The organism is Pseudomonas sp. LB3P14 (assembly GCF_054898045.1).
The window spans coordinates 1,348,770-2,271,515 of the sequence record NZ_CM142714.1 but is presented as its reverse complement, the minus strand read 5'-3'; the positions used below and the strand labels follow the sequence as shown (position 1 = coordinate 2,271,515).

Sequence of the window (922,746 nt, the reverse complement as noted above, 5' to 3'; positions counted from 1 at the left end):
GCGTCGATCCAGCCGGCGATTTCATGGCCGAGGGTCATCGGCAGCTGCACATCCAGGTGCGGGGGCGAGCAGCACAAATCGTCCAGCGCATGCAGATCCGACTGACAGAGGCCATTGCCGCCGACCCGCAGGCGCACTTCACCGGGGCCGGGAACCGGCACAGGCACTTCGCACAGGCGGCCGCCGTCGTGCCAGTCGAACATGCGAAAAGCCTGCATGGTTCGTATTGGGATCGCCGTATTCATCGTCAATCACCTTTTGCCAGCACCATGGACATGAAGGCCGACATCAGCAGCCCACTGGCCTGGACCAAACAGCTGTTGGCATTGGCGACCTGGCGTTCGCCACATTCACCCCGTAGCTGGCGCACCGACTCGATCATCAATTGCATGCCGAACTGACCGGAGTGGTTGAAGGCCAGTCCACCGCCGGAGGTGTTCACCGGTAATGCGCCGCCGGGCGCGCCAACGCCACTGCGCAGGAACGCACCGGCCTGACCTGGCGGGCAAAATCCCATGGCCTCAAGGGCGACCAGCACGTTGATGGTGAAGGCGTCGTAGATCTGCACCATGCTCAATGCGCTGCGCGCGATACCCGACATGCGCAGGGCTTGCTCGGTGCAGTCGGCGATAACGCCAGGGTCGAGCCAGTCTGTAGAGCTGAGCGGTGTCACGTGATGCCGATAGGTATCGGCGAAACCACGGATGAAGACGGGAGGCTTTGCCAACGTGCGGGCGTGCTCGGCCTTGGTGAGGATCAACGCGCCGGCACCGTCGCTGACCAGGCAGATGTCGGCCTTGCGTAAAGGGTCCGAGATCAGCGGCGAAGCCAGATACTCCTCCATTGTCAGCGGTTTGCGCAGCGTGGCCTGTGGATTCAATTGCGCCCAGCGCCGCGCATTGATCGCCACTTCGCCGAGGTCCTCTGCGCTCGCCTGATAGCGGTGCAAATATTGTTGCGCGAGCATCGCATACCAACTGATCGGGCTGAGCACGCCATAGGGCGACACGAACTGGCCCGATGGGGAGCGCGGGTCGGTGATCGCTCCACCTCGGTTGCGGCTGTGATCCAGCCGCTGGGTACTGCCATAGGTCACCAGCGCCACCGAGCACAAGCCGGCGTCGATCGCGGCCATGGCGTGGATCAGATGGGTAAGCGGCGAGCCGCCGCCCACCACCGTGCTGTCGACATAGCGCGGCGTGATCCCCAGGTACTCGCTCACCAGCAGCGCATTGGCGCGGTCGTCCCAGTGCGCAAAAACGCCATCGACGTCGGCGAGCGTGAGCCCTGCATCGAGCAAGGCCTCGCGTGCCGATCGGCATTGCAGTGACAGCGCGGTGTCTCCCGGCTGAGCCTTGCCAAGACCGGCCTCGCCCACACCGACAATGGCGTAACGGCCGGCCAGGCGGGAAGCGTCGAGCGTCATGGTTGCGGCTCCTGGGCGATGAGCTGCGCACGCACGTCTTTCTTCAACACCTTGCCGACCGGGCTGCGTGGCAGGCTCTCCCAGAACAGCACGAGTTTTGGCGTCTTGAGGCTGCCGAGTTTTTCGCGGCAGACCGCGATGAACTCCTCGGCAGTTGCACTGGCGCCAGCCTTGAGTTCGATGACGGCGATGACTTTTTCGCCCCAGTCGGCATCGGGAATGCCGACCACCGCGCAATCCATGACCGCCGGATGCGCCCAGATCACCTGCTCGATTTCGCTCGGGTAGATGTTGAAACCGCCAGAGATGATCATGTCCTTGGTGCGGTCGACGATGTACAGGTAACCGCCTTCGTCGAACACACCGATGTCACCGGTGTGGTGCCAGCCGAAACGTCGTGCCTCGGCATTGGCTTGCGGGTTGTCGTAGTAACCCGGGGCAACCAGCTCGCCACGGGCAACAATCTCGCCGCGCTCGCCCGGCTCGACGAAGCGTCCTTCCTCATCCATCAGCGCCACTTCGCAAGCGCCGGTGGGGCGGCCGGCGGAACCCAGATGCTTACCGTCACGCATGTGATCTTCGCGGGTCAGTACCGTAATCACGCCCGGCACTTCGGATTGGCCATAACACTGCACGAACACCGGTCCCCACAGGGCGATGCCTTCGCGCAGCTTGTCCACGGACATGGGTGCGGCGCCGTAGATCACGTATTCGAGCGAGGAGCAGTCGCGGGTCCTCGCGTCCGGATGCGACAGCAGTCGGTAGATCAGGGTCGGCGGCAGGAAAAGGTGGGTGATGCGTTCCCGTTCAATGGTTTCCAGAACGGCGCCCGGATCGGCGGACGGTGCAATCACGTTACGCGTGCCGAAACTCGACAGTGCCATGGCGGTCGCGCCTGCAGCATGGGTCAGCGGCGCCACCACCAGATGCGCTGGGCTCTTGGCCGGTGGCATGAACTGGTTGCTGATGCGGTAGCAGGCCAGCAGGGCGCGGTGGCTTTGCATGATTGCCTTCGGCCGACCGGTCGTGCCACCCGAGGACTTGATCAGGGCGGTGTCGTCGAGGGACTGGCGCACGGTGCAGCGCTGGCCGGCGTGCTCTCGGCACCACTCGGCGATGCTCAGTCCGGCGATGGGTTCGTCCAGGCCGATCAGGGTTTTGAGTGTCGGCACGCCCGCGCGGATGCGCTCGGCATGCTCGGCGTATTGGGAGTGCAGCACCAGCACGGACAGTTGGGTGAAACTCATGAACCAGATCAGGCTGTCGATCGAGTCACGGGCATTCAGGGGAACGAAGGTCGCTCCCGCGCGCAAGGCGCCCAGCATGGCGACGAAGCTTAATGGATGATTGGGCGCGAGTACGCCGACATGGGGGGACCGGAGTCTCAGCAATGTCAGGGCATGGCCGATGGCATGGGAGTCGGCCTGAACCTCGGCATAGGTGAGGCTGAAACCTGTGCCTTGCAGGCAGACATTATCCGGGTGGCGATTGGCGCCGGCATCGAAGTGGTCGGTAATCATTTCCATGGTGACGGCTTATCCAAAAGAGTGAACTGGGGCAGCGTGCAGGATTCGCTGACGGACTCGAAACAGACGCTGACGCGGGCGCCGATGGCGACGCGCTCGAGGTCGGCGTCGAGGATGTTGGCCACCAGGCGAACGCCTTCATCGAGGTCGATCAGCGCAACCACATACGGCAACCGCGATTCGAACGCCGGCGAGGGGGCGATCCGGCAGACCGTGTAGGTGTAGATGCGCCCATGACCGCTGGCATTGATCCATTCGATACCGTCGGACAGGCATTCGATGCAGAACGCCCGCGGGTAAAATTGGCAGTGGCCGCAGCTACCGCAACGCTGGATCACCAGTCGGTGTTCCTGCGCGGCCGCCCAATAGGCGGCCGTTTCGGTAGTGGGTTGCGGCAGTGGCCGGGCAGAGAGAGGAGTCGACATGGCAACCTCAGCGAGTACGCAGTTCGAAACCGGCCATGGCGATGTGCACATGACGTTGTTCCGGGAGCTTGGCCAGGCCGGCGATCAGTTCGTGCAGCGGGCGGCGCACACTGAAGGTGTCGTCGACCACGGTCGGTACGAGCCCGGTGATCTTTTCGTCGCCGTACATGGCGCGCAGCAGCAGTTCATCATCCGACAGGCCGGGATAGCGGCGACGCAGCTCCGGAACCCTTGGCGCCAGCACTGGCGGCGTGATGGCAATTTCACGGGAACCGTTGGCGAGCACGCGGTCTTTTATGTCGGGGTCTACCGGCAGCGGCAGGGCGCCGAAATAGCCGCACACGTACTTTTTCACTTCGTCCGGCACCACCTTGTAACGCTCGCCGCTCAGCACGTTCATCACTGCCTGCGCGGCGATCATGGCGGGGAAGGGTGTAGCCATCACCGGCGAACCCAGTTCCACGCGGATGCGGCCGATCTCCTCGAGTACGACCGGCAGCTTGTCGGCGATTCCCGCCAGCTGAAGCTGCGATTGCAGATTAGACATGGCGCCCCCGGCGTACTGGGTGACGAAGTGAGCCGGGTCGTATTCCGCCGGGACTCCCACGGGGAAGCCGTTCTCCTCGGCAACCCCGGCAAGGTATTCACCGATTTCGTCTGCCGCGCGGTCATCGAAACTGACCTCGAAGCCGATCTCGCGCAGGTTGCGAGCCAGCATCTGCGCCGACGGTCCGGCATTGCCGTTGGCCAGCGGCCCGATCGAGCACAGCAGACGGTCGGCACCGTGCACGGCTGCTTCCAGCGCAACCAGCGAACCGGTCGCGTTCAGGCAATGGGTGATGATTTCCAGCGGTCGATCACCGATCACGGTCTTGATCGCCGGCACAATGCTGCGCACCTGCTCCACGGTCATGCTGCCGCCAGCGTCGCCGAAGGTAAAGGCGTCGATATCGAAGCGCTCGATGGCCTCGCGCGCCTTGGCGGCATAGAACGGCGCGTCGTAGCCGGGGGCCAGGTTGTAAATCATGGCGAGGGTCGTTGTCGCGCCGAGTCGCTTGGCGGTGGTGATCGCAGGCACCAGGTTATCCCAGCAGTGCAGGGAGTCGAGAAAACCGATATCGCGCGCACCGTTGGCGACCAGACGTTCGACGTACAGTTCACTCAAATCGTCCGGCTCGGGGTAGAAGCTACGCAACATGTTGCTGCGCACGACACCGCGCAGCGGCGTGTGGCGGATGCGTTCGGACAATAGGCGTAGCCGCTCCAGCGGACTCTGGTTGAGGAACAGCACGCTGGCGTCGAACTGCACCAACGCAACGCCTTCAATCGCATCAAAACCCAAGGCATCCAGGCGCTCGGCCATCGGCAGCATGTGCTCGGTGCGCATGCGAGTGGCCCACAAACACTGGTGTGCGTCACGCAGGGTGGCATCGACCAGCTGGATACGCCGACGTTTGCCGGTACGGGCGAATTCTGCGTTCACTTTTTCGCGTAGTTGATTCAGCACATGTCACCCCTTGCTGTGTTCGAGATGGATGGACAGACCGGGGCCTGTGACACTCAATACGGTGTAGTTGGGCCAGCGTTGCAGCAGGCCTTGCGTCAGGGCTTGCTCGGGTGTGCGAACTTCATAGTGAAGTTTTTGCAGCGGCGGCAGCGCAGGGCAGCCGCAGACCAGCGCCGCCAGCGCCTCTTCAGTGGCGGGCACATTGATCGGACGGCAAGGGTTCGCCACAGCGCCGATGCGTTGTTGCAGGCTGGACAACGACGTGTCGATCGGGCCGTAGCAGCCTTGCAACCAGCGGCGCAGTGCGGGCTGCAACGTGGCATAGCGGGGTCCGGCATCGAGATGCTCGAGTGCCTGTCGCGCGATGGCTTGTGCGAAAGGTTGCAGCATCGGCGGATTGCCCAACTCCTGGCGAATACGCGTGCATTCGCGGGAAAACTCGAACAGATCAGCCAAGCGCCCGCGCTCGCGCAACGCTTGAAGAGCTTCGGCGGCGATTTCACCTGGCAACTGATGCTCGTAAGGCGCCAGGTCGAAGGCCCAGGGCAGGCTTTCGGCAAATCCTTCCTGATCCGCCGCGGCAGCGAGCTGAGCCTGGGCTTCTTTTATACGATCCTGATCCGGTGATTGCAGTGGCAGTTCGAGCAAGGCTGCGGATCGGATCAGCAGCGACAGCGAAGGCGCCGATGCGCCGTTGGCAACAGCGGGCAGCGCAGCATCGAGGCGATCGATGCCGAGACGGATCGCTTCCAGCGCCACCTGCGGGCCGAGGCCGGTATGGCAGCGTGTGTGCAAATCCAGCGGTGTGCCATCAAGGCCGCTGCGCAGGGCCGAGAGCAGGCCGGGCAGGCGATCGACATGCAGCAGGCCGGCTTCGTCGCGCAGCATGATGCGCTGTGCACCGATCAGGACCAACCGTGCTGCACAAGCCGAATAATACGCATCGCAATGCTCGGGATCGTCCACGTAGGGCAGGGCGGCGATGACCGTCAAACCGTTGGCCTGCGCCTGCTGCACGGCGTTGCCCAGGCGCGAAAGGTCCAGCAGCGGATCAATCAACACGACCTCGCTGATGCCGGACTTCGCAAGCATTCGCAGCCAAATGTCCAGGGCTTCGCCGGCGAGCACATCGATGTGGCCATGGACGGGCAGCAGGTTCACGGTTGCGCGCAGGGGTGTGCCATTGGCGCGTTCGCGCAATGCGGCGACGCGCTGCAGAGGATTCTCATCACGGCTTACGCATTGTGCGATCACGGCCGGGCTCAATACCTCGATTGCGGCCAGTCGAGCGTGCCCAAGCGAGTTCATTGTCCCCAGCATCATCGCCGTGCTGACGGCACCGCTCCAGGCCGCGGTCTGACCGTCGCTCAGGCTGACATCGACCAATGTTGTCATGCTCATGCGCGCTCCTTGGCTTGTTTCAATGCCTGTTTGCGGGCGGGTACAAAGACGTCTTCAACCCAGCGTGTGGTGACGAGGCCCGCGACGAAGTCCGGATGGTCGAGCACGGCATGATGGAAGCTGGCCGTGGTCGACAAGCCCACGACTTTCATGTCCTTCAGCGCCTTGCGCATGAGTACGATCGCCTCGCTACGAGTCGGCGCATGCACGATCAGTTTCGCCAGCAGAGAGTCATAAAACGGTGGCACAGTCGCGCCGCTGTAGCAGTGGGTATCGACCCGTACGCCTTTACCTTTGGGTGGCAGCCATTCGCTCACCAGGCCAGGGCTCGGCAGGAAGTTGCGATCCGGGTCTTCGGCGTTGATCCGGCACTCGATCGCATGGCCGACCAGTTTCACGTCAGCCTGACTGAACGACAGCGGCAGGCCAGCCGCGATGCGAATCTGTTCGGCGACCAGGTCATAGCCAGTGATCATCTCCGTCACCGGGTGCTCGACCTGGATGCGGGTATTCATTTCCAGAAAATAGAACTTGCCGTCGCGGTCATCGACCACGAATTCGATCGTACCCGCGCCGAAGTAGCCGACATTTTTCGCCAGACGCACGGCGCATTCACCCATTTGCTCGCGGGTTTGTGGCGCGAGGCTGGGGGAGGGTGCTTCTTCGATCAGCTTCTGGTGACGGCGCTGCGTCGAGCACTCCCGCTCACCCAGATGCACCACGTTGCCATGACGGTCGCCCATGATCTGGATTTCGATATGGCGTGCCAGCTCGATGAATTTTTCGACATACAGGGTCGGATCGCCAAAGGCTGCTTGCGCTTCCGACGAGGCCGAACGGAAAGCCGCCTCGGCCTCTTCATCGCTGCGCACGATCCGCATGCCGCGCCCGCCGCCTCCGGCGGTTGCCTTGAACAGTACGGGGTAGCCAATCTCGCCGGCGATGGTGCGGGCGGTGTCGGCATCGGCCACGGCATCCGAGCCCGGTACACGCGGCACTTCGGCTTTTTCGGCCAGACCGACGGCGGTGATTTTGTCGCCCATCGAGTCAATGATTTCGGCCGACGGCCCGATGAACACCAGCCCTGCGTCTTCGCAGGCTTGAGCGAAATGCGAGCGCTCGGAAAGGAAACCATAACCCGGATGGATGGCGTCGCAGCGGTGTTCCAGTGCGGTGCGCACCAGCAGATCGGCGCACAGATAGCTTTGCGCAGCCGGCGGCGGGCCAATGATGACGTACTGGTCGGCGAGGCGGGCGGCCAGGCTGTGTCGGTCGGCTTCGGAGACGGCCGCGACCGATTCGATACCCAGCGTTTTGCAGGCGCGCACGATGCGTACAGCGATTTCGCCACGGTTGGCGATCAATACCCGACGAATGTCGCGGGTTGCCACAGGAATGCTGCTCATCAGCGTGCCTCCGGTTCAATAATCATTAATAGCTCGTCCCGCTGAACCATCTGCAGGTCCTGGGCGACGACGCGCACGACGCGGCCTTTCACCGGGGAGGCGAGGGTGTTGAAAAGTTTCATGGCCTCGACCAGACACAGGGGCGCCCCGGCCTCCACCATGGCGTTCTCTTCAACAAACGACGGTTGGTCGGGGCTGGGTTTGCGATAGAAGGTGCCCATCATGGTCGCGCGCACGGCCACCAGGCCCTCGGCGACTTCGGGTTCGCTCGCGGCCGCCACGGAGGGCGCTACCTGTGCGGCTTTTGCGGGTGTGGCGCCTGGGACAGGCTCCAGCGACCGCTGAATCGTGCCGGACTTGCTGGCCGTCAGCGTGGTGTCACCGATGCGGACTTCGAGGAAGTCCAAATGCGTCGTGTGATCCAGTATCTCAAGGATTCTTCGTGCTTCTTTATGTGTGAGCGACATGCCTCAGGGCCTCTTGTTGTTCGAATTGCCTTGACCGATAAAAACATCCATACGTAGGATTGTCAACAATCAGACAATAACGTAATGTGCTGATCATCACCCAGGGCGCTTGCGCAAATCGTGATAGCTAAATTTTAGCTTTGCGCCGGCCAAGGGCTCAGCGATTCAGAAAACAGTTGTGTTTTGGAGGGGGCGAGAATGAGTACAATCGCGGTTAAATCGGATGTCGCTGGAACGGTGTGGCAGATCCATGTCCGCGAAGGCGATGTCGTTGAAGAAGATCAGACGTTGATCATCATGGAGTCCATGAAAATGGAAATTCCCCTGATGGCCGCGGAGTCGGGTCGAGTGGTCAGCGTTCTCGTTGCCGAGGGCGAAGTGGTGAAAGATGGCCAGGATGTTTTGCTTATGGAGTGCGATTGAAGTCTATGTCAATGAATGCAGGTTCGGCGTCGGCCGCCAAGGGCGGTAGTGCAATAGGTATCATGCGGGCTGGTCGCCAGCGCGTGTTGACGATGCCGGAGCAGATTGCCGAGAGCATTACGCTTGCGATTTTGCGAGGTGAATACGGGCCGGGAGATTCGGTGCGTGAGCAGGAACTGGCCGACCACTTCCAGGTCAGTCGGGGGCCGATTCGCGAGGCCCTGCGCATTCTCGAGAAGGTAGGCGTCGTGACCATCGTGCCGCAGCGTGGCGCGCATGTAACGTCATTGAGCCGGCAGGAGATCGACAACCTGTTCGAGATCCGCGCCGTGTTGGCCGGGTTGTTGGCCAAGTACCTGGTGGATCTTGATGCATCTGTAGTGAATCAAATGGATGCCATCGTCACCCGGCTTGAGCTGATCGCTGCGCAATCGGATGCGCTGGATGAGTATGCACAGGGCAGTTACCGACTGAGCACGCTGTTGTTCCAGTCGTGCGGTAACAAGCAGCTGGCAGAACTCATGGGTGCGCTGGGTATCCAGACCGCTCGCTACACACGGTTGGGGTTGCGTTCGCCAGAGCGCCGGCAGGCTTCCGCCATTCATTGGCGTCAGCTGGTCGAGGCACTCAGACAAAACAGCAGCACGGTTGCCGCAAATATGATGGTTGAGTTGATCAACGCTTCCCATCAAGCAGCATCGAATCAGCTTGAGTAATTAACACGGGGGCACAACACTCCCAAGTGCTGTGTCAAATTGTCGACAATAAGACAAAATATCATGACAAAAAAACGTACCGCAGGACTCATGCTCAGTTGGGCAGCCCGGCAACACCGTGGCCGCACCGCTCTGATCTTCGGCGACAATTGCCTGACGTATGACGAGGTTGAGACTGGCAGCAACCGTCTTGCCCATGCCCTGGTTTCCCTTGGGTTGCAGGTCGGGGAGCGCGTCGCTGTTTTACTCAACAACTCGCCCGAGGCGATCGAAAGCGTTTTCGCCGTCGAGAAAGCGGGACTGGTTTACGTGGCGCTGAATGCCCGGCATACGCTGGCCGAGCAGATCGCGATACTCGACGACGCCGGCGCTAGTCTGCTGGTGGTGGGGCCGGAGTTCAGTGAAATCGGCGAAGGCGTTCGCGATCGCGTCGCAAGCTTGCGCAATGTAATGGGGCTCGATTGGCAGGCGCCGCAGGTAGTGGATTACCGACAAGTGCTCGCTTCAATGCCGGCACATGCGCCCAATATTCAGGTCGCCGCAGATGCGCTGCTGCGTATCGCCTATACCTCAGGCACCACCGGAAAACCCAAGGGCGTGACCTACACGGTCAAGCGTTGGTACGAACGCCTGACCAATCACTTCTACGCGATGGAATACAGCCTTGGCGTAGAGGATGCGATGTTGCACGTCGGACCCTTGACCCATGCCGCGGGCGTCCATTTGCTGCCGTGCTACTTGCGTGGTGCGCGCAATGTGATTCTTGAGAAATTCGAGCCACTGGAGACGCTGCAACACATCGAGCGCCAGCGGATCACGCAAATGATGTGCGTGCCGACCATGCTCACGCGCTTGCTTGACACGCTCGACAGCGGCGTCGAGGCCGATCTGTCGTCGCTCAAGTGCATTCATTACGGGACCGCTCCGACGTCCGTTGACCTGATCCGCCGAGCCATTGCGCGGTTCGGCCCGGTGATGCGTCAGCAGTACGGAATGACCGAGGCGGTACAGCCACTGGCGGTGTTGTATCCGCACGAACACGCTGAAGACGATGTGCTGCGCTCATGCGGCAAGCCGACCGCCAATGTGCAGATCACCGTGCGCGATGTCCACGGTCAAGAGCTGGCGACGGGGGAAATCGGCGAGATCGCCATCGCCACCGACGGTATCGGCGAAGTGGCTTTCTGGCGCCGTCCCGATCTGGAAGCCGAGGCCATCCGCGAGGGCTGGTACTACTCGGGCGATCTCGGTTACCTCGATGCGCAGGGCTTCCTTTATATCGTCGGGCGTAACAAGGACATGATCATTTCCGGTGGCTTCAACGTCTACGCGCGGGAAGTCGAGGATGCGCTGGAAAGCCATCCGCAAGTCGTCGAAGTGGCGGTACTCGGTTTACCCGACCCGGAGTGGGGCGAGCGTATCGCGGCTTTTGTGGTCAGGCGCGAAGGTGCCACGGTCGACAGCGAAGCACTCGGCAGTCATTGCGTTGCACTGATCGCTGGCTACAAGAAGCCTCGTCTCATTGAGTTCGTTGACGCTCTGCCGCGCAACAACGCCGGCAAGGTCGTAAAAAACATTCTACGCGATAGCTATCTCGCGCGCCTGGAGAGGAAATCATCATGAGCACGTCTACTGCCCCTGAATGGTCAATGGAACTCGCCGACATCCGCGCGCGTCGAGAAGTCGCCTATGCATTGGGTGGCCCGGAAGCGGTGGAAAAGCATCATGCCCAGGGCAAACTCACGGCGCGTGAGCGCATCGGGCACCTGCTTGATGGCGACAGCTTCGAGGAATTCGGCATCCTGGCCGGCGCCGTGAAATACACAGCGGAAGGCAAAATTTCCTCTGCCACACCGAGCACGGCAGTCGTTGGTGTGGGCACGATCGAACAGCGGCGTGCCGTCGTTGCGGCGGATGATTTCACTATTCGCGGTGGTTCGTCAGAGGCGGCGGTCGCTGAAAAGTGGATCTATGCCGATCGTTATGCCTGGGAATACAAGCTGCCGATCATTCGCATGATCGACAGCGCGGGCGGCAGTGTGAAGCTGCTCGACAAGCTCGGTCATACCAAGATTCCGGGTTATGCCCTGTTGCCGATCACCAATCTGTTGGGTGCCGTGCCGGTTGTTGGCATTGCCCACGGTGCCTGTGCGGGGTTGGGTGCGTTGCGGGTTGCCGCCTCGCACCTGTCGATCATGGTTCGTGGTCAGAGCCAGGTGTTCGCAGCTGGCCCGCCCGTGGTGAAGCAGGCGTTTGGTATCGACATCGACAAGAACGATCTCGGTGGTTACGACCAGGTGCATCGTCACAGCGGCATGATCAATCTGGCTGCCAACACCGACGCCGAGGCATTGGAGTTGGCCAAGCGCTTCTTGTCTTATCTGCCGGGCAATGTCTGGGAACAGCCAACCCGTGTGGCATCGACGGACGCTCCCGGTCGGCGCGACGCGTGGCTCAACGATGCCATTCCCCACGACCGGCGCAAGATCTTCAATCCGCACAAGATCCTCAAGTCGCTGGTCGACAAAGACAGTCTGTTCGAGATGTCCCCGGATTTCGGCGCGTCGACCATCACTGCGTTCGCCCGTCTTAACGGCTACTCGGTGGGGATCATCTGCAACAACCCGCGAGTCGGTGGTGGTGCGCTCACCCGCGCAGCAGCGCTCAAGCAGACCCGCTTCATCGACCTGTGCGACACCTTCCATCTGCCAATGATCTATCTGGTGGATCAGCCTGGCGTCATGACCGGGCAAGAAGCAGAAATGCAGGGCACCTTGAGTGCTGCGATGCAGGCCGTGCATGCGATCGAGCAGGCCAGCGTGCCTGTCATCACCATCGTGCTGCGCCGCTGTGTCGGACTCGCCGGTGCCATGGTCAGTCCCTGGCATGGCCCGACAGGCACGGCATTGCCACACCGGTTTGCCTGGCCGTCGGCACAGTGGGGCTCGATCCCGATCGAGGGTGGGGTCGCGGCCGCCTACAAGCAGGAAATCGCTGCGGCTGATGATCCGCTGGCACGGCGCAAAGAGCTGGAGGCCCATTACCAGGCCCTGGCTTCACCGCTGCGCACGGCCGAGCGTTTTGGTGTCATCGACATTATTGAGCCGGACAGTACGCGCCCGCTGTTGTGCAACTGGGTGGGTGACGCGTATCGCATCACCGCGCTTTCCCTTGGGCCGAAGCGGCGGACCATGCGCTAGTCCTGGCAGGACGAGCGGCATCCGGCCTTACCTTCATAAAAACAACTCAAAGGTACAGACGATGTTCTGGAAAAAGAGTCCTTGCGCCGTGTTGGCAACGCTGATGGTGATTCACCTGTTGGCTCAGGTGGACCGAAATATTCTGCTGGGCTTCGCACCGCAAATCACCGGCGAGCTGGCGATCAATAACGCGCAGTACGGTTTTCTCGTCGGCGCTGTCTGGGTGCTGAGTTATGGCGTCATGGCAGTAGTGCTCGGCGCGCTGGCTGATCGGCATAGCCGGCCACGAGTGATTGGTGCAGGTATGCTCGTCTGGAGCGCCTGCACGGTGGCCTCCGGATTCGTGCAGAACTTCGAACAAATGGTGGCGGCGCGTTTTCTGGTGGCAACCGGTGAAGCAGCTCTGATTCCGGCCGCCACAGCGCTATTGATGGAGTTGTTCTCAGAGAAGCGCCGGGGCACGGCGATGGGGCTGTTCTACCTCGGTATTCCGTTGGGCATCGGCTGCAGTTTTTTGCTGGCGGGTACGCTCGGCGCCACGCACGGCTGGCGCACCACGTTCTTTGTCCTGGGTGTGATCGGCGTTGTCATTGGCTTGCCATTGATGCTGCTGAGCGATAAGCGCAGCCACAACACACTGCAAGAACGCGGTGCCCCGCTCAAGTCCCAGTTGGCCGCGGTGTTTGGGGAACTGCGTAGCAACCGTGTCGTGCGCTACACCGTCACCGGTTTTGTCCTGGCTCATCTGGTCTATCCGGGCATTTCTTTCGCGCAACTCTGGATGACGCGCGAGAGGGCGATGGATCCGGCCACTATCGCCTTGACTCTGGGCGCCATGCAGATCGTTTTCGGCTCGTTGGGCGCCTTGGCCGGTGGCATGTTGAGCGACCGCCTGGCTCCGCGTTTCAAAGGTGGCCACGCCAGTGTGCTGGCCTTGCTGGTGCTGCTGTGCGCGCCCTGCATGATTGCTTACCGCCTGGTTCCGACTGATTCGCCGCTGTTCTATGTGGGCATGGCGGTCGGCATTTTCATGGTGATGTCGCTTTACGGATCGGCGACCACCGCCATTCAGGGCGCAGTGCCCGTGCGCATGCGTTCAACGGTGATGGGGTGCTCGATGCTCCTGCTGAATCTTTTCTCGGTGGCACTGGGGACCTTTGTCGTCGGCTGGATCAGCGATGTTCTGACGACTGCCGGGGTGGCCTCACCGCTGACTCATGTGTTGCTGGTCAGCGACATTCTTGGGCTGGTGTTGGGTGGGTTCTTCTTTTATCTGGCGGCTCGTATCAAGCGTGAAAGCTCGCGCGCGCTGCCGGCCATGGGAATCAAGGTTTAGCTTATGTCCAGGTCCGCCGTCATTCAGTTGCAGTCGGTTGTCAGCCAGCACCTGCCGGGTGTACTGGCCAGCATCGTCGTCGCCATTGCGGCACGGTTTCTGGCTGACCAGTACCAGGCGCCGGTGATGCTGTTGGCGCTCTTGCTCGGTATGGCCATGAATTTTCTGGCGGCGGGGCCGAGCAAACCGGGTATCGATTTCAGCGCTCGTGAAGTGCTGCGCGTCGGGGTTGCCTTGCTCGGGATGCGCATCTCCTTGGAGCAGATAGCCGCGCTCGGTTGGCATCCGGTGTTGATCGTTGTCGTGTCGGTGGTGGTGACCATTTTGGTGTCTATGCTGGCGGCGCGGGCGCTGGGCTTCAATGTGCTGTTCGGTTTGCTGTCCGGCGGCGCGACCGCAATCTGCGGTGCCTCCGCGGCGCTGGCGTTGGCGGCGGCGTTGCCTGCCCATCATGCCAAGGAGCGCGCAACGTTGTTCACGGTCATTGGCGTGTCCGCCCTGTCGACCCTGGCGATGATTCTGTATCCGGTGATTGCCCGGGCGCTCGGCCTGGATCCGCTGCAGGCCGGGGTGTTTCTCGGCGCCACCATCCATGACGTCGCCCAGGTGGTCGGTGCCGGGTACAGCATGTCGCATGACATCGGCGATACCGCCACGGTGGTGAAACTGATGCGCATCGCGATGCTGCTGCCGGTCATCGTCTGCGCTGTATTGATCACCCGTGCACAGGGCGGGCAGGGGACAGGTGAGAGGCCACCCTTGTTGCCGTGGTTTGCCGTGGCTTTCATCGCCCTCGCCACGGTGACCAGTTTCGGTTGGCTGCCTTCAGCGGTGCAGACCCTGGGCAACCAATTGTCGAGTTGGTGCCTGGTCGTCGCCATCAGTGCGCTCGGGATGAAAATCCAGTTGAAGGAGCTGGCCACTGTGGGCTTCAAACCCATTCTGTTAATGGTCGGTGAAACCGTGTTCTTGCTGGGACTGGTGTTGCTGTTGATACGACTCGGTAGTTGAGTCGGGTCGTTCAATGCCACGGGGTGTAGTGCCTGCGGCGGTATTGATTGGGTCACTTTGAATGAATCGAACGCTCCCCTGATGGGGATAAGAGTGGTGAGCACTGTCACGCCCGAATTGGGCGGCCAGATGTTTTTTCATAAACATAAAAACAAAAACAAAAAAAATCGGAGCCAACGTATGCGAATCAAAAAAATTACTGGTGTGAGTGTGTGGGAGCCAACCCTGCTGGCCTCGGCGCTGTTCGTCGCTGCGTTGCCAGCGGCTCATGCCTTCGAAGTCAATACCGGCAATGAAGACTGGGCGGTGCGTTTCGACAACACGTTCAAGTTCAACTATGCCCAGCGGGTTGAAAGTCCCAACAGCAAGTTGGCCCGTTCATGGAACAACAACGACGGCAACCGCAACTTCTCTTCGGGCAGTGCGGTGTCCCAGCGTCTGGATGTGCTGTCCGAACTGGACGTGACCTACCAACAGAAGATGGGTTTTCGCGTCAGCGCCAACAGTTGGTACGACCACGCCTATGACAATGTCGGCAGCGATAACGCGGCAACCAACCAGCTCAACCACGGGGTGCCGGACTCACGCCATATCAGCGGTTACGCCGATCGCTACTACAACGGCCCATCGGCCGAGATCCTGGATGCCTTTGTCTTTGGCAGTACTGAAGTCGGCGAAGAGTCGATCCTCAGCGCCAAGCTCGGCAAGCACACCCAGTACTGGGGCGAAAGTATCCTGGCCTTTGCCCATGGCAACAGCTACGGCCAGTCCGGCCTGGACATTACTAAGTTGGCGACGGTGCCAGGCACTGAGGCCAAGGAGTTGTTCATCCCGCGTAACCAACTGTCTGTCAGCTTCACCGTCAACCCGGAGCTGACCCTCGGTGCACAGTATTTCCTCGACTGGGACGCCGCGCGCCTGCCGGAGTCCGGTACGTACCTGGGCTTCAACGACGGCATCCAGAGCGGCGGGCATAACCTGTCGCTGATCGGCGGCGTCAACCCGTTCTTTGGTGCCCCTGGGCCGATCGGGGCCAATCAGTTTTTGCGCCTGAGCAATGGCCACACCTTCACCCCGGACGACCGCGGCGACTTCGGTTTGATGGCCAAGTGGAGTCCGGAATGGCTGGACGGCACCCTCGGTTTCTACTACCGCAATACCTCCGACATCCTGCCCAATCTGGCCCTGCAGCCGACCGCCGTCGGCCCGGCGCAACTGATCTCGGGAAACATCGGCAGCTACAACCAGTTCTACGTCGATGACATCGATATCTACGGCATCAGCCTGTCGAAAAGCATCGCCGGCGTCAGCGTCGGTTTCGACCTGAACTACCGCGAGAACATGCCCCTGGCCAGCGTGGCAGGCACTGTCAGTCCGGCTGCGGCCGCCGCCGGCTTGCCAGGTTTCATCGGCAGCTTCAACGGCGACGACGGCGTGGCCCGCGGCAACACCGTACATGCGGTGCTCAACGGCCTGACCACCTTTGGCGACACGCCACTTTGGGACAGCTCCTCGTTGCTGGTCGAGCTCGGCTACAGCCGCTGGTTGAAGGTGACCGACAACAAGCAACTGTTCAAGGGCGAGGACTGGTATCACGGGACCGACAAGGTCACCAAGGACAACTACATCCTCGGCGTTAACTTCAACCCGACCTGGTACCAGGTCTTCCCAGGCATCGATATATACCTGCCGATGACTTACAACGTCGGCCTCAATGGCAACTCCGCCGTGCAGTTGGGTGGTAACGAGGACGCCGGCAGCTATTCGATCGGTATCGGCATGGATGTGCGCAACCAGTACCGCTTCGACCTGAAATACGTGGACAACTTCGGTCCATTCGACACCTGCAGTTCGCCAGGCAGCGCTGGCAGTCAGGGAGACGGCGCTGCACCGGGTGCCAACGGCCAATACAACTGTGTACCGGGTCAAACCACCGCCTTCGGCGGGACCCCGGCCCAGCTCAAGGATCGCGGCATGGTCACGGCCACCTTCAAGACAACTTTCTGATTTTCGATTGCTTAAAAACAAGCAGGAGAACGACACCATGAAATGCATGCACACTTTATTGACCGCCTCCCTGGCGCTGACCTTCGCCGGTCTCGTGCAGGCCGCCGTGCCCGCCGCAGAAGCCGCCAAACTAGGGAGCAGCCTGACGGCCGTGGGCGCCGAAAAAGCCGGCAACGCCGATGGCTCAATTCCGGCCTACACCGGCGGGCTGACCAGTTCGCCGGCAGGTTTCAAGGCCGGTGACACCTTTCGCCCGGATCCTTACGCCAACGAGAAGCCGCTGCTGGTGATCGATGGCAAGAATGTCGCCCAGTACAAGGACAAGCTGACCGCCGTCACTGTCGAATTAGCCAAGCGTTTTGCGAGCTTTCGCATTGAGGTCTACCCGACTCACCGCAGTGTGGCCCTGCCTCAGGGCGTGCTGGACAATACGGTGAAGAACGCTACCGGTGCCAAGTCGCTGGAAGGTGGCAACGCGATCGAAAATGTATTACCAGGCGTGCCTTTCCCGATCCCGCAGTCAGGTGCCGAGGCCATGTGGAACCACCTGTTGCGCTATCAGGGCGTCGCCTATTCAACCAAGTATGACTCCTGGAACGTGGACTCCGCCGGTGCACAGATTCTGGCCACCAGTGGTGAGATCTCCAACTCGTTTCCGATCTTCGAAGACCTGAGCAAGGTCATCGACGGCAAGGACACCTATTTCCAGACCCGCTTGTTCTACACCGGCCCCGCGCGCCGTGCAGGGGAGGCGATGATGCTCAAGGATGCTGCCAACCCGCTGGTGCAGACGCGCCGTGCCTGGCAGTACTTGCCCGGGCAGCGCCGCGTGAAGCTGGCACCGACTCTGGCCTACGACACGCCGAACCCGGGCACAGCAGGTTCAAGCACCTATGATGATGCTTATGTCTTCAACGGTGCGCTGGATCGCTATGACTGGAAACTGGTCGGCAAGCAGGAAATGATCGTGCCGTACAACACCTACGCGCTGAGCTACATCAAGGATCCGAAAGCCCTGACCACACCGAACCACCTGGCGCCACAATTCGTGCGCTGGGAAAAGCATCGTGTGTGGGTGGTGGAAGGTACGCTCAAGCCGGGTGCCCGTCACGTCTACGCCAAGCGCCGTTTCTACCTGGATGAAGACAGCTGGGTCGCTCTGGCATCCGACCAGTACGATGCCCGTGGCCAACTGTACCGTGGTTCTTTCAGCTTCCTCTCGCAAAGCTACGATGTGACAACGCCCAACACCACGCCGCATGTGATCTATGACCTGGTGGGCGGGACGTACAACATCAACGGTTTGTCGGGCCCCTACGGCGGCATCAAATACATCGCACCGCTCTCCAAGGCGCAGTGGTCGCCGGACGCGCTGGCCGGTAATGGCGTTCGCTAAGTACCGCACAACAAGAGTCTGGGCCGGTTGCAGTCAAGCTTCGGCCCCAGCTTTTGCAAGAGGACGCACTATGTGTTTATTCAAAACGCTTGCGCCGCTGATGTTGGTGTTGTGGCAGACGCTTGCACAAGCCTCCGGGTACGTCGATGTGCTGGACCTGCCCGCCAAGCCCAGTGCCTTGGCCGTGCGCAGCCCCTTGCTCGATGTCGCGAATGCCGGGCAGCGCCTGGTTGCCGTCGGGCAGCGCGGCCATGTTCTTTATTCCGATGATGCCGGCCAGCAATGGCAGCAGGCCAATGTGCCGGTCAGCAGCGACCTGAACGCCGTGTATTTTCCCACCCATGAACAAGGCTGGGCCGTCGGCAACGATGGTGTGGTTCTGCACAGCAGCGACGCCGGCGTGACCTGGAAAAAGCAACTGGACGGTCGAGAGATCGGTGCATTGCTGGTCAAACATTATGCGGCGCTGGCGAATGCCGAGCCGGCCAACGAACAGTGGCCGCTGCTGGTCGCTGAAGGTCAGCGGCTGGTCGAGGAGGGCGCCGACAAACCCTTGCTCGACGTCTGGTTTGCCAACGACAAATTGGGTTATGCGGTCGGTGTGTTCAACCTGATCCTGCGCACCGAGGACGGTGGCCAGAGCTGGACGCCTTTTCAGGACCGTACCGACAACCCGCAGAACTTTCACTTGAACGCGATCACGTCGACTGGCGATGCGTTGTACATCGTCGGCGAGCAAGGCCTGGTGCTGAAATGGGACGACCCGCACCAGCGATTCGCCGCCCTGAACACCCCGTATCAGGGCAGTTTTTTCGGTGTCGTCGGCAAGCCTGGCGAAGTCGTTGTTTTCGGTCTGCGCGGCAATGTGTTGCGTAGCACCGATGGCGGGTTGAGCTGGAACCCGTTCGATACCCGCCTACAGGTCAGTGTTACCGCCGCCACCGTTGACGCCCAAGGTCACTATCGGCTGTTCACCCAGGCGGGGCACATGCTGGTTGCTCAGGACAATACCGCCCGGTTGCAACTGATGCCGCAACAGAACCCGTCACCGGTGGCCGGCGCCGCCCTGGCCACCGATGGTTCGCTGGTTGTGGTGGGCAGCCGTGGCGCGCGTGCGCTTCTCAAAGAATAAGAGCCAGAACAATAAAAGCGAGTACTCAGACATGGCCACTACCAAGCAAGACAACATGCCGGTGATCCGCGATCTGCGCGACTTCGATCGGCGCTCCGGCAACCTGCTGGAGCGGCTGGTGTTCAACTACCGCCCGCTGTTCATCGTGCTCATGACCCTGGCCACTCTGGTGCTGGGCTACATGGCGGCGACTCGCCTTGAGTTGCGCCCCAGCTTCGAAAAAATGATCCCGCAAAGCCAGCCGTACATTAAGAATTTTCTGGAAAACCGCACCTCGCTGCGCGGCCTGGGCAACTCGGTGCGGGTGGTGGTGGAAAACACCCAGGGCGACATCTTCGACCCCGACTACCTGAATGTGCTCAAACAGGTTAACGACGAACTGTTCCTCACCGAAGGGGTTGATCGCGCCTGGATGAAGTCGCTATGGTCGCCTGCCGTGCGCTGGACCGAAGTCACTGAAGAAGGTTTTCAGGGCGGCCCGGTCATGCCCGACAGTTATCAGGGTTCGCCATCGGACATCGAACAGCTGCGGCAGAACATCACCCGTGCCGGCATCGTCGGCAGCCTGGTCGCCAGCGATCTCAAGTCGAGCATGCTGATCGTGCCGCTGTTGGACAAAGCCTCGGCCACGGGCCAGAGCATTAACTACCATCAATTCTCGCGGATGCTCGAAGAGCAGTTGCGCGACAAGATCGAGTTCGCCGGTGACAGCGCGGCGCGCAAGGCCGGGGAGGAGGGCAAGGGTCACTACAAAGTTCGGGTGATCGGTTTTGCCAAGCTGATCGGCGACCTGATCGATGGTTTGATTCAGGTGATGATGTTCTTCGGCCTGGCCGTAGTCACCTCGCTGGTCATCATCTACCTCTACACCCGCTGTGTGCGCAGCACGTTGCTGGTGGTCGGCTGTTCGCTGATCGCGGTGGTCTGGCAATTGGGTATCGTCGCCTGGCTGGGTTATGCCATCGATCCGTATTCGGTGCTGGTGCCGTTCCTGATCTTCGCCATTGGCGTGTCCCACGCGGCGCAGAAGATGAACGGCATCATGCAGGACATCGCCCGTGGTACCCATAAACAGGTGGCCGCACGCTACACCTTCCGCCGTTTGTTTATCGCCGGGGTCACCGCGCTGCTGGCTGATGCGGTGGGCTTTGCCGTGCTGATGCTGATCGACATACCGGTGATCCAGGACCTGGCCATCACCGCCAGTATCGGTGTGGCGGTGTTGATCTTCACGTCGTTGCTGCTCATGCCGGTGGCGCTGTCCTTTGTCGGCGTCGGTGCTAAAGCTGCCGAGCGTGCGCTGAAAATCGACACGCGCGCGGCCGCGCATAACGGCTTCGGCAAACTGTGGGACAGACTGGATCGCTTCACGACACCGAAGTGGGCCACCGGCGCCGTATTGGTGGCAGTCTTGCTGGGGGTCGGTGGCTTTATGGTCAGCCTGCATCTGAAAATCGGTGACCTCGACAGCGGTGCCCCGGAGTTGCGTGCGGACTCGCGCTACAACCGCGACAACGCCTACATCACCCAGCATTACGCGCTGTCCAGCGACCTTTTCGCGGTGATGATCAAGACCCCGGCGGAAGGCTGTCTGAATTATCAGACGCTGATCCTCGCCGACCGCCTGGCCTGGGAGCTACAGCAATATCCCGGGGTTCAGGCCACGGCATCGCTGGTCAATGCGGTACGGCAGATCACCGCGGGGTCTTACGAGGGCAATCCCAAGCTCAACAGCATCCAGCGCAACCAGAACGTACTGAATTACGCCGCCCAACAAGCCTCGGTCAATTCCCCGGAATTGTTCAACACCGATTGCTCACTGATGCCGGTGATTGCTTTCCTCAAGGATCACAAAGCCGAGACCCTGGATGCAGTGGTGGCCATCGCCGACAGGTTCGCCCGGGAAAACAGTACCGAGGATCGCCAGTTTCTGCTGGCCGCCGGCACCGCCGGCATCGAGGCGGCGACCAACATCGTGGTGCGCGAGGCCAATCGCACCATGCTGCTTTACGTCTATGCAGCGGTGACGCTGTTTTGCCTGATTACCTTCCGCAGTTGGCGCGCCACGTTGGTGGCGTTGCTGCCGCTGGTGCTGACCTCAATTCTCTGCGAGGCCTTGATGGTGGCCATGGGGATTGGCGTGAAGGTGGCAACGCTGCCAGTGATCGCGCTGGGTGTCGGTATCGGCGTGGATTACGCGTTGTACTTGCTCAGTGTTCAGCTGCAATACCAGCGTCAGGGATTGTCGTTGATGCAAGCCTACCGAAAGGCCGTGTCGTTCACCGGTCGGGTGGTGGGGTTGGTGGGGATTACCCTGGCGGCCGGCGTGGTGTGCTGGGTCTGGTCGCCGATCAAGTTCCAGGCGGACATGGGCATCCTGCTGACCTTCATGTTCCTGTGGAACATGTTGGGTGCATTGATACTGATCCCGGCGTTGTCGCATTTTCTGTTGCGCACTCATCACGTGTTGGGCAAGAGAGCAGAGGAGGTGGCCCTTGACGTTTCTGCTACCGAGGGATCGCAGGGTATGGAGCAATGCGTTTCTGAACGGCGTGGCGAGGATAGGGCGCGAGTGTAGTTAGGGCAGCAACGTGCATGTTTAGCTGGATAAATATCTATTCGAGTGGCCGAGAATTGAGAACTGAGCCAAATCCCGAGGGCGTTCCGTCACGCGGAAAATTCAAATTTCTCATTGTGAGGCTCGGCTTCATACACTGTTTTGGTCAAATACTCGCGCTTTGGTGCGACTGGGAGGAAATACGTAATGACTGAAGACACCATCCTCATTACTGGCGCTGCCGGGCTGCTGGGCTCAAGCGTTGTACGTGAGTTGCTGCGTCAGGGCGCAAAGCGGGTTGTCGCGAGCGATGTCGTCGGCGACCCGAATAATGTGTATGACGGGCTTGCTCAGGTCGACGTCGAGCGCTGCGATGTTTCGAGCTTCGAATCCGTGTTGCGCGTTTTTGATAAGCATCGACCCAACGCGGTCTATCATCTCGGCGCGATGTTGGCTCCGGCATGCGACGCCTCACCACTGGCGGGCATCCAAGCCAACGCGATGGGAACCTATTACATACTGGAAGCAGCTCGTTTGTTTAGTGTGCGGCAGGTGCTCTTTGCCAGTTCGATCGGCGTGATGAACGCGTCGTCCCCCGAGCAAAAAATAATCGACGACAACTGTTGCACGCGTCCGACGACGGTCTACGGCGCGGCCAAGCTATTCTCCGAGAACTTGGGCCTGACCTACAAAAGGCTGCACGGCCTGGACTTTCGCTCACTGCGGCTACCCGCCCTCATTGGGCCGTATGCACGTTCACGAGGCTTCGCCGAATGGTTCAACAAGTCCATCGAGGAAAGCGTGAACGGCCGTCCATATTCGATCTTCGTTGCGCCTCGCACGCAGATGGACATTATTGATGTGCGGGATGCCGCACGAGCGTTCGTGCAATTGGCGCAGGCCCCCTTGGAGCAGATTCGTACGGTGAACTACACCGTTCTTGGCCAGTCACCTCCTCCCAGCGCTGGCGATCTGGCTCAAGCCCTCAATACCCGGATTTGCGGCGCCAATGTCGACTTTAAGGTAGACGACCAGATTCAACAGTTGTTCGACCACAGTCCGCTGCACGACGATCACATCGCTCGCCGGGAGTGGGGTTGGCAACACCAGATTGACTTCGAGCCGATGCTCGACGACTTCACGGCCCAATTGAGGGCTGGTTGAATTCGCAGCTGAACGCGACCGTTACGTCATTGCGCTTGAAGATTGACAAGCCAACCCTCCAACAACACTATCTGCCCATGACCTACACACCCCGCACGTACATGATGCATTCCTCCATGACCGCTTCCGGCGGGCCATGAGGTCATGCGTGCTTAGAACCTGACGTATTCACCAAGGCCCCGCCAGAAATGGACGGGGCTTTTTAGTTTTCGTCCGCCGATGGCTAACGGAGATTGAAATGTTAGAGATCAAACGAGCCCATCACGACGATTGCCGGGCGGCATTCGACATTCGCCGTCAAGCGATACGGCATCAATGCATCGGCGCCTATACCCCGCAGCAACTGGACGTCTGGACGGCAGGGGCCGCTGAGGACGGATATTGCGACCTGATGGAAAAACACTTTTATCTGGGGTGTATTCAGGGAGAACCTGTGGCGACAGGCATGCTTGATCTGGAGAGGCGCGAAATCGGCGCGATCTTTGTCCTGCCTGGCTTTATGCAGCGGGGCATTGGCAAGCGCATTCTGGATTACCTTGAGTGCCTGGCACGGGATCTGGGGCTGGAGGAAGTTAATCTGGACGCTACGTTGAACGCTGCTCACTTCTACCGGCGATGCGGTTTCGTCGGTGAGCAGACGGCTATTTACCATTCACCCTCCGGTCTGCAACTCGCTTGCATTCCGATGGTGAAAGGGCTGTTGCGTTCTTGAGCGGCTACTTCGCTTTCCAGTGACCACCGCCCGACTCGCAATCAATCTTCGCCTGACTCAAATGCTCAGCGTCGTAGTAATACGTAGTGACCTGAGCATTGTCGGGAATATTCAGCGATTTGCTGTTCTTGTCCTTGCTGGTGGAGTGAGGATTGGCCAGCGATTCTTGCGTCAACGTCGCGATGCAAGTGGCCTGAGAATGATCGGCGCACTGTTCGACTTTTTTCTTGGTGCTGGTCAGCATGTCCTTGCTTTCGTTGCTGCATGACCAATCGATGGCGTTCACCGGCATGCCTTCGTACTCATAGCAACTATGAGTTTCGACCGCCGGAACGGAAGGGCTTTGGGAGCGGGTCAGCACGTCACAGCCTTCAGCCATCACCAGGGTGGGACTCAGGCTGGCAAGCAGAAACAGCAGTCTACTGTTCATCGGGATTTCCTCTCCAATGGCGCTTTACTTGATCAAAGATCAGCGCTTATAGGGTTTCGAAAGCGCGATGAGGCGTGGGGTTCAATTCGTTTTTTTCATCCGTACAATGTAGACGCCGATTAGCCAGGGAGAACGACATGAGCCAGACACTGGAACGCGCCATTGCCATCGCCGCCGCCGCGCATGAGGGGCAGGTCGACAAGGGCGCAAACCCTTACATCCTGCATCCGCTGAAAGTCATGTTGAGGGTTACGACGCTGGAAGAACGCATCGTCGCCGTGCTGCATGACGTGGTCGAAGACTGCGGCATCAGCCTTGATGACCTGCGCAAGGAAGGGTTCAGCGAAGCCGTACTGACAGCCATCGAGTCGGTCACCAAGGTGCCGGGTGAGTCTTATGAAGCCTTCGTCGAACGCGCGGCGCAGAACCCGATTGGCCGGGTGGTGAAACTGGCGGACCTGGAAGAGAACAGCGATCTGTCACGGATTGCGCAGCCGTCGTGGGAAGACCTGGAGCGCATTGAAAAATATCGGCGAGCGATCGGCGTGTTGCGTTCCTGACGAGCCATTTCCATTGCGCCAGCTGCTACACGGTGCGAGATGCGGCTCAAGTCACCGAGATTACTGTGCAATGAAGTCGCGAATCGCTCGAATGGTCTGCGTTGGCGCTTCTTCCATCAGCCAATGTCCGGCCCCTGGAATCACCACTTGGGTAACCTTGTCCGCTGCATTGCGCATCACGATCGCTTCATTTTCGCCAAAGGATTTTTCCCCGCCGACGGCCAGCACCGGCATCGTCAGTCGCGTGGCCATCGACGCTTCGTTGTCCACCGCGTCCTGACGGATGCTGCGGAACTGGGCGAAGGCTGCGTGCATGGCACCGGGCCGGGCATAGAGTTTGGCGTAATGCTGACGGGTGGCTTCATCCACCTTGGTGGGGTCGCCCGCGAACTCGTTCCAGAAGCGGTCCAGGTAGATGCGCTCACGACCGGCGACCAGGCGTTCGGCATCCGGTCCGCCGAAGTCGAAGTGCCACAACATCGGTGAGCGAACGATGTCGTTCCAGGGAGGAATGCCTGGCACGGGCGCATCCATCACCACCAGGCGATCGGTCAGCTGCGGATAACGCGTCGCGTAGGCGAAGGCGACCATGGTGCCGATGTCATGACCGATGACCACCGAGTGTTCGATACCCAGCGCTGCTAATACCGCACGGATGTCGCCCGCCTGGGTCTTCTTGTCGTAACCGCTGTCCGGGATCGACGACAAACCCATGCCGCGAAGGTCCGGCACCACGACGGTGTGATCCTTGGCCAGGTCGGCGGCGAGTGGTGCCCACATGTCGCCGGTGTCGCCGAAGCCATGCAGCAGCACCACGGCGGGCCCCTTGCCGCCGACGCGGACATGAAGTGTGACGCCTTCGACCAGGATGTCCTGAACACGAAAGGAAGCAGGAAATGGCGTCACCCCGGCCTGTGCCGGGATGCTTAGCGCAAGCAGCATAAAAGCGCTTAACAGGATGCGGATCATGACGTTGCCCCCATCAGCGCGCGGGGAAGGAACCCCGAAGCCATTGGGATGAGCGTAGACCGTTTGATCGTCTCTGGAGTGCCCTCTCCCTTGCGGGAGAGGGTGGGTGCCAGCCTAGGTGTGATGAATTTCCCGATCCTTGGTTTCCGGCAGGAAGAACGTGCCAAGAATGGCCGTCATCACGGCGATGACGATGGGGTACCACAGCCCGTAGTAGATATCACCCGTGGCCGCGACCATGGCGAACGCCACCGTGGGCAGAAAGCCGCCGAACCATCCATTGCCGATGTGGTACGGCAGCGACATCGAGGTGTAGCGGATGCGCGCCGGGAAGAGCTCCACCAGCCAGGCAGCGATCGGGCCGTAGACCATGGTCACGTAGATCACCAGGATGGTCAGGAGCAGCAGCACCATCGGGTAGTTGGTCTTGGTCGGGTCGGCCTTCTCGGGGTAGCCGGCGTCCTTGAGCGCAGTACCGAGATTGGCGGCGAAGGCGTCGTTCTTGGCCTTGAAGTCGGCAGCCGGCATGCCGGTGCCCTCGAAGCTCTGGATCACTTTCTCGCCAATGCGCACTTGCGCAACGGTACCCGGCTCGGCCTTCACGTTCTCATAGGGTATGGCCCGCTTTGCCAAAACGGTCTTGGCGAGGTCGCAGGAGCTGGTGAATTTGGCCTTGCCCACCGGGTCGAACTGGAACGAGCACTGGTTGGGATCGGCGACCACAGTGACCGGGTTCTTCTCCTGCGCGGCAAACACATCGGGGTTACCGAATTCGGTCAAGGCATGGAAGATCGGGAAGTAGGTCACTGCCGCCAGGATGCAGCCCGCCATGATGATGCCCTTGCGGCCGATGCGGTCGGACAGGCTGCCGAATATGACGAAGAACGGCGTGCCGATCAGCAGCGAGCCGGCAATCAGCAAGTTGGCGGTCTGCGGGTCGATCTTCAGCGTCTGCAGCAGGAAGAACAGCGCATAGAACTGCCCGGTGTACCAGACGACGGCCTGGCCGGCAGTGCCGCCGAGCAGGGCCATGATCACGATCTTGAGGTTGTCCCAGCGGGCGAAGGATTCGGTCAGCGGCGCCTTGGAGGACTTGCCTTCGGCTTTCATCTTCAAGAACACCGGCGACTCGCTGAGTTGCAGACGGATGTACACCGAGACGATCAGCAGCAGGATCGACAGCAGGAACGGAATCCGCCAGCCCCAGGCCTCGAAGGCTTCGGTGCCGAGGATGGTGCGGCAGGCGAGAATCACCAGCAGCGAAAGGAACAGACCGAGGGTCGCCGTGGTTTGAATCCACGAAGTGAAATAGCCACGCTTGCCTTTCGGCGCATGTTCCGCCACGTAGGTCGCCGCGCCGCCGTACTCACCACCCAGGGCCAGGCCTTGTAACAGGCGCAGGGTGATCAGGATGATTGGTGCCGCCACGCCGATGGTCGCGTAGCCGGGCAAAAAGCCTACTACGGCGGTGGAGATACCCATGATCACAATGGTGATGAGGAAGGTGTGCTTGCGCCCGATCATGTCGCCCAGTCGGCCGAACACGATGGCGCCGAAGGGGCGTACGGCGAAGCCCGCGGCGAACGCGAGCAGCGCGAAGATGAAGGATGTTGTCTCATTGACGCCGGCGAAGAAGTGCTTCGCAATAATCGCGGCGAGAGAGCCGTAAAGGTAGAAGTCGTACCACTCGAACACGGTGCCCAGGGACGAGGCGAAAATGACCTTGCGCTCCTCCTTGGTTATCCCGTGGTGGGGCGCGCTGCCCGTGGATGTGTTGTCGATTGCGGCCATGAGTCTTCTCCGTCTTGCTCTTATTGTAGGCCGGAGTACCTCACTTTCATTGCCGCACCCAGGCCCTGGGGCTGATGTCGTCGGATGACGAATTGCGCGAAGCATGCGAACAGGCTGACGGCCTCGCATCGCTGCAAGGTTTCATGAAGCATAATCACGTTCTGCCAGATATCCACTCGCCATCACGCTCAACCCCAGGCTGACACGCTGTTGAAGGGCTAATCAGCGCTGTGAGATCTCACGCGAAGCGCTGAGTCGCGTACGCCTTATTCCCCAACGTGAGCCGAAAACCCGAATTCATCCGGCTTTTCTACCGGCTTTCCCCAAGGACCGCCGAGAGGCGCTCGACAACGTCTGCTTCGGCAACACCTTCGTTGGCGACTTCATGAAAAACAGCGCAACTCGCCGCGTCGTCGCCAAAAACGCAGCGATAGACCGCCACTACGCTGCCCGGACCGCCGCCGGTGTGTCCGCTCAAGATCAGGCCGCCTGCCACCGCGCCCTGCATCAGTCCGAGGCCGTAACCCGCAGACATCCAGGGGCGTCCGGGAATCGGGCCGCCGAGTGCGCGTGCTGTTTGCATCGCTTGCAGCAGCGCGTTTGGCAGAAGGTTTGCGGCCAGCAGACCGTCCAGGCAAAGGGCGGCTTCCTCAAGTGGGCCGACGAGCAAGCCGTGATAGACCCAGCCGGGGTCGTAGACTGGCGCGCTGCCCATGTTCACGCTCTCCAGATCGGCTCGCGTTTTGGCGAGGCGTACGCGGGATAAACCGAGGGGGGCGAACACACGCTCCGTCAGCGCTTCTTCAAGCGTGCGCCCCGTCATGCGTTCAATCAGTCGCACGACGAACAGGTAGCCGACGTTCGAATAGCGCCAACCGTTTCCCGGTGCGTAGCGCAGCCGGCTGGTATCAAGGCGTTGCAGCATTTCATCGGCCGACCAGGGCGTCTCATGGTGGGCAACGGCGTTGTGGTAGTCAGCGAGCTCGCCATAATCCGCCAGCCCAGCCTCGTGCCGCAGCAATTGACGCAGCGTGAAGGGGCCTTCAGCAACGGTGTCGTCAAGGTCGATCAAGCCGTCACGCACCAGCGACAGCGCGGTGGCGGCGAGCACGGTTTTGGTAAAGCTCCACCAGGGCACCGCTGTATCAGGCAGTTCAGGCGTGAGAAGTGAACCGTTCGATACCAGGGAAAAAAGCATCAGTCGACTCTGGATGGAGGAAGGTGCGCATTCGCTTGGTTTTCGCCGATCAGGCGTGCCCCAACGCAATCGCAAACGAGACCACGATCATGCACGCAAAGGCAAAGTTTAGATTCATGAAGTTTTCATCCAAAGCATTTGTGATGGCGCCATTTTGAACAGGTCATATAAAAATAAAAAATTCGGCTTCATGATTTGAATCATCGAAAGAATTGATGTCCAGTGGGTTTGTGTTTATCCCGCCTTTTGACTACTCTCGCACAAACACGCAATTTCGCGCAAAAACAGGCAAAATCATGCACGAGCAACACTCAACCGCCGAGCTCCCTCATCTGCGCCGGCAAAAAATTCTGCTGATCCTCGAACGTGACGGCAAGGTCATGGCCTCCGAGCTGAGCCAGCATTTCGCGGTGTCCGAAGACACCATTCGCCGTGATCTGGCGGAGCTGGACACTGCCGGGCTGGTGCAGCGGGTGCACGGCGGGGCACTGCCGCGGCCCAAAGACACCGGCAAGGATTTTTTCACCCGCGTCAGCGAAACCGATGAGGTGAAAACTCGCCTGGCGCAACTCGCCGCACGCCAGGTACAGGACGGCCAGATTGTGATTTTCGATTCGGGGAGCACGACGCTGCAGATCGCCCGATCGCTGCCTTCGGACATTTCCATTACGGCCGTTACCGCCTCGCCGATGATCGCGATCGCCCTGGCCGAATACAAAGGCATCACGGTGATTCTGGCCGGTGGGCAACTCAATCCCGCGACCCTGTCAGCCAGCGGGCATGAAACCCTGCGGCTGATCGAGGGCATCAAGGCTGATCTGCTGTTCACCGGGGTCTGCGCCATTCACCCGGAAGTCGGCATCAGCTCCCTGCATTTCGACGAGGTGCCGGTCAAACAGGCAATGCTCGCCAGCGCCTCCCATGTCGTTGCCGTCACCACCGCCGACAAACTGGGCGCGGTGGAGCCGTTCGTTGTCGCGCCGTGTCAGCGCATTCATACCTTGATCACCGAGCGTCATGTGGCGTCGGGCAATGTCGAGGACTATCAAAAGCTCGGGATCGAGGTGGTGCAGGCGCAGGCGTGAAACGCCATGCCATGAGCCTGCTGCGGGAGGAATGTAAGGAACGTATTGACTCAAACGCCGAACTCACCCCAACACATAGTCGACGGGTTCCAGAACCGGGGGAAGCTGCGTTGCACCCAGCGCCGCCAGGACATCACGTTCAATGTTGCGCACCATTGCATCGGTAGGCAGGTCGTTTTCATCGCGGCCGAACGGGTCCTCCAGCTCATCGCCAATCGCATCCAGGCCGAAAAAGGTATAGCTGACGATGGCCGTGAAAACCGGAGTCAGCCAGCCCAGTGGTTCGGCCATCGCGAAGGGCAGCAAAATGCAGAAGAGGTAGATGGTTCTGTGCAGCAACAGGGTGTAGGGGAAGGGCAGTGGCGTATGTTTGATTCGTTCACACACCGCCTGGGACCGAGTCAGGCTTGTCAGATGTCAGGTGTGTTGCCCTTCGGCATCGGCTCAAGCCAGTCGCAACCCGCCTCCAGTTCATTTTCCGCGCGCAGCTTGGCGTTCAGCGCATGGGCGAAACCGCAGAGGTTGCGCAGGATTTTCTGCCGCTCTTTCGCGTCCTTGATGATCTGGGTTTCACGAATCATCGAACGGATCGCGACCATCATTTCGCCCCAGGTTTTACGCGCTTCCAGGATGTTGATCAGGTTGGGTTTGGGTCTGACGATCATGGTGTTCTGCCTGCGGACGAGCCCATTTTTAATGGCTATTGCGCTGTTTACGGAGTGGGTTAGCGCAGGCTAAAAGCAACTTGGCGGGTCGTCCAATCACTATGGATGACCAAGTGATCGACACAATCTATGACGGGTTTTTACTGTCCGGAGCCCAACAGTGAACTCCGGGTTTGTGCCTGCAAAAAACCGGGCGTTTATGGCGTCCCGAACATCGCCGTCCAGTAAATCCCCGGATCACTCTTCGGATCAACCGCATACGCCGCGCCAAAGTCCTGGTACTGCGGGTTCATCAGGTTCGCGCAGTGACCGGCGCTGGACACCCAGCCATCGACCACCTTGCGCACAGAGTCTTGCCCGGCAGCGATGTTTTCGCCGATCTGCCCGCCGCTGTAACCCGCCAGTTCAGCCCGGTCGCCCGGCGTACGGCCATCGCGGTCCTTGTGATCGAAGTAATTGTTATTGGCCATTGACCGGGCGTGTTCCTCGGCCGCCGTCGCCAGCGTGGCGTTCCAGGCCAGTGGCGTGGTGGCGGCAAAGGATTGCGTACCGCACTGGCGAGCCTGGGAGCGTGCGATGTTGAGCTCGGCCAGCAGCTTCTGGCCTTCCGCCTGCCAGTCACCCAGGCGAGCGCTCAACAGCGGACGTGCCAGCACGATGCGCCACTCTCGGTCCTGGCGGCTCACGCCGACATCGACGAACTGTGGGTCCAGCACGATCTGGCAAAAACTTTCCTGAATGGCTTTCATCGCCGCCGCCGCATCGCGCGGCCCGGACAGGCTGATCGCTTGTACGTTCTTCATCGGATAACCCGCGGTCGCCATCGCCTGCTGCAAATTGCCGATGCTGGTGGCGGACAGCGCCAACCGTGGATCGCCTGCCAGCGGTGGCAGTTCCTGCGAGACCTGACCCGCGCACCGCTGCACCTGGCTGCGGTAGACGTTGATCGAATCAATCAGTTGTTTCTCGTCGGCCGCCAACGCATTCACGGCGAACAACAGACCCAGTGACAACGTGGCAAAACGCGTAACGGATGATTTGAAGCGCATGGAAATCCCCTTGAGCTGACTGCGCCCATGATGCGCGATTTCACCCCCGCCAGTGCAATGCCTTTTCGCGCCCCAATACAGTTTTTTTGTCCATCTGTAGGAATGAATTTTCGCAACTACAATCAAGCAAAGTCGCCAGTGTGGCGCGCTCCCGGTTCAGTCAGAAGGGTTGGTCATGCGAGTTATCTGGATAGCCATCTGCTTCGCAATAACCCTTCTATCCGGCCACGCTACTGCATCTGAGCAGGAGCAAAAAAAGGAAGTGGCTGAAGACAAGGCCGAGGTCCTCGAGCAGAAAGCTGCGGAGAAGGGCACCGATGTACCGGTGCCCAAATCCGAAACCATCACCACATCCGAAGTTCAGGCAGTCGATCCCGCAGGTGCGTCGCCGCTGGATGATGCAATCTCCTGTCTTGCTCGCTCCATCTATTGGGAAGCCAAAGGCAAATCGTCCGCCGACATGGAAGCCGTCGCCAGCGTCGTCATGAACCGCCTGGGCCATGAGGGATTTCCGGATAAGGTATGTGCCGTGGTCAAGCAGGGGTCTGAAAGCAAAAATTGTCAGTTTTCGTGGTGGTGTGATGGACGCTCGGATCAAGTCCAGGAAGAAACCCAATACGCGATTGCCAAGGAAATCGCGCGCAAGGCACTCAACAAGCAGCTGAATGACCGAACCCACGGCGCGATGTATTTCCACGACCGGAAGGTGAAACCCAATTGGACCAGGAAATACATCAAGACCACCGAGACCTCGATGTTCCTCTTCTATAAGCCGCGTGGTGGGTCGGCGAAGTAGGGACGTTCGATCCAAAACAGATGCGGTGTCGTCCCTTCGATTAGCCCAGCGACTTCGAGATGATGGTCAGGGCAGAGGTTGGAGGCTGGTTTTGATGGTAGTGACCACACGGTTACGGCCTTCGTGTTTTGCGTGATACAGGCGTTGATCGGCTGTACGCAGAATGGCCTCGATGGTGTCGCCGTCGCGGCCAGATTGCGATACGCCGATGCTCACTGTGACCACGGTTAACCGCTGCAGGCCATGAAAAGAATTATTGGCAACGGTGCTTCGCAGACGCTCAGCGATTTCGTGCGCGCCTTCAAGTGAAGTCTGAGGTAGCAGTATCATGAATTCTTCCCCGCCCACTCGGGCTACGCCGTCATACGGCCGGATCGAGTCGAGGCATTTCTCCACGAAACCCTTCAGGATGTCATCGCCAACCTGATGCCCGAAGCGATCGTTGATGGACTTGAAATTATCCAGATCGAGTGCCAGCACGGAGAACGGCGCACCACCGCGCTTGGTCCGGCCAATTTCGACTTCGACCCGCTCCATGAACCGACGCCGATTATCAGCGCCTGTCAGTGGATCGGTCGCCGCAAGGTGCCCCAGTTCTTGATTGGTGCGCTGGAGTTCCTGCAGGGCGCTCTCGGTATACGCCATCGCTTCGGCAAGACGCACCATCAACTCCTCTTGGCTGTAAATCTTCGAGAACGACCGCGTGGTGAGGAACGCTTGCACTACCCCATAGCTCAACATGAAGAATCCACCGGCGAAGATCGCATGAGCGAGCCACCACATGTGGTTCCACGGACGTGCAAGGATGAAGGCAAGAGATGACAGTGCGAACGCGGTGACCGAGATGACAAAAATCATCATCAGCGGCGAACGGATTCGGCGCAGCAGGAGCATTGCCACGGTCAATGTGGAAAGAACGAGGGCACCACCTTCCATCGAGAGGCGCACCGCGAGATTACCGGCGATCGGCGAATTCGCGACGTACGCCACTGCCACGTCAACCAGCAGGAACAGTCCTATCCAGGTCAACCACGGGCGGGCCTTCATTCGTTGGTCCGCGGCATCAGGTGGGCGGTGGTACGACAGCATTCCGATTAACAGCAGAATCGACATGACCAGTCGAGAGGCCGGTCCATAAAGCAGGAAGAGCCAGATATTGTGGTGTGCTTGCCCAGTGAACGCTCCATGCAACGCGTAGATCAGTACAAAACCGAGAAAGCCAAGGGTCATCCATCGTAGCAGCGGGTCTCCCGATGACTGATAGCAGCGCCACGTTACGTAAGTAACAAACAAGCCTGCCAGGGTGGCTGCCGTGATCGCAATTATATGGAACAGGTGGTCCTCGAAGATAAGGGTGGGGTCTTGAAAGACGTATAAGTAGCCAATCAGATAGGCCGGAACAAACGCAAATCCTGCGAGCAGCAAGTAGGCGTAAACCTTGACCACGAGGCGGACGGCTTCAGGTGGTTCGCCGCTGGCGATGAGATTGCTCATGGTTCCCTCCAATTTGAAATCTATTTAGCCAACACCGGTCCGGTGCTGGCTCCAAAGCCGCCTACATGCCAACGGTCCCTCGCATCATTACGCACCTATGTGATGGACTGATCTATGGCATTTCAATATTAGACTCCTTCCCGATTTCTGCTGCACAAGCAGGTAAAAATGTTCACGCGAATGCAGTTAACTAATAACGGATGTCTCATTATTCTCATCGGCGATTTCGGTCAGTCGTGAGCGGCAGGAATTGGCCGATGACTGCGACAGCGATAGTGTCGTGAGGGGATCGCCGGGGCGCGCTAATTGATCTGCACAATGACCGGACCTTCCGTGACGACCGGCGGGTTCGCGTGGATGTGCGAGGCGTTTTTCTGAATCCAGTCGCGAGCGACTTTCATGCTCTCATCGGTGCCGGCCTTGTCCGTGCAAACTGTCACCGACATACCGCCATCACCGAGAGGTAGCAGTGTGTAACTTGCGAGGCCAGCCACTTTCCGGAGGGCAGCTTCGACGTCGGCCTTTTGCTTTTCTAAAACATCGAAAAGCTGCTTTGCACCAGGACCTGAGTAGGTTCTTATAACCGCATACATAGTCGTCTCCTTTGTGATTTACCGTCTTGATACCCATCCAGATCCGCTGATGGCCGCTATCACTTGGGTTTCAGTTCGTACCGATTTGTTCAGCTTAGTCAAACGCCGGTGACAAGCGAAATGCAACGACCACCGGCAGCTCCTGGCTGAGGATTCAACCGGTCGATGCAACAGATTGGCTAAATCGTTCAGCGGGCGTTTCGTAGTTTAGTGTTTTCCGAGGACGGCTATTTAGCTGCCTTGCCACGTCATTGACCTTGGCCACGGAGTCGCGGTCGCTGGGTCGTTCGGCTGATGTACATGTAGTCAGGCTGTATGATGCCTGACTGGATGTTTCTGGCTGGCCTCAAAAACCTCTCGTTCACGGCGAATGGGCCCCTCAAATACCCAGCATTTCAATGAGATATGTTCCATTACGCTGTGTTGAGTGGTGTTACTCACATAACGTGGCTGCTTGGATTCTTTCATCGCTTGGCGTAGTTCGCGTGTGAACTTGACCTGAATGTTGTGTTTTTTGAATAGTTGTGCAAGGTGGGGAAGCTGCAAGTAGAGAAAACCCTTCGATGGGGTGCAGTGGTTGTAGCGCACACCCTTGCTGTCCAGGAGCTCTAGCGCACTCCAAAACTCGATCAAAATGTCGGCGGGTGCCGGTGTCCAAGTCCCGATGCTGGTTAGGTCGGGGACTGACAATCCTAACTGGTGGGAAGCGAGCGCAAGTTGCTCATGGATTGCAGTGCGGATGGCGTTGTCGCAGGTACGACTCAATTCTTTGAGCAGTGCAACCCGATGGCGTGAGAGGGCTATAAGTTGAGCAACATTTGGCGATTCAGAGCGAGAAGTGCTGCCCTTGGTCCAGTAGTCCCACAACACGTCGTCGCATTCTTCTTGGTAACGAAGGATCTTGGCGCGAAATTCGGGTTTTACGTTGTTCGGTCTGATTGAGTAGAGCCAGGCCGGAAGCTTGCGAAGGGGGAGACAGGTCATTCTGTATTGCTTGCCATCACCTCCAGTTGTGGTCATTTCAACCATAACCGAGTTAAATTTCTCCCCCAATTTTCGGAACTGCGTATTCCAGTCCAGTCCCATATTTGTGACGATCGGCTTCATAGCTACAAACGGATCAGTCCCCTGACCCACCAGAACTACCGTGTCCTCGTAGAACGAGACAGGCATCAGGCGCTCCTGCATGGCGGTGCTCCTTATTTGAGGCTCCATGCCCGAATGTTCGCCGAGCCAAAGCCGGTAAGAACCCGAATTACAAATGCCACCATCATGGCTTCAAATTGTAGTCGAAGATTTGTAAAGATCCGCTACTGGCCGTGAGTTGAAGTCAGCCAACCCTGTTCATTCGCGCGTAGATTCCGGTTCCTCCAGGTGATCGATGTGCTTGAAGCGCTCGACCAGGAAATCAATCAGGCTGCGTACCCGCGCCGACAGGTGCAACTGTTGCGGATACACGGCGTAGACATCGGCGCGGGTGGGGGTCTGATCCTCCAGCACCAGACGCAAGCGGCCACTGCGCACGTAACGGGCGATGTCCCATTCGGCCCGGAGCAGAATGCCGTAACCTTCCAGCGCCCAGTTCAGGGCCACTTCACCGTCGTTGCAGCCTAACGCTCCGCGCACTTTGATGTTTTGCGTACGCCCGCCGTTGGTGAAACTCCACACGCCGTAGGGCGTTTCGTTTTGCCGCAGGAAGATGCAGTTGTGTTGCTGTAAATCAGCCAGGCGCTGGGGCACGCCATGCTTTTCCAGGTACAGCGGCGAGGCGCATAACAGACGGCGATTGGACGCGATCTTTCGCGCATGGAAGGCGGCGTCCGGTAGCGTGCCGAAACGAATACCCAAGTCAAACCCATGAGTCGCAAGATCGAGCGGGTGGTCGCTGATTTCCAGCTGTATTTCCACCTCCGGTTACTGCGCGAAGAACGCTCCCAAGGCAGGGCCGATATAGCGTCGACCGAATCCCAGCGAGGCGTTGACCCGAATCAGGCCTTTAGGCGTCGCCCGACTGCTGCTGATCAGCTGCTCGACCTCATCGATCTGCGTCAGGATGCGCGCGGCATGGGAAAAATACAGCTCGCCTTCCGAGGTCAGGCTCATCGAGCGCGTGGTGCGGTTGACCAGGCGTATGCCGAGCCGTGCTTCCAGCGCGGTCAGGCGTTTGCTCACCGCCGGCGGTGTGACACCCAGCTCTCGAGCCGTCGCCGCCAGGCTGCCTTTATTGGCCAGCAGGTAGAAAAAAGACAAATCCAGGGTTTGGCTCATTGGTAACTCAAATTCATCTATGTAGTGATTTGGAGTAACTCACGCTCATTTGTTCACTACATATACTCCGCTCACACCCTGATTGAACACCCCCGTTCGACAGGCACAACAAGAACGTGACGAGAGTGGAGTTTATTGATGAGCGCATACAAAATTGCTGCGGTTCCAGGTGATGGTATCGGTGTTGAAGTGATCACCGCGGGCGTCGAGGTGCTGCAAGCCCTGTCGAAAAAATCCGGCTTCGAACTGGATTTCAAACACTTCGACTGGAACTCGGACAACTACCTGAAAAACGGCTACTACATTCCGGAAGGTGGCCTGGAAGAGCTGAAAACCTTCGACGCCATTTTCTTCGGCGCTGTCGGTGCGCTCAACGTACCGGATCACATTTCGCTGTGGGGCCTGCGTCTGCCGATCTGCCAGGGCTTCGACCAATACGCCAACGTGCGTCCGGCTCGCGTGCTGCCAGGGGTAAAAAGCCCTCTGCTTAATGGTGATCAAATCGATTGGGTCGTGGTGCGGGAAAACTCCGAGGGCGAGTACTCCGGCAACGGCGGTCGTGTCCACCGGGGTCTGCCCGAAGAAGTCGCCACTGAAGTGTCCGTGTTCACCCGTGCCGGGGTAGAGCGCATTCACCGCTTCGCCTTCGAACTGGCGCAAAGCCGTCCACGCAAGCACCTGACCATGGTCACCAAATCCAACGCCCAGCGTCATGGCATGGTGCTGTGGGACGAGATCTTCTACGAAGTCGCCAAAGACTTTCCGGACGTCAGGATCGACAAGGAACTGGTCGACGCCGTGACCACGCGCATGGTACTCAAACCGTCGACGCTGGACGTGATCGTCGCCACCAATCTGCACGCCGACATCCTGTCTGATCTGGCTGCGGCGTTGTCCGGCAGCCTGGGCATCGCGCCGACCGCCAACCTGAACCCCTCGCGCAAATTCCCCTCGATGTTCGAACCGATCCATGGCTCGGCTTTCGACATCACCGGCAAAGGCGTCGCCAACCCGATTGCGACGTTCTGGACGGCAGCGATGATGCTCGAACACCTGGGCGATGCGGCCGCGGCGAAACACCTGATGTCGGCCATCGAGGCAGTGACCGAGAGCGGTCTGCATACCCCGGATCTGGGCGGCACGGCCACCACCCGCCAGATCACTGATGCGGTCATCGAGTTGATCAAACGCTGATTCAAGCTGCGGCACAACGCCAAGGGGCTGATCACCGATCAGACCCCTTGGCATTTCCTGACAACAACAAAAAAATCAGGGCCCTGTCATGAAAAGAATATTTGGCAAACTCTACGTACAAGTGCTCATCGCCGTGATCCTCGGCGCCATCGTCGGCGTGCTTGTTCCCGAAACCGGAACAGCGCTCAAACCCTTGGGCGACGCGTTCATCAAACTGATCAAAATGCTCCTCGCCCCGGTGATCTTCCTGACGGTGGTCTCGGGCATTGCACGCATGGAGAACATGAAAGAGCTGGGCCGTGTCGGCTTTCGTGCGCTGATCTATTTCGAAGTGGTGTCCACCCTGGCACTGGTCGTCGGTCTGGTGGTTGTCGATGTGTTCAAACCCGGCGCCGGCATGAACATCGATGTCGCCACGCTGGACACGTCCAGCCTGGCCACCTACACCAGCGCAGTGAAGCACGCGTCGTTCATGGACTTTGTGATGAACATCATCCCCGACACCATCGTGGATGCCTTCGCCAAGGGCAACGTGCTGCAAATATTGCTGTTCTCCATTCTGCTGGGCATTGCTCTGGCGCATGTCGGACCTCGCGCCAAAGTGTTCGTCGACACGCTGGACAGCCTGATGCAGGGCATGTTTCGCATCGTCAACATGGTCATGCGCCTGGCACCCATCGGCGCCTTCGGGGCGATTGCCTTCACCATCGGCAAATACGGCTTTGGCTCGCTGTTCTCGCTCGGCAAGCTGATGGCCTGTGTCTACCTGACCTGTGCTGTGTTCGTGATCTTTGTACTGGGCCCGATCTGCCGCTACAGCGGATTCAGCCTGTGGAAGTTTCTGAAATTCATCAAGGAAGAACTGTTCACCGTCCTGGGCACCAGCTCTTCGGAATCGGTACTGCCGCAGATGATTTCCAAGATGGAAAAGGCCGGTGTTTCCAAACCCGTCGCCGGCCTGATCATTCCCTCGGGCTTGACCTTCAACCCGGATGGTCAGGCGATCTACTACACCATCGCCGCCATCTTCATCGCGCAGGCCACGAACACACCGCTGACCCTGACTGATCAGTTGATCGTCCTGGCCGTGCTGATGTTTACCTCCAAGGGCTCTGCCGGTGTCACCGGCTCGGGATTCATCATTCTGGCAGCGACGTTATCGTCCCTTGGCACCATTCCGGTGGCGGGCATGGTGCTGCTGTTGGGCGTCGACCGGTTCATGTCGGAAGCGCGCGCGATCACCAACACCATCGGCAATGGCGTCGGGACAATGGCCATTGCCAAATGGGTCGGGGCGCTGGACACCGTGAAGATGCACAAGGCGCTGAATGGCGAGGCCGAAGGGGAGAAGTCCGCGACGGCTCAGACAGAGGTTATCCCTGCTCATTCAGCGTTGGGAGCAAGTTCCGTGCTGCCAGGCCGCCAAAAAGCCTCTCAGGCGTAAGGTGTGAGGCGCTGAACGGCGTGACGTTCAGCGCCTGGTTAACGGAACGTGCTCAAAGTTTGTAGCCGATCTGCCGCAACAGGTTCTTGCGCCACAGGATGTCATCCTCGCCTTCAATGCCACTGGCACAGAAGCCATCCACGACGCCCAGTATCGCTCGCCCTTGATCCGTCTCGGCGAGAATCACTTCAGTCGGATTGGCCGTTGCACAAAAAATACGGCACACCTCTGGCACCATTTTGACGGTGTTCAACACGTTCAGCGGATAGAAACCATCGTCGAGGAAAATGATGAAGCTATGGCCTGCGCCGATGGCTTGGGCGTTCTTCTGGGCCAGTTCGATCATGGCGGTGTCGGTGCCAGACCAGCGCACCAGGCATTTTCCGGAGGCTTCGCAAAAGGCCACGCCAAAGCGGATACCTGGCACGGCATTGACCAACGCTTCGTGGATGTCCTCGACGGACTTGATGAAGTGCGTCTGACCCAAAATGAAGTTCGTCGCTTCCGGTTTATCGATTTTCAACGTGATGAGTTGCATGTCAAACGCCTCCTCTAGAACTTCGCATAGTTCAATGCATCGACAATGGCCGAGCCTCCGATACCGGTCAGCGACATCAGCAGCGCCCTGATCAGCGGGTCTTCGGCGTAGCGTGAGAACGACCCGGTATTAAACGTCGCGACCCGCTCGCGGATCATCTTGAACTTGGCGTAGCAAGGCGTCGTTTCGGGTGTTTGCAGCAGGTAGGCGTCGATTCGTTGCAAGGCAACCGTGCGGGCCTTTTCTGCGGCACGCCGCAGCGACAGCGCGGAGACGAGCAGCACCAGCGCCGTCAGCAGGTATGAAATCATCAGGCCGGGTGGTGTCGGCCAGTTATCGAACAGACTGCTGCGCGATGCCAACAGGATCAACATGACCGCCGTCGGTGCATAGATCAGACGGTTGACGGCCGAGGTGCGCTTGGCGATCAACTGCAAATCCACCCAGTCGTCGATACACGGATGCTTGAGCATGCCAAAGGTTTTCTTGTGCTCTATCTGCAAGGAGCCGGGCCAGATCGCATGATGTTCGCTGAGATGGTGGATGAATCGCGTCAGCAGCAGATTGGCATCCACCACCCAGAACACCAGCACCTGGAAAATCAGGGTGGGGATCAGCCAACTCATCATCCACCACATTGATGTGCCGCGAACGGGCATGCCCTCCATTGGCCAGATGACAAACAGCACGCTGGTGACGACGACAAAAACCCACGTGGCGAGAATGGCACGCAGCATTCGGGCGCCGAAGGAACCGCATACGCAGTGCTCACCCCAGAAGCGTGCAATGACGATCATCTTGCGCCCGTCCGTGCAAGCGGCCTGCGCGGGTGCGCAGGACTTTGACCATTCTTCGCTGGCGGTCAGCAACGGGAAGAAAATCTTCAGCAGGCAGTGCCCCAGTTCGTTGCACCACCGACGCAATTTCCAGCCTTTGCCCCGGCGAATCAAGCGTCGAACCTGTCCCCACAAGGTCATCTCATATTTGCGCATGTGCAGGCGCAAATGGAACGTGGCTTCGATCTCGGTCCGGTTGATGCGCAGGTTGCGCCAGCCCCATGCCAACGCCGAGAGGGAGATCAGCACGGCCAGCAACCGCAGTGCCACGGTTGGCCAGGCACTGATGCCTTCAAACAGGAACATCGGCTCACCCAGTCCATTGTCCGTCAATGTGCTGCGCATCTGGTATGCCAACATCAGCGCGAGGATGAACATGACGAGAGGGACCACGATGTACCACGTCCGGGAGTCGTATAAGCCGGTGCCCAGGCTGGCAGTCGAGTCTTTGGCAAACGCCAGTTGCCTCGCGGAGCGCCGGATCAGATTTGAAGAGACGATCCCCAGCAATATCAGCACGAACGTGAACCAGAGAAATTCCGCATGCCAGAACCGCGTGGCGATGAATGCGCAGGCCGCCGCCACCATAAACAGTGTCATCGGGACGCCGCGAACCCAGGCCAGCCGTGCGTCATGGTCATCTTTGGGGCCCTCGATCCGCCACCAGACGATGAACCCGGCGAGTATCAGCAGCGTGACCGTCAGTGGCCCGGCCCAGAAGAATGATTGGGCTTGCTTGAACCGCTCGCGAATTGACTTGGAGGGTTCAGGGTAGGGCGGAGGTGAGGGGTCTTGAAGGCAGCGCAGCGCCATGAGGTCGTGCGGACGTACGCCTCGATCAGACTGCGATTGGGTCGGTGCTTCGCAGTTTGCCGGGCGTGACGCGGTCAGCCGGCTCGCCAGAGGAATGAAGCCGCTGATCCCCACTTCATAGATGCCCGGCGAGAGCAGTTCCGATTTGGAATAGTCGAATTTCGCGCGCTTGGCGTCGAAGGATTGCGGCGCCAGCGCGGCCAGCACCGAGATGAACACTGCACTTTGCAGGCTGTCGCGAAACGGCGGCACATCTTGTTGCAGGGCCCGCGTCAGCGTGAGTCCGTAGGGTGCGGCGAGTATCAGGTTGCGCGTGGTTTGCGCCTGACCCCGTTGCAACATGCGGGCATCGAGGTCGGTGGAAAAGTACAGTTTGTACGGCATCCGACTCTTGAGCGCCTGCAGCACCAACAGCTTGTCGTAGGCATCGACGCCCAGCACGCCAATAGCACCGATGCCGCTTTCGCCGTTGCGTCGATAGGCCGCGTCCTCGCGGGCGATATGGTCGGCGAGGCGCCGCAGATAGTCGAGCTGGGAGTTGCCGTCGGATTTCTCCAGTGGGCTGAGATCAATGGGGCTGGCGTCTTTATTTTTCCCGGGATCGGCGCTGGCGCTTTTATCGTTGCTCGCGGATTCTTCCGGCAGGCGTCCGTCCAGACCGCGTAGATAGCTGAAGCGCAATATCCACTGATCGACCACATCCCTGTGGCTTTTTTCGTCGCTGCCCAGGCGGGCGTCCCTGGCCACCTGTGACTTAAAGCTTTCGATCAGTGCGCGGCTGTAGAAACTGTCCCACTCGGAAATCAAGGCGATGCGATTGCCGCTGCGGCGCAGATCGCGGGTGCACGGTGAGCCGATCCGTCGCAGCTTGCCTTCGCTGCAACGCACGCCAGCGGCCGGGTCCACGCGGCGCAACTTCAGCTCTTCCAGCATCAGTTGCGTCATGGTGCCGTCGTCGCTGACGGTGCGCAGCAACTTCATGGGTTGTCTGCTCGCAAGCGGTGGCGAAAGCTTCGGGTACCCGCGATCCAGCGTCTCGTTATCGGCAGTGGCCAGCGGTGAGTAGATTTCCACATTCGGTGTGGCCTTGCCGATGTCCTGGTCCTGGAACATGTCGAGCAGAACGGTTGAGGTAGAGGGACCGATGACCTTCAGGACGGCAGTATCGGGTCGCTCGGAACACGGTGCTGGCAAACACGCCGAAGCGACTTTTTGTTTCAGGCTCTCACGTAACGTTTCGAGCTGCTGCAGCGGCGTTGAGCCGAGCGCGTCCTGTTTGAACCAGAACACGATCGTTCGGTCAGGAGGCGGCGGCGCGCCTTCAAGTGTCGTCGGCGGATCGAAGGGGTTGGAGATGAATATTTCGTAGGGGGCGTCGACGAAAGCGGTTTTCTGCGGGGTATCAAGCGAGAGGTTGGCCGCGAGTCTCAAGCAATGGATGTACTGCTCCTGATCCGGCACCCGATGGGAATTCTTGAACCCTGCCAGCAGCGCATAACGAATGCGTCGCCGCCGTTCGACTTCGTCGGCGTAAGGACCGCCCTCGACCAACGCCACCATGATGTCGGGGGCCGCTTTTTCTCCGGACAGTGGAGAAATATCCGGGCTGCAAACATGCTCGGCATCCGGGTTCTTGCTGTCAGTGAGCTTCTTGCGATAACGCTCGACCGCATCGAAAGGGTCCTGCCATAGCCGTGCTTCGATGGGCAGTTGCGCCTGGAACTGTGCACCGATCGGCCGCGGTTCAAGGAACGGTTCGCGGTTGAGGGCGAACATCGATACCACCAGACTCAGGATGACCGCACTGCCTGGCAGCCAGAAGGCCAGATTAGTGCCTGAACCGTTGTTGTCCATGGCCTGTGCCTCTTGTTTTCGGCCAATTGATTACAGTTATGTATAGACCCAATAAAGGCATACAGTGCAAAGTCGGCGGCCGTAAAATCAGTCATGCCACCTTTAAGGTCAAAAGAGTTACCGCCATGCACAAAATCGGACTCATTGTTTACCCCGGGTTTCAGGTGTTGGGCCTGGCCATGTGCGCCACGTTCGAGTTGGCCAACACGACCACCGAGGAACCGGTGTACAGCATTGCCTTGCTGTCCGAGCGCGGCGGTACGGTGCAGACCTCCGCCGGGTTTGGCGTGGAAACCTCGGCGTTCGACCAGCGCTCGTTCGACACGCTGCTGGTGATGGGCGATAACCTGATCCGTGCGGTATCACCGGGCATGGTGGAGTTTTTGCGCAGCGCCAGTCGGACCACTCGGCGTCTGGGGTCGATCTGCACCGGCGCCATCGCACTGGCCGAGGCCGGTGTGCTCGATGGCCGGCGCGCGACCACGCACTGGTGCCATGCACCGGCACTGCAGCGGGCGTACCCGAAGGTGAAGGTCGAAGAAGACCGGATCTTCATCAACGATGGCAACATCTGGACTGCCGCGGGCATGAGCGCCTGCGTCGATCTGGCGCTGGCGCTGGTTGAAAGCGACCTGGGTGCGGAAGTGGCGCGACGGGTGGCCCGGCAATTGGTGGTGTACCACCGGCGCGCAGGAGGGCAGTCGCAGTTTTCGGTGATGCTCGAACTGGAGCCCAAGACCGATCGCATCCAGGCCGCACTGACCTACGCCAAGCACAACCTGAAGTCCGCGCTGTCGGTCGAGGAACTGGCCAGCGCCGCCAACCTCAGCCCTCGGCAGTTCAGCCGAGTGTTCCATGCCGAAACCGGGCAATCACCGGCTAAGGCCATCGAAAACCTGCGGGTGGAAGCGGCGCGTCTGATGATGGAAACCGGTCGGCACCCCATCGACGTGGTGGCGACCGATACCGGTTTTGGCGATCGGGAGCGGATGCGCCGGGCGTTTATCCGTGCTTTTGGGCAACCGCCGCAAGTGATTCAGCGCGCCAATCGAGGCTGACGCCACGCCCTGCTTTGTAGGAGCCAGGCTTGCCGGCGAAGGCGATTTCGAGGACGCCTTCGCCGGCAAGCCTGGCTCCCACAGGTCTGCGGTGTCCTAAAAGGTGGTGTATTCGACATTTCGGTCTAAATATTATTGGCGTAATTTTTATCTCGTTGAAGCCCACTTTCTCACTGAGATCACCGCCATGACCCTCGTAAAAGCTGCCGCCGTACAAATCAGCCCCGTTCTTTACAGCCGTGAAGGCACCGTCGACAAAGTGGTACAGAAGATTCTAGAACTGAGAGACCAGGGCGTGCAGTTCGCTGTGTTCCCGGAAACCATCGTGCCTTACTACCCGTATTTCTCGTACGTCCAGTCGCCTTTCGAAATGGGCGCCGAGCACCTCAAACTGCTGGATCAGGCCGTCACTGTCCCTTCGGATGCCATCGAGGCCATCGGCGCCGCTGCCAAACAGGCCGGCATGGTGGTCTCGATCGGCGTCAACGAACGTGACGGCGGTACGCTGTATAACGCGCAGTTGTTGTTCGATGCCGACGGCACCCTGATTCAGCATCGGCGCAAGATTTCTCCGACGTATCACGAACGCATGATCTGGGGCATGGGCGACGGCTCGGGCCTGCGCGCCACCGACAGCGCGGTAGGGCGCATCGGCCAACTGGCATGCTGGGAACATAACAACCCGCTGGCCCGTTACGCCTTGATGGCCGATGGCGAACAGATCCATGCGGCGATGTACCCAGGGTCGTTTGCCGGCCCGCTGTTCACCTCGCAAATGGAAGTCAACATTCGCCAGCACGCGCTGGAATCGGCGTGCTTCGTGGTTAACTCCACGGCTTGGCTGAACCCTGAACAACAGGCACAGATCATGGCCGACACCGGTTGCCCCATTGGCCCGATTTCGGGTGGTTGCTTCACCGCGATCATCAGCCCGGATGGCGTGGTGCTGGGCTCGCTGACCGAAGGTGAAGGCGAGGTGATCGTCGACCTCGACATGGGCCTGATCGACAAACGCAAACGCATGATGGATTCGCGTGGTCACTACAGCCGTCCGGAACTGCTGAGCCTGCTGATCGACCGCACACCGACAGCCCATGTGCATGAGCGCAGTGCTCATCCGAAGTTGATGGTGAACGAGGTGGTGGAAGAAACCAGTCGTTAAAGGCCATTACAGGCACTAAAAAAGGGGACTTCCATCGCAGCGATGGAAGTCCCCTTTTGCTCGCCAGGCCTTACAGTTCCTGACCCAAAAAGATCAATGTATTGCCATGGGCCTCAGCCGCCGCTCGCTGGTTGTAGCTGTCGCGGTGCGAGCAGTTGAAGCCATGTTCGGCTTCCGGATACACGACAATTTCCACGTTATCGTTGTTCTCGAAACGCTCGGCGATTTTCTCCACGGCGTCCAGCGGGATGTGGCTGTCCTGTTCACCGAAGTGCATCAGCAGCGGTACTTCGATGTCATCGGCGCGGTCCAGTTGGTTCTGAATCCCGCCGCCGTAATAGGCGATCGCCACGTCCACCAGCCCATTGGCGGCGGTGTGGTAGGACAGCAGGCCGCCAAAGCAGTAGCCGATGGAGGCGACCCCGCCGTCCAGACCCGGCTGCGCTTTCAATGCGTCGATGGCCAGTTCGATGTCAACCTGTGCCTTGCCGACATCGGTGGCGTTCATCAACTCGACGGCGCGTTTCCAGCCGGCCTCGTCGTAGGTCAGTTCTATGCGGTGGCCGCTGCGCCAGAACAGGTCCGGCGCAATCACCAGGTAGCCGTCGGCGGCGTATTGTTCGGCGACCGAGCGGATGTGTTCATTCACGCCGAAAATTTCCTGAATCAACACGATCCCCGGACCTTTAAGGGTATGCGGAATGGCCAGGTAAGCGCCGAATTTGCCTTCGTCGCTGTCGATCTCGATCCATTGGGTGGTCACGCTCATGGTGGCTCCTGTCTACGCAAGTGAGGTGGGGTGAAGCTTATTGCGGTGGAGTGGCCTGGAAGCTTGGCAGCGCCTGAACCCGTTTCCACCAGTCATCGAAACCGTTGACCGCAAACACCTGCGGCGCATCCGGGGTCATCGCCATGTAAGCACAGGCCGGTGCCAGGTGAAAGTCGCCGAAGCTCGGATCTTGCCCGGCGACAAACGGATCGTCGCCTTTGAGTGTTTAGCGATTATTACGACGCCAGAAAAATCGAGCCAGCAGCGCATCGAGGCTGAGCTTGCCGGCACCCGAGAGCAACAATGGCATAAAGGCCGCGAGGTAGATCAGCGGCAGTTTGAAGTTGCCGTGACCCTTGTTGCTGATGGCGTAACCCTGGGCAAGCTCACTCAATGTAGACCAATCGGCGGGCCAGTGAACGGCAGCGGTCGCGACGACCGTGACCACGATCAAAATGATTGCCGAGATCCGCGTTCCCAGGCCGACCAGTATGGCCAGGGCGCAGATCAGTTCGGCCCACATCGACAGTTCCCAGTTCAGCGTGGCCGGAACGTGGTTGAAGGGAAACGGGAAGCTGTCCTGGATATCGGCGAACCAGTTTTCGCCATTGAATTTTTCCAGGCCTGACTCGAAGAACTCCCAGGCGAGGAACACCCGCAGGGTCAGCGGCGCGATCCAGCTACCGGCACGGTCAAGGTTCAGGTGCAGGCCTTTCACGGCCGATGAGGGTGAGGTGGTCATGGGCTTGATCTCCGATCAGTCAGGGGAGTGGGGCAGCGGCGTGCACCACGCAGGGGGTTACTCGCCGGCGCCGCACTTGCCTTCGCCACATTTACCTTCCGCCGGTTTTTCTGCTGTGTCGGCCTGGACCTGGCTGTAGCCGTGGGCCAGTTGTTTCATGCTGAACGCTTCGGACTCGGAGGCCGAAGCCACGTTGGACAAGGCCAGGCCGCCAGCGATGATCAGGCCGAGGGTCAAGGAAGAAGTCGAGAGTTTGAACATGGTGATACTCCGTAGCATTGAGTGAGTTGAGCGCTTTGATCGGCGTGGCCAATCGACACGCACAGTTCATCAAGCAGGTGTATCTGCGATGTGTCTTTGGCGTGGGGTTTTATGGGCGGGGTGTGTCGGGGGCGGGGCTGTACACACTCTGATACGTAACCCAAACCGCAATCCTGTAGCTGCTACAGAGCCGAGCTGCTACGGGGTTTGGCCGATGGCACGGTACAAAACTGTGATCCGGCCCCGACCAGTGGCGTCTAGCGTCAGTGTCCCCGCAATCCCATGGGGCGAGACTTCGGAACCCGGCATGCAAGCGCTGTTGAACGAGATCCTTGACGCAGTTCGTCCCCTGATCGGCCAGGGTAAGGTGGCTGACTACATTCCCGCCCTCGGCACGGTGCCGGCCGATCAGCTGGGCATTGCGGTGTATGGCAATGACGGCGAACTGTATTGCGCCGGCGATGCCCACACACCGTTCTCGGTGCAGAGTATTTCCAAGGTGTTCAGCCTGGTGCAGGCCATCGAACACTCCGGCGAGGCCATTTGGAAACGCCTGGGTCACGAGCCTTCCGGCCAACCGTTCAATTCGCTGGTGCAACTGGAGTTTGAGCGCGGGCGTCCGCGCAACCCCTTCATCAATGCCGGTGCGCTGGTGATCTGCGACATCAACCAGTCGCGCTTTGCCGCGCCGGCGTTGTCCATGCGCGATTTTGTCCGGCGACTGTCCGGCAACCCGCAAGTCATGGTGGACGGCAAGGTCGCCGAGTCCGAATACCAGCATCGCGCGCGCAACGCCGCCATGGCTTATCTGATGCAATCGTTCGGCAATTTCCATAACGACGTCGAAGCGGTGCTGCGCAGTTACTTCAGCCATTGCGCGCTACGCATGACCTGCGTGGATCTGGCCCGGGCGTTCTGTTTCCTGGCCAACGACGGTTTCTGCAAACACAGCGGCGAACAGATCCTCAGCGCCCGCCAGACCCAGCAGGTCAACTCGATCATGGCCACCAGCGGCCTCTACGATGAAGCCGGCAACTTTGCGTATCGCGTCGGTTTGCCCGGCAAGAGCGGCGTGGGCGGGGGGATTGTCGCGGTGGTGCCGGGGCAATTCACGGTGTGCGTCTGGTCTCCGGAGTTGAACACCGCCGGCAACTCCCTCGCGGGCATGGCCGCGCTGGAATTGCTGAGTCAGCGGATTGGCTGGTCGGTGTTCTAGACGCAATGGATCGGATCACAGCGGCAAGGCGTCGATCCGGCTACGCAAGTGCTCCAGGGTTTCATCGTCAAGCACTGTGGTGATGGCCAGACCCTCTTTGGCCTGGAACAGATTCATCGCGTCCCGGGTCTGCTTGCCGACGATGCCGTCGATGGTGCCGGGATGCCAGCCCAGGTACGTCAGGTAGGTTTGCGCCATGCGAATCCTCAGGTCTGGCGTGCCTCCGAAGTTAAACTTCTGATACGCGGCGCTGAGCCGTGAGTCGTAATTGTTGATGGCGTAATTGGGGCCGTTGTAGCGGCGGGCGAAGTTGGCCCAGTCCTTGGCCCGTAATGCTGCGACGGACCCGCCTTCGATCAACGTGCCAACGGTGCACAGCAGTTGTTCGTTTTCGGACACGACCATCCGTTTGATCATCGTCTCGACATCCGCCGAGTGGGTCTGCGCAAAATTGAAACCCATGATCTGCCCCAGCCCCCAGGAGGTACTTTGCAAGGCTGCGTTCCTGTTCAGGCCGACGGCCAGGTTCAGACGGTCATATTGATGCTGCCCCGATGCGCCATAGTTGCCGGGGTTTTTGCTGCTGATATCAGGGTGTTGCGGGTCAAACTTCTGGTGGGTCAGCCGACTGAATACGTGGCGCTCGTAAAGGATTTTCGGACGGCGATCGGGAAAGAACCCGTTGCCGGAAGTTTCTACTGCCAAAACCGCCCAGAGTTGCGCGGCACTGACTTTGGCAAGATCCAGCGCATCCGCCAGACCTTCCTCGTCAAGGGCCGCTCCATGGCTGGTGAATTCATCGCTCATGACGGCCTCCTTGGAAAACAGGAAACGCTGATGTAACTCTTTTAGCGTAGGAGGGCCGGGTGACGGGCCTCCGGGTTTTCGATCACCGGTCAGGCGTGCGGTTGATGACGCTCCAGGGATTTTCCTATACATTTTCCGGCCGCCCATTGCATGGTGAAACCGCTTCATGTCTCTTGCGCTCGAACGTCTAGTCGCTGGCACGCCTATCCCTTTCGCCGGGAATCGTGTCTCTGTGGTCAGCCCCGAATTGGCCGCGCGCTTTCAGCCCGGGGACCATTTGCTGGTGGAGCAGGTCAGCGGCGAGTTGTTGCTGATCCCGGTGGCTGACCAGCAAGCGGCGGCCATTGCAATCGAGCGTGCCGAAGTGGCTTTCAGCGCAATGTCTGCGGTCTCGGACCAAGCCATCAGCGAGTTCTTTGATCGCTTTGCCCAACGCCTGGAAAACCCTGACTGCTGGGCCTTGATTGAAGCCGCAAACCTCGCCGACATCGAACGGGCCAAGGCCCGCGGACGTTCCACCACGCGGCTTGTGGCGGATGAACGTATGCGCCGCGACATGATCGCCGGCCTCAGGGCCTGGCGTGATGCGTCGGCCACGCGGGGCAAAGTGGTCAGTTGCGTCGAGCATGACGGCTGGAAAGTCGAACAAGTGGTCTCGCCCCTGGGCATCGTCGCTTTCGTCTTCGAAGGCCGACCGAACGTCTTCGCCGACGCCGCCGGTGTGTTGCGCACAGGTAACACGGCGGTGCTGCGCATCGGCAGCGATGCGTTGGGCACGGCGCAAGCCATCGTCACCCATGCGCTGAATCCGGCACTGAGCGACGCCGGGTTGCCGACCGGCGCGGTGTCGCTGGTGGAAAGCGTCAATCACGCGGCCGGCTGGGCGATGTTCGCCGACCGGCGCCTGTCGCTGGCGGTGGCCCGTGGTTCGGGTCGTGCCGTCAGTCAACTGGGTAGCATCGCCCAACAGGCCGGCACCGCCGTTAGCCTGCACGGCACCGGTGGCGCCTGGCTGATTGCCGACAAGGACGCTGAGGCCAAGCGCTTTGCCGCGGTGGTGCGCAACTCGCTGGATCGCAAAGTCTGCAACACCCTGAACGTCTGCCTGATCCACCGTGACCGTGTCACCGAATTGCTGCCGCTGTTCCTGGACGCGCTGCAACAGGCCGGCACCGCACGGGGACAGGGCTGCAAATTGCACATCGTCGAAGGCAGCGAACGGTACTTGCCGAGCGATTGGCAGACCGCAAGCGTTGAGGTGTACCGCGCCGAAGGCTATCAAACCGAAGCCTTGGCCGAACCGCTGCCCGAGGATCAGTTAGGCCGCGAGTGGGAATGGGAAGAAACCCCGGAAGTCAGCCTGAAGATCGTCGATGACCTGGACAGCGCCATCGCGTTGTTCAATCGCTACAGCCCGCAGTTCACCGTGTCATTGATCAGTGAAGATGCCGAGGTTCAGGAACGCTTCTACAACGCGGTCAACGCACCTTTTGTCGGCAACGGGATTACCCGCTGGGTCGACGGACAGTACGCGCTGAACAAGCCGGAACTGGGTCTTTCGAACTGGGAAAGCGGTCGACTGTTCGCTCGCAGCGCGATTCTCTCGGGCGATGGGGTGTTCACGATCCGTAGTCGCATGACCCAGACGGATCTGTCGGTCAAACGCTGAGCCGGCATCCCGCCCCCACGCGACGGGCGCACTATACTTAATGTGCGCCTGTGTGGGCGTGGCGAGCACTCCAAAACGAATCAGATGTCCCATAACGCTCGCCTGAGAGGCAGAGGGCTGCAAAGCCAATGGGACGGACAGCGCATCTGATTACGTGAAGAGGGTTGCACCATGAAACTTCATTCGTTTCAACATTACTCTCAGGATCTGGAAAGGGGCGTTCACGACACGTGGATTACCGCCAGGGTGAAGTCGGCCCTGGCAATGGCCGAACCAAGCCTTGGCCTGCAAATCCATGTCAAAACCCATGGGGGCACTGTGGCGTTGAGCGGTCGCGTCAACACCCATAAACAGTGTGAGCAGGCGGTTGCTCTGGCCCGTTCGGTTCAGGGAGTCGTCGAAGTCGATGCCAGAGACTTGCTGACTCACGTGTTCACGCCAGGCACTTTTCCAGAACCACCCAACGCCGAAGAGAGCAGTGAGATTCGGCCTCAATCGTCAACCAAGATGGACGATAAATAACCCCTGTCGATCGAGTCAGCGCAGCGCTCCCGTGAGCCGGGAGCGCTGCATCGATCGTCTCGCTGCCAGTGGATACAAACTTCAGGCTGCTGCATCTACGGATCGAGCTTGAAGGGCGCAGGTGTCCGGATACTCGGCGAGCGCGACGAAACTGCGGCTGTTGGCATCCAGGGCGTCGACCGAACCGGTCTCGATGTCATAGACCCAACCATGCAAACTCAACAGGCCTTTCTCCTGAGCCAGGCGCACGCTCGGGTGCGTCTGGATATTGGCCAGTTGCGCGATGACATTCTCCCGAACCATTGAACTCACCTTCGCCGCGTCACTGGCGTGAGGACGGGATTCGTTGATGACTTTCGCCGACTCGGCATGTTGCAACCAGCCGCTGACGGCGGGCAGGTGGTCCATGCAGGTGCACTTCGCGACGGCGGTCATGGCGCCGCAGTCCGAATGCCCGCAGATCACAATGTCAGTAACGCCCAGCACGGCGACCGCGTATTCGACCGTGGCCGACACACCGCCGGGGTGCGGGCTGTAAGAGGGCACGATGTTGCCGGCGTTGCGGATCACAAACAGTTCACCGGGTTCTTGTTGGGTCAGCAGTTCTGGCACGACACGGCTGTCGGAACAGGTGATGAACAACGTGCCCGGATGCTGGGTGGTGGCCAGGTGTTTGAACAGGTCGGTCCGTTGCGGAAAGGCTTCCTTCTGAAACTTTAAAAAACCTTCGATGAGCGCTTTCATGGCGATGTCCTCATGCGTGAGTCGGGTTTGGCCCGCACATCTGTGCGGGCCGGCATCCACTTAGAACGGACGCAGTGGCAGGAACTTGCCGTCGAGGGTAATCACTGCGCGGGAGCCGCCTTCCGGGTCTTCGACTTTCTTCATGTCGAGCTTGAAGTTGATCGCGCTGATGATGCCGTCGCCGAATTGTTCGTGAACCAGGGCTTTCAAGGTGGTGCCGTAAATCTGGATCATTTCGTAGAAGCGGTAGATGGTCGGGTCGGTCGGGACACCCGAGAGGCTGCCGCGCAACGGGATGATCTGCAGGCGGGCCACGGTGTCGGCGTCCAGGTCCAGTTTTTCGCCAATCACTTTGGCGGCGCTTCCCGGCAGTGGGTGCTGACCGAGCAGGGCGGCGGTGACGTAGGCCAAACCCAGGCCGGTGCCGTCGGTCAGGTCCTGCCAGGACAGGTTTTTGCGCGCTTTTGCATCGAGGATAGACGTGGTCAGGGCCAGACTTGGGTCGTTGTAAGCGTGGGACTGTTGCATGGGGTTTCTCCTGTCGGGGTGGTATTGCTTAGGTGTGGAGCAATCTTCTGCCGATCGATCCATAGCGTCCAAGACCGATATACAATGCAGCGCATAAGCACAGCCTATAGAGGGTAATCCCCCCATGCTGCTACGACATTTGCGCTATTTGCTGGCGGTTGCCGACCACGGCGGTTTCACCCGCGCTGCCGAGGCGCTCCACGTCTCACAACCGACCCTGTCCCAACAGATCCGGCAACTGGAAGAAACCCTGGGCGTGAGCCTGTTCGACCGGACCTCGCGCACGGTGAAACCCACTGATGCGGGACAGGCCTACATCGAATGCGCTCGTCGGGTGCTGGTAGAACTGGAGGCGGGCAAACGTGCGCTGCATGACGTGAAGGACTTGTCCCGCGGCACCTTGCGGCTGGCCATGACGCCAACGTTCATGGCGTACCTGGTGGGGCCGTTGGTGCGCGATTACGTGGCGCGCTTTCCGAACATCCATCTGCAGATTTTCGAGCTGTCGATGGATGATATCGAGGCCGGTCTGGTGGATGACTCACTGGACATCGCCATCGCGTTTACCCAGGTCAGAAATCTCGACATCGAGTCGATCCCGGCGTTTACCGAGACGTTGGGCGTCATGGTGGGGCGCGATCACCCGTTATACGAAAGCCAGGTCGCGTTGTCCGCTGAAGAGGTGGCGCAACTGCAATTTGCGCTGCTGGCTCCGGACTTCGTTACCCGCACCCGCATTGATGAGTACTTTGCCCAGGAGCAGATCACGCCGAAGGTGGTGATCGAGGTCAACTCGGTGAGCACCTTGCTGGAAGTCATTCGGCACACGGCCATCGCCACGATCCTTCCAGAGCCCATTGCCACCCAGGACCGTGCGTTGCGCAAAATCCCGTTGCTGGGGGAAGCACCGAAAAGAGGGGCCGCACTGCTTCGACGCAAAAACAACTATCACAGTGCGGCGTCGGTGGCGTTTATGGAGCTGGTGTTGGGTGCGGCTGCAGGTGAGTCGACGACGTCAGTCATCCATTGATTGACACACACCATTGGGCGCCTTGCCAGTGGAGGACACCGTTACCGAGTCGTCATTTTCGAGGATGATCGCGATGATGACACCCGAACCCTTGGCTTCGAAGCCGCCCTTGATGGCTCTGGTCTCGGCTTCCTTGTTGTTGATCAATACCGGTCCATCCTGATCCGCGTGGACGACGATGTTGCCGGGGCAGTCCACATCGAATGACGGAACGCCGGAGATGCTGTTTGCATGGGCAGCACAGGCCATAACCAGCAACAGCACGCCTGTCAGATGTTTTTTCATCACAAACCTCCAATGATCCAGTGCACACGGTTAACGATAGCGTTGTTTGGTGCGCACGAGACAAACAAAAAGGCCCCGCTCGGTGTGACGAGCGGGGCCTTTTTATGGAGGGGGTGTGGAATAAAACCCCTGGGAGGTATCAGGAGAACCGATCAATCACCCGAACTTCGTTCTGGTTCTGCATCGATGCCCAAGCCTGTTTCAGCGTTTGCAGAACATGACCGATGAAGTCCTTGTCGGCGGCGGCTTTCTTGCCGACATAGCCTTGGCCGCGACGGTACATTTTCAGTCGGGCAAGCAGGTTCTGGTTGTTCTTGTCGAACTCCGCTTCATGGGCGTGAGGCGACAGGCAGTCCATATGCACCTGGCCCGACTTGCTGATCCACAGAATATGGCTGTCATGGCTGTCTTTTTGCGCAGCGAACAGATGAGCCAGTTCATCGAGAGTGGGTTGATTGTTCAGATTCATAGTAAGCCCCTTGACCATTTGGTGATCTTTCAAAGTTGATTCGCTAATACAAGTAGCCCATCGGTTAGTTGATCCCTGGCACCGAAACCAGGACGTCAGCGGTCGGCCGCCAAATTGACGGGGTCACGCGTCTGTTGCATGTAGTCGTGTTGAATAACTGCTACGCAATAGCGTCACAACGAGGAGAAGCGGCGAAAACCTTCAGGCCACTGCCGACATTTTCAGGGTCGGCCACAAGCTTCATGAGGATTGATCGCCAGCGCTTCTCGTCCTTGTACTGGACGTTCAGGCCAGGTCAGCGTCTTCAATCTGCCTTGTGGGCAGCGTGTATCCGGGAAAAACAGCTCGGCGGTCAGACGAGCTTGCTCAAACGTGTTGCCTGTACTCCCGATCGGGGAGACGTCTGCATCATGCAAGGGCAAATCGGACGCGTCAACGATTTTGTAGTGATTATTTTTGGTCACTACATATTGTCGGACAAAGTCGTTTGGAATTAAAAAGCGCGACCGGAAGGCGCCCGTCAGGACGATGGCGGCGATGTCTGGAATCGGTAAAAGGTGCAGGGATAACCGTCTACCGATAGCTGGTGCAGGGTGAACTCGCCATGGGTGAGATCGGCGATGACCCTGGCCCAGAACAGCCGCGCAGGCTGGTTCGCGTCGAGATGGAAAATTTGCCATTGACCGGGGAACCGGTTCAAGAGGGTGGAAACGACAAACTTCGCGACGCCTTGGCCACGAAAGCGCCGACTGACAAAGAAGTAGCCAATGTTGTGCTCGGCGCCGAGAGTATGGGTTTCGTCATCCAAGGTCACGAAACCGGCCAATTCTCCATCGACCTTGATCAGAAACGGCCTGGTTGCGGGGTTGCGCCAGTAACCCGGTTTGGGTTGGGCGTTGAAGAAGCCATGCTCCCCGAGCTTCAGCGGCAGCCACTCGCTGAAGTCATACAGATAGAACTGCATCAGGTTTTCAATCGTTTCCAGTTCGTCGCGCTGGGCGGCGTGCAGTTCTATCAAGGGCATGTGGGCTGGCTCCTGATGCGCAGGTCCGTCGTGGCTCTGGTGCGCTGCACGATAATTATGGTCGATGTTTTTCCAGAAAGTGGCCCGCTCGAAGTGCCCTCATGCCTTGCTCGCCGGTTTTGCCGCGCGTTTGGTGCCCGTCGAGGGCTTGCGTTTGGCGGGCTTGCGTTTGTTTTTCCACGGCGTGGCACCGCGCCCGGCAGGGCTTGCCGGTCCGCTGATGGTCAAGCTCAGGCCGGCGCAACGGGCGACCTGTTTGCTCATCCACGCGGCCTGCTTGGTGACGAATTCTTCCAGGCTCATCTCGCCGCTCTGCACCATGTCCAGCGCCTGCTCCCAAATCGCCGTGGTCCCCGGGTCGGCGATGGCACGCGGCACGGCATCGATCAGGCTGAAAGCGGCCGGGGTGGCGGCCAGGGCCTTGCCGTTCTTGATCAGGTAACCACGGTCGAGCAGGCCCTGGATGATCGAGGCGCGGGTCGCTTCAGTGCCGATGCCGGTGGTGTCCTTGAGTTTCTGCTTGAGTAGCGGGTCTTCCACCAGTTTGGCGACGTTCTTCATCGCCTTGATCAGATCGCCTTCGGTGAACGGTTTGGGCGGTTGCGTCCAGAGGTCCTTGAGCTTCACGTCGGCCACCGCGCAGTCACGCCCTTCGGCCAATGCCGGCAGTGTTTGCGGCGCCGGTGCTTCGCGGCCCTTGGCCGGGGCGAGGGCCTCGGGCAGGGCGCGCTTCCAGCCGGGCTCGACGATCTGCTTGCCGACGGCACGCAAGGCTTCACCGGCGCAGTCGAAGTCGGCCTGGGTCCGGTCGTATTCATGGTTGGACAGAAACTGCGCCAGATAACGCGCGCGAATCAGGGTGTAGACCGCCCGCTGCTTGCCCGCCAGCCGCTCGAGGTTTTTCGCTGCAGCGGTGGGGATGATGCCGTGGTGAGCGCTGACCTTGGCATCGTTCCAGGCCCGAGAGCGTCGTTGAGGCTCCAGGAAATCGTTCAAGGCGTTCAGTGCCGGATCAGCCTGCCTCAGCGCGGCAAGAATGCCCGGTGCTTCGCTGTGCTGACTCACGGGCAGATAACCGCAGTCGCTGCGCGGATAGGTGATGACCTTGTGGGTTTCGTACAGGGCCTGGGCGATATCGAGGGTCTCCTGGGCGCCGAGCCCGAGTTTCTTCGAGCAGACTTCCTGCAAGGTGCCCAGATCGAAGGGCAGGGGGGCCACTTCGCGCATCCGCTCGGTGCGCAGTTTGATGACCCGGGCACTCGCCGCGCTGCCGATCGCCGCCGCTGCTTGCTGCGCCAACGCCTGATTCAGGCAGCGATCCTGATCGTCGCAAACCTCGGAGGCCGCGCGCCACTGGGCGGTGAACGCGGTACCGTCGTGCAGCAGTTGCACATCGATGGCCCAATAGGCGACCGGCACGAAATCGGCGATGCTGCGGTCGCGATCCACCACCAGGCGCAGGGTTGGCGTTTGCACCCGACCGACCGGCAATACGCCCTGATAACCGGACTGACGCCCCAACAGCGTGAACAGCCGACTCATGTTCATCCCGATCAGCCAGTCGGCCCGCGAGCGCCCGAGTGCCGAATGATAAAGACTAAAGGTCTCGGCCCCCGGCTTCAGGGCTGCCAACGCCTTGCGGATCGACGCATCGTCCAGCGCCGACAGCCATAACCGTTGGATCGGCCCACGATAACGGCAATGCTCTACCAGTTCCCGGGCGATCATCTCGCCTTCACGGTCGGCGTCGGTGGCGATCACCAGTTCGGTGGCCTCGCCGAGCAGCCGCTTGACCGCTTTGTACTGGCTGGCCGTGCGCGGTTTGACGGTCATCTTCCACTTCTCTGGAATGATCGGCAGATCCGCCAGCACCCAGCGCTTGTAACGCGCGTCATAGGCGTCCGGCGGCGCGGTTTCCAGCAGGTGGCCAATGCACCAGGTCACCGTGACGTCCGTTCCCAGCCAGCAGCCGTCGCCCCGACGCCTGGCGCCGAGGACGGCCGCAATGTCTTTGGCCTGGGAAGGTTTTTCACAGAGGTACAGCCGCATAACCACCATCGCTCATCAACTGTCGAGAGGCGGACAGAATGGCGGCTGATGAGCGATGGAGCAATCTTTATCTGTATGGATGTACAGTCTGTGCGTTGCGATTCATTGCGCAGGCTCCTCAGTAGTTCAGGTTAACCACCGGTTGGTCCAGCTTCGCGTCGGGCTCTCGTCTGAGAATGGTCAGCAAGGCTGCGGTAATGACGTTCACATCATTGTCGAACCCACCGTGGGAGGTGTCCGCTTTGATGCCCGCGCCGTAGTTCATTTTCGGATCGTTGAAGATATGCAGGGTTTTCGCGAACGCTTCGGGAAGGCCACGGCCTGTGACGGCAAAACCGGTCGGAATGGTTTTACCCCAGTAAAACTGGTTCCACTGCTCGGTCATGTTTTTGGCGGCAATGTTCCACTCCGCCAGATCGGGATCGCTGAAGTCCTGGAAGTTCTTGTCCAGGCTCTTGGCCATGCCCAGCAGCGGCATGCGTTGCAGTTCTTCATAGGCACGGGAGACAAGGTACAGCAGCGACTTGTGGTACACGTCGATGACGTTGTCATCTTGTTCGCGGTTGTCGGACATCATGTAGAGGTGGAAGTCCTTGCGCTTGAGTCCTCCACCTTCGATGACTCTGCGGTAGGTCTGGTTGGCGAAGTCGAGGGTGCAGGCCGGAGCCATCAGCGTCGATGTTTCGATGGCCAGGCCTCTGGCCCACAGCAGTTGAATCAAGTGGCCATTGATCAAGGACCCGGCGGAATGACCGATCAGATGAAGCTCGACGTTCTTCTTGCCCATGTCGGCGACCAGTTTTTTCAGGTTCTCCGCCATTTCCACCAGCCCGCGCGGGGTAAAGCCTGCCACTGAGGCGGCATCGGCGTTCTGCTTCATCTGGCTCCACTGATCGCCGCCGAGTTTTTTGGTCGCCAGTTCCACCGTGCGATCAAAGCCTTCCAGGGCCTTGTCCTTGATGGCCTTCAACACATCGCTGATGCCACCCGCCTCGGGAAACAGACCCGGGAGGGCGTCCTGGACGATGTCGGCAAACGTCTCCAACGCCCCGGTGCGCCAGGTGACAAACAGTGGATAGACGCCGTTTTCAAGAAAGTAGGGCGCCATCGCACAAATTCGATTGATGGAGTCCTGCTCGGAATTGAGCCCGCCGTGGGCAATGATGGCGATGCGCAGCACGGCGGGTTTGTTTGCCGCCGGCAGCTTGTCGTACCAGGCGCGAGGCGCCTCGTAGACGATTCGCTTGACGCCCGCGCGGACGTTTTCGACGTCGGTGAGTCGGGGGCCGATGCTGCCGTTGTTTTCCATCACGATGGTCAGGCCGTACGCCTGATCCATGGTCAACAGCGGAAGCCCTTTGCGATCGGTATCGCGGGCTCCGGCGGTGAACAGCGAGAAGCCTTCGCGCTTGGCGCTGGAGCTCGACAGCGCGCTACGAAACGCTGATTGAACATCGGCCCGGGAGCGTGAAGGGCGCGCGTTGTGCGATAACGCGCCGTGTTCGATCGGCACACCGAGGGCGACGGTCCAGGCGTCAGTGCCGTTGGCCAGCCAGTCCTCGAACGTCAGGATGGCGAAGCCCGAGTATCCCCAGTCGGTCGACCAGGAATTCTGCACGATGAACCCCTGACTGGTGTACCCAATCAAGGCAAAGGCGTGACCGCCCTGACTGGTTGCTGGCCATTTGATGACGGGCAGCTGAGACATGCTCTGAAACACCGCCGGCGGACGTTTTTTGACTTTGGGCTGCATCAGTGCCCAACCCTGATGCACATTGGCGGAAACGTACAGCGCACCCGCTTCGTACAGGGCCGCCATCATGGCGGTGATGTCGTCTTTCTCGACGCGGTAGTAAACCCCCAGCGGCCGGGTCACGGCGTCCATGGCCCAATCCTCGGCTGGCGCTTCAAACGCCGGAACCGATCCGTCGGACTTGACGGTGTAGGGCCACAGTTCCTCCGAGCAGACACCGTGCTTATGCCATCCCTTCAATGCGCCGCGACAACTGGAGCCGGTGTAGTCCTCTCCTGGCCATTCGTCATAGAGTTTGGCCAGGTGATAAAGCTGACGCGGGCTCGTCTTGATGGAGGCCCGGTCCCGCAGCCACAACAGGTAGTTGACCACCGCCGCCAGCCCGAACCCTGTGCAGGCGCCTTCGTTGCCCTGGTAGAGAATCATGCCTTTACCCAGGTACGCCGAGAGCTCGGTGGCAATGTCTTTGTCTGCGGGCCAGGAGGGCGGAAGTGACTTGACCCGTGGGGTGAAGATCCGATCACGCAGATCCAGGCGATCGGGACGGGCATCCAGGGTGATGATCTTTTGATCGAGCGTAAACTGTGTAGCGGGCATGGTGAGACCCTCAGGTTTCTGAGACTCAAATCCCCACGCCATGCCACGACTGCCTGTCTGGGCAGCAGGGATGTCAACGGTCCTATTGATCGTAGACGATGTTTCACCGACTTCGAATATTCAATTCGGTGGAAGGACGCATGGGCCCCGCCGTGCAGGGACTTGGCATTACTTATTCCTGCGAGGGGTTCGTCGGAACGCCGCATCGTCCCGTTCGGCTGCGAAGCCGTCGTGAGTGCAAAATCTGGGTTATACCTGAAAGTCGTGGTCTCAGGTTTTGGGGCTGCTGCACCGCCCACCGCGGACAAGCCTCGCTCTCACAGGTCCATCAGCGTCAGGAGAAACGTATTCCATGAAAACCTCCGGTCCTAGTCCTGTCATCACCATCGCAGAGCAGCCGGGCTGCCTGCTTGTGAAGTTTCACGGTATTCAGGTGGCCGCGTCCGCACGGGCGCTGGTGTTGCTCGAGGCCAACTATCCTCCGGTGTATTACGTACCGCGCGAGGATATCGATGAAAAGTACTTTGCCCGCACCGATCACACGAGTTATTGCCCCTACAAGGGCGATGCCAGCTATTTCAGCCTGCAAATCCCGGGACATGAAGGCGCTAACGCGGTGTGGAGCTATGAGGACCCCAAAGTGTCGGTAGAACAGATTCGCGGCTACATGGCGTTTTATCCCGATCAAGTGATCTTTGAAACTCTCAAAGACGTCGAGTGATGGCCGCTTTTCAGACATCAACGAAAACGCCGCGCATGGGCGTGGCGTTTTAAGGTCAGGCATTCAGCTTATCGGGCAGCATCCACCAGCGTGGATTCATCAATCTGACTAATCGAGGTCACCCCGGTCAAGGTCATGGCGACGCGCATTTCCTTGGCGAAGATATCCAGCATGTTCTCCACCCCGCGTTGACCATCGGCGGCCAGTGCATAGGCCATGGAACGCCCCAGCAATACGCCTTTTGCGCCCAGCGCCAACATCCGTACGACATCAAGCCCCGAGCGGATTCCCGAGTCGACCAGCACCGTCAGATCATCACCGATGGCTTGCATGATGGGCGGTAATGCCTTCGTTGTGGAGAGCACACCGTCCAACTGTCTGCCACCGTGGTTCGATACGACAATGCCATCCGCGCCAAAGCTGACCGCATCCCTGGCGTCCTGAGGATCGAGAATGCCTTTGATGATCATCGGGCCTTTCCAGAAATCACGAATCCACTCCAGATCACTCCAACTGATCGAAGGGTCGAAGTTGTTGGCCAACCAGCCCATGTAGTCTTCGAGGGTTACGGCTTTGCCAAGGTACTTCGAGATATTGCCCAAGTCGTGTGGGCGCCCCATGACGCCGACGTTGAATGCCCAGTCGGGTTTGGTCATGGCCTGAAGCATTCGCCGCGATGCCGCAAAAGGACCTGACATGCCCGAGTGTGCGTCCCTGTATCGGGCGCCGGGCGTGGGCATGTCCACGGTAAACACGAGGTTTTGCACCCCGGCGGCCTTCGCACGTTCCAGTGCATTTTTCATGAAGCCTCTGTCTTTCAACACGTACAGTTGAAACCAGATGGGTTGTCGGGTTTGAGCCGAGACTTCTTCGATCGAACACACCGATACCGTTGATAGGCAGAGCGGGATGCCTTTATTTTCCGCCGCTTTTACAGCCTGCACTTCACCACGACGGGCAAACATGCCCGTCAGTCCTACCGGGGCCAATATGATGGGCATTGAAAGTCGTTGGTCGAAGAGGGTGGTTTCAAGGCTCAAGGTTTCGACGTTTTTCAGAATGCGCTGACGAAGGCTGATGCCCGTCAGATCAGCGCTATTGGCCCTCAGGGTATGCTCTGCATAAGCCCCGCCATCAATGTAATCAAACAAAAAACGCGGAAGTTTTCGGCGTGCTGCCTCGCGATAGTCAGATGCGGATGAAATGATCATGATGCCTCGGTCTGGTGAGTGGCGGGGCGGTGGTTGCGTCGAGCGTCGGGTCAGGTTAACGAAAACCCCGCGCATTGCGGTAATGCTGTTCACTCAGCGCTCACCGACTGATCGTTCCCATGCTCTGCGTGGGAATGCCGCCGGGGACGCTCCGCGTTCCGCTGTCGACGCAAGGCTTGAGTCCTGCGCACTGGTGACGCGGAGCGTCACGGGATGCATTCCCACGCGGAGCGTGGGAACGATGAGTAAAACGCCCCGTGCTGTCAGTTTTTATCCAGGTCCACGTTCTTGGTCTCACGCAAACAGATCATCCCGACGACCAGGCTTACCCCGGTAATCACCACCGGGTACCACAGCCCGTAGAAGATGTCCCCGGTGTACACCACCAATGCAAACGACACGGTTGGCAGGAAACCGCCGAACCAGCCATTACCAATGTGGTACGGCAGGGACATCGAGGTGTAGCGGATGCGGGTCGGGAACAGTTCGACCATCAGCGCCGCCAGCGGGCCGTAGCACATGGCGGAGATGATGATCAGCGCGACGATCAGCGCCACGATCATCGGTTTGTTGATCTGCTGGGTGTCGGCTTGTGATGGATACCCAGCCAGGGTAACGGCGCCACGCAGAGCCGCTTCATCGTAACCCTCGAGTTTCACTTCACCGACGCTCACCTGCACGCTGCTGCCGGCCGGTGCGGCTTCGCTGTTGTAAGGAAGGCCCTGTTTCACCAGGAAGGTTTTGACCTTGTCGCAAGGGCTATCAAATTTCGCCTTGCCCACCGGGTCGAACTGGAAGGTGCAGGTGGCCGGGTCAGCCAGTACGGTGATCGGTGCCTGACGGCTGGCCTGGTCGATGGCCGGGTTGGCGTAGTGGGCCAGGGTCTTGAAGATCGGGAAGTACAGCGATGTGGCCAGCAGCAGGCCGATCATCAGCACTGGTTTGCGTCCGACTTTATCCGACAGCCAGCCGAAGAAAATAAAGAACGGCGCGCCGATGATCACGCTGACGATCAGCAGGCTGTTGGCCAGCGCCGGGTCCATTTTCAGGAACTGGGTGAGGAAGAACAGTACGTAGAACTGCGCCGCGTAGAAAGTCACGGCTTGCCCGGCGTTGATGCTGAACAGGGCGATCAGTACGACTTTGAGGTTTTCCCATTTGCCGAATGAGTCGCGCAGCGGCGACTTGCAGAGCTTGCCTTCCTCTTTCATTTTCACGAACGCAGGCGACTCGTGCAGGCTCATGCGAATCCAGGTCGAGATGCCCAGCAGAATGATCGAAAACAGAAACGGAATCCGCCAGCCCCAGACTTCGAATTGGTCACCGGTGAAGTAGCGGCAACCGAGCACCACCAGCAGCGACAGCAGCAAGCCTAGGGTCGCGGTGGACTGAATCCAGCTGGTGTGGAAACCGCGTTTACCCATCGGCGCATGTTCGGCCACGTAAGTGGCAGCGCCGCCGTATTCACCGCCCAGGGCCAGGCCCTGAAGCATGCGCAGCACCACAAGAATGATCGGCGCGGCGATGCCGATGCTCGCGTAGGTCGGTAGCAACCCGACGCAGAAAGTCGCCAGACCCATGAGGATGATGGTCGCAAGGAAGGTGTATTTACGCCCGATCATGTCCCCCAGCCGTCCGAACACCAGCGCGCCGAACGGCCGCACGATGAAGCCGGCGGCGAACGCCATGAGCGCAAAGATGAACGCCGTGGTGTCGTTGACCCCGGCGAAAAACTGTTTGCTGATCACCGCCGCGAGTGCGCCGTAGAGGAAAAAGTCGTACCACTCGAAGACTGTCCCAAGCGACGACGCGAAGATAACTTTCTGGGTCTCGCGGCTGGTGCCCGCGCTGCGTACGGCTTCCAGAGGCTGAACATGTTCTGACATATCGGTATCCCTCACAGTGATTGTTTTTTTTGTTCCACTGTCGGCGCCGGCCTTATGGGCTGGCGTCGCTATTCCTTTGTTCAAGAGACTGCGGTCAGTGCTTTTTCGTCGGGTGCAAAACTCCTTGTGGGTGTGTCCAGGATCAGTTGCGCGGCTTTCTCGGCAATCATCAGCGTAGGCGAACACGTGTTGCCCGAGGTGATGCGCGGCATGATCGAGGCGTCGGCGATGCGCAGGCCGGGGATGCCATGGACGCGTAGCTCGGCGTCGACTACCGCGTCCGCGTCGTTGCCCATGCGGCAGGTGCCGACGGGATGGAAAATCGTTGTGCCGATGCGGGCGGCGGCTTCGTGCAATTCTTCGTCGCTCTGCAAGCTGTCTCCGGGCAAGTACTCGATCGGTTTGAACGCTTGCAGGGCCGGGGCGGCGACGATGCGGCGGGTCAGGCGAATGGCATCGGCTGCCACCCGCAAGTCTTCCGGGTGGCTCAGATAATTGGGCTGAATCAGCGGCGCTTCCTGCGGATCGGTGGAGCGAATCTCGATGCGACCACGGCTTTGCGGGCGCAGATCGCACACCGACGCCGTGAAGGCCGGGAAGGCATGCAATGGCTCGCCGAAACGCTCCAGCGACAGTGGCTGAACGTGGTACTCGAGATTCGCCGACGTCTGCTCCGGTCCTGATCGAGCGAAGGCGCCGAGTTGACTCGGCGCCATGGACAACGGGCCGCTGCGGTCATACAGGTAACGCAGGCCCATGCCCATCTTGCCCCACAGACTGCCGGCAATTTGGTTCAGCGTGCGGGCGTTCTCCAGTTTGTAGATCAGGCGCAGTTGCAAGTGATCCTGCAGATTGCTACCCACGCCTGGCAGCTCATGGGCAACGCCGATCCCCAGTCGTTGCAGCAGCGGGCGAGGGCCGATCCCGGAACGTTGCAGGATGCTCGGTGAACCGACGGAGCCGGCGCACAGCACGATCTCTTTACGCGCCTTGAAGGTTTTTGCCTGACCCTGCCAACGCGCGCTGACCGCAGACGCACGGCCGTTTTCCAGCAGCACGCGATCCACTTCGACGTCGGTCAGCACGGTGAGATTGGCGCGGTTGCGGATCGGTTTGAGAAACGCCTTGGCCGCGTTCCAGCGAATACCGGCTTTCTGATTGACCTGAAAGTAGCCGCAACCTTCATTGTCGCCCTGGTTGAAGTCATCGATGCTGGCGATGCCGCTTTGTTCGGCGGCTCTTTGGAAGGCATCCAGAATCGGCCACGACAGCCGCTGGCGTTCGATCCGCCATTCCCCGGCGGCACCGTGAAATTCCGAGTCGCCGGCAAAGTGGTTTTCGCTTTTTTTGAACAACGGCAGCACGTCGCTCCAGCTCCAGCCGGGATTGCCTTGGGCGGCCCAGCCATCGTAGTCACCCGCTTGGCCGCGCATGTAGATCATGCCGTTGATCGATGAACAGCCGCCGAGCACCTTGCCACGCGGATAACTCAGGGCCCGACCTTGAAGGCCGGGTTGTGCTTCGGTCTTGAAGCACCAGTCGGTGCGCGGGTTGCCGATGCAGAACAGGTAACCCACGGGAATGTGAATCCATGCATAGTTATCGCGGCCGCCGGCTTCCAGCAGCAACACGCGATGTTGCGGGTTGGCCGACAACCGATTGGCCAGCAAACAACCGGCCGGCCCGGCCCCGACCACGATGTAGTCGTATTCATCCAGAGAAGTCTGCATGCGTGACCTTATGGTGTTGTTCTTGTTGTCGGTCATCCTAGTTGTTAGCTTTCGTCAAAAGAATGTTAGTTTTTGCGCAGCCGCTGTGCGTTTTTAAACACCTCGCCTCAAGGACGACTCATGTTCGACTGGAATGACTTGCGGTTTTTTCTCGAGTTGCAGCGTAGCGGGCGTCTGCTGACCGCTGCCCGCCGTTTGAACACGACCCACGCCACCGTGGCCCGGCACATCGAGGCCATCGAAAAGAGCCTCGGCACCGCGCTGTTTGTCCAGCATGCCCAGGGTTATGAACTGACCCCGGCCGGCGAAGCGCTGCTCAAACACGCCGAAGCCATGGAAAACGTCGCGTTGCTCGCTCAGGAGGAAATCACCCAATCAACGGCGCCACTCGGCAAAATCCGTGTCGGGGTGACTGAGGGATTGGGCATCATGTTCCTCGCCAGTCGCATGAACGGTCTGTTCGAACGTTATCCGGGGCTGGAAGTGGAACTGGTGGCGGTGCCGCGCTTCGTCAGCATCCTCAACCGCGAAGCGGAAATCAGCATCCACCTAGAGCGCCCGGCCGCCGACATGCTGGTCACCCGCAAACTGACTGACTATCGCCTGGCGCTGTATGCCAGCCAGGACTACCTCGACCGTTCGCCGCCGCTGCGCAGCCGCGAAGACCTCGGTCGCCACGCCTGGATCGGCTACGTCGATGACTTGCTGTTCAGCCAGGAACTGATGTTCCTCAACAGCTTCTGCCGCAACCCGCAAGTGGTCTTTCACAGCACCAGCGTCATCGCCCAGCAACAGGCCGCGCGCTCAGGGTTGGGCATCGCCGTATTGCCGTGCTACATGGCCAGTGCCGACCCCGGCCTGGTGCCGTTGCTGCCGGATGAAAGCATCCAGCGCAGCTACTGGATCAGCACCCGCCGCGAGCTGCATAAATCCGTGCGGTTGCGAGTGTTGTGGGATTACGTGGTGGAGTTGTGTGAGCGCGAGCAGGGGTTGTTGTTGGGGTCGAACCCCGTTACGGGGTGATTTCGAATGCGGTACTGGCCAGGCGCTCACCATTCACCAGAATGTGCACGGCGTGCTGACCTGCGTAATGCCGGCGCGTGGTGAGTTCCTTGATGTGCTGACCCCGCGCAACGGTCTCGGTAGCCTTGCCGGGAAGCGTCAGCGCCTTGAGCTTGAACACCTTCGCCGACGTGCTGCCGTTGGCTTTGACGTAATCGATGGCGTAGTCGATCACCAGTCGCTGACTGTCCTCGACCCTGGATTTGACGCCAAAGGACAGGGTGATTTTTTCACCCAGGCGAATCACCGCCGGTTCCACCTTCACATCGATGATCTCGACCTCAGGCTTGCCGCCCGCGCCAATGATCGCCAACGCTCGCGGGTTGCCCTGTTTGATCAGGCTGCGCAGGGCATGTTTGGCGATCCACGCGGTGTGTTTGTTGTCTAGCGACCAACCTTCGATCAGGCCCAGCACCCACTCGGGATGGTCCTTGGTGATGTCGTTGAGGTGGTTGGCCACGGACTTGCGCACGTAGAGGCTGTCGTCGGCCTTTAGGTTGTCCAGGATCACGGCGGCCAGTGTCGGGTCGGCTTGCACGTGTACCAGTCGAAACGACCATGGCAGGCGCGGCCGGCTACCTTCGCTGGCCAGGCGCCGGACGTGTTCGTTTTCGTCCAGTGACCAATCGTGCATGACCGCCAGTGAGCGTTCGATGTCACTGCGAAGGAAATAGCGGATCGCAAACTCCGAAGAGCCGAACGCGGTGAAGTACTTGAGGGCGTCCATGGACAACTCGAATGCATGTCCGCCATACGTCGCGACGTAATGCGGCAATGAGAGGCTGACGAAGCCGCTGTTCAGGCGCGGAGCGAGGGCGCGCAGCACCTCAAGCGTCTCTTCATAACTCAACGGCAGTACCGCGTGCAGGCACTCGCTGACCCGGGCCATGCGCTGCATGATCGACAATTGCGCAAGCCCGTCGTTGGCCATTTTCAGGAAGGCTTTGGCGTTGAACTCGGGGTAGACCGCGGTCATCTCGGTGGCGATGTGTTGGAGGCGGTCGGCGTTGAAGATTTCTTTTAGGGCAGGGGAGCTTTGGTCAGCAGCCATTGTGGGTTCCTTATGATCGTTCCCACGCTCTGCGTGGGAATGCCGCCATGGACGCTCTGCGTCCGCTCTTGGGATGTGACGCAGAGCGTCACGGGATGCATTTCCACGCGGGAGCGTGGGAACGATCAGTTACGCCTTACCTGATTCTTCTTCCAACTGATCCGCTTCAAACAATCTCGCCAGTTCCGCCCGGGCTTCCTGCGCCGTCTGCAATACCTTCGCCGCATCGTCATAAACCGCATGCTGGGCTTCCAGCACCTGCTCGTCGTGATGCTTGAAGCGCTTGATCCGCGCATCGGCCTGGGCTTGGGTCAAACCCAGTCCGACCAGCGTGCGCCGGCTCATTTCCAGGCTCGAATAATAGGTTTCCCGAATGGCCTCGGCGCCAAGGTCCACCAGCCGATGCACATGCTGACGGTTACGGGCCCGGGCGATGATTTTGAGGTGCGGATAGAGTTTGTGCACCAACTCTGCGGTCTTGATGTTGGTGTCCGGGTCGTCGGTGGCGATGACAAAGTATTCCGCCTGCTCGACCTTGGCCGCACTGAGGATCTCCGGGCGCATCGGGTCGCCGTAGAACACCGGCACGCCGCCGAAGCTGCGTGACAGTTCGATGGTTTCCACCGAGGTATCGAGGGCGACGAACTTGATGTTTTGCGCGCGCAAAATCCGCGCAACGATCTGCCCCATACGGCCCATGCCAGCGATTACCACGCGCGGCGTGTCGGTATCGATCTCGCGGAATTTCTCCGGCACCACCACGGGTTGAACCTTGGGGCTTACCAATCGCGCGCACAACAGCAACAGCAGCGGCGTCACCGCCATGGACAACGTGATGGTCAGCACCAGCAAGTCGTACAGGTGCGGCTCGAACAGCCCCTGGTCGCGGCCAATCTTGAACACCACAAAGGCAAACTCACCACCGGCGGCCAGCACGATGCCGAGGCGAATTGCACTGACCTTGCCTAAACCACCGGCCAGTCGGCCGACAATAAACAGCAGCGGCAATTTGATTGCGATCAGCAACAGGGTCAGGCCCAGCACCGTGATCGGTGCGCTCAGTAGCAGACTCAGATTGGCGCCCATGCCGACACTGATGAAAAACAGCCCCAGCAGCAATCCCTTGAACGGCTCGATTTGCGCTTCCAGTTCGTGACGGTATTCGGAGTCCGCCAGCAGCAACCCGGCGAGGAACGCCCCCAACGCCATGGACACGCCGACCAGGTCCATCAACCACGCCGTGCCGATCACCACCAGCAACGCGGTGGCGGTGGAGACTTCCGGCAAACCGGTCTTGGCCACCACCCGGAACACCGGTCGCAGCAGATACCGCCCACCGATCACCACCACCGCGATGCTGCCCAACACGCGCAAACCGTGATTGAGATCTTCGGCAGTGCTGGTGGTGTGATCGCCGCCCGCCAGCAATGGCACCATCGCGATCAACGGGATGGCGGCGATGTCCTGGAACAACAGAATCGCGAATGCCAACCGCCCGTGAGGGCTGGTCAGTTCCTTGCGTTCGGCCAGGCTTTGCAGACCGAACGCGGTGGACGACAGCGCCAGGCCCAAGCCCAATACGATCGCGCTGTTCAGCGGTTGGCCGAACACGAACAGCGCCAGCACACCAATCACCGACCCCGTCAGCAGTACCTGCGCCAGACCTACGCCAAACACCGATTTGCGCATCACCCACAAACGTCGCGGCGACAGTTCAAGACCAATGATGAACAGCAGCAACACCACCCCGAGTTCGGAAATGTGGCTGACGCTTTGCGGATTGCCAATCAAGCCCAGCACTGATGGTCCGATGATCACCCCTGCAAACAGATAACCCAGCACCGCCCCCAGTTGCAGGCGCTTGGCCAGGGGAACGGTGAGCACCGCCGCGAACAGAAACACGACAGCGGCTTGCAACAGGTTGCCTTCATGGGGCATAGCGAAACTCCAGGGACTCGGTGCGGCGGGACGGTAAGGATAAAGGTTGGCGCTGGGTGCGTCAGCCACGAACGTTCAGCATGAGGTTACATTTTGCATCAATTGGTTGCATTCATAGGATAAGCTGATCAATCTGTCTGTTCCCGAGTGCGCACCATGGCCATCAACTTTGACCTTAACGACTTGCAAGCCTTTCGCGCCGTGGTCGAGCAGGGCAGCTTTCGCAAGGCTGCCGACACGGTGCGGATCTCCCAGCCAGCCCTGAGCCGGCGCATCGAAAAACTCGAAGACGCCCTCGGTGTGAGGTTGTTCGAGCGCACCACACGCAAGGTCAGCCTGACCCAGGCCGGACGCGGTTTTATGCCGAGTGTCGAGCGCCTGCTGGACGACCTGGACGTGGCGCTATTGGGCATCAGCGAAGTGGCCTCGACCCGCCTCGGTCATGTCACCGTGGCCTGCGTACCGTCGGCGGCTTACTACTTCATGCCGCGAGTGATCGCTCACTACCACCGGCAGTTTCCGCGGATCAAGGTCAAGGTGCTCGACTCCAGCGCCCACGAAGTGCTGAGTGCGGTGGTCAATGGCGAGGCGGATTTCGGCCTGAGCTTCATGGGCACCCTGGAGGCGGAGGTGGATTTCGAGCCGCTGGTGCAGGAGGGTTATGTGGTGGCCTGTCGGCGCGATCATCCGCTGGCCGGACGCAGTAGCGTGACGTGGGATGAGTTTTATCAGCAGGACTACATCTCGCTGGACAAGACCTCGGGCAATCGCTTTCTGCTGGACCAGGCGCTGACGGGCATCGTGCCGCAGCGGCCGAGCATCTGCGAAACCCGGCATGTGACGACGATGATTGGTCTGGTTGAAGCAGGGTTGGGCGTGGCGGCCGTGCCGTTGATGGCGATGCCGGCGGCGGATCATCCGATTCTGACGCGGGTGCCGCTGACCGATCCGCAGGTGATGCGCAGTGTCGGTTTGATCAAGCGCCGGGGGCGCACATTGACCCCGGCGGCGTTGGAACTGGAACGGCTGGTGGTGGAGATGAAAGTCCAGCAGCCTGCAGTCAGCGGCTGACCGAATCCAGACCGGTGGCTTTCACATCCGTCTGAGCGGCGGAGGAGGCCAGGTAATCCAGCAGTGCCTTGGCTTCGGCCGGGTGTTGCGCACCGACCGGAATGCCAGCGGCGAAACGCGTCACCGACTGCACCGACTCCGGAATCTTCGCCACGAAACTCACCCCCGGTACCGGCAACAGTTCGCTGACCTGCTGGAAGCCCAGTTGATAGTCGCCGGTGGCAACCACCGAGCCCACCGGGATTTTCGGGATCATCGTCGACTTGGGTTTGAGCTGGTCTTCGATGCCCAGGCGCTTGAACAGCTGATCTTCGATGTACACGCCGCTGGCGCTGTCGGAATAGGCCACGGACTTCGCGTCGAGCAAAGTCTTTTTCAGGTCGTCGACAGAGCTGATGTCCGGCTTCGGCGCGCCTTCGCGCACCACCAGGCCGATCCGCGAGTCCGCCAGTTCGACCCGTGAGGCGGGGTCGACTTTGCCTTGCTTGATCAGGTCATCGAGGGCGTAGCCGACCATGATCACCACGTCGGCTTTTTCACCGCGAGCCAGGCGGTTGGGGATCGCTTCCGGCGCCTTGCCCATCGAGGGGCCGAGGGCGGTGTCCAGTGTGTTGCCGGTGGAGGCGGCGAATTTCGGGCCGAGGACTTTGTAGGCAGCGGTGAAACCGCCGGAGGTCATCACGCGGATCTCTTCGGCCTGGGCGACGCTGCTCAGACCGAGGCTGGCCAGCAAAGTCAGGGCAGCAAAATTGAATAGCTTCTGCATGTTCATGTGCTCTCAAAGGGTTCAGGACATCGCCGGTTGCAGGCGACCGGTTGAACGGCGATAGAGATACAGCGTCGCGCACAACGCACAGAGCGCCGCAAAACTCATCCAGTAACCGGGCGCAGCCTTGTCGCCGGTGTACTGGATCAGGAAGGTCGACATCGCCGGGGTGAAGCCACCGAACACCGCCGTGGCCAGGCTGTAGGCCAGCGAGAACCCGGCGACCCGCACTTCGACCGGCATGATTTCCGTCAGCGCGGCAATCATCGCGCCGTTGTACAAACCATAAATGAACGACAACCACAGCAGCACCCACAGCATGTTGATGAAGCTTGGCGCCTGCACCAGATACGTCAGCGCCGGATACGCCGTGGCCAATGTCAGCAGGGCCATGGCGATCAGCACCGGACGACGGCCGATACGGTCCGACAGTGCACCGCCAATCGGCAGCCAGAAGAAGTTTGAAACGCCCACCAGCAAAGTCACCAGCAGCGCATCAGAGGTGCTCAGGTGCAGCACGGTTTTGCCGAAGGTCGGTGCGTACACGGTGATCAGGTAGAAGGCAGTGGTGGTCAGGGCGACCATCATCATTCCGGCGAACACGATCACCCAGTTCTGCGCCAGGGTGCGGAACACATCGCCCATGCTCGGGCGGTGTTTGCGGGCGATGAACTCGTCGGTTTCCTCAAGGTTGCGGCGCAGGAAGAAAATGAACGGCACGATCATGCAGCCGACGAAAAACGGAATCCGCCAGCCCCAGTCAGCAATCATTGCCGGTGCCATCCATTGGTTCAGGCCATAGCCCAAGGCAGCGGCGACAATGATCGCCACTTGTTGGCTGGCGGACTGCCAACTGGTGAAAAAGCCTTTGTTGCCGGGCGTGGCGATCTCCGAGAGATACACCGAGACGCCGCCCATTTCCGCGCCGGCCGAGAAGCCTTGCAGCAAGCGACCGATCAGGACGATGGCCGGGGCGAACAGCCCGATGGTTTCGTAGCCGGGCACCAGCACAATCAAAATCGTGCCGCTGGCCATGATAGACAGGGTCACGATCAACCCTTTGCGCCGGCCCACATCATCGATGTAAGCACCCAACACCACCGCGCCCAACGGACGCATCAGGAAGCCTGCGCCGAATACCGCGAAGGTCATCATCAGTGAGGCGAATTCGCTGCTGGCCGGGAAGAATACGGCAGCGATCTGTGTGGCGTAAAAGCCGAAAAGGAAGAAGTCGAATTGTTCGAGGAAGTTGCCCGAGGTGACCCGGAAAATCGCACTGGCCCGGGAGCGACCGGAAGTCGCGGGCCGTTGGGTTGATGCTGTCATTGACGTGTACTCCACCGCTTTTATGACGTGCACCGCCTGGACGCGGCGCACGGTTCTTATTGGGGCGGATAGTGGAGCAGGGTGATCGATATGATAAGTGCATTGTTGGCATGCATTAATGCGTGAAACGGATCAATGCATTCGCGGGCTGCGCAGTTAAAGACTGGCCTCGATATGAGCAAACGCCCGGGCCACATACTCTTCTTTCTCGGCAACCGGCGCGAAATAGTGCAACACCTCCCGCGCCGTTTCAGTGCCCTTGAGCCGTGCCAGCAACCACGCCGAAAGGTACTGCGCCGACAAACAGCCGCCCGCCGTGGCGACATTGCCATTGGCGTAGAACGCCTGATTAACGATGTTGACCCCCGCCGCCTGCACCCACGGTTTGCTGGTGGTGTCGGTGCAGGCGGGTGCCTGGCCGAGCAAGCCGAGTTTGGCCAGCAGGAAGGTGCCGGAACATTGGGCCGCCAGCAGTTGCCGCGCTGGATCCAGACGCAACTGCGCCATGATCGCCGGATCGCTGGCCACTTCGCGCGTCTTCCTGCCGCTGCCTACCAGCACTGCATCCGCCTGACAGGCCTCAACCAGGTCGACGTGGGCATCGATGGTCAAACCGTTCATGGACGTGACTCGCGGCGTTGGCGAAGCAATGCTCACGCGCCACTCCTTGTCGCCTTGCAGTGAAACCCGGCTGAGCATGCCGAAGGCGATCAGGGAGTCCAGTTCGTTGAAACCGTCAAAGGTCAGAATGGCGATGTGCATGGCGAATCCCGATTGTTTTTTCACAGGCTACGCCGACGCTGCGCCAAGTTCCCGGTACAGTTCGGCACGGAATCATCGCAACAGTAATGAATGATTTAGCCCGAGCGCAGTCGGAGTTCGGGTACCCCGACATCACTGGAGGATCACCCCATGAACAGCAAAACCCTCATCGCCGCCCTGGCCCTGGCCGCAGGCGTTGCCGGTATCAGCCCGATCGTTCAAGCGGATGACCCACCGCAAAAAACCGTCCAGCCCGGGGTTAACAACGCCCGCCAACTGGTGGTCGGCGACCGCGCCCCGGACGTTTATCAACGCAGCGAAAAAGCCCTGGTCAACTGGAAGCAGAAAGGCCTGAAAGCGCCGAAGGGGCAGGCGCAGTGGGTGCAGATCAACGACAAGTACATGATGGTGATGATCACCAACGGAATGATTGTGGATATCACGCCGGTGGAGCGTTAGGCCGCCTGCAACAATTGGCCGTGGAAGGCTGATTGAAATTGCACACCGTTCAGGTAAAGCTCGGCGGCGATTTTGTTGACTGGATGTCAGGAGCGACTCGTTGGAAAAGAAACCCCTTTACCGCAAGGTCAATACCCGCACTTGGGGTGTCTGGCGTAATGAAATCACGGGACATTACCGGCATCAGCGCAATACCAAGACTGAAATCCAAAACGATGCGCCGCGGGGTTCAATGCATGGAACTCGTCGGCACGGGTTCGATTACACGCCGTTGTTCCGGTTTCTGCTGTCCCGCGTCGGTGGGCAATGGGATAAGGTTTTCAGTGAAGCAGTGGCTCGCCTCGATCGGCCTGAACCGGTGTTCTGGATGGTTGCCCTGCATGAAAACGAAAGGCAGGAGCGGGTGTGTCTGGGGGAGTCGAGCTATTTCAGTGGCTTGTATGTCGATGATCAAGGGCTTTTGCGGATCGTCAATCCTGAGCTGACAGCCGAGCGCATGACGCCTTACTGCCATTGCTGCACTCACACCTTTAACGGCATTCCTTTCGGCCGGCGCAAGGACTGAACGGGTCAATCGACCCGGCTGTGGCTCATTGTTTGTTCGCCCAACCGATACTGATTATTCCCACTGCGCTTCGCCTCATACATCGCCAGGTCCGCAATGTGAATCAGCCGGTCCATGCTCGGCGCATGGTCCGGGAACACCGCGACCCCCAGGCTGGTGCCGATGTGTCGTTGATCATTACCGATGGTCACCGGTGGAGACAGTTCGACGAAGATTTTCTGGCAGATGTTGCGGGCTTCGTCTTGCAGGCTGTTGCCCTGGGACAAGCCTTGAAGGATGACCACAAATTCGTCGCCACCGATCCGGGCGACAGTATCGGTTGAACGCAGGATTCGCTTCAGTCGGGTGGCGGTGGTGATCAATACCCGGTCGCCAGCCGCATGGCCGTAAACATCGTTGATCGCCTTGAAACCATTGAGGTCGACAAACACCAGCGCAACTCGCGTGGCGCTGATGCGGGCCTGTTCCAGCGCTTCGGACAGGCGCTCTTCGAGCACCAGTCGATTGGGCAGACCGGTCAGCGGGTCGAAGTGCGCCAAGTGTTGCAGGTAGCTGGCGGAGGCTTTTTCCTCAGTGATATCGCGTACCACGCCCATCATCTTGATCGTTGCATCGTGGTCGTTCTTGACCACATTGCCGGTTTCCCGAAGCCAGCGGATCGTGCCGTCGGGCCAGACGACCCGGTATTCCTCGTCATGGTTGTCGCCGGTTTCCAGGCAGCGCAACTCCCCGGCCCGGACCTTGGCCCGGTCGTCCGGGTGAACACATGAGCAAAATAGCGCGTAGGAGGGCGTTACTTCGTCAATCTTGAAGCCGAACATGCCGTAGATCGCGTCCGACCAATAGAGCTTGTCGGTATCGACGTCCCAGTCCCAAGTACCGATGCGGGCGAAGTATTGGCTGCGTTTGAAGCGTTCGGCGTCGCCGTCCTGACGGATATTCTGTCCGTCAGTCAGGCTGGTGATCAGCACGCGATACTCGGCCAGCTGCTTTTGCAGCGAGCGCTCGCGACAGATCAACGCGACGATCAGGGCAAGCATCAATGAGCCGATGGTTGCGCTGGTCCAAACTACATTCATTCAGGAATTGCCGTCATTGCGTGTTGATCCGTACGGGTAGGTGTTGCTTATCTTAGTTCACGGTCACTGCGGGAAACAGGTTTAAACCCTTCGCCAAGCGATCGGAATGGTTGCCAATCGACTGCAAATCTGGGAAAACGGCGCCCATTAAGCCTTTCGGGCAAACGAACACACGAGTGCATGCAATGAATGACGAGCTTCAGGTAATCGACCTTCAATCGGGCGACGGCAAGGCCGCCGTCAAAGGTGCGCTGATCACCACGCAGTACCGTGGCTGGCTGGAAGATGGCACCGAGTTCGATTCTTCCTACAGCCGTGGCAAGCCTTTTCAGTGCGTGATCGGTACTGGAAGGGTGATCAAGGGTTGGGACCAGGGGATTATGGGCATGCAGGTCGGTGGCAAGCGCAAGCTGTGGGTGCCTGCGCATTTGGCTTATGGCGAACGGACGATGGGGGCGATCACACCGAATTCGAACCTGATCTTTGAGATTGAATTGCTGGAAGTGCTGACGCGTGATGATTGATTTGTTGGGTGTGGGCTGAAATGGCGAACCCCGCCATCTCTGTTAGAAGAAATGGTGGGGTTTTTATGTGTTGGGAGGGTGATTTCTGGTTTTGATTTAGCGAGTCAGGTGAACATTTCAATATCGTCGAGCGTGTCAGCAACTGTGGCTTCAAGTGCAGGGAATTTTCCTTTTACGGAATCAAGGGCGGGCATCACGGCTTGCATTTCAAGCTCACCGAATCTGCGGGCTACATGGCCGAGTGCGGTGATTGCTGCCGCAGCCACCGACTGAGTACCACTCTCGAGATGTTTCAGGCAAATGGTCTGAGCCCAGGCACTGTCTTGCTCATTTAATCCGATGGAAATCAGCGCGGTGACAATGTTCTTTTCTAAGCCGCTATCAAAGAGACTGATTGCTTCGTCATGGCTAATCGACGGATCGTGGTAGATAAGACTCACTGTTTAGCTCCCAGGATGTTTCCCTTGGTGTCGGCTTTTTTTGCCTTGATCAATACATTTTTCATATCTTGATGGAGTTTATTCCATGCTCTGACATGTCCGTGGTAGTCGTCCCCTCCCGTATGATCAAAGACGACAAACTCGTTGGTTTTGGGATCAATACCAATCCTGCGTTCCGATGTAGGTTTTACCTGTACCGAATTATCCAAAGCTTCCTGGCCATTCTCGGGACCCTTACTTTTAACTGGTGTATCCGTCTTTCCATGGTACCTGGCAGCATCGAATCGCAGGGAAAAGACAATGTAAAGAGGCTTGATGCCGGAATCAGCCGGAAAAACAAGGATGAAGTCCTTGTACTCAGGCGGGTAGATCGGGTTCACAATGATGCTGTCAGCCGCTGGTGTAGGCGGATAAATCCAGATTTGCGGAGCTTGTGGAGCTCCTTCTAGCGGCGGTATTCCCGAAGCGCTCGACGGATCTACGGCTGGTGTCCATATCAGCGTTACCCCGTTACCAAAGTCAGCCACTTGCTCAGTGCCTTGAACTACGAACTGCACTACAGGAATCATTTCCCAGTCGCTGCGCTTCTGGGTGTTGTATCCGTATCCCTTCAAGGTGCCATCGGCCTGTTGTTCGACATGCAGTCGGACACGTGTACGGCCTTCCTTGATCGACTTGAGCTGTTCTTCGGTGTACAGGGAACTGTCCCCCAGATTCGACGGCCAGAGTAGTGCAACCATTCCCGCCAATGCGCCTGCAGCAACACCTCCCGTTACTACGCCTGCACCACCAACAGCACTTGTGCCAGTGCCAGCAGCACCAACCCCACCCAAGAGAAGCGTTCCCAACGCAGCAGGTAACGCGTTACCACTGATTTTTTTGAGAGGGATATTTCCCGCAGCATCCCTTTCGCGACCACCCAGCAGGGAGAATTTTCCGTAATCAGCCAGTTTCTCGATAGGGACAAACCCGGCTGGGTTGTCGTGATTGATTACGCCGTCGGGGAGGTTGCAGCTTTTGGCGAACACGCAACCCCTGGAGCCGGGAGGGTCCTGTTGTTGAGGTTGTCTGACGAAACGGTCTTCATATGCCTGTTGTCGGGCCAACATGTCGTCATATGTTTTTTGTCTGGCGTCCCGCTCTGCCAGTTCGGTGGCGTTCATGTAGCGGCTGGTGACGTGGTGCCCGTCGCCTGACGGTGGGTTTTGAATCCTAGGTATGCCTGTTTTGCGAGCCATGAGCGTCCTTGTTTCATCTTTTGAAAACGAGGCGGACGCTATATCAAAGGGCATTTGATAGATGTAGGACGGTTCTGAAACTCTTTGAGTTACTGGAAGTGCGGACGCGCGATGATTAACCGCTAGGGCCGAAACGTGTCCCGGTAGGCATAAAGGCCTGGTGTTCCACCGGTCATCACGAACAGCACGTTGTCCCCGGAGCGGTAGCGTCCTTGCCTGAGGTCGGCCAACAGTCCTGCGAACGCTTTGCCGGAGTACACCGGGTCGATCAACAGGCCTTCGGCGCGGGCCATCAGGCGCACCGCTTCCTGCATGGCTTGCGTCGGCAGACCGTAACCGTCGCCCAACTGACTGCCGTCAATGGCAATGTCTTCAGCCTGAACAATGGCGCTGCTGCCCAACAGCGCCAGTGTGTCCTGGGTCAATTGCCGGGTTCTGGCTGCTGACGTGTCTCGATCGGATAAAACCGAATAAGACTTGACGATCGAGGTGCCCCGGCCCAGCAACTGGAAGCCGGCCGCGAGCCCGGCGTGGGTACCGGCGCTGCCGTTGGGCACCATGACCTGATTGAAGGTGAGGCCCAGTTCCGTCTCTTGCTGCGCTATCTCCGCCGCGCAGCGCGCATAACCGAGACTGCCCAGGGGCGTTGACCCGCCCGTAGGAATTACCAGCACTTTGCGCCCTGAATCCCGAAGTTGCGTGGCCCGTGTCTCGGCCACGGCGAGTGAGTCGCTGCCCCCGGCAAGCACCTGTAGGTGTGCGCCGAACAGCTGGTCGAGCAGAACGTTGCCGTTGAGTTCGTAATCCACATCGGCTTTGGGTACCGAGCGGGTCAGGATCAGTTCGCAGGCAAGGCCCAGGCGGGCACATACCGCGGCAGTCAGGCGCGCATGGTTGGACTGAATACCGCCCACAGTAATCACGGTGTCGATCCCGGCCTGCTGCGCCGCGCCGATATGGAATTCGAGTTTGCGCAATTTGTTGCCGCCACCGCCAATCAGCATGTGATCGTCGCGCTTGAGAAACAGGCCGATTCCCTGCGACTTCAAGCCCAGCAGTTGTTCGAGACGTTCGGCGCGCTGAATGGGCGTGGGGCCTTGAAGAAGTTCTGCCCGCGCAAAAGAACTCAGTGACGTGTCCAGTAGGGTTTGCATCAATGGAGCCTCGTTGTTCGTTCTATTAAAGTGACTCTATGGAGAAAGTCCCTCGTAATAAACGCATCGCCGGTTATTACTCCTTTAACCTGATGTACTTAATAACGCTGTCAGTTTCCTCCCTTCACAAGGCATGGTCATGAGCAAACTCAGGCAAATGGAAGTTTTCGTCGCCGTGGTCGAGGCGGGCAGCTTCGCCGATGCGGCCAGTGAAGTCGGCATGTCGGCGGTCATGGTGGGTCGGCATATCCAGAGCCTGGAGAAAACCCTCAACACCACACTCATTCAACGCACCACCCGACGGCAATCCATTACCGGCGAGGGGCGATTGTTTTATGAAGAAGCCAAGCTGGCATTGGAGCAGGTGAAGTACGCGTTCAGCCGGGTGGAGGCGTCGAGCCCGGAGCCCAGCGGCCTGTTGCGAATCACCGCGCCGATGACCCTCGGCGTGTCATTGGTCGGTCCTCTGGTGTCCGAATTCATGCAGCGTTATCCGCACATCCAGGTCGAACTGATCCTGAGCAATGAAGTGGTGGACCTGTACGAGACGTCATTCGATCTGGCGTTCAGGATCTCCGAACTGATCGGCGTCAATCTGCTGGCTACGCCATTGCCACCGTATCGAATGGTGATCTGCGCATCGCCCCGGTATCTGGAGAAATGGCAGGAACCCCAGTCCCCTGAAGACTTGTACCGACACAGAATCCTCACCCACACGTCCTGGAACAACCGGTTTGCCTGGCCTTTGAAAAACGGCGCCAGCGAGGTTCCCTGGCCTGAAGGGGCAGTGTTGAAAAGCAATGACGGCCAAGTGCTGCTGCAGGCGGCCGTGGCCGGCGAAGGGATTTTGATGCAGCCCGATTTCCTGGTGTCGGCTGCCTTGGCCAAAGGCGAACTCGTGCGGATCCTGGACGCCTATGCACCGCCGCCCAAACCGGTGCAGATGGTTTATCCACGCTCGCGCAAATCACTGCCCAAGTTGAAAGCCTTTATCGAATTTGTCGCGGATCGGCTGGCGTGACCGATGTGGATGCGGATTTTTCAGGAGGGTTTCGATAGGCTACGTCGCATCGATAACCAATGCCTTTGCATGGGAGGGCGCGTGTCGCCAATCAACGAATATGCCGCTGCTGTTCAACTGCTGGACGAAGCTTACCGACGCTGGACCGGCCAAAGCTTGCCGGCCCCTGAGTCGCTGACCGGACCTGAGCGCTTGCACTGGTTACATGCGCACGCGCCATACAGCCTGCTGGCCCACGGCACTGAAACAGATCCTTGCTTCTTCTACGCCAATGAACAAACGCTGGCCTGTTTCAAATACGATCGCTCGCAGTTTATTGGCATGCCATCACGGTTCAGCGCCTCACCACTGGACCGAGCCATGCGTCAATCGTTGCTCGAGCAGGTCACGGCCAACGGGATTGCTCATGGCTACAGCGGTTATCGGGTGGATCGGGATGGCAATGCCTTCATGATTCACGAAGGCAAAGTCTGGACGCTGATCGATCAGCACGGCGAGCACCGGGGGCAGGCGGCGCTGTTCTGGCCGGATGCGGAGGGTGTTGGTCGGGTTGATTGATTTCGATGTTGATCGTTCCCACGCTCTGCGTGGGAATGCCTCACCGGACGCTCTGCGTCCGCTCTTGGGACGCGGAGCGTCCCTGGCTGCATTCCCACGCAGAGCGTGGGAACGATTAGATGACACGGTCTACGGCAAATCGCTAAAGAGCGGAATCCGCCCGTTCAGCGAAGACCGGTAATGCCAGGTCAGGCGATCCAAAGCAGGTTTCATCGCTAGAATTTCCTTCAACGTAGCGCTGGCAATGCTCAGGGCCAGAACTTGCCCTGGACATTGATGCCGCCCCGCACCGAAAGTGAAACTGCGACGCTCCGGCCGATTCAGCAGGAAAGCATCGGGATCATCGTTAAGCTGCGGATCACGATTAGCCGAAGCCAACAGCACCAGAATCACATCTCCAGTATTCAGGTTTACCCCGTCGATTTCACAAGGCGCAGCGACAAACCGCCGGGTGTTCTGCACCGACGGATCGAAGCGCTGAACTTCAGCGATCAAGTCTTCAACTCGGGTTGAATCATTCTGCAACGACGGGTTTCGAATCAACGCCAACAGCGCATTGCCGATCAGCCCGGCGGTGGCTTCATAGGTCTGGGAGAACAGGCCGATCAGGTTGGCGATCAACGTTTCTGAGTCCTCAGATATTGCCGCGAAGCGCTGGCGGATCCCGGCGAGCAGGGCGCTCTGATGGCTCGGGTCATCCAGCAGCTCAACGAAATAGCCGCTCAATTGTTCGGCGGCAGCCTGTGCAACGTCCAATTGCGCCTGATCGCTAAGGGGCGACAGGCACGCGACGAAGTCCCCCGTCAGCTCGCTGATAGCCCGGCCCTGAGCAGGGGAGAACCCGAGCAATGCAGCCACCACGCAAACCGGCCCCCGGAACATCGTTTTGTACAACCCATCGGCGCCCGGAGTAATCAGACGAGCGCCAACCAGCGAATTGACTTCATCGACATCAATCAACGCCAATCCTGGTTGAATCGCCGACCTCGGGCAACGCTGCCGTTCGCCCTCATTCATCCGCATCAACTGACCAAAGACCTTGCCGGCCATGCCGCCAATAATCGCCTTGGGCACCGGCTCCCGGGACGGCCGGACATGACAGTCTGGATGCGCCAGCACGGCCGCAACGGCTCGGGCGCTACTCGCCACCCACACGTTCAATCCTTCGTGAAAATCCAGCCCGCCCTTCGCGCGCAGTTGCGCGTAATAGGGATAAGGATCGGCATGAGTCGCAGCGATGATCGGGTCCATGGGTCGCAGCCTTGTTCGTGGTTGGAAAAGTGTTGCTACTATCTCCAGTCCGAAAGGGCCTTGATTCGTCCGGGAGCGAAATATGAACGTAGAACAGCACGACATCGGCGTTTCTCACGTGGCCGCAGCCATCGCGGAACCGGCCCGGACGAAAATCCTCTGTTCGCTGATGGACGGCCACGCCCGCACCAGCACCGAGTTGGCGGCGATTGCCGAAGTCAGCGCCTCCACCGCCAGCGCGCACCTGGCCAAACTCAAGGAACTGGCGCTGGTGCGTTTGCTTGTTCAGGGCCGCCATCGCTATTACAGCCTGGCGGACAGGCGCGTCGCCCAGGCACTGGAAGCGTTGATGGTGATCGGCCAGAACGCCGCGCCGACCTTCAACCCGCGCACCCCGGATCGCCTGCAATTTGCCCGCACCTGCTACGACCACATGGCCGGCACGTTGGCGGTGCTGCTGCATGACCGGATGATTGAGGCAGGGTGGTTGCTGGAAACCGATGAACAGGTTTATCAGCTGAGCGACAGCGGTGAGGCGCTGTTCGAAGCATTGGGTATTGAGGTCAAGGATCTGAACACGCTGCGCCGCCGCTTCGCCTGCCCATGCCTGGACTGGAGCATGCGCCGGCCGCATCTGGGCGGTTCGTTGGGGGCGGCGTTGTTGCAAGTGGCAATAAAGCGCAAATGGGTGACTCAGGACCTGGACAGCCGCGCGCTGGCGTTGACGGCGACGGGGCGCAAGGAACTCAGCAGCCGGTTCGCCGTTGAACTGCCGGTTCAGGTATCGACAGCACAACCCGCGTCCACCGAGACCAGGCGTCGCGCGATCGCCAGTTCTGCGCCTTAGCGACTGGCCGAGGCCATCAGCACGCCGAAACCGGCGAAGGTCACGCCCGAGACTTTCGCCGCCAGCCAGGAGCCCTTCGGACTCGACAACCAGCCTTTGGCGGCATTGGCGAGCAAGGCATAGCTGCCGTGCACCAGGATCACCAGTACGCCGTAGGAGGCGACCAGTTTGAAAAACTGAGTGGAGAAGTGCGCCGAGGTGTCGATGAATTGCGGGAACACCGCCAGAAAGAAAAACACCGCTTTGGGGTTTAAAAACTGGATCGAAGCCGCTTCAAGGAAGCGATAGCCCGGGCTTGAGGGGCGCATTTCAAGCAGCGTGCTGAAACGATCCGAGCGCCAGCTTTTGTAACCCAAGTACAGCAAATAGGCTGCCCCTGCGTATTTCAACGCGGTAAAGGCGTTGGCGGAAGTGCTGAGTATCAGGCCGACACTGGTGGCGCTAATGGAGGCGACAACAAACGCCCCCGACGCGATCCCCAGAATGCCCGGCACTGCGCCCGTCCAGCCGTGACGCACCGCGTTGGACAGGGTCAGGACCACGCCCGGCCCTGGACTCAAAATGGTCAGGGTGGCGAAAAGTAGAAAGAGTCCATAGCTGTTCATGTCTTGCTCCGTCAGGTGGCGCTGGCTGCGTGCTGGCAGATTGGCGTGATGGCGAGGGCGTGACAAACGCTTTAATTACAGGGCATATGTGACTAAATTAGACGCATGATGAATCAACTACCTCCGCTTAATGCTGTTCGCGCCTTTGCCGTTGCTGCTCGTCATCAGAGTTTCAGCCTGGCGGCCGAAGAGCTGCATGTCAGTCACAGTGCCGTCAGCCGGCACATCAAATTGCTTGAGGAGCACCTGGGCGTGCTGTTGTTCGAGCGGCGTATCCGTCAATCGGTGCTGACACCGGCCGGCCAGCGCTTTTATGAGCAAGTCAGTGCCGGGTTGTCGCAGATCGCCAATGCCGCCGCTGCACTGAAGCAATATGCCTCGCTGCCGACCGTGAAGATCAATGTCCGTCCGTCCTTTGCCATGCTTTGGCTAACGCCCAGGCTGGCGGATTTCATTGCGCAGCACCCGGACATCAATCCGCAGGTGATCACCCAAACCCAGGCACCCGATCATGCACGCGACGGGTTTGACATCGTCATTCGCCGTGGTCGTGACGATTGGGCGCCGGCGATTGAGGCGCGACCCTTCTTCGAAGACGAACTGTTGTTGGTCGCCGCGCCTTCACTGATCGAGCACCAGGCCCTTGAAGACCTCACGTCCCTGAGTAGGCACACGTTACTGACCGCCAAGGCGCGTCGCGAAGACTGGCACAATTGGGCCATGCACTTTGGTCAAACCCAATCAGCCACTCAGGTCACCCGGCAGTTTGATCACATGCACCGGGTGCTTGAGGCTGCCGTGGATGGAGAGGGCATTGCCTTGTGCCCGACCTCTTTGCTGGGCACCCACCTCTCGAGCGGACGCCTGATCTGCCCGTTGCCCGAGTTGCGCATGCCGCTGCCGCGTTATTACTACGGGGTTGCGCCGGACGTGACGACGCAGACACGGGTGTTTGTGGAATGGTTGTTTGCGCGGATCGAAGAGGATGCCGGCCAGGTGGGGCGGTTGATTGCAGGGTGATTCGCCTACAGGTGACCGGTGTTGAAATCGACCGGCCAATAAAAAACCCACCCGACGCATTCGCGAAGGGTGGGTTTTTTTAGTGCTTCAGGCGCTGGATCAAACCTTGACGATCCAGCCCGCTGGCGCTTCGATATCGCCAGTCTGTACACCGGTCAGCTCTTTGTAGAGTTTCTGGGTGACCGGGCCGACGTCGGTTTCGCTGTGGAACACGTGCAGTTTGTCGTTGTAGCTGATGCCGCCGATCGGTGTGATCACCGCGGCAGTACCGCAAGCGCCGGCTTCCTTGAAGTCGGACAGCTTGTCGATGAACACGTCACCTTCAACCACTTCCAGGCCCAGACGCGATTTTGCCAGCTCGATCAACGACAGACGGGTAATACCCGGCAGTACCGACGGCGAGTTCGGGGTGACGAACTTGTTGTCGTGGGTGATCCCGAAGAAGTTGGCCGAACCGACTTCTTCGATTTTCGTGTGGGTCATCGGGTCCAGATAGATGCAGTCGGCGAAGTGGGCTTTCTTGGCCTGGGAACCTGGCATCAGGCTGGCCGCGTAGTTGCCACCGACCTTGGCCGCACCGGTGCCTTGTGGGGCGGCGCGGTCGTAGCTGGAGATCAGGAAGTTGTGCGGAGTCAGGCCGCCCTTGAAGTAGGCGCCGACCGGGATGCAGAAGATCGAGAAGATGAACTCGGGCGCAGTGCGCACGCCGATGTTGTCACCCACGCCGATCACGAACGGACGCAGGTACAGCGCGCCGCCGGTGCCGTAAGGCGGGATGAAACGCTCGTTGGCGCGGACCACTTCCTTGCACGCTTCGATGAATTGCTCGGTGGACACCTGTGGCATCAGCAGGCGCGCGCAGCTGCGTTGCATGCGTGCGGCGTTCTGATCCGGGCGGAACAGGTTGATCGAACCGTCCTTGCAACGATAGGCCTTCAGGCCTTCGAAGCATTGCTGGCCATAGTGAAGGGCAGTGGAGCCTTCGCTGATGTGCAGCACATTGTCTTCGGTCAGGGTGCCTGTGTCCCACTCGCCATTACGCCAGTGCGACAGATAGCGCTTATCTGTCTTGATGTAGTCAAAACCCAACTTGTCCCAATTGATGCTTTCGTTACCCATGACACCCTCTATCACTTAACAACCGCCGAAACGGTTCAAGGCTTCTGACGTTTTTCTGGATGGGGACAACAATACTTCATTCCGCAGCTATTTCGCAGCCCGGAATGCGTTCCTTTGATCGTTCCCACGCTCTGCGTGGGAATGCCTCAATGGACGCTCTGCGTCCGCTTGGGACGCGGAGCGTCCCGGGCTGCATTCCCACGCAGAGCGTGGGAACGATCATGCGTCCGGTTTTACAAGTGCAACGCGTGACCGAGGGCACGCAACGCCGCTTCCTGCACCGCCTCACCCAGCGTCGGATGCGCGTGGATGGTGCCGGCAATGTCTTCCAGCCGGGCGCCCATTTCCAGGCTCTGACCGAACGCGGTCGACAATTCCGACACGCCCACACCGACTGCCTGCCAGCCGACAATCACATGATTGTCACGCCGCGCCACGACGCGCACGAAGCCGCTTTTGGATTCCAGCGTCATCGCCCGGCCATTGGCGGCGAACGGGAAACTCGACACGATGCAGTCCAGACCCGCAGCCTTGACGTCGTCCGGGGTCTTGCCGACCACCACCAGTTCCGGGTCGGTAAAGCACACGGCGGCAATGGCAGTCGGGTTGAACTCGCGGGATTTACCGCTGATCAGTTCTGCAACCATTTCGCCCTGAGCCATGGCTCGGTGGGCGAGCATCGGTTCGCCGCTCAGGTCGCCGATGGCATACACGTTGCGCATGCTGGTCTGGCAGCGGTTGTCGATCTTGATCGCCGAGCCGTTCATGTCCAGGTTCAGCGCTTCAAGGTTCCAGCCCTGAGTGTTCGGTTTGCGACCGACGGCCACCAGTACCTGATCGGTTTCCAGGTTTAGGGTGTCGCCATTCGGGTCAAGCACTTGCAGTGTATTGCTAGCTGAATCAAAGCCTTGCACGCTGCGCTTCAAGTAAAGCTTCACGCCGAGCTTTTTCAGTTCGTCGTGTACAGGCTGGGTCAGTTCGGCATCGTAGGCCGGCAGGATACGATCCTGAGCCTCGACCACGCTGACGTCGGCGCCGAGCTTGCGATAGGCAATCCCCAGCTCCAGACCGATGTAACCGCCACCGACCACGATCAGCCGTTTCGGCACGGAGGTCGGCGCCAGGGCTTCGGTGGAGGAGATGATCGGCCCGCCAATCGGCAACATCGGCAGGTTCACGCTTTTCGAACCGGTGGCCAGCACCAGGTGCTCGCACTGAATGCGTGTGTCGCCGACGTCGACGGTCTTGCCGTCGATGACTTTCGCCCAGCCTTTTATGACCTGGATCTTGTGCTTCTTCATCAGCGCCGAAACGCCGGTGGTCAGGCGATCAACGATGCCGTCCTTCCACTCGACGCTTTTGCCGATGTCCAGGGTCGGCGCCGACACGCTGATGCCCAGCGCCGAATGCTGGCTGTGGTGCTGCGTCTGGTGGAACTGTTCAGCAACGTGAATCAACGCCTTCGACGGAATGCAGCCGATGTTCAGGCACGTACCGCCCAGTGATTCGCCTTCCACCAGAATGGTCGAAATGCCCAACTGACCGGCACGGATCGCCGTCACATAACCGCCAGGGCCGCCGCCGATGATCAGCAGCGTGGTGTTCAGAGTTTGCATGCCTTGCTCCACAAATGCTTATTCCACAAACAGCGTGGCGGGTTGTTCGAGCAAGCCGCGAATGGCCTGGATGAATTGCGCCGCGTCCATGCCATCGACCACGCGGTGATCGAAGGAGCTGGAGAGGTTCATCATCTTGCGAATCACGATCTGGCCTTTGACCACCATCGGGCGTTCGACGATTTTGTTGACGCCGACGATCGCCACTTCCGGCAGGTTCAGCACCGGCGTGCTGACAATCCCGCCCAAGGCGCCGAGGCTGGTCAGGGTGATGCTCGAGCCGGACAATTCATCGCGGCTGGCCTTGCCATTTCGGGCAGCGCTGGCCAAACGGGAGATTTCGGTCGCGCTGTCCCACAAGCTGCGGGCTTCGGCGTGACGTACTACCGGCACCATCAAACCGATGTCGGCTTGCGTGGCGATGCCCACGTGTACCGCGCCGAGGCGGGTGACGACCTGGGCTTCGTCGTCGTAACGGGCGTTGATCTGCGGGAAATCGCGCAGGGCGACGACCAGCGCGCGGACCAGGAACGGCAGCAAAGTCAACTTGCCACGGGTCGCGCCGTGTTTTTCGTTCAGGTGCGCGCGCAGTTCTTCCACGGCGGTAACGTCGATTTCTTCGACATAGCTGAAGTGCGCGGCGCGCTGAGTGGCGTCCTGCATGCGCTGGGCGATCTTACGGCGCATGCCGATCACCGGGATTTGTTCTTCGTCGTTACGCTGGGCGTAAGCGGCGGCAACGGTCGATTGCGGTTGTTGACCCTGGGCCAGATAGACATCGAGGTCTTCGTGCAGCACCCGACCGGCAGGGCCGGTGCCACGCACCAGACGCAATTGAATACCGAGGTCCAGCGCATGTTTGCGCACGGCCGGGGAGGCCAGCGGGCGCTCATCGGCCTCGCGAGCGACCATCGGACCTTGGCAAACGGCAGCCGGACGAGGCGCGGCAACCGGTTTGCTGATTACAGCAGCTTCAACTTTCGGCGCAACAACCGGCGCTTCTTTAACGGCTGCCGGTTGAGCGGACTCTTTAACGTTGCCTGCGCCTTCGACTTCAATGCTGATCAGGATGCTGCCGACGGCCATGACTTCGCCCGGCACACCGCCCAGCGCGATCACCTTGCCGTGAACCGGTGACGGAATGTCGACCATCGCCTTGTCGGTCATCACATCGGCCAGCACCTGATCTTCGACGACCATGTCGCCGACTTTGACGTGCCATACCGACAATTCAACTTCTGCAATGCCTTCACCAATGTCCGGCATCTTAATAACGTGCGTGCCCATTCAGACCTCCATAACCCGATGCAAAGCCGCGCCCACTCGGGACGGACCAGGGAAATACGCCCACTCTTGTGCGTGCGGGTAGGGAGTGTCCCAACCGGTGACGCGCTCGATAGGCGCTTCCAGGTAGTGGAAGCAGTGCTCTTGCACCAGGGCGACCAGTTCGGCACCGAAACCGCAAGTACGGGTCGCTTCGTGAACGATCACGCAGCGGCCGGTTTTCTTCACCGACTTGACGATGGTCTCCAGGTCGAGCGGCCACAGGCTGCGCAGGTCGATGACTTCAGCGTCGATGCCGGTTTCTTCAGCCGCGACTTGCGACACATAAACGGTGGTGCCGTAAGTCAGGATGGTCACGTCCTTGCCGGGACGCGCGATGGCGGCCACGTCCAGCGGCACGGTGTAGTAACCGTCCGGCACTTGCGCGGCCGGGTGTTTCGACCACGGGGTTACCGGGCGATCGTGGTGACCGTCGAACGGACCGTTGTACAGGCGTTTTGGCTCGAGGAAGATCACCGGGTCATCGTTTTCGATGGAGGCGATCAGCAGGCCTTTGGCGTCGTAAGGATTGGACGGCATGACCGTGCGCAAACCGCAGACCTGGGTGAACATCGCCTCGATGCTCTGGCTGTGAGTCTGGCCGCCGTAGATGCCGCCGCCGCAAGGCATGCGCAAAGTCATTGGGGCGGTGAACTCGCCGGCCGAGCGATAACGCAGGCGCGCGGCTTCGGAAATGATCTGGTCCGACGCCGGGTAAACGTAATCGGCGAACTGGATCTCGGCCACTGGCCGCAGACCGTAAGCGCCCATGCCCACTGCGACGCCGACTATGCCGCTTTCCGAGATTGGTGCGTCGAACACCCGGGAGGTGCCGTACTTGTTCTGCAGACCTTCGGTGCAACGGAACACGCCGCCGAAGTAGCCGACGTCCTGGCCGAACACCACGACGTTGTCGTCACGCTCAAGCATCACATCCATGGCCGAGCGCAGGGCCTGGATCATGGTCATGGTGGTGGTGGTCATGGCGGTTTCCAGCTCGATATTATTGTTGTGGTCGTTCATGTCAGATCCCCAACTCTTGACGCTGGCGCTTCAAGTGCTCCGGCATCTCTTTGTAGACGTCTTCGAACATGGTCGCGGCGCTTGGAATCTGGCCGCCGGCGAGGGTGCCGTACTGTTCGGCTTCTTTCTGCGCGGCGATCACTTCGGCTTCCAGCTCGGCGCTGACGGCGACGTGTTCCTCTTCGGACCACTGACCGATTTTCACCAGGTGCTGCTTGAGGCGCGCAATCGGGTCGCCCAACGGGAAGTAGCTCCAGTCGTCGGCAGGACGGTATTTGGACGGATCATCGGAAGTCGAGTGCGGGCCGGCGCGGTAGGTGACCCATTCGATCATGGTCGGGCCGAGGTTGCGGCGTGCGCGTTCGGCGGCCCAGGCAGAGGCGGCGTAGACCGCGACGAAATCGTTGCCATCGACCCGCAGGGAGGCAATGCCGCAACCGACGCCACGTCCGGCAAACGTAGTGGCTTCACCACCGGCAATCGCCTGGAACGTGGAGATCGCCCACTGGTTGTTGACCACATTGAGGATCACCGGCGCACGGTAAACGTGGGCGAAGGTGAGGGCAGTGTGGAAGTCGGATTCAGCGGTGGCGCCGTCGCCGATCCAGGCCGAGGCGATTTTGGTGTCGCCCTTGATCGCCGAGGCCATGCCCCAGCCCACGCCTTGTACGAATTGGGTGGCGAGGTTGCCGGAAATGGTGAAGAAGCCGGCGTCTTTGACCGAGTACATGATCGGCAGCTGACGGCCCTTGAGCGGATCGCGCTCGTTGGACAGCAATTGGCAGATCAGGTCCACCAGCGGCACTTCGCGCGCCATCAGAATGCTTTGCTGACGGTAGGTTGGGAAGCACATGTCGTCGATGTTCAAGGCCAGGGCCTGAGCGCTGCCGATGGCTTCTTCGCCAAGGCTTTGCATGTAGAACGACATTTTTTTCTGACGCTGGGCAACCACCATGCGGTTGTCGAAAATCCGCGTCTTGAGCATGGCGCGCATGCCTTTACGCAGGATCTCGACCGGTACGCCTTCGCCCCACGGACCGAGGGCGTTGCCTTCGTCGTCGAGCACGCGAATCAGGCCCTTGGCCAGATCAGCGGTGTCGGCCGGTTCAACATCGATTGGGGGTTTGCGCACCGTGCCGGCGTCGGTCAGACGCAGGTAGGAGAAGTCGGTTTTGCAGCCGGGGCGGCCCGAAGGTTCGGGAACGTGCAGACGTAGCGGTTCGTACGCTTGGTTCATGGCTTCTACGCTCGATCTTGTGAATTTCTTGTAGTGAGCTGACCGTCATTCTTCGATAAAAGAATTCTTGTCCTACAACAATCATAGGCCGGGCCAAGAAGAATATTTCTCTCTGTTTCGTTGCGCTTCGAGTCATTTGAGGATAAAAAATCTGCATAAACATAAAAAACAGGTGGTTTTGTCTCATGCGCAAACTGGACCGTACCGATATCGGCATTTTGAACAGCCTTCAGGAGAACGCGCGCATCACCAACGCCGACCTCGCACGCTCGGTCAATCTGTCGCCGACGCCGTGTTTCAACCGGGTCAAGGCGATGGAAGAATTGGGGTTGATTCGCGAGCAAGTGACGCTGCTGGATGCCGACCTGTTGGGGCTGCACGTGAATGTGTTCATTCATGTGAGCCTGGAGAAACAGGTGGAGGAGGCGCTGCAGCATTTTGAAGAGGCGATCTCGGATCGCCCGGAAGTGATGGAGTGCTATTTGATGGCCGGCGACCCGGACTATTTGATCCGGGTGCTGGTGCCGACGATTCAGTCGCTTGAGCGCTTCATGATGGATTTTTTGACCAAAGTGCCCGGGGTCGCGAACATCCGTTCGAGCTTTGCGCTCAAGCAGGTGCGCTATAAGACCGCGCTGCCGCTGCCGGCGAATGGGTTGACCCTCGCCAACTAAACCCAAATCCCCCGTTGATCGTTCCCACGCTCCGCGCTCATCGTTCTACACAACTCTCGATGAGCGCACGCTGGGCGTCTAATGCGATAACAAACTCACGTATTCGTTGCATCCCTATCCACATGGCCTTGGGGCCGGGAGGTCCGTCATTTTTACGCCCCAAGTAGCCTCCCAGGCTCGTGACCAGTAAAACCATTTCTCCTAAAGAAGGGGGCGCAGTGGGCGGTTGGCACCGTTTGACCACGATATAGGCTGCTTTCCACTCCGAAGCCTCAAACACCATCTCGCAGCTTAGATCGGGACAAGCACGTCCCAGCATCAGGCTGTACAGCACACGCCAGGTCGTGATCAGGTACAAACCAATGCAGGGCAACAACCGTTCCTCGGTCTCCAGCTGCAATCGACTGACCTGACAACCATTCTTCAGCACATTGAAAAACACTTCGATAGACCAGCGTACCCCGTACCACTCAACCACGGTGCTCGCCTGCTCCAGGCTAGTGACCGGCAGACTGGTCAGCAGCAGCCACTCCAGAGGTTCAACACCGTCTATGGCGTTTTCTTCACGGGCCAACACAGCATTGATCGAGACGCTGGGCAATTTATAACCCGGCCTGTCGGGGGCACGCAGGGTCACGGTTGCCGCGCGCAAGGTGACATCAGCCAGTCGGGCGGGGCGCTGGGGACGAGCTTTGACTTCAACCTTGAGTGTTCCCAAGGACGGTGCCTGATCCAGTGCCGACCACAACTTCCCGTTGTCAGCCCCCAGCAAGCGCCTGTCTTGAGCCGCCCGCACGATCCATTGGGCCCGGGTGTCTGGACTGAACTCTTGATGATCAACAAACCATTCGTACAGATCGCCCTCAGCATCGGCGAGGTTGACCACCAGGGTCTGCGGTAGCTGCCCCTGAATCGCGCAACTGGTTTGATAACTGTCAATCCAGCGCTGACTCTCTTTCTCATCAATCCCTTTATCTCGGCGCTCATGGCGGGGGCTCGGTTTATCGCGGCTCCACCACTGAGCATCGACGACACCCAGACAAATACGTTCGGGGGTAAAGGCAATGGTTGGGTGCAGACGTCGAGAAAACTTCTTCTGCGCCTTGATCGTGCCCATCCCTTTGGGACCGAGATTGACCCATTTGTCCATCTCGGTCGTGTCTTGCGCCAACAGCACCACGGGACTGCTTTGCATCCGTTGCAGGGTCGCGTCCTGATGGGGCCGCAACACCTTCTGGAACGTGACTTTCTCATTATCAAGAAATCGATAGGCCGCCGTGGTTTCTGCCAGCCCTCGACAAGCGGTCGGGATGCTGTTGCCGGGATGATCGGCTAGGCGTCCTAAAAAGCTGGCGAGCCTGGCATTTAAACGGCCATCACCCAAGTCGGCGGTTTTCATTTCGTCCTGTGCCCAATTCAATCTTCGTTCTCCATTTCTTCGAGTTTCAAAAATACTTGAAAACAGAGTTATGTAGAACGATGAGCGCTCCGCGTGGGAATGCCGCCAGGGACGCTCCGCGTTCCGCTTCGGATGTGACGCAGAGCGTCACGGGATGCATTCCCACGCGGAGCGTGGGAACGATCAAACGTTAGAGTTTATTCAGGGGGATTTTCAGGTAGGTGACGCCATTGCCTTCGGCCGGCGGCAAATTCCCCGCCCGCACATTCACCTGAATCGCGGGCAGCAACAGCGTCGGCATGCCCAGCCCCGCATCACGCTGGGTGCGCATGGCGACGAACGCGGCTTCGTCGATACCGTCATGGATGTGAATGTTGCTTTTGCGCTGCTCGCCCACCGTGCTCATGCACTGAGGTTCGCGGCCCTCGGGCGGGTAATCGTGGCAGACGTAGAGCCGGACGCTGGCAGGGAAGGCCAGCAGTTTGCGAGTCGAGGCGAACATCTGATTGGCGTTGCCGCCGGGAAAATCGCAACGAGCAGTGCCCACGTCCGGCATGAACAGCGTATCGCCCACCAGAATCACATCGCTGTCGATCAGATAGGCCATGTCCGCTGGCGTGTGCCCGGGAACATGCAGGGCCGTGGCCTTGAGGTTGCCGATCATGAACGACTCGTCCGGCGCGAACAGATGATCGAATTGCGAACCGTCGATACGAAATTCCGGCTCTAGGTTGAACAGGCTTTTGAACACCCCTTGAACCTTGCTGATCGACTGACCAATCGCGATCTTTCCACCCAACTCCCGACGCAGGTAAATCGCAGCGGACAGGTGATCGGCATGGGCGTGGGTTTCCAGCAACCATTGCACCTGCAAGTGGTGTTCGCGCACGAAGGCGATCACCCGGTCAGCCTGGGTGGTAGCGGTTCGCCCGGCGGCGGCGTCGTAATCCAGCACCGGGTCGACGATCGCGCACTGACCCCCATCGTGCTCGTAAATCACATAACTGTAGGTTGACGAGGCAGGGTCGAGGAAGGCTTCAATCAAGGCAGGCATGGTGGCCGTTTCATTCTGAACAAGTGTTGAGGGTAGATTCATTTTCCCTACGCTGACCAGCCCCGAGTCAATTCAAAGTAAGAAAAAAATCCGTTCGGGCTCTATCCTGTCTGTCATCGGTACCGGGCGTTCCCGGCTTTTTTCCGCGGATCACGAGCGTTTTATGTTGTTGGCAAGTTTTTTTGGGGTGGTGATGGGGCTGGTCCTGGGATTGACCGGCGCCGGTGGTGGGATTCTTGCGGTGCCGGCCCTGGTGCTGGGGTTGGGTTTGACCATGACCCAGGCCGCGCCGGTCGCGCTGTTTGCGGTGGGCAGTGCAGCGGCGGTCGGGGCTATCGATGGTTTGCGTCATGGTCTGGTGCGCTATCGCGCCGCGATGCTGATCGCATTACTGGGGGCGATTTTTTCACCAGTCGGCATCTACTTTGCCCATCAGTTGCCGGAAAAAATCCTGATGATTCTGTTCAGTCTGCTGATGGTCATGGTGGCCTGGCGGATGCTGCGTCGTGAGCGCCAGAACGAAGGTCCAAACGACCACGGCCACGCCAACTGGGGCCAGAAAAACTGCATGCTCGATCAGCAGACCGGGCGCTTTTCCTGGACCGCCAAGTGCACCGCGACCCTCGCGGCACTGGGCGCGGTGACCGGGGTTGTCTCCGGGCTGCTTGGGGTGGGCGGTGGCTTCTTGATCGTTCCGGCGTTCAAGCAGCTGACCGATGTGCAGATGCGCGGAATCGTCGCCACCTCCTTGATGGTGATCAGCCTTATTTCCGCCATCGGCGTGATCGGCGCGTTTCAGGCCGGGGTGCGAATTGACGGTGTGGGCGTGGCATTTATCGTCGCGAGCATCGTTGGCATGATCATTGGCCGTAGGCTTTGCGCGCGAGTACCGGCCCGGGGATTGCAGATCGGCTTCGCCAGCATCTGTGTCGTGGTCGCCGCTTACATGCTGTTTAGAGCGGGCGTCTAGCAAGTACCGGTGCTTGTGGACGCCAGTCCGTTCTACAGGTGTACACCCTAAGTTCCGGGCCTGCCGACGCGCGGTCTTACACCGAACTTGCCGCGCTAAACCTGCCACTCCAAAGCACTTCAAAACCGCCTCCAAGGCAGCGTATGACGCCGCCGGTCAGCTTTCGATAATCGCCTCCGACATCCAGTCCCCCGCTGCGGAGCGCGTCATGCACAACAATAAGAACATCAAGCATCGTTTCTTGCCTGCCTTCATCGCCAGCCTGTCGACCCTCGGTTTGAGCTCGATGGCCGAAGCCGAGATCATGCTGTACGACAAGGACCAGACCACGTTTTCCACCGATGGCTACATCAACGCCTTCTATGTGAACAGCGATGTGGACCGTGCCGGCGACCAATTCGACCGGCGCCAGGCGCGGGTCAAAATGGGCTTTCTGCCCAACTACCTGGGCTTCAACATGAGCAAGCAGATCGATGACCTCAAGCTCGGTGCCCGGACCTCCTTCTGGGTGACCATCAACGACAGCGAAACCAACGGCACCGACACTGCCATCGACGTGCGGCAGTTCTACGGTACCGTGGCCAATCCTGAGTGGGGTGAGGTGTTGATCGGCAAGGACTTTGGCCTGTTTGCCCGCTCCAACATTCTGCTGGATGAAATGCTTGCCGGTTACGGCCAGGTCAGTGATTCCCTGGGGTTGGTGGACGGTGGCGGGGTGTCGTTCGGCAATATCGGCACGGGTTATCCGTACCCGTTTCCTACGTCGCAGATAACCTATCGCACGCCGGTGATGGAGGGCTTGCGGGTGGCGGTCGGGATCATGGACCCGGTGGACACCAACGACAGCAGTCCACTAGGCAAGGCCTATCAGGAGAACCCGCGCACCGAGAGCGAGATCACCTATCAGTTCGACGTGGCCGGGGCGAAGATTTACAGCTGGGTCAACGGCAGCTATCAGACTTCCGACAATACCGATTCCACTGTGCAGTCCGTCACCTCCAAAGGTGTCGGCTACGGTGTGCAAGCGAAGATGGGTGGGCTGTCGCTTACCGGCTCCGGCTTCCAGGCCAAGGGCATCAACCCGTTCTTCACCAACAATGCCGGTGAACCGACCCTGCGCAACGTCGACAGTGACGGATACCTGCTGCAGGGCTCCTACAAACTCGGCAAGAACCGACTGGCCTTGTCGTATGGCAAGACCAACGACGACGGCAATGGCGTGGTCGGCAGCGGCGCAGACTACGAGACGCGCGGCATTGCGCTGTTCCATGACGTCAACGACAACCTCAAACTGGTGGCCGAGTACAACCAGTTCGCAATCAACGGCCACGACACCAGCGACCAGAACGAAGACACCGACACCTTTGCGGTGGGGGCGGTGCTGACCTGGTAAGCCTTTGGTGGCGACCCTCGCTGCGCGCATCGCGGCGAGATTCGCCACCACGCAGATCCCCTGTAGGAGCAAGGCTTGCCCGCGAAAGCGGTGTATCAGTCGACATTAATGTTGAAAGTGACGGCCTCTTCGCGGGCAAGCCTTGCTCCTACAGGGGCCTGCGGTGTGTTGAAGATACCGTTCGACTCTCATCCCATCGAAGCGGCTACCCGCTACCCAAGTAGCATACGTCGCAGCTCACAGGCTTCGTACACTCGTGCCTCATACATGCGCACCTGCGGGAGGCGACGATGCAGCAGGTCCAGAACGAAGGTGTTGTCAGTGCAATGTCCCAGGCCACCGATGCCCAGGAGGTTGCCCAGGCGTTGGCGCGGCAGTTGTTGCACCCGCATCTGGGGTTCGTGCTGTTCTTCTGTTCCGCCGAGTACGACTTGCAGGCGCTGGGTCAGGCCTTGCAACAGAGCTTCGGTGGCATTCGCCTGGTGGGTTGCACCAGCGCCGGGGAAATCACGCCGTTGGGCTATGGTCGCAACTGCGTGACGGCGGTGGGCTTCGACCATCGGCATTTTTCCATCGACGCCGAACTGATCTCCGAGATGGAGCGTTTCAGCCTGATCGACGCCCAGCAAATGGTCGAGCGACTGGTCAGTGGCTGTCGCAGCAACACCCAGGCACCGATCAAGGGCAACAGCTTTGCGCTGACCCTGCTCGATGGTTTGTCCAGCCGTGAAGAAATGGTCCTCGCGGCCCTGAGTGCGGCGTTGGGTGACATCCCGCATTTTGGCGGTTCGGCGGGCGACGACAATTACCTGACCCACACCCACGTCTATTTTAATGGCGAGTTCCACAGCGGCGCGGCGGTGGTGGTGCTGGTCAACACCTGGCTGGATTTCGAGGTGTTCACCACTCACCACATCTTGCCGAGGGCGGAAAAACTGGTGGTCACCGGCGCCGACAGCGCCTCGCGCCGGGTCTTTGAACTCAATGCCGAGCCGGCCGCCGAGGAGTACGCCCGGCACATCGGTGTGCCGGTAGCGGAACTCGATCATCGGATCTTCGCCGCGCACCCCTTGGCCGTACGGATCAATGATCAGTATTACGTGCGGGCGATCCAGCAGGTTCATCCGGACCTGAGCCTGAGTTTCTACTGCGCGGTGGAAAACGGCATCGTCCTCACGGTCATGACGCCAGGCCCGATGCTGCCGAATCTGCAAACGCTGTTTGAAGGGTTGCAGGAGCGCCTCGGCGATCTGCTGCTGACCATCGGCTGCGACTGCTTTCTCAGGCGTCTGGAACTGGAAGACGGCGGCAGTCTGGAGCAGATAGGGGCTTTTTTGCGTGACCAACGGGTGATGGGTTTCAACACCTACGGAGAACAGTTCAATGGCATGCACATCAACCAGACCTTCACCGGGGTTGCCATTGCCCGAGGCCGGTCCCCTGGACACCGCTGAGCTTCAGGCACAGATCGCCAGCCTGCAGCGCGACAACCACAAACTGCAACGCATCAATGGCGCGCTGATCGAGCGGATCGAGTCCGGCATCACTCGCGGCAACGACCCGTACGCGGCGTTCCAGCATTCGGTGGTGCTGGCCGAACAGGTGCGTGAACGCACCGACGCCTTGAACCAGGCCATGGCTGAACTCAAGTCAGGCAATCACTTGCTCAGCGAAGCACGCCTGCGCGCGGAAACCGCGCATCAGCATTTGATCGATGCCATCGAGAGCATTTCCGACGCGTTCGTGCTGTTCGATGCGGACCAGCGGATCGTGCTGTTCAACAGTCGCTTCAAGGCTTTCTGGGGCAACAGCCGGGTGCGGATCAACGCCGGCATGCGCCTGGCCGAGGTCAAGCGGCTGATGTCCGCCACGGGGCTGTTCACCGAGGAACCGCGCGGGCATGCCGACGAAAATCTGCTTTATCGCCTACAGGACGGTCGCTGGTTGCAAGTCAGCGAACGACCCACCCAAGAGGGCGGACGGGTGATCCTGTTCACCGACATTACCGACGTCAAACTAAGCGAAACCGTGCGCCGCGAGCAGGCGGTGGCGCAGAAATCGCATCTGTTGCAACGGGCGGTCGACAACCTTTCCCAAGGGGTGGCCATGGTCAACGCCGAGGGCATTCTGGAACTGTGGAACCGGCGTTTCCTCGAACTGAGCGGCCTGGCGCCGGTGGCGGCCCATCGTCCGTTCGCCGAGGTGATCGCCGACAGCGAGTTGCACTTGCTGACGCCGGCCAGTCGTGATCTGAACGGGAGGCACGTGCAGGAATGCGAGCAGCGCCTTTACGATGGCCGGGTGTTGGAAATCCGCACCCATCCCTTGCCCACCGGCGGTTTCGTCAACACCTTCACCGACATCACCGAACGCTACCAACACGCCGAAGCGCTGAGCGAAAGCGAGCGCTGGATTCGCCTGATCACCGACCATGTGCCGGCGCTGATTGCCTACCTGAATGCCGACCTGGTCTACGAGTTCACCAACAAGGTGTATGAAGAATGGTACTGCTGGCCTCGGGGCGTGATGCTTGGGCAGAGCCTGCGCGAAGTCCACAGCGAACAGCATTACCAGCGTCTGGAAGCCTATGTGGCTCGGGCGTTGGCCGGTGAGAGCGTGACGTTCGAGTTCGCCGAAACCAACATCAACAACCAGGAGCGCTACATGCTGCGCTCCTACGTACCCAATCGCCTGGCCACCGGGGAAGTGGTGGGGATTTTCGTGTTGATCCGCGACATCACCGAGCGCCGCCGCACCGCCGAGGCGCTGCACCAGGCTTATCAGAATCTTGAGTTGCGGGTGCGCGAGCGGACGGCGGAACTGACGACGCTCAATGACCAATTGCTGCGCGAGATCGACGAGCGTCGGCGAGCGGAGTCTCGCCTGCGCGAAGCCAAACTCGAGGCCGAGCAGGCCAACCTGTCCAAGACCAAGTTTCTCGCCGCCGTCAGTCACGACCTGCTGCAGCCGCTGAACGCCGCGCGGCTGTTTACCAGCGCTTTGCTGGAACGACGCGAACCGGTGGCCAATGCGATTTTGGTGCGTAACGTCAGCAATTCCCTGGAAGACGTGGAAAACCTGTTGGGCACTCTGGTGGACATCTCCAAACTGGATGCCGGGGTGATCAAGGCCGACATTGCGCCGTTTGCCCTGAGCGAATTGCTGGAAAACCTCGCGGCCGAGTACACCCAGGTGGCTCGCAGTGAAGGCCTGGAACTGCATTTCATCCCCTGTTCCGCTCTGGTGCGCAGTGACATTCAGTTGCTGGCGCGAATCCTTCGAAATCTGTTGAGCAACGCCATTCGCTACACCTACAGCGGTCGTGTGGTGCTCGGTTGCCGGCGTCATCACCAGCGCCTGTCGATCGAGGTCTGGGACAGCGGCATGGGCATTGCCGAAAACCGTCTGGAAGAGATTTTTCAGGAGTTCAAGCGCGGTGATGTGCAGCGCCCTGATCAGGATCGCGGGTTAGGTCTGGGCCTGGCGATCGTCGAAAAAATCGCCGGGATTCTCGGTCATCGCATTCACGTGCGTTCGTGGCCGGGCAATGGCTCGATGTTCTCCGTCGAAGTGCCGTTGAGTGCTACGGCACCCAAGGCGCTGCCGAGCCTGCTGATGAGTGAACCGATGCTTGAACGTCTGCGTGGTGCGCGGGTGTGGGTGCTGGATAACGACGCGGCCATTTGCGCCGGCATGCGCACGCTGCTTGAAGGGTGGGGGTGTCTGGTGGTCACGGCGCTGTCCGAGGAGGACCTGGCGCGGCAAGTGGACAACTATCACGAAGAAGCAGACTTGCTGATCGCGGACTATCACCTGGATGACGATCAGAACGGCGTCGATGCCGTGGCCCGGATCAACGCCCGTCGCGGTTCGGCCATTCCGGCGATGATGATCACCGCCAATTACAGCAACGAACTCAAACAGCAGATTCGCGAACTGGGGCATACCCTGATGCACAAGCCGGTGCGGCCGATGAAGCTGAAGACGGCGATGAGTCACTTGCTCGGTAGGCCTTGAGCCCAGGATCGTTCCCACGCTCTGCGTGGGAATGCCTCACCGGACGCTCTGCGTCCGCTCTTGGGACGCAGAGCGTCCCTGGCTGCATTCCTTTGCTGCGCGTGGGAACGATCAGCCTTCAGCGCCGCAAATACGACCCGAAATCAATGTCGCCTGCACTCAAAATTGCCTGCACCCGATTGTGCACGTTGAGTTTGCGCAGGATCGCCGAGACGTGGGCCTTGACCGTGGTTTCGGCGATTTCCAGGGTGTAGGCGATCTGTTTGTTCGACTCGCCCTTGGTCATGCGTTCGAGCACCAGCAATTGCTTGCGGGTCAAGGCCTGGAGCAGTTCCGGCGGAAAACTCGGGGCATCGTTCATGCGCCTTGAGCCGCATTTTTGCGTGCGGATGATGTCCGGCGGCAAGTAGACATTGCCGTTGAGGATCTGCTGGATGGCCTCGGTCATCTGCACCCGTGGCGAGGATTTGGTGATGAAACCCACCGCGCCATAGGTGATGGCTTGCAGCACGACTTGTTTGTCCTGTTCGGCCGAGACGATCACCACCGGAATGGTCGGCGCCTCGTTGCGCAGGTTGATCAGGCCATTGAGGCCGTGCATGCCGGGCATGTTCAGGTCGAGCAGGATCAGGTCCAGGTCGTCGTGTTCCTGAGTCAGCAGCAGGGCGCTGTCCAGGTCAGCGGTTTCCATCACCTCGCTGCCGGGAAAACCATCGCTGATGACGTTATGAATGGCTTCGCGAAACAGCGGGTGATCGTCGGCAATCAGAATTTTGTACATAGCCTTTCACCTCATTATTTTGATTAGGGTGTGGCAACAACGCGCACGCGTAAAGATCAGGGAAAGGGCTCGGGCTGGGCCGGCGTTACGGGCAGGTTGGCTGCCTGCCAGGCGTCCAGGCCGTCGCGATACCAGTACAGCGTCTTATAGCCCATGGCGGCGGCGCGTTTCACGGCGTTCCAACTCAGCCAGCAATCGGAGCGGCAGTAGAAGACCAGCGGTTGCGCGAGATCGCCATCGGTCAATGTGTTCAGCTTACGCGCAAAATAGTCCTGCCAATCGGGCGTCAGGTCACCGTCGCCGGTATTGGCCAGCCAATGGCTGCCGGGCAGGTTTTCGTGGGGCTGGTCCTCAATGAACCGTCCTTGCAGCCATTGCCGGCGGTAGACGTCGATCAGCACCGGGCGCGGCGTCTGGGTCAGCAAGGTTTGCAGGGCCGCGGTATCGATGATGCCGGCGCCCTGTACTTGATTCGGGGGCGGGCTGCGGTAGAGGCCGATGCGATAGCCGTCGGCTGAGAACAGCGGTGTTTCGGCCTGCGCGACGCCCAGCAACAGGCTCAGCGATAGCGCAGCGAGAGAAGGGCGCAGCAGACGACGTCGGGCACGCGGCATGGGGTTCAATCCTTATAGTTATGAACCCATTACATGCCAGTCTCGGTGCATTGGGAATGCGACGATAGACAGGTAAAGCAGTACTAAAGTAGTAATTTCACCTGATTGCTGGTTGATCGTTCCCACGCTCTGCGTGGGAATGCCTCACCGGACGCTCTGCGTCCGCTCTGGGACGCGGAGCGTCCCGGGCTGCATTCCCACGCGGAGCGTGGGAACGATCATCATCAGCTGGATTTGCGCAAGGCGGCGTGCTGCGGGTTGAAGGTGAGTACGGCCAGCAGTGAAAACACCAGTGTCAGCCCTACGCATACCACCAACGCTAACGGATTGAAGCGTTCATACAAGGCAAACCGCACCAGCTCCACCGCATGGGTGAACGGGTTCAGCGCGCACAACCCGTACAGCCACTCGCTGGACTCGCGCATTTTCCACAGTGGGTACAGCGCCGACGACAGGAAAAACAGCGGGAAGATCACGAAATTCATCACCCCGGCAAAGTTCTCCAGCTGACGGATAGCGTTGGACAGCAACAAGCCCAGTGCGCTGAGCATCAACGCCACCAGCAACAACGCTGGCAAGGCAATCAACAAGCCCATGGCCGGTGGCTGCACGCCGTACACCCAGGCAATCGCCAGAAAGGCATACACCTGCAACAGCGAGATCAGCGAGGTGGCCAATAACTTGCTGCACAACAGGAAGGTTCGGGGCAGGGGGCTGGTCAGCAGCACGCGCATGCTGCCCATTTCCCGGTCGTAGACCATCGACAACGAACCTTGCATGCCGTTGAACAGCAGGATCATGCAGGCAAGGCCAGGGATGATGTACACCTCATACGGAATGTAGGTGTCATAGGGCTCGATGATCGCGATCCCGAGTGCGGCGCGAAAACCGGCGGCGAACACCAGCAGCCACAGCAACGGTCGGACCAGCGCACTGAGAAACCGCGTGCGCTGCAACACAAAGCGCAGCCATTCACGCAGCACGATGCCGCTGAAACATTGCCAGTAGGCATTCATTGGGCGGCTCCTGAAGTCGTCAGTCGAGTGAAGGCCGAACCCAGGTCACCACCGTGCTCCAGGCTCAGGACGTCGGCTTGTCCGCTGGCGACCAACCGGCCCTGATGAAGGATCAACAAGTCGTCGCTCGGCTGTACTTCATCGAGTAAGTGAGTGGTCCAAAGCACGCTGATGTTCTGCTCGCGGCACAAGCTGCGGATGTGTTGATTGAGCGCCAGCCGACTGGCCGGGTCGAGGCCGACGCTGGCCTCGTCGAGCAGCAGCAGGCGCGGTTCATGCAGCAAGGCGCGGGCGATTTCCACCCGACGACGGTGGCCGCCATTGAGTTCACGGACCCGCTCGCGACGGCGTTCGGTCAGCGCCTGGCGGGCCAGTTCGGCGTCGACCCGGGTTCCGGTCTGGCGCCGGGACATCCCATGCAGTGCGGCGTGATAACGCAGGTTCTGTTCGACGCTGAGGTCCAGGTCCAGGGTGCTTTGCTGAAACACCACACCCAGTTGCTTGAGCGCCGGACGCGCCGCGTTACGCAGCGAACAACCGCCGACGCGGATGTCACCGCGCTGCACATCGTAGAGCCGGGTGAGCAGGGCGATCAGCGTCGATTTACCCGCGCCGTTCGGCCCGAGCAGCGCCGCGAAACGCCCGGGTGCCAGGTTGAAACTCACCTGACGCAACGCCTCGCGCGCGCCATAGGCGAAGGTCAGGTCGCTGACTTCCAGTGCGTTCATGGGGTCACCACCACGCCCCACGGATAGCGCCCGACTTTGATCGATTTAGTGACCTTGAGGCTGTCGACATCAATCACCGACACATCGCCGCTGACACCGTTGGTGGCCAGCAATTGCCGTTGATCCGGGGTGAACGACATCTGCCAGACCCGTCGCCCGACCAACAGATAATCAAGAATCTCGAAGGTCTTGGCGTCGATCACCGCCACATGATTGGCCGGGCCGAGGGCGATGAAACCGTACTTGCCGTCGGCGCTGAGTTTGATGCCCACCGGTTGAACCTTATCCGGGTGCACGCCCTTGATCTGGAAGGTCAGGGTCTTGAGGATCTTGCGGGTCGCGACGTCGAGAATCGTCACCGTGCCGCCGATTTCCGCCGAGGCCCAGAGCTTCGAGCCATCGGGCGTGAACTCAACGAAGCGCGGTCGCTGATCCACCAGGGTGCTGTCGGCCAGCGTCTGGGTGCTGGTGTCGATCCAGTGCAGCATGTTGGTGGTTTCGCTGGTGTTCACCGCCCACTTGCCGTCGGGGCTGACGGCCATGCCTTCGGGTTCGACGCCGACGTTGATCTGGCTCAGCACCTTGGAGGTTTCGGTGTCGATCACCGTCACCAGCGCATCGTCTTCGTTGGAAACGTACAGCCAGCGATTGTTGGGGTGCAGGGCGAATTGCTCAGGATCTTTGCCCGAGGGCAGCTCCTTGATGATCTTGCGCGTGGCGACGTCCATCACCTGGACCCGGTCCGAGTCACTGGCGCAGATGTACAGCAGCTTATTGTCGTGGGACAGCAGCAGACCGCGTGGGCGCTGGCCGACGGGCAGGGTGTCGGTGACTTGCAGGGTCTGCAAGTCGATCAGGCTCAGGCTGTTGTCCTTTTCATTGGAGACCCAGGCGGTGCTGGCCGCGGCGTGCCCGGCGGCAAGCAGCAGTGCGCAAGAGAGCAGGGTGCGGCGCATGGCGGATTCCTTTTGCTGTCATTGTTGTGGAGGTGGGATCAGGGAAAGCTGCAGCTGACCTCGGGCTTGTCGTAGCCCAGGCTGTCCATTTCGTTAAAGGGGTGCAGGAAACCGTCCTGCGGCGAAGTGCTGACCAGCGCGCGGGGTTGGACGATGGGAATCGGTTGGCGCAACTGACCGTTCCATGGCCGATAACTGAGCTTGCGACCCTTGAAACCGTCCAGCGGCAATTGATCGCTGATTTCAAGCGTACGGATCGCCATCGGATCGGTCTGACGCAACTTGCTCACCGCACTGGCGATGCTGCGCACGGCGATCCAGGCGGCGAAATCCCGGTCGTTCATCCAGCGCCCGGCCATGGCTTCGAAGCGTTTCTGCAACTGGGCGGCGCCGTAGGTTTCCACGGTTTTGTGCCAGCCCGCCGGGGTCAGGCCCTGAGTGCCGGCGACCGGCCGTGGGTACCAGGTCTGATAGGGCACGTATTCGCCGAAATCACCGCGTTCATCCGCCACCAGCACCACGTCGTACTCGGCGGTCTGGGTGAACAGCGGCATGTCCGCCTGGGCGCTGCGACGCTGATCGTTGTCGAAACTCCAGGCTTTTTCCGCGACCAGTTTTAACCCGAAGCGTTTGGCGGCGCGGCGCAGGGCGGCGGCATAGGCTTGATCGTCCGGGGTCGGGCCGACGATCAGTAGCGCCCGTTGCCATTTGCGCACCACCAGAAACTGCGCCAGCGCATCGGCGAGCATCGCCCGACTCGGCAGGCTGTGCAGCACGTTCGGCAGGCAATCGGTGCTGCGCAGGCTGTCATCCGGGCTGCCGGCGTTGAACAGCAAGCTGTCGGGTAACACCGCGCTGAGCCGGCGTAGGCTCTCCACCGGTGCGTTCACCACAAACAGGCGCAGACCTTGTTCATGTTGGGCCTTGGCCGCTTCGACCAGGGCATCCGGATTGTCGACGTTGGCGCTGACCAGGCTGTAGCTCTGGTTCAGGAAGCGCCCGGTGCTGTTGCTGTCAGTGATCGCCAGTTCGGCGCCACGCAGCCCGGCATCGACTGGCTCGGGAATGATGTTCGACAGCAACGGGCCCGGGTCGGGGCGATAGCCCAGGTAGCCAATCTGCACCTGCAACGGCGCGTCGGCGGCCTGGCTCTGGGTCGCCACCCCGGCGGCGCAGGCAATCGCCAACAGGTAGATCAGGGCGTAAGGGGCAAGCTGGCGCATAGGGCACTCCATTACAGGTAGCGCCAGCATAGGAACGCTGCGAGGCAGAAGGAAATATGCAGAAAGTACCAGTGAGCCAGTACCAAGGTAGTAACTCGCCCGGGGCGGCGCGGTTTTAGCATGGACAATAACGGCCATCACTCTGGAGGAGATCCATCATGCGTGTTCTCAAAGCGCTGCTCCTGCCGTTGTTGCTGATCCTGACCCTGATCGGTGTCGACAAGCTCCACGGTCCGCGCCCCGCGCCGTTGGTGATCTTGCCCGCGCCTGCGGGGCGCTAGGCGTGCCATCCGCCACTCCAATCACCTGACTTTCGATGATCATTCCCACGCTCTGCGTGGGAATGCAGCTCGGGACGCTCCGCGTCCCTTCCAGAGCCGAACGCGGAGCGTCCGTTGAGGCATTCCCACGCAGAGCGTGGGAACGATCGGTGGTGGGGCAACAAGCTCACTTGTCCCAAGTCGTCGGGCAACCGCTGCAACCCTCCATGTTTGCTTCCTGAAAAATCGCATGGTGCCGGGAGTACTTCCCGTACGGCCACAAGCCCTACTACCAAGGAACTAGACGGCGGCCACCAAAGCAGCATGTGGCTTGCGCGAAGCCCTTCCTAAGATGGGTGCCATAGCCTCTTCAAAGAGGTTTTGCGTGCAATCAAGAGGGCATAACAATGACAACAAAACGCAACGCCTTACTCGTTGCCGGGCTGCTGGCCGGTTTTATCAGCGCAGGTTCCGTCTGGGCCCACGGCAACGTGGTACCTCAGGCTGTCGCCACCCCGGGACTGACCCCGATCAAAGACGCTGGCGTACAGGTTGATGGCGATGGGTGGGCGGCGGTGAACCCGTATCGCACCTCCCCGGAACACGATAAGGCCGTGGAAATCGGTTCTTCGGCCTACAACCAGAACTGCGCGGCCTGTCATGGCCTGGAAGCCAAATCCGGCGGCATCGCCCCCGATCTGCGCATGCTGGATGTCGCCGAAGCGGGTGATGAATGGTTCGTCGAACGCGTGCGCCACGGTGCCGTGCGTGACGGCCGGGTCTACATGCCGAAGATGGCCGACTACCTGAGCCAGGAAGCGTTGTGGGCGGTGCGCACTTACCTGGACAGCGTTCACGTCGAGGAGTAATCCATGCGCCTGCTTACTGTGTTGATCAGCGCTGTGTTGCTGTGCTGCCAGGCAGTGCAGGCGCAGGTTCGAACCTATGACGAAATGATCGCCGCCGGGGAGCTGAAAGTGGCGGTCTACAAGGACTTTGCCCCCTACAGTTTTGAAGACGCCGGCCAGGCGCGTGGCGTTGATGTTGAACTCGCCGAGGCGTTGGCGAGGGCCCTCGGCGTGCGCCTGACGTTGATGTGGGCGCCCGCCGGCGAGAAGCTCGATGACGACCTGCGCGATTACATCTGGCGTGCCAGTCAGTTGCACGATCTGCAACTGGCCGACCTGATGATGCGCGTGCCGTACGATCGCGATTACGCGCAGAAACGCAATGAACTGGGTGAGTTGGAAAACGGCCATGTGGTGATGTTCGGGCCGTACCAGAACGAACAATGGCAGGTTGCCTTCGACCGTCGCCGACTGGACAAGGTGGGCAGCGTTGCGGTGTTCGAGCACCACCCGATCGGCGTCGAAGTCGACAGTGTGCCGTCGTTCTACCTGACTTCGGTATTCAGCGGCATGCTCGCTGGCAAAACCCATCACTACCCTGGTGTGGCACAGGCTTTCGCTGCTATGAAGGCCGGTGAAGTCGACGCGGTGATGGCCATGCGTGGCGAGATTGACTGGCAAGTGCATGAAGCGGCGGACCCGCAAGTGGCGCTGGCGGAAAACGCCTACCCGAACATGGGCAAGCAGCTCTGGGAGATCGGCATGGCGGTGCATGAAAGTAATCGTCAGTTGGCCTATGCAGTGGAAGAGGCGCTGGAAACCTTGATTCGCGAGGGCGCAGTCAAAACCATTTATGGTCATTACGGCCTGCGCTATGACGTGCCCGAGATGTATCAATAGTGAGCTGGCGAGCGGGTTGTCTGTTGGCCTGCTGGTTACCCTTGGCCGCGCACGCCGTGGATATCGATCCGGGTAAAGACCCTGTGCCCTCGGTGATGTGGGCCTTCTATCACAAGCAGTTGCTCGGCGATGCGCCGTTCGTGTTTGACGAGCGGGTCAAGCTGCTGGCGCCGCCGTTCGCCGAAGATGCCCGGCAGGTACCGCTGGAAATCGACGCCCGGGCGTTCAAGGGCGAGGTGGTGAAAATCCTCGCCTGGGCCGAACTCAACCCCTTGCCAAAAATCGTCGATTTCCAGCCGCTGGACCGGGTGCTGCCCTGGCTGTCGATCCGCATCCGCATCGAGCAAGCCACGCCATTGCGCGCGGCCGTGCTGACCCGTGACGGGTTGTGGCATGTCGGCTCGACCCTGATCGATGCGGCGGGCGGCGGCTGCACGGCGCCGAGTGTGGTGCGTACTCAGCCGGGCTGGGAAGACCACATCGGCGAAGTGCTGGGCGGGCGTTATCCCCGTGGCGAATTCAGTCGCGTGCGCCTGCAGGTGGCGCATCCAATGGATAACGGCATGGTCAACGGCATCCCGGAGTTCTTCATCAACCATGCCGAACTGCGGGATCAAAACGATCAACTGCTGGCCCGTCTTGAGCTGTTTCCCGCCGTCAGCGAAAACCCCAACCTGGCCTTCGACATCGAAGGAGCAGGGCAGACGCGCCTGTTACTGCGGGACAACAGCGGCAATCAATTCGATGCGGCCATACCCTGACCTAAAGGAGCGCGTGATGCGCTGGATGCTGCTGTTGTTTGTAAGCCTGAGCCTGCCGGCCCTGGCCGATCTCGAGTATTCACTCAAGCCCCGGCAAATCGCCGAAGACACCTGGCTGCTGGAAGGCAGTACTGACAATTTTGCCAAGGCCAACGGCGGCAACATCGTCAATACCGCGTTCATCGTCACCGAGCGCGGCGTGGTGGTGATCGATACCGGGCCGTCGAAACGCTACGGCGAAGCGATGCGCAAGGCGATTGCCGCGACCACCGATAAACCGGTGATTGAGGTGTTGCTGACGCATCATCATCCTGATCATGTGCTTGGCAACCAGGCCTTCAGTGACGTGCCGATCGGCGCGCTGGCCGGCACCACCGAGCTGTTGCATCAGCAGGGCGATGCCATGGCCGAGAACCTGTATCGACTGGTGGGTGACTGGATGCGCGGCACCGAAGTGGTGTTGCCGACCCAGACCCTGACACCCAGCGTGCGAAGTTATGGGGATCACGATCTACGTCTGCTGGGCCTGGGTGGGCACACGGGCGCGGATCTGGCTATTCTCGACCAGAAAACCGGCGTGCTGTTTGCCGGGGATCTGGTGTTTTATCAACGGGCGCTGACCACGCCCAACAGTCCGGGGCTGTCGGTGTGGCTGGCGGACATTGCGACCCTGCAGGGTTTGCCGTGGACGCTGATCGTTCCCGGCCATGGGCCGGTGGCCACGGATCAACAGCCGTTCGAACAGATGCGCGACTACCTCACCTGGCTCGATCAGCTCATGCGCGACGGCGCCGCCAACGGCAGCGACATGGCCGAAATGATCCGCAGCCCCATCCCCGAGCGTTTCGCTGGCATCAGCCTAAGTCATTACGAGCTGATCCGCAGCATCAGTCATCTGTACCCACGCTACGAGCGCGCACAAATGACCCGTGTCGATTCCGCCGCAAGCAAGTGATGATCGTTCCCACGCTCCCGCGTGGGAATGCCTCAACGGACGCTCCGCGTTCGGCTCCGCAAGGGACGCGGAGCGTCCCGGGCTGCATTCCCAAGCAGAGCGTGGGAACGATCAAAATCAGAAGTTCATCTCCTCTGACCCGCTACTAAGGAACTAGCAATCTCAGCACTGCGGGCAATTGTTCCAAGGGCGGCGGCGTCCAAGAATCTGCACCAGACCGGGAAAATTTCCCGGGTATAACAAAAACCGCAGAGGTAGCCGTCATGACCCAACCCGCACGTCGCCAACCCTTCGTCTTGAGTGTGCTGCTCAGTGCCATGCTGTTGTCTGGCTCGGCATTGGCCGGCGTCACTGATAAAGACATCCTCCAGGACCCCAAGAACCCGGAGCAGATCGTCACCAACGGTCTGGGCGTCCAGGGTCAACGCTACAGCCCGCTGGACACCCTCAACGTCAACAACGTGAAGGACTTGCGGCCGGTCTGGGCGTTCTCCTTCGGCGGTGAAAAACAACGCGGTCAGCAAGCACAGCCGATGATCAAGGACGGCGTCATGTACATGACCGGTTCCTACTCGCGGGTGTTTGCGGTGGATGCGCGCACCGGCAAAAAACTCTGGCAATACGATGCGCGCCTGCCCGATGACATCCGTCCCTGCTGCGACGTGATCAACCGTGGTGTCGCGCTGTACGGCGACCTGGTGATTTTCGGCACCCTCGACGCCAAGCTCGTGGCCCTGAACAAAGACACCGGTAAGGTCGTCTGGAGCAAGAAAGTTGCCGACCACAAGGAAGGCTATTCGATCAGCGCCGCGCCATTGGTGATCAACGGCAAACTGATTACCGGCGTGGCCGGTGGCGAGTTCGGGGTGGTCGGCAAGATCGAAGCCTACGACCCGAAAAACGGCGACCTGCTGTGGACCCGGCCCACTGTCGAAGGCCACATGGGTTACGTCTACAAGGACGGTAAAGCGGTAGAAAACGGCATCTCCGGCGGTGAAGCCGGCAAGACCTGGCCTGGCGATCTGTGGAAAACGGGCGGCGCGGCACCTTGGCTCGGCGGTTACTACGACCCAGAAACCAATCTGCTGCTGTTCGGCACCGGCAACCCGGCGCCGTGGAACTCGCACCTGCGTCCTGGCGACAACCTCTACTCCTCGTCGCGCCTGGCGCTCAACCCGGATGACGGCACCATAAAATGGCACTTCCAGAGCACACCTCACGACGGCTGGGACTATGACGGCGTGAACGAGCTGGTTTCGTTCAACTACACCGAAGGCGGCAAAGAGATCAAAGCCGCCGCGACCGCTGACCGTAACGGCTTTTTCTACGTGCTGGACCGCACCAACGGCAAGTTCATTCGCGGCTTCCCGTTCGTGGACAAGATCACCTGGGCCACTGGCCTGGATAAAGACGGTCGACCGATCTACAACGAAGCCAGCCGACCAGGCGCGCCGGGCACCGAAGCCAAAGGCAGTTCGGTATTTGTAGCCCCGGCATTCCTCGGCGCGAAAAACTGGATGCCGATGGCCTACAACAAGGACACCGGACTGTTTTATGTGCCATCCAACGAGTGGGGCATGGACATCTGGAACGAAGGCATCGCCTACAAAAAAGGCGCGGCGTTCCTCGGTGCCGGTTTCACCATCAAACCGTTGAATGAAGACTACATCGGTGTGCTGCGCGCCATCGACCCGAAAACCGGCAAGGAAGTCTGGCGCCACAAGAACTTCGCGCCGCTGTGGGGCGGGGTGTTGACCACCAAAGGCAACCTGGTGTTCACCGGTACGCCGGAAGGTTTCCTGCAAGCATTCAACGCCAAGACCGGCGAGAAAGTCTGGGAATTCCAGACCGGCTCCGGCGTACTCGGCTCGCCTGTGACGTGGGAAATGGACGGCGAGCAGTACGTCTCGGTCCTCTCCGGTTGGGGTGGTGCGGTTCCGCTGTGGGGCGGCGAAGTGGCCAAGCGCGTCAAGGACTTCAACCAGGGCGGGATGCTCTGGACCTTCAAGCTGCCGAAAGACCTTGTTGCCAAGCACTGATCTAAACACCTCCGCACCTGATCGTTCCCACGCTCCGCGTGGGAATGCCTCACCGGACGCTCCGCGTCCGCTCTGGGACGCAGAGCGTCCCTGGCTGCATTCCCACGCAGAGCGTGGGAACGATCATCTACTACCAAATAACGAGAGTCCCCCTGCCAACGGCGCATTCGTCTGGCGCGCGGGGCTCTCTACTATCGGTTCATCGCCTGTTTGCCCGACAGGCATCGACCCAGACAGAGGCCCACCATGATCTACGCACAACCTGGTACACCTGGCGCCGTCGTTACGTTTAAACCGCGCTACGGCAATTTCATCGGTGGCGAGTTCGTCGCCCCGGTCAATGGTGAGTATTTCACCAACACCTCACCGGTCACTGGTGAAGTGATCGCCGAGTTCCCTCGGTCCAGCGCCGCCGACATCGAAAAAGCCCTCGATGCCGCCCATGCCGCCGCCGATGCCTGGGGCAAGACCTCGGCGCAGGACCGCTCCCTGGTGCTGCTGAAAATTGCCGACCGCATTGAGCAGAATCTGGAAATCCTCGCCGTCACCGAAACCTGGGACAACGGCAAAGCCGTGCGCGAAACCCTGAACGCCGACGTGCCGCTGGCCGCGGACCATTTCCGTTACTTCGCCGGGTGCATCCGCGCTCAAGAGGGCGGCGCCGCCGAGATCAACGAGTTGACCACGGCCTATCACTTCCACGAGCCATTGGGCGTGGTCGGGCAGATCATTCCGTGGAACTTCCCGCTGCTGATGGCCGCCTGGAAACTCGCCCCGGCCCTGGCCGCCGGCAACTGCGTGGTACTCAAACCCGCCGAGCAGACGCCGCTGTCGATCATGGTCTTCGCCGAACTGATCGCCGACTTGCTGCCGGCCGGTGTGCTGAACATCGTCCAGGGTTTCGGTCGCGAAGCGGGTGAGGCGCTGGCCACCAGCAAGCGCATCGCCAAGATCGCCTTCACCGGTTCCACCCCGATTGGCGCGCACATCATGAAATGCGCGGCCGAGAACATCATTCCGAGCACTGTCGAACTGGGCGGTAAGTCGCCGAATATCTTCTTCGAAGACATCATGCAAGCTGAGCCACAGTTCATCGAGAAGGCCGCCGAAGGTTTGGTGCTGGCGTTCTTCAACCAGGGTGAAGTCTGCACCTGTCCGTCCCGGGCCCTGGTTCAGGAATCGATCTACGACGACTTCATGAAAGTGGTGATGAAGAAAATCGTCAAGATCAAGCGCGGCGACCCGCTGGACACCGAAACCATGGTCGGCGCCCAAGCGTCCGAGCAGCAATACGACAAGATCCTCTCGTACCTGAAAATTGCCCAGGAGGAGGGCGCCGAATTGCTCACCGGTGGCGCGGCCGAGCGTCTTGAGGGCGACTTGTCGACGGGTTATTACATCCAGCCGACCCTGCTCAAGGGCCACAACAAAATGCGTGTGTTCCAGGAAGAAATCTTCGGCCCGGTGGTGGGTATCACCACCTTCAAGGACGAAGCCGAAGCCTTGGCGATTGCCAACGACAGCGAGTTCGGTCTCGGTGCCGGTCTGTGGACCCGCGACATCAACCGCGCCTACCGCATGGGTCGGGCGATCAAGGCCGGGCGCGTCTGGACCAACTGCTACCACCTGTACCCGGCCCACGCCGCGTTCGGCGGCTACAAGAAATCCGGTGTCGGCCGTGAAAACCACAAGATGATGCTCGACCACTATCAGCAGACCAAAAACCTGCTGGTGAGCTACGACATCAATCCGATGGGGTTCTTCTAACCCGATAAGCACGCCGCGATCCCCGGTGGGAGCGAGCCTGCTCGCGAAGAGGCCAGCACATTCAACATAGATGTTGTCTGTCAGACCGCCTTCGCGAGCAGGCTCGCTCCCACATTGGTTTTGTATGTACTTGAGGACCGCACAACACCCCCTACCAATGCACGCCGCCACCTCGTTCGAAAGTAGCATTCGGGCACTTGGCGCCCCGTGCATTAATGGCTTTACCGGAATCGTCCGGCACAAGAAGAGGATTGACCCATGTGGACTAAACCCGCGTTTACCGATCTGCGCATTGGCTTCGAAGTGACGATGTATTTCGCCAACCGCTGATTGTTCACCCGGCCAGCTGTTGCGTTGGCCGGGCCTGCCTTCTGGAGCATTGCCCATGCACATTCGCGTTCTCGGATCCGCCGCTGGCGGCGGTTTTCCGCAATGGAATTGCAACTGCCGCCAGTGCGCCGCGATGCGCAATGGCAGCCTGCGGGCGCAACGGCGCACACAGTCCTCGATTGCCCTGAGCGACAACGGTGTGGATTGGGTGCTGTGCAATGCTTCACCGGACATTCGCGCGCAACTCGAGAGTTTCGCGCCGCTGCAACCGGCGCGGCGGGTGCGTGATACCGCGATCGTCGGCGTCGTCCTGTTGGACAGTCAGATCGACCATTGCACCGGCCTGTTGAGTCTGCGCGAAGGCTGCCCACATTCGGTCTGGTGCACCGAACGCGTCCATGAAGACCTGAGCAGCGGCTTCCCCTTGTTCACCATGCTCAAGCATTGGAACGGCGGGTTGCAGTGGCAACCGGTCGGACTGGACCGCGAGCCGTTCAGCATCGCGGCCTGCGAACACCTGCAATTTTGTGCGATCCCCTTGGTGAGCAACGCACCGCCGTACTCGCCCAATCGCGGCAATCCGCAGCCGGGCGACACCATCGGGCTGTTTGTCGAAGACCGACGCACCGGCGCCTCACTGTTTTATGCGCCAGGCCTGGGTCAAATCGACGACGAAGTCCTGAGCTGGATGCAACGCGCCGATTGCCTGTTGCTGGACGGTACCTTGTGGCGCGACGACGAGATGCGAATCTGCGAAGTCGGCCAGCACCTGGGCAGTGAAATGGGTCACCTGTCGCAAAGCGGCCCTGGCGGCATGCTCGAAATCCTTGAAGGCTTCACCCGCCAGCGCAAGGTGCTGATCCACATCAACAACACCAACCCGATCCTCGATGAAGACTCGGCCGAGCGGGCGCTGCTGGAGCGACGCGGGATTGAAGTGGCGTTCGACGGCATGGACATTGTGGTGTAGCGACTGGCCTCTTCGCGGGCAAGTCGGATCGCCGCACCGCTCGCTCCTACAGATTCGACGTGAAACCTGTAGGAGCGAGGCTTGCCCGCGAAGGCGCCGGACCAGACACCGCAGAGCTAACAGGAGAACCGCAATGACTGACAACGCAATGTCCCCCACCGAATTCGAAGCAGCCCTGCGCGCCAAAGGCGCCTATTACCATATCCACCATCCCTTCCACAAAGCCATGTACGCCGGTCGCGCAACCCGCGAGCAGATTCAAGGCTGGGTCGCCAATCGCTTCTATTACCAGGTAAACATCCCCCTGAAGGACGCAGCGATTCTCGCCAACTGTCCAGACCGCGACGTGCGCCGGGAATGGCTGCAACGGATCCTCGATCACGACGGCGCACCCGGCAGTGAAGGCGGCATCGAAGCCTGGCTGCGGCTGGGCGAAGCGGTGGGGCTGGAGCGCGAGCAAATCCTCTCACAGGAATTGGTGCTGCCCGGTGTGCGTTTCGCCGTGGATGCCTACGTCAACTTCGCCCGCCGCGCCTGTTGGCAGGAAGCCGCCAGCAGTTCGCTGACCGAGCTGTTTGCGCCACAGATTCACCAATCCCGGCTCGATGCCTGGCCGACCCATTACCCGTGGATCGACGTCGGTGGTTACGATTATTTCCGTACTCGCCTGAGTCAGGCACGGCGCGACGTAGAGCATGGTTTGCGCATCACCTTGGCGCACTACGTCACGGTCGAAGGCCAGCAACGCATGCTGAACATTCTGCAGTTCAAGCTCGACGTGCTGTGGAGCATGCTCGACGCCATGAGCATGGCCTACGAGCTGGAACGCCCGCCGTATCACACCGTCACCCCCTCGAACGTCTGGCACCGAGGGATTGCCCTGTGAGCCTGATCAACCGCGAGCAATTACCGTCGCTGCGTCAGGGTTTTCGTCTGCAATGGGAGCCCCGTCAGGACTGCCACGTGCTGCTGTATCCCGAAGGCATGATCAAACTTAACGACAGCGCCGGGCAGATCCTCGATCTGGTGAATGGACAGCGCAGCGTCGCGGCGATCATTGATCTACTGTCCGCGAGTTTCCCCGGCGTACCGGGGATCGACGAGGATGTGCTGGCGTTTCTGGAGGTGGCCCATGCTCAATTCTGGATCGAGTGACTCGCGCCCGGGGCCGCCGCTGTGGCTGTTGGCGGAGCTGACCTATCGTTGCCCGCTGCAATGCCCGTATTGCTCCAACCCGCTGGACTTCGCCCAGCAGGGTGAGGAATTGAGCACCGAAGAATGGATTCGGGTGTTCCGCGAGGCCCGGGAGATGGGCGCCGCGCAATTGGGCTTTTCCGGCGGCGAGCCGTTGGTTCGCCAAGACCTGGCCGAGCTGATCAAGGCCGCGCGGGACATGGGTTACTACACCAACCTGATCACCTCGGGCATCGGCCTGACCGAGCAGAAAGTCCGCGATTTCAAGGTCGCGGGGCTGGACCACATTCAGATCAGCTTCCAGGCCGCCGACGAAGCGGTGAACAACATGCTCGCCGGTTCGCGCAAGGCCTTCGCCCAGAAGCTCGCCATGGCCCGCGCGGTAAAGGCCCAGGGCTATCCGATGGTGCTGAACTTCGTCACCCATCGGCACAACATCGACCAGATCGCGCAGATCATCGAATTGTGCCTGGAGCTGGAAGCGGATTTCGTCGAATTGGCGACGTGCCAGTTCTATGGCTGGGCCGAACTCAACCGCGTTGGCCTGTTACCCACGCGCGAACAATTGCAGCGTGCCGAGCGCATCACCCACTCATACCGTGAGCGTCTTGAAGCGCAGGGCCACCCGTGCAAGCTGATTTTCGTCACCCCGGATTACTACGAAGAGCGTCCCAAGACCTGCATGAACGGCTGGGCCAATCTGTTTCTCGATATCACCCCGGACGGCACGGCGTTGCCTTGCCACAGCGCCCGACAGTTACCGGTGCAGTTTCCCAATGTGCGCGAGCACAGTATCGAGCACATCTGGACTGATTCTTTCGGTTTCAATCGCTTTCGTGGCGATGACTGGATGAAAGAGCCGTGCCGCTCCTGCGATGAAAAGCACAAGGATCTGGGCGGCTGCCGCTGCCAGGCATTCTTGCTGACCGGCGACGCCGCCAACGCGGACCCGGTGTGCAGCAAGTCACCGCACCACGGCATGATTCTCAAGGCCCGCGAGGAAGCGGAGGCACCGGGGCTGGGCATGGAACACCTGACGTTGCGTAACGAGAAGGCTTCGCGGCTGATCTATCGCGGATGAATCGAACGACACAAATCCCCTGTGGGAGCTACCCATTGGTCTGATTGCATTCACAGCCGGATGCTTTAGTGTGGACGTTACCTTCCAAAACAATAAAAACAGGCTTTCCAATGAGCCAGAGTCTCAGCCAGCTGCGTAAATTCGTTTCACCTGAAATCATCTTTGGTGCCGGCTGCCGGCACAACGTCGGCAATTGCGCCAAAACCTTTGGTGCCCGCAAGGTGCTGCTGGTCAGCGATCCCGGTGTGATTGCCGCCGGTTGGGTGGCCGATGTCGAGGCCAGTCTGCAAGCCCAGGGCATCGAGTATTTCCTGTACAGCGCGGTCTCGCCCAACCCTCGGGTCGAAGAAGTGATGCTCGGCGCTGATCTGTACCGGGAAAATCATTGCGATGTGATCGTTGCCGTCGGTGGCGGTAGCCCGATGGATTGCGGCAAAGGCATCGGCATTGTCGTCGCCCATGGGCGCAGCATCCTCGAATTCGAAGGCGTGGACACGATCCGTGTCCCGAGCCCGCCGCTGATCCTGATTCCGACCACCGCCGGGACCTCGGCCGATGTCTCGCAATTCGTGATCATCTCCAACCAGCAAGAACGCATGAAGTTCTCCATCGTCAGTAAGGCGGTGGTCCCGGACGTGTCGCTGATCGACCCGGAAACCACCCTGAGCATGGACCCGTTCCTGTCGGCCTGTACCGGCATCGATGCATTGGTGCATGCCATCGAAGCGTTTGTTTCCACCGGTCACGGGCCGTTGACCGATCCCCATGCGCTGGAGGCGATGCGCCTGATCAACGGCAACCTGGTGCAGATGATCGCCAACCCGAACGACATCGCCCTGCGCGAGAAGATCATGCTCGGCAGCATGCAGGCCGGGCTGGCGTTCTCCAACGCGATCCTCGGCGCTGTGCACGCCATGTCCCACAGCCTGGGCGGTTTTCTCGATCTGCCGCACGGCTTGTGCAACGCCGTGCTGGTGGAACACGTGGTGGCGTTCAACTACAGCTCGGCACCTGAGCGCTTCAAGGTGATCGCCGAGACCTTTGGCATCGATTGCCGTGGCTTGAATCACCGGCAGATTTGCGGACGTCTGGTTGAACATTTGATCGCCCTGAAACATGCGATCGGCTTCCACGAAACCCTGGGACTGCACGGGGTCAGCACTGCGGACATTCCGTTCCTGTCGCAACACGCCATGCACGACCCGTGCATCCTGACCAATCCGCGCGAGTCCAGTCAGCGTGATGTCGAGGTCGTCTATGGCGAAGCCCTCTGACGAACAGCAACGGGCGCTGGCGGGGTTACTGGGATTAGGCAGCCACTCGGCGCGCAAGAGTCATTACCCGGAACTGGCCGCGCGCCTGGACGAGCTGGAAACCGAGCGCAATCGCTACAAATGGCTGTTCGAAAACGCCGTCCACGGGATCTTCCAGGCCAGCCTCTTGGAAGGCATGCGTGCCGCCAATCCGGCACTGGCGCGGATGCTTGGCTATCAGGACCCGCAAGAGGTGCTGTTTTCACTGGCCGACCTGGCGAGCAACCTGTTTGTCGGCGGTGCTCAAGAGCTGGAAAACATCGGTGAAATGCTCAAGCGCGAGCGCAGCCTGCTCGGTTACGAAACCCAATTACGGCGCAAGGATGGCAGCAGCCTCGATGTGCTGATGAACCTGTTGCTCAAGCCCGATCAGGAAGGGCTGGTGGAGGGGTTTGTCGCCGACATCACCGAGCGCAAACTCGCCCAGCAACGCCTGCAGCAACTCAACGACGAACTGGAGCAACGGGTCACCGCGCGCACCGACGAGCTGCTGGAAGCCAACCGCAACCTGCAACAGCAGATCACCCAGCGTAAACAGATTGCCCAAGCGTTGCGCGATGCCCGGGACGCCGCCGAGGCCGCCAATCGCAGCAAGGACAAATACCTCGCTGCCGCCAGCCATGACCTGCTGCAACCGCTCAACGCCGCGCGTTTGCTGATCTCCACCCTGCGCGAGCGCAAGCTGCCCGACGTCGAACAGGTGCTGGTGGAGCGTACGCACCAGGCGCTGGAAGGGGCGGAAGATTTGCTCACCGATTTGCTGGATATTTCCCGGCTCGATCAGGCGTCGGTCAAACCGGACATTGCGCTGTACCGTCTCGACGAATTGCTCGCGCCGTTGGTGTCGGAGTTTCAGTCAGTGGCCCAAGCTGCAGGGTTGAACCTGCGGGTGCACATGGGCGATTACGCCATTAGCACGGACTTGCGCCTGATGACGCGGATCCTGCGCAACTTCCTCAGCAACGCCTGCCGCTACACCGACGAGGGCTGCATCCTGCTGGGTGCCAGACGCCGGGGTGAAATGCTGCGCCTGGAAGTCTGGGACACCGGGCGCGGGATCGCGGCGGAGCGGCTGGATTCGATCTTCCTCGAGTTCAACCAACTGGACGTCGGACGCGCCGCCGACCGTAAGGGCGTGGGCCTGGGGCTGGCGATCGTTGAACGCATCGCCAAGATCCTCGGCTATAAAGTCGGGGTTCACTCGTTGCCGGGGCGCGGTTCGATGTTCAGCATCGACGTGCCAATTTCCCATGAGGTTCCGCTGCCGATCAGCCTGGCGGCACCACAACCTGGCACCGGCAATCCATTGCCGGGCCGACGTTTGCTGGTGCTGGACAACGAAGTGAGCATCCTCGAAAGCATGAGCGCGCTGCTCGGGCAGTGGGGCTGCGAGGTGGTGACGGCCACTGATGAATTCTCCGCACTGGCAGCCCTGCAGGGGCGACCACCGGAACTGATTCTGGCGGACTACCACCTCGATCACGGGGTGGTGGGCTGTGATGTGGTCAGGCATTTGCGCGAGCATTACCACCAGGTGATTCCGGCGGTCATCATCACTGCCGACCGCACGGATCAGTGTCGGCGCTCATTGCAGCGACTCGACGCACCGCTGCTGAACAAACCGGTCAAACCCGGCAAGTTGCGCGCGGTGCTGAGTCAGTTGCTGGGGTAGCGAAATTGCAGGCTAAAACCGAGCTCGGCTGACTCGCCTTGCTCCAGCAAACGCAGCCCCGGTCGACCGGGCAGGTGATGAGCGTTGACCGGGTGGCTCACCGGTTCGATGCAGAAAAAATCCAGACCCACCGGGCAGTAGAGCAGGTAGTAATCGCTGCCGGTGGCCTGGCATTCCAGCTCATAACCCAGGTCGGGTTGCTGGATCAGACAGTGGCCCTCCCATTCACAGAAGCCGTTGTCGACCAATGTGCTCGGCAACACCTTGAGTGCCTGGAAATCCCATTCGGCCGGCAACGCGCTGAGGTGTGTCGGCAGTTTTGTCCCCTCACACAACCAGACTTGCCGGGCCTGAGCCTGCAACCGGGTGCCTGCGGTGCGCGGAAAGTAAGGGTGCAAACCGAGCCCATGCCAGGCAGGGCTTTCGGCCAGATGGGTGACTTGCAAATCAATGCTCAGCTTGCCTTCGCTCAGATGGAATCGTTGCCGGGCGCGATAGGCGAAGGGCGTGCTGCTGTCGAGTTGCAGGACGACTTCATCGCACGTCTGCGAAACCACCTGCCACGGCTGTTGCCAGGCGCTGCCGTGAATCGGCAGGGGATCAGTGAGGCTGTTGGGTGTCAGTGCCAACCAGCCCTCGGGACATTCAAAGCCACCCTCGGCGATGCGGTTCGACCAGGGAACCAACGGAAAACAGCCGAGTTTGCCCGGCAGACCGGTGTTCAGCGCGTGAGCGTCACTGTGGCGTAACAGCGGCTGACCCGTGCGGCGCACGCTCCAGTTGACGATGCTGCCACCGAGTTCCGGGGCGAGGGTGAGGTGGGTGAGTTCGTCTTCGAGGTTCAGCAATGTTGGCGTCATATTACCTTTGGCTCCGGCAAACCTTTCACCCCGGGATTGAGGGCGAACACACCGCCGGCCAGTGACTGTTCGTCATGGTCGTCGCCGGGGCGGATCGAGGTCACGAACAGCGTGTCCAGTCGACTGCCACCGAAGGCGCACATGGTCGGTTTTTTCACCGGTACGGCGAGGGAACGGTCCAGTCGGCCGTCGGGGGTGAAGCGGTGAATCATCCCGGCGTCATTAGCGCATATCCAGTAGCAGCCTTCGGCATCGACCGCTGCGCCATCGGGACGACCGGGGAATTGATTCATGTCGACAAACGTCCGGCGGTTGGACGGCGTGCCGCTGTCGATGTCGTAATCAAAAGCCCAGATTTGCTGGACCAGGGGATGGGAATCAGACAAGTACATCGTCCGCCCATCCGGGCTGAAACCCAGGCCGTTGGGCACGATAAACCCGCTGAGTTGCGCCTCGAGTGGCCCGCGTTGACCGGCGCTGTAGCGGTAAAGCGTGCCGTCGGCAGCATTGGCGCCCATGTTCAGCACCATGCTGCTGGCCCAGAAGCGTCCCTGACGATCGCAACGCCCATCGTTCAGACGCATATCGGGGCGGGCGTGATCGACATGCGCCAGCAGTGCGCTGTCGAGGCTGCTGTCGTTATGCGGGTGCAGATGGAAGAACCCGCTTTCCATTCCGGCCACCCAGCCACCGTCGCGGTGACGCGCGATGCAGGCGAGCATTTCCGGCGCTGTCCAGGCGTGGACATGACCGGTTTCGGCGCTCCAGCGTTGCAGCCCCCCCGTAGGAATATCGACCCAGTACAGGGCGTTTTCCTCGGGGACCCAGACCGGGCTTTCACCCACTGCGTTACGGGCATCGACAATCAATTCGGCTTGCATGGCAACTCATTCCCTCGGGTTTTGTTTGGGGTGAGGAGGTTCAGTCGCCAAATGGGCCAGAGGCGACAAACGCGCCACCCTGGTAAACCATCGCAGGGTCATCAGCGGCCGGCATCGGTTGGCCTTCGACTTTTTCGCGGAACGCTTCGGAGTTGTCCTGTGGTTTATAACCCAGGCCGGTTGCGAAGCGGTTATCCCACCAAACATTCTTGTTATCGGACACGCCGTAGACCACGGTATGGCCGACGTTCGGAGCGTACAACGCGCATTCGAGCAGTTGGGTCAGGTCACCGAAGCTCAGCCAAGTGCTCATCATCCGGCGGTTTTGCGGTTCCGCAAACGAGGATCCGATACGCACGCTGACGGTCTCGATGCCGTAGCGATCGAAGTAGAAACTGGCGATGTCTTCGCCGTAGGACTTGGACAAGCCGTAGTAGCTGTCCGGGCGGCGAGGGGAGTGGGCGTCGATAACGTCGTCTTGCTTGTAGAAGCCGATCACGTGGTTGGAGCTGGCGAAAATCACCCGCTTCACGCCATGCCGGCGAGCGGCTTCGTAAATATGGAAAACGCCGCAGATGTTGGCGCCAAGGATGTCTTCGAACGAATGCTCCGTCGACACGCCGCCGAAGTGCAGGATTGCGTCCACGCCTTCGACCAGTTGATGGACCGCCTGCTTGTCCGCGAGGTCGCAGAGCACGACTTCTTCTCGATCATCAAGGGCAGGGGTGATGTCGGCGATGTCCGACAGGCGAATCACGTTGGCGTAAGGGCGCAGGCTTTCGCGCAAGACTTTGCCAAGGCCACCGGCGGCACCGGTCAGAAGCAGGCGATTAAAAGGGGCGCGGGCTGTAGGAGTGGTTGTCATGGTAGTCCCTGCACAAGCAGTTATTGTTATTGAGTTCGTTGTAGGTTGTCGTACGACTTGGCCGAAGTATCGTTAGGCTTTCCGGTCCTTGTCAACGAGTCATCGTTTGAAATTGACGGAGGGTCATTCCACCCCCCATCAACCACAGGGTCTTTGTCAGCCTGCAAAAGGTGGCGCGTTACAGCAGCGAGAGCGGGTAGTTGATGATGATTCGGTTTTCGTCGAATTCGTTGGTGCTGAAGTCCTTGCGGATGGACGCGTTACGCCATTTGACGTTGAGGTTTTTCAACGCACCGCTTTGTACGGTATAGGCCAGCTCCGATTCGCGGCCCCATTCCTTGCCGTCGGTAATGGTGCCGGTGTGCACGTTATCGCCGCTGATGTAGCGGTTCATCATCGTCAGGCCGGGAATGCCGAGCGCCACAAAATTGTAGTCGTGGCGCAGCTGCCAGGATCTTTCCTTGGCGTTGTCATAGCTGGAGTTGTAGCTGTCGTTGGCCAGGGTGCCGCCGCTGGTGCCGTTGACCCGCATCCAGACATCGTCTCCGGTGAGTTTTTGCAGGCCGACGAAGAAGGTGTTGCCGCCGTATTTGGCCGAGAGCATGGCGAACGCGGTTTTGTTGTCGAGGTCGCCGGCCAGGGCGCTGCCGTTTTCCTTGCCAATGAAGTAGCCAAGGTTGGCGCCGAGGGTCCAGTCGCCGATGGGCTGGCTGTGGCTCAGGTTGAAATACTGCTGCTGGTAAATGTCGCTGAGTTCCGCGTACCAGACGCCGACCTGGGTGCGCTTTTCATTGAACGCATATTCACCGCCGCCGAAGTTGAAACGGTCCGAGGTGAAGGCAGCTGATTTACCGTTCATGAACATGTCTTCCATGCTCGCATCGTTGCGCGGGCTGTTGGCGCGGAACTGACCGCCGTAGAGCGTCAGGCCACTGATCTCGGTGGACGTCACCTGACCACCGCGGAAGGTTTGCGGCAGCGAGCGGCCATCGTCGGAGCGCAGGATCGGCAACACCGGCATCCACTCGCCGACCTTCAGTTCGGTTTTCGAAATTTTGCCTTTTAGCGCCACACCCAGACGCCCGAAATTATCGGCAGGGCGGCCGTCGTCATGGATCGGCAGCAAACTCGTGCCGCCCGTGCCTTTGCCGCCATCGAGTTTTTGCGAGTACAGGCCCAGCACATCCATGCCGAAACCGACGGGGCCCTGGGTGAACCCGGATTTGGCGTCGAGAATGAAGCTTTGGGTCCACTCTTCAGCCTTGCCCTGCGGGTAGGCCGGGTTGGTGAAGTTGCGGTTGATGTAGAAGTTGCGCAGGTTCAGCGTGGCCTTGGCGTCATCGACAAAACCTTCGGCGTGGCCGGCCATGGGCACGGCGAATGCCAGGCCGCTGAAGCCGATCAGGCTCAGGGTATGACGGCGTGCGAAGGATGGGCGAGGAGTGCAGACGGAGGAATTACGGACGAGCTTGCTCAAAGTGACGCTCCCTTGTTTCTTGTTGTTTTTATTTTCGTCGTACGTCGTCGTACAACATGGAGGCGATTATTTGCGGGGGATTTAGGGATTGTCAATCATAAGTTGTACGATGACTTTGGTAGTTTGTCGAAGAACCCTGTGGGAGCGAGCCTGCTCGCGAATAGGCGCTGTCAGGCAACATTGATGTTGAATGACACACCGCTTTCGCGAGCAGGCTCGCTCCCACAGGGATTGGCGTTTTAGCCGGTGATCATCGGCGGCATCGTGCCGAGTAAAGAAACGGCAGCCACCGCGCCCATCCCCAGCAACCATTCGAGGATTACGCTGTTTTTCAGAGCGGTCTGCCGCTGCTCGCAGTGGTTGATTCGCAGCCGATTGAACAGTGCCAATCCCAGCATCGCAGCGACCAGCACCACCTTGATCAACAGAATCAACGCAAACCCGGACAACAACGGCGTCGGCCAGAACTGCCCGGTGAGTACCTTGACGTTGATCAGCCCGGTGATCAGCAGCCCCGCAACCAAGGCGAAACCGACACCACTGAAGCGCTGCAATATCGCTTTAACGCGATGTTCTGCCGGTTGCCGCAGGATCATCACCAACAGCATCAAGCCGCCGAGCCAGGCGCCGACGCAGGTCAGGTGAATGATTTGATTGAGGATCAGCAATTGGCCGTTGAGGCCGTCGAGCATGGCCCCGTGGCCGACCGGGGCGAGAGTCCCCAGCAGCAGGCCGGCGAGACCGATTCGCAGGGGCAGGTTCAACCGCAATGGCGTCATCAGCAGCGCTACCAACAAAGCATTGAGCAGCAGGTGCCAGCGCCAGACCTGACCGAAAAATGTATTGCCCAGCACCAGGCGCAGGGTCGACGGATCGAATGCCGCGTCCCAGGCCCCGGCCATGCTGGCGGTGATCAACAGTAACCAGACAACGCCGCTGACCAATGCCACCGCCGCCAACCAGCGGCTTGTTCTCGCCAGTCGCTGATCCAGATTTTCAGCGGCGCCATTGAGCAGCAGAGGCCTGAACACCCAGGCCCCGAACAGCATCAGCACCACGGTGAAATGCAGAAAGCGGCACAGCACCATCGCGCTCGTCATGAATTACTGGCCAACCTTGAAGCTGTATGCGCCTTCGCTTTTGTGGGTATCGACCGACACCGCGTGCCATTTGACTTTGTAGGCACCCGCTGCCAGCGGTGCAGCCGGGGTGACGATCAGGGTTTTCTTGTCGCTGCCTTCGGTGGCGAGGCTTTTCACCGGCACGTCGGCGCCGTCCTTGCTGATCGTGACCTTGGAAAACGTCGCTTCAACGCCTTCGGAAAACACCAGGCGCAGTTCTGACGGCGCGATCACGGTGCTATCGGCGGCCGGGGTCTGGTCTTTCAGATGGGCGTGGGCAAACACCGCTGAAGCAGCGAGCAGCGAGCCGAGCAGGGCGGCGGTGGTCAGGGCTTTCTTGAGCAGCATCGTGAATACCTCTGAGGCAGGTTCGAAGAGGCGCCAGTTTACCTGCGAGAAGCTGGGTGTACGAAGTTTCGTTTTCCCTTGTCGCCGCGACGTAGAGCGGATGCTAGTCTTGGCCAACGCTGTTGTCAGGGAGCCCTCATGGGCAATCACAAGATCGAGATTCGTCGCAGTAACGTCGAGAAAATTTTACTTGGGGCCGAAAAGGTTTTCGCCGAAAAAGGTTTCGGCGGCACCGCCATGGCCGATATCGCCGCCGAAGTGCAACTGCCGCGCTCCAACCTGCATTACTACTTCAGCACCAAGAGTGAGCTGTACAGCGCCGTGCTGTTGGGTTTGCTGGAAGTGTGGAAACAGGACGCTCTGTGCTTCGAGATGTTCGACGACCCGCGCGTAGTGCTCAGCAGCTACATCCGCGCCAAGATGAACCACTCCCGCAGCCGGCCTTACGGCTCCAAAGTCTGGGCCAATGAAATCATCCATGGTGCACCGACGCTGGGGGAGAAACTGGACGTCAGCCTGTACGACTGGGCGAAGATGAAAGAGGCGAAAATTCGTCAGTGGGTGGACGACAAACGCATCCTGCCGGTGGAGCCTTCAAGCCTGCTGTACATGATCTGGGCCTCGACCCAGCATTACGCCGACTTCGATCATCAAGTGAATATTCTTAATGACCACCAGCCGCTGTCGGACATGCAGTTTGAGCGGGCGGTGCAGACGGTGACGAGTGTGATCTTGCGGGGGATTGGTCTGGAGCCGTAACTCGATCGTTCCCACGTCGAGGCGTCGAACCGTCTGCGTGGGAACGCCTCAATGGACGCTCTGCGTCCGCTTTAGGGACGCGGAGCGTCCCGGGCTGCATTCCTTTGCTGCGCGTGGGAACGATCGGTTAGGGAGCTACGTGGTAAGGATTGCGGGGATCATGATTCCAATCCAAAAACGGCTTCCCGTTCTCCATCGGCACCATCTCAATACAATCCTGCACCGGACACGTGATCTGACACAGATTGCACCCCACACACTCATCATCGATCACTTCATATTTGTGCGTCCCGTCCGCCTGCTTCAGGCTGGCAACCGCCTGGTGCGAGGTGTCTTCGCAAGCAATGTGGCAGCGACCGCAACCAATGCACGCTTCCTGGTCAATCTTTGCAATCACCTGGTAGTTAATGTCCAGGTACTTCCAGTCCGTGGTGTTGCCCACCGCACGCCCGGAAAACTCTGACACGCTGGCGTAGCCCTGACTGTCCATCCAGCGCGACAAACCGTCCTTCATCTCCTCGACAATCCGGAAGCCATGCAGCATCGCCGCCGTGCACACCTGCACCGAACCGCTGCCCAACGCGATGAATTCCGCCGCGTCGCGCCAGCTGCCAATGCCGCCAATGCCGGAGATCGGCAGGCCTTGTGTCTGTGGATCGCGGGCGATTTCAGCGACCATGTTCAGCGCAATCGGCTTCACTGCCGAGCCGCAATAACCACCATGAGTGCTTTGGCTGCCCACGGCGGGATTGGCGACCATGCGCTCCAGGTTGACGCTGGTGATCGAGTTGATCGTGTTGATCAGCGACACCGCATCCGCGCCACCGCGATGGGCCGCGCGGGCGGCGACGCGAATGTCGGTGATGTTTGGTGTGAGCTTGACGATCACCGGCAGCGAGCAGTACGTCTTGCACCAACGGGTGACCTGCTCGACGTACTCCGGCACCTGGCCGACCGCCGCGCCCATGCCGCGCTCCGGCATCCCATGCGGGCAGCCGAAGTTCAGTTCGATGCCGTCGGCGCCTGTGGCTTCCACCAGCGGCAAGATGAATTTCCAGGATTCTTCGACGCAGGGCACCATCAGCGACACAATCAGTGCACGGTCCGGCCAGTCCTTTTTGACCTGGGTGATTTCCCGCAGGTTGATCTCCAGCGAACGATCGGTGATCAGCTCGATGTTGTTGAAGCCCACCACTTCACGGTTGGCACCGAAGTGCGCCGAGTAACGCGACGACACGTTGACCGCCGCCGGGTCTTCACCCAGGGTTTTCCAGACCACGCCACCCCAGCCGGCCTCGAAGGCGCGGACCACGTTGTAGGCCTTGTCGGTCGGTGGCGCGGAGGCCAGCCAGAACGGATTGGGGGCTTTGATGCCGGCGAAGACAATCGAGAGATCGGCCATTTACGCAGCCTCTACGTTGAGTATGAGTTGGACGTTGATGGCCTCGGCGGCCCGTTTGCCGTGCTGCACCGCCTGCACGGTGAGGTCCTGATCGAGACTGGTGCAGTCGCCGCCGGCGTACACGCCGGGGATGCTGGTGCGCAGGTTTTCGTCCACTTGTATCCGCTCACCCTGACGCTTTAGCTCGCGGGCCAGCGGATCGGCGAGGGCGCTGCCATCAAAGGCCTGACCGATGGCTTTGAAGATGGCGTCGGCGGCCAGTTCGAACGTTTCGCCAGTGGTTTGCAGGCGACCTTCGACTAACCAGGTCCGAGCGAAGCGCATGCCGCGTACTTGGCCTTGAGCATCGAGCAGGACTTCTTCGGGTTGTGCCCAGGTCAACAAACGCACTTGATTGGCTTTGGCGATGTCCTGTTCATGGCCGGTGGCGCCCATTTCCTCGACACCGCGGCGGTACACCAGGTTGACGTCGCGTGCCCCCAGACGTGCCATTTGCACGGCCATGTCGATGGCGGTGTTGCCGGCGCCCAAAACGATACAACGGTCAGCGAGGGGGAGTTGGGTCAGGTCATCGGCCTGGCGCAGTTCGCGGATGTAATCGGTGGCGGCCAGCAGACCGGGTGCATCTTCATGAGCAAGCCCCAGCTGTTTGCTGGCCGCCAGACCCAGCCCAAGGAACACCGCATCGAACTGCTGATGCAGATCGCTGAGGGTCAGGTTCTCTCCAAGTTTTTGCCCGTGGCGGATCTCGATTCCACCAATTTCCATTAGAAACTCAAGCTCCTTCTGCGCGTAATCGTCCACCAGTTTGTACTTGGCGATCCCGTATTCGTTGAGGCCGCCAGCCTTTTCCCGTGCCTCGAAAATCACCACATCATGACCGTGCATGGCACTGCGGTGAGCGCAGGACAAACCAGCCGGCCCGGCACCAACCACGGCGATGCGCTTGCCAGTAGAGGCAGCACGTGGGAAGGGGTGTTCGCTGAAGTGCGCGTTGTCTACGGCGTAACGCTGCAACAGGCCGATCAGCACCGGTGCGCACTCATGGTCGTTGTTGCGCACGCAAGCTTGCTGGCAAAGAACTTCCGTCGGGCACACCCGGGCGCAACTGCCGCCGAGGATGTTCGCCGAAAGGATTTTCTGCGCGGCGCCCTGAACGTTTTCCTGATGGATATTGCGGATGAACGACGGAATATCGATCTCGCTCGGACAGGCATTCACGCACGGCGCGTCGTAGCAGTACAGGCAACGCGAGGCTTCCAGATGGGCCTGACGGTCGTTGAGTGGTGGTGCCAGATCGGTGAAATGGCCGGCGAGGGCGGCCGCATTCTCATAGGGATGCGGGAGGTGGTTCAGGGTCTTGATCACGGTGTTGGCCTCACGGTTAATTGAGGTGATGCCTCTGATGGGCTGATCGTTCCCACGCTCTGCGTGGGAATGCCTCAAGGGACGCTCTGCGTTCCAATGGGACGCGGAGCGTCCCGGGCTGCATTCCTTTGCTGCGCGTGGGAACGATCGGGTGTACGGCGTTAGCGCTTGACGGCAACAGGCTTGTTCAACTCCGCCCGCTTACTCAGCAAATCAAACACCGCCGGATACGCCGGCCGTTCGACATACCGCCCGGCGCCACGCTCGGCCCGCAAATCACCATCGGCCCACACCACCCGGCCCTGGCTGACGGTGTGGCTCGGTACACCGCGCACGGTCTTGCCTTCGAAGATGTTGAAGTCGACCTGCTGGTGATGGGTCTTCGCTGAAATCGTCCGCGTACCTTCCGGATCCCACAGCACCAGGTCCGCATCCGCCCCGACGCGAATCGCGCCTTTGCGCGGGTAGAGGTTGAAGATTTTCGCGGTGTTGGTGGAGGTGAGCGCCACGAAGTGCTGCATCGACAAACGACCGGTGTTCACCCCTTCATCCCACAGCACCGCCATGCGGTCTTCGATACCTGCCGTGCCATTGGGGATCTTGCTGAAATCGTCACGGCCGGCGGCTTTTTGTTCGGCGCAGAAGCAGCAATGGTCGGTGGCGGTGGTGTGCAGGTTGCCCGATTGCAGGCCGTGCCAAAGTGCTTCTTGATGGCCGCGAGGACGGAAGGGCGGGCTCATCACGTAACCGGCGGCGGTCTGCCAGTCCGGGTGCTGATAGACGCTGTCGTCCAGCAGCAAATGCCCGGCCAGGACTTCTCCGTAGACTTGTTGGCCCTTGCTGCGGGCGTAGGTGATTTCGTCGAGGGCTTCCTTGGTCGAGACATGCACCAGGTACAGCGGCGTGCCCAGGGTTTCGGCGATGCGGATCGCCCGACTGGCCGCTTCACCTTCCACCTGCGAAGGGCGCGACAACGGATGCGCTTCAGGGCCGGTCATGCCCTGGGCCATCAATTTGCGTTGCAGGTGATAGACCAACTCACCGTTCTCCGCATGCACGGTCGGCACCGCGCCCAGTTCCAGGCAGCGCTCGAAACTCGCCACCAGGGTGTCGTCGGCGGCCATGATCGCGTTCTTGTAGGCCATGAAGTGCTTGAAGCTGTTGACGCCGTGATGATTGACCAGCTCGGCCATGTCCTCACGCACCTGTTCGCTCCACCAGGTGATCGCGACATGGAAACCGTAATCCGACGCTGACTTCTCGGCCCAGCCGCGCCACTGATGGAAAGCTTCCATCAAGGATTGCTGCGGATTGGGAATCACAAAGTCGATGATCGACGTGGTACCGCCGGCCAGACCTGCTGCCGTGCCGCTGAAAAAGTCCTCACTTGCCACCGTGCCCATGAAGGGCAGCTGCATGTGCGTGTGCGGGTCGATGCCGCCGGGCATCAGGTATTGGCCGCTGCCGTCGAGCACTTCGGCACCCGCCGGAACATCAAGATTTTCGCCGATGGCTTTGATCACGCCGTCGGCGCAATAGACGTCGGCGCGATAACTTTCATCGTGGGTAATAACGGTGGCGCCACGGATCAACAGAGACATTCCGAGTTCCTCGCAGGCAATGACCGACTTGTGCCGGTTCTAAATGTTTTGTATGAAGCCGACGCAAACAGGTGTATTCCTGTCAGCGCTGTCAGGAATAGAAGCTAGTCTGAGTTTAAGGATTGAGCAAGAATATTTTTTATAAGCTTATATCTGTTTTAAAGTATTGATATTTAACGTTTAAATATAAAAATCACCAAAATGGTGAGGCCTCTCACCACTTTGACGCACTTGACAGGTTCTAAAAATAGACGAGATTTCTTATGTGAAATCAGCCGGTTGAGGATGGTCTATGGTTGATGCGCGACTTTGAAAAAAAAGCGGTATGCACCAGATTGAGTCCTGACTGTTCGGACAACTTGCCTGGCATTCGGCCTGAGTGAACAAGCAAGTAACCGGTGACTCATCAAGTCTATAAATAAAACTGATAAATATCAGTTGGCTACAAGGTTTTTATGGAACTGCCCGATGCGCAAACGGGGTAACCGGCACGGTTATTGATGCCGCCAGCCCCTGATGAGCAACAATAATCAAAAGAACAGTGGAGCGGCCATGCAACAGATCAGATCGCAAGTGACCGAGCGCGACGGCTTGTTTGAGCTCGAAGCCGGCAGTGACGTCCTCGACAGCCCCCGTTACAACCACGACATGGCACCGACCAAGGTGCACGAACGAACCTGGAACAAATGGCACATCACCGCGTTATGGGTCGGCATGGCGATCTGCGTGCCGACCTACACCCTCGGCGGCGTGCTCACCGCCTATTTCGGCCTGACCGTCGGCGAAGCGCTGCTGGCGATTCTGTTCGCCAACATCATCGTACTGATCCCTCTGACCCTGAACGCCTTTCCCGGCACCAAGTACGGCATTCCGTTTCCAGTGTTACTGCGTTCGTCCTTCGGGATTCTCGGCTCCAACATTCCGTGCCTGATCCGTGCGCTGGTGGCGTGTGGCTGGTTCGGCATTCAGACGATGTTCGGCGGATTGGCCATTCACCTGTTTCTCGGCTCGGTGTTCGAGGGTTGGAAATCCCTCGGCGGTACCGGTGAAGTGATCGGCTTCATGGTGTTCTGGGCCTTGAACCTGTGGGTGGTGATTCGCGGTGCGGACTCGATCAAATGGCTCGAAACCCTCTCGGCGCCGTTGTTGGTGCTGGTGGGCGTAGGGCTGTTGGTGTGGGCCATGCCGAACGTGTCGATGACCGAGTTGCTGGCGATCCCGGCCAAACGTCCGGAAGGCGCCAGCGTGGTCAGTTACTTTGCCGCCGGGCTGACCGCCATGGTCGGGTTCTGGGCCACCTTGTCACTGAATATTCCGGATTTCAGCCGCTATGCGAAAAGCCAGAAGGATCAGATCGTCGGGCAGATTATCGGCTTGCCCCTGACCATGTTTCTGTTCGCCTCCCTCGGCGTGGTGATGACGGCCGCCTCGGTAAAACTGGTGGGCGTCACCGTCTCCGATCCGGTCACCCTGATCGGCCATATCCAGAGCCCGGTCTGGGTTGCGTTGGCCATGGCGCTGATCATCATCGCCACGCTGTCGACCAACACCGCGGCCAACATTGTTTCGCCGACCAACGATTTCCAGAACGTCGCGCCCAAGTTCATCAACCGCACCAAAGCGGTGTTGCTTACCGGCCTCGTCGGCTTGGCGCTGATGGCCCATGAGCTGTTGAAGAAGCTCGGATTGATCGTCTCGGATTTAAGCCTGGAGACGGTGTATTCCAACTGGCTGCTGGGCTATTCGAGCCTGTTGGGTCCGATCGCCGGGATCATGGTGGTGGACTATTTCCTGATCAAGAAACAGCAACTGGACCTGGCCGGACTCTATCGCGATGACGTTTACCCGGCGTGGAACTGGTTCGGGTTTATCGCGTTCGGTGTGCCGGTAGCGCTGACGCTGCTGTCGCTCGGCAGCAATGCATTCAGCTGGTTCTACGACTATGGCTGGTTTACCGGCTCGGCGCTGGGCGGGCTGATTTATTACGGGTTGTGCTCGATGCGCCCCAGCCCGTCTGTTGCGAAATCTGCGGCGTGATCGTTCCCACGCGCAGCAAAGGAATGCAGCCCGGGACGCTCCGCGTCCCAAGCCTGGACGCAGAGCGTCCACGGATGAATTCCCACGCGGAGCGTGGGAACTATCAGAAGAAGAACTGAGGAGATCATCATGAACGCTGCCGTAGACGTTCTGCAGTCCACCCATCAGCACATCAACCGCGACCGCTTGTGGCAGTCGCTCATGGACCTGGCCAAGCTCGGCGCCACGGTCAAGGGCGGCGTCTGTCGCCTGGCCCTGACCGACCTCGACCGCCAGGCCCGGGACATTTTCGTGAACTGGTGCGAGGAGGCCGGTTGCACCGTCAGCATCGACGCCGTCGGCAACATCTTCGCCCGTCGCCCCGGCCGTAACCCGAACCTGCCACCGGTGATGACCGGCAGCCACATCGACACCCAACCCACCGGTGGCAAGTTCGACGGCTGCTTCGGCGTCCTGGCCGGCGTCGAAGTGCTGCGCACCCTCAATGACCTGGGCGTGGAAACCGAAGCGCCGCTGGAAGTGGTGGTCTGGACCAACGAAGAAGGCTCACGCTTCGCCCCGTGCATGATGGGCTCCGGTGTATTCGCAGAAAAATTCACCCTCGAAGAAACCCTGGCCAAGGTCGATGCTGAAGGCGTCACCGTCGGTGAAGCCTTGAACGCCATTGGCTATGCCGGCGAGCGCAACGTCAGTGGTCATGCCGTCGGCGCCTATTTCGAGGCGCATATTGAACAAGGCCCGATCCTCGAAGACGAACACAAAACCATCGGCGTAGTGATGGGTGCCCTCGGCCAGAAATGGTTCGACTTGAAACTGCGCGGCGTAGAAGCCCACGCGGGCCCGACGCCGATGCACCTGCGCAAGGACGCCCTGGTCGGCGCCTCGGTGATCGTCGGTGCGGTCAATCGCGCGGCCCTCGGCCATCAGCCCCACGCCTGCGGCACCGTCGGTTGCCTGCAAGCCTATCCCGGCTCACGCAACGTCATTCCCGGCGAAGTGCGCATGACCCTGGACTTCCGTCATCTGGAACCGGCGCGCCTGGACTCGATGATTGCCGAAGTCCGCGAGGTGATCGAAACCACCTGCGAAGAACACGGCCTGACCTTCGAACTCACACCTACCGCCGACTTCCCGCCGCTGTACTTCGACAAAGGCTGTGTCGAAGCGGTCCGCGGCGCCGCCCAAGGGCTGGGCCTGTCGCACATGGACATCGTCAGCGGAGCAGGGCACGACGCAATCTTCCTCGCCGAACTCGGCCCGGCCGGGATGATCTTCGTGCCGTGCGAAGGCGGCATCAGCCACAACGAAATCGAAAACGCTGCGCCGGATGATCTGGCGGCCGGGTGTGCGGTGTTGTTGCGGGCGATGCTGGCGGCGTCGGCGGCGATTGCCAGTGGTCAATTGGCGGCCTGAAGATCAAAAAATCGTCCGAAGGCTCGGGCCGCGTTCGGACGATCTTTTTTTGATCTATTGGCATGCCTCACTTACCAAGGATTGTTTTGGTCAGTTCTCCTGACAATTCGAGCCGCAATCATCGAAAAATCTTGTTGCTATTGACGGTTCCTACACGGGGAATGCGAGGCTACGTCACCTTGCGCCATTGCCTACAACTACGCCAGAATCCGCCGGCTTGTGCGCCTCGTGCCTGGTCTTTATCGTCTCCGGGTCGCTGAATGTTCAGTGACCGGGTTTAGCGACTCCTATGTAGACGCACAAACGCTCCAAGCTGCATTGCATGCTTTTTATGTCTGCAATTTGCGTTATGGCGGCTGTGCGCGGGAGACCCTCGGGTCTGCCGGGTGCCTACAACCGGTTCGCTAACCTGCGTTCAGCCGCCACCCTTACTTGTTTAGCGACAGGTCATGGTGGCTCCACTTTATGTAGGAGATTCACCATGTTCAAAGCCACACCCAATCCCCCGGCACCCTGTTCATCGTCAACCCGGAACTCGATACCGAAACCTTGCTGGCCCACGCTTGCGAGTCGCTGGCCCCGGCCAATGTCATGACCATGGACCTGGCGGATCACATGGAGGGGCCGAGTCGCAATTCCCTGTTAGGTATTGCGCAGATCATCATGCTGGGCGAACTGGCGGTGAATCGGGCGCTGGACACTATTGATCCGCAGGGCTGACAGGCGCACTGATCGTTCCCACGCTCTGCGTGGGAATGCAGCCCGGGACGCTCTGCGTCCCTTTCGAAAGCTGGAACGCGGAGCGTCCCTTGAGGCATTCCCACGCAGAGCGTGGGAACGATCGAACGGGTGAAGACCCGTAGGAGCGCGTGGTGTAGGGATGTTTGCTGCACTATCCCAACCCCCTGCGGTCGTAATCTTCACAGGGCGGCGCGCGAACGCGTCGCCGCACGCGTGGAGATCCAATGAGCCAGGACGTCCTGACCACTGAAACCAATCGCCGTCAGTTGCAGCAGATTATCGCCGGCTTGTCCGATGGGGTGATTCTGGTGGAGCTCGACCAGACCCTCCTCTGGGCCAATGACGCCGCGTTGGTCATGCACGGGGTCGATCAGCTCAGCGAGCTGGGAGCGAATGCCAAGGAGTATGCCAAGCGCTTCGCCTTGCGTTATCGCAATAATCATCCGGTTCAGGCCGACAATTATCCGATCAGCCGCGTCGCCCGAGGCGAGACCTTCAGCGATGTGCTGGTTGAATTGACACCGGTCGAAGACGAAGAGCGCACCTGGGTCCACAGTGTGCGCAGCATGGTACTGGCCGACAGCGCGGGCGAGCCGGAGTTGCTGGTGCTGATCATGAACGATGTCACGGAGTGGGCCAGCGCCGAGCAGCGTTTCGAAAAAACCTTCAATGCCAACCCGGCCCCGGCGGTGATCTGTCGCCTCAGCGATTTGCGCTACATCAAAGTCAACCCGGGCTTCCTGGAGATGACCGGCTATGCCCGTGATCAGGTGATCGGCAGTTCCACCTATGAACTGGACATACTGGATGGGGCCGAAAACAAAGACTTGGCCAAACAGCGTTTGCGCGAAGGGGCGACTATTCCGCAAATGCAGGCCCAGCTGCAGTTGCCAGAAGGTGGCAGCAAACAAGTGATCGTCGCCGGCCAGCCCCTTGAGCTGAACGACGAAGCCTGCATGCTGTTTTCCTTCGTGGACATCGAGCCCCGGCATAAGGCCGAAGTCGCCCTGCGTCAGAGCGAGGAACGGTTCGCCAAGGCTTTTCGTCTGACTCCGGTGCCGATCCTGGTGTGTAACGCCGGCGATCAGGTGGTGATGGACGTCAATGAAGCTTTCCTCGATACGCTCGCGTATCCCAGTGAAGAAGTGCTCGGCAAGACTGTGGCGCAGATCGAATTTATCGATGACACAGGCGCTCGCACGCGACTTTTTGCGGCCCTGGAAAAAACCGGAAGTGTGGATCGTGTCGATGTCCGGGTACGCAAGAAAGGCGCCCAGCTGATCGATTGCGCGGTCTCGGCCGACACCGTGAACATTCAGGACAACCCCTGCTACCTGCTGGTGTTTATGGACATCACCGAGCGTAAACGTACGGAGCTGGAGTTGGTGTCGGCGATCGAAGAGGTGATGAAAGACGCCTCCTGGTTCAGCCGCACGCTCATCGAGAAGCTCGCCAACGTGAAGAACGTCAACTCGCCGCAGTTACCTAGCGTGTCTTTCACCGACCTGACTGCCCGTGAACGCGATGTGCTAGGGCTGATCTGCGAGGGCCTGGCCGACAAGGAAATCGCCGCGCGGCTGAAGCTCGCGCCCAACACAGTGCGCAACCATGTGTCGACGGTGTATTCCAAGCTTGATGTGCACAGTCGTAGCGAGGCGATTGTCTGGGCTCGCGAACGCGGTTTGTTCTCAAGCGAGTGGCGGCCCAAGGCCCAGCGTTAGGTGCAAATGCACTACTCGAAGGGGTGCAAATTGATGTTCTGGACGGGGGCGGCAGTTCTTAGGCTGTGAGGGTGCGATACAGGTCTTCGGGTATCGCGTCCCTTTCGAATACAGCTACAGGAACCGCAGGATGATTTATGTGGCGCAATTGCGTATGCAACTGGAGCGGAGTTTTTCGCCGTTGGCCTGTGACTGCAGTGTTACGGGTGATAATTCATTGACGGTGAAGCTCTATCATCCCGTGTCGGGGCAGGTGGATCTGGTGGTCAGTGGGTTGAGCGTGGGCAACCTTAGAACGCCGGAAGCGGTGGCGGCATTGATCGAAGAGCTGCGTTATGAGCTTGAGAGCAATACGATGCATCGTCCCGAGATTTCCTAGGAACTGTCGGGTTTTGCTGGCGGTCGAAGGAATACGAAAGTATTTTTTCTGTGACCGGTCCGCGTGTTCGCGGTGAGGGTGTTGGGTCGCGGAAATATGTCGATCACTTACCGCGGGTCAACCTATGAACAGTCTTGGGAAACGCGTTTTTGCTCCACTGTCGTTTGCACTCTGCGTCGCGATTCTGGGGGGGTGTGCCAGTCCTCCGCCGCCACCTCCCGCCGCGCCGCCTCCACCTCCTGTACGCACTTGCCAGACCACCGAAAACACCGATGTGCAAGGCGATATGAGGGCTGAGGGGCAGGTGACCCGGGAAACGACGCTCACTCGTTGCGTCACTCAGTAAGCCTTCTGCTCATGTTGTACCGCCAGCGGCGCTGTGCTGCTGGCGGGTTTCACCCGCGTTTCGCTCAGATTTCCTCGATCCTGACCCACCGCGACTCCCGCGCTGCCAACCGGATCGCCGTCGCCAGACGTTCGACTTCCCACGCCTGCTCGAAATCCGTTCCGCCCTGGCCGACCCCGGCCAACGCCATCACCAGATCATGGACCTCCAGTGTCTTGAGTTCGTTGTAGCCGAGCTGATGCCCAGCGGCCGGGCTGAACGCCGCATAACCCGGCAGGTTCGGCCCGGCCAGCAAGCGTTGGAAGCCATCCTGCCCGGCGCGATACAGACGCAGTTCATTCAAGCGTTCCTGGTCGAACGCCAGCGTCCCTTGGGTGCCGCTGATTTCAAAGCTCAGGTGATTCTTGTAGCCGTGCTTGAGCCAACTGCTGCTGAACGTACCCCGGGCGCCGTTAGCAAACCGCAGCAAGGCGTGAACCTGATCGTCGACGGCAATACTGCTTTGTTCCGGGCTGCCAGCCGTGGCGGGACGTTGCCGGTGCACGGTTTGAGTATCGGCACTCACTGCCTCGACATAGCCCAGCAGATAACGGGCCATGGCCAACAAGTGACTGCCCAGATCGGCCAGTGCGCCGCCGGCATGATCGGCATCGCAACGCCAGGACCAGGGTGATGCAGGATCGGCCATGAAGTCTTCGCTGAATTCACCCTGAAAACTGATGATCTGGCCCAAGTCGCCGTTTTCAATCAGCTCCCGGGCGAGCCCGATCATCGGGTTGTGCTGATAGTTGTAACCCACCCGCGTCACCACACCCGCCGCTTTGGCCGCCAGGCGCATGGCGTCGGCCTGTTCCAGATTCACCGCCAACGGTTTTTCGCAATACACCGGTTTGCCGGCGGCGAGGGCGGCCATGACCATGGGGTAGTGCAGGTGATTGGGCGTGGTGATAGCGATCAGATTGACCTTGGGGTCATCGATCAATTGCTGCCAGTCGCTATGAGCAGTGTCGAAACCCCAGGCATCGGCGCAGTGGCGGGCACGCTGCGGATCGGCGTCGGCCAGGGCGGCAAGTTTAAGCTTGAGGGGCAGTTCGAAAACCGCGCTGACGTTGCGAAACGCCAAGGCATGGGCGCGGCCCATGAAACCTGTGCCGATGAGTCCGATACCGAGTTCGCGCATAGCCGGGGTCCTTTTGGATTTTATTTTCAGGAGGGCTATTTATGGAATAAAAATTCACTTATTGCAAATAATAGAAAATAAGTTCTCGCGCGTGATCGTTCCCACGCTCTGCGTGGGAATGCAGCCAGGGACGCTCCGCGTCCCAAAAGCGGACGCAGAGCGTCCATTGAGGCATTCCCACGCAGAGCGTGGGAACGATCGATAACAAACAAAAAGGCAGCCCTAAGGCTAATGCCGATCAGTTAAGCCCTTTCGCTTGACCTTTGGCCGCAAGAAATCAAAATCCGATGCCTGTACTGGCATCGGATTTTTTTATGCGTCTCGCTCGGGCACTGGAACTGACCCACACCATCGTCTCCACTCCAAACTCAATCGAGGGATTGGACTCCTTGCTCGACCCTTCTTTGGTCGAGCAAGCACTTGAACAGGCAGGCGTAGCGACCCTGCGCAAGCGGCGCTTGCCGTTGGAAATGATGCTTTGGTGCGTGATCTCCATGGCGTTCTTTCGGCGCATGTCGGCGTGGGATGTGGTCAGCCGCATGAATATCATGCTGCCGGGCCAGCGCCCGCTGGTGGCACCCAGCGCCGTGGTTCAAGCCCGTCAGAGATTGGGCAGCGAGGCTGTACGACAAGTCTTCCATCTGACTCAGAAAAGTTGGCATGAAGCGGCCTCTCATCCAACTTGGGCCGGTTTGCGTTTACTGGGGGTCGATGGCGTTGTCTGGCGAACGCCCGATACGCTGGAAAACCGTGCGCGTTACGACTCCGCCAGCAACCAGCATGGCGACACCGGTTTTCCTCAGGTACGCATGGTCTGCCAAATGGAGTTGACCAGCCATTTGCTCATCGGCAGTGCGTTTGACGGCTATCGCAGCAACGAGATGAAACTGGCGGAGCAGTTGATCGAAACCACCCCTGATCACTCGCTGACGCTGTTTGATCGTGGTTTTTATTCGTTAGGTTTACTGCATCAATGGCAGCAGGCAGGGATCGAGCGTCACTGGCTGATGCCGCTGAAAAAAGGCTCGCAGTACGAAGTGCTTCAGCGTTTGGGGCGCCAGGATGCGGTTGTCTCATTAAGCACTTCGCCGCAGGCCCGCAAGCAATGGCCGGGGCTGCCGGAGCGCCTGACCGCGCGGCTCCTGAGCAAAACGGTCAAGGGCAAGGTGTGTCAGATCCTGACGTCGATGGCCGATCCGCTGCGCTTTCCGCCCGACGAAATCGTCGACCTGTACAGCCAGCGATGGGAGATCGAATTAGGATTTCGGGAGATGAAACAGACTTTGCTCAACAGCAGTTACACGCTGCGCAGCAAGACGCCGGAGATGATCGAGCAGGAGCTGTGGGGAGTACTGCTGGGCTACAACTTGTTGCGCTATCAGATGGTGGAAATGAGTCGTCACTGTCCAGGAATTTACCCATGCGAAATGAGCTTTAGCGCGTGCACCTGGGCGATTCTCGGGTTTATCAACAGCGTCTCCGCCGACCGTTCCGGGAACATCCCCAAGTACCTGGCCGAGCTTCATGCCTCAGCCATGCATTACGTCCTGCCTCATCGGCGGGAGGAACGCATTTATCCTCGGGCTATTAGGCTCAAATCCCCGAAGTATCCGATCAAAAATAAAAATGCCAGTCAGCTTAACTGACTGGCATTAGCCCTAAGGCTGCCTTTTGTTCATCCGGTAAATCGGATCAGGACAGGAACCCCCCATCCACATTCAACGAAACCCCAGTGGTGTAGCTCGAAGCATCACTCGCCAGGTACAACACCGCACCCGCCATTTCACTCGGATCCGCCACGCGCTTGAGCGGAATCTGCTGCAATGCGGTGTTCAAGATAGCCTCGTTCTTCACCAGCGCCGAAGCAAACTTGGTGTCGGTCAGGCCTGGCAGCAGGGCGTTGCAGCGGATACCGAACTGCGCACATTCCTTGGCGAAGACTTTGGTCATGTTGATGACCGCAGCCTTGGTCACCGAGTAGATACCCTGGAAAATCCCCGGCGAGATGCCGTTGATCGAAGCAACGTTGATGATGCTGCCGCCGCCGTTTTCGCGCATCAGCTTGCCGGCTTCCACCGACATGAAGAAGTAGCCGCGGATGTTCACGTCGACGGTTTTCTGGAAGGCGCTGAGGTCGGTGTCCAGTACGTTGCAGAACTGCGGGTTGGTCGCGGCGTTATTGACCAGGATGTCCAGGCGCCCGAACTGTTCCTTGATGCCGGCGAAGACCTGACTGATCTGCTCCATTTCACCGATGTGGCATGCGACGGCGGTGGCTTTGCCGCCGGCGGCGATGATTGCGTCGGCCACGTGTTGGCAGCCCTCGAGTTTGCGGCTCGAGACGATGACGTGGGCGCCTTGCTGGGCCAGGAGTTTGGCAATGGCTTCACCGATGCCGCGGCTGGCGCCGGAGACGAAAGCGATCTTGCCGTCGAGGTCGAACAACTGAGTCTTGGACATGGTTTTTCCTTGTTATGAGGCCAGAGGCGCTGATCAGAGGCTGGATTTCTGGATGACCTGCAGGCTCATCTGCTCCAGCAGTTTGTTCATGTGAATGAACTGCGCGAAGCGTTTGTCCTGGGTCTGACCATGGAAGAAGCGGTAGTAGATCTGCTGCACGATGCCGGCCAGGCGGAACAGGCCGTAGGTGTAGTAGAAGTCGAAGTTGTCGATCTGGATGCCTGAGCGCTCGGCGTAGTAATCGACGAACTCACGGCGGGTCAGCATGCCCGGCGCGTGGCTCGGCTGGCGGCGCATCAGTTGCACCGGCGCCAGGTCATCGGCTTCGATCCAGTAGGCGAGGGTGTTTCCCAGATCCATCAGCGGATCGCCGAGGGTCGTCAGCTCCCAGTCGAGCACGCCGATGATCTGCATCGGGTTGTTCGGGTCGAGGATCACGTTGTCGAAGCGGTAGTCGTTGTGAACGATGCTCGACGTCGGGTGATCGGCAGGCATCTTATCGTTGAGCCAGGCTTTGACCGCCTCCCACTTCGGCGCGTCCGGGGTCAGGGCTTTTTCATAGCGCTCGCTCCAGCCTTTAATCTGCCGCGCGACATAACCTTCGGGCTTGCCGAGGTCGCCCAGGCCATAGGCCTTGTAGTCGACCCGGTGCAGTTCAACGAACTTGTCGATGAAGCTTTTGCACAGCGCTTCAGTTTGCGCCGAATCCAGACCCAGTTCCGGTGGCAGTTCGGAGCGCAGGATGATCCCGTTGACCCGTTCCATCACATAGAACTCGGCGCCGATCACCGATTCGTCGGTGCAGTGCACGTAAGCTTTGGGGCAGTACGGAAAGCCGTCCCGGAGCTGATTGAGGATGCGAAATTCGCGGCCCATGTCATGAGCGGACTTGGCCTTGTGCCCGAACGGCGGCCGACGCAAGACGAACTCCTGCTCGGGGTATTCCAGCAAGTAGGTGAGGTTCGACGCACCGCCGGGAAACTGGCTGATTTTCGGTAAGCCACTGAGGCCCGGAATGTGGGCCTTGAGGTACGGATCGATCAGGCTGGCATCGAGTTCTTCGCCGGTGCGGATACGGGTGGACTGGTCAGTAAGCGCCATGCTTATCCCTTCTGCTTATTTTGGAGGCCAGACATCATTGGCTAATCTAATGGTGCGCCGGGGGAGCCACAAGCGCGGCACGGTCTTATAGGTTAGCGTGTTGCTGGATAATCAGCGTTCCTGATGTGCGAAACCAGGCCCGGCAGACTATGGTTCAGGGGATACGGTGCTTCCAGGAAGGAGGTTTGAAATGGGCTGTCCGCAAGTCTGTGCCACCGCAACCCTGCAATGCAGCTTCGGCGCGGCGCCGGCCGTGCTCAACGTGCTGCCGGTGAATCGCACGCTGACGGGAGGCATGCCGGCGGCCAACATCATGGATCACATCCCGCTGGTGAACGTCATGCCTTTCGGCATGTGCATGAGCATGGCCAACCCGATGGTCGCGGGCGCCACTGCCGCCGCCCTTGGCGTACTGACGCCGATGCCGTGCATTCCCGCCACCGCCGCCCCGTGGATCCCCGGCGGCGCGCCGACCCTGCTGCTGGGCGGCATGCCGGCCATCGACGCCAACAGCACCCTGATGTGCAACTGGGCCGGCGTCATCAAGATCGTGATGCCGGGGCAAATGCAGATGCTGATTCCCTGATCTGAAGAACTGCTACAGGAAATGCATCTTCAGTCACGCCTGAGCAGGATCCGTCCATCGCCTGAACCACCAACGCACTCTCGACATAGGCTTGCCGTCGGCGTCCAGCGGTCGTCCATCGGTGGCGAAGCCCTGTTCAGGTTCAAGCAATTGACCGTTGAGATACCGCGCCTCCACGGCCGGTTTGCCGTTGGGATGAAAGCGCTGATACCGCCCCTCGCGCACGCCATCACGGTAGAACTCGGCCTCGGCCAGTTGCCCATCGGGAAAGTAATTGAACGCCTCGCCATGCAGCAGCCCTCGGTGGTAAGTCGCCTTGCGCTGCAGCCCGCCTTGTGGCGCATAGAAACTGGCGATCCCGTGCAGCTTGTCACGGACAAACGGCAGCTGCGCCGAGACCTTGCCATTGGGGTGGAAGAGCAGGGTAGTGCCTTGTAGCTCGCCCTGGCTGTACTGCAATTCTGCCTGCGCGCGCCCGTCATCCTTGATGTGCAATGCACCGTCGAGCTGGCCGTCCAGCAAGCGACCTTTGAGCTGTTTATCGTTCTGCTGCAAGTCCAGCGGCGTGATGGCCATGGGTACTCCTTGTCAGTTGACCTGCACCAGACCACCCTTGATGGTCAGCATGCCGCCGCCATCCACGGTCTGCGAAGCGGCACCCTTGTTGGTCAGGCTGATCCCGGCATCGTTGGTCATTGTCGTGCCGGCCTTGTTCTCCAACGAGGTGCCGGCCTGATTGCTCAGGGACGTACCGGCCTTCTGGCTGATCGAGGTGCTGGCCTCGGCCGCCAGGTCCGCGCCGCTCTTGATCGAAAAACTGCCGCCGCTTTGCAGGGTCAGGGTGCCGGTCACCTTGATGGTCAGGTTGCCGTCCACGGTCAGGCTGTAATCACCGGTGACCTTGTGCGTGTAATTGCCCCCGGTGCTGTGGGTCTGGTCAGCGCCCACGGTCACCGTGCGACTGTCCTTCACATCGAGGTTGTCGCTGCCGGTCTGGATGGTCACGCTGCGCTTGCCTTTTTCCAGGGTCACGGTCTCGTCGCCTTCCTTCACCGTGCGGGTGCGGGCGTTCTGCACCGTCAGGGTTTCATCGTGGCCCACGGTGGCGGTGGTGTCGTTGAGCACGTTGATCTTGAAGTCCTTCTGCGCCTGGAGAAACACCTCTTCGGCGTCCTTCTTGTCCTCGAAGCGCAACTCGTTGAAACCGCCGCCGCCCTTGGACGATTGGGTCTTGATCCCGGACTGGGTCTGATTCGCCGGCAGCGCATAGGGCAGGGCGTTGTCACCGTTGTAGACGCAACCGGTCACCAGCGGCCGATCGGGGTCGCCATCGATAAACGTCACGATCACTTCCTGGCCGATGCGTGGCACGAATTGCATGCCAAAACCCTTGCCGCTCCAGGGCAGTACCACCCGCACCCAACAGGAACTGGCTTCGTCGTTTTTGCCGTCGCGGTCCCAGGGGAACTGCAACTTGATCCGGCCGTATTCGTCGGTCCAGATTTCTTCGCCGGATTTGCCGACGACGATGGCGGTCTGGGTGTGCATTCGCGGTTTTGGCGTTGTTCGCGCCGGGCGGAACGGCGTGGCTTTGGGTATCGCCTCGAAGCGGTTGCGATAATTGTCGTGGCTGGCCTCGTGGGTCACCGAGGTCACGATCCAATCGATATTCAGGGTCGTGTCATCGTGACCGGCCAGCGTGAACCAATGCCCCGGCACCAGCCAGCGGCAATCGCTTTCACCGACGAAGCGTTTCTCCTGACTGCGCAAGCCGTCTACCCGTTGCTTGGTCAGCGCATCGCCGCGGGCCTTGGCGTTGTAACCGCCGGGGTGCTCGTACATCGAGCGTGGCCCGGCCACTGCTTCGGCCTGGCTGTAGAGCGAAGTGGTCGGGGTAGTGAACTCGTAATCCGTCGCTCGATACACCCCGGCGACCGCTTGCATGCACACCTGGCCGGAGCGAATGCCATGCAGTTCGCGTTCACCCATTTGCTGACCGAGGTAGGTGACTTTTGGCCCGTTGGGAATCTGCGGGAAGGCGTCGTTGCTGTCCCCCAGCACCATCGTGTGCTTGCCGTCTTCATGGGTGAAAAACCAGAAAATCCCTTCCTCTTCCAACAGTCGCGAGACGAAGGCGAAATCGGTTTCGCCGTACTGCACGCAGTATTCGCGCGGGGTGTAACTGCCGGTGAGTTTCAACAGGAAATCCGTGAATCCGTGGGCCTTGAAAATCGAGGTGACGATGTCTGAGGTGGAGAGATTCTGGAATACGCGGTTGTTGCTGGCGAGGGTCAACCACCAGAGCCAGGGACGCAGTACAAGTTGATAGCGCTCGGCGGTGGCGTCGGCGGGAAGTTGGCGAATTTCGGCAACCAGTGCGTCCAGTGGGCGAACCATGGCGTCGTTATGCAAGGTGGTGGTGACATGAGTTGCGACGGCGCTAGTCAGGGTGAGAGAAGTGCCGTCATTCAGGCCGTTGAGAGTTTGCGAGCCGAGTGAGTTGAGCGCTTCTTCACCGGACAGCGACTCAGGGTAAAGCGCCGACAGAGACGATGCCGTGAGGGAGAGGCTTGTGTTGCTGTCTGTGGAGCGTGGCATCAAGCAACCTCACGTGATGGTCAACGGTTTTGCCGGCTGTTCAAAATAACTCTGCGTTTTTTGGATCCTCTTTTTCTGCTGTGACAGTTTAAATAAGCGCGGTCCTTCCTGCGCAAACCCCGCAGGTGCGCGTACCGTCATGCCAGCTACCTTTACCGGCAAGTGTTTTACCATGCGCATGGCACCACACTGTCCCGCAGGTTGTGCACTGATGCCAACTTCTGACAACGCTTGGGCGCCAATACCCATGAGTTGTATTGCATGTACGGCATTTGGCTTCCCATACGGGAGCGTTGGTGATTTGGTTTATCACATTCAGATGGGTTTGCAGCAAGCCATTCAGGCCGATGCTGGTGAGGGTCAGGTGTTCGTCCCACATCAGATTTGATGCATGGCAGATCGGGCCGTTGGGACCTTTCTGAATGTAGATTAGCCTGTCATCGGGCGGCAGCCGGATTCCGATACCCCAGTGATCCCAGCCATACCATTTAGACGTCCGCATATGCAGGGTGTATCTGAAGTTGTCGCCCACGCCCAACGGCGTCAATCCATTCTTGCGCGCAGCAATACTCATCATGGCGACTCTGATTTCCGTTTCCGCGGCGGCGATTCGATCTCCATACCAGACGTCTGCGTGATTATCTTCCAGGCTTGTGAATTCGTTATTGCAACCGGGAAACTGGGCGCGTGCGTCAATGATGCTACTCCCATGAACAATCTTGGCGCGCTCCGGGTCGGGGTCATCCGGGTCCAATATTGTGGTGTGCCCGATAATGGCGCGGTAGATGCTGTCCGCGCTATTGGCATGGCCGTTATCCATGTGCCCGCCGTTTAACGCCCAACTCCAGCAGGCAGCGGTATAGAGTTGGCCCTGGTTGGTTCCAGGGATAGCATAACCATCGCGGCTAGCTATATAGGCCGCCAGTTTTCGTCTTTCGTTATCGGTCAGAGTGGGCATTGTTTTTATCCTGAAAAAATTATTTGGTTAATTAATTGATTTGCCTCTAGTCATCCCTTTTCTAGTCGCCTCTGGCAGAGGTCTGTCAGCGCTGTACCGCTGAGGGAAAGCATCGCTTGCCTCCATTGGACTGAACCGCCGTCATTGCGGGTTCATGAAGAGCATGGCCTGGAGGTACATCTTGTCCGGGGCACAGGCCAGTACAGGTACCTCGAACTCCCTGGCCGCAGTCATAACGCCATACATGCGATGGATGGGGGTCGCCGTATGCGGGTAGATCTTGCACCAGTAGGCGAAGATGGCGTAGGCGAACGCCTGCAATTCCTGGACTGTGGCCTTCGCGTTTTTCGCCACCAGCAGCATGAGCTGCGTTGTGTAGGAAGGGGCCGCCCATATCGGTACGGCAGCCCAGCGTGCCTGTGACGTCCAGTAGAAGTCTTCATTGGGCGTACTGACATTGATCCGCATGTTGTCCTTAGTGATGCGGCCCAGATCCATCGGCTGCTCACTCCAGTCGAGCTTCTTCTTGAAAGACATCGTGATGTCGTAGAGGAAGGGGACCTGTTTCTCCGTGGACATGTCAGCGAAGCCACTGACCCAGGCGCTCCAGTCCAGGCTCGGATGCAGCGATGCATAAGCGCCTTTCAGGAGTTTATCGCGCTCACTTTCATCAAATAGTGCTTGCGCGTAGGTGCTTATTTTTTGGGAGACACTGGATACAAGTGCGCGGATCCTTTCTGAACTAAGCACCAGGCCCGCCACTTCGGTTTCCTGTGCGAGAGTTGGCTTGGACAGGTGCTCACCGAACAAGGCCAGCACCAAGTCAATGTAGTTGTTGTAATAGCGCCATTCGGCATTGATGCCGGCCTCCTTTCTCTTCTGCATGCCCTCTGGTGACATCCGTTTGTAGATATCCGCCTGTTGCCTGTCGTACTCGGTGAATCTGATCCACTGCGCAAGGATGTCCAGCATCGGCGCGTGAGCGGATGCATCGATATCGAGCAGATTGAACGTGAGCTGCGCGCGATCTCGCACTCCGGCCTGGTTGGAGCCGTCAATCAGCTCATAGGCTGCCTCATTGCCTTTGGGGTTCTCACCTGTGTACACAGCAAATTGAATGCAGTTTTCAGAACCTTTATGCATGAATAGCATTGAGCCTCCTGAGTTACTCCAACACCCACTCCGCCAACTTCCCCGTCACCTGCGTCATCAACACATTCTCAACATCCCGTGCACCCGCCGCACTGCACTTGGCCAACACCGCCTGCACAATCCCGGCATCAAACTCAAACTGCTTGCCGGTCGCGGCTTTATAGCGCCCGCGCAATTTCTCGAGTTTCGCCAACACAATCCCTTCCAGCGTCGCCTCATCCAACGGCCGATACGCGACCACCGTCATGCGTGCCAGAAACGCCGGGCGAAACGCTTTCAGCAGCACTTTATGCAACGCTTCGTTGAAGTCATCGCTGCCCAGTTGCGCCACCGGTGTATCGAGCAGCAACTCAGCGCCAACATTGCTGGTGGCCAGCATTACCGTGTTTTTGAAGTCCACCACCAACCCGGTTCCGTCCTCCATCACGCCTTTGTCGAAGACGTTGTAGAAGGCCTCAAGCACATCCGGGTGGGCCTTTTCGATTTCGTCGAGCAGCACCACCGAATAGGGTTTGCGCCGTACCGCTTCGGTGAGCACGCCGCCGCTGCCGTAGCCGACGTAGCCGGGCGGGGCGCCTTTGAGTTGGCTGACGGTGTGGGCTTCCTGGTATTCCGAGAGGTTGATGCTGATCAGGTTGCGCTCGCCGCCGTACAGCGCGTCGGCCAGGGCGTAGGCGGTTTCGGTTTTGCCGACGCCGGTGGGGCCGACCAGCAGGAACACGCCGACTGGTTTTTGTGGGTCGGTGAGGCCGGCGCGGTAGGCTTGCAGGCGTTGGGCGATGGTGTTCAGCGCGGTGCTCTGGCCCATGACCCGTTGGCCCATGCGCTGGCCGAGGGTGCGGACGGCGTGGGCTTCGTCGGCAAGCATCTTGCCCACCGGGATGCCGGTCCAGCCGGCGATGACAGCGGCCACGGTTTTCGCGTCAACCTGTTCCGGCACCAGCGGATCGTCCTGGCGAATGGCGTCCAGCCCGGCTTCCAGGCGCACCAGTTCGGCGGCCAGATGATCGATGCGGCTGTCGGTGGCTTCGTCCGATTTGTCGCTGTCGGCGCGTTCGCTCAAGGCCAGCAGCTCGCTTCGGGTTTCCAGCAGTTCGCGCACGGCGACCCGTTCTTCGTTCCAACGCACTTCCAGTTCGCGAATGGCCTGCACGTTACCGACGGATTCGGTTTCCAGCAGGGTGATGCGTTCACGGTGATCGAGCCCGGTGGCCTGTTCGCGCCGCAGGCGTTCGACTTCGTCTTTGAGGCTTTGCTGGCGATGGCGCAGGCTTTCCAGCGGTGGCGGCACGTCGTGCTGGCCGAGGGCGACCCGGGCACAAGCGGTGTCGAGCACGCTGATGGCCTTGTCCGGCAACTGGCGCCCGGAGATGTAGCGATGGGACAGTTTCACTGCCTCATGAATCGCCGCGTCCAGCACTTGCACGCCGTGATGCTGTTCGAGTTTGGCGGCAACCCCGCGAAGCATTTCAACAGCGGTGGTTTCGTCCGGTTCCTCCACTTGCACCAGCTGGAAGCGCCGGGCGAGCGCCGGGTCTTTCTCGAAGTATTTTTTGTACTCCAGCCAGGTCGTCGCGGCCAGGGTGCGCAACTCGCCACGGGCCAGGGCCGGTTTGAGCAGGTTGGCCGCGTCGCTGCCACCTTCCGCGCCGCCAGCGCCAATCAGGGTGTGGGCTTCGTCGATGAACAGAATGATCGGTTTGTCGGCGTTGCGTACCGCGTCGATCACACCTTTGAGGCGCTGCTCGAACTCGCCCTTGACCCCGGCGCCGGCCTGCAACAGACCGAGGTCGAGTACCCGAAGACTGACTTCCTGCAACGACGGCGGCACATCGCCGGCGGCAATGCGCAGGGCCAGGCCTTCGACCACCGCCGTCTTGCCCACCCCCGGTGCGCCGACCAGGATCGGGTTGTTCTGCCGGCGCCGCAGCAGGATATCGATGCACTGACGAATCTCGCCGTCACGGCCGACGATGGGGTCGATGCGCCCGGCATGGGCGTCCGCGGTCAGGTCCTGGGTGAACTGATCAAGGACCGAATCCGGTTTCGGCTGCGGGTTACCTGGATTGACTGGCCGCGTGCCGCCGACGTGTTCGCGAGAACTTTCGGTCCATTCCAGCAGATTGCTGCGCAAGGCATCGCGCGGAATTCGCAACAGCGACGAGGCACTGTTGAGCAACAAGCTGCGGCGCTCGTCGCGGTCAATCAAGGCCAGCAGCAGCAAGCCTGAGCGGATGCTGTCGAGGCCCAGCACACTGGCCTGGACCACCGCATCTTCGAGCAGACCGATGGTTTGCGCCGAGAGCGCCGGGGTGCGCGTGCTGCCGGACTTGAACAGGTCCAAAGCCTTGTTGATTTCCGCCGTGAGGGTATCGCGCTCCAGGCCGAAGCGCGGCAGCAGCCAGGCGAAGTCACCGCCCTCGATGTCCAGCAGTTCCAGCAGCAGGTGCTCGATTTCGACGTAATGATGACCCCGTTGCAGGCAACGTTGCGCGGCTCGTTCCAGGGCGCGGCGGTTGTCCGGGTTGAGGCGTCCGATCAGGCTGGCCAGTTCCATGTTCAGGTGATCTCCAGCTGACGAAGGCGGGTTTCGATTTGTTGCACAGCGAGGTTGGTCTGGCGTTGCAGACCGCCGTTCCAGCTGAGCAATGGCGGTGCCTGGCGACCGAGTTTGATCGGACTGGCACCGCGCACCAGCAACACCAGGGTGCAGTCCAGATCCGGGCCGAAATACAAGGCGCTGAGGCTGGCCAGGGCCGCGTGGGATTCACCGTCCGGCAGAAACCGCGCAGCCTGGGCAGAGGTCAGCGGGCCGAGGGTCAGGCGAATACCGGCATGTTCATCCCAGACCCGGGTGCCGGCCACGGCGCTGCGGCCCAGTTGCAGGTTGCGGCCACCTGGTTGCAAGCGGCTGCGGCTGGCCGGTGGAATCTCGCGCCAGGCACCTTCATAGGCACTCAGCTTCGCGGGCAGTTCGAACTGCTCACGCACGATGGCGGCGAAACCCGCGAGGGAGCGACGGCCATCGGCAAACAGCGCGCTGCACGCCAGTACCGCGGAATCGGGTACGGCCTGGCGTTCCTGCAAGGCCTTGGGCAGCAACCCGGTCAGCGCCCGCAGCTGCGCCTGCACCGGTGACGCGCCGGGCACAGTGAACCCGACGGCAATCCGGTGTTTGCGCATCACCTTGTACAGCAGGCTGAGCAAGCGATGCTGAAACAGGTCGAGGAACGCGGCCGGTGCATGATCCTTGGCGCGGGCCCGTTGCTGCAGCCATTCCTGATAGGCGTAAGGCAGGGGGCCGTCGGGGCCGCCGAGGCCGAACACCGGAGTGCTGAGGATCGGTGGCTGGCCGGGTGCTTGGCTCAGGCTTTCGATTTCACTGGCGGAAAAAAGTGGTGTCAATGGGCCGCGCAGACGCAAGGCTTCCGCTTGAGGGGCGGTGCCGCTGCCCAGGGATTCGGCTTGCGGATGCTCGCGCTCCAGCAGCAATAACGCCTGCAATAACTCGAACGCCTGCGGATCGCGACGCAGCTTCTGGCTCAGGCTCAGAGGGACAGCGGCATGCCGGCTTGGGGTTGCCATGTTTTCACCTCCTTGTCTGACTGAACCAGCACTGTGCGCACGAAGCGGTTGGCCGTGGCATAGAGTGAAAAGAATTGCGCCAGCACCGCTGAGAACAACACCGCGCTGCTGCCGACGAAATGCTGCGAATCCAGTTGCAGCTGAACTTCCAGCCCATTGCGCCAGCCGCGCCAGGCGTCTTCGCCAACATGGGCGATGACCCGCTCACAACCAAGGCCCAGCAAGCCTTCGATCTGCCGCAGGGCGCTGGCTTCATCCCGCAAGTTGTGCAGCTGCAGAATCTCCTTGAGTGCATCCAGCGCCTGCGGTCCCTCGACCAATGACAAATGATTGAGGGTCAATTGCGACACCAGCCGCCAACGCGATTCGCCGTCCAGCCGTGGCAGGCTTTGCGGACTGGGCGGGTTGCGCAAACGAGCCCAGGCCACCGGCCCCGGCCGTTCGAAACCCAGTGGCGTCCCGGCCGCCAGGCTCTGGGCCAGATGCCGATTGGTACAGAGCAGTTCGGCGGTGAGACTGTATTCGGTGGCCTCGGACAGCGGGTCGAGCCGGGTGTCCACCAGACTCACCATCATGTCGGTGCCCAGACGATTTGGGGTCATGCCGCTGATCCGTCGCGCGTGCCAGTAGCACTGCTTCTCACCGCCGATATGCTGGCTGCCGTAATAGGCCGGCACCCGTTGCACACCCTGGCTGGAGCTGGCGCGCACGGCCCGGATGCTGTGAATCTCGACGCTGTTTTCCCGATGACTGTCGGCGACCAGGCGGTATTCGCTGCGGGTGCCGTCGGGGCGCAGCGGTTCGGAGGTGCGGGGGAACAGGTTGATCACCGGCGCACAGCCCAGAGCGATGTCGCTGGCCTGCAGATGCATGCGGCTGGTCGGGGCGCGATCGAAGACGATGTACAAATAAGCCGTCTGGCTGTCGCTGGTGGCACCCGCCAACGGGATGTCGAAGAAATTGAATTTGTCCGGGAAGGCAAAGTACTCGGCGAGTAGACGCATGCCCGGATGCACGCCGTCTTCGTCCGGCAGCAGCACTTCATCGCTGGAAAAACCGACGATCTGCGGTAGCCCCGTCAGCACTTTGGGCACGCTGCCGACCGGTCCGGCCAATACCTTCACGGCATGCGCGCCGAGCAGGTCATAGAGGCAGGCGTTGATCACTGGTGAGGCGCAAAGATGCACGCGCAACTGTTTGATGCCAAGCGTCGACCATTGGCTTTCACCGAGGCAGCGCACGCTTAGACGCAGCGCCGAGCGCGCCTGAACAACACCGGTCAGGGCCTGGGCTTCGTCGCTGCCCAACAGTAGCGCTTCATTGATTTCCAACGGCCACAGCCGAACCGCAGCGCTGGTGCGAAAGTGAATGCTTTCGCCTTTGCCGGTGGTGACGAATAACGGTGTGTCGCGGGGCAACGGGTAGCCGCCGGCCAGGTTGCCTTTGCTCGGGTCCGGTTCGAACTGCACGATCGCGCAGGACGGCAGAGGGCGCATGGCCAAAGGATAAAGTTGTTCCAGCAGCGCATCGCTGAATTCGGCGTAGTCGTCATCAAGCCGACGTTGCAGGCGTGCCGCCAACAGCGCAAAGCCTTCCAGCAGCCGTTCGACATGCGGGTCGGGGCATTCGCCGGGGGACAATTCCAGACGTCTGGCGACCTTGGGATAACGCTCGGCGAAAATGCTCCCGGCGTGGCGCAGCCAGGTCAGCTCACGCTGGTAGTAGTCGAGCAGTTGCGGGTCAATCGAGTCGCTCATGACGTACCTCAAGGCCATCGCTGGCCCTCTCGATGACAAATGCCACGGGCCAGTGCTGCTGGCCACTGCGCAGTTCACCGATCAGGCGAATGCTCAGTTGCTGCGGATGTCCGGGCACCGGATCGACCTGAACTTCGCCCAGGCGCAGGCGCGGTTCGAAATGGGTAATGGCCTCGCGCACTTCCCGCGCCAACTGACGACGGTCATCGCTGCGCTGCTGTTGCAGGGCGGTCCAGTCAGCGATGCCGTAGTCGAGAATGCTCGGCGGAGAGGTCAGCGGGCGTTGGCCGCGTCGGGTATTGAACAGGCGTAGCAACTCCGTTTGCACCGAGTCGAGCAGGCCCTGGCGATCGAACACCTGCACAGTGTCGACCTCGCTTGAGGCGAGTCGCTCGAACAACGGAGGGAGGATGCCGGTGCCTGCCATGGCCGACGCGTCCGCTTACTTGACGAGCTTGTTGGCGGCCATGTCCCAGGTCGAGGCGGCCGTGCCTTCCTTGGTGCCGTCGTCTTTCTGGGCAGTGAGTTCCCATTTGATCTTGGTGAAATTCAGGGAAATGGTTTCCACCGGTTTGCCACCCGTACCGCCACTGACGCTGACGTTCGACAGCACGACATTAGTCAGGGTGTAGATGATGAACGGCATCAGCTGACCGCTGCCTTCGGCGGCGTTACGGCCGATGGTGATCTTGGCTTCCGGGATCGGTTTACCGGCGCAGCAATACTCGTTGAGGGACGGGGTGGAACTGTCGACGAATTTGGTCAGGGTGAACTCGCCGATGTGTGGCTTGCCGGAGGTACGCTCCGAGTTGCTGACATCGTTGGTCACCTGCATGGCCACGTTGTGGCTGTAGGACATGACTTCGATTTTGTCCGCGTAGCCCTCGAGCAGGCTGTCGCCTTTGATATCGCCGCCGAGGTCGAGAATGATTGCATCCATCGCATGAAACTCCTGAAGGTTATCGCGCTAGATAAACGGAGAACTCCCGCCGGGTTGGCCGGCGGGAGAGGCAGGTCAGGCAGCTACCGGTGGCGGCAGGGTCGCGACCAGGCGGATCGACGCGGTCAGCTCTTCGAGCTGGAAGTGTGGCCGCAGGAACACCGTGGCCTTGTAGGCGCCCGGCTTGCCGGCGACTTCGGTCACGTCCACGCGCGCTTCGCGCAACGGGTACTGCGCCTTGATCTCTTGCGGCGCGTTGTCGTTGATCAGCACGTAGTCGGCGATCCAGTTGTTGAGGTAGGTCTGCACGTTGTCGCGGGTCATGAAACTGCCGACCTTGTCGCGCATGATCACCTTCAGGTAGTGCGCGAAACGCGAGGCCGCGAGCACGTACGGCAGCATCGCCGAAATCCGCGCATTGGCGTTCGCTTCGTTGGTGTTGTAGAGCTTGGATTTGTTGGTGGTCTGGCCACCGAAGAACACCGCCACGTCGCTGTTTTTCTTGTGACACAGGGCGATGAAGCCGAGGTCGTTGAGCTCTTTTTCCCGGCGGTCGGTGATTGCCACTTCGGTCGGGCATTTGAGCGACAAGTCGCCCGAGCTGGTGCGGAAGGTATGGGCCGGCAGGCCTTCGACCGCGCCACCGCCTTCGGCACCGCGAATGGCCGCGCACCAGCCGTACTTGGCGAAGGCCTCGGTGATGCGTTGCGACAAGGCCCAGGCGGCGTTGCCCCACAGGTACTTGCCGTGGTCGCTGCCGTTGACGTCTTCGACGTAGTTGATGCCTTCCACCGGCGAGGTTTCCGGGCCGTAAGGCAGGCGCAGCAGGAAATGCGGCAGCACCAGCGACACGTAGCGCGAATCTTCGCTTTCGCGGAAGGAGCGCCATTTGATCAGCTCCTGGCTTTCGAAGACTTTCGACAGATCACGTGGCACGGCCAGTTCGGTGAAGCTGTTCATGTCGAACAGCCGTGGGCTGGCGGCGGCAATGAACGGTGCGTGAGCGGCCGCGGCAACGTTGGAGAGCTTCTCCAGCAGGCCGATGTCCTGAGGGTGCCGGCCGAAGGTGTAATCACCCACCAGCAGACTGAACGGGTGGCCGCCGAAGGTGCCGTATTCTTCTTCGTAGATCTTCTTGAACAAGGCGCTCTGGTCGAACTCGACGGCTTTTTCCAGGTCGTTCTGCAGCTCTTTCTGGGTCACGTTGAGCAGTCGCAGTTTCAGCCGGGAACTGGTTTCAGTGTTTTGCACCAGCAGGTGCAGGCCGCGCCAGGACGCTTCGAGTTTCTGCAGGTCCGGGTGGTGCAACACCTCGTTGAGCTGAGCGCTGATCAGCTCGTCGATCTGGCTGATACGGTCGTTGATCATCGCCACGGTGTCCTTGTCGATGGCCATGCCTTCGTCGAGTACCTGGGTGGCGAATTCCGCGAGCATGTCGCGGGCGTAATCCTGCTGACTGTCGTCATGGGCCATGCGGCCTTCGGCGATGATGCGGTCTAGCAGGGACAGGCTTTCTGTTGTGCTTTCACTGGTTTTGGCAGCGGCTGAAGCGGGCATGGCGACATCTCCCTAAGTGATTAAGTGATCAGGCTTGCGGTTCGGCCGGTGCTTCGCTGTCGCCAGCGGAGGCGGGAGCGGCGGTTTCCGGACGGGCAGACTTGATCTCTTGCAGGCCTTCGGTGTTGGCGATGACGTCGCGCAACAGCTTGTCCAGATCATCGTTGCCATCGAGCTTGGTCAGCAGATCGCGCAGACGCTGGCGGGCTTCGAACAGGCGTCGCAGCGGCGTGACCTGCTCGACCACTTTCACAGGATCGAAGTCGTCGATGTGTTTGAAGTTGAGCTCGATGTTGAGCTTGCTGTCGTCGCCGCTGAGGGTGTTGGTCACCTGCAAGGTGGCGCGGGGAGCGATCGAGGCGAGCACTTCGTTGAAGTTGTCGCGGTCGATTTCGGTGAAGCGCCGTTCATTCAGTTTCGCGAGTGGCTCGAGGGGCTTGCCGGAAAGGTCGGCGAGAATGCCGACGACCAACGGTAATTCTTTTTTCTCGATGGCGTTGCCGATTTCGACGTCGTAGGTGATTTGCACCCGGGGAGGGCGGACTCTGTCGAGCTTGTGCTGAGTACTTTCTGCCATGTTGGCTGACTCCGATGCATGAGCGGGCGCAATGCATCGGGAGGCCCGTTCATCGCTTTCCCTTGCTGGACCGTAGGTTAGAAAGGGTGGCAGATGGACCTGTCGTTCCTTTGACAAACCTTCCTCATTCGGCATGTGCGCCGAACTACCCAAGACGCTAGAACAGGTCTATAAAAAAGCAAGCGAAAAGCTTTTTTGGACTGTCTTGAGAAAAGGAAAATTCATTTTGTTTGCACGTTTTTTTGCTTTGGTCTTGTTCCTGACCCTCGCCGGGTGTTCGTTGTTCGGGCCACGCGTGGACCTCGACAACCTGACCCTGGACGTCGCTCCCCGAGCTAACGACGACACCCCGATTGCCGTGGATTTCATTGCGGTGAACGACCCGGACCTACTCAAGCAGCTGTCGGGCATTACCGCTCGGCAGTGGTTCGCCGAGCGCGAGCAATATCAACGCGACTACCGACAGCTGATGACGGTCTGGGGCCTGGAGCTGGTCCCCGGTCAATTCATCGATAAACAACCCTTCCCGCTGGGGGGCAAGCGGGCGGCTGGACTTTTGGTCTTCGCCAGCTATAACACTCCCGGAGCACACCGGTTGCGGCTGGATGACCAGAGCAACGCCTGGCTCAAGTTCGACAGTCGCGAGATGACGCTGGTGGGCGACGGCCCGAACTGAATGCATGGCAAGAACGCCCCTGTGCGCGGCGACACTTAGACGTCGAAAGGAATCGTATGAGCCTGTTACCTGACGCGGTTTGCTGGCACGAGGGCATGCAGTTGTTGCCCCAGCATTTTCAGTTACAAGGGCTGCGGGCCGAGGCGCTGGTGGCGCATTTTGCCCAGGCTTGTAATCCGTGGTTCTGGGGTGTGAACCGTGTCGAAGTCGACCCCGGTGCACTGAGTGCCGGGCTGGTGCGGTTAATCAATCTTCAAGCGACGATGCCCGACGGTTTGCCGGTCAACCTGCAAGCCGGCGTGGGGCCGACGCTGGAGCTCGACGTCGGTGAAGCCGTCAACGCCACCGACGACGCCACAGTCACGGTGTACCTGGCGGTCAGTCCGTTGTGGCGCGCCGGGCAGTTGCTGCCGCTCAAGGGCCGACTGCAATCGGTGGTCGGCGATGCGTTGCCGGATTTGACCAGCGGCGAGTATCCCGAATCCATCACCGTGTGGCGGCCGAACCCGCGTTTGTGCACGCAGCTCAACAAGGCCGATTCCATCTGCCTGCCGCTGCTGAAAATTCGCAAGGAGGGCGGCGGTTTTATCCCGTTGCCTTACACGCCGCCCACGCCAATTCTGTTGCCCGAATCTGTCATCGGCCGGCGGGTGGCCGGTTTGTGTGCCCGGGCGCGGGAGAAATGCATGTTCCTGGCCGGCCGTTTGCGTCAGGCCCAGCAGGCCGGCAATCAGGACGACGCAATGGAAATTCGTCGCCAGTTGACGGCGCTTTGGGCTCGGTTGCCGGAGGTCGAAGGCATGCTGAGCAGCCGCCAGGCCAACCCGCAGACCCTGTATGGCTTGTTGCTCGGACTGGCCGGCGCCTGGTCGGCGCTGGACCCGTTGGCCGGTGTACCGCCGTTTGCACCGTTGGATTTTCTGGAGCTGCAACGCGGCTATGAAGCGGTCCTCGACTGGCTGGAGAAAACCCTCGAATTGATTCGCGCCGGGTATCGCAGCCTGCCGTTTGCGCGCAGTGAACAGAGCTTCTCGATTCAACTGCCCGACGATCAGCCGAGCCAGCGTGTGGTCATCGGTTTGCGCATGCCCAACGGTGTCGGCGAGCAGGCCGCCAGCGAATGGCTGAGCGGCGCGATCATCGCGTCGCAGCCACACATTCCGTTGCTCAGTCGTCAGCGCATGAGCGGTTTGCCGCATCAGGCCATGAGCCGCAACGAGCAGGTGGCCTACAGCGTCGGCGACGATACACGCTTGTTTGTGGTGACGGCCGAGGGCCAATGGTTCGACGGGCAATTGCCGTTGTTGATTGTCGCGCCGGCCTCAAAACCGGCGAGCAGCCCATGGCAAGTGGTGTTGTTTGTGGCCCAGGCGAGTGAAAGTGCTTGATCAAGGAAGGGGCGTCATATGTCTGAGGGAAATGCCGGTGCGGGTACGCGGGGCCTCCACGAAGCACCGCTGAGCAGTGCGTTTCGCGAGGCCTGGCTGCAATGGTCCGAGCAATGGAGCGAGTTGCCCAAGGACAGTGACGACGAGGCGCTGGTGGAGGCGGTGGTCGACCTGTCGACGCAAATCTCCCAACGCCTGTGGCGCACGGCGTTCGCCCGGGTCGGCGACGCCGCGACCGAACAGGTCAAGGCGCTGGTCTATGCCTTTGTCGCGCTGATCGATGAAACCCTGGTATTTAGCCCGTGGCCGGGCCAGTCCGCCTGGCAGGAAACCCCCCTGGAATCGAGGATGTACGCCAGTCGTCAGGCCGGTGAAAGGCTGCCGTTGGCCATCAAGGCGCTGCTGGACGAGCAGATTCCCACCACCCGCGACCTGGCCAATGTCTATTTGCAGTGCCTGGTGTTGGGATTTGAGGGGCGGCTGCGGGGCGAGCAGAGTCAGGCCCAACATGAAAAATTACGCCTGGCGCTGTTCACTTTTGCCTGGCAGCACGAAGCGGATTATGCCGATGTCAGCGCCAGGCTTGCGCAGCCTTCGGCCGTGCCGCCGCTGCAGTTGCCCGTGCGTCTGTCGATGCCCGATGGTTTTCGCCTGGGCCTGGGGATTCTTGCCATGGTCCTGTTACTGACCGGGTTGGGGCAGTTGTTCTGGCGGGATATTCGCCAGGAGCTCGAGCCGGTCTTGCAGATGACCGATTCGGTTGCCGCCTCGGAGCAAGACTCATGAGCACCCTGGAGATTGTCGGCCTCGTCATCGCGGTGCTGTTGGTACTGATCATTATCGGGGTGGCAGTCTGGTGGTTGCGCACCCAGAGCGGGGCGGCGATCCGCAGTTTTTATGCCTCGGTGCGGCACATGGAGCAGGAGCAGGGTGCTCAGGACCGTTACCAGATTCCATGGTTGCTGATGCTCGGCAACGAAACCCAGGGCACGCAGTTGTGCACCCAGTGGCGCCTGCAACCGACGGACAAACCGGCCTGGTTCGGGCGCTGGTGGTCGGACCCCGAAGGCGCGGTGCTGGTGGTGCCTCAGGCGCTGTTTTTGCCGGATGAAGGCATGAACCTGCAACGGGGCGGCTGGTGGCGCTTGTTGGGATTGATTCTGCGCTTGCGCAGCAAACGACCACTGGACGGGGTGATCTGGACCGTGCCGGTCAGTCGCCTGGGCAATGTCGAACAGGCCGCGACCCTCGGCCTGGCGGCTCGCCGGCGCTTTATCGATCTGTTGCAAAGGTTCGGTCTGAGCCTGCCGGTATACGTGGTCATTACCGGCCTGGAAGAGCTGCCGGGTTTTCAGGAGTTGATCACTGCACTGCCGGTCGAGGCCCGCGAGCGGACGCTGGGCTGGTCCTCGCCCTTTGGTCCCGATGCGATCTGGCAAGCGCAATGGAGTGATCAGGCGCTGGACCAGGTTAATCGGGTCTTGTCGGAATCGATTATCGAGATCGGTGCCTTGTCCGGCCGTTTGAGTGGTGAGTTGTATGGTTTGCCGGAACGCCTTGAAGCCTTGAGGCGCAACCTGCAAACCCTGCTGGAACCGGTTTTTCAAGGCAATGCCCAAGGCGAGGCGCCGCGTTTTCGAGGCGTTTATTTCACGGCCAACCAGCCTGCACAGGACGCTCTCGAGGGGTTCTCGGCCTACGACACCGGGTTGCAGCAGAGCGCCTTCGCCCGGCAATTGTGGCAACGACGGGTGGTCGCCGAACGGGGGCTGGCCCAGGTCGTGCCACGCTTGTTGCGCCTGCGTCAGCGCTGGCAGCGACTGACCGGCGTGGTGGCGCTGGTGATCGGTGTGGTCTGGATCGCAGGCATGCTCTGGGTCTGGCAGGACTCGGTCAAGGAGGCCCATGAACTGTCGCGCCTGTTGCAAGGGGCGCAGAAGAATTACGTGGTGGTCACGGATGAATCTCATCGGGTGGAGGCGACCCGCCGCAACGTCCAGGGATTCTGGCGGGTAGTGGAGAAGGCCCCGCGCTGGAGCTTCACGTCTGTGGTGTTTCCCACTTCCTGGTTCTCGTCCCTGGACGTGCAATTGGAAAATCAACTGCGCTTGACCGCCCAGAGCCATTTGTTGCAGCCGTTGCACAACCTGCTGAACGCGGAGTTGGCGCAACTCAAGGCCATTCGCAACACCGAACGACGCGGTAACGTTGAGAGCGAAGACCCGGCCCAATGGCAAAACTACGTCAAGGCCAAGGATCTGGTAGAGCGGGCGGTACGTCTTGAGCAACAGAACCAGTGGTTCAATCAGGCGCTGAATAACCCCAAGGCGCCCCTCGAAGACCTGGTGTCGCTGAGCAACAACGCCTTGTCCCTGAACTTCAATGTCGGCACGTTGCGCCATGCCGGTTTTTACAACCGGGTGTTGTTCGATGCTGATGGCAGCGACTTGAAACCGCTGGACCTGGCCATGGAGCGCCCGGTGATAGAGGAAAACTTTTCCGGGCTCATGGAGCGCTGGCTTGACCAGTATTTTCTCGCTGACAACTTCGTACGCCAGGCCGGGTATCTCAGGTTGCACCTGGAGCGGCTGGAGGCCGGCAGTGGCAACTCCCTCACTGAGCTTGAGGACCTGCGGGCGCTGATCGACGACCTGCAAGCGCTGATCGGCCTGACCAATTCGGCGTGGAGTCGCGGCAAGGGTCAGGATCTGGTGCCTGGCTATCGCGAGCTGATGGACAAGGTGCGCCAGAGCACCTTGCTCGGCCCGCAGGTCGAGCAACAATTGGATCAGCAAGCGTCGAAGTTGCAACAAAGCTTTCGCGATCAGTGGATCGCCCAGGTCGGATCCAGAGGCAACTTGCTGGTACAGCAAGGTAGCGGGCAGCTGGCGTTACAAGAGCATGTCAGCCAGTTGAACAACGCGGTGCAGGCCTTGTTCAAACGCGATTTCGTGGCCATTGCCTTGCGTGCGGATCAGTCTGATACCAGCGACATGCAGGGGCAGAATGCCGATGACGATGACCTCAACGCTGCGCTGAACTATTTCGCCAGTTACAAGCGTTACGCCGCCGAAGAACTGCCGCGCATCCCGCCGGATTATCGCGGTGCGTTGCTGCAGGCTGCTGAAGGTGCAGCGGCCAAGGCCATGTGGTTGAGCCTCAAGGACCACAATGACCAGTCTCACGCCTACGGGGTGTTCAATGTGCAGGCGCCTCAGGCGGTGGCCTTGCAGAAAGCCTTTGTCGAGTTACGCCGCAGCGACCTGGCGACGCGTTTGCAAAGCGCCTTGAACCGCCGCGCCCTGAACCAGGTTGTCGACGGCATGGGTGAAATCGTCGCCCAGCCGCTCTTCAGCGAACGCACTGAAATCAGCCAGTGGGACGGCTCGAAGAACCTCGGTCTGCAACTGTATGGCGCCAGCGATGTGCAGGATTTGAAGCTGAGCCTCAAGCAGCAATTCAATACCATGCTGGGCATCACCGAACGGCGCACCTCGGCGCTGGAGTGGTTGAAAACCCAGCAGCAGAATCTCTCGGCGCTGGATTACGAGCGGGTGACACAATTCAGCGCGCTCAACGATGAACTGCTCAAGTACAGGGACCAGAATCCCGCCAGTTCACCGGCCCAGATCGAGCAGTTGGTGAGCCGCGACTTCATCGAAATGGATGCCACGTCCTGCGGCCAGATCCTGCAAACCGCCAGCCTGTCCGGCGGACGCGGGACGTTGGCCCTGCGCGCCCTGGATCTGCAGCAAAGCGCCATGCAACGCTGTCAGTACCTGCAACAGCAACAGGCGTCGGCGGCGTGGAACGACCTGGCCAACTATTTTAACCAATACTTGGCCGAGCGCTTTCCGTTTGCCAATGGTCTGCGGGCCGCCGACGCCGACCCTGCGCGGGTCCAGCATTTCCTGGAACTGATCGACAAACGTTTACCGGTCGCCCAGGCCGGGTTGCAGCTCAGTCAGACGCCGGAGCGCCTGGCCGCCGAGGATTTTCTCAACCGTTTGAAGCAGGCCAGTACCTGGCTGGGGCCGCTGTTTGTGCGGGACAAGAGCGGTATCCTCGGCGTTGAAATGGACGTGCGCTGGCGCACTGATCGAGAGGAGGAGCGCGGTGCTGACCAAGTGATCGCCTGGAGTTTGAATGCCGGCAATCAACAGATCAGCTACCCCGGCGAAACCCAGCCGAACCTGCGCTGGATGGTCGGTCAATCTGTCCGGCTGACGTTGCGCTGGGCCAGAAATGGCTCCCAGCGCCCGGCCAACGATCCGTTGCAGCCCAGCCTGGTTGTGCGCGATCTTGAAGCCGGTTGGGAGTACAGCGGTCCCTGGTCGTTGCTGCGTTTGATCCGTTCGCACCAGTCGGTGCAGCGCCAGCCGAATATGGACTACACAGACTTTCCGCTGACGTTGCGCCTGCCGGTGACGGCACAGACCAGTACAGCCGAGCAGACGTTGATGTTTGTTCGCCTGTCGTTGATGACCCAGGGTTCGAAGCTGCCGTTATCCATTCAACCGCTGCCCACCCGAGCCCCGCGCACACCGTTCATGGTGACAGGGGCAACGGCGGCTGCGGCGGTCATGACTCAGGAGGAGGGCCTGTGAACCTGCCTTCAAAACCGTTGCCGGATCTGATTGCCCGGTTGCTTGAGCCGATCAGCGAGGAGGCACCTTGCGGTCAGGATTTGCGCTATGAACATGAGTTCGACCAGGCGCGCGAATTACGCCGCGAAGACGACACAAGCCTGCCGACGGGCGTCTGGCAGTCGTCGATCAAGCGGGCGCAATGGCCTGCTCTGGAAAAGCTGACCACGACCTTGCTGCTGGAGCGCAGCAAGGACCTGATGCTTTGCGCCTGGCTCGGTGAGGCCTGGTTGCATCAGGACGGGCTGGAAGGGTTGCCGGGCAGCCTCGCGCTGGTTGCCGGGTTATGCGAGCGCTATCCCGAGCACCTTCATCCTCAAGCTGAGGGCGGTGATCAGTCATGGCGGGTGATACCGCTTGAATGGCTGGCTCGACGCTACAGTGAAGTGCTGCTGACCCGGGTGCCGTTGCTGGATCCGCGTAACGGCGAATTCGATGGCTTGTGTCTGGATGCCTGGCGACGGTTGCAGCTGCAACAGGTGCTGGTCAATGACAGTAAGGCGGCGAAAACCTCGGCGGAAACGGCGCGCAGCGAACAGAAAAAACTCACCGAGCAGATTCGCGCAACGCCCCTGTCATTCTGGTTGCACAGCCAGGGGAGTCTGCTGTTGAGCCTGCAGCATCTGCAACGGCTGGAAGACTGGAGCGACGCCTATCTCGGCACCCAGGCGCCGGGCTTCAAAGCCTTGCAAGACGTGATCGGGGCGTTATTGACGCTGGTTCAGGAGTTCATCGCCATGCACCCACGACAGTTAACCGAAGTCCCTGTCGAGGCACCGTCAGTGTCGGCGCCTGGCCCTGCCGATTTACCGCAAGCCACATCGGCGCCTCTGGTGTTTCGCGAGCCGGCGAGTCGCGAAGAGGCGTATCGGCAATTGCTGTTGATTGCCGAGTACCTGGCGCGCACCGAACCCCACAGCCCGGTCCCTTATTTGATCCGGCGCGGGGTGGAGTGGGGCAACAAGCCCCTGAGCGAACTGCTGGGTGAACTGATCTCGGCCGATGCCGAATCCCGTCGCCTCTGGACGCTGTTGGGCGTCCTTTAATCAATGACCTTACGAAGCTGTGATTGTTGGGGTAGGTCAACAGGTGTCAATACCGGATTCCCGGAGAAGAACGCCACCAGGTTGCGACCTACCAGTTCCACAGTGCCTTGAGTGGCTTCCGGGGACAGACCGGCGACATGCGGGGTGAGGATCACATTGGCCAACGCCTTGAGGGCATTCGGCACCTGGGGTTCTGCGTCGAAGACATCCAGCGCAGCGCCGGCGATTCTGCGCTGCTCAAGCGCGCTGATCAGGTCGGCGGTGACGATCACGCTGGCTCTGGCGATGTTGACGATGAACCCATTAGGCCCCAGGGCGTCGAGTACCTGTCGGTTGATCAGGTGTTTGGTGCCCAGGCCACCGGGGGCGGCAATGATCAAAAAGTCTGAGGTGCGTGCCAGCTCGGTGGGGGTCGAGCAGAAACTGTATGGCACGTCGCTGCGATGTTGGCGGTTGTGGTAACTGACGGTCATGTCGAAGCCGTTGGCGGCGCGTTTGGCGATGGCCATGCCGACCGCCCCGAGCCCCAGGATGCCCAGGCGCTTGCCGGCCAGGGAAGGGCGCATGATTTTTGGCCACTCACCTCGGCGCACGGCGGCGTCGCAACGTGGAATATCACGCACCAGCGAGAGCAGCATCGCCATGGCATGGTCGGCGACCGAAGAGGCATTGACTCCGGCGCCATTGGTGACGGTGATGTCCCGGTCGGCGGCGGCTTGCAGATCGACGTGCTCGTAACCGGCGCCGATCACGCAGATGATCTTGAGGTTGGGCAGGGCAGCGATTTCATCGGCATACAGGCCCAATGGGCCACGGGTCAGCACCGCATCGATCTGGGCCCCATGCCGTGTGATGGCATCGGCGCGCTCGGCAGGCGTGGGCGCCAGAATCAGGTGAAAGCCCTGATGTTCGAGAATCGGCAGGTAATCATTGATGGTTTCAACCAGTACCAGAACGGTTGCGGGCATGCTGGGCTCCTGTGGGCATCGGAAAGTTGGGGCTCGAACGTCGCTTCAGATTGCTGATTCCGGAACGGTTTGGCAATCACGAAAGGTCACAGACTCGTGGCCTGCGACCTCAGTGTAGGAGCGTTCGGCAGCTCTTACCTCCCCACAGTGTTCAACATTTTTGCGAACGCACCGTTCAACGTCGCTGCGCTGTGTTTATCTTTTAAACGGTCGTGTCCGAGGTGAGAAACGTGCGGGCCGCGTCGAGAATTTCATCGGACAAGGCGTCACCACGGGTAGCGCGGGCCAGGGTCAGGGCGCCGACCATCAGCGAATAGCCCACCAACGCTCTTTGCCGATTGACGTCGGGCTGACCTGCGCCCATCAGCGGTGCCAGCATCTGCAGCAATGCCTCCAGCCCTTGGGTATAGGTCTGGTGCAAACCACTTTCAGCGGTTTCATGACACATGTCACCGGCAAACGCGGTCACCGGGCAGCTTTCGCCCGGATTGTCGCGATTGGCCGCGGACAGGTAGGGCGCAATGATGCTCTCGCGGGCCGAGAGGCTGTCGTCGTTAGCCTCTATTTTCTGCTTCCAGCGTTCCATCGATTGAGTGAACGCTCGGCTGCACGCCTCTTGCGCCAGCGCTTCCTTGGATTCGAAGTGGCCGTAGAACCCGCCATGGGTGAGGCCGGCGGCCCCCATCACATCGACGACACTGATTCCATGCAGGCCGCGTTCGCGAAACAGACGTGTGGCGGCCTCGACGATGATCTCGCGGTTGAGTTCGGCTTGTTTGCGGGAGACTCGGGGCATTGGCGGCTCACAGGTTTTGAAACGTATAGATGACCGGCATCATAGGGAACTGCCGATGTTGTGTCTCCCTGACGGTTGGGTTCAGTGGCTCGGTTTCGTCGCGATCGTCGGCCCGGGCGTAGGGTTTTTCTTCCCGGATTGCAGGACATAGACCCCACCCAGAATCAGCAGCATCGCCAACAGGTCCAGGCTCTTGATCGGCTCGCCCACCAGCAGCGTGCCAATCAGCAGCGCAATGACAGGGGGGATGTAAGTGACGCCCGACGCGGCGAGCGCACCCAGACGCTGCACGATGAAGTAATAAAGGATGTAGGCGATGCCGGTCCCGGCCAGGCCCAAGCCCAAGCCCAGGATCACACCCACCAAGGCCACCGGATCAGCAGAGATCCGCGCCATGCCGTGCATGTCGGTGATCAGCGTGATCAGCAACAGCGCCAAACCGATCTGATAAGTCGACAGCGCCAGCGGCGACAAGCCTAATGGCGTGATGAAGCGCCGGGCATAGACAAAGGAACAGCCCACACTCAGCGAACCGGCGATCATGTACAGCACGCCGCTGACATCGACACCGGCCGCGAGGCTGTTCCACGGTCGGGCAATCAGAATCACTCCGACAAATCCCAGGAAAATGCCGAAGGCCGTGCGGGAATTCAACGGTTCTGCGCGCAGGAAAAGCCACGCAGTCACGAAGGAAAACAGCGGGATCGCGCCGCTGAGCATCCCGGCCACGCTGGATAAGAGCAGCGAGGTGCCTTTGGCGAATGCATAGTAGTAAATCACCGTCGCCAGCAGCGCCATGACCAGAAAATGATGGCTGTGACGCCAGTGCGACCAGCTCAGGCTACGGCGCAGGAGGGCGAAGATCAGAATTGGCAGGAACCCGAACAGCACCCGCAGAAAGACGATCTGTGTCGGTGAAATCCACGCAGCCGCCCACTTCATGAAGATGAAATTGGTGCCCCAGATCAGGCCGAGCAAAGCGAACGCGATATACGCGGCCTGTTTCATGGATGTTCTCCCGGGGCTGGTGCAAAGAGCAAAGGTGTATCGAACATCAGACTGCTCAAACGGCGTATTGAGCAATGCCGTTACCAAACGACCAGTTCTCTTTCTTTACTTCCACCAGATTAATGAAAACATCTTCCAGCCGCACCGCCAGTTCCGCGTGAAGGCTCTCGGCGATGGTTTTGTAGAGGAGTTTTTTCTGCTCGATGGTGCGGCCTTCGCTCAGGGTGATCTGAATCACCACCAGATTGTCGGTGCGATTGATGCCCAGGTAGCCGGGATCGAAGATGAAATGCTGTTCATCGTGCTCGGCAAGAATCTGGAAGTTATCGTTCTCCGGCACGCCAATGGCGCTGTGCATGGCGGCGTAGATCAATTGCCCGACACGTTTGGCGAAAGTCGGGTCCTGGTTCTTTTTGATGTCGACGCGAACGAGTGGCATGAGTGTCTCCGCAAGTGAGGGCTGCCGGTCAGCAGACAGGATTAAAAATACATGACGCCAATCCTTTATCGAATAGATTTTTTAAAACATCTATTTGATAAAGGGGGCAGTGTGTCTGATCCGCACAACCACTCCTCAGCTAAGTCTTTGCTTCTGCTCATTAATCCCGGACAATCGCGCCCCTGTTTCGGCCAGGGCGCTGCCTGTCGGATTTTTCCGACTCGTCCTGACCGGGTAGCAACTGACCGGAATGCGGAGATCCCACCGGATGAATGATCAGGCCAATAGCGTCGACGAACGCTATGTATCGGCGGCACCAGCGACGCTTGAGAGCTGGAATCGCCAAGACACCACCTGGATGCTGGGCCTGTTTGGCACGGCCATCGGGGCCGGCACGCTGTTTTTGCCGATCAACGCGGGTCTGGGCGGCTTCTGGCCGTTGCTGGTCCTGGCGGTGTTGGCGTTCCCCATGACTTTTTACGCACACCGTGGCCTGACACGCTTTGTGTTGTCCGGACGCGAAGGCGCGGACATCACTGAAGTGGTGGAAGAGCACTTCGGGATCAAGGCCGGCGCGCTGATCACCTTGCTGTACTTCTTCGCGATTTTTCCGATCCTGCTGATCTACAGTGTGGCCTTGACCAATACCGTGGGCAGCTTCCTCGAGCATCAACTGCACATCATGCCGCCACCGCGCGCCGTGCTGTCGTTCGTGCTGATCCTCGGCCTGTTGGCGGTGGTACGTTGTGGCGAGCAAGCGATCGTCAAGGCCATGAGCCTGATGGTTTATCCGTTCATTGTTGCGCTGCTGTTCCTCGCGGTGTTCCTGATTCCTCACTGGAACGGCGGCATCCTCGCCACCGCTTCGACGCTGCCAGAACCATCGGCACTGCTGCACACGCTGTGGCTGGCGATTCCGGTGATGGTGTTCTCGTTCAACCATTCGCCGATCATCTCGGCATTCGCGGTCGACCAGAAGCGCCGTTACGGCGAGCACGCCGAAGCGCGCAGCTCGCAGATCCTGTCTCGCGCCCACGCCTTGATGGTGGTGATGGTGCTGTTCTTCGTTTTCAGTTGTGTGCTGACCCTGTCGCCAGCGCAATTGGCGGATGCCAAGGCGCAGAACCTGTCGATCCTGTCGTACCTGGCCAACCACTTCAGCAACCCGACCATCGCGTTTGCGGCGCCGTTGATTGCGTTCGTGGCCATTTCCAAGTCGTTTCTCGGGCACTACATTGGTGCCAGTGAAGGCTTGAAAGGCCTGATCGTGAAGAGCGGCAAACGCCCGGCGCCGAAGACGCTGGACCGTATGACCGCGGCGTTCATGCTGGTGGTGTGCTGGATTGTGGCGACGCTGAACCCGAGCATTCTGGGGATGATCGAAACCCTCGGTGGCCCGATCATCGCCGCGATCCTGTTCCTGATGCCGATGTACGCGATCCGCAAGGTGCCGGCCATGGCGCGCTTTCGTGGCCAAGCGTCCAATGTGTTTGTGACGGCCGTTGGTTTGGTGGCTATTTCGGCGTTGATTTATTCGCTGAGTGCCTGATCGCTTCGGGCTCGCTTGATTGATGAAATGATTACGGCTGATCCGCATTGCGGGTTGGCCGTTTTTTTGATTGCTGGGTGTTGAGGTTGTACACGGGTCGATTGTGGGAGCTGGCTTGCCTGCGATGGCTGTGTATCTGGCGACTGGTTTTTTGATGGTGTACATATCCGTTTCTGCGGTAGCGGCGGCTGACGGTTTCGCTTTTACAGCGAGTCACTTGGAAGAGCGCCAAGTAACCAAGCGCTCTTGCCCCTGACGTCCGGTGCCTCGCTTAGGCTCGGCATGCCCTCGCTCCGGTCCTGCTCCGTGGGCCCGCCGCCATCGGCCATCCATGGCCGGGGGCGGCTACCGTGGCATCCCTGCCGCGGTGCCCACTGCGCAGAACCTCCGCTCGGCCTTCCGACGGGGCAGATCAAGATCAAAAGCCGAAGCCAAAGCAAGATCAACAGCCCCCCGCCGTTCACTCACTGATCGTTCCCATGCTCCGCGTGGGAATGCATCCCGTGACGCTCCGCGTCACCAGTGCGCAGGACTTAAGTCTTGCGTCGACAGCGGGACGCGGAGCGTCCCCGGCGGCATTCCCACGCGGAGCATCACTAGTGTCCGGTAAAACACGAGGGGGGAGCTTGCTCCCCCTTGCTGTTGGCGGCTGTGAGGCATAATCGGACTTTTCAGACTCGATTTTGACTTATGTTTTCCAGCACCCGTTTAACCCAACTACTCAGTGCGATCCCGCGCCAGTTTTTCCAGCAATCCATCGAAACACACCAAGCTGATCGCTACGTCAAACGCTGCACGACCTGGCAATTGCTGGTAACACTAATCAGCGGCCATTTGACCCAAGCCTCAAGCCTGCGGTCCTTGGCGACTATCTCCGAAAATTTCGGCCCGCATAGCTACCATCTCAAAGCCGGCCCTATTGCCCGCTCGACAATGTCCGATGCCTTGAACAAGCGTGACTACCGGCCATTACAGGACCTTTGCGGGTACCTGATGAGCGCCGTCAGCCGCCAGCAGCGCAAGGAGGTCGGGGCTATGGTTAGCCTGATTGACTCCACGTCGATCAGCTTGCGCGGACCTCACTTCGATGGCTGGACAGCCGCGACGAAAACCCGCATCACCCAAGGCCTCAAAGTGCATGTCGGGCTGGATCTGGCGCAACTGGCCCCGGTGTACGTGAACATTACGCCTGCCAACGTCAACGACCTGAGCGATGCACTGGAAATGCCGATCCAGGCCGGCATGACGTATGTTTTCGACAAGGGCTACTGCGATTACAACTGGTGGCACAAGTTGCAGACCAAAGGTGCTTTTTTCGTCACCCGCCTGAAGAAAAACGCCAATATCAAAGTGCTGCATGAGCACTCGACCGTGACTGAGCAAAGCTCGGTCATGACCGATGAAGTTGTCCAGTTTGGCAAAAAACATTTGGCCGGCAAACGCCTGAACGACTACTGGGAAAAGTCGGTAAGACGCGTCGTGGTTGAGCGCGAGGGGCATGCGACCCCATTAGTTCTGGTGACCAACGACTTCACGAGGACAGCTGAAGAAATCGCGTCCTTGTACAAAGATCGTTGGCAGATCGAGCTATTTTTCAAGTGGATCAAACAACATCTGAAGCTCAAACGCTTTTATGCCTACTCCGAAAATGCGGTGCGTTTGCAGATTTACAGTGCCTTGATCAGCTATCTGTTACTGCAAATATTCCATCGTCGCTCAGGATTTACCGGCTCGTTGTTCGAGCTGACGGTTCGCATAGTTCATGTCCTGTTTGAACGACCCGAAACCCCAGTATTGAGGGATCGACGAAGGCAGGAGCGAGAAAAGTTGAAGGCTGCCCAAGGCAGCCTTCCGCTATGAAGCATGTTTACCGGACACTAGTGACGCGGAGCATGGGAACGATCAGGTCAGAAGAACGCGTGCCCTTGAGCCCAGGCCGGCCGGTAGGCCGCCTCGCTTTTGCTTTTGCGGTGCACGCCCTCTCGAGAGGCCGAGTGGAGGTTCTGCGCAGTGGGCAACCCGGCATGGATGGCGGGCCCACGGAGCAGGACCGGAGCGAGGGCATCCCGAGCCTAGGCGAGGCACCGTACGTCAGGGGCAAGAGCGCTTGGTTACTTGGCGCTCTTCCAAGTGACTCGCTGTAAAAGCGAAACCGCCAGCCGCCGCTACCGCAGAAACGGATATGTACACAAAACCCCCGGTCATTCAGCCATAAAAAAACGCCGCACATCTCGCGATGGGCGGCGTTTTTTATGGCGTTGTAACGTTAGGCTTGAACGACCGGGATGTTGGCGTTCGCAGCAGCTTCACGGAACTCGGCGATCTGGTCGAAGGACAGGTAGCGGTAAACATCGGCCGCCATGCTGTCGATCTTGCCAGCGTATTCCATGTACTCCTCGACGGTCGGCAAGCGACCCAGGATGGACGCCACAGACGCCAGCTCGGCCGAAGCCAGGTAGACGTTCGCGCCGTCACCCAGACGGTTCGGGAAGTTACGGGTCGAAGTTGACACCACAGTGGAGTTCGGCTCTACACGTGCCTGGTTACCCATGCACAGCGAGCAGCCTGGCATTTCCATGCGAGCGCCGGCCTTGCCGTAGATGCCGTAGTAGCCTTCTTCGGTCAGCTGGTGAGCGTCCATTTTGGTCGGCGGCGACAGCCACAGACGGGTTGGAAGCTGACCCTTGACCTGATCCAGCAACTTACCGGCAGCGCGGAAGTGACCGATGTTGGTCATGCACGAACCGATGAACACTTCGTCGATCTTCTCGCCAGCAACGCTGGACAGCAGACGGGCGTCGTCCGGATCGTTTGGCGCGCAGAGCACAGGCTCTTTGATGTCGGCCAGGTCGATCTCGATGACTTCAGCGTATTCGGCGTCAGCATCGGCAACCATCAACTCAGGGTTGGCAATCCAGGCTTCCATCGCTTGAGCACGACGTTCCAGAGTACGCGCATCGCCGTAGCCTTCGCCGATCATCCAGCGCAGCAGGGTGACGTTGGAGCTCAGGTACTCGGTGATCGACTCTTTCGACAGCTTGATGGTGCAACCTGCAGCCGAACGTTCGGCCGAGGCGTCGGACAGCTCGAACGCTTGCTCGATGCTCAGGTTGTCCAGGCCTTCGATTTCCAGGATGCGGCCGGAGAAGGCGTTCTTCTTGCCTTTCTTCTCGACGGTCAGCAGGCCAGCCTGAATCGCGAAGTAAGGAATGGCGTGAACCAGGTCACGCAGGGTGACGCCCGGTTGCATTTTGCCTTTGAAGCGCACCAGGATCGATTCCGGCATGTCCAGCGGCATAACGCCAGTGGCTGCGGCGAACGCTACCAGGCCAGAACCGGCCGGGAACGAAATGCCCATTGGGAAACGGGTGTGCGAGTCACCACCGGTACCGACGGTGTCCGGCAGCAGCATACGGTTCAGCCAGCTGTGGATGATGCCGTCGCCCGGACGCAGGGAAACGCCGCCGCGGGTCATGATGAAGTCTGGCAGGGTGTGGTGGGTGGTCACGTCGATCGGCTTTGGATAGGCCGCGGTGTGGCAGAAGGACTGCATCACCAGATCGGTCGAGAAGCCCAGGCACGCCAGGTCTTTCAGTTCGTCACGGGTCATAGGACCGGTGGTGTCCTGAGAGCCGACGGTGGTCATTTTCGGTTCGCAGTAGGTGCCTGGACGAACGCCTTTGCCTTCTGGCAGGCCGCAAGCCTTGCCGACCATTTTCTGTGCCAGGGTGAAGCCCTTGCCGGTGTCGACAGGTGCTTCAGGCAGTTTGAACAGATCGGTAGGGCCCAGGCCCAGCTCTGCACGCGCCTTGTCGGTCAAGCCACGGCCGATGATCAGCGGGATACGGCCGCCGGCACGGACTTCGTCCAACAGCACCGGGGTTTTCATTTCGAAGGTGGTCAGGACTTCGTCGGTACCGTGTTTGCAGACTTTGCCAGCATGCGGATACAGGTCGATCACGTCGCCCATGTTCATGTTGGTCACGTCGAATTCGATCGGCAGTGCGCCAGCATCTTCCATGGTGTTGTAGAAGATCGGAGCGATTTTGCTGCCGAAGCAGAAACCGCCGGCACGCTTGTTCGGCACGTAAGGAACGTCGTCGCCGAAGAACCACAGCACCGAGTTGGTCGCCGATTTACGCGAAGAACCGGTACCGACCACGTCGCCGACGTAGGCGATCGGGAAGCCTTGACCGCGCATTTCTTCGATCTGCTTCATCGGGCCGGTAACGCCTTGGGCGTCAGGCACGATGCCTTCACGGGCCATTTTCAGCATGGCCAGGGCGTGCAGCGGGATGTCCGGGCGGGACCAGGCGTCTGGAGCAGGGGACAGGTCATCGGTGTTGGTTTCGCCGGTGACCTTGAACACGCGCAGGCTGATCTTGTCGGCCAGGGTAGGGCGGTTCTGGAACCACTCGCCGTCAGCCCAGGATTGCAGCACGCCTTTGGCGTGAACGTTACCGTTCTTGGCTTTTTCAGCGACGTCGTGGAAGGCGTCGAACATCAGCAGAGTGTGCTTGAGTTCTTCGGCAGCGACTGGCGCCAGTTCGGCGTCGTCCAGCAGATTCACCAGCGTCACGATGTTGTAGCCGCCCTGCATGGTGCCGAGCAGTTCAACAGCGCGTTTCTTGTCGATCAGAGGGGATTTTGCTTCGCCTTTGGCGAGGGCAGACAGGAAACCGGCCTTGACATAGGCTGCTTCGTCCACGCCAGGCGGAATGCGATTGGTGATCAGGTCAACGAGGAAAGCTTCTTCGCCAGCCGGGGGATTCTTCAGCAGCTCGACCAGGCCTGCAGTTTGTTCGGCGTTAAGCGGCTGGGGAACGATACCCAGTGCTGCACGCTCTTCGATATGTTTGCGGTAGGCTTCAAGCACAGTTATTACCCTCATCAGTGGTCCCAAATGGGTGTCCGGGACGCTCATCCCGAAATTGCCGTACTCATGCGCTGCATGGCGTTGTGAGCCACTTAGCCAGAATTACCGACAATTCCCTACAGAAGCTGCTTTCAAAGTTTTACGCCTGCAGAACGGGAGCTGATGAGGGTTGGCGTTGGGCTTTTCCCCGCTGGAAAAACCCGTCGCCAACACCGCTCTGAAGGAACGACTGTGCTCGTGACGCTTTGAAAACAGCTTCTAACGGACATTGGCGCCTTAAAAGGCTGGCTGATTCTACGGCAAAAAAAAATTAAAGGTAAGTCAGGGTCTATTGGACTTTGGTGGCGTCGCGGCCGTCACCAAAGTCCAATAGACCCTGAGCCCCTGAACTTTGAGGGGTGATGAATGTTAGACAAAGGGCTAACATGCCGACCTGTTCTGCTTTCCCGTGTTCTCCTGACCTATGCCCAATCAGACCATCAAGACCCCCTGCGTCGGCCTCTGCTCCACTGTTTACGGTGATCTGGTGTGCCGTGGCTGCAAGCGCTTCCACCATGAAGTGATCAACTGGAATGGTTACAACGAGGAAGAAAAGCGCGCGGTGTGGCTGCGTCTTGAGCAACTGCTGTCCCAGGTGATGGCCAGCAAGCTGGAGGTTTTCGACCCCCAGCGCCTGCGACTGCAGCTGGAGCAGCGCAAGATCCGCTTTGTGCCGCATCAGTCGGAATATTGCTGGGCCTATCAGTTGATCGCCCGGGGGGCGCGGGTCATCAATAATCTGGAAGCCTACGGAATGGTGCTGATGCCAGAGTTTCGCGACTGGAACCTGCCGGAACTGCGCGACGCCATTGATCGGGAGTTCTTTTTGCTGTCAGAGGCGCATTACCAGCGCTACATCGCGCCGGGTTTCCTCAGGGACGCGTTCAGCGGTTAAATCTTAAAAGCTTCGCGGGCAAGCCTCGCTCCTACGGGGTATGTGTCGATCACAAATGTTGTGTACGACATAAATCTGTAGGAGCGAGGCTTGCCCGCGAAGGCGATTTGCTCGGCGCTGCACATTTCAATGCTGCGTCACGATCTCCTCCAGATGATCCATGATCGTATCCGGTTTCAGCACCAGCACATCGCTCTCCACCGCATCCAGCACCACTTCCGCCGTATTACCGATCAGCGCCCCTGACAACCCGGACCGCGCGACCGTACCGATCACGGTCACCGACGCCTGCAGCTTGTGGGCCATGTACGGAATCAACACATCCGCCGGGCCTTCGGCGATATGCAGGTGTTCATCATCTATATCGAACTCGGCCTGAAACGATTTGCACTGTTCGCGATAGCGCGCCTCGATGGTTTCGCTGAGCTGCAACGTCGGGTCGGCTGACGACAGCATCGGCGATGGATGGGCGCTGATCACGTGCAGGTGAGCCTTGGCCAGGCTGGCGATGTCATAGCCGTGATCGATGATGGCGGCGTGCAGCGTACGGTGTTCGGCCTCGGTATTACCGACGTCGATCGCCGCGAGAATGACCCCGCCCGACCAGGGTTTCGAGGTTTTGACCAGCAGCACCGGCGTCGGGCAGTAACGCAGCAGTTTCCAGTCTGCCGGGGTGAGCAGGGCTTTTTTCAGCGAGCTGTCGGGGTAATGCTGTTTGACCACCAGCCCGCAACCTTCAGCCTGCTGCACATCGACGATGGTTTCGTGCAGGCTTTCGTTCCAGGCCTGCTCGGTGGTGACGCTGTAGCCGTCCTCCAGCAGCGCGGCCTTGAGCACGCCCAACATGGCGCTGTGGTCATGCTTGCGGTCGCAGACCAGCAGATGCAGATGAGCCTGGGTCACGCCGGCAATCAATTTGGCCCGTTTGAGCGCCAGGCTTTCCGAGTGTTCAGGTTCGAGGACCACCAGAATGCTGCGAATGGCTTGCATGATCGGGATCTCCAGGGTGTAAAAAATACTGCGTTGGACAACTATAGTTGCTGGCCGGGCATTCGGGACTTGATGCATATCAACGGTCGCGACTGGTGGTCTGCCGACAGGCCGGTATAATCGGCGCCCTTCGATTTGAACCTCTTATCCGTGAGCCCCATGATCCTTCCCGAAATTCACGAGTTCCTCGGCTGCCGTACCCCCGATGGCTGGGTTCAGGCCGCGCTGGCCGATCAGGAAACCCTGCTGATCGATCATAAAAACTGCGAATTCAAGGCGGCCAGCACGGCGTTGAGCCTGATTGCCAAGTATCACTCCCACGTCGATCTGATCAACCTGATGTCGCGCCTGGCCCGGGAAGAGCTGGTGCACCACGAACAGGTCATGCGCCTGATGAAAAAGCGCAAGATCGAGCTGCGTCAGCTGTCCGCCGGGCGTTACGCCTCGGGCCTGCGCAAAGTGGTGCGGAGCCACGAGCCGGTCAAACTGGTGGACACCCTGGTGGTCGGCGCTTTTATCGAAGCCCGCAGCTGCGAGCGTTTCGAGGCACTGGTACCGCATCTGGACGAAGAATTGGGCAAATTCTACTTCGGCCTGCTGAAAAGCGAGGCCCGGCATTTCCAGGGTTACCTGAAACTGGCCTACCAGTACGGTGACGCCAAGGACATCGCCCAGGTGATCGACAAGGTCCGCGCCGCCGAGCAGGAGCTGATCGAGTCGCCGGACGTGGAGTTTCGTTTCCACAGCGGTGTGCCAGCCGCGGCTTAGCGGCTCAAACCCAGGCGCTCATGCCACTCGGCGATGGACTCTGCGGGATAGACGTCGAACTGCTGATCCCCGGAGTGTACCTCGACTTCCACCCACGGCGCCTTGGAGCCGAGCATCAAATGCGTGTGTTCCGGCGGCACCGGCAGTGGTGTATCGATGGCAGAGGCAAACGGGTGAATCAGCTCCGGCCATTGCGGGCTGAACAGCCACAAACCTGAGCCACAGAGAGAACAGAAATGCCGCTCGGCGGTGCTGCTATGGGCACGTTTTTCGCCTTCGTCCTTGAGTCGCGCATGGTAAATCGCGATGTGCTTGCGGCCGCGCACCTTCAGGCTGCCGGCATCACCACCCAGGTTGATCGTATAACCGCCACCGCCCTGGGTCTTGCGGCAGATCGAGCAGTAGCAACGCTGATACGGGTAGGGGTGGGCGCTGGTCAAACTGAACGACACCGCGCCGCAATGGCAGGAACCTTCGAGCTGCATGGGAACCTCCGACAGGTCTGAAACTTACCCCAGACAGCCTAGACCTTCAGCGCCCCTCGACCGGTACCGGCTTTGTAAACACTGAAGATCAAATGTGGGAGCGAGCCTGCTCGCGATGAACGATAACGCGGTCCCGCTGGACGCCCACCTATGGCCGGGGCAGCATGGGCGCCTTCCTATTGGAGCCTTTGCCATGCGACGACTGCCTTCTCTGGCCGCACTCAGAACCTTCGAATGCGCCGCCCGCCACGCCCATTTCGGTCGGGCAGCGGCGGAGTTGTGCGTCACCGACAGCGCGGTCAGTCATCAGATTCGCCAGCTCGAAGAGCAATTGGGCGTGTCGCTGTTCGTCCGCGAAGGCCGGCAGATTCGCCCGACGATGGCCGCCGGGCGCCTGATGCAAAGCTTGCAGCAGGCCTTCGAACTGATCGGCGATGCTTGCGATGAGCTGCGTGACCCATCATCGCTGGCGGTGTTGCGCCTGGCGGTGACTGCCGAGTTGGCGCAAAAGTGGTTGATGAGTCGCCTGACTGATTTTTACGCGCGCTATCCGCACATCACCTTGCACCTATACGAACAACCGATCGACGCCACGGCGCCGGGCGAAGACATCGACTTGGCGATCACTTACGGCACCGGCCCGGTGGACAGCAGCGCGTACTTCGTCAGGCCCTTGCCGGCGTTGCAGTTCTTCCCGGTGTGCAGCCCCGGTCTGTTCAACCAGGGCACGTTGAAAACCCCGAAGGATCTGGCGCGTCATTGCCTGCTGCACGACGATCAGGACGGCAAGACCTGGACCGCCTGGCTCACCAGCCATGCCGGCGATCAGCGCCCCGAACGGCAGCTGTATTTCGCCCACGCGGGTTTGGCGCTGGAAGCAGCGGCTCAAGGCCAAGGTGTGGCCATGGGCGATAACTTGACCGCGCAGGAGGATTTGCTCAGCGGTCGCCTGGTCCGGCCGTTCACCTCAAGCATGACTGCACTCGGCCAATATGCGCTGGTGTGCGAGCGGGTGAGGCTGGAGCGCCCCGCGGTGGCGCAGATGCTGGAATGGTTCAACGATCAGCTGGTCGATTGATGAGTTTAATTCAAGTATTCCGAAATAATCATCGTTGGCGGGGAGGGCGCCGGCGACCTTAGCCTGTGGTCATTACAATCCCCGCTGATGAGGTTTGACCATGGCACGTTTGCTCGACTCCACCCCCAAACACGACGGTTTCCGCCTGCCCGGCGAATTCGAAACCAAGTCCGGTTGCTGGCTCGGTTGGCCGGAGCGTACCGACGTCTGGCGCAATGGTGCCAAGCCTGCGCAGAAAGTCTGGGTGCAGATCGTCACCGCCATTTCCCACAGCGAACCGGTCACCGTATGCGCGTCCGCCTCGCAGTTTGCCACTGCCCGCCGCCAGTTGCCGCCTCAGGTGCGCGTGGTGGAAATGACCTGCAACGACACTTGGTTCCGCGACAGTGGCCCCTGCTTTGTGGTCAACGACGACAGCGGTGAGGTGCGCGGCGTGGACTTTGAGTTCAACGCTTACGGCGGCCTCGATGGCGGCCTCTATTACCCGTGGGACAAGGACGATCAGATCGCCAGCAAAATCCTCGAAATCGAACGTTTCGACCGCTACCGCGCCCCCCTGATAGCCGAACTGGGCGGTATCCAGAGCGACGGCCAGGGCAGCATTCTGACCACCGAACAATGCCTGCTCAACCGCAACCGTAACCAGCACCTGGGCAAGGACGAAGTCACCCGGCGATTGACCGATTACCTCGGCGCCGAGCAAATCATCTGGCTGCCACGTGGCTGCAAGTTCGACGAAACCGATGGCCATGTCGATGACCTCGCGTGCTTCGTGCGCCCCGGTGAAGTGGTGCTGCAATGGACCGACAATCGCGATGACCCACAATGGGAAATCTACCAGGAGGCCTACGACATCCTGCGCAGCACCCGCGACAGCCGTGGCCGCGAGTTGATCGTGCACAAGCTGCCGCAACCGGACGTGCTGGAATGGACCGCTGAAGAAGCCGAAGGCCTCGATCAACTCGACAGCACCCACGTCCGTCAGGCCGGGACCAAAATCTGCGCGTCGTACATCAACTACTACGCCGGCAACACCTCGATCGTCGTGCCGCTGTTTGGCGATCGTCACGATCAGGCGGCACAGGCGACCCTGGCCGAATTGTTCCCGCAGCACACAATCGTCGGCATCGAAAACTCTCGGGAAATCCTCCTCGGCGGCGGTAACGTCGCGTGCGTCACCATGCCGCAGTACGCCGGCAGCGCCTGCAACAAAAAGGGAGTTTGATCATGGGCCTGCACAAACTGACTCAAGCATTGCTGCTGGTGCTCGCCCCCCTGTGTGTGCAGGCCGCCGACACCGTAAAACCGGTGGTCAATCTGTACATCTGGGGCGAGTACCTGGCCCCGGACACCCTGACCAATTTCGAAAAGAAAACCGGCATCCACGTGGTGGCTGATCACTTCGACTCCCTGGAAACCGTCGAGACCAAACTGCTCACGGGTCGCAGCGGCTATGACCTGGTGCTGACCGCGGGTCAGCATCTGTCCCGGGCGATTCAGAGCGGTGCGATTCAAACGCTAAACCCGCAACAGCTGCCACATTTTGCCGGCGTGGGTGACGAGTTCCGCCAGCACATGGCCGTGTTCGATCCGGGCAACCGCTACGCCGGGATCTACGCCTGGGGAACCACCGGCGTCGGCTATCAGGAGGAGGCGATCAAGCAGCGCCTGCCCGACGCACCACGGGACAGTTGGGCGATGCTGTTCGACCCGGCGGTGGTGTCGACATTTGCCGATTGCGGGGTCAGTCTGCTCAACGATCCCAATGAGGTTTTCGCCGCAGTCATGAAGTACATGGGGCTGGACATCAACCGCCAGAACCTCGATGACCTGAAACGGGCCGAGCAGCAACTGGCGAAGATTCGGCCCTACATCCGCTATTTCGACAATGACCTGAACATCAGCGACCTGGCCAATGGCAACACCTGCCTCGCCATGTCATGGAACGGCAACGTAGCCATCGCCGCCGGGCAGGCTGAGGCTGCAAACAAGCCGTTCACGCTGAGTTATCGGATACCGAAGGAGGGCACGTTGATCTGGTTCGACGCGATGGTCATTCCCAAGGATGCGCCTCATCCTCAGGCGGGGCTGGCGTTGATGGATTATCTGATGACGCCGGAGGTGATTGCGCCGATCACTGACACCATCCATTACGCCAATGCGATTACGGCGGCGGACGGCTTGATTGATCCGGCGATTCGCAATGATCCGGGGACCTATCCGTCGGCTGAGGTGAGGGCTTCGTTGTATAGCAAGAATGACAATGGGAAGGCGTTCAATCGGGCGTTGATTCGGGCGTTTAGTCGGTTGAAATCGGGGTTGTGATTTGGGTACGGTGTTCGGCATGACAAACACCCCTCACCCCAACCCTCTCCCCAGGGGGTAGAGGGGGCTGACCGAGTTGTTTTTCGGGATGCTGCGACCTGTTACTTCCGGGTGAATGTAGATTTCAAGAGCGATGGAGATCTGCTCCCTTACCCCTCTTCCCCTCTGGGGAGAGGGTTGGGGTGAGGGGTGGTTTCGGCACCCGCCACAAATACCACGCCGCCACCGTCCGATAAGGACACCACGCCAACCCGATCTCAATCATTTGCTTGCGCGTCGGCTGCACCTCCAACCCCTTGAGCCGTCGAAACCCCTCACGCACGCCAAAGTCATCGGCCGGCAAAATATCCGGCCGTTCCAGGCTGTAGATCAGCAACATCTCAACCGTCCAGCGCCCAACTCCGCGCAAGGTAATCAACCGCTCAATCAGCGCCTCATCATCCATTGCCAGCGCCGTAGCGTAATCCGGCACCACACCGTCCAGCGCCGCTTGGGCAATGCCCTGAATGGTCGCGATCTTGCTGGCGGAAAAGCCGCAACTGCGCAGTTGATCGAACTCAGTCGCGACAATCTGTTCAGGCCGCGGGAACCCGCCCGTTCCAAACAACGCCAGTAGCCGACCGACAATCGCATCCCCGGCCTTGGCATGCAGTTGCTGGTAGGCAATCGCCCGCACCAGCGACTCATAAGGGTCGCGGGCCGCATGGGGCTGATGCAGGCAAGGGCCGATGGCGGCGATGTGGCGACGCCAATCTTCGTCGATGGCCGCCAGGAACTCAGTAGCGGCCAGGTAGGTATCGGGCATGGAGGTCAAACTTTCCCGGTCGGCGCCAACAAGGCGTTAACTTCCCCGTAAGTGAGGGCCTTGAGGTGGCTACTGTCGAGCTTGCCGGTTTCCAGAAAGCTTTTGGCCAGGGATGCCATGGCACCATAAAGAAACTCGGCGATACCCGAACCTGCGCTCAAACGGCGTACGCCGAGCGCTTTCAGCTCGTCGGGCGACGGTAGGCCGGGGCGCCCGAGCACGTTCACCGGCAGCGAGATGCCTTGGCACAGCGCAGCGATTTCGTACTCTGCCGTGACGCCGGCCGCGAACAACCCATCGGCACCGGCCGCCTGATACAACGCGGCGCGCTTGAGCGTCTCTGCGACTCGATCTTCGGCAGGCACCAGACTTTTAAGGTACACATCGGTGCGGGCATTGATGAACAGCTTCACATGGCGGCGATCGGCAACCTTGCGAGCGATTTCAATCTTGCGCGCCAGCAGTTCGGGCGGGGAAGCGCCGTCCTCGATGTTGATTCCGACAGCCCCGGCGGCAATCACCGCATCAATGACGTCGGCAACCCGTGTCAGGTCATCGGAATAACCGGCCTCGATGTCCACGGTCAATGGCACCGAAATCACTCGAACGATGGACTCGACCGTTGATATCAGGCGCTCAAGGGGCAGGGCATTGCCATCCTGATAACCGTGAGCCCAGGCCACCGCCGCACTGCTGGTGGCAACGGCTTTGCTGCCCAGTTGCTCAACGATTCGCGCGCCGGTGGCATCGGCGACGTTGGTGAGAATCAGCAGGCCGTCCTGGTGCAACTGGTGAAATTGGTTGTCGAGCGTGTCCATCGAATGTCCTTCCTTATGACTTTTTGAGAAACCTGCGAGTAATCAGAACGCGAGTTGTTGCGTGATCTGCACCGCTGCTTTTTCCAGCCTTAACAAGAACGCCTTGCGCGGTTGTCCTCCACCATAGCCGGTCAGAGAGCCGTCCGCACCGATCACCCGGTGACAGGGCAACACAATCGCCAGACGGTTGTGCCCGTTGGCCAGGCCCACGGCACGACTGGCGCCGGGTTTGCCCAAACGCGCCGCGATGGCGCCGTAGGTGCTGGTCTGGCCGTACGGGATTTTCGCCAGTTCGGCCCAGACCTGCCGGGCGAAATCGCTGCCGGGCAGGTGCAGTGGAACGTGGAATTCGGTCAGTTTTCCGGCGAAATACTGCGCCAGCTCCTGTTCGATTTGCTGCAAGTGTCCGTTGTGCCCCGGCGCCACGGCATAGCCATAGCGATTCTGCAGCGCTTCGACTTCCTTGGTCAGCGCTGGCCGATCAAGAAACTCCAGCAGCACCAGCCCGCGTCGTTCGGCCATGGCGATCATCGGCCCCAGCGGTGTGGTCAGGCGAGTGAACAACAGCGGCTCACTGTTGGCGGCGCGGCCGGGTGTGATGTGGAAGGACTTTTGAAACGCATCGCGAAACCCGCTCAGGGACTCGTAGCCCGAGTCGAACGCCGCGTTGTCGATGGAGTCGCCCTGTTTGATCCCGCCCAACGCCATGCCGAGGCGTCGAGTGCGCAGCCAGGCATGAAAGGTCATGCCGAAATGCTGCTTGAACCAGCGTCGCAACTTCAGCGGCTCGATGCCTTCGGCCAGCAACTGGGCATCGGTCCAGCGCTGGTCGGGATCGGCGTCTACCGATTTCAGCAGCCGCTGCACCCAGTCCGGCGCAATGGCCGCAGCGTCCAGCGGCTTGCAGCGCAGACAGGCGCGGTAGCCGGCCGACATGCACTCATCGGCATGGGCGAAGAACTCGACGTTCGCAGGTTTCGGCTTGCGCGCCGTGCAGCTGGGGCGGCAAAAAATGCCGGTGGTTTTGACCGCGGTAAAGAACACCCCTTCGTAGGCGGTGTCTCGTTCGAGCATGGCGCGAACCATCTCGGCGTGGGGCGGAAGCAAAGCGTTTTGTAGGTTCATGGGCTGAGCATAAGACGCGTCGCCTATCGTCTCCACCGGAAAATCGACAGAGAATTCCACAGACCCCACACCTCAGGCCCGCCGCGCCATCAGCAACACCGAAGCCGCCGCCGACAACAATCCCGCGCAGCAACGATTGAATATCCGCTTGCCTCTGGGTTCGGCGAACCAGCGGCGCATGTGCAGGCCCATGTAGGCGTAGGCGCCGATGGCAATCCATTCGAGTACCAGGAACAACGCGCCCAACACGGCGAATTGCGGCGATACGGCTTGGGTCGAGTCGACGAACTGTGGCAGGAACGCGGTGAAGATCAGGATCGCTTTCGGATTCCCGGCCGCCACCAGGAACTCCTGCCGCGCCAACGCCAGCATCCCCACCGGCGCGCCCGCCACCACGTTTTCCGCCCCGGGATCTGCTCGCCACAATTGCCAGGCGAGGTAGAGCAGATACGCCGCCCCCAGAATCTTGATCCCGTAGAACAACAACTCCGACGTTTGCAGCACCACCGCCAGCCCCGCCGATGCGAGGGCGATCATGCCGGCGAACGCGAGCAACCGACCGATCCCGGCAACACAGGCGATGCGATAGCCGTAGCGGGTCGAGTTGCTGACTGACAACAAGTTGTTCGGGCCGGGCGCCATGTTCAGGGCGAAGCAGGCCGGAAGAAACAAGGTGAGGGTGGCGAGGTCCATGAACGGGGGCTCCGAGGAACGAGAGCAGTATTTTTATCACGAAAGGGCAGTGGCCTGGCCCGTACAGCGGGGGATGCAAATGGCCGTACACTTGCGCTGGCGAATGGGTGCTTTGTGCTCTTCCAAATCCCCCCTACGCAGGACGCGGTGCTTCAACAGGCGGGGTGCCGTCGTGAAACATCGTCTTCAGTTGAGCACGCAGTTCTGGTGAATCGGTGTGCTTGTGAACACTGACCGCATGCTGTGCGGCGGCCTCGAGCAGTTCGTTTTCAGAGTCTGCGGACAGCGCGACCGAGCATTTGGAATCGCTTGGAAACTCGCGGCAGTCGATGTATTTACGCGCCATGATCTTCTCCTCCTTACGATGAAAGCAGGCCGTGGCCTGCGTGAACGATCACCTCGACGCGCACGATTGCATGTCGCATCGAGCGTGCCGACTCTTGAAGTATAGGCCCGCCACAAGGCGCATCGTGACCGGCTTGCAACGGCTAAGTGTTCAGACCTACCGAATGTCGGGTTCGTGGCCGACCACTACAGTGGTGGGGCGAGGGGTGTTTTCTTCAATACATCGTTCAGGCGCCTCATTACCTTGAGGTCTGGTTCAACTGAATTGAAGAAGGTATGCAATGAGTCTGATTCTTTCCATGGCGGCGTTTGCCCTGGCGGCTTCCATTACACCCGGCCCGGTGAACATCGTGGCGTTGAGTTCGGGTGCACAGTTCGGCTTTCGCGCCAGTCAGCGGCATGTGGCGGGGGCGACTCTGGGGTTCGTGCTGTTGTTGGTGCTGATGGGGTTGGGGTTGCATGAAGTGCTGAAGCTGTGGCCATTCATGACTCGAGTGGTGCAACTGGCGGGGGTAGCGTTTCTGCTGTTCATGGCCTGGAAACTGGCCATCGATGACGGGCGTCTTGATGCGAAAGAGTCAGGCCGGGCGCCGTCGATGCTCTACGGCGCGGTGATGCAATGGCTCAACCCCAAAGCCTGGTTGGCCTGCGTGGCGGGGATGGGCGCGTTCGTCGCCGACGGCGAGGCCCGGCTGGTGTGGCAGTTTGCGGCGGTGTACCTGGTGATTTGCTACTTGTCGGTGGGTTGCTGGGCGTATGCCGGGACGTTTTTGCGCGGCTACCTGAGCAACCCGGCCGGGATGCAGCTGTTCAATCGGGTGATGGCGTTATTGTTGGCAGTGAGTGCAATTTACCTGCTGCTGCCTTGAGTGCCACCAAAATCCCTTTGTGGGAGCGAGCCTGCTCGCGATAGCGGAGTGTCAGCCAACAACCATGTTGAATGTTAAGCCGCTATCGCGAGCAGGCTCGCTCCCACAAGGGTTCTGCGTTGATTTGCAGGCCTGCTGTATTAGCCCACTAATGTCAGGCCAGCCCGCTCAAGGCATCTTCGGATGCTTTGCCGAGCGCGTTGAATCGCCCCTTGCGCAGTTCCGCGATGGCGTACACCGCGCGGGCGGTGCGCCCGTTGCCATCGACAAAACTGTGGTAACCGAGCATTGCCCCCAGCATTTGCTTGGCAAAATGCTCATTGGCCGGATCCAGTGCTGTCGCGTGTTTTTCCAGCAGTGCCGCTCCTGAAACGTTGGACGGGTAACGAGCCTCACCGGTAGGGCTACGCAAACCGCCAGCATCCCTTGGTGCGATTCGGCGATGAAGCTCAGCGTAGATCAACGGGTCATTCAGCCGCTTGCTGTTGGCGCTGTATTCGAGCAGCAGGTTTTTTACGCTATCCAGCTCGTTTCGAGAGCTCGAGGCGTTGAGGATCCAGGCGGTGGCGCGATCGGTGCTGTCTGTCAGGCCGCCAGGATTGAATTTCACCTCGTCCAGGACGCTGTCGAAGGGTGCCTTGCCCAGATCCTTTGCAATCAGTGTGTTCTGGTGGGCCTGCATGAACGTCAGGTTTTTGAATTCGATCTGCAAAGTGGTATCGAACAGCTCCGGCAATGTCGTGTGGTCGCCGAACTGATGCAGATTGGCCAGGTTGTACTTTTGCGCCTGTTGCTTCACGAGACTCTCGACCACCTGCGGATCCAGCACTTTCTTGAGCGACTGTACCGTGTCGGACTTGAGCGCAATATCGGCCAGAGTGTTTTCAAGTAAATGCGCCAGCTCCTGTTCAGGGATGTTGCCCAGCAGTTTTGCGTCATTGGCATGCAGACCCCGAAGTATCTGCTCCGCGTTTTCGATAAGGTCGCTTTTGAACAGCGCACGGCCATGGCCCACTGCGTCCAGCGACATACGGATCTGCGAAGCCGAGCCAGTGTGATCGATGGCCTTGAGCAGGTTGTAGCTGTTCGCGCCGGTCAAATAGCGCAGCTGCTGCCTTGCCTGGCGCGAGGTGGAGAGGGCATGGCCGCTCAGTTTCGAAACGCCTCGGCCCAGCAGTTTGCCGCCGCCCTTGAGCAACTGCGGCAACCCGCTTAGCGGGTTGAACAGGCTCAGGGTCGTGCCTGCCAATACCCGAGATGCAGAAAGCAGTCTGGTGGCCATGGTCGCGGCTTTGGTGCTGACGGCGACAATTTTGACAGGCGCGGCCGCAAAGGTGAGTGCCAGCACTGCAGCGTCCACGATGCAGTCGAAGATAGCGGCCCCCTGCTTTTTGGCGTCCCCTGAGGAAAGTCCTTCCACGCACCCCTTGAACGGAATGATCAGATTGAGAATGGTGTCGAAAATGGCTTCGGTCTTTTCAATCGCTTTTTCCCGTTTGGTCTGATGGAGACCCAACTGGCGAATCTCGTCTTCGGTGATGTATGGATTTTTTTCAGCAATAAGCTCGCTCAGGGCTTCCTTGCGTCGAGAGCGGAAGTGGGGTGTCGGATATTCCGCATCTGCGTCCCCGGTCGGTGCTCCCAGCTCACCGATCTTGCGGATGTACACCCTGGAATTGACGTTATCCCTAGGTGCAAGGTTTTGCAGGTAAGCCTGTATGTCGATGGAGACGTTTTCGAGTTTTTTCTTATCGACGAATTTGGTCTCGAGGCGAAAGTAGTCTCCGGATACAAGCGGGTCGAAGATGTCTTCGAGGTTCGGGTTGTATCGACACTCCATCCTCAATGGAAACAGTTCAAAGCATTTGATTGTGTTCGAATACTGCGCGCTGATGATAACGCCGTAACGACCCGTTTCCCCCGGCAAATACGTTGCCGGGCTGATGCCGTGGCGGCCGGTTGTTCTGGCGGGCCTGAAGTTCATCTTCTGAACGCAATAAATACCTAGAGCGCCGTATTCAATGAACGTGGCATCCTCCCGGTGCAGTTGTGAAAGTGCTGCCTGGATATTGCTGGCCAGTGCTGCAGTTATTACGCTGAAGTGGTTGTAAATGGCGGGCTCATAAAGCTCGGCAACGGGAAACAGTTCATTCAGTCCCGGAAACGATTTATAGATACTGATGCCTCTGATGCGATCCCAATCCTGAGTGTGAAGCTCATCACCCATATAAAGATCGAGCACCGACACTTTCCGACCACCTCCGCCGCCGCTGCCACGGTGTTTGACCAGTAGTTCATTGGGATCACAATCCGGGACTTCGGATTTCAGCTCGTTCAAAGCGAGCTGTTTTCGGTCGGGCAGAGGTCTGGAAAATGCTTCGGCGGCACTTAGCATCTTGTCGACGTATTGTTGGTATTCCTGCGTAGCGCGGGTGATCGCTTCCTGGCTCACGGTGCCTTCGGCATCGCGCATGATAAGTCCGTTCATCCATGCCCAAGTGACCACCGGATCAACCGAACTGGAGGCATGCAACGATGCCAGTGGCGACGTAACTTTCGCGGATTGCCCGAACCCCATCAGGTGTTGATACGTCATTTTGCGGGTTGCGCCTGGAATCAGCGCTTCGACGAAATGCACAGCTTGAGTGCCGACCACCCAGGCTGGCGTGCCCATTTGCAGTCCCGACGGCCAGTCGGCAAACAGGTATTCCGGTGCCATGCCGCCCAATACCCACTCTGCCACCAGCGGCGCGAACAGTTTATTGAGGTTCAGGCTATCGATCAGATGCTTTTCCAGTTGTGATCGTACATAGGATGGATGCCGCTTGAAGTGGCGTTTCGAGTAAAGGTCGAAACCGGCGAAGTGTGTGTTGGCAACGTCGAGGCTTGGGTCGAGGTCAAGCAATAGCGCGGCGATTAACAGTTGTTCCACAAGCTCTGGTGTCGGCTTTGCTTCATCCTCTTCGGCGAACCAGCCCAATGCATCGAGGTAGCCTTGTGCTTGCCCGGAGGCCCAGACTGCGATTTCGATCAATCTCTGTATGCGATAGTCCGTGCTCGTAGGGAAACCGTCCGCCGAGGCGCTTTCAAGTATTAAATGTACGCCGAAGATATCCACCAACGAGGTGTCTCCCCCGGTGAGATCAGCGGTCACTTGGCGAATGATTGCGCGATTTTTTTCATTGAGCTTGAACGGCGAATCGTCAGGGGCGTCCAGGAGTTCCCAGTAGTTCCCGTACTTGGGGCGCTCGGGCAATGTCGAAAAGTTGAGCAGGTCAAGCAGGCTTCTGGTGTCTTGTTCGTTGTCCGGTACTTGCAGTCCCTGGAAGCGCAACCATTGACCGACCACAATTTCGTCCCCCGAAGTAATCCACCCGCCGGCCAACTTGGCCATGTTGGCCAACAGCCTGAGGTCGTTGTCGAAATTTGCCAGGCCGGCGACATCGGCCGTGATATCCCTCGGAGAAATATAAGCCGTGGCCGGACGATCGTTGCTGCCGATCAAATTCCGATAGGAGAAATAGAGACGACCACGGTCATCAACCAGGAAAATCGCATTCGGCGGTATGGCGCGTCGATTGCGTACCGTCAGAAATCCGGAGTGCTGGATAAGTATGGCTAAGGACACTTTGGCGGTGCGATGAGTCTGGTCAAAAAGGGTGCCTTCCGCACAGGAAGTAAGGATTTGGTTCCATGCCCAGCCGAGATGTTCAATGGCATATTCATTGCCAATGAAGTCAGTGATTGTCTTTGCTGTTGCTTGCTTTTGAAGTTCGTTTGCGGAATGGGAAGATCGGTTGTCTTTCGAGTACATCGTTGAAAATCCATATTCTGATGGTTGAATAAAATTTCTTGTAGCAAACAGTCGTTAAATAAATAACTGTTGTGAGGCAGGTTTAAGTTGCGAGAGTAAAGGATGGCAGTGCGAAGAGTGGCTAAGCATTCATATACCAAGTGTTTCTCGAGTGATGCGAGGTGTAGTAGTTTCGCTTGTTTTGCGGGACTGGCCGTGCTGTTTGATATAGATATGTATTTCTGTCTGATTATGTATTTGCCTGACGTGTCCCGAATGAATACCAGGCGGCAGGCATTGGATAATCTGGAACTGGCGGCCGACGCGGCTACATTTATCGGTTTGCGTTGGTCACCCGCGATACTGCCCTGGTGTCGCCGCCAGATGCTGTTTGAACGCACGCTGAAAATGCGCCTGATCGGCAAACCCCGCTTCCAGCGCCACATCGGCGATCAGCTTGCCGCTGCGCAGTTGATCGCGGGCGAACTGGATGCGTCGGTTGACCAGAAAGGCGTGGGGCGTCATGCCGTAATGCTGCTTGAACGCGCGGATCAGGTAGGACGGCGATAGCTGAGCAGCCTCGCAAATAGCTTCGAGCTTGAGCATTTGCGTGCAGTGGTCGCGGATGTAATCGGCCGCCCGTTCCAGTTTGAAATTGGGCTCGCGCGGTGGTTGATCGATCGGATTGAGCCGCTGCTGCAGGTCGGTGAAAAACTCCACGGCCGCGCTTTGCTTGCGCAGCACGTCTTGCTGCGAATCGACCAGCACGTCGTACAAACCTTTCAGGCCGGCAAACAGGTCGCTGTCGTGAGTGTGGGTGATGGAAAACCGGCGAAACGCCAAGTCCTGGCTGAAGCCGAGCTGATGCTGCAAATCGGTCAACCAGGGTGTCTCGACGTACAGCATCAGGTACGACCACGGTTGGTCATCGATGGGATTGCAGGCGTGGACATCACCGGGATTCATCAGCACCACGGTGCCGGCATTGACCTGAAATTCCGATTGCTCGTGGAGATAGGTGCTGCGCCCGGCCGTGATCGCGCCGATGGAAAAGTGCTCGTGAGAATGCCGTGAATAGCAGACTTCGCGGCCGTCGGCGATGGAACGGGCTTCGATGAAGGGCAGGGCGTCGTCGCGCCAGAAGCGCGGGGCTTTGTCAGCGTCTTTGGCAACGGTGGGCTTCATTGTCAGCGTCCTTGGCGGGTCAGAGCCGGAGTGTATTAGCTCTCGCCGTTAAAGGCCCGCTGCAAGGCGGCGATGTTGAGTTTTTTCATCTGCATCATGGCTTGCATGGCGCGCTGGGATTTTGTGGTGTCAGGGTCTTTCAACATGTCCATCATTGCGACCGGCACGATCTGCCAGGACAAGCCGAATTTGTCCTTGAGCCAACCGCACTGCTCGTTCTGTGGATGGGCGGACAGCGCCCCCCAGAAATGGTCGACTTCGTCCTGGGTCTGGCAGTTGACCTGAAATGAAACTGCTTCACTGAACTTGAAAACAGGGCCGCCATTGAGGCCCGTCATAGGCTGTCCGTCGAGTTCGAAACTGACCGTCAACACCGAGCCTTCCGGCTGGCCATGAACCTCCTGACCGGCTTTGCCGTAGTGAGTGATGGCGGTGATTTTCGAGTGATCGAAGATCGAACAGTAAAACTTCGCCGCCTCTTCGGCCTGATTGTCGAACCAGAGGCAGGGCGTGAGTTTTTGAACGCGTTGCATGGCGTAGCTCCTCTACGGATTACTCAGGCTGGACTTTCAGCGTAGTCAGCTTCGGGTCGTCTGGCCGTACCGTAGATCGACAAGTTGAAAGAGTTTCCTTTGTCGACGGAATCAACGATGTCGGCTTGATCCGATAGCCGCTAGACTTGCCGGCCTGTTTTGCCGCAAGGACGCTTTGCATCATGGCCTCTCGTTTATTGGCTGTTTCCTGTCTACTGGCCGCGGCTGCCGTGAGTGCCGAGCCGTTGACGTATCACCTCACTGACCCTGCGCAGAAATACGTCATCGACGTGCTGTTTGCACAGCCGCCGATCCAGACTTTCGACGGCGCTCCTGCGCTGATTACGTTGCGCGAAAGGGCCGGCGGTCAGGTGCTGCAACGCATCGAGTCAGCCGAAGCGTTCGCCCTGTTCAAGCCAGGCATCAAAGCGTCGGAGTTCGACCGGAACCTGGCGTATGCCGATCAAAGTTTGCTGTTGTTCGGCGATTTCAATTTCGACGGGCAGCAAGATCTTGCCGTACGCAATGGCAATGAAGCGGGCTATGGCGGTCCTTCCTACGACATCTATCTGTTCGATCCCGAGAGCCCGGCGCTCGTTTTCAGCAAGTCCTTTTCTGCACTGACCCGTGACACAAATCTGGGCATGTTCGAGATCGACCCGGTCGCCAAAAGCCTGCACACCCAGTCCAAAAGCGGTTGCTGCTGGCACCAGAGTGCGACCTGGCAAATACAGGACAAACACCCTGTAAAGGTGGCCGAGAAAATAGAGGTGACGCAAAAGCCGTCGGAAGCCAACCCGTTCATGCCTTCTGGCTATGTGGACGTTACCCGTCGTGAACTGAAGTCCGGCCGGTGGACGGAGCGTCGTCGCCTCGAAGGGCCCGTCGGTGAAGCGCCCGTCATGTTGCGCGGCACGCTTGATAACAAGATCCCGGTTGAACTGTGGTGGCAACTTCAGGGTGATGTCTATGTCGGGGAAGTCCGCTACAGCAAAACCGGCAGTGGCCAACCCATCCGGCTGGTGGGCAATACTTACGAAGATGGCGGTATTGTTCTGCGTGAACTGGACGACGACGGACAGATGATCGGCAACTGGTTCGTAGAAGGCACGCCGAACGAGCAGGGCAGCCAGACTGGCACGTGGATCAACGGTTCTCGTCAATTAAGCATCAATGTGAGGCCGACCGCGTTCAAGGTTGCCGCGCAAAAACTTGAGCGGGTCGCTGACAGTCAGCGTGAAGGGCGCTACCTCGTGAACAATGTCCAGGATCAGCGTGTCGGGGAGTTGACCGTCAAAGTATTGCCGGGGATCGACAACGGCCCCGAGGTGGCTGATATCAGCCTGAGCGTCTTTCAGCTCAAGGAACCGCCAGTCGAAGTTCATCATCAGTATCCACTGCTCGCCGGCAACCTTGTCATCGCACTCGATCCCCAGGGCGACCCGCTATTTCGGCTGCAGTTGCTCAACGGCGCCGCAGAAGTCACCGGTTTCGGTGAGTATCAGAAGTACAGCGCGGCTTACGTGAAACAGCACTGATGTAGTCGTGGCGCAACATCGACTCGGTCAACGTCTGGTTGGTGCTGTGGCCTGAAGGCGACGGTTCACCGACGGCCCAGGCCTCCTTTTTCGGCGATCCAGCGGGTGGTCAAATCGATAAAGGCCCGCAGTTTCGGCTGTGTCTGGGTGCGACTGGGGAAGTATAAGTACAACGCCGAGCTGAGGGGCACAAAGGGTTGCAGCACCCGTTCCAGCCGTCCATCCGCCAGCTCGTCGGCAATCTCCAGATCACAGGCATACGCCAGGCCCGAACCGCTGCGAGCCGCCGCCACCAACAGCCGGCGGTCATTGACGATCACGCCGCCCTCGACGCCCACGGTGAAGTCCCGACCCTCGCGGCGAAACTCCCAGCGATGGGCGCTGCCGGAGGTCGAGAAGCGAAAGCCGATGCATTCATGCCGGGTCAAGTCTTCCGGGATGACCGGTTTGCCCACCTTGGCGAAGTATTCCGCGGAGCCCACCACCGACCATTGCAGGTCGGGTGTCAGGCGCACCGCGATCATGTCTTTTTCAATCGACTCTCCCAGACGAATCCCGGCATCGAAGCCACCGGCCATCAAGTCGACCGTGGCGTCGTCCAGGGAAATATCGAGGGTGACTTGCGGATAGGCCTGCCGGAACAGTGGAATCAGCGGCTCCATCAGCAAGGACCCGGACATTCGCGGTGCCGTGAGTCGCAGCGTGCCCATGGGCTGATCACGGAAACCGCTGAGTACCGCCAGGGCTTCATCGATTTCACTGGCCGCCGGACGCAAACGGGCAAACAGACTGGCACCGGCTTCGGTCAGCGCCACCCGGCGAGTGGTGCGCTGAAACAGCAGCACGCCGGTGCGCCGTTCCAGCAGTTTGATCGCATGGCTGACGGCGGTGGGCGTAACGGCTAACCGAGTCGCAGCCAGGGTGAAGCTTTTGTGCTCGGCGACCGCGAGAAACTCGGTCAAGCCGTCGAAAGGGTCGTGGTTCATGTCGGCGCCATTATGAAAGAGCGTTTCATAGTGCTTGTAACACGAGGGCATTTTTCCGACCAATGTTCCTGCGTACCTTGTGCTTACCCCCAACGGCCTACAAGGATTCGCGAACATGACCACTTCCCAAAACTTCAAACGTGTCTGGCTCATCACGGGCGCTTCTCGCGGTATCGGCGCAAAGATCGCTGCCGCCGCGCTGGCCAATGGCGACGCCGTGGTGGCCACCGCCCGTGACGCCAGCAGCATCACCCAGCGTTTTGGCGAGCAGCCAGGCCTGCTGGCAGCCACCCTTGATGTGACCAACGAGGCTCAGGGCGTTGCGGTGGCCAACGCCGCCATTGAACACTTCGGGCGCATCGACGTGCTGGTTAACAACGCCGGTTTCGGTTTGCTCGGCGCGGTGGAAGAAGCGAGCAGCGATGAAGTGCGGCGCGTGTACGAAACCAACGTCTTCGGCTTGCTGAATGTCACTCGCGCCGTCCTGCCGCACATGCGCGCCGCTCGCCGTGGGCATGTGATCAACATTTCTTCGGTGGGCGGTTATCAGTCGGCACCGGGTTACGGTGTGTACTGCTCGACCAAGTTTGCCGTCGAAGCATTGAGCGAAGCCTTGCACGGCGAGCTGGCGCCGCTGGGCGTCAAGGTCACCGTGGTCGAACCGGGTTACTTCCGCACCGACTTCCTCGACAGCAACTCTCTGGTCGAGTCCCCTGAAACAATTGCCGACTACGCGTCGACCTCCGGTGAAATGCGCAAACTGGCCAAAGTCGTCAATCAGCAACAGCCAGGCGATCCGGAAAAACTTGCTCAGGCAATGATCATCCTGGTCGAGGCCGAGCAACCACCGCTGCGCCTGCCGCTGGGCACGGACTCGGTGACTTACATCGAGGCCAAGAACGCCTTCGTCACCGGCGAACTGAACGCCTGGCGCGAGCTGTCGGTGTCCACCGACTTCTAAGCACCCACCGGCCTGCAGCTGCCTCGCAGGCTCGGCAGCTGCAAAGAGCTCGGCCTTTGTGTGACCGGTGGTCGATGAACCTGTCTCGCCCGGCAATTTGCGCTTAGCTGAAAGGATAACGCCGACCCAAAAAAATAAGGCGTCACCGTGAGTCTGAGGAAATCCGCCATGCTGACCCTCAACATCAATGGCAAGGACCAGGCGCTGGATGTCCCCGCAGACATGCCGCTACTGTGGGTCCTGCGCGATGTCGCGCACCTGACCGGCACCAAATTCGGTTGCGGCATGGCCCAATGCGGGGCCTGCACCGTGCACGTCGACGGCGCGCCGCTGCGCTCCTGTATTACCCCCGCCACAGCCGTGGCCCATGGGCAAAAAATTCTCACCATCGAAGGCCTGTCCACCGACGGTTCGCACCCGGTGCAACAAGCCTGGGCCGAACTCGATGTGGTCCAGTGCGGTTATTGCCAGTCCGGGCAAATCATGTCAGCGGCGGCCTTGCTGGCGAAGATTCCCAAACCCACCGACAGCGACATCGATCAGGCGCTGTCCGGCAACCTCTGCCGCTGCGGCACCTATCCACGGATCCGTGCAGCGGTCAAACGCGCCGCCGAGATAGGTTGATGCCACGTTGAACGGAGTCTGAGCAATGAACAGCCTCAATCCTCTGTCACGCCGAGGTTTTCTCAAGGGCAGCGCGTTGCTGGGCGGTGGTCTGGTGGTGGCATTTGTCATCCCCGGTGCCCATCGCTTTGCCATCGGCGCCGAGAACCAAGGCAATGTTTTCGCGCCGAATGCGTTTTTACGGATCGGCAATGACAACAGCGTCACCGTACTGCTCGGCCATTCGGAAATGGGCCAAGGCATCTGGACCGGCCTGACTATGTTGATCGCCGAAGAACTGGACGCCGACTGGTCGAAGATCCGTGTCGAACATGCACCTGCCTCGGCAGCTGAGTATGGCCTGGCCGGATTTGGCGGGATGCAGATCACCGGCGGTTCGACCTCGACCTGGATGGAGTTCGACCGCTACCGTCAGGCCGGGGCAGCGGCGCGTTTGATGTTGATCGACGCGGCCGCTAAACGCTTCAACGTCGCCCCTTCCCAGATTCGCACCGAATCGGGTGTGGTCATCGCTGGCGACAAACGCGCCACCTACGGCGAACTGGCCGATGACGCCGGCAAGCTACCGGTGCCGGATCCGGCGTCGATCAAGCTCAAGGCGTCCAAGGACTGGAAACTCATCGGCAAACCGACCAAGCGCCTGGACACGCCAGAGAAAATCACCGGCCGCGCCAAGTTCGGCATGGACGTGCAGTTCGACGGGCTGATGACCGCCATGGTCGCGCGTTCACCGGTGTTCGGTGGCAGCGTCAAATCCTTTGAAGGCGCCGAAGCGCTGGCGATACCGGGCGTGCACAAAGTCGTGCAGGTGCCCACTGGCGTGGCGGTGATTGCCGATCATTACTGGGCGGCGAAGCTTGGGCGTGATGCGTTGAAGATCGATTGGGATCTGGGGCCGAACACCGGTCTCGACAGTCAGACGTTGCTGGAAAGCTTCCGCAAACTCGCCGCCACCCCTGGCACTTCGGCCAGTCAGGCCGGCGATGTCGCGGCCAGCCTGGGTAAAGCAGCGAAGACCATCGATGTCGAGTACAGCGTGCCGTACCTGGCCCATGCGCCGATGGAACCGCTCAATTGCACGGTGAAAATCACCCAGGACAAATGCGAAATCTGGACCGGCACCCAATTCCAGACGCTGGATCAAATGGTCGCCGGGAAAATCACCGGGCTCAAACCTGAGCAGGTGGAGATTCATACCGAGTTTCTGGGCGGTGGTTTCGGTCGCCGGGCCAATCCGACCTCGGACTTTGTCGCTGAAGCCGTGGAAGTCGCCAAGGCAGCGGGCGCGCCGGTGAAAACCGTCTGGTCCCGGGAGGACGACATCCGCGGCGGGTACTACCGCTCGGCGTTCCTCCACCAGGCACGCATTGGCCTCGATGCCGGCGGCATGCCGATCGCCTGGAAGCATGTCATGGTCGGGCAATCGATCATGGCGGGTACGTCATTCGAGGCGACCATGGTCAAGAATGGCATCGACAAGACGTCTGTTGAAGGGGTCGCCGACAGTCCTTACCTTGAGGGGTTGGCAAATCACCAGGTTGAACTGCATTCTCCGCAAACCGGCATCCGCGTGCTCTGGTTACGTTCGGTAGGGCACACCCACACCGCGTTCGTGATGGAGTCGCTGATCGACGAACTGGCAGAGGCGGCCGGCAAGGATCCGGTCGAATATCGGCGAACCTTGCTCAAGGACCATCCACGGCATCTTGGCGTGCTGAACCTGGCAGTCGAGAAAGCCGATTGGAAGGCGTCGTTGCCGGACGGCCATGCGTTGGGTGTCGCGGTGCATGAGTCCTTCGGCAGTTACGTAGCCCAGGTGGCCGAGGTGTCCGAGGACAACCTGGCGATCCGTGTGCATCGGGTGGTGTGTGCGGTGGATTGCGGCATTGCGGTCAACCCGATGAGCATCGCGGCGCAAATGGAATCGGCCATCACCTTCGGCCTCGGATTTACCTTGCACAGCAAACTGACCTTCAAGAACGGGCAGGTGGTGCAGTCCAATTACCACGATTATCAGGTGCTGCGGCTGAACGAAATGCCGGTGGTCGAAGTGCATATCGTGCCCAGCAGCGACAAACCCGGCGGCATCGGCGAGGCCGGTGTGCCGCCCACGGCGCCGGCAGTGGCCAACGCGGTGTTCGCCCTGACCGGGCAGCGCTTGCGCGAACTGCCGCTGCAACTGTCGGGGGTGTGAGATGAGACGACATCTGATTCTTGGCGCGGTGGTGTTGATCGGCCTGATCGGTTACGCCGAGGACCTGTTCGCTGACGATAAGGAAGCCATCAAGGCGTTCGATACGGTGCAAAAGGTCTTTCAGAGCCCGCGTTGCCAGAACTGCCATATTCCCGGCGATTCGCCGTTGCAGTTCGACGCTGGGATACCCCACGCAATGAACGTCGTGCGGGGCATGGACGGCAAGGGCGCGGCGGGTTTGCCCTGCGCTACTTGCCACGCCGAGAGTAATCCGCCGGCCAGTTACGGCGCTCACGCACCGCCGGGGGCACCCCACTGGAGCCTGCCGCCAGCCGCGCACAAAATGGCCTGGATCGGGCTGCCGGCCGACAAGTTGTGCGCAATGATCAAAGACCGCTCCAGCAACGGCGACCGCGATTTCGCCGCGCTGATCAAGCACGTCAGCGACGACAAACTGGTGCTTTGGGGCTGGAATCCGGGTCAGGGAAGGGCGCCGGTACCGGTGCCGCACGATATTTTCGTCACCCAGTTCAAACTCTGGGCAGACGCGGGAGGGCCGTGTCCGGTGCTGGGTAGTTGACCGGCGGTCCGTTAACAGGGAGTCAAACCGGGTATGGACGACTCTAAGAAATATACCCGCCAATGGAGTGAGTAATGCTGATCCCAGGCAAACCGGTAAAACCAGGTGCGTGCGCTGACCCGTTGCGCACGCCACTGCAGGAGCGCGAACTGCTGCGTGACCTGGCCCGCAAGGCCGAGGAGGAGCTGATGGGCGTGCAGATGGCGAGCATGGACGAGTTGACGCTGCTCTCCAATCGACACGGTTTTACAGCGCTGGCCCAACAAGGGCTGGGTGCCTGCAAGCAGCTGCAAAAGCCAGCCACGCTTCTGCTCTTCAATATTGATGACTTCAAGCACATCAACTATCTCTATGGCCGTGCCGAGGGCGACAAAGCCCTGAAAACCTTCGCTGATGTGCTGCGAATTGCCTTTCGCGAGAGCGATGTGATCGGCCGACTGGGTAACGACAAATTCGTCGTGTTGCTGACCGGCTCAAGCTTTGTGGAGATACCCGCGATAAAGGCGCGGCTCGAAGAAATACTCGAAGAGCGCAATGCCACGGTGCATCGCGGTTATGACATCCGCTTCAGCATCGGACAAATCGAGTGCAACCCTCAGATTCCTGGGGCGATCGAGGAGCTGCTGGTACAGGCCGATACGTTTACTTGGCAAATAACTGACCCACATCCTTGAATGCCTTGAACTCAAGTGCATTGCCGCACGGATCGAAGAGAAACATCGTCGCTTGCTCGCCCACCAATCCCTGAAAGCGGATGCCCGGTTCGATCACGAATCGGGTATCGAGGGATTTCAACCGTTCGGCCAGCGCTTCCCATTCCGCCATTCCCAGCACCACACCAAAATGCGGCACCGGCACGTCATGACCGTCGACAGCATTAGTGTGCGCGGCTTCTTGAGACGCGTTTTTCGGCGCCAGGTGAATGACCAGTTGATGGCCGAAAAAATTGAAATCGACCCAATGATCGCTTGAGCGACCTTCTTCCAGGCCGAAGACTTCGCCATAGAAATTCCGCGCGGCGGTCAGGTCGTAGACTGGGATGGCCAAATGAAAAGGGGAGAGTTGCATCGCAAGTGCCTCAACTGTCTGGATTCAGACTGAGTTTAGCCCTGTGCTTTTTGATTAAAAGACGATAATTTTTACACCGAGCTCAAATTATTTCGATCAATCGAGAATGCCATGCTGCGGGAACTGAAAACCTTCATTGCCGTGACGCGCTACGGCACTTTTGCGGCAGCCGGAATGCACATCGGCCTTACCCAGTCGGCCGTCAGCGCGCAGATTCGCAATCTGGAACAGGCCCTGGGGATTCGTTTGTTCGACCGCACCGGACGACAAGCGCTGCTCAATGCGGCGGGCCAGCGGGCGTTGCCGCTGGCCAGGGAAATGTTGGAGACCTTCAGCCGCATGGCGGTCAGCGATGATGTCAGCGAGTATCGCGGCGAGTTGAAAATAGGCGCGGTGGCCACGGCCCAGACTGGACTGCTGCCCCAGGCGTTGCTGCGACTGAGGCAACAGGCGCCATTGCTGGAGCCGAAACTGGTGCCGGGCGTGTCGTTGAACCTGTTGAGCCAGGTGGACACCGGTGAGGTGGACCTGGCGATCCTGATCAAGCCGCCGTTCGAGTTGCCCAAGGAGTTGTCGGCGCAGGTGATTCGCCGGGAACCGTTCGTGCTGATTGTGCCGGTCGACCTTGAAGGCGATGATCCATTGCAAATACTCGCCGAGCATCCCCATGTGCGCTACGACCGCAACTCATTCGGTGGGCGCTTGGTGACGCGTTTTTTGCGCGAGCAGCAGATAGATGTGCGGGTGGCTTTGGAGCTGGATGAACTGGAAGCGATCGTGAAAATGGTCGAATGCGGATTGGGGGTGTCGCTGCTACCCGAGGCGGGGCTCTGGCTTGAGCATGGGGCGAAGGTCCGGATCATCCCGCTGGGTGAGCTGACGTTCTATCGCGAGATCGTGCTGTTGCAGCGTTATAGCCAGCGCACACAGCCGATCCAGCAGCTATTTGCCCGGTGCCTGACTTAAACCACGGTCCTCTGTAGGAGCCGAGCTTGCTCGCGATGACGGTGTGTCAGGCGACATCAATATTGGCTATTCGACCGTCATCGCGAGCAAGCTCGGCTCCTACATAACAGGCACAAAAAACCCGCCTGAAGAGGCGGGTTTTTTAGTTGGCTGACCGAAGATTACTCTTCGAGGCTGCCCATGGCCGTGGTGTTGAAACCACCGTCCACGTACATGATTTCGCCGCTGATGCCGGACGCCAGGTCCGAGCACAGGAAGGCGCCGGCGTTGCCGACTTCGTCGATGGTGACGTTGCGACGCAGCGGGGTTTGCGCTTCGTTGGCGGCCAGCATCTTGCGGAAGTTCTTGATGCCGGAAGCGGCGAGGGTGCGGATCGGGCCAGCCGATACGCAGTTGACGCGGGTGCCGTCCGGGCCCAGGGAACCGGCCAGGTAACGAACGCCAGCTTCCAGGGAAGCCTTGGCCATACCCATGACGTTGTAGTTCGGCATGGTGCGCTCGGCGCCCAGGTACGACAGAGTCAGCAGGCTGCCGTTGCGGCCTTTCATCATTTCGCGGCCAGCTTTGGCCAGGGCCACAAAGCTGTAGGCGCTGATGTCGTGAGCGATGCGGAAACCTTCACGGGTGGTGGCTTCGGTGAAGTCGCCGTCCAGTTGGTCGCCCGGGGCGAAGCCGACGGAGTGCACGATGCAGTCCAGGCCGTCCCACTTCTTGCCCAGCTCAACGAAGACCTTGGCGATTTCTTCATCGCTGGCCACGTCGCACGGGAAGCACAGGTCAGGGTTGGAACCCCAGCTTTGTGCGAACTCTTCGACACGACCCTTGAGTTTGTCGTTCTGATAAGTGAAGGCAAGCTCAGCGCCCTCGCGATGCATGGCGGCAGCGATGCCGGATGCGATGGACAGCTTGCTGGCGACACCGACGATCAGTACGCGCTTACCGGCGAGAAAACCCATGTGTTGCTCCTCTCTTTCAGGTTATTACGCAGTGGCTGGAACCAGGAAAGCGGCTTCCAGCAACTGCTGTGTATACGGATGTTTGGGGGCCGCAAAAATACTTTGCGCGTCTCCCTGTTCGACCACTTGGCCTTGCTTGACCACCATCAGCTGGTGGCTCAGCGCTTTGACGACAGCCAGGTCATGGCTGATAAACAGATACGTCAGGTTGTACTTGGTTTGCAGTGAACGCAAAAGCTCCACCACTTGGCGTTGCACGGTCCGGTCGAGGGCCGATGTCGGCTCGTCCAGCAGAATCAACGCCGGTTTTAGCACTAATGCCCGGGCAATGGCGATTCTCTGCCGTTGCCCACCGGAAAATTCGTGGGGGTAGCGGTTCCGGGTTTCCGGGTCCAGACCTACCTCCTTGAGTGCCGCAATAATCGCTTGTTCCTGTTCTGCCTCGGTGCCCATCTTGTGGATCCGCAGGCCTTCGCCGACGATTTGGCTCACGCACATCCGTGGGCTCAGGCTGCCGAACGGGTCTTGAAACACCACCTGCATCTCCCGACGCAGCGGCCGAACCTGTTGCTGCGTCAGGCAGTCTAGCTGCTTGCCTTCAAAACGGATGGCGCCTTTGCTACTGATCAGCCGCAAAATCGCCAAACCCAGTGTCGACTTGCCGGAACCGCTTTCTCCCACAATCCCCAAGGTCTGGCCTTGAGGCAGGCTGAAATTGATCCCATCCACCGCTTTGATGTGGTCGACGGTTTTTTTCAGAAAGCCTTTCTTGATCGGGAACCAGACTTTCAGGTCCTCGACTTGCAGCAATGGCGGGCCAATCACATTGGTCGCCGGTTTGCCGCTGGGCTCCGCTGCCAGCAGTTCCCGAGTGTACGGATGCTGCGGCGCGCGGAACAACTCTTCGCACGATGCCTGTTCGACGATGCAACCGCGCTGCATGACACATACGCGATGCGCAATTCTTCGCACAAGGTTCAAATCGTGACTGATCAGTAGCAGCGCCATGCCCAATCGGGCCTGTAATTCCTTGAGCAATTCGAGGATTTTCAGTTGGACGGTCACGTCCAGCGCGGTGGTCGGCTCGTCGGCGATCAGCAGTTCCGGCTCGTTGGCCAGGGCCATGGCAATCATCACCCGTTGTCGCTGGCCTCCAGACAATTCGTGGGGCAGGGCCTTGAGGCGCTTCTCGGGCTCCGGGATGCCGACCATTTCCAGCAACTCCAGCGTGCGCTTGGTCGCGACTTTGCCGATCAGGCCCTTGTGGGTGCTCAATACCTCGTTGATTTGTTTCTCGATCGAGTGCAGCGGATTGAGCGAGGTCATCGGCTCCTGGAAGATCATCGCGATCCGGTTGCCGCGGATGTGACGGATGGTTTTCTCTTTCAGACTCAGCAGGTTTTGCCCGGAATACTCGATGGTCCCGGACGGATGCCGGGCGAGCGGGTAGGGCAGCAATCGCAGGATCGAGTGAGCAGTGACCGATTTGCCGGAGCCACTTTCGCCCACCAGCGCCAGGGTTTCCCCGCGCTTGATATCGAAGCTCACGCCTTCGACGACGCGCTGAACGCGCTCGCCGACGACAAATTCGACGGCCAGGTCGCGCACTTCGATCAGATTGTCCTGATTCATTTCACTTCCTCGGGTCGAAGGCATCGCGAGCGGACTCGCCGATGAACACCAGCAAACTCAACATCAACGCCAACACCGCAAACGCGCTCATACCGAGCCACGGCGCTTGCAGGTTGGATTTGCCCTGGGCCACCAGTTCACCCAGGGACGGCGCGCCAGGCGGCAGACCGAAGCCCAGAAAGTCGAGAGCGGTCAGGGTGCCAATGGCGCCGGTCAGAATGAACGGCATAAAGGTCATGGTCGAGACCATGGCGTTGGGCAAGATGTGGCGGAACATGATCGCACCATTCTGCATCCCCAATGCCCGCGCGGCGCGCACGTATTCCAGATTACGCCCGCGCAGGAATTCGGCGCGGACCACGTCCACCAGGCTCATCCACGAAAACAGCAGCATGATCCCCAACAGCCACCAGAAGTTCGGCTGGACGAAACTGGCGAGGATGATCAGCAGATACAGCACTGGCAGCCCGGACCAGATCTCCAGGAAACGCTGTCCGGCCAGGTCGACCCAGCCGCCGTAGAACCCCTGCAAGGCCCCGGCAATGACGCCGATGATCGAGCTGAAAATGGTCAGCGTCAGCGCAAACAACACCGAAATCCGGAAGCCATAAATCACCCGCGCCAACACGTCGCGGCCCTGATCATCAGTGCCTAGCAGGTTGTCGGTCGAAGGTGGCGCAGGAGCCGGGACTTTCAGGTCGTAGTTGATGCTTTGGTAACTGTAGGGAATCGGCGCCCACAGGACCCAGGCGTCTTTTTCCTTGAGCAATTCGCGGATGTACGGGCTCTTGTAGTTGGCTTCCAGTGGGAATTCACCGCCGAAGGTGGTTTCCGGGTAACGCTTGAGCGCCGGGAAGTACCAGCCGTTGTCGTAGTGCACCACCAGCGGTTTGTCGTTGGCGATCAGCTCGGCACCGAGGCTCAGCCCAAACAGCAGCAGAAACAGCCACAGCGACCACCAGCCACGCTTGTTGGCCTTGAACAGTTCGAAACGTCGGCGATTGAGAGGGGAGAGATTCATCTCAATGCTCCCGGCTTTCGAAGTCGATGCGCGGATCGACAAAGGTGTACGTGAGGTCGCCGATGAGTTTCACCACCAATCCCAACAGGGTGAAGATGAACAGCGTGCCAAAGACCACCGGGTAATCGCGGTTGATCGCTGCCTCAAAACTCATCAGCCCGAGGCCGTCGAGGGAGAAGATCACTTCCACCAGCAACGAGCCAGTGAAGAAGATGCCGATAAACGCCGACGGGAACCCGGCGATCACCAGCAGCATGGCGTTGCGAAACACATGGCCGTAGAGGACGCGGTGATTGGTCAGGCCCTTGGCCTTGGCGGTGACCACGTACTGCTTGTTGATTTCGTCGAGGAAGCTGTTTTTGGTCAGCAGCGTCATGGTCGCGAAGTTGCCGATCACCAACGCCGTCACCGGCAATGCGAGGTGCCAGAAGTAATCGAGAATCTTGCCGCCCATGCTCAACTCGTTGAAGTTGTTGGAGGTCAGCCCTCTGAGCGGGAACCAGTCGAAATAGCTGCCGCCGGCGAACACCACGATCAGCAGGATGGCGAACAGGAACGCCGGGATCGCGTAGCCGACGATGATCGCCGAACTGGTCCAGACGTCGAAGTGGCTGCCGTGTCGCGTCGCCTTGGCGATCCCCAGCGGGATCGACACCAGGTACATGATCAGCGTGCTCCACAGCCCGAGGGAGATCGACACCGGCATCTTTTCCTTGATCAGGTCGATGACCTTGGCGTCGCGGAAGAAGCTGTCGCCGAAATCCAGGGTGGCGTAGTTCTTGATCATGATCCACAAGCGTTCCGGCGCCGATTTATCGAAGCCGTACATGTGTTCGATTTCCTTGACCAGCATCGGGTCCAGGCCCTGGGCACCGCGATAGGCGGAGCCGGCCACCGAAACTTCGGCACCGCCGCCGGCGATGCGGCTGGTGGCGCCTTCGAAGCCCTCGAGCTTGGCGATCATCTGTTCCACCGGCCCGCCGGGGGCGGCCTGGATGATCACAAAGTTGATCAGCAAAATGCCGAGCAAGGTCGGGATGATCAGCAGCAGTCGCCGAAAAATATACGCCAGCATCTGATTACTCCGTGCCCGCAGGGTCGGCTTGCAGTTTGGTTTCGACTTCTACCGCAGGTTTCGCATCGGGCTTGACCCACCAAGTGTTGATGCCGATGTCGTACTTGGGTGAGATTTTCGGGTGACCGATGTGGTTCCAGTAAGCCACGCGCCAAGTCTTGATGTGCCAGTTGGGGATCACGTAATAGCCCCATTGCAGCACGCGGTCCAGCGCGCGTGCATGGGCCACCAGGCTTTTGCGCGAATCGGCGTTGATCAGTTGCTCGACCAATTGGTCCACCACCGGGTCTTTCAGGCCCATGGAGTTGCGGCTGCCGGGTTTGTCGGCGGCAGCGGACATCCAGAATTCACGCTGTTCGTTGCCCGGTGAATTGGACTGCGGGAAGCTGCCGACGATCATGTCGAAGTCCCGGGAGCGTACGCGGTTGATGTACTGCGAGACGTCGACCCGGCGGATCACCAGGTCAATCCCCAGGTCGCTGAGGTTGCGCTTGAATGGCAGCAGCACCCGCTCGAATTCGGTTTGGGCCAGCAGGAATTCGATGGTCACCGGTTTGCCGGTGGCGTCGACCATCTTGTCATCGACGATCCGCCAGCCCGCCTCTTGCAGCAGCTGATAGGCTTTGCGCTGCTGGGTGCGGATCATGCCGCTGGCGTCGGTCACCGGGTTCTGGAACGCCTCGCTGAACACCTGCTCGGGAATCTTGCCGCGGAACGGGTCGAGGATCGCCAGTTGATCGGCGTCCGGCAGGCCGCTGGCAGCCATTTCCGAATTCTCGAAGTAACTGCGGGTGCGTGCGTAGGCGCCGTTGAACAGCTGCTTGTTAGTCCATTCGAAGTCCAGTAACAGCGTCAGGGCCTGGCGCACGCGCACGTCCTGGAACACCGGGCGGCGCAGGTTGAACACGAAGCCTTGCATGCCGGTCGGGTTGCTGTTCGGGATCTGTTCCTTGATCAACCGGCCTTCGGTCACGGCAGGAATGTTGTAGGCGTTCGCCCAGCTCTTCGCGGCCATTTCCAGCCAGTAATCGAACTGCCCGGCCTTGAGCGCTTCCAGGGCCACGGTGTTGTCGCGGTAATAGTCGGTGGTCATGACGTCGAAGTTGTAGAACCCGCGGTTGGCCGGCAGGTCCTTGCCCCAGTAATCCTTGACCCGCTCATAGCGCACCGAACGCCCGGCCTTGACTTCGCTGACCTTGTACGGGCCGCTGCCCAACGGCATTTCCAGGTTGCCCTTGTTGAAATCGCGAGTTGCCCACCAATGCTTGGGTAACACCGGCAACTGGCCAAGGATCAGCGGCAGCTCACGGTTGTTGTTGTGTTTGAACTTGAACAGCACCGTCAGCGGGTCTTCAGCGACCACTTCCTCGACATCGCTGTAGTAACCGCGGTACAGCGGCGCGCCGTCCTTGATCAGGGTCTGGAAGCTGAACACCACGTCCTCGGCGCGCATCGGATGCCCGTCGTGGAAGCGCGCTTCGGGGCGCAGGTAGAAACGCACCCAGCTGTTGTCCGGGGCTTTTTCGATCTTGCCGGCGACCAGGCCGTACTCGGTGAACGGTTCATCCAGGCCCTGTTTGGCCAGGGTGTCGTAGATCATGCTGATGTCGTCGGCCGCGACACCCTTGCTGATGAAGGGATTGAGGCTGTCAAAGCCGCCGAAACCGGCCTGACGGAAGATCCCGCCCTTGGGCGCGTCGGGGTTCACGTAATCGAAGTGTTTGAAGTCGGCCGGGTATTTCGGCGGCTCGTTGTACAGGGTCAGGGCATGTTGCGGGGCGGCGCAGGCCAGCCCGGCGAACAACAGGCCGCTGGCCTGCAAGAGCAGGGCGCGTACGGGTTTCATCGATCTTTCTCCGAAGATTTCAGCCACCACGCGCTCAGGCCCAACGTGTAGGGCGGCGCGGTGACGAAGGCGAACCGGTTGCGGTAGGCCAGGCGGTGATAATTGAGGTACCAGTTGGGAATGATGTAGTGCTGCCACAGCAACACCCGGTCCAGGGCCTTGCCGGCGGCGACCTGTTCGTCGCGGGTCTGGGCGGCGAGCAATTGTTCGAGTAAATGGTCCACCACCGGATTGGCGATGCCCGCGTAGTTTTTGCTGCCCTTAACCCCGACCTGGCTGGAATGGAAGTACTGCCATTGTTCCAGGCCCGGACTGAGCGTCTGGTTGAGGGTCATCAGGATCATGTCGAAATCGAACTGATCGAGGCGTTGCTTGTACTGGGCGCGATCGACCGTGCGCAGCCGAGCGTCGATGCCGATGCTGGCGAGGTTCTCGACGTAAGGCTGAAGGATGCGTTCCAGGTTCGGATTGACCAGCAGAATCTCCAATCGTAACGGTTGCCCAGCGGCATTCTGAACGTGCTGGCCGCTGAGCTTCCAGCCGGCCTCAGCGAGCAGGCCCAGGGCCTGGCGCATGGTTTCCCGGGGAATGCCGCGCCCTTGGGTCTGCGGCAGGCTGAACGGCTCGGTGAACAGCTTGGCGGGCAACTGCTCGCGATACGGCTTGAGCATCAGCCATTCATGGCCGACCGGAAGGCCGGTGGCGGAGAACTCGCTGTTGGGGTAGTAGCTCATGGCGCGTTTGTAAGCGCCGCTGAACAGGGTGCGATTGGTCCACTCGAAGTCGAACATCAGGCCCAGCGCTTCACGGACCTTGGTCTCGGAGAAGGCCGAGCGCCGGGTGTTCATGAACAGGCCCTGGCTTTGGGTCGGGATCTGATGCGCGATCTGCGCCTTGATAACGTCGCCGCGTCGCACCGCCGGGAAGTTGTAACCGTTGTCCCAGTTCTTTGCCTGGTGCTCGATATAGATGTCAAATTCGCCGGCCTTGAAGGCTTCGAAGGCGACGTCGCTGTCGCGGTAGAACTCGACTTCCATGCGGTCGACGTTGTATTTGCCGCGATTGACCGGCAGGTCCTTGCCCCAGTAGTCCTTGACCCGTTCGAAAACGATCTGACGCCCGGGCTCTACCGACGTGATGCGATACGGTCCACTGCCCAGTGGCGGTTCGAAGGTGGTGGCCTTGAAGTCACGACCTTTCCAGTAATGCTGGGGCAGCACCGGCAATTCGCCCAGGCGCAGGATCAGCAACGGATTGCCGGCGCGCTTGAAGACGAAACGAATGCGCTGCGGGTTGAGGATGTCGACCCGCGACACTTCCTGAAGATTGGTACGGTATTGCGGATGGCCTTCCTTGAGCAACAAACGGTAGGAGAACGCCACGTCGTAGGCGGTAATCGGCGTGCCATCGTGGAAACGCGCTTCGGGGCGCAGGTTAAACACCACCCAGCTGCGGTCCTCGCTGTATTCCACGGATTGGGCGATCAGGCCATAGCTGGAGGTCGGTTCATCGCCGGACGGCGCGTACTGCCCGGTGCCGACCATCAGTGTTTCGTTGAGCTCGTTGATGCCGTATTGCAGGAAATTCGGCGTGGAAACCGGACTTGAACCCTTGAAGGTGTAGGGATTGAGTGTATCGAAGGTGCCAAACGCCATCACCCGCAAGGTACCGCCCTTGGGCGCTTGCGGGTTGACCCAGTCGAAGTGGGTAAATCTGGCCGGGTACTTGAGCGTGCCGAACTGCGCATAACCATGGCTTTCGCTGATCGTCGCGCTTGCGGGGGAGCTCAAGGCCAGGCTGATCAGGAGCAGGAGGAGGGGACGCTTCAAGTCAGAGATCCGATCCAGGCGGCTTGGGCTTTGTGGCCCGTACAGTAACAGCTTGTATCGACAGGAAAAAGACGGGTGCTGAAAGCGGTGTCGGGGCATAAAAAAGATCGCAGCCTTCGGCAGCTCCTACATGTGCTTACATCCGTAGGAGCTGCCGAAGGCTGCGATCTTGTTCGGTTTCACGTCAATCAGTGTGGGGAAGCAACCGTCAGCATCTGACCCGGCTTCAGCGCCTGACCGACACGCGGGTTCCAGCGCTTGAGGTGCTGCATTTCAACGTTGAATCGCTTGGCGACCATGTACAGCGAGTCGCCTTGCTTGACCTTGTATTGAGTCTGCTGTTGCTGCTTCTTGCTGTCTGACTTGCTGTTCGCCGCCACGACGGTGTTGACCCGACCGCTGCTGCGTTTGGCGGTGTCCTGCATGACCAGCGTCTGGCCGACCTTGAGGTTCTTGCCGGTCAGCTTGTTCCAGCGTTGCAGGTCCTTGATATCGACTTTGTTGGCCTTGGCGATGGTGCCGAGGTTGTCGCCGCGTTTAACGCGGTAAGCGCGTTTGAGACTGGCAAGTTCGGAATCGTCTGCGCCTTCGAATACTGGCTTGAGCGGCTTCTTGCTGATCAGCTCCTCAGGCCGCATGGTCGAGAGACTGGTCGTCAACAGTTGCGCCTTGGACGTTGGCACCAGCAAATGCTGAGGGCCATCGATGGTGGTGCGCTGCTTGAAGGCCGGGTTGAGCTGAAACAATTCGTCTTCGTCGATGTTGGCCACCGCGGCGACCTTGGACAGGTCCATGCGCTGGTTGATTTCGACGACCTGGAAGTACGGTTCGTTGGCGATCGGGTTCAGGTTCACGCCGTAGGCTTCGGGCGCCAGCACCACTTGCGACAACGCCAGCAACTTCGGTACGTAGGCCTGGGTTTCGGCGGGGAGCGGCAGGTTCCAGTAATCGGTCGGCAAGCCGAGCTTTTCGTTACGCTCGATGGCCCGGCTGACCGTGCCTTCGCCGGCGTTGTAGGCCGCGAGGGCCAGCAGCCAGTCGCCGTTGAACATGTCGTGCAGGCGGGTCAGGTAATCCATGGCCGCGGTGGTCGAGGCGGTGATGTCGCGACGGCCATCATAGAAACGGGTTTGACGCAGATTGAAGTAACGCCCGGTGGAGGGGATGAATTGCCACAAGCCAACCGCGTCGGCCCGGGAATAGGCCATCGGGTTGTAGGCGCTTTCAATCACTGGCAGCAGCGCCAGTTCCAGCGGCATGTTGCGTTCTTCAAGGCGTTCGACGATGTAGTGAATGTAGAGGCTGCCGCGTTCGCCGGCATTTTCGAGAAAGGACGGGTTGCTGGCGAACCACAGGCGCTGTTGCTCGATGCGCGGGTTGACACCCAGGTTGTCCTGCAACTGGAAGCCTTGGCGCATGCGCTCCCAGACGTCTTGTGGAACTTGTGGAGTCGGTTTTTCGCTGAGCCAGATTGGTTTCTGCTTGGCTCGGGCGGCGATATTCGGAGTGTGTGCCGCGTCGGTTTGCGGCACATGGCTTGAACAGCCCGCCAATGTGGCGGACACAGCCACCGCGATGGCTTGAGCCAAGCGGGTCAATGCGTCTGAATTGATGGCTTTACGAATAGATGACGACATTGGCTGGAAGTAAGTTCCGGGCAAAAATGTCGGGCGATTCTAGAAAGCGCACCCCCTGCGGTCAACCATTCAGAATTTTTGTACCAACGGGATAGCTACTTAGAACTTATCTTTCCAAGACCGAAGAGCAGCAAAAACCGCACTCGGAGCCCGGATATGAGTTCCGCTCCGTTCGTCCACTTTTTCTTTAACGGATGTTTCGCCGGTACGTAAAAACGGATTTGTGAGCTTTTCAAGCGCCAGCGTAGAGGGCAGCGTCATGATTCCGGCTGCACGTTGCGCGGTGACTTTTTCCAGACGTGCGGCGGTGTCCGGATTGCCCGGTTCGACCGCTGCGGCAAACTTCAGGTTGCTCAGGGTGTATTCGTGGGTGCAATAGACCAGCGTATCCTCAGGCAATGACGCCAGGCGCGTCAGCGAGGTGTGCATCTGCTCCGGGGTGCCTTCGAACAAGCGACCGCAACCGGCGGCAAACAGCGTGTCACCGCAGAACAGCAAACCGTGATGGTAATAGGCGATATGCCCCAGGGTGTGGCCGGGGACGGCAAAGATATCGAAGTCCCAGCCCAGCACGCTGACGCGGTCGTTGTCCTTGAGCGCCACGTCCCGGCCCGGGATGGTTTCGCTGGCCGGACCGTAGACTTTCGCGTCTGTCGCTTTTTTAAGCTGCTCGACGCCGCCGACATGGTCATGATGATGGTGAGTGATCAGAATATCGCTGAGCACCCAGCCCGGATGCGCCGCCAGCCAGGCCTGCACTGGCGCGGCATCGCCCGGATCGACCACGGCGCAGCGCTGGGTACGGTGGTCTTGTAACAACCAGATGTAGTTGTCGGTGAAGGCGGGCAGGGCACTGATCTGTATCATCGTCGGATTCGCCAAGCGGAAAACAATGGCGCATCTTAGAACTTCCTGGCGCGTTGGAGAATGCAATGACCGATAAAGCGTTCGCTCAGGCTGATCCTGAGTGGCTGACATTGATCAGCGCGGCCCGTGAATGGCTGTCCGGCCCCATTGGGCAATTTCTGCTGGACGAAGAACGTCGCATGCTCGAAGACGAGTTGGGGCGCTTCTTTGGTGGCTACCTGGTGCATTACGGCCCGTCGGCCCAGCCCCCGCCGTCGGCGCCGCAAGTCCAGCGCAATGTACGTCTCGGTGCGCCGTTGCCGGGTGTCGAGATCGTCTGCGAAGAGCAGGCGTGGCCTTTGAGCGAGCATGCCGCCGACGTGGTGGTGTTGCAGCATGGGCTGGATTTCTGCCTGTCGCCCCACGGTTTGCTGCGTGAGGCGGCGAGTAGCGTGCGGCCCGGCGGGCATCTGCTAATCGTCGGGATCAATCCCTGGAGCAGCTGGGGCTTGCGCCATGTATTCGCCCACGACGCCTTGCGCAAGGCTCGCTGCATCTCCCCGTCGCGGGTCGGCGACTGGCTCAATCTGCTGGGCTTCGCGCTGGAGAAACGCCGCTTCGGGTGCTATCGTCCGCCGCTTGCGTCACCCGCCTGGCAGGCTCGTCTGGCTGGTTGGGAGCGCAAGGCCGGTGACTGGCAACTGTCGGGTGGCGGCTTCTATCTATTGGTGGCGCGCAAGATCGTGGTGGGCCTGCGGCCCGTCCGTCAGGAGCGTCGCGAACCGATGGGCAAGCTGATTCCATTGCCGATGGCCAAGGTCAATCGTCGCCGTATCGATCCGTAATACACTTTTTATTTTCCCGGCCGGGTTTCCCCGGCCTCGGGCATCGTCGATCACTGATCGGCGAGCCACCGCATTTTCTGGATAGATTGGCATGAGCGATAGCGTAGAACTCTTCACCGACGGCGCCTGTAAAGGCAATCCTGGCCCAGGCGGCTGGGGCGCTTTGCTGGTGTGCAAGGGCATTGAAAAAGAACTGTGGGGCGGCGAAGCCAACACCACCAACAACCGCATGGAGCTGATGGGCGCGATCCGCGGCCTGGAAGAACTCAAGCGCTCCTGCGACGTACTGCTCGTGACTGACTCGCAATATGTGATGAAAGGCATCAACGAGTGGATGGACAACTGGAAGAAGCGCGGCTGGAAAACGGCGGCGAAAGAACCGGTTAAAAATGCTGATTTGTGGAAGCTGCTCGATGAGCAGGTCAATCGCCACAACGTCACCTGGAAATGGGTGCGTGGCCACATCGGCCACCACGGCAATGAACGGGCCGACCAATTGGCCAACCGTGGCGTGGATGAAGTGCGCGGTTACAAACAGGCCTGACCCCTGTGGGAGCCGAGCTTGCTCGCGATGAACGATGACGCGGTGCACCTGAAAGACCCCGGCGAGCGTGTTAACATCGCCGCTTTTGCACGATTGACCCGTTGAGAGCTGAGCACTGATGGCCACCAGATCCGTTGTACTCGATACCGAAACCACCGGCATGCCGGTGACCGACGGCCACCGGATTATCGAAATCGGTTGTGTCGAGTTGATTGGTCGGCGCCTGACGGGCCGGCATTTCCACGTTTACCTGCAACCGGACCGCGAGAGTGATGAAGGCGCCATTGGCGTCCACGGCATCACCAACGAATTTTTGGTGGGCAAGCCGCGCTTCATTGAAGTGGCCGATGAGTTCTTCGAATTCATCAAGGGCGCGCAGCTGATCATTCATAACGCGGCGTTCGACGTTGGCTTCATCAACAACGAATTCGCCCTGATGGGCCATCACGATCGTGCAGACATCACGCAGCACTGCTCGATCCTCGACACCCTGATGATGGCCCGGGAACGTCACCCGGGGCAGCGCAACAGTCTCGACGCCTTGTGCAAACGTTATGGCGTCGACAACTCTGGCCGTGAACTGCACGGCGCCTTGCTCGACTCCGAGATCCTCGCCGACGTTTACCTGACCATGACGGGCGGCCAGACCAGCCTGTCCCTGGCCGGTAATGCCTCCGATGGCAATGGTTCCGGTGAAGGGGCGGACAACTCGGCCACCGAAATCCGCCGTCTGCCGGTCGATCGTCAACCGACGCGAATCATCCGCGCCAGCGAAGATGACCTGGCCCAACACGTGGCACGCTTGGAAGCCATCGCCAAATCCGCCGGCGCTCCGTCGCTCTGGCAGCAACTGGCCGAGGCCAAGGCTCAAGCCTGATTTTCTCGCCACACAATGGTGCGCCCGATGACCCGCTTCAGGGCACCGACGCTCGCCACAAGCGCTTGAACCCTCTACCCTGAGGTGATTGGCGGACTACGGTCTGCCGCCTCAGGACACTGAGCCTCATGTATAAAGATCTGAAATTCCCGGTCCTGATCGTCCATCGCGACATCAAGGCCGACACCGTCGCCGGTGACCGCGTGCGTGGCATCGCCCGGGAACTGGAGCAGGAAGGCTTCAGCATTGTCTCGGCGGTGGATTACACCGAAGGGCGCCTGGTCGCCTCGACCCATCACGGTCTTTCCTGCATGTTGATTGCGGCGGAAGACGCCAGCACCCACTCCCATCTATTACACAACATGGCCGAGCTGATCGGCCTGGCGCGGGTTCGTGCGCCCGACTTGCCGATCTTCGCACTGGGTGAGCAGGTGACCCTGGAGAACGCTCCCGCCGACGCCATGGCTGAACTCAATCAGCTGCGCGGCATCCTTTATCTGTTCGAAGACACCGTGCCCTTTCTGGCCAGGCAGGTCGCCCGAGCGGCACGCAAATACCTGGATAGTCTGCTGCCGCCTTTTTTCAAAGCGCTGGTGCAGCACACGGCCGATTCCAATTATTCCTGGCACACACCCGGCCATGGCGGCGGCGTGGCGTACCACAAAAGCCCGGTGGGGCAGGCGTTTCACCAGTTCTTCGGAGAAAATACCCTGCGTTCGGATTTGTCGGTGTCGGTGCCGGAACTCGGTTCTTTGCTCGATCACACCGGTCCGCTAGCCGAGGCGGAAGCAAGAGCAGCCCGCAATTTCGGCGCCGATCACACCTTCTTCGTGATCAATGGCACCTCGACCGCCAACAAAATCGTCTGGCATTCGATGGTCGCTCGGGATGACTTTGTGCTGGTGGACCGCAACTGCCACAAGTCGGTGCTGCACTCGATCATCATGACCGGCGCCATCCCGTTGTACCTGTGCCCGGAGCGCAATGAGCTGGGGATCATCGGCCCGATTCCGTTGAGCGAATTCAGCCGCGAATCGATTCAGGCCAAAATCGACGCCAGCCCGCTGACCAAGGGCCGGGCGCCCAAGGTCAAGTTGGCGGTGGTGACCAATTCGACGTACGACGGCCTCTGCTACAACGCTGAGCTGATCAAACAGCAGCTGGGCAACAGCGTCGAGGTCTTGCACTTCGATGAAGCCTGGTACGCCTACGCGGCGTTTCACGAGTTCTTCGCCGGACGTTATGGCATGGGCACTTCCCGCAGTGAAGACGGCCCGCTCGTGTTCACCACCCATTCCACCCACAAACTGCTGGCGGCGTTCAGCCAGGCGTCGATGATTCACGTTCAGGACGGCGGCGCGCGGCAACTGGATCGGGATCGCTTCAATGAAGCGTTCATGATGCACATCTCCACGTCGCCGCAGTACAGCATCATCGCTTCGCTGGACGTGGCTTCGGCCATGATGGAAGGGCCGGCGGGGCGTTCGCTGTTGCAGGAAATGTTCGACGAAGCGCTGAGTTTCCGCCGGGCGCTGGCCAATCTGCGCCAGCACATCGCCGCTGATGACTGGTGGTTTTCCATCTGGCAGCCGCCGTCGGTGGAAGGCATCGACCGCGTTGTCACGCAAGACTGGCTGCTGCAACCCGACGCCGACTGGCACGGCTTTGGCGGCGTGACCGACGACTACGTGCTGCTTGACCCGATCAAGGTAACTTTGGTGATGCCGGGCCTGACGGCAGGCGGCGCCCTCAGCCAGCGCGGGATTCCAGCGGCGGTGGTCAGCAAATTCCTTTGGGAGCGTGGGCTGGTCGTTGAAAAGACCGGGCTGTATTCGTTCCTTGTGCTGTTCTCCATGGGCATCACAAAGGGGAAGTGGAGCACGTTGCTGACCGAGTTGCTGGAGTTCAAGCGCAGCTACGATGCCAATGTCAGCCTCGCCACTTGCCTGCCGTGCGTGGCGCAAGAGAATGTCGCGCGTTATCGGGGCATGGGTTTGCGCGATCTGTGCGATCAATTGCACGCCTGCTACCGCAGCAATGCCACGGCCAAACACCTCAAACGCATGTACACGGTGCTGCCGGAAATCGCCATGAAGCCATCTGACGCCTATGATCAATTGGTGCGTGGCGAAGTTGAAGCGGTGTCGATCGATGCTCTGGATGGGCGGATCGCCGCGGTGATGCTGGTGCCGTACCCGCCGGGTATTCCGTTGATCATGCCCGGCGAGCGTTTTACCGAGTCGACCCGCTCGATCATCGATTACCTGGCATTTGCGCGCACGTTCGATAGCAGTTTCCCGGGTTTTGTCGCTGATGTGCACGGATTGCAACACGAAGACGAGGGCAATGGACGGCATTACACCGTTGATTGCATCAAGGAATGAGGACCTTTCCCAGTATGCAACCGATCATGAATCCGAAATACCCAGGGCTGTCGGTGCGCGTTGCCGACGATGGTTTTGCAGCCTACATCTGGGGCAGTGATTTCAGTTTTGAAGTCGCGGCCTACGGCGCAGCCGAAATCGGCAAACCGGTGGAGCAGTGGCCGGTGACACCGATTACGCCCTATCGCAAGTGCTACGGCATCGACCCGGAAGAGTTCAGCAGCTTCCGCGACGCCGCTGACAGCGCGATTTTCATGGCTTATCTCGATGATGAGCCGGTGGGGCACCTGGTGGTCAGCACCAACTGGAACGGCTTTGCCCATATCGACGAGTTGGCGGTGCATGCGCCGGCGCGTCGCCATGGCGTGGCCAAGGCATTGCTGGATGTGGCGCAGTTCTGGAGCCGCAAAAAGAAACTGCCGGGCATCATGCTCGAAACCCAGAACAACAATTTGGGCGCCTGTCGGCTTTATGAGCGCAGTGGTTACGTCATGGGCGGAATCGATCATCTGCGCTATCGCGGAATCGATCCGAACACCGCCGAAGTGGCGCTGTTCTGGTATCGATTGTTCGATAACCCGCTGGAAACGCCTAGCTCGCCAACATCGCCACGGCTTGTTCCGTGATGATGCCCAGTAAGGCCTGAACCGCCGGTGATGGCTCGCCGTTCTTGAGGGTCAAGGCATAAAGGCTGATCGGCACGGCAGGCGCCAGCGGGCAGGCATCCAGCCCGGCCGATTTGGCCCCGAGGGCGGTGAAAGGGTCAACGATGGCCAGGCCTTCACCGGCCTCGACCATGCTGCGCATCATCTGGTGAGTCTGTACGCGGGTCTGAATGACCGGGGCAGGGCGCAGGGCATGCAGCTTGTTTTCCAGCGCCGGACTCAGCGGATCATGACCCTCCAGGCCAACCATCGATTGGCCGGCCAGGTCCTGCAGTGAGATGTACTTTTGTTTGGGTTGCAACCAACCGTGAGGTGCCAGCAACTGAAGTTTGCCTTGGGCAATCACCTGGCAATGAATGTCGGCGTGATCGGGATCATGCAGGCTCAGGCCCAGATCGCTTTCGCGCAGCAGCAGGCTTCTGACGATTTCGCGGGTGGGTTGGCTCAGGAGGGTGCAAGGCGCGTCAGGGAGACGTCGGCGCAGGGCGGCAATGCTGTGTGGCAACAGCTGCTGTGCCAGGGGCGGCGTGCAAATGATCCGCAAGGGTGGAGCTTGATATTGCTTGAGACTGTTGGCCAGGCGCTGGACCGGCTCGAGCGCTTCATAAACGTGGGCGATCTGGACCTGCAACTCCCGCGCCTCGCGCGTGGCCTGCAGGCGTCCACGCACGCTGGAAAACAGCATGAAACCCAACTGATCTTCGGCGTCGCGAAGAATGCCTTCGACTTCGGCCACAGGCAGCTGCAGCCATTCGGCCGCGGTGCCCAGGTGACCGGTCTGCAGGAGCGCCTGGATCACTTCGATATGACGTAAACGCATGCGTGAAGTCCATGTTCAGCAGATGAGGGAGTCAGTGGCTGAATCCTAACTCAAGTGCGCGCATATGACTTCTGCTCATAACACGGGGTTATGAGGCGACGGTGGTTTCCGGCAAGCTTCCGACATAGGTATCGGGTTCGCGAACGATGGTGACGTCCGATTGCACCAGCAGAAATTGGTTGTCATCGAGCTTTTTGACGCGATCGCCAATGGCCAATTTGTAGGTGGTGACAGGCACCGAGCCAGTGAGGCCGTCTGCCGACGGGGTGGATTCCTGGAACTCATGCACGGAATAGACACGGCCTTCCGCGTCTCTTGCATGGAACTGACCGACGAGTACTGCTGCCATCTGCTTAGAACCTCTGGGGATAAATCACTCAATATGCGGCTGTGTAGACCGTGGTTGGGCGAGGTAAGTTTTCCTACAGGAAAAAAATAGTCAGGGGCGGCGTTTTCAGTCGCCCACTGGTTGAATCGTCATCTATAACTACAAGCTCTTTCCATCGGACAGTCGAGAATCTTCCATGAGCAACGTCTATACGATCGCCGTACTGGTCGGCAGCTTGAGAAAGGAATCGATCAATCGCAAGGTGGCGCTGGCCCTGGCCGACCTGGCGCCTGCCAATCTCAAACTTGTTATCATCGAAATCGGCGATCTGCCGCTCTACAACGAAGACATTGATGGTGCTTCACCGCCGGCAGCCTACAGCACTTTCCGACAACAAGTCAGTTCATCCGACGCAGTGCTGTTCGTGACCCCCGAATACAACCGTTCGGTGCCAGCGCCGATGAAGAATGCGATCGATGTGGGTTCGCGTCCCTATGGCAAGAGTGCCTGGAGCGGTAAGCCTGGAGCGGTGATCAGTGCTTCGCCGGGCGCTGTCGGCGGTTTTGGTGCCAACCATCACCTGCGCCAGTCCATGGTGTTTCTGGATGTGCCGTGCATGCAGCAACCGGAAGCCTATCTGAGCGGCGCCGGTTCAGCGTTCGACGAGGCAGGCAACTTGTCCGAGTCGGTCAGACCGTTTTTACAAAAATTTATCGATGCTTACGGCAAGTGGGTCGAGCAACACAAGAAGGCGTGACAAATCCCTGTAGGAGCAAAGCTTGCTCGCGATGGCGGTGATCAGGCGGTTGTTCCACGGCCAGGTCGCGCCAGTGGAGGGGCATGTGATCCGGCTATAGCACGCCGATCTGTCGTAGCAGCTGCCGATCCCGGTGCGTTTAGGTGTAGGGCAGCCAGTTTTGGCTTTACTCCGCTCGTGCGTTGCGGCTGAATCGCGGTTTATTTGCGCACAAGGCTGTTTTGCATGCTCATTGCGTCGCTGATTTTTCTGCTGACCATCACGCTGGTGATCTGGCAACCCAAAGGCTTGGGTGTTGGCTGGAGTGCGGTATTCGGTGCAGTGCTTGCCCTGATTTTCGGGGTCGTACACCTGAGCGACATCCCGCTGGTGTGGCAGATCATCTGGAATGCCACCGGCACCTTCGTTGCGTTGATCATCATCAGTCTGCTATTGGACGAGGCGGGGTTCTTTGCCTGGGCGGCGCTGCATGTGGCGCGTTGGGGGCGGGGCAGCGGACACAAGCTGTTTGCTTATATGGTGCTGCTCGGCGCCTTGGTGTCGGCGTTGTTCGCCAATGACGGGGCGGCGCTGATTCTCACGCCCATCGTTATTTCCATGCTGCTGGCATTGCGCTTTTCCCCGGCGGCGACCCTGGCGTTCGTCATGGGCGCCGGTTTCATCGCTGACACCGCGAGTCTTCCGTTGGTAGTGTCGAACCTGGTGAACATCGTTTCCGCGGACTTCTTTCACATCAGTTTCAACCGTTATGCGGCGGTGATGATCCCGGTCAACCTGGTGAGTGTCGCGGCGACCTTGGCGATGCTGATGTGGTTTTTCCGTCGTGACATTCCCAAGGGTTACGACCCCGAGCAACTGGCGCATCCGGCTTCAGCGATCCACGACAACGCCACGTTTTATGCCGGCTGGGCCGTGTTGGTGATTCTGCTGCTCGGCTGCTTTGCGCTGGAACCGCTGGGGATTCCGATCAGTGCCATCTCGGCGGTGTGTGCGGCGTTGCTGCTGGCCATCGCCGCCCGTGGTCACAAGATTTCCACGCGCAAAGTTATCAAGGAAGCGCCGTGGCATATCGTGATTTTCTCGCTGGGCATGTACCTGGTGGTCTATGGCCTGCGCAATGCCGGGCTCACGGGGTATGTGGCGGGATGGCTGGATGGTTTTGCCAGTTACGGCGTGTGGGGCGCGGCCATGGGCACGGGCGTGCTGACGGCGCTACTGTCGTCGATGATGAACAATCTGCCGACGGTGCTGATCGGTTTGCTGTCGATCGATGCCAGCCAGGCGACCGGTGTGGTGAAGGAGGCGATGATCTACGCCAACGTTATCGGCAGTGATCTGGGGCCGAAGATTACGCCGATCGGCAGTCTGGCGACGTTGCTGTGGCTCCATGTGCTGGAGCGCAAGAGCATTCGGATTGGCTGGGGATATTACTTCAAGGTCGGGATTGTGCTGACGGTGCCGGTATTGTTGGTGACGTTGGCGGCGCTGGCTGTGCGGTTGTCCATTTAAATTGAGTTGGCCTCATCGCGGGCAAGCCTTGCTCCTACAGGTTTTGTGTCGTTCGCAAAATTTGTGATCGACACCGATCCTGTAGGAGCAAGGCTTGCCCGCGAAGAGGCCAGCCCAGACGCTAAGAAACTCAGCCATTACCCGGCACATTCGGCCAAAGATCCGCCACCAGAAACAGCCGCTCGGCTTCTTCCCAATCGCCCTGGGCGTTTTCTGTGAGTCGCACCAGCAACTGCGCAGGCGCCAGTGGCTCCAGATCGCTAAGCCAGGCATTCAGTTGCTCAGTGTTCCAGGTCTGCTCCACTGGATAGTGCGCCGGTGCCAGCCAGGCATGGCGGGGCAGGGGTTGCCAGCGACCGAATGGACGCTGCACGACAAAGTCTGCCCAGTCCTTCTGATGCAGCCAGCTACCGCGTAAATGCTGTGGATGTGCGCCGTTCGGTGGCTCGGCCGGTCCCGGCCACGGATACAGCAAATAGCCCCCCAGCCACAAATGCGCACTGAACTGCTGGATATCCAGCGCCGCCAACACTTCGCGGCTCTCCGGGCGCGCCGAAATCGGCAATTGATGCTGAGTCAGGTGTGCCAGTTTGCGGTCCAGTCGATCGTGGCAGCCGGGACCGAGCCACTGCGCCGTGTCGTGTCCGTCGCCATTTTGCGGGCCAAGGTAAAGTTTGATCGCCAGTTCCAGATGATGCACGCCGTCGCGATCGCGCAGCAGCATGTCCAACTCGCCCAGCGTGTGGCCTTCGCGGCGGATCGGCATGTTGGCGGCGATCAGGTCGATGCCCGGCGCGTGCCGCACGGCGTACTGCCACAAACGTTCGTAATACAAACCCAGGCGCCGGGTTCGGGCCTGGGCCAGCCAGTGCAACAAGTCATAACTGTCGTGATCGAGTTGCCTGAGCCATTGCTCCAGTCGCTCCGGCGCCTCTACCCAGTCACTGCCGGCCAACGGATGGCGTTGCGGCCACGGGGTGACGTCGAGCATGGGCGGCGCGAGGATGACCCAGGCCAGGTCGCGCACTTCCGGGTGGCGCAACTGGTGGGGTAACTGCAGCAAATCGGGAAATAGGATCATCTTGCGAGCATAGCCCTAAACATGAGTACATCCTTGCCGCTGAAAGGATTTTGTCTATCCCGCGCTTTCGCCCATAATCGTGTTTTTCGCCGTCCTCGCAGGAACCCCATGGAGCAATTTCGCAATATCGGCATCATCGGTCGCCTGGGCAGTTCTCAGGTGCTGGATACCGTCCGCCGACTGAAACGGTTTCTGCTCGATCGTCACCTGCACGTGATCCTCGAAGACACCATCGCCGAAGTGCTGCCGGGCCATGGCTTGCAAACCTCGTCGCGCAAGATGCTCGGCGAAGTGTGTGACATGGTGATTGTGGTCGGTGGTGACGGCAGCCTGTTGGGCGCCGCCCGCGCGCTGGCCCGCCACAATATTCCGGTGCTCGGCATCAACCGTGGCAGCCTGGGCTTCCTGACCGATATTCGCCCCGATGAGCTGGAAGTCAAAGTCGCCGAAGTGCTCGACGGCCACTATCTGGTCGAGAACCGCTTTCTGCTGCAAGCCGAAGTCCGCCGCCACGCCGAGGCCATCGGTCAGGGCGATGCGCTGAACGATGTGGTGCTGCACCCCGGCAAATCGACGCGGATGATCGAGTTCGAGCTGTACATCGACGGCCAGTTCGTCTGCAGCCAGAAGGCCGACGGCCTGATCGTCGCCACGCCGACCGGTTCGACTGCCTACGCGCTGTCGGCGGGCGGGCCGATCATGCATCCCAAGCTCGACGCTATTGTGATTGTGCCGATGTACCCCCATACCTTGTCGGGTAGGCCGATTGTGGTCGATGGCAACAGTGAGCTGAAAATCGTCGTGTCCAAAGATATGCAGATTTACCCGCAAGTCTCCTGTGACGGGCAGAACCACTTCACCTGCGCGCCGGGTGACACCATCACTATCAGCAAGAAGGCCCAGAAGCTGCGGCTGATTCACCCGCTCGACCACAACTATTATGAAGTCTGCCGGACCAAACTCGGCTGGGGCAGTCGGTTGGGTGGTGGAGGCGATTGATGCTCGATCCCGCGCGTAGCTACGACCTGATCGGTGACGTGCACGGTTGCGCTCTAACCCTTGAGCACTTGCTCGACCGGCTCGGTTATCACAAACAAGATGGTGTCTGGCGGCATGCGTCGCGCATGGCGGTGTTCGTCGGCGACATCATCGACCGCGGCCCGCGTATTCGCGAAGCGCTGCACATCGTTCACGGCATGGTCGAAGCCGGCCAGGCGCTGTGCATCATGGGTAACCATGAATTCAACGCCCTCGGCTGGAGCACGCCGGCGCCTCCGGGCAGCGGCAAGCAGTTCGTGCGTGAACACACCCCGCGCCATGCCCGCTTGCTGAACGAAACCCTGACCCAGTTCGAAGACCATCCGGCTGACTGGCATGATTTCCTGCAATGGTTCTATGAGATGCCATTGTTCGTCGATGCCGGGCGTTTCCGGGTGGTGCATGCCTGCTGGGACTCGGGACTGATCGAACCGCTACGAGCACTGTTCCCCAACGGTTGCGTCGACGAGCACTTCCTCCAGGCCTCCGCGGTGCCGGGCAGTTTCGCCTGCACCGTGTTCGACCGCCTGTTGCGCGGTACCGACATGCGCTTGCCTCATGGGTTGACCATGACCAGCGGCGATGGCTTGACGCGTTCGTTCTTCCGCACCAAGTTCTGGGAAGACGACCCGCAAACCTACGGAGACATTGTGTTCCAGCCTGACGCCTTGCCCGAACCCGTGGCCCAGACGCCGCTGTCGTCCACCGAAAAAAACACCTTGTTGCGCTATGGCGTCGATGAGCCTTTGTTGTTCGTTGGCCATTACTGGCGCAGTGGCAAACCGGTGCCGATCCGGCCGAATCTGGCCTGTCTGGATTACAGCGCCGTGCTCTACGGCAAACTGGTCGCCTACCGTCTGGACCAGGAAACCCGTCTCGACCCGCGCAAATTCGTCTGGGTCGATGTCGAGCGGCCGGAGGTGCTGCGATGAGTGCCGTTGCCGTTTTACGTCTGCCGCTGGCGGTGGACTTGAGCGGGTTCGTCAAACTCTTGCAGCGCATGCAGGTGCCGCATCGGGTCAGCGAAGAGGCGGGTGAGCAGGTGCTGTGGGTGCCGGCCAACATCAGCGAAGACGTGCGCTCGTTGTACGAACGTTTCCCGGCCGGTGATCCCGATCAACAGCTGGACATTCCGGTGGCGCAAACCATAAAGCGTCCAGGTGTAGTCGAGCAACTGCGCCACGCCAAGGCGACAGCGTTCGTGTTGTTGCTGAGCCTGATTGTCGGCGTGGTGACGCTGCTGGGCGAAAACCTCGACACGATGCGCTGGCTGACCTTCCTCGATTTCCGCATTGTCGGCGAGTACATCCATTTCGTGCCATTGGCCGACAGCCTGGCGGCGGGGCAGTGGTGGCGTCTGGTGACGCCGATGCTGATCCACTTCGGTATCCTGCACCTGGCCATGAACGCCATGTGGTACTGGGAACTGGGACGACGCATCGAGTCGCGTCAGGGCAGCATCAACCTGATCGGCCTGACCTTGCTCTTCAGTCTGGTGTCGAACTACGCCCAGTATTATTTCAGTGGCCCGACCCTGTTTGGCGGGTTGTCCGGCGTGCTTTATGGCCTTTTAGGGCACTGCTGGATTTTCCAGACATTGTCGCCGAACCGGGCTTATCGCCTGCCGCGCGGTGTGCTGGTGATGATGCTGGTGTGGCTGCTGCTGTGTCTGTCCGGGCTGGTCTCGATGATCGGCTTCGGTGAAATTGCCAATGCGGCCCACGTCGGCGGGTTGCTCGTCGGATGCTTGACCGGTTTGTTGGGTGGTTTGTACAACCGCCGTAAACTGGCCGCCTAAATTAGTTATGTGAATAAAGAGCGCGGAGCCCTTGATGTCCTCTTTTAACGAAATGATCCAAAACATTACCCCCGATATCTACCAGAGCCTGAAACTGGCGGTGGAAATCGGTAAATGGTCCGACGGTGGCAAACTCACCGCCGAACAACGCGAACTGTCGCTGCAAGCGATGATCGCCTGGGAAATCCAGAACCTGCCCGAAGACCAGCGCACCGGTTACATGGGCGTACAGGAGTGCGGCTCCAAGTCGATCACCGTGCCGAACATCCTGTTCAAGTCGGATGCCGTCCATTGATTGAGATTGGCCGCGGTGCAATCAGCAAAATGTCGGCGCGCCTTGACGGGCCGAACGTGCAGTACGCGTTTCGTCTGGATGACGTCGAGGTCCCGGTCAATCCATTGATCGGCACCACGGTGCGCCTGGAATATCTGGGAGCGATTTTTTGCTCTCATTGCGGACGCAAGACCAAAACCAGTTTCAGCCAGGGTTATTGCTACCCGTGCATGACCAAACTGGCCCAGTGCGACCTCTGCATCATGAGCCCGGAGCGCTGCCACTATGACGCTGGCACGTGCCGAGAGCCTGAGTGGGGCGAGAAGTTCTGCATGACCGATCACATCGTGTATCTGTCCAACTCGTCGGGGGTGAAGGTCGGGATTACCCGCGCCACCCAGCTGCCGACTCGCTGGATCGATCAGGGCGCCCGTCAGGCGTTACCGATCATGCGCGTCTCGACCCGCCAGCAATCGGGGTTTGTCGAAGACCTGTTCCGCAGTCAGGTGGCGGACAAGACCAATTGGCGTGCTTTACTCAAGGGCGACGCGGTGTCGGTGAACCTGGCCGAGGTTCGCGATCAGTTGTTCGACAGTTGCGCCGAGGGCCTGCAAACGTTGCAGGAACGATTCGGCCTACAAGCAATCCAGACCATTGCCGATGTAGAAACGCTCGAGATCCGCTATCCGATCGAGCAATACCCGGCGAAGATTGTCAGCTTCAACCTGGACAAGAACCCGATTGCCGAAGGCACGCTGCTAGGGATCAAGGGCCAATACCTGATCTTCGACACCGGCGTGATCAATATTCGTAAATACACGGCCTATCAGCTCGCCGTGCATCAGTAAGGACTCCAGCATGCGCACCGAACAACCGAAGATGATCTACCTGAAAGACTATCAGGCGCCTGAGTACCTGATCGACGAGACGCACCTGACCTTCGAGTTGTACGAGGACCACAGCCTGGTCCATGCGCAACTGGTGATGCGCCGCAATCCTGAGCGTGGCCCGGGCCTGCCGCCGCTGGTGCTGGATGGCCAGCAGCTTGAATTGCTGTCGGTCACCCTGGCCGACAACGAGTTGAGCGCCGCTGACTACCAGTTGACTGAAAACCATCTGACCCTGCACCCGACCAGCACCACGTTCACGGTTGACACCAGCGTCAAGATCCACCCGGAAACCAACACCGCGCTGGAAGGCCTGTACAAATCCGGCACGATGTTCTGCACCCAGTGCGAGGCCGAAGGCTTCCGCAAGATCACCTATTACCTCGACCGTCCGGACGTGATGAGCACGTTCACCACCACGGTCGTCGCCGAGCAGCACAGCTATCCGGTGCTGCTGTCCAACGGCAACCCGATTGCCTCAGGTCCCGGCGAAGACGGCCGACACTGGGCGACCTGGGAAGACCCGTTCAAGAAACCTGCCTACCTGTTCGCGCTGGTGGCCGGTGATTTGTGGTGCGTCGAAGACACCTTCACCACCATGACTGACCGCTCCGTGGCGCTGCGCATTTATGTCGAGCCGGAAAACATCGACAAGTGCCAACACGCCATGAACAGCCTGAAGAAGTCCATGCGCTGGGACGAAGAGGTCTATGGCCGTGAGTACGACCTGGACATCTTCATGATTGTCGCGGTCAACGACTTCAACATGGGCGCCATGGAGAACAAGGGCCTCAACATCTTCAACTCCAGCGCCGTGCTGGCCCGCGCCGAAACCGCCACCGACGCCGCGCACCAGCGGGTCGAGGCGATCGTTGCGCACGAGTACTTCCACAACTGGTCGGGCAACCGCGTGACCTGCCGCGACTGGTTCCAGTTGTCGCTCAAGGAAGGCTTCACCGTGTTCCGTGATTCGGGTTTCTCCGCCGACATGAACTCGGCCACCGTCAAGCGCATCCAGGACGTCGCGTACCTGCGGACCCACCAGTTCGCTGAAGACGCAGGTCCCATGGCTCACGCCGTGCGCCCGGACAGCTTCATCGAGATTTCCAACTTCTACACCCTGACCGTGTACGAAAAGGGTTCGGAAGTGGTCGGCATGATCCATACCTTGCTCGGTGCCGAAGGCTTCCGTAAAGGCAGCGACCTGTACTTCGAACGCCATGACGGCCAAGCCGTGACCTGCGACGACTTCATCAAGGCCATGGAAGACGCCAACGGTGTCGACCTGAGCCAGTTCAAACGCTGGTACAGCCAGGCCGGCACACCGCGCTTGGCGGTCAGCGAGTCCTACGACGCTGCGGCGAAAACCTACAGCCTGACGTTCCGTCAAAGCTGCCCGGCAACCCCGGACAAGGTTGAGAAGTTGCCGTTCGTGATTCCGGTCGAATTGGGCCTGCTGGACGCCAAAGGTGCGGCCATTGCGTTGCGTCTTTCCGGTGAAGCCAGCGCTCAGGGCACCTCACGGGTTATTTCGGTGACTGAAGCCGAGCAGACGTTCACCTTCATCGACATCGCTGAACAGCCATTGCCTTCGTTGCTGCGTGGCTTCTCGGCGCCGGTGAAACTGAGCTTCCCGTACAACCGCGATCAGCTGATGTTCCTGATGCAGCACGACAGTGACGGCTTCAATCGTTGGGATGCCGGTCAGCAACTGTCGGTGCAGGTCCTGCAAGAGTTGATCGCCCAGCAACAGAAGGGCGAAAAACTGGTGCTGGATCAGCGTTTGATTTCTGCCTTGCGCACCGTGCTGTCTGACGAGACGCTGGACCAGGCAATGGTCGCGGAAATGCTCTCGCTGCCGGGCGAGGCGTATCTGACCGAAATCAGTGAAGTCGCTGACGTTGACGCCATTCATATCGCTCGCGAGTTTGCTCGTAAGCAATTGGCAGAAGGGTTGTTTGAGGCGTTGTGGCTGCGTTATCAGGCCAATCGCGATCTCTCGAAGAAAACCCCGTATGTGGCTGAGGCCGAACACTTCGCTCGTCGCGCGTTGCAGAACATCGCGCTGTCGTACCTGATGCTCAGCGGTAAGCCGGAAGTGTTGGCGGCGACACTGGAGCAATTCGAGACGAGCGACAACATGACCGAGCGCCTGACGGCGTTGGCGGTGGTGGTGAATTCGTCGTTCGAAGAAGAGAAGGCCACGGCACTGGCGAGTTTTGCCGAGCACTTCAAGGACAACCCGCTGGTCATGGATCAGTGGTTCAGCGTTCAGGCGGGCAGTGTGTTGCCCGGTGGTCTTGAGCGGGTCAAGGCGTTGATGCAGCATCCGGCGTTCAACATCAAGAACCCGAACAAGGTGCGGGCGCTGGTGGGGGCGTTTGCCGGGCAGAACCTGATCAACTTCCATGCGGCTGACGGGTCTGGGTATCGGTTCCTGGCGGATCTGGTGATCGAGTTGAACGGGTTTAATCCGCAGATCGCTTCTCGGCAGTTGGCGCCACTGACTCGCTGGCGCAAGTATGACGATGCGCGTCAGGCGTTGATGAAAGGCGAGTTGGAGCGGATTCGTGCTTCGGGTCAACTCTCGAGCGATGTGTTCGAGGTGGTCAGCAAAAGCCTGGCCTGATCTTGCCTACCTGATCGTTCCCACGCTCTGCGTGGGAATGCAGCCCGGGACGCTCCGCGTCCCAAAGCGGACGCAGAGCGTCCATTGAGGCATTCCCACGCGGAGCGTGGGAACGATCTTCTGCCACATCACCCCTCCGAATGCCTCCCCATTCACCCACGCCCGTTATCCCCCCAGTTAACAAAACATAACGTGGCGTCGATTGTCAGACCTTTCCAAACCCCGATAGGATAAGCCAGCTTCCGAAGGGGCTCTAGATTGCGTATTCCAGGACTATGCTCCAGAAAAGGCAATCCAAAAGAGCAGCCCTTGCGGCGCCCTGAAAGGTTGAACGACCTAACAATAATAATGGGGGAAGGTCTATGAGTGAGCCTGTCATGGGTGTGGGTATCTGCCGCCCGCCGGCACTACGCAAATTCGCGTTGCTGGCTACAGCGCTCTCGCTGTTGGGCTGTGCCGTGTTGTCGGCACCTGCACTGGCCGCTGCTGCGCCAGCATCCGACATTGTTTATTCCGTTGAGTCTGCCAAAGCCAGCAAGAGCCTGATGCTCGACGTCGTGCACGCCGGCTCTCGTCTGGTGGCGGTCGGGGATCGCGGGCACATTCTGTATTCCGATGACCAGGGCGCGACCTGGACCCAAGCCAAGGTGCCGACCCGACAACTCCTGACGTCGGTATTTTTCGTCGACGACAAACACGGTTGGGCCGTCGGCCATGACGCGCAAATCCTCGCCAGCGAGGACGGCGGCGTCACCTGGACCAAGCAATATGAAGATCTGAAACGCGAATCGCCGCTGCTCGACGTCTGGTTCAAGGACGTCAACAGCGGCTTTGCCGTGGGCGCTTATGGTGCGCTGCTGGAAACCACCGACGGCGGCAAGAACTGGGAAGACGCCAGCGATCGCCTGGACAACGAAGACCAGTACCACCTCAACGCCATTGCCGCGGTCAAGGATACCGGTCTGTTCATCGTCGGTGAGCAGGGCAGCATGTTTCGCTCCGCCGACTGGGGCCAGACCTGGGAGAAGCTTGAAGGCCCATACGAAGGCTCACTGTTTGGCGTGATCGGCACCGCTCAGGCCAATACGCTGCTGGCCTACGGGTTGCGGGGCAATCTGTTTCGCTCCACCGATTTCGGCACCACCTGGGAGCCAATCGAGTTGAAGGCGGCTCGCGGTGCGCTGGAATTCGGTCTGTCTGGCGCGACGCTGCTCGACGACGGTTCCATCGTGATCGTCGGCAACGGCGGCTCCGTGATCCGCAGCAGCGACAACGGCGAAACCTTCAGTGTGTTCAACCGTCCGGATCGCATTTCCGTTTCGGCAGTCACCGCAGCGGGCAACGGCAATCTGATTCTGGCAGGACAGGGTGGCATTCGCGTCACTTCGCCAACCGGCGCAGAGAATGGAAAAAATGGGTCGTCCAAATGAGCCGGGCAAATAATAAGAAGGCGGGTCTATGACATCCTTGAGCAGTCATCACCAAGACAAGGCGACGTTTCTTGAACGCCTGATTTTCAACAACCGCCCGGCAGTGATCGTGATCTGTCTGCTGGTGAGTATTTTTCTGTTCTGGCAGGCGACGCTGATCCGGCCGTCCACCAGTTTCGAAAAAATGATCCCGCTTGAGCATCCATTCATTCAAAAGATGATGGAGCACCGCAACGATCTGGCGAACCTGGGCAACACGGTGCGCATCTCGGTTGAGGCCACTGACGGCGACATCTTCTCCAAGGAGTACATGGAGACCCTGCGCCAGATCAACGACGAGGTGTTCTACATCTCCGGTGTTGACCGTTCCGGTCTCAAGTCGCTGTGGAGTCCGAGCGTACGCTGGACCGAAGTGACAGAGGAGGGCTTCGCCGGTGGTGAAGTGATTCCGCAGAGCTATAACGGTTCCCAGCAAAGCCTCGATCTGTTGCGCAACAACGTGCTCAAGTCCGGTCAGGTCGGGCGTCTGGTGGCCAACGACTTCAAGTCGAGCATTGTCGATATCCCGCTGCTGGAGTCCTACCCGGACCCACAAGACCAGGGCAAGTTGCTGGCGTTGGACTATCGGAAGTTCTCTCACGAACTCGAAGACAAGATCCGTAACAAGTTCGAAGCCCAGAATCCTAACGTGCAGATCCACATCGTCGGTTTCGCCAAGAAGGTCGGCGACCTGATCGATGGGCTGGTCATGGTGGTGATGTTCTTCGGCGTCGCCTTCATCATCACGTTGATTCTGCTGTACTGGTTCACCAACTGCATGCGCAGCACCGTGGCGGTGTTGAGTACAACGTTGGTGGCGGTGGTCTGGCAGCTCGGCTTGATGCACTTTTTCGGCTTCGGGCTTGATCCTTACTCGATGCTCGTGCCGTTTCTGATCTTCGCCATCGGTATTTCCCACGGCGTGCAGAAAATCAACGGTATTGCCTTGCAGTCCAGCGAGGCAGATAACGCTTTGACCGCGGCGCGGCGGACGTTCCGTCAGTTGTTCCTGCCGGGGATGATCGCGATCCTCGCGGATGCGGTGGGTTTCATCACGCTGCTGATCATCGACATCGGGGTGATTCGTGAACTGGCCATCGGCGCGTCCATCGGCGTGGCGGTGATCGTGTTCACCAACCTGATCCTGCTGCCAGTGGCGATTTCCTACGTCGGCATCAGCAAACGCGCCGTGGCTCGCAGTAAAAAGGATGCAACCCGCGAACACCCGTTCTGGCGCCTGTTGTCGAACTTTGCCAGCGCGAAAGTCGCACCGGTGTCGATTGTTTTGGCCTTGTTGGCCTTCAGCGGTGGCCTCTGGTACAGCCAGAACCTGAAAATCGGTGACCTCGACCAAGGCGCGCCTGAACTGCGTCCGGACTCGCGCTACAACAAAGACAACAACTTCATCATCAGCAACTACTCCACCAGTTCCGACGTGTTGGTCGTGATGGTCAAGACCAAGTCTGAAGGTTGCTCGCGCTACGAAGCCATGGCGCCGATCGACGAGCTGATGTGGAAGATGCAGAACACCGAGGGCGTGCAGTCAGCGATCTCGCTGGTGACCGTGTCCAAGCAGATGATCAAGGGTATGAACGAGGGCAACCTGAAATGGGAAACCCTGTCGCGTAACCCGGACGTGCTGAACAACTCCATCGCTCGGGCTGATGGTCTGTACAACAACAGTTGCTCATTGGCACCGGTGCTGGTGTTCCTCAACGATCACAAGGCCGCAACCCTGGATCGCGCGGTGCATGCAGTGCAAGACTTCGCCAAGGAGAACAACAAGGAAGGCCTGGAATTCATCCTCGCGGCGGGTAACGCTGGCATCGAGGCGGCCACCAACGAGGTGATCAAGGAATCCGAGCTGACCATCCTGATTCTCGTCTACATCTGCGTCGCGACCATGTGCATGATCACCTTCCGTTCCTGGGCGGCGACCTTGTGCATCGTGCTGCCGCTGGTACTCACCTCGGTACTCGGCAATGCCCTGATGGCCTTCATGGGGATCGGCGTGAAAGTCGCAACCTTGCCGGTGGTGGCGCTAGGTGTGGGGATTGGCGTGGACTACGGGATCTACATCTACAGCCGACTCGAAAGCTTCCTGCGTGCTGGCCTGCCGTTGCAAGAGGCGTACTACCAGACGCTGAAGTCCACCGGTAAAGCCGTGTTGTTCACCGGTCTGTGCCTGGCGATCGGTGTATGCACCTGGATCTTCTCGGCCATCAAGTTCCAGGCCGACATGGGCCTGATGCTGACCTTCATGTTGCTCTGGAACATGTTCGGCGCACTGTGGCTGCTGCCAGCACTGGCGCGGTTCCTGATAAAACCGGAGAAACTGGCGGGGCAGAAGGGCAATTCGTTGTTTGCTCACTGATCCCAGGCTGAAACAAAAAAGCCGCAACCATGGTTGCGGCTTTTTTGTGTGCGAGATCGAAAGATCGCATCCTGATCGTTCCCACGCTCCGCGTGGGAATGCATCCCGTGACGCTCCGCGTCACAGCCTCAACAGCGGACGCAGAGCGTCCATGGCGGCATTCCCACGCGGAGCGCTCATCGTTCTACATAACTCTGTTTTCAAGTATTTTTGAAACTCGAAGAAATGGAGAACGAAGATTGAATTGGGCACAGGACGAAATGAAAACCGCCGACTTGGGTGATGGCCGTTTAAATGCCAGGCTCGCCAGCTTTTTAGGACGCCTAGCCGATCATCCCGGCAACAGCATCCCGACCGCTTGTCGAGGGCTGGCAGAAACCACGGCGGCCTATCGATTTCTTGATAATGAGAAAGTCACGTTCCAGAAGGTGTTGCGGCCCCATCAGGACGCGACCCTGCAACGGATGCAAAGCAGTCCCGTGGTGCTGTTGGCGCAAGACACGACCGAGATGGACAAATGGGTCAATCTCGGTCCCAAAGGGATGGGCACGATCAAGGCGCAGAAGAAGTTTTCTCGACGTCTGCACCCAACCATTGCCTTTACCCCCGAACGTATTTGTCTGGGCGTCGTCGATGCTCAGTGGTGGAGCCGCGATAAACCGAGCCCCCGCCATGAGCGCCGAGATAAAGGGATTGATGAGAAAGAGAGTCAGCGCTGGATTGACAGTTATCAAACCAGTTGCGCGATTCAGGGGCAGCTACCGCAGACCCTGGTGGTCAACCTCGCCGATGCTGAGGGTGATCTGTACGAATGGTTTGTTGATTATCAGCAATTCGCTCCAGACACGCAGGCCCAATGGATCGTGCGGGCGGCTCAAGACAGGCGCTTGCTGGGGGCTGACAACGGGAAGTTGTGGTCGGCACTGGATCAGGCACCGTCCTTGGGAACACTCAAGGTTGAAGTCAAAGCTCGTCCCCAGCGCCCCGCCCGACTGGCTGATGTCACCTTGCGCGCGGCAACCGTGACCCTGCGTGCCCCCGACAGGCCGGGTTATAAATTGCCCAGCGTCTCGATCAATGCTGTGTTGGCCCGTGAAGAAAACGCCATAGACGGTGTTGAACCTCTGGAGTGGCTGCTGCTGACCAGTCTGCCGGTCACTAGCCTGGAGCAGGCGAGCACCGTGGTTGAGTGGTACGGGGTACGCTGGTCTATCGAAGTGTTTTTCAATGTGCTGAAGAATGGTTGTCAGGTCAGTCGATTGCAGCTGGAGACCGAGGAACGGTTGTTGCCCTGCATTGGTTTGTACCTGATCACGACCTGGCGTGTGCTGTACAGCCTGATGCTGGGACGTGCTTGTCCCGATCTAAGCTGCGAGATGGTGTTTGAGGCTTCGGAGTGGAAAGCAGCCTATATCGTGGTCAAACGGTGCCAACCGCCCACTGCGCCCCCTTCTTTAGGAGAAATGGTTTTACTGGTCACGAGCCTGGGAGGCTACTTGGGGCGTAAAAATGACGGACCTCCCGGCCCCAAGGCCATGTGGATAGGGATGCAACGAATACGTGAGTTTGTTATCGCATTAGACGCCCAGCGTGCGCTCATCGAGAGTTGTGTAGAACGATGAGCGCGGAGCGTGGGAACGATCAGGTACTGTGATCTTTTGACTTTGCTCTATGACAAATCGGTACCCAGCACCGCATTCAACGCACTACGCGCATCATCCAGTTGCACCAGCGTGGCATGCCGTGCACCGAGTGCATCGCGATTCTCGATCGCCGTCAGAATCGCCTTATGCCGTGGCAATGCCAGTTCATGCAGATTCGGCCGCTGGTTGGAATGCTTCAAGGCTTCGGCAATCGCCACCGACAGCATGTTGCACAGGTTCGCCAGCAAGTCGTTGTGAGTCGCATCGGCAATCCGGCTATGGAAATCCAGGTCCGGTTGCAAGAGCGCTTCGGGGGTCGGTGCGGCTTCCATGCGTTGGTAGGCTTCACCGATCGAAGCGATGTCATCGTCCGTGGCGAACTGCGCGGCGAGGGCAGCCGCAGCGGGTTCGATGATGCTGCGCACGCTGGTCAGCAAATCGAAAAATTCATTCTGCGGGCTGCTTTGCATCAGCCAATGCAAAACGTCCGGGTCAAGCATGTGCCACTCCTTGCGCTGCTTGACCACCGTGCCGACCCGCGGACGGGAATACACCAGTCCCTTGGCGACAAGTACGCGTGTGGCCTCGCGCAGCACCGGGCGGCTGACCGCGTACTCCTCGCACAGCAGGGCTTCAGGGGGCAGTTTGTCGCACGGTTTGAAGCGCCCGGAAACGATCTGCATGCCCAGTTCCTGGACGATGCGCGAATGCATGCTTTTGCGGTCGGAGAGTTTGCGGTAATCCATGGGAAGCTGCGCGATTCTGTGCGATGGGGTGCCGCGCATGATAACAGGCGCGCGGTAATCGTTCCCATGCTTCGCGTGGGAATGCATCAAGGGACGCTCTGCGTCCCCTCGCGGTAAGTGACGCGGAGCGTCACGGGCTGCATTCCCACTCGGAGCGTGGGAACGATCATCGGGGGTATGAGCTATCATTGCGTCTTTCCCATTCAAAGATTAACTGCCATGACTGCCGCTACCGACACCTTGCTCGCCACCCTCGAACACTGTGACATGGTGGAAATCGACGGGCTGCACGCCTTCGAATTCTCCCTCGATGAAGACGAAAATCTGCACATCGAATGCATAGACGGCCGTGAGTCCAAGCACTGGGAGTTCACCCCGGCCGAGGTCGAGGCGGCGACCTTCGATCCAACCCTGCAAAGCTGGCTGATCACCGGCGATTCCGGCGAGCACCGGCTGGTGTGCATGACCGCATTCCGCGGTGGTGACGATGAGGAAGAAGCGAATGAGGATGCGTAAGCTCTGGCCGCTGTTGATCGCCGGCAGCGTCGGCGCGATGGGCTTTCAGGCTGCGTCGGCCGAGGACTATCAGTTGCTGGTCGGTTCCTACACGGCCGGTCAGAGCCAAGGGATTTATCGGCTGAACTTCGACGCCGTCACCGGGCAGATCGACGCCAAACCGCTGCAAGTGGTCAAGAGTGAAAACCCGTCCTGGCTGACCCTGTCCAAGGATCAGCATCGCCTGTTCGTGGTTAACGAAAACGGCCCCGGACAGGCTGATCCGGTAGGGCGCGTCAGCAGCTATGCGATCGATCCCAAAACCCATGCGCTGAGCCTGATCAATCAGGTGCAGAGCCTGGGCAACGAGCCGACTCATTCGAGCCTCAGCGTTGACGACAGTCACCTGTTTGTCAGCAACTATTCGGTGGCTGAAGATCCGGGTGGCACCTTGGCGGTGTTGCCGGTGGGCGCCGATGGCCAGCTCAAACCGGTGGTGCAGATGAGCAGCCATCCGTCCAGCCGGGTGAATCCCGAGCGGCAGATGTCGGCGCACGTGCATTCGACGGTTTCGTCACCGGACGGCAAATATTTGTTCTCCAATGACTTGGGCGCCGACCAGATCTTTGTCTACCGCTTCGACCCCAAGGCCAACGCGGAACTGCCATTGACTGCCGCTACACCGGCGTCCGTCCAGTTGCCACCCGGTAGCGGGCCGCGTCATCTGCTGTTCAGCGCCGATGGCAAGCACGCGTGGCTGACCATGGAAATGAGCGCGCAGGTTGCGGTGTTCGATTACAAGGACGGCAAACTTGAGCAAACACAGACGGTCGAGTTGGCGACGGGGCAGCCCGTTTCGGACAAAGCAGCCGCTGCGCTTCACGCGTCGCGCGATGGCAAGTTCCTCTACGTCAGCAACCGTGGCACCGCCAATCAGCTGCTGGTGTTCGCCATCGATCCTGCGACCGGCCACCTCAAGGAGCTGCAACGCCGTTCCGTGGAAGGCGATCACCCGCGTGAGTTCAGCCTCGATCCGAGTGGCAAATTCTTGCTGATCGCCAACCAGAAAAGCAACCAGATTGTCGTCGTCGAGCGCGATACCAAGACCGGTCTGCTGGGCAAAACCGTGCAAAAACTGCCGATGGATGCCCCGAGCGACCTCAAGTTCCTGGTGCGTCAATAGGCCGCAGGCCCCGGTTGATGGGGCCTGCATCCTTCTATTAATGACGCTGATATCTGCTAATGCTACAAAGGATTTCAGGCGTGAACCCTCGGAGGTTAAGTTTGCTTCACGGCCCCACCGGGCATGCAAGCCAACTGAATCCGAGGAATACCGCCATGAACTTCAATCTCTTCTCCGTAATCGCTGCTTCCGCTATCTCGGCCACTGTTGCTCTGCCAGCCAGCGCCAACATTGAAATCAGCGACAAAAAATCCCACGCCCAAAGCTACACCCAGAAGTACCTGCAACAGAGCGCCAACTTTTACGCGGCTCTGGATCACAAGACCCAAGCCTGAAATTTGAACCCTGCACCTTTTATGCAGGAGCGAAGTCACTTGCGCCGATCGAGCTGAAAAGCTTCGAGAAACCCTGAGTGATGTCGCTCCTGCATAACGCGTTTACGACAGCATCATATTGCTATCAATGTATTGCTTGATATCACATGGCCATAGGTTTAACTTTGACGCTGATTTTTTGACTCCTTCTCATGATAAGGATCGACAGCATGGCAATGCGTCTGGCCGTGGTTCTTTTGTTTCTCTATTCCACCCCCATTCTTTCGGCTGCCCAGCCCGTTCCAGACGAGCCGGATGCGGCCCGCGAACGCTTGATGAGTTTTATCGAAGACTGAAATAGTCTGGCTTAATGATCAACGAAGCTGATGGTGACTATGGATAACCCTGAGTGGTTATCACCGCTTTTTTGATCGATTCTGTGGGCATCGAAACATGCCTGCGGAGAACATCATGGCCAGCGCAATCATCACTTCTGCCAAACACGGCGCCTACCTGGCTATCGGTCTTTACGTAGTTCTGGTGCTGGTTGTCAGCTTCTCGCCTCAATCGCGTCAACCTGTTGAAGCGCCGATTCAAGTCGCTCATCCCGGCATCCAGTTTGAACACCGGTCGCAAAACGCGATGGTCGATCAGGCTGAACTCGCAGGAGTGGCCGGGGCATGAAAGGGCACAGACTTTGGGTCATCGCCTTCCTGGCGTTCATGACCAATGGATCTTCCTTGTTGGGGATCGGACAGGGCTCGGCGGGGTCGGTGGCGCGGACTATCGAAGCCAATCACAACCTTGCTCGTAACATTGAAACCGCAAAGGCCCTGGGACTGCTGGCTGGTAACCCACCGATCAAACGCCAAGGCAGTTTTTTCGGGCCGTTCCAGGTGGATTGCTCGGCGTTGCAGATGTGTGAAGTGTTGGCGTGAGTCGGTGTTATTTCTGCATCACGCCAGTAAATAGCTCCGACTCCAGAAACCGCTGCAACCAGGCCTGCAAGCGCCGATAGGGCGTCTGCCCGAACCACTCGCGATCCACATGGGCGAATTGCCGCACGAATGGCATCAGCGCCACATCCGCCAGACTCGGATGCTCGGCCAGCAAGTAGTCGCGTCCCTCCAGCAACTCATCGAGCCTGCGCAAAAACACCTCGCCCTCGGCGCGATAGAACGTCATCGGCTGCTCGGGATACCGTTCGGCGTACTTGTAGCGATTCAGGTGCACCTTGAACACCTGATCGTTTTCTTCGATCAGCCCGGCGATGTGTTGCTGCCCGACAGGGTCATCCTTGAGCAACCAATCCTGCGGATCGTTCTGCGCCAAAGCCCAGTGCATGATCGCCAGGCTTTCATCGATCACCTGACCGTCGACGTTAAGCACCGGCACCGTGCCTTTGCTCGACAGCGCGAGCATTTCGGCAGGTTTGGCCTTCAGGCTAACCTCGACAATGTTCACCGCAACGCCTGAATAGCGCAGGGCCATGCGTGCCCGCATCGCGTAGGGGCAGCGGCGGAAGGAATACAGCGTATTCATTTCACCTCCAGGGTACTCAGGCCGTTGCCCTGACGGCGGACCTGGATCTGCACCGGAATCCGTTCATGCATTTCCTGGACATGGGAAATCACCGCGACCTTGCGGCCTTGGGCCTGCAAGCCATCGAGGGCGTCCATGGCCAGTTGCAGGGATTCCGGATCAAGGCTGCCGAAGCCTTCGTCGATGAACAGCGATTCAATTTTCAACGTGCTCGACGCCATCGATGCCAGGCCCAAGGCCAGGGCCAACGACACCAGGAAGGTCTCGCCGCCGGACAGCGAATGCACCGAACGCAGTTCATCACCCATCTCGGTGTCCATCACCAACAACCCGAGCATGCTGCCGCCACGTTTCAGGCGATAGCGCCGCACCAGTTGCCGCAACTGAACGTTGGCGTGATGCACCAGCAGGTCGAGGTTGTAGGCTTGAGCGATCTTGCGGAAGGTGTCGCCAGTGGCTGAGCCGATCAGTGCATTCAAACGTGCCCAGCGCTGGTACTCGGTGTAGGCGTCGGCGATCTGCTGCGCGAGGGCCTGATTGGCGTTTTGCCGGCGCTGATCCTCGGCCTGTTCGGCGCGCAGTTCGGCGCAACGGTGTTCGCTGGCGGCGGACAGGGTTTGCAGGTCGGTGAGCGCGGTCGCGAGTTGTTCGGCGTCGAGATTGCCATTTTGCTGGGCCTGATGGCTGAGCAAGCGTTGATCCCGCTCCTGCAATAGCACCTTGAACTGCTCAATAGCTTTTTCGCTTTGCTGCAACTGCTGGCGCAACTCGCTGACCTGTTGATCGTCGACGCTCAGCAGATCTTCCAGGCCGCCGTCATCCAGTTCCGGATGCAAGGCGCGCCAGTCGGCAATCTTGCCACTCAGCTCACGATCTTCGGTTTCCAGTGCCTGCGAGCGTTCTTGCTGGGCCTTGAGTTCGGCACCCAACCGCACCAGCCGCGTACGTACGGTTTGCAATTCCTGATTGGCCGTCGCCTCAGCATTGCGCGCCTGTTCGACGGCTTGATCCAGTTGCTGCTGCCACTGCTCGGCGCTGGCGTGTTCGCCGAGCAATTGCGTGAGTTTTTGCTGGCAGGCCTGTTGTTGGTCGGCGAGGGCGGTGAACTGCTGGCGGGCAGTTTCCAACTGCTGGAGGCGAGTGAGTTGGCGGTCCTGTTCTTTTTCCAGTGTCTGCTGCCGCTGTTGCTGTTCGCCGAGTTCATCGCGTTGCTGATCGAGTTGTTCCAGACGCTGGCTGATCTGCCGATCCAATTGCATGAAGGTCGCGGCCGGCTCGTTGCGTAGCGCTTGCAGCGTATCGGCCGGGAGCAGGGTGCTGAACGCCGTCAACTCCTCGTCCAGACGCTGGCGATCACTGCTCAATTCACGTTGCTGGTTGGCCAGGTGCTGGGCAGCTTGCTGGCTCGCCGCTTCAGCGCTACGCAGTTGCTGTTGAAGGCGCGCGGCGTCCTGTTGCAGGGTGAGCAGGGCGGTCTGCCGTTGTTCGTCCTGAGTGATGCTTTGGTTCAACTGGTTGTTTTGCTGCACCAGCCAGGCATCGCGTTTAGCCGCATCCTGCGTGAGCAACTGCGCAGATAACGGATGTGCTTCAAGGCTCGGTGCCAGGCTCTGCTGCTGGGTCGCGAGGTGTTCTTGTTGTTGCAGCAATTCCTTTTGCTGCGCAATCACGCCGCCCACTTCAGCGCGCAGGTCAGTGAGCTTTTCTTTCAACAGGTCGACGGCTTTTTGTGCGTTGGCCTGTTCGCTTTCATCATGCCGACCAAGGCTTTGCAGCAGGGCTTCGGGCTGATGATAGGGATGGTCGGGGCTGCCACAGACCGGGCACGGCTGATCGTCCTGCAACTGCTCGCGCAGTTCTTCGACGCTGGCGCTGCGGGCCAGGCGCTGGCGTTCCAGCAGTTCGCGGGTGACGGTCAGGGTCTGTTCGGCAACGACCAATTCATTCTTGGCTTTCACACCGTCCTGGGTCAGACGTTCTCGTTCTTGCTGAGCGGTCAGCTGACGCTGCTGGAGTTCGGCCGCGCGCTTGTCCAGTTCCTGCTGACTGGCCCACAATCGCGTCAGCTCTTCAAAGGCCCGCTGCTGCTTGCGGTTGTCTTGCAACAGACTACCGAGAATCTGGATCTGCTCGGCCACCGCTTCCGGTTCTGCGCCGGCCTCTTTGTACAGCACTTCAAGGCTCTGGCGCTGGGTGGACAGATCCTCGGCAGCGCGAGCGGCGCTGTGTTCCAGGGCGGCCAGTTCGGCCTGGCCCTTGTTCAGGCGATTGCCGATCAGCATCAGCTGTTGCAGGCGATCACGGTAGGCGTTCCAGGCATCGCTCAAGGGTGCCAGAGGGGTGCTTTGCTCAAGCTCCCCGGCAATCCGCTGCAAACGTTCGGCGACCTGTTTCTGTTGGTCCAGCAAGCCTTGGATCGTGTTTTGGCCCTGAGTGCAGGCCAGTTCCGCCTGCTGCTTGAGGTCGGCACTGAGGCCGGCATCCTTAACCAGACGGGCGAGGGTGCTTTGCTCTTCGAAGGCCTGACGCAGCAGTGGAGCGCTTGAGGTGTGTTGGCTTTGGGCCTCGACCAGTGCGGTCTGCGCGGCACTCAGGCTGTTTTCGAGTTGCGCCTGACGCTCATTCAATTCGGTTTGCTGTTGGGTGTGCTGCTGAATCTGCGCGGCCAGCGGTGTGAGCTGGGCAGTGAGTTCTGTCTTGCGGGCGAACTGGTGCCGTTGCGGGGCCAGTTGCTCCAGGCGAGTCAGCTTCAAACGTTCGCCGGCCAGACCTTCCCAACGCTGCTGGGCCGATTGCAACTGCTCGGTGGCGCTCTGCTGCTCGTCCTGCAACTGGCGCAAGTCCTTGAGCCAAGTGTGTTGCAGTTCCAATTGCTTGAGTTGCGCTTGTTGGGTCTTGAGTTGCTGTTGCGCTTCGTTGAAGCGCTCATCAAGTTCCGCGCGTGCTTGCGGCGACAGCGGCGTCACGCCGGTGGCCTGGTCCTGTAACAATTTGTGGGCTTCGCGAGCCTCTTTGGTCTTGTCGAACGCCCGGCGACCGAGGCGCGTATAGAGCGCGGTGTCGGTGAGTTTTTCCAGCAGTTCGCTACGTTCGTTGTCGTTAGCCTTGAGGAACGCACTGAATTCGCTCTGGGCCAGCAGCACCGCACGGGTGAATTGCTCGAAGTTCAGGCCTAGTACAGATTCGAGCTGAGTTTTGAATTCAACTTTCTGGCTGGCCAGCAGTTGATCCAGATCGATGTCGCGCAAACTCTGACGGCTGGCTTGCAGCTTGCCGCCGGCCTTCTCCCGGGCGCGATTAGCCTCCCAGCGAGCGCGGTAGCGACGGCCATCGATGCCAACGAAATCGACTTCGGCATAACCTTCACCCGTGCCGCGACGCAGCAGCGTGCGGGGGTCGCCCGTGCTGATCTCGCCATCGGCGTCCGGCGCTTTGGCAGACACCTGAGCAGTGCTCAGCCGAGGCACAGCGCCGAACAGCGCCAGGCACAAAGCGTCGAGCAAGGTGCTTTTACCGGCGCCGGTTGGTCCGGTGATCGCGAACAGCCCGGCGCTGGCCAACGGTTCAGCGGTAAAGTCGATTTCAAAAGGCCCGGCCAATGAGGCGAGGTTTTTCAGGCGGATCGCGAGGATCTTCATGGTTGTTCGCTCTCCATCTGCACGTCTTGCAACAGCTCGGCGAAGTCCTTGAGCGTTTGCTCATCGACCTCGCTGCCGTAGTTGTCCAGCCAGGCGCGACTGAACAGTTCCTGAGGTGTGAGCTGATCGAGTTCGATCAAGGTCGTGCCGTCATCGAGTCCGTCGCGGCTGCCGTTGCCGGCGTATTCAGCGGCGATCCGCACTAGGCGCACGGCTTTGCCTTGCAGGGCGGTTTCGACTTGATGGCGCAAGTCGGGTTGCGGCTCATCGAGACGCACCCGAACTTCCAGCCACGGCTGGCGCTGGATATCGTCCAGCAGGTCGATGTTCGGCAAGTCGGCCAGTTGCAGCAGGATTTCCGCCAATGGCGCGGGACCGATGCGTTGCAGATTCACTGCCCGGGGGATCAGTTTGGGTTCGACGCTGACCAGGGTTTCGCCCTCGAGTTTGATGTCGAGAATCTGGTGCTGATAGCCGATCTCAGAGAACGATAACGGAATCGGCGAGCCGCTGTAGCGGATGCGCTCTTCACCATTGACCTTTTGCGGCTTGTGCAAGTGACCTAGGGCGACGTAACTGATGCTCGGCCCGAACAGGCTGGCGGGCAGCGCTTCGGCATTGCCGATGATCAGGCTACGCTCGGAGTCTTCCGACACCGAACCGCCGGCCATGTGCGCGTGGCTGATGGCAATCAGCGCCTGGCCTCGTTTGCGCTTGGCATTGGCGGCTTCGATCAGCCACTCGTGAACCTGACCGATACCGCGCAGGTAGTTGTCGCCCAAGTGCGCGCCGGTCACTTCGGCGGGGCGCAGGAACGGCAGCGCCAGGCACCAGGCGACGGTTTTGCCCTTGGCATCCGGCAATGGCAGCAACAAGCGCTCGGCGTCGAGTTGACCGTCATCAAGCCACAGCACTCGGCCCAACGCGTGGGTGCGCAAACGTCGCATCAACGGCGCCGGCAGTTCGATGCGCGAACCGGAGTCATGGTTGCCGGCGATCATCACAATGGTCAGCAGCGGCTGCTGTTCATGGGCACTGACGATGAAATCGTAGAGACGTTCCTGGGCTTTGACGGGCGGGTTGACCGTGTCGAAGATATCGCCGGCGATCAGCAGCACATCAGGCTGGTCCAGCTTCAGCTGACGCAGCAGCCATTCAAGGAAACAGCCGTGTTCGAAATCGCGTTCCTGGCCGTGCAGGTTCTGCCCAAGGTGCCAGTCGGAGGTGTGAAACAGACGCAAGGTGAACTCCGTAGGAAATAAGGTAATGGCCGCGAGGAAAATGACAGCGGCGAAAGGGGAGAGAGTTTACTGGCAAACACGCTAGATGTGGCCAACACCACAACCTGTAGCAGCTGGCGAAGCCTGCGTCCGGCTGCGCAGCAGTCGTAGAACCAGCTTGCATGGCTTGTCTGATACACCGCATGTGTTGATTTTACGACTGCTGCGCAGCCGGACGCAGGCTTCGCCAGCTGCTATGTATGGACTCGCCCTCACTGTCTACCCGCTTTTGAAAAACCGCCGCCCCGTTGCATCTATGTATTAGGCCTATTCGAGGAAGCCGTCTTCGGCTTCTGGCCAAAATTGGAAGAGCTCGTGGTTTGCCGATTACAGTCAGGCCTCGAAGGCCAGTAGCAGCTAAGGCATCAATCCACGCCGGTCTTACCTGGGGTCAATTTTTTTTCAGCAAAGGGCCGGACAGTTAGTACCTCGGTGGCAGAACTCTGTCGCTCAGTGGCTCATCGTCGCTTGCTGGCCATCACCAGCCTGGCGACGATAAGTCTGGTCATTCTGTAGAAGCACCCAGACGATTCGCAGGTTGCGGTTGGCTAACCTGACCGCAGCCTCCTTACGGCCCAGTCGGCTCATCCAGCGCAACAAGCGGCGGTCATCGGGTTGCTGGGAATCAGGTCGTAGTTGTTGCAGTACCGCATGGGCTCCCTGGATCATCAGGCTGCGTAAATAAACATCGCCGCGCTTGGTCATGTCCCCCAGCCGGACCGTCTGCCCGCTGCTGTGCTGGTCAGGCACCATGCCAAAGTACGCGGCAAACTTGCGGGCATTGGGAAATCGCTCAGGCTTGGTTTCCTTGGCCACCAGTGCCGTGGCAGTGACTGGGCCGATGCCGCGCACAGTCATCAGTCGCTTCGCCGTCATGTCGGCGTTGGCGGCCACTTCCAGGCGCCCCGTCAGCACGCTGATGCGTTCGCCCAAATGGCGCCACTCGGCCAACAGTTCGTCGATCAGTTCACGCAGCAGGCCCGGCACCGGCTGGGTGGCATCTTCCAGTACCCGCGGAATTTTCTGGCTGATCGCAACATCGCCCTGCGCCAAGGCCACGCCATGCTCGAGCAGCAGGCCGCGCATCTGATTACTCACCGCCGTGCGTCGACGCACATAGCCTTGGCGGGCGCGATGCAACGCCTGCATTGCCAGCGCCGCAACGCTTTTGACCGGCACTGCGTAGATCTTTTCATCGCGACCAGCCCGCAGAATCGCCAGCGCATCGTTGCGATCATTTTTAGGCCCGCTGCGATGTGTGGCCACCAAACCGGCTGGAAGAATCCGCGCCAGATTGCCTTGGTCTTGCAGCTGCCGGGCCCAGGCTTGAGCACCCGGACCGGTCTCCATCAGAACCACGACATGAGGCGGCAACTGGCGTAGAAACTCATAAAACGCCTCGCGCGACTTGATCCGTTGCTCGTAGTGCACCTGGCCGAGGACGTCTTCACCGGCGACCTGAAAGACCTGCTTGGCCAGATCGACCGCCACGGTTGTGCAGGCCGACAAATCGGAAGAAGACAGGGATTGATCAATCGAAGTATGCTTTTTCATGGACTCGCCCTCGCTGTCGTTGGCTGTTTAGACTGCCATCGTGGCGCATTGACGCCTCGGCTTGGGCGAGTCCATCCAATTACAGGGAATGCGGCGACAGTGGTTATTTGGGATAAAGCGGCGGCAATCCACTGTCACCCACCGGGTCCTGAACCCGCTCGGCAATCGGGATCGTACGAATCGCGCGCCACAGGTCTTCACCTTGCCAATGCTGGCCGGTTTCGCTGTAGAGCGCGCCGTTCAAGCCATCGAGGGCGTCAGACAACGGCACAAAACGCGCCGCCATATCGGCCAGGGTTTCCGGTTGTTGCCGGGCCCAGGCGTCGAGGGCCTGGCGGGTGGCGTGGGAATCGTTGGCCTGACAGGCGCGCTTGAGATCGTCGAGCACGGTGCGCGGGCTCGGGCCGGTCTGCGCCGCGCGCAGGATCGCCGGTTGCCAGCGGGCGCGCCACCAGAGACCGAAGCCCAGGAGGGTGGTGCAGGCCAGGATCAGCGTGCTGAGTTTCCACCACCAGAGGGCTTCGTTGTCGGCAGCGGAAAGGACTTGAGGCATGCCGGCCGGGGTGTCGACCATCAGGCTCGGATTGTTCGCCACTGGCAGGGTTCGGGCCGGCAGGCTGCTGTGTTCCAGGTGGTCCTCGAAGGTGTTCCACCAGACTACTTCAACCGCTGGCAACTCGATTGCGCCGCTACGCGTCGGCACCAGGGCTTCACGGTCTTCGCGACTGCCGACCAGGCCTCGCTCGCTGTTCTGGTTGCCCAACACCGGTTGATCCGGGTAGCGCCGCACCCCGTTGACGTCGGTGGCGGGCAGCGGTGGCAATTGCGAACTGGCCAGGCCTTCAGCCTTCACTGTCAGGCTGCGGGTCAACGAATCACCCACCTGCGCATGATCCGGGTCCGGGTTCCAGCTTTCGCTCAGGCTGAGGCTACGGGCCGGCAGCCATGGCATGTCGGCCGGGTAGGTGATGGGTTTGGCCTTGACCGTCAGCAGAATCTCTGCGGAGCTGACCCGCATCAGTTTGCCGGATTTCGGTGCTTGGGTGGCGGCGTCCCGGGCGGGCTGTGCGTCCACGAGCGCGGCATTGAATATCTGCGCTGGAATGATCAATTCACCGCTGTGTTGCGGGTAGATCGCGTAGCGCATCTCGATCACGCCGTGGCGCAGCCCATTGATGTCTTTCTCGTAGGTGCGCGCCTCGCCCAGTTGTTCAATGCGCACATCGGGGATCTGCAAGGGGGGCAGGCTGCTATCGTCGTACAGCGACACCGAATGGTAGATGCGCAAGGTCAGGATCGCCTGGGCTTGCACGTACACGCTGTTTTGATCGAGGCTGGCGTCGATGAACACCGGGGCCCGTTTGTTCGGGCTGTCCTGGGTTTCCGTCTCGACCACTTGCACGGTGATCGGCTGGCTCTGTACGTCACCCAGTTGCAGTGCCGGAATCACCACGCTGCCGTTCTGCCGAGGCAGCAGGGTGATGATCCAGCGGGTGGTCGCACGGTTGTCGCCGTTCAGGGTGGTCAGCTGGTTGACCTGACGGGTGCCGCGCACTTCGAACAGCGGCTCCAGCGGTGTCAGATCAGGCTTGCCGAACTGCGTCACGTCGTTGGATTCCAGCGTCAGTTCAATCGTCTCGCCGCTGTTCAGGCGACTACGATCCACACTGGCGACCAGCCCGGCTGCCTGTGCCTGAACGGTGCAGAGCAACAGGGCGGGCAGCAGCAGTGCGAGCAAGAAGGCGGTGAAGCGGGTCATCGAGTTTTTCCCTGATCCTGATGTTGTTGCTGTTCGTACCAGAATTTGCGCCTGAGCAATTCACCCGGGTCATCCGGGATCTTGCGCAGCCATTGCTCCAGCGCCTGGCGCTGTTCACCATCGATGCTGTCGCTGGCCGGGCGCAACGGTGGTCTGGTGCTGTCTTCATCCCCCAGCTCGCTGCCCGGGACTTCATTGGTGCCGGGTTTCGGCGGCGTTGTGCGGGGTTGCTCGGCGTCCGTCTTGGTTTGTTGGCCGTCGGTTTTCGGTTCGCCCTTATCCGACGGTTGCGTGGCCGCGCCCGGCGGCGGTTCTTGTGTGGAGGGCTCGGTCTGGTTGCCAGCGTTTTTGTCCGGCTCAACCGGTGTGTTTTTCTGCTTGAGCAGATTTTCCACCAGCGCCTTGTTGGTCAGGGCCGGACGCAAATCCGGTTGACGTTCCAGCGCCTGTTCGTAGGCGTCCAGCGCGGCTTCCAGCTCACCGCTTTTGGCCAGGGCGTTGCCACGATTGTAGTGGGCGTGGGCGTCGTTGCCTTCGGCGAACCGCTGGGCGGCGCCGCTGTAGTCGCCGGCTTCGTAGAGCGCCACGCCTTGCCATTGTCGATCTTCAAAATGCTGCGCAGCCTCGGCGGGGCGTTTCTGCTTGAGCAAGTGCAAACCCTGTTGGTCGGGGCGCAGCCACAAATCGTTGAAGTCGAAGGCATAACTCGGTTGTGGCAGCAGCAAGAGCAATGGCAGACAGAACAACCAGCCCCGACGGCCGGCGCACGCCGCCAGCAGCAACAGAGGCAATAACAGCCAGTAACCCTGATCGGCCCACGTGTCGAGGCGCAGGGTCTGGCCGTCGTTGCGCTGCGTGCGTGGACCCTCGAGCAAGCCGAGGGCGCGCAAGTCGGCATCGTCCAGGCGCGCGTGGCGATAGCGTCCGTCCAGGTCGCTGGCAAAGGCTTTCAGGCTGGGTTCGTCCAGATGTGGCACCAGAATCGCGCCCTGCTCGTCCTTGAGAAAGCTGCCGTCTTCCCGGGTGATCGGCGCCCCTTCGGCAGTGCCAACACCGAGCATCAAAAATTGCGTCGATTTACCGTCCAGCACCTGCTGAATCCCTTGGCGTTCCTGTTCGGTCAAGGTTGAACCGATCAGCAGGATCCGGCCGTCGCCGAGGGCGCCCTGATCCAGCAGCGCAAGGGCCTTGGCCACCGCCAGATCGGCGCGATGACCCGCCTCGGGCATCAGCGAAGGCTTGAGGGCATCCAATAGATTGCGGCTGGTCGACAGATCATCCGACAGCGGCACCAGCGTGTGAGCGCTGCCGGCATAGACGACGATCGCGGTCTGGGCGTCGCTGCGGTTCTGCAGCAGGTCGAACAGCTTGCGCCGGGCCTGTTCCAGCCGGTTGGGTGGCACGTCAGTGGCGAGCATTTCCGGGGTCAGCTCAAGTACCACGACCAGCGGGTCGGCGGGTTTCTGGCTGGTTTGCTCGACACGTTCCCAGCTCGGCCCGAGCAGCGCCAGAACGGTCAACACCCAGGCACATCCAAGGATGACCCACGGCAATTTGCTGTCGCGACCACTGCCACCACTGAGTAACGCCGCATGGAAGGCCGGTGGCAGAATCATCTGCCAGCGCCCGGCGCGCTTCTGCCGATGCCAGAGTTGCCAGAGCAACCAGCCGAGCAGCGGCAACAACAGCAACCACCAAGGGCGGAACCAGTACGGCCAGAGCGCACTCATCGGCGCCTCCGCAGACGCAGGCGTTTAAGCCGCTGGCGCCAGTCGGGCAGTTGCGTTTGCAGAAGATCCTTGGTGAACAGTCGCCGCAACGGGTTATCCGGCCAGCGCTCGCGAACCACCAGCAGCATGCTCAACAGCAACGCCATCGCCAAAGGCCAGTGGTACAACGCCTGCGCCGGGCGAGCCTGAGTCGGTTGCTGGGTCACGGGTTCCAGTTTGTCGAGGGTGCCTTTGATCGCTAGCAGTTCCTTGTCATCGTGGGCGCGAAAATACTGGCCGCCCGTAGCTTCGGCGATCGCCTTCAAAGAGGCTTCATCGAGGTCGAGGCTCGGATTGACCCCCAGGAAACCCAGCGTCCCGCTTTGCTCCGGATCGGCGCCGATACCGATCGGGTAGATTTTCACGCCTTCATTAGCCGCCAGCCGCGCCGCCGTGAGCGGGTCGATTTCACCACCGTTGTTGGCGCCGTCAGTGACCAGAATCAGTACGCGGCTTTGTGCCGGGCGTTGGCGCAGGCGTTTGAGGGCCAGGCCGATAGCATCGCCGATGGCGGTGTTCTTGCCAGCGATGCCGATCCGCGCTTCGTCGAGCCACACGCGCACCGTATGCCGATCGAACGTCAGGGGTGCTTGCAGATACGCCCGGCTGCCGAACAGGATCAGCCCGACCCGATCGCCCTCACGACTTTCGAGGAAGTCACCGAGCAAGTGCTGAACCAGTGTGAGTCGACTGACGTCTTCGTCCTGCCACTGCATGTCGGGAAAATCCATGGAGCCGGACACGTCGACCGCCACCAGCAGATCGCGACCGCTGGCGGCAATCGGTAGCGGTTCGCCGAGCCATTGCGGGCGCGCCGCGGCGATCAGTAACAACAGCCACAGCAGAATGAACGGCGCTTGTTGACGCCAGGCCGGCAGGTTGGCCCGGGCGCGGCGGCGGGCGAGGCCTTCGAGGTCACTGAGGAAGCTGACTTTGAGCGCCGGCTCGCCACTGTCGGCGACAGGCAGTACGACGCGCATCAGCCAGGGCAGCGGCAGCAGGGCAAAGATCCACGGCCAGGCGAACTCAAACATGTTTACGAATCCAGGTGTCGACAGCTTGGGTCAGGCCGGCGATGGCCTTGTCGTCGAGTTTGCATTCGGGTTTGTAGGCGCCTTCGACCAGCACCATCCAGCGGGTCAGACCGGCGGCCGGGCAACGATTGTCGAGGAATGCCAGCCATTTGCGCCCATTGAGGGTGTGGCTCTGGCTGTAAGGGTAGTGGTTGCGGCACAGGCGTTTGAGCAAACCGTTGAGTTGCTGCAACCAGGCACCGGCCGGAGCGCCGTCGTAGGGCTTGGGCATCCGCGCCAGTTCGGCCAGTGCGGCGAGGCGCACCGGGTCCAGCGGTTGTTCGGCGCGCACGATAGGGCGTTTGTTCGCAAAGAAGCGCCTTGCCTTCCACAGACCGAAACCGATCAGCGGCAGTAACAACAGCAATAGCCACCAGCCCGGTGCCGGTGGCCAGAATTCGATCGGTGGCGGGGAGATCAGTGGTTGCAGTTGATCGAGGCTGCTCATCGACCTTTCCCCGGTTTCTGTGGGTTCAGGTACTCGCGCAATTGTTCGACCATCTCGCTCTGCGTGCTCAAGGGCATCAGCAATACCCGCAGCTTCTGCGCCAGCAATTCCCAGCGAGCGATACGCGCTTCGGCCTGGGCGCGATAGGTCTGGCGCAACTCGAAATTCAGGGTGTCGAGTTCCAGTTGCGCACCGCGTTCGGCGAAGCGTAAAAGCCCTGCGGCGGGCAGGGCGTGATCCAGTGGATCGGACACCGGCAGCAGCAACAGATCGCAATGCCGCGACAACAGACTCAGCTGTTGTTCGGCGCCCTCGGTCAGGGTGCGTTCGTCGCAGATCACGATCACCAGACTGCCGGGACGCAGTACTTCCCGGGCTCGGCGCAGGGCAATGTTGAAGGCGTCCCGGTCCGGCTCGCTTTCCGTGTGCAGAGACTGATTGACCCGCACCATACGGTTGAGAAACTGCAGCAGGCTCTGTTTGCTGCGTCGTGGCTTGATTTCATAGTGCTCATTGTTGCCGAACACCAGTCCGCCGACCCGATCGTTATGACCCAGTGCGGCCCAGCCGATCAGGCTCGCGGCCTGGGCGGCGAGCACTGATTTGAACATCAGCCCCGAGCCGAAAAACAGCCGGCGACTTTGCTCGACCATGATAAAAATCGGCCGCTCGCGCTCTTCATGGAACAGCTTGGTATGGGGTTCCTGGGTGCGGGCGGTGACGCGCCAATCGATGCTTCGCACGTCATCGCCAGCCTGATAGACCCGCACTTGATCGAAATCCACCCCGCGCCCGCGCAGTTTGGAGTGGTGCAGGCCGATCAGCGGGCTGCGCTGGCTCGGTGTGGAAAACAGTTGCACTTCACGCACGCGATGGCGCATCTCGATCAGCTCGGCGAGGCTGACACGGATGCCCGGCTCGGGCGGCAGGATGGCGTTCATCGGGGTCAAGCGACGGCTACGACGTCGAGAATCCGCTGGACCACCCGGTCCTGGTCGATGCCCGCGGCTTCGGCTTCGAAGGAAAGAATGATGCGGTGACGCAGCACATCGAACAGCACCGCTTGAATGTCTTCCGGGCTGACGAAGTCGCGACCGGCCAGCCAGGCGTGGGCCCGGGCGCAACGGTCCAAGGCAATCGAGCCGCGCGGGCTGGCGCCGTAGGCAATCCACTCGGCCATCTCTGGGTCGAACTTGGCCGGGGTGCGCGTGGCCATGACCAGTTGCACCAGGTATTCCTCCACGGCGTCGGCCATGTACAAGCCGAGGATTTCCTTGCGCGCGGCAAAGATCGCCTGCTGACTGACCCGACGCTCGGGTTTGGTTTCGCCGTGCAGGGCTTCGCCACGGGCCTGTTGCAGGATCCGACGTTCGACGGCGGCGTCAGGGAAGCCAATTTTCACGTGCATCAGGAAGCGGTCGAGTTGCGCTTCGGGCAGTGGATAGGTGCCTTCCTGCTCGATCGGGTTTTGCGTGGCCATTACCAGGAACAGCGGCGACAGCTCATACGTGCTGCGCCCGACGCTGACCTGGCGTTCGCCCATGGCTTCGAGCAGGGCGGACTGAACCTTGGCCGGGGCACGGTTGATTTCGTCCGCCAGCACCAGGTTGTGGAAGATCGGGCCTTGCTGGAACACGAAACTGCCGGTTTCCGGGCGATAGATTTCCGTACCGGTGATGTCGGCCGGCAACAGGTCGGGGGTGAACTGGATGCGATGGAACTGTGCTTCGATGCCTTCGGCAAGTTCTTTGATGGCCTTGGTCTTGGCCAGGCCCGGAGCGCCCTCGACCAGCATGTGGCCGTCGGCGAGCAAGGCGATGAGCAAGCGCTCGATGAGTTTTTCCTGGCCGAGAATCTGCGTTGAAAGAAAGGTTCGCAGCGCTAGCAGCGCTTCACGATGTTCCATCGATGACTGTTCCTGGAAAGGGTGACCGAAGACGTTCGAATAACGCCAGGGCTGGGGGCGTTACTTTAATCCATCGCGGGGGGCGGCGACTAACGGCATTTTGTGCAAAGTGCGGATTAACGCTCGTTCCCACGCCCCACGACTGATCGTTCCCACGCTCCGCGTGGGAATGCAGCCTGTGACGCTCTGCGTCACGATTTTAAAGCGGGACGCAGAGCGTCCGGTGATGCATTCCCACGCAGAGCGTGGGAACGATCAGTGTCAGGAAGAGAGGAATCAGCTTAATTGGCTGACATAGGTCCCGGTGCCCTTGAGGATGTTCTGCAACGTTTCTTCCACTTCCGCCAGATCGCTCGCATCAGTGCTGTGAATGATTTCCAGCGAATCATCACCATTGAGCGCATCAGCGTCAGCGGCGGCGATTTCGATCAGCAGGCGAGTAGGGGTCAGGGTGACTTTCACCCCGTCCAGCGTAGAAGGCTCGCCGTCGAGGGTGATTTCCAGCTCGTCCTCGTCCGGGTAGCGGGTCATCAGGAACATATCGCCCTGATCGCTGTGGCAGCAGAGCATGGCCATGTTGTCTTCTTCGTCGTCGCACGGGTTGACGATCAAGAGGGGGGTGGTCATTTGCATGGGAAATTCCTGGCTCGACGAGCATTGTGAAGACGAACAAAGGGCAATTCTGCCAGCAGACGGGAATTTCTGCTCGCCTGAGTGTCAGAGGATGTGTCGTGAACATCCGGGGTGTTGCTGGTCATTTCTGGTACGGATGTGCCGCAAAACCGGGCTTAAACCCCCCGTTTTGCCGTGCGGCTGCTAGTGTTGTTCGATGCACAAGGCGCAAGCTGCGTGCCGATGACCGAATATGTCGCAGCGCTGCAAGCACGGGCCTTGCCGCACTCGTTAAGCTGCGCAACGGATGAGCACCTGTTAAGACATTGCGCGATACATGGCGCAGTCGTTTTTGCAGATGCCCATCATGGAAGGTGAATGTGACCTGAGTGTCTCGTCCAGCTTCACCCACCTGTCATCCTGTTTCCTCTGCCCGAGAATCAGGAACAGGGTGACGGATGACCCCGAAAGGGGTTTGCACGCGACGCTTCCATCAATAACAAGCCCAAGCGGAGTACCACAGATGGCGTTCTTCACCGCAGCCAGCAAAGCCGACTTCCAGCACCAACTGCAAGCGGCACTGGCCCAGCACATCAGTGAACAGGCACTGCCACAAGTGGCGCTGTTCGCGGAACAATTTTTCGGCATTATTTCCCTGGACGAGCTGACCCAGCGTCGGTTGTCTGACCTCGCCGGCTGCACCCTTTCTGCGTGGCGCCTGCTTGAGCGCTTCGATCACGCGCAACCGCAAGTGCGCGTCTACAACCCTGACTACGAACGCCACGGCTGGCAGTCGACCCACACCGCGGTCGAAGTGCTGCACCACGACCTGCCATTTTTGGTGGACTCGGTGCGTACCGAGCTGAACCGTCGCGGCTACAGCATCCATACCCTGCAAACCACTGTGCTGAGCGTGCGTCGCGGCAGCAAGGGCGAGCTGCTGGAAATCCTGCCGAAAGGCACCCAGGGCGACGACGTTCTGCAAGAGTCGTTGATGTACCTGGAAATCGACCGTTGCGCCAACGCGGCCGAACTGAATGTCCTGAGCAAGGAATTGGAACAGGTTCTCGGTGAAGTCCGCGTCGCGGTCGCCGATTTCGAGCCGATGAAAGCCAAGGTCCAGGAAATCCTGACCGGCTTGGACAACAGCCAGTTCAACGTCGATCCGGAAGAAAAAGCCGAAATCAAAAGCTTTCTGGAATGGCTGGTGGGCAACCACTTCACCTTCCTCGGCTATGAAGAGTTCGTGGTTAGCGATGAAGCCGATGGTGGCCATATCGTCTACGACCAGGACTCTTTCCTCGGCCTGACCAAACTGCTGCGCACCGGCCTGACCTACGATGACCTGCGCATCGAAGACTACGCCGTGAACTACCTGCGCGAGCCGACCCTGCTGTCGTTCGCCAAGGCTGCGCACCCGAGCCGTGTACACCGTCCGGCTTACCCGGATTACGTGTCGATCCGTGAAATCGACGCCGACGGCAAGGTCACCAAGGAATGCCGTTTCATGGGCCTGTACACCTCGTCGGTGTATGGCGAGAGCGTGCGGGTCATCCCGTACATCCGTCGCAAGGTCGAAGAAATCGAACGCCGTTCCGGCTTCCAGGCCAAGGCTCACTTGGGCAAGGAACTGGCGCAGGTGGTTGAAGTGCTGCCGCGCGACGATCTGTTCCAGACCCCGGTGGACGAGCTGTTCAGCACCGTGATGTCGATCGTACAGATCCAGGAACGCAACAAAATCCGCGTGTTCCTGCGTAAAGACCCGTACGGCCGCTTCTGCTACTGCCTGGCCTACGTGCCGCGCGACATCTACTCCACCGAAGTGCGCCAGAAGATCCAGCAAGTGCTGATGGATCGTCTGAAAGCCTCGGACTGCGAGTTCTGGACCTTCTTCTCCGAATCCGTGCTGGCTCGTGTGCAACTGATTCTGCGCGTCGATCCGAAGAACCGTCTGGACATCGACCCGGTTCTGCTGGAAAAAGAAGTCGTGCAAGCCTGCCGCAGCTGGCAGGACGACTACGCGAGCCTGGTCGTCGAAAGCTTCGGCGAGGCCCACGGCACCAACGTGCTGGCGGACTTCCCGAAAGGCTTCCCGGCCGGTTACCGTGAGCGTTTCGCCGCCCACTCCGCTGTGGTCGACATGCAGCACCTGCTGAGCCTGAGCGAAAAAAATCCACTGGTCATGAGCTTCTATCAGCCGCTGGCTCAGGTCTCCGGCCAGCGCATGCTGCACTGCAAGCTGTATCACGCCGATACGCCGCTGGCGTTGTCCGACGTGTTGCCGATCCTGGAAAACCTCGGCCTGCGCGTGCTGGGTGAGTTCCCGTATCGCCTGCGTCACAACAATGGCCGCGAGTTCTGGATTCACGATTTCGCGTTCACCGCCGCTGAAGGCCTGGAACTCGACATCCAGCAACTCAACGACACCTTGCAGGACGCTTTCGTCCACATCGTGCGTGGCGATGCCGAGAACGATGCATTCAACCGTCTGGTGCTGACCGCCGGGCTGCCATGGCGCGATGTTGCGCTGCTGCGTGCCTATGCCCGTTACATGAAGCAGATTCGTCTGGGCTTCGACCTGGGTTACATCGCCAGCACCCTGAACAACCACACCGACATTGCTCGCGAGTTGACCCGGTTGTTCAAGACCCGTTTCTACCTGGCGCGCAAACTGACCAGTGACGATCTGGAAGACAAGCAACAACGCCTGGAACACGCGATTCTGACAGCACTGGACGACGTCCAGGTGTTGAACGAAGACCGCATCCTGCGTCGCTACCTGGACCTGATCAAGGCCACGCTGCGGACCAACTTCTATCAGACCGACGCTCACGGTCAGAACAAGTCCTACTTCAGCTTCAAGTTCAACCCGCACCAGATTCCAGAGCTGCCTAAGCCAGTACCGAAGTTCGAAATCTTCGTCTACTCGCCACGCGTCGAAGGCGTGCACCTGCGCTTCGGCAACGTTGCTCGTGGCGGTCTGCGCTGGTCCGACCGTGAAGAAGACTACCGCACCGAAGTCCTGGGACTGGTAAAAGCCCAGCAAGTGAAGAACTCGGTCATCGTGCCGGTTGGCGCGAAGGGCGGCTTCCTGCCGCGTCGCCTGCCACTGGGTGGCGGTCGAGACGAGATCGCGGCCGAGGGCATTGCCTGCTACCGCATCTTCATCTCGGGCCTGCTGGACATCACCGACAACCTGAAAGACGGCGCGCTGGTACCGCCGGCCAACGTCGTGCGTCATGACGACGATGACCCGTACCTGGTGGTGGCTGCGGACAAGGGCACTGCAACCTTCTCCGACATCGCCAACGGTATCGCCATCGACTACGGCTTCTGGCTTGGCGATGCATTCGCATCGGGTGGCTCGGCCGGTTACGACCACAAGAAAATGGGCATCACCGCCAAGGGCGCGTGGGTTGGCGTTCAACGTCACTTCCGCGAACGCGGCATCAATGTTCAGGAAGACAACATCACCGTGGTGGGCGTCGGCGACATGGCCGGTGACGTGTTCGGTAACGGCTTGTTGATGTCCGACAAGCTGCAACTGGTCGCAGCGTTCAACCACTTGCACATCTTCATCGACCCGAATCCTGCGCCTGCCAACAGCTTCGCCGAGCGTCAGCGCCTGTTCGACCTGCCGCGTTCGGCCTGGTCGGATTACGACACCAGCATCATGTCCGAAGGCGGCGGGATCTTCTCCCGTAGCGCGAAAAGCATCGCGATTTCCCCGCAGATGAAAGAGCGCTTCGACATTCAAGCGGACAAGCTGACCCCGACCGAACTGCTGAATGCCTTGCTCAAGGCACCGGTAGACCTGTTGTGGAACGGCGGTATCGGCACTTACGTCAAAGCCAGCAGCGAAAGCCACGCCGATGTTGGCGACAAGGCCAACGATGCACTGCGCGTAAACGGCAACGAGCTGCGCTGCAAAGTCGTGGGCGAGGGCGGTAACCTCGGCATGACCCAGCTGGGTCGTGTCGAATTCGGCCTCAATGGCGGCGGTTCCAACACCGACTTCATCGACAACGCCGGTGGTGTTGACTGCTCCGACCACGAAGTAAACATCAAGATCCTGCTGAACGAAGTGGTTCATGCCGGCGACATGACCGAGAAGCAACGTAACCAATTGCTCGGCAGCATGACCGACGAAGTCGGCAACCTGGTGCTCGGCAATAACTACAAACAGACTCAGGCCCTGTCCCTGGCGGCACGCCGTGCCTTCGTGCGGATTGCCGAATACAAGCGTCTGATGAACGATCTGGAAGGCCGCGGCAAGCTGGATCGCGCCATCGAGTTCCTGCCGGCTGAAGAGGCGATCAACGAGCGCCTCGCGGAAGGCCATGGCCTGACCCGTGCCGAGCTGTCGGTGCTGATCTCCTACAGCAAGATCGACCTCAAGGAAGCGCTGCTCAATTCCCAGGTGCCGGACGACGACTACCTGACACGCGACATGGAAACCGCTTTCCCGCCGACCCTGGTGAGCAAGTTCTCCGATGCCATGCGCCGTCACCGTCTGAAGCGCGAAATCGTCAGCACCCAGATCGCCAACGATCTGGTGAACCACATGGGCATCACCTTCGTTCAACGACTCAAAGAGTCGACCGGCATGAGCCCGGCGAACGTGGCCGGCGCTTATGTGATCGTGCGTGACATCTTCCATCTCCCGCACTGGTTCCGTCAGATCGAAGCCCTGGACTACCAGGTTTCCGCTGACGTCCAACTGGAGCTGATGGACGAGCTGATGCGTCTGGGCCGTCGCGCTACGCGCTGGTTCTTGCGTGCCCGTCGCAACGAGCAGAACGCTGCCCGTGACGTCGCGCACTTCGGTCCGCATCTGAAGGATCTGGGTCTCAAGCTCGACGAACTGCTGAGTGGCGAGATCCACGAGAACTGGCAGGCCCGCTATCAGGCGTACGTCGCAGCCGGTGTGCCGGAGTTGCTCGCGCGCATGGTGGCTGGCACCTCGCACCTGTACACACTGCTGCCGATCATCGAGGCCTCCGACGTGACCGGCCAGAATCCTGCGGACGTCGCGAAGGCTTACTTCGCCGTCGGCAGCGCGCTGGACATCACCTGGTACCTGCAACAGATCAGTGCTCTGCCGGTTGAAAACAACTGGCAGGCCCTGGCCCGTGAAGCGTTCCGCGATGACGTCGACTGGCAACAACGTGCGATCACCATCTCGGTCCTGCAACAGGGCGACGGCACCCAGGACGTGGAAACTCGTCTCGAGCTGTGGATGGAAGAGCACGAAGGCATGATCGAACGCTGGCGCGTCATGTTGGTAGAAATCCGTGCCGCCAGCGGCACTGATTACGCCATGTATGCGGTGGCCAACCGTGAGTTGCTGGATCTCGCGTTGAGCGGACAAGCGGTGGTGCCTGCCACTGCCGCTGCCGCTGCCAGTGTCGAGCTGGAGCCGGCTGCCTGATCAGGCGTTGAGTAAAAAAGCCCCGTCTCGAGAGAGGCGGGGCTTTTTTTTGGATGATCGTTCCCACGCTCTGCGTGGGAATGCCGCCATGGACGCTCTGCGTCCGCTGTTGAAGCTGTGACGCGGAGCGTCACGGGATGCATTCCTTTGCTGCGCGTGGGAACGATCTTTACTGCAACTTTATGCCAGTAGTGTTATCGATCATCGACACTTTATCTGTCGGCCTGGTCAATAAATTGCTGAGCGACTGGTCAAACTTCTGCAGAGCCCTGACTTGCACATTCTGTTGTTCGTTAATATCGGTAACTATCTCTTCGCTGCGTTTATAGTCCGCCCATAAAGGGCTAAGTTCTTTGGCGTCATGCCCTTGTGCAGTGCCGATGTAGTTGAAGTTCGTATCGTAGAACGCTGCGCTGACATACGCGCTGATATCCGAACTGCGCGAGGTCATCAATTGACTGCGCGTGTCGACAATAGCGACCACATCCGGTTTAGCGGCTCTGAGGCTTTGCATGTCCGGGTACACCGTCACCGAGCCAAACTGACGTTGCAAGGACGCCTTGACCCAGTCCACCGCCAAGTCGGGTTTGGAGGTGGCGACGTAGGCGTCATGAATGGGTTGCACCAGCAGGCTCTGGCCGAAACCGGTGCCGGCGTTGGCCTGATAGTCCTGAAGGTAGGCACGGTTGGTCTGGGTATTGCGGCTGTAGACGATGCCCAGCGACACATGACCTCCGCTGGTGACATGGGTGGCGCTGCTGCGGCCGACTGGCGCAGTGAAGAGGCCGTCGAGTGAAGAAACAGCCGTCGGCGCAGTCGGAATTGAACATCCGGTTAAAACAGCGGCTATCGTCAAGCTACTGACAAGTGCAAGTTTCATGGGTGTTTCTCCAGTGAAACAACTTGGGTCGGAAAGTTAAAGTTGCCGGGCGTCGGCAGTGATTCCAGACTAAACCGGTGCCGGCTGAATGAAATAGCCCATTCGTGCGCTTATCAGTTGGCCAATAGTTTTGTTTGGTTTAAAAGTTTGCGGTTAATTACGCCAGGAAATAAAAAGGCCCGAACAGGTGGTTCGGGCCTTTTTATTTATGGCTGTACGTTCAGCTATCAGTTTTCCAGCGGGATCAACACTTTCTCGTCCGGGGACAACACCATAAACACCAACAGTTTGGCTGGCTTGGTCGCACTGGCATTTTTCGAGACCAGATGTTCCGAGCCGGCCGGTTCATACCAATACTCGCCGGCCTTGTAGGTCTTCGGTTGCCCGCCTTTCACTTGAGAAACGATCGATCCAGAAATCACATAGGCCATTGCCGTGCCTTCGTGTTTGTGGGCGATGGAGGATTGGCCCGGCTTGTAGTCGACTTCGATCATCAACGCCTTTTTGCCCGGGACGTTCTTCAGGACTTCGTCCTGCAGGATCGTGACTTTTTCCGAAGGGTCGTGGGCGAATGCCGAGGCGGAAACGGTCAAGGCCAGGGCGGCGAGAGGGGCAGCCAACAATCGGAGTGCTTTCATGGTTCATCACCTGCGTGGGTTAGTCGTCAGGGATTACGGTAGTCCGCCCACCGGGGCAAGCAAACAGCCAATTTTCGTGAAGGCGAGGGGACCAATCATGCGCGTTTAAAAAACAAGGTCGCCGCCTCCAGCCACTCCTGCAGGGGTACCCATTGCCCTGTAGGAGTGGCCGAAGACGGCGACCTAATTTTTCTAAACGATAGGGAAGCTGTTGAAATCGACGGCGTTGGCCAGGCGGCTGTCGATCAGGCCGATAAAACCTTGTACTTCAGGGCAGTTGAAATGCATTTGCATGGCCGCTTCCGATTGCCAGCGGGCGCTGACAGTCCAGCGGTTGTCGTCCTCGGGGCAGCGGTCGACCATATAGGAATCACAGCCCGGTAGTTCGCGCAGGGTGTCGACAATCTTTTGCAGTTGCTTACCCAGTTCGTCCGAGCGGCCGGCGGCGGCCTGCACCTTTACGGTATTGATCACTTCGTTGGACATTGCTCACACTCCTGAATCAGGCCGGACGAATCCTGCTCATTGAGGGATAACACTTATGCAGGATAGGCCTGCACCCCCGGACCACCAATAGCCAATAGCCGGATAAAAACGCAGACCAATCTGTCAGGCGACCTGCTGCAAAATGTCCCGCAGGCGGTCCAGGGCGATGTCGATGTCCAGGGTTTCGATGGCACCAAAACCCAGGAAAAGCCCGGCCTGAGGCGCTTGCTGGTAGAAAAAACTATCGATGGGGTAGAGCCCGACTTCGACTTTTTTTGCCAGTGTGATCACTAATGGAATATCGATAGGCACTTTGCACATAACCACCATGTGGAACCCGGCGGTGGTCGGGACAGCTTCTAGCCACGGCGAAAGGTCGCCGGCCATGCGCGCGAGGATTCGTTCGCGGCGTCCGGCATAGATCGTATGGCAGCGCCGAATGTGCTTGAGCAGACAGCCTTCGGCGATGAACTTGGCCAGCGCCCATTGGGGCAGGGTGGAGGTGTGCAGGTCGGTGAGCTGCTTGGCCCGAATGACCGCTTCGAGAATCGCCGGCGGCAGGATCGCATAACCCAGCCGCAGCTCCGGCAGCAGGGTTTTCGAAAAGGTCCCGACGTAGGCGACGATGCCGCGTTCGTCCATGCTTTGCAGCGAGTCGGTGGGCCGGCCTTCATAGCGGAATTCGCTGTCGTAATCGTCCTCGATGATGATCGCGCCCAACTCATGGGCCCGCTCCAGCAGCGCAACCCGGCGCTCCTGGCTCATCGGCATGCCGAGGGGAAACTGGTGAGACGGGGTGACGTAAATCAACCGGGTGCCAAGGGGGATCTTGTCCACCTGAATGCCTTGCGCATCCACCGGGACGCCGATCACCGTGGCACCGTGGGTACCGAACAATAGACGTGCGGGCGGATAGCCGGGGTCTTCCATGGCAACAAGGCTGCCGGCGCGCGTGAGCACCCGGGAGATCAGGTCCAGCGCCTGTTGCGCGCCGTTGCACACCACCACGTCTTCGTCCTGGCAATTGACCCCGCGAGAGAACGCGATGTGCCGGGCGATCGCATTGCGCAGCGCCGGCAGGCCCTCGGGCAGGCTGTAGAAGCCCTTGGAAGCGGCGATCTGGCGCAAGGCGTGAGCGGTGCAGCGCCGCCAGTCATCCTGGGGAAACTGGCCCTTGCTGGTGGCGCCGCCGATGAAGTCGTAGCGCAACGAGCCTTCCAGCGTCGGATGGCGCAGAAACACCGGCAGGTTGCGCCAGGACTCGATGACCTCGGCACTGGCCAGTTCCGAATGGCTCTGTTTATGGGTGATTTTCGCCGTCCGGGCGTTGACGTAGGTGCCTTTGCCGATGACCCCGGTGAGGAAGTTTTCGTAGGTCAGTTGTGCATAGGTGTCGGAAATGGTCTTGCGGGAAATGCCCAGTTGTTCAGCCAGTAAACGACTGGGCGGGAGCTGCGTCCCGGCTGCCAGACGGCCGGATTCGATGGCGCTGCGCAGTTGGTTGTACAACTGGCCTGCCAGGTCCTTGCGGCCGTTGATGACAACGTGAAGTTCCATACCGGCGAGGCTCCTGGGGCGATGGGGGCGCATGTGCGTCGCGCCAGAGTACCCGCATGAGCGCCTGCGCAGAAGTTGCGTGGGCGAAAAACCTCCGATTGGTCTGGTGCCTCAGTGGTCAACGGGTATTTCGCAAAATTGGATCTGTAACGCCAGCGTATCAACGCCTACCTTGAGGGGCACACATCCGATCCACGAGGTCGCGCCATGAACTCCCGCCTGGATTACTACAGCGCATCGCCCAAAGCGATGAAAGCGATGATTGCGATGGAGGCCTTGACCAGCAACCTCAGCATCGAGCCGGCCTTGTTGCACTTGATCAAGATCCGCGCCTCGCAGCTCAATGGCTGCGCCTTCTGCACCGACATGCACTCGGTGGATGCCCGGCGACTCGGCGAGACCGACCGCCGTTTGTATTCGATCGTGGTCTGGCGCGACAGTGGCTTCTTCAACCCGCGTGAGTGCGCGGCGCTGGCCTGGACCGAAGCCGTCACCTTGCTCTCTGAAAGCCATGTGCCGGACGACGTCTACGTGCAGGCCCGGGAGCAGTTCAGCGAAGGCGAGATCGTCGACCTGACCATCGCCGTCACCACCATCAACAGCTGGAACCGCCTGGCGGTGAGTTTTCGGCAAACCCCTGGAGGCTGAATCGATTTTGTGACCCGAGTGTCACATCAGGTTCATAAACGCTGCGCAGGATTAGGCTTTCAAGAATAGATCGACAGGGAGTCAGCGATGCCATTTATGGAAGCCTCAGCCCGTCAGCGCGTTGCCCAGTACCGCTCGCCCGTAGAAAAAGCCTCATCCTGGCGCACACTGGCGGCAGGGATCGATCCGGTATTGGCGCGGTCTTTTCGGGTGAGTGCCCGTTGCGGCTGTTTCATGCAGGCGGCCCGCAGTCTCAACATCAAGGCAACCCAGCTGCGCAAAAATTTGGCGCAGCTTGAAGCTCAGTTGCAGTGTTCGTTGTTCAGCCATTTGGATAATGGCGTTGCCCTCAGTCGTGACGGGTTGCAGCTGCAATCGCAGTTGATTGCCCTGGCCCACGAGCGCGACTTCCCGGTGATCGAACAGCCGTTGATTCGCCTGGCCGTCGCCGAATCGATCCTGCATGACATTCTCGGTCGCGACCTGGTTGCCCTGTTGCGGCGCAACGCCAGCGTACGCCTGGACATCATTACCCTCGACAGCGAACTGTCTCTGCAAGCGGTCAGTGCCGATGTGGTGCTGTGGCTGGCCGGCACCGATTCTCCACTGCCAGGCCCGAGTTTTGCGGTTAGCGAGCCCCAACGCCTGGCACGGCTCGATTACCTGCCACACATCGCCAAACGTTATTCTCGGGTCGCGTCCCGCCCCGACAGCCTCGATGACCTCGCCGATTTCCTGCTGGTGCAATGGCAGCATGACCGTCAGGTCGACAGTTTTCGGCCGTGGAATACCCTCGTGGACCAGCGCCTGGCCGGGGTGGTGCAGTTGCATTCCTATGAGCTGATGCTGGAGATGATCCGTTGCAGCGCCTGCATTGGCCTGCTGCCCGGATACATCAGCCGCTTCGATCGCGGCCTTGTTGAACTGCCGGGGCTGTTCAGTCAACCGATGCAGCGCCAGGTGTGGATGGCGGTCAATGCTGAGTCCGGGGGGGCAGCGCAGGTGCAGATGATCGTTGAGCTGATCCGGAATACCTTCAGTGAACGGCGGGAGTGGTTCGAATAACCTTCGGCGGTATAGAGTAAACGGCCATGTCTGTATCAAGGATGAATCACCCATGCCCGCCACTGATGCTGTTATCTCCCTCGAACGTTTCAACGAATCGCATATCGACGGCATTACCGCGCTCTACAACGACCCGGCCATTACCCGGCAGGTGCTGCAAATGCCGTTTCAGTCCGCCGAGGTCTGGCGCAAACGCCTGGCGCCCGACAACGAGCGTGTGGTGCAACTGGTGGCGCTGCATCAAGGGATGGTTATCGGCAACATTGGCCTGGAGCAGTTTTCGCGGATCCGTCGCAGCCACGCCGGTAATCTTGGGATGGGGGTCGCGGCGACGTGGCAGGGTAAGGGCGTTGGCTCGAAACTGCTGACGGCGGCGCTGGACATCGCTGACAACTGGATGAACCTGCAACGGATCGAGCTTTCGGTTTACGCCGACAACGAAGCCGCCATCGGGCTCTACCGCAAGTTCGGCTTTGAAACCGAAGGGCTGTTTCGCGACTACGCCGTGCGTGACGGCGTGCTGGTGGATGCCTTGAGCATGGCGCGCCTGCGTCGCACACTCAAGGCCGGTTGAGTCACTCGCCCAACGCGAACGCCACCGCCGCTTGCGCATGCAGTTCGGTGGTGTCGAGCAAGGGCAGGGCGCTGTGCTCGGGTTTGATCAGCAGGCCGATTTCCGTGCAGCCGAGGATGATCGCCTGGGCGCCGCGCCGGGTCAGTGATTCGATAACCTGCTGATATACCTTGCGTGACGCCTCGCTGATCACCCCGACGCACAACTCGTCATAGATGATCCGGTGGACGGCCTGACGCTCATTGGCCTGCGGCACCAGCACGGTCAGCCCCATTGAAGTCAGGCGTTCCTTGAGGAAGTCCTGTTCCATGGTGAACGCTGTGCCGAGCAATCCAACCTTCAGCGCACCTGTATCGACGGCAGCCTGACCGGCCGGATCGGCGATGTGCAGGAATGGAATGTCGATCGCTGCCTGAATCTGCCCTGCCACCTTGTGCATAGTGTTGGTGCACAGCACCACGCAATCGGCACCACCGGCCTGCAACCGCTGCGCCGCGTCCACCAGAATCGCCGCTGCATCGTCCCAGCGCTCGGCATGCTGGGCTTGTTCGACAGGCCCGAAGTCGACGCTGTACATTAGCAATTTCGCCGAACGCAACGGCCCGAGCCGGTCGCGCACCTGCTGGTTGATGAGGCGGTAATACTCGGCGCTGGACTCCCAGCTCATGCCGCCGATAAGGCCGATGGTGCGCATGTCGTGCTCCTGTTGATGGCAACCCTTTGTTCGAGCATGCCCTTATTTGAGAGTATCCCGTGGGTCTTCATCGCGATCTATCAGGAAATTTCACATGCCAATCGTGCTGAGCCAAGCGCTGCTGGACGGCAGACTTTGCCTGCAGCTTTTGCCCCGTGCGGCTTACAGCGCGCGTGACCCTGTGCAGTGGCAAACCCTTGGGGTGACGCTGGAGCGTCAACAAGGCGTGCACGCCATCGATTCGGATCATCGGGTGGATTTCGACACGCTGCCCGGCGTGCTGGCTTACACGCCGGTCGGCGTGGAGGTGTTTTCCGAGTCGGCCAGCGGTGGCGAATACCTGCTGATGCGTCTGGACGAGCCGTTGGCCCATCAGTATTTACCCTCGGTTGACCACCGTGTGCAGTCTTCAGGCAATCGCCGCGCGCTGATGTTGGGCCGGGAACTGCGGCGTCTGTTGCTCGCTCCGCAACCGGACAGGCTGGCGCTTGAGCAAAGGGCGGTGGAGTTCGTGGGTTTGGTAAACCCGGAAGCCGATACCGTGCAACGTGCCACGCCCAGGGTTTTCGCCCACGTGCTGGATCAGATCGCCGAGCAGTTCCACGAGCCCCTGACGCTGGAACAATTGGCCGCCACCTACGGGCAAAACGAGCTGCGCTTTCTGCGCGATTTCACCCGGGCCATCGGCCTGACTCCCCACGCTTATCTCGTTGAAGTGCGGCTTCAGGCGGCACGCTGGATGATCGAACACACCGACCTGCCCCTGGCCGACATTGCCCTGGACGCCGGCTTCGCCCATCAGTCCCACATGGGCAGTGCCTTTCGCAAATACCTGGCCATGACCCCCAGCCAATACCGTTCACGCTTTTAGTCGTACGCCGGCAGCGCGCATCTGCCATGCTCAAAGTCCGCAGCACCGCTTCAACAAAGGAACACCGCAATGGACGACGTACAGCAACTGGGTGAGATGCTTCGCCATTACGCAGAAAGCGAAGCGCACAAGAAGCAACTGTTCGAGTCGCAATCGGCCGTGTGGGCGACGCGCATTGGTGAGCTGTTCGATCAGATCCAGCAATGGCTGGAACCGGTCCAGGTACCGAATCTGCTGGAGGTGAGCCGCGAAGTGTATGTCGCCTCGGGGCCGAGCGTTCCGGTCGAGACGTCGACCTTCAAGACCGAGAAGCTGACGATTGTGATAGCCGGTAAACCGGTGGAGTTTGTGCCGGATGTGATGGGTGCCGGTGGTCAGATTTCACTGGCCGTGATGGGCCTGACGGCCGCGCGCTACGGCAGCATTTCGTTGGTGTGCCTGCCGCCGTCCAGTAGCTGGCAATGGCGCAAGACCAATGGGTTGAAAGATCCGGATACGTTTGCCTTTGATGCGAACTTTTTGGCGCAGCAGTTGCAGAGCCTTATCCCCCGAGATCGCAACTGAACTCTCTGGGCATTACACATTCCCCTGTGGGAGCGAGCCTGCTCGCGATGGCGGTTTAGCAATCAACATGTATGTTGACTGACCCTCCGCTATCGCGAGCAGGCTCGCTCCCACATTGATCAGGGTGTATCAGATTTCGAGGTTGCCCCACCCAAGTTGGGCTTCTTCCGGCGACACCGCCTTCACAGCCTTCCCCGTCGCCAACTCCACCCGCCGCGCCACCTCAGGGTCATCGGCAAACGGAATCAAACTGGCTTCATCCAGACTCTCTGCCGTCTGGTGCTTCAGGCAGTATTCAACCGCCAGCCAAAGCCCCGTCACGCCCAGCACATTCAAAACGACCTCGAACATTTCAGGCTCCTTGTTTCAGGCAATCTGCGCTTCACGTTCGGCCATTTCGACGTCCGAAACCCGCACGGTGCGCCAAGTGTTGTACGCCATCAGCAACATGCCGCTGAGGAAGAACAACCCACCGGAAAACCGCACCACAAAACCCGGATGGCTGGCCTGCAAGGCTTCAACGAACGAATAGGTCAGCGTGCCGTCGTCGTTGATCGCGCGCCACATCAGGCCCTGGGTGATGCCGTTGACCCACAGTGAGGCGATGTACAACACCGTGCCGATGGTCGCCAGCCAGAAGTGCAGGTTGATCAACGGCGTGCTGTGCATCTGCTCGCGGCCGAAGACTTTCGGGATCATGTGGTACAGCGAGCCGAAGGTGATCATTGCCACCCAGCCGAGGGCGCCAGCGTGGACGTGGCCGATGGTCCAGTCGGTGTAGTGGGAGAGGGCGTTGACCGTCTTGATCGCCATCATCGGCCCTTCGAAGGTCGACATCCCGTAGAAGGCCAGGGACAACACCAAGAAGCGCAGGATCGGGTCGGTGCGCAATTTATGCCAGGCGCCTGACAGCGTCATCATGCCGTTGATCATTCCGCCCCAGCTCGGTGCCAGCAGGATCAGCGACATGGCCATGCCGAGCGACTGCGCCCAGTCCGGCAGCGCGGTGTAATGCAAGTGGTGCGGGCCGGCCCAGATGTAGAGGGTGATCAGCGCCCAGAAGTGCACGATCGACAACCGATACGAATACACCGGCCGCCCGGCCTGTTTTGGCACGAAGTAATACATCATCCCCAGAAACCCGGTGGTCAGGAAGAAGCCCACCGCGTTGTGCCCGTACCACCACTGCACCATGGCGTCGGTCGCCCCGGAATACACCGGATAGGACTTGAACCAGTCCACCGGAATCGCCAGGTGATTAACCACGTGGAGCATCGCGATGACCACAATGAACGCGCCAAAGAACCAGTTGCCGACGTAGATGTGCTTGGTCTTGCGTTGCACCACGGTGGTGAAGAACACGATGGCATAAGCGACCCAGACCACGGTCATCCACACCGCACCGGAGAATTCGATCTCGGCGTATTCCTTGGTGGTGGTGTAGCCCAGCGGCAGAGTGATTAGCATCACCACGATTACTGACTGCCAACCCCAAAAGGTGAAAGCCGCAAGTTTGTCCGAGAACAGCCGCACCTGGCAGGTGCGCTGCACCGCGTAATAACTGGCGGCGAATTGCGCGCTGCCGGCAAAGCCGAAAATCACCAGGCTGGTGTGCAGCGGGCGCAAGCGGCCGAAGGTGGTCCACGGCAGGTCGAGGTTCATCTGCGGCCATACCAGTTGCGAGGCGATCCACACTCCAATCGCCATCCCCACGACACCCCATACCACGGTTGCCACGACGAATTGGCGGACGACCTTGTAGTTATAGGCCTGTCCGATTGTTGCTGTGCTCATGGTCAATGCTTCCACGGTTGCAAAGTCTTGCCAGGCCACCCGGACTGGCATGTCGTCAACTTTAGAAACCCTGCCGGAAACAAAACAGACTCAGAAAAACCGAGTTTATGCGGATCAGATAAAACGCTTGTCTGCGGTGATCTGCCGCAGACTGATACGGTTCTTTAGCCTTCAGGTGAATCTGTAACGGGCTGCGCCGCAGGTCCATAGTCGTTACTCGTGAACGAGCCACAGAGCCCGATCAATCCTGATGAGGTAGCCACATGTATCAGTACGATGACTATGACCGGGCCCTGGTCTTTGAGCGGGTCGCGCAGTTTCGCGATCAGGTCGAACGCTTCATGGCGGATGAGTTGAGCGAAGAAGAATTCCTGCCGCTGCGTTTGCAGAACGGTCTGTACATGCAAAAACACGCCTACATGCTGCGCGTGGCGATTCCATACGGCACGTTAAGCGCGCCGCAAATGCGTACGCTGGCGAGCATCGCCCGGGATTACGATCGCGGCTACGGCCACTTCACCACGCGGCAGAACATGCAGTTCAACTGGATCGAACTGGCCCAGGTGCCAGACATCCTCGAGCGCCTGGCGCAAGTGGAAATGCACGCGATCCAGACGTCCGGCAACTGCGTGCGCAACATCACCACCGAAGCCTTTGCCGGGGTGGCGGCGGATGAAATGATCGACCCGCGACCGCTGGCGGAAATCCTGCGGCAGTGGTCGACCATCAACCCGGAATTCCTGTTCCTGCCGCGCAAGTTCAAGATCGCCATCTGCTCGGCGGAACAGGACCGGGCGGCGATCATGATGCATGACATCGGCCTCTATCTTTACCAGGGACCCGACGGGCAGAGGCTGCTGCGGGTCATCGTCGGTGGCGGGTTGGGGCGCACGCCGATCCTCGGCTTGCAGATCCGCGAAGGGTTGCCGTGGCAGCACCTGCTGTCCTACGTCGAGGCAGTGCTGCGGGTCTATAACCGACATGGCCGGCGGGACAACAAGTACAAGGCGCGGATCAAGATTCTGGTCAAGGCACTGGGCATCGAAGCCTTTGCCAGGGAAGTGGAGGAGGAGTGGCAGTACCTCAAGGACGGCCCGGCGCAGTTGACTGACGTCGAGTATGAGCGCGTGGCCAGCGCCTTTGTGCCGCCGGACTACCGCGCTCTGGCGGATACCGACCTCGATTTCGGCACACGCCTGTCCGAAAACCCGGCCTTCGCCCGTTGGGTGTCGCGCAACGTTCAGCCGCACAAAGTGCCGGGCTACGCCAGCGTCGTGCTGTCAACCAAACCGGGCATTACCTCACCGCCGGGTGATGTCACGGCCGAGCAAATGGAGGCCGTGGCCGACTGGTCCGAGCAGTTCGGTTTTGGTGAAATTCGCATCGCCCATGAACAGAACATTGTGTTGCCCGACGTACCCATGGCTGATCTCTACACGCTTTGGTACCTGGCCTGCGAACAGGGCCTGGGCTGCGCGAATATCGGTTTGCTGACCGACATCATCGCGTGCCCCGGCGGCGACTTCTGCGCGCTGGCCAACGCCAAGTCGATCCCCATTGCGCAAGCCATTCAGGCACGCTTCGAAGACCTCGATTATCTGCATGATCTGGGCGACATCAGCCTGAACATTTCCGGCTGCATGAACGCCTGCGGACACCACCACATCGGCAACATCGGCATTCTGGGGGTCGATAAGAACGGCAGCGAGTGGTACCAGATCACCCTCGGTGGTGCTCAGGGGAAGAACAGCGCATTGGGCAAAGTCATCGGCCCGTCCTTCAGCGCCGCCGAAGTGCCCGAGGTGATCGAGCGGATCATCGACACGTTCGTCAATTACCGCGAGAGCGAAGAACTGTTCGTCGACACCTTGCAGCGCATCGGTCTGGAACCGTTCAAAGAGCAGGTCTATCCGAAGATTCTGGAGGTGTCAGCATGAACAATTTGCTGCGACTGGAGGAGGGTGTGGCGCGGATTGTCGCTGACGATCCCTGGACCCTGGTCAGGGATGTCAACGATGAATGGCCGGCGGGTGCAGTGATTTTGCCGTTGGCCCGTTGGCTTGAAGGTCCACCGCAAAAGGGGGTGTGGTTGGGGCCGGACGATGAGGTGGAAAGCCTCAAACCGTGGTTTTCACACCTGCCGCTGATTGCCCTGGACTTTCCGAGTTTCCGTGATGGCCGCGGTTACAGCCAGGCGTACTTGCTGCGCACTCGATTGGGCTGGACGGGCGAGTTGCGTGCGGTCGGCGATGTACTGCGCGATCAACTCAGCCACATGCGCCAATGCGGGTTCAACAGCTTCGCGGTGCGTGAGGACAAATCGGCTGAAGATGCGCTCAAGGGACTGGCGGGGATGAGCGTGTTGTATGGGCGTTCGGTAATCGAACCTCGGCCGTTATTTCGCCGACGGTAAGGACTCAAGATCAAATGCAGGCTCTGTGCAGCGTTCAATGAACATTGCAATTTTTGAAAGCAAACTGCATTGCATTGGCTATACCTGTAACACCCTTACTCGTACTGATGTCGAGCTACTGACAGGAGTTACAGCATGAAGCTAACGTTAATGATGAGCACTCTGTGCATTGCGTCGATCGCAATGGTGGGCTGCTCCAGCAAAGTTGTTGAGCCGGATCAGTATTCGGGGTTTCTCAAGGACTACAGCCAACTCAAGGAAGCCAAATCGCCATCGGGCGCCACGGTGATGCGCTGGGTGGATCCCAAACTCGACATCAACAAGTTCACCAGTGTCTACATCGAACCGACCCAGCTCTATCCCAAACCTCAACCGACCGTGAAAATCCCGCAGGCCACCCTGAATGGAATCACCAGTTACTACGATCAAGCGCTCAAGCGTGAAGTGGGTAAATCCCTGCCGTTAGCCGCAGGCCCTGGCCCGGGTGTGATGGTAGTGCGCGCCGCCATCACTGCCGTGAGCAGCAAGACCCAAGGCCTGAAGCCTTATGAAGTGATCCCGATCGCCCTGGTGGCCGCGGCGGTGAGCACGGCCAGTGGTATTCGCGATCAGGACACCGACCTGGCCACTGAAGCGGTGTTCCTCGATGGCGGCAACAACAACGTCTTGGCCCAGGTTGTGCGCAAAGGCACTGGCAAACCCTTGGAAAACGAGTCTCAGGTGATGAAGGCCGACGACGTGAAAGGTGTGATCGATGGCTGGGCCTCCGATCTGCATCAGTCGTATTTGAAGCTCAAGTCCAAATGATGCGTTGAGGCTGAGGGCACCTATATCGCGAGCAGACTCGCTCCCACATCTGATCTGCGGTGCACACAGAATGTGTGAGCGACGCAGTTTCACTGTGGGAGCGAGCCTGCTCGCGAAGGCGGTTCCTCAGGCGATACATCACTCCCCGACAAATCACCGGAAATACGGATTCCCCCCATCCCCGCGCATGACCTCGCGAATGTCCTTGGCCCTCGCGTCGCCGTCATCGTCATAAGTATGCAGACTCGCCCGATAAAACTGCCTGGCGATCGATTCTTGGGTCGGCGAGTCGCCTGCCATCGCGATCTTGCCGATCCGCGTATCGAGGTCCTGAGCACCGACGCCGCAACTGACGAACATCGTCATCAGGCTGAAACCGGCTGCGCGAATTGCAACGTGCATATCAAAGTCCTCATTGGTCGAAGGTGACGTTGATCCCGGCGAACAGTGCGAATTGCGGTGGGCCATCGCCGGTGCTGTAGCCGCCGTTTGGCTCGGGGCGAGTGTTGATCGGCACGGTGGCGCGCAGCAACTGCGGCACACCATTAATATCGCCGGGAGCGAGGGGTAAGGTGCCACGCATCAGAACGTCTTTGGTGTGGGCATTGGTGTCGTGAGCCGCGGGCGTTTAGTCATCCTGGAGGGTGGGTGCCGGGCCTGTAGGACACTTCTGTTGAAACTAGCAGCTGACGCCGGGTTCGCCAGTCGAAGGGGGAATCCTTGGTTTTTTGTACACGTTTGCGTGAGTTTCCGTGTCCTAAAAAGTTTAAGGGGAACAGGAGGTTGAGATCGACGGGTCTGCTGATGTGGCGAGGGGGTAAGCCCCTTCGCCACAATGATTGGACTATTCAGCGCTTTTTCACCTGCGCACGCAGTCGTTCTTCCTGCTCTCGCAGCTCTGGTGTGAACTCGGCCCCGAAATCTTCAGCCTCGAACACCTGGCGAATCTCGATCTCGGCGTCGGTGCCTGGCATCGGGTTGGGGCAGCGCTTGACCCACTCGATCGCTTCCTGTTTCGACTTCACATTCCATAGCCAGTAGCCGGCGATCAGCTCCTTGGTTTCGGCGAACGGGCCGTCGATCACCGTGCGCTGGTCACCCGAGAAACGCACGCGGGCGCCTTTGCTGCTGGGTTGCAGGCCATCGCACTCGATGAGGATACCGGCTTTGACCAGCTCCTCGTTGTAGTTGCCCATCGCGGTCATCAGTTCTTTGCTGGGCATCACACCGGCCTCGGAATCCTGGCTGGCTTTCACAAAAATCATGAATCGCATGGTCTTATCTCCGCTGGATTTGAGTGACTCACTTCCTAGTCGAATGGCCGTCATCTGAATCGACAACGTTTCTTACGGAAAATCGCCGAAAAAACCAGATTTGTTTCTCGACAGTAAACTCGCTATACGGCTGTTGAGGCGGGTTGTATCCAATGTGTGCGACGAGACTTCACAATTTGTATCTGGGCATAGGTCGTCGGACCGTTTCGTGGTTAACTTCGGCCTCTTCACAATTCTCCACAACAACGTACAGAAGGACTCCGTTCATGGCTCAAGTCACTCTTAAAGGCTCCCCGGTTCAAGTCAACGGCCAACTGCCACAAGCCGGTTCCAAGGCGCCAGCCTTTTCCCTGGTTGCCGGCAATCTGTCCGACGTGACCCTGGCGAGCTTCGCCGGTAAGCGCAAAGTGCTGAACATCTTCCCTAGTGTTGATACCCCGACCTGCGCGACGTCGGTTCGCAAGTTCAACGCCCAGGCCAACGATGTCGCCAACACTGTCGTGCTGTGCATCTCCGCTGACCTGCCGTTCGCTCAAGCGCGTTTCTGCGGCGCCGAAGGCCTGGAAAACGTCCAGAACCTGTCGACCTTGCGCGGTGCCGAGTTCATCGAGAACTACGGCGTTGCCATTGCTGACGGTCCGCTCAAAGGCCTGACTGCCCGTGCCGTCGTGGTGCTGGACGAAAACGACAACGTTCTGCACAGCGAACTGGTTAAAGAAATTGCAGAAGAGCCTAACTACGAAGCGGCACTTGCTGTTCTGAAGTAAGCGCGCTTTACAATTGTTAACGGCCTGGCCCTGTCCAGGCCGTTTTTATTTGTGATTCAGTGTCTTGGCCAAACATCCTGTTACGTAAGCCGAAGGTAAATTGCCGGTAAAGCCGCTTTGCTTAATACCCGCCAGTGCTTATCGTTCAGCCTCCTGTAGAAGAAGCCCACGCGCCCAATGGTTGATCATTCCATGCAATCCTCCGTTTCCCGTAGTCCCCGTCGCTGGCTGTTTGGCCTGCTTGTCCTGTTGGTCATCGCTGGCCTGTGCTGGAAATTCTGGCCCACCGGCACTGCCCAAAAAGAGGGCGCAGGGCAAAAAGCCGTTGCCGGACACACCGGCAGGTCGGGAGGGATGCGTCCGGGTTTCGGTGGAGCGACCGGGCCCGTTCCGGTGCGTGTCGCGCCAGCGGTCAAGGGCGACTTCCCGCTGTACTACAAGGCGCTGGGCACCGTGACGGCGCTGAACACCATCAATGTGCGCAGCCGCGTCGGTGGTGAGCTGATGAAGATCTCCTTCGAGGAAGGGCAGATGGTCAAGGCTGGCGATCTGCTGGCTGAAATCGACCCGCGTCCTTACCAGAACGCCTTGCTTCAGGCCGAAGGCACGTTGCTGCAGAACCAGGCACAATTGAAAAACGCCCAGGTCGATGTGGAGCGCTATCGCGGCTTGTATCGCGAAGACAGCATCGCCAAGCAGACCCTGGACACCGCCGAAGCGCTGGTGGGCCAGTATCAGGGCACCGTCAAAACCAATCAGGCGGCGGTCAACGACGCCAGGCTCAATCTGGAATTCACCAAGATCCGCGCCCCGATTGCCGGGCGTGTCGGCTTGCGTCAGCTGGATGTCGGCAACCTGGTGGCAGCCAACGACACCACGGCGCTGGTGATCATCACCCAGACCCAACCGATCAGCGTTGCCTTCACCTTGCCGGAAAACAGCCTGGAAACCGTGCTGGCCCGTTATCGCACCGGCGCCAAACTGCCCGCCGAAGCCTGGGATCGTGGCGACACCAAGTTGCAGGCCACCGGTGTCTTGCAGAGTCTGGACAACCAGATCGACGTCACCACCGGCACCCTGAAATTCAAGGCTCGTTACGAGAACCGTGATCAGGCGCTGTTCCCGAATCAGTTCGTCAATGTCCATCTGCTGGCCGACACCCTCAAAGACGTGGTGCTCGCACCTTCAGCAGCGATTCAGTTCGGCACCAACGGCACGTTTGTCTACGCCCTGGACGGCGACAAGAAAGTCACGATACGTCAGTTGAAAGTCGGTGCCAGTGACGGTGAAAACACCGTGATTACCGACGGCCTGGCCCCTGGGGATCGCGTTGTCCTTGAAGGCACCGACCGCTTGAAGGAAGGCAGCGAAGTGGAAGTGGTCAATGACACCAAGGACGTGCCGACGACCCCGACCGGCCATCTGCAAGGCAAATCGGCGGCCAACGCGACTGAGCCGGCGACCACCGACAAGGCGAAAAAGGGCGGCGCATGAACATCTCGCGGCTGTTCATCCTTCGCCCGGTCGCCACGACCCTGAGCATGCTGGCCATTATCCTGGCCGGCGTGATCGCCTATCGGCTGCTGCCGGTGTCGGCATTGCCTCAGGTCGATTACCCGACCATCCGCGTCATGACGCTGTATCCCGGCGCCAGCCCGGATGTCATGACTAGCGCCGTGACCGCGCCTCTTGAGCGTCAATTCGGGCAGATGCCCGGCCTGACGCAGATGGCGTCGACCAGTTCCGGCGGCGCTTCGGTGCTGACCCTGCGTTTCAGCCTCGACATCAACATGGACGTCGCCGAGCAGCAGGTGCAGGCCGCGATCAATGCCGCGACCAATTTGCTGCCCAAGGACTTGCCGGCGCCGCCGGTGTACAACAAGGTCAACCCGGCGGACACCCCGGTGCTGACCCTGGCCATCACCTCCAAGACCATGTTGCTGCCCAAGCTCAATGACTTGGTCGATACGCGCATGGCGCAGAAAATCGCCCAGATCAGCGGTGTCGGCATGGTCAGCATTGCCGGCGGCCAGCGTCAGGCGGTGCGGATCAAGGTCAATCCTGAAGCCCTGGCGGCCAATGGTTTGAACCTCTCCGACGTGCGAACCCTGATCGGCGTATCCAACGTCAACCAGCCCAAGGGTAACTTCGACGGCCCGACCCGGGTGTCGATGCTCGACGCCAATGACCAACTGACGTCGCCCAAGGATTACGCCAACCTGATTCTCGCCTACGCCAACGGCGCGCCGTTGCGGCTGAAGGATGTCGCGGAAATCGTCGATGGCGCGGAAAACGAACGTCTGGCGGCGTGGGCCAATGAAAACCAGGCGGTGCTGTTGAACATCCAGCGTCAGCCCGGTGCCAACGTCATCGAAGTGGTCGACCGGATCAAAGCCCTGCTGCCGAGCATCACCGACAACCTGCCGGCCGGTCTCGAAGTCACCGTGCTGACCGACCGCACCCAGACCATCCGAGCCTCGGTCACCGACGTGCAACACGAATTGTTGATCGCCATTGCGCTGGTCGTGATGGTGACCTTCCTGTTCCTGCGTCGGGCCAGCGCCACGATCATTCCGTCGGTCGCGGTCCCACTGTCGCTGATCGGCACCTTCGGCGTGATGTACCTCGCGGGTTTCTCGGTCAATAACCTGACCCTGATGGCACTGACCATCGCCACCGGTTTCGTGGTGGACGATGCGATCGTCATGCTGGAGAACATCTCCCGATTTATCGAAGAGGGCGACAGCCCCCTGAATGCGGCGCTCAAGGGCGCCAAGCAGATCGGATTCACGCTGATCTCCCTGACCCTGTCGCTGATCGCGGTGTTGATTCCACTGCTGTTCATGGCCGACGTGGTGGGGCGGCTGTTCCGCGAATTTGCCATCACCCTGGCGGTGGCGATCCTGATTTCCCTTGTCGTCTCCCTGACCCTGACGCCAATGATGTGCGCGCGGCTGCTCAAACGTGAACCCAAGGAAGAAGAACAGGGCCGCTTCTACCGGGCCAGCGGCGCCACAATTGATTGGATGATCGCGGCTTACGGGCGCAAGTTAAAGTGGGTTCTCAAGCATCAACCGCTGACCCTGATGGTGGCCATCGGCACGCTGGCGTTGACCGTGTTCCTTTACATGGTGGTGCCCAAGGGCTTCTTCCCGGTGCAGGACACCGGGGTGATCCAGGGCATATCCGAGGCGCCGCAGTCGATTTCCTTCGCCGCCATGAGCGAGCGTCAGCAGGAATTGGCCAAAGTGATCCTGGCGGATCCGGCGGTGGAAAGCCTGTCGTCCTACATCGGTGTGGACGGTGACAACTCGACGCTCAATAGCGGTCGCCTGCTGATCAACCTCAAATCCCACAGTCATCGCGACTTGAGCGCCACCGAGGTGATCGCGCGTCTGCAACCGGAACTGGACAAGCTCACCGGCGTTCGGCTGTTCATGCAACCGGTGCAGGACCTGACCATTGAAGACCGCGTCAGCCGTACTCAATACCAGTTCAGCATGTCGTCGCCAGACTCGGAGTTGCTGAGTCTGTGGAGCGGTCGTTTGGTGGACGCACTGTCCCAACGGCCGGAGCTGACCGACGTTGCCAGCGATTTGCAGGACAAGGGCTTGCAGGTCTATCTGGTGATTGACCGCGATGCGGCGTCGCGGGTCGGGGTGTCGGTGTCGAACATCACTGATGCGCTGTACGACGCCTTTGGTCAGCGGCAGATTTCCACCATCTACACCCAGGCCAGCCAATACCGCGTGGTGCTGCAATCGCAGTCCGGCGAGAAGATCGGCCCGGATGCGCTGAACCAGATTCACGTGAAAACCACCGACGGCGGGCAAGTGCGCCTGTCCAGTCTGGCGCACATCGAGGAGCGTCAGGCGCAACTGGCAATTACTCACATCGGTCAGTTCCCGGCGGTGATGATGTCCTTCAACCTCGCGCCCGGCGTGGCGCTGGGGCATGCGGTGGAGATCATCGACCAGGTGCAGAAAGACATCGGCATGCCGATTGGTGTGCAGACCCAGTTCCAGGGTGCGGCCGAGGCTTTCCAGGCGTCGCTGTCGAGCACCTTGCTGTTGATTCTGGCGGCAGTAGTGACCATGTACATCGTGCTCGGCGTGCTCTACGAGAGTTACATCCACCCGATCACTATTCTCTCGACCTTGCCCTCGGCGGCGGTCGGCGCTTTGTTGGCGCTGCTGTTGAGCGGTAATGACCTGGGAATGATCGCGATCATCGGCATCATTTTGTTGATCGGTATCGTGAAAAAGAACGCGATCATGATGATCGACTTCGCCCTCGACGCTGAGCGCAATCAGGGCTTGGACCCGGAAACGGCGATCTATCAAGCGGCGCTGCTGCGTTTCCGACCGATTCTGATGACCACACTGGCCGCGTTGTTCGGCGCGGTGCCGCTGATGCTGGCGACCGGTTCCGGTGCGGAATTGCGTCAACCGTTGGGTCTGGTGATGGTGGGTGGCTTGTTGGTGAGTCAGGTGCTGACGCTGTTTACCACTCCGGTCATCTATCTGTACTTCGACCGCCTCGGCCGGCGCTGGGGGCGCAAGTCTGAATCTGTGGACGCGGTAGAACAGCCATGAACCTGTCCGGACCTTTCATCAAGCGCCCGGTCGCGACGATGTTGCTGAGCCTGGCGATCATGCTGCTGGGCGGCGTGAGCTTCGGCCTGTTGCCGGTGGCGCCGTTGCCGCAGATGGACTTCCCGGTGATCGTGGTTCAGGCGAGCCTGGCCGGCGCCAGCCCGGAGGTCATGGCCTCGACCGTGGCCACGCCGCTGGAGCGCTCCTTCGGCGCCATCGCCGGGGTCAACACCATGAGCAGCCGCTCCAGCCAGGGCTCGACCCGGGTGATTTTGCAGTTCGACCTCGACCGCGACATCAACGGCGCGGCGCGGGAAGTACAGGCAGCGATCAACGCTTCGCGCAACTTGTTGCCGAGCGGGATGCGTAGCATGCCGACCTACAAGAAGGTCAACCCGTCCCAGGCGCCGGTCATGGTGCTGTCGCTGACCTCCGACGTACTGGAAAAAGGCCAGCTCTATGATTTGGCCTCGACGATTCTGTCCCAGAGCGTGTCTCAGGTGCAGGGTGTCGGCGAAGTGCAGATCGGCGGCAGTTCCTTGCCGGCGGTGCGCATCGAACTCGAACCGCAAGCGCTCAACCAGTACGGCGTGGCGCTGGACGATGTGCGCAACACCATCGCCAACGCCAACGTGCGCCGGCCCAAGGGCTCGGTCGAGGACAGCCAGCGGTTGTGGCAGGTTCAGGCCAACGATCAACTGGAAAAGGCCAAGGATTACGAGTCGCTGATCATTCACTACGCGGACGGCGCGGCCCTGCGCCTGAAGGACGTTGCCAAGGTCAGCGACGGCGTCGAGGACCGTTACAACAGCGGTTTCTTCAACGACGACGCGGCGGTACTGCTGGTGATCAACCGCCAGGCCGGCGCCAACATCATCGAGACGGTCAACGAAATCAAGGCTCAGCTGCCGGCGTTGCAGGCCGTGTTGCCGGCCAGCGTCAAACTGAACGTGGCGATGGACCGGTCGCCGGTGATCAAGGCGACCTTGCACGAAGCGGAAATGACCCTGCTGATTGCCGTGGCGCTGGTGATTCTGGTGGTGTTCCTGTTCCTCGGTAACTGGCGCGCCTCCTTGATTCCGACCCTCGCTGTGCCCGTGTCGCTGGTCGGCACCTTTGCGGTGATGTACCTCTACGGATTCTCCCTGAACAATCTGTCGCTGATGGCGCTGATTCTGGCCACCGGCCTGGTGGTGGACGATGCCATCGTTGTGCTGGAGAACATTTCCCGGCACATCGACGAAGGCGTGCCACCGATGAAGGCCGCGTACCTCGGGGCGCAGGAAGTCGGCTTCACCTTGCTGTCGATGAACGTCTCGCTGGTGGCGGTGTTCCTGTCGATCCTGTTTATGGGCGGGATCGTCGAAAGCCTGTTTCGCGAGTTCTCCATCACGTTGGCGGCGTCCATCGTGGTGTCGCTAGTGGTCTCGTTGACGCTCACGCCGATGCTCTGCGCTCGCTGGCTCAAGCCGCATACGCCGGGTGAGGAAAACCGATTGCAGCGCTGGAGTCAGCGGGCTAACGAGTGGATGGTCGGCAAATACGCGACAAGCCTCGACTGGGTGCTGCGTCACCGCCGGTTGACCTTGCTCAGCCTGATCGTGACAGTTGGCGTTAACATCGCGCTGTATGTCGTTGTTCCTAAAACCTTTATGCCTCAGCAGGACACGGGCCAGCTAATCGGTTTCGTGCGTGGCGATGACGGATTGTCGTTCAACGTGATGCAGCCAAAAATGGAAACCTTCCGCCGTGCCGTGCTCAAGGATGACGCGGTGCAAAGCATCGCCGGCTTCATCGGCGGTACCAACGGCACCAACAACGCCTTCATGCTGGTGCGGCTGAAACCGATAAAGGAACGCAACATTTCTGCGCAAAAAGTCATCGAACGCCTGCGCAAGGAAATGCCCAAGGTCGCCGGTGCGCAGTTGATGCTGATGGCCGATCAGGACCTGCAGTTTGGTGGCGGTCGTGAACAAACCACGTCGCAGTATTCCTACATCCTGCAAAGCGCCGATCTTGGCGAGTTGCGCGAGTGGTATCCGAAAGTCGTTACCGCACTCAAGGCTTTGCCGGAACTGACCGCGATTGACGCCCGTGAAGGGCGCGGCGCCCAGCAGGTGACCCTGATCGTCGATCGGGATCAGGCCAAACGCCTGGGTGTCGACATGGACATGGTCACTGCGGTGCTGAACAACGCTTACAGCCAGCGGCAGATTTCGACGATTTACGACAGCCTTAACCAGTATCAGGTGGTCATGGAGGTCAATCCGAAATATGCCCAGGACCCGATCACCCTCAAACAGGTGCAGGTGATCACCGCTGACGGCGCGCGGATTCCGCTGTCGACCATCGCTCATTATGAAAACAGCCTGGAAGACGACCGCGTCAGCCACGAAGGCCAGTTCGCCTCCGAGAGCATTTCCTTCGACATGGCTGAAGGCGTGACGGTGGAGCAGGGCACGGCGGCCATCGAGCGGGCCATTGCCCGACTCGGCATGCCGGAAGACGTGATCGTGAAAATGGCCGGCACCGCCGACGCCTTCGCCGCGACCCAGAAGAGCCAGCCGTGGATGATTCTCGGGGCGCTGGTGGCGGTGTATCTGGTGCTCGGTGTGCTGTATGAAAGCTACATCCATCCGCTGACCATTCTCTCGACCTTGCCGTCGGCGGGGGTCGGCGCGTTGCTGTCGATCTATGCGCTGGGCGGTGAGTTCAGCCTGATTTCGTTGCTCGGGCTGTTCCTGCTGATCGGCGTGGTGAAGAAAAACGCCATTCTGATGATCGACCTGGCGCTGCAACTGGAACGGCATCAAGGCCTGGCGCCGCTGGAGTCGATTCGTAGTGCTTGCCTGCAACGTCTGCGACCGATTCTGATGACCACCCTGGCGGCCATCCTCGGCGCGTTGCCGTTGCTGCTGAGCCGGGCCGAAGGGGCGGAAATGCGTCAGCCGCTGGGCCTGACCATCATCGGCGGGCTGATCTTCAGCCAGGTGCTGACCCTATACACCACCCCGGTGGTTTACCTCTATCTCGACAAACTGCGCCATCGCTTCAACCACTGGCGTGGGGTGCGTACCGATGCTGCTCTGGAAACTCCGCTATGACTGACCGTTCGCTTATCCATCTGGCTGCACCGCTGGTTACCGCCCGAGGCTCGCGTTTGTTGAGCCTGGCGCTGTGCGTAGCGATGCTTAGCGCCTGCGCCATCGGCCCGGACTATCAGCGCCCGCAAGCCGCCTCGCCGGTGCAATACAAGGAAGCGGCAGGCTGGCGTCAGGCCAGTCCCAGCGATTCTCTGGCCCGTGGCGCCTGGTGGGAGTTGTATGGCGATCAGCAGCTCAATGGCCTGATCGAAAAACTCAACAGTGCCAACCAGACCGTCGCGCAGTCCGAAGCCCAGTACCGACAGGCCCAGGCTTTGGTGCGCAGTGCCCGTGGTGCGTTTTTCCCGACCGTGGACCTGACCGTCGGGAAAAACCGTTCCAGCCAGGGCACCGGCAGCAGCAGTTCGAGCCTGACCAGCTCTTCCAGCGGTATTCGCGACACCTACACCGCTCAGGCCGGGGTCAGTTGGGAAGCGGATATCTGGGGCAAATTGCGCCGTGGGCTTGAGGCCGACACCGCCAACGCCGAGGCCAGTTTTGCCGATTTGGCAGCGATGCGCTTGAGTCAGCAGTCGGAACTGGTGCAGAACTATCTGCAACTGCGGGTGATCGACGAGCAGAAACGCCTGTTGGAAGCGACGGTCGAGGCCTATCAGCGCTCGTTGAAAATGACCGAAAACCAGTACCGCGCCGGTGTCTCCGGCAAGGATGCGGTGGCGCAGGCACAGACTCAGCTCAAGAGTACCGAGGCTGACCTGGTCGATCTGATCTGGCAGCGCGCCCAGTTCGAGAACGCGATTGCCGTGCTGATCGGTCTGCCGCCGGCCGAGTTCAGCCTGGCTGAGACCAAAGACATTCCTGCGTTGCCCGAGGTACCGCTGAGCCTGCCTTCGCAGTTGCTCGAACGCCGCCCGGACATTGCTTCCGCCGAACGTTCGGTGATGGCGGCCAACGCCAACATCGGCGTGGCCAAGGCTGCGTATTACCCGGATTTGACCCTGAGCCTGAACGGCGGCTATAGCAGCAGCACCTATGCCAACTGGATCAGCGTGCCGAACCGCTTTTGGTCGGTCGGGCCACAATTGGCCATGACCTTGTTCGACGGCGGCCAGCGCTCCGCGGAAGTTGACCGCAGCGAAGCGGCCTACGACGAAACGGTGGCCAAGTACCGCCAGACCGTGCTCGACGGCTTCCGTGAAGTGGAAAACTACCTGGTGCAGCTCAAGGTCCTGGAAAACGAAGCGGGCGTGCGCCAGGAAGCACTGGACGCAGCGCGCGAGTCCTTGCGCCTGACCCAGAACCAGTACAAGGCCGGTTTGATCGCTTATCTGGATGTGGTGGTGGTTCAAGCCACGGCGTTGAGCAATGAACGCAACGTGCTGGATTTGTTGCAGAGCCGGTTGATTGCCAGCGTGCAGTTGATTGCGGCGTTGGGTGGCGGCTGGGATGGGGCATTGCAGGTGAGTGATAAAGAGTAGGGGCCAGCTCAACTGATCGTTCCCACGCTCTGCGTGGGAATGCCTCACCGGACGCTCCGCGTCCGATTCCTGCATGGGACGCGGAGCGTCCCGGGCTGCATTCCCACGCAGAGCGTGGGAACGATCATCGAGGGGTGCCACTTAATGTGAAACCTTAAAACAAGCGTTTCATCGACTTGATGGCCCTTTGCTAATTTTGTCAGTGCGTTCTTTTGCGCAATCAGTACAATCGCCCGATTTGCCCCCCCGAGAATGGAAGCAGTACGGAGGGGCTGTCGCGAGTAGTCTCATGCTTATCGGTAGCTATTCCCCCACGCTGGTTATCATCTCGCTTTTTGTGGCGATTCTCGCCTCCTATACCGCGCTCGACCTGACCGAACGCATCGCCACAGCCAAGGGCCGAGCCGTGCATCTATGGACGGCGGGTGGCGCCTTTGCCATGGGCGTTGGCGTGTGGTCGATGCATTTCATAGGCATGCTCGCGTTCAAACTGCCCATTGACCTCGGTTACGACGTCGACATCACGGTGCTGTCACTGCTGATTGGCATCCTGTCCTGCGGCTTTGCCCTGTGGCTGGTCAGCCAGCCACAATTACCGGCCTGGCAATTGGCGTTAGGCGCGCTGGTCATGGGCGCCGGGATCAGCGCCATGCACTACACCGGCATGGCCGCCATGCGCATGCAGCCGGGTATCGATTACGATCCGACGCTATTCGGCGCCTCGCTGCTGATCGCCGTCGTCGCCTCGGGCGCCGCGTTATGGATCGCTTTCCGCCTGCGCCAGCACACGCCTTATGTCGGCCTGATCCGTGGCGGTGCGGCGGTGATCATGGGCCTCGCGATTGTCGGCATGCACTACACCGGCATGGCGGCGGCACGTTTCCCGGACGGCAGCTTCTGTGGGTCGGCCGTCAACGGCTTGAACGGCAAGGGCCTGGACAATCTGGTGCTGATCACCACCCTGGCGGTGTTGAGCCTTGCCTTACTGACTTCGATCCTCGATGCGCGCCTTGAGGCCCGCACCGCAGGGCTCGCCCACTCATTGACCGAGGCCAACCGCGAACTGACCCAACTGGCCTTGCATGACACCCTGACCGGCCTGCCGAATCGCGTGTTGCTGGCTGACCGCATCGATCAGGCGATGTCGATGGTGCGCGAACAAGGCGGTTGTTTTGCGTTGATGTTCATCGATCTGGACGGTTTCAAACCGGTCAACGATGCCTTCGGTCACCATATGGGCGATCTGTTGTTGCGTGCAGTCGGCCTGCGCCTGCGCGAGGATTTGCGCAGCCAGGACACCCTGGCGCGGATCGGCGGTGATGAGTTCGTATTGCTGGTGCAACTCGGCGAGCAGAACGACGCATTGAACCTGGCGGCCCGTCAGGTCGGGCTGATCGGGCGTTCGTTCCGGGTCGCCGAACATGACTTGCAGATATCCGCCAGCGTTGGCATCGCGATTTTTCCGGGTAACGGTGAAACCGCCGAAGAGTTGCTGATGAATGCCGACGCGGCGATGTATCACGCCAAGGGCGCCGGGAAAAACGGCTATAGCTTCTTCGATGCTTCGATGAACAGCAACGCGCGCAAACAGCTGCAATTGCTGCAGGACTTGCGTATCGCCCTCGATCAGCAGCAATTCCGTCTCTATTACCAACCCAAGTTCGATGCCAGCAATGGCCGGCCGGTCGGCGCCGAGGCGTTGCTGCGCTGGGTGCATCCCACTCAGGGCATGCTGATGCCGGACAAGTTCATTGAACTGGCGGAAAAGACCGGGCTGATCATTCCGATTGGCGAGTGGGTGCTCAACGAAGCTTGCCGTCAGATGCGCGAGTGGTACGTGCTCGGGTACACCGACTGGCGCATCGCGGTGAACCTTTCAGCCTTGCAGTTCTGCCACGCGGGCCTGGTCCAGAGTGTCGCCAAGGCCTTGGCCACCCACCATTTGCCGGCCAACAGCCTGACTCTTGAGATCACTGAAACCACCGCCATGAGCGATGCCGATGCGAGCATGACGGTGCTTCAGGAGCTTTCGACAATGGGTGTCGACCTGTCGATCGATGATTTTGGCACCGGCTATTCGAGTTTGATGTACCTCAAGCGCTTGCCAGCCAACGAACTGAAAATCGACCGGGGGTTTGTCCGCGACCTTGAACGTGACAGCGATGACGCCGCCATCGTTTCCGCCATCGTCGCCCTCGGCCAGGCGCTAGGGTTGCGGATCGTCGCCGAAGGGGTGGAAACCGACTCGCAGCAGGACTTCCTGACGCAACTCGGTTGCGACTCGTTGCAGGGATACCTGCTTGGGCACCCGCTGCCGGCCGAACGCTTCATGGTGGATATTCACCGCGGGGAGCAATTGGCGGTGTGTTGAGAACCAGGTGATTGATGTGAGCCCATGCAAAAGCCTGCGATGACGGTTATTCTTGCCCCCCGACTGCTAACGCTTGGAAAGGGGGAAAGTTCGCATGGACAAAGTCATCGTCATCACCGGCGGCAGCCGCGGTATCGGCGCCGCCACAGCCCTGTTGGCCGCCGAACAAGGCTATCGGATCTGTATCAACTATCAGGCCGACGAATCGGCTGCGCAAACTGTGCTGGAGCAAGTCCGCGCCCTCGGCGCCCAAGCCATCTCGGTGCGCGCTGACGTCAGCAACGAAGACGAAGTGATCGCGCTGTTCCACCGCGTGGACATTGAACTGGGCCGGGTCACGGCACTGGTGAATAACGCCGGCACCGTCGGGCATAAGTCCCGGATCGATGAAATGTCCGAATTCCGTATCCTCAAAATCCTCAGAACCAACGTCCTGGCGCCGATCCTCTGCGCCAAGCACGCGATCCTGCGCATGTCGCCCAAACATGGCGGGCAGGGCGGCAGCATCGTTAACGTATCCTCGGTGGCTTCACGCTTGGGCGCCCCCAGCGAGTACGTCGACTACGCGGCGTCGAAAGGTGCGCTGGATACGTTCACCATCGGCCTGTCCAAGGAAGTGGCCGGCGAAGGCATTCGCGTCAACGCGGTGCGTCCCGGCTACATATATACCGACTTTCATGCATTGAGCGGTGATCCCGATCGGGTCAGCAAGCTGGAGTCGGCGATTCCGATGGCCCGGGGCGGGCGGCCGGATGAAGTGGCTGAGGCGATTGTGTGGTTGTTGTCGGATAAGGCTTCTTATGCGACCGGGACGTTTGTTGACCTCGGCGGCGGGCGTTAACCCTGATCGTTCCCACGCTCTGCGTGGGAATGCAGCCCGGGACGCTCCGCGTCCCTTTCGAGAGTTGGAACGCGGAGCGTCCCTAGAGGCATTCCCACGCAGAGCGTGGGAACGATTAGGTAGGTGAGGGTGAGTGGTTAGAACGACCGCACAATCCGCCCCAACGTCTCCATCGCTTTCTCGGCAGTCTCATCCCAGGGACTGCCGTAATTCAGCCGAATACAATTCCTGAACCGCTGGGTCGGTGAAAAGATCGGCCCCGGTGCGATGCTGATCCCTTGCGCCAACGCCATCTGAAACAACTTCAGCGAATCCATCTGTGGTGGCAATTCCAGCCACAGGAAGTAACCTCCGGCGGGTTGACTGACGCGAGTCTGCGCCGGGAAGTAGCGCGCGATGGCGGCGAGCATGGCGCTTTGCTGTTCTTCCAGGGCGTAACGCAGTTTTCGCAGGTGCCGGTCGTAGCCACCGTGTTGCAGGTAATCGGCGATGGCTGCCTGGGCCGGCATCGACGCGCACAGAGACGTCATGAGTTTCAGACGCTCGATCTTCTGCGCATAGCGCCCGGCAGCGACCCAGCCGATGCGGTAGCCGGGGGCCAGGCTTTTGGCGAACGAACCGCAGTGCATCACCAGCCCTTCGGTATCAAAAGCTTTCGCCGGTTTTGGCGCCTGTTGGCCGTAATAGAGTTCGGCGTAGACGTCATCTTCGATCAGCGGCACTTGATGGCTGCGCAATAACTCAACCAGTTCCTGTTTCTTCGCCTCGGGCATCGTCGCGCCCATTGGGTTCTGGAAGCTGGTCATGCACCAGCAGGCCTTGATCGGGTGCCGTTCCAGGGTTTGCGCGAGTACGCCAAGGTCGATGCCATCGCGCGGATGCACAGGGATTTCGACGGCTTTGAGCTTCAGCCGTTCCAGTATTTGCAGGCAGGCATAGAACGCCGGGGCTTCGATGGCCACCAGGTCGCCGGGCTCGGTGACCGCTTGCAGGCACAGGTTCAGCGCTTCCAACGCGCCGTTGGTGATCAGCAGTTCTTCCATGGGCAGCATCAGCCCGCCGACCATGTAGCGCAGGGCGATTTGTCGACGCAGCTGCGGGTTGCCCGGCGACATGTCAGTGACGACCATGCGCGGGTCCATCTCTCGGGCGGCGCTGGCCAGGGAGCGGGACAGGCGCTGCAGCGGAAACAGGGTCGGGCTGGGGAAGGCCGAGCCGAAGGGCACGGTGTTTGGGTCCTTGATCGAATCGAGGACCGAGAACACCAGTTCGCTGACGTCGACTTCGGTGGATTCGTTGACCTGGCTGCTGATCACCGGCTCCGAGAACGGGCTCGGCGCGTGCGCGTTGACGAAGTAGCCGGAACGCGGGCGAGCGCGGATCAGGCCTCGGCGTTCGAGCAGGTAATAGGCCTGGAACACTGTGGACGGGCTGACCCCGTAGGTCTGGCTCGCGTAGCGCACCGACGGCACGCGCTGGCCGGGGCCGAGGACGCCGGAGCGGATCAGTTCAGCGATGTCGTCGGCGAATTTTTCGTAGCGTTTCATTGAGTGCCTGGGTTGGTGTCATTCAGGTAAATCGAGGTGACTTCTTCGCGGGCAAGCCTCGCTCCTACGGTCCGGTGTTGACTGTAGGAGCGAAGCTTGCTCGCGAATGGCAGCACCGCAGTCTAAGGGCTCAACGATTCATCGGCGCAACAAACCGGCTCTTCGCCACGCTATAAATCTCCGGTTCATCACTGTCGACAATCTTGAAGCTAATGTTCTGCGAACTGCTGCTCGGCCGTTCCGTGGTCATCGCCACCGACACTGGCACATCGACAATCTCACCGGGCGCCAGGCTCAGTTCGGTCTTGCCTTGCAACTGGAAGCCGTCGCCATCGACCAGAGTCAGACGATAGTCCTGACGTTGCTGGGTCTTGTTGATGACTTTCAGGCTGTAGATGTTTTCGATCTGCCCCTGACTGTTCTCGCGGAACAGGCCACGGTCCTTGCTCACGTCCAGCGAGACCATCGGCCGCTCCACCAGCGCCAGGGCAAGCGCACCGATCATCACCAGCAACACCGCGGTGTAGCCGATCAATCGCGGCCGCAGCAAATGAGTCTTGCCGCCCTGTAATTGATGCTCCGAGGTATAGCTGATCAGCCCGCGGGCGTAGCCCATTTTGTCCATGATCGAATCACAGGCGTCGATACACGCGGCGCAGCCAATGCATTCCATCTGCAAACCGTCGCGGATGTCGATGCCGGTCGGACAGACCTGGACGCACAATTGGCAGTCGATGCAATCACCGAGGCCGACTTCAGCCGGCGCCACGTCACGTTTGCGCGGGCCACGGTTTTCGCCACGGGCCACGTCATAGGAGATGGTCAGGGTGTCCTTGTCGAACATCACGCTCTGGAACCGCGCATACGGGCACATGTGCATGCACACCGCTTCACGCAGCCAACCGGCGTTGATGTACGTCGCGCCGGTAAAGAACAGCACCCAGAACAGACTGACGCCACCCATTTGCAAGGTCAGCAGTTCTTCGGCCAGCGGTCGGATCGGTGTGAAATAGCCGACAAAGGTCAGGCCGGTCAACAGGCTGATGGCCAGCCACAAGGTGTGCTTGGCCGAGCGGCGGATCAGTTTGTTCAGGCCCCAGGGCGCGGCTTGCAGCTTGATCCGCTGGTTTCGTTCGCCCTCGGTGATCTTCTCGCACCACATGAAAATCCAGGTCCAGGAGCTCTGTGGGCAGGTGTATCCGCACCAGACCCGCCCGGCGAACACGGTGATCGCAAACAGACCGAAGGCAGCGATGATCAGCAGCGCCGACAGCAGGATGAAATCCTGCGGCCAGAAGGTTGCACCGAAGATGTGGAATTTACTTTCGCTAAGGTCCCAGAGCACCGCTTGGCGGCCGCCCCAGTTCAACCACACCGTGCCGAAGAACAGCAGAAACAGAAACCCCGCGCCGCTCATGCGCAGGGTGCGGAATAAACCGGTGAAGCTGCGGGTGTGGATCAGGTTGTCGCTGGACTTGGCCTTCATCTTTGGACGCGAAGGCTCATAGCTTTGAACGGGCAAGGTACTTTCAACAATTCGGACGGGGATTCTATCGCTCATGGTCTTTCGCTCATCAGCCTCCATCAGGCCTGAGCACTATGAGCGGCGATCTGTTTGCATAACAGACTCACCTATTGCAATAAAAAGCGGATCAGATGGGCATTGATCCGCTGCCTGCGACACGTGAAGCATCCGCTGCAGCAGGATGCAGGTGCCTACATCAAGCGTCTGCGGGTATTGTTGATCCGGGTCAGTCAAATCACCGAATCACTGTCGGTGGCCTTCAAATGCTTACGCCCGTCGACTGCGCCTGCTACGGTCAATGCGTCGGCTTCTGCTTCGGTGATGTAGATGCGCTGGCCGTCGAGTTCCACCGCCGACATGGCTTTTTCCGAGTCGGTGATGATGGTGACGTCGGGGCACAGACGAATTTCTTCGCCGTTTTCGAGGATGAAAAAGCAGGTCTGGTTTTCGATGCGCACAGTCATAGAAGTGTCCTTTTTTCTGCGGGTTCTACAGTGTTAGGGCACAGCCGAAGAGCATCGTTCTGTGCAACCGATTAATGGTCGACGCGGTCCATCCTGAATCAAGCAACGTTCTATCCAATCATCACAAGGACAACACCATGAACGCTTGGTGGCATGAGGTTTGGGTGACCCTGCAAGCGGAATTCGCCGACATCGGCGACGCTTCACAACTGACGCGGATTACCGTGCGACTGCTGATGGCGGCGGTGCTGGGCGGGATTCTCGGTTTCGAACGCGAGCACAAAGGCAAGGCCGCTGGCGTGCGCACCCATATGCTGGTGGCCCTCGGCGCCGCGCTGTTTGTGCTGGTGCCGCAAATGTCCGGCTCTCAGGCCGATGCCATGAGCCGGGTGGTGCAGGGTGTGATCGCGGGGATCGGCTTTCTTGGCGCAGGGACTATCCTGAAAAACAACGAGGGTGACGAGGGGCATGTCAAAGGCCTGACCACCGCCGCCGGATTGTGGATGACCGCCGCCATTGGCGTCTCGGCCGGGTTGGGGCGAGAGGCGACGGCGGTACTCAGCACGTTATTGGCGTTGGCGATCTTCAGTGTGATGCCAAGGATCGTACGCATGCTCGATAAGGATCACGCCCCGTAAATGATCGTTCCCACGCTCTGCGTGGGAATGCAGCCCGGGACGCTCCGCGTCCCATCAAGAGCCGAACGCAGAGCGTCCGATGAGGCATTCCCACGCAGAGCGTGGGAACGATCATTACTCGGGAGTGACGATGACCGGCGGCATGCTGCTCGGTGGCTCTTCCCGAGGTGGCGGGGTGCTGCCGGGCGGGTCTTGCTCAGGCACAGGGTCAGGCTCGGTCGGCGGAATGGTCGGGCTGTCGATGTTTGGATCAGGCGTTTCGGCAGGGATCGGAATGCTCATGGATTTAGCCTCCAGTGGCACATGGCGTAAGTCGTGCTTAAGTGTGTTGACCACCGTGCAAAGGAATTGATCCGCCGAAGGCTCAGGCAAATCCTCGTGAACTTTACCGGTGCCTGTCGCTCGGAACCTAAGTGAGTTCATTCCGGGGCAGTCCTGCGGGATGGCTATCCCGTTACAAGCCACAGACACAAGAGCGTCCATGGGGCGTAAAGGAGAGATGCTCGATGACTGCTGAAAAACCGACAGAGCTGAACTACAACCCTCATATGCCGCTGTCGCAGGCTTTACTGCTACCGCGCATCGCAATCGAGAACACCATGCCGATCCTCGATGGCGGGCAGTTTGCCGTCAAAGCCGTGGTCGGTCAGGACGTGGTGGTGACCAGCAAAGTGTTTGCCGACGGCCACGACAAGTTGGCCGTGCGCGTGCGCTGGCACGCCGAGGGTGATGAGACCTGGCAAAGCGAAGTCATGACTGACTTGGGCAATAACGGTTGGCAGGGCCAGTTCCGTGTCTCGCGCCAGGGCCGTTATGTATTTTGCATCGAAGCCTGGATCGATCAGTTCGCCAGCTTCTGTTATGAGCTGGAGAAAAAACACGCGGCCAGGGTGCCGATCAGTCTGGAATTGCAGGAAGGGCGAACGCTGGTCCAGCAAGCCGCCGAGCGCGCGGAAGGGCAGCTGAGTGAACAACTGGCGGCGCTGCACCATGAATTGTCGGGTCTGCTCGAAATCGAGCAGGTCGCGCTGTTTCTGCACCAGCGTAGCGCCGAGCTGATGTCGCTGGCCGATCATCGGGCCTATTTGAGCATCAGCCCTGAATACCCGCTCGACGTCGAACGGGACCTGGCGCAGTTCGCCAGTTGGTATGAACTGTTCCCGCGTTCGATCACTGACGATCCGGCCCGTCATGGCACCTTCAACGATGTGCATTCGCGGCTGCCGATGATCCAGGACATGGGCTTCGATGTGCTGTACTTCCCGCCGATCCACCCGATCGGCCGCAATTACCGCAAAGGCCCGAACAACTCCCTCACCGCCGGACCGGACGATCCGGGCAGTCCGTATGCCATCGGCAGCGAAGAGGGTGGGCATGAGGCAATTCATTCCGAGCTGGGCTCTCGCGAAGACTTCCGGCGTCTTGTCGCGGCAGCCGCTGACCATGGGCTGGAAATCGCCCTCGACTTCGCGATTCAGTGTTCCCAGGATCACCCGTGGCTGGAGCAGCATCCGGGCTGGTTCAACTGGCGGCCGGACGGCACGATCAAATACGCCGAGAACCCGCCGAAGAAATACCAGGACATCGTCAACGTCGATTTCTATGCCACCGATGCGATACCGAGTCTGTGGGTCGAGTTGCGCGACATCGTGGTGGGTTGGGTCGAGGAGGGCGTGAAGCTGTTTCGCGTCGACAACCCTCACACCAAACCGCTGCCGTTCTGGCAGTGGATGATCGCTGATGTGCGGGCGCTGTACCCCGAGGTGATCTTCCTGGCCGAAGCCTTTACCACCCCGGCGATGATGGCGCGGTTGGGCAAGGTCGGTTACTCCCAGAGCTACACCTACTTCACCTGGCGCAACAACAAGTCCGAACTGGCGACTTACTTCACCGAACTCAACGAGTCGCCGTGGCGTGAATGCTTCCGGCCGAACTTCTTCGTTAACACCCCGGACATCAACCCGGCGTTTTTGCATGAGTCGGGGCGCGCCGGTTTTCTGATCCGCGCGGCGCTGGCGACCATGGGCTCCGGTCTGTGGGGCATGTATTCCGGCTTCGAACTGTGCGAAGCGGCACCGGTGCCGGGCAAGGAGGAATACCTCAATTCCGAGAAGTACGAAATCCGCCCACGGGACTTCAACGCGCCGGGCAACATCATTGCCGAGATCGCCCAGCTCAACCGTATCCGCCGGCAGAACCCGGCGCTGCAGACGCATCTGGGCTTGAAGGTCTACAACGCCTGGAACGACAACATTCTGTATTTCGGCAAACGCAGCGCGGATGGCAGCAATTTCATTCTGGTGGCCGTCAGCCTTGATCCGCATAACGTCCAGGAAGCGAATTTCGAATTGCCGCTGTGGGAAATGGGCCTGTCCGACGACGTCAGCACCCAGGGCGAAGACTTGATGAGCGGTCATCGCTGGACCTGGCACGGCAAGTACCAGTTCATGCGGATCGACCCGGCGCATCAACCGTTCGGGATCTGGCGAATTACCGTCTAGCACGATCGTTCCCACGTCGAGGCGTCGAACCGTCCGCGTGGGAATGCCGCCTCGGACGCTCTGCGTCCATCGCTGTGACGCAGAGCGTCACTGGATGCATTCCCACGCAGAGCGTGGGAACGATCATCAACAGGAGCTTCAAATGGCGAAGAAACCCAAGGCTGCCACCTTTATCAAGGACCCGCTCTGGTACAAGGATGCGGTGATCTACCAGGTTCACGTTAAGTCTTTTTTCGACTCCAACAATGACGGGATCGGCGACTTTACCGGCCTTATCGCCAAACTCGATTACATTGCCGATCTCGGCGTCAACACCATTTGGCTGTTACCGTTCTATCCCTCGCCACGGCGCGACGACGGCTACGACATTGCCGAATACCGTGGTGTGCATTCCGACTACGGCACCATGGCCGACGCCAAGCGTTTCATCTCTGAAGCCCACAAACGTGGCCTGCGGGTGATTACCGAACTGGTCATCAACCACACCTCGGACCAGCACGCCTGGTTCCAGCGTGCGCGCAAAGCCAAACCAGGCTCGGCGGCACGGGACTTCTATGTCTGGTCCGATGACGATCAAAAATACGACGGCACTCGCATCATCTTCCTCGACACCGAAAAGTCCAACTGGACCTGGGACCCGGTGGCTGGCCAGTACTTCTGGCACCGCTTCTATTCCCACCAGCCAGACCTGAACTTCGATAACCCGCAAGTCATGAAAGCCGTGCTATCGGTGATGCGCTACTGGCTCGACATGGGTATCGACGGTTTGCGTCTGGACGCGATTCCGTACCTGATCGAACGCGACGGCACCAACAACGAAAATCTGCCCGAGACCCACGACGTCCTCAAGCAGGTCCGTGCCGAAATCGACGCCAATTACCCGGACCGCATGCTGCTGGCCGAGGCCAACCAATGGCCGGAAGACACGCAACTGTACTTCGGCGACACCGACGCCAAAGGCCTGAACGGCGACGAATGCCACATGGCGTTCCACTTCCCGTTGATGCCGCGCATGTACATGGCGCTGGCCCAGGAGGATCGCTTCCCGATCACCGACATCCTGCGCCAGACCCCGGAGATCCCGGCCAACTGTCAGTGGGCAATTTTCCTGCGCAACCACGATGAACTGACCCTGGAAATGGTCACCGACAAGGAGCGCGATTACCTGTGGAATTACTACGCGGCCGACCGTCGGGCGCGGATCAACCTGGGGATTCGCCGACGTCTGGCGCCGTTGATGGAACGCGATCGTCGCCGTGTGGAACTGCTCAACAGCTTGCTGCTGTCGATGCCCGGCACGCCGACCCTGTATTACGGCGACGAAATCGGCATGGGTGACAACATCTACCTCGGCGACCGTGACGGCGTGCGTACGCCGATGCAATGGTCGATTGACCGTAATGGCGGCTTCTCCCGCGCCGACCCGGCCAGCCTGGTGCTGCCACCGATCATGGACCCGCAATACGGCTACCTGTCGGTCAACGTCGAAACCCAGGCCGGCGACCCGCATTCGCTGCTGAACTGGACCCGGCGCATGCTCGCCGTGCGCAAGCAGTCCAAGGCCTTCGGTCGCGGCACGCTGAAAATGCTGTCGCCGAGCAACCGGCGGATTCTGGCCTACACCCGGGAATTCACCGGGGCCGACGGCAAGCACGAAATCATCTTGTGCGTGGCCAACGTGTCCCGTAGCGCACAAGCGGCGGAGCTGGACCTGTCGGCCTACGTTGGCATGGTGCCGGTGGAGATGCTCGGCGGTAACGCCTTCCCGCCGATCGGCCAGTTGAATTTCCTGTTGACCTTGGCGCCTTACGGCTTCTATTGGTTTGTGCTCGCGGCGGAAAACCAGATGCCGAGCTGGCACGTGGAACCGGCGCAAAGCCTGCCGGACTTCACCACGCTGGTGCTGAAGAAACGCATGGAGGAGCTGCTCGAAGCGCCGTCCCGCGGCACGCTGGAGCAGGGCATCCTGCCGAGCTGGCTGCAGAATCGCCGCTGGTTTGCCGGCAAGGACGCGGTCATCGAGCAAGTCAACATTGCTTACGGTGTGCGCTTCGGCGACCCGCTGCATCCAGTGCTGTTGAGTGAAATCGACGTCACCAGCGGCGGCCAGACCAGTCGCTATCAGTTGCCGTTCGGTTTTATCTCCGAAGATCAGGTCGGTGCCGCGTTGCCTCAGCAACTGGCCTTGTCTCGAGTCCGGCGCGTGCGTCAGGTCGGTTTGATCACCGACGCCTTCAGCCTCGACACCTTTGTGCATGCGGTATTGCAGGACATTCAACGTAATACCGTATTGCCATCCAGTGCGGGCGAGATCTGCTTCGAGCCGACGGCGGAACTGGCGAAACTCGGTCTGACCGGGGAATCGGAAGTGCGTTACCTGTCCGCCGAGCAGTCCAACAGTTCGGTGGTCATCGGCAACAGCCTGGTGCTGAAACTGATCCGCAAGGTCGCGTCTGGCGTACACCCGGAACTGGAAATGAGCGCGTACCTGACCAACGCCGGTTTCGGCAATATTTCGCCCCTGCTCGGTTCGGTGGTTCGCCGAGATCCGGCGGGCGAGGACAGTCTGTTGATGATTGCCCAAGGCTACTTAAGCAATCAGGGCGACGCCTGGGAATGGACCCAGAACAACCTCGAACGGGCGCTGCGCGACGAACTGGCCGACGCCATGTCCGAGCAAGAGCAACACTACAACGCCTTGGGTGAATTGAGAGACTTCGCCGGCATGCTCGGTCAGCGCCTGGGCGAAATGCATCAGCTGCTGGCGGCGCCCAGCGACAACCCGGACTTCGCCCCGCAGGCTACCACCCAGAAAGATGCCCTGGCCTCGGCCAAGGACGTGGCGGCGCAACTGGAGTACGCGCTGAAGTTGCTCAAGCAGCATCAAAGCGAATTGAACCCGGCAGACAAAGCCTTGGTCAGTCGTTTACTGGACAACAAAAAAGCCATTCTCAGCCATGTTCAGGTGCTGGGCAAAAAAGCCGCCGGTGGTCTGCGCATTCGCGTCCACGGCGACTTGCACCTGGGTCAGGTGCTGGTGATCAAGGGCGACGCTTACCTGATCGACTTCGAAGGTGAGCCGGCGCGGCAGCTGCATGAACGTCGGGGCAAACACAGCCCGTATAAAGATGTCAGCGGCGTATTGCGCTCCTTCGACTACGCTGCGGCAATGGCGATCAACGTGCACAACGTCGACAACACGGCCGATGCCCAAGCCGCTCGTCAACGTGTCGCCGATCGCTATTTAAATGAAGCAAGACAAGCATTTGTCGACGCTTATCGGCTGGCGGCAGCTAGTCTTGCTCATGCATGGCAAGATCCGGAAGGCGAGGACGCCGCGCTGGCGTTGTTCGGCCTGGAGAAGGCAGCGTATGAAGTGGCCTATGAGGCAGAAAATCGCCCCACATGGTTGCCCGTGCCGTTGCACGGCTTGTATGGACTATTGAGTGGGCTTAAACCCTTTTCCGATCTTGGTGGAGAGTAGTTATGAGTTTCTCGAACAAGGAACAGGGTCACGCTAAAGAGGCGCTACTGCCCAGATCGCGGGACATCGACGCGCTGGTTCGCGCCGAACACCATGACCCCTTTGCAATTCTCGGCCCCCACGGCGATGGTGCCGGCGGGCAATTTATTCGGGCCTATTTGCCGGACGCCTTGAGCGTGCAGGTACTGGCCAAGGACTCCGGGGAAGAACTCGGCAACCTTGAGGCGACCCAGACGCCGGGCCTGTTCGTCGGGCATTTCGATCGGGCGCAGCCGTATTTGCTACGAACCCGTTGGGCCGGCGGCGAACAAATTTCCGAGGATCCTTACAGCTTCGGCCCGTTACTCGGCGAGATGGACTTGTACCTGTTCGCCGAAGGCAATCACCGCGATCTCAGCGCTTGCCTCGGCGCGCAGCTGAAGTCGGTCGACGGTGTCGATGGCGTGCGGTTCGCCGTATGGGCACCGAATGCCAAAAGGGTGTCGGTGGTCGGTGACTTCAACAACTGGGACGGTCGTCGGCACCCGATGCGCCTGCGTCATCCCACTGGGGTCTGGGAGGTGTTTATCCCGCGCCTGCAGGCGGGGGAAACGTACAAATACGAAATCCTCGGCACGCACGGCATTCTGCCGCTCAAGGCTGACCCGATGGCGCTGGCCACCTCGCTGCCGCCGGATACCGCATCAAAAGTCGCTTCACCGCTGAACATCGATTGGCAGGACCACGAGTGGATGCAATCGCGTGGTGACCGTCATCGGCCGAGCGCGCCGCTGTCGATCTACGAATTGCATGCCGGTTCGTGGCAATGTGAGCTGGATGATCTGGGCGAGGTCGCCCGCCAGTACACATGGCATGAGTTGGCCGAGCGGCTGATTCCTTACGTGAAGGACCTGGGTTTTACCCACATCGAGCTGATGCCGATCATGGAACATCCGTTCGGTGGGTCCTGGGGCTACCAGTTGCTGTCGCAATTCGCCCCGAGCGCCCGCTACGGTAAGCCGGAAGACTTCGGCGCGTTCGTCAATGCCTGCCACCAGGCCGACATCGGCGTGATCCTCGACTGGGTGCCGGCGCATTTTCCTACCGATACGCACGGCCTGGCGCAATTCGACGGCACTGCGCTGTACGAATACGGCAACCCGCAAGAAGGTTTCCACCAGGACTGGGACACGCTGATCTACAACCTGGGGCGCACCGAAGTGCACGGCTACATGCTGGCTTCGGCGCTGCACTGGCTGAAGCATTTCCACGTCGACGGCCTGCGGGTCGATGCCGTGGCTTCGATGCTGTACCGCGACTATTCGCGCAAGGCTGGCGAGTGGGTGCCGAACCGCCACGGTGGTCGGGAAAACCTCGAAGCCATCGACTTCCTGCGCCATCTCAATGATGTGGTCGACCTCGAAGCCCCCGGCGCGCTGGTGATTGCCGAAGAATCCACCGCGTGGCCGGGTGTCAGCCAGGGCACGCAACAGGGCGGGCTGGGTTTCGACTACAAGTGGAACATGGGCTGGATGCACGATTCGCTGCACTACATCCAGCAGGACCCGGTGTACCGTGCCCATCACCACAACGAACTGAGTTTCGGCCTGGTGTATGCCTGGTCCGAGCGCTTTATCCTGCCGATCTCCCACGACGAAGTGGTACACGGCAAGCACTCGCTGATCGACAAGATGCCGGGCGATCGCTGGCAGAAATTCGCCAACCTGCGCGCCTACCTGAGTTTCATGTGGGCGCATCCGGGCAAGAAGCTGTTGTTCATGGGCTGCGAGTTTGGTCAGTGGCGTGAGTGGAACCACGATCAGCAACTGGACTGGTACTTGCTGCAGTACTCGGAACACAAAGGGGTGCAGAAACTCGTCGGCGATCTCAATCGGCTGTATCGCGAAGAGCCTGCGCTGCATGATCAGGACGACGCGCCGCAAGGCTTCCAGTGGTTGATTGGTGATGATGCGATCAACAGCGTCTACGCCTTCATGCGCTGGAGCAAGGACGGGCGGCCGGTGTTAGTGGTGGCTAATTTCACTCCGGTGCCGCGCGGGGGTTATCGCGTTGGCGTGCCGTTTGCCGGGCGTTGGACCGAGGTGATCAACAGCGATTCTGCCACCTACGCCGGCTCGAACTATGGCAACAGCGGCGGGGCGTTTACCGAGGAAGAGCCGAGCCACGGGCAGGAACTGTCGTTGGTGTTGAACTTGCCGCCGCTGGCGGTGTTGATGCTGCGTCCGGAGGGTTGATCTAACACCGTGTCGCTCTCATCGCGAGCAGGCTCTCTGCTCGCGATGAGCGATGACGCGGAGTCAGCTCAACAGGCGAATCGGTTCTCCGGCCGACCAGGCCTGAATGTCCTCGATCATCTGCGAGAAGAACTGGTGGTAGTTCTGCTGGCTGACATACCCGACGTGGGGCGTGGCCAGCACATTATCCAGGGTTCTGAACGGATGATGAGCGGGCAAGGGTTCCTGCTCGAAGACGTCCAGCGCCGCGCCTGCCAGTCGCTGTTTCTGCAGCGCCTTGATCAACGCCGCCTCATCGACAATCGGCCCGCGGGCGGTGTTGACCAGCAGCGCCGTGGGTTTCATCCAGTCCAGCGCCTGGGCGTCGACCAAGCCTCGGCTGCGATCGCTGAGCACCAGATGGACCGACAGCACATCGGCCTGTTCGAACAGCTCCTGCTTGCTGACATAGGTCACGCCGACTTCGGCAGCGCGTTCGGCGGTCAGGTTCTCGCTCCAGGCGATCACCCGCATCCCAAACACCTGACCGAACTGGGCAACGCGAGTGCCAATGCTGCCCAAACCCAGAATCGCCAGAGTCTTGCCATGCAGGTCGCCGCCCAGCCCTTGTTGCCATTTGCCTGCGCGCAGGGCATTGGCTTCGACCACCAGGTTGCGGGTCGCGGCCATGATCAGCGCCCAGGTCAGTTCCGGGGCGGCATGCTTGTAACTGTCGGTGCCACAGACCTGGATACCCAGCGCAGCGGCGGCTTTCAGGTCCAGGGCGGCGTTGCGCATGCTGCCGGTGACCAGCAACTTGAGTTTCGGTAAGCGCCGCAGCAGGTCCTCATCGAACCGGGTGCGTTCGCGCATCACGCAGATCACCTCAAACTCACCCAGCCGTGCGGCCAGGGTGTCGTTGTCGGCCGGGTAGTCATGGATGAAATTCACCTGACCGATGTCGTCCAGCACCGACCAGTCCACCACGCCACGGGCCACATCCTGCCAGTCATCAATCACCGCAATCTGCACAGCCATCAGCCTTACCTCATCAATGAACGGGGTTGGTTTTGTTCAGCCAGGCGAGCAAGGCCTGGTGGAATTGCGCCGGTTCTTCCATTTGCGGCGCGTGGCCCATGCCGGGGAATTCAACCAGCGTCGACCGGGGAATCAGTTTCGCCACTTGCTTGCCGAGGACGTCGTAATGGCCGAGTTTCGCCTTGACCTCGGGCGGTGCGATGTCGCTGCCGATGGCCGTGGTGTCGGACGTACCGATCAGCAGCAGGGTCGGCATCTTCAGGTCCTTGAACTCGTAGTACACCGGTTGGGTGAAGATCATGTCGTAGATCAGCGCCGAATTCCACGCCACCTGCGTATGCCCCGGTCCTTTGTTCAGCCCGGCGAGCATGTCGACCCAGCGATCGAATTCCGGCTTCCAGCGGCCGCCGTAATAGGTGTTGCGTTCATAGGTGCGGATGCCGTCGGCAGTGAGTTTCAGCTCGCGCTCATACCATTGGTCAACCGTGCGATAGGGCACACCGAGGGCTTTCCAGTCTTCCAGGCCAATGGGATTGACCAGTGCCAGTTGTTCGACTTGATCGGGGTATTGCAGCGCATAGCGAGTAGCGAGCATGCCGCCGGTGGAGTGTCCGAGAACACTGGCCTTCTGAATGCCCAGGGCCTTGAGCAGTTGCTGAGTGTTGGTTGCCAGTTGCTGGAAGCTGTACTGATAGTTGTCGGGTTTGCTGGAGGTACAGAAACCGATCTGGTCCGGGGCGATGACCCGGTAACCGGCCTCACTCAGGGCCTTGATCGAACTGTCCCAGGTTGCACCACAGAAATTCTTGCCGTGCATCAGCACCACGCTGCGTCCATTGGCCTTGCCGTGGGCGGCGACATCCATGTAACCCATTTGCAGGGATTTCCCCTGGGACTCAAAGGCGAAATGCTTGACCGTGTAGGGATACTCGAAACCCTGCAGTTCCTGACCATATTCCGGGCCTTCGGCGTGAGCAATGACGGGCAGTGCAGCGGTCAGCAACAGGCCGGGTAGCCAGCGGGAGAAGGTGAGGGACATGGGTGAACTCCGTTGGAAATCGGCCGATGCTGGATCGGCCCGATTAGGGCGACATTAAGCACAGGCAATCGCGGTGGGTGATCGTTCAACCCATCCAGCCCTCTGTGGCCAAAGCCAGCACGCCATAACGCGCAGCCTTGGCGAGGGTCACGATGAATAAAAAACGCCCCAGCGGCTCACGCATCACGCCGGCCACCAACGTCAGTGGATCACCGATCACAGGCACCCAACTCAGCAGCAACGACCAATGACCGTAGCGCTGATAATGGACTCGGGCTTTTTCCAGATGACGCGGGCTGACCGGAAACCAGCGCCGATCGTGAAACCGCTCGATACCGCGCCCCAGCCACCAGTTCACCAGTGATCCCAGAACATTGCCCAAAGTCGCCACGGCGAGTAGCGACCAGAGCCAATACTGGCCGCTGAGCAACAGGCCCACCAGCACTGCTTCGGACTGCAAGGGCAGCAGGGTTGCCGCACCGAATGCGGCGAAAAACAGCCCAAAGTACGCACCGAAGATCAATGGGCAGGGTAGTCCGCCACCACCACGTCAGTGCCGTCCTTTTTCAGGCCGATCACCTGGTACGCATCGCTCATGCCGTCCATTTCCATGCCGGGTGAACCCATGGGCATGCCGGGGGCGGCGACACCCAATAGATCGTCGCGCTTGCTCAAGGCCAGCACCTGATCGGCCGGAACATGGCCTTCAACGAATTTACCGTTGATCAAGCCGGTGTGGCACGACGCCAGTCGCGGAGGCACGCCGTGCTGTTGCTTGAACTCGCTCATGTTGGCTTCGACGTGATCGTCGACTTTGAAGCCGTTGGCCTCCAGATGGCTGATCCATTTTTTGCAGCAACCGCAATTGGCATCGCGGTGGACTTCAATCGGGATCAGGTCGGCGGCCTGGGCCAGGGAGGAAATGAACAGGGCGCTCAGGGCGACCAGACGCAGGTGGGTTCGCATGGGAGGTCTCGACTCGGGTGGCGGTCAAAAAAAGAGGCATTTTGACCACTTTAACCAATAAAGCGGTGCGAGATTGTTTCGAAGTAATACCGAGTACTTAGCTGCGTCCCAAATCTTTGTAGCAGCCAGAAAAGTATTAAGGGGACGGGCGGGGCACGGATACTTGAGTATCGGGCGTGGTACAAACAAGCCGATTCAGATATCGATGACAGCAATCAGTCGCCTATAGCACTATCAAAAAGATCCTATAGACCAATGAAATCAGGCATTTGTCGGTTTGTATCGTAAATGTACGAGAATTGTAAAAAGCCGAAATATATTTAGGTAGACGTTCACATCGCGCCGATACTTCTCCGCATTCATCTCGCTTAAACAAGGATTTTTTATGTGCCCGTCGCAAGGACATCCGAATCTCGTCGCGCTGTCAGGAGTACGGTCATGACTATTGGTCTGGTCGGCAACTGGACTGCCAAATCGGGCCTGCTGGTTCGCCAGGGTTCGGCCAATGCCAAACCGGTTTCCCAGAGCGCCAAGGTGCGGGAAATTCTGACCATGGTGGGCACCAACCCGACGTTGCTTGATCGCACGAAGATGGATGCCCAGCAACTGTTCAAGCAGGTCAAGGGCTTCGACCCGGAAAACATCTCGGCCAAGCAATTGGGCAACATGAGCACCTACCTCAAGCAAAAGGGCATCATTGGCGATGTGACGGCGCTGACGTTGCTCAATGCTGGAGACAAGTTCGATAAGTTTGGCGTGCCGAATGACCCCGAGGCGAAGTTCAATGCCCTGGAGTACTTTGCCACTCAACTGGATTCCATCCAGAACAACAACCTCAAGGGCAACAAGTACGCCAACTATCTGGTCCCCGAGTTCAAGAAAGCGATCTACGTATTGCAGAACCTCAAGACCTACGGCCAAAGCAATGGCTCGACGGTCAAGAAGAAGGACTGACGGATAGCCTGCTGACCCGATCAATGCATTGATCGGGTCAGCAGACGGTTGATCAGCGGTCGAGCAGTTGCATCACCGCTTCCGGGTAACGCAAGCCTGCGGTGGCATCGGCCGGGAAGATTGCTTCCAGCGCCTGCAACTCACCGGCGCTAAGTTTCACGTCCAGCGCCGCGACATTTTCCTCCAGGTATTTACGCTGCTTGGTCCCGGGAATCGGGATCAGGTAGTCGCCTTGCGCCAGGACCCAGGCCAACGCCAGTTGCCCGGCGGTCACGCCTTTGTCGGCGGCCAGCGCCTGGACTTGCTGCACCAGTAGCAGGTTTTTCGCGAAATTCTCCCCTTGAAAACGCGGGCTGAAGCGACGGTAATCGTCCGCTGCAAAGTCGTCCGGGCTTTTCAGTGCCCCGGTCAAAAAGCCGCGACCGAGCGGGCTGTAGGGGACAAAAGCGATACCGAGACGCTGGCACGCAGCCAGGCAACCGTTGTCTTCCTGATCGCGGCTCCACAGTGAGTACTCACTTTGCAGTGCGCTGATCGGATGAACCTTGTTCGCCCGTTCAAGCGTGGCGACTGATGCTTCGCTCAAGCCCAGATAACGCACCTTGCCAGCGTTCACCAGTTCGGCCATGGCGCCGACGGTTTCTTCGATGGCCACTTGTGGGTCGATCCGGTGTTGGTAGTACAAGTCCAGGGTGTCCACACCGAGGCGCTTGAGGGTGCCGTCGATGGCCTGGCGAATGTATTCCGGGCGGCCATCGACACCCCGTGCGGCCGGGTTGGCCGGGTCGCGGACGATGCCGAATTTACTGGCCAGAAACACTTGGTCGCGCTTGCCGACGATGGCCTTGCCGATCAGTTCTTCGTTGGTGTGCGGGCCATACATGTCGGCGGTGTCGAGCAGGTTGATCCCCAACTCGAGCGCGCGGTGCAGCGTCGCCGTGGCTTCGCGGGTGTCCACGCCCGTCGTGTAAAAATCGGTCATGCCCATGCAGCCCAGACCGATCGCGCTCACTAGTGGACCGTTTTTGCCCAGTTGACGTGTTTGCATGAAATCAGCTCCCTGTGAATGTGAAACCTATTGTTGACCTCGACAGAAACAAGATAAACCGGCTAAAACTGCTATCACTGTTTGCAATTTCTAAATAATCAGCCGGTATCTCAAAACCATGGACCGTTTCAACGCTATGCGCGTGTTCACCCGAATCGTCGAACTCGGCGGCTTTGCCAAAGCGGCGGACAGCCTGCAATTGCCCCGTGCTTCAGTGACCATTTTGATCAAGCAACTGGAGGCGCATCTCGGTGTGCAGCTGTTGCAACGCACGACGCGGCAAATCAGCCTCACGCTCGACGGCGCAGCCTATTACCCTCGTTGCGTGAGGTTGCTGGCGGACCTGGAGGAAACCGAAGCGGTGTTCAGCGCTGCGCGCAATAACCCCAAGGGGCTGTTGCGAGTGGACATGCCGGCGGGGGTGGGGCGCTTGATGGTGATCCCGGCGTTGCCGCAATTCACTTCCCGGTATCCATTGATCGAGCTGGAAATCGGCTTGAACGATCGGCCTGTCGACTTGATTCGCGAAGGGGTCGATTGCGTGCTGCGGGGCGGTGCGTCACTGGACGATTCACTGGTGGCGCGGCCGTTGGCCATGCTGGACCAGGTCACGTGTGCAAGCCCCGAATACTTGAAGCGTCACGGAACGCTTCAGAGTCTGGCTGACCTTGAGGGTCATCAGATGGTGGAGTATTTCTCCAGCAGCAGTGGGAAGCGTTTTGGGCTGGAGTTCATGGTCAATGATCAGGTTCAGCTCATTGATTTACCCAAGCAAGTTTCAGTCAACAGCGCCGATGGTTACCTGGCCGCTTGTGAGGCGGGTTATGGCCTGGTCCAGACACCGTATTACCACGTCGCCCGCCAGCTGAGTGAAGGCCGTTTGTGTGAAGTACTCAGGACGGTGCCGCCACCGGGGATGCCGTTGACGGCGCTCTACCCTCCACACCGCCAGTTGTCCCGGCGGGTGAGGGTGTTTGTCGATTGGCTGGTTGAGCTTTGCACGCAACCGGGTAATGACTTTCATCGAAAAGACTCAAGCGGCTGAGCGAGCGCTGTTTCGTGCAGCGTTGCGGCTGTGTGTGTTGCCGGTTTGCGGTAAGTCGTCATGCAACCGTTGCATGTGCGGGCAGTGCAAGTTGAGGTGCCGAGGCTCGGTCCCTCGATGAAACAGCGCGAACCACCCTTTGCTGTGTTGCGTGGGCATCAGCCCGGTGAAGGTGAAACCAAGGGCTGTTAAATTGCGTAAATCCTCGGCAAAGTGCCAGGACAGTTCGAGTTTGGCCGAGATCAGCCAGTGCCTGGGTAGGTGCCGGATTTGATCCAGGAGATGTTTGTTCAAGCGCTGAATGAGCATTTCGAACCGTCCATGCTGTTGTTCGATTTGCACGGGCAGAGGGAGGCAAGGCGCAATGCCCTGGTGAGTGCCAAACACTGAGCAAAGGTGCTGCATGAACGCTCGGCAACTGTCGGGCCATGGGATATCGGGAAGCGGGCGTTCGTGTCCTTCATTGATGTGACAACCCAGCACCATGGTTTCCCGCAACGGTTCAGAGAGTGGCGACGCGATGTAGTCGGGAAGCAAACCCGTGCTGTGGAAGCCGATTTTTTCTGCCATGCGTTGAGTGTACGGGTGGTGAGTCACTTGCTTGATCGAGAGGCTTTCGAGTTTCAAGGATTCTGAAAGCTCGATGAGTTGCGAGCCAAGAAGCGTTGCGACACTTTGTCCCTGAGCGGCGGGATGCACCGCCATGAGCGCCAGTTCAGCGGTTAATGAAAGCGCATCGAGGCACAACGCGGCGTGTCCCAGTACATGCTTGTCGTCCACCGCAACGACGGATTGCCAGCGGCCCTCGGCATTGTGCTGACTGATCATGGTCGGCAAGTAAATATCTGGCCTGGCGTAATGATCGCCGTAGATTTCGCGAAATAACTGGCTCACGGCCTGTGCGTCGGATGGCTGGTAGCGCCGAAGAATCAACTGGCTCATCACGCGGGCTCCGGCGAGGGAGCGTCATACACTCGTAAATCCAGGATCCGCGGTTGTTTGCCGGAGCGGGGATGCAGACTCAGGTCTGTGACTGCGCAGGGCAGGACCCGCAATTCGAGCAGCCCATCGCGACTCAGGTCGTCGATGCCAGGGTATTGGGTGACCAGCGCTTCCTGTAATGCCCGCAGCATTGGCTCGACATTCTGTTGCTGGGGCCCGGGTACCCATTTCACACTCAAAATGTCCTTGTAACCGGTATGTTCGATAAGCAACTGCCATTGGTTGCTGTTGGCAATCCGCTGGACGATCTCGCCTATTTCGTCGGGAAACAGCGACAGCACACCGACTCGTATCCGCTGGCTGTGGGCACTTCGCCCCTTTAATGCAAATTTACGCCACGGGGTCGCGCCGGGTTCACGCCAGCAGGCAAGGTCACCCACCGGGTAACGCAGCAATGGCATGAGCCGACGAGCCAGATTGGTCACCACTAACGAGCCGGTGCGATCGCATTCCTCAATGACTTCGCCGGTGAGTTCATCGACGATTTCCAATAGGGTATGGCGTTCGAACACCCGATGTTCGCCCAATGCACAGTCGCGGTCGGAGGCCCCGATGAGACCGGCGTCCACGCTGGCATAGCCAATCGAAGCGACGCGGGCGTTGGGGAACACTTCGGCGAAGATTGCCAGTTGCGCAGCAAACAGGCTTTCTCCTGCATAAAGAAGCGTTTCGACCCCGCACAGCACTTGCCGATGCTGTGCCAGGTACGCAGCGAATCGCAGTAACTGTGCCGGGACCCCGGCCAGAACATTGATTCGATACCGGGCAATGGCCTCTGCCAGTCCATCCAGTTCGACTTGGCCGGTAAACGGAAATTCACAGATGGATTTCCCGACATGCGCCAATGAGTGATGCGTGAACAGAAAGCTGGCGTAAAGATCCCCGGAAAAAAACAGATTCGCCACTCGGTCGCCGTGGTTCAGTTGAGTCGAGAGACTTTGACCAAATGTACTGACCATGGCGAGCCATTCGTCGCGGGAGTAAACCGAGAGTTTACCCTGGCCGGTCGATCCTCCAGTTTTAAACACCAGAGCATCATCGACAGTGCCTGTCAGGACCGGCCAGTGATGCAGGTCATTGCTGTCAGCCCAATAGTCGGTCACGTTGATCAGTGGTAAATCTTTTAAATCAGTACTGTTCAGCGGTAAGTGTTTCAGGTGTGTGCAATAGAAGTTGGAGTGTCGCCGTACATAAGGCACAAGTTGCTCAAGCGAGTAGGGTGATTTCACTGAATTCTCGTTTATGATCAGGCATCTGGTTAAAAGAACAAGGTCACGGAATAAACAGTCTGTTTTTATTTTCTTTGATCGATGACCAGTGGTGTCTTGCCACTGTGTTTGTTTCGGGTGAACTCATGTTCGGCACACACTTCAATGTCCACTATTAACAATGCGGCGCTCACGGCATTCGCCACGGCTATGTGTGTCATTAGTTGGTCGTGAACTCGGTCGGCATCCGCATTCACTCGGATTCGCAGGCGTTCGACGCCGTTGGCGGTGTGGTCCAGAAGAACTTGAATGGGGAAACCCACACTGTGTTGCAGAGCGGAAGGCGAAATGAATTCCGTGCCAATTCGCACCAGCTTGCCGTGCCGCTGCAGCAGCTCGAATCGCGGTGAGTCCAGTCCACAGGGACAGGCGCCGGGTATCCAGCGACCGGTATCTCCTACCTCATATCGACGCACGGTTTGATCTTGCCGGGCGAGGGAAGTAAAGAGCAGACGCCCCATCTCGTTGTTCTGCACCGGTACGTCCTGTTCGAGCTGAACGATTTCCAGGTGCTGGATGTCGCTCATCAAGTGAAACACGCCCTCTGCTGTTGCCGCGCAGGCATGCCCCAGGGGACCTGCGTCAACGGAGCCATAGAGTGCAGAGCGAATGGTCGAGACCCCGCAGCTTTCCATCAGGCGCCGACTGGCCTCTCCCGGATGCTCTCCACCGAGGAACACCTTGCCAATGCCGGCGTACGCGCGAAGTCGGGCCTGCTCGGTAAAAAACAGACGGTGCAAGGTACTCGGCATGCCGATCAGCACGGTGATGCGCCGGTCTACGATCAATTGGGCGATTTCGCTGAAGTCATCCTCCTGGGGCGCCCCCATGGGGAAATGCGTAACGCCCATCTGTTCAAGGATTGTGGAAAAACTGAAGAACCCGCCGTACAGGTTGCCGCCGTAGAACAGGTTCATGACCCGGTCTTGTGACGGATCCAGCCCCGCAGCGAACATGCCATCAGCCGCGGCGCGCATCTCTTGTTGATAAACGCGATAGCTTAAGCCGACAAGGGCCGGGGTCCCGCTGCTGCCTCCGGAGCGGAAATACAACTGCGCGGCAGGGCCAATCGGCTGCGCCGTGAAGGTGTCCTTGTCCATGATCGGATCATTGGCGGTGTCGGGAGCCGGTGGAACCGGATCGAGTGTTGCTCGGCCCGTCGAGACATTGGGGGCCAGACTCACGGAGAGACGGCGACTCAGGCGCGACAGTGCATAGACACCATCGTGGGGCTCACCGGCGTAGCCGTCATGAATCGACGCGCAAGGCGCAATGCGGGTGACGCCGGCGTTGACCAGTGTTCGAACGAGCTCGGGTGTTTCTACCGGGGTGCACATCAGCGCGCAGCTTTGTAACACCGTGCGCCAGGGCAACAGCGTCTCGGCGATCAGGTGCCGGGGTACTGGCTTCAGCACAATCGTACGAAACAGCGGCGATGGCGCGAGCGTTTGATGGTGCTCCCAGATCACACGCCAACCGAGGCCGTTCCAGACCTGGCCGGTCTGGTTCGTGAAGCAGTGTTCCAGCCGCGCCATGGTCGTGCGGGTAGTGATCTCGCAAGCTTCCGGGTCTGTGGGAACCAGCGCTGGCCAATGGGCAGCGCGACGTTTGAAGGCTTCGGCCAGACGCTCCCCCAGATCCTTCAGGACTGCCGGATCGTTGCTGTCCACCAACACCCATTGTGGGCTGGAACACGCCTGCTGATCGAAACGACAGACCTCATCCACCAACGCATCCAGCGTCGAAAGACTCGCCGCGTCGGGCGATAGATAGGCAAAGCTGATCCTGTGGCCCCAGTCGATCCAGCGGCATCCGGCCGGGATTTGCTGTCGAATCGATTTGAGCGCCTTTTCCCCACCCCAGGCTGACACGCCATCGGCCTGAGCGCAGAGTTGAGGTATGCGAGAGGTGCTCACCGGCAAAACCGCGACGTATTCGGCAAGCCTGCCGCTGATGTCGCAGCGCACAAGGGCGGCCAGCAACTGCGCGGTAAAACCCTCATCATTTGAACTAGGGCGGAGCCAGTTGATGTTACCGGCCAGCAGGCCTTCGATGACTGCGCAGAATGCCAGCATTGGCGCATTGCCCGGTGTGACATGCACCACCAACCCCAAAGAGTGCCAACTTTCGAAGCTCGCCTGTTGGTAGTCGATACGCCTCAGCGAACGAGGGTGCACGCCGAGTTCCCGCTCAAGCTTTGTGCTCAGGTTGCCGGGCTGGCAGAAGTCCATAAGGCCCTGACGTTGATCGTCTTCGAGGGACAGATCCAGACTGCGAGTCTGTAATTGGGTAGCGAAACGAGCCGCCGACTCGATGACGGTATCGCTGTCGATCGGCGCAGAAAGCAACTGAGGCAATTGTTTCTGAAGGAGGTCGAGGGCGCTTTCCAGGGTAATGTCGTCACGCAGTTGGCCATTGATCAAGTACATATCAAACTCCATTGAGCAGTTCTGAGGCAGCCATGGCACAGCTGCGACTGGCCGTTGTGCCGGCACGTCCATGCAGCTCGAACCAATCGGTCGCCAGGCCGCATCCACAACGTGCTCCGGGGTGCAATGTCGCCAGATCGCCCATGACCACGGCATGCCCCGGGCTTGACGAAATGTACGGGGAGACGAATTCCAGCAAGCCGCGCTGGCCGTATGGCTGGACAGTGAAATCGGATGGGTTGCGCACGAACACCTTCGAGTAAACCGGTACATGGAAATGATGGTGGGCACACTGGAGGTAAGGCACGGCATGCTCTACTGCGCCGTAGCCGTCTCGACAGCGGGACAGGTCGACACCTAATTGCCGATGGGTTCGGGCATACAACTCAAGCAACGGAATTTCCTGCGCTGCCTGGGTTTTCCAGCCGCCGCCCAGAAGCACCAGTGACTGGGCGGGTAACTTGAGATTCGGCGCCGTGGTGTCTTCCATGTGCTGTAGCGCATGTGAAAGGAACGCTGGAAAGCCGAGAATTCGAACGGGTAAGCCTTCGTCGGCAAACTCCTGCAAGGCGCGAATAACACCAAACAGGTCGAACTTGTGACCTTTACGGGTCAGGCGCAATCCGTAGACAACCCGGTTGACGGGCGCATAGCTGCAGAGAAACTGGTCGGTATAAGCGGTGCCCAAGGTGTTGGCCGCCTCGGGCTCGTAGCTCAGGAGCAAGTAATTGCAGGGGCTGTCCGGGGTATCCCAGCCGTAGTGGCGAAAAATGTGGCTCACCATGCCTTGGGCCGCCCCCATGCTGCGAGGGTCATAGCGCATGCGACTCTTCTGGCCGCTGGTGCCCGACGATGTCAGCTCCAGCGCGCCTTCGCCGGTGGGACTGAACAACACGTGACGTTTGAAATAGTTGGCGAAGATCGGCGGCAGTCTTGACCAGTCATCCAGTGTTTCAAGGTCCCGGGCATCGAGCCCGTTGGCGCTGAGCCAGCGTTCGTAACCAGGCGTGTGGTGACAGTGAAACAAGCTGATTTCCCCCATCGCCTGGTCGAACAGGCCCTCGGGGACTGAATTCAGGCAATAGGGTTGCGTTAACGCGCAGAGCGCATCGGTGTGGGGTAAATGGATCATCAGAAGACCTGCGTTGTGGTGTCAGACGATAACCGCGATGTGAGAACGCCGCAGAAACAGGCGTAGGGGCGCCAGGCACAGAAGCCCCGCAATACCCGCCATCAAGGCAAAGGATTCGTGACTATTACCGGCGCCGGCCGCAGCGATAATCGAGCCGCCGCCACCCATGACGGCGATCGAGATCATGCCGATCATGGCTGAGACCAGACCTTTGCTGTCGTCGCTGGCAAACAGAGCAAGCCGGTACAGCGCGGCGTTGCTCATGCCTAGCCCAACGGCGTAAAGCGCCAGGCAGCTGATGAGCACTGCTGTCGAAGCGCCGTAGAAGCTGACGGCGACTAGCGCGATGAGCCCGCCGCAAAACGGCCAAAGCGCGTATCGAATCAATTGTGGTAATTCAGTGTGGGCAATCAGTCGGTTGAGAATCAGGTTGCCGAGAATGACCGCCGCAAACACCGGGATTTGCCACAGGCCGTACTGCAGAGGTGAGAGTCCCTGGTTCTGGATCAGCAAGAGCGGCGCCAACCCGATCCAGGCAATCAATGGCAGGCTCATCACGCCCAGCGCGACAGTTGCACTCAGGCATCGCGGGTTAGTCAGCAACGCCAGATAGCGGCACACGGTGCTGCGCCATTCAAAACGCACCGCTTCCAATCGCTGACCGTCGTGGCGCAGGGTGCCCACGGTTTCCGGCATGAACAGGTAAAGCCCAAGCCAGACCATCACGCCGCCGAAACCCAGCAGTAAAAACAACTCCCGCCACGACAGCCATTCCAGCAGCAGACTGCCGAGCAACGGCCCCAGAAGCGGGGAGAGCAGCGCAACGTTCCCCAGCAACGCCATGATTTTGACCGCGTCGGCTTCGCAGAAAACTTCTTGCAGGGCTGGATAGCTGACCGCGATGACAAACCCCAACCCCATACCCTGAATCAGTCGCAAGCCATTGAACGCATAAATGCTTTGCACGTTGAACGCTACGGCACAGGCCAAGGCGAATACCGCGCAACCGATGAGCAACATCCGGCGGCGGCCGAAGTGATCAGACAGCGGACCAATAAGCCATTGCAACAGAATGCCGCCGGCCAGATAAAGATTGAAAGCGTAGGGGACATGGTCGGAGCTGGCATCCAGTTGTCGGGTAACGGTCAGCATAGCCGGCATGATCATGTCGCTGGCCATATAAGTCAGAAGTTCGAAAAAAGTGATTGCAAGGCAAAAGCCAAACAAATGGTGGGGGCTGATATTGATTAAAGGCTTGTGCATGGCATCCCTGTTCTTGCTCGAAGTTTAATAACGGGTTTATTGCGATGCACCGAGAATAATCATCGAATATGAATAGCTCAAATAGACTATTAAGACCGAAAGCTTCAATGGTTAGCGCTATGTTTCGATGTGTGCCGGGAAGGAAATCAGAAGTGAATGTGCATGTACGAAAAATGCCCGCGACAGGGCGGGCATTTGTTCTGCAGTTATTGGATGAGGTATTTGCCTTACGAATGAATGTTCAATTATTCACGCTTTATGACACAACCAACCGTTATCGATGCTGGTAATAACCCGGCCCACCACGGTCGTAATGGTGACCGCCGTGCCAGCCGCCGTGGGGGAAAATGATGCAGCCGCTCAGGGAAAGTATGGCAAGCAGCGGAATCAGCAGTGTGATTCGACGGAACATTTCAAAATCCTCATGGGGCAATAAAGCCAAATCTCTTGATCGGCTGTAACATGAGACCCCGTTTGTAGCGCCACATCCCCGGAGAAAGGTAGGGGCTTGGCATGCATTTGGATACAAACCGGATACATTTTTCAGGTTCAGGAACTCGCAATGACTCAGTCGCAACGTTTGAAATACTCGATTCTGATCTCCCTCGTGGTGTTGGGGATCATGTTCGGCCTTTCGTATCTGCAAAACGCAGGCGTCATCAGCGAGAAGCTGTTTCAGTACATCGCCATCGGTGTGGCGGTCATCGTGGTGGTGATCAATGGCGTGATGCGTCGCAAGGTCAAACCCTGAGCGACGCACCTTGAGCGGATCACTCGCGTTGGAGCATGGCTGCAGCGTGCGGATGCAGGCTGTAGCTTTTGTCCGGATTGAGCGTGATCACGCCTTCGCTGCACAAGCGTTTCAACACTTCTCTCACACTGAGAAAGGACAGGGGAATGTCCAGGTCCAGCAAGTGACTGTGCACGCCGCGCACGCCAAGACTACGGTCGCTTTCGGCGGCGGTCAGCAAGGCGTCGATGACTTTGAGGCGGATCAGGCTGGTGCGCAGACCAAAGCTTTTGAGCAGCGACCTGATCCGCTCGTTGCCATTGCGCTCACCCCGTTGACTGAAAACTCCGGAGCTCATGGCAGAGCCTTTTGACGCATTGCTACCGTCCGTTGGCAGTTGCGAGTTGTACATGCAAAAACTCCTTTTCCGAGCCGGCCAGGAAATGTGATGGTGCTCTCAATCTATAAGACGTATGAGCAGGGCAAATAATGAAGCCCCGAATGTAGAAATTTTGTCGCCATCGCGTCAGCAGCCTGTGAGATGGCCGTGGAAAGCGCCTTTCAGGGCCTAAATTTTTGTCATTTGTTTCGTTCCTAGGGGAAGGCGCAGTGCGTGTATGACGCAGGGTGTTTGTCTTTTCGATCAGGAGCGAGCGTGATTATTTCCAGGCAGTTAACCAGGTTGAGCCTTGCGGGTATGTTTCTGGGCTTGAGTCTTGCGGCAAACGCACGCAGTCAGCCCGAGCAGGCGACCGCCGACATTCGCCGAACCAGTTTCGGCGTTCCGCATATCCGTGCCGACAACGAGCGCGGGCTCGGTTATGGCATTGGTTACGCCTACGCTCAGGACAACCTGTGCCTGCTGGCCAATGAGATCACCACCGTGAACGGCGAACGTTCACGGTATTTCGGCCCGGATCAGTTCACGGTCGAAGAACGCGAAAATCTGGTCAGCGATCTGTTCTTCAATTGGCTGAATACCCCACAGGCCGTCTCCGCTTTCTGGCAGTCGCAAACCCCGCCAGTACGTGATCTCATCGAAGGTTATGTGGCGGGCTATAACCGTTCGCTGACAGAGCGTCGGGCACAGGGTTTGCCGCAGCAGTGTCAGGGCGAATGGGTGCGCGAGATTACCGCCCAGGACCTGATCAAGTTGACGCGGCGTCTGCTGGTCGAAGGTGGAGTAGGGCAGTTTGCCGAAGCCTTGGCCGGCGCGACGCCACCCAAGTCCGTTACTCATGTGGCAGGCGACACCGGGGCGTTCCAGGTGGCCGCCTCGCGCCTGCAGCGTTTTGCCCTGGATCGCGGCAGCAATGCCGTGGCAGTCGGCAGTGAACGTTCTTTCAACGGCCGCGGAATGTTGCTGGCCAATCCGCATTTCCCTTGGGTCGGCGGGATGCGTTTCTATCAAATGCACCTGACCATTCCCGGCGAACTGGACGTCATGGGCGCGGCGCTGCCGGGGCTGCCGATGATCAATATCGGTTTCAACCAGCACCTGGCGTGGACCCACACCGTGGACTCGTCCAAGCATTTCACCTTGTATCGCCTGCAACTCGATCCCAAGGATTCGACCCGTTATCGGCTCGACGGCAAGTCATTGCCCATGAAGAAACAGACCCTGACCGTGAACGTGAAACAACCGGATGGCCAGACTAAGCCGGTCTCTCATGTGGTCTACAGTTCGCAGTTCGGCCCGATCGTGCAATGGCCCGGAAAACTCGACTGGGACAACCAGTTCGCCTATAGCCTGCGCGACGCCAATCTGGATAACGACCGGGTCTTGCAGCAATGGTATGCAATGAACCGCGCGGTCAGCCTCAAGGATTTTCAGGCGTCGGTGCACAAGATCCAGGGGATCCCGTGGGTCAACACCCTGGCGACGGATGATCAGGGGCAGACGCTGTACATGAACCTCTCGGTCGTGCCGAACGTCAGTGCCGACAAACTGGCCAAGTGCAGTGATCCTCGGGCCGGATTGCAGATGATCGTCCTCGACGGTTCCAACAGCGCGTGTGCCTGGGACATTGACCCGCAGGCTGCGCAAAAAGGGATATATGCGGCAGACAAGTTGCCGCAGCTGTTGCGCAAGGATTTTGTGCAGCACTCCAACGATTCGGCCTGGATGGCCAACCCGGCGCAACCGCTCAGCGGTTTTTCGCCACTGATCAGCCAGGACGGCCAGCCGTTGGGGCTGCGCTCACGCTTTGCACTGGATCGCCTAAATACGTTGATCATGGCCGGCCCAATAGCGGCGGTGGATTTGCAACACATGGTGATGGACGACCAGGTGTATCAGGCGGCCCAAGTGATGCCCGACCTGCTGCAGTTCTGTGCTGCGGCCCTGGGTTCCGATGCGCCAACGCTCACGCCACTGTGTGCCAGTCTCAAGGCCTGGGACCGCAGTGCAAATCTGGACAGTGGTCTGGGCTTTGTGCATTTCCAGAATGTCATGGAGTCGCTACAGGAAACGCCTGATCTCTGGCGTGTGGCGTTCGATCCGAAAGACCCGCAACACACTCCGAGTGGCCTGGCGGTCGATCGCCCGGAAGTCGCAAAGGCGGTTCGCGACGCGATGCTGGCGTCGGTAGCGCAGATCAACAAGATGGGGCTCAAGGCTGATAGTCGCTGGGGTGATATTCAGGTGGTCAGCAGTGGTGGCCAGCAGACGCCGATTCACGGTGGACCTGGCACTCTGGGGGTCTATAACGCCATTCAGAGCGTGCCGAGAACCGACGGTAAACGCGAAGTCGTCAGCGGTACCAGCTATTTGCAGGTAGTGACCTTCGATGACAAGGGACCGCAGGCCCGGGGGCTGCTGGCTTTCTCGCTATCCAGTGACCCGGCCTCGAAGTACTCCAGAGACCAGACCCTGGCATTTTCCAGGAAGCAGTTGAGTGTGTTGCCGTTCACCGAGCAGCAGATCACGTCCGATCCGCAGTACCAGGTTCAGACAATCCATGAGCGGGATGAGAAAGTCGGGAAGGTGGCCGCACAGTAACGCTGATGGCGCTTGAACCAGGAATGAAGGCCGCACCCCGCAAGGGTCGCGGCCTTCAGCTTTTTGGGGCTTTTTGCGGAATGGAATTGAGGACCGGATTGCCATCTTTGTTGCGGGTCAGGTAGACCGGCAATACCTTGGGCAGAGACGCCACCAGGTTGTTGAGTTCCTTGATGTTGTAGATGCCGCCGATACGAATTGAGCCGGTACTGTTGTCGGCCACCATCACTGGTTTATTCAAGTAGCGATTGATCAATGGCAGTGCGTCGGTCAGCGCCAGATCATCGAGCACCAGTTTTCCGCTGCGCCACGCCAGTGAGTTGTCATTGTCGTAGGTCTGACTGATCCGGGGAGTGAAGTCGCCGCGCCTATAGCTTGCCTGCATCGCTGGCTCGAGACGCAAGCCGTCACCCGCAAGGGCATCATTGCTGCTGACCAGCACCGAACCTTCAATCAGGTTCACACGTACCTGATCTTCATACATCCAGACGTTGAATTTGGTTCCGGTTACCCGAATCCTGCCTTCGGCCGCTTTGACAATGAAGGGGTGCCGGGTGTCGTGGCTGACGCTGAAGAAGGCTTCGCCTTTTTCCAGCGTGATCCGGCGCTGGTCCTTGTAGTTGCTGAACGTCAGCTCACTGCCCAGGTTCAGTTCCACCTGACTGCCATCGCTCAGGGTGACCTGACGGACAGTATCGCTCGCCTCGAAATGTTGGTACGCATTGGGGAACCAGCCCAGGTTCCAGCCGCTATAGGCCGCCAATGGCAGCGCCATGGCGCAAACCGCGGCAGCGATACCGAAGGTGCGCCAAGGCGTTGCAGGTTTGGCGCGAGCCGCCGGTATCACGGTTTCGGGACGTGGCAGGTCCCCCGCGACATCCCAGATCTCCAGCATGGCCTCGTACTCGAACGCGTGAAGCGGATGAGCGTCATGCCATTGCTCGAACGCCAGCCGCTCTTCAGCCGTGCAATCGATGGCGTGCAGACGCATGCACCAATGCGCAGCGGCATCGGTGATTGCGTCATATTGGGCTTGCGAGAGCGGGTTGTCGGTCATTGACTCATCCTGATTTCCTGCATTCTAACCTTGTGAGGAAGTCTGCGAGAACAACCGTCATGGCAATTACCCATCAAAGTGGTGTTTATTTTTCTGACTCATGGGGTGCTGGTGTGCAATTGGCGCCCCAGATGAGAGATCAGCCAGGCAACGCTGTCAGCATTACTGAGTTGCACGGCCAGCCTGACCAATGGATCTCTTTTGAAGCGTCTGCGGGCATCGCTGAGTGTCAGTTCACCGGTCAATTTCAAAACATGATCGAGTGTCTTGTCGGTGTTTTCATAAGTCGTATTGCCAAGATCCTCCCAGGCGCCGGTGTCAGGGTTCTGGATCGAAAAAAGTTGAGGTAGGGGCGACTGGCGCGATAACGCTGTGTCTTGAAGTTCGGTCAAGGATGTCTTGAGCGCGTTGGCACGGGCGCTGGCTGTTTCGATCAGATCGACAAACGGCCTGCCGGAGTCCAGATACGCAATGTCTTCGGTTTTGTTCGTAATGTGCGAAACCTCGTGGATCAGGAGCGTCGCGCGGGCATGCACTCTGATAGGAAAGGCTGCGTCGGACAGGTAGTTGCGGTAGTGGTCGAAATTGGGAAAAAAGAACTTTTCTGCCAGGTAGATTCTCCGTTTCGGGTCCGCATGAACGGTGAAGCCAAACGTACTTTCCCGCTCCTCCTCAGCGAGCCTTCCAACCACAAAACGAGCAGATTTCGCCTGCCTGAGCGTCGGGTCCAGCAAGCCTGAAAAAATGTCGCCTACGATTTTTTCCAGCATTTTCACATGCCGTGGGAGTACTGTCGGCACATCGATAAAGTCCATGATGAGCTGATGCACAGGTGTTATCTGGCCATCATCCGCCTTCAATAATTGCAGATTCCGAAAGCTGTTCCAGGCATAGGTGGTCGCCAGGTCGAGACCTTCCTCGATCAGTCGGGCCTTGACGGGAAACAGCAGGCGAATTTCAGACATTCCACTGGCTTCGACGTTTATGCCACGCCTGCCCGAAATCGATGCCCTGAACTGTTTGAGCATGCCGTAGTGCAGTCTTTGTGACTCGAGCACCCATTGTTTCGAGGTGTTCTGGCGAAGAGATGGGCCGTGGAGCCCGTTATGGGTGATACGCCAGCGCGTACCTCGTTTCTCGACTGGATACACTTTGCCTTCAACGGCGCCGAAGTGTTTTTTTGTCGTCGGATGGGTGTAAAGCCCGAGTGTCGAGTCCAGCGTCAACGTACTCAGATCGACGTCGGTACTTTCATGACGTTGCAAACCCGTGCGTTCGGGCGCCGTGATGTCGACGTCTTGCCATTTGAACCGGGTGCCGGGGGTTTCTGGCACAGGCTCGCTCGCTACCGACGTTGCATGCCCTTCCATCGATCGCCGCAAACTGGCGAGTTGCGCAATGCCGTTGATAAACGCCTTTATCGCAGGTGCCCATTTGTGGGTTTGAAGGTCTTCGGCAGACTGCTTGAAATCCCGGTAGCTGCGCCAAACGGTGATCGGGTACGCGAGTTTGCCCATGAAGAACGAATAGGCCTGTTGCAGGTCTTCGCTCAAGACATGCTTGATGGTTGCCCATTCACCCTGAGCATTACTGTCCGACTGGCAACCCAGGAGTCGCGCGAGCAGGTTGGCGTTGTCATTGAACAATTGCTTGAACAGATTGCCCTTGACCGGGTTGGATGCCAGGCCAACGGTTGCGGGTGTAGTGCTTGCGGACGTCAACCCGTTTTCCCACAGCGTGCGATCAGCCGGCGGCAAACTGTTGAGGACCCAGTCGCGCAACTCGCCCTGGGTCTTCAACTCGGCCAGCAGCTGGCTTTCATTCTCATATTCCTTCACGCCATGTCGGTGGCTGTAGGGCGCGAGCAGCACCAGCGGACCGGAGGTGTTGCGCTTCGAGCCGACCAGCCAGATTCCCGGCACCTTGATCGTCTGCCCGCTCCGGATCCCGCTGAGTTCCAGTGGACGAATGATCGCGTCCGCACCATCGATCGCTTCACGAGCAAGGGCATCGGGCATGTCCATGACTTGCCGGATCAGATCAAACCCGGTCTCGCTCAGGCGTTCTTGCAGTTTTTCCGTGTGAGCGTAATGCAATAATTGCCAGGGCAATTGTGCGCCGAAGCGCTTCTTGCGTTCCGCAGAGTGGACGTCGGTATCGGCAAACGCTTTGCTTAATATTGCCTGCTGATGCTGGCCAAGGTTCAGGTTGCGTATCAGGCCTTTGATGTAGCGTTCGTCCATCCCTTCGGGAATCGCGGTGGCGTCCAGCGACACCAGTTTGAAACGGGCAAGCGCCAGAACCTGAAAGTGGGTCAATGCAAACTCGGTCAGGGTTTGAGTGCTTGCCGCGGACATCAGTCGCGGGCTGATCTGGACCTGGACCTTGTCCGGGTCGACGTTGAAGGTGTCTGCCATCAGTTGCTTGCGAAGTTCATGATGCGCCGTGCGCGCCAGGGACTGAATGCCGGTGAGGCAGTCCTGGTCATCGTTGACGTTGTTGAGGTATTGCTGAAGCAGTTCGGCATGCAGGATCTGGTCTTCGACAGAGGCCTTGGCCAGCCATGCCGGCAACTTTTGCTGGGTCGTCAGGGAGCGTGCGATGTCGGTTGTGCGGTGCAACCCTGTCATGGGTTCGCGTAGCGCCACTAACTTCAGAAGTCGAGCCAGGGTCTCTGTGGGAAGAGCGGTCGCCAGCGCACTCTTGACGGATACCTGGTCCAGTTGGACATAAGGCTTTTGCAGGTGATCGAGAAAATGCCCATCCACCCGTTGCAGCGGTGCCAAGGTGTAAGTCTGGCCAGGCACGCGCTCACCACGGCCGAGGTTTTCCAGAAGGGTGGAGCGATCGTTGTCGTCTGTCAGGCGTCTTGTGAGCTCGGTCAGCAATGGGGTCAACGACGGGAAGGCTTCAAACCCCAGCGCAGGTGTCCACACAATGGCCTTGCCCGAATGCATCGGGTCCAGGCCGCCTCGTTCGGTCAGCACAAAGCAACTGGACAGTTTCAACACGTCCGTGGAATCGCCAGTTTTCAGCGCCAGGGAAAATACGTCCGGCAGAAAACCGTTCAACGCGCTCCGTTGCAAGCGTACCGGAGTATCGAGCACCGTTTTGATGATCGCCTGTTCCGTCACACCCAGCGTGCGGGCAACTGTCTGCAGTTTGAGCTCGCTGCGCAATGCCGTTGACAGGGTATGGGTGAAACTCGATTGCAAGCCTTCCAGCGACGAACCGACGAAACGTTGGGCCTCGGTAACCGTGCGGGTTCCGGCAGGAATGGCGGGGTGGTTTTCAAGGCGTTGTTCAAGCGCCTGTTCAACGGTAGAGAGCAGTGCCAATTGTTCTTTGGCCGATTCGGCGCGCACGGTGGCCGGTTGTGCACTCCAGCGCTGGTCCACGTGTGTACTCCAGCGCCCTGTGGCATCGACGGCCACCAGCCGGTCATCGATCAGTCCCCGGACATCCAGCGCCTTGTCGAGCAAGGCATGCGGGTCCAGCGAACCTTCACTTTCGCGGTAGCGGCTCAAGGCGTAAGTCAGGTTCTGCAGTTGCTTGTCGAGGATGTCTGCCATCAATTTCTCGAACACCGGGCCAACGATCGGTTCTGCGATAATCATGCGTTCATCCGATTCCATTGAAAGCAGCGTACGGCGCTCGTCCAGAGACAGGTAATTGAGCAGCGTGTCCTCATGCCCTTCGCTTTTGATCATCGCCAGCACGATTTTTCTGATCGCGGGTAGATTGCTCGTGGCTTCGATGCCTCTGGACGGGGTATACAGAAAGCCGAGGGCGTCGCCGCTGCCGATCATCAAGGTGCAGGCCAGTTCCGCGTAGTGCTTGAAGGGCGCGGTGATACGTACTTTTTCGATGCGCAGGGAATCGTTGGAGGCAGGCGCGAGGCTCACATTCATCAAGCGCAGGTATTCCAGCGTGGTTAAAACGCCTTGCTGGCGCTTCAATAAAAGATTGACGTGAAAGGTGTCGCGCATGCCCTCGGCAAGAAACTCCGAGAGTGACTGGCCAGCGCGTGTGGGGGAGTTCCAGAACGTTTCCAGAAGGCTTCGCAAGTGAGGTGTAAAGCTTTGCGCGATCTCAATGATTGAGCTTTCCCATGCCTGGATATCGGCGTCGCTGCTCACGCCGTGTGCGGGATTGGAAAAGACCCTGGAATCACCCGTTGGCCATTGATTGGTCAGGTAGTACTGCAAGAGGACGTCGCTCAGTGTCTGCGAGAACATTTTGTACCGGTACTCGCTGGTGTCGAAGGCGGAATCCGTGCTGATGAGGCTTTCCAGCCTTGTCTGGCGCTGGTCCAACTTGGGGAATCGCTTGGCCAACGTCATCTTGAGGCTTTCGTCCATCATCGACTGCAGTGTCGGCATCTTGACCAGTTCGGCCATCATCGACTGGATGTTGTGTGTCTGATTGAGTTCGAGCGTGAGCTCCTGGTCCTGGAATACCGCACCTTCGATTGTTGTTGTAGAAATCTCAGGTATAGCGGCTGCTTGCACAGCGTTACGTTGTTCAATGGAAAGATAACGCAGCAATTCCCGTTTTCCGGTCTCCTGCGCCAACCACTCCTTGAGTTTGCTTTTGAGGTCGTCCATGTCCGCGAATTTGACCAGGCCTTTCCACGGTGTGTAGAGCATGACTTCTCCATTATTGGGCCGGCTCATGGCGAAAGCACCGGCCAATGGAATGTCCGTCGGGCCCAGAAGCAATCGCTCGACATGCATGGGCTTGGCAGTGGCCATACGGGCTTCATGGGTCGGTAGATAAATACCCTTCAACCCGCTCAGGTCATCAAGCGTGAAGGTCAGCGCTTTCTCGCGATCACCGGGCTGTTTGGCGCTGGATGCGCGTTCTGCCTCGTCGAAAAAATACGGCAGTGGGGGAGCAATCATGGTTTTTCCTCAATGTGCTGCAATCGGCGAGTCATCGCCGGCCGATGGATTGAGGAAAAACAGTACGGCCAGTGGAAGGCGCGAGTGCGGTACATATTGCTTGATCCGAACAGGCTGTCGGGACTTGACAGGACGCCGGTAAAACAGCGCTTAATCGACAACTGTTTTTGGTTGCCGTGCAACCTCGTTTCACCCTGTTGCCCGTACTCAATAATAAAACTGGAGCTTCAGATGACCGCAACGCCCGAAATGGCCGTCAGTTCGAACACTCAAACGCTCGATTTCGACGCGCTCGTTCTTTTGCTTGAGCAGATTTTCCAGCGTCATGGCACCAGCGCCGATGTCGCCAAAACACTGGCCCTCAACTGCGCCGGCGCTGAACGCGATGGCGCCCACAGCCATGGCGTGTTTCGTATTCCCGGTTACGTGTCGACGCTCAAGAGCGGCTGGGTCAATGGCCAGGCCGTGCCGGTGGTCGAGGACGTCGCTTCGGGTTTTGTCCGGGTCGACGCCGGCAATGGTTTCGCCCAGCCGGCCTTGGCGGCAGCACGCGCACTGCTGGTTGAAAAGGCCCGCAGTGCCGGCATTGCGGTGCTGGCGATTCGTAATTCCCACCATTTCGCAGCCTTGTGGCCGGATGTCGAGCCCTTCGCTTATGAAGGGCTGGTGGCGCTGAGCGTGGTCAATAGCATGACCTGCGTGGTGCCACACGGTGCCGATCGCCCGTTGTTCGGGACCAACCCGATTGCGTTCGCCGCCCCTCGTGCTGACGGCGACCCGATTGTCTTCGACCTGGCCACCAGCGCCATTGCCCATGGCGATGTGCAGATTGCCGCACGCAAGGGCGAGCGTTTGCCGCCAGGCATGGGTGTGGATGGCCTCGGCCAGCCGACCCAGGACCCGAAAGCGATTCTCGAAGGCGGCGCGTTGTTGCCGTTTGGCGGGCATAAAGGTTCGGCGCTGTCGATGATGGTCGAGCTGTTGGCGGCGGCGTTGACCGGCGGGAATTTTTCCTTCGAGTTCGATTGGTCGAACCATCCGGGGGCCAAGACGCCTTGGACTGGCCAATTGCTGATCGTGATCGACCCGAGCAAGGCGGCCGGGCAGAGTTTTGCCGAGCGCAGCCAGGAGCTGGTCCGGCAGATGCACGGCGTGGGGCTCAAGCGTTTGCCGGGTGATCGACGTCACCAGCAGCGGGCCAAGACCAGCACCGATGGCATTAAGCTCGACGCTCAGACGTTAGCGAATTTGCGGGAATTGGCCGGGCTCTGAGATCTGCATAAAACCCGGGCATGAAAAAGGCGAGCACAATGCTCGCCTTTTTGCTCAGTACCCATTAAAGCGGTACCGCTTAACGCCGGCCCAGCAGCAACCCGACAACCAGGCCAAAACCGGCGGAGATGGCCACGGTTTGCCACGGATGACCACCAATGTAGGTTTCAGTGGCTTCGACTGCAGGTTTGGTCCGGTCACGAACGCTGGTGACGGAGTCCCGAGCCTGCTGAAGTTTCTGGGCGATTTGCCCTCGAAGGGTGTCCGCTTCTTCACCGACGAGTGAGGCACTGCTTTTGAGCAGTTTCTCCGACTCTTCGATCAGAGCCTGAAGTTCGCTGAAGGCCTGATCCTTGATTTGATCTTCGGCGACTTGTGCGGCGGTTTTCCGGGCCATTGGGGAACTCCTTGCAGGTAAATGGACAGTGAACAGTGGAGTCTGTCGTCAGCGAAAAAGTTGCAGTGAATTTTCGCGTCGACCCACCTTGAAGAAAAATCCTGAGTCGGACATTTCCTCCTACAGTGTAAGATGTCGCCTATTTTACGCAGCAGGTAACTCCCATGAGCTTCAATCTGGCCGACAAACCCCTTGCCGAGCGCGCTGCGCTTGAAGATGAGAAATCCCGTCTGTTCGATCTCTGGCAAAGCAACCTGGGCAAGTCCAAGGGCGAGGCCGCACGGTTGTTCGGTGAGCGCGCCAAGCGCAAAGGCAAATGGTCCGAGTGGGTCCGTGCCGAACTTGACGGCATGTCGCCCCCGGAATTCGCGAACATGGTACGCAGCGAGATCAATCGTCTGATGGCTGCCAAATAAATTCCTACCTGACACTACTCCCGCGTAGGAGCTGCCGAAGGCTGCGATCTTTTGATCTTGATCTTTCAAGCAAGATCAAAAGATCGCAGCCTGCGGCAGCTCCTACGCGCTCGCTAAGCTCGCGACAATCGCCTCACGCACTTTCAACACCACCGGATCGAGCTGCGTACTGGTGCGCCAGCCCAGCTCGATCGGATAACGCGGCAACGCCAGGGGGCAGGGCAGTAGCGCCAGTCCGCTGAGCGCCGCAATGCTTTGGGCCGCATGGGCCGGAATGGTCGCCACGGCCTGGCTGCCCTTGAGCAAGTGCGGCAATGCCGCAAAGTGTGTGGTCGACGCACATACCCGCCGACTCAGCCCCAGCGCCGCCAGCCCCTCATCGGTGATCCCGATAAAACCACCCGACGACACCAGAATGTGCTCGCGGGCGACGAATTCCTCAAGACTGATGGTTTGCTGTCCCTCGGCCAGGCTCATCGGGTCTGCCAGGCACAGATAGCCGCCTTCTCCCAGCACCTGACGGCTGAGCAAGCGCTCGGCAAATCCGCCTGCGGTAATCGCCAGATCGATGCTGCGTTCCATCAACGCCTGGGCGACGATCTGGCTGTGGGTCTGACGGAAGATCAGCCGCAGCTTCGGCGCGACGCGGGCGATTTCTTCGATCAGCCGGCGACCATAAGCAATTTCGAAATCATCTGACATACCCACGGTGACTGAGCGCCCGTCGTAATGGTGGGCGGCCGGATCGACCATCGCCAGGCTCTGCCGGCATTTGTTCAGGGCATCGCTGACCACCGGTTTCAACTGGTTGGCCTTGAGCGTGGGCGCGAGGCCTCGGCCGGTGCGCACGAACAACTGATCGCCATACACCTCGCGCAGCCTTCGCAGTGCCGCGCTGACCGCCGATTGCGTCACGCCCAGACGCAACGCGGCCCGGCTCGCGCTGGACTCCTCGTGCAGCGCTTCGAAGACTTTCAGCAGGTTGAGATCAACGGTGGCGATATTCATTTGATTCATATCATTCAGCAGCAAACGGGGCTTTATTCATGATCCCGCGGCGCCTGAGAATGAGCAACACCTCATTGCTTTCGGAGTTACTGCGATGCCCAAGTCAATCGTTGCTGCACTGCAAATCGGCGCCTTGCCCGGCGGCAAGGCCGAGACGCTGGAACAGATTCTTGCCTGGGAAAACGCGATTATCGAATCCGGCGCGGCGCTGGTGGTCATGCCCGAAGCGTTGCTCGGCGGTTACCCCAAAGGCGAGGGCTTCGGCACTCAACTGGGTTATCGACTGCCGGAAGGTCGTGAAGCCTTTGCCCGGTATTTTGCCAATGCGATCGACGTGCCCGGTGCGGAAACCGAAGCGTTGGCCGGGTTGTCAGCGCGCACCGGCGCCAACCTGGTGATCGGTGTCATCGAACGCGCCGGTAGCACCTTGTACTGCACCGCGTTGTATTTCGATCCGCAGGCCGGTCTGGTCACCAAGCACCGCAAACTGATGCCCACCGGCACCGAACGGTTGATTTGGGGCAAGGGAGATGGCTCGACGTTGCCGGTGATCGACAGTCAGGTCGGGCGGATCGGCGCGGCGGTGTGTTGGGAAAACATGATGCCGCTGCTGCGCACCGCGATGTACGCCAAAGGCGTGGAGGTCTGGTGCGCGCCAACGGTGGACGAGCGGGAAATGTGGCAGGTCAGCATGCGCCATATCGCCCATGAAGGACGTTGCTTCGTGGTCAGCGCCTGTCAGGTTCAGGACTCGCCACAAGCCTTGGGCCTGGAGATCGCCAACTGGCCGGCGGACCGGCCGTTGATCGCCGGTGGCAGCGTGATCGTCGGGCCGATGGGCGACATTCTGGCTGGACCGTTGCGCGATGGCGCCGGTTTGCTCACCGCAGAAATCGACACCGACGACCTGGTCCGTGCCCGTTACGACTTCGACGTGGTGGGGCACTACGCGCGCCCGGACGTGTTTGAGTTGACGGTGGATGAGCGTGCCAAACCCGGCGTCCGATTCAACACATAACCCCCTGTGGGAGATTCTATGTTGCACAGCAACCCGGAATTACCAGGTGCCGGTCGTCGACGCTGGCAGGCTGAGTTTGCCACTGTCCATGAAACGCATGGTGCCGAACACGCCACCGGCCAGTTTGCCGCGCAGTACGTAGGGCAGGTTGTTCAGGGTTTGTGTCTGGCTCAGCCCCAGGGTCTGACGCAGCACCGAGAACGCCGAAACGCTCACCGGCACGGTCAGCACGGTTTCGGAAAAGCGTGCAATCGAGCCCGATTGATCGCTGACGCCGGAGGCGAGTGGCTGGCCGTTGACCTCCAGGTCCAGGGCCACGCCGTTGTAGTCGATCGCGGTGTCATTGGGATTTTGCACGCGTATCTTCACGGCAAAACGCACTTCCATGTCCTGGCTTTGCAGCGGCTCGATGCCGACCACGTTGATGTTCAGCGGATCGCGATTGGGGAACAGGGCGCAGGCGCTCAGGGAGAGCAAAAGAAGGGAAAGGATAACGGCGTGGACACTGCGCATGAAGGGTTCTCGACAGAAAAGGGACCGAACCGCTGATGGCTCGACCCTTGAGCAACGTTCTGCGGTTCACCTGTGCGACCACGCTCACTGTGAGGGGTTCGCCGCAAGCTGTCACTTCTTCATGAGCGGCGCGGCCTCAGCTGCCTTTGACCGGCGTCGGCAAGGTCACAAGATTCACATAATCATCCCAGAACTGCTTCTGGTCGATGGCAAACACCACCTTGGCTTTTTGCGTGCCCACGGGTGGATTTTTCTTGTAACCCAGGGCGCGACCGTAGTCGGCACCGAACTGGGCATTGACATCGACCCACAGCTCGCGGGATTCGGTGACGATGCCCGGCTCGACCAGAAACAGGGCCGGCAGGCTGTCCCAGGTAAAACTGTGATAACCGGGGTCTTTGCTGAACAACGGAGCGAATTCGTGTGTGTACAGATCGGCAATCGGCCCCGGCCGGTCGATGACCCGCTGGTAGATCGAGGCATCGAAGGTGACCTTTTCGCATACATCGTTGGGGAAAATGACGTGTTCGATGGGTGAGCGCAGGACGATCTTCGCCGCCTCGGGGTCGAACCACCAGTTGAATTCGGCGGCCGGTGTGGTGTTGCCCGGAATCTCAATGGCCCCGCCCATGTACACGATGCGTTTGATCAACGGCACGATGTCGGGGGCGGAGCGAATGGCCAGGGCGATGTTGGTCAGCGGGCCGACCGCCAGCAACGTCACCTCATGGGGATTGGCGCGCACGCTGTCGACGATGAACTGGGCGGCGGTTTCCTTGCGCAGAGAGGTGTGGGTCGCCAGACCATCCGGCGGGGCGATCAGTTGCGCGGCGGAAGTCGCACGCGGCGCCTTGAAAGCACCCGGCCAGCCGGCCCCGAACAGGGCTTTTTCCTGCGGGTAGGTGGCGAAGTCATGAAGCAACGGGTAGGCCGCGCCGGAATACACGCCGACGTCCTTTTCCACGCCCATGCGCTCTACCGCCTTGAGGGCATCCACCTGTTCCTGGTCGACCCAGGCGTTGCCGCTGACGAGGGTCATGCCGAGCAGGTCGATGCGTTTCCGGGCGTGGAGTTGGGCGAGCATGATGAAGGCCTGGCCATCATCGTTGAGCACGTTGAAGTCGGTGTCGAAGATGACTTTTTCCGCCGCTTGCAGGGAACCGGCGCAGAGGCCGGCAGCGACAAGCAGGGCACAGCGTTTGATCAAACCTTGCATGGGGACTCACCTGAGAATTTGTATTTGGCGGCTACCGCGATCCACGTAGGAGCTGGCGCAGCCTGCGATCTTTTGACGTTGGTCCATCAAAAAACAAGATCAAAAGATCGCAGGCTTCGCCAGCTCCTACAGAAGCGGACAGTGCTAGCGGTTGACCAGTTTGGCCGGTAAGGCGATTACCAGAAAGCTGCTGAGAATCAGGCAGCCGGCAAAGAACCACAGCGCGCCGGCGCTGCTGCCGGTGACGTCGATGGCGACCCCCATCAGCGAGTTGCTGACCAGCCCGGCGATGTTTGCCAACGAGCAGGCGAGGGCGAAGCCGGTGGCCGCCGCGGTGCCTTTGAGAAAGGTCGCCGGCAAACTGAAGAACACCGGCACCGCACCGATGATCGCCGCCGACGCAATGGCGAACAGTGCCACGGTCGCCACCACGTTGTGGACGAAGAACGGCGCACTGGCCATGGCGGCTGCGCCCACCAGAAACGGCACGATGATGTGCCAGCGACGTTCGCGGTGTTTGTCGGAACTGGCGCCGATCAACAGCATGCCCAACAACGCGGCGATGCTCGGCAGCGCCGTGAGTACGCCGATGTGGAATGTGTCGACGATGCCTGCATTGCGGATGAAGGTCGGCATCCAGAAACCCATGGCATAGGCACTGAGCAGGATCGAGAAGTCGATCCCGCCGAGCATCCAGACTTTCAGGTTGAAAAACCCGTCGCGAAAGCTGTGCTTGCTGTCGCCGGCACTGGCCTCATCGGCGCGCAGTTCCTGTTCCAACAGGGCTTTCTCTTCGTTGTTGAGCCACTTGGCTTGCTGATAGTTGTTAGGCAGCGCCCAGAAGGTCAGCACGCCGAGCAACACGCTGGGCACCGCTTCGATCAGGAACAACCATTGCCAGCCGTGCAGGCCACCGAAATTATCGAAATGGCTCATGACCCAACCGGATAGCGGCCCGCCAATCACGCTGGACAGCGGCAAGCCGATCATGAACAGCGCAATGATGCGACCGCGTCGATAGGTTGGAAACCAGGTGGTCAGGTAATACAGCACCCCCGGCAGAAAGCCTGCTTCGGCGGCGCCGAGCAAGAAGCGCAGGATGTAGAACTGAGTGGTGGACGTCACGAGCATGGTGCAGGCCGACAGCAGGCCCCAGGTGATCATGATGCGGGCGATCCAGATCTTGGCGCCGACTTTCTCCAGCACCAGGTTGCTCGGCACCTCGAACAGGATGTAGCCGACAAAAAACAGTCCGGCACCGAGGCCGAAGGCGGTTTCGCTGAAGTGCAGTTGATCGAGCATCTGCAGTTTGGCGAAGCCGATATTGATCCGGTCGAGGTACGCGGCCAGGTAGCAGAAGCACAGGAAAGGGATCAGCTTCCAGGTGATCTTGTGGTAAAGCGCTTGAATCGGGTCGGCGACCGTGGTCGCAGGTGCTGCATTCGCAATGGGCATCGGGTGTCTCCTGGCGGTGACTTATGGTTTTTATACGGCCGCTTTTTTCCAGCGCTCTGGCGCGCTGTAGCAAGCGACGTCCAAAGGCAGTGTCAGAAGACTGAGGGCGCACCCGTAGGAGCAGAGCTTGCTCGCGATGAACCAGAGAACGCCGCGTTGATTCTTGATGAGCGCGTTATCGTTAACGTCCATCGCGAGCAAGCTTCGCTCCTACAGGGCTCGTTCCTCAGTATTTTCAAGACCTGCGCTCTATGGCGCGGTTCTTGTGGTACGCATCAGCTTTTTTCGAAGTGCGCGATGGCCTCCTGCTTGCTGACGACATCGCCGTACTTGCTGTCGATATCGAACAGGTTGGCTTCATGGGGCGCCGAATGCCGGTCGCCGACGCACTCGCGCACGACGATGGTGCGAAAACCGTGTTGCACCGCGTCCACCGCTGTCGCCCGAATGCAGCCGCTGGTGGAGCAACCGGCCAGCACCACGGTGTCGATACCTTGGGCGTGCAGCATCGAGGCCAGGCTGCTGCCGAAAAAGGCGCTGGCGTATTGCTTGCTGATCACCACTTCGTCCTCTTGGGGCACTACCTCTTCGCAAAACGCCGCCAAGGGGTTGCCCTCGACCATATCTTTCATCACCGGGGCTTTTTTAACCCAGATGCCACCGTCGGCGAAATGGCCGGGATGGTAGCGGATATTGGTGTGCACCACCGGGATGCCCTGACGACGGGCGCTGGCCAACAGTTCAACGCTTTCGGCCACGGCACTGACCACGCCGGGTGCGAACAGCGGCGCCCCTACGGTGGTGTAGCCACGCATGAAATCGATCATCAGCAACGCGGCTTTCTGGCCGAAACCGATGCGCTGGCCCCACACGCCCTGATAGTTGTCGTTGGCGGTTTGTTCGCTCATGTCGCTCACCTCTTAATAGGCGCCGGAGAGCAGGGCGCCCGCACCGGGAACAATAGGTTCCAGGTCCAGGGCCTTGAGCATGGCGTAGGTGGTGGCAATGGCGGCGGTGAGCACCGGTTTTCCGGTTTGCGCTTCGACTTGCGCCACCACGGGCAGTGACTGCATCTGCACGCAGGCCGAGAGCACAATCACGTCGACGCCTTCCAGGTTCATACCGGCCACGATGCCCGGCAGGTTCGCCGGATCGTGACGGGCCACGGCGAGGTTGTCGGGAATTTCCAGTGCGCGCCAGTCCACGACTTCGAAGCCTTCTGCGCGTATGTAATCCACCACCAGTTCGGTGAGGGGTTTCATGTACGGCGCGACGATAGCGATGCGTTTGGCGCCCAGCACTTTCAGGCCTTCGATCAAGGCACCGGCGCTGGTAATGACCGGCGCGTTGCCGTCGTTATCGGCGGTGGCCTTGCGCAGCCGTTGCTCGGATTGGCGGTGATAACCCAGACCCATGGCCATGATCGCCACCAGGCACGCGTAACCCAATACGTCGACCTTGGCGTCGGACAATTCCAGGGCGCAGCGGTCGGATTCGCCGTCCATCGCCGCCAGCTCTTCCTTGCGCACTTGCTTCATGCGCATGCGGCTGGAGTGAAAGGTGAAGCGTTCCGGGCGGATCAACTGACGCGCGGTGAGCATCGCCGGGATCTCGGTTTCCATGGTGGTGTTGGAGCTCGGCACGATCTGGCCGATGCGGTAAGGCGTGAGCATAAAAGTCTCCGGATTCGATTAGTTCAGGCGTGGGCCAAGGAAATCACCGAAGGCGCTGAAGAAGCCGTCGAGGTCATCCCAGGGAATCATGTGCCCGGCGTTTTCGACGTGGACCGTGCGAATGTTCGGTTGCAGGTCGAGGATTTCCGCTTCGTCCTCGGGTTGAATGACGCCGCCGCGGCCGGCGATCATGAGCAGCGTGGGGGCCTCGAGTTTCGGCAGGTCCTGATGGAAGTCCACCTCATGAAAATCGTTGAAAGCCCTGACGATCGCCGGCTCGTAGCAGGTGTGCAGCCACTCGGCGCGCAGCTGCAATTGTTCCTCGGTCCAGGTGGCGCAGAAGGCGCGCATCGCCTCGGCATCCATCCCGATCAACGACTGGCGGATCGAATCGACGTACCACGGCAGTTTGCTCGGGTACTCACGCCGGCCAGGGCCGGACACCGGTGGATCGATCAATACCAGGCGGTTCACGCCGGCCGGATGCCGAACCGCACTGCGCACGGCAAAACGGGCGCCCATGGAATGGCCGAGCAAGTGGTAGTTGTCGAGCTTCATGGCCTGGGCGAAAGCACTGATGTCGTCAGCGCAGGCATCGGCGCTGTAGTCCAGCTCTGGCCCGGTGGAGGAGAGGCCGCGACCGCGAACGTCCAGCACGTAAGTGTCGAAATGCTCGCCGAGTCGTTCCGCGACAAACCCCCAGGTGATCGCCGGGCTGGTGATGCCGGGAATCAGAACCAGCGCCGGGCCTTTTCCACCGTAGCGCAAGTAGTGCTGGCGAATGCCATTGGCCTGGACGTTACCGCCATGGATGAACGTACTCACGCGGCTACCCCCGATTTCAGCGACTGGGCGTACAGGTCATAGCCGTAAACCCAGGCCGGATCTTCCTGGGTGCGCAGCCAGGTGTTGGCGTTGGACACGGACTGCACGCGGGAGGCGCGTTCCTTGCGGTTGACTTCATAGAGTTCGAACGCGGTGCGGTAATCCCCGAGCCCGGTTTCCTGCAGGCAGCGGGTCAGCATCGCGGCGTCTTCGATGGCCATGCCGGCGCCCTGGGCCATGTGCGGCTTCATCGGGTGGCAAGCGTCACCCAACAGCACCAGTCGCCCACGGCTCCACAGCGGCAACGGGTTGCGGTTGCGCAACGGCCATTTGGTGACGCTTTCGGTGGACTCGATCAGCGCCTGAACGGTCGGGTGATACCCCTGGAAGGCTTCAAACATTTCTTCGCGGCTGCTGTCGACGAACGCACCCTGGAAATCCCACTCCGGGTGTGGCACGCCGGTCACGTAGTAGTACTCGTCGCGCTTGCCGGTGGTGTAGTAGACCATCATGTGCCGATCCTCGGTCCACCACTTGATACAGTCTTCGAACTTCAAATCGTATTTGGCCAGTTGATCGCCACGGATCAGCGCGCGGTGCGCCACCCAGCCGCTGTACAGCGGTTTTTCCGCGCCGAGCAACTCTTCACGAATCTTCGAATTGATGCCGTCGGCGCCGATGACGATGTCGGCGTAGGTCACTTCGCCATCGCTGAAGGTCAGGCGCACCTGGCTGTCGGTTTCTTCGAGGGTTTCCAGGCGTTTGTTGAAGTGCACGGTGCCGGGTTTGATCGTCGACATCTGCAGGGCGTGCAGGTCGCCGCGGTGCACGGTGATGTAGGACGCGCCGTATTCCTTGCGAGCGAAATCGCCCAGCGGGATGCGTGACAGGTAATCGCCACTCAAGCCGTCACGGCTGAACCAGTGATCCGGGTGCGAACCCATTAGGTCGAGCTGTTGCTCGATGCCCATGCGCCGGAAGATTTTCATGATGTTGGGGCCCATGTGAATCCCGGCACCGAGGCGGGAGAACTCGGGTGCCTGTTCGTAGATGTCCACCTCGAACCCGGCTTGTTGCAGCAGCGTCGCAGCGGCTGCACCGCCCAGACCCGCACCGACGATGGCGATTTTCTGTGTTCTTGCCATGGGGATTGTTCCTCTTTTTCGAATGGTCGCTGGCGATGTCGTCGCAAGGTTTTTAAAGTGTATACGCTATAATTTTTAAAAAGAAAGAGCCGTTTGGAAAAAATAATTTTCAGGCTTATTTGTCTGTAGTCACCAAATGTAACCAGTAAATATTGGATTTGTGTGGGTTGGTAACGTTATGGTCTGGCGCTTGCAGTCAGTCTGCTTTTAGGGTTTTATCGTCAACAAATGGTGTATACGCTTTAAAAGCGCACTAGAGTGAGGCAGGGCGCCTCGACTTGGTGCGCAACAGACGATCGAGGAGACAGGAAATGCCGGTAAGCGATTGCGAATTGACCCAGATGTTCGAGCACGTGTTGAAGCTGTCGAAGGTCGACCCGACCCAGAGTGTCGCCGTACTCAAGAGCCACTATTCGAACCCGCGCACCGTGCGTGCTGCGATGGAGGCGGCCCAGCGGCTGGGGGCCAAGGTCTACGCGGTGGAGTTGCCTTCGTTCAACCATCCGACGGCCATGGGCAATGACATGACGGCCTACTGCGGCGACACCGCGCTGACCGGCAATATCGCGGCGCAACGGGCGCTGGAAGCGGCGGACTTGATCATCGACACGATGATGCTGCTGCACTCACCAGAGCAGGAGCAGATCCTCAAGACCGGCACGCGGATTCTGTTGGCCGTCGAACCCCCGGAAGTCCTGGCGCGAATGCTGCCGACCGAGGCCGACAAGGTGCGGGTGATGGCGGCGGAGCAACTGCTCAAACAGGCCAAATCAATCCACGTTACCTCCCGCGCCGGCAGCGATTTCCGCGCGGCGCTGGGGCAATATCCTTCGGTTACCGAATACGGTTTCGCCGATGAGCCGGGGCGTTGGGATCACTGGCCCAGCGGCTTTCTGTTCTCCTGGCCCAACGAAGAAACCGCCGAGGGCGTGCTGGTGCTGGATGTCGGCGACATTCTGCTGCCGTTCAAGAACTACACCCGGGAGAAAATCACCCTGGAAATCGAGAAGGGCTTCATCACCTCGATCCATGGCGGTTTCGAGGCCGAATACTTGCGTGACTACATGAAGTACTTCAACGATCCCGAGGTCTACGGCATTTCCCACATCGGCTGGGGCTTGCAGCCACGGGCGCAGTGGACGGCCATGGGGCTGCACGACAAAAACGATGGCATGTGCATGGATGCCCGGGCGTTCTACGGCAACTTCCTGTTCTCCACTGGACCGAATACCGAAGTTGGCGGCACCCGCAAAACCCCGTGCCACCTGGATATTCCACTGCGCCATTGCGATGTGTACCTGGATGATTTGGCCGTGGTGATCGGTGGGGATGTGGTGGCGCCTGAGGCCTCCCGAGTTCGCTGAACCCTTTTTCGCGAGCAGGCTCGCCCCCACAAGGGATCGCGTAATCCTTGTGGGAGCGAGCCTGCTCGCGAAGGTGTGAGCCCGGCCAACATCACGCTTGAGTCCATCCACCAACCTGTCCATCATGCCTTCCCACTACTCATCGTCTTTCGAGTCTGCCGTGCCTGAAACTCCTGATTCTTCCTACGTTTTCTCCGAACAAGTCGGGCATTTGCTACGCAAGGCCTATCAACGGCACATGGCGATTTTTCAGCAGAACGTCGGCGACTCACAGCTCACCGCGGTGCAGTTCGTCACCCTGTGCGCCGTGCGTGATCACGGCCCCAGTTCGCTGACCGAACTGGTCAAAGCCACCGCCGTGGACCAGGCAACCATTCGCGGCATCGTCGAGCGGCTCAAGGCCCGAGAACTGATCACCCTTGAACCCGACCCGCAAGACCGGCGCAAAGTCATTGTCGGCCTGTCCGAAGCCGGCGACCGTCTGGTGCAGCAAACCGTGCCCTGTGCCGGGAAAATCACCGAGCTGACCATGAGCAACCTCAACCCGGCAGAGCAGGTCGCCGTGCTGTTTTTGCTGCGCAAAATGATCGACGACCCGCAAGACTGATCCGCACCTTCAGCCTCTGGCACTGTTTTTGCTCTCTTTTCATGTAGTAACCACTTCACCACTCGAGTGTGTCGCGACGCCACAAACTGATGCTGGCCCGCGACCTTTTCTTCGACCTTTTGGTGTAGTGGATACTTCATCAACTGAAGCAGGCGAAGCGAATGACAAGCCAGGAAATCACGGTAGCGCTTGAGGTCAACGGCCACACCACCACCGTCACCGCGATGGCGGATACGCCGTTATTGCTGATCCTGCGCAATGACCTGCAACTCAACGGCCCCAAGTACGGTTGCGGTCTGGGCGAGTGCGGCGCGTGCACGGTGATCATCGATGGTGTGGCGGCGCGCTCCTGCGTCTTTCCGCTGGCTGGCGCGGTCGACCGGCAGATCGTCACCCTCGAAGGGCTTGGCAACCGAACCGATCCGCACCCGGTGCAGCAAGCCTTTATCGACGAGCAGGCGGCGCAATGCGGCTATTGCCTCAACGGCATGATCATGACTGCCAAGGCCTTGCTCGACCGCATTGCGCACCCCAGCGAAACCCAGATTCGCAACGAACTCTCGGCCAACCTTTGCCGGTGCGGCACCCATATCGAAATCCTCCGTGCGGTGCTGCGTGCCGCCCGTCAAACGCCTTGAATGTGGATCGATGACCATGACTGACGCAATCCCCACCCGCGACCAATGGCTGGCCAAGACCGGCGTTCTGCTGGTCGTCGACGACATCCTGCCGCCATCAGGCCCGGTGGCCAAAGGCGGTACGCCGCTGGTCAAACCCAAGGAGCTTGGGTTGTTCATCGCGATCAGCGATGACGGACGGGTGTATGCCTTCAACGGGCATGTCGACCTCGGCACCGGTATCCGCACTTCGCTGGCGCAGATCGTCGCCGAAGAACTGGACCTGCAACTGGAGCAGGTGTGCATGGTGCTCGGCGACACCGAGCGTGTGCCCAATCAGGGCGCGACCATCGCCAGCGCCACCCTGCAGATTTCCGCGATACCGTTGCGCAATGCGGCTGCCGAGGCCCGGCGTTTTCTGCTGGAGCGGGCGGCAGAACGCTGGTCGGTGGAGGCGGGCAGTCTGAAGGTCGAGGCCGGGGTGATTGTCGCAGCGGACGGACGCACCACGTCCTACGCTGATCTGGTGTGCGGTGACCACATTGAACTGCGCATCTCAGGCACCGCGCCACTCAAGCCTGCCGAAGATTATCGGCTGGTCGGCAAGGGCGCCGCGCGGGTGGATATTCCGGCCAAGGCCACTGGCGAACTGACTTACGTCCACGACATGCGGGTGCCGGACATGCTCCACGGCCGGGTGATTCGCCCGCCCTATGCCGGGCTCGATTGTGGTGACTTCGTCGGCAACAGCCTGCTGGACGTCGACGAGTCGTCCATCGCGCACATCCCGGGCGTTGTGGCGGTGGTGGTAATCCGAGACTTCGTTGGTGTCGTCGCCCTGCGCGAAGAACAGGCGATCAAGGCTGCCCAGGCGTTGAAAATCACGTGGAAAGCCTGGAATCACAAGTTGCCCGACATGAACAATGTCGAGCAGGCCATCCGCGATAACCCGCGAGTGCAGCGCGTCGTTCTCGACCAGGGCAATGTCGACGACGCCTTGGCCGGGGCCAGTCAGCGCCTGTCGCGAACGTATCTGTGGCCGTATCAGATGCACGGCTCCATCGGCCCCTCCTGTGGGTTGGCGGACTATCAGCCGTCGGGCACTCGCGTGTGGTCCGGTAGCCAGAATCCGCATTTGCTGCGAGCGGATCTCGCCTGGTTGCTGGAGTGCGCGGAAGAATCGATCGAGATTATTCGCATGGAAGCGTCAGGCTGTTATGGGCGTAACTGCGCCGACGATGTCTGCGCCGATGCCTTGCTGTTGTCCCGCGCCGTGGGCAAACCGGTCCGGGTGCAATTGACTCGCGAGCAGGAGCACCTGTGGGAACCCAAGGGCACCGCGCAACTGATGGACGTGGACGGCGGCTTGAACGCCGATGGCAGTGTGGCTGCTTACGATTTCCAGACCAGCTACCCGTCCAACGGTGCGCCGACCCTGGCCTTGCTGTTGACCGGACGGGTCGAGCCGGTGGCGGCGATGTTCGAGATGGGCGATCGCACGTCGATCCCGCCTTATGACTTCGAACACATGCGCGTGACCATCAATGACATGGCGCCGATTGTCCGGGCTTCGTGGATGCGCGGGGTGTCGGCGCTGCCCAACACCTTCGCCCACGAGTCGTACATCGATGAACTGGCGTTCGCGGCGGGCGTCGATCCGGTGGAATACCGACTGCGCTATCTGCGCGATGAGCGCGCCATTGACCTGGTGAAATCCACCGCCGAGCGCGCCGCCTGGACCGCGCGCACCGCGCCGATGCAAACCCCGAACGACGATCAGTTCCTGCGCGGTCGCGGCTTTGCCTACGCGCGCTACATCCACAGCAAGTTCCCCGGTTTTGGTGCGGCGTGGGCCGCGTGGGTGGCGGACGTGGCGGTGGATCGCCAGACCGGTGATGTGTCCGTCACGCGGGTGGTGATCGGTCATGACTCGGGGATGATGATCAACCCGGCGGGCGTACAGCATCAGATCCACGGCAATGTCATTCAATCCACCAGTCGGGCGCTCAAGGAGCGGGTGACCTTTGAGGAGTCCACAGTAGCCTGCAAGGAGTGGGGCGGTTATCCGATCCTGACCTTCCCTGAAGTGCCGCAGATCGACGTCTTGATGATGCCGCGTCAGGACCAGCCGCCCATGGGCGCCGGTGAATCCGCCTCGGTGCCGAGCGCGGCGGCGATTGCCAACGCCATTTATGACGCCACCGGGATTCGTTTTCGCGAACTGCCGATTACCCCGGACCGGGTGCTGGCGGCGTTGAACGCCGGCACCTGCGACGAGCCACCGAAGTCGCCGGCCAAGCGTTCGAAATGGCTGTTCGGTTCGCTGTTTGCCGCGTTCGGCGCGGTGCTCGGCATGGCGGCCACCGCATGGCCGTTTCACGGTGAAATCGCGCCCATTGCGCCGCCGGGTGCCGGTACCTGGTCGACCGCGACCCTTGAGCGCGGACGTTTGCTGGCGGCGGTCGGCGATTGCGCGGTTTGCCACACCGCGCCCGGCGTCGCGACCAATGCCGGAGGCCTGGCGATGCAGACTCCCTTCGGCACGCTCTATAGCAGCAACATCACGCCCGACGTGAAGACCGGTATCGGCAGCTGGTCGTACCCGGCGTTCGAACGTGCGATGCGCGACGGCATCGGCCGCGACGGGCGCAATCTGTACCCGGCGTTTCCCTACACCGCGTTTCGCAATATCAACGATGCCGACATGCAGGCGCTGTATGCGTACCTGATGTCGCAAGCGCCGGTCAGCCAACCGGCGACAGCCAACGACATGCGTTTTCCGTTCAATCTGCGGCCGTTGATGGCCGGGTGGAATTCGCTGTTTCTGCGCCGGGGCGAGATCAGTGTGCAGCCAGAACGTAGCGAGCAATGGAATCGCGGCGCCTACCTGGTCAATGGTTTGGGTCACTGCGCGGCGTGCCATTCGCCGCGTAATTTGATGGGGGCGGAGAAGGGCGGAGCGTCGTTCCTGGCTGGCGGCAGGGTCGATGGCTGGGAAGCGCCGGCGTTGAACGGTTTGTCGAAAGCGCCAACGCCGTGGACGGAGAATCAGCTGTTCGACTACCTCAGCACCGGCTATTCCGACGCCCATGGCGTGGCGACCGGGCCCATGGGGCCGGTGGTCAGTGAACTGGCGAAATTGCCCAAGACGGATATCCGGGCGATGGCGGTGTACCTGGCGTCACTCAACGGCGCGCAGGCTGAAGCGCAAGTGGTGGCGAAAGCCACCCAGCCGTCGCCGGTCTCGAGCGTGTCATTGAGCAACGGTCAGCGGGTGTTCGAAGGTTCGTGCAAGGCCTGTCACGCTGATGGCCTGGGGCCGAAACTGTTTGGTGTGAGTCCGTCTCTGGCGAGCAATACCAATGTGCACAGCGATCAACCGGACAACCTGATCAAGGTCATCCTGCAAGGCATCGATGCACCGGCCACCAAGGATCTGGGCTACATGCCCGGTTTCAAGGACAGCCTGTCCAATACGCAGGTGGCGGAGCTCGCGGCGTATTTGCGTAATCGGTTTGCGACCGCTGCGCCGCGGTGGCAAGGGTTGGAACAAAAGGTTGCGCACCTCAGGGCTAATCCCGGCAACCATTAAAAGCATCGCGGGCAAGTCGGGTCGCCGCATCGCTCGCTCCTACAGAATTAGCGTCAAGCCACAAGACCTGTAGGAGCGAGCGATGCGGCGACCCGACTTGCCCGCGAAGAGGCCAGTCCGGTCAACCTGGTATTTGATCCGGCAACCGCATCACCCCCCGCACCACCAGATCCTTGATAAACCCCAACCAATCCTCCCGCTGCCCCTTGTCCGCCAGATCCTCCCCAAGGAAGGAACTGAGGGTGTGTCGGTTGGAGTTATAGAAGTAGCAAAGCGAGGCGATCATCAAATACACATGCTTGATGTCCAGATCCTGACGAAACAACCCCTGAACCTGACCCGCCTCAATGATCGGCCGCAACACGCCGACCGCTTCTCCCGACAACCTGCGCAACTCGCTGGACTGTTGGGCGTGCTTGCCGTTGTGCAGGTTCTCGTTGCTGAGGATGGCGACGAATTCCGGGTGTTCAACGTAGTAATGCCAGACGAACGCCACCAGATCCTGCAGGGCCAACAGCGGTGTGCTCAGGTCCAGCTTGAGCTGGCTTTCGGCTTTATTGAATTGCTCGTAGGTGTGTTCCAGCACGCAGATGAACAGTTGCTCTTTGCTGCCGAAGTAGTAATAGAGCATGCGGTCGTTGGAATCGGCCTCGCGGGAAATGCTCTCCACCCGCCCCCCGGAGTAGCCGTCGCGGGTGAACACCTTCACGGCCGCTTCGAGAATCCGGGTTCGGGTTTGATGGGCCTGAGCGGCCCGGATGCCGGTTTTCTTGTTCAACGTGCGGTCAACCTTCTACCAAGCGGAGTCGCAACGAATGTAGCACGGTCCCTTCAGCGGTTCAGGCTGGCGGCTGTTTCAGTGGCCGGCGGATTCTCCAGGACTTGCAGGATCGAGGCTTCCGGATCGAAGTCATCTTCTTCCAGCTCAATGAATTCTTCGGGCAGGAAGATATTCAGCACGATCGCGCACAACGCGCCGACGGTGATTGGCGATTCGAAGATGTTGTGCAACGCCTTCGGCAACTCGCGCAGCACTTGCGGAACCGCCGCGACACCCAGGCCCATGCCGATCGAAATCGCCACGATCAGCATATTGCGCCGATGCAGTCCGGCTTCAGCGAGGATCTTGATTCCGGCCACGGCGACGGTGCCGAACATCACCAGTTCAGCGCCACCGAGTACCGGTTTTGGCATCAACTGCAGCACCGCGCCGATCATCGGGAACAACCCCAGCACCACCAACAGACCGGCAATGAAGAACGCCACGTAGCGGCTGGCCACGCCCGTGAGCTGAATCACGCCGTTGTTCTGGGCAAAGGTCACCATCGGCATGCTGTTGAACACGGCGGCCATGGCCGAGTTGAGGCCGTCGGCCAGCAGCCCGGACTTGATCCTGCGGATGTAGATCGGGCCTTTGACCGGCTGCCGGGAAATCATCGAGTTGGCCGTCAGGTCGCCGGCGGCTTCCAGCGGTGACACCAGGAAAATCACCGCCACCGGCACGAACGCGACCCAATCGAAGTTGAAACCGTATTTGAACGGCACCGGCAGGCTCATCAGCGGCACGTCGGGCAGGCTGGCGAAATTGACGTCACCCATCAGCCAGGCCACGACATAGCCGAGGGTCAGGCCAATGACGATCGCACCGAGGCGCAGAAACGGCACATCGACCCGGTTCAACACCACAATCGTTCCGAGCACCAATGCCGCGAGGGCCAGGTGACTGGCTGCGCCGAGGTCCGCCGCACCGAAACCGCCGGCGATGTCGGTCATGGCGACTTTGATCAGCGACAGGCCCATGAGGGTGATGATGGTCCCGGTCACCACCGGGGTGATCAGCATCCGTAATTTGCCGATGAACTGGCTCAACACCACTTCGATGAAGGCGGCGAAAAAGCACACACCGAAGATCGTCGACAGGATTTCATCGGTACCGCCGCCCCGGGCCTTGACCATGAAGCCGGCACTGAGAATCACGCTGATGAACGAGAAACTGGTGCCTTGCAGACACAGCAGGCCGGAGCCGATCGGGCCGAAACGCCGCGCCTGAACAAACGTGCCCAGCCCCGAAACGAACAGCGCCATGCTGATCAGGTACGGCACTTCGCTTTGCAGGCCGAGGGCGCCACCCATGATCAGGGTCGGGGTGATGATGCCGACGAAACTCGCGAGTACGTGTTGCAGGGCGGCGAAGACGGTGGCGGTCAGATGCGGGCGATCGTCGAGGCCGTAAATCAGGTCGTTATTGCGCGGGGCAGGGGCTTTTTCAGAGGCGGTCATGGTGGTATGCGTGCCAGAAGGCGGGCCGGGTCAAAAAATGGAGGCGCAGGATGCCAGCAGCGGGCATCGAGGGCAACGCACAACGCACTGATCGTTCCCACGCGGGAGCGTGGGAACGATCATTAAGCGAACGCCGCGAGTAGATCCTCTTCAAAGGCTTTTTGCGCATCCCCCGACACCTGGGCGCGATGGCGGGCCAGATGAAACGCCACGTCGAAACTCATGTCCTCTCGGCGTACGGCCCGCAGCAAGCCTTTGTCTTCCCAGCTACGGGCAAAGTGATTGGGCAGATACCCAACGTGTTTACCGGAAAGAATGAAGGCGAGGGTGCCTTCGACTTGCTCCGAGCGAGCTGAACACAACTTGCCCTGGAAGGGCTCGTCGCTGCGCAGGAAACGGTAAGGGTGATCGACCCTGTCGCACGCCTGAAGCGCGTGATCGTCAGGTGCGTCATCGGTGAACAGCGGATGTCCGGCGGCGCAATACAGGTGCTGGGTTTCGGTAAACAGTTCGCGGTAGTCAAAAGCGCTTTGTACTTGTGAGAAATAGCCGATGGCAAGGTCCAGTCGTTGTTGCAGTAGCAACCGTTCCATTTCGCCGGGCATGGCACTGATCAACTCGATGCGCACCGATTCGTCCCGTTCACGAAAGCGCCGGATCGCGTCGGCCACCCGTTGCAGCACGGATTGATCGAGCGCTTCGGACAGCCCCAGGCGTACCTCGCCGATCAAGCGCCCGGCCACACCATTGGATTGATGGCGGAAGGCTTCGATGGACTCGAACAGGCTGCGAGTCGCGTTGAGCAGTTGTTCGCCCTTGGGCGTGATTTTGAAACCGCCCTTGCCGCGACTGCACAGCCGATAGCCGAGCCGGGTTTCCAGTTTGGCCATTTGCTGGCTGATGCTCGACTGGCTCAGACCCAGTTCACCCTGCGCCGCGCTGAAGCCGCCGCACTCCACCACGTTGACGAACAGGCGCAGCAGTTGCAGATCGAGATCATGGAGTTGGCCGAGCATCAAACATTACTCCTGGATAAAGTCAGGATAACTAACTTGGTATTTTTTCAATGTATCCGACGGCGCATTCTGCATCCACTTCATCTGGTCAGGTGTCTCGTCATGGCTCTCACGTTCAAGCTGTGTTTACCCGCGTTGTTTCTCGCCATGGCCGTATCGGCCCAGGCCGAGGAAAAAACCGTCAACCTCTACAGTTGGGCTGATTACGTCGCTCCCGAAACCTTGCAGCGTTTCGAACAGGAAACCGGCATCCATGTGCGTTACGACACGTTCGATTCTTCGGAGGTACTCGAAACCAAGTTGCTCACCGGGGGCAGCGGTTATGACGTGGTCGTGCCGTCTTCCAGTGTGCTGGCCCGCGGACTGGCAGCCGGTGCGTTGAAAGAGATTCCCCACGAAGGCCTCAAGGGTTACGCCAACCTCGATCCGGATTTGTTGGAAAAACTCGCCGCCGTCGATCCCGGCAACCGCTATGGCGTGCCCTACACCTGGGGCACCCTGGGTTTGGGAATGAACGTCGAAGCCGTGAAGCAGCGTTTGCCGAACGTGCCGCTCAACAGCCTGGACCTGCTGTTCAAGCCTGAATACGCCAGCAAACTGAAAGACTGCGGCATTGCCATTCTCGATTCACCCCAGGAAGTAGTGGGCCTGGCGCTGCATTATCTGGGTAAAAATCCTTACAGCAACGACAAGGAAGATCTGTCAGCCGCCGAAGCGCTGCTGCATCAGCTGCAACCGAATGTGTTGTACGTCGCCACCGGTCGGCAGATCAGCGATCTGGCCAACGGCAGCGTATGCCTGGCATTGACCTACAACGGTGACGCCAGCATGGCCGCCGATCAGGCGCGCAAGGCCAACAAGCCGTTTGAAGTGGCGTACCGGATTCCGAAAGAGGGCACGCTGGTCTGGCAGGACAACCTGGCGATCCCCAAGGACGCACCTCACCCTGAAGCGGCCCGCGCCTTTATCGAGTTCATGCTGCGCCCGGAATCCGTCGCGGCACTCACCAACGAACTGTTCTTCGCGACGGCCAACCAGGCGGCAACACCGCTGGTGGATGAGGCGGTGCGCACCGACCCGGACATCTACCCGCTGGCTGACGTGCGTGACCGGTTGTACGCCGACCGCAGCATGAGCCTCAAGGACATGCGTCAACGCACTCGCGTGTGGACCACTTTCCGTAGCCGCCAATAAAAAGGAATACCTGATGGACGTCCCGATGCAAAACGATCAGGCCATGACCCGCGACAGTCTCTATGGTACTGCTGCAGAAAGTACCTACGCCGGTATCACCAGTTTCATGCGTCGTCGCTACAGTCGCGACTTGCGCGGCGTTGACGTAGCGGTCAGCGGTGTCCCGTTCGACACCGCCACCAGCAACCGCCCCGGAGCGCGTTTCGGACCACGCGGCATTCGTGCCGCGTCCACCGGGATTGCCTGGGAACGCCACTGGCCGTGGACCTTCGACCCGTTCGACCATCTGGCGGTCATCGACTACGGTGATTGCGACTTCGATTACGGCACACCGCAGTCGGTGCCGGAAAGCATCGAAGCCCACGCCGAACACATTCTCAATGCCGGTAGCGCGATGTTGACGTTCGGCGGGGATCACTTCATCACGTATCCGCTGCTCAAGGCTCATGCGCGTAAACATGGTCCGCTGTCGTTGATCCACTTCGACGCCCACAGCGACACCTGGCCGGACGAAGACGGCAAGCGCGTCGATCACGGCACGATGTTCTGGCACGCGGCCAAGGAAGGGCTGGTGGATCCGTCGCGTTCGGTGCAGATCGGATTGCGCACCACCAATGATGATCACCAAGGCTTTCAAGTGCTGGATGCGCGGCACGTGCATCGACGGGGTGTTGATGCGATTGTCGAAGCAATTCGGGCGAGAGTCGGCGATAACCCGGTGTACCTGACGTTCGACATTGATTGCCTCGACCCGGCATTCGCTCCGGGCACCGGAACGCCGGTGTGCGGCGGCTTGAGCACGGTGCAGGCGCTGGAAATCCTGGGTGGCTTGCGCGGGATTAATCTGGTGGGGATGGACGTCGTGGAGGTGGCGCCGGCCTACGACAGCGCGGACATTACTTCACTGGCGGCGGCGACGTTGGCGATGGAGATGCTGTGCCTCTATGCAGCGAAGCATACGGTCGACCGGTAACACCGACATGCGGTGACTCCTCCGACGCCATCGCGGGCAAGTCGGATCGCCGCACCGCTCGCTCCTACAGGATTTCGGCAACCACAAAATTTGTGAACGCCACAACACCTGTTGGAGCGAGGCTTGCCCGCGAAGCTCTTTCAGGCAACCGGAATGATTGGCAAATCGAGAGTCTCGGCCCCGGTAAATCGCGCCATCGACCCGGCAATGGATTCATGAGGCACGCCCATCGCCACAGCACTGACACCCTCAAGCCGCGACAACTGTTCAGCACTCAACTGCACATCCAAAGCACCCAAGGTCGCGTCCAGTTGTTCACGGGTGCGTGAGCCGAGGATCGGGATCAGCGCCGTGGTCGAACGCTTGGCTTTTTCCCGCAGCCAGGCAATGGCCACGTGAGTCGGGCTGGCGCCCAGTTCCGCGGCGACGGCCAGCAAGGTGTCGAGCACTGCGGTTTCACGGGCGCTTTTCTCGGCGTGAACCAGCATGCCGAGTTTGGTCGCGCGGTTGTCCGCTTCGCTGGTGCGGTACTTGCCGGTGAGGAACCCGCCACCCAGCGGCGACCACAACGTCGCGGCCAGGCCCAAGGCTTCCGCCATCGGCAGCTGTTCACGTTCGGCCGTGCGTTCTGCGAGGCTGTACTCGACCTGGATGGCCGCAATCGGTGCAAAACCGCGAATCTCGGCCAGCAGATCAGCCCGAGCGATGCGCCACGCCGGGAAGTTCGACAGCCCCGCGTAATGAATCTTGCCGGCGCGTACCAGATCGTCGAAACCGCGCAGAATCTCTTCCATCGGCGTCACGCCATCGCTCATGTGCGCCCAGAACAGGTCGAGGTGATCGGTCTTGAGCCGCGTCAGGCTTTCTTCCACGGCGCGAACCATGTTCTTGCGATTGTTGCCGGTGTGGGAAATGCCCGCAGCCGGTGTGGTCCCCAAGGTGTATTTGCTGGCGATGACCAGACGATGCCGTTCCGCTGCGATGAACTCGCTGAGCATGGCTTCCGACTGGCCTGCCTGATAGCCGTTGGCGGTGTCGATGAAATTGCCGCCCGCTTGCAGGTAGCCGTCAAAAATGCGTTTGGCTTCGTCGCGTTCGGCGCCATGGCCCCAACCGGTGCCGAAGTTACCAGCGCCCAGCGCCAGTTCCGAGACTCGCAAGCCGGTTTTGCGGCCGAAGACTTTGTAATGCATGGGATGACTCCTAAAGGAAAAGACGTTGGGGTCGGCATATAAATGTCTGTCGACATGTATTTAATATGATGTGAGTAATATTTTGCGTCAAGACACTTTTTCATTCGCGGGAGAAGGGCCGACCACCGGCCCCCTCGCTACTGCCACTTTCTGACAGGGTGCTCTGCTAAGCTCCGACAACTTTTCCGGACAGAGCCTGCCGATCGTGTCGCGTACCACTCGTTTACTGACCTTGTTGCAAGTGCTGCGCGGCAAAAGTCGTCCGGTGACCGCGGCGACGCTTGCCGGCGAATTGGAGATTTCCGAACGCACGCTGTACCGCGACATCGCTGAACTCACCGCACTGGGCGCACCGATCTACGGCGAAGCGGGGATCGGCTATGTGTTGCGCAGCGGTTTGTTTCTGCCGCCGTTGATGCTCAACGCCGATGAAACCGAAGCCATCGTGCTGGGTTTGCGCTATGTGGATCAGCGTGGGGATGAGGTGTTGAGCAAGGCCGCGGCGGATGCGCTGGCCAAGATTGCCGCGGTATTGGCGCCTGAAGCGCTGGACGCGTTACGCAACCCGACGGTGTTGCCGGGTCCGCCCGGCTATGGCTTTGCGCCCAACGCGGTGCCACTGACTGTGTTTCGCCAAGCCATCCGAGATCAGGCCAAGCTGCACATTGACTACGCAGACGCTAATCAGGTGCCGAGTCAGCGGCTGATCTGGCCGTTGGCCCTGGGGTTTCTAAACGAGGTGAGAATCATCGTCGCCTGGTGTGAGTTGCGCAGCGCCTATCGCACCTTTCGCACCGACCGGATCTCGGCCGCCAATGCGCAGGGCGAGCGTTATCCGGGGCGGCGCAGCGACCTGTTGCGGACCTGGCGCAAGCAGATGCAACTGGACGAAGCAGGGCGTTTCACTCCTGACAAGAACTGACACAGGCTTGTTTTAGCATGGCGCCAGAATCAACAAACAAGGAGCCGTAAACATGCCCAATCCAACCTCTTCACTGGCACCCGCCATCGCCGCCTATATTGCTGCGGCCAATGCCCGCGACACCTCGCGCGTCGCCAGTTTTTTCGCTGAGGATGCCAATGTGTTCGATGAAGGCCAACACCAGGTCGGCACTCACGCCATCGCGCAATGGATGCAAGACACCGCCCAGCGTTACCAGCCACGGGTTGAAGTGCTCGACGTGCAACTGCGCACCGGCAAAGTGTTGGTGCATAACCTGATCTCCGGGACATTTCCTGGCAGCCCTCTGGAATTGCGCTACATGTTTCGCCTGAACGAACAGGGCAAGATCGCCCGGCTGGACATCTCCCTCTGACCAGGCCGCGTGGCATACTGCCGCGCATGAATGTCGACTCTCCCTTAAGCGCCTGGCAACACGCCATCGAACAGAAGGGCTTCGTCCAGGACGAAGCCCAGGAACATGCCGTCTGGGCGCTGCAAAAATGCTACGAAGCGCTGCATGAAGGGCGCACGCCGATCACTGGCGTGTACCTCTGGGGGCCGGTCGGGCGGGGCAAAACCTGGTTGATGGACCAGTTTTACCAAAGCCTGAAGGTCCCCGCCCGTCGCCAACACTTTCACCACTTTATGGGCTGGGTGCATCAGCGTTCGTTTCAGCTGACCGGTACCGCCGACCCGTTGAAGGCACTGGCTCGCGAACTGAGCGAGGAAGTGCGGGTACTGTGCTTTGACGAACTGTTCGTCAACGACATCGGCGACGCCATCATTCTTGGGCGTTTGTTTCAGGTGATGTTCGAGCAGGGCGTGGTGGTGGTTTGCACCTCCAATCAGCCACCGGATCAACTGTACGCCGATGGCTTCAACCGCGACCGGTTCGTGCCCGCCATCGAGGCCATCAAGCAACATATGCAGGTGATTGCGGTGGACGGTGGTGAAGATCATCGCCTGCACCCCGGCAAAGGTTTGCAACGCTACTGGGTGGCCGCACCGGGACAGCCCAGCGCTCTGGGTGAAGTGTTCAAGGCATTGACCGTCGGCCAGTCGGTGTCCAGTGACCCGATCAAGGTTGGCTACCGCCCACTCAATGTCGTGCAGGCCAGTGAAACCGTGCTCTGGAGTCGTTACGCCGATCTCTGTGAACAGCCTTTTGCCGCCATGGATTTCATCGCCCTGTGCGACACCTTCAGCGCTATTCTGTTGAGTGACGTGCCCAGCCTCAGTGCGCAGAAACGCGCAGGACGCATCGCCCGAGGCACTGAAGACGGCGTTGAGCGGGTGGTGGCGGGCGATCGCGAGTTGCCGCAATTGTCGGTGCATGACGACGGTGTACGGCGTTTCATCGCCCTGGTGGACGAGTGCTACGACCGCAAGGTGCCGCTGTGCCTCGAAGCGCAGGTGCCTATGGAGTCGCTCTACACCGAAGGCTATCTGGAATTCCCGTTCCGCCGCACCCTCAGCCGTTTACAGGAAATGCAGCTACAACGTTTCGCCGACGCTTGAACCCAAGGAGCCGCGAACATGAATCAGCCTCTGTCGCACCATTTGCTGACCATGGCCTATCAGAACGCCTGGGCCAATCATCGACTCGCCAAAGGCTGGAGCCAGCTGAGTCCGGCTGAACTGGCGGCACCGCGGGTCAGCTTTTTTCCAAGTCTGCGCGCTACCCTCAATCACATCCTGACCTGCGACTGGTTCTACGTGGATGCGCTGGAGCGGGAGTTGCGCGGCGACGATCCGCATCCCGATTGCTACGTGTTTTTCAACCAGGACGAGCCGTTTACGCAAGCGGTAGACCTCAAGCGCGAACAAGCGCTGGTAGACCGACGACTGATCGCTTACTGCGAGCAAATGCGCGACGCCGACCTCGGGAAGATCGTGACCATCGCCCGGGACACGCCGCAACATGAGAGCCGCGTACGTATGCTCTCCCATCTGTTCGAGCACCAGATTCATCATCGAGGGCAGGTTCACGCCATGCTCAGCGGTACCTCGGTCAAACCGCCACAACTGGACGAGTTTTTCTGTGCCGGCGAGTCAGGCTTGAGGGCCGAGGATTTTGCCGAGCTGGGGTGGACCGAAACGCTGATCTGGGGCGCTTGAGCGAAAAAAATTGCAGCAGGATCCAGTTGTCGGCATTGCTGCGCTCGCGATATCGTCAGTCGGCCTTCCAGTGCGAGAAACGCGCCGGGGCTACTTCACGTGTGATCGAGGATGGAAATGGAATCCGCAGAAATTCTTGTGCTTCAGGCCAGCTACACCAATGCGGTGCATGCCGAGGCTATTGGTCTGGTGCTGAATGCTTACGCCGAAGACCCGATGGGCGGCGGCCACTCGTTGCCCGCCGACTTGCTGAAGCAACTGCCGGCGGAACTGGCCAAACGTCCCCACGCGTTCAGCGTACTGGCCTTTGTCGGTGGCGAGCCGGCCGGGCTGGTCAATTGCTTTGAAGGTTTCTCGACTTTCGCCTGTCGACCGCTGGTCAACGTGCACGATGTGGTGGTGGTGAAGAGGTTTCGCGGCTTGGGGTTGAGCCAGAAAATGCTGCAAAAGGTCGAGGACGTCGCCCGCCAGCGCGGTTGCTGCAAAATCACACTGGAGGTGCTGGAAGGAAATGCTGTCGCCCAGGCTTCCTATGGCAAGTTCGGTTTTGCCGCGGGCATGTTCGACCCGGCTCACGGTCGGATGCTGTTCTGGACCAAAGCGCTTTAAGGCGTTACGGGCATAAAAAAGGGCGTCCATCAGGACGCCCTTTGTCGTTACGGTTTGTAGTGCTCCGTCACTTGCGCGGTTTGATCGTCAGGCACTCTTATTTCAGTGGTGTTGCTGGCGTTACTTTGATTCGCCTCTTGGCTGAGCCGCAGGCTCTCGAAGTAATACCGCATGCGTTCAGCACCACCTTCGGCAAATGCAGCTGTTGAACTGAGCATCATCAGGCCGGCGAGGATCATGGTTGTACGTTTCATGGTGTGCCCCACTACGAGTTGTCGGGTCCTTTCGTCCATGAAGCAATGTCGAAGGGACATTATCCGCCGATTCCGTTAAATGGGAATTACCTGCGCCTAGAGCTTCCAGTCCAGGCTCAGGGTCACCGTGCGCGGGTCGCCCCAAAAGTTGCCGTTGTAAAAACCAACGTTGTCGTAATACTTCTTGTCGAACAGGTTATTCACGTTCAACGAAGCCGACAGGTGCCTGTCGAACGCATAGCGCGACATCAGGTTGACGACGGTGTAGGCCTCCTGACGGATATTCGCTCTTTCGGTGATCAGCTCGCCATCGGCGTCGCGTCCGACCGGGCGGTTGGCGGCCCGGTAGATATCGCTCTGCCAGTTCACCGCAGCCCCCACGGTCAGTGCCTGCCAGTCGCCGGGCAGGCGATAGGCCGTGGAGAGCCGGAATATATTCAACGGTTGGTTGGTGACAGCGCGTTCCTTTTCGCCATTGACCGAGTGGGTGTAGGTGTAACCGGCCATCATGTTCCAGCCGGCCATGACCTCGCCCGAGATTTCGGCTTCGAAGCCCTGAACCTTGTTGCCCTTGCCGCCAGACTTGAAGAACTCCTCGCCGGTGGCCGGGTCCGGCGGTATCGAGTCGTCGCGTTCGGCAACGTTGTCCTGCTTGCTCCAGAACAGCGCCGTGGCGAGATTCAGTCGCTCTTCCAGCAGGTTGCCCTTGAGCCCCAGTTCATAGTTGCTGCCCACCACCGGTTCGAGATATTTACGATGGCTGTCGCGCTTGGACTGCGGGTTGAAAATGTCGGTGTAACTGACATAAACGGTGTACTCCGGAGTGAGGTCGTAGAGCAGGCCGGCGTAGGGCGTCCACATGTCGTTGTGTTGCTGGCGGGTGTTTTCGGACTCGCTCAACTGCAAATTGGCGTCGTAGCTGTGGGTCGTTTTCGACGCTTTCGAACTGCCATAGCGGCTGCCGAGTACAGCGTGCAGGTCCTCCGTCAGACTCAGGCGAGTGGCGAGATAGCCGGCCTTCTGGCGGGTACTGTCTTTCGAACCGGTCAGGCGGGTGACGGTGTCGGGGAATTTGGCGATGTCGCCCATGTATTTCCAGTCGCGGATGCTTTTGTAATCCGCTGCCCGGGGGCCGTCCACCGTGTAGGGAGCATCCTCGCTGCGCTCGGCCTCGCCATAACCCACCATCAATTCGTGTTCCCGGCCCAGCAGCGCGTATGGCCCGGACACGTTGAAGTCATAGGCCTTCATTTTTTGCGTGCCGATCATGTGGCTGACGTTGGCGCTCATGCCGCTGCGATCGGCATTCGGGAAGCCGCCACCGCCGTAGTAGATCTTGCCGTCGGTGTCACTTTCCCGGTGCGTATAGGCAGCCTTGAGGTGCCAACCGCCGCCCAGTTGATGGTCCAGATTGGCGAACGCGGTTTTGTCCTTCAGTGGCCAGGAACTCCAGGACGTGGCCATGTTGGTGGAGCGTCCAAGGTTGGCTTTGCCGCCGTCAGCGTTCCAGTAAGGCACGGTGCCCCAGGAGGTGCCCTGAACGTGCTTGTTCTGGTAGTCGTAACCCACCGCCAGCACGGTGTCATCGGTCAGGTCGGCTTCGAGAATGCCGTAGCCGACCTCCCTTTGTTGCTGGTACTTGTCGCGGAACGAATCACTGTCGCGATAGGCCACCACGCCGCGCCCGCGCAGGCGTCCGTCGAAGGCCAGCGGGCCACCGACGTCCAGATAACTGTAGTAGTCGTCATAGCTGCCGCCGCTGACACCGGTTTGGGCTTCCCACTGCGCCGTCGGCCGTTTGCGCACCATGTTGATGGTGGCCGAAGGGTCGCCCGCGCCCGTGGTCAGGCCGGTCGCGCCGCGAACCACTTCGATGCGGTCGTAGATGATGGTGTCGGAATCGGACTTCATGTAGCTGAAGGTGTTCAACATGCCATCGATCTGGAAATTGTTGATCGAGTAGCCCCGGGAGTAATAGGCCACCCGGTCGGAGTCGTTGTGCTGAACCACCACGCCGGTGGTCTGGCGCATGACTTCGGAAAGCGTGCCGAGTTTGAAATCGTCCATTTGCTGGCGCGTGACCACGGAAACCGATTGCGGCGTTTCCTTGATCGACAGGTTCAAGCGAGTCGCCGTGCTCATGGCGCCGGTGGTGTACGACTCGGTGTTTTCGGTGGTGCTGCCCAAACCTTGGGCGGTCACATGGGTGGCGCCCAGTTCGAGGGTGCGGCCGGGCTCTTGATCAGGGTCGGTCTCAGCCAGCAAATCGGGGCTCAGGGCGGCACTGCACAGGCCCAGGGTAAAGGTCATGGAACGGGTGATAGGCGCGAACATCGCAGCCGACTCCTTGTCGTCGAGGGAAAAAATTCCGTTTGTTCAATGACGAAGGGGAGAGGCGAGATTTAGCATTAACGAGAATAATTATTATCTTTGGGATGTTTCGGACAGAGCAGTCGCGCAATGGCGTAGGAAAAGGGGCCGGAACCGGCCCCTGAAAGGATTACTTCTGAGCGACTGCCGGGTCGGCAGGCGTGGCCTTGGGTTTCATCAGGCTGAAGTCGATCAACGCCTTTTGCTCGCGCTCGTAAGGATTGCCGATCATCAATGGCCGGGGCTTGAAACTGGCACTGACCAGGCTCTTGCTGCGATCCATTTCGTCGAAGCTCAAGCCTGCGAGATCAGCCCAGGTATGGATCAGATGCGAGCTGCTGTAAGGACGCCCCAGATCACCGGCAAAGCTCCAGTCATGGTTTTCGCGCCATTTCGGCGAGGCCCAGGCCATGAACGGAATGGTGTACATCGGCGCCGTCGGTTTGCTCTCGTTGCGACCCAGTGTGCTACGGCCAGGGGAATCGAACACGTCTTCACCATGGTCGGAGAGGTACAGCAGGAACCCGTTTGGATCAGACTTGGCGTAGTCCTTGATCAGGCTCGAGACCACGAAGTCGTTGTACAGCACCGCGTTGTCATAGCTGTTGTACGTCGGCACCTGATCGTCGCGCACACCGTCCGGAACGCCTTTGCGGTCCTTGAACTTATCGAAGGTCGACGGATAGCGGTATTGGTAGCTCATGTGCGTGCCGAGCAAATGCACGACGATCAGCTTGCGCGGCGCAGCGTCGGTCAATGCCTTGTTGAACGGCTCGATCACGTCGCCATCGTACTGGGCGGCATTCTGGTTGCGGTTGTTGTTCAGGTACACCTGCTCGTCGGCCTGCTCGGAGAAGGTCGTCAGCATGGTGTTGCGCTTGGTCATGGTCTGCTGGTTGGTGATCCAGAAAGTCTTGTAACCCGCCTGCTTCATCATGCTCACCAGCGACGGGGTCGACAGGTACAGGTCAGGGTTTTCTTCGTCGGCGAAGGTCAGCACCTGCTGCAACGCCTCGATGGTGTAAGGGCGCGGGGTGATGACGTTATTGAAGACCGCCAGTTGATCCTTGAGCTTGTCCAACTCCGGGGTGGTTTCCCGAGGGTAGCCATACAGGCTCATGCGCTGACGGTTGGTGGACTCGCCGATCACCAGCGCCAGGGTCGCCGGCTGATTGGCCGAGGCATCCTTGAGGTTGTGCAGCGGTGGAATCTTGCTGGCGCTATTGAGCATGTCTTGCATGCCGGCCAGGGTATCGAGGTAGCGGTGATAGGCCACGGCCATCTGCCAAGGCACGGCGGGCTCGATGCGCGTTTCGAATTTCTCGAGACCGCCGGCGAGGGTGCCGGTACGCGCGGTTTGCTTGATCAGCGGATAACCGACGACAGCAACCACAATGGCCGTTGCAGCCACCAGTGCCCGACCGCGAGGCATGTACACCGGGCGCAAGCGAGTCCAGAGCAAGTAAGCAAAAGCGGTGTGGGCGAGGAACGCCGCGACCATCCACCAGGCAAAGTACTGAGTCATGTACTCGCCCGCTTCAGAGATGTTCGATTCGAACATAATGAAGATGACGCTTTGGGAAAATTCCTGCTGATAGATGAAGAAATAACCCAGACTGGCCATCGAGCAGGCCCACAGCACCACACCGATCAGTGCGGCCATGACACGTGTTTGTTTGGGGAACAGCAGCATCGGCGCTAGCCAGATGGCGCTCATCACAAAGGCCTGGCGGAACCCGGTAAAGCCGGAGGTGCCTGTCAGTTGGATCAGCAGTTGGGTAATGCCAGAGAAATACCAGAAGAACAGGAACAGCCAGAGAAATCCTGTCCAGTCGAAACCGTTCGCAGACGTATTGCTGCGTTTAAACAAAGCCATTAGAGCTCCAGCCTAGTAATCACTTCGACCGTCGAGGCCTTCCATGTCGCCGACGAACGGATGCCGCACGGATACCGAGCGGCCATAATGAGCCGGAGTATCAATAACCGGAGGTGAAAACTTCGTGAGTTGCCGGGTTTGTCAACGGGGATGGCATGTCGGAAACAGCAGAGGGCTGTTTCCGATTCAAGCGAGGGGATCAGGCGTGAGGGGCATGGAGGGCGACGGGTAAGGGCTGGGCCTGAGTGCCTTGTGTCAACAAGCGCAATTGCGCGAGCTCCTGCCTCAACTGGGCGCGCTCGTCTTTCAACTGGCGCAATTCATCACGACGGATCGTGACGTAAAGGGTTTGTGCTGGTTGTGCCGCATGTACTGTGCCCATTGCTCACCTCGCAAATGGCTGCCTCAACTGTAAACCTGCCCCGAAATCGGATGCTGACTTACTATCGGCGCTGATTTTGATTTCTTTTGCCCCGGAAGGGAACTTTTTTATTTTTCATGGTCGTTGTGTCTTCGGCGCGATTACCGACGTTATCAATCTGGATCGGGCACAATGCCCGGAAACTATGTGCCCCAACGCTGGACTAAGTCGAATGAGTCGCGTTGGGCTATAACCTTTGACACACATTATTTGTAGTAGGGAGCATCAGCACATGCAACTCGGGATTATTGGACTGGGCCGCATGGGCGGCAATATTGCGCGGCGCCTGATGCTCAACGGGCATACCACCGTTGTTTACGACCGCAATACCGCCTTTGTCGACACCCTGGCCGCAGAAGGCGCCTCTGGCGTCATCGACCTGCCGGCGCTCGTCGCTGGCCTGGCCAAACCGCGTGCGGTGTGGGTCATGCTGCCGGCCGGCGCACCGACCGAAGACACCATCGACACCCTGGGCACCTTGCTTGAAGCCGGCGATACCATCATCGACGGCGGCAACACCTTCTATAAGGACGACATCCGCCGGGCGAAAACCCTGTCGGAGAAAGGCCTGCACTACGTCGACGTCGGTACCTCCGGCGGCGTCTGGGGCCTGGAGCGTGGTTACTGCATGATGATCGGCGGCGAAGCCGAGGTGGTTAAGCGCCTTGATCCGCTGTTCGAGAGCCTTGCACCGGGCCTGGGCGACATCCCGCGGACCAAGGACCGCAAGTCCGAAGACGATCGTGCCGAGCGCGGTTACATCCACGCCGGTCCGGCCGGTTCTGGCCATTTCGTGAAAATGATCCACAACGGCATCGAATACGGAATGATGCAGGCCTTCGCCGAAGGCTTCGACATTCTCAAGACCAAAGCCAGCACCAACCTGCCGGAAGACCAGCGTTTCGACCTGAACGTTGGCGACATCGCCGAAGTCTGGCGCCGTGGCAGTGTGGTGTCGTCCTGGTTGCTCGACCTGACCGCCGACGCCCTGGCCAGTGACCCGAAGCTCGACGGTTATTCCGGTTCGGTGGCTGACAGCGGTGAAGGTCGCTGGACCATTGAAGCCGCCATGGAGCAATCGGTGCCCGTACCGGTGCTGTCGAACTCGCTGTTCTCGCGCTACCGTTCGCGCGGGCAAGGCACCTTTGGCGACAAGATTCTCTCGGCCCAGCGCTTCGGCTTCGGCGGCCATGTGGAGACTGCGAAAAAATGACTCGCTTGATCCGCAATAAATCCAAGGCAGAACCCGCACCACCGACCACGCTGTTCCTGTTCGGTGCCCATGGTGACCTAGTCAAGCGTCTGCTGATGCCGGCGCTGTACAACCTGAGTCGTGACGGTCTGCTTGGGGATGGACTGCGGATCATCGGCGTTGACCACAACGCCATCACCGACGAAGCCTTTGCGAAAAAACTCGAAGACTTCATTCGGGCCGAAGTGGCCGCCAAGGTCGGCAAGGGCGATCAAGCCCTTGACCCGGACTTGTGGGCCAAGCTGGCCAAAGGCATCAGCTACGTCCAGGGTGACTTCCTGGACGACAGCACCTATCAAGCGCTGGCGGCGAAAATCGCCACCAGCGGCACTGGCAACGCGGTGTTCTACCTGGCCACCGCGCCACGCTTTTTCAGCGAAGTGGTGCGCCGTCTCGGTGCCGCCGGCTTGCTTGCGGAAGCGCCTGAAGCGTTCAGACGGGTGGTGATCGAAAAACCTTTCGGTTCCGATCTGCACACCGCCGAAGCCTTGAACGCTTGCTTGCTCAAGGTAATGACGGAAAACCAGATCTACCGAATCGATCACTATCTGGGCAAGGAAACCGTGCAGAACATTCTGATCAGCCGGTTCTCCAACAGCCTGTTCGAAGCGTTCTGGAACAATCACTACATTGACCACGTACAAATCACCGCCGCCGAAACCGTCGGCGTGGAAACCCGTGGCAGTTTTTATGAACACACCGGCGCCTTGCGGGACATGGTGCCCAATCACCTGTTCCAATTGCTGGCGATGGTCGCGATGGAGCCGCCGGCGGCCTTCGGCGCTGATGCGGTACGCGGCGAGAAAGCCAAGGTGGTCGGTGCGATTCGGCCCTGGTCGGTCGAGGAGGCGCTGGCCAACTCGGTACGCGGCCAATACACAACGGGTGAAATCGACGGCAAGGAGTTGCCGGGTTATCGCCAGGAAAATAACGTGGCGCCCGACAGCAATACCGAAACCTACGTCGCGCTGAAAGTCATGATCGACAACTGGCGCTGGGTCGGCGTGCCGTTCTACCTGCGCACCGGCAAGCGCATGAGCGTGCGCGATACCGAGATTGTCATCTGCTTCAAACCGGCGCCGTATGCACAGTTCCGCGATACCGAGGTCGATGAGCTGCAACCGACCTACCTGCGGATCCAGATTCAGCCCAACGAAGGCATGTGGTTCGATCTGCTGGCCAAACGACCCGGTCCGGCCTTGAAGATGGCCAATATCGAACTGGGCTTTGCCTACAAGGATTTCTTTGAAATGCAGCCGTCCACCGGCTACGAAACGCTGATCTACGATTGCCTGACCGGCGATCAGACGCTGTTCCAGCGCGCCGACAACATCGAGAACGGCTGGCGCGCCGTGCAGCCATTCCTTGATGCCTGGCAGCAGGACGCGAGCGTGCAGAGCTATGCCGCTGGCGACGACGGGCCGAAGGCTGGAGAAGAATTGCTGACCCGCGACGGTCGCGTCTGGCACGGCCTCGGATGAGTGATGCAATGCAACACCCCATCCGTTTTCTGCTCAGCGACATGGACGGCACCTTGCTGCTGCCCGATCACAGCCTCAGCCAGCGTACCCTTTCAGCGGTGCGTTCCTTGCGCGAGGCCGGCGTGCTGTTCAGCCTGGCCACCGGCCGTCCGCCGAAAGCCATGTTGCAGCAGATAGAAGCCTTGGGCGTCGACCTGCCAACGGCAGCCTTCAATGGCGGCACCATCGTCAATCCGGACGGCAGTTTACTGGTCGCGCATTACTTGCCGGCAACGGCGGCGCTGACGGCATTGGCGCTGTTTGCCGATCAACCGGACGTTGAAGTCTGGGTGTTCAGCGGGGGCGACTGGCTGTTGAAGGATCCGAACGGGCCGATGGTCCCGCGCGAACAGCACGGGCTGGGCTATCCGCCGGTGGTGGTGGAGAGTTTCGAGCCTTTTCTTGAGCGTATCGACAAGATCGTCGCCACCAGCAATAACACTCAGTTGCTGATCGAGCTGGAAGCGCAGCTGCTGCCCAAGGTCGAGGGCCAGGCGCAGGTCTCGCGTTCACAGCCGGTGTACCTGGACGTGACCGCGATGCAAGCCAACAAGGGCGCGGCGCTGGCGACACTGGCCGAATTTCTCGGTGTGCCGCTGGAGCAGACCGCAGCGCTGGGCGACGGCGGCAACGACCCGGCGATGTTTCATCGCGCCGGACTGTCGATCGCCATGGGGCAGGCAGAGGAGGCGGTGAAGCGCCAGGCCGATGTGGTGACTGGCGCCAATACCGAGGACGGCGCGGCGCAAGCAATCGAGCGCTACATCCTCAACGCAGGTTAACCGCGTTATCGTTCTTCGCGGGCAAGCCTCGCTCCTACAGGTTATCGGTGTCCGTGTGATCGATATAAAACCTGTAGGAGCGAGGCTTGCCCGCGAAGGCGTCAGACCTGATGTCTCAAAGCCAGAAACTCACCGCATACCAGCCAAGAACTCCCATCACCACGGTGTACGGCAACGCCATCCACACCATCCGCCCGTACGACAGGCGAATCAGCGGTGCAATCGCCGAGGTCAGCAGGAACAGAAACGCAGCCTGACCATTGGGCGTCGCCACGCTCGGCAGGTTGGTGCCGGTATTGATCGCAATCGCCAGTGTTTCGAAATGCTCACGGCTCATGTGGCCGGAGATGAAGGCCTGTTTCACTTCGGTGATGTAAATGGTCGCGACGAACACGTTGTCGCTGATGGCCGACAGCAAACCGTTGGCAATAAACAGCATGCCCGGCTGTTGATCCGCCGGCAGGGCCAGCACCCACTGGATCAAAGGCGTGAACAGTTGCTGATCGTGTATCACCGCCACCACGGCGAAGAACACCACCAGCAGCGCCGTGAAGGGCATGGCGTCCTTGAACGCGTTGCCGATGCGGTGCTCGTCGGTGATGCCGGTGAAGGCGGTGATCAGCACGATCACCATCAAGCCGATCAGGCCGACCTCGGCAATGTGGAACGCCAGCCCCGCAATCAGAATCAGCGCTGCCAATCCCTGCACGATGAGCGCTGCACGTTGGCGTGAGGTGCGTTCGGCATTGTCTTCGGCGGCGTAATTGGCCAGTACCGTACGCACGTTGTCCGGCAACAACGTGCCATAACCGAACCAACGCAGTTTCTCCAGCAGGACGCAGGTCATCAGACCTGCCACCAGGACCGGCAACGAAACCGGGGCGACTTTCAGAAAGAATTCAGAGAAGTGCCAGCCCATCTCGTGGCCGATCAGCAGGTTCTGTGGCTCACCGACCAGTGTGCAAACACCGCCCAGTGCGGTGCCCACGGCGCCGTGCATCAGCAGACTGCGCAGAAAGGCGCGGAATTGTTCGAGGTCGGCGTGATGGAGTGTGGGCAGGTGCTGGTCATCGCCAAACTCGCTGTCCTGACGCGGATCATTGCCCGAGGCAACGCGGTGATACACCGAGTAAAACCCGACGGACGCACTGATGATCACAGCGGTTACCGTCAATGCATCAAGAAACGCCGACAGAAACGCCGACAGGAAGCAGAACATCAACGCCAGCAGCGCCTTGGAGCGAATCCCGAGCAGCAGCCGTGAGAACAGAAACAGCAGCAGGTCTTTCATGAAGTAGATGCCGGCTACCATGAACATCAGCAGCAGGATCACTGGAAAGTTGTGCACCAGTTCGTCGTAGAGTGCCTGGGGCGTGGTCATCTTCAGCAGCAGCGCTTCGATCAGCAGCAGGCCACCGGGCATCAACGGATAGCACTTGAGCGCCATGGCCAGGGTGAAGATGAATTCCAGCACCAGCAGCCAACCGGCCGCCACTGGGCCCACGGTCCACAACACCAATGCGTTGAGAATCAGGAAGCCGACAATGCTTGCCTTGTACCAGCGGGGTGAATGCCCGAGAAAATTGTGCGCGAACGCCTGAGCCATTGAACCGGGCATCGGCTACTCCTTGTATTAAGAAGCGCGCAACTTGCCGTAAGCGGAAGGGAAGATCAAGTGTAGGAAAATTATGCAGGCCTACCCCAGATAGCGTGCGACGACTGCCCGATAATTTCCATCCAGTGAATAGCCTCCTACGACAATGTTTCCATCAGTCTGGATGCTCACTGAAGTCGCGGTATCCAGGCTGCGGCTCAGGTGAGTGCGAACCCAACCGATGCCATTGCCGAAGCTGTGATCGAGTTGCCCGTCAGGTAGATGCCGGGCCAGAATGAAATCCGCCTCGAAACCGCCGATCGTGGCGCCGGCCGTCAGCACGCAGCCGTCCGGCAGTGCCTGCGCGGCGGTCCACTGGCAGCCACATTGGCCGATCTGCAGCAATTGGGCCTGGCCTCCATTGCAATGAATGTCCGGGCGACCGTTGCCGTGTACTTTCAGTGCCATGCAGTGCATCGGGTCGCGGCTGCTGCCAAAACACTGCACATCGCCATTTTCCTGTTGGACGATCTGGCTGACCTGAGCGCTAAACCCCCGTGCCTTGAAGGTCATAAAACCATCCACGGCGAAACAATCGTCGAGCCTGCCGTCGGTGTGATAGCGGGCCAGCAGACCTTCTTCAGGGAAGTTGATCGACCCGCCCACCAGGATTCGACCGTCTCGTTGCACCCTCAGGGCACTGAGCCAGGTGTTCATCAGCAAGTGCCTGACAATCACGAAGCCACGACCGTTGAAGGTCTCGTCCAGCGAGCCGTCGGTGTTAAGTCGTATCAGGATGCCGACATGATCGGCCAGTTCGAAGTGATGATTGGCCAGCAGCAGGATTCGACCGTCCTCCTGCACGCAGACATCACAGGCTTCTGCGCCCGGTACGCCGGGGGGTAGCCAGTCGTCACGCATGCCCTGGGAAAGGCCGCCCGGTAGACGCACGACGCACCGGTTATTGTCGCCAAAACCTTGAACCGGGCGGCCATGTTGATCAAACAGGGCGAGGGCGGGCAGTGTCTGGCGAGTATTTTCGTAGTGCAGGCCGGCGACCAGAATGTGCCCATCAGGCAGAACCTGGACTTTGCCGGCCATGGCCTCGAAGCCGTGTTCAAATTGCCCGATGACGCTGCCGTTATTGCCGAACGCCAGATCTGCCGAGCCGTCCTCAAGCAGGCGAGCCAGGCCAAAGCGGCTGCCGCCTCGCGTTTCGACCTTCGCCGCGACCAACAACCTGCCACGTGAATCAATCGCCACACCGTTGGCCATGCTTGAGAGGCTGCCAGCGAAATACACTTGGGTTTTGCCGGTGCCGGCAAAGGTTGTATCGAGCGTTCCGGCGTCGTTCAGTGCTGCAGGTGAGGCAAACGCTGTCTGGATTGACATGCACGCAGCTCCTTGCGAGTCGTCCTGATCCAGGAGTTGGGTGGCGACTGTATAAGGAAGACATTCAATCCCTGAATGAGTAAATGCACAACGGTCAGAACTAATAAGCGGAGGGTCGCTGTGTGCCAGAACAGTGTCTTTTCGAACCACTGGCAAGCCTGCCAATAGTTGGCTGCGAGCAACTTCGAATACTAATCAGGGAGGGTGCGGGTTACCGATAAGTAACCCGCAAAATGCTTAGTGTGGCATCGACCACGATTGCAGTTTGTAACCTTCCAGGCTCAACTCGGCGCGGGCCTGTTTGAGCACGCATTCAAGTTGTGCGGGATCGGTATAGGCGCTGCTCGGGATCTGCTTACGGCCGATGCTGCGGGTGTTGGTGCGATCGATAACGGTCAGGCTGAGTTCGCCATTGCCGTCTTGTGGAGCCCAGGCCACGCATTGGAAAGGCTGAAATGCGCGGTCGGCAATCAAAAGAGCTTCGTTGATACGGAGCGGGGCGTTCATGGGTCTTCTCTCTATATGCCCAAACAAATGATGTGCCGTCGGTTGGGCTTACCGTTCGGCTGGTTACTTGTACTGATGCCCGCAACCGGGGGGCAGGTCACATACAATTAAAAGAAATTTCAACTTTCTTCCATCGGCTCATGATCCAGACAGATTTTGAAAGCTGAATGAAAGGTTTAACTCGATAGGTAACTACCAAGTTTGCTTCTTATAACTACATACGCAACCGTCCTATAGTCAAACGGTACAAGGCCACGTCAAATTCTTGCTAATGTTACAGCCAGGTCCGCCAAACGACTGTTTTTAATAAAATTTCCTAAATTTGGCGCCAAGGAACAGTCATGATCGAAGTGCCTGCCTTACGACGATTGTTAGTAGTGGACCCTTGCGACGACTGTCATCGTCTGCTGCCGGGTTTGCGCTCTGTGGGTTGGGACGTTGACAGCTGTACTCTGGAAAACGCCGCCGACAAAACCTGCGACGTCGGCCTGTTGCGTTTGCAACCCTTTCACCTGGAACGCCCGGAAGCCGTCAAAGAACTGATCAGCCGCAGCGGTACCGAGTGGATCGCCGTGCTCAATCAGGAAGTCCTGCGGTTGCAAAATGTCGGGGACTTTGTCTGCGAATGGTTTTTCGATTTCCATACCTTGCCGTTCGATGTGTCCCGGGTTCAGGTGACGCTGGGGCGAGCATTCGGGATGGCACGCCTGCGTGGGCAGGGCACGGTTCACATTGATCAGCCGGAGCACGAGCTGCTTGGCGACAGCAAGCCCGTTCGCGAACTGCGCAAGTTGCTGAGCAAGCTGGCGCCCACCGAGTCTCCGGTATTGATTCGTGGTGAAAGCGGTACCGGTAAAGAACTGGTCGCCCGCACCCTGCATCGACAATCCCAGCGTCACAGCAAACCCTTCATCGCGATAAATTGCGGCGCAATTCCCGAACACTTGATCCAGTCCGAACTGTTTGGCCACGAGAAAGGCGCCTTTACCGGCGCCCACCAACGCAAGGTCGGGCGGATCGAAGCGGCCAATGGCGGCACACTGTTTCTCGATGAGATCGGTGACCTGCCGCTGGAGTTACAAGCCAACCTGCTGCGCTTCCTACAGGAAAAACACATAGAGCGTGTAGGCGGCAGTCAGCCGATTCCGGTGGATGTGCGGGTATTGGCGGCGACTCACGCCGACCTTGAGGCAGCGATCGAGAAGAAACGCTTTCGTGAGGATTTGTACTACCGCCTGAACGTACTGCAAGTCGTCACCGCGCCACTGCGTGAGCGCCAGGGTGACTTATCGATGCTGGCCAACCACTTTTCCCACTTCTACAGCCATGAAACCGGCCGCCGTCCGCGCAGCTTCAGTGAAGACGCCTTGATTGCCATGGGCAAGCATGACTGGCCGGGCAACGTGCGCGAGCTGGCCAACCGGGTACGTCGCGGGTTGGTACTGGCCGAAGGCCGGCAGATCGAGGCGCGAGACTTGGGGCTGATCAGCCAGCAGGCCGTTGCCGCGCCGATGGGCACGCTGGAAAACTACAAGCACCGGGCAGAGCGCCAGGCCTTGTGCGATGTACTTAACCGCCACAGCGATAATTTGAGCATCGCCGCCAAGGTGCTGGGGATATCCAGGCCTACCTTCTACCGTTTGTTGCACAAGCATCAAATACGTTAGACGCAAGATCTAAAGACAAAAAAAGCCCCGCTGGGATTGAAGTCGCAGCGGGGCTTTGTTGTTGTGGATTAGAAGTAGTACGGGAATTTCAGGCTGAAGGAAAAGTCTGGCGAGTCGTCGGTCAGTCCGATGGACAGGTTGGGAACGATTGTCAGGTTATTGGTTGCTGCCAGGGTCATGCCGATGTTGAAGTTGGCCGAGTTGTAATCGCTGTTGGTAATCGATTGCCAATCGCCACCGTCCGGCTTGATCTTGCTCTTGCGGGCGAACTGATCGGTGAACGAGAACGACATACTCATCTTCTCGTTCAAGGCGAATGCAATGCCGGCGCCGACCTGCCAGGAGTCGCCCAGTTTCACGTCTCCTTTTACTTTGGAGTTGACCTGAGGGCTGATGTCGCTGAAAGAGTCTTCCATGTTGTAGGTGTAGGACAGGCTGCCGAACAGCACGGCCGGGTCGAAGGTCTTGACCAGCGAGAGACCCGGGGTGATCGACCAGACACCATTGCCGGTAGGCAAGTCCTCGGGCACCGAGAGGTTATCGTTGCCAGGGTCATTGACCAGCTTGATACCGTAAGGGTCCTTGCCGGTCGGCGCCTTGACGCGCAGGGTCGCGACCGCGTCGGGCAGATTGGCCGACTCATCCAGAAACTTGTAGGCAACGCCAACGTTCACATCGCCGATGGTCGGGTCGCGGGTAACGGTTGCGTCCGACGTCACCGGGCCAGCGCCACCGGCGCCACCGGAGGAGTACGTTGATTCGCGATAAACCACGGGGACGTTAATGTCGAACTGCCAGCGTTGTCCCGTGTTGTAGCGGGCGGTCAGGTCCAGTGTCCAGTTGTCGGCCTTGATGCGGTCGAGGTTGATGTTGCCGAGGAAAATCGAGTCCAGTGCCAGGAAGCCGTTAAGTACCAATGCACGGGTATCGTAGTGCGTGTAGGTCAGGCCGGTTTCGAAGCTGAACTTGCCGCCCCCGAAAAAGCCGCTGGCTTCGTCATACAGGTTGGAAACGCTTTGCGCAGGCTCCGAATCATCCTTGAGCGATTGGCCGTATGAACTGCCTGTGGTTCCCGGCGCACCGGCGGCCACCGTCTGGGCACCCTTGGTCGTTTCGGCAGGGGATTTGGTCAGGCGTTTGGGAGCCGGTGTCGCAGGTGCTTCTTCGACTTGGCGAACGCGTTGCTCGAGTACCATCAGCGCGTTCTGTTGTGCTTCGTAACGCTGTTTCAACTCCATGAGTTCTTGTTTTAGTATCTCGACCTGGGGGTCCGGTGCTGCGTACAGCAGTGTCGCCGGGGCCAGGCTACTCAAACAAACGATAGCTCTGAACGTTAACGATCGGTGCATGGGTTAGCCGTCCCTTCTGACTTCATCTGATGAGACTGAGCGTAGATCAGAATCCTTGAGTGCGAAGACCTTTGAGCTGGTCCAGGTTGCCGTTCAGGGACCCTCCTGTCGCCACGTTGTCACGCAGCACGACATTGAGGGACGTGAGGTTGCGGACCTGGTTGCCACCGCCGAGCAACGTCGTGTTCTGCATCAGCCCACCCTGGGCCAGGCGTTGTACGGTACTGCCCTGGTTGTTGTTGGCCACGATATTGAGTTGCACACCTGTACCGGTGGAGGAAACGCTCAGCGAGCCCGCGCCATTGGCGCCGACCAACGTCGAGCCTGCGGCCAATGCCTGGCCCTGCTGTTGCGTTGCTGGCGCTTGGTTAGCCTTTGTGACGTTGATATCAACATTGTTGTAGGCAGTGTTATGGTCGCCGGCAGCACGCACGACTTGAGTGACGCCTTCGGTGCTGTTGAGGCCGTTGCCGCCAGTGACGGTACCGGTGCCTTGCGAACTCGCTGAACCATTACCTTTTTCGTCGATCATCGATACATAGAACTGTGGCTTGATGGTCGATTGTTGAATTTGCATCGAGGAAGTTGCCCCGATCACTTCACCGTTGGCATTTTGCCAAGCGCTGGTCATGACAATGCCGAAACTGACGATCCGTCCCGGCATGACATAGCGGCCTCGCAGGGTCGCCAATTCCTGATCATTCAGTTCAATGGGTTTGAACGTCTGAGCCTGGGTCGGCAGGCTGGCGGCCAGGCAAACCACGGCCAGCCAGATTGGAGTCTTCATTGGAATGCTCCCGGAGCGTCGTGCTCCCTTGTTATTAGAAGAAGTCGCTTTGAATGAATCCGAAATCCATCAACTCTGCGTCTTGCACCGGGCTGAAGGTGTTGATGCGGTTCTTGGCGGTCAGTGGCAGGGGGGGGGCGAGCAACGCATTGGTTTTGTCGTAGCCTTGGCCGATGACGGCAAAGATGATGCCGTTCCAGCCTTTTACAAAGTCTTCGACTTTGTAACGTTTATGACCGAGTACCGGATCTCCGATATATACCCAGCCCTGATGGACTCTTTGCATGACCACAAAATGTTTGTAACCACGAATATCCATGAGTACCACAACCGGAATTCTGATTTCGCTCAACGTTTCCGTCGCTACCCGGTAGCCGCGGGCCCGCATACCGATACTCTCCACGTAACGCTTCATGTCGAGCATGGAGAAGCCCTGGACGCGGACAAGATCCTGATCGGAGTGTGACAGCATGCCTTCGATGATTTGTTCTTCGTTCACGTCCAGCCAATAGGCCTGGCGCAATACGGTCGCCAGCGCAGCTGCGCCGCAACTGAAGTCGGTTTTCTGTTGCACCAGGTCGGCAAATTTACGCTCGCGTATGCTCTGGATCGGCTTATACACCACCGCGCCGCCCGGCAGGACGGAAAGCGGCAATTGTGCAGCCTCAATCACACTGGCCACGCAAAGCAAAAATGCCAAGGCGATAATGCGCATAGTGGGACGCCTTCTGGTTGTGTTGAAAAAGGCCCCCATAAGGGGGCCTCCAGAGACAGCAATTAGAACGACTGGTTGGCAATGGACAGCGAGTTGCTTTGTTGGTTACCCACACCGGCAGCCACGTTGACGCCCAGGTTGCCACTGCCGCCATTCACCGAACCGCTCAGGGTTGCAGTGTTGGTCACAGGGTTAGCCCAGCCAGTTGGAGTCAGCACTTGATAGGAGTAGGTGTTGCTCAAATCAAATGAACTGCTTTCACTGAAGCTTCCCGCTTTTGCGAACTCGGATTCGGACGATTTACTGGCCGATTTTTCGAACGAGGAGGCGTTCGATTTCTCGAACGATTTATCGAACGATTTTTCGAACGAGGAATCGCGCGATTTGTCGTACGCGGATTCGCGAGACTTGTCGAACGAGGAGTCGCGAGATCTGTCGAACGAGGAATCGCGCGATTTGTCGAACGATTTGTCTACCGCTACGTTAAGCGTTGCGTCAAGCGATGCGGTAAGCGATGCATCGGAACTGCTGCTGCGGGTGCGATCGCCACGGCCATTATTGACGGTAGTGGAATGGGAAGCCGCCGCAGCAGCGTCCAAAGTAGCGCTCAAGGAAGCATCCAAGGATGCACTCGAAGAACCGCTTGCACTACTGCTGTTGGAACCGCTCGCAGAACTGCTGTTAGAACCGCTCGCAGAACTGCTGTTGGAACCGCTCGCATTGCTGCTCTTCGAACCGCTTACATCAATGCTGAGGGAACCGCTGGAATCAGAGCTCCTGGCCCCGGCCGCAGCCCAGCTCGAAGAAGCGCTTTGACTGCCGCTAACCTCGAATGACTTATCTTTAGAGAAACTACCGCTGGCCGTTTTGGTTACCGTAATGGTATCCACGCGGTAGGTCCGATCAGCGTTGTTATTCACTGTCAGGCCAGGACCGCTTTGATTGGCAGAGGCGCTGGCTGATGCGTTACCCAACGGGGAGTTGGAGTTGGCAATTGCCATGGTGTTTTTCTGTTGGTTAAGGTCGCCACCAGCAATGTTGACCCCCATATTGCCGCTGCTGCCATCGGCCGATCCGCTCATCACGGCAGAGTTTTGGGTGCCGTAGTTCCACACTTTGTTGTTGTTGCTGTATTGCGTGACTCGAGCGCTGGCGTCGGCATTGCCGAACACGAAGCTGTTATCGAGGCTGGAGGTGGCGCCAGCGTTTGCGATGGCGGCCGCGTTGTCTTGTTGGTTGCCGGCGCCTGCTGCCACGTTGACACCGACGTTGCCGCTCGCGCCTGAGGCAGAGCTGCTCATCTCGGCTGAGTTCTCAGTCCCTTCGTTGTAGATGCGGTTGCCGGTACTGCTCTGCCTATCGTTCGCATTGGCGGTCGCGCTGGTATGGATCACTGTTGGAGGAGGGGTATGGTGATTGTTGTGATGACCATTATGGTGACCACGCCGATCGTTCTGTCCAGCTTGTGCAGCAACAGCCAAGACCGCAGCGATTGCAAAAACCAGAGGTTTTATTGCCATCGAAGGTTTCATGGTGGTTCTCCGTACTTATTTTAGGTTAAGTGTTGTACCTACCTGTTTGGGTCAATCCGTGACCCGTACGCTCAGGGTATTGGCCGTTCGGTTTCCCACCCCGGCGCTCTGATTCAACTGGATCACCCCACGGCTACCGGTGAAGGCCTGATCGCTGGTAGCGACCTGGCGATAGCCTGGTGCAGAGTCAGTTGGATCGGAGTTGGTGATCAGCGTCACGTTCTGTTGCCTGAGGACGCTGTCGTCGATGCTTTGCGGCTGTGTGCTGACGCTTATCCGCAGGGCATTGGCTTGCTGGTTGCTGGCGCCCGCGCTCTGGTTGACGCCCAGTACGCCGCTGCCGTTGCTGAAGGAGTCGCCTTGAATGCTGGATCGAGCATCGATCCTGGGGTCGACCACCGTACGCAGCCGTTGGCGTATCTGTGTGGTCGCGCTGGCTCCATGGCCAATGGCGATGGCCCGGGCGTTAGCCTGTTGCTGTAGATCGCCGGCAGCCTGGTTGACCCCGAGGTTGCCTTGGTACTGCGTGCCCGAACCGTCGATTTCGGCGTTGTTGATGACGGGAGATTGGGCAAAGGTCGATGCACTGCAAAACATGGCGATAATCAGCAGCGTACGATTCATCTTAACGGTCTCCCGTTATGACTTTCAGAGCACCCAGGCCTTGCTGGACGCTTGAATTGACCATATTGGCAATACCGTTGCCGGCATTTCCCGAACGTCCAGCGGGGAGGTTGGAAAGCTGGGTCTGGTTGCTGATATTGCCGCCCAGGTTGTTGGTGTTTTGAGTGACCAGGCGGGAGATGCCTGCACCACTGGCGACACCGGCAAAGTCGCCGTCGCTCAACTCGTTCGTTTGACTGAGGATCTGTTTGGACGGGTTGGCATTGGCGGTCGTGGGGCTAGGGTCGGGAATCATCGGCGCACGCGTTGCCATGCGTGGTTGGACATCACGTTTGATAATGATGATGCCGTTGTCAGCTTGTACAGGCAGGCAAATACTTGAGCCCAGTGCGCATCCGATCAGCAGGAGGCTATAGATTTTTTTATCAAATTTCCCCACAGCGGCAATTCCTTCTGTAAGTGGAACGCTGGCCCTTATCAGCGTTGCGAGGAAGAGAGCAGAAGGTGTGCCGGTTTTCGTTTTTCTTTTAAAAACAGTTGGTTGGCTTTAATTGTCGAGGTGGTCAAAAAAATGTTGTAACGCCTCTGAGACAGAGCCACGCAAAAGCGCCGTCCATGCTGGCGGCATTGCTCGCTGAGGGCGCTGAAGGCAGGTTGTATCAGTGGCTTAACATTTTTTTGACGGAGCGCTCGGACCGCTTTAGCTCGCGGGTTTGCGCAGGGGTGGGTGTTTCAGGAATGGACATTTGCGACAGGGCGGAAGTTACCCTTGTCAGGCCTTGAGCAAGCGCGTCACAGCCTCGAATGCCGCGTCCTTGCGCTGTTTCCAATCACCTTGCAGTACCTGGCAAGGCTGGCGGTGCAGGTCAAGCCATTGGTGGCTGGCCTGGAAAAACGCCTGGCGTTCTGCCAGTTGCGGTTGGCAACGCTGCCCATCGTCATGCCAGGCCACGGTTTCAGGGCTCAGCAGCAAATGCAGGTCGTAGTGCCGTGCCAGCAATGCTTGCTCGATCCACGTCGGGCAAGCGCCAAACAATGTGCGACTCCAAAGGATATTGCTTAAGAGGTGCGTATCGAGAATCAACAGTGACGGTTGTTTGGCGCGTGCTTCATCTTCCCAAGTCAGCTGGCCATGTGCGATGGATGAAATGTCATCGTAGCAGGTTTCGCGGGCTTCACTTTCGATGAAATGCCGAACGTACTCACCGACCAATATGCCGCCAAAATTGGCGTGAATCTCGCTCGAAAGCCAGCTTTTTCCGCTGGATTCCGGCCCTGTCAGCACCAACACCTTCATGGGCACAGCAGCGGATCGCTGCGCCATGTGCGCCAGCCTTGAATGGCCAGCAGGGTGAACAGGCCATACAGGGCAGCAGTCAGGTACATCCCCTTGTACAGGAAGAGGCCGACGAAAATACAGTCCAGGACGATCCACAGCGGCCAGCACTGCACGCGTTTTTGCGCCATCCACAATTGCGCCACCAGGCTGAAACCCGTCAGCGCAGCATCGAGCCAAGGCTGCGCGGCGTCGGTCCAATGGGCCATGGCCGCGCCCAGTAACAGACTGCCGACCGCTCCAATAACCAGGCCAGAAGCAACCGATTTACCGTCGAGTTGACTGACGTGCCGACCCTGGTGCGCGTCCCCCGCACGCGTCCACTGCCACCAGCCATAGAGCTGCAACGCGGCGTAGATCACCTGCAGCAGCATGTCCGAGTAGAGCTTCACCTCAAAAAAGATCCAGCTATAAAGCAGTACCATGACCAGGCCGATCGGCCAGCACCAAGGGTTCTGTTTGACCGTCAACCAGACGGCAATGACGCCGAGGGCGGCGGCAAACAGTTCAAGCCCGGACATGGAGGTTCCTTGGGGGAAGTCTGAAAGGGGGGGCAGATTGTAACGGGAAGGCGCGAAGTTTGAAGATCAAAAGATCGCAGCCTGCGGCAGCTCCTACGCCGAGCGCATCTCCCTGTAGGAGCTGCCGAAGGCTGCGATCTTTTCGGGTTACACCCGGAACTGCTTGAGTAGACCGTTCAATTGCTCACTCAATTCCTTCAGGTGAACGCTGGCCACGCTCGACTGTTCGGCCGCCAGCGCTGTGCTGTGGGACAAGCCGGCTGCCTGGGTGACGTTCTGGTTGATGTCCTCGACCACATGCGCCTGTTGCAAGGTCGCGCTGGCGATGGAGGCGTTCAGCCCGTTGAGGTTGCGCAGCGCCTGGCCAATAGCATTCAGGCTTGCACCGGCCAGGCCGGCCTGCTCGATGGTCAACTGCGATGCACGGCTGCTGTCGCCGATCACTTTGACCGCCGCTTCGGAGTGACTTTGCAGGCGCTCGATCATCGACTGGATCTCGGCCGTGGACTTCTGGGTACGCTGGGCCAGCAATCGCACTTCATCAGCCACCACCGCAAAACCGCGACCCTGCTCGCCGGCCCGGGCGGCTTCGATGGCCGCGTTGAGGGCCAGCAGGTTGGTTTGCTCGGCGATGGAGCGGATCACTTCGAGGACGCTGCCGATCTGCGTGCTTTCGGCGGCCAAGGTGCGAATCACTTCCACTGCCTGATCGATGGTGGACGACAACTTGTCGATCTGTTGCAGGCTGCCATCGATATTGACCTGGCCCTGCTGCGCCTGAGACTCGGCATCGCGCATTTCGCTGGCGGCGTGCTCGGCGTTCTTCGCAACATCGTGCACGCCATACGTCACTTCATTAATGGCAGTGGCCACCAATTCCATTTGTTGGGACTGCTGCTGGCTGCGTTGCTGCGCCTGAGCAGCGTCGTTGCCCAGTTCGCTGGACGACTGGCCCAGGGCACTGGCCGACACTTGCAGTTCTTTGATCACCAGTCGCAGCTTGGCGGTGAAAGCGTTGAAGTGCCGTGCCAGCTGCGCGACTTCATCCTGGCCATCGGTGTCGAGGCTGCGGGTCAGGTCGCTCTCGCCGCTGGCGATGTTGGCCATGGCGTTCACGGTTTCCTGCAGTGGACGCACGATGCTGCGGGCGATCAGGATCACCAGCAGCGCCATGATCAGGGCAATCACCAGCCCCACGAACGAGGCCTTCCAGACCTGGCCATAGAACTCGGCTTGCATGTCATCGATGTACACGCCCGAACCGATCACCCAGCCCCAGGGTTCGAACAGTTTGACGTAGGACGTTTTTTCTACCGGCGCGTTGGCCCCCGGTTTAGGCCAGCGATAGTCGACCGTGCCGGCACCCTTGGCCTTGGCGACGGCGACCATTTCGTTAAACAGGGCAAAACCATCCGGGTCGCGGATCGCCGAGAGGTTCTGACCATCGAGTTTCGGGTTGGCCGGGTGCATGATCATCACCGGCGTCAGGTCATTGATCCAGAAGTAGTCATTCTGGTCATAGCGCAGACCGCGAACGGCAGTCAGTGCCTGCTTCTGCGCGGCATCGCGGGTGAGCGTGCCGGCGGTTTCGAGGTCGTGGTAATAGGTCAGAATGCCACTGGCGGTTTGCACCACATGCTGGGTTTTCTGAGCCTTGGCGTGGTACAGGTCCTCGTGAATCTGCTTGAGCATCAAGACGCCCAACGTCATTAGCATCATCACGGCGACGATCAAGATGAGCCACAAACGTCGGCTGATCGACATACTGCGCAAGCTGTTCATAACGCTGTCACTCCGGTTTCTTTTTCTTGTAATAAATGATCGCCAGCATCCAACCACACTTCGCCGAACGGTCATATCCGACCCAAGTCCAATAACGCGGCAGCGCTAATCGGGCTTGTCTGATAGGATTTCGGCCCCGCACGGAAAAACCTGAATCCAAGTTGATTTTTCACGGAATTTTTACGGTTTCGTCTGGATCCTGTGCGCGCGGGACTTCAGCTACGCTGATCGCAGTTAACGCTCTGACAAATATTAACGGGGCATGCTTTTGCGCATCGCCTTTGGGGGATTGATGGATCTTTGGACGGCCTTGCAGGCATTGATTTTAGGCGTTGTAGAAGGGCTGACGGAGTTTTTGCCGATTTCCAGTACCGGTCACCAAATCATTGTGGCGGACTTGCTCAACTTCGGTGGCGAGCGGGCCATTGCTTTCAACATTATTATTCAGCTGGGGGCGATTCTGGCGGTGGTGTGGGAGTTTCGCCGCAAGATCCTCGAAGTGGTGACCGGTTTGCCAACGCAGCCCGGCGCTCGTCGCTTTACCGCAAACCTGTTGATTGCCTTCATGCCGGCCGTGGTACTGGGGGTGATTTTTTCCGATTTGATCCACGAATACCTGTTCAACCCGATCACCGTCGCTGCGGCGTTGGTGGTGGGCGGGATCGTCATGTTGTGGGCCGAACAGCGTCAGCATGAAGTGCATGCCGAAACCGTTGATGAGATCACGTGGCAAGATGCCCTTAAAGTCGGCTTCGCCCAGTGCCTGGCGATGATTCCCGGGACTTCACGTTCCGGCTCGACCATCATTGGTGGCTTGCTGTTCGGGCTGTCACGCAAGACCGCTACCGAGTTTTCGTTCTTTCTGGCGATGCCGACCATGGTCGCTGCGGCCGTTTACTCAGGCTACAAATACCGCCACCTGTTCGTACCGTCTGATTTTCCGGTGTTCGCAATCGGCTTCGTCACCGCCTTCATCTTTGCAATGATTGCTGTCAGGGGCTTGCTCAAGTTCATCGCCAGCCACAGCTACGCGGCGTTCGCCTGGTATCGCATCGCATTCGGTCTGGTCATCCTGGCCACTTGGCAGTTTGGTTGGGTTGACTGGGCCGCGGTCAAGCCATGAATGACGCCAGCGCGCGCAACAACCCCGGAAGCAAGCCCGGTGGAGAGATCCGCAAACCTCGGCTGAAACTACTGGTGTTCGCGGTGCTGTGCGTGCTGCCGCTGTTCGGCTCGATGTCGTTGTGGCTGCGTGGGGTTTCGGTGATTCCCTTGGCGGCGTATGGGATCGTCAGCGTGCTGGCGTTTTTTCTGTACTGGAGCGACAAGCGCAAGGCTCGCGCCGACAATTGGCGCACGCCAGAGAACGTGCTGCATGCGGTGGAACTCGCCGGCGGCTGGCCGGGCGCCTTGCTGGCGCAGCAGGTGTTTCGGCACAAGACGCGCAAACTGTCGTTTCAGCTGTTGTTCTGGATGATCGTGCTGCTGCACCAAGTGTTCTGGATCGATCAACTGTTCCTGGGGGCAAATCTGCTGGCGCTGTTTTAAAGCAGCAGTCCGACCTGGGTACGCTTGGGCAACTTGCTCACCACCAATTGATGGGAACGCTGCAACAAGCCTTGTAGCTCTTCGGTGCCCAAAGGGTAGGGCGTTTCCATGATGATCCACTGAGCCCGCGCCAGATACGGCGCCGGGCGGATTCCCGGACGGTCGCAATGACCGAGAAACAAGTCCTTGTCGACCTTGAAGGCCAGGGAGTCGCCCCGCAGATTCTGCAAGGCGAACATCTTGTTCCCCGCAATCGAAAACACCCGCACGCCACCCCACTTGTAGTCTTCCCGAGCACCCGGCAGCGCGAGACAGAATTGCGCGACGTCCTTTTCGCTCATACGTCCAGGCTTCATATCAGTCGGTCCCCACAGGCATTGAATGATTCGATCAAATGGTCGAGCCAGGCGCGTACGGCCGGCATCACCCCGCGCCGATGAGGGTAGACCGCTTGCAGCCAGCCGCCAGGCAACGACCAATCGGGCAGCAACTGCACCAGCGAGCCGTTTTCCAGTTCCTGCTCGCAATACATCATCGGCAGCATCGTAAAGCCCTGGCCAGCGAGGGTGCAGGCCTTGCGCACGATAAAGTCGTCGATGCCCAATCGCGCTTCGAGGCTCAACTCAAAGCTTTTACCCTGTTGATCGAGCATGCGGATATGCACCATGCGGTCGGGTTCCAGGGCGCCGAGCACGGGCAGGTTTTTCAGGTCTTCGGGGTGGTTGATCTCACGTCCGTGCAAGAACGCGGGGCTGGCGACCATCGCCATCTGGGCCTGGCGCAAACGTCGGGTGACCAGCAGCGGATCCTCATCGCCCAACTCACGCACCCGCAGCGCGACATCGACGCCCTCGGTCACCAGGTCGACGCGGCGGTTGAGCAACATGACCTCAAGTTGAACCTGAGGAAACTTCTCAAGGAAATCGCTAATCACTGTCGGCAGAATTTCGTGGGCCAGCCCGACGGGGCAGGACACCCGCAAACGCCCGCGAGGTTCGCTGGACATGCTGGCGACGGCTTCATCCGCCATCTCGGCTTCCAGCAGCATCGCCTGACAGTGCCGCAGGTAACGTTCACCCACGGCGGTCAGCTTCAATTGTCGGGTGGTGCGTTGCAGCAGGCGCGCGCCCAGACGTTCTTCCAGCTCGGCGATGCGCCGTGATAACCGCGACTTGGGTATCCCGAGCAAACGCCCGGCCGCTGCGAAGCCACCGGCTTCGACGACCTTGGCGAAGTAGTAAAGATCATTGAGGTCTTGCATGGTTGAGCTCGATTGTTCTATCAGTGGGACGAACTATCGCATTGTTGCGGCCTAATCATCTATTGGTTTCGCCTGTAGGATTCTCTCCATCAGATCGCCTCGTGGCGATCCTCACCTGGAGATCCCACATGAAACTGCTGCATATCGATTCGAGCATTCTTGGTGACAACTCGGCTTCCCGTCAGCTGAGCAGCGAAGTCGTTAAAGCCTGGCAAACTGCCGAGCCGACTGCCGTGGTGACCTACCGCGACCTGGCCGCTGATGCCATCAGCCATTTCTCCACCACGACGCTGGTTGCCGCCGGCACCACCGCTGAACTGCGCAACGCCGCCCAACAGCACGAAGCCGAGCTGAGCGCCTCGACGTTGGCAGAATTCCTCGCCGCCGATGCCGTGGTGATTGCAGCCCCGATGTACAACTTCTCTATCCCGACTCAACTCAAGGCCTGGATCGACCGCATCGCCGTTGCCGGTCAGACCTTCCGTTACACCGAAGCCGGCCCTGAAGGCCTGTGCGGTGGCAAGAAAGTTGTCATCGTATCGACTTCCGGCGGTCTGCATGCCGGTCAGGCGACTGGCGTTGCTCACGAAGAGTACTTGAAAGTCCTGTTCGGCTTCATCGGTATCACTGACCTCGAGTTCGTCCGTGCCCATGGCCTTGCTTACGGTGACGATGTCCGTACCAAAGCCATGAGCGACGCTCAAACGCAAATCAGCGAGCAGTTGTTCGCCGCCGCGTAAGGCTTGTGTAAAGAAAATCAAACAGCTCGGGCAACACTCAAAAAACTCTGTATTCTGATCACGCAAGTGCCAGATGCGGAGTTTTTTGTTTCTGGCTGTTTCATCTCCTGGCCCGAGTTATGCAGTTGAGGGTTACCGTTTCCGGTCAAGTAACAAGGTGGGGCATCCCATGGTGCGTCTTTGTGCAACCTTACTGATTTGCCTGCTCAGCAGCCTGAATTCAGTGCACGCCGCGCCTGCGCCGCATCCTCACTGGAGCGCCGGCTTCCATGAGATGAGCTTTCTCGACCCTCTGGACTTGCAGCCGATGCGCGCCATCGCCTTCTATCCCTCCAGCGACAAGGAGCACTCCAGCAAAATCGAGGGCTACACGGTTGAAGCGGGCGAGGACACCCCAGTCGCTATCGGTCGTTTCCCGCTGCTGATGCTGTCCCACGGCAACACCGGAACCCCGCTGGCCTTGAACGACCTAGCCACGTCGCTGGCACGCAAAGGTTTTGTGGTGGTGGCGGTGATCCACCCGGGTGACAACTCCAAAGACCACAGCCGCCTCGGTACGTTGAGTAACCTTTACGGTCGGCCCATCCAGATTTCCGAAGCCATTACCGCGACGCTCGGCGATCGTATGCTCGCGCCCTTCGTCAATGCCGATCAGGTCGGTGTGATCGGTTATTCGGCGGGTGGGGAGACGGCGCTGATTCTGTCCGGCGCGACGCCAGACCTGGATCGTCTGCGCCGCTATTGCCAGGAGCGCCCGGACGACCGCGATGCCTGCAACACCCAAGGTGAATTGATTGTCGACCGTGATGATTTGCAACCGGTGGCTGACCCTCGGGTTCGCGCCTTGCTGCTAATGGCGCCGCTGAGCCTGAAGTTTGGCCGCCATACCCTGGCCGACGTGCATGTGCCGGTGCTGCTCTACAGCGGCGACGGCGACAAACTGGTGGCGTTCGACAAGAATGCCGCCGCCCTGGCGCGCAAACTGCCGATTGCACCGGACTTCAAGTTGCTGGCCGGGGCAGGGCACTTCGTGTTCATGGCGCCTTGCAACGAAGAGCAGATCATTGCCATGCCGGCGCTGTGCACCGATGCCGATGGCGTCGACCGCAAAGACATCCACCGCACCATGGTGTCCGAAGCCGGGCGTTTCTTCTCTCATGCTCTGGGCAAACCGACCCGGGCCGGGATGCAGACTGCAGATCAATAATCGCCACCAATCTGCAGCTGTCGAGCTTGCGAGGCTGCGTTCGGCTGCGAAGCAGTCGTAAAATCTGCATGTACATTATGTCTGAAACACCGCGGAGCTTGATTTTACGACTGCTTCGCCCGAGCGCGGACCGAGCCGAACGCAGGCTTCGCCAGCTGCATGGATCGTGCGGCGGTTAAGCCATTGCTCGGCGCTTGAGTAGTAACGTCAGGCCTAATCCGGTCACCGACAGCAACGCCGCGCTGAAGAAAATCCACGTGTACCCCAGGTTCAACGCCACCGCGCCCATCAACGGCCCGGCAATCGCCAGCGCCAAATCGAAAAACACCGCGTAAGCACTCAGCCCCGCCCCGCGACTGGAGTTGGGCACTTGCTTGATCGCTTCGACCCCCAGCGCTGGATAGACCAGCGACAGGCCGAACCCGGTCAGGCCTGCGCCGATCAGCGCATAACCGGTCGAGGGCGCGAGCCACAGCAACACCAGGCCCGCTGTTTCAATGCTCATACAGGCAATGGCCGAGGTAAATCCACCGAAACGGCTGATGCTGGAAATGAACAACAGCCGCGCCAGAATGAAACAGACACCGAACACCGTCAGGCAATAAGCCGCACCGGCCCAGCCGCGGCTGACGTAGTAAAGGGTAATGAAGGTGGTCAAGGTGCCGTAGCCAATGGACGCGAGGCTCAGGCTCGCGCCGAACGGCGCAATGCGCCCGAACACCGCCCAGAACGGCAGGCGCTCACCGCGAATCACCGGCACCGAAGGTTTGTTTCGAATCAGCAACAACGCCGCCAGCGCCAACACCGACAGCGCGATCCCAAGGCTGGCGAACCCCAGTTCACTCACCATCACTACCCCCAGCGGCGCACCAATGGCGATGGCGCCGTAGGAGGCGATGCCGTTCCAGGAGATCGATCGCGCGGTATGTTCAGCGCCCACCTGACCCATGCACCAACTGATGGTGCCGACCCCGATCAAGCCTTGGGCAATCCCCAGCAACAAGCGGCCAGCGATCAGGATCAACAGGCTCAGCAACGGAACGCTTTGCAGCAGCGTTGAAATCAACGTCAGCACGCCGCTCAACACAATCCCCGACAACCCGTAAACAATCGCTCGCTTGGTGCCGATGCTGTCCGACATACGCCCGGCCATCGGGCGGCTGAGTAGGGTGGCCAGGTATTGCGAGCCGATGGTCAGCCCCGCGATGATCGCGCTGAAACCCAGCTGTTCGTGGACATACCCCGGCAATACCGCAATCGGCAGGCCGATGCAGAGGAAGGCAATAAAGGTATAGAAGACGATGGAGACGATCTGCAGGGTGATCGCCATGGAGCTTTGGGGTGGCAGTTGCTGCACAGACATGAGGGCTCGTTCGCGGGCGGCGGTGGGAGAACTGCATCATGGCTTGCATGGGAAATAAAAGGAAGCAGGCTAACTACTTTCTCCCGGACTGATCGTTCCCACGCTCTGCGTGGGAATGCATCTTGGGACGCTCCGCGTCCCTTCCGGAGCCGAACGCGGAGCGTCCGTTGAGGCGTTCCCACGCAGAGCGTGGGAACGATCGATCAGAGCAAAAAAAGCCCCGTCACAAGGACAGGGCTTTTCGTTGAAGCAGCTTTTATTTAGAACACAACGCCCTGGCTACGCAAGTAATCATCATACGTACCGCTGAAATCGATCACGCCGCTGGCGCTCAACTCGATGATGCGGGTGGCCAGGGACGATACGAACTCACGGTCGTGGCTGACGAAGATCAGGGTGCCCGGGTAGTTCTCCAGCGCCAGGTTCAACGCTTCGATGGATTCCATGTCCAAGTGGTTGGTCGGTTCGTCCATGATCAGCACGTTCGGCTTTTGCAAGATCAGCTTGCCGAACAGCATGCGACCTTGCTCACCACCGGAGATGACCTTGACCGACTTGAGGATCTCGTCGTTGGAGAACAGCATCCGGCCGAGGGTGCCGCGAACGATTTGCTCGCCGCCTTGGGTCCATTGGCCCATCCAGTCGAACAGGTTGCAGTCGTCTTCGAAGTCGTGCGCGTGGTCCTGCGCGTAGTAGCCCAGTTCTGCGGCATCAGTCCACTTCACGGTGCCGGCATCCGGGGTCAGTTCGTTGACCAAGGTGCGCAGCAGGGTGGTTTTACCGATACCGTTCGGGCCGATGATCGCCACGCGCTCCCCAGCTTCAACCTGGAAGCTGAAGTCCTTGAACAGTGTCTTGCCGTCGAAGCCTTTGGCCATGCGCTCGACGATGACCGCCTGACGGTGCAGCTTCTTGGTTTGTTCGAAACGGATGAACGGGCTCACACGGCTCGAAGGCTTGACCTCGGCCAGCTGGATCTTGTCGATCGCCTTCGCGCGGGAAGTGGCCTGCTTGGCTTTCGAGGCGTTGGCCGAGAAGCGGCTGACGAACGATTGCAGTTCGGAGATCTGCGCTTTCTTCTTGGCGTTGTCCGACAGCAGTTGCTCGCGGGACTGGGTCGCCACGGTCATGTATTCGTCATAGTTGCCCGGGAACAGGCGCAGCTCGCCGTAATCCAGGTCAGCCATGTGGGTGCACACGCTGTTCAGGAAGTGACGGTCGTGAGAGATGATGATCATCAGGCTGGAGCGCTGGGTCAGAATGTTTTCCAGCCAGCGGATAGTGTTGATGTCCAGGTGGTTGGTCGGTTCGTCGAGCAACAGCACTTCAGGATCGGAGAACAGCGCCTGAGCCAGCAATACGCGCAGCTTCCAGCCTGGGGACACTTCGCTCATCGGGCCGAAGTGCTGCTCGATGCCGATACCCAGGCCCAGCAACAGTTCGCCGGCACGGGATTCAGCGGTGTAGCCGTCCATTTCGGCGAACTCGGTTTCCAGCTCTGCCACGGCCATGCCGTCTTCTTCGGTCATTTCCGGCAGCGAGTAGATGCGGTCGCGCTCGGCCTTGACCTTCCACAGCTCTTCGTGGCCCATGATCACGGTATCGATCACGGTGAATTCTTCGTAAGCGAACTGGTCCTGGCGCAATTTACCCAGACGCACGTTCGGCTCGAGCATGACCTGGCCGCCGGACGGCTCGAGGTCGTCGCCGAGGATTTTCATGAAGGTCGACTTGCCGCAACCGTTGGCGCCGATCAGACCGTAGCGGTTGCCCGCGCCGAATTTGACCGAAACGTTTTCGAATAGCGGCTTGGCGCCGAACTGCATCGTGATGTTAGCTGTAGAGATCAAAGGTTTTTCCTGCGAAGCATTCAGAGTAGCTAGGGTTGCGGCAGTACCGATTCAGTACCCGTTTCCGGTATTCGAACCACAGGAAATGCATCCCGGTCAGAAGCGGAAGGTCCATCTGGCAATAAGTGGACAGCAGCATATGGAGCGCTTGGCCCGAGTCGAAGTGCGCTGAGACGGGGTTCATTCCCGTCATCAACCAAGGGGGGCGCGTAATGTTTGGCGGCGATTGTACTGGTCTGGCTCTTTAAACGATAGGGCGTTAAGGCCGCACGGCCGCTTTGGCAGCATCAGCGGACAGATTTTCACCGTTGAACGTTAACTATTGGTTACAAACTGTGGCTAAAATGCCATCTATCAACCTGATGCCGACCATCGGCATAGGCTCAAGGTCGCGCCATCGGGACTGCTGTTTCGTATTCAGACGCTGCACAAGACCCTTGGGCCGGTTGGCCGGCAAGGGACGCAGCTTGTTCACTTCAGACGTGTGACGATTTTTTGTGAAACTGATCATTGCCGCTATTTACGTTGTATCCATTGCGTACATTCACTTGCGCGGACACGTGCGCCACAAGCTGGGACGCCAACTGAGCGACCACTCGACGTTTCTGGCGCCGATCAACTGCTTCCTTTATCTGTTCTCGAAAATCCCCAATAAGCCTTATCTCAACCCGGCCGATTTCCCTGATTTGAGTCCGTTGCAGGACCATTGGGAAGAAATTCGCGCCGAGGGCCAGCACCTGCTCAAGGCCGGAGAGATCAAGCGCTCGAATCAATACGACGACGTTGGCTTCAACTCGTTCTTCAAGACTGGCTGGAAACGTTTCTACCTGAAGTGGTACGGCGACAGCCATCCTTCGGCCATGAAACTCTGCCCGCGTACCACCGAACTGGTGCAAAGCATCGGCTCGATCAAGGCCGCGATGTTCGCCGAGTTGCCACCGGGTTCGAAACTGGTCCGTCACCGCGATCCTTATGCCGGTTCCTACCGTTACCACCTGGGCCTGGAAACACCGAACGATGCCGGTTGCTACATCAACGTCGATGGCGAGAACTACCACTGGCGCGACGGTGAAGCGGTCATGTTCGACGAGACCTTCATTCATTACGCCGAAAACACCACCCAGCAGAACCGCATCATTCTGTTCTGTGACGTTGAGCGCCCGATGAAGTATCGCTGGGCGACGGCGTTCAACGGCTGGTTCAGCCGTAATGTGATGTCGGCGGCGGGCGCGCCTAACGATGTGGGTGACAAGACCGGCGGTATCAACCGCTTGTTTGCCAAAATCTACAAGATTCGCCTGCGCGGCAAGGCGCTCAAGAAGCGTAACCGCAAGCTCTATTACCTCGAAAAGTGGGCGATTTTTGGTGGGTTGCTGGCGATTTTCGTCCTGATCTGAATGTTGTGTTGCGGCGTATAAAGCCTTCGCGAGCAGGCTCGCTCCCACAGTTAACCGCGATCACCTGTGGGAGCGAGCCTGCTCGCGATGGGGCCATAACATTCACCGCACAATCCTCAATCAGCCACGAGAAGTCTTCGTGGCTTTTTTGTGTGCGGCTGGTTTGGTTTTACCGGCACTCTTGCCCCCAAGACTACGCTTGAGCAGCTCGGTCAAATCAATGACATCCGCGGTTTTACGCTCCTCTTCACCCGTCGCCGTTTCCACATCCTCGATCTTGCCTTCATTAGCCTTCTTCTCAACCAGCGCCATGATCTTGTCTTCAAAACTGTCGCGGTAATCCTCAGGCTTCCAGTCGGCGCTCATGTCTTCAACCAGTCGTTTGGCCATGTCCAGTTCGCCCTTGGCCAGTTCGGGCTTGGTGACTTCACTGCCCAACTCGAGCGTATCCAGACTTCGCACTTCGGCAGGCCAGCGCAGCATCACCAGCACCATCGCTGATTCCAATGGCATCAGCGCCGCCAGATGCTGACGGGTATGCAAGACAACGTGGGCGAGGGCGACCTTGTTGGTTTTGCTGAGGGTTTCGCGCAATAGCGCATACACCTTGCCACCGCGTTTATCCGGTGCGAGGTAGTAGGGCGTATCGATGTTTTGCAGGGGGATCTGTTCGCTGTCGACGAAGGAAAAGATGTCGATGGTCTGAGTGGACAGCGGGTGCGCCGACTTGATTTCCTCTTCGCTGAGGACCACATACCGACCCTTTTCGTACTGCACACCTTTGACGATGTGTTCCTTGGTGACTTCCTTGCCGGTGACCTTGTTGACGCGCTTGTAGCCCACCGCGTCCATGCTGCGGCTGTCGAGCCAGTCGAAATCCACCCCTTGAGAAGACGTCGCCGAGACCAGCGCGACAGGGATATGCACCAGACCGAAACTGATTGCGCCTTTCCAGATTGCCCGTGCCATTGTCGTCTTCTCGCGAGTGATGTTCAGGTGACCGGTGACGCTGTGCAAAAGTTTCAGCGGGTTGCGGCCCGGTCCTGCGGGCGGATCGGCGGTGGGGTCAACTCGTGTTACATCTTGTGAAGGAGGTTTTAGTTAACAAATCCGAACCTCGGGCGTAGCGTGCTATCGAAGACCCTATCCACGCTGATGTCGAGAGGCTCCCCATGAACAGATTTGTGCTCGGCTGCACCGCGTTGGCGCTGAGTGGTGTGCTGAGCAATCTGGCCCACGCCGACACCGCAGCGCCACCTTCGTCATTGCTGTTGGCCCAGAGCCCGACGGGCAATACCAGCAATCCTTACAACAGCCCGATTCGCCGGGCCAATCCCAACAGCATGCAAGGCACGCAACCCAGCGCGCCGGCCATCCGTGGGCCGAACACAGTGCCCGTGCCGCGCCCACCGACGCTTGACAATGGTGGCGTCGGCAACCGCTATCCCCAAGGCCGGCCGCCTCCCGCCACCCCACCGAAACTCATCCCCAATCCACCTCATCGAGATGCGGACACCAGCAACCGTTGAACGGCAGGACAGCGTTCTTTCAAGCCATTCGAACGACAAAAGGAATCGTGCATGTTGCGTAAGACCCTTCTGGCCACACTGTGTGCCAGCGCACTGATCACCGCCACGGCACCCGTTTTCGCGGCGCCGCCCCAGCATTTGAAAAGCGAACAGGGCACCCTTGAGGTGACGCCGATTACCAAGGGGCTCGACCATCCCTGGGCCTTGGCGTTTCTGCCCGATCGCCAAGGGATGCTGGTGACCGAACGGCCCGGCAACCTGCGGGTAGTCAGCGCCGAGGGTAAACTTTCTGCTCCGCTCAGTGGCGTGCCAAAGGTGTGGGCCAAGGGGCAGGGCGGCTTGCTGGATGTGGTGTTGTCGCCTGACTTCAAGCAAGACCGCACGGTCTATCTGTCTTATGCCGAAGGTGGCGGTGAGGGCGACAAGGCCGGGACGGCGGTCGGTCGTGGACGTCTGTCTGACGACCTGACGGCCATCAAGGATTTCAAAGTGATCTTTCGCCAGGAGCCTAAGCTTTCGGTCGGTAACCACTTTGGTTCACGCCTGGTGTTCGACCGCGACGGCTATCTGTTCATCACTCTTGGCGAGAACAACGACCGGCCGACTGCTCAGGACCTCGACAAGCTGCAAGGCAAGATCGTGCGGATCTATCCGGACGGCAAGGTGCCGGATGACAACCCCTTTGTCGGTCAGGCCGGCGTACGCCCGGAAATCTGGTCCTATGGGCATCGCAATCCGCAAGGCGCGGCCCTCAATCCCTGGACCGGCACCCTCTGGGAAAACGAGCACGGTCCCCAGGGTGGCGACGAAATCAACATCATCGAGCGTGGCAAGAACTACGGCTGGCCGATGGCAACCCATGGCATCAACTATTCCGGCCAGCCGATTCCGGAAGCCAAGGGCACGTCCGCCGAAGGCACCGTCGCACCGCACCATGTCTGGGAAAAGTCCCCCGGTCTCAGCGGCATGGCGTTTTACGACGCTGACCGCTTCAAGGCCTGGCAGCACAACGTGTTTATCGGCGCGCTGGTGAGTCAGGAGTTGATCCGCTTGCAATTCGATGGCGACAGGGTGGTTCACGAAGAGCGTTTGCTCGGCGAACTCAACAAGCGCATTCGCGATGTGCGACAGGGTCCGGACGGGTATTTGTATGTGCTGACCGATGAGGACGACGGAACGCTGTACAAGATCGGCCTGAAGTAACCCATCCAACAAGGAGTTTCACCGCTGGGCATAGAGGATCACCGCCGCCCGCAACTTGCCTCGTCCGAAGCTGCTCATCTTGTCGAACTCCCCATGACTGACCGGCAAATGCTGGCAGTCCATGGGTTGGCGATGCTGGCTGTGATCGACATCCGGGTCATGCAGGTAGACGAACTCTTCATCGCAATCGGTGACGATCACCCAATGCGGTGACTTCGAGCGGGTGAGTCGATAACAACTGATCAGCACCAACGGCTGGCCGCCAGCGTCCAGCAACTGGCGCAGATGCAGTGGCCCCCCAATCACCCGTTCGACGTCAGTGGCTTGCAACTGCTGCGTAAACTCCTCGTGCACCAGACGCATTACGTCTTTTTTATGCTCATCGCGCACACCATCGAGAAACAACGGCCCGGCCATGCTCAGTTGCAGGCCCACCCGAAACCCCCGTCGTGATGCCGCCAATGCAAGGCCTTGAGGGCTACAGCCACCGTGACCGGCGGTCATGAACACGGTGGTCGCCTCGCGCCAGATCTGCAGTTCTTCGCGGCGCTCCAGCACTCGATCCTGTTGCAGTGCACCCATGGCCATCAGCAGGCAGGCCGGGCCACAGGTGAAATCGGTGGTCTGCGGGTAATAAGGCACCTTGATATTGCGTGAATCGCGGTGCTGAAGGATGCGCTTTTCCAGCCGCAGCGCGTCGGCATGGTCCTGGTAATAGTCATGGATCAGAGCGAAACGCCGGTAGCCATTGCGCTCATATAGGGCAATCGCCGCTGGATTGTCGATGCGTACCTCAAGCCGCAAGTAGGCGCAATCATGCTCAAGCGCACAGGCTTCGATGCGGTCAAGCAACTGCTTGCCCAGTCCGCTGCCGCGTGCCTCGGTCGCGATTGCAATTGAATAGAGCCGAGCCAGCGAGGTGCCGCGGTGAAACAGCACGACCGCGTAACCCACCAGATGCTCGCCACGCTGGGCTACCAGCAATTGCCCGTGCGCTCGAGTGATCATCCATAAAAAGCTGCGACTGTTAAGCCGATCCGTGGTGAAACATTGTTGTTCGAGTTCCAGCAGTGCCGGTAAGTCTTCAACGACCGCCAAGCGAAAAACCAGATTCATATGACCACCGTAAAAGTTGCGTAACGAAACGGGACTTTCTAAAAAGTTCGTGCTTAATAGGAAAGGTCTTGTTCTCCAACGGATCAATCACTATGTCAGCGGTACAGGGTCATTGGCGCGAAGTATCCGAGCAAACTTTGCCGGCAGCAACGTATTTAAATGACGGGGTTAGAACTTCCAGCCAGTTGATTATCATCGTCGAACGCAGGGAAGACTGGGCCTCCTACTTCCCCAGTGAAGACATCGTCAGCGCCCAGGAATACCTCGAAAAAACCCGTGCGAACGAGCAGGGCAAGCGGGTCCAGGTGATCAACCTGTGCCGCAGCTACAAGTACCTGGGGCACGGTTATTACTGCTCGCTGCTGGCCGAAGCCCGTGGGCACAAGGTAATTCCGTCGGTGCGGACCATCAGCGAACTGACTCGAAAATCCTTGTACGGTCTGGCCCTGGATGATCTGGATAAAACCCTGGAAAAAGCCCTTAGTCATCATCTTTACAGTGATACCGAAGGCTTTACCCTGACACTTTACTTTGGCAAGACTCATATCGAGCCGTTGCAGGATTTGGCGCGACAGTTGTTCGAAGTCTTTCCGTGTCCGATATTGTTGGTTGAGTTTCGTCGAACGAATGGTTGGCACATCGAAGGCATAAAGTCTGGCGCCTTACATAAGTTGCGCGAAGATCAGGAAGACCAGTTCGCTAACTCACTCGATAGTTTCAGCCGCAAGATCTGGCGCGTGCCGCGTTCCCGGCGTTTGGCCCGTTATGACCTGGCAATCCTCCACGATCCCCAGGAAGCGTTGCCGCCGTCGAATGCCAAGGCGCTGGACAACTTCGTCAGGGTTGGCAAGACGTTGGGCATCGACGTCGAGCTGATTGAGCGCAAGGACTACGCGCGTATCGCCGAATACGACGGGCTGCTGATCCGCGAGACGACAAGCGTCGACAACCATACCTACCGCTTTGCCAAGAAAGCCGAGAGCGAAGGGCTGGTGGTGATGGACGACCCGGCATCGATTCTGCGTTGCACCAACAAGGTGTATCTGACCGATCTGCTCAAGAGCCATCAACTGGGCATGCCCGCCACCGAAATTCTGTACAAGGAGCGACCGGAAGATTTCGAGCGGGTTGGCGAGCGCCTCGGTTTCCCGTTGGTATTGAAGATTCCCGACGGCTGTTTCTCTCGGGGTGTGATCAAGGTCGAAAGCCAGCAAGCCTTGCTCGAAGCCACGGCCGAACTGTTTGAACATTCCGTGCTGTTGCTGGCTCAGGAATTTTTCTACACCGAATACGACTGGCGCATCGGCGTGCTCAACCGCAAACCGATCTTTGCCTGCCAGTACTTCATGTCCAAGGGCCATTGGCAGATCTACAACCACAAGGCCAAGGGCCAGGACATCAACGGCGAATGCCGAACCCTGGCGGTTCACGAAGCCCCGCGGGCGGTGGTGGAACTGGCGGTGAAGACCGCGAACCTGATCGGCGACGGCCTCTACGGCGTCGACCTCAAGCAGTCCGGCGACAAAGTGGTGGTGATCGAGGTCAACGACAACCCGAACATGGACGCCGGCATCGAAGACGCTTACTTGCAGGACGATCTGTATTCACTGGTGCTGGAAGAGTTCGTTCGCCGCCTGGAACTCAAGCGCCGCGGCCAGGCTTGGTGAGCGGCGGATGATCAAGAGCTTTCAACTGATTCACGGCGCCCTGAAAGCGGTCGAACGGCTGGACGCCGAAGTGATGCTGTTCAACAACCCCGATGCGGCCGAGCGGGACTTGCTGCACAGCCATTTCAAAGTCGATGAACACGCCCTGGCCTCGGCATTGGACCCCGACGAGGTGTCTCGCATTGAGTTTCACCCTGATAACCTGTTCCTGATCTGGAAACGCCCGGAAAACTATTCCGGTGCCGGCAGCCTGGCTTTTGAAGTGTCGTCGTGCGGTTTGCTGTTTTCCGAGCATCGTTTGCTGGTGATCGCCACCGACGACGCGCCGCTCAGTGGCCTCGGCATGCGGCAGCCGCTGAACACGCCGCTGGATGTGTTGCTCGACCTGCTGTTCAACAACATCCATCACTATTTGGGCCACCTGAAGGTGATCAAGCTGGTTGCCCGGGAGTTGCAGCAGAAGTTCAACGCGTCGATGCAGAACCAGCACCTGATCCAGATGTTCAACCTCAGCGAAAGCCTGATCTATTACATCAACGCGATTCACAGCAACGGCGCAGTCCTGACCCGGTTGCGCAATCACGCCGCAAAGGAACATTTCAGCGCCGAAGCCATTGGCCTGATCGACGACCTGATCATCGAAAACAACCAGTGCTACAAACAGGCGGAAATCTACTCCACGGTGTTCTCTGGCCTCATCGACGCCCGGGGCAACCTGATGAACAACAGCATGAACGACCTGCTGCGCAAACTGACGTTGATCAATGTGGTGTTTCTGCCGCTGAACCTGATTGCAAGTATTGGCGGCATGTCCGAGTTCAGCATGATGACGGCGGGCGTGCCGTGGTGGGTTTCATATCCGCTGTTTCTGACCGCGATGATGATTGGAGCTGGAGTGATGGTGCTCGGGCTCAGGCGGTTGGCGAAATAACATCGGTGGCTGTGAGATCGTCATCGCGAGCAGGCTCGCTCCCACAGGGTTCTGCGAAGGACTCTAAATCTTGGCCCATTCAGATCCAATGTGGGAGCGAGCCTGCTCGCGATAGCTATATCAAAATCGCCATAATGTTCGGATCAGACCTGTTGAGTCGCAGCGACAGATTTCTTGCGACTTTGAAATTCCCGCACGACCAAATACAACAAAGGCCCGATGGATACAAAAATCGCCGTAACCAGCAGATAAGGAATCACCGACAATCCCGACCGCCCACGCTTGCGCGCATCCTTGTACATCCAGATCCCGGCCAGCGTCGCCAGCAGGTAAAGATCAATCACCACCTGCGCAGTATCAGGTCGCGACATCAGGCTGATGCCGAAATCGATCAACGACTGTTCGGCCTGGAGCATCACCGAAACGGTGTAACCCGCGAAGGCAATAAGGGCAATGAGGGGCAGGGCGACAGACTTCATGGTTTCCTTCCTTGGGACGATGAGCAGAAACGCCAGCCTACAGAGGCCGAAGAAAATTGGCCATTGACTTGCCATCTGCGTCCGGCTAATTTTCAGCCATGACTTCCACCGTATTGCGCTGCCAGCCAAGCATTATTACCGCCATTCCTTATTTGGCGGGCTAGCTCACGACTGCAGCACCCAACCCGCCCTAGAGGCGGGTTTTTACTTTCTGTCTCTTGGGCTCCGATTAAAGTCAGGAGACGACCATGAGCTGCATCCCCGCCCAGCAGGCCTTGCTTGAGCATTACGTGAAAAAGATCCTTGCCGCGCCCGTGTATGAGCTCGCGGTGCGTACGCCGTTGCAACCGGCGCCAGCGCTGTCCGAGGCACTTGGCAATCAGATTCTGCTCAAGCGCGAAGACTTGCAGCCGACCTTTTCCTTCAAGATCCGCGGCGCCTACAACAAACTGGTGCAACTGAGCGATGAGCAAAAGGCTCGCGGCGTGATCACGGCTTCAGCAGGCAATCATGCCCAGGGCGTGGCGCTGGCGGCGCGTGAATTGGGGATCGCCGCAACCATTGTGATGCCGTGCACGACGCCGGAGTTGAAGGTTCTCGGTGTGCGCAGTCGGGGCGCCGATGCGGTGCTGTATGGCGAGAGTTTTCCGTTTGCGCTGGAATATGCGCTGAGCCTGGCGCGGCAAACCGGTCGCACCTTTGTCTCGCCCTTCGACGACCCGGACGTGATCGCCGGGCAGGGCACCGTCGCCATGGAAATCCTGCGTCAGCATCAAGGGCCGCTGGACGCGATCTTCGTCCCGGTGGGGGGTGGTGGCCTGATCGCTGGTATTGCGGCGTACGTCAAATACCTGCGACCTGAAGTCCGCATCATCGGTGTCGAGTCAGAACATTCCGCGTGTCTGTACGCCGCATTACAGGCCGGTGAGCGAGTTGTCCTGCCCAGTGTAGGAACGTTCGCCGATGGCGTGGCAGTGGCGCAGATCGGCGCCTATGGCTACGAAGTCTGCCGGTTCTGCGTCGATGAGGTGATTACCGTCAGCAACGACGAACTCTGTGGCGCAATCAAGAACATCTACGACGATACCCGCTCGATCACCGAACCTTCCGGTGCATTGGCCGTGGCCGGAATCAAAAAATACGTGGCGCAAACCGGGACCCGAGGTCAGACCCTGGTCGCCATCGACTCGGGGGCCAACATCAATTTTGATAGTTTGCGGCATGTGGCCGAACGCGCCGCATTGAGCGGCGCCCCGGTGTAAGGATGTCAGGCCAGCAGCGGGCGCTGGATTTTGCGGCGTGAGCGATGATCGAAAGCCCGGCAACAATCTGCCCAACGGTAGTGATTAGGGTCAAAGAACCCATGATGCCTCCTTGCGTGTGTGGGGAGGCGGTGGATACTGAATGTCTGGCCGCATTCTTACTGCCGTCAGCTGCGAATGCAAACATCGGAATGTGTGCAAATTGCGGGGTCACAACCGGCCTTTCTTGCAGATTGCATGAGGCCATTTAGCGATTGTTTCGCTAAATCTTTGATTTACCGATGAGCTGCAGGGCGAAATTCCGGGCATGTTTTATGCTGTAGTTGGTCTTGAGCTGACCGGGGATTTCATTGAGTCAGTATCGTTAGTTAATTGCAGTCTCACATTAAGGAGAGGGTCTTATGTTTCTTTCTGCCTTGGAGCTTCGCAATATCATTGAAAGCAGTTTTCTACCTAAACGTTGTCAGTGCACGCTGTCACCGGACCTGTCCATGACCGTTAAGGTGTATTCCGATCGTGAAACCGATCACCTGGATCTAATGAAGACAGGAATAAATGCCCAACAGCTAAATGGTTGTCGAGAAATCAATGACCTGATTGCAGGACTGCGCTCTGACATGCAGCACCAGGCCGTTGCCCAGCCTCTGCATCCAGCCAGAAAAGCGCTTTAACCCACGGTTTCGAGTTCCATCGACACGCGCTTGGTCTGGAGAAAAGCCAGACCCAGCGCCAGTTCGACCACCACCGCAAGCAATATGCCCGGACCGGCATGGCCATTGAGCCATTCGCCGAAGCCCAGTGCTGCCAATCCCCAACAGCCGACCATGAAGCCATTGCTCAATGCATGCCAGCAAAAAACACAGAAGGGCAGTGAAGGTCGACAAGGTACGAAACGATAACTGCATGGCGAATCCTTGCGGCAGTGGGGGGAGGCGCAGAGCACAGCGCCAGAACCCCTCACAGGAATACCGCAAAGTGTTGAATCAGACCTTTCAGTCAGTTTTGATAACTGCAAGCGTCGGAAAGCTTCCGATAGGAGATTTCCGCAGGCTTGCCCGAGGTGCTATCGATGTACTTCATGTCGGCCGTTATCACTTTGCAATCCAGCGTATTCGGCTCAGTCAGGGCAACGACCTTACCCACGTGAAGCGGCATGCCGTAGTGATAGGGCACGGCCTGGGAGGTTGTAGTGTCATTGGCCTGAGCCAGTCCGGCGAACGCGGTGCAGGCGAGGGCGGTGGTCATCAGCAAGGTGCGCATGTTCATGAATGGTCTCCGGTGCAGGCTTAAAGTCAGCTCGACGTGTGAGGCGCCGAACCTGCCGCACTGGGCGTCAGAAGAGTCTGAAGGCGTGCGGTCCAGTAAAGTTTTGGACCGCGGGGTTAAGCGATGGTTAACCCGACTGCATGCCGCCTGTCGTGAGGAGGTTTCTGACAGAGGTTTCATGTAGGTAAAAAAACTGAGGGAGCTTCGGCCCGTTCCTACACGCTCGGACTCTTTGTCGTCTTTCGCCGGCAAGCTACCAGCGTTTACTGTTTGACCTCGCTGCAAAATCAGCGAGCAGGTTTGGTCACCTGATGCCTTCACACATTTGTGTGCCATCATTCGCGCTGCGGACATCTATGTCCTCGTAGTGCGTTGCAATGGCGGCTGTGTGCGGGACGCCTTCGGGCGAGCCGATTTGATGGTATCGGTTGACCAAGCCTGTACACAGTCCGCCTCCCATCGTTTGGTCACGGTGCTGGCGGTTATTTACTAATCATCGAGTAATTACTATGCCTACGCTAAATCCGTTTCCCGATCGCTACCGCCCAATCAAAAGCAGCGTTACCGACACAAACCCAATGGTCATCGATACAGAGGCCAATCCCCAAGACATTCTCGAAGCCGCTTTACAGCGTATCCGAGCCTCCAGCCAGTTACTTGAAACGCTCCATTGCCAATGCTTCAAGCATGGCGATGTTCAAGATATTCCGCACATTACTCACGCGCTTTATCTGCTGACGCAAGATGGGTGCGATTTGCTGAAGGTTGCGCAGCAGCGGTTGATGGGGTGGAAGGCGCCGGTCTGACTTCTGGCATTTACAGACAATCCAGCGCCTGTCAGCGCTGGATTGTTTATGGCGGGGTGTTTTATCTGATTGATGAGATACTCACCTGAGGCGTACGACCTTGAACCCATGGCCATTAGGAACTTTAAGCTTTCGCATTGAAACAGTGACTTTAAGGGGCGGATTTAATTATTTGACAGTGCTGTTATTACCAAGAACCATACGGCACACCAAATTTTTCGACATAGGCTTTAGAAATTTCGGAAAGAGGACGGTGTTTACCTCCAGACTTTCCTTCATATGACCCACGTGGATCAACTTCGGCCTGCACTCGCGTAACCTCAATCGGCGTCAAGCATGGGCCGACTACCCAGACTTTGGCGATGCCGCCAGGGGCCAGACCTACAACAATTGCCTTGCGATAACCCGTAATCCATTTCCCATCGGCAGCACAGAAAGTCTTTTCACCCTTTCGCATGATCTCTCTAGTTGACTCAGGAATGTCGATAGCCATTTTGTAGGTTTTGGGCTCGACCAGTGATTGCCAGCGGACATAGATTTTTTTCGGCAGGTCCGCCCGCATTACATATTTGCCTTTCCCCCAGCCTGGCCTTGCAGGCCAACCTTTAGGGTCGCCGGTAAGGTTCGAGGGCTTCAGCATTTCAGCGTTTCCACTCATGGCACGTCTATAGACGTTACCCTGCATATCTATGACGTCGGCTGTTTCGATCCAGACCTCCATATAGCTAGGCGCATAGAAGCCCAAGCGCCAAGCGTCGTATGGCAATGACTCGCTATTGGCAAATGTACAGCCACTGAGCAAGGACGCGACGATAGCGATACGTACAAATTTACTCATTAGGATTTTGTCGCTGGCCACTTACCAAGAGCCATATGGCACACCAAATTTTTCGACGTAGGCTTTGGAAACTGCCGAAAGAGGACGGTGGTGACCTCCAGACTCGCCCTCGTATGGACCACGCGGATCAATCTCAGCTTTCACCGTAGTCACCTCGATCGGTGTCATGCAAGGACCGCCTACCCAGACTTTAGCGATACCACCGGGGACCAGTCTTATACCGATTGACTGACGATATCCGGTGATCCATTTACCGTCGGCAGCGCAGAAAACTTTTTCGCCTTTGCGCATGATCTCGCGAGTCGACTCGGGTATATCAATTGCCATCTTGTACGTTTGAGGCTCGACCAGCGATTGCCGCGAATGCAAAGCCACTGAGCATGAACGCGACGATGACAATACTTAAAAATCTACTCATTAGGATTTTGTGGTTGGCCACTACCAAGAGCCATATGGCACACCAAATTTTTCGACGTAGGCTTTGGAAACTGCCGAAAGCGGGCGATGTTTACCTCCAGACTCTCCCCCGTACGGACCACGAGGAGCAATCTCAGCTTTCACCCTAGTAACTTCGATCGGTGTCATGCAGGGACCGGCTACCCAGACTTTAGCGATGCCTCCGGGAACCAGCATGATAGCGATAGAGTCCCGATATCCGGTGATCCATTTTCCGTCGGCTGCGCAGAAAACCTTTTCCCCCTCGCGCATGATCTCCTGAGTTGTCTCCGGTATGTTGATCACCATTTGGTAAGTTTGCGGTTCGGCTAGCGACTGCCAGCGGACATAGATCTTTTTGGGTAAATCTGCCCCTGTTACATTCTTACCTTTTCCGATGCTGGCTCTTTTCGGCCAGCCTTTGGGGTCGCCGGAGTTATTAGGGGGCGTTAGTATGGCTGCATTCCCGCTCATCGCACGTGGATACAGCTGTTCCTGAATATCAACTACATCTGCTGTTTCGATCCAAACCTCCATGTAGTCGGGGGCCGAGAATCCTAAGTACCAGGATTTGTAAGGCATTGACTGGCTATTGGCGAGCGCACAGCCACTGAGTAGAAAAGCGACAATACAGACACGTATAAAATTACTCATTTGGATGCACCGTGCGCACAGAGTTTTCGTCTGGTCGATTAATGAAAACTATATTCAGGTCGCTATTGTTTCGATTTTTCGCAGCGTTCCAGTTATCGGATAAATGAACGTAACGCTGGAACAACAGTTCCTCCTCCTGGGAAGTCAGTCCTGTTGTTTTGCTTTTCCCCTCAGCGTATTCCATCAATTTTTCGGAAATAGGAATGAGTTCTGCAGGTAGCGCAAGTCGCGGTTCACCTTCGTCAATCTCGCCAAACGGTACTCCATTTTCCACGGCCAGCTTGCGCATGATGCGAAAGTAGATCAAGGACAGATCACTGCGGACCTCGCGCTGACTGCTGACTGCTGCATAAACGTGTTTCATATCTTTTTGATTGCCCTTTTCAGTACTCCGAAACGGAACCTCCCAAGTTCGGACCTCCAACGAAAGGTGATATTGGGACAATTGGTCTTGAAACCTTCTCAAGTCCTGTTGGGCGAGCTTGTAACTATTGGCTTGAGCGAAAGGAACTTTCTCTTCAACCTCGCTTTTATGCGGCTTGCTAAGCAGGATGCGCTCCATTGCTTTTGGTAGATAACCACCCCCCAGGTCCGAGTGCACGCCAGGCAAGACAATATCCGCCGCTCCAAGACTATTGAGGGCAAAGTTATAACGGCGTTCATTTCGAGCGACCAGTTGGACGACTTTTTTAGCCGCATCTGGTGCCAAATAGATGTTGATTCCAGGGTTGTAGGCGTTATTTCCGTCGAGGTCTCCAACCAGCAGATTAGCAATGGCCGCGACGGTGTCATAAACACCAATAAAATTTATAGATACATCGGTTTGCGGCTTCCAAGCAAAGCTGTCAGATAATACCGAGGATCCGATGGGTAACGCTTTGGCAAGGATACTTTGGTTACCCTTTAATACTTCATTGGCAAAGTCTCTTGCCGCTGCTGAGCCGCGACTAAACCCGAAAATATCGAACTCGATTTTCGCCACACGTTTATCGGGATTGTTCTCTTGAAAGAGACGGATCACGCGAAGAAACAGCTCTGGAGTCTCTTCAACTCGGGCCCTGACGCCTTGCGCGCCTAGGCCTGTGCCTTGCGAAAATGTAGAGTCCTCCGCAGTACTGCTAGTACCGATTCCATCTACATAAACTGACAGGCTCGCTGTCTTGGCATCGATAGGCAGAGTTCTATCCGCCTGGTTTACGTAAAGGTCATATAGCCTGGCCACGTTGCTGACGTCGTTTCCGTAGCTGTTGTCCGGGGAACTCCCTTTACCGTCATAACCGTAGGAGGCGCAGAACTGACGGATATCCTCGGCCATGTCCTCCAGGTTTACATCAGGCGCAAAGCAGCCGAAGACACGCTCACTGTTGTTGCGGTTGTTGCCCGTACCATCGAAGAACATCCCGACCCGTAAGGTGATGTCCTCCTCCTCGACTTCTTCTTCCTCTTCTTCAAGTTCATCTTCCACCGCCGGTGGCGTTGCTTTAGGCGCTGCATCAGCCACTGCGGTGAACTTGCCAACCGGTGGCGCACTCAGCAATTTCCCCGAGAGGGCAGCAGCAGCTGCGCCCGGAGTGATCGGCGGCAGAATCTGAATCCCGCTACCCACCCCAGGCGAGCCCCCAGTATTGACCTTCACCTCAGCCCCACTAATTGTCACACCACCCGCATCAACCTTGACGAAACTCCCGCCAGCCTTGGCCGTCAGCTCCATGCCACCCTCAACCACAACCTTTTCCCCAGCGTTGTAGTGAATCTCCTGCCCAGCCTCGACAAACTGCGCCGTCCCCACTTTCACATGCTGAGTCGTTGCCACCGTCAGGTGATCATCAGCCCGGGTCTCAGTCTTGCGATCCAGATGGGTAATCCGATGCTCTTCAACCTTGAATTCGCTGAAAACATTGGCCTCAACGGTGTCATGCCGCTCATTGCCGACGCGAATCTTCTGATCATGCTCGATGTTTTCATCCCAATCGCGCTGGGCATGCAGGTAGATCTGTTCCGCACCTTTCTTGTCTTCAATCCGGAACTCGTTGTAACCGTTGCCGCCCGGTGAGCTGAGTGTCTTGAAGGTGCTGCGGGTTTTATTCGCCGGCAGGTCGTAGGGGACGACGTTTTCCTTGTGGTACAGGCAGCCGGTGATCAGTGGCTGATCGGGGTCACCTTCGAGGAAGGTGACGAGCACTTCCATGCCGACGCGCGGGATGGCGATGCCGCCGTAGGCGTTGCCGGCCCAGCCGGTGGCGACGCGCAGCCAGCAGCTGGTGTTGTCGTCGGCCTGGCCTTCGCGGTCCCAGTGGAACTGGACTTTGACGCGACCGTATTCGTCGCAGTGGATTTCTTCGCCCGGTGGGCCGGTGACAACGGCGGTCTGGCTGCCCAGGACCTTGGGTTTCGGGTGTTCGAGGGCAGGGCGGAAGTGCGCGTCCCACGGGGTGGCGAGGAAGCGGTTGCGGTAGCCCTGGTGGAAATCGTCTTTGTTCTGGGTGACGTCGCTGGTGACGTTTGCGCCGAGCACTTGCGGCTGTTTGCCTTCGTGCACCACTTCCAGCAGCAGCCAGAGGTCGTTCCACTCGGCGCGCGGGTGTTCGCTCAGGGCCATGAAGTGGCCGGTGGCGAGCGTGGGTTCGTCGCCTTTACCTTCGGCAAGCTTGTAGTCGCTGCGGTGGCGTTCCAGCGCACGGGTTGCCAGTTGCTTGCCGCGCTCGCGAGTGAGGAAGCGGCCGGGGTAGTCGTAGTCTTCCAGGTCCGGGGCGAATTCGCTTTTGGCGGCGCCTTCAGGAAGGATGCGCGGTTTCTCGAAGTCGTAATCGCGGCGGCTGACGCGGGTGGTACGGGTTTCCAGGCGCAGGTTGAAGCGCTTGATCACCGGTTTCTCGGCCGCCATGCCGGAGTCTTGCTGATAGGCCACGGGCGCGAGTTTGCGGAACACCGTCTGGTCATCGCCGAACACCAGTTTGTGGCCGCTGGCGGAGTGCTGGAAGTGGAAGTGAATGCCTTCCTCTTCGCACAGGCGCTGGATGAAATGCAGGTCGGATTCGTCGTACTGCACGCAGTAATCGCGTTCCGGGTAGATCGCGCCGAGCTGGAAGCTGTAGGCGTCGGCCAGGATGCCGCGCGCTTCCAGGACCTGAGCGATGATCTTTGGCACACTTAAATGCTGGAAAATCTGCTGGTCATGGTTGTGTCGCAGGTAGGCGAGTTGCGGCACCAGGCTGATGCTGTAGCGGGTCAGGCTTTTGCCAGAGTCGCCTTGCTCGATGCGATACACCAGACCGTGAATGATGCCTTTGCCGGTGGCGCCGAAGGTCAGGCAGCCGGGCTTGTGCAGTAACTCTTCGAGTTTCAGGTCGGGGCGGGCGCTGACCAGTTCGATGTCGAAACAGAACGGCTGATTGAGGGTTTCGCGACCGACGAAGCTGAGTACCTGAAGGTCAACGGAAACGCCCTCGAGCGTGAGGGAAATATGGGTTGCGTTCGCGTCCAGCATGCCTTTAATTCCGTCCTTTGAATAAGCTGGGGCGGATGGTGCAGGATTAAAGCGCCCCGTTCAAGGCAACGGGCAGTCATTTACAGACTAAAGTCGTCTGTAGCCCGTAACAGCCCTTCGGTGTTGTCACCGGAAGATGATCGTTCCCACGCTCTGCGTGGGAATGCAACCCGGGACGCTCCGCGTCCCCTCCAGAGCCGAACGCGGAGCGTCCGTTGAGGCATTCCTTTGCTGCGCGTGGGAACGATCAGTTAGGTAGTTGATGGCGATACGGCAAATCCGGCCCGGTCTTGCTGCACGTCAGCGCCGCCGCCTGCACCGCAAACCTGAGCATCCCGTCGATCTGCTCGCGGCCGAGCGATTGCACGCCCTCAACCGAATCCAGCTGCTGTTCGGTCAGCCAGGTAATCAGCGCTGCCTGAAACGTATCGCCAGCCCCCACGGTATCGGCAATCTTCACCGAACACGCGGGCACCGACCACGAACCATGGCCCTTGCTGAACACCATTGCCCCCTCGCCACCACGGGTCAGAAACACCAACTGACAGCGATGCTGCAGCCAGCCTTCAATCACCCGTTGCGGATCCTGCTCGGGATACAACAGGCTCAAATCCTCATCGCTGACTTTGATCAGGTCGGCCAGCTCAACCAAGGTGGCAATCCGCGAACGCCACAGGTCGATATTCGGCTCAGGATTGAGCCGCACGTTCGGATCAAGACTGATCAAGCGTTTGCCACTTTCTTGCTGCACCAGCGCCAGCAGCGTGTCAGCAATCGGCTGCACCACCAGCGAAAACGAGCCAATGTGCAAGCCGCGCACCTCAGGGCCCAGTTCCGGCAGATGCGCAAGTTTCAGCTGACGATCCGCGCAGCCTTCACCCCGGAAGCTGTAATGCGGCGAACCATTGGCACCGACGGCCACCATCGCCAGGGTGGTAGGCGCAGCGAAATCCACCAGGTAATCCGGGCGCACGCCTTCATCCTGCAGCACCTGCTGCAAGCGTCGACCGAGGTAGTCGGTGGACAGGCCGGCAAACAACGCAGCCTCCACCCCCAAACGGCGCAAACCGACCGCCACGTTGAACGGCGAACCGCCGGCAATCGCCTTGAAATTCACTTTTGAAGCCAGGCCGCTGGCGTCGTCTTCACTGAAGAAATCGAACAGCGCTTCGCCACACACCAGGTACATAGTTATTCACTCTTTAAAGGGTTGCGACATGCTGTTGATAGCGTTCGTAGGCCTGCTGACAGGCCGCCACATTGTCGGCGATCGGCAGGGTTTCGCTGGCCGGATCGAGCTTCACGCAACGCTCGCAAAGATCCGCCAGGCTGTGTTCATGCCCGTTTGCCCAGGACGTGCACCACGCCGCCTGAATCGCCGCGCCGAGGGCTGCGGCTTCGCTTTGTTCGGTGCAGATCACCGGGGTGTTCATGATGTCAGCGACGATCTGCCGCCACACCGAACTTTTCGACCCGCCGCCGATCAGGCAAATGCTGCGGCTTTGTAAGCCATTCAGGCGCAGCAGGTCCAGTCCATAACGCAAACCGAAGGTGGTGCCTTCCACCACCGCGCGGCACAAGTTGGCCTGAGTCAGGTTGGTCATCGTCAACCCCAGCAGGCTGCCGGTGGCATGGGGCAGGGCGGGGACACGCTCGCCGTTGAGGAACGGCAGCATGCACACGCCTTCGGCACCGATCGGCGCTTGCTCAACGAGGGCGTTGAACTGTTCGATATCCAGCTCGAACAACTCGCGAATCACCCCGGTCGCGTTGGTCAGGTTCATGGTGCAGATCAGCGGCAGCCAGCCACCGCTGGAGGAGCAGAATGTTGCAACACAAGCGTCCGGACTGACTTTCGGTTGATCGGCATAGGCATACACCGTCCCCGAAGAACCGAGGCTCATCGTGATAGCGCCGGGCTTGATATTGCCGGTGCCGATCGCGCCCATCATGTTGTCGCCACCGCCGCTGGAGACCAGCGCCTGCGGGTTGATGCCCAGGTGCTCGGCGATACTTGGCAGGATCGTACCGACCGCTTGATGGGCGTCGATCAGCTCCGGCAGCGCGGCTTGCAGACGTCCGGTGGAATCGATGTCACGCAGCAGCTGCAAATCCCACTGGCGGGTGCGCACGTTGAAATACCCGGTGCCCGAGGCATCGCCGTACTCACTGCAACTGCGCCCGGTGAGCCAATAGTTGAGGTAGTCGTGGGGCAGCAGGATGCGGGCGATGCGAGCGAAAATCTGCGGGTGTTGTTCTTTGGTCCAGAGCAGTTTGGAAACGGTGTAGCCCGGCGCGATCACGACGCCGAGGCGTTCCAGCGAGCCTTTTTCGCCACCCAGATGGGTCAGCAGACGATCGTTCTCTGGGGTGGATTCGGTGTCACACCACAGTTTTGCCGGACGCATCACCTGGCCTTGATCGTCGAGCAGTACCAGCCCATGTTGCTGGCCGGATACGCCGATGCCTAGGATGTGCTGGCCGTCGACCTTCGCCGCGAGCAATGCTCGGCGGGTGGCAAGAGCGAAGGCTTCCAGCCATTGGGAGGTGTCTTGCTCGCGGCGGCCGTTGGCGCCGCTGATCAAGGTGTGGGCGGCGGCACCCTGGCCGAGCACCTGACCGCTGACGGCGTCGAGGATGATGGCTTTGGTGCCTTGGGTGCCGCAGTCGATGCCGAGGAATAGGTGTTGGTTTGTCATGTGTACCCCGCACAGATCGTTCCCACGCTCTGCGTGGGAACGCCGCAATGGACGCTCTGCGTCCGCTTCTGAATGGGACGCGGAGCGTCCCGGGCTGCATTCCCACGCAGAGCGTGGGAACGATCAACCCAACCAATCTAGGCCAACACCCGCTCCAACGTCCGCGTCACCCCAACATCCCGCAAACTGTTGCAGCACCACTCAAACGCCGCCACGAATTCCGGCGAATGCGGGATCGCCGTACCAAAAATCTCCTCAACCTCCAGCAACCGCTGCGTAATCAACGCATCATCCACCACCAGCGCCTGACAAAACGCCGCACGCGGATCAGGAATGCTGTAGGTATCGCCATTCTCGTCCACGCCCTTCAAATACAAGGCCCATGCCGCCACCACCAACGCCGCACGTTTGGTCTCCTGCCCATCAGAAATCAATCGATTGATCGTCGGCACGGTGAACTTCGGAAACTTCGACGAACCGTCTGAACACACGCGCTCCAGTTGATCGGCAATCGCCTGATTGGAAAACCGCGCCACCAACGTGTTCTTATAGTCCGTCAGATCGATCCCCGGCACTGGCGCCAGTTGCGGCGTGACGTCCAGGTCCATGTAGGCGCGCATATAGCGCACGAACAGCGGGTCGTTCATGGTTTCGTGAACGAAACGGTAACCCTTCAAAAAACCCAGATAAGTGAGTGCCAAGTGACTGCCGTTGAGCAGTTTGATCTTCATTTCTTCGTAAGGCGTGACGTCGTCGGTGAACTGCACGCCAACCTTTTCCCAGGCCGGCCGGCCATTGACGAACTTGTCTTCCAGCACCCATTGCACGAAGGGTTCGCAGACCACCGGCCAGGCATCGTCGAGCGCATGTTTGTCGGCCAATTGCAGACGATGTTCGGTGCTGGTCATCGGCGTGATGCGGTCGACCATCGCGTTCGGAAAACTGACATTGCTGGCGATCCAGTCCCGCAGATCGGCATCGCGCAGGGCAGCAAACGCAAGCAACGCTTTACGGGTGACCGCGCCGTTGTGAGGCAGGTTATCGCAGGACATCAAGGTGAACGCAGGCGTGCCGTCTGCACGGCGTTTGGCCAACGCGGCGCAGAGAAAACCGAACACGGTTTTAGGTGCGTTCGGGTGTGCCAGGTCGTGCTGGATCTGCGGTAGCTGGGCCATGAACTCGCCGTTGCTGTCGTCGATGCAGTAGCCGCCCTCGGTAATGGTCAGCGAAACGATACGGATCTCGGGGCTGGCGAGTTTGTCGATCAGCGCGGCCGCGCCGTCTTCGGCCAGCAGCATGTCGCGAATCGCGCCGATCACCCGGACTTCTGTGTCGTCGGTATCGCCCAGCTCGAACAGGGTGAACAGGTAATCCTGCTCTTTGAGATCGCTTTGGGCGCGGCGGTCTTCGGCGCGCAGGCCAACGCCGCAAATCGCCCAGTCCAGGCCTTCGCCGGTATTCATCAGCGCATCGGTGTAATACGCCTGATGCGCCCGGTGGAACCCGCCGACGCCGATGTGCGCGATGCCTTGGCGGGTGTCGCTCAGGGCGTAGGCGGGCAGGGCTACCTCAGGGGCGAGGCGGTTGAGGTTCTGTTTATTGAGTTTCATCACATGCTCTCTGAAATCAGGCCTCGACAATCAGGCGGCAACGCGCAACGGGCGGGTCAGCGCCACGCCGTCGGCATCGAATAAATGGCAGTGTTCGGCGTCCAGGTGCAGGCTGAGTGTCTCGCCATAACGGCTGGCCAGGTCGCCGCGAACCCGCATGGTCAAGGCTTCGCCGGACGAGGTCACCACGTGGCAGAAGGTGTCGCTGCCCAGGCGTTCGCTGACGTCCGCCGTGACCTGCAAGGTGCAGTCGCCGGTTTGCGCAAGATTCAAGTGTTCCGGGCGAATGCCCAGGGTGACCGCGCCACCGACGCTCAGATTGGCGCCGCTCAGCGGCAACGTGATGCGGGTGCCGGCGTCCAGCAGCACTTCGCAGCTCTGGCTCTCGACACGGGTGACTTTGCCCTTGAGGAAGCCCATTTTCGGCGTGCCAAGGAACCCGGCGACAAACAGGTTGGCGGGCTGGTGATACAGGTCCAGCGGCGAGCCGACTTGTTCGACTTTGCCACCATTGAGTACGACCACTTTGTCGGCCATGGTCATGGCTTCGACCTGGTCGTGGGTCACGTAGATCATCGTGGCTTGCAGTTCCTTGTGCAGTCGCAACAATTCCAGCCGCATCTGCACCCGCAGGGCGGCGTCAAGGTTGGACAGCGGTTCATCGAACAGGAAGATTTTCGGATTGCGCACGATGGCGCGGCCGATGGCTACGCGCTGACGTTGACCGCCCGAGAGTTGCTTCGGCTTGCGCTCCAGCATCGGCCCGAGTTCAAGGATGCGCGCCGCTTCGCCGACTTTCTTCTCGACTTCGGCTTTCGGTACGCCGGCCAGGTCGAGGGCAAACGACATGTTTTTGCGCACGCTCATGTGCGGGTACAGGGCGTAGGTCTGGAACACCATCGCCAGGTCGCGCTTGGCCGGGCTGACTTCGGTGATGTCGCGACCATCGAGTTCGATGGTGCCGCCGCTGACTTCTTCCAGGCCGGCGATCAGGCGCAGCAGGGTGGATTTTCCGCAGCCCGATGGGCCGACAAACACCACGAACTCGCGGTCGTTCACTTCCAGGTCGATGCCTTTGATGATGGAAAAGCCTTCGAAGCCTTTTTGCAGATTCTTGATTTTCAGGTTGGCCATGGTGGCGCTCCTTTTGTGCTTATTCTTTGAGGGCTATTTCACGGCGCCGAACGACAGGCCGCGGACCAATTGTTTCTGGCTGATCCAGCCGAAGATCAGGATCGGTGCGCAGGCCAGCGTCGACACCGCCGACAACTTGGCCCAGAACAGACCTTCGGGACTGGAGTACGAGGCGATCAACGCGGTCAGTGGCGCAGCTTTCGACGAGGTCAGGTTCAGTGACCAGAACGCCTCGTTCCAGCACAGGATCAGCGACAGCAGCACCGTGGACGCCAGGCCGCCCTTGGCGATCGGCAGCAGCACCCGGACCATTTCCTGCCACAGCGTGGCGCCGTCGAGGCGCGCGGCTTCGAGGATGTCTTTGGGGATGTCTTTGAAGTAGGTGTAAATCATCCAGACCACGATCGGCAGGTTGATCAGCGTGTAGATCACGATCAGCGCAATCCGCGTATCGAGCAGGCCGAAGCTCTTGGCCAGCAGGTAGATCGGCATCAGCACGCCCACCGGTGGCAGCATCTTGGTGGAGAGCATCCACAGCAGCGTACCTTTGGTGCGTTGGGTTTCGTAGAACGCCATCGAGTACGCCGCCGGCACCGCGATCAGCAGGCACAGGGCCGTGGCGCTGAACGAAATCACCACCGAGTTCCAGGCGAAGCTGAAGTAATCGCTGCGCTCGTTGATGTGCAGGTAGTTCTCCAGCGTCGGGGTGAAGAGGAACTGTGGCGGCGTGGCGAACGCGTCGATTTCGGTTTTGAAACTGGTCATCACCATCCAGAAGATCGGAAAGAAGATCAGGATCGCGATGGCCCAGGCCAGGGTGCCGAGCAGCAGGCTTTGCAGACGGCGGGATTGTTGAAGGGTCATGGCGCAGGCCTCAGGCTTTGTCAGTCAGGTTTTTGCCGATCATGCGCACCAGCACGATGGCCGCGATGTTGGCGATCACCACCGCGATCAAGCCACCGGCGGACGCCATGCCGACGTCGAACTGCACCAGCGCCTGGTTGTAGATCAGGTACGCCAGGTTGGTCGAGGCGTAGCCGGGACCACCGTTGGTGGTGGTGAAGATTTCGGCGAACACCGAGAGCAGGAAGATGGTTTCGATCATCACCACCACCGCAATCGGCCGCGCCAGGTGCGGCAGGGTCAGGTGCCAGAAAATCGCGATCGGTCCGGCACCATCCAGGCGCGCGGCTTCCTTCTGTTCCTGGTCGAGGGACTGCATGGCGGTCATCAGGATCAGGATCGCAAAGGGCAGCCATTGCCAGGAGACAATGATGATGATCGACAGCAGCGGGTAGTGCGCCAACCAGTCCACCGGTTGCGCGCCGAACAGCTTCCAGACGTAGGCGAGGATCCCCGACACCGGGTGGAAAATCAGGTTCTTCCAGATCAGCGCCCCGACGGTGGGCATGATGAAAAACGGCGAGATCAGCATCACCCGCACGATGCCGCGACCGAGAAACTCACTGGCCTCCAGCAGCGCACTGATCAGCACCCCGAACACCACGCTGATCAACAGCACGCTGCCGACCAGCAACAAGGTGTTGGTGGCGCCGGGCAGGAACCCCGAGTCGCTGAGGAAGTAGCTGAAGTTCTCAAGCCCCACGAACTCGTTTTCACCGGGGTAGAGCAGGTTGTAGCGGATCAGCGAGAAGTAAACGGTCATGCCCAGCGGCACGATCATCCACAGCAGCAGCAACGCCACCGAGGGGCTGACCAGGAACCAGCCGGGGTTGGCCAACCGGCTTTTACGCACCGGTTGCGGAATGTCCATGTGAGCTTTGGCAGTTGAAATATTCATGGCGATAGAACCAATTAAGAACAGACAAATGAAGTTCAACTGTGGGAGTGAGCCTGCTCGCGAAGAGGTCGGTACATCCGATGCATCTCTGGCGACTGGAACACCGCTTTCGCGAGCAGGCTCGCTCCCACATTGAAATGGCGGGTTACTTGGGGTAACCGGCGCGCTTCATTTCACGTTCGGTGGTTGACTGGGCAGCGGTCAGGGCCTGGTCGACCGTGGTCTGGCCGATCAGCGCTGCCGAGAACAATTTGCCGACCTGGGTGCCCACGGCCTGGAACTCCGGAATGGTCACCAACTGAATGCCGATATAGGGCACGGGTTTGAGGGTCGGTTTGCTCGGGTCCGCAGCTTTCAGCGACTCAAGGGTCACCTTGGCGAACGGTGCAGCTTTCATGTACTCATCGCTGTACGTCGAAGCGCGGGTACCTGGTGGTACGTTGGCAATGCCGTCTTTCTCTGCCACCAGAGCGCCGTATTCCTTGGAAGTGGCCCAGGCGCTGAAGGTTTTCGCCGCGTCTTTGGCCTTGGAGCTGGTCGGAATCGCCAGCGCCCAGGAATACAACCAGGCTGAGCCCTTGTCGGTGGTCTCGTGCGGTGCGTAGGTGAAGCCGACGTGCTCGCTGACCTTGCTTTGGGTCTTGTCGGTGACAAAGGAGCCGGCGACGCTGGCATCGACCCAGATCGCGCACTTGCCGCTGTTGAACAGCGCCAGGTTTTCGTTGAAACCGTTGCTGGAGGCGCCGGGTGGACCCGAGTCTTTCATGGTCTTGACGTAGAAGTTCAGCGCATTTTTCCACTCGGGGCCGGTGAATTCCGGTTGCCACTTCTCATCGAACCAGCGTGCGCCGTAGGCATTGGCGACGGTGGTGATCAGCGCCATGTTCTCGCCCCAGCCGGCCTTGCCACGCAGGCAGATGCCGTACTGTTCTTTATCCTTATGGGTGAGTTTGCTGGCGAATTCGCTGATCTGGGTCCAGGTCGGGTGCTCGGGCATGGTCAGCCCGGCATCCTTGAACAGATCGGTGCGGTAATAGGTGATGGAGCTTTCGGCGTAGAACGGCAACGCATACAGCGAACCCTTTACCGACAGGCCTTCACGCACCGACGGGAATACGTCGTCGAGGGCGTAGCTGGCCGGCAAGTCCTTCATCGGCTCCAGCCAACCCTTGGCACCCCAGAGTGCGGCTTCGTACATGCCGATGGTCAGCACATCGAACTGTCCGCCCTGAGTGGCAATGTCAGTGGTCAGGCGTTGGCGCAGGACGTTTTCTTCGAGCACCACCCAATTGAGCTTGATGTCCGGATGCTCGGCCTCGAAGGTTTTCGAAAGCTTTTGCATGCGGATCATGTCGCTGTTGTTGACGGTGGCGATGGTCAGGGTCTGGGCGCCGAGGCTGACGCTGCTGAGGGTCATGCAGGTGAGGGCTAGCAGAGCTTTTACAGAAGGTTGCATCGTGCACTCCTTTTCTGCACCCGGCGGGGACAGAAGGACAGTTATTGTTTTTGTGTCTTCCTGCGGAGGGAAGAATGTGCACTGATTACAGCCTTCTATTGATGATGTGACAAATCATCCATCGCACTTTGATCGATACTATTTTGCACTGGAGTCTGGAAGGGCAGGATTTGGCACCTGACATTCTGTAGCCGCTGTCGAAGGCTGCGTTCGAGGCGGGCCAACCCTATGACCCGAAACTTGCGCTTGCCCGGTGAGGTTCAAGACGGTATCTACAGGGATCGGCGGTGTTACAAAGTCAGTGCTGATTCTGCTCAGTCAACCGCTGCACGGCCAACCGCCGATAATGCGACGGCGTCATGCCCTTGAGTTGCTGAAAACGCCGATTGAAGTTGGAAATGTTGTTGAAGCCCGACTCGAAACACACGTCGGTCACTGGTTTGTTGCCATCGGCCAGCAGCTCGCAGGATTTGCTGATGCGCAGGCGATTGACGAACTCGATGAAGCAGCGGCCGGTGGCTTGCTTGAACACTCGACTGAAATAAGTCGGCTTCATGCCAAGGTGCTCGGCGACTTCCTCCAGCGGCAGTTCCCGGGCGTAATGAGCAAAGATGTAATCCACCGCCCGGTTGGTACGATCGATACTGTGCTCGTCGGCCAATTGCGGCGTCGTGGCCCCGGACAGCAGTTGATAGTCATCAGAGGCCGCCAACAACTCCAGCAGAATGAAAAAGTGCCCGAGGCGGGTCACGCCTTTGGTGTCGGCGATGCGTTGCATCAAGGTCATGGCCTGGCGAATGGTGCGTTTGCAGCGAAACTCGATGCCGTACTGGGCGCGCTCCAACAGCGGCGCCAGCGTCTTGAGCTCGGCAAACACCAAGTGGCCGCTGTCGAACAACTCGTCCGTGAAGTTGACCAGCATGTCGCGTTTGGGCACCACTTCGTCTTCGGCCACCTGGCTGATCCAGTTGTGGGGCAGGTTGGGGCCGGTAAGGAACAGCGTTTCAGGATAGAAATTACCGATGTAGTCGCCGATGAACACCTTGCCTGAGCTGGCGACGATCAGGTGCAGCTCGTATTCCTTGTGAAAATGCCAGCGCACCAGCGGGCAGGGGAAGCCGTGCTGGCGGTAGATGATGGACAACCCGTTGTGGTCGTCCATCAGTTCGTAGGAGGGGTCGGTCACGCGGGCAGTTCGGGTCATGGCTGGGCGCTTTTCTTGTTATCGCTATCGGATCATGCCTCTTTTGGCGGCTGCTGTGCCAGCTTGCCACGACTTTCGCTTAGATTAGCCGACTCGCTTAATGACTTTTCTCAGGTTCGCCGCTCGGCAATAAGCAACGATATGGGTCTCTTCAATAAAGTCGACGTTGATAATGTTGCACGTTGTCGCCCAATCGCTTTTTTCCGGGTCAAACCATGAATTGAGCTCATCATGAATATCTACGGGGCCGCCGAGAGCGCTGTAACTGGTGGCGGATAGTGACCACGGTGCCCATGTGCCTGGCGGGTTTTTTAGCACATTAATAATGTGATTTTCCAATGCGGCGGCGCTAGTGGTGCCCTTGCCAGACCATCGGTGCTCGATTTGCTTGTGAAATACTTTTCGATCAAGTGCCGAGTGCCGAGGGGTGGCGATCAACACTCTTTGTACAGCACTGATTTGTTTGAGTTGATGGAGACTCAGCGACAGGTTGTTGCTAGGAATGGCTCGATCGCCAAGAAAACGGATCATCATGTCGTTGAAGTAAGCGAAATCAAACTGATCCCCTCTCAGTTCATGAAAGTCCAGGATGATGAATTCATTGGGGTTCTCCTGGAGAAACATTTCCACGTCGGTTACAAGATTTCCCAAGGTACGAGCATTGCGGTAACCGTCGTGATGAATGCGGAATTTCCCGAGTCCCTGCGCGTTGGCTTCGTAAATTAATCGGATATCGAGCGCACGAGAGCCGTGGCGCATCTGGGCATAAAACGAGTCGTGCTGACACGCTAGCCAGTGGGCTCCTGGAATCAGCGGCCAAGACGCTTTCCAGTCGCAACCAGCATTATGGGTGCCCGGGAGCGTCAATTCACAGAGCGACAATGTATCAATCGCCGGCGTGGCGGCCATCCAGTTATTAAGTGTGTAGTTGTTCTGAGTAACGCTGTTCATTTAATGCATCCTTGCATTGATTTATATATTTAATTAGTTGTGAAAAACTAAACTTTAGTTCTGTTGGGGTTTATAGAGGTGGTGTTAAGCCTGGTCAATAATAATGATAATGCAGCATATTTATATCGGCGCGAGTTCTATAGCGGGGTTCGATTTTTCGCTTCAATCCATTGCGCCATGTATTGCGTACTTTTGTGGTGGTGATGGCGCAACATGCTGCCGGTAAAGTTATCGGTTCTAAGTTGTGCCAAGTGTTGTTGGCAGTGCAGCAACTTTTCGATCAGTGCCGGACCATGTTCAGACTGGCGATAACGATCGGCCAGCAACGTCTGCCCCAGGGATTGGGCGTCTGTCCAAAGTGCTTCATCCTTGTACAGGCGAACTGCGCAATCGGCGAACGCCTGCGCTGTTCGGGCCACGGCGCCGGGCCAGAGGTGTTCGCCGTGCATCGCTTCGGCGCCGATGGGCGTTGTGATCGTAGGCGTGCCACACAACATGGCATCGACAATCTTGCCTTTGATACCGGCACCGAAACGTAGGGGTGCCAGACAAATCCGCGCGCCAGACATGACGTCTAACGCATCTTCTGCCCAGTTCATGACATGAAAACCTTGGCTGGCCTTGTGCAGTGCTGTCGCCTTGGGCGGTGTGTAAGCGCCGTAAATGTGTAACTGAGCGTCGGGCAATTGCGCGCGGATCAGTGGCCAGATCGCGGTTTTCATCCACAACACGGCATCCCAGTTCGGCGCATGGCGAAAGTTGCCAATGCTAAGAAAGTGCGCCCGGCTTTCAAAAGCCGCCGGCGGCACGCTCGGTAGATCGACCATTAGCGGACACCAGTGCAGCAAGTTACGCGGCAGCTTGAATTGCTCGACCAGCAATTCGATCTCCACTTCGGAGATCATCAGATTCAAGTCGCAACGATAAATCGCTGCGATTTCCCGTTTGGCCAGATCGGTCTCGGCCATGAGCTCAAACTCTTCACGCAACGCCGGGGTGAACAATTCATTGAAGTCATTGGCGTCGTCGCTGGCCTTCAAGCGCTCCTTGAGGCGTTGATGGCGGGCATCTCGCAAGCTTCGCAGATCGGAGGTCTCAAGCACGCGCAAGGCAGCGGGACAGCATTTTTCAACGCGCCAGCCGAACTGTTCTTCCATCATGAACTGATCGAACAGAACGATATCCGGGGCCAGTTCGCTGATAAAGGTGTCGAAACTGCTGTTGTTCAATTCGATCGGGACTTCGCGAATGCCCAAAGTGCCGAGATCCGCCCGGTGTTCACCGGTGCCGGCGGGACTGCTGAATGTAATGTCCCAACCCTGCTGCAAGAAAGTATCGAGGATTTGCATCATGTGCCCGCCAGCCGCAGAAGAGCGGGGCTCAGGCCAAACGTAACCAATAACCAGGACTTTGGTTGCGTTGGGCTGAGTCATGAACGGGCATTCCTTGATGTGAGCAGCGAGTTGAGGGAGGCGCGAGGGACATCATTAAATCACAGCAGGCAGAACTGAAGTTCACTTCACGGGAATTGAACCCTGCCCTAGATTTACCCGAACAGGGCCGGTAATGCGCTTGTTTCCGGCTCCCTTCAACATTGCGCGTAGATGAAAGAGATTGTCTTGAAACGCCGGAGCATCGGTCACCGACTGACTCAGCAACGAAGTAACAAAGGCTTGGGAGTCAGCATTAAGTAAACCGGGCGCCTCGTTGAGGAACGGCACGATGTCACCCTCCGGTGGGTTGAGAAGCAACCCGATATCTTTACCGGCAAGCCTGCTGGAGGGGTTGACGTACTCGCGACCCTTGGCCAGATTGAGCAATTCGGATACTTCCGTGTCACCCAGCACCAAGGCCTTACCAAGGCTTTTGTCTGCGTAGAAAAAATCCAGAGTGCCTACGCCGCCGTGAGACATTTCGTGCACCACTATGTCAGCGATTCTGCTGTCGTCATATTTCATGCGTCGGTAGTAGTGATTAAGTGGGTCGGCGTAGAACACTATGAATTGTTCGTGCGCTTGATCTGCCTTCGTAGCGGCTTGCCAGGCCCTGTAACGCTGCGGGTACAGCCCGGCCATTACATTCTCCGCGCTGGCGCCATCAACCATGATGTTACTGATCGAGACTGACTTGAGATCGTCTCTCATGATTTTGAGACCTTCCAGATACCACTCGGTCACCTCATTGGAGTCCGAACCGAAGAACGCCTTGAGCACGAATTTGCTGTCGCGGTCGTGAATTCGCTTGCCCAGTACGTCAATCGCAAAGTCGATTTTTCGGCCCGCAATGGGTAACGCGTTGGTGATGACGGTTCGTGCATAGCTTTTAGGCATGACCCGATGCAAGCCGGGTACACGCACAAAATCATTGGTGACACGAAAGTTCTTCAAGGCGGGGCCCCACGGTTCGCCGGTCCGCGGATTGAGGGCATACCACTGGTGTTTGTCGCGAATAGCCCAAATAGGGACAGCGTCACCAGAGTCTCCCAGCGATCGCCAGGTTCCTTGCCCGACATCCGTACGATTGGCCGCCTTGAGCAAGTCATAGGATTGTGCGCGTCCCGTGAGCCGTTGCAGCTGAAACGTCGCGTTCTCCAGGGCAGCCGCTCCCTGTTTGCTCAATTTCAGGAAACCCTTTTTAACCAGATTGACACCACCAAACAACAATTGAGGCGTGCCATCCAAAGGATTGAGGATAGAGAGCGTCACACTGGCACTAATCCTGGCCACGTGGGCGGTTTTTGCGGCCAGGGAGGCGGTCTTGGTCGCTGCGCTCGCAAACTGTGCGGGGACCCCGATCACCACCGCGAGAATCGCAAGCCCATCGATGATGCACCCGACGGCACCTTCAGCCTGGCGCGTCTTGTCATCCGAAGAGAGGTCCTCAATGCATTTTTTGAACGGCACAATCAAATCAATGATGAAGGTACCTAAACGCTCGGCTTTTTCTCGCTCAAGTTCCAGGGCGGTTCTACCCTCGGCATTGCGGTACAGTTCTTCATAAGTCGCCAAAGGGCGGTGTTTGAAGATGAAGCGAGCGATAGCCTCAAACTGTTCGGTGCAAAAGCTTTGGTATGGACTACTGCTCAAGGGTGGAGGTATCAACGGGGCAGACAGTACTCCGAGTTTCTCGATCACCGCCTTACTGGAAATATCGTCTCGGGGTGCAACGCCCTGGCTGTAAGCGGCGAAATCAATCGGCAGGTGAAAGGGGCTGACCGCCGGACTTGGGTCAGTCAAGTTCCCCTTGAAGTCCAACCGGGAAGGTGAATTGATTTTGCCCGACTCGACAAGAAGGCGTCCCAGCCTGGTATTTTTTCGACACTCGCCGCGCAGAGTGAAAACTTCATAACAGCTGACTCGGCCCCTGTAAGTCGCACACACGACTATCCCGTAACGGCAGATGGCCGCGTCTTTGTCCGTCTGTCTCTCTTTAAGTTGCGCAGGCTTGGTGTTGACGCCTACAAGACCGGCTGAACTGCCCGACGTGCTGTGCAGGGTCGCTACCGACTCTCGAATCGTATAAAAACCGATTTCGCCCACCTGAAGTGCAATCCTATCCTGATCGGGCAATTGCGACAGTGCGAGCTTTATATTAGTGACGACACCGGCTTCAAGTTTTTCATAATAGGCATCGAATGCGGGTTCAAGCAGCTCACTCACGGGATACAACGTTGTGACCTGCGGGAAAGACTTATAAATACTGGTACCACTTCGATCCCACTCACCCGGTGCAAGATCATCAGACATGTGCAACTCTACCATCGACATCTTTAGCGATGATCCGCGACTGCCATAAAAGCCTTTGCCTTTCTGTACCAGGATTTTTTTGTCGAGATAGTCGCACCCCGGAAGTTCTTTCTGCAACTGTGAACGTGCGAGAGCCTGCCGGGAGGGTAGGGGGGTGGTGAGTGCATGGATAACATTATTGAAGTGACCGATATATTCGCTGAAGGCGGAAGTCGCAACGTGCAATGCGTGTTCATCGTAATTGCCCTGCGCATCAGCCAAAATCACTCCATTTAATGCTGCCCAGTTGATAATGGGATTGATCGTCACAACACTGTGTAGCAGCGCGAGTTCTGGCGTCACTGGTTCAAGCGCTGCAAAATCCAGCAACTGATCATAAGTCATCATCCGTGACGAACCGGGGTCATTGAGCTCGGCCAACGCTACGGCCTGGCTCAATGTGACCCAGGCCGGAGAGCCCAGTCGCAAGGACTCGGGCAGGTCCCTGACGAGAAACTCAGGCGCGATACCCGCAAGGAGGATAAATGAAGCCAGCGGTGTCGCAAGACCTGCCCCTTTGTTCAATCCGGTGAGATGATCTTCAAGATCCCCACGAACAGCGAGGGGGCTACGATCAACGTTACCAGGCTGATAGAGGTCATACCCAGCGATCTGATTTCGTGTTTGGCCAGCAGATGAATCAAATCCGAGGATGACCGCTGCCAATAGCAACGACTGTACGTGTTCTTTACAGGGGTCTTGTCCATCATGGGTGCCATACCATCCCACAACGGCGAGGTACTCGCGCCCACATTCGATTGCACGCTCGGTTTCCAGAATCTGGTCCAGCAAGTAAGCGGCTCCCGCTTCCACCTGTTCAATGGATTTTCCTGAAATGACTGATCGGGCGAGATCCTCCAGAATTTCATGAGGATGCTTGAATACCTCGCGGGTGAACGCCATCACTCGCTCACGTTCCGCCGCGCTCAGCAAAAACGGGGAATTTTGAGGGCCGGAGATTGCTTGCCAATAGTTATCAACGGGAGAGGCGTCAGGTAAATCGAGGTGTAGAAATTTGATCAGATTTTTTGTTTCGCTCACCGTTTTCGGAATGTTGAACTGATGGAAGTTTAGCCACTGTTCCACGCTGACATGGTCGTTGAAGTAAATATAACCGCCAGCCACCTCTGCCAGTTCCCCTATCACTGATAATGAATGTGCGAGGTCAGGGAAATATCTAATTTCGTCCTTCAAGCTTATCCATGGGGTGTGTCGGCGAACATCAAGATCACCCCGTGCATTCACCCGAAAGCAAGTTTCCTTGTCAAATACGGCCAGCGTTTCGCTGAGCTTCGAAAAGTCAGAAGTGTGTACCGTTTTTTCCAGCAGCGCTCTTCCTGGCTCTTAGGCGTCATCAAATAGAGTGCCCGTGCGGTGGGGGATCTGGAGGCTCGAAAGATCAACGTGTTGATTGTCTTCTGCGTTCTTGATGATGATCTCAAGTGCGCGATTAAAATCCTCTTTGTCACCTCGGTTAATTTTTGCCAGTTCAAAGCTATCTGGCGTCGGAGTGGGTGAGGTGATAATGCTGCTCATAAATAAATCCATTTATTTGTTGGGTTGTTAGTTGGCAGCAATCCTCTTTTGGTTGGGTCTAAGAAGCAAAGAATGTTGTGTGAAAACGTATTTCAATCGAAGTGTTAGGAGGTGGATTAGTTGGCGAAGGTGCACGGGTCTTAGAGGGTAATAGATAAATAGAGAGACAGCGTTTGCCGGCGGCACACTATGGGAGAAAAAAACAGCTGTTAGGGCGGCAAGTTGTGGATGTTGTATCAAGCGAGCATACCCTTGACCTTGTCGCGCAACTGATCGATGGAGAAGGGCTTGCCGATCACCGACATGCCCGCGGGTACATCAATACTTTCGGCATAACCGCTGGCGAACAGGATCGGCAGTTCAGGGCGCAGCATCCGGGCCTGGGTGGCCAGTTCACGGCCGTCCATCACCGGCAAGCCGACGTCGGTCATCATCAAATCGATGTACTGGTCTTCATCGTTAAGAAAATTCAGCGCCTGTTCGCATCCGTCAGCCTCCAATACCTTGAATTCCAGCTCCTCGAGAACATCGACAATCAGCATGCGCACGATGTCGTCGTCTTCGACTACCAGGATGATGGATTTTTCGGCGGACATAGTGGGGTTCTCAAAGGTTGAATGCGCATTGTCGGCCGATCGAAATCGCCGGGCTCTTGCTTGAGTAAGTGACGGAACCCGACAAGTTCCCATGCGGTAGAAAAAAGAATAGCCGCACACGTGCCGGCAAGGATAACCGCTCCTTTGCGCTGAAGCAGTGGAATGTAGGATTTTGCGCGAAAAGGTGTCAGAAAATTGGATCAATGTGCCACTTTTGGGGCAAACTCCTTGGTTTTCAACAGTTCGACAAGGCTCCCCCATGACATCCGCGTCTTCGGTTGATGAGCAACGATTCCGTAAACTCCTGAGCCGCAACGTCAGCCTGCCGTTGGGTGTCGGCGTGCTCAGTGCAGTGTTCTTTGTTTCGCTGATCACTTACCTGCTGTCGGTGATCCAATGGGTCGAGCACACCGACCGGGTGATCAATAACGCCAATGAAGCGATCAAGCTGACCGTCGATCTGGAAACCGGTATGCGCGGCTTCCTGCTCACTGGCAACGAGCAGTTCCTGGAACCCTACGAGACGGCCAAGCCGCGAATCACTGTCGCCCTCAGGACCTTGCTCGAACTGACCGCGGACAACCCGGTGCAGACCGACCGCCTGCACCGGCTCCAGGCCTTGCAGGATGAGTGGGCCACTTACGCAAAAACCATGATCGATTTGCAACACGCCAGCGGCGACTACCGCGGCGCGGTCAAGGCCGGGCGCGGCAAGCGGCTGACCGATGAGATTCGCAAGCAATTCGAAGACGTGATCGACATGGAGCAGCAGTTGCGCACCACGCGCAACGAGGAAGTGCGCCGCACCACGATCTGGAGCATCAGCCTTTATCTGTTGTTCATCGCCGGTATCAGCGCATTGCTGGCCTACATGGGCCGTCGGGATTTGCTCAACCTTTCGCAAAGTTACAGCGTTAACCTCACCGCGCAACAAGCCAGCGCCCATCGTCTGGAACAGCAGGCCTGGCTGCGCAATGGTCAAACTGAGCTGGCCGAGCAAGTGCTGGGGCAACTGTCGCTTAATCTGCTGGGCCGCAACATTTTGCAATTTTGTGCGCAGTACCTTGGCACGGCCGTGGCGGCTATTTATGTCCGTGAAGAACACGGTGGCCTCAAACGCATTGCATCCTACGGTTTCTCCCGCGAGCAGGAAGCACTTGAGCAGCAGATTTACAGCGACGAAGGCATTGTCGGCCAAGTAGCGAGCCAGGCTCGCTTTATCCGTCTCGATGACGTACCGAGTGATTACTTCAAGGTCAGCTCCGGCCTGGGCGAAGGTCTGCCGCATAGCGTGCTGGTCGTGCCGACCAGTGACGACGATCGGGTCAACGGTGTGATCGAACTGGGCTTCTTGCGCCCGCTGACTGACCGCGATGTCGAATTGCTTGAACTGATTGCCGGCAACATCGGCACGTCCATCGAGGCCGCTCGCTATCGCCAGCGCTTACAGGAAGTGCTGGCCGAAACCCAGCAGCTCAATGAAGAGCTGCAAGTTCAGCAGGAAGAACTCAAGACCGCCAACGAAGAGCTGGAAGAACAGTCGCGGATTCTCAAGGAGTCCCAGGCGCACCTGGAGACCCAGCAGGTCGAGCTTGAACAAACCAATGATCAGCTCGCCGAGCAGGCCGGGATCCTGGCCGAACAGCGCGACGCGATGGACCTGAAGAATACCGAACTCAATCAGGCCCAGATTCAACTCGAAGAACGCGCCGAAGAGTTGCAGCGCTCGAGCAAGTACAAGTCTGAATTCCTCGCCAACATGTCCCACGAGTTGCGCACGCCGCTGAACAGCTCGTTGATCCTGGCCAAGTTGCTGGCGCAAAACCCTCAGGAAAACCTCAGCGCCGAGCAGGTCATGTTTGCCGAGTCGATCTACTCTGCCGGCAATGATTTGCTCAACTTGATCAACGACATTCTCGACATTTCCAAGGTTGAGGCCGGCAAGCTCGAGATGCGACCGGAGAACACCAGTGTCGCGCGTCTGGTGGATGGCTTGCGCGGGATGTTCCAGCCATTGGCTGCCGACAAGAAGCTGGATTTTCAGGTCGAGGTGCAGGCCGGTGCGCCGATGATGATCTTCACCGACCGCCAGCGCCTGGAGCAGGTCATCAAGAACCTGCTGTCCAACGCAGTGAAATTCACCGAAAAAGGCACCGTCAGCCTGACAGTCGCCAGCCAGCCCGGCGACGGTATCGCCTTCATCATTCGCGATTCGGGGATTGGCATTGCCGAGGATCAGCAGGAAAGCATTTTCGAAGCCTTCCGCCAAGCCGATGGCACCACCAATCGCCGTTACGGCGGCACCGGCCTGGGCTTGTCGATTTCCCGTGACCTGGCCGCCTTGCTGGGCGGTTCCATCAGTGTCACCAGCGAACCGGGGCAGGGCAGCGTGTTCACGCTGGTTTTGCCGCAGCAATACGTTGAACCGGGCGAAGAGCCTGTCGAGCCGATGAGAGCCACGCCGGTTGCCATTACGCCGGGAATGCCGACCGCCGCGCTGGTGCCGCTGATTGCCGACGTTGATATTCCGCGTTTCGACGACGATCGCACCAAGGCGCCATTCACCGCTCGGTGCATTCTGGTGGTGGAAGACGAGCCGAACTTTGCGCATATCCTTTACGACCTGGCGCATGAACTGGGTTATCACTGCCTGGTGGCCCACGGTGCCGACGAAGGCTACGAGTTGGCCACAGAGTTCATCCCCGACGCCATTCTGCTGGACATGCGTCTGCCGGACCATTCCGGGTTGACCGTGTTGCAACGCCTGAAGGAACACGCTGAAACCCGGCACATTCCGGTGCATGTGATTTCGGTGGAAGACCGGGTCGAGGCCGCGATGCACATGGGCGCCATCGGGTATGCGGTCAAACCGACCACTCGCGAAGAACTCAAGGACGTGTTTGCCCGCCTTGAAGCCAAGCTGACCCAGAAGGTCAAACGCATCCTGCTGGTCGAAGACGATGATTTGCAGCGCGACAGCATTGCCCGGCTGATCGGCGATGAGGATGTCGAGATCACTGCCGTTGGCTTGGCACAAGATGCCCTGAACCTGCTGCGCACGACGATTTTCGACTGCATGATCATCGACCTGAAGCTGCCGGACATGCTCGGCAACGACCTGCTCAAGCGCATGTCCACCGAAGATATCTGCTCGTTCCCACCGGTGATCGTCTACACCGGGCGCAACCTGACCCGGGACGAAGAGGCCGACCTGCGCAAGTATTCGCGCTCGATCATCATCAAGGGTGCGCGCTCGCCCGAGCGTTTGCTGGATGAGGTGACACTCTTCCTGCACAAAGTCGAATCCAAGTTGTCCCATGAACGGCAGAGGATGCTCAAGACCGCGCGCAGCCGCGACAAGGTTTTCGAGGGTCGCAAGGTGCTGCTGGTGGACGACGATGTACGCAACATCTTCGCCCTCACCAGTGCCCTGGAGCAAAAAGGCGCAGTCGTGGTCATCGGTCGAAACGGCCGTGAAGCGATTGAAAAGCTGAATGAAGTCGAGGACATCGATCTGGTGTTGATGGACGTGATGATGCCGGAGATGGATGGCTACGAAGCCACCATCGAGATCCGCAAGGACCCGCGCTGGCGCAAGCTGCCGATCATTGCGGTGACGGCCAAGGCCATGAAGGACGATCAGGAGCGCTGCCTGCAAGCGGGCTCCAATGATTACCTGGCCAAGCCCATCGACCTGGATCGCCTGTTCTCGCTGATTCGCGTGTGGTTACCGAAGATGGAACGCATTTAGTGGAACGCAATTATTCAGTGGAGCGAAATAGCGAAATCGAATTGCGCTTGTTGGTCGAGGCGATCTACCTCAAATACAGCTATGACTTTCGCGACTACTCCGGCGCTTCGATCAAGCGTCGGGTCAATCACGCGTTGAGCCAGTTCGAGTGCAATACCATTTCGGCGTTGCAGGAAAAGGTCCTGCACGACCCGACGGCGTTCATGCAATTGCTGCAATTGCTGACGATCCCGGTCAGCGAAATGTTTCGTGACCCTTCGCATTTCCTGGCGATCCGTCAGGAAGTGGTGCCACTGCTCAAGACTTACCCCTCGATCAAGATCTGGATCGCCGGTTGCAGCACGGGTGAAGAGGTCTATTCGATGGCCATTCTGCTGCGCGAAGAAGGCTTGCTCGATCGCACCATCATTTACGCCACCGACATCAATCCACGCTCGCTGGATAAAGCCAAGCAAGGGATTTTCTCCATGGAGAATGTCCGCGCCTACACTCATAACTACCAGCAGGCAGGTGGCCAGTGTTCGTTCGCCGACTACTACACGGCGGCCTACGGTTACGCCATTTTCGACAAGACGCTGTGTGAGAACGTGACCTTCGCCGATCACAGCCTGGCGACCGACAGTGTCTTTTCAGAAACTCAATTAATTTCGTGTCGTAATGTTTTGATTTATTTCAATAAAAAGCTTCAGGATCGTGCGTTTGGTTTGTTCCATGAATCCCTTTGTCATCGTGGATTCCTGGTGCTGGGCAGCAAGGAAACACCGGATTTTTCTGCCTACGGGAACCAGTTCGAACCGTTGGTCAAACAAGAACGGATTTACCGCAAATCATGAACAGTGCAGCGGATTTGCCTTCTATAGAGGCTATCGTGATCGGCGCCTCGGCCGGCGGTGTCGAGGCGCTGCTGAATATCCTCAGCCCACTGCGAGAAGGCTTCAAGCTGCCGATCATCGTGGTTCTGCACCTCCCTGACGAGCGTCGCAGCCAACTGGCCGAGGTGTTCGCCCGGCGAGTATCCATGCCAGTACTGGAAGCCCGCGACAAGACGCTGGTCGAAGCAGGAACGCTGTATTTCGCGACACCGGGTTATCACTTGTCGGTGGAGCAGGACCGCAGTTTTTCCTTGAGCCTGGAAGCCCGCGTGCATTATTCGCGTCCGGCCATCGATTACCTGTTCGAGTCGGCCGCCGATGCCTATGGTTCAGCCCTGGCCGCGGTGTTGTTGACCGGTGCCAACCGCGATGGCGCCCGCGGTCTGGCCCAGGTCAAATACCGTGGCGGCATGACCATCGTCCAGGACCCGGACGAAGCCCAGGTTGCAATCATGCCCCAAGCTGCACTGGATATGCACCAGCCAGACCACATCCTCCCTATACGCGGCATCGGCCGTCTGCTTGTCGAGCTGGAACGAATCGCATGCTAAGTACTATCCAAGCCAAACTGCTGATCGTCGACGATCTGCCGGAGAACCTGTTGGCGCTCGAAGCGCTGATCAAGCGCGAAGACCGCATCGTCTACAAAGCCTTGTCCGCCGACGAAGCCTTGTCGCTGTTGCTGCAACACGAATTCGCCATGGCCATTCTCGACGTGCAGATGCCCGGCATGAATGGTTTTGAGCTGGCCGAGTTGATGCGCGGCACGGAAAAGACCAAGAACATCCCGATTGTGTTTGTCAGTGCGGGCGGCCGTGAGCTGAACTACGCGTTCAAGGGCTACGAAAGCGGCGCGGTGGATTTCCTCTACAAGCCTCTGGATATCCACGCGGTCAAGAGCAAGGTCAATGTCTTCGTCGAACTGTTTCGCCAAAGTAAGGCGATGAAACACCAGGTCGAAGAGCTGGAGCAGAGTCGCCGTGAGCAGGAAGCGCTGCTCAAGCAGTTACAAAGTACCCAGCTGGAACTGGAGCAAGCGGTGCGCATGCGCGATGACTTCATGTCCATCGTTGCCCACGAAGTCCGCACGCCGCTCAATGGCCTGATCCTCGAAACCCAGTTGCGCAAGATGCACCTGGCCCGGGATAACGCCGCGGCGTTCGCGCTGGATAAAATGCACGCGATGGTCGATCGCGACGAGCGGCAGATCAAAAGCCTGATCCGCCTGATCGAAGACATGCTCGATGTGTCGCGAATTCGTACCGGCAAGTTGTCGATCCGACCGACGCGCTTCGATCTGTCGGCGCTGGTTCGCGACTTGTTGCAGAACTTCGCACCGCAGATCGATGCTGCCGAATCCTCGGTAACGCTCGACGCCGAGCAACCGGTCGTGGGCAACTGGGACGAATTTCGCATTGAACAGGTGGTCTCCAACCTGCTGACCAATGCTTTACGATACGGCGCCAAGAGTCCGATCACCGTTAAGGTGTACAGTGAGAGCGGTCAGGCTCGGGTGGAAGTGCGTGATCTTGGGATTGGCATCGGCGAAGAAAACCAGAAGCGTATTTTCCAGCAGTTCGAACGAGTCACGGTCAAACACGCTGTCGCGGGGTTGGGCCTTGGATTGTTTATTTCCGAGCAGATTGTGGCCGCCCATGGCGGTTCCATTACCGTCGAAAGCCGGATTGGCGAAGGCGCCTTGTTTCGCGTTTGTCTGCCGCTGTAGGAAAACAGCCAGATAAACGCAACCTCTGATCGACCCCACGGTCGTATCAGCAGCTATTGACCGAACAAAGGCTTCCCATGAGTGAAGATGCACAAGACGTCGTATTGATCGTCGAAGATGACCCCTCGATTTTGATGGTGCTGTCGGCCTATCTGTCGGGTGAGGGCTACCGGGTGTTGCAGGCCGAAAACGGCGAGCAGGCCTTCGAAATTCTGTCGAGCAAACCCCACCTGGACATGATGATCACCGACTTCCGCCTGCCGGGCGGAATTTCTGGCGTCCAGATTGCTGAACCTGCCGTGAAGCTGCGACCGGAGCTCAAGGTGATCTTTATCAGCGGTTATCCGCAGGAGATCCGCGAGACGGACAGCCCGATCACCCGTAAGGCGCCGATCCTGGCCAAGCCGTTCGATCTGGATGTATTGCAAGAGCTTATGCAGGAAATGCTGTCGTAAGGCCCTTTGTAGGAGCGAAGCTTGCTCGCGAAGAACGATAACTCGGTGTGTCAGAACTTACGCCTTCGCGAGCAAGCTTCGCTCCTACAGGGGCATTCAAATCCGGATCATCTCCCGCACTTTCGCCGTCAATAGGTCGAAGGTGAATGGCTTGGTGATCATCTGCATGCCTGGGTCAAGGAACCCGCCGCGCACAGCCGCGTGCTCGGCGTACCCGGTGATGAACAATACCTTGAGCTCAGGCCGGTACTGCCGGCCGATTTCCGCCAGTTGCCGGCCATTCATGCCCGGTAACCCGACGTCGCTGATCAACAGATCGATACGCTGCGCGGAATCGAGAATGGGCACCGCGCTGTCGGCATCGCCTGCCTCGACGAAGGCATAACCCAGCTCACTCAATACCGTGCTGACCAACACCCGCACCGCCGGATCATCCTCGACGATCAGCACCGTTTCGCCGTTCTGTGCGAAGGGGGCGTGCTGGACGTCTACCGGGCTGTCCTGAGGCAGGGCACCGCCGAAACGTGGCAGAAACAGACTCACCGTCGTGCCTTCGCCCACTTCACTGTGAATGGCGACGTGGCCGCGCGATTGTTTGCTGAAACCATAAATCATCGACAGTCCGAGGCCTGTGCCCTGACCGATTGGCTTGGTGGTAAAGAACGGGTCAAACGCTCGGTTGATGGTGCTTTGCGGCATGCCACACCCGGTGTCGGTGACGCTCAGCTCTACGTAATCGCCCGGTTGAAGGTTGCTCTGGACCTCGGTGTAGCCAATGTCCAGATGCTGATTGCTGGTTTTCACCACCAGTTTGCCGCCGTCGGGCATCGCATCCCGAGCATTGATCACCAGATTGAGCAGGGCGCTTTCCAATTGGTTGGGATCAGCCTCGGCCACCCAGAGTTGTTCGTTCAGCTGCATGTCCAGCTGAATGCTTTCGTTGATGCTGCGTTGCAGCAGTTCGCCCATGGAAACCACCAGAGCGTTCATCTCCACGGGTTTGGAGTCCAGCGACTGACGCCGGGAAAACGCCAGCAGACGGTGGGTCAAGCCAGCCGCGCGGTTGGCTGAGGTCACCCCCAGGTCGATAAGACTGTCCAGGTCTTCGATGCGCCCACGCGCCAGACGCCGGCGCAACAACTCCAGGCTGCCGATGATGCCGGTCAGCATGTTGTTGAAGTCGTGGGCAATGCCGCCGGTGAGCTGGCCGACCGCTTCCATTTTCTGCGATTGGCGCAGGGCTTCTTCATTGTGTCGCAGCTGGGCGGTGCGTTCCTCGACCTGCTGTTCAAGCGTTTCGAGGGTGTTTTGCAATCGCAGTTCGCTTTGACTCAAATCGATCAGCCGGTCCCTGGCTTCGTACTGTCGTCGACGTCCGCGCAACGCGGTGGTCACCAGGCTGATCAACGTAACCGGGTGAAAAGGGCGCTCAAGAAAGGTCACGTTCCCCAACTGTGGGCCGTAGCGCGACGCCGGGTTTTGTTCCGGGCCACCATGGTAGGTCATCAAAACAATGGGGAGGTCGGACCAGGCCGGCTGTTGCTCGATCAGAGCGAACAGCGGTTCAAGATCACCACCCAACAAGGCCTCGGAAGAGATCAGCAGCAATCCTGCCCCTTGCTCCAGCTCGCTGCACAACGCCACCAGGTCCCGAGTAATCACCCCGTCGTAACCCGCTTCGTTGAGCATCATCAGCGCAATCTGGCTGTCGCGACCCAGCGGCGCGAGAATGATCGCGCGCTCGGACATCGCTTCCTGGGCAATCACGGGCTGCCTTCCTCAAGCAAGGGTTTGCTGGCACCCAGATAAGTAGGGACGCCGCGCAATACGCCCTGAAAGGCATCCAGCGGTTCGCCAATGGTGATGCCCTGAGCGCTGATGCGGTATTCACGAATGGTTGACTCATGGCTGCCCGTGCGTTTCTTGATGATCGAGATCGCCCGGCGAACCTTGCCCAGTGCTTCGAAGTAGCGCAACAGGATGACCGTATCAGCCAGATAGGTGATGTCCACGGGGGCCTGCATGTCACCGACCAGTCCATGCTGGGCGACGGTCATGAAGGTCGCGGCACCGTGGCGATTGAGGTACAACAGCAGCTCGTGCATGTGCAGTACCAGCGCGTTTTCTTCGGGCATCGCCGCCTGATAGCCGTTGATGCTGTCGATCACCACGGTCTTGATATTGCCCTCATCGACGCAGCGACGAACCCGGTAGGAAAACTCTCCGGGAGACAACTCGGCCGCGTCTACTTGCTCGATCAGCAGGTCGCCGGTGTCTTGCAGCGCCTGGAGGTCGATGCCGATGTTCTTCATGCGCTCGAACAGTAACCCGAGCTCTTCATCGAAAATGAACAGCGCGGCTTTTTCGCCTCTAGCCACGGCGGCAGCGGCGAAGATCATCGAGATCAGCGATTTGCCGGTACCGGCCGGGCCAAGGATCAGCGTACTGGACCCGGTCTCGATACCGCCGCCGAGCAAGGCGTCCATTGCCGTGATGCCGCTGGACAATTGCTGGCGGACATAGCGACCGCGATGTTCGGCGGCCACCAGGCGCGGAAATACATGTACGCCGTCACTCATGATGGTGAAGTCGTGATAACCGCCACGGTACTTCTGACCGCGGTATTTCACCACGCGAATCCGTCGACGCTCGGCGCCATAGTTGGGGGTCAGTTCCTCAAGGCGAATGACGCCGTGGGCCACACTGTGCACCGTTTTATCGAGGGATTCGGTGGTCAGGTCGTCCAACAACACCACCGTGGCGTCATAGCGCACGAAGTAGTGTTTGATCGCGAGGATCTGGCGACGGTAGCGCAGCGAGCTTTGGGCCAGCAGACGGATCTCGGAAAGACTGTCGAGCACCACGCGAGTAGGCTTGACCCGTTCGACCACTTCGAAAATCCGCTTGGTGGCTTCGCCCAGTTCAAGGTCCGAGGAATACAACAAACTCTGTTGATGCTCGGCATTGAGCAGGCTTTCCGGGGGCGTCAGCTCGAAGATGTGGATGTTTTCATCCAGCTCCCAGCCGTGGGACAACGCACCCTGCCGCAGCTCGTGCTCGGTTTCCGACAAGGTGATGTACAACGAGCGTTCGCCGGCACGAGCGCCGGCCAACAGGAAATGCAAAGCGACGGTGGTTTTGCCGGTTCCGGGCTCACCCTCCAGTAAAAACACATGGCCGCGGGACAATCCACCGGCCAGGATGTCATCCAGACCTTCGATGCCGGTGGCGGCTTTTGCACTGTTCAACTCGTTAGATGTAGACAAAAAATGCCCTCTCATGACTAGGGGAAACGAGGCAACAGGCCGTAAGTGCCTGATGGACTGCCTGTTCACTTGACCCTTGGCCGAGACGACGAGTTCAACGAAATTTTTGCTGTTGTTAAAGCCCTTGCTGCAACGCAGGGTCGTCGGGATTGAGTTGTTCAAGTTGCGCCAACAGAATCTGCACGTTCTGCAGCTGTCCGCTTTCCTTCCAGTAGTTGATCAGCAATACCCGGGCCTTGCGGTCGGCCGGGTGGCGCTGGACGATCTCCTGCAACTGTTTTTGCGCCGCTTCCAGCTCCTGTTCATCGTGAAGCGTGGTGGCCAGGTCGTAACGGTAGTCCTTGTTATCCGGCTCCAGCTCCACGGCTTTGGAAAGGCCGAGCAGGGCGAATTCACTTTGCCCGTGATGCAGCAGCCAGAGCCCCAGGGCATGTTGCAGGTAGGCTGAATCGGGTTGAGCCTTCAGCTGCTTGGCCAACAACTGCCGAGCGGCATCGTTTTGGCCCTGTCGATCCAGCACTTCGATTTGCATCACCAGCGCGGGCAGGTTGCCGGGCGCAAGACGCAAGGTGTTCTCCAGTGCCTGCCGCGCCTCTTTCAACTCGGCATTGTGCAGATGCAGTCGAGCCAATTGATAGTGGTTGTCTGCGCTCTCCGGCTGACTCTTCAGGTCCTGTTCCCAGGCATCGATGGCTTGTTCCAGCGGCCCGAAGTACAAACCGAGATCGTCCGGCGAAAGCCCCAGCAAGGCGTTGACGGCGGCATAGCGGACGCGCTGTTCGCTGTCATCGAGTAACGGGCCCAGCAGCAGACTGCGCTGACCGCTGGGCACCAGACCGCTGATGCTTTTGATCGCCGCAATGCGTACGTCTGGTGATTCATGCTGCAAGTCCGCATCCGCCAGTTTCAGGGCCACGGAGCTGGGGTAGTTGGGCAGTTCGGCATGCAACCAGATGCGGCGTTTGGCCGATATATCAGGGCGGCCCAATTGCTGATAGAGGACCCGCGCTGCACCCGGTTGGCCTGCGCGCGCCTGGTTCAGCGCTTCGGTGTAGCCACGCTTGATCGCCTCCGGCACTGCGGGGGTTGTGCTGCGCAGGAAAAACCAGGCAAGGCCGATGGCAACCAGGACGCAGAGGCTGATGAGCAGGTAGCGGCGGGACTGGGGCATGCAGGAATCCGGGAGCTGGCAAGCTGTTTTAAGGTTGCCAGCTTCGGTCAGGCAGGGCGGCGAGTCAAACCCAGACTCAGTTCAATACGTTAGTCAGTCGATTCGAGGCAGTCTGGCCTATCAATGATTTTGCCTACAAGCCGCGTCGACATTGAAACCTGTCGAGGCGCCAACGCAGTGACTACGCTTGCTGGAGATGACTCGACGAGCGTTTCCATGCAACCGCTGCTTCAGTACTTCAAAGCGATACTCAACCCCGGGCGCGGAGTGCTGTTGTTCGCCTTGCGAACCATCACGGCCGGGCTGCTGACGTTGTATCTGGCCTTCCTGTTCGACCTTGAGCAGCCCAAGTGGTCAATCATGGCGGTGGTCATCGTCAGCCAGCCATTGGGCGGCATGGCCCTGGCCCGAAGTTTCGGCCAGGTCATCGGCACCACGCTCGGAGCGGTCGTGGCGGTGTTGATCATGGCGATCTTTCCCCAGGCGCCCCTGCCTTTCATCCTCACCCTGGCCTTGTGGCTGGCACTGTGTACCGCCGGCGGTACGTTGTTGCGCTACACCAGTTCCCAGGCATTTGTTCTGAGCGGGTACACGGCGGTGGTCGTGGCGCTGCTGGCGGTGCCCGATCAGGACGGCACGTTCCTGCTGGCCGTCACTCGCGTGACCGAGACGCTTTTGGCGGTGGCTTGCGTGTGCGTGGTCAGCCTGCTCACGGCGCGGCCGGAAGCGGTGGCCCGGGATTACTTCGCCAAGATCGATCAGGTCATCAAGCTGCTTGCGACCCACGCCGCTGCGGTCATTCGAACCGAGGAAAGCGAAGCCGGTTTCCATCGACGGCAGATGCAGCTGCTCGGCGCGATCAGCGCCCTGGAAGGTGTCCGCCGGCATTTGTATTTCGATGCCCCACGGTTGCGCAGCGCCAATGAACTGGTGCAGTTGCTGGGAAATCAGCTGGTGTTGTTGACATCGCGGCTGACGGCTTTGCGTCACCAGCGGGAGTTGCTTTCCGAGCGCTGGAAAGGCGCGTTGCCGGAGGAGATACAGCGTTTGCGCGCCGAAGAACTGGTCTTTCTCGATGAACTGGCCCAGCAGGGACGCTCGCTGTCGACCGAGGCGCGGCACCGTTTTGCGGCGCTGCAACAGCGTTTCGATGACCAGGCCTACAAGGCCGAACAACTCACCGAGACGATGCCTGCCACGCTGCGTTCACTGGCTTGGGCACTGCGCTGGGAGCAGGCACGGATGCTGGAGCAGCTCGGCCAGATTCTCGAACTGAGCGACGCGATCCAGGACGGGCGTGCGGCCAGTAGCATGTTTCGCGGCCAGGACAACCCCTTGCATCTGGACTTCACCCTGGCGGCGATGAACGCGATCCGGGCATTTACCGCGTTGCTGGTGGCCGGCCTGATCTGGATCGAGACCGGTTGGGACGGGGCGCGTGGCGGGATGATCGTGGCAGGAATTCTCTGTTCGCTGATGGCGACTTTTCCGCGACCGTTGCTGGCCAGCCAAAGCTTTGCCAGGGGGCTGGGTCTGGCCTTGGTGGTGTCGGCGCTGTATCTGTTCCTGCTGATACCGATGATCAGTGATTTCGAGTTACTCGCATTGTTGTTGGCCCCCTTGCTGTATGCCGTCGCAGTGGGGCTGTCCAGTCCGCCGACCACTGGCACAGGCATTGGGCTTGGACTAACGACAATGCTGTTGCTGGGCCCGCAAAACACAGAAATCGGCCAAAACAGTGCAATTCAGTGGTTCGAGTTTGCCGGTTCCTATATCTGCGCAGCCACGCTGGCGCTCAGTGTCTACGCCTTGATCTTCCCGTTCAGGCCCGTTTTGCGGATACGCCGGCTGTTCAATGATAACTGCGAGCAGGTCTACGCTTTACTGAAGACGCCAGCCACCGATGAGCAGCAATTTGCGTTTGAAAGCCGCATGGTCGATCGCCTGACCATGATGTTGGGATTATTGCCGGCCACCAACGACAAGGTGTCCAGCGAACTGTTCGAAGTCAGCCTCGGGTGCATGGCTCTGGGTGTGGCTTTGAACCAGCTCAGGCAACAAGGGCAAAGCAACACCTTGCTGAGTACGGAACAACAAAACCGTTTGCTGGCTGCCGTCCGTGAGACGGGGCGATTGATCGCCGGGCGGCCTGGGATTGATCTTGAGCAGCTGCTCGCCAACCTGCGTGTCTTGGGCGATGAAATGGACGACTTACATTTAGACGTTCATGAACACCTGTGGTCGGTATTCCGGATGCGTGTGGCACTGCTGATCGTGGTGTCGTTTCTGGAGCGACATCGCAAATACTTTCAGCCCGCAGAAACGGAAGGAGTACCGACCCTTGCCCATTGATTTTGAATTGGGTGGCGTCTACTTGCCGCCAATCGCCCAGGCACTGCTGCTGGCCTTGCCGATTTACCTGCTGCTGGACTGGATCTTGCGCCGCTTTGGCGTGCTGCAGTTCGTCTGGCATGAAGCCTTGTTCGAAGGCGCGTTGTACGCCTGCGTTTGCGCAACGCTGATCCTGGTGATGGGAGCTTGATGTCTTGAAGAAGATCCTTGCCCGACTCGTGACTGTGGCGGTGGTACTGCTGGCCTTCGTGCTCGGCTGGTTTGCCTGGGAACATTACACCCGCGCGCCCTGGACCCGGGATGCACGGGTGCGTGCCGATGTGGTGACGTTGTCCGCCGATGTCTCGGGGCGCATCGTCGGCCTGGGCGTCCAGGACAACCAGCATGTGGAGAAAGGCCAGTTGTTGCTGGAGATCGACCCGGCGCGCTATATCCTCGCGGTGGAGCATGCCAAGCGCTCGGTGGAAGTGGCGAAAGCCACTCTGGGTCAGTCCGAGGCAACGATTGTCGCCAGTGAAGCGCTACTCCGGCAGCGCCAGAGTGAAGAACGCCGACGGCGCACGCTCAAGCAGCGGCTCGCAATTTCTGGCGAAGAATGGGAAAAATCCAGCACGGAAGTGGCGGTGGCGCAGGCCGAGTTGCTGCGCAACCAGGCCAACCTCGGTTTGGCCCAAGCCAACGTGCAATTGGCAATTGCCGCATTGACCCAGGCCGAACTGGACTTGCAGCGCACCCGGGTCGAAGCGCCCGTCAGGGGTTACGTCACCAACCTGCTGACCCGTCAGGGTGATTATGCTGCGGCCGGTGGCGCGCTGTTGGCACTGGTGGACAGCGACTCGTTTTATGTCAGCGGCTACTTTGAAGAAACCAAGCTGCCGCGAATCGAGGAGGGTGACCGGGTCAGGATCGAATTGATGAGCGGCGAAACCTTCGGCGGCACAGTGCAAAGCATAGCCTTCGCCATTGCTGACCGGGAGAACTTACCGGGCGGTCGCCTGCTGGCCAACATCAACCCCAGTTACACCTGGGTCAAACTGGCGCAACGGGTGCCGGTGCGGATACAGATCGACGCCGATTACGCCGCCAAAAACCGACTGCGTGCCGGGACCACGGCCACCGTGACGGTCCAGGAAAACCGCGAGACTCAAGAACACCGCTAACCTTTTGTGATTCACACTGCCTTCTGGACAGGCAAAAAAAAGCCCCGCGACCGAATGAGGCACAGGGCAAAAGAATTGGTTGGTTGCGGCCAACCAAAGGAGCTCGTTAAAACCTTACTTGCTGGCGACCGTCTCTGGTTGCCAGCCACCGCCGAGGGCTTTGTAAATCGCGACAATGCCGCGGTACAGATCGACTTCGGCCTGGGCCTGGGTGTCTTCAGCCGCCAGGCGCTCACGCTGGGCGTCGAGCAGGACGAGGAAGTCCGCCGTGCCTTCGCGGTAGCGAATGTCGGCCAGGTCGGCCGCGGCGCGACTGGATTCGCTCTGACGAATCAGCGAGATCAGGCGTTGTTGACGTTTGCCGTAGTCGCTAAAGGCGTTTTCCGACTCTTCCAACGCCAACAGTACTTGCTGCTCGTAGGTCGCCAGGGCGCCTTCGGCATCAGCATCGGCGCCACGTAAACGGGCACGTACGCTGCCAAGGTCGAACGCAGCCCAGGTAATACTTGGGCCCAGCGCCCAGGCGTTGGCCGCCGAGGAGCCGATTTGTGAACCACGCCCGGCGGTGAAGCCCAGGAAGCCGCTGAGGCTGACCCGTGGAAACAAATCAGCCTTGGCCACGCCGATACGGGCAGTGGCGGAAGCCAGTTTGCGCTCGGCGCTGAGAATGTCCGGGCGACGTTGCAGCAGTTCACCCGGATCACCGATTGGCAGGGCCTTGGCGATCGCCGGCAAATCTTTTGGACTCAGGTTGACGGTCAGCTTGTCCGGACGTTCACCCAGCAGGGTGGCGATGCGGTTTTTCTGCCGAACCTGTTCGGCCTGCAGTTGCGGCACGCTGGCTTCGACAGACGCCAGGCGTGCATCGGCGCGGACCACATCGAGCTGATCGCCGACGCCGGCATCACGCAGGCTTTCGGTGATCTTGCGCGATTCCTGCTGGTTGTTCAGGTTGGCCAGCGCGATCTTTTCCCGCAGCTGCGCTCCGCGCAGTTGACCGTAAGCGTCCACCAGTTCGGCAATCATGGAGACTTGCAGTTGGTACAGATCGGCTTCGAGCGCCTGCTGTTCGGCGTCGGCGGATTCCAGGTTGCGCTGGATACGGCCAAACAGGTCGATTTCCCACGCCATGTCCAGGCCCAGATCGTAGCGTTCGCTGTTAACCCGTTTCGTGGTCTGGCCAGGGATCTGACCCTTGGCCAAGTCACTGCTGGCCCGGCTGGTGATGGTCGGCATGGCGTCATTGCTGGCGTCGTCGCGAATCGCCCGCGCCGCTTTCCAGCGGGCGAAGGCCACGCGCAAATCACGGTTGCCTTGCAGCGATTGAGTCACCAACTGGTTGAGCGTCGGGTCTTCAAACTGCTGCCACCAGATGCCTTCGAAACGCGAGCGGTCGAAGTTCTTCTGACCGGCGCTGCCATCGGTGGCGGTCGTAATGTTGGCCGGTTCAGTGGCTGGAGTCTTGTAGTCCGGCCCGACGGCACAGGCACTCAGGGCCAGTACCAGAAGGCTCGGCAGGAAGGCTTTCAGGCTCATTGTTGCGCCTCCAGTTTCAGGGCCTTGGCCGCTTTGCGCTTTTCACCGCGCTCCACAAAGTTACGAATCAATACGTAGAACACTGGCGTCAGCAACAGACCGAAGAAGGTCACCCCGAGCATCCCGGAGAACACCGCCACACCCATGGCATGACGCATTTCGGCACCGGCACCGCTGGAGAAGACCAGAGGCACAACACCCATGATGAACGCGAAGGAGGTCATCAGAATCGGCCGCAGACGCAGACGGCAGGCTTCGAGCACCGCCGCCAGCGGATTCAAGCCTTCTTCCTGTTTATCCTTGGCAAACTCGACGATCAGAATCGCGTTCTTACAGGCAAGCCCCACCAGTACGATCAAGCCGATCTGGGTGAAGATGTTGTTGTCGCCACCCGAGGCAATCACACCGGTGATGGCCGACAGCAGGGTCATCGGTACGATCAGGATCACCGCCAGTGGCAGGCTCCAGCTTTCGTACTGTGCCGCGAGTACCAGGAACGCCAGCAGTACGCAGAGCGGGAACACGAACAGCGCAGTGTTGCCGGACAGAATCTGCTGGTAGGTCAGGTCGGTCCACTCGTAGGTCATGCCGTTCGGGAGTTCTTCCTTGAGCAGTTTCTCGATGGCTTTTTCGGCCTGGCCGGAGCTGTAGCCGGGGGCGGCTGCACCGTTGATTTCAGCGGTGATGAAGCCGTTGTAGTGCATCACGCGGTCCGGGCCCGAGGTGTCGCTGACCTTGATGAAGGTCGCCAGCGGGATCATCTCGCCTTTGTTGTTACGCACTTTCAGCTGACCGATCTGGTCCGGTTCGAGACGGAACTGTTGCTCGGCCTGAACGTTGACCTGATAGGTACGACCGAAGCGGTTGAAGTCGTTGGCATACAGCGAACCCAGATAGATCTGCAGGGTGTCGAAGATGTCGCTGACGGCCACGCCATGAGTCTTGGCTTTTTCCCGGTCGATAGCGGCATCGACCTGCGGCACATTCACGGTGTAGCTGGTGAACAGGGCGGCCAGTTCCGGCACGTTGTGGCTTTTGTTGATGATGTTCATGGTTTCTTTGTACAGCTCGTCATAGCCCAGGTTGCCCCGGTCTTCGATCTGCAGGCGGAAACCACCGATGGTGCCCAGGCCTTGTACGGGCGGCGGCGGGAAGATCGCCATGTAGGCTTCTTGAATCCCGGCGAACTTGCCGTTCAATGCACCGGCAATTGCACCAGCAGACATGCTCGGGTCTTTGCGCTCGTCGAAAGGTTTCAGGGTCACGAACACGATGCCGGCGTTAGGGCTGTTGGTGAAGCCGTTGATCGACAGTCCAGGGAAGGCCACCGCACTTTCCACGCCAGGCTGTTTCAGGGCCAGGTCGGACATGCGTTTGATCACGTCTTCGGTACGGTCCAGGCTCGAGGCATCCGGCAGTTGAGCGAAGGCCACCAGGTATTGCTTATCCTGGCCGGGTACGAAACCGGTCGGGGTGTTGGCGAAACCGAAGAAGGTCAGCACCATCAGGCCTGCGTACAACAGCAAGGCGATACCGCTGCTGCGGATAACCCGGCCCACGGTGCCGACATAGCCGTGGCTGGCCTTGTCAAAGAAGCGGTTGAACGGACGGAACAGCCATCCACCGAAGATCTTGTCGAGGACCTTGGAGAACCGGTCCTTCGGCGCGTCATGGCTTTTGAGCAACACAGCAGCCAGGGCAGGCGACAGGGTCAGCGAGTTGAATGCCGAGATCACGGTCGAGATCGCAATGGTCAGGGCGAATTGCTTGTAGAACTGCCCGGTCAATCCGGAGATGAAGGCTGCCGGGATAAACACCGCACACAGCACCAGCGCCGTCGCGATGATCGGACCGGTCACTTCACGCATGGCCCGTTTGGTTGCTTCGACCGGTGTGAGCCCCAATCCGATATTTCGCTCGACGTTTTCCACCACCACGATGGCGTCGTCCACCACGATACCGATGGCCAACACCAGGCCGAACAGTGACAGGGCGTTCAGCGAGAACCCGAACAGGTGCATCACGGCAAACGTACCGATCAGCGAAACCGGCACCGCCACCAATGGAATGATCGAGGCGCGCCAGGTCTGCAGGAACAGGATCACCACCAGAACAACAAGGATCAGCGCTTCGAAGAGGGTATGAACCACCGCCTCGATGGAGCCGCGCACGAAGATCGTCGGGTCATAGACGATGCTGAAGTCCATGCCTTCCGGGAAGCTCTTCTTCAGTTCGGCCATTTTCGCGCGAACTTCGTTGGAGATCTCGATTGCGTTGGAACCCGGACGCTGGAAGATCGGGATCGCTACCGCCGGTTGGTTGTTCAGCAGGGAGCGCAGGGCGTACTGGCTGGAACCCAGCTCAACCCGAGCGATGTCTTTCAGGCGCGTGATTTCACCGTTGTCGCCGGAGCGAATGATGATGTTCTCGAACTCTTCTTCAGAAACCAGACGGCCTTGCGTGTTGACCGACAGCTGGAACGCGGTGGCATTCGGTGCAGGAGGTGCACCCAACGCGCCGGCAGCCACCTGACGGTTCTGTTCACGGATGGCGGTCACGACGTCAGTGGCGGTCAGATTGCGCGAAGCGGTCTTGTTCGGATCGAGCCAGACTCGCAGCGAGTAATCGCCCATGCCGAACAACTGCACGTCACCGACACCGCCCAGACGCGCCAGCTCATCCTTGATGTTGAGCAAGGCGTAGTTGGACAGGTAGAGCATGTCGTAGCGTTTGTCCGGCGAGGTCAAGTGCACAACCATGGTCAGGTCGGGCGAAGCCTTGTCGACGGTGATACCGATGCGCGTCACTTCTTCTGGAAGTTTCGGTTCGGTCCGGGTCACACGGTTCTGGACCTGTACCTGTGCGTTGTCCAGGTCGGTACCCAGTGCAAAGGTGATGGTCAGGGTGATCTTGCCGTCAGCGGTGGATTGCGAGGACATGTACAGCATGTTCTCGACGCCGGTAATGGCTTGCTCCAGCGGAGCTGCCACGGTTTCACCGATGACTTTTGGGTTGGCGCCCGGGAAGTTGGCACGAACCACAACGGTCGGTGGCACGACTTCCGGGTATTCGCTGATCGGCAACTGGAACAGCGAGATGGCGCCGGCGATCAGGATCAGCAGCGAAAGCACCGCTGCGAAGATCGGCCGTGAAATGAAGAATTGGGAAAAATTCATCGTAGGGATCCCTTAACCGCGTGGTGTCGCAGCAGCCAGTTTCACAACCGAACCCGGCGCGACCTTGGCAGGCGCGACTTGGGGCAGGTTGCTGGCTTCCAGCGCTTGTCGTTGTTGAGCCAGAGCGGCGAGGGTTTGTTCGCTGGCCATCGGAATCACTTCTGGCGTGACCGGCGAGCCAGGGCGAACCCGTTGCAGACCCTTGACGATGACGGTGTCGTCCTTGTTCAGGCCGCTGCGCACGATGCGCAAGCCTTCGATTTTCGGACCCAGCTCGACCGAGCGATACGCCGTCTTGTTGTCGGCATCCATCACCAGCACGAACTTTTTACCCAGGTCGGTACCGACCGCTTCGTCATTGATCAGCACGGCGGAATAGGTGCCGCTGCCGACCAGTTTCAAGCGTGCATACAGGCCCGGGGTGTAGGCGCCATCGCTGTTGTCGAACACCGCACGACCGCGAATGGTGCCGGTCTTCGGGTTGACCTGGTTGTCGACGAAGTTCATCACACCCTGGTGCGGATTGCCGTCTTCATTGGACAGGCCAAGGTACACCGGCGTGGTCGCGCCGCGTTTACCCTGACGAGCGAGTTGGGTGTATTTGAGGAATACACGCTCGTCGGCGTCGAAGTAGGCGTAGACCTTATCGGTGGAAACCACACTGGTCAGCGCGGTGGTATCGGCGGTGACCAGGTTGCCGGCGGTGATTTCCGCACGGCTGACGCGACCACTGATGGGCGCAGTAACACGGGTGAAACTCAGGTTCAGTTTGGCCAGGTCCAGTTGTGCCTGGAGGGCACCGACGGCAGCGCGTGCTTCTTGTGAAGCGCTGGTACGCGAATCGGCCAGTTCGGCGGAAATCGCATTACTGGTGCGCAGACGCTCACCGCGTTGGGCTTCATTTTCGCTGCGGGTGGCGTTGGCGCGGGACTGGGCAACCAGGGCTTCGAGGCGGCGAACCTCGGCCTGGAATGGACGAGGGTCAATCTGGAACAGCAGGTCGCCTTTCTTGACCAATGCGCCTTCAGTGAAGGCCACTTCATCGATCTGGCCGGAGACCCGTGGACGAATTTCTACGGTTTCCGGCGCTTCGAGGCGCCCGGTGAATTCGTCCCATTCATTGACCGGTTGTTCCAGCACCTTGGCCACGCTGACTTTGGCTGCGGGCATAGTGGCGGCCGTGTCCGGAGTCTTGCCGCAGGCGCTCATCACCAGCACGGCCAACAGGGCCAACGGGAAGCGCAAATGTTTGAGTGATTGTTCCATGGATGCATCCGCCAATGTATTGAGAATGGACGGATGATGCTCGGCGAGGATGTATCTCACGAATCGAATGAGGCAAAGGTAACTATCATTCGGAATGATATAAGGCTCGGGCAAGCTCTCTAGCGTGCACCTTTCGTTAGGCGGCTATCAATTAGATTGATGACAATTCAGTGTTGCAGGTAATGCAAAGAACTGGCTTGAAACCGGGTCGCGGCCATCGCGGGCAAGCCACGCTCCCACAGGGGGTTTAGTTAACACCACAAATCCCTGTGGGAGCGAGGCTTGCCCGCGAAGGGGCCATCAGCCCCAACACAAAGTCAGTGTCAGGCCAGACTATCTGGATCCCCAAAAAACATTTGAATCCTGGATCTAAGCCAACGCTCCCCCGGGTCATTGTCCTGCGACCCACGCCAGGCCATGTGCAACTCAAAGCTACGTACCGGTAACGGTGGTTCTTCAGCCCGCACACCGCCGGCCGCCGTCAACGCTTCAGCCGTGTAATCAGGCACGGTCGCGACAATATCAGTCCCGCTGATGAGCGTGCTGAGTCCGTTGAACTGCGGCACCGCGAGCACCACATGTCGTTTGCGCCCGAGCTTTTCCAGCTCTTCATCTATAAAGCCGCTCAGGTCGCCTGCGAAGGACACCAGTGCATGAGGGCGCGCGCAGAAATCATCCAGGCTCAATGGCCCCGGTACCGTGTCGGCCCGCAATAGCTTCGGCATGCTGCGGCGCAGTACCTTGCGTTTGGCGTTGGCCGGCAGGTCGGCGGTGTAGCTGACGCCGATGGAAATCTCGCCCGAGGCCAGCAGGCTCGGCATCAGGATATAGTTGGCCCGACGCACCACCAGCACGATCCCCGGTGATTCGGCGCGCAGACGCTTGAGCAGCATCGGCAGCAGGGCGAATTCGACATCGTCCGATAGACCGATGCGAAACACCGCCGTGCTGGTGGCTGGGTCGAATTCCGCTGCACGGCTGACCGCGGTGGAAATCGAATCCAGTGCAGGCGAGAGCAGGGCGAAGATTTCCACCGCCCGGGCGGACGGTTCCATGCTGCGGCCGGTACGCACGAACAATGGATCATCGAACAACCCGCGCAGGCGCGAGAGTGCCGCACTGATGGCCGGCTGGCCGAGGAACAATTTCTCCGCAGCGCGGGTCACGCTGCGTTCGTGCATCAATGTTTCGAAAACGATCAACAGGTTCAGGTCGACACGACGCAGGTCATTACGATTCATCTGGAGTCCTGGCAGAGTCATCAAGCTTGACGAAAGCGGCCATATGAGAACAATGGCCGGCATGAATATTACGGGCAAAGGCTGCTACTCTGCACCGAGTAATTCAGTTTTCCTGAAAAGGCTGCTTCGGTTTTCACGGCATTTGACGATGTCGCCGGCGCTGCGGAATCAATGACAGGCATGTCGACTATTAATAGCCACTGATAGTCTTGGGTAGAAAGCCCAGATAGAGTTCAGGGCATTAGAGGTTTCTTTGACGAGGTTTGCGATGTCCCGCACGATCCGTTTTCACAAGTTTGGTCCAGCCGAGGTGCTCAAATGCGAAGAGCATGCGGCCGCTCTCCCTGCGCCGGGCGAAGTGCAGGTGCGTGTCGAGGCGATCGGCATCAGCTGGTACGACATTCTCTGGCGCCAGAACCTGGCCTCATCACACGCTCGTCTGCCTTCAGGCCTTGGCCATGAAATGTCCGGCGTTGTTACGGCGGTCGGCGATGGCGTCGATGACCTGGCAGTGGGTGACAAAGTCGCCAGCTTTCCGGCGGAAAGCCCTAACGACTATCCGGTCTACGGCGAGCAGATCGTTCTGCCGCGCTCGGCACTCACCCGTTACCCGGACGTGCTCAGCCCGATCGAAGCCAGCGTGCATTACACGCCGCTGCTGATCGCCTACTTTGCTTATGTCGATCTGGCACGGGTCAAACCCGGGCAATTCGCCCTGGTGACCGACGCCAGTCACTGTGCCGGACCTTCGTTCGTACAGCTGGGCAAAGCACTTGGCGTGCGAGTGATTGCCGCGACCAAGACGGCGGAAGAGCGTGAGAACCTGCTGTCTTTGGGTGCTGAAAAAGTCATCGTCACTGAAGAACAGGATCTGCTGATGCAGATCAACAAGATCACCGATAACCGTGGCGTGGACGTGGTGTTCGATGGTCTCGGCGGTCCACAGATGTCATTGCTTGGCGATGTGCTTGCACCTCGCGGTAGTCTGGTGCTGTACGGCCTGCAAGGTGGCAACCAGACGCCATTCCCGGCCTGCGCAGCGTTTCAGAAGAACATTCAGTTCTTTGTGCACTGCATCGGCAACTTCACCGGCAAGCCGGAGCTGGGCATCATCCAGGACCAGGTCGCACTGCAACGTGCCTTGCGCGACATTAACCAGATGACCGCCGACCGTGTGCTGCTGCCGCTCAAGACTCGGGTCTTCCCGTTTGCCGAGTTTGTCGAAGCTCACCGCTACATGGACGAATGCCCATGCCGCGAACGGGTCGCCCTCCAGGTCCAACCTGCATAAGCCCTTTAGAGACGCCCCTTTGCAAGAGTCCGTGCCCCCCCACGGACTCTTTTGCATGTGTCATCTGCCATAAATGAGACCTTCCATTGACCGGTCAATGGGGCAGTTCAGCAACTGAACTGGTTTTTGCTCTCAATCTGTATCTTCTAATCATCATATAAGCCTTGATAATTGAATGATTACTTTCATCTCAAGGAATGAGTCATGGCTGGGTATCAGGTCGATACTTTTCAATACACACTGTTAAACAATATTCGACAAATAGTTCGTCGTGGCGTAATTGCCAACAAAACAGGGGCGACTTCTTTCTTTATTTCTTGTGCTAAATGTCTGTGGGACGCTGTCGGACATTTCCTAGGATGTCGCGCGCAGCCGCTAGAGGCCCGCTCTGCCGGGCCTCGCGGCACGTTGTCTCTGGCCGGATCACGGGTGACTTTCAAATATTTCAAATATTTACAAAAAGCTTAAGTGCTAGCATTTGGTAATAACGTCCAGTACTTCAATCGTGGCAAGCAATCCATTGCACCGGGCATGTCGTTGTTAGCGCGATATCGAACTTACAAGCATCAGGTAAATAAAGATGACCCATATCCATGATCAAGCGATGAACTATGTCTATCAGCAAGTGCTGCAGCGATTGTTGAGTTTTTTCTCTCGCGCCGAACGCACCGCATTGCAGCTTATGATTCAGCGCCTAGTAGTAGCGGCCGGGGGCATGGAGCGTATTGGCGACTTCAAGGTCCTGGCGATTCAGTCCGGGTCCCGCGACAGTTGCTACACGCTGGCGCTGCTGCGCGCCGCACAACTGAGTATCGCTGCTCGGGCGCCAGCGACGTTCCGGTTGCGAGTAGCCTCCTTGCGTTTGAACGGCGCAAGCTCGACGGCCCTGGCAAATATCCATCGCAGCTACAGCGCCTTGTTCCTCTACGACGATCCTCGGGTCGACGTGTTGATGGTCGATAACCGGGAAGTCCTGCCGTTCAGCCACCTGACACCGATCTCCGAAGCCGGCTGTGAGTCAAATCGGCTCAATCTTTTGATGATTGGCCATCGTCGCGCCTGTAATGGGCCGCTTGATCTGTGGGACGACGGGTACCTGGCCACCGGTGAGTTCTATGGGCAAATTGCTCGTTGGGACCGCGGTGTCGATGCATTGGTCAGTAGCGACACGCCTCGCCAGCAGAAACAGTTTCTCGACGGATTGAAACGTGCTGCCGCCAAGGCCGGGCTCAAGGCCTCGAATCACCACGAAAGCAGTTACGAGGAGCTATTCGCGCTGCTCGATGAGTTGGGTAGCGACTGCTACCGCGCTTTTTATGCTGAGCATGACCAGGCAATGTGGCGTCCGGCCGAGCAATTTGAGGCGTGTCGCCGCGCCACGTACATCGATATTCACGACATGCTGGTCAGCAACCTCGAAGAGCGCTGGCCACTGCTCACCGAGTTTCTTGGTTTTCAATCTGATGAGCCGGCGGCACAGCTCAGCGACAGCGAATACGTCAGCTTTTCTATCTGCGCACACGTTCGGGGTTTGCAGTCGTGCTTCGTGCACGGCCGGAGCTACGAGACGGGTGTTGCCGAATACCTGCAACGGGCGTTGGTGATGATGCGCCGCAAACGACTAGCGGAACGGTTGTGCGAACAAGCGGTGGAGGCGTTTGGCAACCCGGCAACGTGGGCCGAGCAGCGAATATTGGCAGCGGCCGAGGCGCAAAAAAACCTTGGCCTGAGCGAAGCTCAACTGGTGTGCCTGCTCTATTCACCGTTTGTCGAGAATGGCGCGGCGCTTGAGCGTTTTCTGCGTCAGTGCCACCCCGGCATGCTCGTGGCGATGCCTGATTTGCACCGGGCAATGCAGGGCAATCCGGTGCCAGAGCAGGTTCTGCAATGGCTAACCGACGTCAGCGGGTTGCCTGTCAACCTGATCGGAAAGCTTTACCGCATGGGTCCAGTGTCTGCGGATGAGGGTAGGGCAGGCGCCCCGGAATTCGGCGGCGAAGGTTTGCAAACCGAAGCATCTGAATGTGATGACGACACGGCTTTGGCGGATGAATGGTCCGCGGGGCGCTGAAAGTGCCTGGTTTGACGGACTTCTTGACGATGCATGATGACGTTCACACGGCATTCGGCCCTCGCCCATGAAAGGGCCACGAGAAACCGACTTCGCGTATCAGGCGGTGTACCGATACCTGACCAATCTTATCAATGAGCCGGTGGGTGACACACGCATCCGTCTGCCTTCGTTACGACAGTTGGCGGACCGCCTGAGTGTGTCGATCTCGACCATTCAGTACGCTTATTCGCTGCTGGAGAAGGAAGGGCGCGTTTATTCGGTCGCCAAGTCCGGCTATTACGCATTACCGGTGTCCTCCATCAGCGTACTCAGCAGCGGCAATGACCTACTTGAAACCGTCTATGTCAACGCCAGACGCCCAGGAATGCTGGTCTTGAGCGCCGATGAGCCGGCGCTGTTACAACCGCTCGACAGCCCGCTGTTGCTGCTGGAGCGAGAACTGCTGCGCCAGTATCCGCGTCAACCGCAACCGTCATCGCAACCGTGTGGCGAGCTGGAGCTGCGCATCGCCCTGGCGGCGCGCTACACCACCTCGCCGCTGCGCTGCTGGCACGCCGACGATGTCTATATTGGCGCCGACCTGCGCGGCGTGCTGGAAATGCTGATCGCTGTGTTGAGTCTCAAGGACGCCACGGTGCTGGTCGAGTCGCCGTGCGACTGGGCGATTCTGCGGTTGCTCCAGGCGGCGCAGGTGCGGTTGATCGAGCTACCGGTGCAATCCAGCGGCGGCCTGGACGTCGAATGGCTCAAGGAGTTGCTGGAGACCGAGCCGGTGCGGCTGGTGATGGTTTCATCCGGGCTGAACATGCCGCGAGGCAGCCTGGCGCCCAAGGACAACCGACAAGCTGTTGCGCAATTGCTGGAGCGACATGGCAGCTGGGTGTTGGAAAACGACTGCTACGGCGAACTCGGATTCGAACCGGACAGCCAGCGGTTCCGCGACCTGCTGGACCCCGATCGGCTGATCGTGTTTTCCACGTTCGAGAAAATCATCGGGCCCGAGGCGCCATACGGCTATCTGCTTTCGCGGCATTTCAGTGCTGAACTGCAACGGCACTTTCTACTGCGTTCGTTCCGCTTGTCACCGATTCGCCAGAAAGCCATTGCTCGCTTGTACAGCAACGGGCGTGTCGATCAGCACCTTCTGGTATTGCGGCGGATGCTCAAGGATCGCAAGGCGCAGATGACTCAGCTGTTACAGGAGCGTCTGGGCGATGCCTTGCGCTTCGTCGAGCCTCAGGGTGGCGCAACCATCTGGGCCCGTTCGCTGCGCCGGGTCGATGTACGGCGGGTGTTCCATCGCTTGCTTAAGCACCAGGTGGTGATCGCACCGGGAGAGCTGTTCAGTCTCCAGGGTTTGCACGCGCAACACTTGCGCCTCAGTCACACCTTCGGCGGCGACCACGACCTGGCCGCGGCACTGGGCCTGTTAGGGGATGCCTTACGTCTGGAGTCGATCGACTGAAAGGGACCATAAGCATCCTTGGCACTCGTGGATCGATCCCATCGCGCTGCGGTCAAACTGCCAGTAAACTGCGTCCTATTCCTGAACCACTCTATTTCAGAGGTTTTGCATGACACTCAGTCATTTTGCGGGCAAACCGGCACCGGTAGAACTGTTGGTCGACATTCCGCGACTGGTAACGGCCTATTACACCGGCCAGCCCGATGCCGCCATCTCGACCCAGCGCGTTGCCTTTGGCACGTCCGGGCACCGTGGCAGCTCGTTCGACTTGAGTTTCAACGAATGGCACGTCTTGGCGATCAGCCAGGCGATCTGCCTGTACCGCGAAGCCCAAGGCATTGACGGCCCGCTGTTCGTCGGCATCGACACCCACGCGCTGTCCACCCCGGCCGGCACCAGCGCCCTTGAAGTGCTGGCCGCCAACGGCGTGACGGTGATGATCGCCGAAGGTGACGAATACACCCCGACACCGGCCATTTCCCATGCGATTCTCTGCTACAACCGCGGACGCACTTCGGGCCTGGCGGACGGCATCGTCATCACGCCATCGCACAACCCGCCGCAAAGCGGTGGCTACAAATACAACCCTACCAACGGTGGCCCGGCCGATACTCACATCACCAAGTGGATCGAAGCCAAGGCCAACGAACTGCTGGGCAACAAGCTCGCCGGCGTCAAGCGCATCAGCTATGAGCAGGCGCTGAAGGCCAGCACGACCCATCGTCACGATTACCTCAATACCTATGTCGCCGACCTGATCAACGTGATCGACTTCGACGCTATCCGCGATGCCAAGCTGCATCTGGGTGTTGATCCGCTGGGTGGAGCAGGCGTGCGCTATTGGTCAGCGATCGCCGAGCATTACCGTCTGGATCTGGAAGTGGTCAACAAACAGGTCGATCCGACCTTCCGCTTCATGACGGTCGACTGGGACGGCCAAATCCGCATGGACCCATCGTCCAGCCACGCGATGCAGGGCCTGATCGGTCTGAAAGAGCGTTTCGACGTAGCGTTTGCCTGCGACCCGGATCACGATCGCCATGGCATTGTGACGCCGTCCGGTGGATTGCTCGCGCCGAACAGCTACCTCGCGGTATCGATCGACTACCTGTTCCAGAACCGTCCGCAGTGGCGCGCCGATGCCGCCGTGGGTAAAACCGTGGTCAGTAGTGGCTTGATCGATCGCGTTGCAAAACGTCTGGGTCGTCGCCTGTACGAAGTGCCGGTCGGCTTCAAGTGGTTTGCTGACGGCCTGTTCGACGGCTCTTTGGGTTTTGGCGGCGAAGAAAGTGCCGGTGCTTCGTTCCTGCGCAAGGATGGCGGCGTCTGGTGCACCGACAAGGACGGCTTGATCCCGGCACTGCTGGCAGCAGAAATGACCGCCCGTACCGGCCGTGACCCAAGTCAGGCCTATCGCGCCTTGACCGATGAACTGGGCGAACCGTTCTCGGTACGGGTCGATGCCAAGGCCAACCCTGAGCAGAAGGCACTGCTGAGCAAATTGTCGCCGGACCAGGTCACTTCGACCCAACTGGCGGGCGAAGCGATCCAGAGCATCCTCAGCCACGCACCGGGTAACGACCAGGCGATCGGGGGTCTGAAAGTCATGACCGAGAATGGCTGGTTCGCGGCACGTCCGTCGGGCACTGAAGACATCTACAAGATCTACGCTGAAAGCTTCGTCAGTGACGAACACCTCAAGCAATTGGTGGCTGAGGCGCAAACCCTTGTGGATAGCGCTATTTCTTCGAAGTGAATAAGGGCCTCTTCGCGGGCAAGCCTCGCTCCTACAATATCGAGGTGATAGCGATGTCGCGTTCGACATAACCCGTGTAGGAGCGAGCCATGCGGCGACCCGACTTGCCCGCGAAGGCGTCAATACCGTCACTGAGATTTCAGCCAAAAAAAGGGGCGGCCATGACGGTCGCCCCTTTTTTTGCCCTGCGTTTACCCGATCAAGCCAGGTCCACCAGGACGATTTCACTGTCTTCGATGGCGGTCACCCGCAACACCTGCTCATCGGCAACGGCGACACCGTCTCGAGCTTGTGCACGCAAGCCATTGACTTCAATGACGCCGGTGGCCGGAACCAGATAGGCGCGACGGCCATTGTCCAGACGATACTCGGCGGATTCACCGGCCTTCAGGTTCGCCGCCACCAGTCGCGCATCGGCTCGAATCCGCAGGCTTTGATCGTCGCCGGCCTTGCCGCTGGCGAGGGTCACGAAACCTTCGCGCTGGCCTTTGGGAAAAGGCTTGGCGCCCCAGGACGGTGCCAAACCGGTTTCGTTCGGGATGATCCAGATCTGGAAGATCCTGGTCTCGCTCGCTTCCAGGTTGTATTCACTGTGGGCGATCCCGGTGCCGGCGCTCATGACCTGAACGTCGCCTGCTTCGGTGCGGCCCTTGTTGCCCAGGTTATCTTCGTGAGTGATTGCGCCTTCACGCACATAAGTGATGATTTCCATGTCCCGGTGAGGGTGTTTAGGGAATCCGGTGCCAGAGGCAATCACGTCGTCGTTCCACACCCGCAGGTTGCCCCAGTTCATGCGTTTTGGGTCATGGTACTCGGCGAACGAAAAGTGGTGATGAGCATCCAACCAGCCATGGTGGGCGCCGCCCAGGGAGTTGAAGGGTCTGAGTTCAAGCATGATCGTCTCCTGAAAAGGTTCGTCATGGGGCAGAGTGCCTGAGCCACGAAACGAGAACCGGTGGTTGATGGCGAGCATCATCTATCAAGTACTAATCGATAAAAAGCGTAAAAAATGCCTCAATACAATCGAATAAACTGATATCAAATAACCTCGAAAGATTCTCACCAAACCTTCACTTCATCGCATAAGCCAATGACCTGTAAGCATTTCACTAGAACTGAACGGCAAATGCAGACACCATAGCCCCGACAGCCTCACACCCTGGAGTCAGCCCGCGTGCCGCAACACACCCCCGATCTTCCTCCCGAACTTCGTCCTCTTGCCGAGATGCCACTGCTCAAGCGTCTGGCCGCCGGTTTTTTTGGCCACGGCCTGACGCGTCTGCGCGCACAGCACCGTGCGTCCTGGCTGCACGGCCAGGCGGATGGCTTTCGCAGCGGTCACAGCGCCGGTGTGGATTATGGCTATAAAGAAGGCAAGCTCGAAGGGTTGGAAGAAGGCCGCCAGGTGTTGCTCATCCGCGACTCGCGCTGCACCGAGCACCGCCCGCCCAACGTTGACGACCATCTGTTCGAGGATTGGCGTTTGCCGTTGAGCGCTGAGTTGAAGAAGCGCATGAAGACTGATGTCGCTCGACTACTGCCACCACACGCCCAGCCCAGTGCCGCGCAATGGAAAATGATTTTCAGCGACACGCCCTCGACCTCGGTGATTGCCGGCGCGGGGGCGGGCAAGTCGACCACGTTGGTGTTGCGGATTTTGCTGCTGACCCATTATCTGGGGTTCGAGCTGAGTTCGATGACTGTGGTGACCTTTACCCGCGAATCGCGCAAAGACTTCATCAACAAACTGATCGAGCTGTTTGCACTCTGGGGCCGAGCGCTCAGTTTCAAAGAGGCGCGTGATCTGGTGCGTACCTTTCATTCGCGAATCCTGCCGATGGTTCGCAGCCTGCCGGGCTTCGAGCGACTGCAAGCCTTCGAAAACCTCAGCAACCGTCCGCAGAACGGCGATGAGGAGGTTGACAGCAATCCTTTCGACTTGCGCATCAACGACGCCCAGCGCCAACAACTCAACGCTTGCTATCACAGCCTGCACACTCGCAATGAGCGCTTCCGCGAATTGATCAAACCATTGTCCCGTCACGCGCTGCAGCTCAAGGAGCTGGAGCGTGATCACCCAGACGTGCAGAAGCGCATGGCCGTGACCGAACTGGCCGCCAAGCGTGATGAAGAGCTCTGCGATGCTGTTGAAGATCTGTGGTTTCGCGCGGGGGCCTGGCCAATCAAAGGCATCGAGCCGAATCGCCAGACGTTCGATATCAACGGCTCAACGTTTCATTGTCATGGCTATATTCCGAGCCTCGACGCTTGGGTGGTGCTGGGGTTCGATCCTCGGGAAAACCCGCAGGTCAGCCGCCCGAATGCCAAACTGACCGTCCGGGCAGAATGGGCGGTAAAGCGCACCCTGTTTCAAGCTTTCTGTCGTAAGCCATTGATATGGATAGATAGTTACGAATCATCAAAGCGTGTACTGGCATCTCTTGCCGGTGATGCCAGTGCTGGTCCGGGCTTCGATTACAAGGTCAAGGGTGAGCTCGGTTCTGCGCCGTTGCTGGACTGTTTTGTCGCAGCGGCGGGGTTTATCGAGAACCTCGGCCTGGATGTGCTCAATGCCGTGAGCCAGATGAGTTTTGCCAAGGACGACCCGGATCGGTTTTTCTTCGAAGCCTTGAGTCTGTACTGGCGAGCACTGGAAGATCATCTGCTCGATCAGAAGCCACCGGTGATGACCTACAACCGGATGTTCGCCTTGTTCAGCGAACATTCTCCGGAAAACCTGAAACTGCTGAGCGATGAGTTGCTCAGGCCAATGTCGCATTTGATGATCGACGAATTTCAGGACGTATCACCGCAGATCGTTTCCTGGATCCGCGCGAGCCTGAGCGAAATCCGCAGTCGCGGGCCGGCCATGCACGTGGGGCGCGGCGCACAGCGTTCATCATTGCTCTGTGTGGGTGATGACTGGCAGTCCATCTATGGCTGGCGGGGCAGTTCGCCGACGTATTTCATGGAATTCAACAAGGAATTCCCTTCACCGAGCACGACCAAAGTCATGCTCAGTGACAACTACCGCAGTCACCAGCACATCATCGATGCCGCCGAACATATCGTTCGTGCGGCGCCAGCGATCGCTGGCAAGAAGGCCAGGGCCAGCGGCGAGCCGAAGGCGTTGCTGCCGGTGAACGTTCTCGATCGCGACGATCAAGGCATGGCCCAGCGCCTGATGGAGCACTACAGAAAGGGCGATTCAATCTTGATGCTTTATCGAAAAAGTAGCGATAAGTCATTGATAGAAGAGCATATTAAATCTGTAGTTAATGTAGATTCTAGCTTGCCGTACGAAGCGCGGCGGCTGAAGCAACTGACTTATCACAGCGCCAAGGGACTTCAGGCAGACGCGGTGTTCCTGCTGGGTGATTGTCAGCACCTGACCAGTTCACCTTACAAGAATCAGGTCTACCGCATGGCAGGTCTGGGCAAGGCTGGCGACAACGAAGCGTACGACAGCGCACAGAAAGACGAGATCCTGCGGCTGGCTTACGTCGGCATCACTCGGGCGGTGAGTCATTGCTACTGGTATGTCGATGGGCAAGACACCCAGGCGGCCAACATGCCTAAAGCTTCCGATCGGATTGGCAAGGGCAAGGCGTTCTTTGCCGATCACCGACAGGGCAAGATATTGGTGTGAGCCGTAAATCTTGCGCCACAAAAAAGCCCACTTAACGTGGGCTTGTTGTTGAGTGTTCTGCCTTCAGGCATAGCTCCTGAGGGCGACTGGCGGAATGAAAGCCTCAAGCTCATCTTCCACCGCTTCGATTATTCTTTCTACGTCCGCAGCATTCATTACCGTCGCGCAAGGAATACCCGCGATGGCGATCATGGTCTCGCCACTGGCACGGTCAAATAGACGGGCAATCATGCTGCCCGGCGCGTCCATGCTCGCCTCGAAACCCATGGGATGAAAATGCCAGCGCATCAGCTGGCAGGCGTTTGGAAAGGTGACTTTACTGAACCCTTTATTCATGTGTAGCCCGCCTTATTCATCGAGCGCTTCCTTTAGCTCATGTTAGGAGGGAAGAGCCTTCAATGGCTCAACCGGTGACTGCCTTTAAAAGTAGCATCCAGATGTGAAATTAATGTGGATTTTTCAGTCCGTTTAGCGATTGGTTCAGTTTTTTTGATGCAGGTCACGTGAATGGCGATTCTTAGGCGGTGGCCACCCTCGGTTGGCCATTGAAGCTGACGCAGAACTTCGGCAAGCTCGGCTTTTTTCTCGTCGAGTCCTTGTATGCACGCCGATGATGATGGTCCGCTGCAAACCCAGGCCACGGGCGACACGGTGATGCGCTATCACTTGCGCTGGAAACACCGGGATCTGGACGGGGTCATGGCGCTCTATCATCCAGAGATTCAGTACAGCGATTTTTTCCAGAACCGTGTGATGGGGCTGCAGGAATTACGTGAGTACGTGCGCAGCAGCATGCCTCGAGATCCCGATGAAGCCCTGGAGCATTCGGACCGTATTCGTTTGGACGGCAACACGGCGTTCATTCAGTACCGCATCACCCTTCGCGGCGGTGAAGGGCTGGTGTCGTTCCGGGCCAGCGAGGCGATTACCGTCCGTGACGGACTGATCTGGCGGGTCAACGAGTACGCCTCGTTGGTGCATGAACAGCCCGTCAGCAAGGCCGCCAGCAGCCAACGCCCGGCAGTCAGTCGGCTCGGGCTGTCTGCGCGCCAGCTGAGTTTCATGGCTGAAGACTTGCAGCAGTATTTTCAGCGTCAGCAGCCTTATCTCGATCCCGAACTTGACCTGCAACGGGTGGCGAAGGAGTGCGGGTACAGCCGCAATCAGATTTCCTATCTGCTGAATCAGGTGCTTGGCCAGAGCTTTTATCGATACGTCAACCAGGCGCGCCTGCAGCATTTGCTCGCGGCATTGGAGAGCGCCACGCTGCCACTGCGTATCGACGAACTGGCGTTTGCCGCCGGGTTCAATTCGCTGTCGGCGTTCTATAGCTGCTTCCGTCAGCACACCGGCCAGTCGCCCAAGGCCTACGTAAAACAAATTTCTTTGCGTGCACGCGCGCAAGACAGCCTCTAAGTCCACGCACTAGGATCGACGCCATCGAAGTTTGAGTGGCGGAGTCTTGCATGCCGGCGTGGCGCACTATCAGTTTGTGGATGGATCAACTCGACGAGCCATTATTGGCGCGTCCCTCGCTGGAACACGATCTGGATGTCGACGTCGCCATCATTGGCGCGGGGTACACCGGGCTCTGGACCGCGTACTACCTCAAACGCCTGGCTCCCGACCTGAGCATCGCCATCGTTGAAGCGCAAACCGCCGGTTTTGGCGCCTCAGGGCGTAACGGCGGCTGGCTGATGGGCAATGTGTTGGGCGATGACCGCTTGCTCGCCGACTTGCCGCCCGAACAGCGCCGGGCTTCTTTCGATTTGCTGCACGGCATCCCGGATGAAGTCGGGATTGTCCTGGAACGTGAAGGTATCGACTGCGATTACCGCAAAGGCGGGGCGTTGTATTGCGCCGCACGCTATCCGGAACAGGAAGCCAGCCTTCGGCACTCTCTCGACAAGCTCTACCGCCAGGGATTGACCGAAAGCGATTACCGTTGGCTCAGCCCCGAGCAGTTGGCGCAACAAATCAGAATCGCCAAACCTTATGGCGGTATCTATGCACCGCACGTTGCGACGATTCACCCGGCAAAGTTGGTGCGAGGTCTGGCTCGGGCGGTGGAAAAAATGGGTGTCAGGATTTACGAGAACAGCCCCGTCACTCAGTGGCAGTCGGGTGGTCTGCGCACGGCGAAAGCCTCGGTTCGCAGCCGCTGGATTGTACCGGCGGTAGAAGGTTACTCGGTCACCTTGCCACCTTTGGGGCGTTATCAGCTGCCGGTGCAAAGCTTGATAGTGGCCACCGAGCCGCTGTCCGCTGCCACGTGGGATGAAATCGGCCTGAATCGCGGCCAGGCCTTCAGCGAAAGCAGTCGCCAAGTCACTTACGGTCAGCGCACGGCTGACAACCGTTTGGTGTTCGGTGCCCGGGGCGGTTATCAGTTCGCTGGCAAGTTACGCCATGACTTTGACCTGACCACCAGCGAGGTGGAGCTGCGGCGCTATCTGTTCGGCGAGCTCTTCCCGCAACTCAAGAACGTGCGGATTACCCATGCCTGGGGCGGCAATCTGGGGATGTCCCGGCGTTTCAAGCCGCACATGCTGTGCGATCAAGCGAACGGCATTGCGATTTCCGGCGGCTATGGCGGGGAGGGCGTCGGTGCCAGCAAACTGGGCGGCCGGACCCTGGCGGACCTGATTCTGCAGCGTGACACCGAGCTGGTTCGCCAGCCGTGGGTCATCCAGGGTGGTCTCGACGCGCTCAGGGCCTGGGAGCCGGAGCCCTGTCGCTGGCTCGGTTACAACGCGATCATCCGCAGCTTCGTCCACGAAGACCAGACCCTGGCCAACCCGGCCACCGCACCCTGGCGTCGCAAACTGGCCAGCGGTATTGCCGGCTTCATGGAAGGTTTCATGCAGTAAAACGTGCGCAAGACTTACTTTTTGATTTTTTGATCCTCTGATTGCCTGCCAACTCTCCAATAAAAAGAAGACAAACTAAACAGGAATCGACTCATGATCCGAAAGACAATGACTCTGGCTCCACTGGCGCTCATCGCGTCCCTCAGCCACGCGGCCGAGACCGTCAAGATCTACAACTGGTCGGACTACATCGCCCCGGACACCACCAAAAACTTCCAGAAAGAAACCGGCATCGCGTTCAGCTACGACGTCTTCGACAGTAACGAAACCCTCGATGGCAAGTTGATGACCGGCAAATCCGGGTACGACGTGGTATTTCCGTCCAACCACTTCATGGCGCGGCAAATTCAGGGCGTAGCGCTGAAGAAACTCGACAAGAGCCAACTGCCGAACTGGAAAAACCTCAACCCGGCGCTGCTCAAAGCGTTACAGACCAACGATCCGGGCAACGAACACGGCTTCCCGTACCTCTGGGGCAGCACCGGCATCGGTTACAACATCGCCAAGGTCAAGGCGGTGTTGGGTGATAACGCGCCGGTGGATTCCTGGGACTTGATTTTCAAATCCGAGAACATGAAAAAGCTGCAGAAATGCGGCGTGGCCATCCTCGACAACGGCCCCGAACTGTTGCCGGCGGCACTGAACTACCTGGGCCTGCCGCATCACAGCAAAAACCCTGAAGACTACAAAAAAGCTGAAGCGCTGCTGATGAAAGTCCGCCCGTATGTCAGCTATTTCCACTCGTCCAAGTACACCAGCGATCTGGCCAACGGCGACATCTGCGTGGCCGTAGGCTTCTCCGGTGACATTCTGCAAGCTGAAAACCGCGCGAAAGAAGCCAGGAACGGCGTCGACATCGGCTATTCGATTCCCAGGGAAGGCGCCGCCATCTGGTTCGACATGGTGGCCATGCCGGTAGACGCCCCGGACGAAAAGGCCGGCTACGCCTTCATGAACTACCTGCTGCGCCCGGACGTCATGGCCAGCATCAGCAACTACGTGCACTACGCCAACGGTAACCAACAGGCCGACAGCTTGATCGACCCGACGATCAAGAATGACACCAAGGTTTACCCGAGCCCGGAGATGATGGGGAAATTGTTTGCGCTGGAGGCGATGCCGCTGAACATTGACCGAGTGCGCACGCGGGTCTGGAACAAGATTCGGACGGGGAGCTGAGTCAAATTGCCTTTCTGTGGTGAGGGAGCAAGCTCCCCCACCAGAATAAGTACAACTCACTGAATGTTTAATTTTATTGATATCAATGCGCTGGCACTTATAGGGCGCAAGTCGAGAAAAGTGAGAACCCTTTAACAAAAAGCAACTTACTCATATTTAATATTTAAATAGCCAATTGTCAGACAATTAGATGAAATCCTTGAGCCGCAAATAATATTTCGACAGCGCAGTCATTGTTTCCGGGCACTTGCTGGAACAACTCAATTTGACGTCAAAAAAAATGTAGACGTTTGATTTCAAATTGTGTCAGTTTTCTTTCGCCTTCATTGGGCGAGTGATAGGACGATCTCGCCAGAGATTGTCGCTATCTAAAAAAACTGTTCCATAGCTAAACAAGGAAGTGTGTTTATGTCGAAAGTAAAAAACAACGCTATTGATTCCGCCGAACAGGCGTTCCAGCCACTGCAAGCATTGGCTGCATCCAGTTCTGCGTTCAACCAGATCAATAGCTTCAGCCATCAATACGATCGGGGTGGCAACCTCACGGTCAATGGCAAACCCTCCTTCTCCGTCGACCAGGCAGCTACCCAATTGCTGCGCGATGGCGCTGCCTACCAGGACAAGGATGGCAGCGGCAAAATCGAACTCACCTACACGTTCCTGACCTCGGCGTCGTCGAGCACCATGAACAAGCACGGGATTACCGGGTTCAGCCAGTTCAGCACCCAGCAGAAAGGCCAGGCCGTGCTGGCCATGCAATCCTGGGCCGATGTGGCCAATGTCACATTCACCGATAAGGCCACGGGCGGCGACGGTCACATGACCTTCGGCAACTACAGCGGCGGCCAGGATGGCGCGGCGGCCTTCGCCTATCTGCCTGGCACGGGTGCGGGTTATGACGGCACTTCCTGGTACCTGACCAACAGCAGCTACACGCCAAACAAGACGCCGGACCTGAATAATTACGGCCGGCAGACCCTGACCCACGAAATCGGTCACACCCTGGGCCTTGCCCACCCTGGCGACTACAACGCCGGCGAGGGCGCCCCGACCTACAACGACGCGTCCTACGGGCAAGACACCCGCGGTTACAGCGTCATGAGCTACTGGAGTGAAAGCAATACCAGCCAGAACTTCAGCAAGGGCGGCGTCGAAGCCTATTCGTCCGGTCCGCTGATGGACGATATCGCGGCCATCCAGAAGCTCTACGGCGCCAACACCACCACCCGTACCGGTGACACCACTTACGGCTTCAACTCCAACGCCGGTCGCGACTTCCTGAGCGCGACTTCGTCGTCGGACAAGGTTGTGTTTTCGGTATGGGATGCGGGCGGCAAGGACACGCTGGACTTCTCCGGTTTTACCCAAAACCAGAAGATCAACCTCAACGAGGCCTCGTTCTCCGACGTTGGCGGCCTGGTGGGTAACGTGTCCATCGCCAAGGGCGTCACCGTCGAGAATGCCATCGGCGGTTCGGGCAGCGACCTGCTGATCGGCAACAGCGTGTCCAACGAACTGAAGGGCGGTACCGGCAACGACATCCTCTTCGGCGCGGGTGGCGCGGACAAACTGTGGGGTGGCGCCGGTTCGGATACCTTCGTGTTCGCCGCCAGCAGCGATTCCAAACCCGGTGCTGTCGACCAGATCCTCGATTTTGTCAGCGGCCTGGACAAGATCGACCTGACCGGCATCACCAACGGCGCAGGCCTGCACTTCGTGAACTCGTTCACCGGTGCGGCAGGCGATGCGGTGTTGACCTCTTCGGGCGGCAACAGCCTGTTGTCGGTGGACTTCTCCGGGCATGGCGTGGCTGATTTCCTGGTCAGCACCGTGGGCCAAGCGGCTTACTCCGACATCGCTGCGTGATGTGAGGTGAAAAAGGAGGGCAGCGCAGATGCGCTGCCCTCTGCCCCTTGAGATGAGTAAAGCGCCTTATGATCCCTAACGGCTTCACCAGCAGAACAAGTGCGTGGCTATTGGCGACGTTCATGATGTTTTTTGGAGATTCAGCCATGGCGAGCAGCCTGAAATTAGCAGACCCCTCGGAACTGGCCGGCAAATGGCAGCTAACCCTGAACACCAAAGATGACTCGCCAGAGTCCCAGGCGTTGCAGGACAAACCGTCAAACGTGTGCACCCTCGACCTTCAAGCGAACCAAACCCTGGGCGAGGGCGCCAAGTGCCTGAGCGCCTGGCTGGGCGAGCAAACAATCGGTTGGTTTACCGAGCCTGACGGCATCGCAATCACTGGGCCTGAAGGCTCAAAAGTGCTGTTTTTCAGTCGGCATCGTGATGGGTTTTATCAAAGCACGTTGAAATCCGGGTTGATCATTACGCTCAAGCGAGAACTGCATTAAGTCCAACGCCCGCCAATAGCGTTATAAGCCGCAGAAGCGCTTTGTCGACGACAAAGAGTTGTTATTGAAGTGTAAGCGGTACTTGCAAAAAAAGATTAAACAAACCTCGCCAGGTATGGCGAGGGATAACACCTCAGGAAGAACCCATGAAGATGGCAAAGAGCGCGGTCACCGCGCCGTTAATTAAGGCCTTGGGCGACTATAAGAGCATCCTGATTAGCGTCGGTTGTTTTACCGCACTGATTAACGTGCTGATGCTGGTTCCGTCGATTTATATGCTCCAGGTCTATGACCGCGTATTGTCGTCGCAAAACGAAACAACGCTGGCCATGTTGTCATTAATGGTGGTCGGGTTCTTTGCCTTCATTGGCTTGCTGGAGATTGTTCGCAGTTTCATTGTCATCCGCATCGGCAGCCAACTGGAGCGACGCTTCAATTTGCGGGTCTATCAGGCGGCGTTCGAGCGCAACCTGTTCAAAGGCGAAGGCAACGCCGGACAGTCGTTGGGGGACCTGACCCATATTCGGCAGTTCGTCACCGGTCCGGCATTGTTTGCCTTCTTCGATGCGCCGTGGTTCCCGGTCTATCTGTTCGTGATCTACCTGTTCAATGTCTGGCTCGGGGTGTTTGCGACGGTGGGCGCGGTGCTGTTGATTGGCCTTGCTTGCCTCAACGAGACCATGACCAAAAAGCCCTTGGGCGAAGCCGCGGGGTTTTCCCAGAAATCCAGCCAACTGGCCACCAGTCACCTGCACAACGCCGAAACCATTCAGGCCATGGGCATGCTCGGGGCGTTGCGTAAACGTTGGTTCCAGGTTCATTCACGTTTCCTCGGCCTGCAGAACCAGGCCAGCGACACCGGTGCCGTCATCAGCTCTCTGAGCAAAACCCTGCGCCTGTGCCTGCAATCGCTGGTGCTGGGTCTTGGCGCCTTGCTGGTGATCAAGGGTGATATGACGGCCGGGATGATGATCGCCGGTTCGATTCTGATGGGTCGCGTCCTGAGCCCTATCGATCAGTTGATCGCCGTGTGGAAGCAGTGGAGCGGCGCCAAACTTGCTTACCGCCGTCTCGACGCCTTGCTGCAAGCCTTTCCACCGAGTGACGAGGCCATGGCGCTGCCGGCCCCGAAAGGCCAGATCACTTTCGAGCAGGTCAGCGCCGGTCCGCCGGGGCAACGGGCAGCGACGTTGCACCTGGTCAATTTCAACCTTGGCGCAGGTGAAGTGATGGGCGTGCTCGGGGCGTCCGGTTCCGGTAAATCGACCTTGGCTCGGGTGCTGGTTGGCGTCTGGCCAACGCTTGGCGGGACGGTGCGGCTCGACGGCGCGGACATTCATCGCTGGAACCGCGACGACCTCGGCCCCTACATCGGTTATCTGCCGCAAGACATCGAACTGTTCAGTGGCAGCATCGCCGAAAACATCGCCCGGTTTCGCGAGGCGGATCCGCAAAAAGTCGTTGAAGCCGCACAACAGGCCGGCGTTCATGAACTGATCCTGCGCATGCCGCAAGGCTACGACACCGTGCTCGGCGAGGACGGCAGCGGCTTGTCCGGTGGTCAAAAACAGCGTGTGGCCCTGGCGCGCGCACTGTATGGCAATCCGTGTCTGGTGGTGCTGGATGAACCCAACTCCAACCTCGACACCGTAGGCGAATCGGCATTGGCTGGCGCGATCGCCCACATGAAAGCCCGGGGCACCAGCGTGATTCTGGTCACCCATCGCTCTTCGGCGCTGGCCCAGGCCGACAAATTGCTGGTGCTCAACGAAGGCCGTTTGCAGGCCTTCGGCCCGAGCCAGGACGTGCTCAAGGCACTCTCCGGCGCTCAGGAACAGCAGCGGGAGAAAACCGCGCAGGCACCGGGCGGGCTCAGCATGAGCCGGCAGTACCAGCCCTCGACAAGGAATTCGGGTGTATGAGTCACGACAGCGAAGCCACTATGGAACACGACTACATCGTCGAGCGGCCCGAGCGGGATGCGCGTTTCTTCGCCCGCATGGGCTGGATTCTGGCGATCGTCGGCGCCGGCAGTTTCTTCACCTGGGCCAGTCTGGCGCCGCTCGATCAAGGCATTCCGGTGCAGGGTACTGTGGTGGTCTCGGGCAAGCGCAAAGCCGTGCAATCGATGAGCAGCGGCGTGATCAGCCAGATTCTGGTGCGCGAGGGTCAAGTGGTGAAGCAGGGCCAGCCATTGTTCCAGCTCGACCAGACGCAAGTCGCCGCTGACGTACAATCCCTGCGAGCGCAATACCGCATGGCCTGGGCCAGTCTGGCGCGGTGGCAGAGTGAGCGGGACAACCTCAAGCAGGTGAGTTTCCCCACTGAACTGAGCAACGATCCCGACCCACGCCTGGCGCTGGTCCTCGAAGGCCAGCGGCAGTTGTTCAGCAGTCGCCGTGAAGCGTTTTCCCGCGAACAGGCTGCCTTGCGCGCCAGTATCGAAGGCGCCAGCGCGCAACTGGCTGGCATGCGCCGCGCCCGCACTGACCTGACTGCCCAGGCCAGCTCTCTGCAACAACAGCTGGGCAACCTTCAGCCCCTGGCGGATAACGGCTACATTCCGCGCAATCGGTTGATGGAGTACCAGCGTCAGCTGTCGCAAGTTCAGCAACAATTGGCGGAAAACACCGGCGAAAGCGGTCGGGTAGAGCAGGGCATTCTCGAATCGCGGCTGAAACTGCAGCAGCACATCGAGGAATACCAGAAAGAAGTCCGCACCCAACTGGCCGATGCGCAGTTGAAAAGCGTGACGCTGGAAGAGCAACTGACCTCCGCCGGGTTCGATCTGCAACACAGCGAGATCATCGCGACCGCCGATGGCATTGCGGTCAACCTCGGGGTTCACACCGTAGGTGCGGTGGTGCGTCAGGGCGAAACGCTGCTGGAGATCGTGCCTCAGGGGACGAGTCTGGAGGTGGAAGGGCACCTGCCGATCAACCTGGTCGACAAGGTCGGGATGCACTTGCCGGTGGACATTCTGTTCACTGCGTTCAACCAGAGCCGCACGCCGCGCGTGCCCGGCGAAGTCAGCCTGATCTCCGCCGACCAGATGATCGATGAGAAAACCGGTGCGCCGTATTACGTGCTGCGCAGCAGCGTCAGCGATCAGGCCATGGAAAAACTCAACGGCCTGGTGATCAAGCCCGGCATGCCCGCGGAAATGTTCGTGCGCACCGGTGAACGTTCACTCCTCAACTATTTGTTCAAACCGCTGCTCGACCGGGCAGGCTCCGCGTTGACCGAGGAATAAGGATGTTCCGCTGTATGAATAAACTTTCCATGCTCGCCGCGACCCTGGCGTTGCTGACCTGCAACAGTGTGCTGGCCATGGGGCCGTTCGACGTCTACGAGCAAGCGTTGCGCAACGATCCGGTGTTTCTCGGCGCCATCAAAGAACGCGATGCCGGCCTTGAAAACCGCGTCATTGGCCGCGCCGGGCTGTTACCCAGGATCGGTTACAACTACAACAAGGGGCGCAACTCCTCCAAGGCCACCTCCCTCAATGAGCGCGGGCAAAACCGTACCGATGACCGCAACTACAGCAGTTACGGCTCGACTCTGACCCTGCAACAACCGCTGCTCGACTACGAGGCTTACGCGTCGTACCGCAAAGGCGTGGCGCAATCGCTGTTTGCCGACGAAGCCTTTCGCGGCAAGAGCCAGGAATTGCTGGTTCGGGTGCTGGAGAATTACACCCAGGCACTGTTCGCTCAGGATCAGATCGACATTGCCCTGGCCAAGAAAAAAGCCTTCGAGCAGCAGTTCCAGCAGAACGAGCAGATGTTTCGTCAGGGCGAGGGCACGCGCACTGACATTCTTGAGGCCGAGTCGCGCTACGAACTAGCCACCGCCGAGGAGATCGAGGCGCGCAACGAACAGGATGCGTCCCTGCGGGAACTGGGGGCGTTGATTGGCGTGCCGGCCATCGACATCGCCGATTTGGCGCCACTGGACCCGCATTTCCAGACGTTCACCCTGCAACCGGCCAATTACGACACCTGGCACGAGATCGCGGTGGCCAACAACCCGAACCTAGCCTCCCAGCGCCAGGCGCTGGAGGTGGCGCGCTACGAGGTTGAACGCAATCGCGCCGGGCACCTGCCCAAAGTCAGCGCCTACGCCTCCGTGCGGCAGAACGAGTCGGAAAGCGGCAACACCTACAACCAACGTTACGACACCAACACCATCGGCATCGAAGTCAACGTGCCGCTGTATGCGGGCGGCGGGGTCTCGGCCTCGACTCGCCAGGCCAGTCGCGCGATGGAGCAGGCCGAATACGAACTGGACGGCAAGACCCGGGAAACGTTGATTGAACTGCGTCGTCAGTTCAGCGCCTGCCTGTCGGGCGTGAGCAAACTGCGGGCCTACCAGAAAGCCCTGGCCTCCGCCGAAGCCCTGGTGGTGTCGACCAAACAAAGCATCTTGGGTGGCGAGCGGGTGAACCTGGATGCGTTGAATGCCGAACAACAACTATTTACCACCCGCCGGGATTTGGCCCAGGCAAGGTATGACTACCTGATGGCCTGGACCAAGTTGCATTACTACGCCGGGACCTTGCGCGAGCAGGATCTGGCCAAGGTTGACGAGGCATTCGGCCAAGGCCCAAGAACGCAATAGATGCCCCCCAAAAAAACAAAAAAAGCGAGAAGTGAACATGGACGTACAGATCAAGCCGATGTCGGTCGGCACGCTATTACTCCTGGTGTCAGCAATGCCCGGCTCGGTGCAAGCCGCTTACCTGGAAACCGGCACCCTCGGTGATGCCGCCAGTTGGCGCTCGGCGGAGTTCCAGCGCGACTGGGGACTCGCCCGTATGCAAGCCGATCAAGCCTATGCCGCCGGCATCACAGGCAAAGGCGTGAAAATCGGCGAGCTCGATTCAGGCTTCGATGCTTCCCATCCCGAATTCGCCACCGACCGTTACCACGCGGTGCTGGCCAGCGGCAGTTACGTCGATGGTTCGTCGTTCAACGTCGACGGCACACTCAACCTCAACAACGATTCCCACGGCACGCACGTCGCCGGCACTATCGGTGCCTCGCGCGACGGCACTGGCATGCACGGCGTGGCCTACAACGCGCAGGTCTACGTCGGCAACACCAACAAGAACGACAGCTTCCTGTTCGGCCCCAATCCTGATCCACGCTACTTCAAAGCGGTCTATAACGCGTTGGCGGATGCCGGTGTGCGAGCGATCAACAACAGCTGGGGCAGCCAACCACCGGATGTCAGCTATCGAACTCTCGACGATCTGCACGCCGCCTACGCCCAGCACTGGAACAAAGGCACCTGGCTCGATGAGGCAGCCGACGTTTCCCGACGCGGGGTGATCAATGTGTTCAGCGCCGGCAACAGCGGTTACCCCAACGCCAGCGTGCGTTCAGCCTTGCCGTATTTTGAGCCGGACCTGGAAGGCCACTGGCTGGCGGTGTCGGGGCTGGATCAAAGTAACCAGCAGAAGTACAACCAGTGCGGGATCGCCAAGTATTGGTGCATCACCACCCCCGGCGCGAAGATCGACAGCACCATTCCCGGCGCAGGCTATGCGATCAAGTCCGGCACCTCCATGTCCGCGCCGCATGCCACCGGTGCCTTGGCGCTGGTGATGGAACGCTATCCGTACATGACCAACCAGCAGGCGCTGGAAACCCTGCTGACCACCGCTACCCAACTCGACGGCTCGATCACCGAGGCGCCGAACACCCGCGTTGGCTGGGGCGTGGCCAATCTCGAACGGGCGATGCGCGGGCCGGGGCAATTACTCGGGCGTTTCGACGCCAATCTGGGGGCAGGGCAGAGCGATGTCTGGAGCAATGACATCTCGGACAAAGCGCTGATCCAGCGTCAGAGCGAAGACGCGGCGGAGCACAGTGCGTGGCAACAGACGTTGAGGGCCAAAGGTTGGGAGAACGGTGTGCCGGTCGGTGCCAGCCAACAGGATCAGACCGACTATGCGGTGGGCATGGCACGCGATGGGGCAGCCACCACTCGGGTCTACGAAGGCAGCCTGATCAAGTCCGGTGCCGGAGGCCTGATGCTGAATGGCGACAATACCTGGCGCGGGTCGACCACGGTGAATGGCGGTCTGCTGTCGGTCAACGGTTCGCTGGCATCAAAGGTGACCGTCAATGACAGCGCCACGCTGGGTGGGTCTGGACGCGTCGGCGCACTGACCGCCAACCGCGGCGCTACGGTTGCGCCCGGCAACTCCATTGGCACCTTGCAGGTCAGCGGCGACGTCACGTTTGCGCCAGGTTCGACCTACGCGGTGGAGCTTTCGCCGACCGAGAGTGACCAGATCATCGCAGGCGGCACGGCAACGGTCAGCGGCGCGACCGTCAGCCTGTCACTGGAAAACAGCCCGACCTTGCTCAGCACTCAACAAGTGCAAAGCCTGCTCGGTCATCAGTACAACATCCTGCAAGCGGCTGGCGGCATTCAAGGTCAGTTCGGCGCCGTGCTGCCCAACTATCTGTTCATCGGTGGCAGCCTTGATTACGCCGCCACCGGCATTCAACTGAGTGTCGAGCGCAACGACACGTCCTTCGCCAGCGTCGGCCAAACGTCGAACCAGCGCTCTGTAGCCTCCGCCGTTGAAGGGCTTGGGGCGGGCAATCCGGTTTACGAAAGCCTGCTGCTGTCGCCCACCGCGACGTCCGCCCAACAGGCGTTTCAGCAGTTGTCGGGGGAAATCTATCCGGCGCTGGAGTCGGTACTGATCAGTGACAGCCGCTACCTGCGTGATGCTGTCGGCGAGCGTCTGGTTGACGCCAAAGGCGCTCAAAGCAATGGCTGGATCAAGGCGCTGGGCGCTTGGGGCAAGACTGATGAGCGCAATGACACCGCCAGTTACACCACCTCGATTGGCGGCTTGCTCGCCGGTGTCGACGGGGCGCTCGATGAGCAAACCCGGATCGGCTTGGTCACCGGTTATAGCGACAGCTCGGTAAGCATGGGCTCCGGCACCCATTCATCGGCCAAGGTCGACAGCTATCACCTGGGCGCTTATGCCGGCCGCGAGTTGGGCGCCTGGCGCCTGAGTGCCGGCGGTGCCTACAGCTGGCATCGCGCCGACGTCAAACGCGACCTGCAATACGGCGACGTCAGCGCCAAACAGAAAGCCAAGGTCGATGCCGGGACCACCCAAGTGTTCGGTGAAGCGGCGTATCGCCTGAACCTGCAACCGCTGGCGCTCGAACCCTTCGCGAATCTGGCTTACGTGCACCTCGACACCGAAGGTTTCACCGAGAAAGGTGACGCCGCCGCGCTGAAAAGCAGTGGCGACACGCGTGACGCAGTGCTCAGCACGTTGGGCGTGCGCGCGTTGAAAACCGTGAACCTGTGCGGCCAGCAACAGCTGGACCTGAGCGGTAGCCTCGGCTGGCAGCACAACCTGAGCAACACCGATTCCGAGGAACATCTGGCGTTTGCCAGCGGCAGCACAGCGTTTTCCGTGGAGAGTTCGCCAATGGTGCGTGATACGGCGTTGGTGGGCGCCCATGCCAGCCTGGCCCTGAGCCGGGACATTCGCTTGAACCTCGATTACACCGGCCAACTGGCCAGCCGCGAGAAGAGCCATGGCGTAGGGCTCAGCCTCAATTGGCAGTTTTAAGGTGCTTTCAAGGCACAGGGATTTTGGCAACACAACTAAGGACGGTAGCTGGATGAATAACAAGTACAACAACCTTGCCTTGCTCTGCGCATTGGCCACCCTCGGTACCGCGCAAGCGGCGCCCTACGTGGAAAACGGTAGAGCGGGTGATCCCAACAGTTGGCGCAGCGCTGAATTCAATGCCGATTGGGGACTGGGAGCGGTCAACGCACAAGAGGCCTACGCCGCCGGTTACACCGCTAAAGGCGTGAAACTGGGGATCTTCGACCAACCGGTCTACGCCGCGCATCCGGAGTTTTCCGGTCCCGACAAAGTGATCACTCTGGTCACCAGCGGCATTCGCGAATACACCGACCCGTACATCCCGGTCAAAGCGGGGGACGCCTTTCGCTACGACGGTTCGCCCTCGATCGGTTCCGACGGCAAGCTCGGTGCCCACGGTACCCACGTTGGCGGGATCGCTGCCGGCAGTCGAGATGGCGGCCCGATGCATGGCGTGGCATTCGGTGCACAGATCATCAGTGCGGATAACGGAGATCCGGGCCCGGAGGACGGCATCATTCGCGGCAACGACGGCGCGGTCTACAAGGCCGGTTGGGATGCCTTGATCGCCAGCGGCGCGCGGATCATCAACAACAGCTGGGGCATCGGCATCACCGATCGCTTCGACCTCGGCGGACGCAACCCGGCGTACCCGCATTTCACCGTGCAAGACGCGCAATTGCAGTTCAACGAGATCCTTCCGTTACTCGGGACCAAACCGGGCGGAGCCTACGACGGCGCCATCGCGGCGGCTCGCAGCGGTATCGTGACGATCTTCGCGGCCGGCAACGACTACAACCTCAACAACCCGGACGCCATCGCGGGCCTGGGTTATTTCGTCCCGGACATCGCGCCGAACTGGGTGACCGTGGCGGCGTTGCAGAAAAACCCGGACCTCAACAGCCCGGACCTCTACAACATCAGCACCTTCTCATCGCGCTGCGGCTACACCGCAAGCTTTTGCGTGTCCGCACCGGGCAGCAAGATCTACAGCTCGATCATCAGCGGTACCAGCGCCGGCAACCTGGCCACCGGCTACGCCAACTACAACGGCACCTCGATGGCGGCGCCGCATGTCGCCGGTTCCATGGCCGTGCTGATGGAACGCTTTCCGTACATGACCGGCGCCCAGGTCGCCAGCGTGTTACGCACCACGGCCACCGACCTCGGTGCGCCGGGTGTCGATTCGCTGTATGGCTGGGGGATGATCAACCTGCGCAAAGGCATCGATGGCCCGGCGATGTTGGTCACCGAGCAAGACATTCCCGAGGAGTTCCGCATCCAGGGGGCCTACGGTTCCAGCCAGTTTGTGGCGGACTTGCCGGGGATCGGCGCGATTATCGACGCGGGCAAACCGACCGAACGCGTGTGCAATGACGTGCATTGCGGCCTCGACACGTGGCGCAACGACATTTCCGGGCATGGCGGTTTGACCAAGCAGGGCATCGGCACGCTGGTGCTGACCGGCGCCAACACCTATGCCGGCCCGACCCTGGTCAATCAGGGTCGCTTGGCAATCAACGGCTCGTTGCTCTCCGCGGTCACCGTCAATGACAGCGGCATCCTCGGCGGTAACGGTCGTATCAGCGCGTTGACCGCTAAAAGCGGCGGCACCGTGGCGCCAGGCAATTCCATCGGCACCTTGCAGGTGGCGAGCGACGTGACCTTCGAGCCCGGTTCGACCTATGCCGTGGAATTGTCGCCAACCAGCAGCGACCAGATCGTGGCGGGCGGTAAAGCCGTGATCGACGGCGCTACCGTCACCCTGTCCCTGGAAAACAGCCCGACATTGCTGACCACCCGCGAAGTGAAATCCCTGCTCGGCCATCAATACAACATTCTGCAAGCGGCCGGCGGGATCGAAGGGCGTTTCGTCGCGGTGCTACCGGATTACCTGTTCATCGGAGGCACACTCGACTACTCGGCCAATGGCATCCAACTGGCGGTAGAACGCAACGCAGCGTCCTTCGCCAGCGTCGGCCAAACCCCGAATCAACGCGCTGTCGCCGCCGCCGCCGAGCAATTGGGCGCCGGCAATCCACTCTATGAAACCTTGCTGTTGTCGCCGACCGCGGCCGTCGCGCAACAAGCCTTCCAGCAGTTGTCCGGTGAGATTCACCCGGCGATCGGCACGTTGTTGATCAACGACAGCCGTTACCTGCGCGATGCCGTCGGCGAACGCCTGCGCGAGCGTGATCTGTTCGATGCCGCCGCACCGACCGATGACCGCAGCAACGCCTGGGTCAAAGTCCTCGGCGCCTGGGGCAAGAGCGATGGCGGGCATGACAACGCCAGTTCCACCAGCTCCATTGGCGGCTTGCTGGCCGGTGTCGACGGTCTGATCACTGAAGATACGCGGCTGGGTTTTGTGACCGGTTACAGCGACAGTTCGTTGAGCATGGGCGATGGCACGCATTCGTCAGCCTCCGTCGACAGCTACCACTTGGGCGCCTATTTGGGCCATGAAATCGATGCGCTTCGTCTGAGCGTTGGCGGCGCCTACAGCTGGCATCGCATCGACGTGAAGCGTGATCTGCAATTCGGCGACGTCAGCGGCAAACAGAAATCCAAACGCGACGCGACAACCGCACAACTGTTTACCGAAGCGGCGTATCGCCTGGACCTGCAACCGCTGGCACTGGAACCGTTCGCCAACCTGGCTTACGTGCACCTCAACAGTGACAGCTTCACCGAGAAAGGTGATGCCGCAGCGCTCAAGGGTGGCGAAGACAACCGCGACGCCGTGCTCTCGACCCTCGGGATTCGGGCGAGCAAAGCGATTGCCCTGTCGGACAAACAGCAATTGGAACTGTCCGGCACGCTGGGCTGGCAGCACAACCTGAGCAACACCCGTTCCGAAGACCACCTGGCCTTCGCCAACGGCAATACCGCGTTCAGCGTGCAGAGCGTTTCCCTGGATCGTGATGCCGCCGTCATCGGTGCGCGGGCCGGTTTGGCGGTGGCGCAGGACGTTCGTTTGAGCCTGGACTACAACGGGCTGCTTGGCTCCAACGAGAAAGACCACGGTGTGGGTCTGACGCTCGACTGGCAGTTCTGATTTAAATGCTCCGGGGCGCCTCGTGATCGGGCGTCCTGGTTGTGAGCTATCTCTGACAATTTCAACAAAGAGAGAGGCAATACCAATGGGTGTGTACGACTACAAAAACTTCGGCACAGCAGATTCCAAAGCGTTATTTACCGACGCGATGGCGATCACGCTGTATTCCTATCACAACCTCGATAACGGCTTTGCCACCGGCTACCAGCACAACGGCTTCGGCCTTGGCTTGCCGGCGACACTGATCACGGCGCTGATCGGCGGCACCGACTCCCAGGGTGTCATCCCCGGCGTTCCGTGGAATCCCGATTCGGAAAAAGCCGCACTGGACGCGGTGCAGAACGCCGGCTGGACGCCCATCACCGCCACACAACTGGGCTATGTCGGCAAGGTCGACGCACGCGGAACGTTCTTCGGTGAAAAGGACGGCTACACCAGCGCTCAGGTGGAAATCCTCGGCAAGTACGACGCGCAGGGTCATCTCAGCGAAATCGGTATCGCCTTTCGCGGCACCAGCGGCCCCCGGGAAACCCTGGTCAGTGATTCAATCGCAGACGTGATCAACGATCTGATGGCGGCGTTGGGGCCGAAGGATTACGCCAAGAACTACGTCGGCGAAGCCTTCGGCGACCTGCTCAGTGACGTTGCGGCCTTTGCCCGGGCCAATGGCCTGTCGGGCAAGGACGTGCTGGTCAGCGGCCACAGCCTCGGTGGGTTGGCGGTCAATAGCCTGGCGGATTTGAGCAACGACAAATGGGCCGGGTTCTACCAGGATTCCAACTACATCGCCTACGCCTCGCCGACCCAAAGCAGCACGGACAAAGTGCTCAATGTTGGTTACGAAAACGACCCGGTGTTCCGTGCCCTCGACGGCTCATCGTTCAACCTGTCGTCGGTGGGCGTGCACGATGTCCATCAGGACTCGGCGACCAACAACATCGTCAGTTTCAACGATCACTACGCCTCGACGGCGTGGAACGTGCTGCCGTTCTCGATCCTCAACATTCCGACCTGGATCTCGCACTTGCCGACCGCCTATGGCGACGGCATGAATCGGGTGATCGAGTCGACGTTCTACGACCTCACCAGCAAAGACTCGACGATCATCGTTGCCAACCTGTCGGACCCGACGCGCAGCAACACCTGGGTCCAGGATCTGAACCGCAACGCTGACACCCACAAGGGCAGCACCTTCATCATCGGCAGCAACGGCAACGATCTGATCCAGGGTGGCCAGGGCAACGACTACCTGGAAGGCCGCGATGGCAACGACACCTTCCGCGACGGTGGTGGCTACAACATCCTGTTGGGCGGCGCGGGGAACAACGTGCTGGACGTGCAGCAGTCGGTGAAAAACTTTGACTTTGCCAATGACGGTGCCGGCAACCTGTACCTCCGCGACGCCAAGGGTGGCATCAGCATTACCCGCGACATCGGCAGCCTCGTGACCAAGGAGCCGGGGTTCTTATGGGGGCTGCTCAAGGATGACGTAACCCACAGCGTCACTGCCGAGGGCCTTAAGACCGGCAACAACAACCTGACTCAGTACGCGTCAACGGTGAAGGGTGGCGCTGACGCCGATACGCTTAAGGCTCACGCTGGCGGCGATTGGATGTTTGGTCTGGACGGCAACGACCATTTGATCGGCGGCAAGGGTAACGATGTGTTTGTTGGCGGGGCGGGCAATGACCTGCTGGAGTCGGGAGGCGGGATCGATACCTTTTTGTTTAGCGGCGCGTTTGGTCAGGACCGGGTGGTTGGCTACCAGGCTAACGACAAACTGGTGTTTCTCGGGGTTCAAGGGGTGACGCCAAACGACGACTATCGGGCGCATGCCACGGCAGTGGGGCACGACACGGTGCTGACGTTTGGGGGGGGATCGGTGACGTTGGTCGGGGTGGGATTGGATAGTTTGTCGGGTGCGGGGATTGTTATTGCCTGAGGGTGATGTGCTGCCTTTAAGGGCCTCTTCGCGGGTAAGCCTCGCTCCTACAAGGGAGCGAGGTTTGACGCGAATAACGATGACCCGGTCCTCAGTCTTCCTGCCGAATCGTGGTCACTTCATCGGCCTTGACCTTCACTTTTGCCCCGGAAATATCTTCGAACTCAAAGAAGCCGTCCTTGGTCTTGGTTTTCGGTATGTCCTTGGTCAAATACTGGGTGCCGTTCTGCAGCGTCACAACCGTTGGCGTCGAGCAACCGGCCAGGGCCAGAAAGACCGCTACCGCCAGGGGCAAGCCCAGAGTCTTGATATTCATAACCACCTCTCATCCTTCAAAAAAACAGCGCGACTGTCGCGAACGAAATCAATCGTCACTGTACCTCTAACGCGGTTGGTGCGATGGATCGGCAGAAAGTTCATAGACATCCGAAAAATTAATGAATAGCGCCGCCGCTTATCCTTTTCCGTTTGCACCAGGCAGGGCGTAGCTGGTATCTGTACGCATAACCAGTACTCGCTCGCCATGGCCCTTTTTCCTGTGACTGCAAACCCTCTCGACGATCCGTTCTATTACTTGAACAACTTCATGCAAGTGCTTGATTGGCTTGAGCATCGCTACGCCGATTTGCTGAGTGTCGAAGAGCAACACTTCATCCGCGAGTTCAATCGGTTGCCTCGTGAGTCCAGGGCGCTGCTGGTCAGGATGGTGATGCGCAAGGGGATTCACTTCCGGGCGAGCAAGCTGCATTACGTCGAGATCGGCGACATCGCCATCGCTGCAGGCCCACTGCTGGCGCTGGGCTGGATCGATGAGCAATTGCCGCTGCCGATCGATGCGCTGTTCGAGGTATTGCTCAAGGCAGAAATTCTCCAGTGTTTTAGCACCACCATCGATCAGCCCAAGGGAAAAAAGACCGATTGGCTGCCGGTACTGAGCGAGCGGTTTCCCCAGCCTCAAAGCTTCGGCCAGTGGTGCCCGTCGCTGGATGACCGATTGTTCAGCCTGATCATCATGGGCCTGTGCGACCGACTGCGTTTGATGTTTTTCGGCAATCTTTACCAGGATTGGTCCGAGTTCGTGCTGGCTGACTTGGGCATCTTTACCTATGAAAAAGTCGAGTTCTGCGCCGATTCCCGAAGTCTGCGCAGCCGTGACGACGTGGATGCCTGCCTCTTCCTTCATGAGTGTCAGCAGCATTTCGAGGCCGGCGAACCCGTGGAAGGCATTGTCGAGCAGATCAACGCACTGGCGCTGAGCAATCCCTGGCTGCAACGACGTCACGGCAAATTGTTGTTCCAGATAGGTCAGCACTGCGAGCGCATGGCGGATTTCTCTACCGCACTGACGATCTACCGCGAGTGTGCCTATCCCGGCGCGCGCCTGAGGTTGATTCGCGTGTTGGAGCGCTGCGGTGAATACCAACTGGCCATGGACCTGGCCGTCGCGGTCGAGCAATCGCCGGAAAGTGCCGCTGAACAGCAACAATTGCTGCGTGTGCTGCCCAGACTGCGGCGCAAGCTTGGCGGGCCGGTGATCAAGCGCGTATCCCCACGGGAGATGCTGCGCCTGGACTTGCACCTGCCCAGAACCGACCCGGCGTTGTCGGTGGAATATTACGTTCAGGCGCATTTGGCGGAAGATTCGGCACCGGTGCATTACGTCGAGAACAGCCTGGTCAACTCGCTGTTCGGTCTGCTGTGCTGGCCGGCGATCTTCACACCGTTACCGGGGGCGTTTTTCCACCCGTTCCAGCGTGGGCCGGTGGATCTGCTCAATGAGGACTTTCACGCGCGCCGCGCGGAGCTGTTCCAGGACTGCCTGGCTGAACTCGATGACGGGCGTTACCTCCAGACGATTCGTGAACGCTATGCCAGCAAGTGGGGCGTGCAGTCGCCCTTTGTGTTCTGGGGTGTGCTGAGCGAAGAATTGCTGGATCAGGCACTCGATTGCCTGCCGGCCGAACACCTCAAGCACTGGTTCAATCGACTGCTGTTGGACATCAAGGCCAATCGCGCCGGTATGCCGGACCTGATCCAGTTCTGGCCGCAGGACAAAACCTACCGGATGATCGAAGTCAAAGGCCCCGGTGATCGCCTGCAAGACAATCAATTGCGCTGGCTCGAGTTCTGCCATGAGCATCAGATGCCGATTGCCGTTTGTTACGTGCAATGGGCGGAGCAGAGCGCTTGAGTTACAGCATTGCGGTGCGGGCACTGTGTGAATTCACCGCCAAGGTCGGTGACCTCGACCTGCGTTTTACGCCCTCGCCGACGGCGCTGGAAGGGATTGTCGGGCACCGTACGGTGGCGTCCCGACGCAGCGAGGGCTACCAGAGTGAAGTCGCGCTTGAAGGCCTGTATCAAACGTTGAAGGTAAAGGGTAGGGCTGACGGCTACGACCCCGTGCAAAATTGCCTGGAAGAAGTTAAAACCTATCGCGGCGACTTGAGCAAGCAACCCGCCAACCACCGTCAGCTGCACTGGGCGCAGGCGAAGATTTACGGCTGGTTGATGTGTCAGAAGCTGAAACTGGCGCAGATCAATCTGGCCCTGGTGTACTTCGACATTGTCAGCGAAAAGGAAACCTGCCTGGTCGATGCTTTCAGCGCAGTGGAACTGGGGCTGTTCTTCGAAGAACATTGCGCCTTGTTCCTGCACTGGGCCGAACAGGAAATGGCTCATCGCGCAGGGCGTAATCGGGCCGCGCAACACCTGGTGTTTCCCCATGCCGACTTTCGACCCGGGCAACGTCATCTGGCGGAATCGGTGTTCAAGGCCGTCAGCACCGGTCGTTGCTTGATGGCCCAGGCGCCCACGGGGATCGGCAAGACGGTTGGCACGCTGTTCCCGATGCTCAAGGCCCTGGCGCCGCAGCAACTGGACAAGGTGTTCTTCCTCACGGCGAAAACCCCGGGGCGCAAATTGGCGCTGGACGCCGCGCAGGTGATCCTCGAGAGCGCCGATGCGCCGCCCTTGCGGGTCCTCGAAATGATTGCCCGGGACAAGGCCTGCGAGCATCCGGACAAAGCCTGTCACGGCGAATCCTGCCCGCTGGCCCAGGGGTTTTATGATCGCTTGCCCGCCGCGCGCCAGGCCGCCAGCGAACTGAGCCTGTTGAACCAGAGCGCATTGCGCCAGGTCGCTCTGGAACACGGCGTCTGTCCCTACTACCTGAGCCAGGAAATGGCCCGCTGGGCAGACGTGGTGGTCGCCGATTACAACTACTATTTCGATTTTAGCGCGCTGCTGTTCGGGCTGGCCCAGGCCAATAACTGGAAAGTCGCGGTACTGGTGGACGAAGCCCACAACCTGGTGGAGCGCGGTCGGCAGATGTACAGCGCCAGTCTCGACCAATCCACCCTCAACGGTGTACGAAAAACCGCACCAGAGGCGTTGAAAAAACCCTTGCAACGGGTCAACCGTGAATGGAATGCCTTGCATAATCTGCAACTCGGCGCCTATCAGGCCTATGACAAGGCTCCGGAAAAACTGCTCCAGGCGTTGTCGTCGTGCAGTGCGAGCATTGGCGACTACCTGAACGATCATCCTCAAGGCCTGGACGGGGCGTTACAGAATTTCTATTTCGACATGCTGCAATTTTGCCGCGTGGCCGAACTCTTCGATGAACAGTTCCTGTTCGACATCAGCAAGCGCGACCTCGACCGTAAGCGCAACCTGTCGCAGCTGTGCTTGCGCAACGTGGTGCCCGCCGGTTTCATCCGCCCGCGCTTGACGGCTGCACGCAGCACCGTGCTGTTTTCCGCGACCCTGAGCCCTCGCCACTACTACGCCGATCTGCTGGGTACGCCGGCGAACACGGTGTGGATAGACGTCGAATCGCCATTTCACGCCGATCAGCTGCAAGTGCACATCGTCAGTCAGATCTCTACGCGGTTCGTCCATCGCCAGTCATCCCTTGCGCCGATCGTCGAGCTGATTGCCCGGCAGTTCAGACAACGTCCCGGCAACTACCTGGCATTTTTCAGCAGCTTCGATTATTTGCAGCAAGTGGCGCAGCTGCTGGCCGAGAGGCATCCCGACATCAATCTGTGGTCGCAGTCCCGGGGCATGGGGGAAGGGCAGCGTCAGGACTTTCTCGATCAGTTCACCGCCGACAGTCAGGGCGTCGGTTTTGCGGTGCTGGGTGGGGCTTTTGGCGAAGGCATCGACTTGCCCGGTGCGCGCCTGATCGGTGCGTTCATCGCCACCCTCGGGCTGGCGCAACTCAACCCGGTCAACGAGCAGTTGAAACAGCGCATGGCGGCGATTTTCGGCGCCGGTTATGACTACACCTACCTGTTTCCCGGTGTGCAGAAAGTGGTGCAGGCGGCGGGGAGGGTGATCCGCACCCAGCAGGATCAAGGGGTGGTGATGTTGATTGATGACCGGTTTGGCGATAGCAAGGTCAAGCAATTACTGCCGCGCTGGTGGTCGATCGCCCCGAGGCTTTTTCACTCGATCTAGTAGGATTTTTTACTTTAAAAACATCGACATATCCTGAAAGACACGGCCATTTGAACAAACAGCGAATGCCCGCTTTATTCAAAGAGCCAGTCATCACTTTCAAGCCAATCTTTGATAAGGAAATCAAGGTATGTCAGCAGCACCGCAATACACGTACACCGCTGAACAGGTCTGCGCAGCATTCGATGAAATAAAAGCTACGCTGTTCAGCGGCATCACGGTCGAGGCAACTCCGAAAATGCTGGTCGTTGCCGGGCTGCAAGGGTCAGGCAAAACCTATCTGCTGGAAAAGAACCTGCTGCCTTCAAAACGCTACGACAACTATGTTCGTCTGTACCTGCCCGACTACCGCAAAAAACACCCCCAATACACGGAGATGATCAAACTCGGCGTCTTGCATGCGTATGAGCACACCGAGGCATTCGTCCGAGAGGTCAGCACGAAGATCTTCACGCAGGCCTTCACTGGCAAATACAACATCATTATGGAATGTGCGTTCGACAGTATCGATTTCGCGGCCTTTCCACCGTCGGCAACAGCCCAGGGTTATCAGTTCGAGACCCACATCGTTGGCTGCACTCAAGCGTTTGCTCACGTGTCGAGCATCAAAAGAGCGCTCAAAAGCCTTGAAGATCAGGAAATGGAAAGATTTCTCACGGTGTCGAAGCTGAATGCCAGCATGGGTTTTGCACAAGCGATCATCCTGGCTTTCGAGACGGCTGCAAAGGCAGTCAGCGGTTCGCAAATCACTGTGTACGAACGTGGGTTTGGCATGTTGAACGAGCGGGTGATGCGTGCTCAGAGCACCTACACCAAAGCTGCCGACGGCTCGGTGACTACCACGACGATCATGAGGCCTTTTGAGTACATCGTTTACTCCCGCATTACGGATAACCACGTTTTCGCGGTGAACGGTCACCACGAAATCGTCAAAGAGTGCCATCTGGCATTGCTCAAGGCCGGGACACATGCCTCCTATGTCCCAGCCTTTGTCTACAACGACCTGTATACCTATATCGCCAAATACGTGCAGCGATAACACTTTATGTCGAGAGGTGCTTTTCGGCTTTCCAAAATCCCGGTTTGTCGCATACTCCAGAAAAACACCAGTGACGTGAGAGAGCAATGAGCGAGGATCGGACCAAAGCCACCGCCACCGAGGACATACCTTTTCGTCTGTTGATCGATGCCGTGATTGACTACGCGATCTACATGATTGATCCCGATGGCATCATCACCAGCTGGAACGCTGGCGCCAAGCGTTTCAAGGGGTATGAGGAGGCCGAGATTCTCGGCCAGCACTTCTCGCGTTTCTATACTGAAGAGGACCGCCGGGCCGGTTTACCCCAGCGAGCGCTGGACACGGCGATCAGGGAGGGGCGTTTCGAGGGGGAAGGCTGGCGGGTTCGCAAGGACGGCACGCATTTCTGGTGCCATGTGGTTATCGATCCGATTCTCGACCCGTCGGGCAGGTTGCTGGGGTTTGCCAAGATCACCCGGGACCTGACCGACCGCAAGATGGCTGAAGAAACCCTCAAGCAAAGCGAGCAGCAATTCCGGCTACTGGTTCAAAGCGTTACTGACTACGCCATCTACATGCTCACCCCGGACGGCCGCCTGGCCAACTGGAACCCCGGGGCACAGCGGATCAAGGGCTACTTGCCCGAAGAAGCCATCGGCCAGCATTTTTCGATGTTTTACACCCCGGAGGACCGTGCGGCCGGCGAACCACAACGGACTCTGGACATTGCAACCCGCGAGGGGCGATTCGAAAACAAAGCCTGGCGCGTGCGCAAGGACGGTACGCGGTTTCTGGCACATGTCGTGGTCGACCCGATTTGGGGCGACACCGGCACGTTACTCGGTTTTGCCAAGATCACCCGTGATATCACCGAAGTCACACAAGCCCAGCAGGCCCTGGAGCAAACTCGCGAAGCGCTGTTTCAGGCGCAGAAGATGCAGGTCATCGGTCAACTCAGTGGTGGCATTGCCCACGACTTCAACAATTTGCTGACCGTCATCCTTGGCAATCTGGAAATCATCCGCAAACGCGTTGGGGACGATTCGAGAATTACCCGATTGGTGGACAACGCCACTCAGGGTGCCTTGCGTGGCGTAACCCTGACACAGCGCATGCTGGCGTTTGCCAGGCGCCAGGAGCTCAAAGCCGAACCCGTCGAGATCCCCGCGCTGGTGCAAGGGATCACTGGATTGCTGCGCAGCTCACTCGGGCCTTCCGTGATGCTCGAAACGCGCTTTTCGCCAGAACTTGAACCCGTCCTGGCCGACGTCAACCAGCTCGAACTGGCGATACTGAACCTGGTGACCAACGCCCGCGATGCAATGCCCCATGGCGGAAAAATCGTGATAAGTACCCAGACAGATGCTGTTCCGGACAAGGCGCAGCTATCCCTGGCGCCCGGTGGTTATGTCTGCCTGAGTATCACCGATACCGGTGAGGGAATGGATGACGCCACGCTGGGGTCGGCGATGGAACCTTTTTTCACCACAAAAGGCGTCGGCAAAGGCACTGGCCTGGGGCTGTCGATGGTTCATGGGTTTATCGAGCAATTGGGCGGTCGATTTGTTCTCAAGAGCCAGAAGGACAAAGGCACAACCGCTGAACTGTGGATACCCGTCGCCACCGCTGGTTCAGTCGCCAAATTTATTGCCGAGGAGCAAGCCGCACCGCCCGTGCCTCGTCTGTGCGTGATGGTGGTGGACGACGACAGCCTGGTATTGACCAGTACCTGCCTGTTGCTCGAGGACCTGGGGCATCGAGTGATCAGTGCAGCGTCCGGTGCAGAGGCGCTGGCAATGTTCGACAGCGAACAGGCGATTGATCTGGTTATCACGGACATGGCCATGCCGCAGATGAATGGCGCGCAACTGGCGCAGGCTATCCGGGTCATGAAACCGAACCTGCCGATCATTCTTGCCACTGGTTACGCCGAGCGCCTGGAAGGTTTCGCAACCAGACTTCCACGCCTGTCCAAACCCTTTACCCAACTCAATCTGGTGGAAATCATCGCCTCCACCATGAAATGACAAGCGAGCTCAATGTTCGGCCGCGGATCCCGCGTTCTTCTTGAAACCACGCACGTTCATGGCGCACAGGCAAAACTGCAACACGATCAGTGCATAGGCCTGGGTGTGGTAACCCCACATCACCCACAAAACATTGCTGACAATAAAACAGACGAAGCCCGAGACCCTGCGTCTGGGGTTTTGCGAACCAATCAACCACGCCGCCAGCACCGTGACCAGCATCGCTGGCCATTGCACCCAATCGAGATAGTCCATCCCTATTCCTTAACGTCAGAGCCTTAACTGAGGGACCACAGTGGCGAAGCACCGTTCGAGACTTTGCCTCACGACGCCTATGAATTTTTCTGCATTGAGCGGCTCAGAGTTTTTATAGCGCCCTGGAGCACTCCCGCCATGAGCCATCCCATCGAAAAACCGCCGATCGCCCTGTTTTTCGACGATGACGGGCAGACACCCAACAGTCGTCTGCCGGTTCTGCTGTATCGAAAGGTCGCGCTGAAATCGGCGGACAAGGCCGGTGCGTTCGAAGCGTTGTTCAGCGCCAATCACTGGCCCGCTCAATGGCGGGCGCAGGTGTTCGAGTATCACCATTACCACTCGACCGCGCATGAGGTGTTGGGTGTCATCAGTGGTCGGGCACGCTTGAAACTGGGCGGTCCATCCGGTGCGGAGCAAACGGTGGAAGCGGGCGACGTGTTGATTCTGCCTGCGGGCACCGGGCACTGTAGCCTGGACCAGAGCAGTGATTTTTTGGTCGTGGGTGCCTATCCAAAAGGCCAGGAAAAGTACGACATTCAGCGTCCGGACCCGACGTCTCACGACTCGTCCGTTGCTCGAATCGCCAAGGTTCCACTTCCTCTGGCCGATCCTGTGTATGGCGACGAGGGTGCCTTGATGGGTGCCTGGAGGGCGCGTTGAAATCCAGCTGAACTTGTCAGTAGACGCTTCTTCTAAAGGTTTTCCATCCTGTGCGTGACTCCTGTGCCAAGAATATTGACCGAAGCTCCGGCCGAAGAAACCCTGACCGAACACAACGCCAAGATGTTCGGCTCACCGAAGGAACGCCTGGATTTCTACCGCCGGGAAATCCAGTACGAAACCAGCATTCTGGCCAATCGCACCGACGCCTACCTGGCGGCGCAATCGTTTCTGTTGATTGCCTTCGCATCCTGCATGTCCAATCTAAACCCCGAATGGGGAAAACTCTTCACGCTGCTGGTGCCGCCATTCCTGGCGCTGTTGGGGCTGCTCAGTTCGCTCAACGCCTGGCCGGGCATTCGCGCGGCGTACGACATTATCGATCATTGGCATTTCAAGCAGAGTGAGTTGCTGCGCAGCGAGCCCTTGATGGGGCTTGCTTACGATGAGTCGCCGCTGTTCAGTGAGATGGAATCGTCCCATAAGGGGTATCGCAAGTCGTTGTTGTTTTCGGTGCGCACGCCGTGGATTTTCGCCACCTTCTGGGTGCTGCTGGGCAGCTACGCGGTTTACATCCAGGTGACCAACCCCGGCGCTTGAACCGAACGTCTTTTTTGGTCGTGTACATATCCGTTTCTTCGGTAACGGCGGCTTAGGGTTCCGCCCTGACGGCGGGTCACTTGGAAAAACCCCAAGTAACCAAGGGCTCTTGCCCCTTTCGTTCGGTGCCTCGCCTAGGCTCGGCATGCCCTCGCTCCGGTCCTGCTCCGTGGGCCCGCCGCCATCGGCCATCCATGGCCGGGGGCGGCTAACCCGGCATCCATGCCGGGTTGCCCACTGCGCAGAACCTCCACTCGGCCTCTCGAGGGGGCGGTGCATCAAGATCAAAAGCTGCAGGCGAGCTAACGCTCGGCCTGTTGAGTGGTGAAGAGCGAAAGTTGGACGCCGATCCACTGTGGGAGCGAGCCTGCTCGCGAAGCTGTTGATCTTGCCGTTGCCGTTGCCGTTGCCGTTGCCGTTGCCGTTGTTTCGGCTTTTGATCTTGATCTGTTGCCCCTTTCCCAGAGGCCGAACGCAGGTATTGCGCAGGGGGCACCGCGGCAAGGATGCCGCGGTAGCCGCCCCCGGCCATGGATGGCCGATGGCGGCGGGCCCCCGAAGCAATGCCGGAGTGAGGGCATGCCGAGCCTAGGCGAGGCACCGAATGGCGGGGCAAAAGCGCTTTGGTTACTTTCGCGCTTTTCGAAAGTGACTCGCTGTAAAAGCGAAACCGCCAGCCGCCGTTACCGCAGAAATGGATATGTACCTCAACCTTAAGTGAACAGCATTAGCCGGGCCATTTTTTGTCCCGCCACCTGCATCAAGCCGCCAGATTGGCTGCACTCATTTCTTTCTTGTACTGGGCTTTCAAACTTTCCATTTGCGCGCCCAATTCTTCCAGGGTGGCTTTACCCAGCAGCTTTTTGGCCTGAGGAAACATTTCCGTTTCCTCTTCTTCGATGTGGTGTTCCAGCAATTCCTTGACCACCTTCACGCGACCGGCAAATTCCGGGGTGGACGGGTCCGTGACTTTCAGGTCTGGCAGCACCAGTGAATCAACAGTGCGATGTTCTTCCTTGGCTTCGTAATACATGACGTCCTGTTCCTTGCCCCCGGCTTTCTTGTACGCCGGGTACAAGACTTCTTCTTCGAGACGGGTATGGATGGCGATCTCCATTTCCAGCTTGGCCAGCAACTCGCTGCGCTTTTTCACACCACGTTCGGTGGATTCGCTTAATTGGGTCAGGATGCCTTTTACACGTTCATGGTCGGCTTTCAACAGGTCTATGGCGTTCATGGTCGAGTCTCTCCAACGAGTCAGGGGGGTAGCGCGAACGGTCTCAAGGCCGAACGTCGCTCATAGTCCTTGAGCATTTGTCGTGCCGGATTTAACCCTTCATTAAGTTCGTTACAAATCAACAAGTTGGCTTCGCTGATGGTGATCTGCGGTCGTGCAGGCTGCATGAGTCTGGAATTTGACTCATGCAGATCGCGGCGTCGCTTTTTATCCTTTGAAAACGCTGATTTTCAGCGTTGACCGCCGATCAGATTCGCCACTCATGCAACTGAACTCGCGGCTCGGCCTCGCTCCCTTAATACAGACAACCGATGTCTTTATTGACCAGTGAGGATGCAGCCATGCGCGCAATGACTTACCACGGAGCCCATGACGTCAAAATCGAAACCGTTCCCGACCCTACCCTCGAAGCGCCCGACGACATCATTTTGCGTGTAACTGCTACCGCCATCTGCGGATCGGATCTGCATTTGTATCGAGGGAAGATTCCGACTGTGGAGCATGGCGACATTTTTGGTCATGAGTTCATGGGCATCGTCGAAGAAACCGGCTCGGACGTCACCGCCGTGCAGCGCGGCGATCGGGTGGTGATCCCGTTTGTGATCGCGTGTGGCGAGTGCTTCTTTTGCCAGCGTGATCTGTTCGCCAGCTGTGAAACCACCAATACCGGCCGTGGTGCCATCATCAATAAAAAGGCGATTCCTCCGCCCGCCGCCTTGTTCGGCTTCAGCCGTCTGTATGGCGGCATCCCCGGCGGACAGGCCGAACTGGTCAGGGTGCCCAAGGCCAACACCGGGCCGTTCAAGGTGCCAGGGCTGCTGGCGGACGAGAAGGTGTTGTTCCTGTCGGACATCCTGCCGACGGCGTGGCAGGCCGTGCTGAACACCGGCATCGGGCCGGGTTCAAGCATTGCGATTTATGGCGCCGGGCCGGTGGGGTTATTGAGCGCAGCTTGCGCGAAGATGTTCGGTGCCGAGCAAATCTTCATGGTTGACCATCACGACTATCGGTTGGCTTATGCCCAGCGCACCTATGGCGTGATTCCGATCAATTTCGATGACGATGATGATCCGGCCGACACCATCATTCGCCAGACTGCCGGTAGCCGCGGAGTGGACGCGGTGATCGACGCCGTGGGGTTCGAAGCCAAGGGCAGCACCACGGAGACGGTGCTCGCCACCCTGAAACTCGAAGGCAGCAGTGGCAAGGCGCTGCGCCAGTGCATCGCCGCCGTGCGCCGCGGTGGCGTGGTGAGTGTGCCGGGTGTCTATTCCGGGTTTATCCACGGTTTCCTGTTTGGCGATGCGTTCGACAAAGGCCTGACCTTCAAAATGGGCCAGACCCATGTGCAGCGGTATTTGCCGGAGTTGCTAGGGCACATAGAAACCGGACGCCTGCAACCGGAGGCGATCATCACGCACCGCCTGTCGCTGGAGCAGGTGACTGAGGGTTACAGGATTTTCGACAAGAAACAGGAGGAATGCCGCAAGGTCATTCTGACGCCGGGTTCCAGTGATGTACCGCTGACCGAAAATCTGGAAACCATCCCTGTACCGGCGTTGTAGAAATCGGGACTTGTAGGCGCCAGCGGTGCGGCGGTCCGACTTGCCGGCGAAAGCGATCTTATAGTCGCCTTGGCCGGCAAGTCGGACCGCCGCACCGCTGGCTCCAACAGGTTCAGGCTCTGGATTCGGGCTGCTGGAGCAAACGATGAGCGTTTTGCGTGGACTTCGAGACAGGTGGGAAGTCTTCGTTGAGCACCCGCAAGTGCTCGATCGCCTCCTGGAACGTCAAGTCGGCCTTCCTGCGCATGGCCTGATAGCGATCAAACAGCTCCACGTCCATGTCACTGCCCTCGAGTAATGCAAAAGCGCTGCGGCTCAGCGCCTGGGCCTCTTCAAACATTTGACGATTACGTTCCAGGGCGAATGCCCGGCAGGCTTTGATTTCATCGGAGGTGGAATAGTGAATCATGACCAGCACCTGATTTTCTCGAGGTCTCTTTTGATAGGCATCGACGCCACAGGGGAACCGAACCTGGCAAGTCCCGCCGTGCAAAAGCCGGGCGGGATTAACGTTGTGACCTACGGGATCGCAAAAGGATTTCAAATTTATGAGCGTGAAAATTCGATAGTTCTGGCCCTAAAAGCACAGACATAAAATCAAACATCCTGTTTTTTATGCTGTTCATATCGAGCCAGAATCGGTTGAGTGCTGATCCCGTGGATGAGGATGCTGAGCGCGACCACGGACAAGGTCAGGTCGATACAGAGCGTTGCCATCGACTGACCGAGCCCATGATTAAGGGCATAAAACAGGTAATACAGACTGCCGATGCCGCGTATGCCGAACCAGCCAATCAACATTCGCTGGTGACCGTTGAGCAAACTGCCCCAGGGCATGGCGACGACGCTCAGCGGTCGAATCAGGCAAAACAACACGCCAGCAATCGACAACGCACGCCAGTCCCAGTGCGCCATCAGCACCACGCCGAGCAGCGTCACCAGAAATACTTCCATGGCCCGTTCCACCAGGCTGCCGAAGGCGAGCATGTCACCCATCATGATGCCCGCGGCGACCTGAGTGTCTTCAAGGCTTGCGGTATCACCATGAACGGCATGCTCCGGCTCGACGTTCTGATGGCCCACAACAGGCTGAACCAGATGCTCGGCGGGAATCTCGTCATCGCCCGTGGATTTGACTTCTTCGTGGCGCAGACCCAGACCGGCGGCGAACACCGACAGAAAGCCGTAACCGTCAATCGACTCGGCCCCGACATACGCCAGGGCAATCAAGGCGAGGGCAAGGTAGTCATTCGGGGAAAGGGTGCTGTCGTCATTCTTGATGCGCATTAACAAGGTCAGACGGCCAATACCGCGTCCCATCCAGTAGCCGGTGAGCAAGCCGGCCGGAACTGCCCATAGCAGGCTGTGCAGCACCCAATCGCCCAGCCAGCCGGGATTGCCGTCGTGTTGCACCAGGAGCAGGCCCAGGATGACAAACGGGAAGGCGATCCCGTCATTGAGCCCGGCCTCACCCGATAGCCCGAAGCGCACGCTGTCGTCATCCCGGGCGTCGTTGACTTGCACCAGGGCAGCGAGCACCGGGTCGGTGGGTGCCAGAATCGAGCCGATCAACACGGACGCGCCCCAGGGCAATTGGAATCCGAAATGCAACAACAGGCTGACGCCGGCAATGGTCAATACCATGACCGGACCGGCCAGGCCGTAGGCGATGCGCCAGGTTTTATCCTTCAGCGGCAAGCGCAACTTCAAACCGCAGACAAACAACGAAAAGAGCACCGCGACTTCCGTCAGGTGCTCCATCCAGGTGGACGTATCATCGGTGTCCAGTTTCAACAGCCCAAGCCCCGCGGGCCCGATGGCCACACCCAGCACCAGACACACCGCCGACGTGGTCACCGGCATCCAGCGCAGGTACGACGACGTCAGCGCCAGCGTCAGCAGCACCGCCCCCAACACCGCCACCCATAAAATGAAGCTCATGCTCTGTACTCGTCGGGTGCGTGCCGCGATGTAGGGCCTCTGGTAATCAACCGACGGGCGCGCGCAGCGTGAATCGGGCGCGGCCCTTGGCAAGGGCCCTAAACGTATTGAGGGGCGAATATTGTCAGGGGTTCATTTTTTATCCGCTGAGCCAAGCATAGCCCGATGGAGGGAATTGTTTGGAGGCGGCGAGGGTCAACCGAAGTGAGGTCCAGTTACCATCAACGGGCGTTGGCCGGTGAGCAAGGGCAGGGCGCACTCGATGAACGATGAATCCGGCCATACCGATTACCACAGCCGCGACTATCCAGTGCGTGAAGACATGGCGCATCAAGTCAAGGTCTGGCGATTCGAGCGTTGGGGCTGGTACACCCTGGTGCTGTTGGTGTTGCTGGCGCTGCTTGGGCTGTTTTCACGTGGGCCGCTGAGCACCCGGGACGTTCACGGTGACGACGGCAAAGTGCGGGTGCAATACGAGATGTTCCACCGCCACGGATCGTCCAACCCGATGCAGATCAGCGTGAGCGGTGCGCCCAATGCCACCGTTGAGCTGGAACTGACCGGGGCGCTGCTGGACGGTTTCAACATCGAAACCCTGCAACCGCAACCGCTGCGCGCCATCAGTGCCGGTCAGGGCATGAAGCTGTGGGTGCAAACCGACGCTCAGGGCCAGGCAAACCTTTATCTGACGTTGCGCGGCGATGGGCTGGGACTGTTTCGCAGCCGCATCGCATCGCCCGGCGCCACGACCGTGAACCTCGATCAATTCATTTTCCCTTAGGTGACCTATGGACTCGGTATTGCGCGCGGCTGCGATGTATCTGGCGCTGATGGTGCTGTTCAAGATTGCTGGCCGGCGCTCTTTGGCCGAGTTGACGACATTCGATTTTGTGCTGTTGATGATCATCGGTGAAGCCACGCAACAGGCGTTGCTGGGCGATGACTTTTCCCTGACCAATTCGATGTTGGTGATCATTACGCTGATCGTCATCGACGTCGGCCTGTCGCTGCTCAAACAGCGCTCGCAATGGGTGTCGCAGTTGATCGATGGCGGACCGACGATCGTCGTCGAGAACGGCAAGTTTCTACACAAACGCCTGTGCCACGCGCGATTGATCGAGGCCGACATCATGGAGGCCGCACGCTCGAGTCAGGGCATCGAGACCCTTGATCAGATCAAGTTCGCGATCCTGGAGCGCAACGGCAAGATATCGGTGATTGCTCAAGAGCAGACGTGAAGCTGCTGCCGAACGCAACCTTCGGCAGCAGCTTCACGTCCTGCTCAAAGCATCGGTTTACCGCCAGTGATTCCATAGCGCTGGCCCGTGATGTAACTGGCCTCATCCGACGCCAGCAACACATAAATCGGCGCCACTTCCACCGGCTGGCCCGGCCGGCCGAGCGGGGTCTGCCCACCGAAGTTCTGCACTTCTTCATCCGGCATGGTCGAGACAATCAGCGGCGTCCAGATCGGCCCCGGCGCCACGCAGTTCACCCGAATGTTCTTCGGCCCCAGCATCTGCGCCAGGCCGGCGGTGAAGTTGGCAATCGCGCCCTTGGTCGTGGCGTAAGGCAGGAGGGTGGGTTTGGGCGTGTCTGAATTGACTGAGCTGGTATTGATGATCGAACTGCCGGGCTGCATGTGCTTCAACGCGGCCTGGCAGAGTCTGAAAATGGCGGTGATGTTGACGTCGAAGGTCATCACCCATTCGTCGTCCGGGATGTCCTCGAAGTGTTCGTGGGTCATCTGGAACGCAGCGTTGTTGACCAGCACATCGATCCGGCCGAAGCGTTCGACCGTCTTGTCCACCAAGGCCTGGCAGTGCGCTTTCTGCGCCAGGTCACCGGACAGCAACAGGCACTGACGGCCGGCCTGTTCAACCCAGCGTGCAGTTTCCTGCGCATCTTCATGTTCGTTGAGGTAGGCAACAACAACATCGGCGCCTTCACGGGCGAAGGCGATCGCTACGGCGCGACCGATGCCGCTGTCGGCGCCGGTGATCAGGGCGATCTTGCCGTCCAGCCGGCCCGAGCCTTTGTAGCTTTGTTCGCCACAGTCGGGGTAAGGGTCCATTTTCTTTTGGGAGCCAGGGACGGGCTGGCCTTGTTTCGGGAAGGGTGGTTTTGGATAGGCGATCATTGGGAATCTCCGTTCTCAAGGCAGAAGAGTCATAGGGTTGACCCCGGTCTTTTGCCTTGAGTTCGGTTGGATTTTTGTGATCGTTCCCACGCTCCGCGTGGGAATGCAGCCAGGGACGCTCCGCGTCCCAAGAGCGGACGCAGAGCGTCCAGTGAGGCATTCCTTTGCTGCGCGTGGGAACGATCATCAGGCCTTGAGGATGAGCAAACTACGCTCCATTCGCGCGATGCCTTCCTCCAGCAACGACCGTGGGCAGCCGAAATTCAGGCGCACGAACTGTTTGCTGTCATCGCCGAATTCCAGGCCCGCGCTCAACCCGACTTTGGCGTGTTCAAGGAAGAATTGCTGCGGGTTGTCCAGGTCCAGCGCCGAGCAATCGAGCCACGCCAGATAGGTACCTTGCGGGATATTCATGGTCACCCCCGGCAGTCGGGTATTAACCGCCTCTACCAGAAAATCCCGATTGTCTTGCAGATACACCTTCAACCCGGCCAGCCAAGGGCTGCCTTCGCTGTAGGCGACGCGCGTCGCTTCCATGCCCAACGGATTAACGCTGTCGACCATGCCGCAGCGGGCGTGGTTGACCCGCGCACGCAACGCCGAGTCCTGAATGATCATGAAAGACGTCTTCAGACCGGCAATGTTGTAAGCCTTGCTCGCCGACATCAGTGTGATGGTGCGTGTAGCGATTTCCGGGCTCAGGGAAGCCGTAGGGATGTGCACCCGACCGTCGAAGCACAGCTCGGCGTGAATCTCGTCGGAGATAATCCAGGCGTCCTGTTCCAGACAGATGTCAGCCACCGCTTGCAGTTCTTCCCTCGGGAAGACCTTGCCCAGCGGGTTGTGCGGATTGCTCAGCAGCAGGGCGCCGCCACCTTCCAGGGATTGGCGCAAGGCGTCGAGCGGCGTGGCATACGTACCGTCCGCCATCGCGTCGAAATTCAGTTCGACCTTGTTCAGCCCCCAATGGCCCGGTGCATGGCGCAGCGGCGGGTAGTTGGGCGTCTGGACCACGACGTTCTGCTGCGGCTGGACCAGCGCATGCAGGGCCATATTGAAACCCGACTCCACGCCTGGCAGGAAAATCAGCGCCTGAGGCTCGACGCGCCAGGCGTACTTGTTCCAGAGGTCGGCGACGATGGCCTCGCGCAAATCATCCTGGGCCACGCTGTAGCCGAGCATCGGGTGCTCCAGACGTTTTTGCAGGGCCTGGATGATCACCGGCGGTGCGGAGAAGTCCATGTCGGCCACCCACATCGGCAACACGTCGGCCGGATAACGGCTCCATTTGGTACTGCCGGTGTTGTGGCGGTCGAACACCTGATCAAAATCGAAAGTCATGCTCAGTCTCATAAAAGCCGGGATTAATTCGGTAGCCATGATAATCGCCAAGCCCTGTGGGAGCGAGCCTGCTCGCGAAGGCGGCTTCCAGTCGATATTTGATGTCGCCTGATACACCGCATTCGCGAGCAGGCTCGCTCCCACAAATTCTGTGCCTGATTGGCATATTGGCATTGCCCGGCGGTCGGTTTTCACACAATACGCTACTGCATTGTCTAGAGTTTTAAGTGTCGGCAGCCAGACTGCCGCCACCGTGATTGTCCAGAAAAACCCGGCACACGTACCGGGTCTCCACCTGATAGGAGTGCACGATGGACCTCAACCGTCGTCAGTTCTTCAAGGTCGCTGGTATCGGCCTTGCGGGCTCGAGCCTCGGCGCGCTGGGCATGGCCCCCGCGACTGCCTTCGCCGAGCAGGTGCGCCACTTCAAGCTTGCCCACACCCATGAAACCCGCAACACCTGCCCGTACTGCTCGGTCGGCTGCGGCGTGATCATGTACAGCCAGGGCGATGCCGCCAAGAATGTCGCGCAATCTATCATCCACATCGAAGGCGATGCCGACCACCCGGTCAATCGCGGCACCCTCTGCCCCAAAGGCGCAGGCCTGCTCGATTTCATTCACAGCCCCAGCCGTCTTCAGTACCCGCAGGTGCGCAAGCCCGGCACCGCGGAGTGGACGCGAATCTCCTGGGATGAAGCGCTGGATCGCATCGCCGACCTGATGAAGGCCGACCGCGACGCCAACTTCATCGAGAAGAACGCCCAGGGGCAAACGGTGAATCGCTGGCTGTCCACCGGTTTCCTCGCGGCGTCGGCGTCGTCCAACGAAGCGGGTTACATCACCCACAAGGTGATTCGCAGTCTGGGCATGCTGGGGTTCGATAACCAGGCACGTGTCTGACATGGCCCGACGGTGGCAAGTCTTGCCCCGACGTATGGCCGTGGTGCCATGACCAACCACTGGACCGATATCGCCAACGCGAATCTGGTTCTGGTGATGGGTGGTAATGCCGCCGAAGCGCACCCTTGCGGTTTCAAATGGGTGACCGAAGCCAAAGCCCACAACAAGGCGCGGCTGATTGTGGTCGACCCGCGTTTCACCCGTACGGCCTCGGTGGCCGACTATTACGCGCCGATCCGCACCGGCACCGACATCGCCTTCATGGGCGGGCTGATCAATTACCTGCTGACTGAAGACAAGATCCAGCACGAGTACGTGCGGGCCTATACGGACGTGTCGTTCATCGTCAAGGCCAGCTACGGTTTCGAGGACGGGTTGTTCAGCGGGTACGACGCGAACAAGCGCACCTACACCGACAAGTCCGGCTGGGGCTACGAAATCGGTGAGGACGGCTTCGCCAAAGTCGACCCGACCTTGCAGGACCCGCACTGCGTCTATCAATTGATGAAGCAGCATTACAGCCGCTACACCCTGGAGCTGGCCAGTCAGGTCTGCGGCATGCCTGTGGGCGCGATGCAGAAAATCTGGGAGGAGATCGCCACCTGCTCGCAACCGGGCAAAACCATGACGATTCTCTACGCGCTGGGCTGGACCCAGCATTCGACCGGCTCGCAGATGATCCGCAGCGCGGCCATGGTGCAACTGCTGTTGGGCAACGTCGGCATGCCGGGCGGGGGCGTCAACGCCCTGCGCGGGCACTCCAACATCCAGGGCCTGACCGACCTGGGCTTGCTGTCCAACCTGCTGCCCGGTTACCTGACTCTGCCGTCTGAGGCCGAACAGGATTACACCACCTATATCGCCAAGCGGGCACTCAAGCCGCTGCGTCCCGGGCAGATGTCCTACTGGCAGAACTATGGCAAGTTCCACGTCAGCCTGATGAAGGCCTGGTACGGCGCCAATGCCACCGCTGAGAATAACTGGGGCTACGACTGGCTGCCCAAGCTGGACATTCCCGGCTACGACATCCTGAAAATGTTCGACATGATGGGTAAGGGCGAGGTCAATGGCTACATGTGCCAGGGCTTCAACCCGATCGCTGCCTTGCCGGACAAGAACCGTGTGATGAAGGCGCTCGCCAAGCTCAAGTGGCTGGTGGTGATGGACCCACTGGCTACCGAAACCTCGGAGTTCTGGCGCAACGTCGGGCCTTACAACGATGTAGAGACGGCCAGCATCCAGACCGAAGTCATCCGTCTGCCCACCACCTGTTTCGCCGAAGAAAACGGTTCGCTGGTCAACAGCGGTCGCTGGCTGCAATGGCACTGGAAGGGCGCCGATGGCCCGGGGCAGGCGCGCACGGACGTGAAGATCATGGCCGAGCTGTTCTTGCGCCTGCGCAAGCGTTACCAGGCCAACGGCGGTGCCTGGGCCGAGCCGATCCTCAAGCTCGACTGGCCCTACAAGATTGCGGATGACCCGACGCCGGAAGAGCTGGCCAGGGAATTCAACGGATACGCCGTCGCCGATGTCACCGACGCCTCGGGCGCGGTGGTCAAGGCCGGTCAGCAGCTGTCCGGTTTCGCCCAGCTCAAGGACGATGGCAGCACGGCTTCCGGTTGCTGGATTTTCTGCGGCAGCTGGACCGAGCAGGGCAACAACATGGCCCGTCGTGATAACAGCGACCCTTTCGGAATGAAGCAGAACCTGGGGTGGGCCTGGGCCTGGCCGATGAACCGGCGGATTCTCTACAACCGCGCCTCCTGCGACCCTCAAGGCAAACCGTGGGACGCGAACAAACGGCTGGTGTGGTGGAACGGCAAGGTCTGGACTGGCACCGACGTGCCCGACTACAAGGTCGACGCCCCACCGGAAGCGGGCATCAACCCGTTCATCATGAACCCCGAAGGCGTGGCGCGTTTCTTCGCCCTCGACAAGATGAACGAAGGGCCGTTCCCGGAACACTATGAGCCGTTCGAGACGCCCATTGGCATCAACCCGATGCACCCGAACAACAAGCAGGCGACCAGCAACCCGGCCGGGCGGATCTTCGATTCAGTCTGGGAAACCCTGGGGCAGGCCAAGGACTTCCCTTATGCGGCGACCAGCTACCGGCTGACCGAACACTTCCACTTCTGGACCAAGCATTGCCCCATCAATGCCGTGACCCAGCCTGAGCAGTTTGTCGAAATCGGTGAAGCCCTGGCCAAGGAGAAGGGCATTGCCGCCGGCGACCGGGTCCGTGTCAGTTGCAAGCGCGGGCACATAGAAGCGGTGGCGGTGGTGACCAAGCGGATTCGTCCGCTGCAGGTCAACAATCAGGTGGTGCACCAGATCGGTATTCCGTTGCACTGGGGCTTCACTGGCGCCACCCGCCACGGTTACCTGACCAACACCCTGGTGCCGTTCCTCGGCGATGGCAACACCCAGACCCCGGAATCCAAGTCATTCCTGGTCAACGTGGAGAAAGTCTAAATGGCCAGCCAAGACATCATCGCCCGTTCGGCCACCACGACAGTCCCGTCCTCGGTACGCAATCAAGAGGAAGTGGCCAAGCTGATCGACACCACCAAGTGCATCGGCTGCAAGGCCTGCCAGGTCGCCTGCTCGGAATGGAACGAGCTGCGCGACGATGTCGGTCACAACCTCGGCACCTACGACAATCCTCAGGACCTCAGCGCGGACACCTGGACCTTGATGCGCTTCACCGAGCATGAAACCGACGCCGGTAACCTCGAATGGCTGATTCGCAAGGACGGCTGCCTGCACTGCGCCGAGCCTGGTTGCCTGGCGGCGTGCCCGAGTCCGGGGGCGATCATCAAGCACGCCAATGGCATCGTCGATTTCGACCAGGACCATTGCATCGGCTGCGGTTATTGCATCACCGGTTGCCCGTTCAATATCCCGCGAATCTCGCAAAAGGATCACAAGGCCTACAAATGCACGCTGTGCTCGGACCGAGTGTCGGTGGGGCTGGAGCCGGCTTGCGTAAAAACCTGCCCGACGGGCGCCATTGTTTTCGGCACCAAGGACGACATGAAGGAACATGCGGCCGAAAGGATCGTCGATCTCAAGAGCCGTGGCTTCGAACACGCGGGTCTGTACGACCCCGAAGGTGTTGGCGGTACGCACGTCATGTACGTATTGCATCACGCGGATACGCCGGTGCTCTACGCTGGATTGCCGAACCACCCGGCGATCAGTCCTTTGGTGGAGCTCTGGAAAGGCGTGAGCAAACCCTTGGGATTACTCGCCATGGGCTTGGCGGTACTGGCCGGGTTCTTCCACTACGTACGCGTTGGGCCGCAGTTGGTTGAGGAGGACGAGCATCCGACCACGGTCGATCCGGCGGTGCATGAAGTCGATCCGTCGGTGCATACCTATGATCCGAAGGGGGACCGGCCATGAACGACAAACCGATCCTTCGCTACACCAGCAATCAGCGCACCAATCACTGGCTGGTGGCGATTCTGTTTCTGATGGCGGCATTGTCCGGGCTGGCGTTGTTCCACCCGGCGCTGTTCTGGCTCAGCCACCTGTTTGGCGGCGGCCCGTGGACGCGCATCCTGCATCCGTTCATGGGCGTGGTGATGTTTGTGCTGTTCCTTGGGCTGGTCATCCGTTTCTGGCGGGCGAACTTCTTTATCACCAATGATCGGTTGTGGCTGAGGCGAGTCGGGCGGGTGATTAAGAATGAGGAGGAGGGCGTGCCGCCCATCGGCAAGTACAACCCTGGGCAGAAACTGCTGTTCTGGATCTTGCTGCTCTGCATGCTGGTCTTGCTGTTCAGCGGACTGGTGATCTGGCGCGCGTATTTCAGCGAGTACTTCGCCATTACCACGATTCGTTGGGCGATGCTGCTGCATGCATTGGCGGGTTTGATCCTGGTGCTGAGCATCATCGTCCACATCTATGCGGGCATCTGGATCAAGGGCTCGGTCAACGCCATGCTGCATGGCTGGGTCAGCCGCGCCTGGGCGAGGAAACACCATGAACTGTGGTACCGCGAAGTGACCCGCGACGAGCACCCCGACCGGCCGATCAGCAAAAAAGGATAACCCCTTGGCGACGATTCTTGAGCCTGGTGAGATCGAAGCGGCGGCGAGCTCGCCGCCGTTTCTGCACCTGCCTCCGAAAAACCTGTTCACCTTGCGTGCCTTGCGCCTGGAGCGTCTGGCCGACGGGCATCCACTGGCCGATTACCTGCAGCTGGTGACGGGTCTGTGCCACATGCAGCAGCGTCTGATGGACGATCCGCCCGTCACCGCCATGCCCGATGCCGAACGCCTGCGAGTGTGCCAGCAACATGGCTTGCCACCGTTCGCCGCCGACAGTCTGGTGCGCGAAGACGATTGGCTGCCGTACCTCGAAGCCCTGTTGCAGCGTTACCCGCCACCGCCGCAACTTGCCGTGGAAAAAGCCGTGGCGACCTTGCGCGGTGCCAATGCCGGGCAACTCAAGGCCTGGGCGATTGCGCTGGTCAGCGGCCAGTTCGCCTTGTTGCCCGCCGCCGTGGTGCCGTTTCTCGGCGCGGCGTTGCAGGTGGCCTGGAGTCATTGGTTACTGAACACACCGGACCTTGCACTCAAACCCGGCGACAGTCTCAGTCAGTGCCCGGCCTGTGGCTCGCCGGCCATGGTCGGCGTGATTCGCCACCGCGGCAAGTACAACGGCTTGCGGTATCTGGTGTGCTCGCTGTGTGCCTGCGAATGGCATGTGGTGCGGGTCAAATGCGTGTATTGCGAACAGAGCAAAGGCCTTGAATACGTCAGCCTCGATGACGATCGCCATGCGGCCAACCAGGCCCCGTTGCGCGCAGAGGTCTGTCCCGGCTGCCACAGCTACCTGAAACTGCTTTACCTGGAAAACGACGCCGAGGCCGAAGCGCTCTCGACGGACCTGACCAGCCTGCTGCTGGACATGCGTCTGGAGCAGGAAGGTTACCTGCGTCCGGCACCTAATCTGCTGCTGGCGCCCGGAGGCGACTGAGCGCAACGGCTACACTCAGGCGCGACGGTCAATCGTTTTCAGGAGCGCCTGATGTCCTCCAGATCCGCCAACCAAACCCTGCGGCTGCCTTCCATCGACAGTTTGCTGCGTCATCCAGCGTGCCAACCGCTGGGTGAGCGTTATGGGCGTGACGCTTTGCTGGCCAGCCTGCGGCAATTGCTGGATGACTTGCGCGAAGCGGTGCAAAGGGGCGAACTCGATGCCGTTGAAATCGCTCCCGAAGTATTGGCGGGCAGAGCGGGCGAGCGTCTGGCCATCCAGCAGCGCAGTCACGTGCGCCGGGTGTTCAATCTCACTGGCACGGTGCTGCACACCAATCTGGGACGAGCGTTGTTGCCGGAGGAAGCCATCGACGCCGTGCAAATGGCCGCCCGTTATCCACTCAATCTGGAATTCGACCTGCACAGCGGCAAGCGCGGCGACCGTGACGATCTGATCGAAGGCCTGATCCGCGAGCTGACCGGCGCCGAGGCAGTCACCGTCGTCAACAACAACGCCGCCGCGGTGTTTCTGACGCTCAACAGTCTGGGCGCGCGCAAGGAAGGCATCATTTCCCGGGGCGAACTGATCGAAATCGGTGGCGCCTTCCGCATTCCCGACATCATGGCGAGAGCCGGGGTCAGGCTCCACGAAGTCGGCACCACTAACCGCACGCATGCCCGCGATTACGAGGCAGCCATCGGCCCCCGAAGCGGTTTGGTGATGCGCGTCCATGCGAGCAACTACACCATCGAAGGCTTCACCGCGCGGGTGCCGACCGCCGAGTTGGCGCAACTCGCTCATCAACACGGCTTGCCATTGCTTGAAGACCTCGGCAGCGGCAGCCTGCTGGACCTGACGCGCTGGGGCTTGCCCGCTGAACCGACGGTGCGCCAGGCGCTGATCGACGGTGCCGATATCGTCACCTTCAGCGGCGACAAATTACTGGGCGGTCCCCAGGCGGGGTTGATTGTCGGCCGCAAAGACCTGATCGCGAAGATCAAGAAGAATCCACTCAAACGCGCCTTGCGGGTCGACAAACTGACCTTGGCCGCCCTCGAAGCGGTATTAAGTCTGTATCGCGATCCTGATCGACTGGCCGAACGGCTGCCGAGTCTGCGTCTGCTGACCCGACCACAGGCGGATATCCTCGCTCAGGCTGAGCGCCTGCAACCCTCGCTGGCCAAGGTGCTGGGTGACGACTGGAGCGTCAGCGCAGTCCCGGCGCTGGGCATGATCGGCAGCGGCAGCCAACCGGTGGCACGCTTGCCGAGTGCCGCGTTATGCCTGCGGCCGCACACGTCCAAACGCCTTCGCGGGCGGCGGCTGCACGGTCTGGAAGCGGCCCTGCGTGCGCTGCCGATTCCGGTGCTCGGGCGCATTGACGACGATGCGTTGTGGCTGGACCTGCGGCAACTGGACGATGAGCCGGCGTGGCTGGCTCAACTCGATCAATGGCAGGAAACGTAGGGTGATCGTCGGCACCGCAGGGCACATCGACCACGGCAAGACTTCCTTGCTCCAGGCACTGACCGGCCAGGCCGGCGATCGTCGCCGGGAAGAACGTGAACGCGGGATGACCATCGACCTCGGCTACCTTTACGCGGCGCTGGACCCGCAAGCGCCCCTGACCGGTTTTATCGATGTGCCCGGTCATGAGCGCTTCACCCACAACATGCTGGCGGGGGCTCAGGGCATTGATCTGGTGTTGCTGGTGGTCGCGGCCGACGATGGCGTCATGCCTCAAACCCTCGAACACCTGGCCATCGTTGAACTGCTGGGAATCCCTCGGGCTCTGGTGGCAATCACCAAATGCGACCGCGTCGAACCGTCCAGCGTGCAAGTCGTGCGCGAGCAGATTCAGACATTGCTGGCGCCGGGACCTTATGCGAACGCGCCGCAGATTGCGCTGTCGAGTGTGACCGGGGAGGGCATCGAGACGCTGCGACAGGCCCTGCTCGATGCGCAACGTGAAGTCGTTCAACGCAGCACCACCGGCGGTTTTCGTTTGGCGATCGATCGTGCCTTCAGCGTGGCCGGCGCCGGTATCGTGGTGACCGGCACGGCGTTGTCTGGGCAGGTTGCGGTGGGCGATACGCTGATGCTCGGTCCGCTGGGCAAACCCGTTCGCGTGCGAGGCCTGCATGCGCAGAATCAGGCTGCCGAGGTCGCAACGGCCGGACAGCGAGTCGCGTTGAACCTGAGTGCCGAACGGTTGGCCCTGGAGCAGATTCACCGCGGCCACTGGCTGCTGGCCGAGTGGCTGTACGCGCCGACCCAGCGAGTGGATATCGACCTGCAATTGTTGGCGAGCGAACCCAAGGCCTTCGAGCACTTTCAGCCCGTACACGTGCACGTGGGGACTCAAGACGTGACCGGGCGGGTGGCGTTGCTGGAAGGCTCCAGCCTGGCGCCGGGCGAGCGGATGTTTGCGCAACTGCTGCTGAATGCGCCGGTGCAGACCGTGAAGGGCGATCCCTTGATCCTGCGCGACCAGAGCGCTCAACGCACCCTCGGCGGTGCTCGGGTGCTCGACCCGTTTGCACCGACCCGACAACGCCGAAGTCCCGAACGGTTGGCGCAGCTACACGCCCTCGCCACACGTAATGACTTGGAAGAAATCCTGCCGGCGTTATTGGCCAACAGCGAGACCGGGCTCGATCCGCAGCGTCTGGAGCGTCAGTTCAACCGCCCACGCAACACGTGGGTTTTGCCCGATGATGTGCGCCTGATTGACACCCGCCAAGGTCCATTGCTGTTCAGTGCTGCCCGCTGGGAAGCGCTGAAAGCGCCGTTGCTGGAGCACCTCGCACGCTTTCATCAACTGGAACCGGATCAAATGGGCCCGGACCGGGATCGCCTGCGGCGGTTCACCGGCACAGCGCTGGACCGCCCGACATTCATCAGTCTGCTCGACGAATTACTCGCCAGCGGTGCCATTGCCGCCAGCGGGCCATGGCTGCATTTGCCCGATCATCAGGTGCGTTTGAGTGAAGACGACGAAGCCCTGTGGCAACACTTGCAACCGTTGTTCGAACAGGCCGGTTTCGATCCGCCGTGGGTGCGCAATCTTGGCCATGACGAGGCGGCCGTGCGTCTGCTGCTGCGCAAAATGGCGAGGTTGGGATTGGTACATCAAGTCGTCCGTGACCTGTTCTATACCGACACAATGATCCGCCGGTTGGCGGCTATGCTTGTGCAACTGGCCGTGGAAAACCCGGTGATTCAGGTCACGGCGTTTCGTGATGCGGTGGGCCTGGGTCGCAAGCGCAGCATCCAGATTCTCGAATACTTCGACCGGATCGGCCTGACCCGACGGTTTGGCGACAAGCGCCATATCCGCCTCGACAATGCCTTGGCCCAACACACCGATAACTGACTTCAAGGAAGGCAATCGCGCCCGGTGGCGCGGCCGGGCTTCAAACCCGGTTGGGGACGGCATCCGTTCCCGGGCAGGTTCGACTCCGGCTGCCTTCCGCCATTTGCGCCATCAGGGATGCCCGAAGCTCAGCGGGTACTGGATAACCACATAGACCCTGTCGATATCGTCGCCCGCCTGGGCTGTGTTGGCCCGATGCGAAACATGGGACAGTTGCACAGACATCCCTTTGGCCGCGCCGGACTGCACGATGTAACGCAGGTCTATGTCTCGCTCCCAATGCCGTCCGCCATCGCCTTGTTGAGGCACGTATTCACCGACTGACTCATCAAAAGGGTTGTAAGCGCCGCCCTTGGGCGCATGGGTGCCGTCGATTTGGCTGCCCATGACGTAACGCGTCATGAAGTTCAGGCCGGGAATCCCGAAGGTGCTCAAATCGAGGTCGTAACGTGCTTGCCATGAGCGTTCATGGGCGCCGTTGAAGTCGGCGAATTTGATCGAGTTGGCCAGGTAGATCGAGTCTGCGCCGATAAAATCGAACGGCGTGTCGCCATTGATTTTTTGATAGGCCAGGGTGAAGGCATGCGCATCGACGTTGTATTTGCCCGACAGGCTGAACGCGGTGTTGTCGATGGCGCCGGCCAGCGCTTTGCCGGTGTCCTGCGTGTGGTAGAGATTGGCGTCGAGGAACACCCCGGGCTGCTTCAGGTGCAGATTGGCGTAGTACTGATGCCAGGTGTCGCTGAGTTCTGAAGCATAGAGCGCGCCGCCGACTGGACGTTGGGTGAACAGGTCGGTGCCGAGAAACGTAATGCCTCCGGCCTCGGTGTTGGCGCCGTAGCCGTAGAAGTTGCCCTTGCTCGAAGAACTGTCCTGGTTCTTGAACGCAGTGAAATGACCGGCAACCAGATTTACGCCTTCAATTTCGTGGCTGTTTAGCAGTAATCCTGTGGCGTACTCCGGTTGCAGACGCTTGTCCGCGGTGTCGAACACCGGGGTTTCCACCATCATTTCACCGAACGCCAAGGTCGTTCGGGAGGCTCTGATTTTCAGCGCGCCGCCACCACTGGAATAGTTGTCTTCGCTGCGGCCGTCATCATCCACGGGCAGCAATCCCGTCCCGGAATGTCCCTTGCCGCCATCGAGCTTCAGCCCCAGAAAGGCATGGGCGTCGAGGCCAAACCCAAGCGTGCCGGGTGTGAAACCGGATTCAAAAGAGCTGATAAAGCCTTGAGCCCACTCTTGTTTGTAGCTCTTGTTCGCAGGCGAGGGGGACCGGTAATCACTGTTGAGGTAGAAGTTCCGGCTGAGCACTTCAAGCGTCGCTCCGTCCAGAAACCCTTGTGCAGATTCATCAGCCATGGCTGTCCCGGCTGTCCCGGCGAACAACACCGATAACCAGAAGGGGAACCCGGCGCGAAGGTCTTGCTTGCCAAACTTCATCGGTCAATCACCACGCAGCAGCGACCGCGGAATGTCCGCAGTCACTCGCTTATTATATGACAACCGCGTAAATGGCCTTCCGAGGCACCGAACATGGTTTTGGCGTAGATCAGGCCAAGGAACAGCTTTTGCGATGGCCATGGCGATGTCCTTACGGGTGAGTGAGGAGGCCATGGTTGCGTAGATTCAGGCGGGGATATTGATCTGATGTGCTGTGTTTTAGGTTTTTGCGAGGACGCTTGAAGGGCGGCCCCGCGCACTATCGGTTATGGCGTGGGGCCGTCTGTCATTGCATTACATAACGCCCCGGTGCCGACTCAATCGCCGGGTATTGGGCGTTACCGGTATGCAGCACCGAGGGCTGGCGCTCGCCGGCCTGTTCAGCCAGCCAGACAAACCAGTCATTCCACCAGCTACCGGGATGTTGCTCGGCATTCTTGAACCAGGTTTCAGGGTTTTTAGTGACCCGATTGTTGGTCCAATAGTGGCGTTTTTCCTTGGCCGGTGGGTTGATCACCCCGGCGATATGCCCCGAAGCGCCCAGCACAAAACGCTTGGTCCCGGAGAGCAACTCGGTGCTGGCGTAAGCGCTTCTCCACGGCACGATGTGATCGTCATGGGTGGCGAGGATGTACGCCGGAGCATCGATGGCGCGCAGGTCCAGCTTGACCCCGCAGCAGTCCAGTTCACCGGATTTCAGGTCGTTCTGCAGATAGGTGTGGCGTAAATACCAGCAGTACATCGGGCCTGGAAGGTTGGTGCTGTCGTTGTTCCAGAACAGCAGGTCAAGGGGGATCGGTTTCTGGCCCTTGAGGTATTTGTCGACGTTGTAGTTCCACCACAAGTCGTTGGGGCGCAGCAGCGAGAAGGTGTTGCCCATGTCCTCGCCCTTGAACAGGCCGATGGGGCCATCCTGGCCGCCGATGGTGCGCTCGCGGTAGGCCACCAATTGTTCGTCGACGAAGACGTCGATGGGCCCGGTATCGAGATAGTCGAGGAAGGTGGTCAACAGGCTCACGCTGCTGATCTCGCGGTCGCCGCGCGCCGCCAGGACGGCCAGCGCCGAGCTCAACAAGGTGCCGCCGATGCAGAAGCCGACGCAATTGGGTCGTTGCTCGCCGCTGATCTCGCGGGTCACTTGCAGGCCTTTGATGATGCCGGTTTCGATCAGGTTATCCCAGGTGGTGCCCGCGTGTTCCTGGTCGAAGTTGCGCCACGACATCAGAAACACCGGGTGCCCTTGTTTCAACAGATGGCCCACCATCGAGTTGTCCGGGCGCAAGTCGAGAATGTAGTACTTGTTGATTGACGGCGGCACGACAAACACCGGGCGCCGGTACTGGGTTTCGCTTTGCGGGTAATACTGAATCAGCTGGAAGAGTTCGTTCTCGAAGACCACCTCACCCGGCGTGTTGGCCAGATCGACGCCCACTTTGAACGCGCCGGCGTCGCACTGGCGCATCTTGCCTTCTTGCAGGTCGCTGGCCAGGTGCAACAGGCCGGTGAGGAGGCTGCTTCCCTGGGTATCGACGACCCGTTGCAGCGCATCGGGGTTACTGGCCAGAAAGTTACTCGGCGCCCCGGCGGCGATGGCTTGCTCCACCAGATAGAGCAGGCGCTGGCGCGGTTTTTTGTCCGGGATCGCTAACGTGTCCAGCAGTTTGAGTAGAAACCCTGCGTTGAGCAGGTAAAACGCAGCGAGGGAACCGAACAACGGCTGGCTCCAGTTACCGCTGGCAAAACGTCGATCATCGAAGCTGAACGGCTGACCGGTCAGCAGACGCTGGCCGAGTTCGCCCCATTGCTGTTGGTAATCCGCTTGGAGACTGTCCAGGGTACCGCGCGGCAGGTCAAACCACTCGTTGTATGCCTGGCCGGTAAACCACGGATTGGTGCTGACCCAGAGACGTAATTGTTGCACTGCAAAGGAGGCAATGAACGGAACCTGGCCTGACCAGAAGGTGTTGAAGGTATGCGCGTTATTGTCCATGGAACTCCTTACCCACATCCGTAAACCGGGCAGAAAAAAAACCGCGGCACCGGACTTCGGCGCCGCGTCAACACTCCTGTGTTCTAGCGCTCGATGACCAGGCTGACACCCTGGCCGCCACCGATGCACAACGTGGCCAGGCCTTTTTTGCCGTCGCGACGAATCAACTCGTGCAACAGCGACACCAGAATCCGCGCGCCCGATGCGCCGATCGGATGGCCGAGGGCAATCGCGCCGCCGTTGACGTTGACCTTGCTGGTGTCCCAACCCAGTTCTTTGCCGACCGCCAGTGATTGCGCAGCGAACGCTTCATTGGCTTCGATCAGGTCGAGGTCGTCCAGGGTCCAGCCGGCTTTTTCCAATACCAGGCGAGTGGCTGGTACCGGGCCGATGCCCATGATCGAGGGGTCCACACCAGCGCTGGCGTAAGCCGTGATGCGTGCCAGCACCGGCAAGCCGAGAGCCTTGACCTTGGCGGCGCTGGCCAGCAACAGCACGGCGGCACCGTCGTTGAGGGTCGAAGCGTTACCAGCGGTCACAGTGCCGTTTTTCTGGAACGCGGGTTTGAGGTTGCCCAGTGCCTGCAGCGTGCTGTCCGGACGCGGCTGTTCATCGGTGTCGAAGACCAGCGGCTCACCCTTGCGCTGAGGAATCAGGATCGGGGTGATTTCACGCTTGAAGTAACCCGCTTCGATGGCAGCAGCGGCTTTCTGTTGCGAGGCTGCAGCAAAGGCATCCTGAGCTTCGCGACTGAGGTTGTACTTCTCCGCCAGATTCTCGGCGGTGATGCCCATGTGGTAGTCGTTGAAAGCGTCCCACAAACCGTCCTGAATCACGCTGTCTTGCAGTTGCGCATGACCCAGACGCAAACCGGTGCGTGCCTTGGGCAGAACATAGGGCGCCAGGCTCATGTTTTCCTGACCGCCGGCAATGATGAGTTCGGCGTCGCCGCAACGGATGGCCTGGACCGCAAGCTGGACAGCCTTGAGGCCTGAGCCGCAGACCTTGTTCAGGGTCAGGGCAGGGGTGGTATTGGGCAGGCCGGCCTTGATCGCCGTCTGGCGTGCCGGGTTTTGCCCCGAGCCCGCGGTGAGTACCTGGCCGAGGATCACTTCATCGATCTGCGCCCCGTCCAGACCTGTCTCTTCCAGCAGACGACGAATGACCGCCGCGCCCAGCTCGGTGGCTGGAATCGCGGACAAGGCACCTTGAAAACTGCCAATGGCGGTACGAGTAGCGGCAACGATTACGACTTCGTTCATGCGTGACCTCATTAAGATTTTGTCGAGCGGAAGCAGGGCATCCATGCCCTGACAGGCCTACTGCATGTTCATGCCGCCGTTGACCGAGAAGTCCGCGCCGGTGCTATAGCCCGATTCATCGGAAGCCAGCCAGGCCACGATGGAGGCGATTTCTTCGGGTTGGCCGAGGCGCCCGACCGGTGTGGCCGCGATCATGCTGTCGAGAATGTCCGGACGGATGGCCGCGGTCATGCTGGTCTGGATGTAGCCTGGGGAAACGGTGTTGACGGTCACGCCCTTGCCGGACACTTCCCGGGCCAGCGCCATGGTGAAGCCATGGATGCCAGCCTTGGCCGCGCTGTAGTTGGTCTGGCCGAACTGGCCGCGCTGACCGTTGATCGAGGAGATGTTGATGACCCGTCCCCAACCCTTGGCCAACATCCCTTCAATCACCTGTTTAGTGGTGTTGAACAGGCCCGTCAGGTTGGTGCCGATGACTGCATTCCAGTCTTCTGGAGTCAGTTTGCGAAAGGACGCATCCCGAGTGATGCCAGCGTTGTTGACCAATACATCGATCGGGCCGAATTGCTCACGTGCCATCTCGAACGCTTTGCGCGTTGATTCCCAATCGGTGATGTCGCCATAAATGAATTCGAATTGATAACCCGCCTCCAGTTGGCTCGCCATCCATTCGTTCTTGCGGGCGGAATCAGAGCTGCAGCCCACGATGACCTTGAATCCTTCCTTGTACAGGCGTTGGCTTATCGCAGTGCCAATCCCACCCATACCACCCGTGACCAACGCAATACGACCAAGCGACTTCATACACTCTCTTCCTTTTTGTGTTTTGCGTTGTAAGACGGGTGGATTGTTCGGTATTGGCGGGGTGTGCGGAAGTGTTGAGAGGTGACTGTCTGGTGTCCAACGGCGCCATGCACGCAATGAAACTGAACTGTTCACTGCTTTCGTCATCGCCAAGCAGCTGCTACGGGTCGACGAATGGTTTGAAACGCTGGCAAAAAATGACGAGTGCCTATACTGGGATCAATATTTGAGACTTATTAGTCAGTTAGTATTCGATTCAACGCAGGTTAGTCATGGCTCCGGACAGGATGTTCGGCTCCACAGGTCATTGAGGACGGCATGTATAGAATCAGTTCAGGTTATGCCAGCGTGCTGGTGAATACGCTCTCGGCACAAGGGCTGGATGTTGCCAGTCTGTGTCGGGAGGCTGGGATGGACATGGAGACCGTTAACAACCCGGGAGCGTACTGCGAACGAGGGGCTATTTATCGGCTATGGGAACTGGGAGCCCAGGCCGCTGGCGATCCAGACATCGGTTTGAAGGCCTATGGAAACTTCCATCCCGGTAACCTTCAGATCGTCGGCTACACCATGATGTCCAGTTTGAATCTGAAGAAAGCACTTGAACGCCTGGTGCGTTTCAGCCCTTTGATCAGTACCGGATTCAGCCTGTTTTTTTTGCCGGAGCAACAGCATTATCGATTGGCGTCGCTTGATCATCAGCAAAAGGGGTCGGTCAAACCCCGGCAGTACTCGGATGCAGGCATGGCTTCATTGCTGGGTTTTTGCCGTTGGCTGGCGGGGGGCAACTTACCGCAACCGTTGAGTGTGGAGTTCGCCTATCCCGAACCTGAAGACACGTCCGAGCATCAAAGGCTGTTTGGCTGCGACCTGCATTTTGGAACTGCCTATGACAGCATCCTGTTTGACGGGCAGGAGCTTCTGCGTCCGCTGAGCATGGCTAACGAAGAACTGGCGGTACTGCATGACAGTTTTGCCGAAGCTCAATTGGTTTCGCTGTTTGGCTTCACCATCGTCGGCAGAATTCGGGCACTGATTACCAAGCGCTTGAGTCAGGGCCAGGGGCCGTGCGATATGGAGTCGATCGCGGCCGCCTTGAACATCAGCAAGCGAACGCTGCAACGCACCCTGGAAAAAGACGGGACGCAATTCAAGGACGTGCAGAATGCCGTGCGCCGGCAATTGGCCGATTTCTACCTGCGCAATTCTCGCTTCAACATGAAGCATGTGGCGTATCTCCTTGGTTTTCATGATCACAGCAGTTTCAACAAAGCCTGTAGCCGCTGGTTTGGCATGACACCCGGAAAGTATCGGGCCGATGAATCGTATTGAAATCGAGGAAGCCGCGCCGGTGTGACGCGGTTCTCCCCAGCGTTAAACGTTATTTCACCGGAGGTTTTTTTACGCCTTTCTTGCCCTTGGCAGGTTTGCGCACTGGACTCGCAATTTTGGCGATGGGGTCAGGGGCCACTGCGGGTATTTTCTGCTTGATTGACTCAGGGGTTATCGCCGGGACTTTCTCCTCGACGGCATCGGCATCGGCATCGGCATCAGCCTCACCGAGTGGTTCGGTTCGGCTGAAACCTGGCAGGGGGACGTCGAGCAGCGTGTGCAGCTCACACCAGAATGGGTTGTCTGCGCCGCTGGTCAGCAGTTCCGGCAGCAAATTGGCGACGGCCGCCAGCACTTGTTGGCGCTCTTCGACCTCAACCAACATTAAGGGCAGGCTGTGCAGGCTTTCTTGCGGGTGGGTAGCGACCAGCAGTTTTTGCAGGCGCAGGGTTTCGCGCAAATCAAGTGGCTCGGCACTGTAGTCCTGGAGCAGCACCTGCATTTTCAGGATCAATTTTTCGACGCTTTCCTTGCCCGGCTCGTCGCTGTCGCGGCCCAGCAGGAACAGGATCCGTATCAAGGCTTCCATCAGACCGCCAAGGGGCAGGGCATCTTGCAGGCGCTCGATCAGGACTTTGTCGTGTTGCTTGGCATGTTCCTGGAGATTTCGCCCGGATGGATTGCCGGCGAGGCTATTGAGTACGCCATACACACCGTAGAAACACATTTCCTGAGCTGCATCACGCAGATCCCGATAGCCGTTCAAGGCGTCCTGCATCTGGTTGGAAAACAGTTCCTGCCAGACCAGCAACGGGTTTTTTTGACTGGCGGGGTGACGATCATTGCTCACCTGGTCGGCGCTTCCTGCCAGCCACCACAGTGCCGGATTCAAACTGTTCCACATCACCTGCTGCTGGTGAAAAGGGTGTGCCTTGCGCAAGAATTCTGCGACGGGTTCATTGATCAACTGGCGCAACCAAGGGCGTACGAAGCCGTCGTAAAGGCGGTTGTTTATGGCCGACGCACGTTCGACCAAGGCAAATTCGCGATCGTCATCACGGGGCTTCTGCACTTCGCCATGGATGTCGGCGATACGTCGGCGTTCGAAACGCACGGCATACGGCGTCGCCGAGCTCTCCGGCAGGTCTTCGATCAGCATTTCATACAGCCCGGCTGACAGCGCATTGATCGCATCGACCGCACCGAGCAACTCACGGTGCTCACGCCGTGCCACTTCACCGGACACGAAGATGCCCAGATGACCGATGCTCGCGTGCCGCAGGTACACGATGGTGCGTCCGGCATTTTGCAACGCGAGATCGCTGGGATAGACGTCGGTGATCCAGTCCAGTGCCTGCTGCGGTGAGGTGATGTTGTCGCCATACGAGCAGAACACCACCACCGGCACTTCAATCAGTTTGAGGTCAAGCCCGCTGCTCTTGCGTCCGAGGCCCCCGGACAGCTGATTACCGATGAACAGGTCGTCGACAATCATCTCGATCTCTTCGCCATTGAGCAGGGTCGGGCTGCCCCACCAGCGTTCGAAATCCAGAAAACGTGCGGCCTCGCGGTCGACTTCGCTGAACAGGTGGTAGTACTTGCCCCAATAGGTGTTGGCCGGGTCCAGGTTTTCGAAATTGCTCACCAGCCAGGTGCCGTCGAAACGGTCATTACCGAGGTCGCTACCGAGGCGCGCCATCCAGCCACCACCCAGCAAACCACCGGTGTAGCGCATCGGATTGCGGCCATTGACGCCGGCCCAGTACGACAGCGGCGCACCATTGACGATGATCAACCCCGGCAACTCGGGCCGGGTGGCGGCCAGCCCCATTAACGCCCAGCCCGCCTGGCAGTTGCCAATGACAACAGGTTTGGCGCTGTCCGGATGCCGGGCGCTGACGACTTCGATGAACCGCGCCTGGGCTTCTGTGATATCGGCGAGGGTTTGCCCAGGGCGTGGCGAGTGACTGAAGGAGATGAAGTAGGTGGGGTGGCTGGCTCTCAGGCTTTCGCCGATGACCGAATCCTGTTTGAAACCGCCGATCCCCGAGCCGTGGCCACCGCGTGGGTCAATGATGATCACCGGCTGTTTTTTGCTGTCGAGCTGCTGCCCGGGGCCCGCGAGGATTTGCAACAACGAATAGTTGACCGGGCGAGGCAGGGCTTCACCGGCGACCAGCGTTTCATGATTGAACTTGAGCAGCAGCGGATACCCGGCGCGCTCGTGGGCCAGGGTGTTGTCGCCGCGCTGGCGCAAGGTGTCCCAGAACAACACGCTGCGCTGGCCAAGGTCCGTGAAGTATTCCTCCCAGTCAGCGGGCGTAGGCGGCCTGAGTTGCCCAAGGCTTAAAGGCGCGAAGGTTTTTGCCTGGCGCTTCTGCACGGCGTCAAGGACGTTGCGGGTATTGAGGCGTTGCAGATGATTGAGGTGTTCGAACAAACCGACGGGTTCGGAAGGCTCTTCATCTTGCAGCGCAATATTGACTTCCTGACCCATCGTAATCTCCTGACGCTCTACATGGGACCTGTGCATCTAAACCCTTTAGTTAAAGAGGGCTAGGCTGGCCGTTCGATAGACTGGAGTTTATAGCGAATAGGGAGGGCTTGAGCAAAGTTTATTTTGCAGCGCACAAAAATAGACGTTGCCAAATGGTTTTGTGCACTGCAATATCAAGGCTAACGCGATGACTGGCCGGATCGCTATCGCGTCTTCACGTCCATCAGGGCCTTCCAGTACCAGGAGATTCAAGCATGTCTTTTTTCAATTCGGAAAAACTGCAAGCCGCTCAGAAAGCCAACCTTGATCTTTTGCAGCAAATCAGCGGCAAAGTCTTCGCTAGCGTTGAACAGCTCAGCCAGTTGCAGTTCAAGGCACTGCGCGACTCCACCGAAGAGCACTTCGAAGGTGTTCGCAAGCTGTTGGCCGTCCGTGATCCACAAGGTTTCGCTGAGCTTCAGGCTTCTTTCACCCAGCCAAGTGCGCAGACCGAACGTCTGGCCGAGTTCAATCGCCAGGTTCAAGCGCTGATCGTCGGTACTCAGTCGGACATCGCCAAACTGACGTCGAGTCAGGTCGAGGCTGGCACCCAACAGGTGCAAGAGTTCGTTGAAGCGATCAGCAAGAATGCACCGGCCGGTTCCGAGCCTGTTGTGGCAGCGTTCAAGTCGAGCCTGGCGAATGCCGGTACTGTGTTCGAAAGTGCACAGAAAGCCGTAAAACAGGCTTCCGATGTGGCTCAGAGTAGTTTCGACGCAGCGACTGCCGCGGCCACCAAAGCTGCCCCGGAAGCAAGCGCCAAGGCTACCAGCGGTAACAAGTAAGTCACGTCAGGCAAGCGGCACCAATGGCGATGGGATCATTCCCCATCGCCATTTTTTTTCGGCCCGTTTTTGGTATCCGGCTTGCCGCCAAACATGCCAAACAGGTTCTGGGTGTTCAGATAAAGCGCCTTCGACTGGTCGACATATTGGCGCATCAGATCCTGCATCACCGGGGCCTGTTGATGCATGAAGTCGCTCCAGGCCTCGGACGACTGGGCGCCGGTCTGGGACTGAATGTCGATTACGGTCTGAATGCTCTTGTCCAGGTAACTGCCGAGTACGCCCTGATAAGGGCCGTAGAACTGGATAATCCCCATCAGCATCTCGGTGGTGAAGATGGGCTCACCGCCGCTTTCGGCCTCCAGAATCACTTGCAGCAGGATGCTGCGCGTCAGATCCTCGCCGCTCTTGGCATCGACCACCTGAAAGGCAATTTTGTCGACCACCAACTGGCGTATGTCTGCCAGCGTCAAATGACTGCTGGTGTGGGTGTCATACAGTCGGCGATTGGGGTACTTCTTGATCAGGCGGGGAGTGTTCCGACTGTTAACTGGCATACGGGGGCATCTCGTGGCGAACCTGATTTGCAGGCATCTTAACCTACTCTCATCCTTGGCGCTTTTGAGGCCGCCTTCGCGAGCAGGCTCGCTCCCACATTAAGCCGTGTCAATCTGAACAACCCGGTCAACTGTGGGAGCGAGCCTGCTCGCGAAGAGGTCCGTCATCACTGCGAAAATCCAGCATAAAAAAGAGGACTTCGCCGTCAAGCGAGTCCCCCTTTGTGAAACCTGAATCGGCTTACCAGATCGGCAACGTGTAGCTGACGACCAAGCGATTCTCATCCAGATCACTACCGAAGTTAGTCGAACGCACCGTCTTCTATAGAGCGTCTATGCTGGGCTAACCGATCTCATACCTTTGCAGCGATCTGCAAGGAGGCAGCAATGGTGCCCACATCCAGCTCCGAGAAGGCGTTCACTCGCAGTCTGCTTGACGTCCTGATTCGTGCCGGGCTGATCGCCATTCTGGTGCTTTTCTGCTTCGAGATATTCAGCCCGTTCCGCGACCTGATGCTGTGGTCGCTGATCCTGGCGATCACCCTTTATCCCCTGCAAGAGTGGCTGAAGGGGCCGCTGGGTCAGAAAGAGGGGCATATTGCGGCGCTGATTGTGCTTGTCGCCGTCGTTATTCTCATGGTGCCGATCTATCTGCTGGGCACCTCGATTGCGGATTCGATCGCGCACGCCATGAGCGTGGTCAAGGACGGCGGTTTCCATATTCCGCCACCGGCCGATTCAGTCGCCGATTGGCCATTGGTCGGCAAACCTCTATCGGCCCTCTGGCTACAGGCTTCAACCGATCTTCCCGGACTGACGGAGAAGTACGTACCGCAGATCAAAGGCCTCAGCCTGACATTGTTGAGCAAGCTTGCCGGCGTCGGCATGGGTTTCCTCACCTTTATCTTTGCGCTGATCATCGCCGGCATTTTCATGGCCTATGGCGAGAGCGGCAGCCGCAATGCGGTACAGATCGCGAGCCGCGTCAGCGATCCGGGCAAGGGGCCGAAAATCGCCGAGCTGTGTACCGCGACGATCCGTGCGGTCGCGCTGGGCGTGGTCGGGATCGCCTTCATCCAGATGCTGCTGGTGGGGCTGGGCTTCGTGTTCAAGGGTGTCCCGGGTGCCGGTCTGCTTGCCTTGGGGGTGCTGCTGCTCGGCATCATGCAATTACCGGCGACGCTGATTACGCTGCCCGTGATTGCGTTTGTATTCGCCACCGAGGGTGCCAGCACGGCGACCATCGTCTTCGCGATCTATGTCTTCGTTGCCGGCCTGGTGGATAACGTACTTAAACCGTTGCTATTGGGGCGCGGTGTCGATGTGCCGATGCCGGTGGTGTTGATCGGTGCCTTGGGCGGCATGGTCACCAGCGGCATCATCGGACTGTTCATCGGCCCGGTGGTGCTTGCGGTCGGCTATCAGTTGTTCTGGCAATGGGTGCGGGATCAGCCGCAGGACAGACCGAACGTCCCGCCGACGTTATGACTGCCTGGGCTTGCGCTAGCATGAAAGATGTTCAGGCCACTCGCCCTGACGAGCAGGGCTGCCACCATGACGACACAGAATCATCAACTGCTGGACCAGGTGCTGATCGCCCATGGTGGTCTGGAACGCTGGAACCACTTCAGTCAAGTTCGCGCCACGCTCGTGACCGGCGGCTCACTATGGGGCATGAAAGGGCTTACGCAAGACAGCGCACCCCGCCAGATGACCGTTTGGCTGCATGAACAGAGAGCCTCGGTGACGCCCTTCGGTGGACTTGATCAATTGACGGCCTACACACCGGATCGAATCGCCATCGAAAAGACCGACGGGAAGGTGGTTGCCGAGCGACAGGCGCCAAGGGAATCCTTCCGCGGCCATGGTGAAAATACTCCCTGGGATCCTCTGCACCGCGCGTACTTCAACGGTTACGCGCTTTGGTCCTACCTGACCATGCCTTTCCTGTTCACCTTCGCGGGTGTCGTGACCGAGGAAATCGAGCCCTGGCACGAGGGATCACAGCATTGGCGACGATTACGGGTGACCTTTCCCGAGAGCGTCGCCACTCACTGTGCGGTGCAGGATTTTTACTTCGGCGAGGACTTCCTGCTTCGTCGACACGACTACAACGTGGAGGTGAGTGGCGGCGTGCCTGCCGCCCAGTATGTTCACGACTACGTTGAGGCAGACGGGCTGCGCATGCCCGGCAAGCGACGAGCCTATCGGCGCAGGGATGACGGCCAGGCCGACAGGAATGACGTGCTGGTGGCCATCGACCTCAGCGAAATCAGCTACTCCTAGAGAGGGTTGAATCATGACCATCCATGCCTGGGAAAAACTCTACCTCGATGACTTGAGCCTGGGTCAGGTGTTCGAAAGCGACACCGTTCGAGTCGAACGAGCGGCGATGCTGGCATTTGCTCAAGCGTTCGATCCGCAACCTTTTCACCTTGATCCCGAGGCCGCCAGCTTGAGCCTGTTCGGTGCACTGGCCGCCAGTGGCTGGCACACGGCGGCGTTGACCATGAAACTGCTGGTTGCCAGCGTACCGTTAGCTGACGGGATCATCGGCCTGGGCATCGAGTTGAGCTGGCCGACGCCGACCTACCCGGACGATCTGTTGCGTCTGCAATGCACCGTGCAGGCCATCGAACCGTCCAGCTCCAAGCCAGACCGGGGCGTGTTGACCCTGTTCATGGAAACACTCAATCAGAATGACAAGGTCGTGCAGCGAGCCACCGGCAAACTGCTGGTGTTCAGAACACCGGCGCCTGATTGAGAGGCTAATCATGGGTGTGTGGAGCGCGCATGATGGGTGAGGCCATCTCACCGAATAGTTGAGCGCGTTTTCTGTCGATTGCAGAGACCGGAGGAGGCGTTTTGAAACCATTTCTGCCCAGACCCAGTGCCTCAACGATGAACATGTTGCGTGAAGGGTGCCTGCAACGCCGTGACGCGGTGCCGCAAACGCTGACGGAGCAAGCGGTCATCCCAGGCATCCCGAATGCACGCTATTGGCTGGACCAGGACCTGACGCTGTTCATTCGGGACGCGACTCTGGCCAACGATCGAGAGGTCGAGGCGCTCGCCGACTCAGAGTTGCCGACCGACATGCTGCCACGGGGCTATTACCTAGCCGTTTCCGGGGGCGGCGACGCCGGCACCTTCGCGGCGGGAATCATTGCGGGATGGACACTGCACGGGACCCGACCGGCGTTCAAGGTCGTCACCGGCATCAGCGCGGGTGCCCTGGTTGCCCCGTTCGCTTACCTGGGGCCTGAGTATGACGCTGTCATTCTGGGGATCTGCAAGGCAATCGGTCCAAAAGACGTTTTCCATTCGCGAAGTGTGCTGACTCGCCTGGCCAGCGACGGTATAGCGGACAGCAAGCCACTGGCGCGGCTCATTGCCAAGTACATCACCGCCGACGTGCTCGCGGCCATTGCCGCGCAATACGCCAAAGGACGACTGTTGATGATCGGTACCACCGATCTGGATGCAGGGCGTCCCGTCACCTGGAACATGGGCGCTATTGCTTCAAGCGAAGCACCGGGAGCGCTCCACCTGTTTCGCAACATCATGGTCGCGTCGATGAGTATTCCCGGCGCCGTTTCACCGGTCATGATTGATGTGGAGGTCGACGGCAAACAGTTTCAGGAAATGCACGTGGACGGAGGCGTCCTCACTCAGGTGTTCCTTTACCCGCCGGGCACCGTGATGGCACTAAACAGCGTGACCGGAGCGCGTATACGCCGAGACCGTCATTTCTATGTCATTCGCAATGGGAAACTGGAACCGCAGTGGTCAGGAACCAAGCGCCGTACCTTGAGCATCGGCGGTCGCGCCATCAGCACATTGATCCAGACTCAGGGGATCAGCGATCTGGATCGTATTTACCGAATTGCGCAGCAGGATGGGGCGGACTTCAACCTGGCGTACATCGGCTCGGATTTTCAGTTTCCTCGCAATCAGAAATTCGATGGCGATTACATGAAGCGTTTATTCGATTACGCCTTTCAACTCAGCTCGAAAGGCTATCCGTGGCATAAATCGCCGAATACGTGAGAGAGGACCGGCGCTATTGCCTAATGCCAGTCTCGCACCAGAGCAATCAGCTGACCGGCTCGGCCGTACAACTCATTTCCCCTGAGCCTGGTTTCTGGAAAAGCACCATGTTGCCGTCTTGCCAGAAGCGGTAGTTCCCCTGGTAATCCTTGCCAGTGTATTGGGTTCCCGAATCACTCGGTACCTGATTCAGGGTGATCGAGGTGTTCGCCCATTTCAGGTACACGACACCAGGCTGCGTGGTAAAGAAGGTGGCAGCAATCAGCGCGTTAAACCCTGTACAACGAAAAGCCAGGGGGCCTTCGGTGAGTCGGTCTGGATCCTTGGTTCTCACAATGGCCGAGCCTTGGCGCAGCTGGTGCGCGCGCTCGGCATAACTTCGGATCGTGCACGCCTTGGGCGCAGGCTCGGAGGCACACTGATTGCGGGCCTCGATCCAGAACGCTTGGTCGATCATGACGTTGTCTGGAGGCGGTACTGAATGTTCATCCGTGAGCGCCAGGCGATAAAGACGCGTCAGTTCGATATCCATCTGCGCCAGTTGCGGATCGCGACAGATAAGCTTTTCGACGGATGCCCTTGCCTGGGAGCAGTCGAAGCTGGTCTTGAACGACGCAGCATTTGCACAGGTGCTCGTCGCCGCGCACACGCTGGCAGCGAGCAGACAGGTGAAAAGGGCCGTGACCGTTTTCATGTTGGCTTTACCCAGATCATTACGTGATGCCCGGATTGCCGTGGGACCTCTCGGTCCGTTGAACAGTCATTCATTCGCATTGGGTGTATCGCAGTGTAAGTCAGTGTTCAAAACTTGCCACGATTTCGCTTTATCGCAGCAATTGCTCGACCAACGCCGGCGTCACGTAGTGCGGCCCGTCGAACAGGTAGAGCGGATAACCATCATAGGCCGCCAATTGCGGTTTGAGCTCGGCAGCGGTCGCGGAGCGGAAACCGCCGCCGAAGTTGGGGCGGAAGGCTTCGACGATGATCCGTACACGATCTTTACCCAGACGCTGGCGCATGGCGTCGGCGTAGGTTCGGGCGACGGGGGCGGTGCGGGTGTAGACGCCGACGCCGTCCTGGAAGAACACGCCGATGTCGTCCGGCAGCCATTGCTTGAGCCATTCGGCCGTGGCGACGGGGCCGATATTGGCGCCATCATACACGCTGATCCACAACGGTCGCGGCAGCTTGGCCAGCAGGGCGGGCAGTTCTTTGGCGCGGGTCCAGCTGGGGTCGACTTCGGCCGGGAAATACCATCCAGTCACGTGTAACGGCGTAGGCAATTTGGCGATCCGTTCCGAGACCGTGGCCAGTTCCTCGATGTTGTCCCGTGAGCGGTTCTCACTGAAATAACCTGCCAGCCCAAGGATGACATCCTGCGCCCAGGGTGCCTTGGCGATGCGCGCCCAATCGGGCAGGACCGGTACGCCGGGCAGGCCGGTACCGGGAACGAAGGCCTGATCGTCGACGACTGTCCATTGCACCAGCAACTCACGCGCTCCGAGTTTTTCCCAGTGACCGCTGATACCGACGGTCTTGTTGTCCGGCTGCCAGACGATGCCGACAATCCCCGGGTCCAGGGCCTTGGTCTTCGTCACATAGAGCATGCCGGTACCTGCGCCGACGGTGACGGCAAGCAACAGAGCAGCAACGGTCACGCGACTTGCGGTGTAGCCAAAGATTTTCACGGAAGTGCCTTTTTGATGCGTTGATGCCATTGGTTCAGCGAGGTGACGCCTTTTGCGTTCCAGTTGGCTGCCGCATCCGGGCCAAGGTGGAATTGGCCCTCGTTGAATTGCCAGACAATCACTTGTGGCTTGTGTTCGGCAAAGTCCGGCGACTCCAAGTATTGCAGCAGCGTAGCCCACGGACCGACATCACCGGGGTTCCATGTCAGTGCGACGGGACGGTCCAGGGCATTTGAGAGCTTCTGCGTAAAACCCAGGTAAGGCTGGACAAAGCTGTTGCCGATCACCTGAACCGGTGCCGACGCGTCATCGATCAGCAAGTCGTTCTCTGCCTGATGGCGAACGGTGTAGATGTCGCGACCAATCGCCTTGCGCTTGATTGCTGGCAGGAAATTACTGGCCAGGTCGCCGAACGCGCGCCTGTCGAACCATTGACCCAGCACCGAGCCACCACCGGGGTCACCTCGCAAGCGATAGCGCGCGGTAATCAGATGCGCCGTGGAGTCGGCGGTGTTTTCAGCGCTCCAGGCTGTCCAGTGGTAGTCGGCGCGGTAAAACGCGGTCTGTTTGCCTTGCTCGGTCCGTTGCAGGATCGGCTTGATGTTCAGCGTGGTCAGGCCCGCTTGTGTCAGGTCGCTTTGCAGGTGTTCATAGCGCTGCATCACGGCCACGCTCAAGGGTTGATCGGCGGGCAGGCGCTGAGCATAAAACGGCGCTTTCATCGGCACCACCAGCACGACCAGCCCGATGTGATCGCGTTCAAGTTGCTGCTGGAGTTCTTTGACCAGCGCAATGTTGCGGGCAGTGCCGGTGTTGTCGACCTTGCTCAGGCTTTCCCAGGCAGGGAATAACCAGCCGCCGTTGCCGGTGATCACCGCCGAGGCTGCTTGAACGCCGGTGCCTGACAGGTTCGTCAGCAGGCCAGCGATCATGGCGGGCATCGACAATCGACGGATAAAACATTCGGGTCTGAATTGAAGGTTCATGGGGCGGTCTGGTCGACAAGGCCAATCAGGCGTGGAGCCTGGCGGGAGCCGATCAGGAACAGGCTATAGCGATCGCCGGCCTTGAAGGGCACCAGCTTCAACGGCGGGCTGGCGATTTCATTGCAGCTGACAATCAGCGTCGCTTGCACCGGGTTGATCGTGCGCTGGGCTTGTCCGTTGAACGGCAGTTGGTTGAATACCGGGGCGCCATTGGCCAGTTTGACCTCAGCCTTTTCGCAACCGCTGCTCAGGTTGTAAACGTTGAGTTCGGCGCGCAGGTCTTTCCCGCGCAGCGGCGGGTCGATGACCAGACGTGGCGCCCGTGCCGGGTCGCTGTCGAGAATCAGCGTGACCCACGCACTATTGGGTGCGCTCAGGCCTTTTATCTCGCGACCATTGACGGTCAGCTTGAGCGGCTGCCGCGAGTCCACGACCTGGAAGGGGCTGGCCACCGTGCTCTGGGCGGAAAGGCTAAAGCTTGCGCTTTGGCCTACCTGGACCTGCATCGCGGTGTCGGCCGGATTGACCACCCGCACATACGCGGAGCCTTCGGGCAATTTTGGCGCGTACAGTTGGGCGATTTCCGGGGCTGCTTGTGCGCCTGTCGAGAGCAGGCCAAGACCCAGCCACACACAGATTCGAACGTTCATGTAAGTCCTCAGTAGGAATAAGTCAGGCGAGCGAACACACCTTCGGCGCGGTCATCGCCCAGCACCTTTACGCGGTACTGCAGGGAAAAATCGACGTAGGAGCGGGGCGCGTTGTACGCGTCTTCGCGGAACCAGTACCGGACGTTGTTACCGAGACCCACCCCGCCGGCCTTGCCGGATGAAGAGTCCGAACTGCCGTCGGCATCGGTCCCGCTGTTCATCTTCGAGTCGTAGTCGAACGCGGCCACGACATGCGGGAAGCTCACCCAGCGCGAGCCAGCGCCACCGATCGCATAGCTGCGGCCGACCTGCCATTCGCTGTTGAAGTAGTTGCGCGAGTCGTTGACGTAATGACCCGCTTCCGCGAACAACTGCGAAGTCCACCAGCTGGAGGCATCGACGCGCAGGTCGGTGCCGACGCTTGAGCCGTAACCCAAACGCAGCAGCCAGTCACCGTCAACATCCGATGATCCCAAGGGGAATGTGCGCTCGACGGCGGCCATCACGTTCAGCGATGTGAAGGGTTTGACCCGGACACCCACGGCGCCTTGCAGCGCATCGAAACCGGTATCCGAATCGCCGTTCTTGCTCCACAGCGTGTCGGTGATGCGTCCGTAGAGTTCGACAAAACGTGCGTTGCGATAGCCCAAGGGACGCCAGGAAAGCTCGGTGCTGTTTTGCAGGCTGTCATTGCTGTTGCTGCCGCTACTCGGCGCTGAGCTCAAACCACTGCTCGAACTGTTGCCGCGATAGCTGGTGGTGCTGGTCAATCCCCAGGTGCGCGACACATCGGCCACCGCGCGACGGGTGTCGAACAACTGCTGCGGGGACATGTCCAGCTCACCGGCATGCTGCGCGTCGATGACGCGCTCGAAGTAGCCTACGGCTTGCTCGTCATCATTGGCGCGCATCGCGGTGTAGGCCGCATCCTGAGTGGCCGTCGGCGTGAGCCGGGTGCCGGAATCGGCCTTGCTGAACGAGCCGAGGGCGCCGTCATCATCGCCGGCCTGAACCGACAAGTAAGCGCGCTGCAGGTCACTCATCGATTCCAGCTCGCCCGTGTCCCGCGCTTGTTGCAGTCGTTCGCGGGCGGTGCGGCGCTGGCCGAGGGCGGCATACAGACTGGCTTCTTCGTAAGCAGGCAGGCTGCCGAGGGCCAGGGCTTGGGTGAAGTCCTTGCGCGCCCCGGCATCGTCACCCGATTGCTGGCGCAAACGACCGCGCTGGGCCAGCAGCCGCGCGTCATCGCCATTGAGCTTGAGACCGTCACTGGCCGCCGCGATGGCTTCGGGCACGCGCTTCTGCTCGCTCAGGGCACTGACCAACAGACGCCGGTACGCCGGATTTTGCGGCGCGCGGCCGATGGCATCGTTCGCCAGGGTAACCGCTGTCGCGGGGTCTTTGCGGGCCAAAGCCGCGTAGGCCTGGGTAGCCATGTTGGTGCCCGCATCGCGCTGGTTGCCCGGCCAGATATCACAGACCAGGCCGAAGGCGCTTTCCTGACAGTTCAAGGCAGGTGCCGGAAAGTGGGCAACAGCGTTCAAACCGTTGTTTTTCTGCCGCAGCGCCATTCTGGCGGCCGTACGTCGGCGGGCCACTTCGCCACCTTCGTCGTCGGCCAGTGGCTGCAAATGATCGAGCGCCTGCTGAGGCTCGCCATGGGCCAGTGCGGCGTCCGCGGCGAAGAAACGAATGTCACGTATTTCCGCTTCCAGCACGCCATCGATGGCCAGGGCGTGATTCAGGTCAGCCTGGGCAGCCTGAGTTTTTCCCTGACGATCACGGGCGTAGCTGCGCAGAATCCAGGGGGCGATTTCTCCATCGTCCTGAGCCAACGCGCCTGACGCCGCCTGCTCGGCCCCAGGGTAATCCCTGGTAGCGAGCAGGGCACTGATCAGCAATTGCTGATTGGCGCCGATTTCCGGGGCCAGGACGACGGCTTTTCGAGCCTGGTCGACGGCAAGGGTCGCATCGCCTTGCTCCAGGGCGCGATAGCCCTGAACCGCCAGCGGCGCCGCCAGTTGACGACGAATCGCTTCGCGACGCATCAACAACGTATCGTCGTCCGGGAACACGGCAAGTGCCTGGGTGGTGGCTTGATCCGCATCTTGCAGATGCTGTTGGCGCTGCAAGGACTCGATCAGCAGCAATCGATAATCCATGCGTTTGGGTGCCTGAGCGATGGCTTTACGTGCCGCCTGGGCAGCAGTGCCGAAGTCATCGCGGTCATAGGCCTTGAAGGCCTGGGCCGCGGCGCCGAAGCCTGGGGCCTGACGCGACTGGGGGTAGCGTTTGGGATGATCACGCCGTTCCTTGTCGCGATGAGCCAGCACAATCAGGGTGTTCAAGCGGGTGATATCAGCCCGCTGACGCAACGCTTCGCGGGCCTTGGCGATGGCCAGGTCGTAGTCTTTGCGCTCGTACGCGCTGTACGCCTCGTTGGCTGTTTCATAGGCCGGGCCGGTCAACGGCAGCGGCAGCGTCTCGGCATGAGCAAGCCCGGGTAACAGGCTTAGCCCCGTGGCCATGAGGGTCAGGAAGGGGCGGTTCATGCCGGAAGCTCCGCAGGGTAGTGGCTGTGCTGACGCGCCACGGCCTTTTCGATGGTGGAGCGGGGCAGCACGCCGCTGTCGACCAGATAGTCGCCAATGCGTCCGTGATGCTGCGGGCGGTACTGCAACATGGAGCGGCTGAACACGTCGCGATCCAGCAGCCCCATTTCGATCAACAGGTCGCCCAGCAGTGGCGCACGGGCATCCGGCACGGATTGGCCTTCGCGCACGTTCAGTTGACGCAATTGCGCAACGATTTCGCTTTCCCGGGCAATCAGCTGCACCGGTTCGCTGCCCAGTTCATCGCTGACCTGTTGCAGACCTTCGGCCGGCAAAGGGCTGGCGACGGCGACTTGCGCGCGGCCGTCGGCATTCAAGCCAAGCGGCACCACGCGCCAGCGCAGGGCGAACTCAACGTCCAGCGTCAGGATCGAGTCCCGGGCCTTGGCGGCCACATCGAACACCCGCGGCAGATCGTTCTGGAAGGCGATGGCTTCCGCCAGCGTCTCGTCGTCCAGCCAGCCGTTGCTGAGCAGAATCCGCCCCAACGGCATGTGCCGGGTTTTCTGTTCGGTGAGGGCACTTTGCAGGTCGGTTTCGTTGATCGCCTGCCAGGACAGCAACACGCTGCCCAGCTTGCGCGGTGCGGCAGCCACCAGGTCGGTGGACGGGAAGTCGTGCATGGTCTTGTCCCACACCAGTTTGCGGTTCAGCGCCTTGCCGACCAGGAACATGCGCCAGGCGCGTGATGCGGCCATGAAGTTGACGAAGTTGCCCACCACCATGCGCGGGATGGACAGCAAACCATGCTGCCAGCCGTACAGCACGGTGGTGAAGTAGCAGCGGTGCGCGATACGCCAGGCCAGCGCGATACCGTTGGCCAGTAGCAGGTATTGAATAAAGCCATTGGTTTCAAATGGGGTCGGGAAACTCACGTCCCACAGGCCACTCTGGCGCAGGATGATCAGGCCCAGCAGTTGCACCAGAATCACGTAGGCGATGATGCTGACGAACGCCGTCACCACGCCCTTGCGGTCCCGAAACAGCAGATACCGGTTAGCCAGCGAGCCGTTCCAGCCCATTTGTTCCCAGCCTTGCAGGCCGATACCCAGCGTCCAGCGCGCTTTCTGGCGGAACGCGGTACGGAAGGTATCGGGAAAAAATTCCCGCACACACAACGGCATCTTCAGAGTCGATTCGTAAGGCTTGCGAAACCATGATTTACGCAACACACGAAACTGCACCGGGAAGCGCACGAAGATGGCGTTCATGCCGACCTTGGCCAGGCGCGCGCCGACGTCGTAGTCCTCGGTGAGGCTGTCAGTGTTGAACGGCTGGTTCTGGGTTTCCCCGGCCAGTACGCGCAGGGCACGGTGGGAGAAACAGGTGCCGACCCCGGCAGACGGCACCGTGTCGGTCATGCTTTCACGCACCACCAAATCCTTGCCATGCCATTCGGCGAACTCGTCCATGTAGGTGCCGGCCACCCATTCGTACCAGTTGCGTTCCAGCGACACCACGGGCAACTGGATCATGTCCTTGCGCGGCAGCAAGTAGTTGAACAGGCGCAACTCCATCGGGTGCAATACGTCTTCGCTGTCGTGCAATACGACGCCAGCGAAGGTCATGCCGTGGGTTTTCTCGTGCAGGAAGATCGCCTGGATCACCCAGTTCAGGCAGTCGGCCTTGCAGGTCGGCCCGGCATGCGGGACTTCCACGCGATGCAGCTGCTTGTAGCGCCGACGCATGCGCTCCACTTCATCGATGGTGCGTTGGTCATTGATGTAGGTGCCGACGAAGACCACATAGTTCTGGTAATCCAGGGTCGACACCATGTTCTCGATCATCGGCGCGATGACGTCATATTCCAGCCAGGCCGGGACCATGATCGCCAACGGCTGTTCATCCCGGGCCATCAGTTGCTCGACGGTCAGCGGCCGGTATTTGCGGTCCACGGTGAACTTGCGAAACAGGCGGCGAGACCAGTACCACAGGTCAATGAACAGGTCGTCCAGACTGGAGATCAGGATCAGCACCGCGACCACGATGGTCGAGATCTCCAGGAAGCTGTAGTAGTGGGCCAGCCAATAGGGCCAATAAAGCGACGTCATCGAAAGTTTCCGTTACTGGCGATTGCGACGGGCGCTACGGCCAGCCAGCAACAGGATGAGGACCAACAGGATGCCACCCGGAATCAGCCACAACAGCGACGGCTTGCGCCAGGCGTCCAGGCCCTTGGGTTCTTCGTTGTCGATCAATTGGCTGCCGCTTGGGTCCTGGGTGTCGAAGGTGGTCAATGCACCGTTGTCGCCGAGGATGGCCACGTCGCCGCGGGTCAGCAGAATCTGTTTGGCGAAACGTGGTGCGTCATTGCCCAGGGCGCGATAGACCAGACCGTGCTGGTCGCCGGCATCCACCACTTGCAACGAGGCCAGGTGGTTGAGGGGATGGATGTCCAACAACATCTGATCCTTGTGATTGATTCGCAGGCGACCTTGATCATCGACCTGCACCGATTCCTTGCTGTCCTTGATCGGCAGCTCGAAGGCCAGGAAGGCATTGTCCGGCGCGACCGAAACCTTTGGGTCGGCGCTGACGTTCAGTTGCGCCCGCAACGGTGAAACACCAGCGGCGTCAGCCACCGAAATCACCTGCGGCAAGCTGCTCGCCGGATGCTCGAGGTAGGCCTGTGGTATGAGGATTTGCGTGTCCATGGCAAAGCGTGCAGCCATGCCCGAGAAGTCATCATCCAGCGCGGTTTTTTCCAGCACGATGTGGCTGGTCGGCAGCACCGAGACCGGGAAGGCCTGTGGCGTTTCCAGGCAACGATCACTGACCGGTTGACGCTGGAACGACACGCGCAAAACGTTCTTCGACCCCAGGGCGTAACGCGGGATACGGGCTTCGATGCGTTGCTGTTCACCGTTGGCCACGAGCTGTTGCGCGCCAATCAGGTAATCGTTGAGAAACAGCGAGGCCACCGGCGCGGTGTCCGAGGCACCGGGGGCGGCAGACACATCGATCACCGCCTTCACCGGCAGGCGACCGTCGTAGGCCACGCTGCCCAGAGGGAACGAGGTGCTCCAGTCGGATTTGGCCAGCACGTCGATGGCGCCGGGGTTGCCACCCAGGCGCGACAAGGCCACACGGCCGTCGGCGCTCAAGGGCATCTGTGCTTCGCTGACCGTCAATTGGCGGCTGCGTGCCAATGTGTTCCAGGCGGTACTGAACAAGGCCAGCGCCTTGCCCGTTGCATGCGGCGCGATCATCAGCACCGGACGTGTGCCCAACAATGCCAGGCGTACGTTGTCGGTACCGGTGGCGGCCAGACCTGCATTGATATGCCGCTCACGCCATTGCGCGAAGGCGTTGGCGGCTGTGGCGTCGAGGCCTTGAATCTGGCTCTGCAGCGCGTCCAGCGATTCATTCACGGCTTTGAGCAGTTGCGGGTCGTTGATGGCCAGATCCGCCTGGACGTTCAGCGTCTGCCCCAACATCAACAACGCACCGATTTGCGCCGGGTTCGCCAGAACGTGCGAGCCTTTGCCGTTAAGGCTGGCGAGCGCTGGAATAGTCTGCAGTTCGGCCGGGATGCGCAGGCCAGTCAGGTCGACAGTGTCTTGTTCGGCGGGGAAGGGCAGAACGCGGCTGTGCTTGCCAATCCGCTCCAGTGCCACACCCAGGCGCCACGCCGCGTCGTAGCTTTCAGCGGATAAGGTGCCAGGCGCGACCATGATCCCAGGCTTGCCAGGCAATGCCGTCCAGGCAGCACCGACGTCCTGTAACTGGCTGGCGTCGTAGCTGTAATTGAGGCGGGTACCCGGTTCGATACGCAATACATTGCCGATGGCGCGTTCGTCTTCGCACAACACACGGGACACGACTGACGACCAGGCAATGCCCAGGCGCAGCGAGCCGCTGTCACGCGCTTTCTTGTCCACGCCCAGTATGGCGCTGGCATCACCTTGGACTTCGCTGAGCCCTTCGGCGCGTACCGGATAGCCGTCCAGCGACAGCAGCAGCGTGTTGCGTCCGCCTTCGCCATTGAGGTAACTGGCGTCGAAATTCAGGGTGGCATCCGTCAACGGCACACCCGCCGGCACCGGCAGATACAGTTCGCGGCGGGCATCGGTGGAGCCGAGGATGATCGGTGCGTCGATCCCCAGATCGCTCAAGCGGATCTCACGCTCCTGTCGGGTGTCGGCGTTGAGCCGGTTGATCGCCTGGGTGAGCGGACTGTCCGCGGCCAAGGCAAAGGTCGGCATGAGTGCGAGCAGGCTCACGCCACAGGCAAGGGCGCTGAGCGCACCCGTATGGATGGCAACGGAAGACTTCATTCAGGTAGATCTCGAGCTGATAAGGGGAGGAGCGGTTTGGTTTATTGATAGGTAAAAGCCGGGTAATTTTTCTCGGGCACAGGCACCGCTGACGGGTAGTGCAGGAACTTGGGCAATCGCACCCCAGCCACGACGAAATCATCGACCGGGCGCCCCATCAGGGCATCGACGATGCGCGCACTGGCCTTGCCATCACCATAAGGGTTGGCTGCCTGGGAGCATCGGCGCCACAGCAGGTCGTCATCGAACAGTGCGTTGACGCCAGCGATGATCGAGTCCGGCGAGGTGCCAACCAGACGCACAGTGCCCGCCGCGACAGCTTCGGGGCGTTCAGTCACATCGCGCATGACCAGTACCGGTTTGCCCAGCGACGGCGCTTCTTCCTGCACGCCACCGGAGTCGGTGAGAATCACGTGCGCCCGTTGCATCAGGCGCACGAAGGCCAGGTAGTCCAGCGGCTTGATCAGATGCACGTTGGGCAGATCGCCCAACTGTTCGGTGACCGGGCCCAGGACGTTGGGGTTCAAATGCACCGGATAGACGATCTGGATATCAGCGCGCCGCGCCAGATGGCTCAAGGCCTTGCAGATATCCAGGAAGCCTTCGCCGAAGTTTTCCCGGCGATGCCCGGTCACCAGCAGAACCTTGCGGCCGGTTTGCAGGAACGAGAACTGTTGGTCCAGGCTTGCACGCAGGTCAGCGTCCTGCTCAATTCGCCGCGCCGTCATCTGCAACGCGTCAATCACCGTATTGCCGGTCACGTAGGTGCGACCTTGAAGACGTTCGTCGAGCAGGTTCTGGCGCGACTCGTGGGTCGGCGCAAACAACATGTCCGCACCGAGGTCGATGCAGCGGCGGTTCATTTCTTCCGGCCACGGGCTGTAGATATCACCGGTTCGCAGCCCGGCTTCGACATGACCGACCGGAATACGTCGATGGAACGCAGCCATTGAGGCAACCATGGCCGAAGTGGTGTCGCCATGTACCAGCACCCGGTCCGGGCGGGTCATTTCCAGCACAGGGTCAATCGCCCCGTAAAGCGCCGCGGTCAGCGAGTTGAGCGATTGGTGCGGCGTCATCACATCGAGGGTGTAATCGGCCTTGAGGTCGAACAGATCCAGCACCTGTTTAAGCATGCTTTGATGTTGGCCGGTGATGCATATCTGCGAATGAATGCCAGGTTCCGCAGCGAGGGCTTTGACCAAAGGCGCCATCTTGATGGCTTCTGGACGAGTACCGAAGATCGAAAGGATTTTAATCCTTGAATGATGGCGAGCGATGATGTCTTCCTTGCGCAGTTTTAGTGCGCAGCACAACAGCGGCCCAAGTTTTATTGAACTTGAGCGCAGCAGCGTTATTTGAATTTAGTAAAGACCGGGGCCATCAGCGTGATATCAGCTATTCACTTCATGTGAGGTGGTGCGACGCCTTAAGCCCGGAACCGGCCGGATTATTAGCATCGAAGGTGAATGTTTTAAAGTGTTATATGTGTTGTTTGCTTTAATAATTAAAGTTTGAAACTTTTATATTTATGGTCGGTCTTGTTTAGGTTTTTGTGATTTTTAGAAGGTTTATTTTGATTGTTGCTCAATACGTAAGCTGTTGTTTTTTAATGATAAAGATAAGATTAAATCCATTCGTCAGCTCGAATGAATTATTAATTAGTTATAATGGTCGCGATTTGTGTGTTGGCAGACTGGCCTTCCAGAGTGACGGCAATGATAGTCACTGAAATGACGCCTGTATATTGTCATGATGCAATAGGTGTTTCTTTGTGGGGTAAATAAATGAACTTTCCCTCTACCTTTAATTATTGATAATCCCTCAGCCTATATTGGTTAGGGAGTGACTCGGAGAATGGAGTCTCCGAGTACCCATAACAGCGACGTTTTACAGGTTGGTAGTGAACCGGGGCCGCGGTCCGGCGAAGAAACCGCGGCGGCCAATCAATCAGGCGGCGGGGAGCAGGCCTTTCTGTTTGGCGACATGAGTCGCCAGTGCGTCCATCAAGTCCGGGGACAAGCAGTCATAGGGCTCCAGGCCGATTGAGCGCAGGCGCTCACGGATCGCCTTCATTTGCGCTGGCGGTGTACCGGTTTCGATGATGGAGGATACGAACGCGGCGAAGCTCGGCGCAGCCCATCCGCTCTGGGGAGAGAGCTCGGTGTGGACGAAGTCCAGGCCATAAAACGCATGGTCCTTGTTCTCGATGCGCCCGAAGAGATGGACGTGGCACTGCTTGCAGGCGTGGCGCTGGATGGTGGCGGTTTCGTCGACAATTGCCAGTTTTTCGCCGTGAGCAGTGACGCTGACCTTATCCCGAGGTACTACGGCAATGACGGCAAATGTCGCGTTTTGCGGTTTCCAGCATTTGCTGCAGCCGCACGCGTGGTTATGCAGGGTTTGTGCGTCGATCTTGACCTCGACCTTGTCGGTCGCACACAGGCATTGCAGGGTGCCACCGGTGAAATTCGCGGCGGCGGGTTGGATACCATTGTCCAGTGCAGGGTGGAGTTTCAAGTTGCTCACGTTGGCTTCTCCGTTTCAGGGTGTCAGACGAAAGTGCCTGGGGCCGTGCACCAGGCGACGGTGCAGATCGATTGCCTTCATGCATCAGGTCGAACGCTTCGTTGATTTGCTCCAGTGGCAGGTGTGAGTAACGAAGGGCGCCAATTCAAGCTCGCCATTCATCGCATCCTAGACCATCTTCGGCAACTGGGTGCGGCCCTTGAAGCCTCCAGGCGCTGTGCAACATTCCCGCCCGTCACCCACATGAAAACCCAGCCCGTCGAACCGGCACTAACCCGTGCTTGCGTTGTCAGTAACTGGCGCCTGTAGCGACGAGGATCGTCTCTGATAGCGGCACGTCAGGCTACGTTTAGTGTTTTCTCCAATGCCTTAGGGCAAAAAAACTCGCGATGGATTGCGTCTTGGACCGACCATTCCTTTTGCGGGCGACACTCTATGGGTTTGCTTCTCGATCCGCGTCATGACATTGATGCCGCTTTATTAAGCTATCGCCGGGTGTTCTGGTCGCTGGCGCTGTTCAGTGGCGTGATCAACCTGCTGGTGCTGGTGCCGTCGCTCTACATGATGCAGGTGTACGACCGGGTCCTCACCAGCCGCAACGAAACCACCTTGTTCATGCTCACCTTGATTGCCCTGGGACTGTTCATGTTCAGCGCACTGATCGAGTGGGCACGCGGCGAAGTGATGATTCGCATGAGCGCGGGGCTGGACGAGGCCTTGGGCGAGCGGATTTTCGACGCCGCCTTCGCCCGCAGCCTGCGCGAGCACAACGCCAACCCGGCGCAGGTACTCACCGATCTGGCGACGCTGCGGCAGTTGATCACCGGCCAGGGCCTGATCGCCTTGCTGGATGCACCGTGGTTGCCCATTTTCGTGCTGGTGGCGTTCATCTTTCATCCCTGGTTCGGCGTGCTGACGCTGGTTCTGGCGCTGGTACTGATCGGCCTGGCGCTGTGGGGCGAGTTAGCGACTCGCACGCGCCTGGGCGAAGCCAATCGCCTGGGCGTGCAGTCGTCGATCTATGTAAACAGCACGTTACAGAATGCCGAAGTCATCCAGGCCTTGGGCATGCTTGGGCCGTTGCGCCAGCGCTGGAGCTTGCTGCAGCAACGCATCATTGCCGCCCAGTCCCATGCCAGCGATCGCAGCGCGCGTATCACTTCGACGACCCGTTTCGTGCGCATCTCCGGACAGTCGCTGGCCTTGGGCCTGGGGGCGTTGCTGGTGCTTGAAGGCCAATTGTCGGCGGGCATGATGATTGCGATGTCGCTGCTGCTGGGGCGTGCCCTGGCGCCCGTGGAAATTGCCATTGGCTCGTGGAAGCAATTCAACTCCGGCCGCCAGAGCTACCAGCGCCTCAGCCAACTGCTTGCCCTGCATCCGCGCGAGCGCCTGCGCATGCCTTTGCCACCGCCCACCGGTGCGGTGCGCCTGGAGCAATTGTATGTCGGCCCGCCCGGCGCCTCGCAACCGATCCTGCGGGGCATCAATTTCAGCCTGGTCAAAGGTGATGTGCTCGCCGTCGTTGGCCCCAGCGCCAGTGGTAAATCAACGCTGGCCAGGGCGCTGGTCGGGGTATGGCCGGCCATGGGCGGGTCGGTGCGCCTGGACGACGCCGAGATCAGTCAATGGTCCCACGACGCCCTGGGCCCGCACCTTGGATACCTGCCGCAGGACATCGAGCTGTTCGACGGCAGTGTGGCCGACAACATTGCCCGCTTCGGCGAGCAGGACGCCGACAAGATCATCGCCGCAGGGCGTCACGCCGGCATTCACGAGATGATCCTGAAATTCCCCAAAGGTTACGACACGCCGCTGGGCCCCGGCGGGCTTGGATTGTCCGGTGGACAAAAGCAACGCCTCGGCCTGGCTCGCGCGCTCTATGGGCGCCCGTCGCTGATCGTGCTTGATGAGCCCAACTCCAACCTTGATGAAGCCGGAGAGATGGCGCTGGTGCAGGCCATCAGTGCGCTCAAGGCTGCTGGCAGCACCGTGGTGCTGATTACCCACCGGCCTAATGTGCTGGCGGTGGTCGATCATATCCTGGTGCTCAAGGACGGCACTCAACAAGCATTCGGCCCACGGGATCGGGTGCTCAAGGCATTGAGGCCGGGGCCAAGACCGGCCGCGGTCAGGGAGGCTGGCAGAGATGCGTGATCTGACCCCGGAGGCACAAACGTACAACGAGCAGGGGCTGAGTGTGCGCGACACCACACCGCAGTCCCGCGCCAGTACCGACGCCAGGGGGGCGGCACGCTACGGTGTGGGTTTCCTGGTCCTGACGCTGGGCGGCTTCCTGCTCTGGGCCTGCCTGGCGCCGCTCGACCAGGGTGTCGTGGGCAGCGGCACCGTGGTGGTGGCGGGCGAACGCAAGGCTGTGCAGTCGTTGGTCGGTGGGGTGGTGGAAAAGCTGCTGGTCAGCGATGGCGACCGCGTCACCCAGGGACAGTTGCTGGTGCAGCTCAATACGGTGCAGGCGCAGTCGCAACTGGACGTGACCCTGGGCAAGTTGCTCAACGATCGCAGCGTCGAGGCGCGGTTGATTGCCGAGCGCCTGGGCTCAGCCGAGATCCAATGGCCCGCTGAACTGCTGGAACGCGCCGACGAGCCGCGGGTCAAGGCCGCCATGGCCTTGCAGAGCCAGTTGTTTCTGACCCGCCGCGCAGAACTGGGCAGCCGCTTGCAGATCATCGAACACGAAGCCGCGGCCTTGCAGCAGCAATTGCTCGGCTACGAAGGCGTCAAGCGTAACTACGATACGCAGATGCGCTTCCAGCAGCAGGAGCTGGAAGGCCTGCGTAATTTGGCCCTTGAAGGCTACATTCCGCGCAACAAACTCTTCGAGGCCGAGCGCAACGCAGCCCAATTGGCCGGGCAGATTGCCTCGGGGGTGGGCGATGTCGGCAGGACCCGCCAGGCGATCAACGAAAGCCACCTCAAGGCCTTGCAGGCGCAGCAGGAATTTCGCCGCGATGCCGAAACCCAGCTCAGCGAGGTCTCTGCCGAGGCGGCAGGTTATGCCGATCAGATTCATGCCTTGCAGTTTGAAGTCGACAACGGTGCGATCCGTGCGCCGGCGTCCGGGCAGGTCATGGACGTGAGCATTCATACGGTCGGGGGTGTTGCGCAGGCCGGCCAAACCCTGATGCAGGTGGTGCCGCTGGATGCGCCGATGGCGATCACCGCGCGTTTCGAGCCGCTGATGGCCAATAAGTTGCGCCCGGGGCTGCCGGTGCACGTGCATTTCACAGCGCTGCAACGGGTGGATACGCCGACGGTCACCGGCACGGTGACTACGGTGTCGGCGGACCAATTGATCAATGAACAGACGCACCAGCCGTACTTTTCCGCCAAGGTCGAAATTCCGGCCGACACCGTCGCCTCGCTGCAGGCCGCCGGCCTGCTGGTGCGCCCCGGCATGCTCGCCGATGTCACGGTGGTGACGGGGGAACGCACCTTGATGAATTACCTGATGAAACCTTTGCGTGAACGCTTGCTTGCGGCCTTCAAAGAGGAATGACATGTGGGAGCGAGCTTGCTCGCGATAGCGGTCGGTCAATCAGCTTCCATGCTGAATGGACTGCCGTCATCGCGAGCAGGTTCGCTCCCACATCAGGTCAGGCTGTAAAGTCGCTGGCGTGCAGCTCCTTGACGCCCACCACTTCGAATTCGAACTCAGGGGTGGCGTCGGCGTTGACACTGCCGTAGAGGATGCCATCGGCAAAGCGCAGTTGGCCGGTGGCGTTGGTGGGGTCGAAGGCGTTGCTGCCGATAAACGTGAAGGCGTCGACGGTGGCGGTCAGCGGGTTGGCGTCCAGACCGGTGAAATCCAGATGATCGCCCTCGGTGGTCTTGAAACCGCTGATCACATCGCGCAAAGCCCCGACGCCCATGTCCGACAGCGCACCAAACGCGTAGGTATCCGCGCCAGTGCCACCGGTGAGGTTGTCGGTGCCTGCACCGCCGATCAGCCGGTCATCGCCCGAACCACCCACCAGCGTGTCGTTACCGGCACCTCCGTTCAGGACGTTCGCGGCGCTGTTGCCCGACAGACTGTCGGCGTAGGCGCTTCCCGTCAGGTTTTCGAAGAATTTCAAGGTGTCGAGCCCGGAACCCACGGTGTTTTGTTGTGCGGACGTCGAGAGGTTTACGGTAACGCCGGACAGGGCGCGTTCAAAAGACACCGTGTCATTGCCATCGCGCCCGTCCAGCACGTTGTTGCCGGCTCCGGCGAACAGCGTATTGTCCAGCGCGTTGCCCGTGCCATTGGCGGCGCCAGTGCTATCAATATAAAGACGCTCGACGTTGTTGCCGAGGGTATAGGCCGCCAGTCTGCTGTGCACGCTGTCGATCCCTCCAGGCGCCGCATTGCTGTTGGTCTCGATCACGGTGTCGTCGGCGTTGTCGACATAGTAGGTGTCGTTGCCATCGCCGCCGCTCATGCTGTCGTCCCCTGCGGCACCATCGAGCACGTTATTGGCGGCATTGCCGGTGATGAAGTTGTGCCGCTCATTGCCGGTGCCGTTGATGGCCGACACGCCGGTGAGCACCAGGTTCTCGAGATTGGCGCCCAGGGTCCAGCTGACCGAGGCCAGCACCGTATCGATCTGCGAGGTCGAGGTGTTGGTTTCTACCACGCTGTCGAACGCGTTATCGACCACATAGATGTCGTTGCCATTGCCCCCGGTCATGCTGTCGGCGCCCAGGCCGCCATCCAGTGTGTCGTTGCCCGAAGTGCCCACCAGGGTATCTGCCTGGCCGGTACCGGAAATCATGTTCTGAGCGTTGTCGAAAATGTCCTGCACGCTGTTGTTGTCGTTGGGGTTGCCCTGGAAGCCAAGGTCATTGGCAATGTAGTCGGCCAGGCGCTGGCCGACGATCTCCGCCGACTCCTCGTGCAGGTGCCAGACGTCGTCGGGATACGCCTGCGGATCGACTTCGTGGCGCAAGGGGAGGTCGGTGTAGTCCACCGCCAGCTTGACGTCGGCGCGCTCGGCGGCGATGGCTTCCTGGGCGGCGCGGACATAGCCAACCCCCTCGACGATGGAGGCAATCTTGTCTTGCGAATAACCACGGGTACGCGCCGCGTCCTGCTCGTAGTGACCGGTTTCCATCATGTACACGCTGAAGTTGCCGAACTGAGCATGCAGGTAATCAAACACCTTCAGGGTCGCAGCCTTGTAGGCCGCGGCTGCCGCTGGTTTGTCCGTGGCGCGGGCGATCTCCTGGGCGGCTTCCTCGCCCTGGCCCCAAATGATGCCCATGGTGACGTTATTGATGGATTGCAGTTCGGTGAGCTGGTCCCGCAGCAGCGTCACGGCGCGCAACAGCGCAGGCCCGGGTTGGTTGGTGTCGGTCAGCCACCAGCACAACTTGAGTTCCTCGGCGCTGAGAGTCGACAGGCCGGTGACCGTGCTGCCGCCCACCGCAATGTCAATGCCGTTGCCATCGGCATCGGTGAACTGGCTGCGCACGTCATAGGTGGTGTAGCGGTCCAGGTCGTTGACCAGCATCGAGGTGCCGGACTGATTGTCGTCCTCCGTCATGCGTAGCAGTCGCGCATTGGATTGACCGAGGGTGGGCACGTAGAGGATGTCCTGCTGGGCACGCTCGCCGAACACGAAGTCGCTGGCGGTCAGGGTGTTGAGGTAGTTGCCGTTGAGGGCGATTTCGAAGCGATTGCCATCGGCATCCGCTTCGGCGGATTTGATGTAGGTCTTGTCGCCGGCCGCGTTGAGGGTCATGTACAGCGTGCCATTGCTGCCATCGCCGAGGCCGAGAAAGCCAAGGCCCGAAACATCGATCTTGTCGACGCCCACGGTGAAGTCATAAATCGTGTCGGTGGCCGTGACACCGCCCGTGTCGTAGTCGCGGTAGCTGTCGAGTACGTTGGTGTAGCGGAAGGCGTCGGCACCGTCGCCGCCGTACAGCGAATCGCGTCCGGCGCCGCCGTCGACGGTGTCCGCGCCGGTGCCGGCCTTGATTGTGTCGTTGCCACCGAGGCCGAGGATCAGGTCTGCGCCCGCCGTGCCGTTGAGGCTTTCGGCGTTGTTGGTGCCGGTGATGGTGTTGGCAGGCGCATCGGCCACCGCCAGGGCGAAGCTGTCGCTGACCGACGCACCTGAAGGATCGGTGGCCTTGACCAGTACGTTGTAATTGCCGGACGCGGTGCTGGTCGGCGTGCCGGTGAACGTCAGGCTGGTGGCGTTGAAACTCAGCCACGCGGGCAGGGCGCTGCCATCGGCCATGGTCGCGGTGTAGGTCAACACATCCTGGTCGGCGTCGGTGAAGCTGTCATGGGTCACGGTGTAGCTGAACGGCGTACTTTCGCTGGCACTCTGGTCGAGAAGGGGGATGGCCACCACCGGCGCTACATTGCTGGGGGTGTTCTGGTCGGCGAAGACAAAATGACTGGCCGTCAGGCTGCTCACCAGGTTGCCCGCCAGCGACACTTCGAAGCGGTTGCCGTTGGCGTCGACGGTGAGGTCCTTGAGGTAGGTGCGGTTGCTCGAAGCGCTATAGGTCACTTGCAGCGTGCCGTTCAGGCCATTGCCCAGGCCGGTGTAACCGAGCGCGGAGACATCGATTTTGTCGGCGGCCACGTCGAAATCGAGGATCTGGTCACTGGCGCTGGTGGTGCTGGTGCGGTAACTATCGAGTTTTGAGGTGTAGCGGAACACATCGGCACCCGCGCCGCCGGTGAGTTTGTCCACGCCGGTGCCACCGACCAGGATGTCGTTGCCGGCGCCGCCATTAAGGGTGTCGTTACCGGCGCCACCGAACAGTTGTTCGTTGGCAGCGGTGCCGGTCAGCGTGTCGTTGTTCGGCGTGCCATTGATCACAGTGGGTGCGGCGGGTACGTCCTGTACGGCCAGGGTAAAGCTGTCGCTGACGGTTGCATTGCTGCCATCGGACGCGGTGACCTGTATGGAGTAAGTGCCCGATGCCGTGTCGCTTGGCGTGCCGCTGAAGGTACGGGTGGCGGCGTCGAAGGTCAGCCAACTGGGCAGGGCGCTGCCATTGGCCAGTTTGGCGGTGTAACTGAGGCTGTCGTTATCCGGATCGGTAAAACTGGTGGCCGGCACCACGTAGCTGAACGGGGTATTTTCGGTGGCGTTCTGATCCAGCAACGCCGTTGCCACCACCGGCGCATGGTTGACCGTTGGCGAAGTGGCAAAGACGAAATGGGCGCTGGTCAGCTTGTCGAGGTAATTGCCGTCCAGCGCCACCTCGAACCGGTTGCCATTGGCGTCGGCGGTCAGGGACTTGATGTAAGTCTTGGTGCCGGCACTGTTGAGCACCAGATACACGGTGTTGTTCTTGCCATCCCCCAGGCCGGTGAAACCCATGGCCGAGAGGTCGATCTTGTCGGCGGTGATATCGAAATCGGTGATCACGTCGCCAAGGTTGGCGCCGCCGGTGTTGTAGTTGCGATAACTGTCCAGGCGGTTGGAGAACACGAAGGTGTCCGCCCCGGCACCGCCGGTGAGGGTGTCCATACCTGCACCGCCGTCGAGCTTGTCGTCGCCCGCGCCACCACTGAGGCTGTCGTTACCCGCCAGGCCGAGCAGGGTGTCGGCCGAATCGCTACCCAGCAGCGAGTCGCTGCCGCTGGTGCCGGTGACCACACGATTGAAGATGAAATTGCTGGCGGTCAGGGTGCTGGCGAAGTTGCCCGAGAGAATCAACTCGAAGCGATTGCCGCTGGCGTCGGCATCGTAGTCCTTGATGTAGGTGCGGTCGTTGCTGGCGCTGTAGCTGACCTGCAGGGTGCCGCCACGGCCATTGCCTAGGCCGGTGAAACCGAGACCGGCGAGGTCGATCTTGTCCTGGGTGACGTCGAAGTCGGTGATGGTGTCATCGAAGCTTGCGGTTGCATTGCGGTAACTGTCGGACTGAGCGGCGAAACGGAACGTATCGGCGCCGGTACCGCCGGTGAGTTTGTCGATGCCTGCACCACCCACCAGAATGTCGCCACCGGCCCCGCCATTGATGGTGTCGTTGCCGCCTGCGCCATAGAAAATTTCGCTGGCGGCGCTGCCCAGCAGGGTGTCGTTGCCAGCCGTACCTTGCACGGTGGTCATCGGCACCGTGGCGCTGACGTAGCTGCCGTCACCATAGACCAGCGTGGCACCGTTGCTGGTGTGACTGATGGTGTTGCCAATAATGGCGTTGCGATCAGTGCCGTCTTCATTGCGCTCTGCAACACCGTAGGTCGACAGGTTGCTGCCGCTGATGATGTTGCCCTGGATCGTGTTGTCGCTGCCGTTGAAGTACTTGCCGGACACTCCCTGGGTGTCGTCGTAGGACTGGATGATGATTTCCGGTACGGGGTTGCCCAAGGAATTGTTGTTGAGCGTGTTGTCGATGATCTCGACGTGGTTGCTGCCGTAGATGCGGATCCCGGCGCTGGTGTTGTCGTGGATATTGACGCCTTCGACGGTCACGTCGCTGGACAGTTTGATCAGCACCCCTTCGGCGCCATTGCCGTACACCTCGCCACCGGTGATGGTGATGTTGCTGGGGGAGGGGATGTCCTCGCTGCCGCGCTGCACCACGATGCCATTGCCGCCATTGTTGTAGGCAACGTTGTTGGTGAGGGTGAAGTCGTGGGTGCTGGTGACGACGTTGAAACCGTGCCGGTCATTGTCGTAGGCGACGTTGTTTTCGAAGGTGCTGTCGCTGAGGAAGTCAGCAACGAAGCCGTCCAGGCCATTGCCGTGGGACACGCTGTTCTTGATGACCATGTTGACGGTCTGCTCATGGGGGTCGAAACCGTACCCGGAGCAATCCTTGATCTCGACGCTGTCGAGGGTGACGTTGGAGTCGTAGCCTTCTTCGCCGGGAATGTAGCCGTTGAACCAACCGTCGATCTTGCCGGTGGTGTGGTCGCGGTTACCGTCGATGGTGAGGTTGCTGACGCCAAAGTCGTGGGTTTCCTCGCCATAGGCCGAGCGGATGACCCCCGTGATCTTGGTGTCGGAGCCGTCAGCCACCTTGACGGTGGTTGCGCCCATGCCGTCGCCGTACAGGTAGACGTTGCTCTTGAGCATCAGGCAGCCGTCGGAGGGTTCCTCGCCTCCCGAAACGATATAAGTTCCGGTCGGCATATACACCTGCCCCCCGCCTGCGGCGGCCGCTGCATCAATCGCACTTTGTATCGCCGCCGTGTCGTCTGCGATGCCATCTCCTTTGGCGCCAAAATTCTGTACGTTGAAAATCATGAGCTTATCTCCGTATCAGGCTAAAACCTCGGTAGACGCCAATATTCCATCGACGACTAACGTGTTATGACCCAGCGGAGCGCAAAAGTTGTGACCACACATCGGGGAAGTGTCAAATAACCGTACTAACTGATCAGCGGTTGTGAGGCGTTTCGAAAAAATAACGTTCTGTTGACGCTCGCTCAGTTAGCGAGCGATGCCCCTGTGCTGTCGGAGATCTTCGCTTCCATACTTTTCGGGCTGGTGGATGCTGAGCGTCGCGGCTGTGTGGCTCGGTCGGGAATGGCGGCACTGATGGAAATGTCTTTTCTTCGAGGCGCGAGCAAGGGCTAGGTGGACTCGTTTTCGACCTGTAGCGCCGCTTACTCGATACCTAATCGTCGCGCCAGTAGTTGAGCCGTAAACAGGTCAAGGTGGGCTCCCCCTGCATTCTTGAATACAGTGATTTGATCTGTCGTGAAGCGAGGCGGAGCACCACCGCACAGATCAAAGAGATCGCCAAATATATCGTCGACCGAGATAACGCCTGACGCTAACGGAAGTTAGAGTTCGCCACTTGCCAGGGCAGTCGGGCGAAAGTCCACATAGAGTTGGCCGCGAATCAGAACATCATTATCGGCCTCACGCATGTGCGGCAGCCAACTACCTACCAGATTGACATGTGTACCAGGCGCAACCTGGGCGCCACGGATCAAAGGCTGGTCGCTCATGGTTGCGGCGCAGATAACTTCAGCCGCGGGTAATGCTGCATCCAGATCATCGACAACAGTGAGTTCAACGTCGGGGATTTGAAGGTCGGCAGCCAGCTTCTCTGCGCGAGGTCGCGTGCGGTTCCAGATAAAAACCTGGCGTAACGACGGTATCGACGCTGTGAATGCCTCGATCAGTGGGCCCGCCATGTCACCGGCACCGAGCAGTCTCCCGATTGTCGGTGCATCAATCCACTGCATGAGAAAGTCCCCACAGTGCCAGCAGCGGCTTGTCGGTAGACCTCATGGACTGGACAGCCGAAGGTGGGTTGAATACCACGCCGCCTGGCCCGGGATTCCACCAGCCAACATCTTCCCGGTACCAGTAACCTTCCGATAAAACGACATAAAACTCTGCTGGTGGATGCTTGTGGTACGGATAGCAAAGTTCGGGCTCCATTACCGCCAACCCCACTGTCATAGTCGAACATTCCAGCAGTGCGCCCTTGCCGAGAATCAGCGCATGTCGGTGCTTTTCTTCGAAAGCAGCATCGTCCCCTTCTGAAGCGGATCGCCTTATCCAGCGACTACTGGACAGCAGGGCCTCAAGAGCCGATAGCAGAATCTTGAAGTCCCGTTCCGTTCGGGGAGCATCAGCCAATGTCCGCGCTACCGTGGGCTCTAGGTAAGCGGGCAGGGAAGTGCCCGAGAACGGAGGCAAGCCGATGTCCAGGCGCGCATTGCTCAAGGAGCGAACACAGATTTCTGTATTCACGCCATCAACACCACTCACTTGAGAATGCCGGGCCAGGATTCGCACAAGTGCCTCCCGCATCACCACTCCCTGTATCAGGAGTTGAGGTGCGCTGAATGCGATGTCATTTTCGTCTCGCAAGGAGCGAAGATGCAGCGTAAGCGGGTAGATATTATATCGTGTAGACGATGACGGCCCGGGCAGCCCCGCACTACCTGTTCGATTAACCGCATCATCCCTTTGGAGAACAGGCTAACCGATTCGCTAAGTCTTCTTTTCATCACATACAAAGACGACGAGTCAGATCATTCAGCAGCCATCGGCCTGCTTTCCCTAAAGAGCGATTTTGCATGTGAGCTGCGTAGATCGTAAGTGAATCTGGTGTGCTCTGAAGTTCGGCGGTTAACTCAAGCGGCAAGAGGCGTCCTGAAGCCAGATGATCCGCAATAAGATGCTCTGGCATTCGACACCAACCGAACCCTGCGAGCAAAAAATCCAGCCGCCGTGCCAGATCTACAAACCGCCACTGGTGACTGCCCGTCACTCCATAACTTGGGCCGCCGGGAGAAACCGGATCGGAAAGTACCAGTTGCACATAAGGCTTGAGGTCAGCAACCGTGGCCCGGCGGCCTAACGTGGCCAGGGGATGCCCGCTGGCTACTACTGGCCTGAGCCTGACGCTGAGCAGCGGCAGTGCGGTGACATCGTCGGGCACTGTCGGAATCAAAGTACAAAGCGCCAATGCTGCATCGCCGTTGCGCAATCGGCGCTCTGCGCCGCCTAAGCCTTCCGTAGAGAAACTCACCGCCAGATGTGGAAAAGCTTCACGTACAGCGCTGAGGCTCTCGATGAGCGGCGCACTGGGGACTAAAGGGTCTATAGCGAGTGCCAGTTCCGGCTCGACCCCTGCTACCGTGCTTGCTGCCATTGCTTCAAACTGGGCAGCGCTTGCTAGCACCGCGCGTGCTTGAACCACTAGCACCCTACCTACCTCGGTCAGAGTTGGACGATGGCCGCTCCGATCAAACAGAGTCACGCCTTGAACTGACTCAAGTGTGGCGATCGACTGGCTAATCGCGGATTGGGCACGCCGCAGGTGACGTCCCGTTGCCGAGAAACTGCCTGTATCAGCAATGGTCACAAGAATCCGCAACTGATCCAAACTGAGATTTCCGATCACGACCCATCACTTATACAGATGGACTCGATCATATTTACATCACTCCTGCATAGAGGTCGCGTTGGGTAGAGTGTGTCGCACATCGCCTAAAGCGACAACGCAAAACACACCGCGGCGTGACCGCGCAGGAGCTACTTCCATGTCCAGACTTCTTACCATTGAATCCAGCCCACGTGGGGACGCTTCAATCTCCCGGCAGCTCACTCGCAGATTTGAGGCAGCGTGGGAAGCTGCACACCCTAGGGGCGCCATCAAAATACGGGATCTTACGCACACTCCTCTTGCGTTCGTGACAGGCCCCTGGTTACAGGCTTACTTCACTCCAGACACCCAACATTCGCCTGAAATGAAAGCCGTGTTGCAGCTGTCCGATGAGCTTGTGGCCGAGTTGCTGGAAACCGATCATCTGGTTATTTCAACGCCTGTCTACAACTATAACGTCCCTGCGGCGCTCAAGGCTTGGGTGGATCACGTGGTACGTAAAGGCTTGACCTTGGGCTTTGATGGTAAAGGGCTGGTGACCGGTAAAAAGGCAACCGTGCTGCTCGCCTCGGGAGGGGTATACACCAGCGGCTCGCCGATTAGAGACCGTGACATTGCGACCCAATATTTGAAACTGATCCTGAACGTCCTGGGTATCACCGACGTCACCTTTATTGCGGCCGGCGGCGCTAAAGCTGTAGATCTCGGAGAAATCAGCATGCACGAATTTCTAGATACCTTTGATGATCAAATTCAGAAATCTCTAGCTTAGACAGCATTAGTCGCGTCATCACGTGATGTACCTTGGGCGCGTCACTCTGCGGTTGTGCCTGCGCCTGCCGTGACTGCTTTAAAAAAGCGCATTGCGGCTGCCTCATTTCTCCTCGGGGCTGCCATGCTGTTTGCTATTCCATGCTTCAGTGAGCTCGTCTATTCGATCCGCGATTTGAGGCTTTTTTGATAGGACAAGGCAGCGCGTGTTGCCGACAAATTCCTCTATCAAATAGAGTGAGTCGCCAACATCAAGCTCCAGTTCCTGCAACGCTTCATCGGGAATTCGAATCGCACCGTCACCATCCCATTCTTCAATCATGATTCTCATAGGTGGCTTTCTCACGTGTGGTCTCCATTGCTTCTGAGTCGGCAATGGTAACGTGCTTTTGCGTTTTAGGCTCAGAGCGCAGCGAGCAAACGTTCGAGCTGTTCACGCTCCCAGGCACTCAATAGTCAATCGTGTCTGGCTTTTCGTCTTGGCCATTACGCTGCATAACCTGCCCGAGGGAATGGCCATTGGCGTCAGCTTTGCCAATGGAGATATGAAAGTTGGTTTGCCGCTCACGACTGCGATTGCCCTTCAGGACATACCCGAGGGGCTCGCTGTTGCATTGGCTTTGCGGGTGACCGGTATCTCTACACGCCGAGCGGCGTTGATCGCTGTCGGATCAGGACTGATGGAGCCTTTAGGCGCAGTGGTCGGCCTCGGCATTACTTGGCATCTGGGCGGTCTTCATCCAAGTCACAAATCCAGGCAGCTAGCGTCATCAGAATAGCGCTGGACCCGCTTCGTTCAAGGAGTGCTCCAAGTCCCACCATCAGCTATCGGTACATGAGTAAGGTCGTAGGGGTTAACCCCTTCCAGGCAGCCTACGTTGAAACCATATTCATCAGGATTGGTGCTGCGCCGGTGGTGTGTGTAGATACCGCAGTTGCCGCAAAAAAAATGCTCAGCCATCTGTTTTCCGAACTGATATTTCAGCAACGCGGCATCGCCTCGAATCACTTTAAGATCAGACGCGGGTACCGCCGCGACGATGGCGCCTTTGCGTTTGCAGAAAGAGCAATCACACCGATGTGGTGTGGGAATACCATCCGGTAAATGGATCTCCAGGATAACGGCGCCACAATGGCAGCTCGCCCGGTGATGCGTTCGAATAGGCGTATTTCCAATTTTCTTCAGCATCGAATAATCCTCGTATTCCAGAGCCGCGGCCCTAGTGTTTTTTCTGCCTTCTAAGGCGCATCCAATCCTGGTAAGCCTCCGTTCGTTTGACATCCGCAAGAGTCTTGGCTGCCGTAAATTTTTTCCATACAGCTTCGGTTTTCGACTCCGTATCCAGAGTGCTGTAAGCAAGGGATTCCAGTCGATCCGTCTCAAAAAAAAGCTCGGTGGCACGAGCTATGGAATCTTTCAAATCGCCGGGCAAAGTGTTTGCGCTCATGACGTAGAAATCTCCGTCCAATCCAGCGTTGTAGACTCCCGCCATTTCACGTCGGTGACCCCGTACTTTTGCGCTTGAGGTTTGGAAACGACTATAAGTGGCGGTCTCCCAGGTTTTGGAATAGGGGCCAATCCAGCATCAGAACTTGTCCAATGCCATGCATCCTCATTGCGCATCGTCTTTGTCCGGATGATGAAGGACTTCGGCTCCCCATGGAGCTTGTATTCAATGACGAAAAGATCAGTACGGTTCATGAGACCCTCCTTGTGCTCATAGACAAAGGAGTGAGCGTGCCAAAAAAAATTCAAAACGTTTGTCGGACAATTGCAGGTTTATGATTGTTTTCAATTTTTGGATTAAAAGGAGATGGGCACCTTTTGTCCAATCGAGGAAAAATACCCCCCTGTCGGCCCTCATGAACCTGTCACCAACTCTTCAACTCCATTCAGAAGACGATGAGTGAAACGTCGGCTCTGTCGGCAGACCTGAACCTCGTTTAGGGGGTAGGGAGGAGCAATGAACGGCCAACTGAAGTTCGGTATAGAAGAAGAGTATTTCGTAACCGACCTTGTCACCCGACAGATGCCTGGGAATCTATCCTGCGCGGTGAGTGACAAGTGCAAAGCAGGATTGGGCTCAAGCTTCGCGTACGAAATGTTCCAAGCACAGATCGAAGTAGCTTCGCCTATTTTCACGAGTCTTCCGCAAGCAGCGGATTATTTAGCTAACGCACGGAGCACATTGCAGCACGCTCTCCAACCTTTTGGATTAGGTTTGCTTTGTGCCGGCAGTCATCCCTTAACGGACTGGCGTATGCAACACGCCACAGACCAGAATCATTTTCAGCAACTGTTCAAAGATTACCAACGCGTAGCTCGGCGCAGTCTGCTATCGGGTCTGCATGTGCATGTGGAGATTCCGAATCACTTGGATAGAATTCAGGTGATGAACGAGGTACTTCCGTGGATACCTTTCCTACTCGCCATAAGTAGCTCCTCCCCATTTTGGGATGGTAGTGACAGCGGATTTGCGAGCTATCGCCAGGCAGCCTGTGATGAATGGCCTCGGATGGGCGTTCCAGAGTTTTTTGAGGATCATCTCGCCTATGACGCCTACATCGCATTTTTGATTTCAACCGGCTCGATGAAAACGCCTAGCGATTGCTGGTGGGGAGTGCGGCCTTCTGCCAGGTATCCGACGCTGGAATTGCGAATGACGGACGCATGTCCGCGCTTGGATGACGCTTTGTGTATTGCCTCTTTTTTCCGATTGATGATTGCCTACGCTATCGATCGACCTCGTCCAGGATCGGCCTACTCTCAAAAATCCAGATGGATACTGATGGAGAATCGATGGAGAGCTAAAAGATCTGGAGTCCACACAGCGTTCATCGTTGAGGGGTACGACCGGCCATTTACGATTGACCAATGGCTTTTCATGGCAGAGCAGATCTTGGGAGAAACAGCTCGAGCCCTTGGTGTAGAGAACGTTTTTTCTCAGCTTCGACGAATTATCCGTGAAGGCATAAGTGCAGAGCGGCAACGTCATGTCTACGAAGAAGCCGTAGGCAGTGGACGGAGTGTCCATGATGCCCTCACTCAGGTCGTCGATCAGTTGCTGATGGAAACAGCGGGATGACATCGCGAACGTAAATATTGTCAGTCGCAGTATGAGATCAATGGCAAGGCGCCTTCTGTGACGCTGGCACCGTGTCTTAAGCTTTAGTGGGTAGGGAACCGAAGCCTTTCCTCATTTTCAAAGAATGAACAAACCTACGCATAGGGCGCTAGCAGTGACTTCTAACTTTGAATTAAATCAGCAGGCGAGGATTATCTAGGGATGCCACTTTGACCTGGTTCAGGTGGCTAGGAGGAAGGGGGCATGCGGCTTGCGGAAGCATCCTCCTCGGCTGTATCGAAACTGATCTCGCCGTCTTCACCTAGTGAGCTGTACTGCTCACGCAGTTTTCTCAGGTCTCTTGCACCCATTTTATCCAAGCATAGGGTGGCATTTTGCGCCTCCTTGGTCGCACGAATTAGCTCATCTATTTTCAGATGCAAGATGTCGTTGTCTCGGTTCTGCGTGTTCTGAATCAGGAACACCATCAGAAATGTGATGATCGTCGTCGACGTATTGATGATGAGTTGCCAGGTGTCGTTGTAATGAAAATATGGCCCGTCAGTGCCCAGACAACGATTAAAACGATGGCGGTCAGGAACGTCTTCGAACTGCCAGCCCTGTTGGAAAGGGACTGACAGAATTGTGCAAATTTCATGATTGCGACCTCTGCTATGGTGACTCGTAGACCACAGCAAACCCTTGAAATTCTTTCTCACAGTTTCCTTTCTTCCTTAAAACATCTGCTCGGTCTATCGGAAAAAAGGGATATCCAAAACGGATGAGATTCACGGAATGAACCCGTTTTGCAGGGGTCAATGAATATGACCCTCTAGGACAATTGCTATGTCTATTGCCGGCGACATTGTTCACTACCTGCGCGAACATTCATTGCTGCTGACAACGGCAGAGTCCTGTACGGCGGGGAAAATTATCACGCTGCTTTCTGAGGTAGAAGGCAGTGGCGATCTGATCGAGAGCGGTTACGTCGTTTACTCTCCAGAGGCTAAGCAGCGACTGTTGAGAGTCAGCCCTGACACCATAGAAACCTTCAATTTGACCAGTTGTGAAGTCGCACGGGAAATGGCTTTGGGCGCGCTGCACGACAGCACGGCTAATGTCGCCGTAGCTACTACAGGCATCCTTGGCCCAGAGGATGTCGATGGGATACCCGCTGGCACCATTTGTTTTGCCTGGGCCTATCAGACCGAGTTGGGACTGAGCGTATTCAGCCGCGAGCATCGATTCATGGGTTCGCGCTGTCAGGTGCAGCGTTTGGCGGCAGACCACTCATTAGAGCAACTGCCTCATTTTCATCAACGCGCTTTGGCCGGTGAGCGAGGATAGACACACCATTACCGACGAATCTCGTCATTCCGATTACCGGAGCCGTGATTATCCCATTCGCGAAGACATGGCTTATCAGGTCAAAGTCTGGCGATTCGAACGATTGGGTTGGTATGCACTGGTAATCCTAGAACGCAATGGAAAAATTTCGGTGATTCCGACAGAGGCGCAGTGACGTTTTCAACGTACCAGGTTACACCGCTTGGACTTAACGATATTTTTCCCAAGGCCTGCAGTGATGAGGTGATGGTCGTGGGTAACGCGTTTATAGGTTCAGGCCATAAAACGGGTGTAATCAAAGGATGGTCATCCATTGAGTTGAGGCTTAGGTACTCTGACTAGGAAAGTAGTGCCGTGTCCTTGGTTTGATATCACCTCAATGACGCCGCCGTGTGATGCAACGATTTCTGAAGCGATGAATAACCCCAAGCCTAATCCTTCACTAGGCCCATGGTCGATAATCGAGTGCTGAGAAAATCGGCCCATTGGATTAAAAATGAAGGGCAGGACGTCGTCTGGAATTGGCTCACCGCTGTTGTGAACTGAGAAAATAACGCTGTCCTCCGAAACGTCCAGCGTCACCTCTATAGGATGCTGAGTATCCCCATGCTGCACCGCGTTGCTAATAATATTGGAGAAGACCTGCTCCATTCGCGCACCATCAAATTCTCCGTCAGCCGACGCTTTCTTCTCGAAAAGAATATGCGTATTGGGATGGAACGCCCGGATCTCATCGACTATGCGCTCGCACAGGGGCAATAGATCTAAGCCCTCTTTTTTGACGGGAATTCCTGGGCCCATCTGACACCTTGTGAGATCCAGCAGATCACCGACAATCTGACTGGCGCGCTTAACGCTGGTGTAGATTTGAGAGGAGATTTTGGTCGCCCTTACGCCTAGTCCCTCCGAGCGTCTCAACACGTCAGCGCCGAGCAATATAGCGCCCAACGGAGTTCGTAAATCATGGCCCAGGATGCCGAGAAAAACGTTGCGTGATGCCTCAACTGCTCGCGAGTAGCTCGCGATGGATTCTGCTAGCGCTTGGTCGATGGCTTCATGAAATCGGGTCATATCATCCACATCCAGTGGAGTGCCAGCCTTGATTTGCTTCATCCACTGACTGAGTACACTTGTCCTGAGCGCGCGATACTCCGACACCATTTGATCAATTGTGAAACCTGCCATTAGTCGCGTAACTGCGTGGGTTTCTGCAGGCGTTTCAGTATCAGTCGTCGGCGCATTGCCCTGTGCCTTCGCAATCTGCTCTTGAACCGATTGTTTTGTACGTAAATCGAGCACGATGGCATGAAGCATCTGTTCGGCATGATCCCGTAGTGCCTCGGTATCCAGCGGCGCACCGGGAGTGTCAATCGTTCGCGCGAAATCTTCCCAAGCCTGCAGAATTGGCTCAACGTTCGTGGTGATAAAGTCTGACAGTCGCATGCCGGTATTCCAGGTTAAGAAGGCGAATTCCAGGCAGGAACGGAAGGGAAGCCGCAAAGGTGCAGTAGAACACGGATATGTCGTGCCGCATGATTGCCCAAAGAGAACGTTATGCCCTTAATAGCTATCTTGTTATGCATTCCATGGTCATGACCTAGCTTTTTGGCCTCTTGTTCCTTCCAGCTTCGATAGCTAAGCACAGCAGTTCACTAGGCGGAAGAAGGACGAGATACCGTGCTCATAAGCGCGAGTCATCTCGTCCTTTAACATCTAAAACGCAGCCTAAGTGTCGAGGCTACGGGACTGTCATAGCTCTCTCGCGAAGGGGTCTGCTTGCCACCTGGCGTCAGGATTACCGTATGCGTCCGGGCATCACATCTTGCGTGATTAAACCGGCTGCCACTTATGCGGAAGCAACTGCTCGATTTCACTCGCCCGCTGCGTCGGCAGGCGCGTGAGAACATCCTTTAGATAGGCATACGGATCATGACCATTCAGCCGCGCAGACTGGATCAAGCTCATGATCGCCGCCGCCCGTTTTCCGCTGCGTAGCGACCCTGCGAAGAGCCAGTTCTTGCGTCCAAGAGCCCATGGTCGGATCTGGTTCTCCGCCCAATTATTATCAATGGGTACGGCCCCGTCATTGAGGTAGCGCGACAGCGCTGCCCAGCGTTTAAGGCTGTAATCGAGTGCTCTGCTGATGGCCGACCCTTCGGGCACAAGATCACGCTGGGCGATCATCCAGGCATGCAGGATATCCATCACCGGCACGGCTTTTTCTTGCCGTATTCGGCACCGTAAATCCGGCTCCAGGTCACGCACTTCGCTCTCGATCTCGTACAGCAACTGGATGTAACGCAGGGCCTGCTCGGCGAGCTGGCTCTTGTTTGTAGCGTGCAGTTCGAAGAACTTGCGCCGGGCATGGGCCATGCAGCCGATCTCGGTTACGCCGAGTTCGAAGCTGGCCTTGTAACCGCCAAAATCGTCGCAGACCAACTTACCTTTCCAGCCTTGCAGGAAGTTGCGAGCATGCTCACCGGCGCGGCTGGGGCTGAAGTCGTAGACGACAGCGGCTGTTTCGCAGAACTGGCTGGTGGCGTAAGCCCAAACATAAGAACGGTGGGTTTTTTTCGAGCCCGGAGCGAGCATCTGCACGGGCGTTTCATCCGCGTGCACAACCTGCTGCCCGATCACTACGTCACGCAGGGCATCGACCAGTGGCTGCAACTGCACGCCCGTAACGCCAACCCATTGAGCCAAAGTTGAACGTGGAATCGCCAAGCCGGCACGACCAAAAATCGATTCCTGACGGTAAAGCGGAAGATGGTCAGCGAACTTCGCGATCATGACATGGGCCAACAACCCGGCGGTTGGGATGCCTTTGTCGATAACCTGCGCCGGCACCGGTGCCTGGATCAGCGTTTCGCAGCTATCGCAAACCCACTTGCCACGAACATGGCGTTCAACGGTAAACACGCCCGGTGTGTAGTCTAGTTTTTCGCTGATATCTTCACCGATACGCTTGAGCGCGCAGCCGCATGGGCAGTGGGTGTTGTCCGGCTCGTGATGGATCAAGGTGCGTGGAAACTCTGCCGGCAAGGCCGTGCGCTTGGGCTTTTGCTTTTTCTCGGTCGCCACTGGGGCTATTTGCAAGGCCTGAAGCTCGGCCTCAATCGCCGCGATATCGGTATCGATCAGGTCATCAAGCAGGCTCGCCTGCTCAGGATTCATCTGCTCGCTGCGCTTGGCAAACTTCAAACGCTTGAGCTGCGCAATCTCGTGGGTCAGCTTCTCGATTACCGTTTGATCGCGGTTGATCTTCTTACCCATTGTTTCGACCGTCTTACCCATGGTCTCGACCTGCGACAGCAACTGCGCAGCGAATGCACGCAGTTGGTCGGGAGTCATTTGATCGAGATTGGGCGAGGAAGTCATGCCGTGGATTTTACCAAAGCAGGCCACTTGCGACAGCAAGCCGAGGCACTAATTACGGTTTTTAAAGCAGCGTGATTGCACCGCCAGCGCCAACACGTTGCCAAGGTAGGCCGAGCACCAAGGCCTGAAGTTGTTCGGTATCCAACTGCATTTCGCTGCCTTGTCGAATGCCTGTCCAGTGAAACTTGCCTTGGTTCAAGCGGCGTGCAGCCAACCAAACGCCAATCCCATCGTGTACCAGCACTTTCATCCGAGTCGCGCGGCGATTGGCAAACAGATAAGCACAGTGCGGCTTCGCCGCACCGAAGACCGCAATCACCCTGGCCAGCGCAGTTTCAGTGCCGGCACGCATGTCCATGGGCTCGGTGGCGAGCCAGATGGCGTCGATGCGGATCATCGCAACAGGTCTCGAAGGAAAGCGGCGCAGGCAGCAGCACTATCGGTTGGCCAGTTCACTTTGACGGTGCCGCGTGGGTGCAGAATCTCAACGCTGATATTCGATGAAGATACGTGCGCCGTTGTTTGCATAGGCAATGGGATGAATGCAGGTTGAAGCGTCGTGCTTTTCTGCGCTTGCACTCGAATCCATTTGTGGACGAGGTTTGCGTTGAGGCGATGGCTGAGGGCGATGCTGGCAATCGAAGCGCCGGGCTGGGCACACTCTTGAATGACCTGGGCCTTGAAGGATTTGGAATAGGAACGGCGTGTTGGCTGCATGAAATACCCGCTTAAAAGGCTAGAACTGGTGCCCACTTAAATTTAAGTGCACACCATGTCCTGGCGTTGCGGGGTTGGGTAGATGACTTGGCCGGACGCATACTGTTTTTCGCTCAGCCTTTGAGCTTGTTGTGAACTAATATCCAGCCCGGTTTCACGCGACAACGTTTTGAGCATCAGCCCACCGCTCATGCCAATCTTTCATTTGGAGGCTTATGTAAGCAGGGTTCGAAAAATACGTAGGCGGGAACTCATCGGTCGCGTTCCGTTAATGCAGGTTACATCTCTTAAATTGGTCTAATCCGCATAATACTGAGTTTAGCATTGCTTCACACGTCCAAGGTTTGGCTAAAAAGCTGATATTGGGGCCACGCTCAAGCACTCTTTGCACTCCTCCTGAGGTCAATATCATGGGAAGCAAAGGCCACCTAAACGTCACAATTTTGCTCAAATCATATCCGTCCAAAAGGCCTGGCATGTTTATATCGCTGACTATGAGGCAAAGTTTATTGGCACCGCCTTCCAGAAAAACCATTCCCTCATCGGCTGAAGCGTAAGAGACCACAACTTCCCCCATGTCCTCGATGATCTCTACGAGCAACATTCTGATCAGTTCATCGTCTTCCAAAACAAGTACCGAGGGAGCTGTCATTGTTATGTACTCCTCTGATTGGCATTCGTAAGCTGTTAAGCATGCTCCATCGGAAATGTCACAATAAATTCACTACCTTTGCCTTCACCTTCGCTTCGGCCAATAATCTCTCCGCCATGCGCTTCAACCAGCTCACGTACCACGGTTAGACCAATCCCCAAACCTGACCCGCAGAAGCCTACAGCGTTGGCGTCCCGCACATACGGATCGAATATGAAGGGGAGTGTCTGGGCGGCGATGCCGATGCCGTTGTCGGAAACACTTATTTTTAACACGCCAGGTTCTAAAGTAACGGCGAACTCGACATTGCCTTCATTTGGGGTGTACTTGACCGCATTGCTGAGAAGGTTATGCAGAACCTGAGTGAGGCGCACTGGGTCGCCATTCATTACAAGCGTTTCTAGAGGAAAACTGGTGCTGAAATCCAGTTTTTTGGCCACCATCATTGGGCGGCACGCCTCAACGGCGGCACCGATAATTTGGATAATGTCGACATCGACGCGATTGAGGCGCAGCTTGCCGCTGCTGACGCGAGACACATCCAATAAGTCATCAACGATGCGGGATAAATGCTGAACCTGGCCCTCAATCAGCGCCCGCATTCGGGGAAGTTCCACGCTGGGCATGCTGACCATGCGCTCCGCAATCATGCTGATCGGAGTCAACGGATTACGAAGCTCGTGGGCCACCTTCGCGAGAACACTTTTTTGCTCTGCCAATGCCTGCTCAGCTTTGGATTGCATGTCCTGGGCGTTAAAGGCGGCCAAAACAAGCTGCTCGTTGGCTTCAAGCGTTTCCTGACATTGATCAGGAAATCCTGCATCTGGAGGCACTGTTGAATCTGATGGTTCATCCAGCAGCTTCAACACCAATTGTTGATTGGCCTCAATCAGAAGTTCTATTTTCCTTTTATCTCTCAGGTCACCCTCTAATCCGATCAGATCTTTTTCCAGCGATACTAGGAGTTCTCGAGATTGGACAATTTTTTTACCCAACAGTAAGAGTTCGCGGGCGGCATTTGCCCTTCCACGTTCGTTCTCGCTATCGGTATCGCTCATAGGTGGCACTCAACCATTGTCATCTCCAAGGTGTGTGTCATCAGGCCTGCTTTTTTTGGGCCGACCACCCAGTAAACCTTCCTGGCCGTGAAGCATTTCCCCAACCTGCAAGCCGTTACTGTCAATATGGTACAAGCGCAGTTCATCCGAGTGAGCGCTGGCCCGAACCTTGACAACGCCCATGATGCGCTGAAGGCGACTGTCTACTTCGATGTAGCGTTGAACGATGATTGCATCGGTCAGGAACGCTGTACCGTAGGGGCTAAACCGTAGATCGGTGTAACGGTCTTCGAGTTCTGACGTCATTAGCACAGTAACACCGATACCAGTCAACGCTGTGACCAGGCGCGACAGCGACTCACGGTAGTCTTCGCGAAACGTCGGTGCCACCGCCATTTCGAAACCCGAGAGCGAATCGATAACCACCCTGGTGGCTCCCAGGCGGCGGATCTCTGTGAATAGCAGCTGCACGATTTCATCGATAGACAGATCTGGCGCGTGACTCTCTATCAGTCCGACCTTGCCATCAAGAATCAACGCTGCGAGGTCAGCATTGCGCAAGCGATTGGGACGTTGCTCGAATACCGCGATTACCCCGGTTTCACCGTTGCGGGCACCTTCAGCAAGGAACGTCGACGCCAAAATGCTTTTTCCTGAACCGGAGGGCCCAGCCACCAGCAGCGAGTAACCCTTGGGCAAGCCTCCGCCGAGCATTTCATCAAGCTCCGGCACGCCCATTTTCAATCGTTCAGATATTTCGTTAGTTGATGGCTTCAGGGCTTCTAAGGCACTCGCGCTTGCAGGCGGAAAAACCTCCATACCGGAACTGGCAATGCGGAAAGTGTGTAGCCCCGGCAGAGTGGGCTGGCCGCGCATCTTCATGATTTCCATTTTGCGCACCATGGAATTGCGCTGAACGCTCTGGCGCAGCCAGATCAAGCCATCCGCCACAGTGAAAATGGGATTGATATCAGTCTCGGTGAAGTATTCGCCAATCAAGAACGTGGTCGCTTGCCAGGTAGTCATCAACATACCCAGTTGCTGAACAAACTGCGGCAGATTGTTATTGGGATTAACCTGGGTCTGGCTCGCCTGGACGACCGAGCGGAACGAGTCGACAAATACGAGGGCCGGTGTATGGTTTTCGACCTCGATAACGATACGGCGCAGCACTTCGTCCAGATCACCCGCTAGGGTGTCGTCCGCCAGGTTGATGTAGCGCACAGACTTATTGATCGCCTCGCTGTCGAAAAAATCAAATTGCTGTTGGTAACGCAGCATCTTTAGCGGTGGTTCGCCAAGCACAGTAAAAAACAATGCTGGACGCTCCGGTGTCGCCAAGGCGAACATCATTTGATGCGCCAATGTGGTTTTACCGCAGCCAGGCGGGCCGGCAATGAGGTTGAAGGAGAACTCCGGCAACCCTCCGCCCAGCACCTCGTCCAGCCCAGGTACGCCCGTAGCCAAACGGTTTATTTTCACTTTGGTACTCATGGCGAAGTTTCCTGCGAAGGTGGGGCGCTCAAGTTGTTGTCCCACACGTCGAGTAGCAGACGTTGGGAGAGCGATGAACCGATCAGCGTGGCCAGCAACTCGTAGAGCGCTTTTAACAATTCCTCGCCAAAAAATATGACGTCGTTTTGATTTTGCTGGATGAGTATGGATTTGAGATCTATCAAATCTAGCGGGTCTGCCAGAGGCAGGTAGGCCACCAGACGTGGATGCAGAGACGAACTCAAATGAAGACTACGGCGATAGAGCGCAGCGACCCCTTTCGGCCCGATGATCGGAACGAGAGCAGCGTTTGTATCTTGAAGCATCGTAATAATCACATCGGCGACCTGGTCAATGTCTGCGACGTGATTAACCCGGAGCGCCAGAGACGCAACGATCCGGCGGCCCTCTTCGCTTTCCGTAGACATGGCTCATAGATTTCCGATAGGTGTCCGTGGATTTGACACGAACCCGGGGGGTAGGCGGTTTTTTCGGAAGTGCATATCACATGATCACATAGACATTTGGCATAGACGATTAGTCTTAAAAATCGCAATTTAAGATCGCCCATGGCCGCTACTGGCCCAGAGTGTGTAGAAATGCTTTACCACCTCCTGTCAGCTTCCATGAATTTATGTCGAATCATCTTGCTCCATTCAGAAACAGCTCTGGATGCGCAACCATGAACTCCTTCAGAAATCTGCTGACGCAGGCTCAGGAACAAAGATTGCTCGCGCTGGATACCTGGCACCGGGCTCTGGAGAACTGCTCGCTGCGGATGGAGTGTCCCGATGACTATCATGAAGATCTTTTGAGGCAGGCAGATGAGATGGATCGCCTCGGCATCGTAAATTGGGAGGAGTGGCGAGATCTACGGATCGAGGCAGATCAGGCTTATTTGCGTGCTATTGCTGGAGAGGATTATCACTGTTAGACATACCCAAACGGGTGAGCATCAACCCTGTAATTTGACGGGTGGAGCGATCGGTGGACGATGCAAATCCTCCGCACACACTCAGGCCCGGCTGCGCCGTACAAGTGCGGGCTTAGGTGGGCAAGTTAATAATCGACAGGGTCGCGAATGATCGGGCAGGTCATGCAATGGCCGCCGCCACGTCCGCGAACGAGTTCGCCGGCGCTGATGGTAATGACTTCCACGCCGGCCTTTCGCAACAACGTGTTGGTGTAAGTGTTGCGGTCATATCCGATCACTACGCCGGGTTCCAGGGCCACTACGTTGTTGCCGTCATCCCACTGTTCGCGTTCGGCAGCAAAGCTGTTGCCGCCGGTTTCTATGACGCGCAAGGCTTTCACGCCCAGCGCCTTGGCCACAGTGTCGAGGAAACCGGTTTCTTCGCGACGGAAGTCGATGCCACCGCATTACATCGCCGCCCTCCAAGGTGGCGTTGCCGTGTTCCTGGTCGGGGTCGCCGTACCAGATCTGAAAGTCTGCGTTAGTGAATTCAGGGTGGAATTTGTAGATCGCGCTTACCAGTTGGGTTTCCTGGCGACGTGCCGGCCAGTACATCGGGTTGAGCGTCACGCCACCGTAGATCCAGCAGGTGGTGTCGCGGGTGAACTGGGTGTTAGGCAGTGGCGGCAGAATGAAGCTGGAGTTTCCGAGAAAATCGCGAAACATCTCGATGGTATTGCTACCGAAACTGCCCTGCAGGTCATCGGCGCAGACGCCACCAATCAGGAATTCAGCGATCTTGCGCGGCTCCAGGCCGCGCAACCAGGAATCCACTTCATTGACCAGGCCAAAGCCAACTGAGTTAGCGGTGATTTTGCGCTGCAGAATCCAGTCGAGGGCTTCGGGCATACAGGCGATGTCGGTCAGCAGGTTGTGCATCTCCAGCACGTCGATGTTGCGTTCGCGCATTTTGGTTACAAAGTCAAAATGATCGCGCTTGGCCTGTGCGACCCAGAGGACGTCGTCAAACAGCAATTCGTTGCAGTTGCCCGGAGTCAGCCGCTGGTGGGCCAGGCCGGGGGAGCAAACCATGACCCTGTGTAGTTCGCCGGCTTCGGAGTGGACGCCGAGTTTGAGCTTTGGCATGGCGGGACCTTCAAATTATCGCCAATCGCGCGAGTTAGTGGTTGTTACCCAATCGGCAGAAGTGAGCCGTCTATCTCGAACCGGATTCACTCTGGCGATTTACCGAGAAGTCACGACGAACGTGGGCGCGCCGTTCACCACTTGTTGACTGATAGCCAACTGTCCGCTGAGAAGATAACGCTGCTCAATCTATTGACCGGTGTTCCCGTAGTTTTGCTCTACTGAAAAACATTATTTTTGGCTATTTTCTGCTGAGCGCACCTGGTCGTGAGAGGGCCGATATTGGCCGTTAGATATCAGCAACTTGTTTCAGGTTGTACCTGGTGGACGTCTTGGAGCTACTCCAAAGCGACTCGATCTAGAACCGCATAGCGCTCTCCTGTTACGCATCGAACGGACGCCTACTCGCTGAGCGTCTAAAGTAAATGGAGGGTGGATTGGGGGAGAATCTGTGACAGATGAACTGAGTGCAAACGTGCGAAACATCGTCGTCATTACACATCGGCAGGTGGCGTTGAGGTCGCCATTGCAGATCGACTCCTGATGCTTACGGAGGATGAGATACGATTGACGCGAGGGCCTAAGGAATGCCGTGTTCGGCCTGCAGTAGATGTTCTGTTCCGCTCAGCCGCCGTTAACTACGGTGCTCGGGTAATTGGCGTCATCCTGTCCGGTGCATTGGACGACGGCACAGCAGGGATGTGGCGGTAGTCGACAGGCTGATCTTGCCGAGAAACGCCTGAAACCCTTGCGCGAATTGGTACTTGATCCGACATTCTTCGGCCACGATGACGCGAAATAGCTGCAGTCATTGGCTCATATAGTTTTTCATTACGGAAAAGAAAATTCGGGCAGAAGGCGGTAAAGCGCCCCGCCTAATCAGTGGCAATTTAAAACATTCAGTCTGTTCGATATCCCCTCAGATATGAGCACTGATTTTGATCAAGGCAGGGCAGGCGACCCTACTGAGGGTGCATCTTACTCGTCGCAAAAACTAGCCGGATAGAGAGTCCTTCGGGATTCCATTCACGAGATAGCTCACCGTGAAGCTGTCCGCGCACTGTCGATTTAGCGAGTAGGGTACCGAAGCCAAGATTGTCGGGTTCGCGCTCAATTTTTGGCCCGTTCCTTTCTCTCCATACGATAGAGAAAAGACCCGCATCCTCGCTGCAGGAAATATCTACCAAGCCCTCTGGTAGGGAGAGAGCCCCATATTTTGCAGCGTTGGTTGCAAATTCATGCAACAAGAGAGCGAAGCTTGTCACTGCGCCACCTGCAATCGTTAAGTCCGGGCCATTTACGACCGCGCGTGACTGGCTATTGTCGCCGGCGGTGGCATAAGGCGCGACGATAGTCTGAATGAGCGTATGCAACGTCGTGGCCTGCTCGCTACTGAAACCATGCGGTATCGTGAGCGCGTGGGCTTGCGCCAATGCGTTTAGTCTTGCAGAGACTACGCTAGCGAGTTCACCGGCTGTGGTGACCGAGCGGGCACTCAATGAGATAACGCTGTTGGCAAGAGTGAACAGGTTTTTCACCCGGTGATCCATCTCTCTGATCAGCAAGCTTCTTTGAGCTTCTGCCTGGCGACGCTCGGTGATATCGCGGGCGATTTTAGCCGCCCCAATAATTCGGCCTTCCCGATTTCTGATCGGTGAAACGGCTAGAGATATTTCAACAAGGCTGCCGTCTTTGCGCCGCCGAATGGTTTCATAATGTTCGATGCGCTCACCTTGGCGTATGCGCTTCAAAATTCCTGGCTCTTCATCTTGTCGATCCATGGGGATAAGCATGGCAATAGGTTTTCCGATAGCTTCCTCCGGTGTATAGCCGAAGAGCCGTTGGGCTCCACGATTCCAATTGATAATTGTACCGTTCAGATCCTTGGCGATGATTGCGTCATCGGAGGACTCGACTATTGCATCATGTCTGAGTGCGGCTTCGTCGGCGTCGGTCTGATCGGTCAGATCAACCAGCATATTAACGGCACCGATAAGCGTTCCAGTTGCATCGAAGATCGGCGAGGGGTACGCAAGAAAACGAACACGTGTGCCATCAGGCCGCTCAGCGATGGCCTCCAGACCTCTGACTGGGCGCCTATCCTTCAACGCCATGGCCATTGGGCATTCATCGTGAGGCAATGGATTGCCGTCGGGCCAATAGAGCTTCCAAGACCCGCAAAACTCACTCTCTCCAATCGTTGGCTTCACTCCCCACAGAGCTGCCGCCGCTTTATTGTAAAAAGTTATTAATCCATGGGTGTCAGTTGTGTATATGGCCTCAGGCAGGGCTTCAAGCACGTCACACAGTCCCATGTCGAGAGGGATCAGGGGGCAATCCTCCCCTTGCTGGGACGGTAGATAGGACTTCCCTAAAACTGTTTCGTCCTCATGACTTGACCTGATGCTCATTTGAAACTCCGCTGCTAGCGGCACGCCGCTTTGATGAATCAACGTGTGGCCTGCGTCATTTGATATGAAACAGGGATCTGGATTGCGGGTGCCGAGGATGCTGCTACTACCATCATGTTGAGACTTCCCTCTGTCCAGCCTATTTCCATGCACTCGGTTCGGTTTCTGCATGCATCTTATTTCCGACCGAAGCTGAAAAGGAGTGGTTCAACTGAATCGACGACATCCACCTGTTAGGTGGGATTTCAATCGATGACGTACTGGCACTGGGCGAATTCGGACACAGACAGGGCACCGCCGACGAAATCGAGTTTGCTTTGGCTCTTCTGCTCAATAGGCAAAGTCGGGTACGAGCGTCCTCGATCTGAGCTGCTGGCGTACCTGAAAGGGGAGAATGTTCCGGTACGTAATTGCTCGAAACAAGATGGCGGAGAAGCAATAAAAAATGCGGGTTAGGCCTGCATCTGAAGATACAAAGCTGTAGATCTGGAGTATGGCTAGGTCTTCGGCGCTGCCTTACCTGTGCAATCGAAAAACCGTTATAGGCTGACGGGTAAATTCACTCGGAACATAGTGCCTTTCTCCAGCGTCGACTCGACCTCTATCGTTCCACCGTGGCCCTCTACAATCTGAGAGGCTATAAATAATCCAAGCCCCAGACCTGATGAGGCTCCTTGTTCTCCTTCAGAGTATTTTGAATAACGCCCTTCCGGATTGAAGAGAGAGGGCAGTGCGCTGGAAGGAATAGGCTCTCCGTAATTCTGCACGCAAAAGCAGGCAGTGGTGCCATCCCCGTTCAAGGTGACATTAATTGGATGCTGTGCGTTGCCGTGCCGTACAGCGTTGCCGATAAGATTAGAGAAAACCTGTGCCATGCGTGACGGGTCGTACTGGCCGGTAACCGTTCCCGTATCAGTGAATATGATTTGCGCTTTAGGATGGGCGGTGGTGAGCTCATCCACGACTGATTTGCAAACAGAAGCCAGGTCAGTCTTTTCCGGTCGTACCGGGATACCAGTGCCAAGGTTACAGCGCGCCAGGTCAAGGAGATCGTTCACCATTTGGTTGGCGCTATGAACACTTGTAGAAATCTGCGCAATTATCTTTTTTCCTCGGGTGCCGAGCTCTTCTGTCTGCCTCAACAAATCGGTGCCCAGCGTCACGGCGCCCAGTGGTGTGCGAAGGTCGTGGCCTAGCACTCCCAAGACTGTTTTTCGGGTTGTCTCCACCGCCTTACCATAGGTCGCAATCGACTCGATAAGCGCTTGGTCTATCGCCTCGTTGAATCGAATCATGTCCACAACTTGATGGTCTTCCCCTGCGTATCCTTTTGCCAGCCAAAGTCTGAGCACGCTTGACCTGAGGGCGCGATATTCGGAGACCATCTGGTCTAGGGTGAAACCAGCCATCAGGCGCGTCAGTGCATGGCTTTGGGCAGCCGATTCGTCGTCGGCTACAGGCCCCATACCTTGAGACTTCTCGATCTGTTGCTGCGGAGTTTGAGAGGTGCGCATATCCAGCGCAACACTCCTCAAAATGTACTCAGCATGGTCTCTCAAGCCTCTGGAATCCAAAGCTGGCATCGGGGTATCAACAGACCTAGCGAATTCCTCCCACGCTTGCAGAATAGGCTCAAGGTTTTTAAGGATGAACTCTGAAAGTCGCATGGCAGTCCTTTCTAGCCTCCTGTCTACTATGAAGGTATCAGCCAGACAAATTTGGTCGACAGAATCAGACTAGCGGAATGACGGAAATCGGCAACAGATCCCGCGCCGAACTCCGCTCGTCAGCTGCTCGAAACGCTAACCACCTGTGGCACCTCTAAGTGAGAAGGTTTCGGGATCCTAACCATGTCGCCAACAGTGCTGGTCGTAGAAGATGATGAAATACTGCGTTCCCTGGTGGTTGAGGCGATCTCGTTGTTGGGATTATGTGTGATTGATTGTGTATCTGCAGATGATGCTCTCACCATGCTGGAAGGCTCGTCTGCAATAACTCTGGTAATCACCGACGTCTGCATGCCGGGCAGCATGGATGGATTGGAATTGGCACGAGTGATCTGGTCACGCTGGCCTTGCTTGCCTGTCATCATCACGTCCGGCGACAGATCAATGCCCGACGGGCTGTTACCTTCCCACGCTATGTTCTTGCGCAAGCCATGGACACTCGATGTATTGCATCAAGCGGTTAGGAAGTATCTGCCGGTTTAGTGCCTGCAATCTACCGGCTCTCTAGTTCTACCTAACAGGAAGAATCTACTGATGCAGAGTGACTGGTCGTTGAGTGGATTAAGCGATTGACCTCTGTTGTCGTGCCTGCCCGCCAGCAAGGTCAATTTTTATTCGGAGCTATTAGCTCGAGATCCGCTATACAAAAAGAAGTTTTCGTTCGAACTTTTGACTTTCGGAATCATTGGCACTGCCGTAAGTCAACCGACAATAATGCATCGGACAGGTGCCATGCCTATTCCCGCCAACACCTTCAGCTATCCGCGTAACCATTTCCCGCCAACAGTTTATTCCAGCATGGGTTGGCTAACGGTGAGTGGACGGCATGGACGCGGTTGATTCGGCGCTAATGGCGGCGCGTGCCCAGTTCGCGATCACCATCAGCTTTCATATCGTGCTGGCAGCGCTCACCATCGGTCTGGCCAACTTTTTGATGGTGCTCGAAGCTCTATGGCTATGGCGTGGGCGAAGTGTCTACCTGGACGTTTATCGTTACTGGTTAAAGGTATTTGCCCTCAATGTGGCGGTGGGCACCGCCTCGGGACTGATTCTGGAGTATCAGTTCGGACTCAATTGGTCGCGGCTTTCGACTCAGGCGGGAGACATCCTCGGCCCCTTGATGTTCTACGAAGTGCTTGCCGCCTTTTTTCTAGAGGCCGGTTTTCTTGGCATCATGCTCTTCGGATTGAAGAAGGTCGGCCCTCGGATTCATTTTCTTCGCCACTTGCGCGGTGGCGCTCGGATCGCTGATCAGTGCGTTCTGGATCCTCCATGGCGCTTTGGGCGATTGTCGTGCTGACACCAGTACAAATCCTCGTGGGAGATCTTCATGGTGAGCACAGCCTTAAAGTTCAGCCGCAGAAGGTGGCCGCCATCGAAGGCTCCTGGACTCGCCCGGCTGAAGGTGCGGGCGAACCTTTACGCTTGTTTGCCATTCCTGACATGACCGAGCGGCGCAACCATTGGGAAGTGGCTATTCCGCGCATAGCGTCGCTGTACTTGCGGCATGACCTGAGTGGCACAATCGCCGCGCTGGACGAATTCCCGCCTGAGGACATACCGCCGGTGCCGGCGGTGTTCTTTGCATTTCGCGTCATGGTCGGTCTGGGCCTGTTAATGCTGGGGCAGGGGGTTACCAGTTTGGTGTTGCGCTGGCGAGGACGTTTATACGCCGCGCGCTGGATGCTTCGAGTGTGTGTGTTGATGGCGCCGGCGGGATTTCTTGCGATGCTCAGTGGCTGGGTAGTAACAGAGGTTGGCCGCCAGCCATTCACCGTCTATGGATTGCTGCGCACGGCTGACAGTCTTTCTTCGGTGTCTCGGGAGCAGGTGGTCGGGGCAACGTGGACAATCCTGTCGTTTTACCTGGTGACTTTCGGCGTTGGACTATGGGTTCTGCTGCGGCTGTTGCGTGAGCCGCCCCACGAGGGCGAGCCTGGGCCGCAACCCACTTTGGCTGACGAGACAGGTAAATCCTGAGGGCATACATCCATGTTGGACACTGACTGGCTAACACTCCTTTGCGCTGCAGCCTTAGGGTTCTCAGTGTTGAACTATGTGCTACTGGACGGCACGGATCTTGGCGTAGGCGTACTGATGGGTTTTACCCGTTCTAGTCAGCATCGTCGTGCCATGGCAGTGACCATCTTGCCGATATGGGATGCTAATGAAACGTGGCTCGTGCTCGGTGGCGGCGGCTTGCTGGCCTTGTTTCCACTGGCCTACGCCATCCTGCTGCCCGAAGGTTCGTGCTGCTTGTGATTGACCGCACCCTTTCAATGCTGACCAACCCAATATTGGTGTACGGCGCCCCGCAAGCCTTGCACCGGGTCTTGGTCGGGAAACGGCAGCGAGTCGATGCTCGCCAGTTGGGCCGTGGTCTGGGCCGCCAAGCATCAACCGGGCCTTGCCGCTGGCGATGCCAAGCACTTCATGACCTTCGGCATGGTAGTGGTGATAGCGATAAATTCCGTAACGCCATTGTGGCGGCCACCCATTGGCTATGAAGGTATTCTCGAACAGTGCTGCTGGATCGCAGTCCTGGACGGCAATTGCTTTGGGGTAAATGAGTACCGGCAAGCGAGGGTTATTGGGAACCCATTTGTTGCGATCAAACATTAGGATTTGCACGGCAGCTGTCACAGCTTGCGACTTGCTCATCAAAGGATCTCCGAAACTTAGCTACGCCAACGGATGTTCATACATCGATTTGAAATTCCAGATCACCGTTGTCTAACTTGCGCGTCTGAGCCACCGTGCCTGTCAGATGTTCTTTGGGGGAAAGGATTATTGTTAAGGAATGTGCCTTGTGCAGGTCATCTGGTACTGGAGAAAGCACCTGCACCTGAAAAGCGCCGGGGGTGATAGGCGTAATGACAAGGTCGCAATCAAAGCTTTTCGCTATAGGGCCGAAAAGGGTGTCGTGGAAGTAGTTCAAGCGTGCGGCAGTGGTAGCCATGGCAATCTCCTTGAAACGTACAAGAGATGAGGGCTTAAGCTTTAACCCCATCTATGCGCTAGACGGGTCTTGTGACGCTTGAGTTCAACGCCTAGGCCCAACGGTGTATTTCGGAGCGGGCTAGCTTCATCCACCGCTGACTTTCCAATGTTTGACATCATCAGCGAACATCATTTGCTTCATCTCATGAGCAATCCCGTATGCCAGGGACTCGTGTGCAGCGATGACTTTTTCTTCAGCTGAAAGGCAATGAAAAATATCGAGCTTGGTCTCTGCGTCAGCAGTTTCGAGTGTGAAAATTTGCACGTAACGCGCGAGGTCGTTGTCGAGGCTCGACAGGTATTCACGCAGGCGCTGATGGTCGACTGATTTTTGGCTGAAGTACCAATTCATCGGGTGAATCAGGAAGCGTGAGTGGGGTGAGGTGATACGTCGGCCTGCCGCCAAAAACATAATGATGCCCATTGATTCGATGTTGCCTGCGTTGATCGCGCATAGCGGTACCGGCAGTGACTTCAGGAACGTGTAGAGGGTGAAGCCAAAGTTAGTGCTACCCCCGCTTGTAGAAAGATTGAGGAGCAAGGAGGTGGCGCCTTGATCAATGGCTTCTAGGCAACAGTCCCGGAAGCGCTCAGTCGTTCCCTGATCGATCTGGCAATGAAAATGCACGATGTGTTCAGTCATTGATTGACCTCCTGAGGTGATGCATGGAGGACTTCTACGAGTTATTAAGTCTAGTAAACATCGATTATTTTGAGCTGAAATCCGACGTAAGTTGCCCCTTTATGACGCACAAGCCGTCCATCGAATGCGCGCATTTTCAATGGAACCAAATACCCAAATCCACTCGTCGCGAGCCCAATATTTCCGTTCAAACTTTCTCTTTTGTGCGACCTCCGAATTAGACGAGCCCATGCTCGTGCTAACGATGTAGAGGTGAAGAAAATGGCCAATACAGGAAAAAACGATCCAGGCAATTTTTCTAATGCCCGGGACAAGGCTTCTGAAGCTGGTAAGAAAGGTGGAGAAGCCTCTGGCGGAAATTTTGCCAACGATCCACAACGCGCGTCTGAAGAAGGCCAAAAAGGTGGTCAAGCTTCCGGCGGACAACAATCTCGCGACAGCGATCGCATGTCCGGAGGCGGGCAGGGTACGAATCGCGGAGGCGAATTTGCCGACGATAAAGAAAACATGTCCAAACCAGGCCAAAAAGGCGGCCAAGCTTCAGGCGGACAACAAGCCAATAAGGCTGATCAATCGTCCAGCGGTGGGCAAGGAAGCGGACGCACCGGCAATGTCGCCGATGACCGAGATAAGTCCTCTGGCATGGGACGCAAGGATGGTGGGATGAGCGGAGGTGGAGGACGCAAACCCTGATGCCGTCTGACCCTATCAAGCCCCGAATCTTCGGGGCTTGATTTCGATATTCCCGGCCAATACTGAGATCCGAGCCTTTGCTCACAAACTCAGCAACGAATATGTTTGGGGGGAGCAATATCGTAGAGGCGAGTGCCGATCGCCAGGATTTTAAGAATCGCTCTACTGCTTTCGAAGGGATTGGCCCCAAGACCATCGAAATTTTCACGCGAGAGGCGGCACAAGTGACCCTATGAACAGGCATCTGCCTTGTTCACGAAACGACCTCTTAAGATGTCGAGGTTATCCAAATGCACCTGATCGAAATTTTTTTGCCGCTCAACACGAACGATGGCACGCCTCAGCCCATCGAGCTTTTTCGCCGTGTACGGGAGCAGTTGGCCGAACAGTTCGGAGGAGTGACGGCGTTCACTCGCAATCCGGCGAAAGGAATATCGCTGTTGGAAGACAACGAAAAATCAGAGGACGACATCATCGTTTATGAGGTCATGGTTGAAGCTGTTGATCGGCTTTGGTGGCAAAGCTACAAGCGCGATCTTGAAGAGCGTTTTCACCAGGACGAAATTATGATCCGCGCCACTGCCGTGAGTCTCATCCGCTAGCCAAATCGTTCGGGTCAAGAATGAGGTGTAGATGTCGTACCAAAAAGCCCGCGTGACGCGCGAGCTTTTGGGCTACAAGAGAATAGCTTTTCGTGTCTAACGACGATCAATTTGATGAAGGATCTTCATGCACCGCTTTTGATTTACCAAGTATGTAGCATGGGTGAAGCTAGTCATTTGGATGTGTGGTCACCACGACGCTGATGAGCTTCCACCCCTCATGAAGCTTTAGGTTCTCGACTGGGTTTCTGTGGACAGAATTGAACGGCAGCTTCTGGACGATAGTGCCCCCCGTTATTCGATTCGCGGATGCTGCTGCACGAGATGCTCACGTTTAGCTTTCAGCTCAGCGATTTCTGCGTCGATGTCCTCGATCTTCTGCTCGATATTGTCGTGATGTTCCTCCAACAGTTCTTGCGCTTCCTCAATGTCGGAAGCCGCCGGAGCCGCACCACGCAACGGTTTGTTTGCTGTTTCTTTCATCGTCACGCCGGTAATCAGACCCACCACGGCAATCACCATCAGGTAGTAGGCCGGCATGTACAGATTTTGCGTGCTTTCCACCAGCCAGGCCACGGCGGCAGGGGTCAGACCTGCGATCAACACCGAGACGTTGAAAGCGCTGGCCAGGGCGCTGTAGCGGATGTGAGTGGGAAACATCGCCGGAAGGGTGGAAGCCATCACGCCGATGAAAAAGTTGAGCAGCACCGCCAACACCAGCAAACCAGAAAAGATCAGGCCGATCTTGCCACTGTTGATCAGCATGAAGGCCGGGATGGCGAGGAAGAACAGACCGACGCTACCGCAGATAATGAAGGGGCGGCGGCCAATCTTGTCGCTGATGAAACCGATCATCGGCTGGACGAATAACATGCCGACCATGATCGCGATGATGATCAACACGCCGTGATTTTCGCTGTAGTGCAAGTTGTGTGTCAGGTAGCTCGGCATGTAGGTCAGCAGCATGTAGTAGGTGACGTTGGTGGCCGCGACTACGCCGATGCAGGTCATCAGACTGCGCCAGTGCTGGGTGGCCACCTCCTTGAAAGATACTTTCGGGCCTCTGGCAAGGCCTTCGCGATCACCCTGTTCCAGTTGCTCGACATGCTGCTGGAACGCCGGTGTCTCCTCCAGCGCGTGACGCAGGTAGAGCCCGATCATGCCCAGGGGCAGGGCGAGAAAGAAGGGTAGGCGCCAGCCCCATGCCTCAAACTGCTCTTCGCCCAGAATGGTGGAAATCAGCACGACCAGGCCTGCGCCGAAGACGAAGCCGGCGATCGAGCCGAAGTCCAGCCAGCTGCCAAGGAAACCGCGCTTGCGATCCGGGGCATATTCGGCGACGAAGATCGAGGCGCCGGTGTATTCACCGCCCACTGAAAAACCTTGGGCCATTTTAGCGAGCAGCAGGAGGATCGGCGCCCAGATGCCAATCGAGGCATACGACGGAATCAGCCCGATGGCGAAGGTGCTGAGCGACATAATGACGATGGTGGCCGCCAGGACTTTCTGCCGACCGTACTTATCGCCCAACGTACCGAAAAACAAACCGCCGAGAGGCCTGATCAGGAAGGGAACCGAGAAGGTGGCCAACGCGGCAATCATCTGCAGACCGGGATCAGCGCCGGGGAAAAATACCTTGCCGAGAACATAGGCGACAAAACCATAGACGCCGAAATCGAACCACTCCATCGCGTTGCCGAGTGCAGCAGCCGTGATCGCCTTGCGCATTTTCGCGTCGTCGACAATGGTGATGTCTTCCAATCCGATCGGATTGACGGTTTTCTCACGTGATTTCATGCGAGCCACTCTGTAACTGATCTGTCCTGATGCAAACCGCTGAGCTCCAGCGTGCGCAGGCCAGACGGGTTTGCCTTTACCGATGCCATCTTTTTGATAGCACGGCTTCTTTCTGATCAGATACAAGAGGACACGAATAAATTCACATCTCGCCGTTATTTTTTGCTGACGGCAACAGCTGTCAACGCGTCTGGTCGATACGAAACGATGCCCCATATGCCGACGCCGGCAAGCGATTCGCACGATCGTCGCGCAACCTTGGGCGGAAAGTGCTGCCATGAGGTTCAGTGCGATACAAGCCGCGCTTCTGCAACTCCGGAATGATCAGTTCGACAAAGTCTTCAAGGCTACCGGGGCTGATCAGCGGGTTGAGCATGTAACCGCTGGTGCCGGATATCCGGGCGTGTATGAGGAATTTGGCATCGATTTTCCTCCACGGCGCGCAAAAAGATCTGTGCGTAAACGCGACGGCAAATCATGGACTCGAAGCATCAGGAGTTAACAGGCCAACGACGACTCAAGTCTTACGAATGGGATAATCAGGCTGCAGGAGAGACGCTACCGCTATCACCAGGTCGTCCAATGACCAAGGCTTGTGCAGGTAGATGGTTGATGGCGGTATCGTTGCGGGGTTTACCGCTTAGCCGTTTCCATCAAGCAGCCGGTTACTCATATGACTGATCCAAGGATAAATGCAGCCAACTGTATCGGAGTTGCGAATCGTTCTACGGATTTCAGTCTGGATAGGTACGAGCAAGATGGCCGCCACCGGATTGAAACGACAAGGGGCTATTTAAGAAATAATTGTTTCGCCACGACGAAAGCGCGCATTCGACGGTGCGCGCTATCGATGGGTATCTGCCAGTCATTGATCTTGATCTTCAACTGAAGCTTTAACGGCCATCTTTATTTTGGTCTTCGGCCTCGGCTGGAGTTAGCTTGAGACGACCCAGCTTCGCTACCTTGCGTTGAGCCAGAGGTTGAACTGTCAAAATCCTCTTCGCCGGCTGATTTTTCAGCAGTGAACCAGTGTTCCAGGTCTTGTCCTTGCGGCTTGCCTTCTTTCTCCCAAAGCTGATACGCAGCTTCTCGAATTTTCTGCTCATCCATCTTCGAATTCCTCCCATTTTCACTGAGTGATTTCGGGCGAACGGGAGAAGCAGTGTCGCCTCCCGATCCGTCTATCAGCGTTAAGGGTAGTCGTCATAGCAAGCTTCGCCATCGCTGTTGATCGCATATGTCACGACCGCCTCAGGGGCCGATGCAGACACTGGCTGAAGAACAAGGGCAAAGAGCCAGGAGCGCTGCGGCTTTCCGCCAGTGCTTAAGCTGGATGGGTAGATACGACCTATTTGTACCGAAAGCGTCATCGCTCCGAACTTTCTTTCGATCTTTTCAGTCGACCAAGCACCAACCTGATCAACGCACTCAATGGCGTGTCAGTGGGCATGCCATCGCAGGCGGCCCAGGACAGATAGGGTACAACTATAAAAATGGTGACTCCGATGAATTGTCTTATCTGTGTAGGTGTCGCTGAGCGCATTCAGTGCTCTGGCCCTTGGGAAGAAAGAGACTGTCCGGACTGCGGACGCTACCGAGTCTCGGACGAACTCATATTGACCTTGATGGAGCAGGGCCAGATTTTCGATGTCAGCAAAACCAGGGGTTGGCTTGATAGCAGGCGTGTGGGAGGTGCGATACCTTCTATTGAGATCCATGAAGCGCTGCTGTTGCCATGAGCGGTTCGAAGTCTGAGATTTACTCTCGCAATATTGCACGGAGTGTTGAAAGCCTCTTTTATAAGTAATTCACTTCACTCAATGCTCATGGGCATGTGAATGGATGGTCAGGGCACCAGGTACCTTGGTGCGTTCGAGCCCCCCACTTTCCAGCCACCGGAGGGTCTGCTCATAGGCACGCTGAAGCAAAGACTCGGTCTGGTCAAAGTTGAACACCGAGACATCCACAGGGCACAAGGGCGGGACGATGTGCAGGCTGGTGAGAGTGCGGAAGTGTTCGATGTCGCTCACCAGTTGGCGCATGCTCATCAGATTGACGGTGTGCAGGGCTAGGGCGACCAGGCCTCGGGGCGGTTGTGTTAGGGCGCAACTCACCCCGGTGGGGATTACCACGACGTTGGTGGCTCCCAAGGCTACGGCAGTCGAAATAGGTGTATTGCTTGCCACGCCGCCGTCAACCAGGAACTGATCGGCGATTTGTACGCAGGGGAACACCAGTGGGATGGCAGCGCTGGCCAGTAACGCCTGCTCAAGTTCGCCACTGGACAGAACCGTCTCGGTGCCACTGAGCAGGTCTGTGGTGACGATGTGTAGGGGCAGCGCCGCATCCTCAATGCGATGAATGGGCAGTGCCTGACCCAGCAATCGGTTCAAGGCCGCCGGCTGCAACAGAAAGCCACGCCGTTTGATCAGTCCTCTACAGGTATCGAGCCAAGAGAGGGGGAAGATGTCAGTTTTACACAACCTGCGCCAGAATCCGGCGAGCGCCTCGACGCCATCGGAATCGGGCCTTGCGGCAAAGTAGGCACCGTTGATAGCGCCTACCGAAGCGCCAACCACCATGTCGAATCGAACATTGGCCTCGACCAAGGCCCGCAACATACCCACCTGCACCGCACCCAAACTGCCGCCGCCAGCGAATACGATTGCGGTTTTGGTAGCCATGGTCGAAGTCTCTGTGCAGAAATGTATCGAATTAGTGTAGCTGGCGGGTCGGCGTTACTTCCGGGTGCTCGCCACATGATCGAGACGTCGCAAGCTTGGAGTTCCGGACGATGCCGAAATCCCAATGGAACGGGATCAATGCGTAACGGAGCGCGCTTCTACTGCGAGACTGCGCCCATAGCTGCAATGAAGCGTATTGCTAAACGGTCATCAACCCCGTCTCAGAGTCGTTTGTAAATCCTCACTCTGGTGGCGCCTATTCCATTGCTATTACGCTGTATTGCCAGGCCATCCCTCTAGCCCGGCCCTTGTGTCAATCGCAGTCGTAAAACTGAAACATTACGGTCATAGAATTGACACGACTTCTTACACCTTCTTTCAGTCGGCCTTTGGCCTTTTTCATGGATGAGCAAGCCCCATGCGTCGTGTTGTATTCAATCAGAAAGGGGGCGTTGGAAAATCCAGCATTGCCTGCAACCTTGCCGCAGTGAGTGCTGCCGAAGGTTACCGAACACTGCTGGTTGATCTCGATCCCCAGGCAAATTCGACTCAGTATCTGACAGGTCTGATCAACGAAAGCATCCCCGCGGGCATCGCCGATTTTTTCAAACAAACTCTATCCGGCGGCTTCGAAGGCAGAAGGAATCGCGTGGTCATAACTGAGACCTCTTACGACAACCTTCACTTGGTGACTGCCAGCCCTGACCTGTCAGACCTCCAGTCAAAACTCGAGACCAAATACAAGATCAATAAGCTGCGCAAGCTGCTGGTTGAACTGTCCGAGGATTATGAGCGCATCTACATCGATACACCTCCGTCACTCAACTTCTACACATTCAGTGCTCTGGTGGCAGCGGACAGTTTGCTGATCCCATTCGATTGCGACAGTTTTTCTCGCCAGGCGCTGTATCGCGTGATCGCGCAGGTAGAGGAGCTACGTCTTGATCACAATGAATTACTGAAAGTGGAAGGGGTGGTGGTCAATCAGTTCACCGGGCATACCGCCTTGCACCAAAATCTCGTTGATGAGCTGGTGGCAGAAGGTTTGCCTGTGCTACCGGTTTACCTAAGCAGCTCCGTCAAGATGCGCGAATCTCACGAAGTTTCAGTACCCATCATCCATTTGGCCCCTCGGCATAAGCTTTCTCGGGAGTTTTTTGGTTTGCTGGATGCTCTGGAGCGAGCCGCTTAGCTTCATAAATGACGGGTTGCTACAAGCGTAATCGACCCCTCAGGTTGTCCCTCCAGCAAGCGTCAAATGAACCGGAGCCGGTGATTCAAGCCAGTTCGTGCAGCTGAAATACTGACGAAACATTCTGGCCATATGATTCGCGTCACTGAAATCCAGGGAGTTGGAAATGAATCGGTCATCAAGAAGCATGCGCAAACTGCTCGACTCCGTCGCTACCAACAATGAGCACGCGGCGCTTGATGTTATGCGTGCAGCTGAGCAGCTCACGGACGAAGTGTTGCGGCAACGGTTGCTCAACCTGGTTCACCGGCTCAATCAGGACGCCGATGATCTGCGATTGGCACGGGACGACATCCAGGGCGGTGCCATCAAATTCGCGTGACTGACCGCCAACGACTTAGCGGACTGGTTGAACTAACCGTATGTTTGGCGCAGGTAAAAGATGCGCCGGGGGAACCCGGCGCGATTTGATCAGAGAATATCCAGAGGATACTCAACGTAGGCACGTACCTCATTCAGGTTCGCGGCAACATCACGATCTGCTCGGTAAATGGAGTTACGAAGCTTGAAGGACATGTCCTTCAGCGAGCCTTCTTGTACTACGTATTTGACCTGATTGAAGAACTCGCGTTCGGTACCATCCTGCTCACCGCCCGAGTCAACGTTGCTTCCGCGCACGTAAGCCGTCTTGTAGGTCAGGCCTGGTACGCCGAATCCGGCGAAATCGAGCTCGTAGCTGAGCTGCCAGGACTCTTCATCCTTCAAGTTGAAGTCGGAGTAGTAGGAGTTGGCCAAGTAGATTGCGTTCCCGGGTCACGTGATGAATCGCCCATTGGGCTGTCAGCAGTGAAGCGGCCTGCATGGAGTGTCAAACCCTCGATTTCCTTGCTGGTGAGCAGGGTGCCTGTCAACGCCTGTGGCAGGACACGGGAGTCGTCGTAGGCGAGAACAGGCATCGTCGGGAATTGGTTGCCGTAGCGAAGGACAGTATGGGATAGACGTAGCTTAATCGCGGCGCCGGCCTCAGAGAGGCTGCCAACTGGGCGGCCATCGCGTGTCAGGTAGTAGCAGGGTTTGGGTTTACGCAGGGGAGAGGTTTAGGGGGCGCTACATATTGGTGCGTTAACGCGGATTACGCTGCGCGTTAGTAGGATTGGGCAAGATTAGAGTTTGCAACTTATTTCACCTTCGGTAACTGTCTGGCAAACACACCTTCCTAGCCTCCTCACCAGACGTAGCCAAGGTATCACCGGGAGAAGCGATTGAGCGGTTGGTAGGGGGTTAAAAACCAATACGTCCGGGTTGAATCAGGAACTATATGTAGCATGACGGCAGTCGCCGTGATGAGCGTTTGAACTGGCTAATCTGGCTATTGTTGGTGATCGGTGATCGGTGATTGCCTGATCGCGAAGCAGCGCCATAATCTAGCGTGTTTACCCTCATAGGGAATTGTCATGCAGATTCGCCCTTTTACCTTGGCCGTCACCGATTCTCAACTAAGCGACCTTCATCAGCGGCTACGCAATTCACGTTTACCCGACGCCTTAAAGCCAGACAGCTGGGAGGATGGTACCAATTCGGATTTTCTTCAGCGTCTCCTTGAACATTGGTGCAACCACTTTGATTGGCGAGATCAAGAGCGGCGGATCAATCAGTTGCCGCAGTTCATGACTGAGGTCAATGGCCAAGCCATTCATTTCCTGCATCAGCGCGGAAAGGGGCACAAACCCATGCCTCTGGTTATCACCCACGGCTGGCCAGGTTCATTCCTGGAAATGGAACAGTTGCTCCCGCTACTCACTGACCCTGCTACCCACGGTGGCGATGCCGCTGACTCATTTGATGTGGTGGTGCCGTCTCTTCCAGGCTACGGCTGCTCGCCTGCACCGACCCAGGCCGGGATTAGCTCAAGACAGATTGCGGCCCTCTGGAAAGCGCTCATGGGGCAGCTGGGGTACGGCCGTTTTGGCGCCCAAGGAGGGGACATCGGCGCTGGAGTTTCAATGTGGCTCGCCCGTGATCACCAACCCCAAATTATCGGTGCTCATCTCAATTACATTCCAGGGAGCTATCGGCCGCCTCTAGGTGCCGGCCAAGATGCTTTGAGCGAGAAAGAACAGGATTTCCTAGATCGGAGCAGCCACTTTGCAGCCACTGAGGGGGCCTACGCTGCGTTGCAGAGCACGAAACCTCAGACACTTGCTTTCGCGTTGACGGACTCGCCACTAGGGCTTGCAGCGTGGATTGTCGAAAAGTTTCATGCGTGGGTTGATCATCCAAACGATCTAGAACAGGTATTGTCGTTCGACACGCTTCTAACCGATATTGCCCTGTACTGGTTTAGCGGGAACGTGCAGGCAAGCTTACGTCTGTATAAGGAAAATCGACAAAACCCGCTGGCGTTCGAGCCAGGGGAGCGGGTCGATCCGCCATTAGGCGTCACACTATTTCCCAAGGAGCTCCCTATGCCTCCACGTAGCTGGGTGGCACGTGTGTTCGATGTACACCGCTGGGAGCACGTAGCCCGTGGAGGTCATTTCGCAGCGCTGGAGCAACCTCAGATCCTGGCTGAGGAAATCAGGGCATTCTTCAGGCCTTTGCGGGGATAGCTGGGTATCAACGCCCCATGGTACACAGCACCTAGTTCTGGAATAACGGGGCAGCAACTCCGCTCGTTGAGTTCACAGCCGCACTGGTAAGCCCTTCAAATACCTCTACGCATGCCCATCGATTTGGCCCTAGGCCTCTATCTCGCAAAGGCGCGCGGACAGCAACATCCCAAATGCTCTGTAAGCGGGGCGCGGTAGGGATGGCTGTTACCTGCCCCCCGGTATGCGTGCGGGCATCCCGTCTTGCGTAACCAAACCGGTTACCACTTATGTGGCAGCAGCTTTGCAATATCCCCGCTGCGTCGGCAGGCGAGTGAGGACGTTCTTCAAATAAGCGCGCGCCGGGGGAGCGTCGCATCAGGTCTTGCGTGCCCTAGAGGCGGCGTCCGCCTCGGATGGCGGTTTCGGTTGCCGCGTCATAGACGGTCATTTTCCAAACAATGAAATGTCGCGCTACTGATTGATGATTGGGTTATTGAACTGATCGGAATAAGTGCCGCCCATGAGCAAGGATGCCACTCGATCCGAACCTATTCCACTTCGGGGGTATGCAAGACAAGCAGCACCAACATGATCCGAGCCGTCCGCCGCGACCGCCCCGGCACCAACACGATCAGCGCCGTCCGCCGCCAAGGCGCGTGCCTCTGCAGCCCAGGCACCAGGCATTACCACCGTTGCCGTGAGTGCCAACAAAACGCCTGAAAAAAACTTAAATTTCGTGATGCCTCCATGCATGTTCATTGCCTCCCAGAAATCGAAGAAATGGTCGCGCATTTTAGAAAGCCTGGATTGAACAGACGTGCTTATTTTGGATGGCTGTGCGGAAATATAAAAATAAGGCGGAGAAGCAGGGCATCTAATCGCATCGGCTACTGGCGAACAATTTGCGGGATACGCGAGAATGCTTCCAATATGGGAAAAATAGAATGTCAGTTGATGCGCCAACAGCGTGGTGTTAGCCCTGTAGCGCAGCGGAAAGCCCGGTTGAAATGACTTTGATCCGTGAATCCACAGATCAATGCGATCTCAGAAAGCGAGTGGCTAGAGTTTCGAAGCAGATCCTTGGCTCTTTCAATACGTAGGGTTCGCAGCCAGCGATAAGGTGGAACACCAACGCTATGGCTGAACGCGCGAGAAAAGTGTGCCCGTGACAAACCGCACTCATGTGCAATGCTGGCAATGCCCGTTGAGCCTTCAATGTTGGCATACAGTAGCTCTTTGGCTCTGCGGAGCTGCCAAGGAGCAAGTCGACAATCGAGACGGTTGGTTCTGAACTGCAGTGCGCCGCCAGTTGTGTGGCCAACGTGGATAGCGCCCTTCAGGTTGAGCGCGTCTGCAAGTTCAATCACATCCGCTGCATACGTATCCATATCGGTGCCAATCCAGGTCTGGGTCGAGCCACCATGTCCTCTGCGATCATGGGCGATGACCCGGAAACCCTTGTCCAGGAAGAACATCATTTGGTTGTCCCAATCATCTGAACTCAAAGGCCAGCCGTGGTGTAACACAACGGGCGTTGCGTCTTTCGGGCCCCAGTCTTTGTAGAAAATGTCTGTACCGTCTTTTGTTTTAATGGAGGTCATATCGGATAAACTCCCAGCTGGTGGTGATGAACTGTCTTCTGAGTTGCAGCCATTACCCCTAAAGGCATGTTTGCAAATATGGTTACCGCAGCAACGCCGCGCGAACGCGGCGATTGAACGTGGTTGCTTGGTTTGTACAACCCTGCTGCCATTGGTAGGAAAAGCCGCCACACCGCCGCGTACATTTCATTGCAAGATGTAAGCTTGATTCCGACCAACTACGCCTCGCGTAACATATGTAAAGCAGCCCTTCCTGCAGAAGCTCGGGTATGAGGTATGCTTTGCTGACGATGCGTGATGCTGGGTTTCGAGCGCATGTCACCTGTAGCTGCGTTCTGCTCGCTCAGGTACAGGCTTATGCGGGAGCGTAACCACCGTTCCCCAGGGTCGTTGTTGAGAGTTCCACTCCATGACATCGACAGATTGAGTGAGGGTAGAACCATCGGCAGCGGGGTCTCGCGCAAATCGCCCTGTTGTGTCATGGTTTGTGCTACGTATTCAGGAACTACAGCTACCATGTCAGTGCCTTCGATCAATGTTTTGAGCGCGCTGTATTGAGGAATAGCGAGGACTGTTCTGCGCTCAAGACCGATTGCCTGCAAAGCTTTATCGATGTCGTCACACATATCCCCTTTGAGTGAAACCGAGATGTGAGGGCGACGGCAAAATTCGTCGAGATCCAGTGATCTTGAGTAAGTACTCGAACTTAGAACCGTGGGTCGAATGCTCCGTAAAACTTTTGATTTAGCGTTAGCTGGCAGGTCTCGGTTGTAGCAAACTCCTAGCGACACCTCACCCGTTGAGAGCTGGCTGGACGCTAGATAATGATCTGTACGCCGAATTACCAAGCCGACGTTTGGCGCTTCGATCCGAAGCTGACTTAGCAAGCCTGGGAGTAGCGCGTATTCGACGTCATCGGACAAGCCAATCCTAAAGATAGTGGAGCTAGTTGCGGGATCAAACTCACTCATCCTACCCAGTGCGACAGCCATGGAGTCAAGAGCTGGAGTTAAGCTGGCGTATATCTCTATTGCCCTGCTTGTTGGCTCCATAGCTCGTCCCATACGTATGAATAGAGGATCATCAAAATATTGGCGCAATCTGTTAAGAGCAGCGCTGATTGATGATTGACATAGAAACAGCTTTTCACCTGTGCGGGTAAGATTGTGTTCCTGCATCAGCGTTTCAAACACGATCAGAAGATTGAGGTCAATTTTGCGAAGATCATTTCTGTTCATGGTCGTCACTACCCAGGCGTAAACGCCTACGTCCGCTTTTCGTTACACAGTGATCATCTTTGGTGGGGCGAACGATCTCTAATGTTCATGAGCTTGGGGACAGGTTGCGAGTGTCAGTTTAAATGGCGTGTTGAGGGTTTGAGTCAACCCGGAGCGCAATTAAACAGTTTGTCCTTCGGCTTGAAATTAAGATACTTCCTATGAATTGGTTTAACACTTCTACAAAGGTTAGTATTTTTTAGTACGGCGGTGTTAACAGCTAATACTTACGTATGTTTCTGTTGTGTTTTATTTAGCCACATGCGAACGAACAGCTTTGTAAGGCTGAGTAATTAGGGAACGTGGGGGCGCCTGGATCAGTGGAGTTTAAGACTTTTAGGACTCTGAATGACTCTCTCGATGCATTCAATCATCGTCTGCCCTTCGAATGGCTTGCTAAGGAAACACTTAGCACCGCTTGCCTTTGCTCGCTTGCGCATCGATTCCTCTGGGTAGGCCGTAATGAAAATGATGGGCATATCCAGTCCGATATTGATCAGCTCACTTTGCAGTTCGAGGCCACTCATACCAGGCATCTGAACGTCTGTGATCAGGCACGATGTGCGCTCGAGATTCGCCCCGGCGAGAAAATGCTCTGCGCAGGAGAATTGATTTGATTCGTATCCGAGGGATCGCACGAGATTATCTATCGCCATTCGTACCGACTGATCATCATCGACGATTGCTATCACAGGAGTTCTGACCACAATGCGTACCTTCGTTGGCGCTTAAACGAGACATAAGCGTGTAGAGCGTTGATTCGACACTATGACTTCACTCGTATAAAAGAAATCATACGGACGTATTATTCTGATAAGCGTCACTGTCACATTCCCAAGGACTCGGCCATGCGAACCAAGTCAGCAAACGATTTAGCGTTCATTTTTTTCATTGCATGGCCGCGATGTATTTTGACTGTGATCTCGCTCAGATGCAGTTGATCAGCGATCTGTTTGTTCATCAGTCCTTTGGCAGCATGGGCCATAACCTGGCGCTCACGTGCTGTGAGCGATTGAAAACGGTTTTGCAGGTCTGACCCCTGCAGTTCTAATTCCCTGCGTCGTACATCTGTCTGAAGGGCTGCTGAAACTGCATCAAGCAGATCTTGATCACGAAACGGCTTCGCAAGAAAGTCCGATGCGCCTGCTTTCATCGCTTTTACAGACATCGCTATATCGCCATGACCGGTTATGAAAATAATCGGCATTTTTACCTTGGATTCAGCCAGCTGATTTTGGAAATCCAAACCACTGAAGCCTTGGAGTCTCACATCAAGGATGAGGCAGCTTGGGCTGTCCGGCTTCGGATGCTTCAAAAAATCTGAGGTAGATTCGAAAGTATTGACCTGTATCCCTACGGAGCGGAATAGATTGCTAAGCGCATCGCGTATAGAGGCCTCGTCATCGACAACGAATACCATGGGAGTGTTTTTTACAGGCTCACCAACTGAAGAATCGTTCTTCATGGTCAGTCCTCATTCATAGTCGGAAGAGAAAAGTGCAGAGTGGCGCCTTCACCAGGATTACACGCTCCCCAAATGCGCCCCCCGTGTGCCTCAATGATTGAGCGACAAATCGACAGCCCCATGCCCATACCCTCCGGTTTGGTGGTAAAGAAAGCGTTGAAAAGTTTCGGCATGTTCTCTGGCAGAATCCCTGGGCCGTTATCTTGGACGCTCACAAGCACCTCGTCGGCGTCTGAGTGACGTAACCGCAGAAGCAGTCGGCGATTGGTACTTTTTGTGTTCGCCATAGCTTGAATACCGTTCATGATCAAATTGATGATCACTTGTTGCAACTGCACTCGGTCGCCCGTTATCCATGCAGCTCGGCTATCTATCTCACTCAGAACAACCACCTTGTTTCGGGTCAGCTCTCGATCTACCAAGGCGAGCGATTCATCGACTATCTCTTTAAGGTCGAGCAGCATGTTCTGCGGGGCAGTATTTCGAGCAAGCGCGCGGATGCGGCGGATGACTTCGCTTGCTCGACGCGCTTCGCTCATCATGCGCTCTATCGACGCCAACGCTTCGGCGGTATTCGGAGTTTCACGCTTCAGCCAGCGGAGTCCCGCGTCACCGTTCGTTATCACTGCGGCCAAAGGTTGATTTACTTCATGCGCAATTGAGGCCGCAAGCTCTCCTAAGGTCGTGATCCGAGTTACGTGCGCTAATTCAGCCTGTGACCGGTGAAGTGCTTCCTCCGCTAATTTTGAGCCCGTAACATCGACCAGTGCCCCGATGTATTCGTAGTGTCCGGTCGAGTCTGTCTGCCCTTGAGCAAGCATACGCAAATGTTTTACTCGTCCATCCGTCATCAGGAGGCGAGTCTCGGCTTTCAAGGTAGGCGCTTTGCGATGCGCCTCTTCAATCAGAGAAGTGACCTTGCCGATGTCTTCCGGGTGAGCTTTTTTCTGCATGCTTGCCAGGGAAGGCTGCTCATCTTCTCTGAACTCAAATATTCGTAGGGCTTCATCGGAGCAATACACGTCCTCACTAGGAAGTTGTATGCCAAAACTGCCTGTCTGACTAAGACGCTGTGCGTAAGAAAGGAATGCTTCACTACGACGCAAGGCATCCACCGCGCGTCTTCGCTCGGATACGTCATTGTGAGTGGCGAGGATGGCTTTAGGAATATTGTGATTGTCACGTGACAGTGAGCATCGACTCACTACGGTCACTTGAGTACCGTCACGACGGTGCTCCACTACTTCTCCTTCCCACGTACCGACTCGGAGTAGCGAGTCCATTACGTCCTTTTCGGAAGACGAAAACTGAGGGTTGAGCAGTGAGCGGAAATCCTGACCAATGGCTTCGACCTTTGACCAACCATAGAGCGCCTCTGCGCCTGGACTCCAGGTAGTGATTCTTCCATCCATATCTCGAACGATTATGGCGTCATGGGTTTGCGCAAGCACACGGACTTGTTCTTGCAGCTCGTCGTAGGCAGCTTTGTTCTTCAGCGCCATGATTGTCGCAATCCCTATAGCAGTCAGGCTCACTAGACAACGTGCAAATGCTGGGCTGTGTATATCCGTGCCGTGGGAGATGAAAAAAGCGATCAGTGTCAGCCCTACGCAAGACAGCGCTACCTTGATGACCCCGCTCCTGGAATACAGACTGACCGACATCAGAATGACTATGACGTAAAGCACGGCCACGGCGATCTGAATGGAGGTCAGGGTGTCCACTACGAATATGAAGGTTGCCAGGGAGAGCGCACCTACCCTCAGTAGGACAGTAGCCATCGCTAGGCGGGGAGCAGGTGCTCCTGCATGTGCCACCGCTTCCATTTTGATTTTCATATCAATCAGAAGGCCTGGAAAAGTGAGCCCAATCCAAAATTGCAGACGATTCGTACCAGTGTAATGCACTCGGTGAAACGTACCGTTGGTGTTGATTTTAGATCAGGATCGGTCACGCGGATGCGCCCTAAGCAAGCGTAAGGGCTAGGGTGACTGCCTATCCGAAAGGAGGATTTCTGATTCCAAGAAATGCATCCTCTACGGCTGCTCGATTTTTAGTACCTACATAGGTAGCCGCGCGTGCTTCAACATACTAAATGTGCAGCCCCAAGGTAGAGCCGTTATGCAATAAAGTATGATTCCAACGCCGCAATGAATGTTAGAAACCGAAGAGGACAATGGAGGTAATCAGTAACCTGAGTACTCCGGCTCTCCCCACGGATACACCAGTTGCAAAAATGTTCGCAGTTGTTGGAGAAAATCTTGTATTCGCATTCACCGATTCTGGAGCGTGCGCGACTTGCGATTTCATCATTAGTAAATTCGCAGCACTCATGAAATACCCAAACCGATCTGCCATTTGAGAATTTTCCAATATTTGTTACTTCAACAGGCCCTGGCCTGAATGATGAGCTAAATCCTGAGTAGTGCGCGACGTTTCCACCGCCAAGGTAAATACCGTGATGTAAATAAAATTTACGAGGACTGACCAGATGTGCACCTATAGGTACATCAATTGAGCTTCTATCGGTATCCACGAGGGAAGTAGAAATACCAACATGATCATGTTCTGTATAAATATTATTATCCAATTTATCATGCACATAACTCCTCATCATCAGATGGGTAAGGCGGCTGGCGCTTCTGGTGACTGTCAACACCAGACGAAAGAGACTTACTAAGCAGGGTGAGAGTAGGCTACGTCCGAATATCGCTGTGAGGTTTAGCATGATGAAACCCTCCGAAATCCTTAAGATTGATGGTATCCATCTATCGGAGATTATTCATTTGTACGTGTGTTTCGATTGAATAATCATTTGATATGCTTAACCTATACGAGGGTATGTTCGTCGCCGAAGGATTTGACCGACCACAACTGTCTTGTTTTCATCCAGCTGGAGCATTTTGCCAGCTGGCGATTCGAGCACAATGGCAGATGGAATAGTGTGCAAGTCAGTGGCAATGTTCGCAGCAATAACAGTGAGGCGGTTAGGCAAATGGTATTGAACGGATTAGGAGTTTCGCTTTCTCCATTGTGGCTATTTCGACAAGACCTCAGGGAAGGGCGCGTAGTCGCATTACTGGAGAGTTACTCGCCGGCTTCTCTACCCATTCACGCTGTGACTCCCCCAGATCGGAGATAATCTGCGCGGGTTAGAGCATTCACAGACTATTTGCGCGATGCATTTGCAGGGGACAGCGATATTTGCCTAGCGTGACCTGGCACAAAGGACGTCTCTTAGTCTGTATGCCGCACTGGTCTCTTGGGCCAAGGACGTGTTGACCCGTCCCGATCTATCCCGGTGGATCGTATGCGTCCGGGCATCACATCTTGCGTGATTAAACCGGCTGCCACTTATGCGGAAGCAACTGCTCGATTTCACTCGCCCGCTGCGTCGGCAGGCGCGTGAGAACATCCTTTAGATAGGCGTACGGGTCATGACCATTCAGCCGCGCAGACTGGATCAAGCTCATGATTGCCGCAGCCCGTTTTCCGCTGCGTAGCGACCCGGCGAAGAGCCAGTTCTTGCGCCCAAGAGCCCATGGTCGGATCTGGTTCTCCGCCCAATTATTATCAATGGGTACGGCCCCGTCATTGAGGTAGCGCGACAGCGCTGCCCAGCGTTTAAGGCTGTAATCGAGTGCTCTGCTGATGGCCGACCCTTCGGGCACAAGATCACGCTGGGCGATCATCCAGGCATGCAGGATATCCATCACCGGCACGGCTTTTTCTTGCCGTATTCGGCACCGTAAATCCGGCTCCAGGTCACGCACTTCGCTCTCGATCTCGTACAGCAACTGGATGTAACGCAGGGCCTGCTCGGCGAGCTGGCTCTTGTTTGTAGCGTGCAGTTCGAAGAACTTGCGCCGGGCATGGGCCATGCAGCCGATCTCGGTTACGCCGAGTTCGAAGCTGGCCTTGTAACCGCCAAAATCGTCGCAGACCAACTTACCTTTCCAGCCTTGCAGGAAGTTGCGAGCATGCTCACCGGCGCGGCTGGGGCTGAAGTCGTAGACGACAGCGGCTGTTTCGCAGAACTGGCTGGTGGCGTAAGCCCAAACATAAGAACGGTGGGTTTTTTTCGAGCCCGGAGCGAGCATCTGCACGGGCGTTTCATCCGCGTGCACAACCTGCTGCCCGATCACTACGTCACGCAGGGCATCGACCAGTGGCTGCAACTGCACGCCCGTAACGCCAACCCATTGAGCCAAGGTTGAACGTGGAATCGCCAAGCCGGCACGACCAAAAATCGATTCCTGACGGTAAAGCGGAAGATGGTCAGCGAACTTCGCGATCATGACATGGGCCAACAACCCGGCGGTTGGGATGCCTTTGTCGATAACCTGCGCCGGCACCGGTGCCTGGATCAGCGTTTCGCAGCTATCGCAAACCCACTTGCCACGAACATGGCGTTCAACGGTAAACACGCCCGGTGTGTAGTCCAGTTTTTCGCTGATATCTTCACCGATACGCTTGAGCGCGCAGCCGCATGGGCAGTGGGTGTTGTCCGGCTCGTGATGGATCAAGGTGCGTGGAAACTCTGCCGGCAAGGCCGTGCGCTTGGGCTTTTGCTTTTTCTCGGTCGCCACTGGGGCTATTTGCAAGGCCTGAAGCTCGGCCTCAATCGCCGCGATATCGGTATCGATCAGGTCATCAAGCAGGCTCGCCTGCTCAGGATTCATCTGCTCGCTGCGCTTGGCAAACTTCAAACGCTTGAGCTGCGCAATCTCGTGGGTCAGCTTCTCGATTACCGTTTGATCGCGGTTGATCTTCTTACCCATTGTTTCGACCGTCTTACCCATGGTCTCGACCTGCGACAGCAACTGCGCAGCGAATGCACGCAGTTGGTCGGGAGTCATTTGATCGAGATTGGGCGAGGAAGTCATGCCGTGGATTTTACCAAAGCAGGCCACTTGCGACAGCAAGCCGAGGCACTAATTACGGTTTTTAAAGCAGCGTGATTGCACCGCCAGCGCCAACACGTTGCCAAGGTAGGCCGAGCACCAAGGCCTGAAGTTGTTCGGTATCCAACTGCATTTCGCTGCCTTGTCGAATGCCTGGCCAGTGAAACTTGCCTTGGTTCAAGCGGCGTGCAGCCAGCCAAACGCCAATCCCATCGTGTACCAGCACTTTCATCCGAGTCGCGCGGCGATTGGCAAACAGATAAGCACAGTGCGGCTTCGCCGCACCGAAGACCGCAATCACCCTGGCCAGCGCAGTTTCAGTGCCGGCACGCATGTCCATGGGCTCGGTGGCGAGCCAGATGGCGTCGATGCGGATCATCGCAACAGGTCTCGAAGGAAAGCGGCGCAGGCAGCAGCACTATCGGTTGGCCAGTTCACTTTGACGGTGCCGCGTGGGTGCAGAATCTCAACGCTGATATTCGATGAAGATACGTGCGCCGTTGTTTGCATAGGCAATGGGATGAATGCAGGTTGAAGCGTCGTGCTTTTCTGCGCTTGCACTCGAATCCATTTGTGGACGAGGTTTGCGTTGAGGCGATGGCTGAGGGCGATGCTGGCAATCGAAGCGCCGGGCTGGGCACACTCTTGAATGACCTGGGCCTTGAAGGATTTGGAATAGGAACGGCGTGTTGGCTGCATGAAATACCCGCTTAAAAGGCTAGAACTGGTGCCCACTTAAATTTAAGTGCACACCATGTCCTGGCGTTGCGGGGTTGGGTAGATGACTTGGCCGGACGCATACGGTGGATCAGCCGGGTAGTTGGGTCGACGTTCATCTGCTTCGGAGCAGCCATCCTGACCATGCGTCGACAGGCTGTATAAGAGGAGGGCGGCTAGGTACCGATTACCGCAGCACAGGCGCCAAAACATCACCACTGATTTGATGCAGAGCCTGCCTCTTTTAAGCCAGGGTAGTCATCGAGCGCAAGGCTAGTCTCACCATCGTCCATTGGCTCGCACACTGATTTATGTATCACTCCGGCTTCAGCATCCGCACGCATCTGATCGAGCTCCCTGTGAAATGCCTTGTCCTGAACCGTGGGCTTACTGGTGTATGGTTTTCGTTCGGGTTCAGGCTGTGCTGCATAAGTCGTTACCGCATCAGGGTCGTGCTGTAGCTTTTCTCGAACTTGCGATTCCAGCATCGCACGTAGCGCATCTTTGTCGGGCCGAGTCAGCAATTGGTCACTCCTATTAGGAAACCAGGCACCCAGTAATCGACTGGGCCAGTGGCCGGTTGGGGAACATCCAATCGATCGTGTCGAAAATTTGGGCTGCAGATACAGCCACAGGATTTCAGGTCGAAGAGAAGAGGCGGATCATCAATTTCTTCCAACATGGTGCTCGTCTGCTATCCAGAGGCTTAACGGTGAAGGGTTGTCCGCGCTCGCAGCCACCTCGCTGGACGTCTCGCTCATGGACTTATGTATGGCTGCTTGGTGTAGGTAAGGATATGCTGCCCGACTTCATATATGCCAATAAAACCAACCACAGTGACGTTATGAGCCAAGTAGAGACGCGTGCGACTGCCCTAGCGATGTATCCAGAGGACTCCCGCGAGGCGGCGGCTCTGCTAAAGCAGGCCGTACCACTGATGGTGCGTCACAACATTCCACCAAATCCCGTTCACTACGCTCTCTGGTACACCTACAGCAAAGGTCAGGAGCCAGAGCTTAATCGCCATCTGGACAGGGTGGTCAAAGACTTCGACTGTTTCCCTCCAGAATCCGCTACGAAGCTTTTTCGCGACTACATCATTCGTGATGAATTGGAGGAGGCGCGCGCAGGGCAACAACAAGCGATCAATCTGGTTGACGACATGGAGCGTAATATCTCGCGTAGCGTGAATGGCAGTGCCAACTTTCAAGCCAGTCTTGGGCATTGCATGGAAATGCTCGCGGAGCCGGTCGACCAGAGGTTGCCCGCCATCCTGAGCGAGCTGCAACAGAGCACCCAGGTCATGCGGGATCAGCAAGAGCTTTTCCTCTCCCAGCTGCACTCAGCGCAAAATGAAATCAAGAGTCTGAGAGACAAGCTCGAGCGAGCCCAACTGGCTGCATCTTTGGATGGTCTGACTAAGGTGTTGAACCGAGCTACCTTCACTCGTTTGCTGGATCATGCATTGATCAACGCTCCTCATGGGGTGGCATTGGTCATGTTGGATATCGATCATTTCAAGCAGTTCAATGACCGGTATGGCCATCCTTTGGGCGACCGCGTACTTGAGCATGTTGGTCAGGTGTTACGGAACTCAATCCCGCCTCAGGCCCTGGCGGCACGCTACGGTGGTGAAGAGTTCTGTGTAGTCCTGCAAGAGTGTTTAGATCTCACCAGTGCTCATACTTTTGCTGAGCAGCTGCGCCTAAAAATTCAGGCGCTGCGGATCAAGGTTCGTGGCACGGATGAGGTGCTAGACACTGTAACTGCGTCTTTTGGTGTCGCCATCGCCAAAGCGGGTGACGATGTGGAAAGCCTTCTGACTCGTGCCGATGATGCGCTCTATCGAGCCAAGCGCAGCGGGCGCAACCGAGTGAACTGAAACTGGTGTTCGGGCTCTAGCTGCAATCACGGATTGAGGAAATGAACAACCTATGGAAGTTCCACTCAGACACATCATTTAACTTATGGGTTATGTCAAATGCTCATGACGCAGGTAAACCCTTTATAAACTTGAATTCTCCCTGCGAGCAGGATGATTGACGTTCATCAAGCCGTGTTCATATGCAAAGCATCTACACATTCGTGGGATGCCGGTCAGCCAAGTCGCGCCTGGCTGACCTGGAAATCGCTACTGTCCCAGCGCCAGACGCAGAACCAGTATCTTCAACAGGCGCTGAAGACTTGCTGCATGACCGCCGTGAAGTGCAACAACAAAGTCAGGCCTGACAGCTACACCGGTAGTCACTCCACCCTCCGCCTAACACTTTGTACAAATTGGCCAAGGCTATCTGCTGTTCCGTGCTGATCTGGATCAGCGTCGACTGATCGTTAAAGGCACTGCGCTGCGCATCCAGATACCGCAAGTGATTATCTACGCCGCCCTCATAGAGTGCCTTGGCCAGCTTCAAGGTTTCACTGCTGGTGGCCGCCAATGCCTGGCGAGCTGTCTCCACTGGGCCGAACGACCAACTGCGCAAACCACCGTCAAACAGCCCCGACAGTTCTGTGGGTACGACTGCATCACCTTTTACCTCTTGAACGTACCTGGCAGGTCAACTTTGAGAGTTCAGTGATACATCCATCGAGATGTCTCCCAGCTTTCTGAACGATTGAGCTCAATGGCCAAAGCTGCAATCGCGCCTGAAAAGATCCGGTTAATTTCGAAGTAATCGAGCTGTCGCACTGACAAAAACCAGCAGAACACTTACGCAGCCAAGAGCGAATGACAAGGTGCTCAGATGGGCGACCGCCCCGATAAATACGGGACCTATCAGAATCCCCGCGTAGCCCATCGAGATGACAGCGGGGATGGCTACCGCCTGTGGCATACGTTGCTGGCGACCTACAGCAGTAAAGAGCACAGGGACAATGTTTGAGCATCCAGCACCGACCAGAGCGTAGCCAATCAAGGACGCGGCCCAGCCATCGATTCCAAGCGACACGATCATGCCTGCGGCTGCGCAGAGTCCGCCAAGCGCAACGACGCGCACGCCGCCTAGTTTGCTGACGATGGCATCTCCTGTCAGGCGGCCCACCGTCATCGCAGCGGCGAAGGATGCGTAGCCCAAGCCGGCGATGCTCGGCTCTAACCCTCGGCTCGAGACCAGGAAAACCGCGCTCCAGTCGAGGATTGCGCCTTCAGTGAGGAAGACGATGAAACAGAGCGCCCCTAAAAACAGCACGATACCCCTGGGCACCGCGAACATGGGTCCACCCCGTTCAGTGCCATAAGTCAGAAAAGCAGGCGCTGCCTTGTAAAGCGCTCCCAAAACGGTGGCAACGATGCAGAGCGCAGCAATCAACGGATGCAGGCCCAAGGTCAGCAGAGCGGTCATCGCCCCCGCGCCTAATATGCCTCCGACGCTGTAAAGGCCATGGAAGCCGGACTGAAGTGCCTGCCCGCTGTTTTTCTCGACGATGACGGACTGAATGTTCATGGCGCAATCAAGCATGCCCATGCAGGCACCGAAGATAATGACAGCGATGACCAGGCCCGGCAGCCACACTACGGTGCTCAACAGCGGAAGAACGGCACACAAGACAATCGTCGCCCAGATGACGACCGGGCGGCATCCATAGTGTGCAGTGAGATAACCAGCGAAGGGCATGGCCACAATAGATCCACCGCCCAGGCCAAGCAGCAGCAACCCCAGGCCACCATCGTCCAGGCCAGCGCGGGCTTTAACCAATGGGACCAGAGGCGCCCATGCGGACATGAGTAAACCCGCGATAAGGAAGGCGATGCGAGTAGACATCCGCTCGCTGTGGTTAGCCGTGGGTACCAACACCGGCGATGGCGCATTCATAATTCTCGGTAATCCTTATCGATGATGCTAGCCATCGTTTGTTCGGCTTAGACAGTACGGGTTTCTTGTGTGTTTTTGGCGGGCCGGGGTTTCGGAAAACCTAGCGCCTGCGCTCATACGTTGCTCTATAACTGCTTGGCGCGACGCCAAAGAAGTCACGAAAACGCATATGGAAGTTGGCGAAACTACAGAAGCCGGTCGCAATCGCGATATCGGTGATTGGCCGATTGCTCTGCAGAATAAGCTGGCGCGCTCGAGTCAAGCGCAGCTCAAGGTAGTAACGCGTGGGCGTGGCGCCCACGAAACGACAGAAGCGACGCTCCAATTGTCGTCGGGAAATGTTCACACATTCTGCCAGCTCGTCGATCGATAACGGCTCTTCGATGTTCTTTTGCATCAGTTCTAAAGCGAGCTTCAGGGTTTGTGGCAAGGTGGGGTCAGAGTCCACGATGACAGTCGATATCCCCGAGACTTCAGAGGTCTGATCGCAACTGAGTATTTCCTCGACAGCATGGGTCAGCGACACGCCTTGTTTGGCGGTGATGAGCTCCAGCATCATGCGTAACGAGCTGCTGGCGCCGGCGCATGTGATACGGTTTCGATCGATTACGTGCGTTCGACAAGAAACCAGCACCTTGGGAAAAACATCCTCCATCATCGCTCGCCCATCGGGATGGAAGGCGCATTCGACACCGTCCATAAGCTGAGCTTCTGCCAGGAAAAATGCCCCGTTCCACAAACCGCCCATGGTCGCGCCAAGAGAGGCGACGTTACGCAGCTTGCGCCGTAATAGCGGGTCGCTGATCAGCTTCACTCGCAATCCACCGGCGACGATGAGAACGTCGATACGATCCGGTAGTTGTGATAGCTCCAGGTCTGCCGAAATCGCAATTCCCAGATCGCTCATTACGAGACGGCTCTTGATGCCGACAGTCAACACCTCAAATGCCGGTGTCTCGCTAATCAGGTTGGCGGTCACCAGCGCATCGATAGCGCCGGTGAACGACATCATCGAGAAGTTGTTCAAAAGCACGAAAGCTACACGAGTCACCGCCTGCGGCTTTATTGGTTTCTCTGCCGTATAGGAGTATCCCATGTTCTTGTCTTTGAGCACGCTCTCGAATACGAATGGCATAAATCCTCTTTGACACCTGAACGAATAGCTAAGAAACCGTTGCTAAATCTAGGCAGCGGTTTTTGGAGCAGACAGCAACAAATCAAAGAATGATTGGCAGTCATCACTACCGGGCAATGCTTCAACACTGTTTTTGATGGCATTGCTGAGCGTGGTTCCCAAACTGTCATCAGCCAGCAGATGGTATTTAGCAGTGAGTTCGTCACTCGACATAGGGTTGCCGGGGTCGCCCTTGGCCGTCGCGGTCGGGCTCTTAAGACGCGTGCCGTCTTTCAGGGTAACCGTGACGCGGGACAGAATTTCCTCCGGGAACCTGGCGGACAGGTCAGGCGCCTCATGAAGGGTTATTTTCTCGCTGATGCTCAAGATGTCTGGCGCATGAATGGAGTCCCCGGTGACCTCGTTAGGGCCCAGTTTTCCGCGAACGATCAAGGCCGCCAGGGGGAACGCTAGCGCATACTGGGCCTCGTCCGCATTCTTCGGAAAATGCCCCTGCAAGCACACAGATTCATGGAATGTTTCGACATCAATGGTCTCGATCAACTCAGCAGTGATGACTGGATGTGCTCGCATCAAATCGGTCATGGCCGTGAGTGCCGGTTGCGCCCAGCGACATACCGGCCACGGTTTGAAATATTGCTCGTCGATCTCCCAGCGGGTTCCGATGTCCTGCCAGAAAGTGGAAATCTCCAAAGGTTCAACGGTGGCGGCTGGAGCGCCAGTGACTCCGAGCTGTGCCATCAGGAGTGCGTTCAGTCCGGCATACGCCCCGGCGCCGTGGGCATCACGCAACATCGTCGGAAAGCTCACCAGACGCATCATCGGACACCTTGGGCCAAAGTATTCCGCGATACCCAGCGCATGACGGAACGTCGTTTCATCAAGCTTCAGCAGGCGGGCGCCAGCGCAAACGACCCCGATCCCGGAAAAGGCACCTGAGGCATGATATTCCGGGGCAGTGGCCATCAACGCCTGGCCCGCACGCAAGGCGGTCTCGTAACCGATGCACAGTGCGCTGAGGAATTCCTCGCCGCTGATGTCTTTGCCTTGACTGCGATACGCGTCTACCAATGCAACAATGGCCGGGACTACGGTCGCACCCGCATGTCCCTTGGAGGTGAAGTGACCTTCATGTGCATCCAGGCTATCAACGCAGAAACCGCCTGCATACGCGGCGCCCAATGGATGTACGGCTCTGCCGTCGAACCAAAGGCGGCTGGACAGCTTGTTGGCAGAGTAGTGGGTGTCAGCGTAGGTTTTTAGCATCACGCTGGTTTGATTGTCGCGTGCACCGGCGGCCACACCAATGATGTCGAGCAGGCAAGTTTTAACCAACTCGCGTGTATGCAGGGGCGCGTCCTCGTAACTGAAATTCTGGACGAATGAATACAGCTGCATTTCATGATTCCTGAATGATGAACGCCGAAACGGATAAAAAGTTGCCCGGGGAAGGGCAACTTTTTATGCAGATTTAAATGAAGGGACTAGTTTTTTGCGGTGGCGGTATTAGCCGCGGCTCGTGCGTCTACCAGCCAGCTGTCATATTTCGCGCGATGGGCCGCGATCCATTCTTTGGCGTGACGAGTAATGTCAGCTGCACTTTTTTCACCATTGTGCATTTTGAGATTTTGCGCGCTTTCATCGTCGGTAGTGATCTGCATTTCAGACAGGAACTTCACGGCAGCCGGATTTTTCTCGGCGAACTCTTTGTTAATAACCGCTTTGACACTGTCTACCGCGAAACCAAGGTTTTTACCATTAAAGGTAGTGTTGACATCGTTTTTTCCACCTGGAAGATCCGTACGCGGCACGGTTAACCACACAACATCTTTACCTTCGACCAGAACACCGGAGATCCACTGAGGCACCCAGGTGTAATAGAGAATCGGTTTTCCTTGTTTGTAACGAGCAATGGTGTCGGCCATCAGGGCAAAATAGGAGCCCTGATTATTGGTAACGGTTTTTTCCAAGCCATAGGCTTTCATATGGTGGGCAATGACCAGCTCACAGCCCCAGCCGGGGTTGCAACCTGTCAGGTCGGCTTTACCGTCGCCATTACTATCGAACAGCTTGGCAATCTCTGGCTTTTTCAAATCATCGATAGAGGTGATGTGATACTCATCAGCCGTTTTCTTATCGATCATGTAGCCCTGAAGTACGCCCGGCATAATATCGCCGGTTTTCACCATCGTCTCATCGCCGCCTGCCTTCGCGTAGAAAGATTTGTGTAGTTCCTCCCACAGATGAACCGAGAAATCAGCGTCACCATTGGCAATCGCAATCATCATGGTGGAGTACTCGGTTTCCTTAGGAGTCTCAACGTCGTAGCCCAATTCCTTGAGACCCGCCATTGCAATCTCTCCGCGAAATCGCTCTTCGGCAATGGACGGGAAAATTGGGGTGATTGATACCCCTTTTCCGGGCTCCTGCGCCGTGGCGGCTGATGCGAAAACAGGGGAAACCGCTAGTACGAAAAGCGCCACAGAATGAATGAATTTCTGTTTTATTCCGAATGTTGTGAAGTTCATTATCGTTTGCCTTGGCTGAATTAAGAAGTTGGCATTTCTTTTGGTTCACGACGCGCCGCTTAGCGGAGTTAGCTTTCTTTGGGACTGACTTCTATTTTCGTAACAGTGTTTTTTCTCTTCAGGCGATAAATGACACCCGCCGGGCCTGTCTGGTACCAGTGCTCACCTTTGGTTGCCCTGTTACTGCGTTCGCCCATTGCCTGGGTCAGGCGGTCGAGGAAAATCGCCAGCAATACCAGCCCCAATCCACCGACGGTTGCCAAGCCCATATCAAGGCGGCCAATCCCGCGAAGTACCATCATCCCCAACCCGCCAACCGAAATCATTGAAGCGATCACCACCATGGAAAGTGACAACATTAATGCCTGATTCAGACCTGCCATGATCGTCGGTGCAGCTAAAGGAAGTTGAACCCGCCTCAGCATCTGGCGTGGGGTGCATCCGAAAGCCCGGGCCGCCTCGACCTTGTCTTCCGGTACCTGGCGAATTCCCAGGTTGGTGAGCCTGACCAGTGGTGCTACCGAAAAGATGATCGTGACCAATACCCCCGGTACGTTGCCGATACCAAACAGCATCACCACAGGCACCAGATAAACAAATGCAGGCAGTGTTTGCATTGCATCGAGTACCGGCCGCAGAAGCATCTCCAGCCGGTCACTCCGGGCACACAGGACACCCAGTGGTATGCCAATAACTGCACAGAAAAACAGTGAAGTGAGCACCAGAGCGAGGGTGATCATGGCGTCATTCCATACGCCGATCACGCCTAATAGCGTAAGAGTAACGAAGCAAAGGATACCTATTTTTTTTCCGCCTACCTGCCAGCCAAAGAGCGTCGCGATAATAATGAATATTGACGGAGGAATAGCCAGCAGTCCGTACTGAATACCATTAAGTACTTGGTCAATCGGCCATCTTATCGAGCGAAATATCTCGCGGAAGTTATGGACCAAATAATTCAGGGCAACTTCTACCCATTGGCCCAACGGGACGTTGATGGATTGAAACGGGTCTAGGAAACTGAATTCGTTCATGTTATCACCTGAATGTCCGAGCCTGGCAAGCCAGCAAATAGAGACTATTAGTGTCGGCTCATTGTCTGAAGCAGTAGGCTCTTGGAGATCGTGCCTTTGAACACACCCTGGCGATCCAGCACGGCAACTGGATTAACGGCATCAGCAACGATGTGAAAGACGTCCTGCAGGAGTACATCGTCGCGCAGCGTAGGCGTGGATTGATCCATGGCGTACGGATGCTCTGCGCAAATTTTGGCAACATCGCCAGCCTTGAGGATCTTCGAGGCATCGAAACCTTTGAAGAAAGCTTTGACGTAATCGTTCACTGGGTTGCAAAGCAGCTCTTGTGGAGTACCGATCTGTACCACTCGGCCACCCTCCATAATCGCGATGCGATGACCGATGCGAATAGCCTCTTCAATGTCATGGGAGATGAAGATGATGGTGCGATGCTGTTCTGCCTGCAGGCGGATCAGTTCGCCCTGCATTTCGTGGCGAATCAATGGGTCGAGTGCCGAGAAGGCTTCGTCCATCAGCAGGATGGCGGGGTCGTTGGCCAGCGCTCGGGCCAGGCCTACCCGCTGTTGCATACCGCCGGACAGTTGGTGCGGATAGCTGTAGGCGTGGCCATCGAGCCCCACCTGTTTAAGTGCCTCGAGTGCACGTTTATGCCGTTCACTTTCCTCGACACCCGAGATTTCCAGGCCGAAAGCAACGTTGTCGATCACACTCATGTGGGGCATCAGGGCGAACGACTGAAACACCATGCTCATATCTTTGCGACGAACGCTGAGAAGATCAGCATCCGACAGACCGGTGATTTCCTGGCCGTTGAGATGGATGGTTCCGGAGGTCGGTTCGATCAGTCGATTGAACAACCGGACCATCGTCGACTTCCCGGAACCGGAAAGCCCCATGATGACGAAGATCTCTCCACGTTTTACGGAGAAACTGGCATCAAAAACGCCAACGACTTGACCGGTTTTGCTGAAAATTTCATTCTTATCAGCACCGCGAGCCAGCATCTCCATCGCGAGCTTTGGCTGAGCACCAAAGACTTTGTAAATGTTTTTTACCGAGAGTATCTCGTCACCAAGACTCATAACCCCTCCTGCTGCAAATACGACGTAAGATCAAGAATTTAGGTGTACGTGTCTTGATCAGTTAAGACGGTGCTTGTGGGGGCAGTCAAGCTGGGAGAAAGGTTGGGAATTAGTCATTGTGACCATCCTCTTTATTATGTGATGTTTATTATTTTTGTTTTATCGGCGCTGAATTAAGCAGTTCCTTGAGAACCAAGTTATTACCTAATAGAGTCAGCGTCTAACAACATTTCTTCCAGCCAATCAATAACGTCATGTTATCAATCATTTAATTATGTCAATTTGCGACTGCGGCAGTGCTAGTTGCGAAGACGACCGCCGCTGGCCCTGTCTTGGACCCTGTGTTTCAGCTACGCTCCATCGTAGGCTCTAGGTGGAACCCTCTCGCCGATTTCGTCCCTAATGGCCCTCCAAAGGGCCCCGAACCGGATATTCAATACTCTAGGTTATGGTTAAGCACATCGATCCAGACATGACGCTGCTGAAAATGCCGTCTCTGAAAGCAGTAAAGTCATTCGTCGCCGCCGCCAAATATCAGAGCTTTACGCGTGCGGCTGAAGCGCTGTGCGTTACTCAAGCGGCAATTAGCCGTCAGATTCGGGAGCTTGAGGCGTACCTTGGGGTGGATCTCTTCAAGAGGGTGGGGCGAGCAGTGGAGTTGACGGAAGCCGGGTCCATCTTTTTTGATGCTGCGCAGATATCTTTCGTCAACATTTCCCAGGCGGCGGAGCGCATTCGCACCAACAATGCAGGCAAGCGCACGTTGACGCTTTGCTGTTCTCCCGCGTTTTCAGCCCTCTGGCTTGCAGCCAAGCTGCCGGGTTTTTTTACCAAGAACGCAGACATCGACCTCAATCTGGTCACCACTCAAAACTTTTTGTCTATGGAACCGGGTGTAACGCCGGACATCTTCATCACCAAGATGGCCAGGATTCAGGATGGCTACCGCAGTTATCCGCTGTTTCATGACGTCATCTACCCGGTGTGCACACCTCGCTACAAAGAGGAGCACCCTGAGCTGTCCAGCCTGGAAGGAATACGCGACGGGGTTTTGCTAAACCTCAGCCCCTATGGCAGATCCCAGGTAGCGGAGCACGTTGACTGGGGCGTTTGGCTGGCTTATCACGATGTTGATATCGAAAAACGCCCCCACGACAGCCCTCACGTTTTCAACGCGAACGACTACAACCTGGTAATTAGCATGGTGTTGACCCATCAGGGTGTAGCCCTCGGATGGAATCACCTGGTTGCAAACCTGATCGAAAACGGCACGCTGATTCGCCCGATCGATGAAGAAGTGGTTCTCCATGAAAGTCAGCACTATCTGACATTTCGTGAGGACCGGATCAATGACGACGCATGTTGTCGGCTGCGAGACTGGATTCTCGCCCAGTTTTCCTGAGCTGTTTAGAAGACAGGAGTACTGGCTGAGCAGTGACTCGGGGTGCGAGGAGGGGAGAGGTTTGGGTAGGCCGGTGGTGATCATTCGTGGTTCTCACCACCGGCAGTTTTGCACTTAGCCGACAGATCTCAACGGGATTGTGTCATTGAGCTGATCAAGCATCGTTTTGCAGTACCAATCATCAAACTGACACACACCAATTTCGCTGGCCACCGACAATGGGCCTGGCTCGTAAGCAGGAGAGCTTACGCCGACCTGTGCGCCTTCAACCAAGGTGCGATCCTGGTCATTGGTTGCAAGCCAAACCTTGGTCAGGCGATCGATGTCGTAGTCGACACCTTCCTGCGCATCCTTCTTGACGATCCATTTTGTAGTGACCAATGTCTCGCCCGGACCGATGGGCAGAACGCGGAAGCTCAGCGCGTGATCGCCCAGAAAGTGGTTCCAGGTTGATGGGTAGTTGAAATAAAGCAGCGCACCGATGTTAGCTTCACCGGTTGTGTCCAACCGGCCAGCGACCGCAGGCTTGCCATCCATTGTGTAACTGACGGCCCCGGAAAACAGGGGGATGCGCGTCATTCGGAAACGACCTTCATCATCCATGACCAATCGGCTAGGCAGACCTGCCGCCTCGCAGCGATCCCAGTGCTCTTTGAGTTCGAGATCTTCATCGCCCCCGGCGCCACCCACTGATGGGTTGTCGACGAATGAGTGCATCAATTCCGGGTGAGTACAATCGCAGTGGTAGCACTCACGGTTGTTCTCGAAAACCAGTTTCCAGTTGCCTTTCTCGATGATGTTCGACTCAAACGCGACTTTGCAGTCGTCCAGGTTATGAGGCGCAACGAAAGGGGTGACGGATTTTCTGAACGACGAAAAGTCTGGGGCGACATCTGCAACGCACACATAGATGTACGTTTCGACGACCTCACAATGCACGGACTTCAACCCATGCTGAGACTTGTCGAAATCGTCCCCCATGTTCCCGGCGAAAAGCAGTCTGCCGTCCAACTCGAATGTCCATTTGTGGTAAGGGCACACCAGCTTGGCTACCTTACCGCTGGCTTCCGGGCACACCTTGGAACCGCGATGACGGCAGGAGTTGTGGAAGGCCCTAATCTGTTTGTCTCCGCCACGGACGACCGCGACAGGGTAATCGCCGATTTGCAGCGACAGGTACTGACCCGACTTCTCCAGCTCAAATGTGTGCCCTGCGAAGATCCAGCTTTTGTGCCAGATCTGTTCCAGATCCTGCCTGTAAACGTCTGGATCGCTATAAAGGGCACCTGGCAGCGCGTGGTCAGGCTTGCGCTGCGCGATTAGATTTGAAACTGCCGATTTAGTGCTCACGGTCAACACACTCCAAAATACCAAGGGGGCGACACGTTCAGCCTGCTCAGCGAGGTGAGGCCAAACGGTCTTGAGTTCGTGGTAAGGCCTGTTGTTCTCAACAACAGCAATATTTCTACAGCATCTTAATTCGAGCCTGAGCAGACCATTCCTAACTAATGGGACGAATGTACGAATATTCTTCATTGCCAATTCGTCCATAGAATATCGCTGTTGTAAGGCTACGACGGCAATCGTGCAGCAACAAGAAACATTTACTCTTATCAATGCATAATCAAATGTTATCGATCGGCGGGAAGGGTTAGGCGACAAAATCTCAAATTATTGATTTTAAAGAATATTTAATTTTCTGCGACAAGTGATGCGTCCATTTTTAGCTTTATACGGCCGAAGTACACTCTATTGACCGCCTTCTTGGCCCATGCGAGTCTGGATTCAACAGTCCACTTTACTAGTTGGTAACACAACCTCTGGAGGTCATTTGTGAAAGGCAGCAAAACTGCTCTTTACGAAGACTTTAAACGTCAGAGCCTAAGCCCCGTGAAAACATAGAAGTTTTTATCGCGCCTCAAGGCATCAAGGCTGACGCGCTCGTTGATCTTTCCACGTAACTCGCATTCGGAGAATTTATCTTGAAATTTGAAGGTATTTATACGCCAGCAGTAACTCCTCATAAACCTGACGGGGAGATTGACTGGAATGTGTACTCGGAAGTTTTGGAGTCGCTGATTGAGGCGAAGGTGCACGGTATTATTATCGGCGGGTCGACCGGCGAGTATTATGCGCAGACTTCGGAAGAGCGTACTGAGCTGGCCGCCTACGCCAAAGATGTCATCGGCGCACGAGTACAACTGATTGTCAGTACCGGTGCCATTCGTACCGAAGATGCCGTTCAGTACGCGAAGGATGCCAAAGCGATCAAAGCGGACGCCATTCTCGTCACCTCTCCGCCGTACGCGCTGCCAACCTCCCAGGAAAACGCGATCCATGCACTGACCATCGATCGCGCCGCCAATTTGCCGATCATGCTTTACAACTACCCCGGTCGCATGTGCGTTTCGATGGATGAGGAGTACCTCACCCGGGTGAGCGAATCGAAAAACGTTATTGCCATCAAGGAAAGCTCCGGCGATATGGGGCGTGTGCATCTGCTCGCTCGCGAGTATCCGAACATCGGCCTGTCATGCGGCTGGGACGATCAAGCGCTTGAGTTCTTCGCCTGGGGTGCCAGAAGTTGGGTGTGCGCAGGTTCAAACTTCCTGCCCAAGGAACACGTTGCGCTTTATGAAGCCTGCGTGATCGAAAAGAACTTCGACAAAGGCCGTCAAATCATGTCGGCGATGATGCCGCTGATGAATGCCCTGGACGGTGGCAAGTTCGTGCAGTCGATCAAGTACGGCTGCGAAGTTGCCGGATTGAAAGTCGGTAACGTGCGCCTGCCATTGCAGCCACTTGAAGCGGACGAAAAGCAGAGTTTCGCGTCGGTCATTACTGAACTCAAACGCAACGTAGCCAACATTACTTCGGGAGCCAGCCATGGGTGATCTTCTGAGCAAGGCCGAATATGCCGCTCTGGCCAAAGACATTTCGTTGCCATCGAAGGCGTTCATCAATGGCGCGTTCAAGCCCGCGATCTCTGGCAAAACCTTCGCCACGAACAATCCGGCAACGGGTGAGTTTTTGACAGACGTCGCTGCCTGTTCGTCCGAGGATGTCGACTTTGCGGTGAGTAACGCCAAAGAGGCCTTCGAGGATGGACGCTGGAGATCGATTTCTCCCAGGGAGCGCAAAGCTGTTCTGCTGAAGTTTGCGAACCTGCTTGAAGGCCATCAACACGAACTGGCCGTCCTCGAGAGCCTCGATAGCGGTAAGCCTGTGAGTGAGTGTCAGTTGGTCGATGTGCCGGACACCATCCACACGCTGCGCTGGCACGCGGAACTGATCGATAAGATTTATGACAACACCGCCCCGGTGGGCAGCGACGCGCTGACCATGGTGGTCCGGGAGCCGATCGGCGTTGTGGGCTGCGTATTGCCCTGGAACTTCCCGCTATTGATGCTGGCCTGGAAAATCGGCCCGGCGCTCGCTGCGGGCTGTTCGGTCATCGTTAAACCTGCCGAGCAAACCTCGCTGACCACGTTGCGCGTTGCTCAGCTGGCGTTTGAAGCCGGCATACCCGCCGGTGTACTCAACATTGTGACCGGCACGGGCAAAGACGTCGGTGAGCCCATTGGTTTGCACAACGATGTCGACATGGTGAGCTTCACCGGATCCACCGCGACCGGCCGCCGCTTCCTGCATTACGCCGCCGATTCGAACCTGAAACGCATCGTGCTCGAATGCGGCGGAAAAAATCCGGCCGTGGTGATGGACGATGCCCAAGACCTGGATCTCGTCGCTCAGCATGTCGTCAATGGTGCGTTCTGGAACATGGGCGAAAACTGCTCCGCGACGTCACGTCTGATCGTCCATGCGTCTGTTAAAGACGAGCTGCTGGAGCGCATGGGCGCCTACATCCGCGAATGGAAGATGGGTGACCCACTCGATCCGCAGAACCGCGTAGGGTCGCTGGTCAGCCCAGAGCATTTCGCAAAAGTGAAGTCGTACCTTGAGCACGCCACCGCCGGGAAGCTCGCAGTCGTGTATGGCGGCGCAACCAAAGACGGTGCCTTCGTAGAACCGACGGTGATAGACGGCGTGGATCGGAATAGCCGGTTGTTTCAGGAAGAGATCTTCGGCCCGATTCTTTCCGTCACCACGTTCAACACGATCTCCGAAGCCATTGCACTGGCCAATGACACGGTATACGGCCTGGCGGCCTCGGTTTACACCGCCAGCTTGCGCCGGGCGATCAAGTTGTCGCGGGAAATTCGTGCCGGCATCGTCACCGTCAACTGCTTTGGCGAGGGTGATGCGTCGACGCCTTTTGGCGGCTACAAGGAGTCCGGGTTCGGCGGTCGGGACAAATCCATTTTTGCCCATGACCAGTACACCGAAATCAAAACCATCTGGATCGATGTGTCTGATCGGTCGGACGAAGAGACCGAAAAATGAGCACCCATACCATCAAGCGCCTGCCGGTAGACACCGGGGTTTCAGGTTGGGAGGCGATTTCCGCACGCACTGCGCCTGTCCGCATGCTTGATGGAAACGTGACGGCGGATTGGCTGATTATCGGTGCCGGTTTTGCCGGCTTGTCCGCCGCTCGCAGACTTTCACAGTTACACCCGGGTGACAGCATTGTTGTGGTCGATGCTCATGAAGTCGCCAAGGGGCCTGCGGGCAGAAACTCTGGTTTCATGATCGATGTGCCTCACAGTCTGTCGTCCGGGGAATATTCCGTGGCGAGTGAGTCTGCAACTGCGATGGAAATCACGCAAAATCGCTTTGCGATCGATTTTGCTGCGCAGGCGGCACGCGAGTACGGCATGTCACCGGACACCTTCGATCCTTCAGGGAAGATCAACGCGGCCGCCACTGAGCGGGGATTGAAGCTGAACTTCAATTACGCCAAATCCCTTGAGCGCATTGGCGAGAAGTTCGAGATGTTTGATGCCGCGCAAATGCGCGAAATCACCGGGTCCACCTATTACCACGGTGGAATCTACACTCCCGGTGCAGTGATGATTCAACCCGCGCAATACATTAGAGACCTGGCAGCAGGGCTCGACGGGAAAATCACGCTGTTCGAACGCTCTCCGATTGTTGAATTGACCAAGCAGGGACGCGGTTGGAGCGCTCGATCTCATAACGGTACGGTGTACGCACCCAAGGTCATCCTGGGGGTTAACGGGCACATTGAAGAATTTGGCCATTATCAAGGACGCCTGCTGCACGTCTTCACTTACGCTTCCATGACGGCGGCGTACAGTGATGATGAATTCAGGAAAGAGGTGCCGGGCAAAGCCAAGTGGGCCTTGCTGCCAGCGGATCCAATGGGCGCGACCGTTCGCAAGATCTCTTCAGACGGTCTCTCGCGAATTGTCATTCGGACAAAGTTCACCTATGACCCGAGTATCCAGGTCACTCCAGAGCGGGTAGCTGCGGTGGCTAAGGAGCAGCGACATTCCCTGGATGCGCGCTTTCCCGAATTGAAATCCACGGCGTTGGAATTCAGTTGGGCCGGCCGCCTGTGCCTAAGTCGTAACAGTGCTGCGGCATTTGGCGAGATTGAAGAAAACCTGTACTCGGCTTGCTGCGAAAATGGACTGGGTACTGTGAAAAGCACCCTGGCAGGTGTGATGGCTGCGGAGTTGGCATCGGGTACGCGTTCGGAATTTCTCGATAGCTTCAGTCACGCACCAGGCCCCAGCAAGCTACCACCCAAGATAATAACGAAACTGGGCGTCAGTTCGGTTATTCGCTGGCATGAGTTTTGGGCCGGGCGAGAAGGTTAACAAGTTTAAGTCGTCGGCTTTTCCAATAAAGGCCGTTTAACAAGTCACTAATAAGAACGGAATAATCCATGCGAAATATCTGGAAGGCATTCTGCGCGCTCGCGCTTGTGGGCATGATGAGTTTGCAAGTACACGCTGAAGAAAAAAACATAGTCATGGGGACGATGTCTTGGGAAGATTTGGTGCCCATCACCGGCATTACCAAGAAGGTCCTCGAGAACGCCGGATATACCGTAAAAGTGGTGGAGTTTTCCGAGTGGGGTATCGCCTACGCTGCACTCAGCAAAGGGGATATTCAAGTGTTGGCATCCCAGACTGATTACGCCGCAGCCGATTACTGGAAAAAGAATAAAAACAAAATCGAGAAGCTGTCACCGGTCTCCTTTGGTCTTTATCAGGGCATGGCAGTACCCAGTTACGTGGACATCGACTCCATCGAACAGCTGAATGCAAACGCCGACAAACTGGGGAACAGAATCATAGGCATCGAGCCTGGTTCGGGTTTGATGAGTGACGCGAACAACGTTGTCAAAGCTTACGACATCAAGCTCAAGCTGGTCGAAGGTAGTACTTCTGCCATGACCGCAGCTTTAAAGTCGGCAGTCGACCGCAAAGAATGGGTGGCGGTAACCGTCTGGGATCCATCGTGGATGACCAAGAAATTTGATCTCAAATTCCTGAAAGATCCAAAAGGGGTCTTCCCGCCATTGCAGGGTTATTACTGGATCGGACACAAAGGCTTCGCTGAAGCCAATCCGCGTGCGCGTGAACTAATGGCCAGCGTTTATGTGCCTATCACGGACATCACCGCGATGAATGCTGAAGTCAAGGATGGCAAGACCATGGACGAGGCTATCAAGGGTTGGATTGATAGTCATACCGATCTTGTAAATCGTTGGGGAAATATCAAGAACTACTAGTTTTGTTTGTTTGCCACTGCCGCCCTTTGATTAATTAAAGAAACCAGCAAACAACTGGTTCGATGGATTGCGAAATGACAATGGCCACAATTAATACTGACGAAGTGCTGGTAGATTGCCAGTCGGTTTGGAAAATCTTCGGTAAAAATGCACCGGCAGCCATGGATGCGGTTGTCCAGCAGGGTCTTTCAAAGACCCAGATCCTGCAAAACTACGGCTGCGTTGTCGGGGTTTCCGATGTCAGTCTCCAGGTTCGCCGGGGGGAAATCTTTTGCATCATGGGTTTGTCCGGCAGTGGCAAATCCACCCTTATCAGGTTGCTGAACAAGCTGATAACCCCTAGCTCGGGGAAGGTACTGGTCAAAGGCACAGACGTTTCATCCTTGTCGCCGGCACAGCTGCGAGAGGTGAGGGCGCGTCACATCGGTATGGTCTTTCAAAGCGTTGCCTTGCTGCCTAACCGGACGGTTCTGGAGAACACCGCGTTTGGCCTGGAAGTGCAGGGTGTGGGCAAGGCTGAACGTTACAAAGTGGCAGAGCAGGCGTTGGCGAAGGTTGGATTGAGCGAGTGGACTTCGGGTTATCCCAGCGAGCTGTCCGGGGGCATGCAACAACGGGTCGGGCTGGCGCGTGCACTGACTGCCGATCCAGAAGTGATTTTGATGGATGAGCCATTCAGCGCGCTTGATCCGCTGATTCGCCGACAGTTGCAGGATGAGTTCCGCCAGCTGACCAAGGAGCTGGGCAAGTCCGCGGTGTTTATTACACACGACCTGGACGAGGCCATCCGCATTGGTGATCGCATTGCGATCATGAAGGATGGCGCCATCATTCAGGTCGGCACCGCCGAGGAGATCGTGCTCAACCCGGCTGACGAATATGTGGCTGAATTTGTCGCCGGCATTTCCCGACTGCATCTGGTGAAGGCTCACTCGGTCATGACGTCGGTCCAGGCCTACAAGGCTGCACACCCGACGTGCGACATCTCCAGGCTCACCAAAACCTCGCTTGACGCCGATATCAATGAACTTATCGGATTGACGATGAAGTCCAAGCGCGACGCACTTGCTGTCATCGATAACGGAACAGTGGTGGGGATCATTACCCCCCGTGATCTGCTGCGGGGCGTGCAAGGTATTCCCAATGAATTGGCGCCCGTGGCAACTGCCAATGCGATGGAGGCGTCAGCATGAGCACGCCGGATTTTTCCAGTCAGTTTGATGCATCCATTGATACAGGGCTGGAATGGCTTTCGGATAATGGTGAGTTCGTGTTCGATGCCGTCAATGCAGTGCTGAATGGCCTTTACCAAGGCGTGTTGTGGTGTATCGCTTATCCAGCGCATTACGTCGTGGCGATTGTCCTGGCGTTGATTGGCTGGCGTGTGGTCGGCGTGCGCTTCGCGATTCTCTCAGGTCTGGCATTGTTGCTGTGCGACATCATCGGTTTGTGGCCAGAGACAGTCAGTACGCTTGCACTGGTGCTCACTGCGACTGTGTTGGCACTGGCGGTCGCCATTCCGCTGGGAGTCGTCGCGGGTCTGGCGCCGGCCTTTGATCGTGTGGTTGATCCTTGTCTGGATTTGATCCAGACGATGCCGCCCTACATCTACCTGCTACCGGCCATTGCGCTGCTCGGCTACGGCCCTGCCACGGCGCTGTTGGCGACTTTTATCGTCGCGCTTCCCCCAGCTCTACGACTGACTTCCCTGGGTATTCGCATGACGCCCAAGGAGTTCATCGAATTGGGAGATGCCAGCGGCGTGACTGGAATGCAGATGTTTTTCAAGATCCGCTTACCGTTCGCCATGCCCAGCATCATGGCCGGCGTTAACCAAAGCCTGATGATGGCCTTCGGCATGGTCGTCATCGCCGGCATTGTAGGTTCGGGCGGTTTGGGCGAGGCGATTTACAGGTCCGTTCGTACTTTGGATATCGCCAAGTCGATCAACGCCGCCATCGCTATCGTCATTCTGACCATGATTCTGGATCGTCTGGCGCAGAGCGCTGCACAGTCGCGGGTGGGGGCATCTCAATGACAACGCACATTCAATTTTCTCCAGGCGATTACCTGGCGCCTGCCGTGGATTGGCTGAACACGAATTTACATGGCTTGTTCAAAGGGATCAGTCAGGTCGTTGAGGCGGTACTCGGTGCAGTGGAGGGAGCGCTGCTTGCTCCCCATCCGTACTTATTCATCGGTATTGTCGTCGTCGCGGCGTTCTTTTTTGCCAATAAGCGGGTCGCTGTTTTCGCTGCGGTGATGTTGGCGTTCTGTTTGTTCGCGGGCCTGTGGATCGCGTCCATCCAGACGATCGCGCTCGTCAGTGTGGCGGTCCTGATCTCGGTGGCCATCGCCTTCCCGCTGGGGGTTCTGGCCGCCCGGGTGAAGCGTGTGGATGAAGCGTTGCTGCCGATTCTGAACATCATGCAAACCGTGCCGCCCTGGGTTTACCTGATCCCCGCCGTGATGCTGTTCAGCTTGGGACGGGTGCCCGCGATCATCGCAACGATTGTTTACGGCATCCCGCCGATGCTCAGATTGACGACCCTGGCCTTCAAGCAGCTGCCCAAAGACCTCCTTGAGTTGGGCCAGGCATCCGGTGCTTCACCTAAAGACATTCTGTTCAAAATTGAACTGCCCACTGCTGCACCCACGCTGTTGGTAGGCCTGAACCAATGCATCCTCATGTCGCTGGCGATGGTGGTGCTGGCCGGCCTGGTGGGCGCAGGCGGTCTGGGGGCTGAAGTGACCCGTGGCCTCTCCAGGATGGAGATGGGCTTGGGGTTGCGAGCAGGTTTGGCCATTGTCGCTATTGCGCTGTTGTTGGATCGACTGTCACGGGGTGCGTTGCAGCGTCACTCCCCCAGCAAACTCCTTTGAAAGGGCATCAGTATGAGACGCAGCTTTTTTTGCATTGATTCGCACGCGTGCGGCAACCCGGTTCGGGTCGTAGCGGGCGGAGCACCGCTGATGCCCTCCGTATCGATGGCGGAGCGGCGCGATATTTTCGTGCGTGACCACGACTGGGTGCGCACCGCATTAATGTTCGAGCCCCGGGGGCACGACATCATGTCTGGCGTCATCATCTATCCGTCGGTACGTGATGATTGCGACTTCGGTGCGTTGTTTATCGAAGTCAGCGGCTGCCTGCCCATGTGTGGCGCGGGCACCATCGGATTATCGACCGTGGTCATTGAAGAGGGCTTGGTGACACCTCGTGAGCCGGGAAAACTGGCCATTGAAACACCGGCGGGGCGTGTCGATGTCGAATACACCCTGGGCGGTGAATTTGTTGAGTCGATTCGCTTGTTCAACGTATCAAGCTACCTGCACAGCGCAGATGTGGTGGTGGAAGTACCGGGTATTGGTACGTTTACGGTGGACATCGCCTACGGCGGGAATTTCTACGCGGTGGTCGAACCACAGGAATGCTGGACTGGATTCGAGGGGCAGACGACGGCTGATATTGTCGGATTGAGCCAGAAGCTGCGCGCAGCGCTCTCGGCCATTTGTGACCCAGTGCATCCAGAGAACAGCAGAATCAGTGGTGTCCATCACATCATCTGGTGTGACAAACCACAGAGCAGAACCGTGCATGGCCGCTGCGCCGTGTTCTACGGTGATAAAGCTATTGATCGTTCTCCCGGCGGTACCGGTACCTCGGCCCGAATGGCTCAGCTCTTCGGAAAGGGTCGGCTGAACGTCGGCGACGTTTATCGACTCGAAAGTCTGATCGGTACGATCTACGAAGGAAAAGTTGAAGCGTCGGTAAAAGTCGGAACCTTTGACGGCATGAATCCAAGTGTCAGCGGCTGGGCTGAAGTGATAGGTCACAACACCATTTTCGTTGATGACAAAGACCCTCTAGCCCACGGTTTCCAGCTCGCATAAAGAGTTTGGTCACGGCGCCAACGGTTGATTCTTCGGATGCGCAGATTCAACCGTGGTTTGCACAATGGCTGCGTTCGTCAGTGTAAAGAAGCGAGGCGTAAAGTGATCGAACGACGAGATTTCAGCGGGTGTATGAAAGGTAAAAACCTGCGCTATCTGGAAGAGACTCGGAGTGAGCCGACGGCTCATGCCCGGGCAGGATTTTTACTGCTCGAGCACTTTTCGTTGCCTGCATTTACGCAAGCTCTGGATACGATTGTCACTGCTAACCTCTTGCGTCCGACGTTGTTCTCTTCACGGACCTTCGGGTTGCAGGACGGAGAGGTCACCAGCGACCTTGGCTTAGTCATTCGACCGGATGCGCGTTTAGACTTCGCAGCACTCAAAGACCTTAATTTGCTGGTCATATGCGGCGGCTATCGCACCGAACTCAAAGTCAATCATGAACTGATCAGCATCCTCAAAACGGCATCGGAACTGGGTATCACACTGGCCGGGCTGTGGAATGGGGCGTGGTTTTTGGGCGTGTCAGGTTTGCTGGAAGGGTATCGTTGTGCGATTCACCCCGAACACCGACCCGCGCTCGCAGAAATTTCAAAAGTCACGCATGTCACCAGTGAAGCATTTGTCATGGATCGAGACCGGCTCACGGCTTCGAGTCCTGCGGGTGCTTTTCATATGGCCCTCGAGTGGATCAAAGGGCTGCACGGCAAGGCGCTTGTCGAGGGCATCGAAGACATTCTGTCTTTCGAAGAGTCGCGGTATCGGCGTATCAAACCGACACAGAACATCTCGTTGAGCGCCCCCCTTAAAGAGGTGGTCAAGCTGATGGACGCCAACCTTGAAGAGCCGTTGCAAATGGACCAACTGGCGGTCTATGCCGGACGTTCCCGCCGACAAATAGAGCGGTTGTTCAAAGAACAACTGGGTACCACTCCGCAACGGTATTACCTGGAATTACGCATTACCGAGGCACGGCGGTTGCTTCAGCACACAGAGCTGTCTCAGGTTGATGTGCTGGTCGCATGCGGCTTCGTTTCGCCGAGCCATTTCAGCAAATGCTACAGCTCGTATTTTGGTTACCGGCCTTCGAGAGAAACGCGGCTGGTGAAATAAAAAAGCGGATATTGCTGAAATTTTAAGGAGGAGGGTATGACCGAGTTGCGATTGAAGAGCGACCGAACGAAAAATACTGCGCACTTAACTACGCCCACCGTTGCCGCTAGTCCTGGGGTCGCAAGGCCCCAACTCGGGATTTTCCTATGCCTGCTTTCAATGCTTATCTTTGCGAGCCAGGACGGAATAACCAAGGTGCTTGTCAAAGACTTCCCGGTTGCTCAACTGGTCATGGTGCGTTATTGGGTGTTTGTCATTTTTGCTCTCGGATATGCCGCCTACCAAGGTAGGGGAAAGGCGTCGTTTCGCAGTAAGCACCCTTGGCTCCAAATCATTCGAGCGCTGTTAGCCGTGGGTGAAACCATACTGTTTGCAGTGGGGCTAAGATATTTGGGCCTGGCCGAAATGCATGCGCTCTATGCCGTATTTCCGTTGATGGCACTGGCACTGGCGGGGGCCGTGCTTGGGGAGTTCATAGGTCTGCGGCGCTGGATTGCCGCCGCCATAGGGTTCACCGGGACACTAATCATCCTCCGGCCAGGCGCGGGTGTTTTTGAACTCGCGGCGCTGATCCCCCTGCTGGCGGCTTTGGCGTTCGCGGTGTTCAACGTACTGACGCGCCGGATTAGCCAGCACGATTCCTTTGCGACGAACATGCTCTTTATGGCAAGTGTGGGTGCCCTGACGGTCACATTTGCGGGGCTGCCCGCCTGGGTTTCTCCGACTCCGGCCCAGGGCCTCCTGATGGGGATCCTGTCATTGACGGGAGTAGTTGCTCAGATTCTCTTCATTCAAGCACTGAAATACGCGACCGCTTCTTCCCTGCAGCCTTTCAATTATGCGCTTCTGGTGTTCGCCACTTTGATTGGTGTAATCGTTTTTGCCGAGCGTCCTGATACCTGGGTGGTTGTCGGAGCCACGTTGGTGATTATCGGGGGGCTGTATGCGATTAAAGCAAAGGCGTGAACATGCCTGAGTGTATGAAGTACTCAATTTGTAGTTATTTTCCAGGACGAGACACGGCCATAAAAAAGGGCAGCTCAAAGCTGCCCTTTTCCCAACCTACTCCTTAGGCCGCGCTAAACAGCTTGTGCGGATCCATGACAAATTTCTTCGGCACTCCGGCATCGAATTCGTGGTATCCGCGCGGCGCGTCGTCCAGGCTGATCACCTGCACGCCGACGACCTCTGCAATGTTGATCCGGTCCCACATGATCGCCTGCATCAGCTGACGGTTGTACTTCATCGTCGGGGTCTGGCCGGTGTGGAAGCTGTGGGACTTGGCCCAGCCGAGGCCGAAACGGATGTTCAGGCTGCCATGCTTGGCGGCTTTATTGACCGCGCCCGGGTCTTCGGTGACATACAGACCGGGGATCCCGATACTGCCGGCGACCCGCACCACACCCATCAGCGCGTTGAGTACGTCGGCCGGAGCCTCGTGCTGCGCGCCGTCATGGCCGTGGCCACGGGCTTCGAAGCCGACCGCATCGACCGCACAATCGACTTCCGGCTCACCGAGCAGGTCGGCGATTTGCTCGTGCAGTGGAGTGTCCTTGGTCAGGTCAGCGATCTCGAAGCCCTGGGCCTTGGCATGCGCCAGACGCAGCGGATTGACGTCGCCGACGATCACTACCGCCGCACCAAGCAGACGGGCGGAGGCAGCGGCAGCCAGTCCGACCGGACCGGCGCCGGCGATATACACGGTGCTGCCAGGGCCGACACCGGCGGTCACCGCGCCGTGGTAGCCGGTCGGCAGGATATCGGAGAGGCAGGTCAGGTCGCGGATTTTCTCCATCGCCTTGTCGCGGTCGGGCAGCTTCAGCAGGTTAAAGTCGGCATACGGCACCAGCACGTATTCGGCCTGGCCGCCAACCCAGTCGCCCATGTCCACATAGCCATAGGCACCGCCGGGGCGCGCCGGGTTGACCGTCAGGCAGACGCCGGTGTGCTGCTCCTTGCAACTGCGACAACGGCCGCAGGCGACGTTGAACGGCACCGAGACCAAGTCACCGATCTGCACGTTTTCCACGTCGCGGCCCTTCTCGATCACCTCGCCAGTAATTTCATGGCCAAGCACCAGCCCGACCTGGGCCGTGGTCCGACCACGCACCATATGCTGGTCGGAGCCGCAAATATTGGTCGAAACCACGCGCAGAATCACGCCATGGTCAATGCGCTTGCCGCGCGGGTCCTCCATTTTCGGATAGGGGATGGTCTGCACCTCGACTTTGCCTGCGCCGAGATACACGACACCACGATTACCAGACATGATTGCACCTCGCTTTTGTTGTTGTGAGAACACGGCCCTTGTACTGCGAAGGGTCGCGTGGCCTTACAGTGCGGCGGTATATGTCTTGCGTTTGCGCGTGAATGCAGATTGGCTGGAAGTCACCTTCCAACGACGCGTGATTAGCAGTCATCGTATCGATCCTACGCCTGGTATCAGCACCCGGCGAGAGCATTTAGCACCCAATCACCACCTGTTTCAGGACTCTCAACCGCTAGCCTTGCTGGAGGTATGCATCGCTCCGTACCTAGTGCGGCTATGATTCAGTCTGGATCTTCTATGAGGACGCAGTACTTACCACCAGGATCAGCGCCTGTACCCCCAGATATCCACCTGCAGCGCCAGGTGTGAGTTGTGTGTTGAGTATCTCTTTCCCCTCAATTTCCATGGATTCAGGGGCTAACCCCGGACGATAGGAGTAAACGCGATGATTGCGGACTGGACTGGTCAGGTAGCGCTTGTCAGCGGAGCCGGTAGTGAGCGAGGAATTGGTATTGCGATTGCGAAGCGCCTGGGCAACCTGGGCGTGCGGTTGATCGTCACTGGCAGCAGCGCTCGCATCCATGATCGGGTGGAGGAGTTACGTACTGCAGGGTTTGAAGCGCAAGGGCGTGCGGCGGACTTGAGTGAAGAGGATCAAGTCCTTGAACTTACCACTTGGGCCGAATCGGTATGGGGGCGAATCGATATTCTTGTAAATAATGCCGGCATGGCCGCCCAGGGTCATCCGGAGCCTTTTGCCGAACTGGCGGACATGAGCGTCGATAGCTGGAACCTTTCCATTGCTCGAAATCTGACTACTGCCTTTCTGTTGACCCGTGGAATTTTGCCGGGGATGCGTAATAGACGCTACGGCCGTATCGTCAATGTCAGCTCTACGACTGGCACTCGAGCCGGTAATCGGGGAGAGGCGGCTTATGCCGCGGCAAAAGCCGGAATGGTCGGTATGAACATGAGCCTGGCCCTTGAGGTCGCGGGCTATGGAATCACTGTGAATTCGGTCGCGCCGGGTTGGATCGCCACAGGGTCAAGCACTCCAGAGGAAGAGAATGCAGCGAAGTATGTCCCGGTTGGCAGGGCGGGTCACCCGGAAGAAGTGGCTGCTGCCGTTACGTTCCTGGCTTCACCTGAGTCCAGTTACATCACTGGCGAGTTGCTGGTGATCGATGGTGGCAATTGCCTGATAGAGAACAAAGCCCCCAAGCAATGAATGCGTTGCCCGCCGCAAAAAATTGCGGCAGAGGAGAGTCAGTGACTCCCTCCGTCGCAATTCAGGCTGATTCGATCAAAACGGCAGTGGTAGTTTCGCGGTGCGCCCCCCATCCACCACCAGCACCTGCCCGGTGATAAAGGCCGATGACTCCGAAGCTAGGAAAACGACTGTCCCGCCAACATCCGCCGGCAATCCGGTACGCCCGACCGGGTGAAGGCGCAGGAGTGCCTGGCGCGCCGCACGCGGATCAGCTTGAGCGGCGAGGTACGCATCACTCAACTCGGAATTGATCCACCCTGGAGCAATGGCATTGCAGCGGATGCCGTCCCGGCCGAGATCGATTGCCAAGGCTCGGGTCAGCCCATGGATGCCCGCCTTGGAGGCACAGTACGCGGCATGTTCAGGGTTGGCGCCTATCCCTTCGATCGACCCGATATTGATAATGCTGCCACCGCCTCGCAGACGCATCTGTGGCACCAACGCCTTGCACAAGAACGCTGGCGCCCGCAGATTGACTGCCATCATGCGATCCCAGTCCTGCTCGGTCATATCATCAATGGATTTCTCGAACATGAACCCGGCGTTGTTAACCAAGACATCGATTCCGCCAAGCTGCTCCTGGGCGAACTGGGCAATCAAATTGGGTGACTCCATCGAGGCGAGATCAGCCTCGACGAAATAGACTTGAGGGTGATTTTGCAAGTCGGCGTCCAGAGCCTGACGCTGAGCGATCAACACAGAAGCTCCCGCCTCAAGCAATTGTTCGGTGATGCCTCGGCCAATCCCTCTGCCGCCCCCGGTCACCACTACATTTTTACCGTTGAGCATCGCTACCTCTCCTTAGCCGGATACCGGCTTGGCGCCTGTGACTTCTACCGTTTCACCGGCGATGTACCTGGCCTCGTCGGACGCCAGAAATGCGATGACATCCGCAATGTCTTCAGGCTCGGCGATACGGCCTAATGGCACGCTCTTGTTCAGTTCTTGCACGGCCTTATCCGGATCCAGGCCACGACGCTCAAAGCCGCTGCGTATCATCGGGGTATTGATTTCGTGCGGGCACACGGCGTTGACGCGGATACCCAAAGGGGCGCAATCGCGGCCCAGATTCTTGGTTAACGCCGCGACGGCCCCTTTGCTTGTGCAATACGCCACGTGGGCGGGGCCGGGATAAATGCCCCAGACAGATGATGTGTTGACGATTGCGGCGCCCGGGCGATTTTTCATGTGCGGTATCGCGGCACGGCAGATGAAGAACACCGCATTCAGGTTTACGCCCATGGCGTCGAACCACATGTCGTCAGTGGTTTCCTCAATCGTGCCGCGAGGAATGATGCCCGCATTGTTCAATACGATGTCGATCCCCGAAAAAACATCGACGGCAGTTTGGACAATCGCTTCGCAATATTCTTTTCGGCGTAAATCGCCCGCCACGTAGTGCACTTCGGCGCCCAGATCACGGACTTTTGCGGAAATTGATTTGCAACCGGCTTCATCAAGATCAGACAAAACAAGCTTTGCGCCTTCTCGGGCGAACAATAATGCTAACGCCTGTCCGACACCGCCGGCAGCGCCGGTAATGACCACCACTTTATTATTGAATTTCATAGGGCAACCTGCCTGGTAGTTTTTTGGCGCAGCCATTATTTAATTTCAAAGGATCGCAGCGTCTAGCAACTTTTTTACCAGGCCAAAGATAACCTGACGTTATCCAAAATTTCTGAATCGAGGTTTTGGAATCGCGCTAATACCCGTTGGCACGGGGTGAAATTTAGCTTCGCTGCCAGCCCATTCTCTGCGGGAACATTGATCATGGTGATAGCGCGCGAGACCGCGACACGTCGGCCGTTCATAACGTGAAGTCATCGTTTATCTATCTAAAATATTGTTATGGTCAGGGGGTATCAGCTGCTAAGGTTTTCTACAAGTAGAGAGCTACAAATTTGCAGTTTACAAACCTCATTATTTTTGCTGGCAACACCTAGGCCGTTGAATTCACAGAGTTTGAGCGCCTAATGAATAAGAATAAATAACCGGCAGTAAAGTCTTTTGTTTGCGCGCGCGCAGCAAACAACCTCTTGGCAAATCCGCCCACTAATAAAAAATCGAAGACAGGTTGCATACCCCATAAGACTAGGAGAGCCGAATGACGTTTACATTACCCAAGACCATGCACGCTGTGCTTCTGAAGGGGCATGGGGGTACTGAGCAGCTTGAATACCATACAGATGTGCCAGTGCCTCGCCCTGGTGTCGGCGAAGTCTTGATAAAAGTTGGCGCTGCTGGAGTCAATAACACCGACATCAACACGCGTATTGGTTGGTACTCCAAACAAGTAACCGGCGATACAAATTCGGGAGGCGCTTCCGGATTCGCTAAGATCGACACTGAGGATGCATCCTGGTCTGGTGTGCCGCTTAAGTTTCCGCTGATCCAGGGCGCCGACTGCTGCGGGCGCATTGTTGCGGTTGGCCAAGGGGTGGACGATTCTCGAATCGGACAGCGGGTACTGGTACGCAACATGCTGCGAGCACCGGTTGAGAATCGGCCGTTCGAGTGCTGGACTTACGGGTCGGACTGCAATGGTAGTTTTGCGCAATTTACAGTTGCGCCGGCAGCGGACACCTGGCCGGTGAACAGTGATTGGAGCGACATCGAGTTAGCTTCTATTCCATGTGCCTATTCAACCGCCGAACTTTTACTCCAGCGTGCAGCCGTCAATGGTGCTGACAAAGTACTGATCACCGGTGCAAGCGGCGGTGTGGGATCGGCTGCGGTTCAGTTGGCAAAATGCCGTGGCGCCGAGGTAATTGCAATTACCAGCGCAAGCAAGGCGGATCAAATTCTGTCTCTGGGCGCCGATCGCGTTATTCATCGAGACGCAAACTTAGTGGAGGCGCTGGGTGAAAATAGCGTCTCCGTGGTGCTGGATCTGGTGGGCGGAAACGATTGGCCCGCACTCTTGCAAGTGCTCAAACGGGGTGGTCGCTACGCTGTTTCGGGTGCTATCGCTGGCCCAATCGTAGAGCTGGATCTGAGAACACTTTACTTGAAAGACCTCACATTTCATGGCTGCACTTTCCAGGAGGATGCAGTTTTCGATGAGTTGGTCGGTCATATTGAACACGGTCGAATCCGTCCCTTTGTCAGCAATAGTTATCCGCTGTCCGAAATTGCCACGGCACAGAATGATTTCATAGAAAAACGTTTTGCGGGAAAACTGGTATTGGTGCCACCACAGGAGAGTGTTTGTGAAGATCATTGAAATTGAAGTTTATCAAGTAGATCTGCCATACGCTGGCGGCGTTTATAAGCTGTCAGGCGGCCGTACTTACACAAGTTTTGACTCCACGATAGTGTGTATTCGCACCGACACTGGCCTTGAAGGCTGGGGCGAGTCGACGCCTTTTGGCCCGAACTATATTGCAGCGCACGCCTTGGGTGTGAGAGCGGGTATCGCCGAAATGGCAGACCTGTTCATCGGCCGGGATCCCCGTCAGGTTGACCGTATCAACGATCTCATGGACAGCACCTTGATGGGCCACCTTCATGCAAAAGCTGCGATTGATGTGGCCTGCTGGGACATCCTTGGCAAAGCGGTCGGGATGCCGGTGTGTGAACTGCTGGGGGGCAGTACAGGACTGTCCATGCCGATTATCGACTCGACCTATGCCGGCGACCCCGATGACATGCGTCGTCGAGTTGCTCAGACACGAAAGCAAGGATACCTGGGGCATTCGGTGAAGGTCGGCGCGACACCGGAGGAGGGTGGGCCCGCGCTGGATGCTGCGCGCATTGAGGCATCACTTGCAGATGCACGCCCCGAGGAATACTTCATCGTTGATTGCAACGGTGGCCTGACGGTGGAGCATGCGTTACGCATGCTGAAGCTGCTGCCATCCGGGCTGGACTTCGTCCTTGAGGCGCCGTGCGCCACCTGGGCTGAGCACATGTCCCTGCGCCAGCGAACCAATGTGCCGCTGATCATGGACGAGCTGGCGACGGATGAAGCTTCGGTGATGCAACTGATCAGCGAGAAGGCTGCGGACGGTATTGGTCTGAAGGTTTCCAAGCATGGTGGCCTGACCAGAGCCCGACGTCTGCGCGACATTTGCATGACTTCTGGCTTGACGATGAGCGTTCAGGAGACCGCTGGCTCACAGGTAGCGTTCGCTGCGCTGACTCACCTCGGGCAATCTATCCCGCACCGAAACCTGCGCTGCGTGCTCGATACGCGCGATATGTATCCACCGATCACGGCGCACGTCGACATTCCTGTCGTGGATGGCCGTATCCGAGCCCCACAGACACCAGGATTGGGCCTCACGATCAATCGGGACGTCATCGGAGAACCCGTGACGGTATATCGCTGAGTTGATCTCCAGCAGCGCGGCGCATGAAGTACTTCGTGCGCCGCGTTTTTTTTGTGTGGAATCTGCTTTTTGACTAGCGAATTGATTCGGGTCTATTACTGGTGTGCTCACTTGAGTTGGAGAACGAACGTCTTGAAAATGTACGCAAGTGTACATGCCGTGTACGCCACAGATCCTGGGGTGTACAGTGACGAGGAATTTTCAAAGAAAGGTGCAACCCGAATGTCACAGACAGGAAGGGCGAAAACCAAAGCGCAGGACGCAGGCTGGCGAGGCTCCATCGATGGTTGGCTGGATGCCGCTTACGATGCTCTTAAAGAGTCGGGGGTGGATGCGGTTCGGGTGATGCCGCTGGCCAAACGCTTGAATTTGTCTCGTACCAGCTTCTATTGGTTCTATGAAGATCGGGAACAGCTGCTCGCGGCGCTCCTCGTTCGATGGCGGGACAAGAACACCGGCGGCATGGTCAGCCAATGTGAGAGTTATGCAGAAAGTATTTCCGAAGCGATTCTCAACGTCTTCGAGTGCTGGGTGAACCCTGAGATGTTCGACTCGCAGTTCGAATTTGCCGTGCGCAGTTGGGCGCTGCAATCGGACGAGGTCAAAGCTGAAATCGCTTTAGCCGATGAGGCGCGGATGAACGCCCTGGCCGCGATGTTCCGACGGTTTGGCTACGACGGCGAGGGGGCTGACGTTCGGGCCAGGACGATCTACCTCACACAGATCGGCTACATCTCCATGAAAACCGATGAAGATATTGTCGTTCGATTTCGACGGATTCCTCAGTACGTGAGCGTGTTTACCGGCAAAGTACCGAAGAGGCGCGAGCTGGACCGCTTTTATGGAAAGTTTGGCTACGCAGAAAAAGAGCCCGGCGTTTTCGTTCCCTTGGTCGAAACATTCGAGGAGTCCACTGCCGATGGAGAATAGAACTCTGGGCATCATCGGGGGCACCGGCTGGCTCGGGCGTGCAATTGCCGAGGCGCTCCTTGAAAGCGGCTTCATCAAGCCTGATCATTTGTTGATCTCGAACCGCTCAGGCGTCAGTACCTTCGAGCCAGGTGTGAAGCTGCTGGCCAACAACCAGCAGTTGGTGGACCTCAGCGATATTGTCGTGATGTCTATCCGGCCGGAGCAGTTTCGCGAACTGCGGATCAACGCCCGCGGCAAGGTAGTGATTTCTCTGATGGCCGGAGTTCCGGCGGCAGCCATCAGCGCGGCCACCGGTGCGAATGTAATAGTGCGGGCCATGCCGAATGCGGCCGTGGAAATCAGGCAGTCGTTCACGCCCTGGTACTGTGTCGGAAACCTTGTTGAACGCGACCGCCAGTGGGTGCAGCGACTGTTCGAGTGCGTAGGTTCGGCGGACGAAGTGCCTGATGAAGACTGTATTGAGTACCTCAGCGCGTTGTCCGGGACTGGGCCGGCCTTCCCGGCAATGCTGCAAATGGCGCTGACTAATGAGGCAGTGGCTGCGGGAATTCCCCTTGCCATCGCGCAGCGCGCTGCACAAGGCGTAGTGGTGGGGGGTGGCCAGATGCTTGCCAGCCGCAATCCGCGACAAATGATTGAGTCGTTGATGGCTTACCGTGGCGTGACGGCGGCAGCGCTGCAGTCGATGGCCGATCAGAACATCGAGTCCATTGTCGGGCGGGCAGTAAAGGCAGGCGCTGAGGTTGCGCGGCGGGGAATGTAGCCAGGGCAGGGGAGATACAGTGAAGGCCCGCTGAAGGGCCTTCACTGCAGAAGGCGTCAGACGGTTGCGATTATTCGGCCTTGAAGCAATAGACAGCCAGTTTGTTGCCATCAAGGTCCCGAGCGTAAGCGGCATAGGCATTTTCAGCCCAGTTACGCGAACCCGGTTGGCCTTCACAGATGCCACCAGCCGCGAGTGCGGTTTCGTGGAATGCATGTACCGCAGCGCGATTTGGCGCTTCGAAGCTGACAGTCACGCCATTGCCAACGTTGGCAGGATTGCCATTGGCGGGTTTGAGCACGAAGAACGACGGTTTATCCACGCCCCAGATGGAGCCGGATTCATCAAGGTCGGCAACACGGTTGAGACCAATTTCTTTCAGAACGCCATCATAGAAGGTCCGTGCTTTGGCAAGGTCATTGGTACCGACAGTGACATGGGTAAAAACAGACATTTGGATTTCCTTTGGGTTGTGATGCGGGTGTGAGCGCTGGCCGATATCACGGCAGTCTGTTCTAGCGGCGCATCTTTGGGGATTTTGGCCAGGGAGATCTCCGGCAGTACCGTGTACTCGGAGAAGGTCGAGCAGCCCATGTAGTGGAACACCGGCTGGCCCTGAAAGGAGAAACGCGATGTTCCGTCAGGCATCAGGCCTTTGCCCTGTGTCGCTCTGACTGCCTGGCACAAGTTGGTCTTGCCCGACAGACAGAATTTGCATTGCCGGCACTCGGCCGTGTACAGCGGAATCACATGATCGCCGACCGACAATGACGTCACGCCTTCACCGATCGACTCGACGATCCCGCCGCCTTCATGACCCAGCACGGCAGGAAAGATGCCCTCGGGATCGTCGCCCGACAGGGTAAAAGCATCCGTGTGGCAGACTCCGGTTGCCACGATTCGTACCCGTACTTCGCCAGCCTTGGGCGGTGCTACATCGATGTCCACCAGCTGTAACGGCTGTCCCGGGCCGAAAGCGACTGCCGCCTTCGATTTAATGGTCACTGCTGACATGGTTTCCCTCTTGTTCATGGCGAGCCTCCGTTCCAACAAGAATGGAGGTTCGGATTCAGATTTCTTTCACCAGGCGCAAAGCGTCGTAGATGGCCGCGTGGGTGTTGCGAGCAGACACGGCGTCGCCGATCCGGAACAGCTGGAAGCGTCCTTCGGGATTGGTGACGATGTTCTGTGCCGTGCCGGCGATCAGGTCATGCTGCTCTACCGCGCCGCCATTGGTGGAGAGAGGACGCAGGTCGAAGTACAAGTCGTCCAGGGGAAGGGTACCGTGGTTGACGACCACCTGATCGACCACGCGCTGCTTATGGACCTGTCCGTAATCGCTGCCAAAGGTTGCAACGAGCCCGCCATCACGTTTTTCCACTGTATCGACCCGATAGGTGACGGTGAAGGTGACGTCCAGGTCCTGCAGGCTGCGCATGTAGGGCACCAGGTTCATGGCCATGACTTCAGGCGCAAACGAGCGGTCAGGGGTGACGATCTCCACGGTCGCACCGCTTTGCGCGATGACTTCGGCAGCCTGCAGAGCGGCATGATCCCCCGCATCGTCGAAGATCAGTACGTTGCGACCGGGCTTGATGTCACCGGAAATGATGTCCCAAGTTGAAACCACGAGTTCATTGCCTTCGCGGAGCACCTCGGTATCCGGCAGGCCGCCGGTCGCCACGATGACCACGTCAGGCTCGAAGGCTTGCACAGTGTCGGCTTCGGCCCAGGTGTTGAAGTGAAATTTCACCCCCAGCCGTTCACATTGCGCCATGCGCCAATCAATGATGCTGATCATCTCGCGACGACGCTCACTCAGCGCAGTTAGACGAATCTGCCCGCCAGGTTGGTCAGCCGCCTCAAGCACCGTCACGTCATGGCCGCGCTCACCGGCGACACGCGCCGCTTCCAGCCCAGCAGGGCCGGTACCGACCACCAGCACTTTGCGCTTGACGGCGGCTTTGGGAATGTCGTGAGGCATGGTGGTTTCCCGACCCGTCGCTGCGTTGTGGATGCAGTAGGCCGCGCCGCCTTGGTAGATGCGATCCAGACAATAGTTGGCGCCCACGCACGGGCGAATGTCTTCTTCGCGCTTTTCGATGATTTTGCGCACGATGTGCGGATCGGTCATGTGCGCACGGGTCATACCCACCATGTCCACTTTGCCCGAGGCGATCGCGTAGCGCGCGGTGGCCACGTCGGGAATCTTCGCAGCGTGGAAGGTCGGAAAGCCTGTCGACGAGCGGATCTCTCCAGCGAAGTCGAGATGGGGCGAGTTGCGCATACCCTGAATCGGGATGACATCGGTCAGCCCTGCATCCGTATCGATGTGACCACGCACAACGTTCAGGAAGTCGACCAGTCCGCTGTCCTTGAGCATGTGAGAAACCTGCATGCCCTCGCTGGCAGTGAAGCCACCGGGCAATTCTTCATCACCGGTGTAACGAACTCCCAGCAGAAAGTCTTCGCCTACGCGCTGGCGGATGCCACGCAAGACGTCGAAGGTAAAGCGCATGCGGTTTTCCAGCGAGCCGCCGTAAGGGCCGTCGAGGTCATTGGTCAGCGGCGACCAGAACTGGTCCATCAAATGCCCGTAAGCTTGAAGCTCCAGACCATCGAGACCTGCGGCCTTCATGCGTTCCGCGGCGTCTACATAGTCCTTGATGATCCGCTCGATGTCCCATTCCTCCATTTTTTTCGGGAAGGAGCGGTGTGAAGCCTCGCGACGGTGTGATGGCGACACCACCGGTAACCAGTCGGCCTTGTCCCAGCGGGTGCGACGGCCCAAGTGAGTCAACTGGATCATCACTGCCGCACCATGTTCGTGGCATTCATCGGTCAGGTCCTTCAACCATCCGACCACTTCGTCCTTGTAGGCGAGCACATTGTTGAACACCGGCGGGCTGTCTCGGGAGACGGCAGCAGAACCGGCAGTCATGGTCAGGGCGACACCGGCTTTGGCGCGCTCCACGTGGTAGGCGCGGTAGAGATCCTTGGGCATGCCGTCCACAGGGTAGGCCGGTTCATGGGAGGTGGTCATGATCCGGTTTCTGAGGGTCAGATTCTTGATTTTATAGGGTTGCAGCAAGGGATCGCTGGACATCGTGGTGCGCTCCAAAGTGGGCTTCATCAGGCTCGGTGACTTAAAATTAGGATAAATGTACACCTGTGTCAACGGTTGATGACATAGGTGTACATTTTGCTTGCATGCCAAAAAATCCAGGATTAACATCCGCCCAAACAAGGACGGATATGGCTCGTCCGCGTCTGTCATCCATTTAGAAAGGAGAGAAGCGTGACTGAGTTATTTGATATTCGTTTGGCCAGCAAACAAACTGCGTTCACTGAAATCCCGGTCATAGATATTTCGCCACTCATAAACGGCGAAAATCCGCTGCGGGTGGCAAGCCAGATAGGCGAAGCGTGCGAAAAAGTGGGTTTTTTTTATATAAAAAACCATGGCGTTTCGCAGCAACTGATAGATGAGATGTACAGGCTAACCAAACTTTTTTTCAAGCTTCCATCCGAGGAGAAGAACACACTTAACATCGTGAACTCCGGGCTTACACTACGTGGTTACATCCCGATGTATGCGGAAAACGTAGATCCTGCTAATACGCGCGACTTCAAAGAGTGCTTTGATTACGGCGTCCATTACGATGAGGTTTCTCCGTTTTTTGGCCCTAATCAAATGCCGTCCGGACTGCCGCAATTCGAAACCGTTGCCGAGGCTTATCATTCAGCTGTATTGGCGCTCGCGAGAACGCTCATCGGCGGCATCGCGCTGAGTCTGGATTTGCCGCAAAATTATTTTGAACAACGCCAACGCAAACCCATCACTATTCAGCGAGTTTTGCGTTATCCGCCTCAGATAGGAAAGGTCTCCCTGGAAGAGATCGGTATTGGTGCTCACACGGATTACGGCTTCCTGACAGTCCTGTCTCAAGACACAGTTGGCGGTTTACAAGTCAAGAACCGGGCAGGGGAGTGGGTTACCGCCCCACCCGTTGAAGGCACTTTTATCGTCAATATCGGTGATCTGGTGCAAACCCTCACCAACGATCGCTACACCTCGACAATGCATCGCGTCATAAATACTAGCGGTCTAGAGCGCTATTCAATACCTTTCTTTATTGATTTGGACTTCGATGCAGTTGTTGAGCCGGTACCAACCTGTGTAAGTGAGGCTTTGCCCGCGAAGTATGAAGCGTACACTTGTGGCAAACACAAATTTAAGCGTTTCGTTGATAGCTATGCGCATCTGAAAGGCGAATAGGGAGTTCAAGAGGATCAGCGCAGTGGTCACTGGCAACTCGACCAATCGTGCACGCTTCACAGCGGCGTGTTGGTGTCATGGGGGTTGGCAATCTCGGACGCGCCGCGCTTGATCGCCTTCAGCCATTGGGATTTCAGCTCAGTGGCTGAAATCGTTCTTTGAAGGTGGTGCCAGGTGCTCACAGTTACGTCGGCACAGACGAATTAGAGGAATTTTTAGAGCAGTGCGACATCCTTGTGAACATGTTGCGCCAATCGCGATTTAAATGGAAAGCCCCAAAGCCCCGTAATCCTTGAGCCAGACCGTTCTCTTACGGAAATTAGTGGAATACTTAATGGTGTTTCCACTCAAGAAACAAAATAAATCATTTTTTTCCACTTATTGATTCAACCCAATTCGTGATTTTCCACTCTTTGATTCGAACCATTTTCAGTGTCCCGCCAGAATCTGGCTAACGCCTGCCCACATCGTCTCCTGTGTCTCCGCATGCGCCAGTCAGAGCAACCCGGCTGCCAAGATTCCTGTCAATACTCCTATATTGTTCTTCCCTATCTCCGAAAGAACCAAGGAGGAAAATCGCAATATATCTGTAATTATTTAGCACTTAGATCGGTCTAGCACTTCAAAAATATTTGCATCTGAATTTTCGATAGATTTTGGCGTGAAGTAAGAGTATTCAGTTTAAATGACTAACTGGAAGTCCTAATCGGCTGTCAATACAACCATAAAAACATAGGGGATTTTAAGCAATTAAAAATATTCGAAAATTATGGAGGCCGCGTAGCGCGGGGGTTTCAGCGATTTGATGCATTAAAATAAATTCAGTAAATTTTATTATATATATATTGACGCGATAAAAATGGTGCTCTTGATATTAAAAATTAATTTGGGTTTACTGCTCGGCGTCCAGTAGCTGGACAGTTACAACCCCGCTCTTTAAAAAATCAAAAGTGGTCGATCTAAGGGCTGGCAAGTATTTTGTCAACAGTGTGAGTCTTTAGATCTGACCAAATATTAGAGGAATGGTAAATGCAAGATGTTCCTGAGTGTAGTTCGGAAGCTCCTAAAGCGAAGCTGGATGCAAGCAGTACTCTCGCCGAAATAAGACGACATGAAGAGGCGGTCAGGCGGTACGAGATCCTAAAAGACTATTTGGCAGGAAAATTCAGTGCTGATGTAGCAATGGAAATACTGTGTGTTAGGAAGTCTCGCTTTTACAAACTCCTGAAATATATGGAGGGAGCTCAAAGCTACAGGGCTCTGGTAATGGATGTGAAGGGACGAAAGCCGGGCCTCACGCTCAGACATCCTGAGACACTGAACCTGATAGAGGAGATGTTCGAAGAGCATTATCCTAACCACAAGAGCACTGCTGCGGTATGGAGGCACTGTCAAACGCAAGCCGACAATCGACGGATGCTAAGGCCGAGTTACCATACCGTTGCGACTTGGATCAAAGCCAAGGCAGAGTCGCTTCTGTACAAGATGACTCACACCAGCGACCAATCTAAGCAACGGTATGGGGCCAAGCCAGGTTACAAAATTACCTCAAGGCCACTGGAATGGGTACAAATCGATCATACAGTTGTCGATTTGATGGTGGTGGATGAAGACAACAGAAGTGTTGTCCTCGGACGACCTTACATCAGTCTCGCCGTTGATCTGCACACGCGTGTGATACTGGGATTCTACGTATCACTGCTTCCGCCTAGTGCTGTTTCGGTAGCAATGTTGATGGAAAGCTGCGCCCTGCCAAAAACGGAGTTCCTACAAAGTTTGGGTCTTCCCGAACATCTGCTTCCTTACTACGGGCTTGCGGAGGTCATTCATACCGACAACGCTAAGGAATTTATCTCTGACGTATTCGTCCTGAACGCCAAAGACTTTGACATTGACGTTGAGCACCGAGATATTCCCGAGAAGCACCAAGGTGGTCACATTGAAAGTCTGATTGGTAAGTTGATGCTCAACACGATACATCCGCTGCCAGGCACCACAGGCTCCAATGCTCAGCAGGGTAAACATCTGAAGAGTAACAAGAAGGCCGCGATTGGGTTAACTGGGCTGCGCCGTATACTGGCCTATACCTTACACGCCTACCATCAGACGAAGCACTCGGAGCTAGGTACCACTCCTGCGCAAGTATGGGATGGTCATTTTGCTAAAAAGCCAAACTGTCGTGTTTTGGAAACGTCCCAGTACGAAGACTTCAAATACCGGTTTTACCCAGAAGTCCACAAGAAAAAAGTAGTTCCGGGAGGTATTGAGATTTTCCGCAGATTTTATTACGGACGCTCACTTAAGGACAGAGTTCGGGACGAGGTCACAGTGAAGTATGATCCATACGATTTGAGCTTCATTTATGTGAAGCTTGGCGACACCTTCGAGAAGATCTCTTGTGTACGTAATAGTTTTAGTAGAAGTCCAGACTATGAGATGTACCGCTGGCAACGCCAGCAGAAGGGAGATCGAGATGGCACCATGACGAAGGAAGGCGCTCAATCTTATGGTGAAGCAACCAAGCAAAAGAACAAGGAGGTTAAGCTAACCACTCAGGAAAAGCGGAGGATGAAAGCAGAAAAAGGCAAAGTTGATTACAAGAAACAGGCTGGCCTGCATGGCAATAAATCCGCGAATCAAAACGTTGCGAGTCGCTCGGCACTGAATGATATTAACAATAAGTCCAGCAACACCAGCAAACCATCTAAGAAATCGAACGTCTTTGACATTGGTGGTTTCTTCAAAAAAACGGAGGATGTCGACTTCAACCAACCTCCAACTTTTTACGACAGCAACAAATCCTAATCTCAGCATGGGCTAAGCAAAATTTCATGGGCCATGGGTCTCTTTGGTTGTATCGCGCAAGATATTTTTTGGGAGGATCTTTAAAAAAGGTGCGTGATCGATGGTCTTCTTCGTCCACCATTGCGAGGAAAGCGCGAACACCTTGTATGGCCTTCAGCCATTAGCTGGTCTGATCTTAGCTCGAATCGATTAATACAGAGCCTCGCAATCTGCATGGGCGATACACCAAGGGGATCTTGAGGATTCATTCACTCATAAATATGTGGATTACAATGGCAGACTATTCTCACGTACATCCCGCATCTCATATTCACTTTAATGAACCAGACGATGTTCGTCTTATCTCCTGCTCCAACGACTTCTGGGTGCACCATCCTAGCGCCCAGAAAATCATACTAAGGATGGAAATGGCAATGAAGATGCGTAACAAGATCAACGCTCCCAGTATGCTCGTTACCGCTCCAGGAGGAGGGGGAAAAACCGCTTTGATTGGCGAGATGAAGGCTAGGAATGCGACGAACGAAAACAAAATGATCTTCGTGACCATGCACCAAAGCCCTAATGGTTACTCTCTTAAGGATCTTATCCTGAGCGAGCTAGGTCTGGGGGTAGGGCGAATGGCTCGGCAAGGCCATAACATTACTCCTGAACTTCAATATATCATTAGGACTGGGAATATTCGCGCCATTGTGATTGATGAGATTCATGATGCACTAACATTGACCGAGCTTCAGCAGCGCATCAACCTTTCGCTGCTGAAGAATCTGTCAGGCTCCACCTATGGCCTCTCGGTGTTTGCTTTCGGGGTGCCGGCAGCTGCGCGTGTGCTCCGTCAGGATCCTCAGCTTGAACGCCGATATCCTGTGGTGGCCCTTAACGGGTGGGAAAATGGGCCAGAGTTTCGAAACTTCGTGTCCAGCTATATCCACCATTTGCCACTGAAGAACAAGACCAACTACCAGGATCAAATGCTGTTCCTGAAAATCATGAACAAGGGGCAGGGTATCACCGATAACGTTGTGAAGATTCTGCAGGCATCGGCGATGGCCAGCATCATTGACGGCACCGAACACATCAACCACCGCCACCTCGATAACATCGACGACATCATGGCGAGTTTCAACTACGCACTGCGTGGCGCAGAGATGCCATCTGAGGAAGAGGTGCAGTAAGAATAAGATGAAGCGTAATCTGTCACTCAGTAAAAAGCGTCAGGTTGCCCGCACGGTAATGGAAGGCCTTCACGGCTTCCAGCATCGCTGGCCTGAGCGCACAGAGGTTAACGAGGCTTTGGATAGCATAGCTAAATCCGACGACACCATTTTTGTGATGTTGCGGGGAGCTGCAGGAGCAGGAATTAGCTCGATATTCCAAGAGTTTTCTTCCAAGTTCCATGACGAGGTAATTGTCGTGACGCCACGCATTTACTCAATAAGGCTTAACATGATAGGCCATGTACTTCACGCACTCTTTCCGTTTAGCAGCTTTCACAGCCACAAGCATGTGCCTGAGAGTTTGATACAATGCCGTCAGGCCGCCCGAAAGATTATTATCCTTGACGATCTAGATATCATTTCCAGCCAAAACAATATGGAAGAGGTGATTTTTGACCAGCTCCATCAGCTTGCGCAAAGTCCAAGTCGATATACGATCATCATGTCTACGAGAAATAGGAATTTGCTTAAGCATTACTCCAAGGTCAGGGGAATCACGAGCGTGGTCATTCCAGTATCGGGAATCATTCCAGCAGCCGATGTTAGCACCGTTGTTCAAGGATTCTATGATTGGTGCAATCAACAATACGATACGGAGGCTCAACCTCCCTGCATGTCTCGATTTAGCGAGCTCGATCATGACATGTCTATCGATCGTATCATCTACGCGTGCGAAACCCTGTACTGCTCAGAGCTTCTCAAAATACATCTGAGGTTTGACGGGGAGACGATCAATCATATGGACACTCCCTTCACCCATAAACTCTCTGATACTTTTTCTGATCTCCGTCACAAGGTTGAATATAAAGCCTTCTCCTGATCCGCAATACCTACAAAGTAATCCTCAGTACGTACAAATTTCATTCAATGTCGGTGCAGCATTTAATCGCATAGCACCTAACAGAGTAGCGGATGATTGGGCAGCCAATTAGAGCCTTTCCAAAAAAGGAGTAGCAACAGTGAAACCAAGAAAGCATGCAGTACTGGAACCACTAGCGGACGAAACCCTATCTTCATGGATGTGGAGAGTGAACTCAACAGCCCACATACCTATTATGTCCCATATGCGGTTCAGTTCGCCGGAAGGCGAGATCATAAAGCGCGATACAACGGGACAGTGGGGTGAATCGTTTGCAGATCGCGATCTCTTGACTGAAAACGCGTTCGTTGAGTCCTTCAAGGGAGCATTCAACATCTCTCAACCCTGGTTGAATAAGCGATTCCCTGAATTCAGTCAACCCACGATACCGACTCAATTCAGAAGGGCGTTTTGCTCACAATGTTTTATTGAGTCCCTCCAGAAGGTCGGCATTCCGGTCAGTAAGGTTCAGTGGTGCTATCTGACTAAGCCACTCTGTGAGTTACATGGTATTCCACTTCACGATTCGTCGATTTTTTTTATAAATCATGACGATTACACAATTCATGCATTTGTATCTTACTGGGATGATCCGCAGTTCAAGGAGAATTGCGATTTGATCCGGGATGTCGGGAGGGTGAGAAATGGCCTGGCGCTAAAGGCTCAACAGCGATTGCATAAGCTGATGAGACGAGCGTCCAAATCTGACCATGGTTTTGATGTGCAGATGTTCGTGCTGACCCTAATGAGGGCAATGATGATTCCCGCGCTCCATCACGGCTATCCCAGAATAGCATTCGATCATTGGGGTGGCAGCGACCCCTATGCGGGTCTCGGAGTTCATGGCGATTTTTACCAAGAAATCTATCGAAGCACTTGCTTGGCGCGGCTGTACGCTCTGTATTTCAGCGCAATTCTTTTGGGCTGGATTACCAGTGAAAAGGCACGTAAGACCCTTCATGAGGGTTATTTTTCCCCTTGGAACACTCACTCGATATGGTCAAGACTAGATAAGTCTCCAAGAATATTGAGTTTGCTTTTTTCTGAACTTAAGCTTTATGAAACGCCATACCTCAACCTTACTCGGATGGATATCCCTAAACTGATTCGGATCCGTTATAATGCATAAGATAAGTACAATCTCCTGGATGCCGGGTTGCATGGTGCATCGTCCTGGCGCCTACTCGTATTATCACTTTGTTATTGTCCTGCATGTGGACGTGATTACTTTGAAAATCTTGACCTACACGCTCCGGTTCAGTAAGGAACTTGATGGGTTTTCTAAACCGGCCTTGATCGACTTGAGGCACCCTAATCGTTTCTGGCTCTGGCAAGCAGATCGACGGAACTTTAAGGAGCAGACGGCTTCGGTCATCCCGCAACAGGGGGTTGTCAGTCTGGATTTTGACTCCTTCGGCCCTTTCCGTGTCGTTCGAAAACTTCCAGCAGATAAGCTAGCCCTCTTAACCAATAGCCTTATGAAGGCATTCTACGACTTAAGCTTCTGGCATCTCGGTTATCTCTATAGCCCAATACGAATTCCTGACGCTCTCCTGCTCCAAAGAATCGATAGTGCTATTGAATACGCTAACGGATTTGCAACAGCGAGAGCTAATTGACCTGTTGCCTGTCGACGCTACAGAAAGTTTTCGCTTCAATCTATATAAAGTCAAAACAACTATGAATTTGCGTGAGCACTGACATCATGAAAGCAAGGTCGCGGCTTAGGGCGCAGTAAAACTGCTTCGGATGTTGGATGGTTCAAATCATGACGCGCTCGTTTCGTGGCATCGTAATAGCTCCGTGAACCCATCTTGTGAAAAATGGGCGGCGCGCTCAGGAAGCCTGGTGTTTGATTAAATCATCACTAGGACACTACGCCAGAGTTTGGAGCGTGAGCTCATTTGCTAGGGGTGAACACCTGATTATCAGCTCTTCCTCCAATACTCCCTCACCGACGTCAAAGCCAGCCCCAACTGCGCTGCTGCCTGCTGCTGCGTCGCACCTTCGGCTTTGAGTGCCAGTACCGCTCTCTCGTTATCTGCGTTTAGCGGTTTGCCACGTCCTCGTTTTATGAGGTTACCGTCGGCATCGAACTGTTCGCTGAGCACCTTCATGCCACCCTCAGCTTCGAAGGCCGCCACGTCGGTCAATGCACGGCCAATCACGGTGAGTGGCTGCTCACCCTGACGGTGGGCAATGCAGAGGGTAAGCATCGCTATGGGATCGAGACCAAGGGATTGCGCTAACTCGTCAAATTGCTCGACGGTGATGCTGGTCTGTGCGTTCTCGAGAGCACTGACTTTACGTCGGTGGGTCGCATCCGAGACGTCAGCGTACCTGGCGCGCCGGACGAGACGGAGCGCCCGAAGTACGCCTGCAAATGCGGTTCTCAGTTCCATGACTTTCTCAAAAGTCAGGATATAGCCATAACTGAGCTTTACGAATAAACGTCAATATAGTGTATTATCCGTTCTGTCGGGTGCTCCTGTGGGCCAGATGCCTCGGTTCGAAGGTAGCAGGGCGCCACCAAAGCTTCCTCAAGGAGCATTAAAACCGAAGTACCTATGGTGGGTGCCCAGTTCGAGAGTTCCTCCGGATGGGGATCGCTCGATGAACACACCAGTTGTATTGACGGAGATTACGAGATTGAGCACAGAGACAAACGAAGGTGCTGAAGGGTTACTCGGCGGGCCTGGCAGTCCTCGCCAAGGATCGACTGACGACGACGAGATTCTCATCGAACTGGTTAAGGCTCTCTTCCCCCGAAAGCCTTACTGCCTCGTAGAGGATTGGACAATCTTCAAGGTTGACGTCACTGAAGACGAGCTACAAAAAATTCACGCGGCAGGAAAGTTACCGCTGGTTTTGTTTGCCCACAACGTACGTTTTGACAGTCAACGGCGCTTTGATGTTGGCGACTGGGTACGCTCCACGATGGCGATTTCATTTCAGGACGGCTTCCTTTTTGAAACCTGGAACACGATTTATGTGCTGAAGGGGCCCGGTCACGAAAAAACAGCGAGCCTCGAGACAATCTTTTCCTTCTTTTAGATGACGCGGTGCCTAGGCAACGATTTCAGATTGAGACAAAAATGTTCCGAACCAACATCGAAGACATAGAAGGCAAACCGGGAATGTTCGGGGAGGGTCTCGCGCATTGGCACGGCATTTCGCGTGCGTTGAACATCCACTGGTATCACGTGTGCGTGAAAGAGAGGCTCGACGGTCGGTTCGTAAGCATGACTGAGTTTTTGAATGACGAGGCAAGATTGCTCGAGGTTCTTGAGTCGCAGAGCGAGGACTATGTCATTACTGAAATTCAAGGCTTCATCCCCCCCTGGATGACCGGTAGTAAGAGTTGGCGGCTGGAAATACTCAATGGCGTCTCCATCGGCTATGACCGGAATGGCGCTGTGGTCTGTCTGCTTGAGGTTGAGGGCGGCAAGATCTACGCCGACACTCATGATTGTTCGTTCGATCCTGGGTTGTTAACCAACGTCAGGAAGATTTACTGAACAGGGATTCAGCTTCAGGTGAAACCCAATCGGAGAAAGATATGAGCGGCATACACGAAGTCGAGCTTCACTCAAAGCGTCTCACGGATTTCCAGCTGAGCCGAATCGTTCGTGCAAGTGAACACATCTATGACGCGCCCATTACTGCATGCTTGAGTGATGTCTTCGTATCAAATGGCGTGGCCGTTGGTGTGGTTTTTGGCCATACCGAGGTGGATCGTTTTGGGCGTTTCGCTGATGGACATTTGATGCGCACATCCAGCATTCGCTATGCAAAAAAGGAGGGGAGGTTCTGGGTGTTGACCACCATGAATTCGCGATATTTGGTCGCCTCATTCATGAAAGGGGAAGGGCGGCCAAGCTTCAGAGCTTTCATGCAATCCGCTATGAATGGGTCTCCTGTGTCACCAACTGTTCAGTAAGCATGGTGCAGGCCAATGCAGTACGGGATTTCGGAATTGATATGGCTCGTGAAGACGACGATACCGTGTATTGCAATGTACAAATGTCCTTGGCTAATGGCAAAGAGCTGCTTCAGCTAATAACAGCCCTACGTGAAACTGGATCTCATCCGAACCTCGGTACTGTTTTCGCTCGTATGCAGTTTGAGCTGACGATGACCATCGATATTGTCGAGCATCCGCCAACGTGGGGTGCTGGTGAACCTACGAAGCACTGATTAGCCCCCACTCGTTCACTGCCTGTAGAGGGGCTGGTGAAGCTAGGCGCTTACGCGAAGGAGCGATTCAATCGTCACGACGCATCTTGCTTGCGTGTCACTGGCTCATATTTTTCCTTGCACACCTGGCGAATGAGCTGGAGGAGTCACAGATGAAGGTTTACGTGCTCTCAGATCTACACCTCGAGTTTTCCGAATTCGTTCCGCCTCCGAACGATGCAGATCTGGTGATATTAGCGGGAGACATCCACACAAAATGTCGTGGCGTGGAGTGGGCGAATCAGACGTTTGAAAGTGAGGTTATTTATGTCTGTGGGAACCATGAATATTACTTAGGCCACATCGATCATACCCTGCGCAAAATGCGAGACGCCGCCGCACCCCATGTCCATGTCCTGGAAAACCAAGTATGGATTCACAACGAAGTCCGATTTTTGGTCACAACAGGCTGGACTGATTTCACGTCCACTGGCGACAAAGTTGCAGCTTCGATGACGTGTGCAGCGCTGATGAATGATTTCAAGCTGATCCGCGCGACGGAGAGTTTTCGCCGACTGCGCCCAGCAGATGTAATTGAGCGAAATCGCGTTGCTTTTGACTTTCTGAAGCGCGAGCTCAGCGAGCCGTTTGATGGCAAAACCGTTGTCGTTACGCATCATTGTCCTGTCCCCGAGGTCGGCCGTGAAAAGCACTACGATCATCTGAGCGCAGCGTATTTCAACCGTTGGCATGCGCTTCTACCTTTAGTAGATGTATGGATCTTCGGTCACACGCATCGAGCCGTGGATATTGAGTTAGATGGATGCCGAATCATTTCGAACCCCTGTGGTTACCCAGGGGAAGAGACGGGATTCACTCCCGATTTGACCATCGAGATCTGATCGTGAAGAGGGGGAGATCAGTTGCACTGGATCAAAACGTACGGAGCAAAGCTCTCCGACCTAAGATTTTTCAAGCTGCCGAAGGTGATAGCGCAAGCACGTGCAGCTATCGCTGACCCAGACGTCGTTGGCTATTTGCTATGCGCATTGGAGCGTCCTCCGCGGATGACTGGGCTTCTTTTTTGCGATCACGCTGGGGCCTTCCCGCAAGGATTGCCAATCCATACGCAACCCATTGCTGATCGGCACAAGCGTGCTGGCTATGAAGTAGTGACTGCAGTCGATGGCAGTATATATGTCGTTGCTCACTGGCTTTATGACAATGGCGCGTTAGACCGATTTGATCGAGTTCACTGAAGTCGGTATCGAATGCTAAGAGGCTTGAGAGTTGGGATTCCCAAAGAGCGTATTAGAGGCACAGGAAATTGATTTCGGCGTCCCGATCACCGGATACCTTTGCTGTGCTGAAATTCAGCCTCCATGCATGACTGGAGTTGTTTTTTCAGAAACGCGGGGCCGCTTTGTGGATGGCAGGAGAATCCGTACCTCCAGGATCGAAAAGGTGTTTGAGCTTAAGGGATATCGGCTTTGCGAGACACTTAACGGTAGTCGGTATGTGATCTGCCACTGGTGGTACGAGAACGGCGCGGTGTCCGTAGTCGAGATCATTCACTGAGCTTGGGCGGCCTTACCCTCGATGAAGTGAATGCGACCGCTAGTGAATCATCCCGGAAAAAACCAAAGGGTGAGTAACATCATGTCCGAAGCCCGATGCTGGATAGTGAAATGCCAAGATGCGGCGGATGGGAGTGGCGACCTCATCATTGACTTGCCGCCTGAGCTGCTCGCTAGCTCAAGACTGAGCATCGGTGACGTGCTGACGATTGAAGTGATCGTCGGCGCTATAGTTTTGACGCCGAAGTCGAGCGACTCAGCTCAAGCCTCATGCAATCAAGCACGGCCAGATTGACTGCTGGGTGCTGTCGTCAATGCCTAGCTTATTTGGCTGCGTGGGTTTTATCGAAGATAAGAAGGATTTTGTCCGCCGCCTGCTTTGCCTTCTGTGGAGAATCACATTCGCTGGCTCGGATACGCTCAAAATGGACACCTTCGTGCAAAAGCATGGTTGTCCTGGCATGGGCCTCTGCAGGGGTTTCTTGGTGAACCGTGTCGCCGTCAACCTCGACAACCATCATGATGCCTTTACGAATCAGCACAAAGTCAGGCTCGATTCATCGGTAGTCTGATCCACCTTTTATGAACACCGGCAGTGGCGCGAACGAAAGGCCAATCGACTTAAAGGCCTTGTACATCTGAATCTCAGGCTGCGACCGAAAGATTAATCCGTCCGCTGTAAGTGGCGCGACGTTATCCGAACGCACTCGCCCTCGATTGGATATTTTTGAGCCAGAAAGCCAAGCTGTCGCCTTTTCTCGCCATTGTGGATCGTCAACAACGGCCGGCGAAATTCTCACTGCGCAAAATGCATCAGAGGGAGTTTTACTCACAATGATTTCCAATTTCTTGAAGAGTATCGCTTCAAGTTCCTCTTTACGTGATTCAATTTGCGGGTACAGATTCAAAGGTACCTGCAGTATGAGAATGTAGTAGGTCGTTCCTCCATTCCAATTATCGTAATGGGACTCCACGACCTCCGGCGTAGAAAAGGTCATACCGCCACCTCTTGGGCTGCTCCTTCCGCAGCGAAGAGTCGTGCAAGGGTACCAAGGGTAACTTCGAGGGTGAAAATCAACTGTAGGCTCATGCATGTCCTGATTGCCAGCAACGTGGCGGCTTCTTAAGGGAGAGCAGCATTACCGAGGCGCAGCTTGGTCTGCGGCACCTACGTCTGGAGTACGGCGCTGCCAGGTGATAAAGATGACCTACAGTGAGACATCTTGAAAGCGTTGAGTGCATTTCGCTTCTCAGTAGTCCTTTAAGCCCCATTCGATTTGATCGGCCAAGGTGGGGCACACGAGTCCTGAACTTCGCCACAGCGTACGGGAGAGAAGCGACTTAAACGTCCGGAATACAGGCACAGAAGAAAGGAAATCAAATGTACCTATCAATCATGAAACCTGATGTTCTCCGAGAGGTTTCCGTGCTTGGTCGTGGCCTTTGGGTCGTTGAGGGGCCGGACGGCCCCGTGCTTGTCGTCAAAGTTGGAAAAGAGTTCATTCTGGCTGCGCGTGAGATACGTGAACTGAAGCTTTATTTGGCGCCTTACGGATCGGGTGCCGTCACTGGACTTACGTTGTTGACGACATGCTTTGACGACCCACATAGCCCGCTAATGATTAAGACGCCTCTTTTGGGCGGGGATCTTCTTACACAGGCACTACAAAGCCTTCCAGATGATATCAGTATCTGCTTCTTCGATGAGCACAACCGCGAGCTCCTGAGCTGCTCAGCGCAGGCCTGTATCAATGAGCTTCGAGAGCGTGCAAGGCTCGTCAGTCCTCTGGAAAATGAGCACTGGCATCCGATGATGGCACAGGCGGAGATCTGGTTCAGCGTTACTACCGCTGAAGATGACGCCCGCGCCATGACGGTGAGGCTCCTGGACGATCTGTTTCCCAGCGACTTCCTGATCACCGACTTTACCCGTCAAGGATTCCAAGGCTCTAAAAAGTTTTCGTACACTCAGTTGGAACGGCCAGAGCCCGGCCCGCTTCAGGAGATTGATATCATCTATCTGCTCCAGTGGGCCTATTCAGCTGAGCAAATCATCCATGGCCCCCTGAAAGTTTCCGACGGCGAAGAGCTGGCGGATGCTGTGGTTTTGGGCCGCGAGGTAACCTTGCTGCTGCAGGCCAAGGACAGTCCTAACACCGCTGCAATTTTGGGCACAAAGCTGGAACGGAAGCGGAAAAAAGCCGTTAGCCAGTTGAAGGAAGGCCTGTCGCAGTTGCGTGGCGCGATCTCGACGATCAAGCGTGAAGGAAATCCTCTACTGAAGCTTGTTAGTGGCGAGCCCCTTGTTATCGACTTGGCAGCGCGACCGTTGGTGGGCGTTGTGATCGTCAAGGAGCTATTCATCGACGCCTACGACGAGTACGGAGCCCTGATCTTGGATTTCATGGATGAAGTTGGTATTCGCGTATTAGCATTCGATTACAACGAGTTTGCGGTCATGACCCGGCATTGCCCATCAGAGCAAGCGCTATTATCTGCGTTCTGGCAAATCTCCGAATGCGCGGTTGAGCGCCGTATCTATTCCAGACTTCGCTTCCCTGGGCTTCCGCCTCGCTGATTCGGGCGGTCGGCACTGCTGCGCGGTACTCTGTAACGCACTCTCAAAAGAACACTCGAAAAGGAACATGTTTTGAGCAAGCTCGAACAAGGCGCCTCATTTGGCCAATGGACACTGACGCACCGACTCGGCAGGGGCGGGAATGGCGAAGTATGGGAGGCCATTAATGAGATCGGAGAAAGCCGGGCGATAAAAGTCCTCATTCGTGGCGGCACAGATGAGCCGTACCAGCGTTTTTGTCGAGAAATTGAAGTGTTGAAAGGACTCGGCATCCCAGAGGGGATAGTGCCTCTACTCGATAGCTACATACCAGAAAATCCCAGAAAAGAGCGGCCTTGGTATGTAATGCCTATTGCCGTGCCTTACATGGATGACGTCGAGCGGAAAAAGCCTTTCGAAATCGCCTCCGAGTTCCAGAGTTTGGCAGCAACGTTGTGTCGGCTGCACAATCAAGGCATCTCTCACAGAGACATCAAGCCTGCCAACTTCCTTATTTTGGATGGCCAAGTCTGCCTTTCGGACTTTGGCCTCGTCAAAATCCCCGATGCGGAAGGAATCACGCCCGAACGACGAGACGTCGGTGCGAAATACACGATGGCTCCTGAAATGAGAAGGACGCCAAGCGAAGCCGATGGGAAGCTGGCAGACATCTACTCGTTAGCAAAATCTCTATGGATGGTGCTCACGGGTAAAAGTCTCGGATTCGATGGGCAGTATGACGCCCGCACTTCTGTAGGGCTTCGTAACTACCTGTCTGACTATTACCTGACCCCATTGGATGAGCTCTTAACCGCCTGCACCGAACACGAGCCAACTGCTAGACCAGCTCTTGACCACTTCATTGAGACGCTCGAAGCATGGATGCACATCAATGACGACTTCGATACCCGCAATGGGCATGAGTGGCGGGAGGTTTCCGAAAAGATATTTCCGTTGGGCGCGCCGGCCAGGGCTCAGTGGGAAGACCGGCGTCAGATCTGCGCCGTGTTGAACGCTGCTGCGTCGAATTCTGGGCTGAATCACATGTTTTATCCGACTGGAGGTGGCATGACGCTCTTGGGAGCAGACCTTGCCCCAGAGGCGGACATGATTGAGCTGAAGGTGAGTGATCGCATGTACGACATTTGCTGTCCTGAGCGCCTCTTTTTCGAGTCTTACGCCGGAAAACCCGAGTGGAATTACTTCAGGCTTGAACTCAAGCCTGTTTATCCAGCGATGGAAGATGAGGCTGCCGGATACCTAGAGGACTCTGAGGAGCTGACTGAAGTTCTGCCTGGGGTATACGCGCCGCTGGAGGCTTGGTTTGAGGATGAGCTAAATGGCAAACCGCTGACCGATGCCGCGAGGCGGGTAACTCGATTATCAGGTGGAAGCTTTGTGATCTTCAGTACCTCTTCTGTCTACAACCGTGTACCAGGTACCTACGATGGACGGCACAACACGATGTCCTCTGATGAATTCAGAGCATATATCCACCGGAGTGCAGACAGGGATCGCTGAATGGAACGGTGACGAATTCTAGTCGTGCTAGAGGGTGCTTATGTGATGGGATTTAGCGACAAATCAGCGCGAAGAAGGGGTAATAGAGCAGCCATCGACGTCAATCACCGATTATTTTTAGGATGATTTCAGAATCGTCTTGATCGTCTTGATCATCAGGTGGCAGCTCACCTAGTTGTGCATCGATGCTCTCCAAGACTTCTGATGCGCCGACGAGTAAGGCTTCTAATTTTTGTTTTCGGTCATTCAGAATACGACGACGGTTGGTAGCGGGATTTGGCGCCTTCATCAAATCACTTCTGTCCGCAATGATCCTTATCAAGGTGATATCGAAGCCCTCGTCCGCTTCAGCTTTACTTGCGAGTTGTACCCACTCTTTGGATGAGTCGAGCGCTCTCTGCGCCGCCTCGGCTATGCAAAAATTGACGATTACTTTCGACGCTCGGTCTACGGTTTTTGCCATTTCAACGTATGTTTGTACCTCTTCTGATTCTTTGTCACTGATGCCCGGGGCACTGGACGTTGAGAAGTATCGAAAGTGAGGTGTGTCAGGGTCTAAGCTTTCCAATGCATTGAAAATCGGCTCCATGCCTGCGAAAGGGCTTCGCCCAAGCGCGTGCCGATGTGCCCACAATGCTAAAACCGCCTCACGCACGTTTGCCATCTTAACGGGGCGGTCATCACCACTCGCCGATTCAGCCTCTTGAATGAGTTCGGCGATGTGATGAGCCATCCAGCGACCAAGCGTATCCACTGAGTTATCAAATCCCTGCTCTGTGACCAATTTTCTCCCAAGAGCCATGATGGCTTCAGAGCGTTTGGGCTGTTCCGTCACTTTTGAAGATGAAAATTCGGCTGCTGGGTAAAATGTATTTGAGCTCATCTTCGCTTACGTCTCGGTAATTTTGGTGGCGAGCATGTCTTTCAACTTCGACCTCCACGATCAAATCTTTGCCTACCGCCTTTAAAAACTCAATGACAAAAGAAGTGGACGCTTCCAGCCGAACTCCTGAGCGATGATCAGATCTATCATTGTCCCCGAAGTAACCCCAAGTCTGGGAGCGCATGACGGGCAGTGGAGATGAAGGTGTCATCCACTCCCTGCGATCAAGGTCAGTCGACATGCTCATAAGGTCGACAACGAACGGCGCCGGTTCGGGAACCGGGAAACTTACATTGCCCGCCCATGGATCCCTCTTGTCCATTCCGGATTCATATTCCTGATCCTGAATCCAACCCTTAAGCCGGTAGGGCGCAGTGTTGAACTCCAAGTCGTCGCCGGCGTCTGGTATTCGGAAATCGTGTGGGTGTTCGACGGTCTGGGTGGCGCGTAAAAGCGAGGAAGAGGTGCTCGGCGATACTAAAGCTGAACGCACCAAGATTGACTCTGAATGATTTGCGTCAAATCCAGACCAGGTGCCCCATATCGTCATCAGACCCGAGCCTGTGTAGAGGCCCCGATCAAAGTCGTGGATAGAGATTGATTTTAGCCACTCATCGCCATCGTCCCGTTGCGGCCAGTCATAGCGGCTCGCCGGTTCTGGGTCACGTCGATCGGCCAGCCATCGTCCATCCGGGCGTGCGATATCGTGGCGCGTTAGCCACTCAGGAAACTTCTCTTTATACCTATCTTCGCGAACCTTAACCTGCGGGTGGGTCGAGAGCAGCTGGCCGGCAGTCATCATCATCGCGTGATAGGAATGGTAAAAACTCAGATCTTCTACACGTGGATAGATGCCCTGTCTGCAATTGGTATCCTCATAGCGAAAGAGCTCCGCCTTGTTTCTCGCATCGACACCCCAGTGAAGTGCGTTTGTGTTACCTAGCTCGTTGCGCAGGGTTTTTCGTGTCTCATGACACACCTGAGATTGTTTCATCCCAAAGCAGCGTCCAAGGGGCGCTAACCAATACTGATCAAAATCCCCTCCGAAGAAGTCCCGTCTACCCTCGATAGATTCCTCGTCCTCTGACGCTGTGTTTGAAGCAGAAGGAGGGCTTTGTTCGACGTTTTCGTACACACATGCGCAGGTATTCGCTAACTGTCGCTGAGTCTCGGGGGGGGCAGTGACAAGTCCCTGCTCAATCAGAGTCATCAATGTACGGGCGGCAAACAGTCGAATGAGTACGTGGTGTTGGTGGGGATCAGCCTTCACAAGGAAGTAGCCAAGGTGCGGGACTAAGGTGTCTGGATATTCCAACGCGGCACGTGATGCCGCGATCAGCAGCCACTGGTGGGCATGCAGACTGTAAAACTCGAATCGAGTGTCTGCGTACGGCATCTTTGTGTCATTGATCGCATGAGCAAACAGTGCTTCGATGATCCGCTTTCGATTCAGCGCACACAGCGCAACCACGGTATGAGCCGCTTCCCACCGCGTCGCCGCTACCGGTGACGCCAGGCCCGCCCATATGTAGCCCGCCAGTGCATCTTCGACCACAGTAGGCGGGGCAAGTTGTTGAGACCAAGGGCCATCACCGTCGCTCTCTTCCAACACAGCATCGAACAATTCCAAACCATAGGATAAAGCGCCCAGCGCCTCCTCATCGGTCAGTTTGTCTGCGAGCAGTCCAACGAGGCTGAAGAGGCGTTCCGCCTCCGCGAGTTCCGCTGATTCAGCGATTGCGCCTAAAACTGCGTCCAGTAACTCATGCTTATCGATACCGGTTGATTGGTAGGCGAGATCGAACGGCATCACCTCGTGATACCGGTTACGAGTGATTTCCATGCAATGCCGTCGACAAACAACCTTCAGCATGGCGTCAAGTGCCTTGCGCAGCGCGGGCCGGGCCTTCCAATTAGGTGGCAGCGTTTCCAGAAAATTGCGTATGTCCCACAGGCTAAACTCCGTTGCGTTTGCGAAGGTGGTAAGGAAGGAAGATTCTTTGCCGACTTGAATTCGTTCGAAAATTTTGCTGAAGAACACATCCATGTAGTACGGTGGCTCACCATCCCTGAATCTTTTATGGGCGGTTGAAATCCCCGTCGATGTGCACAGATCGCAACCGGAAAACACTTCGTCCCAGTCATGTTTATTTTGCGAGATACGCGCTTGATGGTCAGACTCACTGGGTTGGCCTTTTCCATTGGCCGCTTCATTTTTGGCGGCCTCGCTAGTACGCAGGCTCAACCCCGGTAGTGTCACGGACGCAGAATTGGCGATGGACTCAAGGGCCTGCCAGTGCTCAGCTGTCTGCGTCTCCAATGTCATGTAGCGATGAGCAAGCTTAAGGGCTGTTTCCTTGACTTGATGCTCGGGGCAAGCTTCAAGTGCCTTCTTAACCAGCGCGTTTTCATCCCATTCGGCGCGAAAACCAATCATGGGTAAAGCGTCTAATGGGCTGATGTTTTTTCTGTCCAGCAGCGTGCGGATCGCGACCTCCAGGATCCTGCCGTCAGAGCCGAAGTGACGATCACGCCAGCGACTCGTGATGGCTAGTGAGGAGGAGGGGCACAAACCGACCAAGGCTCCAATTGTGGCGTTCCACGCGAAGTGTTTATCCCGGTCTACATAGCTTCGGGTTACTTCAGCACATCGGGCAAAATTGTAAGCTACCTCCGGTGCTGGGCGCGTTTCATTAGCTGCGCGTTCTGCTAGCTGGATGAGGGCTTCCCAGCGAGCGAAGTTTTCGTCACCAATCTTGCTCGCTACTTCGACGGCCTCGTTGAAATAATCTTCTGCATCGGTAGGGCTGACCGGCAGTAATGAGCGGGCGACGTCAACCAACCCCTCCACCAAATGTCGCACATCGGAACGTTCGGCGCGATGCAGCGTGGCGGCCTTTTCGGCCATTTCAAATGCGAAGTTTTCCGCGCCGACAACGGTGGCGCAGAGACGCGTAAGACGATTGAGAGTCGGGGTGAATAGCGGACGTTTCAGGGTTGTCGTCCAGTCCACCAGCTCTTTTATGGTGCCGTGCTCAGCTACCTGAGAGGTCAGGAGGATGTCTATCCATAAATTCGCGATTTCGTTGGCTGTGTGCGGGTGGTCGCGATATCCATACGCCCATGATCGAGTAGAGGTCGATTTGGCTTGGACGACGGCTTCGATCAACTGTGCTTTCGCCAACGTGTTGACAAAAGACTGCGCCCATAAGTTGACCCATGGAATCAATGCGCCAATTTCTGCCTCGAACTCCCTCAGTTCCTGCGACTTGCTATGTGGCTTGACGGCCTGCATTTCTTCCTTAAGTGTTGGCGACGCGACATCGATCAATTCCAGAGACTTGTGTGAGAGTGCGGCGTGTAAGGCGCAGGCGCGCAGGTACGACGTTGGGCTGCCGCCGAAACGTGATGAAAGATGAGCCGGAGCTTGAGAGGGGAGATAACGCGCTAGTAGATCGCGTGCTTCAGAGGCATCGCAAATACTGTGGTGGTACGCGGTCTCGATTACAGCCAACACCGCTGATAAAGGAGGTGCCCGATTCGAGGCGCCATGATTAATCTGGATCTGCCAGCGGGCCAGCAACTTGAAGATACGCTTTATAGGTTCGGTTGGCAGCCAGCGATTCAGATTCCGAACCTCTTCCGCCAGCGCAAGCACTAACGGCAGGTCATTGCCTGCTTCTACCGCTAGCTCATCTAGTTTCTGATATCGTCCATGATCCAATAGGCACTTCGCGACAATACGACCTGCCTCATAGGATATCCAACGTGAAGTCCACCTACGCAGGCTGTCAGCGGCGGAATCGGCGCCGTGAATATTGAGATGCGCGATCGTCATCATGGCCCGATCTTCATTTGTAACGGGTTCTTTCTGCCGCTCCTCGGCCGATAGATTCGCCCAATTGCCCAGCCACTCTTCTGCCATACGCAGACGACTTCGAGCCTCACCCATCAAATCAGCATGGCCCGAAAGAGTCGTGGCTTCGTATACATGGTGAGAGCCGATCCAGCCGGAACCGAATGTGCGACGCGAAACAATTTCCTGGACGCCGTTACTGTCCATGAATACTGAGACCAAATCCGCGTTCTCTTGCAAGAGAGCACGTTGCCTTTCGTCACCGGCACTTTCACCGCCAGCCTTTAATGCGAGCTTCGCTGCCTCTGGGTAACGCCGGATGCGCAAGCTTGCCTTCAGGGCAAACTGGAGACGCTGCAACTCGATATCACGACGCTCCACTGGCCCGGAATCGGGAAGGCCGCTTGAGGTCAATGCCAGATCCACCAACTGAGAGAACTGTCCGGCTTCGAGCATCAATTGCGGTAATACGCCTGCTACGTACGCACTGGATGAACTCAGGTCTGAAATTTGCGCAATGAAGCTTCCTAGCTTTGACGCATCTGGTTTAAATCGCTTACGGAACCAGCTCTCTGCTGGCTCATCGAAAAACTGGATCGTGCCTTCGTTGACAACAAGAGGTCGGCCAAGGTCTAGCGCAAAGCTTCTGACCAAGTCTGGGTTCACACCTGACATTTCTGCGAGGACTGCGATAGGTATCAGCGGACGTAAAGCAGCGAGGCCGGCGCAAATCAAGTCAATTTGTGATCTCTCAGGATTGCCAGCCGCATCGCGTAGGGTAGCGATGGATTTTTCCAAGAGAGTGTCGATGACGCTGTCTACGGTCGTGGGATTCGGCCCGAGCAGGCGGAGCATTTCGGGAAGCGTTTTCTGACGAGAGAGCGCGAGTGCTTGAACCCGAGGGTTGTGTGAACTTAAGCGATGAAATTCTGCGACATCATGCTCAGAGGCGTCAGCGAACGTTTGGCGCAGGTGCGCCGACGTCTCTTCCACAGTAAATGTGTTTAACGCAAGCGACAGCGCGTGGGGAGGAGGGTCGAGCATAATCTCCCGGTAAGGCCGGCATAGAGCAACCAGTCTAACCCCTTCAGGTAGTGTTTCACGTAGGAGGTCGCGAACAAACGAGCGAGGCTCTCCTACCTCTTCGGCGGCCATCTGGGCGTTATCAGCAGCGTCGACGATGATGCAAAGCAGCGCGTCTGTATTCTTCGCACGAAGCATTGCTACAGCCTGTCCTACACGGTGCATGAACGCTCGCATGTAGGCGGTGCTATCAGCATGCACTGTCGGAATCAGGGGGTGACAAAACCCAAGTGCTGAGAGCTGATTGGCCAATTGCACAAGGGCAGTTCGGTGCCGGTGCCGGTAGCCCGTTACGCTGCGATACTGTCCATTTCCGAAGCAGTCATAGAGCAAGCCAACCGATCCGTTGGGTAGGCTCTGACAGATCCTGGTTGAGAGGACTGACTTCCCAACACCAGCATCAGCGTGCACGATCACAGGTGTGTCAGCCGCATCAATGATAGAGCGGATGACTGCTTGTTCTTGTTGGCGAGGTATCGCCTCGGCAAGTTCTTCAATCAGGCAAGGCGCAGGGAACAGTTGAGCTTCGTCCGTGTGCAACACACGGAGCACGTCCATCTTGGTGATGGCGGGATTGGTCGCGCTTTCTGACAGCGCTTTACGGTTCACCAGATCCTTCAGCCTAATGGGGGCATCGACATCCATGTCCGGGAGATACCCACTGACGTCTTGGAAAAGGATGTTCCTCTGAGTCCAATAATTATCTTGGCTGCCATCCAATCGAAGCATGCCGCAGAATGAAGCAAGCGCCTCATCATCCAGTGACGTGAAAGCTTTAAGCTTGTTGAGGTTGCCAGGATGCCGGGGCTTCTTCTGTGAAGCGGCATCCTCGACTGCCGCGATGAAATCAGCATTTATAGTGCGATTCGTGACGAACCAAAACTCAAGCCTCTCATTCAGTGGGACGCCTGGCAGCTTCTGCTTAAGCGCGGCGTAACGCTCAGCAAATCCACGGATCGTCTTTTCCAGACCACTCGGTTGCCACACTTCATCGACCTGCAGCGTCGAATGCTTGAGCTGCATGTAGCGAATCCGCGTCGCGCTTTCTAGCTCAGTGCTCCCGTAGTATTCAGCGATATCGATGAGCTGTTCACCCACTTCAACCTGCTCGCCCCCAGGAAACTCTGTGGTTGCAGCACCTTCGATCGTGATGGCTACAAGACCTGATTGCGGTGCGAGTAGCTGCAATGCGCGGCGTGCCGCCCATAGATAATGGAACTGATCACCATCGCGGCTGGCACGAACGAGCATGCTTTCGGACATTTAGACACTTCCCTGATTCAGTGCGGAGCACGTCGCTGTGTTCGGTAAACTACAGATTTTGCAAGCGTTCGATTTCGCCATACCTTCTCCACCATGGCAATAGCAACACGCGGTGAGGCTAGCATTTGCACATCCGTGCAATTTGATTAATCGCAAGGTGATTTTCGGCGGGAGACCTCTATTAGCGCGATCCACCATTAGTACACCTGATGCGGTTTGGCGCGCTCACTCTGTCCATTAAAATGAGTATGCTAGGATTGTTATCTATACCCCGCTTAAACTTATTTGGAGCATCAAATGTCCCGTCTTGCTGAGTTTCGCAAACTCGAACAACAACTTGCATCCCAGCTTGCTGAGCTTGAAGCAATGAAGGGCGATGCTGGCCTCAAGAAAGAAATCGAATTCGAAGCTAAGCTGCGCGCTTTGCTCGCTGAGTACGGCTATAGCCTGCTGAACGTGATCAACTTGCTTGACCCTAAGGCTGGTCGTCGCGCTCCAGCAGCCCAGCCACAATCGAGCACGCGCAAGCCGCGACAGGTGAAGGTCTACAAAAATCCAGAATCTGGCGAGGTGGTGGAAACCAAAGGTGGTAACCACAAAACGTTGAAAGAGTGGAAAGCGAAATATGGCTCGGACACCGTAGAGTCCTGGCTGACAAAGTGAGTCTGGTTTGAGTACAAAAGGGCCTTAAGCAAGGCCCTTTTTTATGCAGAGTAGTGCTTCATTGCCCGCCTGAGATCAAGGCAAAGATCGGTCACTACCATTGTCCTTGGCAAGCAAGCAGCCAAGGTGATTCCGGGTGCGTGGGTTGATCGAGTTTGCAGGCAAAGGCAATGCGCCAAAGATGGCAGACCCGGCCAGCTTCAACAAGGCGTTAGTCGAAGAGCTGAACCGCAGTTAAGACAATGACGCGGGGGAAGAAAAGAAAAACCCCGGAGGTTGGCCCTGCCGGGGGTTCTATTGTCTCCCTGTTTCCCTGTTTCCCTGTTTCCCTGATGGGAAGAGAACATCACCAAAGTATATCAGTGCTTGCCAGTTTTTCGGTCAGCAGGAGGCGGGGGGTATTGAGGTGCACAGCACCTGATTGACAGTGCCCGCACCTTCCAGGCTGCAGGTGCCTACGCGCTGCTCAGGATTTGTTCGGAAATGTTTACCATCGCCCGGAAAGCGTCGCCAGCGCTATGCGCCAGTCAAGATTGCCAACCAACTCTTCCACTGTGATGGTGGCATTCAAAGAAATTCTTTTCGGATGTCGATACTCGAGCGTTCGCCAATATTGCGGTAGTTCTCCGCGAGCCACGCCCCGGCCTCGCGTCGTCCGTTGTCGCGCAGTCTGCAAAGGAAGCCCCAGTCCGCGTTGTACTTGCTGGACACGCTGAGCGCACACATCGCCTCGTCTGATTTAATGGAGTGGATCAACATCTCCTTCATCTCGTTGCGATCGACCTTGCCTTGCTGGATAAGGTCGGTGACAAAAGCGATGGTGCGCAGTTCACGCATCAGCGACGAATTGAAGCTGATTTCACTGATGCGATTGAGGATGTCGGCAGCAGTAATGGGCACGCCTGGGCGGACGAGCGGGTTAATGTGGACGATCACCACATCGCGTGTATTGCAGTTGTAGATCAACGGGAAAATAGCCGGGTTCCCCATATAGCCGCCATCCCAGTAGTTCTGCCCGTCAATCGTGACCGCCTGGAACAATGTCGGCACACAGGCCGAAGCAAGCACCGCTTCAGCGCAGATGTCATCGCCCGTGAAGATGCGTATCTTCCCCGTCTCGACATTGGTCGCGCACAGATAGAGGTGGAACGGGCATTGGCTTCGCAAGGCGGTAAAATCCACCTGCCTCTCCAGCACCTCCCGTAGCGGACTCAAGTTGCGGCGATTGAACTGGTAAGGAGAGAAGATACGAAGCGTCATGTCCGCGAACGTATACATGGGTGAATAGTCCAACCCGAAACTGTGCCTCCCTTTCAACCATGGCATCCAACGCAACGGGTTATAACGCTCGGCGGACTGCGCCACGGCGTACCAGAAATCGTGCAGCGCCTGGCGTGCGCCGGCCTCGCCACCTTGCAGCATGCCGGAGGCAAGTACGACGGCATTCATCGCGCCGGCACTGGTTGCGCTCACCCCTTCAATGGCAAGCCTGCCGTCCTCGAGCAACCGATCGAGCACGCCCCAGGTGAACGCACCGTGCATCCCGCCGCCCTGTAAAGCCAGCACGACCGACTTGCGCTCGTCACTGCCCCGAGTCATCAATCGCTCACCCCTCGCTTGATGCCCATGCATCGAGCAGCGCCTTGGCTTGTAGCAAATCGACGCTTTCGAAGCCCTCGGTGAAAAAGCTGTGAATGTCGGCCAGCATTTGCCTGGCCGCCTCTTTGTCTCGTGTTTCCCATAGCTGAGCAAGGCTGACTGTGGCGCGTAGCTCGAATGACTTTGCCCCTTGTTGTCGAGCGATTGAGATTGCCTTGTGAAAGCATGCTTCCGCTTCCTGCCACACGAGAGAATCCTGTCGGTCTTCTCCCGAACATTGCAGGGTAAGAGCGCCCTTGAGGCGGTACAGCTCTGCCTCGTAAAAGTGTTCGCCTGTTCTGTTCACCATAGCCAGAGCGTCGGTCACGGCATCCAATCCTGCCTGCGGTTGCCCGGCGCGCCTGTGCGCTGCGGCTAGCAGGGCCAGAAAATAAGAACATCCAAGCTCTGCTCCGGCTGCGCGGTAAGTGGCAATACCGTTGGTTATCTGAGCAATTCCCTCGTCAATGTTTCCCTGCTCGGCGCGAGCCCAACCTTGAAGAATATTCCCCCTTGCCAAATACAACGGAAATCCCTGCTCTAGAGAAAGCTTGATGGCGGCATCTGCACACTCTTCGGCGAGTTGTACGTCGTACCGAAACTGTCCCAGTATCGACGTAGCGGACAGGGTGAAGGCTAGGCTGAATGGGTGGGCAATCTTCTTGGCCAGAGCAAGGGCATCCTGGCTGCGCATGCTTGCCTGATTGGGAAAACCCAAGTACCAAAGGCTCCAGGCCGAAAATGACAGGGAGTAGCTCGGATCCATGCCGTACGTAATGGAATGTGTGCGATGGCGATCAGGGTCGTAGAGGACACGCGCCCGTTCCTGATGGTCATGGGCGTTTTTGAGATCGCCCTGGAAAAGCAATGTCTGCCCAAGTGCCGCATGGGCTTCCACGAGCAAGTCCGGATCCTGCGCGGTTTGCGCAATACTGAGCAATCGTTCAGCCAGTTCGCATGCGGTTGAGTATTGCGTACGCAACGTGTAGTAACTCCACAGCCCCAGCAGCGCAGAGAAAAGCGAGTCGTCGCCTACTTGCGCGCATAGCGCCAGTGCACGGGTGTAGGTGGCCGCTACCTCGGGCGCACCATAGCCGCGCACGGCCATCAAGGCCGGCCCCAGGGCGAGTAGCAACGTCAGTTCCTGATGTGCACGCGTGGGTGTGTCAGGCAAATGCTCGAGCAATTCCAGTGCCGCGCCGAGATGACGCATCGCATCGAGATGGGCGGAATGCTGGAGGGCCTGTTGCCCGGTACGGTGCAGGTATTCCACGGCCTTCGGGACATTGCCGCTCAGCTTGTAGTGATGCGCCAGTTCGCTGCAGTAATCCGTGATGCGAGTGGGGAACAGTGCCTCGATGGCCTGCGCTGTGCGCTCATGCAGCGCGCTACGCCGCTCCGTGAGTAGCGAGTGGCCCGCGACCTCCTGGGTCAGCGCATGTTTGAACGAATACTCCACCTCTGGAAATGCGGGCCGCTGGTAAATGAAGTCCGCGACCTCCAGTCGGGCGAGCAGATCGCACAAATCGTTGTCCATCTGAGCGTCCTGCCTATCACAGATGCACTGGATCAGACTGAACGGAAACTCTTTGCCGATAACGGCGAGGGTCTGCAGCAATTCCTTCTCCGCAACGGGGAGCCGGTCGATACGGGCGGCGAGTACACCCTGCACGGTGGTGGGAATATGCAGCGCAGCCGGAGTTTGCTCGATCCGATATTGACCGGGTTCACCAAGCAGCAATTTCTCCTCGACCAGCGTTTGCACCACTTCCTCGATGAAGAAAGGGTTGCCCTCCGTCTTATCCAGGATGAGCTGTTTGAGGGGAACGAGGGTGGGATCGTCCCCAAGCAGAGTCGCGAGCAGTGCCTGGGCTTCGACCGGGCCCAGCGGTTCGAGCCGCAGCTGGCTGCAATGACCCGCGCGCGTCCAAACAGGCTGATACTCGGGCCTGTAGTTCACGAGGAGCAGGATTGGGGTGCTAGCAAAGTGGTCGATAAAGTACGCGAGGAATGCTTCGGTCTCGCAGTCCAGCCATTGCAAATCCTCAAACAGCAGTTCAATGGGTTGATTGCGGCTCTCGCACGCCAGAAGTTGAGTGATCGCGTCGAAGGTGCGATCGCGCCGGATCTGAGGATCCATTTCCGCGAGCACTGAACTGCGTTCGCCGACACCCAGCAGATAGAGCAGGTAGGGCACGAGATCCTCGAAGCTTCGCTCGAGCGTAAGGGTCTTGCCCATGACCTTTTCCCGGCACCGCCGCTCGTCGTCTTGGGCGGTGATCTGAAAATAATTGTTCAGAAGCTCGATGAGCGGGAAATAGGCAAAGGCCTTGCCGTGCGATACCGAGAATGTCTCCAGCACCAAACAGCCGCGCCGCGAGCGCTCCTTGAACTCATGAAACAGCCGTGACTTTCCGACGCCGGCCTCGCCTACCACCGCGACGACCTTACTGTGGCCCGCTTTGGACTGTTCGAGCGCCTGATGCAGGTGGTCGAGCTCGACTTGGCGGCCGACAAACCTGGCCAGCCCGCGATGTGCCGACAGTTGCAGGCGTGTGCGCAGCGCGCCGAGACCCTGCACCTCGTACACAATGAGGGGCTCGGGAATGCCTTTGACCTGGGCGGCCCCCAGAGCCTTGAATTCGAAATAGCCCTCCGCTAGCTTGTAGGTGGGCTCGCTCACCAAGATCGACGATGGTGCTGCGATTCCCTCCATCCGGGATGCAATGTGGATCGTGTTCCCGACCGGATCGTAATCGGTGTGCAAATTGTCCGTGCGGATCGAACGCACGACGACCTCGCCGGTATGGATGCCGACACGGATTTGCAGCGGAATGCCTTTCTCCAGGCGAATGCGGTCGCCATGTCGGCGTATCGCCTGCTGCATGCGCAATGCCGCATACAGCGCCCGCTGCGGATGATCCTCATGGGCGATGGGTGCACCGAACAGCGCGAGTATGCCATCGCCCAGCGTCTTGGCCACGTAGCCTTCGTAGTGGTGCACGGCTTCCATCATCAGCGCGACGACTGGCTCGATCAGGCGGTGGGCCTCTTCCGGATCGAGGTCGTGGATCAACGCCGTGGAGCCGGCCATGTCGGCAAACAGTGCCGTGACGGTTTTACGCTCACCGGCGGTCTCGCCCCGGGCTTCCATGGCCGCCTGTTCGGCGCGGATGCGCTCGGCAAGGTGGTGGGGCGTGTAATGAATGGGCGCTGGAGAGGGCTCTGAAACTGGCCAGGGGCGAGGTGATGGAGCAGCAGGCGTATCGGTCAGCGGCGCGCCGCATTCACTGCAGAATTTAGCGGAAAGGCCCGCCTCGTGGCCGCAGCGCGGACAGCTGCGAGACAACCCGGCGCCGCACGCTTCACAGAAGCTGGCCCCGGAGGGATTCTCGAGTCCGCAATTTGCGCAGAGCATAAGATCTCTTCCCTTTTGCACGCGTTCAAGAAGACCACTCAAAAGACGGAAAAGCGTGACATCAATCTGGAGACAGACTGAAGTCATCGGGCCAGAAGGTTCAGACGGCCTTGTAACCCTCCTTTAAAGATAGTTTGTACCGATGTATCGAGAGGTAAAATTCGCTTACGGAGGAAGACCTGTGATGTCTTCCTCCGAGAATCAGCGAGATAGGGTGAAGCAATCGTCTGTTTGTAGCCATTCGGTTGCACACTTTCTAAAGCTTTTCGTTTAAGTCTTGTCCTGTCGACCTAGAAAGAATGCTCGGCCCCTGCGAGATCACCTTCAAGCAAATTGACGCGTTGTACTGGATTGCCGAGTTGGGCAGCTTTGAAGCAGCAGCGAACAAGCTGAACATGTCTCAGTCGGCTATTTCCAAGCGTATCCAGGAGTTGGAAGAAACCTTCGATGTGCAGATTTTCGACCGTAGCAAGCGCAACGCACGGCTGACCGAAAAGGGCGGTGAGCTGCTGGATTACGCCAAGGATTTGCTGGAGCGTCGCGATTATTTGCTGGAACGGGTCAGTGCCCGTGAAGTGCTGGTACGAAGATTTCGATTCGGGGTCACTGAGCTCACTGCATTGACTTGGTTGCCTGCATTGGTCGAAGCGCTGCGCCAGGCCTATCCCAAAGTGCAGATCGAACCGTCGGTGGAACTGAGCAGTGAGTTGTTTCGCAAACTGGAAAATGATCAGCTCGATCTGGTCATCGTGCCGGATGTTTACAATGATGCTCGATTCGTAAGTACGCCACTGAAAACCGTTGAGAATGCCTGGATGTGTGCTCCGAGACTGATATCTGAACCGGATCCGGTAAGTCTCGAAGTGTTGGCCGGGTGCACGGTGTTGACCCAAGGTTCACAGTCAGGCACCGGCTTGATCTACGAACGATGGCTGGCCTCGCATAATGTGCAGATGCCCAAGACCATCACCAGTCACAACTTGCTGGTGCAGGTCGGGCTGACCTTGTCTGGTGTGGGAGTGAGTTACCTCCCCAAGGCCTGTCTATCCCACTTGATCGATCATGGCGCGTTGCGTGCGTTAGTTACAAAGCCTGGATTACCACGAATTCGCTATGCCGCACTTTATCGTACCGACCGCCAGTTTGGACTGAATCAGAACGTGGCGCAGTTGGCCCTGCAATGCTGTGATTTCTCTCGATTGTTGCTTTAGACGCTGAGCTAATGAACAGAAATTCGAGCCGCCTGACGTCTTATCAATCGCAGCTAACAGTTCGATGATGATGAAATTAGATGCGTTAAGCAGATGTTTCAGCTGTCCATCATTCCGGGCAATATCCAGGGACAGTCCTATATTGTTGCCAGGATTCAAGAGTCCCTACGCGACACAAAGACTAGGTTGCGACTTGAAAACTGAAGCGGGTAGACAATCTTTTTTTGGAGCAGCGGTGCACGTCTTGATAATGGATCCCCACTTGCGAAGTCGTGGAAACCAAAGGCGGCAATCACAAAACTTTGAAAGAATGGAAAGCAAAATTTGGCTCCGACACAGTCGAGTCATGGCTGACCAAGTGAGTTTGGTTTGAGTACAAAAACAAAGGCCCGCGTGGGTATTTTTTGTATGCCGCGTGGCGCCACACGAATGGCTGGAGTAAAAATTCCAATGCCGGGGGAGGCGAGACTTCAGGACAGATGCAATCTAATGAGTACTTTACATACCTCATTTGTCAGGAAACGGAAGCGATAGAAGCCAGGTACTGAAGGCATTCAGAGACGGTAGGTGCTGGTATCGGGTCGCGTAGACAAGGTAGTAGCTGCGTCCGCTTTCCATCGGTTCAAACAGTGCAACGAGGTCTCCGCTCTTCAGTTCATCCTGCACCAGAATTTCTGGAATCAATCCAATCCCAATCCCTGCTGACACCGCTTGAATGAGGTGAGCAGTGAGCTCAAAGCTTGGGCCGGATCTCATGTTTTTGTGATCAATGTTATGGCTCTCAAACCAGTCAGACCAGGCACTTGGCCTTGATACGACGTTCAACAGTGCATGCTCAGCAATGTTAGCGGGTGACATTGAACGGTACTCGGGCAGTGCTGCAGGGCTGGCAACCACCACCAGTTTTTCCGTGAGCAACTTATGCGAAATGTAGCCTGGCCACTCCCCAGAGCCCGCGCAGATGATTGCGTTCATGCCATGTGTTGAAGATTGAACGTCCTCCCGGATGATCCTTGAGTGTATGTGAATCAATATTCCAGGATGTTTTGCATAGAACTCATGCATCCGTGGCAGAAGCCATTTCGAACCTAGTGTCGGCAATACCGCCAGGTTCAATGGGCCACCGTCATTCTTGTACGAAATGGTCTGCAATGTTGCGCTTCGAATGCGGCCCAAAGCTGCCGTCAATTCGTGTTGATAAAGCGCGCCCGCAGCCGTCAATTCGATTTTTCGGCCTTCGCGCCTGAAGAGTTCGATTTCAAGTTGGGCTTCCAGGGTTTGTACCTGCCGACTGACGGCGCTCTGGGTCAATGCCAATTCTTCTGCTGCCTTGGTGAAGCTGCAATGGCGTGCGGCCGCCTCAAAGGCAACCAACAGCGACATCGAGGGGGTCAGTCTTCTAGGGTTCATTCATAAAGCTCATGCAAAACCAGCAGGAATTACGTTTGTTCCAGACGTGCATAGACGCAAGAATCATGAGAACCATATGCAGCTGCTCGGTGCGTCTTGTACGGAGCATACGTAATGTGAATGCATAGATTAGCTTTTTAGCCTGTAGGAATTACATCATGATTGCCCGGTTATCGCCTCCTAATACCCAGAAAACGACCTATGGCGTTTTTCTTAACGCGCTCCAAGCGGCGGGGTTTCAAGGTGAGATTGCCCGCAACTATGGCGACCGAACGGTGTTGGCGACCGACAACTCTATTTACCAGCGTCTGCCCCAAGCTGCGGTGTTTCCTCTGGATGCGCAAGATGTGGAGATTTTGTCACGGCTGGTTGCTGAACCTGAGCACAGTACGGTGGTGCTCACGCCTCGAGGTGGAGGTACTGGCACCAATGGGCAATCGCTTACCGATGGTGTGGTAGTCGACCTATCCCGACATCTGAACAGCATCCTGGAAATCAACGCTGAGGAGCGCTGGGTCAGAGTTCAGAGCGGTGTGGTTAAGGATCAGCTGAACGCGGCACTCAAACCCTACGGTTTGTTCTTTGCACCAGAACTATCAACGTCAAATCGCGCGACCATTGGTGGAATGGTCAACACGGATGCGAGTGGTCAGGGGAGCTGTACCTATGGCAAGACTCGCGATCACGTTCGCGAGCTTTCGACGGTGTTGCTTGGCGGTAATCGTCTCACTAGCTCAGCTGTCGACGCGGAGCATTTGCCCGCGCTAACAAGACGCAAAGATCGGGTGGGTGAGGTATACAGGTGCGCAGTGGATATAGCCGATAACCACGCTGATTTGATCAAAGACACCTTCCCAAAACTCAATCGCTGCCTGACCGGCTATGACCTGGCACATCTGCGCGAATCGGATGGTCGCTTCAACCTGAACAGCGTTCTTTGCGGCTCTGAAGGGTCTCTTGGATTCATCGTTGAGGCTAAATTAAACGTCCTGCCTATCCCAAAATATTCCATCCTGGTTAACGTGCGTTACGCCGGTTTTATGGATGCCTTGCGAGATGCAAAGGCGTTGATGGAAATGAAACCTCTGTCGATCGAGACCGTGGACTCCAAAGTGCTGATGCTGGCGATGAAAGATATTGTCTGGCACGGCGTCGCAGAATATTTCCCTGAAGACCCTGACACACCGACACTCGGGATCAACCTTATTGAATTCAGCGGAGATGATGAAGAGGTTGTTCAGCAGAAGGTTCACGAGTTCGTTCTTCACTTACAGCGCGATACTTCTGTGGTGCGGCTGGGGCACACGCTGGCGATCGGCGCGGATGCGCTCAAGCGTGTTTATGCGATGCGCAAGCGAGCAGTGGGGTTATTGGGCAACGTCAAAGGAGAGGCCCGGCCACAACCATTTGTCGAAGACACCGCTGTTCCGCCTGAAAACCTTGCTGACTTCATCCAGGAGTTTCGAGCGCTCCTGGATAGCTATGACTTGCAGTACGGTATGTTCGGCCATGTCGACGCCGGTGTACTGCATGTGCGCCCGATCCTCGATATGAAAGATCCTGTCCAGGCAGCCCTGATCCGGCCGATTTCCGATGCCGTTGCTGCGTTGACGCAGAAACATGGAGGTTTGTTATGGGGCGAGCATGGCAAGGGCTTAAGGTCGCAGTATGTGCCAGATTACTTCGGTGATTTGTACCCTGCGCTGCAAGAGCTCAAGGCGGCCTTCGATCCATTCAACCAACTCAATCCAGGCAAGATAGCAACGCCGAAAACTGTGCCTAGCGCTCGACTGACACGCGTTGACGAGGTGGAGTTGCGCGGCGAGTTAGACCGGACGATTGATGAGCGTGTTTGGCAAAGCTTTGACACCGCTGTTCATTGCAATGGCAATGGCGCTTGCTACAACTTCGATCCTGATGACGCAATGTGCCCATCCTGGAAGGCTACGCGCAATCGTATCCACTCTCCAAAAGGCCGAGCATCGCTGATACGTGAATGGCTGAGATTACAGGGGGAGCAGGGTATTGATGTTCTTGCTGCAAGCGATAGGCTTCGCTTGTCTGTTGGATCGCAGGGTGTCGCGCGTCGGGCGGTTAATAGCCTTGCACAAAAAATGGGGCAGACCGATTTTTCCCACGAGGTCTACGAAGCAATGACAGGTTGTCTGGCATGCAAATCATGCGCAGGCCAATGTCCTGTCAAAGTGAATGTGCCTGAGTTCCGATCGCGCTTTCTTGAGCTTTATCACAGCCGGTATTTGCGCCCCCTTAAGGACTACCTGATAGGCTCGTTGGAATACACGGTTCCTTACATCGCCAAGATGCCGCGTCTCTACAATTTCGTGATGAGCGCTCGACCGGTTCGCTGGGTTCTCGAGCGAACCGCCGGGATGGTAGATAGTCCTCTCCTCAGCTTGATGGACTTTACGGCCGTTTGCCGGCGATGGAACGTGGAGGTGGCAACGCCTCAGCGCCTTGATGCCCTTTCTGCTGAACAGCGCGCTCGAAGTGTCATCCTCGTTCAGGACGCCTTTACTCGCTTTTTTGAAACCCCTTTGCTTGCTGACTGGGTAGAGCTGATTTCAAGGCTCGGTTACAAGGTGTACCTGGCGCCGTATGCGCCTAATGGCAAGCCACTTCAGGTGCAGGGCTTTCTCAAGGCATTTGAGAAGGCTGTCAACTTCAATGGCCATTCTTTGCTCAATCTTCAGCAGTACCAAGTTCCGTTGGTGGGTCTCGACCCTGCGATGACCTTGGTCTATCGGCAGGAATACGCCAAGACACTGAAAGACGGCAAGGCTCCGCTCGTGATACTTGCGCAGGAGTGGCTAATCAATGCACTGCCGCAACGTGAAGTATTGAAGGATGGCGAGCCTTACCATTTCCTGCCGCACTGCACGGAAAAAACCAATGAGCCAGGCAGCATCGGACAATGGCAGAAGATCTTTGAGCGTATGGGTCTGACGCTTCAAGTGCAAGCAAGCGGATGCTGCGGGATGTCGGGTACCTACGGACATGAGACGCGAAACGCCAAAACATCGGACACGATCTATGGGCAATCCTGGAAGCAGCTCATTCAGAAGTTTAACCAATCGGGGCGAGTCATTGCCGATGGCTATTCCTGTCGTAGCCAGGTTAAGCGTCAGGAAGGTGCGACGGTGCTCCATCCCCTGCAGGTTCTGTTGGCGAGTGTGAAAGAGGCATCAGTTGAGTCCAGATAGATCAACAACACGGATGCGGTGCGCGAGCAACGCTATGGAGCGCGACGCCCCCGCTATGTGCTCCAACGCTGGATCACCAGTCGATGATCCTGCGCGGCTGCCCAATAGGCGGCCGTTTCGGTGGTGGGTTGCGGCAGTGGCCATGCAGAGAGGGAAGTCGCCATGGCACACTCAGCGAGTACACGGCCGGACTCGCCAAGGAAGGTTTTATCACCATCGCCTTCAACGCCAGTTTCTAGGTGCCAGTGGATTCAAGACTACCCATCCAAGCGACACAACAATGAGATGCTGACATACGTTTCAATACATCAGCATCGACTCCGTTCCGTCAGACACTGCGAAAGGTGCCAAGTAGATCCTTCACGTCGGCCAACGCTGGTGCATGGGCTCCGGCATGACGACACGATAGGGACGCGCAAGCAGCTGAAAAACGCAGGCGCTCCTCCAGGTCGGCGATCCCCAGCAAGTCCGCAGCCAGCCAACCCGCCATGCAAGCGTCGCCCGCCCCTACTGTGTCTACGACGTCCACAGCAATTGCTGGCTGCTCGTATTGGTTGTCCGGCGTGTGAAGAACCATTCCGTGTTCTCCTCGGGTGAATAGAATCTGCGCCTGCGGATTAAGTGCGCGAAGCTCTGTCATTGCCTGGCTTTCGGTGAGCCCTGGATAAATTTGCCGAAGGTCTTCGTCCGAAAGCTTTATCACGTCGGCGAGGGCGGTCATCGTCGGGAAGGTTTGCTCCCGATAATGGTTGTCCATCAAATTGCGCCAGTTCGGATCATAGCTAATCCGTTTACCTTCTCCTTTCGCTCTCTGAGCAAGTTTGACCAGCCTGTCTGCAAGTGGTTGGCGAGCCAAGCTGATGCAGCTGAAGTGGCAGACTTCAACGTGAGCGATCCAGCCTTGCGGCAACAGGTCTGGATCAAAAAGCAAATCGGCATCACCGGCAAAAAAATACCTGGGAGGACGGCTAGAGGGGACGATGGCGACCAAGGGATCTCGGTCTACTCGTTGTATAAATCTCCTATCCAGACCTGCCACCTTTGACTGCCTGGCTATCTCGTCGCCCAGGGAGTCCGTGCTGATTGAGCCTGCGAAGGCGCTACTAACGCCCAAGCGACTCAGCGCTCGTGCAACGTTCCAGGGCGCGCCGCCTGGATAGCCTTTCCAATGTCCGGGAAGGCCTTGGACAAGGTCGGTCAGGGCTTCGCCAAATACGACTGCGCGAGGCAATACCATTGTCATTTCCTCTGTTTTTTCTTTGGGGGATGCCGCTTACTGGCCAGGGTCGACCAAGCATCACTCACTCAATGGGTTTTAGTGAAAGGCAGGGATTAATGCGTACCGTTGCGGTTGAACAAGGTCATCGCCGTGCCGCGACGGTATTCGCTCGGGGTCTGTTCCATTTCGATACGGAAGTGCCGGTTGAAGTTGGAGAGGTTTTCATAGCCCACTTCAAAGCAGATATCAGACACCGACATCTCTGTTTGCAACAGCAGCCTGCAGGCGCGCTGAACCCTGAGTTTGCGCATGAGATCGATGAAGCCGTGGCCGGTAATCCTTTTGAAGAAGCGCGAAAAACCTGGCTCGCTCATCGCCAGGCGCTGAGCGATAACCGACAGGCGAATGTCGCCGGTGAGCTCAGTCAGTAGATAGTCAAAGGCCTTGTTGATTCGCTCGGAACTGCGGGCATCGAGGGTAGGCGCGTAGCAAGCGCTGGCGAGCAAGTGAACGTCATGCGCGGGTGCTTTCATCAGCGCGTTGATCAATTGCAGGAACAGAATCAAACGCTCGAGTCCTCGCGCGGGGCCTATGTCCTCCAGCAGTCGCGCTGCCTGTAGAGCCGTCGCCCCAGTGAACTCCAGGCCGCGACGCGCGTGTTCAAAAAGGTGTTGAAGCTCGCCCAGCTCAGGCATCGTTGCGCGTAAGGCCAAGATGGCTGCGCCATCAAACTGCAGCACCACATCGCGCCCCGCCAGGTATTCACCGGGCGCGAGATCCCCAATCCAGTCATGGGGAAGATCGGGGCCGATGAGCGCTACGTGACCGGCACCGAACGCACCGATGTAATCGCCCGCGACAAGCTTGCCGCTGCCTTGGCGGATCAGATGAATTTCGAATTCAGGGTGATGATTCCAGCGAGCTAGGGAGTAGGGGTAATCGTGTTCGTACCAGCGAAAGCAATGATCGGGCTCAGGAAGAATAACCTCCAGCTCGGCGGGTCGCTGCTCGAACAGGGCTGCTCGGGTATCAGGCATGTCATGCCCCTATTTAATTAATTGTTCTTCGAATGCGACCAACATACGCCTTCGCCGTCGGCAGCTGCTAGCTCAAATATTGCCTGAGACTGATACTTTTTTGATCCTTGGCTGCTATGCCGCGGTCGGTTAAAAAAGTACTAGATAAGCATCCGCTATGCGTTTGTCCGGGCCTTTTTAAGCTGCTGTAATCGAGTCGTCCACCATTGCCGGCCAGACGTATTTGATCAGCGGTGGTTAACAACAAAAATAATAGCTCCCGTCGTCCAAGGCGCGGAGCGGAGAGCACTACGATGAAAATCCCGAAAGCGCTTTTCCTTTCCGCTGGCCTATCCTTCGCCCTTGTCAGTCAAGCCGCTGAAACAGTGACCATTGCCACCGTCAACAATGGCGACATGATCCGCATGCAGCGACTCTCCAAAATTTTTGAACAGCAGCATCCTGATGTGAAGCTCAATTGGGTGGTGCTGGAAGAAAACGTCCTGCGTCAGCGCCTGACGACCGATATCGCCACACAAGGCGGCCAATTCGACGTGCTGACGATTGGTACTTATGAAACGCCGCTTTGGGGCGCCAAGCGTTGGCTCGAGCCCATCACCGGGCTGCCACCCGAGTACGACCTGGAAGACATCTTCCCTTCGGTACGCCAAGGCCTGTCGGTCAACAACACGCTCTACGCGTTGCCTTTCTATGGCGAAAGCACGATCACCTATTACCGCACCGATTTGTTCAAACAAGCAGGCCTGAGCATGCCCGAGCATCCGACCTGGACGCAGCTTGGCGAATTTGCGTCCAGGCTCCACCAGCCTGACAAAGGACAGTACGGCATGTGCCTGCGTGGCAAGGCCGGTTGGGGTGAGAACATCGCGCTGATGAGCACCATGGCCAACGCCTTTGGTGCCCGTTGGTTCGATGAAAAGTGGCAGCCTGAGCTGTCCAGCCCAGAGTGGGCCGCAGCGGCGCACTTTTACGTTGATACCCTCAAGAAGTTCGGGCCGCCAGGGGTGTCGAGCAATGGGTTCAACGAAACCCTCGCGCTGTTCAACAGTGGCAAATGCGCGATCTGGGTGGATGCCAGCGTCGCGGGCTCGTTCACCACCGATAAAGAGCAGAGCAAGGTCGTCGACAGTGTGGGCTTTGCGCCTGCACCTACCGAGGTGACCGACAAAGGTTCGTCATGGCTGTATGCGTGGTCGCTGGCGATACCCGCAACCTCCAAGCACAAAGACACCGCCAAGGCCTTTATCACGTGGGCAACGTCGAAAGAATACATCCAGCTTGTCGCTGAAACAGATGGCATCACCCATGTGCCGCCAGGCACTCGACAGTCCACCTACAACGAGGCCTATTTGAAGGCCGCGCCTTTCGCGCAAGTGACCTTGCAGATGATGCAGCACGCCGATCCTGCACACCCTTCTATCAAGCCTGTTCCTTACGTTGGCATCCAATACGTCACCATTCCCGAGTTCCAGGCGATCGGCACTTCCGTTGGAAAGCTGTTTTCGGCGGCTCTGACTGGACAGATGTCGGTTGATCAAGCACTCGCCGCCGCACAGACCTCCACCGAACGTGAGATGAAGCGCGCCGGTTACCCGAAGTAATCGAACGGCTTAATGGCTCGGGGCTTCGGCCTCGGGCACACCTGCACCCAATCGGTTCTGATCGTTATGAATATTTCAACTGCCAAAGCTCAAATGGAAATCCTCCAACCGCTGCGTAAAAGCCGGTTGGCCAACCCCGGCTGGTTTCTGGTCAGCCCCTCGGTGGCGTTGTTGCTGCTGTGGATGATCGTGCCGCTGGGCATGACCCTGTACTTTTCACTGATCCGCTACAACCTGCTCTACCCCGGTGAAAACCAGTTCGTGGGGTTGGAGAACTTCACTTACTTCCTCAGCGACTCGGGGTTCCTGCCCGGCGCCACCAACACCTTGTTGCTGGTCGGCAGCGTGCTGTTGATCAGCGTGGTGTTCGGCGTCTTGATCAGTGCGCTGCTGGAGGCCAGTGAGTTTCTCGGTCGCGGCATCGTGCGGGTGATGCTGATCTCGCCCTTTTTCATCATGCCCACCGTCGGGGCGCTGATCTGGAAGAACCTGATTTTCCATCCGGTGTCGGGGATCCTCGCCTACGTCTGGAAGCTGTTCGGCGCGCAGCCGGTGGACTGGCTGGCGCATTACCCGCTGCTGTCGATCATCATCATTGTGTCCTGGCAATGGTTGCCGTTCGCGATCCTGATCCTGATGACCGCCATGCAGTCCCTCGATCAGGAACAGAAGGAAGCCGCGCGCCTCGATGGTGCCGGGCCGATCGCGATTTTCTGGCACCTGACCTTGCCGCACCTGGCACGGCCGATTGCCGTAGTGGTGATGATCGAAACCATCTTCCTGCTCTCGGTGTTCGCCGAAATCTTCACCACCACCAACGGCGGCCCCGGCTACGCCTCGACCAACCTCGCCTACCTGATCTACAACCAGGCGCTGGTGCAGTTCGACGTCGGCATGGCGTCCGCCGGTGGCTTGATCGCGGTGGTGATCGCCAACATCGCGGCCATCGTGCTGGTGCGGATGATCGGCAAAAACCTGACAGACAAAGCCTGAGGCCTGCGCCATGACCCTTCAACAATCCCGCCGTCTGCAAAGCCTGCTGCTCGGCACCCTGGCCTGGGCCATCGCGATCCTGATCTTCTTCCCGATCTTCTGGATGGTGCTGACCAGTTTCAAAACCGAAATCGATGCGTTCGCCACGCCGCCGCAGTTCATCTTCACCCCCACGCTGGAGAACTACCTGCACATCAACGAGCGCAGCGATTACTTCAGCTTCGCCTGGAACTCGGTGGTGATTTCCTTCAGCGCTACGGCTCTGTGCCTACTGATCGCGGTGCCGGCGGCCTACTCGATGGCGTTCTACGAAACCCAACGCACCAAAGGCACGCTGCTGTGGATGCTCTCCACCAAGATGCTGCCGCCGGTGGGCGTGCTGATGCCGATCTACCTGCTGGCCAAGAGTTTCGGCCTGCTCGACACGCGCATCGCCTTGATCGTGATCTACACGCTGATCAACCTGCCGATCGTGGTCTGGATGATTTACACCTACTTCAAAGACATCCCCAAGGACATCCTTGAAGCCGCGCGTCTCGACGGCGCCACCCTGTGGCAGGAAATGGTTCGGGTGCTACTGCCGATCGCCAAGGGCGGCCTGGCTTCGACCGTGTTGCTGTCGCTGATCCTGTGTTGGAACGAGGCCTTCTGGTCGCTCAACCTGACCTCGTCGAAAGCCGCGCCGCTGACCGCATTGATCGCTTCGTACTCGAGCCCCGAAGGACTGTTCTGGGCCAAGTTGTCGGCGGTGTCCACGCTGGCCTGCGCGCCGATCCTGATCTTCGGCTGGATCAGCCAAAAGCAACTGGTGCGCGGTTTGTCATTCGGCGCCGTCAAATAACCATTGGATTTTGCGAGCGCGGATAGAAGGTTCGTGCGGACTGAAACTAACAAAGCGGGTATTCATTCCATGGCCACTCTGAAAATAAAAAACCTGAAAAAAGGCTTCGAAGGTCTGTCCATTATCAAGGGCATTGACCTAGAAGTTCGCGACAAAGAGTTCGTGGTCTTCGTCGGCCCATCGGGTTGCGGCAAATCCACCCTGCTGCGGCTAATCGCCGGCTTGGAGGAGGTTACCAGCGGCACCATCGAACTCGATGGCCGTGATATCACCGAAGTCAGCCCCGCCAAACGCGACCTGGCGATGGTGTTCCAGACCTACGCCTTGTACCCGCACATGACGGTGCGCAAAAACATGTCCTTTGCTCTGGATCTTGTGGGTGAGAACAAGCAGCAGGTCGAGCGTAAGGTCACTGAGGCCGCACGGATCCTTGAGCTGGAACGACTGTTGGAGCGTAAGCCGAAGCAGCTGTCCGGGGGCCAGCGCCAACGAGTAGCCATCGGTCGCGCCATCGTGCGTAACCCGAAAATCTTCTTGTTCGATGAACCGCTGTCCAACCTCGACGCCGCTCTGCGTGTACAGATGCGCCTGGAACTATCGCGACTGCACAAAGAACTGCAAGCCACCATGATCTATGTGACCCACGACCAGGTGGAAGCCATGACGCTCGCCACCAAGGTAGTGGTGCTCAACGGCGGTCGAATAGAGCAGATAGGCTCGCCGCTCGAGCTTTATCACCAACCTGCAAATCTATTCGTAGCAGGATTTTTGGGCACTCCAAAAATGGGGTTTCTCAAGGCCACGGTGGTTTCCAACAGTTATCAGGGCATAGAAGTCGAACTGGCATCCGGTCGGCGTCTGCTCATACCTCGTGACGGAAGCACTTTGGCTGTGGGCAGTGAGGTCACTGTAGGCATACGTCCAGAACACTTGCGTCTGGATGATCAAGGGCAACTGCCCATCATCACTGATGTCACCGAACGTCTGGGTAGCGACACCTTCTGCCACGTCGTGGCCAAGTCGGGTGAAGCCCTCACCGTACGGGTGAATGGTGACTGCCAAGTGGCTTATGGAGAGCAGCGGTGGGTTGCGCTGGACGTTCTGCATTGCCATGTGTTCGACGAGAACGGAAAGGCTGTCGCCCCGTTGGCACGTCTCGCCGCCTGACCCTTACGCCACTCCAACGCACCTGTCGGGTGTACTCGATATTTAAGACAATGGATGAACAATTAATGAAACGACTAGAAGGTAAAAGCGCGCTCGTCACCGGATCGGCCCGAGGCATCGGACGTTCTTTTGCTCAGGCTTACATTCGTGAGGGAGCGACCGTAGCTATTGCGGACATCAACCTGGAGCGTGCTCAGGCCACTGCTGCCGAGTTAGGGCCTGACGCTTACGCTGTCGAGATGGACGTTACTAACCAGGCGTCTATCGATGATGCCATTGCCGCCGTCATAACGAAGACAGGTAAGTTGGACATCTTGATCAACAACGCGGCATTGTTTGATCTCGCACCCATTGTCGACATCACCCGTGCGAGTTACGAGCGCCTGTTTTCCATCAACGTCGCAGGAACGCTATTCACCCTGCAGGCTGCGGCCCGACAGATGATCAGTCAGGCGCATGGCGGCAAGATCATCAACATGGCGAGCCAGGCGGGACGAAGAGGGGAGGCGCTCGTTGGTGTGTATTGCGCAACTAAAGCGGCCGTTATCAGCCTTACGCAATCAGCCGGTCTCGATCTGATCAAGTATGGGATCAATGTGAATGCCATCGCCCCAGGCGTGGTAGACGGCGAGCATTGGGATGGCGTCGACGCGATGTTCGCCCAATATGAGAACCGGCCATTAGGCGAAAAGAAAAAGCTGGTTGGTCAGGAGGTGCCTTTTGGGCGGATGGGCACAGCAGAGGATCTCACGGGAATGGCCATTTTCCTGGCGTCTTCCGAGAGCGAGTATGTGGTGGCTCAGACTTATAATGTCGACGGTGGTAACTGGATGAGCTGAAAACCATGATTGGTGCATAGAAAGGTGCTCAGCCGAGGACTATAGGATGTCTCTCCGAGCACCTTTCTATCACAGCAGTGTTTCACACTCGCCAGCTAACCCAAGATCGCGAGATGCTGTTATCCGACCTCGGCCAAATATCGGAGCATTGTCTATCCAGAGAGTCGGACTGAAGATCCGATCGTCAAAAATGCCTGAACATCGCCGCTGCAACTATGCCGGCAGCAATGGCTGGCAAAGGCTTTTTTAACAACAGCATCGTGATTGCCGTGGTCAATAAAGCCAAGCGTGCGCCGTTATCGCCTTCAAGCGCTTGCGGTGCAAGAAGGGCTACCAGCACCGATCCGGACATGGCATTGATGAATTGCTGTGCCCTGAAGTTGATCGGTACAAACGACATTATGAATACGCCACCCCAGCGGGTCGCCAGTGTCACCACGGCCATGATCGAAACTATGATCAACGTGCCAAAGCCAGCTGTTTCAACGTTCATGATTTTTCTCCGTCCACATGGCTCCCAGTATTCCTCCCGCTAGCGCCCCTACAACGACATGGCTGTTCTCGGGAAGATACGCATAGGCCATGAGCGATGAGCAAGCGGCCACTATCCAGATGAATAGCATGCGCAAGTTCTTTTCGCCGCCCACTACCATTGCTAATAGGAAGCAGCCCATCACCGTGTCCAGTCCCCAGCTCGCCGGGTCATGGATTGCGTCGCCGAAATAAAGACCGAGCCAACTGCCAAATATCCAAGATAGCCAGAGCGCAATCCCGCCTCCGAATAGCAATCCTAAGCCTGGTTTACCTCGGCTTAGGGCCTGCATGGACATTGCCCAGTTGGAGTCCGAAACAACAAGCATCACGCCGTACCGTTTGGCGGGTGGCAGCTCCCGCAGCCATGGATACAACGTAGCTCCCATCAGGAGATGCCGAGCATTGATGGCGAACACAGTAAGGATCAATGGAACAACAGGTATTTGCGCTCCCCACAAATCGAGGGTGGCGAACTGTGCAGCGCCGGCAAAAACCAAAGCGCTCATCGTAATAATCGACGATTTGTCTAATCCTGATTGCGCAGCTGCGAGTCCGAAAGCTGCCCCGAATATCAAGACAAATACAGAAATCGGCAGAAGTTGCCGAAAGCCGCGATAAACATCATCAAAGCTCAGATCCCGCACATCCGAATCTATGGTTGCCACAGCATGGGCTCCTTTAACGTGTCGATTGGAGTAATGGGTGACCCATTTAGGTCACGCATCATTCATCTGCTTTGCTATCGAATAGTCAGCATGTGAGCGCGAGTATCCACCTGTCTTTATTTGGCGAAAAGCGCATAATTCGCCTATCTACTATTCGATAAGCTAATGCGGAGGCGAGGATGGTTTACCAGGATCTCCAGATCGATTGGTTGAAGTGCTTTGTCGCGGTGGTGGACGCGGGCTCGTTGACGAATGCTGCCCCGCAGGTGCATCGATCCCAATCAGCAGTGAGTATGCAACTCAAAAAACTGGAAGCCGCCCTTGGGCGCCAGTTGCTGGTACGAGATTCACGGCAGCATCAGCTCACACCTGATGGGCAAACACTCTTGGGTTATGCCCGCCGGATGCTCGACCTGCACGCCGAGACCCAGGCTGCTTTTCATGGGGAAAAGCTAACAGGCCGCGTACGACTAGGGGTTCCGGACGATTACGCTGAAAGGTATCTGACCCCAGTGCTTAAACGCTTTGCAGTGCAATTTGGCGCAGTGGAGATTGAGCTGAGCTGCGAACAATCAACTTCTCTGATCTCGCGTGTTGAGCGTGGCGATTTAGATCTCGCCCTAGTCTCAAGAGACCATCCGCGACGCGGCACCTTGCTGTTTCACGAGCCGATGGTATGGGTAGGCTCACCTCAATTTGAAATATGGAGACGTGATCCGCTGCCCATTGCTACTTATGAAAACACAAGCCTTGCCAGGCGTAGCGCAATTAACTCGTTGGGCTTGCAAGGGCGGCGATACCGGGTGGTCTACAACAGCTCGAGCCTAGCCGGACAGATTGCCGCTGTTGAAAGTGGTCTTGCCGTAGCAGTCCTGACCCAATGCAGCGCACCGAAACATTTATCGATATTAGGCAGCGAGCATGGGCTTGGGCCTCTTGAGCCGATGGAGGTTTCTGTCTATCGCAGCCGGGCGTCCCACGGAGCCAAAGCTGTTGATAGTCTGCACAGTTTGTTGATCAAGACACTCAGGCAGTCAGGGACGTCTTAAACCAGATATTGCTGTGATTTTTTGATGTTTCTTAGAAAAAAGGCGCTTGGAAAGCTGTAACCAGGCGCCACAGGGCAGAAGTTGGAAGCCGCTTACTTTTTGCTTGATTGCTCTCTAATCTGAGTCAGGCTCATACGCGGGGTAAGCGCTTCTGGATCGACTCTGACCTCAATCAAGGATGGACAGGACATTTCAAGACAGCGTTCGAACGCTGGCGCAAAGTCGGACGTGGCTGTTACCACCTCGCCATGCAGCCCATAGGCTTGAGCTAGTGCAGCGAAATCCGGGTTGAGCAATTCAGTGCCCGAAACGCGTCCTGGGTAATTGCGCTCCTGGTGCATTCTGATTGTTCCGTACATCCCGTTGTTGATCACAACGAAAATCACGTTGGCCCCATGCTGCGCTGCAGTCGCTATCTCCTGACCATTCATCAAGAAGCAGCCATCCCCTGAAAACGAAACCACCACTCTGTTCGGGTACGTCAGTTTGGCAGCTACCGCTGCAGGAACACCGTATCCCATGGAGCCATTGGTAGGGCCTAGCTGGGTGCGGTACTGCCGGAACTGGAAGAAACGTTGAAGCCAAACGGCATAGTTTCCAGCGCCATTCGTAAGGATCGCGTCGTCCGGAAGACTGCGATTCAACCACTCAATGATTTCGGCCATTTGGACATCGCCAGGGGAGGGCGAGTGTTCCAGATTTTCGCGGTAGTTTTTGTTGAGGGTGCGCGTCCATTCACTCTTTACTTGGCTGGTCACCGTCGGAAGTTTTGCTGCTGATTTGGCAAAGGTCGACATGCTGCTGTTTATCGCCAATGCAGGTTGGTAAACCCGTCCCAGTTCCTCGATGCCTTGGTGAATATGGATCAAGGTTTGCTTGGGTACCGGGATGTCCAAGGCGACATACCCGCCTGTTGAAACCTCACCCATTCGGGAGCCCACTACCAACAGCAGGTCGGCGTTTTTTACCGCTGAGGACAGTTGGGCTGACGCGGCGAACCCAAGATCACCCACGTAATTTGGGTGTCGGTTGTCGAACAGATCTTGGCAGCGAAAGGAAGCCGCAACAGGGATGTTTTGCTGTTCAGCAAAGAGCCGAATGTCGTGCACTGATTCGGCATCCCAACCGCTGCCACCCAGCACCATCACTGGACGCTCTGATTGCTCAAGCAGTTGTTGCATGGCGACCATCTGCTCGGTCGCCGGGGTCATAAAGACACGTTTGAAAGCGCCGGCATCACTGACCTCCGCCATTTCGGTCAGCATGTCTTCTGGGAGTGCGACCACGACAGGCCCTGGCCTGCCATTGACCGCTCGGTGAAACGCCTGGCTGATCAGTTCGGGAATTCTGCTGGTGTCGTCGATTTGTACGACCCATTTCGCCAAGGGGCCAAACATCTGGCGAAAATCAATTTCCTGAAAGGCTTCGCGATACTGTTGATCGCGAGCCACCTGGCCGATGAACAGAATCATCGGCGATGAGTCTTGGAACGCGGTGTGAACGCCAACGGAGGCGTTTGTTGCCCCCGGGCCTCGGGTAACAAAGCAGATGCCAGGCTCTCCCGTTAGCTTGCCATAGGCTTCCGCCATGTAGGCTGCACCACCTTCTTGACGGCATACGACCAGGTCGATTTCTTCGCGAGCGTCATGCAATGCATCGAGTACCGCGAGATAGCTTTCTCCCGGAACACAAAAAGCTCTTTTAACACCATGGATGCGTAGGGCGTCCACCAAGATTTGACCTCCGCTACGACGAGAAATGGTTTTATTCATTGTTATCTCCTGGGTCGAGTAGTGCAGTGGATAGGTGAGCTGTTTACTTTCTGGTCTGGTGTCTGATGCCCCCACCTATACGGCATGTTGCACAGCTGAAGACGTCCGGTTGATGGAGCCGAGGTCGATCAGCTGCTTCGTTACTGTTATGAGATTTTCCGAAAAGTAGCAGCTCCTTTGTACCATCGTCCAGTCCAGCTTGATACAACGCTATTAATCCGATGACTGCATCAGTACTGCGTTCGTACGAGTCCGTAATGTCTCGTATTTACTACCTGGTTAGCGGTGGTACTCGCTTGCTCCACTACGTGCCTCTGATGCTCAGAGCATCCAGTTCGGATGCGGAATAGCAAAAAAACATAAAATAAACTATGCAGAAAACCGTGCCTATTGACGGGATGCTTTCAAGACAAACGTTGCGAGGCCGCCGCACACTACTGTCTCGATCAACCTCAACAAGGGGACAGTCAATGGGCCAGAAATCTGAGTCCGTGGTCATCGTTGGCGGAGCCATTATCGGTAGCTTCGTCGCCTATTTTCTTCGCCGGGAAGGTTTTGAAGGCTCGATTAAAGTCGTGGAGAAGGACAGCACCTACCAGTTCTCATCTACCGCGTTATCAGCCGCCTCCGTCCGCACCCAGTTTGGCTGCCCCTTCAACATTGGCATGAGCTTGTTCAGCGTTGATGTCTTTAAGAACGTGAAGAAGTATTTTGGGCAAGAGGCCGATATTGGATTTGATGAGCGCGGTTACCTCATGCTCGGTTCTCATGATGCGGTAGCTATGCAGCGCGACAATGCACTAATGCAGCGTGAGCAAGGCGCCAGCATCGACATACTGACACCCGGTGAAGCGGTAGCTCGTTATCCTTGGCTTAACGTTGATGATATCGGTATCGCAACTTACGGTAGCGCCAACGAAGGCTGGTTCGACGCTTGGGCGCTGCTGCAGCTTGTTCGAGGTGAAGCGAAGCAACTGGGCGCCGAATATGTCCAGGGCGAGGTCACAAGCATCAACAAGTCGGGGGATCAGGTGACTGGTGTTCGTCTTGCTGACGGCACCGTTCTTCCTTGCGACTGGTGCGTGAACGCAGCCGGCCCTGCGGGTGGCAAAGTTGCCAGTTGGCTGGACATCAAACTCCCTGTTGAGCCACGCAAACGTACCGTATTCCATTTCAAGGCGCCGTTGCCGAGCGACGGCTTCCCGATGGTGTTCGACAATTCTGGATTATGGATCCGACCAGAAGGTGATGGTTTCATTGCTGGAATTGCGCCCGAAGAGGCAAGAGATCCCCATCCAGAGGATGACTTTGAGCCGGCTCACTACCTCCTTGAAGAGGTGCTGTGGGAGAAATTGGCTCACCGTATCCCTGCTATGGAACAAATCAGGTTGCAGCGCGCCTGGGCTGGTCACTACGAGATGAATCTGCTCGATCACAATGGGATCGTAGGGGCTCATGATCAGATTAAAAACTTTTTGATTGCGACCGGTTTCTCAGGACACGGTGTGATGCATTCTCCAGCGACTGGTCGTGGGATTGCCGAGCTCATCGTCCACGGTCGCTTTACTAGCCTTGATTTGTCCCCTTTAGGTTACGAAAGGATTCGCGATAACAAGCCAATCGTCGAATCAGTCGTCTACTGAAGACTGATCCTAAGCCAATTATGGACTTTACATAGGTGTTTAGAAGTCGAGAGGTAGTATCGTGAGTAATGTAGAGCAGCGGATCGTTGAATTGGGATTGCGACTTCCAGAATTGCCACCTTTCGGTGGCAACTATAAGCAATATTACCAAGTTGGAAATCTCCTATTTTTATCCGGGCAAGGGCCTCGAAATGAGCAAGGCGTTCTCTGTAAAGGGAAACTTGGGGCAGGTTATGAAACAGAGCGAGGAGCTCAAGATGCTCAGGCAATCGCCCTGCAACTCCTCGCTACCGCAAAACTAGCAATTGGCGACTTGGACAGAATTGTTGGAGTCGTGAAAGTCTTAGGCTTGGTGAACAGTGCTCCTGACTATGTTGATCAGCCGAAGGTCATTGATGGATGTAGCAAGCTTTTTACGGCCGTTTTGGGCGATGCGGGTAATCATTCGCGTTCTGCGGTTGGCGCAGTCTCGCTGCCAGGCGGTATTTCAGTGGAGATCGAAGCGATATTTGAAATCTCTGAATAAAAGACTGGTTTTGATCATAGTGCGCAGTCCAATGAGATAAGCGGCACGCCAAAACGTCGCACTGTGTACATGAGCACTGCCGCAGTGCGAAGGCGACCACTGCTTGTTCCTCATAAAACTTGGCTTGTCAAGCCTGCTATGAAGTTAGATCTCAACATATCAATAACGTGAAGAAACTATCATGAGCACAACGCAGCAGGGGTTCGCAAGTTCAGATGAAATCCGTTCACGGTTTTCATTAGCCATGTCGGATATGTATAAAGCTGAGGTTCCTTTATACGGCGATTTGCTGGAACTCGTTGAGCGGACAAATCGTACGGCACTCGAAGAAAGTCCAGAGCTGGAAAACCAGTTGTACTGGACAGGGGAGATCACTCGCTTGTCGCTTGAGCGTCATGGTGCAATCCGGCTTGGAACGGCAGGAGAGCTTCATATGATGAAACGCCTGTTCGCGGTAATGGGCATGGTGCCAGTAGGTTACTACGACCTGAGCAAGGCTGGCGTTCCTGTCCATGCAACAGCGTTTCGCGCCACTAGCGAAGAGTCGCTTAAGGCCTGCCCATTTCGTGTATTCACTTCGTTGCTGCGCCTGGATTTGATTGATAACCAGGAACTACGAGAGCTCGCAACTTCAATTCTGGCCAAACGCGACATCTTCACTCCAAGAGCACGAGAGCTTGTTTTGTCTTTTGAGGCACACGGCGGTTTAAATCCGAAAGAAGCTTCAGAGTTTGTGAAAGAAGCACTTGAGACGTTTCGCTGGCATACCCGTGCAACTGTCAGTGCCGACGAGTACCAAAGGCTTCACGACCAACACAGACTGATCGCGGATGTTGTCGCGTTTAAAGGGCCGCATATCAATCATCTTACTCCAAGAACTTTAGACATCGACAAGATCCAAGAGGGGATGGCGGCCTGTGGAATTCCTCCGAAGGCCGTAGTAGAAGGCCCACCTCGGCGAAAGTGTCCAATCTTATTGCGTCAGACGAGCTTTAAAGCGCTGGAAGAGCGTGTCGCGTTTACAGACCAAAGTGATGCCCAGGGTAGTCACAGTGCTCGATTTGGCGAAATCGAACAACGGGGTGTGGCGCTCACGAAGGAAGGTCGTGCTCTATACGATAAACTGCTCGCTCAAGCACGCTCAGAACTGAGTGAAAGCCCCAATGAGAGCAATGCAGATCGTTATAAAGAGATATTAGAAAATAGTTTTTACGCATTTCCTGACACGTATGAGGAATTGCGTCAGCAACGCCTCGCCTATTTCAAGTATTTCGTAACCGACTCAGCGCCAAAACACGTCATGGAAAGTCTCTCGAGCTTGGAGGATTTAATCTCGAGTGGATACGTCCACTGCGAACCATTGGTGTACGAAGACTTTCTGCCAGTAAGCGCTGCGGGAATATTTCAGTCCAATTTGGGAGAAGGTGGGCCTGCAGAATACGCGACCAGTTCCGATCAGCAAGAGTTCGAAAAAGCGCTTGGAGCGAAAGTTTTCAACGAAATCGATTTGTATGCAGATGCGCAAAGCCGCTCGATTGAACACTGCTTCTCGGTTCTGAAGTTACCTCTTCCAGTGGCCGGTGCGTGACCGTTTCAGTGTCAACGGGTTGATGTTTAAATTTAATTTATTGTTGAGAGAAAAAATGAGCAACGAAAAAGGTGTTGGCGATCAAAATTCTCTAAATAATCTACTGGTAGTTCAAGCAGACCATTTCGTGGACGAGCGAACTGGGGCCGTGGTTCCGTCGATCCATCCGTCGACCACGTTCGCCCGGGACGAAAATTACGAGCTGATCGGCAATATCCGGTATGGCCGCTATGGCAACCCCACCTGTATCCAAGTCGAAAACTTGCTAGCCAAACTCGAGGGTGGCAAGGAAGCTCGGGTTTTCTCCTCCGGGCTGGCTGCTAGCACTGCCGTGTTTGAGACAATACAGTCTGGGCAACATATTCTTGCCCCCCAAGTGATGTACCACGGCGCACAGAAGTGGATGCGTCGACTGGCAGAGCGGCGTGGTATTGCACTGAGCTTTTTCGATCAAGCTGACCCTACCGCTCTGCGTAAGGCAATTCGCCCGAATACCGCACTGCTATGGATCGAGTCACCGGTAAATCCGACCTGGGATATTATCGATATTGCTGATGCTGCTGACGCAGTGCATGAGGTGGGAGGAATCTTGTGTGTAGATGGGAGCGTGTCGCCACCGGTGACCTCTCACCCATTAAAGCTCGGCGCGGACATCGTATTTCATTCATGTTCGAAGTACCTCAATGGGCACAGCGATGTTCTCGCTGGCGTGTTGATTACCAAAGAAGTAAATGACCGCTGGGACGAGATCAACCTTATTCGCAACCTGTCAGGCGCGGTCTTGGGATCCTTTGAAGCGTGGCTGTTAATGCGCGGTATGCGTACGTTATTCGTGCGTTTCGAGCGGGCATCCTTCAACGCCCTGGAGTTCGCAAAATACTTCGAGAACCACCCGCTGGTGGAGAAGGTTCTGTACCCAGGACTCGAGAGTCACCCATTGCACGACGTAGCCAAACGTCAGATGACCAACGGCTTTGGGGGTATGTTGTCGATCTTGATTAAAGGTACGCCCGAAGACGTACAACGCGTCGCCTGTGCGCTTAAGGTTTTCATCATCGGAGCGTCGCTCGGTGGTGTGGAAAGCCTGGTCGAGCATCGGGCGTCGGTTGAAGGCCCGGATAGCGTGGTGCCAAAAAACCTACTGAGATTTTCGGTTGGGATTGAGCCTATTGAGATGTTGACTGCTGACCTGGAACAAGCACTCAGCGTATTGGCGCAATAATCGAGCATTTGAGCCAATCCAAATCGGTGTGCCGTTAGCTTAAACCTAAACGCTCGCTAGGTATTCCGAGCATAGAGAGCCAAAGGACTGGCTCCATAAAAACAATGTCGAGGAAAATTTGATGCGTATCGTTCCCAATATCCTGGGCGCAGCTGTCGCTGCTGCTCTGATCAGCACGCCAGTTTTCGCCGCCGAACTCACCGGCACTCTGAAGAAGATCAAAGAGTCCGGTACCATCACCCTTGGCCATCGCGACGCTTCCATCCCGTTTTCTTACACTGCAGATGCGTCCGGCAAACCGGTCGGCTACTCTCACGATATTCAGATGAAAATCGTTGAAGCCATAAAAAAAAATCTGGATATGCCTAATCTGAAAGTCAGGTACAACTTGGTGACCTCGCAAACCCGTATCCCACTGGTGCAGAACGGCACCGTGGACATTGAGTGCGGCTCCACCACCAACAACGTAGAGCGTCAGCAGCAGGTTGCCTTCTCGGTCGGTATCTTCGAAATTAGTACCCGCCTGCTGGCCAAGAAAGATTCGCCCTACAAAGATTTCGCCGATCTAAAAGGCAAGAACGTCGTAACCACCGCCGGCGGCACGCCTGAGCGGATCTTGAAGACTATGAATGCCGACAAGCAAATGGGCATGAACATTATCTCCGCCAAAGACCATGGTGAGTCCTTCCAGATGCTGGAAACCGGCCGTGCAGTGGCCTACATGATGGACGATGCTTTGCTGGCCGGTGAAATGGCCAAGGCCAAGAAGCCGACCGACTGGATCATTACTGGCACGCCACAGTCCCAGGAAGTCTACGGTTGCATGATTCGCAAGGGCGACGAGCTGTTCAAGAAAGCCGTGGATGACGCGATTATCGCGACCTATAAGTCGGGCGAGATCGACAAGATCTACGAAAAATGGTTCATGCAGCCCATCCCGCCTAAAGGCCTGAACCTGAACTTCCCGATGAGCGACGAGGTCAAGGCTCTGATCGCCAATCCGACCGATAAAGCGGTCGACGACAAGAAATCCTGATTTCTGGCCAACCTTACCTTCTGAAGGGTTAACACCTTTTTAGGTATCTGCCATACCCTTGAAACAAGCACTCAGATATTGTTTCGCCGCTTTGCATTGAGCTATTGGTCACCTAAAGAGTGCGCCCTGACACAGGTCAGAGGCGCATTTTTTCTGGTCTCACAGAGCAGAGTCGTTTAGGGAGCCTCATCAGGGAGCCCACGGTGGATGAGCGGAGGACTCTGCGCTGTCACACCTGGCGGAAAGGGGGAGTCTGAGTTTTGTGCGGGGGCAGCAGCAACTGCCAAGCTCGGTTGTCGGGCGAATAGGTACGGCTTTCTGCATGTCAAGTAGCCCACTGATCAACTATGTTCTCTCACTAATATTGCTCTCCCACTAAATTCTGGTGCAAGATAAAATCTGACGGTCAAATAGCGTGAGCTATACGAAATTTTGAATTTCATAATGAGTTTGGAGACTTTATGAATGGCTATGAAGACTTGCTAAAAGCTGTAGGTCAGGATCTATCCCTTTTAGAGCATATATTTGACAGGCTTCCTGAGGTGCTTTTTTATGTAAAAGACGTCGAAGGTAGGTATGTAATAGTTAATTGGGCCGTTGTGGAACAAAGTGGTGCGCGGAGCAAGGACGCAGTATGTGGGCGTACTGCTGATGAATTGTTTCCTGTTAGCGGCTACAGCACATTAGCCCAAGACATGAATGTTATAACGACAGGTAATAGGCTCGTTGACTTATTGCGCTTGTACTTTTCCTCTGACGGGAAGAGGCAATGGTGTCTGAGTACCAAATATCCAATTAGAGGGGCGGATGGCAAAATACATGGGTTGATTGGCGTCTCACGTCGACTACCAAGGCCTGACGAAAAACACCTAAACTATAAAAGATTAAATGAGTTTCTTAGAATACTAGAAGAAGATAGCGATAAAAAACTGTTGATATCAGAGGTGGCCGAGAGAGTGAATATCTCTGTAGATATATTGGAGAAACTCACCAAGGAGATATTTCACCTCACTCCGAAACAGCTACTCCTACAGATGCGTATCGAGCGAGCTTGTGGATTACTTGAATCAACAAAATTAAGTGTGACAGAGATCGCTACAGAATGCGGATATTCTGACCATAGCGCTTTTTCTCGGCAGTTTAAAGCAGCTACTCACTTTACCCCGCGCGACTTCAGATACACTAAGGTTCGTGCTTAAGTAATCGTCGCGTCAGTCCTCCTTCCTCACCATCTTCTTTTCTGATCAGTTCTGAACCGGTTTTGCCCTTAAAAGAGAGAAGCCGGTCTGTCATATGCCATCAGAGCATATTTGCTCCCGTTTTTCGTTTCAGGTTGATGGTTCCTGCTGCCGTCCTCACTGCCCTGATTTCTGCACGCTGTCTTTTCCCCAAAGAAACGTCGCCTATATAGACGGCCGTTTGTCGTCATGTCCTTCGATCGCATCTATGGCTACCAAACTGTGCAAAAAACCGTGTTATCTGGCCCAGCCGATGCAAGCCAAGGTAGGTGCGCAGCGGTAGCATTGTAGGTGTCGGGAGGGCAGGCGAGTCCGTAGTGATAGCCATCAAGCTGTTAGTTTTCGTGCCGTCGCCCTGATTCGTTGTTATTGGTGTTCGCAAAAAAGTGAATTCTCTAATGATGGGTCTGTGCATTTTGGCGCTAAAAGGCGTCCCCCGCTTTCCGATCTTTTTCCGTAACGTGACCATAACAAATATTCTACGGAGCAGAAGTCAATGTCTAAGCGAAGCCAAGTAACAGGTTTGCCGGTAATAGCGTGTCTGGGTCTTCTAACCCTAAGTTCCACAGCGTACTCCGACGTACGAATCGGTGTGGCAGGCCCCTTCACCGGGGCAAACGCATCGTTCGGCGAACAGTATATGCGGGGGGCTCAGGCGGCAGCTGACGAAGTCAATGCTCACGGTGGAGTTAACGGGGAAAAGATCGTCCTGGTTAAAGGTGATGATGCTTGTGAGCCGAAGCAAGCGGTAGCAGCGGCCAATAGGCTCGTAGACCAAGACAAAGTTGTTGCGGTAGTTGGACACTTTTGTTCCTCGTCTACTATTCCAGCCTCCGAGATCTACGCCGATGCTGGTGTGCTGATGGTCACTCCCGCGTCGACCAACGTTAAAGTTACCGAGCGGGGACTCACGAGTGTTTTCCGTCTCTGTGGCCGCGATGATCAGCAAGGCATTGTTGCCGCAGACTATCTCGTAAATAACCTCAAGTTGAAGAAGATTGCCCTCGTCCACGATAAGGACACTTACGGCCAAGGTCTGGCCGACGCGACTCGCGCGGAAATGTCGAGACTTGGAGTTAAAGAAGTTCTTTACGAAGGCATTACTCGGGGTGAAAAGGACTACAACGCAACGGTTACGAAAATAAAACAGACCGGTGCGCAAGCCGTCTTCTTTGGTGGGCTTCACTCTGAAGCAGGCCCTTTGGTACGGCAAATGCGGGAGCAGGGCATTGATGCCGTATTCATGTCTGACGACGGAGTGGTTACCAACGAATTGGTCACCACCGCAGGTGGTGCCAAGTACGTCAACGGCGTTCTGATGACCTACGGTGCAGACCCTCGACTCAATCCGGCATCGCAAAATGTGGTTCAGTTCTTCAAAAAAGCGGGATACGAACCGGAGGGGTACACGCTCTACGCGTATGCATCCATGCAAACCATCGCGGCTGCTTTGAATGGTGCGAAGGCAAACGATGGTGAGAAAGCCTCGCAATGGCTGAAAAACAACGCCGTGGATACCGTGATGGGTCGCAAAGAGTGGGACTCGAAGGGCGATCTGAAAGTTTCCGACTATGTAGTGTATGAGTGGTCTGGTGACGGTCAATACAAGCAAATTAGTAAGTAAGTTCTCTCGCAATACCTGACCTTCCAAGTTTGCCTGGAGTTGGTTGGCCATGGGCTCGTGGCAATAAAAATAATAAGCCTCGGATGGCGTTTCGCGCTGGGCAAGGATGCCCATTTCCAATAAGAAACAGGTGCGGCGTCTAACCGGCGCTTTCAATGCTCCACTGAGGTGATTGCGTGATGAATGAGTTCGTTTTCCAGCAGCTTTTTAACGGCCTTACTTTGGGGGCCGTATATGGCCTGGTAGCTATTGGCTATACAATGGTCTACGGAATTATCGGGATGATAAATTTCGCCCATGGTGATGTGTATATGGTATCCGCATATCTATCCGCCATAGGCCTAGCACTCTTTTCGTTCTTTGGTATCCAGTCATTTGCATTTTTGATATTTGCAACCTTGATCTTCTGTGTTGTCGTAACATCAGTATATGGGGTCGTGATTGAACGCGTGGCATACAAGCCACTTCGTAACTCTACTCGTCTCGCACCATTGATCAGCGCGATCGGGATGTCTTTGATTCTTCAGAACTACGTTCAGATCAGTCAAGGAGCCAAACAGCAGGGAATACCTACATTCCTCGATGGTGCCTTTCAGGTGGCAGTTGGTGGAGGGTTTGTCCAGTTGACATATACGAAGGTGTTCATCCTGGTCGCTGCATTAATGGGCATGGGTGTTTTAACTTATATTGTTAAGTATACCAAGCTAGGCCGCATGTGCCGCGCTACTCAACAAGATCGGAAGATGGCATCGATCTTGGGTATTGATACCAATCGGGTAATCTCTTACGTTTTTGCTATTGGTGCTGGAATGGCTGCTCTGGCCGGTCTGTTAATCACTATGAATTATGGAACGTTTGACTTTTATGCTGGATTTATTTTGGGCATTAAAGCATTCACTGCTGCGGTATTGGGCGGTATAGGTTCATTGCCAGGTGCCATGCTCGGCGGAATTATATTAGGTGTTGCTGAATCTCAGTTCGCTGGGCTTGTGAACTCCGATTATAAAGATGTATTCAGTTTTGGTTTGCTCGTACTAATCCTTATTTTGCGCCCTCAGGGTCTCATCGGTCGTCCTCTGGTTGCGAAGGTGTGAACATGGCTTCTGTATCCGTAAGTAAAAGCTTAGAAAGCACGGCATCGACGAGTCGCACCATGGATTTGAAAAAGTCCCTAATCGAGTCAGTTGTGGCTGGTTTGCTTGCTGTAATCGTATTCGGCCCTATCGTTGGGGTAGTGCTTGATGGTTACAGTTTTGATCTTCACCCGGCTCGCGTCGCGTGGCTGGTGGGCGTTGTTATGATTGGGCGTTTTGTACTAAGCGTTTTTTTACAGTCAAGTTTCGGACGTGCAATGGCAGAACGCTTTGCCAGTAGCGAAAGTGGTGTAACTGTTTCCGCCCCCGACTACCGCTCGCGTCTGCGCTGGATCATCCCTGCAATGATCCTCATCGCGTTGATCTTTCCGGTCTTTGCTAACAAATACATGCTGGCAGTCGTAATTCTGGGGCTTATCTACGTTCTGCTAGGTTTAGGCCTGAATGTGGTCGTCGGTCTTGCCGGTCTTCTCGATCTTGGTTACGTGGGCTTTTATGCAATTGGGGCTTATGGGCTGGCACTGGGTTACCAGTATCTTGGACTGGGCTTTTGGTCTGCACTTCCATTGGCCGCGATCGCCGCTGCGCTAGCAGGCTGCATTCTCGGATTTCCAGTATTACGTATGCATGGTGACTACCTGGCAATTGTGACCTTGGGATTCGGTGAAATCATCCGTTTGATCTTGAACAATTGGCTCTCCTTTACTGGTGGCCCTAATGGTGTGGCGGTGCCTTCTCCAACATTTTTTGGCTTGGAGTTCGGACGTCGAGCTCGAGAGGGTGGTGTACCTATTCATGAATACTTCGGCTTCGAATATAACGCCGATCTGAAATTCATTTTCATCTATGGTGTGCTCTTTCTCACGGTGTTGGCTGTTTTGTACATCAAGCATCGCTTAACCCGCATGCCGCTTGGTCGCGCGTGGGAAGCGTTGCGAGAGGATGAAATCGCCTGTCGAGCGATGGGACTTAATCACGTATTGGTAAAGTTGTCGGCGTTCACCATTGGCGCCTCTACAGCGGGTTTGGCGGGTGTCTTCTTTGCAACCTATCAAGGGTTCGTCAATCCGACTTCGTTTACCTTTTTCGAGTCCGCTTTAATCCTCGCCATTGTTGTGCTTGGAGGTATGGGGTCAACTTTAGGTGTTGTTATTGCCGCTTTCGTATTGACTGTTGCTCCCGAGTTACTACGTAGCTTCTCCGAATATCGCGTATTGCTATTTGGCGTTCTCATGGTGCTCATGATGATTTGGCGGCCCCGTGGTCTGATCCGAGTTACCCGCGTCGGCGTTAAACCCAGGAAAGGGGTAATGACTAACTTGGAGGGCGCGAAATGAATAACGAAGTCGTTCTTTCTGTGGAGCACCTGATGATGCACTTTGGTGGCATCAAGGCGCTTAGTGATGTCAGTCTTCAAGTTAAGCGCAATTCGATTTTTGCGCTCATTGGCCCTAACGGTGCTGGCAAAACTACAGTTTTCAACTGTTTGACTGGTTTTTATAAAGCTACTGGTGGGCGGATTGAGCTAAATACTCATGGGAGGGAAACCAACGTTATTAAATTGCTAGGCGAATCTTTCAAAGCAACGGATTTTGTCTCTCCAGCGAGCTTTGCCAGTCGTGTTTGGTACAAGATGTTCGGCGGTACCCACCTGGTTAATCGCGCCGGTCTTGCGAGAACATTTCAAAACATCCGACTTTTTAAAGAGATGTCGGTGGTCGAAAACCTCCTGGTTTCCCAGCATATGTGGATTAATCGCAGTATGTTGGCAGGCATCCTTAACACCCCGGGTTATCGCAAAGCCGAAGAGGAGGCACTTAATACAGCTTTTTATTGGTTGGAAGTAGTCAATCTTGTTGAATGTGCCAATCGCCTCGCGGGTGAACTGTCTTACGGGCAACAGCGTCGACTGGAAATTGCCAGAGCGATGTGCACCCGCCCTCAAGTCATATGTTTAGATGAGCCAGCCGCAGGACTCAATCCTCAGGAGACCGAAGAGCTCAGTGGCATGATACGCAAACTGCGAGATGACCATGACATGACCATAGTGCTTATTGAGCACGACATGGGAATGGTTATGGGAATCTCCGATGACATTGTCGTATTAGACCACGGCAGTGTCATCGCCACCGGAAAGCCTGACCAGATCCGTAATGATCCAAAAGTAATTGCAGCGTACCTCGGCGCTGACGAGGAAGAATTAGTATGAGTCGATCTATCCTCCAGCTTAAAGATGTTGATGTCTTTTATGGCCCTATCCAGGCGCTCAAGAAAGTTTCTCTTCATATCAATGAGGGTGAGACTGTCAGCTTGATTGGCTCTAATGGCGCGGGTAAGTCGACGCTGTTGATGTCCATTTTTGGGCAGCCACGCGCCGCAAGTGGGCAAATTATTTATAACAGTGTAGACATCACTCAAAAAACTGCACATTACATTGCATCTAACGGAATAGCACAGTCGCCCGAGGGGAGACGCGTTTTTCCAGATATGTCTGTAGAAGAAAATCTCATGATGGGTACGATTCCGATCGGAGATAAACACGCCCAGTCGGACATGCAGCGAATGTTTGATCTTTTTCCAAGACTTAAAGAGAGACGAAATCAGCGATCCATGACGATGTCAGGTGGCGAACAGCAGATGCTTGCTATAGCCCGTGCTCTCATGAGCCGGCCAAAACTGCTGCTATTAGATGAACCAAGCCTCGGGCTCGCACCGATCGTAGTTAAACAGATATTCAGTATTTTACGAGAGCTAGCATCGACTGGAATGACCATATTCCTAGTTGAGCAAAATGCCAATCATGCTTTGAAACTCTCTGACCGCGCTTATGTGATGGTTAATGGTGAGATTCGCATGACTGGCACAGGGCAGGAGTTGCTAAGCAATGACGAGGTACGTAATGCGTACCTCGGTGGCCACTAAACCTAGTTTTATGTCTTGACTATATATCAGTGACATTTTATTACCCATAATTAAGGATACGCCTTTATGAAACATCAAAACAAAGTTGCCCTCGTGACCGGTGCTGCCCAAGGGCTGGGTTTGGCATGCGCGGAGCGCTTTCTGGCTGATGGTGCGAAAGTCGTGCTGGTAGACGTCCAGGCTGAAAAAGTGAGGGCCCAAGCGGAGCGGCTCGGTGAAAATGCCACTTGGTATGCAGCCGATTTGAATGAAATCAACAGTGCCATGGCTGCTGCCATTGTCGCCAAGGCTGTTGATCACTTTGGTTCGCTCGACATCGTTGTGAATAACGCTGGGATCATTCACACAGCTGAGTTTGTGGACTTTCCGGAGGATCAGTTCGATCGCAGCCAACGAATCAATGTGAAGTCTCAATTTCTGATTGGACAAGCAGCGGCACGCGTAATGATCGAAAAAGGCATTCAAGGTTCGATCATCAACATGTCGTCCATCAACGCGATTCTGGCTAACCCGACAGCGGTAGCCTATGCGGTGTCTAAAGCCGGTATCAAACAACTAACCGCAGTGATGGCCGTAGGTCTGATTAAACACGGCATACGTGTTAACGCACTAGGCCCAGGCACAATCGCTACGGAACTGGTGATGAACTCTGTGATGGCAAGCCCTGAACAGAAGCGCACCGTGATGTCTCGTACGCCTATCGGTCGACTAGGCGAAGCATCCGAAGTGGCCAGCGTTGCTTCCTTTTTGGCGAGTGATGATGCGTCCTACATCGTGGGTCAGACAATCTATCCGGATGGTGGCCGCCTGATTCTCAACTACACAGTTCCTGTCACTGAGTGAGATGTCAGTCATGCCTAACCTCAATATCCAACCGGCGTTGAGCGTTGCAGGTACCCGTGGCCTTTTTCTAAATGCTGCGCAGGTGCAGTTCAGTGCCCAAGTACAAAACCGTATCTTGGGCATGGCTGCTGCAGCGGCCAAGCTTGACCACGTCGCCGAAGTGGTACCAGGCGTAAATAGTTTGCTCGTTGTGTTTGATCCGACTCGTGTTTCTCCAGCAGTGCTGGGCGATAAGCTGATGTCTATCTGGTCGTTAACACCCGCTGATGAGGTTCAAGGACGGGAATTCGAAATTCCCGTCCAATACGGCGGAGCCAAGGGTGAAGACTTGGCTCAAATTGCGCAATTCGCCGGGCTTGAGGTAGAGGAGTTCGTGAGGATTCACAGTAGCTCCGTATACCAGGTTGCATGTGTGGGTGCGATGCCAGGATTTCCCTACTTAACTGGGCTGGATCCTCGATTGGCTATGCCTCGACGTTCAAGCCCTCGCCTGAGCCTTGACGGCGGTTCAGTCACCATTGGTGGTACTCACGCAGGCATCACGCCTTGTACAGCCCCATCGGGTTGGCATGTTATCGGCCATACCTCGATGAAGTTGTTTGATGAGCTCAGTTCGCCGTCAGCGCTTCTGAAGCCAGGCGACCGTATCCGCTTTGTAATTGAAGGAATCGAATCGTGATCGAAGTGCTTTCTACCGGTGCTTTGAATTCCATTCAAGATGCTGGCCGTCATGGTTTTTTGAACATTGGCGTTGCGCAATCGGGGGCTATGGATAGTGTAGCCCTGGCGTTGGGTAATATCCTTCTCGGGAATTCTCGGGACTGCGCTGGTATTGAAGTCACGATGTTTCCGTTCCGTCTCAGACTTCTAGCAGACTGCCAATTTACTTTGGTAGGCGCCGACTGCCGTGCAACGCTAGCTGGTTTGTCTGTGCCTCCACAGTGGGTGTGTCAGGGCAAAGAAGGGGACATTCTCGCTATCGAAACTCCTGTCCACGGTGCTCGGATTTACGTCTGCTTCGCAGGCGGTATCGACGTCCCGCTAGTGATGGGGTCTCGCTCCACAGACTTGAAAAGTGGTCTTGGTGGTTTTGAGGGGCGAGGGTTGAAGCGGGGAGATGTTCTGCCGATCGGCGCGTCCGACAGCCTCAGCTTTTCCGGCGGCGTGTGCGGCCCAAGCTCACTGTGCGAAGACACCACGCGGATCAGAGTTATCCCTTCCGCAGAGTTCCATGAGTTCGATGACTCAGTGACCGAACTGTTCTTCGCGAGCGATTGGACGATTACCCCAGAGTGCAACCGTATGGGGATACGTTTGAGTGGGCCAACGATAGCGCCTCGCCAAAAAATGGAAATGCTATCGCATGGAATCCTACCAGGAACGGTACAAGTTCCTCCAGCAGGTCAGCCCATTATCCAAATGGCAGATGCGAACACATGTGGCGGTTATCCGAAGATCGCCAACGTTATCGATGCTGACATTGGGCGATTAGCTCAAGCACGGGTGGGCTCGTCGTTCCGATTCGTCCGTGTAGACCATAGTGAAGCTGTTTCTGCCCTGATGGAAATTGAAGAGCACCTCAATCGCTTGAAAAGCGAGTTGAGTTCGCGGCTGCGCGCTTCCTGAAACCATTCCGAGGAATTTGATATGTCCACATCCTTCAAAGTCGACTTGAACACCGATATGGGTGAAGGCTTTGGCGCCTACACCATGGGCGACGACGCCGCCATCCTGAACGTGGTGACATCCGCGAACATCGCTTGTGGGTTTCACGCAGGTGATCCGGAAATCATGGCTCAGACTTTCGTCATGGCCAAAGAGAAGAATGTCGCTGTTGGTGCTCATCCCGGATTTCCTGACTTGTGGGGTTTCGGCCGACGTGTGATGGCGTTTACTCCAGGCCAGATCGAGCGGTTGGTCGCCTATCAAATTGGTGCAGCCCAAGCTCTTTCGGCGTATGCGGGACACCCTATCACTCATGTCAAAGCCCATGGCGCGCTTAGCAATCTCTCCGCGCAGGATCCAGCCGTCGCAGCAGCCATTTGTCGCGCTGTGAAAGCTGTTGATCCAGCCTTGATTTGCTTGGTTATGGCGGTAGGCGATCACGCCAGGATCGCTCAAGACATGGGGCTTACTACCCGTGCGGAAATCTTTGCCGACAGGGCGTACACCGAAGAAGGGCATCTCCTTTCAAGGAAAGAGCCTGGAGCAATTATCCATGATCCCCAACTGGCTGCTGAGCGCGTCGTTCGGATGATCCGAGGTCAGGGAGTTGAAACCATATCCGGCAAGATTTTCAAATGTACTGTCGACTCTGTATGCGTGCACAGCGACACGCCAGCTGCTGTAGAAATCGCTAAATCGATTCGCAGGCTGCTCGAAAGTGAAGGCATCGAGGTTTCGAATTTCACCTAAGCAATGAAAATTACAATTAGCCATAGGTATTCAAGATGAAGCTAGAATTCATCGAACGTTTGATTAAGCTTGCCGAGCGTTCCGGCGTCGCAGAGTTGGAATATTCCGAGGGCTCCAGCAGAGTTCGGATCAGCCTGCTAGTAGGGGGGCATGAATCTTCATCGCCAATTGAAACCCCCGTTTACACAAATGTCGCATTGCCAACGTCTCCCACGAAATTGGTCTCTTCTGCAAGTCATACCTCCGGCCATCCCGTTACATCAAGCTTGGGTGGCATTTTCTACCGATCTCCCGCACCTGATAAGCCTGCGTTCGTCCAAGTAGGGGACGAGGTCAAAGAAGGGCAGACGCTCGCGATTATAGAAGCCATGAAGATGCTAAATCCCATTGAGGCGGAAAGAGGAGGGCGCATCTCCGCCATCCTTCATCAGGATGGCGAAATGGTTGATGCCGGCGCCCCCCTGTTCATGCTGAAAGATGAGGATTAAGTAATGACAAAGCTATTGTTTGACAGCGTCCTTATCGCCAATCGCGGCGAAATTGCACTCCGAATTATGCGAGCAGCCCGGGATCTGGGCTTGCGTACCATAGCCGTTCACTCTGAGGCCGACCGTACTTTGCGGCATGTACAACTGTCTGATCAGTCCATTTGTATTGGGCCAGCTGCCGCCAGTGAAAGCTATTTGGATAGTAGAAGGATACTTAAGGCTGCACAGCTCACTGGTGCTGGGGCTATACATCCGGGTTACGGTTTTCTGTCCGAAAATGCTCGTTTTGCTGAAGAGGTCGAGCAGGCCGGATTGGTCTTTGTGGGCCCGACGTCGGCATCAATTCGTCTGATGGGCGACAAAGTTTCAGCGAAGCAGGCGATGCTAAAAGCCGGCGTCCCTTGCGTACCAGGATCGCCTGGTGCACTACCGTCAGACAGCAAAGAAATCCACGCTCTTGCCTCTGCTTGCGGATACCCGTTGATTGTTAAAGCATCTGGCGGCGGCGGTGGTCGTGGTATGCGAGTTGTCAGATCGCTAGCTCAATTAGAAGAAGCGGTCGCTGTCACTAAGGAGGAAGCCGGTCGCGCATTCGGCAATCCTGAGGTCTATCTGGAGAAGTTCTTGGAGCACCCTCGGCATATCGAGATCCAGGTGCTGGCAGATAATTTTGGAAATGCCGTCTGGTTAGGTGAGCGAGACTGCTCCATGCAGCGCCGGAATCAAAAGATTATTGAGGAATCACCCGCCCCAGGAATTGACCGTGAGGCCATCCGTGTATTGGGCAAGCGCTGTGTCAAAGCCTGCCAAATGAATGGGTACCGTGGTGCAGGGACGTTCGAATTTTTGTATGAAAACGGTGAGTTTTTTTTCATCGAAATGAATACTCGGGTGCAGGTGGAGCATCCAGTAACGGAGCTGGTGACGGGTGTTGACGTCGTCCGTGAGCAGCTAAGAATTGCACTCGGCTTGCCGCTGTCTTTCACTCAGGAACAGATCCGGATCAGAGGCCACGCTATTGAGTGCCGAATAAACGCTGAAGACCCTTACACGTTTGCACCTTCTCCAGGGAAGGTCGAACACTGGGCTGCACCTGGAGGGCCGGGCATCCGTATCGATAGTCATCTGTATTCCGGATATCAGGTTCCGCCCTACTACGACTCTCTCATCGCGAAGTTCTTGGCACATGGTTCTTCCAGAGAGGAGGCAGTTTTGCGCATGCGCGGCGCTCTGCACGAAGCAGAACTGGTGGGTATCAAGTCAAGCATTGACTTGCATAAAGTCCTGATGACTGAGCCTGGTTTTGTTAAGGGTGGATTCGATATCCACCACCTGGAGCGTTACTTAACTGAGGTGGAACAGAACGTGCGGAGTAATGCGAAATGAACGCCGATGATATTGAGAAGCTCACCGCCTTAGTGAGCAAGATGCCACTCAAATCGTTTGAGTACCATGAAGACGATTGTCACCTGTCTCTGGTTTTCAATAGGAGTAAAGCTCCTGCCGGGAAGGTTGTGTCCCTGGTACCGGAACAGCATTCGGCAGCCATCGTTCGCTCTCCCGGAATGGGTTTTATCAAGCTCACCCATCCGCAGCAACGGAATGAATTTATTCCTCTAGGATCCTCGATCGAAAAGGGGCAAATCCTGGGATTCTTGCAGGTGGGTGATCTTTTAGAAGGGGTCGTAAGCCCGCAGGCTGGGACGTTGTCAAAGGTATTGGTTGCTGAGGGTGACTTAGTGGGTTACGCGGATCCGATCTTTGAGATTCAGTAGAGGGTAGGGTATGTCTCAGACTTCGGCCTCCGGGCCCATCGTGCATTTCCCAGGATCGATTGCAGAGTCTGCCTTCGAGTTAATCGTTGAGTCCGGTTACTCGGCGATGTCGATGAGATGTCTGGCCCGGAAGTTGGGGATGCAGCCGGGAAGCATATACCACCATTTCCACAGTAAAGCGGATGTGCTGGAACAGGTCATTGAAGCCTTACTTAGACGTCGCTTAGCCGGATGGTTAAGCATCAAACCTAAGCGAGTCGATGTCGTCTCAGCAATGAGGGCTTTTGTCGCGTTTCACGTACAGCACCAGCTAAAATTCGGTCGAAAAGATCAATTGCTTATGATCGAGATCCGACATTTGGATCAGGCGCGGCGTGAAAAAATCCTCGTCAGTGATACCGACTACTTCGATGAGCTTCGTAAAATCGTCAGTCATGGAGCCGAGTCAAAAGCGTTTAGGGTGCTAGATGTGGATATTGTCGCGGCGAGTCTTTTGGCCTTACTCAATGGTACCCTGGGGTTGCTTAACGATGAAAAACCTATGTCTGATGCGTTCATCATTCAGTTGATGACTCATATGGCTTGGCGCTTGTTGGGAGTGCAAACCACTAAACATTAATGGCGTCACTGCCGCATTGTCCCGTTAAGTGGCGGCGCTCGTAGCACACGAGCGTCCGCTTTGAAGCTGATGTCTAGCCTTAAATTAGCGATCTTTGGATTTCCTGCATGTTCAAAAAGCAGCTGCTGAGCTCGACAGCTTTTGTTTGCATCGCAGATCGCGGGCCATACATTGCGTTAGGGGCAGGCGTCGCATTTGCGCTTTTGGGAGGACTGTTCTCGGCAAGCAGGACAACCAGCAGCAGCGAGGCGAAGTCGTTCGAGACTTCGTGACCAGCAGACTGAGTAAGTGTCGCATTGTCCGGCGATTTGGGCTGATAAGGCCATCGTATGCTGCGCATGAATAAGACAGAAAGGAACATCATGAAGATAGAAGAGAGTGTCAGAAGCGAAATCCTCAGAGGTGCCAGAGACTCATTTCCGATTCTTTTTGCTGTTGCACCCTACGCCATGGTCTTGGGCGCACAAGCCTCACAGGTGGGGCTCTCGGTTGCAGAAGTCACCAGCATGACGGGTTTAAACTTTGCGGGAGGATCCGAGTTCGCCGCAATTCAGTTGTGGGCATCACCGCCGCCCGTACTGATGATTGTGCTGATTACCTTCCTGATAAACAGTCGGCACATTGTAATGGGCGCGGCACTGGCGCCCTATCTGCAACACCTGCCGAAACGGAAAATCGTTCCGGCGCTTTTTTTCATGGCAGATGAGGGATGGGCAGTCAGCTACGCCGATACGATGAGACGCTCTTTAAACAAACACCAGCCTGCGTTTAGTTGGCCTTACTACTGGGGAGCGTGCTTTCCCTTTTACCCCGTCTGGGTCGGGTTTGCGGTTCTGGGGGCGATGATCGGGCCGGTGCTCGGCGACATTGAAAAATACGGATTTGCTATGGCATTCCCCGCGGTATTCATCGTGTTGCTCAGAGGGATGTGGAAGGGCGTTCGTTTTGCCCGACCTTGGCTGGTAAGTCTAACTGTTGCGGCAGCGGTCTATCTTCTTGTGCCCGGAGCTTGGTTCGTTCTTGCCGGCACACTGGCAGGGATGATTGCCGCTTACTTGTGGGCGGTGACCGAATGATCAGTGCAGCGTCATTGCTTACGATCCTCGGCATGGCCCTCGCGACCTACGCAACGCGGGTTCTTGGGTTTCTGCTGTTACGAAACCGCAAGTTGAGCCCACGTGCCAAAGCCGTCATGGATGTCGCACCGGGGTGTGTACTCATTTCCGCGATTGCTCCTCACTTCGTATCGCCACATCCCGAAGAACTTTTTGCATTGGGGGTCACCCTATTGGCGTCTTGGAAGCTGCCGATGCTGTTGACGGTCGCATCGGGCGTGGCTTCGCTGGCGGTCTTGAAGTATTTGTTCAATGGCTGAACTAGCGATGGGAGGAGAACAGCTTGCAGTTTGGTCACTCCGTCTCATTAGTGATTTTTTCGTATCCACCATCCCCATTGCGCTTCGAATTTTCGACCAGCCTCAATCGAGCGTTATTGGATACCAACGACCACCGATTCATAATTGGGGAGAGTAAATTTGGCGTCGTGATTATGCGGCACCCACCAGTTTCATTGAAGTTCCAAGCTGGCGCAATCGGCTATATTTGGAAGCGCTACGGACAAATACTGTGGTCTCGTGACAAGGCTGTTTGTTTAAAGTGATGCTTTCTACAACCTTGATAGACACCACCCTTAGGCGATGGTGTCAGCTGGGGGATGTCCATGAGGTGGAACGAGGTGGACTTATACCATTATAAGTATTCGCAAAGATATGCCGTATCTTGTGTTGTGGTTACTTTAAAATCCGTATTGGCTGGAACATTAAACTTCTGCCCTGCACGGAAAGTCTCCCATTCTGTTGCGTCGGACAATTTTACTTCCATCGCACCGGTGATCACATGCATAATTTCGTTACGGGAAGCACTGAACGTGTACTCACCGCAGGCCATTACACCAATAGTTGCAGTGCAAGAGCGGCTATTAAATGCTATCGATTTAACTGCGCCACCAAAGTATTCGTTTGTTTTGAACATGGGACTCCAAAAAACAATTGTGTTTTATTGCTACGGTCGTTTACGCTGTAAGCCGCTGCGTAGACGTACTAAATAGTAACGCGCTATTTACCCCTCTGACTTGTACTATTTTATGCGTTAAGAGCGGTTTTTTGCATAGTTAGCAGTGTTCTGACTGGTAGCCTGCTCGCGAAGCACGGACTGCGCCAAGCATTGCACAATCATCGAACACCATTGATTCTGGAGCTAAGATGTTTGTCAGCGAGAGTTGTACCGTAGCCCCTCAGACCTATGACACATATCTGCAAAGAACGGTATATAAAACCTTAATAGCGCTTGGTATCTTTTTCGAGCGTGTGGCTACAGACGCAGTCATCACAATGGAAGATTGTGCTTGCATCAATCGCAAGCTCAAGATGAAGATGGTTAAGACCCTATTTCTCTGCAACAGCCAGAAGACTAAGTTTTATCTATTAATCACTGTCGGCGACAAACCGTTTAATTCCAAGCAATTCAGTAAGGCGATCGGCTCTGCTCGAGTCTCTTTCGCCCCCCGGGAGCTCATGGAGCAAATGCTCGGGGTGAAGGTCGGGGCCGCGACAGTTTTCTCAAAGCTGCTTGATCCTGAGGACGCTATTCAATTGGTTTTTGATAGCGAAGTCCTAGCTGATGACTGGTTCGGCTGCAGCGACGGTACAACCACGGGATACATGAAGGTCAAAACCACTGATATTTTTGAAAAATTCATGTGCTTTATCAAGCATTGCCCCCAAGTCATCACCTTGTAGCTGCAATTGCGGCACTGGAACGCCGAGTAGGCGCTGCTCAGCGCAGGTGTAGGCCTCCAAGCTGCTTCTGGCCAAAGGCACGGATCGCTCAGGAGCCTATCGTGCCCGAGGCTCTGCGGGACTTGCACAATCCACATACCGCTATTGGCCAACTGGTAACAAAAAGCCCAGCTCTAGTCTGGGCTTCTACGCAAGCGGCCTTCCTCACATTTGTGGAGGCGAGTTACCTGAATCGCTGTGGCGAAAATGCCTCAACTGCAACTGCCGGCGGCAGCCCGCTGGCCTGTTCCGCGATCAGCTGTCCGGTGATGGCTGCCAGGGTCAAACCTACATGGCCATGGCCGAAGTTGTAGTAGACCTCTGGCTGTTGACGCCGACGCCGAATTGACCCACGTGCTGAAGCAAGACTGACCCACCTCTAAATCTGCACAAATCCCGCATAGGCAATAGTTCGAGAGGAACAGACTGGGTCAGTGACATCTCGGCAACTGGGTCAATTCGGCATTGGTGCCAACAAGTGGGTAAATTCCGGTATTCCAGGGGCGGTAACTTTGTCGATGCCGAGAATTTGGACAAGGCTAACCTTAACTCATCCGATTACAGTCGGATCATTCGAGCAGCTGAAAAGATACTGAACGAGCCCGACATTTCCCAATCCCGTGCTCGGGAAGCTCTTGACGCTGTGATTCGAGCTAGGTCGCTTGGAGCCGATGCCAACCCTGCATGGACGCCAAATGCTCTGAAGGTGCAAGGGATCGCGCATGAGATGCTGAATGAGTTGGGTGAAGCTATCCAGATTTATGAGGAGGCCATCGTTTTGAACCCAAAAATAGGGGTAAAGCGAAGGCTGGATGCGCTGAAGAAAAGGGTCGTGGGAAGAGAGTGAAATCGCGTACAGGACTCCCCTAAAGTAGCCGGAAGTCCTATGCGATTTTCCAATCAACGTGTGCTTAGATCTTTTAAATAGCGCCCGAGGTCTTGGAAAGCGGACGCGCGTAAAATCTCGGCGACTTTGGCCGACCTCTTGTCAGTTTTCGGTAAGAAAACCGCGCATTGATCGCTGTACGGGCGTGGCAGATCCTTCCAATAGTAGGTTGCCTTGAAGCTCATCATGGCTTTGTGTAAACCCATTTGATGTCGGTGGTGAGATGACATCACGAAAATGTCGAAATCACGTGTGAGACTCTCTAGTGCTACCTGATTGATTCCGTGCACTCGGTACCTACCTTTCAGCGGTACTTTGATGTTGAGACGTTTGGCGATGTATTTGGCGGCAGCGAAGTGGTGGGAGCCACCGCTATTCATCAAGAATACGCGACCATCCCACGACCAGGTTTGAAAGTAATCATGATCCTCGCGGCTGATGATACGGATCTCATCCCAGGCCAAGTTCTTAGCCAGTTTCTCTGGAGTGATTTCATCAATCATCTTTTTTGAGTTTTTCTCCACCATCGCGTCCATGCTTTTGAACATGCGAAGGTCTGACTTGGAAGCCGAGAAGCCATCTACGTCCTGAATGTCGCAATTCCATCCCTCAACCTCCCGAGTCGTGCCGAGATTGAGCAAGTCTTCACGCCATACTGACACGCTGCCATAGCTTCGATTGGCCCCTGGGCAGTATCCCCATCCGTTGAGGCTGTGTTTGCTAGGGCGGCTACGCTCATAGGATAGATTGCCAAACTCGTTCCACTTCACCACCTCACTGCTGGAAATACCTTTCTCGTATTCAACCAAAGGCATGTTGAGGCCAGGCTCCCTCGCAATGAGGTTCACCAAGGTGGAGGGATGTCCAAACTCTTCTCTAAGCACATCTACAACAATTTTTGCTGCCGCTTTGAGCATGTGGGTTTTCCTATGTGGTGGGACTGCATTACCAGAATGCACCTGCCATCATCCCGACGCGATCGATTCAATTGTAAGAAACGACCAAAACTCTACACCTCACCCAAGGCTGCATTTGGTGGTCGTTTACGTGATTGGTATGGATTCATGGTTTGGAGGATTTAGGAGTCGTGATGACAAGGACACTGTGTACTGCAATGTTCAGATTCCGATAGCTCAAGGGCGTGAGCTCGTGCTGCTAATGGCTGAGCTTCGAGCATCAGGTAATCACCCTGGGCGAGCTGCAGTTTTTGATGAGATACAGCATGAGCTGAATTCGTCGATTGAGTTCGTCAGCGAGTTGCTCGCTGATGCCGGCGGATATGGCCAACCGTTTCGCTGAAGTTTCGAGAATAATTTGCTTCACTCGCTAAAGTTTTGCCGAAAAAAAACCGTTAGGTATAGAAACCACGCGGAGTGTTGGCGATGAAACCAGTTTCAAGCAAAAAATCTCGATCACCTGATGTCCCGCAAAGCGCAGACTTTGCCCACAAGGCCGTCAACCCTGTGTCTGTTACTACGGAGGACGGACGCACTGTCGCTATGGCACTGGGAGATTTGCAACATCACTTAAGTGCTCGACAGGCCGACGCTATCGCGCAGGGCCTTTTGATGTCCGTACTGCGCACTGACCTTGGAATGATGAGCATGCCTTGGGATGGTGCCAGTCATTTGAATGTGGCTTCTCACAACGGAAGCAGAGAGGCTCTCCGATTTTCGGACGACACGCTCTATCATCCTGGTGCGACGTTCCGTTACTTCGGAATGTGCTGGTCGTTCGAAGGCATTGGTGAAGACCCAGATTATCCTGCAAACGTGCTGTGTGTCCGCACGCTGCATGACGGTGGAATTCTGTTTGGTAAGGGCAAAGATCAGTACCTGCTATCAGCTCAGCAAGCGCTCCAGCTCTGTCACGATCTCAGCGGCTCTGCTTATTCACTGGAGAACAGGTCATGGAGGGTTTGGGACAAAATGATCGATTGGCAAGCTAGGTCGGGCGCCGATGTGACTGATCAAACTCCCGAAGAGAGAGCTCTCCTCAATCACCTCAAAAGCTACAAGATTTATCGAAAGGCAAAACGCAACGCTAGATAATTCAACCAGGCTTTAACCTTGGGGGCCCAGCTCTAACAGCATCTAGGTACCACGTGGTATGACCGAGCAAGTCACTCCGGAAATGCGAGTGACTTGCTGCGCAGCATCGGTCGATTATTTTTTTCTAGGCTTTCCAGCGTCATCACGCTTATCGCGAACGGAACCGTCCTGGTTGCGCGAGCGCGGCTGCACGCCGCCACCTGGCTTCGGAACGGTTACATTAGGGTTTAGCGGTCGTCTGTCAGTCATGTTGTCGTCCTTGTATGTGACTTGAGCATTGTTGGATTGGCTCGACCAAGAACGTACATGCACTCAGGCGAACTAAGCGTTGATGGCGCCGAGAATCAGCGTAGTAGAGAGTTCGCATCGGAGACGTTGCCAAGATTTCACTAGCCGAAATTCCACCTCAAATGAGGCCTTCTGAAGCCATTAAAGGTAAGACGGATGAGATCAGAAAGACTATTGAGTCCTACGGATCGGTCGCACCTGGCATTTTTGGATCTACCGCACGCGCAGAGGATGAAGAGGGAAGTGATCTCGACGTGCTGGCGACCATTCCAGTCGAGATGGCCGGGAAGATTTCTCTCTTTGACATCGCCGATATGCAAGACGAACTCGAGCAGATGCTCCGAGTGGTTGTTGATTTTAACGTCGAAAACAACATGCCAGAAACGTACAGGGCGTCGATTGAGCTTGAGATGATTAAACTGTAGTGGGGACGAAGGGCTAACCATCGTCGATCAGAGGCTCACATTAGGCGTCTACTCATCCTCACGCGTGGTGATACATCCAGGTTCAGCAACCATGCAATCAATGGTCTGTAACGTAATTTTGTGCTTTGTAACACTGCTTATGTTACAGCCAAAAAGTTACGTTACAGGGCTCCTCAGAAAGCGAGCTCAGCGCGCAGGCCGACGGCCGTAGGCGTGCGGATGGAAGCTCATAAAGCCAAGACCGGCGCTTGTGCTAGGGCTTGGTTTACGAGAGCCATCCCAAAAGGGGTATGCCCCAAAAACTGAGCGTCTGAAAGCTACCGAACAGCGCGCTGATCGTGTGTGCGAGGCATTACGCCCATGGCGCAAAGATCATACGTTTTGCGCAACGCCAGCTCGTCGTCAGAAGATACATGGGATTGGGCGAAGATCGTCGACAGGAACCGCTTACGCTCGCCATTAGCAAGCTCAGACCACCCCCTCGGCTGCCCTTGAACATCTGGGACAGCCAGTCGATCAAGAAAATACTCTTCAAGACTGTGCAGCCGCTGCTGGCCATCAAGGAGAATGTCACTGTTCAGCGCTAGAGCGCTGCCCACATCTGCGGAACCGCACCATTCATTCGTGAGGTAACTCCCCAGATCTGCGCCTGACCACACCGCTGCAATGAATCGCGATTTCTGGCCCGCATTCCACACCAGTGACCGCTGCCACGACGATACAGGGATGCCCATTACAAATCGTGCAGCCCAAGGATATCGATCATGCGCAGCGGTTGGATCTGCTTGGTACTTCTCCAAACGACCGGCAAGCACATCAATCGGGTATTGATGAGTCGACGTGGCCAATACCCGCTGAGGCATCTGGATCGTGGAATCTGAGATTTCGTCATCGGCGTATCGCTGAAATTTGATGGACATCGATTTCCTTATGGGAGGGTAAGCACTACAGATTGGTTGGAGTATTGGAGTGGATGTGGTGTCGCCGCCACTCATTAACCTTCGCGATTGTTCGTATATCACGTTCCGCGAAAATGGCGATCTTGTCCGCAACTACAAAGCGCCTTGTAGGTTTCTGGCAAATGCTGCTTATGGGTTCAAAGCTGGTTTTTCACTGTGTCATAAGTATCAGAAACGGTTCGTTTCAAAAAACCTTTAGCCCGAGGAAACGATTTTTTGTGCCCAAGGAGGTTTGAATAGCAGGGAGCTAGCGCGTGGACGTCCTAATGGCAAAGCGCTATTGTCGCAAGCATGAATGAGCGCGAGGTCGCGTGAAGCTTGCAGGAAGGGATAGGCACGATGATTTACCAATGCAATGGATGCAACAGGACTACCTTCGAGACAGCGTGTCCATGGTGCATGGGCTCTCAGATTTCGCCATCATCAGAACTCACTTTACGACACCTCACCCCGCTGGATCCTTCGTTCTATCCAGACTTCCAGTACAGATCCAAAGGCCTGATTAAGGACTTTCTCGGCAAAAAAAAGGAGCAAGCTCAGCTCAACGACCTCCTGAACAATGTATTGAGAAAATACGCGGAGCTAAAGCAGCCTTACTTCACCAACTTCATTCACACCACCCGTGAAAGCGCGGGGAGTGATGACGCAGGTGTGCCTGGCCCTCGACTGGATGGCGTGTACAGCGAGAGGGAGCTGTTCAGGGAGGTCTTGATTCGTAGAGGCTTTGACGAGCTTGAAGGGCTTCCATCTCTCTTGGACAAGCTGCTGCAGACCACCGCCTTCAACTCTGCCTATCTGGGCTTCTCGAGAGAGCTGACCCGCCACATTCGAACCGAGCTCGCCGATACCTTGCGTTCGTGGATTGAAGAGGCCGGCACAACTTTCAGGTCTGACTTGGCTTTGTTCTACTACTACCTATGGGAAAATGACGTTCCCTTTCCCAATGTCCAATTCAATCCCCAGGCTGCCTCTACATCTGGAGTACCACTCCTTCCGCTACTGGCTTTTCGAAATGGCTTGAGCCTTTGTGAGGAGATTTATTTCGACATTCTCGTCGAGCGACTGGGCTCGCAGCTCGAGCATTTCAACCCGAACCAGTTCATCACCATGTATCTGGTGGATGCCATGGACGGGTTTCAATTCGAAGCCTTCCTGGTAGAGATATTCCAGACGATTGGATACGACGTTAAAGAAACCAAAAAGACCGCTGACCAAGGTGCCGATCTTTTCGTCAGCCGCTTCGGCAAAAACATGGTCATCCAAGCCAAGAACTACGCCGGGTCGGTGGGAAATGCCGCTGTTCAGCAAGCCATTTCCGCAAAAGCCTTTTACGGGTGCGACGAGGCAATGGTAGTCACGAATTCCTACTACACAAAATCCGCAAAAGAACTGGCCACCACAGCAGGCGTTCGGCTGATCGACCGGGATGGGCTTCAGAGCTATCTGGATGACTACAACCAGAAACTCATAGAGGTCTTCCAGGCTGAGGAAGAAATTGCATAAGCACAACTTGAATATGGTCTAAGGATCGACTCTGAGGTGCTGAAGCTAACTGCTTAATAAGAGATATGCCCCCGTAAGTCACCAGTAATAATTGCTACTAAGGCATAATATATTAGGGAAGTTCAATGTCGCTTGAGAATTTGAGAAAAAGAAGTGCTCCGTGGAATTGCTTTTCGAAGGTAGATACTCTTGGTTCTTTCGATTTCTGGACACTTACCGTAAGTTTAGACTCCTTAATGCCGAACCATGTGCTGGGGATTGATGCTGCGGATTTTCCCGAAAACAAAACGATAGAATTAGATATGGCAGATTATGAGCGCAAGAGGAAAGTGCTACCTCTAGCTGCTCACGAGTTCACCCATTTTATTGATGCCACGGCTACCGTTTGGGGCATAAATCATCTCTTAAAGTTGGACGAGGTCTATAGTGCATCAACAAGTCACGAGGGGGGATTCGTAAAACTCAAGCGAACATTCGATTATATGAGGCTGATAAGACTTCCAAAGTATTATACGACAGTAGATAAGGCAACGCCCTCAACGAAACCTTGGCGAAGCAATGTTACCAACGGACTGCTTTTCAACAAAGATGGAAGTATAGGTGATCGACCAGTTATATTTGTCCGATTTTGGAACTCCGATGGAGCTTCGCTAGCTAGATCCCCAATATCGATGGTGTCTCTGCTAGAGGCGTCTGCAATGTCGAAGGAAATCGAGATCCGGATTGAGTTGCTTCGTAAATTACCCGCTGCAGAAAGATTGGTCGAAGAGAGGTTGATGAATGATGAGTTAATGGATTATATTTATAACAAGGAAATAACCGAGTATTCGGTTTGTTTTCATTTGTTAGCAAATGTAGTGGGAAGCTCCGATTTGGGTGTAACCTCGCGGGCTGTTGGTTTGCTGGTACGTATTATTCTCAATATGCCCGATGTTGCTTTTGTAACGGCTGGCAAAAGTGTATCGGCATTTGCAGATAAGATTAAAATCCCATATGATTCTCTCGAGGTTGTGCGGCTTAAGCAAAGTCTCGAGCAGCGCAATCATGGCGCAATGTTTTTCCTGTTAGTTGTGCTGCTTGGCCAAGGCGGCTTGAATTCTTTGACTAAGTTTCGGTTGTCACTTAACGCTGCATTGAAATCCGTTGGTTTGAGCAGTGAAAAGCTTCGGAGGGCAGCGGTTGAAGAAGTTTCTGGTGCGGTAAAGTCATTGAGGAATAGTAAGTCCTCGTCGCTCAAAGCCATGGCAGATGCGTCTCTAAAAAACTTTAATTCTATTTATCCAAATAACCTTCACTATCCTTTAAGCTCACTTTCCTTGCCGTCAGCGGTCTTGGGTGACCTTAGTGTTTATAGTTTTCAGGGCGCTCAAGACAATCTGCTCAAGGACTACGATATTGATCAAGCGTACGGCGAGCTTCTTGAAGGGCAAGACAAAGCAGAGGTTTTTGCCGAGGGTTGTGTGTAGGAGTGAGCTCAAACGCGGCGATGTGAGCTGCTGCAAGCAGAGTGTGCAGGTGTCCATCGAGCCACCTTACGCTGCGAGAGAATGACTGTATTGCAAGTCGAAAAGTCCCTTCATTGGGGCTTTTTTTTTTCTGAAAATTGAGTATGAATTTGGCGGCCCCTGCGCAATGCACCATAAGGTCGCTGGGCAAGATGCAATTCTGTCCTGCCACCGCTCCTTCGAGCCTACGGCTCGGCTCAGCACACCAAATTATTTATGCATGGCAGTTGGTGAGTTTTCTGATCCCGAGCCAATGATTGAACCGTGCAATGGAGAAGATGCCGTCTACGACATGATCTTGGCAACTGAAACCGGGGACAGCCTCGAAATGAGCTTTGGCTGGTTCAGGATGCGTTTCACGAAGGAGCAGGCACTATGGCTATGGTTTCATTTGTCGATCGCCGCCAATTGCTTGGGGCAGCACCGTTGGATAGGTGTTATTTAAAATCAGCCTCAGGCCTTAGCCTCAGCGCGAGGCAGGCAAGCGCGCGTGGGAAACCGGTAGGTTACCGCAAGGTTGGTCTAGGTTGTAGGCAGCCTAGTCGGGCTGGGCTTGCCTCATGGCTTCGGGGGTTCAAATGGATGCGCTTGCGCCAAAGATCAACCTATGGAGTATGAGCTAGATACTTTGAAGAATTTCTTCCAGTCGAAGATGTTCGTCTGGGCGAAGAAGCTCCACCGGATCCGCTGCATGCGTGCCGGTAGAGCTGAATTCGTACGTTCGACCGTCAGGGCAGTAACAGCTATCGCAGTAGTCGAGCGCGCCGCAATCATTGAACAGCGTGATAACCCATCCATCCACGTCGACCGTCATCAGTCCGCAGTAAATTTCGTTCCAGCTGGCTGAGGTGACTCGGCGCATTGCACGTGAAGCCAGGGAGGCATCGCGTAGGATTTGGCAGACCTCTCGAGCTGTTAGCATTTCTTTATCCGACATGCGTTCCTCTCAGGGCTATGGATCTTAAACTCTGCGAGGCGTGATGCCCCAGGCCTTGAAGATATGCTTGGTCACTTGGAGCGATGCCAACGACGCATGGTGGACAAGTGCACAGCGGGTGCAGGGTTTCGCGAACGATGCTCGTTGATCAAGAACGATTGCATTCTGGGTAGCGCCCCCAGGTACACACATACTCCCAAAGCAATTTGCGTTCGAGATGCTTAATGTAAGCCGCAGTGTAGGGGGTACCCATGTCTACTGGGCACGCGGAAACCCAAAGCTGCTCAAGCGGTGTCGTTTCCAGCAACGTCATCCGAAAAGTGTTACCACCGGAGTGGCCAGGTCGCTCACTGAATGCCGAAGTATTGAACTGCCGAAGCCGCTCAGCGAGAGTCTGGCCAGTCGTCTCACCGATGTAGATGATGAAGTCATTGTTTACTCGATGGTTGTCAGGCACTTGCTTGCTTCGAGCTATGAAATAAACGCCAGGGAGGTGTTTATCCGGCAGGTCGCTACGGTTCGACCATGGGTGCCAATCACAAAAACCTACTTCACCGTGCATAGAAATTATTTTTCCCTTTCATGTGTGACGAAATGCCGAAGCTCTAATCGCGCCACTATGACCTTGTCCTGAATTTCCATAGGGTCAATGGACATGCCACCACCCGAAGTCACGTTGAGGGTCTTCAGGTTGTTGACCGCCTTGATAAAGGCTTTATCTCTGTTTTTCTCCCGCTCCGAACGATCATCAGTAAACCATGCCATAGCGTTACTCCTTCCTCTCTAACTTGCCTTCACGTTGTGTAGCTTAGGGCGCATCGATTTGCGCCATTGGGGCTCGAACCGCCAGCCCTGCAAACGCCCCCCCAGCATCGACATAGCACGCAAGGTAACACTGGCGGCTAGTGACGTGCGGCGTCGGCCGGGGCAAAGCAGAACACCGCCAGGTTTCGCGTGACTAACCCGCGCTCGGTTCACCGATAAATCGCAGGCATTAGTATGTCTACTTGCCACTATCTTAAGTAGGGGGCATTCTGCCTTCCACTAACAATACATGCCCGGTCATTGACCGGTGTGCTTTCTCAAGCTGCAGTCATGGCGTTGAGATCAAACCACGTGTGCACCGTTTGGTGCATGGACGCAAGCAGGAAGACCGATGGGTTTTTTCACTCAGCAGGAAGAGGACGCCCTTACGATTCGCAGGATGAGCTTGCACGTCGTCGGCGCAAAAACATTTGAAGCCATGCCCGAACGGAAGCCGGAGCACACCGATTTCTTCAAGACCAAGATCGTAGAAAGCGCTGCTGATGCTGTATTCAGCTTCAAGACCAATTCCACGACAAAGATTGAGCTGGAGTCGATCGTCGATCGCTCAACCACGTTCGAGCGAGGGGCGCAAAGCCTGTCCAGGGGATTCAACACTCTCCATGTAGGAGGCAGCGCCGACGGCGTGCTCTGTATGTTCGAACTAGATGTCGGAACTCCAGATACCGTCATTTTCAGCCTTATCAAGTATGACTACAAAATGGCTTTAGAGCAGGACGGGGCCAAGCCAGAGGCTGCTTTACGTCGTATCGTAACGGCGCTAATTGATGACAAAAAAGCTGTTCAGAAAACAGCGCTGGTGCGCGTGGTCAATGGCGTTGCGCAGACCAGTGTTTCGGCGCGGGATCGCAAGAAACAGGCCCCTGACCTGGCTGATTATTTCGAGGCGTTTCTGGGCGTCACCAGGACTATTTCTGACGAAGAGCTGAGCCGAACCGCTAGTACACTGCTGCGTCGGGCATTGCATGCCTGCAGAGATCTTCTCCCCGATGAAGATGTGGCCAAAGCATTCCGAACTGCCAAGGGAATTCTAGGCAAGCGATTGAAGGTTGATGAGGACGCCATCGTGGAGGCGGTACTCTCTTCGGCTGGTGATCCAACTGAAGACAAGGTCGTTCAACGCTTTGAACGCGAAACACGCAGGCGCGTACGAGAGAGCAAGCTTCATCACGTCGAGTTCAAGCCAGACCGTGCGGTGTTAAGGCAGCCTGCCATCAGGAAGCTGAGAACGGTGGAAGGGGTGACAATCATCTTCCCAGACATCGAGAGTGACCCTAACGTAACGATCGAGCCAGTAGCGGGCGGGGGGCAGCGCATTGTCGTAGAGACCAAGAAAATCACGGAGAACAGTCTTGTCGCTGACAGACCTAGCTAGTCTACTCAACCAAGAGACGCGAGCGGGCAATGCATCGGTTACCGAAAGCGATACTGACTTAATCGCGTCGGAGCTTGCGGCTGGTCTGACGTTGCGCTTGCTCTGGCTTGCCAAGGACGCTGGTCTAACTTACTCGACCTATGACCATGAGTACTCTCAATGCGATGAGGCCGACATTGTCGATAACTTCGGCACGTTCCGGTTGAAAGTGAAGAAGCCGCCGAGGTCACCCGAGGATCTGGCTGACGCACTGTACATCATGACTGAAGTCGGGTTTTCGGACTTCCTGCGCAGAGGAAACAAGGCAGGGATTTGGCGAATCCTAGGGCTCAGCGCAGCGTTCAGCTGTCAGGCTCGCGCTTTTGGTAACTGGGATGAGCCACTAACGCTCACACCAGTACCTGCGACAAAATCGCCCCGAATGTTAGTTAAGGAGGCGGCCGATGTTCGCAGCGTACCGGAGGACATTCGGTTGCTATTGCTACAGGGCTCCAATCTCGACGAGCTCGACCCTTTCCATCGACTCTGGGCCGAACATGCCCACGCTTCGCTGACTCGCTGCATTGCCAACGAAGTCAGCGCTGGTGACCAACGTTTAATTTTCAAAGGCCCACCTAAGCTGAGCCTTGAGTTTCAGGAGCGATCGCCGGGCGACTCTTTCAATCTAAAGGATTTCCAGCTTGCTCAAGAGGCGGCGTCCTGGGTCTATGAGAACGCTCGCGAGGCGGAGATGAAGCACGTGCTTCTCTCAACCGAAATCGCCCGCTCTGGGCGTGCCGATGGTGAGGTAATTGCGTACTTCCGAGACAATCTCAATGCTGCGTTAGAGTGCGCCAAAATCGCGTACCAGATGTCGATTTCCGAGATTACCAAAGACACCTTGAAGTCCTTGGGTGATCTACGAAAGGCAGTTACCGATGAGACGTCAAAGGCGACGGACGCGACCCGCCAGACAGTTACTGCCATTACAACAGCGGCGGGTGTGGGCATTGGCCTCGCCGTCGCACGCATCAGCGTTGCGCTCAATCCTTGGCTTATTTTGGCTGTAATGATCATTGTGTGGCTGTATGTGGTGACCATTGCGTGGTCAGGTTGGCACTTTATTCTGGTGCAGCGCGGTCTACGTAAACAGTGGCAGACCAAGCTGTATAGATTTCTATCGGCAGGCGATTACGAAGCGATGGTGACGATACCTGTTGGGCGTTCTGAAACAGTATTCAAGCGGACTGCCATCTCGGGTGTCGGAGTTCTGGCTGCTTGGGTAGTCTGCGTGGTTGTGTTTGCTTTCCTTGCGACACCTTCCTCACCGGTTACGCCAAAGGCTGACCATCCGAGCGAGCACCCAACGGGTAATTTCCTTGAGCCCGGAACACCCCAAGAGCGGCGCCGACCGACTCCGCCTTCAATCGAATATTTCCGAGGCGACTGGGCTTTCCGGACGTATCCGTCCTCTACGATTGAGCTGTATGTATCGCGTCCGGAAGAAACCGGTCTAACATCTTGAGGTAGTCATGAAGGACGCACGCTTTCGACAACCTATCGATTCAGAGTACTCCCAGGTGCTGGGCGAAGCTGTTTTCACCTTCAGCATACTGGAATGGAATGCGGTCTGGATCTGTGAGCGAATCCAGCCTGGCGCTCTATCAGAACTCAATCCCAAGACTGCAGGTGCCATCGCCAAGCGTCTCATAGCACTCAGTCAATCACTTGATGACGGTGAAGGAAAAGCGCGCCTGCTCGATGGTGCATCCCGCTTTGCTGATCTAGTCGTGGATCGTAATAACCTCCTACATGGAAGGCCCGGAACTGACCAGGCTGACGGCATGGCAAGGCTATACAGGGCAGGGCAGCCATGGACTGTCCAACAGATTCGCGAGGTTGCGGATAAGTTTTCCGAGTGCTCCATCATTCTGAATGACTGCTTTCACGGCTTTCTAAAAGAACTTTTTGAGCCTGCCGGATAGGCCACATCCAATGACATAATTCCCCAAATCCTTTTGAAGCGCTTGAAGAGAGGGACGAGTATCGGTGATTGCTGCATTAGTGAGCCAGCGATTTGATCACTTTGACGCAAGCCCTCATGAGCGTACTGACAGCACCACGGGGCGACTGGTGCAGACGCTGTTCTGTTCTCGCGGCTACCTGGATTGTCAACTACCTGATCCTTTACTGATGTTGGCCAAGCCCTCAAGCGAACAATTCCTCATCACTGCTGGGGCTTAATGACCGCAAACTGTCTGGCCGATTTTGATGGACACAGAACATTTATGATTACGGGAATAGTCTTCGATGAAAATCACTTGGCACCGCTGCCTTACGTATGACGAAGCTAAAGATCGACGCCGCGTGATCTATCTGCACGAATGGGACGATAAGCCGTTTTATTGGGGGAAGGCCCACAATAGCTTCTTCGGTGGACACAAGCGCGTGCTTGGCGATCTTCACGCCAGCGGAAGGTACAACTCGGGCTATCGACATTGGATTGAGGGCTGCTTGAGGCATGGGGCTAAACTCTACGTCGGCGAGCTCAGCGATCTTGCTCTGGCAAGCATCGACGACGTCGAACACTGGCTCATTCATACCTATGGCCACGAAATGAACAAGAAGGTACGTGTGCCCTCTATGAAGTTGTGTATTAAGCACATAGGCGAGGTGCCGGCTTCGATTGCACTCGCGAGCACCGGGGATTTGCGACATGTAGACACAAGCTACAGCGGTGAGCGGTGAGGTCGGTTGGTTCCGCGTCCATTGAGTGGCGACCAGTTGTGTTTCAAGTGGGGCTGATTGATATCTAGAGATTAAGATCAAAGAGCTGATATTGAGTGTTCTACCATTTTCAAAAAGGTGGTAACGGCGCGCCCCCCTATGATCTGAGGTTCATGTGTTCAGAAGCCTTGGTGCGGGTTGAGCAGGGCACTGACAAGCGCAAGCACCGTGCTACTGGATCACGGCGAGAGCACACCTCTGTTAAACAACTGGAAATTTCGAAACGATAATGCGGTGCCGGCGACGTGATGGAGAGTCAGCGAGCCAAGCTGCTGCATCCAGTGAAGAAAGATATGTGCTGTGTTAAGCCTGATCTGCGCGTCACGCGTTGTGGTTCCGAAGTTGAAATGCCACCATTAGCGCCATCTAGCGAAGATGGCCGCTGAACATAGCGTTCTATCAGGAACAGGGAAGAATGGAATTTCACATCATAGGAAGGGATGAAAAATTCCCGAGCGGCAAGCCCAGTACTGCTTACCTGAAATATGACCGATGGAACGATCACAGCTTTGTCACAATGTTCTATGTCATCGTATACGACGAATTTGGTGCGGCTCACGACCTTGAGAATGTCAAGATTGGATTCAAAGGGCAGGACACTGCAACAACCACACGTTCCAAACTTCCAGATTCTTTCCAAAGCCTCCCAGAGGGCTTCTTCTCACTCGGTACCAGTGTGGAGTACTACCACAAAATCGCGAGTTCATCCTCAGGCAATCTGCGGTTCGACTTCCTCCGTGGGATGAATGACATCGTCGCTAACCCTGAAATCCTGGAAACGATAATAGACGAGCCCGTGCTCTCAATCTCGTTGTTGCGCAATGTCAGCTTGGTCAGCGTTAAAAATCAATTTGCGCGCGTCCTTCTTGGTGGTGCTATCCGAACAAATTTTTCCTTCATCTACACGAAGCAGGCTGACAGCTCTACTGCTGGCATCGAGTTGAGTTTCGACGTGAACGTCGACTCAACGCCACTGACCAATGTTCATGCGCTAATAGGGCGAAATGGCATCGGAAAAACCACCATCCTCAATGGCATCACCAAAGCCATTCACAATGGCCACGCTGGTGGAGATGCCATCTATCAGGTTCAGTTTTGGGGCCAACAGCGGGCGATTATTGCCCCGGATTTTTTCAGCAGCGTAGTGCTCGTATCCTTCAGCGCATTTGACCCCTTTGATCCGCCTCCAGAGCAGCCTGACCCAGCCAAAGGCACCTGTTTTTTCTATGTCGGGTTGAAGTCTAAAGGTGAAGACGCATGGCATGAGTTGAAACGTCGGGACGTCCTAAAATCCGACTTCATTGATGGCATGAGAGGGTGCCTGCGTGAACCCTACAAACGTAATCGCTGGCGACAAGCCGTCAAAACTCTAGAGTCCGATGAAAACTTCGCTGGCATGGGATTCGATAGGCTTCTGTCCTTGAGCGGCGAAGAGTGGGTCTCGACGGCTAACGAAATATTTTCAAATCTCAGCTCCGGCCATTCAATCGTGTTGCTGACAATTACGAAGCTTGTCGAACGGGTCGAAGAAAAAACTCTTGTTCTGATGGACGAACCCGAAAGCCATTTACATCCGCCGCTACTATCGGCATTGATCCGGGCATTGAGTGAATTGCTTTTGGATCGCAACGGTGTAGCGATCGTGGCCACGCATTCTCCGGTAGTGCTCCAAGAAATCCCCGCGTCGTGTGTGTGGAAGATTCATCGTTCTCATTTGGTTGCCTCGGCCCTGCGGCCCAAGGTAGAGACCTTCGGCGAGAACGTAGGGATTCTGACTCGGGAGATTTTTGGATTGGAGGTGGCATCGTCGGGCTTTCATACATTGCTTGCAGCTGAAGCGGCCGAAGGGCATACCTTTGAAGTCATTCTTCGAAAATTTGGTGGAAAATTAGGGCTTGAGGCTCAGGCAATCCTCAGAGCGCTAATCGCTGAGCGTGATTCGAAGGGGCAGGCATGAAGCAGCTCGCAGCCCCCAATTGCACCCCAGAGGAGGCCTATATGGCCTGCACCTCAGCAATCATTGATGATCAGCAGCGGGAAAGAATGAGGGGTGTTCTTCCAGCTATCAGCGCCATCGCTGCTGAGTTCATTGACAGAGCATCTGGCGGATCCACCTGGCAACTGCCTTCTTTGAGGGTGGGTCGGGGGGAAGACCCGTTAGTGGCCGATGATATTCGAAAGAGCGAGCTGGTTCACCTGTATGAATATTACATGGTGCAGAGAGAGCCTGGTCGTGCGATTTACGACTCTATCCTAGTGGCAGCAGGTGACCACTGTCCGACATGTGGAGGGATAGGCCAGCCTCGAACGCTTGATCATTACTTGCCAAAAGCCAACTATCCGAAGCTGGCCATCGTGCCCCAAAACCTTATCCCAGCCTGCCGTGATTGCAATACTGATAAACGTAACCCCCTGGTTGACCATCCGCATCAGCAACTGCTTCATCCGTACCTGGACAAACGACAGTTTTTCGAGGAAAGGTGGATCAGTGTTTCGGTGTCCCATACCGTACCATGCGCGATCATTTATTCCGTCACGCAGCCAGAACACTGGACAGATGAGGACAAGGCAAGAGCAGCTAACCATTTCGATCTTTTCGGGATTTCCAAGCGCTACAGCGTCCAGGCGGGCTCAGAACTAGGCTTCCTAATGGACATGCATATGAATTATTTCAGCAGGCAGCCCCCCGAGGCTTTTTCAGACTTCCTCCGATCAGCCGCCAACTCGGTTGATATGATCAATGGTTGGAAGAAGGTGCTCTACGAAGCCTTGGCGGATAACCCTTGGTTTTGCAACGGCGAGTTTCGGTAGAAGTGCTATAACTAGCTCTAGCGCTGCCCATACTTTGGTATTTTCTAGGTGGATGATTATAAAGATAATGGAGTAGTTGGTGATAATGAACGGTGAAGATTTAAATAAATTGGAGGCGGAGCAGTTTCATGGTTTTGTCCTGTTTTCGGAAGGTAATCCAAAGGTCACGCTAGGCTGGAGCACTCACTCGAAACTGGTTGAGGCGATAAATTCGACATTAACGTTTTTTAAGGAAGAGTTAAATACGGATGTTTATTTTCATGAGCATGAGTATCTGATTTATGAGAATTTTTTTATCTGGTGGTTTAGTTTTATTGAGAGGGATTCGGTAGTCAAAAAGCGAGTAGCCTCTGAGCTTGAGAGGAAAGTCAATGACATCTTAAGAGCCTTTCCGGATACAGCCAATAAACAGATTGTGCGGACGGATCACCCAGAATTTCACCCAGATCCTGATTTTATGATGCACTACCTCTCAATTGTGGAGGGTGCGGATCTGGAATTAAAGTCACGTGAAGCGCCCAAAAATAAAAGCTATGAGAAAGAACCTATTGATATGTCCTTGTTTGAAAGGCCAATGTCTGTGGTAGCGTTCAAAGCCACTATAAGAAATTATTTCCAAAACAGTACGGAAGAGAACTTAAGCTATCTCGCTGCAGAGGATGGTTTCTTTTCCACAAGAAGGCCCGAGAATAAGTTTCTACGCGAGGAGCTTTTGCCTATATTCTACTATGTGCAAAAGATCAAAGCGGCTGATGATGAAATTTTATCGTTTGGACTGAAGGCTGATATTTTTGATTTGAAAGTATCGCAAGCAGACGGGTTAATCAAAGTAATATTGGAGATTACCTGGGCTTTGCCGGAGGACGACCATAAGCTGCTCTCATTAGTTTCTCAGGTAGGTAGTGGTTTTTTGCCCGTGAAAACTCGGGCTGACTTCAAAAAGATGAGTGATTCTCTAGGTGAGAAAATAGTATCTGCAATCAATCGTAAGCATAAAAAGCAGTACCCGGATCAAAGATCTCTTCTGGTGGTTGTTCCTCAAGATTACACGTATCAAGGGGACGAGTCGCTGATGCAAGAAATCATCCTTCAAGTTCAACAGAGTCTGGTAAGTGGCAAAGGAAAATTTGAAAAGATCTACCTGCTGTGTGGCAATAGATTTTACACGCTTTATTGATCTGAGACGCTAATGCACATTGATTCTACGTATCCAAAATTCAGGTGATCTGGTTTCGCCTTAGTGAGCATGTAGACAAGGTCGATTTGTGTAGGGACACTGTTTATGCGGTCTCGCAGCTGTCGCTCTATGGGGGCGTGCAACCCTGATCAGTTAATCGTTTCAGAACTCCTTGGAGAGACTGGGCCTGCCCCTTTGCAAATGCATCATCGACTGGCGGCGCGAGCTTTCAGTCGAACTGCTCGATCAATCGACAGGCGAGAGCCTGGTAGGGGAAAGGGCATTTCCTCAATTTGACTCGTGCCGAACGATCGCAAACTTCGTGGCAGAAATGAAAGCGCAGCTACCGATGCAAGGTACAGGACAGGTGGTTTCGCGCAGGGGGGGGCAGCCACGGACTCTTGAACAGATCCGGGATATTGCGGATGATTTTTCCGGATGTTCTGGCTTTTCGAAAGACTTCAACTGGCCTGAAACATTAGCGCCGAACTGGGCGTCAGTCCTTGCCGGCCAGCCGCTTCCCATCAGTGGGGGCTGCGCGTAACGCTATCCCGCCGAACGACACACTTGCATCCACGTAGCGCAATGCAGACTTCATGTCCTTCCAGCCCACATAGCTCATCAGCCCTTTGATGTCCCACCCATTGGCGGACGCCCAGGTTGCAACGCCGCGCCGCATTGAGTGGCTGCTATACAGCTCCGCTGGCAATCCTGCCTCTTTGAAAATGCGGCGCAGCACGGGGATCAGGCTATGCGGCTGCATGGCGTTGCCTGGCAGATTTCCCCTGCGATCAATTCGCTGGAACACCGGGCCTTTCGCGACCCCGGCAACTGTTATCCAGTTGATGTAGGCCTCCAGCCTAGTTGCAGCCACGAATCTTTGAGAGGCGGATGAGGAACCGTTTGGGAAATAGCTTCGTCACGATGCCCGGCAAGGGATCGATCAGATCAAGTATCCGGGACTTTCTTTAACCTCTGTCGCGCATCCCTATGCCTCGCACCGAACGACTGCGCTCCTGGTCATGCGAGTGGTAGTAGACATTCTGAGTTGTGCTGAGACTGCTATGACGCAAGTCCATCTGCAGATCCTTGGGACTTCGCAGCGGCGCATCGAGCGTCGCAGAGGTATGTCTGAGCCAGTGCGCGGAAGCCACCCGCAGACTATTCATCTCGTGCTCGTCGCGCTCCTCATCGCGCATCCGCGCCAACGCGTTATCGAATACCGATTGGAGGAGGGCGCGCACCTGCCGACCGGAGAGCCCTGAACGACCTCGCAGAGTCATGAGCAGAGGCGTCTGTTCATTCCACTCAGGCAGCGGAGACAGCCCAACAAAACGCCGGTAGCGCGTCAGATACTTGGAAATGTACTCTTCCCTGACCGCGACCTTCCCGGCCTTGTTACCTTTCCCGATCACGTGGTACCACCAGTTGCCCTCAGGATCGAGTCGGAAATCACCCATGACCGGATGCCAGTTCGGTCTGCCGACGATGTCGGACACCCGCAGATACATATCGAACAAGGTCGCGACAATGAACAATGTGCGCTCGTGCCGATCGGGTTCCTCCACGGCCATATGCTCAGCGGTTTCCAGCACATAGTCCCACTGCAAAGGGGTCAGAGCACGGTTTGTCCCTTCCTCCTGAGGGGTTCCACGGTTGAGGCTTTTCTTCTTGATCATCCGGAAAGGGTTGGCTGCAACCGTTCCGTCTTCAACCATGTACTCAAAGAAACGGCTGCAAATCGTGTAAATCTGGTTAATGGTGCTTTGGGAAGCCTTGTATCGCGTGACGACACCGGGAGCCGCGCCAAGCTCTATATCCTGGGAGGCATCGTCTGGAGCCGGTGTCAGTCCGTCCGATGAATCCTTAGGACATTTCAGGCTGAATGGTCTCCATTTTGGATTTGGAATGACGGGCTCACCCCAAGCTGATTCGGTATGGTCACAAGTCACGAACCGACCGCGCACAATTGGGCCTATCCACTCAGCGGGAGGATTACGGCAAAATTCAAGATAATCTTCAGCATCTTGTCGTTTGAGCTGAGAGAAAGGTTTTTGCCTTATGATAAGTGTCCATAACAGCAACCGCTCGACATGAGTTCTATAAGAAGTGAAAGTCAGGCTATTGTCCGAAAAAGCACGGAGAAATTCCCGAGTCGTCAGATAACCCTTGTTGGCTTCCACTAATACGGGAAACTTTTCAACATACTGGCGAACGCAAGCCATACTAGGTTCACGCAAACTAAAGTCCATATCAATGAAAATTTCGTAGGTCTCAAAAATAGGCATTGGTTGCGTAGACATCTTGGTGCTCTACCGTATGATTTGGCTGTGATTAGAAACTTCCAGTAATGGAAGTAACTGGAAGTTGGGGCAGGGCAGCTGCATTTTCCATCTCCCCTAATTTGAACTGGTTGACATTGCTCGATGGTAGCCCCTGAAAGACACCGTTGCAACTACCCTTGCTCAGCGGAGATAATTTTAAGCTTCGGCTTGACAAAGGTTTTAAGTATGCACTAAAGCGATTGCTCTGTTGGTTTTTCCACTAATTTTTTAATGTGATTTTTTACTCCTTATATTGCGCTCTGGATTTTTGTTAATTTAATTATATATTGTCAGTTTCAGTTTAACTTTCCTCTCCTTTATGGGTTGCGAACTTTCTGAGCGACCTCAGAAATTATTTAACCCAATATTGTCAGATTGTGCGAGTTCTGTTTTTTTGTTTTTTTTGGGTTTAATGGCTTAATGCGAAGTTAGACTTTTTGGAGCGGCTTTTCTCGGCACGCGGTCAGTGGCAATTGTTGGGTAATTCACGCTTCAGGCTCTGCATTGACTGAATGATATGCGCCGCAACGAAGTCCAGGCCGAGCCCAGGAAATGAGTGGGAAAGCAGGAATGGTTTTTCCATTTAAATTTTTAAATGGAAACGCCCTCTGAAACATCCACTTATTTCGTTGAATGCCCGAGAGAGCCCTGTTTTCGTGGGATTCACGGCTTTTTAGGTACGATTAGCACATGGCATTTCCGCTTATTGTTTTAATAAACAGCGGCGCCATCGAGGAAGGCTACGATCCGGCTCCGTGTCATTGATCATGTCGTTCAGGAGCAGCGGCGAGCCGACGTGCATCAGTGCGTGATTGCAAGACGAATGGTGGTGGATATGGCGCTGGCCCAGTATTACGGGCTTTGAGGAAGTTGCAACGGCTTTGAGAGGCTTCGGTTTAGGCTCTGGTGTGCAGGCGGGCGCTGAGCTTCAGCAGGTCTCCGGCAAGACCTTGGCAGCGTTCTGTCAGCATGGAATGTCCACTTATTTCGTCTCGGGAAACGGAGGGTTGGAATGTCCACTTATTTCCTCAAAAATCGCTGGAGCCCCTGTCTTGCGTGGGTTTCAGGGCGGCCATGGATTCGCACCCTCGGTTCTCAGTCCACTAATTTCTCCTTGGGCTAGAGAGCTATTCCATTTGAGCTTAATTTATAAATATTGTTTTAAATCAATTAGATACGAATTTTGATCTAACAGATTTTTCCACTGGTTTTGTTAAAAAAACCTGTCGGATTGGCATATTGGATGCGCTCAAGCCCCCGGAAATCAAGGGCTTGAGGGCGATAGCGAGGGGCTTTCCACTCAAACCGCGATTGGCGCACATGGAGCTGGACTGAGGCGCCTCACGTGAATGCTGACTGAGGACAATCGTCAGCCTCCAGTCTGACACATTATTTAACATAATATACATTACACGTAACACGATGTTTCGAGATTAGCCCGGTTGCGCAGATTTTGAAGCGATCAATTCACCTCAGCCCCTCATTCTCCTATCAGCTTCTCAAACAGCTCCACATGTTCGGGAAATTGCTCGCTAAGCCGTTGCTGACTGCCCAACTCCATATCTGCCAAATCAAACCCTGGTGAAACCGCTTCACTGATCAGGCCGTATCCCGCCAATCCATTTGTAAGCTGCGAAGCTTTCCAGACGCCGCCAGGTACATGCAACTGCAAACATTGCCCGGCGATGATATCGCTGCCCATCACAATAGTTTTCAATGTGCCGTCCGGAAAAATCAGGCTGTACTGAATCGGATCTCCCACATGGTAGTAATGCACGATGTCCGATTGGTTCAGATGAAAATGACCTGTCGGCGACTCCTTGGTCAGCAAGTAATAAATGGATGTCATCAGGTAACGCTGGCCACCCGCGGTTTCGACCATCGCATGGTGATCGGTTTGAAAGGTTCGGCGGTAGAAACCGCCTTCCATGTGGGGTTCCAGGTCCAGTGCTGCGATCACTGCCTCAGCGCTGGGTATGTGACTATCGAACGTATTGGCAGTCATTTTTGATTGAGTCCTTTAGTCTTAAATAGCGCTAACTACATTTGCACGATCTATCGATATATTTAACTTGATAGATGTTAACTATACTAAATAGCTCTTTAGATGAGTTGCTATTCCGACGATATAAAACCAGGAAATCGCAAAATAATAGGCCTCTATTCCGCGATGCGGTTGGCACGCTCCTACCGCCCTCCTGGCCAGTCTGTGTGCGGCTAACTCCCAATTTATGCAGACGTCGTCGTCGGCCGCAAAGCAACTCTTAAATAGTCGGTAAACGCCCGCACTCGAGCTGATTGCCTGCGCGATCCGGAGACTGCATGGATTGGCAGTGACGGCCAACAGGGTTCGTTGGCGGAATACATCGCCGCCGACGTCGATTTGCTGGCGCGGATTGATCTCCTCTGCGAACGCCCCCTTCAACTTCCACTTGCTGGGCACCTGATAACTATGACGCACCACCAGGTCGTATCCCTCGGCGGCAATGGAACTGATGTGGTCAGAAACATCCAGCTGTACCCGTACTTCGGGATACGCCGCGAGAAAGCCTAGCAAGTGCGGTACCAACCGCTGCCGAGCAAAGGCTACTGGCGCGGTAAGACGCAACAAGCCTCGAACGGCACCCGCGGAGTCTCTCACTTGAGCAAAAGGCCGGGGTTGCAAGTGTCGGATTGGCGGATCAGCGACTGACTGCCCCTGTCCTTTACCCCCACGCTTCAACCCCCCCTCCTCTGCCAGTGCCCTCGTTGGGGCAGCACAGCGATCGCCTGTTGCGGGCTGCATACGGGTTAACTCGAAGGCCTGCATGGCAGAAAAATTATTCGCAGCCATGATTGATTCGATCATAAATACCCCAAAAAGCGCTTACAAAAAGCCAAACAAGTGATTTATCCAATCATGTATCTTGCATTTAACGCTCGAATCAATCACTCTCGTTTCAATTACAACAAAACGAGAGAGTTCTTCATGAAATTTCACGGCATCGTTCCCGCTTTAGTCACCCCATTTACTGCGGACCAGCGACTGGACGAAAAGGCCTTGCGCGGCCTGGTCGAAAATCTGATCGAAGCCGGTGTTCATGGCTTGTTCGTGCTGGGAACCAATGGTGAATTCTTTGCCCTGTCCGACGAAGAAAAACTCGAAATCACTCGCATCACCATTGACGCTTCAGCGGGCCGGTTGCCCGTTATGGTCGGGACCGGGGCGTTCAGTACCCGCGAAGTGATTGAAATGAACAAACGCGTCGAAGGCATGGGGGCCGATGCGTTGTCCGTTATCTCCCCCTACTTCAATGCCGTCAGCCAAGCGGAGCTGATCAAGCATTACGAGGCCATCGGCGACGCCACCTCGTTACCGGTGATGATGTACAACATTCCAGCCAAGACCGGCATGTCCATCGGCATTGGCGCCGTCGCCACATTGTCCCAACATCCACAGATCAAAGGCATCAAGGACAGCGCCGGCAACTTCGACAACCTGGTGCAGATGATCAAATACCGCAGTGACGACTTTGCGGTCTTCGCCGGTACGGACTCCTTGATCTACTGGAACCTGCTCGCCGGTGGCGATGGTGCAGTGGCCGCCACTGCCAACGCCGTGCCGCATATCGTCATGTCCATCTGGAACAACTTCCAGGCCGGCAACCATGAAGCCGCCAAAGTCGCTCAGGAACAGCTGCGTCCACTGCGCGATGCCTTCGCGCTGGGCACCATGCCCTCTGTGTTGAAAAAAGCCACCGAGCTGCTGAACGTGCCGGTTGGCCCGTGTCGCGCCCCGGTCGCGCCTCTCGATGCAGCGGCCGTGGCCAAACTCGAAGGCTTGCTTGCCGTCTACCGCCGCAACGCCTGAGGGAGCCGACATGTCCGCGATCTATCACTTCCAAACCGTCAAGAACATCATCCACGGCCCTGGCAGCCTGGAGCAGTTGGGCGACAAACTGTATCTACTCGATACCCCGCTCAAGCAGGTCGTTTTGGTCACCCAGCACGCCATGCACCGCCTCGGTGTCACCGAGAAGATCAAAGCGCAGTTCGCGGCGCGTGGCATCGCCGTGCATTTGATTGATAACGTCGAGATCGAGCCGACGCTGGCAAACATCGAGCGGGTTTTTCGTGAGGAAGTAGCCCCTCATGCACCGGACGCGTTGATCGCCGTGGGGGGCGGCAGCGTGCTCGATGCAGCCAAACTGTTTGCGGTGATGCTGACCAACGACACGCCGCTCAAGGACCTGCTCGGGATCGACAAGGTTGGCAACCCCGGCAAGCCGATGGTGCTGATTCCGACTACCTCGGGCACCGGTTCCGAAGTCACGCCCAACGCCATCGTCACCCTGCCCGACGAAGAGTTGAAAATCGGTGTCGTCAGCCGTCACTTGTTGCCGACCCTGGTTATCCTCGACCCCTTGCTGACCCTCAGCCTGCCCAAGGCGATCACGGCCGCTACCGGCATGGATGCATTCACCCATTCGCTGGAATCGTTCATTTCCACCAAAGCCAATCCTGTCAGCGACGCCTTTGCTCTGGAGTCCATGCGACTGATCGCGGGCAGCATTGTCGAGGCCTATCAACAACCCGACTCGGTGCGTGCCCGCGGCGATATGCTGCTGGGTTCGATGTATGGCGGCCTGGCACTGACCGGTGCCGGCACCGCCGCTGTCCATGCCCTCGCCTATCCGCTGGGCGGCAAATTCCATGTCACTCATGGCGTCGCCAATGCGATGCTGCTGCCGCATGTCATGGCCTTCAACATGGACAGCTGCGCCGACCGCCTCAAGCGCGCCGCGTGTGTCTGTGGTGTGGCCCTGGAGAGCGATAGCGACGAACGTGCCGCGAGCAAACTGATCGAGCAGATCAGCGAGTGGACATCGATCCTGAACATCCCGCAAAACCTGCGCGAATTCGGCGTGGCAGAAGAGCATCTGGCGGAAATGGCGGTGGCCGCGTCCAAGGTGACTCGACTGATGGCCAACAATCCCAAAGCCCTCAGCCTCGACAATATCCAGCAGCTCTATCGGCGCCTGCTGCCGTGAGCACCACGCCCATGCCGCGCCTTCTGATCATTGCTGACGACCTCTCTGGGGCTGCCGACTGCGCCGCCGGTTTCGCCAGGCGCATGGTCACTCAAGTCGCTCTCACCCAAGTAGTGCTGGATGCCAACACCGAGCTGAGCGCCGAAGTGATCGCCCTCGACCTCGACTCTCGGCGCCTCGATACGCAAGCGGCCGCGGCGGCCCATCGCAACGTGCTGGCGATTGCTCAGCTGGGCAACCTGCCGCTGTACAAAAAAATCGACTCCACCCTGCGGGGCAACGTGGCGAGTGAAGTCGCCGCGTTGCAGGCCACTCGCGGCATGGCCCTGGTTGCTCCGGCGTTTCCGGCCATGGGCAGGACGACCGTCGGCGCGGTTCAATACGTCGACGGCCTCTCGGTCGATCAAACCGACGTCTGGCGCAATGAGCACCTCGCCGGTACCGCCAACCTTGTGGAGCTGTTGATGGCGCAGGGTTTGCGCTGTGCGTCGCTCTCGCTCAATGAAGTGCGGGACACTACCCGATTGCACGCAGGCCTGATCATGCATCTGGACGACGGTGTGCAGGCATTGGTGTGTGATGCACAAACGGAAACCGATCTGGCGAATATCGCTCAGGCGTCGGCGCCGTTGCATGAGCGTCTGTTCTGGGTCGGCTCCGCCGGTCTGGCCCACCATCTGCCGCAGGCATTGGGATTTCCTGCGGTCTCACCTCAGGTGAATGCCCCGATCAGCGGACCGGTGTTGACCGTGGTCGGCAGTATGTCCCGACACTCCCAGGACCAGGCCAGCTACCTGGCTGAACACAGCGATCAGCAGCGCTTCTGCCTTGACCCCGCCACCTTGTGCGCGGGACCTGCGACCGCCGAATGGCAATCCGTCGCCGCCGCGATCGATACCGCCTTGCAGCGGGGTCGGCATGTGCTGGTCAGTCTGCAACAGGAGCAGCGCGATCCCGGCCAAGCGGCGCAGTTGAGCGCGGCGCTGGCCCAATTGCTACAGCCTGCCCTGCGCCGGGCGGGTGCGCTGATGGCCACCGGAGGCGAAACCGCCCGCGCCATTCTCGGTGCGGCCGGCATTCAGCGCCTGGTCCTTCAGGGCGACTTGGCGCCCGGTGTTGTCTTCTCCCGCGCCCCCTGGCGTGGGCGTGATCTGGCCGTCATCACCAAAGCCGGGGGCTTCGGCCAGCCGAGCAGTCTTTTCGATGCCTGGCGGCAACTTCTCGGCAACCTGCCGAATACCGCCACGCTACCCCTAACAAAGGAAGACCACTATGTCTGAGCGTCCCGTCATCGGCATCACCATGGGCGATGCCACCGGCGTCGGTCCGGAAATCATCATGAAATGCCTGGCACATGCCTCGCTGTACGAAACCTGCCGCCCGTTGGTGATCGGCGATGCCGGCCGACTGGCCGATGCCAACCGCCTTGTTGGCGGCAACCTGACAGTGAACAGCATTGAACGCCCTGGCCAGGCGCGCTTTCAACACGGCATCGTCGATTGCATCGATCTGGGCCTGATCCCTGCCGATCTGCCCTATGGCAAGCTTTCTCCTATCGCCGGTGATGCCGCATTCCGCTACATCGAACGCACCGTGCAACTGACCGAAGCCGGTGAGCTGGACGCCATTTGCACCGCGCCGCTGAACAAGGAGGCGTTACATGCCGGCGGCCATATTTTTCCTGGCCATACCGAGCTGCTCGCACACCTGACCGGCATCGAAGAAGTCTCGATGATGCTGATGACGCCGACGCTGCGGGTGATTCACGTCACCACCCATATGGGCATCATCGATGCAATCGCCAGGATCGAGCCAGGCCTGGTGAAACGCACGATTGAACGCGCCCGGGAAACCCTTGTACGCGCCGGAATCGACAACCCGCTCATCGCGGTATGTGGCATCAACCCCCATGCCGGGGAGAACGGCTTGTTCGGCTATGGCGAGGAAGCCACCAAGATCCAGCCGGCCATCGACGAACTGCGCGCACGCGGCTGGCGCGTCGAAGGGCCTTTGCCGGCCGACACGCTGTTCTTCCGCGCCGGGCGCGGTGATTTCGATGCGGTGGTCGCAATGTATCACGATCAGGGCCACGGCCCGGTAAAGGTCATGGGTCTTGAGGCCGGCGTGAACGTGACGGTGGGTCTGCCAGTCATCCGCACCTCCGTCGACCACGGCACCGCCTTCGACATTGCCGGCAAAGGCATCGCCGACGAACGCAGCCTGACCGAGGCAATGCGCCAGGCCGTGGAGCTGGCCACTCACAAGCGCACCCGTACAGCGGCCTGATGACGCGCGAACGCCTGAATCAGCAGAACTTCAACCATAAAAACAATATGAGGTCATCACTATGAGAATCGTCTCCACCTCCCCGTCTTTTGCCAAGTATTCTCCAGAGCCCCTGACACTGCTCGGTGAGCAGGCTATCGAGTGCGTCAACCTGCCCGCCGACATCAGCGAAGATGAGTTCATCGCCCAGGCCCAGGGGGCTCAGGCGGCGATTGTTGCCTTCAACACCATTAACGCCCGCGTTCTCGATGCGCTGCCCGACCTGCGCATCGTCTGCAAGCATGGCGTCGGCGTGGATAACATCGACTTGCCCGCCGCGCGTGAACGCAACGTGTGGGTCTGCAACGTACCTGACTCCAACAAGCATGCGGTGGCGGACTACACCTTTGCCCTGCTGCTGGCCTCTGCGCGCAAGATCGCGCTGGCCGATCAACAAACCAAAGCCGGAGAATGGCCGCGCGTGTTCGGTGCCGATGTCCACGGCAAAACCCTGGGCATTATCGGGCTGGGCAATATCGGTAAAGAGGTCGCGCGGCGCGCAGCAGGCTTCTCGATGCAGGTGATCGCCCATGACCCCTACCCGGACCAGGCATTTGCCGATGCCCACGGTATTCGCCTCATGGCGTTGAATGCACTGTTGGGCGAGGCGGATTACGTCACGCTGCATATCGGCCTGAACGACGCTACCCGCCATCTCATCGGCGCCGAGCGCCTGGCGTTGATGAAGCCGCAAGCCCACCTGATCAATGCCGCGCGGGGTGGCATTATCGATGAAAACGCCTTGTTTGCCGCATTGCAAAATGGGCGCCTGGGTGGCGCCGCACTGGATGTTTTCGAAGAGGAGCCCGCCATCCACCATCCGCTCTATGCCTTGCCGAGCGTGATCGCCTCACCGCATATCGCCGGCTACACCCCGGGCGCGCTGGACATCCTGAGCCTGACCTGCGCCCGCAACATAGTCGCGGTGCTGAAGGCCAACGCGCGCCCCGAATACGTGGTGAACGGCCTCTAACTCGTCAGGTCTCCCGAAAAATCCGATCCCGGAGTTGGAACCATGCACAACAATAATAAGGCTTCCTCGGTACGCTGGCTCATCGCCGGATTGATGTGGACCGCCATTGCGATCAATTACATCGACCGTGTGGTGCTTTCGGCAGCAGCCCCCATCATCAGCAAAGAATTCGCCCTGAACACCGCGGAAATGGGCCTGATCATGTCGGCGTTTTTCTGGTCCTACGCATTGCTGCAGTTGCCGGCTGGTTGGCTGGCCGACCGCTTCGGCCAGAAAATCACCCTCGGCGGCGCTGTTCTGTGGTGGTCGGCGGCCACCGCAATGACCGGCCTGGCAACCGGCTTCAATTCGTTGTTCGCGCTGCGTATCGGCCTCGGCGTGGGCGAAGCGGCGGCGTATCCAAGTAACGCCGGGATCGCATCGCGCTGGTTTCCGGACAAAGAGCGCGCCACCGTCGCGGGTATTTTTGACAGCGGATCGAAATTCGGCGGCGCGATCGCCATGCCACTGATTGTCTGGCTGATCGCATGGGTGGGCTGGAAGATGACGTTCGTCTTGAGCGGCTCTATCGGTATCGTCTGGGCACTGGTCTGGTTCGCTTTTTACAAAAACGATCCTGAACAGCACAGCGGCGTCAACGAAGTCGAACTGCGGTACATCCGCGAAGGCCAGCGGCGCAAGGAAGGCACCGGCGACAAGCCGACCATGCGCTGGTACGACCTGTTGCGCTACCGCAATGTATGGGCCATGTGCCTGGGCTTTTTCTTCATCAACTACAACTCGTATTTCTTCATTACCTGGTTGCCCACCTACCTGGTCAAAGAACGCGGCATGGACCTGATCTCCATGGGCTTCATGGCGGCGCTGCCGTTGCTGATAGCCATGGTCGTGGAAGTCTTCGCCGGCTGGCTGTCCGACCGAATCTACCGCCAGGGTCGCTGGTCATTGACGCGGATTCGCAAGACTTTCCTGGTCGTCGGCCTGTTGATGGCCTCCTGCATCGGTTTCGCGGCATTCGCCGAATCGGCCTGGCTCGCCATCGTCCTGCTGTGCATCGCCAAGTCCGGAACCACGGTAGCGGCCACCCAGGTCTGGGCCATGCCCGGCGATATTGCGCCTCGCGGCATGACCTCGATGCTGGCCGGCCTGCAAAATACCGTCTCCAATATGGGGGGTGTGGTCGGTCCGATCATCACTGGATTCATCGTTGCCGCTACGGGATCATTCGTTCCGGCCCTGCTGTTTTCTGCCGGATTGATTGTCGTCGCCATTCTCAATTATCTGTTCCTGCTGGGTAAAGTCGAACCGATCGAGGAACAGCCTGAACACCCGATCATTCAACCCGCCTTGAACCCTTGACCTGCAAAACGCTCGGACACTTACCCGGTGTCTGAGCGTTTCAGCCGGTAACTTTCCCCAGCCACCTTTTACTGCCTCGTTGAAAACCGTATAAAGGCGGTCGGGCCAGATCTCCAGGAAATCCATGAAAGTTGCCACGCGCCGCCAAGCCATTCTGAATCTCGTGCTGTCAGGCACTGCCAACGTCGAGGAGTTGTGCCTCCATTTCGGCGTATCCGAGGCCACGATGCGCCGGGACCTCGCCGCGTTGGCGGAAGAAGGCCTGATCCTGCGGACCTATGGCGGGGCCGCTCATGTTGGCCTGCGTGAGCCGGAGACCTCCGTCGAGGAACGGCGCTATCAACACAGCCAGGAAAAGCTCGCCATCGCTCGTGCAGCGCTGGCGCACGTGCGAGACAACGACACACTATTGCTCGATGGCGGCACCACCACCTGCGCTTTGGCGCACCTGTTGGTGGAGCGGCGCGGCTTGCATGTCATCACCAACAACATCCTCGCGTTGCCGGCCCTGGCTCGGCTCCCGGAGGCCAGGATCACGCTGCTTGGCGGTGAACTGCGGGCCTCCAGCATGTCGACCTTCGGCGCAGCCGCGCAGGCGACATTGGAGCATTTAAGTGCCGACAAGATTTTCCTAAGCGCCGATGGCGTTGTTGCCGAGTTGGGGCTCTGCGAAGCCAGCGCTGATCAGGCATACCTCAAAGAAAGCATGATCGGGCGAGCTGCACAGACTTACGTGCTGGCTGACGCCACAAAACTAGGGCGCGCACTCCAGCAATATTGGTCCCCCCTCAAAGGGCCATGGACGCTCATTACCGATTCAGTGGCCGATGAATCGCTGCTGGCGCCTTTCCGGGCACACAAAATGATCACTATTGAAATAGCCGACAGCTGATTGTTCGGCTGACCTCTGCAGGCCGCTTCTATTACTCACACCGCACTTGTGTTTGCGACACGAGCGGTGCGAATAAACAAGGCGCGCGCCTTCTCCCAGAAATTCCCTCCCAGCACGAAAAAGCTGCCGATCAGCATGGCGTCGCCCAACGCTTGCGCCTGCCAGAGGTTGGGTCGCAGTCCCGGCCAAATGCTGTCGATGTACGGTTCAAGCAGTGATGAGATCAGCGGCAAACAAAACATGACGATGCCGATTCGATGACGAACCGGCCCCACTTCGAGATCGGCTTTGGGTGCGAGCGTGGATACGTAGCCGAACATGCTGCGTTTTAACTGCTGGAACCCTGACTTGCCCATGATGGTAATGACGAGTATTAGCAGGACCTTGTTGCTGATGAACAGCACGCCGGTCAGCGCAGCGACCTTTGAGCCAGGCACTCCGACCGCCGCTGCGATAGGCACCATCAGCCACGACCCGAGCATCAAACAAATAATTGCAATTCCCATTTTGAAGCGCCAGCCGGCTGAATGGGGTTCAACACTTCCCTGGGTCGTATTCATGATCGTCGTACCTTTTTAGCAGGTCGAAGTAGATTTGAAGGGGCTTCAAAAGCGTAGCAGCCGTCTGCCCATTTGGACGGCTATGCTCCAGTGATCTTCGTTGGTCGGGAAATGCGTAATGCATCCAAGTCGATCCCTGCTGATTCGGCCAGGCCAGATTCTGCTGCTTGGCGTATTCGGCCTCAGTGGCTGCGTACGGCTGGGCCCGGACTTCCAGTCGCCCGGCGAAGAATGGGTCAAGCACTGGAACACCCCTGCCCTTGAGCAATCCAGCCAACGCGGGCTCAACCCGGACCTGCGTCAGTGGTGGCAAGTCTTCGCCGATCCGGTTCTCGACCACCTGATTGCCGAATCGGATGCTCACAACGCCAGCCTTAAGATCGCCGGCCTGCGTGTGATGGAAGCCCGCGCCCAACTGGGCATTGCCCAAAGCGGGCTTTACCCGCAACTGCAGCAGGCCAGCGCCGATAGTCTGTACTTCAATCGAAAACAATCGGGCGGCAGCAATCCGCAGGACAGCCATTTCTGGCAATACAGTGCCGGTTTTGACGTTGGCTGGGAGCTGGACTTCTGGGGACGCTTCAGTCGCGCCATCGAGTCGTCCGATGCCAGTTACTTCGCCGCCCAGGCCAACTATGAAGACGTGCTCGTGCTGTTGCGGGCGCAAGTGGCCGACACCTACTTCTCGCTGCGCACCACCGAAGCGCGTTTGCTCGTCGCCCGAGAAAACGCCAGGCAGCAAAAGCGCAGCTTCGAGATCACCGAGAAGTTGTTCAACAGCGGTCAGACTGCCGAGCTCGACCTGCAACAAGCCAAGACCCAGTACCTGGGCACGCTGAGCACTATCCCCAATCTCGAAGATCAGTTGTTGCGCACCCGCAATGCGTTGGCCGTGTTGATCGGCCAGCCGCCCGGCGTGCTGCCGCAGCTGATCGAGAATGAAGGATTGATCCCGCTGGTCGACAGTGCCGTGTTGCAGGATGTACCGGCCAATCTGCTGCTGCGTCGGCCCGACGTGCGCGCCGCCGAGCTCAATGTCGCGGCCCAGTCGGCGCTGATCGGCGTGGCCGAAAGCGATTTCTACCCGTCACTGACCTTGTTGGGCAGTATCGTCTGGTCAGCCGACACGCTGAAGGGCACCTCCAAAAGCCTGGACCTGATCGGCGGCCCCAGTCTTCGCTGGAACCTGTTCGACCACGGTCAGATCAGCAACAACGTGCGCGTGCAGGATGCGCGTTTGCAGCAACTGATCGAGGCCTACCGCGACAAGGTTCGTCAGGCTGCGCGTGAGGCTGACGATGCCGCCAGCGGCCTGATCAAATCACTGGAGCGTGAACGAATCCTGCGTGAGGCCGAAGTGGCGGCCAAGCGCTCGCTGGTGTTGGCCAGTTCGCTGTACCGCGAAGGGTATTCGGACTTCCAGCGGGTGCTGGATGCTCAGCGTGCGTTGCTCGAACAGCAGGACAACTACCTGATCGCGCGCAGCAACGCGGTGAGCAATGTGATTGCCCTGTACAAATCCCTGGGCGGCGGTTGGTACAGCGCCCAGCCGAACGTTGACTACCTTACCCGCAAGCAGATGGAAAAACGCACGGACTGGGGCGATCTGCTGGATGAGCCTACCGCTGCGCAGCCAGCCTTTCCCATCCCACAGAAGGTAAAGAAAGATGAGTGAAGCCGCGCAGCCCTCCCCCGACGCGCCCGTCGCCAAAGCGCCAGAGCCGGCTCCCGACTCGGCGAAAAAAGGCATCAAGTGGGTGTTGCTATTGATCATCCTGAGCCTGGCCTGGTACCTGTTGGCGGACCGCTTCACACCCTATACGCAGCAGGCACGGGTGGGTGCCTTTGTGATTCCGGTGGCCGCGGAAGTGGCGGCTCGCGTGACCCGTGTAAACGTGCGTAACAACCAGGACGTCAAGGCCGGCGAAGTGCTTTTTGAGGTGGATGCTCAGCCCTATCAGATTGCCGTCGATCGCGCGCGTGCTGATCTTGAGTCGACACGCCGGCAAATCGGTGCCAGCACGGCCGGAATCGCGTCGGCGCAAGCGTCGTTGCGTGCAGCTCAAGCCAACGAACGCAAGGCCCGGCAGGACAATCAGCGTCTTGAAGGTTTGTATCGCGAAGACCCGGGTACCGTATCCGTGCGCCTGCTTGAAGTGTCCCGCGCCAACCATGAACAGGCGGTCAGCCAGGTGGCCGCCGCCCGTGCCGAAGTTCAGCGTGCGCAAGAGCAGGAAGGTGGCAGCGACGAAGAGAACGCCCTGCTGCGCAGCGCCGCCACGGCGCTCTCAAAAGCCGAACTGGACCTGGCCAATACGCAGATTCGCGCTCGCTCGGCCGGCCTGATCACGGACCTGCGCACTGACGTTGGGCAATTCGCTGCTGCCGGTAGCCCGGTCATGACCCTGATCGCCATCCACGATGTGTGGATCAGTGCAGACATGACCGAGAACAACCTCGGTCTGGTGAAGCCCGATACTGCGGTGGCGATTGCACTGGATGCGCTGCCAGGTCAGGTTTTCGAGGGCCGCGTGCGCAGTGTCGGCTACGGTGTCAGCGTGGGTCAGTCGCCTGCGCCCGGCACGTTGCCCAGTGTGCAGAACAGCCGCGACTGGCTGCGTCCGGCACAACGCTTCCCGGTGATTATCGAATTTTCTGCCGAGTCAATGAACACACTGCGTGACAGTCGCGCCATCCGTGCCGGTGGGCAGGCCGAAGTCATGGCCTTCCCCACCCAGGGCAACCCGCTCAACCCGCTCGGTCGCGTATTCCTGGGACTGATGAGTTGGCTGTCCTATGTCTACTGAACGAACACCCCGGGTTCAACGCGCACTGCGCCTGGCTACCGGCACGGCACTGTGCCTGGCGATCAGTTTCGGCCTGGGTTTGCCGATCCCGTTTATCGCGCCAGTGCTTTGCTTGCTGCTGTTGGCCACGCTCAATCGTGCGCTGCCCTTCAAGGCCGCACTAGTACTCGCACTGGTGGCGATGTTGACGACCGGCATCGGCCTGCTGTTGATTCCGATCCTGCGTTACTACCCCGTCAGCGGTGTGCTGCTGATCGGTGCAAGTCTGTTCCTGGCGTTCCGTTTCGGTCTGCGTGGCGGCAACAACCTGATCGTCACGTTTCTGGTGATTGGCCTGACGATGATCTCTTCAGCCGGTGTGGCGGATTTTGATTTGGCCGCGATGGTCATCGGTGCGTTGGTCAAGGGGTTGCTTTTGGCGGTCATGGTGCTGGCGCTGAGTCATTGGCTGTTTCCCGAACCGGCCAACGCCCCATCACCCCCGGCCGCTCCGACCATGCCAGCGGAAGAAGTCGGTCGAGTGGCGCTGCGTGCCACCCTGATCGTGCTGCCGACTTTTCTGTTGGCGCTGATCGATCCGGCCAGTTATCTGCCGATCATCTTGAAGGCCGTGACCCTGGGTCAGCAAAGCTCGACGACGACCGCACGCCAAGCCGGTCGTGAGCTGGTCGGTTCAACCCTGTTCGGTGGCTTGCTGGCCATTGTGTTCTGGTGTGCCCTCAGCCTGTTCGTGCATCTGTGGATGTTCTTTTTGTGGATGCTGCTGTTTGGCCTGGTGCTGGCGCGCAAGCTGTATGGCCTGAGTCCCACGCGGTTGAGCCCTGGGTTCTGGCTCAACAGCCTGATCACGATGATTATTTTGTTGGGTCAGTCGGTTCAGGACAGCGCGGCGGGCAAGGACGTTTACACCGCCTTCGCCGTGCGCATGGGGCTGTTCATCGTTGTGACGCTGTATGCCGACTTGATGGTGCATTTACTCGATCAGCGTCAGCCAAAAAACGCTCAAGGATTAACCTGATACCCCTTCCCTTGCAGGCAACTGGTATAGGCCGTTGAACTGGTCGCAGCACTGGTTTTCTGCTGCGTCCGGCGTTCCTGACGCTGGCGTGAGCCACCCACTACGGCGCCCGCTGCCGCTGTCCCTTTTGCCTGGTTCTGGCGATAGTCCTGCTTCACGTCCTCATCGACGCGATCATAAAACTCGTCATGCTGACGGCCGCGCACCTGCGCCCCCGCGGCCCCTGCGGCAGCGCCCACAGCGGCTCCCTTCAGCCTTCCACCGGCAGGAGGCGGTGCAGTCGAGGCGCTCTGACTGGCCGCGATGTTGTTGCAATCGGTGATGTCCACTTGGGTTTGTTGCGAACTCTGACCTTTCATCGGCACGACCGTTTCCGCCCATCCCTGGGTCCAGGAAACCGACAGTGCGATGCACAGGCTAATGGGCGACAACCTTTTCATGATGACCTCCTGATGAGCGTGGTTCACCCTGAAAGATTGTAGTCCACCCCGCCCCGCCCACCCGTTCGTGGTCTATATCTCCATCACTATTCGGTCATCGACCCATCGCACGGGCACTGCCTCCAGTTGCGCGCCCTTGCAGGGACCGTCGATGCAATGCCCGTCTTCGAAACGAAACATCGCGCTGTGATGAGCGCACATCAGGATTTTGCCGCGATAGGTGCAAAATTCTTGCGGGCGATAGTCCAGAGGCACCGAAAAATGCGGGCAACGGTTGATGTAGACCCACACCTGTTCGCCTTGTCGCACCGCCACCAGCCCGCCAGGATGCAATTGCCGGTGTTCAGGCAGACCCAGGGCGCCGCCATCAGTGATGTCATCCAGTTGGCATAACGTAATGATGGTCATGGTCAGCCGCGCAATTCCGGGTTGCCAAGGCTCCAGTGCCAGGGGCGAATCTGAATACTGGCAAACAGTCCGGCCTGAACATACGGATCGTCCTGTATGAACGCCTCCACCTCCGGCAGACTGCCCGCCTCGATGACCAGCAACGTGCCATTCATGGCCGCACCGGCCTCATCGAGGGTCGGGCCGCCGAGCCGGACGACCACCCGATGCGTTTCGGTCGCTCGCAAGTGCGCCTGGTGACTGGGCCGCAAGCGCTGACGCAAGGCCAGGGAATCCGGGTGATCTGTAGCGAATACCGCAAAAAACTGTCCCATGGTTCACTCGGTTTCCATGACGAATTCGTAACATGCGCGCTTGAATGGCACTTCGATACCCAGTCTGGCGGACACGTCATCGTGCGCGACCCGGTCTTCATAGATCACCTGCAACGACTGTTTGACGCCGAACACCGCATCGGATTCCAGGTACGGATCATCGTGATTGAACAGGTGGGTGACCAGTTTGCGATAACCGGGCACATCAATCATGAAATGCAGGTGCGCAGGCCGCCACGGGTGACGGTTCGCAGCGTTGAGCATGCGCCCGACCGGACCATCGGTGGGGATCGGATAGCACACCGGGACAATCGTGCGAATCGCGAAATAGCCGTCGGCGTCGGTGCGATAGCGACCGCGCAAATTGCCGACCGGCTGTTCGGTGTCCTGGCCTGAATACATACCGTTTTCTGCGGTCTGCCAGACGTCGAGCACTGCGCCGGCCAGGGGATTGCCCTGAGTATCGACCACACGACCGCGCACCAGCGCCGTCTCGCCTGCGGTGAAGGCCATGTTTTCACCGAAGTCCCGCTCTGGCATGCCTTCGATGTAGAACGGTCCGAACACGGTGGTCTCGGTGGCGCTTGCACTGTGCCGATGGTTGATCGCATCGACCAGCATTGACACGCCCAAGGTGTCCGACAGCAGGATAAATTCCTGGCGCACCAGACCATCACATGTGTGGCCGGTCTCGGTCAGAAAGCGGATGCCTTCAAACCACTCCTGCTCGGTCAGTTCGACGTCGCTGACGAATGCGTGCAGGTGGCGAACCAGGCTCTGCATGATCTGTTTATAACGCGCATTGGGCGCGTCGCTGAAACTGTTCACCGCCTGCTCGGAGATCAGGATTTCTATGGCTTTGTCTTGATCGGTCATTGTTGTTATTCCGACGAGGATGGACACAAGGATCAGGCCGGCGCCAGGCCTTTAAAGGCACGGGTCAACAGCGCTTCTATCGGACCTTGTTCAAACGGCCGTGGGTTGTAATAAGGACTGGCGCAGGCGATTTGCGCGGCTTCGGCCGGCCCGTTTTCAGGCAGGCCAATGTCAGCCAGCGCCAATGGAATACCCAGCTTCTGGTTCAGCGCGTACAACAAGGCGCCCACCTCCCCCGCTTTGCTGCCGCCCAAGGCGCGGGCGGCACGTTGTAACGGTCCTGCGGCCGCTTCACGGTTGTAATGCGCCGCGTGTGGCAAAACGATCGCGTGTGCCTGAGCGTGAGGCAAATTGAACGTCCCGCCCAAGGTGTGGCAAAGCTTGTGGTGCAAGGCCATGCCGACCGAGCCCAGGCAAATGCCCGCCAGCCACGCGCCATACAACGCCTGGCTGCGAGCGTCCTGATCAGTGGGGTCATTGACCACGCCCGGCAGGGCCAAGGCCAGTGAGCGAATCGACTCTTCAGCCATGAAACCGATGATCGGATTGGTGTCCTGGGCGTACAACGCTTCAACCGCGTGGGCCATGGCGTTCATCCCCGAGCAGGCGGAAATCTGCGCCGGCAAGGTCAGCGTCAATTGCGGATCGTAGATCACAGTCTTGGGCAACACCCTGGGATCACGTCCGGTTTTCTTCAGGCGGTTTTCGGTCAGCCCGTAGATTGGGGTCATTTCCGAACCGGCGTACGTCGTCGGGATCGCCACGATCGGCAGCCCCGAATCCATGGCAATTGCCTTACCCAGACCAATGGTCGAACCACCGCCAATGGCGACGCAGCAATCGGCATTCAGACGCGCAGCTTCGACACGCGCCGCTTGCGCCACTTCCAGCGGCACATGCATCACTGCCTTGGGATAGACGCCCGCCGCGCGATCACCCAGCAACGCCGCGACCTGTTCGCCGAGCCCATGCTGTTCAGGCGTGGTGAGGATCAGCGCACGCCTGGCGCCAAGGCGCTCGATCTCTTCAGCCAGCGCCGAGAGCTTGCCCCAGCCAAACACCACGCGGGTTGGCAGGCTTTGGTAAACAAAAGGATTCATGACAGGCCTCAGCGTTTGTAGTACGGAGCGATGTTGGCGTCGACGTTGACCCAGACCGAGCGTGCCTCGGTGTAATCATGGATCGCTTCAAAGCCCATTTCGCGGCCGTAGCCCGACTGACCGACGCCGCCAAACGGGCTGCCAGGGTTGACGCGTTTGTAGCAGTTGATCCAGCACATACCGGCATGAATGGCATCGGCGATTTTATGCGCACGGGTCAGATTCTGCGTCCACAGGCCGCTGCCCAGTCCGTACTCGGAGCTGTTGGCGATGGCCAGGGCTTCCTCGTCAGTGCTGAAACGCACCACGGTGACGAATGGACCGAAGACTTCTTCCTGGCAGACACGATCACCCGGCTTGGCCTCGACCACGGTCGGCTCGACATAAAAACCGTTAGCCAGGTCTTTGTCGTCCGGCGCTTTGCCGCCGGCCAGGATCTTGCCGCCCTGCTCGATGGCGATATCGATGTAAGCCATCACGCGGTCGCGATGCAGCGCCGACGTCAGCGGGCCCATTTCGGTTTCGGGGTCCATCGGATCGCCAAGGCGAATGGATTTGGCCAGCGCGATGAAACGCTCCAGGAACTGGTCGGCGATGTCTTTATGCAGAATCAAACGCGAACCGGCGATGCAGGCCTGGCCCTGATTGTGAAAGATCGCCCAGGCAGCGCCGTTGACGGCCGCTTCCAGGTTGGCGTCTTCGAACACGATGTTGGCGCCCTTCCCGCCCAGCTCCAGTTGAATACGCTTGAGGTTGCTCTTTGACGCTTCAACAATCCGGCGACCGGTCGCCGTCGAGCCGGTAAAGGCAATCTTGCCCACATCGAGGTGTTCCGCCAGCGCCTGGCCCGCGGTATGGCCATAACCCGGCACCACGTTGACCACGCCTTTCGGGAAACCGACTTCAGTCATCAGCTCGACAATGCGCAAGGTCGTCAGCGGCGTGATTTCCGAGGGTTTGATGACGATGGTATTACCGGCCGCCAGCGCCGGCCCCATTTTCCAGCTGGTGAACATCAGCGGGAAGTTCCAGGGCACGATCTGCCCGACCACGCCAATCGGCTTGCGCTGCACGTAATTGAGAAACCCGGCTTCGACCGGAATCACCGCACCTTCGATCTTGTCGGCCATGCCGCCGAAATAACGGAAACAGGCCGCCGTACGCGGAACGTCGAGGCCACGGGAATCCCGAATCGGGTGCCCGGTGTTCAGGGATTCGAGCTGAGCCAATTCTTCGCCACATTCTTCGATCTTGTCCGCCAGTTTGAGCAACAAGCGCCCGCGTTCAGCGGCGGCAAGGCCAGACCAGGCCGGGAACGCACGTTTGGCGGCGGCAACCGCGAGATCGATGTCAGCGGCTTCGGCGGCGGCGATGCGGGTGATCAACGAACCGTCATGGGGTGACACGACGTCGATGGTGCCGCCAGCGACCGCATCAACGAAGCGGCCATCGATATAGAGCTTATTTTGCATAATATTTCCCTCTCACCGCGACCATGGCGCAGTGTCTGACGACTTGATTATTGAGAGCATGCCCTGCTGAATAGCCCGGCGTGATGCCGGGCAAGACAAAGGTCTTAGAACTCGATCGGATACGGCTTGAGCTCACCGCTTTCGTAGCGCTGCGGCAGGTTCGGCGTAGCGTTCTCCCACACCAGCAGCATCGAGCGCTTGGTCGAGTAGCCCTGATGACGAATGTCCGCCGGCATGGCGCAAATATCGCCGGCACGCATGGTGATGCGCGCTCGCGGGTTGCCGTCGTCCTTGTCGCCGACGTCCCAGAGGATTTCATCGGACAACTGCAAGAACCACTCGACCCGGTCATTACCATGGAACACCGGCAGGATGAACTCTTCAGTGGTCGGGCAGAACAGGCTGGCCTTGCACACCGAAGTCACCGACGGGTTCCAGGTCACGTCGGAGCGCGACAGGTACTTGAACAGGCTGAACGCATGCAACTCACCTTCGAAACCTTCGGCTGCGTGTACTTCCGGCTCGTCCTGAGGAACGTCGATGAACTGGCGATTGACCTGCAAATCGTTACGCAGCGGCGAGTCATCTTTCAGGCCCGGCATGCGCTTGGTGGCGATGCGGAAGCGTTCGATGGCCTCGATGTTGTTGCCGTTCTTGCGACCGAACGCCGAACCGGTTTCTTCCGGTGCCGCGAAGGGGTCGAAAGTGGCATTGGTCCAGTCCCGCAGGATGGCCTTGAAGGTCGCCATGATCAGCGGTGTTTCAAAGTTTTCGGTGTAATTGACGCCAGCGGCCTTGAGCGTGCCATTGAAGGTGCCGGCGTACAGGTCGACTTTGCCGTAGTAATTGCGGGTGCCAATGACGTGGTCGAAGTTGACCCAGCCGTAGAAAAAGCCCCAGGCCACGTCGCGCATCATGGCGCGCAGAAAGGCATCGACAGGAATCAGGTGCGAGCGAGTCTGACCTTTGGCCGGCCAGGTGATACGGGCAAAATACTCGTCGCGCGACAGTTCGAAGGCACCGAGTTTGAATGAGCGATAGCCGGTGACGGCATGGGGCGCGCTGGCCTGGACTTCGTCGTCGGCAAAGGGTGTGTTATCGGCAGCGTTTTCAAGCATGGCCATGACGGGATTCCTCTTGTTGCTTTTGTTAGATGGGAAGGCGCTGATCACTTGAAGCAGATGTCTGCCCACTTCTCGACCGACAACGGCCCTTTAATGGTCTGCTGCAGCACCACGCCGGGACGGCTGGCTTCGAAGCGATACGCAGTGCCCGTCGGCAGCAGGCACTGGTGACCGCGCTTGAGCAGCACGTAGCCCATCGGTTTGCCCCCCGGCACTTCACCAGCCACTTCACCGGCCAGCCGAGTGCCCTCGCCGTCTTTCAGAGGCGCATCGAGCTTGAGGAAATCCACCCGGACTTCACCGTCCATTACGATGGCGAATTCGTCGTGCGCCGCTGTGTACCAAGGCGACTGTCCTTCGGCGCGCAGGGTTTCAATGACGTAGCCAAGATTGAGACCGACGACAACTTTTTCATAAGGAAGGGATTTGTCCGCCACTTCGAAAATGTTCGAAAAGGCGTAATGACTGGCCTGGCCGCTGATGATTTCAACCGACCCTTTGCGGTAGTTATCCAACGAGCCGAAGACCGTTTCGATTGCAGCGCTACTCATGGTTTTCACCGTTTTGTTGTTGTAGTAACAGTGAGTCAACAGTACGACGCAGCTGCTGCGGGAACAATTAGGGAGCCGGCGACAACAGTGTTCGCGAAACGCAAACACTGCAGCGGCAAACGTACTGCTTAGCGTACCCAGCCACGCTCAAGCAACGGTTTGTCCCAGCACGGTTCGTCACCGAAGTTTTCCACCAGGAAATCGATCAGCGTGCGCACTTTCAAGGCCCGGCGCTGGGTGGCGGGATACACCGCGGAGAAATTGAAGGATGACAATGCGTACTCCCGCAGTACCGGAATCAGTCGACCGCTGAGCAGGTCATCGCTGGCCACCAACGTCGGCAAACACACAATGCAGACCCCGGTCGACGCGTAGTCGCGCAGCAAATGCACCGAATTCGAACGTACCTGCCCCGGCAGGCTCAGCTCCACCTGCTCGTGCTCGCCGGTGAAGAACCAGCGGTTGCGCGACGGATAGCCTTCGTACAAAGCTATTTTGTGTTGCAGCAGCTCCTGCGGATGCTTGGGCACACCGAACTCGGCGGCATAATCGGGTGACATGCAGAACAACCGGCGAACGCTGAACAACTTGCGCTCAATCAGGGTTTCCGCCATCGGCGGGAACATCTGGAACGCCACATCGAAACCCTCTTCGATCGGGTCCACCACCCGGTCATTGACGATGACGTCGACCTCAATGTCCGGGTACAGCCGCGTGAACTCGGCGAGCATTCTGCCGAAGTGACCGATGGCAAAGCCTGGCAGCATCTGCACGCGCAATTTGCCGGTGGGTTTGGCGCGCAACTCGCGCATGTGTTCAGTCAGCGAGTTGAAACTCGCGACCATGTCCGCGCACTCCTTGTAGTACGTCTCGCCCACTTCGGAGAGCCGGACATGCCGCGTACTGCGATGGAACAGCGGTGCATTGATGAACTGTTCCAGCTGTTGAATGCGGTGAGTGATCACCGAACGGGTCACGCCCAATTGCTGAGCCGCCTTGGCGAAGTTGCCCGTTTCGGCAACACGCACAAAGGCTTCGACACTGAGTAAACGATCCATGGGGCAGGTTCTCTGGATGTTTTTGTTCTTATAGGAACAGCGAGGTTAGCCTGTCGCCCCCCCGCACTCCACATCCCTGACAGCGCGCTACTCGCCGCTTTGAACAGATAACCGCCGCTGCATGGGGAAAACCTGCCAGCCCAGGCGTTCACTGATCAGCCCCCAAACCCCTTGCGGCGCCTTGAGCATCATCACCACCGCGACCACGCCCAGAATGATCATGTAAACGGCGCCGTACTGCGCCAGACAACCACGCAACACAAAGTAAATCAGCGTGCCGATCAATGGCCCCTCCAGAGTGCCAATGCCGCCGATGATGACAATAAAGATCACCACCGCCGTCCAGTCCTGCAGGTTGAACGCCGCATCCGGTGAAATACGCAGTTTCTGCAGGAAGATCAGCGCCCCGACCACGCCCGTGCAACCGGCGGCCAGCACGTACACCATCAACTTGGTACGGAAGGTGTTGACCCCCAGGCTGCCGGACGCCGGCTCGGAATCGCGAATTGACGCCAGGGCCAGGCCTTGCCTCGAACGCAGCACAAAGAACACCACGGCCACGGCGGCAAGGGCGATGGCCAGTGCAGTGAAGTAGATCAACATTTCGCGCTCGTCCCGGTCATTGCCGATCTGCCGCACAATCGCCGCCGGCAGACTTTGCCCGGAACCGCCGCCGAGACTGCTCATCTGCGCCAGCCCCAGGCGAAAGACTTCGGCCACCACCCAAGTGCCAATGGCGAAGTAGGCACCGCGCAGCCGAAACACAATCAAGGCTGTGGGAATCGCCAACAACGCGACCAGCACGCCCGAGAGCAGGACCGCGAACAATGGCGGAATACCAAACCGGGTGGCCAACATAAACAGCAGATACCCACCCAGACCGACGAACGCCTGCTGTCCGACCGAGACCATGCCTGCATAACCCGCCAGCAGGTTCCACATTTGTGCCAGCGCCAGGTAATAAGCGAACTCCACCACCAGTCGCAGACTTGAGCGATCTGCCCAGAATGGCGCACTGATCAACACCAACACACAGACACCCAGCAATGACAGGCCGATCATGCTGCTGGTGGTCGTGCGCTGTACGCGATAAGTGAGCGCAGGATTATTCAAGGCATTCATCAGTCGACACTCCGGGGGAACAGGCCACGCGGGCGCACGACCAGAATCAGCAGAAACACAAGATGACCGGCGAGGATTTGCCAGCCCGGATCGATTTTTGCGCCCAGCGCCTGGGCGACGCCGAGAATTACACCGCCGGCCAGGGTGCCCCACAGGCTGCCCAACCCGCCGATGATCACTGCCTCGAATCCGTACAACAGACGCGCCGGCCCCACCGTGGGGTCGAAACTGGTGCGAATCGCCAGAAACACCCCGGCTATCGACACCACAGCCATCGCCAGCGCCATGGCCAGACCGAAGATATGCGCGTTGTTGACGCCCATCAGCCGCGCGGTGTGCTGGTCATCGGAAGTGGCGCGAAACGCCCGGCCCAGTGCGGTTTTGTAAAACAGCAGCTGCAAACCACCGATGATCAGCAACGCACTGCAAAACACAATCAGTGGCATGACGCCCACGCTCAAACTGCCGAAGCCGACACTGGCGACTTCAAGGTCACCCTGAGACAGCTTTTGACTGTCTGCGCTGAAAAACTCCAGTAGCACGTTTTGCACGATGATCGACAAACCAAAGGTCACCAGCAGCGGCGGCAGGATGTCCTGGCCAAGCGTTCGGTTGAGCAACAGCCGTTGCAGCAGGTAGCCGAAGCAGAACATCAGCGGCACCACCAGCAGCAAACTTGCCAGCGGGCTGAACCCCAGATGATTGACCACCATCAGTGCCAGGTACGACGCCAGCACGATGAAGTCGCCATGGGCGATATTGACTAGGCGCATGATGCCGAACATAAGCGACAGCCCCACCGCGAACATCGCGTAGAGGCCACCCAGCAACATGCCTTGAAGCAAAGTATTGAGCCATTCCATAAACTAGATCCCGAAATAGGCGGCTTTGATTTGCGCTTTGTCCGCCTCCCCAGGGCGGCCGGTCAGGGACACGCGCCCTTCCTGGAAGCAATAGAAACGGTCGCAGACACTCAGCGCCTGATTGATGTCCTGCTCGACGAGAATCACCGTGGTGCCGTCGGCCTTGATCGAGGGCAGCGCGGCGTAGATGTCCTTGATCGTGGTCGGCGCGAGGCCCAGGCTGATCTCGTCGCACAACAGCAAATGCGGGTTGGCCATCAAGCCCCGGCCTATCGCAACCATTTGCTGCTGACCGCCGGACAGCGCGGTGCCGGGACGCTTGCGCAGTTTTTCCAACACTGGAAACAACTGATAGATCCGCGCCAGCGTCCACGGGCCGGGGCGTTTGCTGTAGGCGCCGATCAACAGGTTTTCCTCGACACTCAGCGAAGGAAACAGCTTTCTGCCTTCCGGCACCAAAGCGATGCCACGTTCAAGCACCCGATTCGCCGCCAGATCACCAATCGCCTGCCCTTTGAAGGTGATGGCGCCGGGCTGGTTTTTGATCAGCCCGGCCAGCGACCGCAGGAACGTCGATTTGCCCGCGCCGTTGGAGCCGATGATCGCCACGGTTTCGCCCGCCTCAAGGGTCAGGCTGATATCGAACAGCGCTTGAAAGTCGCCGTAGCCGGCACAGAGTTTTTCGATGGACAGCAGGTTTTCATTGGTCGACATGCTTCAGCTCCCGATGCCCATATAGATGTCCTGGACCCTGGGGTCGGCCATCACACTGCGCGGTTCGCCCTCAGCCAATTTGGCGCCGAAGTTGATCACCGTCAGGCGGCTGACCACTGCCAGCAAGGCATGCACGATGTGCTCGATCCAGATGATGGCAACCCCGGCCTTGTGAATGCCCTGAATGGTTTCCACCAGCGCCAGGCACTCCGGTTCGGTCAGGCCACCGGCGATTTCATCCAGCAACAGCAGCCGCGGTTGAGTCGACAACGCGCGGGCCATTTCCAGGCGCTTGCGGTCGAGCAGTGTCAGCGAGCCGGCCAGGACGTTGGCCTTGCGCATCAGCCCTGTCAGTTCCAGGGTCTGCGCGCACCATTGGCTGGCGTCCTTGTCGCGCAATCGCGCCCCGAACGTCGCGCCGACCAGCAAGTTCTCGAACACCGTCATTTTCACGAACGGATGCGGAATCTGGTGGGAGCGCCCGATGCCTTGCTGGCAACGCTTGAACACCGGCTCGCGGGTGACGTTGCGGCCTTCGAAATGGATCGCGCCGCTGTCAGCTGCCACGCCCCCGGCGATCAGGTTGAACAGCGTGCTTTTACCCGCGCCATTGGGACCGATGATGCCCAGGGCTTCACCCGGTTGCAGGGTCAGGCTCATCGCGTCCGTGACCTTCACCGAACCGTAACTTTTGTGCACATCGTTCATTTGCAGAAGTGGCTGTTGCATGGTGCACCCGTTTCTTTTCGAGTCATCAGTACGTAATGGCCTGCATGTCGCCGCCCAGTGGAATCGCCGGTGCGGTGGCATTGCTGGTCACGATCAGGTCGTATTTGTTGTCATTGCCCAATCGCCATTGGCCGCTGACCAGAGGCGTCTTGGCGACGTTCTTCACCGGTCCGTCTTTCCAGCTGATCGGCCCGACCACGGTGTTGAGGTGGGTCTTGAGCAATGCATCGCGTACCGCATGCGGGTTACCGATTTCTTCAGTGCGCTTGAGGATGTCCACCGCCAGTTCGAACAGGGCATGCACGAAACCCAGCGGTTGAGTCCACTGCTTGCCGGTCGCCTGAGTGAAGCCCTGGGCCAACTGCCCGGCACTGGCGCCGGTCAATGAAGAGCTGAACGGGTGTGTCGGGCTCCACCAGATTTCGGTCGACAGGTTGTTGCCGGCCTTGCCCAGCGCTTCGACCGCAGTGGGAAACAGCAGCGCCTTGCCGACCGACACCGCTTTGGGCTTGAAGCCCTGCTGGCGAGCCTGGGTCCAGAAGGTGGTCAAGTCAGGTGGAATGACCACGCCGGTGACGATCTCGACGTCGGCCTTTTTGAACGCGGCGATCTGTGCCGAGAAATCGTCGGTCAAGCTTTGAAAGCGGCCGGGGTCGACCACCTGGAAACCCTTTTGCGCCAACACCGGTGGAAAGCCCAGTTTCGGATCGCCCCAGGCATTGCCGTCGCCATCGTTGGGGAACAGACCGCCGACCACCTTGTTGGACGGCATCGCGCCCCACATGGCGCTGTAAGTGCCGATCACATCCTCCAGGCCCCAGAAAAAGTGATAGGTCCACTCGAAACCCTGATCCGGCTTGCCACCGCGGGTAAAGAACCATGGCTGCCACGGCGCCACCGTGGAAATACACGGAATCTCGTTGATTTCGCATTGGTCGGAGACCGGGTTGGTGGTTTCCGGCGTCGACGAAACCAGCATCAGGTCGACCTGATCAGAGAGGATCAGCTCGCTCGCCACTTCCGCCGCGCGGTTGGGGTTGGACTGGCTGTCCTTGACGATGACTTCCAGGCGATAGGCCTTGCCGGCCACGGTGATCGAGTTCTTCAACGCTTGCTTGAGCGATTCGATGATGTAGTTGTCGGCCGCCGCAAACGGTGCCAACGGCCCGGTCTGCGGACTGACATAGCCGAGTTTGATCACCCGCTCGCTGCCCAGGGCGAAGTTGAACGGCATACTTGCCAGTGCCACACCGCCGGCGGCAACGCCTGTGCTGCGCAGGAAATCACGGCGTGAGAAGTCTCGGCCAAACAGGCTTTTATCGTTGTTGTCTGTCATGTAGTACTCCAATGCGGCTGCTTGCCGGCAAAGTCCGGACGAACAAAGTCGCAGCGTGTGGGCTGAGCCACCACGCAGGGTCAGGTGCTTTGCGAAGTGGGCGGTTTAGAAAAAGAAGCTGACGTCGAAGGACGCGACCAGTTGCGAGTCCTTTTGGCCATCGGCGTAGGCGTCGCGACCGGGACCCGAATGAATGTCGTAGCGCAATTCCGGTCGCAGGCGCACGTTGGGTGTCGGCGTCCAGGCCAGGTTAGTGGTGACGCCGTAGAAACTGCCCCAGGTCGGATCGGGAATTCCGGTGTGCGGGTCGATGTTGGCCATCATCACGTGCACGGGCGCATCGGTGTAGAACCACTCGGCGCGGCTGTTCCACATCAGGTTGTCAGTGAGTTTGTGGTACCAGTTGACGTCGGTGCCGTACCAGGTGGCATCGCTTTTGTTGGCAAACCCGGCGAAAGCGCCCTGCTCCTGCTTGCCGTAATTCAACTCCAGCGCCACGCGGTTGTTCGGGTCGAGCACCTGCGACAAGGTCAGGTAAGAAGCCAGGCGCTTGTAGTCGTCATCCTTGGTCCCGGCCGGCAATGGCGAGCCACAACTGCATTCGGCGAAACTGTCACCGGCGCCGTTGCCGTAGATGTTTTCCCAGTCAATCCAGGTGGTGAAATCGGCAGAGCGCCAGCGGACGTTGGCGATGATATCGGGGTCATGGTTGGGGTCCTGCAAGTTGTTCCAGCCCTGCACCACACCCAGCTCGAAGCCCAACATGCTTTCCCCCGGCGCCGAGGGCAGCTTGAACGAATACAGCGCACCGGCATGTTTGGCCGGGCCGTGCATGAAGGAATAGGTGTGCGAGTAGAAGTCAGTCGGTGCGGGTGACGGCAAGGCGAAGCCGATTTCATTTTCCAGCGGCGTGTGGAAAATCCCGATCATCAGGTCCGAACCGCCGAGCACCGGGAAGTAAAAGTCGACATACGCCTGGGCGACGGTGAATGCTTCGTCTTCGGCCTTGTTATCGCGATTGACACCCAGGTCCTCGTCCCAGCCATAGGTCTTGAAGAAACGCGCATCCTTGCCGTACAGCGCCGTGACATTGAAGCCCCAGTCAGCCTCTTGTGGCATGGGGCCGGGAAACGGTCCGACACGACCGATCACATTGCTCTTGGGTTTCTTTTCCACGGCCAGGGCGAACTGGTTGAGATTCACGCCTTCGTCGGTATTGAAAAAGCTCTGCTTGCTCACGTCATCCGTGCCGTTATTGTTATAGATCACGCCCACCTGGCCCCAGCCGTAGACCTTGATCCCATGCTCACGCTCAAGGCTGTCGCCGAAGACCCCGCGCACCAGCGAGCCCATCGGGTCGTCCGCCGCCGAAGCCGTTGATAGAAACAAAACGTTGGCACCCAGAACGGGTGCGAACAGGGTTGCTGCGCAAACCCATGCACGAATACTCATACCTGCCTTCCTTATTTTTATTAGGCGCCAAACCCCCGAGGGGGCGGAAGTCCGAAAGCAAGGTATGACGTTGAAGTGTCTGTCTTGATGAGCTCTGGCTTGGGCTCCACTCGATCATTGGCAAATCGTAGTGTTCGGCGTAATGGAGGCTACAAGCCCGTCACCACGCCAACAATTCCATTCTCGGCGACTTCAGTGTTTGCGTATTCAGAACAATCACGGCCGACGCGGAACTATTTTTCGCACCGGCACAAGCCATGACCTAACCTGAATGGCTAAAGCCGCCGGAGCATATCTATGCGTCCTGCATTGAAGTTACTCATGTGCATAGTGTTTGCGCTGTTGGGGCCGAACATCGGCGTGCTGTCGGCAGACGAAATGACAATGCCTCCAAGCGCCGCCGAAGCCAGTTCAACCACTACCGTGTCAAGGAGCGATCTGGAAGCACTGCAATTAAGGCTGGATAACCTTAAACAGCAGGTGTCACTGACCAGTAACTACACCCAGTTGGTAGGTTTTCAGGACAACGTTCAGTTGCTCTTCAGTGATGCGGACAAACTGGAGACCGCGTTACTGCCTGAGCAGGTGCAATTGCAAGGGCAACTCAGTGTGCTCGGGACTGCATCCCCTGGCAGCCTTGCTATGGAAAAGGCTGATCTGGTGAAGCAGAGGTCCTATCTCACCGCAAAAAAAGACAAGGTGGATGACGATCTAAAAATCCTCCAGGCCATCAAGGAAGGCGCGACTAACCTCATCACCCAGATTGCCAGCATTCGGCGCACCCAACTGGAAACCGAGCTGACCCAGCGCACCGCCAGTTTCCTCAGCCCCAGGTTCTGGTCACCGCTGTTTTCTCCACTGGAGGAGGATGTAAACCGTCTGACGGTATTAATCGACCAGTCTAAAAGTGTCATTTTGTCCGTCTGGCAATCCGGCCGGCGTACCGTGACCGTCACGTTGTTATTGCTGGCCCTGGCCTTCTGGTCGCCGGGGCGAAGACTGGCTGAAGGTGGCTTGACGTGGCTCTGCATCCATCGTTTACCGGAAGGACGACTGCGCAGAAGTTCATTGGCGATAGCGACGGTGCTCGCCACGCTGTTGAGCGCTGGTTGCGCAATACAGCTCATCGCTATTGCGGCTACCCGGTTTCAACCATTGCCACAGCCACTGCAAGGTTATTTCGACGATGTCGAGAAGGTCGCTTATGCCTGCGCCATGATTATCGGCCTGAGCCGGGCGCTGCTGTCTAAACGCAATCCCTCATGGCGGTTGCCTGGCATCGCCGATGAAGTGGCGCTTGCGATAAGTCCTTTCCCGGCGCTGCTGGCTGGATCAATGCTGATACTTGTATCGCTGGTCCAAGTAACCAATGCGACGGGTATGAGTTCGCAGGTGGTTCTCTTTAGCCGGGGCGTCGTGGCATTAGTCGTCATCTTGATTATTGGTGCGTTATTGCTACGCACCAATAAAACCCGCCGAGCGATGGTCATTGCCGGGGAAGCCCCTGAATCAGGCACTACGCTGGCGGGGGTGATTTATAGCGGCGTCAGCATCGCGGTTCTGATCTCGATTTTTGGCCTGCTGGTCGGTTACATCTCTCTGGCCCGATTCATCACTTACGAAATTGTCTGGCTCTATATCGTTATTGCCAGCTTCTATTTGCTGGCGCAGTTGTTCAAGGACCTGTGTGATTACCTGTTTTCTCCAAAGCACCCAAGTGGCAAGGCGATCAAACAGCTGCTGGGTATCGGCGACGTGCGGCTTGAACAAATCGAGGTTGTTGTCTCGGGTATTGGCAGGGTGGCATTGCTGTTAGTTGCCGTGATTACAACGTTTGTGGGGGGGATCGGAGCGACCTTTGGACAACTGACAGACAGGGTTTCATCGATCCTCGGCGGCGATGGCTTGCGCAAGTTGAATATCATCCCGGGAAATCTGCTGAATGCGTTTCTGGCACTGTTGATCGGTATTTACCTGATTCGATCGCTGCGCAGATGGCTGGATAACGAGTTCCTGCCGAAAACCGACATGGACCCCGGCATGGGGGCGTCGCTAAGCACCCTGTTCAGTAATATCGGGTACGCACTGGTCATTCTGCTTGCGTTGTCTTCATTGGGCGTCAAATGGACGAATCTGGCCTGGATCGTCAGTGCGTTGTCGGTGGGGATCGGCTTCGGCTTGCAGGAGATCGTCAAGAACTTCGTATCCGGGATAATCCTGCTCACCGAGCGTCCGGTCAAAGTCGGCGACCTGATCAGCATCAGCGGGGTCGAAGGTGATATCCGGCGAATCAATGTCAGGGCCACCGAGATCCAGCTCAGTGATCGCTCGATCGTGATCGTCCCCAACTCCCAGCTGATTTCCCAGAACCTGCGCAATGTGACCTTGGGCGGTAGCGCCCAAGGGGTGGCGACACTCGAACTGGTGTTCCCTCTGGATATCGACCCCGAACAAGTCAAAACCCTGCTGTACACCGCCTATTGCGACCATGAAACCATCCTCGACAAGCCCGCCCCCGTTGTTCGATTCAGCCATCTGAGCCCTGAAGGCATCACATTAACCATCACCGGCTATGTCAGCAGCCCAAGGATTGTCAGTACGACCAAGAGCGATCTGCTCTTTGAAATCCTGAAGCGACTGAGTGCGGCCGGCATCGAATTGGCCAAGCCAGTACCCCCCGCGTAATGCCCATCAGTAGCCTGCCTGGCACCTGAACATGCTCGTGATCATACGGGATCGCTGTGAATTTTTGCGCCATCGAGTGATATGTTTATTTTCATTTCATTGCATTGTGAAATAAAACGTGTCATTTATAGCCACACAAAATCATCAGGACTGATCCACTGTGCCAGATCGGACGGCATGTTCCTGTACCACCCCAACGCCCCTCCAAGGAGTCAACAATATGAACAAGACAGAACTTCTAGGTGCTCTGGCACTGTGCGCCGCAAGCCTGCTGGCTCATGCCGACGAAGACAGCCTGCGCATTGGTATCGAAGCCGCCTACCCGCCCTTCTCCTACAAGACCCCGGAGGGCAACGTCAGTGGTTTCGATTACGACATCGGCAACGCCCTGTGCGAAGAGATGAAGGTCAAATGCGAGTGGGTCATCCAGGAATTCGACGGCATGATCCCGTCACTGAAAGTGCGCAAGATTGATGCCGTGCTGTCGTCGATGTCGATCACTGAAGACCGTATGAAGTCGGTCGACTTCAGCAAAAAGTACTACCACACGCCAGGCAAGTTCGCGATGAAGGCCGGCAACGTGATCAACGACCCGCTGGTTGATCTCAAGGGCAAGAAAGTCGGGGTGCAACGCTCATCGACCTACGACCGCTTCGCCACCGAGCAGCTTGAAAAAGCCGGCGTCGACGTGGTGCGCTACGGCTCACAAAATGAAGCCTTCCTGGATCTGGCATCGGGTCGTCTGGACGCCACGCTCGCCGACATCGTCAACACCGATGAAAGCTTCATCAAAACGCCGGCCGGCAAAGGCTTCGCACTGGTGGGGCCGGATATCAACGACCCGAAATATTTCGGTCGAGGCGCCGGGATCGCGGTGCGTAAAGGTGACAGCGTGAACGTTGCACGCCTGAGTACCGCGATCGACGCCATCCGCGCCAACGGCAAGTACCAGCAAGTGATGGCCAAGTACTTCGCGTTCGATATCTACGGCGAATAAACCTTACCTGAAACCCTGTGGCGCCGGCCCCTAGCGGGCGCTTTGGGGCTTGTCTCGCGCGCCTTTTGGCGCACGTTTGAGGAACTTCATGATGCTTCACGGCTACGGATCGAGCATTCTCGATGGCGCCTGGCTGACCATTAACCTGGCCTTGACCTCCATGAGCATGGCGATTGCTTTGGGTCTGATCGGCGCGGCCTTTCGGTTGTCGCCGCTCAAATGGCTGGTGGTGCTGGGCGAAGGGTATACCACCCTGATTCGCGGTATTCCTGACCTGGTGTTGATCCTGCTGATCTTCTACGGCGGCCAGGATCTGGTGAACCGCATTGCCCTGGCACTCGGTTACACCCGCTACATCGACATCAATCCCTTTATTGCCGGCGTCTGCACCATGGGCTTCATTTTTGGCGCCTACCTCTCGGAAACCTTTCGCGGCGCCTTCATGGCGATCCCTAAAGGCCAGGCCGAAGCCGGCGCGGCGTATGGCATGAGTGGCGCACAGATGTTCTGGCGGATTCTGGTGCCTCAGATGATTCGTTTCGCCATTCCCGGGTTCACCAACAACTGGCTGGTGCTGACCAAATCCACCGCGCTGATCTCGGTGATCGGTTTGCAGGACATGATGTTCAAAGCCAAAAACGCAGCGGACGCCACCCATGAACCGTTCACGTTTTTCCTCGCGGTGGCGGCGCTTTATCTGATGCTGACCAGCCTGTCATTGCTGGTGCTGCGCTATCTGGAAAAACACTATTCGGTCGGCATCAAAGCCGCCGAATTGTGATTGGGAGCAACCCCATGATTCTCGACTACAACCTGATCTGGGAAAACCTGCCGCTGTATTTCAATGGCGCCTTGTTGACCCTCAAAGTGCTGCTGATTTCCCTGGCCTTCGGCCTGGTGCTGGCAATCCCATTGGCACTGATGCGGGTGTCCCGATCACCGCTGATCAACTTCCCGGCCTGGCTCTACACCTATGTCATTCGCGGCACGCCGATGCTGGTGCAATTGTTCCTGATCTATTACGGGCTGGCGCAGTTCGCAGCGGTACGTGAAAGCGCGCTCTGGCCTTACCTCTCCAGTGCAACCTTTTGTGCCTGCCTGGCGTTTGCGATCAATACCAGTGCCTACAGCGCGGAACTCCTGGCCGGCAGTTTGAAGGCCACGGCCCACGGCGAGATCGAAGCCGCCAAGGCCATGGGCATGTCGCGCTTCACCTTGTACCGCCGCATTCTGCTGCCGTCGGCCTTGCGCCGGGCGTTGCCGCAATACAGCAACGAAGTACTGATGATGCTGCAAACCACCAGCCTGGCATCGATTGTCACGCTGGTGGACATCACCGGCGCCGCGCGGACGGTCAGTTCGCGGTTCTATCTGCCGTTCGAGGCGTTCATAACTGCCGGCCTCATCTACCTGGCCCTGACCTTCATCCTGGTTCGTCTGTTCAAGCTGGCCGAGCGTCGCTGGCTGGCGTATCTGGCACCGCGCAAGCACTAAGGAGCTGTTATGGAGCACATTGAATACCTGTTGCCGTGGAGTGCTTTGGGCACTGAACGGAAACTGTCGCTGTTTCGTTTTGGCAGCGGGCCGCGCAAGGCCTACATTCAGGCCTCGCTGCATGCCGACGAATTGCCGGGGATGCGCGTCGCTGTCGAGCTCAAGCGCCGTTTACATGAACTGGAAGAACAAGGCCGACTGACCGGGGTGATCGAGCTGGTGCCGATGGCCAATCCGATCGGTATCGCACAGATGTTCCAGGCCACCCATCAGGGTCGCTTTGAGTTCTCCAGTGGCAAGAATTTCAATCGCGACTTCCCGAAGTTGGCCGAAGCCGTGGCGCAGCAATTGGAAGGGCAACTGGGGGAAGATGCCAACGCCAACATCGCGCTGATCCGCCGCGCCATGAGCGAAGTCCTCACCGACATGGCGGCCCCGGCATCGGAACTCGATGGCCTGCGCCGCCTGTTGTTGCAGCATGCCTGTGACGCCGATCTGGTGCTGGACCTGCATTGCGATTTCGAGTCGATCATGCTGCTTTATGCCATGCCGCAGAACTGGCCACGTCTGCGCTCATTGGCCGCTCGACTCGGTGCCGGCGCCGCGCTGCTGGCCGAGGATGCGGGCGGCAGTGCCTTCGATGAAGCCTGCGCGATTCCCTGGTTACACCTGGCCGAGCGTTTCCCTGAGGCCAATATTCCGCTGGCGTGTGTGGCGACCACCATTGAATTGCGTGGCATGGCCGACACCGAACGCGAGCAATGCATTGATAGCGCAGAGGCCATTCTTGGCTATCTCGCCGAGCAAGGCTTGATCAGCGGTGAATGGCCTGCCGTTCCTGTGACCTGCTGTGAAGCGACGCCGTTCGCCGGTGCGCAATACGCCTATGCGCCGCACCCTGGAGTGGTGAGTTTTCTGCAACCGCTGGGCGCCCGGGTCAAGGTCGGCGATCCGCTGTTCGAAGTGATTGACCCGCTGACCGATCGCCACAGCGTGGTGTGCGCCAGCACCGACGGCATCCTCTATGCCCGTGAACGCCTGCGCTTTGCCCAGCCCGGTTTGTGGCTGGCCAAAGTGGCCGGCAGCACCCCTATTCGCCAAGGCCGCTTGCTCAGCGACTGATTCTCGAGAGTAAAAACATGTACAAACTTGAAGTTCAGGATCTCCACAAAAGCTACGGCACCCACCACGTGCTCAAGGGCGTGTCACTGGAAGCGAAAGCCGGTGACGTGATCAGCCTCATCGGTTCCAGCGGCTCTGGCAAAAGCACCTTCCTGCGTTGCATCAACCTGCTGGAGCAGCCCAACGCCGGCAACATCGTACTTAACGGTGAACAACTGAAACTGGTGAACAACAAACTCGGCGGGCTCAAGGCTGCCGAACCCAAGCAGTTACAACGCATGCGTTCGCGGCTGTCGATGGTGTTTCAGCACTTCAACCTCTGGTCGCACATGAGCGCCCTTGAAAACGTGATGGAAGCCCCGGTGCATGTGTTGGGTATGGGCAAGAAAGAGGCGCGGGAAAAGGCTGAGCACTACCTGAACAAAGTCGGCGTGGCGCACCGGATGGACGCCTGGCCGGCGCATATGTCGGGCGGCGAGCAGCAGCGAGTGGCGATTGCCCGAGCGTTAGCCATGGAGCCGGAAGTGATGCTCTTCGATGAGCCGACCTCGGCACTCGATCCCGAACTGGTCGGCGAAGTGCTCAAAGTCATGCAGGACCTCGCACTCGAAGGCCGCACCATGGTGGTCGTGACCCACGAAATGGGCTTTGCCCGCGAGGTTTCCAATCAACTGGTGTTCCTGCACAAGGGCCAGGTCGAAGAGCGTGGCGACCCGCGCGAAGTGCTGGTCAACCCGCAGTCCGAACGCCTCCAGCAGTTTCTTGCCGGCAGCCTGAAATAACCCGACCGGCCCGATCACCGACCCTTGGCAAGCGCTGCACACCGAGGGTCGGCTTCGGATACACTCCCGCCAGCTTATTAACCCTCAGGAAATGTTGAGCCGGATATGCCGACCCCCTCGAAAAACACCACGGTCTATGCCGCACCGGTTATGCGCAAACTGGCGGAGATCGTTGGCGATTTGCAGCCGTCACTGCGCAAGGTGGCGGACTTTATCCTGCGTCACCCGCTGAGGGCCGCGACGCTGACCATCGAGGAGATGGCCCACGAAACGTCCACCTCGCCAGCCGCGGTCAACCGCTTGGCCAAGGCCCTGAACCTGGGTGGCTACACCGGCATGAAGGCCGAATTGGTCGCGACGTTGCAGCAGATGGTGTCGCCGGTCGACAAACTGCGCAACGAACTGGCGCATCGTCCGGGTGGCGCGTTTGGCCTGCATGAGCAAATCCAGAGCGCCAGCAGCAACCTCGCCACGGCGGCGACCAACAACCATGCAGACACCTTTGAAGCGTTCGTGACCCGCCTGACCCAGGCTCGCAAAATCTACATCCTGGGCTTTGGCAACAGCGTCTACTTCGCCGGCCTCGCCGCTTCGACCCTGATGCCCTTCTGCGCGGACGCCACCGCCATCAGCATGGAAGGCGGCAACGAAAACGCCGCTTACCGTCTGGCCGCCATTACCGATCAGGATGTGTTGCTGGCGATCTCCCTGCCGCGCTATTCCCTAGACACCCTGCAACTCGCACGGTTCGCTAATGAACGTGGCGCCTCGGTGCTGGCCATCACCGATTCACCCGCCTCGCCGCTCACCGGCATTGCAGAACACGTGCTGTTTGCGCCCGCCGACCATCCGGTATTGACCAGTTCCAACATCGCGGTGCTCGCCTTGATCGAAGGCCTGGTGGCGGGCGTGATGGCGCGCAATAAAGAAGCCGTCAAACTGGCGACCGAACTGACCGAAAGCGTGATGGCTTACCTGCACATGCCTGGCAACAGCAAATCGGCAAAAACAACAAAGCCACGCTGACGTGTCCCGGGCTTACCCGCGACGTGTTGCGCCATGGGGTTTGCGGGCGAGCGTCTGACTGGGAAGTTCGTTGAACAACGCCCGATAGCTGCTGGAAAATCGCCCCAGATGCCAGAACGACCAGTGCATCGCCACTTCAGCAACGGTGGTGTCCATTGCTGTGCGGCTGAGCAATTCTCGGCGTGCGCTGTTGAGTCGACGCAAGCGCAGCCAATGGGTCGGGGTCATCCCGGTATAAGCCTTGAACGCATGCTGCAACTGACGCAGTGAAACCCCGGCGACCTGCGAAAGCTCCAGCAGATTCAGGGTTTCTTCCGGGGCATCCGCCGCCCATTCACCGATGCGCTTCATCACCGATCGCTCTTCTGTGCGGCGCTGTAGACCTCCGCGATCAAGGCACACACACGCGTTGTCGAGGATGTACAGGCAGTCTTCCAGCAACTGCTGGGTCAACGCCTCTTTGCTCGGCGGATCGAGCGTCTGCGCCAGTCGGGTCAACGTCCCGCTGAGCCAGCGACTGAACAGCGCGTTCTGTCCCGAGTTCAGTGGCGCCATGAACAGGCCTTCGAGCCTGGCCACATTCAAACCGTGACGCTGAACGAACTCCGGACCGAACACCACGGCGATTTCCTGGTAGTTCTCCGGGGTGATCCAGATGTTGCGGCTTTCACCATTCAACACGTACAGCGCGTTGTCGCTGCGATCGAAACAGAACGCCAGCGAGCCTTCGGGGGCGCTGAAATTCTGTTCGACCCGGGTGTTCATGTGTTCCTCGTAAATCTCCACGCCTTGCAGGTCCAGATAGCGCACCCTCCCTGCGAAATGCCCCGGCGACATTTGCTGGTAATGCTGCACCCAACCCGGTGTGGCGCGGATTTGCTCGGCCACGTCGGCGGTGTTGAACGCTTGGACTTGTATGGGATTACACGTTGTCATGGGTGACCTTACGCACTCGTTTGGTGCGTTTTGGTGCTGCTGAAAGTGGATAGATGGAACGTCAAGGCTCGCCCAAGATAGTCGTCAACGCGCCACAGGGGAAGTGTGTGGTGGATGAAACCAGCCTCCCCGGCGTTAATAAAACCAATAACGAGGTCTTTATGAATGTCCCTTTCGATCAGCTGCTCACGTGGCTGAAAGATCACAAGATTACCGAAGTCGAGTGTGTGGTCAGCGACTTGACCGGCATTGCACGCGGAAAAATTGCACCCACCAACAAGTTCCTGCATGAGCGAGGCATGCGCCTGCCGGAAAGTGTGCTTTTGCAAACGGTAACCGGGGACTTTGTCGACGACGACATCTACTACGACCTGCTCGACCCGGCCGACATCGACATGGTTTGCAAGCCCGTCTCCGATGCGGTTTACGTGATTCCATGGGCCATCGAGCCCACCGCTATTGTGATTCACGACACCTTCGACAAGTTCGGCAACCCGATCGAGCTGTCGCCGCGTAACGTACTGAAGAAAGTCCTGCAGCTGTACACCGACAAAGGCTGGAGGCCGATTGTCGCGCCGGAAATGGAGTTCTACCTGACCCAGCGCTGCGAAGATCCGGACTTGCCGCTCAAGGCGCCGCTGGGTCGTTCGGGCCGTGCGGAAAGTGGTCGTCAGTCGTTCTCCATCGACGCCGCCAACGAATTCGATCCGCTGTTTGAAGATGTTTACGACTGGTGCGAACTTCAGGGTCTGGACCTCGATACCTTGATCCACGAAGACGGCCCGGCGCAGATGGAAATCAACTTCCGTCATGGCGACGCACTGGACCTGGCCGACCAGATCACCGTGTTCAAGCGAACCCTGCGCGAGGCGGCCCTCAAGCACAACGTCACCGCGACCTTCATGGCCAAGCCGATTGGTGATGAGCCCGGCAGCGCCATGCATATCCACCAGAGCGTCGTGGACATCGCCACCGGCCAGCCGATCTTTGCCGATGCCCACGGGCAGATGAGCGAACTGTTCCTGCACCACATCGGTGGCCTGCAAAAGTACATTCCCAAAGTGCTGCCGATGTTCGCACCCAACGTCAATTCGTTCCGCCGTTTCCTGCCGGACACCTCGGCGCCGGTGAACGTCGAATGGGGCGAAGAAAACCGCACCGTGGGTCTGCGTGTGCCGACCTCAACACCCGATGCGATGCGCGTGGAAAACCGTTTGCCGGGGGCCGACGCGAACCCTTATCTGGCCATCGCAGCAAGCCTGTTGTGCGGGTACCTGGGCATGGTCGAGCGCATCGAACCGAGCGCTGCGGTGCAAGGTCGCGCCTATGAGCGCCGCAACCTGCGACTGCCGATCACCATCGAAGACGCCCTGACGCAGATGGAAGAGTGCGAAACCATCGGGCGTTACCTGGGCAGCAAATTCGTCCGCGGTTACGTGGCGGTCAAGCGCGCCGAACACGAGAACTTCAAGCGCGTGATCAGCTCGTGGGAGCGAGAGTTCCTGTTGCTTAGCGTCTAACTCCGATCGTTCCCACGCTCTGCGTGGGAATGCAGCCCGGGACGCTCCGCGTCCCAAAGCGGACGCGGAGCGTCCATTGAGGCATTCCCACGCAGAGCGTGGGAACGATCACAAACATAACTATAAGAGGTGTCGATATGCGTCTATTGAAATCCGTGGTTCCGGTCGCGGTGGCATTGTTGTTCAGCGCTGTTGCGCAGGCTCAGCCAACGGTCAGCGTCTACAACTGGACCGATTACATCGGCGAGACCACCCTCGTCGACTTCCAGGCGAAAACCGGGGTCAAGGTGATCTACGACGTGTTCGACTCCAACGAAACCCTGGAGGGCAAATTGCTCGCCGGCCGCACCGGGTATGACGTGGTAGTGCCGTCCAACCACTTCTTGGCTCGCCAGGTGAAAGCCGGCGCGTTCCTGAAGCTTGATCGTTCGCAGTTGCCCAACTTTCAAAACCTCGACCCGAAACTGTTGGCGCTGCTGGAGAAAAACGATCCGGGCAACGAACACTCCGTCCCGTACCTGTGGGGCACCAACGGAATCGGCTACAACGTCGACAAGGTCAAGCAAGTGCTGGGCATCGATCACATCGATTCCTGGGCCGTGCTGTTCGAACCGGAAAACATCAAGAAACTCAGCCAGTGCGGCGTGTCGATGATGGACTCGGCCGATGAAGTGTTCCCGGCGATTCTCAATTACATGGGCATGGACCCGCGCAGCGAAAACCCTGAAGACTTCAAAAAAGCCGAGGCCAAGCTGCTGAGCATCCGGCCTTACATCACCTACTTCCACTCCTCCAAGTACGTTTCGGACCTGGCCAACGGTGATATTTGCGTGGCGTTCGGTTACTCGGGGGACGTGTTCCAGGCCGCGAACCGGGCCAAGGAAGCCAAGAACGGCGTGAACATCGCCTACGCGATCCCCAAGGAAGGCAGTAACTTGTGGTTCGACCTGCTGGCGATTCCCGCAGACGCCAGCAACCCGAAAGAAGCTCACGCCTTCATCAATTACCTGCTGGACCCGCAAGTGATTGCCAAGGTCAGCGCGTCGGTCGGTTACGCCAACCCGAACCCGGCGTCCAAGCAAGACATGGACCCTGAGCTGGTCAACAACCCTGAGGTTTACCCACCCCAGGCAGTCCTCGACAAGCTCTACATTTCGACCACCCCGCCCCAGGCGATCATGCGTTTGATGACCCGTTCCTGGAGCAAAGTGAAGTCCAACCAATGAATCAGTACAGCAACGAACATGCGCGCTCCTATTACGCGGCGTCAGCCAATGGCATGGCGCCCTACCCAACGCTGGCCGCGGATCTTGAAGCCGATGTCTGTGTCATTGGCGGTGGCTTTACCGGCGTTAACACCGCGATCGAACTGGCTCAGCGCGGGCTCTCGGTCATTCTGCTGGAGGGCCGGCGGATCGGCTGGGGCGCCAGCGGGCGTAACGGCGGGCAGCTGATTCGCGGCGTCGGGCATGACGTCAGTGGTTTCGCCCGTTATGTCGGTGAGGACGGCGTGCGTTACCTTGAGCGTGCGGGCGTCGAATCGGTAGCGCTCGTGGGTAACCGCATTCGTGAACACGGGATTGATTGCGACCTGCGCTGGGGGTTCTGCGAACTGGCCAATACTAAAGCGCAGTTCGCGGCGTTCAAGGCCGAGCAGCAAGGCCTTGCCGAATCGGGTTACGCCCAAGAAACCCGACTCGTCGGGCCGGAGCAGATCCGACAGCAGGTGGTGAACTCAGGCGTGTATGCCGGTGGTCTCGTCGATATGGGCTCGGGTCACTTGCACCCGCTCAATCTGGTCCTTGGTGAAGCGCTATTGGCGCAATCCTTAGGGGTGCAGATCTTCGAGCAGAGCCCGGTGCTGGAGTTGATCCATGGCAGCACCGTGCAGGTTCGCTGTGCCGGCGGCACGGTGCGCGCCGGCAGTCTGGTGCTGGCGTGCAACGCTCACCTGGAAGAGCTCGAACCGAAACTGAGCGGCAAGGTCCTTCCGGCGGGCAGCTACATTATCGCCACCGAGCCGTTGGCGCCCGACGTTGCAGCGCAATTGATCCCGCATAACCTGGCGCTCTGCGACCAGAAAGTCGGCCTGGATTACTACCGGCTCTCGGCGGACCGGCGCTTGCTGTTCGGCGGGGCCTGCCATTATTCCGGGCGTGATCCGGCGGACATCGACGCTTACATGCGCCCGCACATGCTCAAGGTCTTCCCGCAATTGGCCAACGTGCGCATCGACTATCAATGGGGTGGCAAGATTGGCATCTCGGCCAATCGCTTCCCACAGGTCGGGCGCTTGAGCCAGCACCCGAACGTGTTTTACGCCCAGGGTTACTCCGGCCATGGCCTGAACGTGACCCACTGGTGCGCCAAGCTGTTGGGCGAAGCGATCCATCTCGGGCACAGTCAGGGCTTTGACGTGTTCAGCGCCGTGCCGCACATGACGTTCCCCGGCGGCCCCATGCTGCGTTCGCCGCTGCTGGCGCTCGGCATGTTCTGGTATCGCCTGCGCGAACTGCTGGGCTGACCGCCCAACTGATCGTTCCCACGCTCTGCGTGGGAATGCAGCCAGGGACGCTCTGCGTCCCAGAAGCGGACGCGGAGCGTCCGATGAGGCATTCCCACGCGGAGCATGGGAACGATCTGTACCCGCCTTTTAATTTGCTCAATCGCGAGGCGCTTCTATATTGAGGGAGTGCTCTGACTTTCCTGCGTCCTGGCGAGTGCGGCCTATGGCTACGACTGACCAACTGATCATCTGCGAGCACTGCGACTGCGTGTATGAAAAAGTCACGCTCGCCAAACATCAGAAAACCCTTTGTATGCGCTGCGGCGGCGTGCTTCAGCGCTATAACGGTCTGACGGTGGAGCAACGTCTGGCGTTGACCTTCACCGCGTTGATGCTGTGGATTTTCGCCAACTTCTACCCGGTCATGAGCATCAGCCTCAAAGGACTGAAAAACAGCGCAACACTCTGGGATTCGGTGCTGGCCCTGAGTCTGGGGCCGATCACTTTCATCGCCATGGTGGCGGCGATCGCGATGATCATCGCGCCGATTTTCCAGCTGTTACTCCTTATCTGGGTCCTGAGCTTCGCCCTCGCCCACCAGCGCTCGCCCGGCTTCAAGTTCTGCATGCGCTGGCTGGAAACCCTCAGGCCCTGGAGCATGCTGGAAGTCTGCCTGCTGGGGGCGATGGTCGCGGTCATTAAACTCGCCGGATTACTGGATGTGCTACCCGGCATCGGCCTGTTTGCCCTGGCCATTCTCAGCCTGATGATGATCCGTATTGCCGGGCGCGACATCCGTGATTTGTGGGACACCTTATGAAAAGGCCTCCGGTGGCGCGCGAACTCAACCTGTGCCTGTGTCACAGCTGCGGCCTGGCCTGTGACATGACCGATGAACCTCACGAATGCACACGGTGCGGTGCGCCGCTGCATCGGCGCAAAACCAACTCACTGGCCCGGACCTGGGCCTACATGTTCACCGCCCTGGCGTTTTACGTCCCGGCTAATCTGCTACCCGTGATGAATACCAAGATGGTCGGCAATGGCGCCGATAGCACGATCATGAGCGGTGTACTGGAGTTCTGGCAGCACGGTGCCTGGGACATTGCCCTGATTATTTTCATCGCCAGCATTGCGGTGCCGGGCATCAAGTTCGTCGCGCTGACGCTGTTACTGGTGACCGTTCAGCGCGACAGCGAATGGGCGAGTAAGCAGCGGTCAACGCTGTACCGTTTCGTCGAGCTCATCGGTTACTGGTCGATGCTCGATGTGATCGTGGTGGCGCTGGTGGCCTCACTGGTGAAGTTTCAAGCCCTGGCCGATATCGAACCGCGCCCGGGCATTCTGTTTTTTGGCCTGGTGGTGGTGTTCACCATGCTCTCGGCAATGAGTTTCGACCCACGCCTGATCTGGGATAAAAAAGAGCGGGATCACCCAAACGAGGAGGTCAAGGATGAAGTCGCAAGCCACTGACGGGCCGCAAGCGCCAGGTCAGGCCCCTGTCAAAACCCGACGTTTCAGCGTTTCGTTGGTCTGGATCGTGCCGATCGTCGCGGTGCTGGTGGGGATTTCGCTGGTGGTGCACAGCCTCATGCAGGAAGGGCCGACCATCACCATCACCTTCAAGACCGGTAGCGGGTTGACCGCCAACAAAACCGAAGTCAAATACCGCAACGTGGTGATCGGGCAAGTGACCGATGTCGAACTCAGCGATGACCAGAAGAGTGTCAACGCCACCGTCAAACTGGCCAAGCAGGCAGAAAGTTTTACCCGCGAAGACTCGCAGTTCTGGGTGGTGCGACCACGTATCGGCGCGGGCGGCGTTTCGGGCATCGATACCTTGCTCTCCGGGGATTACATTGGCGCCGATATTGGCCAGGCCAATGCCCGGGCGAAAAAGTTCACCGGCCTGGAAAACCCGCCGCCGATTACCTATGGCGAGCCGGGTAAGCGCTTCACCTTGCACACCCAGGACCTGGGTTCGCTAGACATCGGCTCTCCGATTTACTACCGAAAGATTCCGGTGGGTCAAGTGGTGGCCTATGCCCTGGACGCCGACGGTAAAGGGGTGAACATCGAAGTGTTCATCCACTCGCCCAACGATGCCTACGTCACTGAAAACACTCGGTTCTGGAACGCCAGCGGGATCGACGTGAACGTCGGCGCCAACGGCTTTTCGGTGAAAACCGAGTCGCTGTCATCCATCCTGGTGGGCGGCATCGCCTTCCGCGCTCCGGAATACAGCCCCAACGATCAACCGGCCACCGAGGAAAAAGCCTTCGATCTGTTCGAAGACCAGCTAACCGCCCTCGCCCCGCCCAGCGGCAAGGGACAATTCTTGAATTTGCGTTTCGATCAGGCCTTGCGCGGGCTCAAGGTCGGTGCGCCGGTGGAATTCCTTGGCACAGAGTTCGGCAGCGTCGTGTCGGTCAATCTGGATTTCGACGCGAAAAAGCGCAGTTTCCCGGTCAATGTCGGCATCGTGATCTACCCGCAGCGACTCGGCCAGGCCCACATCAAAATGCTCGAGGCCTTGAAGCATGACCCCAACGACGAAGCCGCTGGCGTACGCCTGATCGGCAGCTTCATCGACAACGGTCTGCGGGCCCAGGCCCGTAGTGGCAATCTGTTGACCGGTCAGTTGTACATCTCACTCGACTTCTACCCCAAAGCGGAGAAAGTCGTGTTCGATCCGACCGCCCGTCCTGTCTCTATCCCCACCATTCCTGGCAGCCTCGAGCAGTTGCAGGAAAAACTGGAGGGCATGGTCAACAAGATCAACCAGCTGCCAATCGAGCGCATTGCCGGCAACCTCGACAGCAACCTCGTCGAACTGCGTAAAGGCCTGGCGCAATTCAACGCCAAGACCCTGCCCGGTGTGCAGACCACCCTGGCGGACGTCAGCAAGACCCTGCAATCGGCCAGTTCGACGTTGGCTGAAGACTCGCCGCAACGCGAACAATTAGGCCAGACCCTGGACGAACTCGGACGCATGTCGCGCTCCTTGCGTGAACTCTCGGATTACCTGGGACGCCATCCGGAATCGCTGATTCGCGGCCGTCCCGACAATGCCGCGCCGATGGACCTGCAGGGGCCGCCGCGCAAATGACCACAGGAGCATCACCCATGGCTTTTCCGTTGAAGATCACCTTGGTCACCGCGCTGTTACTGCTCACGGCCTGCCGCAGTGAGCCGATTCAATTCCACACCCTGACCCCGGCTCAACCGAGCGGCAACCCAAGGACCAGCGTTGCGGATATCCAGATCGAGGGCCTCAGCGTCCCTCCCCAGGTCGACCGCCCGCAGATCGTCATTCGCCAGGGCAACAGCGGCCTGGCCATCCTCGAAACCGAGTGGTGGGGCGCGAGCCTGTCGGATGAATTGCGCACTGCCCTGGTCGATCAACTGGTCAACAACAATCCCCAGCGCAAGGTCTCGGTGCGGCTGGACGTACAACGTTTTGACTCGATCCCCGGCCAATACGCGCTGATTGACGTCAAATGGCGCCTGCGTAGTTTCGGCGAAAGCGATAACGCGCTGGTCACTTGCCGCAGCACGTTGCAGACACCTTCAGGGCCTTCCATCGACGATCTGGTGATCGCTCAACAGAACAACGTCAAACGTCTCGCCGCGCTGATTAACCAGGCAGCGGCGGGAACACAAAAAGGTTGCCCGGCGACTCAGTGATTTGACGTTTTTTTCTCATTCTGCGCAGTACATTTGCCGCCGCCTTAATCCTGCAAATGATTCGTATTGGCCTACACTACTTGACGACCGTCCCGGTTGAATCTGCGCGCACGATTTTAAAAAAACAGGAGCCGCCAACGCATGAATGCCCATTTCCCTTCTTTCCTGAAAACAGCACTGCTGACCACCGCGCTGCTGACCACCGCGCTGCTGAGCGCCGGTCACGTATACGCAGCAGAGGCTGAGGGGATCGTGGTCTACAACGCCCAACACGAAAGCCTGACCAAATCCTGGATCGAGGGTTTTACCAAGGAAACCGGCATTAAGGTCACCGTGCGCAATGGCGACGACACCGAGATGGGCAATCAGATCGTGCAGGAAGGCGCCGCCTCCCCGGCCGACGTGTTCCTGACCGAAAACTCCCCGGCCATGGTGCTGGTCGACAACGCGGGGCTGTTTGCACCGGTTGCGCCGGCCACTCTGGAACAGGTCGGCGATGCTTACCGCCCGGCCCATGGCAAATGGGTGGGGATTGCCGCGCGCTCCACGGTGTTTGTCTATAACCCAAGCAAACTGCCCGAAGCCGAGCTGCCCAAGTCGCTGATGGACCTCGCCGGCCCGAGCTGGAAAGGTCGTTGGGGCGCTTCGCCGGCTGGTGCCGACTTCCAGGCCATCGTCGCTGCCGTGCTGGAACTCAAGGGTGAAGCCGCCACCCTGGAGTGGTTGAAAGGGATGAAAACCAACTTTACCGCGTACCGGGGCAACAGCGCCGTGCTCAAAGCGGTTAACGCCGGGCAGATCGACAGCGGCGTGATTTACCACTATTACAGCTTCGGCGACCAGGCCAAGACCGGCGAAAACAGCAAGAACACCGCCCTGCACTACTTCAAGCACAAGGATCCGGGCGCGTTTGTCAGTGTCTCCGGCGGCGGCGTTCTGGCGTCCAGCAAACACAAGGAACAAGCCCAGGCATTCCTCAAGTGGATTACCGGCAAAGATGGCCAAGCCATCCTCAAAACCGGCAAATCGTTCGAATATGCCGTGGGCAAGAACGCTGAATCCAACCCCAAACTGGTGCCTTTGCAGCAACTCGACGCGCCGACAGTCGATGCTTCAAAACTCGACAGTAAAAAAGCCGTGGAGTTGATGACTCAGGCCGGACTGCTCTAATTGATGCCTGAAACCTTGCCGGCGGATGTTGCTGAGGCGATACCCGCGAACTTGCGACGACGATCCCGCGGTATCTTCGCAGGAAGCGGTGGCGCGTGGGTGATCGGTTTGTCGGTGCTGGTTTCGCTGCTGTCGCTGCTGCCGATTGCCTTCGTCATCGGCGTGTCGTTTCAGACAGGCTGGGCGACCCTTGTGCCGCTGGTGTTCCGGCCGCGGGTCGCTGAACTGTTGATCAACACCGTTTTACTGGTGGTGATCACGATTCCGTTGTGCGTCACGTTAGGCCTGTCTCTGGCCTGGCTCACCGAGCGCACCAACCTACCGGGTCGACGCTGGTGGTCGTTGTTGGCGACTGCACCGCTGGCGGTGCCGGCCTTCGTTCACAGCTATGCGTGGGTCAGTCTGGCCCCTCCGATTCACGGGTTGTTTGCCGGGGTTCTGGTGTCGGTCATCGCCTACTTCCCGTTCCTGTACCTGCCGATTGCTGCGACGCTGCGTCGGCTCGATCCGGCCATCGAAGACGTTGCCGAATCGCTGGGGCTAAAACCCTGGGCGATATTTTTCCGCGTGGTGCTGCCGCAACTGCGCCTGGCCATCTGCGGCGGCGCATTGCTGGTGGGCCTGCACCTGCTGGCCGAATATGGCCTGTACGCGATGATCCGCTTCGACACCTTCACCACGGCAATCTTCGATCAGTTCAAGTCCACCTTCAACGGACCCGCCGCCAACATGCTGGCCAGCGTGCTCGCCCTGTGTTGCCTGGTGATGCTGACCGCAGAATCCGCCGCTCGTGGCACCGCGCGTTACGCCCGGGTCGGGTCGGGAAGCGCTCGCGAGCAGCGGGTTGTGCGCCTGAAATCCGCAGCCACCCTCCTCGCGCTGGCACTGCAGATCGTGACCTGCGCGCTGGCGCTGGGCGTGCCACTGGTGACCTTGGGTCACTGGCTAGTGGCTGGCGGTACGCAGGTCTGGCAGATGGCCGAACTTCTGCCAGCGCTGGAACAGACACTGATGCTCGGCGCTTCGGGTGCAGTCCTCACCACCTGCGCCGCCATCCCGATTGCCTGGCTGTCGATTCGCTCTCCGGGCCAGATGCAACGTGTGCTGGAAAGCTGCAACTACATCACCAGTTCGTTGCCAGGAATCGTCGTGGCCCTGGCATTGGTGACCGTCACCATCCATTTCGCCCGGCCGATTTACCAGACGACTATCACAGTGTTGCTGGCGTATCTGCTGATGTTTCTTCCGCGCGCCCTGGTGAGTTTGCGCGCAGGCATCGCACAAGCGCCGGTAGAGCTGGAAAACATGGCCCGTAGCCTGGGCCGCTCGCCCGCCCGGGCATTATGGCTGATCACCCTGCGCCTGGCCGCACCCGGCGCTGCCGCAGGCGCCGCGCTGGTATTTTTGGCGATCACCAATGAGTTGACCGCCACCCTGCTGCTCGCCCCAAACGGCACGCGCACCCTGGCCACCGGATTTTGGGCCATGACCAGCGAAATCGATTACGCCGCCGCGGCGCCCTACGCCCTGTTGATGATCCTGCTGTCGCTTCCGTTGACCGGACTTCTTTATCACCAATCCAAACGAACGGCTGGCCGATGAACGCTCTTGAACTCCATTCCATCTCCAAGTCCTACGGCTCCCATCAAGCGCTGGAGAGCATCAACCTGTCGGTGCCGACGGGCAGCCGAACGGTCATCGTCGGCCCGTCCGGCTCAGGGAAAACCACGTTGTTGCGGATGATCGCCGGCTTCGAATTCCCCGACACCGGCCATCTTTCACTCAATGGCCAAACGCTCGTCGATGACACCCACGAAGTCCCGGCGCATCAGCGTTTAATTGGCTATGTTCCCCAGGATGGCGCCCTGTTCCCGCACATGACTGTGGCCGCTAACATCGGTTTTGGGCTTTCGAGCAAGGGCGGCGCAAAACAGGAGCGAATCGCGGAGTTGATGGACAGCGTGGCGCTGGATGCGTACATGGCCAACCGTTGGCCCCATGAACTCTCCGGCGGCCAGCAACAGCGCGTGGCGCTGGCGCGGGCGTTGGCGCAACAACCCCGTTTGATGTTGCTGGACGAGCCGTTTTCGGCCCTCGACACCGGACTTCGGGGCGCCATGCGCAAAATGGTCGCACGGCTACTGACAGACGCTGGCGTCACCACCATTCTGGTCACCCATGACCAGAGTGAAGCGCTGTCGTTTGCCGATCAGCTGGCGGTGATGCGCGACGGTCGGCTGGTGCAGTCAGGCCATCCGCTGGATCTTTACCGCTACCCCGAAGATGAACAAACCGCGCTGTTTCTGGGGGATGCCGTGGTCATGCCCGCCAGAATCGAAGCCGGGTGGGCCCATTGCGATCTCGGTCGTATACCGGTGAACAATCATCGGAACAACAAATCGGCGCAAATCATGCTGCGTCCCGAGCAGCTGCAACTGGTCAGCCTCCAGCCCAGCTCAAAGAAGGCTGCAGGGTGCCGCGCCGTAGTGACCGAGCGGGATTTCAGCGGCAATACCTGCACGTTGACCGTGGAATTGCAGCCTTTGGCGTCCGGGGCACAGCCTGGCCGATCGTTAATGGTGCGCAGTTCGGGCCTGTATGCGCCACCCGCCGGCAGTGCGGTTCACGTCTCGATGATCGGCCATGCCCACGTACTGAGCGAACCTTGAGCCCCGTCCGTCAAAGATCGAAGCGGTCCACTGCCCGACGCCGCTCGTTGTCATCGCGCACATCGTAGTTGGCCGTTGTCTGGATGTTGCTGTGATGGGCGAGTTTCTGGGCGATCGACAAGTCATGCTCCGCAATCACTCGGGTAATGAACGAACGCCGAAAATCATGCGGCATGATTTTCACCCCGACCTGCGCGCCCCGTTGCCGGGCAATGTAATAGATCGCGTGCTTGGTGATGCGCTCGCGGGTGATGTGACTGCCGCGACGAATGCGGTTGAACAGGAACGGATCGTCCGTTTCACCCTCCTTCAGCAGTGAGCGCCGCAGTTCCAGCCAGTCATTGAGTTTGGCGAACGCCCAGGCCGGTGCGTACTTGATCAATTGCTTGTTGCCCTTGGCGGTCACACAAAGGCTGCGCTCGGTGAAATCGACCTGGTTCAGGTCCAGGTTCACCGATTCCGATTTGCGCATCCCCGAGCCGTACAAAATCCCGATAATCGCCGCGTCCCGCAGACCTTGTGGCCGTGGATCGGCGGCACAGACCGCCATCAATTCCTGGATCAGCGTGCGCCTGAGGTTGCGCCCCTGGGACAGCCGCGTGCCGGCAATGCCTTTGACCGAACGCATTTTCAGTAAGTGTTCCTGACTGATCAGGCTCATGCGCCACGCTTCGTTCATCACCCCGCGCACTGCGTTGACGTACAGCGAAGAGGTGTTCGGCGCGTAGCCGTCCGAGCGCAAGGTTGCCACCAACGCGATGACATCTTCAGGTTGCAGGTTGTGCCAGGGAATCTCCTCGACGTTCATGTCTTCGAAGCCCAACCGGTCAGCGGCGTCCTGCAACACGTAACGCATGGTCAGTTGGCTGGACGGTGCCAGGCGCGTCAGATACAAGGTCAGCGGATTGGTCTTTGAAGACATTGAGTCGGTAGCGGGTAAGTCAATCAAACGAAACGGCCTTGAGTGGAAACAGTTCATTAAACAACTAAGGATTGAAACATCCTTCCTGTAAAGCGGAACACTTCTGTAGGACTTTCTACCAAAAAACTCGATGAACGGCAGAAGGCTGAACAGTGGCTGTATGACGTTCAGATAAACGATTCGACGACCGGTCTTTCATGTTCCTTTCACAAATTCAGGGATAACCTCAATAAGTCCTGGGTGACACTGTGCGAAGTCCCAACCTGCCGACCCGCGCAGAAAAAGTCAACTGATTAGCTTTCTCATGGATGTGATGTAACTAATTGATGCAGCTTTTGTTTTAGCGGCTACACTTGCATGGGATCCAATATTTTAGCGTCATCAGCTACTCACTTTTTTAGTCCCGAGGTGCCCATGAGTCAGGCTTTTCTCCCCTTCTCTCGTCCCAGTATCGGTGATGAAGAAATTGCCGCCGTAGAGCAAGTACTGCGCTCCGGCTGGATCACTACCGGGCCGAAAAATCAGGAGCTGGAAGAGCAATTCTCCAACTACGTGGGATGTCGTCATGCCGTGGCATTGTCCTCGGCCACCGGTGGGATGCACATCACGTTACTGGCATTGGGGATTGGTCCAGGCGACGAAGTCATTACGCCGTCGCAGACGTGGGTGTCTACCGCAAACATGATCTGCCTGTTGGGTGCCACGCCGGTGTTCGTCGACGTTGACCGCGACACGCTGATGAGTGACCTGGCAAGCATCGAAGCGGCCATTACACCCCGCACCAAAGCGATCATTCCGGTGCATTACGCCGGTGCCGCGTTCGATCTCGACCCGCTGTATGCGTTGGCCGACAAACACGGCATCGCCGTTATCGAAGACGCCGCCCACGCGGCGGGCACGTTCTATAAAGGTCGTCACGTCGGTGCCCAAGGTACGGCCATCTTCTCCTTCCACGCGATCAAGAACATGACCTGCGCCGAGGGCGCCATGTTCGTCAGTGACGATGAAGCCCTGGCCAGTCGGGTGCGCATGCTCAAGTTCCACGGCCTTGGCGTCGATGCCTATGACCGCATGACTCACGGGCGCAAACCTCAGGCGCAGGTGATGGAACCGGGCTTCAAATACAACCTGGCCGATATCAATGCCGCCATCGCCCTGGTGCAGTTGGAGCGCCTGGACCAAATCAATGCCAAGCGCACCGAACTGGCCAGCGCCTACCTGAAACGGCTCGAAGGCTCAAAGGTGCAGCCGTTGGCCATTCCGACGCACCCGCAGCAGCACGCCTGGCACCTGTTCATCCTGCGTATCGATACCGAACGCTGCGGGTTGGATCGCGAAGCGTTCATGAAGGCCCTGCAAGCGCAAAACATCGGCACCGGCATTCACTTTATCGCCACGCACCTGCACACGTATTACCGCCAGCGCTTCCCAAATATTTACCTGCCCAACACCGAATGGAACTCGGCGCGTCTGTGTTCGATCCCGTTGTTCCCCGACATGACCACCGATGACGTCGATCGTGTGGTCGGCGCCATTGAAAACATTGTGGACTCAAGCCTGTGAAACCTTACCCGATCCGTTGCGTGTCGATCGTCATCCCGGTCTATAACGAGCAAGACAGCCTGCCCGAGTTGCTCAGGCGCACCGAAGCGGCGTGCCAGCAGTTGCACCATGACTACGAAATCGTGCTGGTCGATGACGGCAGCCGCGACAACTCGGCGCACATCCTCGAAGAGGCCGCCCATCGCGAGTGCAGCCCGGTGGTGGCGGTCATTCTCAACCGCAACTACGGCCAGCACGCGGCAATCATGGCCGGTTTCGAGCAGTGCAAAGGTGATGTGATTATTACCCTCGACGCCGACCTGCAAAACCCTCCCGAAGAAATCCCGCGGTTAGTGGCTAAGGCCGAACTCGGCTATGACGTGGTCGCCACCGTGCGCAACAACCGTCAGGACTCGGCGTTACGCCGCTGGCCGTCAAAGCTGATCAACCTGGCCGTGCAGCGTTCAACCGGCGTCGCCATGACCGACTACGGCTGCATGCTCCGCGCTTACCGGCGAACCATCGTCGACGCCATGCTCGCCTGCCGCGAACGCAGTACCTTCATCCCGATCCTGGCCAACAGCTTCGCCCGGCACACCACGGAAATTCTCGTGCCCCACGCCGAGCGCGAACACGGGGAATCCAAGTACAGCCCCATGCGCCTGGTCAACCTGATGTTCGACCTGATCACCTGCATGACCACCACGCCCCTGCGTTTGCTGAGCATCGTCGGCTTCGCCATGGCGGCCCTCGGCGTGCTGTTCGCCATTACGCTGATCGTGCTGCGCCTGGCCTTCGGCGCCCATTGGGCCGGCGACGGGACATTCGTGCTGTTCGCCGTGCTGTTCATCTTCACCGGTGGCCAGTTCATCGGCATGGGCCTGTTGGGCGAGTACCTGGGACGCATGTACGGCGACGTTCGCGCCCGCCCCCGGTTCTTTATTGAAAAAGTCCTGCGTAACCAACCCGCTGCCCCTGCTCCCGTTGTCACCGTTGACGGTCTCACCTCCATTTCTTCAGATCAGGTTCACTCATGAGTGCAAAAGCTGTTGTCTTCGCCTATCACGATATTGGCTGTGCCGGCATCGAATCCCTGCTCAACTCGGGCTTTGATATTGCCGCGGTGTTTACTCATCCTGATGATCCCAAGGAAAACGCGTTCTACGGCTCCGTTGCGCAACTGTGCGCACGCAAGGGCATCCCGGTGCACGCCCCGGAAGATGCCAACCACCCGTTGTGGATCGAGCGCATCAGCAAGCTCAACCCGGATTACCTGTTCTCGTTCTACTACCGCAACCTGCTGAGCGAACCGCTGCTGGCCACGGCCAGCAAAGGCGCCTTCAACCTGCACGGGTCGCTGCTGCCACGCTACCGTGGGCGCGCTCCGGCCAACTGGGTGCTGGTCAACGGCGAAACCGAAACCGGCGTGACCCTGCACCGCATGGTCAAACGGGCCGATGCCGGCGCAATCGTCGCCCAGAAAGCGGTGGCGATTGAGCGCAGCGACACCGCGCTGAGCCTGCACGGCAAATTGCGCGTGGCCGCCACCGACCTGCTGCGCGACACGCTGCCAGCTTTGCTCGCAGGCAAAGTCAGCGAAACGGCGCAGGACGAATCCAAAGCCACGGTGTTTGGCCGTCGAACCCCGGCCGACGGCAAACTGGTCTGGAACAAGCCGGCTGAAGAATTGTTCAATCTGGTTCGCGCGGTGACCCAGCCTTACCCGGGCGCTTTCTGCGCCGTGGGTGAACACAAGCTGATTGTCTGGAACGCAGAAGTCGCCAAAGGCAATGAAGGCCAGGCACCGGGACGGGTTATCAGCGTTGACCCGCTGCGTATCGCCTGCGGCGAAGATTCCCTCGTGATCACCGCCGGCCAGCGCAACGACAACGGCCTGTACCTGAGCGGCCCGCAACTGGCCAACGAACTGGGTCTGGTGGACGGTTCTGTGCTGCGTGGCGCCGAGTCCGGTCGCGCCCCACGTCGCACGCGCGTGCTGATCCTCGGCGTCAACGGCTTCATCGGCAATCACCTGTCCGAGCGCCTGCTGCGCGACGACCAATACGAGGTGTATGGCCTGGACATCGGCTCGGACGCCATTGAGCGTCTGCGCAGCCATCCTAACTTCCACTTTGTCGAAGGCGACATCAGCATTCACTCCGAGTGGATCGAGTACCACATCAAAAAGTGCGACGTGATCCTGCCACTGGTCGCGATTGCTACGCCGATCGAGTACACCCGCAACCCGCTGCGGGTATTCGAGCTGGACTTTGAAGAGAACCTGAAACTGGTTCGCTACTGCGTCAAATACAACAAGCGCGTGATCTTCCCGTCGACCTCGGAAGTCTATGGCATGTGCCAGGACGGCAATTTCGATGAAGACACCTCCAACCTCGTCGTCGGTCCGATCAACAAGCAGCGCTGGATCTACTCGGTCTCCAAGCAATTGCTCGACCGGGTGATCTGGGCCTACGGTCAGAAAGGCCTGAACTTCACCTTATTCCGTCCCTTCAACTGGATGGGCCCACGCCTCGACCGCCTGGACTCGGCGCGGATCGGCAGTTCCCGTGCAATCACCCAGCTGATCCTGAACCTGGTGGAAGGCACGCCGATTCGCCTGTTCGATGGCGGTGAGCAAAAACGCTGCTTCACGGACATTGCCGACGGTGTAGAAGCCCTGGCGCGGATCATCGACAACGAGAACGACGCCTGCAACGGGCAGATCATCAACATCGGCAACCCGGATAACGAAGCCAGCATTCGCCAGTTGGGCGAGGAACTGTTGCGTCAGTTCGAAGCTCACCCATTGCGCGACAACTTCCCGCCGTTCGCCGGGTTCCGCGATGTCGAAAGCAAGGCGTTCTACGGCACCGGTTATCAGGACGTGTCCCACCGCAAACCGAGCATCGCCAACGCCAAGCGTCTGCTGGACTGGACGCCGACGGTGGAGATGAGCGAGACCATCGGCAACACGCTCGATTTCTTCTTGCGCGAGGCCATGCTCGAAATCGCGGACAAGCGCTGATGCAGGCAGGCCTTCGGATTGATGTCGACACGTACCGAGGCACCCGTGAGGGGGTGCCCCGGCTGCTGGAAATCCTCGATGAAGCACAGGTCAAGGCGACGTTTTTTTTCAGTGTCGGGCCGGACAACATGGGGCGCCATTTATGGCGCCTGATCCGCCCGCAATTCCTCTGGAAAATGCTCCGTTCCAACGCTGCCGGCCTGTACGGCTGGGACATCTTGTTGGCCGGCACTGCGTGGCCGGGCAAACCGATTGGCCGGGACCTTGGACACTTGATGCGTCAAGCCCAGTCGGCCGGCCATGAAGTCGGTCTGCACGCCTGGGATCACCATGGCTGGCAGGCCAATGCCGGGCGCTGGAGCGACGCGCAGCTGGTGGAACAGATTCGTCGAGGCGTGGACGAACTGAGCGACATCCTCGGGCAACACGTCTGGTGTTCGGCCTCCGCCGGTTGGCGGGCGGACGAGCGCGTGATTGAGGCCAAGCAAGGTTTCAACTTTCGTTACAACAGCGACTGTCGCGGCCAGAGCCTGTTTCAGCCGACCCTGGCCGGTGGCGGCCTCGGAGCGCCACAGATTCCGGTGGACCTGCCGACCTTTGATGAGGTAGTCGGCCCCAACGTGGCGGCCAAGGATTTCAACGCCTTCATTCTTGACCGCTTCAGCCCCGAAAAACTCAACGTCTACACGATCCATGCCGAAGTAGAAGGGATTCTGATGGCCAACGATTTTCGTCAATTGCTGGCCGATGCGCGCCAGCGAGACATCCATTTTCAACCCTTGGGCGATCTGCTGCCCGAGGCACCCGACACCTTGCCGGTCGGCCGAGTGCTGCGCGGCGCGCTCGAAGGACGCGAAGGCTGGCTGGGAGTGCAAGGCGTATGAGCAAACGCTGGGCATTGCCGCTGCTGCTGGGCCTTTATCTGTTGGCTTACCTGCTGCCATTGGGCAGTCATGGCTTGTGGATTCCCGACGAAACCCGCTACGCCCAGATCAGCCAGGACATGCTCCTGAGTGGCAACTGGGTGTCGCCGCATTTCATGAGCCTGCGCTATTTCGAAAAACCGGTGGCCGGTTACTGGATGATCGCCGCCAGCCAGGCCTTGTTTGGCCAGAACCTGTTCGGCGTGCGGTTTGCCTCAGCCCTGAGTACCGGGCTGAGTGTGTTGCTGTGCTTCCTGATCGCTCGCCGGCTGTGGAACGAGCCGCGCAAGAGTTTTGCCTGCGCGCTGCTGTACATGAGTCTCACCGTAATCGCTGGCGCCGCGGGCTACGCCAACCTCGATCCGCAATTCACCTTTTGGGTCAACCTGAGTCTGGTTGCCTTGTGGTTTGCCCTGGACAGCGTCGGCCGAACCCAACGCCTGATCGGCTGGGCGGTGCTCGGCCTGGCCTGCGGCATGGGGTTCATGACCAAGGGCTTTCTCGCCTGGCTGCTGCCGGTACTGATCGCCCTGCCCTGGATGGTCTGGCAAAAACGCTGGCGAGAACTGCTGATCTACGGTCCGCTGGCGATTGTCGTGGCCATCGCCGTCAGCTTGCCGTGGGCCTTGGCGGTGCACGCGCAGGAGCCCGACTACTGGCGGTTCTTCTTTTGGCACGAACACATACGCCGCTTCGCCGGTGACGACGCGCAGCACGACGCGCCATGGTGGTACTACCTGCCGTTGCTGGTGGCGTTCAGTCTGCCGTGGGTGGCGCTGTTGCCACCGGCGTTGCGGCAGGCGTGGCAAACACGTCGCCAGGCGAATATCGCTTTCCTGTTGCTGTGGCTGCTGATGCCGCTGCTGTTCTTCAGCCTCAGCAAAGGCAAATTACCGAGCTACATCCTGCCATGCCTGCTGCCGTTATCCTTGCTCCTGGGTCATGCACTGGCCGACCGACTGCAGCTGAAGCAGGGCCGAGCCCTTGGAATTAACGGTCTACTGAACCTGCTGCTGGGCCTGATCACTCTGCTGGCACTGGTTTACCTGCAACTGAAAAAACCACTCTACAACCATGAACTGCACAACCTGGTGCTGGTATTCATTGGTTTGACCGGCTGGATCATGGCCAACCTGCTGCAAGCCTTCCGACCGTTGCAATGCTGGGCCGCCCCGGCCTTCGGCAGTCTGCTGCTGATCGGCTTGTTGCCGGCCGGGCTGCCCGATTCGGTGGTCGCCAACAAGATGCCCGATCAATTCATCCTCGATCATGCGCAGGAACTCGGCCAGACCGACCAGTTGCTGAGCAACGACCTCGGCGCCGCCGGGGCCCTGGCCTGGCGCCTTAAACGCCCGGACGTGGCGTTGTACAACACGATAGGCGAATTGAAATATGGCCTCGCTTATCCTGATGGCGCACAGCAACAAGTCGATCCGAACCAGGTTCAAGCGTGGATGCGCACAGCCCGCCAGAGCGGCTCGGTTGGCGTGGTGATGCGGGTGAAGGGTGACGACGAATTGCGCGAAATCGAACGACTGCCCAAGGATGGCAAGCGCTATGAACAAGGCAACATTGTGATTCTGATCTTTCCTCAGGAGGCGTCATGAGCCTCTTGCTGCTCTTGGCCGCTTGCCTGCTGACCTGCCTGGGCCAGATTGCCCAGAAGTACGCCGTGGAAAGCTGGCGCGAAAAGGCATTGGGTTGGGCCGAGAAACTGCGCTCGCCGTGGCTGTGGCTGGCCCTCGCGTCTCTGGGATTGGGCTTGCTGGTGTGGCTGCTGGTGTTGCAGCGCCTTGAGGTCGGCATCGCCTACCCGATGTTGAGCCTAAATTTCGTGCTGATCACCCTGGTCGCCCGCTTCGTTTTCCACGAAACCATCGACCGTCGCCACTGGCTCGGCGTGGCACTGGTGATCGGCGGCGTGGTTCTGCTGGGGCAACACACATGAACCTTCGTCGCGGAATCACCTTTGCGCTGGGTAGCGTGGTGCTGGTCAGTGCCGCGCAATTGGGCATGCGCTGGAGCATGAGTCGCCTGCCACCACCCGAACATTGGCTCAGCGCCAGCGTCGATCTGAGCGCCGTCGCCGTGGTACTGACGGCGATTCTGGCCTACGCCCTGTCGATGCTTTGCTGGCTCGCCGCCCTACGGGATTTACCGCTGGGACGGGCCTATTCGCTGCTGAGTATCAGCTACGCGCTGGTGTACCTGCTGGCCGCCAGCCTGCCGCTGTTCAACGAAACTTTCAGTCTTTCAAAAAGCCTTGGGGTGGCCTTGGTCATCCTCGGTGTCATTACCATTAACTCTCGACCTGCTCGCGCGCCCGAACTCAGGAGTGCCCCATGAAAATAAGTGTATTTGGTAGCGGTTACGTTGGCCTGGTGCAAGCCGCCGTCCTGGCTGAAGTTGGCCATGACGTGGTCTGCATGGACATCGACGAGAATAAAGTCGAGCTGCTGCAACAAGGCCACGTGAGCATTTTCGAACCGGGGCTGGCCAGCCTGGTGCGCGAAAGCCTGGAAGCCAAACGGCTGCAGTTCACCACCGACGAAAAACTCGCGGTGCAGCATGGCCAGGTGTTGTTTATCGCGGTCGGTACACCGTCCCGGGACGACGGTTCGGCGGATCTTCGTTATGTGCTGTCGGTGGGCGAAGCCGTGGCGCGCCATCGTGAACAACCGGTGATTCTGGTGGAGAAATCCACGGTGCCGGTGGGCACGGGTGATACCTTGCGCGTGCACATCGACAAGTGCCTGGTCAAGACCGGCCGGTTGTTGCAGTTCGATATCGTCTCCAACCCGGAGTTTTTGAAAGAAGGCTCGGCCGTGGCCGATTGCCGGCGCCCGGACCGGATCGTCATCGGCTGCGAACGCGATGAGGTGCGTGATGTGATGCGCGACCTCTACGCGCCCTTCAACCGCAACCATGACCGGATCATGTTCATGGACCTGCGCAGCGCCGAGCTGACCAAGTACGCCGCCAACTGCATGCTGGCGACCAAGATCAGCTTCATCAACCAGATCGCCGAACTGGCCGAACACCTGGGCGCCGACATCGAATCGGTGCGCCTGGGCATCGGCGCCGATTCGCGTATTGGTTACCACTTTATCTACCCCGGTTGCGGTTATGGCGGCTCGTGCTTTCCCAAGGACATGCGCGCGCTGATCCACAGCGCCGAAGAGGCTCATTGCTCCAGCGACCTGCTGCAAGCGGTGGAAGCGATCAACCAGCGGCAGAAGCACAAGCTGTTCGAGCGTATCAACGCGTTCTACAAGGGCGATTTGCGCGGCAGAACCTTTGCCGTGTGGGGGCTGGCGTTCAAACCGAACACCGACGACATGCGCGATGCACCGAGTCGGGTATTGCTGGAATCGCTGTGGGCCGCCGGGGCCAATGTCCGCGCGTTTGACCCGGAAGCCATGCAGGAAACCCAGCAGCTGTATCCCGATGAATCCCGGTTGATGCTCATGGGCACGCCGGAATCGGTATTGTCCGGCGCCGACGCGTTGATCATCTGCACCGAATGGCAGCAGTTCAAGGCACCGGATTTCAATCTGATCCAGCAGCGGCTCAATGCCCCGGTGATCTTCGACGGACGCAACCTGTACGACGCCGATCGCCTGGCTCGCGCCGGTTTCATGTACTTCCCGATGGGCCGCGGTGAATCGCGCAATCTGCCGATTCCGCATCAGCAGTGGCCCGCTGCATCGGTCGTCGCTTGATTGCGACGTTACCCGGTATCCGCCGACAGTCCCTGGGGCTAGGGCTGTTGGCGCTACTGTTGTTCAGCGCCGGGGTGTATCAGCAGTCGGTGATCGGTTTCGATTCGCGCTTCGTGCTGTTCGCTCAGGAAATGTTGCGCCACGGGCCGTCATTTTTTCCGACCACCTATGGCCAGCCTTATGCCGACTATTCGGCGCTGTCGACGCTGTTTATCTGGCTGTTGTCGCTGCCGTTCGGGCAGGTCAACAGCCTCAGTGCCTGGTTGCCGAGCGCCATTGCCGGGGCGGTGATCGTCACGTTGATGCACCGGCTGCTGGCGCCCTACTCCCAGCGCTGGGCGTTGCTGAGCATCGCCCTGATGATGCTGACCAACACCTTTGTCACCGAAATCCGTGGCGTGTCCCTGGATATGATGCTCGCGGCGGTGGCTTTTTCAGTGTTCTACCTGGGTTATGCCACCGATCATTTCGCGGCAAAGCGTCGGTGGGTCCTGATCTTTGCCTTGCTGATACTGGGTTTCGGAATTCGCGGGCCGATCGGGCTGGTGGTTCCCACTGGCATGCTGTGCAGTTATTACATGCTCAATCGTCAATGGCAGTATGTGTTTGGTTTCGGCCTGATGGCGTCGGTGCTGCTGGCAGTGTGCATTGGCGTGTTGCTGTGGCTGGCGGAGACCAGCGGCGGCCCGGACTTCATGCACGACGTAGTGCGCATGCAGTTCATGGGGCGCATGGACGGTAGCGAAGGCGTCAGCGGTTCGCTGTATTACTTCACCGGCTCGGTGGGCAACTATGCGCTCGCGTATCCGTTGGCGTTGCTGGTACTGGCCGCCGTCTGGCTGACAACGCCTCGGCAGGCGGGTCCTGCGTTGCGCCTGTTGCAGTACTGCACGGCCGCCGGCCTGATCGTGATGGTCGGGCTCTCGATCCCCCAGGCAAAAAAGGCCCGCTACCTGCTGCCGATGTTGCCCATGGCGGCGATCATTGCGGCGTATCCGTTTCAGGTGGTGCAAGGTCGGGTATTCGTCTGGTTGCGGGGTTTGATGCAAGGGTTGTGGTTGCTGATTCCCGCCCTGTTGATCATTGGATTGCTGGTCGCTCAGCGACGTTTTCCTGAGCAACTGACAACCTTCACTCCGGCGTTGATCATTCTCGGCGTGCTGCAAGTGATCGCCCTTGCCGTGCTTTTCCGATCCCGCTGGCGGGCGCAAACATTGGCCTTTGGCGCGGTTCTGGCGCTTTGGTCGGTTTACATTCTGGTGTTCGAACCGGTTGAACGTCGACTCTACGACACTCAGTCTTTCAGCCGCGCAGCGTTTGCACGGGTGCAGAAAGACCCGGCACCTCTGGTGCTGCATGGCATGGGTAAAGACGCCAAGGCAATCAAGTTCATGGTCAATATCGATCAGGATCTGCAACCAGTGTTTACCGAGTCGATTCAAGAGCTGGAAAGTCTCGTGGGGCCTGCCTGGTTGATGATGGACCAGAGCGATTACAAGGCGTTGCAGGGCACTCGTTTGGGTAACTTGCAACCGGTGTTGAGCGGGCGTTTCGACAAGAACGATTTCGTGTTGCTGCACAACCAACAACCGTAGGTGTTGCCGGCAAAAAGTTGCTGTTACCTGAGCACGCTTATCATCAAACCGGCGCCTTCAAATCGACCCCCAACGCCTGGGCAAACGCCTTCACCAGTGGGCTGCGCACGGTGTTGTGGCGAAGGATCAGATTGAACGGGGTGACGATGTGGATCAGGTCCGGACGCACCGCGCGAAATTGCCCCTGAGCCACCATCGACGCGGCGTAATGCTGGGGAAGAAAACCCACGAAACGCCCGGTCTTGATCAACAGTGCCACCGCTTCGACCTGAGTAGCCGAGGCAGAAAAGCTGTCGTAGTGGGCAAAATTCAGTTTGTCGCGATGAATTGCGTAGCGGTGGTTGATGCACTCGTAATCCTTGAGCACGTTGCCGCCAATTTCTGCGTCCGGCAGCGAGAACAGCGGATGACCGACCGCGCAGTAAACCTCCGAGCGTTCTTCATACAACGAGTAATAATCAAACTCTTCGCGCTTCTGGTAAACCGGGACAATCCCTGCCACTAACCGCCCCTCTACGACGCCTCTTTCCACTTCATCCAGTTGCGACGCCTGAAGTTGAAACCTTACTTTGGGCGACGCTTCATTGATCCTTCTAAGTGCAGCAACTAACGGTGAATTAACATCCGAGATCGTATTATCAATGACTCCCACTCCCAGATCACCGATCAGTTCATTCTGCGCTGAACTAAGTCGATCACGAAAGTTGTCGACCGAGGCAAACAAATCGATCGACGCCTGGTACACCAGACTGCCTTCTTCGGTCAGGTGAAAGCCCTCACGTCCTCGGGTGCACAGGCGCATGCCGATGCGGATTTCAAGGTCGGAGATCTGTTTGCTGATGGCTGCCAGTCCCACATTCAGCTCGTTCTGGGCGGCACTGAAGCCTCCGGCCTCGACCACGGCCTTGAACACTTTGAGCAGTTTGAAATCCAGACCGCTGAGGGTCAGCGGTGCCCGATGCGCCGTTTTCAGCGGCGGGTTTCCGGAATTGGAAAGTGGGGTTTCCATAATGCTTATTTACCTCTGGCGCCCTATTCAACACTCTGTGTCCAACAACAAAAATAGTGCTGGCCAATAATAATGAACACAGAAAACCAGGCTTGGCAACCGCTAATAAATCCCGCACATCAGTGCCAACTCACTGATTTCGAACTATTAAAAGCTGACACTACGATCAGCTCTCGCAACGATGCAACTGCGCTTTTTCCCTGCCCTTGAATATTGAATAGGCCTAACCACGCCCGGTTGAATTTTTTGACCAAAGGCAAGTGTTCAGGGCCCGGCACACCGATCTGTAGGAGCGAGGCTTGCCCGCGAAGCTCTTTGGCATGACGCCAGATTAATTTCTAACTTCCGAGTAACGACGAGGAAAACAACAATGTCTCAAACCACCGACCGTCTCTGGGGTGCTCGCTTCAAAAGCGGCCCGTCCGAAGCCCTGGCGGCCTTGTCCCGTTGCCCAGAGCGTTACTTTCGCCTCACCCCGTACGACCTCGCCGGTTCCAAGGCGCATGCCCGTGAATTGCAGCGTGCCGGGCTGTTGAGCGAACAAGAAACCCTGACCATGCTTGACGCCCTGGAGCGCATCGGCGATGACTTCCGCGCCGGCAGCATCGCACCGACCCTGGACGACGAAGACGTCCACACCTTTATCGAACGCCTGCTGACTGAACGCCTCGGCGCCCTCGGTGGCAAGCTGCGCGCCGGCCGTTCACGCAACGACCAGACCGCCAACGATCTGCGCCTGTTCCTGCGTGATCACGTGCGCACCCTGGCCGTTGAAGTCCTGGCCCTGCAACAAGCGCTGGTGGATCAGGCCGAGCAACACATTGAAAGTATCTGCCCGGGGTTCACTCACCTGCAGCAGGCCCAGCCGATCGTCTTCGCTCACCACTTGCTGGCCCACGCCCAATCGATGCTGCGTGACGTGCAACGCCTGGTGGACTGGGACATTCGTACCTCGCTGTCGCCACTCGGTGCTGCGGCCATGGCCGGTTCCGCCATCGCTCGCCTGCCTCAGCAGTCGGCCAAGGAAATGGGTTACAGCGGCGTGTGTGAAAACTCCATCGACGCCGTGGCCAGCCGCGATCACATCGCCGAGTTCCTGTTCATCGCCAGCATGCTCGGGATCAACATTTCCCGCCTCGCTGAAGAGTTCTGCCTGTGGTCGTCGCGGCAATTTCGCTGGGTCGCGCTGGACGATGCCTACGCCACCGGCAGCTCGATCATGCCGCAGAAGAAGAACCCGGACATCGCCGAACTGGCCCGGGGCAAAGCGGGTCGCTTGATCGGTAACCTGACCGGTCTGCTCTCCACACTGAAATCCCTGCCGCTGTCGTACAACCGCGACTTGAGCGAAGACAAAAACGGCGTGCTCGACAGCGTCGACACCCTGTTGCTGGTGCTGCCGGCCATGGCCGGGATGGTCGCGACCATGAAGGTCAACGTCGAAGAACTGCGTCGTCAGGCGCCCCTGGGCTTCACCCTCGCCACCGAAGTCGCCGACTGGCTGGCCATGCGTGGCGTGCCGTTCAAGGAAGCGCACGAAATCACCGGTGCGCTGGTGCAGGCCTGCGAGAAACACGACATCGAATTGTGGGAAGCCTCCCCGGCACTGTTGGCCGAGATTGATCCGCGCCTGACCCCGGAAGTCCGCGAGAGCCTGACCCTCGAAGCCGCCATTGCCGCCCGTAGTGGCTGGGGCGGCACCGCGCCGCAACAGGTACGCGAGCAGATCGGCCGCTTGAAGATTGCCCTCGCCACCCAGCAGCAATGGACCGAGAACTATCAAGGTTTTCGTCTTTGAATTAATGCGCAAAACCTGTAGGAGCAGAGCTTGCTCGCGAAAGCGGTGGGTCAGACGACATCAATGCCGAATGTCAGACCGTCTTCGCGAGCAAGCTTCGCTCCTACAGGGATTAACACCAGCGTACGGAGAAACAACATGAGCCAGACTCAGGCAGAACGACTCCAGTCGGAGCGCAAACTGGCGGAAAACCAGTTCGATATCACCCAGTACCACCATGTGCCGCGGCGTTATTACGGGCGAATTTTCTTCGCCACCGTCATCGTCATTGCAATTCTCGGGCTGGTGCGGGCCTTCGCCGAAGGCAAGATCGAGTGGTCTTACATCGGCCAGTTCCTCACGTCCCAGGCGATCATGTGGAGCTTGCTCAACACCATCGTCATGGCGGTGCTGGCGATGGCGCTGGGCATTGTTTTCGGGGTGATCACGGCGATCATGCGCATGTCGGCCAACCCGATCCTGCGCTACGTGGCAGTGACCTACACCTGGTTGTTTCGCGGTACGCCACTGATTCTGCAACTGCTGTTGTGGTTCAACCTGGCGCTGATCTTCCCCACCATCGGCATCCCCGGTCTGTTTGAAATGGACACCGTGAGCCTGATGACGCCGTTCGTGGCCGCCCTCCTCGGTTTGAGCATCAACCAGGGCGCCTACACCGCCGAAGTGGTGCGTGCCGGCCTGTTGTCGGTGGACACCGGGCAGTACGAAGCCGCCAAGTCGATCGGCATGCCGCGCTTGCAAGCGCTGCGCCGGATCATCCTGCCGCAAGCCATGCGGGTCATCATTCCGCCGGTCGGTAACGAGTTCATCGGCATGGTGAAGATGACCTCGCTGGCGAGCGTCATCCAGTACTCGGAACTGCTCTACAACGCCCAGAACATCTACTACGCCAACGCCCGGGTCATGGAGCTTTTGATCGTCGCCGGTATCTGGTACCTGGCCACGGTCACCGTCCTGTCCTTCGGTCAAAGCCGTCTGGAGCGTCGTTTCGCTCGCGGCGCCGGCAAGCGTTCTTGAGGAGTTCAACATGAGAAGCATCGTCAAGGCCGTGAGCCTGAACAAGTACTACGACCATTTCCACGCACTCAAGGACATCAACATCGAAGTCGAGCAAGGCGAAGTGCTGTGCATCATCGGCCCGTCCGGCTCCGGCAAAAGCACCTTGCTGCGTTGCATCAATCAGCTGGAAAAAATCGATAAGGGTGGCCTGTGGGTCGACGGCGAACTGGTGGGTTACCGCATCGTCGGCAACAAACTGCACGAGCTCAACGAGTCGCAGATCGCCCGTCAACGCCTGTCCACCGGGATGGTGTTCCAGCGTTTCAACCTGTTCCCGCACATGACTGTGCTGCAAAACATCATCGAAGGGCCCTGCCAGGTGCTCAAGCGTTCGCCCAAAGAGGCGCACGAAGAAGCCGTGGAATTGCTCGCTCGCGTCGGCCTGGCCGACAAGCGCAACAGCTACCCGATCGAACTTTCGGGTGGTCAGCAACAACGCGTCGCCATTGCCCGTGCACTGGCCATGCGACCCAAGCTGATGCTGTTCGATGAACCCACTTCGGCACTCGACCCGGAACTGGTCGGTGAGGTGCTGTCGGTGATGCGCGACCTCGCGCAAACCGGCATGACCATGATCGTCGTCACCCATGAACTGGGCTTCGCTCGCGAAGTCTCCAACCGCATGGTGTTCATGGACGGCGGGCAGATCGTGGAGGCTGGAAGCCCCGAAGAAATACTAATAAGTCCGCAAAACCCGCGCACCCAAAGCTTCATTTCTGCCGTTCGAACCTAAGCGCCAGCCTCGCAAACCAAGAGCTGCGTAACAACACTCATAAGAGAACGACCATGAAGAACTTCGTTATTCCAGCAGTATTCGCCAGCGTTATGGCATCCGGCTTCACCATGGCCGCCGAATTGCCGGCCAGCCTTAAGGCCAAGGGCGAGATCGTCGTCGCGATCATGCCGAACTACCCGCCGATGGATTTCAAGGACCCGGCCACCAACACCCTCACCGGTCTCGACTACGACCTGGGCAACGCCCTGGCTGAACGTCTGGGCGTGAAGATCAAATGGCAGGAAACCGGCTTCGAACAAATGATCAATGCGCTGACCACCGACCGCGTAGACATGGTGCTGTCGGGCATGACCGACACCGCCGAACGTCAGGCCAGCGTGACCTTCGTTGACTACTTCACCAGCGGTCCGCAGTTCTACACCTTGCAGAAAAACAAGGACTTCAACGAGATCACCGACCTGTGCGGCAAGAAAGTCGGCACCAGCCGCCGCACCACCTTCCCGGCGGAAATCGCTGAGTGGAGCAAGGCCAACTGCGAAGCCGCCGGCAAGCCCGCGATCAACGTGATCGGCACCGAAGGCTCGGCCGATGCCCGTGCACAACTGCGTCAGAGCCGTATCGACGCCGCCATGCAGGGCAGCGAGACCTTGTCGTACCTGAAGACTCAGGAAAAGGACATGTACAAGACCGTCGGCCAGCCGATTTCCGTGCAGTTCTCCGGGATGGGCGTGAGCAAGAAAAAGCCTGAGCTGAGTGAAGCGGTGAAGGTCGCGTTGCAGAGCATGGTGGATGACGGCAGCTACCAGGCGATTTTGAAGAAGTGGGATCTGGAGTTGGGTGCGATCAAGACTGTGACGGTTAACGCCGGGAAGTAACCTGGTTCGAAATCGCCCCCTCACCCCAACCCTCTCCCCAGGGGGGCGAGGGAGCTTACCGTGGTGATCTTTCGAAATTCTGCGACCTGCATTACCGAGTCGAGCTCACAGGTTCTGAAAACCCTGAAGATCGGCCCCCTTCCCCCCTCTCCCCTCTGGGGAGAGGGTTGGGGTGAGGGGTCGATTTTGACCGCACAAACGATCAACAACCGGAGCGCCACACCCATGTCCTCCTCGCCACAACCCACCTGGCCCGACCAGCACAAAGCCTGCCTGGCCCTGGCCTTCGACCTCGACGGCCCGACCGGCGACGCCATGCTCAACGGCTCGATCTGGCGCAAACCCGAGTACTTCGGTTTCGGCGGTTACGGCCCTTACCGCGCGCTGCCACGAATCCTCGATGTGCTCGACGAGTTCCAAATCCCGACGACGTTCTTCGTCCCGGCCTGGGTCGTGGAGAACTGGCCGAAACAGTGTCAGGCGATTGTCGAGCGCGGGCATGAAGTGGCCTACCACGGCTACAAACACGAATCCTTTTACGCCCTCACGCTGGAACAGCAAAAGGACGTAATGAACAAATCCCGCGAGGTGTTCTGGAAACACCTGAACATCCGCGCCGAAGGTTTCCGCACCCCGTCCGGCGACTGGCGCGCCGAAACCCCGGCGATGCTGGTGGAAGCCGGGGTGACCTACTCCAGCAGCATGCGCGGCGATGACCGGCCGTACCTGGTGAAAGTCCCGGGCCACCAAACGCCGCTGGTGGAAATCCCCGGTCGCTGGGAAATGGACGATTACGCCTCCCTCGCCTACACCCGCGCGCCGAACTTTCCTTCCGGGCTGGACCGCACCGCCAGTTACGCGCTGACCCTCGATAACTGGTGCCGCGAGTACGACGGTGCAATGAACGAAGGGTTGTGCCTGACCACCCTGTTCCACCCCAAGATCACCGGCAAACCGGGACGCATCCTGCTACTGGAAAAACTCTTCGAACACATGCGTCAGCGTGACGACGTCTGGTTCGCCACCTGCCGCGATGTCGCCCAATGGTGGCTGAAGGAGCATCACCATGGCTGATTCCATTGTCTGGCCCAAAGGCTATCGCTGCGCCGTGGTGCTGACTGTCGATTACAACGACATCCACGGCATCCTGACCCAGGCTCCGGAAGTCGCCGGGCGCGACAAGACGCTGTCGGTCTGGCGCTATGGCACCCAACGCGGCGTCGACCGTTTGCTCGGTTTGTTCGCAGAACTGGGGGTTTCCAGCAGCTGGTTTGTTCCCGGTATCGTCGCCGAGGAAAACCCCGAGCACATTCGGGCAATCCAGGCTGGCGGGCATGAAGTTGCCTGCGCAGGCTATCGCCATCAGAACTACGACACCCTGAGTCTCACCGAGCAAAGTGCCGAGATTGCCAAAGGCTGCGAGGCGTTAACCGCGCTGACCGGCCAGCGCCCGACGGGGTTTCGCATCCCGGCCGGCAACGGTGCGCCGGGCTTCATCGAGGCGTTGAAGGATCACGGTATTCGCTGGTCCTCATCCTGGCGCGGCGATGATTTGCCATTCGCTCATCCGACGGCGCCCGACGTCATCGAATTGCCGTTGCACTACGAACTGGAAGACGAACCCTACTTCGCCTTCAACCTCAGCCCGGCCGTACCGCCGGCGCAATCGCGGATCGCTTCTTACAGCCACACCCTGGGCAACCTGCAATTGGACTTCGCCGGGTTTCACCGGTTCGGGTTGTGTTATGTGCTGCGGCTGCACCCGGAGATCATTGCTACGCCTGGGCGGATTGGTGTCTTGCGCGAGTTGCTTGAGGGGATTCAACAGCACGATGACGTGTGGATTGCCACGGGCGCCGACGTCGCTCAATGGTGGGCTGAATCAGCGCTGCCTGTGACCGAGGACCATCCGGCGGCCGTGTATGAGCGACATTACCGGGATTACATCGTATGAGTGAGCGGATGCAGCGACTGGCGCAGTTTTGCGTCGACACCCAATTCGAAGACTTGCCGCCAGCACTGGTGGCACAAGCCAAGCGGCACATACTCGACACCTTCGGCGCGACCTTGGCCGGGGCTGGCAGCGAGGTCGCAAAGCAGGCACGTCAGGTCTTCGAGGGTGAAGTCGGGAACACGCTGATCTGGGGCACCGATCAGCGAACCGGCGCGGCTCAGGCCGCCATGCTCAACGGTGTCGCCGCCCATGCCCTGGAACTGGACGACACCGGTGGCTGTGACCATTCCGGCGCAGTGGTGCTGCCGGCGGTCATGGCTGCGGTGTCGATGTCTGGAAAACCGGTGAATGGCCGGGAGTTGATCACTGCCGTGGTCATCGGCTACGAAATCGGCCGCCGAGTGCTCGAAGCCTGCGGCAGCTATTCGGCCCACAACGGCGCCGGCTGGCATTCCACCGCCACCTGCGGCGTGTTCGGCGCGGCGGCGGCCAGTGCGCGAATTCTCGGGCTGGACGCCGGGCAAACCGTCTCGGCGCTGGGCATTGCCGGCAGTTTCAGCGGCGGTCTTTGGGCCTTCATTCATGACGGTTCCCAAAGCAAAAAACTCCACAGCGGTCGCGCTGCCGAAGGCGGACTGCTGGCAGCGCGATTTGCCCAACAAGGCATCACCGGGCCGACCCGGTTATTCGATGATGTCTGGGGCGGGTTTCTAAAAACCCTGGCCGGTGTGAGCTCACACCCTGAGGCGCTGGATGCCGATCTGGGCCGTGTATGGAAACTCGCCCGCTGCTCGATCAAGCCTTACGCCGCTTGCCGAGGGACGCATTCGGCGATCGATGCATTGGGGCTGTTACTGGATCAACTGCAGGTCAACGCGGATCAGGTCGAGGATGTCCGGGTTTCGTTGTGCGGGTTTCTTCAGGACATGTGTGGCGGGCGCGACATCAGCACGTTGGCGGCGGCGCAGATGAGCCTGCCGTATGCCCTCGCGGCCCGGCTGGTGCAGGGTCATTGCCGGTTGGAGGCTTATGACGATGAACAACGGGGCGATCCGCGGATTGCTCACTGGATGTCGCGCATCCGTCTTGAAGTGGATCGGCAACTGTCAGAGGATGGCGAGCCCGTTGTCAGCGTGCGGACCGTGGACGGTCGGCAGGCGAGCCTGTGCGTTGACGTGCCGTTGGGTGCACCGGGCAATCCGTTGAGTGATGCGGCGCTGGAGGAGAAGTTTTTCAGTTTGGCGGTGCGGGTGATGCCGCGGGAGCAGGCGCAGGCGTTGTTTGAACTGTTGTGGCGACTTGAAGAGTTGGAATCTGTCGATGCACTGATCGTTCCCACGCTCCGCGTGGGAATGCAGCCCGGGACGCTCCGCGTCCCTGCCGAAGCGGACGCAGAGCGTCCATTGAGGCATTCCCACGCAGAGCGTGGGAACGATCAAAGCCAAACACCAAAATAAGGATATTTGCACCACCGTGGCCACTTACTCACTCGTTATCCGCCGGTTGATGATCGTTTCGCTGACCATCGTCGTCAGCCGCGCCATCACCAGCCCGCTGCTCACGTTGTTCCTGAGCAACAAACTCGGCCTCAACCAACAGGATGTCGGCTTGCTGCTGGGCATCGCGGTGTTCATCGCCACCCTGCTCGCGCTCTACGGCGGTTACATCATCGATCGCCTCGAAAAGCGCCGGCTGCTGATCCTGGCGATGCTCTCCAGCGCCATCGGCTTCGTGCTGCTGACCTTCGCCGAAAACCTCTACCTGACCACCGCTACCCTGGTGATCACCGAAACCGCTTCGGCACTGTTCCTGATTGGCTCGAAGGCGATCCTCAGTGAAAACCTGCCGATGGGCCAGCGCGCCAAGGCCTTTTCCCTGCGCTACACCTTGACCAATATCGGCTACGCCACCGGCCCGATGTTGGGCGTGGTGATTGCCGGCGTGTATCCGATTGCACCGTTCCTGATGGCCGGCGGCATCGCGTTCTTCAGTATTTTCTTGATGATCGGGATACCCAAGGACTCGGCCCAGACACCCGCGATCGGGCAGCCCCAGAGTTTTCTCAAAACACTGGTCACCCTGAAGAACGACCGCACGCTGATCATGTTCACCTGCGGCTGCCTGCTCAGTACCGTGGTCCACGGTCGTTTTACCCTGTACCTGTCGCAATACCTGCTGGTGACCCACGACTCCAAACGGGCACTGGAAACCATGGCTGCCCTGCTCGCCTGCAACGCCATCAGCGTGATCCTGCTGCAATACCAGATCGGTCGTTTCCTCAAACGCGAACAATTGCGCTACTGGATCGCGGGCGGTACCAGCCTGTTCATTGTCGGGTTGATCGGTTTCAGCCTGGCCGACAGCCTGGTGTCGTGGTGCGTGGCAATGTTCATCTTCACCCTCGGTGAAATGATCATTTACCCCGCCGAATTCCTCTTCGTCGACACCCTGGCCCCGGAAGAACTGCGCGGCAGCTATTACGGCGCGCAAAACCTCGCCGCCCTCGGCGGAGCTCTGAGCCCGGTGATTTGCGGTTTCCTGCTGATGCACACCCCCGCGCCAACGATGTTCTATGCCCTGAGCGCGCTGACCGCCATGGGTGGTTTCCTGTGTTTCATGAGTGGCCGTCGGGTGGCATTACAGCAAAATTAATGCACTGAAACTGCATTAATATGAATTTGTCAGCATCAGGAATCAACGGCACACTGTGCCCGTTCCTCCCCCAATAGTTGGAACAACTTCAAGGGCTTTCTGGGTTTCCCAGCTAAGCCTTTTTTTTGCCTCGGTTTTTTTCAACGGATCGTCTGCCTCATGTTCTCTCGCTGGTTTCCCGCCGCCATCAACACTCGCCCTTCCGAATGGAGCCGGGCCGCCATTGGCATGTCCCTGGGCACACTGTTCAGCGTCTGGCTCTGCAGCCAGGTGTTTGGCATGGATGTGGCGCAGCATCTGATCGGTCCGCTGGGCGCATCGGCCGTGTTGCTGTTCGCAGTGTCTTCCGGCGCCCTCGCCCAGCCTTGGTCGATTCTTGGCGGCTACCTCAGCGCCGGGGTGGTTTCGCTGCTGGTCGCTCACGTGCTCGGACGAACCCTTGGCAGCGCTTGCCTGGCGGCCGGCATGGCGCTGATTCTGATGTGCTGGCTGCGTTGCCTGCACCCACCGGCCGGGGCCTTGGCGCTGCTATTGGTGTTGGCAGACCCGGCGACCATTGCCCTGGACTGGAAAGCCCTCGGCCCGGTGATGCTCAGCGGATCGACCATGCTGCTCAGCGCCCTGGCCTACAACAACCTGACGCGCATTCGTTACCCAAAACGCGCCAGCGAAGCGGTGGGCATGGTGCCGGCCGACCGCCCGCCCACCGACAGCCAGGCAATTACCGCCCAGGACCTGAAACTGGCCCTCGCGGACATGGAAGCCTTCTTCGACGTCACTCCGGAAGACCTTGAACAACTGATCCATATCAGTGAGTTGCACGCCAAACGTCGCAGTATTGGTGAAGTTCTGAGACGTAGCTCCTGACGGCTCGCTCCCACATTTAGAGTTATGCATATATGCAGGATGCACCTGCATATATCCGGGTTGCACATCACAAATTTGCACTGGTACGATCCAGCATCGCTCGCGCGCGGGCTTCTCTATAAAGAACAATAAAAGCAGGGAGTTAGTGATGACTGCTCAGGTTTCTTCTCCGGGGACTCAGTCCATGGATGCCACGCAAAACGAAGTGCTGGCCGAGGTTCGCAACCACATCGGTCACCTGACCCTCAATCGCCCCGCCGGCCTCAACGCCATCACCCTGGACATGGTGCGCAATCTGCAGCGTCAGCTCGATGCCTGGGCGCTGGATCCGCACGTGCACGCAGTGGTGTTGCGCGGTGCTGGGGAGAAAGCTTTCTGTGCCGGCGGCGATATTCGCTCGCTGTATGACAGCTTCAAAAACGGCGACACGCTGCATGAAGATTTCTTCGTCGAGGAATACGCCCTCGACCTCGCTATTCACCACTACCGCAAACCTGTGCTCGCCTTGATGGACGGTTTTGTCCTGGGCGGCGGCATGGGCCTGGTGCAAGGCGCCGACCTGCGTGTGGTCACCGAGAAAAGCCGTTTGGCGATGCCGGAAGTGGCGATCGGTTATTTCCCGGATGTCGGTGGCAGCCACTTCCTGCCGCGCGTTCCCGGTGAACTGGGTATTTATCTCGGTGTCAGCGGCGTGCAGATCCGTGCGGCCGATGCGCTCTATTGCGGCCTGGCCGACTGGTACCTGGACAGCGACAAGTTGGGCACCCTGGACGAGCAACTCGATCAGTTGCAATGGCACGAAACACCGTTGAAGGACCTTCAAGGTCTGCTGGCGAAACTGGCGGTGCAACAACTGCCCGCGGCACCTTTGGCGGCGTTGCGCCCGGCCATCGATCACTTCTTCGCCCTGCCCGATGTGCCGAGTATTGTTGAGCAACTGCGTGAAGTAACGGTTGCCGACAGTCACGTGTGGGCCACGACCACCGCCGACCTGCTGGAAAGCCGTTCACCGTTGGCCATGGGCGTGACCCTGGAAATGCTCCGTCGCGGTCGACACTTGAGTCTCGAAGACTGCTTCGCCCTGGAGCTGCACCTGGACCGTCAGTGGTTCGAGCGTGGCGACCTGATCGAAGGCGTGCGCGCCTTGCTGATCGATAAAGACAAGAGCCCGCGCTGGAACCCGCCGACCTTGCAGGCGCTGGACGCCGAGCACGTCGCGAGTTTTTTCACGGGTTTTGAGCAGAGCGGGAGCTGAGCCATGCACGATATCGAATTGAGCGAAGAGCAAGTCATGATCCGCGACATGGCCCGGGACTTTGCCCGCGGCGAAATCGCGCCCCACGCCCAGGCCTGGGAAAAAGCCGGCTGGATCGATGATGGTCTGGTGGCGAAGATGGGCGAACTGGGGCTGCTGGGCATGGTGGTGCCCGAGGAATGGGGCGGCACCTATGTCGACTACGTCGCCTACGCCCTGGCGGTGGAAGAGATTTCTGCCGGCGACGGCGCCACGGGCGCGCTAATGAGCATTCACAACTCCGTGGGCTGCGGTCCGGTCCTCAACTACGGCACTGAAGAACAGAAACAGACCTGGCTGCCGGACCTGGCCAGCGGTCAGGCCATCGGCTGCTTCTGCCTGACCGAACCCCAGGCCGGTTCCGAAGCCCACAACCTGCGCACCCGCGCAGAACTGCGCGACGGCCAGTGGGTGATCAACGGCGCAAAGCAATTCGTCAGCAACGGCAAACGGGCGAAGCTGGCCATCGTGTTCGCGATGACCGATCCGGACCTGGGCAAGCGCGGCATCTCGGCGTTCCTCGTGCCGACGAACACTGCGGGTTTCATCGTTGATCGCACTGAACACAAGATGGGCATCCGCGCCTCCGACACCTGCGCGGTAACCCTGAGCAACTGCACGATTCCCGAAGCCAACCTGTTGGGTGAGCGAGGCAAGGGACTGGCGATTGCCCTGTCGAACCTTGAAGGCGGCCGCATCGGCATTGCGGCACAAGCGTTGGGCATTGCTCGCGCGGCGTTTGAAGCGGCGCTGGCGTACTCGCGGGATCGGGTGCAGTTCGACAAGCCGATCATCGAGCACCAGAGCATCGCGAATATGCTGGCCGACATGCACACCCGGTTGAATGCGGCGCGATTGCTGATCCTGCATGCCGCGCGCTTGCGCAGTGCCGGTAAGCCGTGTCTGTCGGAGGCTTCACAGGCCAAACTGTTTGCGTCGGAAATGGCCGAGAAAGTGTGTTCGTCGGCGATGCAGATTCATGGCGGGTATGGGTATCTGGAAGATTACCCGGTGGAGCGTTATTACCGGGATGCGCGGATTACGCAGATTTATGAAGGGTCTAGCGAGATACAGCGGATGGTGATTGCTCGGGAGCTTAAGAATTATTTGGTGTGAGGGGTCTGATCGTTCCCACGCTCCGCGTGGGAATGCCGCCCGGGACGCTCCGCGTTCCTTTGCAATCGTGACGCAGAGCGTCACAGGATGCATTCCCACGCGGAGCGTGGGAACGATCAGTATCGGTTCGGGTTACTTACCTTGGAACTCGGCTTCACGTTTGGCAATAAACGCCGCCATCCCTTCCTTCTGATCCTGCGTCGCAAACGCCGCATGGAACACCCGACGCTCAAAGCGCACACCTTCCGACAGGCTCACTTCAAACGCGCGGTTGACGCTTTCCTTGACCATCATCGCAATCGGCAACGACTTCTTGGCAATCAGCGCCGCGACTTTCAACGCTTCTTCCAGCAACTCATCAGCCGGAACAATCCGCGCGACAATCCCGCAACGCTCCGCTTCCACCGCATCGATCAGTCGGCCACTGAGGCACATTTCCATGGCTTTGGCCTTGCCCACTGCGCGAGTCAGGCGCTGGGTGCCGCCCATGCCCGGCAGTACGCCGAGGTTGATTTCCGGCTGACCGAACTTGGCGTTGTCGCCGGCCAGGATAAAGTCGCACATCAGCGCCAGTTCACAACCACCGCCCAAGGCAAAACCGTTGACGGCGGCAATGATCGGCTTGCGGCGGTTGGCCACGCGATCGCTGTCGCTGAACAGGTCGTCGATGTAGATCTGCGGGTAAGTGAGCTCGGCCATTTCCTTGATGTCGGCGCCGGCGGCGAAGGCTTTTTTCGAGCCGGTCAGCACGATGCAGCCGATGTTCGAATCGGCTTCCAGGCCATCGAGGGCCTGGTTCAGTTCGCTGACGATCTGCGCGTTCAACGCATTCAGCGCCTGCGGACGGTTCAGGGTAATCAGGCCAACGCGACCGTGGGTTTCCAGCAAAATCGTTTCGTAACTCACAGATGACTCCTTCTCAAAGATTGCGCGAAATAACCATGCGTTGAATATCGCTGGTGCCTTCGTAGATCTGGCACACCCGCACGTCGCGGTAGATCCGCTCCAGCGGGAAATCGTTCAAGTAACCGTAACCGCCGAGGGTTTGCAAGGCGGCGGAGCAAACCTTCTCAGCCATTTCCGAGGCGAACAGCTTGGCCATGGAGGCTTCGACCAAGGCCGGTTTGCCACTGTCTCTTAACGCCGCCGCGTAATGCACCATCTGCCGGGCGACGGCGATTTGGGTTGCCATGTCGGCCAGGCGGAACGCTACTGCTTGATGCTCGATGATCGGCTTGCCGAAGCTTTCACGCTCGCGAGCGTAGTCGCGGGCCGCTTCGAACGCAGCGCGGGCCATGCCCACCGATTGCGAAGCGATGCCGACACGGCCGCCTTCGAGGTTGGCCAGGGCGATTCGATAGCCTTCGCCCTCCTCGCCCAACCGATTGGCCACCGGCACCTTCACGTCTTCAAACAGAATCTGACAGGTGTCGGACGCGTGCTGGCCGAGTTTGTCTTCGACCCGCGCGACTTTGTAACCCGGCGAATCGGTCGGCACGATCAGCGCCGTGATGCCACGCTTGCCGGCACTCGGGTCAGTCACGGCGAACACGATCACCACCCCGGCGTTCTGCCCGGACGTGATGAACTGTTTGCAGCCGTTCAACACGTAATGATCGCCTTCCAGGCGGGCACGGGTTTTCAGGCCGCTGGCGTCTGAGCCGGCCTGCGGTTCGGTCAGGGCAAAAGCCCCCAGCATCGAGCCGCTGGCCAGCGGTTTGAGGAAGCGTTCTTTCTGGTCGTCGTTGCCGTACTTGAGGATCGGTACGCAACCCACCGAGTTATGCACGCTCATGATGGTCGAGCAAGCGCCGTCGCCGGCCGCAATTTCTTCCAGGGCCATGGCGTAGGCCAGGTAACCGGTGTCGCAACCGCCCCACTCTTCCGGCACCAACATGCCGAAGAAGCCCAGTTCCGCCATCTCGCCGATGGCTTCCTTGGGAAAGCGATGCTCACGGTCCCACTCGGCGGCGAACGGTTTCAGCCGTTCCTGGGCAAATTGCCGGGCCGCGTCGCTGATCTGAAGTTGTTCGTCATTGGGAATCATGGTGAATCCTTTGTTTGGTTCGCACGCAAAACCTGTAGGAGTGAGCCTGCTCGCGATGGCGGACTCACTTTCAACATTTATGTGAGCTGATACACCGCTATCGCGAGCAGGCTCACTCCTACATGGGGCAGCGTCAGTTTCAATAGAGGCATTCAACGGCCATGGCCGTGGCTTCCCCGCCGCCGATGCAGATCGCTGCAACGCCGCGTTTCAGGCCTTTCTGGCGCAGGGCCGAGAGCAAAGTCACGAGGATCCGCGCGCCAGACGCACCGATCGGGTGACCGAGGGCGCAAGCGCCGCCGTGAACGTTGATCTTCTCGTGGGGGATTTCCAGTTTGGTCATGGTGACCAGACTGACCACGGCGAAGGCTTCGTTGACTTCGACCAGATCGACTTCGTCCAGGGACCAGCCGGTTTTTTTCATCAGCTTCTTGATCGCGCCCACTGGAGCCACCGGGAACAGGCCCGGGGTGTCGGCAAATGCCGCGTGACCGTGAATCACAGCCAGCGGTTTCAGGCCGCGTTTTTCAGCTTCGGAACGGCGCATCAACACCAGTGCCGCGGCGCCATCGGAAATGGAGCTGGAGTTGGCCGCCGTCACCGTGCCGCCTTCGCGGAACGCCGGTTTCAAGGAAGCGATCTTGTCCAGCTTGGCTTTCGGTGGCTGTTCGTCGGTGCTGATCAGCACCTGCTCTTTACCGACGGTCACGGTGAGCGGCACGATCTCGTCTTTGAAGCTGCCGTCCTTGATCGCCTGCTGCGCGCGGGTGGTCGAGGCAATGGCAAAGGCGTCCTGAGCTTCACGGGTGAAACCGTTGGTTTCAGCGCAATCCTCGGCGTAGGTGCCCATCAGGCGACCCTTGTCGTAGGCGTCTTCCAGGCCGTCGAGGAACATATGATCGAGTACGCGACCGTGGCCCATGCGGTAACCGCTGCGGGCGCGGTCCAGCAGAAACGGCGCGTTGGACATGCTTTCCATACCGCCGGCGATAACCACGTCGGCGCTGCCGGCCACCAGCATGTCGTGGGCCAGAATGGCCGCTTCCATGCCCGAACCGCACATTTTGTTCAGGGTCGTGCAACGGGTCGATTTATCCAGCCCGGCGCCCAGCGCGGCCTGGCGCGCCGGGGCCTGGCCGAGGCCGGCGGACAGGACGCAACCGAACAGCACTTCTTCAACCGCGTCTGGCGCCACACCGGCGCGCTCGACGGCAGCGCGAATCGCCGCAGCACCGAGTTGCGGTGCGGTCAGGCTCTTCAATTCGCCCTGGAAACCACCCATCGGGGTGCGGACGGCGCTGACGATAACAATGGGATCGTTGGACATAGTCATGACAAATCCTCCTTACTTGGCGGCCATGCGCAAGGCACCGTCGAGACGGATCACCTCGCCATTGAGCATGCTGTTTTCAATGATATGCCTGACCAGCCCGGCATACTCGCTCGGTTTACCCAGACGCGGCGGAAACGGTACGCCGGCAGCCAGGGACGCGCGGACTTCCGGGGTCATGCCGGCCATCATCGGGGTTTCGAAAATGCCCGGGGCGATGGTCATCACGCGGATGCCGAAGCGCGCCAGTTCGCGGGCGGCGGGCAACGTCAGGCTGACGATCGCGCCTTTGGACGCGGCATACGCGGCCTGGCCGATCTGGCCGTCGTACGCGGCCGCCGAGGCGGTGTTGATGATCACGCCGCGCTCGCCGTCGGCATCCGCTTCGGTTTCAGCGATCGCAGCAGCCGCCAGGCGCAGCATGTTGAAACTGCCGATCAGGTTGACGTTGATCACCTGGCTGAAATTGGCCAGTACATGAGGGCCATTCTTGCCGAGGATCTTCTCACCCCGCACGATGCCAGCGCAGTTGACCAGACCATTCAGGCCACCGTAAGCCTTGACCGTCGCCTGCACGGCAGCTTCGGCCGCCGCTTCGTTGCTGATATCTGCCACCACGCTTTGCACGCCGAGACGTTCAGCCTGGGCCGCAACGGCTTCAGCGTTCATGTCCACCAGCATGACTTTGGCGCCGGCCGCGACCAGCATTTCAGCCGTGGCCGCACCGAGGCCGGACGCACCGCCGGTGACGAGAAAAACCTTGTTTTCGATCTGCATCATTGTTTCCTTGGATTCAAGCTGAAACGTTCTTCGCGGCGGCCTCTTGAGCCTTGGCGATTTCCTGGTTGCGCAAGATAAAGCGCTGCAATTTGCCGCTAGGGGTTTTCGGCAACTCACTGACAAATTCGATTTCACGGGGGTACGAGTGCGCGGCCAGCCGCTTGCGCACATGTTGGCGCAGTTCTTCGGCCAGTTCCGGCGTTGCGCGGTATTGCGAGCAAATCACGACGAAGGCTTTCACCAGTTCGGTGCGCTCCGGATCGGGTTTGCCGACCACCGCTGCTTCGATCACCGCTGGGTGTTCGATCAACGCGCTTTCCACGTCGAACGGACCGACGCGATAACCGGAGGTGGTGATCACGTCGTCGCTGCGACCGACGAAGCTGATGCTGCCGTCCGGGTTCCATTCGACGGTGTCGCCGCTCAGGTAATAGTTACCGACGAAGGCCTTGGTCGGTGCGCCTTCGTAACCGGCGAACCAGCACATCGGCGACTGGGTGCGATCGATGGCCAGAATGCCCGGCTGGCCGACGCCGAGTTCTTTGTACTCGTCGTCCAGCACCACGATGCGGTGGCCCGGCGAGGCGAAACCGGCGGCGCCCATGTGGATCGGATGCTCCAGGCCGTGGTGATTGCACAGGACCATGCCCAGTTCGGTCTGGCCGTAATGATCGTGAATAACCACACCGAGGTTGTCGGCGAACCAGCGAATCACTTCCGGGTTCAGCGGCTCGCCGGCGCTGCTGACGATGCGCAGCTTGCCCTTGATCGAGCGGGCGAACTCGTCGCCACCAGCGATCAACAGGCGATAGGCCGTCGGCGAACCGGTAAGGTTGGTGATCCCGTATTTGTTGATCACCCGGCAGGTGCTTTCGAGGGTGAACGGGCCATCGTAAAAGGTGATCGGATGCCCCATGGCCATCGGCCCGGTGACACCGAAATAGATGCCATAGGCCCAGCCCGGATCGGCGACGTTCCAGAAGGCGTCTTCAGGGCGCAAGTCCACGGCGTCACGGGTGTAGCTCTGGAAAGCGACGATGGCCTTGAGCGGTACGGACAGCGCCTTCGACGGACCGGTGGTGCCCGAAGTGAACATCAGCAGGAACGGGTCTTCGCCGGTCAGCAGGACCGGTTCGCACACAGGAGAATAATTGGCCAGTTCGGCCCAGAAGCTGTAATCGCCACGGACGATGCCTTGGCCTTTGGGACCGGCGACGGTGACGATGGTCGGGCAGTCCGCGACTTCAGTGAGTTTGGAGCGATTGCCCGCGTCGGTGACCACCACTTTGGCGCCCGAGCAGCTGAGGCGGTGTTCGATGGCTTTTGGGCCGAAGGCAGTAAACAGCGGTTGATAGACCGCGCCGATGCGCCAGGTGGCGAACACGGTGATCAGCAATTCGATATTACGTGGCAAGAGACCGGCAACCTTGTCGCCTTTTTTCACGCCCTGGGCCAGGAGGAAATTGGCGAAACGCGCGGCTTTGTCCTGCAAGTCGCTGAAGGTGTACGTCGCGCTGGTGCCATCGCGGCCTTCCCAAAACAGCGCGATGCGCCCCGGCAAGGCGTGCCGGTCGCAACACTCGACGCAGGCGTTGAGGGCAGTCAAATCGCCCGCGAGCGCGGCGTCGACGGTGTGCTGATAATTGAACTGTGTTGTAGCAGACAAATAATCGCGCATTGCCAGAATCCCTTTGTATTTTTATTAGGTCGGGGAACCGTAATTAACAGGGAAATACTCGCTCTGCGCGGGGCGCGGGACAATGGTCAAAGCTATCAAGTTGCGTGACTGGTTTGGCCAAGATTTGAGAGGTGCGTCAATGATCGTTCCCACGCTCTGCGTGGGAATGCCTCAACGGACGCTCCGCGTTCGGCTCTTGATGGGACGCAGAGCGTCCCGGGCTGCATTCCCACGCAGAGCGTGGGAACGATCGGTGCCTAGCTGGCTTCGTTGAGGATCAAACTCCGGTAATGCCCCGGATTTGACCCCGACCACTTGCGAAACGCCTTGTAGAACGAGCTGGCGTCGGCAAACCCCAAACGCGTGGCAATCTCGGCGAAGCTGATGGCAGGCTCGGCCAGCCAAACAATCGCCAACTCCTTGCGCACGCTGTCCTTGAGGCCTTGGTAAGTCTGGCCCTCTTCAGCCAGGCGCCGACGCAACGTCGAAGCCGACATGCACAGCTGTTGCGCCAGGGCCTCGGTTTCCGGCCAGTGTTCGGCGGGCAATTGCCGCAAATTGTGCTTGATCCGGCTGGCCAGGCTCTCCGGGTCACGGTACTTGACCAGAATATTCGCCGGCGCATGGGCCAGGAAACGCTTGAGTTCTTCCGGGCTGCGCTTGATCGGCAAATCCAGGCACTCGGCCGAGAAAATCATCCGCGTACGCGGCCGGTCGAAACGCAGGTTCTCGGAGAACATCACCTGGTAGTCATCGCAGAAATCAGGCGTCGGGCAGCGCAACTCGATGGCCAGGATCGGAATCCGTCGCCCCGCCAGCCAGCAGGCGACGCCGTGGACGATCATCCAGTAAGTGAAATAAGTGAAGGCGCGGCGCGGGTCCTGGTCGTCTTCGAGCAGGACGATTTCCGCCAGGCTTTGCTGACGAACCAACTGTGCGGGCATGTGCTCGAGCATCAACGACAAAAAGCTCAACCCCGAGGTCAAACCGGCGGCCAGGCTCGGCTGGACCATGGAGCAGCGACAGAGAAACGCCAGGCTGCCGGATTTGAGTTTGCGCGGGTCCATGCCAAAAAACTCATCGTCTCCACGTCGTGCCAGCAAGCGCCACAGCCGCGCATAAGCGGTGGCCGGGACGCGCGCATCGCTACTTTCGAGCAGTACCGGATCGATGCCGACTTTGTTCAACACCTCTTCGGTGGCGACTCCCGGGGCGCAGCTTTGCAACAGCGCTTCACGCACCAGTTGAATGGAGATGGTGTCTTTTTCCGACATTGACCGAGGCAAGCCTTGTTCTTGTTTGAGTGGGGCATATTAGCTGAATCCGCTCTCGTTCCCATGCTCTGCGTGGGAATGCCTCATGGGACGCTCTGCGTTCCGCTTTTGGATGTGACGCAGAGCGTCACGGGCTGCATTCCTTTGCTGCGCGTGGGAATGATCCGTGCGGAAGAGACTTTGTTCAGGTTAGGTTCAGCTAAATGTCAATGAATGGCATTTGGGAATGAGTGTCATTATGTTACAACTTAGCACCCTATCTAATGACGCCACGGTGCTGAATGCTTGTTCCTTTTCTGATCATGCTGCGCGAAGGCATTGAAGCCGCGCTGATCGTTGGCATCATCGCCAGCTACCTCAAGCAGACCGGCCGAGGCCAGTGGATGCCGGCGGTGTGGATCGGCGTGTTCCTCGCCGCGGCCCTGGCCCTGCTGGTGGGCGGTGGCCTGGAACTGGTCAGTGCCGAGTTCCCGCAGAAACAACAGGAACTGTTTGAAGGGGTGGTCGGCCTGGTCGCCGTGGGCATTCTCAGCTCCATGGTGTTCTGGATGCGCAAAGTCGCGCGTTCGATCAAACAGTCGCTGCATGTTTCTCTCGATCACGCGCTGACCGGTTCAAAACACCAGGTCACGGCGCTGATCGCCATGGTGTTTTTCGCCGTGGCCCGAGAAGGTCTGGAGACGGTGTTCTTCCTGCTCGCGGTGTTCCAGCAGAGCGAAGGCCCGGCGGCACCGATCGGCGCCCTGCTCGGCCTGATCCTGGCGATCATCGTCGGTTTCCTGATCTACACCGGCAGCATGCGCCTGAACCTGGGTGCGTTTTTCCGCTGGACCGGGTTGTTCATTCTGGTGGTGGCTGCCGGGATCCTCGCCAACTCGGTGCAAGCGCTGCATGAAGCCGGCGTGTGGAATCATCTGCAAACCGTGCTCTTCGACTTTAGCGCGACGCTGCCGATGGATGGCCCGCTGGGCTCGGTGCTGGCCGGGATGTTCGGTTACCAGGATGCACCGACCGTCAGCACCCTCGGGGCGTATCTGATTTATCTGGTGGTGGCGCTGGTGATGTTTTTTTACCCGATTCCAGCTCCCGCCCCCGCCCCCGCCCCCGCCAAGCAACCTTCTTCCGTTTCCAGTCAGTAAGGGCACCCATGCCAATTCAAGCCCCTCCCCAGGCCTCCCCTCCCCGTGCCTTGCGCTGGGCGGTGGCCGGTTCGGTGTTCGTAATGATCGCCGCCGGTGGCCTGTTCTATTACGCCTCGAAAATGGCGGCGGCCAAGCGCCAGGCCCACCATGACGAAGTGGTGGTGACCATTCACCCGCACAGCTGCGAGCCGAATGCACTGAGCGTCCCGGCCGGTCGCGCCAGTTTCCGCATCGTCAATCGCTCGGATCGAGCCGTTGAATGGGAAATTCTCGACGGCGTGCTGGTGATCGAAGAACGGGAAAACATTGCCCCCGGCCTGAGCCAGGTGATCAATGCCAACCTGTTGCCCGGTGACTATGCGATCACATGTGGTCTGCTGAGCAATCCGCGCGGCACCTTGCACGTCAGCCCGACCGCCGTTTCAGACGCGGCGGCCAAGGCTAAACCTTCGATGGTGGCCTTTGTGGGTCCACTGTCGGAGTTCCGCGTTTACCTGAGCACTCAGAGCAGCGCACTGATCAAAGCCGTCACCGCCCTTGAACACGCCATCGAAGCTGGAGACCTCACTCAGGCGCAAGCCTTGTATCTGCCAGCCCGCGCCGCGTATCAACGGATCGCCCCGGCCGCCCAGCGTATGGCCGAGCTGGACAACACGATCAACGCCCGCGCCGATTACTTTGAGAAACGCGAGCAGGACCCGGGCTTCACCGGTTTCCACCGGATCGAATACGCCCTGTTCCAGCAACGCACTCTCGACGGTCTGACGCCCGTCGCCCAGCATCTGATCGCCGACGTCACCACGCTCAAACAACAACTGCTGGCTCAGTCGCTACCGCCTGAGCAACTGGTGAGCCTTGTGGTGCGCAATCTCAACAGCTTGGCCGACGTACGCGCCAGCAGCGGTGAAGAAGAACGCTACAGCCACACCGACCTGAACGGTTTTGCCGCCAACCTCTTTGCTGCCCGCAAAGTCGTCGACCTGTTGCATCCGTTACTGAGCAAATCCGCCGCCGAGCTGCTGCCGAAGATCGACAGCGCCGTGATTGCCCTCGACGCCGAACTCAACGGCTTCAAGGTCAAGGAAGGCTATGCAAGTTACGACAGCGTCAGTGCCGAGCAGCGCAAACAGGTCGCCGACAAGGCCAAGGCTCTGGCCGACGTACTCGATGCAATCGATCCCGCCCTTGGCCTTTCCGGCCTGTAAGTAGAAGAACAAACCGATGAACGATTCAGAGCCATTCAACCTCCAGCGTCGCCGGGTATTGATGGGCATGGGCGCGGCTGGCGTGGCATTGGCCGGCACCGCACTCAGTTGCCCGGCCATGGCCGCCAGCCCGGCGCAAGTGACCGAAGCGCCGAGCAGCGACAAGACCGAAGACCGCCACGCCTTCCACGGCCAGCACCAGACCGGCATCGTCACGCCGCGCCCGGCCTGCGGCATGCTGGTGTCGTTTGATGTATTGGCCAGCGACCGCGAAGACCTGGAGCGTTTGTTTCGCACCCTCAACGAGCGCATCGCCTTCCTGATGAAGGGCGGCCCGGTCACGCAGGTCGATCCGAAACTGCCGCCGGTGGATTCGGGGATTCTCGGCCCGGTGGTGACGCCGGATAACCTGACCATCACCGTCTCGGTGGGCGAGTCGCTGTTCGATGAACGCTTCGGCCTGACCGCCGCCAAACCCAAGCGGCTGATCCGCATGGTCGGTTTTCCCAACGATGCACTGGACGCTGATTGCTGCCACGGCGACCTCAGTGTGCAGTTCTGCTCCAACACCACTGACACAAACATCCACGCCCTGCGCGACATCGTGAAAAACCTGCCGGACTTACTGCTGGTGCGCTGGAAACAGGAAGGCAGCGTCCCGCCCCAGGCCCCGGTAAAACCCGGCGTGCCAGCGCAAAGTGCGCGCAACTTTCTCGGTTTTCGCGACGGCTCGGCCAACCCAGACTCCAACGATGCCACGTCCATGAACAGCATCGTCTGGGTTCAGCCCGGCAGCGACGAACCGGCCTGGGCGGCCAATGGCAGCTATCAGGCCGTGCGGATCATCCGCAACTTCGTGGAGCGCTGGGACCGCACGCCGCTGCAGGAACAGCAAAGCATTCTTGGCCGGGTCAAGAGCACCGGCGCGCCGATGGGCGGCGAGCATGAAACCCAGGTGCCGGACTATGCCAAGGATCCTGAAGGCAAGTTGACCAAGCTCGACGCGCATATCCGCCTGGCCAACCCGCGCACCGCCGCGACCCAGGCCAACCTGATCCTGCGCCGGCCGTTCAACTATTCCAACGGCGTGAACAAGAACGGTCAGCTGGACATGGGGCTGCTGTTCATCTGCTATCAGGCGGATCTGCAAAAAGGCTTCATCACCGTGCAATCCCGGCTCAATGGCGAACCGCTGGAGGAGTACCTCAAACCGGTCGGCGGCGGGTACTTCTTCACCCTGCCCGGTGTCACCGGCGACAAGGACTTCATCGGTCGCTCGCTGCTTGACGCCACACCACCAAAAGCCACCGCATAACCAACCCCCAACACGGAACCGTCCCATGAAAAAGTCGCCCCTCGCGTTATTGCTGACCCTTGGCTTGCTCAACACCCCGCTTTCGGCTTTCGCGGCGACGGCGCCGCTGGCGTTGGTGGGGCCGATCTCGGACTACAAGATTTACGTGACTGAACAGCTCGATGAGCTGGCCAGCCACACCCAACAATTCACCGACGCCGTAAAAAAAGGCGACCTGGCCACCGCCAAAAAGCTCTACGCACCGACCCGCGTCTACTACGAGTCGATCGAGCCGATTGCCGAGTTGTTCAGTGACCTGGATGCGTCCATCGACTCCCGTGTCGATGACCACGAAAAAGGCGTGGGCGCCTCCGACTTCAGCGGTTTCCACCGCATCGAATACTCGTTGTTCTCGGAAAACAGCACTCAGGGCCTTGGCGAAGTGGCCGATGGCTTGAACAAAGATGTGAAAGACCTGCAAACCCGCGTTGCCGGCCTGACCTTCCCACCGGAAAAAGTGGTTGGCGGCGCCGCTGCACTGCTTGAAGAAGTCGCTGCGACCAAGATCTCCGGTGAAGAAGATCGCTACAGCCACACCGACCTTTATGACTTCCAGGGCAACATCGACGGCGCGAAGAAAATCGTCGACCTGTTCCGTCCGCAGATCGAAAAGCAGGACGCGGCCTTCATTGCCAAAGTCGACAAGAACTTCGCTACGGTGAACAAGACGCTGACCAAGTACAAAACCAAAGACGGTGGTTTCGAGACGTATGACAAGGTGAAGGAATACGACCGCAAGGCGCTGGTCGGGCCGGTGAATACACTGGCTGAAGACTTGTCGACGTTGCGTGGGAAGTTGGGGTTGAACTGATTTTTTGTAGCGTCTGAGCGGGCCTCTTCGCGGGCAAGTCGGATCGCCGCACCGCTCGCTCCTACAAGGTTTTGAGTCGATCACACCTTTGTGCTTCGATTCAGATCCACTGTAGGAGCGAGGCTTGCCCGCGAAGGCGTTCTTGCTGGCAACACACCCGCCACGCCGTGTTAACCCTTACAGAATCCGATAGAGCAACCGTTCAATCCGCACCCGACTCACGCGCTTGAGGAACTTGGCCACCGCCGCCGGGTATTCCAGCAGCGTTTCCAGTTCCTGGTAACGCTCGATGCGGCGGGTGTTCTCGAAAATCTCCGCCAGCTCTTTACGACGCGGCTCCAACAGCTCGCCTTTCGGATCATCAATCAGCAAGGCGTTTTCCAGATCGAGACGGAACGCCCGCGGGTTGAGGTTGTTGCCGGTCAGCAAGGTGTAGCGCTGATCGATCCACATGCCCTTGAGGTGATAGGTGTTGTCGCCGTCACGCCACAGGTGCAGGTTCAACTGGCCGCTGTCGACACTGCGATGATGCCGTTTGGCGAAACGCCGAAGGCTGATCTCGTAAAGGTACGGCAGCGCCGAAATCACCTTGAACGGCTCGCTCGGAGGGATGTAGAAGTCGTTGGCCGTCTTGTCGCCGACAACGATGTCGATCTTCACGCCCCGCGCCAGTGCCCGGTTGATTTCCCGGATCACGGCCAGCGGCAGGTTGAAGTATGGCGTGCAGATGGTCAGTTGATGTTGAGCGCAGGCGATCAACTCGCAAATCACTCGGTTCAACGGATTGTTCTTGCCGACACCGAGCAATGGGCTGACCGACAAACCGCCCTTGTCCAGGGTGCCCGTCGTGGTGTCGTACGCCGCGTGCTTGAGGCGGCTGCGCAAGTCGCCGATGTCGTTGCGCAGGCTGCGGGTGGTCGGCAGGTTCGGCAAATCGAGACGATGCACCGCTTTGGAGGCGATCAGGCCGTGCTGAATCAGGTGCTGCATCGAATTGGCCAGGGCGTGGTTGTGCAGCAGGTGATAACGGTCGTAGCGGTATTTGTCGAACTTGTGCAGATAGACGTTGTTCAGACTCGCGCCGCTGTAGATCACACAGTCATCGATCACGAAGCCTTTCAAATGCAGTACGCCAAACAGCTCTCGGGTCTGCACGGGAACGCCATACACCGGGACTTCACTGGCATGAGTCCGGGTGGTTTCCTGATACCAGGCCGAGTTGCCCGGCTGCTTGCCGGCGCCGATCAAGCCGCGCTGGGCGCGCAGCCAGTCAACGACCACCACCACGTCCAGTTCCGGACGCGCCAGTTTGGCCGCGTGCAAGGCATCGAGAATTTCCTGGCCGGCTTCGTCCTGTTGCAGATAGAGCGCGACGATATAGATGCGCTGGGTGGCGCTGGCGATCTTTTCCAGCAGGCAACGGCGGAACTCGGCAGCGCCAGAAAGGACAGTGACGGCATCGGCGGTCAGCGGAAAACTGCGCAGTTTGGGCAGCAGAGAGCGTTTGAAAAGCGACGGCATAGGGCTCGCAATGGGTCGAATCCGAAGAACCCGAGAGCTTACACCATGGATCCGCTTGGGTCTTCCCACGACACCGATCGTTCCCACGCGCCGCAAAGGAATGCCGCCATGGACGCTCTGCGTCCGCCGTTGATGTGACGCAGAGCGTCACGGGATGCATTCCCACGCAGAGCGTGGGAACGATCAGTCAAAAGCAATTGCTTGACCAAGGAGAACGATCGTTCTACTGTTCGCCACATGAATAAAATAACCAGCAACGACACACGCGACATCATTCTGGATGTCACCGCAAAGTTGATCTACAAAAGTGGCATCGCGGCCACCGGGATGGATCTTCTGGTGAAAACCGCCGGTGTCTCCAGAAAGAGTATTTACCGCTACTTCGCCAACAAGGAGGAGCTCACCGTCGCGGCCCTGCAACGGCGAGACCTGCGCTGGATGCACTGGTACAGAAGCGCAGTCGACCAGGCTGAAACCCCGGCCGACCGGCTGCTCAACCTGTTTACCGTGCTCAAGGCCTGGTTCGCTTCCGAAGGCTTCCGTGGCTGTGCATTCATTAACACCAGCGGCGAAACCGGCGACCCGCAAGACCCGGTCCGCCTGGTTGCCAAAGACCACAAACAGAAGCTGCTCGACTACGTGCGCGAGCTCTGCACCGAACATGGCGCAACAGACCCGGAGACGCAGGCCAAACAGCTGCTGATCCTGATCGACGGTGCCATTACCGTGGCGCTTGTCATGGGTGATCACAGTGCCGCCGATAATGCGCAATGCATGGCGCGAAAGTTATTGGACCTGTAACACTTTAATCAAGCCCGACAACGTGTTTGAACTTTAATTTTATAGGGAGACTATCAATGTCTAACGCCGAAGTTCGTCCGCCATTACCGCCATTCACCCGTGAGTCGGCCATCGAAAAAGTACGCCTGGCCGAAGATGGCTGGAACTCTCGCGACCCGCAACGCGTGTCACTGGCCTACACCCTGGACACGAAATGGCGTAACCGCGCCGAGTTTGCCTATAACCGCGAAGAAGCCAAAGGTTTCCTGACGCGCAAATGGGCAAAAGAGCTGGATTACCGCCTGATCAAAGAACTCTGGGCCTTTACCGGCAATCGTATCGCCGTGCGTTATGCCTATGAATGGCACGACGACTCGGGCAACTGGTTCCGTTCCTACGGCAACGAAAACTGGGAGTTCGATGAGAACGGTTTGATGGCCAATCGGTTTGCCAGCATCAACGACATGCCGATCAAGGAAAGCGACCGCAAGTTCCACTGGCCGCTGGGCCGCCGGCCTGACGATCACCCAAGCCTGTCCGACCTCGGTCTATAAACCAACACTGATCGTTCCCACGCTCCTGCGTGGGAATGCCTCATCGGACGCTCGGCGTCCGCTTCAGGGACGCGGAGCGTCCCGGGCTGCATGCCCACGCAGAGCGTGGGAACGATCATTGGTGTTTAGGCTACCGCGGCGGTCTGCTTGTTTTGCACCTTGGCCTCAAGCTCCCTCACCAACGGCAACACCCGCTGACCGAAATACTCCACCTCTTCCCGGAAGTGCAGAAACCCCGCCAGCACCCGATCCACCCCCACCGCTTTCAACGCCACAATCCGCTCGGCAATCTGCTGCGGTGTGCCGATCAGGTTGGTCTTGAAGCCGTCGTTGTACTGCACCAGATCCTCGAATCCTCGCCACAGATGTGGGTGTGTCTGAAGCAATTTGCTGATGCACTGTTGGTACAGCAACAATTCACTGCGTGCCGACATCCAATTCCGCCAGTAAATCCTGGCAGGGCGATTAACAGGACAGAGCCGCCGTTTGTGTGGCAGATCGGGAATTGGCCACAGCACAAGTGATGTGTCGTCAGGGCTTGCCCAGGAAAGGGCCAGACAGGTCGCCGCAGTAGTTGGATATAGGTAAGATATCGGCCCTTCCCCGCAGCCCTGTTCTGCACCCCGCCGAATAAGCCGATTCCATGCCTTTCGAACTCAGTGTTGACCTCACCACCCTGGCCATTTTGGCCCTTGTCGCTTTCATTGCCGGTTTCATCGACGCCATTGCCGGTGGCGGTGGTCTGTTGACCACCCCGGCGCTGCTGACCGCAGGTCTGCCGCCGCACCTGGTGCTGGGCACCAACAAACTCAGTTCAACATTTGGCTCGGCCACAGCCAGTTTCACCTTTTACCGACGCAAACTGTTCCATCCCAGGCAGTGGATGCACGCCATTGTCGGCACGCTGGTGGGTGCGCTGACCGGTGCCGTGGTCGCTCACTACCTGCCGGCGGAATGGCTGAACAAGATGCTCCCGGTGATCGTTTTCGCCTGCGGCGTCTATCTATTGTTTGGCGGCACGCCGAAAGCGCCGCTGGACAGCGACGCACCGATCAAGAAAAAGTGGCAATCGACCCAAGGCTTCGGCCTCGGGTTTTACGACGGCGTGGCCGGTCCCGGCACGGGTGCGTTCTGGACCGTGAGCACCCTGCTGATGTACCCCGTTGATTTGGTGAAGGCCAGCGGCGTGGCGCGCAGCATGAACTTCGTCAGCAACATTGCGGCATTGTCGGTGTTCGTGTTTTCCGGGCAGGTGGACTGGATCATCGGCCTGAGCATGGGCCTGTCGGTGATGGTCGGGGCGTTCTTCGGGGCTCGCACCGCCATCAGCGGCGGTGCGAAGTTCATTCGCCCGGTGTTCATCACCGTGGTGCTGGGCTTGACCGTGCGGTTAGCCTGGCAACACTGGTTCAGCGTGGCCTAAGCGCCGCGCCACATAGACGTCGATCAGGTAACGGGCAATCGAGCGTGACGCCGGCAATGGCGGCAGCTCGTGCACGTTGAACCACTGGGCGTCTTCGATCTCGTCTTCCTGACACACGATCTCGCCACCGGCATATTCGGCGTGAAACCCCAGCATCATCGAATGCGGAAACGGCCAGCACTGGCTGCCCATGTACTGGATGTTCCTGACCTCGATCTGCACTTCTTCACGAACCTCGCGAATCAGGCAGTCTTCGGCCGACTCGCCCGGTTCGGCAAACCCCGCCAACGTGCTGTAGACCCCAGTGACAAAGCGCGGCGAACGGGCCAGCAGGACTTCATCGCCACGGGTCACCAGTACAATCATGCTGGGCGAAATGCGCGGGTAGCTGCGTAAATCACACGGTTCGCAATACATCGCCCGTTCCCGGGTCACCTGGGTCATCGCCTGCCCGCAGTTACCGCAAAAGCGGTGTTCGCGGGCCCAAGTGCCGATTTGCGCGGCATAACCGAGCACCTTGAAGACCGTATGGTCGCCTTCGAGCATGAACGCCCGCAGGCCTTTCCAGTTGCAGCCCGGCACTTCGCTGTGACTGCGCAGTTCCAGCAGGTAGACCGGTTCGCCATCCAGATGGCCGATGCCATGTTCAGCGAGAATCGACAAATCCTGGCGCTTGAGCCATTCGCGGGGGAACAGCGCGCCATTGTCATCGAACAGAAAGCCTTCGGGGCTGCGGGCCACGGCCCAGCCGCCGGGTTGGTCGGTGTCCAGTACTGCAGTGGTCCAGCGTGAAGTCATTTTTAATCAATCCAGAAATTCGGGTTTCTGTTTGCTCATATGGGCGGCCATGGCCACGCGCAGATCGGTGGATTGCAGCATGGCGGCGTTCCAGGTGGCGACATATTCGAGGCCGTCGTCAATGCGATGGTCACGCATGTAGCTGATCATCTCTTTGGTGCCAGTGATCGCAATCGGCGACTTGCTGGCGATCTCGCGGGCAATGCCCATGACACCGTCGAGCAGGCTGGCCGTGTCGCTGTAAACGCGATTGACCAGGCCCATGCCACGCGCTTCTTCGGCACCGAAAGTGCGACCAGTGTAAGCCAGTTCACGCAGCATGCCGTCACCAATGATCCGCGGCAAGCGTTGCAGAGTGCCAACGTCGGCCGCCATGCCGATGTCGATTTCCTTGATCGAAAACTGCGCGTCTTCGGCGGCGTAACGCATGTCGCAGGCTGAAATCAGGTCGATGGCGCCACCCAGGCAATAACCCTGAATCGCCGCCAGCACCGGTTTACGGCAATTGTCGACCGCATTGAAAGACGCTTGAAGGGCGAGGATTTTCCGACGCAGCAGGCGCGCGTTGCGACCCACGTCCTTGCCCAGTTCATTGGCCACGCCGGCCAGCATCATCAGGTCGATGCCGGAAGAAAAATGCTTGCCCGCACCACTGAGTACCACCACTCGGACTTCATCAGTGTCGTCGACCCACTGGAAAATCTCGATGATCTCGCTCCAGAACGCGGCATTCATCGAATTGATCTTTTCCGGCCGGTTGATCTGCACATGGGCGACTTTATCGGCCAGTTCGACGGTGAACGCAGTGTACTGAGACATGGCAGTGATCCTTTTACCGGGGCAAAAAAAATGAGGCCCGAACTATAACAAGGCATCCAGGCCGGCAGTGGCTGCGGTTCGGCCAAAAACGGGACTTGCCAGTTGCGCACTACAACAGTGCGTGAGCATTGCCGCGCTTCGCACATTCATGTGACATCTCGAATATTTTTTAAGGCAAAACGGTAAAAAAACATGCCCTTCGTCGGTGCGTTTCTCCCTTTAAGCGGTACGTCCGTACCTCTTTAAACCGATTGTCGAACAATTTTGCCATCTGGCCTCCCCCGCTCTAAGTTCTGGCCTAGACTGAGTTCCGCGGGGCGAAACCGGCGGGTCACAAAGCGGAAAGACAGTCGAAACTTTTGCCGCTCGTGACGGGTCAGGTTAAAGGTAGGTGCGTTGCGACTGGTGCAATCCTTGCAATGTCCACTTCAGCCATTCTGCTTCAACGCATTGGCAGCGCTTGCTCTCCGATGCGTAGCGCGTTTGCGCCCGGCCACCGGAATTGGCCACGAAACACCGTTTGCCAGACCTAAGAATTAGATCAACAACACGGGAGATTCATATGATCAGTGCGGCTTTAGATATTCAGGGAGAACGTGCTCATCAGCAGGTCGGCGAAACGAGCACTGTGAGCGCGCCAAGTCACCCATCGGTCAGCGTCCCAGGCACCAAGACGCTGACACCGGTGGCCAGTCAGAACCCCAACAAGAAGAAAGTGCTGTTCGTCACCTCGGAGATCGCCGATCTGGTGAAAACCGGTGGTCTGGGCGACGTTTCCGCAGCACTGCCGCGAGCCATGGCGCATCTGCATGATGTGCGTGTGCTCATTCCCGGTTACCCGCAAGTGCTGAACAGCGAAAACCCGATTCATATCATTGGTGAGCTCGGTGGTCACGCCGCGCTGCCCCCCTGCAAGATCGGGCGCATGGACATGCCCGACGGTCTGGTCATTTACGTGTTGATCTGCCCCGAGCTCTACGAGCGCGAAGGTTCGCCTTACGGTGCCAACAACGGCCGCGACTGGCCGGACAACCACATTCGTTTCGCCCGCCTGGGTCTGGCTGCGGCCGACATTGCCGCCAACCTTGCGCAAATTCACTGGTGCCCGGACCTGGTGCACGCCCATGACTGGCCGGCCGGTCTGGCACCCGCTTACATGCACTGGCGTGGACAACGCACGCCGACGCTGTTCACTATTCATAACCTCGCCTACCAGGGCGTGACCAGTCTTGGGTCGTGCCCGGAACTGGGTATTCCCATGCATGCCTTGCAACAGGAAGGCATGGAGTTCTACGGCAAGATGTCGTTCCTCAAGGCCGGCATGGCCTATTCGAGCCACATCACCACCGTCAGCGCCACCTATGCCCAGGAAATCACCACCCCGGCCTTCGGCTGCGGACTCGACGGTTTTCTCGCCGCCAAGACCCAGCAAGGTCTGCTCAGTGGTATTCCCAATGGCATCGATGAAAGCTGGGACGCCGCCACCGACCCGCACCTGTTCTGCCCCTTCAGCATCGGCGACTGGGAAGGCAAAGCGGTCAACGCTGCCCACGTCCGTGAGCTGTTTGGCCTGGACGATAGCGAAGGTCCGCTGTTCGCCGTGGTTTCGCGACTGGTCTATCAGAAAGGCCTGGACCTGACCGAAGCCGTCTCTGAATACATCGTCAAATCTGGCGGGCAGATCGCAATCATCGGTCGTGGCGAGCCGGAAGAAGAACAAGCCATGCGTGAACTGGCCCTGCGTTTCCCCGGCCAGATCGGCGTGCGCATCGGTTTCAACGAAACCGATGCTCGTCGCATGTTCGCCGGCAGTGATTTCCTGCTGATGCCTTCGCGTTACGAGCCTTGCGGCCTGAGCCAGATGTACGCCCAGCGCTTCGGTTCGTTGCCGGTGGCACGCAACACCGGCGGTTTAGCCGACACCATTGAAAACGGCGTGACCGGTTTCCTGTTCGATGAATCCACGGCCGAGAGCTATCAGGAAGCCTTGAGCCGGGCATTCAAGATTTTTGCCTTCCCCGACCTGCTCAACGCCATGCGTTGCCGTGCCATGGCGGCTCCGTTCAACTGGTGCAAAGCGGTCGAACCGTACGCCGAACTCTACGAACAGCTTGTCACTAAGGCATTGGGTAAATCGGGCAAACATTAAGAAAGAGGTTTTCAAAGATGCCGTTACGGACCCTTGAGACCTGGCCCCACGGCGCAATCATGCTGGACGCAGAGCACACGCGTTTTGCCTTGTGGGCGCCAGATGCGTTTTACGTCAGTGTCGAACTGGACAATGGACAGTCCTTGCCGCTAATGCCTCAGGCCGATGGCTGGTTCGTGATCAACACCCGCTGCCCTGCCGGCACGGGTTACCGCTACAACATCGACGGCGAGCTTGCGGTGCCCGACCCGGCCTCCCGCGCGCAGGCCGGTGATATCGACCGCCACAGCGTGGTGGTCGATCCCCTTGCTTATCAATGGCAACACAGTGCCTGGCTCGGTCGGCCATGGAATGAGGCGGTGATCTACGAATTGCACGTCGGTGCGCTCGGCGGCTACAGCGAAGTCGAGCAGCAACTGGCGCGCCTCGTGGAGCTGGGCATCAGCGCGATCGAATTGATGCCGCTGGCGCAGTTCCCCGGTGATCGCAACTGGGGTTACGACGGGGTTCTGCCCTACGCTCCCCAAGCCTCATATGGCACTCCCGAACAACTCAAACACCTGATCGACACCGCCCACGGCCATGGCCTGGCGGTGATTCTCGACGTGGTCTACAACCACTTCGGCCCGGATGGCAATTACCTGCACCGCTACGCCAAGGGCTTCTTCCGCGAGGACAAGCACACCCCGTGGGGTGCGGCGATCGACTTCCGGCGGCGCGAGGTGCGGGATTTCTTCATCGATAACGCGCTGATGTGGTTGCTGGAGTACCGCTTCGACGGTTTGCGCCTGGACGCAGTGCATGCCATCGAAGACCCGGACTTTCTTCAGGAGCTGGCGCTAAAGATTCGGCAGCAAACCGATCCGGCGCGACATGTCTGGCTGACGGTGGAAAACGAACACAACCAGGCCAGCCTGCTGGAAGAAGGCTTCGACGCGCAGTGGAACGACGACGGCCACAACGCCTTGCACGTGCTGCTGACCGGCGAAACCGATGCCTATTACGCCGACTATGCGCAAAACCCCACTGAGCAACTGGCGCGATGCCTGAGCCAGGGCTTTGTGTTTCAGGGCCACGTGACCCGTCACGGTACAACCCGTGGCGAGCCCAGCGGTCATTTGCCGCCCAGCGCTTTTGTGTTGTTTCTGCAGAACCACGACCAGATCGGCAACCGCGCCTTTGGTGAACGGCTGCATCAACTGGCCAACCCCGATGCGCTAAAGGCCGCCACGGCCTTGCTGCTGTTGTCACCGATGATCCCGCTCATGTTCATGGGCGACGAGTTCGCCGCCGAGCAACCGTTCCTGTTCTTCACCAGCCATCACGGTGAACTGGCGGAGTTGGTCCGCGAGGGGCGACGTAACGAGTTTGCAGCGTTCAGCGCCTTTACCGACCCTCATAAACGCGAACAAATTCCCGATCCGAACGCGCAACAGACCTTTGAAGCGTCCCGGCCCAAACTGACAGCTACTCGACAATCGGCCATGCAGGATCTGTATCGCCAGCTGTTGCAGATCCGCCATGAGCACATCATTCCCTATCTGCCCGGTGCTCAGGCCTTGGGTGCCGAGGTGTTGGCCAAGGGTGCGGTGACAGCACGCTGGCGACTGGGTAATGGCAGTCAACTGTGCATTGACCTGAACCTCAGCGACACGCCTGTGGTCCACTCCCCACAGGCCGACGCTTCGCTGTTGTTCGAATACCCACCCCATTCAGCCGGTCTGTTGGATCAGGGCACCCTTGCCCCGTATTGCGCGCTAGTCAGCCTCACGGCCGCAGCCCCTTTGCTACCCCCGGATGGAGAGCGCCAATGAGTGATGCGCAACTGGAAATACTGGCCAGCCGAGCTGGCCTGGCTGTCGACTGGATCGACGCCAACGGCCGCCCACAGAAAGTCGCTCCATCAGTGTTACGCAACGTCCTCACAGGACTCGGCCACCCGGCCGGCACCGCCCAGGAAATCGATGCCAGCCTGCTGGAACTGCAACAGGTGCAACAGACCCGACACCTGCCGCCGCTGCTGACCGCAGACGTCGGTGTCGGCCTCAACCTGGCGCATTACTTTGCGCCCGAAACACCGTGCGAGATCCACCTTGAAGATGGCTCGCGGCTCAACCTGAAACTGGATGCCGAGGCGATGCTGCCCGGCCTGGTCCCGGTCGGTTATCAGCACGTCAGCATTGATGGACAATCATTTACCTTGGCCGTGGCGCCGACACGCTGCTACAGCGTCGGCGATGCCGTCGACAGTCCGATTCCGCGTACCTGGGGCCTGAGCGTGCAGTTGTACTCACTGCGTCGCACCGGCGACGGCGGGTTCGGCGACACCCAGGCGCTGGAAGACCTGGCCCGTGTGGCCGGCGAACGCGGTGCCGAAGCGTTGGCGATCAGTCCGTTGCATGCGATGTTCAGCAGCGATACCCAGCGTTACAGCCCTTATTCGCCGTCCAGCCGTTTGTTTCTCAACAGTCTGTACGCCGCACCGGGCGCCATCCTGGGTGAACGAGCGTTGCGTACCGCGATTGATGCAACCGGCCTCGCTGAAGAACTCAAGCACCTCGAAGCATTGCCGTTGATTGATTGGCCGGTGGCGGCCGAAGCCAAACATCGCCTGTTGCAGGCGCTGTACGAAGGGTTTGTCCAGGGCGAACACCCGCTGCATGCCGACTTCAGCAGCTTTCGCCACGCTGCTGGCGAAGCCCTGGAAAACCACTGCCGCTTCGAAGCCATTCAAGAAGCCCGCGCCGCCAAGGGCGAAAACCTCGACTGGCGGCATTGGCCCGAGCAATGGCAAGACCCGCGCAGCGCTGCCCTGGCCGAATTCGCCGAAGAGAACGCCGGACGCATCGGCTTCTTTGCCTTCTGCCAATGGCTGATCACACGCTGCCTGGAGCGCGCACAAACCGCCGCCCGCAGCAGCGGCATGAGCATTGGCCTGATTGCCGATCTGGCGGTCGGTGCCGATGGTGGTGGCAGCCAGGCCTGGAGTCGTCAGGACGAATTGCTCGCCTCGCTGACCGTGGGTGCACCACCGGACATCCTCAACCGCACGGGTCAGGGCTGGGGGATTTCCGCGTTCTCGCCCGAAGGCCTGGTACGCAACGGCTTTCGTGCGTTCATCGAAATGCTCCGGGCCAATTTTGCCCACGCTGGTGGCCTGCGTATTGATCACGTCATGGGCCTGCAACGGCTGTGGGTGATCCCCAATGACGCGTCACCTGCCGACGGTGCCTACCTCTATTACCCGGTGGACGACCTGCTGCGTTTGCTGACCCTCGAGTCCCATCGTCATCAGGCCATCGTCCTCGGTGAAGACCTCGGCACCGTGGCGGATGGTCTGCGAGAAAAGCTTATCGCTCGTTCGATCCTTGGCATGCGAGTACTGCTGTTCGAACAGGACAACGCGCACTTCAAAACGATTCTCGACTGGCCAGACAATGCCCTCGCGACCACCAGTACCCATGACCTGCCGACGCTCAATGGCTGGTGGCATGGCCACGATATTGACTGGAATGCCCGACTGGGCCTGGTCGAGGCCGCGGGTGAAATCGAATGGCGCCACCACCGCGAACGCGAGCGCGAAGGCCTGCGTCGGGTGTTGAGCGAAGACCCACAGAACTTTCGCGAAGAGTCCCATGAAACCGATCAGGTGCTCGACGCCGCGATACGTTTCCTCGGTCATACCCGTGCGCCGCTGGTGTTGCTGCCGCTGGAAGATGCCTTGGGCATCGAACAGCAGGCCAACTTGCCCGGCACCACCGACACGCACCCCAACTGGTCCCGACGTCTGCCCGGCAACAGCGAAGCCTTGCTCGACGACCCGGATGCCGCCCGACGCCTGGAACTGCTCGCCTGTGCGCGACTTCAGGCGGCCGAGCGTGACCAATGAAACAAACGATTATCCAACCGCTGCGGGCAACCCAGCGGCTGCAATTTCATAAAGGCTTCACGCTGGACGATGCGGTGCCGCTGGTGCCGTACTTCGCGAGCCTCGGCATCAGCCATGTCTATGCGTCGCCACTGTTGAGCGCCCGCACCGGTTCCATGCACGGCTACGACGTCGTGGACCCGACCACCGTCAACCCCGAGCTGGGCGGCGAAGCAGCGTTGCGGCGTTTGGTCAATGCATTGCGCGAACAGAACATGGGGCTGATCCTCGACATCGTCTCCAACCACATGGCCGTTGGCGGTGGCGATAATCCCTGGTGGCAGGATTTGCTGGAATGGGGACGCCTGAGCCCTTACGGCGAGTTCTTCGATATCCAGTGGCATTCGCCCGACCCGTTGATGGAAGGCCAGTTACTGCTGCCCTTCCTCGGCAGCGACTACGGCATCGCCTTGCAGAACGGCACCCTGCCCTTGCGCTTCGATGCGCAGAAGGGCGCGTTTTATGTCGAGCACTATGAGCATCACTTCCCGATCTGCCCGACCCATTACGGCGAACTGCTCAGAACCGATGACCCGCTGAACGCCGAATTGCTCAAGTCGCTGGCAGACCGTTTCAGCACCCTGAGCTACCAGACCGACGCCCATAGTCTGGCGATACCGCTGAAAGCAGAGCTGCGTGAACTGGCCAGCGATCCGGCGATTCTGCAAGCCATCCAGCAAAACCTCAGCGCTTACGACTCGCTCACCGCCGAGGGTTTCCAGCGCCTGCACGTGTTGCTTGAACAGCAAAGCTATCGCCTGGCCAGTTGGCGCACAGCAGCTGATGACATCAACTGGCGGCGTTTTTTCGATATCAACGAACTGGGCGGCCTGCGCGTTGAACGCCCCGCCGTGTTTGAAGCCACCCACGCGAAAATCTTCGATCTGGTGGCCGAAGGCCTGGTCGACGGTCTGCGCATCGACCACATCGACGGCCTCGCTGACCCTCGGGGTTACTGCCGCAAACTGCGGCGGCGGGTCGACAGCCTGTCGCCGAATCGGCACCTGCCGATCTACGTCGAGAAGATCCTCGGCGAAGGTGAAACCCTGCACCGTGACTGGTCGGTGGATGGCACCACGGGTTACGAGTTGATGAATCAGTTGTCACTGCTGCAACACGCTCCCGAAGGTGCCCACACCTTGGGCGACCTATGGAATCGATACAGCGAACGGCCCGCCGATTTCCGTCAGGAAGCGCAACTGGCCCGCCAGCAGATCCTCAACGGCTCCCTCGCCGGAGACTTCGAAAGCGTCGCCCAAGCCCTGTTGCAAGTGGCCCGGGATGACCTGATGACCCGCGACCTGACCCTCGGTGCGATTCGTCGGGCGTTGCAGGAACTGATCGTGCATTTCCCGGTGTACCGCACCTATATCAGCCCCCGTGGGCGCTCGGCTGAAGACGATGTGTTTTTCCAGCAGGCCATGGACGGTGCCAGGCTTACCCTCGGCGAAGCCGACTGGCCGGTGCTCGATTGCCTGGCCACCTGGCTGGGTGGCGAATCATGGCGCAAACGCCCGTTGGGCCGGCCGCGCAAGATGCTCAAGCATGCCTGCGTACGTTTTCAGCAACTGACGTCGCCGGCGGCGGCGAAGGCCGTGGAAGATACCGCGTTCTATCGCTCAGCGACGTTGCTGTCGCGCAATGACGTGGGGTTCAGCACCGAGCAGTTCAGCGCGCCGGTGGCCGATTTCCATGCGGCTTGCACCCATCGCCTCGAAGCATTTCCCGATAATTTGCTGGCCACCGCCACCCACGACCACAAACGCGGCGAAGACACCCGTGCGCGCCTGGCGGTGTTGAGCGAGCGCAGTGCCTGGTACGCCGAACAAGTGCCGCTCTGGCAGGCCCTCGCCCGGCCCCTGCGTAACGACGACCAAATGCCGACGACGGGCGATGAGTTGATCCTCTACCAAGCGATCCTCGGCAGCTGGCCGCTCGATTTGCGCAGTGACGATCAAACGGCGCTGGAAAACTACACTCAGCGTGTGTGGCAGTGGCAACAGAAAGCCTTGCGCGAAGCCAAGCTGCAAAGCAGCTGGAGCTCGCCGAACGAGGCTTACGAACAAGCGGTTCACCAATTCCTGCAACGACTGTTGCTGAGTCCTGAAGGTGAACTATTGCGCGCGGCACTCGGCAAAGCGGCCAAAAGCATCGCCACCCCCGGCGCACTCAATGGATTGGCGCAAACCTTGCTGCGCATGACAGTGCCGGGGGTACCGGACCTTTATCAGGGCAACGAGTACTGGGACTTCTCACTGGTCGATCCGGACAACCGTCGACCGGTGGATTACGCCAGCCGCCAGCACTCCTTGCAGGCGCCATTGGAACTGCCCGAGCTATTGGCTAACTGGCGGGACGGGCGCATTAAACAAACCCTGATCGCTCGTACGTTGAACCTGCGGCTCGAACACACCGAGCTGTTTCGGCGAGGGACGTATCAAGCCCTTGAAGTCGTCGGCAGCCAGGCTCATCGGGTGCTGGCATTTACTCGCTCGCTGCAAGGAAAACGAGCCATCGTGATCGTACCGATACGCTGCGCCGAATTGTTGAAAAACAGTGCCGAACCACGGATTGACGCGCCGCTGTGGGGCGATACACGGGTCAAATTACCATTCACCACCCCAGATGAAAATTTGAAGGGACTTTTTTCCAGCGTGGCAGTCACACACCAGAGGGAGCTGGACATCAGCGCCGCGCTGGGGGATTTCCCGATCAATCTTTTTATCCAAACTACCCCAACTTGAGTTCAGTTCAGGAGCATTGCGATGAGTACCAACGATAAACGCATCCGCGAATTTGCCTATCAGATCTGGGAATCGGAAGGAAAACCCGAGGGTCAGGAAGCCCGCCACTGGGAGATGGCTCGCAAACTGGCTGAAGCCGAAGCCATGGCACCGAGCAAATCGCCAAAAGCCGCTGGCAGCAAAACCGCGGGCACCAAGGCCCCTGCCAGCAAAACCACCAATGGCAAGGCGGCGGAGCCAAAAACCAAAGCCAAGCCCGCCGCTGCCTCCAAGGTCATTCCGCCGGGCGAAAAAGCCACCGATAAAAAGCCTCGAGCAGCGCGTAAACCGCCCGCTGTCTGACGCCTCTCACCGTTGACCTGATTGATTTCGTGGCGAGTCCTCTCGCCACCGAGGGCTCGCTCGCCCTCAAAAAAAACCAGAGCCAAGAACTGTCCCCCTTTTGCAGGAGCACCTATGACCAGTCCGAAAAAAGCCGCGCCAGAACCTCACGTCGAGGCCTCGCGAATCCGTGAAGGCTTGCCCTTCCCGCTGGGCGCGAACTGGGATGGCCTAGGGGTCAACTTTGCCTTGTTTTCCGCCAACGCCACCAAGGTCGAGCTGTGCATCTTCGATGATGCCGGCGAGGTCGAACTGGAACGCATCGAACTGCCGGAATACACCGACGAGATCTATCACGGCTACCTGCCCGACGCCCATCCCGGGATGATCTACGGCTACCGTGTCTACGGCCCGTACGACCCGGCGAACGGTCATCGCTTCAACCACAACAAACTGCTGATCGACCCCTATGCCAAACAATTGGTCGGCCAGTTGAAATGGTCCGAAGCGCTGTTCGGCTATACCATCGGCCACCCCGACGCCGACCTCAGTTTCGATAAACGCGACAGCGCCCCGTTTGTACCCAAGTGCAAGGTGATCGATCCGGCTCACACCTGGGGCCACGACCATCGGGTCAGCGTGCCGTGGGACAAGACGATCATTTATGAAACTCACGTACGCGGCATCAGCATGCGTCACCCCTCCGTCTCCGAGAATGTGCGTGGCACCTTCGCCGGGTTGATGGTCGATGACGTGCTGGAACACATCCGCAAGCTCGGCGTGTCGACGGTGGAATTGCTGCCGATTCATGCGTTCGTCAACGACCAACATCTGTTGCACAAAGGCATGACCAATTACTGGGGCTACAACAGCATCGCGTTCTTCGCCCCCGACCCGCGCTACCTGGCCAGCGGCAAGATCGCCGAGTTCAAGGAGATGGTCGCGCACCTGCACGAAGCCAATCTTGAAGTGATCCTCGACGTGGTCTACAACCACACCGCCGAGGGCAATGAGCAAGGCCCGACCCTGTCCATGCGCGGCATCGACAACGCCTCCTATTACCGCTTGATGCCCGACGACAAGCGCTTCTACATCAACGATTCCGGCACCGGCAACACCCTGGACCTGAGTCACCCGTGCGTACTGCAAATGGTCACCGACTCCCTGCGCTACTGGGCTTCGGAAATGCACGTGGACGGTTTCCGCTTCGACCTGGCGACCATTCTCGGGCGCTACCACGATGGCTTCGACGAACGTCACAGCTTCCTCGTCGCCTGCCGTCAGGACCCGGTGCTGCGCCAGGTGAAGATGATTGCAGAAGCCTGGGATTGCGGCCCTGGTGGTTATCAGGTCGGTAACTTTCCGCCGGGCTGGGTCGAGTGGAATGACAAATTCCGTGACACCGTGCGTGCGTTCTGGAAAGGCGACGACGGCCAACTGGCGGACTTCGCCAGTCGCATGACCGCTTCCGGCGAGATGTTCAATCAGCGTGGTCGGCGGCCGTATGCCTCGGTCAACTTCATCACCGCCCACGACGGTTTCACCCTTAACGACCTGGTGTCGTACAACGACAAACACAACGAAGCGAACGACGAGGACAATCAGGACGGCAGCAACAACAACCTGTCCTGGAACCACGGCGTCGAAGGCCCGACCGACGATCCCGAGATCAATGAGCTGCGTCAGCGGCAGATGCGCAACTTCTTCGCCACGTTGCTGCTGTCCCAAGGCACGCCGATGCTGGTGGCCGGCGACGAATTCGCCCGAACCCAGGAGGGCAACAACAACGCCTATTGCCAGGACAGCGAGATCGGTTGGGTCAATTGGGACCTGAGCGAAGACGGCAAGGCCCTGCTCAAGTTTGTTAAACGCCTGATCAAGTTACGCCTGGCCTACCCGATCCTGCGTCGCGGTCGGTTCCTGGTGGGTAATTACAACGAGGACATCGGCGTCAAGGACGTCACCTGGCTCGCGCCGGATGGCAGCGAAATGTCCATCGAACAATGGGAGGAAGGCCATGGCCGCTGCCTCGGCATGCTGCTCGATGGCCGCGCCCAGGAAACCGGTATCCGCCGCAAGGGCGCCGACGCCACCCTGCTGCTGGTGGTCAACGCGCATCACGACATCGTCAATTTCCTACTTCCGGAAGTGCCCGACGGCGGTTTCTGGACCTGCATGATCGACACCAATCAACCGTCGATTCGCGGTCAGGAACGCTTCGAGTTCGGGCACGAATATTCGGTTACGGGCCGTTCGCTGCTGCTGTTCGAATTGCAGCGTGAGGAAGAAGAGTGAAATGGACCTTCAAGGATTTCTCCAGCGTCAGCCAGCGGATTACGCCGACACTCAAGCGTTAGGCCGGTGCCTGCGGGCGCTGGTGGAGGCGGGTCTTGATCAGCTTCCGATGCCCGGCGGTGGCCAGACACTGGAGCGATTTCAGCGTCTGGCTGAGGTCGGCGGTCATGATCTGGGCTTGTGCAAGTTGTACGAGGGGCATACCGACGCCTTGGCGATCATCCAGCAACTAGGCGGTTCGCCGACGCCTTCCAGCACGTGGGGCATGTGGGCGGCAGAACCACCGCAAGCGCGAGTGCGGGTCAGTCCACAAGGTCAGATGGTGGCGTTGAATGGGCGTAAGGCCTGGTGTTCGGGTGCTGCGGTGTTGAGTCACGCCTTGCTCACGGCGTGGGATGAACACGACCGACAACAACTGGTCGCGGTGGCATTGGACCAACCCGGCGTGACAGTCACTGATCAGGGCTGGCAAGCCGTGGGCATGAGCGCCACCGCCAGCGTCGAGGTGCTGTTCGAAGGCGCTGAGGCGCAAGCCATTGGCAACCCCGGCGACTACCTGCAACGGCCAGGCTTCTGGCAAGGCGGGATCGGCATTGCCGCTTGCTGGTACGGCGCAGCGCAAAGCATCGCCGAGCGCCTGCGCCGCCACTGCGCACACAGTGAAGAACTCCATGCCCTCGCCCACCTGGGCGCGGTCGACAGCGCGTTGCATGCCGCCGCCCAAGTGTTGCGTACCAGCGCATTGACCCTCGACGCCGCGCCACTGGACGACGCCGAACGTTTGGCCCGCCGCGCCCGGGCGGTGGTTGAACAGGCCGCCGAACAGGTCATCTGGCATGTCGGCCACGCGCTCGGTGCCGGCCCCTATTGCAAGGACCGACAGTTCGCCCGACTGATCGCCGACCTGCCGGTATTCCTGCGTCAAAGCCACGCCGAACGGGATCTCGCCGCGCTTGGGCAGCAGGTTCTGAAGGAGACATGGACGTTATGAAAACCAACCCCATCGTCGGCCAGGGAACACCTCTGCATTTATGGCAAACGTCAACCCATCTGGCGCAGTTGCCAGTGACCGACATCCTGACACTGGTGCCGCAAGGCTCGCGTGCAGTGATCATCGCCCCTCATCCGGACGACGAAGTGCTGGGTTGCGGCGGCTTCCTGCAATTACTCGCCGCGGCTGGCCGGCCGCTGCAACTGATCTCCGTCACCGATGGCAGCGCCAGCCATCCCGGTTCCGAGCGCTGGCCGGTGGAACGCCTGAGCGTGGTCCGCCCGCAGGAGTCGGCCCAGGCCCTGCGTCGTCTCGGCCTGCCGCTGCACAGCCTGAAATGGCTGCGCGGTGGTTTCGCCGACAGTCAGGTGGCGGCACGGGAAGCCGAGTTGTGCGCGTTCATCGAACGTCATCTGCGGCCCAGCGATGTGGTCTTCACCACGTGGCGCGAAGACGGCCATTGTGATCACGAGGCTGTGGGGCGTGCCAGTGCCGAGGCGGCAAAACGGGTGGGTGCGACGCTGCATGAACTGCCCGTCTGGACCTGGCACTGGGCAACCCCCGAAGACAGTTTCGTGCCTTGGCACCGGGCGCGAAAGATCCTGTTGGCCCCGGCGCTGGTGGCGCGCAAACGGCATGCCATTCAAGCCTTCGCCAGCCAACTGGAGGGCGACCCGGACATCGGCTTGCCACCGGTGCTGCCGCCCTATGTTTTGGACCGGTTACTGCAACCGTTTGAAGTGGTGTTTCTATGAGCGTCGAGGATCGCTATTTCGACGGTTTGTTCGCCGGCAACGACGATCCCTGGGCTTTCCGTCAGCGCTGGTACGAACAGCGCAAACGCGCCATCACCCTGGCCGCGTTGCCTCGGCCGCACTACCGCGCGATCTTCGAGCCGGGTTGCGCCAACGGGGAGTTGAGCGCTGATCTGGCCGCGCGCTGCGATCGCCTGTTGTGTTGCGACACCGCAGCCGCCGCTGTGGCGCTGGCTCGCACTCGCCTGAGCCTGTTCGACCACGCCGAAGTTCGCCAAAGCCGCCTGCCGGGCGATTGGCCGAACGAGCAGTTCGACCTGATTGTGCTCAGCGAAGTCGGCTATTACCTGGACGCCGAAGACCTCAAGTGCCTGATCGAACACGCCACCCGGTCACTGACCGCCGACGGCCAACTCCTGGCCTGCCACTGGCGCCCACCGATCGATGGCTGCCCGCTGAATGCCCGGCAGGTCCATGACGTGCTCCACGAACAGTTGCACTTGCCGCGCCTGGTCCTGCATCAGGAGGCCGATTTCCTGTTGGAACTCTGGAGCCGTGAACCGCGCTCCGTGGCCGCTCTGGAGGGCTTGCGATGATTGGCATTTTGATCCCGGCGCATAACGAAGAGGAGTTGATTGAAGCGTGCATACGGGCCGCCCTGCGCGCCGCGTGCCATGAACGGCTGGAGGGTGAAACGGTCCTGGTGCTGGTGGTGCTTGACAGTTGCACTGACCGATCCTCAGAGATTGTTGACAGTTATCCGGTGCACAGCCTGGCGATCGAGGCGCATAACGTCGGCCAGGCGCGCGCCGCTGGTGCACGGTTTCTACTGGATCAGGGGGTGCGCTGGATTTCCTGCTCCGACGCCGACAGCCTGGTCGCCAAGGACTGGCTGGTGGCGCAACTGGACCTGGGTGCCGACGCGGTGTGCGGCACGGTGACGGTCGATCAGTGGAACGCGGCCTTCGATGAGTCGGCACAAATTCGTTATCACAAGGGTTATCACGCCCGCGATGGCCACCGGCATATCCACGGTGCCAACCTGGGCATCAGTGCCGAGGCTTACCAGCGTGCCGGTGGTTTCGAACCGCTGGCCAGCGATGAAGATGTGCAACTGGTGCGGCAACTCGAACGCTGCGGGGCGAAGATTGCCTGGAGCCAACGTCCACAGGTGCTCACCAGTGCTCGACTGGACAGTCGTGCTCGGGGGGGATTTGGCGATTTCCTGCGCGACATGGTGCAGACCGGATAAAAAGCGTACCGGATGGAACATCGAAGCGACGAATAGCCTTACATGAGCAATACTCTGCTCGCGGCAATCCAAGGTTCGGAGCGCTGCACATTGCTACCCAACGAGAACAAGGACGTAACCCATGAAATCGGTTTCCATCAACGAAAGCAGCCTGCCAACACAGATCTGGAACAGCGCCCCGCAACTGGACAACATTCCTGTCATCAGCACTCAGACCCTGGTTCCCGCCGGCGCACGCGCCGTGGTAATAGCCCCGCATCCCGGCGATGAAGTTGTGACCTGCGGCGGCCTGCTGCAGTTGCTCAGCGCCCTGGGTCATCCCCTGCAATTGATCTCGATTACCGACGGCAGCGCCAGCCATCCGGGCTCGCAACAGTGGTCGGAAAAACGCTTGAGCGTGTTCCGCCCCCAGGAAAGCCTCGAAGCCTTGCGCCGGCTCGGGTTGCCGATGCACAGCCTGAAATGGATTCGTGGCGGATTCACCGACAACGCCCTGGCCGAACGAGAGTTTCAATTGACTCACTTCATTGCCCGTTATTTACGCCCCGGGGATGTGGTGTTCAGCACCTGGTGCGAGGATGGCAATGTTGACCATGACGCCGTCGGCCGGGCCAGCGTCAAGGCTGCGGCCATGGTCGGCGCGTCGTTCAACGAAGTACCGGTCTGGGCCTGGCACTGGCCCACTCGCGATCGAGGGCTCATCCCGTGGCATCGTGCGCGCAAGGTGCGCCTGGATACCTGGACCGTCGCGCGTAAAAGCCACGCCACCCACGCCTACGCCAGCCAACTCGACGGCGAACCGGCCATCGGCCTCGCCCCGCTGCTGCCCCCGGTGCTTCTGGAGCGGATGCGGTTGCCTTATGAAATTGTGTTCGTCTGACGCAGCCCTGTAGCTGCTACAGTTTTCTGTGAACGGTTGTTACGACGAATCGCTCTGAACTGCCCGCCCCCGTATCAGTCGCATACATAAGCAGCCCTGATTCAGAGGAGTGAACGTGACCAGTGATTCCAAGTGGCAGGCCGTCGACTCATCTCCATTGAACACGCCCCCGGCGATTCATCGACTGAGAGTGCTGACGGTCAACACCCACAAGGGTTTTACCGCACTCAACCGCCGTTTCATTCTCCCGGAACTGCGTGAAGCGGTACGCAGTACGTCGGCGGATCTGGTGTTCCTGCAGGAAGTCGTCGGTGAACACGACCGCTATTCCTCTCGCTACAACGATTGGCCGCAGACCTCACAATACGAGTTTCTGGCCGACACTATGTGGAGCGACTTCGCCTACGGTCGCAACGCGGTCTACCCCAACGGTCACCACGGCAATGCCCTGTTATCGAAATACCCGATTCGCGAACACCGTAACCTCGACGTCTCGATCACCGGCCCCGAACGTCGCGGCCTGCTGCATTGCGTACTGGACGTACCGGGCCACACCGAAGTCCATGCGATCTGTGTTCACTTGAGTCTGCTGGAAAGCCATCGTCAACTGCAGCTCCAGCTACTTTGCCAACTGCTCGAATCGTTACCCGACGATGCGCCAGTGATTATCGCCGGCGACTTCAACGACTGGCAGCTGCAAGGCAACACCGCCCTTGCCCGACGTGACTACCTGCATGAAGCCTTCGAGCGCCACCACGGTCGTCCCGCGAAGACGTATCCGGCGCGCTTCCCGCTGCTGCGTCTGGATCGGATTTATCTACGCAATGCCAGCAGTCATGAGCCGCGAATACTGGGGCACAAGCCCTGGACGCATTTGTCGGATCATTTGCCGTTGGCGGTGGAAGTGCATCTGTAGCGGTTCAACCACGAGCCGCAACGAACGACCGTTTTCAGCCTCATTATTGACAGTAACAAACAGCGAGAATCAGTCAGCAATTGGCTCATTCGGAACAGGTTGAAGACCGACTGTCGGCTGACAAACCCCTCTGATTCGCGGGTTCCGCGATGATTTTTCGTACAAACAAGAACTTAGATAACCGCAGAAAAACAATTAGTTGCAACGGCCAAATTAGCCATACCGCTCATCGTTCATTTTCTTGACGCAGTGGCATCGGTCTTCTTAGCTACACGGTACTACCCCCGGAATACCACCAGGGGCAAGCCCCCAGACACCCGCAAAATCGGGCGGCCAGAGGCTTGCCCCAATACATTCGGTCGCCCCTCATTCGGGGTAGGAGAGACGCCAGAGCGAGATACGGCATGCGATTGCAAGGTAGACCGCCATGAAAACCTCATTCACCCAACAAGAGATCAAAGTCACTTTTTGCACTGTCTCAAGTTCACTCCTTCTGTGTTCATCCATGGAAATACAGGCAGGGCCGGCAGAGGAAGAAACCACGCCCTGGTACCATCAGGATGTTCCGGTCATGACCTTGCCCGCCGTCACGATCACCGCCCCCTACCCCGGCCATTTCAGCGCCGCCTCCGATACACGAAGTTCACACCTGACCATCGAAGACGCCGCACCTTCGGCCTGGGATCAGGTGTATGGGCAAGCTTCGCGGCAAGCGCAAACCGATTTTCTGGCTCAGGGTTTTTCCAACCCTGGCAGTAGCGAATTCAAAGGCCCGGCGATCCTGACTCTGCAAAGCGGTAACGGTCATACCCAGCGAGTCGGACTGGTCGGCGGCATGACTCAGTTACAGGGCAACAACAACGGGCTGCTGACCAGTCGCGCCCTCGCCGATCCTGCCAATGAGACCCTCAACCTCGAAGGCCAGAGCCTCGGCGCCTACTGGAGCCTGACCGGACCCCAAGGTTGGCACGTTGACTTGACGGCCAGCGGCGGCCGGGTCAACGGCTACAGCCGTAACGACCAGGGCGCTCGGCAAGCGACCGAAGGCAGTGCGGTGACGTTGTCGGTGGAAGGTGGTTTCCCCATTGGCCTGAGCGATAACTGGGTAGTCGAACCCCAGGCGCAGTTGATCAATCAACGCATAACCCTGGACACCCCGTATGCCGGCTCCGGCAATGCTTCATCCAGCGACCTGACGTCCTGGAGCGGTCGGGTCGGTGCACGGTTGAAAGGTAGTTACGACATCAACGGCCTGGGAGTCGAACCCTATGTTCGAACCAACTTGTGGCACACGGTGTACACCGGCAATACCGTCACCCTCGATCAGGTCGACAAGATCAGCAGCAGCCGCAATTCGTCGACCGTCGAAGTGGGTTTGGGGTTGGTGGCCAGAGTGACGCCCGTCGTGAGTTTTTATGTCAGCGCCGACTACAGCAGTAATGTGGATGACAATGATTTGAACGGGTTGATCGGCAGTTTGGGTGTACGGATGCGCTGGTGAAGATCCGGCTTGAAGAACTGTTTTGTCAGGACTGATGCCATCGCGAGCACGCTCGCGATTGGCCGCCCCCCCTCTAACTACCCCTCACCGCCGCTGATGCCGCCACAATAAAATGAATAATTGTTCGCCCTGTGGTGTTCACTTCTCATCGCCCATGAGAATTGCCTATGAACAGCCCAAACTTTGACTCGCCGACACGTTATGACCGCCTGACCATGAGCCTGCACTGGCTGACCGCGTTGCTGGTGATTGGCATGTTCGCCAGCGCGCAGGTCTGGGAGCAACTGGCCAAGGGCACACCGCTGCGCAAGGAATTGCAGGCGCTGCACATTTCCTGCGGCATTCTGCTGGCGGTGATCGTCTTCGGCCGATTGCTGTGGCGTCTGTCGCGTGGCCGTCGTTTGCCGTCCGCCAATCAAGGGGTCATGAACATTCTGGCGAAAACCGCGCACCTGGCGCTCTATGCCTTGTTGCTGAGCCAGATCGTGTTGGGTTTTCTGTTTCGCTGGGCACAGGCTGAACCGTTCAACTTTTTCGGCCTGTTCGATGTCCCCACCCTGATAACCTTCGATAAAAGCATGAAGTCGGTGTTCGGCGGTCTGCACGAACAAGTGGCCTGGGCCATCGTGATACTGGCCGGGCTGCATGCCGTGATGGCGCTGGTTCACCATTTCAGCCTGCGGGATAACACCTTGCGCCGCATGTTGCCGGGACGTGGTTCGAACTGAAACGAATTAACCTGTGGAGCATCACCCATGACTATCCGTTTTGCTGTTTTCACCGCCCCGCTGTTGCTCGCCGTCGCGTTATCCAGTTCGCTTGCATTCGCCCACGGCGATGACGAAGAGCCGGCCAAACCCAATTGCCCCAAAGGCCAGGTCTGGGACAGCAAGCAGCAGAAATGCCTGAAGCAAACCAGCAGCCTGGTACCGGACGCCGACCGCACTGATTACGCTTATCGTCTGGCCAAGGATGGTCGCTATGCGGAAGCGCTGGCCCTGCTCGACACCCTCAAACAGCCAAACACCGCCAAGGCCTTGAACTATCGCGGCTACGCCACGCGTAAACTGGGGCGAACCGACGAAGGCATCGGCTATTACCTGCAATCGGTCAAACTCAACCCGCAATACGCGCAGGTTCGTGAATACCTCGGCGAAGCTTATGTCATCAAAGGTCGACTGGATCTGGCGCAGGAACAGTTGCAACAGATCAAGTCAATCTGCGGCAACACCTGCGAGGAATACCAGGACCTGGCCGAAGCCATCAACGACTCATCGAAAACCTGACACACCGAGCAGACGGAGGTCGCCATCGCCAGCGATCAGGCAATACGGGCAGAACTGAGCCAGCATTTGGCGCGACTATGGCGCTATGGCCTGCTGTTGTCCCGGCAACGGCATGTCGCCGACGACCTGGTGCAGGCGACCTGCGTGCGGGCACTCGAGCGTGCCGGGCAGTTTGTCCCGGGCACCCGCATGGACCGCTGGTTGCTGAGCATTCTGCATTCGATCTGGCTCAACGAAGTCCGCGCCCGAAGGGTGCGTCATGGACAAGGGCTGGTGGATGCCGACAACGCCTTGTCGTTCGACGGCGAATACGCGGCGCAAACCCATGTCCTCGCGGCTCAGGTGATCAGACGCGTGGACGCCCTGCCCGAAAGCCAGCGGGAAACGGTGTTTCTCGCCTACGTCGAAGGTTTGTCCTACCGCGAAGTGGCCGAAGTGCTGGACGTGCCCATCGGCACTGTCATGAGTCGCCTGGCCGCAGCACGCGCGAAACTGGCCGAGTACCCGCCCTTGCACACCGTGCCGAACCCTTCCACTGGAGAACGTCGATGAACGACCACGCACGCCCGACGATACCCTCGGATGAGCAATTGGTGGCCTACCTCGACGACCGGCTCGACACCGAACAGCGCACCCGCATCGACATGGCTATCGCCGAGGACCCGACGCTTAACCTGCGCCTGCAATGGCTGGCCCGCAGCAGCCTGCCGTTCAAGGAGGCCTACGATGAATTGGGTCGACAGGCGCCCATGGACCGCTTGCAATCGATGCTCGACACCTTGCCGTCGCCTGAACGCCCAGCCATGAATCGGCGTTGGTTCCTCGCGGCGGCCGCTGGCCTGGTGGTGAGTGGCGTGGTGGCGGATCGGCTGTTCCTCGGTTGGCAGTTGAGTCAGCAAAAGAACAACTGGCGCGGGCTGGTGGCCGACTACATGTCGCTTTACGTGCCACAAACCCTGGATCACTTGCCCAGTGACGAAGCCGCTCAGCGGGTGCAACTGCGGACCATCGATGCGCGTCTGGGCCTGAACCTTGTGCCGGCGCAGCTGGCCTTGCCACGGTCCGAGTTCAAGCGCGCGCAAATCCTCGAGTACGACGGCGTCGCCATTGCCCAGATCACCTATCTGGACCCGGTGCACGGCCCCATGGCGCTGTGCGTCACTCGCTCCAACAGCGGCAGCCGGCATTTCGCCCAGGAGCGCCGGCACGGGATGAACATTGTCTATTGGGCTGACATGGAACATGCCTGGATGCTGATCGGGCATAACCCGGCGGCAGAATTGGAAGACATGGCGAAATTATTGAGAAGTCGGCTGAGCGCGTGATCTCGTTTATTACTATGCTGGGTGTCTCAATTCCAAGGAGGAACCTACCCATGCCAATCTCTTCACGCACAGCCTTGCTGGTCATTGATGTACAGAACGACTTCATCCCCGGCGGCCAGTTGCCGGTGCCGGAGGGCGATCGGATCGTCTCGTTGATCAATCGCCTCGGCGACCAGTTCAACCAAGTTATCATCGCCCAGGACTGGCATCCGGCCGGACACGCCTCGTTCGCCTCCAGCCACCCGGACCGAAAGCCTTACGATGTCATTGAACTGCCATACGGCGAACAGACGCTCTGGCCGGACCATTGCGTGCGAGCCACACCGGGTGCCGAGCTGCACAAGGATCTGGACTTGCCCCACGCCCAATTGATCATCCGCAAGGGCTGCAATCCGGACATCGACAGTTATTCGGCTTTTCTGGAGGCGGATCGCACAACGACCACCGGATTAGCCGGGTACTTGAAGGAACGCGGTATCGACACGGTTTATCTGGTTGGGCTGGCACTCGATTTCTGCGTGATGTTTTCCGCGCTGGATGCGCGGGCGGCGGGGTTTAAAGCGTTTGTGGTGATGGATGCGTGTCGGGCGATTGATCTGGACGGCTCACTGGCCGCGGCGATCGAGCGGATGCAGGTGGCTGGGGTTGGGTTGATTTCAGCAGAGGAAGTGCCGGGTTAAATCTCTGTAGCAGCTGTCGAGCCTGCGAGGCTGCGTTCGAGCGCGCCCCCGGCTCGAGCAGCCTCGCAGGCTCGGCAGCAGCTACACAGTGTGCGTCAGGCTGAGGTGGGCAACCACAAACGGAACCGTGCCCCACCCAACGGCGATGCTTCAACCGTCAGCGTACCGCCCTGAGCCTCCAGCGCTCGCCGACTGATCGCCAGCCCCAGACCAAACCCGCCAGTGGCCCGGTCCCGACTGCGATCCAGCCGATAAAACGGTTCGAAAATCCGCTCCCGTTCCTCGTCCGGAATACCGATCCCATCGTCTTCGACCCAGATCTCACATCCCTTTGAGCACACCCGCACACCAATCTGAATGCGTTTTTCGCAGTAGCGCATCGCATTGCGCAGCAGGTTCTGGAGTGCGCGGGCAGTCAGGCGTGGGTCGAGGCTGAAGCGTTCGAGCTGGCCGTGGAGCAGCACGTCGATGACGATGTCTGGCGACTCCAATTCTTCATCGACACTCCCCAGAATGCTGTCAATAAATTCATCCAGCGACACGTCGACCTGCTCTGGCAGCCGCGCCGGGTTTTGCAGACGGCTGTAGGACAACAGTTCCAACACCAGTTCGTCGAGCTCGCGAATGTGCGCGACCAGACCTTGCAGACGCTCGCGACTGGCGGCTGGCAAGTCGTCGGACAGTGCCAGCGCCAGGCCGAAATCCAGTCGTGTCAGGGGTGTGCGCAGTTCGTGAGAGACGGCATTGAGCAGATCGCGCTGCTGGTTAAGCAGGTTTTCGATGTCGCTGGCCATGGTGTCGAAGACATTGGCCAGGCTGCCGATGTTGGAGCGTTGGGAAATCTGTGTGCGCTCGCTCAAGTGCCCCTTGCCGAAACGCTCAGCCGTACCTTTGAGGCGTTCCAGGTCGCGCCAGTGCGGGCGCAGCCACAGCAACAGGCAGGCGAGCATGGTCGCGCCGATCAGAACGTTGATGCTCCAGTACAACAGGCTGACGTCCATCGGGTCCGGCGGCACGATCATCTCCACCACCGTCTGCTCGTTCAGCGGCGACACCGCCAGGGTGCGCCAGCCCCAGTCACCAATGCGCACGACGTTCTCGCCACGCTGTAAACGTTGCCGTTCATCCAGCGTGAAGTCGGCATCATCATTGCGCGCCAGCACGATATGCAGCGGCTTGAACTCCTGATCCATTTCGGCGGCCAATGCCGGCCATTGCTCAGGAGCTGCGGCGTGAAACTGTTTGACGATCAGGGTTTGCAGCCCTCGGGAATAGTCGAGGTTGTAGGTGACGAAGCGCTCATGGAAGAGCTTGATCACCACGTCGGGCACCAGGTAGATCGCCGCACTGTACGAAACGATCGTCACCAGGTACAGGCGAAACAGGATTCTGAACATCGCCTCAGCATTCCCACTCGGAACGGCTGAACAGGTAACCCTTGCCCCACACCGTCTTGATCTTGCGCGCCTCGCCGGCGTGGTCGTCAAACTTGCGCCGCAGCTTGGAAATTGCCACGTCCACCGAGCGGTCGGTGCCATTGAACTCGATGCCGCGCAGGCGTTGCAGAATCTGGTCGCGGCTCAGCACTTCGCCGGCATGCCGAGCGAGCACCACCAGCAGGTTGTATTCACCGCTGGACAGCTCGACCAATTGCTCGCGCCAAGTCACGGTGCGCTCGGAGAGGTCGATGCACAGATTGCCCATCAGAATGCGGTCGTTGGCCGTCTGTGGTTCAGCAAGGCTGCTGCGCCGAAGCAAGGTCCGCACCCGGGCCAGCAACACGCGCGGCTCGCAGGGTTTGGTGACGTAGTCGTCGGCGCCCATTTCCAGGCCCAGCACCTGATCATGGCTGTCATCGCGGGCGGTGAGCATCAGGATCGGCAGCGTTGCCGAATCGGCGCGCAGCAAGCGGCAGACTTGCAGGCCATCGAGCCCCGGCAGCATCAAGTCGAGGATCACCAGGTCCGGCGGATTGACCCGCGCACGCTCGCGCACATGATCGCCACGGCTGATCACGCTGACTGAATAGCCGTTGCGTTCCAGATAGCTGGCAATCAGTTCGGAGAGCGCGGTGTCGTCTTCGACCAGGAGGATGTTGGGCATGGGGTGTTCCAGAAAGTGCAGTGGCGCTTGATAGACCGCTTTCGCGAGCAGGCTCGCTCCCACAAGGGATCTCGTGTGGACACAAATTCTGTGAACACCACCGAACCACTGTGGGAGCGGGCTTGCCCGCGATAGCGGTACATCTGTCGCAATAGAAATCAAGCTGCCAAGGATATACGCCCTCACCCATGCCTGAGTAAAACCCTTACACAATTTCACACAGCGCCTACAAAGCTTCACCGCTACCCTCGTCGCCTCCCCGTAGGATGCCGGGGGTCATTATTGGGGTTTTTACATGTCAAAGAATCTGCTTGCCAGGCTCAGCCTGATTGCACTGGCGTTGACGCTGAGCGCGTGTGACAAGTCCTCCAACGCTGAAGAACAGGCGCCTCTGGCCACGGTTCGCATCGAGACCCTCTCTGCCCGGCCCCTGTCGATCACCAGCGAACTGAGCGGGCGGATTGCTGCGCCACGGATTGCCGAAGTCCGCGCCCGGGTAGCCGGCGTGGTGTTGCAACGGGCCTTCCGTGAAGGCAGCGATGTGAAAAAAGGCGACGTGCTGTTCCGTATCGACCCGGCGCCGTTCAAGGCAGACCTGGACAGCGCTGAAGCGGCGCTGCGCAAGGCTGAAGCCAATGCGTTCCAGGCGCGCTTGCAAGAGCAGCGTTACGCCCAGCTGATCGAAGGCAATGCCATCAGCGGTCAGGATTATGACAACGCCCGGGCCAGCGCCCGACAAACCGCTGCCGACGTCGCCGCGAACAAAGCCGCCGTGGAGCGGGCGAAACTCAACCTCGGTTACGCCACCGTCACAGCGCCGATTTCCGGACGCATCGGCCGCGCACTGGTGACCGAAGGCGCACTGGTCGGGCAGAACGAAACCACGCCACTGGCGCTGATTCAGCAGCTGAACCCGATTCATGCCGACCTGACCCAATCGACCCGCGAACTCAACGAGCTGCGCCGGGCGTTCCGTTCCGGCCAGTTGCAGCAAGTCGGGCAGGACCAGGTCAAAGCCACGCTGATCCAGGACGACGGCAGTCTCTATCCGTTGCCCGGCAAGTTGCTGTTCGCCGACATCACCGTCGACCCGGGCACCGGCCAGATCATCCTGCGCAGCGAATTCCCCAACCCGGACCTCGACTTGCTGCCGGGCAGCTTCGTTCGCGTGCGTCTGGAGCAGGCGGTCATTGAGCAAGGCATCAGCGTGCCGCAACGGGCCATCCAGCGTGACAGCGCCGGTGTCGCCCACGTGTTGTTGCTCGACGCCGAACAACGGGTCGGCCAGCAACCGGTCGAACTGGGCGCCGTGCAGAACGATCGCTGGATTGTCACCGGCGGCCTCAAGTCCGGTGATCGCATCGTCACTGAAGGCCTGCAGCACGCCCGTCCCGGCGAACAGGTGCAGATCGACGACACCCCTCTTCCACTTGCCCAGGCTTCTGGTCAGTAAGCAGGACGCTTATTTATGCCGCAGTTCTTTATCGACCGCCCGGTATTCGCCTGGGTGGTTGCCCTGTTCATCCTGTTGGCCGGCGCCCTGGCCATTCCACAGTTGCCGGTGGCGCAATACCCCAACGTCGCGCCGCCGAAAGTCGAAATCTACGCCGTGTATCCGGGTGCCTCGGCGCAGACCGTGGACGAAAGCGTGGTCAGCCTGATCGAGGAGGAACTCAACGGCGCTGACCACCTGCTTTACTTCGAATCCCAGAGCAGCCTCGGCAGCGCCACCATCACCGCGACGTTCCAGCCGGGCACTGACCCGGAAATGGCCCAGGTCGATGTACAAAACCGCCTGAAAGGGGTCGAGTCGCGCCTGCCTCAAGCGGTGACGCAGCAGGGCTTGCAAGTGGAGAAAGTCTCCGCCGGTTTCCTGCTGCTGATCACCCTCACGTCCAGCGACGGCAAGCTCGACGACGTGGCGCTCAGCGATTACCTGGCGCGCAACGTGATGAACGAGATCAAGCGTCTGGACGGCGTCGGCAAGGCGCAGTTGTACGGTGCCGAGCGAGCAATGCGGATCTGGATCGACCCGCAGAAGCTGATCGGTTTCAACCTGACCCCGGCCGACGTCAACGCCGCCATCGTCGCGCAGAACGCGCAGGTCTCGGCGGGCAGCATCGGCGACTTGCCAACCCGCACCACCCAGGAAATCACCGCGACCATTCTGGTCAAAGGTCAGCTGTCGACCCCTGAAGAGTTCGCTGACATCGTGTTGAAAGCCAATCCGGACGGCTCCACCGTGCGCATCGGCGATGTCGCGCGGGTCGAGATCGGCAGTCAGGAATACCAGTTTTCCACCCGCCTGAACGGCAAACCGTCGACCGCCGTCAGCGTGCAGCTGGCGCCGGGCGCCAATGCCTTGAGCACCGCGACGCTGGTGCGGGTAAAGATGGATGAATTGGCGCGCTACTTCCCGGCAGGTGTCGAGTACAAGATCCCGTACGACACCTCGCCCTTCGTCAAAGTCTCGATCACCAAAGTGGTTTACACCCTCGGCGAGGCGATGTTGCTGGTGTTTGCGGTGATGTTCCTGTTCCTGCAAAACATCCGCTACACGCTGATTCCAACCCTGGTGGTGCCGGTGGCGCTGATGGGAACCTTTGCGACCATGTTGGCGCTGGGCTTCTCGATCAACGTGCTGACCATGTTCGGCATGGTGCTGGCCATCGGCATCCTGGTGGATGACGCGATTGTGGTGGTGGAGAACGTCGAGCGGATCATGGCCACCGAAGGCCTGTCGCCCAAAGAAGCGACGCGCAAGGCAATGAAGCAGATCACCGGCGCGATCATCGGCATCACGCTGGTGCTGGTCGCGGTGTTCATTCCGATGGCGTTCATGCAGGGTTCGGTCGGGGTGATTTACCGCCAGTTCTCCTTGTCGATGGCGACGTCGATTCTGTTCTCGGCGTTCCTCGCCCTGACCTTGACCCCGGCGCTGTGTGCGACGCTGCTCAAGCCGATTGCCAAGGGCGAGCATCATGAGAAACGTGGGTTCTTTGGCTGGTTCAACCGGCGTTTCGAGCAACTGACCGCACGTTATCAGGGCTGGGTCGCCTATGCGCTGAAACGCACGGGCCGTTACCTGTTGATCTACGGCGTGCTGCTGATCGGATTGGGCGTGTGCTTCAGTCGCCTGCCCTCCTCGTTCCTGCCAGTGGAAGATCAGGGCTACACCATTACCGACATCCAATTGCCACCGGGCGCGAGCAAGAACCGCACGGTGCAGGTGGTCAAGCAGATCGAAGCCCACAACGCCACTGAACCCGGCGTTGGCGACAGCACGGTGATTCTCGGCTTCAGTTTTTCCGGTAGCGGGCAGAACGCCGCGTTGGCGTTTACCACGCTCAAGGATTGGTCTGATCGGGGCGGCGACGACTCGGCGAGTTCGATTGCCGACCGCGCCAACATCGCGCTGAGCCAGATCAAGGACGCCGTGGCCTTTGCGGTTCTGCCGCCGCCGGTGGATGGCCTCGGCACGTCCAGCGGTTTCGAATTCCGCTTGCAAGACCGTGGCGGCCTCGGCCATGCCACGTTGATGCAAGCGCGTAGCGAGTTGCTGGCGGCCGCCGAGAAAAGTCCAATCCTGATGAACGTGCGCGAAAGCGCCCTGGCCGAAGCGCCGCAGGTGCAGCTGGAAGTCGACCGCAAACAGGCCAACGCGCTGGGCGTGTCCTTTGCCGACATTGGTAACGTGCTGTCCACCGCCGTCGGTTCGGCCTATATCAACGACTTCCCCAATCAGGGGCGGATGCAGCGGGTGGTGGTTCAGGCTGAAGGCGATCAGCGCAGTCAGGTCGCCGATCTGCTGAAGATTCACGTGCGCAACAACGCCGGGAAAATGGTGCCGCTGTCGGCCTTCGTCCGGGCCAAATGGACCCAGGGCCCGGCGCAATTGACTCGCTACAACGGCTACCCGGCGATCAGCATTTCCGGCGAACCTTCGCCCGGTCACAGCACCGGCGAAGCCATGGCCGAAATCGAACGGCTGGTGGCCCAAGGCCCGGCGGGATTGGGCCAGGAATGGACCGGGTTGTCATTGCAGGAACGCTTGTCCGGCAGCCAGGCACCGATCCTGCTCGGGCTGTCGCTGCTGATCGTGTTCCTGTGCCTGGCGGCGCTGTATGAGAGCTGGTCGATTCCGACCTCGGTGCTGCTGGTGGTGCCGCTCGGCGTACTCGGCGCGGTACTGGCCGTGACCTTGCGCGGGATGCCCAACGACGTGTTCTTCAAGGTCGGGCTGATCACCATCATCGGTCTGTCGGCGAAAAACGCGATCCTGATCATCGAGTTCGCCAAAAGCCTGTACGACGAAGGCCATGACTTGATCGACGCCACCCTGCAAGCTGCGCGCCTGCGTCTGCGGCCGATCGTCATGACGTCGCTGGCGTTCATCCTCGGCGTGGTGCCACTGGCGATTGCTACCGGGGCCAGCTCGGCGAGCCAGCAAGCAATCGGCACCGGGGTGATTGGCGGGATGATCACGGCGACGTTGGCGGTGCTGTTTGTGCCGGTGTTTTTTGTGGTGGTGATGAAGCTGGTGAAAAAACGCCACGGATGAAGATCGTTCCCACGCTCTGCGTGGGAATGCCTCAAGGGACGCTCTGCGTCCCCTCGCGGCAAGTGACGCGGAGCGTCACGGGCTGCATCCCACGCAGAGCGTGGGAACGATCATGTTCGGCTTCAGGCTTGTGGTCACAACGGACTGCGCTGGGCTAAGGTGTTTGAATACCCCGGCCCATCGAGTTCACATGCCCTTCCTCGCCCGCACCCACCCTCGCCTGTCCGCCGCCACCACGCTCGGCATCGCGGTGGGCATTCTGGCCCCCGCCGACTCGATCATCAGCAAAATCCTCATCGGCTGGAATGCCGGGGTCTGGACGTATCTGGTCCTGATGCTCTGGCTCACCGCGCGGGCCAAGGCCCCGGACGTTAAACGCATTGCCGAGGTCGAGGATGAGAACGCCGGTCTGGTGCTGTTCGTCGTGTGCATCGCGGCGCTGGCCAGTCTGGCGACCATCACCTTCGAACTGGCCGGCAGCAAGGACCTGGAAACCACTCGCAAGCTGCTGCATTACGGTTTTACCGCGTTGACGGTGATCGGTTCGTGGCTGCTGATTGGGGTGATTTTCAGTGTGCACTATGCCCGTCTGTTCTACACCTGGGACGGCAAAGACCTCGCACTGCGTTTCGCTGAAGGTCTGACGACGCCCAATTACTGGGACTTCCTGTACTTCTCGTTCACCATCAGTGCGGCGGTACAGACATCCGATGTCGGCGTGGCGACTCGGGATTTGCGCAAGATTGTGCTGGCGCAATCGCTGATCGGCTTTCTCTTCAACACGGCCATTCTCGGGTTTTCGATCAACATCGCGGCAGGACTGTTCAATTGATCCCTGCACAAACGTTCTAGTCATCACCCTCAACGCAGGCGTTAAATGAGTCGGCAATCCGACTCGCAGGTGCAGCATGACGACTCACAACTGGATCGACCTGGCCCAGGACGCCGACACCGGCATCGAGACGCTGCGCGCGCATTTCGAAGGCCACGCCTACGACCCGCACTGGCATGACAGCTATTTGGTGGGCGTCACCGAGCAAGGGGTTCAGCAATTCAATTGTCGGCGTGCGAAACACCAAAGCACGCCGGGCAAGGTGTTTCTGCTCGAGCCGGGCGACATCCACGACGGCGAAGCGCCGACCGAAGACGGCTTCACCTACCGCATGCTGTACCTCGACCCGCTGTGGCTGAAGCGTGAACTCTGCGCGGTATTCGACAATGCCCCGGACAACAGTGAATTGAGTTTCGCCAACACCCTGGCCAGCGATTCACGACTGGCCCACGCCACCAGCTTGGCGTTTCAAACCCTGCATCACGGTGAGCTGAAAATCGTCCGCCAGACCGCCCTCGACGGTTTGCTCGAACGCCTGACCAGTCACCTTCACTGGCGCGCCCGCTATGGCGAGGATCCGCGCCTGCCGCTGGTGGCGCAGAAGGCACGGGAGTACCTGCACGCCAACGCTCAATACGATATCGGCCTTGACCAACTGGCCGCCGTCACCGGAGTTGATCGCTTCCATCTGACCCGCGCTTTCAAAGCTGCTTATGGCATGGCACCCCACGCCTACCTCGTGCAATTGCGCCTGGCGACCGCCCGGCGAATGCTGGCCCGTGGCGAGCAACCGGCGACGGTGGCCATGGAGCTGGGATTTGCCGACCAGAGCCATCTGGGGCGCTGGTTCGTCCGGGCGTATGGTTTGACGCCGGCGCTCTACCGCAAGCGCTGCTCAAATCTTCCAGACCGGTAACCCGATGTTTGTGAAGATCGACTTCAATGATCTTCACCGGAGTTTGCCCGCGATGCTGTCCTCTTTCCCGACATTTCTGCCTTTCTTGTTGTTTGCTTTTGTGGCTTCGATCACGCCCGGTCCAACCAACATTCTGGTGCTGAGCAACAGTGCCCGATACGGCTTGACTGCGGCTGTCCCGATTATCTTCGGCGCGTGCATTGGCGCCGCGGGCATTGTGCTTTTGGTGGGCAGCGGAGCCGGTTCCTCGCTGACCTCAATCCCCGGTGTACAAACCGCCATGCAGTGGGTCGGCGTGACTTGGCTGAGCTACCTGGCCTGGCAGATTTTCAGCGCCCCGGCCGTTGCGCTCACCCCTCCGGACGACGGGGCCCGACTCGGAATGGTGGGCGCCGCCAGCCTGCAATTGATCAACCCGAAAACCTGGATGATGGCGATGGCGGTCGTCAGTGTATTTGCGGGGGGCGGCGAACATCGACTGGTCCATGTGGCCTATCTGTCGCTGGCGTTTTTTCTGATCTCCCTGCCGTGCCTGAGTGTCTGGGCCTTGCTCGGTGCAGGAACCACGCGGTGGTTGGGCTCGCCTCGAGCGATGCAACGTTTCAATCGTTGTATGGCCCTTTTGCTGCTGGGATCAGCCTGGTCGAGCGTCTTGGTCTGACTTCCACCCGTCGGTATTCATCGCGTCAAAACAAACGAGGCACTTGACGGGGGATTCGTTTCTGGTGTCTTCTGAAACCGGTTTCAGTGCTGCATCAGAAGCACAAACCTTATAACTCCAATAAGAAGGTTTCAGACCGTGAACGATTTCTCTGCCGCCCAGCGCAGCCGCGTCACCATGCTCGACGTCGCCGAACACGCCAAGGTCTCCAAGGCCAGCGTCTCGCGCTTCATCGGCGATGACCGCGCCCTGCTCTCCGATGCCATTGCCTTGCGCATCGAGCAGGCAATCAGCGAACTGGGCTACCGCCCGAACCAGATGGCCCGTGGTCTGAAACGCGGCCGCACTCGCCTGATCGGCATGCTGGTGGCCGATATCCGTAACCCTTATTCGATTGCCGTGATGCACGGGGTGGAAACCGCCTGCCGTCAGCACGGCTACAGCCTGGTGGTGTGTAACACCGACCGCGATGACGAGCAGGAACGCCAGCACCTGGCCCTGTTGCGCTCCTACAACATTGAAGGCTTGATCGTGAACACCCTCGGTCATCACCGCGATGAGTTGCGCGAACTGCATCGGGAGATGCCGCTGGTGCTGGTGGATCGCAAGGTCGAGCAGCTCGAGAGCGATCTGGTCGGGCTGGACAATCCTGCCGCCGTTGAAATGGCCCTCACCCATTTGCAGGAGCGCGGCTATCGCGATGTGCTGTTGGTGACCGAGCCGTTTGACGGCACCAGTTCGCGGATCGAGCGGGTCAGCAGTTTCAAGGTGCAGATCGAGCAACGTCCGACCCTGCGCGGCACCCTCATCGAAACCGGCAGCGAACTCACCGCCCAGTTGAAAACCTTCCTCGAAACGCCTGGCCCCGGGCCGAAAGCGCTGTTCTGTGCAAACGGAATCGCCGCGTTGGCCAGCACCCATTCGTTGCGTGAGTTGAAGTGCGACTTGTTCAAGGATGTCGGGTTGATCGCCTTGGATGATCTGGATTGGTATCCGCTGGTGGGGAGCGGGATCACCGCCCTCGCCCAACCGACGGCCGAGATTGGCGCGAGTGCGTTTGAGTGTTTGCTCAAGCGTTTGCGTGGGGATGTTGGGCCGGTGCGGACTTTGGATTTTTCGGCGCGGTTGATTGTGCGTGGGTCGACAGCCTTGCGTGTTTCAAGTTGAGGACGCCTTCGCGGGCAAGCCTCGCTCCTACAGACTCGTAGGAGCGAGGCTTGCCCGCGAAGGGGCCCTGAAGAACTCCACATAGCTCACATCAATATTTTTTTGAATAAAAATGAAACCGGTTTCAGAGGTATACAACAATGAATAAACCACCCGTTTCCATCAGCCTGTCGAGCTACGGCGCCGACCTTGTTCGCGAACGCGGCCAGGGATCGTTTATCGACGTGTTGGCCGCCGCCGGTGCCACGCGCATCGAATGGCGCGAAGAGTTGCTGACCGTCGAAGACCCCGCCCAACTGGCCGATGCCACCCTCGCCCAAGGCCTCGAAAGCGTGTATTCCTCGCCGATGGAATTGTGGCTGGCCGGCCAGTCGAAACCCAATCCCGAACTGATCTCTGCGCTGCAGCGCGCCCAGGCATTCGGTGCCAAATGGCTGAAGGTTTCCCTGGGCTATTTCACCGACAACAGCGACCTCCAGACCCTGGCCCGCGTGCTGGGAAAAAGCGCTGTGCAACTGCTGGTGGAAAACGATCAGACCCTGCACGGCGGCCGAATCGAACCCTTCCAGCGCTTTTTCACTGAAGTCGAGCAACACAGCCTGCCGGTCAAAATGACCTTCGATATCGGCAACTGGCATTGGCAAGACCAGTCCGCCGCCAGCGCAGCACGGTTGCTCGGTCGTCACGTCGGCTATGTGCACTGCAAAGCCGTGACGCGCCGGGCCGACGGCAAACTGGTCGCCATACCGCCTGCCGCCGGTGATTTGCATCTGTGGGAACAACTGCTGCGGCACATGGCCCAAGGCGTAATGCGAGCGGCGGAATATCCGCTGCAAGGCGACGACCTGGTGCAGTTGACCACCGAGCATGTCGCCACCCTCGCCCGCCTCGGTCAATCCCGCTTGGAGAGCGCTCATGTCTGAGATCGATATTCTGTCGTTCGGCGAAACCATGGCAATGTTCGTTGCCGAACAGAACGGTGATTTGGCCGACGTAGGCCGTTTCCACAAACGTATTGCCGGGGCCGACAGCAATGTCGCGATCGGCTTGTCTCGGCTGGGTTTCAACGTCGCCTGGCTGAGCCGGGTCGGCGCTGATTCTCTGGGTCGGTTCGTCATCGACACCCTGGAGAAAGAAGGCCTGGATTGCAGCAACGTCGCCATCGACACCGCGCACCCCACCGGTTTTCAACTCAAGTCACGCACTGACGATGGCAGCGATCCGGTGGTCGAGTATTTCCGGCGCGGTTCGGCGGCGAGTCATCTGTCGCGGCAGTCGATCGCTCCTGAGTTACTCAACGCCCGGCACTTGCACGCCACCGGCATTCCCCCGGCACTGTCCGAAACGGCTCGGGAAATGTCTTTCGAGTTGATGACCCGCATGCGTGATGCTGGGCGCAGCGTGTCGTTCGACCCGAACCTGCGCCCGAGTCTGTGGGCCAGCACGCAACAGATGATTAGCGAGATCAACCGCCTCGCCGCCCTCGCCCATTGGGTCCTGCCGGGTTTGAGCGAAGGCCGCTTGCTGACCGGTTTCGAAGACCCCGCCGACATCGCGGCGTTTTACCTCGACCTGGGCGCCGAAGCCGTGGCGATCAAGCTAGGCCCGCACGGTGCGTATTACCGCACTCATCTGGACCAGGGTTTCGTGGCGGGCGTTCCCGTGGAAACGGTGGTTGACACGGTCGGTGCCGGCGATGGATTTGCCGTCGGCATGATCAGCGCCCTGCTGGAAAACCACAGCTTTGCCGACGCCGTGAAGCGCGCCAACTGGATTGGCAGCCGTGCGGTACAGAGCCGTGGGGATATGGAAGGATTGCCGACCCGGGACGAACTGCCACCTCCTTTAACTGATCGTTCCCACGCTCCCGCGTGGGAATGCAGCCCGTGACGCTCTGCGTCACAGGGGACGCGGAGCGTCCCTAGAGGCATTCCCACGCAGAGCGTGGGAACGATCTACGAAAACCGTTACCTGCTGCGACAAAAACAACAAGCTCAGGAGCACCACTATGAAAACTGCAACACTCGCCGCCCGCCGCTGGTGGTACATCATGCCCATCGTGTTCATCACCTATAGCCTGGCGTACCTTGACCGCGCCAACTACGGATTTGCCGCCGCCTCCGGGATGGCCGCCGACCTGATGATCACGCCGGGCCTGTCGTCGATGCTCGGCGCGCTGTTCTTCCTCGGTTACTTTTTCTTCCAGATACCGGGCGCGATCTACGCCCAGAAGCACAGCGTCAAGAAGCTGATTTTCGTCAGCCTGATTCTCTGGGGTGGTTTGGCCACGTTGACCGGGATCGTCTCCAACGCCTACTGGCTGGTCGTGATTCGCTTCATGCTCGGCGTGGTCGAAGCCGCGGTGATGCCGGCGATGCTGGTGTACCTGTGCCACTGGTTCACCCGTGCCGAACGCTCGCGCGCCAATACCTTCCTGATCCTTGGCAACCCGGTGACCATGCTCTGGATGTCGGTGGTGTCGGGCTATCTGGTGCAGCATTTCAGCTGGCGCTGGATGTTCATCATCGAAGGTTTGCCGGCGGTGCTCTGGGCGTTTATCTGGTGGCGTCTGGCCGATGACCGTCCCGCCCAAGCCAAGTGGCTGAGCGATCAAGAGAAGCAGGATCTGGAGAGCGCCCTGGCTGCCGAACAGGTCGGCATCAAAGCCGTGAAGAACTACGCCGAAGCCTTTCGCTCGCCGAAGGTGATCATCCTCGCCTTGCAGTTTTTCTGCTGGAGCATTGGCGTCTACGGTTTCGTGCTGTGGCTGCCGTCGATCCTCAAGGCCGGTGCGCAGATGGACATGATTGAAGCCGGCTGGCTCTCGGCGCTGCCATATCTGGCGGCGGTGATCGGCATGCTGCTGGTGTCCTGGGGCTCGGACAAACTGCAGAAACGCAAACGCTTTGTCTGGCCGCCACTGCTGATCGCCTCGATTGCGTTCTACGGATCCTACGCCCTGGGCGCTGAACACTTCTGGTGGTCCTACACCCTGCTGGTGATCGCTGGCGCCTGCATGTATGCGCCTTATGGACCGTTTTTTGCGATCGTCCCGGAAATCCTGCCGGCCAACGTTGCGGGCGGCGCCATGGCGCTGATCAACAGCATGGGCGCACTTGGCTCGTTTGGCGGTTCTTACCTGGTCGGCTACCTGAACAGCTCAACCGGCTCGCCGGGTGCTTCTTATCTGTTGATGAGCGGCGCGTTGATGCTCTCGGTGGTGCTGACGATTTTCCTCAAGCCCGGTGCCAGTGACCGGGTCGTGGCCAAGGCCGTTGTGCAACGGCCGACAGCTGCCCATTCCTGAATTGAAGTTGAGAGGACTACGATGAAAAAGCAGGTTGTGTTGTACAAGAAACTCTCGCCGCTGCTGATGGCTCGCCTTCACGAGCAGACCGAGGTAACGCTGATCGACAACCTCAATGCCGAAGGCCTGGCAACGCTGCGCGAGGCCCTGCCCCGCGCCCACGGGTTGCTCGGTGCCAGCCTGAAGCTGGACGCCGGGTTGCTCGATCTGGCACCGGATCTGGAAGCCATTGCCAGCGTCTCCGTGGGGGTTGACAACTACGACATCGACTACCTGACCGAGCGGCGAATCCTGCTCAGCAACACCCCGGACGTGCTCACCGAAACCACCGCCGACACCGGTTTCGCGCTGATCCTGGCAACCGCCCGGCGCGTGGTGGAACTGGCGAACATGGTTCGCGCCGGTCAGTGGAACCGCAACATCGGCCCGGCGCAGTTCGGCAGCGATGTGCACGGTAAAACCCTGGGCATCATTGGCATGGGGCGGATCGGTGAGGCCCTGGCCCAGCGTGGTCATTTCGGTTTTGGCATGCCGGTTATCTATCACAGCCACTCGCCAAAACCGGCGGTGGAACAGCGATTCAACGCGCAATACCGCAGCCTCACCGCTCTGTTGCAGCAGGCTGATTTCATTTGCCTGACCCTGCCGCTGACAGCAGAAACCGAAGGACTGATCGGGGCCGAGCAGTTTGCCCTGATGCGCCCGGAGAGCATCTTCATCAATATTTCACGGGGCAAGGTCGTGGACGAGACGGCGCTGATTCAGGCCTTGCGTGACGGGCAGATTCGCGCTGCGGGGCTGGATGTGTTCGAACGTGAGCCGCTGAACACTGACTCGCCGCTGTTGCAGCTGAACAACGTGGTGGCGACGCCGCACATTGGTTCGGCGACGCATGAAACGCGGGAGGCGATGGCCTCCTGTGCTGTGGACAATCTGCTGGCGGCACTGGCGGGTGAGCGGCCGGCGAATCTGGTGAACGTCGGGGCGTGGCAGGCTTGATAACGATCGTTCCCACGCTCCGCGCTCATCGTTCTACATAACTCTGTTTTCAAGTATTTTTGAAACTCGAAGAAATGGAGAACGAAGATTGAATTGGGCACAGGACGAAATGAAAACCGCCGACTTGGGTGATGGCCGTTTAAATGCCAGGCTCGCCAGCTTTTTAGGACGCCTAGCCGATCATCCCGGCAACAGCATCCCGACCGCTTGTCGAGGGCTGGCAGAAACCACGGCGGCCTATCGATTTCTTGATAATGAGAAAGTCACGTTCCAGAAGGTGTTGCGGCCCCATCAGGACGCGACCCTGCAACGGATGCAAAGCAGTCCCGTGGTGCTGTTGGCGCAAGACACGACCGAGATGGACAAATGGGTCAATCTCGGTCCCAAAGGAATGGGCACGATCAAGGCGCAGAAGAAGTTTTCTCGACGTCTGCACCCAACCATTGCCTTTACCCCCGAACGTATTTGTCTGGGCGTCGTCGATGCTCAGTGGTGGAGCCGCGATAAACCGAGCCCCCGCCATGAGCGCCGAGATAAAGGGATTGATGAGAAAGAGAGTCAGCGCTGGATTGACAGTTATCAAACCAGTTGCGCGATTCAGGGGCAGCTACCGCAGACCCTGGTGGTCAACCTCGCCGATGCTGAGGGCGATCTGTACGAATGGTTTGTTGATCATCAAGAGTTCAGTCCAGACACCCGGGCCCAATGGATCGTGCGGGCGGCTCAAGACAGGCGCTTGCTGGGGGCTGACAACGGGAAGTTGTGGTCGGCACTGGATCAGGCACCGTCCTTGGGAACACTCAAGGTTGAAGTCAAAGCTCGTCCCCAGCGCCCCGCCCGACTGGCTGATGTCACCTTGCGCGCGGCAACCGTGACCCTGCGTGCCCCCGACAGGCCGGGTTATAAATTGCCCAGCGTCTCGATCAATGCTGTGTTGGCCCGTGAAGAAAACGCCATAGACGGTGTTGAACCTCTGGAGTGGCTGCTGCTGACCAGTCTGCCGGTCACTAGCCTGGAGCAGGCGAGCACCGTGGTTGAGTGGTACGGGGTACGCTGGTCTATCGAAGTGTTTTTCAATGTGCTGAAGAATGGTTGTCAGGTCAGTCGATTGCAGCTGGAGACCGAGGAACGGTTGTTGCCCTGCATTGGTTTGTACCTGATCACGACCTGGCGTGTGCTGTACAGCCTGATGCTGGGACGTGCTTGTCCCGATCTAAGCTGCGAGATGGTGTTTGAGGCTTCGGAGTGGAAAGCAGCCTATATCGTGGTCAAACGGTGCCAACCGCCCACTGCGCCCCCTTCTTTAGGAGAAATGGTTTTACTGGTCACGAGCCTGGGAGGCTACTTGGGGCGTAAAAATGACGGACCTCCCGGCCCCAAGGCCATGTGGATAGGGATGCAACGAATACGTGAGTTTGTTATCGCATTAGACGCCCAGCGTGCGCTCATCGAGAGTTGTGTAGAACGATGAGCGCTCCGCGTGGGAATGCAGCCCGGTGACGCTCCGCGTCACATGGGACGCGGAGCGTCCCTAGAGGCATTCCCACGCAGAGCGTGGGAACGATCGGGTTCGATCAGGCCCGACGAGCCTCCAGAAGGTCCGCCGCACACAACGCAATCCGCTGGCACGCATCCGCCAGCTTCAGCTGATCCACCACCAACCCCAATCGAATATGCCCCGCCGCACTCGGCCCAAACGCTTCACCGGCCAGCACCGACACGCCGTAACCTTCCAGCAGCCGCTCGGCAAAATTCTGGGCACACAACCCGGTCTGGCGCACATCGACCATCACGAACATCCCGCCATCAGGCCGAATCGGTCGGATGCCCGGGCAATCACGCAGACTCGCGCACACCAGGTCGCGACGCTGGCGATACTCCTCGCGCATCAGCGCCACTTCCGGCAAATCCGTATCGAGCGCCAATTGCGCAGCGTTCTGGATGAAATCCGGAATGCCAAACAGCATGCACAACGAGAGATGCTCCAGGTGGTCATTCAAACGTTTCGGGCCGATCACCCAACCTACTCGCCAACCGCTCATGGCGTGGGATTTGGACAGGCTATTGATGGTCGCAGTACGCTCGGCCATGCCCGGCAGACTCGCCGGGCTGATGTGCTCGCCTTCGTACAACAGATCGCTGTAAACCTCGTCGCTGATCAGCCACAGGTCGTGACGAACACAGAGCGACGCCAGCTCCTGCCAGATCATCAGCGACAAACTGGCGCCGGAAGGATTGTTCGGACTGTTCAGCAAAATGGCGCGGGTTTTAGGCGTGATCAGCGCCGCGACATCCGCCGGATCGACCCGAAAGCCGTTCTCGGGGCGCACCGCCACCGGCACCACCTTGGCTCCACAGGCACCGAATACGCCTTCATAGGTCACGTACATCGGTTCGGCGACGATCACTTCATCGCCCGGATCGAGCAGGCATTGCACCACCGAATACACCGCACATTGTGCACCCGGTAGCACAATCACATGGTCGGCATCCACGACTTGACCGCTGCGCTGTCGATGACGGTTGGCGATGCTGTTGCGCAATCCCTGACTGCCGCGTACTGGCGGGTAGTGGGTGTCACCGGCCAGCAAGCTGTCGATGCACGCCTGAACGATGGGCTGCGGCGTATCGAAGTCGGGATCGCCGATCGACAGCAGCAGCACATCAATGCCCTGCTCACGTAATTCCAGTGCTCGGTCATGAATCTGCCAGGCCGCAGCGCCGTCACCGGCGATTCGTTTGGTCAAGGCTGAGTAGCGCATGTATTTCTCCAGTCGCGCGGGTTCCAAGCCTCAACCCTATCTCAAATCACGAAACGCGCCACCATGGCATTTAAATCCACGGCCAGGCGCGACAGTTCGTGAGTGGCGGCGCTGGTCTGGTTGGCGCCGGCGGCGGACTGGGTAGCGAGGTCGCGGATGTTCACCAGGTTGCGGTCGACCTCGCGGGATACCTGGGCCTGTTCTTCGGACGCGCTGGCGATCACCAGGTTGCGCTCGTTGATCAAATGGATCGACTGAGTGATCTGTTCCAGCGCAACACCGGCGGCGCGGGCCATTTCCAGAGTGCTTTGGGTGCGTTGATTGCTTTGCTGCATCGACGAAACCGCTTCGCCGGTGCCGTTCTGGATGCCGGCGACCATTTTTTCGATTTCCTGGGTCGATTGCGCGGTGCGATGGGCCAGCGCCCGGACCTCGTCCGCCACCACCGCAAAACCACGCCCGGCTTCACCGGCTCGGGCGGCTTCGATCGCCGCGTTCAGCGCCAACAGGTTGGTCTGTTCGGCGATGGCGCGGATCACGTCCAGCACCTTGCCGATGTCACGCCCCTGAGCGGCCAGGCCTTCGATCATCACTGAGGTGTTTTGCACATCGTGGGTCATGGTCTGGATCGCGCCGACGGTTTCCACCACACGGTCGCGACCTTCACGGGCCGCCTGGGTCGACTGGTTCGAGGCTTCGGACGTCGACACCGCATTGCGCGCCACTTCTTCCACGGCGGCGGTCATTTCGTTGACGGCGGTGGCGGCCTGTTCGATTTCGTTGTTCTGCTGTTGCAGTCCGCGGGAGGCTTCTTGGGTGACGGTGCTGAGTTCTTCAGCGGCGGCGCCCAGTTGGGTCGCGGAACCGGCGATCTGCTCGATGGTTTTGCGCAGGCTGGCCTGCATCGTGGACAAGGCGCCGAGCAAACGGGCCGGCTCGTCCTTGCCGTCGACTTCGATGAGTGTGGTCAGGTTGCCGCCCGCAATGGTTTGCGCCGCCTGCAGCGCACGGTTCAGCGGTGTGACGATGCTGCGGGTCAGCAGCCAGGCCAGCAGCACGGTCATCAGCGCTGCAATCACCGCCACCGCGATGATGCCGGTAATCGCGCTGCGGTACTGCTCGCCCGCTTCGGCCGAGGAGGTTTTCGCATCGGCGTTATTGAGCGCTACCAGTTTGTTCAGTTGCTCGCCCATCTGGTCCGTACCGTCCTTGATCCGGGTGTTGATCAGCGTGCGCATCTCGTCGAGCTTGTTCTGCCGCGACAGCTCCAGCATCTGGTTCTGGGCTTGCATATAGCTGTCCAGGGTTGCCGTAAACGTCTTGTACAACGCCGCTTCTTCCGGGGTGGCCGACAACGCTGCATAACTGGCTTGTGCGCTGCGAACCTTGTCGACCAGCACGCCGATGCGCGTCTGCGCTTCCTGCAACGCGTTCGGATCACGGTTGACCAATACCCGGAAAGAAAGAATGCGCAGACGCAGGACGTTTTCCGTCAGGTTGCCGAGAAACCCGACGCTGGGTAGCTGCGTGGTTTCCATGTCGATGGAGGCTTGGTGGATGCTCGTCATGCGGTTTACGGCAAACACACCCAGCACGATAACGAGCAAGGCAATGAAGGCAAAACCCAGGAAAGCTCGAGGCGCGATATTCAGATTACGCAGTGACATAGGACGATTCTCGGGAGATGGGGCTACGAGCATCCTTGCGTGATCGCTGAATGACGGGCGTTGACGCGCGCGTTTTCAGTTTGGCGCCACTGTTGGAATTGGTTTGTGTGGGCCTGTTATCTATATCGGCTGGGGTTGAGGATTTTTGTGGGGCTTGAGAAATATATTTCAAGTCTGGAACCACTCCTCACCCCAAACCTAAACCTTGCGCAAAGCCACCCGCCAAACCCGCGCAACATCACTGGCCCGCTCCCGCAACAACCGCGGCGCCTCGGCACACGCCTGCTCCAGCGTCATCGGCCCACTGGCCAAGGCAAATGCAGCATCAATGCCATGTTCATACAACGCCTGATAACCCTCACCCAGTGTCCCGGCGATGACGATCACTGGTACGCCGTGCTGCCGAGCAATACGCGCCACACCAAACGGCGTCTTGCCACGCAGGGTCTGCGCATCGAAACGGCCTTCTCCAGTGATCACCAAATCGGCGCCCTTGACCGCATCGTCGAGGCCGACCAGTTCAGCGACCACTTCAACGCCGGCCTTGAACTGCGCTCCCAGAAACGCCTTGGCAGCAAAACCCAACCCTCCCGCCGCACCGCTGCCCGGTTCGTCACGTACGTCGTTGTTCACGACCTGAGCGCACAGCTCGGCAAAGTGCCCGAGCGCGTTATCCAGTTGCTGGACTTGCTCGGGCGACGCGCCTTTTTGCGGGCCGAAAATCGCTGAGGCACCGTGAGGGCCGCACAGTGGATTGTTGACGTCGGCGGCGATGTCGAATCGCACCTCGGCCAGACGCGGGTCGATTTCACTCATGTCGATTCGCGCTAATTGCGCGAGCGCCAGACCTCCCGGTGCAAGCGTCTGGCCCTGTGCGTCCAGCAGTTTCACGCCCAAGGCCTGCATCGCCCCCGCGCCGCCGTCGTTGGTGGCGCTGCCGCCAATTGCCAGAATGACCCGTTGCGCTCCGGCGTCCAGCGCGGTGCGGATCAATTCGCCGGTGCCGAACGTGCTGCTGATGCAAGCATCACGCTGGCCTGGCGGGACCAGTTGCAAGCCACTGGCCTCGGCCATTTCGATGATCGCGGTGTGGCTCTGGGGCAACCAGCCCCAGGCGGCCTCAACTGTTGCACCGAGCGGCCCGCGGACGTGGGTTCGGCACAGTTCGCCCTCGCACGCCGCCAGAATCGACTCGACGGTTCCCTCCCCGCCGTCCGCCATCGGGCATTTGACCAGTTGTGCGTCGGGCCAGACCTGCGCCAACCCGAGAGCAATGGCGTCAGCCACACCCTGGGCACTCAGGCTGTCCTTGAACGAATCGGGGGCGATGACGATTTTCATGCGAATTCTCCAGTTCCAATGCGCTCATGCTGCCAGCAGGCAAGAACAATAACGCCGGTCCGCTGCACAAGTGGGCATGCCGATTATTGTTCATTTCCACAAAACCTCCCTTCCACACCGTTCGTTGTAGCAGCTGCCGAGCCTGCGAGGCTGCGTTCGGCTGCGCAGCAGTCGTCAATCCTGCAAGCACGGTTTACCTGATGCTCCGCGGCGCATGATTTCACGACTGCTTCGCAGCCGAACGCAGCCTCGCGCTGCTCGGCAGCTGCTATGTATGGACTCGCCCCCACTGTCTACCCGCTTTTGAAAAACCGCCGCCCCGTTGCATCTATGTATTAGGCCTATTCGAGGAAGCCGTCTTCGGCTTCTGGCCAAAATTGGAAGAGCTCGTGGTATGCCGATTACAGTCAGGCCTCGAAGGCCAGTAGCAGCTAAGGCATCAATCCACGCCGGTCTTACCTGGGGTCAATTTTTTTCAGCAAAGGGCCGGACAGTTAGTACCTCGGTGGCAGAACTCTGTCGCTCAGTGGCTCATCGTCGCTTGCTGGCCATCACCAGCCTGGCGACGATAAGTCTGGTCATTCTGTAGAAGCACCCAGACGATTCGCAGGTTGCGGTTGGCTAACCTGACCGCAGCCTCCTTACGGCCCAGTCGGCTCATCCAGCGCAACAAGCGGCGGTCATCGGGTTGCTGGGAATCAGGTCGTAGTTGTTGCAGTACCGCATGGGCTCCCTGGATCATCAGGCTGCGTAAATAAACATCGCCGCGCTTGGTCATGTCCCCCAGCCGGACCGTCTGCCCGCTGCTGTGCTGGTCAGGCACCATGCCAAAGTACGCGGCAAACTTGCGGGCATTGGGAAATCGCTCAGGCTTGGTTTCCTTGGCCACCAGTGCCGTGGCAGTGACTGGGCCGATGCCGCGCACAGTCATCAGTCGCTTCGCCGTCATGTCGGCGTTGGCGGCCACTTCCAGGCGCCCCGTCAGCACGCTGATGCGTTCGCCCAAATGGCGCCACTCGGCCAACAGTTCGTCGATCAGTTCACGCAGCAGGCCCGGCACCGGCTGGGTGGCATCTTCCAGTACCCGCGGAATTTTCTGGCTGATCGCAACATCGCCCTGCGCCAAGGCCACGCCATGCTCGAGCAGCAGGCCGCGCATCTGATTACTCACCGCCGTGCGTCGACGCACATAGCCTTGGCGGGCGCGATGCAACGCCTGCATTGCCAGCGCCGCAACGCTTTTGACCGGCACTGCGTAGATCTTTTCATCGCGACCAGCCCGCAGAATCGCCAGCGCATCGTTGCGATCATTTTTAGGCCCGCTGCGATGTGTGGCCACCAAACCGGCTGGAAGAATCCGCGCCAGATTGCCTTGGTCTTGCAGCTGCCGGGCCCAGGCTTGAGCACCCGGACCGGTCTCCATCAGAACCACGACATGAGGCGGCAACTGGCGTAGAAACTCATAAAACGCCTCGCGCGACTTGATCCGTTGCTCGTAGTGCACCTGGCCGAGGACGTCTTCACCGGCGACCTGAAAGACCTGCTTGGCCAGATCGACCGCCACGGTTGTGCAGGCCGACAAATCGGAAGAAGACAGGGATTGATCAATCGAAGTATGCTTTTTCATGAACTCGCCCTCGCTGTCGTTGGCTGTTTAGACTGCCATCGTGGCGCATTGACGCCTCGGCTTGGGCGAGTCCATCCAATTACGGGTTGGTGTTCGGTGCGTCGGTTTGGGGCAGGAGCTGCACGCCTAGATAAAGCGCGAGCATCCCGTCCAGCCTTAGCGGGTCGACGCCGCTGAGCTCGGCAATTCGCTCCATTCGATAACGCAGGCTGTTGCGGTGGATGCCCAGTGCATCGGCACAGGCCTGGCTCTGGCCGTCGTGATCGCACCAGCTGCGCAGGGTTGCCAGCAATTGTCCGTTGCCATCCTTGGCGATGACTTTGCGCAGCGGTTTGAGCAACTCGTCCAGCGCATCGTCGTTGCGGTGCCGCCAGAGCATCACCGGCAATCGGTAACGGGTGAGCGTCAGCAAACGGGACCGGGGCAACACGTCGCGTCCATAGGCCAGCAAGTCGCCGACGCGGCGGTAGCAGCGGCGCAGTCCCGACAGCCCATCGGCCTGCCCACCCACGGCGATGCGCAGGATGTTCCAGCCCAGGCCGTCGAGTTTCTCCAGCAGCCGATCATTCTCGATCGCCTGGCTGGCCGGCCGGCACCAGAGCAACGAGGACTTGGCCGAACTCACACACCAACTATCCGGGTAGCGTGACATCAGCCAGGCGCTGAGCGCTTCGACGGTTTGCCCCGGACCGTGTTCCATTCCTAACTCGAACAGATAAGGCACCCGCGTCATCTGCGGTTTGAGACCAAGCTGTTGCGCTTCATCGATCAGCCGCGGTGAATCCCCGGCCTCACTGAGCAGCAACGCCAGCAGATCGTCGCAACGCTGACGCCGCCATTGCTGTTCAGCCTGCTGATTGCGCTGACCGACCAGCATCTCGGCGGTCATCCGCACCAGTTCGGCGTAGGTGCGCAATTGCTCGGGTTCGCCGGTGATGCCCAGCACACCAATCAAGCGCTGATCGAGCAATAGCGGCAAGTTGATGCCCGGCTGCACACCTTTCAAATGAATCGCGGTCTGGGCGTCGATCTCCACCACCCGCCCGTTGGCCAGCACCAGTTGCGCGCCTTCATGACGGGTGTTGACCCGCTCCGGTTCGCCGCTGCCGAGAATCAGCCCCTGGCTGTCCATGACGTTAACGTTGTACGGCAGGATGGCCATCGCCCGGTCGACGATGTCCTGGGCCAGGTCGTGATCGAGTTCGAACATAGCGGTGATCCTTGAAAGCGTGATGGGCGGATTGTTCACCCGCACAGGCCTTGGTTGCAAACCCTGTGCTCAGGCACAAAGACAACAACCCAAGGGGTGGCCGAGACTCTCTGGGCGATCAACGTTACCCTTTGCATCGCAAAAAATCATAATAAAGAGAGAGCCGCCATGTCACAGAGCGCCGCAGCTATCCAGGCCATCGCTGACGATAAAAACGCCGTCTACAAACGTATTACCCTGCGTTTGATTCCCTTCATCTTCATCTGCTACCTGTTCAACTACCTCGACCGGGTGAACGTTGGATTTGCCAAGCTGCAGATGCTCGACGCACTGAAATTCAGCGAAACCGTGTACGGCCTCGGGGCCGGGATCTTTTTTATCGGCTACGTGCTGTGCGGCGTGCCGAGCAACCTGGCCCTGACCAAATTCGGCCCGCGCCGCTGGATCGCGCTGATGATGATCGTCTGGGGCTCGCTCTCAACCTGTTTGCTGTTCGTCACCACACCGACCGAGTTCTACACCCTGCGCCTGTTCACCGGCGCGGCCGAAGCCGGGTTCTTTCCGGGCGTGGTGCTTTACCTTTCGCAGTGGTTCCCGACCTTCCGCCGTGGCCGCATCATGGCGCTGTTCATGTCGGCGATCCCGGTGTCCGGTCTGCTCGGCAGCCCGTTTTCCGGCTGGATCCTCAACCACTTCGGCGCCGGGCAAGGTGGCTTGGCCGGCTGGCAGTGGATGTTCCTGCTGCAAGGTATCCCGACCGTCATCCTCGGCGCGCTGGCGTATTTCCTGCTCAGCGACAGTTACGCCAACGCCAAATGGCTCACGCCGTTCGAGCGCTCGGTGCTGGAAGCCGACCACGCTGAAGACCTGGCCAACAAACCAAAAACCACCACCGACTCGCTGCTGGCGGTGTTCAAGAACCCGGCGATCTGGGCGTTTGGCCTGATCTACTTCTGCATCCAGAGCGGCGTCTACGCGATCAATTTCTGGCTGCCGTCGATCATCAAGAACCTGGGCTTCAGCGATAACCTGGTGATCGGCTGGCTCAGTGCGATTCCGTACCTGCTGGCGGCGTTGTTCATGTTGATGGTCGGCCGCTCCGCCGACCTGCGCAAAGAACGCCGCTGGCACTTGGTGGTGCCTATGTTGATGGGCGCGGTGGGTCTGCTGATCGCCGTGAACTTCGCCGCCAACCCGGCCATCGCCATCCTCGGCCTGACCATCGCCACCATGGGCGCCCTCACCGGCCTACCAATGTTCTGGCCGGTACCGACTGCGCTGCTCAGCGCCGGTGCGGCGGCAGGTGGTTTGGCGTTGATCAACTCGATGGGGCAGATGGCGGGTTTCCTCAGTCCGTATCTGGTGGGTTGGGTCAAGGACAGCACCGGGTCGACTGATGCGGCGCTGTATTTGCTGGCGGGTGTGATTGTGTGCGGGAGTTTGTTGGCGCTGCGTATGACGCGGACGTTGCGGGTTTAAGTTTGTTTGATCGTTCCCACGCTCTGCGTGGGAATGCAGCCCGGGACGCTCTGCGTCCCTTTCGAGCGCTGGAACGCGGAGCGTCCCTTGAGGCATTACCACGCGGAGCGTGGGAACGATCAGTGCGCCTGTCAGCCTTGCGGATCGATATTATCCAGCGCCCGATTTACCGCCAGTTCCCCCAGCATGATGATCTGCGCAATACCCAACAAGGAATTGCGACTCGGCCCCTCCATTTGATCCGCCAGATCCATGGTCATGACATTGGCCGAGGCCAGCGACTCGCAAGCGTGGGCCGGCAGGGTTTCGGTATCGAGTTCCGGGTTGACGATAAACAGGGTGCCGGGTGTGCGCGGGTTGACCGACCGGAAATCAAGGTATCCGGCACACCCGAAGGTGTCCCGCGCACAGCCACCGCAAAAAAGCGTGAAGCTTTTCTTGGACACTGGTACGCCTTGATTGAATCGGACGGTCAAATCCGGACGCTGAATTGGCAGCGACCCGGAAACGATAGAGCCCAGGCCCAAGGCGCACAAGCCGGCGGATTCTGGCGCAGTCGTAGGCAGCGGCGCAAGGATGTGTAGCTTGAGTGCGTATCCGGAGATGTCATTTTAAACATCGTCGTTTAAGGCTCACAGAATCAGCGACGACGGCGAAGTTGCCCGCCGCTCGGCACGGCATCGGCACAGAGCCGATGACATCCTCGACTCGCGCCCGCCCCCCCAACTGGACATGGTGAACCGCACTTGAACTTAGATGGATATCAGGCACCACGCTGTTAAAACTTGCCTCCCCTGAGTTCCAAAAAAAGTTAAATCTGTTTTCATATACGTGTAAAACCTGCCATTAAGATTGCATGTATTAACAGGTTCAGGAATGAGCGGTGTATATACGCGCGCGATATCCCGCGTAAATGAATGGTTATAAACATGCTGACCTCCAATCGAATTCATCCATTCAATCGCATCATCTGAGCGTAATTTTTCAGTGCTGATTTGCAAATTAAAAATATTTGTGACTACTGCAAGGTAAGAGAGAGTCGTGCCCTCCTGATCCGTGACATAAATCGTGGCCACGCCGTTTTTCAGCCCGGTGACTTTCCCTTGTGCTGTCACTGGAGCAGTCAACGGGTCAGAAGACGCAAAGTCATAGGGCGGAACACCTCCCGTCGGTACGCGGACGCCCGTGTTGCCAACCGAGTCCTCCCCGGTTTTCTGCCATTGCGGGATTTTTACCGAGAACCCGTTCAGCTTCATCTGCGTCCGGTCAATACTGAACGCCAGGCGCTCAAGAGACCAAGGCTCAGACTCGAATTGGTTCCCGCTTTTTTCCTTCACCGTGAAGCGGCGTTGCCCTACGGCAATCGGAATCCACGTGCTCTGCCACTTATAGTTCAGCCCGGTTTGAACTTCCTCGATGAACTTTAGACCATCAACAATCTGCAACACCGTACCCGCCAGCGCAGAGCCCGACAACGTGACTTTATTGTCAGAGACAGTTCCGCCATTTTCCATTTCCACGCCAAACGAGTTTTTCACCGAAGTGATCACGGGGTTCACGATTACCCGTGCCCGCGCAATTTTCGACCTCGCGGTAACGGCGGCCCCTCGAACTTGCTCATAAGTCACCTTGACCGCACTGTCGGCAATCACCTTGGCGTTGGGTATCAGCAACCTGTGGGTAAAAGGGAGTCTTACGACCGTCGCGTCAACGACATGCTCTACAATGCCTCCGACACTCGGCGTCGCCGTGTATGTCACGCGGACGATGTCGTTGGATGCCCAGACGGGTTCCAGAACATGCACCTGGATGGTCAAGTCCTTACTGCCAAGTTTGTTCAGATCAATGGTGTCCGGGGCATCATCGGGATCGTCCGGATCCTCGGCAATATCGGCGGCCGCCAGCCGAGTACCCTTCAGGTCAACCACCACAGAGATCGGCTTCGACGATGGTGATGTCGGATCCGCTCCGTTGCCGATCTGGTCGCGAGGGGAAAAGGAAAACAAGAACTGCGGATGGTCGCCAGCGTCTTCGAAGACGGTTTTATCGAGCATCAGACCGATGCTGGTCGGCACACTGGTGGGTGTGGCCGGCGCCTCATCAGGGTGGACATCGCGATAAACATCATGACCGTTGCAGTTGAGCAGGATCCTGTCGTACGCCCGGCAATACGGGTAAGAGAAATATACCTGCACACCCTGTGCTGCGCGGTCGGCATCGATACCGTCTTCAATCACGTTTCGAGGCAGGATAAGTTCGAGTTCGGAATGCCCTTCATCACCCGGGATCTTATCTTCCATGCCGGGACGAATGGTGTGGTACCGGATCGTATAGGGCGGCTGATAAGTTTCCTCCGGACTGTCGATGCGCTTGGCGGTGTAAGTGAGTTGATTGATATAACCCGGATCAGATCTCAGCCGGTTGTGTGGGATGTAGAGCGTCGTCGGGGTATTGTGGGATTCGGTCTGCTCGCTGGCGATCCTCTGCACGCCGTTCAAATTCAGTGACACCGTCTGGTTGGGTCCCTGGCCTAGATAGGGTGGAATGATGACCGTCGCCCCACGAGGCTTCAGGTCATAAAACTCTTTCGCAATACCACAATCCACACCGGACACGGATCGGTTGCTGTCGGGTAGTTGCGGCGCGTGAAGAGCCACCTCGGAGTCAGCGGGTAGCACTTGATCAAACAGCTGAATGGTCATGAAAACGCTCCTGATTTCAAGAATGACGTCGGCATTTTTGGCTCACGCCGTCAGTGCTGATCAGGCCCCACTCACGACGGGGTTGCCTACTGTCAGATTTGACAGTGGCGACGAATGGTTACCTTCTGGCATGGAGTTGCGGGGCGTCTGCTGGACAAATTTCGTTGCCGACATCAACACTTCTGGTATTTGATGAAAGCTTTCCCACCGGTAAAAGGATTTCGTCATGAGCTATCGCACGCTGGGTCATTCGGGTTTGCAGGTTTCCACCCTGACCTTGGGCACCATGATGTTCGGCGAACAGACCAGCACCGAAGATTCCCTGCGAATCATCGACAAGGCCTGGGACCAGGGCATCAATTTCATCGACACCGCAGACGTTTACACCAACGGCCGTTCCGAAGAAATCGTCGGCGAAGCGATCGCCGGTAACCGTCACGAATGGGTGCTCGCCACAAAAGTCGGGGCTGGCCCGGTGGGAGGGTTGCCGAACCGCAGCGGTCTGAGTCGCAAGCACATTTTCAATGGCATCGACGCCAGCCTGACGCGCCTGGGCACCGATTATCTCGACATCTATTACCTGCACCGCGAAGACCACAACACACCGCTGGAAGTCACGGTGTCGGCCATCGGCGATTTGATCCGCCAGGGCAAAATCCGCTATTGGGGCCTCTCGAATTACCGTGGCTGGCGCATCGCCGAGGTCATTCGTGTGGCCGATCAACTGGGCGTCGATCGGCCGGTCATCAGTCAACCGCTGTACAACATCGTCAACCGTCAGGTGGAAACCGAGCAGATTACCGCCGCGCAAAACTATGGCCTCGGCGTGGTGCCTTACAGCCCGCTGGCGCGCGGCGTACTCAGCGGTAAATACGCACCAGACGTGAATCCGGACGCCAACAGCCGCGCGGGTCGTCAGGACAAACGCATTCTGGAGACCGAATGGCGCGTCGAATCCCTGCGCATTGCTCAGCAGATCCAGCAGTACACGCTAGGGCGTGGCGTGGGCATCGTCGAATTCGCCATCGCCTGGGTGCTGAACAACAGCGCGGTGACTTCGGCGATCGTTGGGCCGCGAACTGAAGAACAATGGGATGCCTACACTAAGGCTCAGGCGGTGAAGATTACGGCGGAGGATGAAGCGTTTATTGACTCACTGGTTGTGCCTGGGCATGCGTCGACGCCGGGGTTTAATGATGTGAGCCATTTTGTGTCGGGGCGTAAATCACGTCTGGCTTGATCGTTCCCACGCTCTGCGTGGGAATGCAGCCCGGGACGCTCTGCGTCCCAAGAGCGGACGCAGAGCGTCCATTGAGGCGTTCCCACGCAGAGCGTGGGAACGATCGGCGTGGTAAATATTGAGCAAGTGGCCAATATTCAGCACAAAAACCACGTATCCTCTGCGCCCGTTTCACGTTCAACTTCGCGAGGACAGTTTGTCTAAAGGTATCGCTCTATCGGTTTCAGCCTCGGTGCTGTTTGCCGTCATGTATTACTACACCTCGCTGCTCACGCCTTTGAGCGGAGTGGAAATCTTCGGCTGGCGGATGCTGCTGACCCTGCCGTGCATGACCGTGTTCATGGTGGTCTCCGGTGAATGGAAACGCGTAGTCGCCCTTTTTCGGCGGCTGCTTGGCCAACCAAAATTGCTCGCCGGCCTGATCCTTTCCGCGACGCTGCTTGGCCTGCAACTCTGGCTATTCATGTGGGCGCCGCTCAACGGCTATAGCCTCGACGTGTCCCTGGGCTACTTCCTGTTGCCGCTGTCCATGGTACTGACCGGGCGGTTCGCCTATGGCGAGCGACTGTCTTACCTGCAAAAAGTTGCCGTGTTTTTTGCTTCCCTCGGCGTGCTCAACGAGCTGTATCAGGTCGGCGGTTTTTCCTGGGCTACCTTGCTGGTCGTTGTCGGTTATCCGCTCTACTTCATCCTGCGCAAACGACTGGCGACCGACAACCTCGGCGGCTTGTGGATGGACATGGCCTTGATGATTCCGGTAGCGTTCTGGTTCGTTCAGGGCGGTGAACAGGGTTTCGGCGTGTTCGATCAACACCCGTGGCTGTCGCTGCTGATCCCGTTGCTCGGGGTGATCAGTGCTTCGGCGCTGGTGGTCTACATCATCGCCAGCCGGCTGTTGCCGTTTAGCCTGTTCGGGTTGTTGAGCTATGTCGAGCCGGTGCTGTTGCTCGGCGTCGCGTTGCTGCTGGGTGAAAGTATCAAGCCTGGGGAATGGCTGACTTACATTCCGATCTGGTTGGCGGTAGTGGTGTTGGTGTTTGAAGGGTTTAAACACCTCGTCCGACAACGCCGCCGACCAATGTAAATCGGGAACGAAAAAGCCCGGCCAGCATTGCTGCTGACCGGGCTTTTTTACATCCGGAACGGCTTAGTCGGTGGAGAGCACGCCACGACGAACCTGGTCGCGTTCGATGGATTCGAACAGTGCCTTGAAGTTGCCTTCGCCGAAACCATCATCGCCTTTACGCTGGATGAATTCGAAGAATACCGGGCCCATCAGGGTTTCGGAGAAGATCTGCAGCAGCAGTCGCTTGTCGCCCGACTCGGACGAACCGTCCAGCAGAATGCCGCGCGATTGCAGTTGATCAACCGGCTCACCGTGGTTCGGCAAACGGCCCTCGAGCATTTCGTAATAGGTTTCCGGCGGCGCGGTCATGAAGCGCATGCCAATGCTTTTCAAATGATCCCAGGTCTTGATCAGGTCATCGGACAGGAAGGCAACGTGCTGGATGCCCTCGCCGTTGAACTGCATCAGGAACTCTTCGATCTGACCGGCGCCCTTGGACGATTCCTCGTTCAACGGGATGCGAATCATGCCGTCCGGTGCGGTCATGGCCTTGGAGGTCAGGCCGGTGTATTCACCTTTGATGTCGAAGTAGCGGATCTCGCGGAAGTTGAACAGCTTCTCGTAGAAGTTGGCCCAGTAGGCCATGCGGCCGCGATACACGTTGTGGGTCAGGTGGTCGATGATCTTCAGGCCGGCCCCGACCGGGTTGCGGTCAACGCCTTCGATGAACACGAAGTCGATGTCGTAGATCGAACTGCCTTCGCCGAAACGGTCGATCAGGTACAGCGGCGCACCGCCAATGCCTTTGATCGCCGGCAGGTTCAGTTCCATCGGGCCGGTTTCGATGTGGATCGGCTGGGCGCCAAGTTCCAGGGCCCGGGCAAACGCCTGCTGCGCATTCTTGACGCGGAACGCCATGCCGCACACCGACGGACCGTGTTCGGCCGCGAAGTACGAAGCGACGCTGTGAGGTTCGTTGTTGAGGATCAGGTTGATCTGGCCCTGGCGATACAGGTGCACGTCTTTGGAACGGTGGGTCGCGACCTTGGTGAAGCCCATGATCTCGAAGATCGGCTCCAGGGTGTTCGGGGTCGGCGATGCGAATTCGATGAATTCAAAGCCCATCAGGCCCATTGGGTTTTCGTATAAATCTGCCATGGTTGGCGCCTCATCATTTTCTTATCAATTAACGGATCGTTAGTTGCTAGCAATGCTGAGACCTGCGGGTGGCGCACAGGAGATGCCCCGCACGCTGCGGGCGAGGAAGTCACCATAGATCAATTGAAACCCGAAACTCTTCATTGTCGACCCAAGGCTCTTGCGGGCGAGGCTTCTGCTGCCAGAAGACGATTATTCTTATATGCGTAACCCGATTCTACACAGCGTAAATAGGTTTGTCCGCCTTCTGTATCAAATCCCCTTTTTCCCTGCTCGCGCAAGGGGTTTGTTGCACAGGAAAATCTCCGCCAGGATCAGCCCGCTGCCCAGGTACATCGTCAGGGTCCAGTGAAGGAAACCAAGGGGCGCTGACCACCCTGGACGGTTACCACCTGAGTAATGTGCTGCGCCTGACCGGTCGCAAGACATTGCTGTTATTGCAAGTCGGCCCCGATTGGTTGTCCGCCGATGGCAAGGTCCACGAAGGTGAAACCTGGCGCTACATGACCAGCGAGTATCCACCGCTGTCAGTTTGCTGATCTTCTTTGGTGTGGCTTCAGGCGCAATCGGGCATGTCCTGCAGAGGCGCTCGTCGTCGCCAAGCCATGAAATGCAGCGCGCTCTGGAAGCTGCGGAGTTCATTCCGTACTTTCAGCCTGTGGTGCATGGCGCCAACAAAAAGTGGTCCGGCGTCGAGGTGCTGATGCGCTGAATCATCCAAAGGAGGGTCGACGATTGCCGCGAATTCCTCGGTGCCTTCGCACCGGGTGCCGTCTGCCTGGTGCTGGAGTTGGCCGAGCGCGAACTCATCGAACCCACGGCCAGTCCCCACCAACTGTTCGAGCAGCTCCACGCGCTGGGCGTGATGATCGCGATTGATGACTTTGGCACCGGCCACTCAAGCCTCGGTACTTGCGTCAGTTCAATGTCGACTTTCTGAAAATCGACCAACCGCTCAGCGTGAACTTCTTGCAAGGTTATCTGTTCGGTCGGCCGATGCCCGGCGCAGAGTTCATTAACGCATTAAGTCACCATTAACTAGCGGCTCTAAGCGACGAGACAAGGAGACCGCGCACCCATTTGATTCAAAAGACTACTGTTGTTACATGAAGAAAAAGACAGGATTTACTCTTGGTCAATTAACTACTACAATTTTTCATGCCTGCGCAAGATTGGCAGGTGAGCCACTATCACCGAGTCGCTTCAAGGCTCTTGGCTTATAGCTTTGTTTGCGGTTGGTATCAGCCAAACACACTATTGGAGTAAAGATATTGTCCAGACTCGCTGAATTTCGTGCAGCTGAAAAGGCCCTTCAAGAGCAGCTCAAGCAGCTGGAATCCCTGAAGAACGATGCCGGGCTCAAGAAAGAAATCGAATTCGAAGAAAAGCTCCAGGGGCTGATGAAAACCTACGGCAAAAGCCTGCGCGACATCATCGCCATTCTCGATCCGAACCCGGCAAAATCCGGCCTGCTACAGGCAACAGCGCCTAAAACCCGCCGCGCACGCGTAGTCAAGGTTTATCAGAATCCGCACACCGGTGAACTGATTGAAACCAAGGGTGGCAACCACCGCGGCCTGAAAGCCTGGAAGGAACAATACGGTGCAGCTACCGTCGATTCCTGGCTTCGCGGCTAAGCACTCGCGGTGACAAAAAAAGCCCTGCCAATGCAGGGCTTTTTCATGGACGCCTTCTAAATGCAACGATTGGCGTCGATCAACTCTCTACTTGTTGAATAACTTTGGGTTTAGTCCCTTTGGGTATCTAAAAATTTCAGAATGCGCTGAAACCGGCAGCCATTGAAATCTTTAACTAAAGTTTCAAGCTGTTACGGGCTGCCTCTATTTCATCCTGACTTGCCTTATAAACCTCTGCCTGCCCCGCGTAGGAAAGAACATAGGCTTTATCGGCATCCACGGCGGCAACCAATGTTTGAGAAAGCACATGCCTTCCGTTCTGCGTGACCGTGCAGGTAGTTTCCAGCGCTGATAAGCGGCTCAAGGTCGTCGGGTGAATCTTGTTGCAGACACTTTGATAACCGCCTTGAAAGAAGTCCTTCTGCACCGACTTGCGCATCTCCAGCAACACGCCTTGCAGATTCACCTGATGACCGCTTTCCACCTGAGTCATGGTCAACTCCATCACCATCACAGGCGTGCCGTCCTGATCGTTTTTCACCGCGCGCTGGCGGAACACCTGGGCGTTGGTGTCATCGTGCGGGACGGCTTCGACCTCCCAGCCGTTGGGCCAGGTCATGATTGGCTCGTCTGCGTGAGCGCAGGTAACTGCTGAAAGCACGCCAATCAGGACGAAGGTCGATTTACAGAATCGAGTCATTGCGATGAACACTCACGGATAGAACCTTAAAGTTTGAGCCTCGTCCGCCTGTCAGGCAATAGCCGACGGTTTGGGTTTGGTGATGTCTGAACCCTTGCGTATCATTGTCGCCATTCGTTAGCCCCACTTATTTTCCGGAGGGCCCATGAGCCTGCACGAATTGAACACCTTCCCAGGCGTGACTGCCCAACCTGACACCGCCACCCAGAAGTTCGTCTTCAACCACACCATGCTGCGGGTCAAGGACATCACCAAGTCCCTGGATTTCTACACGCGCATCCTGGGTTTCTCGCTGGTAGAAAAACGCGACTTCCCGGAAGCCGAGTTCAGCCTGTACTTCCTGGCGCTGGTTGATAAAAACCAGATCCCGGCCGACGCCGCTGCTCGCACCGAGTGGATGAAGTCGATCCCCGGCATTCTTGAGTTGACTCACAACCACGGCACCGAGAACGACGCGAACTTCGCCTACCACAACGGCAACACCGACCCCCGCGGTTTTGGTCACATCTGCATCTCGGTGCCGGACATCCGTGCTGCCTGCGAGCGCTTCGAAGCGCTGGGCTGCGATTTCCAGAAACGCCTGAATGACGGCCGCATGAAGAGCCTGGCGTTCATCAAGGACCCGGATGCTTACTGGGTTGAAATCATCCAGCCTGCTCCGATGTAAAAAAGTTTGCTGCCACTGATCGTTCCCACGCTCTGCGTGGTAACGCCTCCTGTGACGCTCTGCGTCACGCTTTTTTGGGACGCGGAGCGTCCCGGGCTACATTCCCACGCAGAGCGTGGGAACGATCAGCAATGTGTGAGACACAAAAAACCCCATGATCGCTCATGGGGTTTTGTGTTTTCAGCGTCGGGTTTTATGCCGGGGCCGAGGTGCGGATCAAGTGATCGAACGCGCTCAGGGAGGCTTTGGCGCCCTCGCCCACCGCGATCACAATCTGCTTGTACGGCACGGTGGTCACGTCACCGGCAGCGAACACACCTGGCATCGAGGTCTCACCCCGGGCATCGACGATGATCTCACCGCGAGGCGACAACTCGATGGTGCCTTTGAGCCAGTCGGTATTGGGCAACAGACCGATCTGCACGAAGATCCCTTCCAGCTCGACGCTACGCAGCTCGTCCGACTGGCGATCCTTGTAACGGAGGCCGTTGACCTTCTGACCGTCACCCATCACCTCAGTGGTTTGCGCACTGGTGATGACGGTGACGTTCGGCAGGCTGTGCAACTTGCGCTGCAAGACCGCATCGGCGCGCAGCTGTACATCAAACTCCAGCAGCGTTACGTGGGACACGATACCCGCCAGGTCGATGGCCGCTTCGACGCCGGAGTTGCCGCCGCCAATCACCGCTACACGCTTGCCTTTGAACAGCGGACCGTCACAGTGCGGGCAATACGCCACGCCTTTGTTGCGGTATTGCTGCTCACCCGGGACGTTCATTTCACGCCACCGCGCACCGGTCGCCAGGATCACAGTCTTGGCTTTCAGGGTCGCGCCGCTGGCGAAGTGAACTTCGTGCAGCTCGCCGCTCTTGCCCGGCACCAACTTGTCGGCGCGTTGCAGGTTCATGATGTCGACGTCGTATTGCTTGACGTGCTCTTCCAGCGCCACAGCCAGTTTCGGCCCTTCAGTTTCCTGCACGGAGATGAAGTTCTCGATGGCCATGGTGTCCAGCACCTGCCCACCAAAACGTTCAGCCGCCACACCGGTGCGAATACCTTTACGCGCTGCGTAGATCGCGGCCGAAGCACCGGCCGGGCCACCACCAACGACCAGTACGTCAAAAGCTTCTTTGGCGCTGATCTTCTCGGCCTGACGCTCGATACCGCTGGTGTCGATTTTGGCGAGGATTTCTTCCAGGCCCATACGGCCCTGGCCGAAGTTCACGCCGTTCAGGTAAACGCTTGGCACGGCCATGATCTGACGATCATCGACTTCGGCCTGGAACAGCGCGCCGTCGATAGCGACGTGACGGATGTTCGGGTTGAGCACGGCCATCAGGTTCAATGCCTGGACCACGTCCGGGCAGTTCTGGCAGGACAGCGAGAAGTAGGTCTCGAAACTGAACTCGCCTTTGAGCGAACGAATCTGTTCGATCACCTCAACGCTGGCCTTCGAAGGGTGGCCGCCGACTTGCAGCAAGGCCAGCACCAACGAAGTGAATTCGTGGCCCATCGGGATGCCGGCGAAACGCAGGCTGATATCGGCACCCGGGCGGTTGATCGAGAACGATGGCTTACGCGCATCGTCACCGTTGTCGAGCAACGTAATCTGGTTGGAAAGACTGGCAACGTCTTTCAGAAGTGCGAGCATTTCCTGGGATTTCGCACCGTCGTCGAGGGATGCAATGATCTCGATCGGCTGGGTGACCCGTTCCAGGTATGACTTCAACTGGGCTTTAAGATTGGCGTCCAACATACGGGCGATTTCCTTTTTCAAAAGACATAAAAAAACGCCCGAGCGAATCTCGCCCGGGCGTTTTTGAGGGCGGTTGCAGCTTACTTAGGTGCGGAAACCCGCCCTGGTGATGCTTTTGTCACAGACTTAGATCTTGCCGACCAGGTCCAGGGACGGAGCCAGAGTGGCTTCGCCTTCTTTCCACTTGGCTGGGCAAACCTGGCCTGGGTGAGCAGCGACGTACTGAGCCGCCTTGATTTTGCGCAGTAGCTCGGAAGCGTCACGACCCACACCGCCGTCGTTCAGCTCGACGATTTTGATCTGGCCTTCAGGGTTGATCACGAAGGTGCCACGGTCAGCCAGACCTGCTTCTTCGATCAGCACGTCGAAGTTGCGGGAGATGGCGTGAGTCGGGTCGCCGATCATGGTGTACTGGATTTTGCCGATGGCTGGCGAAGTGTTGTGCCAGGCGGCGTGGGCAAAGTGGGTATCGGTGGAAACGCTGTAGATTTCGACGCCCAGCTTCTGGAACGCGTCGTAGTTGTCAGCCAGGTCTTCCAGTTCGGTCGGGCAAACGAAGGTGAAGTCGGCTGGGTAGAAGAACACGACAGACCACTTGCCTTTCAGGTCAGCGTCCGACACTTTTACGAAGTCGCCATTTTTAAAGGCGTCAGCTTTGAACGGTTTAACTTGGCTGTTGATGATAGGCATCGATGACTCTCCGTCAGGGTTGAAAAGTTTGGTTGAGAAGTTGATGGAGTGAATCCTACCCACTCGATGGCCGGATGGCTCATTGGCAAAGCTCATGCTGCTCATTGGTTTTCGCTATTAGCCGGACGTATTAATAGAAGAAAACTTACATAGCAGCGCCAATGGTTTTTTCCGCGAGGGGCGTCATCCCGAGAAACGGGCTGGCTTCAACATAGCGCATGGCGGACTTCATATCCTTCCAGCCCACGTAACTCATCAACGACTTCAAGTCCCAACCGCTCTGATGGGCCCAGGTGGCAAAGCCGCGTCGCAAGGAGTGGCTGGTGTAGTGCTCGGCCGGAATACCGGCACGTTCCAGCGCCTGGCGCAGTAAAGGGATCACGCTGTTGGCGTGCAGCCCCTCCTCGCTCAGGTTTCCCCAACGGTCGATGCCACGGAATACCGGTCCACGGACCAACGCGGATTCCGTGATCCAGTCGGTATACGCCTGCACCGGGCACAGGCGCTGCAACGCGGGCGTCTGGTACGTCTTGCCGAGGTTTTCACGGTCGCTCTTGGTTCGCGGCAAATAGAGCGTGATGCCTGAGCCGGCAGCCGCTTGAACGTGCTCGATCTGTACGCGGCACAACTCATCGCTACGAAAGCCGCGCCAGAAGCCCAACAAGATTAGCGCCGTGTCGCGCCTGGCCCTCAGCAGTCCCGGGTGATCACCTTCTGCCCTGGCGGTTTGCGCTTCCTGCGCCAGCCAAGCGACTACTTGCTCCAGATGCTGAAGCTGTAACGGCTCGGCCTGCTTCTCCTGAGCGGGATGCAAGGCGCGAATCCCCTTGAACACCTGGCGCACCACCGGCGCCTTGGTGGGGTCGGGAAAACCCTGGCTGTTGTGCCATTGCGCCAGTGCTGACAAGCGCAACTTCAAGGTATTGATCGACAGCACGCCCGCGTGAGCGACGAGGTAGCGCGCCACGCTGTCGCCGGTCGCCGGCAGGAAGCCGCCCCAACTGACTTCGAAATGCTCGATAGCCGCCCGGTAGCTGCGACGGGTGTTGTCGCGCGTGGCGGCCTGCAGGTAACGATCCAGTTCAATCATCGGCTCCATTCTCTAAAACGTACCGCTGTGGCGGGTGAAAACGCGCAACAGGACCCATCACACGGGGTAATACCAGTATATCCCGTATCAATAACTTACACTTTTTATCTTTCTTGATAGAATGGTACACTGTGTACTTTAGTGATATGTACCACAGTACGAAATCGTAGGAGAAGACATGGCTCGTGGCGGCGTAAATAAAGCAGTGGTGCAAGCGGCACGTTTGGCAATCCTCGCCCGCGGCGAAAACCCCAGCATCGACGCGGTACGGATCGAGATGGGCAATACCGGCTCAAAAACCACTATCCATCGCTATTTGAAGGAGCTGGATGACGGCAGCGAGCGCGCCGAAACGCCTTCTGAGCCCATTGATGATGAGCTGGCAGGCCTCGTCTCACGCCTGGCGCAACGCCTCAAGGAACAGGCGCAAGAACCCATCGACCAGGCACGCGCGCAGTTCGATCAGCAGCGAAAAGCGTTGGAAATACAGCTGACGGAAGCTCGACAAGCCAATGCGGAATTGCATCAGCAATACGAGATTCAAAGCCTGGCACTGACTCAGGAATCCGAGGCGCTGCAAGAAACTCGCTCCATGCTGCAGACCGAGCAAACCCGCAACGCCGGACTGAACCAGGCATTGGCCGATTTCGAATTACGCTTGAAAGACAAGGATGAGCAGATCCGCTCCCTTGAAGAGAAACACCTGCATGCTCGCGATGCACTGGAACACTACCGCAACGCCGTCAAAGAACAGCGCGAGCAGGAGCAGCGCCGCCACGAAAGCCAGGTGCAGCAGATTCAGATGGAATTGCGCCAGGCCCAACAGAGCGCATTGGTGCGCCAGGATGAGATCACGCAACTGCACCGCGACAACGAGCGCTTGCTGACGGAGAACCGTGGCACCTTGAGAGAGCTGAGTCTGCTGCAGGATCAACTCAAACAAACCAACGCTCGACAGGATCAGCTGCTGGAACAGGTCAACCGCATTGACAGCGAACGCACCCTCCTCCAGGAACGCTTGCGCGCGGCCCTGCTCGAAAGCCAGTCGCTGAAGCAGAGCGTCGACGAGCAGTCGCAGATAAACAAAGGGTTGGAAATTGAGTTGCTCAAGACTCAGGCGAGTCTGGATGAGAGCGTGCGCCTGGCGGCCGTCATTGCGACAGCGCCAGACGCATCAGAGGCTCAAAAGGACGATTAACCCGCGACCGGCGTGCGCAGAGTGACGAACTCTTCGGCGGCGGTCGGATGCACGCCGATGGTTTCATCGAAATCGCGCTTGGTGGCGCCAGCCTTCAAGGCAATTGCCAGGCCTTGAACAATTTCCCCGGCATCCGGACCGACCATGTGGCAGCCCAGAACCTTGTCGGTCTTGGCGTCCACCACCAGTTTCATCAGGGTGCGCTCCTGGCATTCGGTCAGGGTCAGCTTCATCGGACGGAAGCGGCTTTCGAAGATCACCACATCGTGCCCGGCCTCCCGGGCCTCTTCCTCGGTCAAGCCGACCGTGCCAATGTTCGGCAGGCTGAACACCGCGGTCGGAATCATCTTGTAATCCACCGGGCGATATTGTTCAGGCTTGAACAAACGTCGCGCCACGGCCATGCCTTCGGCCAGCGCGACTGGCGTCAGCTGAACCCGGCCGATCACATCGCCAAGCGCCAGGATTGACGGCTCGGCGGTCTGGTACTGCTCGTCGACCTCGACAAAGCCCTTCTTGTCGAGTTTGACGCCGGTGTTTTCCAGCCCAAGATTGTCGAGCATCGGGCGTCGACCCGTGGCGTAGAACACACAATCCGCCTCCAACTCACGGCCATCCTTGAGCGTCACCTTCAGGCTGCCATCGGACTGCTTGTCGATACGTTCGATGTCGGCGTTGAACTGCAGGTCCATGCCGCGCTTGGTCAGCTCTTCCTGCAGGTGCTTGCGCACAGCACCGTCGAAGCCACGCAGGAACATTTCACCGCGATAAAGCAACGTGGTCTCGGCACCCAGTCCGTGGAAGATTCCGGCGAACTCGACAGCGATATAACCACCGCCCACCACCAGAACGCGCTTGGGCAGTTCTTTGAGGAAGAACGCCTGGTTGGAACTGATCGCGTGTTCGTGCCCTGGAATGTCCGGAATCTGTGGCCATCCACCGGTAGCAATCAGGATGTTTTTGGCGGTGTAGCGCTCGCCATTGATTTCGACCTGGTGCGGATCAATGATTTTGGCGTGGCCTTCATGCAAGGTCACTCCGCTGTTAACCAGCAGGTTGCGATAGATGCCGTTCAGGCGATTGATCTCGCGATCCTTGTTGGCGATCAGCGTGGCCCAATCGAACTTCGCTTCGCCCGGCGTCCAGCCAAAACCTTGCGACTGCTCGAAGTCTTCGGCGAAGTGTGCGCCGTAGACCAGCAGCTTCTTCGGTACGCAGCCGACATTCACACAAGTGCCACCCAGGTAACGGCTCTCGGCCACAGCTACTTTCGCGCCAAAACCGGCAGCAAAACGCGCAGCCCGCACACCGCCGGAACCGGCGCCAATCACATAAAGGTCAAAATCGTAGGCCATTTTTTCAATCTCCTCGGCAGTCCACAAGCATACCCGCAGACATCCGTTGGGCAAGCGCTGCAAACGATATGGGGACGAAAAATGAAAAAGCCACCCGAAGGTGGCTTTTCAATACAAGCGGGTCAGAGGCTATTAGTAGGCCTTGCCAGTCTTGTAGAAGTTCTCGAAGCAGAAGTTGGTCGCGTCGATGTAGCCTTCAGCGCCACCGCAGTCGAAACGCTTGCCCTTGAACTTGTAGGCCATGACGCAGCCGTTTTGGGCCTGCTTCATCAGGGCGTCGGTGATCTGGATTTCACCACCTTTGCCTGGCTCGGTCTGTTCGATCAGGTCGAAAATGTCCGGCGTCAGGATATAGCGGCCGATGATGGCCAGGTTCGACGGTGCATCTTCCGGCTTTGGCTTCTCGACCATGCTGTGAACGCGGTAGATGTCGTCGCGAATCATCTCACCGGCAATCACGCCGTACTTGTGAGTTTCTTGCGGATCGACTTCCTGGATGGCAACGATCGAGCAACGGAACTGCTTGTACAACTTGACCATCTGGGTCAGTACGCCGTCACCTTCAAGGTTGACGCACAAGTCATCCGCCAGTACCACGGCGAAAGGTTCGTCGCCGATCAGCGGACGACCAGTCAAAATGGCGTGGCCCAGGCCTTTCATTTCGGTTTGGCGTGTGTAGGAGAACGAGCAGTTGTCGAGCAGTTTACGGATGCCGACCAGGTATTTTTCCTTGTCGGTGCCCTTGATCTGGTTTTCCAGCTCGTAGCTGATGTCGAAGTGGTCTTCCAGAGCGCGTTTGCCGCGACCGGTGACGATGGAGATTTCGGTCAACCCAGCGTCCAGTGCTTCTTCGACGCCGTACTGGATCAGTGGCTTGTTTACCACCGGCAGCATTTCTTTGGGCATGGCTTTAGTCGCTGGCAGGAAGCGAGTACCGTAACCGGCTGCTGGGAACAAGCATTTCTTGATCATATAAGTCCTTGAAAGGGCTGTGTGTACGAGTTTCGGCGCAGTCTAATCAGGCGGCGTGCACCTTACAATGCCCCGCACTGGCTAACCAATGCCATCATAGAGAAATATTCTCGCGGATAGTTCCCGAGATAGCTCCGCAGCCATTATAGATAGCACAGACCACCAGATCTGCACGGCCACGAATCGCACCACCCTACACCATCAGCACCCGTTGAGCGCATTTGGCGCTATCATTGCGCGATTGAACCAGTCAACGAGGCAGATAGATGTCGGTAGCGAAAAGTGTCAACGGGTTCCTGATCAATCAGGCGAAAGACGGCCAGTGGTGGGTAGACAGTGCCAGCGGCGAGAATATTGCCGGGCCTTTCCCGACCGAGGCGTTGGCGATTGAAGTGGCATCCGTATTGGAGCTCGAACACCCAGCCCCGAAGCGTCGCGGCAAGGACAAGTCCTGAGAAGCACCCGACTCGACCCAAGCCCTGCCTCGCGCAGGGCTTTTTTGTGAATACCTGCAACGAAGTGGCCATTCGCTATAACCTTTTGATGCCAGCGCTGTCACAGGCTCAGCCCCATCATCCTGACGACGACAACGACATGAATAAATTTTTGCCACTGATTGCGGTACTGGCCCTGAGCGGCTGCGCCACTTCCGAAACGACTTACCTGGACAACGGCGAGCAAGGCCTGGCCATCGACTGCTCCGGGGAAGCCAACTCCTGGGCGACCTGCTACGAAAAAGCCGATGCCTCTTGCGCCGGCACCGGCTATCGAATCGTCGGTACCGACGGAACACCTTCGCCCCAGGAAAGCGACAAGACGCTGGGCGTCGACGTCGGTAACTACAAGAACCGCAACGTCGTGGTGGTCTGCAAGTAGGGCACCCTGCCCTACATGTGAATTTCGGCGAACTTGATCCCGAGGCCGCGCACCGTCTCGATCAGATCGTCGAGACGACTGAAGGATTCGACTTCATCGTTTTCATCCACCAGAAAATAACTGCGCCCGGCGCTCTTCTTGAAAAACACGATCCATTCTCCCGAATTCGCCGGATTTTGAATGACGTGGGTGGCAGAGATGTGACCCTCTGCATGGCACTCCCGCACCTGCTCTCGCTTCATGCTCGACTCCAAAAATGACAATGCCGCCAAAGCGCTGCTTTGACGGCATCGGTGCTGACTGGCGACAGTCTATCAGCCGGAAATGCACGCAGTGGCGGCATTGCGTACATCCATTGGGCGCAACGGCACATTGGAGATGCGCTCATGCAACTTGATGCTGCTGCCAGTGGAGCGGTCTTCGATATCAAATACCGCCGCCGGCCCCGAGGAGAATTTCTGCGGCACGATGACTCGCATTCCGTCCTTGTGCGGCTCGACTTGCAGGGCTCCCCGGCTGCTGGCCAGTTTCTCGGTCAGGCATTGCGCGTACTCATGAGGTTTCTTGCCTGAAATCACGCTCATGGTGGGCAGCGACTCATTGATCTCCGAGACACTCGCACAGCCACTCATCGCTAACGCCATAGGCAGGACCAGCACACCCCACTTCATACAACACCTCCGATAAAGACACTCCGACAGTACAAATGCTGTTTTTCTCCGAGGCTTGCTGCGTTTATCGCTCATAGAATTCCGTATAACTCTTTTTAATTGTCAAAGCGGACCCCGACGACCGGATAATAACCCGTTCGGGCTGATAAACTGCGCCAATCGTCCATGCTATCGTTTTGATTTTGTAGAAAAAGCCCTTCTGGAGGCGCCTCATGAAATTTATCCACCAGCGCGAGCACCTCAACGAAGACGACATCGTCGTCATTCAATGCTCCCAAACATGCAACATCCGCTTGATGAACGACGCCAATTTCCGCAGCTTCAAGAATGGCGGCCGCCACACTTACCACGGCGGTGCATTCGACACCTTCCCGGCCCGGATTACTGCACCGAGTACCGGTTTCTGGAACATCACCATCGACACGGTCAACCGTCGGCCGATCAGCGTGACTCGCAAACCGACCCTGACTCACACCATAAAGATCATCCGCCGCTCCAGCTCGAAACTGAGTTGAGTGTCGCCCAAACAAGAGAACCAGGCAGGTATGACCGTGGCCCAAACGACCAAGTACGTCATCAAATACAAACTCAATGGTGAGCGTCGCTTCGAATTTGCCCAGCTTGAAAAAGGCACTGAAGAAGAAGCCAAGGCTGCGCTGGACGCAATTCATGGTTCGAGCGAAGACGTCATCAGCGAAATCAGCGTCAGCAAAGCGCTGTAACGGGATCCGGAGCGACAACCAGGACGTCTGCTCCCCCATCTGAAATTCGACCGCAAGCGCCGGAGTGATCACCCACTCACCGCTCCCTAGACTGGCCACCTCAACCTTTGGTTAAGGAGTCAGAACATGTCTACTTCCTCGATTCGCTTTATCAGTGGCACTTCCAGCCTTGGCGTCTTGCTGCTCGCGTTCAGCGCCGAAGGTCTGTGCGCGCTGCTGCTCGGTGATGACCTGGCAACGCTGGAACGCGATCTTGCGCGGCGCTTCCCCGGAAAACAAACACCGCAGCGCGATGAGGGCTTGATGCCTGCGCTGGAGCAAACCCTGCGCCACCTCGAAGACCCGCGTAGCGCCCTGGATCTTCCACTGGATCTGACCGGCAGCGTGTTTCAACGGCGAGTCTGGGATGCCCTGCGACAAATTCCGGTGGGTGAAACCGCCAGCTACCAGGACATCGCACGACAACTGGGTCAACCCATGGCTTTTCGGGCGGTGGCCAATGCCTGCGGAGCGAACCCGCTGGCGGTGATCGTGCCGTGCCATCGAGTGCTGCGTCAGGATGGCAGCCTTGGCGGCTACCGTTGGGGGCTAGACCGCAAACGGCAACTGCTGGATCGAGAGGCGCAGCGATGAGCGAGCCATTTCTCGATGGACTGGACTGGGCCACACTGGAACAGCAACTCGATCAGGATGGCTGCGTGATCATCAGGTCGCTTTTAAGCCACGAGACGTGCGATGAAATCAGCGCGCTGTATGCCCGCCCCGAATCGTTTCGCTCGCAAGTGGTCATGGCTCGTCACGGCTTTGGCCGTGGCGAGTACAAATACTTCAGGTACCCGTTGCCAGAGGTCGTCGCCCATTTGCGCAGGTCGCTCTACCCTCGACTGGTGCCGATAGCCAATCGCTGGTACGAGCACATGGACCTGCCAACCCGCTTCCCTGAAACGCACGAAGCATTCCTCCACCGCTGCCATGCCGCCGGTCAGGAACGCCCGACGCCGTTGTTGCTGCACTATGGACCGCAGGACTACAACTGCTTGCATCAGGATCTGTACGGCGAGCACGTCTTCCCCCTGCAAGTGGCGATTCTGCTGTCAGAGCCAGACGACGACTTCACGGGCGGCGAGTTCGTGCTGACCGAACAGCGCCCACGGATGCAATCGCGCCCTCAGGTCATCGGCCTTAAGAAAGGTGACGCGCTAATCTTTGCCGTCAACCAACGACCGGTCAAAGGCGTTCGTGGCTATTACCGGGTCACCCTGCGCCACGGCGTGAGTCGCCTGCACAGTGGAAAACGGCATACCCTTGGAATCATCTTTCACGATGCGTTATGAGCCCATGAACCCGACCACCTTCGACTTGTTTACCGACGCGGAACCCGAGCAGCAACCCAGGCTCGATCGGATCGGCGAACAGTCCTTCGTCCTCAGAGGCTTTGCCCTGCCCTGGCTGGATCAGTTGCTGCCCGCACTGGACGCGGTTCTGGCGGCTGCACCGTTTCGACAGATGATCACGCCCGGGGGCTTTACCATGTCGGTAGCCTTGAGCAGTTGCGGCGCGCTGGGCTGGACGACCGATCGCAGCGGTTATCGCTATACCCGCAATGATCCGCAGACCGGTCAACCCTGGCCGAAAATGCCCGACGTGTTTTTCGAACTGGCACAAGCGGCGGCGCGGGAAGCGGGGTTTGCGGATTTCGTGCCTGATTCCTGCCTGATCAACCGTTATGTTCCCGGAGCCAAGATGTCGTTGCACCAGGACAAAGACGAAGTTTCCTACGCTGCGCCCATTGTTTCAGTGTCGCTGGGATTGCCGGCGATGTTCTTGTTCGGCGGCTTCGAGCGCAGCAATAAAAGCCAGCGGGTACCGCTGTTACATGGCGACATCGTGGTCTGGGGCGGTGTGGATCGCTTGCGTTATCACGGCGTCTTGCCGATCAAAGACGGCCAACACCCGCGACTGGGCGAACACCGTATCAACTTCACCTTTCGTACCGCTGGATGAAGCCTTCGAATTCGACCGCAAGACCCGGGGTGCAGCGACCCCGTCGGCTGGTTAATCTGAATAAAACAGGTCAGGACATGAAGCCATGACAAGCCATTCGACAAAGATCGCCACCGAGAATGATCCTCGCTGGGCCGCCGTCGTTGCGCGTGATCCCCGGGCAGACGGACAGTTTGTGTATGCGGTGAAAACAACCGGCATTTACTGTCGCCCCAGCAGCCTGGCGCGATTGCCGAAACCGCAGAACGTTGAATTTTTCGACACCGCCGAGCAGGCGCAGGCGGCGGGTTATCGCCCCAGCAAACGAGCCGCGAAGGATCAAAGCGACGTCGCCGCGCAACATGCCGCGACCGTGGCTGCCGCTTGCCGCCAGATTGAAACCGCGGAAAATCTGCCTGTACTGAGCGAACTGGCCTTTGCTGCCGGCCTCAGCAGCTTTCACTTCCATCGGGTATTCAAAGCGGTTACCGGTCTGACGCCCAAGGGTTATGCCGCCGCGCATCGCTCACGCAGGGTCCGTGAACGTCTAGCGGATGGAGGCTCAGTGACCGACGCGCTGTATGACGCTGGCTTCAACTCCAACAGCCGTTTTTATGAAGCAGCCGATCAACTATTGGGCATGAAACCCGGTGATTACCGCGCAGCAGGCCAGAACAACGACATTCGTTTTGCCGTCGGCCAGTGTTCCCTGGGGGCGATTCTGGTGGCACAGAGTGAACGGGGTGTTTGCGCGATCCTGCTCGGAGATGATCCGCATCAACTGGTCTGCGATCTGCAGGACAAATTTCGGCGTGCGAATCTGATTGGCGCCGACCACGCGTTCGAGCAACTGATCGCCAAGGTGGTTGGTTTTATCGAAGCGCCGGCCCTCGGCCTGGACTTGCCGCTGGATGTTCGCGGCACCGCTTTTCAAGAACGGGTCTGGCAAGCCTTGCGGGAGATTCCCGTTGGCTGCACCGCCAGCTACGCCGATATCGCCCAGCGAATCGGCGCGCCAAAAGCGATGCGCGCCGTGGCTCAAGCCTGCGGCGCGAACACTCTGGCGGTGGCGATTCCATGCCACCGCGTGGTGCGCAGCGACGGCAACCTGTCGGGCTATCGCTGGGGTGTGGAACGCAAACGGCAATTGCTGGAGCGTGAAGCCCGGTAATCAGCGGTTCACATCCACCACAACCCGCCCGCGCAATTGCCCCGCGAGCAACCGTGGAGCGGCGTCGATCGCTTCACTCAAACCGATTTCGTGGCTGATCAACGGCAGCAAGGCGAAGTCGAGATCCTTGGCCAGACGATTCCAGGCCTGTACTCGCTTGGCTTTCGGTTGGGTCACGCTGTTGATCCCGGCCAGGGTCACGCCGCGCAAAATGAACGGTGCGACTGAGGCCGGGAAGTCCATGCCTTGTGCCAGGCCACACGCGGCAACAGTGCCGTTGGCCTTCGTGCTGGCACAGGCGTTGGCCAGGGTGTGACTGCCGACCGAGTCGATAACCGCCGCCCAACGTTCCTTGGCCAAGGGTTTGCCCGGCTCGGACAGCGTGGCGCGGTCAATGATTTCGCTGGCGCCCAGTTGCTTGAGGTAATCGTGCTCGGAGGTTCGGCCGGTGGACGCGACCACCCGATAGCCAAGCTTGCTCAGCAGTGCGATGGCGAAACTGCCTACACCGCCATTGGCGCCGGTGACCAATACTTCGCCCTGATCGGGCGTCACGCCGTTATGTTCCAGCGCCAGGATGCTCAGCATCGCCGTGTAACCCGCCGTGCCGATGGCCATCGCTTGCGCCGCGGTGAATGCCTTGGGTAGTGGAATCAGCCAGTCGCCGTTCAAACGAGCCTTCTGCGCCAGTCCGCCCCAATGTCCTTCGCCAACACCCCAGCCATTGAGTACGACCTGATCACCGACCTTGTAGTCCGGATGCCCACTGACTTCGACAGTGCCAGCCAGATCGATCCCCGGCACCATCGGGAATTTTCGCACCACCGGGCTGCTGCCGGTGATCGCCAGGCCATCCTTGAAATTCAGCGTGCTGTACGCCACACGCACCGTCACATCGCCCTCGGGCAGTTGATCTTCATTGATCTCTTGCAGTGTGGCCCGGTACCCGCTGTCGTCTTTGTCGATCAAAATGCCTTTGAACATCGCTGCCTCCTAATGGAATCACTCAGTTGTGGTGCAATTGAAATAACACATAGCAACATTTCGTCGTACTCGACTTTAAGCCAAGAGTGGCACACAAACTGAAAACTCGACTGGCCCCGCGCCCGCCATTGCTGATACAAATCCGGTTCTACCGTCCCTGCCCTGTTATGACGTCGGAGAACCTTTCAAATGAGCAAATGGCCAGACACCCGCATTCTTGACCTGCTTGGCATTGAGCTGCCGATCATCCAGGCGCCCATGGCCGGCGCGACCGGTTCGGCCATGGTTATCGCAGCCAGTAACGCCGGCGGCCTGGGCTCGATGCCCGCCGCCATGTTGAGCATCGATCAGTTGCGCGAGGAGCTGAAAACGATTCGCCAGCACACTCAGCGCCCGATCAACATCAACTACTTCTGCCATCAGCCACCCGCCGCCGATGAGCAACGTGCTCGAGACTGGAAGAATCTGCTGGAACCTTACTACCGGGAACTTGGCGTGGACTTCGACGCGCCGACGCCGGTGTCCAATCGAGCGCCGTTCGATAATGCGGCCTGCGAAGTGATCGAAGAGTTTCGCCCCGAAGTCGTGAGTTTCCACTTCGGCCTGCCGGAAAAGTCCCTGCTGGATCGCGTGAAAGCCACTGGAGCGAAAGTGCTCTCGTCGGCCACCACCGTCGAAGAGGCCATCTGGCTCGAGCAACATGGCTGTGACGCGATCATCGCCATGGGGTACGAAGCCGGTGGCCATCGGGGCATGTTTCTCAGTGATGATCTGAGCAGCCAGGTGGGCATCTTTGCGCTGGTGCCGCAGATCGTCGACGCGGTGAAAGTGCCGGTGATTGCCGCCGGCGGTATTGCCGATGCACGAGGCGTCGCGGCAGCTTTCCTGTTGGGGGCTTCGGCGGTGCAAGTGGGCACGGCGTACTTGTTCACGCCAGAGGCCAAGGTCAGCGCGTCTCATCACAAGGCGTTGCGCACCGCCAAGGAAAGTGAGACAGCCGTCACTAACATTTTCACCGGACGCCCGGCGCGTGGAATTCTCAATCGGGTGATGCGCGAACTCGGGCCGATGAGCGCCAAAGCACCGGCCTTCCCGCTCGCGGGTGGTGCGCTGATGCCGTTGCGGGCCAAGGGGGAAGCGGATTTCAGCAATCTCTGGGCGGGTCAGGCATTCACCCTGTGCGTTGAAATGACCACGGCTGAACTGACCCGGAAGCTGGCAGATGAAGGGTTGGCGAAGTTGGTGGGTCGGTAACGCACGTCCGCGTGGCCTCAACAACGCGCATCCGACACGTTCCGTTTGCAGGCATTTCGCTATATATTCCGCTATATAGCGTTTTACCCCCTCGCTGCACTTGCCTACAACGGAGCCGTTTCATGACCATTCGTGCCTCACGTTTTGCCCCCACCTGCCTGGCAACCCTGCTCGCAGTGTTGGCTTTCGGGTCCGCCCAGGCGGACGAAGTCCAGGTTGCCGTCGCCGCCAACTTCACTGCACCCATTCAGGCGATCGCCGCCGATTTCGAAAAAGACACCGGGCATAAACTGGTCGCCGCCTATGGTGCAACCGGCCAGTTCTACACCCAGATAAAGAATGGCGCTCCGTTCGAAGTGTTCCTCTCGGCGGACGACACCACGCCGCAAAAACTCGAAACCGAAGGCGACACGGTCAAAGGTTCGCGCTTCACTTACGCCGTCGGCACGCTGGCGCTATGGTCGGTGAAGGAAGGTTACGTCGATGCCAAGGGCAAAGTGCTGAGCGACAACCAGTATCAACATCTGTCCATTGCCAACCCGAAAGCGGCGCCTTATGGTCTGGCCGCCACTCAGGTGCTGGCCAAGCTGGACCTGACTGACAAAGTCAACGCCAAGATCGTTGAAGGCCAGAACATCACCCAGGCCTACCAATTCGTCTCCACCGGCAACGCCGAACTCGGTTTTGTGGCCTTGTCGCAGATCTACAAAGACGGCAAAGTCACCAGCGGTTCGGCCTGGATCGTTCCGGCCAACATGCACGAGCCGATCAAACAAGACGCGGTGATCCTCAACAAAGGCAAGGACAACCCGGCTGCCAAGGCGCTGGTTGACTACCTCAAAGGTCCGAAAGCCGCCGCTGTCATCAAATCCTACGGTTACCAACTCTAAATGACGCTATCGAGTGCCGACTTTTCCGCCATCTGGCTGACCCTGGAACTGGCGTCGCTGACGACAGTCATCCTGCTGGTCATCGGCACTCCGATTGCGTTATGGCTGTCGCGCACCCGCTCGTGGTTGCGCGGCCCGGTCGGGGCGATCGTCGCCCTGCCCCTGGTACTGCCGCCGACGGTGATTGGCTTTTACCTGTTGCTGGCGCTCGGCCCTAACGGGTTTGTCGGCCACTTCACCCAGTCACTGGGGCTCGGCACCCTCACGTTCAGTTTTGCAGGTCTGGTGATCGGCTCGGTGCTCTACTCGATGCCGTTCGTGGTCCAGCCACTGCAAAACGCTTTTTCTGCCATCGGTACTCGCCCATTGGAGGTGGCCGCGACCTTACGCGCCAATCCCTGGGACACGTTTTTTAGCGTGATCCTGCCGCTGGCCCGCCCCGGCTTCATCACCGCTGCCATTCTCGGTTTCGCCCACACCGTCGGTGAATTCGGCGTGGTGCTGATGATCGGTGGCAACATTCCTGACAAAACCCGCGTGGTCTCGGTGCAGATCTACGATCACGTCGAAGCCATGGAATACGCCCAGGCCCATTGGCTGGCCGGGGCGATGCTGGTGTTCTCCTTTGTTGTGTTGCTGGCGCTCTACTCCAGCCGTAAAACCAAAGCGGGCTGGAGCTGATCAATGATTCATACGCGTCTGAAACACAGGTATTCGGAGTTCGCCCTGGAGGTGGATCTGCAATTGCCCGGCCGCGGAGTCACTGCACTTTACGGTCATTCCGGTTCAGGCAAGACCACCTGCCTGCGCTGCATCGCCGGCCTGGAGAAGGCCGAGCAGGGTTTCATCCAGGTCAACGATGAAGTCTGGCAGGACAGCGACAAGAAGATTTTCGTACCGCCACACAAACGTGCGCTGGGTTACGTCTTCCAGGAAGCCAGCCTGTTTCCCCATCTGTCGGTGCTGGCCAATCTGGAGTTCGGCCTCAAGCGCATTCCTCGCCAGCAACGTCGGGTCGACATGGCCCACGCGACTGAACTGCTCGGGATCGGCCACTTGCTGGATCGCCATCCGCAGAATCTTTCGGGCGGTGAACGCCAGCGCATCGGCATCGCCCGCGCCCTGCTCACCAGCCCCAAACTGTTGCTGATGGACGAGCCGCTGGCGGCCTTGGATAGCCAGCGCAAAAACGAAATCCTGCCGTACCTGCAGCGACTGCACGATGAGCTGGACATCCCGGTGCTGTACGTCAGCCACTCGCAGGATGAAGTCGCGCGGCTGGCCGACCACCTCGTCTTGCTCAGTAACGGCAAGGCGCTGGCCAGCGGCACTATCGGCGAAACCCTGGCCCGTCTCGACCTGCCCTTGGCGCTGGGCGACGACGCCGGCGTGGTGATCGAGGGGCGCGTCAGTGCCCATGACGCCGACTACCAGTTGCTGACCCTGCAACTGCCCGACACCACCCTGAACATTCGAGTGGCTCATTCACCGATGGCCGCGGGCCAGGCGCTGCGCTGCAAGGTTCAGGCACGAGATGTCAGCCTGAGCCTGCAAAGCGTCGAGCAAAGCAGCATCCTCAATCGCCTGCCGGTCACCGTGATCAGTGAAATGGGCGCGGACAACGCCGCCCACGTGCTGATCCGTCTGGACGCTGGCGGCACACCGCTGCTGGCGCGGATTACCCGTTACTCCCGGGACCAATTGGGCGTGCACCCTGGCCAGCAACTCTGGGCACAGATCAAGGCGGTGGCGGTGCTGGCATAAATCCGCTGGCACCACTGCAATGGCGTGCGGTCAATGGCTGTAACGGCCCCCTGATCCGTCGCCAAGGACTACCGCCATGCCCGATATCGCGCTGCCCGATGTGCTGCCATCCGACCTGCATTACGTCGATGACACCCAGCCCGGCATCACCCGCAAGAAACTGCGCGGCACGTTCTGCTATTACGACCCTGCGGGTCAGCGCATCACCGATCAAGATGAGATCAAACGCATCAACGCCCTCGCCGTGCCCCCGGCCTACACCGATGTGTGGATCTGTGCCGACCCGCGCGGTCACCTGCAAGCCACCGGCCGTGATGCCCGAGGTCGCAAGCAATACCGTTATCACCCGCGCTGGCGAGAAGTGCGCGATGCCGACAAATACTCGCGCCTGCGGGACTTCGGCCTGGCCCTGCCGAAACTGCGCAAACAGCTTGAAGCACTGCTGGCGGCTCCCGGTTTCAGCCGCGACAAGGTCATGGCCACGGTCATCACCTTGCTCGATGCGACGCTGATCCGGGTCGGCAACACGCAGTACGCTCGGGACAACCGCTCCTACGGCCTGACTACCCTGCGCAACCGTCACGTCGAGGTCAACGGCAGTGCGATCCTGTTTCAGTTCCGCGGCAAGAGCGGCGTCGAGCATCAGATCACCGTGAAGGACCGGCGCCTGGCGCGGATTATCAAACGCTGCCTGGAAATTCCCGGGCAAAACCTGTTTCAGTATCTGGATGAAAACGGTGAGCGGCACACCGTCAGTTCCTCCGACGTCAACGCCTACCTGCAAACCCTCACTGGCGCCGACTTCACTGCCAAGGATTACCGCACCTGGGCCGGCAGCGCGTTGGCGTTGGCGGTTTTACGGAAACTGCAGTGGGAGCCCGAGTCGGATGCGAAACGGCATGTGGTGGAGATGGTCAAGAACGTTGCCAAACAACTGGGTAACACCCCGACAGTCTGCCGCAAGTGCTACATCCACCCGGCGGTGCTCGATGGTTTTCTTCTGGGTGCGTTGGCTGAGCTGCCCAGGCCACGAGCGCGCAAAGGGCTCAGGGCAGAGGAAGTCGGGCTGGCGGTGTTTTTGGAGATGAGGGTCGCAACGGCTGAGGCGACGAACTGACCTGTCTATTTTTTGCATGATCGCAAATGGCTTCTATAGTTGTTCTGAACACAATTAGCTGCGGTGACGCCATGGAAGACATTTTCGTTGTGAAGCGTTGCAACAAGATCATCATTCATGGCCGCCGAGCCGGAGAAACCAGCCATCCACCACCGGACGCCGCCGTCTGGTATCGCATCGCCGATACTCGAACCCACGGCTTCATCGGTGACGGTTTCGCTCGTGAAGAAGACGCCCAACATGAATGCTGGCATTTAAATGCCAGGTCACAAGTGACGGCCCGACAAGGCTAAGGTCACCTGCCTTTTACGGGTCTATACTGAGAAAGCTGAAGGAACAGCGACCCCATCGGCAGAAAGCTCGCTCCCAGCGGGCTTTTTGTTGCCAAATACAGGTTTCTTGAACGGAGGTGTTTGCCATGTCCGAAAAAGAGTCCATCACCACTCTGCTCACCCTGCTCGACTCCCGTCAGGCTCGCCTGGCAGCGGCGTGCAAGGAAATCGCCGACTGGGTCGATCATCAAGGCGGTCACCCGACGGCCCTCAGAATTCGTGATCGTCTGAACGACATCGAGAAAGACGCGCCACTGATTCGCAATACGCTGTCGTCGCTCAAACCTGTCGACCCGCCCCTGCCGCGGTTCAGATGATTCGATCTGGACACCCTCAAGGACACGGCCTGATTCAGGACGCATGAACGGCGACATTGTCGTCACCGTATGCGTCCTTGCCTGATCGCTTCCTGGTACATCCCCAACCCGGCCTCTGGCGCTGGGCTTTTTTATGGCTGCGCAATCCATTTCACACGGTGTTCACATCCCAGGCCCTACTTTGACCGGACTCCTTTGAAGAATCCCCTGGCCCGCCCGCACGCGGGCCTTTTTTTGCGCATTACGCAGGCAACGAACGTCCCCATACGCTGGAGGTCAAACGATTACACGTCACCAAGGAGACGTCTGATGGTTACTCACTTCAAAGTCGGCGGGCATCTGGCCTGCGGCCACAAAGGCAGCAAACTCGTTTCAACCAGCGAACTTACCCGGGTGAAATGCAGAAGCTGCCGCAGCACCGACGCGTTCAAGGATGCGCGCAAAGACCAGCGCAACGCTGCACGCCGCGCCGCACGCAAAGCCAAAGTTACGCACACGGCCAATGACTGGCGTGCGGCTTGGGTCGAACGGCTCACCGCCATGGAAGGACTGCAACGATTGCCTCGTGGTTTTACCGGTCAGCCTTTCGTTTAGCTGACAACTTCGGCGGCTGAATCGAACTCACTCGATCCGGCCGCTGACGCCATGAGCTCGCGCTTCCGATTGAGATAACGGGTGTGCGTTAGTTCGATGATTTTCAACTAATGCACACTGTATTTATTATTGGTTTTCTTGCTTGTTTCATCGACTAGCCAAACTGAAGCACCGTCGCTGTGCACGGTATTGCATTCCTTTCCATATGCTTTATAAGTCACACAGATCACGTCACCGCCACCGTCCAATTACCTTTAGCCTCTGGATAATCAGCAATTTTAATTAACGCTGCTCCACCAGGACTCAGGGTTTCCGAGAATGGTTCCCCCTTGGCGGTTTTGCTTTTGAGGACACGACCAATCAACACCTGGTGAATTTCATCCCCGCTTAATTGCTTCGCTCCTGCAGGAACGGGGGTATGAGCATCGTTAGGTGTCTGTGGCCCGGAAGAACATCCAGACAGGAATAACGCTACAGCAATGGCAGTCAGCAACTAACTCATAACTTCCACCTCTTTATCATTTTTATATTCAGACAACGCAACTTTTAAGATTAGATAACCCCAAACTCATCAATATATTTTTTGACGATAAGATCAATAGCGGCGTCAGCGAGGTGCGCACCATCGCCATGCATTTTTTGGCGGCAAACAGATTCCTCGACTAGGGTTCTATCGAACCAAAATTGCGCCGACGGTGTTGGCGGGCACCCATCAAGGAGGGGACAAATGGCATCAATTCGTGAGACCGAGCAAACCTATCGCGCCTGGTCCAGCCCAATCTTGCTTGAACTCAAGGAGAGAGAACACCAGCTGGACGCTGCAGCCCGCCAGGCCCTTCAAAATGTCTTGGTGGAGAGAAGGCTTGTCAATACCGGCAATCCTTCTGGCGATGATCGACGAGAGGCTAATCCAGCGACTGACGGCCGGCATCAATAGCTGTGGCCAACAAAATAGCAGACCAGAAACAAACAAGGGTTTGCATCAGCTTTCGCTCGCAAACCCTTGATTTAAGATGGTGCCCGATGCCGTATCGAATGTTGTACCCGTCAGATCTGCGCTCTGCCGCCATCGACGAATAGTTCGATTCCCGTGACGAAACTGGAATCATCCGAGGCAAGGAATAGCGCGGCTTTGGCAATCTCCTCTGGAAAGCCCATGCGTCCCATCGGGATGGTGGATACGATACTCGCAATAGCCTCGGGAGGCTGCTGGTCCACCAAAGGTGTTTCGGTCGGACCCGGACTCAGCACGTTTGAGCGGATGCGGCGGTCCTTCAACTCGATGGTCCAACCTCGCACGAAATTGCGGATGGCAGCCTTGGTCGCGCCGTAAACCCAGAAAGCAGCTGTCCCTTTGGCGCTGGCGACCGAGCCCGTGAGAATGATGGAGGCGCCGTCATTCAATAGCGGGAGGGCCTTCTGGACTGTGAACAGCGTTCCCTTCACGTTGACGTTAAACAGCTTGTCAAAATGTTCCTCGGTGATGCTGCCCAAGGCGCACAACTCAGCCAGGCCGGCATTGGCGAAGACGACGTCGATTCGGCGCCCTTCTGCCTTGACGGTTTCGTAGAGTCGATCAAGGTCAGCCAAATTGGAGACGTCTCCCTGGATGCCGGTAACATTGTCCCCAATGGCTTTCACCGCGTCGTCAAGCTCCTTCTGACGACGGCCAGTAATGAAGACGTAGGCCCCCTCTTCGACGAAGAGCTTCGCCGCAGCGAAGCCTATTCCTGTGGTGCCACCCGTAATGACCGCCACTTTTCCCAGTAATTTACCCACAGCTGTTACTCCTGTTGATGATGAAGCTATACCAACAATTTCATGGCGGCATCGACGAGGTCGCCCCTCAAATCAGCCGATTCAGCCATTGGGCCGGTGACGTACGCGCCATTGATGAGCAGCGCTAGTTGAGACGCGACGCGGCTGGGATCAGCAACGCCAAGCCTGGCAACGATGGTCGCAAGTCTCACCCGCAATTCGTCCTTATTACCCCGTGCGATGACCCGGCCGGGATGGTTGTCGTCAGGAAACTCCGTCATCAGGTTCAGGAGCGGACAGCCGCGATAATCGGGGCTCCCGATCCGCTCCACTATTCTAGACAGAAGCGCCTCCAGCAAGGCGCGCGGGTCATCAGCGTGCAACTCCTCAGTGCGATCCCACCACGCCCAGAACAACCGATTTTTTTCGGCGGCGAAAGCGGCGATCAAATCGTCCTTGGAGCCAAACAGGCGATAGAGGCTCGTCTTTGACACGCCGGATTGCTCGACGATCGTGTCAACACCGATGGCGCGGATGCCCTCACGGTAGAACAACTCGCTCGCCGTCGTAAGGATACGCTCGCGCGCACTGACTTCGCCTTTTGGCGGGGCACCCCGCCGGGGTCGGGCTTCTGACTTCATATCCGTTTCATATCCGCACGCTCCGCTTATTCCGATTTTCTGATTGACAAAGTAACAGACCTGTCATCAACTCACAAATAACTAACAGGTCTGTAACTTAATGGAGTGCGGCCATGCGTGCGATCGAGGCGGAAACCTTTTCGGGCTATGACGGGTTGCGGCAGGTTGAATTACCCAAGCCGCAACCGGCGCAGGACCGGGTGCTGGTCCGCGTGACGGCCGCCGGCGTCACGCCGCTCGAATACACGGTCTTGTCGGATGGACACCCTCGGGCCAAGGCGCCGCTGGTGCTCGGCAATGAGGGCGTGGGTGTCATTGAGGACGCAGGCGACTCCGGGCTCGCGGTGGGAGGCCGCGTGATGTTCACGGGACCCTATGGCGTTGGTGAGAATGGCACGTGGCAAGAATGGCTGCTGGTGAGACCTGAGCATCTGGCGCTTGTGCCCGACGCGATCGACGATGTCGTCGCGGCCAGCATTCCGGTGGCCTATCTGGCCGCGCAGATCACACTGACACAGGCCGGATTCGCGCCGGGCAAGACGGTGCTGGCTCCTGGAATTGGCGGGTCGGTCGGCAACGCGACCTATCAACTCGCGCGGGCACAGGGCGCCGGCAAGGTGATCTCGACGGCGGGCAGCGCGGCCAAAGCGGCCAGGGCACGCGAGCTTGGCTTCGAAGACGTGATTGACCTCACCACGGAAGGCCTCGCCGACGGTGTTCGCCGAATAACGGCCGGCAAGGGCGTCGATATCGTCATCGATAGCATCGGCGCAAGTGTGACCAGCGAGGCGCTAAGTAGCCTTAGTCTCGGCGGCGTCTTGGTGACCGATATGACAAGCGGATATTTGCAGATCCCACGCGCGCCTTCTCCATTGGTGCGATCGACGTGCCTTGGCCGAAGCGGGTCAGGCGATGAGCGGACGAGGTTTCCTCGACGCGATGCAACCATGAGGAGAACGTTATGTTGAGTTGGCAAGTGGGCTCAGTGAAAATAACCTGTGTGGTCGAGATCGTGATCCCTTTTCCCGGTGGCACCCTCCTGCCCGAGGCGACGCCGGAGGCGCTAAAAGCCAGCTCCTGGCTCTTCCCGCACTTCGCCACGGAGGATGGCACCCTCATCGCGTCCGTCCAGGCGCTGTTAGTGGAGGCGCCGGGGCTGAGGCTGGTGGTTGACACCTGCCTCGGCAATGACAAGCCGCGCAATATGACGGGTGGAAATCCACTGGCGACGCCGTTCCTGCAACATCTGGCGGATGCGGGCTGGGAACCAGACAGTGTGGACTTCGTGGTCTGCACCCACCTGCACGTGGATCATGTGGGCTGGAACACCATGTGGGTAGATGGCAAGTGGGTCGCGACTTTCCCCAAGGCGCGCTACCTGATCGGCAAGCGCGAATTCGAGCACTGGAGCAACGAAGGCGACGATGAGCAGCAGGCGGTCATGGGAGACAGCGTGCGGCCGATCTTCGACGCCGGCCTGGTCGACCTGGTTGAGATGGATCACTGCATCTCGCCTGAGGTGCGCCTGACGCCAACCCCCGGGCACACGCCGGGCCATGTCAGCGTGATGATCGAATCGCAAGGGCAGAACGCGGTAATTACCGGCGACGTAACCCACCATCCTTGCCAAATGGCGCACCCCGACTGGGCGACGAGCTTCGACAGCGACGCCCAAGTCGCGGTGGTCACTCGCGCGAAGATGTTCGCCGAGTGGGCCGACCAGCCAATTCTGGTTATCGGCACCCACTATGCCGCGCCGACGGCTGGCCACGTGAAGCGTGACGGAGCGGCGTTCTGGTTCGAAGTTTAGAACCGGGCGCTTTCGTCTACCTCACACGCTAAGGAAAATTAATCCGGCGTGTTTCATAGAAATTTTTCAGGAAGGCAAAAAATGAATCCATCCTTGAGCTCCGTAAACGTTGCCGTGCTAGACGACTACCAAGGTGTAGCGACGAGTTTCGCCGACTGGTTGAAGGTTAGCGATCGAGCCAGCATTACAGTTTTCCGCGACCACCTGGCGGACGAAGACGCATTGGCTGAGCGGTTGGCACCATTTGATGTCGTGTGCATCATGCGCGAACGAACCCCGATGTCGGGATCGTTGCTCAAGCGCCTTCCAAAATTGAAGCTAATCGCGTCCACCGGGCCCGTGAACGCATCGATCGACCTGGCCGTTGCTGCGGAACGCGGCATCACCATCGCGCACACTAGCTATACCTCCGCGCCAACCATCGAACTGACATGGGCCCTCATTCTCGCGAGTGTCCGTCATATTTCGTCCGAAGCTGCGTCGGTGCGTGCTGGCGGTTGGCAGCACACCATCGGCGACGATCTGGCCGGGAAGACCTTGGGCATTCTGGGCTTGGGAAGGGTTGGGACAGCGGTCGCGAAGGTCGGACTCGCATTTGGCATGGACGTGATTGCCTGGAGCCAGAATCTGACCTCAGACGTAGCCGCGGCCGCTGGGGCTCGACGGGTGTCGAAGGAGGAATTATTGCGCTCGGCTGACGTGATTTCGATCCACATGGTGTTGGGTGCGCGCACGATTGGACTGATCGGCGCGGAGGAGTTTGCGTTGATGAAACCATCGGCTCGACTCATAAATACTTCGCGTGGCCCTCTCGTGGTCGAGGCTGCGCTCTTGCATGCGCTCGCCAATAACCTGATAGCTGGGGCCGCTATCGACGTCTACGATGTCGAGCCTCTGCCGCAAGATCATCCCTATCGACATGCCGAAAACCTGCTTGCCACTCCTCATATCGGGTATGTCGCACGCGGTCTCTACGAGCGCTTTTATCAAGACTGCGCCGCTAACATCAACGCATGGCTTGATGGAAGATGAGCGGAGCCGATAAGACATTTCGACTCCTACCAAATAACGTCTTGGAATATCACGGAGACACTCATGCCACGACTCATCAAATTTGCTCGCGCTGGCGGACCCGAAGTCCTTGAATTCATCGAGACGGAAGTTCCCGTCCCCGCCCCGCACGAAGTGCGCATCAAGGTCAAGGCAATCGGCCTCAATCGCGCCGAGTCCATGTGGCGCAACGATAAATATGTTGAACGCGTAATCTTCCCGGCAGGTCTCGGCTACGAGGCGGCTGGTATTGTCGATGCCGTGGGCAGCGACGTCACTGACTTCGCCACCGGTGACATCGTCAGTACAATTCCAGCCTTCTCGATGAACAAATATTCCACCTACGGTGAAGTCATTGTCGCCCCCGACGACGCCGTAGTGAAACACCCGGAAACGCTCTCATTTGTCGAGGCGGCGTCGGTGTGGATGATGTTCATCACCGCTTACGGCGCGCTTGTCGTGGACGCCGATGTGACCAAGGGCGACTTCGTCATCATCCCCGCGGCGTCAAGCAGCGTCGGTTTGGCGGCGATTCAAATCGCGAACTACGCCGGCGCGACCCCCATCGCGCTGACGCGCACCTCGGAAAAGACGCAGCGGTTGCTTGAGGTCGGTGCAGCGCATGTCATTGCGACCCAGGAGCAAGACATGGCCGCCGAAGTGATGCGCATCACGGACGGCAAAGGCGCGCGCGTCGTTTTCGATCCCATTGGCGGCCCAGACTTTCCCAAGTTGTTCGCCGCGCTGGCCGACCGCGGCACCGTTTACATCTACGGCGTCCTGAGCGAGGGCGACACTCCGATACCTGTGTTGGAGATGATCCGTACGATGCCCACCGTAAAGGGATACAGCATTCGCCTCGTACTGGGCGACATGGCCCGCCGGAAGGCGGCGGTGGAGTATGTCGTCAAGGGCCTCGCGAGCGGCGCCCTCAAGCCGGTGATCGATCGCACATTCGCGTTCGACGAGATGGTGCAGGCACACCGTTACCTGGAGAACAGCGGGCAATCCGGTAAGATCGTTGTCACCGTTTGAGCGGCCACGCTCGCCCTCCCCCTCCCCTGTCGCTGGTGTGCCGTTCCGTTCAACCTCGAGGGCCACACCGTCTATGGAGGCGAAGATCGCAGCTGTTTCGTCACCGGCTCTCATGGACCGGAAATGCAAGCGCTCATTCGCCTGCTTGAGGAGCGCGGTGTTGAAACCACCTCAGCGAAGTTGCTCAGCCCTGGGACCGCCATCACCCAGGAAATACTGCGTCTCGTCGCCACGTCAGACTTCATTGCCGTGGCCCTAGGCGCACGAGGTCGAGACAATGCAATCTTCGAACTCAGCGTCGCCCGGGGACAGGGCAAGCCGGCGTTCGTCGTTCTGACCGCCGAAGCCTTCGGGCTCGGGCGGGGGCGCGCTCAGCGCTCGCCCAACAGGGGATAGCCCGTCTCGCCGACCTCGATGCGAACGAGCTTCGCATCCTGGAGGGCGCCCTCATGCGGCACGATGAACCCGCCGTCGGTAGAGACGTAAAGCGCCTCCTTGTCGCCAGCAGCCGTCCCGAACGCGCAGGCGGTAGAGCCCACCACCCCCTGGTCTGGACCGGCGATCGTTGTGCGTTCGCCCGAGGCGTCGATGCGCACCACCGTCTGGGCGACGTGGGTGGTGACGTAGAGGGATCCGGATGCGCCAAAGGCAATGTCGTCCGAGACGATTTCCGTGCAGAACACAGACAGCGGCCCGGCCGAGCCATCGCTGAGGATTGGTGCCTGCAGGATCTCATAACTCGCCGACACGGTGATCCAGGCTATGCTGCCGCGGATCTTGATGCCATTGGCGCCGGGGTAGAACGTACCGGCGGGCCCGATCCGCTCGTCTTCCAGCCAGGTCGACCAGGCGCCTGGCCGACGCATGTCGACGGCGAGGATGCGGTTCGTGTTGCTCTCACAGACCAGCAGCTGACTCCCGTTCGGATGGACCGCACAGCCGTTCATGAAGGTCGCGTCGGGAATTTCAGCCCACTGTTCAACCTCGCCCTTCGGGCTGACCTTCCAGATGAAGCCCGGCGACGTACGCATCGTGCCGCCTGTCACCCAAAGCGCGCCCTCTGCGTCAAGCGCCAAGCCCATCGGCGGCGCTGGCAAGTCGGCGAACACGGCGGTCCCGCCGGTCGCCGGATCGTAGCGGTCAAGCCGGCTCTGCGAATGGACTGTCACGAACACCGTCCCGTCCGGCGCAACGGCGAGATTCTCGACAAAGGCAGGCGCGGGCCAGCTGGCGACGACGCGGAACGGCGCGGGCTTGAGGTCTCCGCCGTGGTGCGTTCCGGTGGGCGTAAAATCGATCTCGGACATTTCGGTTACCTTCACGAGGCTTTGGCGGCGCGGCCCCAGGCCAATCAGGCTCGCGACCGAAGCAAGACCTTCGAGCCTTGCGCCGGGCGCTAGCGGACGTAGATGTCGGTGAGGGTCAGGAGAACGCCGGCAACCTCGTCCTCCGCCGTCCTAGGCCTCACCTGCTTGCGTCATGCGGGAAGCGGTCGCCGAACATGGGCAATCCGCTCTTCGATTGGGCTTTCGTCGCCTCGTCCTGGAGTACGTCCCAATGCTCGGCCAGCGCGCCGTTCTCGATCCTCACCACGTCGGCGGCCACCCACGCCGCGGGCCCTCCGTGACCCGAAAAGCGGCCGTGGACGATGACGTAGTCGCCCTCCGCCAGAATGAGACCGTGCTCGTAGCGCAGGTTGTCGGGAAGGCTGCGGACAAGCCCGAACAGCCCCTCGCGACCGGGTTCGATGTGGGCGCTGTGCTGGATATATTTGTCGGACCAGAAGCGGGATGCCGCGTCGTAGTCGCGCTTGTTGAACAGCGTGTCGAATGCTTCGATCACGAGTGTCTTGTTTTGCTCCGGTGTGGTTCTGATCATGATGCGAGGTCCTTAGCTTTTCGAGGGTATAGCGATCTGAAGTAACCCGGCGCGCGTCATCACGCCCGCGCCGAGGTCGAGCCCGCGCAGTCCTTCGTCGGAATCCAAATCATTTGCGGATCACTAGGTTGGTGTAGTCGAGAATGAAGGACGTACGCCCTGACAGGACGGGACCCTCCGGCGTGCGCCTCACAACGCGCCGCAAAGTCGGAAAGACGAGTCCGTCTATCGTTACTTGGTCATAACAGTAGTGCGCTGCAACGCCGCCGAGCACGTCTGTGACGTAGTCGAGCCGTCTCAGCATGAAGTCGTCGCCGAAATAGAGCTTTTGCACCTTCGTGTGCGCAGGCAGGTCGTCCGGATAGGTCACCTCGAGCACGCGCCAGGTTTCGAGGCCTTCGACGTGTGCCTCGAGCTCTCGCATGGCAAAGCCCGTCCGAGCAAAGAGGAAAGGAGCCGTCAGATAGTTCCAGAGCGCGTAGCCGAGAAAGTAGGTCAGGTGCAGGCGATCCCAGGGCGTTTCGCGCACGTGCCCCGCAAAGGCCGCGCGCGGATCGGAGCGCTCTTCGACGACCGTGCCGTCACGGCGTTCGATCCAGACCCGATTGGGGGTGAAGATCCACCGATCATCGGATTCATCGCCTAGCCTCTGAAAGACGGTCCGAGGTGTCGCAACGTCCACTGATGCCGAAGGCCGGCGATGACCCGGATATCCCTTAAGATCCAGCAGCCCGCCGGAGAAGTTGAACGTCACATCGATCGCACGAACGGTGTGCCAGCGGTCGAGGCCGCCATGCGCTGCGATAACGGAACTAAAGAGATCGGTCATGATTCGCTACTCCTTCAATATCGCGTCCGGTGTACCGGTGGAGTCCAACGTCATGGAAAGTCATGAGTCCAGGAACATCTCGGCGTGCGCCACGAAGAGCTCCGGAACCTGGAATAACGCGCCATGGCCCGCATCTGGATAGATGATCAATTGGGCGTCTGGGATGTTCTGAGATAGCGTGAAGGAGTTGATGGTCGGGACCATGATGTCGTTGTCGCCGTTCACGACAAGGGTCGGCTGTTTGATGGACTTGAGTTCCGCAAAACGTTCGCCACGAGGTTGACCCCACTCGGTGAGAGCCGCCCGTTGCGCCGCCATTGTTTGCGCCGATGTGGGCGGGTCGACGTCTTCCTTTCGCACATGCCGTCGTACCCAGAAGGCCCTTGCTCCCGCTTGGCTCGTTTCAGACGGGCGAAAGAACAGGTAAAGAAACGCCTCGATCGGGACCGCGCCGGTCTTCGGATCGGTCAAGGCGCCGTACTCACCGTATTTCGAATCCTGCGACGGCTCACCCGAGCGCGGCCCGGTGCCGGCGAGTATGAGACGGCGGATCAGCTGGGGACGGCGGAGCGCAAGCGTCTGCGCGATGTATCCCCCGATTGAGAAGCCCGGCAGATCGATTTGCGCAAGTCCGAGGGCGTCGATGAAATCGGCGGCGTGGTCGGCCATCGCATCGATCGTGTCCGGGGTCTCTCCGGTCGACGCGGCGACCCCCGCATTGTCGAACAGAATGACGGGCCGATGTTCCGCAAAGCCGTCGGTGACCATGGGATCCCAGTGGTCCATTCCGCCCCGAAAATGCTGCAAGAAAACGAGCGGCACGCCGCCGTCCGTGCCAAATCGGCGATAGGCGAAGCGGATGCTGTTGGCCTCTACGAACTGAGTCAGCACGGTCTGGTGGCTGTACTGGGTCATTGAAATGCCTCAGCGGATCATTGGCGGTCCGGTCCATTGCTCATTGCGTGCACGATCATTTTCGCTATAGCCCACTCGCTGGCAAAATAGCCTTCGTGCTTGGGAATGCCGTCGTCGATGTCTCTGACGCGGTGTTCATAAAACATGTGCGCTTGCGGTGCCGGAAGCAGTTCCGGTTGCTCGAACCTGGCAGCCCGTACGAACAAGAGGACGTGGTTCCGTCCGAAGCCCCACGTTTCGATGAAGGGCTCTGCGCACTTTCTGCAGCAACCGCGACTGAGGTTCGGCGGGGGGAAGCGAAACTCCTTGTACTTCTTGTAGTTGATCCAGTCTTCGTTTTTCACGACAGCCCAGGACGCCGGAACGATCATCATGTCCGCGTAAGCGTCTCCGCTGAAGGCCTGGCAGATCGTGCAGTGGCAGCTGAAGCGAACCGTCGGTGCCTGCTTCGCTTCGACGACGCATGTCCCGCAATCGCAGGTTGCCCGCATCGCGTAGGTCCGATCGTTGGCCAAGGCCGCTCCTATTCCCGTATCCATACCGATCACAGTAGGCTTGCGTAGCGCCCGCGAACAATACTTTGTAAGCTGAGGGGCATACCTATCAGGCGTGGAATGGTTATGGAATTAAGGCACCTGCGTTATTTCATAGCTGTGGCCGAGGAAGGCTCTCTGACAACGGCTGCCGAGCTCCGGCTCCGCACCTCACAGCCTTCGCTGAGCCGGCAGATTCGCGACCTGGAGTCCCAGGTCGGGGTCGATTTGCTGTTTCGCAGCGTTCACGGTGTCGAGTTGACTGCGGCAGGCAAGGCCTTTCTCGACCATGCCCGGCTCGCGCTGGCGCAAGTCGATGCCGCAGTGGAGGCGGCGCGCGGAGCCGCACGGCCAGCAAGAAAGACCTTCGCCATCGGCTTCCAGACAGGTCACGAGATGAACTGGCTCCCGCAGGCTATGCGTGTGCTGCGCGATGAGTTGAAGAGCATCCAGGTCACGGTCACGAGCGACTATTCGCCCGACCTCGCCGAGGCGTTATTCCGCGGCCGGCTCGACGTAGCCTTCCTCCGTGTCGAGCCCGCCTTCGACCTGGCCTACGCGGTGGTGGACCACGAGCCGCTGATCGTCCTGATGCCAAGTGACCACCGTCTCACCAGTCGCGAAGCGATTCACCCGCGGGAATTTATCGGCGAGATTTTCATCGGCGGTTCGAACAAAGCCTCAGTGCTGCGCGCCGTGACCGAGGACTATCTGCACCGCTTCGGGCTCGACATCAAACTGGATCACGGCGTGGACAGCACGACCATGGCCAGCTCCCTGGTTGCGACCACCCGCGGGTTGGCGCTAATGCCCGCCTATGCGAAAGATCTGTTGCCGCCGTCCGTTGACTGGCGTCCGCTGGAGGGTGAGGCGCCGACGATCGACCTCGCGGTCGGCTACAGCAAGTCGAACACCTCGCCGATTCTCAAGCTGTTCCTGTCGCGGCTCGACGAACTGATGGCGCCGAACCAGAAGCACTGACGCCACGGATTACTTTTCTGATCTTTTGTCAGCAACCCGCAGACCCATTCACTCCCCCATCAAATGCCTCAAAAACAACCCCGCCGCCATCGACAACCCCTCTCGCGACCGCACACACAACGCCAATTCCCGCGACGCCCACTCCTCGTCCAGCACCACCGCCCGCGCGCCGTCCATCTTGTAAATATCCACACTCCCCTGCGGCATGATGCCTATCCCGACACCCGCCTGAACCATCAAGCACAGCGCGTCGTAGCTGGAGACTTCCATGCGGATCTTCAACGACCGCCCCAAGTCGTTCGCGGCTTTGATCAGCTGAAAATTCAGGTGCGTACCGCTGCGCAGGGCCACGTACTCGTAGTCGAGGGTGTCGGTGAACTTGATGGTTTTGCGGTCCGCCAAATGATGTCCGTTGGGGACGAGCAGGATCAGGCGATCTTTACGGAACGGGAAGACTTCAATGTCGGCACCGTGGGGCAGCCGGGTGAAGATTCCGATGTCAGCACGGTTTTCGGCGACGGCTTTGGTGATGCCCAGGCTTTCCTTTTCTTCAAGGACGACGTTGATCAGCGGGTAGAGGTCCATGAACGACTTGATCAGGCCGGGCATGAACTGGGTGATCGCAGAGATGTTCGCCAGCACATGAACAGAGCCGCGGCGTCCATGGGAATAATCGCGCATCTGCACGACGATTTCGTTGAGGTTGTTCAGCGCGCTGCGGGCCATGTACAGCAGGGAAATGCCCGCCGCTGTCGGGGTGACGCCTTTGTTGGTGCGGGTCAGCAGTTTCGAGTCGAGCAGCTCTTCCAGTTCACTCAGGCGCTTGCTGACCGCCGCCGCAGCGATGTGTTCGCGCTTGGCGGCAGCAGCGATGGTGCCTTCTTCGATGACGCTGACGAAGAGTTGCAGTGAAACGGGATCGAGCTTCATGTGAGGCACCGGCTTGCTGGCCTGAATGGCTGCCATAGTACCCCGTCATTCATGCGCCCAGAATGACCCTGCTACTGGAATGGCCGGCTATCAGTACTGGCCGGACAGCAGATGACCTGCGTTCGGCACCTGGGCTTTCAGGCCGAGGGTTTTCAGGATCTGGTACACGGTGGCGACCGCGGCCGACAGCACTGGCTTGCCGAGACGATCCTGCACGACTTGAATCGCTGGCAAAGATGGCATCTGGACGCAGCACGACAGCACCACACCATCGGCCTGTCCGATGTTCAACCGATCAGCGTGGGCAACCAGGTTCATTGGGTCCAGACGGCCCACCTCCAGGTTGTCGGATACTTCCAGGCTAATGGAGTCGACGACTTCGATGCCCGCCGCTTCGATGTAGTCGATGACCTGTTGGGTCAGCGGCTTCATGTAGGGGGTGATGATCGAGACTTTTTTGTAGTTCATCAGGTTGAGGCTGTCGATCAGCGCACCGGCCGAGCTGAGCACCGGGGTCGGCGCCTTGTTGGCTTCGACGGTTTTGCTCAGGCGATCCTGGGACACTTTGTGATAGCCAGCACCTTGGCACATGATCGCCACCAGACAGGCGTAGGCCATGACGTCAACGCGGGCATCGCTCAGTTCCAGCGCGCAACGGTCGCTGTCGATGTCCATCTTTTTCAGCTCTTCCGGGCTGACGTTCATCATGCGCATGCGCGACGAGTGGAAGGTGAAATGCTCTTCCGGAAACAGCGAGTAACGCGAGGTCAGCATCGCAGGGATTTCGGTTTCCATCGTGGTGTTGGAGCTGGGAACGATTTGGCCGATACGAAAGTTTTTCATGGTTCAGTCCTCTAAAAAATCGAATTTCAGTTGCCGCTGGTCAATTGAACACCCTTGGTTTCCTGAAGGGTGAACACCATGACGGCAGCAATTACGTAGGAAACGGAGGCGAGCGAGATCGTGGCCGTGAAGCCGATAAGTGGAATCAAAACAGGGACCAGCTTGATGCCGGCAATGGCGCCGACGCGGCCGAAGTTGAAGCAGAAGCCCGACGCGGTGGAGCGGATGCTGGTGGGGAACAGTTCCGAGTACCAGGCGCCGAAGCCACTGAAATAACCGGTGAAGAAGCCCAGCAATGCAGCCAACGAACCGAGGGTGATGACGTTCTGAGTGGTGAGCAGAAGCTTGCCGTCCGTCAAAGGCATCAAGGTCACCGAATAGGCAAATACGGGCACCATGACCGCCATGCCAGCAAAGAAAACCGCAAACGACAAGCGACGACCGATACTTTCGGCCAGGTAGCCGTAGGCCAGATAACCGATGGTGGCGCCAATGCCGATCCAGATGACAAACACCGGTGCCTGATCGATACGCACATTCAGAATATTCTGCAGGTAAGCCGGCATGAAGGTGGTGATGATCCAGTAGCCGTACATGCCCAGTATCGAAATGCTCAGGCCCAGCAGGGTCGTTTTCAGGTACTGCGGGCGGAAGATTTCCATCAGCCGGCCTTTGTCGGTGTTATGGCGCATGAATTCGCGGTTGGCCAACCATACCGGCGACTCCTTGACGAACAGCCAGATGAACACCAGGGTGAAATAGGCCGGGATCGAGGCATAGATGAACAGCGTCCGCCAGGATTCAGAGTTGCTGCCGTCCAGGAAGCTCCAGGCGAAAATCGCCGCCAGCAGACCACCACCCGACCAACCGGTCTGCATCACCGCAAAGGCCTTGGCGCGACCGGCCGGAGGCCAGATCTCCGAAATCAGCGCTGCAGCGGCGGACCACAAGCCACCGACGGCGATGCCGACGCAGAAGCGGAACACATTGAGCTGCCAAAGGCTGTCGGCAAACCCACAGAGCAAGGTGCCGGTACCGTAGACGAACACAGAAATCATCATGGTTTTCTTGCGGCCGATCTTGTCGGAGATGTTCCCAAGGCAGAAGCCGCCGATACCGGTCGCCAACAGGAACCAGGCCACAGTCGAGACGACATCGCCCATACCAACAGAAAAAGTCTTAGCGACGGCGAGCAAGACAAATCCGAAAACCGTGGCATCCAGGGCATCGAACAACCATGCCGCCCAGGAGCCGCCCAAAGTCATGTAACGCTGGCTGGCGGTCAGCTTACCGCTGCCGTCCACGGAAGCGACGGATACCGCCGGCCCTGCAGTAATGTTTTTCATGGGGGAACCTCGTGGGATTCAACTTATTATTTTCGGAAACTCGCCCGGCCAGTGAAGGACGTTTGCAGGCGAATGGTCATCTGCGATCGATACTAGAAGCGAAGGATGGGGGTGTATATCAGGCATTCGCGAGCCTGCCATCGCCAACCGCGATGGCAGAAGTCGTCATAAATTGAACTGCGCGTCGCGACATCGATACGACCAAATGGGAGGAGTTCCCCAAGGCCGCCATAGCCAACAAGCTAGGAGCTTACGGCGAAGTTGAAAAAGACTTTGTAAGCGTGGACACATACCTGACAGGCATGAGGGCACCAGGGAACTGCGACCTCTTCGATATTTCATTGCCGTCGCCGAGACGGGTAAGGCCGGATACAAGATTCGTTCTACTCGCCTGGTCGTTATGGAGAACGGGCAGCCGATTACGACAAGCATGCTTAGACAAAGACTTGATGATGCGCGGGAGGCCGCCGGCATTCCTAAAGCGGACTTTCAGATGCGATATTTGCGGGCGAAGGCGGCGACAGATAGGAGGAATCGACAGGCAATATACGGGCAGCCCGCGATCAACTGGGGCACACCACCGTCGGTATGACAGAGCAGTACATTCGGATGCGCAAAGGAATGAAAGTCACGCCGACGAAATGACCGATGGTAGTGAATTGCGGAGCAGAGATTGGATTTTGCGGAGCAAATAAATAAGGGCTTGCGTGAGGTATGTCACGCAAGCCCTTGATATTCATGGTGCCCGAAGCCGGAATCGAACCGGCACGCCCTTACGAGCGGGGGATTTTAAGTCCCATGCGTCTACCAGTTTCGCCATTCGGGCGGTAGCGCGGTGAAGCAGTCTGAAGACTGTCAAATAACGATCTGGCAGTTCTGACGCTTGTGCAGCAGAGGGGGAAATATATACATCCCGCTCCAGTGAAGCAAGTTCGCGACTGCCCTTTTCAAGACTAAATCTTGCAGGACAGTGCAAATAAAAAAGCTCCGTAAATCATAGATCTACGGAGCTCGTTTAAAGTGGAGGCCGAGGTCGGAATCGAACCGGCGTAGGTGGATTTGCAATCCACTGCATAACCATTTTGCTACTCGGCCTCAAACATCTGATGTCATGTAGCACAACATCAAACGCGTACAAACTTGAAGTAAGATACGTGATCTAACTCCTTGAAAACATTGAGCTTTTTCAGCGGTCAGTGCTTTCGATGGCGTGAATTATGTACTGATTTCCCGAGGCTGGCAACCCCTTGATTTCAAAAAAAATTCTAGAAACCCGCAACCCCCCATTTGCCGTGCCGCTGATTCGTTTAATGCCCACGAATGTAATGCTCCAGTTGCCGAATCAGATCGGCCTGTTCGACGATGGCTTCTTTGACCAGATCACCAATCGATAACAGACCAATCAGTTCGCCATCCTCCACCACCGGCAAGTGACGCAGATGACTGTCGGTCATGACCGCCATGCAGCGCTCGATGCTCTGCTGACTCGGCGCAGTCACCACGGGTGCGCTCATGATGTCGCGCACCGGCGTTCCCACCGAAGAGCGTCCCTGCAGCACGACCTTGCGGGCATAGTCGCGCTCGCTGATCACCCCGACCACCTGCCCCTTTTCTATCACGGGAAGTGCACCGACGTTCTTTTCGGCCATGATCTTGAGGGCCTCAAGTACCATTTCATCGGGCGCGATGCTATGCACCTGGCGGTTTTGCACGACCTTGAGTTTCAGCAGCTGTGCGGCTGTTTTCATAAGTGCACCCCGACTTCCACCACGCCGCTGTTCAACCGCACCGGCCAAACTCGCAGCCGCTGTTGCGGGTACTCCAGGCAGCTACCGTCCTCAAGACGGAAATGCTGTTTGTAGATCGGCGATGCAACGACCAGATCCCCCTTGATGCTGCCGACCAACCCGCGACCGATAACATTCGCCCCAGATTGCGGGTCATGGTTGTCGATGGCGTAGAGGGTCCGACCCTCGGCACCCGGCAGGTAGAACAGCGCCACTTGCGCGCCGTCGAGCCAGACGACGACGCCGGAGTTGTCGACCAGATCCTGTTGCTCACACACCGTTTGCCAGGCCTCGGTGTTTTCCAGGGAATCGATGCGTTGGGTATTGGACTGGCTCATCAGGCAATCTCCTCGGTGACAGGGATAAGGTTGAGTTCGGCGGCCATGATCGGGCGCCGCTGGCCGCGCTCCTGGACAAAGTGGATGTCCGGGTCCGGGCGTTTATCGTTGACGAAGGTACGGAAGCGCTTGAGCTTTTCCGGGTCTTTGAGGGCGTTGGCCCACTCGCACTCATAGCGGCTGACCACCAACTGCATCTGCGATTCGAGCTCTTCACCCAGCCCGAGGCTGTCGTTGATGATCACGTCTTTGAGGTAATCGAGGCCGCCCTCCAGGCTTTCGCGCCACACCGAGGTGCGCTGCAATTTGTCGGCGGTGCGGATGTAGAACATCAGGAAACGGTCGATGTAGCGGATCAGAGTCGCATCGTCGAGGTCGATAGCGAACAGTTCGGCATGGCGCGGGCGCATGCCGCCGTTACCGGCGATGTAGAGGTTCCAGCCCTTCTCGGTGGCGATCACGCCGACATCTTTGCTCTGGGCTTCAGCGCATTCACGGGTGCAACCGGACACCGCAAACTTGAGCTTGTGTGGCGAGCGCAAACCCTTGTAGCGGTCCTCAATGGTCAGGGCCATTTGCACACTGTCTTGCACGCCATAACGGCACCAGGTACTGCCGACACAGGACTTCACCGTCCGGGTCGACTTGCCGTAGGCGTGCCCGGTTTCGAAACCGGCTTCAATCAGCTCGGCCCAGATGTCCGGCAGTTCATGCAACTGCGCGCCAAACAGGTCGATACGCTGGCCGCCGGTGATTTTGGTGTAGAGGTCGTATTTCTTCGCCACCACACCGATCGCGATCAGTTTGTCGGCGGTGATCTCACCACCAGGAATACGCGGCACCACCGAATAAGTGCCATTCTTTTGCATGTTGGCCATGAAGGTGTCGTTGGTGTCCTGCAGCGGCACCAGCGAGGCGTCCATGATCGGCTGATTCCAGCACGACGCGAGGATCGAGCCCACCGCCGGTTTGCACACGTCGCAACCGGTGTGGCCACGGCCATGCTTGGCCAGCAGTTCTTCGAAGGTGATCACCCCTTCTACCCGCACCAGCGCATACAGCTCCTGACGGGTATAGGCAAAGTGTTCGCACAGACTTTTGTCGACGCTGACGCCACGGGCAATCAACTCATGCTCGAAGACCTGCTTGAGCAGCCCGGCACAACCGCCGCAACCGGTGCAGGCTTTAGTCTGCGATTTGAGCAGGCCGAGGTCGGTGCAACCACCGTCGATGGCCGAGCAAATGGAACCCTTGGTGACGTTGTGGCACGAGCAGACCGTTGCCGATTCGGGCAAGGCGCCCGGGCCCAGGGTCGGCGCGCCTTCGGACGACGGCAGAATCAGGCTGGCGGGTTCCGTCGGCAGCGCAATCGCGTTCTGCATGTATTGCAGCAGCGTGTCGTAATAGCTGTTGTCACCGACCAGCACCGCACCGAGTACGTGCTTGCCCGTTGCATCCACCACCAAGCGTCGGTAGCTGGCCGTGGTTTCGTCGATGAACTGATAACTGCGCGCGCCCGGCGTGCTGCCGTGCGCGTCGCCGATGGAACCGACATCGACGCCCAGCAGCTTGAGCTTGGTCGACATGTCCGCGCCCATGAACGGCTCGGCCGCCTCGTTGCACAGCAATGCGGCAACACCGCGAGCCATCTGGTAACCGGGTGCAACCAGACCAAAAATGCTGCCATTCCAGGCGGCACACTCGCCGATGGCGTAGATGTTCGGATCGCTGCTCAGGCATTGGTCGTCAATCACGACTCCGCCGCGCGGGCCGACTTCCAGCGAGCATTGACGGGCCAGCGCATCTTGCGCACGGATACCGGCGGAGAACACGATCAGGTCAGTTTCAAGAAATTCGTCATTGGCAAAATTCATCCGGTAGCGGTATTCCTCGCCGGCGCTGATCGATTGCGTGCCGCGCGACAGGTGCACACCGACGCCGAGCCGCTCGATCTGCGCCTTGAGCGCCAGGCCACCGTACTCGTCCAGCTGCACCGGCATCAGGCGCGGGGCGAATTCCACCACATGAGCTTCCAGCCCCAGGGTTTTCAGGGCGTTGGCGGCCTCCAGGCCCAGCAAACCACCGCCAACCACCACACCGCGTCGGGCGTTGGTCGCCGCGGCACGGATGGCGTCGAGGTCTTCAAGGGTGCGATACACCAGGCGCGAATCGCCCTCGGCGCCTTCGATCGGCGGCACAAACGGATAGGACCCGGTGGCCAGCACCAATTTGTCGTAAGAGATACACCCTTGCGCGGTGATCACCTGGCGACGGACGCGGTCGATTTCCAATACCGGCACACCCAAATGCAGGGTGACGCCGGGTGTCTGGTACAGCGAGGCTGCACCGAGGGCCAGCGACTCGGCATCACGGCCGGAGAAGTACTCGGAAAGGTGCACGCGGTCGTAGGCACGCATCGGCTCTTCGCTGAAGACGTGCAGCCGATAGTGATCAAGGGCACCGCGTTCGATCAGCTGTTCGACACAATGATGTCCGACCATGCCATTGCCGATCACGATCAGCGTTTGCAGCTTGTTCAAAGTGGCAACATTGGAATTCATAAGAGACACCCGTCTATAGCTGTTCAAAAAGCAAAAAAAAACGCCTGAAACCTTGCGGTTCCAGGCGTCTTTGCCTGTTCATTTACGGTGCTAAGTCAGGCATCTATGCCGGATCCACCGATGTTGCCCACGACCTGTTCGGCCAATCGATCGTCGTTGACCGAAGGGGCTGCCCACTCGACTGCATTCACAGTGGGCCTGAACAGTGTCTTGCAGACTTTGTGCCAGTCGGCCATTGGCAGTCCTTGCGCCAGTAAACGTTGACCAAGGGTGCTCATGAACGCCGGATGTTTGCCTTCGCATAGTGCAGAGGCGTGTTGCGCGGCCTTATAAAAGTGCACAAAGGCGATCCCGTTCCGGATCAGAATTTGCCACCCAGCGGGTATTCGATCGCCAGGCGGATCTGATTGGCGTCCAGCTCTGCTTGCGCCGCATTCCCGCGATGAACTGCATGGCGCAGGCTGAACGCGAGGTTTTTCGCGACGCCCGACTGCACCACGTATTTGGCCTGCAGATCACGTTCCCAGTGCTTGCCGCCCTGCCCGTAACCCAGCCACTTGTAGCCGCCGTTGGGGTCCATGTGAGTGCCGTCGATGCCGTTGCCGCGAACATACAGTGCGCCGAAGGTCAGTCCGGGAATGCCGTAACCGGCCATGTTCAGGTCGTAGCGCGCTTGCCAGGAAGCCTCTCGGGGCGCGTTGAAATCGGACAGTGCCACGGCGTTGCTCAGGTAAATCGCGCCACGGGTCACGTAATCGAAAGGCGTGTCGCCATCGACCTTTTGATAGCCCAGGCCGAAGCTGTGGGCGCCGAGCTTGTAGGTCGACAGCAAACTCCAGGTGGTGTTGTCGATGCGGCCGGACAAGGCTTTGCCGGTGTCCTGGGTTCGGTACAGATTGAGATCAAAGATCAAGTCCTGGCCTTCCGCCAACGGCTGGGTGTAGACCGCGCCCAGGTAGTGCTGTCGCCAGGTGTCGGCGTAGTCCGCGCTGAACAGGCTGGCGTTGAGCCCTTTGACTGCCGTGTTGCGCACCCCCACCAGATCGAAGCTGTCGCCCTGTTTGCCGTTGGAGTAATTGACCACAAACCCTTGGTCATGGCTGCTGGCGTTGCGATCCGTGCTCTCGTTGAAATGCCCGCCATACAGGGTGGTGGCGGGCAGTTCGCGACTGGTCAGTAGCCAGCCGGTGGCGGTCTCCGGCAGCAAGCGACTGTCGGATGAACCGAACACGGGCGTTTTTACCCGCTGCTCGCCGTAACGCAATTCAGTCGAGGAAAACCGCAGTTTGGCCACGGCACCGCCTCGGCTGAACTCATCCTTGGGGTGGCCCTCATTGTCCACCCCCAATACCCGCGCCTTGCCGGCCCGCCCGCCGCCGCTGTCCAGTTCCCAGCCGGAATACACATGGGCGTCCAGGCCCAACCCTACGGTGCCTGCGGTGTAGCCGGACATGAAATCGGCCATCAGGCCGTAGGCCCACTCTTCGGCCAGGTCACTGCGTTGCGAACGGGGCTTAAAGGCATTGCGCGCGCCATTGCTCACTGAGCCGTGTTGATAGTCCCGACGGTCGTAGAGGCTGCGGTTGAGCAGGCTCCATTGGCTGTCTTCGATAAAGCCTTTAGCGGTGTCTTGCTCTGAAGCCAGGGCGAGCAGGGACTGCCCTCCCAATGCCAATAGCAGGGTGTGCGTCGATAGGGTTTTCACAGTGCAACTCCACAGAATTCGGGGTCTGCAAGGTGTCCCGCCGAACGGGGGACACCGTAGGTCACCTCAGAGGTATTTGAGGATCGCGATATCGCGACGGCGCTGTTTAAGGTGGGCGAACCAGCGCGTCGGGAAGAACAGCAACACCCCGAGGATCACACTCCACAGCCATACCGTGGGCAGATTATCGAAGCCATAGTAGGCACCCTGATTGGCGCCCCAGATCGCGACCGCCACCAGGTACATGCCCTTGAGCACGTACAAGTGCAGCAAATAGAAGAACATCGGCGCCCCGCCGTAAATCGCCAGGGTCGCGGTGGACCAGCGATCCTGCAGCTTCTCGAACAACGCCAGCAACATCAGCGAAAGGCCAATCGTCGGCATCAGGAACATCAGCGAGGGCGGGTACTTCTTGGCGCTCATGAAACTCATGAAGGTGCGCAGCGAATCACCGGTCTGCACCCAGGGTTTCTCGCCATAGACGTTCAGGTAGCGAATGAACACGAACGCCACCAGCAGGCCGGCGCCCAGTTTGAGCAGGCGGGAAATCCGCTCGGCCGGGTCCATGTCCTTGCCGAACCACGGCCCGATCCCCCACCCCAGCAGGATCACGCCAATCCAGGGCAATACCGGGTACGTGGTGCGGGCCCGGGTGAATTCGGTGATGTCGATGAACACCCGCTGATGCAGGATCGACCACGGCACGAAGAACGGCGACTCCGGCCCCACGGTCACGCCATCGAGCAGGTTGTGCCCGGCAACAATGGCCACGCCGAGCACGATCAGCCAACTGCGTTTGAAGTGCAGCAACCCGGCGAGCACGATCATGCAAATGCCGATACACCAGATCACCTGCAGCCACAGGGTCTTGGGCGGAAACTCGGCGTTCCAGGCAAAACACACAAAGGTGACTTCGAGAAACACCAGGAACAACCCGCGCTTGAGCAGGAACACCGAGGTTTCTTTCGCCGTGTGTTTCTGGCTGTAGAGCCAGGCCGACAAACCGGTGAGGAAGATGAACGCCGGCGCGCAGATCTCGCTGAGCATGCGGGTGAAATACAGGTCCGGCGTGACGCTCAACGCATCGATAGGGTCGGTGACCTGACGGTGCAGCAGAAAGGTTTCCCGCACATGGTCGATCAGCATCAACAGCATGACGAAACCGCGCAGGGCGTCGATCGCCAGCATTCGGGTGTTGGCCTTGACGGCACTGGTTGCAAGCGCAGGGGAAGCGGCTGTCGCCTGCCCTGCCAATCCTGAAGATTGGGTCATATCAGTCACTCATGTAGTGGTCGAGGGGTCAGGCCTGTTTCTTCAGCCTGGCGACTTCCGATGCCGGCAGTTGCGACGGCGCGCGCGGCAATGGCGTCTGGCCCTGTGATCGATAGAACGACAGTGTCGAACTGAAGCTCTTTATATCGAACGGTTCGGCTTTGCCTTGAGGACTGATGCGCTCGCCGGGCGTGCGGTCCTTGTATTCCACGGCCACCACGTAGGTGCCCTGCCACGGCAGCTCGAAGCTGACTTTGCCCGCGGCGTCGGTGCGCTGGGTGAACACTTCACCGGAACCGGTTTCCAGCACCACGTCCTGGTCGGCCAACGGTTTGGACGCATAGAACACCTGGAACTGCGCCTTGCCAGCCTCGGCAACGCCGGTCGGCACGATGTCCAGGGTCAGTTCCGGGGTGCGCGCGCGCAAGTCACCGACCCAACGGGTTGCCGGTGTCCAGTGCGTCTTCAGCGCCTTGTCCGCCTCATGAAGGTCGAAGATCGGATAGTGCGGGTCCTGGGCCAGCAGCGAATCATCTGCCTTGGTTTGATGGGCCACCGCAAAGGCCTGACGCTGCAAGGTCAGGGTTAACGGCTGGGACCTGTTGCTGATCGACCAGCCCTTGAGTTGCTGGAACCGGTCCATCCCGCCCGGTGTGACTTCCAGCATGTTCTTGTCATATTCGCCGTAGTACAACGCCAGGGGTTGCCCGGGTGGTTGTTCATACCAGATTTGATGCGCCTCGCTGCTGCTCGCCAGCATGAAGACGCCGTAACCCAATAGTGCTTTTGCGCTGCTCATTCGCATTTTTTTACGCTCCGATTGGTGTTATTCAGCGGGTCGTTGCAGCCGCTTCGTTTTATCGAAACCGGCCAGACAACTCACCGCTCCCCTCTCTCTGAACGCATTACACCGCAGAGACTTTTGCGCATTGTTCCGAAATCAACGCACACGGGGCAATCGGCAACTGTTTTTGTGGCTTGAAACAGCCGTTTATGCGGCTTGCGCCAGCATGAAGCGCCAGGGGATGTTCTACGGTGGCAGTGTCCAATCGAGGTGCATCATTGGACTTGTAGGCGCGAGCGGTGCGGCGGTCCGACTTGCCCGCGAAGGCGTCCGTGAAATCGCCTTCGCCGGCAAGCCTGGCTCCTACAAAAGCGCAATACATAGGGAAGGGAATGTTTCAGTGGCGCAGGAGCTTGCGCAGCGGCACACCGTCCTTGAGCACCGGAGACTTGATGACGATGTAACTGAAGTACTTGGAGATGCCGATGTTCTTGTCCAGCAGGCTTTCGATCACTTCCTGGTAATGCTGGATGCTGCGGGTCATGAAGCGCACCAGATAATCGTAGCCACCGCTGATCAAATGGCATTCGAGCACTTCGTCCACCAGACGGATATTGGACTCGAACTTGGCGAAGTCTTCGCGCTTGTGGTCGCTCAAGGTGATTTCGGTAAACACCGTCACCGAATCGGTGATCTTGGCCAGATTCAGGTGCGCCTTGTAGCTGGAAATATAGCCGGCCGACTCCAGCCGCTTGACCCGTTGCAGGCAGGGACTGGCCGACAATCCCACCGCATCGGCCAGGCTGACGTTGGTCATGCGCCCGTCCTTTTGCAGCTCAACCAAGATGCTGATGTCGATCCGGTCCAGTTTTACTAAACCTTCCATTGCGTACCTCTTGACTGCCGTTTGTAAGACAATCTTCTAGCAAAATCAGCGCCGTAAAGACAGCTGATGCTGCGCCACCAGATCCGCCATGCTGTTAATACAGTAATCCGCCGCGCACGGCGTGGGGTGTTTTGACCGGCTACGACAGATCAGGCACACGTCAGTGACGGCCTGCCGACCGGCCGAAGGACGGGTCACTTGCAGGATGTTACCCGCTTCAAGTTCATTGGCCTTCAACCACTCTGGATCGAGCAAAGGGTCGCTGGCCAGTGAGATGAAATCGTCGGGCATGATCCCCAGTCGCTCGCACAGCAGCCCTCGATCCTCGGCATCCCGGTCGCCGTGCACCAGCAAGCGGTAGAACTTGCGCAGGTACAACATCGCCCCGGGCGCGTCCTCGAACAGCGACCAACCGGCCACCGAACGGGCAAAGCTCATGCCCTCCTCCCAGCTTGCCTTCAGGTCCCAGCGCTCGGCCAACTGGCGATGGGCGAAACACAACAGGCCACTGAAGCCCAGCTCACCGAAGCGCGGATAGAGCGCACGCACCACCTCGCTGTATTCGGCCAGCACCTGTTCCTTTTCCGGATGACCGCCTCGGCTGTCCAGCAGCGGTTGCAGTGCCGTCCAGACACCCGTGTCCCGATCGACCAGGACCTCATCGCAATCGATGAGCAGTGCTCGATAATCAGTCAGCCCCATGGTGCGCAAAGCCTCCGATGATGCATTCCATCAATCCATGCTCCATAAACGCTCACGGGCGATACCTGGCGGTACCGCCCCGAGCCAGCATGAGCTCAGTTCAAGACCCGTGCCAATGCCGCTTCAAGAATCTGCAGCGCTTCATCGACCTGTGCTTCTGTGGTCACCAGCGGTGCGAGGAAGCGCAGCACGTTGCGGTACACACCGCATTTGATCACCAGCAAACCGCCGGCCCGGGCCTCATCAATCAGTCGCTGATTCAGGTCGGCGTCCGGCGTGCGGGCCTCGTCATTCTTGATCAATTCGATCGCCAGCATGAACCCGGCGCCGCGCACGTCGCCGATTTGCGCGTGGCGGGCCTGCAAACGCACCAGCCCCTGCCGCAAACGCTCGCCCAGTGCTTCGCCGCGGGCCAGCAATTGTTCCTGCTCGAAGACCTCGATCACCGCCAGCGCGGCGGCGCATGACAACGCGTTGCCACCGTAAGTGCCGCCCAGGCCACCAGGCAGCGGCGCGTCCATGATCTCGGCCTTGCCGACCACCCCGGATAATGGCAAGCCACCGGCCAGGCTCTTGGCGACGGTCACCAGGTCCGGCTGAATGCCGGCGTGCTGAAAACCGAACCACTTGCCGGTACGGCCGAAACCGGTCTGGATTTCATCGAGAATCAGCACGATGCCGTGCTTTTCAGTCAGCGCGCGCAGGGCTTGGAGAAACTCCGCCGGCGCCGAAAGGAAACCGCCGTCGCCCTGCACCGGTTCAATGATGATCGCGGCGACACGCTCAGGGGCAACCTGGGTGGCCAGCAACTCGTCGAGGGCCTTGAGCGCCATTTCGCTGGTGACGCCGCGATAGGCATTCGGATACGGGGTGTGGAAGACCTCCGGCGCGAACGGCCCGAAGTTCTGCTTGTACGGCTGGCTCATGCCGGTCAGCGTGGTGCCGAGCAAGGTACGGCCGTGGAAGCCGCCGCGAAAAGCGATCACTGCCGAGCGGTTGGTGTGGGCGCGGGCGATCTTCACGGCATTTTCCACCGCCTCGGCGCCAGAGGTGAAGAAGGCCGCTTTATACGCTTCTTGGCCACCGATCATTTCGCACAGGCGCTGGGCCAGATCAAGATAAGGCTTATAGGCAACCACCTGGAAACAGGCGTGAGAGACCTTTTGCAATTGAGCCTGCACCGCAGCGACCACCTTCGGGTGGTTGTGACCGATGTTCAGCACACCGATGCCGCCGACAAAATCCAGGTAGCGCTTGCCGTCCACGTCCCACAACTCGGCACCTTGGGCGCGATCGATCACCAACGGGTGAGCGGTCACCAGGCCACGTGGCACGAATTGATCGCGCTGACGGAGCAAATGAGGGGTTTCGTCGACTTTGCTATTCATGGCATTTCCCATCGTGAGTCCGGCAACCGGGAGGTGGTTGCGATGGTGTTCAGGTTAAGCCTTGCGCGAAACGATCTACGCCGAACTTGGCCCCTGAGAAATTCGGATCGACTGTTTTCACCCCGCCAAACGGCAGATTCCTTTCGCCCGCCGAATCTGCCGGGCCGTCTCCGATCGAACGTCGCGAAACCCGTTTAACCCGGCCCTTTCGACAGATCCTGCGCTAATGTTGCGCGATGATGGACAGCACCTTCATCCTTCAGGACATGCCCATGGCCCTGCTTTATAAAGCTGACCCTGTGCGCGGCGAACAGTGGAAAGCGCTGTTCGCCGAACACGCCCCGGATATTGAATGGCGCGCCTGGCCGGACATCGGTGATCCCGCGGACATCGAATACCTCGCCGCCTGGCAGGCACCCGACGATCTCGAGGCTGTGCTGCCGAATTTAAAAGTGCTGTTTGCGCTGTCCGCCGGGGTCGATCAACTGGACCTCAGTCGCTTGCCGACGAGCTTGCCAGTGGTGCGCCTGCTGGACCCCGGCATCACCCGCGGCATGTGCGAGTACGCCAGTTTCGCGGTGCTGAGCCTGCACCGGGACATGCTGCGTTATCGCCAGCAGCAAATGGCGCGGTGCTGGCAGGCGCACTTGCTGCAACCGGCGGCCACACGGCGGATCGGGGTCATGGGCCTTGGCACCCAGGCTCAGCAGATTCTGGCGACGTTGCAGCCTATGGGCTTTGCCTTATCGGGTTGGGCGCGCAGTGCTCATCAGGTCGCTGGCGTGGAGTGCTATGCCGGTCGCGAGCAACTGCCGGCGTTCCTCAGCCAGTGCGACATCTTGTTGTGCGTGCTGCCGCTGACTGAGCAGACCCAGGGCATTCTTGATCGTGAGTTGTTCCGACAATTGCCCTCTGGCGCGGCGTTGATCAACATGGGCCGTGGTGGGCATCTGGTCGAACGTGATTTGCTGGAGGCGCTGGACAGCGGGCAGCTCAGTGGCGCGGTACTCGATGTGCTACAGGAAGAGCCGGCGCCGGCGGATCATCCGTTTTGGGATCATCCGCAGATTCTGCTGACACCGCATATTGCGGCGATGACACAACCGGAGAGTGCGTTTGGGGTGTTGTTGGAGAATATTCGGCGGTATGAGCAGGGTAAGCCAATGGTGGGCCAGATCGACCGCACCCAAGGTTACTGACACACCACCATTGATCGTTCCCACGCTCTGCGTGGGAATGCAGCCCGGGACGCTCTGCGTCCCAAAAGCCGAACGCGGAGCGTCCGTTGAGGCATTCCCACGCGGAGCGTGGGAACGATCATTCAAAGGTTGGCGGCGATGGCTTTACCAACGTCTTGCGTCGAGCCCTTCCCGCCCAAATCCGGCGTAATCGGCCCATCCGCAATCACCCGCTCGATCGCCTGCAAAATCCCGTCATGCGCCGCGCGATAGCGCTCATCACCGTTTCCAAGGAAGTCCAGCATCAACGCCCCGGACCAGATCATCGCAATCGGGTTGGCGATGTTCTGCCCATAGATGTCCGGCGCCGAGCCATGCACCGGCTCGAACAGCGACGGAAAGCGGCGCTGCGGATCAAGGTTGGCCGACGGCGCGATGCCGATGGTCCCGGCGCACGCCGGCCCCAGGTCGGACAGGATGTCGCCGAACAGGTTCGACGCCACGACCACATCAAAACGGTCCGGTTGCAGCACGAAACGCGCGCACAGAATGTCGATGTGCTGCTTGTCCCAGGTGATGTCCGGGTACTGCGCCGCCATCAATGCGGTGCGCTCGTCCCAGTACGGCATGCTGATGGAAATCCCGTTGGACTTGGTCGCCGCCGTCAGGCGCTTGCGGGGGCGGGTCTGGGCCAGTTCGAAGGCGAACTTGAGAATCCGGTCCACGCCGCGCCGGGTAAATACCGACTCTTGCAGCACGAACTCATGCTCGGTGCCTTCGAACATCTTGCCGCCCACCGAGGAATACTCGCCCTCGGTGTTCTCGCGGATCACCACGAAATCGATGTCCCCCGGCTTGCGTCCGGCCAATGGGCACGGCACGCCGGGGAACAGCCGCACCGGGCGAATGTTCACGTACTGATCGAAGTCACGACGAAACTTGAGCAGCGAGCCCCACAAAGAAATGTGGTCTGGCACCTTGTCCGGCCAGCCCACGGCGCCGAAGTAGATCGCGTCGAAGCCCTTGAGCTGGTCGAACCAGTCGTCGGGCATCATTTGCCCGTGTTCCAGGTAGTAATCGCAATGCGCCCAGTCGAGCACTTCGATGCTCAAGTCCAGCTGCCATTTCTTCGCGGCTTGTTCCAGTACTCGCAGCCCTTCCGGCAGCACTTCCTTGCCGATGCCATCGCCGGCAATCGCGGCGATTTTGAATGTCTTGCTCATCAATCTGCCTCCCCGTGTCTGTGAATTACAGCCCACCGATGTGGAAGGCTTTGACTTCAAGGTATTCATCCAGACCGTACTTGCTGCCTTCGCGGCCCAGGCCCGACTGTTTGATGCCGCCGAACGGGGCGACTTCCATGGAAATGATCCCAGTGTTGAGCCCGACCATGCCGAATTCCAGCGCCTCGCCGAAACGCCATGAACGGCGCAAGTCCTGAGTGAAATAGTAGGCCCCCAGACCGTAAGGCGTGGCATTGGCCAGCGCGAGGGCTTCGGCTTCATCGGTAAAGCGCATCAGCGGCGCCACCGGGCCGAAGGTTTCTTCGTTGGCCAGCAGCATGCCCGCGTGGGCTTCGCCGAGAACCGTTGGCTGGACAAACTGGCTGTCGCCCTCGGGCATGCCGCCGCAGAGCAACCGCGCACCCTGGCTCAGGGCATCGTCGATGTGCCGGGCGACTTTGCTCACCGCCGCCGGGTTGATCAGCGGGCCGATGGTGACGTCGGCGTCCAGGCCGTTGCCGACCTTGAGCTTGCCCACCTCTTCTACCAGGCGCTGGGCAAAGCGATCGTAGATGCCGTCCTGCACCAGAATGCGATTGGCACAGACGCAGGTTTGCCCGGCGTTACGAAACTTGCTGAGCATGATGCCGGCGACAGCCTGCTCAAGGTCAGCGTCGTCGAACACAATGAACGGCGCGTTGCCGCCCAGTTCCAGGCTCAAGCGCTTGATGTGTTCGGCGCTCTGGCGCATCAGCAAGCGGCCGACGGCGGTCGAGCCGGTGAAGGAAATCTTGCGCACGCTCGGGTTGCCGGTCAGCTCTTCGCCGATCCCGGCGGGCATGCCGGTCAACACGTTGAACACCCCGGCCGGGATGCCCACGCGCTCGGCCAGTACCGCCAGGGCCAGGGCCGACAACGGCGTCAGGTCCGAGGGCTTGACGATGATCGGGCACCCGGCCGCCAGGGCCGGCGCGCATTTGCGGGTGATCATCGCGTTGGGGAAATTCCACGGGGTGATCGCGGCGCACACACCCACCGGTTGCTTGAGCGTCAGCAGTCGGCGGTCACCGCTGGGGGTCGGCATGGTTTCGCCGTAGACCCGCCGGGCCTCCTCGGCGAACCATTTGACGAAGCCGGCGCCGTAGCGAATTTCGCCTTTGGCTTCGTTCAACGGTTTGCCCTGCTCGCACGTCATGATCAGCGCCAAGTCGTCGAGGTTATCGATCATGGCCTGATACCAGCGCTCTAGCAGCGCCGCACGTTCCGCCGCCGGGCGTGCGCGCCAGGCCGGCCAGGCTTTTTCGGCCGCCTCGATGGCGCGACGGGTTTCCGCGCCTAGCATCGCCGGGACACGGCCAATCAACTGACCGTTGGCCGGGTCGATGACGTCCAGGGTCGCGGCGTTATCGGCGCCGATCCACTGTCCGTCGACATAGGCGAGTTCTGCTAAAAGGCTAGGGTCTTTCAAACGATTCTTGAGCATGGTCGAGTCCTGATCCGAGACACGCTCCAGTCTAGGGAGGTGTGGCGGATGAGGATGCTGAAAGAGCCGTTTGCGCGGTGTTGGATGCTGAAAATCAGGGTGGGACGGCAGGCTCTACCGAGGGCCTAATGATCGTTCCCACGCTCTGCATCTTGATCGTTCCCACGCTCCGCGTGGGAATGCAGCCCGGGACGCTCCGCGTCCCAAGAGCGGACGCAGAGCGTCCATTGAGGCATTCCCACGCGGAGCGTGGGAACGATCATCACTGCTTCAGGGAACCTAGCAGGCCATCAAGAAACCGCTCCCCGGCCTCCATCTGGCTGATCTCGATAAACTCGTCCGGTTTGTGCGCTTGTTCGATCGAGCCTGGTCCGCAGACCACCACCGGCACATCCAGACGCTGCTTGAACAGCCCGCCTTCGGTGCCGAAGGATACCTTGGCGGTACCGGTGTCCGGCGCGGCGAAGTTCTTCAGGAAGCGCACCGCTTCGACGCTCGGGTGCGTATCGAGGCCGGGGTAGATGTTGAGGGTTTCGATCTCGATGTCGGCCACACTGGACAGACGCTTGGCCTCACGCACGATGACTTCGGCACGCTCGCGCATCTGTTCCAGGAACTGATCCAGATCGTCCGCCAGCAAGTTGCGTACTTCGAAGTCCAGGGTGCACAGGTTCGGCACGATGTTCAGCGCCTTGCCGCCGACAATCTGCCCGACATGCACGGTGCTGTAGGGCACGTCGTAGTCAGCATCCTGGGCGCCCTGCTCTTGCAACTGCTGCTGGCTTTGACGCAGCGCGGCGATGAAGTCGCAGGCCACGTGAATCGCATTGACCGAGCGCGGGGCCAGCGAGGAATGCGCTTCCAGGCCCCGACAGTAGGTGCGGTAAGAACCCTTGCCCTTGTGCCCGAGCACGAACTGCATGTTGGTCGGCTCACCGATCAGGCACAAAAACGGCCGCACCGGTGCCAGGTGCAACACGTCCAGCAACCGCCGCACGCCGACGCAACCGATTTCTTCGTCATGGGACAGTGCCAGTTGCAGCGGCCGGCTCAAGGGGCCGTCCGCCGCGTCGAGCATGGCGTCGATGGCCAACGCAATGAAACCCTTCATGTCGCAACTGCCACGGCCGTAAATCCGTCCGTCCTGCACCGTCGCCTGAAACGCCGGGAAGGTCCAGGCCTGCCCCGCCGCCGGCACCACATCGGTATGCCCGGACAGCAGAATCCCCGGCAACTCGCGTGGGCCGGTGCTGGCGAACAGGTTGGCCTTCTTGCCCGTTTCATCCTTGACGATCAGCGACTCGATGCCCTTGGCCGACAGCACGTCGCGCACGTACTCGATGAGGGCCATGTTCGACTCCGAAGACACGGTATCGAAGGCCATCAAGCGTTTGAGAGTATCCAGTACACGGGGTTTCATGAGGCCTTGCTCCGTTGCTCGGCTGAGAGGGCGAACCGGTTGATGGAGAACGGCTCAATCGAGGTGCTGGTGCTGCCGGTGCTGATCAGTTCGGCCATCACGTCGCCGACGCCGGGACCGAGCTGGAAGCCGTGGCCGCAGAAGCCGAACGCATAGAACAATCCATCGACGGTACCGCTGGGGCCCATCACTGGCAGGGAGTCGGGCAGATAACCTTCGATGCCGCTCCAGACCCGAATGATGTTCAGGTTGCCGACACCCGGCAGCAGGCGGCGCATCTGCTCCATCTGATTGAGGATGCTGCGTGGCTCGACATAAGCCCGGCGATTGAGCATGTCCGGTTTGCTGCGGTAACCGCCACCGATGACGATGTTGCCGCGAGGGATCTGGCGGAAATAGATCACTTCCTCGGGAATTTTGGTGTACACGCCGATCACCGTCGGCAAGGCGTAAGGCACCGGTTCGGTCACGGCCATTTGCGGGCCATGGGTGTCCAGCGGCACCGGCTCGCCGAACTGCGCCGAGAGTTTCTGACCCCAGGCGCCCGCGGTGATCAACAGCTGGGCGGCGCTGAACTGGCGGCCATCGGTGGTGGTGACGTTGAACTCGCCACCGACCTTCTGCACTTCGGCGACTTCCGTCTGTTCTTCGATCCGCGCGCCGAGCCGTCGTGCGGCACGGGCAAACGCTGGAGCGGCCAACCGTGGATTGGCGTGGCCATCGTGGGGCGCGTAGGAGCCGCCCTTCACGTCTGGCCCGAGGAACGGGAAACGCTTATGCAGCTCGGCGCCGCGATAGATTTTCAGATCCAGTTGCGCCGCTTCGGGCGCTGCCGCATAGGCTTCCAGCTCTGGGATTTCGTCTTCGCGGTAGCACACGCGCATGTGCCCGCTGGCGATGAATTCGAGGTCGTCGTCGATCAACTCCGGCAAGCGCTTCCACAGTGCCCACGAACGGTTGGCCAACGCCAGTTGCCCGAGGAATCGGCCCTGGCGCCGCACGTTGCCGAAGTTCACGCCGCTGGCGTACTGACCAATCTGGTCGCGTTCCAGCAAGATCACCGATTGACCACGCTGACGCAGAAAAAACGCCGCCGCCGAGCCCATCAGGCCGCCACCGACAATCACGACATCGGCTTTGTGAACCGTCATGGCGACACCTCCTCGGTGAGCATCGAAAGGGGTTTGACCGGCGCCTGACCGCGCTGTCGGCCGACCTGTTGCACGCTGACGCCAGCGGCGGCAGCAATCACCTCGGCCCCGGCCTGGGAGCAATAACGGCCCTGGCAACGGCCCATGCCGACCCGGCTGAACGCCTTGGCCCGATTGACTTCGCAGGCGCCTTTTTCGCTGACGGTGCGGCGCAATTCGCCGGCGCTGATCATCTCGCAGCGACAGACGATGGCTGCATCCGGCAAGGCTTTGGCTTGCGCCGCCGGCCAGGGAAACGCTTGGGCCAGACCCAGGCGAAACTGATCCATCACCGCCAGCGCGTGGCGTTGTTCGTCGCGCAACCCGGCGTTCACCGGTTGCTGCAAATCCTCCAGCAGCGCCATGGCGACCAGTCTTCCGGCGTGTTCGGCGGCATCGGCGCCGCGAATCTTCGAGCCGTCCCCGGCGGCATACACACCGTTGACCGAGGTGCGGCCCTCTTCATCAACGGCCAGCCACCATTGGCTGGAGGCCTCGTCAAAGCGCATACGGCAACCGGCCAGGTCGGCCAATTGGGTTTCCGGGCGCAAGTGATAACCCAGGGCCACGGCATCGCAATCGACCGTCAGGGTTTCCCCACGCGCCGTGCTGACCCGCACGCCACTGACACCACTCGCCGCATCGCCCAGCACTTGCTGAGGTTTGATCCCCAGATGCACCGGGATTTTCGCTTGATACAACTGCGCCAACAGTTTCATCCCGGTGAACAGCAATCCGGGACGTGCCAGCAGTTTGGGCAATGCAACGAGCCGTTTGCTCAGCGGCGAAGTGTCGAGCACCGCCGCCACATTGGCGCCGGCCTTGAGGTATTGGCTGGCAACCAGATACAGCAACGGCCCGCTGCCCATGAACACCACGCGGTGGCCGATGGACACCGCCTGAGATTTGAGCGCGATCTGCGCCCCGCCAAGGCTGTAGGTGCCCGCCAGTTGCCAGCCTTCGATCGGCATCAAGCGATCGGTGGCGCCGGTGCAGAGGATCAACGCGTCGTAATCCACCGTCGAGTGCTTGCCCTGACTGACGCAGCACAATTGCCCCGGCGTCAGGTTCCACACCAGCGTGTCCGGGCGGTAGTCAATCCGTTCACGCAGCTGATCAAAACTTTCGTGCAGGTCCCGGGCCTTGGCCGCTTCGGTGCCGTACAGCGTGGCGTAATCGCGGGTAAAGCCTTCCGGTTGGCGACGGTAGATCTGCCCGCCATCCCGGCGATTTTCATCGATCAGGATCGGCTTGAAACCCGCGGCCAGCAGGGTTTCGGCACAGCGAATACCGGCCGGTCCGGCGCCGACAATAACGACTTTATGAGAGCTCAGCCGTGCAGTGGCCATGTCGCCTCCGGTTGTGTGGTGACGATGTCCAGCCCTTCACGGACTTCGTTGGAACAGGCACGCAGGCGTTCGCCGCTGCGGGTCCAGACCCAGCAATCCTGGCACGCGCCCATCAAACAAAAACCGGCGCGGCGGCCCGAATCGAATTCCGACTGGCGCAACGCCGAGCCCTGGGTCAGCAACGCGACCATCAGAGTATCGCCCTGCAACGCCTCGATGGGTGCCCCGTCCACCTTCAGATTGACGGTCGGCCGGCCCTGCTCGGCCAGCCTCACAAAACGCCCCTTCATGCATAGGCTCCTTGGGTCATGATGTTCAAATCCTGCTGGGTTTTCAGCAATTCAGCCGTGTCGTGGTGGCAGAGGATTTCGCTGCCGCCAGCGATGATCCGGCGGTTCGGCGCGGTACGATTGCACAAGCCGTCGACCCGCACCGGGCACCGATTGAGAAAGGTGCACAGCTCTGGCACGTTGGCTCTGGCTCCAATCGGCGGCAGTTCACCGCAGGTGGTGCCGCAGTTCTCCAGCCAACCCTGGCGCAGTTCCGGCACCGAATGGATCAACAGATCGGTGTAAGGATGAAACGGTGCCTGGGCGAACGATTGCCGAGTGCCGGCCTGGATCTTGTGGCCGCTGTACATCACCACAATGTCATCGCACAGCGCGCGGACGGTGGAGATGTCGTGGCTGATAAACAGATACGAAACCCCCAGTTCCTGACGCAGGTCGCGCAGCAATTCGAGAATCGCCGCGCCGACCACGGTGTCGAGCGCCGAGGTCACCTCATCGCACAGGATCAGATCCGGTTTGGCCGCCAACGCGCGGGCCAGGTTGACCCGTTGCTTTTGCCCACCGGACAATTCATTCGGACGCCGTTCGGCCATGTCTCGCGGCAGGCGCACCAGGTCCAGCAACTCGCCGATGCGCTCGCGCAATGCGGCGCCCTTAAGGCCGAAATACATCTTCAGCGGTCGGCTCAGAATGGTGCTGACACTGTGCATCGGGTTGAGCGCGGTGTCGGCGTTCTGGAAGACCATTTGAATGCGCCGGAACTGTTCATCGGTGCGCTCGGAGAGGCTGCCACCCAGTGGCTGGCCATCGAAGGTCAGCCCGCCGAGCGCCGGGGTCAGCAACCCCGCCACCACCCGCGCCAGGGTCGATTTACCCGAGCCCGACTCACCGATCACGCCGATGGCCTGGCCCCGGCGCACGGTCAGGTCGATGTCTTCCAGCACGCGAATCGACGGCATGCCGTGCATGTTCTTATTGCCGTAACCGGCGGTCAGGCCCTGGATCGTCAGCAATGGCGAGTCTTGCGCCACATCGCAGGGCGGGCGAATCGTCGTGTCCGGCCGCGCGGCCGCCAGCAAGCTGCGGGTGTATTCATGGGCCGGGCCTTTGAGTAAGGGCGCGGTGGCGCTTTGTTCGAAAATCTCGCCGCCGTTGAGCACCACAATCTGATCGGCCATCTGCGCGACCACAGCGAGGTCGTGGGACACGTAGACTGCCGTCGCGCCACGTTCGCGTACTACCCGTTTAAAGGCGCGCAGCACGTCGATCTGGGTTGTCACGTCGAGGGCCGTCGTCGGTTCGTCGAGCACCACCAGTAGCGGATCGCTGATCAGCGCCATGGCCGCCATCACCCGCTGCAGTTGCCCGCCGGAGACCTGATGGGGGTAGCGCTGGCCAATGCGATCGGGGTCCGGCAGGGCCAGGTCGCGAAACAACTCGATAGCCTTGGCTTCGAGCACGGCCCGGCTGCCCAGGCCATGGATCAATGCGCCCTCCACCACTTGATCGATCAGCTTCTTCGCCGGGTTGAACGCCGCAGCAGCGCTTTGGGCGATGTACGAAACCCGATTGCCGCGCAGGCCTTGCAGTTCGCTTTCGCTCAACGCCAGCATGTCGTGCTCGCCGATCTGCACCACGCCGGACGCCAAACGACAACCGCGCCGGGCGTAACCGAGCAGCGCCAGAGCGATGGTGGTCTTGCCGGAACCGGACTCGCCGATCAACGCCAGCACTTCACCTTTGGCCAGGGAGAAACTCACGCCCTTGACGATTTCTACTTCGCCACGCTCGCCACAGGCGACCACGCGCAAGTTCTCGACTCGAATCAAATCACTCATTTCAATGACCTCCCGTACGTCGACTACGTCGCGAAGACAGGCGGTCGATAAACAGATTCACACCGATGGTCAGGGTGCCAATGGCCAGGGCCGGAATCACGATGGCGGGCGCGCCCTGGTTGAGGCCGCCGATGTTTTCGCGCACCAGGGAGCCGAGGTCGGCATCTGGCGGTTGCACGCCCAGACCGAGGAAGCTCATGCCGCTAAGCAGCAGCACGATGAAACCAAAACGCAGCCCCAAGTCCGTCAGTACCGGGTTGAGCATGTTGGGCAGGATTTCCACACACGCGATGTACAGCCGGCGTTCTCCACGGGTGCGGGCCACTTGCACGTATTCCAGGGCTTCGATGTTGACCGCCATGCTGCGGGCAATGCGGAACGCGCCCGGCGTGAAACTCAGCACCGCCGTGCAGATCAGCAAGGTGACCGACGAGCCGAAGGCCGAGACCATGATCAACGCCAGCATCTTGCTCGGGATCGAGATAAAGGCATCCATCAAGCGACTGATCACCTCGTCCAGCCACTTCGGCGACACCACCGACAGCAGCGCGCAACTGGTGCCCAGACCGCTGGCCAACACCGCCGCCACCAGCGCCAGGCCGACGGTGAAGCGTGCGCCGACGAGGATGCGGCTGAGCATGTCGCGACCCAGGTAATCGGTACCAAACGGGTAAACGGCGCTGATGCTGTCAAAGACATTGTCAGAGACCACTTCGCCCACCGGGTGCGGTGCCAACCAGGGGCCGAAAATCGCCACCAACAACCAGATAACGCACATCGCAGCCCCGATCAGACCCAGCCAGGCCGGGCCATGAGACACCTTGCCAACCGACAGGTCGGGGGTCGCAGGCGTCGATTTCACAATGAGATTGTTCATTGGTTTCTCAGCCTCGGATTGGACAGAATCGCGCACAGGTCGGCAATCAGCACCAACCCCAGGTACGCCGTGCAAAACAGCATGGTGCAGGCCTGGACCAGCGCCATGTCGCGGTTGGTCACCGCATCGACCATCAGGCTGGCGATGCCGGGGTAGTTGAAGATCGTCTCGACGATCACCACCCCACCCAACAGGTAGGAAAGACTCAGGGCGACGGCATTGGCGATCGGCCCGATGGCATTGGGCAAGGCATGGCGCAGCACGATGCGCATCGGGCTCACGCCTTTGAGCCGGGCCATTTCCACGTAGGGGCTGTCCAGTTGATCGATCACCGCCGCCCGGGTCATGCGGGCCATTTGCGCGACAATCACGCAGCACAGCGTCATCACCGGCAAGGCGTAAGTGCGCATGAATTGCCAAGGCGAGGTGATGTCACTGGCGTACGACAGCGCCGACAACCAACCCAGGTTCACCGCAAAAATCAGCACCGCCAGGGTCGCCACCAGAAACTCCGGCACGGCAACCATGGCCAGGGTGAAAAAGCTCAGGAAGCTGTCGATGCGCCCACCGCGTCCCATCGCTGAACCGATGCCCAGAATCAACGCCACCGGCACTGACACCAGCGCCGTGGCGGCCGCCAGCATCAACGTGTTGGGCACCCGCCCGGCCATCAACTCGCTGACCGGCATGGCGTTGGAGACGGAGAGTCCCATGTCGCCGCTCAGCAGGTTCATCAACCAGTGCAGGTAACGCAACACACCGGGCTGATCCAGCCCCAGTTTCAGGCGCAAGGCCGCCACCTGTTCCGGCGTGGCGAACTGCCCGAGCGATTGTTGCGCCGCGTCCCCCGGCAGTACCGCCGTGATCGCAAACACGACCATGGACACGATCAACAAAGTCACGATCGCGGCGCCCAGACGCCGGCCGATCAACCACAGTGTGTTGCTATTCATCGCCTACCCTCCTGCACTGTCCCTGACGTACCAACCGACCACCCATCAAGCGTCCAGCCAGACCTGCTCGGCGAACATGTAGCCCATGAAACCGCCCAGCGGATTGCTGCCGTAGCCTTTGATGCGCTGGTCGACACCGTCGATATTGCTGATGAACACCGGCACGCCGATACCGCTGTGGTCATGCACCAGGGTTTGCATGTCGGCGTACATTTTGCTGCGCTTGGCGTCGTCGGTTTCACCGCGGGCGAGCATCAGCAACTGATCGAACTGATCGTTCTGCCAACCCGATTCGTTCCAGGGCGCTTTCGACTGGAAGAACTGCGAGAACATCACGTCGGCGTTTGGCCGCGGGTTGATGTTGCCGAAGCTCAGCGGGTGCTTCATCCAGTGGTTGGACCAGTAGCCGTCGCTCGGCAGGCGGTTGACGTCGAGCTTGAGCCCGGCCTGTTTCGCCGACTGTTGCAACAGCACCGCGATGTCCACCGAACCGGTGGCGGCCGGCGATGCGACGAGTGGCATGGTGATGCTTTCCATGCCGGCCTTCTTCAGCAGGAATTTGGCTTTTTCCGGGTCGTAGACTCTTTGCGGCAGGTCGGCGTTGTAGTAACGCGAACCGGGAGAAATCGGATGGTCGTTACCGACCACGGCAAAGCCGCGGAACACTGCGGATTTGACCTGTTCACGGTCAAGCAGGTACTTCATTGCCTGAGTGAACTCCGCGCTTTTGCCCGGCATCTGGTCCTGGCGGATGATCAAGTCAGTGTAGTTGCCCGATGGCGCATCGACGACCCGGTGATTGGCGCTGGCCTTGATGCGCGTGGTCGAGCGCGGGTTGACCTCGTTGATCATGTGCACGTCGCCCGACAACAGCGCGTTGACCCGCGACGGTTCGTCGGCAATGGCGATGAATTCGATCTCGTCCAGGTACGGCAGGCCCGGTTTCCAGTAGCCGGTATTGCGCGCGGCAATCGAGCGCACGCCCGGCTTGAATTCCTTGACCTTGAATGGCCCGGTGCCGATGCCCTGGTTGAAGTCGGTGGTGCCTTCAGGAACGATCAGCAGGTGCGACACGGCAAGGATCGACGGCAGCTCGGCGTTCGGTGCACTCAGGCGGATCTGCACTTCGTTGGTGCCCGTAGCCTTGATCTCTGCGAACTGCTCCATAAGCGGCATGACCTTGGAACCGGTCAGCGGATCCTTGTGCCGCGACAGCGAGTACACCACGTCGGCGGCGCTCAGGGTCTTGCCGTTGTGGAAGGTCACGTCCTTGCGCAGGGTGATGGTCCACAGCGTGGCATCGGTGTTATCGATGCGCTCGGCCAGTTCCAGTTGAGGCACCAGATGACTGTCGAAACGGGTCAGGCCGTTGTAGAACATGAAGTGGCGCACGTAGTCGGTGGACAGCGCGCCTTTGGCCGGGTCCAGCGTATCGGCGGTGGAACTGGACATGCCGGCGACACGAATCCGCCCGCCTGGCTTGCCTTTGCCGGGGGTTGCAGCTTCTTCGGCGAAGAGCTTGCCGGCAGCGCCGAACAGGCTGCCGGCACCGGCGGCGGCCACACCGGCCACGCCGAGCATTTGCAGGGCGTGACGGCGCGACATGCCACGATTAAGGCCTTCGAAGACTCGCAGGCTGTCCTGGCCGGAAATCAGGGGTGAGTCGATCTTGTTGTCAGTCATATCAGTTGTACCTGTCGAAGATGAGAAGGCTCGAGTGTTCCGGTTAACCGGAACGTCCTGGAAACGCAAACGACGGTGACGCCACAACATCAACTCAATGCAAATAATCCTGGAATCGGTAATAGGCGCCCACAAACGGCAGGAACCACGGTTTGCCGAAATGCCCGGGAATCGCCGGCCATTCGAGTTCACGCCAAGGGTTGGCTTCGACGTTGCCGGCCATGACATCGGCCATGACCTGGCCCATGTGCACCGACATCTGCACCCCGTGGCCGCTGTAGCCCATGGAGTGATAAACCCCGCCGTGCTGACCTGCCCGAGGCAGGCGGTCTGAAGTCATGTCCACCAGACCGCCCCAGCAGTAGTCGATTTTCACCTCAGCCAACTGCGGGAACATCTGCACCATCGCCGCTTGCAGCACCTTGCCGCTCTTGGCGTCGTTCACGCTGTCCGACATGGCGAACCGCGCACGCCCGCCAAACAGCAGGCGGTTGTCCGGGGTGAGGCGGAAGTAGTTACCAATCATGCGGCTGGTGACATAGGCGCGTCGGCCGGGCAACAGTTGGTCGATCAACGATTGCGGGAGCACTTCGGTGGCGATTACAAAACTGCCCACCGGTACGATCCGCCGCCGATACCAGCCCAAACCACCGTGCTGACAGGCGCCCGTGGCCAGCAGAACCTGACCGGCGTGCAGCGATCCCTTGCTGGTGTTGACCTGATAACCGCCGGCGCGGGCCTTCCAGTCCGTCACCGAGGTGCCTTGATGGATCAACGCACCCTGACGGGCTGCCGCTTCGGCCAAACCGACACCGAAGCGCCCGACATGCATCTGCACGCCGTTGCGCTGCAGCAAGCCACCGTGGAACTGAGCCGAATTGACTTCCGCGCGGGTCTGCTCGGCAGTCAGCAATTCGACGTCGGCATCGACTTCCTTGCGAATCAGTTCGCAGGTCCGCGCCAGGCCTTCGTAGTGCATCGGCTTGGCGGCCAGTTTGAGCTTGCCGTTGCGGATCAGGTCGCAGGCGATCTGCTCCTGCTCCACTAATGAAACGACACTCTGCACCGCGCTTTCGTAAGCCTGGTAATAAGCCCGTGCCTTGTCGGCGCCGAGAGAGGCACTGAGGCCGGCGTAATCCTGGGCCACCCCGGTGTTGCACTGACCACCGTTGCGCCCCGAGGCTTCACCGATCACTCTTCCGGCCTCCAGCACCACCACACTGGCGCCCTTCAAGGCCAACGCCCGGGCCGCCGCCAGGCCGGTGAAACCACCACCGACGATGGCCACGTCGACCTGCCCGGGCAAAGCGCCGAGCTGAGCACCGCTGAACGCCGGTGCGGTGTCGAGCCAGTAGGATTCACTGCCCATGTCTAACCCGCCTATACCAAAAAGACTGCCTTAAAGAATGCCGTTGCCGTTACGACTCAGAGACCGACCAGTGCGGCCAGCCCGCCGATATCGGTGATCTGCTGGTAGCCGTAGAAGGCATTGGCCGGGACTTCATGCCCACGGGCGACGAAGGCCTTGTTCTTGATTTTCATGTCGTGGGCCGGCATCAGGTCGTAACGGAAGCTGGAAGACACATGCAAGATGTCTTCCGGGCCGCAGTTGAGGTTGTCGAGCATGTACTCGAACGCGGCCAGACGCGGCTTGTAGGCCTGGGCCTGCTCGGCGGTGAAGACTTTGTGGAACGGCGCGCCGAGCTTGTCGACATTGGACATGATCTGGCTGTTGCTGGCATTGGAGAAAATCACCAGCGGGATCTTGTCGGCGATCTTCGATAGGCCGGCCGGCACATCAGGGTGCGGGCCCCAGGTCGGCACGGCGTCGTAATACAGCTGACCTTCGTCACGGTATTCGATTCCCCAGCGTTTGCAGGTCCGCGCCAGTGCGGTTTTGAGGATCTCGTCATACGGCATCCAGTCACCCATGACCTGGTCCAGGCGGTAGGCCGAGAAGTCCTTGACGAACTGATCCATTTGCTCGGGCTTCACGCGATCGGCGAACAGTTCGCGAGTCATCGTGCCCATGTGGAAATTGGTCAGCGTACCGTAGCAGTCGAACGTAATGAATTTGGGGCGAAGAAAGCTCATTGAGTGCGGTCCTGAAGTTCGTTGAGGTCATGGCGTGACAAGCATTGCTCCGTTACCGAAGCTGTGATGCAACGCTGCAGCACACCGTCATTACAACACTGTGAAATCAGCAGATGGCGTTAAAAGCGACCTTCGCTCGATACAAACCACCGTTTTAGCGCCCACCCTCAGCAGACTTTGCGGCGCGCACAAGCCTTGGGCAAACCCCGTATTTGTGCGCTCTTATGGGCCTTTATAGCCCTGCAAGGGCCGATCGTGCACGGATCAACCGCAGAACCTGCGCCGTGCTGAACGAAAACGGGCGCTTCCTTGCGGAAGCGCCCGTTTGGGTGCGGATTGAAACTTCACTTCCGATCGTTCCCACGCTCTGCGTGGGAATGCCTCAAGGGACGCTCCGCGTTCCAGCCTCTCCGCTGGCGTTACGCCTGACACCGTTGTGACGCGGAGCGTCACGGGCTGCATTCCCACGCAGAGCGTAGGAACGATCAGTGGGTGTTACTGGACGATGTCGATCAGCACACTCTTGAAGCGTAAATTGGCTTCAAACGCTTCACGCCCCAGATCCTTGCCGATGCCGGAGCGTTTGTAGCCGCCGGTCGGCAGGATGTAATCGTTACTGCGTCCGTAACGGTTAACCCACACCGTCCCCGCCTCCAGCCGCCGGACCAGACGCAGGGCGCGATTGATATCGGCGGTGTGTACGCCCGCCGCCAAGCCGTAGGTGGCGTGTGCAGCCAGGCTCAGCGCCTGCTCTTCATCATCGAATGCCTGCACCGTCAGCACCGGACCGAAGATTTCTTCGCAGACGGCCGGGTTCGCATTGTCCAGCCCAACCAGCAAGGTCGGCTGGTAATAAGCGCCGCCCAGACCTTCAAACAATCCGCCGCCGGTCAGCACTTCAGCGCCGGCCTGACGCGAGCGCTGGACAATGCCGTCGATGCGGCTGGCTTGCAGTCGGGAGATGATCGGCGACAACGTGCTCTCGTCTGACCAGGTCGGCCCCGGGCGCAGCTCCTCGAAATACGCCTGCAAATGCGCAATAAAGGGCTGCATGATCGAGCGCTGGATCAACAACCGCGAACCGGACACGCACACCTGGCCGGCATTGCCGGTGATGGCCAGCGCCACGGTGCGCGCGGTTTTTGCGATGTCCGGTACATCATCGAACACCAATTGCGGACTCTTGCCCCCCAACTCCAGCGTCACCGGTTTCGGCCCCACCAACGCGCAAGTCGACATGATGCTCGACCCCGTCTCCGTGGACCCGGTGAACGTCACCTTGGCCACGCGCGGATGGCGACACAGCGCGTCACCGGTAATGCGGCCATCGCCCTGGATGACGTTGAAGATTCCCGCCGGAATGCCCGCCTGCAGTGCCAGCTCGGCAAAGCGCAAGCTGGAGAACGGCGTCAGCTCCGAAGGTTTGAGCACCACGGCATTACCGGCTGCCAACGCCGGGGCAACTTTCCAGGAAGCCATGCTCAAGGGAAAATTCCACGGTGCGATGGCGGCAATGACGCCGTAGGGTTCGGCGATCTGCATGCCCAGTCGGTCGGTTTGGGTCGCCGCAACGTGGCCGCCATGCTTGTCCGCCAGTTCGGCGAAGAAGCGAATGCCTTCGGCGACATAGGGAATATCCCAGGCGATCACATCTTTATGAGGACGCGTCGAGCCCACGGCTTCCAGCGGTGCCAGGATGGCGGCGTCCGCCTCGATCAGATCGGCCCAGCGGCGCATCACCCGCGCCCGCTCCCGGGGTGGACGGCTAGCCCAATCGCTACGGTTAAACGCCTGCCAGGCATCCGTGACGGCTTCATCCACCAGGTCGGCATCGGCGATTGGCAACTGAGCATAGACCTGACCGTCAGAGGGTCGCACCACCTCAAGCCCGGGTTGTGCATCGCGGTATTGACCCGCAATGAAGTGAGCGCTGCGCACAGCGATTAGGCGGGGATCGAAGCTATCCATGGAGCACTCCAAAAAAGGGACGACGCGTCGTGAACGCAGGTCTCCATCGTAGAAAAAAAGCCCTGGCATTTGCTGCCGACCTTGCTGTGCATTTAAGTAGTAAGTGTGGTCTGCCGGCCTCGGGCTTGCGGAATCTGCCGAATGCTCCAGCCCCCCTTGTCAGGCCTTCACACAGATGGGATACAGGCACCATCGCGCTGGAAAACCGGCCGCTCGCGCACACTGTCCAACGGAGACTCGCCATGTCCGCATTGCAACAACCTGCTTATGTCTATCGGCCGATGACGGCTGCCGACCTGCCCTCGGCCCATGCCTTGTCCGTGCAGTTGAAGTGGCCCCATCGCCTGGACGACTGGGCCATGCTGCAACGGGTCAGCGACGGCTTTGTGGTGCTGGATGGCGAACGTCTGATCGGCACGGCATTCGCCTGCCCCCAGGGTGGCTTCACCACCATTGGCCTGGTGATCGTCAGTGATGACTATCAAGGCAAGGGCATCGGCCGCAAGTTAATGGAGCAGGCTCTGGATGCCTGCCAGGCACGCACCCCGATGCTCAACGCCACATTGGCCGGCGCACCGCTTTACGCCAGCCAGGGCTTTGTCGAATTCGGCCGGATTCAGCAGCATCAGGGCAACGCCAATTCACCTGCCGCCGAAGCACTGGCCGACGGCGAGCATTGCCGTGCACTGAACGCGGCGGATCAGGCCCGCGTACTGGCTTTGGCCAATGCCGGCAGCGGGTTTGATCGCGAAGCGGTGCTCGCCGAGCTGTTTGATGTGGTCGAGCATTCGATGGGAATCGAACGCGACGACCAGATAGTTGCCTTCGCCTTGCTGCGCCCCTTCGGCCGTGGTCGTTGCATTGGCCCGGTGGTGGCCGAAAACCTCGAACAAGCCAAACACTTGATCGCCGTTTTGCTGGCACAAGTACCGGACGCCTTCGTGCGCATCGACATTCCGGCAGACAGCGGCCTGGCCGAATGGCTGGAGTCAGCAGGTTTGAAGCAGATCGATACCGTGGCGCAAATGGCCAAGGGCGCGCCGCCGCAAACAGCCAATGGAGTTCAGCAGTTCGCTGTGGTGACTCAAGCCATTGGCTGATCGCTATCCCCACCGTCCTTTTTTATGGAGCGTCACTCGTATGTCTGAACCTACCGTTCTGCTGTTGGCTCGCGCCGATGGCAGCCGCGTTGCCACGTCTTTCACAGTGGCGCCCTTGAGTGCTTTCGATCCGTTCAAGGACGGTCGTCAAGTGGCCTACAACGGCCCGGATGGCGTGTCAGCGGGCATCGTGCACACCAGCGGAACGCTCGATTGCGATGACTTTCCACACACCGAAGTGATCGTGGTCCACGCCGGTCACGTCGTGCTGCAATCCGAGGCGCAGACGCTGGAACTGGGTGTCGGTGCCAGCGCCGTGATCGGTCGCGGCACAGCGCTGCGACTCCAGGCTCAAGCTGATACGTGCTGGGCCTTTTGTGCCGTCACCAACCCCACCGCACCGCCGACACCCGGGCTGACCGCGCTCGACCCGTTGGACATGCTCTCGCCATCGGCCGCACCAGAACCGCAGATTCTGATTGGGCCGGCGCCGCAGTGCCGGTCACACAATGCCTTCGAAGACGACGCCACCCACCTGCGCGTCGGCGTTTGGGATTCGACACCGTATGAACGTCACGGCCGGCCCCACAAACTCCATGAACTGATGAACCTGATCGAAGGCAGTGTCACCCTGCTGACGCCTGATGGAGCGAGTGTGGAGGTCAACGCCGGCGACAGTGTGTTTGTGCCGCTAGGTGCTTCGTGCGCATGGAAAAGTACGCGGTATGTGCGCAAGTTTTACGCGGTGAAGTAGTGGAAGGCATTGTTCCTATCCTTTTACGCACACCACCTGACGCAAGGTATGCAGCACTTCCACCAGCTCGCGCTGGGCGTGCATGACGTGGTCGATGTCCTTGTAGGCCATCGGAATTTCATCGATGACGGCAGCATCCTTGCGGCACTCCACGTGGGCGGTGGCACGGATCTGATCTTCGACGGTAAACAGGCTTTTGGCTTTGGTGCGACTCATGGTGCGGCCCGCGCCGTGGCTGCAGGAGCAGAATGAATCCTCGTTACCCAACCCGCGGACGATGAAGCTTTTTGCCCCCATCGATCCCGGAATAATCCCCAACTCGCCCTTCTTGGCCGATACCGCGCCTTTGCGGGTGACCAGAATATCTGCACCAAAATGCCGCTCTTTTTGCACGTAGTTGTGGTGGCAGTTCACCGCTTCCAGCGCAGCCTCGAAGGGCTTGCTGATCACTTTTCGGGTTGCCTGAATCACCGCTTGCATCATCAATGCACGGTTCTGCCTGGCGAAGTCCTGGGCCCAGCCGACTGCTTCGACGTAGTCATCGAAGTGCCGGCTGCCCTCTTTAAAGTAAGCCAGGTCACGGTCCGGCAGATTGGCGAGGTGCTGACGCATGTCCGCCTGAGCCATTTGAATGAACAGGTTGCCAATCGCATTACCGACGCCACGGGAACCGCTGTGCAGCATGAACCAGACCCGGTTGGTTTCATCCAGGCACACCTCGATGAAGTGGTTCCCGCTGCCCAGCGTGCCCAAGTGCCCACGGTTATTGGTGCTGGCGAGTTTCGGGTACTTGTCGGTGATCGCCTTGAACCGTGGGTCCAGTGCCGCCCAGGCCCGGTCCGCCTGATGCGGAATGCTGTCCCAGGCGCCCTTGTCCCGACCGCCGCGTCCACTGGTGCGGCCATGGGGCACCGCTTTCTCGATCGCACAGCGCAGGCCATGCAGGTTGTCCGGTAAATCGCTGGCAGTCAGCGACGTGCAGGCTGCGATCATCCCGCAACCAATATCCACCCCAACGGCGGCCGGAATGATCGCGCCGACCGTGGGAATCACACTGCCGATGGTCGAGCCCTTGCCCAGGTGTACATCGGGCATCACGGCCAGATGCTTGAAGATGAACGGCATCTTCGCGGTGTTCATCAATTGCTGTTTGGCTTCGTTTTCTACCGGGACGCCCTCGGCCCAGAGTTTGATCGGTTTGCCGTTGGCGACTTCCAGCAGTTGGTAAGTATGTGCTTGCATGATTTCGATTCTTTTCTATTGGCCGATTGTTCGGCGTTGCTCTGGCGCCTGAGGTGAAAAAGATCGGTGCAATTGCATCGCCGGTCGCCTGTTGAGAAAGGTATAGCAGCCGACGCTCCCGTTTTGATTTTCCTACTTCGCGGAAAAAAGGGGACAACTTTTTAACAGCCGCCGACACTTTTCTTCTGTCAGCACCGATAACAGAAACGCCGCTCAGTGAGCGTAATGCTGTTCACTTAGGCTCGGTGTTTCCAGGCAAACACATGCGTAGCGGGGGGGCGGATCAACGTTGATAGAGTCGCCGATGGAGGTAGCCACAGGTTGACGGAGAGGCTCAGGGCGTGAGGGGGCGTGCACCGCAAAAGCCAACGCGAGGCGGCCTACCGGCCGGCCTGTTTCCTCAACGCCTGCGCGTATTGATCGTTCCCACGCTCCGCGTGGGAATGCCGCCGGGGACGCTCCGCGTTCCGCTGTCGACACAAGGCTCGAGTCTTGCGCAGGAGTGACGCGGAGCGTCACGGGATGCATTCCCACGCAGAGCGTGGGAACGATCAGTGGGTGAGCGCTGAGTATTGTTGATCTTGCTTTGGCTTTTGATTTTGATCTGTTGCCCCTCCCCCGGTGTCAGAGGCCGAACGCAGGCGTTGCGCAGGGGGCACCCTTTCAGCTGTTGGCGGTGGAACCTAGTTATCCGCACCCGCAAACCCGCGCTGCAGGTCCTCAATCAACGCCTCGACATCCTCAAGCCCGATATGCAACCGCAGCACCGGATTCAATGACCGATCCGCAGCACTGTCGCGGTCGGTGGTATCGGCGACGGTGACCAGGCTTTCGTAGCCGCCCCAGGAAGCGCCCAGCCCAAACAACTGGAGACCATCGATGAAACGCTCAACGTAAGTCGGGTCTGCATCACGCAGCTCGAAGGACAGCAAACCGTTGCTGCCATTGAAATCGCGCTGCCACAGGGCGTGACCGGGATGATCGGGTAACGCTGGATGGAACACCCGTTTCACCTGCGGTTGCGCTTGCAGCCAATGAGCGATTTCCAGGGCCTGGCGCTCGTGCACTGCCAGTCGCGGCGCCAGGGTTCGCGCGCCACGCAGCACCAGGTAGGCGTCGTCGGGGCTGACGGTGGCGCCAAAAGTGTCGCTCATGGACGCCAGCGGCTGCCAGACTTCTTTGCGCGTGCAGACGCTGCCCATGACCACGTCGCTGTGGCCGCACAGGTACTTGGTCAACGCCATGATCGAGATGTCCGCGCCCAAGGTCAGCGGTCGGTACAGGTAACCCGAGCCCCAGGTGTTGTCGACGGCCAAGAGGATGCCTCGCGGTTTGCACAGGGCGGCGATGGCCGGCAAGTCGCAGAGTTCATACAGCAAGGAGCCCGGCACTTCGGTGTAGACCATTTTGGTGTTGGCTTGCAGTTGCGCTTGCAGGCTGCTGCCGTCAGGCGCGAAGTAGCTGACTTGAATGCCGAACGGCCCAAGAAACTCCCGGGCCAGACGTCGCACGGGCGCGTAGACCGCGTCGCTGATCACTACGTGATCGCCGGGCCGCAGGTAAGCCAGGAAGGTCTGCGCTACCGCCGCCAGCCCGGTGCCGAACAAGCGGGTGCGGTAACCGCCTTCCAGCTCTGTCACCAGATCTTCCAGGGCGAAGGCCGTCGGATTGCCTCGAGCGCCATAGCTCAAGACGCGCTCGCTATCACGCCGAGCACGGGCGTCGCGCATTTGCGCCAGGTTATCGAACAGCACCGTGCTCAATCGCGTGACCGGCACGTTGACCGCCCGAGCGCCATTGCCCTGTTCGGTACGCGCCGAATGAACCAGACGCGTCCGCACCCGGGCATCGCGGGGCGCTGTGACGCGCAGCGGCTTGAGACTGGCGATCTCGTCGTCGCTCATCTGCGCCAACAAACCGATTTCCCAAGCCAGGTACTGACGCGCCGCCTCCTTGTTGCCGGCGTGACGGTCGTGGGTGAAGAACAGAAAATCGATGCATTGATCATCGGGCGGTGTATTGGCCGTTTCCTGCACGACAAGGCCTGCCGCACGCCAGGCACCAAGTCCACCGTCCAGCAGCCGGACGTGCAGACGCTGGGCTTCGGGCAATTCCAGCGCCGCGAAAGCAGCCAGCCGCGGATCATCGGCGACCAACACCAGTGGCCGTTGCTCACCGGCCACTTCAGACGCCAGCAACGAGCGAATCGACCAGCGCGACCCGGCGATATGCCCCTTGCGCCAGGTCATGCTCGCACGCACGTCAATCAGGGCGACCGTGTCATCCTTCAGTGCATCGGCCAAGGCCCGTGCGGTGATCAATGGCAGCGCCTCGTGAGCAATAACCTCAAGCGCAGGCAACGCCAGATCGCTGCTCACACCGTCCGCCAGTACATAGGCCTCATGCCCCAACTGCCGCAACCAACTGGCAACAATCGGTGCGCGCACGCCATCACTGTCGAGCAGCACCAACCGCGCCTGGCGCACGCCGACATACAGATCGGTGGATTGAATCAACTGCCCGCCCGGTGTGTGTTGAGCGCCCGGCAGACTGCCCGCGGCAAACTCCTCGGCGGTGCGCACATCGCACAAAAACAGGCTGCGACTGGCCTCCTTGGCCCATTGCTCGACCTGCACAGCCTCAACGGTCTTCACGCCAGCCCGATCCGCCAGTTGCGCAGCAGCGAGTCGTTGTCCTGGCAACGGGCCAGACGACACCTCCTCGGCGTAACGTCGGGTGCTGCCATGCTCCAACTGAAAATCTTCCAGATACCAACCCTGGGTTCCGTTTTCCAACGCGTAGATCGGATTTTTCAAGCCCAGATTGATCAACGTCTGGGCACCGATAATGCTGCGGGTCCGACCGGCACAATTAACCACGATCGGCGTGCTGTCGTCCGGCACCAGATCGTGGACGCGATAACCCAGCTCGCCGTTCGGGCAGCACACCGAGCCGGGAATGGTCATCTTGCGGTACTCATCGAACGGGCGACCGTCGAGCACCACCAGCGGCTCGCCCCGGCGTTGCCATTCGGCCAATTGCTGCGCGGTGACATGCGGCGTATGGCTGGCCTCTTCGACCAATTCACCAAAGGCCTTTGAGGGCACATGCACGCCGGCAAACAGCTGAAAACCGGCAGCCTGCCAGCCATCGGCACCGCCGCCAAGAACATGCACCTGGCCATACCCGAGCGCCTGCAGACGCTGAGCAGAACGTGCAGCGACATCCCCGCCGTCCTGGTCATAAATCACCAGCCGAACCTGGGGATTCGGCGCCAGACGCCGGACCTCCAGCTCCAGACGGCTATAGGGCAAATTCACCCCGAAAAACAGGTGGGCTTCGCCATATTGGCCGTGCTCGCGCACGTCAAACAGGGCAATTTCCTGCCCGTCGAACAGCCACTGCTGCAGTTGCCCTGGAGTTATGGTCTGGCTCATGAGAGTCCCGTTTGAAAAAAGAGTTATTGAAGCGCCAGAGAGCGCTCATTGGCCGCGACTTCCCGACCCTTCGCATACGCACGCTGAATGGCCGGTCGCGCCCTGAGGCGTTCGCGCCAGGCATGGATATGCGGGAAATCCGCCAGGTCCTGCCCCTGACGCAACGGCTGAATCCACGGGAAGATCGCCATGTCGGCGACGGAATATTCCCTCGCTACAAAGGGCACTTCGGACAAGCGCGCTTCCAGAACCTTGTACAGGCGCGTCGCTTCGGCATTGAGCAAGTCCAGGGCGAACGCAATCGGCTCGGGGGCCTTCTCCTTGAACAGCTGCAACTGGCTCAGGTACGGGGTGATATGCCCCACCTGCCAGAACAGCCATTCCTGAACGTTCTGCCGCTCAGCACTGCCGGCCGCCGGCAGGAAACGCCCAACCTTGTCGGCCAGGTAATTAAGGATGGCGCCGGACTCGAACAGGCTCAGCGGTTCGCTTAAGCCCTGGGGTGCATGGTCGACAATTGCCGGAATCCGTCCATTGGCGCTGATGCGCTGGAACGCTGGCTGCTTCTGCTCGCCTTCACGGATGTTGACCGGCAGCACACGGTAATCGAGCTCCAGCTCTTCGAGCAGAATGCCGATCTTCAAGCCATTGCCAGTCGGCCAGTAATACAGATCGATCATGCGTAGGCCTTGATCGACGGTGCCATTTGCGAGGCGTTGTAATTGAGAATGCGCCCGTCGGCCTCGACGCCGTAACGGCCGTTGAGGGACTCCAGCGGCAAGCCGTAAAGGTGAAAATGCAGGGTCGCCTGCTCGCCTTCGACACGAATGCCATGCAGGTCTTCGCCGAGAAACGAGATGGAGGTGCCGGGTTGCACGATCACTTCCTTTTCCAGGTGCAAGGTAGTGAAACCGGGTTCGCGGCCTTCGTCATCACGACGGTAGACGTAGTTGATTTCCTGGCCTTCGATGGCACTGATAATCGCCCAGGTTTCGTGGTTGTGGGGAATCGTGCTTTTGCCCGGCAACAGCGAGTTCAGGTACAGCGTCGGGGTGTCGCCATCGTCATTGAGACGGTAGCGGAACGCGGTGCTGCCCTGCCCCGGCACCGGTGCCGGGAATTCTTCGAAATTGAACAGCTCGCGGCGCTCGGCCAGGGCTTCAAGCAAGGACACGATTTCCACCAGCGCGGCGCGGTCGACGCCCCGTTGATGGATGACGCGGATTTTCTTCAGGAAATCCTCGATGACGGCGGCACGGTTAACGGTACTCATGAACAGGCTCCTCGGTATTACACGGATAGGCTGTAGCGACTCAGGTTGGTCAACAGATACGGATCATTGGCGATGGGCGGCCGGCGTCCCGGATCACCCAGGGCGTGACGCAAAAACTCTTGGGTGCGTTCGCTGGTGGGGTGCTGAAAGATTTGCGCGGCGCTGCCGTGCTCGACGATCACGCCGTTCTCGGTGAAGTAGACGATGTCGCTGATCTCTTCGGCGAAACGCATTTCGTGGGTGACCAGCACGCAGGTCATGCCCTCTTCGGTCAGCTCGCGAATCACCGTCAGCACCTCGCCGACCGTTTCCGGATCGAGGGCCGAGGTCACCTCATCAAACAGAATCAGTTCCGGGCGCATCGCCAGGGCGCGGGCAATCGCCACCCGTTGCTGCTGACCGCCGGAGAGCTGGCCCGGATAGGCGTCGGCCTTGTGTTCCATACGCACCTTGGCCAACAAGGCGCGGGCGTCGTTCTCGGCGTCGATCCGGTTGCGCCCCAGCACCTTGCGCGGGGCAATCACCAGGTTCTCCAGCACCGACAAATGCGGGAACAGGTTGTACTGCTGGAACACAAAACCCACGCGCTTGCGCAACTCGATGCGCTGGGCTTCCTGGGCCAGCGTGTGAACCTCGGTCGCGCCGACGCGGATGCTGCCGCGCTGGGGCTGCAACAACCCGGTGATGCAGCGCAGGATGGTCGATTTGCCCGAGCCGGACGGGCCGATGATCGACACGGCCTGGCCGCGATGCACGTCGAGGTCGATGCCCTTGAGCACCGGGTTATTGCCAAACGACAGGTGCAGGTCGCGCAGGCTGACCAAGGGCTCGGCGACGGTTTCAGTAAAAGGCATAACGTCGCTCCAGGCGTTGGGTGAGTCGGGAAATCGGGTAGCAATAGGCAAAAAACAGCACCAACAGGCTCAGGTAAATCACCACGGTGAAGCCGGTCATGTTCACGGTGTTGCTGGCGATTTGCGCGGTGTCGATCACGTCATGCACGCCCACCAGGGACGCCAGCGCGGTGCCCATGGTGATTACCGCATACAGGTTCATCCACGGCGGCAACATGCGTTTGAAGCACTGCGGCAGGATGATCGAACGGAAAATCTGCCCGCGGGTGAACGCCAGGGAACGCGCGGCTTCCCACTGCGTGCTGGGGATCGAGGCAATGGCGCCACGGAAGATTTCCGCGACATTGGCGCTCGCTGGCAAGGCCAGGCCGAGGGTGACCTTGACCCAGTCCGGGAACGAGACATAGGCACTGCCGATGTGGATCTCGAACGGGAACACATAGGTGGTGAAATAGATCAGCACCAGCCAGGGCGCGTTACGGAAAATCTGCACCCAGATCCGTGCCGGCAAGCGCAGTAGTCGCAGCGGGGATAACGCCAGCGCTCCGACCAACAACCCCAGCAACGACCCCAGACCGATGGCGACGAGACTGATCAGAATGTTCTGGCCAAAGCCCACGGCCAGCGCCGGCGACCATTGCAGCAAAGCCTTGAGCACCGGGCTTTGCGGGGCGACATACACCAGCCACAGTAAGACGCACATCAACAACAGCAACTTGCCGACATGCCGCCGAGGCCAGGCCACCGGTGCGCTGACGGACGATTCAATGGCCATAGCCGGGCATCCTCAGGCGCGCTTCAAGGTAGCGCCCCACGCAATTGACGATAAAACTCAGCAGGCCGAAAAAGCTCAGGATCAGAATCATCAGCTCCAGCACGTTGTCACTTTGGGTCCAGATCATGATCGCCGCGTAGGTGATGTCCCCCACGGCAATGGCCGAGGCCACGGCGGTCATTTTCACCAGGTCGATCAGGTTGTTGATCAGCGACGGCAAGGCAAAGCGCAGGGCCAAGGGCAGTTGCACATTCCACAGCAACTGACGGCTGCTGAACGCCAGCGAACTGGCCGCTTCCAGCGTCACCGTCGGCACTGCCTCGATGCCGGCGCGCAAGGCTTCGGCATGGAACGCGCCCTTGTGCAACGAGATCACGATCACCACCCAGGCGAACGGCGTCAGCGGGTTGGCCGCGCCGACGGCCTGAGTCAGCAGCATGTTCAGCACCAGGAAGGCGCAATACAGCTGCACCAACGTTGGTGTATTGCGAGTGACCTCGACAAATATTCGTGCCGGTTTTGCCAGCCAGGGCTTTCCAGACGTCAGCATCGCCGCCAACCCGACACCCGCCAGCAGGCTGCCGACAATGGTGAACAGGCAGAGCAGCACCGTGGTCAGCGCGCCCTGCTCCAGGGTTCCGCGTTGGTAGGCGTCCAGCAGAAAACCGTAGTTCAGGCCGAATCCGGCAGTCCAATGGACGAAAAGCTCCAGCCAATGGCTCATGGTTCGCCCCGCAATTGCGCGCAGGCGTTAGCGATGCGACGTCCGGCTTCGGCAACGCTGTCGGTCGCCGTGGCGATGGACAGGCGAAACCACGGCGACAAGCCATAAGCACTGCCCGCCACACCCGCCACGCCCTCCTCCAGCAAATACGCCACGACATCGGCGTCGCTGTTCAGGCATGTGCCGTCCGGACGATAACGTCCCAGCAACCCGGCGCAGCGGACAAACACGAAGAAACCACCATGAGGTTCGAGCACTTCAAGACCGTCCACGTTGCGTAAGGCGTTCACCAGTAAATCCCGACGTTGCTGATAAGCCTCGACCTGCGACCGCAAGAATTCCAGTCCGCCTTCGAAGGCCGCCAACGCGGCAGCCTGTCCCACCGAAGAGGCCCCCGACGTGGATTGCGACTGCACGACCGCCATGGCGTTGGTCAGCGTTTGCGGCCCGGCACCGAAACCGATGCGCCACCCGGTCATCGCGTACGTCTTGGACACACCGCCCACCAGCAGGCAGCGCGGCTGCAAGTCTGGCGCGACGTTGAGCAGGCTCAGGGCCGGATGACCGTCAAAGCGGATATGTTCGTAGAGTTCATCCAGCAGAATCAGCACCTGCGGGTGGCGACGCAGCACCTCGGCCAAGGCTTGCAGCTCGGCCGCGCTGTACACCGCGCCGCTGGGGTTGCCGGGACCGTTGAGAATCAACCAGCGCGTGCGTTCGCCAATGTGTTGCTGCAGTTGCTCTGCAGTGAGCTTGCAGCCCTGCGCCAGTGCGCACTCGATAAACACCGGCTCGCCACCATTGAAGCGCACGCTGTCCGGAAAGGACGGCCAGTACGGCGTCGGCACCAGCACTTCATCGCCGTCATCGAGGGTCGCGGCGAAGGCATTGAAGATGATCTGTTTCGCCCCGTTGGCAATCACGATCGATTCCAGCGGATAGTCCAGATGGTTTTCCTGCTGGAGTTTGCGCTGCACGGCGACACGCAAGGCTTTTACGCCAGGCGTCGGGGTGTACTTGGTAGCACCGGCAGCGATGGCGGCATAAGCGGCCTGTTTGATGTGTTCCGGGGTATCGAAGTCCGGTTCGCCGGTGGTCAGGTCGAGGATGTCGCGACCGGCATCACGCAACGCCGTGGCTTGGGATTTCGCGGCGGCATTGGCCGACAGCGAAACACGCTGAACGCGTTTGGACAGACGAAGTGTCATGACGCAGGCACCTCCAATACCTTGCCCGGATTGAGCAGGTTTTTCGGGTCCAGCGCCTGCTTGATGCGGCGCATCAGGTCCAGCTCCACCGGATTTTTGTAGCGCTCCAGCATGTCCCGCTTGCGCTGGCCGATGCCGTGCTCGGCACTGATGGAGCCGCCATGGGCATGGGCGCTGTCATGAACCAGCAAGCTGAGCGCCGCGTAGTGAGCCATATGCGCCTCGACCGTCGAGTCAAGTGGATGAGCGACGTTGTAGTGCAGGTTGCCGTCACCCAAATGGCCGAACGTGAAATGGCGGACACCGGGAAAATGCGACTGCAACAACGCATCGGTATGCGCGACAAACGCCACGACCTGGGAAATCGGCACTGAAATGTCGTGCTTCATGTTGCGACCGGCGCGTTTCTGCGCCTCGCTCATGTTCTCCCGCAACAGCCACAGCGCTTCGCTCTGGGCCAGGCTTTCGGCGATCAACGCATCGGCCAGCAACTCGCGCTCGAAGGCCTCCCCCAGCACTTCTTCAAACGCTTGACGGGCATGGCTTTCGCTGTGGTTGTCGGACAGTTCCAACAGTGCAAACCAAGGCTGCTCAGCACCGAGAAAAGGTTGCGGACCTTGCGGAAATTGCTCGCGCAGCAGCGCGAGACAGTCAGCACTGAGCAGTTCGAACGCGGTGAGGCTGGCACCGAAACCGGCGCGCGCATGGGACAGCAATTGCACCGCTTGGGCCAAGGAACCGAAAGCCAACAGTGCCGTAGCCTGAGCCTTGGGCAGAGGGAAGAGTTTCAGGGTTGCGGCGGTGATAATCCCGAGTGTGCCTTCGCTGCCGATGAACAGGTCTCGCAGGTCGTAGCCGGTGTTGTCCTTGCGTAACCCGCGCAGGCCATTCCAGATTTCACCCTCGGCGGTGACCACTTCCAGCCCCAGGGTCAGCTCGCGGGTATTGCCATAACGCAACACCGCGGTGCCGCCGGCATTGGTGCCCAGATTACCGCCGATGGTGCAACTGCCTTCGGCGCCCAGACTCAGGGGAAACAGCCGGCCGGCGTCACGGGCAACGTCCTGGACGGTTTGCAGAATGCAGCCCGCCTCGACGGTCAGGGTGTCGTTATCGGTATCCACCACCCGCACACGATTCAGCCGATCGAGCAACAGCAACACTGCCCGGCCGCTGGCATCCGGGGTGGCGCCGCCCATCAGGCCGGTGTTGCCGCCCTGCACCACCACCGGCGTATCACTGGCCACACACGCGCGAACCACTGCCGCGACTTCCTCGGTGTTCGCCGGATGCACCGCAGCGATGACCTGCCCGACGTAGCGGCCCTGTTTGTCGGTCAGGTAGGGCGCGGCCTCTCCGCTGTTCTGCACATGACTGGGGCCGAGCAGTTGCTGCAACGTCTCAAACAACGACTGACTCATGGTTGCGACGCCAGCGGTGGCGTGTTGCGGTACTGCTCATGCAGATCACGCAACGCCTGGGACGGCGTCATACCGGTGCGCTCGCCCAATTCGATCAGCCAGCCGCTGCGGTGCCAGTCGCGCACGATGGCATCCAGTTTTACCTGGGTATCGTGCTCGCCTTTGCGCAGCCAGATGACCGAGTTTGACGGGATCAAATCCCCTGGCAACGGGATTTCATAATCAGCCCACTCGGCATCGCTCAACAGCGCATGCATGGTCGGGCTGACATGCACCGCCGCCACGCAACCATTGCCGCGCAACGACAACAACGATTCGGATTGGCTGCGGAAGGCCTTGATCTCTGCGCCGTAGGTTTCCTGCAATGGCTTGATGAAGTTGCTGCCCTGGGACACGCACACCGGCTTGCCCTTGAGATCAGCCCATTGAGTCACGCCAGCGCCTTTGCGAATCAACGCGGCGCCGCCCACTTCTTCATAAGGCGTGGGCACGTAATCGAGAATCTCGCCGCGCTCTTCGGTGAACTGCATATTGGCAATCAGGATATCGACCTTGCCCTGCTGCAGGAACTGCACGCGGTTGGGCGCCAGTACCGAAACGGTCTTCGCTTCGACGCCCAATGCCTTGGCGATGCCCTTGGCCAGTTCGACGTTGTAGCCCAGGTGTTCGCCGGTCTTCGGGTCGATGGTGCCAAATGGCGGACCACTGAGAATCACCCCGACGCTGATGGCGTGGCGTTGCTCGATCTTGTCCAGCGTGGCATCGGCCTGGGCAAGGCTGGCACCTAACGCGGCGGACCAGGCGAGGTACAAAGTGGTCAGGTTTCTGACGGAAAAATAACGGTTCATGCACGACTACCTTGAACGACCGCCCGGCAAAACGACGGTCTGTTGAGAACGATGAGGTGGAGAACCGGGGTCAGGCGCCGTTGGCCTGGAACTGTTTCTGCAGTTCCACCAGGGCCGGTGACGCGGGGGTGATGTGGTTGCGGGTCTGGGCCTGGATCAGCCAACCGCTGCGGTGCAGTTCCTTGACGATGGGGTCGAGTTTCGCCTGGGTGTCGCTTTCTCCGCGGCGGGTCCAGATCACCGAAGGCGCCGGGTTGAGTTCCGGGCTAAGCGCGCGATAGCCCTGCCATTCGCCGCTGTCAGCGATCAACGGGTTGATCAGCGTGGCGTCATGCACGGCCGCGACGCAATTGTTGCCGCGCAGCGCCAGCAGGGATTCCGAAGAGCTCTTGAAGGCTTTGATCTCAACGCCCAACTCGGTGAGCGGCTTGATGTAACTGCTGCCCTGCGACGTGCAGACCGGTTGGTTTTTCAGGTCTTCCCAACGGGTGATCTTGCTGTCCTTCAACACCGCTGCGGTTCCGCCTACGCGGTAGAACGGTGTCGGCACAAACCCGAGGATCTCGCCGCGTTCGGCGGTCCACTCCATGTTGGCAATCAGCAAATCGACTTTGCCCTGCTGCAAAAACTGCACGCGGTTGGCGGGCAATACCGGCACCAGCTCCACTTCGGCATTCAGTTGCCGCCCCAGCTCCTGAGCAAGGTCAACATTCAAACCGCGTGGTTTTTGGGTCGTTGGATCAATCCCGCCAAACGGACCGCCGGACAGCAATACGCCGACCACCAACACATGCCGTTGCTCGATCTTGTCCAGCGTTGCATCAGCCTGGGCACCGGTGCTGGCAACCAGGGAGATCAAGGCGCCCAGCATCACAGGCAACAATTGTTTAACGGCTGAGCACTTTTTCGACATGGATCTTCCCCTGATGATTGATCGGCGTACCCCGACCTGATGTGGGGCATCCTAGGTACAGCGTTGCAGTAACGGAAATTCAAATATCTAATATCGTTATAACTTCCCGTATTCGCACTGGAAGGCCATCTCCACAAAGCCCTTATTTACTGGCACTCAAGATCTACTCACTAAAAAATCGCCAAAAACACATAAACAACTGTAATGTTTATGTTTTCAGCCTTGATATAAAAACAGCCCCGGAAATGGCCATGTCGACCTCACCCACCCTCGATCTCGAACTACTGCGCACCTTCATTGCCGTGGTCGATCACCACAGTTTTGCCGAGGCCGGCGCGCAACTGGCCCGCACGCAATCGTCGGTCACCCAACACATGCAACGCCTGGAACAGCAAGTGGGGGTGAGCCTGTTCGAAAAGCGCGGACGGCAAAAGCAACTCACCGAACCCGGCTTGCAGTTACTGCGTCATGCCCGCCAGATGCTGTCGCTCAACGACGAGGCGTTGAACTCTCTGCGTGAAAGCAGCTTGAGCGGCGTGTTGCGCATCGGTTCACCCCATGACATCGCCGACACCATCCTGCCGCCGATCCTCAGCCACATCGCCCGCTCGGCACCGCGCTTGCGCCTGGAGATCGATGTCGGGCGCAGCCCGTTTCTGATGGACGACTTGCACCGAGGCAAGGTCGACATGGTAATTTCCACTCGCCAGGACCCAAGCCTGGAAGGCTTTGCCTTACGCACCTCGCCGGTGTGGTGGATCTGCTCGGCGCGGTACATCCACAACCCCGGCGAACCATTGCCACTGATCCTCGTGGATGAACCGAGCATCTATCGGCGCTATGCCCTGGAGGCCCTGGAACGCGCCAATATCAGTTGGCGCCAGGCCTACCTTGCGTCGAATCTGATTGGCATCAAAGCCGCCACCCGCGCAGGTTTGGGTGTCACCCCCAGAAGCATGGAGATGCTCGGTCCAGACATGCGCGTGCTGGGTGAAAATGACGGATTGCCGCGACTGCCGGACGTGACCTACTACCTGTGGATCAGGCCCAACACCGCCAACTTGATTGCCCGAAAGGCCTATGACTTGATTCGTGCGAGTCAGGGGTTGTCCCTTTCTTGAAATGAGCGGCCTCGATGTTTGCACGATGGGATCAGGCAAAAAACATCGACGCCGCGGGGCATTTCAGAGCTTGGCGATCGAGACTTCGGTGGATTTGACGAAGGCAATCACCTCGCTCCCCACCTTCAATTCAAGATCGCGCACTGAACGGGTGGTAATCACCGAGGTGACGATGCCTGAGGCGGTTTGCACATCGATTTCGGAGACCACTTCGCCTGTCACAATTTCCTTGATGACGCCCTTGAACTGGTTGCGGACGTTGATCGCTTTGATGGTCATGATGAGGCTTCCTGTCTGAGGTCGGATACATCCGCACGGATGTGCAGGTCTTCAAAATGAACCTCCCGAACCAATATTAAAAGGAATATATATTGATTTGCTTATTCCTGTATCGAATATAAAAACCGACAGCCGCCCCTGTAAATCATCTACCACAGCGCCACGGTATAGCTGACGATCAGGCGGTTCTCATCCAGGTCATTACCGAAGTTCGAACGCACTGACGCGTTACGCCATTTGAGGCCCAGCCCTTTCAACGTACCGTCCTGCACCACGTAAGCGATATCGGTGTTGCGCTCCCATTCCTTGCCTTCACCCGGCGCAGTGCGTTGCACATTGTCGCCAGAGATGTAGCGAGTCATGAAGGTCAACCCCGGCACACCGAGTGCGACAAAGTTGTAGTCGTAGCGCGCTTGCCAGGAATGTTCATCGATGTTGGCAAAGTCACCGATCTGCACGAAGTTGACCAGGTACGGATCGCTGCGCCCGATATACGGAAACGGATCGTCGCCGCTCATGCGCTGACAGCCAAAGCCCAACGCATGACCGCCCAGGCTATAGGTGAACAACGCACCGAAGGCCTGGTTATCGAGAGCACGAAAGTTGCCGTCTTCGGTACTGCGCGCATAGCGTACGTCGCTCTTGAGCGACTGGCCCGAGCCCAGGTCCAGCGAGTGCACAAGCCCGAGATAATTTTGCCGGTAGATGTTTTCCAGCTGGCCGTAGCGGTACTGCGCGGTCAGGTTCGGCAGGAACTGATAGTCAGCCCCGGCAAACTGAAACCTGCCGCTTTGCCCGCCGATGCGGTTGGCGGTCATGTCCTGATAGTCGGTGGAGTCGACAAAATTGATCTGCGTGAGCTGACCGGCCGTGAGCTTCAAGCGATCGATCTCCTGCACATTCACCAGGCCACCCTTGAACGTTCCCGGCAACAGGCGGGTGTCGTTGGAATTCACCACCGGGTCCTTGATCTGCAACGTCCCGAACTTCAGGGTGCTGTTGGACACGCGCATTTTGCCCGTCAGGCCCAACTCGCCATAGCGATCCTGTGAGCCGCCGGACACATCCGGCGGCAACAGATTGGTGCCCGCCGTACCGCCACCGGAGTCCAGCTTGAAGCCGGCCATGCCTAAAACATCCAGGCCAAAACCCAACGTGCCCGCGGTGTAACCGGACTCCATCCGCAACAGAAAACCCTGCGCCCACTCCTCGGCCTTGTCGCGCGAGCCGTCCTGACGAAAATCTCGGTTGAAGTAAAAGTTGCGCGCTTCCAGGCTGCCTTTACTGTCCGCCACGAAATCCGCCTGAGCGGCCGGCGCACAGAGCAGACTCAGGCCGAGCAATGTGCCCGCCTGGGCGTACTCACCGAACGAGCCGGTGCGGCCCGCATTTGAAGGCACGTGATAAGTCCTGGTTTTTTCCATGGAGGTGTTTCCTGCGGCAGCAAGCGAAGATGACGGACACGCCTCATTGTTTTTTTGTGAAGGCGTTGTCGTGGGGGGCAGACGCAGCGACCTGCGTCGTGGAGCGGATTCTTCGTGCCGAGGCAGAACGGCGTCAAACGGGAAAAAGACGAGGTTATGCATAAGAAAATTTGATGCCCGTTGCGGCGGACTCTGGAGTAACAATTGCAACCTGCCCCCTCATTACAAGAGCCATAAGCGCCAAGGGAACCGCCATGAACCTCAAATTCCTCGAAACCTTCGTCTGGGTCGCCCGCCTGCAAAGCTTCAGCCTGACTGCAGAGAAAATGTTCAGCACTCAGGCAGCGATCTCCAGCCGGATCGCCTCGCTGGAAGATGAGTTGGGCCTGCGCCTGTTCGTGCGTGATTCACGCGGGGTGTCGCTGACACCCGAAGGTCTCAAGGTGCTCGACTACGCCGAGCAGATGCTCGAGGTCCAGCGCGCCTTGAAACGCTCGCTGGACAACACCAACCCGCAGCAGGGGCTGGTGCGCATCGGTGTGATGGATACGGTGATCCACACCTGGCTCAGTCCATTGATGTCGACCCTGATGCAGACCTTCCCCGCCGTGGAAATCGAGATCACTGCCGACGCCGCTCGCAATCTCTGCGAGCAACTGCAAAAGGGTTATCTGGACATCGTTTTCCAGACTGACCTGATCCGCCATGAAAGCGTGCGCAACCTCGAGCTGGCGCACTACCCCATGCACTGGATCGCCGCCAGCAACTCGATCTATGCCCGGCCTTATGCCTCGCTGACCGAGATGGCCGGTGAGCGCATCATCACCTTCGTCAAACACTCACGACCGCATCAGGATGTACTCAACCTGTTGCACGCCCACGGCATCGGCGCACCGCGCGTCAGTTGCGTCAACTCGGTGTCGGCCATGACCCGGTTGATTCGTGACGGCTTCGGTATCGGCGCCTTGCCGGCGGCACTGGTGGCCAAACCCCTGGCCAGCGGCGAGCTGATCCAACTGGAACCCGGCAGCCGCTTGCCGCAACTGGATGTCGTGGCCTCGTGGCGTGCCGGGGCCGGACTGGAACTGATCGAAAACATCGTCGAGATGAGCCGCCAGGTGGTCTGCCAATACGCCGCGGATGTCGGCCCGCTGCTGATGGTCGCGGCACCGGGCCTAGACAGCCGACTGTCCCTTGAATAACTTTTAGTTGTCTGGGGGCAACAACATTCCTTGTTGGACGGCATCGCCGTGGTTTTCTAAAAAGGGTCAACGAACCTGTCGAGATGCCACGATGAATCAACCAGCCCCGTCCTTCGAACAACTGCAGCGCAGTACCCCTCTCGCCCTGCGTCAAAGCATCGCGGCCGGGCACTATCAGGGTCACACCAGCGGCTTGGGCCAAGGCCGGGTGCAAGCCAACATCGTGATTCTGCCCAGTGATTGGGCCAACGAGTTTCTTAGGTATTGCACCCTCAATCGTCAAGCCTGCCCATTGCTCGACATTACCGAGCCGGGCGATCCGTATTTCCGCAATCTCGGGACAGCCATTGATATTCGCCACGATGTGCCTCGATACAGGGTCTATCGCCAGGGCGAACTGAGCGAAGAACCGCTGGATATCGAGCCTCTTTGGCAGGATGACCTGGTGGCCTTCGCCATCGGCTGCTCGTTCTCCTTCGAACAACCGCTGCTGGATGCCGGCATCCCTCTCAAGCACATCGATCTGGGGCGCAATGTCGCCATGTACCAGACCAACATAGACACGCGCCCCACCGCTCGCCTCGGTGGCAAGCTGGTGGTGAGCATGCGGCCGATGAAAGCGGCTGCCGCCATCCAGGCCATTCAAATCACCGCGCGCATGCCCAACGTCCACGGCGCTCCCGTGCACATCGGCGATCCGTCGCTGATTGGTATCCGCGCACTCGACACCCCGGACTACGGCGATGCCGTACCCGTTGAAGCTGACGAAATACCGGTATTCTGGGCGTGCGGTGTGACGCCTCAATCGGTGGTGCAGGCGTCACGTCCGCCACTGTGCATCACCCATGCTCCCGGCTGCATGCTGGTGACGGACTTGTGTAACAGTGCTTTATAAATGCGTCTCTGACGACGAACCCGGACTCTGCGCAGAGGTCAAAGCAGGTGATGGCATCGCCAATGATCAAAGGCCTCTGGCCTGATTCACTCAAAAGCGAAGCCAGTGGTTCACACACTTTAGGGTGCGCCGGATAATTTCAGTAGGCTCGGATTCTGCCCGGGGCAGGCGCTGACTGCTGCTCACATCCAATGCTCCCTTATCGGAGTACGAAAATGACTCAGTCAATGCGGTTCTTCCTATCGATCGTCCTTGCGACAGCCTCACTGGCGTCGGCGAGCTTCCTGAACACTGCAGGTGCGGCAACCGCCGCGGATCTGGATGTCGACTCTCGACAAGCGTTGCAGACTCTCTACAAAGCCACGCCCTTTGCCGAAAAAATTTCGCACAACGCCAAAGCGATACTTGTCTTCCCGAAAATCATCAAGGCGGGCCTTGTGTTTGGCGGCAGCTATGGTGAAGGCGAATTGTTGAAGGGCAAGAAAGTAGACGGTTATTACAACTCCGTAACCGGGTCATGGGGGCTGCAGGCAGGCGCCCAGTCGTATGGCTACGTGGTTTTCCTGATGACCGATAAAGCCGTGAACTATTTACGTGAAAGCAAGGGTTGGGAAATCGGCGTAGGACCCACTGTTGTTTTGGTTGATGAAGGGGTGTCGAAGAACTTGTCCAGCTCGACGCTGAAGGACGATGCCTACGCGTTCATTTTCGATCAGCAGGGGTTAATGGCTGGGGTCAGCATCGAAGGAACCAAGATTTCCCTGATCAAGCGCTAAAGCCGGCCGTTTGGCGCACGGATGCGCCAGACATGATCGACTACCCTGCCGGCCGCCGGTTTCCTAAAGTTAATTGGAGCATCTATTGGCATAGTCGCGCTCTCTCTCAACTTGGCAGGGTTCGTGCCACTCAACATTCGCCACTTTCTCGGGGCATTTATCGAATTGAATCAATGCTTGCAGACAGCGTGTTGAAGCCTTGTCTGAGTGACAACAGTTAACTAAATCCCATACATCTATTGCGGGATTTTAACTTTATCCTCCCGAGTCGGAGATTCCGAGCAGACCGGCAAGCCAGCCCCAGCAGGGGTGACCGCACCCACTGTGTCCCCAGCAACACTTGTTTGACAAAAAGTTGGCTCAACACAACACCGCCAGGCCGCTGCACTGTTAAAAGTGCCGTTTAATGCTTAATTCATAATTGGTATGGCTCTTGCTCTGACTATTTACGTGTCCATGTTTGCCTGAACGTTTAAATGCCACGCACAGACAACAGTTGATGACGGAAACACTTTTCCGTTTCGCTAAATAGCCAGGAGTTAGTCAATGGCCAATGTCCAAACCGCCACTGCACTGAATGTGCTCTGGCGTCAGGCGCCGGGCGGCGAGTTGCTCGACTTGGGGCGGGTCTATCGCGGCCCTTTGTCGCTGTCGCGGTTGCACAGCACGCCCAAACGGGTACTGAGCCGGCGTGAAGCGGTGTTGCTCGGCGTCTTCGCGCTGGTGCTGCACGGCGCGGTGATTTACTGGGTCAACAGCACGCCTGCCCCGGCGCTGCCCATGGTGCCGCCGGAAATCCCGCCGATGACCATCGAGTTTTCTCAGCCAGCACCCCCCGTGGTGGAACCCCCTCCCCCCGAGCCGATTCCACAGCCTGTTGTCGAACCACCGCCGCCCGTGGAGGATGAACTGGCCGTCAAGCCACCACCGCCCAAACCGATTCCCAAACCCAAACCCGTCGTCAAACCCGTGCCCAAACCGGTCGCCAAACCGGTGGAGCAACCACCCGCACCACCGGCGCCACCGCAACCGGTCGCTGCCCCGGCACCACCCGCGCCGCCCGCGCCCAAACCAGTGACACCCGCCTCGGCCAATGCCGGTTACCTGCATAACCCGGCGCCGGAATACCCGTCGGTGGCCATGCGTCGTGGCTGGGAAGGCACGGTGCTGCTGCGGGTGCATGTGTTGGCCAGCGGCAAACCCGGGGAAATACAGATCCAGAAAAGCAGCGGACGTGATCAGCTCGATGACGCTGCGCTGGCGGCGGTCAAGCGCTGGAGTTTCGTCCCGGCCAAACAGGGCG

801 protein-coding genes, 3 tRNA genes and 26 pseudogenes (2 of these 830 running past the window's edge) are annotated in these 922,746 nt (G+C 58.4%); 421 read left to right on the top strand and 409 right to left on the bottom strand.

Annotated elements, in window-relative coordinates; genetic code table 11:
- The 8 genes in view from ACYZT5_RS10385 to ACYZT5_RS10350 are tightly spaced (at most 44 nt apart) and all read right to left on the bottom strand, a layout consistent with a single transcriptional unit that may run on beyond the window.
- Positions 1-203 carry the beginning of an alcohol dehydrogenase catalytic domain-containing protein gene (locus ACYZT5_RS10385; RefSeq protein WP_462051017.1) on the bottom strand. The gene continues 817 nt to the left of window position 1, outside the view, so the window shows 203 of its 1,020 coding nt (coding positions 1-203); the start codon lies at positions 201-203; its stop codon lies off the left edge, out of view.
- 44 nt (positions 204-247) lie between these two features.
- Positions 248-1,426: a thiolase C-terminal domain-containing protein gene (locus tag ACYZT5_RS10380; protein ID WP_462051016.1), complete on the bottom strand. Its 1,179-nt coding sequence runs from the start codon at positions 1,424-1,426 to the stop codon at positions 248-250.
- The gene (locus ACYZT5_RS10375; RefSeq protein WP_462051015.1) at positions 1,423-2,952 is read right to left on the bottom strand and encodes an AMP-binding protein; all 1,530 of its coding nucleotides are present in this window, start codon (positions 2,950-2,952) and stop codon (positions 1,423-1,425) included. Before ACYZT5_RS10375 ends, ACYZT5_RS10380 begins: the two co-directional genes overlap by 4 nt.
- Positions 2,943-3,377 carry a Zn-ribbon domain-containing OB-fold protein gene (locus ACYZT5_RS10370; RefSeq protein ID WP_462051014.1) on the bottom strand — a complete coding sequence of 145 codons (435 nt, stop codon included), beginning with the start codon at positions 3,375-3,377 and terminating at the stop codon, positions 2,943-2,945. Before ACYZT5_RS10370 ends, ACYZT5_RS10375 begins: the two co-directional genes overlap by 10 nt.
- A gap of 7 nt (positions 3,378-3,384) precedes the next feature.
- Complete coding sequence (locus ACYZT5_RS10365) at positions 3,385-4,884, bottom strand: hypothetical protein (RefSeq protein WP_462051013.1); 1,500 nt, start codon at positions 4,882-4,884, stop codon at positions 3,385-3,387.
- Between the two features lie 3 nt (positions 4,885-4,887).
- Positions 4,888-6,285, bottom strand: a complete 1,398-nt coding sequence (locus ACYZT5_RS10360; protein WP_462051012.1) for an acetyl-CoA carboxylase biotin carboxylase subunit family protein — start codon at positions 6,283-6,285, stop codon at positions 4,888-4,890.
- Complete coding sequence (gene accC / locus ACYZT5_RS10355; RefSeq protein WP_462051011.1) at positions 6,282-7,691, bottom strand: acetyl-CoA carboxylase biotin carboxylase subunit; 1,410 nt, start codon at positions 7,689-7,691, stop codon at positions 6,282-6,284. Before accC (ACYZT5_RS10355) ends, ACYZT5_RS10360 begins: the two co-directional genes overlap by 4 nt.
- Complete coding sequence (locus tag ACYZT5_RS10350; protein WP_462051010.1) at positions 7,691-8,158, bottom strand: acetyl-CoA carboxylase biotin carboxyl carrier protein; 468 nt, start codon at positions 8,156-8,158, stop codon at positions 7,691-7,693. Before ACYZT5_RS10350 ends, accC (ACYZT5_RS10355) begins: the two co-directional genes overlap by 1 nt.
- Positions 8,159-8,356: 198 nt before the next feature.
- Here ACYZT5_RS10350 and ACYZT5_RS10345 point away from each other — a divergent pair, with 198 nt between their 5' ends.
- From ACYZT5_RS10345 to ACYZT5_RS10290, 12 genes are all read left to right on the top strand, one after another.
- Positions 8,357-8,581, top strand: coding sequence for an acyl-CoA carboxylase biotin carboxyl carrier protein subunit (locus ACYZT5_RS10345; RefSeq protein ID WP_201117292.1), 225 nt, complete (start codon positions 8,357-8,359; stop codon positions 8,579-8,581).
- A 5-nt stretch (positions 8,582-8,586) separates the two neighbouring features.
- A complete protein-coding gene (locus ACYZT5_RS10340) occupies positions 8,587-9,297 on the top strand; it encodes a GntR family transcriptional regulator (protein WP_462051009.1) in 711 nt (236 codons plus the stop codon).
- A gap of 63 nt (positions 9,298-9,360) precedes the next feature.
- Positions 9,361-10,920: a class I adenylate-forming enzyme family protein gene (locus ACYZT5_RS10335; protein ID WP_462051008.1), complete on the top strand. Its 1,560-nt coding sequence runs from the start codon at positions 9,361-9,363 to the stop codon at positions 10,918-10,920.
- Positions 10,917-12,497: an acyl-CoA carboxylase subunit beta gene (locus tag ACYZT5_RS10330; protein WP_462051007.1), complete on the top strand. Its 1,581-nt coding sequence runs from the start codon at positions 10,917-10,919 to the stop codon at positions 12,495-12,497. Before ACYZT5_RS10335 ends, ACYZT5_RS10330 begins: the two co-directional genes overlap by 4 nt.
- Before the next feature lie 61 nt (positions 12,498-12,558).
- Entirely contained in the window at positions 12,559-13,833 is a 1,275-nt protein-coding gene (locus ACYZT5_RS10325) for an MFS transporter (RefSeq protein WP_462051006.1), read from the top strand.
- 3 nt (positions 13,834-13,836) lie between these two features.
- Positions 13,837-14,844, top strand: a complete 1,008-nt coding sequence (locus ACYZT5_RS10320) for a YeiH family protein (protein WP_462051005.1) — start codon at positions 13,837-13,839, stop codon at positions 14,842-14,844.
- Positions 14,845-15,024: 180 nt separating this feature from the next.
- A complete protein-coding gene (locus ACYZT5_RS10315; protein WP_462051004.1) occupies positions 15,025-16,851 on the top strand; it encodes a DUF1302 domain-containing protein in 1,827 nt (608 codons plus the stop codon).
- Positions 16,852-16,888: 37 nt separating this feature from the next.
- Positions 16,889-18,247 carry a DUF1329 domain-containing protein gene (locus tag ACYZT5_RS10310; RefSeq protein WP_462051003.1) on the top strand — a complete coding sequence of 453 codons (1,359 nt, stop codon included), beginning with the start codon at positions 16,889-16,891 and terminating at the stop codon, positions 18,245-18,247.
- A 70-nt stretch (positions 18,248-18,317) separates the two neighbouring features.
- Positions 18,318-19,379 carry a WD40/YVTN/BNR-like repeat-containing protein gene (locus tag ACYZT5_RS10305; protein ID WP_462051002.1) on the top strand — a complete coding sequence of 354 codons (1,062 nt, stop codon included), beginning with the start codon at positions 18,318-18,320 and terminating at the stop codon, positions 19,377-19,379.
- A 31-nt stretch (positions 19,380-19,410) separates the two neighbouring features.
- Positions 19,411-21,957: an efflux RND transporter permease subunit gene (locus ACYZT5_RS10300; protein ID WP_462051001.1), complete on the top strand. Its 2,547-nt coding sequence runs from the start codon at positions 19,411-19,413 to the stop codon at positions 21,955-21,957.
- A 186-nt stretch (positions 21,958-22,143) separates the two neighbouring features.
- A complete protein-coding gene (locus ACYZT5_RS10295; RefSeq protein ID WP_462051000.1) occupies positions 22,144-23,100 on the top strand; it encodes an NAD-dependent epimerase/dehydratase family protein in 957 nt (318 codons plus the stop codon).
- Between the two features lie 238 nt (positions 23,101-23,338).
- Complete coding sequence (locus tag ACYZT5_RS10290; RefSeq protein ID WP_462050999.1) at positions 23,339-23,812, top strand: GNAT family N-acetyltransferase; 474 nt, start codon at positions 23,339-23,341, stop codon at positions 23,810-23,812.
- 4 nt (positions 23,813-23,816) lie between these two features.
- Here the strand turns inward: ACYZT5_RS10290 and ACYZT5_RS10285 are convergent, their stop codons facing one another.
- The gene (locus ACYZT5_RS10285) at positions 23,817-24,242 is read right to left on the bottom strand and encodes a hypothetical protein (protein ID WP_462050998.1); all 426 of its coding nucleotides are present in this window, start codon (positions 24,240-24,242) and stop codon (positions 23,817-23,819) included.
- 137 nt (positions 24,243-24,379) lie between these two features.
- Here ACYZT5_RS10285 and ACYZT5_RS10280 point away from each other — a divergent pair, with 137 nt between their 5' ends.
- Entirely contained in the window at positions 24,380-24,802 is a 423-nt protein-coding gene (locus ACYZT5_RS10280) for an HD domain-containing protein (RefSeq protein ID WP_462050997.1), read from the top strand.
- Positions 24,803-24,862: 60 nt separating this feature from the next.
- Here the strand turns inward: ACYZT5_RS10280 and ACYZT5_RS10275 are convergent, their stop codons facing one another.
- The 3 genes from ACYZT5_RS10275 to ACYZT5_RS10265 all read right to left on the bottom strand — a co-directional run bounded on the left by ACYZT5_RS10275 (position 24,863) and on the right by ACYZT5_RS10265 (position 28,760).
- Positions 24,863-25,771: an alpha/beta fold hydrolase gene (locus ACYZT5_RS10275; protein WP_462050996.1), complete on the bottom strand. Its 909-nt coding sequence runs from the start codon at positions 25,769-25,771 to the stop codon at positions 24,863-24,865.
- A gap of 114 nt (positions 25,772-25,885) precedes the next feature.
- The gene (locus ACYZT5_RS10270) at positions 25,886-27,562 is read right to left on the bottom strand and encodes an MFS transporter (protein WP_462050995.1); all 1,677 of its coding nucleotides are present in this window, start codon (positions 27,560-27,562) and stop codon (positions 25,886-25,888) included.
- A gap of 310 nt (positions 27,563-27,872) precedes the next feature.
- On the bottom strand, positions 27,873-28,760 hold the full coding sequence (locus tag ACYZT5_RS10265; RefSeq protein ID WP_462050994.1) for a serine hydrolase domain-containing protein: 888 nt from the start codon (positions 28,758-28,760) through the stop codon (positions 27,873-27,875).
- 296 nt (positions 28,761-29,056) lie between these two features.
- Here ACYZT5_RS10265 and ACYZT5_RS10260 point away from each other — a divergent pair, with 296 nt between their 5' ends.
- Complete coding sequence (locus tag ACYZT5_RS10260; protein ID WP_462050993.1) at positions 29,057-29,845, top strand: DeoR/GlpR family DNA-binding transcription regulator; 789 nt, start codon at positions 29,057-29,059, stop codon at positions 29,843-29,845.
- A gap of 63 nt (positions 29,846-29,908) precedes the next feature.
- Here ACYZT5_RS10260 and ACYZT5_RS10255 read toward each other — a convergent pair.
- Both ACYZT5_RS10255 and ACYZT5_RS10250 read right to left on the bottom strand, forming a co-directional pair.
- A pseudogene (locus ACYZT5_RS10255) lies at positions 29,909-30,471 on the bottom strand (bestrophin family protein); the annotation flags it as partial.
- 236 nt (positions 30,472-30,707) lie between these two features.
- Positions 30,708-31,559 (bottom strand): CAP domain-containing protein, encoded by an 852-nt coding sequence (locus ACYZT5_RS10250; RefSeq protein ID WP_462050992.1) that lies wholly within the window; start codon positions 31,557-31,559, stop codon positions 30,708-30,710.
- A gap of 175 nt (positions 31,560-31,734) precedes the next feature.
- On the opposite strand from ACYZT5_RS10250, the gene ACYZT5_RS10245 reads away from it, so the two are divergent.
- Positions 31,735-32,355 carry a cell wall hydrolase gene (locus tag ACYZT5_RS10245; protein ID WP_462050991.1) on the top strand — a complete coding sequence of 207 codons (621 nt, stop codon included), beginning with the start codon at positions 31,735-31,737 and terminating at the stop codon, positions 32,353-32,355.
- Between the two features lie 66 nt (positions 32,356-32,421).
- Here the strand turns inward: ACYZT5_RS10245 and ACYZT5_RS10240 are convergent, their stop codons facing one another.
- The 4 genes and pseudogenes from ACYZT5_RS10240 to ACYZT5_RS10225 form a co-directional block, all read right to left on the bottom strand.
- Positions 32,422-33,849: a GGDEF domain-containing protein gene (locus tag ACYZT5_RS10240; protein WP_462050990.1), complete on the bottom strand. Its 1,428-nt coding sequence runs from the start codon at positions 33,847-33,849 to the stop codon at positions 32,422-32,424.
- Between the two features lie 302 nt (positions 33,850-34,151).
- A complete protein-coding gene (locus ACYZT5_RS10235) occupies positions 34,152-34,442 on the bottom strand; it encodes a hypothetical protein (protein WP_008151518.1) in 291 nt (96 codons plus the stop codon).
- Positions 34,443-34,748: 306 nt separating this feature from the next.
- A complete protein-coding gene (locus ACYZT5_RS10230) occupies positions 34,749-35,630 on the bottom strand; it encodes a phage antirepressor N-terminal domain-containing protein (RefSeq protein ID WP_462050989.1) in 882 nt (293 codons plus the stop codon).
- A 156-nt stretch (positions 35,631-35,786) separates the two neighbouring features.
- Positions 35,787-36,710, bottom strand: a pseudogene (locus ACYZT5_RS10225) (LysR family transcriptional regulator).
- A gap of 138 nt (positions 36,711-36,848) precedes the next feature.
- On the opposite strand from ACYZT5_RS10225, the gene ACYZT5_RS10220 reads away from it, so the two are divergent.
- On the top strand, positions 36,849-37,904 hold the full coding sequence (locus tag ACYZT5_RS10220) for a tartrate dehydrogenase (RefSeq protein ID WP_462050988.1): 1,056 nt from the start codon (positions 36,849-36,851) through the stop codon (positions 37,902-37,904).
- Positions 37,905-37,992: 88 nt separating this feature from the next.
- Positions 37,993-39,348: a dicarboxylate/amino acid:cation symporter gene (locus ACYZT5_RS10215; RefSeq protein WP_462050987.1), complete on the top strand. Its 1,356-nt coding sequence runs from the start codon at positions 37,993-37,995 to the stop codon at positions 39,346-39,348.
- Positions 39,349-39,400: 52 nt separating this feature from the next.
- Here the strand turns inward: ACYZT5_RS10215 and ACYZT5_RS10210 are convergent, their stop codons facing one another.
- Together ACYZT5_RS10210 and ACYZT5_RS10205 are read right to left on the bottom strand one after the other, a co-directional pair.
- Positions 39,401-39,886, bottom strand: a complete 486-nt coding sequence (locus tag ACYZT5_RS10210; RefSeq protein ID WP_462050986.1) for an adenosine-specific kinase — start codon at positions 39,884-39,886, stop codon at positions 39,401-39,403.
- A gap of 14 nt (positions 39,887-39,900) precedes the next feature.
- A complete protein-coding gene (locus tag ACYZT5_RS10205; RefSeq protein ID WP_462050985.1) occupies positions 39,901-43,389 on the bottom strand; it encodes a hypothetical protein in 3,489 nt (1,162 codons plus the stop codon).
- 125 nt (positions 43,390-43,514) lie between these two features.
- Here ACYZT5_RS10205 and ACYZT5_RS10200 point away from each other — a divergent pair, with 125 nt between their 5' ends.
- Together ACYZT5_RS10200 and ACYZT5_RS10195 are read left to right on the top strand one after the other, a co-directional pair.
- Entirely contained in the window at positions 43,515-44,447 is a 933-nt protein-coding gene (locus ACYZT5_RS10200) for a GlxA family transcriptional regulator (protein WP_462050984.1), read from the top strand.
- Positions 44,448-44,634: 187 nt separating this feature from the next.
- Positions 44,635-45,609, top strand: coding sequence for a nitrilase-related carbon-nitrogen hydrolase (locus ACYZT5_RS10195; RefSeq protein WP_462050983.1), 975 nt, complete (start codon positions 44,635-44,637; stop codon positions 45,607-45,609).
- A gap of 70 nt (positions 45,610-45,679) precedes the next feature.
- Here the strand turns inward: ACYZT5_RS10195 and ACYZT5_RS10190 are convergent, their stop codons facing one another.
- From ACYZT5_RS10190 to ACYZT5_RS10175, 4 genes are read right to left on the bottom strand one after another with little or no spacing between them, the layout of a single operon-like run.
- Positions 45,680-46,378 carry a dienelactone hydrolase family protein gene (locus ACYZT5_RS10190; RefSeq protein WP_462050982.1) on the bottom strand — a complete coding sequence of 233 codons (699 nt, stop codon included), beginning with the start codon at positions 46,376-46,378 and terminating at the stop codon, positions 45,680-45,682.
- A gap of 37 nt (positions 46,379-46,415) precedes the next feature.
- Positions 46,416-46,544 carry a hypothetical protein gene (locus ACYZT5_RS10185; protein WP_462052225.1) on the bottom strand — a complete coding sequence of 43 codons (129 nt, stop codon included), beginning with the start codon at positions 46,542-46,544 and terminating at the stop codon, positions 46,416-46,418.
- Between the two features lie 60 nt (positions 46,545-46,604).
- The gene (locus tag ACYZT5_RS10180; RefSeq protein ID WP_462050981.1) at positions 46,605-47,120 is read right to left on the bottom strand and encodes an HvfX family Cu-binding RiPP maturation protein; all 516 of its coding nucleotides are present in this window, start codon (positions 47,118-47,120) and stop codon (positions 46,605-46,607) included.
- Between the two features lie 57 nt (positions 47,121-47,177).
- Entirely contained in the window at positions 47,178-47,381 is a 204-nt protein-coding gene (locus ACYZT5_RS10175; protein ID WP_059405530.1) for an HvfA family oxazolone/thioamide-modified RiPP metallophore, read from the bottom strand.
- Between the two features lie 307 nt (positions 47,382-47,688).
- Between ACYZT5_RS10175 and glsB the strand changes: the two genes are divergently transcribed.
- Positions 47,689-48,597, top strand: coding sequence for a glutaminase B (glsB, locus tag ACYZT5_RS10170; protein ID WP_462050980.1), 909 nt, complete (start codon positions 47,689-47,691; stop codon positions 48,595-48,597).
- Between the two features lie 15 nt (positions 48,598-48,612).
- On the opposite strand, the gene ACYZT5_RS10165 is transcribed toward glsB, so the two are convergent.
- A complete protein-coding gene (locus ACYZT5_RS10165) occupies positions 48,613-49,404 on the bottom strand; it encodes an N-acetylmuramidase domain-containing protein (RefSeq protein WP_462050979.1) in 792 nt (263 codons plus the stop codon).
- Between the two features lie 166 nt (positions 49,405-49,570).
- On the opposite strand from ACYZT5_RS10165, the gene ACYZT5_RS10160 reads away from it, so the two are divergent.
- Positions 49,571-51,073, top strand: coding sequence for an aldehyde dehydrogenase family protein (locus tag ACYZT5_RS10160; RefSeq protein WP_462050978.1), 1,503 nt, complete (start codon positions 49,571-49,573; stop codon positions 51,071-51,073).
- Between the two features lie 171 nt (positions 51,074-51,244).
- Positions 51,245-51,595, top strand: coding sequence for a BON domain-containing protein (locus ACYZT5_RS10155; protein WP_462050977.1), 351 nt, complete (start codon positions 51,245-51,247; stop codon positions 51,593-51,595).
- 81 nt (positions 51,596-51,676) lie between these two features.
- Here the strand turns inward: ACYZT5_RS10155 and ACYZT5_RS10150 are convergent, their stop codons facing one another.
- On the bottom strand, positions 51,677-52,339 hold the full coding sequence (locus tag ACYZT5_RS10150; protein WP_462050976.1) for a carbonic anhydrase: 663 nt from the start codon (positions 52,337-52,339) through the stop codon (positions 51,677-51,679).
- A gap of 60 nt (positions 52,340-52,399) precedes the next feature.
- A complete protein-coding gene (gene cynS / locus ACYZT5_RS10145; protein WP_462050975.1) occupies positions 52,400-52,867 on the bottom strand; it encodes a cyanase in 468 nt (155 codons plus the stop codon).
- Between the two features lie 124 nt (positions 52,868-52,991).
- Here cynS and cynR point away from each other — a divergent pair, with 124 nt between their 5' ends.
- Entirely contained in the window at positions 52,992-53,897 is a 906-nt protein-coding gene (cynR, locus tag ACYZT5_RS10140; RefSeq protein ID WP_462050974.1) for a transcriptional regulator CynR, read from the top strand.
- Here the strand turns inward: cynR and ACYZT5_RS10135 are convergent.
- From ACYZT5_RS10135 to ACYZT5_RS10115, 5 genes are all read right to left on the bottom strand, one after another.
- A complete protein-coding gene (locus tag ACYZT5_RS10135) occupies positions 53,883-54,182 on the bottom strand; it encodes a hypothetical protein (protein WP_462050973.1) in 300 nt (99 codons plus the stop codon). The two genes, cynR and ACYZT5_RS10135, sit on opposite strands and share 15 nt — an antisense overlap.
- Before the next feature lie 139 nt (positions 54,183-54,321).
- Positions 54,322-54,651 carry a hypothetical protein gene (locus tag ACYZT5_RS10130; RefSeq protein WP_462050972.1) on the bottom strand — a complete coding sequence of 110 codons (330 nt, stop codon included), beginning with the start codon at positions 54,649-54,651 and terminating at the stop codon, positions 54,322-54,324.
- Positions 54,652-55,171: 520 nt separating this feature from the next.
- A complete protein-coding gene (locus tag ACYZT5_RS10125) occupies positions 55,172-55,675 on the bottom strand; it encodes a GNAT family N-acetyltransferase (RefSeq protein ID WP_462050971.1) in 504 nt (167 codons plus the stop codon).
- Between the two features lie 99 nt (positions 55,676-55,774).
- Positions 55,775-57,724 carry a DNA topoisomerase III gene (locus tag ACYZT5_RS10120; protein ID WP_462050970.1) on the bottom strand — a complete coding sequence of 650 codons (1,950 nt, stop codon included), beginning with the start codon at positions 57,722-57,724 and terminating at the stop codon, positions 55,775-55,777.
- 118 nt (positions 57,725-57,842) lie between these two features.
- Positions 57,843-60,074 carry a C1 family peptidase gene (locus tag ACYZT5_RS10115; RefSeq protein WP_462050969.1) on the bottom strand — a complete coding sequence of 744 codons (2,232 nt, stop codon included), beginning with the start codon at positions 60,072-60,074 and terminating at the stop codon, positions 57,843-57,845.
- Positions 60,075-60,426: 352 nt separating this feature from the next.
- On the opposite strand from ACYZT5_RS10115, the gene ACYZT5_RS10110 reads away from it, so the two are divergent.
- Positions 60,427-60,795, top strand: a complete 369-nt coding sequence (locus ACYZT5_RS10110) for a DUF427 domain-containing protein (protein ID WP_462050968.1) — start codon at positions 60,427-60,429, stop codon at positions 60,793-60,795.
- A gap of 68 nt (positions 60,796-60,863) precedes the next feature.
- On the opposite strand, the gene lldD is transcribed toward ACYZT5_RS10110, so the two are convergent.
- The 3 genes from lldD to ACYZT5_RS10095 form a co-directional block, all read right to left on the bottom strand.
- The gene (gene lldD, locus ACYZT5_RS10105) at positions 60,864-62,006 is read right to left on the bottom strand and encodes an FMN-dependent L-lactate dehydrogenase LldD (protein WP_462050967.1); all 1,143 of its coding nucleotides are present in this window, start codon (positions 62,004-62,006) and stop codon (positions 60,864-60,866) included.
- A gap of 263 nt (positions 62,007-62,269) precedes the next feature.
- Positions 62,270-63,892 carry an MFS transporter gene (locus tag ACYZT5_RS10100; protein WP_462050966.1) on the bottom strand — a complete coding sequence of 541 codons (1,623 nt, stop codon included), beginning with the start codon at positions 63,890-63,892 and terminating at the stop codon, positions 62,270-62,272.
- An 80-nt stretch (positions 63,893-63,972) separates the two neighbouring features.
- Entirely contained in the window at positions 63,973-65,622 is a 1,650-nt protein-coding gene (locus ACYZT5_RS10095; protein WP_462050965.1) for a GMC family oxidoreductase, read from the bottom strand.
- Positions 65,623-65,742: 120 nt separating this feature from the next.
- Here ACYZT5_RS10095 and ACYZT5_RS10090 point away from each other — a divergent pair, with 120 nt between their 5' ends.
- Entirely contained in the window at positions 65,743-66,645 is a 903-nt protein-coding gene (locus ACYZT5_RS10090) for a LysR family transcriptional regulator (protein ID WP_462050964.1), read from the top strand.
- Here the strand turns inward: ACYZT5_RS10090 and ACYZT5_RS10085 are convergent.
- Both ACYZT5_RS10085 and ACYZT5_RS10080 read right to left on the bottom strand, forming a co-directional pair.
- Positions 66,635-67,735, bottom strand: a complete 1,101-nt coding sequence (locus ACYZT5_RS10085; RefSeq protein WP_462050963.1) for a DNA alkylation repair protein — start codon at positions 67,733-67,735, stop codon at positions 66,635-66,637. The two genes, ACYZT5_RS10090 and ACYZT5_RS10085, sit on opposite strands and share 11 nt — an antisense overlap.
- Positions 67,736-67,864: 129 nt before the next feature.
- Positions 67,865-69,673, bottom strand: coding sequence for a monovalent cation:proton antiporter-2 (CPA2) family protein (locus tag ACYZT5_RS10080; RefSeq protein WP_462050962.1), 1,809 nt, complete (start codon positions 69,671-69,673; stop codon positions 67,865-67,867).
- 156 nt (positions 69,674-69,829) lie between these two features.
- On the opposite strand from ACYZT5_RS10080, the gene ACYZT5_RS10075 reads away from it, so the two are divergent.
- Positions 69,830-70,744 carry a LysR family transcriptional regulator gene (locus ACYZT5_RS10075; RefSeq protein WP_462050961.1) on the top strand — a complete coding sequence of 305 codons (915 nt, stop codon included), beginning with the start codon at positions 69,830-69,832 and terminating at the stop codon, positions 70,742-70,744.
- On the opposite strand, the gene ACYZT5_RS10070 is transcribed toward ACYZT5_RS10075, so the two are convergent.
- The 3 genes from ACYZT5_RS10070 to ACYZT5_RS10060 all read right to left on the bottom strand — a co-directional run bounded on the left by ACYZT5_RS10070 (position 70,734) and on the right by ACYZT5_RS10060 (position 73,598).
- On the bottom strand, positions 70,734-71,510 hold the full coding sequence (locus ACYZT5_RS10070) for a substrate-binding domain-containing protein (RefSeq protein ID WP_462050960.1): 777 nt from the start codon (positions 71,508-71,510) through the stop codon (positions 70,734-70,736). The genes ACYZT5_RS10075 and ACYZT5_RS10070 overlap by 11 nt on opposite strands.
- 21 nt (positions 71,511-71,531) lie before the next feature.
- Positions 71,532-72,836 (bottom strand): tricarballylate/proton symporter TcuC, encoded by a 1,305-nt coding sequence (tcuC, locus tag ACYZT5_RS10065; protein ID WP_462050959.1) that lies wholly within the window; start codon positions 72,834-72,836, stop codon positions 71,532-71,534.
- Positions 72,837-72,992: 156 nt separating this feature from the next.
- Positions 72,993-73,598 carry a DJ-1/PfpI family protein gene (locus ACYZT5_RS10060; protein WP_462050958.1) on the bottom strand — a complete coding sequence of 202 codons (606 nt, stop codon included), beginning with the start codon at positions 73,596-73,598 and terminating at the stop codon, positions 72,993-72,995.
- A gap of 150 nt (positions 73,599-73,748) precedes the next feature.
- On the opposite strand from ACYZT5_RS10060, the gene ACYZT5_RS10055 reads away from it, so the two are divergent.
- Both ACYZT5_RS10055 and ACYZT5_RS10050 read left to right on the top strand, forming a co-directional pair.
- Complete coding sequence (locus ACYZT5_RS10055) at positions 73,749-74,057, top strand: RcnB family protein (RefSeq protein WP_462050957.1); 309 nt, start codon at positions 73,749-73,751, stop codon at positions 74,055-74,057.
- Positions 74,058-74,157: 100 nt separating this feature from the next.
- Positions 74,158-74,622, top strand: a complete 465-nt coding sequence (locus tag ACYZT5_RS10050) for a hypothetical protein (RefSeq protein ID WP_462050956.1) — start codon at positions 74,158-74,160, stop codon at positions 74,620-74,622.
- A 5-nt stretch (positions 74,623-74,627) separates the two neighbouring features.
- Here the strand turns inward: ACYZT5_RS10050 and ACYZT5_RS10045 are convergent, their stop codons facing one another.
- On the bottom strand, positions 74,628-75,701 hold the full coding sequence (locus tag ACYZT5_RS10045) for a diguanylate cyclase domain-containing protein (protein ID WP_462050955.1): 1,074 nt from the start codon (positions 75,699-75,701) through the stop codon (positions 74,628-74,630).
- Between the two features lie 185 nt (positions 75,702-75,886).
- Here ACYZT5_RS10045 and ACYZT5_RS10040 point away from each other — a divergent pair, with 185 nt between their 5' ends.
- On the top strand, positions 75,887-76,225 hold the full coding sequence (locus ACYZT5_RS10040) for an FKBP-type peptidyl-prolyl cis-trans isomerase (RefSeq protein WP_462050954.1): 339 nt from the start codon (positions 75,887-75,889) through the stop codon (positions 76,223-76,225).
- Between the two features lie 104 nt (positions 76,226-76,329).
- Here ACYZT5_RS10040 and ACYZT5_RS10035 read toward each other — a convergent pair whose 3' ends face one another.
- From ACYZT5_RS10035 to ACYZT5_RS10025, 3 genes are all read right to left on the bottom strand, one after another.
- A complete protein-coding gene (locus tag ACYZT5_RS10035) occupies positions 76,330-76,665 on the bottom strand; it encodes a hypothetical protein (RefSeq protein WP_462050953.1) in 336 nt (111 codons plus the stop codon).
- Entirely contained in the window at positions 76,662-77,903 is a 1,242-nt protein-coding gene (locus ACYZT5_RS10030) for an S-type pyocin domain-containing protein (protein ID WP_462050952.1), read from the bottom strand. The genes ACYZT5_RS10035 and ACYZT5_RS10030 overlap by 4 nt, the downstream gene beginning before the upstream one ends.
- A 122-nt stretch (positions 77,904-78,025) precedes the next feature.
- Entirely contained in the window at positions 78,026-79,057 is a 1,032-nt protein-coding gene (locus ACYZT5_RS10025) for a D-cysteine desulfhydrase family protein (RefSeq protein WP_462050951.1), read from the bottom strand.
- 139 nt (positions 79,058-79,196) lie between these two features.
- On the opposite strand from ACYZT5_RS10025, the gene ACYZT5_RS10020 reads away from it, so the two are divergent.
- Together ACYZT5_RS10020 and ACYZT5_RS10015 are read left to right on the top strand one after the other, a co-directional pair.
- The gene (locus ACYZT5_RS10020) at positions 79,197-80,078 is read left to right on the top strand and encodes a LysR family transcriptional regulator (protein ID WP_462050950.1); all 882 of its coding nucleotides are present in this window, start codon (positions 79,197-79,199) and stop codon (positions 80,076-80,078) included.
- Positions 80,079-80,159: 81 nt separating this feature from the next.
- Entirely contained in the window at positions 80,160-80,636 is a 477-nt protein-coding gene (locus ACYZT5_RS10015) for an MEKHLA domain-containing protein (protein ID WP_462050949.1), read from the top strand.
- 129 nt (positions 80,637-80,765) lie between these two features.
- Here ACYZT5_RS10015 and ACYZT5_RS10010 read toward each other — a convergent pair whose 3' ends face one another.
- Positions 80,766-81,887 carry a cytochrome P450 gene (locus ACYZT5_RS10010; RefSeq protein WP_462050948.1) on the bottom strand — a complete coding sequence of 374 codons (1,122 nt, stop codon included), beginning with the start codon at positions 81,885-81,887 and terminating at the stop codon, positions 80,766-80,768.
- Positions 81,888-81,969: 82 nt separating this feature from the next.
- On the opposite strand from ACYZT5_RS10010, the gene ACYZT5_RS10005 reads away from it, so the two are divergent.
- On the top strand, positions 81,970-82,734 hold the full coding sequence (locus tag ACYZT5_RS10005) for an ArsR/SmtB family transcription factor (RefSeq protein WP_462050947.1): 765 nt from the start codon (positions 81,970-81,972) through the stop codon (positions 82,732-82,734).
- Here ACYZT5_RS10005 and ACYZT5_RS10000 read toward each other — a convergent pair.
- Positions 82,731-83,339, bottom strand: coding sequence for a LysE family translocator (locus tag ACYZT5_RS10000; RefSeq protein ID WP_462050946.1), 609 nt, complete (start codon positions 83,337-83,339; stop codon positions 82,731-82,733). The two genes, ACYZT5_RS10005 and ACYZT5_RS10000, sit on opposite strands and share 4 nt — an antisense overlap.
- Positions 83,340-83,444: 105 nt before the next feature.
- Here ACYZT5_RS10000 and ACYZT5_RS09995 point away from each other — a divergent pair, with 105 nt between their 5' ends.
- The gene (locus ACYZT5_RS09995; protein ID WP_462050945.1) at positions 83,445-84,359 is read left to right on the top strand and encodes a LysR substrate-binding domain-containing protein; all 915 of its coding nucleotides are present in this window, start codon (positions 83,445-83,447) and stop codon (positions 84,357-84,359) included.
- 99 nt (positions 84,360-84,458) lie between these two features.
- On the opposite strand, the gene ACYZT5_RS09990 is transcribed toward ACYZT5_RS09995, so the two are convergent.
- The 5 genes from ACYZT5_RS09990 to ACYZT5_RS09970 all read right to left on the bottom strand — a co-directional run bounded on the left by ACYZT5_RS09990 (position 84,459) and on the right by ACYZT5_RS09970 (position 90,677).
- On the bottom strand, positions 84,459-85,478 hold the full coding sequence (locus tag ACYZT5_RS09990; protein ID WP_462050944.1) for a branched-chain amino acid aminotransferase: 1,020 nt from the start codon (positions 85,476-85,478) through the stop codon (positions 84,459-84,461).
- Positions 85,479-85,711: 233 nt separating this feature from the next.
- Positions 85,712-87,094, bottom strand: coding sequence for a dihydrolipoyl dehydrogenase (gene lpdA / locus ACYZT5_RS09985; protein ID WP_462050943.1), 1,383 nt, complete (start codon positions 87,092-87,094; stop codon positions 85,712-85,714).
- Between the two features lie 18 nt (positions 87,095-87,112).
- Positions 87,113-88,381 (bottom strand): dihydrolipoamide acetyltransferase family protein, encoded by a 1,269-nt coding sequence (locus ACYZT5_RS09980; protein ID WP_462050942.1) that lies wholly within the window; start codon positions 88,379-88,381, stop codon positions 87,113-87,115.
- Entirely contained in the window at positions 88,382-89,440 is a 1,059-nt protein-coding gene (locus ACYZT5_RS09975) for an alpha-ketoacid dehydrogenase subunit beta (RefSeq protein ID WP_462050941.1), read from the bottom strand. It abuts the gene before it with no gap.
- Between the two features lies 1 nt (position 89,441).
- A complete protein-coding gene (locus tag ACYZT5_RS09970; RefSeq protein WP_462050940.1) occupies positions 89,442-90,677 on the bottom strand; it encodes a thiamine pyrophosphate-dependent enzyme in 1,236 nt (411 codons plus the stop codon).
- 185 nt (positions 90,678-90,862) lie between these two features.
- Between ACYZT5_RS09970 and bkdR the strand changes: the two genes are divergently transcribed.
- The gene (bkdR, locus tag ACYZT5_RS09965; RefSeq protein ID WP_017339472.1) at positions 90,863-91,351 is read left to right on the top strand and encodes a Bkd operon transcriptional regulator BkdR; all 489 of its coding nucleotides are present in this window, start codon (positions 90,863-90,865) and stop codon (positions 91,349-91,351) included.
- A 37-nt stretch (positions 91,352-91,388) separates the two neighbouring features.
- Here bkdR and ACYZT5_RS09960 read toward each other — a convergent pair whose 3' ends face one another.
- Both ACYZT5_RS09960 and ACYZT5_RS09955 read right to left on the bottom strand, forming a co-directional pair.
- Positions 91,389-92,750 (bottom strand): IS4 family transposase, encoded by a 1,362-nt coding sequence (locus ACYZT5_RS09960; protein WP_462047420.1) that lies wholly within the window; start codon positions 92,748-92,750, stop codon positions 91,389-91,391.
- Positions 92,751-92,940: 190 nt separating this feature from the next.
- Entirely contained in the window at positions 92,941-93,804 is an 864-nt protein-coding gene (locus ACYZT5_RS09955; protein WP_462050939.1) for an MBL fold metallo-hydrolase, read from the bottom strand.
- A 163-nt stretch (positions 93,805-93,967) separates the two neighbouring features.
- Here ACYZT5_RS09955 and ACYZT5_RS09950 point away from each other — a divergent pair, with 163 nt between their 5' ends.
- The 4 genes from ACYZT5_RS09950 (at position 93,968) to nahK (ending at position 100,184) form a co-directional block, all read left to right on the top strand.
- Positions 93,968-94,774 carry a sulfite exporter TauE/SafE family protein gene (locus tag ACYZT5_RS09950; protein ID WP_462050938.1) on the top strand — a complete coding sequence of 269 codons (807 nt, stop codon included), beginning with the start codon at positions 93,968-93,970 and terminating at the stop codon, positions 94,772-94,774.
- A 208-nt stretch (positions 94,775-94,982) separates the two neighbouring features.
- Positions 94,983-96,167 (top strand): porin, encoded by a 1,185-nt coding sequence (locus tag ACYZT5_RS09945; RefSeq protein WP_462050937.1) that lies wholly within the window; start codon positions 94,983-94,985, stop codon positions 96,165-96,167.
- A gap of 290 nt (positions 96,168-96,457) precedes the next feature.
- Positions 96,458-97,621: a nitric oxide-sensing protein NosP gene (gene nosP / locus ACYZT5_RS09940; protein ID WP_462041583.1), complete on the top strand. Its 1,164-nt coding sequence runs from the start codon at positions 96,458-96,460 to the stop codon at positions 97,619-97,621.
- A complete protein-coding gene (gene nahK, locus ACYZT5_RS09935; RefSeq protein ID WP_462052224.1) occupies positions 97,590-100,184 on the top strand; it encodes a hybrid sensor histidine kinase/response regulator NahK/ErcS' in 2,595 nt (864 codons plus the stop codon). Before nosP ends, nahK begins: the two co-directional genes overlap by 32 nt.
- A gap of 118 nt (positions 100,185-100,302) precedes the next feature.
- Here the strand turns inward: nahK and ACYZT5_RS09930 are convergent, their stop codons facing one another.
- The 6 genes from ACYZT5_RS09930 to ACYZT5_RS09905 all read right to left on the bottom strand — a co-directional run bounded on the left by ACYZT5_RS09930 (position 100,303) and on the right by ACYZT5_RS09905 (position 105,502).
- Positions 100,303-100,965 carry a response regulator gene (locus ACYZT5_RS09930; RefSeq protein ID WP_462050936.1) on the bottom strand — a complete coding sequence of 221 codons (663 nt, stop codon included), beginning with the start codon at positions 100,963-100,965 and terminating at the stop codon, positions 100,303-100,305.
- A 56-nt stretch (positions 100,966-101,021) separates the two neighbouring features.
- Positions 101,022-101,579 carry a PQQ-dependent catabolism-associated CXXCW motif protein gene (locus tag ACYZT5_RS09925; protein WP_462050935.1) on the bottom strand — a complete coding sequence of 186 codons (558 nt, stop codon included), beginning with the start codon at positions 101,577-101,579 and terminating at the stop codon, positions 101,022-101,024.
- 224 nt (positions 101,580-101,803) lie between these two features.
- The gene (locus tag ACYZT5_RS09920) at positions 101,804-102,595 is read right to left on the bottom strand and encodes an ABC transporter permease (RefSeq protein ID WP_462050934.1); all 792 of its coding nucleotides are present in this window, start codon (positions 102,593-102,595) and stop codon (positions 101,804-101,806) included.
- On the bottom strand, positions 102,592-103,323 hold the full coding sequence (locus ACYZT5_RS09915) for an ABC transporter ATP-binding protein (RefSeq protein ID WP_462050933.1): 732 nt from the start codon (positions 103,321-103,323) through the stop codon (positions 102,592-102,594). The genes ACYZT5_RS09920 and ACYZT5_RS09915 overlap by 4 nt, the downstream gene beginning before the upstream one ends.
- Positions 103,320-104,279 (bottom strand): YVTN family beta-propeller repeat protein, encoded by a 960-nt coding sequence (locus tag ACYZT5_RS09910; RefSeq protein WP_462050932.1) that lies wholly within the window; start codon positions 104,277-104,279, stop codon positions 103,320-103,322. Before ACYZT5_RS09910 ends, ACYZT5_RS09915 begins: the two co-directional genes overlap by 4 nt.
- Positions 104,280-104,317: 38 nt before the next feature.
- Positions 104,318-105,502, bottom strand: a complete 1,185-nt coding sequence (locus ACYZT5_RS09905) for an ABC transporter substrate-binding protein (protein WP_462050931.1) — start codon at positions 105,500-105,502, stop codon at positions 104,318-104,320.
- Positions 105,503-105,660: 158 nt separating this feature from the next.
- On the opposite strand from ACYZT5_RS09905, the gene ACYZT5_RS09900 reads away from it, so the two are divergent.
- The 14 genes from ACYZT5_RS09900 (at position 105,661) to ACYZT5_RS09835 (ending at position 119,592) form a co-directional block, all read left to right on the top strand.
- Positions 105,661-105,783, top strand: a complete 123-nt coding sequence (locus ACYZT5_RS09900) for a hypothetical protein (protein WP_462050930.1) — start codon at positions 105,661-105,663, stop codon at positions 105,781-105,783.
- 386 nt (positions 105,784-106,169) lie between these two features.
- Complete coding sequence (gene pedF / locus ACYZT5_RS09895) at positions 106,170-106,631, top strand: cytochrome c-550 PedF (protein WP_462050929.1); 462 nt, start codon at positions 106,170-106,172, stop codon at positions 106,629-106,631.
- A 3-nt stretch (positions 106,632-106,634) separates the two neighbouring features.
- Positions 106,635-107,510, top strand: a complete 876-nt coding sequence (locus tag ACYZT5_RS09890) for a substrate-binding periplasmic protein (protein WP_462050928.1) — start codon at positions 106,635-106,637, stop codon at positions 107,508-107,510.
- Positions 107,510-108,271 (top strand): quinoprotein dehydrogenase-associated SoxYZ-like carrier, encoded by a 762-nt coding sequence (locus ACYZT5_RS09885; protein WP_462050927.1) that lies wholly within the window; start codon positions 107,510-107,512, stop codon positions 108,269-108,271. The genes ACYZT5_RS09890 and ACYZT5_RS09885 overlap by 1 nt, the downstream gene beginning before the upstream one ends.
- A 16-nt stretch (positions 108,272-108,287) precedes the next feature.
- Positions 108,288-109,226: a quinoprotein relay system zinc metallohydrolase 1 gene (locus ACYZT5_RS09880; protein ID WP_462050926.1), complete on the top strand. Its 939-nt coding sequence runs from the start codon at positions 108,288-108,290 to the stop codon at positions 109,224-109,226.
- Positions 109,227-109,489: 263 nt separating this feature from the next.
- The gene (locus ACYZT5_RS09875) at positions 109,490-111,265 is read left to right on the top strand and encodes a PQQ-dependent methanol/ethanol family dehydrogenase (protein ID WP_462050925.1); all 1,776 of its coding nucleotides are present in this window, start codon (positions 109,490-109,492) and stop codon (positions 111,263-111,265) included.
- A gap of 246 nt (positions 111,266-111,511) precedes the next feature.
- On the top strand, positions 111,512-113,032 hold the full coding sequence (gene exaC / locus ACYZT5_RS09870) for an acetaldehyde dehydrogenase ExaC (protein WP_462050924.1): 1,521 nt from the start codon (positions 111,512-111,514) through the stop codon (positions 113,030-113,032).
- 258 nt (positions 113,033-113,290) lie between these two features.
- Positions 113,291-113,362 carry a pyrroloquinoline quinone precursor peptide PqqA gene (gene pqqA / locus ACYZT5_RS09865; protein ID WP_003253598.1) on the top strand — a complete coding sequence of 24 codons (72 nt, stop codon included), beginning with the start codon at positions 113,291-113,293 and terminating at the stop codon, positions 113,360-113,362.
- A gap of 55 nt (positions 113,363-113,417) precedes the next feature.
- Positions 113,418-114,332, top strand: coding sequence for a pyrroloquinoline quinone biosynthesis protein PqqB (gene pqqB / locus ACYZT5_RS09860; protein ID WP_462050923.1), 915 nt, complete (start codon positions 113,418-113,420; stop codon positions 114,330-114,332).
- Positions 114,333-114,465: 133 nt separating this feature from the next.
- Positions 114,466-115,218: a pyrroloquinoline-quinone synthase PqqC gene (gene pqqC / locus ACYZT5_RS09855; protein ID WP_462050922.1), complete on the top strand. Its 753-nt coding sequence runs from the start codon at positions 114,466-114,468 to the stop codon at positions 115,216-115,218.
- Complete coding sequence (gene pqqD, locus ACYZT5_RS09850) at positions 115,215-115,487, top strand: pyrroloquinoline quinone biosynthesis peptide chaperone PqqD (RefSeq protein ID WP_462050921.1); 273 nt, start codon at positions 115,215-115,217, stop codon at positions 115,485-115,487. The genes pqqC and pqqD overlap by 4 nt, the downstream gene beginning before the upstream one ends.
- Positions 115,465-116,607, top strand: coding sequence for a pyrroloquinoline quinone biosynthesis protein PqqE (pqqE, locus tag ACYZT5_RS09845; protein ID WP_462050920.1), 1,143 nt, complete (start codon positions 115,465-115,467; stop codon positions 116,605-116,607). The genes pqqD and pqqE overlap by 23 nt, the downstream gene beginning before the upstream one ends.
- A 110-nt stretch (positions 116,608-116,717) precedes the next feature.
- Positions 116,718-117,881, top strand: coding sequence for an alcohol dehydrogenase-like regulatory protein ErcA (ercA, locus tag ACYZT5_RS09840; protein ID WP_283184275.1), 1,164 nt, complete (start codon positions 116,718-116,720; stop codon positions 117,879-117,881).
- On the top strand, positions 117,865-119,592 hold the full coding sequence (locus ACYZT5_RS09835) for a PAS domain-containing hybrid sensor histidine kinase/response regulator (protein WP_462050919.1): 1,728 nt from the start codon (positions 117,865-117,867) through the stop codon (positions 119,590-119,592). Before ercA ends, ACYZT5_RS09835 begins: the two co-directional genes overlap by 17 nt.
- Here the strand turns inward: ACYZT5_RS09835 and ACYZT5_RS09830 are convergent.
- The 6 genes from ACYZT5_RS09830 to copC all read right to left on the bottom strand — a co-directional run bounded on the left by ACYZT5_RS09830 (position 119,577) and on the right by copC (position 125,144).
- The gene (locus ACYZT5_RS09830; protein ID WP_462050918.1) at positions 119,577-120,452 is read right to left on the bottom strand and encodes an aldose 1-epimerase; all 876 of its coding nucleotides are present in this window, start codon (positions 120,450-120,452) and stop codon (positions 119,577-119,579) included. The genes ACYZT5_RS09835 and ACYZT5_RS09830 overlap by 16 nt on opposite strands.
- Positions 120,449-121,333: an SMP-30/gluconolactonase/LRE family protein gene (locus ACYZT5_RS09825; RefSeq protein ID WP_462050917.1), complete on the bottom strand. Its 885-nt coding sequence runs from the start codon at positions 121,331-121,333 to the stop codon at positions 120,449-120,451. The genes ACYZT5_RS09830 and ACYZT5_RS09825 overlap by 4 nt, the downstream gene beginning before the upstream one ends.
- A 40-nt stretch (positions 121,334-121,373) precedes the next feature.
- The gene (locus ACYZT5_RS09820) at positions 121,374-122,198 is read right to left on the bottom strand and encodes an NAD-dependent epimerase/dehydratase family protein (RefSeq protein WP_462050916.1); all 825 of its coding nucleotides are present in this window, start codon (positions 122,196-122,198) and stop codon (positions 121,374-121,376) included.
- Between the two features lie 178 nt (positions 122,199-122,376).
- On the bottom strand, positions 122,377-123,675 hold the full coding sequence (locus tag ACYZT5_RS09815) for an OprD family porin (RefSeq protein ID WP_462050915.1): 1,299 nt from the start codon (positions 123,673-123,675) through the stop codon (positions 122,377-122,379).
- Between the two features lie 239 nt (positions 123,676-123,914).
- Entirely contained in the window at positions 123,915-124,775 is an 861-nt protein-coding gene (gene copD / locus ACYZT5_RS09810) for a copper homeostasis membrane protein CopD (protein WP_462050914.1), read from the bottom strand.
- Between the two features lie 3 nt (positions 124,776-124,778).
- Positions 124,779-125,144, bottom strand: a complete 366-nt coding sequence (gene copC / locus ACYZT5_RS09805; RefSeq protein WP_462050913.1) for a copper homeostasis periplasmic binding protein CopC — start codon at positions 125,142-125,144, stop codon at positions 124,779-124,781.
- Positions 125,145-125,282: 138 nt separating this feature from the next.
- Between copC and ACYZT5_RS09800 the strand changes: the two genes are divergently transcribed.
- Positions 125,283-125,903 carry a TetR/AcrR family transcriptional regulator gene (locus ACYZT5_RS09800; RefSeq protein WP_008149783.1) on the top strand — a complete coding sequence of 207 codons (621 nt, stop codon included), beginning with the start codon at positions 125,283-125,285 and terminating at the stop codon, positions 125,901-125,903.
- Between the two features lie 127 nt (positions 125,904-126,030).
- Here the strand turns inward: ACYZT5_RS09800 and preA are convergent, their stop codons facing one another.
- The 3 genes from preA to hydA form a co-directional block, all read right to left on the bottom strand.
- Entirely contained in the window at positions 126,031-127,305 is a 1,275-nt protein-coding gene (gene preA / locus ACYZT5_RS09795) for an NAD-dependent dihydropyrimidine dehydrogenase subunit PreA (RefSeq protein WP_462050912.1), read from the bottom strand.
- Complete coding sequence (locus ACYZT5_RS09790) at positions 127,306-128,673, bottom strand: NAD(P)-dependent oxidoreductase (protein ID WP_462050911.1); 1,368 nt, start codon at positions 128,671-128,673, stop codon at positions 127,306-127,308. It lies immediately after the preceding gene.
- 161 nt (positions 128,674-128,834) lie between these two features.
- Positions 128,835-130,274: a dihydropyrimidinase gene (hydA, locus tag ACYZT5_RS09785; protein ID WP_462046168.1), complete on the bottom strand. Its 1,440-nt coding sequence runs from the start codon at positions 130,272-130,274 to the stop codon at positions 128,835-128,837.
- 552 nt (positions 130,275-130,826) lie between these two features.
- Between hydA and ACYZT5_RS09780 the strand changes: the two genes are divergently transcribed.
- The 5 genes and pseudogenes from ACYZT5_RS09780 to ACYZT5_RS09760 all read left to right on the top strand — a co-directional run bounded on the left by ACYZT5_RS09780 (position 130,827) and on the right by ACYZT5_RS09760 (position 136,565).
- Complete coding sequence (locus tag ACYZT5_RS09780; RefSeq protein ID WP_462050910.1) at positions 130,827-132,311, top strand: NCS1 family nucleobase:cation symporter-1; 1,485 nt, start codon at positions 130,827-130,829, stop codon at positions 132,309-132,311.
- Positions 132,312-132,440: 129 nt separating this feature from the next.
- The gene (locus ACYZT5_RS09775) at positions 132,441-133,724 is read left to right on the top strand and encodes a Zn-dependent hydrolase (RefSeq protein WP_462035260.1); all 1,284 of its coding nucleotides are present in this window, start codon (positions 132,441-132,443) and stop codon (positions 133,722-133,724) included.
- A gap of 504 nt (positions 133,725-134,228) precedes the next feature.
- A pseudogene (locus ACYZT5_RS09770) lies at positions 134,229-134,444 on the top strand (DUF6124 family protein); the annotation flags it as partial.
- A gap of 245 nt (positions 134,445-134,689) precedes the next feature.
- Positions 134,690-136,186 (top strand): PAS domain S-box protein, encoded by a 1,497-nt coding sequence (locus ACYZT5_RS09765; RefSeq protein WP_462050909.1) that lies wholly within the window; start codon positions 134,690-134,692, stop codon positions 136,184-136,186.
- Positions 136,187-136,316: 130 nt separating this feature from the next.
- Positions 136,317-136,565 (top strand): DUF1652 domain-containing protein, encoded by a 249-nt coding sequence (locus tag ACYZT5_RS09760; protein ID WP_462050908.1) that lies wholly within the window; start codon positions 136,317-136,319, stop codon positions 136,563-136,565.
- Between the two features lie 410 nt (positions 136,566-136,975).
- Here ACYZT5_RS09760 and ACYZT5_RS09755 read toward each other — a convergent pair whose 3' ends face one another.
- Positions 136,976-138,091 carry a Gfo/Idh/MocA family protein gene (locus ACYZT5_RS09755; protein ID WP_462050907.1) on the bottom strand — a complete coding sequence of 372 codons (1,116 nt, stop codon included), beginning with the start codon at positions 138,089-138,091 and terminating at the stop codon, positions 136,976-136,978.
- A gap of 314 nt (positions 138,092-138,405) precedes the next feature.
- On the opposite strand from ACYZT5_RS09755, the gene ACYZT5_RS09750 reads away from it, so the two are divergent.
- Entirely contained in the window at positions 138,406-139,737 is a 1,332-nt protein-coding gene (locus tag ACYZT5_RS09750) for an IS4 family transposase (protein ID WP_462050906.1), read from the top strand.
- A gap of 46 nt (positions 139,738-139,783) precedes the next feature.
- Here ACYZT5_RS09750 and ACYZT5_RS09745 read toward each other — a convergent pair whose 3' ends face one another.
- Positions 139,784-140,551 carry an SDR family oxidoreductase gene (locus tag ACYZT5_RS09745; RefSeq protein WP_462050905.1) on the bottom strand — a complete coding sequence of 256 codons (768 nt, stop codon included), beginning with the start codon at positions 140,549-140,551 and terminating at the stop codon, positions 139,784-139,786.
- A gap of 33 nt (positions 140,552-140,584) precedes the next feature.
- Positions 140,585-141,652 carry a phosphotransferase family protein gene (locus tag ACYZT5_RS09740; protein WP_462050904.1) on the bottom strand — a complete coding sequence of 356 codons (1,068 nt, stop codon included), beginning with the start codon at positions 141,650-141,652 and terminating at the stop codon, positions 140,585-140,587.
- Positions 141,653-141,842: 190 nt separating this feature from the next.
- Here ACYZT5_RS09740 and ACYZT5_RS09735 point away from each other — a divergent pair, with 190 nt between their 5' ends.
- Positions 141,843-142,238, top strand: coding sequence for a DUF4280 domain-containing protein (locus ACYZT5_RS09735; protein WP_462050903.1), 396 nt, complete (start codon positions 141,843-141,845; stop codon positions 142,236-142,238).
- Positions 142,239-142,271: 33 nt separating this feature from the next.
- Here ACYZT5_RS09735 and ACYZT5_RS09730 read toward each other — a convergent pair whose 3' ends face one another.
- The 11 genes from ACYZT5_RS09730 to tssB form a co-directional block, all read right to left on the bottom strand.
- Positions 142,272-142,814: a toxin-antitoxin system YwqK family antitoxin gene (locus tag ACYZT5_RS09730; protein WP_462050902.1), complete on the bottom strand. Its 543-nt coding sequence runs from the start codon at positions 142,812-142,814 to the stop codon at positions 142,272-142,274.
- Between the two features lie 12 nt (positions 142,815-142,826).
- Entirely contained in the window at positions 142,827-144,836 is a 2,010-nt protein-coding gene (locus tag ACYZT5_RS09725) for a type VI secretion system Vgr family protein (protein WP_462050901.1), read from the bottom strand.
- Positions 144,837-144,924: 88 nt separating this feature from the next.
- Positions 144,925-145,794 carry a hypothetical protein gene (locus ACYZT5_RS09720; protein WP_462050900.1) on the bottom strand — a complete coding sequence of 290 codons (870 nt, stop codon included), beginning with the start codon at positions 145,792-145,794 and terminating at the stop codon, positions 144,925-144,927.
- 141 nt (positions 145,795-145,935) lie between these two features.
- Positions 145,936-146,946, bottom strand: coding sequence for a hypothetical protein (locus tag ACYZT5_RS09715; protein WP_462050899.1), 1,011 nt, complete (start codon positions 146,944-146,946; stop codon positions 145,936-145,938).
- Positions 146,947-146,959: 13 nt separating this feature from the next.
- On the bottom strand, positions 146,960-149,503 hold the full coding sequence (gene tssH, locus ACYZT5_RS09710) for a type VI secretion system ATPase TssH (RefSeq protein WP_462050898.1): 2,544 nt from the start codon (positions 149,501-149,503) through the stop codon (positions 146,960-146,962).
- 2 nt (positions 149,504-149,505) lie between these two features.
- The gene (gene tssG / locus ACYZT5_RS09705; RefSeq protein ID WP_462050897.1) at positions 149,506-150,531 is read right to left on the bottom strand and encodes a type VI secretion system baseplate subunit TssG; all 1,026 of its coding nucleotides are present in this window, start codon (positions 150,529-150,531) and stop codon (positions 149,506-149,508) included.
- A complete protein-coding gene (gene tssF / locus ACYZT5_RS09700; protein WP_462050896.1) occupies positions 150,495-152,288 on the bottom strand; it encodes a type VI secretion system baseplate subunit TssF in 1,794 nt (597 codons plus the stop codon). Before tssF ends, tssG begins: the two co-directional genes overlap by 37 nt.
- On the bottom strand, positions 152,272-152,715 hold the full coding sequence (gene tssE, locus ACYZT5_RS09695) for a type VI secretion system baseplate subunit TssE (protein WP_462050895.1): 444 nt from the start codon (positions 152,713-152,715) through the stop codon (positions 152,272-152,274). Before tssE ends, tssF begins: the two co-directional genes overlap by 17 nt.
- A gap of 15 nt (positions 152,716-152,730) precedes the next feature.
- Entirely contained in the window at positions 152,731-153,228 is a 498-nt protein-coding gene (locus ACYZT5_RS09690; RefSeq protein ID WP_008149831.1) for an Hcp family type VI secretion system effector, read from the bottom strand.
- Positions 153,229-153,303: 75 nt separating this feature from the next.
- Entirely contained in the window at positions 153,304-154,785 is a 1,482-nt protein-coding gene (gene tssC, locus ACYZT5_RS09685) for a type VI secretion system contractile sheath large subunit (RefSeq protein WP_462050894.1), read from the bottom strand.
- 28 nt (positions 154,786-154,813) lie between these two features.
- Positions 154,814-155,362 (bottom strand): type VI secretion system contractile sheath small subunit, encoded by a 549-nt coding sequence (gene tssB / locus ACYZT5_RS09680; RefSeq protein WP_462050893.1) that lies wholly within the window; start codon positions 155,360-155,362, stop codon positions 154,814-154,816.
- A 226-nt stretch (positions 155,363-155,588) separates the two neighbouring features.
- On the opposite strand from tssB, the gene ACYZT5_RS09675 reads away from it, so the two are divergent.
- Genes ACYZT5_RS09675 through tssA form a run of 5 tightly spaced genes read left to right on the top strand, consistent with a single transcriptional unit; the run spans position 155,589 to position 163,118 of the window.
- A complete protein-coding gene (locus ACYZT5_RS09675; protein ID WP_462050892.1) occupies positions 155,589-156,038 on the top strand; it encodes a type VI secretion protein in 450 nt (149 codons plus the stop codon).
- Between the two features lie 56 nt (positions 156,039-156,094).
- Complete coding sequence (tssK, locus tag ACYZT5_RS09670; RefSeq protein WP_462050891.1) at positions 156,095-157,426, top strand: type VI secretion system baseplate subunit TssK; 1,332 nt, start codon at positions 156,095-156,097, stop codon at positions 157,424-157,426.
- Between the two features lie 18 nt (positions 157,427-157,444).
- Complete coding sequence (locus ACYZT5_RS09665) at positions 157,445-158,212, top strand: DotU family type IV/VI secretion system protein (RefSeq protein ID WP_462050890.1); 768 nt, start codon at positions 157,445-157,447, stop codon at positions 158,210-158,212.
- The gene (locus tag ACYZT5_RS09660; RefSeq protein WP_462050889.1) at positions 158,209-162,033 is read left to right on the top strand and encodes a type VI secretion system protein; all 3,825 of its coding nucleotides are present in this window, start codon (positions 158,209-158,211) and stop codon (positions 162,031-162,033) included. The genes ACYZT5_RS09665 and ACYZT5_RS09660 overlap by 4 nt, the downstream gene beginning before the upstream one ends.
- Positions 162,030-163,118 carry a type VI secretion system protein TssA gene (gene tssA, locus ACYZT5_RS09655; protein WP_462050888.1) on the top strand — a complete coding sequence of 363 codons (1,089 nt, stop codon included), beginning with the start codon at positions 162,030-162,032 and terminating at the stop codon, positions 163,116-163,118. The genes ACYZT5_RS09660 and tssA overlap by 4 nt, the downstream gene beginning before the upstream one ends.
- Here tssA and ACYZT5_RS09650 read toward each other — a convergent pair.
- The 4 genes from ACYZT5_RS09650 to ACYZT5_RS09635 form a co-directional block, all read right to left on the bottom strand.
- The gene (locus ACYZT5_RS09650; protein ID WP_462050887.1) at positions 163,115-164,086 is read right to left on the bottom strand and encodes a 2-hydroxyacid dehydrogenase; all 972 of its coding nucleotides are present in this window, start codon (positions 164,084-164,086) and stop codon (positions 163,115-163,117) included. The genes tssA and ACYZT5_RS09650 overlap by 4 nt on opposite strands.
- 202 nt (positions 164,087-164,288) lie before the next feature.
- Entirely contained in the window at positions 164,289-164,882 is a 594-nt protein-coding gene (locus tag ACYZT5_RS09645) for a TetR/AcrR family transcriptional regulator (RefSeq protein WP_462050886.1), read from the bottom strand.
- 81 nt (positions 164,883-164,963) lie between these two features.
- Positions 164,964-165,890: a DMT family transporter gene (locus ACYZT5_RS09640; RefSeq protein ID WP_462050885.1), complete on the bottom strand. Its 927-nt coding sequence runs from the start codon at positions 165,888-165,890 to the stop codon at positions 164,964-164,966.
- Between the two features lie 55 nt (positions 165,891-165,945).
- Positions 165,946-166,329 carry a tautomerase family protein gene (locus ACYZT5_RS09635; protein WP_462050884.1) on the bottom strand — a complete coding sequence of 128 codons (384 nt, stop codon included), beginning with the start codon at positions 166,327-166,329 and terminating at the stop codon, positions 165,946-165,948.
- Positions 166,330-166,597: 268 nt separating this feature from the next.
- Here ACYZT5_RS09635 and ACYZT5_RS09630 point away from each other — a divergent pair, with 268 nt between their 5' ends.
- Entirely contained in the window at positions 166,598-167,878 is a 1,281-nt protein-coding gene (locus tag ACYZT5_RS09630; RefSeq protein ID WP_462050883.1) for a serine/threonine transporter, read from the top strand.
- Positions 167,879-168,568: 690 nt separating this feature from the next.
- The gene (locus ACYZT5_RS09625) at positions 168,569-169,738 is read left to right on the top strand and encodes an IS4 family transposase (protein WP_462046742.1); all 1,170 of its coding nucleotides are present in this window, start codon (positions 168,569-168,571) and stop codon (positions 169,736-169,738) included.
- A 406-nt stretch (positions 169,739-170,144) separates the two neighbouring features.
- On the opposite strand, the gene acnB is transcribed toward ACYZT5_RS09625, so the two are convergent.
- Positions 170,145-172,754 carry a bifunctional aconitate hydratase 2/2-methylisocitrate dehydratase gene (gene acnB, locus ACYZT5_RS09620; protein ID WP_462052223.1) on the bottom strand — a complete coding sequence of 870 codons (2,610 nt, stop codon included), beginning with the start codon at positions 172,752-172,754 and terminating at the stop codon, positions 170,145-170,147.
- 463 nt (positions 172,755-173,217) lie between these two features.
- Here acnB and ACYZT5_RS09615 point away from each other — a divergent pair, with 463 nt between their 5' ends.
- On the top strand, positions 173,218-173,688 hold the full coding sequence (locus tag ACYZT5_RS09615) for a DUF1289 domain-containing protein (RefSeq protein ID WP_462050882.1): 471 nt from the start codon (positions 173,218-173,220) through the stop codon (positions 173,686-173,688).
- A 126-nt stretch (positions 173,689-173,814) separates the two neighbouring features.
- On the opposite strand, the gene ACYZT5_RS09610 is transcribed toward ACYZT5_RS09615, so the two are convergent.
- The gene (locus ACYZT5_RS09610) at positions 173,815-174,678 is read right to left on the bottom strand and encodes a universal stress protein (protein ID WP_462050881.1); all 864 of its coding nucleotides are present in this window, start codon (positions 174,676-174,678) and stop codon (positions 173,815-173,817) included.
- 159 nt (positions 174,679-174,837) lie between these two features.
- On the opposite strand from ACYZT5_RS09610, the gene ACYZT5_RS09605 reads away from it, so the two are divergent.
- The gene (locus ACYZT5_RS09605; protein ID WP_046032069.1) at positions 174,838-175,446 is read left to right on the top strand and encodes a MiaE family protein; all 609 of its coding nucleotides are present in this window, start codon (positions 174,838-174,840) and stop codon (positions 175,444-175,446) included.
- Here ACYZT5_RS09605 and ACYZT5_RS09600 read toward each other — a convergent pair.
- Positions 175,443-175,931 (bottom strand): GFA family protein, encoded by a 489-nt coding sequence (locus ACYZT5_RS09600; protein WP_462050880.1) that lies wholly within the window; start codon positions 175,929-175,931, stop codon positions 175,443-175,445. The genes ACYZT5_RS09605 and ACYZT5_RS09600 overlap by 4 nt on opposite strands.
- A 193-nt stretch (positions 175,932-176,124) precedes the next feature.
- Between ACYZT5_RS09600 and ACYZT5_RS09595 the strand changes: the two genes are divergently transcribed.
- The 3 genes from ACYZT5_RS09595 (at position 176,125) to ACYZT5_RS09585 (ending at position 179,334) form a co-directional block, all read left to right on the top strand.
- Positions 176,125-177,009: a LysR substrate-binding domain-containing protein gene (locus ACYZT5_RS09595; protein WP_462050879.1), complete on the top strand. Its 885-nt coding sequence runs from the start codon at positions 176,125-176,127 to the stop codon at positions 177,007-177,009.
- Positions 177,010-177,109: 100 nt separating this feature from the next.
- Positions 177,110-178,234: an agmatine deiminase gene (gene aguA / locus ACYZT5_RS09590; protein ID WP_462050878.1), complete on the top strand. Its 1,125-nt coding sequence runs from the start codon at positions 177,110-177,112 to the stop codon at positions 178,232-178,234.
- Between the two features lie 2 nt (positions 178,235-178,236).
- A complete protein-coding gene (locus ACYZT5_RS09585; RefSeq protein ID WP_462050877.1) occupies positions 178,237-179,334 on the top strand; it encodes an extracellular solute-binding protein in 1,098 nt (365 codons plus the stop codon).
- Between the two features lie 124 nt (positions 179,335-179,458).
- Here the strand turns inward: ACYZT5_RS09585 and ACYZT5_RS09580 are convergent, their stop codons facing one another.
- The 5 genes from ACYZT5_RS09580 to ACYZT5_RS09560 form a co-directional block, all read right to left on the bottom strand.
- Complete coding sequence (locus ACYZT5_RS09580) at positions 179,459-180,139, bottom strand: DNA-3-methyladenine glycosylase family protein (RefSeq protein ID WP_462050876.1); 681 nt, start codon at positions 180,137-180,139, stop codon at positions 179,459-179,461.
- A gap of 5 nt (positions 180,140-180,144) precedes the next feature.
- Positions 180,145-180,957: an isocitrate lyase/PEP mutase family protein gene (locus tag ACYZT5_RS09575; RefSeq protein WP_462050875.1), complete on the bottom strand. Its 813-nt coding sequence runs from the start codon at positions 180,955-180,957 to the stop codon at positions 180,145-180,147.
- A gap of 42 nt (positions 180,958-180,999) precedes the next feature.
- Positions 181,000-182,082, bottom strand: coding sequence for a bifunctional transcriptional activator/DNA repair enzyme AdaA (locus ACYZT5_RS09570; RefSeq protein ID WP_462050874.1), 1,083 nt, complete (start codon positions 182,080-182,082; stop codon positions 181,000-181,002).
- Positions 182,083-182,154: 72 nt separating this feature from the next.
- A complete protein-coding gene (locus ACYZT5_RS09565) occupies positions 182,155-182,775 on the bottom strand; it encodes a LysE family translocator (RefSeq protein WP_462050873.1) in 621 nt (206 codons plus the stop codon).
- A gap of 133 nt (positions 182,776-182,908) precedes the next feature.
- Positions 182,909-183,121 carry a DUF1059 domain-containing protein gene (locus ACYZT5_RS09560; RefSeq protein WP_008074349.1) on the bottom strand — a complete coding sequence of 71 codons (213 nt, stop codon included), beginning with the start codon at positions 183,119-183,121 and terminating at the stop codon, positions 182,909-182,911.
- 280 nt (positions 183,122-183,401) lie between these two features.
- On the opposite strand from ACYZT5_RS09560, the gene ACYZT5_RS09555 reads away from it, so the two are divergent.
- On the top strand, positions 183,402-183,989 hold the full coding sequence (locus ACYZT5_RS09555; RefSeq protein WP_462050872.1) for a LysE family translocator: 588 nt from the start codon (positions 183,402-183,404) through the stop codon (positions 183,987-183,989).
- A 154-nt stretch (positions 183,990-184,143) separates the two neighbouring features.
- Here the strand turns inward: ACYZT5_RS09555 and ACYZT5_RS09550 are convergent, their stop codons facing one another.
- From ACYZT5_RS09550 to ACYZT5_RS09540, 3 genes are all read right to left on the bottom strand, one after another.
- The gene (locus ACYZT5_RS09550; protein WP_462050871.1) at positions 184,144-187,803 is read right to left on the bottom strand and encodes a hypothetical protein; all 3,660 of its coding nucleotides are present in this window, start codon (positions 187,801-187,803) and stop codon (positions 184,144-184,146) included.
- Between the two features lie 330 nt (positions 187,804-188,133).
- On the bottom strand, positions 188,134-188,967 hold the full coding sequence (locus ACYZT5_RS09545) for an AraC family ligand binding domain-containing protein (RefSeq protein WP_462050870.1): 834 nt from the start codon (positions 188,965-188,967) through the stop codon (positions 188,134-188,136).
- A 35-nt stretch (positions 188,968-189,002) separates the two neighbouring features.
- A complete protein-coding gene (locus tag ACYZT5_RS09540) occupies positions 189,003-189,500 on the bottom strand; it encodes a VOC family protein (RefSeq protein ID WP_462050869.1) in 498 nt (165 codons plus the stop codon).
- Positions 189,501-189,682: 182 nt separating this feature from the next.
- Here ACYZT5_RS09540 and ACYZT5_RS09535 point away from each other — a divergent pair, with 182 nt between their 5' ends.
- On the top strand, positions 189,683-191,038 hold the full coding sequence (locus ACYZT5_RS09535) for an XAC2610-related protein (RefSeq protein ID WP_462050868.1): 1,356 nt from the start codon (positions 189,683-189,685) through the stop codon (positions 191,036-191,038).
- Between the two features lie 65 nt (positions 191,039-191,103).
- Here the strand turns inward: ACYZT5_RS09535 and ACYZT5_RS09530 are convergent, their stop codons facing one another.
- Positions 191,104-192,024, bottom strand: coding sequence for a LysR family transcriptional regulator (locus ACYZT5_RS09530; RefSeq protein WP_462050867.1), 921 nt, complete (start codon positions 192,022-192,024; stop codon positions 191,104-191,106).
- A gap of 115 nt (positions 192,025-192,139) precedes the next feature.
- Between ACYZT5_RS09530 and ACYZT5_RS09525 the strand changes: the two genes are divergently transcribed.
- From ACYZT5_RS09525 to ACYZT5_RS09505, 5 genes are all read left to right on the top strand, one after another.
- The gene (locus ACYZT5_RS09525) at positions 192,140-192,985 is read left to right on the top strand and encodes an oxidoreductase (protein ID WP_462050866.1); all 846 of its coding nucleotides are present in this window, start codon (positions 192,140-192,142) and stop codon (positions 192,983-192,985) included.
- Positions 192,986-193,153: 168 nt separating this feature from the next.
- Positions 193,154-193,609: a (2Fe-2S)-binding protein gene (locus ACYZT5_RS09520; RefSeq protein ID WP_462050865.1), complete on the top strand. Its 456-nt coding sequence runs from the start codon at positions 193,154-193,156 to the stop codon at positions 193,607-193,609.
- A 25-nt stretch (positions 193,610-193,634) separates the two neighbouring features.
- A complete protein-coding gene (locus ACYZT5_RS09515) occupies positions 193,635-195,803 on the top strand; it encodes a xanthine dehydrogenase family protein molybdopterin-binding subunit (protein ID WP_462050864.1) in 2,169 nt (722 codons plus the stop codon).
- A 1-nt stretch (position 195,804) separates the two neighbouring features.
- Positions 195,805-196,383, top strand: coding sequence for a hypothetical protein (locus ACYZT5_RS09510; RefSeq protein WP_462050863.1), 579 nt, complete (start codon positions 195,805-195,807; stop codon positions 196,381-196,383).
- Between the two features lie 74 nt (positions 196,384-196,457).
- Entirely contained in the window at positions 196,458-197,057 is a 600-nt protein-coding gene (locus tag ACYZT5_RS09505) for a GGDEF domain-containing protein (protein WP_462050862.1), read from the top strand.
- Here the strand turns inward: ACYZT5_RS09505 and ACYZT5_RS09500 are convergent.
- Positions 197,026-197,451, bottom strand: a complete 426-nt coding sequence (locus ACYZT5_RS09500) for a VOC family protein (protein WP_462050861.1) — start codon at positions 197,449-197,451, stop codon at positions 197,026-197,028. The genes ACYZT5_RS09505 and ACYZT5_RS09500 overlap by 32 nt on opposite strands.
- A gap of 111 nt (positions 197,452-197,562) precedes the next feature.
- Between ACYZT5_RS09500 and ACYZT5_RS09495 the strand changes: the two genes are divergently transcribed.
- On the top strand, positions 197,563-198,417 hold the full coding sequence (locus ACYZT5_RS09495; protein WP_462050860.1) for a LysR family transcriptional regulator: 855 nt from the start codon (positions 197,563-197,565) through the stop codon (positions 198,415-198,417).
- Positions 198,418-198,578: 161 nt separating this feature from the next.
- On the opposite strand, the gene fabI is transcribed toward ACYZT5_RS09495, so the two are convergent.
- The 8 genes from fabI to gloB form a co-directional block, all read right to left on the bottom strand.
- Positions 198,579-199,373: an enoyl-ACP reductase FabI gene (gene fabI / locus ACYZT5_RS09490; RefSeq protein ID WP_008152082.1), complete on the bottom strand. Its 795-nt coding sequence runs from the start codon at positions 199,371-199,373 to the stop codon at positions 198,579-198,581.
- 24 nt (positions 199,374-199,397) lie between these two features.
- On the bottom strand, positions 199,398-201,005 hold the full coding sequence (locus tag ACYZT5_RS09485; RefSeq protein WP_462050859.1) for an ABC transporter ATP-binding protein: 1,608 nt from the start codon (positions 201,003-201,005) through the stop codon (positions 199,398-199,400).
- Between the two features lies 1 nt (position 201,006).
- Positions 201,007-202,026, bottom strand: a complete 1,020-nt coding sequence (locus tag ACYZT5_RS09480) for an ABC transporter permease (protein WP_462050858.1) — start codon at positions 202,024-202,026, stop codon at positions 201,007-201,009.
- Position 202,027: 1 nt separating this feature from the next.
- Positions 202,028-203,101 (bottom strand): microcin C ABC transporter permease YejB, encoded by a 1,074-nt coding sequence (locus tag ACYZT5_RS09475; protein ID WP_462050857.1) that lies wholly within the window; start codon positions 203,099-203,101, stop codon positions 202,028-202,030.
- Positions 203,102-203,105: 4 nt separating this feature from the next.
- The gene (locus ACYZT5_RS09470; protein WP_462050856.1) at positions 203,106-204,947 is read right to left on the bottom strand and encodes an extracellular solute-binding protein; all 1,842 of its coding nucleotides are present in this window, start codon (positions 204,945-204,947) and stop codon (positions 203,106-203,108) included.
- On the bottom strand, positions 204,944-206,776 hold the full coding sequence (locus tag ACYZT5_RS09465) for an extracellular solute-binding protein (protein ID WP_462050855.1): 1,833 nt from the start codon (positions 206,774-206,776) through the stop codon (positions 204,944-204,946). Before ACYZT5_RS09465 ends, ACYZT5_RS09470 begins: the two co-directional genes overlap by 4 nt.
- Before the next feature lie 188 nt (positions 206,777-206,964).
- Positions 206,965-208,413 carry a transglycosylase SLT domain-containing protein gene (locus tag ACYZT5_RS09460; RefSeq protein ID WP_462050854.1) on the bottom strand — a complete coding sequence of 483 codons (1,449 nt, stop codon included), beginning with the start codon at positions 208,411-208,413 and terminating at the stop codon, positions 206,965-206,967.
- Between the two features lie 99 nt (positions 208,414-208,512).
- A complete protein-coding gene (gene gloB / locus ACYZT5_RS09455; protein WP_462052222.1) occupies positions 208,513-209,280 on the bottom strand; it encodes a hydroxyacylglutathione hydrolase in 768 nt (255 codons plus the stop codon).
- 65 nt (positions 209,281-209,345) lie between these two features.
- On the opposite strand from gloB, the gene ACYZT5_RS09450 reads away from it, so the two are divergent.
- From ACYZT5_RS09450 to ACYZT5_RS09430, 5 genes are all read left to right on the top strand, one after another.
- Positions 209,346-210,104, top strand: a complete 759-nt coding sequence (locus tag ACYZT5_RS09450; RefSeq protein ID WP_462050853.1) for a methyltransferase domain-containing protein — start codon at positions 209,346-209,348, stop codon at positions 210,102-210,104.
- Between the two features lie 91 nt (positions 210,105-210,195).
- A complete protein-coding gene (rnhA, locus tag ACYZT5_RS09445) occupies positions 210,196-210,648 on the top strand; it encodes a ribonuclease HI (protein ID WP_008152099.1) in 453 nt (150 codons plus the stop codon).
- Positions 210,649-210,766: 118 nt separating this feature from the next.
- Entirely contained in the window at positions 210,767-211,525 is a 759-nt protein-coding gene (gene dnaQ / locus ACYZT5_RS09440) for a DNA polymerase III subunit epsilon (protein ID WP_462050852.1), read from the top strand.
- Between the two features lie 128 nt (positions 211,526-211,653).
- A complete protein-coding gene (locus ACYZT5_RS09435; protein WP_462050851.1) occupies positions 211,654-213,909 on the top strand; it encodes an Orn/Lys/Arg family decarboxylase in 2,256 nt (751 codons plus the stop codon).
- A gap of 14 nt (positions 213,910-213,923) precedes the next feature.
- On the top strand, positions 213,924-214,535 hold the full coding sequence (locus ACYZT5_RS09430) for a GNAT family N-acetyltransferase (RefSeq protein ID WP_462050850.1): 612 nt from the start codon (positions 213,924-213,926) through the stop codon (positions 214,533-214,535).
- Here ACYZT5_RS09430 and ACYZT5_RS09425 read toward each other — a convergent pair.
- Together ACYZT5_RS09425 and ACYZT5_RS09420 are read right to left on the bottom strand one after the other, a co-directional pair.
- Positions 214,501-215,394 (bottom strand): LysR family transcriptional regulator, encoded by an 894-nt coding sequence (locus tag ACYZT5_RS09425; RefSeq protein ID WP_462050849.1) that lies wholly within the window; start codon positions 215,392-215,394, stop codon positions 214,501-214,503. The two genes, ACYZT5_RS09430 and ACYZT5_RS09425, sit on opposite strands and share 35 nt — an antisense overlap.
- Before the next feature lie 88 nt (positions 215,395-215,482).
- The gene (locus ACYZT5_RS09420) at positions 215,483-215,743 is read right to left on the bottom strand and encodes a hypothetical protein (protein ID WP_461959147.1); all 261 of its coding nucleotides are present in this window, start codon (positions 215,741-215,743) and stop codon (positions 215,483-215,485) included.
- Positions 215,744-215,918: 175 nt separating this feature from the next.
- Between ACYZT5_RS09420 and ACYZT5_RS09415 the strand changes: the two genes are divergently transcribed.
- Positions 215,919-216,479 (top strand): NADPH-dependent FMN reductase, encoded by a 561-nt coding sequence (locus ACYZT5_RS09415; protein WP_462050848.1) that lies wholly within the window; start codon positions 215,919-215,921, stop codon positions 216,477-216,479.
- Positions 216,480-216,704: 225 nt separating this feature from the next.
- A complete protein-coding gene (locus ACYZT5_RS09410; RefSeq protein WP_462050847.1) occupies positions 216,705-217,988 on the top strand; it encodes an arsenic transporter in 1,284 nt (427 codons plus the stop codon).
- A 130-nt stretch (positions 217,989-218,118) separates the two neighbouring features.
- Here ACYZT5_RS09410 and ACYZT5_RS09405 read toward each other — a convergent pair whose 3' ends face one another.
- On the bottom strand, positions 218,119-219,069 hold the full coding sequence (locus ACYZT5_RS09405) for a DUF1853 family protein (RefSeq protein ID WP_462050846.1): 951 nt from the start codon (positions 219,067-219,069) through the stop codon (positions 218,119-218,121).
- Between the two features lie 108 nt (positions 219,070-219,177).
- Between ACYZT5_RS09405 and ACYZT5_RS09400 the strand changes: the two genes are divergently transcribed.
- From ACYZT5_RS09400 to ACYZT5_RS09360, 9 genes are all read left to right on the top strand, one after another.
- Entirely contained in the window at positions 219,178-220,068 is an 891-nt protein-coding gene (locus tag ACYZT5_RS09400; protein ID WP_010459816.1) for an NAD(+) kinase, read from the top strand.
- The gene (locus ACYZT5_RS09395; protein ID WP_462050845.1) at positions 220,068-221,039 is read left to right on the top strand and encodes a metallophosphoesterase; all 972 of its coding nucleotides are present in this window, start codon (positions 220,068-220,070) and stop codon (positions 221,037-221,039) included. Before ACYZT5_RS09400 ends, ACYZT5_RS09395 begins: the two co-directional genes overlap by 1 nt.
- Positions 221,036-221,905: a rhomboid family intramembrane serine protease gene (locus ACYZT5_RS09390; RefSeq protein ID WP_462050844.1), complete on the top strand. Its 870-nt coding sequence runs from the start codon at positions 221,036-221,038 to the stop codon at positions 221,903-221,905. The genes ACYZT5_RS09395 and ACYZT5_RS09390 overlap by 4 nt, the downstream gene beginning before the upstream one ends.
- Before the next feature lie 34 nt (positions 221,906-221,939).
- Complete coding sequence (locus tag ACYZT5_RS09385; RefSeq protein ID WP_449644620.1) at positions 221,940-222,200, top strand: YeaC family protein; 261 nt, start codon at positions 221,940-221,942, stop codon at positions 222,198-222,200.
- Positions 222,197-223,027 (top strand): DUF2797 domain-containing protein, encoded by an 831-nt coding sequence (locus tag ACYZT5_RS09380; protein ID WP_462050843.1) that lies wholly within the window; start codon positions 222,197-222,199, stop codon positions 223,025-223,027. Before ACYZT5_RS09385 ends, ACYZT5_RS09380 begins: the two co-directional genes overlap by 4 nt.
- A gap of 10 nt (positions 223,028-223,037) precedes the next feature.
- Complete coding sequence (gene pepN, locus ACYZT5_RS09375; protein WP_462050842.1) at positions 223,038-225,695, top strand: aminopeptidase N; 2,658 nt, start codon at positions 223,038-223,040, stop codon at positions 225,693-225,695.
- A gap of 362 nt (positions 225,696-226,057) precedes the next feature.
- A complete protein-coding gene (locus ACYZT5_RS09370; protein WP_462050841.1) occupies positions 226,058-227,125 on the top strand; it encodes a WD40/YVTN/BNR-like repeat-containing protein in 1,068 nt (355 codons plus the stop codon).
- A 28-nt stretch (positions 227,126-227,153) separates the two neighbouring features.
- Entirely contained in the window at positions 227,154-229,538 is a 2,385-nt protein-coding gene (locus tag ACYZT5_RS09365) for an efflux RND transporter permease subunit (protein ID WP_462050840.1), read from the top strand.
- Between the two features lie 260 nt (positions 229,539-229,798).
- Positions 229,799-231,160, top strand: coding sequence for an IS4 family transposase (locus ACYZT5_RS09360; protein WP_462050839.1), 1,362 nt, complete (start codon positions 229,799-229,801; stop codon positions 231,158-231,160).
- A gap of 47 nt (positions 231,161-231,207) precedes the next feature.
- Here the strand turns inward: ACYZT5_RS09360 and ACYZT5_RS09355 are convergent, their stop codons facing one another.
- Positions 231,208-231,927 (bottom strand): FadR/GntR family transcriptional regulator, encoded by a 720-nt coding sequence (locus tag ACYZT5_RS09355; protein ID WP_462050838.1) that lies wholly within the window; start codon positions 231,925-231,927, stop codon positions 231,208-231,210.
- A 219-nt stretch (positions 231,928-232,146) separates the two neighbouring features.
- Here ACYZT5_RS09355 and ACYZT5_RS09350 point away from each other — a divergent pair, with 219 nt between their 5' ends.
- From ACYZT5_RS09350 to ACYZT5_RS09325, 6 genes are all read left to right on the top strand, one after another.
- The gene (locus ACYZT5_RS09350) at positions 232,147-232,443 is read left to right on the top strand and encodes a DUF5629 family protein (RefSeq protein WP_462046109.1); all 297 of its coding nucleotides are present in this window, start codon (positions 232,147-232,149) and stop codon (positions 232,441-232,443) included.
- The gene (locus ACYZT5_RS09345) at positions 232,436-233,605 is read left to right on the top strand and encodes a lactonase family protein (RefSeq protein WP_462052221.1); all 1,170 of its coding nucleotides are present in this window, start codon (positions 232,436-232,438) and stop codon (positions 233,603-233,605) included. Before ACYZT5_RS09350 ends, ACYZT5_RS09345 begins: the two co-directional genes overlap by 8 nt.
- A 155-nt stretch (positions 233,606-233,760) precedes the next feature.
- Complete coding sequence (locus tag ACYZT5_RS09340; RefSeq protein WP_033054657.1) at positions 233,761-233,940, top strand: hypothetical protein; 180 nt, start codon at positions 233,761-233,763, stop codon at positions 233,938-233,940.
- Between the two features lie 209 nt (positions 233,941-234,149).
- The gene (locus tag ACYZT5_RS09335) at positions 234,150-234,275 is read left to right on the top strand and encodes a hypothetical protein (protein WP_255141673.1); all 126 of its coding nucleotides are present in this window, start codon (positions 234,150-234,152) and stop codon (positions 234,273-234,275) included.
- 115 nt (positions 234,276-234,390) lie between these two features.
- The gene (locus ACYZT5_RS09330; protein ID WP_462050837.1) at positions 234,391-234,603 is read left to right on the top strand and encodes a hypothetical protein; all 213 of its coding nucleotides are present in this window, start codon (positions 234,391-234,393) and stop codon (positions 234,601-234,603) included.
- Entirely contained in the window at positions 234,600-234,857 is a 258-nt protein-coding gene (locus tag ACYZT5_RS09325; protein WP_462050836.1) for a hypothetical protein, read from the top strand. Before ACYZT5_RS09330 ends, ACYZT5_RS09325 begins: the two co-directional genes overlap by 4 nt.
- Before the next feature lie 7 nt (positions 234,858-234,864).
- Here the strand turns inward: ACYZT5_RS09325 and ACYZT5_RS09320 are convergent, their stop codons facing one another.
- From ACYZT5_RS09320 to ACYZT5_RS09270, 11 genes are all read right to left on the bottom strand, one after another.
- Positions 234,865-235,461 carry a glutathione S-transferase gene (locus tag ACYZT5_RS09320; RefSeq protein ID WP_462050835.1) on the bottom strand — a complete coding sequence of 199 codons (597 nt, stop codon included), beginning with the start codon at positions 235,459-235,461 and terminating at the stop codon, positions 234,865-234,867.
- Positions 235,458-239,099 (bottom strand): SbcC/MukB-like Walker B domain-containing protein, encoded by a 3,642-nt coding sequence (locus ACYZT5_RS09315; protein ID WP_462050834.1) that lies wholly within the window; start codon positions 239,097-239,099, stop codon positions 235,458-235,460. Before ACYZT5_RS09315 ends, ACYZT5_RS09320 begins: the two co-directional genes overlap by 4 nt.
- Positions 239,096-240,340: an exonuclease SbcCD subunit D C-terminal domain-containing protein gene (locus tag ACYZT5_RS09310; protein WP_462050833.1), complete on the bottom strand. Its 1,245-nt coding sequence runs from the start codon at positions 240,338-240,340 to the stop codon at positions 239,096-239,098. The genes ACYZT5_RS09315 and ACYZT5_RS09310 overlap by 4 nt, the downstream gene beginning before the upstream one ends.
- Before the next feature lie 489 nt (positions 240,341-240,829).
- Positions 240,830-241,888: an IS110 family RNA-guided transposase gene (locus ACYZT5_RS09305; protein ID WP_462052202.1), complete on the bottom strand. Its 1,059-nt coding sequence runs from the start codon at positions 241,886-241,888 to the stop codon at positions 240,830-240,832.
- Positions 241,889-242,036: 148 nt separating this feature from the next.
- Positions 242,037-243,692 (bottom strand): BatD family protein, encoded by a 1,656-nt coding sequence (locus ACYZT5_RS09300; RefSeq protein ID WP_462050832.1) that lies wholly within the window; start codon positions 243,690-243,692, stop codon positions 242,037-242,039.
- Entirely contained in the window at positions 243,689-245,422 is a 1,734-nt protein-coding gene (locus ACYZT5_RS09295) for a tetratricopeptide repeat protein (protein ID WP_462050831.1), read from the bottom strand. Before ACYZT5_RS09295 ends, ACYZT5_RS09300 begins: the two co-directional genes overlap by 4 nt.
- Positions 245,419-246,495 carry a vWA domain-containing protein gene (locus ACYZT5_RS09290; protein ID WP_462050830.1) on the bottom strand — a complete coding sequence of 359 codons (1,077 nt, stop codon included), beginning with the start codon at positions 246,493-246,495 and terminating at the stop codon, positions 245,419-245,421. The genes ACYZT5_RS09295 and ACYZT5_RS09290 overlap by 4 nt, the downstream gene beginning before the upstream one ends.
- The gene (locus ACYZT5_RS09285; RefSeq protein WP_462050829.1) at positions 246,488-246,982 is read right to left on the bottom strand and encodes a DUF4381 domain-containing protein; all 495 of its coding nucleotides are present in this window, start codon (positions 246,980-246,982) and stop codon (positions 246,488-246,490) included. The genes ACYZT5_RS09290 and ACYZT5_RS09285 overlap by 8 nt, the downstream gene beginning before the upstream one ends.
- The gene (locus ACYZT5_RS09280) at positions 246,979-247,923 is read right to left on the bottom strand and encodes a DUF58 domain-containing protein (RefSeq protein WP_282379561.1); all 945 of its coding nucleotides are present in this window, start codon (positions 247,921-247,923) and stop codon (positions 246,979-246,981) included. Before ACYZT5_RS09280 ends, ACYZT5_RS09285 begins: the two co-directional genes overlap by 4 nt.
- 5 nt (positions 247,924-247,928) lie before the next feature.
- Entirely contained in the window at positions 247,929-248,888 is a 960-nt protein-coding gene (locus ACYZT5_RS09275; protein ID WP_150640839.1) for an AAA family ATPase, read from the bottom strand.
- A 276-nt stretch (positions 248,889-249,164) separates the two neighbouring features.
- Positions 249,165-249,521, bottom strand: coding sequence for a hypothetical protein (locus ACYZT5_RS09270; protein WP_462050828.1), 357 nt, complete (start codon positions 249,519-249,521; stop codon positions 249,165-249,167).
- A gap of 502 nt (positions 249,522-250,023) precedes the next feature.
- Here ACYZT5_RS09270 and ACYZT5_RS09265 point away from each other — a divergent pair.
- The gene (locus tag ACYZT5_RS09265; protein ID WP_462050827.1) at positions 250,024-254,931 is read left to right on the top strand and encodes an NAD-glutamate dehydrogenase; all 4,908 of its coding nucleotides are present in this window, start codon (positions 250,024-250,026) and stop codon (positions 254,929-254,931) included.
- A 169-nt stretch (positions 254,932-255,100) separates the two neighbouring features.
- Here ACYZT5_RS09265 and ACYZT5_RS09260 read toward each other — a convergent pair whose 3' ends face one another.
- The 4 genes from ACYZT5_RS09260 to pdxR all read right to left on the bottom strand — a co-directional run bounded on the left by ACYZT5_RS09260 (position 255,101) and on the right by pdxR (position 258,492).
- Entirely contained in the window at positions 255,101-255,811 is a 711-nt protein-coding gene (locus tag ACYZT5_RS09260; RefSeq protein ID WP_462050826.1) for an ATPase, read from the bottom strand.
- 227 nt (positions 255,812-256,038) lie between these two features.
- Complete coding sequence (locus ACYZT5_RS09255) at positions 256,039-256,449, bottom strand: cupin domain-containing protein (protein ID WP_462050825.1); 411 nt, start codon at positions 256,447-256,449, stop codon at positions 256,039-256,041.
- A 192-nt stretch (positions 256,450-256,641) separates the two neighbouring features.
- A complete protein-coding gene (locus ACYZT5_RS09250; RefSeq protein ID WP_095128281.1) occupies positions 256,642-256,935 on the bottom strand; it encodes a putative quinol monooxygenase in 294 nt (97 codons plus the stop codon).
- Between the two features lie 123 nt (positions 256,936-257,058).
- Positions 257,059-258,492 (bottom strand): MocR-like pyridoxine biosynthesis transcription factor PdxR, encoded by a 1,434-nt coding sequence (pdxR, locus tag ACYZT5_RS09245; protein ID WP_462050824.1) that lies wholly within the window; start codon positions 258,490-258,492, stop codon positions 257,059-257,061.
- Positions 258,493-258,699: 207 nt separating this feature from the next.
- Between pdxR and ACYZT5_RS09240 the strand changes: the two genes are divergently transcribed.
- From ACYZT5_RS09240 to ACYZT5_RS09230, 3 genes are all read left to right on the top strand, one after another.
- A complete protein-coding gene (locus ACYZT5_RS09240; protein WP_462050823.1) occupies positions 258,700-259,140 on the top strand; it encodes a carboxymuconolactone decarboxylase family protein in 441 nt (146 codons plus the stop codon).
- Between the two features lie 87 nt (positions 259,141-259,227).
- Positions 259,228-260,205: a LysR substrate-binding domain-containing protein gene (locus ACYZT5_RS09235; protein ID WP_462050822.1), complete on the top strand. Its 978-nt coding sequence runs from the start codon at positions 259,228-259,230 to the stop codon at positions 260,203-260,205.
- 52 nt (positions 260,206-260,257) lie between these two features.
- Positions 260,258-260,779 carry a GNAT family N-acetyltransferase gene (locus ACYZT5_RS09230; protein WP_462050821.1) on the top strand — a complete coding sequence of 174 codons (522 nt, stop codon included), beginning with the start codon at positions 260,258-260,260 and terminating at the stop codon, positions 260,777-260,779.
- A 1-nt stretch (position 260,780) separates the two neighbouring features.
- On the opposite strand, the gene ACYZT5_RS09225 is transcribed toward ACYZT5_RS09230, so the two are convergent.
- Positions 260,781-261,473, bottom strand: a complete 693-nt coding sequence (locus tag ACYZT5_RS09225) for an aspartate/glutamate racemase family protein (RefSeq protein WP_462050820.1) — start codon at positions 261,471-261,473, stop codon at positions 260,781-260,783.
- A 94-nt stretch (positions 261,474-261,567) separates the two neighbouring features.
- Here ACYZT5_RS09225 and ACYZT5_RS09220 point away from each other — a divergent pair, with 94 nt between their 5' ends.
- Together ACYZT5_RS09220 and ACYZT5_RS09215 are read left to right on the top strand one after the other, a co-directional pair.
- On the top strand, positions 261,568-262,344 hold the full coding sequence (locus ACYZT5_RS09220) for a helix-turn-helix domain-containing protein (RefSeq protein WP_462050819.1): 777 nt from the start codon (positions 261,568-261,570) through the stop codon (positions 262,342-262,344).
- A gap of 69 nt (positions 262,345-262,413) precedes the next feature.
- Entirely contained in the window at positions 262,414-262,908 is a 495-nt protein-coding gene (locus ACYZT5_RS09215; protein WP_462050818.1) for a hypothetical protein, read from the top strand.
- Between the two features lie 129 nt (positions 262,909-263,037).
- Here ACYZT5_RS09215 and ACYZT5_RS09210 read toward each other — a convergent pair whose 3' ends face one another.
- Both ACYZT5_RS09210 and ccoN read right to left on the bottom strand, forming a co-directional pair.
- Positions 263,038-263,259, bottom strand: coding sequence for a cbb3-type cytochrome c oxidase subunit 3 (locus ACYZT5_RS09210; protein ID WP_462050817.1), 222 nt, complete (start codon positions 263,257-263,259; stop codon positions 263,038-263,040).
- Positions 263,260-263,274: 15 nt separating this feature from the next.
- Entirely contained in the window at positions 263,275-264,702 is a 1,428-nt protein-coding gene (gene ccoN, locus ACYZT5_RS09205) for a cytochrome-c oxidase, cbb3-type subunit I (protein ID WP_462050816.1), read from the bottom strand.
- Positions 264,703-264,965: 263 nt separating this feature from the next.
- Between ccoN and ACYZT5_RS09200 the strand changes: the two genes are divergently transcribed.
- The 3 genes from ACYZT5_RS09200 (at position 264,966) to ACYZT5_RS09190 (ending at position 267,922) form a co-directional block, all read left to right on the top strand.
- The gene (locus tag ACYZT5_RS09200; RefSeq protein WP_462050815.1) at positions 264,966-266,639 is read left to right on the top strand and encodes a nitrite/sulfite reductase; all 1,674 of its coding nucleotides are present in this window, start codon (positions 264,966-264,968) and stop codon (positions 266,637-266,639) included.
- Entirely contained in the window at positions 266,636-267,115 is a 480-nt protein-coding gene (locus ACYZT5_RS09195) for a DUF934 domain-containing protein (protein WP_462050814.1), read from the top strand. Before ACYZT5_RS09200 ends, ACYZT5_RS09195 begins: the two co-directional genes overlap by 4 nt.
- A gap of 135 nt (positions 267,116-267,250) precedes the next feature.
- Positions 267,251-267,922 (top strand): DUF3313 domain-containing protein, encoded by a 672-nt coding sequence (locus tag ACYZT5_RS09190; RefSeq protein ID WP_462050813.1) that lies wholly within the window; start codon positions 267,251-267,253, stop codon positions 267,920-267,922.
- 153 nt (positions 267,923-268,075) lie between these two features.
- Here the strand turns inward: ACYZT5_RS09190 and ACYZT5_RS09185 are convergent, their stop codons facing one another.
- The 3 genes from ACYZT5_RS09185 to ACYZT5_RS09175 form a co-directional block, all read right to left on the bottom strand.
- Entirely contained in the window at positions 268,076-268,324 is a 249-nt protein-coding gene (locus ACYZT5_RS09185) for a hypothetical protein (RefSeq protein WP_462052361.1), read from the bottom strand.
- 10 nt (positions 268,325-268,334) lie between these two features.
- The gene (locus tag ACYZT5_RS09180) at positions 268,335-268,505 is read right to left on the bottom strand and encodes a hypothetical protein (protein WP_462050812.1); all 171 of its coding nucleotides are present in this window, start codon (positions 268,503-268,505) and stop codon (positions 268,335-268,337) included.
- A 265-nt stretch (positions 268,506-268,770) separates the two neighbouring features.
- Positions 268,771-269,196, bottom strand: a complete 426-nt coding sequence (locus tag ACYZT5_RS09175; protein ID WP_462050811.1) for a YciI family protein — start codon at positions 269,194-269,196, stop codon at positions 268,771-268,773.
- 266 nt (positions 269,197-269,462) lie between these two features.
- Here ACYZT5_RS09175 and tpx point away from each other — a divergent pair, with 266 nt between their 5' ends.
- From tpx to ACYZT5_RS09140, 7 genes are all read left to right on the top strand, one after another.
- Entirely contained in the window at positions 269,463-269,963 is a 501-nt protein-coding gene (gene tpx, locus ACYZT5_RS09170) for a thiol peroxidase (protein WP_134097025.1), read from the top strand.
- A 177-nt stretch (positions 269,964-270,140) separates the two neighbouring features.
- Positions 270,141-271,457 (top strand): MdtA/MuxA family multidrug efflux RND transporter periplasmic adaptor subunit, encoded by a 1,317-nt coding sequence (locus ACYZT5_RS09165; RefSeq protein WP_462050810.1) that lies wholly within the window; start codon positions 270,141-270,143, stop codon positions 271,455-271,457.
- Entirely contained in the window at positions 271,454-274,558 is a 3,105-nt protein-coding gene (locus ACYZT5_RS09160; RefSeq protein ID WP_462050809.1) for an MdtB/MuxB family multidrug efflux RND transporter permease subunit, read from the top strand. The genes ACYZT5_RS09165 and ACYZT5_RS09160 overlap by 4 nt, the downstream gene beginning before the upstream one ends.
- Positions 274,555-277,662, top strand: coding sequence for an efflux RND transporter permease subunit (locus ACYZT5_RS09155; RefSeq protein WP_462050808.1), 3,108 nt, complete (start codon positions 274,555-274,557; stop codon positions 277,660-277,662). Before ACYZT5_RS09160 ends, ACYZT5_RS09155 begins: the two co-directional genes overlap by 4 nt.
- On the top strand, positions 277,659-279,140 hold the full coding sequence (locus ACYZT5_RS09150; protein WP_462050807.1) for an efflux transporter outer membrane subunit: 1,482 nt from the start codon (positions 277,659-277,661) through the stop codon (positions 279,138-279,140). Before ACYZT5_RS09155 ends, ACYZT5_RS09150 begins: the two co-directional genes overlap by 4 nt.
- Positions 279,141-279,429: 289 nt before the next feature.
- Positions 279,430-281,511 (top strand): putative bifunctional diguanylate cyclase/phosphodiesterase, encoded by a 2,082-nt coding sequence (locus ACYZT5_RS09145; RefSeq protein WP_462050806.1) that lies wholly within the window; start codon positions 279,430-279,432, stop codon positions 281,509-281,511.
- A 94-nt stretch (positions 281,512-281,605) separates the two neighbouring features.
- On the top strand, positions 281,606-282,352 hold the full coding sequence (locus ACYZT5_RS09140; RefSeq protein WP_462050805.1) for an SDR family oxidoreductase: 747 nt from the start codon (positions 281,606-281,608) through the stop codon (positions 282,350-282,352).
- 137 nt (positions 282,353-282,489) lie between these two features.
- Here ACYZT5_RS09140 and mapR read toward each other — a convergent pair whose 3' ends face one another.
- The 3 genes from mapR to ACYZT5_RS09125 all read right to left on the bottom strand — a co-directional run bounded on the left by mapR (position 282,490) and on the right by ACYZT5_RS09125 (position 285,888).
- Positions 282,490-283,899 carry a GntR family transcriptional regulator MpaR gene (gene mapR, locus ACYZT5_RS09135; protein ID WP_462050804.1) on the bottom strand — a complete coding sequence of 470 codons (1,410 nt, stop codon included), beginning with the start codon at positions 283,897-283,899 and terminating at the stop codon, positions 282,490-282,492.
- A 130-nt stretch (positions 283,900-284,029) separates the two neighbouring features.
- Positions 284,030-285,460, bottom strand: coding sequence for a cytochrome c oxidase accessory protein CcoG (ccoG, locus tag ACYZT5_RS09130; protein WP_462050803.1), 1,431 nt, complete (start codon positions 285,458-285,460; stop codon positions 284,030-284,032).
- A 194-nt stretch (positions 285,461-285,654) separates the two neighbouring features.
- The gene (locus ACYZT5_RS09125; protein ID WP_462050802.1) at positions 285,655-285,888 is read right to left on the bottom strand and encodes a DUF3203 family protein; all 234 of its coding nucleotides are present in this window, start codon (positions 285,886-285,888) and stop codon (positions 285,655-285,657) included.
- 137 nt (positions 285,889-286,025) lie between these two features.
- On the opposite strand from ACYZT5_RS09125, the gene ACYZT5_RS09120 reads away from it, so the two are divergent.
- A complete protein-coding gene (locus ACYZT5_RS09120) occupies positions 286,026-286,526 on the top strand; it encodes an MgtC/SapB family protein (RefSeq protein WP_462050801.1) in 501 nt (166 codons plus the stop codon).
- Positions 286,527-286,640: 114 nt separating this feature from the next.
- On the opposite strand, the gene ACYZT5_RS09115 is transcribed toward ACYZT5_RS09120, so the two are convergent.
- Positions 286,641-286,808, bottom strand: coding sequence for a hypothetical protein (locus ACYZT5_RS09115; RefSeq protein WP_462050800.1), 168 nt, complete (start codon positions 286,806-286,808; stop codon positions 286,641-286,643).
- 224 nt (positions 286,809-287,032) lie between these two features.
- Between ACYZT5_RS09115 and ACYZT5_RS09110 the strand changes: the two genes are divergently transcribed.
- The 3 genes from ACYZT5_RS09110 (at position 287,033) to glgB (ending at position 294,745) form a co-directional block, all read left to right on the top strand.
- Entirely contained in the window at positions 287,033-289,027 is a 1,995-nt protein-coding gene (locus ACYZT5_RS09110) for an alpha-1,4-glucan--maltose-1-phosphate maltosyltransferase (protein WP_462050799.1), read from the top strand.
- Between the two features lie 142 nt (positions 289,028-289,169).
- The gene (treS, locus tag ACYZT5_RS09105) at positions 289,170-292,511 is read left to right on the top strand and encodes a maltose alpha-D-glucosyltransferase (protein ID WP_462050798.1); all 3,342 of its coding nucleotides are present in this window, start codon (positions 289,170-289,172) and stop codon (positions 292,509-292,511) included.
- 2 nt (positions 292,512-292,513) lie between these two features.
- Entirely contained in the window at positions 292,514-294,745 is a 2,232-nt protein-coding gene (gene glgB, locus ACYZT5_RS09100) for a 1,4-alpha-glucan branching protein GlgB (RefSeq protein WP_462050797.1), read from the top strand.
- A 63-nt stretch (positions 294,746-294,808) separates the two neighbouring features.
- Here glgB and ACYZT5_RS09095 read toward each other — a convergent pair whose 3' ends face one another.
- From ACYZT5_RS09095 to ACYZT5_RS09080, 4 genes are all read right to left on the bottom strand, one after another.
- A complete protein-coding gene (locus tag ACYZT5_RS09095) occupies positions 294,809-295,762 on the bottom strand; it encodes a D-2-hydroxyacid dehydrogenase family protein (RefSeq protein ID WP_462050796.1) in 954 nt (317 codons plus the stop codon).
- 13 nt (positions 295,763-295,775) lie between these two features.
- A complete protein-coding gene (locus ACYZT5_RS09090; RefSeq protein ID WP_462050795.1) occupies positions 295,776-296,801 on the bottom strand; it encodes an alpha/beta fold hydrolase in 1,026 nt (341 codons plus the stop codon).
- An 85-nt stretch (positions 296,802-296,886) separates the two neighbouring features.
- Positions 296,887-297,321, bottom strand: coding sequence for a YqaA family protein (locus tag ACYZT5_RS09085; protein ID WP_462052220.1), 435 nt, complete (start codon positions 297,319-297,321; stop codon positions 296,887-296,889).
- Entirely contained in the window at positions 297,321-297,767 is a 447-nt protein-coding gene (locus ACYZT5_RS09080; RefSeq protein WP_008155198.1) for a DUF411 domain-containing protein, read from the bottom strand. Before ACYZT5_RS09080 ends, ACYZT5_RS09085 begins: the two co-directional genes overlap by 1 nt.
- 438 nt (positions 297,768-298,205) lie before the next feature.
- On the opposite strand from ACYZT5_RS09080, the gene ACYZT5_RS09075 reads away from it, so the two are divergent.
- Positions 298,206-298,721: a hypothetical protein gene (locus ACYZT5_RS09075; protein ID WP_462050794.1), complete on the top strand. Its 516-nt coding sequence runs from the start codon at positions 298,206-298,208 to the stop codon at positions 298,719-298,721.
- Between the two features lie 52 nt (positions 298,722-298,773).
- Here the strand turns inward: ACYZT5_RS09075 and ACYZT5_RS09070 are convergent, their stop codons facing one another.
- Positions 298,774-299,769, bottom strand: coding sequence for an aldo/keto reductase (locus ACYZT5_RS09070; protein WP_462050793.1), 996 nt, complete (start codon positions 299,767-299,769; stop codon positions 298,774-298,776).
- Between the two features lie 118 nt (positions 299,770-299,887).
- Here ACYZT5_RS09070 and ACYZT5_RS09065 point away from each other — a divergent pair, with 118 nt between their 5' ends.
- Positions 299,888-300,814 (top strand): LysR family transcriptional regulator, encoded by a 927-nt coding sequence (locus tag ACYZT5_RS09065; RefSeq protein WP_462050792.1) that lies wholly within the window; start codon positions 299,888-299,890, stop codon positions 300,812-300,814.
- Here ACYZT5_RS09065 and ACYZT5_RS09060 read toward each other — a convergent pair.
- The 6 genes from ACYZT5_RS09060 to ACYZT5_RS09035 form a co-directional block, all read right to left on the bottom strand.
- A complete protein-coding gene (locus ACYZT5_RS09060) occupies positions 300,803-301,756 on the bottom strand; it encodes a GNAT family N-acetyltransferase (RefSeq protein WP_462050791.1) in 954 nt (317 codons plus the stop codon). The genes ACYZT5_RS09065 and ACYZT5_RS09060 overlap by 12 nt on opposite strands.
- Complete coding sequence (locus tag ACYZT5_RS09055) at positions 301,756-303,045, bottom strand: phenylacetate--CoA ligase family protein (protein WP_462050790.1); 1,290 nt, start codon at positions 303,043-303,045, stop codon at positions 301,756-301,758. The genes ACYZT5_RS09060 and ACYZT5_RS09055 overlap by 1 nt, the downstream gene beginning before the upstream one ends.
- A gap of 65 nt (positions 303,046-303,110) precedes the next feature.
- Positions 303,111-305,513, bottom strand: a complete 2,403-nt coding sequence (locus ACYZT5_RS09050; RefSeq protein ID WP_462050789.1) for an acyl-CoA reductase — start codon at positions 305,511-305,513, stop codon at positions 303,111-303,113.
- A 1-nt stretch (position 305,514) separates the two neighbouring features.
- Entirely contained in the window at positions 305,515-306,645 is a 1,131-nt protein-coding gene (locus ACYZT5_RS09045; protein ID WP_462050788.1) for a LuxE/PaaK family acyltransferase, read from the bottom strand.
- A gap of 21 nt (positions 306,646-306,666) precedes the next feature.
- On the bottom strand, positions 306,667-307,908 hold the full coding sequence (locus ACYZT5_RS09040) for an MFS transporter (protein WP_462050787.1): 1,242 nt from the start codon (positions 307,906-307,908) through the stop codon (positions 306,667-306,669).
- Positions 307,909-308,182: 274 nt separating this feature from the next.
- Positions 308,183-308,320: a hypothetical protein gene (locus ACYZT5_RS09035; RefSeq protein WP_165353291.1), complete on the bottom strand. Its 138-nt coding sequence runs from the start codon at positions 308,318-308,320 to the stop codon at positions 308,183-308,185.
- Positions 308,321-308,470: 150 nt separating this feature from the next.
- On the opposite strand from ACYZT5_RS09035, the gene ACYZT5_RS09030 reads away from it, so the two are divergent.
- Positions 308,471-308,659: a hypothetical protein gene (locus ACYZT5_RS09030; protein WP_008024801.1), complete on the top strand. Its 189-nt coding sequence runs from the start codon at positions 308,471-308,473 to the stop codon at positions 308,657-308,659.
- Between the two features lie 19 nt (positions 308,660-308,678).
- Here ACYZT5_RS09030 and ACYZT5_RS09025 read toward each other — a convergent pair whose 3' ends face one another.
- Positions 308,679-309,050: a fe2+ zn2+ uptake regulation protein gene (locus ACYZT5_RS09025; protein ID WP_462050786.1), complete on the bottom strand. Its 372-nt coding sequence runs from the start codon at positions 309,048-309,050 to the stop codon at positions 308,679-308,681.
- 243 nt (positions 309,051-309,293) lie between these two features.
- On the opposite strand from ACYZT5_RS09025, the gene pvdQ reads away from it, so the two are divergent.
- On the top strand, positions 309,294-311,639 hold the full coding sequence (gene pvdQ, locus ACYZT5_RS09020) for a bifunctional acylase PvdQ (protein ID WP_462050785.1): 2,346 nt from the start codon (positions 309,294-309,296) through the stop codon (positions 311,637-311,639).
- Between the two features lie 55 nt (positions 311,640-311,694).
- Here the strand turns inward: pvdQ and ACYZT5_RS09015 are convergent, their stop codons facing one another.
- Both ACYZT5_RS09015 and ACYZT5_RS09010 read right to left on the bottom strand, forming a co-directional pair.
- Positions 311,695-312,696 carry a FecR family protein gene (locus ACYZT5_RS09015; protein WP_462050784.1) on the bottom strand — a complete coding sequence of 334 codons (1,002 nt, stop codon included), beginning with the start codon at positions 312,694-312,696 and terminating at the stop codon, positions 311,695-311,697.
- Between the two features lie 98 nt (positions 312,697-312,794).
- Positions 312,795-317,600: a dermonecrotic toxin domain-containing protein gene (locus ACYZT5_RS09010; protein WP_462050783.1), complete on the bottom strand. Its 4,806-nt coding sequence runs from the start codon at positions 317,598-317,600 to the stop codon at positions 312,795-312,797.
- Positions 317,601-317,831: 231 nt separating this feature from the next.
- Here ACYZT5_RS09010 and ACYZT5_RS09005 point away from each other — a divergent pair, with 231 nt between their 5' ends.
- Positions 317,832-318,872, top strand: coding sequence for an Ldh family oxidoreductase (locus ACYZT5_RS09005; RefSeq protein ID WP_462050782.1), 1,041 nt, complete (start codon positions 317,832-317,834; stop codon positions 318,870-318,872).
- 79 nt (positions 318,873-318,951) lie between these two features.
- On the opposite strand, the gene ACYZT5_RS09000 is transcribed toward ACYZT5_RS09005, so the two are convergent.
- Positions 318,952-319,269 (bottom strand): ElaB/YgaM/YqjD family protein, encoded by a 318-nt coding sequence (locus ACYZT5_RS09000; RefSeq protein ID WP_123364977.1) that lies wholly within the window; start codon positions 319,267-319,269, stop codon positions 318,952-318,954.
- A gap of 164 nt (positions 319,270-319,433) precedes the next feature.
- Here ACYZT5_RS09000 and ACYZT5_RS08995 point away from each other — a divergent pair, with 164 nt between their 5' ends.
- Positions 319,434-319,685, top strand: a complete 252-nt coding sequence (locus tag ACYZT5_RS08995) for a hypothetical protein (RefSeq protein ID WP_282379433.1) — start codon at positions 319,434-319,436, stop codon at positions 319,683-319,685.
- A 102-nt stretch (positions 319,686-319,787) separates the two neighbouring features.
- Here ACYZT5_RS08995 and ACYZT5_RS08990 read toward each other — a convergent pair whose 3' ends face one another.
- On the bottom strand, positions 319,788-320,702 hold the full coding sequence (locus ACYZT5_RS08990) for a LysR family transcriptional regulator (protein WP_462050781.1): 915 nt from the start codon (positions 320,700-320,702) through the stop codon (positions 319,788-319,790).
- A gap of 85 nt (positions 320,703-320,787) precedes the next feature.
- Here ACYZT5_RS08990 and ACYZT5_RS08985 point away from each other — a divergent pair, with 85 nt between their 5' ends.
- Positions 320,788-321,711, top strand: coding sequence for a carbon-nitrogen hydrolase family protein (locus ACYZT5_RS08985; RefSeq protein WP_462050780.1), 924 nt, complete (start codon positions 320,788-320,790; stop codon positions 321,709-321,711).
- A 39-nt stretch (positions 321,712-321,750) separates the two neighbouring features.
- Here ACYZT5_RS08985 and ACYZT5_RS08980 read toward each other — a convergent pair whose 3' ends face one another.
- The 7 genes from ACYZT5_RS08980 to ACYZT5_RS08950 form a co-directional block, all read right to left on the bottom strand.
- Positions 321,751-322,224, bottom strand: coding sequence for an LEA/WHy family protein (locus tag ACYZT5_RS08980; RefSeq protein WP_462050779.1), 474 nt, complete (start codon positions 322,222-322,224; stop codon positions 321,751-321,753).
- A gap of 136 nt (positions 322,225-322,360) precedes the next feature.
- Entirely contained in the window at positions 322,361-323,440 is a 1,080-nt protein-coding gene (locus ACYZT5_RS08975) for a nucleoside hydrolase (RefSeq protein ID WP_462050778.1), read from the bottom strand.
- Between the two features lie 144 nt (positions 323,441-323,584).
- Positions 323,585-324,895 (bottom strand): MFS transporter, encoded by a 1,311-nt coding sequence (locus ACYZT5_RS08970; RefSeq protein ID WP_462050777.1) that lies wholly within the window; start codon positions 324,893-324,895, stop codon positions 323,585-323,587.
- 275 nt (positions 324,896-325,170) lie between these two features.
- Positions 325,171-325,803 carry an N-carbamoylsarcosine amidohydrolase gene (locus tag ACYZT5_RS08965; protein ID WP_462050776.1) on the bottom strand — a complete coding sequence of 211 codons (633 nt, stop codon included), beginning with the start codon at positions 325,801-325,803 and terminating at the stop codon, positions 325,171-325,173.
- Between the two features lie 12 nt (positions 325,804-325,815).
- Positions 325,816-326,568, bottom strand: a complete 753-nt coding sequence (locus ACYZT5_RS08960; RefSeq protein ID WP_462050775.1) for a maleate cis-trans isomerase family protein — start codon at positions 326,566-326,568, stop codon at positions 325,816-325,818.
- An 18-nt stretch (positions 326,569-326,586) separates the two neighbouring features.
- Complete coding sequence (locus ACYZT5_RS08955; protein ID WP_462050774.1) at positions 326,587-327,393, bottom strand: alpha/beta fold hydrolase; 807 nt, start codon at positions 327,391-327,393, stop codon at positions 326,587-326,589.
- Positions 327,390-328,538, bottom strand: a complete 1,149-nt coding sequence (locus ACYZT5_RS08950) for an FAD-dependent monooxygenase (protein ID WP_462050773.1) — start codon at positions 328,536-328,538, stop codon at positions 327,390-327,392. The genes ACYZT5_RS08955 and ACYZT5_RS08950 overlap by 4 nt, the downstream gene beginning before the upstream one ends.
- 311 nt (positions 328,539-328,849) lie before the next feature.
- Here ACYZT5_RS08950 and ACYZT5_RS08945 point away from each other — a divergent pair, with 311 nt between their 5' ends.
- From ACYZT5_RS08945 to ACYZT5_RS08930, 4 genes are all read left to right on the top strand, one after another.
- Complete coding sequence (locus ACYZT5_RS08945; RefSeq protein WP_462050772.1) at positions 328,850-329,902, top strand: 2,5-dihydroxypyridine 5,6-dioxygenase; 1,053 nt, start codon at positions 328,850-328,852, stop codon at positions 329,900-329,902.
- A gap of 160 nt (positions 329,903-330,062) precedes the next feature.
- Positions 330,063-330,509, top strand: a complete 447-nt coding sequence (locus ACYZT5_RS08940; protein WP_462050771.1) for a MarR family winged helix-turn-helix transcriptional regulator — start codon at positions 330,063-330,065, stop codon at positions 330,507-330,509.
- Between the two features lie 161 nt (positions 330,510-330,670).
- The gene (locus ACYZT5_RS08935; protein ID WP_462050770.1) at positions 330,671-331,147 is read left to right on the top strand and encodes a (2Fe-2S)-binding protein; all 477 of its coding nucleotides are present in this window, start codon (positions 330,671-330,673) and stop codon (positions 331,145-331,147) included.
- Between the two features lie 16 nt (positions 331,148-331,163).
- Entirely contained in the window at positions 331,164-334,718 is a 3,555-nt protein-coding gene (locus ACYZT5_RS08930; RefSeq protein ID WP_462050769.1) for a molybdopterin cofactor-binding domain-containing protein, read from the top strand.
- Positions 334,719-334,839: 121 nt separating this feature from the next.
- Here the strand turns inward: ACYZT5_RS08930 and ACYZT5_RS08925 are convergent, their stop codons facing one another.
- The 3 genes from ACYZT5_RS08925 to ACYZT5_RS08915 form a co-directional block, all read right to left on the bottom strand.
- A complete protein-coding gene (locus ACYZT5_RS08925; RefSeq protein ID WP_462050768.1) occupies positions 334,840-335,496 on the bottom strand; it encodes a TetR family transcriptional regulator in 657 nt (218 codons plus the stop codon).
- Positions 335,497-335,549: 53 nt separating this feature from the next.
- The gene (locus ACYZT5_RS08920; RefSeq protein WP_462050767.1) at positions 335,550-336,998 is read right to left on the bottom strand and encodes a nucleobase:cation symporter-2 family protein; all 1,449 of its coding nucleotides are present in this window, start codon (positions 336,996-336,998) and stop codon (positions 335,550-335,552) included.
- Between the two features lie 122 nt (positions 336,999-337,120).
- Entirely contained in the window at positions 337,121-338,014 is an 894-nt protein-coding gene (locus ACYZT5_RS08915; RefSeq protein WP_462050766.1) for a LysR family transcriptional regulator, read from the bottom strand.
- A 102-nt stretch (positions 338,015-338,116) separates the two neighbouring features.
- Between ACYZT5_RS08915 and ACYZT5_RS08910 the strand changes: the two genes are divergently transcribed.
- Together ACYZT5_RS08910 and speB are read left to right on the top strand one after the other, a co-directional pair.
- The gene (locus tag ACYZT5_RS08910) at positions 338,117-339,208 is read left to right on the top strand and encodes a polyamine ABC transporter substrate-binding protein (protein WP_462050765.1); all 1,092 of its coding nucleotides are present in this window, start codon (positions 338,117-338,119) and stop codon (positions 339,206-339,208) included.
- 13 nt (positions 339,209-339,221) lie between these two features.
- Positions 339,222-340,181, top strand: a complete 960-nt coding sequence (speB, locus tag ACYZT5_RS08905) for an agmatinase (protein WP_462050764.1) — start codon at positions 339,222-339,224, stop codon at positions 340,179-340,181.
- A gap of 140 nt (positions 340,182-340,321) precedes the next feature.
- Here speB and ACYZT5_RS08900 read toward each other — a convergent pair whose 3' ends face one another.
- Entirely contained in the window at positions 340,322-341,374 is a 1,053-nt protein-coding gene (locus ACYZT5_RS08900; protein ID WP_462050763.1) for an aldo/keto reductase, read from the bottom strand.
- Positions 341,375-341,579: 205 nt separating this feature from the next.
- Between ACYZT5_RS08900 and ACYZT5_RS08895 the strand changes: the two genes are divergently transcribed.
- The 5 genes from ACYZT5_RS08895 to ACYZT5_RS08875 all read left to right on the top strand — a co-directional run bounded on the left by ACYZT5_RS08895 (position 341,580) and on the right by ACYZT5_RS08875 (position 345,044).
- Entirely contained in the window at positions 341,580-342,296 is a 717-nt protein-coding gene (locus tag ACYZT5_RS08895) for a helix-turn-helix transcriptional regulator (protein WP_462050762.1), read from the top strand.
- A 52-nt stretch (positions 342,297-342,348) separates the two neighbouring features.
- Entirely contained in the window at positions 342,349-342,690 is a 342-nt protein-coding gene (locus ACYZT5_RS08890) for a nuclear transport factor 2 family protein (RefSeq protein ID WP_462050761.1), read from the top strand.
- A 26-nt stretch (positions 342,691-342,716) separates the two neighbouring features.
- Positions 342,717-343,835 (top strand): cell division protein ZapE, encoded by a 1,119-nt coding sequence (zapE, locus tag ACYZT5_RS08885; RefSeq protein WP_462050760.1) that lies wholly within the window; start codon positions 342,717-342,719, stop codon positions 343,833-343,835.
- 18 nt (positions 343,836-343,853) lie between these two features.
- Positions 343,854-344,435, top strand: a complete 582-nt coding sequence (locus ACYZT5_RS08880; RefSeq protein WP_462050759.1) for a DinB family protein — start codon at positions 343,854-343,856, stop codon at positions 344,433-344,435.
- Positions 344,436-344,552: 117 nt separating this feature from the next.
- Entirely contained in the window at positions 344,553-345,044 is a 492-nt protein-coding gene (locus tag ACYZT5_RS08875; RefSeq protein WP_462050758.1) for a GNAT family N-acetyltransferase, read from the top strand.
- A 47-nt stretch (positions 345,045-345,091) separates the two neighbouring features.
- Here the strand turns inward: ACYZT5_RS08875 and ACYZT5_RS08870 are convergent, their stop codons facing one another.
- The 4 genes from ACYZT5_RS08870 to ACYZT5_RS08855 form a co-directional block, all read right to left on the bottom strand.
- Complete coding sequence (locus tag ACYZT5_RS08870) at positions 345,092-345,298, bottom strand: hypothetical protein (RefSeq protein WP_462050757.1); 207 nt, start codon at positions 345,296-345,298, stop codon at positions 345,092-345,094.
- A gap of 96 nt (positions 345,299-345,394) precedes the next feature.
- Positions 345,395-347,632 carry a TonB-dependent siderophore receptor gene (locus ACYZT5_RS08865; protein ID WP_462050756.1) on the bottom strand — a complete coding sequence of 746 codons (2,238 nt, stop codon included), beginning with the start codon at positions 347,630-347,632 and terminating at the stop codon, positions 345,395-345,397.
- Positions 347,633-347,798: 166 nt separating this feature from the next.
- Complete coding sequence (locus ACYZT5_RS08860) at positions 347,799-349,544, bottom strand: phosphoethanolamine transferase CptA (protein WP_462050755.1); 1,746 nt, start codon at positions 349,542-349,544, stop codon at positions 347,799-347,801.
- A gap of 199 nt (positions 349,545-349,743) precedes the next feature.
- On the bottom strand, positions 349,744-349,926 hold the full coding sequence (locus tag ACYZT5_RS08855) for a DUF6026 family protein (RefSeq protein WP_462050754.1): 183 nt from the start codon (positions 349,924-349,926) through the stop codon (positions 349,744-349,746).
- Between the two features lie 271 nt (positions 349,927-350,197).
- Here ACYZT5_RS08855 and gnd point away from each other — a divergent pair, with 271 nt between their 5' ends.
- Genes gnd through ACYZT5_RS08840 form a run of 3 tightly spaced genes read left to right on the top strand, consistent with a single transcriptional unit; the run spans position 350,198 to position 353,519 of the window.
- Positions 350,198-351,178 carry a phosphogluconate dehydrogenase (NAD(+)-dependent, decarboxylating) gene (gnd, locus tag ACYZT5_RS08850; RefSeq protein WP_462050753.1) on the top strand — a complete coding sequence of 327 codons (981 nt, stop codon included), beginning with the start codon at positions 350,198-350,200 and terminating at the stop codon, positions 351,176-351,178.
- On the top strand, positions 351,175-352,698 hold the full coding sequence (zwf, locus tag ACYZT5_RS08845) for a glucose-6-phosphate dehydrogenase (protein WP_462050752.1): 1,524 nt from the start codon (positions 351,175-351,177) through the stop codon (positions 352,696-352,698). Before gnd ends, zwf begins: the two co-directional genes overlap by 4 nt.
- Positions 352,695-353,519, top strand: a complete 825-nt coding sequence (locus ACYZT5_RS08840; protein ID WP_462050751.1) for an HAD family hydrolase — start codon at positions 352,695-352,697, stop codon at positions 353,517-353,519. Before zwf ends, ACYZT5_RS08840 begins: the two co-directional genes overlap by 4 nt.
- Before the next feature lie 115 nt (positions 353,520-353,634).
- Here ACYZT5_RS08840 and nhaB read toward each other — a convergent pair whose 3' ends face one another.
- The 3 genes from nhaB to ACYZT5_RS08825 all read right to left on the bottom strand — a co-directional run bounded on the left by nhaB (position 353,635) and on the right by ACYZT5_RS08825 (position 357,012).
- Positions 353,635-355,137 (bottom strand): sodium/proton antiporter NhaB, encoded by a 1,503-nt coding sequence (nhaB, locus tag ACYZT5_RS08835; protein ID WP_462050750.1) that lies wholly within the window; start codon positions 355,135-355,137, stop codon positions 353,635-353,637.
- A gap of 78 nt (positions 355,138-355,215) precedes the next feature.
- Complete coding sequence (locus tag ACYZT5_RS08830; protein ID WP_462050749.1) at positions 355,216-356,505, bottom strand: NHL repeat-containing protein; 1,290 nt, start codon at positions 356,503-356,505, stop codon at positions 355,216-355,218.
- Between the two features lie 237 nt (positions 356,506-356,742).
- Positions 356,743-357,012 (bottom strand): hypothetical protein, encoded by a 270-nt coding sequence (locus ACYZT5_RS08825; RefSeq protein ID WP_462050748.1) that lies wholly within the window; start codon positions 357,010-357,012, stop codon positions 356,743-356,745.
- A 341-nt stretch (positions 357,013-357,353) separates the two neighbouring features.
- Between ACYZT5_RS08825 and ACYZT5_RS08820 the strand changes: the two genes are divergently transcribed.
- Positions 357,354-358,679: a sigma-54 dependent transcriptional regulator gene (locus ACYZT5_RS08820; RefSeq protein ID WP_462050747.1), complete on the top strand. Its 1,326-nt coding sequence runs from the start codon at positions 357,354-357,356 to the stop codon at positions 358,677-358,679.
- 68 nt (positions 358,680-358,747) lie between these two features.
- Here ACYZT5_RS08820 and ACYZT5_RS08815 read toward each other — a convergent pair whose 3' ends face one another.
- The 9 genes from ACYZT5_RS08815 to ACYZT5_RS08775 form a co-directional block, all read right to left on the bottom strand.
- Positions 358,748-360,028, bottom strand: coding sequence for a coiled-coil domain-containing protein (locus tag ACYZT5_RS08815; RefSeq protein WP_462050746.1), 1,281 nt, complete (start codon positions 360,026-360,028; stop codon positions 358,748-358,750).
- A gap of 46 nt (positions 360,029-360,074) precedes the next feature.
- Positions 360,075-360,815, bottom strand: a complete 741-nt coding sequence (locus ACYZT5_RS08810) for a hypothetical protein (protein WP_462050745.1) — start codon at positions 360,813-360,815, stop codon at positions 360,075-360,077.
- A 34-nt stretch (positions 360,816-360,849) separates the two neighbouring features.
- Positions 360,850-361,530, bottom strand: coding sequence for a C39 family peptidase (locus ACYZT5_RS08805; protein WP_462050744.1), 681 nt, complete (start codon positions 361,528-361,530; stop codon positions 360,850-360,852).
- Positions 361,531-361,592: 62 nt separating this feature from the next.
- A complete protein-coding gene (locus ACYZT5_RS08800; protein WP_462050743.1) occupies positions 361,593-363,062 on the bottom strand; it encodes a heme utilization protein in 1,470 nt (489 codons plus the stop codon).
- A 51-nt stretch (positions 363,063-363,113) separates the two neighbouring features.
- Positions 363,114-363,686 (bottom strand): adhesin, encoded by a 573-nt coding sequence (locus tag ACYZT5_RS08795; protein ID WP_462050742.1) that lies wholly within the window; start codon positions 363,684-363,686, stop codon positions 363,114-363,116.
- Position 363,687: 1 nt separating this feature from the next.
- Positions 363,688-364,125 (bottom strand): hypothetical protein, encoded by a 438-nt coding sequence (locus ACYZT5_RS08790; protein ID WP_462050741.1) that lies wholly within the window; start codon positions 364,123-364,125, stop codon positions 363,688-363,690.
- Between the two features lie 333 nt (positions 364,126-364,458).
- Positions 364,459-364,983, bottom strand: coding sequence for an AAA family ATPase (locus tag ACYZT5_RS08785; protein WP_462052219.1), 525 nt, complete (start codon positions 364,981-364,983; stop codon positions 364,459-364,461).
- On the bottom strand, positions 364,980-365,543 hold the full coding sequence (gene pnuC, locus ACYZT5_RS08780) for a nicotinamide riboside transporter PnuC (protein ID WP_462050740.1): 564 nt from the start codon (positions 365,541-365,543) through the stop codon (positions 364,980-364,982). The genes ACYZT5_RS08785 and pnuC overlap by 4 nt, the downstream gene beginning before the upstream one ends.
- Positions 365,544-365,690: 147 nt before the next feature.
- Positions 365,691-367,325 carry a methyl-accepting chemotaxis protein gene (locus ACYZT5_RS08775; protein WP_462050739.1) on the bottom strand — a complete coding sequence of 545 codons (1,635 nt, stop codon included), beginning with the start codon at positions 367,323-367,325 and terminating at the stop codon, positions 365,691-365,693.
- 292 nt (positions 367,326-367,617) lie between these two features.
- Here ACYZT5_RS08775 and ACYZT5_RS08770 point away from each other — a divergent pair, with 292 nt between their 5' ends.
- On the top strand, positions 367,618-368,448 hold the full coding sequence (locus ACYZT5_RS08770) for an undecaprenyl-diphosphate phosphatase (protein WP_462050738.1): 831 nt from the start codon (positions 367,618-367,620) through the stop codon (positions 368,446-368,448).
- Positions 368,445-368,873, top strand: coding sequence for a DUF1294 domain-containing protein (locus ACYZT5_RS08765; RefSeq protein WP_462050737.1), 429 nt, complete (start codon positions 368,445-368,447; stop codon positions 368,871-368,873). Before ACYZT5_RS08770 ends, ACYZT5_RS08765 begins: the two co-directional genes overlap by 4 nt.
- Here ACYZT5_RS08765 and ACYZT5_RS08760 read toward each other — a convergent pair.
- On the bottom strand, positions 368,870-369,229 hold the full coding sequence (locus ACYZT5_RS08760; protein WP_462050736.1) for an MmcQ/YjbR family DNA-binding protein: 360 nt from the start codon (positions 369,227-369,229) through the stop codon (positions 368,870-368,872). The two genes, ACYZT5_RS08765 and ACYZT5_RS08760, sit on opposite strands and share 4 nt — an antisense overlap.
- On the bottom strand, positions 369,226-370,134 hold the full coding sequence (locus tag ACYZT5_RS08755) for a LysR substrate-binding domain-containing protein (protein ID WP_462050735.1): 909 nt from the start codon (positions 370,132-370,134) through the stop codon (positions 369,226-369,228). Before ACYZT5_RS08755 ends, ACYZT5_RS08760 begins: the two co-directional genes overlap by 4 nt.
- A 128-nt stretch (positions 370,135-370,262) precedes the next feature.
- Between ACYZT5_RS08755 and ACYZT5_RS08750 the strand changes: the two genes are divergently transcribed.
- Both ACYZT5_RS08750 and ACYZT5_RS08745 read left to right on the top strand, forming a co-directional pair.
- Positions 370,263-370,874: an FMN-dependent NADH-azoreductase gene (locus ACYZT5_RS08750; protein ID WP_462050734.1), complete on the top strand. Its 612-nt coding sequence runs from the start codon at positions 370,263-370,265 to the stop codon at positions 370,872-370,874.
- A 169-nt stretch (positions 370,875-371,043) separates the two neighbouring features.
- Positions 371,044-372,081, top strand: coding sequence for an alpha/beta hydrolase family protein (locus ACYZT5_RS08745; RefSeq protein ID WP_462050733.1), 1,038 nt, complete (start codon positions 371,044-371,046; stop codon positions 372,079-372,081).
- Positions 372,082-372,256: 175 nt separating this feature from the next.
- Here the strand turns inward: ACYZT5_RS08745 and ACYZT5_RS08740 are convergent, their stop codons facing one another.
- Together ACYZT5_RS08740 and ACYZT5_RS08735 are read right to left on the bottom strand one after the other, a co-directional pair.
- Positions 372,257-373,444 carry an MFS transporter gene (locus ACYZT5_RS08740; protein ID WP_462050732.1) on the bottom strand — a complete coding sequence of 396 codons (1,188 nt, stop codon included), beginning with the start codon at positions 373,442-373,444 and terminating at the stop codon, positions 372,257-372,259.
- Positions 373,445-373,704: 260 nt separating this feature from the next.
- The gene (locus tag ACYZT5_RS08735; RefSeq protein ID WP_462050731.1) at positions 373,705-375,294 is read right to left on the bottom strand and encodes an ABC-F family ATPase; all 1,590 of its coding nucleotides are present in this window, start codon (positions 375,292-375,294) and stop codon (positions 373,705-373,707) included.
- Positions 375,295-375,791: 497 nt separating this feature from the next.
- Here ACYZT5_RS08735 and lpxO point away from each other — a divergent pair, with 497 nt between their 5' ends.
- Positions 375,792-376,691 (top strand): lipid A hydroxylase LpxO, encoded by a 900-nt coding sequence (gene lpxO, locus ACYZT5_RS08730; RefSeq protein WP_462050730.1) that lies wholly within the window; start codon positions 375,792-375,794, stop codon positions 376,689-376,691.
- 120 nt (positions 376,692-376,811) lie between these two features.
- On the opposite strand, the gene ku is transcribed toward lpxO, so the two are convergent.
- Positions 376,812-377,660, bottom strand: a complete 849-nt coding sequence (gene ku, locus ACYZT5_RS08725) for a non-homologous end joining protein Ku (protein ID WP_462050729.1) — start codon at positions 377,658-377,660, stop codon at positions 376,812-376,814.
- A 203-nt stretch (positions 377,661-377,863) separates the two neighbouring features.
- Between ku and ACYZT5_RS08720 the strand changes: the two genes are divergently transcribed.
- On the top strand, positions 377,864-378,220 hold the full coding sequence (locus tag ACYZT5_RS08720; RefSeq protein WP_462050728.1) for a hypothetical protein: 357 nt from the start codon (positions 377,864-377,866) through the stop codon (positions 378,218-378,220).
- A 51-nt stretch (positions 378,221-378,271) separates the two neighbouring features.
- Positions 378,272-379,423: a PQQ-dependent sugar dehydrogenase gene (locus tag ACYZT5_RS08715; RefSeq protein ID WP_462050727.1), complete on the top strand. Its 1,152-nt coding sequence runs from the start codon at positions 378,272-378,274 to the stop codon at positions 379,421-379,423.
- An 18-nt stretch (positions 379,424-379,441) separates the two neighbouring features.
- Here ACYZT5_RS08715 and rimI read toward each other — a convergent pair whose 3' ends face one another.
- Positions 379,442-380,539 (bottom strand): ribosomal protein S18-alanine N-acetyltransferase, encoded by a 1,098-nt coding sequence (gene rimI, locus ACYZT5_RS08710; protein ID WP_462050726.1) that lies wholly within the window; start codon positions 380,537-380,539, stop codon positions 379,442-379,444.
- Positions 380,540-380,631: 92 nt separating this feature from the next.
- On the opposite strand from rimI, the gene ACYZT5_RS08705 reads away from it, so the two are divergent.
- Both ACYZT5_RS08705 and ACYZT5_RS08700 read left to right on the top strand, forming a co-directional pair.
- Positions 380,632-382,206, top strand: coding sequence for a RimK family protein (locus ACYZT5_RS08705; protein ID WP_462050725.1), 1,575 nt, complete (start codon positions 380,632-380,634; stop codon positions 382,204-382,206).
- A gap of 7 nt (positions 382,207-382,213) precedes the next feature.
- Positions 382,214-383,137, top strand: coding sequence for a magnesium transporter CorA family protein (locus ACYZT5_RS08700; RefSeq protein WP_462050724.1), 924 nt, complete (start codon positions 382,214-382,216; stop codon positions 383,135-383,137).
- A 143-nt stretch (positions 383,138-383,280) separates the two neighbouring features.
- Here ACYZT5_RS08700 and ACYZT5_RS08695 read toward each other — a convergent pair whose 3' ends face one another.
- Positions 383,281-383,616, bottom strand: a complete 336-nt coding sequence (locus ACYZT5_RS08695) for a DUF2834 domain-containing protein (protein WP_462050723.1) — start codon at positions 383,614-383,616, stop codon at positions 383,281-383,283.
- Positions 383,617-383,864: 248 nt separating this feature from the next.
- Between ACYZT5_RS08695 and ilvA the strand changes: the two are divergent.
- Together ilvA and ACYZT5_RS08685 are read left to right on the top strand one after the other, a co-directional pair.
- Positions 383,865-384,860 (top strand): annotated as a pseudogene (gene ilvA / locus ACYZT5_RS08690) (threonine ammonia-lyase, biosynthetic); the annotation flags it as partial.
- A 419-nt stretch (positions 384,861-385,279) separates the two neighbouring features.
- Complete coding sequence (locus ACYZT5_RS08685; protein ID WP_462050722.1) at positions 385,280-385,549, top strand: DUF1652 domain-containing protein; 270 nt, start codon at positions 385,280-385,282, stop codon at positions 385,547-385,549.
- On the opposite strand, the pseudogene ACYZT5_RS08680 reads toward ACYZT5_RS08685, so the two are convergent.
- A pseudogene (locus tag ACYZT5_RS08680) lies at positions 385,546-385,725 on the bottom strand (hypothetical protein); the annotation flags it as partial. The gene ACYZT5_RS08685 and the pseudogene ACYZT5_RS08680 overlap by 4 nt on opposite strands.
- Positions 385,726-385,874: 149 nt before the next feature.
- Positions 385,875-386,144 carry a DUF2790 domain-containing protein gene (locus tag ACYZT5_RS08675; RefSeq protein ID WP_462050721.1) on the bottom strand — a complete coding sequence of 90 codons (270 nt, stop codon included), beginning with the start codon at positions 386,142-386,144 and terminating at the stop codon, positions 385,875-385,877.
- A gap of 509 nt (positions 386,145-386,653) precedes the next feature.
- On the opposite strand from ACYZT5_RS08675, the gene ACYZT5_RS08670 reads away from it, so the two are divergent.
- Positions 386,654-386,950 carry a hypothetical protein gene (locus ACYZT5_RS08670; protein WP_462050720.1) on the top strand — a complete coding sequence of 99 codons (297 nt, stop codon included), beginning with the start codon at positions 386,654-386,656 and terminating at the stop codon, positions 386,948-386,950.
- A gap of 187 nt (positions 386,951-387,137) precedes the next feature.
- Here the strand turns inward: ACYZT5_RS08670 and ACYZT5_RS08665 are convergent, their stop codons facing one another.
- From ACYZT5_RS08665 to ACYZT5_RS08585, 17 genes and pseudogenes are all read right to left on the bottom strand, one after another.
- Positions 387,138-387,788, bottom strand: a complete 651-nt coding sequence (locus ACYZT5_RS08665) for a DUF2931 family protein (RefSeq protein WP_462052218.1) — start codon at positions 387,786-387,788, stop codon at positions 387,138-387,140.
- A gap of 21 nt (positions 387,789-387,809) precedes the next feature.
- A pseudogene (locus ACYZT5_RS08660) lies at positions 387,810-388,145 on the bottom strand (DUF2931 family protein); the annotation flags it as partial.
- Between the two features lie 81 nt (positions 388,146-388,226).
- Entirely contained in the window at positions 388,227-388,877 is a 651-nt protein-coding gene (locus ACYZT5_RS08655; RefSeq protein WP_462050719.1) for a DUF2931 family protein, read from the bottom strand.
- Complete coding sequence (gene tssI, locus ACYZT5_RS08650; RefSeq protein WP_462050718.1) at positions 388,870-392,364, bottom strand: type VI secretion system tip protein TssI/VgrG; 3,495 nt, start codon at positions 392,362-392,364, stop codon at positions 388,870-388,872. Before tssI ends, ACYZT5_RS08655 begins: the two co-directional genes overlap by 8 nt.
- A 247-nt stretch (positions 392,365-392,611) precedes the next feature.
- Positions 392,612-393,553 (bottom strand): carbohydrate kinase family protein, encoded by a 942-nt coding sequence (locus ACYZT5_RS08645; RefSeq protein ID WP_462050717.1) that lies wholly within the window; start codon positions 393,551-393,553, stop codon positions 392,612-392,614.
- A gap of 13 nt (positions 393,554-393,566) precedes the next feature.
- Positions 393,567-395,063: a xylulokinase gene (gene xylB, locus ACYZT5_RS08640; protein WP_462050716.1), complete on the bottom strand. Its 1,497-nt coding sequence runs from the start codon at positions 395,061-395,063 to the stop codon at positions 393,567-393,569.
- A gap of 137 nt (positions 395,064-395,200) precedes the next feature.
- Positions 395,201-396,673: a mannitol dehydrogenase family protein gene (locus ACYZT5_RS08635; protein ID WP_462050715.1), complete on the bottom strand. Its 1,473-nt coding sequence runs from the start codon at positions 396,671-396,673 to the stop codon at positions 395,201-395,203.
- Positions 396,674-396,703: 30 nt separating this feature from the next.
- Entirely contained in the window at positions 396,704-397,807 is a 1,104-nt protein-coding gene (locus ACYZT5_RS08630; protein ID WP_462050714.1) for an ABC transporter ATP-binding protein, read from the bottom strand.
- A 33-nt stretch (positions 397,808-397,840) separates the two neighbouring features.
- Positions 397,841-398,671 (bottom strand): carbohydrate ABC transporter permease, encoded by an 831-nt coding sequence (locus tag ACYZT5_RS08625; RefSeq protein ID WP_024164536.1) that lies wholly within the window; start codon positions 398,669-398,671, stop codon positions 397,841-397,843.
- 10 nt (positions 398,672-398,681) lie between these two features.
- On the bottom strand, positions 398,682-399,608 hold the full coding sequence (locus ACYZT5_RS08620) for a carbohydrate ABC transporter permease (protein WP_046055095.1): 927 nt from the start codon (positions 399,606-399,608) through the stop codon (positions 398,682-398,684).
- Positions 399,609-399,753: 145 nt separating this feature from the next.
- The gene (locus tag ACYZT5_RS08615) at positions 399,754-401,064 is read right to left on the bottom strand and encodes an ABC transporter substrate-binding protein (RefSeq protein ID WP_462050713.1); all 1,311 of its coding nucleotides are present in this window, start codon (positions 401,062-401,064) and stop codon (positions 399,754-399,756) included.
- A gap of 298 nt (positions 401,065-401,362) precedes the next feature.
- On the bottom strand, positions 401,363-402,268 hold the full coding sequence (locus tag ACYZT5_RS08610; protein ID WP_462050712.1) for an AraC family transcriptional regulator: 906 nt from the start codon (positions 402,266-402,268) through the stop codon (positions 401,363-401,365).
- An 84-nt stretch (positions 402,269-402,352) separates the two neighbouring features.
- Positions 402,353-403,219: a phospholipase gene (locus tag ACYZT5_RS08605; protein ID WP_462050711.1), complete on the bottom strand. Its 867-nt coding sequence runs from the start codon at positions 403,217-403,219 to the stop codon at positions 402,353-402,355.
- A gap of 137 nt (positions 403,220-403,356) precedes the next feature.
- Positions 403,357-404,652, bottom strand: a complete 1,296-nt coding sequence (locus ACYZT5_RS08600) for a glycosyltransferase (protein WP_462050710.1) — start codon at positions 404,650-404,652, stop codon at positions 403,357-403,359.
- Between the two features lie 81 nt (positions 404,653-404,733).
- Positions 404,734-408,198, bottom strand: coding sequence for a M35 family metalloendopeptidase (locus ACYZT5_RS08595; RefSeq protein WP_462050709.1), 3,465 nt, complete (start codon positions 408,196-408,198; stop codon positions 404,734-404,736).
- A 150-nt stretch (positions 408,199-408,348) separates the two neighbouring features.
- Complete coding sequence (locus ACYZT5_RS08590) at positions 408,349-408,540, bottom strand: hypothetical protein (RefSeq protein ID WP_462050708.1); 192 nt, start codon at positions 408,538-408,540, stop codon at positions 408,349-408,351.
- A 236-nt stretch (positions 408,541-408,776) separates the two neighbouring features.
- Positions 408,777-409,136, bottom strand: coding sequence for a response regulator (locus tag ACYZT5_RS08585; RefSeq protein ID WP_462050707.1), 360 nt, complete (start codon positions 409,134-409,136; stop codon positions 408,777-408,779).
- Between the two features lie 259 nt (positions 409,137-409,395).
- On the opposite strand from ACYZT5_RS08585, the gene ACYZT5_RS08580 reads away from it, so the two are divergent.
- From ACYZT5_RS08580 to ACYZT5_RS08560, 5 genes are all read left to right on the top strand, one after another.
- Entirely contained in the window at positions 409,396-412,887 is a 3,492-nt protein-coding gene (locus ACYZT5_RS08580; RefSeq protein WP_462050706.1) for a response regulator, read from the top strand.
- On the top strand, positions 412,887-413,720 hold the full coding sequence (locus ACYZT5_RS08575; RefSeq protein WP_462050705.1) for a CheR family methyltransferase: 834 nt from the start codon (positions 412,887-412,889) through the stop codon (positions 413,718-413,720). The genes ACYZT5_RS08580 and ACYZT5_RS08575 overlap by 1 nt, the downstream gene beginning before the upstream one ends.
- Positions 413,717-414,310, top strand: a complete 594-nt coding sequence (locus ACYZT5_RS08570) for a chemotaxis protein CheB (RefSeq protein ID WP_462050704.1) — start codon at positions 413,717-413,719, stop codon at positions 414,308-414,310. The genes ACYZT5_RS08575 and ACYZT5_RS08570 overlap by 4 nt, the downstream gene beginning before the upstream one ends.
- Positions 414,304-415,485 (top strand): hybrid sensor histidine kinase/response regulator, encoded by a 1,182-nt coding sequence (locus ACYZT5_RS08565; protein ID WP_462050703.1) that lies wholly within the window; start codon positions 414,304-414,306, stop codon positions 415,483-415,485. Before ACYZT5_RS08570 ends, ACYZT5_RS08565 begins: the two co-directional genes overlap by 7 nt.
- A gap of 77 nt (positions 415,486-415,562) precedes the next feature.
- Positions 415,563-415,940: a response regulator gene (locus ACYZT5_RS08560; RefSeq protein ID WP_008146959.1), complete on the top strand. Its 378-nt coding sequence runs from the start codon at positions 415,563-415,565 to the stop codon at positions 415,938-415,940.
- Positions 415,941-416,036: 96 nt separating this feature from the next.
- Here ACYZT5_RS08560 and ACYZT5_RS08555 read toward each other — a convergent pair whose 3' ends face one another.
- The 3 genes from ACYZT5_RS08555 to ACYZT5_RS08545 form a co-directional block, all read right to left on the bottom strand.
- The gene (locus ACYZT5_RS08555) at positions 416,037-417,689 is read right to left on the bottom strand and encodes an ATP-binding protein (RefSeq protein WP_462052217.1); all 1,653 of its coding nucleotides are present in this window, start codon (positions 417,687-417,689) and stop codon (positions 416,037-416,039) included.
- Positions 417,690-417,703: 14 nt separating this feature from the next.
- Positions 417,704-419,206 (bottom strand): ATPase domain-containing protein, encoded by a 1,503-nt coding sequence (locus ACYZT5_RS08550; RefSeq protein WP_462050702.1) that lies wholly within the window; start codon positions 419,204-419,206, stop codon positions 417,704-417,706.
- A 115-nt stretch (positions 419,207-419,321) separates the two neighbouring features.
- Complete coding sequence (locus ACYZT5_RS08545; protein ID WP_462050701.1) at positions 419,322-420,377, bottom strand: tetratricopeptide repeat protein; 1,056 nt, start codon at positions 420,375-420,377, stop codon at positions 419,322-419,324.
- Positions 420,378-420,593: 216 nt separating this feature from the next.
- On the opposite strand from ACYZT5_RS08545, the gene ACYZT5_RS08540 reads away from it, so the two are divergent.
- Genes ACYZT5_RS08540 through ACYZT5_RS08530 form a run of 3 tightly spaced genes read left to right on the top strand, consistent with a single transcriptional unit; the run spans position 420,594 to position 423,889 of the window.
- A complete protein-coding gene (locus ACYZT5_RS08540; RefSeq protein ID WP_462050700.1) occupies positions 420,594-422,729 on the top strand; it encodes an FUSC family protein in 2,136 nt (711 codons plus the stop codon).
- Positions 422,719-422,919, top strand: a complete 201-nt coding sequence (locus ACYZT5_RS08535; RefSeq protein ID WP_462050699.1) for a DUF1656 domain-containing protein — start codon at positions 422,719-422,721, stop codon at positions 422,917-422,919. The genes ACYZT5_RS08540 and ACYZT5_RS08535 overlap by 11 nt, the downstream gene beginning before the upstream one ends.
- A 4-nt stretch (positions 422,920-422,923) precedes the next feature.
- Positions 422,924-423,889 carry an HlyD family efflux transporter periplasmic adaptor subunit gene (locus ACYZT5_RS08530; protein WP_462050698.1) on the top strand — a complete coding sequence of 322 codons (966 nt, stop codon included), beginning with the start codon at positions 422,924-422,926 and terminating at the stop codon, positions 423,887-423,889.
- Positions 423,890-424,003: 114 nt separating this feature from the next.
- Here ACYZT5_RS08530 and ACYZT5_RS08525 read toward each other — a convergent pair whose 3' ends face one another.
- The 4 genes from ACYZT5_RS08525 to ACYZT5_RS08510 form a co-directional block, all read right to left on the bottom strand.
- Complete coding sequence (locus tag ACYZT5_RS08525; protein ID WP_462050696.1) at positions 424,004-425,425, bottom strand: efflux transporter outer membrane subunit; 1,422 nt, start codon at positions 425,423-425,425, stop codon at positions 424,004-424,006.
- On the bottom strand, positions 425,422-428,601 hold the full coding sequence (locus ACYZT5_RS08520) for an efflux RND transporter permease subunit (protein ID WP_462050694.1): 3,180 nt from the start codon (positions 428,599-428,601) through the stop codon (positions 425,422-425,424). Before ACYZT5_RS08520 ends, ACYZT5_RS08525 begins: the two co-directional genes overlap by 4 nt.
- A 12-nt stretch (positions 428,602-428,613) precedes the next feature.
- Positions 428,614-429,867, bottom strand: a complete 1,254-nt coding sequence (gene mexE / locus ACYZT5_RS08515) for a multidrug efflux RND transporter periplasmic adaptor subunit MexE (protein ID WP_462050693.1) — start codon at positions 429,865-429,867, stop codon at positions 428,614-428,616.
- Positions 429,868-430,190: 323 nt separating this feature from the next.
- On the bottom strand, positions 430,191-431,108 hold the full coding sequence (locus ACYZT5_RS08510) for a LysR family transcriptional regulator (RefSeq protein WP_462050692.1): 918 nt from the start codon (positions 431,106-431,108) through the stop codon (positions 430,191-430,193).
- A 268-nt stretch (positions 431,109-431,376) separates the two neighbouring features.
- On the opposite strand from ACYZT5_RS08510, the gene ACYZT5_RS08505 reads away from it, so the two are divergent.
- The 5 genes from ACYZT5_RS08505 to pgm all read left to right on the top strand — a co-directional run bounded on the left by ACYZT5_RS08505 (position 431,377) and on the right by pgm (position 437,694).
- On the top strand, positions 431,377-432,399 hold the full coding sequence (locus ACYZT5_RS08505; RefSeq protein WP_462050691.1) for a zinc-dependent alcohol dehydrogenase family protein: 1,023 nt from the start codon (positions 431,377-431,379) through the stop codon (positions 432,397-432,399).
- A gap of 204 nt (positions 432,400-432,603) precedes the next feature.
- On the top strand, positions 432,604-432,867 hold the full coding sequence (locus ACYZT5_RS08500) for a hypothetical protein (RefSeq protein ID WP_462050690.1): 264 nt from the start codon (positions 432,604-432,606) through the stop codon (positions 432,865-432,867).
- A gap of 112 nt (positions 432,868-432,979) precedes the next feature.
- Entirely contained in the window at positions 432,980-434,470 is a 1,491-nt protein-coding gene (locus tag ACYZT5_RS08495; protein ID WP_462050689.1) for a hypothetical protein, read from the top strand.
- Positions 434,471-434,537: 67 nt separating this feature from the next.
- A complete protein-coding gene (locus ACYZT5_RS08490; protein ID WP_462050687.1) occupies positions 434,538-435,938 on the top strand; it encodes an aminotransferase-like domain-containing protein in 1,401 nt (466 codons plus the stop codon).
- 109 nt (positions 435,939-436,047) lie between these two features.
- Positions 436,048-437,694 (top strand): phosphoglucomutase (alpha-D-glucose-1,6-bisphosphate-dependent), encoded by a 1,647-nt coding sequence (pgm, locus tag ACYZT5_RS08485; protein ID WP_462050686.1) that lies wholly within the window; start codon positions 436,048-436,050, stop codon positions 437,692-437,694.
- Positions 437,695-437,893: 199 nt separating this feature from the next.
- On the opposite strand, the gene ACYZT5_RS08480 is transcribed toward pgm, so the two are convergent.
- On the bottom strand, positions 437,894-438,589 hold the full coding sequence (locus ACYZT5_RS08480; RefSeq protein ID WP_462050685.1) for a pirin family protein: 696 nt from the start codon (positions 438,587-438,589) through the stop codon (positions 437,894-437,896).
- Between the two features lie 279 nt (positions 438,590-438,868).
- Between ACYZT5_RS08480 and ACYZT5_RS08475 the strand changes: the two genes are divergently transcribed.
- Positions 438,869-441,343 (top strand): UvrD-helicase domain-containing protein, encoded by a 2,475-nt coding sequence (locus tag ACYZT5_RS08475; RefSeq protein WP_462050683.1) that lies wholly within the window; start codon positions 438,869-438,871, stop codon positions 441,341-441,343.
- 63 nt (positions 441,344-441,406) lie between these two features.
- On the opposite strand, the gene ACYZT5_RS08470 is transcribed toward ACYZT5_RS08475, so the two are convergent.
- A complete protein-coding gene (locus tag ACYZT5_RS08470) occupies positions 441,407-441,679 on the bottom strand; it encodes a DUF1652 domain-containing protein (protein WP_033054957.1) in 273 nt (90 codons plus the stop codon).
- Between the two features lie 264 nt (positions 441,680-441,943).
- On the opposite strand from ACYZT5_RS08470, the gene ACYZT5_RS08465 reads away from it, so the two are divergent.
- The 11 genes from ACYZT5_RS08465 to ACYZT5_RS08415 all read left to right on the top strand — a co-directional run bounded on the left by ACYZT5_RS08465 (position 441,944) and on the right by ACYZT5_RS08415 (position 460,406).
- The gene (locus tag ACYZT5_RS08465; RefSeq protein ID WP_462050682.1) at positions 441,944-442,759 is read left to right on the top strand and encodes a helix-turn-helix domain-containing protein; all 816 of its coding nucleotides are present in this window, start codon (positions 441,944-441,946) and stop codon (positions 442,757-442,759) included.
- Positions 442,760-442,809: 50 nt separating this feature from the next.
- A complete protein-coding gene (locus ACYZT5_RS08460; protein ID WP_462050681.1) occupies positions 442,810-444,213 on the top strand; it encodes an NAD(P)/FAD-dependent oxidoreductase in 1,404 nt (467 codons plus the stop codon).
- 93 nt (positions 444,214-444,306) lie between these two features.
- Positions 444,307-445,392, top strand: coding sequence for a polyamine ABC transporter substrate-binding protein (locus ACYZT5_RS08455; RefSeq protein WP_462050680.1), 1,086 nt, complete (start codon positions 444,307-444,309; stop codon positions 445,390-445,392).
- A 408-nt stretch (positions 445,393-445,800) separates the two neighbouring features.
- A complete protein-coding gene (locus ACYZT5_RS08450) occupies positions 445,801-447,258 on the top strand; it encodes a serralysin family metalloprotease (RefSeq protein WP_462050679.1) in 1,458 nt (485 codons plus the stop codon).
- A 68-nt stretch (positions 447,259-447,326) separates the two neighbouring features.
- Positions 447,327-447,749 carry an AprI/Inh family metalloprotease inhibitor gene (locus ACYZT5_RS08445; RefSeq protein WP_462050678.1) on the top strand — a complete coding sequence of 141 codons (423 nt, stop codon included), beginning with the start codon at positions 447,327-447,329 and terminating at the stop codon, positions 447,747-447,749.
- 146 nt (positions 447,750-447,895) lie between these two features.
- Complete coding sequence (locus ACYZT5_RS08440) at positions 447,896-449,671, top strand: type I secretion system permease/ATPase (RefSeq protein ID WP_462050677.1); 1,776 nt, start codon at positions 447,896-447,898, stop codon at positions 449,669-449,671.
- Positions 449,668-451,002, top strand: a complete 1,335-nt coding sequence (locus tag ACYZT5_RS08435) for an HlyD family type I secretion periplasmic adaptor subunit (protein ID WP_462050675.1) — start codon at positions 449,668-449,670, stop codon at positions 451,000-451,002. The genes ACYZT5_RS08440 and ACYZT5_RS08435 overlap by 4 nt, the downstream gene beginning before the upstream one ends.
- A 2-nt stretch (positions 451,003-451,004) precedes the next feature.
- The gene (locus tag ACYZT5_RS08430; protein ID WP_462050674.1) at positions 451,005-452,369 is read left to right on the top strand and encodes a TolC family outer membrane protein; all 1,365 of its coding nucleotides are present in this window, start codon (positions 451,005-451,007) and stop codon (positions 452,367-452,369) included.
- Positions 452,370-452,406: 37 nt separating this feature from the next.
- Positions 452,407-455,364, top strand: a complete 2,958-nt coding sequence (eprS, locus tag ACYZT5_RS08425) for an autotransporter serine peptidase EprS (RefSeq protein ID WP_462050673.1) — start codon at positions 452,407-452,409, stop codon at positions 455,362-455,364.
- Between the two features lie 52 nt (positions 455,365-455,416).
- Positions 455,417-458,464: an autotransporter domain-containing protein gene (locus ACYZT5_RS08420; RefSeq protein WP_462050672.1), complete on the top strand. Its 3,048-nt coding sequence runs from the start codon at positions 455,417-455,419 to the stop codon at positions 458,462-458,464.
- 85 nt (positions 458,465-458,549) lie between these two features.
- Positions 458,550-460,406 (top strand): polyurethane esterase, encoded by a 1,857-nt coding sequence (locus ACYZT5_RS08415; RefSeq protein ID WP_462050671.1) that lies wholly within the window; start codon positions 458,550-458,552, stop codon positions 460,404-460,406.
- 91 nt (positions 460,407-460,497) lie between these two features.
- Here ACYZT5_RS08415 and ACYZT5_RS08410 read toward each other — a convergent pair whose 3' ends face one another.
- A complete protein-coding gene (locus ACYZT5_RS08410) occupies positions 460,498-460,722 on the bottom strand; it encodes a YgdI/YgdR family lipoprotein (protein WP_462050670.1) in 225 nt (74 codons plus the stop codon).
- A gap of 207 nt (positions 460,723-460,929) precedes the next feature.
- Here ACYZT5_RS08410 and ACYZT5_RS08405 point away from each other — a divergent pair, with 207 nt between their 5' ends.
- The 4 genes from ACYZT5_RS08405 (at position 460,930) to ACYZT5_RS08390 (ending at position 467,918) form a co-directional block, all read left to right on the top strand.
- The gene (locus ACYZT5_RS08405) at positions 460,930-462,597 is read left to right on the top strand and encodes a VRR-NUC domain-containing protein (RefSeq protein WP_462050669.1); all 1,668 of its coding nucleotides are present in this window, start codon (positions 460,930-460,932) and stop codon (positions 462,595-462,597) included.
- A complete protein-coding gene (locus ACYZT5_RS08400; RefSeq protein WP_462050668.1) occupies positions 462,594-464,870 on the top strand; it encodes an ATP-dependent DNA helicase in 2,277 nt (758 codons plus the stop codon). The genes ACYZT5_RS08405 and ACYZT5_RS08400 overlap by 4 nt, the downstream gene beginning before the upstream one ends.
- A gap of 130 nt (positions 464,871-465,000) precedes the next feature.
- Positions 465,001-465,909 carry a zeta toxin family protein gene (locus ACYZT5_RS08395; RefSeq protein WP_462050667.1) on the top strand — a complete coding sequence of 303 codons (909 nt, stop codon included), beginning with the start codon at positions 465,001-465,003 and terminating at the stop codon, positions 465,907-465,909.
- Positions 465,910-465,995: 86 nt separating this feature from the next.
- Complete coding sequence (locus tag ACYZT5_RS08390; RefSeq protein WP_462050666.1) at positions 465,996-467,918, top strand: hybrid sensor histidine kinase/response regulator; 1,923 nt, start codon at positions 465,996-465,998, stop codon at positions 467,916-467,918.
- 9 nt (positions 467,919-467,927) lie between these two features.
- On the opposite strand, the gene ACYZT5_RS08385 is transcribed toward ACYZT5_RS08390, so the two are convergent.
- Positions 467,928-468,173 (bottom strand): hypothetical protein, encoded by a 246-nt coding sequence (locus ACYZT5_RS08385; RefSeq protein ID WP_462050665.1) that lies wholly within the window; start codon positions 468,171-468,173, stop codon positions 467,928-467,930.
- A gap of 138 nt (positions 468,174-468,311) precedes the next feature.
- Here ACYZT5_RS08385 and ACYZT5_RS08380 point away from each other — a divergent pair, with 138 nt between their 5' ends.
- Positions 468,312-468,836 (top strand): cupin domain-containing protein, encoded by a 525-nt coding sequence (locus ACYZT5_RS08380; protein WP_462050664.1) that lies wholly within the window; start codon positions 468,312-468,314, stop codon positions 468,834-468,836.
- 63 nt (positions 468,837-468,899) lie between these two features.
- On the top strand, positions 468,900-469,436 hold the full coding sequence (locus tag ACYZT5_RS08375; protein ID WP_462050663.1) for a hypothetical protein: 537 nt from the start codon (positions 468,900-468,902) through the stop codon (positions 469,434-469,436).
- Between the two features lie 760 nt (positions 469,437-470,196).
- Here the strand turns inward: ACYZT5_RS08375 and ACYZT5_RS08370 are convergent.
- Positions 470,197-470,673 (bottom strand): hemerythrin domain-containing protein, encoded by a 477-nt coding sequence (locus ACYZT5_RS08370; RefSeq protein WP_282479239.1) that lies wholly within the window; start codon positions 470,671-470,673, stop codon positions 470,197-470,199.
- A 341-nt stretch (positions 470,674-471,014) separates the two neighbouring features.
- Here ACYZT5_RS08370 and ACYZT5_RS08365 point away from each other — a divergent pair, with 341 nt between their 5' ends.
- On the top strand, positions 471,015-472,238 hold the full coding sequence (locus tag ACYZT5_RS08365; RefSeq protein WP_462050662.1) for a zinc-dependent alcohol dehydrogenase: 1,224 nt from the start codon (positions 471,015-471,017) through the stop codon (positions 472,236-472,238).
- A 112-nt stretch (positions 472,239-472,350) separates the two neighbouring features.
- Here the strand turns inward: ACYZT5_RS08365 and ACYZT5_RS08360 are convergent, their stop codons facing one another.
- The gene (locus ACYZT5_RS08360) at positions 472,351-472,647 is read right to left on the bottom strand and encodes a hypothetical protein (RefSeq protein ID WP_462050661.1); all 297 of its coding nucleotides are present in this window, start codon (positions 472,645-472,647) and stop codon (positions 472,351-472,353) included.
- A 188-nt stretch (positions 472,648-472,835) separates the two neighbouring features.
- Positions 472,836-474,179: a cation:proton antiporter gene (locus tag ACYZT5_RS08355; protein WP_462050660.1), complete on the bottom strand. Its 1,344-nt coding sequence runs from the start codon at positions 474,177-474,179 to the stop codon at positions 472,836-472,838.
- A gap of 262 nt (positions 474,180-474,441) precedes the next feature.
- Here ACYZT5_RS08355 and ACYZT5_RS08350 point away from each other — a divergent pair, with 262 nt between their 5' ends.
- Positions 474,442-474,960 (top strand): hypothetical protein, encoded by a 519-nt coding sequence (locus ACYZT5_RS08350; protein WP_462050659.1) that lies wholly within the window; start codon positions 474,442-474,444, stop codon positions 474,958-474,960.
- A 7-nt stretch (positions 474,961-474,967) separates the two neighbouring features.
- Positions 474,968-475,417 (top strand): DUF421 domain-containing protein, encoded by a 450-nt coding sequence (locus ACYZT5_RS08345; RefSeq protein WP_462050657.1) that lies wholly within the window; start codon positions 474,968-474,970, stop codon positions 475,415-475,417.
- A gap of 44 nt (positions 475,418-475,461) precedes the next feature.
- Here ACYZT5_RS08345 and ACYZT5_RS08340 read toward each other — a convergent pair whose 3' ends face one another.
- A complete protein-coding gene (locus ACYZT5_RS08340; RefSeq protein WP_462050656.1) occupies positions 475,462-476,319 on the bottom strand; it encodes a glucose 1-dehydrogenase in 858 nt (285 codons plus the stop codon).
- Between the two features lie 186 nt (positions 476,320-476,505).
- Complete coding sequence (locus ACYZT5_RS08335; protein ID WP_462050655.1) at positions 476,506-477,660, bottom strand: MalY/PatB family protein; 1,155 nt, start codon at positions 477,658-477,660, stop codon at positions 476,506-476,508.
- A 311-nt stretch (positions 477,661-477,971) separates the two neighbouring features.
- On the opposite strand from ACYZT5_RS08335, the gene fdnG reads away from it, so the two are divergent.
- The 7 genes from fdnG (at position 477,972) to ACYZT5_RS08300 (ending at position 487,032) form a co-directional block, all read left to right on the top strand.
- A complete protein-coding gene (fdnG, locus tag ACYZT5_RS08330) occupies positions 477,972-481,037 on the top strand; it encodes a formate dehydrogenase-N subunit alpha (RefSeq protein WP_462050654.1) in 3,066 nt (1,021 codons plus the stop codon).
- Positions 481,038-481,970 carry a formate dehydrogenase subunit beta gene (fdxH, locus tag ACYZT5_RS08325; RefSeq protein ID WP_462050653.1) on the top strand — a complete coding sequence of 311 codons (933 nt, stop codon included), beginning with the start codon at positions 481,038-481,040 and terminating at the stop codon, positions 481,968-481,970.
- On the top strand, positions 481,967-482,620 hold the full coding sequence (locus ACYZT5_RS08320) for a formate dehydrogenase subunit gamma (RefSeq protein ID WP_462050652.1): 654 nt from the start codon (positions 481,967-481,969) through the stop codon (positions 482,618-482,620). The genes fdxH and ACYZT5_RS08320 overlap by 4 nt, the downstream gene beginning before the upstream one ends.
- Positions 482,621-482,624: 4 nt before the next feature.
- On the top strand, positions 482,625-483,551 hold the full coding sequence (gene fdhE / locus ACYZT5_RS08315) for a formate dehydrogenase accessory protein FdhE (RefSeq protein ID WP_462050651.1): 927 nt from the start codon (positions 482,625-482,627) through the stop codon (positions 483,549-483,551).
- Positions 483,552-483,602: 51 nt separating this feature from the next.
- The gene (gene selA, locus ACYZT5_RS08310) at positions 483,603-485,021 is read left to right on the top strand and encodes an L-seryl-tRNA(Sec) selenium transferase (protein WP_462050650.1); all 1,419 of its coding nucleotides are present in this window, start codon (positions 483,603-483,605) and stop codon (positions 485,019-485,021) included.
- Between the two features lies 1 nt (position 485,022).
- Complete coding sequence (gene selB / locus ACYZT5_RS08305) at positions 485,023-486,930, top strand: selenocysteine-specific translation elongation factor (RefSeq protein WP_462050649.1); 1,908 nt, start codon at positions 485,023-485,025, stop codon at positions 486,928-486,930.
- Positions 486,931-486,936: 6 nt separating this feature from the next.
- Positions 486,937-487,032 (top strand) — tRNA-Sec (locus ACYZT5_RS08300).
- Between the two features lie 9 nt (positions 487,033-487,041).
- On the opposite strand, the gene ACYZT5_RS08295 is transcribed toward ACYZT5_RS08300, so the two are convergent.
- From ACYZT5_RS08295 to phbB, 4 genes are all read right to left on the bottom strand, one after another.
- A complete protein-coding gene (locus ACYZT5_RS08295; protein ID WP_462050648.1) occupies positions 487,042-488,373 on the bottom strand; it encodes an OprD family porin in 1,332 nt (443 codons plus the stop codon).
- Positions 488,374-488,659: 286 nt separating this feature from the next.
- On the bottom strand, positions 488,660-490,363 hold the full coding sequence (gene phaC, locus ACYZT5_RS08290; RefSeq protein WP_462050647.1) for a class I poly(R)-hydroxyalkanoic acid synthase: 1,704 nt from the start codon (positions 490,361-490,363) through the stop codon (positions 488,660-488,662).
- Positions 490,364-490,446: 83 nt separating this feature from the next.
- Positions 490,447-491,625, bottom strand: a complete 1,179-nt coding sequence (locus ACYZT5_RS08285) for an acetyl-CoA C-acetyltransferase (RefSeq protein ID WP_462050646.1) — start codon at positions 491,623-491,625, stop codon at positions 490,447-490,449.
- Positions 491,626-491,682: 57 nt separating this feature from the next.
- Positions 491,683-492,429 (bottom strand): acetoacetyl-CoA reductase, encoded by a 747-nt coding sequence (gene phbB / locus ACYZT5_RS08280; protein ID WP_462050644.1) that lies wholly within the window; start codon positions 492,427-492,429, stop codon positions 491,683-491,685.
- Between the two features lie 318 nt (positions 492,430-492,747).
- Here phbB and ACYZT5_RS08275 point away from each other — a divergent pair, with 318 nt between their 5' ends.
- Positions 492,748-493,761: an AraC family transcriptional regulator gene (locus ACYZT5_RS08275; RefSeq protein ID WP_462050642.1), complete on the top strand. Its 1,014-nt coding sequence runs from the start codon at positions 492,748-492,750 to the stop codon at positions 493,759-493,761.
- A 49-nt stretch (positions 493,762-493,810) separates the two neighbouring features.
- Here the strand turns inward: ACYZT5_RS08275 and ACYZT5_RS08270 are convergent, their stop codons facing one another.
- Positions 493,811-496,258 carry a DUF3141 domain-containing protein gene (locus ACYZT5_RS08270; protein ID WP_462050641.1) on the bottom strand — a complete coding sequence of 816 codons (2,448 nt, stop codon included), beginning with the start codon at positions 496,256-496,258 and terminating at the stop codon, positions 493,811-493,813.
- 254 nt (positions 496,259-496,512) lie between these two features.
- On the opposite strand from ACYZT5_RS08270, the gene phaP reads away from it, so the two are divergent.
- Complete coding sequence (gene phaP / locus ACYZT5_RS08265) at positions 496,513-497,082, top strand: TIGR01841 family phasin (RefSeq protein WP_462050640.1); 570 nt, start codon at positions 496,513-496,515, stop codon at positions 497,080-497,082.
- A 35-nt stretch (positions 497,083-497,117) separates the two neighbouring features.
- Here phaP and phaR read toward each other — a convergent pair whose 3' ends face one another.
- Positions 497,118-497,639 carry a polyhydroxyalkanoate synthesis repressor PhaR gene (gene phaR, locus ACYZT5_RS08260; RefSeq protein ID WP_462050639.1) on the bottom strand — a complete coding sequence of 174 codons (522 nt, stop codon included), beginning with the start codon at positions 497,637-497,639 and terminating at the stop codon, positions 497,118-497,120.
- Positions 497,640-497,880: 241 nt separating this feature from the next.
- Positions 497,881-497,958 (bottom strand): annotated as a pseudogene (locus ACYZT5_RS08255) (OprD family outer membrane porin); the annotation flags it as partial.
- A 68-nt stretch (positions 497,959-498,026) separates the two neighbouring features.
- Between ACYZT5_RS08255 and ACYZT5_RS08250 the strand changes: the two are divergent.
- The 4 genes from ACYZT5_RS08250 (at position 498,027) to ACYZT5_RS08235 (ending at position 501,689) form a co-directional block, all read left to right on the top strand.
- A complete protein-coding gene (locus ACYZT5_RS08250) occupies positions 498,027-499,127 on the top strand; it encodes an AI-2E family transporter (RefSeq protein WP_462050638.1) in 1,101 nt (366 codons plus the stop codon).
- 66 nt (positions 499,128-499,193) lie between these two features.
- Positions 499,194-499,925 carry a hypothetical protein gene (locus ACYZT5_RS08245; RefSeq protein WP_462050637.1) on the top strand — a complete coding sequence of 244 codons (732 nt, stop codon included), beginning with the start codon at positions 499,194-499,196 and terminating at the stop codon, positions 499,923-499,925.
- 13 nt (positions 499,926-499,938) lie between these two features.
- A complete protein-coding gene (locus ACYZT5_RS08240) occupies positions 499,939-500,403 on the top strand; it encodes a MaoC family dehydratase (protein WP_462050636.1) in 465 nt (154 codons plus the stop codon).
- A gap of 101 nt (positions 500,404-500,504) precedes the next feature.
- On the top strand, positions 500,505-501,689 hold the full coding sequence (locus tag ACYZT5_RS08235) for a patatin-like phospholipase family protein (protein WP_462050635.1): 1,185 nt from the start codon (positions 500,505-500,507) through the stop codon (positions 501,687-501,689).
- 46 nt (positions 501,690-501,735) lie between these two features.
- On the opposite strand, the gene ACYZT5_RS08230 is transcribed toward ACYZT5_RS08235, so the two are convergent.
- The 9 genes from ACYZT5_RS08230 to gfa form a co-directional block, all read right to left on the bottom strand.
- Complete coding sequence (locus tag ACYZT5_RS08230) at positions 501,736-502,383, bottom strand: MliC family protein (protein WP_462050634.1); 648 nt, start codon at positions 502,381-502,383, stop codon at positions 501,736-501,738.
- Between the two features lie 130 nt (positions 502,384-502,513).
- Positions 502,514-503,407, bottom strand: coding sequence for an alpha-amylase family protein (locus ACYZT5_RS08225; RefSeq protein WP_462050633.1), 894 nt, complete (start codon positions 503,405-503,407; stop codon positions 502,514-502,516).
- Positions 503,374-504,363: an alginate O-acetyltransferase AlgX-related protein gene (locus ACYZT5_RS08220; protein ID WP_462050632.1), complete on the bottom strand. Its 990-nt coding sequence runs from the start codon at positions 504,361-504,363 to the stop codon at positions 503,374-503,376. The genes ACYZT5_RS08225 and ACYZT5_RS08220 overlap by 34 nt, the downstream gene beginning before the upstream one ends.
- Positions 504,360-505,013: an alginate O-acetyltransferase AlgF gene (locus ACYZT5_RS08215; protein ID WP_462050631.1), complete on the bottom strand. Its 654-nt coding sequence runs from the start codon at positions 505,011-505,013 to the stop codon at positions 504,360-504,362. The genes ACYZT5_RS08220 and ACYZT5_RS08215 overlap by 4 nt, the downstream gene beginning before the upstream one ends.
- Positions 505,014-505,021: 8 nt before the next feature.
- The gene (locus ACYZT5_RS08210; protein ID WP_462050630.1) at positions 505,022-507,565 is read right to left on the bottom strand and encodes an NfrA family protein; all 2,544 of its coding nucleotides are present in this window, start codon (positions 507,563-507,565) and stop codon (positions 505,022-505,024) included.
- Positions 507,562-509,676: a glycosyl transferase family protein gene (locus ACYZT5_RS08205; RefSeq protein WP_462050629.1), complete on the bottom strand. Its 2,115-nt coding sequence runs from the start codon at positions 509,674-509,676 to the stop codon at positions 507,562-507,564. Before ACYZT5_RS08205 ends, ACYZT5_RS08210 begins: the two co-directional genes overlap by 4 nt.
- A gap of 12 nt (positions 509,677-509,688) precedes the next feature.
- Complete coding sequence (locus ACYZT5_RS08200) at positions 509,689-511,902, bottom strand: hypothetical protein (RefSeq protein ID WP_462050628.1); 2,214 nt, start codon at positions 511,900-511,902, stop codon at positions 509,689-509,691.
- Positions 511,903-511,943: 41 nt separating this feature from the next.
- On the bottom strand, positions 511,944-513,182 hold the full coding sequence (gene wecB / locus ACYZT5_RS08195) for a non-hydrolyzing UDP-N-acetylglucosamine 2-epimerase (RefSeq protein ID WP_462052216.1): 1,239 nt from the start codon (positions 513,180-513,182) through the stop codon (positions 511,944-511,946).
- A 670-nt stretch (positions 513,183-513,852) separates the two neighbouring features.
- Positions 513,853-514,431, bottom strand: coding sequence for an S-(hydroxymethyl)glutathione synthase (gfa, locus tag ACYZT5_RS08190; RefSeq protein ID WP_462050627.1), 579 nt, complete (start codon positions 514,429-514,431; stop codon positions 513,853-513,855).
- Between the two features lie 435 nt (positions 514,432-514,866).
- On the opposite strand from gfa, the gene ACYZT5_RS08185 reads away from it, so the two are divergent.
- Both ACYZT5_RS08185 and ACYZT5_RS08180 read left to right on the top strand, forming a co-directional pair.
- Positions 514,867-516,588: a type I secretion system permease/ATPase gene (locus ACYZT5_RS08185; protein WP_462050626.1), complete on the top strand. Its 1,722-nt coding sequence runs from the start codon at positions 514,867-514,869 to the stop codon at positions 516,586-516,588.
- Positions 516,581-517,951, top strand: coding sequence for an HlyD family type I secretion periplasmic adaptor subunit (locus ACYZT5_RS08180; RefSeq protein WP_462050625.1), 1,371 nt, complete (start codon positions 516,581-516,583; stop codon positions 517,949-517,951). The genes ACYZT5_RS08185 and ACYZT5_RS08180 overlap by 8 nt, the downstream gene beginning before the upstream one ends.
- A 97-nt stretch (positions 517,952-518,048) precedes the next feature.
- Here the strand turns inward: ACYZT5_RS08180 and ACYZT5_RS08175 are convergent, their stop codons facing one another.
- Complete coding sequence (locus ACYZT5_RS08175) at positions 518,049-523,655, bottom strand: putative Ig domain-containing protein (protein WP_462050624.1); 5,607 nt, start codon at positions 523,653-523,655, stop codon at positions 518,049-518,051.
- A 195-nt stretch (positions 523,656-523,850) separates the two neighbouring features.
- Between ACYZT5_RS08175 and ACYZT5_RS08170 the strand changes: the two are divergent.
- Positions 523,851-523,988: pseudogene (locus ACYZT5_RS08170) on the top strand (transcriptional regulator); the annotation flags it as partial.
- 209 nt (positions 523,989-524,197) lie between these two features.
- On the opposite strand, the gene ACYZT5_RS08165 reads toward ACYZT5_RS08170, so the two are convergent.
- The 3 genes from ACYZT5_RS08165 to ACYZT5_RS08155 all read right to left on the bottom strand — a co-directional run bounded on the left by ACYZT5_RS08165 (position 524,198) and on the right by ACYZT5_RS08155 (position 526,278).
- A complete protein-coding gene (locus ACYZT5_RS08165; protein ID WP_462050622.1) occupies positions 524,198-524,605 on the bottom strand; it encodes a hypothetical protein in 408 nt (135 codons plus the stop codon).
- Entirely contained in the window at positions 524,592-525,119 is a 528-nt protein-coding gene (locus tag ACYZT5_RS08160) for a dimethylsulfonioproprionate lyase family protein (protein ID WP_462050621.1), read from the bottom strand. The genes ACYZT5_RS08165 and ACYZT5_RS08160 overlap by 14 nt, the downstream gene beginning before the upstream one ends.
- 259 nt (positions 525,120-525,378) lie before the next feature.
- Positions 525,379-526,278, bottom strand: coding sequence for a LysR family transcriptional regulator (locus ACYZT5_RS08155; protein WP_462050620.1), 900 nt, complete (start codon positions 526,276-526,278; stop codon positions 525,379-525,381).
- A gap of 139 nt (positions 526,279-526,417) precedes the next feature.
- Between ACYZT5_RS08155 and ACYZT5_RS08150 the strand changes: the two genes are divergently transcribed.
- Positions 526,418-527,032, top strand: a complete 615-nt coding sequence (locus ACYZT5_RS08150) for an FMN-dependent NADH-azoreductase (protein WP_462050619.1) — start codon at positions 526,418-526,420, stop codon at positions 527,030-527,032.
- Between the two features lie 102 nt (positions 527,033-527,134).
- Here the strand turns inward: ACYZT5_RS08150 and ACYZT5_RS08145 are convergent, their stop codons facing one another.
- Positions 527,135-527,362 (bottom strand): AbrB/MazE/SpoVT family DNA-binding domain-containing protein, encoded by a 228-nt coding sequence (locus ACYZT5_RS08145; protein WP_462050618.1) that lies wholly within the window; start codon positions 527,360-527,362, stop codon positions 527,135-527,137.
- 127 nt (positions 527,363-527,489) lie between these two features.
- On the opposite strand from ACYZT5_RS08145, the pseudogene ACYZT5_RS08140 reads away from it, so the two are divergent.
- A pseudogene (locus ACYZT5_RS08140) lies at positions 527,490-527,750 on the top strand (ZIP family metal transporter); the annotation flags it as partial.
- A 77-nt stretch (positions 527,751-527,827) separates the two neighbouring features.
- Here the strand turns inward: ACYZT5_RS08140 and ACYZT5_RS08135 are convergent.
- The 3 genes from ACYZT5_RS08135 to ACYZT5_RS08125 are packed head-to-tail and all read right to left on the bottom strand — an operon-like array spanning position 527,828 to position 528,733.
- The gene (locus ACYZT5_RS08135; RefSeq protein ID WP_462050617.1) at positions 527,828-528,220 is read right to left on the bottom strand and encodes a GFA family protein; all 393 of its coding nucleotides are present in this window, start codon (positions 528,218-528,220) and stop codon (positions 527,828-527,830) included.
- A 31-nt stretch (positions 528,221-528,251) separates the two neighbouring features.
- On the bottom strand, positions 528,252-528,479 hold the full coding sequence (locus tag ACYZT5_RS08130) for a hypothetical protein (RefSeq protein WP_462050616.1): 228 nt from the start codon (positions 528,477-528,479) through the stop codon (positions 528,252-528,254).
- The gene (locus tag ACYZT5_RS08125) at positions 528,476-528,733 is read right to left on the bottom strand and encodes a DUF6555 family protein (RefSeq protein WP_462050615.1); all 258 of its coding nucleotides are present in this window, start codon (positions 528,731-528,733) and stop codon (positions 528,476-528,478) included. Before ACYZT5_RS08125 ends, ACYZT5_RS08130 begins: the two co-directional genes overlap by 4 nt.
- Before the next feature lie 262 nt (positions 528,734-528,995).
- Between ACYZT5_RS08125 and ACYZT5_RS08120 the strand changes: the two genes are divergently transcribed.
- Positions 528,996-530,117 (top strand): carboxylate-amine ligase, encoded by a 1,122-nt coding sequence (locus ACYZT5_RS08120; RefSeq protein ID WP_462050614.1) that lies wholly within the window; start codon positions 528,996-528,998, stop codon positions 530,115-530,117.
- 227 nt (positions 530,118-530,344) lie between these two features.
- Here ACYZT5_RS08120 and ACYZT5_RS08115 read toward each other — a convergent pair.
- Positions 530,345-530,754 (bottom strand): annotated as a pseudogene (locus ACYZT5_RS08115) (low affinity iron permease family protein).
- 188 nt (positions 530,755-530,942) lie between these two features.
- On the opposite strand from ACYZT5_RS08115, the gene ACYZT5_RS08110 reads away from it, so the two are divergent.
- Positions 530,943-531,443 carry a CinA family protein gene (locus ACYZT5_RS08110; protein ID WP_462050613.1) on the top strand — a complete coding sequence of 167 codons (501 nt, stop codon included), beginning with the start codon at positions 530,943-530,945 and terminating at the stop codon, positions 531,441-531,443.
- A gap of 306 nt (positions 531,444-531,749) precedes the next feature.
- On the opposite strand, the gene ACYZT5_RS08105 is transcribed toward ACYZT5_RS08110, so the two are convergent.
- The 9 genes and pseudogenes from ACYZT5_RS08105 to ACYZT5_RS08065 all read right to left on the bottom strand — a co-directional run bounded on the left by ACYZT5_RS08105 (position 531,750) and on the right by ACYZT5_RS08065 (position 539,170).
- The gene (locus ACYZT5_RS08105; protein ID WP_462050612.1) at positions 531,750-532,886 is read right to left on the bottom strand and encodes an ATP-binding protein; all 1,137 of its coding nucleotides are present in this window, start codon (positions 532,884-532,886) and stop codon (positions 531,750-531,752) included.
- 387 nt (positions 532,887-533,273) lie between these two features.
- On the bottom strand, positions 533,274-534,821 hold the full coding sequence (gene tnpC / locus ACYZT5_RS08100; RefSeq protein WP_462049377.1) for an IS66 family transposase: 1,548 nt from the start codon (positions 534,819-534,821) through the stop codon (positions 533,274-533,276).
- A 61-nt stretch (positions 534,822-534,882) separates the two neighbouring features.
- Entirely contained in the window at positions 534,883-535,218 is a 336-nt protein-coding gene (tnpB, locus tag ACYZT5_RS08095; RefSeq protein ID WP_462050611.1) for an IS66 family insertion sequence element accessory protein TnpB, read from the bottom strand.
- Positions 535,215-535,538, bottom strand: a complete 324-nt coding sequence (tnpA, locus tag ACYZT5_RS08090) for an IS66-like element accessory protein TnpA (RefSeq protein WP_462047422.1) — start codon at positions 535,536-535,538, stop codon at positions 535,215-535,217. The genes tnpB (ACYZT5_RS08095) and tnpA (ACYZT5_RS08090) overlap by 4 nt, the downstream gene beginning before the upstream one ends.
- 105 nt (positions 535,539-535,643) lie before the next feature.
- Positions 535,644-535,739 (bottom strand): annotated as a pseudogene (locus tag ACYZT5_RS08085) (HAD family hydrolase); the annotation flags it as partial.
- 67 nt (positions 535,740-535,806) lie between these two features.
- On the bottom strand, positions 535,807-536,190 hold the full coding sequence (locus tag ACYZT5_RS08080; protein ID WP_462050610.1) for a response regulator: 384 nt from the start codon (positions 536,188-536,190) through the stop codon (positions 535,807-535,809).
- 35 nt (positions 536,191-536,225) lie between these two features.
- Positions 536,226-537,248, bottom strand: a complete 1,023-nt coding sequence (locus tag ACYZT5_RS08075; protein ID WP_462050609.1) for a sensor histidine kinase — start codon at positions 537,246-537,248, stop codon at positions 536,226-536,228.
- A 9-nt stretch (positions 537,249-537,257) separates the two neighbouring features.
- A complete protein-coding gene (locus ACYZT5_RS08070) occupies positions 537,258-538,742 on the bottom strand; it encodes an ATPase domain-containing protein (RefSeq protein ID WP_462050608.1) in 1,485 nt (494 codons plus the stop codon).
- Positions 538,739-539,170 (bottom strand): hypothetical protein, encoded by a 432-nt coding sequence (locus tag ACYZT5_RS08065; protein ID WP_462050607.1) that lies wholly within the window; start codon positions 539,168-539,170, stop codon positions 538,739-538,741. Before ACYZT5_RS08065 ends, ACYZT5_RS08070 begins: the two co-directional genes overlap by 4 nt.
- Before the next feature lie 254 nt (positions 539,171-539,424).
- On the opposite strand from ACYZT5_RS08065, the gene ACYZT5_RS08060 reads away from it, so the two are divergent.
- The gene (locus ACYZT5_RS08060; protein WP_462050606.1) at positions 539,425-539,676 is read left to right on the top strand and encodes a hypothetical protein; all 252 of its coding nucleotides are present in this window, start codon (positions 539,425-539,427) and stop codon (positions 539,674-539,676) included.
- 125 nt (positions 539,677-539,801) lie between these two features.
- On the opposite strand, the pseudogene ACYZT5_RS08055 reads toward ACYZT5_RS08060, so the two are convergent.
- Positions 539,802-540,801, bottom strand: a pseudogene (locus ACYZT5_RS08055) (arginine deiminase family protein).
- Between the two features lie 543 nt (positions 540,802-541,344).
- On the opposite strand from ACYZT5_RS08055, the gene ACYZT5_RS08050 reads away from it, so the two are divergent.
- Complete coding sequence (locus ACYZT5_RS08050) at positions 541,345-541,512, top strand: chemotaxis protein CheB (RefSeq protein ID WP_462050605.1); 168 nt, start codon at positions 541,345-541,347, stop codon at positions 541,510-541,512.
- Between the two features lie 251 nt (positions 541,513-541,763).
- Here the strand turns inward: ACYZT5_RS08050 and ACYZT5_RS08045 are convergent, their stop codons facing one another.
- Positions 541,764-543,383, bottom strand: coding sequence for a sensor histidine kinase (locus ACYZT5_RS08045; RefSeq protein WP_462050604.1), 1,620 nt, complete (start codon positions 543,381-543,383; stop codon positions 541,764-541,766).
- A gap of 368 nt (positions 543,384-543,751) precedes the next feature.
- The gene (locus tag ACYZT5_RS08040) at positions 543,752-544,879 is read right to left on the bottom strand and encodes an ATP-binding protein (protein ID WP_462050603.1); all 1,128 of its coding nucleotides are present in this window, start codon (positions 544,877-544,879) and stop codon (positions 543,752-543,754) included.
- A gap of 183 nt (positions 544,880-545,062) precedes the next feature.
- Between ACYZT5_RS08040 and ACYZT5_RS08035 the strand changes: the two genes are divergently transcribed.
- The 4 genes from ACYZT5_RS08035 (at position 545,063) to ACYZT5_RS08020 (ending at position 547,201) form a co-directional block, all read left to right on the top strand.
- A complete protein-coding gene (locus tag ACYZT5_RS08035; protein ID WP_462050602.1) occupies positions 545,063-545,422 on the top strand; it encodes a response regulator in 360 nt (119 codons plus the stop codon).
- A gap of 343 nt (positions 545,423-545,765) precedes the next feature.
- Positions 545,766-546,239 carry a cytochrome ubiquinol oxidase subunit I gene (locus ACYZT5_RS08030; protein WP_462052215.1) on the top strand — a complete coding sequence of 158 codons (474 nt, stop codon included), beginning with the start codon at positions 545,766-545,768 and terminating at the stop codon, positions 546,237-546,239.
- Positions 546,212-546,919, top strand: coding sequence for a cytochrome ubiquinol oxidase subunit I (locus ACYZT5_RS08025; RefSeq protein ID WP_462050601.1), 708 nt, complete (start codon positions 546,212-546,214; stop codon positions 546,917-546,919). Before ACYZT5_RS08030 ends, ACYZT5_RS08025 begins: the two co-directional genes overlap by 28 nt.
- A 12-nt stretch (positions 546,920-546,931) precedes the next feature.
- Positions 546,932-547,201, top strand: a complete 270-nt coding sequence (locus ACYZT5_RS08020; RefSeq protein WP_462050600.1) for a cytochrome d ubiquinol oxidase subunit II — start codon at positions 546,932-546,934, stop codon at positions 547,199-547,201.
- A gap of 436 nt (positions 547,202-547,637) precedes the next feature.
- Here ACYZT5_RS08020 and ACYZT5_RS08015 read toward each other — a convergent pair whose 3' ends face one another.
- Both ACYZT5_RS08015 and ACYZT5_RS08010 read right to left on the bottom strand, forming a co-directional pair.
- Positions 547,638-547,898, bottom strand: coding sequence for a hypothetical protein (locus ACYZT5_RS08015; RefSeq protein WP_462050599.1), 261 nt, complete (start codon positions 547,896-547,898; stop codon positions 547,638-547,640).
- A gap of 126 nt (positions 547,899-548,024) precedes the next feature.
- On the bottom strand, positions 548,025-548,582 hold the full coding sequence (locus ACYZT5_RS08010; RefSeq protein WP_046817303.1) for an ATP-dependent Clp protease proteolytic subunit: 558 nt from the start codon (positions 548,580-548,582) through the stop codon (positions 548,025-548,027).
- 312 nt (positions 548,583-548,894) lie between these two features.
- On the opposite strand from ACYZT5_RS08010, the pseudogene ACYZT5_RS08005 reads away from it, so the two are divergent.
- Positions 548,895-549,005 (top strand): annotated as a pseudogene (locus tag ACYZT5_RS08005) (con-10 family general stress protein); the annotation flags it as partial.
- A 560-nt stretch (positions 549,006-549,565) separates the two neighbouring features.
- Positions 549,566-549,877 (top strand): hypothetical protein, encoded by a 312-nt coding sequence (locus ACYZT5_RS08000; protein ID WP_462050598.1) that lies wholly within the window; start codon positions 549,566-549,568, stop codon positions 549,875-549,877.
- A 294-nt stretch (positions 549,878-550,171) separates the two neighbouring features.
- Here ACYZT5_RS08000 and proP read toward each other — a convergent pair whose 3' ends face one another.
- The 4 genes and pseudogenes from proP to ACYZT5_RS07980 all read right to left on the bottom strand — a co-directional run bounded on the left by proP (position 550,172) and on the right by ACYZT5_RS07980 (position 554,358).
- Positions 550,172-551,674 carry a glycine betaine/L-proline transporter ProP gene (gene proP, locus ACYZT5_RS07995; RefSeq protein ID WP_462050597.1) on the bottom strand — a complete coding sequence of 501 codons (1,503 nt, stop codon included), beginning with the start codon at positions 551,672-551,674 and terminating at the stop codon, positions 550,172-550,174.
- 181 nt (positions 551,675-551,855) lie between these two features.
- A pseudogene (locus ACYZT5_RS07990) lies at positions 551,856-552,080 on the bottom strand (LLM class flavin-dependent oxidoreductase); the annotation flags it as partial.
- 500 nt (positions 552,081-552,580) lie between these two features.
- Positions 552,581-552,784 carry a DUF2934 domain-containing protein gene (locus ACYZT5_RS07985; protein WP_462050596.1) on the bottom strand — a complete coding sequence of 68 codons (204 nt, stop codon included), beginning with the start codon at positions 552,782-552,784 and terminating at the stop codon, positions 552,581-552,583.
- Between the two features lie 707 nt (positions 552,785-553,491).
- Entirely contained in the window at positions 553,492-554,358 is an 867-nt protein-coding gene (locus ACYZT5_RS07980; protein WP_462050595.1) for a patatin-like phospholipase family protein, read from the bottom strand.
- 418 nt (positions 554,359-554,776) lie between these two features.
- Here ACYZT5_RS07980 and ACYZT5_RS07975 point away from each other — a divergent pair, with 418 nt between their 5' ends.
- Positions 554,777-555,550 carry a ParA family protein gene (locus ACYZT5_RS07975; protein WP_462050594.1) on the top strand — a complete coding sequence of 258 codons (774 nt, stop codon included), beginning with the start codon at positions 554,777-554,779 and terminating at the stop codon, positions 555,548-555,550.
- 166 nt (positions 555,551-555,716) lie between these two features.
- The gene (locus ACYZT5_RS07970) at positions 555,717-555,932 is read left to right on the top strand and encodes a hypothetical protein (protein ID WP_462050593.1); all 216 of its coding nucleotides are present in this window, start codon (positions 555,717-555,719) and stop codon (positions 555,930-555,932) included.
- 89 nt (positions 555,933-556,021) lie between these two features.
- On the opposite strand, the pseudogene ACYZT5_RS07965 reads toward ACYZT5_RS07970, so the two are convergent.
- Positions 556,022-556,602, bottom strand: a pseudogene (locus ACYZT5_RS07965) (OprD family outer membrane porin); the annotation flags it as partial.
- Positions 556,603-557,004: 402 nt separating this feature from the next.
- Between ACYZT5_RS07965 and ACYZT5_RS07960 the strand changes: the two are divergent.
- Complete coding sequence (locus ACYZT5_RS07960) at positions 557,005-558,159, top strand: epoxide hydrolase family protein (protein WP_462050592.1); 1,155 nt, start codon at positions 557,005-557,007, stop codon at positions 558,157-558,159.
- Between the two features lie 453 nt (positions 558,160-558,612).
- Here the strand turns inward: ACYZT5_RS07960 and ACYZT5_RS07955 are convergent, their stop codons facing one another.
- The 7 genes and pseudogenes from ACYZT5_RS07955 to ACYZT5_RS07925 all read right to left on the bottom strand — a co-directional run bounded on the left by ACYZT5_RS07955 (position 558,613) and on the right by ACYZT5_RS07925 (position 565,098).
- Positions 558,613-558,933, bottom strand: coding sequence for a hypothetical protein (locus ACYZT5_RS07955; protein ID WP_462050591.1), 321 nt, complete (start codon positions 558,931-558,933; stop codon positions 558,613-558,615).
- A gap of 212 nt (positions 558,934-559,145) precedes the next feature.
- A pseudogene (locus ACYZT5_RS07950) lies at positions 559,146-559,742 on the bottom strand (alpha/beta fold hydrolase); the annotation flags it as partial.
- A 335-nt stretch (positions 559,743-560,077) separates the two neighbouring features.
- Positions 560,078-560,980, bottom strand: a pseudogene (locus ACYZT5_RS07945) (LysR family transcriptional regulator); the annotation flags it as partial.
- Positions 560,981-561,336: 356 nt separating this feature from the next.
- Positions 561,337-561,726: a response regulator transcription factor gene (locus ACYZT5_RS07940; RefSeq protein ID WP_462050590.1), complete on the bottom strand. Its 390-nt coding sequence runs from the start codon at positions 561,724-561,726 to the stop codon at positions 561,337-561,339.
- Positions 561,727-561,845: 119 nt separating this feature from the next.
- Positions 561,846-562,484 (bottom strand): response regulator transcription factor, encoded by a 639-nt coding sequence (locus tag ACYZT5_RS07935; RefSeq protein ID WP_462050588.1) that lies wholly within the window; start codon positions 562,482-562,484, stop codon positions 561,846-561,848.
- Positions 562,485-562,486: 2 nt separating this feature from the next.
- Positions 562,487-564,322, bottom strand: a complete 1,836-nt coding sequence (locus ACYZT5_RS07930) for a PAS domain-containing sensor histidine kinase (protein ID WP_462050587.1) — start codon at positions 564,320-564,322, stop codon at positions 562,487-562,489.
- Between the two features lie 281 nt (positions 564,323-564,603).
- Positions 564,604-565,098, bottom strand: a complete 495-nt coding sequence (locus tag ACYZT5_RS07925; RefSeq protein WP_462052214.1) for a lecithin retinol acyltransferase family protein — start codon at positions 565,096-565,098, stop codon at positions 564,604-564,606.
- Positions 565,099-565,278: 180 nt separating this feature from the next.
- Here ACYZT5_RS07925 and ACYZT5_RS07920 point away from each other — a divergent pair, with 180 nt between their 5' ends.
- Positions 565,279-565,626: a LysR substrate-binding domain-containing protein gene (locus ACYZT5_RS07920; protein WP_462050586.1), complete on the top strand. Its 348-nt coding sequence runs from the start codon at positions 565,279-565,281 to the stop codon at positions 565,624-565,626.
- Positions 565,627-565,822: 196 nt separating this feature from the next.
- Here the strand turns inward: ACYZT5_RS07920 and tnpC (ACYZT5_RS07915) are convergent, their stop codons facing one another.
- The 3 genes from tnpC (ACYZT5_RS07915) to tnpA (ACYZT5_RS07905) form a co-directional block, all read right to left on the bottom strand.
- Positions 565,823-567,370: an IS66 family transposase gene (tnpC, locus tag ACYZT5_RS07915; RefSeq protein WP_462049377.1), complete on the bottom strand. Its 1,548-nt coding sequence runs from the start codon at positions 567,368-567,370 to the stop codon at positions 565,823-565,825.
- A gap of 61 nt (positions 567,371-567,431) precedes the next feature.
- Entirely contained in the window at positions 567,432-567,767 is a 336-nt protein-coding gene (tnpB, locus tag ACYZT5_RS07910) for an IS66 family insertion sequence element accessory protein TnpB (protein ID WP_237142353.1), read from the bottom strand.
- On the bottom strand, positions 567,764-568,087 hold the full coding sequence (gene tnpA, locus ACYZT5_RS07905; protein ID WP_462047422.1) for an IS66-like element accessory protein TnpA: 324 nt from the start codon (positions 568,085-568,087) through the stop codon (positions 567,764-567,766). The genes tnpB (ACYZT5_RS07910) and tnpA (ACYZT5_RS07905) overlap by 4 nt, the downstream gene beginning before the upstream one ends.
- A gap of 102 nt (positions 568,088-568,189) precedes the next feature.
- Between tnpA (ACYZT5_RS07905) and ACYZT5_RS07900 the strand changes: the two are divergent.
- A pseudogene (locus tag ACYZT5_RS07900) lies at positions 568,190-568,270 on the top strand (LysE family translocator); the annotation flags it as partial.
- A gap of 47 nt (positions 568,271-568,317) precedes the next feature.
- Here the strand turns inward: ACYZT5_RS07900 and ACYZT5_RS07895 are convergent.
- The gene (locus tag ACYZT5_RS07895) at positions 568,318-568,629 is read right to left on the bottom strand and encodes a hypothetical protein (RefSeq protein WP_462050585.1); all 312 of its coding nucleotides are present in this window, start codon (positions 568,627-568,629) and stop codon (positions 568,318-568,320) included.
- A 320-nt stretch (positions 568,630-568,949) separates the two neighbouring features.
- Between ACYZT5_RS07895 and ACYZT5_RS07890 the strand changes: the two genes are divergently transcribed.
- A complete protein-coding gene (locus ACYZT5_RS07890; RefSeq protein ID WP_462052213.1) occupies positions 568,950-569,987 on the top strand; it encodes a GGDEF domain-containing protein in 1,038 nt (345 codons plus the stop codon).
- A gap of 337 nt (positions 569,988-570,324) precedes the next feature.
- Here the strand turns inward: ACYZT5_RS07890 and ACYZT5_RS07885 are convergent.
- The 7 genes and pseudogenes from ACYZT5_RS07885 to ACYZT5_RS07855 all read right to left on the bottom strand — a co-directional run.
- A pseudogene (locus ACYZT5_RS07885) lies at positions 570,325-570,612 on the bottom strand (TolC family protein); the annotation flags it as partial.
- 150 nt (positions 570,613-570,762) lie between these two features.
- Entirely contained in the window at positions 570,763-571,914 is a 1,152-nt protein-coding gene (locus ACYZT5_RS07880) for an MFS transporter (RefSeq protein ID WP_462050584.1), read from the bottom strand.
- Positions 571,915-572,014: 100 nt separating this feature from the next.
- A complete protein-coding gene (locus ACYZT5_RS07875; protein ID WP_033061684.1) occupies positions 572,015-573,049 on the bottom strand; it encodes a GlxA family transcriptional regulator in 1,035 nt (344 codons plus the stop codon).
- Between the two features lie 48 nt (positions 573,050-573,097).
- Positions 573,098-574,447, bottom strand: coding sequence for an MmgE/PrpD family protein (locus ACYZT5_RS07870; RefSeq protein ID WP_462050583.1), 1,350 nt, complete (start codon positions 574,445-574,447; stop codon positions 573,098-573,100).
- 86 nt (positions 574,448-574,533) lie between these two features.
- On the bottom strand, positions 574,534-575,577 hold the full coding sequence (gene proX / locus ACYZT5_RS07865) for a glycine betaine/L-proline ABC transporter substrate-binding protein ProX (protein WP_462050582.1): 1,044 nt from the start codon (positions 575,575-575,577) through the stop codon (positions 574,534-574,536).
- Positions 575,578-575,645: 68 nt separating this feature from the next.
- Entirely contained in the window at positions 575,646-576,611 is a 966-nt protein-coding gene (gene proW, locus ACYZT5_RS07860; RefSeq protein WP_462050581.1) for a glycine betaine/L-proline ABC transporter permease ProW, read from the bottom strand.
- 47 nt (positions 576,612-576,658) lie between these two features.
- Positions 576,659-577,696: a quaternary amine ABC transporter ATP-binding protein gene (locus ACYZT5_RS07855; RefSeq protein ID WP_462050580.1), complete on the bottom strand. Its 1,038-nt coding sequence runs from the start codon at positions 577,694-577,696 to the stop codon at positions 576,659-576,661.
- Between the two features lie 448 nt (positions 577,697-578,144).
- On the opposite strand from ACYZT5_RS07855, the gene ACYZT5_RS07850 reads away from it, so the two are divergent.
- Entirely contained in the window at positions 578,145-579,098 is a 954-nt protein-coding gene (locus tag ACYZT5_RS07850) for a LysR family transcriptional regulator (RefSeq protein ID WP_462050579.1), read from the top strand.
- A 114-nt stretch (positions 579,099-579,212) separates the two neighbouring features.
- Here ACYZT5_RS07850 and ACYZT5_RS07845 read toward each other — a convergent pair whose 3' ends face one another.
- Positions 579,213-580,448: an aromatic ring-hydroxylating oxygenase subunit alpha gene (locus tag ACYZT5_RS07845; protein WP_462052212.1), complete on the bottom strand. Its 1,236-nt coding sequence runs from the start codon at positions 580,446-580,448 to the stop codon at positions 579,213-579,215.
- Between the two features lie 632 nt (positions 580,449-581,080).
- Between ACYZT5_RS07845 and ACYZT5_RS07840 the strand changes: the two genes are divergently transcribed.
- From ACYZT5_RS07840 to ACYZT5_RS07795, 10 genes are all read left to right on the top strand, one after another.
- Positions 581,081-581,992, top strand: a complete 912-nt coding sequence (locus ACYZT5_RS07840; RefSeq protein ID WP_462050578.1) for a dihydrodipicolinate synthase family protein — start codon at positions 581,081-581,083, stop codon at positions 581,990-581,992.
- Complete coding sequence (locus tag ACYZT5_RS07835; protein ID WP_462050577.1) at positions 581,985-583,502, top strand: aldehyde dehydrogenase; 1,518 nt, start codon at positions 581,985-581,987, stop codon at positions 583,500-583,502. The genes ACYZT5_RS07840 and ACYZT5_RS07835 overlap by 8 nt, the downstream gene beginning before the upstream one ends.
- On the top strand, positions 583,499-584,845 hold the full coding sequence (locus ACYZT5_RS07830) for an NAD(P)/FAD-dependent oxidoreductase (protein WP_462050576.1): 1,347 nt from the start codon (positions 583,499-583,501) through the stop codon (positions 584,843-584,845). The genes ACYZT5_RS07835 and ACYZT5_RS07830 overlap by 4 nt, the downstream gene beginning before the upstream one ends.
- 68 nt (positions 584,846-584,913) lie before the next feature.
- A complete protein-coding gene (locus tag ACYZT5_RS07825) occupies positions 584,914-585,765 on the top strand; it encodes a glycine betaine ABC transporter substrate-binding protein (protein WP_462050575.1) in 852 nt (283 codons plus the stop codon).
- A gap of 74 nt (positions 585,766-585,839) precedes the next feature.
- A complete protein-coding gene (locus ACYZT5_RS07820) occupies positions 585,840-586,958 on the top strand; it encodes a quaternary amine ABC transporter ATP-binding protein (RefSeq protein WP_462050574.1) in 1,119 nt (372 codons plus the stop codon).
- Positions 586,955-587,803, top strand: a complete 849-nt coding sequence (locus ACYZT5_RS07815) for an ABC transporter permease (RefSeq protein ID WP_462050573.1) — start codon at positions 586,955-586,957, stop codon at positions 587,801-587,803. Before ACYZT5_RS07820 ends, ACYZT5_RS07815 begins: the two co-directional genes overlap by 4 nt.
- The gene (locus ACYZT5_RS07810; RefSeq protein WP_056741631.1) at positions 587,800-588,648 is read left to right on the top strand and encodes an ABC transporter permease; all 849 of its coding nucleotides are present in this window, start codon (positions 587,800-587,802) and stop codon (positions 588,646-588,648) included. The genes ACYZT5_RS07815 and ACYZT5_RS07810 overlap by 4 nt, the downstream gene beginning before the upstream one ends.
- A gap of 12 nt (positions 588,649-588,660) precedes the next feature.
- On the top strand, positions 588,661-589,659 hold the full coding sequence (locus ACYZT5_RS07805) for a 4-hydroxyproline epimerase (protein ID WP_462050572.1): 999 nt from the start codon (positions 588,661-588,663) through the stop codon (positions 589,657-589,659).
- 102 nt (positions 589,660-589,761) lie between these two features.
- Positions 589,762-590,775, top strand: a complete 1,014-nt coding sequence (locus ACYZT5_RS07800) for a GlxA family transcriptional regulator (RefSeq protein WP_462052211.1) — start codon at positions 589,762-589,764, stop codon at positions 590,773-590,775.
- Between the two features lie 36 nt (positions 590,776-590,811).
- Entirely contained in the window at positions 590,812-591,741 is a 930-nt protein-coding gene (locus tag ACYZT5_RS07795; protein ID WP_462050571.1) for a DMT family transporter, read from the top strand.
- A 103-nt stretch (positions 591,742-591,844) separates the two neighbouring features.
- Here ACYZT5_RS07795 and fdhA read toward each other — a convergent pair whose 3' ends face one another.
- Positions 591,845-593,044, bottom strand: coding sequence for a formaldehyde dehydrogenase, glutathione-independent (gene fdhA, locus ACYZT5_RS07790; RefSeq protein WP_462050570.1), 1,200 nt, complete (start codon positions 593,042-593,044; stop codon positions 591,845-591,847).
- Positions 593,045-593,489: 445 nt separating this feature from the next.
- Here fdhA and ACYZT5_RS07785 point away from each other — a divergent pair, with 445 nt between their 5' ends.
- Positions 593,490-594,272 carry an SDR family NAD(P)-dependent oxidoreductase gene (locus ACYZT5_RS07785; RefSeq protein ID WP_462050569.1) on the top strand — a complete coding sequence of 261 codons (783 nt, stop codon included), beginning with the start codon at positions 593,490-593,492 and terminating at the stop codon, positions 594,270-594,272.
- Positions 594,273-594,347: 75 nt separating this feature from the next.
- Here the strand turns inward: ACYZT5_RS07785 and ACYZT5_RS07780 are convergent, their stop codons facing one another.
- Together ACYZT5_RS07780 and ACYZT5_RS07775 are read right to left on the bottom strand one after the other, a co-directional pair.
- Positions 594,348-595,103, bottom strand: a complete 756-nt coding sequence (locus ACYZT5_RS07780) for an SDR family NAD(P)-dependent oxidoreductase (RefSeq protein ID WP_462050568.1) — start codon at positions 595,101-595,103, stop codon at positions 594,348-594,350.
- Between the two features lie 12 nt (positions 595,104-595,115).
- Entirely contained in the window at positions 595,116-595,883 is a 768-nt protein-coding gene (locus ACYZT5_RS07775; RefSeq protein ID WP_095942149.1) for an SDR family NAD(P)-dependent oxidoreductase, read from the bottom strand.
- A 538-nt stretch (positions 595,884-596,421) separates the two neighbouring features.
- On the opposite strand from ACYZT5_RS07775, the gene ACYZT5_RS07770 reads away from it, so the two are divergent.
- The 4 genes from ACYZT5_RS07770 (at position 596,422) to ACYZT5_RS07755 (ending at position 600,344) form a co-directional block, all read left to right on the top strand.
- Positions 596,422-597,540 carry an alcohol dehydrogenase family protein gene (locus ACYZT5_RS07770; protein WP_462050567.1) on the top strand — a complete coding sequence of 373 codons (1,119 nt, stop codon included), beginning with the start codon at positions 596,422-596,424 and terminating at the stop codon, positions 597,538-597,540.
- Positions 597,527-598,648 (top strand): mandelate racemase/muconate lactonizing enzyme family protein, encoded by a 1,122-nt coding sequence (locus ACYZT5_RS07765; protein WP_462050566.1) that lies wholly within the window; start codon positions 597,527-597,529, stop codon positions 598,646-598,648. Before ACYZT5_RS07770 ends, ACYZT5_RS07765 begins: the two co-directional genes overlap by 14 nt.
- A 222-nt stretch (positions 598,649-598,870) precedes the next feature.
- Complete coding sequence (locus tag ACYZT5_RS07760) at positions 598,871-599,578, top strand: TetR/AcrR family transcriptional regulator (protein WP_462050565.1); 708 nt, start codon at positions 598,871-598,873, stop codon at positions 599,576-599,578.
- Positions 599,568-600,344, top strand: coding sequence for a pyrroline-5-carboxylate reductase family protein (locus tag ACYZT5_RS07755; RefSeq protein ID WP_462050564.1), 777 nt, complete (start codon positions 599,568-599,570; stop codon positions 600,342-600,344). The genes ACYZT5_RS07760 and ACYZT5_RS07755 overlap by 11 nt, the downstream gene beginning before the upstream one ends.
- Before the next feature lie 70 nt (positions 600,345-600,414).
- Here the strand turns inward: ACYZT5_RS07755 and ACYZT5_RS07750 are convergent, their stop codons facing one another.
- The 3 genes and pseudogenes from ACYZT5_RS07750 to ACYZT5_RS07740 form a co-directional block, all read right to left on the bottom strand.
- The gene (locus tag ACYZT5_RS07750; RefSeq protein ID WP_046046576.1) at positions 600,415-600,798 is read right to left on the bottom strand and encodes a VOC family protein; all 384 of its coding nucleotides are present in this window, start codon (positions 600,796-600,798) and stop codon (positions 600,415-600,417) included.
- A gap of 20 nt (positions 600,799-600,818) precedes the next feature.
- Positions 600,819-601,358: pseudogene (locus ACYZT5_RS07745) on the bottom strand (alcohol dehydrogenase catalytic domain-containing protein); the annotation flags it as partial.
- A gap of 55 nt (positions 601,359-601,413) precedes the next feature.
- Positions 601,414-603,450, bottom strand: coding sequence for an oxidoreductase (locus ACYZT5_RS07740; RefSeq protein ID WP_462052210.1), 2,037 nt, complete (start codon positions 603,448-603,450; stop codon positions 601,414-601,416).
- Positions 603,451-603,642: 192 nt separating this feature from the next.
- Here ACYZT5_RS07740 and ACYZT5_RS07735 point away from each other — a divergent pair, with 192 nt between their 5' ends.
- The 6 genes from ACYZT5_RS07735 (at position 603,643) to ACYZT5_RS07710 (ending at position 611,120) form a co-directional block, all read left to right on the top strand.
- A complete protein-coding gene (locus ACYZT5_RS07735) occupies positions 603,643-604,623 on the top strand; it encodes an isopenicillin N synthase family dioxygenase (protein WP_462050563.1) in 981 nt (326 codons plus the stop codon).
- A 1,029-nt stretch (positions 604,624-605,652) separates the two neighbouring features.
- A complete protein-coding gene (locus ACYZT5_RS07730) occupies positions 605,653-607,428 on the top strand; it encodes a Mu transposase C-terminal domain-containing protein (protein WP_462050562.1) in 1,776 nt (591 codons plus the stop codon).
- A gap of 260 nt (positions 607,429-607,688) precedes the next feature.
- Complete coding sequence (locus ACYZT5_RS07725; RefSeq protein WP_462052209.1) at positions 607,689-608,600, top strand: TniB family NTP-binding protein; 912 nt, start codon at positions 607,689-607,691, stop codon at positions 608,598-608,600.
- A gap of 7 nt (positions 608,601-608,607) precedes the next feature.
- Positions 608,608-609,462 (top strand): hypothetical protein, encoded by an 855-nt coding sequence (locus ACYZT5_RS07720; protein ID WP_462050561.1) that lies wholly within the window; start codon positions 608,608-608,610, stop codon positions 609,460-609,462.
- A 139-nt stretch (positions 609,463-609,601) separates the two neighbouring features.
- Positions 609,602-610,630, top strand: a complete 1,029-nt coding sequence (locus ACYZT5_RS07715; RefSeq protein WP_462050560.1) for a hypothetical protein — start codon at positions 609,602-609,604, stop codon at positions 610,628-610,630.
- Positions 610,623-611,120 carry a hypothetical protein gene (locus ACYZT5_RS07710; RefSeq protein ID WP_462050559.1) on the top strand — a complete coding sequence of 166 codons (498 nt, stop codon included), beginning with the start codon at positions 610,623-610,625 and terminating at the stop codon, positions 611,118-611,120. The genes ACYZT5_RS07715 and ACYZT5_RS07710 overlap by 8 nt, the downstream gene beginning before the upstream one ends.
- 309 nt (positions 611,121-611,429) lie before the next feature.
- Here ACYZT5_RS07710 and ACYZT5_RS07705 read toward each other — a convergent pair whose 3' ends face one another.
- Positions 611,430-611,903 (bottom strand): XRE family transcriptional regulator, encoded by a 474-nt coding sequence (locus tag ACYZT5_RS07705; protein ID WP_462050558.1) that lies wholly within the window; start codon positions 611,901-611,903, stop codon positions 611,430-611,432.
- 211 nt (positions 611,904-612,114) lie between these two features.
- Here ACYZT5_RS07705 and ACYZT5_RS07700 point away from each other — a divergent pair, with 211 nt between their 5' ends.
- The 5 genes from ACYZT5_RS07700 to ACYZT5_RS07680 all read left to right on the top strand — a co-directional run bounded on the left by ACYZT5_RS07700 (position 612,115) and on the right by ACYZT5_RS07680 (position 614,579).
- Positions 612,115-612,555, top strand: a complete 441-nt coding sequence (locus ACYZT5_RS07700; protein ID WP_462050557.1) for a DUF6957 family protein — start codon at positions 612,115-612,117, stop codon at positions 612,553-612,555.
- A 41-nt stretch (positions 612,556-612,596) separates the two neighbouring features.
- Entirely contained in the window at positions 612,597-613,019 is a 423-nt protein-coding gene (locus ACYZT5_RS07695) for a hypothetical protein (RefSeq protein ID WP_462050556.1), read from the top strand.
- A 41-nt stretch (positions 613,020-613,060) separates the two neighbouring features.
- Positions 613,061-613,441, top strand: coding sequence for a hypothetical protein (locus tag ACYZT5_RS07690; RefSeq protein ID WP_462050555.1), 381 nt, complete (start codon positions 613,061-613,063; stop codon positions 613,439-613,441).
- Between the two features lie 2 nt (positions 613,442-613,443).
- The gene (locus ACYZT5_RS07685; RefSeq protein ID WP_462050553.1) at positions 613,444-613,698 is read left to right on the top strand and encodes a hypothetical protein; all 255 of its coding nucleotides are present in this window, start codon (positions 613,444-613,446) and stop codon (positions 613,696-613,698) included.
- A gap of 152 nt (positions 613,699-613,850) precedes the next feature.
- Positions 613,851-614,579 (top strand): metallophosphoesterase family protein, encoded by a 729-nt coding sequence (locus ACYZT5_RS07680; protein WP_462050552.1) that lies wholly within the window; start codon positions 613,851-613,853, stop codon positions 614,577-614,579.
- Positions 614,580-615,577: 998 nt separating this feature from the next.
- Here ACYZT5_RS07680 and ACYZT5_RS07675 read toward each other — a convergent pair.
- Together ACYZT5_RS07675 and ACYZT5_RS07670 are read right to left on the bottom strand one after the other, a co-directional pair.
- A complete protein-coding gene (locus ACYZT5_RS07675; protein ID WP_462050551.1) occupies positions 615,578-615,796 on the bottom strand; it encodes a hypothetical protein in 219 nt (72 codons plus the stop codon).
- Between the two features lie 15 nt (positions 615,797-615,811).
- Positions 615,812-616,252: a hypothetical protein gene (locus ACYZT5_RS07670; protein ID WP_462050550.1), complete on the bottom strand. Its 441-nt coding sequence runs from the start codon at positions 616,250-616,252 to the stop codon at positions 615,812-615,814.
- Positions 616,253-616,635: 383 nt separating this feature from the next.
- On the opposite strand from ACYZT5_RS07670, the gene ACYZT5_RS07665 reads away from it, so the two are divergent.
- Entirely contained in the window at positions 616,636-617,832 is a 1,197-nt protein-coding gene (locus ACYZT5_RS07665; protein WP_462050549.1) for a hypothetical protein, read from the top strand.
- 72 nt (positions 617,833-617,904) lie between these two features.
- Complete coding sequence (locus ACYZT5_RS07660) at positions 617,905-619,332, top strand: protein kinase domain-containing protein (RefSeq protein ID WP_462050548.1); 1,428 nt, start codon at positions 617,905-617,907, stop codon at positions 619,330-619,332.
- Positions 619,333-619,432: 100 nt separating this feature from the next.
- Here ACYZT5_RS07660 and avs3b read toward each other — a convergent pair whose 3' ends face one another.
- Both avs3b and avs3a read right to left on the bottom strand, forming a co-directional pair.
- Positions 619,433-620,215 (bottom strand): AVAST type 3 anti-phage proein Avs3b, encoded by a 783-nt coding sequence (avs3b, locus tag ACYZT5_RS07655; protein WP_462050547.1) that lies wholly within the window; start codon positions 620,213-620,215, stop codon positions 619,433-619,435.
- Positions 620,142-626,417 carry an AVAST type 3 anti-phage nuclease/ATPase Avs3a gene (avs3a, locus tag ACYZT5_RS07650; protein ID WP_462050546.1) on the bottom strand — a complete coding sequence of 2,092 codons (6,276 nt, stop codon included), beginning with the start codon at positions 626,415-626,417 and terminating at the stop codon, positions 620,142-620,144. Before avs3a ends, avs3b begins: the two co-directional genes overlap by 74 nt.
- 297 nt (positions 626,418-626,714) lie before the next feature.
- Here avs3a and ACYZT5_RS07645 point away from each other — a divergent pair, with 297 nt between their 5' ends.
- Both ACYZT5_RS07645 and ACYZT5_RS07640 read left to right on the top strand, forming a co-directional pair.
- A complete protein-coding gene (locus ACYZT5_RS07645; RefSeq protein ID WP_462050545.1) occupies positions 626,715-627,080 on the top strand; it encodes a histone-like nucleoid-structuring protein, MvaT/MvaU family in 366 nt (121 codons plus the stop codon).
- A gap of 65 nt (positions 627,081-627,145) precedes the next feature.
- Positions 627,146-627,318 (top strand): annotated as a pseudogene (locus ACYZT5_RS07640) (alpha/beta fold hydrolase); the annotation flags it as partial.
- Positions 627,319-627,647: 329 nt separating this feature from the next.
- Here ACYZT5_RS07640 and ACYZT5_RS07635 read toward each other — a convergent pair.
- Both ACYZT5_RS07635 and ACYZT5_RS07630 read right to left on the bottom strand, forming a co-directional pair.
- Positions 627,648-628,679 (bottom strand): patatin-like phospholipase family protein, encoded by a 1,032-nt coding sequence (locus ACYZT5_RS07635; RefSeq protein ID WP_462050544.1) that lies wholly within the window; start codon positions 628,677-628,679, stop codon positions 627,648-627,650.
- Positions 628,680-628,686: 7 nt separating this feature from the next.
- Positions 628,687-632,136 (bottom strand): adenylate/guanylate cyclase domain-containing protein, encoded by a 3,450-nt coding sequence (locus ACYZT5_RS07630; protein ID WP_462050543.1) that lies wholly within the window; start codon positions 632,134-632,136, stop codon positions 628,687-628,689.
- Between the two features lie 299 nt (positions 632,137-632,435).
- Here ACYZT5_RS07630 and ACYZT5_RS07625 point away from each other — a divergent pair, with 299 nt between their 5' ends.
- On the top strand, positions 632,436-633,347 hold the full coding sequence (locus tag ACYZT5_RS07625; RefSeq protein ID WP_462050542.1) for a LysR family transcriptional regulator: 912 nt from the start codon (positions 632,436-632,438) through the stop codon (positions 633,345-633,347).
- A gap of 260 nt (positions 633,348-633,607) precedes the next feature.
- Positions 633,608-633,709: pseudogene (locus ACYZT5_RS07620) on the top strand (transcriptional regulator); the annotation flags it as partial.
- A 145-nt stretch (positions 633,710-633,854) separates the two neighbouring features.
- On the opposite strand, the gene ACYZT5_RS07615 reads toward ACYZT5_RS07620, so the two are convergent.
- On the bottom strand, positions 633,855-634,757 hold the full coding sequence (locus tag ACYZT5_RS07615; protein WP_462050541.1) for a LysR substrate-binding domain-containing protein: 903 nt from the start codon (positions 634,755-634,757) through the stop codon (positions 633,855-633,857).
- A gap of 158 nt (positions 634,758-634,915) precedes the next feature.
- Here ACYZT5_RS07615 and ydiJ point away from each other — a divergent pair, with 158 nt between their 5' ends.
- Entirely contained in the window at positions 634,916-637,978 is a 3,063-nt protein-coding gene (gene ydiJ / locus ACYZT5_RS07610) for a D-2-hydroxyglutarate dehydrogenase YdiJ (RefSeq protein ID WP_462050540.1), read from the top strand.
- A gap of 328 nt (positions 637,979-638,306) precedes the next feature.
- Here ydiJ and ACYZT5_RS07605 read toward each other — a convergent pair whose 3' ends face one another.
- Both ACYZT5_RS07605 and ACYZT5_RS07600 read right to left on the bottom strand, forming a co-directional pair.
- Positions 638,307-639,215 (bottom strand): carbohydrate kinase family protein, encoded by a 909-nt coding sequence (locus ACYZT5_RS07605; protein ID WP_462050539.1) that lies wholly within the window; start codon positions 639,213-639,215, stop codon positions 638,307-638,309.
- A 95-nt stretch (positions 639,216-639,310) separates the two neighbouring features.
- On the bottom strand, positions 639,311-640,234 hold the full coding sequence (locus ACYZT5_RS07600) for an AraC family transcriptional regulator (protein WP_462050538.1): 924 nt from the start codon (positions 640,232-640,234) through the stop codon (positions 639,311-639,313).
- A 293-nt stretch (positions 640,235-640,527) separates the two neighbouring features.
- Here ACYZT5_RS07600 and ACYZT5_RS07595 point away from each other — a divergent pair, with 293 nt between their 5' ends.
- The 5 genes from ACYZT5_RS07595 (at position 640,528) to ACYZT5_RS07575 (ending at position 645,675) form a co-directional block, all read left to right on the top strand.
- Positions 640,528-641,835: an ABC transporter substrate-binding protein gene (locus tag ACYZT5_RS07595; RefSeq protein ID WP_462050537.1), complete on the top strand. Its 1,308-nt coding sequence runs from the start codon at positions 640,528-640,530 to the stop codon at positions 641,833-641,835.
- Positions 641,836-641,901: 66 nt separating this feature from the next.
- Entirely contained in the window at positions 641,902-642,828 is a 927-nt protein-coding gene (locus tag ACYZT5_RS07590) for a carbohydrate ABC transporter permease (protein WP_462050536.1), read from the top strand.
- A gap of 10 nt (positions 642,829-642,838) precedes the next feature.
- Positions 642,839-643,669: a carbohydrate ABC transporter permease gene (locus tag ACYZT5_RS07585; protein WP_007936731.1), complete on the top strand. Its 831-nt coding sequence runs from the start codon at positions 642,839-642,841 to the stop codon at positions 643,667-643,669.
- 69 nt (positions 643,670-643,738) lie between these two features.
- The gene (locus ACYZT5_RS07580; protein WP_462050535.1) at positions 643,739-644,836 is read left to right on the top strand and encodes an ABC transporter ATP-binding protein; all 1,098 of its coding nucleotides are present in this window, start codon (positions 643,739-643,741) and stop codon (positions 644,834-644,836) included.
- Between the two features lie 65 nt (positions 644,837-644,901).
- Positions 644,902-645,675, top strand: coding sequence for an L-iditol 2-dehydrogenase (locus ACYZT5_RS07575; RefSeq protein ID WP_462050534.1), 774 nt, complete (start codon positions 644,902-644,904; stop codon positions 645,673-645,675).
- Positions 645,676-645,859: 184 nt separating this feature from the next.
- On the opposite strand, the gene ACYZT5_RS07570 is transcribed toward ACYZT5_RS07575, so the two are convergent.
- Together ACYZT5_RS07570 and ACYZT5_RS07565 are read right to left on the bottom strand one after the other, a co-directional pair.
- Positions 645,860-646,168, bottom strand: coding sequence for an AzlD family protein (locus ACYZT5_RS07570; protein ID WP_462050533.1), 309 nt, complete (start codon positions 646,166-646,168; stop codon positions 645,860-645,862).
- Positions 646,158-646,874: an AzlC family ABC transporter permease gene (locus ACYZT5_RS07565; RefSeq protein ID WP_462050532.1), complete on the bottom strand. Its 717-nt coding sequence runs from the start codon at positions 646,872-646,874 to the stop codon at positions 646,158-646,160. Before ACYZT5_RS07565 ends, ACYZT5_RS07570 begins: the two co-directional genes overlap by 11 nt.
- Before the next feature lie 179 nt (positions 646,875-647,053).
- Here ACYZT5_RS07565 and ACYZT5_RS07560 point away from each other — a divergent pair, with 179 nt between their 5' ends.
- Complete coding sequence (locus tag ACYZT5_RS07560; protein ID WP_462050531.1) at positions 647,054-647,923, top strand: LysR family transcriptional regulator; 870 nt, start codon at positions 647,054-647,056, stop codon at positions 647,921-647,923.
- Between the two features lie 92 nt (positions 647,924-648,015).
- Here ACYZT5_RS07560 and ACYZT5_RS07555 read toward each other — a convergent pair whose 3' ends face one another.
- A complete protein-coding gene (locus tag ACYZT5_RS07555) occupies positions 648,016-649,695 on the bottom strand; it encodes a thiamine pyrophosphate-binding protein (RefSeq protein ID WP_462050530.1) in 1,680 nt (559 codons plus the stop codon).
- Positions 649,696-650,165: 470 nt separating this feature from the next.
- On the opposite strand from ACYZT5_RS07555, the gene ACYZT5_RS07550 reads away from it, so the two are divergent.
- From ACYZT5_RS07550 to ACYZT5_RS07450, 21 genes are all read left to right on the top strand, one after another.
- Positions 650,166-651,338, top strand: a complete 1,173-nt coding sequence (locus tag ACYZT5_RS07550; RefSeq protein WP_462050529.1) for an NAD(P)/FAD-dependent oxidoreductase — start codon at positions 650,166-650,168, stop codon at positions 651,336-651,338.
- 61 nt (positions 651,339-651,399) lie between these two features.
- Positions 651,400-651,864, top strand: a complete 465-nt coding sequence (locus ACYZT5_RS07545) for a RidA family protein (protein ID WP_462050528.1) — start codon at positions 651,400-651,402, stop codon at positions 651,862-651,864.
- A 181-nt stretch (positions 651,865-652,045) separates the two neighbouring features.
- On the top strand, positions 652,046-653,452 hold the full coding sequence (gene hglS / locus ACYZT5_RS07540) for a 2-oxoadipate dioxygenase/decarboxylase HglS (protein WP_462050527.1): 1,407 nt from the start codon (positions 652,046-652,048) through the stop codon (positions 653,450-653,452).
- 55 nt (positions 653,453-653,507) lie between these two features.
- The gene (locus tag ACYZT5_RS07535) at positions 653,508-654,674 is read left to right on the top strand and encodes a trans-sulfuration enzyme family protein (RefSeq protein WP_462050526.1); all 1,167 of its coding nucleotides are present in this window, start codon (positions 653,508-653,510) and stop codon (positions 654,672-654,674) included.
- Between the two features lie 121 nt (positions 654,675-654,795).
- A complete protein-coding gene (locus tag ACYZT5_RS07530) occupies positions 654,796-655,710 on the top strand; it encodes a glutamate/aspartate ABC transporter substrate-binding protein (protein WP_462050525.1) in 915 nt (304 codons plus the stop codon).
- Between the two features lie 461 nt (positions 655,711-656,171).
- Positions 656,172-656,909: an AraC family transcriptional regulator gene (locus ACYZT5_RS07525; RefSeq protein WP_462050524.1), complete on the top strand. Its 738-nt coding sequence runs from the start codon at positions 656,172-656,174 to the stop codon at positions 656,907-656,909.
- Positions 656,910-657,444: 535 nt separating this feature from the next.
- Positions 657,445-658,572 carry a branched-chain amino acid ABC transporter substrate-binding protein gene (locus ACYZT5_RS07520; protein ID WP_462050523.1) on the top strand — a complete coding sequence of 376 codons (1,128 nt, stop codon included), beginning with the start codon at positions 657,445-657,447 and terminating at the stop codon, positions 658,570-658,572.
- Positions 658,573-658,751: 179 nt separating this feature from the next.
- The gene (locus tag ACYZT5_RS07515; protein ID WP_462050522.1) at positions 658,752-659,666 is read left to right on the top strand and encodes an ABC transporter permease subunit; all 915 of its coding nucleotides are present in this window, start codon (positions 658,752-658,754) and stop codon (positions 659,664-659,666) included.
- 59 nt (positions 659,667-659,725) lie between these two features.
- A complete protein-coding gene (gene livM / locus ACYZT5_RS07510; protein ID WP_462052208.1) occupies positions 659,726-661,003 on the top strand; it encodes a high-affinity branched-chain amino acid ABC transporter permease LivM in 1,278 nt (425 codons plus the stop codon).
- Entirely contained in the window at positions 661,000-661,875 is an 876-nt protein-coding gene (locus ACYZT5_RS07505) for an ABC transporter ATP-binding protein (protein WP_462050521.1), read from the top strand. Before livM ends, ACYZT5_RS07505 begins: the two co-directional genes overlap by 4 nt.
- The gene (locus ACYZT5_RS07500) at positions 661,872-662,588 is read left to right on the top strand and encodes an ABC transporter ATP-binding protein (protein ID WP_462050520.1); all 717 of its coding nucleotides are present in this window, start codon (positions 661,872-661,874) and stop codon (positions 662,586-662,588) included. The genes ACYZT5_RS07505 and ACYZT5_RS07500 overlap by 4 nt, the downstream gene beginning before the upstream one ends.
- A gap of 66 nt (positions 662,589-662,654) precedes the next feature.
- Complete coding sequence (locus tag ACYZT5_RS07495) at positions 662,655-663,431, top strand: SDR family NAD(P)-dependent oxidoreductase (RefSeq protein WP_462050519.1); 777 nt, start codon at positions 662,655-662,657, stop codon at positions 663,429-663,431.
- 10 nt (positions 663,432-663,441) lie between these two features.
- Positions 663,442-664,110 (top strand): 5-oxoprolinase subunit PxpB, encoded by a 669-nt coding sequence (pxpB, locus tag ACYZT5_RS07490; protein WP_462050518.1) that lies wholly within the window; start codon positions 663,442-663,444, stop codon positions 664,108-664,110.
- Positions 664,107-665,057, top strand: a complete 951-nt coding sequence (locus tag ACYZT5_RS07485) for a 5-oxoprolinase subunit C family protein (RefSeq protein WP_462050517.1) — start codon at positions 664,107-664,109, stop codon at positions 665,055-665,057. Before pxpB ends, ACYZT5_RS07485 begins: the two co-directional genes overlap by 4 nt.
- A 21-nt stretch (positions 665,058-665,078) precedes the next feature.
- The gene (locus ACYZT5_RS07480) at positions 665,079-665,846 is read left to right on the top strand and encodes a LamB/YcsF family protein (protein ID WP_462050516.1); all 768 of its coding nucleotides are present in this window, start codon (positions 665,079-665,081) and stop codon (positions 665,844-665,846) included.
- Positions 665,847-665,881: 35 nt separating this feature from the next.
- Positions 665,882-666,334, top strand: coding sequence for an acetyl-CoA carboxylase biotin carboxyl carrier protein (locus ACYZT5_RS07475; protein WP_462050515.1), 453 nt, complete (start codon positions 665,882-665,884; stop codon positions 666,332-666,334).
- A 3-nt stretch (positions 666,335-666,337) separates the two neighbouring features.
- Complete coding sequence (gene accC / locus ACYZT5_RS07470; RefSeq protein ID WP_462050514.1) at positions 666,338-667,720, top strand: acetyl-CoA carboxylase biotin carboxylase subunit; 1,383 nt, start codon at positions 666,338-666,340, stop codon at positions 667,718-667,720.
- On the top strand, positions 667,717-668,109 hold the full coding sequence (locus ACYZT5_RS07465; protein ID WP_462050513.1) for a biotin/lipoyl-containing protein: 393 nt from the start codon (positions 667,717-667,719) through the stop codon (positions 668,107-668,109). Before accC (ACYZT5_RS07470) ends, ACYZT5_RS07465 begins: the two co-directional genes overlap by 4 nt.
- 10 nt (positions 668,110-668,119) lie before the next feature.
- Positions 668,120-668,728, top strand: coding sequence for a TetR/AcrR family transcriptional regulator (locus tag ACYZT5_RS07460; RefSeq protein WP_462050512.1), 609 nt, complete (start codon positions 668,120-668,122; stop codon positions 668,726-668,728).
- Positions 668,729-669,057: 329 nt separating this feature from the next.
- Positions 669,058-669,804 (top strand): AzlC family ABC transporter permease, encoded by a 747-nt coding sequence (locus ACYZT5_RS07455; RefSeq protein ID WP_462050511.1) that lies wholly within the window; start codon positions 669,058-669,060, stop codon positions 669,802-669,804.
- Positions 669,801-670,103 carry an AzlD family protein gene (locus ACYZT5_RS07450; RefSeq protein ID WP_462050509.1) on the top strand — a complete coding sequence of 101 codons (303 nt, stop codon included), beginning with the start codon at positions 669,801-669,803 and terminating at the stop codon, positions 670,101-670,103. The genes ACYZT5_RS07455 and ACYZT5_RS07450 overlap by 4 nt, the downstream gene beginning before the upstream one ends.
- A 373-nt stretch (positions 670,104-670,476) precedes the next feature.
- On the opposite strand, the gene ppnP is transcribed toward ACYZT5_RS07450, so the two are convergent.
- Positions 670,477-670,758 carry a pyrimidine/purine nucleoside phosphorylase gene (gene ppnP / locus ACYZT5_RS07445; protein WP_462050508.1) on the bottom strand — a complete coding sequence of 94 codons (282 nt, stop codon included), beginning with the start codon at positions 670,756-670,758 and terminating at the stop codon, positions 670,477-670,479.
- Between the two features lie 230 nt (positions 670,759-670,988).
- Between ppnP and ACYZT5_RS07440 the strand changes: the two genes are divergently transcribed.
- Both ACYZT5_RS07440 and ACYZT5_RS07435 read left to right on the top strand, forming a co-directional pair.
- Positions 670,989-671,525, top strand: coding sequence for a prolyl-tRNA synthetase associated domain-containing protein (locus ACYZT5_RS07440; protein WP_462050506.1), 537 nt, complete (start codon positions 670,989-670,991; stop codon positions 671,523-671,525).
- Between the two features lie 517 nt (positions 671,526-672,042).
- On the top strand, positions 672,043-672,411 hold the full coding sequence (locus ACYZT5_RS07435) for a tetratricopeptide repeat protein (protein WP_462050505.1): 369 nt from the start codon (positions 672,043-672,045) through the stop codon (positions 672,409-672,411).
- Positions 672,412-672,464: 53 nt separating this feature from the next.
- On the opposite strand, the gene ACYZT5_RS07430 is transcribed toward ACYZT5_RS07435, so the two are convergent.
- Positions 672,465-673,367: a DUF6685 family protein gene (locus ACYZT5_RS07430; RefSeq protein WP_462050504.1), complete on the bottom strand. Its 903-nt coding sequence runs from the start codon at positions 673,365-673,367 to the stop codon at positions 672,465-672,467.
- A gap of 465 nt (positions 673,368-673,832) precedes the next feature.
- Here ACYZT5_RS07430 and ACYZT5_RS07425 point away from each other — a divergent pair, with 465 nt between their 5' ends.
- Together ACYZT5_RS07425 and ACYZT5_RS07420 are read left to right on the top strand one after the other, a co-directional pair.
- Positions 673,833-674,501: a hypothetical protein gene (locus ACYZT5_RS07425; protein ID WP_462050503.1), complete on the top strand. Its 669-nt coding sequence runs from the start codon at positions 673,833-673,835 to the stop codon at positions 674,499-674,501.
- A gap of 410 nt (positions 674,502-674,911) precedes the next feature.
- The gene (locus ACYZT5_RS07420; protein WP_462050502.1) at positions 674,912-675,214 is read left to right on the top strand and encodes a nucleotidyltransferase family protein; all 303 of its coding nucleotides are present in this window, start codon (positions 674,912-674,914) and stop codon (positions 675,212-675,214) included.
- 317 nt (positions 675,215-675,531) lie between these two features.
- Here the strand turns inward: ACYZT5_RS07420 and ACYZT5_RS07415 are convergent, their stop codons facing one another.
- Positions 675,532-676,134, bottom strand: a complete 603-nt coding sequence (locus ACYZT5_RS07415) for a DUF262 domain-containing protein (protein WP_462050501.1) — start codon at positions 676,132-676,134, stop codon at positions 675,532-675,534.
- A 378-nt stretch (positions 676,135-676,512) separates the two neighbouring features.
- Between ACYZT5_RS07415 and ACYZT5_RS07410 the strand changes: the two genes are divergently transcribed.
- The 3 genes from ACYZT5_RS07410 (at position 676,513) to ACYZT5_RS07400 (ending at position 679,626) form a co-directional block, all read left to right on the top strand.
- On the top strand, positions 676,513-677,676 hold the full coding sequence (locus tag ACYZT5_RS07410; RefSeq protein WP_462050500.1) for a restriction endonuclease: 1,164 nt from the start codon (positions 676,513-676,515) through the stop codon (positions 677,674-677,676).
- A 125-nt stretch (positions 677,677-677,801) separates the two neighbouring features.
- The gene (locus ACYZT5_RS07405; protein WP_462050499.1) at positions 677,802-679,142 is read left to right on the top strand and encodes a hypothetical protein; all 1,341 of its coding nucleotides are present in this window, start codon (positions 677,802-677,804) and stop codon (positions 679,140-679,142) included.
- 166 nt (positions 679,143-679,308) lie between these two features.
- On the top strand, positions 679,309-679,626 hold the full coding sequence (locus tag ACYZT5_RS07400; RefSeq protein WP_462050498.1) for a hypothetical protein: 318 nt from the start codon (positions 679,309-679,311) through the stop codon (positions 679,624-679,626).
- Between the two features lie 174 nt (positions 679,627-679,800).
- On the opposite strand, the gene ACYZT5_RS07395 is transcribed toward ACYZT5_RS07400, so the two are convergent.
- Together ACYZT5_RS07395 and ACYZT5_RS07390 are read right to left on the bottom strand one after the other, a co-directional pair.
- On the bottom strand, positions 679,801-680,118 hold the full coding sequence (locus ACYZT5_RS07395; RefSeq protein ID WP_462050497.1) for a DUF7693 family protein: 318 nt from the start codon (positions 680,116-680,118) through the stop codon (positions 679,801-679,803).
- A 567-nt stretch (positions 680,119-680,685) separates the two neighbouring features.
- Positions 680,686-680,883, bottom strand: coding sequence for a hypothetical protein (locus tag ACYZT5_RS07390; protein ID WP_462050496.1), 198 nt, complete (start codon positions 680,881-680,883; stop codon positions 680,686-680,688).
- Positions 680,884-681,274: 391 nt separating this feature from the next.
- Between ACYZT5_RS07390 and ACYZT5_RS07385 the strand changes: the two genes are divergently transcribed.
- From ACYZT5_RS07385 to ACYZT5_RS07355, 7 genes are all read left to right on the top strand, one after another.
- Entirely contained in the window at positions 681,275-682,318 is a 1,044-nt protein-coding gene (locus ACYZT5_RS07385; protein ID WP_462050495.1) for a nucleoid-associated protein, read from the top strand.
- Positions 682,296-683,822, top strand: coding sequence for a hypothetical protein (locus tag ACYZT5_RS07380; RefSeq protein ID WP_462050494.1), 1,527 nt, complete (start codon positions 682,296-682,298; stop codon positions 683,820-683,822). Before ACYZT5_RS07385 ends, ACYZT5_RS07380 begins: the two co-directional genes overlap by 23 nt.
- A 7-nt stretch (positions 683,823-683,829) precedes the next feature.
- Positions 683,830-684,282 (top strand): hypothetical protein, encoded by a 453-nt coding sequence (locus tag ACYZT5_RS07375; protein WP_462050493.1) that lies wholly within the window; start codon positions 683,830-683,832, stop codon positions 684,280-684,282.
- A gap of 325 nt (positions 684,283-684,607) precedes the next feature.
- Positions 684,608-685,045 (top strand): hypothetical protein, encoded by a 438-nt coding sequence (locus ACYZT5_RS07370; RefSeq protein WP_462050492.1) that lies wholly within the window; start codon positions 684,608-684,610, stop codon positions 685,043-685,045.
- A 454-nt stretch (positions 685,046-685,499) separates the two neighbouring features.
- On the top strand, positions 685,500-687,041 hold the full coding sequence (locus tag ACYZT5_RS07365; protein ID WP_462050491.1) for an AAA family ATPase: 1,542 nt from the start codon (positions 685,500-685,502) through the stop codon (positions 687,039-687,041).
- Entirely contained in the window at positions 687,038-687,895 is an 858-nt protein-coding gene (locus ACYZT5_RS07360; protein WP_462050490.1) for an HNH endonuclease, read from the top strand. Before ACYZT5_RS07365 ends, ACYZT5_RS07360 begins: the two co-directional genes overlap by 4 nt.
- Before the next feature lie 85 nt (positions 687,896-687,980).
- Entirely contained in the window at positions 687,981-689,072 is a 1,092-nt protein-coding gene (locus tag ACYZT5_RS07355; RefSeq protein ID WP_462050489.1) for a hypothetical protein, read from the top strand.
- Positions 689,073-689,568: 496 nt separating this feature from the next.
- On the opposite strand, the gene ACYZT5_RS07350 is transcribed toward ACYZT5_RS07355, so the two are convergent.
- The 4 genes and pseudogenes from ACYZT5_RS07350 to ACYZT5_RS07335 form a co-directional block, all read right to left on the bottom strand.
- The gene (locus ACYZT5_RS07350) at positions 689,569-689,835 is read right to left on the bottom strand and encodes a tyrosine-type recombinase/integrase (RefSeq protein ID WP_462050488.1); all 267 of its coding nucleotides are present in this window, start codon (positions 689,833-689,835) and stop codon (positions 689,569-689,571) included.
- Positions 689,836-690,040: 205 nt separating this feature from the next.
- Positions 690,041-691,375: a tyrosine-type recombinase/integrase gene (locus tag ACYZT5_RS07345; protein ID WP_462050487.1), complete on the bottom strand. Its 1,335-nt coding sequence runs from the start codon at positions 691,373-691,375 to the stop codon at positions 690,041-690,043.
- 1,501 nt (positions 691,376-692,876) lie between these two features.
- The gene (locus ACYZT5_RS07340) at positions 692,877-693,401 is read right to left on the bottom strand and encodes a cupin domain-containing protein (protein WP_462050486.1); all 525 of its coding nucleotides are present in this window, start codon (positions 693,399-693,401) and stop codon (positions 692,877-692,879) included.
- A 417-nt stretch (positions 693,402-693,818) separates the two neighbouring features.
- Positions 693,819-694,052: pseudogene (locus ACYZT5_RS07335) on the bottom strand (LysR substrate-binding domain-containing protein); the annotation flags it as partial.
- Positions 694,053-694,364: 312 nt separating this feature from the next.
- Here ACYZT5_RS07335 and dapA point away from each other — a divergent pair.
- The 7 genes from dapA to ACYZT5_RS07300 all read left to right on the top strand — a co-directional run bounded on the left by dapA (position 694,365) and on the right by ACYZT5_RS07300 (position 701,975).
- Positions 694,365-695,246: a 4-hydroxy-tetrahydrodipicolinate synthase gene (gene dapA / locus ACYZT5_RS07330; RefSeq protein WP_462050485.1), complete on the top strand. Its 882-nt coding sequence runs from the start codon at positions 694,365-694,367 to the stop codon at positions 695,244-695,246.
- 10 nt (positions 695,247-695,256) lie between these two features.
- Positions 695,257-696,426, top strand: coding sequence for an iron-containing alcohol dehydrogenase (locus ACYZT5_RS07325; protein ID WP_462050484.1), 1,170 nt, complete (start codon positions 695,257-695,259; stop codon positions 696,424-696,426).
- 11 nt (positions 696,427-696,437) lie between these two features.
- Positions 696,438-697,706 carry a four-carbon acid sugar kinase family protein gene (locus ACYZT5_RS07320; protein WP_462050483.1) on the top strand — a complete coding sequence of 423 codons (1,269 nt, stop codon included), beginning with the start codon at positions 696,438-696,440 and terminating at the stop codon, positions 697,704-697,706.
- On the top strand, positions 697,699-698,712 hold the full coding sequence (pdxA, locus tag ACYZT5_RS07315) for a 4-hydroxythreonine-4-phosphate dehydrogenase PdxA (protein WP_462050482.1): 1,014 nt from the start codon (positions 697,699-697,701) through the stop codon (positions 698,710-698,712). Before ACYZT5_RS07320 ends, pdxA begins: the two co-directional genes overlap by 8 nt.
- 61 nt (positions 698,713-698,773) lie before the next feature.
- On the top strand, positions 698,774-699,724 hold the full coding sequence (locus ACYZT5_RS07310) for a phosphoglycerate dehydrogenase (RefSeq protein ID WP_462050481.1): 951 nt from the start codon (positions 698,774-698,776) through the stop codon (positions 699,722-699,724).
- A gap of 42 nt (positions 699,725-699,766) precedes the next feature.
- Positions 699,767-701,083, top strand: coding sequence for an MFS transporter (locus ACYZT5_RS07305; RefSeq protein WP_462050480.1), 1,317 nt, complete (start codon positions 699,767-699,769; stop codon positions 701,081-701,083).
- Between the two features lie 124 nt (positions 701,084-701,207).
- The gene (locus tag ACYZT5_RS07300; protein ID WP_462050479.1) at positions 701,208-701,975 is read left to right on the top strand and encodes a DeoR/GlpR family DNA-binding transcription regulator; all 768 of its coding nucleotides are present in this window, start codon (positions 701,208-701,210) and stop codon (positions 701,973-701,975) included.
- Positions 701,976-702,010: 35 nt separating this feature from the next.
- Here ACYZT5_RS07300 and ACYZT5_RS07295 read toward each other — a convergent pair whose 3' ends face one another.
- Positions 702,011-702,535 carry a transporter suffix domain-containing protein gene (locus tag ACYZT5_RS07295; protein ID WP_462050478.1) on the bottom strand — a complete coding sequence of 175 codons (525 nt, stop codon included), beginning with the start codon at positions 702,533-702,535 and terminating at the stop codon, positions 702,011-702,013.
- Between the two features lie 118 nt (positions 702,536-702,653).
- On the opposite strand from ACYZT5_RS07295, the gene ACYZT5_RS07290 reads away from it, so the two are divergent.
- From ACYZT5_RS07290 to ACYZT5_RS07280, 3 genes are read left to right on the top strand one after another with little or no spacing between them, the layout of a single operon-like run.
- Complete coding sequence (locus tag ACYZT5_RS07290; protein ID WP_462050477.1) at positions 702,654-704,210, top strand: efflux transporter outer membrane subunit; 1,557 nt, start codon at positions 702,654-702,656, stop codon at positions 704,208-704,210.
- Positions 704,203-705,342, top strand: coding sequence for an HlyD family secretion protein (locus tag ACYZT5_RS07285; protein WP_462050476.1), 1,140 nt, complete (start codon positions 704,203-704,205; stop codon positions 705,340-705,342). Before ACYZT5_RS07290 ends, ACYZT5_RS07285 begins: the two co-directional genes overlap by 8 nt.
- On the top strand, positions 705,332-706,360 hold the full coding sequence (locus ACYZT5_RS07280) for a DUF2955 domain-containing protein (RefSeq protein WP_462050475.1): 1,029 nt from the start codon (positions 705,332-705,334) through the stop codon (positions 706,358-706,360). Before ACYZT5_RS07285 ends, ACYZT5_RS07280 begins: the two co-directional genes overlap by 11 nt.
- On the opposite strand, the gene ACYZT5_RS07275 is transcribed toward ACYZT5_RS07280, so the two are convergent.
- The 15 genes from ACYZT5_RS07275 to ACYZT5_RS07205 all read right to left on the bottom strand — a co-directional run bounded on the left by ACYZT5_RS07275 (position 706,345) and on the right by ACYZT5_RS07205 (position 719,919).
- On the bottom strand, positions 706,345-706,800 hold the full coding sequence (locus tag ACYZT5_RS07275; RefSeq protein WP_462050474.1) for a hypothetical protein: 456 nt from the start codon (positions 706,798-706,800) through the stop codon (positions 706,345-706,347). The genes ACYZT5_RS07280 and ACYZT5_RS07275 overlap by 16 nt on opposite strands.
- 72 nt (positions 706,801-706,872) lie before the next feature.
- Complete coding sequence (locus tag ACYZT5_RS07270) at positions 706,873-707,208, bottom strand: Rieske (2Fe-2S) protein (RefSeq protein ID WP_462050473.1); 336 nt, start codon at positions 707,206-707,208, stop codon at positions 706,873-706,875.
- A gap of 2 nt (positions 707,209-707,210) precedes the next feature.
- A complete protein-coding gene (locus ACYZT5_RS07265) occupies positions 707,211-707,522 on the bottom strand; it encodes a YciI family protein (protein WP_462050472.1) in 312 nt (103 codons plus the stop codon).
- Positions 707,523-707,525: 3 nt separating this feature from the next.
- Positions 707,526-708,398 carry a dioxygenase family protein gene (locus ACYZT5_RS07260; RefSeq protein ID WP_462050471.1) on the bottom strand — a complete coding sequence of 291 codons (873 nt, stop codon included), beginning with the start codon at positions 708,396-708,398 and terminating at the stop codon, positions 707,526-707,528.
- A gap of 32 nt (positions 708,399-708,430) precedes the next feature.
- Positions 708,431-709,498, bottom strand: coding sequence for a maleylacetate reductase (locus ACYZT5_RS07255; protein WP_462050470.1), 1,068 nt, complete (start codon positions 709,496-709,498; stop codon positions 708,431-708,433).
- Positions 709,499-709,506: 8 nt separating this feature from the next.
- On the bottom strand, positions 709,507-710,970 hold the full coding sequence (locus ACYZT5_RS07250) for an aldehyde dehydrogenase family protein (RefSeq protein WP_462050469.1): 1,464 nt from the start codon (positions 710,968-710,970) through the stop codon (positions 709,507-709,509).
- 104 nt (positions 710,971-711,074) lie between these two features.
- Positions 711,075-712,094, bottom strand: coding sequence for a hydroxyquinol 1,2-dioxygenase (locus ACYZT5_RS07245; RefSeq protein WP_462050468.1), 1,020 nt, complete (start codon positions 712,092-712,094; stop codon positions 711,075-711,077).
- Between the two features lie 44 nt (positions 712,095-712,138).
- A complete protein-coding gene (locus ACYZT5_RS07240) occupies positions 712,139-712,645 on the bottom strand; it encodes a hydroxyquinol 1,2-dioxygenase (RefSeq protein ID WP_462050467.1) in 507 nt (168 codons plus the stop codon).
- A gap of 128 nt (positions 712,646-712,773) precedes the next feature.
- Positions 712,774-713,703 carry a LysR family transcriptional regulator gene (locus ACYZT5_RS07235; RefSeq protein ID WP_462050466.1) on the bottom strand — a complete coding sequence of 310 codons (930 nt, stop codon included), beginning with the start codon at positions 713,701-713,703 and terminating at the stop codon, positions 712,774-712,776.
- Positions 713,704-713,790: 87 nt separating this feature from the next.
- Positions 713,791-714,825 carry a branched-chain amino acid ABC transporter permease gene (locus ACYZT5_RS07230; RefSeq protein ID WP_462050465.1) on the bottom strand — a complete coding sequence of 345 codons (1,035 nt, stop codon included), beginning with the start codon at positions 714,823-714,825 and terminating at the stop codon, positions 713,791-713,793.
- Complete coding sequence (locus tag ACYZT5_RS07225; RefSeq protein ID WP_462001019.1) at positions 714,825-715,688, bottom strand: branched-chain amino acid ABC transporter permease; 864 nt, start codon at positions 715,686-715,688, stop codon at positions 714,825-714,827. The genes ACYZT5_RS07230 and ACYZT5_RS07225 overlap by 1 nt, the downstream gene beginning before the upstream one ends.
- Before the next feature lie 3 nt (positions 715,689-715,691).
- Positions 715,692-716,384, bottom strand: coding sequence for an ABC transporter ATP-binding protein (locus tag ACYZT5_RS07220; RefSeq protein WP_462052207.1), 693 nt, complete (start codon positions 716,382-716,384; stop codon positions 715,692-715,694).
- A gap of 21 nt (positions 716,385-716,405) precedes the next feature.
- On the bottom strand, positions 716,406-717,131 hold the full coding sequence (locus ACYZT5_RS07215; protein ID WP_462050464.1) for an ABC transporter ATP-binding protein: 726 nt from the start codon (positions 717,129-717,131) through the stop codon (positions 716,406-716,408).
- Positions 717,132-717,156: 25 nt separating this feature from the next.
- Positions 717,157-718,467: an ABC transporter substrate-binding protein gene (locus tag ACYZT5_RS07210; RefSeq protein ID WP_462050463.1), complete on the bottom strand. Its 1,311-nt coding sequence runs from the start codon at positions 718,465-718,467 to the stop codon at positions 717,157-717,159.
- A gap of 105 nt (positions 718,468-718,572) precedes the next feature.
- On the bottom strand, positions 718,573-719,919 hold the full coding sequence (locus tag ACYZT5_RS07205; RefSeq protein ID WP_462050462.1) for an outer membrane beta-barrel protein: 1,347 nt from the start codon (positions 719,917-719,919) through the stop codon (positions 718,573-718,575).
- A gap of 297 nt (positions 719,920-720,216) precedes the next feature.
- Here ACYZT5_RS07205 and ACYZT5_RS07200 point away from each other — a divergent pair, with 297 nt between their 5' ends.
- The 7 genes from ACYZT5_RS07200 (at position 720,217) to ACYZT5_RS07170 (ending at position 728,025) form a co-directional block, all read left to right on the top strand.
- Positions 720,217-722,604 (top strand): DUF3772 domain-containing protein, encoded by a 2,388-nt coding sequence (locus tag ACYZT5_RS07200; protein ID WP_462050461.1) that lies wholly within the window; start codon positions 720,217-720,219, stop codon positions 722,602-722,604.
- Positions 722,605-722,824: 220 nt separating this feature from the next.
- Entirely contained in the window at positions 722,825-723,601 is a 777-nt protein-coding gene (locus tag ACYZT5_RS07195; RefSeq protein WP_462050460.1) for an ABC transporter substrate-binding protein, read from the top strand.
- A gap of 91 nt (positions 723,602-723,692) precedes the next feature.
- Positions 723,693-724,382, top strand: coding sequence for an ABC transporter permease (locus ACYZT5_RS07190; RefSeq protein WP_462052206.1), 690 nt, complete (start codon positions 723,693-723,695; stop codon positions 724,380-724,382).
- A 14-nt stretch (positions 724,383-724,396) separates the two neighbouring features.
- A complete protein-coding gene (locus ACYZT5_RS07185) occupies positions 724,397-725,095 on the top strand; it encodes an ABC transporter permease (protein ID WP_429510000.1) in 699 nt (232 codons plus the stop codon).
- 9 nt (positions 725,096-725,104) lie between these two features.
- Positions 725,105-726,217, top strand: coding sequence for a succinylglutamate desuccinylase/aspartoacylase family protein (locus ACYZT5_RS07180; RefSeq protein ID WP_462050459.1), 1,113 nt, complete (start codon positions 725,105-725,107; stop codon positions 726,215-726,217).
- 17 nt (positions 726,218-726,234) lie between these two features.
- The gene (locus tag ACYZT5_RS07175) at positions 726,235-726,999 is read left to right on the top strand and encodes an ABC transporter ATP-binding protein (RefSeq protein WP_462050458.1); all 765 of its coding nucleotides are present in this window, start codon (positions 726,235-726,237) and stop codon (positions 726,997-726,999) included.
- Between the two features lie 105 nt (positions 727,000-727,104).
- Positions 727,105-728,025, top strand: coding sequence for a MurR/RpiR family transcriptional regulator (locus tag ACYZT5_RS07170; protein ID WP_462050457.1), 921 nt, complete (start codon positions 727,105-727,107; stop codon positions 728,023-728,025).
- 12 nt (positions 728,026-728,037) lie between these two features.
- Here the strand turns inward: ACYZT5_RS07170 and ACYZT5_RS07165 are convergent, their stop codons facing one another.
- The gene (locus tag ACYZT5_RS07165) at positions 728,038-728,961 is read right to left on the bottom strand and encodes a helix-turn-helix domain-containing protein (RefSeq protein ID WP_462050456.1); all 924 of its coding nucleotides are present in this window, start codon (positions 728,959-728,961) and stop codon (positions 728,038-728,040) included.
- A gap of 161 nt (positions 728,962-729,122) precedes the next feature.
- Between ACYZT5_RS07165 and ACYZT5_RS07160 the strand changes: the two genes are divergently transcribed.
- The 10 genes from ACYZT5_RS07160 to ACYZT5_RS07115 all read left to right on the top strand — a co-directional run bounded on the left by ACYZT5_RS07160 (position 729,123) and on the right by ACYZT5_RS07115 (position 740,513).
- On the top strand, positions 729,123-730,481 hold the full coding sequence (locus tag ACYZT5_RS07160) for a glutamine synthetase family protein (RefSeq protein WP_462050455.1): 1,359 nt from the start codon (positions 729,123-729,125) through the stop codon (positions 730,479-730,481).
- Between the two features lie 137 nt (positions 730,482-730,618).
- The gene (locus ACYZT5_RS07155; RefSeq protein ID WP_462050454.1) at positions 730,619-731,707 is read left to right on the top strand and encodes a polyamine ABC transporter substrate-binding protein; all 1,089 of its coding nucleotides are present in this window, start codon (positions 730,619-730,621) and stop codon (positions 731,705-731,707) included.
- Entirely contained in the window at positions 731,704-733,005 is a 1,302-nt protein-coding gene (locus tag ACYZT5_RS07150; protein WP_462050453.1) for an NAD(P)/FAD-dependent oxidoreductase, read from the top strand. Before ACYZT5_RS07155 ends, ACYZT5_RS07150 begins: the two co-directional genes overlap by 4 nt.
- Before the next feature lie 205 nt (positions 733,006-733,210).
- On the top strand, positions 733,211-733,807 hold the full coding sequence (locus ACYZT5_RS07145) for a paraquat-inducible protein A (protein WP_462050452.1): 597 nt from the start codon (positions 733,211-733,213) through the stop codon (positions 733,805-733,807).
- Positions 733,804-734,460 carry a paraquat-inducible protein A gene (locus ACYZT5_RS07140; protein ID WP_462050451.1) on the top strand — a complete coding sequence of 219 codons (657 nt, stop codon included), beginning with the start codon at positions 733,804-733,806 and terminating at the stop codon, positions 734,458-734,460. The genes ACYZT5_RS07145 and ACYZT5_RS07140 overlap by 4 nt, the downstream gene beginning before the upstream one ends.
- Positions 734,441-736,096, top strand: coding sequence for a PqiB family protein (locus ACYZT5_RS07135; protein WP_462050450.1), 1,656 nt, complete (start codon positions 734,441-734,443; stop codon positions 736,094-736,096). Before ACYZT5_RS07140 ends, ACYZT5_RS07135 begins: the two co-directional genes overlap by 20 nt.
- 17 nt (positions 736,097-736,113) lie before the next feature.
- Entirely contained in the window at positions 736,114-736,674 is a 561-nt protein-coding gene (locus tag ACYZT5_RS07130) for a PqiC family protein (protein ID WP_462050449.1), read from the top strand.
- 141 nt (positions 736,675-736,815) lie between these two features.
- Entirely contained in the window at positions 736,816-737,844 is a 1,029-nt protein-coding gene (locus ACYZT5_RS07125) for an iron ABC transporter substrate-binding protein (RefSeq protein ID WP_462050448.1), read from the top strand.
- A gap of 3 nt (positions 737,845-737,847) precedes the next feature.
- On the top strand, positions 737,848-739,446 hold the full coding sequence (locus tag ACYZT5_RS07120) for an ABC transporter permease (protein WP_462050447.1): 1,599 nt from the start codon (positions 737,848-737,850) through the stop codon (positions 739,444-739,446).
- Positions 739,443-740,513, top strand: coding sequence for an ABC transporter ATP-binding protein (locus tag ACYZT5_RS07115; RefSeq protein WP_462050446.1), 1,071 nt, complete (start codon positions 739,443-739,445; stop codon positions 740,511-740,513). Before ACYZT5_RS07120 ends, ACYZT5_RS07115 begins: the two co-directional genes overlap by 4 nt.
- A 10-nt stretch (positions 740,514-740,523) precedes the next feature.
- On the opposite strand, the gene ACYZT5_RS07110 is transcribed toward ACYZT5_RS07115, so the two are convergent.
- Positions 740,524-741,435: a site-specific integrase gene (locus tag ACYZT5_RS07110; RefSeq protein ID WP_462052205.1), complete on the bottom strand. Its 912-nt coding sequence runs from the start codon at positions 741,433-741,435 to the stop codon at positions 740,524-740,526.
- A gap of 414 nt (positions 741,436-741,849) precedes the next feature.
- Here ACYZT5_RS07110 and arnB point away from each other — a divergent pair, with 414 nt between their 5' ends.
- Genes arnB through ACYZT5_RS07065 form a run of 9 tightly spaced genes read left to right on the top strand, consistent with a single transcriptional unit; the run spans position 741,850 to position 752,242 of the window.
- Positions 741,850-742,998 carry a UDP-4-amino-4-deoxy-L-arabinose aminotransferase gene (arnB, locus tag ACYZT5_RS07105; protein WP_462050445.1) on the top strand — a complete coding sequence of 383 codons (1,149 nt, stop codon included), beginning with the start codon at positions 741,850-741,852 and terminating at the stop codon, positions 742,996-742,998.
- The gene (gene arnC / locus ACYZT5_RS07100) at positions 742,995-744,014 is read left to right on the top strand and encodes an undecaprenyl-phosphate 4-deoxy-4-formamido-L-arabinose transferase (RefSeq protein WP_462050444.1); all 1,020 of its coding nucleotides are present in this window, start codon (positions 742,995-742,997) and stop codon (positions 744,012-744,014) included. The genes arnB and arnC overlap by 4 nt, the downstream gene beginning before the upstream one ends.
- A complete protein-coding gene (gene arnA, locus ACYZT5_RS07095; protein ID WP_462050443.1) occupies positions 744,011-746,002 on the top strand; it encodes a bifunctional UDP-4-amino-4-deoxy-L-arabinose formyltransferase/UDP-glucuronic acid oxidase ArnA in 1,992 nt (663 codons plus the stop codon). The genes arnC and arnA overlap by 4 nt, the downstream gene beginning before the upstream one ends.
- Positions 746,002-746,886, top strand: coding sequence for a 4-deoxy-4-formamido-L-arabinose-phosphoundecaprenol deformylase (gene arnD / locus ACYZT5_RS07090; protein WP_462050442.1), 885 nt, complete (start codon positions 746,002-746,004; stop codon positions 746,884-746,886). The genes arnA and arnD overlap by 1 nt, the downstream gene beginning before the upstream one ends.
- Entirely contained in the window at positions 746,883-748,532 is a 1,650-nt protein-coding gene (arnT, locus tag ACYZT5_RS07085) for a lipid IV(A) 4-amino-4-deoxy-L-arabinosyltransferase (RefSeq protein ID WP_462050441.1), read from the top strand. Before arnD ends, arnT begins: the two co-directional genes overlap by 4 nt.
- Entirely contained in the window at positions 748,529-748,873 is a 345-nt protein-coding gene (gene arnE, locus ACYZT5_RS07080; protein WP_462050440.1) for a 4-amino-4-deoxy-L-arabinose-phosphoundecaprenol flippase subunit ArnE, read from the top strand. Before arnT ends, arnE begins: the two co-directional genes overlap by 4 nt.
- Positions 748,870-749,271 (top strand): 4-amino-4-deoxy-L-arabinose-phosphoundecaprenol flippase subunit ArnF, encoded by a 402-nt coding sequence (gene arnF, locus ACYZT5_RS07075; RefSeq protein WP_462050438.1) that lies wholly within the window; start codon positions 748,870-748,872, stop codon positions 749,269-749,271. The genes arnE and arnF overlap by 4 nt, the downstream gene beginning before the upstream one ends.
- Positions 749,268-750,647, top strand: coding sequence for a UDP-glucose dehydrogenase family protein (locus ACYZT5_RS07070; protein ID WP_462050437.1), 1,380 nt, complete (start codon positions 749,268-749,270; stop codon positions 750,645-750,647). The genes arnF and ACYZT5_RS07070 overlap by 4 nt, the downstream gene beginning before the upstream one ends.
- Complete coding sequence (locus ACYZT5_RS07065; RefSeq protein WP_462052204.1) at positions 750,644-752,242, top strand: ArnT family glycosyltransferase; 1,599 nt, start codon at positions 750,644-750,646, stop codon at positions 752,240-752,242. The genes ACYZT5_RS07070 and ACYZT5_RS07065 overlap by 4 nt, the downstream gene beginning before the upstream one ends.
- A gap of 43 nt (positions 752,243-752,285) precedes the next feature.
- Here ACYZT5_RS07065 and ACYZT5_RS07060 read toward each other — a convergent pair whose 3' ends face one another.
- Complete coding sequence (locus ACYZT5_RS07060) at positions 752,286-753,251, bottom strand: LysR family transcriptional regulator (protein ID WP_462050436.1); 966 nt, start codon at positions 753,249-753,251, stop codon at positions 752,286-752,288.
- Between the two features lie 370 nt (positions 753,252-753,621).
- Between ACYZT5_RS07060 and argH the strand changes: the two genes are divergently transcribed.
- The 11 genes from argH (at position 753,622) to ACYZT5_RS07005 (ending at position 765,602) form a co-directional block, all read left to right on the top strand.
- On the top strand, positions 753,622-755,049 hold the full coding sequence (argH, locus tag ACYZT5_RS07055) for an argininosuccinate lyase (protein WP_462050435.1): 1,428 nt from the start codon (positions 753,622-753,624) through the stop codon (positions 755,047-755,049).
- A gap of 138 nt (positions 755,050-755,187) precedes the next feature.
- Positions 755,188-756,066 (top strand): amino acid ABC transporter permease, encoded by an 879-nt coding sequence (locus ACYZT5_RS07050; RefSeq protein WP_462050434.1) that lies wholly within the window; start codon positions 755,188-755,190, stop codon positions 756,064-756,066.
- A 10-nt stretch (positions 756,067-756,076) separates the two neighbouring features.
- Positions 756,077-756,841, top strand: a complete 765-nt coding sequence (locus ACYZT5_RS07045; RefSeq protein ID WP_033054778.1) for an amino acid ABC transporter ATP-binding protein — start codon at positions 756,077-756,079, stop codon at positions 756,839-756,841.
- A 53-nt stretch (positions 756,842-756,894) separates the two neighbouring features.
- Positions 756,895-757,719 carry an ABC transporter substrate-binding protein gene (locus ACYZT5_RS07040; protein WP_462050433.1) on the top strand — a complete coding sequence of 275 codons (825 nt, stop codon included), beginning with the start codon at positions 756,895-756,897 and terminating at the stop codon, positions 757,717-757,719.
- A gap of 225 nt (positions 757,720-757,944) precedes the next feature.
- Complete coding sequence (locus ACYZT5_RS07035; RefSeq protein WP_462050432.1) at positions 757,945-758,793, top strand: polysaccharide deacetylase family protein; 849 nt, start codon at positions 757,945-757,947, stop codon at positions 758,791-758,793.
- Positions 758,786-759,673, top strand: coding sequence for a polysaccharide deacetylase family protein (locus ACYZT5_RS07030; RefSeq protein ID WP_462050430.1), 888 nt, complete (start codon positions 758,786-758,788; stop codon positions 759,671-759,673). Before ACYZT5_RS07035 ends, ACYZT5_RS07030 begins: the two co-directional genes overlap by 8 nt.
- On the top strand, positions 759,670-761,130 hold the full coding sequence (locus ACYZT5_RS07025) for an MmgE/PrpD family protein (protein WP_462050429.1): 1,461 nt from the start codon (positions 759,670-759,672) through the stop codon (positions 761,128-761,130). Before ACYZT5_RS07030 ends, ACYZT5_RS07025 begins: the two co-directional genes overlap by 4 nt.
- A 16-nt stretch (positions 761,131-761,146) precedes the next feature.
- Complete coding sequence (locus tag ACYZT5_RS07020; protein WP_462050428.1) at positions 761,147-762,325, top strand: MFS transporter; 1,179 nt, start codon at positions 761,147-761,149, stop codon at positions 762,323-762,325.
- A gap of 159 nt (positions 762,326-762,484) precedes the next feature.
- A complete protein-coding gene (locus tag ACYZT5_RS07015) occupies positions 762,485-763,192 on the top strand; it encodes an HPP family protein (protein WP_462050427.1) in 708 nt (235 codons plus the stop codon).
- A gap of 148 nt (positions 763,193-763,340) precedes the next feature.
- Entirely contained in the window at positions 763,341-764,447 is a 1,107-nt protein-coding gene (locus ACYZT5_RS07010) for an enoyl-CoA hydratase/isomerase family protein (protein WP_462050426.1), read from the top strand.
- Positions 764,448-764,450: 3 nt separating this feature from the next.
- Positions 764,451-765,602, top strand: coding sequence for an acyl-CoA dehydrogenase family protein (locus ACYZT5_RS07005; protein WP_462050425.1), 1,152 nt, complete (start codon positions 764,451-764,453; stop codon positions 765,600-765,602).
- Between the two features lie 132 nt (positions 765,603-765,734).
- Here ACYZT5_RS07005 and ACYZT5_RS07000 read toward each other — a convergent pair whose 3' ends face one another.
- The 6 genes from ACYZT5_RS07000 to ACYZT5_RS06975 form a co-directional block, all read right to left on the bottom strand.
- Positions 765,735-766,508 (bottom strand): enoyl-CoA hydratase, encoded by a 774-nt coding sequence (locus ACYZT5_RS07000; RefSeq protein ID WP_462050424.1) that lies wholly within the window; start codon positions 766,506-766,508, stop codon positions 765,735-765,737.
- A 13-nt stretch (positions 766,509-766,521) separates the two neighbouring features.
- Positions 766,522-767,649, bottom strand: coding sequence for an acyl-CoA dehydrogenase (locus ACYZT5_RS06995; protein WP_140678919.1), 1,128 nt, complete (start codon positions 767,647-767,649; stop codon positions 766,522-766,524).
- A gap of 139 nt (positions 767,650-767,788) precedes the next feature.
- A complete protein-coding gene (locus tag ACYZT5_RS06990; RefSeq protein ID WP_462050423.1) occupies positions 767,789-768,982 on the bottom strand; it encodes an acetyl-CoA C-acyltransferase in 1,194 nt (397 codons plus the stop codon).
- A 12-nt stretch (positions 768,983-768,994) separates the two neighbouring features.
- Positions 768,995-769,756: an SDR family NAD(P)-dependent oxidoreductase gene (locus tag ACYZT5_RS06985; RefSeq protein ID WP_462050422.1), complete on the bottom strand. Its 762-nt coding sequence runs from the start codon at positions 769,754-769,756 to the stop codon at positions 768,995-768,997.
- Positions 769,757-769,772: 16 nt separating this feature from the next.
- The gene (locus ACYZT5_RS06980; protein ID WP_462050421.1) at positions 769,773-771,437 is read right to left on the bottom strand and encodes an AMP-binding protein; all 1,665 of its coding nucleotides are present in this window, start codon (positions 771,435-771,437) and stop codon (positions 769,773-769,775) included.
- 257 nt (positions 771,438-771,694) lie between these two features.
- The gene (locus ACYZT5_RS06975; protein WP_462050420.1) at positions 771,695-772,711 is read right to left on the bottom strand and encodes an AraC family transcriptional regulator; all 1,017 of its coding nucleotides are present in this window, start codon (positions 772,709-772,711) and stop codon (positions 771,695-771,697) included.
- Between the two features lie 281 nt (positions 772,712-772,992).
- On the opposite strand from ACYZT5_RS06975, the gene efeU reads away from it, so the two are divergent.
- The 4 genes from efeU to efeO (ACYZT5_RS06955) are packed head-to-tail and all read left to right on the top strand — an operon-like array spanning position 772,993 to position 777,223.
- Positions 772,993-773,850: an iron uptake transporter permease EfeU gene (efeU, locus tag ACYZT5_RS06970; protein WP_462050419.1), complete on the top strand. Its 858-nt coding sequence runs from the start codon at positions 772,993-772,995 to the stop codon at positions 773,848-773,850.
- Positions 773,851-773,858: 8 nt separating this feature from the next.
- Positions 773,859-775,058, top strand: coding sequence for an iron uptake system protein EfeO (gene efeO / locus ACYZT5_RS06965; protein WP_462050418.1), 1,200 nt, complete (start codon positions 773,859-773,861; stop codon positions 775,056-775,058).
- 16 nt (positions 775,059-775,074) lie between these two features.
- Positions 775,075-776,373, top strand: a complete 1,299-nt coding sequence (gene efeB, locus ACYZT5_RS06960; protein ID WP_462050417.1) for an iron uptake transporter deferrochelatase/peroxidase subunit — start codon at positions 775,075-775,077, stop codon at positions 776,371-776,373.
- A gap of 25 nt (positions 776,374-776,398) precedes the next feature.
- Positions 776,399-777,223: an iron uptake system protein EfeO gene (gene efeO / locus ACYZT5_RS06955; RefSeq protein ID WP_462050416.1), complete on the top strand. Its 825-nt coding sequence runs from the start codon at positions 776,399-776,401 to the stop codon at positions 777,221-777,223.
- 177 nt (positions 777,224-777,400) lie between these two features.
- On the opposite strand, the gene pssA is transcribed toward efeO (ACYZT5_RS06955), so the two are convergent.
- Positions 777,401-778,744 carry a CDP-diacylglycerol--serine O-phosphatidyltransferase gene (gene pssA / locus ACYZT5_RS06950; RefSeq protein ID WP_462050415.1) on the bottom strand — a complete coding sequence of 448 codons (1,344 nt, stop codon included), beginning with the start codon at positions 778,742-778,744 and terminating at the stop codon, positions 777,401-777,403.
- A 237-nt stretch (positions 778,745-778,981) separates the two neighbouring features.
- Here pssA and ACYZT5_RS06945 point away from each other — a divergent pair, with 237 nt between their 5' ends.
- Both ACYZT5_RS06945 and ACYZT5_RS06940 read left to right on the top strand, forming a co-directional pair.
- Positions 778,982-779,545, top strand: coding sequence for a TetR/AcrR family transcriptional regulator (locus ACYZT5_RS06945; protein WP_462050414.1), 564 nt, complete (start codon positions 778,982-778,984; stop codon positions 779,543-779,545).
- Between the two features lie 56 nt (positions 779,546-779,601).
- Entirely contained in the window at positions 779,602-780,078 is a 477-nt protein-coding gene (locus tag ACYZT5_RS06940) for a nuclear transport factor 2 family protein (protein WP_462050413.1), read from the top strand.
- A 125-nt stretch (positions 780,079-780,203) separates the two neighbouring features.
- On the opposite strand, the pseudogene ACYZT5_RS06935 reads toward ACYZT5_RS06940, so the two are convergent.
- A pseudogene (locus ACYZT5_RS06935) lies at positions 780,204-780,431 on the bottom strand (dimethylsulfone monooxygenase SfnG); the annotation flags it as partial.
- A gap of 290 nt (positions 780,432-780,721) precedes the next feature.
- Here ACYZT5_RS06935 and ACYZT5_RS06930 point away from each other — a divergent pair.
- Positions 780,722-781,501 carry a TSUP family transporter gene (locus ACYZT5_RS06930; RefSeq protein WP_462050412.1) on the top strand — a complete coding sequence of 260 codons (780 nt, stop codon included), beginning with the start codon at positions 780,722-780,724 and terminating at the stop codon, positions 781,499-781,501.
- On the opposite strand, the gene nudC is transcribed toward ACYZT5_RS06930, so the two are convergent.
- Together nudC and ACYZT5_RS06920 are read right to left on the bottom strand one after the other, a co-directional pair.
- Positions 781,469-782,299 carry an NAD(+) diphosphatase gene (nudC, locus tag ACYZT5_RS06925; RefSeq protein WP_462050410.1) on the bottom strand — a complete coding sequence of 277 codons (831 nt, stop codon included), beginning with the start codon at positions 782,297-782,299 and terminating at the stop codon, positions 781,469-781,471. The two genes, ACYZT5_RS06930 and nudC, sit on opposite strands and share 33 nt — an antisense overlap.
- 6 nt (positions 782,300-782,305) lie before the next feature.
- A complete protein-coding gene (locus ACYZT5_RS06920; RefSeq protein WP_462050409.1) occupies positions 782,306-783,118 on the bottom strand; it encodes a crotonase/enoyl-CoA hydratase family protein in 813 nt (270 codons plus the stop codon).
- A gap of 562 nt (positions 783,119-783,680) precedes the next feature.
- Here ACYZT5_RS06920 and glgA point away from each other — a divergent pair.
- The 18 genes from glgA (at position 783,681) to pncA (ending at position 804,141) form a co-directional block, all read left to right on the top strand.
- Entirely contained in the window at positions 783,681-785,267 is a 1,587-nt protein-coding gene (glgA, locus tag ACYZT5_RS06915) for a glycogen synthase GlgA (protein WP_462050408.1), read from the top strand.
- Positions 785,268-785,284: 17 nt separating this feature from the next.
- Positions 785,285-787,081: a malto-oligosyltrehalose trehalohydrolase gene (gene treZ, locus ACYZT5_RS06910; protein ID WP_462050407.1), complete on the top strand. Its 1,797-nt coding sequence runs from the start codon at positions 785,285-785,287 to the stop codon at positions 787,079-787,081.
- On the top strand, positions 787,078-789,156 hold the full coding sequence (gene malQ, locus ACYZT5_RS06905; RefSeq protein ID WP_462050406.1) for a 4-alpha-glucanotransferase: 2,079 nt from the start codon (positions 787,078-787,080) through the stop codon (positions 789,154-789,156). Before treZ ends, malQ begins: the two co-directional genes overlap by 4 nt.
- Positions 789,153-791,939, top strand: coding sequence for a malto-oligosyltrehalose synthase (locus ACYZT5_RS06900; protein WP_462050405.1), 2,787 nt, complete (start codon positions 789,153-789,155; stop codon positions 791,937-791,939). Before malQ ends, ACYZT5_RS06900 begins: the two co-directional genes overlap by 4 nt.
- 21 nt (positions 791,940-791,960) lie before the next feature.
- Positions 791,961-792,281: a DUF2934 domain-containing protein gene (locus ACYZT5_RS06895; RefSeq protein WP_462050404.1), complete on the top strand. Its 321-nt coding sequence runs from the start codon at positions 791,961-791,963 to the stop codon at positions 792,279-792,281.
- A 114-nt stretch (positions 792,282-792,395) separates the two neighbouring features.
- Positions 792,396-794,555, top strand: coding sequence for a glycogen debranching protein GlgX (glgX, locus tag ACYZT5_RS06890; RefSeq protein WP_462050403.1), 2,160 nt, complete (start codon positions 792,396-792,398; stop codon positions 794,553-794,555).
- 1 nt (position 794,556) lies between these two features.
- Positions 794,557-795,546 (top strand): acyl-CoA dehydrogenase, encoded by a 990-nt coding sequence (locus tag ACYZT5_RS06885; RefSeq protein WP_462050402.1) that lies wholly within the window; start codon positions 794,557-794,559, stop codon positions 795,544-795,546.
- Positions 795,543-796,301, top strand: a complete 759-nt coding sequence (locus tag ACYZT5_RS06880) for a PIG-L deacetylase family protein (RefSeq protein WP_462050401.1) — start codon at positions 795,543-795,545, stop codon at positions 796,299-796,301. The genes ACYZT5_RS06885 and ACYZT5_RS06880 overlap by 4 nt, the downstream gene beginning before the upstream one ends.
- Positions 796,298-796,897: an SAM-dependent methyltransferase gene (locus ACYZT5_RS06875; RefSeq protein ID WP_462050400.1), complete on the top strand. Its 600-nt coding sequence runs from the start codon at positions 796,298-796,300 to the stop codon at positions 796,895-796,897. Before ACYZT5_RS06880 ends, ACYZT5_RS06875 begins: the two co-directional genes overlap by 4 nt.
- Complete coding sequence (locus ACYZT5_RS06870; RefSeq protein ID WP_462050399.1) at positions 796,894-797,553, top strand: glycosyltransferase family 2 protein; 660 nt, start codon at positions 796,894-796,896, stop codon at positions 797,551-797,553. Before ACYZT5_RS06875 ends, ACYZT5_RS06870 begins: the two co-directional genes overlap by 4 nt.
- Before the next feature lie 121 nt (positions 797,554-797,674).
- Positions 797,675-798,433, top strand: a complete 759-nt coding sequence (locus ACYZT5_RS06865) for a PIG-L deacetylase family protein (protein ID WP_462050398.1) — start codon at positions 797,675-797,677, stop codon at positions 798,431-798,433.
- Positions 798,434-798,548: 115 nt separating this feature from the next.
- Entirely contained in the window at positions 798,549-799,349 is an 801-nt protein-coding gene (locus ACYZT5_RS06860; protein WP_462050397.1) for an endonuclease/exonuclease/phosphatase family protein, read from the top strand.
- Positions 799,350-799,776: 427 nt separating this feature from the next.
- On the top strand, positions 799,777-800,850 hold the full coding sequence (locus ACYZT5_RS06855; RefSeq protein WP_462050396.1) for an autotransporter domain-containing protein: 1,074 nt from the start codon (positions 799,777-799,779) through the stop codon (positions 800,848-800,850).
- 167 nt (positions 800,851-801,017) lie between these two features.
- Positions 801,018-801,578 (top strand): cytochrome b, encoded by a 561-nt coding sequence (locus ACYZT5_RS06850; RefSeq protein WP_462050395.1) that lies wholly within the window; start codon positions 801,018-801,020, stop codon positions 801,576-801,578.
- 27 nt (positions 801,579-801,605) lie between these two features.
- Complete coding sequence (locus ACYZT5_RS06845) at positions 801,606-802,136, top strand: tetratricopeptide repeat protein (protein ID WP_462050394.1); 531 nt, start codon at positions 801,606-801,608, stop codon at positions 802,134-802,136.
- A 66-nt stretch (positions 802,137-802,202) separates the two neighbouring features.
- On the top strand, positions 802,203-802,688 hold the full coding sequence (locus ACYZT5_RS06840) for an RNA polymerase sigma factor (protein WP_462050393.1): 486 nt from the start codon (positions 802,203-802,205) through the stop codon (positions 802,686-802,688).
- Positions 802,685-803,461, top strand: coding sequence for an anti-sigma factor family protein (locus tag ACYZT5_RS06835; RefSeq protein ID WP_462050392.1), 777 nt, complete (start codon positions 802,685-802,687; stop codon positions 803,459-803,461). The genes ACYZT5_RS06840 and ACYZT5_RS06835 overlap by 4 nt, the downstream gene beginning before the upstream one ends.
- 50 nt (positions 803,462-803,511) lie before the next feature.
- Complete coding sequence (gene pncA / locus ACYZT5_RS06830; RefSeq protein ID WP_462050391.1) at positions 803,512-804,141, top strand: bifunctional nicotinamidase/pyrazinamidase; 630 nt, start codon at positions 803,512-803,514, stop codon at positions 804,139-804,141.
- Positions 804,142-804,236: 95 nt separating this feature from the next.
- On the opposite strand, the gene ACYZT5_RS06825 is transcribed toward pncA, so the two are convergent.
- Both ACYZT5_RS06825 and ACYZT5_RS06820 read right to left on the bottom strand, forming a co-directional pair.
- A complete protein-coding gene (locus tag ACYZT5_RS06825) occupies positions 804,237-805,538 on the bottom strand; it encodes an ATP-binding protein (protein ID WP_462050390.1) in 1,302 nt (433 codons plus the stop codon).
- 4 nt (positions 805,539-805,542) lie between these two features.
- A complete protein-coding gene (locus ACYZT5_RS06820; RefSeq protein WP_462050389.1) occupies positions 805,543-806,244 on the bottom strand; it encodes a response regulator in 702 nt (233 codons plus the stop codon).
- A gap of 295 nt (positions 806,245-806,539) precedes the next feature.
- On the opposite strand from ACYZT5_RS06820, the gene ACYZT5_RS06815 reads away from it, so the two are divergent.
- From ACYZT5_RS06815 to ACYZT5_RS06765, 11 genes are all read left to right on the top strand, one after another.
- Positions 806,540-807,697: an efflux RND transporter periplasmic adaptor subunit gene (locus ACYZT5_RS06815; protein WP_462050388.1), complete on the top strand. Its 1,158-nt coding sequence runs from the start codon at positions 806,540-806,542 to the stop codon at positions 807,695-807,697.
- A 15-nt stretch (positions 807,698-807,712) separates the two neighbouring features.
- Positions 807,713-810,805, top strand: a complete 3,093-nt coding sequence (locus ACYZT5_RS06810) for a multidrug efflux RND transporter permease subunit (protein WP_462050387.1) — start codon at positions 807,713-807,715, stop codon at positions 810,803-810,805.
- A gap of 190 nt (positions 810,806-810,995) precedes the next feature.
- Positions 810,996-811,637 (top strand): DUF1345 domain-containing protein, encoded by a 642-nt coding sequence (locus ACYZT5_RS06805; protein WP_462050386.1) that lies wholly within the window; start codon positions 810,996-810,998, stop codon positions 811,635-811,637.
- A 76-nt stretch (positions 811,638-811,713) separates the two neighbouring features.
- The gene (locus tag ACYZT5_RS06800) at positions 811,714-812,553 is read left to right on the top strand and encodes an AraC family ligand binding domain-containing protein (protein ID WP_462050385.1); all 840 of its coding nucleotides are present in this window, start codon (positions 811,714-811,716) and stop codon (positions 812,551-812,553) included.
- 52 nt (positions 812,554-812,605) lie between these two features.
- The gene (locus ACYZT5_RS06795) at positions 812,606-813,214 is read left to right on the top strand and encodes a LysE family translocator (protein WP_462052203.1); all 609 of its coding nucleotides are present in this window, start codon (positions 812,606-812,608) and stop codon (positions 813,212-813,214) included.
- A 138-nt stretch (positions 813,215-813,352) separates the two neighbouring features.
- Complete coding sequence (locus tag ACYZT5_RS06790; RefSeq protein WP_462050384.1) at positions 813,353-814,381, top strand: LacI family DNA-binding transcriptional regulator; 1,029 nt, start codon at positions 813,353-813,355, stop codon at positions 814,379-814,381.
- 140 nt (positions 814,382-814,521) lie between these two features.
- The gene (locus tag ACYZT5_RS06785) at positions 814,522-815,304 is read left to right on the top strand and encodes a sugar phosphate isomerase/epimerase family protein (protein ID WP_462050383.1); all 783 of its coding nucleotides are present in this window, start codon (positions 814,522-814,524) and stop codon (positions 815,302-815,304) included.
- Positions 815,297-816,271, top strand: a complete 975-nt coding sequence (locus tag ACYZT5_RS06780) for a sugar kinase (RefSeq protein ID WP_462050382.1) — start codon at positions 815,297-815,299, stop codon at positions 816,269-816,271. Before ACYZT5_RS06785 ends, ACYZT5_RS06780 begins: the two co-directional genes overlap by 8 nt.
- Positions 816,272-816,389: 118 nt before the next feature.
- The gene (locus ACYZT5_RS06775; protein WP_462050381.1) at positions 816,390-817,688 is read left to right on the top strand and encodes an MFS transporter; all 1,299 of its coding nucleotides are present in this window, start codon (positions 816,390-816,392) and stop codon (positions 817,686-817,688) included.
- 21 nt (positions 817,689-817,709) lie between these two features.
- Entirely contained in the window at positions 817,710-818,687 is a 978-nt protein-coding gene (locus ACYZT5_RS06770; protein ID WP_462050380.1) for an NAD(P)-dependent oxidoreductase, read from the top strand.
- A gap of 109 nt (positions 818,688-818,796) precedes the next feature.
- A complete protein-coding gene (locus tag ACYZT5_RS06765; RefSeq protein WP_462047420.1) occupies positions 818,797-820,158 on the top strand; it encodes an IS4 family transposase in 1,362 nt (453 codons plus the stop codon).
- A gap of 103 nt (positions 820,159-820,261) precedes the next feature.
- Here ACYZT5_RS06765 and ACYZT5_RS06760 read toward each other — a convergent pair whose 3' ends face one another.
- From ACYZT5_RS06760 to ACYZT5_RS06740, 5 genes are all read right to left on the bottom strand, one after another.
- Positions 820,262-821,449, bottom strand: coding sequence for a pyridoxal phosphate-dependent aminotransferase (locus ACYZT5_RS06760; protein WP_462050379.1), 1,188 nt, complete (start codon positions 821,447-821,449; stop codon positions 820,262-820,264).
- A gap of 41 nt (positions 821,450-821,490) precedes the next feature.
- Positions 821,491-823,116, bottom strand: coding sequence for a methyl-accepting chemotaxis protein (locus ACYZT5_RS06755; protein WP_462050378.1), 1,626 nt, complete (start codon positions 823,114-823,116; stop codon positions 821,491-821,493).
- 198 nt (positions 823,117-823,314) lie between these two features.
- Entirely contained in the window at positions 823,315-824,457 is a 1,143-nt protein-coding gene (locus ACYZT5_RS06750) for a glycerate kinase (RefSeq protein ID WP_462050377.1), read from the bottom strand.
- A 523-nt stretch (positions 824,458-824,980) separates the two neighbouring features.
- A complete protein-coding gene (locus ACYZT5_RS06745; protein ID WP_462052202.1) occupies positions 824,981-826,039 on the bottom strand; it encodes an IS110 family RNA-guided transposase in 1,059 nt (352 codons plus the stop codon).
- 124 nt (positions 826,040-826,163) lie between these two features.
- Positions 826,164-827,294, bottom strand: a complete 1,131-nt coding sequence (locus ACYZT5_RS06740) for a sugar diacid recognition domain-containing protein (protein WP_462050376.1) — start codon at positions 827,292-827,294, stop codon at positions 826,164-826,166.
- Between the two features lie 168 nt (positions 827,295-827,462).
- Between ACYZT5_RS06740 and ACYZT5_RS06735 the strand changes: the two genes are divergently transcribed.
- The gene (locus tag ACYZT5_RS06735; RefSeq protein ID WP_461972059.1) at positions 827,463-828,773 is read left to right on the top strand and encodes an MFS transporter; all 1,311 of its coding nucleotides are present in this window, start codon (positions 827,463-827,465) and stop codon (positions 828,771-828,773) included.
- A 131-nt stretch (positions 828,774-828,904) separates the two neighbouring features.
- Here ACYZT5_RS06735 and ACYZT5_RS06730 read toward each other — a convergent pair whose 3' ends face one another.
- Both ACYZT5_RS06730 and ACYZT5_RS06725 read right to left on the bottom strand, forming a co-directional pair.
- On the bottom strand, positions 828,905-829,219 hold the full coding sequence (locus tag ACYZT5_RS06730; RefSeq protein ID WP_462050375.1) for a DUF6124 family protein: 315 nt from the start codon (positions 829,217-829,219) through the stop codon (positions 828,905-828,907).
- 306 nt (positions 829,220-829,525) lie between these two features.
- Positions 829,526-831,475 carry an Ig-like domain-containing protein gene (locus ACYZT5_RS06725; RefSeq protein ID WP_462050374.1) on the bottom strand — a complete coding sequence of 650 codons (1,950 nt, stop codon included), beginning with the start codon at positions 831,473-831,475 and terminating at the stop codon, positions 829,526-829,528.
- Positions 831,476-831,701: 226 nt separating this feature from the next.
- Here ACYZT5_RS06725 and ACYZT5_RS06720 point away from each other — a divergent pair, with 226 nt between their 5' ends.
- Together ACYZT5_RS06720 and rarD are read left to right on the top strand one after the other, a co-directional pair.
- Positions 831,702-832,715 carry an aldo/keto reductase gene (locus ACYZT5_RS06720; protein WP_462050373.1) on the top strand — a complete coding sequence of 338 codons (1,014 nt, stop codon included), beginning with the start codon at positions 831,702-831,704 and terminating at the stop codon, positions 832,713-832,715.
- A 196-nt stretch (positions 832,716-832,911) separates the two neighbouring features.
- Complete coding sequence (gene rarD / locus ACYZT5_RS06715) at positions 832,912-833,799, top strand: EamA family transporter RarD (protein WP_462050372.1); 888 nt, start codon at positions 832,912-832,914, stop codon at positions 833,797-833,799.
- A gap of 63 nt (positions 833,800-833,862) precedes the next feature.
- On the opposite strand, the gene hppD is transcribed toward rarD, so the two are convergent.
- Complete coding sequence (hppD, locus tag ACYZT5_RS06710) at positions 833,863-834,939, bottom strand: 4-hydroxyphenylpyruvate dioxygenase (RefSeq protein ID WP_046054072.1); 1,077 nt, start codon at positions 834,937-834,939, stop codon at positions 833,863-833,865.
- Positions 834,940-835,286: 347 nt separating this feature from the next.
- Between hppD and ACYZT5_RS06705 the strand changes: the two are divergent.
- Positions 835,287-835,977 (top strand): annotated as a pseudogene (locus tag ACYZT5_RS06705) (EAL domain-containing protein); the annotation flags it as partial.
- Positions 835,978-836,210: 233 nt separating this feature from the next.
- Positions 836,211-836,576 (top strand): histone-like nucleoid-structuring protein, MvaT/MvaU family, encoded by a 366-nt coding sequence (locus ACYZT5_RS06700; RefSeq protein ID WP_085725812.1) that lies wholly within the window; start codon positions 836,211-836,213, stop codon positions 836,574-836,576.
- A 175-nt stretch (positions 836,577-836,751) separates the two neighbouring features.
- Here the strand turns inward: ACYZT5_RS06700 and ACYZT5_RS06695 are convergent, their stop codons facing one another.
- Positions 836,752-837,276 (bottom strand): DUF4946 domain-containing protein, encoded by a 525-nt coding sequence (locus tag ACYZT5_RS06695; RefSeq protein ID WP_462052201.1) that lies wholly within the window; start codon positions 837,274-837,276, stop codon positions 836,752-836,754.
- Between the two features lie 145 nt (positions 837,277-837,421).
- Here ACYZT5_RS06695 and gloA point away from each other — a divergent pair, with 145 nt between their 5' ends.
- Positions 837,422-837,943, top strand: coding sequence for a lactoylglutathione lyase (gloA, locus tag ACYZT5_RS06690; protein WP_462050371.1), 522 nt, complete (start codon positions 837,422-837,424; stop codon positions 837,941-837,943).
- 193 nt (positions 837,944-838,136) lie between these two features.
- Here the strand turns inward: gloA and ahpF are convergent, their stop codons facing one another.
- The 3 genes from ahpF to ACYZT5_RS06675 all read right to left on the bottom strand — a co-directional run bounded on the left by ahpF (position 838,137) and on the right by ACYZT5_RS06675 (position 841,479).
- Positions 838,137-839,699: an alkyl hydroperoxide reductase subunit F gene (gene ahpF, locus ACYZT5_RS06685; RefSeq protein ID WP_462050370.1), complete on the bottom strand. Its 1,563-nt coding sequence runs from the start codon at positions 839,697-839,699 to the stop codon at positions 838,137-838,139.
- Positions 839,700-839,825: 126 nt separating this feature from the next.
- Positions 839,826-840,389: an alkyl hydroperoxide reductase subunit C gene (gene ahpC, locus ACYZT5_RS06680; RefSeq protein WP_007975937.1), complete on the bottom strand. Its 564-nt coding sequence runs from the start codon at positions 840,387-840,389 to the stop codon at positions 839,826-839,828.
- A gap of 145 nt (positions 840,390-840,534) precedes the next feature.
- Positions 840,535-841,479 carry a site-specific integrase gene (locus ACYZT5_RS06675; protein ID WP_462050368.1) on the bottom strand — a complete coding sequence of 315 codons (945 nt, stop codon included), beginning with the start codon at positions 841,477-841,479 and terminating at the stop codon, positions 840,535-840,537.
- A gap of 178 nt (positions 841,480-841,657) precedes the next feature.
- On the opposite strand from ACYZT5_RS06675, the gene ACYZT5_RS06670 reads away from it, so the two are divergent.
- Positions 841,658-842,677: a DNA-binding protein gene (locus tag ACYZT5_RS06670; RefSeq protein ID WP_462050367.1), complete on the top strand. Its 1,020-nt coding sequence runs from the start codon at positions 841,658-841,660 to the stop codon at positions 842,675-842,677.
- Here ACYZT5_RS06670 and gorA read toward each other — a convergent pair.
- Positions 842,674-844,032, bottom strand: a complete 1,359-nt coding sequence (gene gorA / locus ACYZT5_RS06665) for a glutathione-disulfide reductase (RefSeq protein ID WP_462050366.1) — start codon at positions 844,030-844,032, stop codon at positions 842,674-842,676. The genes ACYZT5_RS06670 and gorA overlap by 4 nt on opposite strands.
- A gap of 132 nt (positions 844,033-844,164) precedes the next feature.
- Positions 844,165-845,004 carry a UTP--glucose-1-phosphate uridylyltransferase GalU gene (gene galU / locus ACYZT5_RS06660; RefSeq protein ID WP_010460715.1) on the bottom strand — a complete coding sequence of 280 codons (840 nt, stop codon included), beginning with the start codon at positions 845,002-845,004 and terminating at the stop codon, positions 844,165-844,167.
- A 266-nt stretch (positions 845,005-845,270) separates the two neighbouring features.
- On the opposite strand from galU, the gene ACYZT5_RS06655 reads away from it, so the two are divergent.
- Together ACYZT5_RS06655 and ACYZT5_RS06650 are read left to right on the top strand one after the other, a co-directional pair.
- Positions 845,271-845,459, top strand: a complete 189-nt coding sequence (locus tag ACYZT5_RS06655) for a hypothetical protein (RefSeq protein WP_033055162.1) — start codon at positions 845,271-845,273, stop codon at positions 845,457-845,459.
- Positions 845,460-845,598: 139 nt separating this feature from the next.
- A complete protein-coding gene (locus ACYZT5_RS06650) occupies positions 845,599-845,880 on the top strand; it encodes a hypothetical protein (RefSeq protein WP_462050365.1) in 282 nt (93 codons plus the stop codon).
- Between the two features lie 11 nt (positions 845,881-845,891).
- On the opposite strand, the gene ACYZT5_RS06645 is transcribed toward ACYZT5_RS06650, so the two are convergent.
- Together ACYZT5_RS06645 and ACYZT5_RS06640 are read right to left on the bottom strand one after the other, a co-directional pair.
- Positions 845,892-846,122 carry a hypothetical protein gene (locus ACYZT5_RS06645; protein WP_462034801.1) on the bottom strand — a complete coding sequence of 77 codons (231 nt, stop codon included), beginning with the start codon at positions 846,120-846,122 and terminating at the stop codon, positions 845,892-845,894.
- Between the two features lie 72 nt (positions 846,123-846,194).
- The gene (locus ACYZT5_RS06640; protein WP_462050364.1) at positions 846,195-846,551 is read right to left on the bottom strand and encodes a hypothetical protein; all 357 of its coding nucleotides are present in this window, start codon (positions 846,549-846,551) and stop codon (positions 846,195-846,197) included.
- A 212-nt stretch (positions 846,552-846,763) separates the two neighbouring features.
- Here ACYZT5_RS06640 and ACYZT5_RS06635 point away from each other — a divergent pair, with 212 nt between their 5' ends.
- The 6 genes from ACYZT5_RS06635 (at position 846,764) to ada (ending at position 850,427) form a co-directional block, all read left to right on the top strand.
- Positions 846,764-847,066 (top strand): DUF1883 domain-containing protein, encoded by a 303-nt coding sequence (locus ACYZT5_RS06635; protein ID WP_462001102.1) that lies wholly within the window; start codon positions 846,764-846,766, stop codon positions 847,064-847,066.
- 30 nt (positions 847,067-847,096) lie between these two features.
- On the top strand, positions 847,097-847,273 hold the full coding sequence (locus ACYZT5_RS06630) for a hypothetical protein (RefSeq protein ID WP_282375787.1): 177 nt from the start codon (positions 847,097-847,099) through the stop codon (positions 847,271-847,273).
- Positions 847,274-847,399: 126 nt separating this feature from the next.
- Positions 847,400-847,906, top strand: a complete 507-nt coding sequence (locus ACYZT5_RS06625) for a methylated-DNA--[protein]-cysteine S-methyltransferase (RefSeq protein WP_462050363.1) — start codon at positions 847,400-847,402, stop codon at positions 847,904-847,906.
- On the top strand, positions 847,903-848,607 hold the full coding sequence (locus ACYZT5_RS06620; RefSeq protein ID WP_462050362.1) for a 2OG-Fe(II) oxygenase: 705 nt from the start codon (positions 847,903-847,905) through the stop codon (positions 848,605-848,607). The genes ACYZT5_RS06625 and ACYZT5_RS06620 overlap by 4 nt, the downstream gene beginning before the upstream one ends.
- A complete protein-coding gene (alkB, locus tag ACYZT5_RS06615) occupies positions 848,597-849,277 on the top strand; it encodes a DNA oxidative demethylase AlkB (RefSeq protein ID WP_462050361.1) in 681 nt (226 codons plus the stop codon). The genes ACYZT5_RS06620 and alkB overlap by 11 nt, the downstream gene beginning before the upstream one ends.
- An 85-nt stretch (positions 849,278-849,362) precedes the next feature.
- Positions 849,363-850,427: a bifunctional DNA-binding transcriptional regulator/O6-methylguanine-DNA methyltransferase Ada gene (gene ada, locus ACYZT5_RS06610; protein ID WP_462050360.1), complete on the top strand. Its 1,065-nt coding sequence runs from the start codon at positions 849,363-849,365 to the stop codon at positions 850,425-850,427.
- Here ada and acuI read toward each other — a convergent pair whose 3' ends face one another.
- The gene (gene acuI, locus ACYZT5_RS06605; RefSeq protein WP_462050359.1) at positions 850,428-851,411 is read right to left on the bottom strand and encodes an acrylyl-CoA reductase (NADPH); all 984 of its coding nucleotides are present in this window, start codon (positions 851,409-851,411) and stop codon (positions 850,428-850,430) included.
- Positions 851,412-851,600: 189 nt separating this feature from the next.
- Here acuI and ACYZT5_RS06600 point away from each other — a divergent pair, with 189 nt between their 5' ends.
- From ACYZT5_RS06600 to ACYZT5_RS06565, 8 genes are all read left to right on the top strand, one after another.
- Positions 851,601-852,665: an NAD(P)H-dependent flavin oxidoreductase gene (locus ACYZT5_RS06600; RefSeq protein ID WP_462050358.1), complete on the top strand. Its 1,065-nt coding sequence runs from the start codon at positions 851,601-851,603 to the stop codon at positions 852,663-852,665.
- A gap of 122 nt (positions 852,666-852,787) precedes the next feature.
- On the top strand, positions 852,788-853,555 hold the full coding sequence (gene modA, locus ACYZT5_RS06595) for a molybdate ABC transporter substrate-binding protein (RefSeq protein ID WP_462050356.1): 768 nt from the start codon (positions 852,788-852,790) through the stop codon (positions 853,553-853,555).
- A complete protein-coding gene (gene modB, locus ACYZT5_RS06590; protein ID WP_462050355.1) occupies positions 853,556-854,236 on the top strand; it encodes a molybdate ABC transporter permease subunit in 681 nt (226 codons plus the stop codon).
- A 3-nt stretch (positions 854,237-854,239) separates the two neighbouring features.
- Positions 854,240-855,319, top strand: a complete 1,080-nt coding sequence (modC, locus tag ACYZT5_RS06585) for a molybdenum ABC transporter ATP-binding protein (protein WP_462050354.1) — start codon at positions 854,240-854,242, stop codon at positions 855,317-855,319.
- Positions 855,320-855,395: 76 nt separating this feature from the next.
- Positions 855,396-856,436 carry a DNA topoisomerase IB gene (locus ACYZT5_RS06580; RefSeq protein WP_462050353.1) on the top strand — a complete coding sequence of 347 codons (1,041 nt, stop codon included), beginning with the start codon at positions 855,396-855,398 and terminating at the stop codon, positions 856,434-856,436.
- 71 nt (positions 856,437-856,507) lie between these two features.
- Positions 856,508-856,729 (top strand): hypothetical protein, encoded by a 222-nt coding sequence (locus ACYZT5_RS06575; RefSeq protein ID WP_462050352.1) that lies wholly within the window; start codon positions 856,508-856,510, stop codon positions 856,727-856,729.
- Positions 856,730-856,854: 125 nt separating this feature from the next.
- Positions 856,855-857,085 (top strand): hypothetical protein, encoded by a 231-nt coding sequence (locus ACYZT5_RS06570; protein ID WP_010460746.1) that lies wholly within the window; start codon positions 856,855-856,857, stop codon positions 857,083-857,085.
- 309 nt (positions 857,086-857,394) lie between these two features.
- Entirely contained in the window at positions 857,395-857,679 is a 285-nt protein-coding gene (locus tag ACYZT5_RS06565) for a hypothetical protein (protein ID WP_462050351.1), read from the top strand.
- Positions 857,680-857,905: 226 nt separating this feature from the next.
- Here ACYZT5_RS06565 and ACYZT5_RS06560 read toward each other — a convergent pair whose 3' ends face one another.
- Positions 857,906-858,172, bottom strand: a complete 267-nt coding sequence (locus tag ACYZT5_RS06560; RefSeq protein ID WP_462050350.1) for a hypothetical protein — start codon at positions 858,170-858,172, stop codon at positions 857,906-857,908.
- A gap of 234 nt (positions 858,173-858,406) precedes the next feature.
- Between ACYZT5_RS06560 and ACYZT5_RS06555 the strand changes: the two genes are divergently transcribed.
- Positions 858,407-858,616: a hypothetical protein gene (locus tag ACYZT5_RS06555; RefSeq protein WP_462050349.1), complete on the top strand. Its 210-nt coding sequence runs from the start codon at positions 858,407-858,409 to the stop codon at positions 858,614-858,616.
- A gap of 110 nt (positions 858,617-858,726) precedes the next feature.
- Here the strand turns inward: ACYZT5_RS06555 and ACYZT5_RS06550 are convergent, their stop codons facing one another.
- Positions 858,727-859,458: an SDR family oxidoreductase gene (locus ACYZT5_RS06550; protein WP_462050348.1), complete on the bottom strand. Its 732-nt coding sequence runs from the start codon at positions 859,456-859,458 to the stop codon at positions 858,727-858,729.
- Between the two features lie 26 nt (positions 859,459-859,484).
- Positions 859,485-860,078 (bottom strand): TetR/AcrR family transcriptional regulator, encoded by a 594-nt coding sequence (locus ACYZT5_RS06545; protein WP_462050347.1) that lies wholly within the window; start codon positions 860,076-860,078, stop codon positions 859,485-859,487.
- A gap of 113 nt (positions 860,079-860,191) precedes the next feature.
- Between ACYZT5_RS06545 and ACYZT5_RS06540 the strand changes: the two genes are divergently transcribed.
- The 5 genes from ACYZT5_RS06540 to ACYZT5_RS06520 all read left to right on the top strand — a co-directional run bounded on the left by ACYZT5_RS06540 (position 860,192) and on the right by ACYZT5_RS06520 (position 864,369).
- The gene (locus ACYZT5_RS06540; RefSeq protein ID WP_462050346.1) at positions 860,192-861,046 is read left to right on the top strand and encodes a quinone oxidoreductase family protein; all 855 of its coding nucleotides are present in this window, start codon (positions 860,192-860,194) and stop codon (positions 861,044-861,046) included.
- Positions 861,040-861,888 (top strand): MBL fold metallo-hydrolase, encoded by an 849-nt coding sequence (locus tag ACYZT5_RS06535; protein WP_462050345.1) that lies wholly within the window; start codon positions 861,040-861,042, stop codon positions 861,886-861,888. The genes ACYZT5_RS06540 and ACYZT5_RS06535 overlap by 7 nt, the downstream gene beginning before the upstream one ends.
- 81 nt (positions 861,889-861,969) lie before the next feature.
- Positions 861,970-862,920, top strand: a complete 951-nt coding sequence (locus ACYZT5_RS06530) for a D-2-hydroxyacid dehydrogenase family protein (RefSeq protein WP_462050344.1) — start codon at positions 861,970-861,972, stop codon at positions 862,918-862,920.
- Positions 862,921-862,983: 63 nt separating this feature from the next.
- Positions 862,984-863,973 (top strand): zinc-dependent alcohol dehydrogenase family protein, encoded by a 990-nt coding sequence (locus ACYZT5_RS06525; RefSeq protein WP_462050343.1) that lies wholly within the window; start codon positions 862,984-862,986, stop codon positions 863,971-863,973.
- 123 nt (positions 863,974-864,096) lie between these two features.
- Positions 864,097-864,369 carry a hypothetical protein gene (locus ACYZT5_RS06520; protein WP_462050342.1) on the top strand — a complete coding sequence of 91 codons (273 nt, stop codon included), beginning with the start codon at positions 864,097-864,099 and terminating at the stop codon, positions 864,367-864,369.
- Here the strand turns inward: ACYZT5_RS06520 and ACYZT5_RS06515 are convergent.
- The 5 genes from ACYZT5_RS06515 to ACYZT5_RS06495 all read right to left on the bottom strand — a co-directional run bounded on the left by ACYZT5_RS06515 (position 864,345) and on the right by ACYZT5_RS06495 (position 868,110).
- Positions 864,345-865,280 (bottom strand): SMP-30/gluconolactonase/LRE family protein, encoded by a 936-nt coding sequence (locus ACYZT5_RS06515; RefSeq protein WP_462050341.1) that lies wholly within the window; start codon positions 865,278-865,280, stop codon positions 864,345-864,347. The two genes, ACYZT5_RS06520 and ACYZT5_RS06515, sit on opposite strands and share 25 nt — an antisense overlap.
- A 157-nt stretch (positions 865,281-865,437) precedes the next feature.
- Positions 865,438-865,851 carry a nuclear transport factor 2 family protein gene (locus ACYZT5_RS06510; RefSeq protein ID WP_462050340.1) on the bottom strand — a complete coding sequence of 138 codons (414 nt, stop codon included), beginning with the start codon at positions 865,849-865,851 and terminating at the stop codon, positions 865,438-865,440.
- Positions 865,852-865,960: 109 nt separating this feature from the next.
- The gene (locus ACYZT5_RS06505) at positions 865,961-866,680 is read right to left on the bottom strand and encodes a hypothetical protein (protein WP_462050339.1); all 720 of its coding nucleotides are present in this window, start codon (positions 866,678-866,680) and stop codon (positions 865,961-865,963) included.
- Positions 866,681-866,740: 60 nt separating this feature from the next.
- Positions 866,741-867,595: an alpha/beta fold hydrolase gene (locus ACYZT5_RS06500; RefSeq protein WP_462050338.1), complete on the bottom strand. Its 855-nt coding sequence runs from the start codon at positions 867,593-867,595 to the stop codon at positions 866,741-866,743.
- Between the two features lie 17 nt (positions 867,596-867,612).
- Positions 867,613-868,110 carry a GFA family protein gene (locus tag ACYZT5_RS06495; RefSeq protein WP_462050337.1) on the bottom strand — a complete coding sequence of 166 codons (498 nt, stop codon included), beginning with the start codon at positions 868,108-868,110 and terminating at the stop codon, positions 867,613-867,615.
- Between the two features lie 105 nt (positions 868,111-868,215).
- Here ACYZT5_RS06495 and ACYZT5_RS06490 point away from each other — a divergent pair, with 105 nt between their 5' ends.
- Entirely contained in the window at positions 868,216-869,109 is an 894-nt protein-coding gene (locus tag ACYZT5_RS06490) for a LysR substrate-binding domain-containing protein (protein WP_462050336.1), read from the top strand.
- 48 nt (positions 869,110-869,157) lie between these two features.
- Here ACYZT5_RS06490 and ACYZT5_RS06485 read toward each other — a convergent pair whose 3' ends face one another.
- From ACYZT5_RS06485 to ACYZT5_RS06475, 3 genes are read right to left on the bottom strand one after another with little or no spacing between them, the layout of a single operon-like run.
- Positions 869,158-870,075 (bottom strand): LysR family transcriptional regulator, encoded by a 918-nt coding sequence (locus ACYZT5_RS06485; RefSeq protein ID WP_462050335.1) that lies wholly within the window; start codon positions 870,073-870,075, stop codon positions 869,158-869,160.
- A gap of 54 nt (positions 870,076-870,129) precedes the next feature.
- Positions 870,130-870,882, bottom strand: coding sequence for a maleate cis-trans isomerase family protein (locus ACYZT5_RS06480; RefSeq protein ID WP_462050334.1), 753 nt, complete (start codon positions 870,880-870,882; stop codon positions 870,130-870,132).
- Between the two features lie 26 nt (positions 870,883-870,908).
- Positions 870,909-872,228: an MFS transporter gene (locus ACYZT5_RS06475; protein ID WP_462050333.1), complete on the bottom strand. Its 1,320-nt coding sequence runs from the start codon at positions 872,226-872,228 to the stop codon at positions 870,909-870,911.
- Positions 872,229-872,589: 361 nt separating this feature from the next.
- Between ACYZT5_RS06475 and ACYZT5_RS06470 the strand changes: the two are divergent.
- Positions 872,590-872,873 (top strand): annotated as a pseudogene (locus ACYZT5_RS06470) (tyrosine-type recombinase/integrase); the annotation flags it as partial.
- A gap of 94 nt (positions 872,874-872,967) precedes the next feature.
- On the opposite strand, the gene ACYZT5_RS06465 reads toward ACYZT5_RS06470, so the two are convergent.
- The 12 genes from ACYZT5_RS06465 to gabT form a co-directional block, all read right to left on the bottom strand.
- Positions 872,968-873,054, bottom strand: a tRNA-Leu gene (locus ACYZT5_RS06465).
- Between the two features lie 195 nt (positions 873,055-873,249).
- Positions 873,250-873,323: transfer RNA gene (locus ACYZT5_RS06460), tRNA-Cys, on the bottom strand.
- 212 nt (positions 873,324-873,535) lie between these two features.
- Positions 873,536-873,976 carry a CBS domain-containing protein gene (locus tag ACYZT5_RS06455; protein WP_462050332.1) on the bottom strand — a complete coding sequence of 147 codons (441 nt, stop codon included), beginning with the start codon at positions 873,974-873,976 and terminating at the stop codon, positions 873,536-873,538.
- Positions 873,973-874,353, bottom strand: coding sequence for a nitrite reductase small subunit NirD (nirD, locus tag ACYZT5_RS06450; protein ID WP_462050331.1), 381 nt, complete (start codon positions 874,351-874,353; stop codon positions 873,973-873,975). The genes ACYZT5_RS06455 and nirD overlap by 4 nt, the downstream gene beginning before the upstream one ends.
- Positions 874,353-876,914 carry a nitrite reductase large subunit NirB gene (gene nirB, locus ACYZT5_RS06445; RefSeq protein WP_462050330.1) on the bottom strand — a complete coding sequence of 854 codons (2,562 nt, stop codon included), beginning with the start codon at positions 876,912-876,914 and terminating at the stop codon, positions 874,353-874,355. Before nirB ends, nirD begins: the two co-directional genes overlap by 1 nt.
- A 95-nt stretch (positions 876,915-877,009) precedes the next feature.
- The gene (locus ACYZT5_RS06440; protein WP_462050329.1) at positions 877,010-877,255 is read right to left on the bottom strand and encodes a hypothetical protein; all 246 of its coding nucleotides are present in this window, start codon (positions 877,253-877,255) and stop codon (positions 877,010-877,012) included.
- Positions 877,256-877,275: 20 nt separating this feature from the next.
- Positions 877,276-878,619, bottom strand: coding sequence for an OprD family porin (locus ACYZT5_RS06435; RefSeq protein WP_462050328.1), 1,344 nt, complete (start codon positions 878,617-878,619; stop codon positions 877,276-877,278).
- A gap of 66 nt (positions 878,620-878,685) precedes the next feature.
- Positions 878,686-879,891 (bottom strand): DUF1624 domain-containing protein, encoded by a 1,206-nt coding sequence (locus ACYZT5_RS06430; protein WP_462050327.1) that lies wholly within the window; start codon positions 879,889-879,891, stop codon positions 878,686-878,688.
- A 28-nt stretch (positions 879,892-879,919) separates the two neighbouring features.
- The gene (locus tag ACYZT5_RS06425; protein ID WP_462050326.1) at positions 879,920-880,690 is read right to left on the bottom strand and encodes a DUF4198 domain-containing protein; all 771 of its coding nucleotides are present in this window, start codon (positions 880,688-880,690) and stop codon (positions 879,920-879,922) included.
- A gap of 382 nt (positions 880,691-881,072) precedes the next feature.
- Entirely contained in the window at positions 881,073-881,561 is a 489-nt protein-coding gene (locus ACYZT5_RS06420) for an Lrp/AsnC family transcriptional regulator (protein ID WP_008055821.1), read from the bottom strand.
- 45 nt (positions 881,562-881,606) lie between these two features.
- Complete coding sequence (locus ACYZT5_RS06415) at positions 881,607-882,263, bottom strand: HAD family hydrolase (RefSeq protein WP_462050325.1); 657 nt, start codon at positions 882,261-882,263, stop codon at positions 881,607-881,609.
- Between the two features lie 95 nt (positions 882,264-882,358).
- Entirely contained in the window at positions 882,359-883,651 is a 1,293-nt protein-coding gene (gene gabT, locus ACYZT5_RS06410; protein ID WP_462050324.1) for a 4-aminobutyrate--2-oxoglutarate transaminase, read from the bottom strand.
- Between the two features lie 272 nt (positions 883,652-883,923).
- On the opposite strand from gabT, the gene ACYZT5_RS06405 reads away from it, so the two are divergent.
- Positions 883,924-884,850 carry a 2-hydroxyacid dehydrogenase gene (locus ACYZT5_RS06405; protein WP_462050323.1) on the top strand — a complete coding sequence of 309 codons (927 nt, stop codon included), beginning with the start codon at positions 883,924-883,926 and terminating at the stop codon, positions 884,848-884,850.
- 122 nt (positions 884,851-884,972) lie between these two features.
- On the opposite strand, the gene ACYZT5_RS06400 is transcribed toward ACYZT5_RS06405, so the two are convergent.
- The 13 genes from ACYZT5_RS06400 to ACYZT5_RS06340 all read right to left on the bottom strand — a co-directional run bounded on the left by ACYZT5_RS06400 (position 884,973) and on the right by ACYZT5_RS06340 (position 901,197).
- Positions 884,973-886,052, bottom strand: coding sequence for a tartrate dehydrogenase (locus ACYZT5_RS06400; protein ID WP_462050321.1), 1,080 nt, complete (start codon positions 886,050-886,052; stop codon positions 884,973-884,975).
- 25 nt (positions 886,053-886,077) lie between these two features.
- Positions 886,078-887,535 (bottom strand): NAD-dependent succinate-semialdehyde dehydrogenase, encoded by a 1,458-nt coding sequence (locus ACYZT5_RS06395; protein ID WP_462050320.1) that lies wholly within the window; start codon positions 887,533-887,535, stop codon positions 886,078-886,080.
- Positions 887,536-887,797: 262 nt separating this feature from the next.
- Entirely contained in the window at positions 887,798-888,955 is a 1,158-nt protein-coding gene (argE, locus tag ACYZT5_RS06390) for an acetylornithine deacetylase (protein WP_462050319.1), read from the bottom strand.
- Positions 888,952-890,106 (bottom strand): NAD(P)/FAD-dependent oxidoreductase, encoded by a 1,155-nt coding sequence (locus ACYZT5_RS06385; protein WP_462050318.1) that lies wholly within the window; start codon positions 890,104-890,106, stop codon positions 888,952-888,954. Before ACYZT5_RS06385 ends, argE begins: the two co-directional genes overlap by 4 nt.
- Complete coding sequence (locus tag ACYZT5_RS06380) at positions 890,103-891,494, bottom strand: FAD/NAD(P)-dependent oxidoreductase (RefSeq protein ID WP_462050317.1); 1,392 nt, start codon at positions 891,492-891,494, stop codon at positions 890,103-890,105. The genes ACYZT5_RS06385 and ACYZT5_RS06380 overlap by 4 nt, the downstream gene beginning before the upstream one ends.
- On the bottom strand, positions 891,476-891,784 hold the full coding sequence (locus tag ACYZT5_RS06375) for a (2Fe-2S)-binding protein (RefSeq protein ID WP_415769402.1): 309 nt from the start codon (positions 891,782-891,784) through the stop codon (positions 891,476-891,478). Before ACYZT5_RS06375 ends, ACYZT5_RS06380 begins: the two co-directional genes overlap by 19 nt.
- Positions 891,781-893,622, bottom strand: coding sequence for an ABC transporter ATP-binding protein (locus ACYZT5_RS06370; protein WP_462050316.1), 1,842 nt, complete (start codon positions 893,620-893,622; stop codon positions 891,781-891,783). Before ACYZT5_RS06370 ends, ACYZT5_RS06375 begins: the two co-directional genes overlap by 4 nt.
- Position 893,623: 1 nt before the next feature.
- A complete protein-coding gene (locus tag ACYZT5_RS06365) occupies positions 893,624-894,499 on the bottom strand; it encodes an ABC transporter permease (protein ID WP_056743943.1) in 876 nt (291 codons plus the stop codon).
- Complete coding sequence (locus ACYZT5_RS06360) at positions 894,496-895,452, bottom strand: ABC transporter permease (RefSeq protein WP_462050315.1); 957 nt, start codon at positions 895,450-895,452, stop codon at positions 894,496-894,498. The genes ACYZT5_RS06365 and ACYZT5_RS06360 overlap by 4 nt, the downstream gene beginning before the upstream one ends.
- Before the next feature lie 45 nt (positions 895,453-895,497).
- Positions 895,498-897,135, bottom strand: a complete 1,638-nt coding sequence (locus tag ACYZT5_RS06355) for an ABC transporter substrate-binding protein (protein WP_462050314.1) — start codon at positions 897,133-897,135, stop codon at positions 895,498-895,500.
- A gap of 94 nt (positions 897,136-897,229) precedes the next feature.
- On the bottom strand, positions 897,230-898,504 hold the full coding sequence (locus tag ACYZT5_RS06350; RefSeq protein ID WP_462050313.1) for an NAD(P)/FAD-dependent oxidoreductase: 1,275 nt from the start codon (positions 898,502-898,504) through the stop codon (positions 897,230-897,232).
- Positions 898,505-898,560: 56 nt separating this feature from the next.
- Positions 898,561-899,229 carry a haloacid dehalogenase type II gene (locus tag ACYZT5_RS06345; protein ID WP_462050311.1) on the bottom strand — a complete coding sequence of 223 codons (669 nt, stop codon included), beginning with the start codon at positions 899,227-899,229 and terminating at the stop codon, positions 898,561-898,563.
- Between the two features lie 495 nt (positions 899,230-899,724).
- Complete coding sequence (locus ACYZT5_RS06340; RefSeq protein ID WP_462050310.1) at positions 899,725-901,197, bottom strand: aldehyde dehydrogenase family protein; 1,473 nt, start codon at positions 901,195-901,197, stop codon at positions 899,725-899,727.
- Positions 901,198-901,439: 242 nt separating this feature from the next.
- On the opposite strand from ACYZT5_RS06340, the gene ACYZT5_RS06335 reads away from it, so the two are divergent.
- Together ACYZT5_RS06335 and ACYZT5_RS06330 are read left to right on the top strand one after the other, a co-directional pair.
- Entirely contained in the window at positions 901,440-902,297 is an 858-nt protein-coding gene (locus tag ACYZT5_RS06335) for a GNAT family N-acetyltransferase (protein ID WP_462050309.1), read from the top strand.
- 40 nt (positions 902,298-902,337) lie between these two features.
- Complete coding sequence (locus tag ACYZT5_RS06330) at positions 902,338-903,051, top strand: cupin domain-containing protein (protein ID WP_462050308.1); 714 nt, start codon at positions 902,338-902,340, stop codon at positions 903,049-903,051.
- A gap of 15 nt (positions 903,052-903,066) precedes the next feature.
- Here ACYZT5_RS06330 and ACYZT5_RS06325 read toward each other — a convergent pair whose 3' ends face one another.
- The 11 genes from ACYZT5_RS06325 to ACYZT5_RS06275 all read right to left on the bottom strand — a co-directional run bounded on the left by ACYZT5_RS06325 (position 903,067) and on the right by ACYZT5_RS06275 (position 915,746).
- Positions 903,067-904,293, bottom strand: a complete 1,227-nt coding sequence (locus ACYZT5_RS06325; RefSeq protein ID WP_462050307.1) for an RtcB family protein — start codon at positions 904,291-904,293, stop codon at positions 903,067-903,069.
- Positions 904,294-904,976: 683 nt separating this feature from the next.
- On the bottom strand, positions 904,977-907,730 hold the full coding sequence (gene metC / locus ACYZT5_RS06320) for a cystathionine beta-lyase (protein ID WP_462050306.1): 2,754 nt from the start codon (positions 907,728-907,730) through the stop codon (positions 904,977-904,979).
- Between the two features lie 23 nt (positions 907,731-907,753).
- On the bottom strand, positions 907,754-908,410 hold the full coding sequence (locus ACYZT5_RS06315; protein ID WP_462050305.1) for a glutathione binding-like protein: 657 nt from the start codon (positions 908,408-908,410) through the stop codon (positions 907,754-907,756).
- A complete protein-coding gene (locus ACYZT5_RS06310; RefSeq protein WP_462050304.1) occupies positions 908,407-909,003 on the bottom strand; it encodes a cysteine dioxygenase family protein in 597 nt (198 codons plus the stop codon). Before ACYZT5_RS06310 ends, ACYZT5_RS06315 begins: the two co-directional genes overlap by 4 nt.
- 17 nt (positions 909,004-909,020) lie before the next feature.
- Complete coding sequence (locus ACYZT5_RS06305; RefSeq protein ID WP_462050303.1) at positions 909,021-909,857, bottom strand: amino acid ABC transporter ATP-binding protein; 837 nt, start codon at positions 909,855-909,857, stop codon at positions 909,021-909,023.
- Complete coding sequence (locus tag ACYZT5_RS06300; RefSeq protein ID WP_462050302.1) at positions 909,844-910,632, bottom strand: amino acid ABC transporter permease; 789 nt, start codon at positions 910,630-910,632, stop codon at positions 909,844-909,846. The genes ACYZT5_RS06305 and ACYZT5_RS06300 overlap by 14 nt, the downstream gene beginning before the upstream one ends.
- Positions 910,622-911,356, bottom strand: a complete 735-nt coding sequence (locus ACYZT5_RS06295) for an amino acid ABC transporter permease (RefSeq protein ID WP_462050301.1) — start codon at positions 911,354-911,356, stop codon at positions 910,622-910,624. Before ACYZT5_RS06295 ends, ACYZT5_RS06300 begins: the two co-directional genes overlap by 11 nt.
- A complete protein-coding gene (locus ACYZT5_RS06290; protein WP_462050300.1) occupies positions 911,353-912,564 on the bottom strand; it encodes an aminotransferase class I/II-fold pyridoxal phosphate-dependent enzyme in 1,212 nt (403 codons plus the stop codon). The genes ACYZT5_RS06295 and ACYZT5_RS06290 overlap by 4 nt, the downstream gene beginning before the upstream one ends.
- Positions 912,561-913,985 (bottom strand): FAD-binding oxidoreductase, encoded by a 1,425-nt coding sequence (locus ACYZT5_RS06285; RefSeq protein ID WP_462050299.1) that lies wholly within the window; start codon positions 913,983-913,985, stop codon positions 912,561-912,563. Before ACYZT5_RS06285 ends, ACYZT5_RS06290 begins: the two co-directional genes overlap by 4 nt.
- Positions 913,982-914,833, bottom strand: coding sequence for a transporter substrate-binding domain-containing protein (locus ACYZT5_RS06280; protein WP_462050298.1), 852 nt, complete (start codon positions 914,831-914,833; stop codon positions 913,982-913,984). Before ACYZT5_RS06280 ends, ACYZT5_RS06285 begins: the two co-directional genes overlap by 4 nt.
- A 70-nt stretch (positions 914,834-914,903) precedes the next feature.
- The gene (locus ACYZT5_RS06275) at positions 914,904-915,746 is read right to left on the bottom strand and encodes a transporter substrate-binding domain-containing protein (protein WP_462050297.1); all 843 of its coding nucleotides are present in this window, start codon (positions 915,744-915,746) and stop codon (positions 914,904-914,906) included.
- Positions 915,747-915,997: 251 nt separating this feature from the next.
- Here ACYZT5_RS06275 and ACYZT5_RS06270 point away from each other — a divergent pair, with 251 nt between their 5' ends.
- Positions 915,998-916,867 (top strand): LysR substrate-binding domain-containing protein, encoded by an 870-nt coding sequence (locus ACYZT5_RS06270; RefSeq protein ID WP_462050296.1) that lies wholly within the window; start codon positions 915,998-916,000, stop codon positions 916,865-916,867.
- Between the two features lie 63 nt (positions 916,868-916,930).
- Here the strand turns inward: ACYZT5_RS06270 and ACYZT5_RS06265 are convergent, their stop codons facing one another.
- Both ACYZT5_RS06265 and ACYZT5_RS06260 read right to left on the bottom strand, forming a co-directional pair.
- On the bottom strand, positions 916,931-917,146 hold the full coding sequence (locus tag ACYZT5_RS06265; RefSeq protein WP_008145745.1) for a TOBE domain-containing protein: 216 nt from the start codon (positions 917,144-917,146) through the stop codon (positions 916,931-916,933).
- Positions 917,147-917,295: 149 nt separating this feature from the next.
- Entirely contained in the window at positions 917,296-918,570 is a 1,275-nt protein-coding gene (locus ACYZT5_RS06260) for an OprD family porin (RefSeq protein ID WP_462050295.1), read from the bottom strand.
- A gap of 254 nt (positions 918,571-918,824) precedes the next feature.
- Between ACYZT5_RS06260 and ACYZT5_RS06255 the strand changes: the two genes are divergently transcribed.
- The 4 genes from ACYZT5_RS06255 to ACYZT5_RS06240 all read left to right on the top strand — a co-directional run.
- Positions 918,825-919,772 carry a LysR family transcriptional regulator gene (locus ACYZT5_RS06255; protein ID WP_462050294.1) on the top strand — a complete coding sequence of 316 codons (948 nt, stop codon included), beginning with the start codon at positions 918,825-918,827 and terminating at the stop codon, positions 919,770-919,772.
- A gap of 91 nt (positions 919,773-919,863) precedes the next feature.
- Entirely contained in the window at positions 919,864-920,667 is an 804-nt protein-coding gene (locus ACYZT5_RS06250; protein ID WP_462050293.1) for a putative hydro-lyase, read from the top strand.
- A 215-nt stretch (positions 920,668-920,882) separates the two neighbouring features.
- Complete coding sequence (locus ACYZT5_RS06245) at positions 920,883-921,443, top strand: lipid-binding SYLF domain-containing protein (protein ID WP_462050292.1); 561 nt, start codon at positions 920,883-920,885, stop codon at positions 921,441-921,443.
- 546 nt (positions 921,444-921,989) lie between these two features.
- Positions 921,990-922,746, top strand: partial view of an energy transducer TonB gene (locus tag ACYZT5_RS06240; RefSeq protein ID WP_462050291.1) — the 5' portion only. The gene runs 53 nt beyond the window's last position; 757 of the gene's 810 nt are visible here — the first part of the coding sequence; it begins with the start codon at positions 921,990-921,992; the stop codon falls past the right edge of the window.

Excerpts from the sequence above, each read along its gene's own strand:
- ACYZT5_RS07770 (WP_462050567.1), top strand. The coding sequence starts at position 596,422 with ATGACGTTTACATTACCCAAGACCATGCACGCTGTGCTTCTGAAGGGG.
- ACYZT5_RS07265 (WP_462050472.1), bottom strand. The coding sequence starts at position 707,522 with ATGGGACAGTTTTTTGCGGTATTCGCTACAGATCACCCGGATTCCCTG.
- ACYZT5_RS09275 (WP_150640839.1), bottom strand. The coding sequence starts at position 248,888 with ATGGAACATCGTGAAGCGCTGCTAGCGCTGCGAACCTTTCTTTCAACG.
- ACYZT5_RS08340 (WP_462050656.1), bottom strand. The coding sequence starts at position 476,319 with ATGATCGCCTATCCAAAACCACCCTTCCCGAAACAAGGCCAGCCCGTC.
- ACYZT5_RS09955 (WP_462050939.1), bottom strand. The coding sequence starts at position 93,804 with ATGCCTGCCTTGATTGAAGCCTTCCTCGACCCTGCCTCGTCAACCTAC.
- ACYZT5_RS09175 (WP_462050811.1), bottom strand. The coding sequence starts at position 269,196 with ATGCGATTCATGATTTTTGTGAAAGCCAGCCAGGATTCCGAGGCCGGT.
- ACYZT5_RS08700 (WP_462050724.1), top strand. The coding sequence starts at position 382,214 with ATGATCAAGAGCTTTCAACTGATTCACGGCGCCCTGAAAGCGGTCGAA.
- ACYZT5_RS10200 (WP_462050984.1), top strand. The coding sequence starts at position 43,515 with ATGCACAAAATCGGACTCATTGTTTACCCCGGGTTTCAGGTGTTGGGC.
- ACYZT5_RS09410 (WP_462050847.1), top strand. The coding sequence starts at position 216,705 with ATGCTCATTGCGTCGCTGATTTTTCTGCTGACCATCACGCTGGTGATC.
- ACYZT5_RS08080 (WP_462050610.1), bottom strand. The coding sequence starts at position 536,190 with ATGACAGCTCCCTCGGTACTTGTTTTGGAAGACGATGAACTGATCAGA.
- ACYZT5_RS09015 (WP_462050784.1), bottom strand. The coding sequence starts at position 312,696 with ATGACCGACAACCCGCTCTCGCAAGCCCAATATGACGCAATCACCGAT.
- ACYZT5_RS08205 (WP_462050629.1), bottom strand. The coding sequence starts at position 509,676 with ATGACGTCGCTTTATTGGCCCTATTGGCTGGCCCACTACTACAGCTTC.
- zapE (WP_462050760.1), top strand. The coding sequence starts at position 342,717 with ATGAATGTCGACTCTCCCTTAAGCGCCTGGCAACACGCCATCGAACAG.
- ACYZT5_RS10265 (WP_462050994.1), bottom strand. The coding sequence starts at position 28,760 with ATGCTTTTTTCCCTGGTATCGAACGGTTCACTTCTCACGCCTGAACTG.
- ACYZT5_RS09300 (WP_462050832.1), bottom strand. The coding sequence starts at position 243,692 with ATGACCCGCTTCACCGCCTTCTTGCTCGCACTGCTGCTGCCCGCCCTG.
- ACYZT5_RS08795 (WP_462050742.1), bottom strand. The coding sequence starts at position 363,686 with ATGAATCGTACGCTGCTGATTATCGCCATGTTTTGCAGTGCATCGACC.
- ACYZT5_RS09165 (WP_462050810.1), top strand. The coding sequence starts at position 270,141 with ATGGTTGATCATTCCATGCAATCCTCCGTTTCCCGTAGTCCCCGTCGC.
- ACYZT5_RS09115 (WP_462050800.1), bottom strand. The coding sequence starts at position 286,808 with ATGAGCATTCCGATCCCTGCCGAAACGCCTGATCCAAACATCGACAGC.
- ACYZT5_RS07850 (WP_462050579.1), top strand. The coding sequence starts at position 578,145 with ATGGTTAAGCACATCGATCCAGACATGACGCTGCTGAAAATGCCGTCT.
- ACYZT5_RS07935 (WP_462050588.1), bottom strand. The coding sequence starts at position 562,484 with ATGAAGAACGATTCTTCAGTTGGTGAGCCTGTAAAAAACACTCCCATG.
- ACYZT5_RS09880 (WP_462050926.1), top strand. The coding sequence starts at position 108,288 with ATGCGCTGGATGCTGCTGTTGTTTGTAAGCCTGAGCCTGCCGGCCCTG.
- ACYZT5_RS07575 (WP_462050534.1), top strand. The coding sequence starts at position 644,902 with ATGAAACGACTAGAAGGTAAAAGCGCGCTCGTCACCGGATCGGCCCGA.
- gloA (WP_462050371.1), top strand. The coding sequence starts at position 837,422 with ATGAGCCTGCACGAATTGAACACCTTCCCAGGCGTGACTGCCCAACCT.
- tssE (WP_462050895.1), bottom strand. The coding sequence starts at position 152,715 with ATGGCAGGCACCGGCATCCTCCCTCCGTTGTTCGAGCGACTCGCCTCA.
- ACYZT5_RS08720 (WP_462050728.1), top strand. The coding sequence starts at position 377,864 with ATGAACAGATTTGTGCTCGGCTGCACCGCGTTGGCGCTGAGTGGTGTG.
- ACYZT5_RS07760 (WP_462050565.1), top strand. The coding sequence starts at position 598,871 with ATGTCACAGACAGGAAGGGCGAAAACCAAAGCGCAGGACGCAGGCTGG.
- ACYZT5_RS09210 (WP_462050817.1), bottom strand. The coding sequence starts at position 263,259 with ATGTTCGAGGTCGTTTTGAATGTGCTGGGCGTGACGGGGCTTTGGCTG.
- lldD (WP_462050967.1), bottom strand. The coding sequence starts at position 62,006 with ATGATCATTTCATCCGCATCTGACTATCGCGAGGCAGCACGCCGAAAA.
- ACYZT5_RS09970 (WP_462050940.1), bottom strand. The coding sequence starts at position 90,677 with ATGAACCAAGCGTACGAACCGCTACGTCTGCACGTTCCCGAACCTTCG.
- ACYZT5_RS08915 (WP_462050766.1), bottom strand. The coding sequence starts at position 338,014 with ATGCTCGGCCAACTCCATGATCTCGATCTGCAACTGCTGCGCCTGTTC.
- modA (WP_462050356.1), top strand. The coding sequence starts at position 852,788 with ATGACCATTCGTGCCTCACGTTTTGCCCCCACCTGCCTGGCAACCCTG.
- ACYZT5_RS07210 (WP_462050463.1), bottom strand. The coding sequence starts at position 718,467 with ATGACAGACAACAACGATAAAAGCCTGTTTGGCCGAGACTTCTCACGC.
- ACYZT5_RS09610 (WP_462050881.1), bottom strand. The coding sequence starts at position 174,678 with ATGCAAGCCATTCGCAGCATTCTGGTGGTCCTCGAACCTGAACACTCG.
- ACYZT5_RS07205 (WP_462050462.1), bottom strand. The coding sequence starts at position 719,919 with ATGAGTATTCGTGCATGGGTTTGCGCAGCAACCCTGTTCGCACCCGTT.
- efeB (WP_462050417.1), top strand. The coding sequence starts at position 775,075 with ATGAACGATTCAGAGCCATTCAACCTCCAGCGTCGCCGGGTATTGATG.
- ACYZT5_RS07980 (WP_462050595.1), bottom strand. The coding sequence starts at position 554,358 with ATGGCTACCAAAACCGCAATCGTATTCGCTGGCGGCGGCAGTTTGGGT.
- ACYZT5_RS06805 (WP_462050386.1), top strand. The coding sequence starts at position 810,996 with ATGCCCTTCCTCGCCCGCACCCACCCTCGCCTGTCCGCCGCCACCACG.
- ACYZT5_RS09250 (WP_095128281.1), bottom strand. The coding sequence starts at position 256,935 with ATGTCCAACGAAGTGATCAATACCGTAAAGGTGCAGGCCGCCGCCGGC.
- ACYZT5_RS06365 (WP_056743943.1), bottom strand. The coding sequence starts at position 894,499 with ATGAACAATCTCATTGTGAAATCGACGCCTGCGACCCCCGACCTGTCG.
- ACYZT5_RS08120 (WP_462050614.1), top strand. The coding sequence starts at position 528,996 with ATGAACGGCCAACTGAAGTTCGGTATAGAAGAAGAGTATTTCGTAACC.
- ACYZT5_RS09690 (WP_008149831.1), bottom strand. The coding sequence starts at position 153,228 with ATGGATGCAATCATTCTCGACCTCGGCGGCGATATCAAAGGCGACAGC.
- ACYZT5_RS09600 (WP_462050880.1), bottom strand. The coding sequence starts at position 175,931 with ATGCAGCTCGAAGGTTCCTGCCATTGCGGCGCGGTGTCGTTCAGTTTG.
- ACYZT5_RS07405 (WP_462050499.1), top strand. The coding sequence starts at position 677,802 with ATGTCGCTTGAGAATTTGAGAAAAAGAAGTGCTCCGTGGAATTGCTTT.
- ACYZT5_RS06820 (WP_462050389.1), bottom strand. The coding sequence starts at position 806,244 with ATGCCCAACATCCTCCTGGTCGAAGACGACACCGCGCTCTCCGAACTG.
- preA (WP_462050912.1), bottom strand. The coding sequence starts at position 127,305 with ATGGCCGATCTCTCGATTGTCTTCGCCGGCATCAAAGCCCCCAATCCG.
- ACYZT5_RS07145 (WP_462050452.1), top strand. The coding sequence starts at position 733,211 with ATGGCTACGACTGACCAACTGATCATCTGCGAGCACTGCGACTGCGTG.
- ACYZT5_RS07970 (WP_462050593.1), top strand. The coding sequence starts at position 555,717 with ATGAATCGGTCATCAAGAAGCATGCGCAAACTGCTCGACTCCGTCGCT.
- ACYZT5_RS09545 (WP_462050870.1), bottom strand. The coding sequence starts at position 188,967 with ATGAAGCCCACCGTTGCCAAAGACGCTGACAAAGCCCCGCGCTTCTGG.
- ACYZT5_RS06975 (WP_462050420.1), bottom strand. The coding sequence starts at position 772,711 with ATGTCGGAAAAAGACACCATCTCCATTCAACTGGTGCGTGAAGCGCTG.
- tnpB (WP_237142353.1), bottom strand. The coding sequence starts at position 567,767 with ATGATCCGCATCGACGCCATCTGGCTCGCCACCGAGCCCATGGACATG.
- pedF (WP_462050929.1), top strand. The coding sequence starts at position 106,170 with ATGACAACAAAACGCAACGCCTTACTCGTTGCCGGGCTGCTGGCCGGT.
- ACYZT5_RS06770 (WP_462050380.1), top strand. The coding sequence starts at position 817,710 with ATGAAAAAGCAGGTTGTGTTGTACAAGAAACTCTCGCCGCTGCTGATG.
- ACYZT5_RS07590 (WP_462050536.1), top strand. The coding sequence starts at position 641,902 with ATGAATATTTCAACTGCCAAAGCTCAAATGGAAATCCTCCAACCGCTG.
- ACYZT5_RS07505 (WP_462050521.1), top strand. The coding sequence starts at position 661,000 with ATGAATAACGAAGTCGTTCTTTCTGTGGAGCACCTGATGATGCACTTT.
- ACYZT5_RS07150 (WP_462050453.1), top strand. The coding sequence starts at position 731,704 with ATGAATCAGTACAGCAACGAACATGCGCGCTCCTATTACGCGGCGTCA.
- ACYZT5_RS07180 (WP_462050459.1), top strand. The coding sequence starts at position 725,105 with ATGGAGCACATTGAATACCTGTTGCCGTGGAGTGCTTTGGGCACTGAA.
- ACYZT5_RS06630 (WP_282375787.1), top strand. The coding sequence starts at position 847,097 with ATGACCGTGGCCCAAACGACCAAGTACGTCATCAAATACAAACTCAAT.
- ACYZT5_RS06395 (WP_462050320.1), bottom strand. The coding sequence starts at position 887,535 with ATGCTCAAGAATCGTTTGAAAGACCCTAGCCTTTTAGCAGAACTCGCC.
- ACYZT5_RS06725 (WP_462050374.1), bottom strand. The coding sequence starts at position 831,475 with ATGACCATTCAGCTGTTTGATCAAGTGCTACCCGCTGACTCCGAGGTG.
- ACYZT5_RS06505 (WP_462050339.1), bottom strand. The coding sequence starts at position 866,680 with ATGACCGATCTCTTTAGTTCCGTTATCGCAGCGCATGGCGGCCTCGAC.
- ACYZT5_RS06520 (WP_462050342.1), top strand. The coding sequence starts at position 864,097 with ATGCAAGCGCTCATTCGCCTGCTTGAGGAGCGCGGTGTTGAAACCACC.
- ACYZT5_RS09160 (WP_462050809.1), top strand. The coding sequence starts at position 271,454 with ATGAACATCTCGCGGCTGTTCATCCTTCGCCCGGTCGCCACGACCCTG.
- ACYZT5_RS06480 (WP_462050334.1), bottom strand. The coding sequence starts at position 870,882 with ATGAAAAACTTTCGTATCGGCCAAATCGTTCCCAGCTCCAACACCACG.
- ACYZT5_RS06865 (WP_462050398.1), top strand. The coding sequence starts at position 797,675 with ATGAAATCGGTTTCCATCAACGAAAGCAGCCTGCCAACACAGATCTGG.
- ACYZT5_RS08010 (WP_046817303.1), bottom strand. The coding sequence starts at position 548,582 with ATGACTGAACACATCGTGCATTTTCATTGCCAGATCGATCAGGGAACG.
- ACYZT5_RS08320 (WP_462050652.1), top strand. The coding sequence starts at position 481,967 with ATGAACGACAAACCGATCCTTCGCTACACCAGCAATCAGCGCACCAAT.
- ACYZT5_RS07045 (WP_033054778.1), top strand. The coding sequence starts at position 756,077 with ATGAGAAGCATCGTCAAGGCCGTGAGCCTGAACAAGTACTACGACCAT.
- ACYZT5_RS06940 (WP_462050413.1), top strand. The coding sequence starts at position 779,602 with ATGTCTAACGCCGAAGTTCGTCCGCCATTACCGCCATTCACCCGTGAG.
- ACYZT5_RS08620 (WP_046055095.1), bottom strand. The coding sequence starts at position 399,608 with ATGAATATTTCAACTGCCAAAGCTCACATGGACATTCCGCAACCGGTG.
- arnF (WP_462050438.1), top strand. The coding sequence starts at position 748,870 with ATGAACCTTCGTCGCGGAATCACCTTTGCGCTGGGTAGCGTGGTGCTG.
- ACYZT5_RS07440 (WP_462050506.1), top strand. The coding sequence starts at position 670,989 with ATGTTTGTCAGCGAGAGTTGTACCGTAGCCCCTCAGACCTATGACACA.
- pncA (WP_462050391.1), top strand. The coding sequence starts at position 803,512 with ATGCCAATCTCTTCACGCACAGCCTTGCTGGTCATTGATGTACAGAAC.
- ACYZT5_RS07525 (WP_462050524.1), top strand. The coding sequence starts at position 656,172 with ATGAATGGCTATGAAGACTTGCTAAAAGCTGTAGGTCAGGATCTATCC.
- ACYZT5_RS06345 (WP_462050311.1), bottom strand. The coding sequence starts at position 899,229 with ATGAGCTTTCTTCGCCCCAAATTCATTACGTTCGACTGCTACGGTACG.
- ACYZT5_RS09565 (WP_462050873.1), bottom strand. The coding sequence starts at position 182,775 with ATGGACCTCGCCACCCTCACCTTGTTTCTTCCGGCCTGCTTCGCCCTG.
- ACYZT5_RS06325 (WP_462050307.1), bottom strand. The coding sequence starts at position 904,293 with ATGCAAGCACATACTTACCAACTGCTGGAAGTCGCCAACGGCAAACCG.
- ACYZT5_RS07805 (WP_462050572.1), top strand. The coding sequence starts at position 588,661 with ATGAGACGCAGCTTTTTTTGCATTGATTCGCACGCGTGCGGCAACCCG.
- ACYZT5_RS06695 (WP_462052201.1), bottom strand. The coding sequence starts at position 837,276 with ATGACTCGATTCTGTAAATCGACCTTCGTCCTGATTGGCGTGCTTTCA.
- ACYZT5_RS09340 (WP_033054657.1), top strand. The coding sequence starts at position 233,761 with ATGAACTTCAATCTCTTCTCCGTAATCGCTGCTTCCGCTATCTCGGCC.
- ACYZT5_RS09800 (WP_008149783.1), top strand. The coding sequence starts at position 125,283 with ATGGGCAATCACAAGATCGAGATTCGTCGCAGTAACGTCGAGAAAATT.
- ACYZT5_RS07740 (WP_462052210.1), bottom strand. The coding sequence starts at position 603,450 with ATGTCCAGCGATCCCTTGCTGCAACCCTATAAAATCAAGAATCTGACC.
- ACYZT5_RS07160 (WP_462050455.1), top strand. The coding sequence starts at position 729,123 with ATGAATGTCCCTTTCGATCAGCTGCTCACGTGGCTGAAAGATCACAAG.
- ACYZT5_RS07015 (WP_462050427.1), top strand. The coding sequence starts at position 762,485 with ATGTTCTCTCGCTGGTTTCCCGCCGCCATCAACACTCGCCCTTCCGAA.
- ACYZT5_RS07425 (WP_462050503.1), top strand. The coding sequence starts at position 673,833 with ATGAAACCAGTTTCAAGCAAAAAATCTCGATCACCTGATGTCCCGCAA.
- ACYZT5_RS10220 (WP_462050988.1), top strand. The coding sequence starts at position 36,849 with ATGAGCGCATACAAAATTGCTGCGGTTCCAGGTGATGGTATCGGTGTT.
- ACYZT5_RS08445 (WP_462050678.1), top strand. The coding sequence starts at position 447,327 with ATGATCCCTAACGGCTTCACCAGCAGAACAAGTGCGTGGCTATTGGCG.
- ACYZT5_RS06655 (WP_033055162.1), top strand. The coding sequence starts at position 845,271 with ATGTCGGTAGCGAAAAGTGTCAACGGGTTCCTGATCAATCAGGCGAAA.
- ACYZT5_RS08630 (WP_462050714.1), bottom strand. The coding sequence starts at position 397,807 with ATGGCCAACCTGAAAATCAAGAATCTGCAAAAAGGCTTCGAAGGCTTT.
- ACYZT5_RS09280 (WP_282379561.1), bottom strand. The coding sequence starts at position 247,923 with ATGAACGCCATCCTGCCGCCCGAGCCGGGCATCCGTGTCAGCCTCGCC.
- ACYZT5_RS09050 (WP_462050789.1), bottom strand. The coding sequence starts at position 305,513 with ATGTACTTGATCAATGGCCAACTGCGTGACGACATTACCCTGGAAAGC.
- treZ (WP_462050407.1), top strand. The coding sequence starts at position 785,285 with ATGCCGTTACGGACCCTTGAGACCTGGCCCCACGGCGCAATCATGCTG.
- ACYZT5_RS06420 (WP_008055821.1), bottom strand. The coding sequence starts at position 881,561 with ATGGAAGGTTTAGTAAAACTGGACCGGATCGACATCAGCATCTTGGTT.
- ACYZT5_RS10175 (WP_059405530.1), bottom strand. The coding sequence starts at position 47,381 with ATGTTCAAACTCTCGACTTCTTCCTTGACCCTCGGCCTGATCATCGCT.
- ACYZT5_RS06810 (WP_462050387.1), top strand. The coding sequence starts at position 807,713 with ATGCCGCAGTTCTTTATCGACCGCCCGGTATTCGCCTGGGTGGTTGCC.
- ACYZT5_RS08995 (WP_282379433.1), top strand. The coding sequence starts at position 319,434 with ATGAGCTTCAATCTGGCCGACAAACCCCTTGCCGAGCGCGCTGCGCTT.
- tssI (WP_462050718.1), bottom strand. The coding sequence starts at position 392,364 with ATGCTGGACGCGAACGCAACCCATATTTCCCTCACGCTCGAGGGCGTT.
- ACYZT5_RS09470 (WP_462050856.1), bottom strand. The coding sequence starts at position 204,947 with ATGAAACCCGTACGCGCCCTGCTCTTGCAGGCCAGCGGCCTGTTGTTC.
- ACYZT5_RS07375 (WP_462050493.1), top strand. The coding sequence starts at position 683,830 with ATGAAGGACGCACGCTTTCGACAACCTATCGATTCAGAGTACTCCCAG.
- ACYZT5_RS07625 (WP_462050542.1), top strand. The coding sequence starts at position 632,436 with ATGCTCGGCCCCTGCGAGATCACCTTCAAGCAAATTGACGCGTTGTAC.
- speB (WP_462050764.1), top strand. The coding sequence starts at position 339,222 with ATGGACGTCCCGATGCAAAACGATCAGGCCATGACCCGCGACAGTCTC.
- ACYZT5_RS07795 (WP_462050571.1), top strand. The coding sequence starts at position 590,812 with ATGACCGAGTTGCGATTGAAGAGCGACCGAACGAAAAATACTGCGCAC.
- ACYZT5_RS09000 (WP_123364977.1), bottom strand. The coding sequence starts at position 319,269 with ATGGCCCGGAAAACCGCCGCACAAGTCGCCGAAGATCAAATCAAGGAT.
- ACYZT5_RS09515 (WP_462050864.1), top strand. The coding sequence starts at position 193,635 with ATGAACAGCCTCAATCCTCTGTCACGCCGAGGTTTTCTCAAGGGCAGC.
- nosP (WP_462041583.1), top strand. The coding sequence starts at position 96,458 with ATGCAGCAGGTCCAGAACGAAGGTGTTGTCAGTGCAATGTCCCAGGCC.
- ACYZT5_RS08500 (WP_462050690.1), top strand. The coding sequence starts at position 432,604 with ATGGCTGGGTATCAGGTCGATACTTTTCAATACACACTGTTAAACAAT.
- ACYZT5_RS08760 (WP_462050736.1), bottom strand. The coding sequence starts at position 369,229 with ATGAAGCCTGGACGTATGAGCGAAAAGGACGTCGCGCAATTCTGTCTC.
- ACYZT5_RS07275 (WP_462050474.1), bottom strand. The coding sequence starts at position 706,800 with ATGAAAAGGTTGTCGCCCATTAGCCTGTGCATCGCACTGTCGGTTTCC.
- ACYZT5_RS08655 (WP_462050719.1), bottom strand. The coding sequence starts at position 388,877 with ATGAGTAATTTTATACGTGTCTGTATTGTCGCTTTTCTACTCAGTGGC.
- ACYZT5_RS07365 (WP_462050491.1), top strand. The coding sequence starts at position 685,500 with ATGGAATTTCACATCATAGGAAGGGATGAAAAATTCCCGAGCGGCAAG.
- ACYZT5_RS09905 (WP_462050931.1), bottom strand. The coding sequence starts at position 105,502 with ATGCGCCAGCTTGCCCCTTACGCCCTGATCTACCTGTTGGCGATTGCC.
- ACYZT5_RS09230 (WP_462050821.1), top strand. The coding sequence starts at position 260,258 with ATGCCCGCCACTGATGCTGTTATCTCCCTCGAACGTTTCAACGAATCG.
- ACYZT5_RS06885 (WP_462050402.1), top strand. The coding sequence starts at position 794,557 with ATGGACCTTCAAGGATTTCTCCAGCGTCAGCCAGCGGATTACGCCGAC.
- ACYZT5_RS07460 (WP_462050512.1), top strand. The coding sequence starts at position 668,120 with ATGTCTCAGACTTCGGCCTCCGGGCCCATCGTGCATTTCCCAGGATCG.
- ACYZT5_RS09915 (WP_462050933.1), bottom strand. The coding sequence starts at position 103,323 with ATGAACGCACTGGAAGTCAGCGACCTGACCTTCGCCTATGGCGCGCGC.
- pssA (WP_462050415.1), bottom strand. The coding sequence starts at position 778,744 with ATGCCGTCGCTTTTCAAACGCTCTCTGCTGCCCAAACTGCGCAGTTTT.
- gloB (WP_462052222.1), bottom strand. The coding sequence starts at position 209,280 with ATGATACAGATCAGTGCCCTGCCCGCCTTCACCGACAACTACATCTGG.
- ACYZT5_RS07810 (WP_056741631.1), top strand. The coding sequence starts at position 587,800 with ATGACAACGCACATTCAATTTTCTCCAGGCGATTACCTGGCGCCTGCC.
- ACYZT5_RS10070 (WP_462050960.1), bottom strand. The coding sequence starts at position 71,510 with ATGCAGAAGCTATTCAATTTTGCTGCCCTGACTTTGCTGGCCAGCCTC.
- ACYZT5_RS08645 (WP_462050717.1), bottom strand. The coding sequence starts at position 393,553 with ATGTACCTGGTGTGTGGCGAAGCGCTGTTCGATTTCTTCAGTGAAGAC.
- ACYZT5_RS09730 (WP_462050902.1), bottom strand. The coding sequence starts at position 142,814 with ATGGCCATCACGCCGCTGGACTTGCAGCAGAACGATAAACAGCTCAAA.
- ACYZT5_RS06850 (WP_462050395.1), top strand. The coding sequence starts at position 801,018 with ATGAACAGCCCAAACTTTGACTCGCCGACACGTTATGACCGCCTGACC.
- ACYZT5_RS09330 (WP_462050837.1), top strand. The coding sequence starts at position 234,391 with ATGGCCAGCGCAATCATCACTTCTGCCAAACACGGCGCCTACCTGGCT.
- pqqC (WP_462050922.1), top strand. The coding sequence starts at position 114,466 with ATGACTGACAACGCAATGTCCCCCACCGAATTCGAAGCAGCCCTGCGC.
- ACYZT5_RS07240 (WP_462050467.1), bottom strand. The coding sequence starts at position 712,645 with ATGAGTAGCGCTGCAATCGAAACGGTCTTCGGCTCGTTGGATAACTAC.
- ACYZT5_RS09540 (WP_462050869.1), bottom strand. The coding sequence starts at position 189,500 with ATGCAACGCGTTCAAAAACTCACGCCCTGCCTCTGGTTCGACAATCAG.
- ACYZT5_RS10160 (WP_462050978.1), top strand. The coding sequence starts at position 49,571 with ATGTCTCTTGCGCTCGAACGTCTAGTCGCTGGCACGCCTATCCCTTTC.
- ACYZT5_RS08935 (WP_462050770.1), top strand. The coding sequence starts at position 330,671 with ATGACAAGCCAGGAAATCACGGTAGCGCTTGAGGTCAACGGCCACACC.
- acuI (WP_462050359.1), bottom strand. The coding sequence starts at position 851,411 with ATGTTCAAAGGCATTTTGATCGACAAAGACGACAGCGGGTACCGGGCC.
- ACYZT5_RS10380 (WP_462051016.1), bottom strand. The coding sequence starts at position 1,426 with ATGACGCTCGACGCTTCCCGCCTGGCCGGCCGTTACGCCATTGTCGGT.
- ACYZT5_RS10000 (WP_462050946.1), bottom strand. The coding sequence starts at position 83,339 with ATGAACAGCTATGGACTCTTTCTACTTTTCGCCACCCTGACCATTTTG.
- ACYZT5_RS07780 (WP_462050568.1), bottom strand. The coding sequence starts at position 595,103 with ATGCTCAACGGTAAAAATGTAGTGGTGACCGGGGGCGGCAGAGGGATT.
- ACYZT5_RS07410 (WP_462050500.1), top strand. The coding sequence starts at position 676,513 with ATGATTTACCAATGCAATGGATGCAACAGGACTACCTTCGAGACAGCG.
- ACYZT5_RS09200 (WP_462050815.1), top strand. The coding sequence starts at position 264,966 with ATGTATCAGTACGATGACTATGACCGGGCCCTGGTCTTTGAGCGGGTC.
- ACYZT5_RS10100 (WP_462050966.1), bottom strand. The coding sequence starts at position 63,892 with ATGTCAGAACATGTTCAGCCTCTGGAAGCCGTACGCAGCGCGGGCACC.
- ACYZT5_RS09090 (WP_462050795.1), bottom strand. The coding sequence starts at position 296,801 with ATGTCCCTCACCTTCTCCCGCTGGCTACCCGGCCTGTTGCTGACCGCT.
- ccoG (WP_462050803.1), bottom strand. The coding sequence starts at position 285,460 with ATGAGCGATAGAATCCCCGTCCGAATTGTTGAAAGTACCTTGCCCGTT.
- hydA (WP_462046168.1), bottom strand. The coding sequence starts at position 130,274 with ATGTCTCTGTTGATCCGTGGCGCCACCGTTATTACCCACGATGAAAGT.
- glgX (WP_462050403.1), top strand. The coding sequence starts at position 792,396 with ATGACCAGTCCGAAAAAAGCCGCGCCAGAACCTCACGTCGAGGCCTCG.
- ACYZT5_RS10025 (WP_462050951.1), bottom strand. The coding sequence starts at position 79,057 with ATGCAAACCCTACTGGACACGTCACTGAGTTCTTTTGCGCGGGCAGAA.
- livM (WP_462052208.1), top strand. The coding sequence starts at position 659,726 with ATGGATTTGAAAAAGTCCCTAATCGAGTCAGTTGTGGCTGGTTTGCTT.
- ACYZT5_RS09295 (WP_462050831.1), bottom strand. The coding sequence starts at position 245,422 with ATGAGTGCGCTCTGGCCGTACTGGTTCCGCCCTTGGTGGTTGCTGTTG.
- ACYZT5_RS08870 (WP_462050757.1), bottom strand. The coding sequence starts at position 345,298 with ATGAAACGTACAACCATGATCCTCGCCGGCCTGATGATGCTCAGTTCA.
- ACYZT5_RS06825 (WP_462050390.1), bottom strand. The coding sequence starts at position 805,538 with ATGTTCAGAATCCTGTTTCGCCTGTACCTGGTGACGATCGTTTCGTAC.
- ACYZT5_RS09035 (WP_165353291.1), bottom strand. The coding sequence starts at position 308,320 with ATGTTCCGTCGAATCACACTGCTGATTCCGCTGCTTGCCATACTTTCC.
- ACYZT5_RS07245 (WP_462050468.1), bottom strand. The coding sequence starts at position 712,094 with ATGGCCATGCTTGAAAACGCTGCCGATAACACACCCTTTGCCGACGAC.
- tssF (WP_462050896.1), bottom strand. The coding sequence starts at position 152,288 with ATGAGCGACTCGATTGACCCGCAACTGCTCGACTACTACCAGCGTGAG.
- tssK (WP_462050891.1), top strand. The coding sequence starts at position 156,095 with ATGAGCCTGTTACCTGACGCGGTTTGCTGGCACGAGGGCATGCAGTTG.
- ACYZT5_RS07725 (WP_462052209.1), top strand. The coding sequence starts at position 607,689 with ATGTGGATTACAATGGCAGACTATTCTCACGTACATCCCGCATCTCAT.
- ACYZT5_RS07325 (WP_462050484.1), top strand. The coding sequence starts at position 695,257 with ATGTCCGCGATCTATCACTTCCAAACCGTCAAGAACATCATCCACGGC.
- ACYZT5_RS09580 (WP_462050876.1), bottom strand. The coding sequence starts at position 180,139 with ATGCCCGATACCTACCTGGCCGCTACTGAGTTCCTGGCGGCCATCGAC.
- ACYZT5_RS09755 (WP_462050907.1), bottom strand. The coding sequence starts at position 138,091 with ATGCGCGAACTCGGTATCGGACTCATCGGCACAGGTTTCATGGGCCGC.
- ACYZT5_RS09585 (WP_462050877.1), top strand. The coding sequence starts at position 178,237 with ATGGGCCTGCACAAACTGACTCAAGCATTGCTGCTGGTGCTCGCCCCC.
- ACYZT5_RS08505 (WP_462050691.1), top strand. The coding sequence starts at position 431,377 with ATGTCCCGCACGATCCGTTTTCACAAGTTTGGTCCAGCCGAGGTGCTC.
- fabI (WP_008152082.1), bottom strand. The coding sequence starts at position 199,373 with ATGGGTTTTCTCGCCGGTAAGCGCGTACTGATCGTCGGTGTCGCCAGC.
- ACYZT5_RS09750 (WP_462050906.1), top strand. The coding sequence starts at position 138,406 with ATGCGTCTCGCTCGGGCACTGGAACTGACCCACACCATCGTCTCCACT.
- ACYZT5_RS06870 (WP_462050399.1), top strand. The coding sequence starts at position 796,894 with ATGATTGGCATTTTGATCCCGGCGCATAACGAAGAGGAGTTGATTGAA.
- ACYZT5_RS07185 (WP_429510000.1), top strand. The coding sequence starts at position 724,397 with ATGATTCTCGACTACAACCTGATCTGGGAAAACCTGCCGCTGTATTTC.
- ACYZT5_RS07825 (WP_462050575.1), top strand. The coding sequence starts at position 584,914 with ATGCGAAATATCTGGAAGGCATTCTGCGCGCTCGCGCTTGTGGGCATG.
- ACYZT5_RS08920 (WP_462050767.1), bottom strand. The coding sequence starts at position 336,998 with ATGACCGCCTCTGAAAAAGCCCCTGCCCCGCGCAATAACGACCTGATT.
- ACYZT5_RS07255 (WP_462050470.1), bottom strand. The coding sequence starts at position 709,498 with ATGAATCCTTTTGTTTACCAAAGCCTGCCAACCCGCGTGGTGTTTGGC.
- ACYZT5_RS09720 (WP_462050900.1), bottom strand. The coding sequence starts at position 145,794 with ATGCCCACTCTGACCGATAACGAAAGACGAAAACTGGCGGCCTATATA.
- ACYZT5_RS08565 (WP_462050703.1), top strand. The coding sequence starts at position 414,304 with ATGCTAAGTACTATCCAAGCCAAACTGCTGATCGTCGACGATCTGCCG.
- ACYZT5_RS07215 (WP_462050464.1), bottom strand. The coding sequence starts at position 717,131 with ATGCAACAGCCACTTCTGCAAATGAACGATGTGCACAAAAGTTACGGT.
- ACYZT5_RS06430 (WP_462050327.1), bottom strand. The coding sequence starts at position 879,891 with ATGACCCAATCTTCAGGATTGGCAGGGCAGGCGACAGCCGCTTCCCCT.
- ACYZT5_RS06360 (WP_462050315.1), bottom strand. The coding sequence starts at position 895,452 with ATGAATAGCAACACACTGTGGTTGATCGGCCGGCGTCTGGGCGCCGCG.
- ACYZT5_RS08820 (WP_462050747.1), top strand. The coding sequence starts at position 357,354 with ATGATCGAAGTGCCTGCCTTACGACGATTGTTAGTAGTGGACCCTTGC.
- ACYZT5_RS08150 (WP_462050619.1), top strand. The coding sequence starts at position 526,418 with ATGTCCAGACTTCTTACCATTGAATCCAGCCCACGTGGGGACGCTTCA.
- ACYZT5_RS10040 (WP_462050954.1), top strand. The coding sequence starts at position 75,887 with ATGAATGACGAGCTTCAGGTAATCGACCTTCAATCGGGCGACGGCAAG.
- ACYZT5_RS07270 (WP_462050473.1), bottom strand. The coding sequence starts at position 707,208 with ATGACCATCATTACGTTATGCCAACTGGATGACATCACTGATGGCGGC.
- mexE (WP_462050693.1), bottom strand. The coding sequence starts at position 429,867 with ATGGAACAATCACTCAAACATTTGCGCTTCCCGTTGGCCCTGTTGGCC.
- ACYZT5_RS07555 (WP_462050530.1), bottom strand. The coding sequence starts at position 649,695 with ATGAATAAAACCATTTCTCGTCGTAGCGGAGGTCAAATCTTGGTGGAC.
- ACYZT5_RS09560 (WP_008074349.1), bottom strand. The coding sequence starts at position 183,121 with ATGGCGCGTAAATACATCGACTGCCGCGAGTTTCCAAGCGATTCCAAA.
- ACYZT5_RS10235 (WP_008151518.1), bottom strand. The coding sequence starts at position 34,442 with ATGTATGCGGTTATAAGAACCTACTCAGGTCCTGGTGCAAAGCAGCTT.
- ACYZT5_RS09950 (WP_462050938.1), top strand. The coding sequence starts at position 93,968 with ATGTTGTTGGCAAGTTTTTTTGGGGTGGTGATGGGGCTGGTCCTGGGA.
- arnE (WP_462050440.1), top strand. The coding sequence starts at position 748,529 with ATGAGCCTCTTGCTGCTCTTGGCCGCTTGCCTGCTGACCTGCCTGGGC.
- ACYZT5_RS10245 (WP_462050991.1), top strand. The coding sequence starts at position 31,735 with ATGCGAGTTATCTGGATAGCCATCTGCTTCGCAATAACCCTTCTATCC.
- ACYZT5_RS06375 (WP_415769402.1), bottom strand. The coding sequence starts at position 891,784 with ATGAAGGGGCGTTTTGTGAGGCTGGCCGAGCAGGGCCGGCCGACCGTC.
- ACYZT5_RS07295 (WP_462050478.1), bottom strand. The coding sequence starts at position 702,535 with ATGAATACGACCCAGGGAAGTGTTGAACCCCATTCAGCCGGCTGGCGC.
- copC (WP_462050913.1), bottom strand. The coding sequence starts at position 125,144 with ATGCTGCTCAAGAAAGCCCTGACCACCGCCGCCCTGCTCGGCTCGCTG.
- ACYZT5_RS09220 (WP_462050819.1), top strand. The coding sequence starts at position 261,568 with ATGCCAATCGTGCTGAGCCAAGCGCTGCTGGACGGCAGACTTTGCCTG.
- tnpC (WP_462049377.1), bottom strand. The coding sequence starts at position 567,370 with ATGACTTCCTCGCCCAATCTCGATCAAATGACTCCCGACCAACTGCGT.
- ACYZT5_RS09425 (WP_462050849.1), bottom strand. The coding sequence starts at position 215,394 with ATGCGTTTACGTCATATCGAAGTGATCCAGGCGCTCCTGCAGACCGGT.
- ACYZT5_RS07755 (WP_462050564.1), top strand. The coding sequence starts at position 599,568 with ATGGAGAATAGAACTCTGGGCATCATCGGGGGCACCGGCTGGCTCGGG.
- tssG (WP_462050897.1), bottom strand. The coding sequence starts at position 150,531 with ATGGCAACCCCAAGCCGGCATGCCGCTGTCCCTCTGAGCCTGAGCCAG.
- avs3b (WP_462050547.1), bottom strand. The coding sequence starts at position 620,215 with ATGAGCTCAAATACATTTTACCCAGCAGCCGAATTTTCATCTTCAAAA.
- tpx (WP_134097025.1), top strand. The coding sequence starts at position 269,463 with ATGGCTCAAGTCACTCTTAAAGGCTCCCCGGTTCAAGTCAACGGCCAA.
- ACYZT5_RS09350 (WP_462046109.1), top strand. The coding sequence starts at position 232,147 with ATGACTGCCGCTACCGACACCTTGCTCGCCACCCTCGAACACTGTGAC.
- ACYZT5_RS07135 (WP_462050450.1), top strand. The coding sequence starts at position 734,441 with ATGAAGTCGCAAGCCACTGACGGGCCGCAAGCGCCAGGTCAGGCCCCT.
- ACYZT5_RS09660 (WP_462050889.1), top strand. The coding sequence starts at position 158,209 with ATGAGCACCCTGGAGATTGTCGGCCTCGTCATCGCGGTGCTGTTGGTA.
- nudC (WP_462050410.1), bottom strand. The coding sequence starts at position 782,299 with ATGACTTCACGCTGGACCACTGCAGTACTGGACACCGACCAACCCGGC.
- ACYZT5_RS09065 (WP_462050792.1), top strand. The coding sequence starts at position 299,888 with ATGGACCGTTTCAACGCTATGCGCGTGTTCACCCGAATCGTCGAACTC.
- ACYZT5_RS06760 (WP_462050379.1), bottom strand. The coding sequence starts at position 821,449 with ATGCGCTACTCAGCCTTGACCAAACGAATCGCCGGTGACGGCGCTGCG.
- ACYZT5_RS07010 (WP_462050426.1), top strand. The coding sequence starts at position 763,341 with ATGACTGCTCAGGTTTCTTCTCCGGGGACTCAGTCCATGGATGCCACG.
- ACYZT5_RS08775 (WP_462050739.1), bottom strand. The coding sequence starts at position 367,325 with ATGAACAGCTTGCGCAGTATGTCGATCAGCCGACGTTTGTGGCTCATC.
- ACYZT5_RS08980 (WP_462050779.1), bottom strand. The coding sequence starts at position 322,224 with ATGCGCAGTGTCCACGCCGTTATCCTTTCCCTTCTTTTGCTCTCCCTG.
- ydiJ (WP_462050540.1), top strand. The coding sequence starts at position 634,916 with ATGATTGCCCGGTTATCGCCTCCTAATACCCAGAAAACGACCTATGGC.
- ACYZT5_RS08000 (WP_462050598.1), top strand. The coding sequence starts at position 549,566 with ATGCACCTGATCGAAATTTTTTTGCCGCTCAACACGAACGATGGCACG.
- ACYZT5_RS09370 (WP_462050841.1), top strand. The coding sequence starts at position 226,058 with ATGAGTGAGCCTGTCATGGGTGTGGGTATCTGCCGCCCGCCGGCACTA.
- ACYZT5_RS09635 (WP_462050884.1), bottom strand. The coding sequence starts at position 166,329 with ATGCCACTCGTTCGCGTCGACATCAAAAAGAACCAGGACCCGACTTTC.
- gorA (WP_462050366.1), bottom strand. The coding sequence starts at position 844,032 with ATGGCCTACGATTTTGACCTTTATGTGATTGGCGCCGGTTCCGGCGGT.
- ACYZT5_RS08345 (WP_462050657.1), top strand. The coding sequence starts at position 474,968 with ATGGACTCGGTATTGCGCGCGGCTGCGATGTATCTGGCGCTGATGGTG.
- ACYZT5_RS09525 (WP_462050866.1), top strand. The coding sequence starts at position 192,140 with ATGACCACTTCCCAAAACTTCAAACGTGTCTGGCTCATCACGGGCGCT.
- ACYZT5_RS07430 (WP_462050504.1), bottom strand. The coding sequence starts at position 673,367 with ATGCTCAAAGCGGCAGCAAAAATTGTTGTAGATGTGCTTAGAGAAGAG.
- ACYZT5_RS06275 (WP_462050297.1), bottom strand. The coding sequence starts at position 915,746 with ATGTCGAAAAAGTGCTCAGCCGTTAAACAATTGTTGCCTGTGATGCTG.
- glgB (WP_462050797.1), top strand. The coding sequence starts at position 292,514 with ATGAGTTTCTCGAACAAGGAACAGGGTCACGCTAAAGAGGCGCTACTG.
- pdxA (WP_462050482.1), top strand. The coding sequence starts at position 697,699 with ATGTCTGAGCGTCCCGTCATCGGCATCACCATGGGCGATGCCACCGGC.
- ku (WP_462050729.1), bottom strand. The coding sequence starts at position 377,660 with ATGGCACGGGCAATCTGGAAAGGCGCAATCAGTTTCGGTCTGGTGCAT.
- ahpF (WP_462050370.1), bottom strand. The coding sequence starts at position 839,699 with ATGTTGGACGCCAATCTTAAAGCCCAGTTGAAGTCATACCTGGAACGG.
- ACYZT5_RS08220 (WP_462050632.1), bottom strand. The coding sequence starts at position 504,363 with ATGAACCTTCAATTCAGACCCGAATGTTTTATCCGTCGATTGTCGATG.
- ACYZT5_RS09775 (WP_462035260.1), top strand. The coding sequence starts at position 132,441 with ATGAACGCTGCCGTAGACGTTCTGCAGTCCACCCATCAGCACATCAAC.
- dapA (WP_462050485.1), top strand. The coding sequence starts at position 694,365 with ATGAAATTTCACGGCATCGTTCCCGCTTTAGTCACCCCATTTACTGCG.
- ACYZT5_RS07705 (WP_462050558.1), bottom strand. The coding sequence starts at position 611,903 with ATGGAACTGAGAACCGCATTTGCAGGCGTACTTCGGGCGCTCCGTCTC.
- ACYZT5_RS06415 (WP_462050325.1), bottom strand. The coding sequence starts at position 882,263 with ATGGGGCTGACTGATTATCGAGCACTGCTCATCGATTGCGATGAGGTC.
- ACYZT5_RS09780 (WP_462050910.1), top strand. The coding sequence starts at position 130,827 with ATGCAACAGATCAGATCGCAAGTGACCGAGCGCGACGGCTTGTTTGAG.
- ACYZT5_RS08855 (WP_462050754.1), bottom strand. The coding sequence starts at position 349,926 with ATGGGCACAGTACATGCGGCACAACCAGCACAAACCCTTTACGTCACG.
- ACYZT5_RS08200 (WP_462050628.1), bottom strand. The coding sequence starts at position 511,902 with ATGAAGTCTTCCGTTGCCATCCATACGGGTGCGCTCAGCGCCCTTGCC.
- ACYZT5_RS10305 (WP_462051002.1), top strand. The coding sequence starts at position 18,318 with ATGTGTTTATTCAAAACGCTTGCGCCGCTGATGTTGGTGTTGTGGCAG.
- xylB (WP_462050716.1), bottom strand. The coding sequence starts at position 395,063 with ATGACAAACCAACACCTATTCCTCGGCATCGACTGCGGCACCCAAGGC.
- ACYZT5_RS06370 (WP_462050316.1), bottom strand. The coding sequence starts at position 893,622 with ATGAGTGATTTGATTCGAGTCGAGAACTTGCGCGTGGTCGCCTGTGGC.
- ACYZT5_RS07975 (WP_462050594.1), top strand. The coding sequence starts at position 554,777 with ATGCGTCGTGTTGTATTCAATCAGAAAGGGGGCGTTGGAAAATCCAGC.
- glgA (WP_462050408.1), top strand. The coding sequence starts at position 783,681 with ATGATCAGTGCGGCTTTAGATATTCAGGGAGAACGTGCTCATCAGCAG.
- ACYZT5_RS08065 (WP_462050607.1), bottom strand. The coding sequence starts at position 539,170 with ATGTCTACGGAAAGCGAAGAGGGCCGCCGGATCGTTGCGTCTCTGGCG.
- ACYZT5_RS06735 (WP_461972059.1), top strand. The coding sequence starts at position 827,463 with ATGTCACAGAGCGCCGCAGCTATCCAGGCCATCGCTGACGATAAAAAC.
- ACYZT5_RS09735 (WP_462050903.1), top strand. The coding sequence starts at position 141,843 with ATGGGCTGTCCGCAAGTCTGTGCCACCGCAACCCTGCAATGCAGCTTC.
- ACYZT5_RS08215 (WP_462050631.1), bottom strand. The coding sequence starts at position 505,013 with ATGAACGTTCGAATCTGTGTGTGGCTGGGTCTTGGCCTGCTCTCGACA.
- ACYZT5_RS07585 (WP_007936731.1), top strand. The coding sequence starts at position 642,839 with ATGACCCTTCAACAATCCCGCCGTCTGCAAAGCCTGCTGCTCGGCACC.
- ACYZT5_RS07670 (WP_462050550.1), bottom strand. The coding sequence starts at position 616,252 with ATGACCTTTTCTACGCCGGAGGTCGTGGAGTCCCATTACGATAATTGG.
- ACYZT5_RS08965 (WP_462050776.1), bottom strand. The coding sequence starts at position 325,803 with ATGAGCGAACAAACCGCCAACGACAACTATCAGGGCGTGTGGGGCCAG.
- ACYZT5_RS08495 (WP_462050689.1), top strand. The coding sequence starts at position 432,980 with ATGACCCATATCCATGATCAAGCGATGAACTATGTCTATCAGCAAGTG.
- ACYZT5_RS06280 (WP_462050298.1), bottom strand. The coding sequence starts at position 914,833 with ATGAACCGTTATTTTTCCGTCAGAAACCTGACCACTTTGTACCTCGCC.
- ACYZT5_RS08370 (WP_282479239.1), bottom strand. The coding sequence starts at position 470,673 with ATGAACGCCATAGACCTGTTGAAAGCCGACCATGAACGTGTAAAAGGC.
- ACYZT5_RS10230 (WP_462050989.1), bottom strand. The coding sequence starts at position 35,630 with ATGCAGGAGCGCCTGATGCCTGTCTCGTTCTACGAGGACACGGTAGTT.
- proW (WP_462050581.1), bottom strand. The coding sequence starts at position 576,611 with ATGAACGAATTCAGTTTCCTAGACCCGTTTCAATCCATCAACGTCCCG.
- ACYZT5_RS07550 (WP_462050529.1), top strand. The coding sequence starts at position 650,166 with ATGGGCCAGAAATCTGAGTCCGTGGTCATCGTTGGCGGAGCCATTATC.
- hglS (WP_462050527.1), top strand. The coding sequence starts at position 652,046 with ATGAGCACAACGCAGCAGGGGTTCGCAAGTTCAGATGAAATCCGTTCA.
- ACYZT5_RS08015 (WP_462050599.1), bottom strand. The coding sequence starts at position 547,898 with ATGGCTACCACTGCCGCACGCTTGAACTACTTCCACGACACCCTTTTC.
- ACYZT5_RS08740 (WP_462050732.1), bottom strand. The coding sequence starts at position 373,444 with ATGTCTGTGCAGCAACTGCCACCCCAAAGCTCCATGGCGATCACCCTG.
- ACYZT5_RS09760 (WP_462050908.1), top strand. The coding sequence starts at position 136,317 with ATGATTTATGTGGCGCAATTGCGTATGCAACTGGAGCGGAGTTTTTCG.
- ACYZT5_RS07030 (WP_462050430.1), top strand. The coding sequence starts at position 758,786 with ATGGCTGATTCCATTGTCTGGCCCAAAGGCTATCGCTGCGCCGTGGTG.
- ACYZT5_RS08490 (WP_462050687.1), top strand. The coding sequence starts at position 434,538 with ATGAAAGGGCCACGAGAAACCGACTTCGCGTATCAGGCGGTGTACCGA.
- ACYZT5_RS08130 (WP_462050616.1), bottom strand. The coding sequence starts at position 528,479 with ATGAGCGCAAACACTTTGCCCGGCGATTTGAAAGATTCCATAGCTCGT.
- ACYZT5_RS07225 (WP_462001019.1), bottom strand. The coding sequence starts at position 715,688 with ATGGAATGGCTCAATACTTTGCTTCAAGGCATGTTGCTGGGTGGCCTC.
- ACYZT5_RS08145 (WP_462050618.1), bottom strand. The coding sequence starts at position 527,362 with ATGAGAATCATGATTGAAGAATGGGATGGTGACGGTGCGATTCGAATT.
- ACYZT5_RS08770 (WP_462050738.1), top strand. The coding sequence starts at position 367,618 with ATGGATCTTTGGACGGCCTTGCAGGCATTGATTTTAGGCGTTGTAGAA.
- ACYZT5_RS08930 (WP_462050769.1), top strand. The coding sequence starts at position 331,164 with ATGACTGACGCAATCCCCACCCGCGACCAATGGCTGGCCAAGACCGGC.
- ACYZT5_RS09195 (WP_462050814.1), top strand. The coding sequence starts at position 266,636 with ATGAACAATTTGCTGCGACTGGAGGAGGGTGTGGCGCGGATTGTCGCT.
- ACYZT5_RS09605 (WP_046032069.1), top strand. The coding sequence starts at position 174,838 with ATGATCCTTCCCGAAATTCACGAGTTCCTCGGCTGCCGTACCCCCGAT.
- ACYZT5_RS08970 (WP_462050777.1), bottom strand. The coding sequence starts at position 324,895 with ATGCCCATTGCGAATGCAGCACCTGCGACCACGGTCGCCGACCCGATT.
- efeO (WP_462050418.1), top strand. The coding sequence starts at position 773,859 with ATGCCAATTCAAGCCCCTCCCCAGGCCTCCCCTCCCCGTGCCTTGCGC.
- ACYZT5_RS08245 (WP_462050637.1), top strand. The coding sequence starts at position 499,194 with ATGACGACACAGAATCATCAACTGCTGGACCAGGTGCTGATCGCCCAT.
- tssC (WP_462050894.1), bottom strand. The coding sequence starts at position 154,785 with ATGCCCGCTTCAGCCGCTGCCAAAACCAGTGAAAGCACAACAGAAAGC.
- ACYZT5_RS06875 (WP_462050400.1), top strand. The coding sequence starts at position 796,298 with ATGAGCGTCGAGGATCGCTATTTCGACGGTTTGTTCGCCGGCAACGAC.
- ACYZT5_RS07175 (WP_462050458.1), top strand. The coding sequence starts at position 726,235 with ATGTACAAACTTGAAGTTCAGGATCTCCACAAAAGCTACGGCACCCAC.
- ACYZT5_RS10280 (WP_462050997.1), top strand. The coding sequence starts at position 24,380 with ATGAGCCAGACACTGGAACGCGCCATTGCCATCGCCGCCGCCGCGCAT.
- copD (WP_462050914.1), bottom strand. The coding sequence starts at position 124,775 with ATGACGAGCGCGATGGTGCTGTGCCGCTTTCTGCATTTCACCGTGGTG.
- ACYZT5_RS07495 (WP_462050519.1), top strand. The coding sequence starts at position 662,655 with ATGAAACATCAAAACAAAGTTGCCCTCGTGACCGGTGCTGCCCAAGGG.
- ACYZT5_RS08405 (WP_462050669.1), top strand. The coding sequence starts at position 460,930 with ATGGCCCTTTTTCCTGTGACTGCAAACCCTCTCGACGATCCGTTCTAT.
- modC (WP_462050354.1), top strand. The coding sequence starts at position 854,240 with ATGATTCATACGCGTCTGAAACACAGGTATTCGGAGTTCGCCCTGGAG.
- arnB (WP_462050445.1), top strand. The coding sequence starts at position 741,850 with ATGAGTCAGGCTTTTCTCCCCTTCTCTCGTCCCAGTATCGGTGATGAA.
- phaC (WP_462050647.1), bottom strand. The coding sequence starts at position 490,363 with ATGGACAATAACGCGCATACCTTCAACACCTTCTGGTCAGGCCAGGTT.
- ACYZT5_RS08180 (WP_462050625.1), top strand. The coding sequence starts at position 516,581 with ATGCGTGATCTGACCCCGGAGGCACAAACGTACAACGAGCAGGGGCTG.
- ACYZT5_RS09475 (WP_462050857.1), bottom strand. The coding sequence starts at position 203,101 with ATGCTGGCGTATATTTTTCGGCGACTGCTGCTGATCATCCCGACCTTG.
- dnaQ (WP_462050852.1), top strand. The coding sequence starts at position 210,767 with ATGGCCACCAGATCCGTTGTACTCGATACCGAAACCACCGGCATGCCG.
- ACYZT5_RS07005 (WP_462050425.1), top strand. The coding sequence starts at position 764,451 with ATGCACGATATCGAATTGAGCGAAGAGCAAGTCATGATCCGCGACATG.
- rnhA (WP_008152099.1), top strand. The coding sequence starts at position 210,196 with ATGAGCGATAGCGTAGAACTCTTCACCGACGGCGCCTGTAAAGGCAAT.
- ACYZT5_RS07050 (WP_462050434.1), top strand. The coding sequence starts at position 755,188 with ATGAGCCAGACTCAGGCAGAACGACTCCAGTCGGAGCGCAAACTGGCG.
- ACYZT5_RS08825 (WP_462050748.1), bottom strand. The coding sequence starts at position 357,012 with ATGAACGCCCCGCTCCGTATCAACGAAGCTCTTTTGATTGCCGACCGC.
- ACYZT5_RS09945 (WP_462050937.1), top strand. The coding sequence starts at position 94,983 with ATGCACAACAATAAGAACATCAAGCATCGTTTCTTGCCTGCCTTCATC.
- ACYZT5_RS07880 (WP_462050584.1), bottom strand. The coding sequence starts at position 571,914 with ATGAATGCGCCATCGCCGGTGTTGGTACCCACGGCTAACCACAGCGAG.
- ACYZT5_RS06795 (WP_462052203.1), top strand. The coding sequence starts at position 812,606 with ATGCTGTCCTCTTTCCCGACATTTCTGCCTTTCTTGTTGTTTGCTTTT.
- exaC (WP_462050924.1), top strand. The coding sequence starts at position 111,512 with ATGATCTACGCACAACCTGGTACACCTGGCGCCGTCGTTACGTTTAAA.
- ACYZT5_RS07710 (WP_462050559.1), top strand. The coding sequence starts at position 610,623 with ATGCATAAGATAAGTACAATCTCCTGGATGCCGGGTTGCATGGTGCAT.
- ACYZT5_RS09390 (WP_462050844.1), top strand. The coding sequence starts at position 221,036 with ATGAGTGCCGTTGCCGTTTTACGTCTGCCGCTGGCGGTGGACTTGAGC.
- ACYZT5_RS07875 (WP_033061684.1), bottom strand. The coding sequence starts at position 573,049 with ATGCCATTCGTATTCGAGAGCGTGCTCAAAGACAAGAACATGGGATAC.
- pnuC (WP_462050740.1), bottom strand. The coding sequence starts at position 365,543 with ATGTCCGGGCTTGAACTGTTTGCCGCCGCCCTCGGCGTCATTGCCGTC.
- ACYZT5_RS10180 (WP_462050981.1), bottom strand. The coding sequence starts at position 47,120 with ATGACCACCTCACCCTCATCGGCCGTGAAAGGCCTGCACCTGAACCTT.
- ACYZT5_RS09040 (WP_462050787.1), bottom strand. The coding sequence starts at position 307,908 with ATGCACAAGCCTTTAATCAATATCAGCCCCCACCATTTGTTTGGCTTT.
- ACYZT5_RS08250 (WP_462050638.1), top strand. The coding sequence starts at position 498,027 with ATGGTGCCCACATCCAGCTCCGAGAAGGCGTTCACTCGCAGTCTGCTT.
- ACYZT5_RS08880 (WP_462050759.1), top strand. The coding sequence starts at position 343,854 with ATGAATCAGCCTCTGTCGCACCATTTGCTGACCATGGCCTATCAGAAC.
- ACYZT5_RS08540 (WP_462050700.1), top strand. The coding sequence starts at position 420,594 with ATGCAACCGCTGCTTCAGTACTTCAAAGCGATACTCAACCCCGGGCGC.
- ACYZT5_RS09405 (WP_462050846.1), bottom strand. The coding sequence starts at position 219,069 with ATGATCCTATTTCCCGATTTGCTGCAGTTACCCCACCAGTTGCGCCAC.
- ACYZT5_RS06255 (WP_462050294.1), top strand. The coding sequence starts at position 918,825 with ATGAACCTCAAATTCCTCGAAACCTTCGTCTGGGTCGCCCGCCTGCAA.
- ACYZT5_RS07580 (WP_462050535.1), top strand. The coding sequence starts at position 643,739 with ATGGCCACTCTGAAAATAAAAAACCTGAAAAAAGGCTTCGAAGGTCTG.
- ACYZT5_RS08105 (WP_462050612.1), bottom strand. The coding sequence starts at position 532,886 with ATGCGACTGTCAGACTTTATCACCACGAACGTTGAGCCAATTCTGCAG.
- ACYZT5_RS10275 (WP_462050996.1), bottom strand. The coding sequence starts at position 25,771 with ATGATCCGCATCCTGTTAAGCGCTTTTATGCTGCTTGCGCTAAGCATC.
- ACYZT5_RS08385 (WP_462050665.1), bottom strand. The coding sequence starts at position 468,173 with ATGGACTATCTCGATTGGGTGCAATGGCCAGCGATGCTGGTCACGGTG.
- ACYZT5_RS08430 (WP_462050674.1), top strand. The coding sequence starts at position 451,005 with ATGTTCCGCTGTATGAATAAACTTTCCATGCTCGCCGCGACCCTGGCG.
- ACYZT5_RS07350 (WP_462050488.1), bottom strand. The coding sequence starts at position 689,835 with ATGCAGCCGCATAGCCTGATCCCCGTGCTGCGCCGCATTTTCAAAGAG.
- ACYZT5_RS10190 (WP_462050982.1), bottom strand. The coding sequence starts at position 46,378 with ATGAGCGTGACCACCCAATGGATCGAGATCGACAGCGACGAAGGCAAA.
- ACYZT5_RS09025 (WP_462050786.1), bottom strand. The coding sequence starts at position 309,050 with ATGTACAACTCGCAACTGCCAACGGACGGTAGCAATGCGTCAAAAGGC.
- ACYZT5_RS07665 (WP_462050549.1), top strand. The coding sequence starts at position 616,636 with ATGTACCTATCAATCATGAAACCTGATGTTCTCCGAGAGGTTTCCGTG.
- ACYZT5_RS09890 (WP_462050928.1), top strand. The coding sequence starts at position 106,635 with ATGCGCCTGCTTACTGTGTTGATCAGCGCTGTGTTGCTGTGCTGCCAG.
- ACYZT5_RS08350 (WP_462050659.1), top strand. The coding sequence starts at position 474,442 with ATGAACGATGAATCCGGCCATACCGATTACCACAGCCGCGACTATCCA.
- ACYZT5_RS09420 (WP_461959147.1), bottom strand. The coding sequence starts at position 215,743 with ATGGCAGCAGTACTCGTCGGTCAGTTCCATGCAAGAGACGCGGAAGGC.
- ACYZT5_RS06815 (WP_462050388.1), top strand. The coding sequence starts at position 806,540 with ATGTCAAAGAATCTGCTTGCCAGGCTCAGCCTGATTGCACTGGCGTTG.
- ACYZT5_RS08950 (WP_462050773.1), bottom strand. The coding sequence starts at position 328,538 with ATGGCAAGAACACAGAAAATCGCCATCGTCGGTGCGGGTCTGGGCGGT.
- ACYZT5_RS10125 (WP_462050971.1), bottom strand. The coding sequence starts at position 55,675 with ATGCCCTTGATAGAACTGCACGCCGCCCAGCGCGACGAACTGGAAACG.
- ACYZT5_RS09825 (WP_462050917.1), bottom strand. The coding sequence starts at position 121,333 with ATGCAAGCCGAATTGATTGTCGATGCCCGTAACGCAGTGGGTGAAAGC.
- ACYZT5_RS08975 (WP_462050778.1), bottom strand. The coding sequence starts at position 323,440 with ATGCAAGGTTTGATCAAACGCTGTGCCCTGCTTGTCGCTGCCGGCCTC.
- ACYZT5_RS09225 (WP_462050820.1), bottom strand. The coding sequence starts at position 261,473 with ATGCGCACCATCGGCCTTATCGGCGGCATGAGCTGGGAGTCCAGCGCC.
- ACYZT5_RS06335 (WP_462050309.1), top strand. The coding sequence starts at position 901,440 with ATGTCCGCATTGCAACAACCTGCTTATGTCTATCGGCCGATGACGGCT.
- ACYZT5_RS07925 (WP_462052214.1), bottom strand. The coding sequence starts at position 565,098 with ATGAGGAGTTATGTGCATGATAAATTGGATAATAATATTTATACAGAA.
- ACYZT5_RS06775 (WP_462050381.1), top strand. The coding sequence starts at position 816,390 with ATGAAAACTGCAACACTCGCCGCCCGCCGCTGGTGGTACATCATGCCC.
- ACYZT5_RS09095 (WP_462050796.1), bottom strand. The coding sequence starts at position 295,762 with ATGGCTGTGCAGATTGCGGTGATTGATGACTGGCAGGATGTGGCCCGT.
- ACYZT5_RS07340 (WP_462050486.1), bottom strand. The coding sequence starts at position 693,401 with ATGACTGCCAATACGTTCGATAGTCACATACCCAGCGCTGAGGCAGTG.
- ACYZT5_RS07690 (WP_462050555.1), top strand. The coding sequence starts at position 613,061 with ATGAGCGGCATACACGAAGTCGAGCTTCACTCAAAGCGTCTCACGGAT.
- ACYZT5_RS08110 (WP_462050613.1), top strand. The coding sequence starts at position 530,943 with ATGTCTATTGCCGGCGACATTGTTCACTACCTGCGCGAACATTCATTG.
- ACYZT5_RS08910 (WP_462050765.1), top strand. The coding sequence starts at position 338,117 with ATGGCTCTCACGTTCAAGCTGTGTTTACCCGCGTTGTTTCTCGCCATG.
- ACYZT5_RS06535 (WP_462050345.1), top strand. The coding sequence starts at position 861,040 with ATGTTGAGTTGGCAAGTGGGCTCAGTGAAAATAACCTGTGTGGTCGAG.
- ada (WP_462050360.1), top strand. The coding sequence starts at position 849,363 with ATGACAAGCCATTCGACAAAGATCGCCACCGAGAATGATCCTCGCTGG.
- ACYZT5_RS07230 (WP_462050465.1), bottom strand. The coding sequence starts at position 714,825 with ATGAATGCCTTGAATAATCCTGCGCTCACTTATCGCGTACAGCGCACG.
- ACYZT5_RS07390 (WP_462050496.1), bottom strand. The coding sequence starts at position 680,883 with ATGGCATGGTTTACTGATGATCGTTCGGAGCGGGAGAAAAACAGAGAT.
- ACYZT5_RS08440 (WP_462050677.1), top strand. The coding sequence starts at position 447,896 with ATGAAGATGGCAAAGAGCGCGGTCACCGCGCCGTTAATTAAGGCCTTG.
- ACYZT5_RS07870 (WP_462050583.1), bottom strand. The coding sequence starts at position 574,447 with ATGCAGCTGTATTCATTCGTCCAGAATTTCAGTTACGAGGACGCGCCC.
- ACYZT5_RS07110 (WP_462052205.1), bottom strand. The coding sequence starts at position 741,435 with ATGTCTTCAAAGACCAATCCGCTGACCTTGTATCTGACGCGCCTGGCA.
- ACYZT5_RS07930 (WP_462050587.1), bottom strand. The coding sequence starts at position 564,322 with ATGAAAATCAAAATGGAAGCGGTGGCACATGCAGGAGCACCTGCTCCC.
- modB (WP_462050355.1), top strand. The coding sequence starts at position 853,556 with ATGACGCTATCGAGTGCCGACTTTTCCGCCATCTGGCTGACCCTGGAA.
- ACYZT5_RS07560 (WP_462050531.1), top strand. The coding sequence starts at position 647,054 with ATGGTTTACCAGGATCTCCAGATCGATTGGTTGAAGTGCTTTGTCGCG.
- ACYZT5_RS08615 (WP_462050713.1), bottom strand. The coding sequence starts at position 401,064 with ATGCAACCTTCTGTAAAAGCTCTGCTAGCCCTCACCTGCATGACCCTC.
- ACYZT5_RS09315 (WP_462050834.1), bottom strand. The coding sequence starts at position 239,099 with ATGAAGATCCTCGCGATCCGCCTGAAAAACCTCGCCTCATTGGCCGGG.
- arnT (WP_462050441.1), top strand. The coding sequence starts at position 746,883 with ATGAGCAAACGCTGGGCATTGCCGCTGCTGCTGGGCCTTTATCTGTTG.
- ACYZT5_RS09740 (WP_462050904.1), bottom strand. The coding sequence starts at position 141,652 with ATGGCGCTTACTGACCAGTCCACCCGTATCCGCACCGGCGAAGAACTC.
- ahpC (WP_007975937.1), bottom strand. The coding sequence starts at position 840,389 with ATGCCTATCATCAACAGCCAAGTTAAACCGTTCAAAGCTGACGCCTTT.
- ACYZT5_RS06720 (WP_462050373.1), top strand. The coding sequence starts at position 831,702 with ATGAGCTATCGCACGCTGGGTCATTCGGGTTTGCAGGTTTCCACCCTG.
- ACYZT5_RS07235 (WP_462050466.1), bottom strand. The coding sequence starts at position 713,703 with ATGGATCGTTTACTCAGTGTCGAAGCCTTTGTGCGTGTTGCCGAAACG.
- tnpA (WP_462047422.1), bottom strand. The coding sequence starts at position 535,538 with ATGCAGCCAACACGCCGTTCCTATTCCAAATCCTTCAAGGCCCAGGTC.
- ACYZT5_RS07310 (WP_462050481.1), top strand. The coding sequence starts at position 698,774 with ATGAGAATCGTCTCCACCTCCCCGTCTTTTGCCAAGTATTCTCCAGAG.
- ACYZT5_RS09520 (WP_462050865.1), top strand. The coding sequence starts at position 193,154 with ATGCTGACCCTCAACATCAATGGCAAGGACCAGGCGCTGGATGTCCCC.
- ACYZT5_RS09450 (WP_462050853.1), top strand. The coding sequence starts at position 209,346 with ATGACCGATAAAGCGTTCGCTCAGGCTGATCCTGAGTGGCTGACATTG.
- ACYZT5_RS09920 (WP_462050934.1), bottom strand. The coding sequence starts at position 102,595 with ATGAATGCCTACTGGCAATGTTTCAGCGGCATCGTGCTGCGTGAATGG.
- ACYZT5_RS08705 (WP_462050725.1), top strand. The coding sequence starts at position 380,632 with ATGTCAGCGGTACAGGGTCATTGGCGCGAAGTATCCGAGCAAACTTTG.
- ACYZT5_RS08125 (WP_462050615.1), bottom strand. The coding sequence starts at position 528,733 with ATGAACCGTACTGATCTTTTCGTCATTGAATACAAGCTCCATGGGGAG.
- pepN (WP_462050842.1), top strand. The coding sequence starts at position 223,038 with ATGCGCACCGAACAACCGAAGATGATCTACCTGAAAGACTATCAGGCG.
- ACYZT5_RS09640 (WP_462050885.1), bottom strand. The coding sequence starts at position 165,890 with ATGAAACAGGCCGCGTATATCGCGTTCGCTTTGCTCGGCCTGATCTGG.
- ACYZT5_RS06675 (WP_462050368.1), bottom strand. The coding sequence starts at position 841,479 with ATGATTGAACTGGATCGTTACCTGCAGGCCGCCACGCGCGACAACACC.
- ACYZT5_RS08185 (WP_462050626.1), top strand. The coding sequence starts at position 514,867 with ATGGGTTTGCTTCTCGATCCGCGTCATGACATTGATGCCGCTTTATTA.
- ACYZT5_RS08285 (WP_462050646.1), bottom strand. The coding sequence starts at position 491,625 with ATGAACGAAGTCGTAATCGTTGCCGCTACTCGTACCGCCATTGGCAGT.
- ACYZT5_RS07520 (WP_462050523.1), top strand. The coding sequence starts at position 657,445 with ATGTCTAAGCGAAGCCAAGTAACAGGTTTGCCGGTAATAGCGTGTCTG.
- ACYZT5_RS10195 (WP_462050983.1), top strand. The coding sequence starts at position 44,635 with ATGACCCTCGTAAAAGCTGCCGCCGTACAAATCAGCCCCGTTCTTTAC.
- ACYZT5_RS10315 (WP_462051004.1), top strand. The coding sequence starts at position 15,025 with ATGCGAATCAAAAAAATTACTGGTGTGAGTGTGTGGGAGCCAACCCTG.
- ACYZT5_RS08785 (WP_462052219.1), bottom strand. The coding sequence starts at position 364,983 with ATGAAGGTGTTGGTGCTGACAGGGCCGGAATCCAGCGGAAAAAGCTGG.
- ACYZT5_RS09595 (WP_462050879.1), top strand. The coding sequence starts at position 176,125 with ATGCGACGACTGCCTTCTCTGGCCGCACTCAGAACCTTCGAATGCGCC.
- ACYZT5_RS07615 (WP_462050541.1), bottom strand. The coding sequence starts at position 634,757 with ATGAACCCTAGAAGACTGACCCCCTCGATGTCGCTGTTGGTTGCCTTT.
- ACYZT5_RS09430 (WP_462050850.1), top strand. The coding sequence starts at position 213,924 with ATGCAACCGATCATGAATCCGAAATACCCAGGGCTGTCGGTGCGCGTT.
- ACYZT5_RS06330 (WP_462050308.1), top strand. The coding sequence starts at position 902,338 with ATGTCTGAACCTACCGTTCTGCTGTTGGCTCGCGCCGATGGCAGCCGC.
- ACYZT5_RS10130 (WP_462050972.1), bottom strand. The coding sequence starts at position 54,651 with ATGAATCTGAACAATCAACCCACTCTCGATGAACTGGCTCATCTGTTC.
- phaR (WP_462050639.1), bottom strand. The coding sequence starts at position 497,639 with ATGCCAGTTAACAGTCGGAACACTCCCCGCCTGATCAAGAAGTACCCC.
- ACYZT5_RS08665 (WP_462052218.1), bottom strand. The coding sequence starts at position 387,788 with ATGAGTAAATTTGTACGTATCGCTATCGTCGCGTCCTTGCTCAGTGGC.
- ACYZT5_RS08585 (WP_462050707.1), bottom strand. The coding sequence starts at position 409,136 with ATGTCCGCCGAAAAATCCATCATCCTGGTAGTCGAAGACGACGACATC.
- ACYZT5_RS08560 (WP_008146959.1), top strand. The coding sequence starts at position 415,563 with ATGAGTGAAGATGCACAAGACGTCGTATTGATCGTCGAAGATGACCCC.
- ACYZT5_RS09765 (WP_462050909.1), top strand. The coding sequence starts at position 134,690 with ATGAGCCAGGACGTCCTGACCACTGAAACCAATCGCCGTCAGTTGCAG.
- ACYZT5_RS09510 (WP_462050863.1), top strand. The coding sequence starts at position 195,805 with ATGAGACGACATCTGATTCTTGGCGCGGTGGTGTTGATCGGCCTGATC.
- ACYZT5_RS10325 (WP_462051006.1), top strand. The coding sequence starts at position 12,559 with ATGTTCTGGAAAAAGAGTCCTTGCGCCGTGTTGGCAACGCTGATGGTG.
- ACYZT5_RS10290 (WP_462050999.1), top strand. The coding sequence starts at position 23,339 with ATGTTAGAGATCAAACGAGCCCATCACGACGATTGCCGGGCGGCATTC.
- ACYZT5_RS09820 (WP_462050916.1), bottom strand. The coding sequence starts at position 122,198 with ATGACAACCACTCCTACAGCCCGCGCCCCTTTTAATCGCCTGCTTCTG.
- ACYZT5_RS08610 (WP_462050712.1), bottom strand. The coding sequence starts at position 402,268 with ATGACCCGAACTGCCCGCGTGACCGACCCCTCCTACGAACTGATGGAC.
- ACYZT5_RS08075 (WP_462050609.1), bottom strand. The coding sequence starts at position 537,248 with ATGAGCGATACCGATAGCGAGAACGAACGTGGAAGGGCAAATGCCGCC.
- ACYZT5_RS10060 (WP_462050958.1), bottom strand. The coding sequence starts at position 73,598 with ATGCACATCGCCATTCTGACCTTTGACGGTTTCAACGAACTGGACTCC.
- fdhA (WP_462050570.1), bottom strand. The coding sequence starts at position 593,044 with ATGTCTGGTAATCGTGGTGTCGTGTATCTCGGCGCAGGCAAAGTCGAG.
- ACYZT5_RS08165 (WP_462050622.1), bottom strand. The coding sequence starts at position 524,605 with ATGCAGTGGATTGATGCACCGACAATCGGGAGACTGCTCGGTGCCGGT.
- ACYZT5_RS08570 (WP_462050704.1), top strand. The coding sequence starts at position 413,717 with ATGAACAGTGCAGCGGATTTGCCTTCTATAGAGGCTATCGTGATCGGC.
- ACYZT5_RS09270 (WP_462050828.1), bottom strand. The coding sequence starts at position 249,521 with ATGCAAATGACCACCCCCCTCTTGATCGTCAACCCGTGCGACGACGAA.
- ACYZT5_RS07535 (WP_462050526.1), top strand. The coding sequence starts at position 653,508 with ATGAGCAACGAAAAAGGTGTTGGCGATCAAAATTCTCTAAATAATCTA.
- ACYZT5_RS09075 (WP_462050794.1), top strand. The coding sequence starts at position 298,206 with ATGACTATTGGTCTGGTCGGCAACTGGACTGCCAAATCGGGCCTGCTG.
- hppD (WP_046054072.1), bottom strand. The coding sequence starts at position 834,939 with ATGGCAGATTTATACGAAAACCCAATGGGCCTGATGGGCTTTGAATTC.
- ACYZT5_RS09650 (WP_462050887.1), bottom strand. The coding sequence starts at position 164,086 with ATGCCCGCAACCGTTCTGGTACTGGTTGAAACCATCAATGATTACCTG.
- ACYZT5_RS08460 (WP_462050681.1), top strand. The coding sequence starts at position 442,810 with ATGCCGGCGTGGCGCACTATCAGTTTGTGGATGGATCAACTCGACGAG.
- ACYZT5_RS07570 (WP_462050533.1), bottom strand. The coding sequence starts at position 646,168 with ATGAACGTTGAAACAGCTGGCTTTGGCACGTTGATCATAGTTTCGATC.
- argH (WP_462050435.1), top strand. The coding sequence starts at position 753,622 with ATGTCTCAAACCACCGACCGTCTCTGGGGTGCTCGCTTCAAAAGCGGC.
- ACYZT5_RS07305 (WP_462050480.1), top strand. The coding sequence starts at position 699,767 with ATGCACAACAATAATAAGGCTTCCTCGGTACGCTGGCTCATCGCCGGA.
- ACYZT5_RS06895 (WP_462050404.1), top strand. The coding sequence starts at position 791,961 with ATGAGTACCAACGATAAACGCATCCGCGAATTTGCCTATCAGATCTGG.
- ACYZT5_RS06285 (WP_462050299.1), bottom strand. The coding sequence starts at position 913,985 with ATGAGTCAGTCGTTGTTTGAGACGTTGCAGCAACTGCTCGGCCCCAGT.
- ACYZT5_RS09255 (WP_462050825.1), bottom strand. The coding sequence starts at position 256,449 with ATGAAAGCACTCCGATTGTTGGCTGCCCCTCTCGCCGCCCTGGCCTTG.
- ACYZT5_RS08270 (WP_462050641.1), bottom strand. The coding sequence starts at position 496,258 with ATGGGTCAGGAAGTCAATATTGCGCTGCAAGATGAAGAGCCTTCCGAA.
- ACYZT5_RS07025 (WP_462050429.1), top strand. The coding sequence starts at position 759,670 with ATGAGTGAGCGGATGCAGCGACTGGCGCAGTTTTGCGTCGACACCCAA.
- ACYZT5_RS09900 (WP_462050930.1), top strand. The coding sequence starts at position 105,661 with ATGCGTGTTCTCAAAGCGCTGCTCCTGCCGTTGTTGCTGATCCTGACC.
- ACYZT5_RS09325 (WP_462050836.1), top strand. The coding sequence starts at position 234,600 with ATGAAAGGGCACAGACTTTGGGTCATCGCCTTCCTGGCGTTCATGACC.
- avs3a (WP_462050546.1), bottom strand. The coding sequence starts at position 626,417 with ATGTCCGAAAGCATGCTCGTTCGTGCCAGCCGCGATGGTGATCAGTTC.
- ACYZT5_RS09925 (WP_462050935.1), bottom strand. The coding sequence starts at position 101,579 with ATGCCGCGTGCCCGACGTCGTCTGCTGCGCCCTTCTCTCGCTGCGCTA.
- ACYZT5_RS09615 (WP_462050882.1), top strand. The coding sequence starts at position 173,218 with ATGCCCAATCAGACCATCAAGACCCCCTGCGTCGGCCTCTGCTCCACT.
- pqqE (WP_462050920.1), top strand. The coding sequence starts at position 115,465 with ATGCTCAATTCTGGATCGAGTGACTCGCGCCCGGGGCCGCCGCTGTGG.
- ACYZT5_RS10310 (WP_462051003.1), top strand. The coding sequence starts at position 16,889 with ATGAAATGCATGCACACTTTATTGACCGCCTCCCTGGCGCTGACCTTC.
- ACYZT5_RS10210 (WP_462050986.1), bottom strand. The coding sequence starts at position 39,886 with ATGCAACTCATCACGTTGAAAATCGATAAACCGGAAGCGACGAACTTC.
- ACYZT5_RS08985 (WP_462050780.1), top strand. The coding sequence starts at position 320,788 with ATGCCCAAGTCAATCGTTGCTGCACTGCAAATCGGCGCCTTGCCCGGC.
- ACYZT5_RS06755 (WP_462050378.1), bottom strand. The coding sequence starts at position 823,116 with ATGTCACTGCGTAATCTGAATATCGCGCCTCGAGCTTTCCTGGGTTTT.
- ACYZT5_RS08395 (WP_462050667.1), top strand. The coding sequence starts at position 465,001 with ATGTCAGCAGCACCGCAATACACGTACACCGCTGAACAGGTCTGCGCA.
- ACYZT5_RS07260 (WP_462050471.1), bottom strand. The coding sequence starts at position 708,398 with ATGACCGATCAAGACAAAGCCATAGAAATCCTGATCTCCGAGCAGGCG.
- selA (WP_462050650.1), top strand. The coding sequence starts at position 483,603 with ATGTCCTCCAGATCCGCCAACCAAACCCTGCGGCTGCCTTCCATCGAC.
- ACYZT5_RS07060 (WP_462050436.1), bottom strand. The coding sequence starts at position 753,251 with ATGGAAACCCCACTTTCCAATTCCGGAAACCCGCCGCTGAAAACGGCG.
- ACYZT5_RS08450 (WP_462050679.1), top strand. The coding sequence starts at position 445,801 with ATGTCGAAAGTAAAAAACAACGCTATTGATTCCGCCGAACAGGCGTTC.
- ACYZT5_RS07170 (WP_462050457.1), top strand. The coding sequence starts at position 727,105 with ATGCCGACCCCCTCGAAAAACACCACGGTCTATGCCGCACCGGTTATG.
- ACYZT5_RS09365 (WP_462050840.1), top strand. The coding sequence starts at position 227,154 with ATGACATCCTTGAGCAGTCATCACCAAGACAAGGCGACGTTTCTTGAA.
- ACYZT5_RS08050 (WP_462050605.1), top strand. The coding sequence starts at position 541,345 with ATGCTTACGGAGGATGAGATACGATTGACGCGAGGGCCTAAGGAATGC.
- accC (WP_462050514.1), top strand. The coding sequence starts at position 666,338 with ATGACAAAGCTATTGTTTGACAGCGTCCTTATCGCCAATCGCGGCGAA.
- ACYZT5_RS07855 (WP_462050580.1), bottom strand. The coding sequence starts at position 577,696 with ATGAGTCTTGGTGACGAGATACTCTCGGTAAAAAACATTTACAAAGTC.
- ACYZT5_RS06405 (WP_462050323.1), top strand. The coding sequence starts at position 883,924 with ATGGCCCTGCTTTATAAAGCTGACCCTGTGCGCGGCGAACAGTGGAAA.
- ACYZT5_RS09045 (WP_462050788.1), bottom strand. The coding sequence starts at position 306,645 with ATGATCCATTTACCCCACACCGATGCGCTCTGCGCGTTAACGCAACCC.
- ACYZT5_RS08045 (WP_462050604.1), bottom strand. The coding sequence starts at position 543,383 with ATGCAGAAACCGAACCGAGTGCATGGAAATAGGCTGGACAGAGGGAAG.
- ACYZT5_RS09110 (WP_462050799.1), top strand. The coding sequence starts at position 287,033 with ATGACTGCTGAAAAACCGACAGAGCTGAACTACAACCCTCATATGCCG.
- ACYZT5_RS06800 (WP_462050385.1), top strand. The coding sequence starts at position 811,714 with ATGACGACTCACAACTGGATCGACCTGGCCCAGGACGCCGACACCGGC.
- ACYZT5_RS10300 (WP_462051001.1), top strand. The coding sequence starts at position 19,411 with ATGGCCACTACCAAGCAAGACAACATGCCGGTGATCCGCGATCTGCGC.
- ACYZT5_RS06355 (WP_462050314.1), bottom strand. The coding sequence starts at position 897,135 with ATGACTGACAACAAGATCGACTCACCCCTGATTTCCGGCCAGGACAGC.
- ACYZT5_RS09530 (WP_462050867.1), bottom strand. The coding sequence starts at position 192,024 with ATGAACCACGACCCTTTCGACGGCTTGACCGAGTTTCTCGCGGTCGCC.
- ACYZT5_RS07395 (WP_462050497.1), bottom strand. The coding sequence starts at position 680,118 with ATGTCGGATAAAGAAATGCTAACAGCTCGAGAGGTCTGCCAAATCCTA.
- ACYZT5_RS07300 (WP_462050479.1), top strand. The coding sequence starts at position 701,208 with ATGAAAGTTGCCACGCGCCGCCAAGCCATTCTGAATCTCGTGCTGTCA.
- ACYZT5_RS09875 (WP_462050925.1), top strand. The coding sequence starts at position 109,490 with ATGACCCAACCCGCACGTCGCCAACCCTTCGTCTTGAGTGTGCTGCTC.
- ACYZT5_RS10020 (WP_462050950.1), top strand. The coding sequence starts at position 79,197 with ATGAGCAAACTCAGGCAAATGGAAGTTTTCGTCGCCGTGGTCGAGGCG.
- ACYZT5_RS10135 (WP_462050973.1), bottom strand. The coding sequence starts at position 54,182 with ATGAAAAAACATCTGACAGGCGTGCTGTTGCTGGTTATGGCCTGTGCT.
- nirD (WP_462050331.1), bottom strand. The coding sequence starts at position 874,353 with ATGAGCCAGTCCAATACCCAACGCATCGATTCCCTGGAAAACACCGAG.
- tcuC (WP_462050959.1), bottom strand. The coding sequence starts at position 72,836 with ATGACAGCATCAACCCAACGGCCCGCGACTTCCGGTCGCTCCCGGGCC.
- ACYZT5_RS06300 (WP_462050302.1), bottom strand. The coding sequence starts at position 910,632 with ATGGCCATTGAATCGTCCGTCAGCGCACCGGTGGCCTGGCCTCGGCGG.
- ACYZT5_RS10080 (WP_462050962.1), bottom strand. The coding sequence starts at position 69,673 with ATGCCCCATGAAGGCAACCTGTTGCAAGCCGCTGTCGTGTTTCTGTTC.
- ACYZT5_RS06645 (WP_462034801.1), bottom strand. The coding sequence starts at position 846,122 with ATGAAGCGAGAGCAGGTGCGGGAGTGCCATGCAGAGGGTCACATCTCT.
- ACYZT5_RS06530 (WP_462050344.1), top strand. The coding sequence starts at position 861,970 with ATGAATCCATCCTTGAGCTCCGTAAACGTTGCCGTGCTAGACGACTAC.
- ACYZT5_RS07420 (WP_462050502.1), top strand. The coding sequence starts at position 674,912 with ATGAGGCCTTCTGAAGCCATTAAAGGTAAGACGGATGAGATCAGAAAG.
- ACYZT5_RS09125 (WP_462050802.1), bottom strand. The coding sequence starts at position 285,888 with ATGACTGTGCGCATCGAAAACCAGACCTGCTTTTTCATCCTCGAAAAC.
- ACYZT5_RS07035 (WP_462050432.1), top strand. The coding sequence starts at position 757,945 with ATGTCCTCCTCGCCACAACCCACCTGGCCCGACCAGCACAAAGCCTGC.
- pdxR (WP_462050824.1), bottom strand. The coding sequence starts at position 258,492 with ATGGAACTTCACGTTGTCATCAACGGCCGCAAGGACCTGGCAGGCCAG.
- ACYZT5_RS08420 (WP_462050672.1), top strand. The coding sequence starts at position 455,417 with ATGAATAACAAGTACAACAACCTTGCCTTGCTCTGCGCATTGGCCACC.
- ccoN (WP_462050816.1), bottom strand. The coding sequence starts at position 264,702 with ATGAGCACAGCAACAATCGGACAGGCCTATAACTACAAGGTCGTCCGC.
- ACYZT5_RS09360 (WP_462050839.1), top strand. The coding sequence starts at position 229,799 with ATGAAAACCGCCGACTTGGGTGATGGCCGTTTAAATGCCAGGCTCGCC.
- ACYZT5_RS09345 (WP_462052221.1), top strand. The coding sequence starts at position 232,436 with ATGCGTAAGCTCTGGCCGCTGTTGATCGCCGGCAGCGTCGGCGCGATG.
- ACYZT5_RS08890 (WP_462050761.1), top strand. The coding sequence starts at position 342,349 with ATGCCCAATCCAACCTCTTCACTGGCACCCGCCATCGCCGCCTATATT.
- ACYZT5_RS09995 (WP_462050945.1), top strand. The coding sequence starts at position 83,445 with ATGATGAATCAACTACCTCCGCTTAATGCTGTTCGCGCCTTTGCCGTT.
- ACYZT5_RS06640 (WP_462050364.1), bottom strand. The coding sequence starts at position 846,551 with ATGAAGTGGGGTGTGCTGGTCCTGCCTATGGCGTTAGCGATGAGTGGC.
- ACYZT5_RS07775 (WP_095942149.1), bottom strand. The coding sequence starts at position 595,883 with ATGAAATTCAATAATAAAGTGGTGGTCATTACCGGCGCTGCCGGCGGT.
- ACYZT5_RS08805 (WP_462050744.1), bottom strand. The coding sequence starts at position 361,530 with ATGCGCATTATCGCCTTGGCATTTTTGCTTTGCGTGGCCAGTGTGATT.
- ACYZT5_RS07630 (WP_462050543.1), bottom strand. The coding sequence starts at position 632,136 with ATGCTCTGCGCAAATTGCGGACTCGAGAATCCCTCCGGGGCCAGCTTC.
- gabT (WP_462050324.1), bottom strand. The coding sequence starts at position 883,651 with ATGAATAGCAAAGTCGACGAAACCCCTCATTTGCTCCGTCAGCGCGAT.
- ACYZT5_RS06990 (WP_462050423.1), bottom strand. The coding sequence starts at position 768,982 with ATGACTATGTCCAACGATCCCATTGTTATCGTCAGCGCCGTCCGCACC.
- ACYZT5_RS06315 (WP_462050305.1), bottom strand. The coding sequence starts at position 908,410 with ATGATCGATCTGTATTACTGGCCGACTGGCAATGGCTTGAAGATCGGC.
- ACYZT5_RS06625 (WP_462050363.1), top strand. The coding sequence starts at position 847,400 with ATGTCTACTTCCTCGATTCGCTTTATCAGTGGCACTTCCAGCCTTGGC.
- ACYZT5_RS09155 (WP_462050808.1), top strand. The coding sequence starts at position 274,555 with ATGAACCTGTCCGGACCTTTCATCAAGCGCCCGGTCGCGACGATGTTG.
- ACYZT5_RS07955 (WP_462050591.1), bottom strand. The coding sequence starts at position 558,933 with ATGCGCGACCATTTCTTCGATTTCTGGGAGGCAATGAACATGCATGGA.
- ACYZT5_RS08670 (WP_462050720.1), top strand. The coding sequence starts at position 386,654 with ATGCCTACGCTAAATCCGTTTCCCGATCGCTACCGCCCAATCAAAAGC.
- glsB (WP_462050980.1), top strand. The coding sequence starts at position 47,689 with ATGCAAGCGCTGTTGAACGAGATCCTTGACGCAGTTCGTCCCCTGATC.
- ACYZT5_RS08240 (WP_462050636.1), top strand. The coding sequence starts at position 499,939 with ATGACCATCCATGCCTGGGAAAAACTCTACCTCGATGACTTGAGCCTG.
- ACYZT5_RS06740 (WP_462050376.1), bottom strand. The coding sequence starts at position 827,294 with ATGTTCGAACTCGATCACGACCTGGCCCAGGACATCGTCGACCGGGCG.
- ACYZT5_RS08860 (WP_462050755.1), bottom strand. The coding sequence starts at position 349,544 with ATGGCTTTGTTTAAACGCAGCAATACGTCTGCGAACGGTTTCGACTGG.
- ACYZT5_RS09260 (WP_462050826.1), bottom strand. The coding sequence starts at position 255,811 with ATGAAACTTGCACTTGTCAGTAGCTTGACGATAGCCGCTGTTTTAACC.
- ACYZT5_RS07130 (WP_462050449.1), top strand. The coding sequence starts at position 736,114 with ATGGCTTTTCCGTTGAAGATCACCTTGGTCACCGCGCTGTTACTGCTC.
- nirB (WP_462050330.1), bottom strand. The coding sequence starts at position 876,914 with ATGAATTCCAATGTTGCCACTTTGAACAAGCTGCAAACGCTGATCGTG.
- rimI (WP_462050726.1), bottom strand. The coding sequence starts at position 380,539 with ATGAATCTGGTTTTTCGCTTGGCGGTCGTTGAAGACTTACCGGCACTG.
- tssH (WP_462050898.1), bottom strand. The coding sequence starts at position 149,503 with ATGGAACTGGCCAGCCTGATCGGACGCCTCAACCCGGACAACCGCCGC.
- lpdA (WP_462050943.1), bottom strand. The coding sequence starts at position 87,094 with ATGCAAACTCTGAACACCACGCTGCTGATCATCGGCGGCGGCCCTGGC.
- ACYZT5_RS08635 (WP_462050715.1), bottom strand. The coding sequence starts at position 396,673 with ATGAAACTCAATAAACAGAACCTCAACCGCCTCGCCCCTGAGGTAGCC.
- ACYZT5_RS07200 (WP_462050461.1), top strand. The coding sequence starts at position 720,217 with ATGCGTCCTGCATTGAAGTTACTCATGTGCATAGTGTTTGCGCTGTTG.
- ACYZT5_RS09395 (WP_462050845.1), top strand. The coding sequence starts at position 220,068 with ATGCTCGATCCCGCGCGTAGCTACGACCTGATCGGTGACGTGCACGGT.
- ACYZT5_RS10045 (WP_462050955.1), bottom strand. The coding sequence starts at position 75,701 with ATGAATGTAGTTTGGACCAGCGCAACCATCGGCTCATTGATGCTTGCC.
- tnpC (WP_462049377.1), bottom strand. The coding sequence starts at position 534,821 with ATGACTTCCTCGCCCAATCTCGATCAAATGACTCCCGACCAACTGCGT.
- ACYZT5_RS08765 (WP_462050737.1), top strand. The coding sequence starts at position 368,445 with ATGAATGACGCCAGCGCGCGCAACAACCCCGGAAGCAAGCCCGGTGGA.
- ACYZT5_RS09460 (WP_462050854.1), bottom strand. The coding sequence starts at position 208,413 with ATGTCGTCATCTATTCGTAAAGCCATCAATTCAGACGCATTGACCCGC.
- ACYZT5_RS09485 (WP_462050859.1), bottom strand. The coding sequence starts at position 201,005 with ATGAATCAGGACAATCTGATCGAAGTGCGCGACCTGGCCGTCGAATTT.
- ACYZT5_RS06490 (WP_462050336.1), top strand. The coding sequence starts at position 868,216 with ATGGAATTAAGGCACCTGCGTTATTTCATAGCTGTGGCCGAGGAAGGC.
- ACYZT5_RS07385 (WP_462050495.1), top strand. The coding sequence starts at position 681,275 with ATGGGTTTTTTCACTCAGCAGGAAGAGGACGCCCTTACGATTCGCAGG.
- aguA (WP_462050878.1), top strand. The coding sequence starts at position 177,110 with ATGGCACGTTTGCTCGACTCCACCCCCAAACACGACGGTTTCCGCCTG.
- ACYZT5_RS06765 (WP_462047420.1), top strand. The coding sequence starts at position 818,797 with ATGAAAACCGCCGACTTGGGTGATGGCCGTTTAAATGCCAGGCTCGCC.
- ACYZT5_RS06555 (WP_462050349.1), top strand. The coding sequence starts at position 858,407 with ATGGCATCAATTCGTGAGACCGAGCAAACCTATCGCGCCTGGTCCAGC.
- ACYZT5_RS08470 (WP_033054957.1), bottom strand. The coding sequence starts at position 441,679 with ATGAATAAAGGGTTCAGTAAAGTCACCTTTCCAAACGCCTGCCAGCTG.
- ACYZT5_RS09625 (WP_462046742.1), top strand. The coding sequence starts at position 168,569 with ATGTTTTCCAGCACCCGTTTAACCCAACTACTCAGTGCGATCCCGCGC.
- ACYZT5_RS08040 (WP_462050603.1), bottom strand. The coding sequence starts at position 544,879 with ATGCGACTTTCAGAGTTCATCCTTAAAAACCTTGAGCCTATTCTGCAA.
- ACYZT5_RS09010 (WP_462050783.1), bottom strand. The coding sequence starts at position 317,600 with ATGATTGCTCCCCCACTGCCGTATTTTTTCGACGAGGCAGAACGCGCA.
- ACYZT5_RS09645 (WP_462050886.1), bottom strand. The coding sequence starts at position 164,882 with ATGCCCCGAGTCTCCCGCAAACAAGCCGAACTCAACCGCGAGATCATC.
- ACYZT5_RS09535 (WP_462050868.1), top strand. The coding sequence starts at position 189,683 with ATGGCCTCTCGTTTATTGGCTGTTTCCTGTCTACTGGCCGCGGCTGCC.
- ACYZT5_RS07450 (WP_462050509.1), top strand. The coding sequence starts at position 669,801 with ATGATCAGTGCAGCGTCATTGCTTACGATCCTCGGCATGGCCCTCGCG.
- ACYZT5_RS08830 (WP_462050749.1), bottom strand. The coding sequence starts at position 356,505 with ATGTCAATCCAGACAGCGTTTGCCTCACCTGCAGCACTGAACGACGCC.
- ACYZT5_RS09385 (WP_449644620.1), top strand. The coding sequence starts at position 221,940 with ATGTCCTCTTTTAACGAAATGATCCAAAACATTACCCCCGATATCTAC.
- ACYZT5_RS08455 (WP_462050680.1), top strand. The coding sequence starts at position 444,307 with ATGATCCGAAAGACAATGACTCTGGCTCCACTGGCGCTCATCGCGTCC.
- ACYZT5_RS09505 (WP_462050862.1), top strand. The coding sequence starts at position 196,458 with ATGCTGATCCCAGGCAAACCGGTAAAACCAGGTGCGTGCGCTGACCCG.
- ACYZT5_RS10115 (WP_462050969.1), bottom strand. The coding sequence starts at position 60,074 with ATGCCCGCTACACAGTTTACGCTCGATCAAAAGATCATCACCCTGGAT.
- ACYZT5_RS06565 (WP_462050351.1), top strand. The coding sequence starts at position 857,395 with ATGGTTACTCACTTCAAAGTCGGCGGGCATCTGGCCTGCGGCCACAAA.
- metC (WP_462050306.1), bottom strand. The coding sequence starts at position 907,730 with ATGAGCCAGACCATAACTCCAGGGCAACTGCAGCAGTGGCTGTTCGAC.
- ACYZT5_RS08715 (WP_462050727.1), top strand. The coding sequence starts at position 378,272 with ATGTTGCGTAAGACCCTTCTGGCCACACTGTGTGCCAGCGCACTGATC.
- ACYZT5_RS10150 (WP_462050976.1), bottom strand. The coding sequence starts at position 52,339 with ATGAAAGCGCTCATCGAAGGTTTTTTAAAGTTTCAGAAGGAAGCCTTT.
- ACYZT5_RS09215 (WP_462050818.1), top strand. The coding sequence starts at position 262,414 with ATGGACGACGTACAGCAACTGGGTGAGATGCTTCGCCATTACGCAGAA.
- ACYZT5_RS07635 (WP_462050544.1), bottom strand. The coding sequence starts at position 628,679 with ATGACTCGGGGCAGTGACGAGCGCAAGTCGGTCGTGCTGGCTTTACAG.
- ACYZT5_RS08810 (WP_462050745.1), bottom strand. The coding sequence starts at position 360,815 with ATGAAGACTCCAATCTGGCTGGCCGTGGTTTGCCTGGCCGCCAGCCTG.
- gnd (WP_462050753.1), top strand. The coding sequence starts at position 350,198 with ATGCAACTCGGGATTATTGGACTGGGCCGCATGGGCGGCAATATTGCG.
- ACYZT5_RS07120 (WP_462050447.1), top strand. The coding sequence starts at position 737,848 with ATGCCTGAAACCTTGCCGGCGGATGTTGCTGAGGCGATACCCGCGAAC.
- pxpB (WP_462050518.1), top strand. The coding sequence starts at position 663,442 with ATGCCTAACCTCAATATCCAACCGGCGTTGAGCGTTGCAGGTACCCGT.
- ACYZT5_RS07415 (WP_462050501.1), bottom strand. The coding sequence starts at position 676,134 with ATGTCCATCAAATTTCAGCGATACGCCGATGACGAAATCTCAGATTCC.
- tnpA (WP_462047422.1), bottom strand. The coding sequence starts at position 568,087 with ATGCAGCCAACACGCCGTTCCTATTCCAAATCCTTCAAGGCCCAGGTC.
- ACYZT5_RS07155 (WP_462050454.1), top strand. The coding sequence starts at position 730,619 with ATGCGTCTATTGAAATCCGTGGTTCCGGTCGCGGTGGCATTGTTGTTC.
- ACYZT5_RS06995 (WP_140678919.1), bottom strand. The coding sequence starts at position 767,649 with ATGATTCCCAATGACGAACAACTTCAGATCAGCGACGCGGCCCGGCAA.
- eprS (WP_462050673.1), top strand. The coding sequence starts at position 452,407 with ATGGACGTACAGATCAAGCCGATGTCGGTCGGCACGCTATTACTCCTG.
- ACYZT5_RS06475 (WP_462050333.1), bottom strand. The coding sequence starts at position 872,228 with ATGAAAAACATTACTGCAGGGCCGGCGGTATCCGTCGCTTCCGTGGAC.
- ppnP (WP_462050508.1), bottom strand. The coding sequence starts at position 670,758 with ATGTTCAAAACAAACGAATACTTTGGTGGCGCAGTTAAATCGATAGCA.
- ACYZT5_RS06600 (WP_462050358.1), top strand. The coding sequence starts at position 851,601 with ATGAGCAAATGGCCAGACACCCGCATTCTTGACCTGCTTGGCATTGAG.
- ACYZT5_RS10155 (WP_462050977.1), top strand. The coding sequence starts at position 51,245 with ATGAAACTTCATTCGTTTCAACATTACTCTCAGGATCTGGAAAGGGGC.
- ACYZT5_RS09990 (WP_462050944.1), bottom strand. The coding sequence starts at position 85,478 with ATGGGTAACGAAAGCATCAATTGGGACAAGTTGGGTTTTGACTACATC.
- ACYZT5_RS10250 (WP_462050992.1), bottom strand. The coding sequence starts at position 31,559 with ATGCGCTTCAAATCATCCGTTACGCGTTTTGCCACGTTGTCACTGGGT.
- ACYZT5_RS06635 (WP_462001102.1), top strand. The coding sequence starts at position 846,764 with ATGAAATTTATCCACCAGCGCGAGCACCTCAACGAAGACGACATCGTC.
- ACYZT5_RS08355 (WP_462050660.1), bottom strand. The coding sequence starts at position 474,179 with ATGAGCTTCATTTTATGGGTGGCGGTGTTGGGGGCGGTGCTGCTGACG.
- ACYZT5_RS07830 (WP_462050576.1), top strand. The coding sequence starts at position 583,499 with ATGAGCACCCATACCATCAAGCGCCTGCCGGTAGACACCGGGGTTTCA.
- ACYZT5_RS09190 (WP_462050813.1), top strand. The coding sequence starts at position 267,251 with ATGAAGCTAACGTTAATGATGAGCACTCTGTGCATTGCGTCGATCGCA.
- ACYZT5_RS06835 (WP_462050392.1), top strand. The coding sequence starts at position 802,685 with ATGAACGACCACGCACGCCCGACGATACCCTCGGATGAGCAATTGGTG.
- ACYZT5_RS09980 (WP_462050942.1), bottom strand. The coding sequence starts at position 88,381 with ATGGGCACGCACGTTATTAAGATGCCGGACATTGGTGAAGGCATTGCA.
- ACYZT5_RS08900 (WP_462050763.1), bottom strand. The coding sequence starts at position 341,374 with ATGCATTACAAAGTCTTCGGCCGCAAAACCGGCTTGCGAGTCTCGGAA.
- ACYZT5_RS07285 (WP_462050476.1), top strand. The coding sequence starts at position 704,203 with ATGAGTGAAGCCGCGCAGCCCTCCCCCGACGCGCCCGTCGCCAAAGCG.
- proX (WP_462050582.1), bottom strand. The coding sequence starts at position 575,577 with ATGAACTTCACAACATTCGGAATAAAACAGAAATTCATTCATTCTGTG.
- ACYZT5_RS07355 (WP_462050489.1), top strand. The coding sequence starts at position 687,981 with ATGAACGGTGAAGATTTAAATAAATTGGAGGCGGAGCAGTTTCATGGT.
- ACYZT5_RS07125 (WP_462050448.1), top strand. The coding sequence starts at position 736,816 with ATGAATGCCCATTTCCCTTCTTTCCTGAAAACAGCACTGCTGACCACC.
- ACYZT5_RS09570 (WP_462050874.1), bottom strand. The coding sequence starts at position 182,082 with ATGAACCTACAAAACGCTTTGCTTCCGCCCCACGCCGAGATGGTTCGC.
- ACYZT5_RS07785 (WP_462050569.1), top strand. The coding sequence starts at position 593,490 with ATGATTGCGGACTGGACTGGTCAGGTAGCGCTTGTCAGCGGAGCCGGT.
- ACYZT5_RS09930 (WP_462050936.1), bottom strand. The coding sequence starts at position 100,965 with ATGTACAAAATTCTGATTGCCGACGATCACCCGCTGTTTCGCGAAGCC.
- ACYZT5_RS10030 (WP_462050952.1), bottom strand. The coding sequence starts at position 77,903 with ATGGCTCGCAAAACAGGCATACCTAGGATTCAAAACCCACCGTCAGGC.
- ACYZT5_RS06500 (WP_462050338.1), bottom strand. The coding sequence starts at position 867,595 with ATGACCCAGTACAGCCACCAGACCGTGCTGACTCAGTTCGTAGAGGCC.
- ACYZT5_RS09005 (WP_462050782.1), top strand. The coding sequence starts at position 317,832 with ATGACCGCAACGCCCGAAATGGCCGTCAGTTCGAACACTCAAACGCTC.
- ACYZT5_RS09435 (WP_462050851.1), top strand. The coding sequence starts at position 211,654 with ATGTATAAAGATCTGAAATTCCCGGTCCTGATCGTCCATCGCGACATC.
- ACYZT5_RS09285 (WP_462050829.1), bottom strand. The coding sequence starts at position 246,982 with ATGAGCAGCCTCGATCAACTGCAACCACTGATCTCCCCGCCACCGATC.
- ACYZT5_RS07695 (WP_462050556.1), top strand. The coding sequence starts at position 612,597 with ATGTTCCGAACCAACATCGAAGACATAGAAGGCAAACCGGGAATGTTC.
- ACYZT5_RS10120 (WP_462050970.1), bottom strand. The coding sequence starts at position 57,724 with ATGCGGCTGTACCTCTGTGAAAAACCTTCCCAGGCCAAAGACATTGCG.
- ACYZT5_RS06265 (WP_008145745.1), bottom strand. The coding sequence starts at position 917,146 with ATGACCATCAAAGCGATCAACGTCCGCAACCAGTTCAAGGGCGTCATC.
- ACYZT5_RS06400 (WP_462050321.1), bottom strand. The coding sequence starts at position 886,052 with ATGAGCAAGACATTCAAAATCGCCGCGATTGCCGGCGATGGCATCGGC.
- ACYZT5_RS08380 (WP_462050664.1), top strand. The coding sequence starts at position 468,312 with ATGAGCCATCCCATCGAAAAACCGCCGATCGCCCTGTTTTTCGACGAT.
- ACYZT5_RS10095 (WP_462050965.1), bottom strand. The coding sequence starts at position 65,622 with ATGCAGACTTCTCTGGATGAATACGACTACATCGTGGTCGGGGCCGGG.
- ACYZT5_RS08555 (WP_462052217.1), bottom strand. The coding sequence starts at position 417,689 with ATGTCCGAGCGCGCGATCATTCTCGCGCCGCTGGGTCGCGACAGCCAG.
- ACYZT5_RS07140 (WP_462050451.1), top strand. The coding sequence starts at position 733,804 with ATGAAAAGGCCTCCGGTGGCGCGCGAACTCAACCTGTGCCTGTGTCAC.
- ACYZT5_RS08990 (WP_462050781.1), bottom strand. The coding sequence starts at position 320,702 with ATGAATCAAATGAATATCGCCACCGTTGATCTCAACCTGCTGAAAGTC.
- ACYZT5_RS08695 (WP_462050723.1), bottom strand. The coding sequence starts at position 383,616 with ATGAAGTCTGTCGCCCTGCCCCTCATTGCCCTTATTGCCTTCGCGGGT.
- ACYZT5_RS06385 (WP_462050318.1), bottom strand. The coding sequence starts at position 890,106 with ATGACGGTTCACAAAGCCGATGTCGTGATTGTCGGTGGCGGCCTGATG.
- ACYZT5_RS06305 (WP_462050303.1), bottom strand. The coding sequence starts at position 909,857 with ATGCCTTTTACTGAAACCGTCGCCGAGCCCTTGGTCAGCCTGCGCGAC.
- ACYZT5_RS09835 (WP_462050919.1), top strand. The coding sequence starts at position 117,865 with ATGGCGAAGCCCTCTGACGAACAGCAACGGGCGCTGGCGGGGTTACTG.
- ACYZT5_RS07890 (WP_462052213.1), top strand. The coding sequence starts at position 568,950 with ATGAGCCAAGTAGAGACGCGTGCGACTGCCCTAGCGATGTATCCAGAG.
- ACYZT5_RS08225 (WP_462050633.1), bottom strand. The coding sequence starts at position 503,407 with ATGGCATCAACGCATCAAAAAGGCACTTCCGTGAAAATCTTTGGCTAC.
- cynS (WP_462050975.1), bottom strand. The coding sequence starts at position 52,867 with ATGCAACAGTCCCACGCTTACAACGACCCAAGTCTGGCCCTGACCACG.
- ACYZT5_RS08175 (WP_462050624.1), bottom strand. The coding sequence starts at position 523,655 with ATGATTTTCAACGTACAGAATTTTGGCGCCAAAGGAGATGGCATCGCA.
- ACYZT5_RS10370 (WP_462051014.1), bottom strand. The coding sequence starts at position 3,377 with ATGTCGACTCCTCTCTCTGCCCGGCCACTGCCGCAACCCACTACCGAA.
- ACYZT5_RS09355 (WP_462050838.1), bottom strand. The coding sequence starts at position 231,927 with ATGGATTACCGCAAACTCTCCGACCGCAAAAGCATGCATTCGCGCATC.
- ACYZT5_RS08465 (WP_462050682.1), top strand. The coding sequence starts at position 441,944 with ATGCACGCCGATGATGATGGTCCGCTGCAAACCCAGGCCACGGGCGAC.
- ACYZT5_RS08510 (WP_462050692.1), bottom strand. The coding sequence starts at position 431,108 with ATGAATCGTAATGACCTGCGTCGTGTCGACCTGAACCTGTTGATCGTT.
- ACYZT5_RS10320 (WP_462051005.1), top strand. The coding sequence starts at position 13,837 with ATGTCCAGGTCCGCCGTCATTCAGTTGCAGTCGGTTGTCAGCCAGCAC.
- ACYZT5_RS08390 (WP_462050666.1), top strand. The coding sequence starts at position 465,996 with ATGAGCGAGGATCGGACCAAAGCCACCGCCACCGAGGACATACCTTTT.
- ACYZT5_RS08745 (WP_462050733.1), top strand. The coding sequence starts at position 371,044 with ATGGTGCGTCTTTGTGCAACCTTACTGATTTGCCTGCTCAGCAGCCTG.
- ACYZT5_RS08275 (WP_462050642.1), top strand. The coding sequence starts at position 492,748 with ATGTATAGAATCAGTTCAGGTTATGCCAGCGTGCTGGTGAATACGCTC.
- ACYZT5_RS07700 (WP_462050557.1), top strand. The coding sequence starts at position 612,115 with ATGAACACACCAGTTGTATTGACGGAGATTACGAGATTGAGCACAGAG.
- ACYZT5_RS07605 (WP_462050539.1), bottom strand. The coding sequence starts at position 639,215 with ATGGTATTGCCTCGCGCAGTCGTATTTGGCGAAGCCCTGACCGACCTT.
- ercA (WP_283184275.1), top strand. The coding sequence starts at position 116,718 with ATGAGCCAGAGTCTCAGCCAGCTGCGTAAATTCGTTTCACCTGAAATC.
- ACYZT5_RS07195 (WP_462050460.1), top strand. The coding sequence starts at position 722,825 with ATGAACAAGACAGAACTTCTAGGTGCTCTGGCACTGTGCGCCGCAAGC.
- ACYZT5_RS08625 (WP_024164536.1), bottom strand. The coding sequence starts at position 398,671 with ATGACCCTTCAACAATCCCGCCGTCTGCAAAGCCTGCTGCTCGGCACC.
- ACYZT5_RS09150 (WP_462050807.1), top strand. The coding sequence starts at position 277,659 with ATGACTGACCGTTCGCTTATCCATCTGGCTGCACCGCTGGTTACCGCC.
- ACYZT5_RS06510 (WP_462050340.1), bottom strand. The coding sequence starts at position 865,851 with ATGATCAGAACCACACCGGAGCAAAACAAGACACTCGTGATCGAAGCA.
- ACYZT5_RS07515 (WP_462050522.1), top strand. The coding sequence starts at position 658,752 with ATGAATGAGTTCGTTTTCCAGCAGCTTTTTAACGGCCTTACTTTGGGG.
- ACYZT5_RS09665 (WP_462050890.1), top strand. The coding sequence starts at position 157,445 with ATGTCTGAGGGAAATGCCGGTGCGGGTACGCGGGGCCTCCACGAAGCA.
- ACYZT5_RS08520 (WP_462050694.1), bottom strand. The coding sequence starts at position 428,601 with ATGAATTTTTCCCAATTCTTCATTTCACGGCCGATCTTCGCAGCGGTG.
- ACYZT5_RS06310 (WP_462050304.1), bottom strand. The coding sequence starts at position 909,003 with ATGAGTACCGTTAACCGTGCCGCCGTCATCGAGGATTTCCTGAAGAAA.
- fdxH (WP_462050653.1), top strand. The coding sequence starts at position 481,038 with ATGGCCAGCCAAGACATCATCGCCCGTTCGGCCACCACGACAGTCCCG.
- zwf (WP_462050752.1), top strand. The coding sequence starts at position 351,175 with ATGACTCGCTTGATCCGCAATAAATCCAAGGCAGAACCCGCACCACCG.
- ACYZT5_RS08230 (WP_462050634.1), bottom strand. The coding sequence starts at position 502,383 with ATGAAAACGGTCACGGCCCTTTTCACCTGTCTGCTCGCTGCCAGCGTG.
- ACYZT5_RS08435 (WP_462050675.1), top strand. The coding sequence starts at position 449,668 with ATGAGTCACGACAGCGAAGCCACTATGGAACACGACTACATCGTCGAG.
- proP (WP_462050597.1), bottom strand. The coding sequence starts at position 551,674 with ATGAAATCACGTGAGAAAACCGTCAATCCGATCGGATTGGAAGACATC.
- ACYZT5_RS08525 (WP_462050696.1), bottom strand. The coding sequence starts at position 425,425 with ATGAGCCTGAAAGCCTTCCTGCCGAGCCTTCTGGTACTGGCCCTGAGT.
- ACYZT5_RS10090 (WP_462050964.1), top strand. The coding sequence starts at position 65,743 with ATGTTCGACTGGAATGACTTGCGGTTTTTTCTCGAGTTGCAGCGTAGC.
- ACYZT5_RS08685 (WP_462050722.1), top strand. The coding sequence starts at position 385,280 with ATGTTTCTTTCTGCCTTGGAGCTTCGCAATATCATTGAAAGCAGTTTT.
- ACYZT5_RS10295 (WP_462051000.1), top strand. The coding sequence starts at position 22,144 with ATGACTGAAGACACCATCCTCATTACTGGCGCTGCCGGGCTGCTGGGC.
- arnD (WP_462050442.1), top strand. The coding sequence starts at position 746,002 with ATGCAGGCAGGCCTTCGGATTGATGTCGACACGTACCGAGGCACCCGT.
- nhaB (WP_462050750.1), bottom strand. The coding sequence starts at position 355,137 with ATGCCCGGTTCAATGGCTCAGGCGTTCGCGCACAATTTTCTCGGGCAT.
- ACYZT5_RS09575 (WP_462050875.1), bottom strand. The coding sequence starts at position 180,957 with ATGGACACGCTCGACAACCAATTTCACCAGTTGCACCAGGACGGCCTG.
- ACYZT5_RS08545 (WP_462050701.1), bottom strand. The coding sequence starts at position 420,377 with ATGCCCCAGTCCCGCCGCTACCTGCTCATCAGCCTCTGCGTCCTGGTT.
- ACYZT5_RS06880 (WP_462050401.1), top strand. The coding sequence starts at position 795,543 with ATGAAAACCAACCCCATCGTCGGCCAGGGAACACCTCTGCATTTATGG.
- ACYZT5_RS07960 (WP_462050592.1), top strand. The coding sequence starts at position 557,005 with ATGCAGATTCGCCCTTTTACCTTGGCCGTCACCGATTCTCAACTAAGC.
- ACYZT5_RS09725 (WP_462050901.1), bottom strand. The coding sequence starts at position 144,836 with ATGCCACGCTCCACAGACAGCAACACAAGCCTCTCCCTCACGGCATCG.
- ACYZT5_RS08295 (WP_462050648.1), bottom strand. The coding sequence starts at position 488,373 with ATGAAGTTTGGCAAGCAAGACCTTCGCGCCGGGTTCCCCTTCTGGTTA.
- ACYZT5_RS07500 (WP_462050520.1), top strand. The coding sequence starts at position 661,872 with ATGAGTCGATCTATCCTCCAGCTTAAAGATGTTGATGTCTTTTATGGC.
- cynR (WP_462050974.1), top strand. The coding sequence starts at position 52,992 with ATGCTGCTACGACATTTGCGCTATTTGCTGGCGGTTGCCGACCACGGC.
- ACYZT5_RS08840 (WP_462050751.1), top strand. The coding sequence starts at position 352,695 with ATGAGTGATGCAATGCAACACCCCATCCGTTTTCTGCTCAGCGACATG.
- ACYZT5_RS07290 (WP_462050477.1), top strand. The coding sequence starts at position 702,654 with ATGCATCCAAGTCGATCCCTGCTGATTCGGCCAGGCCAGATTCTGCTG.
- ACYZT5_RS07595 (WP_462050537.1), top strand. The coding sequence starts at position 640,528 with ATGAAAATCCCGAAAGCGCTTTTCCTTTCCGCTGGCCTATCCTTCGCC.
- ACYZT5_RS06620 (WP_462050362.1), top strand. The coding sequence starts at position 847,903 with ATGAGCGAGCCATTTCTCGATGGACTGGACTGGGCCACACTGGAACAG.
- ACYZT5_RS09555 (WP_462050872.1), top strand. The coding sequence starts at position 183,402 with ATGAGTCTGATTCTTTCCATGGCGGCGTTTGCCCTGGCGGCTTCCATT.
- ACYZT5_RS06350 (WP_462050313.1), bottom strand. The coding sequence starts at position 898,504 with ATGGGCAGTGAATCCTACTGGCTCGACACCGCACCGGCGTTCAGCGGT.
- ACYZT5_RS09550 (WP_462050871.1), bottom strand. The coding sequence starts at position 187,803 with ATGTACTCGAAAGACAACCGATCTTCCCATTCCGCAAACGAACTTCAA.
- ACYZT5_RS09500 (WP_462050861.1), bottom strand. The coding sequence starts at position 197,451 with ATGCAACTCTCCCCTTTTCATTTGGCCATCCCAGTCTACGACCTGACC.
- ACYZT5_RS10285 (WP_462050998.1), bottom strand. The coding sequence starts at position 24,242 with ATGAACAGTAGACTGCTGTTTCTGCTTGCCAGCCTGAGTCCCACCCTG.
- ACYZT5_RS09320 (WP_462050835.1), bottom strand. The coding sequence starts at position 235,461 with ATGAATACGCTGTATTCCTTCCGCCGCTGCCCCTACGCGATGCGGGCA.
- ACYZT5_RS07600 (WP_462050538.1), bottom strand. The coding sequence starts at position 640,234 with ATGCCTGATACCCGAGCAGCCCTGTTCGAGCAGCGACCCGCCGAGCTG.
- ACYZT5_RS07190 (WP_462052206.1), top strand. The coding sequence starts at position 723,693 with ATGCTTCACGGCTACGGATCGAGCATTCTCGATGGCGCCTGGCTGACC.
- ACYZT5_RS08755 (WP_462050735.1), bottom strand. The coding sequence starts at position 370,134 with ATGCAAGACCTCAATGATCTTTACTACTTCGCCAAGGTCGTCGAAGCC.
- ACYZT5_RS09400 (WP_010459816.1), top strand. The coding sequence starts at position 219,178 with ATGGAGCAATTTCGCAATATCGGCATCATCGGTCGCCTGGGCAGTTCT.
- ACYZT5_RS09495 (WP_462050860.1), top strand. The coding sequence starts at position 197,563 with ATGCTGCGGGAACTGAAAACCTTCATTGCCGTGACGCGCTACGGCACT.
- ACYZT5_RS06250 (WP_462050293.1), top strand. The coding sequence starts at position 919,864 with ATGAATCAACCAGCCCCGTCCTTCGAACAACTGCAGCGCAGTACCCCT.
- mapR (WP_462050804.1), bottom strand. The coding sequence starts at position 283,899 with ATGAAACGCTACGAAAAATTCGCCGACGACATCGCTGAACTGATCCGC.
- ACYZT5_RS09630 (WP_462050883.1), top strand. The coding sequence starts at position 166,598 with ATGAATGATCAGGCCAATAGCGTCGACGAACGCTATGTATCGGCGGCA.
- ACYZT5_RS06980 (WP_462050421.1), bottom strand. The coding sequence starts at position 771,437 with ATGCGCGATTATTTGTCTGCTACAACACAGTTCAATTATCAGCACACC.
- ACYZT5_RS07645 (WP_462050545.1), top strand. The coding sequence starts at position 626,715 with ATGTCCCGTCTTGCTGAGTTTCGCAAACTCGAACAACAACTTGCATCC.
- ACYZT5_RS08600 (WP_462050710.1), bottom strand. The coding sequence starts at position 404,652 with ATGACTCAGCCCAACGCAACCAAAGTCCTGGTTATTGGTTACGTTTGG.
- malQ (WP_462050406.1), top strand. The coding sequence starts at position 787,078 with ATGAGTGATGCGCAACTGGAAATACTGGCCAGCCGAGCTGGCCTGGCT.
- ACYZT5_RS06580 (WP_462050353.1), top strand. The coding sequence starts at position 855,396 with ATGCCCGATATCGCGCTGCCCGATGTGCTGCCATCCGACCTGCATTAC.
- ACYZT5_RS06575 (WP_462050352.1), top strand. The coding sequence starts at position 856,508 with ATGGAAGACATTTTCGTTGTGAAGCGTTGCAACAAGATCATCATTCAT.
- ACYZT5_RS09910 (WP_462050932.1), bottom strand. The coding sequence starts at position 104,279 with ATGCGCCGCACCCTGCTCTCTTGCGCACTGCTGCTTGCCGCCGGGCAC.
- ACYZT5_RS08365 (WP_462050662.1), top strand. The coding sequence starts at position 471,015 with ATGCGCGCAATGACTTACCACGGAGCCCATGACGTCAAAATCGAAACC.
- ACYZT5_RS06540 (WP_462050346.1), top strand. The coding sequence starts at position 860,192 with ATGCGTGCGATCGAGGCGGAAACCTTTTCGGGCTATGACGGGTTGCGG.
- ACYZT5_RS10350 (WP_462051010.1), bottom strand. The coding sequence starts at position 8,158 with ATGTCGCTCACACATAAAGAAGCACGAAGAATCCTTGAGATACTGGAT.
- ACYZT5_RS09265 (WP_462050827.1), top strand. The coding sequence starts at position 250,024 with ATGGCGTTCTTCACCGCAGCCAGCAAAGCCGACTTCCAGCACCAACTG.
- ACYZT5_RS10215 (WP_462050987.1), top strand. The coding sequence starts at position 37,993 with ATGAAAAGAATATTTGGCAAACTCTACGTACAAGTGCTCATCGCCGTG.
- ACYZT5_RS07835 (WP_462050577.1), top strand. The coding sequence starts at position 581,985 with ATGGGTGATCTTCTGAGCAAGGCCGAATATGCCGCTCTGGCCAAAGAC.
- ACYZT5_RS07985 (WP_462050596.1), bottom strand. The coding sequence starts at position 552,784 with ATGGATGAGCAGAAAATTCGAGAAGCTGCGTATCAGCTTTGGGAGAAA.
- ACYZT5_RS08865 (WP_462050756.1), bottom strand. The coding sequence starts at position 347,632 with ATGTTCGCGCCTATCACCCGTTCCATGACCTTTACCCTGGGCCTGTGC.
- ACYZT5_RS08410 (WP_462050670.1), bottom strand. The coding sequence starts at position 460,722 with ATGAATATCAAGACTCTGGGCTTGCCCCTGGCGGTAGCGGTCTTTCTG.
- ACYZT5_RS09960 (WP_462047420.1), bottom strand. The coding sequence starts at position 92,750 with ATGAAAACCGCCGACTTGGGTGATGGCCGTTTAAATGCCAGGCTCGCC.
- ACYZT5_RS10110 (WP_462050968.1), top strand. The coding sequence starts at position 60,427 with ATGAAAACCTCCGGTCCTAGTCCTGTCATCACCATCGCAGAGCAGCCG.
- ACYZT5_RS08590 (WP_462050708.1), bottom strand. The coding sequence starts at position 408,540 with ATGAGCAGCATTATCACCTCACCCACTCCGACGCCAGATAGCTTTGAA.
- ACYZT5_RS06455 (WP_462050332.1), bottom strand. The coding sequence starts at position 873,976 with ATGAAAACAGCCGCACAGCTGCTGAAACTCAAGGTCGTGCAAAACCGC.
- ACYZT5_RS06245 (WP_462050292.1), top strand. The coding sequence starts at position 920,883 with ATGACTCAGTCAATGCGGTTCTTCCTATCGATCGTCCTTGCGACAGCC.
- ACYZT5_RS08675 (WP_462050721.1), bottom strand. The coding sequence starts at position 386,144 with ATGAACATGCGCACCTTGCTGATGACCACCGCCCTCGCCTGCACCGCG.
- ACYZT5_RS08035 (WP_462050602.1), top strand. The coding sequence starts at position 545,063 with ATGTCGCCAACAGTGCTGGTCGTAGAAGATGATGAAATACTGCGTTCC.
- ACYZT5_RS08815 (WP_462050746.1), bottom strand. The coding sequence starts at position 360,028 with ATGCACCGATCGTTAACGTTCAGAGCTATCGTTTGTTTGAGTAGCCTG.
- ACYZT5_RS07345 (WP_462050487.1), bottom strand. The coding sequence starts at position 691,375 with ATGTCTACGCAACCAATGCCTATTTTTGAGACCTACGAAATTTTCATT.
- accC (WP_462051011.1), bottom strand. The coding sequence starts at position 7,691 with ATGAGCAGCATTCCTGTGGCAACCCGCGACATTCGTCGGGTATTGATC.
- ACYZT5_RS06515 (WP_462050341.1), bottom strand. The coding sequence starts at position 865,280 with ATGTCCGAGATCGATTTTACGCCCACCGGAACGCACCACGGCGGAGAC.
- ACYZT5_RS07280 (WP_462050475.1), top strand. The coding sequence starts at position 705,332 with ATGTCTACTGAACGAACACCCCGGGTTCAACGCGCACTGCGCCTGGCT.
- alkB (WP_462050361.1), top strand. The coding sequence starts at position 848,597 with ATGCGTTATGAGCCCATGAACCCGACCACCTTCGACTTGTTTACCGAC.
- ACYZT5_RS07475 (WP_462050515.1), top strand. The coding sequence starts at position 665,882 with ATGAAGCTAGAATTCATCGAACGTTTGATTAAGCTTGCCGAGCGTTCC.
- ACYZT5_RS06260 (WP_462050295.1), bottom strand. The coding sequence starts at position 918,570 with ATGGAAAAAACCAGGACTTATCACGTGCCTTCAAATGCGGGCCGCACC.
- ACYZT5_RS06780 (WP_462050382.1), top strand. The coding sequence starts at position 815,297 with ATGTCTGAGATCGATATTCTGTCGTTCGGCGAAACCATGGCAATGTTC.
- ACYZT5_RS06485 (WP_462050335.1), bottom strand. The coding sequence starts at position 870,075 with ATGGCAGCCATTCAGGCCAGCAAGCCGGTGCCTCACATGAAGCTCGAT.
- ACYZT5_RS08070 (WP_462050608.1), bottom strand. The coding sequence starts at position 538,742 with ATGAGTACCAAAGTGAAAATAAACCGTTTGGCTACGGGCGTACCTGGG.
- treS (WP_462050798.1), top strand. The coding sequence starts at position 289,170 with ATGGCGAAGAAACCCAAGGCTGCCACCTTTATCAAGGACCCGCTCTGG.
- ACYZT5_RS10330 (WP_462051007.1), top strand. The coding sequence starts at position 10,917 with ATGAGCACGTCTACTGCCCCTGAATGGTCAATGGAACTCGCCGACATC.
- ACYZT5_RS06650 (WP_462050365.1), top strand. The coding sequence starts at position 845,599 with ATGAATAAATTTTTGCCACTGATTGCGGTACTGGCCCTGAGCGGCTGC.
- ACYZT5_RS09335 (WP_255141673.1), top strand. The coding sequence starts at position 234,150 with ATGGCAATGCGTCTGGCCGTGGTTCTTTTGTTTCTCTATTCCACCCCC.
- ACYZT5_RS09185 (WP_462052361.1), bottom strand. The coding sequence starts at position 268,324 with ATGCACGTTGCAATTCGCGCAGCCGGTTTCAGCCTGATGACGATGTTC.
- ACYZT5_RS08480 (WP_462050685.1), bottom strand. The coding sequence starts at position 438,589 with ATGCTTGAACTCAGACCCTTCAACTCCCTGGGCGGCGCCCACCATGGC.
- ACYZT5_RS10010 (WP_462050948.1), bottom strand. The coding sequence starts at position 81,887 with ATGGACCCGATCATCGCTGCGACTCATGCCGATCCTTATCCCTATTAC.
- ACYZT5_RS09290 (WP_462050830.1), bottom strand. The coding sequence starts at position 246,495 with ATGTTTGAGTTCGCCTGGCCGTGGATCTTTGCCCTGCTGCCGCTGCCC.
- ACYZT5_RS07820 (WP_462050574.1), top strand. The coding sequence starts at position 585,840 with ATGACAATGGCCACAATTAATACTGACGAAGTGCTGGTAGATTGCCAG.
- tnpB (WP_462050611.1), bottom strand. The coding sequence starts at position 535,218 with ATGATCCGCATCGACGCCATCTGGCTCGCCACCGAGCCCATGGACATG.
- ACYZT5_RS06290 (WP_462050300.1), bottom strand. The coding sequence starts at position 912,564 with ATGACACTTCGTCTGTCCAAACGCGTTCAGCGTGTTTCGCTGTCGGCC.
- ACYZT5_RS08945 (WP_462050772.1), top strand. The coding sequence starts at position 328,850 with ATGCCGGTAAGCGATTGCGAATTGACCCAGATGTTCGAGCACGTGTTG.
- ACYZT5_RS10205 (WP_462050985.1), bottom strand. The coding sequence starts at position 43,389 with ATGGACAACAACGGTTCAGGCACTAATCTGGCCTTCTGGCTGCCAGGC.
- arnA (WP_462050443.1), top strand. The coding sequence starts at position 744,011 with ATGAGTGCAAAAGCTGTTGTCTTCGCCTATCACGATATTGGCTGTGCC.
- efeO (WP_462050416.1), top strand. The coding sequence starts at position 776,399 with ATGAAAAAGTCGCCCCTCGCGTTATTGCTGACCCTTGGCTTGCTCAAC.
- ACYZT5_RS06380 (WP_462050317.1), bottom strand. The coding sequence starts at position 891,494 with ATGGCCACTGCACGGCTGAGCTCTCATAAAGTCGTTATTGTCGGCGCC.
- ACYZT5_RS06920 (WP_462050409.1), bottom strand. The coding sequence starts at position 783,118 with ATGTCTCAGTACACTGCGTTCACCGTCGAACTGGCCGATAAAGTCGCC.
- ACYZT5_RS09480 (WP_462050858.1), bottom strand. The coding sequence starts at position 202,026 with ATGAATCTCTCCCCTCTCAATCGCCGACGTTTCGAACTGTTCAAGGCC.
- ACYZT5_RS10165 (WP_462050979.1), bottom strand. The coding sequence starts at position 49,404 with ATGAGCGATGAATTCACCAGCCATGGAGCGGCCCTTGACGAGGAAGGT.
- ACYZT5_RS08800 (WP_462050743.1), bottom strand. The coding sequence starts at position 363,062 with ATGAAACCTTCGATGGCAATAAAACCTCTGGTTTTTGCAATCGCTGCG.
- ACYZT5_RS09975 (WP_462050941.1), bottom strand. The coding sequence starts at position 89,440 with ATGAACGACCACAACAATAATATCGAGCTGGAAACCGCCATGACCACC.
- ACYZT5_RS06545 (WP_462050347.1), bottom strand. The coding sequence starts at position 860,078 with ATGAAGTCAGAAGCCCGACCCCGGCGGGGTGCCCCGCCAAAAGGCGAA.
- bkdR (WP_017339472.1), top strand. The coding sequence starts at position 90,863 with ATGCGCAAACTGGACCGTACCGATATCGGCATTTTGAACAGCCTTCAG.
- phbB (WP_462050644.1), bottom strand. The coding sequence starts at position 492,429 with ATGAAGTCGCTTGGTCGTATTGCGTTGGTCACGGGTGGTATGGGTGGG.
- ACYZT5_RS08415 (WP_462050671.1), top strand. The coding sequence starts at position 458,550 with ATGGGTGTGTACGACTACAAAAACTTCGGCACAGCAGATTCCAAAGCG.
- ACYZT5_RS09140 (WP_462050805.1), top strand. The coding sequence starts at position 281,606 with ATGGACAAAGTCATCGTCATCACCGGCGGCAGCCGCGGTATCGGCGCC.
- ACYZT5_RS07530 (WP_462050525.1), top strand. The coding sequence starts at position 654,796 with ATGCGTATCGTTCCCAATATCCTGGGCGCAGCTGTCGCTGCTGCTCTG.
- ACYZT5_RS08605 (WP_462050711.1), bottom strand. The coding sequence starts at position 403,219 with ATGAACAGCGTTACTCAGAACAACTACACACTTAATAACTGGATGGCC.
- ACYZT5_RS09180 (WP_462050812.1), bottom strand. The coding sequence starts at position 268,505 with ATGCGTGGCACCTTACCCCTCGCTCCCGGCGATATTAATGGTGTGCCG.
- ACYZT5_RS09120 (WP_462050801.1), top strand. The coding sequence starts at position 286,026 with ATGAACGCTTGGTGGCATGAGGTTTGGGTGACCCTGCAAGCGGAATTC.
- ACYZT5_RS07815 (WP_462050573.1), top strand. The coding sequence starts at position 586,955 with ATGAGCACGCCGGATTTTTCCAGTCAGTTTGATGCATCCATTGATACA.
- ACYZT5_RS09715 (WP_462050899.1), bottom strand. The coding sequence starts at position 146,946 with ATGCTATTCATGCATAAAGGTTCTGAAAACTGCATTCAATTTGCTGTG.
- tssB (WP_462050893.1), bottom strand. The coding sequence starts at position 155,362 with ATGGCAGAAAGTACTCAGCACAAGCTCGACAGAGTCCGCCCTCCCCGG.
- ACYZT5_RS07040 (WP_462050433.1), top strand. The coding sequence starts at position 756,895 with ATGAAGAACTTCGTTATTCCAGCAGTATTCGCCAGCGTTATGGCATCC.
- phaP (WP_462050640.1), top strand. The coding sequence starts at position 496,513 with ATGTCTTTTTTCAATTCGGAAAAACTGCAAGCCGCTCAGAAAGCCAAC.
- ACYZT5_RS10005 (WP_462050947.1), top strand. The coding sequence starts at position 81,970 with ATGAACGTAGAACAGCACGACATCGGCGTTTCTCACGTGGCCGCAGCC.
- ACYZT5_RS09745 (WP_462050905.1), bottom strand. The coding sequence starts at position 140,551 with ATGTCCAAGACTCAGTTGTTCGACCTCGACGGCAAGATCGCTTTCGTC.
- ACYZT5_RS07070 (WP_462050437.1), top strand. The coding sequence starts at position 749,268 with ATGAAAATAAGTGTATTTGGTAGCGGTTACGTTGGCCTGGTGCAAGCC.
- ACYZT5_RS07360 (WP_462050490.1), top strand. The coding sequence starts at position 687,038 with ATGAAGCAGCTCGCAGCCCCCAATTGCACCCCAGAGGAGGCCTATATG.
- ACYZT5_RS07480 (WP_462050516.1), top strand. The coding sequence starts at position 665,079 with ATGTCCACATCCTTCAAAGTCGACTTGAACACCGATATGGGTGAAGGC.
- ACYZT5_RS09145 (WP_462050806.1), top strand. The coding sequence starts at position 279,430 with ATGCTTATCGGTAGCTATTCCCCCACGCTGGTTATCATCTCGCTTTTT.
- ACYZT5_RS08960 (WP_462050775.1), bottom strand. The coding sequence starts at position 326,568 with ATGCTCACGCCTTACCGCATCGGCCAGATCGTGCCGAGCTCCAACACC.
- ACYZT5_RS10360 (WP_462051012.1), bottom strand. The coding sequence starts at position 6,285 with ATGAGCATGACAACATTGGTCGATGTCAGCCTGAGCGACGGTCAGACC.
- ACYZT5_RS07680 (WP_462050552.1), top strand. The coding sequence starts at position 613,851 with ATGAAGGTTTACGTGCTCTCAGATCTACACCTCGAGTTTTCCGAATTC.
- ACYZT5_RS06945 (WP_462050414.1), top strand. The coding sequence starts at position 778,982 with ATGAATAAAATAACCAGCAACGACACACGCGACATCATTCTGGATGTC.
- ACYZT5_RS08360 (WP_462050661.1), bottom strand. The coding sequence starts at position 472,647 with ATGATTCACTATTCCACCTCCGATGAAATCAAAGCCTGCCGGGCATTC.
- pgm (WP_462050686.1), top strand. The coding sequence starts at position 436,048 with ATGACACTCAGTCATTTTGCGGGCAAACCGGCACCGGTAGAACTGTTG.
- ACYZT5_RS08020 (WP_462050600.1), top strand. The coding sequence starts at position 546,932 with ATGTTGGACACTGACTGGCTAACACTCCTTTGCGCTGCAGCCTTAGGG.
- ACYZT5_RS10335 (WP_462051008.1), top strand. The coding sequence starts at position 9,361 with ATGACAAAAAAACGTACCGCAGGACTCATGCTCAGTTGGGCAGCCCGG.
- ACYZT5_RS08025 (WP_462050601.1), top strand. The coding sequence starts at position 546,212 with ATGGCGCTTTGGGCGATTGTCGTGCTGACACCAGTACAAATCCTCGTG.
- ACYZT5_RS07320 (WP_462050483.1), top strand. The coding sequence starts at position 696,438 with ATGCCGCGCCTTCTGATCATTGCTGACGACCTCTCTGGGGCTGCCGAC.
- ACYZT5_RS10055 (WP_462050957.1), top strand. The coding sequence starts at position 73,749 with ATGAACAGCAAAACCCTCATCGCCGCCCTGGCCCTGGCCGCAGGCGTT.
- ACYZT5_RS09415 (WP_462050848.1), top strand. The coding sequence starts at position 215,919 with ATGAGCAACGTCTATACGATCGCCGTACTGGTCGGCAGCTTGAGAAAG.
- ACYZT5_RS06845 (WP_462050394.1), top strand. The coding sequence starts at position 801,606 with ATGACTATCCGTTTTGCTGTTTTCACCGCCCCGCTGTTGCTCGCCGTC.
- ACYZT5_RS10340 (WP_462051009.1), top strand. The coding sequence starts at position 8,587 with ATGTCAATGAATGCAGGTTCGGCGTCGGCCGCCAAGGGCGGTAGTGCA.
- ACYZT5_RS06855 (WP_462050396.1), top strand. The coding sequence starts at position 799,777 with ATGAAAACCTCATTCACCCAACAAGAGATCAAAGTCACTTTTTGCACT.
- ACYZT5_RS08135 (WP_462050617.1), bottom strand. The coding sequence starts at position 528,220 with ATGCTGAAGAAAATTGGAAATACGCCTATTCGAACGCATCACCGGGCG.
- ACYZT5_RS10240 (WP_462050990.1), bottom strand. The coding sequence starts at position 33,849 with ATGAGCAATCTCATCGCCAGCGGCGAACCACCTGAAGCCGTCCGCCTC.
- ACYZT5_RS10375 (WP_462051015.1), bottom strand. The coding sequence starts at position 2,952 with ATGGAAATGATTACCGACCACTTCGATGCCGGCGCCAATCGCCACCCG.
- ACYZT5_RS08875 (WP_462050758.1), top strand. The coding sequence starts at position 344,553 with ATGGAATCCGCAGAAATTCTTGTGCTTCAGGCCAGCTACACCAATGCG.
- ACYZT5_RS06270 (WP_462050296.1), top strand. The coding sequence starts at position 915,998 with ATGTCGACCTCACCCACCCTCGATCTCGAACTACTGCGCACCTTCATT.
- ACYZT5_RS10260 (WP_462050993.1), top strand. The coding sequence starts at position 29,057 with ATGCACGAGCAACACTCAACCGCCGAGCTCCCTCATCTGCGCCGGCAA.
- ACYZT5_RS06985 (WP_462050422.1), bottom strand. The coding sequence starts at position 769,756 with ATGCAGATCGAAAACAAGGTTTTTCTCGTCACCGGCGGTGCGTCCGGC.
- pqqB (WP_462050923.1), top strand. The coding sequence starts at position 113,418 with ATGCACATTCGCGTTCTCGGATCCGCCGCTGGCGGCGGTTTTCCGCAA.
- ACYZT5_RS09235 (WP_462050822.1), top strand. The coding sequence starts at position 259,228 with ATGCCATTTATGGAAGCCTCAGCCCGTCAGCGCGTTGCCCAGTACCGC.
- ACYZT5_RS06295 (WP_462050301.1), bottom strand. The coding sequence starts at position 911,356 with ATGAGCCATTGGCTGGAGCTTTTCGTCCATTGGACTGCCGGATTCGGC.
- ACYZT5_RS10270 (WP_462050995.1), bottom strand. The coding sequence starts at position 27,562 with ATGGCCGCAATCGACAACACATCCACGGGCAGCGCGCCCCACCACGGG.
- ACYZT5_RS06900 (WP_462050405.1), top strand. The coding sequence starts at position 789,153 with ATGAAACAAACGATTATCCAACCGCTGCGGGCAACCCAGCGGCTGCAA.
- ACYZT5_RS07730 (WP_462050562.1), top strand. The coding sequence starts at position 605,653 with ATGCAAGATGTTCCTGAGTGTAGTTCGGAAGCTCCTAAAGCGAAGCTG.
- ACYZT5_RS07455 (WP_462050511.1), top strand. The coding sequence starts at position 669,058 with ATGCTGCGCATGAATAAGACAGAAAGGAACATCATGAAGATAGAAGAG.
- ACYZT5_RS08580 (WP_462050706.1), top strand. The coding sequence starts at position 409,396 with ATGACATCCGCGTCTTCGGTTGATGAGCAACGATTCCGTAAACTCCTG.
- ACYZT5_RS07165 (WP_462050456.1), bottom strand. The coding sequence starts at position 728,961 with ATGACAACGTGTAATCCCATACAAGTCCAAGCGTTCAACACCGCCGAC.
- ACYZT5_RS08335 (WP_462050655.1), bottom strand. The coding sequence starts at position 477,660 with ATGACTTTCGATTTTGATCAGGTGTTCGACCGCCACAACACCGGCAGT.
- ACYZT5_RS06930 (WP_462050412.1), top strand. The coding sequence starts at position 780,722 with ATGCCTTTCGAACTCAGTGTTGACCTCACCACCCTGGCCATTTTGGCC.
- ACYZT5_RS08030 (WP_462052215.1), top strand. The coding sequence starts at position 545,766 with ATGGACGCGGTTGATTCGGCGCTAATGGCGGCGCGTGCCCAGTTCGCG.
- ACYZT5_RS07685 (WP_462050553.1), top strand. The coding sequence starts at position 613,444 with ATGGTGCAGGCCAATGCAGTACGGGATTTCGGAATTGATATGGCTCGT.
- ACYZT5_RS07720 (WP_462050561.1), top strand. The coding sequence starts at position 608,608 with ATGAAGCGTAATCTGTCACTCAGTAAAAAGCGTCAGGTTGCCCGCACG.
- galU (WP_010460715.1), bottom strand. The coding sequence starts at position 845,004 with ATGATCAAGAAATGCTTGTTCCCAGCAGCCGGTTACGGTACTCGCTTC.
- ACYZT5_RS07370 (WP_462050492.1), top strand. The coding sequence starts at position 684,608 with ATGAAAATCACTTGGCACCGCTGCCTTACGTATGACGAAGCTAAAGAT.
- ACYZT5_RS08750 (WP_462050734.1), top strand. The coding sequence starts at position 370,263 with ATGAAACTGCTGCATATCGATTCGAGCATTCTTGGTGACAACTCGGCT.
- ACYZT5_RS07400 (WP_462050498.1), top strand. The coding sequence starts at position 679,309 with ATGCACCATAAGGTCGCTGGGCAAGATGCAATTCTGTCCTGCCACCGC.
- argE (WP_462050319.1), bottom strand. The coding sequence starts at position 888,955 with ATGAAACCCCGTGTACTGGATACTCTCAAACGCTTGATGGCCTTCGAT.
- ACYZT5_RS07465 (WP_462050513.1), top strand. The coding sequence starts at position 667,717 with ATGAACGCCGATGATATTGAGAAGCTCACCGCCTTAGTGAGCAAGATG.
- ACYZT5_RS09830 (WP_462050918.1), bottom strand. The coding sequence starts at position 120,452 with ATGACGCCAACATTGCTGAACCTCGAAGACGAACTCACCCACCTCACC.
- ACYZT5_RS06340 (WP_462050310.1), bottom strand. The coding sequence starts at position 901,197 with ATGGATAGCTTCGATCCCCGCCTAATCGCTGTGCGCAGCGCTCACTTC.
- ACYZT5_RS06525 (WP_462050343.1), top strand. The coding sequence starts at position 862,984 with ATGCCACGACTCATCAAATTTGCTCGCGCTGGCGGACCCGAAGTCCTT.
- ACYZT5_RS10075 (WP_462050961.1), top strand. The coding sequence starts at position 69,830 with ATGGCCATCAACTTTGACCTTAACGACTTGCAAGCCTTTCGCGCCGTG.
- ACYZT5_RS06785 (WP_462050383.1), top strand. The coding sequence starts at position 814,522 with ATGAATAAACCACCCGTTTCCATCAGCCTGTCGAGCTACGGCGCCGAC.
- ACYZT5_RS08060 (WP_462050606.1), top strand. The coding sequence starts at position 539,425 with ATGAACTCCTTCAGAAATCTGCTGACGCAGGCTCAGGAACAAAGATTG.
- ACYZT5_RS06670 (WP_462050367.1), top strand. The coding sequence starts at position 841,658 with ATGGCTCGTGGCGGCGTAAATAAAGCAGTGGTGCAAGCGGCACGTTTG.
- ACYZT5_RS09060 (WP_462050791.1), bottom strand. The coding sequence starts at position 301,756 with ATGAGCCAGTTGATTCTTCGGCGCTACCAGCCATCCGACGCACAGGCC.
- ACYZT5_RS09240 (WP_462050823.1), top strand. The coding sequence starts at position 258,700 with ATGAACTCCCGCCTGGATTACTACAGCGCATCGCCCAAAGCGATGAAA.
- ACYZT5_RS06425 (WP_462050326.1), bottom strand. The coding sequence starts at position 880,690 with ATGAGCAGCGCAAAAGCACTATTGGGTTACGGCGTCTTCATGCTGGCG.
- ACYZT5_RS07250 (WP_462050469.1), bottom strand. The coding sequence starts at position 710,970 with ATGCAAAATAAGCTCTATATCGATGGCCGCTTCGTTGATGCGGTCGCT.
- ACYZT5_RS09030 (WP_008024801.1), top strand. The coding sequence starts at position 308,471 with ATGACTCAGTCGCAACGTTTGAAATACTCGATTCTGATCTCCCTCGTG.
- ACYZT5_RS06750 (WP_462050377.1), bottom strand. The coding sequence starts at position 824,457 with ATGAAAATCGTCATCGCCCCCGATTCGTTCAAGGACAGCCTGAGTGCC.
- ACYZT5_RS07115 (WP_462050446.1), top strand. The coding sequence starts at position 739,443 with ATGAACGCTCTTGAACTCCATTCCATCTCCAAGTCCTACGGCTCCCAT.
- ACYZT5_RS10345 (WP_201117292.1), top strand. The coding sequence starts at position 8,357 with ATGAGTACAATCGCGGTTAAATCGGATGTCGCTGGAACGGTGTGGCAG.
- ACYZT5_RS09080 (WP_008155198.1), bottom strand. The coding sequence starts at position 297,767 with ATGCGAACCCACCTGCGTCTGGTCGCCCTGAGCGCCCTGTTCATTTCC.
- efeU (WP_462050419.1), top strand. The coding sequence starts at position 772,993 with ATGCTTGTTCCTTTTCTGATCATGCTGCGCGAAGGCATTGAAGCCGCG.
- ACYZT5_RS09070 (WP_462050793.1), bottom strand. The coding sequence starts at position 299,769 with ATGCAAACACGTCAACTGGGCAAAAACGGTCCACTAGTGAGCGCGATC.
- ACYZT5_RS07750 (WP_046046576.1), bottom strand. The coding sequence starts at position 600,798 with ATGTCTGTTTTTACCCATGTCACTGTCGGTACCAATGACCTTGCCAAA.
- ACYZT5_RS10085 (WP_462050963.1), bottom strand. The coding sequence starts at position 67,735 with ATGGCTGCTGACCAAAGCTCCCCTGCCCTAAAAGAAATCTTCAACGCC.
- ACYZT5_RS06570 (WP_010460746.1), top strand. The coding sequence starts at position 856,855 with ATGTCCGAAAAAGAGTCCATCACCACTCTGCTCACCCTGCTCGACTCC.
- ACYZT5_RS08210 (WP_462050630.1), bottom strand. The coding sequence starts at position 507,565 with ATGAACCGCCCCTTCCTGACCCTCATGGCCACGGGGCTAAGCCTGTTA.